Here is a 914032-nt window from a genome sequence, read left to right as displayed (position 1 = left end):
CATGAGGTCGAGCATTCGACGCACAGCTTCCGCCTGATGCCGGTAGAAGACGCCGTGCAGGAAGTGGTCAACTGCACGCTCAGCATTTCGGCCGAGGGCGAGGACATGCGCTTTGAGGATGTGTTCGGCAATCAGAGCATCCATTACAGCATCATCAAGCCCTACAAGAAGCTGACCATTTCCTGCCGCTCGCTGGTCAAGATCTTCGGCCGTGCCACCGATGACTTCTCGCCGGAAAAGCGCCAGCATTTCATTCCGCTGGCCCTGATGCCCTGGCAGCAGGTGATGATGGAGCCCTATCTGCGCTCCCCTGAACTGCCCGAAACCCAGATTCAGGAACTGCTGATCTACGCCATGAGCTTCGCCGAGCGTAACGGCCGTCACCTGATGGATACGCTGAACGACATCAATCAGAGCATCTACCGCGATTATCGCTATGTGCCAGGCTCGACCTCGCTGAAGACGACGCCGTTCGACGTCTATGCCTCGCGCGAAGGCGTCTGTCAGGATTTCGCCAACCTGTTCATCTGTCTGGCGCGCCTGCTCGGCATCCCGGCGCGCTACCGCGTCGGCTACGTCTTCACCGGCGCCAACTATGAAAACAAGATGCAGTCCGACGCCAGCCACGCCTGGGTGGAGATCTATATCCCCTATCTCGGCTGGCGCGGCTTTGACCCCACCAACGGCATTCTGGTGGCGCAGGATCATATCCGCGTCGCCTGCGGCCGCAACTATCTCGATGCGACCCCCACCGCCGGCACCATCTATCGCGGCGGCGGCAAGGAAGCCCTGCGGGTTCAGGTCACCATGAACGAGGTTTTTAACTGATGTAGACTAGCGGAGCCCCTGTGCGCGCGTATCTGGCACGGGGCGATAACAGACATACTGGATGACGCTCTTGACGCTTGAGACTTATAAGACCGACGGCTTCTACGACGAGCTTTTTGCCGAGAACGGCGTGGCGCATCCAAGCGCCCGGCCGCTGATCGAGCAGATCGACACCCTGACACGCGCCGGCCTCGGCCGGCGGCAAAAGCAGGCGGAAGATATCCTTTATCAGTCGGGTAACACCTTCAATGTCTATGGCGACAAGAAGGGCACCGAGAAGATCCTGCCGTTCGACATCATTCCGCGCATCGTCTCCGGCGCCGACTGGGCCAAGCTGGAGCGCGGCATCGCCCAGCGCATCACGGCGCTCAACCTGTTCATTCAGGACATCTACAACGACCAGAAGATCATCAAGGACAAGGTGGTGCCGGCAGAGTTGATTTTCTCGTCGGCCTGCTACCTCAAGCCCTGCGAAGGCCTGAAGCCGCCCAAGGGCGTATGGACGCATATTTCCGGCACCGATTTCGTCCGTGACGGTGACGGCGAGTTCTACGTGCTGGAGGATAACCTGCGCTGCCCGTCGGGCATTTCCTACGTGCTGGAAAACCGCGCCGTGCTCAAGCGCATTCTGCCGGCCCTCTTCCACACTATGAAGATCCGTCCGGTCTCCGATTATGGCGACCACCTGTACAAAACGCTGAAGCACATCGCGCCCGAAGGCCGGGACGATCCCAACATCATCGTGCTGACCCCCGGCATCTACAATTCGGCCTATTTCGAGCACGCCTATCTGGCGCAGCAAATGGGCGTGCCGCTGGCACAGGGCTCCGACCTCGTGGTCGATGATGATGTCGTATACATGCGCACCACCGCCGGTCTGCAGCGCGTCGATGTCATCTACCGCCGCATCGATGACGAGTTCATCGACCCGACCGTCTTCCGCAAGGAATCGCTGCTCGGCGTCCCCGGCATCATGAACGCCTACCGCAAGGGCAATGTGGCCCTGGCCAATGCGCCTGGCACCGGCATCGCCGACGACAAGGCGATCTATGCCTATGTGCCGAAGATCATCAAATACTATCTCGGCGAAGAGGCGATCTCGCACAATGTGCCGACCTATATCTGCGAGGACGACAAGGAGCGCGAGTACGTTCTGGCCAATCTCGACAAGCTGGTGGTCAAGGCGGTCAATCTCTCCGGCGGCTATGGTATGCTGATCGGGCCGAAATCGACCAAAGCCGAGCAGAAGGAATTCGCCGCCCTGATCAAGGCCAAGCCGCGCGACTATATCGCCCAGCCGACGCTCTCGCTGTCACGCGCCCCGACCCTCATCGGCAACGGCATCGAAGGCCGCCATGTCGATTTCCGCCCCTATTCGCTCTACGGCGAGGATATCTTCACCCTGCCCGGTGGCCTGACTCGCGTCGCCATCAAGAAGGGCTCGCTCGTGGTGAACTCTTCGCAAGGCGGCGGCTCGAAAGATACATGGGTGCTTGAAGATGAAGCGGAGGCAAACTGATGCTGAGCCGTGTCGCCAACTCGATCTACTGGATGGCCCGCTATCTCGAACGCGCCGATTGCGTGGCGCGCTTCATCGACGTCAACACGCATCTGATGCTCGATCTGGCGCTCGATCAGAATTCGGCCCAGTGGTATCCTCTGATCGCCACCTCCGGTGATGACGAGGACTTCACCCGCCGCTACAAGCAGGCGGATGAAAGCACCGTGGTCAAGTTCATGACCTTCGATCGCAATAATCCCAATTCGATCCTGCAATGTATCTTCCGTGCCCGCGAAAACGCCCGCACGGTGCGCGAGGTCATTCCGGTCGAGATGTGGGAGAAGATCAACGAGCTTTACCACCTGACGCAAAGCCAGAGCCGCAAGCGCTCAGTGGCCGATCTGCAGGACTATTACCGCGAGGTGCGCCAGTCTGGCCACCTGTTCACCGGCCTGATGCACAACACCATGAGCCGCGACATGGGCTGGCAGTTCGCCCACCTTGGCCAGATGCTGGAGCGCGCTGATAAGACCGCCCGCCTGCTCGATGTGAAATACTTCCTGCTGCTGCCGCACAACGACGTCTGGAAAGACAGCGCCTATGACGCCGTGCAGTGGGGCGCCGTGCTCAAATCGGTCAACGCGCTGGAAATGTACCGCCAGCAGTTCCACACCATCAACTACAAGGACGTGACGCAGTTCCTGCTGTTCTCCAAGGCCTTCCCGCGCTCGGTCCTCTTCTGTCTGGAAGATGCCTCCGCCGCCCTCGACACCCTGACGCACGACAAAGCCGAGGCCAACAAGGCGACACGCGAAATGGCGATCCTGTGCAAGACCATCCATAGCTCCGACGCCAGCCATATCATCTCGGCCGGCCTGCACGAGTTCATCGATATCTTCCAGTACAACCTCAACCTGGTCGACGAAGCGATCTACGAAAGCTATTTCAAGGATTAGAGCGTCTTCCGATCTGATTGGATCAGATCGGCCTCTAAATTTTAGTTTTGACGCACTTTTTAATCCGAAAAGTGCGCCAAACTTTTCGCACAGCGCTCTGAGCTTCGTCTTTCAAAGCTTTCGATTCCCGCGGTCATATGATACGGTATATCCTTATCATATGGGGGAATCATGCGGTATCAGGCCTGTTTAATCGTCCTTGCCACCTGCCTTGCCTTTCCGGCACTCGCTCAGGATAATGCCGATGTCGAAGCCCTCAAGGCGGCGGTATTGCAAAACGCCGATCCCGATTACCACAACCTGCCGCTGGCGCTCGACAAGAGCGGCAAGATGCTCCAGCATTTTACCCAAACCAAGACAACCACGCGCGGCGGCATCACCCAGAGTGGTACCGGCACCAGCGATTACAGCCTTGCCTATAGCGAAACCGATGACGGTTATCGCGTCACCAAGACCCTGCTCAAGTTCTCGATCTCCGATGTCACCGATCCGGCCATCAAAGAGGGTATGAACGACCCGGCCGCGGCAAAGATGATGGAAAACCTGACCTCGGCACTCTCCCCGCTCAGCTATAGCGCCGATGAAAGCCTGTCGCCGGTCCTGATCGAGGACTGGGAAGGCACCAAAGCCCGCGTGCTGAAAGCCATGGACGAATTGATGACCAGCGGTGGCGCGTCACCTCAGGAAGCCGCGCAACTGAAACAGGCCATGGCCGTCGTCTATGACCAACTCACGCCGGAGACCGCCACCGGCATGTTCCTCGAAGCCGACCGTATGATGGGCCTGCCACACAATATCGGCCTAAGCCTGAAAAAGCCGATCACGGCCTCCGGCCAGATCCAGATGCCGCTGGGTGGTCAGCCAGTCGACGCTCAGGAAAGCATCGCCCTCATAAGCTGGAATGATGCCGGCAATACGGCGCATGTCAGCTATGACTACGCCCCAACACCGGAGTCATTGAAGGCCTACCTAACCACCTTCCTGCCCACATTCATGAAACAGGCAGGCGCGCCCGCCGCCGCCATTACCGAGCTGAAAACCGCGATGTCGTCCGCGTCACCAGATGACTTTATGAAGGTCACCACGCACTGCGATTACGACATGGCCATTGATACTGGTGTCGTGACCAAGGGCGTCTGTGAGAAGGTCGTGGCGATGAATTTTATGGGTGAAAAAGGGGGCTCCACGGAACGCCTGGAATTTAGCGAATCCTTCGTCCACTGACAAAAACCTACGCTCACAGCCTTAAGATTAGTCTTACAATTTAAAGCGAGACGTCCTATAGATGAAAGCGGGGCAAAGCTTCGCCGGTTAAGGGAATGACCGGAAATTCTTACCACACAAGCGCCACCAGGGCGTGCATAGAAACGGCCTGTAACGGAAATATCCGCACGGGGAAATGCTAATACTTACCCCGGAGGGGTTGCAAATGGGTGCGGATAACAGAGGTGCGGATCTTAGAGATGCAGATGGGCGCACGGTTGCGGACAGCGAGTCACCCAGGGTGCATACCCTTGGTGACTCGCTGTCCGGCACCAATCTGGAGCGCGCCGGCGACCATAATCAGCGCGTCACCCTGCAGGCCGTGCGCGCCGCAGGCGCTCCCATCACCCGTGCAGATATCGCCGACCTGACCGGTCTGACCGCCCCGGCCATCGCCAACATCACCAAGCGCTTGCTCAATGACGGCATGATCCTCAAGGCCGGCCGGCAGTTCGGCGGTCGCGGCCAGCCGGCCACCAAGCTGGTGGTCAATCCCGACGGCGCCTTCTCCATCGGCCTCAATATCGACCGCGACCACATCGCCATCGTGGCGCTCGATTTCCTCGGCAATGTGCGCGCCCGCGCCTGCCGCGAAGTCCATTTCGCCATGCCCGATGAGGTCGTGGCCTTTTTCAAGGCCGAAGTCGACAAGATCGTCGCCGACAAGATCATCGATCTGGAGCGCCTCGTCGGTATCGGCATCGGCCTGCCCGATGATCTCGGCCGCGTGCCGGTGGCCAATCGCCCGGACGCCTATCAGGTCTGGTCGGAGATTGACGTCGCCGCGCTGTTTAATGAAGTGCTGCCGGTGCCGGTCTACATCGAAAACGACGCCGCCGCCGCCTCGATCGGCGAGATGCAGTTCGGCCATGGCCTGCGCAACCGCAGTTTCATCTACACCATCATCAGTGCGGGTCTGGGCGGCGGTCTGGTCATCGACGGCCACTATTATCGTGGCGCCGATGGCCGTTCGGGCGAGATCGGTTTCCTGCCGGTGAAGGACGAAAACGGTCAGTCGCAATCGCTGGAAGACATGGTGTCGCTCTACGCGCTCTATGATTATCTGCGCAAGGCCGGCTTCGAGGTCTCGACGCCTGAGGATCTGGAGAACCTGCCCGCGGAAGCGCAAAGTCGTGTCGATGCCTGGCTTGACCGCGCCGCCAACCATCTGTTCGAGCCGTTTCTGGTCATGAGCTGCGCCATCAATCCGGAAGCGCACTTTATCGGCGGCCGCCTGCCCGCCACCTATATCGAGGCTCTGTGCACGCGTCTGAACAGGAAGTTTGAAGCCTATCACGGCCGGATCAAGACTCTTGCGCCGGTCAAGCGCGCCGAACTGGCGGTCGATGCCGCCGCACGCGGCGCCGGTATCCTGCCGTTCAATGACCGCTATCTGCCGATCCGCGAAGCCCTCATGAAGACGAACTGATGCCACGCCTGGCCAGACTGGCCCTCGCCTTGCTCTATATGCTGGCCGGTATCGCCTTCATAGTGGTCGCCATACGCGCGTGGCTGGCGGCTCACTAACTACCACCTTAGCAGTTTAGAGCCCAAGAGTGCCGCTATGGCGCTGGAAACCGTCACGGCCGTGCCGTAAAACAGCAGAAGATAGATCGCTGCATCCATATTGCAGTGGATCGCATAGGCCGCCGCCATCAGGGACGCCGCCGCCAGGCCGCTCATGGCGCCCAGCAGCACCGGATGCGAAGTCGCCGTCCGGCGCAACCACAGCCGCCACATCGCGACCAGCCCCGCCATGCCACCACAAAGAATGGTTATGAAACAGACATGGCCGCCGCCGTTAAGCTGGCGGGCGAAATTGTCGGTGCCGAAGATCGCCATCTCCGACAGCAGGTTGCCCAGAACCAACCCAAAAACGGCCAATACCGGCAGCAGGTGCAGCAGTTTCAACCGCCCTTCCGGACGGGCCAGATCCGCAACCGCCCATAGCGCGCTGAGCCCCATCACCAGAAAGATCATGGGCTTGCCGATCACCATCAGATTGACCACCGCGCCACCGCGCATCAGGGCAACGATTTCGCCACGCGGACCGTAGAACACAAAAATGTAGATAAGCGCCACCACGAGACCGACCGCCGCGCCGATCCACAGCGGGGCGCTGCGCAACCGCTTCACCGGTGTCAGGTCAGAGGTCAGGCTGTCTAGCAAGGCGTCGTCAGGACTACTCATCCGCCGCCTCCCGCTTTGACACGCCGACCAGGGCCTGCAATTTCTTGAGCCCGCGATGCACGATCACCTTGACCGCCGAGGGGCTCTTGCCGGTGGCGCGCGACACCTCATCGACGCTCATATCCTGCAGTTTATGCAGGCTGATCACCCGTGCCTGATCCTTCGGCAACTGCGCCAGCAGCACCGCCACATCGCGCGCCGCCAGATCGGGCTGCATGCCATCGGCGAGGCCCATTTCCTCGTTCAGCTCGACATGGACATGACGGCCGGTCTTACGCACATAATCGATCAGCTTGTGACGCGCCACCGCGGCGATCCACGGCATGAAGGGCGCATCGGGATTATAGGTGTGGCGTTTCTCGTGTAAGCTCAACAGGGTCATTTGTACCAGATCTTCACCCTCGCTGCCGTGCAGGCGGCGTCGGAAATAGGAAAGCAGCCAGGGCCGCAAGGCGCTGAGCAGCGATCTGTACGCCTGCGCATCACCGCCCTGCGCGGCGCGCATCAGATCCTGCCATTCCTGAGAGTTATACGTCGGCATGGGGCCTATGGTTACAATCGCGCGGCATCAGTTGAACAACTGCAGCAAAACACGCGGCGCCGAATTGGCAATGGCGAGGCTTTGCTGGATCAGGCTCTGCTGTGTCTGATCTGCCTGCCACAGCGCGGACTGCTTTGCAAGGTCGGCATCGACCAGGTCACCGTGGGCGGTCTCCAGAACATCGGCGCGCTTCACGCTCGCCGTTGTCATCCGCTCAAGCCTGTTTTGCAGGGTGCCGAAATAGGCCGCGCTGTCGAGGGTGGTCGACAACGCCGCCTCGACCGTACTGAGAACCGTGGCGGCATCGAGGCTATTCAGATCATTCAGGCCCAGATCGCCTGAGCCCATGGGCTTGTGGGTCATGGACACCGTTTCGCCCGAAGCATAGGCGGTAATCTCGGTCGTGTCCGCCGGGATAAAATTGACCCCCGGAATGTGAAAGCCGCTCGTGCCCCCGGCCCCGCCTGGCCCCGAGGCGGAAATAGAATAGGTCATGGTATGGTTATCCCAGCCGGCTTCATAATCATGCTGGATGACCTTGTTGTCGCTGAACGCCGGTCCCGAACTGTAGTTGAACGTGTACTGACTGCCGTCCCCCCAGTCTATATTGACGTTGGCATTGTTGACGTTATGGAGATTAAGGTAAAAGTCCATGCGACCGGCGCCATTACCCGCATCATAATTGACGTAGGATGACCCGCCGCCGACAATGCCCCCATAAGGTCGGCCCCAGTTCTGCGTAGCCTTGCCGCTGGTTTGCAGCAGATTGATGCCGTTGAAATCACTGGTTTTGGCCGTGCTGTCGAGCTGGCTGTTGAGGGCGTTCAGATCATCCCTGACCGATTGCAGGGCCTCAGGCGACAGCGATGTGTCATTGAGCATGAGCGCGCGCTCGTGCATCTGGCCCAGCAGGTCCGTGATCGCCTCGGCCGAACCTCTGGCGACATCCACAATGGACTGCGCGCGGGAAAGATTGTTCTGCACCACACCTTGCGACATCTGATCGCTTTTGATGCGGGTGGCGATGGCGTAGGCGGCACCATCATCTCGGGCTGTTTGCACCTTGAGGCCAGAAGAGATCTGGGCGCGGGTTGTATCCATCCTACGGTTCAGGCTGGCCAGTCCCTGACGGGCTAACATCGAACCTTCATTGCTCAGGAGGGATAACATAAAATGCGCGTTCCTAACATCATCTCCAGAAACGCGGAGTCAGAAAAATAACTACCTTGAATATGCCTAACAAATTTTTAAATGGGGGTTAAGATTTATCCATAAAACGCAAACAAAGCACACGGTGCTGATGGACCAAATCTTATGAGTTAAAGAGGTCCGGCGTCGGCGCGGCCTGCGCCGGCGGCGTCAGGCCGAGATGCAGATAGGCGCGCGCGCAGGCCGTGCGACCACGCTGGGTGCGCTGGATAAAACCCTGCTGCAGCAGGTAGGGCTCGATCATGTCCTCGACCGCATCCTTGGCCTCAGCAATCGCCGCCGCCAGGGTTTCCAGCCCCACCGGCCCGCCGCCATAGTTCTCGATCAGGGCGCGCAGATAGCGCCGGTCTGAGTGATCAAGCCCGACCGCATCGACTTCGAGACGCGCCAAAGCCTTGGCCGCCGCCTTTTTATCGATCACCGCCGTGCCATCGGCTGCCGCGAAATCGCGCACGCGGCGCAGTAAACGCCCGGCCACGCGCGGCGTACCACGCGAGCGCGAGGCGATCTCGAGCGCACCATCTTCCGAGACCTGGGCGCCCATCTTGCGGCCCGTGCCCATGACTACGCGCACCAGTTCTTCAGGCGTATAGAATTCGAGCCGCAGCGGAATGCCGAAGCGATCACGCAAGGGAGTCGACAGCAAGCCAGCCCGCGTCGTGGCGCCCACCAGCGTGAACGGCGCCAGGTCGATGCGTACCGTGCGCGCCGCCGGCCCGTCACCGATGATCAGGTCGAGCACGTAGTCTTCCATGGCCGGATAGAGGATTTCCTCGACCACCGGATGCAGGCGGTGGATTTCATCGATAAACAGCACATCGTTGGGTTCGAGATTGGACAGGATCGCCGCCAGATCGCCCGCCTTGGCCAGCACCGGCCCGGACGTGGCGCGAAAACCAACACCCAGTTCACGCGCCACGATCTGCGCCAGCGTCGTCTTGCCCAGCCCCGGCGGACCATAAAACAGCACGTGATCGAGCGCCTCGGCGCGCTGCGCCGCCGCCGCCACAAAGACCTTCAGATTGGCCTTGAGCGGCGCCTGCCCGACGAAATCATCGAAATTCTGCGGCCGCAGCGCACGATCCTGTGCGCGCTCCTCGAAATCGTTATCGGATTCGCCTGAAATAAGCCTCGCCATTTACTTGCCCAACGCCTTCAGCGAGGCACGGATAACCGCCGCCAGCTCCGCCTCAGGCCCCAGAGTCTTCAGGGCGCTGTCGACCGCGATACGTGATTGCTGCTCGGAAACGCCCAGCCCCATCAGGGCAGCGACGCTCTCGCCATTGACCGTCGGCGTCACGGCCGCCGGCGCATAGCCGGCAGAGGCGATCGGCGCGAATTCGGCGCTCATCAGCACCTTGCCCTTAAGTTCGATAACGATGCGCTGCGCGAGCTTGGGCCCGACGCCATTGGCGCGCCCCACCGCCGTCTTGTCCTCGTGCGCCACCGCCTGCGCCAGTTGCTGCGGCGTCAGGATATCGAGCACGCTCAGCGCCGCCTTCGGCCCCACGCCCTGCACGCCCTGCAAAACCACATAGGCCTTGCGCTCATCCTTGTTGAGGAAGCCGTAAAGCCGGGTACCGTCCTCGCGCGTCTGGCTTTCGATATGCAGGATCACCTCGGCGCCCAGTTCGGGCATGTTGGCGATGGTGCGGATGCCGCAGCGCACGATGTAACCGACGCCGCCGCATTCGACCAGCACCTCCTCGTCGGTGGTTTCCAGCAAAAGCCCGCGCAAACGCCCGATCATGCGACACTCCGTTTCAAACTCGCCATCTTGCGCTTATGGGCGTGCGTGATGGCGCACGCAAGCGCATCGGCCGCATCGGCCTTCATCTTCGGATCGGCCTTGGGCAGCAGGCGCTTGACCATGAACAACACCTGATCCTTGTCGGCACGGCCGGCGCCCACCACCGATTTCTTGATATCGAGCGCAGCATATTCCGCCACCAGCATACCGGCCTTCGCGGGCGCCAGCATGGCGGCGGCGCGGGCGTGACCGAGCTTGAGCGTCGAGGCCGGGTTCACATTGACGAACACCTCCTCGATGGCCGCCTCATCGGGCGTCCATTCGGCAATGACATCGCTCAAACGGTCGAACAGTTCCAGCAGGCGCACCGAAAGGTCGGCATCGGTCGCCGGCTCGATGACACCATGCGCCACCCAGCTCAGGCGCGCGCCCTCGACGTCGATCAGCCCCCAGCCGAGCCGTCTCAAACCGGGATCGAGCCCTAATATACGCACCACGTTCTTCATATGTTCGCTTTTATCCGCAAGTTCTGACTCGCGCAATGGCCAAGCCGGCAGTTTGGCCGCAAAGTTGCACAACAGCCTCTTATCAGGCCAGAAATCGTCTTTCTGGCACAGGTTTTAGAGATAAGCCCCACGAGAGCATTGCCATAAGGCCAAAGCTGGGGTTAATGTTTTATGAAGATTAGCGTTGCGGGGGCCGCATGAGCAGTTCGAACTTGACCTTGAATGCCGATGACCGTGGGACGAGCACGACACGCAAGCCCGGCGCTGCGGGATTTCTGATTCTCGCCGTGCTGGCCGCCGCCCTGAGCGCCTTCGCGCTCTATAAGGGGCAGGCCCCGGTTCGCACCCCCTTCCCCGAAGACTGGATCATCTGGGCGCGCGGCACCGCCGCCTGGGCCGGCATCCTGGCGCTTGGCGCCTTTCTGCTGCTGATCGGCGTGATCGGCACGCTCCGCAACCTGCTGCCTGCGCCCAAACCTGCGGTGTCTGCGCCGCGCCGTAAGTCCAGGCCGGAAGCGGTCGAGGCCGCGCCCGCGCCGGTCATGGCCGTGGCTGAGGACATGCAGTTGGCCACCCGCGCCGCCGAGAGCCGCGGCACTCTGCATTTCAACGCCCGTACGCTGGAAAGGGCTCCGGCTTTTGAAAGCCAGCAGGCCGTTGAGGCGATGCCTGACAATGTTCATATCGAAGCAGCCCCCGTCGCTGTCGAGCCCCCGCACATCGAGGTTCAGTCGCTGGAGCGTGCCATCTTCACCGATCACGCCGCCTTCTCCGATAACGCGTCGGATAGCTTCATGACGCGCCATCCCGAAGTCGTGGTCGAGACCGTCGCCGAGGTGCCTGCTTTTGATTCCAGCGCCGCTCTGGCTGATACCCATGGCCTGACCATCACCACGCCCACGGCGCAGATCATTCCGCTGCATCCGCCTGTTGAAACCGTGGCCGCGCAGGATGAGGATCACGATCCGCTGGCCGCCGCCCTGCTGCGCGAAACACCCGATGTCGTGACGCACGCGCCGCAAGGCGATATCAACGCCGTTATCAGCTCGGCCATGCGTTTCGCCCCGCAAAGCGAACCGCACGTCGCTGTCGAGCCGACAGCCGCGCCAGAGGCTGTGCCAGAGGCCATACCGGCCGCGCTGACAGAGCTCGTGACACAGGAAATCGTCGCTGATGTCCTGCCCGCACCGGTCGTGCCCGCGCCGGTCGTCATCGACGATGAAGCCGAAATCCGTCAGGCCGTACAAACCGCCCTGTCGGTCTGGCCCGATGCCACCCGCGCCATCGCCGCCGACGAGCTGAGCACGCGCATTTCGCGCCTCTATTATGATAAGTCGGCCGCCAGCCAGAAGGCCTTCCAGCTTGTCGCTTCCGGTGACCTGTCCGCCGCTTCCGCCGCCCTGGCCAATCACGCCGATGCTCTGGCGCTGGCGGGCAACCATGCCGAAGCCGCCGAGTTGTGGCGCGTGTCCGGCGCGCTCCATATGGGCCGCGATGACAGCAAGGCCATGGCCGCCTATGAGCATGTGTCCGAACTCGACCCGAACGACGCCAACATCCACCTCTACCTGACGCGCCGGTATCAGATGTCGGGCGACACTGCCAAACTGCCTGCCGTCATCGGCCGTGCGCTCGGCGCCATCAGCGATCCGGCCACGCGCGCCGAACTGCTGGCGCCCTATGCCGATCTCAAGCTCAAGGCGGGCGATGCCAGGGCCGCAGGCGATGCCTTTGAGGAACTGAGCCGCCTGCACGAAACCACCGCCTATCTCAAACCCGATGATGTCGGGGCGCGTTCGACCCACGCCATCACCCTGGCGCGCTATGCCCAGGCGCGCGAAATGCAGGGCGCTTTCGATCAGGCCGGTCCGCTCTACAAAAAGGCCTACGGGGTTTTCGCGGATCTCTCGGCGCTGAAACCGGAGCATCCCGGCCTGCGCGCCATGGCGGAAAACGCCCTGAAAGATGCCCAGCGCTTCAATATGGCATAAGGCCTGCTTGGATTTTTATTTACGCCGCGCTAACAGCGTGAAAATTGTGCGTGAATCCCTGGAGCCTCCCCCGTGCTGAAACTATCCCCCGCCGTATCGACCATCGCATTGCTGGTCTGCTCCAACCTGTTCATGACCATGGCGTGGTATGGCCACCTCAAGTTCAAGATGGAAAAGTTGTGGGTGGTCGTGCTGGTCAGTTGGGGCATCGCCTTCTTCGAATACTGCTTTCAGGTGCCGGCCAACCGCATCGGTTACGGCACGTTTTCAGCCGCTCAGCTCAAAACCATTCAGGAAGTCATTACCCTTGTGGTTTTTGTCATCTTTTCCGCGCTTTATCTTGGCGAACCGCTGAAATGGCAGACCGCCATCGGCTTTACCCTGATCGCCTGTGGCGCCGGATTTGTGTTTTACAAGCCGTAAAAACAGCCCAAATAACAGCGTCATCAATTTGCCTGTTTTCGCGCCGATCCTCGCGTAATGGCAAGGGAGGCGCGGTTATGGGCTCAGGACTTACACGTTTCAGCTTTCTCTCCGGAGGTCTGGCCTTTGCGGCCTTGCCCGCCCTGGCGGCAACAGCAAGCCGGACGGAGGCGCGCACTATTGCCTCGAAACAATTTACCCAGAACAAGATCGGCCTGAGTCCGGATCGCGCGATCAGCGTCTACCTGCCAGCCGGTTATGATACCGGCAAGCAACGCTATCCGGTCATCTATGTCCTGCCCAATCTCTTCGATACCGATACGACGCTCTTCGCCAGCTATGGCGCGCAGGCGATCTTCGATGCCGCCATCACCAAAGGCCTGATCGGCGAGGTCATCATCGTGTCGGCCGATTTCAGCACGCCGCTCGGTTCCTCGCTCTATGTCAATTCCCCAGTCACCGGCAACTGGGAAGACTATATGATCAGCGAACTGGTGCCCTATATCGACAGAACCTACCGCACCCTGCCCGCCGCCGCCTCACGCGGTGTTGCCGGCGATCGCATGGGCGGTCACGGTGCCCTCCGTTTCGGCATGAAGCATCCCGATATGTTCGGCTCGGTCTATGCGCTCCATCCGGTCGGTACAGGCAACGGCGTCCAGATCATGCAGGGGCGGCCGAACTGGGATCTCCTCAGCCAGGCGACAGCGCTCGAAGACGTCAAGGCCGATATTTTCTCGCAGATCTTCACCGCCATCTATCAGGCCCATCTGCCCAATCCGGGCAAGGCGCCGCTGTTCGTTGACCTGCCCGCCAAAAAGGTCAATGGCGAACTGGTGATCGATACCGCTCTCACCGCCAAACTCCAGGACGGTTTTTTCCTCGAACGCATGATCCCGGCCTATGCCGGCAATCTGAAACACCTGCGCGGTTTCAAGTTCGACTGGGGCCGTAATGATGGCAATTTCGACCATGTCTATTCCAATCAGGCCTTCGCCCATAAGCTCGACGAATTCGGCATCGCTTACGAGGCCGAGGAGTATCGCGGATCATGGGGTGAGCGCCATTGGGGACCGAACGGCCGCGTTATGAGCGACGTGCTGCCCTTCTTCGCGCAGCATCTGGCCTTCGCATAAACCGTCTAAAAGCTGAAACCCTTACAGGAACGGCGTTAGCCGAACCTTACTACTATTTAATGATATATACCTTGCATCAACAGGTAGCTTGTCATATTCAATGACCAAGCGGCCTCCTCCCCGGCCGCGACACTTTCAGCGCGTCGAGGACTTCGAATGCCGGAAACCATTGATATACAACTGAAAAAAGGCGTACTTGGCCTTTGCGTCCTGGCCGTGCTGGCGCGCAATGAGAGCTATGCCTACGAGATCGCCAGCCACCTCTCCGATGCCATTGGCATGGGAGAGGGCACGATCTACCCGCTGATGCGCCGCATGCAGACCGACGGCCTGGTCACCACCTATCTGGTGGAATCCTCGTCCGGCCCTTCGCGCAAATATTACAAACTGACCGATGCTGGTCGCGCCGCCCTGGACGCCCAGGCCGCCGAATGGCGCGGTTTCGCCGCGGCGGTCGACGCCCTGCTAGAGCCCGTTCCCGTCGCCAACGCTCCCTTAGAAGAGGCCTGAATCATGACCCGTATCGAATTTCTGGACCGGCTGTGCAAGGGCCTGACCGGGCTGCCGCCCGCCACGCTCAAGGAAATCATGGCCGACTATGAGGCCCACTTCAAGGATGCCGCCGCCGAAGGGCGCTCCGAATCCGAAGTGGCCGCCGCCCTCGGTGATCCCGAACGACTCGCCCGCGAACTGAAGGCAGAAGCCGGCGTCAAAAGCTGGGATGAGGCCAAGACGCCCTCCAACGCCACCGCCGCCATCGTCGGTATCCTAGGCCTCGGCGCGCTCGATATCCTGATCCTGCTGCCACTGCTCGGCGGTGTGGTCGGCACGCTGATCGGCATTTTCGCCGCAGCGATCGGCGGCTTTATCGCCGGTGGTGTCGTCTTCGCGGCAGGTCCCTTCATGGGCCTGCCCGGCGGGATCTTCGCCGCCCTGCTCGGTGGTTTCGGCGCCATGCTGCTGTCCGCCGCCGTCGGCGCCATCACCCTGGCCCTGACCATCTGGCTAGTCAACGGTGTGGTCTGGTTCGCCCGCCTGCATTACCGCGTGCTCAAGCCCGCGCTTGAATCTTAAGGAGACGACCATGATCCGCAAACTTTTCCTCTTCTCCGCCGGTGCCTTTGTCCTGTCGCTGGTCTGCCTGGCCGGTGCCGCCGCCCTCGTCTCCAACGAAGTCGGGACCAAGGGCTGGAATATCGGCCTGATCACCGAAGGTGATCGCGTTCGCATCGGCAAGGGTGAGGCCGGCAAGCCTGAGCCCAGCACCAGCAAGACCCTGGCCTGGACCGGCGGTGACCTGCTAGCCGTCGATCTGCCCGCCGATGTCGTCTATACACAGGGGCCAACCGCCTCGGTGACCATCACCGGCCCGAAGTCGCTCGTCGATCGCATCAAGCTGGAAAACGGGCGCCTGTCGATCGCCGATGGCCCTGACCACAAGGAAAGCATCAACTTCACCTGGGGCAAGGACGGCTTCGACGCCCAAACCAGCCATGAAGGCGCCCGCATCACCGTCACCGCACCGGCGATCAAGCGCTTCGAGATGACCGGCAGCGGCGATCTCGACCTGCGCGGCTATGACCAGCCGTCGATCGATATCAATATCGCCGGCTCCGGTTCGGTCCATGCTGTCGGCCGCACCCAGACGCTCAAGCTCAATGTATCGGGCAGCGGCGACGCCGATCTGGCCGCCCTTCAGGCCAAGGATGCCGACGTCTCGGTCAGCGGTTCGGGCGGCGCCGATGTCTACGCCACCGACAAGGCCAAGATCGATATTTCCGGCTCCGGCAATGTCGATCTGGCCACCAAGCCGGCCAAGGTCGACACCACGATCTCCGGCTCCGGCATGGTCGATCAGGATGACGACAACTAGGGCGTAACGTCCAAGCTAAAGAAGCGTCGGTTCTTAAAGGACCGGCGCTTCTTGGTCCGTCACATCAGCCTGATCCCATCAGGGCGAGCGCTAAAACCCTGAACTTGTTGCCTATGCCTTTTCATGTATTCTCCACCTCATTATGAAGTGGGGGAAAATGCGCATCATTAAAATCATGGGCCTGCTACTGGCCTGCGCCTGCCCTATCAGCTTGAGCGGTTGTCAGTCGCAGGGGCGTGACCTGACCTATGATGACGCGCAGGTGTATTTCGCCAATTACAAAGTTCAGCTTGAAGCCATCGTAGCGGCTGAAGAAAAATGCCGCCCCGTCTATCAAAATGGTGACCTCGTCATAAGGATTGACGACATTTCAGCCATTTCCTGCGCGAATGGCGACCTTAAAACCGTGCCACATATTCGGGATATGCTGAAAAAAGCCCGTGTCCAAATGCTGTTTACAAGGCGCGAAAACGATGATGATCGCGTATCCAAATTCCTGATGCATTCCGAAGGTCTGGGCGTTTCAGGCGGGGGAACATTTATTTTTAACACGGCGCAGCCTTCCATACCGGCCAATGTTTACCTTGATACGGATCAGGAGGTGCGCTCAATGAAAGCGTTGCCGGATCATTGGTTCTGGGGCCGTGGTTGGTCGTAAAAAAAAGCGCCGGCCTTGTGACCGACGCTCTTAAACTTTCGGGTGCAGTTGCGTGCCCCTGCTTAGCGCGAGAACTTCTGGAACTTGATCCGATGCGGGATCAACGAATCCACGCCCAGGCGGCGCTTCTTGTCTTCCTCGTACATTTCGAAGTTACCTTCAAACCATTCGACATGGCTATCGCCTTCGAAGGCCAGAATGTGCGTGGCCAGACGATCGAGGAACCAGCGATCGTGGGAGATGACCACGGCGCAGCCCGCGAATTCTTCCAGCGCCTCTTCGAGGGCCTGCAAGGTTTCGATATCGAGATCGTTGGTCGGTTCGTCGAGCAGGATGACGTTGCCGCCGGCCGCCAGGGTCTTGGCCAAGTGGACGCGGTTGCGCTCACCGCCAGAGAGCAGGCCCACCTTCTTCTGCTGGTCGCCGCCCTTGAAGTTGAACCCGCCGACATAGGCGCGGCTGTTGATTTCGCGCTTGCCGACCAGCATGATGTCGGTGCCGCCCGAGATCGCCTGCCACACCGTGTCGTTCGGCTGCAGGTCATCGCGCGACTGATCGACATAGGCCAGCTTGACCGTTTCGCCGAGGCGCACCGTGCCGGCATCGGGCTTTTCCTGACCGGTGATCAGCTTGAACAGGGTCGATTTACCGGCGCCGTTGGGGCCGATGACGCCGACGATACCGTTGGGCGGCAGCTTGAAGGTCAGGCCCTTGAAGAGCACCTTGTCGCCGAACTCCTTTTCAAGATCGGTGACTTCGAGCACCAGATTGCCGAGGCGCGGCCCGGGCGGTATCTGGATGGTGGCGAAGCTTTGGGCGCCACGCGAATTTTCCTGTTCGCGCACCATGTCCTCATAGGCGGCGAGACGGGCCTTGGACTTGGACTGACGAGCCTTGGCGCCTGAACGCACCCATTCCAGTTCCTTGGTGAGCGCGCGCTGGCGGGCTTCAGATTCCGATTGCTCCTGCACGACGCGCTTCTGCTTCTGCTCCAGCCAGCCGGAGTAGTTGCCTTCATAGGGCACGCCCTTGCCGCGGTCGAGTTCGAGCGTCCACTTGGTCACCTGATCGAGGAAGTAACGATCGTGGGTGACGAGGATAACGCAGCCGGGGAAGCTCTCCAGGTGGTGCTGCAGCCAGGCCACGGACTCAGCGTCCAGGTGGTTGGTCGGCTCATCGAGCAGCAGCATGTCGGGCTTGGAAAGCAGCAGGCGGGCCAGCGCGACACGGCGCTTTTCACCACCGGACAGCTTGGTCACGGGCGAATTGTTGGGCGGACAGCGCAGGGCGTCCATGGCCATTTCGATGCGCGAGTCGACATCCCACAGGTCACCGGCGTCGATCTTTTCCTGGAGCTTGTTCATCTCCTCCATCAGCTCATCGGTGTATTCCTCCCCCATAAGCTCGGCCACCTTGTTGAAGCGGTCGAAGATCTTCTTTTCCTCGCACCACGAGATGACGTTTTCCCAGACATTGAGGCTGTCATCGAGGTGAGGCTCCTGTTCCAGATAGCCCATCTTGGTGCCTTCGGCGGCCTTCGCCTCGCCGGAAAATTCCTTGTCGATGCCGGCCATGATCTTCAGCAGGGTTGATTTACCCGAACCGTTGACACCGACCACGCCGATCTTGGCGTCGGAATAGAAGCTGAGCCAGATGTTTTCAAAGACCTTCTTACCGCCGGGGTAATGCTTGGTCAGGCCTTGCATCTGATAGATATATTGTTGCGCCATGGAGTTGCAGAGCCTTTATTTGTTATATATAAAAGGGATGGGCGCGGTTTAGCCGAGCAGGCCTAAAATCGCAAGGTGAAATACGGGAGGGACCTGTGAGCGACTATATCCTGCTGATGCACAAAACGCCGGACGGGGAGCCAGCCGAGGCCTGGGATCTTTATATTGCCACGCTGGAACAGGCCGGTCATTTGCGCGGCGGCAGTGCGATCGGCGACGGGATCGCCTGCCGCAAGGACAGGACTGATGCCGCAATCACCGCCCATCTGACAGGATTTATCCGTATCGAGGCCGAGAGCCTTGAAGCCGCGCGCGGCTTGCTGGCCGGCAATCCGGTGTATGAGGCCGGCGGGATTGTAGAGATCCGCGAACTGCCCAAGACGAGCTGACAGGCATTGATATTGCGCGCCCTGTGACAAGACGCTTTTAAAGATAAGTGCATAGTCAGAACCCCTACAACCACATCTCGCTTAGCGCGTTGGTGGGGTTTCTTACTTAAACCGCAAACACCGCCTTCATCAGCTTTTCGAGATTGACGGCGTCTTCCTCATCATAGGTGCCGAAGCTCTCGGAATCGGAATCAAACACCGCGATCAGCTCACCCGCGGCGTCGAACACCGGCACCACGATCTCCGAATTGGAGCGGGAATCACAGGCGATATGATCGGCGAAGGCGTGCACATCGGGCACCACCTGCGTAACGCCGGTCGCTGCCGCGGCCCCGCAAACCCCGCGCCCGAAAGCGATGCGCAGACACCCCAGAGTGCCATTATAGGGCCCAACCACCAGTTCATTGACGCCGGCGGCTTTCTTAACCTTATCCACGACATAAAAGCCGGTCCAGAACCAGGCGTCGAACGCCTGATTGAGCAGGGAGACGGTCGTGGCCATGCGCGCCACCCTATCGGGCTCGCCCTCAAGCACCGCCAGAACGTCCCTTATAACTTCTTGATATTTTTCGGCTTTACTCATCATTGCAACAACCGGTTTAACCACGTAACTCAACTTCAACTCCTGATTTTTCCCCTGAGGCGGGCATTTAGGGGCATTCTTGGCGGGCTTTAGCACGCAGGGCGCGAAACCCGTCTCTTGTTGACATGATTAACACTTTTTTCTGGCCAAGGCATGGCTTTTGAAGCATGATGATAAATGTATGCTTCGGCACGCAGGGGTTCGGATTACGAGGGGGTTTCGTGCGCGTATCGGCGCGACAATCCGGCAACGCTCACCGAAATTGGGGTGAGCTTTTGAGAGCATGGGGGGCCAAAGCTTGACAGTCTTCGTAATCCTTCACAATAACTACGTTAACCATATTTATACCGACGTCGTCGGAGCGTTTACTGATGTCAGAATGTGATCAGACGAGATCATCCTGGCGCGCCTTGAAACAGGCTGCGGCGGGGATCTTCGCAGGCCATAGAGTGCCCGCCCGCTTGGGTGTCGCGCTGATGGCCGGTCTGTGCCTGAGCACCTCCCTGTCGGGTTGCGACAATATGGACTGGCGCTGGTTGCAGGGCCGCAAGGCCGGCGTCGATGGTCAATACGCCTGCCCGCGTCCACCCGAACCCTTCCAGACGCAAGGTTTCAACGGCCAGGAACGCGAAATCCGCTATTATCGCCACCTCGCCTTCTCCAATGACTTCTTCGCCCAGCTTGAGCTGGCCAATCGCTATTCGGCGGCCGATGCCTCCGACAAGAACCTTGAGGATCACATAGAATCCTCGGTCTGGCTGGTGATGGCCCTCGCCAACCAGCAGGGTTACGCGCCGATGAGCCGTGCCATGGACCCGCGCGGCGGCGTTCTGGCGTCGCGCTACGATAAATGCCGCGCTTTCGAGCGTGAACGCGCCTACCGCATCCTCAACAACGAACTGTCAATGATGGATTCCGGTGAGCGCGACAAGGTGCGCGATCGCGTCATCTATATCCAGTCAACGCTCGGCGCCGATGGCTTCCGCACGCTTGGCCGCCTCTATGACGATCAATACGGCCCGATGGGTGAGCCGGCCGATAACCAGCAGGCCATCCGCGCCATGATGCGCGGCCACAATTACGGCACCTCCAATGTCCGCACCCTGTTCGAGCGCTCGGACGTCGATGCCTATCTCTATAACTATAAAGCCTCGGAAACCGGCGATGTCGGCGCCTATGTGCTGCTGAAAGATTTCGAGAAGTCGGCGCCCTCGCGCACGCGCTACGCCTCGTTCGTTGAATCCAAGGCGCGCCGCTGGACCTCGCCTTACGAATTCTATCCGCCCGACGCGCCTCCGGGCGGCGTACCCCATTCCGACGAAAGCCGTCCGGACGATGGCGCCTCCTACGCCCTGTCGCGCATGGAGGAACTGCCGTTCATCCACGTGGTTCGCGCGCTCGACTATCTCAATCTGCTCAATGTCGCCTGTTTCGAGCCGAAGGATGTGCCCAAGCAAACGATCGACGCCCTGCGCTCGATGATCGGTATGCCGGGTGGCGAACGCCTGACCTATCTCGATCGCGTCCGCGCCATCCAGCTTGCCGCCGTCAATGGCGACTCGCGCTCGCAACTGGTGCTGGCGGTCATGTATTCCGAAGGCGTCGGCGTCGAGGTCGATTACGCCCGCGCCTTCTACTGGTATCAACAGGCCGAAAAGCAGGGCTCGCCCGAGGCGCGCTACGCCATGTCGACCTATTTCGATCTCGGTGTGAAGGGCGTGGCCGATCAGGACAAGGCCGAATTGGTCGTGATGCAGCTCGATGCCGCCCTCGCCGGCTTCAAGCCGTCGGCCGGCCGTTTGCAGGCTGTGCTGGCGCAAGTATCGCGTACACCGGAAAACTAGAGTTTTTACCGCTCAGTCGCCATCAGAGGGGGCATGAGGTTTAAGGAAAACGAGCATGTGGATGCGTAAAGATCGTCAGATAGGTGCAAAAGGCCAGGGCCTCGTCCTTGGCATGGCCGCGCTTTTGCTGAGCGCCGTCACGCCCCACGCCGCCCAGGCCGATGACGCCTATCGCGGCAACAACGCCGCCCGCGTGAATTCGACCATCCGTCCGTGTTTTGGCATGTTGCTGGATGCCCAGCTCCGCACCTGCGGCCCGCAACGCCACTATCGCCAGAACGGTCACTATTACGGCTATCGCGGCGGCAACCGTTATGACGCCACGATCGACTGCGACCGCGCCCCTCCCGGCTATGTCGAGCGCGTGGCCGAAAGCATCCGTTACGGCGGCGTGCTCTATCTCAAGGCGCGCAACCGTTCCTGCGTCGCCAGCCTCGACATCAAGCGCTCGATCACCATCGTTGGCCAGGGCTATGGCCCGCAACAAATTCCGGTCCTGATCGCGCCCACCGGCCAGAACTGCCTGCGCATCGCGCCGCAGGCCGACAAGGTCATCCTTAAGGACGTCTATTTCTCCAGCCCGCGCGGCGAGGAAGCGGCCTGTATCGAAGGCTCCGGCGGCGAACTGACGCTGCAAAATTCGCAGATCCGCTATCAGGGCAATAATGCCGCCGTTCATCAGTCCGGCGGCCGCCTCAACCTGATTGAAAACACCCATATCATCGCCAAGACGCGCTCGGTCGCGGTGGCGGTCAACAATTCGGCGCTCTACGCTGAAAACTCCGAAATTGCCACCACCGCCGGCGGTCTTTACGCCGTGCTCGATGGCGATTCATCGATCCTCGGCGTCAGCGTTCAGCAACTGGCCGACTGGCACGGTTTCGAGCGCGGAGATGGCGCCATCGGCCTCGACATCAAGCTCGATAGCGCCGGTTCGATCCTGACCATGAATGACATGAAGGTGCTGTACTTTGCCGATGCCATCGCGCTTGACGGCGCCGGTGAGGCGCTGCTGTCGCACACCCTGATCTCGCGCAGCGACCATGGTGTGGTGTCCTCGCTCAACCGCACGCGCATCATCGAAAACACCATCATCGCCAGCGAAATCGGCATCAATGTCGAACGTGGCGAGGCCTTTATCGGCCGCAACCAGATCGCCAATATGCGCACCGCCGGTATCCTGGCCGGAAGCCGCGGCGAGATCCGCGCCGTCGATAACCGGATTGATCCCAATGGCGCCGGCTGCCCGACGCTGAAATGGGGCAATCTCGATCCGGCGCAGCGCACCTGCACGCCGTGGTACAAGGGCTCGGAATTCGATGTGCCGGGCGATGCTGACAATCAGTATCTCTTCGATCAGTATTGGCCGCGCCTCAACAGCGTGGCAATGAATACCGCCACCGAAGTACCTTACAAGGTGCTTGGCCCGAATACCGGCAACGCCGCCAAGCCGTAAGCCGCCTGCGCCCGCCATTAAAAAAGCCCCGGATGTCGCCATCCGGGGCTTTTTCAATTTTCCCCTCTCCCTGCGTAGCGGGGAGAGGGCGAGAGCCGAACGTAGTGAAGGCGATCGGTGAGGGGCTATCACATACAAGCCCCTCACCCGACAATCTGCGGCTTCGCCTTGTTTGTCGTCCTCTCCCCATTTTCATGGGGGGAGGCGAAGGAATCCCGCTAAAATCCCCGCCTTATTTCTGCGAATTCCACTGTGTCTTGTAACGGCGGTCCTTCGGCAGGGCCGAGCCCGGGATCGGATCGGCGTCGGTGCAGGCTTCCGGAATACGGCCGCCCACCTTGCCGCCCATACCCATCGCGGTGTTGTCCTCCGCGTTCTGGGCGGTCACGTCGACGCGCTTACCGTCAGTGTTCATATGGACTTCGGTCTTGGTGTCGCTGTCATAGGTCATGATCTGCGGGGCCTGACCATTGGCCTCAAAGGCGGCCACGCAAGCTGCGGCTTTTTCCTTATCGGTGCGCACATCGATGGCCTTGGTTCTATAACCGGTCAAACCGACTGGCACCAATAGGCCGAGATCAGGCACAGGGACAGGGACTGTCGTACATCCTGTCAGGCCTAAGCAAAGCCCAGTGCCAGCCAAAATCAGGATTGAAGCTCTCATTTTAATCCCCCACCCAACGGTGCTAAAACATGGTTAACGCCGATAATCGCATAGATCACGGCATAAACAAAGTCTTGAATTCATGACGAAGCCCACTTGTGGCGGGCTTCGTCACTTAATGATCACGCTTTTACAAAAGGGGCGATAAGCCGGCCTAGGAGCCCGTCCGAGTAACCAGTTTTGGGGTTAGGTATTTTTTGATTTGGTTCGGCAATATCGGGCCCGGCCATTTTTTCGTTGCTGCCAGTCTGTTCAGAAGGTGTTTTGTCTTTAGGTTGCCTTGGCGAGCTTCAGGATGTTGTGAACGGTACAGATCATTGCCCATTCGGCGGATACGTTTTCTATGCCTCGCATTAGAAACTGACGGAAGCCTCTGGCGTGTTTGATCTGGCCAAACACAGGTTCTACCGTCTGCTTTCGTAAACGGTATGGACTTTCATAGCCGCCTTCGCGCAATCGTTTGCGCATCTCTTCCGTTTTGGGCGTTTTGGCCCGGCCGCCATCCGCAGCCGGGCTGTTATGCTTTTGACGTCCGGTTGCAATAAAGGCGTCTATTTTCCGATTTTCCATGGCCGCTATATTGGCTTCGGAGCAATAGCCTGCATCAGCCGATAATTCGTCTGGAGCCTTGCCAGTATTGGCAATAACGGCGTCAACCATAGGCACCAACTGGGTGCAGTCGGCGGCGCAGTTGTTTAAGTCATGCGCCAATATGATCTGAGCCCTGGCGTCCACGGCCACCTGGGCATTATAGCCTTGGATAAATCCATCACGTCCCAGCATGATTTTGCTATCAGGGTCAGTGAAGTTCCGTTGTGTCTTATCGGATGGCATACCTTCGGGCGTTTTCGGCTTAGGTCCACGCTTCTTCCCGGATGATGCTGGTGGGTCATCTGGATCTTCCGGGTCTTTTCCGGACTTTGCCGCTTCAGCCTTTTTGTTCTCAGACTTTGCTTTGGCCTCGGCCTCAAAGGCGGCTCGTGCCTCCTTGATTTTCGCCAGCCTCTTTTCCTTCGAAGTCATCCAGTCTGGCGTTTCATCGCCACGCTTGTCACCAAACTCTGCATCTTCAGCGGCATCTGCAGCTTCTGCGGACTTAAGCCAACGCGCAACCTCAGCTTCCAGGTCAACCTCGGCGGTCTTCATCCGACCGTAGCTCATAGCCTTATTTTTTGACGCATTGGCCTTCATCTTCGTACCGTCCACAGACACATGGTTTAAGGCAACAAGACCAGCCTTACGGCATAGCGTCAACACCTGCAGAAATAGGCCGGACAACGCGCTCAAGTGACGTTTGCGAAAATCGGAGATCGTCCGATGGTCAGGACGGTTCATCGCAGTAACCGCCATAAAATCTAACCGCTCATCACACGACCTTGCCAGGCGACGAGACGAATAAATACCCCGGCTATAACCATAAAGTAGCAGGGCCGTCATCATGCGAGGATCATAAGGCGGATAACCACGATCCTCGCTGTAAACATCCAAAATAGAAGACAAATCAAGATCTTACCTGACCATGTCTCGGATAAAGTGAGACAGGTGACCTGCGGGAACGAATTCGTCCACAGAAGGTGGAAGAAGCTGAAGTTGGTCAACTAGCCAGGGCCGGAATGTCTTGGTGCTCATAGGAAATGAGTGAATCACCAAGACACACAACTGTCGACCAAAAACCTCAAAAAGGCTGATTACTCGGACGTGCTCCTAGCCCAGGGCTTCCAGCTCTTCGTCCGAGATATCGAAATTGGCGTAGACGTTCTGCACGTCATCGTCGTCGTTCAGCGCATCGATCAGCTTCATCAGCGTCTTGACCGGATCGCCGGTCAGCGGAGTCAGGGTCTGCGGCTTCCAGACGAACTTGGTCGCCTTCGGATCGCCCAGCGCCTTGCCGAGGCTTTCGGCCACGACGTTCAGGTCTTCATAGGCGGTGTAGATGATGTGGCCGCCCTCTTCCGGATCTTCATCGGTCTCGACATCGGCGGCGCCGGCCTCGATGGCCGCTTCCATGATGGCGTCGGCGCTGCCGGCCTTGAGCGGATATTCGATCTGGCCGAGACGATCCCACATGAAGCTGACGGAGTTCGATTCGCCCATATTGCCGTTGTACTTCGAGAAGTAGCTGCGCACGTTCGAGGCGGAACGGTTGCGGTTGTCAGTCAGGACTTCGACGATGATGCCAACGCCGCCGGGGCCAAAGCCTTCGTAGCGGATGTCTTCGTAGGTATCGGCTTCGCCCATGGCGCCCTTCTTGATGGCGCGTTCGATATTGTCCTTGGGCATGGATTCGGCGCGGGCGTTATTGACCGCCAGACGCAGGCGCGGGTTCATGTTCGGGTCGGGCATGCCCGACTTGGCCGCCACGGTGATATCGCGCGACAGCTTGGAGAACAGCTTGGAGCGCACCTTATCGGCGCGGCCCTTGCGGTGCATGATGTTCTTGAATTTGGAATGGCCGGCCATGGTAGTCCTGGATAGAAACATTTGATGCCTCCGGACTTCATACGCGAAATCCGGCAAGCACGACTGTACGCCCAAGCTGTTGCGAGGTAAGCCCGCGCGGCGTTTGAGCGCAAAAAGGGGTTTTAGCCTGAAAGCAGAAGCGGTGGCAAGTCCTGGCTTTCTGTGCCACCCTGCGTCGATCATGCTGACACACTCAATACTTCCGGCAATTCTGGCGGTCCTCAGCCTGTGGCTGCTGGTCCATTTCGACCGCCTGAATCGTGGCAATATCAACCATATCCGCCGCTTGCATAACTCGCACAGCCCGCTCTATCCGTGGTATGAAAAGACCTGCGGATCGGCCAGGTTCGCCCTGACCGCTATCGGCTGTATCGCCTTCAACCGGCCTGGAATTCAGCGACCTTAAGCGACGGGATGCTCTGGCTTAAGCGCCCCCCGATCCGGATGGGCTCGATCCGCGTGGCAAGGCCCGTGCGGTCATCGCTCTCGACATAGACACCGCAGATCGTGGCTGGCCCCGAGGCCGGCCGGTAGCGCTCCTTGCCGATCCGCGTGGTGAAACGGCGCAAGGGCTCTTCCTTGTCCATGCCGATCACGCTGTCATAGTCGGCGCAGGCGCCGGCGTCGGTCTGGTAGGCTGTGCCACCCGGCAGGATCTGGTGGTCACCGGTCGGGACGTGAGTGTGCGTGCCGACCACCAGCGTGGCGCGGCCATCGCAGAAATGGCCCATGGCCATCTTTTCCGACGTCGCTTCGGCGTGCATATCAACCACGATGGCGTCGCAGGCCATACCGATCGGGCAGGATTCCAGTTGTTTATCCACCGCGCCAAACGGATCGTCCATTGAGGCCATGTGCACAAGGCCCAGCACATTCATCACCAGAATGCGCTTGCCCGACGCCGTTTCAAACAGGTTGGCGCCACGCCCCGGCGCATCGGCCAGCGGCGGATAGTTGATCGGGCGGATCAGGCGCGGTTCGCGCACGATATAGGTCAGCGCCTCTTTCTGATCCCACGAATGGTTGCCGAGCGTCAGGCAATCGGCGCCGGCGTCAAACAACTGACGCGCCGAATTTTCCGACACACCGAAGCCGGCCGAGGCGTTTTCCGCGTTGATAATGACGAATTCGAGGTCGAGCTTGCGCTTCAGACCGGGCAGGTGTTCAGCGAGGGCATCGCGTCCGGCGCGACCCACCACATCACCAAAAAAAGCAAAACGCATAATAATCCAGTTTCTAAGCCCCGCTAAGGTGGGGGCTAGACCGTCGGGCGCGCTTCAATCACGCCCTTATCGGTAAAAATACCGTCCAAAGTCTGATCATGCACCTCAAACGGGATTTCGGCAAGTTGCTGACCGGAAAAAGCGACTCCGTAGGTGCGGATCGCCTTGTGGGTGTTAAGGCGGGCCAGCGTGCGGTCGTAATAGCCGCCGCCATAGCCCAGCCGCCAGCCTTGCGCATCAAAGGCCAAAAGTGGCACCAGCACGACATCGGGCAGGATTTCATCGGCGGTTTCATCGGGCTGCTGGATGCCATAAGGCCCGTCTACCAGTTCATCACCGAGGCTGAAACGGCGGAAGATCATGGTGAAACCATCGCCCTCCCCCACCAGACACGGCAGGGCCACGGCATAGCCGCGCTCCTCGAAAATCTGCAAGAGTGGAAAGGGATTGATCTCGCTCTGGATCGGCCAGTAACCGGCGATGATCGCGTCCTTGTCAGGCCAGGTCTGGTTGCTATCGAGCATATCGGCGGCGATTTCGGCCAGCATATCCCCCGCCAGAGGCGAGGCCTGCGCCATAGCGACACGCCGCGTTTTCATCTCGGCCCGCAACAGGGACTTATGCACGACAAGACCGTTGAGATAATCCATTTTGGACACGCCTGTGAAGCCTCTAAGAGGTTATAGGGCCATAAAAATTGTCAGGAGTTCGATATACACCGTTGTCACGGTGAAAAATGGGTTGGCGGCGCCATGAAGAGTCGTGTCGATGCGGTTAAATCCTCTCAGACCTGACTAGTCAGGTGGGAACCAGGTAACTAGGACCACGGTCCAGATCAGAGCCAGTCCCCGTTCTAAGTGATTAAGGTCAGAAGGAATAGTGATCGCCACGGAAGCCACAGCAAGACCCGCCGTCAACAGATATAGGCCTCTATGGCGCGAAACTCAAGGGAAGCGTCAGGTAATTCACGTCTTCGCCCCAACTTATCCCCGCCCCGCAAAACCGCGCCATCATGGCGGGATGGATATGGCGCACGACATGGCTGACACACCCTCGCCGCTCGAACAGCGGCGTGAGCGTCTGCGCGCCTTTGCCGACCGTGTGCTGGAAGCCGTCGAAGCCCTGCCCATGCCCAAAACCGCTGTTGAGGGCGAGCGCACCCTGCGCACCATCACGGCGGCTGACCGGATGCTGATCCAGATTTACAGCAAGGCCAGCGCGTCAAAGCAAAGCCAGCCTCTTGTGAGCAGCACGCCCGCCTGTCGGCCTTATGACAGGTCTGCACGCGTCTCGATTGATGGTTCCGCAACGTGCACACCGGCTGCGCCCGACAGGATAGCCAAAGAACCGGCGCCAGCCGCATCTGATGCGCCCTATGACTACGCTTACGATGACGACGACATCGACACGCGCCGGCCAGACACCCCACGCCCCGCGCCTGAAACCACATCGGCGCTCGATCTGGAACAAAGAGCCAAAGCCCTCTACAAGGCCTATTATGACAGTCTGACCGCTCCTTGGCACCAAGCGCACCACCGGCCCGCCCTGAAACGCCTCCGCACTTGCCGCGCTACCCCACAGACTGTGAGATACTACGGCTGAACCCGCAAATATGTGTCCCCCTCACAAACATCCTATGTCGCCCGCTTTGCAAGTCGAGGCGCGCAGAAGCTTGCCTGAAAACCACAGTTTACCGATAAGTTTGAATGGCATCTTTCAGCCTCTTGAAAGGGGCAGATTTTCCGACAAAATAAATAAATCAAATAAAAGAAACCCGCCCAATGGGTTTCTAACGGGAGAGAGCCATGTCCATTCAAAAATTCCTTACCGCTATTCTTGCGTCCTGCGCCACACTTACCACCGCGCCCGTGCTCGCCAAAGACACCAAGCCCGCGCCGCTGGTCGTCTATGACGATGGGTTACGGTCCGACTGGCAAAGCTGGAGTTGGGCAAAAATCGAGCAGCAGGTGCCGGCCGGCACAGTCAAGCCGATCAAGGTCGAGGGCGATCCGTGGTCAGCGCTGGCTTTCCATCACGAGCCCTTCTCCACCACGGGCTACACCAAGGTCACCTTCTTCATCAATGGCGGCGTCGATGGCGGCCAGACCATCGCCATCAAGGTTCTGGTCGATGGCAAGGCGGTGGAATCGAACTACGCTATTACGCCCAAGGCAAAGCAATGGCTGCCGGTCGAGGTGCCGCTGAAAGACATTGGCGGCGATAACAAGATGGTCGATGGTCTGTGGTTCCAGGGCCAAGCGGAAGCCTACAAGCCCTATTACATCACCAAGATTCAGTTCGAATAGAACCGGAAGATTCATTTGAAACCACGCAGCGGCAGTCTATATAGAAGCCATCAGATTATGAGGTTCTTATGACCGCCGACAGCGCACATTTCCAGCATTTCGATGTCACCACCCAGCCGGCGCAAGGCGTGACCAACGTCCGCGCCTTACGCCACGAAATGCGGAAGCTGGGTCTCGACGGTTTTATCGTGCCGCATGAGGACGAGCACCAGAACGAATACCTGCCCGACGCCAATGAGCGTCTGGCCTGGGTATCAGGCTTCACCGGTTCGGCCGGCGCGGCGATCATCTTCATGGACCGCGCCATCCTCTTCGCCGATGGCCGCTACACACTGCAATCGCGCGAACAGACCGATCCGTCGGTCTTCGAACTCGAGGATTTCCACGCCACGGCTTTGGCCGATACGGTCGCCATCGCACCCAGGGGCTCGGTCATCGGATATGATCCCGGCCTTGTCAGCCCGTTCGGCCTGAACGCCCTGCAAGCCGCCGCCGATGGCGCCGGCGTCACGCTGAAAGCCGTTTCGCCCAATCCGCTTGACCTCGCATGGGAGTCTTCTAGGGGCACAGCACGCCCGGCTCAGCCCATGGCCCTGATCGTGCCGCAACCGCTCGACTATGCCGGCGTGGCCTCTGGCGACAAGCGCGCCCATCTCGCCAACGTGCTGAAAAGCAACCACATCGCCGCGGCCCTGATCACCGCGCCATCATCGCTGGCCTGGCTGTTCAATATCCGCGGCGGCGACGTCATCCGCTCGCCCCTGCCCCTCGGACAGGCGATCCTGAAAGCCGATGGCTCGGCCGAACTCTTCATCGAACCCGCCAAGATCAGCGAGGGCCTGCTCGAATGGCTGGGCAATGAGGTCAGCGTCGGCGGACCAAACGATGTGCAGGCCAGCCTGAAAGCCTTCGCCGGCCAAAACGTGCTGATCGACGCCAATCTCTCCTCGGCCTACTGGCTTGAGGCGATCAAAACCGCCGGCGCGACGCCCCTGCTCGCCGATGATCCGTGCCTGCTGCCGCGCGCCTGCAAGAACGATGTCGAGATCGCCGGCACCACCGCCGCCCATATCCGCGACGGCGCTTTGCTGACCACCTTCCTGCACTGGGTGGCGACGGAAGCGCAGGACACCCTGCCGACAGAGATCGAGGTGGCGCGGAAGCTGGAGAGCATCCGTAAAGCCGGAGGCGATCTCCGTGACCTCAGCTTCGATACTATTTCCGGCTTCGGCCCGCATGGCGCCCTGCCGCATTACAAGGTCAATGTGGCAAGCGACCTCAAGACCGCCAAGGGTAATTTATTGCTGGTCGATTCCGGCGGCCAGTTTCTCGATGGCACCACCGACGTGACGCGCACCGTGGCCATGGGCGAACCCAGCAACGAACACAGGCGCATGTTCACCCTGGTGCTTAAGGGCCATATCGCCCTGGCCATGGTGAAGTTCCCCGCCGGCACCACCGGCACCCATCTCGATGCCCTGGCGCGCCAGTTCCTGTGGGCCGAGGGCTTTGACTACGACCACGGCACCGGCCATGGCGTCGGGGTCTATCTCGGTGTCCACGAAGGCCCACAACGCATCGCCAAGGCGCTCAACCGCTACGCCCTGCAAACCGGCATGATCGTCTCCAACGAGCCCGGTTTCTATAAAGCCGGCGAATTCGGCATCCGGATCGAAAACCTGCAATATGTCACCGAGGCGGAAATCCCCGAAGGCGGCGAACGCCCGATGCACCGCTTTGAAAACCTGACGTGGGCGCCTATCGACCGCAAGCTGATCGACGTCGCCCTGCTTACCCCCGCTGAGCGCGCCTATATGGACCGCTACCATGCGCTCTGCGTCGAGTTGCTTAGCCCTCTGATTACGCCTGAGGTGCGCAACTGGCTGATCGAGGTGTGCGCGCCGCTGTAAGCGACTTGTATCGTATAATTTATATGCTACGCTCCATCTTCTGACGATGTGGGGAGATGATCGTAATGAAACGCACGCTGCTTAGCCTTTGCAGCCTTCTGGCTCTGACGACCGCACAGGTGCAGGCCGCAGAGAAAACCGTCATGGTCGATGGCAAGGCGCGGCCATGGGATATCGGCGTTAATCCCAAACTGTATTATGGAATCTCAGGCCCGAACGGCAAGGCGCCTTCCTATGTCATGGGAATCAAACTGCGCGCGGGCGCCAAACTGAAATTCACCGCTACCGGCACGACCACCACCTTCCCAGGCAACCCGTCGATAGGTCCCGGCGGTGAAAAGACCTTTGTAACCGACGGCCGCTACGGTAATCCCGGCGCCTTCTTCCCCAGCCGCCATTTCGACAAGGCGACCTACCCGACCTATCTCAACCAGCTTGTCGGCGCCTTTGTGGATGCCGATGGCGCCGTGGTGGGCCAGCCCTTCCCGATCGGTGAACAGGCAGAAGTGATTATTCCCCCAGGCGCGCTGTCGATCTCGCTCGGCATCAATGACGACAACCTCAACGACAATACCGGAAAGCTTCAGGTGACGATCGACTATACCACTGCCACCGTCACCGGCGAGGAAGTCCAGTAGGGCTGAGCGAGCACGCCTTATAGCCAGCGGCATGGAGGCGGCCCGCCCTCATACCGATGGCGCCGGGGATATGCCCGATGTGCGCGACCTCCAGATCCCCGGCGATGGCCAGCGCCACACGGCCGCACATCTCCGCATCCTCGGCCGCGTTGTGGTGTTTGAAGCGAAGCCCGATATGCGCCGATAAATCCGAGAGCCGGTGCGAGGCCAGCCTGTGCCAGACCTTACGTGACATCTGCAGCGTGCACAGATAGTCGAATTCGGGATAGCCAAGGCCATACTGATCGCAGGCCTTGCGTATCACGCTCATATCGAAGGCAGCGTTATGCGCGATCATGATCGCCGAAGCGAAATCCTGCCGGAACTCCTCCATCACGGCCGGAAACTGCGGCGCATCCTCCACATGTTCGGGGCGGATGCCATGGATGGCGATGTTCATGCCGGAAAAGCGCATATCCTTCGGACGGATCAGGCGCTCCTCGACGCGCGTCACCTGATTGTTCTCGATCCAGGCCAGCCCGACCGAGCAGGCGCTGCCTCTCTGCTCATTGGCCGTCTCGAAGTCGATCGCGATAAATTTCATTTAGGGGCGCTTTTCAGATCAGGAAAGCACCCGTCTATGATGATTCCACCATGGCAAGCCACTCATCCTCGGTAAGCGTGGTGACGCCCAGTTCGACGGCCTTTTTGAGCTTGGAACCCGCACCTGGCCCGGCCACGAGGTAGTCGGTCTTGGCCGAGACCGAACCGGCCACCTTGGCGCCTAAACGTTCGGCCTGCGCCTTGGCCTCATCGCGCGTGAAGCGTTCCAGCGCACCAGTGAAGACCACCGTCTTGCCGCTGACCGCATGATCGCCAGCCACGACTTCGGCGTCCTGCACATCGATGATCTGCGCTTTCAGGCGGTCATAGAGGGCGCGCTGATAGGGATGGGCGAAATAGCTGATGACGGCGCCGGCGACCACAGGCCCGATCTGATCGTGATGCTCAAGCCCTTCGCGCGCGGCTTCGTCACCTTCGGCGGCGGCCACCATGAACTCATAGAAATGGCGCTCGCTGCCATAGGCGCGCGCCAGCAAACGCGCCGTGGTCTCGCCGACATGCTTGATGCCGAGCGCGGCGATAAAGCGATCGAGCGCCAGATGGCGACGGCTCTCGATGGCGGCGAACAGGTTCTTCACCGACAGATCGCCGAAGCCATCGCGGTTCTTGAGCTTGGTCAGCGAAGCGGTGTCGCGCGCCTCCAGCGTGAAGATATCCGCCGGCTCATTGATGAGACCTTCCTCATAGAAACGCGCCAACTGCTTTTCACCAAGGCCTTCGATATCAAGAACGCGGCGGCTGACGACGTATTTCAGGTATTCGACGCGCTGGTGCGGACAGGCCTGATCGCCGGAGCACTTGCGCGCCACGCCGTCCTCGCCCTTGGCATTGGTCTCGCGCACCACCTCGGTTTTGAGCGGGCACGGGCAAACGACGGGGAACTGATAGGGCACGGCATCGGCAGGCCGTTCGGACAGTTCGACGCCGACGATCTGCGGGATAACATCGCCGGCGCGCTGCACGCGCACCATGTCGCCGATATGGATGTCCTTGCGCTCGATTTCGTCGGCATTGTGCAGGGTCACATTGGTGACGACCACGCCGCCGACATTGATCGGCTCCAGACGCGCCACTGGCGTAAGCGTCCCCATGCGACCAACCTGGATATCAACGGCGGTCAGGCGCGTCAGGGCTTGCTGTGCCGGGAACTTGTGCGCGATGGCCCAGCGCGGGCTGCGCGACACGAAGCCGAGACGGCGCTGCCAGTCGAGGCGATCGACCTTATAGACCACGCCGTCGATATCGTAACCCAGGCCGGAGCGTGCCTTGCCGATATGGTCATAAACACCGAGCAGGCCTTGCGCGCCTTCGACGCGTACCGAATTCGGATTGACGGCGAAGCCCCATTGGCGGAATTTTTCCAGCGCTTCGGACTGGGTGGTGACGAAATCCGCATCGCTGACTTCCCCCCAGGCATAGGCGAAGAAGCGCAGAGGCCTCGAGGCCGTGATGGCGGCATCGATCTGGCGCAACGCGCCCGAGGCCGCATTGCGCGGATTGGCGAAGACCTTGGTGCCATCCGCCTCGGCCCTAGCGTTCATCTCGGCGAATTCTTTCAGCGGCATATAGACCTCGCCGCGCACATCAATGCGGTCTGGGTGTTGAGTGCCTTTGAGGTGATGCGGGATATCTTTTATGGTCTTCGCGTTCTCGGTGATATCCTCGCCGGTACGACCATCACCGCGCGTGGCGGCGCGCACCAGTTCACCCTTCACATAGAGCAGGCTGCACGACACGCCGTCGATCTTGGGCTCGGCGGCAAAGGCCACGGGTTCATCGGCCGGCAGCTTGAGGAAACGCCGGATGCGGTCCTCGAAATCCGTGACATCTTCGGCAGCGAAGGCGTTATCGAGCGACAGCATGGGAATGCCGTGCGTCACCGGCGAGAACTTGGCCGAGGCCGATCCGCCGACCGTCTGGGTCGGGCTGTCCGGTGTTTTCAGTTCGGGAAACTCGGCTTCCAGCGCGCGCAGTTGCGCCTCCAGCGCGTCATACTCCGCGTCGGTCAGTTCCGGCGTTTCCTGAGTGTAGTAGAGGTCGCGGTGATGCTGGATCTGCGCGGCTAGGTCGGCATGGGCAGAGCGGGCGTCGTCGATAGTCATGGGAATCCCTGTATGCGATACCCCACCCTACTGCCACACTGTTCAAATGTTGTCAGGATTATTCCAGGGCGTATCACCAGGTTCCTGAAGGGTTTTACGCGTCAGGTGGTAACACAGCAGGATCAGGCAAAAGAGCGCCCCCGCCGCCACCCCTGCCTTGATATAGATCAGCAAGGTGGCGTGAAATTCCGGCGTCTGGCTGTAGGGCATGCCGCGGTGATAGAGCGTCACCGCCACACAGCCGCTCACCACAACGAGCGCGGCGCCCACGAACTGTAGCATGAAAAAGAAGGTATGCCGGATGAGGTTCATCATGGCGAGGTATCCTTAAGCCCCCGCCCGACTATATCACACAGCCTCGGCGCTTTTAAGCCTGATTGCAGCGGCACGCGCTTCGGGCGTAATTTCCGCGCCGGAGAGCATCCGCGCCAGTTCTTCCAGCGCTTCTTCCGGTTCCAGTATGGTGACCGTCGAGCGCACGCTGTCCTGATGTTCGGCCTTGGAGACCCTGAGGTGCTGATCGCCGCGCGCCGCCACTTGGGGGGAGTGCGTCACCACGATAACCTGCTGGTTCTGCGCCAGACGCTTGAGGCGCAGGCCCACCGCATCGGCCACGGCGCCGCCGACGCCCTGATCGACTTCATCGAAAATCATGACCGGACCAACAGTATCTTCGCCGCCGCGTGACGCCAGCGCGGCTTTCAAAGCCAAAGCAAAGCGCGCCAGTTCGCCGCCGGAGGCGATGGCGCCAAGGCCACCCCATCCTTCTTCAGGAAGATTGGCGGCGCCGGGATTGGTCTTGACCTCGAATTCGACGACATCGCCGCCGTTCAGGCCATAGCGTTCCGGCTCCAGCGCCTTCACACTGACGCGGAAGCGCGCCTTGTCAAGCTTAAGCGGCACCAGTTCGTCCATCACCGCCGCCGCCAGCGTCACGCCGGCCTGCTCGCGCTTGACATGCAGGGCTTCAACAGCGGCGTGGAAGGTCTTTTGCGCCTCATGCATAGCGATGGTCAGACGCGCCAGATGGGCATCGAGATCCTCGATCTGGTTCAGGCTGGCGGCGATACGCACGCGCTCCTTCGGCAGGTCCTCGACCAGCACACTCAACTTGCGCGCCATGGCCCGTAGAGCGAACAAGCGCTCCTCGCAGCGATCAAGCTGGCCGGGTTCGACATCCAGGCTATCTGCCGCCTGATCCATCAGCGCCAGGGCTTCATCGGCCGCGATCAGGGTACGATCGAGCGCATCGGCGGCCAGGGTCAGGCGCTTTAAGACCTCATCCTCGGACGTGGCACCGGCCTGCATGGCGCGCGTGCGGGCGTGATCGAGCGCACGGAACGCCTTGACCAGACGCTGCGACAACTGATCGCCGCCCACCGCATTGCGCGCCTCGGAAATATCCTCCAGCGCCCGCTCACCAGCGCCCAGAAGCGCGCGTTCGGACGCCAGCGTCGCCTCCTCGTCGGCTTGCGGATTGAGCCGGTCCAGCTCCTGTAAACGTAAGGTAAGGGTTTCCAGTTCGGCCTTGTCGGCATGTGCGCGCTTCATCAGATCGCGGTGTTCGTCGCGGATGGCTTTCAACGCCTTCCAGCTTTCCGATACCCTGGCCAGTTCGCGGCTATTGGCGCCGTAAGTATCAAGCATCCCCAGATGCGAACGGGCATCGAGCAACCCCACGGTTTCGTGCTGGCCATGCACTTCAAGCAGGCTGCCACCCAGCGCCTTGAGCACGGCGACGCTGACCGCCTGATCGTTGACAAAGGCCTTGGAGCGGCCATCGCGTGACACCACGCGGCGCAGCAGCAAGGGCTCACCGGCTTCCAGCGCCAGCCCCTTGTCTTCGAGGAAATCATAAAGCGGATGCGCCGAGGCGATCTCGAATTCGGCAGTGACCGAGGCCTGCGCCGCGCCCGCACGGATCAGGCCGGCATCGGCGCGCGCACCGGTGGCCAGGCCCAGAGAATTGAGCAGGATCGATTTGCCCGCGCCGGTTTCGCCGGTCAGCACACTTAAGCCAGAACGGATATCCAGTTCCAGGCGATCGACCAGGACCACATCGGCAATCGTCAGACGAGTTAACATGCGTGACCAACCAAAAAGGCGACCACCGATTCATCGGCAGCCGCCCCATTAAACCCTATTTCTCACACTTCGCCAAGAACATTTAGCGAACATACTTCAAAAAACAGCCTAGGCCTGAGGCTTTTTCAGGCTGAACCAGCTCTTTTTCTTCTTGGTATCGGGCGCTTCCGGGCCCTTCTTGCCGTTCGGATCAGGCTTGATGGCCGGCTTTTCACCCTTTTCGGTCATCAGCTTGTAAGCCGCCGAATACCAGCGGTCGCCCGGATAGTTATAGCCCAGCACGGCGGCGTCGCGTGTCGCCTCTTCGTGCAGGCCCATCATTTCGTTGGCTTCGACCAGACGATAGAGCGCCTCAGGCGTATGGCTGGTGGTCTGGTAATCGCTGGCGACGGTCTTGAAGCGACCGATGGCGGCCAGCGGCTGGTTGTCGTTCAGATACCAACGGCCGACGTCCATTTCCTTGCCGGCGAGCTGATCCTGCACCATGTCGAGCTTGACGCGCGCATCCTTGGCGTACTCGGTGGTCGGGTAGCGGCGCACAACGTCGTTCAGCAGGGCCTTGGCACTGTCGGTATAGGCCTGATCGCGGCCGACATCGACGATCTGTTCAAAGGAGCAGATGGCCTTCATGTAATAGGCGTAAGGCGTCAGCTCACTGCCCGGATAGAGCTTGATGAACTGATCGGAGGCGGCGGTGGCCTCGACATACTTATCCGACTGATAGTTGGCGTAGATGATCATGACGATGGCGCGGCGTGACCATTCCGAATAGGGGTGCTGGCGCTGCACTTCTTCGAAGTAGCTGATCGCATCGCTCCAGGACTTCTGGTCGAGCTTCTGCATGCCGGTTTCGTACAGCAGTTCCACCGGACGCTCTTCATAGACCAGATGCTCGGTTTTCGGCTTGCCGGCGCAGGCGGTCAGGCCCGCAACAGAGACGCTGGCCAGCAGCACGACAATGGCCGATTTCTTGAGAAGCCCCACAACGCTCACGTAATAACCCTCTTCTAGGCGACCGCTTTCCGGCGCTGACTCATTATCTGGAGGATACATCTACACGAGCGCAACGCGCACGCCAACCGTAATTAACCAGTCAGCCGACATCCGCCAGAGCCGCGCCGCGGGTGACGATGCGGTAGGCATCCGGACGCGACAGTAGTGCGCGGACCAAGGCATTATTAAGGCCGTGCCCTGCCCGTATTCCTTCAAACCTGCCAAGAATGGGCATGCCCAGGACGTACAGGTCGCCAATGGCGTCGAGCGCCTTGTGACGGACGAACTCATCGACGAAACGCAGGCCGCCTTCGTTGAGGATGACGTCACCATCGATGACGATGGCATTATCGAGCGAGCCGCCACGGGCCAGACCGGCCTTGCGTAAGGCTTCGACGCCATCGAGGAAGCCGAAGGTGCGGGCGGCGGCCAGTTCTTCGCGGAAGGACTGTTCGGTGATGGCGAGGTCGACGACCTGATGGCCGATCGGGGTGCCCGGAAAATCGATCTCGAAACGGACTTCAAACTGATCCGCCGGGATCAGCGAGGCGCGCTTGTCGTCTTCGACCACTTCGACCGGCGACAGGATTTCGATATAGCTTTGCGGCATCACTTGACGGCGGAAACCGGCCTGATCGAGCAGTTGCACGAACGGCAGGGCCGAACCATCCATGATCGGCACTTCCGGACCGTCGAGTTCGACATAGACGTTGTCGATGCTCAGGGCAGCGAAGGCGGCCATGGCGTGCTCGATGGTCGAGACGGAAACGCCGGCGGCGTTGGTGATGACGGTGCCAAGGCGCGTTTGCGTGACGAGGTGGGCCAGCGCCGGCACCTTGTTGTCGCGGTCGGTGATATCGGAGCGCACAAAGACGACGCCGGTGCCCGAAGGCGCGGGGCGCACGACCATGCGTACGGGCACGCCCGTATGCAGGCCCATGCCGGCAATGATGGCCGCGTGGGCCAAGGTCTGTTCGTTCTGATCAGGTAACATTAGACGCAACCCATACAAACTTGCACCGCCCCCACAGGCGTAAAAAAAATGCAGGCACATTTCTGGCCCGCATCCTGTATCTCATTTTCGGCGTCCGCGAACAAACGAACTTGTATTTCCGTTTGTAACGCTTTGCTTAACAGGGCTTTAAGCATGTCAAACACAGCGCTTCCGCCCCCGCAGGCGCATCTTTTTCGCCGCCCCTTACACGAAAAAATCCAGACCCATGGCCTGGATTTTCTTCTGTTTAGAACTTGTTAGCTGCGCCCTAAAGACAACCGGCCAACAGAAAAGGCTCCGGACATGTCCGAAGCCCTCCTGATATCAGTTAGCGAGGCGCCGTAAGAAAGACGGGATTTCCAGATCGTCTTCGCTGTCCATCGAAGGCTGGACCTCGGCGCGCGTGGCCGGGTTCAGGTTGGACTTGGCCGACGAACCGGCGACATAACGATCGGCTTCATCCTCAACCGGACGGCTCGGCGCGACAGGCGCCGAAGCCACGGGCGCGCTCTGACGCTGCGGGAACAGGCCGCGCCAGAAGGATTCGCGTCCCTCTTCCTCGGTGTTCAGACGCGGCGCAGGTGCCGGCGAATTCGGACGCGGCGCGGCGGTGCCGGCATAGGGGTTAGGACGCGAGATCTGCGGCGACGCCGGGCGCGAGGCAGGCGCGGCGGCAGCCGTAGCCGGCATGACGAAGTTTTCGTCCTCGACCGAAGGATCGACGATCTTCGGCACGACACGCTCTTCAACCGGGGCGGCCGCCGCAGGGGCAGCGGCGCTGCGGTCTTCAAACAGGCTGGAACGCGGAGCAACCGGGGTGAGGGGGGTGCTGGCAGGTGCAGCAGCAGGAGCGCTATAGGGCGCGGACGCCGCAACCGTCGGGGTTACCGGGGCGGTTGCGGCCGGACGCGCTTCAACGACGGGCGCAGGCGCCGGTGCGGCAGCCGCAGGCGTTTCGGTGCGACCATAGCCGAGGCCGAAGGTCGGGTTCTGCGGCGTGGCCTTGGCGGGCACGTTCAGCGGGGTTTGCAGCGCCACGCCGTCCATGCCAGTGGCGACGACGGAGACGCGCAGCTTGCCTTCGAGGTTCGGATCGAACGCGGCGCCGAAGATGATATTGGCTTCCGGATCGACTTCCGACGAGATGGCGTTGGCCGCTTCATCGACTTCATGCAGGGTCATGTCGAGACCGCCGGTGACGTTCACCAGCACAGCCTTGGCGCCCTTGAGTGAGGTTTCGTCGAGCAGCGGGTTCTGGATGGCGTTTTGCGCCGCGAGCAGCGCACGGTCTTCACCCGAGGCCTCGCCTGTGCCCATCATGGCCTTGCCCATATCGGACATGACCGAACGGACGTCGGCGAAATCGAGATTGATCAGGCCCGGCAGGACCATCAGGTCAGTGATCGAGCGAACGCCGGCGTGCAGCACCTGGTCGGCCATGCCAAAGGCTTCGGCGAAGGTGGTGCGCTCGTTGGCGATGCGGAAGAGGTTCTGGTTCGGAATGACGATCAGGGTATCGACGTAGCGTTGCAGCTCGGAGATACCGGCATCGGCCAGACGCATACGGTGGCGGCCTTCAAAGGTGAAGGGCTTGGTCACCACGCCGACCGTCAGGATGCCGCGTTCGCGCGCACACTTGGCGATGATCGGGGCCGCACCGGTGCCGGTGCCGCCGCCCATACCGGCGGTGATGAAGACCATGTGAGCGCCTTCGAGGTGCTCGGCGATGATGTCGCCCGAACTCTTCAGCGGCCGTCATGCCCACTTCGGGATGCGCGCCGGCGCCAAGGCCCTGCGTGATGCCGACACCCAACTGGATGCGGGCGTCTGTGCGCGAGAACTGAAGCTGCTGCGCGTCGGTGTTCGCAACCACGAACTCCACGCCTTCGAGCCCGGCTTCGATCATGTTGTTAACGGCGTTGCCTCCGGCACCACCGACACCAAACACGACAATGCGCGGTTTCAATTCCGTTGCGCGTGGCGCAGAAAGATGAATAGCCATGGTTTCGGACCAACCTTTCACAATCTCTCCCTTCGGGGATGCGTTGAACGCTTCGGACCCCAGTGTCAGGATCCATGAGACTACAATTATGCTTAACGATTGGTTACCCGATAACTTGAGTCGGATAAAAATGAAGTAGTTTTGGTAATATTTTTTAACAGAGATTACCGGAGTGTGACTTTTTGCCGAAACCCCGGCCCTCAAAGGAGTCACGCAAGTTGTCTTTTTCGCGCCAGACGTGAATGCGGCCACTTTGCGGCACGGAAAGTCTTAATGAAAGACTAACGCGCCGCGGTACGCGATTAGTGATTTGCAGGGGCATTTTAGCTCAGGGGCCGCATGGGCCGCCGCATCAGCGGCGACGGCCCTTGCCCTTGCCAAGGCGCGATAAGTAAGAATATCGCGTCTTGTATTCAGAGATTGCTCTTCAGCCAGTCGATGACACGCGCCAGGATATTGCCCTGGCCGGCGCTCGGCGCATCGCGCGGACCGATCTTGGCCGCCATGATCTTCTTCACCGGCACCACATCGCGCGGGCCGTAGAGCGTGCGCAGGATAACGCCGGCGGTGGCGGCAAACGACGGACCCGCCGCCGCATCGCCGAGGTGCGGGGTGCGCATCGGCTTGCCGAGACGGCACGGACGGTCGAAAACACGGATCGCCAGCTCGCGCACGCCCGCCAGTTGCGAGGCGCCGCCGGTCAGCACGATACCCGCGCCGGGCTCAATCTGGACACCGGAGGCCTTGATCTTCTCGCGCAGCAACTCGAACGTTTCTTCGACGCGCGGCGCGATAATACCCTTGAGGATGGAGCGCGGCACTATGATTGGCGCGCCGCCCTTGTCATCGCCACGCGGCGGGGCCTCGACGGTTTCGCGGTCTTCATGGGCGCTTGCAATGGCTGAGCCATGCAGGGTCTTGATGCGTTCGGCGCCGGCAAGCGTGGTGGAAAGACCGCGCGCGATATCAGCCGTAACATGGGCACCGCCGACATTCAGGCAATCGACATGGACCAGGGTGCCGTTGGCGAAAATGGCCGCGGTCGTGCTCGACGCGCCCATATCGATGCAGATGCAGCCCAACTCCTTCTCGTCCTCTTCCAGCGCCGCCACGGCAGCCGCCAGCGGGGCGCAGACGATGGCCTGCACTTCGAGGTGAGCCTGCGAAACGCAGGTGTTGATGTTGTTGAAGACGCTCTCGTCGATGGTCACGACCAGCAGTTCGAGACCAAGCGCCCGGCCGTTCAAACCACGCGGATCGCGCACGCCATGCTGATCATCGACGCTCCACGCTACCGGCAGCAGGTGGATGGCGCGGCGGTTGGGGAAACGGACCTGCGCAAGAGCCGAGGCGATGGCGCGGTTGAGATCGAAATCGGAGATCGGCTTGAGGCCAAGCGACACCTGCGCCGACACCTTGTGCGAGGCAGTCTGGGCGCCGGGAATAGTGACGCGCACGCCGTGGATCGCCACATTGGCCATGGCCTCGGCACGTTCCACCGCCTGCGCGATCGCCTGAGACGCCGCTTCCATATCGATGATCGAACCGGCGCGGATGCCCTTGGACTGCACATAGCCGACGCCGGCGATACGGATGGTCTGGTCGGCGTGGCGCGCGCCTTCGGGGCGCATGATGAAGCAGCCGATCTTGGAGGCGCCGAGATCGAGCGATGCGATTAACCCTTGCGAGGCCTGCGGGCGGTTGGCCGCCTCGCCGCTCGTCGCCGGCTGCGCACGCGCTGGCTTCGCCGGCGGCGCCGAATTCTGGGCGTTATTCTGGGCGTTATTTTGGGCCTGATGCTTGGCGTTCTGGCGGTCTTCAAATCGTGACATGAGTTTCTACTTTTGTCAAACTCAGTGAGCGGTACTGGTGGCAGGGTGAGCGGCAGGGGCGGGATGGGCCTCGAGCGGAACCACGACAAGCGCATCGGGATCGAGCAGGTCGATGGAGGCGAAGCCCTGATCCAGCACGCGTTGTTGGGCCATCAGGGCGTCGAGCTTGGCCAGCGCCTGTTCCTGATTGAGCGCCGGCAGCTTGATGACCGCCGTGTTCTTGAGCAGGATATTCCAGCGGCGGGTATCGACGCGCTGTAGGGCATAGGTGCGCTGCAAAAGCTCAGGGCGCTGACGCATCAGTTCGATGATTTCCGGCGCGGCTTCATTGGCGCCCTCGCCCACCACATAGGGCAGGCCGGTGAACTTGGTCGAGATCGCCTCAGGGATGATATTGCCCTGATCGTCAATGACCGTGTTCTTGCCATTGTACTGCCAGACGGCGAGGCGCGGACGCTCGACCACCTCGATGATCAGGACGCCGGGAAACTGACGGCGCACGGTGGCCGACTTGACCCAGCCGACATTCTCAACGCTCTTCTGCACGGCGGCGAGATCCATCAGGGCGAACGGCTGATTCATTTCGAAATCGAGTGCCTTGCGCACGTCCGGCGAGGCATCGGGGCTGACGCCTACGAGGGAGATTTTTTTGAGCTTCAATCCCATGGCGGCCACGCGGCCATCGGCGAAGCTGATCATGGCACCGCCAAGCGCCTGGGCGCGATGGCCGGTCAGGAGAACGACACTGAGCAAGCCGGCAATGACGAGGACGGCCAGCCACGCCGTCAGTTCACCCGGCATATGGACCGAGCCGATGATGCGATGCCTGCCCGTGGGCGCAGCCGCCTTGCGTCCCGCCGCACGCGGCTTCGCCCCGCCCTGAGACCGCGGCGCTTTCGACGCACCACGGGCTTCCGGCTTTGCAGCGGTCGGGCTGGCTTGTCGTCTGCCACCACGAACGACAGCGGGCATGGGCACTCTCCAATTGCATCATGACCGGAAAAAAGAGCGTTCCGCCGCGCACTTGCCCTGCAAGTCCACTCCGTTAAACACTCCCGCCCGGCTGGTTAAGCGCCCATAAAGCCTCAAACGTCCTTAATAGAGTGATAACGTCCGGCGTTTTCGTAAGGAATTTGTAACGATATCCACCCGATTCTTTGCGTAGGGATTAACCGGCTTCGCCTTGCAAATGGCACCTGACCACAGCCGCCGTCTTTCGCACCTCGGCGATCTGGTTGATGTAATTGTTGCAGGTCAGCATGTCATTTTCGAAATTGCCGCGGTTGACCGCATAGACCGTGATCAGCACGTAAGGCTGCTCGTCTTCAATCTGCCCGAACAGGCGGCTGTCGATGCCCTCCCCCGTCATCGCCATAGCGCGGGTGTCCGCGGGAAAGGGGTTCAACTCATAGCCAAGCTGTATGCGGTTCAGTTCATCCGCATTGGCTGCCTTGGGCACAACCGCGCGCCCATAATAAAAGGCGTGCACATTGAGATGATAGTCCTTCTCCTTCATGCGCGCCGCCGCCGCTGGCGTCATGTCGAGACGGAGGGTGTAGGCAAAGGGGCCCGGCGGCGCCTTTGCCGGCTTCAAGGCGGACATGACCTTGTCGCACTGACACAGGCTCAGAAGCAGGCAGGCTGACACAACGGCTTTTGCATAGGTCAAGATCAGCCTCCCCCTTGGCTTCTAATACAAGGGTGAGCGTATCAGCTTACCTGAAACCTGACAATCTAGAGCCCATTCCAATCTGATTGGATCAGATCGGAATGGGCTCTAGATTTTTTTTGCTTTTACGCGCTTTTTGATCCGAAAAGTGCGTCACACTTTTCGAAAAAGCGCTCACATCTAGCTCAGGTCTTCGCTCTCGGCCGACACCTCAAAACAGCCCCAGCCGTCATTGCGGCCGCCAAACGGCATGGCGATGCCGCTCAGCTCTTTTTCGAACTGGGTAATGGCGGCGTGGTCAGGCACCATATGTCGCGTTACGGTCACGTCCCACTTGCCGGTATTGGCATCGTCATCCGACTGCGCTTCCCAGGGGCCAAGCTCGACCTCATAGCCTTCGGCGTCCATCATGGCCGAAAAGGTTTCCGCCGTGCCTTCATCGGGGAACAGCAGCGAGAAATCGATATCACGCGGCTGGCTCAGGTCATCCCCCGCCGCCTGCATCCGCCGCAGCACATCACCGTTTTCGTCATTGGGAAAGTAGATCATCATAGCAGGCTCCAAAAAGAAAGGCGGATGAGAGAGGCCCTCACCCGCCGCTTTTAACATAATGTTTAGGGCCGTATAGCTTTAAGCCACAACCGGCACAAGGGTAGGCGCGCTTTCGTTGGCGGCTTCAGCTTCGGTTTCAGGCACCGCCGAATTAGACGACAGCTCGATCGCTACGCCGGTTTCCTCGTCACGGATGATCTCTTCACCGTTGAGAATCTTGGCGATTTCGTCACCGGTCAGGGTTTCGAGATCGAGCAGGGTGCGGGCCAGGCTGTGCAAGGCGTCAAGATTTTCGGTCAGGATGCGCTTGGCGTCATCGTAACCACCCTTGACCAGACGCTTCACTTCGCGGTCGATCAGTTCGGCCGTGGCTTGCGAGGTATCGCGGCCGAGCGCGCCGTATTCGTCTTCGCCCTGCTTGTAATCGACGAAGCCCAGTTCATCCGAATAGCCCCAGCGCGTCACCATCGCTTTTGCAAGACGGGTGGCCTGCTGGATATCCGACGACGCGCCCGAGGTGACCTGATCCTTGCCGAAGATGATTTCTTCAGCGACGCGACCAGCCATCAGGATGGCGAGACGCGAGGTCATCTGGACGTAGTTCTGCGAATAGCGGTCGCCTTCAGGCAACTGCATCACCATGCCGAGCGCACGGCCACGCGGGATGATGGTGGCCTTGTGGACCGGATCCGCTTCGGGCGCCTTGAGCGCAACGATGGCGTGGCCGCCTTCGTGATAGGCGGTGTTCTTCTTTTCCTGCTCGCTCATGGCCATGGACTTGCGTTCGGCGCCCATCAGCACCTTGTCCTTGGCGTCTTCGAAATCGCGCATGGTGACCAGCTTGCGATCCTTGCGGGCGGCCATCAGGGCGGCTTCGTTGACCAGGTTGGCGAGGTCGGCGCCGGAGAAGCCCGGCGTACCGCGCGCGATCACCTTGACATCGACATCGACACCCAGCGGCACCGGCTTCATGTGGACGCGCAGGATGGCTTCGCGGCCGGTCAGATCGGGATTCGGCACCGTGACCTGGCGGTCGAAACGGCCGGGACGCAGCAACGCCGAATTGAGGACGTCTGGACGGTTGGTGGCGGCGATCATGATGATGCCTTCATTGGCCTCGAAGCCGTCCATCTCGACCAGCAACTGGTTGAGGGTCTGTTCGCGTTCGTCGTTACCGCCGCCATGACCGGCGCCGCGATGGCGGCCGACGGCGTCGATTTCGTCGATGAAGATGATGCACGGCGCATTCTTCTTGGCCTGTTCGAACATGTCACGGACGCGCGAGGCGCCGACACCGACGAACATTTCAACGAAGTCCGAACCGGAGATCGAGAAGAAGGGCACGCCGGCTTCACCGGCCACGGCGCGGGCCAGCAGGGTCTTACCCGTGCCCGGAGGGCCAACGAGCAGTGCGCCCTTTGGAATCTTGCCGCCCAGTTTCTGGAAACGCGACGGGTCTTTGAGGAAATCGACGACTTCCTGCAGATCTTCCTTGGCTTCCTCGACACCGGCCACTTCCGCGAAGGTGACGCGGTTCTTGTGCTCGGTCAGCAGGCGCGCTTTCGACTTGCCAAAGCCCATGGCGCCGCCGCGTCCGCCGCCCTGCATCTGGCGCATGAAGAAGATCCAGATGCCGATGATGAGGATAATCGGCAGCAAGGTGGTCAATACGCTGATCAGGAGCGACTGCTTGCTCGACTGGATGGTGACCTTAACTTCAGGCTGAGCGGCCAAGCGTTCATCAAGAATAGTATGGTCAAAGGCAGGGATGACCGCATGAAACTTGTTACCATTGGCGAGCGTGCCTGTGGCGTCATCATTATGGATGGTGATTTCCTTGATCTGGCGGTTTTGCACCTGTGTCAGCAACTCGGAATACGCCATTTCAGACGGCTTCTTGCCTTCGGGCATCAGCGTTGTGTGATTGGTGCTCACGAAAAAGTAGATGCCCATCAGGAAGGCCAGAACAACCCCGATAATCGCCATGGAACGCATGTTCATGCCAATGTCTATCCTCAATATGGCCCGAATCCGGGGCCACCCCTCCACGGGGTCTTCACTACGTCATTCACCCATATAGGATGTGAAACCGGGTTTCGCTACACGCCATTGCAAACCACAGGCCATGAATCGCTGTCAATATGGCTTTCCCGCGTGATCTGCCCCATGGCGGCGTAAAACCGCGGCGTCACCAGACAGGTAACACGGGTTTTGTTATAGGTAGCGGGTGTTAAAGAGGTGTTGGCCGGGGCGCCATGCATCAACAGTTTCTTTTGATGGTCTTTTTCGCTGACCGGCAGACTGCCGCGCAGGGCCGCCGGCAGGGCGTTCAGCGCCTTGCGGTCCGCCGCGTCAAGATCGACGCGAACGCCTTGCGATGGCAGGATGCGCATAGCCTGCGCGGCCACAAGCGCAAAGCGGCCATCCCAGACGGCTTCGACGCCGGGCTCCAGATCCAGAAAGGGCGAGGTTTGCCGCCCGATATCGCCCGTTTCACGGCTGATAGTGATACAATTTTCCTGTTGCTGCAGACGCGCGCCGCACAGGGTCAGGACCTTGCCGTCGGGCAGGCACGCGTAGAGATGTTCCAGGCGTGCGCGCTTCGGCAACTTGTCGCCGCCACCGGCGCAGACCGCCGCCGCCGACAGGCGTTTCAGCGCTAACTCTGGCGGCAAGGCATAAAACACATCGGCCCTGAAGGCGATCATACCGAGCGCGGCGAGGTTGTCCGCATGCAGAAGACCGGTCATATCCGGCGGCGTGATGTTTTCCCGCGCCTCGATCGGCACCTCCTGCTCGCGCAACAGGCTCCGCGTCCGGGCCCGCAGCGATGCCGGATTGTCGTTCGACGGATCGTCGATCCAACTCGCACCGATCTCACGCAGATAGTCGCGCAGGGTTTCGCGGCGAATATCGAGCAATGGCCGGTACAGAAACACGCCGCGCCCTTCCGGCCAGACCGGCGATGGCGACCACACCTGCGGCGCGCCAACATTGGAGCCCTGCCTGCGCATAACCGCAGCCTCGGCAATATCATCGGCGGTATGGGCCAGGCACAGCACGGATGTGCTTTTTTGCCTCGCCGCCTGCGCCAACAACGCATGACGCGCCAGACGCGCCGCTGCCGATAAGCCCGAGGCCGGCTTATCGCCCTGCCAATGCAGCGCGGTAAAGCCGGCGCCGACCCGCGCCGCATGATCCGCCACCGATTGCGTCCACTGGGGGCTTAAAGGATTGAGTCCATGATCGACGCAGAAAACCTCAAGCGGTCGGCGCTTAACATTTTTTTGGTTCCATTCGGCCAGGGCATAGAGCAGGGCCACGGAATCGCCGCCGCCGGAGACAGCCACCCCCAGCGGGCCGTCGCCATCAAGGCGTTCGGCAAAATGCGTGAAGTCTGAGCGCAGACGGGCGCGCTCTAAACCGCCCCGCACCTGTTCTTGTCCTTGAGCGTCTTGGCCTGGCTGCGCGTCTCGCTGGTGGCGGACTTGGCGTAGACCTTGTCAAACTGCGTCAGGGCCGAACAGGCATCGGTCGGGCGATTGCTGTCGCTTAAGGATTGCGCCAGTTTCACGGTCGCTTCCGGCGCCCATGACGTCTTTGGCCAGCCCTTGAGCGAGGTGGCGTAGGCCGCCACGGCGCCCGACGGATCGGACTTCATGGCGCGGATCTGGCCCAGACGGAACCAGGCTTCCGGCAGTTGCGTGGCTTGCGGCCAGGCCGTGGTGAAGGCTTCAAAGGCGCGGCCGGCGTCATCGGTCTGGCCGGAACTCATCAGGTTAAACGCCTGCTCGAAATCGCCCTCGGCATTGCCGGTCGAGGCCGGCGGCGGCGGGGGCGGTGCGAGTTGCGCGTCGATGTCCTTGATGTGGGCGTCGGCCAGATCGGCACGCTTGACCAGGGTGTCCATGCGGGCGTTCTGGTTGGTAAGCTGCTGGATCAGTTGCTGGTTCTGGTGTTGCAGTTCCTCGATCTGCCCGATCAGGGTGGTGATCGTGCCAGTCTGCTCATCCTGCTTGCGCGACATGTTGTCGACCGTGGCCTGCAATGCCACCACTTCGGGATCGGGCTCGATCAGGATCGGCGGTGCGCCCTTCTTGTTCTCGACACGCGACACGGCGCGTTCGAGCTTGCGCACATTGCGGTCGAGCTTCTGCAGCTTCTTGGCGTCCCACACCGTATTGTCGGTGGGCTGCTGGCCGGGGATTTCCTTGTCGTCTTCGTCGTCGAAAATCTGGGCATGGGCCCCTGCGGGCGTAAAGGCGGTCAGGCTTACGACACTGAGGGGCAGCGACAGGGCCATAAGGGACAGACCGGCCACAGCCTTGCCGCGAGCAACGAAACCCAGCCGTGTGTTTTTGAAAGACTTACCCATGATCAAATCCTGCCCGCCACAATACTCTGAAGAATGTGCCGTATCGAAGCACACTTGCAGTATAGTTAGCAATATAGTCTGGCTGAAATAAGACACAAACCGTGATCGGCGTCCGAACGAGTGCCTCGCATGGCGAAACTCCCGTTTTGACAGAAAGGCTTTATTGCGAGGCCGAGAGGTTATCGTTCTTCACCCAGCCGACATTGTCGTTATCATCGGCCACTTCCCAATACATGCCGTCCTTGGTGCCGGTGGGGTAGACCACGAGGCCGACCGGCAGCGCGCGCAGCACCTTGCCGGTCGGCGAAGGCGCCGAGCGCAGGGTGGTCGCGGTCCGGACCGTGTAGCTGCGGCTCGGCGCCGCAGCCTTGCCGCCGACTTCGATACCGCCGAGATTATTGACCATCTCGCTGTAGGCCACCATGAAGGCCTGGCTCACGATCTTGCCAATATCGGTGTCTTCGTAACCGCCGCCGACCGCGCCACCGAAGCCGACAAAGCCACCGGCACCCCAGCTCAGATCGTTTTTAGCGGCATGGCCTTCAAACGCATTGGACTCAGAGGTGCGCACATCGGTCAGGGACAGAACGACGTCGGATTCGAGTTTCTTGGTACGCAGGCCGCCGATCAGCGCGCCGGCGCGACCTCCGACCAGACCGCCGACCAGACCGGCCGCCCCCGCACCGCCGGTATTGGAATCGGCGCTGCCGACCTCGGCCACCAGCACGAAATCAGCCGCCTTGATCTGGCCCTTGCCGACATTGGAGCCCTTTTGCAGACCAAGCGAACCGCCGATCTCACGTTCACGCGCCGCCGCATCCATGCCGGCCCCGCGATCGACCAGCGAGAAGCAGCCCGACTTCTGCACGATGACCTTGAGCAGCTTTTGCGGCGCGGCCAGGCTGTAATTGGTCCAGCCCGAAGGATCGTCGCCATTGACGATGGAGATGGTGCCGAGCTTGGTGGTGCAGTGCGGGATCTGCCCCATCATCTGGTCTTGCGTCTGTTGTGCTTTGCTGGCCTTGGCCTGCGCCAGCGCCTGCGAGGCCGGCGCGAAGGTCAGGCCAAGGACGGCCGCTACAGCCACAGCGCTGTTAAATCGATTGAAAGACATTTAAAGGCTCCCCTCATGTGTTGATAAAACCGTGGCGCAGCCGCGCACGCGCGGAAGACAGGCTTCCGGCGGCCTGCGACGGCACCCCAAAATCTCAGGCGTACGCCACGACACGAAAACCCGCGACCTCCAGAAGAAGACCACGGAAAAACCGATATTTATGATGGATGAGAAGCAAGGACAGCCCGCCCCTGGAAACACCACCCCAAAACGCATCATGCCACCTGACCCTACGATCAGGAGGCATGATTTTCAAATCAAAAAACAGGACCGTGAGGTCTTATTGCGCGCCAGAGGTGAGGCTGGTGTGGGCGTTACGGTTCTTTTCCCAAGATGCTTCACCCGAACCATCGTCGATCGGGCTTTCCTTGCCATAGGAGATGGTAGAGATACGGCCGGGAACAACGCCCTTGCCGGTCAGGAAGTCAGACACGGCCTGCGCGCGACGGGCGCCCAGGGCGAAGTTGTATTCGCGAGTGCCGCGTTCGTCGGCATTGCCTTCGATGCGGATATTGACGGCGGGATAGCGCACAAGCCAGGCGGCCTGGGCTGCCAGGATGCCTTGCGCATCAGCGCGGATGCTGGAGGAATTGGTGTCGAAATAGACGCGATCGCCCACATTAACGACGAAATCCTGTTGCGAACCCGGAACGATGCCCGGCAGCGGCACAGTGGCGACCGGCGGTTGGGCGGGCGGTGGGGTTGGGGTGCTGGTCACCGGCGGAGGGGTTGGCGCCGGCGTGTCGACCACGGGCTCCTTCTTGGTACAGGCCGCGACGGAGGCCAGAATAAGGGCTGCCAAAGCGATCTTGGCGGCGGATTTGGTCGTTACCGTCATAAGAAGTCCTCTCATTTTTCAATAATATTCGCGGAAGTATCCCACTGTTTTGTGACCGGATTATGCACAAAACTCACATAAGATACGATGATATGCCTATTAACTTTTGTCAAACCCTCGTCTGGAATTTTCCATATAAATGGACCGTTTTGATCCAACCAGGGGTTTGAGTTCAATAACAGACCGGATTTACCTCAAATTTCATGAATTTTCAGTTCGTCCTTATGGTTAGCTTTTCCTGACCTACTTGAGGCGGGGCGACCAGGCGGGGTCGGAGGCGCCGCCGGCATAGGTTACCGCACGTTCGACGCGGCCCGACACCTCGACCGTCCACAAGGACGGTACGCCGCTCTGGGTTTCGCGGAAGAACATGATGTAGCGACCGTTGGGCGCCCAGGTCGGGCCCTCTTCCAGATAGGACGAGGTCAGAAGCTTGGCGTTACCGCCACCGGCATCCATGACGCCGATCGAGAAACGACCGCCCGATTGCTTGGTGAAGGCGATCATGTCGCCCTTGGGCGAAAACACCGGCGTCGAGTAGGAGCCGCCGCCAAAGGTGATGCGGCGCACATTGCCGCCTGAGGCGTTCATCAGGTAGATCTGCGGCGAGCCGCCACGATCCGACGTAAAGGCGATAGTGCCGCCATCAGCCGAGAACGACGGCGAGGTGTTGATGGCCGCACCGCTGGTCAGCTTGGTCATGGCGCGGGTGCGCAGGTCCATGACGTAGATGTGGGTGGCGCCGCCCTGGCTGACCGAGAAGGCCAGCTTAGAGCCATCGGGGGAGAAGCGCGGCGCAAACGCCATGCCCTTGATCTGGCCCACGGCTTCCTGACGGCCGGTTTCCAGATTGTAGATATAGATGCGGGCGCTGTCAGCGGTCAGGGCCATATAGGCGATTTCCTGACTGTCGGCCGAGAAGCGCGGCGTCATCACCTTGGTGTTGTTGCCGGCAACCGGCAGATAGGACGGATTGGCACCATCCTGATCCATGATGGCGAGGTGCTTGACGCGTGCCGTCTTGTAACCGCTCTCGGCCACGAAGACGATGCGGGTGTCGAAATAGCCTTCCTGACCCGTCAGTTTTTCATAGATGGCGTCGGCGATCTTGTGGGCGATGCGGCGCCAGTTTTCCGGCGTGGCGGTCATCGACTGGCCCAGCATCTGCTTCTGCGAGAACACGTCCCAAAGGCGGAAATCGACCTGCAAGCGGCCATCGGCATCGACAAAGGCGCGGCCGTTGGCGAGGTATTGCGCGTTGATCGTCTTCCAAGAGGCGAATTCGGGCTGAACCGCGACATCCATATTGGTCTGGATAAAGGCGGCCGGATTGATCGGCGCGAAATAGCCGGAGCCTTCGAGATCGCTGTTGATCACCTTGGAAATCTTGTTACCGAGATCCCCGCCGGAAGCATCGTTGCCGCCGATGGCGACGGCGATCGGCAGGGGCTGGATATTGCCCTGATCGACGGTGCCGGTCAGTTCATCCTGCGCGCTGGCGAAAGCGGGCACGCACAACAGCAGAAGCGCGCCGGACACCGCCGCCAAAATCTTGTTCATCAGTCGCATCATGTAGCTCCTTTGGTCGGTCGGTCGCTGAACTAGCGGCCCTGGCAGGCCTTTTGGGCATCGAAAATAATCTTGAGCGGACGGTTATACAAACCGGACGGCAGGTCGAGATAGGCGTTGGGTTGGCCCTTGCTGACGGCCGCCAGCGCCAGATTGGCCCCGGCCTGCCAGATCGGATCATTACGCTTGTTCACCCAGATAGGGCCCTCAATAACACGGCCATTGGGCGAAAGTGTGAAGCGAATCTCCGGCGCCACGGCCTGGCTGCCCGGCACGTCGCAATTGAGCAGCCACAGCTTGTTGAGGCGCTGGGTCAGGGCGTTCATCTCGGTTTTCAGACCGGCATCGGCCGGACCGGAACCGACCGCCGACTGACCCGTCGTCTTTTGCGTCGAGGCCGAGGCCTGACGCTTGGTCGGCGCCTGGGACGGCGTGGCGGCCAGACGGCTGAGGAAATCGTCCTGCGGCTTCGCCTTAGCCGGCGCAGGCTTGGCGGCCTGCGCGGGGGCCGGTTTCTTCACAGGCGTCGGATCGACCTTTTTCAGGCCGTTCTTGTCCGGCGGCGCGGGCGTCGGTTTGGCGACAGGTTTGGGTGGCGCCGGCACAGGCTTCGGCGGTGCGGGTACGGGCTTTGGCTGAACCGGGGTCGGCACCGGCTGCGGCGTCGGGGACGGCTGCGGCGGCACAGGTTCCGGCTGTGGTATCGGTTCGGGCGTCTTGACCGCCAGTTCATCGACCGGGGCTTCAGCCATCTGGCGGCTCGGCATGTCGGATATGACCGTGACCGGCACCGACGACACCTTGAGCGGCGGCGGGGTCATTTGCCAGGTGATAAAGGCAAGCAGAACCAGGCCGACGTGCAGCAGGATCGAGAGCAGAAAGGACGGTCCGAACTTCTTCATGCGCTTATTGCGTCACCGCGACGGGTTCGCTGGCCGTAGTCTGGCCGCTTTTTGACATGGTGTCCGTGACAAGGCTGATCTTCGAGAAACCCGATGACGACAGTTTACCCATCACCTTGGCGACCGAATCCCAGGTCGCCTCCCCGGCACCGCGGACATAGATCTGGGTTTCGGTATCGCCACGGGTAATGGCCAGCAGACGCGGGGCCACCTGTTCGTAGGTCGCCGCATCGTCATTGACGTAGAACTGGCCGGCCTTGTCGATCGACACGGTAATGGGCTCGCCCTCATCCTTGAGCGCGGCGGCTTCGGTCTTGGGCAGATTGATCTTGATGCCCGAATTGAGCAGCGGCGCTGAGATCATGAAGATGATCAGGAGCACGAGCATGACGTCGACCATCGGCGTGACGTTGATCTCCGACAGCGCGGCGCGACGTCGGGTGCGTCGGTTGGAACGGCGTCCGCCGCCCGCCGATCCGGAACCTCCCATGGCCATGGTCTAGCCCCCCAGCTTGTCGCCGAGACGGCGGGTCAGCGAGACCATAAGCTCATCGGCGAAACCTTCCATGCGCGACGAGAAGCGCGCCACCTTGGCATTGAACAGGTTGAAGGCGATATAGGCCGGAATGGCGGCGAAAAGCCCCATGGCGGTGGCGAACAGGGCTTCCGAAATGGCCGGGGCCACCGTGGTCAGGTTGGTGTCGCCCTGCGAAGCGATGGCCGAGAAGGCGTTCATGATGCCCCAGACCGTGCCAAAGAGGCCGACGAACGGCGACGCTGTGGCGATAACCGCAAGGATGCTCAGGCCGTCTTCGAGAGTATCGGCTTCAGTGGCGATGACATGGTTCAGTTCACGATCAACCTGGCCGACAAGCAGTTCGCCCTGCGCGGGGCTGATCGACTTGCCCTTGTAATCCTTCCAGCCGGCAGTCACCGTCACCAGCAGCTTCTGGAAGGCTTCCTTCGGTTGGGTGCCCAGCGTGGCGGCGATATCATCGAGGGCGCGGCCGGCATTCAGCGCGCCTTCAAAGCCATCGGCCTCCTTGTTGACGCGGCCCAGCGCCGTCGTTTTCTGGATGATGATGGCCCATGACCACAAAGACGCCAGCGCCAGGCCCACCATGATGGCTTGCACCACCAGATCGGCATGCAGGAAAAGATTGACGAAATTCAAGGCGCTTGGAGCAGTACCAGAGGCTGAGCTGGCGGCGGAACTGACGCTCATATCGCATCCCCCATAAGAGTTAATCGGAATAGTGAATCTGTAATGGCGCCACATTGCACGACAATTGGCGACATTTCTATGGCAGATGAGGTGTAAAAGTGCCTTTTAGGCCGTCTTTAGGCTGGGCGTGGCACGGCCTGGGCGGCCTTGATGACCCTGTGAACGTGCGGGGGCATACGTTTCGGATGGCCGTTCATGTCGATACAGACCACCTGAACCTGACCTTCGACCAGGATGACGCCATTGCGTTCGATCCACTGATCCAGCAGAAAACTGGCGCCGCGCACCTCGATAAGGCGGGTCTTGACGCTGATCAGATCATCGATGCGCGCCGGCGTGCGGTATTTGACATTGACCGAGATGACGGCGAAGGCGATGGGGTCCTCAAGCGCCGCCAGTTCATGATGGTGAACCCCGGCCAGACGCATATAGTCAGACCGGCCGCGTTCAAAAAACTTGAGATAGTTGGCGTAATAGACGATGCCGGAAAAATCGGTGTCTTCATAATAGATGCGCACGAGCAGGCGGTGTTCACCGTCGATGATTTGGCCGGAAATATGCGTGTCGGGGGCGTTCATACCCCGTATTAAACCGGAAAAAGTTTATATTCACCTTCAAAGACGTGAAAAAAACTCACCTGATGGCAGAAAGTTGATTTTAGAACACCGATCTAAACCCATTAGATTGGCGCTCTAAAATTTTTGGTTTAAGCGCTTTTTAATCCGAAAAGCGGGCCGCCGGTGCGGTGCGTCACACCTTTCAGAAAGCGCTCTAAGGACGGTCGAGCACCATGCAGATATCCTCGCGCATAGCGCTTTCGACCTTGCTGCCCTTGCGGGTAAACTCGATATAGCGCCCCTTGCGGCCATAGACCGGCCAGTCATCCAGCCCCTTGCGGTTCGGATCGCCGGTCGTGGCGAACTGCACCCAATAGTCCATCAGACGCGGCCAGCGATCCGCCTTGACGCCTTTGGGGCGGTCGTTGAAGACAAAACTCAGTTCGGAGCCATGGTGCACACGGGCTTTCGGATCCGCATCGATATCGAGCTGATAAAGGTAGGCCGTGCCGCTGGAAGCTGTGATCTGGCGCGCCATCCAGTCGGCCGGACAGCGCAGCATGATATCGGTCGAGAGCTGGAGCGGTACGTCGCCCAGCAGGTCATCGGGCTTGGGGGTCTTCTTCACATCGAGCTTGTAGTAACGCAGCACCTTGCCGCGCTGTTCGCCAAAACGCGTGGCGATGGCGCCGTAGAGCGATGCCCTGACATCCGCCAGTTCAAGCTCGCGCGCCGACACGCCGATGATAAGCGGCACCTTGGCCCCCTCGCCGGCCTTGAAAATCTCCGCCGGTGATTTCGGCAGCACGCGGCCATCAACCGTCGCCTGATCCCATATGAAACCGGCATCCTCCATGGGCGGCGTAAGCGTGTCACCCGCCTGTTGCAGCACCATGGCCGGGGCGCGGCGCAGATCGGCCAAGGCTTTCGCGCCATAGGCAGGTGCGTTGCTGAACCGTTCGGCCAGTTGGATGCCCAGCGTTTCGTTCTGCGCCAGCGTGCGCGGGGCGAAGCCGAACTGCGGCGTGCCGCTTTGCGCGATCGCCTTGTGGAACAGGCCACGCGCCAACGGCGAGGCCATCAGCAGCCCGACATCCTGCCCGCCGGCACTATGGCCGAAGATCGTCACATTGTCCGGATCGCCGCCAAAGCGCCCGATGTTGTCACGCAGCCATTGCAGCGCCTTGATCTGGTCCATCAGGGCGTAATTGCCGGATGATCCATTTTGCTCGGCCGTCAGCGCCGGATGCGACAGGAAGCCGAAGACGCCCAGCCGGTATTGCAGGGTGACGACCACCACATCACGCCGGCCAAGGCTTGAAGAGATCGTGCCCGCCCCCGCACCGGCGCGGTTAGCGCCGCCGTGGATAAACACCATGACCGGCTTTTGCGCGCCATTGTTCAGCGAAGGCGTGCGGATTTCGAGATAGAGGCAATCTTCCGAGCTTCGCTTAGAGATATCGTCCTGCCAGCCATAGGCCGCCTGCAGACACCCCGGCGCGCTTTCCTTGCTGAAGCGCACGCCCGACCAGGCCGGGGCGTCCTGCGGCGCGGTCCAGCGAAGGTCACCGACCGGCGGACGGGCGAACGGCACCGCCTTGAAGGCGAAGGTGCCATCGGAGAGGGCTTCGCCGCCCAACTGGCCGCCGCTCACATTGACGATGACGTCGGCCGGCGGGCCCGGTGGTGGTGCGGGTGGATCGTAGGGTTTGAGCGCCGATGCCGCCGGAGCCGCAGCCGGTGCGGATTCGGGCGTGGCGGGCGTGGTCGTCTTCGCCCTGCCTGTGCCCGGTAAGACAAGATGATAACGTCCGTCAGGTCCGCGCACGGTTTGCTGCGCCATAACGGGCATCGCTGAACACAGTAAAACGGCCATCAGACAGGAGGTTTGTGCCAGCCGTTTCATCATCTTCGTTCCCGTAAGCTTCTGTATTTAGTGCCCTTGCGCCCACAGATAGGCGGCGCCGCGCACACCCGACGAATCGCCCCACTTGGCCGGAACCAACTTGGCCTGCCAGCCATCGCTGAACACATAGGGCAGGATCTTGCCGGGCAGACGGTCATAGATTTCCGGCACATTGCTGAGCCCGCCACCGAAGACGAACACGTCCGGATCGAGCGAATTGACGATCAGCGCCATGCCGCGGCCAAGGCGATCCATCAGGCGGTCAAAGGCCGCTTCGGCCTGCGCATCACCGGCGCGCATGGCATTGATGATCTCTTCGCCCTTATGCGGACGCCCCGTGACGGCGTTGAAATCGCGCGCGAAACCGGTGCCCGACACCCACATTTCCAGACAGCCCTTGTGGCCGCACCAGCATTCCGGCCCGGGAAACTCCCCTTCTTTCATCCATGGCAGGGGAATGTGTCCCCATTCGCCGGCCAGGCCATTGGCGCCTTCGACGAGGTGTCCATTGACGACCACACCGCCGCCGCACCCTGTGCCGACGATGATGGCGAACACGTTTGGCGCGCCCTTGGCGGCGCCGTCGATGGCTTCGGAGAGGGCCAGGCAGTTGGCGTCATTGGCCAGACGCACCGGACGCTGGAGCGCGGATTCGAGGTCTTCGCGGAAGGTCTTGCCATTCAGCCAGGTCGAGTTGGCATTGCGCATCACACCGGTGCGCGGGCTGACGGAACCGGGGGCGCCGACGCCGATGGTGGCGATGCGATTGGCCAGCGAGGGGTCTTTTTCTTTGGCCTCGGCTTCAACGCGGGCGATCAGGTCGCAGACCACTTTCAGCGCATCGGCATAGTTGCCAGGATTGGGATCGCGCTGGCGGGCCAGAAATTCACCCGAGCCCGAAAGGGCTGCCGCCTCGATCTTCGTTCCGCCAAAATCAACACCGACGTAAAGCATGCTGTATCCGAATTCTATTTCGTTTTTATTTAATCGTATAAAAACAGAAAACCCCCGAAAACGCCAGATTATGACGCTTCCAGGGGTTATCCGTTCAGGGTTTAGTGGCCGGAACTAACGCCTTCTTCGATGGCATGGATCGGCGCCTTACGACAGGCGAACGAGAACCACAGCACGTAGACGTAGCAGATCAGCGGGGCGATGAAGCCCATCGACATCGAGCCGGTCAGTTCCTGGATCTTGGCAAAGGCCAGCGGCAGAACCGCGCCACCGGCGATAGCCATGCAGAGCAGGCCGGACGTTGCCGAGGTTGGCGCGGTCGAACGCTCAAGCGTCAGGGTAAAGATGGTCGGGAACATGATCGAGTTGAACAGGCCGATCAGCAGGGCCGCGAAGGCCGGGATGAGGCCGGAGGTGACGGGCACCGAGGTCAGGATGACGTTAATCATTCCGGTAGGCTCGGTCGGCACCATATCCTTGGTGAAGATAACGATGAGCGACAGGGCGATGGCGCCCACAGCCACCAGAGTCAGCATGACGTAGTCACGGACGAACTTCAGCAGGGCCGAACCGGCGAAACGACCGATCATGGCGAACAGCATGTAGAAGGTGGTCAGGTGACCGGCCGATTGCGCTTCGAGGTTCAGGATCTTGGATTGTTCGAGGAACAACAGAAGGTTCAGCGAAATGGCGACTTCGGCGCCGACGTAGAGGAAGATGCCGATCGAACCAAGGTTCGCCCACTTGGAGGTCAGGGCGGTGAACGGCGACACCAGATGGCCGGTCTTGGGAGCGGCGTCGGTGATCTTCTGACGGACGAGGAAGATCAGGAAGATAAAGAGGACGAGGGCAACACCGATGGCGAGATAGACATTGGTCACGAAGCCAAGAGCCTGTTGCTTCATCTCTTCGGTGATGACGACGTCCTTCTTGAAGATGTCACCGTTCAGCAGGAAGGAAGCGCCGAAGAACAGGCCACAGGCAGCACCCAGCGAGTTAAACGACTGCGACAGGTTGAGGCGGAAGGCCGAGCCTTCGGGCTTGCCCATCGAGGCGATCAAAGGATTGGCCGCGACCTGCAGCAGGGTCACGCCCGATGCCATGGTGAACAGGGCGATCAGGAACACCGTATAGATGTGGAGGTTGGCCGCCGCGATGGCGATGAAACAACCCGCGGCGATGCCGCCCAGGCCGACCATGACCGACTTGGCGTAACCGACGCGCGACAGGAAGGCCGCCGACGGCAGGGACATGATGAAATAGGCGATGAAGAAGGCGAAGCCGGTCAGCATCGACTGAACGGGCGTCAGGGTGAACACCGTCTTCATGGTCTTGACGAGCGGATCGAGAAGATTGGTGACCACGGCCCAGATAAAGAAGAGCACGGTCACGTAGACCACGGCAAGGCCTAGGCCTCCGCCGCCGGATTTGGAAGAAGCTGAAGAGTCGGACATGTTACCTGCCTGTTAAGCGTTTATGGGTGAAGGTGGCCGCAAGCTGCCTCCCCGGATTAAATAAATCAAATTGCAAAAAACGTGTTTTTGCTGACTTGGCAAATGAAAAACATTGCGCAGTGCAGCAATTCTGCATTTGCCTGACGGTGAATGGGTAACGCGAAATTAATTGTCTGACAAGACTTTGCGCGCGCTCACCCTGATGCAAAAGTCGCAAACACTGACACCGTCTCGGTTAGCGCCCTGCATCTTTTTGTATAACACGCCCTAAAAGGCCTTCCGAAGAATAAGTATGACAATAATTTAACGCAGAAACGCCAATAAGACCAATCAAGACAGCGCTGTCACACCTTGCAGCGCAGCATAAATTTAGACTTGACCCCACGGGAGAATAGAGGCTTTGTCGCACGCGAAAAATACCCCCGTAAGACAGTGCGTGTCACGCAGCCGCCATGCTTCCGGCCCATGCTGTTGATCGCTTTCAATCCGTGAGATTCCCCTTGAAAATTCTTCGTCGCCGCAAAACCAAGATCGTAGCCACCTTAGGGCCCGCAAGCTCGAACGCTGAGATGCTGGCGCAGCTTTTCCAGGCTGGCGCCGACGTCTTCCGGCTGAACTTCTCGCACGGCAGCCACGAAGATCACGGTCGCAACATCGACCTGATCCGCGAACTGGAAGCTAAGTCGAAGCATCCGATCGGCATTCTGGCCGACGTTCAGGGCCCCAAGCTGCGCGTTGGCCGTTTCATGGGCGGCGCCGTGGTGCTAAACAATGGACAGAGCTTCCGCCTCGATCTCAACCCGACGCCGGGCGATTCGACCCGCGCCAACCTGCCCCACCCCGAAATCATCGCCGCCGCGCAGATCGGCTCGCACCTCCTGCTCGATGACGGCAAGCTGAAACTGCGCGTCGTCCACGTCCGCGAAGACCATCTGGAAACCATCGTCGTCAATGGCGGTCGCCTGTCCGATCGTAAGGGCGTCAATGTTCCCGACGTCGTGCTGCCGATCCCGGCCCTGACGAAAAAGGACCGCGAAGACATGGCGTTTGCCCTGGAACGCGGCGTTGAATATATCGGCCTGTCGTTCGTGCAGCGTCCGGAAGACGTGCTGGAAGCCAAGGAAATCATCAAGGGCCGCGCCTGGGTGCTGTCCAAGCTGGAAAAGCCGCAAGCCCTCGATAATCTCGAAGAAATCATCCGCCTGTCCGATGCCGTCATGGTCGCCCGCGGCGATCTCGGTGTCGAACTGCCGCCGGAAGAAGTGCCGCTGGCGCAAAAGCGTATCGTGCAGGCGTCACGCGCCGCCGGCAAGCCGGTGATCGTGGCCACGCAGATGCTGGAATCGATGATCTCGGCCCCGACGCCGACCCGCGCCGAAGCCTCCGACGTCGCCACCGCCGTCTTCGATGGCGCCGATGCCGTCATGCTGTCAGCCGAAACCGCCGCCGGTCAGTTCCCCATCGAAGCCGTCACAATCATGGACCGGATCGTCGCCCGCGTTGAACAAGACGACGGCTGGCGCACCATGACCGACCGCCGCCGTCCGGAGCCGGAAAAGACGACCTCGGGCGCCATCGCCGCCGCCGCCCGTTCGGTGGCCCAGACGATCGACGCCGTGGCCATCGCCGCCATGACCAACTCGGCCAACACCGTGTTGCGCGTCGCCCGCGAACGCCCGACCGCGCCGATCATGGGCCTGACGCCCAATATGGAAACCGCCCGCCGCCTCGCCCTGACCTGGGGCGTGCATCCGGTGCTGACCCCGATCACCCACTCGATGACCGAGACCGTCGCCGTCGCCACCAAGCTGGCGCGCTCCGAAGGCATCGCCGAACCCGGTCAGGATATCGTCATCGTTGCCGGCATGCCGTTCGGCAAATCTGGCTCGACCAACGCCCTGCGCGTGGCGCGCGTTTCGCGCACCAATGCCGAAGAAGCCGAGTTCGAGGACTAGGTTTTCAACACAACATGTAAAAAAAGCGCCGTCATCACTGATGGCGCTGTTTTTTATGCCTTAGACAGGGCAGGCTACTCAATATATTCCGGCGCCGCGATGCGCTTACCGAGCAGCATCGCGTCGGCGACGATGCGCAGCGGTGAGAAGTCGGCATCCGACTTGCCGGCGCGGATCAGATCGTGGAAGTGCGCGTAAAGGCCGGCATATTCCGCTTCTTTCTGCTTGATCAGGGTGCGTCCGTCGATCTCTAGTTCGGTGCCGCCCATCGAAAGCGTCAGTTTCTCGTAGGATGTCGAACTCAATGAAGATGCTCCAGGTCTGGACGCCGGTCTGCAGGAAGTCATATTCGGCGCGGATCGGGAAACCGACCTCGGTCATCATATCCATTTCGACCTGGATCGGCGCGTCACAATTGACCGGGATATGCAGGTCGGCCTTCTTCACCATGACGGCGTCGGCGAGAATGCGCGTCAGGATCGACAGGGAGTTGATGCCCGGATCGAACACGCCCATGCCGCCGGCTTCAAAAATCCATGCCTGGCCGGGGTGCCACTGGCGAACATTTTCCTTCCAGTGGATGGTAATGCTCTTGATCTCACGTTCGGAAATCCACTTGCGCGTGGCCTCCACGGCGGGGGCGAAACGCGAGTGCCACGAGGCCAGCAATGACACGCCCTTGGCCGCAGCCAGCGCCTTGATGGCCTCGGCCTCGCCCAGCGTGGCGGCAGGCGGCTTTTCAAGGAAGACGTGGCGGCCAATAGCGATGACCTCCTTGGCGATCTTGTGACGAATCTGCGGCGGTGTGCAGATGGCGATCGCCTCGATCTCCGGGTGCGCCGTCATCATGGCGTCCATATCGGGATAGGCCTTGACGCCTTCCGGACGGGTATGCGGCGAACAGCCTGCCACCAGTTCGAGATGCTTGTTGCCGCGAATCGACGGGATATGCTGATCAACGGCGATCTTGCCGAGGCCGATCAGGCCGATTTTCAAAGGCTTCTTACCAAATAGTCCCATCGTCGCGTTTCCTTAAGCACTCTTTGCGGTGTCTTACCGTGACCGCATCATCTTGTAAATTGTAGTATAATTAGTTCTGCTCAGCCAGCGAATAAATCCGCTCCATCGGCAGCCATTTCTGGCCGGGGGCAGCAAACGGCAGGGCCTGCTGGAAATCCCACATCAGTTTTTCCCATGCCTGCACATCGGGGCTTTCGGCATCGGAGGCGGCCTTGGCAGCGGCGTCATAGTTCGGGCCGGGAGTCAGAATTATCATCATGCGGTTGCCGACCAGATAGATTTCCAGCGCCTCGATACCGGCGGCGTGCATGGAGGCATTGATCGAGCCGGGCACCTGTCCGGGTGCGTGCCATTGCTTGTAGCGTTCGATCAGGGCCGGATCATCTTTCAGATCAAGGGCAAAGACCTGCTTTTCAGGTTGGGTCGACATCAGCGTTTCCAGTTGTTCCAAATCGCCCTGACGGGCGGCAAGTGCTTGCCGTAGTCGTAAAATCCGGCAAAGGCAATCGGCCTCTTGAGGACCATATGTCTGAGTATATAGCGGCGAATGTTTCGGGATGCAAACCCCCGGAACAATTTCATATTTGACGTCGCCATTCATATGTGATGCAAGTAGCGGCAACAAAGCGGCCGGTCAGGCCACACACAGGGAAATACGATAATGCCACACCCCGAACCCGACGCCAAGCCAGCCGCACCCGCCCGCGGATTCGCCGCCCTCTGGCCGATCGCGCTGATCACCGCCCTCTTTTTCTTCTGGGGCATGGCCAACAATCTCAACGACATTCTGATTCCGCAATTCAAGAAGGCCTTCACGCTCACCGATTTACAATCGGGTCTGGTGCAGTCGGCCTTCTATATGGGTTATTTCCTGCTGGCCCTGCCGGCCGGTTTTTTCATGCGCAAATACGGTTACAAGGCCGTGGTGATCACCGGCCTGTGCTTGTTTGCGCTCGGCGCCTTCTTGTTTTATCCGGCAGCCGAAATACGCCAGTATTATTGGTTCCTTGCCGCCCTGTTCGTGATCGCGTCCGGCCTTGCCTTTCTGGAAACCTCGGCCAACCCATTGATGACCATTTTGGGTGATGAAAAAACTGCCGCCTTCCGCCTCAACCTGGCGCAGGCCTTCAATCCGCTCGGCTCGCTGGTAGGACTTTGGGTCGGCCAGACGTTCATTTTGTCTGGTATCGAAAAACTCGATGCGGCCGATTTAGTCCGCGAAGCCAAGGCGGTTCAGGGCCCTTACCTGATCATCGGCGTAGTTATCCTGCTGTGGGCCGTCCTTGTTACCTTTACAAAGTTCCCCAAGGCCGCCACCGGCAATACGCATGATGCAGATGAAGCGAACATGACGATCGGCCAGACGATCGGCGGTCTGCTCAAGCACAAGCATTTCCTCATGGGCGTCATGGCGCAATTCTTCTATGTCGGCGCTCAGGTCGGCGTGTGGAGTTACACCATCCGCTACGCCCAGTCTGAAATCGGAATCACAGACAAGGCGGCGGCGAGCTATGTCATCGCCTCGCTCGTCCTGTTCGCCATCGGCCGCTTCATAGGCACCGCCCTGTTGCGTTTCGTCTCGGCCACCAAACTGCTCGGTGCCTTCGCCGTCATCAACGTGGCCCTGATGGCCTATGCCGCCAGCGTCGGCGGTCTTTACGGTCTCTATGCCATGGTCGGCAGTTCGCTGTTCATGTCGATCATGTTCCCGACCATCTTCGCCACCTCGGTGCGAGGCTTAGGCCCGCTCACCAAGACGGGCGCGTCCTTCCTGGTCATGAGCATCATCGGCGGCGCTGTCCTGACCGCCGCCATGGGTCATATCTCCGATATCAGCCACATCAAGACGGCGATCTTCGTACCGCTGGTCTGCTTTGTGGTCATCGCGCTCTATGGCCTTGGCTCGAAATCGGCCACGGTCGATATGTCGAAGGGGCATTAATGATCATCGATGCCCATCAGCATCTGTGGCAGATTGGCCAGAACGGTCATGAATGGCCCACGCCCGATCTCAGCGTTATTCATCAGGACTTCCTCCCCGAAGACCTGATGACGGCAACGCAAGGCCTGGGCATTACGGGAACGGTGCTTGTCCAGTCCCAGCCCTCGGCGCAGGATACGGCCTGGATGCTGGAAGTCGCCGCCGCCACGCCGCTGATCAAGGCCGTGGTCGGCTGGACCGACGTGACAGCGCCGGGTGCCGGCTATAAGATCGCCGCCCTGGCCCGCAAGCCGAAGCTGAAGGGCCTGCGCCCGATGCTGCAAGGCCTTGAGGACGACTGGATCCTGCGCGATGCGGCGCAGGCCGGTGTCCAGGCCATGGTGACACACGGCCTGACCTTCGATGCGCTGGTGTTCACGCGCCATCTGCCGGCCATTGACTCTTTGGCGAAACGCTATCCGGATCTGAGTATCATCATCGATCACGGCGCCAAGCCGGCGATCGCCAGCGGCGACACCGCGCTGTGGTTCGAGCGCATGGCAGCCGTGGCGCAGAATGGTAACGTCGCCTGCAAGCTGTCCGGTCTCCTGACCGAGGCCGCGCCCGGTCAGGCGCCTGAGGATCTTATACCTTATGCCGATCATCTGCTGAACGTCTTTGGCCCTGATCGCCTGATGTGGGGTTCGGACTGGCCGGTGCTTCGGCTCAACGGCGATTACCGCCTGTGGTTCGACTGGACGCAGGCCTGGCTTGCCGACAAACCCAATTCCACACATAACGCTATTATGGGTAAAGCCGCCTGCAACCTGTACAACCTGAACTAAGGTCGACCTGATGTCCGATAAAGCCGCCAGCAAATATCGCGCGCCCGCTCTGGAAAAGGGGCTCGATGTGCTGGAACTGCTCGCCTCCGCGAAGTCGCCGATGACCCTGTCGCAGATTTCAACCCGGCTGGAACGTTCGGTCAGCGAACTGTTTCGCATGGTGCAGGTGCTTGAGTCGCGTGGCTATGTCGGTCTGTCAGCCAACGGTGATGGCTTCGATCTGACCAACAAGCTGTTTTCGCTCGGCATTTCACGTGGACCAAGCCAGAACCTGCTGGCCACCGCCCTGCCGATGATGCAGGCCCTGAGTGAAGATACGCGGCAGGCCTGTCATATCGCCATCGCTTCAGACGACCGCATGGTTGTTATCGCTCGTATCGAAGCGCCGGGGGATCTTGGCTTCTCGGTGCGGGTCGGCTATCAGCGCCCGCTGGCGCAAACCACATCCGGGCTTGTACTTTATGCCTTCCAGAAGGCCAAGATTCGCGATCAGTGGCGCAAGTTCTTACGTCCCGGCCTTCCCCCGGAAGCATGGGAAACCTTTGAGGCCCATGCCGAACAGGCGGTGGCTCAAGGCCATTACACCGCCGCTTCCGGCTATATCGACGGCATCACCGATATTTCCTGCCCGGTCATCAACGATGTCGGTGTCATCGCCGCCCTGACCATGCCGTGGATACATGTCGAGGACGGGATCAGCCTTGAGGGGGCTCTCGCCAGCTTGAAAGCCACCGCACGGGCCATCAGCAAAACGCTCGGCGGATAGCGCGATTGCGCTTGATTCCCGCGTGACCGAACGCTATCTATTTTATCTATAAGAATAGTTTCAAACTTGAACAACAGAGCAGAAGACGCCCCTTACGTGACATCAGCGCATCCTTTTCCCCACCGTCTTCTTGGTTCGACCTCCGTCGAGGTGAGTCGCCTAGGTTTCGGCGCCGCGGCGCTTGGTAATCTCTACCGCGTCATTTCGGATGAGTCGGCGCAATCCGCCCTCAGTGCGGCCCTTGCCGCCGGCATAGCCTATGTCGATACTGCGCCCCATTACGGACAAGGCCTTTCCGAGCGCCGTGTCGGGGCCGGGCTGTCGGAGGACATCACTGTCTCTACTAAAGTCGGCCGCGTCCTGACACCGGTAACACCGCCACCGCCGTCCGGGACCGAGCGTCATGGTTTCATCGACGGCGATCCTTTCGAGCCGAACTTTGATTACACCTATGACGGCGTCATGCGATCCTTCGAGGCCAGTCAGGCGCGCCTGAAACGCGAGCGCATCGACATACTGCTCGCCCATGATCTTGGCGAAGTCACGCACGGCGACGACGCCAAGGGACACATGAAGGCCTTTCTTGACGGCGGCTACCGGGCGATGCGCGCCCTGAAGGATCAGGCTCTGGTCGGCGCCATCGGTCTTGGCGTCAATGAATCCCAGGTCTGCGAAGAGGTGATGGCGCAGGTCGAGATCGACGCCATCCTGCTGGCCGGTCGCTACACCCTGCTGGAGCAGACGACGCTGGATCGCTTCCTGCCGGCCTGTCAGGCCAAAAACATCAGCATCATACTGGGCGGCCCGTTCAATTCGGGTATCCTCGTCGAAGGCATAAAGGGGGACACTGTGCCGCACTACAATTACGAAGCGGCGCCGCCCGATATCATCAATCGCGTCAGGGCGCTACAGACCGTCTGCGCTGCTCACGGCGTCCCTTTGGCGGCGGCAGCCCTGCAATTCCCACTCGCGCATCCGGCCGTGGCCTGCGTCATCCCGGGCATGGCCGACGCCGCCCAGGTCAAGGCCAATGTCGCCCTGTTCGAGACCGAGATTCCCGCCGCTCTCTGGGACGATCTGAAATCCGAAGGCCTGCTGCATGACGCGGCCCCCATCCCCAAGACAAGGGTTTTGTCATGAGCGATAACGCCACCTTCGTGAGCCCCTTCATCCTCCTGCATCCGGACGACAATGTGCTGGTCTGCCGGCAACACGCCTTCCGCGGACAGACCATCACGCTCGACGGCGAGACCGTGACCCTGACCGATGAGATCACTGTAGGCCACAAGATAGCCCGCCGTGCTTTGAGCGCCGGCGACAAGATCATCAAGTATGGCGCCCCGATCGGCTCCATGAAGCAGGACGTGCCGCGCGGCGCGCACGTTCACATGCACAATATGCAAAGCGACTATATCAAAAGCCATACACGTGAGGTCACCGGCCATGGTCACTAAAACTGGGGACACCACGACCTTCCCGTCCTTCCAGGCCTGGTTGCGTCCCGACGGCCGCAAGGGCATCCGCAACGTCATCTGCGTCGTCTATCTGGTCGAGTGTGCCCACCACGTGGCGCGCAAGATCGTCAACACCTGCAATGACGACGAAGTTCACCTGATCGGTTTCCCAGGCTGTTATCCGAACGATTATGCCTACAAGATGATGGAGGCCCTGTGCACCCATCCGAACGTCGGCGGCGCTGTTCTGGTATCGCTCGGTTGCGAGAGCTTCAACCGCGAAGCCCTCAAGCGTCATATCGAAGCCTCCGGCCGTCCGGTCGAGACCTATGTCATCCAGAACGAAGGCGGCACCCTGGCCACCATCGAAAAGGGCGTCGCGGCGGTCCGTCGCATCCAGACCATCGCCAACCAGACGCCGCGCGGTGATATGGACGTCTCCCAACTGATCGTCGGCACCATCTGCGGCGGCTCGGACGGCACCTCCGGCATCACCGCCAATCCGGCGGTCGGTCGCGCCTTCGATACGCTGGGCGCCGCCGGCGCCACCTGTATCTTCGAGGAAACCGGCGAACTGGTCGGCTGCGAAAAGATCATGGCCTCGCGCGCCGTCACGCCCGAACTGGGCGCCGAACTGGAAGCCTCTGTCGTCAAGGCCGAGCACTATTACACCATCATGGGCTTCGGCTCCTTCGCGCCCGGCAATGCCGAGGGCGGCCTGACGACACAGGAAGAAAAGTCGATGGGCGCCTATTCGAAATCCGGCTCGGCGCCGATCTGCGGCATCATCAAGCCCGGCGATGTACCACCGACCGGCGGCCTTTATCTGCTTGATGTCGTGCCCGATGGAGAACCGCGCTTTGGCTTCCCGAACATTTCCGACAATGCCGAAATCGTCGAAATGATCGCCTGTGGTGCTCACGTGACGCTTTTCACCACCGGACGCGGCAGCGTGGTCGGCTCGGCCATCTCGCCGGTCATCAAGGTGTGCGCCAATCCGGAAACTTATCGCAAGCTTTCCGGCGACATGGATATCGACGCCGGCCGCATCATGGAAGGCCGCGCCACGCTCGATCAGGTCGGTGAGGAGATCACCGATCTGGTGCTGCGCGTCGCCGCCGGTGAGCGTTCCCTGAGCGAGGCCATGGGGCACCAGGAGTTTATCCTGACCTACAAGGCGTTCGATCCCATAGGCCCGGCTTGTTTACCCCTGCGCCGCGCGTAAGCCATGCGCATGCATCATTTTGAAGACCCTAGGAGTAACTCATGGGACGTTTAACCGGCAAGACCGCCCTCATCACCGCCGCCGGTCAGGGCATCGGCCGCGCCACGGCGGAGCTGTTCGTCAAGGAAGGCGCGACGGTTATTGCCACCGACATCAACGCCGACACCCTGGCGGATTTCGCCGGCGCCACCACCCGCGTGCTTGACGTCACCAACGTGGAGGCGGTCAAGGCCATCGCTGCCGAATTTCCACAAGTCAACGTACTCTATAATTGCGCGGGCTACGTCCACGCCGGCACCATTCTCGAATGTGATGAGGACTCCTGGCAGTTCGCGCTGAACCTCAACGTCACCGCCATGTACCGCATGATCCGCGCCTTCCTGCCCTCGATGCTGGAGGCCGGCGGCGCTTCGATCATCAACATGTCGTCCATCGCCTCATCGGTGAAGGGCATTCCCAACCGCTTTTCCTACTGCGCCACCAAGGCCGGCGTGATCGGCCTCACCAAGTCGGTGGCCGCCGATTTCGTCACCAGGGGCATCCGCTGCAACGCCATCTGCCCCGGCACGGTCGAGACCCCCTCCCTGCTCCAGCGCCTGCGTGACACCGGCGATTTCGACAAGGCCTACGGCGAATTCACTGCCCGTCAGGCCATGGGCCGCTTCGGCCGCGCCGAGGAACTGGCCAATCTGGCGCTTTATCTCGCTTCCGACGAATCCAGCTTTACGACCGGCCAGGCGCATATCATTGATGGTGGCTGGATCAACTAGCAAGGGGCACAGCCCCTTGACCCGTAACTTGACAGCGCTTGCTGCTTCCTTATCCTCCCCTGCGAAGCGGCAACGTCGTTGTGAGGGAGGTGTCACGGCGAAGTCCGTGACGGAGGGGGCGATTACACAGGAACCACACATGAAACTTCTCCGCTTCGGCCCTTCGGGCTCTGAAAAACCCGGCCTGCTCGACTCTGACGGCCAGATCCGCGACCTTTCCGGCATTGTCGATGATATCGCCGGCGATGTGCTCTCCGAAGCCTCGCTGGCTAAGCTCGCCGCCATCGACCCAACGACGCTCCCCCTCGCCCCCGCAGGTTCGCGTTACGGCCCGTGCGTCGGCCGCGTCGGCAAGTTCATCTGTATCGGCCTCAACTATGCCGACCATGCCGCCGAGAGCAACCTGCCGGTGCCGTCCGAACCGGTGGTCTTCATGAAGGCGACCTCGGCCATCATCGGGCCGAACGATGACGTGCTGAAGCCGCGCGATTCCACCAAGCTCGACTGGGAAGTCGAACTCGGCGTCGTCATCGGCAAGCACGCGTCCTATGTCTCCGAAGAGGATGCACTGGATTACGTCGCTGGCTTCTGCACCATCAACGATGTCTCCGAGCGTGCCTTCCAGCTTGAGCGCGGCGGCACCTGGGACAAGGGCAAGGGCTGCGATACCTTCGGTCCGATCGGCCCCTGGCTGGTGACCAAGGACGAGGCCGGCGACTTCAACAATCTGCATATGTGGCTTGAGGTCAATGGCAAGCGCTATCAGAACGGCTCGTCCTCGACCATGGTCTTCAAGGTGCCGCAGATCGTGGCCTACCTGTCGCGTTTCATGTCGCTGCAGCCGGGCGACGTCATCTCGACCGGCACCCCGCCGGGTGTCGGCATGGGCGTGAAGCCGGAGCCGGTGTGGCTCAATCCCGGCGATGTCATGGAACTGGGCATCGAGGGTCTCGGCACGCAAAAGCAGACGGTTGGTGCGGCTTAAATCAAAGGCCTCTGAGGAAACTCAGAGGCTTTTTTTGCTTGGGCTCAGACTAAACGCGAGGAATTTTTTCATGCGAGCAGAAGGTTAGCCGCAGGTACACTACGTACCTGAAAGCGACGCCGACGCACGCACAGGGAAAAAGAACCGCGTTTAGAAAGCGATATCCATCCAGACGATGGACGTCTCGCCCGCCTTCAGGCACTTGAGACCGGAATTGGGCTGGTTGAACGGATCTGGCATGTGGTTAACCGGCTCGATGCAGAAATAGTCCTCGCCCAGCGGCACAAACACGTGCAGCCAGTGACAATCCGGTGAGGCCCGCAGGGTATGGGTCAGGTGATCGCCGTCATAGATCTCGGCGCGACCGTTGAAGCCGGTATAGGCGTTATCGATGGTGATATCGTGCGCCACCGTATCGGTGTGGGTCCAGTCCTTTTTCAACGGCCCGCCATGCCAGTTGCGCGGCAGGATTTCGTCATCGGAAATCCACACGCCATCGACGGCTGCCTTGAAGCGTGAGTTTGTCGTGCGGTTGAAATAGGGGTGAAACCCAAGCCCCGCCGGCATGGTGCTGCGTGACAGGTTCTTAACGCTGAGAAAGGCGCGCAAGCCCGCCGGGCGCAGTTCGTAGATCAGCGTCGCTTCGTATTCCCACGGCCAGCTATCCGGCGCATGGTGGTAGCTCAGCACGGCGCGGCTCGCAGTGGCCTCGACCACCTTCCAGCGGTTTTGCCAGCCATGACCATGCAGGGTGTGCGGGCTGCCTTCGTGGTTCGACGGCAGCTTGACCTTGTGGCCCTCCACCATGAACTCGCCGTTGCGGATGCGATTGCAGAACGGCACGAGCGGGAAACAGGCGGTGAGAAGCACGCGCTGCTCGCCGTCCAAGGTCGGGCGGAGGACATCGGTGCCCTTGTGGATCAGGCGCGAAATACTGCCGCCCACATCGGGGTTGATATCGAGGCTTGTGTCTGAGGAGCTTAAGCGCAGCATTTTATTTTCTCTTTTTTTGCGCTATCGCTATCGCTGCTTGAGCGCGTTATCGCTTAAAGGCAGAAAGGCGGAACCCCTGTAAGATTCCGCCCCTTAGTATACCGTAAAGATTACGACTTCTTCCAGAAGCTTTCGATGGCTTCCAAAGTCTTACCCTTGGTTTCCGGGACGAACTTCCAGACGAACAGGGCCGACAGGATCGAGAAGGCGCCATAGAGGTAATAGGCGAAGCCGTGGTTGAACATGGCGTTCAGGTGGCTGTCACCATCGATGACCAGGAAGGACCAGGTCACGACGAAGTTGGAAATCCATTGCGCCGCGACGGCGATGGCCATGGCCTTGCCCTTGATCGAGTTCGGGAACAGTTCGGACAGCATAACCCAGACAACCGGTCCCCACGACAGGGCGAAGCCGGCGACATACAACATGGCCGCACCAAGCAGGCCAATGCCCTGGAAATGGGTCTGGAACATGAAGCCCATGGCGAACATGGCGACCGCCATGATAAAGCCGCCGAGGATCAGCAGAGGCTTGCGGCCCCAGCTATCGACCGTGAACGTCGCCACAAGGGTGAACAGCACGTTGGTGGCCATGACGATGACGGTTTGCAGGAAGGCATCATCCGTGTCGAGACCGATATTCTTGAACATGATGTTGGAGTAGTACAGCACGGCGTTGATACCGACGAATTGCTGGAAGACCGACAGCAGGATGCCGACGACAATCACGCCGATCCCGAACGACAGCAGTTTGCCCGAATGCTGGTTCATGCTGCCCTTGATTTCCGCAATCGTGGCCTCGGCTTCTTTGGCGCCGTCAAGCTGCGTCAGCAGGGTACGCGCCTTGTCTTCCTTGCCATTCATGACATACCAGCGCGGCGTGTCTGGCATCAGGAAGGCTGCCACGAAGAACAGAGCCGCGGGGATGGCGCATGACGCCAGCATGTAGCGCCAGCCCGTGGCGTGCAGCCAGGCTTCGTCACCGCCACCGGCGCGCTGGATGTACAGGTTGACCACAGCGACCAGAAGGATGCCACCCACGATGGCAAGCTGCTGGAAGGTAACGAGCATACCGCGATGCTTCGGCGGCGCGATTTCACCGATATACATGGGCGAGATCAGGGACGCCATGCCGATGGCCACACCACCAGCAAAGCGATAGATCATGAAGGGCGTGAGCGCATCAACGCCCATGCCGCCAAGCGGTGCCAGGAAGGCTTCGGGATAGCCCGACAGGATCGATGAAGCGAAAAACAGGATGGCGGCGATCATCATGCCGCCGCGACGGCCGATCTTGGTGGCCAGAGGACCGGCGATGGCCGAACCGACGACGCAGCCGAGCAAGGCCATACCTGTGGCCCAGCCGAACAGGTTATTGCGCTCCAGCTCATCCAGCGCCGTGCGCGGATCGATAAAATTGTGTTTGATGGATTCGACCGCGCCGTTGATGACGGCGGTGTCGTAGCCGAACAAAAGACCGCCCAGAGCCGCGCCAATGGCGAGCCCCATGACCAGTCCCAGGTTCACGGACTTCGTTGTTGAGGACATCCCTCTAACTCCCTTGTAAACGGACACGTGGTCCGTATTCCCTTGACCTTTAAGCGCGCTTTTCATGCGGATCTTATAAGGCGTCCGTCTTCCCCACGCTTGGCGAAGAGCATTAGGCAAAGGATGGCCCATGCGCAAGCATATCCCGCCAAAACAGCGAGATATTTTAATTAGTTACATGAAAATTCGCGTGATTTTATCGCAAGTTTGTTATCGCTAACAAGCGCACACGGATGATGCGTTGCACCATCTTTTCACCGGTTAGGACGGGGTGCGGCCAGATCCAAAAAAGAACACCGCGGAAAGATCAGACGGAGACTTGCGTCATCCGTCTGATTTGTCTCGGGTCTTAGTGATTGTGGCGCGGCATCTTCTCGGCGAGGCGGGTATATTTCAAGGCCGGTTCCATCACCGCGCCGGTGTGCAGTTGCGATACCGTGGCGCGGTATATCTCCTGCCACGGCGTCATGCTTTCCGGCACCGGTGGTAAACCGTCTTTTTTGCGTGTTTCGATAACATCAGGCTCCACCAGCATGTCGCAGGTGCCCTTATTGAGATCGATGCGGATCATATCGCCGGTGCGCAACCAGGCCAGACCACCGCCGACTGCCGATTCCGGCGAAGCGTTGAGAATGGACGGGCTGTCAGACGTGCCCGACTGGCGGCCATCGCCCAGCGTCGGCAGCGAGGTGATGCCACGCTTCAGCAGCGCGTCGGGCGGCTGCATATTGACCACTTCGGCAGAACCCGGCCAACCCACCGGGCCGGAGCCGCGGATGACCAGAATGGTGCGCTCATCGATACCCAGCGCCGGATCATTGAGGCGGTTGTGATAATCGGTCGAGCCGTCGAAGACGACCGCCTTGCACTCGAAGACGTTCTCATTGCTGGGCTCGCTGAGATAGCGATCGCGGAATTCCTTGGAAATTACCGAGGTCTTCATGATGGCGTAATCGAACAGATTTCCCTTGAGCACCATAAAGCCGGCGCGTTCTATCATCGGCTCGGCGATGGTGCGGATCATCTCGCGGTCTTTACTGTTCTTGCCGGTGTTGTTCTCAGCAATCGTCTTGCCGGTGATGGTGGCGGCTGAGCCATCGATCAGGTCGGCGTCAAGCAGTTCGGCCAGGATGGCGGGTACGCCGCCGGCGCGGTGGAAGCGCTCGCCGAGATACTTGCCCGAAGGCTGCATGTTGAGGATCAGCGGGATATCGTGGGCGTGCATCCAGTCAGCGTCGCTGATATCGACACCGGCGTGGCGCGCCATGGCGACGATGTGCGGCTGGGCGTTGGTAGATCCACCGATGGCCGCCACCGCCGCGATGGCGTTGGTGAAGGAGGCCTTGGTCAGGATCTTCGAGGGCTTGAGGTCTTCATAGGCCATCTCGACAATGCGCACGCCGGTCTCATAGGCCATCTGGCCGCGCTCACGGTAAGGCGCCGGAATGGCCGAACAGCCGGGCAGCGAAAGCCCCATGACTTCGGCAACCGCGTTCATGGTCGAGGCCGTGCCCATGGTGTTGCAGTGACCGGCCGAAGGCGCCGAGGCGCAGGCCATGTCGATGAACTCTTCCTCGGTAATCTCACCGGCGCCGAGCTTGCGGCGGGCGCGCCAGATGACCGTGCCGGAACCGACCAGATCGCCTTCGTGGTAACCGTCGAGCATAGGGCCACCCGACAAGACGATTGCGGGAATATCGACCATGGTCGCGGCCATGATGCCGGCCGGCGTGGTCTTGTCGCAGCCGGTGGTCAGGACCACGGCGTCGATAGGGTAGCCGTGCAGGATCTCGACCAGAGTCATCATCGACAGGTTGCGGTCGATCGCGGCGGTCGGGCGGCGGCAGTTCTCGAAGATCGGATGAACCGGGAACTCGATGCAGATGCCGCCGGCGTCACGGATGCCGTCGCGCGTGCGCTTGGCCAGTTCCATATGGATGCGGTTGCAGGGGCTTAGGTCCGAGCCAGATTGCGCGATGCCGATGATCGGACGGCCCGAGCGCAGTTCCTGCGGCGTGATGCCGTAGTTCATGAAGCGCTCCAGATAGAGCGCCGCCATGTCGATATGGCCGGGGGCCTCGAACCATTCCTGCGAGCGGAAACGGCCGTTGGATGTGGCGGGAATTCTTTTAGACATGAGTGATCTCATTCTGGGCTTGGCCGGGTATATCGACCTCGAAGCGGAACAGACCGCCGGCGAGCGGCTGCTGTTTTATGTCGTTGGCGCTCAGGCCCTTGGCGGCCGTGGTGGCGTAGACGGTTTTCAGATCATGACCGCCAAAGGCGATCTTGGTGACGTTGGAGACGGGCAGCTTAACCGTGCGGATCAGCCTGCCATCCGGGGCATAACAGTTGACGCCCCAGCCGAAGAACAACGCATTCCATACATTGCCGGCGCTATCGACGACCGGACCGTCCATATAGCCTTCGCCATGCGGCGGCGTGTGGCCTTGCGCATCGAGCTGCGCGAACAGGCGCTTGTTGGACAGGTGGCCATCACCATCGAAATCGAAGGCGTAGATGTGCTTTTTCAGCGTGTCGTTGTGATAGAGGGTCTTGCCGTCCGGGCTGACGGCCGGGCCGTTGGTGATGACGTAATCGTCGTCCATCACCTTCAGGCCGCGTGCATCGTAGCGATAGAGCTTGCCGGTCGGGTTGTTCTCGTCATCGTCCATCGAGCCGAACCACAGGCGGCCCTGATGATCAACATAGCCGTCGTTGAGGCGGTTATTCGGCAAGCCGGGCTCGACATGGGTGAGAAAGGTGAAATCGCCTGTTTTGGGGTCGAAATCATACAGGCCGGTCTTGCAGCCGACGATGAAACCGCCACGCTTTTTCGGCGCGATAAAACCGCAGGGGCTGGGCGCGTGCCAGGTCTGTTTCGAGCCGATACTCACATCGTAGCGATGGATATGCTGCTTCTTGATATCGACGAACCACAGGGCGTGGTCCTTCGCCGACCAGATCGGCCCTTCGCCCAAGGTGGCCTTGAGGTCCCAGACGCAGGTGGGTTGGAAAAGAGTAGTCATGCGCGCCTCTGTGAAAGCAAGAAACCCCACCACCACATCTCACCGCTTCGCGGCTCGTGCGGTCCCCTCCCCATCACAGATGGGGAGGTATAAGAAACTACCGCCAGCCGGCGTCGATCCAGTAGCCGTGGCCGGTGCAGAGTTCGGCATCGTCCGAGGCCAGGAACATGGCCAGCGACGCAACGTGATCCGGCACGATACGACCCGGCAGGCACTGTGACCGCACGATCTCGGCCTCGCCTTCCGGCGTATACCACTTCTCCTGGCGCTTGGTTTTCACATTGCCGGGAATGATGGTGGTGACGCGGATGTTATCGGGGCCCAGTTCGCGGGCCAGGGCGCGCGTGAAGCCTTCGATGGCGGCCTTGGCGGTTTCGTACAGCACCAGATCAGGCAGGCCGAGGTGCCACGAGATCGAACCGAAATTGATGATGGCGCCGCCGCCGGCCGCCTTCATGCCCGGCGCGATGGCGCGGGTGCACATGGCCATGTGCTTGAGGTTGACGGCGATGTTCTTGTCGAAAAACTCCGACGTCACTTCCGCCAGCGAATGACGATCATCACGCGCGGCGTTGTTGAGCAGGATTTGCACCGGACCGTCGGCCAGGATGGTGGCGAGGGTCTTTTCCAGCAGGGGCGTATCCGTCAGATCGCACTTGTGGAAGACGGGCGGCACGCCAAGCACGCCGGTATCGAGCGTGGCCGACACGTCATCGACCAGATCGATGAAATGCACCTTCGCGCCCTGGCGGACGAAGCCGGTGACGAGGCCAGCGCCTATGCCGGAGCCGCCGCCGGTGATCAACACCTTGCGGCCCTTAAGACTGGGATAGATGGCAGACGACATAGACGTTAACTCACTCTCTGTAGAAGTACGGGGCTCTTTACGAAGCCAGTTTTTTGCCCTGAGCCGTATTGCGCGGCTTCAGGAGGCCGCGATCGGCCAGGTTTTGCATCAGGTCGGCAATGCCGAAATTCCAGTGACGGGCGTCTTTGGAATAGGTGACGCGATTTTCCAGGCAGCCGAGCTTGGGCGAGGACACCTTCACGACGTCACCGACCTTGTGGGTGAAGCCGCGGCCCGGCGTGTCGCGGTCCTGCGTCGGAGCGAACAGGGTGCCGAGCATCAGCACGAAACCATCCGGATAATGATGCTCGCTCATCGCCTGCTCGATCAGGTCGAGCGGATCGCGGCTGATATCGGCCATGGTCGAACGGCCAACCAGTTCATAGCCTTCGGGGCCATCGATCTTGAGATCGAGCACGGCGGAGCGCACGTCATCAAGGGTGAAGCTTTCGCCGTCGAACATGCGGATGAATGGACCGAGCGCGCAGGAAGCGTTGTTGTCCTTCGCCTTGCCGAGCAGCAGGGCCGAACGGCCTTCGAAGCAGCGCAGGTTGACGTCGTTGCCGAGCGTGGCGCCGACCGCACGGCCTTCCGGCGTGACGACCATGACGACTTCGGGTTCGGGGTTATTCCAGGTCGAATCCGAACGGACGCCGACCTCATCGCCCCAGCCGACCGACGACAGGACCGGTGACTTGGTGAAGACCTCGGCGTCGGGGCCGATGGCGACTTCGAGATATTGCGACCACAGGCCATCGGCGATCAGGGCGGCTTTCAGCTTGGCGGAGGCTTCCGAACCCGGCTTCACCGAGCGGATATCACCACCGACGCGCTCGGCCAGATCATTGCGGATAGACTGCGCCTTGTCGGCATCGCCGCGCGCGCGTTCTTCGATAACACGCTCAACGGCCGAAACAGCGAAGGTGACGCCGGCGGCCTTGACGCATTGCAGATCGATCGGCGACAGAAGCTGGTTGCCGGTGCGGTGCGCGGCCGAGCCATCCTTCGCCCACAGCTTGGAGAACTCGAAATCCTCAAAACCACCGAACGGCAGGCCGCCTTCGGGCACGCCCTGCTCAGGCCAGACCTTCAGCAATTGCGACACGGTGGGGGCGATCGGGCTCATATCGAACACTTCGCCGTTTTTGATCATGATGGGCGTGGGGCCCTCGGCGGTTTCGATACGGCCGATCAGGGTGGCGCTGCGCCAGTCGCCCGGCAGCATGGCCGTAGGCAGGGAATCAGACATTTTCAATCTCGTCCTTAAGTGCATTGGGCAGGTGACCTCACCCGCATCTTCTCTACCCGTTTATAGTCCTGTTTCGCCAGAAGGGCTGCCCCTTGCAGGCTACGGACACCTTATAGCTTGTTAGCGCTACCAATCTTGCAGACGCCAACCTATGTCAAGGAAAATAAATTGTCGCGTGTATGGAAAGCGCTCCCAATTTCAGGAATCGCTGGCGCGCTTTACTGGCGCATAGTCAGGACCTGCCACATTGGCCGATGACTGGCGTTCGATCAGCGAGAAATCACGCACCTCACGCACCGCCTCAAACGGCCGCCCGGAACGATGGGCCTTTATCTGATCGAGCAACAAGCGCACCGACAGGCCGGCCATATCCGAGATTGGCTGGCGCACGGTTGTCAGTTCCGGCCAGACGCTCGACGCCATGGCCGTATCGTCGAACCCCACCACCGTCACCTGATCGGGCACTTCCAGACCCAGGCGATGCGCGGCCGCCACGGCGCCGGCGGCCATATCGTCGTTGGAGGCGAAAATGGCGGTCGGGCGCGTCTTGTGGCTAAACAGACGCTCGGCGGCGTCGAAACCGGAACGGTAGGTGAAATAGCCCTGACCGACAAAGCTCTGATCGATCTCCAGTCCGGCCTTTTTCATTGCCGCCTCGAAGCCGTCATAGCGGATCTGACTGGCATAGGCGTTGGGGTGGCCCTTGATGAAACCGATACGGGTGTGACCCAGTTCGATCAGGCGGCGGGTCATGGCCGAGGCGGCCTTAAGGTCATCTATGGTGACGCACGAGACGGTCGGATCGGGGCGCGCCATGGCGACGCCGACGAACGGCAGGTTCATGTCCTTCAGAATCTTGGCGACACGCGACGAATCGGACAACGGCGGCGACAGGATGACGCCATCGCAGCCGGCGGCCTTCATCTTTTCCAACGCCACGGTGGCGCCTTCGGGGCCTTCGCAGCTTTCGATCAGCAGTTGGGCGCCGCTTTGCGAACTTTCCGACAGAATCCCAAGCAGGAACTCGCTCAGGAAAGCGACGGAGGGGTTGGAATAGAGCAGGCCGATCCGCGCCAAATCCTGCGTGGCAAGAGACCTGGCCGCCAGGTTGGGCGAATAGTTCAACGCCTCCACCGAGGCCATGACCTTGGCCCGCGTTTCCTCGCGGACGTTCTTTTCGCCATTGATAACGCGAGACACAGTCATCGGGGATACGCCGACATGACGCGCCACATCATGGATGGTGACGATATTTCCCCCGCGTCGGCCGATCTTGCGCGCCATCAAATTCCCTGTAACTCAGTCCCGTTTGGGCCATTCTATAGGGTGCAATCGCTTACTTGGCAAATTGATCAGGATGCAAACGCCTTTCAGGAATGAAAAGACTTTGGCAAACGAAAAATTTCGCCAAAAAAAAGCTTGAACACGCAAGGCTTTTTTGACGCTATGCAACGGCGTGACGGCTATTTCCGGCCTCCCGCCCATAAGAAAACATAGCAAGGGAGACCGCCATGAGGTCGTATATCCGCCGAATCAGCCTGCTGGCGAGCGTCAGCCTTATGTGCGCTTTCCCCATGGCGGCCAGCGCCGAAACGGCGCCCCATTTCGCCCGTATCTTCGGCGATCACGCCGTGCTCCAGCGCGAACAGCCCGTCCGTATCTGGGGCGAAGCGCAAGCCAACAGCGCCCTGACGATCAGCGTGGCAGGCCAGTCGGTGACGGCCACCGCCGGGGCCGATGGAAGGTGGCAGGCCAGCCTGCCCGCCCTGCCCGCTGGCGGCCCTTACGCGCTCACGGTCTCTGATGGGCAGGCGACGACCACGCTCAACGACATCCTGGTCGGCGATGTCTATCTCTGCTCGGGCCAGTCCAATATGGAGTTCCCGGCCCGTCTGGCGACGGGTGCCTGGGGTGATATCGCCGCCTCCGCCAATCCGGACCTGCGTTTCGTGACGATCGAAAAGGACAGCGCCGCAGCGCCGCAGGCCGATCTGAAAACCACGCCTGCCTGGAAGGTAGCAGGCCCCGACACGACCGGCGAGGCCTCGGCCGTCTGTTACGCGATGGGCAAGGCCCTGCAAAAGGAACACAAGGTCCCGGTCGGCTTCATCGCCTCCGACTGGGGCGGCACGACGATCGAAAGCTGGATCAGCCCAGCAAGTTTACGCACCCTTCCTGCCTTTAGCGCCGGGGTGGATGATGTGGCGCACTATGCCGACGATCCTGCCCGGGCGCAGGCCGACCATGCCAAACGGCAGGAAGCGTGGTGGGATGCCCACGACGCATCCGCCAAGGCCCAGCGCGCCTGGATTTCGCCGAGCTTCAACGATTCCAAGTGGCCGCGCCTCAAAGCGACCAGCGGCTGGAAGGACAGCGGCGTGACCGAGCTGAAGGCTTTCGACGGCGTGGTCTGGCTGCGCACCCGCGTGACACTCACCCCCGAACAGGCCGCCAAGGCCAACGAACTGACGCTGGGGCCGGTCGCCACCTACGATACCACCTGGATCAACGGCCAGTGGGTCGGCAGCGGCAGCATCGAATGGGTGTGGCGCGATTACAAGGTGCCGGCGGGCGTCTTCAAGGCAGGAGAAAATGTCATTGTTCTGCGCGTACTAGGCAGCGGTGGCCTGACCGGCAAGCCCGACATGCGATTTATCAAGACCAGCGACGGACAGGCCATCCCGCTCACCGCCGACTGGAGCTACAAGACCGGCATGAAGGCCACAGGTCTGAGTATTCCCAGCGCACCTTGGGAAGTGCCGACCAGCCTTAACACGCTTTACAACGGCATGATCGCCCCGATCGCGCCCTATACGGTCAGGGCCGCCGCCTGGTATCAGGGCGAATCCAACACCGGACGCGCCACGGAATATCGCACCCTGCTGCCCATGCTGATGGCCGACTGGCGCAAGAGCTTCAGTGCCCCCGACCTGCCCATGCTGATCGTGCAACTCTCCAGCTACGGCGCGGTCTCGACCCAGCCCGGGGCCTCGAACTGGGCGGACCTGCGCGAAGCCCAGCGCCTGAGCGTGGCCGCGGATGCGCACGCCGCCCTGATCGTCAGCACCGACGTCGGCGACCGCAGCGACATCCACCCGACGCAGAAAACGATCATCGGCAACCGGCTGGCGCGCGGCGTCGACAAGCTGGTCTTTGGCCAAAACATCGCCCCGACCGGGCCGGAAGCAACCTCGGTGACGCGCGCCGGCGCTGATCTGGTGATCGGTTTCCGCTACGCCGAAAGCGGCCTGAAAACCTACAGCTCCGATACCGCCATAGGCTTCGAGGCCTGTGACGCCAAGGACGCCTGCCGCTATGTCAGCGCCGTGGCGGAGGGGCAGCGTATCGTCCTGAAAGGCGCCAACACGCCGGAAAACGTCCGGGTGCGCTACGCCTGGTCCGATGCCCCCTACACCAACCTCTACAGCGGTGATGACCTGCCCGCCGTACCGTTCCAGATGGATATCGCGCAATGACCTTTTCACGCCGGTTTTGAAGATGACGGGTTCGGGTCTGGTTTAGGCCAGTTTCCCCGCCACCGCCTCCCACTAAATTCGGGAGGTATAGGCATAGAGTTTTTTCTTATACCTCCCCACCTCTGGTGGGGAGGGGGACCGCGAGCGAAGCGAAGGGGTGGTGGGGTTTCTTACTTGTTTAAGGTGCGATAGACTTCGCAAAACAGGAAACACACCATGCTTTACCGCGCTACCGTCTTACTGGCCCTGATGACCCTCAGCCAATGCTCTCCCAAACCGGCGGAAAAACCTGCGTCTGCGACCGCCGCAGATTTCAGCTACGATCTGGCGCTTTCCTTCACGCCCGAAGCCGCCGAACACCTCAAAAAGCGTGGCGAAAAGCTGACCATCTCCGCCCGTTATTACGGCCTGCCGACACCGGAGGCCGCGCATCTCGTCACACCCGACGGCGTTATCGGCTTTAACACCGACACGGTCATCGTTGAGCCGCTAAACCAGAACGTCCATATGACCGGCGCCGGTATCCAGAAAGAGCGGCTGGTCGCCATTGTCGGGCCCAAGCCGCTGGTTCAGATCACCGCCTTCGCCCTGCATGACGGCGTGAAGGACGAACGCCTGAGCTGCCGCGTTTTCCAGGACTATGTGGCGACAGCGCAGGAAAAGCCCTTGCCCTTCGCGTGTAGTCTAGTGCCTTAAAGCGATTAATGTGACGCTTTTACGACTGGCGCCAACCCGACGGATCGATTAGAACCGCCGCTCTCTAAGGGGGCCACATGACCATTCGCAACGCTCAGATCGCCGTCGCCATCGCCGCTATCGTGGTCATCATCGCCATGCTCAGCATGTGCGCTCGTATGCCCGCAAAAGACAAACGCGCGATACTGGGCAACACCGGCTATGAAGTCGCCGTCACCTTCACACCCGCCGCCACCGCCGCGATGAAAAAGCTGGGTCAGGGCGCGACGGTCGAGGGCTTTTTCTATGGCGCACCGGTCGAAGCCGCCAAGGACAAGGTCGATGAGGACGGTCATATACCGGCCGGTATGGATCAGGTCGATATCGCGGCCAACACCCAGACGGTGAAGATGCCCGGCAGCGGCATCGATCCGGACGTCATGACACATATCGCCAGCGGCAAGCCTTCGCTCATGGTTCGCGTCTATTCTTCCACCACCGCCGGCACGCCGAACCAGCTTGATTGCACCACCTTTAACGGCACCTTGGCAGCCGCCCAGACGGCACCCGTGGCCATCGCCTGCGATATCCGCTAGTTCATCCGCACCGTCCACTTACGGACGATGATGTTGTTGGCTTTCGCCGCCGCCTGAACATCGGCGCGGCCTTTCAGCGCTTCGAGCGCCGTTACGAAAACCTCGTCACGATCGCCGAGTACGATCGGCGGCAGGTCGTTTTGCAGATCGAAGATGACATCGTCACGCATCGACGGATTGCTGATGGCGCTGATCAAAGCCTTGGCCGCCGCGTCGCTGTTACCAGCGCATAGGTAAGGCTTGACCTGCAAGAGATCACGGCCATTGAGCAGGCCGATAAAGCGCGCAAACGTCGCCGTATCGCCGGCATAGCCCATGGCGCACGCTTCGGTGGCCAGCACCGTCGCCGCCTGACCGCCATCAAGCGCGGCGATATCGATGCGGCCCTCCAGCGCCAGGGCTTCCTTTTCGCGGCCGTTATCGACAAGGAACTTCATATAGGCCACGAGCACGTCATTGGCCTTACCGGCGCCGAGCCTGGTGGCGCCATCCTCAAACGCCTTTCCTGCATCGTTAAAACGCCCGACATTGGCATAGAGCGCGCCGCGTTCGGCCAGCAGGTCGGGATAGACGTGCTGGCCTCCGAACTTGTCGATCCCATACTGATCGACCAGGGCCAGGATACCGTTGAGCTGCGTCAGGGCCAGGGCGTCCTGACCGTTCATCTTCTCCAGCCCCATCAGGTAGCTCAGCGCCATCAGATCGGCCGGGTCGGCGGTGATGACCGCCTTGACGTCCTCGATCTCACGCAGGAGCACCGGCCCGATCGGATCGGAGGCCAGCGCCGCGTCGCTGATCGTGCCATCGCCCTGACTGACGATGTAGAACAGGCTGTCGGTCTTGAGATCGGCGCGATAAAGCTCCGCATGGACCGTATCACCGGCCTTCACGGCGGCGCGTAAGGCCTGGAGGCGCAGATACCCCATCAGCGGGCGCCCGGTGACAGTATGGATTTGCCAGCGTGTCTCTTCGAGATGGTTGAGTAGGCTTTGGGTCGTCGCTGGCTGGCTGTCGTGAATTTGCAGCAGTACGCCGACGACGGTGGTGTCGGTCAGCTTTGGGACCTGATCCGGAAAGCGCGTCAGGGCCGCCTCCAGCGTCGCCGCCGCGGCCAGCGGCTGTTGCGAGGCCAGTTGCAGGAAGACGTGGAGGTCGTACGCGCTGATATCTTTGGCACGCGCCATGTTCTCGACCGAGAGCGCCAGCGCCGCCGGCAGGCCTTGCGTATCTGCGGTGCAGGCGACCAACTGAAAGCGAAATTGCGCCGCCAGTTCGGGATCGTTCTGCTCAAGGTAAGGGTCGTGCCAGAGCAGGTTGAGCGGCTTGAGCGCGCTGGCGCAATCGCCGGATTGCAACGCGGATGTGGCCTGCATGATGGCGATGGCGGTGCCGGCGCTGCTGGCGGGCGCTTCGGCAAAGGCCGGCGCAGACAGGCCCAGGGCCAAGGCAAAACCCAGCGCAGTCAGGGTTTTGAGACGTGGTTTTCGTGTGTGATGCAAGCCCATAATATCCCCCCAACAGCCCGCGACAGGGCCGTTAACCCTAATCTAGCGGCAATTTGACACCTCACAAGCAAAATCGGGCATCACGGGAAAACAGGCTGAAAGCGTGTCGGCCAGCGCACATCTTGTGCGCCTTAAGCCGTCACCAGCTTGAAGCCGACCAGGGTCAGGACGGTGGCCAGCAGGCCGCGCAGCACCTTTTCCGGTACTTTCGAGGCGAACAGCGACCCGATAATAATGCCGGGGATGGAGCCGATCAGCAGGGACGCCAGCATGTTAAGATCGACATTGCCGATGAAAAAATAGCCCATGCCGGCCAGGAAGGTCAGCGGCACGGCGTGGGCGATGTCAGAGCCAACGATCTTGACGATGGGCAGTTGCGGATAGAGCATGATCAGGGCCGTGACGCCGAGCGCGCCCGCCCCGACCGATGACAGTGAAACGAGAAAGCCCAGCACCAGGCCGGTCAGGATGGTCAGGATGGCGCGGCGGCCGGTATGGAGCGGACGATGCTCGACCTCGGCCTTTTCAAAACGCTTTTCCGCCAGCTTCTGGATGACGCCGCGCAGCAACAGCATGGCGGCCGTTACGAACAGGGCATAGCCGAGCACGTGGGTGATCAGCGACGACATGGCATCCGACTTGCCGAAATGGTGAATGGCGTAGAGCGTGGCGATCGTGGCCGGAATCGAGCCCAGCGCCAAAAGGCCGACGATCATCCAGTTGATCGTGCTCTTGAAACCGTGGATAACGGTGCCGGCGCCCTTGGTGATGGCGGCGTAAAGCAGATCGGTGCCGACGGCGGTGGCCGGATGGACATGGAACAGCAAGACGAGCAGCGGCGTCATCAGTGAGCCGCCGCCAACGCCGGTCAGCCCGACCAGAATGCCGACGGCCAGTCCGGATACGGAATAGAGCGGATTGATATGCAGGCTAGCGGCAAGGCCAGCCACATATTGGGGCAGATCGAACTGAAGTCATATTAAGGCTGGCTGTCCCGTGTAGGCTGAGCTTGAAGGCGCACCATAAAGCCCCGCCCTGTCATCACAAGCGAATTAAATTAGCCGCTCGTGTTAGCGAGACTTATGGTTTACCTCGCGGTTATAGTGTAGGCACGCCGGGTTTGCACCTGTCCACAAACAGTTCCAGCCTTGATCTTGCCCGGCGCTTCACGAGAGTTTCTTCATGACGATCCATCGCCTGACCGCGCCCTTAGCGCCTGCCCTGATCGACCGCCTGCATGCGCTCAACGAAGCCCACGCCACGGAACTGTCCTCTATGACACGCCCCGACTTCGAGGCCCTGATCGCCAGCGCCTTCTTCGCAGCGGCGGTGGATGATGGCGACGGCCTGCTGATTGTCTGCGACCAGACCACGGCCTATGACAGCCCTAACTTCCTGTGGTTCAAAGCCCGCTATCCGGCCTTCGCCTATGTCGACCGCGTGGCCGTAAGACCCTTGCGACGCGGGGAAGGTCTGGCGCGCCGGCTCTATGAGGCGGTGTTCGCGGTAGCGCGCGAGGCCGGCCATAGCCAGGTGGTGTGCGAGGTCAATTTCGATCCGCCCAATCCGGCGTCCGATGCCTTTCACGCCAGTCTGGGCTTTGAAGAGGTCGGCCGCGCGCATCTGGCCGATCGCGGCAAGGGCGTGCGCTATTTGAGGCTAAGCCTCTAGATTGCCGGCGGCGTTTTCGATCTTGCGCCGCAGTTCTTCGGGCCGGAACGGCTTGGCGACATAGTCATCCATGCCCACCGACAGGCAGCGTTCGCGGTCGCCGGCCAGAGCGTGCGCTGTCATACCGATGATGCGGACGCGCGGCGTGTCTTCCGCCGCTTCCCATTCACGGATCAGCTTCGTGGCATCCAGACCGTTCATGCCGTGCATCTGCACATCCATCAGCACCGCCACGTAGCGCGTGCGCTGGACCGCGTCGAAAGCCTCAAGCCCGTTGTTCGCAATATCGACATTGTAGCCGAAATCCTCAAGGAAGGTGGTGGCGACGAGGATATTGGGTTCATAGTCCTCGACCAGCAGAACCGGCGGACGCAGGTGCTTTTCGACGCGACCTTCCTGAACCGCGGCCAGAGAATATTCGCTGCGCGCCACCTGATCACTGGTGGCGACCTGCAAGGGCAGCAGCACCTCGAAGATCGAGCCCTCACCCGGCGCACTGCTGACCTTGATGCTGCCCCCCATGATCTCGACGAGGGTGCGGGTAATGGCGAGGCCTAAGCCCGTGCCGCCATATTTGCGGTTGATGCTGGTGTCGGCCTGGACAAACTTGTGGAAGATACTGTCGATCTTGTCGGGCGCGATACCGATGCCGCTGTCGCTAACCGTCAGGCAGATGATCTCATGATCGGGCGCCTCGGCGGGCAGGCAGGTGATCGCCACCCTGACCTCGCCCAGTTCGGTGAACTTGATGGCGTTGCTGCACAGATTGACGATGATCTGGCGCATCCGCGTCGGATCACCGACAAACACCCGCTCTTCAACACATTCGCCATCACTGATAAAGGTCAGGCCCTTCTCACGTACCGACACCGCCATCATGCTGGTGACCTCCTGCATCAGGCGCGTCAGGCTGAACGGAATATTTTCCAGCTCGACCGTACGCGCTTCGATCTTGGCGATATCGAGCAGGTCGTTGATCAGGGCCAGCAGACTGTCGGCGCTGTTGGAGAGGGTGCGGATATAGTCCGTCTGGCGCGATGTCAGCGGCTGGCTTTTCGACAGGATGGTGCTGAGGCCGATGATGGCGTTCATCGGCGTGCGGATTTCATGGCTCATATTGGCCAGGAATTCGGTCTTGGCGATATTGGCGGCCTCGGCGGCATTGCGCGCTTCAAGCAGGGCTTCCTGCGCCTGCTGCTGGGCCGTCATGTCACGGCATATCTTGATGAAGCCCTTGACGCGCCCCTCGTCGTCATACATCGCCGCCATGGTGCCGCTGGCGTAAAAGCGCTCCCCATTTTGGCGCATGTGCCAGCGCTCATCCGAAGCGCGGGTATTGGTCGCCGCCAGGGCCAGTTCGGTGCGCGGCGCGCCATGCGCACAGTCTTCGGGCGTGAAGATGACCTCGATATGCTGTTCGAGCACGTCTTTGGGCTTGTAGCCGAAAATTTTCTGGGCGCCCGCATTCCACAGCACGATGCGACCGGCCTCATCGAGCGAAATGATGGCGTAATCCTGCACGCTTTCCAGCATCAGGTTGAGATAGGCCTGGCTCTCGCGCAGACGCAGGGCCGCGGTTTTGCGCTCGGTGATATCCTGCACCATGCCGACCATGTGCAGCGGCTTGCCGTCATCGTCACGAATAAATTCAGCGCGGCGGTAGATCCAGCGCACCTCACCGGTGTCCGGCCGCTGGATGCGATATTCGGTTTCGGACGGTGTGGTGCCGGCGGCGCGGTCTTCGTCGGTCGACCGTGCCTGACGATCCTCAGCCACAACCAGTTTCGCGACCTGCTCCACTGAGAGCTTAGGTGCAACAGCCAGGCCAAAAATGGTGCAAAACTCTTCCGAAACGGTCAGTTCGCCGGCATCCGCCGGCATGGCGAAAACCCCGATGCCGCCGACCTTCTGCGCCATGCGCAATTGATCGTGGGTTTGCTGAAAGGCGTCTTCAAAGCGTTTGCGCTCATCGATATCGATCAGAACACCGGGAAAGCGCACAGGCGCGCCAGCGGCGTTGCGCGTAACCGTGCCGCTGGCCTCGACCCAGCGCCAGACGTCGCCATCACGCAGACGGTATTCGGCGCGAAAGGACGGCGCGCCTTCAAGCGCCTCAGTCACGGCTTTGCGCAAACCGTCTATGTCTTCCGGATGAATCGCCCGCACCGTGGTTTCAAACGGCAAACCCTTCAGGGCCAGGGCTTCAGGGACCGAAAAGCTGCGCGCGAAACGCTCATCGCCATAGACAAGATCGTGGGGAATATCCCACACCCAGGTGCCGAGCACCACGCCGGAATCGAGCGCCAGATTGATGCGCTCGGAGGCGGAATTGGCCATCTTCTGAACGATGCTTAGCTTCTCATCGGCGGCGACGCGATCAGAAATGTCAACGAAGGTGCAGATGGCGCCCATGAGCACGCCGTCCTTGCGGATCGGCTGGGCGCGGTATTCGACCGGAAAGGCGCTGCCATCACGACGGTGGAAAATACCATGCGGGATATGGCGACCAACACCTGTACGCGCCGTCTCGACAATGGGGCAGTCTTCGGCCGCATAGGGCGTGCCGTCAGGGCCGGTGACAAGGATGACCTCATGCAGCTTAAGACCCAGGACGTCGTCGGTGGCATCAAATCCGAGCAGGGTGAGACAGGCGGCGTTGCACGAGGTCGTGCGGCCTTCACAGTCAACCGTATACACGCCCTCGACGGTCGAATCGAGAACGAGACGGAAGAAATCCGCCTGTTCACTGGGCGAAAGTTTACTTAATGGCATAGAGGCCCGACCCCTAAAATACACGCACCCTCAGTCGCCAAGCGCTGGTCACGTCTGATTGACGACAGTTCGACATAAAGGATCAATAAGAAACTGCTTCCGGTTGGCAAAAGGATAGGCTTTGCGGCATCGTTGCGACCGGAGTAGGGTTGAAGCTTATCAAGGAAACCGCCATGCCCAGCACCCGAAGCTATCCCCCCGCCTATGTCACGGAAGCGCGTGCGAAGATCGACCTGCAACTCTCGACCTATCATGATTTTCGCATCGCGGCGGAGATGGGCGAGGACAAGGCCGCGCTGGGCGCGGCGACCGATGCCTTTGAGCCGCCCTTTTTCCGCAACCTGATCCTGGCCATGGACCGCTATTTCGCCGACCGCGATCCGGCGCTGGAGGGCGATGCGCTGAAGGAAGTACGGACGCTCGTCTCTTCGATCCTGCACAATCACCATAAGGTGTCGGAGGAAGTGGTGAGTCCCATTCTCAGCCTCAAGGCCGGCGACGATATCCGCCTCAACCCTCAGCAGTTCGCCAAACTGTCAGAGGCCTTTTTCAAAGAGCTTGAGCTGAACTACGGCAAGGCCTGACGTCAGGTCACGGAGGCAATAGCCAATCGCCCTGGCGCCTAAACGCCGGTCAGGCGCGCCTCCACCAGATCGGCCTCGCGCACCAGCTTGCGCATGGTCTCATCGGAGAGCGCGCGTGACCGGCTGAGATGGTAGAAGGTGTCGCGCTCCGCCCGGATGCCGGTCAGGCGCAGCTTGCGTTCGATCTCCTCGATCTTGCGCAGGTGGGCCGTGTTCTCGCCGTGCAGGGCCTGGTTTTCGACGCGCCGGCGATAGAAATCCAGCACCCGTGCACCGGCATCGGCATAGAGATCGGTTTCGCGCGGCCCCAAGCCCAGGGCCTTGTGAAACTGTTCGATGGCTATGATCGCCGCCTTGGCCGCCTCCAGCCGCGCCTCGTCCTCCTCGGCCTGCGCCTTGGGTTCGGGCGGCAGCTTCAGGTCTTTGAGCAGGAAGGGCAGCCCCACGCTGGCGAGCAAAAGCGACACGACAATAACGGCCGCCGCCAAAAAGATGACAAGAGTGCGCGCCGGAAAGGCGGTGCCATCCGACAGCACGAACGGAATGGTCAGAACACCCGCCAGCGTAATGGCGCCGCGCACACCGGCCAGCGACGTGGCCGCGATCAGCCGCAGGCTCGGCTTCTGCACCGGCTCCCCCTTGCGGGCGGCGCGGAACAAGGTGAAGCGCAGGGCGACCCACACCCAGGCAAAGCGCAAGACGATCAGCGCCACATTGATGGTCACCACATAGGCTATCAGCCACAGGGGATCGTCATGGCCGGTGAGATGCACCACCTGGGCTGCGCGCGCGGCGATGCTGGGCAATTGTTCGCCCAGCAGCACGAAGATAACACCGTTGGCGGTGAACTGGATCGTATCCCACACGGCGTTGCGGCGCACGCGCGTTTCAGGCAGGGCCTGGCCGCTCTGCTCGGCATAGCTCATGGTCAGACCGGCGGCCACGGCGGCCAGAATGCCGGAACAGTGAAAATGTTCGGCCAGAAGATAGGCGCCAAAAGGAATGAGCAAGCTGATCAGCACCTGAGAGCCGGTATCTTCGCCGATGCGACGGGCGATGAAGTTTTTCGCACGCGTGATCACCCAGGTCACGCCGATACCGATGGCGATGCCGCCCACGGCCAGCCAGGCGAAGGTGCCCACGGCATCGACCAGCGAAAAGCTGCCGGTCAACACGGCGGCGACGGCAAAACGCATGCACACCAGACCGGACGCATCGTTGAGCAGGGCCTCGCCTTCGAGAATGTGCATCAGGCGCTTAGGGATCGGCACGCGGGTGGCGATGGCCGAAACGGCGATCGGGTCGGTGGGGGAAATAATGGCGGCCAGCGCGAAGGCCACGCCCAAAGGCATCTCCGGAATAAGCCAGTGGATCAGCAGACCGACGCCCAGCACGGTGAAGACGACGAGCCCCAGCGCCAGTTGCAGGATGGTGCCCTTGTCGCGGAACAGGCCTTCCTTGGGAATTTTCCAGCCGTCATAAAAAAGCAGCGGCGGTAAAAAGAGCAGGAAGAAGACATCGGGCTTGAGATCGACCGCCGCGCCTGTGGTCAGCGCGATGACGGCGCCCAGCGCGATCTGGACCAGCGGCACCGGCACCGAAACGGGTGACAGGCGCGACAGCCATCCGCTGACCACGACGGCCAGCAAAAGAAACAGCGATAGGGTGATGCTTTCCAAGCGCTCAGGCTCCTGCGACATAATAGATGATCGTGGATGCGCCAATTAGACCCTATCCGGCAAGGCGGGGTCAACCATCACAGGCAGGTTATACACGCTGCGAACCGCACATCTGATAACATCTGCTAACAAACCTGCCGCATTCGTGATGCGTTAAGGTCAATTAACACTTGATCCTGCGCGCCTGTGCCCCTATGTGTCCCGCCGTTTGCGTGCAAGGTCGCCGCAGTAGGACTCAAAGGAGATGATACACCATGACAACTGAGCTTTTGGAAGGTTGCACGGGTGTATTGGTGCTGGCGGACGGCACGGTCTATCAGGGCCTCGGTTGCGGCGCCACGGGCGAAGCGCTCGGCGAAGTCTGCTTCAACACCGCCATGACCGGCTATCAGGAAATTCTCACCGATCCCTCCTATATGGAACAGATCGTCGCTTTCACCTTCCCCCACATCGGCAATGTCGGCGTCAATTCAGAAGATGTCGAGCAACTCGGTAATGACCCCAAGCGCGCCGCCAAGGGCGCCATCTTCCGCGATGCCCCCACCCCGCCGGCCAACTGGCGCTCGGATATGAGCTTCAATGACTGGCTGACATCGCGCGGCGTCGTCGGCATTTCCGGCATCGATACCCGCTCGCTGACCAAGAAGATCCGCGAACATGGCATGCCGCACGGCATCATCGCCCACAGCCCGTCCGGCGTTTTCGATCTTGAAGCCCTGAAGGCTCAGGCGCGCGAATGGGCCGGCCTCGGTGGTCTCGATCTCGCCCCCGCCGCCACCTCGGCACAATCCTCGACCTACACCACCGACCTGTGGCAATGGCCGGAAGGCTACAAGGATGGCACCAGGCACGAATTCAAGGTCGTGGTCATCGACTACGGCGTCAAGCAGAACATCCTGCGCGCCCTGATCGATACCGGCGCCGATGTCACCATCGTGCCGGCCACTACCTCGGCGGAAGACATCCTGGCCCGCAAGCCCGATGGCGTCCTGCTGTCGAACGGCCCCGGCGATCCTGCCGCGACCGGAGAGTACGCCGTGCCGGTGATCCAGAAACTGGTCGCTTCAGGCGCGCCGGTGTTCGGCATCTGCCTCGGCCACCAGATGCTGGCGCTCGCTCTTGGCGCGAAGACCATCAAGATGAGCCAGGGCCACCACGGCGCCAACCATCCGGTCAAGGACGACACCACCGGCAAGGTCGAGATCGTGTCGATGAACCATGGCTTCGCGGTTGACCCCGCCTCGCTGCCGGAAGGCGTGGTCGAGACCCACGTATCGCTGTTTGACGGTTCCAACTGCGGCATCGCCATGACCGGAAAGCCGGTATTCTCGGTTCAACACCACCCGGAAGCCTCGCCCGGCCCGGTCGATTCGCTCTATTTGTTCGAGCGCTTCGCCCAGTATATGCGCGACGCCAAGGTCACGGCGTAAACGTAATCCTGGCCGTGTGATCCGGTTGAGGATCGCGCGGCCCCTGTTTTTCCAACAGCCCGCGACGCCCAGCGTCTTGATCCGTAAGGATAGGACATGTGCGCCTCCGTGTGGTCTTGGGGCGATTGTGTTTCCCGTTATTTCAGGACTTCACACCTAGCGGATCGATCCGAGATTCTTAACATCAAGACTTGCAACGACCGCCCTTAGCCTCTAAAGCACCCGCTTAGCCATAAAACATACAGCGCCTGTCAGGCGCGTTTTCATCGGACTGTGAGATTCACAGCCCGCTCTAATTTTGCGCAACCGTCATGACGGCTTGCGCCTTGTGTACGAAAGACAACGATGCCCAAACGCACAGACATTAAATCCATTCTCATTATCGGCGCAGGCCCTATTGTGATCGGTCAGGCCTGTGAGTTCGATTATTCCGGCGTTCAGGCCTGTAAGGCGCTGCGCGAGGAAGGCTACCGCATCGTGCTGGTCAATTCCAATCCGGCGACGATCATGACCGATCCCGATATCGCCGACGCCACCTATATCGAGCCGATCACCCCCGAATTCGTTGAGAAGATCATCGCCCGGGAGCGCCCGGATGCGCTGCTCCCGACCATGGGCGGCCAGACTGCGCTCAACACCGCCCTGGCGCTCGATGGCTCCGGCGTGCTCAAGAAATACAATGTCGAGATGATCGGCGCCAAGGCCGAGGTCATCGACAAGGCCGAAGACCGCCAGAAATTCCGTAACGCAATGGATAAGCTGGGGCTCGAATTGGCCAAGTCGGCCGTAGCTCACACCTGGGAAGAAGCCGTCGCGGGTCTGGAAGCCATCGGCGGTCTGCCGGCGGTCATCCGCCCCTCCTTCACCCTGGCCGGCACCGGCGGGGGCATTGCTTACAATCAGGAAGAGTTCAAGGAGATCGTCACCAACGGTCTCGACCTCAGCCCCACCACCGAAGTTCTGATCGAAGAATTGATCGTCGGCTGGAAGGAATACGAGATGGAGGTGGTGCGTGACACCGCCGATAACTGCATCATCGTCTGCTCGATCGAAAACGTCGATCCGATGGGCGTCCATACCGGCAACTCGATCACTGTGGCGCCGGCCCTGACCCTGACCGACAAGGAATATCAGGTCATGCGCTCGGCCAGCCTGGCCGTGCTGCGCGAGATCGGCGTCGAAACGGGCGGCTCGAACGTACAGTTCGCGCTCAACCCGAAAGACGGTCGCATGATCGTCATTGAAATGAACCCGCGCGTGTCGCGCTCTTCGGCGCTGGCCTCGAAAGCCACCGGCTTCCCGATCGCCAAGATCGCCGCCAAGCTGGCCGTCGGCTACACGCTCGACGAACTGCAAAACGACATCACCAAGACGACGCCGGCCTCCTTTGAACCGTCGATCGATTACGTCGTCACCAAGATCCCGCGCTTCGCCTTTGAAAAGTACCCCGGCTCTGAGCCGCTGCTCGGCACCTCGATGAAGTCGGTCGGTGAGGTCATGGCCATCGGCCGCACCTTCGCCGAATCGATGCAGAAGGCCCTGCGCGGTCTGGAAACCGGCCTGTCCGGCTTCGATGAGGTCGAGATCAAGGGCGTGAAGACCGCCGAGAACCCCGACGCCATCCGCGAAGCCGTGATCCGCGAACTGGGCCGCCCGACGCCAGACCGCATCCGCGTCATCGCCCAGGCCTTCCGCCATGGCCTGTCGGTCGAGGACATCAACGCCGCCTGCGAATACGAGCCGTGGTTCCTGCGCCAGATCGAAACCATTATCTCCGAAGAAGCCAAGATCGGCGCGCTTGGCCTGCCGACCTCTGCCAAGGCCTTCCGCACCCTGAAAGCCATGGGCTTCTCCGATGTGCGCCTCGCCAAACTGACCGGCAAGACCGAAAAAGAAGTCCGCGCCGCCCGTCAGGAACTGAACGTGCGTCCGGTGTTCAAGCGCATCGATACCTGCGCCGCCGAATTCGCCTCCTCGACCGCCTATATGTATTCGACCTATGAGTTGGGCGCGCTCGGTCAGGTGCCGGAATGTGAGGCCGAGCCGACCGATCGCCCCAAGGCCATCATCCTCGGCGGAGGCCCTAACAGAATTGGTCAAGGCATCGAGTTCGACTATTGCTGCTGTCACGCCGCCTTTGCCTTCAAGGACATGGGCCTTGAGGCCATCATGGTCAACTGTAACCCCGAAACCGTCTCGACCGACTACGACACCTCCGACCGCCTCTATTTCGAGCCGCTGACGGCCGAAGACGTGCTCGAACTGATCCACGTCGAGATGTCGAAGGGCGATCTGCGCGGCGTCGTCGTGCAGTTTGGCGGCCAGACCCCACTTAAGCTGGCGCAGGCACTCGAAGACGAGGGCATCCCCATCCTCGGCACTTCGCCGGACGCCATCGACCTGGCCGAAGACCGCGAGCGCTTCCAGCACCTGCTGCGCGATATCGACCTGAAACAGCCGGTCAACGCCATCGCCCGCACCCCGGAAGAGGCCTTCAAGGGCGCTCATGAGGTCGGCTACCCGATCGTTATCCGCCCCTCCTATGTGCTGGGTGGCCGCGCCATGGAAATCGTCCGCGACGACGAGCAACTGACGCGCTATGTGCGTGAAGCCGTGCAGGTGTCGGGCGACTCGCCGGTGCTGATCGATCAGTATCTGTCGGCCGCCATCGAGGTCGATGCCGACGCCCTGGCCGATGGTTCGGGCAATGTCTTCGTGGCCGGCATCATGGAACATATCGAAGAGGCCGGCGTCCACTCCGGCGACTCCGCCTGTTCGCTGCCGCCCTTCTCGCTGAAACCGGAAACCGTGGTCGAACTGGAGCGCCAGACGGTCGAGCTGGCCCGCGCGCTCAAGGTCCGCGGCCTGATGAACGTCCAGTTCGCCATCCTGCACCCCTATTCCGACGCGCCGGAAATCTTCGTGCTCGAAGTCAACCCGCGCGCCTCACGCACCGTGCCGTTCGTCGCCAAGACTCTGGGCAAGCCACTGGCCGGCATCGCCGCCAAGATTATGGCCGGCGAAACCCTGGCCTCGTTCAACCTGAAACCGCGCGACTATCGCCACGTCGCCGTGAAAGAGGCCGTCTTCCCGTTCGCCCGCTTCCCGAACGTCGATACGGTGCTTGGGCCTGAGATGCGCTCGACCGGCGAGGTCATGGGCCTCGACTGGATTCGTGACGGCGAAGAGATGATCGACGCCTTCTCGCGCGCCTTCGCCAAGAGCCAGCTTGGCTCCGGCGTGCGCCTGCCCGCTTCGGGCAAGGTCTTCGTCTCGGTGAAGGACATGGATAAGCCGGTGGTGCTGGACTCGATCCGCACCCTGCTCGATCTCGGCTTCAAGGTCGTCGCCACCGGCGGCACCGCCGATTACCTCAAGGCCAAGGGGCTCGACGTCGAGCCGATCAAGAAGGTGCTGGAAGGTCGTCCGAACATCCTCGACGCCATCAAGAACGGCGAAATCGATCTGGTGTTCAACACCACCGAGGGCAAACAGTCGCTGGCGGATTCGTTCTCGCTGCGCCGCGCCACCCTGATGATGAAGATCCCGTACTACACAACCGCTTCGGGCGCGGTGGCCGCCACGCGCGCCATCAAGTCCGGCGCCACCGAACTGCTCGATGTGCGTCCTATTCAAGAATATGCGTAGGTTTCACAACCTGAGCCAAGCATGATAGACTGCCCTCCAATTACAAAATTGGGGGGCAGTTTTGCGTTATTTGGGACTCATAGGTCTGTTGTTGTGCTTGGGCGTTGTTCCGGCAAATGCACAGGACATTTCAACAATTGCCGACACTACGGCACCATCGCCCGTTAAGAATGACGTACCACCAGCAAAGAATGTTGAGCGGCCAAACGGCGATTTGTCATTCGTGCAAATCCAATTGGAGAGCCATGGAAGACGATCGGGAGACGGTCCTTTTACTATGACGATTACGGGCGAAGGGACCGTCATCTACATTCCTTCACGCTTTGATGGTGGCTGGATATTAGGGCCACAGACCTACCATATCCCGCCTCAGCAAGTCGCTGCCATGCTAAATCTGGCTGAAAAAGCAGACTTCTGGTCCTTGTCTGACGTTTATCGTCCGGCCCCAATGCCAGAGGATGCACGATTTCCGGGGATGAATGAGGCGCTTGACGATGTTTATCGTGACGTTGAAATTAGTACCGAAAATAGAGTTAAGAACCTGCGTATTTATGACTCAGGCAGCCTGAACGGTGTACCTGCTGCGGCTGACGAACTCATCTATAAGCTTGCAGAATTGGCAAGGCGCGATTTGTGGCGAACCTTCTCCCGCGAAACGACCGCGCAATTGGTACAGAATGGTTTCGATTTTCGATCAAAAAGAGGTGGTGAACTGCTGATCCGCATGACGGCATCATCAGCTAATTCAGACGCAGACATCGAAGCTCTGCTCGCTTTGGGAGCGCCGGCGGATTATGTTGTTACCAACCACTTCCTTCTGGACACAGCCCTGCTGGATGCCGCCATAAAAAGCGATCGAATGGTTTTTGTAGACAAACTGATTGCTGGTGGCGCACTGCTTACGGACGGCCAAACCGATCCTGTCAAAAGCGCGCGTGCTCTGGCTCATGCCGCGGCCAATATCTCCCCGATGATGGTAGCCAAGCTACTGTCGGATCATCCGCCCCTCGTCTTCCATGCTAAAAAAGGGTCGGACGGACTAACTAAAATGAATGATATACCCGTCATTACTGTGGTCGGACAGGAGAATTCTCTGTCCTTTTGGGATACCGACAATTCGGCAAATATTGATGATTTGATCAAGGTAACGGAGCAACTTCTGGACGCAGGCGCTGGCATTAACGACCGCGGCGGTGCGGGCTGGAGTTTGCTGGACAATATCGTGCATCAGGGAAATATCCCTTTTGCCACCTGGCTGATCGCGCATCATGCCGAGGTTACCAAAACGACATTTATACCAGCCCTCGCTGATGCTGACTCTCTTGTGACTTCCCAAGTCGATTGAATTCCGAATCAATGCGTCGATAACGAATCGCATGATGGAGACATCTGATGGGCGTGGCATTGAAGATTACTCGGACGGACTACACGAGCGCGGCGCTTCGGGGCGTTAGCGCACGGTGCTCGGATGGCGCTCAGATTCGGCGGCTTCTGGCGGTGGCGCTGGTTCTGGACGGCTATTCGCGTCGCGAGGCGGCTGCTCTGAACGGGATGGACCGGCAAACCCTTGCCGACTGGGTGCATCGCTACAACGCCTTTGGCGTCGACGGGCTGAAATCACTGCCTGCCCCCGGCCGGCGGCCGGCCCTGACCGAGGCGCAGCAAGCCGAGTTGCGCGAGGTGGTGATCCAAGGCCCCGATCCGGCGATCCACCAGGTGGTGCGCTGGCGGTGCGTCGACCTGCGGGCCGAGGTGGCCCGCAGGTTTTCCGTGGAAGTGCACGAAAACACGATCGGCCGATGGCTGCACGAACTGGGTCTGACGCGCCTGCAACCGCGGCCGGTTCATCCGCAAAAGGACCCTGAGGTTGAGGCAATTTTTAAAAAAACTTCGCCAGCCTCGTCAAAGCCGCGCTCAAGGACGCCTCACCCGCCGGTCCCATAGAAATCTGGTTCCAGGACGAAGCCAGGGTCGGCCAGAAGGGCGGACACGCCTATATCTGGGCGCCAGTCGGCTCGCGCCCGCGCATGATGCGCGATAACCGACACACCTCGACTTATCTGTTCGGCGCCATATGTCCGCGCCGCGCCGTCGGGGCGGCCATGATCATTCCCGGCTGCGACACCTGGGGCATGAACCTGCACCTGAAGGAAATCAGCACCCAAGTCGCCCCCGGCGCCCATGCTCTGCTGGTCTGCGACGGCGCCGGCTGGCATCAACGCGGCAAGAAACTGATCGTCCCGGACAACATCACCCTCTTGTCCCTGCCGGCCTACTCACCGGAACTGAACCCAATGGAGAACGTATGGGACTATCTCAGGCAGAACAAACTTTGCGCTCTGGTCTGGAATACCTACGACGAAATCGCAGAGGCCTGCACAAACGCTTGGCACTTCCTTGTCAACGATCCCGACCGCATCCGCTCAATCGGCGACAGAGATTGGGCGTGCGTCAATATTTAAGTTGGCTGGTATTACACCGATGTTAAGTGATGAAATGACCATATTTCTCCTGAACACTCAGCCGAAACTCGAAAAGGTAGTTTGGGAGCAAATCAAAGCCAATGCCGGACCGAATACACAGGCATGGCTAAAGGCGCATGGTAAATCTTGAAATTAGTTCGTGAAGCCTCTTTGAACGCCTTAACAAGACCTTAAGCGTGATTGCCTAAGCTAAGGGCGTGGAGTGAAAATTCCGCGCCCTTTCATTGTGAGGTCGGCTATGAAGATAACCGCCATCCCGTCCGTCAATGCCTTGCTGCCAGCCCAGCCGATTGAGCCCGTGGCCAATGCCCCAGACAAGATCGTGCCCGAAGCCTGGGAATCGATGCACGCGCGCAACCGCGCGCGCTTTCGCCGCCTGACCAACGTGCTTAGCGACGATCAGGGCACCTACACCTTCGAAGAACGTCTGGCCGCCATGCAGGCGCTGAACGGCATGGCCGCCAGTGGTGAGTTGCGCGGCATAGATGCGCGCAGCGCCCGTCTTTACCGCGAGCTAACCGCCAACAGTGAGCTGGCGCAGCGCGAAGCCGCCATTTCACAGGATGAGGTCAAGGCCGTGGTGCGCGCCATCGAAGACCACAGCTCGCCACACGACGCACAGGCCGCCTTTTTCGACACCCTGTCGGAAGAGGACAAGGCCGTGCATTTCAGCCTCAATGCCAACGCCATCGATCCCCATGGTCATCAGCCCTATGTGACCCTGGAACAGTATCGTCAGAAGCTGAAAACGCCTGACGCGGCAGAGGACACACTGGCGCCGGGCTCGCTGATTTCCTCAACCATTTGAGCGTAACAAAAAGTAACCGGCTCACGTTGTTGTGAACCGCAATCGCTTCAGCTATGATTGCGCTGCAAAAAACTGCCACCTGAAGCCAGTTCCCTGCCGCAAAAAAGTCATGTGGAGGGGGCATTGGGCACGACGATTGCACGCATAAGACCTCCTTACCTCGAGTTAAGACACCATGACCCTGCCGAACTGGCTTCGTCCCGGCCAGCTATTTGCGAACCTGAACGCCCGCTTTCATGCCCTGCCGCCCGCCGTCCGCAAAGGACTGGTGACCGGCACGCACTGGGGGCTCTGCATCATCGCGCCGCTGCTGCTGTTCGCCGCCTTCTTCGACATCAATGTGGTCAACCCGACGCGGATCGGCTGGTTGCTGGACGAGGACTGGGGGCAGCACGTCCTCGGCTGGAATGCCTGGCGCCATATGCCGTGGTCGACCTTCAACCACGAAACCCTGCTGGGCGCTCCGGTGGGCAACACCCTGTTCTCGACCAACTCGAACCCCCTGTTCGCCTTCCTGTTCAAGCCGTTCCGCGACTTCCTGCCGGCCAATTTCCAGTATAACGGCCTGTGGTTCCTGTTCTGCGTGGTGATGCATTTCACCTTCGCCTACAAGCTGATCCGCCCGCACGCGCCGGGCAAGTGGAGCGCCATAGGCGGCGCCATCGCGCTGTCCGCCCTGCCGATGCTCTATTACCGCATGCGTCACGATACCTTGGTGGCGCAATGGCTGATCCTTTGGGGCCTGCACCTCTTTATCAACGTCCGGGACGACACCTTGCCCGAAGGTAGCGGTCTGCGCTTCGTGCTGAGCTGGTTCGGCAATGGCCGGAAGATGCTCGGCTGGTGCGCGCTTTTGTTCGTCACCGGCATGATCCACCCCTATCTGCTGTTCATGATCGCCGCCATCTGGGGCGGTGACTGCATCAAGCGCTTCTTCGGCGCCATGCATATCGACATGAGTGAACGCCGGCTGGTGGCCAACTGGAAGGTGATGGTCGATGCCGTCATCCGCGCCATGCCGCCACTCGCCCTGGCCATTGTGGCCCTCTATATCGGCGGCAGCTTTACCAAAGGCATGAGCCCCGGCGCCGGCGGTTACGGCTATTATTCCTTCCCGATGGACGGCTGGTTCAATCCGGTCAAGCCGGAGTTTTCCGCCATCCTCAAAGCGTGGCCGCTCGATGGCGGGCAGTCCTTCGAGGGCTACCAGTATCTCGGTTTCGGTCTCATCCTGCTGGTGGTCTCGGCCGTCGTGCTCTATATCACCACGCCGGAAGCCAGGACCGCCCGCAGCTTTATCGCCGCCTTGCGCCCCCTGACCATCCCCTTCTTCATCCTGTTCCTGATCGCGGTGTCGAACCACGCCCAGTTCTATGGTTATGATGTGTGGAGGTTCCAGCTTCCGGAAGCCCTGCGCCAGCCGGCCGCCGTGCTGCGCGCCTCTGGCCGCCTGACCTGGCCGATTACCTACCTTTTGATCGTCACCGCGCTGGTGGTCCTGTTCCGAAGCCGCCCGAAGACGATAGCCGTCCTGCTGCCGCTGGTGCTGGTGGCGCAGGCCTATGACATCGCCGGCTTGTCACGCGCCATGCGCAAGGCCACATCGCTCGCCTCCAGCGACCAGATGTATTACCAGACGCCAAGCCCGGAATGGGACCAACTCGTCACCCTGTCCAAGGGTGTCGATTTCTACCCGGCCAACGTCCATATGAACGACAAGCTGTTCTATGAGCTGACCTGGCGCGCCACCTCGCAGGCCAAGCCGGTCAACACCATGTACGCGGCGCGCGAAAACCTCATCCAGGTCGCCAATCAGGAAGCCGGAATGGACGCCTTCAAGCGGGGCGAGATCAAGTCGGATCACCTGTTCGTCTTCCTCAAGCAGTGCGATGCGCCGTCCGAGCTATGGCCGCGCCTGCGGATGCTCGATGGCGTCTGGATCATTCCGCCGAAGGGCAGCACGATCGAGCTGCAAAAGCCGGAATGGTCACCGCTGCGCTCCGAAGTGCGCTTCGGCTGGCTCGATCAAGGCACGTGCCTGCTCGATGAAAACTGGTCGCGCCCGGAATATGACGGCGTGTGGAGCGAAGGCCCGAAGGCCAATCTCCGCATCCCGATCCGCCACGTCGAGTTCGAGACGCCAAGCCCGAAGAAGCTGGAAATGACCCTGAAAGCCAAGAGCCGCCAGCCGGTTCTGGTCGTCGTGATGGTCAATGGTGTCAAGGTCGGTGAAATGAACCTGACCCCGCGCGCCACGCTCAACACCCTGCCCCTGCCGGCTTCGGCGCTGCGCGGCGAAACCCTCAAGATCCGCTTCCTGGTCGAGGAACAGACCTATGAGGACGCCGCCGACATACCAGTTACGCCTGTCACGCCCGTCAAGTTCAGTGGCCGTGGCGCGGCGGAGCGTGAAGCCGCAGCGAAGGTGGTTGTGCCGGTCGATGCGCGCGCGCTTGGCATCAAGCTGATCAATATCAAACTGGCGCCGCCTGAAGCGCCGTCTCCGAAAACCGTGCTTAAGGGCTAAAAGGCTTTATTTGCACAGCTTAAATGTAGGGTGTAACGACCTCCGGGCGAGGTTAACTCAAAATCGCTTTTAAAAATCGCGAAATCAAACTATAAGGTCGGTCCGGCTCGTCTTGTGCACTGCACTTTACGCAGGGACCGACAAGTCCATCACCGTCTTTTTTATCCTGACCGGTTGTAGCCCCCCTCAACCGACGTCAGGCTTTTTGTCATTCCTCAGGGTGGAAAGATATCAATCGCACATGGAAAAAGTGCCGATGACCGCCGCGGGCTACCAAGTCCTCGACGATGAACTCAAGCGTTTGAAGTCGATCGAGCGTCCCAGCGTAATCGCCGCCATCAGTGAGGCGCGCGAACACGGAGACCTGTCTGAAAACGCAGAATATCACGCCGCCAAGGAGCGTCAGGGCTGGGTCGAGGGGCAGATTGCCGACATCGAGGACAAGATCAGCCGCGCCCAGGTGATCGACGTCTCCAAACTCTCTGGCCAGCAGGTCAAGTTTGGCGCCACCGTCACCGTGGTCGATGAAGATACGGAAGAGGAAGGCCGCTACCAAGTTGTGGGCGACCATGAGGCCGACGTGAAATCGGGCAAGATTTCGCTGTCGTCGCCGCTGTCGCGCGCCATGATCGGCAAGGAAGTCGGTGATGTCGTCGAAGTGCCGACACCCGGTGGTGTCAAGGCCTACGAAATCCTCAAGGTCGAGTGGATCTGATAAGCACAACTGGCATTGCTGCTATGCAGCATAGCTTTTTTGTGCTTCGATGACATACGGAGACTCGTCCGGCACGGGCCGCGGCGTGTCTCCGTATGTCATCTATGCCTTTGGCGTAGCTCTGGGTCTTGGGAGTAGTCGATGCCTCAACCTCTTACCATCTGGGCCGTTTCCGACGGGCGCGCTGGTATTGAGAATCAGGTTCTCGGGCTGGCCGAAGCCGTACAGGAACTGACGCCTTCGACCATTGTCGTCAAACGCATCCGCTATTCCAGCCTTTATGATCGCTTGCCGACGGCACTGAAGCTATGGCCTGACGCTATGCTCAGCGAAAGAAGCGACTCGCTCGATGCGCCCTACCCGGATATCTGGATCGCCGCTGGCCGCTCCACGATTCCTTTCAGCAGCCGGATGCGCAAGCGCTCCGGCCAGCGAACCATGGTGGTTCAGCTCCAGAACCCGCGCCACAATCTCAAGGCCTTCGATCTGGTGATTGCGCCGGAGCACGACCATGTGCGCGGCAAGAACGTGCTGTCGCTGATCGGCTCGACCAACCGTGTTGCCCCTCACCGCCTTGAAATCGCCTATGAAAATTGGCGAGACCACATCGACAACCTGCCGCATCCGCGCGTCTGCGTCATGGTCGGCGGCCGCTCCAAGGCCTACGATATCGATGAAAAGCGCGCCTATGCCCTGGCGATCGAAATTCGCAGCGCCATCCAGCAGAGCGGCGGTTCGCTGCTGCTGACCGTTTCACGCCGCACACCCGATAATGCCCGCCGCATTTTCGAAGATGTGCTGCACGATCTGCCGGGCATCATCTATGACGGCAAGGGCGAGAACCCTTATTTCGCCTTCCTCTATGCCGCCGATCATTTCCTGGTGACCGAGGATTCGGTCAATATGGCCACCGAAGTGGCCGGCACCGGCAAGCCGTTGCAAATCCTGCCGCTGGAGCGCCGCACGCTCGGTTCGGGTGAGAAATTCGAGGATTTCCACGAAACCCTGCGCGCCAAGGGCATAGCCCACCCCTTCAATGGCATCTTGGCCGACGGGCACTACAACAGCGCTCATAAGGCCTATCCGCCGCTCAACGAGACCAAACGCGCCTCTGAGCATCTCTTGACGATGTATTTCGCCAGACGGCCTTAACACATAAAAAAGCGGCGAAGACAGGTGCCTTCGCCGCTTTGTGCTATTTAAGCGTTAAGCCTTAAACGCGACGGCCCTTGATCATACGGCCGAGCGCGATCAGGATACAGGCGCCGACGATACCGGCGATCAGATAACCGATCACACCACCAAACCCGATACCGATGATGGAGAAAAGGGCATTGGCGACGATCGAGCCAACGATACCCAGAATAATGTTCATCAGAAGGCCCTGATTGGACTTCATGATTTGCTCGGCAGCCCAACCGGCCACGGCGCCAACGATAATAGCGAGCAGCCAACCGACTTGTTGTTCTGGCATGGTAATCTCCTGAAATATACAGCCCGCCCGATGCGGCCCAATGTGGATAGAGGTCCAGAGTAATGCGCGCCGAAAATTTTGGAGATGTGGTTCGCAAGGAGAGGAAATAAGATTTCAGAAAAGGCCGCTTTGCGCAGAAACCCTGGGAAAACCGCCCACGCCCCGCAATTCCTGATGACAATTGCGACGCCGATACCTATCTAAGGACCGTTAACTTTTCCGATTCCAGATAGATTGTCACGCCATGCCTGAATCCACACCGCGTCCTCTTCGCTGCGCCATCATCGGCACCGGTCCGGCCGGCTGGACCGCCGCCATCTACGCGGCGCGCGGCCTGCTGTCACCTGTGATCTTCACCGGGCCGCAGGATGGTGGACAACTAACCATCACCACCGACGTCGAGAACTATCCCGGCTTCGCCGAGGTGGTGCAGGGCCCGTGGCTAATGGACCAGATGCGCGATCAGGCCGTCCATATGGGCACCGAGATCATCGGCGAAATCGTGACCAAGGCTGATCTGTCGCGCCGTCCGTTCCTGCTGGAAACTGAATCCGGCGCGCAGTTCCTGGCCGAAACCGTCATTATCGCCACCGGCGCACAGGCCAAGTGGCTGGGCATCGAGTCCGAGAAAACCTATCAGGGCTTCGGCGTTTCGGCCTGCGCCACCTGTGATGGATTCTTCTATCGCAACAAGGAAGTGGCTGTGGTTGGCGGCGGCAATACCGCGGTCGAGGAAGCGCTGTTCCTGACCAAGTTCGCCTCCAGGGTTTACCTGATCCACCGCCGCGAAAACCTGCGTGCCGAAAAGATTCTCGTCGAACGCCTGCTCAATGATCCCAAGATCGAACCGATCTGGAACGTCGCCATCGATGAAATCCTGGGGGAGACCAATGAATTCGGCGGCATGGGCGTCACCGGCGTGCGCCTCAAACACGTCGATACCGGCGATATGCGCGTAGTCGATCTCGATGGCGTGTTCATCGCCATCGGCCATGCCCCGGCCTCGCAGCTCTTTGAAGGCCAGTTGGAAACCAAACAGGGTGGCTATCTCGTGGTCGAGCCCGGCACACCCAAGACCTCGATCAAGGGCGTTTTCGCCGCCGGCGATGTGACCGACGACGTCTACCGTCAGGCCGTAACCGCCGCCGGCATGGGCTGCCAGGCAGCGCTCGAAGCCATTCGCCTGCTGGCGGAAGAGGACCATCACCATAGCCTGCTGACGGCGAAAGAGATCGAGGAAGATTTTTCGCATCTGACCCTTGAACAGAAAAAAGTCGCTACCAAATCATAAAGCGAAGGCGCCAACACCTGGGCCTTCTTGAATGACACATCGCCCATAAGGGGATGCAGATGTCGTTCAATATCAAACCTTTACGGGTTAAGCTCCACTGTGTCTGGACACCCCGTAAGGTCTCGCTTTTTGAAGGAGATCCCTATGCGTACTGCCATCGATTTTTCCCCCCTGTACCGTTCCGCCGTGGGTTTTGACCGTCTGGTCAACCTGCTCGACAGCGCCGCCCGCACCGAAGCCGCACCGGGCTGGCCGCCTTACAACATCGAGCGTATCGCCGCCGGCGAAGGCGAAGATCAGGGCGATTCCTACCGCATCGAAGTGGCGGTTGCCGGCTTCAAGCCTGATCAACTCAACATCGAAGTGAAAGAAAACGTCCTGACCGTTACCGGTAAGAAGGATGACGACGCCGCCACCCGCACCTTCCTGCATCGCGGCCTGGCCGAACGCTCGTTCGAGCGCCGCTTCCAGCTCGCCGATCATGTCAAGGTGACCGAGGCCGACCTCGCCAACGGTCTGCTGTCGATTACCCTCCAGCTTGAAGTGCCGGAAGCCAAGAAGGCGAAGACCATCGCCATCAAGACGGCTTCCAATGACTCGGCCGCAGTTCTTACGGCCGCTGAGTAAGCTCTAAGCTCCGCCGGTCAGGTATACGGCGGAGCCCCTGTTTTCTGTTTCTCCAATTCCCCTGGACTCCCGGCCCCTCTGATCCCACCCTGTGTCCCCTTCGGGTGTGGTGGATCAGACGACAAGCCGGAAGTCTTTCTTTATTTGAACTGTACAGTACGGTATGGATCTTGTATGGGTAGCCCTGTTATCAAGGGACCTATCCATGCGCAAACTCTGCCTCACCCTCACCGTTCTTCTGCCGCTTATAGCTGGCGCGGCTCATGCCCAGACCCAGCCTTTCAAGGCGGTGGGTGAGCAGAACGACTGGACGATCGATATCGGCGGCGGCGCGGTCTATGGCTTCAGCGCCAATGGCGGCGATCCGGACAAGGTCAACGCCATTCCGTGGGGTGGGTTCAACTACAAGAACCGCTTCTATGGTGATGCCCTAAGCGGCGTGGGTTACAATGCCATCGGCCGCGACCGGTTCCGCGCCGGCGTTCAGGTGCGCCCGCATTTCGGCGGCAATGCCGACGGTGAGGAGGGTCTTAAGGTGCCAGGCCTCGGCGCCGATCTGGCAACCTACGCTTTTTATCGGGTCGGGGACAATTTCAGCCTTGGCGGCTACGCCATGCACGATATCAGCCATGTATCGGGCGGTTCATCCCTGTTCCTGTCGGCTGCCCATCAGGACATAACCAAGGTCGGCCTGCTGCAAACCATGGTCTACACGCGCCTTGGCGATCGCAAGACCAATCAGGCCTATTTTGGCGTCGATGCCGATGAAGCGACCGCCTCCGGGCTTGACGCCTATTCCGTCGGCGCCGGCGTACAAAATGTCGGCCTGGCCTTCCTCATGATGACACCGATCAAAAAACACTACGCCATCGCCACCTTCCTCAACGCCGAACGCGCGCTTGGCGATGTGGCCGACAGTCCTCTGATCCAGCTCAAGAAAAATCAGGAGATGAGTTACCGCTTCGGTCTTCTGGTGGTGCGCCGCTTAAGCCGCTGACCGTCATCGCTTCGCCGATCGTGGCGAAATCGCCAGCGCTCAGTTCGAGCACGCCAAAGCGCAGACTATAGCCCCAGTTTTTGTCGGCAGTCAGGTCGAGTTGCGTCAGCAAAGGCCGGATGGAGCTTTCATGCGCCGGCACCCATTCGACATCACGCCGGAAGGGCTGGAAACCCTCGGACATAAAGCCCTGATAGGGTTCACCTTCCCTGATCCTGCCGATCGCTGTGAAACTCTGAAAACCGTCTTTCGCGCCCATCTTCTCAGAAGGCGAATAATAGACGATGCCATCACCCGGCTTCATACGCTTGAGCGGGCCCAGCTTGCCGTGATTGACCTGCATGAAACCCTCGCTCCGTCCGCACCGCACATGCTCGGCACAGGCCACCGCCAGCCAGAACCGGCTCACCACAGGTTCTTGCCGTCGAGCACCTGCACAGGCAATCCGGAGATATCATAGTCATCAAACAGACGCGCATTGACTGACAGTTGCGGATTGGTGAAATCCGGTTTCATGTCCACCCACGATGGCGAACGGTTATAGGTGATACAGCCGCAGGTCGGGCAGAAGTTATGCTCCACCATCATGCTTTGCCAACGATAGGTGGCGTTGGATGTTTGCGGTTCGATACGAACATCTTCGGGTTTGTAATAGGCCCATAACGCGCCGCCCTTTGAACAGATTGAACAAGTGCATTGCGTCAGGCTGGCCGGTTCGACGTCGATCGAAAACCGGGTGGCGCCGCAGTGGCAGCTTCCCTTGATGGTCATGATGCTTCTCCCTTGAACTGGGGAAGACTAATACCGCCTGCTGCCAGATTTCGTCAGCATGTAATGAAGTTGCTCGAAGCGACAATACAGTTCAGTTTAGAGGACTGCACGCTCGGGAGACATGGGGATTGTGTGATGTGGAATGAAGCCAGATTCAGCGGAACCAAAATCGCTTTGATGTGTGAGACCGCCCTCGTTGCTTATCTGCGCGATGAAAAGGAAGGGATTCCCTTTCCCGGCCTTTGGGATCTGCCGGGCGGCGGACGCGAGGCAGATGAAAATCCGGTAGACTGTGTCATACGCGAGGTCGAAGAGGAATTTGGTCTGCGACTATCCGCGGAAAGAATAAGTGGCCTGACACGATACGTCAGCCAGACACCGGGCGGATTGGACACCTACTTTTGCCGTGCTGATGTGAGTGTTGAAGAGATTCAACAGATTCGCTTCGGTAGTGAAGGACAGCGCTGGTCGCTTATGCCCATCGAGATGTTTATTTCGCACAAACGCGCAATTCCACATCTCCAACACCTTCTCAAAGCGGTATTGGCGGCCTATTAGCTGGCTATCCGTCCGCGCAGGGCCACGCAGGTGACATTCTCCAGCGCTTCAAGATTGAGCGCCGCGCCTTCCATGTTGGAACGCGAGATATCGGCGCCATCGAGACGCACCAGGTTCATGTCGGCAGCGCTGAAATTGACATTGCGCATCCGGGTTTCGCGCAGATCGGCCGGCAGGAAACGCGTCGCGTCGATCTTAAGAGCACCGAGATTGGCGCCTTCCAAATTGGCGCCGTCGAGCTTCGCCTTGAGCATACGCACGCCGCGCAGATCAGCACCTTTCAGATTACAATTACGCAGATCGGCGTCTTCCAGATGCGCGCCCTGAAGCTGAACGCCGCGCATATCGAGGCCATAAAACACCGCGCCCTTGGCGGAAAGTGCGGCCAGATTAAGCCCCCGGATCGAGCCCATGCCGCGCAGATCCGCATGATCGAACTTCGATGGCGAGCCTTCCTTGCCGAGGGTATCGACCCACAAGGCATGGTCCTTGAGCATCTGGCCATAGGGCAGCGCCTTGATATCGGTGCCCATGGCCTTATCGGTCAGTACGCCGGTCATATCGGTCTGCGAGGTGCGCCACATGTCGGTCTTGGCGCCGATCAGCACGGCATCGCGCAAGGACGCCCCGGAGAGGTCAGCGCCAGACAGATCCGCGCCGGCGAGGTCGACATTGTCCATGATGCACTGTTTGAGATTGGCACGGATCAGCTTGCACGACTTCATGGTGGCGTCGGTGAAATCCGCCTTCATCGCCTGAATACCGGAGAGCTTGGAACGCTCCAGATTGGCCCCGCGCAGATTGGCGTAGGCGGCTTCCGATGACCGCATCGAGATTTCGACATATGACAGGCCCGCCTGTTTGTCGGGCAGGGCCAGCGCGCCTTCGCGGAGATCGGCCTCGTAAAGATCGCTATCAGACAGGTTGGCGCCACGTAAGGACGCCCCGCGCAGATCGGCGCGGCGCATCGAAGCCCCTTGCAGATTGGCCAGTTGCAGATCGGCGCAATAGAGATTGCAGGTATCGAGCACGGCGCCGCTCAGATCGCAGTCCATCAGTATGGCGGCGGTGAAATCGGCATCATTGAGAACACGGCCCTTGAGGCTCAGTCCCGACAGATCGCACCAGGCAAACATCGCCCGCGCCCCGCCCGGCTTCATGGCGCGCAGACGTTCGTGCTTGACACAGATGGCGTCGACCTGGGCCTGCGTCATCTTGGTGTAGCGTGTGTCGCCGGCAGTGGCGGTCATCGGGGTAGGCTTTCAGTCAAAATCATTGACCAAAGTCTGTCATGAAAACCTTAAAAATTAGGTTACCCGGTTATTAACCCTAATGCACTTAAGGCGTGCGCCAACTCGCTCTTTTCGGGAACAGACAGATGACGATAGCCACGTAACGCCCATGACTTGAGTTCGGCGGCAAGGTCGTCGCTTTCGGGCACAAAGACGGCGTCAAAACCTTGACCGTCATCATCCGTCTCGATGAGCGGCAGCCCGGTACGATGATAGTGGGCGGTGGGTGCGATCAGTCTGGCCGCTTCTTGCGCCATCAGGCCTTTTTCGACCTTAAGGCCGGCCGCGGTCATGCGCTCGACACCGATATGCGAGGCGTAGGGCGACGGGTCATCGCAGGCATAGACCACGCGGTTCACACCGGCCTCAACGAGCCTCTGCGAGCACGAACAACCGCCATTGGAGCGCTGCCCGCAGGGTTCCAGCGTGACATAGGCGGTGGCGCCCCTGGCCGCCTCGCCAGCTATATCGAGCGCGACCTCCTCGGCATGAGGACGCCCGCCGTCGCCGGTGGCGCCCTCGGCAATGACCACGCCGTCCTTGACGATGACGCAACCCACCGCCGGATTGGGCCAGGTCCGTCCCATCTGGGAGAGACCCAGCCTCAAGGCGTGCTGCATGAAGGCATCTTCCTGCCCCCTCTCCCCGTTTACGGGGAGAGGGCTGGGGTGAGGGGCTTTAGTGTTTGATGAAGTCACAAGCTTCGCCGGATAAAACTGAAAGTCATGATCGACAATATGGTCCGTAATTCGCGCTTCGCAAATAGCCACAATGGTTTCGAGTATGGCATCACGGTTCAGCAAAACATGCGCACTGGGAAAGCGGGCTACCGACCAGCCTTCTGCATTCATAAAATCGTTGCGGATCTGGTCCTTCGGATCATCGATGTGCTGACATCCATCAAGCTCAATCACCAGCTTTAAATCCCGGCAGGCAAAGTCCGCGATATATGAACCGATTGGTACCTGACGACTGAATTTGATGCCATTCAGGTTACGGTTTCTGATGGCGTGCCAGAGCTTGTCTTCCGCCAGATTACGGGCTTTGCGGAGAGACTGCGCCAAGGATATCAGACGTGATTTGATCTTACGCATGCGCAAAGCCCCTCATCCGGCCTTCGGCCACCTTCTCCCCGCAGGCAGGGAGAAGGGAAGGTAACACATCGACTTAAAGCTTAAAGCCCCCTCTCCCTGCTTGCGGGGAGAGGGCTGGGGTGAGGGGCTATACTCTCTGTTACCCGATCGCTGGCAGCGGGTTGGCGCGGGCCGTATCGAGATACTTTGCCGAGACCGGTTTCAGGTTGTCGTCCAGCTTGACAACCAGAGGATTTCCAGTCGGCACCTCGACCTCAAGGATCGCCTCTTCCGACAGGTCGAACAGCGATTTCAGGATGGCGCGGATGGAATTACCGTGCGCTGCCACCAGCACCGTATCGCCCGCCTTGAGTGCCGGCACGATGTCGCCGGTCCAGAACGGCATAACGCGATCGAGCGTCGTCTTCAGGCTTTCGGTGTCGGGCAGGTCGGCGCCGGCATAGCGACGGTCGCCCTTGAAATCGTAAGCGCTGCCGGATTCCAGCGGCGGCGGCGGCACGTCATACGAACGGCGCCAGATCTTGACCTGATCCTCACCGTGCTTGGCGGCGGTTTCGGCCTTGTCGAGGCCCGTCAGGCCGCCGTAATGACGCTCATTGAGGCGCCAGTCCTTGACCACCGGCACAAAGCTCTGCCCTGCGGCTTCAAGCGCCAGATTGCAGGTGCGGATGGCGCGGGTGAGCACCGATGTGAAGGCCTTGTCGATCTCGATGCCTTCGGCCTTGATCAACTCGCCGCCGCGCGTCGCCTGGGCTTCACCTTCGCTGGTCAGGTTGACATCAACCCAGCCGGTGAAGCGGTTTTCCAGGTTCCACTGGCTTTGGCCATGGCGCAGAAGGACAAGTGTAGGCATGAAGGCATCTCCGGACTGTGAAATATGCGATGGCTATAGGTGGCTTGGGATCAGATATCAATACACATGCAGCGTGTCGCCGGGACGGAGCGTGCCACCCTTAAGGATGCGCGCGTAGATACCGCAATCGCGGTGACCGTAATGCTCCCACAGCGCGGCGCAGAGATCGACATCGCGTTCGGCGGTGTCGGGGTTCACGTGGGTGGCAACGCAGCGCACGATCGGCTTGAGCACCTCGAAGTGCGGCCCCTCCTCGCCGATGCGGATATGCCGGCCCACCCAATCATGATCTTCGAAAGCGACCAGATCCTCGACCCATATATTGGCGCGCAGACGCAACGGATCAAGTTCGCGGCCGATGCGTTGCCCCAGATCACGCAAGCTGTTGAGGTTGAGAAACGACACGAAGCCCTTGCCGGAATCAGTAAAGCGGAAGTGACTATGCACCTCGTCCCAGTTCGGCGCGCGCAAAAGGTTTAAGGGAAAGGCGACCGGATCATAGTCTTCGTGACGCGCCAGGATCGTCTCGACATGCCGCGCCAGAGCATGACAGCCGGCCTCCGACGCCATATCGAAGCGCCACGACGTGCCGTCCTCGTCGGTGACCTCGAAGACATCTTCGATCTCATCATAACGGGTGCGCAGTCGCGCCACGGCGGGAAAACGCGCCAGCACAGCGAACTTCATCTTGGAAATGGTTTTGGGCGCCAGAGCGTCAAATCCGGAATGGCCGACTTCCAGCGCATAGAGCCGGTCGAACGGAAAGAAATCGTCCGGGCACAGCAGGGCTTCACTCACAGGTTCCGGCGTAAAGCCCTTGATCGGGTGCCGCCAGAGTTGGGTGATCGCGCCCATCGTCAACATGTCAGCGTTTGCTCCGGTATTGCAGCCAGCTCACCAAAAACAGCGCCAGACTGAAAACAAATAGCGATGGCGGCAGCGTCATAGCGGTTTCGACAAAACCGAATCCGGCCTTCATATTCTGATACATGACCGCGGCAGCCAGCAGAAACTGACCGATCAGCAATATGCCCCACACGATCAGGGCTTTGTGCATGAGGGGTTTTGGTATCATGGCCTACTCTTCAGCTTTCAGTTCACGCCGCTTTTCGAACGCAAACCAGACCAGCAGCATGACAGGCATGCACAGCACCAAGACTGTAACGTACCAATCCGTGACGAAGACCTGCTGCCAGCTAATGCCTGGCTTTAACTCACCGAGCAAATGTCCGCCCCAATAGATAACCAGGACGGCTACAGAGATAAAGCGGATCGCATGGCTGATTTTCATTTTGTGTCCCAATGTTAACAGCCCTGACGGTAACATTAGCCCAGTTCCTCGGCAAGCATGGCCAGACGTTCGGCCTGATCCTCGTTGATCAGGGCATTGATCATCTGGTCCATATCACCTTCCATGAATTGCGGCAGGTTATAGAGGGTCAGGTTAATGCGGTGATCGGAAACGCGCCCCTGCGGATAGTTGTAGGTGCGGATGCGCTCGGAGCGGTCACCCGAGCCAACCTGGCTTTTACGGGCATCAGAGCGCGCCGTATCGAGCGCGGTGCGCTGCTGATCATACAGGCGGGCCTTCAGATTGCGCATGGCGATAGCGCGGTTCATATGCTGCGATTTTTCCGAACTGGTCACCACGATGCCCGATGGCATGTGCGTAATGCGCACGGCGGAATCGGTCTTGTTGACGTGCTGGCCGCCCGAACCCGAGGCGCGATAGGTGTCAATACGGATATCCTTGTCGAGAATCTCGATCTCGACATCCTCGGCTTCCGGCAGCACCGCCACGGTGGCCGCCGAGGTGTGGATACGCCCCCCCGCTTCGGTGGCGGGAACGCGCTGCACGCGGTGCACACCTGATTCAAACTTGAGCTTGCCAAAAACGCCATCGCCGGTCACCGAGGCGATAATTTCCTTGTAGCCGCCCATTTCGCCTTCGCTGACCGAGTTGATCTCGACCTTCCAGCCCTGCGATGACGCGAAGCGCGAATACATGCGGAACAGATCACCGGCGAAGATGGCGGCTTCGTCACCGCCGGTGCCAGCGCGCACTTCCAGAATGGCGGAGGCATTGACGTCCTTGTCCTGCGGCGCCAGCAACAACGCCACGCCGTGCTCAAGTTCCGGCAGGGTGGTTTTCAGCGCGTCCAGTTCTTCGGCGGCCAGCGGCGACAGATCCGGATCGTTGAGCGCCGCCATCTCTTCCAGTTCGGGCACCGACTGGCGCGCCTTCTGCAGACGGCTGACCGCGTCGAAAACCGGCTTCAGTTCCGAGTGCTCCTTGGACAGTTTGACGATCTCAGCGCCATCGGTCACCAACTCCATGCGCGCTTCGATCATGTGGAAGCGGTCCATAACCTGGGCAAGCTTGGCATCGGGAAGGTGTATCAAGGCGTTATACTCATGAAAGGCCAGATGATGGCGGCCAGAAGGTTACGGAATGTGCGGCCTGACTAGACCTATTTAGGGAAGGTTTCAATAAAGCTCTGCCTACGCTCCAAAACTTCCTGCAAGGCGGCGATGCGCGGCGCAAGCGATCGCCAGTCGAGATCACCGAGGCGGAAGTCGCAAAAGGTTGCGGCCACGCCGAGACTTAAACTGCCCATATCGAAAACATCCGCCTCCGGACATAGCGTATCGGCCACTCCAAAGGCGCGCCTGAGATTGCCTTGCCAGCGTTCCAGCCAATAGGGCGAGCGCTCGCTTTCCGGGCGACGGTTTTCATAGACGATCTTCGCCATCATTTCGTTCAGGGCCGAGGCGGCGGTTTCCGCCCGCCGCACCTGCCAGTAGGCATCAGTCCCCGCCGCCGGCAACAGGCAGGGACCGCTGCCCTGCGTATCCAGCCAGGCGCTGATCAGCCCGCTGTCGGTCCAGGCCACACCGTTGTCATCGATCAGGGCCGGTATCTGCGACAGCGGGTTGGCCGCGACCAGATCGGGCGCCGCCTCGACCGGAATGCGCGCGATTTCCTCGACAAGATCCGCCAATCCCTTTTCGCGCACCACAATGCGTACCTTGCGGGCAAAGACAGAGGTCGAACTTATAAACAGTTTCATCTGAGCCATGTCCGTTAAGATTTACCTTTGTTTTACCTGACGCGCAAAGCCTTATACGTCAAGGACAAAGCGCCACATTTATCCACAATGCGCGGCACAGAAATCTTAACAACCGTTTAAATAAAAAAGGCATTTGTTTGCCTTAATTTAAGATGTCTCCGGTATCATACGAAACATAAAGTAACTTTATCTCAGAACGAGAACCTGGTGAAACGTACTTCGAGTGAACTAAAACTGCTCGCGCCCATGGCCTTGATTGTCGTGGTGGCCGTCTGTGCTTTGGTGGGCAGTCTGTGGATCTGGGCCGAACAGGCCGACAAGATGTCGCGGACCCGCGAAGAGAAACTCGTCATGCTGGGTCTTGACCAGATGGCAGATGATCATGCCCAGCTCATGACCCCCATCACCATATGGGGTGAAGCGGTCAAGAGAACCTCTGTCGAATACGATGAAAAATGGGTCTCCAACAATATTGGCAAGTATTTCGAAAACTTTCTCAATTTCGAATCCAATCTTTTGCTCAATGGCGATGATCAGCCGGTCTTCGCCTACCGGAAAGGCCACAAGGCCGATCCCGCCGAATTCGCGGCCATGGCCGCTCAGACCCGCAGCCTGGTCAAAAACCTGCGCGCCGATTTCAATGAGCGACGCCTGAGTAACAAGCCTTACAACACAAACAGCAATCACATTGGCAAGCTGATGGCGATCAACGGGCGCATCTATATTGTGGGCGCCAGCCTGCTGCTGCCCGACGACCAGACCTCGCCACTGTTGAAATATACCCCCTTTGCCGCGATCGGCACGCATGAGCTTTCCAGTGAAGAACTGATTGTTCTGTCGCAGCGCTATATGGTGTCGAACATCACCTTGCTGCGCCCCGGCCAGATCAAGGCACCCGGCTCGGCATCCGTCGCTTTCCGTGATGATCGTGGCAAGGTGCTGGCCGAACTGACGTGGATGCCCGATACCCCCGGCCACACCCTCTTTATCCGGACCCTCGGCCCCGTGCTGATGATTTCGCTCGGCCTCGGCCTCATCGCTATTGTGCTGCTGCACCAGAGCCAGCGCGCCGCGCAAGGCCTGATTGCCTCGGAAGCCAAGGCCAAGCACATGGCCCTGCACGATAACCTGACGGGTCTGCCCAACCGCACCCTGTTCGCTGATCGCCTCAAGCAGGCCAATGAACGCCTCAAACGGCAGGGCGGCAATGTCGCCGTCATGTGCATCGGGCTCGATCGCTTCAAAGACGTCAACGATACGCTCGGCCATCTGGCTGGCGACGAACTGATCCGCAAAAATGCGCAAAAGATCAGCAGCATGATCCGTTCCGGCGACACCCTGGCGCGTCTGGGCGGCGATGAGTTCGTGATCATCCAGACGGATACCGATGGCGGCAGCGCGGCGTCGCTGGCCAAGCGCGTGCTCGAAGGCCTCACCGGCACGGTCAGCCTCGAATCCGGCCAGGTGTTCTCGTCCTGCTCGATCGGCGTCACCCTGCTGCACGATGGCGACATCGAACCCGCCGAAGCCCTGCGTCAGGCCGACCTCGCCCTCTATCGCGCGAAGGATTCCGGCCGCGGCCAGTATGCCTTCTTTGAAGTCGAGATGGACGCTACCATCAAGCTGCGCAAGACGCTGGAAACCGGCCTGCGCGAAGCCGTGCACGTCGAAGACATCGAGGTCGTCTACCAGCCGCAGGTCGATCATTTCGGCCATATCGTCGGCGTCGAGGCTCTGTGCCGCTGGACGCACCCCACGCGTGGCCCCGTCTCGCCGGCCTATTTCATTCCTCTGGCCGAAGAGTGCGGTCTGATGAACGAACTGGGCACGTTGGTGATGCGCCGCGCCATGCAGGACAGCCATCGCTGGCCGGGCCTCAAGGTGGCGGTCAATGTGTCGGCCACCCAAATGCGCTGCAATACCTTCGTCAATCATATCAAAGATTTGCTGCAGGAGACCGGCACCTCGGCGCAGCAGATCGAGATCGAAATCACCGAAGGCGTGTTGCTCAACGACGACAACTCGACCCAGATGATCCTGCGTGACCTGCGCCATATGGGCTTCACCATCGCGCTCGACGATTTCGGCACCGGTTATTCGTCGCTCGGTTACCTGAGCCGTTACCCGGTCGACAAGATCAAGATCGACCGTTCATTCGTGTCAAACCTGGGCGTCGATCCGGAAGCCGAGGCGGTCATCCGCGCCATCGTCAAGCTGTCGAAGGCGCTGAACCTGAACATCATCGCCGAAGGCGTCGAAACCCGCGCTCAAAAGAACATCCTGCGCCAGACGGGCTGCAACATCATCCAGGGCTATCTGTTCTCGAAGCCGGTGGCCCCCGCCGCCATCGATGAGATGATGAAAAAAGAGCGCAAGCTGGCTATCGATGACGATGAGGTCTACGTGCCACCGAAAATCGCCAAGATGACGCCGAGAATGTAGTTACAACTTCTCGGCGTGGTCCTCAACCATGCCGACAATATGCTCGATCATGTCGGCATTGCTCAGCTTGTGATCCGGCTTGCCGCCAACATAGACCATGCCGGCCCCTGCCCCGCCGCCGGTAAAGCCGACATCGGTATAGAGCGCCTCGCCCGGACCATTGACGACACAGCCGATAATCGACAGCGACATCGGCTTGGCGATATGGGCAAGCCGCTCTTCCAGCTTGGCCACCGTCTCGATGACGTTAAAACCCTGACGCGCGCAGGACGGACAGGCGATGATATTGACGCCGCGATGGCGCAGACCGAGCGATTTCAGCAGATCGAACCCGACCTTGATTTCCTCGACCGGATCGGCGGCCAGCGACACCCGCAGCGTATCGCCGATACCGGCCCACAGCAGATTGCCAAGGCCGATAGCCGAGCGGATGGTGCCGCTGCGCAGCGGCCCCGCCTCGGTGACGCCGATGTGCAAAGGGCAATCGATGGCATCGGCAAGCTGGTTATAGGCCGCCACGGTCAGGAAGACGTCTGACGCCTTAACCGAAATCTTGAATTCGTGGAAATCGTGGTCGCGCAGGATATTGGCGTGGTAAAGGGCGCTCTCGACCATGGCTTCGGGGCACGGCTCGCCGTACTTTTCCATCAGGTCTTTTTCAAGCGAGCCGGCATTGACGCCGATGCGCATCGAGCAGCCGTAATCCTTGGCGGCCTGAATGACCTCTTTGACGCGATCGGCCGAACCGATATTGCCCGGATTGATGCGCAGGCAGGCGGCGCCGGCCTTGGCGGCCTCAATGGCGCGCTTGTAGTGGAAGTGGATATCCGCCACGATCGGCACATTGGCATTTTCGACGATCGTCTTGAGCGCGTGGGTCGAATTCGACGTCCGGGCACGACACGCGCACGATATCGGCGCCGGCCTCTTCCATGGCCGCGATCTGGCGCAAGGTCGCCTGCGGATCGGACGTCAGGGTGTTGGTCATGGATTGCACCGTGATCGGCGCATTACCGCCGACGGCCACCTTGCCCACCATGATCTGACGGCTCTTTCGGCGCTCAATGGCGCGCCACGGCCTCACATGGGTGTGGTTACGGTCGTCAGGATGATGGGAATCCATAGGTAAGCTCTTTTATATCGCGATGTTCATCGCGCGCTCAAGCGCCGCGAGGCTCCTCGCAACGGCTCGGGCGCACATATACCAGTTACTGGGCGTGCTTGCCGGCTTGCAGCCGGAAATTCTTATATCAGCACGCGGGCCTCACGTCACAACCGTATTTTCAAATAATATTACGGTTGGCTGACGGATGCCGATGCCGCAGCAGAGGACGGTTCCGCAGGCGCAGGCACAGCCGCCGGTCGCTGACTCGGCAGGTAGGGAATAGGCCCGCTCGGCTTGTTAGCCGTGAGGGGGGCGATCCTTGTTTGAGTAGTGGCCACGGGCGCACCCACCACCTGTCCGGCCTGGGCCTGACGCTGATCGAGCACGCTCGAAAGCTGGGCGGCACGGGCATTGAGCTTGCCGACCGGCGTCACCACCGCCTCCATGGCGCCGGCATATTCGCCGTTATAATAGATCTCAAAGGCGTTGATATCGGAGACATCGATGAGCAGGTTCTGCTGATCGGCGGCCGGCAGGCGATAGGCCTCACCGGCGCCGATCGAATGCGCGAAATAGACCGTACCCTCCGGGCTGCGCACCACCAGATTGACCGTCTTGGTGGCCTGCAGGGTGACCGACGAATTTTCCGGCGGCGCCCCATAGATCGCCCCGCGCGGATTAAACGCCTTGCGCATCTGCAGCACATCCGACACCGGCACCGGCGCGGCCGAACTGGAATTTCTCGCCGCTTCGATCGAGGCAAAACCTTCCTCTAAACCCGGGGTCACGTAGGGGGCCGGTACATCCTGATCTCGCGGTGCCGGCAGGGGCTGCGACACGAAGATCGTCCCGTTGAGCATGTTGGGCACACCCTGCGCCCACGACGCATTGCCGAACGCCGCCTCATGCTCACGATGGCCAAAGCTCAGATTCGGCTGGCGCTGCACCACATTCCAGATCACCACCGCCGCCACCAGGCTAAGCGCCGCCCCGATATAGAGCCGGTAGTTGGGTTTCACGTCTTCGAGCGAGGCACCAGACGGCGCATGGAGACGCACGCTGGCGTCGGTGACCTCGCGCTTGTACATATCGGCCAGGGTCTCTTCATCGAGCCCCAGCGCCTTGGCATAGGCCTTGACGTAGCCGATGGCGAAGGCGCGCGGCGGCAGCACATCATAGGCCGCCTGCTCGAAGGCTTCGAGATAGGCACGGCGCACGCGGGTGATATCCGACACCTTGTCGAGCGACAACCCCATGGATTCGCGCGTCGTCCTGAGAATTTCCGCCAGGTCGAAACGGTCGGGCAAGCGACCGTCGACCGAGGTCAGGGCCGGTGACGCACCGCGATAGAGCCCCTGATAGGGCTCATCCTCAATGATGTTCAGCGGATCGGGCGTACTCATGGTTTTCCTGCACGGGAGCGTCACGAACCAAACCATAGGCCCGGTGATTAATCAACAGTGACATGGCGTTAAGCGCCACACATATAACGCAATTTTTGGTGTTTGATATCACGCCCAAGTCGGTTTATGACAAGGCCTCCTTAGATTGAATCTGGAATATCCCGTCATGCCCGCAGCCTTCGACGATTTGTATATCGGCCAGAGCGTTTCCATCGGCGCAGGTGTCATATCCGAAGAGGAACTGGCGGCCTTCTGCAAATCCTACGCGCCAAGCTGGGACCCGGCCGATGGCGTGCCCGACGCGCTTTTGTTCGCCCTGTGGTCGAAGCTGGAAACCGAAGCCGCGTCGAACTGGCCGCAAACCAAGCGCCTGGCGGTCGATGCCTTGCGCTGGTCGCGCAATCCGCCGCCAGGCGAACTCTTGCGCGGTCGCCTGACCGTCATGGGCAAGGATGCCGTGGGCGATACCAAGGGCGTGGTCATTGCGCAGAACGACGTGCTCGATGAAGCCGGTCGTCTGGTGTTTTCCTGCCTGACGCGGTCGGTGTTTCAAAGGCTGCCGAAGGCGCCTGTGGAATAGTCCTTACGACTTAGCCATCCGCTCGAAACCATAAAAAAAGCTCCGGACTTTCATCCGGAGCTTTTTCATTTCACGAAGCCATAAAGCTTAGTTGGCGACCGGCGCCGCGGCGTTGCGCTCAATCGTCATGGCGATCAGCTTGTCCCAGGCCAGAAGGGAGTTCAGGTGGGCGTAGATGTGGGTCAGGGCGCCGTTGTCGCGAAGTTCGACCAGTTTGTCGCCGGACAGTTCGCCCAGCTTCTTCTCGTCGACTGCGAAGTATTCGGCGATCTTTTGCGGCTCACCCGGCGTACCGTCCGGATTTTGCGGGCGATAAAGGGTTTCGCGTGCAGCCAGCAGGTCCAGTTCGCGCAGGAGACCCACGAAGGACTCCGTGCGACGGCGCTCGTTTTCGAAATCCGAACAGAACTGCATGGCGTTCTCGACGTAAGGCGTGGCCTTGCCGTTTTCAAAGAAGGGCACGTCTGGGTTGGAGGCAGCCACCATGGCAGCGCCGGTATCGACGCACAGGATCATGCGCTCCTGGCCTTCGTCATTGGCGAAGACGAACGGATAGCGGCGGGCGAAGGCCGGCAGGTAGGCGTCGGGCTTGAAGCTGCCTTCAGCCGACACGAACACGTTCTGGCCGGCGGAAAGGCCCATGGCTGCGACCGGCATGTAGTTTTCACCGATGAAGACGATCGGGAAGCTTAAGGAAGCCGCCGGGAATTCGGCCACGGTCAGCGGCACAACATTGGTTTCAGCCACGAAGCCATGCGGCGACGAGATCGCTTTGATACCCATGGCGGCGTGAGCTTCAGGGCTCAGCGGTTCAGGGGATTTGTAGAAAAGGACGTTTCCGGTGAGCGTCGCATCGTTGGTTTGTTCTTGTGCCATGGTCGCTTTACTAGAGGGCTGGAGTAAAAAGGAACTTCGCTTCTAGCCCAACGGATTGTTTCCGGCAAGCGCCGTGACTGTATAGGCGAGCGGGCCGGTATTTTTTCTGTTTTCGGCGTGTGTCTGTACCGTTTTGGGGCGGAGGAAGGCGTGTGCTTCCCCTCGCCTCTCTACGATCAGAAGTTATAGACCAGACCGACGCGCAGGTTGCGACCCGGCTCGACCACCGCATCCTTGGTCGACGAAGTGGCTTCTCGCATCTCGACGTCGCCCAGATTACGCACCTCAGCGAACAGCGACACGTTCGGGGTTTCCGGCAGCTTGTAGGAGGTGAAGACATTGACCGTGGTATAGCCCTCAGTCGCCGTCTCGAAGGTGCCCAGGCGCGATTTACGCGCATCGACCGTGCGAACCTCGGCGTAGGAAGCCCACGCGCCGCCCTTGCTTTCCAGCTTGAGTGTCAGGGCCTGCGGCGGGATACGCACCACAGGTCCAATGTCGGTGTCGCCATGGGTATAGTCATAGGCGAGGTTCAGGTTGAAGGCCTGTCCCCAGCGCTGGCCCAGACGCGCATTGCCCTCCAGTTCGAGACCGTAGATATCGGCATTGGTCTGGACGTACTGGAAGACCGGCATGTCGTCCTCGGTCGTGCCTGTGTCGCGCAGGTCGATGAAATTGTCGAAGTGGCTGGTGTAGACATGGGCATCCAGGCTGAAGCGCTGGTTTTCCGACGACATCAGGTGACCCGTCAGTTCCAGGCTGTAGCCGACCTCGGTTTTGAAATCGGGATTGCCGATGATGAACTGTCCGGTGGCGGCATGCGGGCCATTGGCCAGCAGTTCGACATCAGCCGGTGCGCGTTCGGACCGCGTCAGGCTCAGCCCAACAAAGGTGTGCGCCGACGGGCGATAGAAGCTGCCGAGCGAGGCCGACACGGTATCAAAATCGCGATCAAAGCCGGTTTCGTTCGAGGTGATCGAGGTCTGATCGACCCGCGCGCCGCCTTCGACGCCCCACTGACCGGAATCGTAGCGATACTGGCTGAACAGACCGTTCTGCTTGGTGGTGGTCGAGGGCACGAAGGCCTCTTCGCCGATGGCCTCGAAATCGCGCTTCAGGGCGCTGATGCCGACCGTGCCGCTGACCTTACCCTGGCCGTCACGCACCAGGGCGGCGCGGAACTCCTCGCCTTTCGACAGGAACTGCGTACCGATATCAGCGCCTTCATATTCGGCATGGTTATAGTCGGAATAGCCGGCCGACGCATCCAGGCGGTTGAATCCGAGCCAGTTGAGATTGATACCGGCGCGGGCGTCCCAGCGCTCCTGGTGCAGCTTGATATTGACGTCCTGCTCGATGGCCGTGCCGTAGGTGTAGTCGGTATCCTTGTAGCTGACGCCGGCAAAGCCAAAATCACCGACATAGGAGACGCCAGCCCCGATATTGCGCATGTCCTGCGCCGAATTGGTCTGCTTGCTGCGCGTGTCAGGCGCCTCACCGGCGGCCTCGCTGTAGCTCAGAAGCTGCGGCGGCACCGGGGTGTTGTAGTCCTTGGTCTTGTGATCGAAGGCATCGAAGGTGAAGATCCACGGCCCCTTGCCGGCCTTGATATTGAAAGCGCCCTGCAGTCCCTCGTCAACTGTCGAGCCCTGCAGCGCGACGGTGCCCTCATAGCCCTTGGCCGGCGCTTGCGTCGGAATACGATCATCGATGACGTTGACCACGCCACCGATAGCGTTACCGCCATATGCGAGCGCCGACGGTCCGCGGAGCACTTCGATACGGCGGGCTTCGGTCGGGTCGCTCGGCACGGCGTGATCCTGCGACAGGGCCGACACATCGACCATGCCCATGCCGTTGTTCAGCACCAGGACGCGGAAGCCTTCGAGGCCGCGGATAATCGGACGGCTGGCGCCAGGCGAAAAGCTCGATGAACGGATGCCCGGCAGGTAGGCCAGCATGTCGCCCAGCCCTTGCGCCGGCTTCTGGTCGATCTGGTCGCGCGTCAGGATATCGACGTGCGACATCAGCGCGTCCTTGTTGATCTTGTAGCCCGAGCCGGTGATGACCACCTCTGTCGGCTTATCGTTAGCGGGGGCGGCATCCTGAGCGTGAGCAGTGCTGCTGAGCGCCAGAAGGGAAAAGCTGCCTAGAAGAAGGGTTTTGTAAGCGGACATGCGGAGACCTCAGATCATGACCAGAATGGTGCGATGCGGCATTTGTTATGTAATAATATAACTTAGGTCAAGCCGAATGTTATACCATTACGCACCATTATGTCGTTTTTCTGCGATGACTTGCGAAATGGCACGAGTCCTCTTACCTTAATCAGCATGAGCCACGCTTGCGAACACACACACGATCACGACCATCACCTTAAGTCCGACGCCCGTGCGGTCAGGCTTGAGGAAGCTCAGGCCCTGTGTGTAGAGGCCGGTGAGCGCATGACGTCGTCGCGCCTGCGCACCTATGAATTGATCCTTGAGGCCAATGCGCCGATCAAGGCCTATGATGTCATCGATCGCTTCCATCCCGATGGCGCGGCCAAGCCCCCTACCGTCTATCGCGCGCTCAGCTTTCTGGAGCAGATGGGCCTGATCCACCGCATCGAAAGCCTCAACGCCTTCGTGGCCTGTGATACCCATGATCGGCACTCTCGTTTTGGGCACACAGCCGGCTTCCTGTTGTGCGAATGTTGCGGCCAGAGCGAGGAAATCGCCATTCCTAATGTGCTGGAAATCAAGGCCAGCGCCGCCAAGACCGGCTTCAAGGTCAATCACATCACGCTGGAAGCGCGCGGCCTGTGCAACGCCTGCCAGGCCAACCGTTAGGCTGAGGGCAGCCCGCCACCAGACCGCCCACCTCGACACGCCCTAAATCCAGCGCTTATTCTTGAAAAGACCAAGTAGCGCGACCGTGATCAGCACCATGATGACGCACACCGTCTCAAAGGCGTATTTCTGGTGCAGGAACGGCATGACATCGAAATTCATGCCGTAGATGCTGGCGATCAGGGTCAGCGGCATGAAGATGACCGACACGATCGAAATCACCTTGACGATCAGGTTCTGCTCGACATTGATCAGGCCCAGCGCCGCATCAAGCAGGAAGGCGATATTGCCCGACACATAGGTGGCGTGATCGCTCAGCGAGGCGACATCCTGACTCATCGTAAGCAGGCGGTCGTGATAATCACGCAGGCCGGCGCTGTTTTTCACCCCCACCACCGGACGTTCAAGCCCCGCCGCGAAAACCGTCAGCCGGGTTAGCGAGACCAGCGAATCGCAAATCTTGACGATATCGTTCTGCGCGCCGCCAAGACGGATCAGCACGTCTTCGAGCTTGGTCTTGCGCTTTGTGGTGAAGATCGATTTCGACAGTTCATCGATGCCGTGGCTCGTCTTCTCGATCAGGTCGGCGGTGCGGTCGATGATGATATCAAGCAGGTTGAGAAAGGTGGTCGGTCCGTCGACGCACATCGCAGGCTGCTTCTCGATGTGATCGCTGAAGATCTTGAAAGACGCCGGCTGGATATAGCGGATGGTGACCAGACGCCCCCCCACCAGCACAAAGGTGACAGGCCCGGACTGAAGCTGTGCCTCGCCGCCGAAAAAGGCGACCTGCGCGGTCATGAAGGCCGCGCCATCTTCCAGATAGAGCCGGCTCGACGCCTCGATTTCGGCCATGTCCTCGCGCGTCGGTAAAAAGACGCCGAGGTGACCTTCGAGGCGCAGTTCTTCATCGCGGGTTGGATTGTAAAGATCGAGCCATGTGACCGCAGGACTGAAACTTTCAGGTCCGGCGGTGACGTGATGTCCTTGTGTGTGCAGTGTCAGCACGGGTGCCCCTCGAACGACGTATGATCCGTTCTTTAGCCGGAAAGCCCGACGGGCGTAAAGTGGAGTTTAAGGCGAAGCTTACGAACGCAGCTTGGTGCGGACGTGCGACTTTTCCGAGCCCTTGGCCTTGGTCTTGCCCTTGGCGGAGGCCTTTTTTGCGACGGCTTTCTTGCCAGTGGCCTTCTCCGTCACCTTTTTCACCGGCTTGACGGCTTCGGGCTTGTCGGCATTGTCGGAATCAATCTGAGCCACCAGATCGGCGGCGGGCTTGCCCGAAACGTGCGCGGCGACAGTGACCGGCTTGACGCCTTGGAAGCCCTTGCTGTTGCCCGGCGAGAGCGCGGCCTTGAGATCGGCCGGCAGTTCGGCGGGCGTATTCGAATTCATGGCGATTTGCTGCGCCAGATGGGCAGCGGCGGGCGCCACGGTTTCAGGCTGCGCGATGGTAGTGACCTTGTCACCCATGCGAACCTGTGTGGGGTCCTGATAGATGAAGCCATAGGTCGGATAGACGGTGGTGCCGAGATCATTCGACGGACCGTACCATACCTTGACCTTGGACCAGTCACCCGAATTCCGACACATCCATCACGTTGACATTATCTTCAACCTGACCACGGCGGCCATTGATCGGCGACCAGTTGGCGTGGGTGACCTGGATATAGCGATCGGTGATGATCTGCGAAACGACGGCGACATGGCCGCGGCTCATCTTGCCCTGGGCCTTGAACACGAGCACGGCACCGGGCTTAGGGCGAGAGCCTTCTTCATAACGGTTGGTCGCCTTGCCCCACCACGTCCAGGCGTCGCCGAAAATCTGCATGCCGGTGAACTGGCGGGCAAAGGTGACGCATTGAAGATAGGCGGAGTCGGCGGCGGACTTGTGTGCGACCTTGACAGCAGGGGCCTTGCCGGTTTTATGTGCTTTTTCCTTGGCTTCAACCGAGCCGACGGTGCACAGGGTAAGTAGGGCAAAAGCGAAAGCCGACACGGTTTTTTTCACGCAACACACTCATTGACTGTTAGTCCCGTGTCTTTTCTACAACAGAAAAATTAATTTTCAAATACCTTTTCGCCCCCTCGGGGCAAAAAATTAACCTTGTTTAACCCACGAATACGTGATCATTCCGTGAAGTCGTTCGCCATAGTGCCGCACAGTCTTGCGGAACGGACGCTCCACCAGATGGTGCGCCAGCATAGAAAGCGGCACCAGGGCCAGCAATCCGGCGAACCACCAGACAAACGGCAGAGCCCCGTGATCGGTGCCGAGGAGCGCGTTGGCACCCTTGAGATACACCCATTTCCACGGCACGTAGATCATATAGGTGGCGAAGGAGATCTCCCCGAGATAGACGAGAACTTTTCCTGACATCAGGCCCTTGCCATTTTGCCCCAAGCCGGAAATCGACAACACCAAGAGACCCAGAGCGATCACAATCAGGATATCCGACTGCGCGAAGCTCGCAGCCAGGATCACGGTCAGAAGCGCCATCGCCGTGCCGGCCTGAGCCACCCATGGTTTCGATACCGCGCCGGAACGCCAGGCCAGATAGAGCGCACTGCCATAGAGGAAGCTCGGCACGATTCGCAGCGCGCCCCACTGGAAGGTGGCGCGGGTCAGGCTGAAGCCAGCCAGGGCCGAAAAAGTGAGATTGAGCGCGATGAGAAACGCGATGGCCAGCGAAACCGCCAGAACCGGACGTTCGCGCAGGCGCCACGCCACAAAGGCCACGGCCGGAAAGACGAGATAGGCGAACCATTCGGCCGAAATCGACCACGAAGGATGGTTGAACGAAGCGGTCGGCGCCAGTCCCCAGGCCTGGGTCAGGGTCAGGTGCGCCGGCAGGGCGGCCCAGTTGGCGGCATTCTCATCGAGCGTCACGCCCTTGATCGCGGCAGCTGTGATCAGCAGGAGGGTAAACAGCAGGGTGGCAATATGCAGGGGATAAACCCGCGCCAGACGATGGATCGTGAACTGGCCGTATTTGAAACGTCCCTCGCCGTAGCTATCGAGATAGACATAAGAGAGGATGAAACCGGACAACACGAAGAACAGATCGACGCCGAGATACCCTTTATCGATCACGCCCAGACTGACATTACCGCTCAGTTCGTGAATATAGGTATAGAGCACCACCCAGAGGGCTGCGAAAAAGCGCAGCGATGTCAGAGGCTTCAGGTGATCGTTCATAACTCCGGCCTTCCCGCCGCCTCTTGCCCGAAAGAAGCGGAATTGTCTTGAAATTGGCGCCTCACAGGCGAACGGTAGGGTCCATGCAGGAAGTGTGCCGGAATTTGTTACATAAACGGTAAACGGACACAGAAAAGCCCTCCGGACACAGCGACCAGAGGGCTTTGCATGTCAAAACCGATGTAACGCCTACTTCTTCACCCAGGCGCCGTTGGCATCCTGATAATATTCACCGGCCTTCAGCTTCGGCACGATGACATTGGCATAGGCCGAAATGCCGGCGGCTTCGGACGAGACGCCGTTCTTGGCGGCGGCCTGACCATAGACGCTGCGGCGACCGGCATTGATTTCATCAACCGCGGCCTTGGTGGTGGCATCGCCACCGCCTGATACGAAGGCGAGGTAACCAGTATTGCCTTCCCCGACAACGCCCTTGCTCTTGGCGGCATCGACCAGCGCCTTGGACGCGGCGACATCGGCATAGGCGGGCGCGATCACGACGGCGCTGACCGCGACGACCGAGCCAGCCAGGGCGGCTGCGGTCAGGACGGCTTTCAGCAGAGAGGTCTTTTTCATAGCGTTTCTCACTTTCCCAGCATTTAGAACAGGTTCGGATTCTCTTGGATGAGCGCTTTCACGTCCTGATCCAGTTGAACCTTCACATTGACGTCGAGCTTGGCGTAGATTGGCGCCAGGTTGACGTTGACATTGACCGAGGGCGTGCAGGCCATCAGCGCGGACGCGCTAAAAACCAGAGCTGCCGCCGCAATCGCTTTTCTCATAAATGGCTCCCTCATAATCGAGCTGTAACTTTCCACGCTACGATAATGCCAGATATAGGCTGAACCGTGGCTGAACGGAAATGAGAATTTTCGCCGCGTGACTTTTCCGGTAAGTCTTGGGATGATGGCGCCATGCTACCCTCAGATACCCTGCCCGACACGCCGGTCACTGGTTCGATCGCGACGGCCTGAGAGATAATGTTGATGGCGACGTCTCCTTCTCCGATGTGGTCTATTTTACCGCCACCACCGTCACCACGGTCGGTTATGGCGATATCACGCCGGTTACCGACCGGGCGCGCATGTTCGATACCTTCGTCGTCACGCCGGTACGGCTTTTTATCTGGATAATCTTCTTCGGCACGGCCTATACTCTGGCCCTTAAGAGTACGTGGGAACAGATCAGGACACGCATGATCCGCAGGGGCCTCAAGGACCACATTATCATTTATGGTTATGGCGCCACCGGCGAGGCGGCCGTGGGCGAACTGCTGCGTCAGGGCGTCAAGCCCACCGGCATCGTCGTGGTCGATCAGAGTGCGGCGCGCATCACTGCCGCCGTGGAGCGCGGCGTCACCGGCATCGAGGGTGACGCCACCTACAACGCCACGCAGGAAGCGGCGCGCGTGAAAAGCGCGCGCGCCGTGATGGTTTGCACCCACCGCGACGATTCCACCGTGCTGATCGTGCTAAGCGCCCGCCAGATGAACGCGCAGGTGCCGATCAGCGCCACGGTCCGCGCCACGGAAAACGAGGACCTGATCCGTCAGGCCGGCGCGACCAACATCATCAATCCGGTCAGCATGGCCGGCCATCTGCTGGCGCGCACCTCCGAAGGCCCGCATGTGGTCGATTGCATCGCCGACCTGGCCTCGGCCGATGGCAATGTGGTCCTGCGCGAACGCGAGGTCACCAGCGCCGAAGTCGGCCATCCGCTGAGCGGGCTGACCACCGGCAAGGGCCTGCGCATTTCACGCCACGGCAAGATCTACGGCTATTGGGAAAAGCCAGCGCAAACGCTTGAGGCCGGCGATGTTATTGTCGAGATCGCCCGCACGGATGCCACCGCTAAATCGGCATCAACGCAATAGGCTTGCCGAGTAGCGAAGATGTCGACTTGAAGCGGAGCGGCTGCCCATCCAGCACGGATAGGCTGCATCTTAAGATTTGGCGCTTTGAACGCTTAGCACCCGTTGCGAACTTGTAGAGGGTTTCATTGGTTCCAACCGAATGCTACTGTAGCCCTATGACAAAGGACGGCCGCCCTTCACGCTTGAATGACATTCGTCTCTTCGCGGGGAGCTATCACACCGACCTCAAAGGCTTTGAGGAGCAGGTCGCATTTGGACGCCGGCTCGCGTGGGCGGTCAATGCAGAGGGCGTAAGTGTCGGGGCCCACACTGCGTTATATGTGTACTTTGCACCCTCAATTGGTGACGGCGAAGTCATGGTTACCAGTCGCGGTGGGGAGTGGTGGCAGCGTTACGTAGACGTCGGGGTACCCGCTGAATTCCCTGGCGTCGATGCAACCGATCGAATTGAAAAGGGAATTGTTGATGCTGTATGCGCCTCGGCACCTCAAAAAACTGATTTGATCAGGCAAACGGCAGCAATCGTCTCCCGTGAAGGCGATCGACTTCGCTTCTTGCAAAAAAGGCGCAACACGCGGAAATACATTGTCGAGGTCACGTCCACGATCGTGGCATGGCCAGCGGCATCACTGCTTTTTGTATCACTGACGGAAAAGGCGACTGGCAAATACTTTGAAGCGCCTCCTGCCACAGTTTCTTTCTACGATGATGCTCGTCGTCTTTCGGGCGCAATAAAGATCACAAACATTGGCGCGACAGTCGAGCCTAAGACATCTGTAGCCGCGCAAGTTGCATCGCTACATCAAGGCGGAGATTTGTGTTGGGCAATTGATGACTTTCAACCAGCGACGCGCCCCGTAGTCATCGATGGCTTGTCTTTACGATAGGTCTCATACGGCAAAATCGGCAGCGTGGAGGCCCATTATGAGCAAGTTTGTCCTGGAAATGAACGTCTCGCTTGATGGCTATGTCGACGATCTCGGCAGCAACCTGGTTATGGGGCCGCCAAGTCAGAAGCACTTCCAGTACTGGATCGAGACCATACAGGGCTATACCGGCAGTCTCTACGGCCGGCGCATGTACGAGGTCATGCGCTACTGGGACGAGGATCGCCCGGAGTGGGATGAGCCGCTACGTACATTCGCCATCGCCTGGCGCAAACTGCCGAAATGGGTTGTCTCCCGCACGCTCGCTGATCTCGGCCCGAACACCACGCTCATTTCCGGCGATATCGAGGCGAAAGTTCGTGAGCTAAAGGCGCGCAACGACGGGACGATGAGCGTCTCCGGTCCGGAACTCGCCGGCCTGATGACCCAGCTTGGCCTGATCGATGAATACCGCCTCCACCTGCGTCCCTTTGTGCTCGGCCAGGGCAAGCCGTTTTTCCACGAGAGCCGCCCGCCCCTTCACCTGGCATCCAACACGCTGATTGATGACGAAACCCTTCACCTGGTCTATGTGCCGGCCTAACCGAATCTGACCTTAGATATGAGCACCGTGTCACGGTGCACCGTCATCAGAGTTATTGCGGCTTTTGTGCCGTTCTTAAATTAATATTCGTCAGATCATTGAGCATCTCATCAAGATTAATAGGCATTTCCAGATAAAGCTCGACCGGTGTCCTGGAGGGCAATGTGATCGGCTTCTGCAACCACTTGCCACTGATATAGTCGAACAGGCTGATATTCGCCTTTTGTTGATGCGGCGGGTCGAAATAGCCTTTGATGTGAAAATTGATATTCAGAATGAGGTCGTCCCGGGAATTGAGACGTGCGTCGAGCTGATCGTATGTGACATATTCCATCGCCTGATAGGCCAGATCCTGGAAGGGGTTGAAGGCCGGATCGGCGGCGGCGGCGGCTTGTGCATTCTTCGCAGCTAAGGCGGCGGTAGCGCTCGGTGCATCGCTCGTGACCGTACCTGTGGCCGTGTTTACACCCGTCACTGCCGTGCGATAAATTGATATTTGTCCCGGCGCATCCGATTGCATCGTGCCGTCAACGAATTTGAGGTGGCCCTGATCATAGACAAAAGGCAGATGGCCCGTCATATGCCCCTTGAAGCTCATGCTCTTGTTCAGACTTGTCGACGCGACAACCGCGCCGAAATCAAGACCATCAAAAGCCAGCACGCCCTTAATGGGGGCCTTGGCGTCAAAATAGATATCCGTCGGCTCCAGCCTGACCTGACCGCCAGGGCTTTCCACCGTGGCCCTTTCAAGCGTGAGATGGTCGCCAAGTATTTGCAGGCTCAAATCAAGATCGGTGAGCGGGATGCCTAATTCTGTTCGCGCCAAATGTATCTTCTGGCCAGGCAGAGAATGTAAAGGCGCCAGCGAATCGAACCTTATCTGACCGGTCAGGCCTTGCGAGGCCCCGGTGGAGCCGAAGAAACTCATGCCCACGCCGTAGGGAGCATGTTCGGTAGCCGCGACAAAATCATTCACGCCGATGGTCAGCACCCCATCGCTGGAACTGCTTGTCTTTGTCCAGTTGAAAGCCCCCTCAAAACTCATCGGCCCCGTGACATTACGGCTGAAAATCGCAGCCATCGGCGGTGACAGGTAGATCGGTTGCAGGCCATCAGGTACAAAATTCAGGTCGAGCGTCTTGAACGACAGGGCGCCCGCACCACTGGCAACATCATTGTCGAGATGGATTGCCACGATCCGCAATGGCTTGCCATCCGCGCCCTTGGTGCTTGGCGTGGCAGCGAAGAAACGACCGGTCAGGGCTTTCCGGTCCTGGCCGATGGTGCCGGATAGCAGCAGCGGATTGAAGCGCGTTGCGTCTTCGGGGACGCCGTCGCTCACCGTCGAGGTGGCCAGATCGGCCTTGAAACCAACACCATCCGCCAGAGCATAGGCCTCAAACGTCCCCTGCCCGCCTTTTAAGCCTACCACTTCGTTCGGCGCGGTCAGGGCGAGATCGCTAAACGCACCGCTGGCCCGCCAGGCATTGGGCGTAAAGACGAGGAAGGTCTTGCCGTTCTGACGCAGGGTGGCGGAAAGGTTCTCGACATGATCACCCAGTTCGGCCGATTGGGCACTGAAATGCGCCTCCTTATCGAGCGTGGCACTTATGCCGCCGCCGTTCAGCAAGGTGAAGCGCCCGTGGCCATCGAACTTGATACCGCTCACCGGATCGAAATTGAACTGCGCCGCCAGACTATACTTACCGGCCGCCACATTCCCCGACGCCGGTCCGAGATTATCGACCGCCAGCGCGATCTGCGGCAGGTCAGGGCCGCTTAGCGCCAGTCCGAAAGCGCCGCTATTGGTATTGGAATAGACCGGCTTTGTGGCATGCGGTGCCAGCGTCACCTTGCCGCCGCCCTTCAGGCCCGCTTCAGCGCCCTGCATCCGCACCGCCACCAGCGGGGTTACATCCGGGCTATCGCCGCTGACGGCCACGTTCAGGGCTTTAACGCGCAAGGAGAAACGATCCAGCGCGCGATCGAGCGCGATGATGGCGTCAGGCCCCGGATCAAGCGGCACACCCGGCTTTGGCGGGACTTTTGCGGCTTCAATGCGCGCCTGCGCCCGATCACGCGCCATGGCATTCAGACCACGGTAACGGGCATTATTACTGGCGATATTGCTCTTAAGCGTGACATTCCACGGGCCAGCGTCGCCGCCCGCCTTTGCGCCGCCTTCCAGCGAGGCCATGGTCTGATCCAGCGACACATCGCCGGTTGCCAGATGCCCAAGCGCCATGTCGCCGCTAAAGGTCGCCCTGGCGCCATCAGCATCGGACGCCACGGCCAGTTCGCCAAGGTCGATATGCGCCGCTTTCAGCAGAAGGTCGCCCTGTTGCAGCCGACCGACATCGCCCCTGACCGGGCCGGTCAGATTGAAGGCCAGGCCGGTTTCGCTGGAAAAGCCGGTATTGAGCTGGAGATCGCGGCCTTCGATACTGGCCGTATCGATCTGCATATCGCCGGCATGGAAGCTATCAGCGCTGGAGGTGACATTCGCGGCGCCGGAATAGGCGCTGCCCTTTTCGTTGGTTTTGAGCTGGCCATCGAGTTGCAGGTGGGCCTTGAAAGAGCTGGCGTGCAGGCCAGGATTTCGTACCTCGTCGGCGCGCAGATCGAAAACCGCCGCCGTCGGGCCGCTAAAAGCCTCGTACATCGATTTGGCATGGCGATAGGGCAGATAGGCGTCGAGTTCCAGGACGATGTTCTGGCCGTAGAAACGTTCTTCCTCCGCGCCGATCGTCTCGACCAGATTGCCGGCAGCCTTCACCGTCCAGTTGTCACCGGTCATGTGGGCCTGAACGTGGAGTTGATCGCCGTTCTTGCCGGTGTTGACCGAACGGGCGGTGATGCGGCCTTCGTGCAGATCACCGACACCGAGCTTGCCCGTCAGGTGCGTCTTTGGCAGGCGCAGATCGAGCATGGCGAGCTGGCCATTATGCAAACTGATACCACCGCGTCCGGTCAGTTTGCCGTAATCGCTGTCCACCGTCACGGTGGCATCCTCAATGAGAATATCGCGTGGCAGCGGGGCATTGGAGGGGGGCGCCGACAGGGCGTCCTGCACGATCTTGTCGAGCGTGCCGAAATTCAGCTTGCCGTCCTTGATCGAAAACGCCAGCACCGGCTTGACGAGGTGAATACGCTCGACGCGCGCCAGCGGCAGCCCGCCACCGGCAAAGAGATTGAGGCCATAATCGACGTCGAAACGGCCGATGCTCATGTTCGGATTTTTGCCGTCACGGATCAGCACCGCGCCGGACACATGGTTCAGCGAAAAAGCGTCAAGCTTGATATCGGCCGACACGCCCTGCCCCTTGAGCCAGGATTCGGCGACGGACTCGGCGATCTCCTTGCGCGCCACCACGACAGCGATACCGAGCGCTGCGGCACCGCACAGGGTGAACCACACCCAGCCCGGCAGCCCCGCGCCAGACTTTTTGGCCGGCGGCTTGCCACCCGGCCCGGCAGGGCGACGCCCCGGCAGGCCGATAGCATCGTGATCTTCTGGCCCATCATCACCGGCGCCATCGATCCCCGTCGGACGCGAAAAGCTGTCACCGCCGCTCATATGCACCGGGAACCACAGAGCTTCTTCGTCTGCCGCAGAAAGAGAAGGATGGGAAAAGGCAGTCATTCAGGAAATCTTGGACGCTTCTGCAAAGGCTTGGGCCGGGCATTTTCCCCGTTCGCGTACAGTATCATGCAAATCTCTTAAAAAATGTGGAGCCGATGACATTTTGTTTTATCCCTTTTGACACAGTCTAGGGCAGGTTTTAGCCCAAAATCCGGCGAACGCGTGATGCGCGCTCCCTTTTTGCCCCTTGGATGGATTTATGACGGTTTTCCACAGTTTATGAAGACCTTATGAACACAACACCCGAGACGCGAATTTGTCCATTCGCGACATTAATTTTTCATTAACCTGTTTGTAAGCAGGATTTTAAGGATAATAGACTAAATCCACGGGTCACAAGGATCCGTGACGGGGCAAAAACGTGCCTCATTTTCGCCTTATTTAGGCGTAAGCAGAGCCTTCCACATTGTTAAGACTCAGCCCATGGTGCCATTCATCACGAGTCTTGCCTGAAACCGTAGCCTTAGGCTTGCGAAAAACTGAGTATCCGGCCGCTCATAGCTTCGAGGGCCATATCGACAGGGGGCGAACCTTTACGCCCTTCGCTTAACAGGACGAATACGCGTACATGGCTCAACTTGACCCCCGCCGGCAGCCCGTCAGACTTACGCCCATGGTTTTTGCCCTGGCGACGGCGCTGACGGTCGGCACGCTTCTGTGGAAGATGGTGCAGCCGATGCAGGGTATGGGCGCGCCCATGGACCCCGCCGCCGCCATGGCGCTGGAAACGCAAGCCTATGCCGAAGCCGCCGCGCGTCCCGGTTACAGCCAGCCCATCGACATGCCGATCTCGCTGCGCGCCGGTGAAACACTCGATCAGGCCGTCACCCGTATGGGCGTGAAGCCCGATGAAGCCAAGGCAGCCATCAAGCTTCTGTCCCACTCCTTCAATATCACCAATATCAAGGCCGGCCTCAGCTTGGAGGCCGCCATAGCCAAGCCGATCAGCGGCGAGGGTGACGCCCAGCTTCTGGGCCTGACCGTCCGCACCGGCCCCGCCAAGCAACTGACCCTGACCAAGGACCGCGACGGCGTCATGCGCCTGCGCGCGCTGGAAGAGTCGGTACGCGATGAGCGCCGCGTCGCGATCGGTACCATTGATGGCTCCCTGTTCACCTCGGCCGCGGCGCTCGGCGCCACCCCGACGCTGACCGCGCAGGTCGTCAAGCTGTTCGCCCACAAGCTCGATTTCGAGCGCGATATCCAGTCGGGCGACACTTTCAAGATGGTGTTCGACCGCAAGGTCACCGAAAGCGGCCGTACGGTCGAGGCAGGCAATCTGCTGTATGCCGAGATCGAGGCTAAGGGCGGCGTCGACCGCTTCTATTCCTTTACGCCCAACGGCGGCCGCTCCATCGAATATTATGATGAAACCGGCAAGAATATCAAAGGCTTCCTGCTAGCAACGCCGATCTACGGCGCCCGCACATCGTCCGGCTTCGGCATGCGCTTCCACCCGATCGTCGGCTTCATGAAGATGCACACCGGCATCGATTTCGCTGCCCCCACCGGCACCCCGATTCAAGCCGCCGGCGATGGTGTGGTGATGGACGCCAAGTGGTGGGGCGGTTATGGCCGCTGGGTCCGTATCGCTCACAATAAAGAGTGGGAAACCGGCTACGGTCACATGTCGTCGATCGCGGTCCGTCCCGGTCAGCGCGTGACGCAAGGCCAGATTATCGGTTATGTCGGGACCACCGGCCGCTCAACCGGTCCGCATCTGCATTTCGAGGTCTGGAAAGACCACCACCCGATCGATCCCAAGGGCGCCAAGGTGCCGCAATCCAGCATGCTGGCCGGCAACGACCTGAACGCCTTCCGCGCCCGCAAGCGTGAAATCAACTCGATGATCGCCCTGGCTGAGGTCAGCCCGAATGGCACGATCCAGAAAAACGACGCCCTGGCTTATCGCGTCGACAACGAGAACCAGACCGCGCGTCCACAGGCCCTGGCCCAGACCGAGGTCAGCCCTGTGCGCAGCAACAGCGCCCGCCCCTTGCGCTCCGCCCTTACCACCACACGCGGCACCCGCTAAACTTCTTAGTCTTACAAACACCTGACGCGGGGAAGCGGTCAGCCTTGTGTCCGAATAATAGCCGGCAAGCGACGCGGGCACTTAAGTACCCGCTAGCGCAGACTGCGTATTAGTCGGCCAAGGATGACCGCTTCCCTATTCCAGGCGGTCGGCTTTGTATAAACTCGGAAACAGCTTCATCCAGGCGCCGGTGACGACCAGCGAACCGATGCCGCCAAAGAGCGCCGCATTGACCGGCCCCATCAGGCGCGCGATGACGCCGGTTTCGAACTCACCCAGTTCATTGGACGCACCGATGAACAGGTAGGACACAGATGCGACGCGGCCGCGCATATGGTTGGGCGTGACGATCTGGACGAGGGTGCCGCGGACATAGACACTGATCATATCGGCTGCACCGAGCACGATCATCGAGATAATTGACACCCAGATCATTTCCGAGACACCAAAAGCGATGGTCGATAACCCGAAGACCGCCACGCCACCGAACATCCAGCGTCCGGCATTGCGCCGGATCGGCCGGTAGGACAGGATAAACGAGGTGACGATAGCGCCGATGGCCGGCGACGCGCGCAGAATGCCGAACATCTCCGGTCCGGCATGCAGGATATCCTTGACGTAGATCGGCATGAGCGCGATGGCGCCGCCCAGAAGCACAGCGAACAGATCGAGCGAAATCGCGCCCAGAATGACCTTGTTGGACCAGATATAGGCCATGCCTTCCTTCAGCATGGCGGTCTTGGAGCCTGAGGGCGCATCCGGCAAGGTGGGAGCGCGGATGGTCATGATCAGAACCGCCGCCAGAAGGCAAAGTCCGGCGCAGAAGCCATAGGCGAAACGTGGCGATATGCCGACCAGCACGCCACCAATCGCCGGCCCGACGATCAGACCTGCCTGAAAGGCCATGGAATTGACGGCGATCGCCTGCGGCAGGATATGCTTGGGCACCAGCATCGGACCAATCGCCGAACTGGCGGGCGCGCTGAAAGCCCGTAAGGCGCCCAGCACGGCGCTGAGGGCGAACAGGCCCCAGAACGGCGGATTGGGTATAAAGGAATAGGCGAAGAAGCCGAGCGACAGCAGCAACTGCAGCAGCAGAACGACGCTGACGATCTTCTTGCGGTCATAGCGATCAGCGACAATACCTGCCGGCAGGGTGAAGGCGAACAGGGTGATAAACTGTGCCAGCCCGATCAGACCGACATAGAGCGCCGATTCCGCCACGCCCTGCGTGCGGCGGGCAATTTCGTAAACCTGCCAGGCAATGGCCGCGCTCTGCGCCGAGGTACCCAGCACACCGGCGAGGCGCGAAATCCAGAAGGCGCGGAAATCAGGGATTTGCAGGGGGTGGCGGTTATCCTCCTGCTGCGGCGGCAGGTTGGGAGCCATCGGATCGGCGGGCGTGGTCACGGCAAGGCCTTATCGGAAAATACAGGACAGACAGAATTTTTTAGTCTTCCCCCGGAGTCTAATCGGACTTAGAGGAAAGCTATGGCAAATGCACCCAAAAACCTTGATGTCGTTCACTTAACACAGGCGCTTATTACCCGCCCCTCGGTCACGCCGGTCGATGCCGGTGCCATGGATACGGTGCAGCAGGTGCTGGAAAGCCTGGGCTTTACCTGCACGCGGCTGAAATTCGGCGAGATCGAAAATCTCTATGCCCGCCGCGGCACGTCCGCGCCCAATCTGTGCTTCGCCGGCCATACCGATGTGGTGCCAAGCGGCGTGCGCAATCTGTGGCGCTACGATCCGTTTGGCGCCGAAATCCATGATGGCGCAGTGATTGGGCGCGGCGCGGTCGACATGAAGGGCGGAGTCGCCGCCTGGATCGCCGCCGTATCGCGCCATGATGATCTGAGTGGCTCCCAGAAAGGCTCATTGTCCTTTCTGATCACCGGCGATGAGGAAGGCGTGGCCACCGACGGCACCATCCGCGTGGTCGAGTGGCTGAAGGATCAGGGCGAGATCATCGACCACTGCATCGTCGGCGAGCCGTCATCTTCGGCGCAACTCGGCGACATGATCAAGGTCGGCCGGCGCGGCTCGGTCAACGCCACCTTCACCGTCACCGGCAAGCAGGGCCATGTCGCCTATCCGCAGCGCGCGCTTAATCCACTGCCCGTGCTGGTCGATCTGCTGGGTGCGTTGAAAGCCCGCATGCTCGATGACGGTTACGATCAGTTCCCGCCATCAAATCTGGAAATCACCACGATCGACACCGGCAACACCGCCACCAACATCATCCCTCAAGATGCCCGCGCCCGCATCAATATTCGCTTTAATCCGGCCCACACCGGCGCGCAACTATGCGCCTGGTTCGATGAGGTCGCGGCTCAGTTTGCGGCTAAGACCGGCGCGCAGATCGAGGTCAAATCAACCATTTCAGGCGAGGCTTTCCTGACCGAAGCCAGCACCTTTGTCGATCTGATAGCGAACGTGATCAAGGACACACTCGGACTGGACACCGACCGCTCGACCACCGGCGGCACGTCCGATGCCCGCTTTATCCGCGCGCTATGTCCGGTCGTTGAGTTCGGCCTTGTCGGCCAGACCATGCACCAGATCAACGAATGCGTAGCGGTGGCCGATCTCGAAGCCCTGACCGATACCTATTCGGCCCTGATCGAAGCGTATTTTTCGAAGTTCGGCTCTTCATCATAGGTCACTTGCGTCAGGTAAAGGCCTTGCGGCGGCGCCACCTGACCGCAGGTGGCGCGATCGGCCGCGGCCAGGGCTTCCGCCACATAGCCGACCGGCCGCCGTCCTGTGCCGACATCGACCAGGGTGCCGGTCATGGAGCGCACCTGGCGATGCAGGAACGAACGCGCCGCAAAGACCAGATGCACCTCTTCGCCAAAGCGCTTCACCCGCGCGATATCCAGTGTCTTGACCGGTGACTTGGCCTGGCAGCCGATAAAGCGGAAGGTGGTGAAATCATGCTTGCCGAGCAGGCTTTGCGCCGCTTCGGCCATCGCCTCGACATCAAGTGGCTTCTTGACGTGCCAAACGCGCCCCTGATCGAGCGCCGGCGGCCCCTCGCGGTTGATAATGCGATAAAGATACATGCGGCCGGTAGCGGAAAAGCGCGCCGAGAAGTCGTCATCCACAATCTCCGACGCCAGCACCGAAATCGGCTGCGGCATCAGGTAGGCGTTCATGGCGTCGCGCACCACCTTGGGGCGGTACTCTTTTTCGAGGTCGAAGGTCACCACCTGTCCGGTGGCGTGGACGCCGGTATCGGTGCGGCCGGCCGTGGTGATGCGCAAGCGCTGGCCGCTGAATTTAAAGATCGCGTCTTCCAACGAGCTTTGCACGCTCGGCTGGTTTTCCTGCGCCTGAAAGCCATTATAAGGCCGGCCATCATATTCGACGAGGAGTTTGTAACGCGGCATCAGAGCAGTCGATCGCCGGGATTGAGCAGGCCCCCATTGAGAAAATCGGCGGCATCCTGCGCCGCCTTACCCTCGCGCTGAACGCGCACCAGTTCGATGACGCCCTCCCCCGTGGCGATCTTCAAACCGCCCAGGAGACGGGTGCCGGGCGTCTCGCCGCTGACCTCATCTGTGACACGCGACATCAAGATCTTGAGGCGCTGCTCGCCCTTTGGCGTTGGTAACATGCACCAGGCGCCGGGAAAGGGCGACAGGCCGCGGATGTGAAAATCGAGATCGCGCGCCGGACGGTTCCAGTCGATGCGCGCTTCCTCGGGCGTGATCTTTTTGGCGTAGGTCGGCTCGCCTACCTGCGCCTGTCCCGCCGCACCGCCGCGCTCGATGGCGGCCAGCGCCACCGGCAGCAGCGAAGCACCCAGCAGGGCCAGTTTGTCGTGCAGGGTCTGGGCGGTGTCCTCAAGCGCGATTTCCTCACGGCCGGTCAGGATGATCGCGCCCTCGTCCAGCCCTTCGCTCATACGCATGACCTCGACGCCGGTGTGGCTGTCACCGGCCATGATAGCCCGCTGGATAGGGGCTGCACCGCGCCAGCGCGGTAGCAGGGAGGCATGTAGATTGAAGCAGCCGAGCGACGGGTGATCGAGCACTTCCTTTTTGAGGATTTGACCGTAGGCGACCACGATACAGGCGTCGATATCGAGCGACTGGAATTCGGCAATGGCTTCCGGCGCCTTCATCGATTTCGGTGTGCGCACCTCAAGACCGAGGCTCTGCGCGAAGGTATGGACGGGCGACGGACTCAGTACCTGCCCGCGCCCTTTTGGCGCCGGCGGCTGGCTGTAAACGCAGACGATATCATGCCCGCTCGCCACCAGTTCGGCGAGAGCTTTAACCGCAAATTCGGGCGTGCCCATGAAAGCTAAGCGCATGACAGATTCCTTTGTAATGGGTTTAGCACGGGGCAACCCGCTGTGAGCCATCGAAAAGTATTAGCTCACGAGAAACGTAGCGGAACGTACTTAAGTACGTGAGCAACGTATCGCAGGGAGATGATGCTTTGCAGATGCTCGCAGTAGGGTTGACTAAGCGGCGCGGGTGAGCTTCTTGACTTTGGTCACCGCCCGATCGCGCTTCAGCTTCGACAAATGATCGATAAACAGCACGCCTTCGAGGTGGTCCATTTCGTGCTGGATGCAGACGGCGTAAAGGCCGTGCGCGTCTTCTTCGACCTGCTCGCCATGATAGTTGAGATAGCGGATCTTGACGTGAGCCGGGCGCTGAACCTCGTCATAGATTTCCGGCACCGACAGGCAGCCTTCTTCATAAGGCAGGGTGTCGTCCGATTTCCAGATGATCTCAGGATTGACGAAATAGCGCGGGTTTTTGATCCCTTCGGCATCTTCATCAGCGCCTTCAGGCTTTTCCTGCAAGTCCATGACGATGACACGGACCGGTTCGCCGATCTGTATCGCCGCCAGGCCGATGCCCGGCGCATCGTACATGGTTTCCAGCATATCGTCCATCAGGGCACGCAAAGCGTCATCGACCTTGTCGACGGGCTTGGAGACTTGCTTCAGGAGCGGGTTCGGAACGGTGATGATATCGCGTATGGCCATAGGCGTGATGTAATATTGACGAGATAAAAAATCAAGCTAGAGCAGGTCTTCGTCAGCCGATTGTAATGATTTCAACTTGTTAGCCACCTTCGGCTGGGCTTCGATCGCTGTCAGATCCGGCATGGGCTTGCCTTGATGCTCGACCTGTAGCTCTTCGAAGCGCCGCGCCTGAGTCAGCACCTTGCTTTCCAGCGAGCCGACAAACGCGTTATACTTCTCAACCGCGCGTCCAAGCGCCCCGCCAAGACCATGAACATGATCGCCCATCACCGACAGGCGGGCATAGAGTTCGCGGCCAAGATCGGCGATGTGCGAAGCATTCTTCATTTGGTCTTCGACGCGCCAGCCGTAGGCCACGGCTTTACACAGCGCGAACAGGGTGGTGGGCGTGACGATAATGACCTTCTTGTCCATCGCCTCGTTCATCAGTTGCGGCATCCGGTCGAGCGCCGCCGCCAGGAAACCATCGCCCGGAATGAACAGGGCGACGAAATCGGGCGACTGATCCTTGAACTGATCCCAGTAGGCCTTGCCGGACAGATCACGGACATGAGCGCGCAAGCCCTGCGTATGGCGCTGCAAGGCGGCTTCGCGCGCCTCATCATCGAGCGCATCCATCGAATCGAGAAAGGCCGTCAGGTTGACCTTGGAATCGATAACGAAGACACCATTCGATTTATCACCCGGCATCCGCACCACCACGTCCGGACGGCGTCGGCCTTCGTCGGTATCGAGGTTGTGCTGCTCGATAAAATCGAAGCGTGTCAGACCGGCCGCCTGCAAGACATTGCGCAAGGTTTCCTCACCCCAGCGACCTTGCACGCCGGCACCACGACGCAGCGAATTGGCCAGTTTCTGCGTCACTTCGCGGGTCTGATCGGAGGCGCTCAGAAGCTGCTTGATCTGCTGTTCCAGTTCGCCGCTGTTCTTTGAGCGCGCCTCTTCCATCGCCTTCACCTGCGCCTCAAAACGCGTCAGGGTTTCCGAGACAGGCTGGAGGCTCGAATTCATCCGTTCCAGCGCCAGCTTTTCGCGCGCCACAAACGATTCCTCAGCGCGTTTCAACAGCGAATCCGACGAGGCCTGCATGGCCTGATGCGACACAAGCTGGAACTGCTCGCTCATGGCGGCCTTGGCGTCTTCCAGATTGCGCGCGCGTTCCTTTGCTGCCGACAGTTCGGCGGTCACATCGGTCAGGCGATCCGACAGATCTTCATTGCGGCCGCGCAGGCGTTTCGCCTCGGCCAGCGACAAAAACCAGGCGCCGGCGAAAACGGCGGCGACCACCAAAACGACCAGCAAACTCACGGTTGACATGTTCATGCTATGTTCCTAACTTCCGGAAACGAACTTGGCAAGTGCTATTTCGCTGCTACAGTTCGCGTATACAATGGTAAGAGGCCAGAATGATCGACGCAAAAGCCGCCGCGCGAAAAGCCTTCACCGGTCGCGCCCCCTGGACCTATCTCTATCTGTTTCTGATCCCTTTTATCAACTGGGCCTATGCCGCCGTGCCGACCATTCCCCTGCCAGATCACGGCGAATGGACACCGCTGGCTATCGTCACCGGGCTGGTTTTGGTGGTGCGTGATTTTGCTCAGCGCGAGATCGGCCACTGGATCTTTATCCCGCTGATGATTGGACTAGGCATTTCGTTCAAAATGGCGCCAGCCGAGATTGCGATGGCCAGCGCGGTCGCCTTCGGCATCAGCGAGACCATCGACTGGGGACTGTTTACCTTCCTCAAACTGCCCTTATCGAAGCGCGTCTTTATCTCCGCGGCGGTTGGCTCGCCGATAGATACAACCGTGTTTTATCTGATGGCGGCCACGGTTATTCCGGGCATTTTCAATATCTGGGCCATTGGCGCTTCGATCCTCAGCAAGCTGCTTGGCTGCGTGATCGTCTATCTTCTGATGAAAAACCGGGAGCGAAAAGCTGCCATCGCAGCTCCTATCCCCTGAGGCTTGTCAAATCGGGTATGGACAACACCATCGATTTCCAAACGCCCCCTCTCAGCCTGCCATAGATTGCGTAACCCGCTCAGGAGAACTTCCAGTTCACTCGGTTCAAGCTGAATATTCTTCAGTTTTAGAAGGGCATTATTTCCAAGCCCTATGCGCTTTTCGACATAGCAGCCCACATCGAATGATGTCTCAGCCGGCTGCTCTAGGTTTCCGTTCCACAAACCGACACGCCAGCCAAGTTCCGGAATAGGTTCACGCGGCATATCCTTATAGTTCACGCCTTTTTTAATAGATTTTGAAGCACGTCGTCAGATTTGAATTCAATTACATCTGACTTGCGGACGTGCTTACGTCCTCTTGCATACCATTGGGCATAATCCCCCAAGGTCTCATGTATTAAGGAAAAATGGTCTTTTGCCCGGGTTATACAATCCGAAAGCGCCTCTCGCCGAGAGGGCCAGTATACTCCCAGGAAAACATCCATGAATTACCTGCGCGACTTGAAGGCATGGGCGATGGTATTATCATCCAGCCAATCCAGATCGCCGCCTACGGGCACGCCGCGCGCCAGGAAGGTGATGTCGACCTGATTGTCAAAGCCCTTGAGGCGGTCGGCGATATAGTGCGCGGTGGTCTGGCCCTCGACCGTCGCCGGTAGGGCCATGATGATTTCGCGCACCCGCCCCGACCGCACGCGCGAGATCAGACTATCGAGCCGCAGGTCTTCCGGCCGGATGCCATCGAGCGCCGACAGAAGCCCCCCCAGCACATGATACTTGCCGGTGAAAGCGCCAACACGCTCCATGGCCCACAGGGCGCTGTCCTCTTCGACGACGCAGATCATGGTTTCATCGCGCATCGGATCGACGCAGGTGGTGCAGGGATTTTGCGTCGAGAGACGTCCGCAGATACGGCACGAATTCGATCTTGTCGGCGGCGTCCTGCATGGCGTGTGTCAGCGGAATCAACAATTGATCACGGCGTTTCAACAGGGCCAGCGCCGCGCGTCTGGCCGAACGCGGGCCGAGCCCCGGCAGCTTGGACAGCAGGGCCATCAGGCGTTCGATTTCAGGCCCGGCGCCGGACATCAGAACGGCTCAAAAAAAAGAGAAAAGAAAGGAAGTGTCCCCACCACCAAAGCGCAAGAGCGCTTCGGTCCCCCTCCCCGACGAGTTGGGGAGGCATAAGCAGAGAGGAGCACCTTATACATAGATTAGAAGAATTTCGGCAGGTTGGGCAGACCGCCACCAGGGCCGAGATCCTTGCCGGCTTCCTGCATGACCTGGGTGTTCAGCTCATCGAGCTTGCGGCGCGCATCGCCATAGGCGGCACGGATCAGATCGGCCAAAACCTCGCCCTCGCCACTGACCAGCAGGCTGTCGTCGATCGTCAGGCCGCTCATGTCGCCGGAGCCCTTCAGCTCCATCTTGACCAGACCGGCACCAGCCTGACCGTGCACGGTGCTGGCGTTCATCTTGGCCTGCGCCTCATGCAGCTTTTGCTGCACCAGTTGCGCCTGCTTCATCATGGCCTGAAAATCCATCAGTCATTTTCCTTATCAATATCAGGGCGTTCGTCTTCGGGCACAATCGGCTCGATCTCGACGACCACGGGCTTTGGCTTGGCGCGAACGGCGGTGATTTCCGCGCCGGGGAAGGTTTGCAGCACTTGCGCCACGAAAGGATTGGCCTGCAGGCGCGCCTTGGCAGCGTCCCGTTCGCGGCTATCACGCTCCATGATGGTTTCGGCACCGCCGCCGCCCTCGGTGGCGATCAGCCAGCGCTGGCCGGTCCATTCGCGCAGCTTCATCGACAGCTTGCGCACCAGATCGCCGGGGGCATTGGGCGCGGGTTCAAAGGTGATCGCGCCCGGCCGGAACGCAACCAGCCGCACAAAGCGCTCGACATCGACACGCAGGCCGATATCGCGCTTGTCAGATATCAGTTGCAGCACCTCCTCGAAGGTCTGCGGATTGGGAATGGCCTGTTGCACGGGCCGCATCTGCACCGCCGTGGCGCCACGCGCCGAAACGCCGCCGCCCGGCCCGGAAGGCGCACTGCCGGGCGCATTGGGCACCAGTGGTTCGCCGCTTTGCAGGCGCTTCATCAGCACTTCCGGCCCCGGCAGGTCGGCGGCATAGCACAGCCGCACCAGCGCCATTTCAAAGGCCGCGCAGGCATCGGGCGCACGGCGCAATTCCTCAAACGCCTTGAGCATAAGGGTCCACAAGCGGCTGAGCGTACCGGCGGAAAGCTGAGAACCTAGCGCCGTGACGCGCATGGCCTGCGCCTTGGGCAGGCGCGTGGCGTCTGCACCCAGGATCTTGGCCACGCTCGTGGCGTGGGCGTATTCCAGCATATCGCCCATGATCTGCGACGGATCGGCGCCGAAGCCATAAAGCGTGCGGAAGGCCAGCAGGGCCTCGCTCATCTGGCCGGAAATGATGTTTTCGAACAGAGACAGCGTGGCGCCACGATCGGCCAGACCCAACATATCGCGCACCACTTCGGCGCTGGTGATCTCGCCGGCGCTGCCCTGCACAAGCGCCTGATCGAGCAGGGAAAGGCCATCGCGCACAGAGCCTTCGGCGGCGCGGGCGATGAGCGCTACGGCATCGGGATCGATCTTCACGCCTTCGAGACTGCAGATCTTTTCGAGATGCGGATTGAGGGTTTCCGGCTCGACGCGGCGCAGATCGAAACGCTGGCAGCGCGACAGGATGGTGACGGGCACCTTGCGGATTTCGGTCGTGGCGAAGATGAACTTGGCGTGGGGCGGCGGCTCTTCCAGCGTTTTCAACAGCGCGTTGAAGGCGCCGGTGGAGAGCATGTGCACTTCGTCGATGACGTAGACCTTGTAGCGCGCCTCTACGGGTGCATAGCGCACGGATTCGAGCAGATCGCGCATGGCGTCAACACCCGTGCGCGAGGCGGCGTCGAGTTCGAGCACGTCGATATGGCGACCTTCGATGATGGCCTGGCAATGGATGCCCATGACCGACAGATCGACGCTGGGGCCATGCACCGTGTCGCTCTCATAGTTGAGGGCGCGGGCCAGCAGGCGGGCGGTCGTGGTCTTGCCGACGCCGCGAACGCCGGTCAGCATGAAGGCGTGGGCGATACGGCCGGCGGTGAAGGCGTTGGTCAGGGTGCGGACCATCGCTTCCTGACCGATCAGATCCTCGAAGGTGCGCGGGCGATATTTGCGCGCCAAGACCGTATAGGCCTCCGATTTCTCGATCGGCTTGGCCACGGCGATGGGTGCGGGCACAGGGCCGCCGCCGAACATGTCATCGGTGGCGTCATCGCGCTCCGGAATGTCTATTTCCGCGGCGGCAAAGGGATCATCGAGGTCAGGATGTTCGGACATGCGGGATTTATAACGTCTTTCTTCACAGGCGTCTTCGATAAAACGCGATTCGCCCACAGGGAGGAAGATGGTGATGTTTGCTTAAATTCCAAGCCATCCGGCGATTGAGGCAAGGGCGACGGCCCGTCCGAGCCGATGCGAGGAGCCTCGCGGCGCTTGAGCGCACCAGAATGGTGAGACGACTGACCCGAAGGTGAATTCGTTGTGGCTGCTGCCTTCCGGCCCTGACCAGGTTGGCGAGGCCTCCGCCCAGCCGTCTCGCGGCCTATATGCGTATTTTTCGTGACCATTGCAAGAGGGGATTTTTGCGGTCAGATTGAGCCCTTAAGACGTAAGAAACCTCACCACCATTGCGCTTCGCTTATGGTCCCCCTCCCCGGCAAGCAGGCGGGAACTATTTTTCTTATACCTCCCCAATTTTATTGGGGAGGGGGACGCGCCTCACTTGAGGCGTGGTGGTGGGGTATCTTACTGATTCTGACTGGAAACATGCCCATGCCGCTGCCCACCGAAACCACACCGAACGGCTATGTAAAACGCTGGTGGAAGGAGGCCGTGGTCTATCAGGTCTATCCACGCTCATTTTATGACAGCAATGGCGATGGCATCGGCGACCTGCTCGGCATCATCGAAAAGCTCGACCATATCAAGGGGCTCGGCATCGATGTCATCTGGCTGTCGCCGCATTTCGACAGCCCCAATGCCGACAATGGCTACGATATCCGTGATTATCGAAAAGTAGGGGCCGAGTTCGGCACCATGCAGGATTTCGATGACCTGCTGACGGCGATCAAGGCCGCTGGCATGAGGCTGATCATCGACCTAGTGGTCAACCATACCTCCGATGAGCATGAATGGTTTGTCGAAAGCCGGTCGTCACCTAACAATCCCAAGCGCGACTATTACATCTGGTCGGATCGCAAACCGAATGACTGGACGTCGATCTTCGGAGGCCCGGCTTGGACGCAAAGTCCCGGCGGCGACTGGTATCTCCATCTGTTCGACCCGAAACAGCCCGATCTCAACTGGGATAACCGCAAGGTGCGTGAAGAGGCTTACGACATCATGCGCTTCTGGCTCGACAAGGGCGTCGATGGTTTTCGCATGGATGTTATACCTTTTATTTCCAAAGATAAAACCTTCCCGAACCTGCCGGAAGACTTACGCGCCAAGCCGCAATATCTCTATACCACCGGCCCGCACGTGCATGATTATCTGCATGAGATGAACACCGAGGTACTGCAAGACTATGATGTCATGACAGTCGGCGAAGCTTTCGGCGTGACGCTGCAGGATACGCCGAAATTCGTCGACGAGCGACGGCAGGAACTCGACATGGTGTTCCAGTTCGCGGCGGTTGAGGTCGATCGCGGCGCCGACGGCCGCTGGAAGCCCTGGACCCTGCCGCAGCTCAAGGCGGTCTTCACAAGGCAGGACAAGGCGCTCGATCACCACGGCTGGCCGACCATGTTCCTCAGCAATCACGACAATCCGCGCATCGTGTCGCGCTATGGCGATGACAGACCTGAGTGGCGCGAAAAATCGGCCATGCTGCTGGCGATGCTGATCCTGACCATGAAGGGCACGCCCTTTATCTATCAGGGCGATGAGCTGGGCCTGACCAACCGCACCTTCACCCATATCGACCAGTTCAACGATCTGTGGACGAAGAACGCGTGGCAGGATGAGGTGGAAAACGGCCCATGGTCGGAAGCGGATTTCTTAGCCAACCAGAACAAGGTCAGCCGCGATCACGCACGGATGCCGATGCCCTGGACGGCGCAGGGCGGCTTTACGAACAGGCAAGCGTGGTTCGCGCTCAATCCGAACTTTACCGAGATCAATGCCGAAACCTGCCAGACGATCTATCGCTTCTACACCGATCTGATCACCCTGCGTCACGCCGAACCCGCCTTGATCTATGGCGATTACAGCGATCCGGCGCCGGCGCATCCGCATCTTTTCACCTACACGCGCACCTTGGGCGACACGACGTTTTTAATCTACCTCAACTTTTCCGCTGAGGTTACGGCCTTCGAGAGCGACGCTGAATCGGAACCTGTGCTGAGTAACTACGCCTCGCCTTTCGGCCCTATGCGCGGCTGGGAAGCCCGGATCTATAAGGTTTGACAGCCATACTTGGCTTTGCGGCGCATCTGTGCGATAGCGTGCGCCATGAAAGATCCCGTTTCCGATACCCTGTTTCTGCCGCTCATTGAAGAGTTGATCGACCTGCCCGAGCAAGGCCAGATTCTCTTCCTGCGCGCCCGCCTGAGCGACGCGCTCATGGACATGCCGCGTGAAAAATTCGTCTGTGACCAGAGCTTCAAGCCGGCGCATGATATCCTGGAGCGCGCCGGTTTCGCGCTCAATGACGGCGATGGCGAAACCTATCCCCTGACCCTGGTGCTGCCGCCGCGTCAGCGCGAAGAATACCGCGCCCTGCTGGCGCGCGCCCTACTGTCGACGCACGACGGCGGCATTGTCATGGCCGCCGTCTCGAACAACGAAGGCGCCAAGACGGTCGAGAACGATCTCAAGGCGCTGGCCGGCCATGTCAGCAGCCTGTCGAAGAACAAGTGCCGCGTTTTCTGGGCGCGCCTCGATGATCGCCGCGACGCTGAGCTGATCGCCGACTGGGCGCAGTTCGATGCGCCGCGCGCTATCGAGAATGGCCGCTTCACCAGCCGCCCCGGCCTTTTCGCCTGGGATCATCTCGACGCCGGCTCGAAGCTGCTGGTCGATAATATGCCGACCAACCTCAAGGGTAAGGTGGCCGATCTCGGCGCCGGTTTCGGTTATCTCAGTGATGAAGTCCTGACGAAAAACCTGGCCATCACGCATGTGGATGTTATCGAGGCGGAAAAACGCGCGCTCGACATGGCACGGCAAAATCTGGCCGCGCACGGCGACCGCGTCAGCTTCCATTGGGCCGACGCCACCAAGCCCCTACCCGATCTTTACGACGCCATCATCACCAACCCGCCCTTCCATATCACCGATCGCTCGGACCGCCACGATGTCGGCAAGGCCTTCATCACCTCGGCCGCCAAGGCGCTCAATTCCGGCGGTCAGTTGTGGCTGGTGGCCAATCGTCACCTGCCCTACGAGGAAACCCTGAAGGTCGCCTTCAAGAGCGTCAACGCGATCGCCGAGAACGGCTATTTCAAGGTGTTCCGCGCCGTCGGCCCCAAGGGCAAGACCAAGACCTACGCAGGATCGGACGACCAGTGAAACTGATCAAGCGGCTCGCCAATCTGGGCTATGGCTCGCGTAAAGAGATGCAAAAGCTCATCGGTATGCGCGCCATCACCGATGCGGCCGGTTCGCCGCTCGATGACGATTCCGATACGGCCCACGCCGACATCCGCTACAAGGGCCGCCCGCTTGATCCCGATTTCGGCATGGTGCTATTGATGCACAAGCCGACCGGCTATGTCTGCTCGCTCAAGGATCGCGGTCAACTGGTCTATGAACTCCTGCCAGCGCGCTTCGCTGAGCGCAAGCCGGTGCTATCCAGCATCGGCAGGCTTGATTCCGACACGTCCGGCCTGCTGCTGTTCACCGATGACGGCGATTATCTGCACAAGATCATCTCACCGAAAAACCACGTCGCCAAGATCTACGAAGTGACCTGCGCCCGTCCGCTGGAACCGCATTATGGCGAGGTTTTCGCGGCGGGTACGCTCGTTCTGGAAAACGAAAAGGATGCGCTGAAGCCGGCTTTTCTGGACGTGACCGGCGAAAAAACCGCGCGCCTGACGCTCTATGAAGGCCGCTATCATCAGGTGCGGCGCATGTTCGCCGCTGTCGGCAACCACGTCGAAACCCTGCACCGCGCCCAGATGGGCCCTTTGACGCTTGGCGATCTCAAGCCCGGCAAATGGCGGCTTCTGAGCGCGGAAGAAGCGCAAGGGCTGCTGATACAGCCGTGACGCCTACGCCGGGCGCGGGCTGGCCAGCGCGGTATAAAGTTCCGGGCGGCGATCGCGGAAGAAGCCCCACGCGGCGCGGTGGGTGTTCAGGTAATCGAGATCGAATTCGGCCACCAGAACGCCCTCTTCTTTCGCACCGAATTCGGCCACCTTGTCACCGCGGTTGTTGGCGATGAAGCTGTGACCATAGAAGGTTTGACCGGCGCCGTTTTGCGGTGAGATCAGGCTTTCGGTGCCGATACGATTCGAGGCGATCACCGGCATGACATTGGCGACGGCATGGCCCTGCATGATACGCTGCCACGGCGCGGCGGTATCCAGTTCGGAATCGTGCGGTTCGGAACCGATGGCGGTCGGGTACATCAGGATTTCGGCCCCCTGCAAGGCCATCGCGCGCGCCGCTTCGGGATACCACTGATCCCAGCAGATGCCGACGCCGACCTTGGCGAATTTCGTATCCCAGACCTTGAAACCGGTATCACCGGGGCGGAAATAGTACTTTTCCTGATAACCGGGACCATCGGGGATATGGCTTTTACGATAGACGCCCATCAAGGTGCCATCGGCATCGATCATGACCAGCGAATTGAAATAGTGCGGGCCTTCCTTCTCGTAGATCGAGGTGGGGATAACGACGCCTAGTTCCTGCGCCAGCTTTTGCATGGCAAGAACCGCCGGATGTTCGCGCCACGGGAAGGCGGTTGAAAACCACTTTTCTTCCTGACTGACGCAGAAATATTCACCCTGGAACAGTTCGGACGGCAGAATGATCTGCGCGCCCTTGCCGGCGGCTTCGCGCACGAAGGCTTCGGTCTTGGCGATATTGGCGGCCATGTCCGAACCGTAGGAGGTCTGGATGGCGGCGACAGAAACAGTACGGGTCATGAGTTTACTCCAAAGAGGAAGCAAAGAGGCCCCTCACCCCAACCCTCTCCCCATACATGGGGCGAAGGGGAAGTATTACGCCTTGATCAACGGCACTTGCTGACTGATGCAATGGAACGAACCGCCACCGGTCAGGATGGCGCGTGATGACAGACCGAGCACCTGGCGTTCGGGGAAGAGGCTTTGCAGGGCCTCCACCGCCAGTTCGCCGGGACGGTCCTCATAGATCGGCACCACCACACAATCATTGGCGATCAGGAAGTTCATATGGGAGGCCGGAACGATTTCGCCATCCTCATCAAGAATTTCGCCGGGCGACGGGATGCGGACCACCTGCAAGGCCTGACCGCGCGCGTCATGCTGGGTGGAGAGCAGGCGCGCCGTGGCGTCATAAACCTCGGCATTGGGGTCTTCGCGGCCAAAGGACACCGGACAGGCGACAACGCCTGGCGCCACGAAACGCGCCAGATTATCAACATGGCCATCGGTGTGATCGTTAAGCAGGCCATCATCGAGCCAGATGACCTTGCGGATGCCGAGCGACTGGAACAGCGCCTCTTCGGCAAGGGATTGCGTCCAGCCGGGATTTCGGTTCGGATTGAGCAGGCACTGGCGCGTGGTGATCGCGGTGCCGTGACCATCATGATCAAGCGCGCCACCTTCGAGGATAAAATCCTGCAAGGTTTGCGGATAGCCATCGGCCTGACTGATTTGCAGCGCAACCTCATCGTCGTGTTTCAGGTGATATTTTCCGCCCCAGCCATTGTTGAGAAAGCTGATCGGCAGGGCCTGATGAATGTCGTCGTCATCGGCATCATCGCTGACATAGATAGGACCGGTATCACGAAACCAGATATCGCCGAACCGGCCATCGATAATTTCAAGCCGCTTGATATCGCCCAGCAATTCTTCGGCAGCGGCACGCGCCGCCTCGCCCATCACCATCAGCTTGACGTTTTCATCGCCGAGTTCGCACAGGGTGCGCGCCAGGGCGGCCACCTCGGCCTGAGCCGGAATCAGGTCTTCCTGCCAGAGGTTTTCGTGACTGGGAAAGCCAAGCCAAAGAGCCTTGTGCGCTTCCCATTCCGCTGGAACACTTCGTGTCATTCTGAATATTCCCTACCGATTGGCCTCTACGATAACCATTCCGCTACGGCGCCGGCTGTGTGATTGGGCTATTAGCACAAGCCCTGCCGATTTGACCACCATTCCCACAAAAAAACGGCCCCCGAAAAACGAGGGCCGTTCTCTGTTTTCTTATGCGTATCGCTTTAGAAGGCTGTGTGGAGCGACATCATGACGGTGCGAGGGGCGCCGACGTTGAATGAGGGCGCGCTGGCCTTGAGCGTCGCCGTGGCTACGGCGTTGGTGGTCGAGCTGATCGAACCGAAGTAGTACTCGTCGGTGATGTTGATCACGTTGAGCTGTGCATAGGTGCCAGCCTTGAGGAACGACACGCCGGGCAAATCCCAACGCACGGAGCCGTTCCACACTGTGTAGGCCTTTACTTCAAGATCGTTCAAATCGGTGGCGTAACGCTTGCCGACATACTTACCGTTAAGATTGAACGTGAAGTCCTCAAACGCCTTGTAGGTCAAGCCGGCCGTGGCCATCCAATCCGGCACTTCCGGCAAGGCCTTGCCCTTGGTGTCGATGGTGGTGGTTGCGCCCGACGCATAGTTGTCGAGAATCTCAGTGTCGGTATAGGTCAGGCCACCGAAGAGTGACAGCTTGGACGACGGTGCGTAAGCGGCCGAGGCCTCGAAGCCCTTGAGGTCAACCGCGCCGACATTGCGATCGAAATAGCTGTCCGAGTCGGCATCATAGGAGGAAACGATACGATCTTCGTACTTTTGCGCCCAAACGTCAGCCGTAGCGGTGAAGGTCGGCGATGTGAAGCGGTAGCCGAGTTCGATGGTCTTGTTGCTTTCCGGCAGCGGATTGGCGGCCTTGACCTCGCCATCCTTGAAGATGACGCCGTAATAGTTGTCCGTACGCGGCGCCGACAGGGCCTCGGAGTAGTTCACATAGACCTGGTTATGGTCGGTGAGCTTGTAGGTCGCGCCGAGGCTCGGCAGGGTCTTCGAGAAGCTGACAGTGGTGTGGAATGGTTTGATAAAGTTGGTGTGGTTCGTCTTGGTGACGCCATCGGCATTCGTCGTGATCAGGTAGGTGTAGCCAAAGCTGACAGTGCCATCGCCATTATCAACCGTTGGCGCGGTCGTGGTGCAGAACGGAGCGTAAGAGCCCGAACCATCATCCGGCGAATAGCAGTACTGGTTGAGGTCACGTTCCATCTTCTGTTGCTTGACGCCAAGCGAAACGAAGAGCTTGTCCTCGAGGAAGTGGCCGCGATATTCGAGGAAGAAGGTGTCGACATTGGCCAGAGAGAAGCGCTGACGGCGCTCATGGGTCGAACCGTCCTTGCCGATGATGCGCAGGCTTTCGATATCACGACCGCCGAAGGGGTCAAACGCTGTACCGCCGGTATTCAGCAAGGTGCTTTCGCCGGTCTGACGCGTACGGCCACGATCGAACGAGGCGCCGAAGCGAACCACGTCACCACGGTTAAAGGTGTAAACGCCGGTCGAGGTCACCGAATAACGGTTGGTCGAGGTGGTGTTGGGGTTGTAGACGCTGACGCTGTCGGTGGCGTCGCCGTCCTTGTTGATGTCAACGCCCGCCAGTTCCTTGTAGAAGTAGGTACGGCTGCTGACCGTCATCTTGCCGTCTTTTTCGGCAATCGTACCTGTGCCGCCGCCATTGGCGAGAACCGACTGGAAGGTCGGGTCAACAGTGAAGAAGAAATTGTCGTTGATGATCCACTTCGAGTAACCGCGCAGGTTGCCGGTGTTGGAAGGGTTGATATTGGCAGCGCCGGCACTGTTGTAATACTTACCGTTGGCGGCGAAGCTGGCCAGGTTCTGGCTGAAGATAAGACGGTTGCGATTTTCGTTATAATCGCCGCGCAGACCGAAGTAGCTGCCGTTGGATAGCGGCTGATAGATGTTGAAGTTGAACTGTTGCTTCTTCAGCTTGGCGTTGTTAGGCTTTTCAACGGTGAAGGTGTCATAGTTCTGGTTCGATACAGCGAACCAGGCCTGCGTGCCGAAAGGACCGAAAGAGCCCGTGTTGACCATAACGAACTGGCGGGTATAGTTGAAGCTGCCCACCGAGAGGGTGGCTTCGGCACCAAAGGTATCAGAGGTTTTACGGGTGGTATAGCTGATCGTACCGCCCGAAGCCGAGGCCGTCATCGAGTTGACGTCGGTGGCACCTGTGGTGATGGTCGCCGACTGAATCAGTTCCGGATCAAGTTGCTGGTTGGTGTAGACAGCGTAATTGCCAGCGTCGTTGAGCTGTACGCCATCCATAGTCAGCGAGACACGTGAACCATCAAGGCCGCGCAAACGGACGTTGCCGCCGGACGAGCCGTAAGGGTCGTTGTTGGTGAAGTTGTAGCCCGGCGCCAGATTCAGCGTTTCGGCGATCGTCTGACCAGCCGTTTGCGTGCTGATATAGGCTTGATCGATGGCGGTCTTAGTTTTTGTGCCGGTTTCCTTGTTGATAGGTCCCAGCCCCTTTTTGCCGCCTTTGACGATGACTTCGACTTCTTCAGTCGCGGTCGACTGAGCCAGGGCAACCGTGCCGGCGAACAGGCCGCTGAGCGCCGTCAAGGCCGTACCGGCCAAAATGATAGTTTTCGTGAGCTTCATGGGAGTATCCCTCTCCAGATTAAAATACAAAGCATAGCCACCCCACAGAGACGCAGAGCCCCATCGCGCAAACCGATAGTTTCACGCGTTGTCGACGTCAGATGATTTTGCTGTCGTTTTTTTAACGGCTTATGTGTCGATTTTTTTACAAAACTTGCGAAGTTTTTGTGACAGCCGTCACATACGCAACAAGTGCGACTTGATTGTCACATTGGCCGGACACACCCCATGAAAGAGTTTTGGGCATAGAAAAAAACCCGGCCTGACGATGTCAGACCGGGTTTCTTGTGTCTTAGATCGACGCGTTCTTATTAGAACGTGATGTCGATGGTCGAACGGCGGTTCAGCGGTTCCTTCACGCCGTCGCCGGTGGCGACTGCGGGGGCCGATTCACCCTTCCAATCAACAGCCAGCTTGGAGCCGTCGACGCCGAGGCCAGCGAGGGCATCAGCAACGGTCTTGGCGCGGCGTTCGGAAAGCTTGATGTTATAAGCGGCCGAACCGGAGGTATCCGTGTGGCCAACGACAACGATACGAGCGGCATTGCCGGTCTTGGCGTAGTCAGCGGCAGCGGCGACAACCGATTGCGCGTCCGCAGTCAGGGCCGACTTGTCGAATTCGAAGTACACGATGAATTCGCGAGCTTCGTACTTGACCGGCTCAGGGGCGGGCGGCGGCGGGGGAGGAGGCGCTTCCACGACCGGAGCCGGCTCAGGCGCGGGCGGCGGGGGGGAGGAGGCGCAGCTTCCTGACCGAAGGCCCAACGCAGGCCGACCGTCAGAGTTCTGGTCGCTAAACTTGCCGGAGAAGGTCTCAGGCTGCGACCAGGTGCCAGCAGGCTGGATACCTGCATTGAACGTGGCCTTGCCAGCGTCCAGGTAACGGTAGGTCACGTCAAGGCTGAGGCGCTCGGAAAGCTCCCAAGCCACACCGGCGAGCAGTTGATAAGCACCAACCGTGTCCTTGCCTTGCAGGCTAAGATCGGAGACCGCACCGGCTGGGCTCGTGGAGAGCTGACCGAGCATCTTTGCTTTGATGCTGTCGAGGCCGACACCGGCACCGACAAACGGATGGAACTGCGACTCTGGCAGGATGTCATAGTACAGATTGACCATGACGGTGGTTTGCTCGAACGAGCCCTTCGGCGAACCGCAAGGATCACCCGCGCCGCGGATCACACCGGTGGTGCAGATCGCGGTGTCGACCAGAGCGGTCGAGCCAGGATAGGTACGGGCGAAGCCGCGGGCAGACGAGATATCGCCAGGGCGGTAGCCACCTTCGAATTCGACGCGCCAGTTCGGGCTGTAACGGTAACCGAGACGAGCGAAGCCAGCCCAGTCATCATCCGTAGCCACGTCATAAACGTAAGGCCCGCCGTCAGGCATCAAGCCTTGCGAACGACCCTTGTAATCCGACTTCCAGTTGTAACCGAGGTCAACGGCCCCGTACCAACCGTTTGCCTGTTCGGCAGCAGCGGAACCCGCTACCGCCATCGCAGCGAGAGCAGCGCTCGCCAGCAAGATGTGTTTCATGTTATTGCCCTCTCATGGCCATCCAACGAACAGTCGATCAACTCGACTGAAACCTTAGTACAAAGCTTCTTAACTTTCCGAACCCGTTTTGCATAGCACCCAAATACGATTTCGGCGTGAAATATGCACTTTTTTATCCGCTTTGGCGAGAACTGACACCAGAAAGACACGCTTATCGGATTGAAGCCGTACACAGCGGCATATAGGTCAAACTTCACCATTAAAAAGCTATAGCACCCCCACCCCGCAATATAAAATTCTCATAAAGAGCGGAAAAGGGCTTGCGGTTTGTCCGAGCTTTCAGTAGAGACACGCCCTCTGATCGACCCTGGCAGCGCAAGCCGCCCAGAATCAGGCGCTAATATCCTTTGAAATAGAAGGATTTACGTGGTTCCCCCCTTGTACGGAGAGGTGGCAGAGTGGTCGAATGTACCGCACTCGAAATGCGGCGTAGGTGGAAGCCTACCGTGGGTTCGAATCCCACCCTCTCCGCCATAAGCTTAAAAAGGCTCCTTGTTTTCAAGGAGCCTCTTTGCTGTTTCATTTCAGTACATTGACCGCTGAAATATCTGAATACAGGCTTTTTATTGGCAAATCATCTTTAGATGCCCTTTATACTGGCCTGAGTGTGTTCAAAATAACCCACCTTTTGCACTGCAAATTCGTGAAGCAACAAGTTTGGACACGCCCTCACCGCAGCCCGTGAGTTGAATTAACCCACCCGTCAACCGAGATATGCGAATCATTCGCGCGAGTTTATGCTTATTTAATGTGCACAATTTATACGCAAAAACCGAATCTTCATAACATTTAGGGCAGACACCTTATGCCCCGCACTACTTAGAGATGCATCTTGAGCGCCAATTGTAGCTGCGTCTGAGCCTGTTGAACGGCCAGCATGTGCGTTGCGCGTGCCGGTCGATCACTGACCACGTGCAAGGCTTCGACGGCGACATCGAGGTGATCATTCATGGGCTTCAGCCAGGCCAGAGTGGCGGCATAGCCTGTTTCGCTATTGTCATCAGTCTGCCGTCGCGAATGATCCTTGGCGGCGAAATAATCAAAACGCCCGGTCAGGCGGCTGCCATTATCGCACCTGTGCGACCACAGCACGTAAGCCGAACTCGAAACCGACATCCACCACATAACGCCCCTGCCCGACCTGCCAGCCGGTGACTGTATGACCGACCATATATTGACTGAGCAGTTCATCTGTCGCCGTCAGTCGATAAGCGGCGCCCAGATTATAAAAGCGGGTGCCCCAGGCCCACTGGCCGTTACGAGCCGCGCTCGGATCACCCTGATTGTCATAGAATTCGGCATTGACGGCCAGCGCTGCCGGCGCCTTCCAATCGAGACGGACATAATAGCCAAGGCGGCCGTCGACTTCGACCTCAGGCCGGCTGAGATCCGCCTGATGATCATGAAAAATGCGATACCAGCCCTGATTTTTACCCTCGGGCAACATCAGTTCGCTGTTATCGGCCGACGATATATCGTGCAACGCCCAGCCACGCCAGCTCAGTATCGTGCCCGCCGTATCATCGCGCGTGAAGCCGCACAGGGTCAGGCCCAGCCTGTGTCCGCCAAAGGTTTGCTGCGCATTGACCTCGAGCCCGCGCACCAGCACCTCTTCGCCAATCCATGAGTTGATGGCTGAGGGCGTGATCGTGCGTGAGGGCGTCCAGCCCGTACCGTCATGCTCCATAGAAACGGGCGGGAACATCTGGCCAGCGCGCACACCATAGCGGAAACCGGAGGTCGGCACGGGTTTCCACTGAATATAGGCTTCTTCGACGCCGAGCGGCACTTCGGCATCCGACACGCCCTGCAGCAGCATATAACCCGAAAGGGTATCGGTGAACTGCGGCTTCCACAGCACCGCTGCCTGAGCGATGATGGCGGTTGTTTCATTGCCATATCTGAGCTTGCCAAAGCCGCCGCCCAGCCAGTCGAATTCGCCATCGGCGGTAGCCACACGCAGATCAATCCAGGCCGTATAGGTGCCCGGATCGAAGATTTGCGTCTCAGCCTGTGCGATGCCGCTGCAAAGCCAAAGTGAAGCCCAAAATGCGGGAACAAGCCACCCGATCTTTTTCATCGGAAAGGCTTTCATGGTCAGCTTGCCTTGCGTTTGCGATAAACAGGCATTTTCGACTTGGTATCGCCGACGCCGGCAAAGTCATTGAGGAACAACACCAGATCACCAAACGGCATGGGTTTGGCGATGCCGTAGCCTTGGGCGATATCGCAGCCCATGGCCTGAAGCAGCGTAAACGAAGCGGCCGTTTCGACCCCCTCCGCCGTCACCTTCATACCCAGGCCGTGGGCCAGATCTATCGTTGAGCGCACCAGAAGCGCATCACGCTGGCCGCTCTCGATCTCCATGATAAAGGAGCGATCGATCTTCAGTTCATGCGCCGGAATCTGCTTGAGATAAGCCAGTGACGACAGGCCGGTGCCGAAATCATCGATCGAGATTTCCAGCCCGCGGCTGACAAAGGTGTTGATCGCCGCCAACCCGATCTTGGGGTCTTCGATAACCGCCGTTTCGGTGATTTCGAGGCAAATCTGTCCTACCGCCGCATCACACAGAGCCAGAGTTTTGGCGTTGAAGCCCTCATCCGACAGCAGCCGTCCGGAATAGTTGATGCTGACATCGAGATTAAAGCCGGCCGATTTCAGCCGTCCCTGATCGGCCAGGCAGGTTTGCAATACCTGGAGGGTCAGGTCGCGGATGGCGCCGGTTTCCTCGGCGATGCCGACAAAGCGCTGCGGCGACACGAAGCCACGCTCAGGATGATTCCAGCGCACCAGAGCCTCGACCGAAGTGATTTTGCCTTCACGATAGCTGAACTTAGGCTGATACCAGACCTCCAGCACCTTGCTTTGCAGGGCGGCGTAAAGCTGGTCGGTCAGCAGCAGGGTGTCGGCCAGTTCGGAATAGATGCGCGGATCGAACAGCGCGATCTTGGCCTTGCTGGCGCGCGCCTGATCAAGGGCAATCAGGGCGCGTTCGATCATTTCATCGGCACTCGGACGCGCATTGGCCATATGATAGACGCCAAGCGACACCAGCACGTCGAGGCTCTGATCATCCGTCACCTTGATGCGCTTATCGAGGCGCGCGACGATGGCACGAGCCAATGGCAGGGCCTGCTCGGCTTGGCATGGATTCAGGCACAGCCCCAGAGTATCGGCCGAAAGGCGGGCGATATAGGCGTTGGCGAAGATGCGGATGAGGATAGCCTGAAGACGCGACACAAGCGTGTGCGCATAGGAAACACCCCAGACGGCGCGGATATGGGCGTAGCGGTCTATGCCTATACAGACGACCACGACGCCATTTTCCACGCCTTGCTCGCGCAGTCGGGCGATATGGTCCTCGAAGGCCGAACGGTTGGGCAGGTCGGTTGGCAGGTCGGTCTTGGCCAGACGCGTGATATCGCGTTCACGGTCCTCGATCGACACGGCCATGTCATTGAAGGCCGAGGCCAGGTCGGCCATTTCATCATGGGTGGTGATCTTGACCTGTCCAGGCTTACCGTCGCGCAAGGCGAAGGCGGCATCTTTCAACGCCAGAATAGGACGGGTCAGGTTGCTGGCGAGATAAAGGCTGGCGATAATGACGCAGGTCAGGCCGAGAAGACCGATGCCAAGCAGGACAGTCAGGAGCGGCTGATAGGACTTGAGCGCCTCGCTGAGCGGATAGCTGAGCAGCAGGACGCTTTTTTGCTTGTTATCCAGATTGGGCAGCGAGGTGGCGACCGCGATCATGGTGCCGTGGCTGCTGCCGATCATGCTGGCGGCCTTGGTATGCAGGCTCTGATCGATAAAGAAGCTCAAGGAACTTGGCTTGTAGTCGCTGGTCTGCTCCGTAGGTCCGAGCCACAGGCCGCCACGCGTCTGGGTCAGGATCGACGACTTGATCGGGATGGACGACAGGCCTTGCAGGTTCTGCATTTCAGGGCCTTCGAGACGCTGGGCGAAGACGACCCAACCGAGGCGATCCGGCGCCATGACCGGCGCGGCCATCACCTGATAGGGGTGGCTGTCGATAGCGACGATGCCAGTCAATGCGGCCGTATCGGAATTGAACTCATCTTTGCTGCGCAGTGCGGCAGCCAGGCTTTGCCCTAAGGCGCCGGCTTCCCCGACTACCGGATTGCCGTCAGGCCCGATGATCAGGCCAATCTCAACGTTCAGACGTGATTGCAGATTATCGAAGGCCGATTCGACCGTGATATTATCGCGTGTCGCCAGGGCGGATTTGAAGCCGAAATCGCGCGACAACAAAACCGCATTGGATTGGAGCGCCTCGGATTTCAGCGTCCAGATACGCTGGAACACGCTGGCCGAGGCCTGAAGTTCCTTCTGAACCGAAGTGCGGGCGTAGGAGACCACCGCCATATAGCAGGCAAACGCGATAACCAGCAGGGCCAAAGAGAAAAGGCCGCCGAACATCACGGATAGCTTGGTGCTAAGGCGTTTGAACATGATCATGGGTTACACGTCACGCATGCTAATACTGACCCGCCGTGGGCGCAGACTGACGCACTTTGACGCTGAAGGTCTGGGCCGACGGGCCGGCCAGCTTGAGTGCGCGCGCCATCTGATGCTCCGGCGCATCAAGGCCCGGATGCCAGATTGCCAGACTGCCGGCGCCATCGGGCACCTTCAGCATGACACGGCCGGCACCATCGGTCGTGGCGTAAAAGGGGGTATCGACGACGCGGATATAGGCGGCCATCGAATCATGAATGTTGCAGCCAAGCGCGACCGTGCCCGGACGATCGAACTTCATGATATGGCTTTTGCCCTTGCCATACAGGGGAAACTGAAAGGGCTGGACCGGCGAGAACGAGTAAACGTGATGGTTGACACGGTCCTTATTGGGGAAGTTGACCGTGGCGCCGGCCGGCACCGCAAGCACGTATGGGAGGAACTGGACGTTCTGCTGCGCCATCACGAAGGCCTTGCCTTTTTCCGCCGCCGGTATGGCCGCACCAGCCGCCGGTATCCACGTCACCACCGTGTTCGGAACCGGCTTGCCACCGGTATCGCTGACCGCAACGGTGAGATCAGCGGCGGCGGCCTGGGAGCCTGCCAAAAGCAGCGCCGGAAGGAGGAAAAGGTATTTCATACACTTCGGATATCACAACAGTTATAAAAGACGGTTAAGACTCGCGGTCATGTCAAACAGTTGCCAGTCTTAAATCGCACTATGTAGAGTAATCTAAAAACAGTGTAATCTGAGCCTATGCTGCTATGCAGCAAGTATAGCGTTTTTGACTTTAGGAACCCGCTGATGAGCATTACAATATTAAATGAATTCAAGGCTTTACCGGGAAATTTCGAGGCATTGACCGAGATTTTTCGCCGCATCGTGACCCAGATTCGTACAGTAGAAGGCAATGAGCGCTGCGAGATGTTGCTTAGGGTTGCGGACGGCGATAGCGATGACGAACGGTTGATTATTCTCGAAACCTGGACCAGCATCGAGGCCCATCAACGCGCCGCCACGGCCGTTGATCCGAAAGATTTTTCCGCCATCATGGCCCTGCTCAGCGAGAAACCCACGGGGCGGTATTATCAGCCCATCGACAGCTAGGCCAGCAAACCCTATAGACGTCTCTCCCCCTCCGTTGAGAGTGCCCATGGCCAATTTCGCCAGCGACAACACCGCGCCCGTCCACCCCAAGGTCATGCAGGCGCTGATCGACGCCAACAGCGGTAATATGCCCGCCTACGGCCATGATCCTATCACCGAAAAGCTACAGGAAACCGTGCGCATGACGTTCGGCGCGCCGCAGGCCCGCGCCTTTCCGGTTTTCAACGGCTCGGCGTGCAACGGGCTGGCCCTGGCGCGGATGATCCGGCCTTACGAGTTGATCCTGGCCCACCGTCAAAGCCATATCAATAACGACGAATGCGGCCTGCCGGAGTTCTTCACCGGTGGCAAGATCATTGGACTCGAAGGCGATCATGCCAAACTGACCATCGCCAGCATCGGTGACCTGATCGAGACGACGCTGGGTCATGCGCCGCATACCTCGCGCCCGAAGGTAATCAGCCTGACGCAATCGACCGAACTCGGCGCGGTCTACTCGCTCGATGAATTGAACGACCTCACCGCCTTCGCCAAGACACATGGCCTCTGTGTCCATATGGATGGTGCGCGCCTTGCCAACGCCGTGGCATCGCTCGGTTGCGCACCGGCCGACGTGGTGGCCGGGGTTGATATTCTGTCGTTCGGCGGCACAAAAAATGGCGCCATGCTGGCCGAGGCCGCCGTCATTCTCAACCCCGATCTGATCGAGGATTTCGCCTATATCCACAAGCGCGCCGGGCAACTGCCTTCAAAGGCGCGCTATGTTTCGGCGCAACTTAAGGCCCTGCTAGACAACGACCTGTGGCTCGATCTCGGCCGTCACGCCAACGCCATGGCCAGCGCTTTGCGTGAAGGCCTGATTGACCGCGCCGGCGTTGGCCTGCTCCATCCGGTCGAGGCCAACGAACTGTTCGTCACCCTGCCGAAAGCCACCGCCGATCGCCTGTTCGCCAGGGGCCACCGCTTCTACAACTGGCCCGCCGAAGGTCCTGACGCCTACCGCTTGGTCACCAGCTTCGCCACCAGCGAAGATGACGTAAAGATTTTTCTGGACGACTGCTGATGTCTAAAACCACTCCCGGCACACTAATGCTGAGCAAGCTCGGCATCGCCTTCGATCTGCACCCTTATGACTACGATCCCGATGCGCCCCGCGTTGGGCTGCAGGCGGCGGAGGCGCTCGGCATCGACGCCGCGCAAACCTTCAAGACCCTGATGGCCGAGGTGGATGGCAAGCCGGTCTGCGTTGTCGTGCCGTCCGATTGCGAGGTCAGCATGAAAAAGATGGCGGCCGCCTTTCATGGCAAATCCGGCCACATGATGAAGGTACCTGATGCCGAACGCCTGACCGGCTATAAGGTCGGCGGCATATCGCCCTTTGGTCAGCGCAAAAAGACGCCGACAGCGATCGATGAAACCGCGCAACTGTTCGACACGATCTATATCAACGCCGGCCAGCGCGGGCTGTTGCTCAGCATCACGCCGGATGACGCCGCGCGCGCGCTGGAGGCGCCGTTCGTGGATGTGACGGCGTAACACCTCTCCTCCCCATCATCGATGGGGAGGTGGCATTGAGCAAAGCGAAATGACGGAGGGGCGCCCCTCCGTCGCGGACAAGCCGCGCACCGCACGGGCGGCCCCGCTCCCCATTTAAGAAATGGGGAGGAGGTTTTTTAACTCCCCCCAAACCAGTTATAGCCCATGTCTTCCCAGTAACCGCCGGGATAGACATTGGTGACGAAGATCTCGACGATGTGTTTGGGGTTCTTGTAGCCGAGCTTGGTCGGCATCCGCAGCTTCATCGGGAAGCCATATTTTGCCGGCAAGAGCTGACCATCGAAGGTGAAGGCCAAAAGCGTCTGGCTGTGCAGGGCGGTCGGCATGTCGATCGAGGTGAAGTAGCCATCGGCGCATTTGAAACCGACATAACTGCACGTCGTATCGGCCCCTACCCGCTTGAGAAATTCCGAAAATACCACACCGCCCCAGCGGCCGATGGCGCTCCAGCCCTCGACACAGATATGACGGGTAATCTGTTCGGTGTGCGGCAAGGCATATAGCGCCGGCAGATCCCAAGGCCTGCGATCGGCGATCTTACCCGCAAGCGCCAGCCGGAAACTGCCCGGATCGACCACCGGCGCCTTGTCGACACTGTAGAAGGCGTTGAACGGGAACGGTTCCTTGATATCGGCCTCGCTATAGGTCGGGGCCAGCGCGTCCGGATTAAAGATCAGCCCTTGCGCGCCATCGTTAAAACGCGACACCGCTTTGAGGATTTCCTTCACCGAGCCGTAATGATTGAGCGCGATGCCGGTGGCCAGAGACAAGCCCCCAAGCGTCAGCACATTGCCGAGCAGGCGGCGCTTGGCCGGGTCTTTCAGCAGGCCAATGGCTTCTTTCAGGATCGCCTCTTCGTCGTTCTTGATCTCCGGCGTCATATCAGCGTCCCCACAGCATGGCTTTGATGGTTTTCGGCACCAGCAGCGCCATGACAACATGCACAATGATAAACGCGCATAAGCCGGTCATGGCGAAGAAATGGATATAACGCGCGGTCTCGTAACCGCCGAGCAGGACACGTAACCAGCCGAACTGCACCGATTTCCACAACACCAGCCCCGAGGCGATCAGCACGATCATATCGGCCAGGGCGAAGAGATAGGCCAGTTTCTGGATGGCGTTGTACTGGCGCAGATCGGCGTGACTGAGCCGGCCTTTAACGAACGCCCGGATATCATCCCACAGGCCTTGCGGTGTCACCGGCAGGAACTGCTTGCCGCGCTTTGTTATGAGAAAAAGGACAAGATAGAGCACCGCATTGGCCATCAGAATCCACATGGCGGCGAAGTGCCACTGGATCGCGCCGCCCAGCCAGCCGCCCAGCGTCCACTCATTGGGGAAAAGCCGCGTATTGGTGCCGGGGATATAGAGATGCAGGAAGCGCGTGGCGTTATAAATACGCCAGCCGCTCATGATCAGGATCACCACGGCCACGGCGTTCGACCAGTGGATGATACGCAACCACAACGGATGAATACTGGTTTTGTCCACGCGCGCGCTCCCGAATTACCGCAGCTTAGCACGTATACGACAGGCATCGAAATCCGGTTACGGTGAATATGAAATATTGACACCACCCCGCCTTCATGTTGACGTAAACGGAAACAATACGAAGGTAATCCCATGGCCAAGGCCGACCGCTTCAAACTGATCAACTGGTATCCGCCGCTGATCGGCGCCGGTATCAGGGTGATTGAAACCTCGGCCGATTTCACCGCCATCACGGTCGAGATGAAGCTGCGCTGGTGGAACAAAAACGTTGTCGGCACACAGTTCGGCGGCTCGCTCTACATGATGTGCGATCCGTTCTTCATGGCTATATTGATGACCAAACTCGGCAAGGATTATATCGTCTGGGACAAGGCGGCCTCGATCCGCTTTCTCAAGCCAGGCCGGCGGCATGTGCGGGCGCACTTCCAAATTCCGCCGGAAGAGATCACCCGCGTCAAGCTGGAAGCCGACACAAAAGGCAAGTACGATGCCGAATTTGAGGTCGATATTGTCGATACCGAGGGCGCGGTGATCGCCAAGGTCCACAAGACCCTTTACGTCCGCCGCAAAGACGCCAAACGCACGGAGGCCTAAGCCTTCGCGGCGGCCTCGTCAGCGCGCTTCTTTTGTGCCGCTACCATCTTGTCGAGTTGCGACTGGGCCAGAGCCTTGCGCTGCTCGGCCAATTCGTTCGGGGTCAGCAGGCGGTGTTTGGCTTTGTTCATCGGGGTATCTTTCAAAAAAGGAACCTATGACAGCTACGCCTGCCAAAGTACAGCCTAGGGCAGCTTCATGCCGCGCTCGACACCGGGACGGCGCCCCACCTCCGCCAGCCAGTTGCTGATAAAGGGCCGCGCCTGAATCAGCGGCTCGATATGATCGGGCACGCGGGTGCGATATTGCGTGATCCACGGATAGATGGCCATGTCAGCGATCGAATATTCGTCACCCCCGACATGCGCCGATTCGCTCAATCGCTTTTCCAGCACGTTGAACAGGCGCTCGACCTCGGCCGCGTAACGGCTGACGCCGACAGGCGTCTGGTTTTTGTCCGAAACCACGAACCAGCCAAGCTGCCCCATCATGGGCCCTAAGCCGCCCATTTGCCACATCAGCCACTGAATGACCGTATGACGCTGGTGCGGGATAGTGGGCAGAAAGCGGCCATACTTTTCCGCCAGATAGATCAGGATGGCGCCGCTCTCGAACAGGTTAAGCGGCCCGCCGTCAGCGTCCTCGTCCACAATGGCGGGTATCTTATTATTGGGCGAAATGGCGAGAAATTCGGGTTTGAACTGTTCGTCCTGGCCGATATTGACCGGATGCAGGCTGTACGGCACACCCAGTTCTTCGAGCATGATGGAGACCTTGCGGCCATTGGGGGTGCCCCAGGTGTGCAGTTGGATCATGGCGACCGTCCTTGATAAATGACTGTTGAATAGATAGGTCACCCAAGATCACTTGCAACACCTCTTCGAGTTTAACTGCACATTAACGCGCCTCGATGGCTGCCTTGATCGCGCGCGACTGGTTTCGTCCCCATTATGGAAGCATATATCTGGCGACAGCGTCCTGACCGGCTACGACCTCGATGAGAAAATTAGCGCCCGGGCAAGGGTCTATATCTGTCAACCTCAGCCATAGGTCATGAAAACGGCTTGAAGACCATCAGCCAAAAAACCGCCACCACCGCGGGAAAGGCCAAGGCGCCGAGCACCAGCCACCACAGGTTACAGCGCCAATAGGCCGCCGGCAGGGGGGCGTCTGTCGCCAGCGCTTCGGCGGCCAGGCGCTTCATGCGGATCTGCAGCCCCACCACCGGCAACCAGCACAGGCCGGCAAAGACGTAGAGCGCCATGGCCATCATCAGCCAGCTATCCGTGACATGATAGCCGGCGATATGGATCAGCGCGAAGCCGGTCAGGGGCTGGATGATGATGGCCGGCGTTGTGAAGCACCAGTCGGCGATGACCACTGTCCGCGTGGCGAAGGCGATGGCCCGAATATCCTTCGAAAGATTGGCCATCAACATGAAGAAGGCTGTGCCGATACCGGTGCCGAACAGCACGGTCGAGGACAGGATATGCAGCCATTTGACGCAGAAATAGAGCATGGCTGACAAGGCTATCCCATGTTAGGTGTTCGACAGGATCGGACCTTATAGCCCCCATGCCCCTGCCGCAATCACAAGCTGCCCAGATATGGCTCGTCTATGACGGCGACTGTCCTTTTTGTTCGGCTTCTGCGCAGATGATACGCCTACGTCAATCGGTCGGCCATCTGAATATCCTTAATGCTCGTGAGGCTGCCGACCACCCGGTGATGGCTGAGATCGCGGCACAGAATCTTGACCTTAATCAGGGTATCGTCGTCAAGTTCGAAGGCCGGCTTTATTATGGCAAGGTCGCCCTGTACCTGCTGGCGCTGATCGGTTCGGAATCCGACTGGCTCAATCGGCTGAATGTCGCTTTGTTTCGTAACAAGGGAATGGTCGATATGGCCTATCCGATGCTGAAAGGTATGCGAAACTTGGCGTTAAAGGTTCTCGGGAGACCTGCTCTGTGAAAACCCCCATCTTCGCAAACGTCTTCGCCGAGCAATGGGACGGATTGCCGCCGGCGCTGAAAGCCCATTACGCAAACCGTGGTTTTACGCGCGATCGCGTCACCGTCACCGGTACCCTGACCATCCGCATGGGCCCTTTGCTGCGTTTCCTTTCACCGCTGCTCAGGCTCAGCCGCATGCTGACGCCGTGGCCGGGCGATGACGTCCCGTGCACCGTGGCGTTTCACAGCGAACCCGGTTCCAACGCCTTTATCTTCGAGCGTCGCTTCAGCTTTCCTGGCCGTGCGCCCCATGTTTTTCGCTCGAAGCTGGTGCCGCAAGGACCGCATCATGTCATCGAGTATATGGCCAGCGGATTGGGCTGGCGCTGCGGCTACAGCTTCGAGGATGGCAGGGTGCGCCTGTTTCATAAAGGCTATGTCTGGCGACTGTTCGGCGTCGACCTGCCGGTGACCTTTCTGGGAGAGCTGTTGGCCGGAAAGGGCTTTGCCTTTGAAGAGGCCAGCGGCGACATGAGCTTCCGGATGGCCATGGGACTGAAGGGCGGGCTGTTCGGCCGCCTGACCGCCTACAGCTATACCGGCGACTTTACCGTGACGGAGATGGCCCTTGGCGCGTGATATCCTGATCCTCGGCGGCTACGGCAATTTTGGCAAACGCATCGCGCACGCCCTATCGCGCCATGGCCTGCCGCTGATCATTGCCGGGCGCGATCTGGCCAAGGCGGAGGCGCTTTGCCGTGACCTGCCAAACACCCGACCTCTGGCGCTTGATATTCACGGCCCGCTGGCGGAAACCTTAAAGGCCGAAAAGCTGTCGGTCGTCGTCCATACCTGCGGACCGTTTCAGGGCGCCGATTACGCTGTGGCGCGCGCCTGCATCGCGGCCGGAGTCCATTACATTGATCTTGCCGATGGCCGCGATTTCGTGCGTGATTTCAGTCAGCTCGATGCCGAAGCCAGGGCCGCCGGCGTTTGCCTTATCAGTGGCGCCAGCACGGTGCCCGGCCTGTCCTCGGCGGTGCTTGATCATCTTAAGACCCACTTCGCCCGTCTGGAGACACTCGATTTCGGCATCACCCCCGGCCAGAAGGCAGAACGTGGCCTGGCGACCACCCGCGCCATCCTGACCTATGTCGGCAAACGCCTGCGGCCCTTCGCGGGACACCCCCGTCCCTATGGCTGGCAGGATACCCATGCCCAGACCTATCCGATCATGGGCCGGCGTTACTTGAGCACCTGCGACATTCCCGATCTCGATCTGTTGCCCCAGGGCTATGGCCTGACCTCGATCCGCTTCGGCGCCGGTCTCGAACTCGGCTTCATGCACTTAGGCTTATGGGCACTGTCCGGACTGGTGCGCGCCGGAATGACGCTCAACCTGCCGGCCCTGGCCAGACCGCTGCTGGCGATCAGCAATATCTTTGATGCCTTTGGCAGCGATGTCGGCGGCATGCACGTCACTGTGAGCGGGCAAGGCCACGACGGCGCACCGTTAAAACTTTCGTGGTTCATCGTCGCCAGGTCAGGTGATGGCCCGCAAATCCCGTGCGTACCGGCGATCCTTCTGGCCAAAAGGCTGCATGAAAAAGACCCCGGACTTTCATCCGGGGCCTTTCCCTGCGTAGGTTTGATCAGACTCGAAGATTATCTCAGCGAACTCAGGCGCTTCGATATCGAGACGTTCGAGGCCTAACCGCCCAAAAAGTCGTTCTTGCCAAGCGGCACGCCGGAATGACGCAGGATGGCATAGGCCGTGGTGACGTGGAAAAACAGGTTGGGGATGGCGAAGCCCGTCAGGTAGCTTAAGCCGGTGAATTCCATGGTGCGGCTCGGAAATTTCAAAACAACCTCGCGGGTTTCCGAACCTTCGAAGCCCTTGGCATCGACCGACCTGACGAAATCGATCGTCTTTTGCAGGCGCGTGTGCAGTTCGGCGAAGGTCGCTTCGTCATCGGCATAGGCGGGATTCTCGACCCCGCCCAGGCGCGCGGCAATGCCCTTGGCTGTATCGCTGACCAGTTGGATCTGCTTGGAAAACGGCAGCATGTCGAGCGCCAGGCGGGCGTTCAGCACGGTCGCTTCCTTGACGTTCTTCTCCGCCGCCCAGGCTTCCGCCTTGCCGAGAATGGCCTTCAGATTGGTAAGCGCATTAAGCACCACCGGCACGGACGCCTTGTACATATCGATGTGAACAGCCTCAGACATTTAGTCCCTCTTTGTGTTAGGTAGGAAGCCCTGCATATGGGATACTGACGGCGCCTTGTAAGCCCGCCACGCAATAATTTCATGGTGAAATCCATCGCCGTATTTGCGCCGTATAGTGGGCTGATACATTTCGCGTGTGATTTTGGCGTACCCCCTTGAAACCCGCAACAGTAACTACTATTGTTACGTTTCCATTTCGCGACTCACTGAAAAGAGCCCCCCATGACCAAGTTCGCCCTTAAATCCGTTTTCTCGGCTTCGGCTTTCGCCTTTGCCCTGCTGTCCGTCTCGGCGCCAGCCTTCGCGGCCGACACCTACAAGCTCGACGACACCCACACCTCCGTCACCTTCCAGTGGACCCACTTCGGCTTCTCGCATCCGTCCGGCAAGTTCATGAATGCGGTCGGTTCGGTGACGCTTGACGAAGCGAACCCCGCCAAGAGCTCGGTCGAGGTCTCCTTCGCCATCGACGGCATCAATACGGGCGTCGCCAAGCTTGACGAACACCTGAAGGGCGAGCAGTTCTTCGACGCCGCCAAGTTCCCGACGGCCACGTTCAAGAGCACCAAGGTCGTCCCGACCAGCGCCACAACGGCCGACGTGACCGGCGACCTGACCATCCACGGCGTCACCAAGCCGGTGACCCTGAAGGTCAAGCTCAACAAGAAGGACGTCCACCCGATGATGAAGAAGGTCGACGCCGGCTTCACCGCCACCGGCACGATCAACCGTTCGGATTTCGGCATCGGCGCCTACGTCCCGGCCGTCAGCGATCAGATCGATCTTTCCATCGAAGCTGAAGCTATCGCTCAGTAGTATTTGCGTTCAGTAACAACTGTATAGGGGTTCGAATGTTCAGATTGGCCGCATTCTGTGTGGCGCTGGGACTGGCGGCAACGCCAGCCCTGGCCGACAGCCTGACGTTCGAACCCACCCACACATCGGTCGTTTTTCAGTACGCGCATTTCGGCCTGTCGCATCCCTCTGGCAAGATCATGGGTGCGACAGGTACGTTGATCCTCGACGACAAGGATCTCAGCCGGTCCACGGTCGATATCACGCTCGACATGCGCACCCTGACAACCGCCCTGCCCGATTTCGACGCCCTGCTGAAAGGCGCCGACTATTTCGACATTGCCCGCTTCCCCACCGCGACCTTCAAAAGCACGAAGGTCGAATTAACCGGTGAAACGACGGCCAATGTCAGCGGCGACCTGACGATCCACGGCGTTTCCCGCAGCGAAGTTCTGGCGGTCACCTTCAACAAGAAGGCCTTCAATCCGGCGCTGTTCAAGACGGGCTATGGCTTTTCCGCCACCGCGCATCTCAGCCGCAAGGCCTTTGGCCTGGGCCATTTTGAGCCCATCGTCGGCGACGAGATCGATCTCATCATCGACGCCGAAGCTTATTAGTTTAGCTCAGACGCCGCATGGCTCGCGCAAACATGCGCGGCGGGCGGTCGCCCTTGCCGAGCCTAAAGGCTTGGAGATTGAAGTATTCCATGACCTTAACCCGCTCCCCAACGAGAACCCCGACCGTCTATATACCTCATGGCGGCGGACCGTGCTTTTTCATGGACTGGAACCCCGCCGACATGTGGGACAAGATGGGCGCCTATCTCAAGCACCTGCCCTCCGATGTCGCCGAAAAACCCAAGGCGCTGCTGATCATTTCCGCCCACTGGGAAGAGGCCGATTTCACGGTCATGACCAAGCCGGCGCCTGGCATGTTGTTCGACTATTACGGCTTTCCGCCGCACACCTACGAACTGAGCTATCCGGCGCGCGGCTCCGAAGCCCTGGCAGCAAGGGTGCAGGCTCTGGCGGCGCAGGCCGGCATCACGGTCGCGGCCGATGCCGCGCGCGACTTCGACCACGGCGTCTTTATACCCATGCTGATGGCCTGGCCTGACGCTGATATCCCGACGATCCAACTTTCCTTGAAAGCGGGCCTGAACCCGCAAGAGCATATGGCGCTCGGTAAAGCACTGGCGCCCCTGCGTGATGAAGGCGTGCTGATCATCGGCAGCGGCATGAGTTTTCACTCGATTCCGCGCCTGATGGGGCGCGGTTCCGGCAGCGGCCCGGCGTCCCACGCCTTCGATAACTGGCTGAGTGCGACCGTCAGCAGCGATATCGACGGCCTGAACAACTGGGCCAGCGCCCCGGGCGCCCACGATTGTCACCCGCGCGAAGAACACCTGCTGCCACTGATGGTGGTTGCCGGCGCCGGCGATGGCGATCCGTCGCGACGCACCTATCACGAGGATAGCCTCGGGCCTACGGGCATCGCCATCAGCGCATTTCAGTTCGGGTAAGTTTATAGGGAAGAAACCCCACCACCGCTTCCCTCTTGAGGCGCGGTGGTGGGGTTTCTGACTTCCTGCCTTTTGGCCAGAACTCACCGATCATTGGCAGGAATCCCTCTGGCGATTTTACCCATTCCGGCGCACGTTCCGCGCACCTCAAACGGAAAGGCCCCCCATGTACGCGCTCCATATCGGTAACAAGAACTACTCCTCGTGGTCGCTGCGCCCGTGGGTGCTCCTGAAAGCCCTCGACATCCCTTTCACCGAGCACCAGCACTATTTCGCGCTCGATAACAGCGCTTTCAAGAGTTTCTCCCCCTCGGCTCTGGTGCCGGCGCTGGTCGATGGCCAGACCACCGTCTGGGACTCGCTGGCCATCGCTGAATATGTCGCCGAAGACCACCCGCAGGTCTGGCCGCAAAAGCGCGAAGCCCGCGCCTACGCCCGCTCGGCCGCCGCGGAGATGCATTCCGGCTTCAGCGCCCTGCGTAACCTGTGTTCGATGAGTATTGGCGTCCGCATCAAGCTGCACGACACCCCGCCAGCCCTGCTCCGCGATCTGGCCCGCATCGACGATATCTGGCGTCTGGGCCTCAGCCGTTTCGGCGGTCCCTTCCTCGCCGGCAGCACCTTCACGGCGGTCGATGCCTTCTATGCCCCCGTCGTTTTCCGTATCCAGACCTATGGCCTCGGCTTCGATCTGAGCCACGAGACCCGCGCCTATGTCGATCATATGCTGGCGCAACCGGCCATGCAGGCCTGGTACGAAGGCGGCCTTGCCGAAACTGTCCGTGACACGCCGCATGAGGTCGAGATCGCGCAATCGGGTGAGGTCATCACCGATTACCGCGCCACCGCTTAAGCGCACCTAGATTCCGGCGCGAGGGGGCGCGTGTTACCACAAGGACAGCCATCGGCACGTAAAGACGCATAGGGTTCTGACTTTTGGAGCGACACTTTCCTCTCGCGCTTGCGAAATAATCGGCCTATATCCGCCGCATGTCCGCACCTCCAGAAACGCCCGCCGCCCCCGGAAAGCCGCACTTCGCCGAATTCGTCACCCTGATCGCCTCCCTGATGGCGCTGGGCGCGCTCGGTATCGACGCCATGCTGCCAGCTCTGCCGGTCATCGGTGTTGATCTCCACGTTCAGGTCGAGAACCACCTGCAATGGATCGTCTCGATCTATTTCCTCGGCATGGGTATCGGCCAGCTCTTTTTCGGAGTGATGTCCGACTGGCTCGGCCGCAAGCGTGTGCTGATCGGCGGCGTGCTGTTGTTCGTTATCTTCGGCCTGATCGCCGCGGCGACCAAGAACTTCGCCTTTCTGCTGGTTATCCGTCTGCTTCAGGGCCTCGCCGTCGCCACCACCGGCGTGGTGACTCGCTCGCTGATCCGCGATCTCTACAGCGGCCCGCAAATGGCCAAGGTCATGTCGATCAGCTTCGTCGTCTTCCTGCTGGTACCGATCCTGGCGCCGAGCCTTGGCCAGTTGGTGCTGACCTTTTTGCCATGGCGCGCCATCTTCCTGATCATGGCCGGCCTCGGCATGGCCACCGTAATCTGGGCGTGGCTGCGCCTGCCGGAAACCCTGCAACCGGCCGATCGCCGCCGGCCCGACCTGGCGCACCTCAAGCGTGTCGCCTACTTCGTCGTTACCGAACCGGGCTCAATCTTCTATGCCTTCGCCATCACCTTCCTGATCGGATCGCTACTCGCCTACGTCGCGCTGATGCCGCAGATTTTTGAAGACGTCTTCCACAAACCGCACCTGATGGCCGGCGTGTTCGCCGCCTGTGCCGCGTCCATGGGCGTCGCCTCGGCGCTCAATGCCTTTCTGGTCGAGCGCATCGGCGTCAAGCGTATTTCGCACACCGCCCTCACCGCCTTTATCGTTGTGACCGCCATCCATCTGGCCTGGGCCCTTGCCGGACTTGAGACCATTGTGAGCTTTATGATCCTGCAATCGCTAACCATGGGCCTGATGTCGCTCTCGACCTCCAACTTCTCCGCCGTGGCCATGGAGAAGGTCGGGCATGTTGCCGGCACCGCCGCCTCACTGCAAGGCGTGATCACCACAGTCGGGGCCGCTATTGTTTCCGGCCTGATCGGTAACGGCTGGACCGGCCACATCTACTGGCTGCCGATGGCCGCGCTTGGCTGCGGCATCATCGCGCTCAGCCTGGTGGCCATCAGTGAAAAAGGTAAACTCTACCGCAACACCTGACAAGGGCGCAAAATGGCCTTGCCAGAACAAAGCTTTGCGCATATACCTTGCATAACAAAGTAGTTGGCAATGAAAGGCCCGCCTTGGCTCCTTCCACGGAAAAGACACCCGAAAGCCGCCGCACCCAGATGTACAAGGGCGTGCTGGAACTGGCGCTGATGAGCCTGCTTCAGGATGGCGCGCAATACGGCCTGAAGATTCTCGACGTGCTGCACGAAGAGGCCGGGCTCGATCTGTCCGAAGGCACGCTCTACCCGCTGCTGCACCGCCTGGAAAAGGCCGGGATGATCAAGGCCGACTGGCGCCACGAAGAAGGCGCCAGCCATCCGCGCAAATATTATGCCCTGACCGCCGCAGGTGCCACCGAACTGAAGGCGCAGGGCGATATCTGGCTCGACATGACCGACAGGCTGAACGCTTTTCTGAAAAGGGGGAAATGATATGGGCGCACAAGATAAAAGCGATATCGAAACCTGGCTGGGCTATCTCGAAGATGTGCTAACGCCCCTGCCCGCCAGTGAGCGCGAGGACATTGTCGTTGAGGCCCGCGCCCATCTGGAGGAACGCATCGAGGCCGGTTTGAGCGCCAGTTCGGCTCTGGCCGGTTTCGGCAAGGCCGAGCACTACGCCCGCGCCTTTCTGGATGATCACAAGCTGAATACCGCGCTCGACAGCAAGCGTAGCATGACCATGCTCAAGACCCTGATTTCGGTCGCCGGTCAAAGTCTGATCGCCACGCTGGGCCTGATCGGCTTTCTCGTCTTTGGCGTCACCACCCTGGCAGCCATCGCCTGCATCCTGCTCAAGATCGCCCGGCCGGAGATGGTGGGCCTGTGGATCGCCCCCGACGTTTTCGTTCTGGGCGCCGCGGCCACACGACCAGCCGCGCCCGAAATGCTGGGTAACTGGGTTTATGTGGTGCTGGCGGGGTTGGTCTTTTTCGACGCCCTGCTGGCGCGTTTCAGCCTGGTGCTGGCCCTCAAGGGCCTGAAAGGCCAAGCCGACCGGGAATAATTTATTCAACAGAGGGAGGGGCATATGCGTAATTTTTTTCTGATGTTAACCGCCTTGATGGGGTTGGCCGCACCTGTTTGCGCCGAGGAAGCTGCAGGCGACTGGTCCGGGACGCTCGGCAATATCCGCGTTGGGCTTCATCTTACCAAAGACTCCGATGGTCACTACGCCGGCTTCATGCAGAGCCTGGATCAGGGCGGCGTCAAAATCCCGCTTGATTCCATCGCCGCCACACCGGATACGCTCGCCTATCATGGCGTTAATGCCAAGCTCGGGGTGGATGGCCGCTACGAAGGACACTGGGACGATGCCCAAAAGGCCTGGGTCGGCAATTGGCGCCAAGGGGGTCTAGTTCCCCTCACCTTCAAGCGCACCGCGACCGCCGACATGCCCGTTGCCAGGCGTCCGCAGGAAGAAGCGATTGCGGCGAACCCGCACCCCTTTCCCTCAGAAGACGTCGGTTTCGACAATGCGAGCGCCGGCGTGAATCTGATGGGCACCTTCAGCAGGCCGGTCGGCGCCGGCCCCTTTCCCGCCGTCGTCTTGATCGGCGGCACAGGACAAAACACGCGCGATGAGGAGGGCTACGGACAAAAGGCATTTGTCGTGCTGGCCGATGCGCTCAATCGCGCCGGCATCGCTGTCCTGCGCTACGATAAGCGCGGCGCCGGCCAATCAACCGGCGATTATGACGCGGCCACCACGGCTGATTTCGCGGCTGATGCCGAAGCCGCCGTTACCTATCTCGCCAGCCGTAGCGATGTCGATCCGAAACACGTCGGCCTTGTCGGCCATAGCGAAGGTGGCATCATCGCCCCGATCGTGGCGGGTCATCTGCCTTCCGTGTCCTTCGCTGTGCTGATCGCCGGCGTTACCGTGCCGGGAGATCAGGCGGCTCTTCTCCAGCTTGAAGCGCTTGATCGCGCCAATGGTAAAAGCGAGACCGAAATCTGGAAAGAACTAGCGCTACTCCAGCAGGCTTATGCCGTAATTCGTGCTTCAAAAAATCCGGAAGACGCCCGGACACAACTGACAGCCGCCGCTCGCCCCCTTATCGAAAGCGGCGCCTACAGCCAGTCGCAGGCGGACGACACCATTGCTCTGTTCACCAGCCCGTCGCGGTACTGGTTGCTGCGCTACGATCCTGCGGCAGACCTGCAAAATGTCCACATCCCTGTTCTGGCCATTTATGGCACGCTCGATCTTCAAGTGCCGCCTGCCGGCCACGTCCCCGCCCTGCGTGCGGGCCTGAAAGACAATCCGGACGTAACCATCGTCGAACTGCCAGGCCTCAACCACCTGCTCCAGCACGCGACGACCGGCGCACCTGCCGAATATGCCCTGATTGAGGAAACGATTGCGCCGGAGGCCCTCAAGGCCATCACAGAATGGGTGACGCGGCATACGACCCCCTAAACGACCCGTGGACTCCCGCCGAAGCGTTGGCGGGAGTCGCTAAACTGGCCGCCTGACCAGGCATATAGGTCAGGCGGTCTTTTTCCATTTGGCAAATGGACAACCCAGATGTGTTAGCCATATATAATAGACTACCGCTATGGGGGAAAATCACATGAAGACGTTATGGGTTCTGCTGGGTGTCGCCGCGCTCCTCCTGATGTCCATGCCGACATTTGCCGAAGAGGCTGCCGGTGACTGGGGCGGTCTGTTGATGGGGCAGCTTCATGTCATCGTCCACATCAGGAAAGATGGTGGCCAGTACAGCGCCACCCTTGAAAGCCCGGATCAGGGCAAGTTCGTCCTCCCGGCGGATACCGTGACGACCACGCCCGATCACCTCGCTTTCGCGATCGTCAAGATCAACGGCAGCTACGATGGCAAGTGGGACGAAGCGAAACAGGCCTGGATCGGCACCTGGACTCAAGGGCAGGCCATGCCGCTCGTGCTCAAACGGCTGGTCGACGGCAAGGTCGTCGCCGAGGCTCCCAAACGCCCGCAGGAAGAGGCGATCATGGCGGCCCCGCGCCCCTACACCTCTACCGAGGTCATTTTTGACAGCGTGGCCGGCGTCAGGCTAACCGGCGCCTTCAGCGCGCCGGATGGCAAGGGCCCCTTCCCTGCCGTCGTGCTGATCGCTGGCTCAGGTCCGCACACGCGTGACGAGGATGTTGCTGGCCACAAGGTTTTTATGGTGCTGGCGGATGCGCTTAATCGTGCCGGCATCGCCGTGTTACGCTATGACAAGCGCGGCATGGGCCAGTCCACCGGCGACTATGCCCGTGCGACCACGACGGACTTCGCCGCCGATGCCGACGCCGCCGTTACCTGGCTGACACAGCGGCCGAAGGTCGATCCAGCCCATATCGGCCTCATAGGTCATTCCGAAGGCGGATTGATCGCCCCCGCCGTCGCCGTTCATAATCCCTCAGTCAGTTTTGTTGTCCTGATGGCCGGCCCAGGACTGCCCGGTGACCAGATCCTGCTGATGCAACAAGCCGCCATCGCCCGCGCCTCCGGAGAGTCAGAAACAAACATTTCCGCCAGCCAAAAGACGAATAAAGCGGTCTATGACATGATCAAATCGGCGCAAAGCCTCGAAGACGCCAAGACAAAGGCAGCTGCTATGGCCGTCGAAATCGCCACTGATCGCAAGATACCCCTGGCAGAGATTCAAACCGGCCTCGCCCCGATCACAACCCCCTGGTTTTACGAATTTATCCGCTCCGACCCGCGGCCAAGTCTTGAAAAGGTCAAGCCGCCGGTGCTGGCGATAAACGGTGCGCTGGATATGCAGGTGCCGCCAAAAGAGGATCTGGCGGCCATCAAAGAGGCTTTAAAAAACAACACGGATGCGACGACTATCGAACTGCCGGGGCTTAACCACCTGTTCCAGACGGCAAAAACCGGTTCACCTTCTGAGTATATTGAGATCGAGGAAACCCTGTCGCCGGTGGCCCTTAAAACCATCACTGACTGGGTGAAAGCACACAGCCGTTAGGGCTTTTTCAGTTCGGCCTCCAGCCATTCCATATCCTCGTCGCTGAGGCCGAAATGATGGCCCGCTTCGTGGATCAGGATATGGCAGACCAGATCAGTCAGAGTGACCCCGCCATCGGCCCATTCATCGAGTATAGCCCGGCGGAACAGGTGGATCATCGGCGGCAGGTCGCCTGTCACCGATTCAAGTCCAGCCGGATTACCGGTATAAAGCCCGGTCAGTTCGTAGGCATCTTCAATACCAAGAACATCGAGCATCTCTTCGGACGGGAAGTCCTCGACAATCAGCACCACGCCTTGCAGATGGCCCGCAAACGGTTCGGGCAGACGTGTGAGGGCTGCGCGCGCGAGTGCTTCTATGTCGTCAAGTGAGGGCGAAAAACCGAACTGGCTCATTCGGCAGCAGTTTTTGTGCTGTCTTCCGGATGGATTTCGACGGCCTTCTCGCCATCCCACTCAACCCAGTATTGGCCTAGCTTGCGCTTGCGGTCCGTGGCCTTGTCAACAGCACGCTGCAAGGCATTCAGCCCTTCATCAGCCCATTGGGTCAACTCTACAGTCTTCATGTCTTAAGTCCTGCATGACGGCTGATATGCTCGTAAAGAGCTTGATTGACGATAATAAAATCATCGCCCGCCTGCTCAAAATCTTATTGACCCGCTCGTCGCCATTCATAAGGCAGACGCATCTATCCACTCTCATTCTATAATCATTGAGCAGATTGTGCAAACTACGCGGAAAGCGCCGCTCAATATCAACGGCGGGAATGTCGTGGCCGCCATGCGCCACACGCTCAGCCACACGCTTTTTCGATAGGCTTACATCTGGAAGAGCGAGGTAATACAGGTCGACAGACCAGCCGTAAGCCTTCAACCGATCTATAAGCTTGAGATAACCCCGACCGGACAAAGTGGTTTCAACAGCGAAATCCTCTTGAGACCGGATTTGCGCTTCAACTTCAGTCAAAAATAATCTGCCCGCCTTCACAGCCTGCGTTTCAGGCGCAAAGGGTGATAAGCCAGACGCGATCATGTCGGCATTAATGAAGCGCATGACGCGCGCTTCATTCGGTAGATATTCCAAAGCGAATGTGGTTTTTCCCGCACCATTAGGGCCTGCAATGATCAGGCACCTGGGCATAGCTGTCTCCTTCTGGCCGAAAATCGTGAGATTTGAGACCAGTGGCAGGAGGCTAGCGCCGCCCGTATACCAATACGGGCCAGCGACGCCGACGCACCAATGGGCCAAAGACCGCGATTTTTAAGCTTCGATGTCTTCGGGCAGGCCGACCACATGGAAACCGGCATCGACGTGAACGACTTCGCCAGTGGTCGAGAAGCCGAGATCAGACGCCAGCCAGAGGGCTGCGCCCGCCACGCCTTCCATCGAGGTTTCCTGCTTCATCAGCGAGAACTGACCCGACTTGGCGTGCAAGCCGCGGCCGCCGGAGATACCGGCCAGCGACAGGGTGCGCATGGCGCCGGCCGAAATGGCGTTGACACGGATGCCCTTGGGGCCCAGATCGCGGGCGATATAGCGTGTGGAAGCTTCAAGTGCGGCCTTGGCCACGCCCATGGTGTTGTAGTTCGGGATAACGCGCTCGGCGCCAAGATAGGTCAGCGTGATCAGCGAACCGCCGTTCGGCATCAGTTCGGCGGCACGACGCGATACGTCGACGAACGAGAAGGCCGAGACGTTGAGCGCCAGCAGGAAGCCCTCGCGCGTGGTGTTTTCGACGAACGAGCCTTGCAGTTCGTTCTTGTTGGCGAAGGCGACCGAATGGATGACGAAATCGATCTCGCCAAAGATGTCCTTCAACTTGGCGAAGGCAGCGTCCATCGACTCATCCGAGGTCACGTCGCACTCGATCAGGTGCTTGACGCCGATCGATTCGGCCAGCGGGCCGACTCGGCGCAGCAGGCTTTCCCCCATATAGGAGAACGCCATGTCAGCGCCTTGCGCGGCAAGTTGCGAGGCGATGCCCCAGGCGATGGACTTGTCGTTGGCAACGCCCATGACAAGGCCCTTCTTGCCCTTCATGAGGTCGCCCTTGGGGAAGTTCCATTCGTCAGCCATGGGGTAGTCCTTATAAATCAGTCTGGGCCAAAGGATTTGCAGAGCAAATCCGTCTATAAATCTTCTTGAGAAAGTATGATCGAGCCGTTGGTGCCGCCAAAGCCGAACGAGTTCGACATGATGGTGCCGATTGGACCGTCATGACGCTTGCGCAGGATCGGCATACCGTCGAACGCCGGATCGAGATTATCGATATTGGCGCTTTCGGCAGCGAAACCGTTCTGCATCATCAAAAGGCAGTAGATGGCTTCCTGCGCACCGGCAGCGCCCAAGCTGTGACCGGTCAGGGACTTGGTCGAGGAAATCATCGGCATGTTGGCGCCAAAGACATCGCGCACCGCGCCCATTTCCTTCTCGTCACCCACCGGTGTCGAGGTGCCGTGCGGATTGAGATAGTCGATCTTGCGGCCCTTCGCTTCGGCCATAGCGATCTTCATGCAGCGCGCCGCGCCTTCGCCAGAAGGGGCCACCATATCATAACCGTCAGAATTGGCGGCGTAACCGACGACTTCGGCGATGATGTTGGCGCCGCGTGCCTTGGCGCGCTCATATTCTTCCAGCACCACCATGCCAGCGCCGCCGGCGATGACAAAGCCGTCACGATCACGGTCATAGGCGCGTGAAGCGACCGCCGGACGATCGTTGAAGTTCGACGACATGGCGCCCATGGCGTCGAACATGTCGGACAGCGTCCAGTCGAGCTCTTCGGTGCCGCCGGCGAACATCACATCCTGCTTGCCGAGCATGATCTGCTCTGCTGCCGCGCCGATACAGTGCACCGAGGTAGCGCAGGCCGAGGAGATCGAATAGTTGATGCCGCGGATTTCAAACCAAGTCGCCAGAACAGCCGACGGGCCGGACGACATGGCCTTGGGCACGGCGAATGGCCCGATGCGCTTGGGCGAGGTCTTCTCGCGGGTGATATCCGCCGCCGCTACGATGGCGCTGGTGGAAGGGCCGCCGGCGCCGAAAATGATGCCGGTGCGCTCATTGGAAATATCGGACTTATCCAGACCGGAAGACGCGATCGCCTGATCCATGGCGATGTGACCATAGGCCAGACCCGGCGACAGGAAGCGCGCAGCACGACGGTCGATCAGCGCTTGCCAGTCATCGATTTTTGGAGCGGCGTGCACCTGGCACTTGAAGCCAAGACGTGCATAATCTTCGGCGGCGACGACTCCGGAGCGTGCTTCCTTGAGGGATTGCGTGACCTCATCGGCACCAAGGCCGATGGAAGAGACAATCCCCAGTCCTGTAATCACGACTCTACGCATGTAATATCCTACTCTTAGCCCTGTGGCGAATAACCAATGCGGTCCCTTATGCGTGGAACCTGCTGTGCCTAACCCAGTTCCTTGGCGTCAAACAAACCGACGCGCAGACCGGACGCCTGATAGATAAGCTTGCCATCAGCCTCGACAACCCCGTCAGCGATGCCCATGATCAATTTGCCCGACATGACACGCTTCATGTCGATCTTGTAGGTAACCTTTTTCACCGCGTTCGTGACCTGGCCGGTGAACTTCACCTCGCCGACGCCAAGGGCGCGGCCACGGCCGGGATTGCCCTTCCAGCCCAGGAAGAAGCCGACGAGCTGCCACATGGCGTCAAGGCCGAGACAGCCCGGCATGACCGGATCACCGATGAAGTGGCAGGCGAAGAACCAGAGTTCGGGGGTGATGTCGAGTTCGGCCTCTATATAGCCCTTGCCGAAAGCGCCGCCGGTGTCGGCGATCTGGACGATGCGATCGAACATCAGCATCGGCGGGGCGGGAAGCTGGGCATTGCCCGGACCGAACATATCGCCGCGTCCGCAGGACAGCAGGTCTTCATACGAAAAGGATGAGGGGCGTTCGGTCATCAGCAAAAAAGCTCCGCAGCATAGGTTCGCCTCACTGTAGGCGCGTTCCCCATGCGTGTAACATTAAAAAATGATGCGTTACACGAGCCCGCGCTTTGGCTCAACCCTTTTGAGGCTTTTTATGGCCGCCCCACGCGTCTTTCTCATGCCGTTTCAGGCTTTATTTGTTGGTGAAGGGATCGGGGCGCTTGCAGACGGCCACGTCCTGCGTGCCCCAGAGCCCCTGCTCCGGCACCCAGCCGGTCTTGCCGGCGGCCGAGATCCGGCACCAGTTCTTCTTGCACTTGTCGAGCGAGGCCAGCGACTTCGGTCGCAGGATGGCCTGCGCATCGGACGCCTCATCGGGACTCTTGCGTAAGGTCAGCTTCTGCCCCGCTGGGCTCATCACGTTCTTGGCCGTGCGCAGCATGGTGCGGCTGACCCAGGCGACATTGCCATCCGGATCGCAGATCAGGCGCCATTCGCGCGTCTCAGAAATGATCTGAACCGGCAGACCCGACACGCGATAGGTCCAGACGACGCGGTTCTCCTTGCTCGGCCCGTTGCGCGCATAAACCTCATTGCTTTTCAGCATGGCCCAGCGTGGCAGCGGCAGGTTGGACGGCGTGTTGTAGACCTCATCCTCGGCCAGGGCCGCCGCCGGCATGACGACCAGCATAACAGCGCACATGGCAAGCCACAGCCCGGCCTTGCCGCCGCGTAATCTGCGAAAAGGCCAAAACACTTGAAAAGCGGCGCGCAAAGCGTTTATGTCGGGGAAACGAAGCGCGGCTTGGCCTTTGGCTTGGGGATGACGCATATCGGATATAACTGTTACGGAGGAGGACGGCTGTAAGTGCGGCCAGGCCAAAGGCCGGTCGCGGCAAGCCGCCATGATGTCCCGCAAGGGTTCAGATTTGGTTAATGGAATGCTAACCGCGTTCCAAAGAAAAACGGGCGAACACGCCCGGCGGCAGCCAAGGCCTGAGGGAAAGGGTCCGAATCTGCCGACGATAACGCTTCAAAACGAATAAAGGCATAGATGAGCACTGCAAAACTCAAGGTCATCCTCACCATCAAGCTGCCCGACGCGGTCGAGACGCGGATGCGCGAGTTGTTCAACACCACCCTGTGGCTGTTCATGTCGCCGATGCCACGCGACCGCATGATCGAAGCCGCACGCGATTGCGACGTGCTGGTGACCTCGATCAACGATCCGATCGATGCCGAATTTTTCGCCAACTGTGGCGACCGCCTCAAGATGATCGCCAATTTCGGCGTCGGCTACGATCATATCGATATCAACGCCGCCACGGAAAAAGGCATCATGGTCACCAACACGCCGGGCGTGCTGACCGAGGATACCGCCGAAATGACCATGGGCCTGATCATGGCCGTGTCGCGCCGCTTCGTCGAAGGCGCTGAACTGGTGCAGAAGGGTGAGTTCTCCGCCTGGTCGCCCACCTTTATGCTGGGCCGCCGCATCTTCGGCAAACGCCTGGGCATCATCGGCATGGGCCGCATCGGTCAGGCCCTGGCCCGACGCGCCCGCGCCTTCGGCATGAGCGTGCACTATCATAACCGCAAGCCGGTGTCAGCGCGGGTGTCCGATGAACTGGGCGCCACCTACTGGGACGATCTCGACCAGATGCTGTCACGCATGGACGTCGTGTCGATCAATGCGCCGGGCGGCGCCGGCACCCACCATCTGCTGAATACCGAACGGCTGTCGAAGCTGCAGCCGCACGCCATTCTGGTCAATACGGCGCGCGGCCAGATTGTTGATGAACGGGCCCTGGCCGCCATGCTGCGCAACAAGCAGATCGCCGGCGTGGGGCTCGATGTCTATGAACGCGAGCCGGCGATCAATCCGGAACTGATCGGCCTGCCCAACGCCATCCTGCTGCCGCATATGGCCTCCTCCACCATCGAGGCGCGTCAGGATATGGGCGACCGGGTGATCCTCAACATCAAGACGCATCAGGACGGCCACCGTCCGCCCGACCGCGTTATTCCGGCGATGCTGTAATACTTGTACCTCCCCACCTATGGTGGGGAGGGGGACCGCGCCGCCCTTGCGGCGTGGTGGTGGGGTTTCTTGTTTTCTTTCTTATTAAAAAAGTTTTTCACAGGTTTCCGCAAATAGGCACTTGCATTGAAAACGACCTTCCGTCTATAAGGCCGACCTCGCGGTGAGGCAAACACCTCACCAACGGATGCAAGCGGGCGTAGCTCAGCGGTAGAGCGCGACCTTGCCAAGGTCGATGTCGAGAGTTCGATCCTCTTCGCCCGCTCCAATCCTCTTCTTGAGGATATGGAACACAAATAAAAAGCAGCCCTCGTGGCTGCTTTTTGCGTTTGGGCCTAAAGCTTCATAAAGCTCAGCACTTCAAACAAAGCCGACTTGCCCGACGGAGCGACCATGGCGGCGCCCTCGAAACAATCCAGCGCATCGCCCAGGAAGACAATAAGCTCCTCCTCGGTTAAGCCCCGTTTAACCTGGCAACCTCATCGCAATTTTACACCCCGCCCCCTAGCTATGTCGGCTTGCATAAAAGGAGCGATAGATGGACCTCGATCAGGAGATAGACGGCGTATTCAAGAAGCTCGACCAGCGCTTGACCGATCCGGATGTGGCCTGCGCCGCCCTCAAGCAATTGATCCGCACAGACCTGCTCAGCTTCACCACAGGTCCGCAGATCGGCGACATGTACGATTTTATCGAGACCCTGTTTCAGCACGGGGCGGGCCTTTCCAGCCACCGTATGAAGGCCGCGCTCAAGGCCGAGGTGCATAAGATCCGCAGCCAATATGCGCGTAAACCCGCTGCCACCATCTGGCTGTAGACGCTCCCCTTGACATTTTATGGCGGGCCAGCGTTTAAGAGCCGCCATGCTTAGCCTTATAAGACAAGAAAAGAACCTGCTGATCGGCGCCATCATGGCCGCGATCGCCTTTTCGCTCGAACACACCATCCTCGAACTCGGACAGGTCGCGTCGCTCATCGCCGGCCTGACCCTGATCGGCGTCATCATCATGGTGTCGCTGCGCGTGGCCCACCATGCCGAGGTGCTAGCGGAAAAGGTCGGCGAACCCTACGGGACCATGATCCTGACCCTGTCGGCCGTACTGGTCGAGGTCATCATCCTGATCATGATGCTGAGCCATACCTCTTCGCCAACGCTGGCGCGTGACACCATCTATTCGGCGGTCATGCTGGATATGAACGGCATCCTTGGCCTCGCCGCTATCCTGGGCGGCCTGCGCTACGGTGAGCAGCCCTACAATGTCGATTCCGGCAACACCTATGTGGTCATGATCATGACCGGCATGGGCGTGTCCATGATCGTGCCGGAGTTCATTCCACAGGATCACTGGCGCATCTATTCGGTCTTCACCATCGGAATCATGCTGCTGCTTTACAGCGTTTTCCTGCGCCTCCAGACCACGCGCCACAGCTATTTCTTCAGCTACAGCTATGCCGGCACGGGTGATGCCGACCACAAGCACACCGGCAGCGCGCGCGTTTCCGGCACCTTTTTGATCGTCGGCGTCGTGCTGATCGGCGCCCTGGCCGAGGTCATGGCCAAGACCATGGATACGGGCCTGAGCGGCACCGGCGTGCCGCCGATCGTGGCCGCCCTTCTGGTCGCCACCATCTCGGCCAGCCCGGAAATTCTCACCGCCCTGCGCGCCGCCCTGGCCAATCGGATGCAGCCCGTGGTCAATATCGCGCTCGGCGCCTCGCTCTCGACCGTCATCCTGACCGTGCCGGCCATCGAGATCATGGCCCTGATGAACAACCAGCCGATCCATATGGCACTCACGCCGGTGCAGACGGTAATGACGGCGCTGACGCTTCTGGTGGCGAGCATTAATCTCAACGATGGCGAAACCAATGCCATCGAAGGCGCCACGCACTTCGTGCTGTTCGCCACCTTCCTGATGCTGTCCTTACTCGGCGTGTAGTGGCCCGCCGCTGCTCGTGCGGCGTTCCCTTGAGCGTAATGTAATTCGCCTCTTTGTCTTAAGCGGTTGCCATGCCACTGTGTTCCGGCAAGATTATGCCGGTTGGCCCGAAGACGCAGGCACGGAACTTGCTGTCATACGGCTGACGGGCCGCGCCTGTAGCAGAATGGCGCGCCGGCGGTAGGGGTTTTGAGGTAGGGTTGTTGTATGTTGTTGCAGAATGAGCATGATCTGATCGCGCTGCTTGGGGTCGCGGCTTTCATCCTGCTCGCCCTGTCGATCATCGGTGGCGTGATTGCCTCACTGAAGTCATTTCAGGTCCGTCAGTTTCAGGATCTTTTGTTCAAGGCCGAACGCAAGATCGACACCCTGGAACGCCGCATGTTCAACGTGCTCAATGCCGTGCCGGTGGCCCTGGTTGAAACCGATGTCAGCGGCAAGTTCACCTTCGCCAACAAGACCGCGCACCAGCTTCTCGGCCGCAAGGATTCCGAGCTGATCGGCCTGCGTTTCCATTCCGCCACCTGGGGCATCGCCTACCCCGATGGCCGCGTCATTCCCGCCGACCTCATGCCGATCGCCCGCACCTTGCGCGGCCAGACGGTCAAGGGCTTCCAGCACCTGCTGACCAATCACGGCAGCCACGAAAAAGTGCTGGTCAGCGTCACCTCCATGCCGATCATGAACGGCGCCGGCGAGGTCATCGGCTCGACCTCGGCCATGGTCGAACTCGAAACCTCTTCCGGCGAGGGCGTGGACGATCTGAACGGCCTGTGGCGCGGCCACTGGTTCGCCGCTTCTACCCTTCCCTTCTGGGGCCTCGATACCAAGGCGCAGATCGTCGATATCAACAACGCCGCGCTCGATGCCTTCGATCTCAAGCGCGAGCAGGCGCTGGGCCAAAACTGGACGCAGTTCTTCGTCGATGACGCTGATTTCCAGAAGGCGGTCGATTATCTTGGCGAGTTGCAGGACGAAGCCTCGCCGCATACCCAGATTTCGCTCACCCTGACCCTGAAAACGCCGGGCGGTGAGCCTCAGCCGGCCACGGTTACCGCCTGGCTGGTCCGCACCCACGAAGGCGGCGAGCGCGGCCTGACCGTTATGGCCATGCCCGGCATTTCCGCGCCGCGCATCGCCCCTGTGTCCACGCTCAATGACGATGACGCGCAGGAACTGACCGACCACCGCCTTGCTGAAGACGCCCGCGCCGCGCTCGGCGTCGGCACCTGGCAGTATGATGCCGAGGCCGATACCATTGTCGAGGACGCCGGCATGATGGCGCTGATTGGCCGTGACTATGTCGGTGGCCCCACCCTGATTTCCGAGGCCGATCAGGCCTTGGCCAATGTCGCCTTCACCCAGCTTATGTCGGGCGAAAGCGATCATCTGGCGCTCGATATCCAGGTGACACGCAAGGACGGCTCAGTGCGCTGGATCGCGATCGAAGGCCAGTCGAAGATCGTGGACGGCAAGAAGCAAATCTACGGCGTCGCCTTCGATTGCACAGCATGGAAACAGACAGAAGCCCCTGCGGCCGCGGTCGAGCCCGTTATTCAGACGACCGGCATTACCGAAGCCGAGCTTGAAGCCGCCGTGCTCAAGGCGCGCGAAGAAGCGCATGAAGCCGCCCTCGCTGAGGCCCGCAACCAGCACGCGGCCGAACTGGAAGCCGCGCGTCTCGCAGCCGTCCGTGAACATGATCTGGCGCTTGCCCAAGCTGTGGCCGAGGCTGTAGCCGCCGCCCGTGCCAAGGCCCTTGAAGAGGCCCCGACGCCCTATGAGTGGCAGGCGCCTGTGTCCCTGCCCGATCCCGTCATCGTCCATGAACCCGATCCGCTGGTGGTGGCCGAGAACGCCGCGCTCAAGGCGCAACTTGATGCCGCGAAAAGCGATCTCGAACAAGCTGAGAGCCGCCACAGCGCGCTTCAACTACAACTAGATGAGATCATCTTCGCCAAGCCGGTGGCCGTGCCCGAGCCTGAACCTGTCGATACACAGCGCCTTGCCGAGATGAGCGCCGAACTGGACATGGCCCGCGCGGCCCAAGCCGCCCTTGAAAGCGAACTCGACGCTCTGCGCAATACACCCGCGCCACAACCCGATTACAGCGAGCACGAAGCGCGCAATGCCCGCCTGCAGGCCGAGCTGGAAACCCTGCAAAAGCAGCAGGTCGAGTTGGCCCGCCGCTATCAGGCCCTGGCGGAAACGCCGGCGCCGGCGCCGGATTACAGCCAGCACGAGGACCGCATCCAGGCTTTGCAATCGGCGCTCGAACAGGTGGCCGTGCGTCATACCGATCTGCAGGCCAAACACGAGGCCCTGCTCAATACGCCGGCGCCGGAGCCCGATGTCAGCGCCTGGGAGGCCAAGCTGGCCGCGGCGCAGCACGATATCGTCAAGTGGCAGGCGGCCTATGACGACGCGCAAGGCAAGCTGGCGGCGATGCCGGTGGTCGATCACGCTGCGCTGGAAACGCGCCTGAGCGATCTGGAGACCCTGCTTACCAAGTCGCAGGCCAAACAGGCCGAAATGACCGCCCGCGTCGATCAGCTTAACGAGGCTTTGGGCCATGCCCAGCGCTTTGAGACTGTGGGACGTCTGACCGGCGATGTGGCGCAGGATTTCGCCCAGATGCTCGGCGTCATCAACGGTGCGCTGGAAATCATGGCGCGACAGGGCGATAGTCCGGAAAGCATCCGCCGCCTGTCCGAAGCCGCTTTAGTTGCCGGCAAGCGCGGCGAACGCCTGACCCGCCAATTGCAAGCCTTCCAGTCGGAAGAGTTCTAATAAATCGGTAGCCTTTGGCCGGGATCATCAAGTAAGATATAATCTCTTTGCACCTCACCGCCTTTTCGGGGTTTGGCGTCAGCGAAAGTATAGCTTTCGCAAGCCATGGGACCGCACGAGCCGCGTAGCGGTGAGATGTGGCGGTGGTAGGTTTTCTTGCTTTTACGCGCGCAGGTTCATGGCACGGTTCGGTTTCAAGGCAGAGGATTTGCGGCTGTGGGCGCTGGTGACAGCGACCGTGCGGCCGCACAAACCGACGCGCACGCCGGAGCTTAAAGAGGACGCCAAAACCGAAACAGTGCGCATCGCCGATATGCCGGGTGAAATGACCGCGGCCAAACCTGCGCCAGCGCCGTTGACACCCTTCAAACTCGGCCAATCGCTGAAACCCACCGGCGGCTTCACCATCACCCGCGCCGCCGACTATGCCCCCGATCCGATCGAGCCGAAACGCAAGCGCCGCATCAGCCGCGAACGCGATCCGATCGAGGCCCGCCTTGATCTTCATGGTCTCAATGCCTTCGCCGCCGAAGCGCGTCTCAAGGCCTTTGTGCAGCAGGCCTATGCCAATGATTATCGCGCCATCCTGGTCATCACCGGCAAGGGTATATCGGAAACCGGCATCCTAAAACGCTTTGCGCCCGAATGGCTGGCCGACCCGGCGCTCGGCCATATCGTCGCCGGCATCAGCCAGGCCCACGCCCGCCATGGCGGCACCGGCGCGCTTTATGTGGCGCTTAAGCGGAGAAGCTAGTTGTTAAAAGCTGTATTTCTCGCGTGCATAAGCTTCGGTCACGGTTTGATACCGAACTGGTCCGCCCCCATGCATTTCACCATTCGGATAAGACTTTTCAACAAACTCACCCGTTTGCTCACGCAAAAACAGTTGTTCCCAATCAGAACTGTCTGACTCCAGCAGCTTTAAATCTACTGGCGCCGACATCAGATCAGTCCCTTTTCAGTCGCCAGCGCCTTCAGCGACACCTGCGAACGCGGGCCATAGTGGCCGATCACTTCCGCCGCCGCCAGTGAGCCCAACTGACCGCAGACCGTGACGTGCAGGCCTTGCGTCAGACCAAACAGCACGCCTGCGGCATATTGGTCACCGGCGCCGGTGGTATCGACCACCTTATCGACCGGCGAGGCGGCGATGGTGTGGATATCATCGAGCTTGGCCACCACCGAACCTTCGGCGCCGCGCGTCACGAAGGCGAGTTCGGTCTTGCCGCGCAGATAACGCAGCGCCTTGAAGAAGTCGTCGGTCTGAAAAAGGGCCAGCAGTTCGGTTTCGTTGGCGAAGACCAGATCGATATGGCGGTCGATAAAGGCCAGCAGGTCATCACGCCAGCGATTGACGACAAAGCCATCCGACAAGGTGATGGCGGTCTTGCGTCCTGAAGAGCGCGCGACCTGCGCCGCCTTGGCGAAGGTTTCCCGGCCCGACGGCGTATCGAAGAGGTAGCCTTCCAGATAGGTGATCTGCGACGCCTTGATGATCTCCTCGTCGAGGTCTTTCGGGCTGATCAGCGCGGCGGCGCCCAGGAAGGTCGCCATGGTGCGCTGGCCATCGGGCGTGACATTGATCAGGCAGCGGCCGGTCGGGGTCGGGTCATCGTGCAGGACCGGGGTGCGGAACTCCACGCCCATCTTTTTCAGATCCTTGCTGAAAAATTCACCCAGGCCGTCATGCGCCACCTTGCCGACATAGGCGCACTTGGCGCCGAAGGAGGCCGCGCCAGAAATAGTATTGCCGGCCGAACCGCCCGAGGCCATCTCGCTGTCGGCCATGGCTTCCGACAGGCTGAGCGCGCGATGCGTGTCGATCAGGGTCATCGAGCCCTTGTGCAGATCATGCTTGCTCAGGAAGCCGTCATCGGAAGGGGCGAGCACATCGACAATGGCATGTCCAACGGCGGTGATGTCATATTCGATGGTCATGGCAGGGGGCCTCAGAAATCAGTTGATATGGCGTAACCTAATGATCAATAAAGAGTCCATGAGCAAGCGTATTCTGATCCTGACACCGAATCCTGACCATCCGTCGCACCATGGCCGCTGGCCCTATGTGCTCGATGCCTATCGCGAGGCCTTGGCCGGCATCGACGCCGAGATCTTCGATCAGCCATGGTCCGAACCGATCGCGGAGGATTTTGACCTCATCCTGCCGCTGGTGGCCTGGGGTTACCATAACGCGCCCAACAGCTTTATCGGCGCCATGACGGCCATGGGCGCCGCCGAGCGCCGCGTCTTCAATCCGCCGGAAATCGTGAGCTGGAACGTCGACAAGCGCTATCTGCGCGATCTCGCCGAGGCCGGCGTGCGCATCATCCCTACCCTCTTCACCGAGGGCGTCACAGATGAGGATGTGGCGCGCGCCCGTGCCGATTTCGGCCAGAAGGCGCTTGTGCTCAAGCCGGCGATCTCGGCCGGCGCCAAGAACACCCTGATCTGGGAAGGCGAGGCGCTTTCTGAATTGAAGAGCGACGTGCGCGACGTCGAGGACAAGAAACTGGCGGTTCCGGTCGGGCCAGCCATGATCCAGCCCTTCATGCCGGCGATCCGTTCCGAAGGCGAATGGTCGCTGATCTTTTTCGTCGGCGAGTTCTCCCACGCCGTACTGAAAACGCCGAAGTCCGGTGACTTCCGCTCCCAGCCCGATTACGACGCCCATCTGCGCGCCCTGACGCCGCCGCCGGAAGCCCTGGCCCTGGCGCAATCGGCCATCGACTTCATCGGCCGCGACCGCCTGCTCTATGCCCGCGTCGATATGGTGCGCGCCGAGGACGGCGGCTTTTGCCTGATGGAACTGGAACTGATCGAGCCCGATCTCTACCTGACCTATGATCTTGAGGCCTCCATGCGTTTCAAGGACGCGGTCGAGAGCGCGATGCTGGTGTGCGGCTGTTCGAGCGACCACCATGTTCATTGAGACCGAACGCCTGGTGCTGAAACCGCTGGCTGCGACCGATTACGAGGCGCAGTGCGCCCTGTGGCGCCAGCCCGATGTCTATCGCTATATCACCGGCAAGCCTATGGACCGCGAAACGGTCTGGCTGCGGCTACTGCGCGATATCGGTCACTGGCAGGTCTTCGGCTTCGGCAACTGGTCGGTGCGCCTGAAAGACACGGATCAGCATATCGGAGTGGTCGGTGTGTTCGACTACAAACGCGCCATCGCCCCCCCCCTGGAGGCGCCTGAATCTGGCTGGGTATTCGATGCCGGATTTCACGGCAAGGGCTATGCTTCGGAGGCACTCAGCGCTGCGCTTAACCATGCCGATACAGCGCTGAACATGCCGCGACTCCAGTGCATGATCAGCTATGAAAACGACGCCTCGCTGAAACTGGCGCTCAAATGCGGTTTCAGGCCCTTGCGTGAAAGCGTGTTCCACGGCGAAACAATCGGCGTGTTGGAGCGGCACCGACCTTAAAAAATCTTCACGCTCTGCAGCTTGACAAGTTTCACGTTTAGTTATTTAGATAATTAGCTAATTGAAATTACGCAGAGAGTTACGATGCCAAACTTTGAAAATATCGACCGCATCGATCTTACCAAAGAGGCCGGCGCCTTGGATGGCAAGGTGGTCTATGTGCCGGTCAAGTCGCTGTTTCTGCTGAGCATGTATGCCGCCACGACCTGCGGCCTGATCTATTACCTGCGCTGGGATACAGTTCTGCTGTTCGCCATCAAAACCGTCGCGGTCCTGCTGTTGGGGCATAGCGTCGGGATGCACAGGCGCCTGATACACAAGAGTTTCGCGTGTCCGCTCTGGCTGGAACGCCTGCTCGTTTATTTCGGCACTCTGACCGGGCTAGGCGGGCCTTTCGCCATGATCCATACCCACGATTTCCGCGACTGGGCACAGCGACAGACACGGTGTCACGATTATTTCGCGCACCGCCAACCCATGCTGATCGATGCGCTCTGGCAGATGCACGGCGACATTCGTCTGGCAAAACCGCCACACCTGACCATCGAACCCGAAGTCGCCAACGATCCGTTTTATCGCTTCATCGATCGCCACTGGATCGCCGTCCACCTGCCCTGGGTTATCGCTTTTTACCTGATCGGTGGCTGGGCCTGGGTCATCTGGGGTGTCTGCGCACAGATCGCCACCACGGTTACCGGCCACTGGCTGATCGGCTATTTCGCGCATCAGGCACATGAAGATGACTGGCAGATCAAAGGCGCCGGTGTGCAAGGCCGCAATGTCCATCTTACCGGCCTGATCACCATGGGCGAAGGCTGGCACAACAACCATCACGCCTTTCCCGGATCTGCGCGCATCGGAATCTATAAGGGCCAGAGCGATCCCGGCTATCGCTTTATCAAGATTTTGGAAGCGCTGGGTCTGGCATGGAATATCCGGGTGGCCAAGGATTTGCCGCATCGTCCACAACTCCAGTGGGCTGAAGGGGCTCAGCCTCACTTCAAGCCGGATGTGAAACTATGCCCATCGCTTCAGTGGATTGGCAGACAGACGCATCTGCGATCTTAGACCAGAGGCGTAAACTCGACGCCGATCTTGGGACACAAATCCCGCACGATGCAGATCTCACACTTAGGCTTACGCGCCACGCACACATAGCGGCCGTGCAGGATCAGCCAGTGGTGCGCGCGGGTCAGCCAGGGCTTCGGGATGACCTTCACCAGGACGGCCTCCACCTTGTCCGGTGTATTGGCGCTGGCATCGACCAAACCCAGTCGGTGCGAAACGCGATAGACATGGGTGTCGACCGCGATGGCCGGCTCGATATCCAGTTCATTGAGCACCACAGACGCCGTCTTGTTACCCACGCCCGGCAGGCTGAGCAAGGCCGCGCGATTGAGTGGGATATCACCATCATACTGCGCCAGCAGAATGCGGCACATCTCCATGACGTTCTTCGCCTTGTTGCGATAGAGCCCGATGGAGCTGATCATCCGCATCAGTTTGTCTTCACCAAGCGCCAGCATATCCGCCGGATTGTCGGCGATGGCGAACAGCGGCGCCGTCGCCTTGTTGACCGCCACGTCCGTGGTCTGGGCCGATAGCGCCACGGCCACGGTGAGCGTGAACGGGTTGACGAAGTTCAGCTCCGTCTTCGGGTCCGGCTTGTCCTGCTCGAAACGTTCGAACAACTGACGGATCAGTTCAGGATCAACCTTGCGGCGTTTGGCGGCCTTGGGCGCGCGCTTCGTGGTTTTCATCGGGCAACTTCAACATTACATAGGATCGGCACTATGCCCGATTCCGTGAAAGCTTGTCATGACCTCTGTTCTTTTCGTCTGCCTTGGCAATATCTGCCGTTCACCGCTGGCCGAGGGCATTTTTCGCGCCCATGTGGCGGCGGCGCGGCTTGAGAACCGCTTTACCATCGATTCCGCCGGCTGCGGCGGCTGGCACAGCGGCGAATTGCCCGACAAGCGCTCTATTGCTACGGCGGCGCATCACAGCATCGATATTTCCGACCAGCGCGCCCGGCAAATCCAGGTCGGTGATTTCGATCGTTTCGACCCGATCCTTGGGCTCGACCGAGACAATGTCCGCCATCTGGAAACCATGCGGCCGGAAGGCGCGCAGGCTCGCGTCGGGCTCTATCTCGAAGAAGCCCTGGGCGTCAAAAAGGATGTGCCCGATCCCTATTACGGCGGCAATTCGCACTTTGAAGAGGTCTATCAACTGTGCGACAAGGCCAGTGCCGGCTTACTAAAATCCCTGACGAGCAACTGAGGTTCCCATGTCTACCCCCGAAGAACTGGCGTTTACCGCCCGAGCCAAAGCGCATATCGATATCTGCAACGCACAGAGCGAACACGCCCATGCCGAGGATGTCGCGCTTTCGGCGCTTTATGCCGCCGCCCGTTACGGCGCTTATCTCTGCCTCAACGGCAATGGCTTCGGCGAACAGATGGCGGCCCGGCGCGCCGAGGCCACCCTCATGTTTGAGGAACAGTTCCGCCAGATGTTTCACGATTGCTACGATGAGTTCGCCAGCAATTTCGAAACGGTGAAGTAGCTACAGAATATAGCGGCTCAGATCAGCGTCTGTGGCGATATCGCCCAGGCGCTTTTTGACGTACTCGGCATCGATCGCCACTTTCTGGCCGGACATATCGGACGCCGTATAGGACAGGTCCTCCATCACCTTTTCGATGACTGTATGAAGCCGGCGCGCGCCGATATTCTCGACCTTGGCATTGACCGTAGCAGCCGCCTCGGCCATGGCCGCGATGGCGCCGTCATCAAAGGTCAGGGTCACGCCTTCGGTCAGCATCAGCGCCTGGTTCTGCTTGATCAGATTGGCTTCCGGTTCGCTTAATATGCGGCGGAAATCATCCTGCGTCAGAGCTTTGAGTTCGACGCGGATCGGCAGGCGGCCCTGCAATTCCGGCAGCAAATCCGAAGGCTTCGACACGTGGAACGCGCCCGAGGCGATGAAGAGGATGTGGTCGGTCTTGACCGGGCCATACTTGGTCGAGACCGTGGTGCCTTCGATAAGCGGCAGCAGATCGCGCTGCACACCTTCGCGCGACACATCGCCGCCGCCGCGATCAGAGCGCGAGGCCACCTTGTCGATCTCATCAAGGAAGACGATGCCTTCGTTCTCGGCCAGCTTCAGCGCTTCGTTGGCGACTGAAATCCTGATCGAGCAGCTTGTCGGATTCCTCGGTGATCAGGTTGGGGATGGCCGATTTAACCGTCGTCTTGATCGTCTTCTTGCGGCCGCCCATGGCTTTCGACAGCATGTCGGAGAGGTTGAAAGCGCCGTTTTGTTGGCCGGGTATCTCCATCATGCCGACGGCAGGGCCCGTGTCGGTTAGGGAGATTTCGATTTCCTTGTCGTCCAGTTCGTTGTTGCGCAGCTTCTTGCGGAAGCTTTCGCGCGTGGCCGGCGCGGCGGTTTCGCCCACCAACGCGTCGATCAGGCGTTCCTCTGCGGCAGCCTCGGCCTTGGCGCGCACGCTCAGGCGGTTCTTGTCCTTGATCATCAGCATGGCGGCTTCCACCAGGTCACGCACGATCTGGTCGACGTCGCGGCCGACATAGCCGACCTCGGTGAACTTGGTCGCTTCGACCTTGATAAAAGGCGCCTGCGCCAGCTTGGCCAACCGGCGGGCGATCTCGGTCTTGCCGACGCCCGTGGGTCCGATCATCAGGATATTTTTCGGCGTGATCTCGTCGCGGATGCTTTCATCGGTCGCCTTGCGGCGCCAGCGATTACGCAGGGCGACGGCGACAGCCTTCTTAGCGTCGTGGTGGCCGATGATGAAACGGTCGAGTTCGGAAACGATCTCGCGGGGAGAGAAGGTGGTCATGTTAGGCACTCAGTTTCGGGTTACGGGACATCAGCGTGACGTCGCCGCGTGTTTCAACAATATCAAAGCCGGCCTTGCGCCAGGCCGATATGGCGCGGTCATTGGCGCTGTGAGGATCCATCAGCAAACGGGTTGCGCCCCTGGCCAGCAGGTCATCGCCGAACTGACGCAGGATCTGCGGGCCAAGCCCCTCGCCGGTCAGCGATACATCACCAATGAACATATCGAGACCCAACGCACCCTCCGGCTGATCGGGTCCGCAAGGAGAAGACTGGATATAGCCGATCGGTCTCTTGCTGAGTTCAATGATAAAGGCTGCGCCGTCATCACTGCCGATCAGGTTCAGCGCGTCATCGACCTCATCCTCCGGGGTCGAGTTGCCTTCCGTCCACCAGGGTTGGATATGCGGTGACGCCATCCAGATCAGGAGCAGACCGGCGTCGCTGTCCTTGAGGGGCCGGAACGTAATCACCCCTCCAGCTTCTCAAGGGTCAGGTGGTCATTGGTATAGACGCAAATGCTGGATGCGATCTTCATGGCCTTGCGGGCGATAAGCTCGGCATCCGGTTCATACTCCAGCAGCGCGCGGGCGGCCGACAAGGCATAGACGCCGCCGGAGCCAATGGCGGCCACGCCGTCTTCGGGTTCCAGCACATCGCCGACGCCGGTGATGGTCAGGATATGGTCCTTGTCGGCCACCAGCAGCATGGCTTCCAGACGGCGCAGATAACGGTCGGTGCGCCAGTCCTTGGCGAGATCGACACAGGCGCGCGCCAGTTGGTCAGGGAAGAGTTCGAGCTTGGCTTCGAGCCGTTCCAAAAGGGTGAAGGCGTCGGCCGTGGCGCCGGCGAAACCGGCGATCACCTTGCCGCCGGCCAGCGTCCGCACCTTGCGCGCGCCGCCCTTGACGATGGTCGCCCCCATCGAGACCTGACCGTCACCGGCGATGACCGTCTTGTTATTTTTACGCACGGCCACGATGGTGGTGCCATGCCAGTTTGGGAAAGGGGAATTGTGTTCGCTCATGCCGCCTTAATTGGCGCTTTTGCACTTGCAGTTCAAGGCCCGTGAGCGCATTTGACGCATTATGCTCCCCAACGAATTTACAGACGATGAAATCGACCGCTATGCCCGCCATCTGGTCCTCAAAGAGATCGGTGGTCAGGGACAGATGAAGCTGAAAGCCGCGAAGGTGGCCCTGATAGGCATGGGGGGCATCGGATCGCCAGCCGCGCTTTATCTGGCGGCGGCGGGAATCGGTACGCTGGGCCTGATCGATGATGACGATGTGAGTTTGAGCAATCTGCAACGGCAGGTGCTGTTCGGTGCGCGCGATATCGGCGCCCCAAAGGTCGAGGCGGCGGCGACCCATCTCAGCGGTCTCAATCCGCATTGCGACTGCCACGTCCATCGTCTGCGCCTGACGGAAGAAAATGCCGCGGACGTCCTGGGCGGCTACGATATCGTGCTCGATGGCTGCGACAATTTCGAGACCCGCCTGCTGGTCAATCGCGTTTGTCATGGTCTGAAAAAGCCACTGGTGTCAGCAGCGCTTGGCCGCTTCAGCGGTCAGTTGGCCACCTTCGACGGTTCGCCCTGCTATCAGTGCCTGGTGCCGGAGATACCGCCCGATGCCGAAACCTGCGAACGCGTTGGCGTGGTCGGCGCTTTGGCGGGTGTCATGGGCTCGCTGGCGGCGCTGGAAACCATCAAGATCATCACCGGTGCGGGCGAAACCTTGCGCGGCAAGCTGATGATCTTCGATGGCCTCGACATGACCTCGCGCATTGTGAAACTGCCGTCCGATCTGGCCTGTCCGGTGTGCGGAAACCATTAAAAACCCCACCGCCACGCCGCACTTGAGGCATGGCGGTGGGGTTTCTGGCCTCACTATTCCCGCCTTGCAAAAATTGTGTCATAAGAAACCAACTAGACACTTGGGAACGAAACGCGCAGGCCAACCGCTTTAGTGGATGCCGCCTGATGACGACGACAACCGGCCAGCTTATCGACAAGGATGGCAAGGACGCTCTTTACCCCACCGTGAAACACACGGTGCTGGAGGATATCTACGCCTTCGCCATCGGCTGCTCGTTCATCGCGCTGGGCATCGTCATGCTCAAGACGGCAGGGCTGACCACCGGCGGCGTGGCCGGCATCGCGCTTCTGGTCTCCTATGTAGCGCCCCTGCCCGTCGGTGTGCTGTTTATCCTGATCAATATTCCGTTTTTTCTGTTTGCCTGGCCCGCCATGGGCAAGCGCTTCATGATCAAGACGGTGATCGTCAATCTCGCCATCATGGGCATGGCCAGTTACGCGCCCTACGCCTTCAAGCTGGAAAGCCTGAACCCCTTGTTCGCAGCCCTTTTCGGCGGCACCATCATCGGCATGGGCATTCTGGCGCTGGCCCGCCATGGCGCCGGCGCCGGCGGCACAGGCGTGCTGGCGCTCTATCTGCAAAAGACGAAAAATATCAACGCCGGCAAGACGCAACTGGCCTGCGACGCCCTGATCATGGCGACGTCGATCCTGATCCTCAATCCGCACCAATTGTTATTTTCGGTGATTTCGGCCGCCGCCATGAGTGGTGTCATGGTCGGATTCCACAAGCCGGAACGCTATTTAGGGCGCTGAAATGCTCAATAACCGGCCAGAGCGCGCAACAAGGCGCCCTGATCGACATAGTTCAGCAGTTCGCCGAACGATGACTGCACGCTGCGATCACCCATCAGATCCTTCAAAGCCTCCTGACCAAGCGCATTGAAAGCGCCGGTGAGGCCCTCCTGTCCGCCGGTCGCGATGGCCGATCTAGCCTCGGCGGAGCAATCACTGCTGATCAGGCGCGTCAGCAGCTTGCCGGTGGCCTTGTAGACCGTCTGGCGCTGAACATCGGTGATCAACGACAGATCGGCCACCTTCGGATGGCGCGCCACGACCGTGAAGGCCCAGCGGATCAGGGTGGTGCGATCCTTCGGCGTGGCCGAGCGCACCAGACAGGCCGACAAGGCCTCGCTGGCCGGATCGGGCGCGGCCTGCACAGCCGGTGCAGCAGTCACAAGCGCCAACGTAACAGCCAGGATTTTCACGGCGTATGTCATCTTCACCTCATGTCAGGATACCAAGATCTTCACTCCGACCGCGCAATGTGGCGGCGATTAGACATTTGCGGCATTATCCGCTATAGACCCGCTCACATCCCGACATTGCCTCCTTTGAAAGCCGCATATCTTGGCCAATACGCTCGACCTGTCCGTCAAATCCGCCGCCGCACCTTCGCTGGTGAACATCACCGGCCTGACGCGCGCCGGACTGGCCAAGGCCCTGTTCGAATCCGGCGTGGTCGAAGAGCGCAAGGCCAAGATGCGCGCCACGCAGGTCTGGCGCTGGATGCACCATTACGGCTTCACCGATTTCGACCTGATGACGGACATCGCCAAAGAGCAGCGCGCGCTTTTCAAGGAAAAGTTCACTCTGGCGCGTCCCGAAATCTCTGAAAAGCAGGTAAGCCAGGACGGCACCCGTAAATACCTGATCCGCATGGCGCCGGGCATCGAGGTCGAGGCCGTCTATATCCCTGACGTCGGCCGTTCGGGCGCGCTCTGTGTGTCGTCGCAGGTCGGCTGTACGCTCAACTGCACCTTCTGCCACACCGGCACGCAAAAGCTGGTGCGCAACCTGACCGCGGCGGAAATCGTCGCGCAGGTGCAGGTGGTACGCGATGATCTCGGCGAATGGCCGTCGCCCAAGGAAGACCGCAAGCTCTCCAACATCGTCTTCATGGGCATGGGCGAGCCGCTCTATAATCTCGACAACGTGGCCGACGCCATCGACATCATTTCCGACGGCGAGGGCATCGCCATTTCGCGCCGCCGCATCACGGTTTCGACCTCGGGCGTGGTGCCGGAACTGGAAGCACTCGGCACCCGCACCCAGGCCATGCTGGCCATCTCGCTGCACGCCACCAACGATCCATTGCGCGATGTGCTCGTGCCGCTCAACAAGAAGTACAATATCGAGCAACTGATCGAAGGCATCCGCAACTATCCGGGCCTGTCCAATGCCCGTCGCGTCACCTTCGAATACGTCATGCTGAAGGACGTCAACGACAGCCCCAACGAGGCGCGCGCCCTGATCAGGCTGCTGAAGGGGATTCCGGCCAAGATCAACCTGATCCCGTTCAATCCCTGGCCCGGCACCGATTATCAGTGCTCGGACTGGCGCGCCATCGAGTTGTTTGCCTCTATCCTCAATAAGGCCGGCTACGCCTCACCGATCCGCACCCCGCGCGGCCGTGATATTCTGGCCGCCTGCGGTCAGCTCAAGTCCGAGAGCGAAAAGAAGCGCGCCTCAACCGTGCGCCGCGAACAGCGTGAAGAAACTGCTTCAAATCAGGACAACGCGCCGGCCGAAGTGTCCCTGCCCTTCGCCCATCTTGCCGGTGGCATGTTCGACTAAGCGCTTGCCATATCTGGATAATTGCGCCGTCATATAAATTTTATCCACAGCCGCGCCGTTGGACTTGATCTTGCAGGAAACTTACCCCTAAAGTGCGCTGGGCCGTTGCGATTGCAACGGGGCGCTGGATGAGCGTTTAGGGGACCAAGCATGACGCCGGATAGTTTTAACTTCAATTTTCTGTCGCCCGATGTGCTGCGACCGGAGATCCAGGCCTTCGCCACCGGCTTCCCGATCACGCTCGTTCATGCCGGCGTTACCCTGCTGCTGCTGCTGATCGGCGCCACGGTCTATTCGCTGCTGACCCCCTACAAGGAAATCAACCAGATCCGCGAGGGCAATTCGGCCGCCGCCGTCGCCTTTGGCGGCGTTATCATCGGCCTCGCCATTCCGCTGGCGGCTTCGATGGCGGCCTCCACCTCCTTGCGCGAAATCGTGTTGTGGGGCGGCGCCACCATCGTGCTGCAACTGTTCGTCTTCCGCTTCGTCGATTTTCTGCTGACCGGCCTGCCGGCGCGCATCAATGAAGGCGAGGTCTCGGCCGCCGTACTTCTGGTCTCCGCCAAGCTCGCCGCCGCCCTCGTCCTTGCCGCCGCCGTCGCCGCGTAAATTCCCATGAAACTGGACTGGCTCCTTTATGCAGCGACCATCACGGCCCTCGTGGTCGTGACCGGCAGGTGGCACGAGGAATTGAACGCGCCGCCCGCGCCGCCGCCGCCTGGCATCGGCGAAATGTCGCTGTTCGCCAGTTTCACGCCGTTTGCCGTCTCGTCGATCATCAACCTGCCGGTCGATGACCAGAAGATCATGACAGGGACGGCCTTCGCCATCTCGAAAAACGGCGAATGGATCGTGGCGAAGGAAAGCGTCGGCGCCTGCACGCACCCCTTTCTCAACATTGGCGGCAACCTCGCCGTACCGTTCAAAACGCGCGAAGTGCCGAGTTATGGCGGATACCTCATCGCCATCACCGAAGGCGCCGGACGACCGCTGTCCTTGATCGATCCGGCCAATGTCAAGCCAGGGATGCGCGCCTTCATGCCGGGCTATCCCGGTGGTCAGGTCGGCGAAGCCACCGGTCGCCTCATCGGCCGCACGGTCATCGAGCGCTCCAAGCGCGGCCGCCCCAATGAGCCGGTGCTGGCCTGGGCCAAGGCCGGCCAGACCGAAGAACTGAAAAGCGACCTCAACCAACTGGTCGGTGGACCGGCCATCGACGACGCCTCGCATGTCGTCGGCATCACCATCAAGGAAAAGCCGCGCCGCGGACGCATCTATACGGCCGTGCCCGAAACCGTGGCAGCACTTGCCGCCACCACCGCGCGCGCGCCGGATTTCGACGCCGAGGCCACGATCACCAAGCGCAATTACGGTATTGTTTCCGATACCCTGCGACGCGAATACCGCGTAGCGCAGGTCGGCTGCATCATATCGTAATGCTGTCGGATTTGGGCTGATCGCATGCTACGCCTTACAGATGAACGACAATCCTCTTGATCCCGAACACCTCGCGCATCTGGCCGAATGCGATCCGCGTCTGAAACCGCTGACCGAGTTTTTCGCGCACCTGCAACACCGCAAGCGCCCCGGCGGTTTTCCGGCTTTGCTGGGTCTGATCGTCGAGCAACAGTTGTCAGTCAAGGCGGCGGACACCATTTTTGGGCGCGTCAAAGACGGCCTTGTCGAGATCACACCACGGTCTTTTCTCGCGCATGACGAGGACGCCTTACGCGGTTACGGTCTTTCGCGGCCCAAGATTACCTACGCCCGCGCCCTGGCCGAAGCCTTTCACACCGGCGGCTTTGATACGGATACCCTGCAAGACCTGAGCATCGAGGACGCCGCGCAGCGACTGGTAGCGCTCAAGGGCATCGGCCGCTGGACCGCCGAAGTCTATCTTATGTTTTCGGAAGGCCGCCTCGATCTGTTCCCAGTTGGTGACGTGGCCCTGCGTGAAGCCGTGGGCTGGCTAGACGGTCTGCCGGAGCGCCCGAACGAAGCCTATTGCGCCGAACGCGCTGTCGTCTGGTCGCCCTACCGCACCATCGCCGCCCACCTGCTCTGGGGCTGGTATGGCGCGGTCAAGCGTGGTGAGATATCGCGTGAGCTATAGATTCGAAGGAAAACTGTGGCGCTGGACTGGCGAAGCGCCCGCCTCGTGGATTTTCATCACCCTGCCCGCCGAGGTCGCTTTTGCCATCAAGTGCGCCAGCGAGAACCGCCGCGCCTGGGGGTCGGTGGCCGTTCAGGCACGCATCGGCGTCACCGCATGGCGCACATCACTGTTCCCCGATAAAGCGTCAGGCGGTTATCTTCTGCCGGTCAAGGCGGCGGTACGCAAGGCGGAAACCCTCGGTGAAGGCGATGTCACCGAGGTCGAGTTGTCCCTCTAACCGATAGGCTTGATCTTGTTGTCCGGTGTGACTTCCACATCCGGCGTCAAGGCATGGCTATTGGCATCTTTCGGAGCGTCGAACCTGTGGTCCTTTTCCGGATGGAAATATTCCTTGTCCTCACCCGCCTGGTTCAATTCATTGGGCGAAAAGACCAGCTTGCCTTCCCGATGCTGTGGCTTGTCGCGGTCGGGAACATCGCTGCCGACATGGGGCTTATCCGCCGGCAGGTTGTTTTCCGTCGAGGTCGTGGCCTTCGGATCATGTTCCGCCGGAGGTGTCTTGAAGGTATCGGGCATCATGGCGCGTCTCCTTATTTTGGAGACCACCCTAGACCGAACCCTGTAAGAACGGCGTTCCGAAAGCTATGAGCGCCTGTAAGGGCCGCGTAAGGCTATCCGTTCAGACCCTTGGCACCTTCGATCAGATCGGCCACCACCGACGGATCGGCCAGGGTCGAGATATCACCCAGTTGATCCGGCTGGCCTTCGGCAATCTTGCGCAGGATTCGGCGCATGATCTTGCCGGAGCGCGTTTTCGGCAGGCCGGGCGCCCACTGGATGACATCCGGCGAGGCCAGTGGTCCGATTTCCGAACGCACATGATCACGCAGCTCTTTTTTCAGGTCGTCGCTTGGCGCCAGTCCCTGCTTCAGCGTGACATAGCACCAGATGCCCTGCCCCTTGATGTCGTGCGGATAGCCGACCACGGCGGCTTCGGTTACGCCGGAGTGGCCGACCAGCGCGCTTTCGATCTCGGCCGTGCCTAAGCGGTGACCAGAGACATTGAGCACGTCATCGACGCGGCCGGTGATCCAGTAATAGCCGTCTTCGTCGCGGCGACAACCGTCGCCGGTGAAATACTTGCCGGGATAGGTGGAGAAGTAGGTATCGAGGAAGCGCTGATGATCGCCATAGACGCTGCGCATCTGGCCGGGCCAGCTATCGGCGATGCAAAGATTGCCTTCAATGGCGCCTTCCAGCACCCGGCCTTCGGCATCGACCAGGACCGGCACAACGCCGGGCAAGGCCTTGGTGGCTGAACCGGGCTTGAGCGGCGTGGCGCCCGGCACCGGCGTGATCAGGTGGCCGCCGGTTTCGGTCTGCCACCAGGTATCGACGATCGGGCAATTGCCATTGCCGACAACGCGGTGATACCACAGCCAGGCTTCCGGATTGATCGGCTCGCCGACCGTGCCCAATACACGCAAGGATGCGCGCGAAGTCGCCTTTACGGGCTCATCGCCATGACGCATCAGGGCGCGGATGGCGGTCGGCGCCGTGTAGAAGATATTGACCTGGTGTTTGTCGACCACCTGCCAGAAGCGCGAATTGTCCGGATAATTCGGCACGCCCTCGAACATCAAAGAGGTGCCGCCATTGGCCAGAGGGCCGTACACGACATAGGAGTGGCCGGTCACCCAGCCGATATCGGCGGTGCACCAGTAGATATCGCCGTCCTGATAATCGAAGGCCGTCTTGTGGGTATAGGCCGCCCAGGCAAGGTAACCGCCGGTGGTATGGAGCACGCCCTTGGGCTTGCCGGTCGAACCAGAGGTATAGAGGATGAATAAAGGGTCTTCGGCGTTCATGGGTTCGGGCGCGCATTCGTCGGAAAGGCCTTCCAGCGCCTCGGCCACGCTGACATCGCGGCCGCCATGCGTGAGGTAATGGGCGTTGGTGTGCTCGACCACCAAAACGGTCTGGACATTGGGGCATTGCAGCAAGGCCAGATCGACATTGGCCTTGAGCGGGATGACCTTGCCGCCGCGCAGGCCTTCATTGGCGGTGACGACGACGTCGGACTGGCAGTCCTGGATGCGGCTGGCGATGCTGTCCGGGGAGAAGCCGCCAAAAACGATATTGTGCACGGCGCCGATGCGCGTGCAGGCCAGCATGAAATAGGCCGCTTCCGGCACCATCGGCAGGTAAAGTGTGACGCGATCACCCTTTTTCACGCCGTACTTTTTCAGCAGGTTGGCGCGTTTGTTGACCTCTTTGGCGAGTTGGTTGTACGTCACCGAATACGAAACCGAGGGATCATCGCCTTCGAAGATCAGCGCTACCTGCTCACCGCGTGTGGCCAGGTGACGATCGATGCAGTTGACCGAGACGTTGAGCACGCCATCGTAAAACCAGCGGATACGAAAATCTTCGCGGTTGAACGAAACGTCTTTTACCTGACTATAGGGCTGGATCCACGCCAGGGCGTCACCGAGCGTTCGCCAGTGTGCGTCCGGATCCCTGGCGAAAAGCGCGTGCTGCGCCGCCAGGCCATCAGCGGTCAGGGTTTTCGGGCGGATAAAATCGGCGGGGACGCGAAAAAACGTGTCGCTCATCTGGCAGTTCCTCAAGGTCTTTTTTACTTGTGGCGGACCTTAAGGAAGGGGAACCGGCAAGTCTATAAGACCAATCATAAATTTCTGATTCGAACGGGCGTTTAGCGCTAATCCACGGACTATTGGCGCGTATTGCGACACGCCGCCTTGCTCTTTCCACGCCGAGGCGCCTATGCTTGTTGCATCTGATATTTGCGGAGTTTCCCCATGCTTCTGGCCAAGTCTACCTGGTGCGAGATCGATGAGCGCCTGAAAAGCTCGCGCACCGTCATCATTCCCATCGGCTCCAACGAGCAGCATGGGCCCATGGGCCTGCTCGGCACCGACTGGATGTGTCCGGAAATCATCTCTCATGCGGCCGAAAAGCAGGGCAATATTCTGATCGCTCCCACCTTCAATATCGGCATGGCGCAACACCATCTGGGTTTTGCCGGCACCATATCCCTGCGCCCCACCACCTTCATGTCGGCCATCGAAGACTGGGTGGATTTGCTGGCCCGCCACGGTTTCGACCGGATCTATTTCCTCAATGGCCATGGCGGCAATGTCGCCACCATCGAGGCGACCTTTTCCCAAATCTATTCCCACTATTCCTATTCCGGCAATCCGTGCCCGTTCATTCTGAAACTGCGCAACTGGTGGGATTTGCCAGGGGTCTTACGCCTGTGCGCCAAGCTCTATCCCAAGGGGCACGGCAGCCACGCCACCCCTTCGGAAATCGCCGTGACCTTTGCCGCCTATCCGGATTTCGTCAGGTCAGCCCCCATGGAACCACAGATTGCCCCCGATGGCCCGATCCGTGATGCGCTCGATTACCGCGCCCGCTTTGCGGATGGCCGGATCGGTTCGGATTCGGCCCTGGCCACCATCGAGCAGGGCCAGCAGATCATCGCCGCCGCCGTCACCGCCCTTATCGACGATGTGGCAAAGTTCGACGCCGAGTAAAAAAGCCGTCCGGTCTGAAAGACACCGGACGGCTTTAAACTACAAAGAAAAGACGCCTATTCTATTCGGTGTAGTTGCTTTCAATCGACGCCATGATGGCAGCCGGGCGCACCAGCTTCGAAATTTCGACCTTGCCATCAACGACGCGGGCCGCGCCATCCACAGCATAGGCGCCCTTGTCGTTGATATAGTTGTAGGTGAAGTTGGCGGTCAGTACGCCCTTGGTGACTTCGCAATCCTGCACCTTGATCAGACGCTTGTGTTGCGCGGGGACCTTGTCACGGATTTGCGAGGCGACGGCATCGGCGATGCTCTGGCCAGCAGCGGCTTCGGTCTTTTGTTCACAGCCAGCAAAAGCCTGCGCGGCGGTCAGGGAAAGCGCCAGGGTCAGGCCGGTGATGAGAAGGGGAGTCTTGAAGGACATAGGACACACTCACAGTTTGAGACAAAGCTCCATCTGGAACGATGGTAGCGCTCACATAGTGACTCACAATGACAGCGCTGTCAGCATGAAATATTGCATTGCAACATTTTGTGATTGTATACGATTTCTGGTGTCTTTTACGCCCGTTCGGACTTCAACGGGCGCGACAACAGAGCGTCGATAGCGGTGGCGACGCACATATCGCCGCTCAGCACCGCGTTGACCGCTTCGCAGATCGGCAGTTCCGTTGCGAACTTGCGGCCAAGATCGACCACAGCCGGCGCGGACTGTACGCCTTCAGCAACCGATACTTTGCCGGCAAGGGCCTCTTCGAGCGTCTGCCCCTGCCCCAGCGCCAGCCCTACGCTCATATTGCGCGATTGCGGCGACGAGCAGGTCAGGACTAGATCGCCCAATCCGCACAGGCCCGACATGGTTTCGAAACGCGCCCCCAGCGCCATGGCCATGCGCGACATCTCGGCGAAACCGCGTGTGATCAGGGCGGCGTGGGCGTTACGGCCCAGCCCCTTGCCTTCGGCGATGCCGCAGGCGATGGCGATGACGTTCTTGATGGCACCACCGGCTTCGGCGCCGATCAGGTCGGTCGATTGATAGGGACGGAAGGTCGGACCGGCGAGCGTTGCGGCTATGCGCGCGCCCAGGGCTGCGTCAGCGCAGGCGATGGTAACCGCCGACGGCAGGCCTTGCGCCACTTCGCGGGCGAAGTTCGGACCGGCCAGCACACCGGCGACGGCTTCGGGCAGGACGGCTTCCAGAACCTCGGTCATCAGGCAGTCGGTGCCGCGTTCGACCCCCTTGGCGCACAGGACGATCGGCAGTCCGGCGCGGACAAAGGGTTTGAAGGTGGTGAGCGTGGCGCGCATATGCTGCGCCGGTGGCACGGCCAGGATCAGGTCGCACTCGGCCAGATCGGCCAGATCGGTGGTGGCGGTGATATCGGCGGAGAGCGTCACACCGCCGAGATAGAGGCTGTTTTCGCGGCTCGTATTGACCGAGGCGACCACCTCGGCTTCGCGGGCGTGCAGCAGAACCTGATTGCCGCCGAGCGTCGAGACCTGCGCCAGAGCCGTGCCCCAGGCACCGGCGCCGATCACGCCGACCTTTTTAAATGTCTGAAACGTCACGCTTTCGCTCCCTTGCGGCCGGAATATTTATGGATCGGCGCGTTGGCGGCGCTGACCTCATCGAGTGGCCAGCGTGGCCGCGCGATCGTGCTCATGCCCGAGGCTGTATCGGGGAGCGCACCTTTGCCCAGCTTTTGATAATGTTCAAGACCCGCCAGGGCGATCATGGCTGCATTATCGGTGCAGTATTTCAGCGGCGGCGCTTTCAGTGTGAAACCGTGCTTTTGCGCGGTGACCGTCAGGGCCGTGCGCAGCGCCTGATTGGCCGCCACGCCGCCGGCCACCACGAAGGCGGGATCGGCAACGTCGTTCTGTTCGCGGAAAAGCTTCATGGCGCGCTCGGAACGCTCGACCAGTTGGCGGGCGATGGCCGCCTGCACACCCGCGCACAGATCGGCGCGGTCCTGCTCGGTCTTGACGTGCTCGTAGGCGATCATGGCCGCGGCGGTCTTGAGCCCCGAAAAGGAAAAATCACAGTCCTTGCGACCCAGCAGGGCGCGCGGCAGGGTGAAGCGCGTGGCGTCGCCGGTTTTCGCGCAGGCCTCAAGCGCCGGCCCGCCGGGATAGCCGAGCCCCAGCACCTTGGCGATCTTGTCAAAGGCCTCGCCGGCGGCGTCATCGATCGTGGTGCCGAGGCGTTCATAGTCGCCGACGCCCTTGACGCTCAGAAGCTGGCAATGGCCGCCGGAGATCAGCAGCAGCAGGAAGGGAAACGCGACATCTTCGGTCAGGCGGGCGGAGAGCGCATGACCTTCGAGGTGGTTGATGCCGATGAGCGGCAAACCGCGAGCCAGGGCGAACCCCTTAGCGAACGACAGCCCGACGATAACGCCGCCGATCAGACCGGGGCCGGAAGTGGCGGCCACCAGATCAAGCGGCGGATGGCCGGCGTCTTCCAGCGCCTGACGGGCGAGATCATCGATGGTTTCGACATGGCTGCGCGCGGCGATTTCGGGCACCACACCGCCATAGGCCTTGTGCTGCATCACCTGCGAGTGGATCACTGACGACAGAACATGCGTACCCGCGTCATCACGGCGCACCACCGCCACGGCGGTTTCGTCGCAACTCGATTCGATACCCAATACGGTTATGTCTGGTGTCATGGTGGCTCTTAACACCCCGTCATATAGTCGCACGTCAAGTGTTTTGCATTGAATGGCGGCGATAAAGTGGTAGGAACCGCTTATGAGCAAACTGAAAATAGGTACACGCGGATCAAAACTGGCCCTGACCCAGTGCGGTTGGGTGCAAAGACAGATCGTCGCCGCGATGGGCGATGACCCGGCAAGAGCCGATGAGGTCGCCCCGCTGGTCATCATTTCCACCGCCGGAGACCGCATCCAGGATCGCCGCCTGATAGAAGCCGGCGGCAAGCAACTCTTCACCAAGGAGATCGAGGACGCCCTTTTGCGCGGCGACATCGATCTGGCCGTGCACTCGCTGAAGGATATGCCGGCGGCCGAGATTCCCGGCCTGTCGCTGGGCGCCATCCCCGTGCGCGAAGACCCGCGCGACGCCTTCCTGAGCCCCAAATATGCCAGTCTCGCCGACCTGCCGCACGGCGCGAAGCTCGGCACGGCCAGTCTGCGCCGACAGGCGCAAGCGCTGAACCAGCGCCCCGATCTTGACATCGTCATGGTGCGCGGCAATGTCGATACGCGCCTGAAAAAGCTCGAAGACGGCCTGTGCGACGCCCTGTTGCTGGCGTCTGCCGGTCTGAACCGGCTCGGTTTGTCGCACCACATCAAGTCCTATATCGACGCCGATCTTTACGCCTCAGCCCCCGGCCAGGGCGCGCTGGCCATCCAGTGCCGCACCGAAGATCTGGACAAGCCGTGGCTGCTGGCCCTGCACCACGAAGAGACCTACCTGCGTATTCACGCCGAGCGCGGCGCACTGGAAGCGCTCGAAGCCTCGTGCCGCACGGCGGTCGGGGCCTATGCCACGATCAGCGGCGACGAGATGCACCTGTTCGTCGAGGCCCTCAGTGCCGATGGCAAGACACGCTGGCAAAGGCGCGACACCCTGAAACACCCGACCAGCCAGACCGCACGTGACCTGGGCCTGCGCCTCGGCGAAGAGATCAAGGCCGAAGCTGGCCCCGACCTCATTCAGATTGGCGGCTGAAGTGACAAAATCAGCCACGCCACTCGTTTGGGTTACCCGCACGCCAGAGGGGGCCCGACGAACGGCCCGCGCCATCGAGGCCAAAGGCTTTGCCACCTTTGTGGCGCCTGTGCTCAAGATCCAGCCGCTCAGGCCGATCATCGATCCGCACAGTTTCGATGCTCTGATCATCACCAGCCGCAATGGCCTCAATGCCTTTAGCGCGCTATGCAGCCGCCGCGCGCTTACCGTCTGGTGCGTCGGCGAATCCACCGCCGATGCCGCCCGCGAAAAGAAGTTCCAGCGCGTAATCTCGGCCGGCGGCAATGTCCATACCCTGACCGACCGTATCCGTGGCGAGGCCGACAAGCGGACACGCCTGCTCTATGCCGCGCCACGCGAACCGGCATCGGCCATGAGCGAAACCCTGCAAGCCGAAGGCTTCCGGATCAGCGAAGTCGCGGTCTATGAGACGCAATACGTCTTGCCGCGGTTTACGCCCGCCGATCTGGAGCGCATGCGCTATATTCTGGTCCAATCACCCAAGGCCGGCCGCGCCATCGCCGAGGCGCTAATTGCCTATCACGATAAACTTTGCTTCCCCAAGATCACCTTTATCTGTATTTCTGAAGCGGCATGGCAGGGTGTGGAGCGCGGCTTGCGCGACAGTGCTGCACCGGAGATCAGGGAGGCGCTTGAAGCGGGCCTGAACCGGCGCATCGCCGCCACACCGACCGAAGCTGCCATGCTGGATGTGATGACAGACGTAACGTAGGGCAGATCATGAGCGAACCACTTGATTCCACACTCTCAGGTGAAACTCTCGACCAGGAGTTTGCAGCGCAAGAGGCGCATCGCAAGGACGCCGCGAAAATGACGCGCGTGTTCCTGCTGTTCGCGGCACCGCTGGTGATCATGATCGCCATCGTCATAGCGGCGGTTGCGTTCAAGATGTCTCAAGATTCCAGAGCGATCGTGGCAACAGCGGAGCCCGCCGCCAGCGCCCCGGCTGTGGCGGCCTCCGATCCGCAGAAAGACGCCCAGATCGCGGCCCTGCAAGGCCAGCTTCATCCCGCTGAGGCCACGGCGCCAGCTCAACCGCTCTATACCGCCGATCCGACCGCCCTCTCCCAGCTTTCAGCGCGTCTCGATCGCGTCGAGGCCAACCAGCAGGCGCTGGCCAAGGCGGCGGCCTCGGCCTTTGCCGCCCGCACCCTGCAACAGGCCGCCCGCACCGAACAGCCCTTCCTGTCGGAACTGGCCGTGGTCGAAGCCGGCATCGATGATCCAAGCCTGGTGACGGCCTTGCGTCCCTATGCCGAAAAGGGCGTGCCAAGCGAAGTCACCTTGGCGGTCAAATTTCCCGCCGTGGCGGCCCGCGCCAACAGCGCCGTTCAGGCCGATGACGGCAAGGACGACCTCTTCAGCCAACTGAGACATGCGCTAGGCGGCTTTATCTCCATCCGCCGCACGGATGACATCAACGGACAAGGGGCTGACGCCATTCTGCAACGCGCCGAAATCCGGCTGAACAACGGCGACCTCAAGGGCGCCGTCGCCTATCTCAACACCCTGTCGCCAGCCGCTCAAAAAGCGCTTTCGCCGTGGATCGATCAGGCCCGCGCCCGTGTGCTGGTCGATGACACCACGCGCCATATCTCGGAAAGCGCGCTCAATCGCCTGAGCCAGACGACGGCGACCGATACCCCCTTGCGCAACGGAGGCGTGCTTTGATCCGTTCGTTTCTGATCCTGCTCGGCATCACCACGCTGGTGGCCCTGACGATCGCCGGCATTTCCGATGCCGGCACGGCCAGCCTGAACTGGCTCAGCTACCGCGTCGACACCTCGGCAGCGGCGGCCATCATCATCATCAGCGTGCTGGCCTTCTGCGCCGTCACCTTCTGGAATATCGCCCTATGGCTGTCGCGTTCGCCGCAACGCGCCGAGCGCGCCCGTGCCGCCACCCGCCGCAAACAGGGTGACGAAACCCTGACCCGCGGTTTCCTGAGCGTGGCCAGCGGTGATGGCAATGAAGCCCGCCGTCACGCCGCCAAGGCGCTCGATCTGTGTGACAATATCGTGCTGGTGCGAATTTTAAGCGCCATGGCCGCCGAGGAAGCCGGTGATGACGTAGCCACAAAAACCGCCTACAGCGCCATGCTCAATGTGCCCGAACTCAAACTGGCCGGTCTCAAAGGCCTTATGCAACTGGCAAAAAGTCAGGGCGAAAAAGCCGAGGCCGTCAAGCTCGCCACCGAGGCCTATAACCAGCCCCGCCCGACCATGTGGGCCTTCGAGACCCTGTTCGAGGCCCGTCTTGAGGCCGGTGAATGGGCGGAGGCGCTCGACCTGATAGAAAGCGCGCTGAACCGCAAGCTGATCTCGCCGATCTTCTCCGAACGCGCCAAGGCCTCGCTGATGGCCGCGTCCGCTGCCCGCCTCGAAGCCTCAGAAGACGCCACCGTGCGCGATCAGGCGCTCGATTACGCCCAACGCGCCGCCAAGTTGCAGCCCGGCTTTACCCCCGCCGCGCTGATCGCCGCCCGCCTTTTGACCCGCGCCAAGAAGCTTGGCCGCGCCGAGGATGTACTGGAAGCCGCCTGGGGTGCCCATCCGCACCCGGCCATCTGGCTGACCTACCGCGATCTGGTGTCGAGCGAGACGCCGAAGGAGCGCGCCCGCCGCCTGATCGGGCTGGTCGACCGCAATCCGAAACACCGCGAAAGCCGTATCCTCCAACTCGAACGCGCCTTGCTTAATGCCGCCCGCCCCGAGATCACCGCTGCCATAACGGCCCTGGCCGAAGACGCGACCGAGGATAAGCTGACCAAGCGTATCGCCGGCCTTATGGCGCGTGGTGCGCAGGCCCTGGGCGACATGGACTCAGCCCGCACCTGGGTGGCGCAGGCCGCCATGGCCAAGGGTGAACCCGAATGGTCGGATATTGATGCCGAAGGCAAGGCTTTCGCCTACAGCGCTTCTGACTGGAGCGACCTCATCCTGACCTATGCCCGTAACGCCACCCTCGCCCATCCGCGTTATGAACGCGGTGAAAAGGGCCTGGCGGAAGTGCCGGATATGGCGTCGCGCTATGTGCCGTCGATGCCGTTTATACGCGCTGCGCAAAAGCCGGCTGCCGGCAAGGTCAATCCTGTACCGCAGCCCGATGATCCCGGCGGTTTCGATGCCGCTATCAGCGGGCAGGATCTGGATGTAATTGAAGCTGCGCCCGCCAAGCCCGTCCGCACCCGCCGAACCGCGCCCAAGGCAAGGAAATAGCCGGCTCCCCCGAGCGAGCCGGCACCAGACAAGCTTACCCGGAAGCTTACATAGATGAGGCGCGGCGCAAGAAGCCCTCAACGACGTCCTTCATTTGATCGGCCTGGGTAGACAGGCTCCTGGAAGCTTCGTTGACGGCGCTGGAGACATGACCTGTCTCTTCGGCTGCGGTGTTGAGCCCCTCGATCGTCGAAGACGCTTCACCTGCGCCATGCAGGGCGGAGGCCAGGCTTACGGTAATCTCCTGGGTCGCCAGCACCTGCTGGCGCACGGATTCCGAAGTATTCTCGGCGATACCCTGCATTTGAAGAATGACGTCGGCGATAGCGCTGATTTCATGGGTCGTATGATCGGCCGCCTGACGTACTTCATTGATGCGTGCGCGAATTTCGCCTGTCGCCTTTGAGGTCTGATCCGCCAGTCCCTTTACCTCGTGGGCAACAACCGCGAACCCCTTGCCAGCATCGCCGGCGCGCGCCGCTTCAATGGTTGCGTTAAGGGCCAGAAGATTGGTCTGGCTGGCCACAGATGAGATCAGGTCCACAATCTCATTAATACGGCTGACGGCCGAGGTCAGTTGGGCCACAGAATTCTGGGTAATCTCAGCCCGTTCCGTCGCGTCGCGGGCCACATTGGCCGAGGCCGTCGCCTGACGATCGACCTCAGCGATGGTTGCGCCTAATTCTTCCGATGCCGCGGCCACCGTGCTCATGGAATCCCGCACACCAAAGATGGAGTTGACGGCCGAATGCGCACGGGTCGTATTATCAGCGGAGGTGGTGGTCAGAATAGAGGCGCTTTGCTCAAGATGGCTGGAAGCTTTCTCAACGCTTCGGATAAGACCAGAAAAATCGGTGTTGAACTGCGAAATAAGCGCTTCCATCTGGCTAGCGCGCTCCAGGCGTGTCTTGGCCCCCTCTTCCTGTTCTGCACTCAGGGCCCGGCTTTTTTGCGTTACGTCCTTGAAGACGCTGAGGGCTTCTACGACCTGGCCTAGCTCGTCATGACGGACCAGACTTTCCGTCTCAACCGTCATATCACCTTCGGCCAGCCGATGCGTGGCCACAGCGATCGTCTGAATGGATTTCGCGGTGGAGCGGCCAATCAGCAGGCTGAATGCGGCCGCACAGAGAGCGGCAATAACAGAAATGGCGATCACAACCATGGTCTGGCTGCGTGCCGAACTGACACTCAAGGCCGCCAAAGCCTTGGCTTTTTGATTGGTGGCCTGAATTATGTTTTCGACGATGGCATCGGTCTTTGCTTCCGACATCTTATAAGGTTCAATGAAAGACTTCGCGGCCTCCATATCTATCCCAAGCATGGAGGAAATCAAATCTACCGAATCTCTTTGCGTCCCGATTTCCGTCACTAGGGCCTGCAGATTTTTTTTATCCTCGGCATCCACCGTCGATGCGGCCCGCTGTTTGACCTCATCCTGAAGATGCTTCAGATTGTTGCTGACCTTGGCGGCGGCTTCTATGCTGGACATGGGGTCACTCGTCGCCAGGATGCTGTAGAGATCACGAGCGTCACCACGCAGTTCGGAACGGACGTGTCCTAGAAAGACTGCGTTTTGCAGGGCCCCCTTGACAACCGTTTCCATCCGCTTGGTCTGCGTGGTCAACGCAACACTGGCGCTTATAGCCAGCGCGACAATCAACACGACCGAAACCGCGCCCGGCGCCAGAAATTTCAGTATAAACGGCCAGCCTGACGGCTTCAAAATATCAAACGAAGCTATGGCTTTTCCTGGCTTGAACATTTTGTATTTCCCTAACACTGAACGAGAGCCTCCCCGGCGCAGCGATATAATTTGATTGTGATGTGTTAACTGGATCATCGATTCAAGATGGCTCTAAAAGCCGTATGAAGTGCGGTATCCTCCGACATGAACCAGATTTTAAGCCTCACCTGTGATCGGGTTTGAAAACAGATGAGGCTCAGGATAAGTGCATATGTTCAGATCTTCAGTAACGCGCTTTAAGAGTCAGATAGGTGCGCGATTCAATGCGATAGAGGCTGAACTGCTTGGTCTTATTGTTGGTCAGGTCCTGACCGGCCAGTTCCATGGTCAGTTTCGGATTGATCTTGTAAGCTACACGTGCGCCCGTGGAGACATACGAAGGCACATGATCGAGCAGGTAACCTGTGCCGACATAGTAGAGTTGGTCACTTTCGCTGACGCTGTGCGCGAACAGGCCGAAATCCCATGCGCCGGTCGCATATCTCACCTGACCGACAACTATGCCTTTTGACGTGCCTGGTTCGTAAGCGCCCGGCTGCGTATAAACAATTCCGTTTGTCGTGTTATCGAGCTTATCGTCGACGCTTTGGTAGATATAGCCAAGTTTCCAGTCGAGGTGATCGCCTGTCTTTCCCGTAATTTCAGCTTCAAAACCCGACGAGGAACTATCGCCAAAATTCGTCGTCAGGCCGGGGTTAAAGCCCTTTACGTCGGTGAACTTTTCCGTAAAGGCACTTAGGCGTACATTGCCCCTGACAGCATCAATATGATGGCTGTAGCTTACCTCGGCATTGCTGACGAACATGGGTTTTTCCGTCACATTTGCACTTAGATCGATCAGAGAAGGCGCCGATACACCTCGGGCTGCCGAAAAACGCCATGTATCCTTGTCGGTTGCCTTATAGACCACAGTGCTATTGAAACCCGTCGCGTCATAACGCTTACCGATATACTGATAGGACTGATGAACCGTGTCGTAACGAATGGCATTCGTCCAGTTCAGGGCATCTGAAACCTGCCACGACCACATGGCGCTGCCGCTCGTGATCTGGATCTTCGCCGTCTCAAAAGCACCAGTTGCATGGTTGTCACGATGCTCAACGGCCAGGCGCACCGTATGATTTGCGCCGATCTTTAAAAGATCTTCCGCCTGAGCAACAACCACCTCGTTACCAAATATGAAACGGTTTGGCGCGTGGAGGGTATTCCAGAAGTGATTACTGTAGACGTTGGCCTTAACGAGACCGAACTTGGTCTCGGAGATCACACTTCCGCGCAGGCTCTTGGTATTGCCGTTAGAGACTTCCGAAGCAAAGAATGGTGTTTCGCTCATGCGGGACATGTCTGAATAGGTCGCTTCCAGTTCCAACTGCGTCTTCGGAGTTAGTTGAATAATACCGTCCGCTGAAAAACTGTTGCGGCGCGGGCTGGAAGGAATACCTGGCACCGCAGCGTTGGCGTCCGAAAACTCATCCGCCGTATAGGTTCCGCCCGATAAGCGTATGCCGACCTTGCTGCCGAGCTTGAACGTCGTCACCAGCGACACCTCCCCCAGTGACTGCGAGCCGCCACGGACGGCAACAGCATTGGTCTTATCGTTGAGAGGCGAATAGGTAATGATATTGACGACGCCAGAAACGGCGTTGAAGCCGAACAGAGCCGTATTCGGTCCCTTGACGACTTCGATTTGCCGAATTTCCGCCAGTTCCACCGGCAGGGCGTCCCAGTAAGTGAAGCCATAGTGATCCAGATAGACCTGACGGCCATTGATGAGGACCAGCAATTTGCCGCTCATGGGCTGGTTGTAACCGCGCACATTGACGTCGACGCCGCCCATGGATGAGCGACGTACGTCCATGCCCGTCACCTGAGCCAATATATCGGGGATCGTGCGGGCGCCTGACCGGTCAATATCCTCGGCCGTAATGATTTCTATATTGGCGGAAGCCTGGGCGGCACGCTGAGGTGAGCCGGTCGCCGATGTCGTGACGGGCTCGTTGAATAGGGACTCCAATGAGCCGTAATCAATGGATTGCGCTGAGGCGTGTACCGCCGCCAGCATTAAGGGCAGGGCCGCTGTGGCCGCGCAAAGGGATTGGGTGAACTTACGCATGGTACGCTTCTCCTGAAGGCCTCTTCAGCCTAGATTTCCTTGATCATCATTTTGAAGGCGGGCTTGAACGAAGCCCCGATGGCGGCGGCTGAAGCCGAGTTGACGACAATTTCAACCTTCGGCGTGGCGGCTACGCCCATGACGCAGGCGCCAGACTTAACGCAGGCCATGTCAGAACTGATGCTCAAGGTCTTCTTGCTTTTGGCGGCGGCGCCGACAGCCGCGTAATTGACGCCGTGGGTGAGATAAAAGGCGCCCACACCACTCGTGCCGGCCACTGATCCGACATCAACAGCCTTGCCGACCACAGTGACCGCACCGACAGCCATACCTGCCCCTAAGGCTGCCATGACCTCATCTTTTTCGGCCACCGACGCCGGTTTTGAAGGATCAAAGACGACAGCGAATGTCACCCGACCCGTAGGACCATTATCCAGAAATGTCAGGGTGCGCCCGGCCACCTGAACTTCGCGCGCCCCGTCGGCATTAGCCGTCAGCGGCATCACCAGAATGGCGCATGCCAAAGCGATCCGCCCGGCATATCGTAATAAACTCATACTCATGTAAGCCTCACAAATCAGTAACTGCACCAGTGATCAATAAACTTGGCTGGTCACGGTTATGTCGCAAGACTTACCGGCAAGTTAATGAAAATCACGTATGAGTAGAACTGCATGGAGAGATTGGCGCATCAAAAGTATGCAAAAAGGACTAACCCGGACATTGCAGATCTATTTCAAGCCCTGCCGCGTCAACCAACTCATTTATAAAAGAATTTTATAGGTAATAGATTTGAAAAACGGCGGTAATATTTGGTTTGACACCGTTATAACTTTGTTAAGTTTTTTTCGAGCTTTTTTGAAAAATACTTTTAATTCAGATCTTTAAAAAAGCGACTTCGTAAAACGGACAATAAATACGTATGGGTTGCAAAATATTGCAAAATTTCCACGCAGGCAGTCACATACCGTGAGTTGTAGCGGTGGCATTAAGATTGCGTCAGACGGTCGCGCGTGAAGCGTCTGACATGTGCAGGGTAATATGAGAAGCAGCGTTTGAGCTGTTTGGTGGCAACAGGTCACCATCAAAAAAATATATTGAAATCGAGCCTGTCAACGCGTTTGAATGCATTCTGCGGCAAAAAAGATACACAGAATGCTGAAGTATGGGCGGCAAGGCTCCCCCTCACCTTACCTCGACAACTATAAAAACGTGCTTTAAACCTTGCCGGCAGCCTTATCAGCATGCGAACCGACGCGATCGGTGCGACGACGCGACGGACGCTGGCCCTGCATCGAGCGGCGCAGCGACAGCATGACCAACGGCGCCATAACAAGCGCCACGCCCAGCGCGTCCGCCAGCCAGTCGGCGATATTGCCATCACGGCCCACCATGGCCTGAACCACCTCGACCAGACCACCAAGCGCCAAACAGGCAAGGGCCACATCCCACTTGCGGATCTTCGGCAGCGCCAGCAGAGCCACTACTGTCAGGGCATAAAAGGCCAGCGCATGGGCTTCCTTGTCGGTGAAGCCGACCTTTTGTTCCAGGCCGCTGAAAGGTCCAAAGACCAGAACGCCTATGGTTACGGTCAGAACCACAAGGCAGGTGCGGACCATGAAGGTCATGTTACGGGCGCGGGACAAGGCGAAACTCCATCTGTTCAGGGTGTCATCTTACAGACGGGATGCGAAAACACGGTGAAGAGACGTGGTTAAAAAAGAATTTTACTTGCGCGCCTGTTTGGGGCGCGTAGTCTCTTTCGAAACACGTTCGGAGCCTTTCATGATCAAGCGCTTTCTCGTGAGCGGCACCGCCGCTCTGTTCCTGATGGGGGCCGCCCCCATCACCCAACAGGGCAGCTCCACGCAAGCCTCGCCGCAGGAGGTGCTCGACGCAGCCCCCGCCAGTGCCTGGACCGATGTGCAGCCCGACGATCTGGTGATCATGACCCTGGCCGACGGATCCAGGGTCAGCTATCAGCTTGCCAGCGCATTCGCGCCCGAGCACGTCGCCAATATCCGCCAGCTAGTGCGTTCGAGGTATTTTGACGGCGCCTCGATCATCCGCGTGCAGGACGCCTATGTCGTGCAATGGGGCCGTGCCGATGACGACAAGACCGAGGCCAAGGGCATCAACGCTACCCCGCCGGCCGAATATGAATTCGCAGCGCCCGGCGCCTTCAAGACCCTACCCAACCGCGACGCCTATGCCGAGAAGGTCGGGCACATCAAGTCATGGCCGGTGGCCAGTGACGGCAAGACGAACTGGCTGATCCATTGTTACGGCATGATCGGCGTGGCACGTGACGTAGCGCCCGATACAGGTTCCGGTACACAGCTCTATACAGTGATCGGCCATGCACCGCGTCATCTCGATCGCAACCTCGCCGTGGTCGGGCGGGTGGTCGGGGGCATGGAATTCCTCACCAACCGCGCGCGCGGTACAGAAGAGCTTGGCTTCTACAAGGACGACAGCCAGCGTATAAAGATCGTCTCAACGAAAATGGCCTCTGACCTGCCCACTGCGGAGCGGCCAGCTTATCAGGTTCTGGATAGCGATAGCCAGAGCTTCTCGGCGTGGGTCAGGGCGCGCGCCAACCGTTCGGGTGCGTTTTTTGTCCATTCGGCGGGCGCGGTCGATATCTGCAACGCTCAGGCGCCAATCCGCCTGAAACCCATGTGACCGTATACTAACTGATTATACACATAACGATGCTACCTTGAGCTGTCATAAGCCGCATCAGGCGGTGCAGGGACTTCGGAGTTTCCGAAGCACGGTAGAGCGTTGTTGTTGAAAATATCGTCTTTAAAGATTGGCCATTTTAAATCTGCGGCCACGGCGCTGTTCGCATTGTTTCGCGTGCCGACCGACAATATGGAACTGGCGCGCGCGCAATATAGCGCCTTCACCAAACAAATCCCGCTGCTTTATGTCCTCCTCTCTATCAATACAATCGCCGTGGCCTTTACCTATGCCCGTCTGGCGCCGCCATGGCTCGGCATCTACATGCCCGCCCTGCTCTTCGCGCTTTGCGTGGCGCGGTTGGTGCATTGGGCACGACAAGCCAGGACCGAACTGGACGATGACAATGTGCTGCATCAATTGCGCCGCACCAACAAGCTGGCCATCATCATCGCCGCGGGCTTCACGGCCTGGGCCCTTAGTCTATATGGCTATGGCGATACCTATGCACACGCACACGTTTCCTTCTACATGGCGGTTACCGTCATCGGCTGCATCTTCTGCCTGATGCACCTGCGCTCCGCCGCGATTTCGGTAACGCTGGTCGTTAACATACCCTATATCGCCTTTTTCCTCATGCAGCCGCAAATCAGCCTGAAGGCCATGGCGCTTAATCTCACCTTTGTCTGTGCCGCCATGATCACCGTACTAATGATCTATTCGCGTGACTTTGCCCGGCTGGTGGCGTCTCGCAACGAAACGCACCGCCTCAGCGATGAAAACTTCCGTATTGCCAATCTCGACAGCCTGACCCAACTGGCCAACCGCCGCCTGTTCTTCGCGGAGCTTGAGCGGCAATACGCCGGCGCTTTGATCGATGGTCGCGGCTTTGCGGTCGGCATCATCGACCTCGATGGCTTCAAACCCATTAACGACACCTACGGCCACACCACCGGCGACCGCGTACTGGTGGAAGCAGCGCAGCGCATTCAACAGGCCTGCGCTGACGACCTCATCCTGGCCCGGCTTGGCGGCGATGAGTTCGGCTTTATCGCCAGCCGCAATCCCGCACCGGAGGACCTGAAGGCGCTTTCTGACAGCATCAGCAACCAGCTCCGCCTGCCCTTCAGCATCGGCAGTTCGAGCGTGCAGCTCGGTTGCTCAATCGGCGTCGCCTTTTATCCGCAATCGGCCGATACGCCTGACGTGCTTTTTGAACGCGCCGACTATGCCCTTTACCATGCCAAGCGTCATCATCGCGGCGATATGGTCGTGTTTTCGGAGGAACATGAAGAAGAGATACGCAGTCACGGCATCATCGAACGCACCCTGCAAAACGCTGATCTCGACGCCGAACTGTCCATGATTTACCAGCCGATAATCGATACGACGACGGGCGAGACGATTGCGTTTGAGGCCCTGGCACGCTGGCATAGCCCAACGCTTGGCTTTGTCGGCCCGGATCAGTTTATCCCCTTGGCTGAACGCGCCGGCCTGATCCGTCGCGTGACCCGCACCCTGCTGAAAAAGGCGCTGGCGGCGCTGAAGACATGGCCGGCTGATATGCGCATGTCGTTCAATCTGTCGGCGCACGATCTGTCCGACTCCGAGAGCGTCGTTCAGATCATCGCCCTGATCAATCGTTCCGGTATCAACCCCAAACGCCTCGATTTCGAAATCACCGAGACCTCGGTGTCGCATGATTTCGCCCAGGCGCGCGCCGCCGTTACCACCTTCAAGGCACTGGGCGTCGGGATTTCGCTCGATGACTTCGGCACCGGCTATTCGTCGCTGAGCCACGTCCACAGCCTGCCGCTCGACAAGATCAAGGTCGATCGCAGCTTCGTCACCGACATCAACACCAATCCGGTCAGCCTCAAGATCGTCAAATCTCTGACAGCCCTGTGTGCTGACATGGGCCTGGAGTGCATCATCGAAGGCGTCGAGACCGAGGCGCAACTGGCCACCTTGATGGAACTCGGCTGCCGCAAGGTGCAGGGCTATTACTTCGCCCGTCCGATGCCGGAATGCGATGTCCTGCCCTATCTCGATCTGGCGACGGCGAAGCGCGCCTGAAATCTGCATCTTCACGCGCCTTGACTTGATCGCCAAAGCGCAAGATCGGTCGAGCGTGTTATAGGCTTGTACGGCTAGATGGTTCCGCCACGGAGACAAGACGATGACGGCGGTGCTTCAAAACTACCATGCCCGGATGCAACGGGTGCTGGACTACATAGACCAGCATCTTGACGGTGATCTGGACCTGGAAAGCTTGAGCGGAGTCGCAGCCTTCTCAAAGTTCCATTTTCACCGGCAGTTCACCTCAACCTTCGGGTTGTCCGTGCATCGCTATGTCCAGCTTGCCCGCATGAAACGCGCTTCGCATCAGTTGGCTAACATAGACGGCCAAAGCATCACGGATATAGCGATGGATGCCGGTTACGATGCCCCGGACGCCTTCGCCCGCGCCTTTCGGCAAAGGTTCAGGCAATCGCCATCGTCCTTCCGGAAATCGCCCGACTGGGCGCCGTGGCTTTCGGCCTTCGGGCCTCTCGACAACGCCAGGAGCAAGCTTATGCCGATCACCTATGACCACAACGACGTCCTGATCCGGGATGTTGCCCCCACGCCGGTAGCGATTATGGAGCATCGCGGTGACCGGGCCACACTCGAAGAGACCATCCAGCGGTTCATTGCCTGGCGCAAGGCCTCCGGCTTGTCACCCGAAACGAGCCCGACCTTCAACGTTTTCCGTTCGGAGAGAACCCCCGCGAACCCGGCCGATTACAGCATGGATCTGTGTGTCGGGACGAATTTGCCGATCGACCCTGACGACGATATCATGCAAGCGGGCGTGATACCCGGTGGACGCTGCGCAGTATTGCGCGTCGTGCAAAATACCCACAACCTGGAGCCAGCCGCGCTTTATCTTTATCGCGACTGGCTGCCCGCCAGCGGCGAAGAGGCGCGTGACTTTCCGATCTATTGTCAGCGGCACTTCTCATTCGCTCCGGACAGATCGACGCATGATGTGGTCGTTGAACTGTTTCTGCCGCTGAAATAGCGCGCTACATCTTTAGCGCGGCAGGGTGCTGCTCAGCGCCGAATTTTTCCCGCAGTTCTGTCTTCAGGATCTTGCCCGTCGCGCTGTGGGGAATCTCATCCACCACGATGAAATCCTCCGGAATCCACCATCGCGCCACGAACGGCTCGATGGTGGCGCGCAACTCAGGCCCGGTGATCGTCTTGCCGGGATGCAGGGCCAGAATATAGCGCGGGCGTTCGCTCCACTTGGCATCCGCGCGGGCAATGACGGCGGCCTCACGCACGCTCGGATGCTGCAGCGCCAGGTTTTCCAGTTCGATAGAGCTGATCCACTCGCCGCCGGTCTTGATGACGTCCTTAACGCGATCGACAATGCTCATGAATCCATCCGGATCAATGGTCGAAATATCGCCGGTGCGGAACCAGCCGTCCTTAGTGAACTGGCTGTCGTCATCGAGATTGTAATAGGCCGAGATCACCCATGGTCCGCGCACCTCAAGCTCGCCGCGCGCCTTGCCATCCCATGGCAGCGCCCTGCCCTCGGCATCGGTGATGCGCATTTCGATGCCGTAGGGGCTGCGGCCCTGCTTGAGCATCAGCCCCATACGCGCCTCTTCACTCAAAGTTTCGTGGCGCGCGTCGAGCACGCTCACCGAACCGAGCGGCGAGGTTTCGGTCATGCCCCAGCCCTGAATGGCCAGCGCCTTGTGGGCGGCGAAGCGCTCAATCAGGGTCTGCGGACAGGCGGCCCCGCCGACCACAACTCGGCGCATCGGCGCCACCGACTGCTGGTGTTCATCGCAAAAATTGAGCAGGTTCATCCAGATGGTCGGCACCCCGGCCGAAACGGTGACACCCTCACCGCGGATGACCTCCAGCAGGCCGGCACCATCGAGACGTGGCCCCGGCAAGACCAGCCGCGCGCCCACGAGCGGCGCCGCATAGGGCACGCACCAGGCGTTGACGTGGAACATCGGCACCACCGGCAGGACGGTCTCGTTCTGCCCAAAGCCAAACATGCCGGGCTGATTGATCGCCAGAGCGTGCAGCACGGTCGAGCGGTGGGTATAGAGCACACCTTTCGGATGGCCGGTCGTGCCCGAGGTGTAGCAAAGCCCCGAAGCCGTCTTCTCGTCAAACGGCTCCCATTCATGCAACGGTGATTCCGGCGCGATCAGGTCTTCGTAGCACAGGGCGCGATGCAGGATATTGCCCGGCATCTGCTCGCGGCTGCCCATCACCACCACGCCCTTGACCGAAGGCAGGTTGATGATCATGGCCTCGACCAGCGACGCAAAACAGGGATCGGTGAAGATGTACTGATCCTGCGCATCGTTGATGATGAACTCGATCTGTTCCCTGAACAGGCGCGGATTGACCGTGTGGCACACCATGCCGGCGCCGGGCACACCGTAATAGAGTTCGAAATGGCGGTAGTTGTTCCACGCCAGGGTGGCTACGCGATCACCGGGCTTAAGCCCCAGCGTCTTCAGCGCATTGGCCAGCTTGCGCGTGCGCACCGCCGCCTCGGCATAGGTGTAACGATGCAGGCTGTGGTCTTCGTTGCGCGACACGATCTCCGTGTTCGGATGATATCTCGACGCATAATCAAGGATGGAGGGGATGAGCAAAGGCGCATCCATCATCAGACCCAGCATGGCACGTTTCCCTTAATCTGTAATTTGCGCGGGTTGGCCCCACTTTACGTGAAGGTTAACCTGAAGAGGTCGCCTTGGGAAACAAAATCTTGCGCCTCACCTTGCGGAAACTATTCGACCGACTTTGAAGAACGAAGTTATACTTTTCCCGCATGAAGACATGCCCGCCAAGAAACAACCGTTCAAGTTGTTGAAATTTCAATGATTATTTCCCCTGAAAGGGGCATCCGCTAAGAGCTTGTTAACCGCAATGCATATACAAAAAAGCGTCTCACAAGGCTTATGTCTTCGCAAATACAGGGGCAAATGTCCCAAGGAACCAGGGATCATGTTTTTCTCCAAACAGGCCGCTAGCGAAACTAAAGGTATTGTCGCTGCGCTCAGCGCTTCACAGGCTGTCATCGAGTTTACGCCCAAGGGCGAAATTCTGACCGCCAATGCGAACTTCCTGGAGACTATGGGTTATCGGCTCGATGAGATCGTGGGCAAGTCACACAGTCTGTTCTGCGACAAATCCTACGCCGCCAGCGACGACTATCGTCGCTTCTGGAGCGATCTCAGCGAAGGCCGCTTCCAGTCCAATGTGTTCAAGCGCTTCGGTAATGCCGGCAAGGTTGTCTGGTTGCAGGCCACCTATAATCCGGTCCGCGATATGACCGGCCGTGTCATCAAGGTGGTCAAGTTTGCCTCGGATATCACCGCGGCGAAGATGAACGAGATCGACCAGCGCGGTAAGATCGACGCCCTGCAACGCTCGCAGGCGGTCATCGAATTCACGCCGCAGGGTGAGGTCATCACCGCCAATGACAATTTCCTCAGTGTGCTGGGCTACCGTATCGACGAGATCAGGGGCCGTCCCCACAGCCAGTTCTGCGAACCGGCCTATGTCGCCTCCGCCGACTATCGCCGTTTCTGGGACGACCTGCGCGCAGGCAAGTTCCAGGCGGCGGAGTATAAGCGCCTCGGCAAGGGTGGCCGCGAAGTTTATATCCAGGCCACCTACAACCCGATCCTCGATGATACCGGCACCGTTGTGAAGGTGGTCAAGTTCGCCATCGACACCACCGAGGCGGTGCGCAAGCGCATGCGCAACGAGACTCTCGGCAACACCATCAACAGCGACCTCGGCGACGTGATGACGCAGATGACCGAGGCGACGCAGATGACGTCATCGGCCACCACCGCCTCATCGGAAACCGGCGCGATCATCAATTCGGTGGCTGCCGCCTCGGAAGAGTTGAGCCAGAGTGTGCGCGAAATTTCCAACAGCATGGGCAATGCGCGCAACAGTGTACAGGGCGTGTTCCGCCATGCTGAAAATGCAAATCACTCGGCCGCTTCGCTCGACAAATCGGCGGCGGCGATGAACAACATCGTCACCCTGATCCAGAATATCGCCGGCCAGATAAACCTGCTGGCGCTCAACGCTACCATCGAATCCGCCCGCGCTGGTGAGGCCGGCAAGGGCTTCGCGGTCGTCGCTTCGGAAGTGAAAAATCTAGCCAATCAGGCCGCGGCCTCGACCAAGACCATTGCCGCCGAGATCGCCACCATGCAGTCGGTTACCGGCGAAGTGGTCGATGCGCTCACCCTGATCTCGACCTCGATGAACGATGTGCTCGATAACGTCACCTCGGTGGCCGGCGCCATCGAGCAACAGGACATGGTAACGAGTGAAATTACCGCAAACATGCAGTCGGCGGTTTCAGCGATCAGCCAGATCAATGACAGCCTTGGCCATATCAATCACACCTTCCAAAATGTCGCCGAAGCGTCCGAAAAGGTGAAGGCGGACGTCGAGGTTCTCGTCGCCTAAAATTCTTAGTAAGAGATGCCTCGCAACAGCTCGGGCGCGTGGTCACGCTTGCCAAAATTCATAGAATTTTGGAGTTAGCCAAACAGCGTCTTCAGAATATCCGTTGTGCGCTTGGCCGGATCGCGGCGAATGGCAACCTCTTCCGTGCCGACATAATGAAACAGCCCCTGCAGGGCGAGGCCAACAGCATAATCCCCCAGATAGGTCTTGGCGTCGGTCTTAAAATAGCTCTGCAGATTATTGCGGCGGATGGCACGATCAAAATAATCGACGGCGCCGGTCGCCTGCATGGCGCTCTGCATCGGCGGCTTAAAGGCTGTGGTCAGGCGCGGCGTGGTCGTCTTTTTGAGATAGTCGGTGCCGGAGGTGTTGCCACCTTTGACGATGCCGACCGCGTCCTTGATCGTCATCGACTGGATGGCATCGACGAACAACCCCTTGGCCACCGGCGCCGCGGTTTCAGCGGCGCGGTTCATGCGCAGGTGCAGATCATCGAGCACACCGGACTGACCGATCGGCTTGAGCAGCTTTTGCGTCTGCGCCAGGGTCTTCGGCAAGGGTATACGCACCGTCGGGTCGTTCCAGTAGCCGTTGGTTTGCGACAACCGCGTCACGGCGGCTTCGGTGCCCTGTTTCAGAATCTGGCGCAGGCCGCTTTGCGCATCCTTGTCGGACAAACCCAGCTTGGCCAAAGCCTCTTCGGAAAGTCCCAGCGCGAAGAGGCTTAAAGCCCCCGCCATCACATATCGTCTGTCCATGCCCCGGCTCCCCTGTCTTAAGGGCGCCAAGGTGCGGCAGATTTCCGCCGTTCGCAAGCGTTAAGATCAGCGCTTCAACAGGCTGAGATCGCGCACGGCGCCGGTATCGGCCGAGGTGACCATGGCGGCATAGGCCTTGAGCGCCGTCGAGACATAACGTTCGCGGTTCTTCGGCGTATAGGCATCCTCACCACGATGTTCCTCGGCAGCGCGGCGCTCGGCGATCTCACGATCCGACAGCACCAGATGGATGGTGCGGTTAGGGATGTCGATCTCGATAGAATCGCCATCTTCCACCAGCGCGATCAGACCGCCGGCGGCCGCTTCCGGCGAAGCGTGACCGATGGAAAGGCCTGACGTGCCGCCAGAGAAACGGCCATCGGTCAGAAGCGCGCAGGCCTTGCCCAGGCCCTTGGATTTCAGATAGGTGGTCGGATAGAGCATTTCCTGCATGCCCGGTCCGCCCTTGGGGCCTTCGTAGCGGATCACCACCACATCGCCAGCCTCGATCTGGTTGTTGAGGATCGCCGTCGTCGCCGTGTCCTGGGATTCAAACACACGCGCCTTGCCGGTAAACTTCCAGATCGATTCATCAACTCCGGCCGTCTTCACGATACAGCCTTTTTCGGCGATATTGCCGTAAAGTACCGCCAGCCCGCCATCCTTGGTGAAGGCGTTTTCGACCGAGCGGATCACGCCCGACTGGCGGTTGGTATCGAGATCATCCCAGCGCTTAGATTGCGAGAAGGCCTGGGTGGTGCGCACGCCGCCCGGCGCCGCCTTGAAGAACTCAGCCACCGAAGAATCGTTGGAAGACTTGATGTCCCAGTGCGCCAGCGCCGCCGCCATCGAGGGGCTGTGAATGGTCGGCAGTTCGCCATGGATCAGGCCGCCGCGGTGCAGTTCGCCCAGGATCCCGACAATGCCACCGGCGCGGTGAACGTCCTCAATATGCACATCGGCCGAGGCCGGCGCCACCTTGCAGATGCAGGGCGTCTTGCGTGAAATCCGGTCGATATCGGCCATGGTGAAATCGACGCCGGCTTCCTGAGCAGCGGCGAGGATGTGCAGCACGGTGTTGGTCGAACCGCCCATGGCGACGTCGAGCGTCATGGCATTTTCAAAGGCTTCGCGCGTGGCGATAGAACGCGGCAACACGCTGGCGTCATCCTGATCGTACCAGCGCTCGCACAGATCGACGATGGTGCGGCCGGCTTCGCAGAACAGGCGCTCGCGGTCGGAGTGGGTGGCAAGCGTGGTGCCGTTACCCGGCAGCGAAAGGCCCAGCGCTTCGGTCAGGCAGTTCATCGAGTTGGCGGTAAACATGCCGGAGCACGACCCGCAGGTCGGACAGGCGGCCTCTTCAACGGCTTGCACCTGCGCGTCGGAAATGCGTTCATCACCGGCCTGCATCATGGCGTCGACCAGATCGAGCGCGTGCATTTTGGCCACGCCGTTCTCGTCGGGCCAGACCACCTTGCCGGCTTCCATCGGGCCGCCGGAGACGAAGATGACGGGGATATTGATGCGCAGGGCGGCATTGAGCATGCCCGGCGTGATCTTGTCGCAATTGGAGATACAGACCATGGCGTCGGCACAGTGGGCGTTGACCATGTATTCCACCGAGTTGGCGATCAGATCGCGCGACGGCAGGCTGTACAACATGCCGCCGTGGCCCATGGCGATGCCGTCATCAACCGCGATGGTGTTGAATTCCTTGGCGACGCCGCCGGCCTTTTCAATCTCACGCGCCACAAGCTGGCCCAGGTCCTTCAGGTGGACGTGGCCGGGTACGAATTGGGTGAAGGAATTGACCACCGCGATGATCGGCTTAGAGAAGTCTTCGTTCTTCATGCCGGTCGCGCGCCAGAGCGCCCGTGCGCCCGCCATGTTGCGGCCAAAGGTGGTGGTGCGGGAGCGTAAAGCGGGCATGGTCGTTACCTGTGTAAGCAAATATAAGAGAAACAAGGCTTTGCGGGATGAGGCTCTATATAGGCCTCATGCGGTTTTAGGCAATGATTTTTGCGATGGCTTTGAGGTGGAGTGAAGAAAAGCGGTCCACAGATTGCACAGATTTAGAGGAAGGATCAGGAAGGGAAGGAATCCACAGATAAGCCAGATAAGCAGATGGTCAGAGCGTGTGCTAGGGGATGGTGACTCTTTGTTCGTGCCGTCCGAGCGCCAAAGGCGCTCAATAAGCTTTAGCAGTCTGCTGAAAAACCTCTGGTCATTTTGATTTTGCCGTGATTCCCTTCTTGAGCGAGAAGGAGGAACCAATGCGTGGCGAGTTTCGGGATCAGGGCGGATTATTTTCGTACATATCGTTGGAAGAACGCGTTCCGGATACGCATCCTCTTCGCAAGGTTCGTGAGTTGGTTCGCGCGGTTCTGGTCGACCTGAACGCGGACTTTTCGGCGATGTATTCTGAGGAAGGGCGCCCTTCCATTCCACCGGAACAGTTACTGAGCGCCTTGCTTCTGCAGGTGTTCTACGGCGTCCGCTCGGAACGCCAGTTGATGGAGCAGTTGGATTACAACCTTCTGTTTCGATGGTTCGTGGGCTTGTCACCCGACGCGGCTGTGTGGGTGGCGACGACATTCACCAAGAACCGTGAGCGCCTGCAGAAGGGTGATGTTTTTACGAAGTTCATGACGGCCTTGCTGTGCCACCCAAAGGTTACGCCCTTACTCTCGGACGAGCATTTCTCAGTGGATGGCACGCTGATTGAAGCCTGGGCTTCGTTCAAGAGCTTCAAGCCGAAGGACGGGCCGGACGATACGGACGGGTCTGACTTCCATAATCAGAAACGCGGCAATGACACCCACGTCTCGACGACCGATGGCGACAGCCGCTTGTACCGCAAGGCTCAGGGCCGTGAAGCGAAGCTGTGCTACATGGGCCACGCGCTGATGGAGAACCGCAACGGACTGGCGGTTGGTAGCGTTGTCACCCAAGCCACCGGCACGGCCGAGCGCGAGGCATCCGAAGCCATGCTGGCGGTTAGGGTCAAGCACACCGGCAAGCCGGCGACCGTAGGCGAAGACAAGGCTTATGATGTCGCTGCACATGGCGAAGCCTTACGCAATCTTGGCGTGGAGCCGCATGTCGCCCGTAATAACGCCACGACTAAAACCGGCAAGACCAGAACGACCATCATCGACGATGAAACGGCCGCCAGCGATGGCTACGCAATGTCACAGACCCGGCGAAAGATGATCGAGTGCATCTTCGGTTGGGGCAAGCAGCACGGCACGATGCGTAAGACAAAGCATCGCGGCCTTGAAGCTGTAGCTGGAGATTTTCTGCTCAATCTCATAGCCTACAACCTCATCCGGATACCCAAGTTGCTAACCGCATAGGAGGGGTCCGTCTAAATTTAGGAAAGCAACAAAAACAACAACGAATGAAGACACATAAAAGACCAAGAGACTTACGCAAAAATGCGGAAAGGCCAAAGGCAAAGCCTTTTTCAGCAGACTGTTAGTCCCAGCCACCTCCTAACGGGCTATCTGTGCTTATCTGTGGATTCTTTCTCTTTCTAAAAATCTGTGTCATCTGTGGGTGGCCTTACTTCACATCATCGCGCCAGATCCACCGCAGAATATCCGGCAGCATCGCGCCTCCGTGCTGGTCGGAATGGCTGCCATCGCCCCAGACATATTTCAGGTCATAGCGCGCTGGTCCCAGCTTCCATGGGTCAGCATTGGCATTGGCCCATTCCAGTGACTTCACCATCTGCTGATTGGACAGGAACCAGTTGCCGTGTTCGTTGTCGAGATCGTTCGAACCATCCTGGATGAAGAGGCGCAAGGGCCGGATCTTCGATTTGCGGATCAGGCCGGGATAGATGTCACCGCCGGGAACAAAGGGCGCGGTCGCCGTCGCCGGATGCATACCGATCGACGTATAGGAGCCGATCAGGCTGATGACATTGCCAAACGCTTCCGGGTGATTCCACGCCACGGTAAAGGCGGCGATAGCTCCAGAGGAGGTGCCGCCGATGACGCGTTTCTTCGGATCGCTCGAAAAGGCATAGGTCTTCGCCACCTCGGGCAAAAGCTCCTCGATCAGCATCCGGCCATAGTCATCGCCCACCGCGTCATATTCCCTGGCACGATGATCGGGATTGCTCATGCCGAGATTATCCGGATAGCGTTCGCTGAGATTGCCGGGCGTGACGAAGACGCCGATCGTGGGCGGGATAGCACCTTCGGCGATCAGATTGTCCAGCACGGTATTGACGCGCAGCGGACCGCCGGGATTGAGCGCGCGCTGGCCGTCTTGAAACACCAAGAGATTGGCCGGACGTTTGACGTCATAGCCGGCCGGCACATAGACCCAGTAGCGGCGCACCGTGCCAGGAAAGGCTTTGGCGTGAAACTCGACCGGCCCGATGACCTGGCCATGCGGCACCGCCTTGACCTCAGAGTCAGGGCCGAGCGGATAATCACCCGGCTTTCGCGGCGTTTCGGCCGTGGCCTGAGACGAGATAAACAGGCTCAGAATCGCAGCGACGATCAGTTTCATGGAGCTCCCTTTTATTTTTATAAGGCATAGGCATGATAGACCTCGCGCCCCGCTTGGCAAGGGAGGGCGCTTTCCGCAGCGTTATGGTTATTTCTGCGTGGGGACAGATTGTTGCGATTTTTCCGCCGGACTGCCGCGCTTTTTCGTGATTCAGCGCCTTAAATAGAAATAATTCGCCCGCAAATGCCCGATTGAAGGCAAATTGTTTTGCTGCAATGCCGTAATAGCTTGAAATGCAGGAAAATTTTTCCAATTTTTCCTTTGCAATTTTCAAAAACATCTGACTATATGGCTTCAACGCACCCACACCGGGCAGCGCGGAGCGGTTCCATGACCATGGCCAAGGCCATCACCCTGAAGCAAGACAAGACGCAAGAGCTTATCGCTCTGGCTGTTTCTTTTGCCATGGCTGTCATCGTACTCGACCTCGTATCGCTGCTTATTGGGGGCGTAATTGTACGCCCCATGCTTCCGGAGTGGTAGCGCAGGTTTAAACACCCGCACTTTGAGGATCAACATCCTCCCGCTCCTGATCCGAGCGGGATTTTTTCGCACATCTAAACCCAGACGCACCTGAAAAGAGAGTTTATCGTGACCATCCAGCCCCTGAGAAAGCAAGAGACCTCCGCTCCGTTTTACGGCGCCGGCGCACTTGTAGGCGCGCAAACGGGTGGTTTCGCGATTATGCACGGCACTCTGGCGCCCGAAGGCTGCGTCATCCGCACCGATATGTTCGAGGCTGCGTTCGATTGCACGGCCCGTGTTTTCGGTCATGCCGAAGCGGCACAGGACGCGATCATGGCCGGTGACATCACCGACGGCGACATCATCATCATGCGCGGCGCCTCCACCGAGGCCCTGACGGCCATCAGCCGGTCGCTGGATATCATGGGGCTGGCCGAGGTCAGCATCATCACCGACAGCCGCGTTGGCCACGCCACCAACGGCTACATGGCCCGCGTCATCGCCAATGTCGCGCCTTCGGCCGCCGCCGGTGGCCCCATCGCGCTGGTGCGTAACGGCGACACCATCCACATCGACCTTGCCGCCCGCCGCATCGACCTGATGAGCGACGACGCGGCCAAGGGCGCTCAAACCTTCAACGCCCATGCGCCGAAATCCTTCGCCCCCGGCGAACGTTACGCCCGCATGTTCGGCGCCTGATCCCATCCCAATCCTTCTACTTAAAAAGACTACGGAGCCTACTGTGAAGATCTATACGAATGACGACGTTTCCCCCGACAGCCTGAAGGGTGAGCGCATCGCCATCATCGGCTATGGCAGCCAGGGCCGCGCCCATGCCCAGAACCTGCGCGATTCCGGCGCCGACGTGATCGTCGGTGTCCGCGCCGGTGGTTCGGGTGAGGAAAAGGCCAAGCACGACGGTCTGCAAACTGCCGAGATCGCCGACGCCGTCAAGGACGCGACCATCATCGCCATCCTGACCCCGGACATGAGCCACGCCGAAATCTACTCGAACATCATCGAAAAGCACGCCCCGAAGGGCGCCGCCCTGCTGTTCGCCCACGGCTTCTCGGTGCTTTACGGCCGCGTCATCGCCCGCGCCGACCTCGACGTCATCCTGGTTGCGCCCAAGGGCCCCGGCGATCTGGTCCGTCGCGAATATCAACGCGGCCGCGGCGTGCCGTCGCTGTTCGCCGTTGACCGTGACGTCACCGGCCAGGCTTCGCGCAAGGCGCTGGGTTATGCCCGTGGCATCGGCGGCACCATCGGTGGCGTGATCGAGACCACCTTCAAGGAAGAAACCGAAACCGATCTGTTCGGCGAACAGGCCGTCCTGTGCGGTGGCACCACCGAGCTGGTTCTGATGGGCTTCGAGACCCTGGTGAACGCCGGCTACCGTCCGGAAATCGCCTACTTCGAAGTTCTGCATGAACTGAAGCTGATCGTTGACCTGCTGTATGAAGGCGGCTTCGCCAAGATGCACTCCTTCGTTTCGGAAACCTGCAAGTACGGCGACCTGGTCTCCGGCCCGCGCATCATCAACGAAGAAACCCGCGAACGCATGGAAGAAGTGCTGGCCGACATCCAGTCGGGCGACTTCGCCCGCGACTGGATTCTGGAAAACATGGCCGGCCGTCCGCGCTACAACGCCCTGATGCGTCAGGATCTGGAGCACCCGATCGAAGTGGTCGGCAAGGATCTGCGTTCGCGCATGAGCTGGCTGCAGAACAAGGCCAATGTCGAGGCGTAAGCATCGATAAAAGAACGTCAGGATTGATCGGGTTTCAATCCGACAGCGGCGGCGGACCTAGGCGGGTCCGTCGCCACCCTTCTTCTCTTCATGGGGAGAAGATCTACCAAGTCACACACACCGAGTAAGATAAGATGAGCAACCAACCCACAGGCGCCCAACTGGTCATCTCCACGCTGAAAGCGTTGGGGGTCGAGACCGTGTTCGGCTATCCGGGCGGCGCCATCATGCCCATCTACGACGCCTTGGCTGGTTCCGGCCTGAAGCACATTCTGGTCCGCCATGAGCAGGGTGCGGCATTTGCCGCTGACGCCTATGCGCGTTCGACCGGCGGCGTCGGCGTCTGCATGGCCACCTCCGGCCCCGGCGCCACCAACCTGATCACCGGCATTGCCAACGCCTATATGGACTCAGTCCCGCTCGTCTGCATCACGGGCCAGGTCGCCACGCACCTGATGGGCACGGACGGCTTCCAGGAAGTAGATATCCTCGGCATCTGCCTGCCGATCGTCAAGCACTCGTGGCTGGTCCGCGATGCCGCCGACATTCCCGCCATCATCGCCGAGGCCTTCGCCATCGCCGTCGAGGGTCGCCCCGGTCCGGTCCTGATCGATATTCCGAAGGACGTCGCCGCCTCGAAGGTCGAGGTCTCATCGGTCGCCACCTTCCCGACCTGGACACCGCCGGCCGCCGATCCGAAGTCGATCGAAGCCGCCGCGAAAATGATTGAAGCCGCCAAACAGCCCCTGCTCTATATCGGCGGCGGCGTTGAAATGGCCAATGCCACCCAGGAACTGCGCGATTTTGTCGCCCGCACCGGCATCCCCGTCGTCTCGACCCTCAAGGGCCTCGGCACGCTGCCGACCACGCACGATCTGGCGCTCGGTATGCTGGGTATGCACGGCACACGCGCCGCCAATACCGCTGTTCAGGAAACGGATCTTTTGATCGCCTTGGGCGCGCGTTTCGACGACCGCGCCACCGGCAAGCTCAACGCCTTCGCGCCCAACGCCAAGGTCATCCATTTTGATATCGATCCGGCGGAGATCAGCAAGCTGCGCCATGCCGATGTCGCCGTGGTCGGCGATCTGAAAGCCGCGTTGAAAGCCCTGAACCCCAAGGTTTCAGGTATCCAGAAGTGGGTTGAGAAGTGCAAGGCCGACAAGTGGGAGCACCGCTTCAAGTACAATGCTCCCGGCAAGGGCGTCTATGCGCCCGGCCTGCTGAAATCGCTGTCGGAAAAGGCCGGCGACAAGTTCGTCGCCGCCTGTGACGTTGGCCAGCACCAGATGTGGGTGGCGCAGCACTGCGAGTTCGCCCACAATCGCGGCCACCTGACCTCGGGCGGTTCCGGCGCCATGGGCTATGGCCTGCCGGCCGGTGTCGGCGCCAAGCTGGCGCGCCCGGATCACCACGTCGTCACCATTTCCGGCGACGGCAGCTTTATGATGAACATTCAGGAGATGGCGACGCTTAACCGCTATAACATCCCTCTGAAGATCGTTCTTTTGGACAACTCCTCACTCGGCCTGGTGCGCCAGTGGCAGGAACTGTTCTACCAGGAAAATTACAGTGAAATCGACCTGTCGGATAATCCCGATTTCGTCGAGGTCGCCAAGGCGTTTGGTCTCTCAGCCTTCCGCATCACCCATCGCCATGAGGTCGAGGGTGCGCTGGACAAGCTGCTGGCCGCCGAGGGTCCGACCCTGTTGCATGTTTTGATTGATCCCCGCGAAAACGTCTGGCCGCTTGTGCCGCCGGGCGCGTCGAATGCGGAAATGATGGAGGAGCGTTGGGATGAACCACTTGATTCATATTGAGCTGGATCGCCTGGAAGGCTCCCTGCTGCGTATCTTAGGGCTCGTGGAGCGCCGGGGTTTCAACATCGATGGCGCTGAGCTTTATGATCTCGGTGAGGACAAGCGCGGCCTGTCGCTGACGCTGCGTCCGCGTGAAGCCTCGCGCAATCTCGAAACACTTGGGCTTCAGATCGACCGCCTCTACGGCATCAGGCGCCTGAGCGCCGATCCGCGCGGCGTCACGACATCGGCCATAAAGAATAAGGTCAGCGCATGAACCCTCACGCGATGACATCAAGCATTGGGGATTTGGGGTATCGGGGCCGTGGTCGCGGCCCCGGGCAAGTATGCGGTTTTGCCACGCCTTAGCAAAACCCCTCTTTTTGGCGCCTGTGAAAAGGCGTACAGAGTTCCCAATTCGAACCTATTCAAGATTGCTGAAACACATGACCAAACTCGCTGATAAAATCTGGATGAACGGCCAACTTCTCAACTGGGAAGACGCCAAGGTCCACGTCCTCACTCATGCCCTGCACTACGGCACCTCGGTCTTCGAAGGCATCCGCGCCTACGAAACCCCGCATGGCTCCGTCGGTTTCCGCCTGCGCGACCACTTGCAGCGCCTGGAAGATTCCGCCCGCATCTACGGTATCAACATCCCCTACACTTTGGATCAAATGATTCAGGCCTGTAAGGACACCCTGACCGCCAACGGCTTAAAGAGCGCCTACTGGCGTCCGGTCGCTTTCCTCGGTGAAAATGGCTTGGGCGTCACGCCGAAGGGCGACAACATCAAGGTCGACTTCGCTGTCGCCGCCTTCCCATGGGGCGCTTATCTCGGCGAAGAAGGCCTGACCAAGGGCGTCGACGTCTGCGTGTCTTCGTGGCAGCGCGCCGCACCGAACACCATCCCCAACGCGGCCAAGATGGGCGGCAACTACCTGTCGTCCTACCTGATCGGCAAGGAAGCACGCGGCCGTGGCTATGCCGAGGGTCTGGGCCTCGGCACCGATGGCCGCCTGTCGGAAGGCGCTGGCGAAAACCTGTTCCTGATCATGAACGGCAAGATCCACACCCCGCCGGTCGCCGCCTCCATCCTGGGTGGCATTACGCGCGACTCGATCATCAAGCTGGCCAAGGCCGATGGCATCGAAGTCATCGAACAGGCCCTGCCGCGCGAAATGCTGTACCTCGCCGACGAGGTCTTCATGTGCGGCACAGCCGCCGAGATCACCCCGATCCGCTCGGTGGACGACATCCCGACCCGCGCCGCCGGTCCGGGCAAGGTCACCAAGCGCCTGATGACCCTGTTCCACGGCCTGTTCAACGGCACGACGGAAGACCGCTTCGGCTGGCTCGACCCGATCGAGGCCACTGTTCCGGCTGAGTAAACTTTTAAAGTAAGAAACCCCACCACCGCATCTAGCCGAGCACGCTCGGCGTCGTGCGGTCCCCCTCCCCAGCTAGCTGGGGAGATATAGGAAAAGCTAATCTTATACCTCCCCGACTTGTCGGGGAGGGGGACCGCGCCGCCCTTGCGGCGTAGTGGTGGGGCGTCTTGCTTCCTTTAAATAACGAGACGAAACCATGACCGCCCAATCTAGCCCTCCAAAGTCGCTGTTTGAAAAAGTATGGGACGCGCACGTCGTCGAGCCGGAGGGCGCCACCAGCCCCGCCGTGCTCTATATCGACCTGCACCTGGTCCACGAAGTCACGAGCCCGCAGGCCTTTTCCGAACTGGAAGCCCGCGGCCTCAAGGTCCGCCGCCCGGATCGCACCTTCGCCACGCTGGATCACTCCATTCCCACCCTGCGCCCCGACGCCGATGGCAACCGCCCCTACATCACGGCGCAAGCGGAGATTCAGGTCCATACGCTGGAAGACAACGCAGCGAAGAACGGCGTGCGCCTGTTCGGCTATGACGCCGAAAACCGCGGCGTTGTCCACGTCATCGGGCCGGAAATGGGTCTGACACGTCCGGGTTACACGGTCGTCTGCGGCGACTCGCACACCTCGACCCACGGCGCCTTCGGCTGTATCGCATTTGGAATCGGCACCTCGGAAGTCGGCCACGTTCTGGCCACCCAGTGCCTGGCCCAGCGCAAGCCCAAGACCATGCGCATCACTGTTGACGGCAAGCTCCAGCCCGGCGTGACCGGCAAGGACGTTGCCCTGACCATTATCGCCACGCTCGGCTTCTCCGGCGGCACCGGCTACGCGCTGGAATATGCCGGCCCGGTCATCGAAGCGCTCGACATGGAAGGCCGCATGACGGTCTGTAACCTCTCGATCGAAGCCGGCGCCCGCTGCGGCATGATCGCCCCTGACGCCAAGACGGTCGAATGGTTGCGTGGTCGCGAATATGTACCGCAAGGCGCCGACTACGATGCCGCCGCTGCTGAATGGCTCAAGCTGGCCTCCGACGAAGGCGCCACCTTCGACAAGGAAATCCGTATCGACGGCTCAAGCATCGAGCCGATGGCGACCTGGGGCACCTCGCCTGACCAGGGCGCCCCCATCGTCAAGGGCGTGCCGCTGGCACACACCGAAGACGAAGAACGCGCCCTGAAATATATGGGCCTGAAAGGTGGAGACTCGCGAAGCGCCGCCAAGGTTGACGTCGTCTTCATCGGTTCCTGCACCAATGGCCGTATGTCCGACCTGCGCGCCGCCGCCGATATCTTCAAGGGCCGCAAGGTCGCCGCGGGCGTTCGCGCCCTCGTCGTGCCGGGGTCTGAGTGGGTTCGTCTTGAGGCCGAAAAGGAAGGTCTCGACAAGATCTTCACCGATGCCGGCGCCGAATGGCGTCTGCCGGGCTGCTCGATGTGCATCGCCATGAACGGCGATTTCGTCCTGCCGGGCCAACTGGCCGTCTCGACTTCGAACCGTAATTTCGAAGGCCGTCAGGGCCCCGGTTCGCGCACCGTACTGGCGTCGCCGGCCACCGCTGCCGCCTCGGCCATCGCCGGCCATGTCGCCGATCCCCGTCAATTCATGGCTCTGGAAAGCGCATAAAGATGAGCAATCAAGAATCCAACAACAGCTTTTCGTCGCGCATCGTCGTTCTGCCGGAAGCCAATATCGACACCGATCAGATCATCCCTGCCCGCTTCCTGACCACGACCACCAAGGCCGGTCTGGGCAAGGTGGCCTTCAATGACTGGCGCTACAACGCCGATGGTTCGAACAAGGATTTCATCCTCAACACCATCGATGCCAGCGAGCACCAGGTGCTGGTGGCCGGCAACAATCTCGGCTGCGGCTCCTCGCGCGAACACGCCCCGTGGGCGCTGATGGATTACGGCTTCAGGGCCGTCATCTCGACCGAGATCGCCGACATCTTCAAGTCGAACAGCCTGAAGAACGGCCTGCTGCCGGTCGTCGTCGACAAGGTGACCTATGACAAGCTGCTCGCCAACCCGCAGCAGCGCGTCACCATCGATCTGGAAACCTGCGCCCTGACCCTGGAAGACGGCACCGTCTTCACCTTCCAGGTCGAGGAATTCGCCCGCCAGTGTCTGCTGGAAGGCGTTGACGCCATGGGCTGGGTGCTGAAGCGCCTGCCTGCCATCGAAGCCTACGAGAAAGCCAACAACAAGGAAGCCGCATAATGGGCAGTTTTAATATCGTCGTCCTGCCGGGTGACGGCATCGGTCCCGAAGTCGCCGCTGCCGGCGTATCGGCCATGAAGGTCATCGGCGAGGTCTACGGCCACACCTTCAATTTCGACGAAAAGCGCATCGGCGGCATCGCCATCGATACCGACAACAACCCCTACCCCGAAGACACCGACAAGGCCTGCCGCGCGGCTGACGCTGTGATCCTCGGCGCCGTTGGCGGCCCGAAGTGGGACTTAGGCAAGCAACGCCCCGAACAGGGCCTGCTGGCCGTGCGCAAGGCCATGGGCCTGTTCGCCAACCTCCGCCCGATGGACGTCAAGGCCTCACAGGTGCACCGTTCGCCGCTCAAGCGTGAGGTCGTCGAAGGCGCTGACATGCTGATCGTGCGCGAACTGACCGGCGGCCTCTATTTCGGCAAGCAGACGCGCACCGAGACCACCGCCACCGACGAGTGCGTCTATACGGTCGCTGAAGTAGAGCGCGTCGCCCGCGTCGCTTTTGAAGCCGCCCGCAAGCGCCGCAACAAGGTGACCAGCGTCGATAAGGCCAATGTCATCGAGACCAGCCGCCTGTGGCGCGAAACCGTCATCCGCCTGCATAAGGAAGAGTATTCGGACGTCGATCTGGAGCACGCCCTGGTCGATTCCATGGCCATGCACCTCGTCACCCGCCCGACCTCGTTCGACGTGGTGGTAACCGAGAACATGTTCGGCGACATTCTCTCCGACCTCGCCTCGGTTCTGCCGGGATCGATCGGCCTGCTGGGCTCCGCTTCGCTGGGCGCTACCGGTCAGGGTCTTTATGAGCCGATCCACGGTTCCGCCCCGGATATCGCCGGCAAGGATCTCGCCAACCCGATCGGCACCCTCAAGTCCGTCGCCATGCTGCTGCGCTTCTCGCTCAATCTGCTGACAGAAGCTGACGCACTCGACGCGGCTATTGATGCCGTGGTCGAAAAGGGCGTGCTGACGCGCGATCTCGGCGGCACCGCCTCCGGTTCGCAGGTTTCTGCGGCGATCAACGCTCAAATTCGTGAAAGCGCCACAGTCGCCGCGTAAAGTCTTCGCATACCTCGCAAAGGTAGACTTGGGTTTCAGGGCTTCGGCTCTGGAACCCTTATTTTTGTCTGGCGAGCGGCAAGGACGCACGCTAACCTTGGTGCATTGCGCAATCGTGGAAGGGAGGCGAATGAGAGGTTTAGTTCTATCAGCCATCGCTCTCTTAGGGCTGACTGCCCTGCCGTGCCAGGCGGCGCCGGTATGGCGCATGGTCGGCGATGAGACGACGTGCAGCGTCAGTCTGGAGCCTCAACTCGACACACTGATCGTGCTCGACAAGACGACACAAGGCGATCTTCGACTGGCGATCACGGTGGATACCCTGAACCTGCCGCGTGACTGGTATACGCCCTTCGTCATCATGACCGAGGGCAGTAGTTTTAAAGGCTACGGCGTGACCGATGCAACCCAAGTGGCCCTGCCGGCTTCGCAGGACCTGGTCGATGCGCTCAGCCACGACAACACGCTGTTTATTCAGCTCGGAGGGGCTACCCTTGGCCCGTTCGATATACCCGCCTTAAGCGCCGACAATCGCATATGTATTCTGGGCATGCCTAATCTGGAAAACTAATCGCTAAAGCCGCTTCATCAAGGCCATCAATATCAATCTGCTTGAGGCGCGCCGTGTCGCCCGTCACCAGGGTAAGCCGTGATTTCGGCACCTTCAGGCTCTTGGCGAGAAAGGCGATCAGCGCTTCATTGGCCTTGCCTTCGATCGGCGCGGCGCGCACCCGAACTTTCAGAAAACGCCGCCCCTTGTCGTCCATATCCCAGCCATCGAATTCGTTCGACCGACGACTTCGGTGTCAGGCGCACATAAAGCCGCATAAGGGCTTAGCCGATCAGTTGCTGCAGGGTCATGTAGGCCGGCGGCAGCAGATAGATCTGCATACCCTTGATCACCAGGAAGGCGACGATAAAGCTGATATCGAGGCCGCCCATCGGCGGGATCAGCATACGGAAGGGCGCCAGAATTGGCGTCGTGATCCGGTCAAGGATGTCCATGACCATGTACATGGCGCGGTTACGGGTATTGATAATGTTGAAGGCCACCAGCCAGCTCAGGATCGCGCTCAGGATCAACGACCAGATAACAAACGAAAAAAGTCCATTGATGATAAAGAAAATAAATCCGGCCATGCGTGCGGTTGCCCCTGCGCGTTAAACTCATGTCAATATAGGGTATTTCCTAGCGACTACAAGTTAAGGAGCGCTTGACAGCGGTCAAACTTGCCTTAATAACACGGGATCGAAACGGCACGGGGCTATAGCTCAGTTGGTAGAGCGCCTCGTTCGCAATGAGGAGGTCTGCGGTTCGAATCCGCATAGCTCCACCACCGTGCCTTCGGTCCCACCAATCCCTATATCTGGCCCGGCCAATCGTCTTCGGCCTCACGTAAAATTGCGCCATATCACCACGTACAGACGCGCGTGTCGAATTACGTTAACGTCAAGATTGATGACTTATTTTAAAATCGGCGTATGATGGCCGTTCGGTTCCACATCCATCTGGAGCACCCCATGCCAAAGTTGTCCCTGCCCGTTAGCCCGTCCTCCGCCTGCGTCCCGTCGGTCAATATCAACATGCCGGAGTCAGAGAGCCGATATCCCGGCATCTGGGAGTGGATGCCCGCTGAAGCACCACTTCAGGCCAAACGTCCGCTTGGCGGCTCCGAAGGCGTTCCGGAAACGCAGCCAGATTCTGACGACCTGCTCAATATCGCCATGACGGTCATCGCAGGTATCGGCCTGACCGTGGCGGTGACCACGGCCCTGCGGATCATCTTCAGGCGTTAAGCCGGATTTTGCGACAGGGTGATGGCGACCTTGTAGAGAAAGTCGGAATTTTCATGCATGCGTTTATCGGCCAGACGCAGGGCCTCGGCGATGCGTTCGGGCGGCGCCGGGTGGCGTTCATCTTTCAGCCAGCGCTCGATCGAGCTTTCCGAAACGCCGATGGCTTCGGAGATCTGACGGGCCAGCGAACCGCGCGGATCGGTGCGCCAGGCCAGATCGGCGATTTTGGCGAATTCGAGCGGGGTCAGCAGCGACAGGCGTGTGGTGCGAGCGGGTTCTTGCGGGGTATCGTTCATAACTGGAATCTCATAAGTTGCGGTCACCCATAAAGGGTAAGGCCGCGCTTAGGAAGCCCTCATTGTATCAGAAATAGTTGCCGACGGTTTCACAATGGACAACTTTCGGCGGTTCGATGAAAAAAGGACCGGCCAGGGCGCGCCATTGCTGGAAATTATCGCTGTCGCGGAAGCCGACCGTATGGGCCTCGACCGTTTCCCAAAGGACACGCAGATTATAGACGCCCGGCTCTTCGATCACCTTTTCAAGCGACATGCCATGACAGCCGGCATCAGCCTTGAAATAGGTCGCGGCGGCGGCAACCGCGGCTTCAAAGTCTGCCGACTTGGCGGAATCAATACGCAGGGTGGCGATTTCAGTGATCATGAGGGCTCCTGTGGCGAGGCGCACCTCTATGTCATGGCGCGGCTATTTTCTCAAGCCGCTTACCAACACCTTACGCAAGGCGCGCCTGATCGCCAGCGTGTCCTTATCCGCCAGAGTCTATACTGAGCGTCAAACAGGAGGACATTTATGCCCGATCTTAAAGATATCAGCGATACCCATCAGGCTGGTGCGCAAGCCCCTGATGCCGGTGATGGCACATCCTTGGCTGAGGTGGCGCAAGGCCATGGGGCCAGCGATCCCTTCGCGCCTGAGGGCACGGATGAGACGCTTATCAAGCCCGATCATGTGGCGGATGAGCCCATCAGCGACGCCGAGTCCGTCAACGCCACACAGGCTGCACTGGGCTACAAGGCACCAGGGACTGGCAATGCGACCACACTTGCCATTGTCAGCAACTTTATCGAAGGTTTCCTCAAGGGTTTTTTCCGCACCACGCCGCATAGCACCCATCTGCGGCGCGACAAGGACATGCGAGACCGTCTTGATGAAGACCAGATCGAACTCGATGATCGATGACAGCTTCCCTGCCAGCGATCCCCCCAGCAGCTATTAGAGTTCGGCTTTTCGCACAGGTGAATCATGGATTATATCGACGCCCCGACCACGGCCGCCCCCTATGCGCCTCTGGTGAAAGACACATTGAGCATGAAGGCAGAACGTCTTCTCATCAATTATCGTAATATGCCCAAAACCAGCCTGACCCTGGCAGGGTTGGCCGGTATCGGCGTTCTGGCCATTTTAGGCGGCATCTGGGCTGGAAAAAACCGTCTGTTTCCGCACCCTAAAGAGTCGGAAGGCGCTTAACTCCGCGCCATATTTGCCTCGGTGCCATTGCAGGTGATGATGTGCTGCGGACCGATGAGTTGACTCATGATCGCGATGGCCGGATCATGAAATTCGGCGCCCTTCTCGCTGGCGCACAAATCCTTCAAAACCCATGCGCGGATATTCAGCTCAAACAAATCCGTCACCGACTTGAGCACGGAGGTCTCCGTGCCTATGCCGGCGATAAAGACTTCTTTTAAACCCCAGGTTTTTAACCGCACCAGCAAGGCTTCGGTAACGCAGCTATAGAGCGGCCGGCTGATAATGACGGCATCGTCGCGTGGCGTCAGGGCCAGTTCGGTCTCCGGGCTTTGTGGCGGCATGGACCCAGAGTTCAGCAGCTTGCGAAACGGCGACGGGTCGGGGTTGTAGAACTTGGTGAAGACGACATAATCGAACTCATATTGCAGGTTCTCGAGCGCCGTCACCACATGCTCAGATTGTGGCGTCACAAAGCCTTTTTGCACATCAATAACAATCAAGACCTGCGACGACTCTTCAGACATGAAATCCCCTCTTCAAGGCGCTTAGAACTTAGCTCATATGTCTTATAAGGTTTCTAGGCAGCGTTGGATCAGTTCTTTTAGTCAACTTAAGCGCAGTATGACAAGCCTTCGAGGCGTTTTTCATTAATCAGATGAAGCAGTTCGGCGGCAGCGCGTGCATCCGCCAGGGCGCGATGGTGATTTTTCAGCTCGATATTGAACGCACGGCACAGATTGGCCAGGCCGTAGGAGGCGTGGCCGGGGTAATGTTTGCGCATCGAGGCGCAGGTGCACAATTTGGGGTGGCGAAAACACCGTTCCAACCGACGAAACTCGCTGGCGATAAACCCATGGTCGAATGTCGCATTATGCGCCACAAATATGGCGCCTTCGATAAACATTGCGAAGTCGTCGGCAATATCGGCGAATTTAGGCGCATCACGCACCATATCGTTGCTGATTCCCGTCAGTTGGGTGATGAACTGGGGGATACGTTTTTCCGGATTGATCAGGGACGACCACTCACCGATGACGCGACCGTGCTGCACCTTGACCGCGCCGACCTCGGTGACGCGATCATTAGGCGGGCGGCCACCGGTGGTTTCGACATCGACCACAACATAAACCTGATCAGGATCGGTGCGGTAACTGACCCGGCAGATATCGGCCGCGAACCCCAAACCGCGCAGCAGGTTCAGCCGCGCCAACTGGTGGCGGCGCACGCAATCACCCTCGCCCTTGATCTCGACAAAGCGCACCGCGTCGTCGCGGATCAGCACCAGATCGGGGAAACCATCGCGTAAACCATAAAAATCCTCGGCCATGTTTTGCAGCAAACCCGCCACAGCGTCGCGCGGGGCGGCGTTTAGGAAGGTAGTGATCAGGTCTTCCAGGCCCTTGAACCAGACAAACAGCCCGTTGCTTTCACCATGGTGACGCCGGATCGTATCGCGCACGAAATCCGCCACCTCACCTGCGCGCGCCCAAGCCAGTTTTTGCGCGATCCGATCTGTAAAGCGCGTGTGGAAGGTGCGATCTTTCAGGCTCTGTGGCCGGTAATCGAAATCCGAACCAAAGCTTGCGGCGCTTTCAAACAGTTCTTCCCAGAACAACAGGCCAAAAAGCACCGCCCACAGATCATTTTCGCTGTGCCACGGTGTCCAGCCCTGTTTGGCATAGGCCTGCATGGCGGCGTACTCGGCATCGCCGCGGAACAGTTCATCGACCTCTAGCGTCTCGGCCGAACGCAGCAGATGGGTGAAGATCCCCATGCGTTGCTGGCCGAACTTACGGGCATAGAAATCGCTGGCGAAGATATATTCCTCATCATGCGCCGGGCTTTGCAGCATGGCTTCGAGCCGCGCCTTGACCTCTTCGGTCGCGCCCATAGCATACAGAAGGCGAACACTGCGCTCGTGGCTTTCGAAAGCGCCGGAACGGGCATAGATGTCGAGCGCGCGAGCCGTATCCTTGCCCCTTTCAAACACCAGGCCGATCTGGTGCAGCAAGGTATCACGCAAACCTTGATTGGCTTCGCTCTCCGCCGACGGCCACTGGTCAATGCTATCGGCCAGCGCTCTGGCGTCCGCGCCCTGCTTCAACGCCCGTAACTGCCGCGCATAAAAATAGCCGGCCCGCGCACTTTGCAGATTATCGAAGCGCGCCTGATAGCTGTCGCGCGCCTTCACCGATACCACGCCGAGATCACGCAGGGCGAAGCTGGTCATGTTGTCGCTTAAGCGACCGAAATAGAGATAGAGCAGGAAGCCGAGCGTATCCTTGTGTTCCGGCACAAGATGATCCGAACGCAGGAAGCCGGAGGCGAAGGTGTCATAGGGCAGATGCGCGTGGAGATGGTCGGCGAGCTTTGGTTTTGACCAGCCGGATTTGACCTCAAGCCCATGATCCTTCGCCAGATCGTGCAGATCGGGCTTGGCGCGATCGTCGAGACAGGCGCGATAATCCTGCGCGCAAATCTCACGGATGAAGCCATGTTCGCGTAACTGATCGAGCCCACCCCACAGGTCGCCGATCTCCTGATAGGCCAGGTCACCGGGCGAGAAGACCACCTTTTTGCGGTTGACCATGCGGATATAGAGGCATTGCGCCCATTCATCCAGTTCACCGAAACGGCTGATAAAGGCCTGTTCGTCCTCACCCAGCATGGCGCCATAGACCGACGTCACGAAGCCGATCATCTCCAGAAAATGATCTCGGTAATAGAGCGGCGGCAGGGTTATGAAGTCACGGGCCATAGGACTGTTCTATATATGTTCCGGTCCAACAAAACAAGACGGACATGTCTCGGTTAACGATTGTACACGATTACAATTCGTGCTTTTCTCCTGTCACGCGACGACAGATCGCACCTACAGGCAGGAAGATACCATGACCCCTTTCATCCCTTCACGTCGGCATATGCTGTTCGGCAGTGCGGCGCTTTTGAGCGCAGGCCTGCTGGCCGGGTGCAGCAAGGCCACCGACACCGCCGCGCCCAAAACAAAATCCGTGCTGGATACCTGGCCGGTCGGGATGCAGCTCTGGACGGTCGGTGCCGAACTGGCCAGGGATATTCCAGGCACACTGAAAGCCGTCAAGTCTGCAGGCTATGATGTGGTCGAGACCGCCGGCCTCCAAGGCAAGACGGCGGTGGAGTATAAGGCCTTCATCGAAGCCGCCGGCCTCAAAATTCGTTCGGCCCACACCAACATGCCCAGCCTGATCGATCATATGGAGCGCGATATCGCCGATGCCCTGGCGCTTGGCGCCGAATGGCTGGTGTGCTCGTCACCGAAGACACCGGCGCCCCTGCCCGCCGGTTCCGACTGGATCGTCGGCATGACCAAGGCCATGACCGCCGACGCCTGGAAGATGAACGCCGAGCATATGGCGAAGATCGCACCGATCGTCACCGGCGCCGGGCTGAAATTCGCCTATCACAATCACCCGATGGAATTCAAAGATCTGGGCGGCGGCCAGACCGGCTACGACATCCTGATGTCGGCGGCCCCGGCGGCGCAGTTGCGCGCCGAACTCGACATCGGCTGGGTGGCGGTGGCCGGCCTCGATCCGGTGACCACGATGAAAAAATACGCCGATCGCCTCGACCTGCTGCACATCAAGGACATGATCAGGGACGACAAGCAAGCCGCCGGTTTCCGCTCAACCGAAGTCGGCCATGGCATGATAGACTGGAAGCCCGTCTTCGCCGCCGCGCAGGAGCTGGGCGTGAAGACCTATTTCGTTGAGCAGGAACCGCCCTTCCTCAAGCCGGCCATCGAATCGCTGAAAGACAGTCGCGCCTTTATCGCCTCACTTTAACGATAGCTCAGGCTCAGCCAGACAGCGCGGCCAGTATCGTAGTTGATCGTGCCATCGTTGCTGCGCTGGATTGGCACCGCCGCATCAAGCGCATTATCAACCCGCACCGATATCCCCATATGGGGCGTAAAGGCGTAACCGGCGGACAGGTTTAGCTTGCTGTAAGCCTTTAGCGGCAGGGCATTAAGGTCATCCTCAAAGCTCTGACCTTCAAACACCACATCGGCGCGCAAATCGACCTTGGCCAGCCGTCCCGTCATGCCGACGGACGCGCTGTAATCGGGCGCCTGCGCCGGTTGCTTGCCATTGACCGCGCCTGACGCGCCGGCGACGCGGGCATGGGTCACGGTCAGGGAGGATGTCAGGCTTAACCGTTCGCCAAGCACATAGCGGCCTTGCGCTTCCATACCATAGGCGCGGATCTCCCCGACATTCTGGCGCTGGCGATAGGCGCCACCGGCCGGCACGAAACCCGCCAGCGGGAAGGTGCCAGGACCAATACCGAGCGTCACATTGGTGATCGGATCGGTTACCACATTGTAGAAGAGATCGCTATCCAGCGATAGCCGCGCGCCGGCAAAGCGCCAGCCGATTTCGGCGCCTGTCAGGGCTTCCGGTTTCAGGTCGGCATTGGCTTCGGTGATATCGTTGCCAACGCGGAACGGCCGGTAAAGCTCATTGAGGCTGGGCGGCCGGAAACCGTTATAGGCCGCCACACGCCACGTCGACTGCGGCGTCAACGCATAGGCCAGCCCAAGACGCGCCGAGGCGAGGGTCTGTTCCTTGCCCGGCAGGGCGAGCTCGAGCACCGGCAGATGGGTGGTCAGGTCGGTCTCATAGCGATGCGCGTTGCACGTGCGCCACTGATCGACACGCAGCGCACCGGTCAGGGTCAGGAGGCCGCGAAAACGCGTGCCCTCAGCGTAGACACCGATCAGGGTGTTCTCGCCACCGGCCACCCGATAGCGCGTCGGCGCGCCCGCCATATAGCGGTAATATTCGCGCGACTCTCCATCGCCCGTGCGGGCATCGATGCCGATCTCCCATTCTGATTTCGGCGTTTGGTGACGTATGGCGGCATTGAAGCCATTACCTGTGGCCGGTGTCTTGACCTGATCATTGGCCAGCGTGGTCGCGACGCGGCCCGCCTGCACCGAGACCGAGCGGTTGGCGAGATCGGAATCCTTGTGCCAGATTTGCAGACGATACCCGTTGCGATCCGCTGTCGGAGCGCGTGTATAGGCCAGGCTGACCTGATCGCCTCTGGAGCGCGCCATAGCCCCTTTGAGGCCGGTCTCGCGGACGCTGTCATAGCCGCCGGCCAGCAGCGACAGCTCGCCCTCACCCACCGTCCACTGGCCATTGACCAGCACGCTTTTATCGCGGCCGTAGGTTTCGACATCGGCCGCGCCGCGCTGGCTGCCGTGCACCGGCACATCGCCGTGCAGGGTTTGGTCAAGCAGGTGGATGCCCAGACCGCCGACCGCAAAACCACCGGCAAAAACATGACTGTCGTTATCGCTGAGACTGGCCTCGGCATAGGGCTGCAGGGCCTGCGGCGGCACCAGTGACAGATCGGCCACGCCGGTCAGCGCGCCGGCACCATAGGCGCCGCCACCGGCGCCACGCACGACGTGGGCGCTGCTCAAGGCTTCAGGCGGAAGCGCGGCCCAGATCACCCAGCCGCCGAAGGGGTCGTTCTGCGGAATACCATCCAGCGTCACCAGAGCGCGACCGGCGCCGGAAGGGGCAATGGCGCGCAGGCTCATGCCCTGCACAGTGGGGTTGGCGGTCAGGCTGGAGGAACGGCGGAACAGCGAGGCCTGCGCAGCGTCTTTCAAGGTCTGGTCCGCTGCCGCGCCGCGCTGGAGCGCATCGCGCGTGATATCGACACGGCTGAAAGCGGCATCACCCACATAGGCGCTGAAACGATGGGCGCGGACGATGACCTCGGTCGGCGCTTCGGCCTGCGCCATTCCGGCCAGTGCGATCAGGCCAAGTCCAAGGTATGTCATGCTCGTCTCCGCCGGTTACAGGCGCTCCTCATCGCCGGAATAAAATAAGAAATCCACTCTATTTTCAAAGAAGGCTGGGTCTCAGGGCAGGCTGTAGGCGATGATCTCTCCGCCCGGCTTAACCTTGGCGTTCTTGCCGCCGCCGGCGCTGATGACGACATACTGCTTCTTGCCCACGCTGTAGGTGGCGGGGGTGGCGATACCGGCCGCCGGCAGGATGGTTTGCCACAACAGCTTGCCGGTTCGCTTGTCAAAGGCGCGGAACCTGTTGTCGTAGACCGTGGCGGCGATGAAAACCACGCCACCGGCCGTCACCACCGCGCCACCATAGTTCTCGCTGCCGGTCGTCTGATCGGTCAGTTCGGGATAGCCGCCGAGCGGGATTTTCCAGGCATATTCGCCGGTGTTGACATTGATCGCCGACAGCGTGCCCCACGGCGGCGCGATGGCCGGATAGCCGTCCGGATCGAGGAATTGCGTATAGCCATCGAAGACATAAGGGTCACCGTCAGTCGAAGGATAGGCCGGCGCTTCTTTCTGCGCGGTCTGCCTCGGATCACCCTTGAGATAGCCGATGAGGGCGGCACGGTCGGCCGCATCGAACTGCGCAAAGGCCGGCATCCGTCCACCACCTACCGTGATCTGGCGTTCGATCTGGGCGTCGGTCAGGCGCTGCGCCACCCCGACCAGAGACGGAAATTCCGGTGGAGAGCCCTTGCGCTCGACACCATGACAGGTGGCGCAGGCGTTCTGGTAAAGCGCCTCGCCGCTGCGCCCCGCGATCATCGGCGGCTGTTTCTTGACCTTCAGAATCCACGCCATTTCGTTGGCGTTGACATAGAGCAGGCCGGTCTGCGGATCGTAGGCCGCACCGCCATATTCGGCGCCACCGTCCATGCCGGGCAGCAGGATCGTGCCGCCGATCGAGGGCGGATCAAATGCCCCGCGCGAACGCACAGTGGCGAAGGTCTTGGCCACCGCCGCATGGGCCTCTGGCGTGCGATGGGTCAGCAGATCGGCCGTCAGGGTCTGGCGGGTGAACGGCTCCGGCTTGAGCGGCAAAACCTGCGTCAGGGAAGTGATTTCGCCCGGAATATCGGAGGGCGCCGGATGTAGTTCCTGCAAGGGATAGAGCGATTGGCCGGTCAGGCGATCGAGGATAAAGACCACGCCCGCCTTAGTGACCTGCGCCAACGCCGGCTTGCCGGCCACTGTGATCAGGGTCGGCGGGGTCGGCGGATCACGATCCCAGACGTCGTGTTTCACCAGTTGGAAATGCCAGCGCCGCTTGCCGGTGGCGGCATCCAGCGCCACCAGCGAAGTGCCGAAAAGGTTGTCGCCGGCGCGATCGCCGCCGTAGAAATCCTTGTTGCCCATGCCGGCCGAACCGAGCGGCACATAGACAATGCCGTTCTCCGGATCAAGCGTCAGCCCCGACCAGGCGTTGGCCCCCATGGCGGTCTTCCAGGCGTCCTTCGGCCAGGTCTCGTAACCCGCCTCGCCCGGATGCGGGATGGTGTGGAATATCCACTTTAGAGCGCCGGTACGAACATCATAGGCGCGGATATGACCCGGCGTATTCCCAGTCGAGCCCATGATGATCAGGTCCTTGTAGACCACGCCGGGCGTCACATTGCTGACCGAGATGGTGGACGGATCGCGGCCGAGGCCCGCCTTGAGATCGACCTCGCCATTATGGCCAAAGCCGTCGATCAGCGCGCCGGTGCGGGCATCGACCGCCATTAGTTTCGAGCGGAAGGTGAAGAGGATGCGCTCTTCACCGGCGTTCGACCAGTACGAAACGCCGCGCAGCCGCTGCTTGGTGTTCACCACATCACCAAAGGCCGGATCGAAAACCCATAGCTGTTCGCCCTTGGCAGCATCGAGGCAGAAGATGCGCCCCTTGGGCGACACGGCATAGAGTTGGCCGCGAATGATCAGCGGATTACCCTCCATGTCGGAGCCGCTGCCGCCTTCGCCGAAGCCATCGCCGGTATCGAAGCGCCAGGCCACTTTAAGGTTTTTGACGTTGTCGGTGTTGATCTGGTCGAGCGTCGAATAGTGCGTGCCGTTGGCGTTGCCGTGATAGACAGCCCAGTCGGCGCCGGAGGTCGATGAGGTGCCGTCGATCGGACGCTGGCCGGAACAGGCGGCGAGTGCGAACAACAGGCTCAGGCCAATGGCTTTGGTTACGTGCATGGGCTTTCCTCCGCTGGCTATTTTTGCCCGCTTGAAAGCCAGATAATCATGAGTTGTTATCGATTACAACTTTGCGCTTTTAACCGGCGGCTTGCCGATCAGGTGAGCCAACGATGACGCCGCCATCGGCTTGCCGAACAGATAGCCCTGCATGGCGTGGACACCCGCCGCCTTGAGGTGGCTGTGCTGGCTACCGGTTTCGATGCCTTCGGCCGCCACCTGCATCCCGAAGGCCCGGCCTATGCCGGTGACGGCCTGGATGATCGCCAAAGCTTCCAGAGCAGCGCGCGGCTCGCCATCAAGCGCCATGACGAATTCGCGGTCGATCTTGATCTTGTCGAACGGGAAACGGTGTAAGGCCGTCAGCGAAGAATAGCCGACGCCGAAATCATCGAGCGCCAGCTTAATGCCCAGATTGCGCAATTTACTGAACAGTTGCCGCACGCGGTCAGGCTCGCCAAGAAAGGCCGTTTCGGTCACTTCCAGCACCAGCCGTTTCGGATCAAAGCCGGTCTCATCGAGCAGCGCACGCACGCCAGCCACAAATCCCGGCTTGTCGAGTTCGATCGGCGAGACATTGATAGCGACCGGGATATCCCAGCCCGCGGCGGTTTCCAGGACGCGGCGGCGCGCGAAGGTGCCCAGACGTGTGATCAGGCCGGAACGCTCGGCCACTGGAATAAAGACAGCCGGACCGATGGGGGCGCGGTCACCGCGATGCCAGCGCATTAAAGCCTCGGCGCTGATGACCTCGGTGCCGGTGCGGTCATAGATCGGCTGATATTCCATCTCGAAGGCATTGGCGGCGATATCGGCCTCCATTTCAAGCACCAGCGTCGCTTCGGGATCGTCCTTTGACGCGGCCACGGCGGACGCGGCTTTTTTCTTGGTCTTGCTTTTCGCTGGTTCCAGCTTGGTGGGTTCAGATTGGGCCTCATCCGCGATGATCACGGCCAGACCGGCCAGCGTCCGTTCCACCCATGATGCAGCCAGGGCGATCTCTTCGGCCGAGACGGCACGGTGCTCGACGCGGATGGCGCGCTCAATCGCGCCAGCCACGCTGGAGACCGCCTTGGCACCGATATTCAGACTCATCGCTTTCAGCGCATGGGCCGAACGCGCCAGACGGTCCTCGTCGCCCTCGGCGTGGGCGGCCTGCATGGCGGCGATGGCCTGCGGACCATGGCTGCGATAAAGCCCGACAACACGGCGGACGAAATCACCTCGGCCCTTGTTGATGCCCTCTAGCAGAGAGCCAAGCACGGCGCGATCGAACAGATCGGCGTCGTCCTCCGGCAACACCAGAACCGCTTCCTCGGCCACGATGTCGCGCACCGGCGCTTCACGCAAGGTTTCCGGCAGTAGCGAGCGGAGACACTGCGCCATATCTGGCAGGGTGAAAGGCTTGTGCAGCACATCGTCCATGCCCGCCTCTTTCCACGCATGGGCGGCAGGGCCGATAATGCGGGCAGTAAGAGCCACTATCGGCAGGCACTTATCCGTCTCTCTGGCGCACCATTGCCGCGTCGCCTCAAAGCCATCCATCACCGGCATGGAGCCGTCCATAAGCACCAGATCGAACGGTTCCGCCGCCATCTTCGCCAGGGCATCGGCGCCATGGACTGCGACGCTGGCCTGGATACCGAAACGCGCCAGTGCCTCGATAGCGACTTCGCGGTTCAGTTCGTCGTCATCGACCACCAGGACGCGCGCCGTGGGATAGCTGGCGTCGACGCCTTCGGGATCTGCGTCGGTATCATGAAGTTTGAAATCATCATCATCGCGCAGACGCTCGATCAGGGCGTCTATATCGCGATGACGTAAAGGACGCGGCAGGACGCAAGCCGCACGGCCTTCGCTGACCCATTGCCCCGCCTCGTGGTCTTCCGGATGGGCCAGCAGCACCAGACGCTCCGGCGCCACGCCGGCATCGAGAGTCATGCGGCCGGTTGCATCGGCCAGCACAAGCCGCGGCTTATCGGGACCGAAGCGGACATTGGCCTGCTGGAAGCGCTGCATCACCGCATCATGTTCCATATCCCCGCGCACGAAGACATGGACGACCGGCCGCACCAGATCATGAATGACAGGCGGCGCGCAGGTTTTCATGCTGTCGTCGAGTGCCGGCATCCGCACATGGACCTGCGTACCTTGATTAGGTTTTGGACCCTGCTCGCTGGTCACGGCGATGGCGCCGCCCATGGCCTCGATCAGGCGTTTGGACATCGACAGACCTAGGCCGGTACTGCCAAAACGGCGCGTCGTCGTCTGGTCTTCCTGACTGAAGGCGGCGAAAATCGTACCCAGCTTGTCACGCGTGATACCGATGCCGGTATCCTTGACGACCAGACGCCAGAACCCGGATTTTTTGTCGGGCTCAATGGCGATGATTACATGGCCTTTTTCGGTGAATTTCAGCGCGTTGGACACGAGATTGGAGACGACCTGTCCTAACCGCACCGGATCCGCCGGCACCAGACGCGGTGCGTCCGGATGGGCATGGACCACCAGTTCCAGCCCTTTTTCACGAGCACGGTCCTGAAACAGCATGACCGTGTCATCGACCAGATCGAGGATATCGACCTCGCAGGTTTCGACCTCCAGCTTGCCGGCCTCGATCTTGGAAAAATCGAGAATATCGTTGATGACCGCCAGCAAGGTGCGGCCCGACTTGGCGATGGTGCGGGCGTGGCGTTTGGCGCGCGCCGGCAGGCTTTCGGCGGCCAGCAGTTCGGCCATGACCATCACGCTGCTCATCGGCGTGCGGATTTCGCGGCTTAGGGTGGCGAGGAAATCCGACTTGGCGGTGTTGGCGGCCATCGCCTCGTCGCGTGCATCCTGATAATCGCGGGTGCGTTCGGCCACCTGGTTTTCCAGACAAATCAGATGCGCTTCCAGCTTGCCGTCGCGGACGCGGATGGCATCGATCATGGCGTTGAAACCGGTCACCAGCGTGCCGATCTCATCCCTGGCATCGACCTTTGTCTCGACCCGGCGCGAATAGTCGCCATGGTACGAGATGGCCTCCACCGAGGCGGTCAGTTCTGTCAGGGGCCGGATCATGGCGCCGTGCAAACGACGCACAATGTAAAGGGCGATGCCAAGCGCCAGGATCACCAGTCCGAACACACCCGCCAGGGCCTGCAACAGGGTTCGGGTAAAATCCTCCGAGCGGTGGATGATGACCACCTGCCCGATCTGGTGGCCGCCATTCATGACCGGTGCGTGGACCTGAATCGTGCGGGTCGTCACCAGCGCCATGACGCTGGGGTGACGGCTTTCAGCATCGAGCGACACAGCGCCTTTCAGGCCCACGGCAGCGCCCATTTCTGCGATGACCGAGCCGTCATGCGCCTCGACGCGCGCATAGGTGATACCGGGGGTGCGGGTGACGGAGCGCAAGGTATTGAAGGCGCGGCCGCGGTCGTTCATCGCCACGGCATCTTCGCTGCCCGAGGCCAGAATATCGGCCGCGGTCTTCATCACCGACCAGCGCGACTTGGCTTCGCGCGTGGTTTCGCGCACGATGAACAGGCCGGCGACCGGCAGGGTTGACAACATTACCAAGCCCATAACGAGCCAGGTCAAACGTCTGAAAAGGGAGCGCCCACCGCCGCTGGCCGTCCGTACTTTTGTCATATGGCCCACAACTCGATACCGCACCCACCTGTACTGGCGGCCCTACGTCACGGCGCAGGCGAAACCTGTCGCGAAAGCCGTACGACCAACCTAACCCGCAAGTCTTAAAATCTGGCTGACAGGATTTCCCCGGAGCTTCGGCGACACAAAGGACAGCTTGCGGTCTGGCCTCTGCGGCGTTAGCCTTGGGTTCGCCATTCGGAAAGCCGCATGCTCAATCCCAAATCCCCTCTCTCCGCCCTGCTCCATGCCGACATGCGCCCGGGCACGATCGAATGGATCGGCCTGCGCTCACAACGGCGCGGCCCGCTGACGGTGGTCGAGACGGTGGAACTGGATACAAACGCCGGCGTGATCGGCGATCACTACAACAACCCCAGACGCGGCACGCGCCACGTCACGCTGATCCAGCGCGAAGACTTAAGCGCCATCGCCAGTTACCTCGGCCAGGACGTCACGCCCGAACAGCTCCGCCGCAACATTGTGGTCAGCGGCATCAACCTGCTGGCACTCAAGGACAAGTTGTTTCGGCTGGGCACGGCCTTGCTGGAAATGACCGGTGAATGTCACCCCTGTTCGCGCATGGAGGAGACCTTCGGCGTCGGCGGTTACAACGCCGTGCGCAGCCACGGCGGCATCACAGCGCGGGTACTGGAAAGCGGCACGGTCAGGCTGGGCGATGCGCTGACGGCTTTGCCCTTGACGTAAGACCGTTACGGCCGCAATCATCCGTCTTCGGAGCAGGGGGCTGTCATGAGTGTTAACCGAAAAACCGGCCTGTGGGGCATCGCTCTTTACGGTGCCGCGATGAACTTCAGCATCCGCTGGCTGGCCACCGGTGCTGCCACCGGTCTTGTGGCCCTGCCGATCTGGATCGCCGCTGCCGTTTTGTTTCTCATCCCGCTCGTCTGCGCCACGCTGGAGCTTTCCGCCCGCTATCCCGAAGAAGGCGCCGTCTATGCCTGGGTGCGCGAGACCCAGGGCCCTTTCGCCGGCTTCATGACCGGCTGGCTCTACTGGGCCTGCAATATCCCCTATTTCGCCAGCCTGCTTTTCTTCATCGTCAACCTGCTCGGTCAAGCGCTGCGCGGTATCCCGGGGTGCGAACCCGTTGGCGTCGTGATAGGCCAGCCGCTTGGTGCCTTCACCGCCGCCACGGTGATCCTGACCGGGGTGGCGGCGATGCACGCACGGGGCTTCGGTGTCGGCAAATGGCTGCCGATCGCCTCGGCCGCCGTCTCGGTCACGCTGCTGTTCTTCATCCTGTGGGCCGCCTTTTATCTCACCGATATCTACGGCCCCGCCACAAATTTCGCCGCCGCCGACTACACGCCCCCGTTCGATGCCAATGGCGCGATACTGTGGGCCACCATCGTCTTTGCCTTTGGCGGCATCGAAGGCGTGGCGCTGATGCGCAATGATCTGAAGGGCGGGGTCAAGACCATCGTTTCGGCCCTGATCCTGATTGGCCTGCTGCAGACCCTCGGCTATGCCGGCGGCACCGCCGCCATGCTGGCCATCGTGCCGCAGGACGTGGCGTCGCGGCTCGGCGGTCTGCCCGATGCGCTCGGCGTGGCGCTGAACCGGCTGCACGTCCATGCCTGGCAACCCTATGTGCTGGCGGCCACCGCCCTGACCTTCCTTGGCGGCATGAGCGCCTGGTTCGGCGCGGCGGCACGCCTGCCCTTCGCCATCGGGGTTGACCGCATGTTGCCGAAGGCCATCGGCCATACCGACCCGAAGACCGGCGCACCGACCGTGGCCATCCTCATTCAGGCCGTGCTCGTCGTCATCGTCATGGGTCTGAGCACCTTCGGCTCCACCCTGGCCGGCGCCTATGATTTCGTCGTTAGCATGGGCGTGCTAACCTTCATCATCCCCTATCTATGGATGTTCATCGCCTATTGGAAAGCGCAAGGCCAATCGGATCGCAAACTCGACTGGCGCACGCCCGGCGGTAAAACGGGCGCCAAGGCCCTGGCGGTTCTGGGCTTTGTCGTGGCCTTCAGCGCTATCATGGGCAGCATGGCGCCCAGCCCCGCTGAGGCCGATCCGCTCGGCGTCTTTCTCAAGCTTCTGATCGCCTCTGCCGTTCTCATCGCCATCGGCGCGGCCATCTATGCCGTCAACGCCTTCCGCAACAAGGGTCAAGCCTGAATGGACACCACTGACACCCCGCCCAAGCAAAAGGCGCCGGTCACCGCGCCGGCGATCTGGTATGCCGATCCCGCCTGCTGGCCGATCGAGCGCAAACACATCTTCGCCAACAACTGGCAGTTCCTGACGCATGAGAGCGCCCTGCCGAATGCGCGCGACTGGCGCGCCGATACACTGGCCGGCTATCCGGTGATCATCGTACGCGGGGATGATGGTGCCCTGCGCGCCTTTCACAATGTCTGCCGTCACCGCGCCGGACCGCTGGTGCGCGAAGACGCCGGCACCTGCGACGGAGCGATGACCTGCCAGTATCACGGCTGGCGCTATACGCTGGATGGCCGCCTGCGCGCTGCGCGTGATTTCGGCGCAGCGTCCGATTTCGATCCGCGCGATTTCGGTCTGTTCCCGGTGCGCCTGCAGATCTGGCGCGGGCTCATCTTTGCCGGCATTGGCGACGACCTGCCCGATCTGCTGAGCCAGATGGCGCCACTCGATGCGCGGCTGGGCGATGCCGACTGGTCAGGGCTCAGGGGCGGTTTACGGCGCACACATTTGCTGGAGTGCAACTGGAAAACCTATGTCGAGAACTATCTCGAAGGCTATCATGTGCCGGCCATGCACCCGACGCTCGATGCCGAGATCATCTCCGAGCAGTATAAGGTGACGGTCGATGGCAAGGTCGTGCTGCACGATGCGCCGCCGAAATCACCCGAGGCTGTTTATGATGGCCTGTGGGGCTGGGTGTGGCCCAATATCGGCATCAATGTCTATAACCGCGGCCTGATGATCGAGCGCATGTCACCGGTCGGACACAAGCAGACCCAGCTCGATTACCTCTACCTGACGCCGGGTGGCGAACCTGTGCCGGACGCCACCCTCGCCATGTCAGATCAGGTGACGGCCGAGGACAAGTGGATCGCCGAAAAGGTGCAGGAGAACCTCAATGCCGGGGTTTACGAGACCGGCCGGTTATCGCCCAGGCACGAAATGGCCGTGGCGGCTTTCCAGCAATGGGTTGGTGAATTTCTCACGCGTTGACCCATTGCCGTCAGTATCCCCTGTCAGGTTAGATCACCCCTAGTCGTGCCGCAAAGCCTTGCCGGGTTCCGTGCTGGCCGCACCGAAGGCGACGCCCGCCACGGTCATCAGGGCGATGATCAGGGCCGCCGCCGAAGCTGCCGGGAAAATCCATAACGGCATGGAGATGGCGTCATCAAACTGTGCCAGCCAGTGCTGCAAGGCCAGGGCGCCGAGGGGCCACGCCAGCAGACTGGCGATGGCGACAGGGCGCAGGAATTGCAGGAGCAACAACCTGACAACCTGTCCCCGCGAGGCGCCGAGCACCTTGCGCACGCCGATTTCACGGATACGGCGCGAGGTATTGAAGGCGGCCAGACCGTAAAGACCGAAACAGCCGATCAGGGCGGCGATGCCCGTGCCGATGCTGAAGAGATGGCTGCGATCGCGTTCGGGCTTGTAATACTTGTCGAGGTTCGCAGCCACCGACGCCACTTCAAACGGCACGCCAGGTGCGATTTGGCGCCACAGGCCGCGCAGGCGTTCGCGCATCTGCGGCTCGGATACGCCCTGATAACGTACCATGCCGACCACAGCATAGGCGGCATGGGCATCGAACAGATAGAGCTTGGGCGGGATCGCCTCATTGGGATTGTAAAAGCGCATATCTTCGACGACGCCGATAATACGGACATGATAGTCATTACTGAAGGTAGCCGGCTGACCGATCGCGGCCAGTGGCGTGGCGAATCCCATGTACTTCGCGGCCTTACGACTGATGATGACGTTGTACACACGTTCCTTGTCAATCTTCGCCCAGTCCCACATCTGGTCTTCGCCGCGCTGGGTGTCGAAGAAGCGGCCGGCGATGAGTTTCGCACCCATCAGCTCGAAATAATCCGTACCCACGGTCGAAAAATTCACTGTGGGCGATAGGCTGATGTTATCCGACTGCCCCGGCCTGACAATGTTAGAACTGTTGACTGTGTTTTGGTCACCAGGAATCGCGTTGCCGACACTCGCGGCGATGACACCCGGCACGCCCCTGACCGAGGTCATGAAGGCGTCGCGCTGGGCCTGACTCACCCCGACATTGCGAAAGGCATTGATCAGCATGACATTATCGCGCTTGAAACCGATATCCGCCTTCTGAATATGGTCGATTTGCTGGATAAAGCCCATGATCAGAACAAAGGCCGTGACGACGGCCGTGAATTGCACCATGGCCAGCGCCGCACGCACCAGACCGCCCATGCGGCCGCCGCCCGGCGCACGGCTGGACGCCAGAACCTGCGCCGGTTTGAAAGCCGCCAGCACAAAGGCCGGGTAAAGCGCCGCCAGAAGCCCTGCGCCCACCACAGCGCCCAGCAACGAGAGAATCCACACACCATCATTCTGATAATCGAGCGACAAAGACAGCCCCCCCGTACTGTTGATCAGGGGCAGGCTCAATTCAACGCCTGACAAGGCCACCAGAAAGGCCAGAAGCATGGTCAGGACGGCCTCGCCGAGAAACTGGAGCCGCAGGACCGCAGGCGCAGCGCCGAGGGTCTTGCGTACCGCCACCTCGCGCGCCCGCATACCGGCACGCGCCGTTGCCAGATTGATGTAATTGATAAGCGCCAGTGCCAGCGCCACGATGCCGACCAGACCCAGCGAAACGATCGCCGACTTGAGCTTCGGATCCAGCAAATGGATTTCCGAAAGCGGGACCACCTTCAGTTCGAGCAGGGTATGCGGCTTCACATCGGCTCCGAAGGCGTTGCCCACCTGACGATCCGTGAAGGCCGGCATCTGCGTCTCGAAGGCCTTCGCTTCGGTGGCCGTCTTGAACTTCAGAAACGTGAAGAGCTGGCTTGATCCCCAATGATGCCAGGTCTGCGGCTCAAGGGCCGCGCGTTGCGGGGTCAGCAGCCGAAGAATACCGAATTTCATATCGGTATTCTTCGGCAGATCGCGAATCACCGCGCTGACCGTATAGGTCTTGTAGCCTTCCACATCGCTCAAGGTCAGCGGTCGGCCTATCGCATCCGTGGTGCCGTAATACTTGCGCGCCATCGCTTCACTGACCACGACCCGGGACGGCTCGGCAAGAGCGGTGGCCGCATCACCCCGCAGCATCGGCACTTTCAGGAAGGTCAGGAAATTGGCGTCCACCAGTTCGATCTGTTCGCCGAAAACCTCCGCGCCCTTATGGACGATCACATCACCGCTCCAGTCGCGCGTGCCTTCGATCTGCGGATAGGCGGTTTTCAGCTCCTCCAGCAGGCCGCCCATAGACCCCATCTGGATATCATCGTTCATGCCGGGAAAATGGTAGCGCGTGCCCATCATGTAAATCTGCGGCCGCTCCGGGCTCCAGCTTTCGTAAGAGGTCTCGAAGCGGTAAAGCAGGCTCAGAGCGATGAAGACGGCGATGCCGAAGCTCAGGCCCAGCAGGTTGAGCAGTGCATAGAGCGGGTGACGAACAAACGAGCGATAAAAGGCGGTAAAGGCGCTCTTGAGCATCACAGCACCTGCGCGACAGAAGCGACCAGTTGGCCGTCGAGGATATCGACCTGACGCGTGGCCTGATCGGCGTGGCTCTGCGAGTGCGTGACCATGATGATAGTGGCGCCGGCGGCATTCAGGCCTTGCAGAATCTGCATCACCTGCGCGCCGTTTTCGGTGTCGAGATTGCCGGTCGGTTCGTCCGCCAGGATCAGGTCGGGCGAGCCGACTATAGCGCGGGCGATGGCGGCGCGCTGCTGCTGACCACCGGAAAGCTGGTGCGGGAAATGGCGGGCGCGGTGAGCGATTCCGACCTTGTCCATGGCGCTTTCGATCGCCTTGCGGCGCGAGCCTTTCAGGCCGCCGCGATAGAGCAGGCCCAGTTCGATATTCTCATAAATGGTCAGGTCATCGACCAGATTGAAGCTCTGGAAGATGAAGCCAAGATGACGGGCGCGGTGTTTGGCCAGGCCGGTTTCACTCATCTTCGCGAGATCCGTTCCATCAAACAGATAGGCGCCGGATGTCGGGCGATCGATGGTGCCCAGGATATTGAGCAGGGTCGATTTACCGCAACCCGAAGGCCCCATGATGGCGACGAATTCCCCGCGCTTGATATGCAGCGAGATATTATGCAGCGCCGTGGTCTCAACCTCGTCCGAACGATAGAGACGGGTGATGTTCTGGAGTTCGATCAGGTTGGTCATTTTGCGCTCTGAGTTAAACGAAGATGTTGGGCTTTGAGGAAATTGGAGGTGCCGCCGGTGATGACGTGTTCGCCGGGCTTGAGGCCACTAAGGATTTCGACATATTCCGGATTGCGACGGCCGACAGTGACAACACGGCGGCTGGCCTTATTGCCGCTGCCATCCAGCACGAAGATCGAGGCGCCGCCGGTGTCATTGAGCCAGGCGCCGGACGGCACCAGCAGGGCCTGTTGGGTGGCGCCGAGCGACAGGCGGACATCGATGGTTTCACCGCGCTTGAGATCGCTCGGCATGGCGTTATCGAATTCCAGCTCAACGGTGATGCGGCCATTATTGACCTGCGGGAAAATCTTGCTGATATGGACCGTCACCGGCTTGCCGTGCACATTGGCATTGGCTTTCAGGCCTGTGCTCAGGCGCGACAGATAGAACTCATCAACCTCGGCCTTCAGCTTGTAGGTGCCCTCAGAGTCGACCTCACCAAGCGGATCGCCCATCTTAACGGCCTGGCCAGGCTTGAGGTTGAAATCCGTCAGGCGGCCCTCGACCGGCGCCGTCAGGTTGAGGGCGTTCAGGCCATTGCGCACCTCGTCACGGCTGCGGCGCAGATCATCGGCCGAAGCGCGAATCTGCGCCGCCTGCGTTGTGTAGAACTGTGCCTGTTGCGCCTGCGTCGCCTTGAGGGCAGCCAGGCGCTGCTTCTGATAGGCAACCTCGTCGATATAGGTCTGGACGGCGGCGTCATTGAGCACACCATGGTCGCGCAGCATCTTATACTTCACCATTTGTTCCTCGGCCCTGTGCAGGGCGTAGGCGACATCGGCGATGGCCTGTTCGCTGGCCTGCTGCGAGGTTTGCAGATTCATGAGCTGGTTGTTGGTGTCGCTCAGGCGAGCGGAGATATCGGCCTCGCGCGACGATACCTGAAGCGTCAGATCGGGATTGCCGAGCATGGCCAGCGGCTGGCCGGGCGTGACCATCGCGCCATCCGACGCCACCACGCTGATGACACGGCCATTGGTTTCGGCGGTGATATAGGTGATCTCCAGCGGCAGGACGCCGGCGCGCAGGGCGACATAGTCCTGAAACGCGCCCATGGTCACCTCGCCGGTGTCGAGCGTATCAGCGGCGACCGTCGCGGTGTTGGCGGCCGGCATGAAGACGAAGGCGGTCAGCGTCAGGGCAAGGGCGATGGCGGCGGCCGCGCCGATCTGCACAGGGCGGCGACGCCACCAGGGCTTGGTGAGCAGACGATCGGTGCGGGCTGTTTTTTGAAGACTATCGGGCATGATAAGAGGCTAACACAGGTTTCGCCATAGACATAAACCACTCTTTTTATTTGACTTTCAGGCTTTTTGACCGCTTAATGCGGCATCATAACCACTCAAAAGTGTCCGTTTTCGAACATGTCCAAGCCGCCGCGCACCGCTCTGTTTCTTGATGACGACGCCGATATTCTCGACGCCGCCGGGCTGGTTTTAACGCGCCACGGCATGACCCTGATCAAGGCGCAATCGCCCGAAGAGGCCCGCGAAAAGCTGGCCGCCACGCCGGTTGATATCCTGTTGCTCGATCTCAATTACCGGCGCGGCGATACCTCGGGCGAGGCCGGCCTCAATTTTCTGGCCGAGCAGATGCGGCTGACCCCGGCCCTGCCCGTGGTGGTGGTCACCGGCCATTCCGGCATGAGCATCGCGATTTAGGCCATGCGGATGGGGGCACAGGATTTCGTCGTCAAGCCGTGGAACAATGAGCGCTTCATGGCCAGCATCCATGCAGCCCTGGCCGCACCGCGCGCGGTCAGTTCGCCCGTGCCGCCGGCCGATCTCAATCTGGAACGCTCGGAAAAAGAACTGATCAAGGAGGCGCTGAACCGCCACCAGTTCAATATCTCCCAGGCCGCCAAGGATCTCGGCGTCACGCGCGCGGCGCTTTACCGGCGAATGGAAAAGCATGGACTATAGGCGCGTCCTTCTTCCACTGGTCGGTCAGGGCGGCGTCTTCGTGCTCGGTGCCTTCGCCTGGCTGGCCTTCACCAAGGGACTCTATGCCAGCGCCCTGGTCTGCGCCCTGGGGGCTATTACCCTGGCCACCATGGGACTGACCCATAACGCGTTCTCTTTCGGACGCGATCTGCTGAAACGCAGCCAGACAGGAGCCACCTTCACCTCCGAACTGAGCCGCCGGCGCCTGCAGGTGCTGCTTGACCAGACCCCCTCGCCCTTGTTGCTGCAACCCAATAGCGGGCAGTTGATCGCGGTCAACCGCGCCGCCCGGCAGTTGTTCGATGTCTCCTACGCCCTGCCGGTGGCGGCGCGCAAGGCGCTGCTGGGCGAGGCGACGACTCTCGGATTGGCCCATATGAGTGGCCAGATCAAATGGAAGGGCCAGACCTTCGCCGTCCATCTGGCCGAGATGGAAGAAGAGGACGCCCTGTCCCATCTGGCCGTGCTGACCGATATCTCCGCCGATGTGCGCGCAGCCGAGGCCAGCGCTCTGCGCGATCTGCTGAAAGTGCTGAATCACGAACTGATGAACGCCCTGACGCCGGTGGCTTCGATGAGCAAGAGCGCACTCGACTTGCTGGGCGACGACACGCCGGAATCTCGCGCTCAGGCGGCAAAAGCGCTGGAGCGCGTGGTGGCCCGCACCGAAGGGCTGACCGACTTTATCAACGCCTATCGCGCGCTCACCCGGTTGCCGTCACCGGTGATCCGGCCGTGCGGGCTTGGTCTGTGGCTGGACGTGCTGACCGAGAGTTTTGAAGCGCAGTGGGCCGACAAGGGGGTGCGTTTTGAGCTGGAGACAGATGGCGCCGACCTGTCGCTGCTGATGGACGAGGACCAGATGTGGCTGGGGGTGTCGAACCTGCTCAATAATGGCGCGCAGGCGGCGCTGGAAAAGCCGGATGCGCGCGTGCGTCTGCGCCTGAAACGCGAGGGCGATGTGATGGTTTTCGAGGTCGAGGATTCCGGCAAGGGTATCCCGACCGAGAGCGCCGATCAGGTCTTTATGCCATTCTATTCGACCAAGGTGACCGGCACCGGCGTGGGCTTGAGTTTGGCCCGCCAGATCGTTCAGGGTCATGGCAGCGCATTGTTGCTTGTGCCAGTTCAGGCATTGCGGCCCGATCCGCTTGGCGGTGCGTGCTTCCGATTTCAGGTCAGGGTGGCATAGAGGCTACGGTGTCGCCCCGCTCCCCCGCTACAGGGGAGGGTGAGTTCTTTTCTTTATCAAACGCCCATGCGGTAGAGGTTCAGCCTTGAGTTGCGTGCTAGTGTTGTGACTTTAACGCCTGTCGCCCCCTGGCGACCTTTTCAAGAATGTCTGTAGCGGATTTGGTCCAAACGAAGGGCTTTGGATCGGCGTTGTGATGATCGAGATAGTCTTGAATTGCGCCTTCGAGTTCGGCGACACTCTTGAACACGCCGCAGCGGATGCGATCGCCTGTTATCAAGCCGAAAAAGCGTTCGACCTGATTGAGCCAGGACGCCGAAGTGGGGGTGAAATGCATGTGGAAGCGAGGATGTTTGGCCAGCCATGCTTTGACCGCCGGATGCTTATGGGTGGCATAGTTGTCGGCGATCAGGTGCAGGTCGAAGCCCTTGGGCGTGCTGCGGTCGATGAGTCGAAGGAATTTGAGCCATTCCTGGTGCCGATGACGTTTCATGCATTCGCCGATCACCCTGCCGGTGGCGACATCGAGGGCGGCGAACAGTGTCGTCGTGCCATGCCGCTTATAGTCGTGGGTCATCGTTCCCGCCCGCCCCTTCTTCATTGGCAGGCCCGGTTGGGTGCGGTCCAGCGCCTGGATCTGTGACTTCTCATCGACCGAGAACACCAGTGCCCGGTCCGGCGGATCAAGATAGAGACCGACGACGTCCGTCACCTTCTCGACGAACTGCTTGTCGTTCGACAGTTTGAACGTCTTGGTCAAATGGGGCTTGAGCCCATGCGCGCTCCAAATGCGCTGTACGCTGGTGTGGCTCAGACCCACCGCCTTGGCAAGCGTGCGCGCGCTCCATTGCGTGGCAGCCGGTGGCTTCTGTCGCAGCGTCATCTCGACCACACGCGCAATGACTTCGGCGCTCAACGGCGTCTTACGGCCAGGCCGGGTCGCGTCGCGCCCAAGCCCATCGACACCCTGCTCAAGATAACGATCGCGCCAGCGGTAGGCCGTCTTCTTGGTCTTGCCCAGCGTCCGCACAATCGACGCCAAACTCGCCGCGTCCGCCCACATCAGCACGATCCGCGCACGCCAAACAAGCTTCTGCGGCGTGTTCCGGTCCGCCACCCAACCTTCCAACCGCACCCGAGCCTCAGGCGACAGCAACAGCCTTTTGTCCATGTCCATCGACACAGAACTCGCATATTTGCAAGATCAAGGGAATCCATCCGTTGATTCCGCAACACTAGCCGGCTAGCGACGCGGGTACTAAAGTACCCACTAGCGACGACTGCGACGCAATCGACCAAGGATGGACCTTTACCTAGCGGCAGCGATTTCGGCGAGCACTGTCTCTAAGGTTTCGAGATAAAGCGGCTTGACGAGATGGTGGTCAAAGCCGGCTTCCTGCGTCAAACGGCGGTGTTCGCTTTCGCCCCAGCCGGTCTGAGCGATAAAAATGGCATTGGCCAGATCCGGACGTGATTTCAGTTCGCGGCACAGGTCGTAACCGTTCATGCCGGGCAGGCCGATATCGATCATGAAAACATGCGGCCTATAGTCCGCATAGGTGGCGATGGCTTGCTTGGCATCTGCGGCCAGCTTGTATTCATAGCCGATCATCTCGACCAGCCAGCCGGTCGTCTGCGCCAGGGCTTCATTGTCCTCGACAATCATGATGCGCATGGTGTCAGCCGTGCCTGTTCCGTCAGCCATGGGTTGGTTCTCCCGCTTGGGCAGTGTGGGTAGGGGACGCTTTTGGCTCGGCTATATCTGCCAGCAGTTGCGTCAGCAGGTCAAGACTGACCGGCTTGGTGATGTGGTGGTCAAATCCGGCCGCAAACGCCTTCTGGCGATCGCTTTCCTGGCCCCAGCCGGTCTGGGCGATCAACACCTTGTGTTGGGTTTCCGGCATCTGGCGCAAGGCGCGGCAGACCTCATAGCCGTCCATGCCGGGCATACCGATATCGAGCAGGATGACGTCGGGCAGCAGATCACGGGCGATTTCCAGCGCTTTAGCGCCTTCGTGCGCCACGGTCGCCTTGTGGCCGATCAGGTCGAGCATCCACAGGCTTGTCTGGGCGGAATCGACATTGTCATCGACGATCAGCACGTTCAGCGGGTGGGCAGTTTTGCTGGCTTTTTGCAGCGGCTTGCCGATGGCGCCGCCGGCTTCATCGACCAGCGGCAGGCTGACGGTAAAGGTGCTGCCCGTGCCCGACCCGTCGCTGAAGGCGCGACTGGTGCCGCCGTGCATCTCCACCAGCTTGCTGACAAGCGCCAGACCAATCCCCAGACCGCCCTGCGAGCGATCGAGATGGCGATCGGCCTGAGCGAACAAATCAAAGACGCGCGGCAACATATCGGCCTCGATGCCAAGGCCGTTGTCGATGACCTCGATATCAACCTGGCCGTCATGCGCCTTGACGTTCAGGTGTATATCGCCGCCTTCGGACGTATATTTGGCGGCGTTGTTGAGCAGGTTGCTGATCACCTGCGCCAGGCGCGTCAGGTCGCCTTCGACCCACAGAGCCGTGTCCGGCATATCCAGGGTGAAGCTGTGCGTATTGGCGTCTATCAGGGGTTTGCTGGTCTCGATGGCGGCCTGCACAGCATCCTGCAGGCGCATGCGCTCCTTGCGCAGATCAATGCGCCCCCGCGACACGCGCGACACATCGAGCAGGTCGTCGATCAGCCGCACCAGATGGGTCAGTTGCCGGTCCATCATGCCGCGCACGGCCTCGGCACGCGGCCCTTCCGGCGACATACGCAGGATCTGCAGACCGTTACGAATCGGCGCCAGCGGATTGCGCAGTTCGTGGGCAAGTGTGGCAAGGAACTCATCCTTGCGCACATCGGCCTCTTTGAGCGCCTGGGCGTTATCGCGGCTATCCTTGAGCAGACGCAGATTTTCTTCTGCGAAGGTTTTCAGATTGTCGCGCTGGACGGCGATCTGCCGGCGCTGCACGTATAGTTCGGAGAACACCGCCACCTTCGAGCGCAGGATATCGGCTTCAAGCGGCTTTTCGAGAAAATCGACGGCGCCCGCCTCGTAGCCGCGGAAACGGCGCGAGCGGTCTGTGACACCAGCGGTCAGGAAGATGATCGGAATACGGCGCGTGCGTTCGGAGCCGCGCATCGTTTCAGCCAGTTCGAAGCCGTCCATTTCCGGCATCTGGACATCGAGCAGGGCCAGAGCGACCTCGGTCTTCAGCAGGATTTCCAGCGCCTCGGTGCCGGAGCTTGCCTTGATAAACTCCAATCCGTCACGGCGCAGCACGGCTTCGAGCGCGATCAGGTTTTCCGGCAGATCATCGACGATCAGGATGGGAACGGGTATGGTGAAGGCCGGTTTCATACCTGCACCGCCTTGATCAGCTCATCGGCGATCTGTTCCAGTGTCAGGGATTCGGCCTGCGGAGACATGGCCAGCGCGGCTTCGGGCATGGCGCTGGCATAGGCCAGATCGGGACGCTGCACCAGAGCGCGGCCACCGGCCTTGATGACCTGTTTGAGGCCGGCGGCGCCATCGGGATTGGCGCCCGTCAGGATAATGCCGATCAGCCCTTCACCGTAAACATCCGCGGCGGTCTCGAACAAAACATCAACCGAGGGGCGCGAGAACAGCACAGGCTCTTCGGACGACAAAGACAGACGGCGATCCGACTCGATCAGCAAATGATAGTCGGGTGGCGCGAAATAGACATGACCGGGCAGGATGTCCTCCTTGTCGTCAGCCTCGCGCACGGTCAGCGCGCACTTGTCATCGAACAACTTGGCCACCATGCTGTTGCGATCGGGCGGCAGATGGATAACGATCATGATCGGCAGGGGATAGTCAGCCGGCAGGGTGGGCAGTATCGCCGACAAAGCCTTCAGACCACCCGCCGACACGCCGATCACCACCGCTTCGGGCTCAGTATGGCGCACGATAATATCCGAGGCTTTACGGCTTTTCATTACGGTACTCATGTCACATCCCTTTTCTGGTAGATGCGCTCATCATGAGCAAAATCGGTGAAGGCGTCCGCGCTGGAGGAAAAGCGCAGTGTCTCCTTGGAGCCCAACCCCAGAAAGCCCTTGCGCGCCAGCGAGCCCTTGAACAGGGTAATGGCGCGGTCCTGAAGCTCGCGATCGAAATAGATCAATACGTTGCGGCACGACACCATGTGGGTTTCGGCGAAGACGGCATCGGTGGCCAGACTGTGATCGGAAAAGACGACATTCTTGCGCAGGGTCTTGTCGAACGAAGCGGCGCCATAGGCGGCGGTGTAATAGTCGGACAACGAACCCTTGCCGCCCGAAAGCCGGTGGTTTTCGGTGAACAGCTTGATGCGCTCAAGGCTGTAGACCCCGGCCTCGGCCTTTTTCAGTGCGTCGTGATTGATGTCGGTGGCGTAGAACATCGTGCGCTCGAACAGCCCCTCTTCGCGGAAGAGGATGGCGAAGGAATAGACCTCCTCGCCGGTCGATGAACCGGCGATCCACACCTTGAGCGAGGGATAGGTCTTGAGGTGCGGCACCACTTTTTCGCGGATGGCCTTGAAATAGAGCGGGTCGCGAAACAGCTCCGACACCTGCACGGTCAGATAGGGCAGCATGGCGGTCATCATGCCGGGATCATGCAGCACCATGTCTTGCAAGGCCGATACAGTCTGGCAGTTGAAATGGTCACGCGCCTGCAACAGACGGCGTTTGATCGACGCCATGGCGTAGCCGCGAAAGTCATAGTGGTACTTACGGAAGATGGCCTCAAGCAGAAGCCGTATCTCGATGTCCTCCGTCTTTGGGGGCATTATCTCGGCATCCATACGCGCACCAGGGAAATGAGTTTTTCGACGTCGAGCGGCTTGGCCATATAGTCATTCGCGCCGGCGTCAATGCAGCGCTCCTGATCGTCCTTCATCGCCTTGGCCGTCAGCATGATCACCGGCAGCTTGGCCCAGTCACGGCGCTTGCGGATTTCGCGCGTGGCGGTCAAGCCGTCCATTTCAGGCATCATGACGTCCATCAGCACCAGATCGACGGCGTCGGGATTGTCCTTGTGGTCATTGGTCTTTTCCAGCGCATCGAGCGCCTCGCGACCATTGCGCGCGATGGTGACGATGGCGCCCAGTGGCTCGAAGATGTTGGTGACGGCATAGACGTTGCGCACATCATCCTCGACTACCAGGATACGACGGCCTTCCAGCATGGCGTCCCGGCTCTTGGCCTTCTTGAGCAGGGTCTGTTGCTCGGGCGACAGTTCCGACACCACCTGGTGCAGGAACAGCGTCACTTCATCGAGCAGGCGCTCCGGCGACTTGGCGCCCTTGATGATGATCGACGAAGAGTAACGCCGCAGCTTCTGCTCGTCGTCGTAGGAGAGATCGCGGCCGGTATAGACGATAACCGGCGGGAAGGCGTAGGCATCCTCGTGGCTGAGGGTTTCCAGCAGCGAATAGCCGGTGGCGTCGGGCAGAGTGAGATCGAGCACCATGCAGTCGAAAGTCTGCGTCTTGAGTAGTTCGAGACATTCCGCCGCCGTGCCGACCGCGATGGTCTGGGTGTCGTTGCTTTTCAGCAGGCGCGCCACACTGTCGCGCTGGACCTCGTCATCCTCGACGATCAGGACACGGCGCATCTGCTGGCTCAGGCGCTCTTCCAGCGATTTGAAGGCGTCCACCAGTTCGTCGCGCTTGACGGGCTTCAGCATGTAGCCGACCGCGCCAAGCGACAGGGCCGTGTGCTGGTAGTCGCTGCCCGAGACGACGTGAACCGGAATATGGCGGGTGCGGTTGTCACGCTTCAGACGATCGAGCACCGACAGGCCGGAATGATCGGGCAGGCCGATATCGAGCACCACGGCCGACGGCGTATATTGCTGCACCATGTCGAGCGCTTCTTCCGCGGTGGTCGCCACCAGGCAAAGGAAGTCCTGATCATGGGCCAGGTCGTAGAGGATAGCAGCGAAGGAGACATCGTCCTCGACCACCAGGATGGTACGGCGCGACGGATCGAGTTTGTCGCGATCATCCTGCACCCGGCCCGGCTTGAGCACCGGTTTGGCCGTTCTGGTCTTGCTCTCAGCCATCACAGGTGAGTTGACGTGAGGCGCTGCGGCAATCTCCAGCGTATCGTCGCGCTCGATCCCCGGCATGATGGCGCGCGGCACGACGGCCCCCGGATCATAGGCCATCGGCAGGGTGAGCGAGAAGGCGCTGCCCTTGCCCATGGCGCTCTTGAGACTAATGCGGCCGCCGAGCAGGCGCGTCAGTTCCCGAGAAATCGACAGGCCAAGGCCGGTGCCGCCATACTTGCGGCTGATCGTGCCATCGGCCTGTCGGAAAGCGTCGAAAATGGCATCCTGATGATCGGGCGAAATGCCGATGCCGGTATCGGTCACGGTCATCACGATCTGATCGTCAGCACCCTTTGACAGGGCCAGTTCGACCGAACCGCTTTCGGTAAACTTGAAGGCATTGGACAGCAGGTTTTTCAGCACCTGTTCTAAGCGCTGGCGATCAGCTTCGATGGCGTCGGGCAGATTCTTGGCCACCTTCACCTTGAAATCGAGCTTCTTCTGGCCGGCGATAGGATCGAAGACGCGCTGCATATCCTTGATCAGACGGCTGAGCGATAGCGTTTCAGCGCGAATCTCCATCTGGCCGGCTTCGATCTTGCTGAGATCGAGAATATCGTTGATCAGGGCCAGCAGGTCATTGCCCGACGACTGGATGGTCTGGGCGAACTTGACCTGTTCCTCGGTCAGGTTGCCGTCCGGATTATCACCCAGAAGCTTGGCCAGGATCAGCGACGAATTGAGCGGTGTGCGCAGTTCGTGCGACATGTTGGCGAGGAAGTCGGACTTGTAGCGGCTGGCCTGTTCCAGTTCCTGCGCCTTCAACTCGACCGACTGTTTGGTGCGGCCGAGATCGTCCTTCTGCTGCTCCAGAATCGCCGCCTGCTCCTCAAGCTGGGCATTGGTCTGCTCAAGTTCAGCCTGTTGCTGCTCAAGGCGGAAGTGCGTCTCTTTAAGTGCGCGGCTCTGCTCTTCCAGTTCCTCGTTATTGACGCGCAACTCCTCGCCCTGGCTTTGCAGTTCTTCGGACTGACGCTGCGTTTCTTCGAGCAGGTTTTGCAGATTGGCGCGATAGTTGGCCGACTGGATGGCGATGCTGATCGATTCCGATACGCGCGCCAGCAGTTCCTGCGTGCTGTCCGGCATGGTGTGAAGAAAGCCCAGCTCGACAACGGCATCGACTACCTTTTCCGACCGGGCCGGTGCGATCATCACATGGCGCGGCCGCCATTTGCCGAGTGCCGCGCCCACCGCCAGGTGGCTTTCGGGCAGATCACGCAGCACCAGAGTCTGAGCTTCGGTTATTACCTGCCCCAGCAGACCGTCATGCGCCCCGAATACGCTTGGGATATCATTTTGCTCGGGCACACCGAATGTGGCGACGCGGCGATAAACACCATCCAACCGCGCGAAGAAGGCGCCGGCATGGGCATGGGTGTAGTTGGAGAGATAAGTCAGGATACTGTTGCCGAGTTGGTCCAGACGCTGCTCGCCCATCATGGCGGCGCTGACCCCGACCTGGCCGGCCTGCAACCACTCTTCCTGGCGGCGTAGCGTAGAAGCGCGTGTGATCATCCAGGTGATCAGGCCTGATAACAGAACACCAATCAGAGCCGCCACGCTGACACTGATCAGCGCCGTCTTGTAGGCGTCGTTCATTTCGGCGATTCGCTGTTCGCGGCGTTGCGTCTCCACCGCCTGCATGCCAAAGACCTGCGAACGAATCTGATCCATATAGGTCTTGCCGCTATTCCCCCTGACGATGACCAGGGCAGGCTCGAAGCCTTGATTACGGCGTATTTCGACCGTGCGGGCCAGTTCACCCAGCTTGCCATAGGTGAGTTCGCGCAGACGCGATAACCTCACCTGCTGTTCGGGCTCGTCCCCCAGCAACAGGTTGAGTTTGGTCAACTGATCGTCAACCTGCGCGACCGAGAGATTGTAAGGATCGAGATAACTGTCTTCGCCGGTCAGGACATAACCACGCTGGCCGGTTTCGGCATCCTTGACGGTCGATAACAGCTCGCTCAGCCCGAACAGAATTTTATGCGTCTGCTGAACCAGCAGGGCGTCCTTCTGGACGGTCTGGATATTCGCGTAGGAAACGATGCCGCTGATGATGAAGAAAATACCCACCAGCGCCAGGCCAAGTGATACTGTCAAATCGGCGCGTATCTGGCGCCCTGGCCGCGTCGCAAAGTTTCGTAACATCAGCTTTCCAGTCCCCCGTATTTTTCATCGCAGCAAGCGGCACAGAAATAAATTTCTGGCCGTCGTATATAAAAACCCTATGGAGCACGCCGTAAGCATCCAATAAGGAGCCCGTGGCTGCTTATAAAAATTCCATAAAGACAGTTGTATTTTAAAGGTTTTGAACGCCACTCAGCCTTTGCCAAACGGCAGGGCGCACGGTACATTCTGACCATGGTACCAAAAGTCGTAATCCTCGCCGGCGGAGAAGGCAAGCGTATGGGCGGGCACAAGCCCTTTGCGCCTTATGGATATTCCACCCTGATTGAAGCCACAATGGCCCGCCTGAAACCGCAAACCCGCGAGATCGTCATCAATGCCGGTGCGCCGGGGACGCCACTTGCTCTATCCTTATCCTGCCTGAATGCGCGTCTGATCTTCGATGAGCTCACAGGCCTTGGCCCCTTGAGCGGTGTTTTGAGCGCGCTCGACATGGCAAAGACCGATGGAGATACCTCGGTCATCACCTCGCCGTGCGACATGCCGCACCTGCCGGTTGACATGGTAACGCAACTTTTGGCAGCTGCTCCCGCCGATGTGGTCTATTTCAAGGGCGCGCGTGACTATCCGCTATGCGCTCTGTGGCAGATTTCTTTGGCGGCGGCCTTGCGCGATGCTCTGAAAAAAGCTGAAGGCGGCCTGGCAGTCATGCGCTTTCTGGCGACACTGAAAACCGAATGCATCGATGTGAGCGATGACGCGGCCTTCACCAATATCAACCACCCGCCTTTAGCCCCCGGTTAGGGACATAGGCCTTGCCGGCGCATGGCTGCGCGCGGGCTGGACGAGACCGGCGCCGGAAATATAGAAATCGTGTGCTTTTGGCTTGTGCAATAAGGCGTCCGCCAAGGCTGCCCTTAGTCCGGCATCGCTTGCGTTTTCGCGCAAAGCCGCACGGAGATCGACGTGATCGTCCTGCCCCAGGCACATATAGAGCTGTCCGGTGCAGGTGATGCGCACGCGATTGCAGGTGTCGCAGAAATTATGGCTGAGCGGGGTGATCAGACCAAGCTTGCCGCCAGTCTCCTTGACACGATAATAGCGCGCCGGACCGCCGGTGGCATCGCTGATGCCTTCGACCTGCCAGAAACTGCGCAAGTTCGCCAGCACGTCTTTCAGCGAAAGGAACTGTGCCTCACGTCCGGCGACGTCATCGCCCAGCGGCATGGTCTCGATCAGCGACACATCGATACCACGCCCATGCGCGAAGCTGAGAATATCCGGAATATCCGCCTGATTATCCTGCGCCAGGGCCACGACATTGAGCTTGATATAGAGGCCGGCCGCCTGCGCCGCCGCTATGCCGTTCAACACCCTGGCCAGATCGCCGCCGCGGGTCACCCTGCGGTAAACATCGGGTTTGAGGCTATCACACGACACATTGATGCGCCTGATCCCGGCCTCAACCAGGGCCGGCACAGCGCCTTCGAGCAGGGTGCCGTTGGTTGTCAGGGTGAGTTCCTTCAAGCGTCCGTTATGCACCTGCTCGCCGAGCCGGCGCAGGAAATCAAGCACGCCTTTGCGCACCAGAGGCTCACCACCGGTGACCCGCAAGCGCTCGACGCCACTGTCGATCAGGAACAGGCTTAAGCGTTCCATTTCCTCGAAACTGAGCAGGTCCTTGCGCGGCAGGAAGGTCTGCTGCTCACTCATGCAATAGGTGCAGCGCAGATCGCAACGATCGGTCACCGAAAGCCTCACATAGCTGAGGCGCCGGCCGAACGCATCAATAAGGGGAGCAACCATGGACATAAAGCCAATCTAGGCCCCACGCGGTGTGTCCACAAGTCTTGCGCATCATTTTAGCTCAGATAGCGCCAGCCACCAGGTTACAGCGACAGGCTCAACTGCGCCTGCGTCTCTTCGGCTTTCTCTCCCAGGGATGACATCGACACACCCAGCAACCGTATGCCCTTGCCGACCGGGAACACACCTTCCAGCAGGACGCGCGTGAACTGCGCCAGTTGCTCACGGCTCGCTACCGGCACAAGGCCTGAACGACTGCGGGTAATGATGCGGAAATCCGAAAACTTGACCTTCAGCGTCACAGTCCGCCCTTTGATCTGCTTCGCCTCGACATAGGCCCACACCTTGTCGATCAAGGGTTCCAGAAAACCCCAGGCGGTATCGAAATCCGTGGTGTCGATGAAAAAGGTATTCTCGGCACCGATCGACTTTCGCTCACGGTCGGGTCGCACCTGGCGATGGTCGATACCGCGTGAAATGCCATAATAGTATCGCCCCGACACGCCGAAATGCTGTTCGAGAAAATCGAGCGACTGGGCGCGGATATCGGCGCCGGTATAGAGACCGAGCCGGTTCATCTTCGCCGCCGTCGCCGGGCCAATGCCGTGGAATTTCTTGACTGGCAGCGAAGCGGCGAAGGATGGCCCCATGGCTGGCTTGATGACGAAAAGACCATCAGGCTTGTTCTGATCCGAAGCCAGCTTGGCAAGAAACTTGTTGTAGGACACACCGGCCGAGGCGGTGAGATGCGTTGCGGCGTGGATTTTCTCGCGGATCTCTTCGGCGATCTGAGTGGCAGAGGCGATGCCTTTCAGGTTTTCGGTCACATCGAGATACGCCTCATCGAGCGATAGCGGCTCAATCAATGGCGTATATTCGGCAAAGACCTCATGAATTTGCTTTGATACCGCGCGGTAGGTCTCGAAATTACCGCGCACAAAAATCAGCTCCGGACATTTGCGCTTGGCCGTCACGGAGGCCATGGCCGAATGAACGCCAAACTTGCGCGCTTCATAAGAGGCCGCCGCCACCACTCCGCGCTCCGAACCGCCGCCGACCGCCACCGGCTTGCCACGCAGTTCCGGATGATCGCGCTGTTCGACCGACGCGAAAAAGGCGTCCATATCGACGTGGATGATCTTTCTCTGCAGGGCTGTCTTGTTGTCGTCCATGGTCATTGACTTATGCCACGATCAGAACATAAAGTGAACATGTAAAATACTGCCAAAAACAGGTTGCGCCCTTATGGCATAGTTTGGCACCACATCGGGCAAGAGTTGCCAGGGAAACTTGAAAGCAAGGGAGATAACCATGACCATCTATGTCGGCATCGGGGGCTGGACCTACGAAGCGTGGCGCGGCCCCTTCTATCCGGATGGTCTGACGCAGAAACGCGAACTGGAATATGCGTCCTCCAAAGTGACCTCCATCGAGATCAACGGCACCTATTATGGCGCACAAAAACCATCCTCTTTCCAGAAATGGCACGCTGAAACGCCGGACGATTTCATCTTCGCCATCAAGGGCACGCGCTACGCCACCAACCGCAAGAACCTGGCGGAATCAAAAGAGTTGGTTGAGCGCTTCCTGAACAGCGGCATCAGCGAACTGAAGGACAAGCTCGGACCGATCAACTGGCAGTTCATGGCGACCAAGAAATTCGATCCGGAGGATTTCGAAAACTTCTTCAAGCTGCTGCCGCCAGAAGTCGATGGCGTCAAGCTCCGCCACGCGGTCGAGGTGCGGCACCCCACCTTCCAGTGCGAAGAATTCGTCGAGCTCGCGCGTCGATACGGTGTGGCCGTCATCACCGGCGCCGATTCGGACTTTCCGGTCATCGCTGACCTGACCGCCGATTTCGCCTATGTCCGCATCATGGGCACCCGCGAAGATGAGCCGCGCGGTTATAGCGAGCAGGCGCTGGATGAATGGGCCTATCGCGCCCGCACCCTGGCCGAAGGGCAGATCCCCAATGATCTTGCCCATTACGGCAAGGTGCAGAAGCCGACACCGCGCGACGTCTACCTCTATGTGATCAGCGGCTACAAGACGCTCAACCCCGCCGCGGCCATGGGCCTGATTGAAAGACTATAAGCATGAAAAAGGTTGTATGGGGCATTCTGTCGACCGCCAATATCGGCGTCAAAAAGGTCATACCGGCTCTGATGCAGAGCGATCTGATCCGCGTCAAAGGACTGGCCTCGCGCAATCTGGAATCGGCACAAGCCGCAGTCGATAAGCTTGGTCTTGAGATGGCTTACGGCTCATACGAAGACCTGCTGGCCGATCCGGAGATCGAGGTCATCTATAACCCGCTGCCCAATCATCTGCATGTGCCGATGACCCTGGCGACGGCGCGCGCCGGCAAGCATGTGTTGTGCGAAAAGCCGATGGCGCTCAAGGCCTCCGAGATCGATGAACTGGCGGAGGTGAGTCATCCGCCCTCAAGCAGCGGATTGGACCGTCAGACGGCGGTAGGGCAAACTAAAAGAATCCACATCATGGAAGCCTTTATGGTGCGCCATTCCCTGCAATGGCTGGAAGCGCGCCGGCTGATCCGCGAAGGCGCCATAGGCCAGGCCCAGGTCATCCAGTCTCAGTTCAGCTACAACAACACCGACCCGCACAATATCCGCAACAAGGTCGAGTGGGGCGGCGGCGGGCTCATGGATATCGGCTGTTACCCCATTGTGGCAGGGCGCTTCTTTTTCGAAGCCGACCCCTTGCGCGTCATGGCGCTGATCAGCCGTGACAAGACGTTCGGCACCGACACGATCACCTCCGGCCTGCTCGATTTCGGCGCCGGTCGCCACCTGACTTTCGCGGTCTCCACCTGTCTGGCGCCGGCGCAATCCGTGACCGTGTTCGGTGACAAGGGCCGGCTTTCCCTGTCGATTCCGTTCAACCAGCCCACCGAGACGCCACAGATCGTCACGGTCGATGACGGTCAGACCCTGACAGGCGCCACGGCGGTGACCCACACCCTGCAAGCTTCCAACCAGTACACCCTGATGGGTGAGGCCTTATGCCGCGCCGTGCGTGGTGAGACGGCCCTGCCCTATGGCATGGACGATGCGCGTACCAATATGAAGATCATCGATGCCCTGTTCCGCTCGGAAAGCTCAGGGGCATGGGAAACCCTAGACTAACACCGCCGCCTTCTTACATGCGAACCTCATCGTTTCCTTACGACAGATATTTCACAGTCTTCCGTAGAAATATGTGTAGGTGATGACTTGTGGATCAAGGCCATACACCCAGTACGTGTGAAATATTACAAGCCCTGACATCACCCTGCCCCATAGGGCATGTTAATGGCCTGTTTCTTCTGCAGCCGCCTGTTGTGCGGCGATCCGAAACCTTTAACGGCGGCTTCGATATATGTGGTATAAAAACAAAAGTTTCCTTCGTCTTGCAGCGATCATCACTGCCGCGCTTGTGGCGATCCTCGCCATCTGGCTGATCTTCTTCAATCGTCCGAAACCGCCGGAACTGGTCACCCAGGCCGCCACCATGGGTAATGTCGAGAGAACCGTCCTCGCCTCCGGCACCCTTGAGCCGTTCAAGCAGGTCAGCGTCGGCGCGCAGGTCTCCGGTCAGGTGACAAAGCTCGCCGTGGCGCTGGGCGATAACGTTCATACCGGCGACCTGATCGCCGAGATCGATTCCCAGACCCAGAAGAACAGCCTGCAAACCGCGCAGGCCCAGCTCAACAATATCGCCGCCCAGCGCGCCTCAGCGCAAGCCACCCTGGCGCAGGCGCAAAGCAATTTCACCCGCCAGCAGACGCTTTATCAGGCCGATGCTGGCTCGAAGGCTGACTATGAAGCCGCCCTTGCCACGCTGAAAAGCGCGCAGGCCAGCGTCGATGCCGCCAACGCACAGATCCAGTCGGCCAATGTCTCGGTCAATACGGCCAACGTCAATCTCGGCTATACCCGCATTCTGGCGCCGATGGACGGCACGGTCATCGCTATTGTCACCAAGGAAGGTCAGACGGTCAACGCCAACCAATCGGCCCCGACCATTGTGGGCCTTGGCCAGCTCGACAAGATGACGGTGAAGGCGGAGGTCTCCGAAGCCGACGTTGCGCGCGTCAAGGCCGGCATGGATGTCTATTTCACCACGCTTGGCGATCCCGACAAGAAGTATTACGCCAAGCTGCGCAGCATCGAGCCGGCGCCGACCACCTTCGATCCGGATACGACCACCGCCGCCTCGTCGTCGGCCGTTTATTACTATGCCATCTTTGATATTGATAATCCCGATGGCACCCTGCGCACCACCATGACCGCGCAGGTCTATATCGTGCTCGAAGGCGCGAAAAATGTCCTGACCATCCCGGCCACGGCGCTCGGTCGTAAAAACAAGGACGGTAGCTATATGGTCATGGTCGCCGGCGGCAAGGGCAAGGACAAGCGCCCCGAACCTCGCAAGGTTACCGTGGGCATCAATGACGGCACCAATGTGCAGGTCTTAAGCGGTCTCAAGACTGGCGAACAGGTCGTAATCGCCCAGGCAGCACCGGCCGGCGCTTCCAGTTCATCCTCTTCGTCCAAGAGCGACGGCAATCGCCGTAACACCGGCATGGGCGGCCCTGGCGGCCCACCTCCGGGCGGGCTGTAAGGGGCATGCAGACATGAGTACCCCGCCCCTGTTGGAAGTGAAAAAGCTGCGCCGGGAATTTCCCGCCGGCGAAGGCACCATCACCGTGCTGCAAGATATCGACCTGACGATCGCGCCTGGCGAAATGCTGGCCATTGTCGGTCAGTCCGGCTCCGGCAAGTCGACCCTGATGAACATCCTGGGTTGCCTCGACCGCCCGACTTCCGGCGTCTATGCAGTCGGCGGGCGCGCCACGGCAGATCTCGGCCCGAACGATCTGGCTGAACTGCGCCGTGAGCACTTCGGCTTCATCTTCCAGCGCTATCACCTGCTCAATGACCTGACGGCCCTGGGCAATGTCGAGGTGCCCGCCATCTATTCCGGCACGCCGCCCGAAGCGCGCAAGGTTCGTGCGGGCGAACTGCTGGCACGGCTGGGCCTGAAAGACCGCACCGGTCACCGTCCCGGCCAGCTTTCCGGAGGTCAGCAACAGCGCGTCTCGATCGCACGCGCGCTGATGAACGGCGGCGAGATCGTGCTGGCCGATGAGCCAACCGGCGCGCTCGATACCGCCTCGGGCGAAGAGGTCATGCGTATCCTGAAGGGCCTGCACAAGCAGGGCCACACCGTCATCATCGTGACGCACGATATGGAGGTGGCCGAGCACTGCGAGCGCGTCATCGAAATCCGCGACGGTCGCATCATCAACGACCGCAAGGGCGCCGGTCATGGCGAGATCGAGAACCAGGGCCTGCCGCCGATCACCGCCACATCGCAAGGCGGTTTTCAGGCCGTCATCGACAGCTTCAACGAAGCCTTCCGCATGGCCGTGCTGGCCATGAACGCCCACCGCATGCGTACATTTCTGACTATGCTGGGCATCATCATCGGCATCGCTTCAGTAGTCTGCGTCGTGGCGCTCGGCGAAGGTTCGCGACAAAAGGTGCTGGCGCAGATCGCCTCCATCGGCACCAATACACTGCAGATCAATCCTGGACGCGGCTTCGGCGATACCCGGTCAGGTCGGGTGCGAACGCTTGTGGTGTCCGATGCCGATATCCTGGCCAAACAACCCTACGCCGACAGCGTGACGCCGCTTGTCCAGACCAGCGTCGTTCTGCGTTCCGGCTCGATCGCCGCCAACGCCACCATCATGGGGGTGGGCGATCAGTATGACCGCGTGCGCGGCCTGACCATGGCGCAAGGCCGCTGGCTGACCACCGAAGACGTCAGCCGCCTGACGCAGGATGTGGTGATCGACGACAACACCTACAGCACGCTTTTCCCGACCAGGCAGGGCTCACCTATCGGCCAGGTCATTCTGCTCGGTTCAGTGCCGGCGCGCATCGTCGGCGTCACCAACAAAAGCTCCGGCTTCGGCGGGGGCAGCAGCGACGCGCTCAACATCTACATGGCCTATACCTCGGTCAACGCACGGATGCTCGGCACCAGTGTTTTGCGCAGCATCACGGTGCGGGTCAAGGACGACACCAATTCGGAAGTGGCGCAGGAAGGCGTGACCCAACTCCTGACCCGGCGCCACGGTACGCAGGATTTCACCATCCTCAACACCGATGAAATCCGCCAGACTATCACGGCCACCACCAACACCCTGACCATCCTGATCTCGGTCATCGCCGTCATCTCGTTGGTCGTCGGCGGCATCGGCGTCATGAATATCATGCTCGTCTCGGTTACCGAACGCACCGGCGAGATCGGCGTGCGTATGGCCGTGGGGGCACGCACCCGCGATATCATGCAGCAATTCCTGATCGAAGCCGTGCTCGTCTGCCTGCTCGGCGGTATCCTCGGCATCCTGGCGGCGCTCGGTTTCGGTGTGCTGTTTAAGATGTTCAGCACCGATTTCACGCTGATCTATTCGGTCGCCTCGATTGTCGCCGCCTTCTTCTGCTCCACCCTGATCGGCGTCGTCTTCGGCTTCCTGCCGGCGCGCAACGCCGCCCGCCTCGACCCCGTCACCGCGCTTATGAGGGACTGATGACCTACTTTCTGAAGAACAGAAGCGTTTTGGTGCTGATCATGGCGGCCGGTTTGAGCGCCTGCGCCTCGACGCCCTATGAAACACCGCAGGTGCCGACGCCGTCGCAGTTCGCCCATGCTAGTGAAGGTATGGCCGGCGAAGACAGCGCCGCCACCGCCATTTCCGGCGACTGGTGGACGGCCTTCAACGATCCTGCGCTCAATACGCTGGTGTCGCGCGTGCTGGCGAAGAACGATAACCTTGCCGCGGCAGCCCTAGAAGTCCAGCAGGCGCAACTCCAGGCCGGGCTGACGCAACTCGATCAGGTGCCCGAAGCGTCGGGCAGCCTCGGCGCCTCAACCTCCGACAGCACCAACTATTCCGCTAGTGCCAGTGTCTCGTATGAGGTCGATCTGTGGGGCCGCCTCAGCGCCAACACGCGCGCCGCCAACTGGGAAGCGCAGGCCACCGAGGAAGACCGTCAGGCGGCGCAACTGGCGCTGATCGGCACCACCGCCGAGCTCTACTGGCGCATCGCCTACACCCATCAGCAGATCGCGGTGGGGGAGCAGAACCTTGCCTATGTCCGCAAGGTGCGAGATCTTGTCACCATCCAGCACGATGCCGGTTCGGTGTCGGGCGTAGAGGTGGCCGAGGCCGATCAGAGCGTCAATTCGCAACTCGCCAGTCTGGCCGCGCTTGAGCAGCAACTGGTCGAGTACCGTTCGTCCGTAACCGTCCTGCTGGGCGGCGACACCTGGGATGCCAGTGCCGAACCGCAAAGCCTGCCAAATGTCCCGCTGCCGGAGGTACGCGCCGGTCTGCCGGCCGAGCTCTTAAGCCGTCGCCCCGATCTGCGCGCGGCGGAGTTGCGACTGCGCGAATCCCTGGCCGATGTCGATATCACCAAGGCCTCGCTCTATCCGGCCCTCACCTTGAGTGCCTCCGGCGGCGCCTCCAGCGCCGAACTCGGCAGCCTGTTCAGCAATCCGTCCGGTTCGCTGGGCTTAGGGCTCACCCTGCCCTTCCTCAACTACCCACGGGTGAAGCAGAACATCCGCGTGTCGGAAAAGACCTATGAGATCGCGGTCGCCAATTTCCGCACCACCTTGTTGCAGGCCCTGGCTGATACAGACAATGCGCTTTCCAACCGCACCCGTCTGGCCCAGCAGGGCGAGGCGCAGGCGGCCAGTCTGGCAGCGGCGCGCAAGGCCGAAGCGCTCTATGCCGTGCGCTATCGCACCGGTTCTGTGGCGTTGCGCGTCTGGCTCGATTCCCAGCAATCGGCCCGTGCGGCGCAACTGAGCTATGACAACAATCGCCTGTCGCAACTGATCAATCAGTCAACACTCTATCAGGCACTCGGCGGCGGTACAAACGGGGGGATGTGATTGTTTTCATCCTCCCCTGTTTACGGGGGAGGATGAAAGTTTAGACTAAGCCTTGATAAAGGCCAGCAGGTCAGGATTGATGACATCGGCATGGGTCGTCAACATACCATGCGGATAACCTTCATAGATCTTCAGCGTGCCATGCTTGACCAGCTTGATGGCCTCCAGAGCAGACGCCTTGTACGGCACAATCTGGTCGTCATCGCCATGCAGGATCAGCACCGGCACATCAATAGCCTTGAGGTCGCCGCTCAGATCGGTTTCCGAGAAGGCCTTGATGCCTTCGTAATGGGCCTTGGCTGAGCCCGTCATGCCCTGACGCCACCAGTTGTCGATCACGCCGTCGATCGGTTTCACGCCATCGCGGTTGAAACCATAGAAGGGGATCGGCAGGTCTTTGTAGAATTGCGCGCGGTTGCTGGCGGTCTGTTCGCGCAGGCCATCGAACACGCTGATCGGCAGGCCCAACGGAAAGGCATCGGTCTTGAGCATGATCGGCGTGACGGCGCTGACAAGAACGGCCTTCGACACGCGTCCATTGCCACCGAACTTCGCCACATAGCGCGCCACTTCGCCGCCGCCGGTCGAGTGACCGATGTGGACGGCGTTTTTCAGGTCGAGATGTTCGACGACGGCATTGGCGTCGGCGGCGTAGGCGTCCATGTCGTGACCTTCGCTGACCTGCGTCGAGCGGCCATGGCCGCGGCGATCGTGCGCCACGACGCGGAAGCCCTTGCTCAGGAAATAGATCATCTGGGTGTCCCAGTCATCGGACGAAAGCGGCCAGCCGTGGTGGAAAACGATGGCTTGCGCGGTCTTCGGACCCCAGTCCTTGAAATAGATCTGGGTGCCGTCCTTAGTGGTGACATAGCTTGGGTTGGTCATGGTCGTAGCTCCTTTGGCGGGGGTATGCGGGGCGGGTTTCTTGCGGGCCTTGGCATCGGCGGCCATCGGCAAGCCAGCGGCGGCAGCGAGAGAGGCCGTGCCAATCAGCATGTCGCGTCGCCCTAAACCGGCCGGTTCATCGGACATAGATGTCTCCATGAATAAAATTGAGACGATAAATACTGGCGCAACTAAACAACAAGCTTATGCAAACACATAGCATGTATTAAATATACCCTTATGACGCGCATCAGGCCTAAATCCTGCATGCGCGCCATATCGTTATTAGATTTTTATTGTTGATGCGGTCTTGTACAATAATGACCGGCTTTACGCTATTGCATACTAACCACTGAGCGCGCGCTTTACGTCTGACAATCGCGGCGAAAACTGTCCTGGCGTGATACCAAATCTCTGCTTGAACTGGCGATTGAAGTGGCTCTGGTCAGCATAGCCGCACAGGATCGCCACCTCCGCCAATCTTACACCGTCCTGCATATATTGTCGCGCACGATACAACCGATAGGCCTGCAAATAATCGTGAGGTGTCACGCCGATTTCGGCGCGGAACTGGCGCAAGAGTACGTAGGGGTTGATCTGGACCAGTTCGGCCAGTTCCGGCAGGGCGATCTTCTGGTCGAAATGGTTGCGGATATAGTCGATGACCATGCGGCTGCGCCGGCTGCACGACTTGGCGGATAGTCGCAAGGTCTGGCCGCTGGTTGCGCGGGCGATGGCGCCCACCAGCCACAACAGGTGGCTGCTACGCTCCAGTTCGCAGCCGTCCGCCTCGTAAAGAGCATGTGTCCTGAACAAGAGCTCGGTGAGAGGCCGGTTTTCGATCACCGGGCGCTTGAAATCGAACGCCGGCAACACATCATCCGCCAGGTCATAGATTTCGCGCAGGCGCTCCGGTCGGATATGTATCTCGCGGCATACGGCACCTTGTGGATCGATATGCTCCATGCGGGCCGAATAGACCTGACCGGCATCGCGCAGGATCAGGCAATCGGCCCGTTCCTCATAGGTCTGGTTGTTCTGGCCGGCCGACCACGCCGTCCCCCTGAAGGCCAGGATGACGATCTCATCGTGGAAAACCTTGCTGAGTTCCACGCCCTTGTCAGGCACAAGATCGAAACGCAGGAAGTTGCATCCCGCCGCCTGCCAGGCCGATAATTTATGGTCTTTGGGATGAACCTTAGCCGCCGCTGTCATGACGATGACTAAAATCCTCCTCATCGTAATCGTCAAGCTTCATGATTCTGCTTTACACGCTTATTTTTCGCAAGTGCAGCATGGAAACTGCCACCCTTACGGGCCTTGCCGTCAAACGCCTTGTGCACATGCGAGGGAACATGCTATGGTTATACAGGTTCAGGGCGCGCATCCGCAGGCCCGATGAACCAAAGCCAATAGCGTCTGCCGCCATGGCAGATCTGGCCACGCTGAACCCCTGCAGCCTCCCTGCGGATTCACGCAACTGTGACAGCGCACTTATTGCAGTGCACCTCTAACCATACTGATTCTTTACAGGCGAACCGTCACTGTCGGTTCACAGCGCAAGGACGTGCTTACCTTGCCGCTCTCCTTACAATTGCCGTCCCATTCTCGTTCTGCCCCGCATAAGCTGGCTTCAGAGGCTTCTTCTGTACACTTGCTGCTGGGCGCCTTTTAACCCCCGGAGCGCCTCATGTTACAAGCCAACAGTTTTGAAATTGCCGGCCATCTTGAGGCCGAAACCGAAGGCTTGCCCCACAGCGTTCAGAGCGGTCTCAAGGTAATAGCCCCGCCGCGTTTAATGACTGCGGAAGATGTCGACCTGACCCACGCCGCCATCATTGGCAACTTTCCGCCGCGTCAGTGCGGTCTGGCCACCTTCACCCGCGATATGTACACCTGCCTGTCGAAGGCCCTGCCCGACGCCGACTGGAACGTCGTCGCCATGAACGATCCGGGCGCGACCTATGACTATCCGCTCGAAGTCACCCATCAGGTGCCGCAAAACGACATCACGGCCTACCGCGATCTTGCCGACGAACTGAACAGCAACGGCACGCAGGTTTTGTTCGTGCAGCATGAGTTCGGCATCTATGGCGGCCCGTCCGGCGCCTATCTGATCGCCTGCCTGGAACGCCTCAATATGCCGATCGTCACCACCTTGCACACGGTTCTGGAAAATCCGAACGATGAGCAGCGCCGCGTGATAAACGACCTGATCCGCCTGTCCTCCACCCTCGTCACCATGGCGCACAAGGGGGCAGCCATTCTCAAGCGCGTCTATGGCGTTGCGGACGCACACATCAGCGTGGTGCCGCATGGCGCCCCGTCCCGCCCTTTGCGCAACACGAATGAATTCAAATCGCTGCTGCATCTCTCCGGCAAGAAGACCCTCACCACCTTTGGCCTTCTGTCGCCGAACAAGGGCATCGAAACCGTCATCGCCGCGCTGCCGGAAATCCGCAAGACCTCGCCAGATGTCGTCTATCTCGTCATCGGCGCCACCCATCCGCACTTGGTTCGCGACGAGGGCGAGACATACCGCGACAGCCTGAAACAGATGGCGAAGGATCTAGGCGTTGAAGACAATATCCGCTTCATCAACCGCTTCATCAATGACAACGACCTGATCGATATTCTGCAGGCTACCGATGTCTACGTTACGCCCTACCTGACCGAAACCCAGATCACGTCGGGCACGCTGTCCTATGCTCTGGCGCTCGGCCGCCCGACGGTTTCCACCCCCTACTGGCATGCCGTCGAAGCACTGGCCAACGGTGTCGGCACCCTCTGCCCCTTCCATGACTCCGGCGCTTTCGCCACCGCTATCTCCGCACTGCTGGGCGATGACAAGATGCGTTCCGATATGTCGATGCGCGCCTACATGGCGGCTCAACCCTCGCGCTGGTCGGCGGTGGCGCAGGCCTATGTTAACCGGGCCCGTCACGACGTTATGGCGTACGAAGCACCCGCTGAGCGTGACGCGCAGGCCCTGCCGGCAGCGCCGTCCTGGGCCGCGATCCAGCGCATGACCGACGATTGCGGCATCTTCCAGCATGGCAGGTATCGCCTGCCGGATCGCCAGCATGGCTATTGCGCCGATGACAATGCCCGAGCCCTGTCTATGGTGGCGCGTCAGTCGAACCTCGGCCCTCTGACGGCTGAACAAACGCAACTGGCCTATCGCTACGCCGCCTTTATGAACCACGCATGGAACGGCGAAGGGTTCCGCAACTTCATGTCCTACGGCCGTCAGTGGCTCGATGACGGTGGGTTCGACGACTGCAACGCCCGATCCTATGAATCACTGGTCGATGTAGCGCGCTCAAATCTTCCGGCCGACCTGCGTCAGTGGGCCTGTGATCTCGGCTATCAGGTCATGCAAAAGGCCGGCGCCTGGGCTTCCCTGCGCTCGCGCGCTGTCATGATCAAGGCCCTAGTCCGCACCTTCGGCGTCTTCGGCGATGCTCAGGACATTCAGGTCATGGTCCGCTATCTCACCCGCGATGTGCATGAGCGTTACAAGAGCCACAGCAAGCACGGCCGTAGCTGGTTCGAGCCGGAGCTTTCCTACGATAATGCGCGGGTGTGCGAAGGCCTGATTGTCGGCGGCGCCTTCCTGTCAGAGCCAGACATGATCGCCGATGGCCTGACCGCGATGCGCTGGCTCATCCAAAAGCAAACGCGCGGTGGCGTGTTCGTGCCGATCCCCAATTCGCGCTTCTCCGCCGATGGTCCCGATCACCCGCTTTACGACCAGCAGCCGCTGGAAGTCCTGGCCACAATCGACGCCTGCCTGAGCACCTTGCGCATCACCGGTGACGAGCACTGGAAGGCAGAGGCCTTGCGCGCCTTTGCCTGGTTCCATGGTGAGAACACTTCCGGTCTTTCCCTGCTTGATGGCGACGGCGGTTGCTATGACGGGCTCAATCCGAATGGCCTGAACCTGAACCAGGGCGCGGAGTCGATCCTCTCCTATCCGATGAGCTGGGCCGCACTCAAGGCCGAGCTGTAAACTGCCGGCTTGGCCGACTAACCGTTTCAGGCGGGCCTTATAAAAGGGCCCGCCGCAAGCGTTATACCTATCTGAGGACACCCTATGACCGATATGCTGATCAGCCCCACGATGCTGCGTTCGAACCCGGACCGCGTCGTTATCCTGCCATTTTCGATTTCCAACAGTCCGCGCGACAGTGCCATGGGTACGATGTCGCGCGTCGGTCGCATCTGCGACGCCATCATCCATATGTCGGCCGAAACGGTGCGGCAGGAGTTGGAAATCGTCAACCGCGACTTTACCGGCCGCCATTGGCAGACACGCGCCATCTTCCTGGAACGCTTCAATGCCATACAGGCCATACAGGGCGGTATGGATAATCTCGATGAGGATCATATGGCGCTGATCGGCGCCTATTTTTGTCACGAATACAGCTATCAGGCGGCGGCGGTCATGAACCCCTCGGTCGTGCCCCATCCTGATCAGAGCAATAACAATGGCGGCACCAATTTCGTCATGTCGACCCGCACGGTCGGCGAAGGCCATATCTCGACCGTGTCCTTCCGCGAAGGCACGTTTTATCCGGATGGCTCGATGGAATTACGGCCCGAAGCCGATTTCGCCGTTGCCGCCAAACCGCTGGGCACTGCGCCGGTTGATGGCGCCGTCACAGTACACGGTCATCAGGCCTGCCCGATTTCCGAGACGGTGCTGTTTCCGGTCACACGCTCGCAAAGCAACGGCCTGGAAGACCTGCGCATGGTCAGGTTCCATGATGAAGGCGGCGGCACCACCTATATGGGCACCTACACGGCCTATAACGGCAAGGAAACCGCCTGCGAATGTCTGGAGACCTCCGACTTCCGCTCGTTCAGGCTGACGCCTTTCCGCGGCGCCGCAGCAGGACACAAGGGTCTGGGCTTTTTCCCGCGCAAAATCAACGGACGCTGGGCAGCCGTTGGCCGGCTGGACCACGAGAGCGTCTTCTATCTGGAGAGCGACGACAAATACACCTGGAACAATGGCGACAAGATTTTGGGGCCCGAGGCGCCGTGGGAACTGATCCAGATGGGCAATTGCGGCTCACCGATCGAGCTTGACGAGGGCTGGCTGGTGCTGACACACGGCGTTGGCGCGGTACGACGGTATTCGCTCGGCGCGGCCCTGCTCGAAAAGAATGATCCGCGCATCGTTCTGGCGCGTTCGAAGGAAGCCCTGTTGTCCCCTTCGGAAGACAACCGCGAAGGTTATGTGCCCAACGTCATCTATACCTGCGGCGCCCTGCGCTGCGGCGAATGGATCTTCATGCCCTACGGCGTAGCCGATTCCTCGATTCACTTCGCCTCGATCAAGATCAAGGACCTGCTGAATCATCTCGGCTATGAGCCTGCCGACAACCAAAAAAGCGCGGCGGAGTAAGGACCGTTATCAAAAAAGCCTCCCGACGAAATGTGGGAGGCTTTTTAGTCATGTTAACACTGAATGAGTATCAGTGATCTTTTTCGGTGCCCGGCGTATGGGTCTTGGGCATCTTGCCGTTTTCAATACGGCCTTCGTTGCGCAACTGACGCCCCTTGTCGGCCATCTTGTCATTGCCGAGAGCTTCGCCGAGTTCTTCTTCCGCAGCGCCGGTGGTTTCCTTGATACTGGCTTTAACCGTCATGGTGAATCTCCTGGATAAAGATGCGTCGCCGAACTTGGCGATCACCAAAGCCTAGCCTTTTGAGCATAAAATTAACGCACCGGATGCGGCGTTGCACGTAAGGATGAGGTAAGTGTTTAATAAAATATCCGGCGTTTATGCGTTCTTTATTTTCAGCCCATGGTGAGCGCATCGCTTCCTTAAAGATGGCCCGATAGTCTGGACACATCACGTCCACAGCCACTTACCTTAAGCCCGTCTCCGCCCCCCAGCCCCTGGGCTTAAGACAAGCCCGCCGTGGACGTGACCCCCATTTTTCCTCCCCCCATTCATAATATGTTTTTCTCGTAAGGAGAAATCCCATGCTGTCTTCCGCCACCAAAGTCGCCGCCAACGTCACCAAGAGCCTGGCCGAAAACGACATCCGCAACACCGCCCGTGACACGCTGCGTGATGTTGAGGGTCGCGGCCATGACGTACTCAATGACGTCAGTGGTTACGCCAACGAGGCCGGCCAGAAGGTGCGCAGCCTGTTCGATCGCACGATCGATAACAGCAAGAACGCGACCAGCAAGATTGAAAACGAAATCAAGAGCAACCCGATCCGCTCATCGGCTATCGCGCTCGGCGCCGGCTTTATTATCGGCGCGCTCATGACCCGCCGCTAAGCCTATAGAATAAAGTCATATCGGCGCTTCCCCTGGCGCCGGTATGACTTTTGAGCCGAATACATCCTGGAGCATAACGCATCACCGGAGACCGCACTTCATGTTTTGGATTTCACGAGTTTTCGAGCTTTTATCGGCAACGAAAAAGCTCAATGCGTCGAAAGCCTACCTCATGAACGTGGTGTCCGGATTGGTGGTTGTTATGCTTCTGGGCGTATTTGGCACCTTTCTTTTTGCACTGATGACCGGCCTGCTTCTCTGGCTGACCTATACGCAGATGCTGATAGCGGGCGCGGGCGTGCTTTGGGCCTGCCTTGGCACGGCCGCCCTCACCTTTATCATTCTGAGCATCGCAGCCACGATCGCCACCCGCATTTTCGGGCAGGTTCGGGAGGGCGTAGAGCTTATTTTCCGCAGCCAGTCGCCCATTGTGGCCCCCGTGGTGGACCGCGTGACGAATGTGGCCAGTTCCTTCCTGAATGGCCTGCGCACCTCGCATGGCGTCCAACCCGGGCACAAAAAACGTTAAACGGCTACAGATTGCGCTTTTCGGCCTTATGCTATCTTTATATTTTTACGATTGACACTTATTGCCCTATTACAGCCTGTAGGTTAGCCTGGCCCTTAAATGTTTTAGCCTTGGGTGCGGCGGCAAACGTTTTTACAAGACTAATCAGTAATAATGGGGCGAGTTAAGATATAAATATCTTATAGCGCCATGAAAGTTGGCAATTTGCTATGAGAGTGCCGTGGGGAATAAATGTAAAACATTTGTACCTGGCCTTTTTCAGCCTGATTTCCATAGCGCTCTGCGCTTTCAGCATGGTTATTTATAACCAGTACCAAAAATCACAAAACCTCAACGACTACATGCGCTACGAATACGAAAATATTCGCCAGACAAAAAATATCCTTATGGATGTGGTCGATATGGAAACCGGCGTGCGCGGCTATGTCCTGTCCGGTGACGGGCGCTATCTGGCGCCTTTCCAGAGTGCCGCCGACCGCCTGCCAGATGAGATTCGTGCCCTGCGCCAGGCCACCTATTACGAATCCAACGCTTTTGCCGAAACCAACAACCTGCTCGACCGCATCGACAGCCTGCAAAAACTGTTGGAATCGCAGATGAATTACATGCGCGCCCACGGTCGCGGCCAGATCAGCATGAACGCGCTCGATATCCAGAAAACCCAGATGAACGAATTGCGCAGCCTGATCGAAGCCAATATTGAGCACCGCCTGTACCGTCTGGAAGAGCGCCGCACGCTGGTGGCGCCGCAAAAGAGCAACTTCTTCTATATCGTCATTATCGGCACTATTCTTGGCATCGGCATTTTTCTCGCCGGCACCATCATCATCATCAAACTGGAAGCCGAAAACGAAGCGATCGAGGCGCGCAACGCTCGCTCCGAAATGCGCTTCCGGGCGGTGATGAACGGCATCAATGACGGGGTTTACGAGGTCAATTTCGTCAACGAAACCATGTACATGTCGCGCGAATTCAAGGCGATGATCGGCTTTGGTGAGGGGGAACTGGGCGACAGCGTGCGCGACCTCATCGAGCGCATCCATCCTGATGACGTCGAGACCTACATGCAGGTCCGCCACGACTACATCATTAAGAAAACACCGATCTACAACAACGTCTTCCGCCTCAAGCACAAGGATGGCACCTGGCGCTGGGTCATGTCGCGCGGCATCGGCACCTGGGACAAGTTCGGCCAGATCCGCACCATGATCGGCACCCATACCGACATCACAGAGCAGAAGAAACGCGAAGAAGAACTGCGCCAGCTCAATGCCGATATGGAGGCCTTTACCTACATCACCTCGCACGATATGCGCTCACCACTGGTCAATCTGAAAGGCTTTTCGCACGAGTTGGGCCTGGCGGTGAAAGACGTCAACAGCCTGCTGGAACCGCAAAGCAAAAAGCTCGGCACCGAGACCTGGACGCGGCTGGAAACTATTTTGAAACAGGATATCCCCGAGGCGCTTGGCTTTATCGGCAATGCGGTCGATCGCATGGATACCCTCACCACCGCCATTCTCGATCTATCGCGCATCGGCAAGTTCACCTACCGTGATGAGCTTGTGGATGCCCAGGCCGTCTTCGACAAATGTATGGGCGCGCAGAGTTACGAGATTTCCACCAAGGGCGTCGAGGTCAAGGCCTCCGGCCTGCCGCGCCTGATCACCGATCCGGTGGCGCTGGAGCAGATCTTCTCCAATCTGCTCGACAATGCCGTGAAGTATTTACGACCCGATGAGCCCGGCCATATCGAGATTACCTGTCTGGAAACCTCACGCGATTACATCTTCTCGATCCGCGACAACGGCCGCGGCATCGATGCCGAGGACTTTGAGCGTGTGTTCAATATTTTCCGCCGTGCCCGTAATACCGGCGATGTGCGCGGCCTCGGCCTCGGCATGGCCTTCGTCAAGGCGACGTTACGCAAACTCAACGGCGCGATCTGGTTTGAATCCAAGCTCGATGTCGGCACCATCTTCCATTTCAGCCTGCCCAAACGCCACCCTCTGGCCGCTTCCAATGACCAGACCGGTAAGGAGCGCGCGGCATGATAAGCACCTATACCGAGCCCTTTTCAGTGGTCCTGATCGAGGATGATGAAGGCCATGCCAGCCTGATCAACCGTAACCTCCAGCGCGTCGGCGTGCTCAATCCGATCAAACGCCTGAAGGATGGCACAGAGGCTATCGCCTATTTCTTTGGCGCCGGCGCCACCCCCGAACACCTCGACCGTAGTGTGGTGGTGCTCGATCTCAACCTGCCGGATATTGATGGTTTCGAGATCCTGCGCCGCCTCAAAACCGATGACAGCACGAAGCGCATTCCGGTCATTGTGCTGACCACGACCGACCATCCGAAGGATATCGACCGTTGTTACGCGCTCGGCTGCAACGCCTTCATGACCAAGCCCGTAGGGTACGAGGATTTTTCCGAAGCCATACGTAAGCTTGGCCTTATGTTGACCATAGTTCGCGTGCCACACATTAAATAGTTCGCTTAAGCTTGCCCTTGCCGAAGGCCTTTGGCCGTCGGAAATGAAAGATAAACAGGCCTGTAAGATACCATGCCCCATCCCGGTTACAACGATGCCAAGGCTAACCCGCCCTCCATACAGAACATCTTGTATGTCGAGGATGATGATGCTCTGGCGCGCCTGCTGCAAAAGCGCATGGAACGGCTTGGCCTCAAGGTCGAGACCGCCGCAACGGCCGAGGAAGCGCTTAAGCTATTAAATCAGCGTGATTTCGATCTTTTGCTGGTCGATTACAACCTGCCGGGCATGAGCGGGCTGGAACTGCTCGACCATCTGGCCGAGATGCCGATCGCGCCGCCCGCCGTCATCCTGACCGCCGGAGGTGATGAGCGCATTGCGCTGGAAGCGCTTGAAAAGGGGGCCGCCGACTATGCGGTCAAGGATGTCAACCAGACCTATCTCGACCTGCTGCCCGCCATTATGGTGGCCGCCTTCACCAAGGAACGCCTGCTGCGCGAAAACGCCCAGCAAAGCGTCGAACTGACCGCCGCCAAGGAAAAAGCCGAAGCCGCCAATCAGGCCAAGAGCCGCTTCCTGGCCACCATGAGCCACGAAATCCGCACGCCGATGAACGTGGTCACCGGCCTCGCCACCGTCCTGTCGCGCACCCGCCTTGACGATGACCAGCGCAAGATGGTCGACACCCTGCGCAGCAATGCCGATCTACTGCTCAAGCTGATCAATGATCTGCTCGATATCAGCCGCATCGAAGACGACCATATCGAACTGGAGGCCATTCCTTTCGAGGTCTCGGCTGTGCTGGAAGATATCCGCACCATGTTCTGGCAGGACATCGAGCGTAAGGGCCTGACCCTGCGGATCGATGACACAACGAAGGGGGTCTGGCTGGTCGGCGATCGTTCCCGCCTCCAGCAGGTGCTCATGAACCTCGTCAGCAATGCGCTGAAATTCACCGATCGCGGTGAGATCGCCATTATCGCCACGACCGCGCCGGCTGAAAACGGCCACTATGCCCTGTCGATCAATGTCCACGATTCCGGCATTGGCATCCCCGCCGACAAGCTGCCAATCATCTTCGAGAAATTCACTCAGGCCGATGAAACCATCACGCGCCGCTTCGGCGGTTCGGGCCTCGGTCTTTCCATCGCGCGCTCGCTGGTCCAACTCATGGGCGGCGATATCGAGGTGAAAAGCGATTCCGACGGCTCGACCTTCATGGTGTCCCTGACACTGCCGGAAGGCAAGCGCAGCGAAAAGCCGGTGGCCGTCACGCCGGATTACCATCCAAGCCCCGCGCCCGATGGCCACAAACCCCGTGTGCTGATCGTGGAGGACTACGAACCCAACATCATGGTGCTGTCGCTGATGCTGGAAGAATTGGGTTACGACACCCAGGCCGCCACGTCCGGCGCCGAAGCCCTGGCACTGATCCGGCATGCGCTCGACGAGGGCCAGGGCCCCTTCCACGCTATCCTGATGGACGTGCAGATGCATGGCATGGACGGGCTGGAAACGACTAGCTGTATACGGGAAAGCGAAGCCGAAAATTCCAGCCGGGTGCCGCGCCACACCATTATCGGCGTCACGGCCCACGCTCTGGCCGGCGACCGCGAACGCTGCCTGGCGGCCGGCATGGATGACTATATCTCCAAGCCCGTCCTGCCGGATATTCTGGCGCAAAAACTGGGCGCTCCGCGTAAAATTGCGGCGGCATAAGTCTGGCCCCTTATGCTGGCCTTACAGGCCATCTCCGGCTTAAGCACTGAGCCTTTGCAGGCTTTTCCCTAAGGTGAAATCAAGTCCGCCATTTGCGGATAAAATTTTACCATCAGGAGAGAAGCCATGCTCGATACAAGTGTCAGAACAAGCCCGACAAGCCAGGGTGTGACTGCCGGTGCCGATACCGCCTCAACGCCTGATTTCGGCGCGCTGTCCGCGCTTTATGACAAAGATCACATCGCCTCCGTGCAAAAGGTTTCGCATGATCTGAAGCGACTGCTGACCGGCTGCGACGCCGCCCGCCTCAAAACCGATGTCAAACTGCAGGTTGCCCGTCTTAATGACTGGACCAACACCTATCTCAAAGGCCTTGAAGCGGCGCAAAAGATCAGTGAGGCCGGTTACGACACCCTGATCGAGGCACAAAAAGAGCTCGGCCTGTCGCTCGATGATTATCTGCGCTTTGAAGGCGAAGGCGGCAATGCGGCCACTGCCGACCAGGAGCGCCGTATCGAGGATATCTCCAAGGCCCTGCGACGTATCCACAGCCTGATACCTGCCGTTGAAGAAGCCTTCGCCACCAGCGGGCCAAACGATCCGGAAGAGCCTGAGGTTCCGCCTTATGAGCCGGAAGTCAATCCGGAGCCCCTGCCCGACAGTAATCCCGAATTGCCGGCCGAAATTCCGCCTGTCAGCAATCCCCAATCCCGTTTGGCCTAAGTTTCCACTGCCATCAAGGAGCCCACCATGAACGCTCAGATCATTCCTTTTCCCGCCCCCAAGCCCGCGCCTGTACGTCAGGTTAGCCTTGACGGCGAGTATTTCGAAGACGATGTGCCGCCGGTACTCTTTGATGCCGACGAAGACGATGCCGAACTGGCCATGTATGTCAGCATTGCCGATAGCTGGAACGATTAAACCATGAATGACGCGCCGCGCAGTTCCTTTGGAACAACTCTGCTGCTTATTATCATGCTGATCATTGTCGTGATCAGTGGTGTGTGGATTTACAACAAGAACCACGTCGTTACCGTTGGTGAGCATGTCGGCGAAGCGATCGACGCCGTGCCCGCCAAGGTGAGCAAGGCGGCGGACGAGATCACCGACAAGGAGGCGCTTGACAAAACCGGTGAAGCCCTCAAGGACGCCGGCAAATCCGCCTCAAGCGCTGTTTCCAAAACCGGCGCCGCCGCTTCCAGAGTGGTTTCGGACACATCGGATGATATCAAGGCCGCATCCGACAATCAGAAGGAACGCAATGCCGAGGCGTCGCGCAGCCGGGCGGCAGAATAGTACCCCTCAGTGAGGTGCCACCGACTGAACCGCAGCTTCCCCCGACTGACGTGTTTGGTAACAAAAGGGAGTAAGGTCCTGAAAACCTTGCTCCCTTTTCCTTCGTATACATCTATAGATTTGCTGTCGTAAGCTATTGTTGGTAAGACATAACCATGACCCCTGCTGAGATCACTTCCCCTACGCACGACGAGATACGCGAATACCTGCATCGTCAGATGCTGTCGTCCGTCTCCCACGATCTCAAGACTCCTCTGGCCACCATCATAGGCTCGCTTGAAGTCATGACCATGCTCTATGACAAGCTGAGCGAAGAAAAGCGAAAGTCGCTGATCGGCTCGGCCCTCACCGAAGCTTTTCGTCTAGATCATTTCATCACCAATATTCTCGACATGGCCAAGTTCGAAGCCGATGCGGTCAAGCCGCGCTTTGAATTGACCAAGCTCGGCAATATGATCCGTGACAGCCTGGCGCGTCTGGGCCCCCTGAAGACAAAGGGTGAAATCCAGATCAAGGCGCCGGATGACGGCAATGATGAGCTGACAACCGACCCCATGCTGGGTGCCCGGGCGATCGGGCTGGTGCTGCATAACGCCTTCAAATACGGCGCGCGTAAGGGCTCCAAGACAAATGAAGCCGTGCCGGTGATCGAGGTCGCCTACGGCCTCAAGGGCAATGAGGGGTTTGTCAGCATCCGCGATCATGGCGAGGGCATCCCCTTGAGCCAGCAGGCGGCGGTTTTTGACAAGTATACGCGTCTGCAAAAGACCGACCAGCAAAACGCCAGCACCGGCCTTGGTCTGACCATCTGCCAGTACATCATGCGCCTCCTCGACGGCCGCATCGAACTGCATAACCACCCCGAAGGTGGCGCGGTCTTCACGCTCTACTATTCCAATAAAAAGACCGCCTGATTATCGGGCGTTGCCAAACAAAAAGAGCCGGTTCCTTTCAGAACCGGCTCTTTTTGTTTGTGACCTTAAGCGCTTATAGCGGGGGATTGGCGCTGCGGCCGGTGATCATGCGGTAGACCAGGCTGGCCACGAACAGAACCACGAAGATCACCGCGATAAACTTGGCAATTTCAGCAAAGGTGCCGGCAAGGCCCGTAAAACCGAAGAAGGCCGCCACAACGGCCAGGATAAAGAATGTAACGATCCAGTTGAGCATAGCGTTCTCCTATTTTAGCCCCGCCGAATTGGCGTGAAACCTTAAGATAATGCTATCGCTACCCGCATAAATATACAAAGGCGAGCGCACCTTCAAGAATAAGGAACGGGTAAGTAAGAAACCGCTGAATACAACGAAGCCCGTCATGATCACTCATAACGGGCTTCGGGGCGTTCCTCAGTTTTTAGTTATCTCTTTAATTCACCAAGTCCATCCGGTAGCCGATGCCGGATTCCGACACGATCGACTTACCCAGACCCGGACGGGTTTCCAGCTTGTCGCGCACCTGGCCGATATAGACGCGCAGATACTGCGTATCTTCAAGGTGGGCAGGACCCCAGACTTCTTTCAGGATCTGCTTGTGCGTCAGCATACGGCCACGGTTGACCAGGAAGAAGCGCAGCAGATCGTATTCCTTGGGCGTGAAGCCGACCCGTTCGTCATCGATATAGACTTCGTGACGCACCAGATCCATACGGATCGGGCCGTGGACGATTTCCGGATCGCCGACTTCCTTGACCGCCGATTTGCGCAGGTTGGCGTTGATACGCGCGAGAAGCACTTCGGCCGAGAACGGCTTGGTGACATAGTCGTCGGCGCCAATATTCAGGGCGGGGGCCGCCTCCATATCTTCGGCACGGGCGGTCAGAACCACGATCGGCACATTCGACCATTCGCGGATCTTTGTGATGACTTCCTTGCCATCGATATCGGGCAGGCCGAGATCAAGCAGGATAAGATCGGGACGAACCGAAGCGCTCATACGCAGGGCCTGTTTGCCGCTATCACATTCGCACACCTTGAAGTCCGCCGCATCTAGGAAGATACTGAGCATCTTGCGGATTTCTTCTTCATCATCAACGATCAGAATGGTGTTTTTCTTTTCGAGCATGGGTATTCCGTGATCCTCTAATAGACGCCGCCGGACCCCTGAACTTCAGGGGATCACTAACTTTTGGTGTTCAAGCACTACTGTCAGAAAAATAAAAATTAAATGCTTGAGTGGGACTTATACGCCGCTTGCAGCGCTATCGATCCGTCTCGCCAGCTCGATATCGCTTTGGGTCAGGCCATGGGAATCGTGGGTCGTCAAGCGAATGGATACGGTATTATAGACATTGGACCATTCGGGATGATGATCCATCCTGTCGGCCACTTCCGCCACTTCGGTCATGAAAGCGAAGGCCTGGCGGAAATCCTTGAATTTAAGATCACGCGAGATGGTCTTGGCCTCGTCATCCAGAGTCCATTGCGGCAGATCGGCTGGCAGAGCGGACAGTTCGGCAGGTGTCAGGACAGGTCTCATCTGGGCATCTTGCGCCCCTTAAGACCATTTAGCAAGCCGCGGGAAAAGCCGGTTATGCGGCATCTTGCCACCGGTATCTTTAAGGGTTAGCGTCCTGCCAAATATAAAAGACGAGGGAGATGACCATGCGCCGCCACAAGCCCCTGCTCGTTGCTGTTTTCACGATTTTGATAACCACCGCCCCCGTCATGGCGGCACCGGCCAAGCCTGCCGATAACGCGACCTATGCCGCTCTGGTGCCGCAGTTCGTACTGGTCAATGCTGACCGGCGCGACGTCCTGTCGCTCTCTGGCCCATGGCATTACAGCGTCGATCCCTACAAGGACGGCATGGCCGATTTTCACGGCAAGCCCTATGACGTGACCAAGGGCCGCGGCTCGGACGTCAATGTCGAACAGACGATGAAGAACGATCCCGATGTCTTTTACGAATACGATCTGGCGCGCGCCCCCGTAGGCACCGTGCCCTCGGCCTGGATCGGCTACAGCCCGGAACTGCGCTATTACAACGGTCTGATGTGGTATCAGAAAAGCTTCGATGCGCCTGCGAAAGCGGGAGAGCGCCAGTTTATTCGCTTCGCCGCCGCCGACTACAAGACCATGGTCTATCTCAACGGACACAGACTGGGCGAACACGAAGGCGGCTTCACTCCCTTCTCCTTTGAAGTCACCGGCCTGTTGCGCCCCACAGGCAACAATCTGGTCGTCGCGGTCGATTCCGAGCGCACGCCGGATTCGGTGCCAACGCAGGTCACCGACTGGGAAGCCTATGGCGGCCTCATCCGCGATGTGACGCTGGTGTCGACACCGCAGACCTTTATCGATGACAATTTTATCCGCCTGACCACCGATGGCCAGATCAAGGCCGATGTGGCCCTCGAAGGCACCACAAAAGCCGGACAGGCGGTCGAGGTCAGCGTGCCGGCGCTAAAGCTGACGCTGAAAGGCACCACCGGCGCCGATGGCCGCACCTCTTTAAGCGCAGCCGCACCGAAAGGCCTCAAGCGCTGGTCACCCGACACGCCAACGCTTTATGATGTTACGGTCAAGGCCGGCGCGGACGTGCTGACAGATCGGATCGGCTTCCGCACCATCGAGGTCAAGGGCACGCAGATCATTCTCAACGGCCAGCCGATCTTCCTGCGCGGCATCTGCCTGCATGAGGAAGAGTTCGGTCCCAATCCGTCGCGCCGCATCACGCCGGAGGCTTCGCGCGCCCTTTTGAGCGAGATCAAGCATGGCCTGAACGGCAACTATGTGCGCCTGTCGCACTACCCGCATTCGGAAGTCACGACGCGCATGGCGGATGAGATGGGGCTTCTGGTGTGGAGCGAAATCCCGGTTTATTGGGCGGTGAAGTTCGACAATCCCGACACGCTCAAAACCGCCCAAACCATGCTGGCCGAGAACATTCTGCGCGATCGCAACCGCGCCTCGGTGGTCATCTGGAGCGTGGCCAATGAAACGCCGATCTCCGATGCGCGCAACAGCTTCCTGACCGCGCTGGCGCGTGAGGCCAAGGCGCTGGATGGCTCACGGCTGGTGTCGGCGGCGCTTTTGACCGGCACCAAGACGGTGGATGGCCATATCGACATCACCATCGACGATCCGCTGATCCCCGAACTCGATGTCATGGCGGTCAACACCTATAATGGCTGGTATGGCAACGCCAAAATCGCCGATGTGCCGGCCACCGTGTGGCATTCCAGCTTCAACAAGCCGCTGATCCTGTCGGAATTTGGCGCGGAGACCTTGGCGGGGGTGCATGAACCGGAGCGGCAGGGGCGTTTCACCGAGGAATATCAGGCGAAATACTACGTCAACACCCTGGCCATGGCCGACAAGATCCCTTTCCTGGCCGGGCTATCGCCTTGGATTTTGAAGGATTTCCGCTCGCCCCGCCGTCAGAACACCTGGCAGCAAGGCTGGAACCGTAAAGGCGTGGAGTCGGAGAACGGCGAACGCAAGCAGGCATTCTTTGTGCTGAGCGATTATTACAGGAAGAAGACGGGGGAATAGGAAAAAATTTATCCTCCCCCGCTTCACAGGGGAGGATTAGTCGTCTCTACCCCTTCAAATTCTTGATACTGGTCGTGATGCTGGCCCACGGGTCGGTGGGGTTATCGTGCTCGACATAACCGTATTTGACCCCAATTTTGTGCGCCAGCGCCAGCACGGCGGCGTAATCGATCGTGCCCTCACCAACCGGCGCCATACCGCCATCAGCCAGTTTATCCTTGAGGTGCAGCAGGCGCACGCGGTCGCCGTGCTCATGCAGCACATGGACCGGATCGTGGCCGGCGAAGCTCGCCCAATAACAATCCAACTCGAACGTCACCAGCGCCGGATCGGTGTTTTCCAGCAGGATATGGAAGGGCATCTCGCCTTCCGGCGTCTTCTTAAATTCAAAATCGTGGTTGTGATAGGCAAAGCCCAGACCGCGCGCCTTGGCGAGTGCACCCCAGGCATTCATTTTGTCGGCCCAGGCCTTCCAGCCGCTGCGATCTTCATCCGGCAGCCAGGCCAGCACGGCATAATCGGCGCCGAGCGCGGCCATATCATCGAGCGCGGCTTCCGGACGGCTTTGCCAGTCCGCCAGACCGATATGCGACGACGGCGCGGTCAGGCCGATATCGCCCAGCTTTGTTTTTAAGTCCTTGGCTGTCATGCCGCCGAAACTGATGGTCTCGACCTGATCGAAACCGAGCGCCTTGACGCGCTTCAGCGTGCCGAGCGGGTCGGCGGCGAAGGCATCGCGTACCGTATAGAGCTGGACACCGATCTTCTGATAGGGCTGTTTGATAGCGGCCGCGTGCGCCGAGGCGCCTACCAGACCCAAGGCCGAAAAACCGGCCAGCAAATGACGACGATTGAGTTCCATGATGTTTCTCCCGTTTTGCTGGTTAGAGACCACGGTACGGCAGCGCTGTCAAATGCTCAGAAGCGCCTTGTGATAGGCGCCGGTGCCGCGATGGAACACACGGTCTTGCGGCAAAACCTCTGACAGCCCGTAATCCGGTTCGGCCTTAAGCCGTTCATAGATCGGCGCGAAATCGGTGTTGGCCATGTCGAACAGGGTGTCGATCGACGGCATGACGAAATAGGTCTCCTGGAACTCGTCGATGCGGTAGTTGGTGCGCATCACGCGCTCCAGATCGAAGCCGATGCGGTTGGGCGAGGCATCTTCCAGCGCAAACCGCGTCTCGGTAAAGGAGGACAGGATGCCGCCTCCGAAGACGCGCACGTCGTTTTTCTCCTCAATCAGCCCGAACTCGACCGTATACCAATACAGCCGCGCGATCCGGTCCAGTTCACCGAGGCGCATCGCCTTCAATCCGCCTTCGCCATAGGCCTGCATGAAATCGGCCATGACCGGATTGACCATCATCGGCACGTGGCCGAAAATATCGTGGAAGACATCCGGCTCCTGCAGATAGTCGAGCTGGTGCGCCTTGCGGATAAACTGCCCGGCCGGAAAGCGACGATTGGCCATATGGGTGAAGAAGACGTCGTTTGGCACCATGCCCGGCACCGCCACCACCCGCCAACCGGTGCGCTTTTCCAGGGCGTCGGACAGGCGCTCGAAATCGGGAATGGTGTCGGCGGCGATCGGCAGGTCGGCGAGTCCGTCGAGATAGTATTGCGAAGCGCGGCCGGGGCCCAGCTTCATCTGGCGATCATATAGCATCTTCCAGGTGGCGTGCTGTTCGGGGGTATAGGCCGCCCAGTTCTGGTCGATCGTCCAGTCGGCGCGCTCAGGCACATAGCCGCCGACGATACCGTGTCTCTCTTTTTGCAAGTTCAGCATGGGCGCTTCCTCTTTTCTCGGAGTGTAGCGCCCGTGTGGTTGCAATTGAAATGATTATTTCGTGAAGCTGTCAGCCACCACTGTCCGCGATAAGTTTGCGCATGGCGTCGAGATATCCGATATAGGCTGTGCGGCCAGCATCACTCAGGGTCACCGTCGTCAGGGGCTTCTTCCCGACAAAGGCCTTGTCTATGGCCACATATCCCGCCTCTTCCAGCTTGCGCAACTGTACCGAAAGATTGCCGTCCGTCGCCTGGAGCCGGTTCTTCAGCAGGGTGAAATCCGCCGATTCGGCCGTCGACAAAAAAGCCATGATGCCCAATCGCAGGCGCCCGTGGATAACGTCATCCAAAGCCTCGATATTGAAGTCAGAATCTGGTTCTTTTCCCATGAGCTTACGCCTTTTCAGCGCGCATCAACACTATGCCCGGCACCATGGCGAAAAGGAACAGGCAACCGGAATAGGCCAACATCTGTATAGGTTGCCCCGCCAGCAGCGAGATCGCCGGTGCGGCAAGGAAACAGCCCAGACTGACCATTTTCAGCCAGCCCTGCCCTGACATCAGGGCGCTGACCCACCAGCCCATGCCGTACATCAGCAGGATAACCGGCGCTATCAGATAGGACATGGGCTCAACGGTCTTGTAGATATTGGCAATCACCGCGATGCAGACGATAAAGGCCACAATGCCCAACCCGACCGCCGACCAGGCCGAAGCGGTGGCGCGGTTTCCAACCGATCCCCTGACACGCAGCCGGTTAAGACCGAAAACCGTTGCCAATATGCCAAAAAGCACACTAGCGCCCAGCCAGATAAAGGCCGACATCCCCGAGGATTTGGGCAGCCAGCCCATGATCATGGCATATTGAGCGATCGCTGCCGCACCGTAGAGCAAACCGGCCCAAAACAGAGTGGCGCCGTTTTTCAGCGGTCCGCGGCCACCGGCCTCCGCCAGGGATTTCATGTAGTCAATATCGGATTGCAGATTGGACATGGCGTGTGTTCCTAAAGAATTTAGTTGGCGTTCTGACGCAGCATGAGCGCAAGACCAGGCAGGACAGCGAAGAAGGTCAGGCAGACGGCATAGGCAAGCGATTGCTCCGGCTGGCCGGCAAGCAAGGCAAGCCCGATAGCGCCGGCGAAGCAGCCAAGCGACAGGAGGTTGGGCCAACGCTTGCCGGTCATCAGCGCCGCCACGCGCCAGCCGATGCCATAGATGGAAATGGCGACCGGCGAAATCACAAAGGCGGCTTCCGCACCGGCGCCGAACCGGATCATCATGATCATCAAGGCGGCGATAACGACGGCGGCGCCGATGATAAGAGTGCCCCAGACAGCGCGAAAACGTTTGACCGACGGCCGGGTCAGCAGCAGCGGATCACTGCCGACCTTGAAGACAAAACCGAACATGACAAAAATGCCGCTCGCCCCCATCCAGATCAGGCCCATCATGGCGGGATGCAGCAATTGGACATGTCCGGTGAGGACAAGATACTGAGCAAGACTGGCCAGTCCGTAGCTCAGACCGGCCCAGAACAGCATACCCCCATCCATTACCAACATGTCTGAGGACGGGCTGGGAGTTGTATCGGCCGTAAGGGAAAGAGATGACATCGAGGGGCTCCGGAAAGAAGATTTTGATTTTGCCGTTGCGACCAGAATATATAAAGCACTTTAATTTGTAAAGTTCTTTCTTGAAGCCGCTTCATGACTCTTTTGTAATCTTGCCAAGCGCCACAAAGCGGCTAGTTTCACCTGCAATCTTCAGCATCCGAAAAAAGGTGAGGCTCCCCGATGCAAACTTCCCTCAAAACCTTATGTGTAACCGCGGCGATCCTCTCCGGGCTCGCCCTTGCGCAACCCTCCGCTTCCTGGGCCCAAATGACCACAGTTGCTAAATCCGTCGCCGACAATCCAAATACTGCTGCTAAGAATGCGCCCGATCCGCGCGCCTTCCTCGATGAGATCGACGGGCCTGAGGCGATGAAGTGGGTGCTGGCGCGCAACCAGACGACGCTCGACCGCCTGTCAAAAGATCCACGTTTCGCTCAAAATCAGACCGAGGCGCTGGCTATCCTGCAAGCCACCGACCGCATCGCCGTACCCAACTTCGCCCATGGCGGCATGGTGCAGAACTTCTGGCAGGACGGCGAGCACACCCACGGCATCTGGCGTCAGACGACCTGGGACAGCTACAAGACCGCCACGCCCAAATGGGACAACATTCTCGATATCGACGCGCTCTCGAAAGCCGAGGGCAAGAACTGGGTCTGGGAAGGCGCCAACTGTCTGGCACCCGACTATACGCGCTGCCTGATCGAACTGTCCGACGGCGGCAAGGACGCCACCACCGTGCGCGAGTTCGACATCACCACCAAGAGCTTTATCAAGGACGGTTTTGAGCTGCCCGAAGGCAAGCAGAGCATCACCTGGCGTGACGCCGATACGGTCTACATCACCCGCGAATGGCAACCGGGCGATGTCACCGAGTTCAGCTACGCCTATATCACCAAGTCACTCAAGCGCGGTCAGTCGCTTGATCAGGCCGTCGAAATCTATCGCGGCGAAAAGACCGACGTCAGCGCCGGTCGCACCGTACTGCGCGATGTCAGCGGCGCCTATGTGATGGACTATGCCTATCGCGGGCTCGACTTCTTCCACAGCCAGCAACTTTTCTATGTCGGCGACACGCCGGTCGAACTGCCCCTGCCACAAAGCTCGAACTTCGCCGGCTTCATGGACGGCCAGGCCATCTACACGCTGAAGGAAGACTGGACCTCGGCCGGCGGCAAGGCTTTCAAGAGCGGCGCCGTGCTGGTGTTCGATCTGAAACAGGCCCTGGCCGCCCCGGCTAAGCTGGAGCCAACCCTGCTGTTCCAGCCGGATGCGCACCAGTCGGTCGAAGGCATCAGCCAGACAAAGAACCGCCTGATCCTGTCGCTGCTGTCCAACGTCACCGGCGAGGTGTGGAGCTATGAGCACAAGGGCGGCAAGTGGTCGGCGAAGAAGCTCGACCTGCCCGCTAATGCGGCGCTCGACCTGGCCTCGACGGACGATCAGTCCGACCGCGTTCTGATCAATGTGTCGAGCTTCCTCATCCCTTCGACCCTGATCAATGTCGATGCCGCTACGGGTGTGGTCGAAAAGATCAAGTCATCGCCAGAGCGCTTCAACGCCGCCGGCTTGCAGGTGCAGCAATACTGGGCCACCTCGAAGGACGGCACCAAAGTGCCTTACTTCCTGATAGCCAAAAAAGACATCGCGCTCGATGGCACCACCCCGACCATCCTGAACGCTTACGGCGGCTTCGAGGTCTCTTCGACCCCCTACTATTCAGGCACGATCGGCAAGCTGTGGCTGGAGAAGGGCGGCGCCTTCGTGCTGGCCAATATCCGCGGCGGCGGCGAATTCGGACCTGGCTGGCATGAGGCCGGTCTCAAGACCAAGCGCCAGAACATCTATAACGACTTCCAGGCTGTGGCCGAAGACCTGATCGCCAGGAAGATCACCTCACCACGCCACCTCGGTATCATGGGCGGCTCCAATGGCGGCCTGCTGATGGGCGTGCAACTCACCCAGCGTCCGGACCTGTGGAACGCCGTCGATGTGCAGGTGCCGCTGCTCGACATGGTCAACTACACCAAGATGTCGGCCGGCGCCTCGTGGCAGGGCGAATACGGCGATCCGAACGATCCGGTCGAAGGCGCTTTCCTGCGCTCGATCTCGCCCTATCACAACGTCAAGGCCGGCGTCGCCTATCCGGAGCCTTTGTTCGAGACCTCGACCAAAGACGATCGCGTGGGACCGGTGCACGCCCGCAAGATGGCCGCGCTATTTGAAGAGATGGGGCTGCCGTTCTACTATTATGAGAATACCGAAGGCGGCCACGCGGCGGCCTCCAACCTGCCGGAACGTGCCCGCAGATACGCCATCGACTATACGTACTTCATGCAAAAGCTGATGGATAAGTAGGTTCTGGAAAAGCAAAAACGACGCAAAGGCTCGCCGGTGATGGCGAGCCTTTTTGCGAGCGGACTAAGCCCGTTGGCGCATCTCGTCTTTTTTCATCGCGTTGAACAGGCCGCTCTCGAAATCGACCAGGATGTCGGCGAACTCGATATCCTGCAACGGCTTGGCGCCCTTGCGATTAACACGCGCCATGCGGTAGCGCCAAAACGAAGTGATGTGATTGAGCGTGCCGATCTTCTGGCCCAGTTCGAGAAACAACTCCGAACCGAACAACAGGAACTGTCGAAACGGCTCCGGATCACGCCGCACCGACAGGGCATGATAGACCTTGTCGTAGTGGTCGAGGGAATCACGCGCCGCCTTTATCTCCGCCACGATAGCCTTTGCGATACGCGGACGCGCCTTCTTCAGATAGGTACGCAACGAATCGTCATGACCGCCACTGGGGCGATAACCGCCGATGCCGGCCAACACATCGCGCAGGCCATCCTGCAGTTCGGCGTGGCACCATTTGTAATAGAGAAAGCCACGCCAGCACATGATGCCTTCCTGAAACTCCTCGTCGGTCATGCGCAGGGTCCGCTGCAGCGGCGCCAGGGTTTGGGTCAGCTTGTCGGACAGGATCTTGTTGCCCAGCTTGGTGGCGCCCTTGCCATCCTTGCCGCCACCAAAAGCGACATTGACCAGCTTCTCGATCTCGCGCGCCGTAAAGGCGGTCATGGCTTTCAGGTCATGCGGTGAAATCTGGAAGTAGACGCCGGAAGGATTGAAACCCGCCTTGTCGAGATGTTCACGCAACAGGAAGGGATCGAGCGACGGCAGGTCGTCGAGGCACCGCAGCACACGGGCATCGCGGTTCTTGCCGATATCTTCGATACCGAGATAGCTGCGCATCAGGGTTTCATAGCCGGTCTGGCGCACGAATAAGGAGCGTCCACCCAGACGCAGATCGTAAGAATTGTAGGGCAGGATGATCTTGGTCACCGTGCGGCGGCCGTTGGGAAAGAGGTCGCGCTCGTCCAGCCGCAGGGTGTGCTTCATGATAAGGGCGCGATTCAGCGCCGAGTGCTCGAACAGGGGCTTGGCGTTATAGTCATCGCTGTCCTTGTAGACCGTGTAGAGCTTGGCCAGGTTGAGGATACGGCACGATGACCAAGTACGGTTCAGATTGGCGAGATTGCGGATTTCCCGTGTCGTTGAGAAATCGCTTTCGCTGGCGGCCACAGAGATGCCAGCGCTGAAATCGGTGCTGGACTTGATCATCGGGTACGCACCTTCATCTGCCGCGACGACGCAGCACTACGGGATGGAAAAGGTGGTACGCGACGACACACATCCGGCTCATGTCCGGGTGTCGTATTGCGCGACCGCCATCAGCGAGTCTTCAAAATCCATCAGGATATCGCCATATTCGGCTGGTGTCAGACGTTGGGTCAGCATTTGCTGCCCCATGCGATACGACCAGAATGAACCGATATGGCTGAGAATGCCGATGCTTTCGCCCAGTTCGTAAAACAGGCTCGGGCCATCAAGCAGAAAACGACGGAACGGGCCGGGGTTTGAGGCATCGACCAGTGCATGGTAGGCGGTATCGTAAACACCAAGCGTGCGGCCGACGGCAGCGACGGCGTTGACAATGCTTCGCGCCAGACGCGGACGCGTCTCCTTCAGGTATTCACGCATGCCTTCATCGCAGGCGCCGATCGGCTGATAGGTGGCCAGGCCTTCCAGTACACGGCGCATCTCTTCCTGCAATTCGATGTGACGCCACTTGAAATAGAGAAAACCGCGCCATGAAAAAATGCCATCAGAGAATTCGTCGTCCGACATGCGCAGGGTTGTCTTCAGGGGCCACAGTTCCTTGTCGAGTTCGTTGGCGAGGATCTTGCCGGCCAGTTTGATGGCCGCACCGCCGCTCATCGAACTTGAGAAGGCGGTACGGACCAGGCGTTCGATTTCCTCGTTGGCAAAACCGATCATGCGCTGGATATCGTAGGGCGAAATTTTCAGATAGCAGGCGCCGGGGCGATTGCCGTGGCGTGCCAGATGTTCGCGCACCAGGAACGGATCGAGCGACGGCAACTGATCCACCAGTTTCAGCACCTGCACATCGTTGCTGGAGGCAGCATCGTCGGTATTGAGATAGGTGCGGCAGAAGTGCTCAAAACCGATCTGGTTGACCATGATCGAACGACCGCCAAGCTTCAGATCACTGACATCGAACGGCAGGATGATCTTCGTGGCGGTGCGCCGAATGCGCGTAAACAACTCGCGCTCATTGCTGCGCAGAGTGTGTTTGACGAGGATGCACTTGTTGAGCTGGGAATCGCGAAAAAACGGCTTGAGCAGATAATCTTTTTCGCGCGCCGAGGTGGCATAAACCTGCGCCAGGTTCAGGACGCGGCTGGTCGAAGCCGTATCGCCGAGATTGGCCAGGCTGCGGACATCGCGGTTGAAATTGGTAGTGGCGGGACCGGCAGTCTTATCCATGACAGCAAACGCGTTCATTGTGACACCTTACGATTGGCTTTACGCTTGTTGACGAGAGTATTGAGATGTTTGACGATATTGACCGCTTCGTCCGGGTCGGCCTGCGGCGTTTCGTTAAGACGGATCAGGGCGTCGAGGTGAACATCAAGCACCTCCTCTTCGGCCTGCTCACCGAACAGGTGGACATAGGCATTCAGGGACTTGGTGGCCTGCTCGATCAGACGCATGCGCAAGTCATGCGCCATGGTCTGGGTATGCATCAGCCGCACGACCACCTGATTGATCTGGTCGCGGTTGAGCTTTTGCCCAGGTGTTCTGCGCATGGCACCGCGTAGAGCTTCGATCTCAGCGACCATTGGATTCTGGATGGCTTTAGCGGCCTCATCGGCATCGCCTTCACGACGCAGCAGGCCGGGATGCAGGGCCGACTTGCGACGGCGGCGATCGGGTCCGACAAAATCCGGCGCGGTAACGAACTGGCGTTTCTTGACCAGGGCCGAAGATATCGCCTTCAACAGGGTTGAGGTCGAGAACGGCTTGACGACAAATTCGTTGATGCCGGCATGACTGGCTACGGTCACGTCAAACACACGCTGGCGCGCCGTCAGCATAACAATAGGCAATTGCGGGTTGGGAAAGCGCGGATCTGGCTTGAGCGCCGCCTGGCGAATATGGTTGACCAGCTCGATGCCGGACATGCCGGGCAATCCCCAGTCGAGCAGCAACAGGTCGGGGCCTTGGGTCTGGATATGCTCGATCGCCTCTTCGGCGTCCCGGGCGAAGCTGAGATTGGTGAAACCGGCGGCGCGCAGAAGCTCCATCACCAGACGGCGTGAGGCATCATTGTCCTCAACGATCAGCAGGCTTTTCGAGGCGCAATCGATCTTGCGCAGCAGCCTTGAGGTCTGTGAATGCACTGTGCTCATACGTTGAATTTTTTGTCCCTTAACCCGTCACCGCAGCCACCCTAGCGCAAAGGCCTTAACTTGAAGTTGATTTAACGCATTGTTTTTATGGTTACTTTTTAGTTTACACTTAAAGTCATGTGCTCAGACCGATTAAACCGCCCCTTAACCTAAGCGTGATACCGTTATGCATCATGAGACGCAGACACCTCCTTTTCATGCTGGGCGCCTTTATCAGCGCACCGGCTTTCGCTAATGAGCCCAAGAAAAAGGGCGGCGGCGCCGGCTATACGCAGTTTCCGACCATGACCGTCTTTACAGAGGCCAGTAGGCGTAAGCACGGTACCCTGAGCGTCGACATGGGGCTTTACAGCGAAGATGAAAAGCTGGTGGAGTTGATCAAACTGAACCAGCCGCGCCTGCAGGACGCCTATCTGTCCCGATTGCAAGCCTATGCCGGAACGCTGAATGCGCGCTCTCTGGCCGATATCGGCTTCATTACCACACAGCTCCAAAGCGCCACCGACGCCATTCTGGCGCGCAAGGACGCAAAGGTTTTGCTGGGCTCGGTCATGCTTAACTAGGCCAGCAATTACAATTTGCACGCAGGTGCGAAAGCGGCCATAGTTTTGCGGTATTCGACTGTCAGGGTCGAACTGTCTTCTAAGGAGACCCGCAAAATGACCACCCCCTCCCCCTTTGAAAACGGCCTGAGGCTGATGGCCGATCAGCAGCAGCGCGCCGCTCGCAGCCTGATCAACCTGATCGAAATGATCAGCACCACCTCGCACCGCTACGCGCAGGATACCACCGCCTTCACCCAGGAAGCCCTGGCCCTGATGAACGAGGCGGCGAAGAAGCAAGACCCGTCGGCGATCGCTGAACTCCAGAAACAATGGGCCGCCACCTGCCTAAAATATGGTCAGGACCAGACAAAGGCAACCATGCAGTTCGTCGAACAATGCGGCAAGCAGGCACTCACCGTCGCGGCGCATATGCCACCGGAAACGCCCGCAGCACCATCACCGGAAGCGCCACCCGTCAAGGCGCCCAGACCCGCCCCGAAATCTAAAAAGACACAGGACTAAATATCATGACCGATCTCCACGGTAAAACAGCGCTCGTCACCGGTTCCACCAGCGGTATCGGCCTGGCGATCGCCAAGGGCCTGGCCGCGGCCGGTGCCAACATCATGCTGAACGGCATGGGTGATGCGGCCGCCATAGAGGCCGAACGCGCCGGACTGGAAAAGGACTTCGGCATCAAGGCGCTGTTCAATGGTGCCGACCTGACCAAGGCCGATCAGATCGCCGGCCTGATCAAGGAGATCGACGACAAACTCGGCGGGGTGGATATCCTGGTCAACAATGCCGGCATCCAGCATGTCTCGCCAATCGAGGACTTCCCGCCCGAGAAATGGGACGCCATCATCGGCCTCAACCTGACCGCCAGCTTCCACACCACGCGCCTGACCTTCGCTGCCATGAAAGCCAAAAAATGGGGCCGTATCGTCAACATCGCCTCGGCGCACGCGCTCGTCGCCTCGGAGTTCAAGTCGGCCTATGTGGCCGCCAAGCACGGCTTGCTCGGCTTCACCAAGACCATCGCGCTCGAAGGCGCGCAGTTCGGCATTACCGCCAATGCCATTTGCCCCGGCTACGTCAAAACCCCGCTGGTGGAAAAGCAAATCCCGGACACCGCCAAGGCGCGCGGTATCACCGAGGAACAGGTCATCAAGGACGTGATCCTGGCGGCGCAGCCAACCAAGCAGTTCGTTACGGTTGAGGACATCACCGCGCTGGCGGTCTTCCTGTGCTCCGACGCCGGAAAATCGATCAACGGCGCCCCCTTGAGCATCGATGGCGGTTGGGTGGCGCAGTAAATCCAGCCGTTTATTTCGCACTTACTAAATTTTTATGGAATCGCACCCCCACCCACAGCGCTTCCATACACCCCCTCCGCCATAGTCCATCACGTCTTGGTGAGAAGGAATCACAACTATGCGCAATACTGTAAAAATCATGACCGTCGCTGCCGCGGCTCTCTGTCTGTCCGTCGCTGCCTGCTCGAAGCCGGCGGAAACCACCACGGAAACCTCGACTTCGACCGAAGTCATGGCTCCCGCAACCGACGCCATGGCGCCGGCTTCGGACGCCGCTATGTCGGAAGACGCTTCCGCTTCGACGACGACCACAACGACGACCACGTCCTCGCACTAATAAAAGCTTCGCGGCTTTACGGGTTGCGCAAGCGACCCGTTTAACGACACAGGTATCCGTGACTGTGGTCGCGTTTCTTACAAAAAAACCCTCTCGCTTCTGGCGGGAGGGTTTTTTGTTTGGCAGATACTGAGATGTCTATTCGACTTCTGCGGCCACTTTAGCCAGCGTTTCGCGGGCGGCATCGGCGGCGCGCTGACGTTCCCACATCGCATGGTAGAGACCCTTGAGCGCCATCAGATCGGCATGCTTGCCACGTTCGGCGACGACGCCATCCTTCAGCACCAGAATCTCATCGGCGCCAACCACGGTGGACAGGCGGTGGGCGATGACCAGGGTCGTGCGGTTCTTCGAGACGTCATCGAGCGAGGCCTGGATTTCACGCTCGGTATGGGTATCGAGCGCTGAGGTCGCCTCATCGAGGATCAGGATCGGCGGCGCTTTCAGAAGCGTGCGGGCAATAGCCACGCGCTGCTTTTCTCCGCCGGAGAGCTTCAGACCGCGCTCCCCCACCTCGGTCTCGTAACCCTTCGGCAGCGTAGCAATAAAGCCGGCAATCTGCGCCAATTCCGCAGCTTCTTCCACCTGTTCGCGTGACGCGCCGAACTGGCCGTAGCCGATATTGTAGGCGATGGTGTCGTTGAACAGCACGGTATCCTGCGGCACCATGCCGATGACCTTACGCAGCGAGGCCTGCGTCACCGAACGCACGTCCTGACCGTCGATCTCGATAGAGCCGCTGGTGACATCGTAGAAGCGGTACAGCAGGCGTGACAGGGTCGATTTGCCGGCGCCCGAGGGCCCAACCACGGCCACCGTCTTGCCGGCCGGCACCTCGAAGGTGACCCCTTTCAGGATCTGGCGATCGGGGTCGTAGGAGAAGTGCACGTCCTTGAAGGCAATGGCGCCGTCGCTGACCAGCAACTGGGCAGCGTCAGGCGCGTCAATGACTTCGGCCGGTTCATCGAGCAGCTTGAACATGGCTTCCATGTCGATCAGGCCGGTCGAGATTTCGCGGTAGAGCGTGCCGATGAAGTTGAGCGGGATCGAAAGCTGGATCATGAAGGCGTTGATCATAACGAAGTGGCCGACCGTCTGCCGGCCCGTAGTCACTTCCCACGCCGACATCAGCATCACGATGGCCATGCCGATGGTGAAGATCACCGCCTGACCGAGGTTGAGCCAGGCCAGCGAGGTATAGGTCTTGATCGCGGCCTTTTCGTATTGCGCCGTCGCCTTGTTGTAGCGGTCGGCTTCCTGCTGTTCGTTATTGAAGTATTTGACGGTTTCAAAATTGAGCAGCGAATTGATCGCCTTCGACATCGAATCCGTGTCGGCGTCGTTCATGTCGCGGCGGATGGCGATGCGCCAGTTCGAGGCCACGATCGAGAACCAGACATAGATGACGACGGTGACAGCGACGACGACGACGTACCAGATGTTGAACTGATAGACGAGGATGATCGAGGTCAGGATGAACTCGATCAGGGTCGGGATGCCGACCATCATGGTCAGGCGGATAATGGTTTCGATACCGGACTTGCCCCGTTCCATAACCCGCGACAGGCCACCGGTGCGGCGTTGCAGATGGAAGCGCAATGACAACTGGTGCAGGTGTCCGAAGGTGCGGTTGGCCAGGCCGCGCACGGCGTGCTGCCCGACCGCGGCGAACAGGGCGTCACGCACCTGATTGAAAACGTTCGATAACAGACGCGCCACATTATAGGCGACCACCATGATGATCGGTGCGGCGATCATCAGCGTCCAGAAGCTTGGCGGAGCCGTAGTGACCGGCGCAACCCCTGGTGTCAGCGCATTGACCGCCCACTTGTAGGTGAACGGAATGATGACCGTCACCACCTTGCCGATGAGCATGCACAAAAGCGCAAAAATGACCTGAAGCTTCAGGTCGGCGCGGTCCGAGGGCCAGAGATAGGGCTTGAGAAACGCGAGGGTTTCGGAAAACTTGCCCTTGGATTTCGGCAGGGGCGCCTGAGCGGGAGGAGGACTCATAAAAAACGGTCTTTCGGCAGCATGTACAGCAAGCGCCCTATATAGGCCGCACCCTGACATTCGCCAACCGAATTGCCGACTATATTTCATGCAGGCTCGCAGCTTATCATTTCATTTGTATATGATATACGTATTGCGATATGTGAGGCCTGATATATTGCGGAGATCACCATGTCTGACACCCATACCCTGTCCCTCGACGACGCCTGGTCTTTGAGCGTCCGGATATTGGAGACCAACGGTTTCTCGCTGGATCATGCCCGCGCCATCGCCCGCACCATCTGGCAGGGCCAGCGCGACGAATGCCATTCGCACGGCCTCTATCGCCTGCTGGTCTGCACCCATACTTTGAAAACCGGCAAGGTATCTGCCAATGCCGCGCCCGAACTGACCGACGCGGCTCCCGGTCTGGTGCGCGTCGATGCCAGGGGCGCCTATTCGCTGCTCGCCTACGATACCGGACGTCCGGTTCTGATCGAAAAGGCGCGCAAGCAGGGCATTGCCGCGCTCGCCATTAATCACTGCTACCACTTCTCCGCCTTGTGGCCCGAGGTCGAGGCCATCGCCGCCGAAGGTCTGGTGGCGCTGGCCATGACGCCCAGCCACTCATGGGTGGCTCCGCATGGCGGCACCAAAGGCGTTTTCGGCACCAATCCGCTGGCCTTTGCCTGGCCGCGTCCTGAAGGCAATCCGTTTGTGTTCGACTTCGCCACCAGTGCGGCGGCGCGCGGCGAGATCGAACTGCACCGCCGTGCCGGCAAGGCCATTCCCGAAGGCTGGGCGGTCGACAGCGACGGCCATTCGACCACCGATGCCGAAGCGGCCATGAAGGGCGCCATGCTGACCTTCGGCGGCCACAAGGGTTCGGCGCTTTCCGCCATGATCGAACTGATGGCCGGTCCGCTGATCGGAGATTTCCTCAGTCTGGAATCGCAGGCCTATGACGCCGGTGCCGGCGCCACGCCCTATCATGGCGAACTGATCCTGGCCATCGATCCGAAAATCTTCATGGGCACCGATTATATGATGCACAGCCAGCGCGCCGAGGCTTTGTTTGATGCCATTCTGGGTCAGGGCGCGCGGCTGCCGTCGCAGCGTCGCTATGAGGCCCGCGCCCGCAGCGAAGCCAGCGGCACGGTCACCATTCCGAAAGCGTTGTACGACGACCTGCTGGCACTGCTCTCCGAAGATAAATAATCTTCGGCTAGGGTGACCACCCGTCGCCGCTCATGCGGCGCTTGAGCTGAAAAAAAGAATACGGGTTGCGGAGCAGTCAGTATTAACAACCGTCAATGCCACAGGCATCGCCTTCGATAATCGGATTCTTGGCAGCTTCGGCGGCAGCGGCTTCAAGCGTTTGCAGGAAGGCCTGAACCGGTTGCGCACCGGAGACGGCGTACTTGCCATCGACCACCACAAACGGGACGCCGCGCACGCCGATGGCCTGCGCCTGACGTTGATCGAGCGCGATCTGCTTGTCGATCTCGGATGAGGTGAAGGCGGCGTCGACATCGGTTGCCGTCAGTCCAAGATCAGCACCGATCTCATGCAGTACGATGCGGTCAAAAATGTTGCGGCCATCGGTGAAATAGGCACGATAGAGCTGCGCCACGGCCTCAGCCTGCTTACCGCGCCCTTGCGCCAAGGCGATCAGGCGGTGGGCGTCGGTCGTATCGCCGGCCAGTGTGCCCGCGAGATGAAATTCCAGTCCGGCATCGGCGGCGCGCGCCTCGACCTGCGCCAGATTGGCACTCACCTGCTGGGGCGTCATACCATACTTATGCTGCAGCATCTGGTCGGTCGGGATGACGGATTGTCCCGGTGACAGGCGGAAGGCGCGGTGGGTGATCTCGGCCTCACCGCCCCACTGGGCCAGAGCGGTTTCCAGCTCCGCCTTGCCGATATAGCAGAACGGACAGATGACATCGGACCAGATTTCGATTTTCACAGCGGGCTCCATAATGACGTCTACTGTATGTAGTTGAGTTACATTTCGACGCAAGGGGATCTAAGCAAGAAACCCCACCACCAACGCGTTGATGCGCGTCGGTCCCCCTCCCCAAATTTGAAGACAAATTCAGGGAGGTATAACCTTTCTTTTACCTCCCCGCCCGTCTTCGGGCGTGGTGGTTGGGTATCTTACTTTCTAATCTACTCTTAAGCCGGCTCGTCGCGCATCCGGTCCCACCAGGTGAACTTCATCACCACCGAACACAGCGCCACCAGACCGAGCGTCCACCAGAACTTGTCCATTTCGCGGATGATCAGGAAGATGGCCGAGGCCGTGATCGCCGTCTGCCAGATCACGCCGACAATCGAATTGAACATATCGCGTGCAAAATCGCGGTTGGGCTGGGCATCGGGCTGATCGTGACGAAGTGCTGTCAGCACCGGTCCCCAGAAACCCCATGGACGGGTCTTGAGGTAGAACTCCTTGAGCACCGTCATGTCAGTCGGTTTGGTGAGGTATGACCCCACAACCGCCACCAATGCGCATGCCATGAACAACCACGGAAAGGCCTGCAAAGGATCTATCACCATGCCGGTCATTTCCTTCGGCAGAGCCATCCACATGGCGACTGCCACACCCAGCGCCATGCTTGCGGCATAACCTGTGCCGTTCAACCGCCACCAGTACCATTTGATGACATTGGCGACCGTATAGCCACCGTAGAGCCCCGTGGTGATCCAGCCCACCACCTGATCGATAGATTTCAATTGCCAGCCGATAAAGGCGCCCAGCACCGCAAAGGTCAACGACGTGGCGTAGGACAGATGCACCAGCTTTTTATCAGAGGCATCGGGGCGGATGTATTTCTTGTAAATGTCATTGACCACATAGGCCGGGGCTGCGTTGAGCGAGGCCGAATAGGTGGCCATGAAGGCTGACAGCATACCTGCCAAGGCCAGCCCCATCAGGCCCGCCGGCATATAGTTGCGGATCACCCACGGCAGGATGCTGTCGATATCGCCGGCATAGGCCAGCCCGGAAGCGACGGCTGCAGCCTGCATCTGCGTCCATTGCGGCCCGATGAAACATAGCGCCAGAACCGCCATGCCGGCGATCATCAGATAGCGCGGGAACAGCAGCACCACATTGACGAAACCGGAAATCTTAGCGGCCTCGGTGGGAGACTTGGCCGAGAGAAGACGCTGCATGTCGTAGTTGGGTGCCGGGCCGGCCATGGCCTTGAAGAAGCCCTGAAACGTCATCAGCAAGAAGAAAATGCCAAAGGCCGAGTAACCCTCCTGCGAAATCACCTTCACCGCGGTTTCGCCCACCACCTTTTGCGAGGGGGCGGCATCACGCGCCACACCGGCCCAGTCGAGATTGAGATATTGCCCGAAGGTGACGTCATGCCAGCCCGCCGGCACCACGGCGCGGATCATCTCCGGCGTCACAAGTGTCATGGCGATCCAGGCAATGGCGATACAGACGATCAGCTTGATAAAGAATTGCAGAATTTCGGTCATCACCACCGAATACATGCCGCCCTTGACCGAATAGACCGTGGTCAGGGCCACGACGATCAGGCCGTAGATCTTGTCATTGATCATCGGCTCGGCGCTAAACCGGTAGGGGATAAACTCCGCCGCCAGCTTGCCAATCCCTAAGAAACCGAAGGCCAGCATCCCCACCACCATGATCAGGGCGAAGACGACATTGATCAGGTGTGAGGCGCGCGCGCCGGTATCCTCGCCAAAGCGAAAACTAATCCATTCGGCGCCGGTCAGCTTGCCCGAACGGCGTAACCAGATGGCCAGGAACGCCATCAGGAATATCTGGTTGAAGACCGGCCACAGCCAGGGAATAAACACCGATTTCAGGCCATAGACCACCAGCAGCCCCACCATCCACATGGTGCCCGCGACATCGAACATGCCTGACGCATTGGAAAGCCCCAGCACCCACCACGGCAGCTTGTTGCCGGCGAGGAAATAGCTTTGCAAATTACCAGAAGACAGCTTGGCGACCCAGAAACCAAGCCCGATGGTCAGGAGGATATAGCCCCCGACTATGGCCAGATCGATCGGTTGTAAATTCATGTTCCCTACCCCCTTGTTCTGTTTATGTCGCGGGCCGTCTCAGTCTTCAGTCTCGCAGGCTCATCTGGCGACCAGGAAAGCGGCATTGCGCTTTATCAGCTCCATACGCTGGTGCACGCAGGCCGCCGAAGTCAACGGATCGGCGGGGGTATTTTTACAATAATCGACCAGTTGCGCCACCGACGATGTCGCCGCATGCAGGCGCGTATCCGACGAGGCGTAATAGATGAAGACCTTGCCATCCGCGTCAGCGATCCAGCCGTTTGAGAAGGTGACGTTCGACACGTCGCCCACGCGTTCCTCGCCCTGCGGCGCGATAAAATGACCGCCCGGCGCATGAATGATCTTCCACGGCGCATCAAGCGCGGTCATGAACATGTAGAGCACGTAACGCAGGCCGGCAGCGGTGTTGCGCACACCATGCGCCAGATGCAGCCAGCCATCCGGCGTTTTGATCGGCGCCGGTCCCTGCCCGTTCTTGATTTCCTTGATCGTGTGGTAGGCCTTGTTATCGACGATGACTTCCTCGTCGATCACCGCCTGCGTCATGTCGTCGGTCAGCCCCCAGCCGATGCCGCCGCCCGAACCGACCGAGATAAAGCCATCCTGCGGACGGGTATAGAGCGCGTACCTGGTTTTTCCAGATTTATCGGCGACAAACTCCGGATGCAGTACGACATTGCGCTGCTGGCCTGAGTGGGTAATCAGATCAGGTAGCCGCTCCCAGGTGACAAGATCTTTCGTGCGGGCGATGCCGCATTGCGCCGTCGCCGCGGAAAGGTCGTTGGGCAGGGCATGGTCTTTGCGCTCGGTGCAGAAGAGACCATAGATCCAGCCGTCTTCATGCTGCGTCAGGCGCATATCATAGACATTGGTGTCCGGCTCATCGGTCTGCGGCAACACAACCGGTTTCGGCCAGAAGCGGAAATTATCGACGCCGTTGGCGCTCTCGGCGATGGCAAAGAACGACTTACGGTCATCCCCCTCGACACGGACCACAACGATATACTTATTCTGCCACGTCATCGCGCCGGCATTGAAGGTGGCGTTGATGCCCATCCGCTCCATCATGAAGGGATTGGTTTGTGGATTGATATCATAGCGCCATTCCAGCGGCACGTGGGCGGCAGTGATGACCGGATGCTGCCAGCGCTGATAGATGCCATTACCAGGCGCCAACAGACTGTGATGCGGCGCATTGGGCGCTGAAACAAGAGCCTCAAATTCAGCCCGCAAATCTGCAAGTCGCTGTTGCGCGTATGCCGTCATTTGTCGTCTCCCGCTATCCGTCCGATTGTGCTATGGTTCGGATTGGTATTGGGATAAGTAAATTTGATTTATTAAATGCGCAAGGTTTAATCGGCTTAACCCCACTCGGTCGCGGCAAGTCCGTATTGGGATATTTATTTGCGTGATCGGGCCACCGCGACCTTGCAAAAAGTTATGATATAACATATTTGCTCATAACGGCCTTCCGCCGCCTACGGTATCACTGCTCATGCTGCATCTGAAGAAAAAATGGCTCGATATCGCCTCGCTGGCGCTGTCCGCCCTGTGCGTAGCGCATTGCCTTGCCCTGCCCTTCCTCGTCATCGCCCTGCCCATGCTGACGCCCTTTACCGGAAGCTGGGTCCACGCTGCTCTGGTGCTGACCGCCGCCCCCGTTAGCATCTGGGCGATCCGCGCCTCACATGTCTGGCGCAAGTGGCAGATTTCAGGTCCGATCATCGGTGGTCTCGTCCTGCTAGCGGCTGCGGCCTTCATACCCTCGCTTGAGGATATCGAGGTGGCCATGAGCGTGACAGGCGCCCTGTTGATCGCCTTCGGCCATGGTTATAACTATGTTTATCACCGCCCGATGCACATCCATAACCGGGCCTGCGGTCACGCCGAAGGTCTGGCGGGTGAATAATTTGCCTCGTAGCGACAAAATCCCATCTTGACGGAAAGGCCTGAGCCTTTAAGGAACCCGGTAGTTTCATCCGTTGCGAAAAGACCTGCCATGATCCGTCACATCGTTATGTTTTCCTGCAAGCAAGAAGCCGATCGTGACACCATCTATCGCGGGCTTTCGGTCCTGACCCAGATCAAACACGCCGCCTTGCTGGAAATTTCCTACAACGAAAAGATTGACCAGATCGCCAACGACATCGACATCATTGTCTATGGCGAATTCGCTACGATCGAAGACTTCCGCGCCTACAAGGCCGATCCGATCTATCAGCAATCTATCGACCTGGTACGTCATTTGCGCGATGTCCGCGTGGCAGCTGATTACGCGGTCTCCAATGCCACGCGCGACGTTGTCACTGCTTAAGGCGGCCGGCGAAGGCGTAATCCCCCTTTACCTGACTTTGCTGGCGCGTCTATAAGTTCGGCAACTTGGGGAGATACTATGGCCGAACTCTACGATCTCAACGAACGCCCGGCCCTGGCGCCGCAGAAGCCTTTTCTCGGCAGCGATGACAATGTGATCCGCGCCCTGATCATCGTCAGCACCGTGCTCGTCATCTGGAAATTCTATGTCGGCCTGATCAGCCACGTCATCTGGGAAGAGGGCCACTTCGTCCTGTCAGGCGAATATTTCGCGCTTGGCTATCCCGATATTCCGGCCGGCTTCCCCTGGCTGGCACGACTGGTCACCTCAGTCTTCGGCTGGCACGTCCTGCCCTTGCGTCTCGTGGCCCTGCTGATCGCCACCGCCATGCCGCTGGCTGTTTATTTCATGGCCACGCCGATCGTCAGCCGACGCAATGCCTTATGGGCGGCGATGATCGCCCTGCTGATGCCACCGATCTCGCTCAACGGCACGGTTTTTTATCCCGAAGGCGCCCTGCAATTGCTGTTGGCCCTGATGCTGGGCTCCTTGATCCGGGCCATTCAGCAAGATAGGCTTAAATGGTGGGCGCTGACCGGCCTCTGTGCTGCGCTCGGCTTGTTGGTCCACTTCCGCTTCATGGGCCCCGGCCTCGCCGTCGTCGTCTTCATGCTGGCCAATGCGCAAGGACGCACCCTTTGGCGCAAGCCCGGCGTCTGGCTGACCGCCGGCATCGCCCTGGTCGGCCTCGTGCCATCGCTGATCTATAACGCCGTCAACGCATGGCCGGCCGTCCAGTTCCATGTGCTCAACCGGCCGAAATTCCAACCTGATTTCGGTCGAATCCTTGGCTATGTAGAAACCCAATTCGCGCTATGCACACCGGTGTTCTTTGTCGCCATGGTGGTAGCGGCCAAGAACGCGCTGATCCGTGACCGCAATAAGCCGGAAAGCCTGCTCGGCTATCAGGCCGTGGTCATCTTCCTGTTCTATGGCCTGCAAACCATCGTCAACAAGAAGATCATGCCGCACTGGCCCTTCATGGCTTTCGTGCCGCTTCTGCCGTTTATCCCTGACCTGTTGGAAAACTTCATCGCCCGGGCCAGCACGCTCGGTAACCGCCGCCTGCGCATGGGATTGATCGCAACGGCACCGGTTCTGGCGCTGGCAATCGGCATTGCCGGTACGGCCTATCAGGTGGCCTGGAATCATTCAGCCGAATTACCCTACGCCCTGCGTGAGCGTAATTCGCTCAAGAATGAGAACTGGTCACTGCTGGAACCAGCTCTCGCCACCGCCGACAAGAGCGCCAAGGAACGCTTCGGACCTGATATCGTCTGGGCCTCCAATAGTCATATGAGCGCCGTGCATCTCGAATTTCCGGCCATCGAAGGCGTAAAAGGCCGCCGCCTCTATACGCTCGATGATCCAAACGATGAACTAACCCGCTTTGTCGTAGCCCGCCAGCAATGGGGCCTTGATCTAAACGCGCTCACCGCCAAACAAGGTGGCAAGGGCGTGATGATGGCGGTTCTCGAGCCGTCCTATCTTTATCATGAACCAGAGCAGATGAAGATGTACAGCGAGCTTTGCCGGCGCTTTGAGGATATAGAACCCTTCCGCATCGTCAGTCTGCCGCCTTACAAGATGGCGGTCGATTTTTACACGGCAAGGGTCCGCGCCACCCCGCTGACCGGTGATGCCTCCCCGTGCGCCTTTTTCCCGCAAGCCTATATCGCGCATCCGGAACGCGGAGAGTTCATCAATGCGGATGACGCCGGCAATTACTTTGGTATCGCCGCCGACCCGAAAGGCGTCACAGCGGTCGATGTGCTGCTGGATGGTAAGGTGGTGACGCGCGCGCGTTACGGACTTGATCCGATGGAGTTCCGCGTGCCGGATCTGCTGAAATACGATCCGAACTGGCCAAAGCTGCAGTATGATTTTCAGTTCCCGGCAGGATCGCTGACATCCGGTGAACACAGGTTCAATATCCGCGCTACACGCGCGGACGGCACGACGTTCGATAGCGCGCCCAGGACCTTGTACGTTCGCTAAACTTATGAGGTTTGGGGTTCGCGCCCCATATCTTCTGGCCAATGAAAAAGCCCCGCCCTGAAAAGGCGAGGCTTTTTATTTGGAAGGGAAGGACTTGGGGCAGCCGGCCCCAAACCCCATAAGCTTATCCGAAACGGCCACCGATATACTCGCCGGTCTTGTCGACCTTCGGCTTGACGAACAGTTCTTCGGTCGGGCCGAATTCGATCATCTTGCCGAGGAACATGAAGCCGGTATAGTCCGACAGACGCGCTGCTTGCTGCAGGTTGTGCGTCACGATAACGATGGTGTAGTCGCTCTTCAGCTCTTCCAACGTATCTTCCAGCTTGGCGGTCGAGATAGGATCAAGCGCCGACGCCGGCTCATCGAGCAGCAGGATTTCCGGATTGACGGCGATACCGCGCGCCACGCACAGGCGCTGCTGCTGACCACCAGACAGACCGAGGCCCGACTTGTGCAGTTTGTCCTTCACTTCGTCCCAAAGCGCAGCGCGACGGATCGAACGTTCAACGATCTCATCCAGTTCGGCTTTCGACTTGTTGGAATGCAGGCGCACGCCGAAGGCCACGTTGTCATAGATCGACATCGGGAAGGGTGTCGGCTTCTGGAACACCATGCCTATGCGGGCGCGCAGGGCCGCGACATCCACCTTGGGGCCGATGATGTTTTCGCCCTCGAAATCGATCACGCCCTCGGCGCGCTGGCCGGGATAGAGATCATAGATGCGGTTGATCGTGCGCAAAAGGGTCGACTTGCCGCAGCCGGACGGACCAATCAGCGCCGTGATGGCGTGCTTCTTGACCGGCAGGTCGACATTGAACAGCGCCTGATTCTGGCCATAGAAGAAACTCAGCTTTTTGCATTCGAGCACAAGGCTGCCTTCGGGCGGCGGAACGATAACGCTTTGAAAATCAGCGGAGGTCGTGTCGGTCATGAACTTATTCTCAAGTCAAAATGAAAAGGATTAGTGGCCGGCATTCTTGTCGCGGGCGAGCCAGCGGCCGAGGATATTGACACCCAGCACGGCAATGGCGACCAGAAGCGCACCGGCCCAGGCCAGCTTGTTGAGGTCTTCATACGGTGTGAGCGCGAAGTTATACATGGCGTGCGGAAGGCTTTCCATGGCTTCACCCAGATTGGCGGTGAAGAACTGGTTACCCAGCGCGGTAAAGAGCAGCGGTGCCGTTTCGCCGGAGATACGGGCAAAGCCGAGCAGACCGCCGGTCAGGAGACCAGCGCCAGCCGCCTTCCAGATGATCTGGCGGATGGTGGTGAACTGCGAGGCGCCGAGGGCCATACCAGCTTCACGCAGGGCGTTAGGCTGGAGGTTCAGGATATCTTCGGTGGTACGTGTCACGATCGGCGTGGCGAGAATGGCCAGGGCCACGGCGCCGGCCCAGCCGGAGAAGTGACCAAGAGCAATTGGCGAACCCGACACCAGCACCTGATAGACAAACAGGCCGATCAGGATGGAGGGGGCCGACAGAAGCACGTCATTGAGGAAGCGGACGACGTGACCATAGGGCGTGTCGCCGCCGATTTCCGCCAGCCAGGTGCCGGCCAGAATGCCGATGAAAAGGGCGATAATCATGGCAACACCACACATCAGGATGGAGCCGACGATAGCGTTGCGCAGGCCACCCGGCGAACCGGCGGCCGGCGTATCCATGGTGAAGACCAGCGGGTTCATGCCGCCGATACCCTGTGAGAACAGCGACCACAGGATGAGGGCGAGTGCGCCGAGCGCGATGACCGTGCCGAAGATGCACAGGCCGATGAAGACGTAGTTGGCGATTTTACGGCGAAGAGCGCGATCCATAAGTGTCTCTCCTAGTAGCGTTGCGAAGACAGCAGCCAGCGCGCAATGGCCAGTACCGTGAAGGTGATAAGGAAGAGGACGAGGCCGAGCGCGATCAGGGCAGAGCGGTGCAGATCAGCAGCTTCAGCGAACTCGTTGGCGATGGTCGAAGCCAGGGTCGAGCTGGAGTCGAACAGCGACTTGGGGAACTTGTGGGAGTTACCGATGATGAAGGTGACAGCCATGGTTTCGCCGAGCGCGCGGCCGAGACCCAGCATGACGACACCGATCATGCCCTTTTGCACGTAGGGGATGATCACCGAGGTGGTGACTTCAAACGGGGTGGCGCCGACACCGAAGGCGGCTTCGCGCACCTGCGGCGGAATGGAGCGGAACAATTCACGGAATACGGCAGCCATGTAGGGCAGGATCATGATGGCCAGAACCAGCGAGGCGGTAAACAGATTGGCGCCGTTAGGGATGCCGGCCACCATCTTGGCAAACCACGAGGTCGGGTCTTGCGAGGCGGCGATAATCAGCGGCGTCTGAATGGTCTTGGCGAACCAGGGGGCGAAAACGAACAGGCCCCACATGCCGTAGACGATGGAAGGGATGCCGGCCAGCAGCTCCACGGCGGTGGAGAGCGGCTGCGCGATCTGGCGCGGGCAAAACTGGGTCAGGAAAACCGCGATGCCGATGGCGATGGGCAGGGCGAACAGCAGGGCGAGCGCGGAGGTGATGATGGTGCCGAGGATCGGCGCGGTGGCGCTGTAGACGTCGGTGACCGGGTTCCACGGCGTATCGATGCAGAACCAGCTATTGTTGCCGACGGGGCATTCCTTAAACTTCAGGAAGAAACCGAAACCATATTCGGAGAGCGCGGGCCAGCCACCGACGATCAGCGTGCCGATTAGCGAGGCCAGAACCACCAACAGGGTGGTGGCGGCGCCGAACGAGACCCAGCGAAAGATCGGGTCGGTCGGATCGAAGCGCGGTTTAAACTTGGTTTCAACAGACATAGTTCTCTTTGTCCCGGATGTGTTCGGTCAGGAGGCAGGCAAGTGTCGGGCTATAACGTAAGGCTGGCAGCTTTACTGCCATTGATGGCCAGACACAAGTCAGGCGAGGCACAACCTACAGGTCAGTCCTCGCCCATTTCTTGTGCTCTCATCAGATGCCCGAAGCCAAGCTCCGGGCATCTGGAGGAGCGTCAGGCTTAGGGGTTCGGCGAGGTGTAGACGGCCTTGCCACCCGACTTGATTTGTTGCGCCCATTGCTTGCGCATCATCGTCTTCACGTTGGCCGGCAGCGGCACATAGAAGAGGTCGTTGGCGTTGAAGTCACCAGACTTGTAGCCGTAGTCGAAGAACTTCAGAACTTCGGCAGCCTTCGTCGGGTTGGCCTGCTCCTTGTACATCAGGATGAAGGTCGCGCCGGTGATCGGCCAGGCATTGGCGCCCGGTTGATTGAGGACGAGCAGATAGTTGCCCGGAGCGTTGGCCCAGTCGGCGCCAGCAGTCGCAGCCTTGAAGGCAGCGGCAGTCGGTTGCGGCCAGGTGGCGTCCTTCGAGGCGACCAGAGCGTAACCGATACCGGTCTTCTGCACGTAGGCGTATTCGACGTAACCGATCGAACCTGCGGTTTGGCGAACCAGGGCGGCAACGCCGTCGTTCTTCGCACCACCAACACCGGTCGGCCACTCAACAGCGTCAGACGCGCCAACATTGCTCTTCCACTCGTTGGAAGCGATCGAGAGGTAGGAGGTGAAGAGGAAGGTGGTGCCGGAACCGTCCGAACGGTGAACGACGGTGATCGGCATAGCCGGCAGGGTCAGGCCAGCGTTCCACTTGGTGATGGCCGGATCGTTCCACAGGGTGATCTTGCCGAGGAAGATGTCGGCCAGAACGGCGCCCGGCAGCTTCAGCTTGCCGGAAGGCACGCCCGGAATGTTGATGGCCGGCACAACGCCGCCAACAACGGTGGGGAACTGATAGAGGCCCGACTTGTCGAGTTCAGCCTGCGTCAGCGGCTTGTCGGAGGCGCCGAAATCGACGGTCTTGGCCTGGATTTGCTTGATACCGCCGCCGGAGCCGATGGCCTGATAGTTGAGTTGCACACCTGTGGTACGCTTGTAACCTTCAGCCCACTTGGCGTACAGCGGAGCCGGGAAGGTAGCGCCAGCGCCGGAAATCGTGTCAGCAGCGGTCGCGGCCGAGGTCAGGGTAGCGGTCAGCAGCACAGCTGCGACGGCACCTTTAAAAAACTTGAACATCCATATCTCCTTGAAGGAAGTGTTGGCAGACTGTCTTGCATGATGCTCTAACTGCTTTTTACGACAGTTTTGTAACAGCCTGGGTAATTTAAAAAGACACTGTGTCACAAAGACAGGCTGTCGAAAGCCAACAGCCTGCCCTGCAACGGTTTTCTTAGTAACGCAGCTCGGTGAAGATGCCGATTTCGTTGAACTCGGTCGTGGTCTTCGCACCCTTGACAGTCGCGCTGCCGGCATAGGCGTCGAACGAGTTATGCTTGGCGATCAGGGCCAGCGAGATACCCTTCATCGGCGACATCTGGATGCCGAAGTTGTAGTACTCACCTTCATTCCAGGGAGCCAGCTTCTTGGATGGCTTCACGTTGTCATAGCGACCGAAGACGGTATACTTCGGGGTAAGGCGATACGAACCAAAGGCCGAGTAACCATCCGCATCGTCAGCCTTAGTGTGGCCGGCCGTCGTGTCGATGATGCTGGCAGTCTGCCAATCGGTGGCGGTGAAATATTCAACACCAGCCTTGATGCGGTCGCCGGTGTAGGCGGCCAGGGCGTTGAAGCGCTGGGCGTTGTGTGTGTCGACCTTGTTCTCTTTGTAGACAGCCGGCGTCGTGCCGGAAGCGGGCGTAACGATCGTGGCGGTGCCGTAAGCTTCATTGCCGCGCGAACCGGTGTAGCTGCCGACAGCGAAGTTCCATTGATCGAACTTGGCGCTCAGGCGGCTTTCAACATCCATACCACTTGAACGCGAGGAGTCGCGGTAACCCTTACCGTTGACGACCGACACCTGATAGGCATAATATGTGCCAAACTTACCGCCCGTGTGAACGCCCCAGTCAGCCGAGGTGCCGAAGGTGGTGCGGACGCCAGTATTATTTTGCTCGAGCAGGGTGTTTTCCAACCAGCGGTAACCGTAGATGCTTTCCGCGTATGGAACCCACGGCATTTCGTTCGAACCGACCGAAACTTCAAAAGCAGGGTTGAAGGCAGCTTTGAAATAGGCCTTCTTCAGATACAGGGATTGACCCACGCCACTGACCGTTGAAACGTCGGTCTGCATTTGCAGCGAGTAGATGTCGTTGAACTTCTTGTCGACCTGGAAATAGACGCGCTTCACGTCAAAGCCGTAACCGTTCTTCGAACCCGACTTAGCGCCGTTGACTTCCAGCGAGCTCGACGAGACGTCGAGGTACATGCGGCCACCGACGGTGATGTTGTCGGTCCAGCTCTGAGCGGAGGCGCCGGAAACTGCGGCGATCATCGCGAGCGCGGCGCTGGCCACGCCAATGACGAGAGACGATTTTTTCATGTGAATGAACCTTGTGCGTTTTTTAAATGTGTAATTTCTGGGGCCGCTTTGTGGCCACGCTCGCCGCAATAGGCTCCGTGTGTGACGGTCGCATGTAGGTTGCTTGACGCTTATGTGACACAGGCCTTTACGGCCCGTTTACAATCGTGATGGATTGAGAGTGCGTGAAAAAAGCCACATCTTCGCGCTATGGGCGTGTCTTTAGACGCGCCACGTGGTTCTTTTACAGCGTGGTGTAACCCGATCCCGCTTCCGGGCGTATAACTAGCAACAGACACAACGGAGTTGCCCCCATGTTACGCCGTCATTTCCTCACCCTCGCAGGCGCTGGTGCGCTGACTACCGCCTGCTCGCAAAGCAAGGCCGAGACCATCGCGCCGCTGAAACTCAGCGACGCCGAATGGAAGAAGCGCTTGCCACCCGCGGCTTATAACGTGCTGCGTCATGCCGCCACCGAGCGCCCCGGCACCAGCCCTCTGCTTAATGAGCACCGCAAGGGGGTTTTCGCCTGCCTCGGCTGCGACCTGACGCTGTTCACTTCGGACACCAAGTACGATTCCGGCACCGGCTGGCCCAGTTTCTTCCGCGCCATTCCCGGCCATCTGCAGACCAAGACTGACTTCGCCATCGGCATTCCGCGTACCGAATATCACTGCGCGCGGTGCAGCGGCCACCACGGCCACCTGTTCGACGACGGCCCCCGCCCCACCGGTAAACGCTATTGCAGTAATGGCGTAGCGCTCAAGTTCATTCCCGCCTGATAAGGAGCCGATCATGTTACGACGCTTATTCCTGACGACCCTGCTGGCGCTCAGCTTCACCGGCAACGCCATGGCGGCCGATAAGCAGGTGGCGGTTTTTGCCGGCGGCTGTTTCTGGAGCACACAGAAGGCCTTTGACCATGTGGCGGGCGTGACCAATACCCGCGCCGGCTTCATGGGCGGTTCGGTGAAAAACCCGAGCTACGAGGAGGTGGTTCGCGGCGGCACCGGCCACGTCGAGGCCGTCGAGGTCACCTATGATCCCGAAAAGGTGAGCTATGATCAGTTGCTCGATACCTTCTGGCATTCGACCGACCCGACGACGCAAAGCCGCGTGATCTGTGATGGCGGCGAGCAATACCGCACCGCGATTTTCACCTTCTCACCGGCACAGCAAGCGGCGGCTGTGGCTTCCAAACAGGCCGTCACGCAACAGCTTAGCAAACCGATCCGCACCCTGATCGTCAGGTCCGTCGATACCGGCCTGCCTTTTTATCCGGCGGAGGACTATCACCAGCATTACTGGCAAACTCACAGCGTGCAGTATGAGGCCTATTATCGCGGCTGCGGCCGGGGGCCGGCGCTCAAGAAGCTGTGGGGCAACAAGGCGTCACACTAATCAGAAAAAGCTCCCCGGCGAAGACCGGGGAGCTTTTTATTAGGCTGACTTCAATATCACCTTGCCGGAGGTCAACCCATCAGCGCTGGCCGTGACGGTAATGCCGCCGACGCCGGTCACCTGCACGATGGCGCTACACAGGCCGTTGAAAGCCTTGCGCTGTGATGCCTTGTCAGCCTCGTGGCTGTTCGGATTGCCATTGCCGACGCCGATCACCGCAGCCGGTCCCGATACCGCAAAGGTGATCAGATTATCCGCCCTCGGCACCGGACGCCCCTTGGCGTCAAACACCTCGGCCTTAAGCACCGCGCAGTCCATGCCATCATTTATCAGCGATGTGCGATCGGTCGTCAGCACGATCTTCGCCGGCGCGCCGGCGGTTTCGCGCTTGTCCTTCAGAATGACCTTGCCGGCCTTATAGGCGAAGGCCTCGATCTTGCCCGGCTGATAGGGCACGGTCCATTCGACGTGAAAACCCTTCACGACAGTTTTGCGACCCGCCGATTTGCCGTTGACGAACAGCTCGATCTCGTCGGCATTCGAATGCGCCCACACGGAGATGTCCTGCCCCTCCTTGCCTTCCCAGTTCCAGTGCGGGAAAAGGTGCAGCAAAGGTTCAGGACGCCACCAGGCGCGATAATACCAGTAATTATCCTTTGGGAATCCGCAGGTGTCGAGGGCGCCGAATTGCGACGAGACGCTCGGCCATGAGCTATAGGGCGTTGGCTCGCCGCGATAATCGAAGCCGGTCCAGATAAAACCACCGGCGATAAAGGGCTGACGCTCGAAATGCGGCCACCAGCCTTCGGCGGTCGTGGCCCACCACGGTGCGGTCGTATCATAGGCCGGCACGATATGGGCGGCGTCATCCTTGATATATTCGCCACGTGTCGAAACGGTCGAAGCGGTCTCACTGCCGATGATCGGCATGTTGGGAAACTTCCTGTGGAAGTCATCGATCAGATGATCGCGGTAATTGAAGCCCATGACGTCGATCACCTCGGTGATGCCCTCGCCATAGCCATTATCCATAGCGGCGGTGATGAGACGCGTCGGGTCAAGATCGTTGCACAGGCGCTTCATGGTGCGGGCGATATGCGCACCACGTTCGGTGCCCTGCTGAGGCTCCTCATTGCCGATCGACCACAGGATGACCGAGGGGTGATTACGGTCACGCCTGATCAGGGTTTCCAGTTGCGCCAGACCTTCCGGCGATGAGGTCATCAGGCGCGTTTCATCGATGACAAGAATGCCCATTTCATCGCACAGGTCGAGCAGTTCCGGCGTCGGTGGATTATGCGAAGCGCGATAGGCGTTACAGCCCATGTTCTTCAGTTGTTGCAGCCGCCAGCGTTGCAGGGCGTCGGGAATGGCGGCGCCGACACCGGCATGGTCCTGGTGATTGCAGGTGCCCTTCAGCTTGACCGATTTGCCATTGAGGAAGAAGCCGTTTTGGGCGTCGAACTTGATATCGCGGAAACCGAAGGGGGTGGCGATATAGTCAATCCCGACATTGGTTTCATTAAAAACAATCGTCTCAAGTACATTTAAAAATGGGTCCGTCAAAGACCATAAACGTGGCTTGTCGACGCTAAAGGTCTGGACAATGTCTTGCATTTCCCATGCCTTTAAATTGACTGATGTGAGAGCGATGCCTTCAAACGGACCATTCGTCGTTTGTTTTAACTTGTTTAAAATCGAAACAGTTTTTTTTACATCACTGTCGTTCCTGACCGTTGTCGTCACCTCGACAGTGCCATCCGTCTTTGCCCGCACACAGACACCATATTGCGGAATATGCACCGGATTGGTCTTGACCAGCCAGACATGGCGGTAGATGCCAGCGCCTTCATAGAACCAACCTTCGCCGAGCGACGCATCGACACGCACCAGCACGGTGTTGGGCTTGTCGTCGGTGTTGAGGAAGTCGTTCAGTTCGACACGGAAGGGCGTATAGCCGCTCTCATTGGTGCGAACGATATAGCCATTGATGATCACCATGGCGTCACGGAAAACGCCGTCGAATTCCAGTGATATCCGCTTGCCCTTATCGGCAGCATCAAGCGTAAATGTCTTCCGATACCAACCGACACTGGTTTCCGGATAATCGCGGCCCAGTGGCTTGTAACCGTGATTGGCGGCCGGATCCCACACCGAACCGTGATCGTCCGGCTTGAGCGGTGTTTTCGGTTCCCTATGCACGAACGGCAGTTCCACCGCCCAGTCGTGAGGCAGGGTGACGGGCCGCCATTGTGAGTCGTCGTAGTCCGGCTTGGCAACAGGTGTGGCGTCGGGCCCCTGCTTGGCGTAGGTGCGCTGATCGCTGCCAAAACCGAAGTCCTTCTCGACATCGTTGAGGTGGCCAAAGGCAAAGCGCCAGCCGGTGTCGAAACGTAGGCGCTGACGTGGAGACTTGACCTCCCCCATTACAACCGTTTGCGCCTGTCCTGCCCCAGCCTGTACGGCAGCGAAAGTGGCGGCGGCGCTGGCCAGAAGATGGCGGCGGTTCAGTTCCAGCATGTCGGCGTTTCCTTTTTTGAGCTTTAACAACAATGATGACCGGATCTCGATAAGGTCAAGACCCGGCCATTGGATAGGTTAGGAAGTAAGAATACCCCACCACCATCTTCGCTACGCTCGATGGTCCCCCTCCCCGGCAAGCGGGGAGGTACAAGGGGCCTCTCCTTAGTACTTGAACGTCAGGTCGAGCAGGTAGCGCTTGCCGTAGAGGTCATAGCGGCCCAGACGGTCCTCGACATTGTCGTTATAGGTGCGCAACGGCGTATCGAGCAGGTTGTTGGCCTGGAAACGCACCTGGATCACCGGATTGATCTGGTAGCTGACGCTGAAATCCATGGTGGTTTCGGGGCGTACGCGGATCAGTTGCGCATCATTCCAGCCATAGATGGCGGTGTAGGTCGAGTGATACTTGGTGCCGAGGCGGGCATCGATGCCATGATCGGAATACCAGAAATCCACCGCCGCCGTATCGCGCGCCAAGCCGTTCATCGGCAGGTCGTTCGACATTTCCTTCAAATCAGAATCGACATAGGCGTAGTTGGAGTAGATGCCGAAGTGATCGAGACCGATAAAGCCGAACGAGCTCTGGAAGGTCAGTTCCACGCCATCTATGCTACCGCCCTTATCGGCATTCACCGGCGAGACCAGGGTGTACGGATTGCCGTTGATCGTTTCCTGACGCGTGGCGTAGCCGATGAAGTTACTGACCTCCTTGTGGTAGGCGCTGATGGCGAACAGGGCGTCCTTATTGAAGTAGTTCTCGTAAGAGATATCGATCTGATTGGCTTCAAATGGCTTCAGATACGGATTGCCCGCCGAACCGGTATAGGGCGCGGTCGAGGACAGGCTGCGCGTGATGATCATGTCATTCAGCGGCGGACGCGAGATCACCTTGGCGGCCGAGAATTTCAGGAACTGCCCATTGCCGAAATCGAAGCGCACGGTGGCCGAAGGCAGCACCTTGGAATAGCTCGTGCCACCGGTAACCGGCGTAGTCACCATGGCCTGCACCCAGTTGCCCGGCGTAGCCTCATACCAATCGCCAGCGATGGTGGAAGAGCCGGCGGAATCGGTTTCGACGTCGATGACGCGAACGCCAACATTGCCGTCGACCGCGATGCCGGCGATGGTGGTGGCGTAGGTGCCCTCGATATAGGCTTCCTTGACCTTTTCCTCGACCGTATCGGTGATCGGGGTCGTCTTCGGATCGATATCGAACGTCGTGCCGTAGAGGTGCGTGGCCAGGGCGCCGAAATCACCGGTCAGGATGGTCGGGATATTGAAGTTCTTGAACTGATAGGACGTCAGCAGATAATCCGGTAGGGCGCCGATGATCGGCGTCACCGTGCCATCAAGCTGGCCCAGCGCCTTGGTGCGCTCCGAAACGCGCGCACCAAACAGCAGGCCGGTGAAGAGGCCGCTTTCGAAATGACGTTCGGCGTCCAAATGCAGGCTCTTCAGTTCGTCGGTGACGGCGCCGAGCGAGGTCTGGCCGGTTTGCGCCGTCTGTGTGTTGCTTTCCGGCGACGAGGATACGGTGATGGCCGGCTTGCCGCGGAAATCATAGGTCATCAGGCTGGGCCAATAGGCGAACTCATTGGCCGCCCATAGGTTATAGCGCTGCGCCTTGGAATAGGAAGCGTCGGCCGACAGGGTCCAGTGCTCCAGCGACCACTTGGCGTTCAGGCCCTGCACGATGAGGCTCTTGTCCTCGGTGTAGCGCGCCACGACGGATTTATCACCGGCCCAGGCGACCGAGGCCGATACCACATCGCCGTTGTCGTCGATGACCGGCGCATGGCCGGAAGCGGCCGCGCCATCGACGTAGTTTGACAGGTTACCGCCGTCCCAGTTGCCCCAGGCGCCATCGCCATACCAGGCCTGATCCTGCAATTCGTTGATCTTGATGTCGGAATAGAGCAGGTCATAGCTGAGCAGGAAATTATCGGCCGGCTTGAACTGCAGACCAAGAGATGCGCCGATGCGCAATTCCTTCAGGCGCTTGGCCTCGGCCTGCGCGCCCCACGGCGTGTTATACTTGGTGGCGTCACCGGCAATGACCGCGCCAGTGTTGGCGCCGGCATTATAGCCCCAGCCCTGCACCAACTCGTAGCCGTTTTTCTGAACCTGCGAGGTCAGGCCGAGCACGGCGGCGAAACGGTCAGAAAAGCGGTGCACGAACGAAGCCGAGGCGCGATAGCCCTGACCATCATAGTTGGGAAATTTCGAACCGCCGTCATAATAGACCGGGCCGGCGCGCAACACGACGCCGGGCCCCTTGTAATCGAGCGGGCGGATGGTTTGCAGATCAACCGTGCCAGAAATGCCGCCTGAGATCAGTTTGGCTTCCGACGACTTGTAGACCGAAGCGCCGGAGACGACTTCGGAGGGATAGACTTCCCAGCGCACATTGCGGTCAGGTTCGGACGACGCCACTTCACGGCCATTGACCGTGCCCAGAACCATGCGCGCGCCAAGGCCACGGATCGAGGCCTGACTGTCATTGCCGCGATCGCGCGCAGCCATGACGCCCGGCAGGCGGTTGAGCGTTTCGGCGATGGTGACATCCGGCAAAGCGCCGATGTCCTTCGAGGACACAGCTTCGACGATGCCGGTGTTGCGGCGCTTGACGTCGAGGGCATCGCGCATCGACTTGCGCATCCCAACAACGACAACTTCCTGCGGATCGGCTTCGGGCGCCGCAGCCATGGCGTCGGACGCGCTCGCATTTGTTGCACTGGCGCGCACGATCACGGCGGATGTGCCGTCATTGGTCTTGATGGTGAGGCCGGTATTGGCCACCAGTTGCTTGAGGGCTGCATCGCTTGTCAGACTGCCGGAAACGGCATTGGTACGCACACCCTGCAGATCCTGCGCTGTGGCCAGCACCTGCAAACCCGATTGCTTGACAAAGGCTGGGATAGCGGTCGCGGCATCCTGTGCCGGAATGTTATAGGCTTGTGTTTGGGCCGCAGCGGGCTGGGCGATCATGACGACCGCCGCGACCGAGCCCATAAGGGCGGCACGAAGTCCGTTATTCCAATGTGACATGTGATGTTCCCTGAATCTTATGTGTATGGCATCTTGGTGGTGAGGCGCTTTAAGCGCCTTCTGATAACAAGATGTGCGGCCCGTATTTTTCCGCCGCAATTATAGTATAAATTTTACAGCGCTGTCGCATTTGTACCAATTATGATACGGTCGTCCTGGATGGAGACCGGCACATTGAGCGCCGCATGGACGGCGCGGGCAAAGGTTTCCGGCTGATCGACCTGGAAACCACCCACCAGTTGCGAGGCGCCGAGCGCCGGATCTGCCAGCACGATCTGGCGGGCATTATAGCGGTTGAATTCCGCCACCGCATCGCTCAGGGATTCAGAATTGAGAATGATTTCGCGCTCACGCCAGGCCAGCCGGCGCTCGACCTCATCGGGACGAAAATTGATGGCGACGACCTCCGGCTTTTCGGCCACAAAGGCCTCGTGGCCAGCCGTCAGGCTGACGCGGCCATCCTTGTCGTTGACGTTCCAAGCCTCAACCGTGCCTTCGGTCACGAGGACTTCAACCCCGCCCTTGCGGCGGCGAACGCTGAACGCCGTGCCGACGGCGCGCACGCGGATATTACCAGCCGACACCACAAAAGGCACGTCCGGATTCTTCGCCACCTGAAACCACGCCTCGCCCTTGACCAGTGCGACATGGCGCAGACGCTCGCTCATATCGACGTCGATCTGGCTGTCGGTATTGACGGCGGCGATCGAGCGGTCCTTCAACGGCACATTGCGCAATTCGCCAAGCCCCGTGGCGAAGCTCAGACGATGGCTCAGCACATAACCGACACCGACCGCGCCGGCCGCCGAGGCCGCCATGGCGCCGCCCAGCACATAACGCCGATTGACCGCCGCACGATGCGCCTTCAACTTCTCTTCGAGCGCCCGCCGCGACAGCAGCGTATCACCGTGCGTCATCACCTGCGCGCGGTCAAGCATCATCCAGGCTGCCTCAGCGCGCAGGTAAGCGCCCTGATGGCGCGGATCGGCGTCATGCCAAGCCTCGAACTCGGCCCGCACCCTGTCGTTACAGTCACCCTTCAGACGCGCCACCCACCGCGCCGCCTCTTCGCTAATCGGCAGCATATAGCACTCCGAACTCGGGCGACCTGGGCCGGCGAACCGGCACATCGGGCACCACGGCCTCAGCCATGTGGCGCAGGATCAGCACAAGCCCCTTGGCGGTTTCCTTCTCGACGATGTTCTCGCTGATGCGCAGCGCTTTCGCCGTTTCGGCCTGCGACAGGCCATGCACCTTGCGCAGTTCGAACACCTGCCGGCAGCGCTCCGGCAAGTCACCGATCAGGGCCAGCACGCGCATCAGCTCGGCGCGCGACGAGGCAGCGCTTTCGGGGCTTGGCCCCAGATCGGCCACCCCCAGTTCATCAAGATTTTGAACGGTCATGATCGACACGATCTTGCTCTTGCGCACCTGCTCCAGCAGGACATTGCGCGCCGAACGGAAGAGATAGGCGCGCGGGTCTTCGATATGATCAACGCGCTCCAGTCGCAGCAAACGGCAATAGACATCCTGAACAATATCATCGAGCTCATGCGCTTTCACACCCAGCCTTAGCAGCCAATGGCGCAGATCGGCCTCATGCGGCAGGATCTGCGTGCCGACAAAAGCCAGAAGGGCCTTGCGGACGTCACCGGTTTTAACGGTCATAGTCTGACCGCCTTATTTATGATGTTTGGCATCCTGCTGCTCTCCCCGTGTTCGTTTTTATTCCGAGCACGCGCATTACGCACACACCGGCTTTTGACGATTTATAACACAGACGAAACCATCCGCCAGACAATTGTACTATAATATATATTTCAAACTAGCTATGTGGCGCCCCTAACACAACCGGCCCGCCGGCTTTCGGCACCGTCACGTCAAAGGCTTCCGCAGCATCAAGCGCCTCTTTCGTGATCGCTGTCCCGACAACGACATGACTTTCCGGCCGAAGCCAGGCTTTGTAAACGAAGCGATCGGTGTCCTTGCGCATGGTCACCGCCACGCCGCCGGTGAAATCAGCGGTGAGATATTGCGCGGCCTGGCCGTGATCGGCCACGCTGAAGGTCATCTCGACCGGCCAGACATAACTGGCTTTCGGCCATTCGAGCGCCGGCAGCGCCTGGCGCTTGAAATCGAAGAAGGCGGCGTTTTCCCAGTTCGAGCCCTGAGACCAGCGCGTGCTGCACTTGGTCGAGACCCACGCCGGCTCCCAATAGACGACACCGATGCCGCCATTATCGAGCGTCAGTTGCATCAGGTCGTGCATGTAGCTGAGTTGGCCCTGTGGCGTCACCGGATAACCCGGCAGGGCCGAGTCCGAACCGAGCAGATTACCGGCCTGATCGGCAAAATCGTCGGTGAAGGGATAAGCGGTTTCGACCACCACCACGTCCTTGCCGAAGGCGGCGCGGCTACGACGGATGGTGTCGGCCAGCCCTTCGACACCCAGCTTCGACCACTTGCGATAATAGCTGATGCCGATGATGTCGTAATCGGTGACGCCGGCCGCGGTCGCCGCCGCAAACCACGCCTCGACGTTTTCCGGCTGGGCGATATGAAGCATGATGTCTGGTTTTATAGAACTGTCAGCGGAAGCATCGCGCACGGCCTTGATACCGGCGTTGAACAGGCGGGCATTGCGTGCCCAGTTGATCGGCAGCTTGGCGCCTTCGAGCGAGCTAACGATCTCGTGGTTGGTCTCATTCCCCACCTGCACCATATCGGGCATCAGGCCCCTGGCTTTCAGCGCGTTCAGGGTATCGAGCGTATAACGATACAGCGCCGTTACCTGCTGATCCTCGGTCATGCCGGCCCAGGCGGCCGGCGCAAGCTGCTTGTCGCCGTCCGCCCAATCGTCGGAATAGTGAAAATCGAGCAAGGTTTTCTGGCCATTGGCTTTCGCGGCCTTAAGCGTGATCTCGACATCTTTCAGGTCGGAATAGGGCGTCCACTTGGCGTCGTTCCACAGCCGGACGCGGACGAGATTATGCCCTGACTGCGCGAAGATGGCGTAGGCGTCCTGCTGTTTGCCCTGATAGCTGTAGGTCGCACCACAGGCTTTCATTTCATTGACATAGGACAGGTCGGCGCCGAACCAGTAGTCGCGCGCCGAAACGGACGTCCCGGCGATGAGCATGACCAGCGCGGGGATAAGAAGAAGGAGATGTGGTTTCATATCAGCTAAGATGCATGGGCGGGCTTTTTCCGCCAAACAGTTTAAAGCTAAAACCTACGCCCAGCTTTCGGTGAAGCCCTTGCGGCGGGCCGCCACCAACGGTTCGCGCGGCACTTCGATATGCGCCTTGGGCCGTCCCAGATGGAAACCCTGGCCGTAGCCGATGCCCATATCGCTGCACAGCCTGGCCATATCCTCATCCTCGATCATCTCGGCAATGACATCGGACTTGAGTTCTCGGCACAGGTGACTTACCGAGCGGATCAGGGCACGCTGGCGCGGCTTGTCGCGCGCGTCCTTGAGGAAAGGTCCATCGATCTTGACAAAATCGACGTCGAAATTGCGCAGATAATTATAGGTGGCGGCGCCGGCGCCGAAGTCATCGAGGCAGACCTTGAAACCGCCGCGCCGCAGCCAGCGCAGGAAGGTGCCGGCCGCCTGCAGATCGTCAATGCTGTTGGACTCGGTCAGCTCAAACATCAGACGACGGCTGATATCCTTATGCGGCGCCACAAGCTGACGCAGGTTTTCACGGAAGGCCTCGTTCTGTATCGACAGACCGGAAAGGTTGACGGCAATGGTGATATCCTGTCGCTCGTCCAGCTTGTCGATCGCCTTGCGCACAACGGCCAGGTCGAAATCCTGCACAAGACCCAATTGCTCACTCAGGCGAATGGTATCGAACGGCGCGCGGCCGTCGGTGAAGCGCAGCAAGGCTTCGTAATGATGCGTGGTGCGATCGGCCAGATTGACCACCGGCTGATAAAACAGGGCATAGGTGTTGCTGTCGATCAGGTTGCGGATCGAGTCGAAGTGCTTGACCGTCTCGGCCATGGCTGTTTTCAGACCCTGCGCCAGCGAACTGATCGGGCTGCGTTCCGGTTTGCAGAAGTCGGTCAACACATATTGCAGCGCCTTGGCGATGCTCTCCTGATCGAGATTACCGGTGGAAAGCTCCAGATTCATCACGGTCGACGCCAGACTGTTTTCGGCCAGACCGACGGCTACGGCCGCGGCCTGAATTTCCTTCGACAGGGCCTCAGGACTTGCCGCCTCACCCTTGCCGGATGGTATATAACTGAAGGCCTCGTCCGACAACTGCGCCGCGGCCGTGCCGTTCATCGACTGCGACCGCAGAACCGAACTGATCTCGCCCAGCAGCATGTCGGCCTGGTCGGCGGGCAACTGACGCATGGCGTGCGACAGGCCGGTGACGCGCACCAGCTTCAGCTCGCGCGGTGCGGTTTCGCCCTTGATGCCGATTTTCTTCTTGGCGAAAGCGGAATAGCCCTCGAGATTGAGAAGACCGCTGATCGCGCTGCGGTCCGTGGCATTGACCATGACGCCGTCAGACAGCACGGTCAGGCTGATAAAGGTATGGCCCTTGCCGCTGCCGAGATAGCAGGCGCCCATATTGACCAGCAGCGCCGGTCCCTGATCCTGGTTCAGGCTGAGGCTGCACGGTTCGATGCGCCCCACCATCCGCGCCTTGGTCAGCAGACGTCGGGCAAAGGCGCGATCGGCCAGGGTAAAAATTTCGCAGACGTCACGCGCCACAACATCCTGCGCCAGACCGCTCAACAAGGCCTGCGTGGCGCCAATGGTCTTGACGATACAGAAATCGGAATCAACTTCGATCAGGAGATCGGCCGCGGCCAGTGAAAAAGCAATATAGCGATCACGTTGCGTTTTGAGATCTTCACTCATACCTGGCTCTAAATCCTCGACCGTCCTTCTGACAGGTCTGTTTTGGCAACCTAGCGCCAAAGTCTTAAAATTGGCCTTATCAACAGGTTATCTCTTTAGCTCGCACAGCCATGCCGCCCTTGCCGGGATCGAACGCATCCTGGAATGACTTAAATTTCCAGCTTCATGTCGGCCAGCAGGGCGCGGAGATATTCGCGGTTGATATAGTGCTCATCGACCGGCGGATGTTTGGGTGCCACGGTCGGCGCATAGGCCGGCGGTCGCGCCGCCGGCGCTATATCCTCGACGCGCTGACGGGTCAGAGTTCTCATGCGCGGCGCGGCCTTAACATCAGGAGCCGTAACCGGCGCTTCCACCCAGTCCATCGGTATCTCGAACCAGACATTCGTGCCTTCGCCCAGGTGCGACACCACGCCGATATAACCGCCCAGCATGTCGATAATAGCCTGGGCGATCGACAGCCCCATGCCCTTGTGTCCGGCCTTAAAAAGCCCTTTCACGTGGGCTTCGTCCATGCCCGTACCGGTATCGCGCACACTGACATGCAGGTGGGTATCGACCATGAGGGTGACCGGGTTTTCCGCCTGCACCTGACTGGCGGTGACGCTGATCACCCCGCCTTCGGTATGACGACAGGCATTGTCGAGCAGATGATGCAATACCTGCTGGACGCGCATGACATCGAAGCGCGCCCGGGTGCGGGCAAAATCGACGAAATGCGCGCTGAGGCGCGTGTGCAGGGCTTGCGCCGTCGACGCGAAATCATCGACCAATTCCTTGATGATCTCGGCGACATCGACAGCCTCATCATCCACGGACTGCGCATCCAACAAACCTTCGAGCGCATGCGCCGAAACGAGCAGATCGTGCGCATAGGTGGCAATATCGGGATGAGTGCCGCCCTGGCTATCGAGCTTGCGCGCAAAGCTCACAATGTCTTTTAGCGGCGCCCGAAGATCCTCGGTCACCTCGTTCAGAAAAGCTTCCTGGGCCGGCAGCTCTGGTGTAATGTCGCGTACCACAGCGCACAGTCGGGCCGCTTGGCCATCGGAATTATAATCGACGCCGCCCTTGACGCGCATCAGCCGCAGCGCTTTGTCGGTGGCGCGCACAATCCGCACCTCGACATCGAAATCTTCACCGCTGTTGACGGCGCGCTGGAAGCTGTCGATCAGCAGGCCGCTGTCTTCCGGACGATAGATATCAAGCTGGCTGGCGACATCAGGCGTATAGGTTTCCGGAGAAAGACCGAACAGGGTATAGAGCCCCTTCGACCAGGTAACCGCGCGGCTTTCCAGATCAATCTTCCAGTAGCCCAGGCCCGTCATGTCGGCCGCCGAGTCCATGCGGGACTGCTGAGACTGCAACTCGTCCAGCATGCCATCGCGCGCCTCTGCCCCCTTGGCCAGCGCGATCAGGGTGGCGACAACGTGGGCGAACTGTTCCAGCAGCACCAGTTTGCGGTCGTCGAAATCGAGACCGGCCTGCGGATCACACAGGCCAAGCACACCCATGACCCGGCCCTCATAGACCAGTGGCATATCGACATAGAAGCGCAGGTTCGGCGAGCGCAGAACGGCGCTTTCAAGAAAGAAGCGCGAGTCGTGCGTAGCGTCCTCCACCAGCAGACTGACGCCGGGGATAAGCTTGCGTTCGATAAAGGCGAAGTGATCGAGTGCATCGATATCGGGAAAGCCGTGCACCGCCAGGGTGACCAGCGCATCGCCATCAAAGACTTTCAAAAAGGCCAGCGGCAGACCGAACAGAGCCGAGGCCAAGGCACAAACCGCTGCCCCGATGTCAGTATAGGCGGCATCACTCCGCGCATTCGCATGGGGCATGTACGCAGAGTTTGCAGATGATCGGGACATGGCTAACCTCAGGTGTGAACCGGACGTTAACTACAAAAGTTTACACATTGGTAAACAAGGTTAAGACTAGGGGGAAACAAGGTTAAGACTGGGGTATACAGTCTTAAGATAAGCCTCAAGCGCCTTTGTCAGCCTCCCGGCCGTAATAGGTCATGAAGACATCAATGGCGAGGTCGATCTGGCGGTGCAATTCCGCCTCGGTCGGCTGAACGGTCATGTTCATCAGGCGCTTGAAGTGACAATCCCCAAAGATCAGCGTCTTCAGCACCATAGTCGCTTCGAGAATATTGGGCGCTTCGATTTGCCCCTTGTCGTGCGCCGTCTGCAAAAGGCCCATCAGATTAGTGCGACCCTGGCTCTGGATGACATTATGAAACATCTCGGCCAGTTGAGGATTACGGTAGCTTTCCTCGATAACGAGTTGGAAGGTGCGGATCGCTTCATCGGACATGATGGTGGTCAGCAGTTCACGGCCCATAAGACTTAAGGACGCGCGCAGATCATCCGATCCAGTGTGCGCCAGAAAAAGATCAGCCATCTGGCCGCACTGTTCGCGGATAATCGCCTCGAACAGGTCTTCCTTGCTGTTAAAATAGGCATAGAGCGTGGCTTTAGAGCCGCCGAGGCGGGTTGAAATCATCGACATGCTGGCGCCAGCATAGCCGACCTCGTAAAAAACACTGCGTGCGACCGAAATAATGCGCTCACGGCGCTCATCACGGAAGTTCTTGATTGGCATTTCCATAAAAATTTGTACCATACTGTACAGTTCGTACTTGACTTGAGTCGGACTATAGCGCAGAGGAAACAAACTGTACAGTACGGTTCACCTTTTTGTGTTTCAGGACCTCCCCCTATGCACGCCCTTGCCTATAGAATATCGCCGCTTTCCATAAGAAAAGCCGCCAGCCTTAGTGCACTCGCGGCCTCGGCGTTTTTTCTCGCCAACTGTGCCTCCGTGCCTGAGCCCCGCACCATACAGCCACTGGAGGGCGCCCAAGTCGCCGCGCCGCAAAGTCTGGCCTCACAAGCTGGCGAATGGCCGGTGCTCGCCTGGTGGCAGGGCTTCAACGACCCGCAGCTCAATGCTCTGATTGAAGAAGCCTTCACCAATTCGCCTGACATCCAGACCGCCGATGCGCGCCTGATGAAGGCAGTAGCCTCCAGCGAACAGATAAGCGAGGCGCTCAAGCCAAGCCTCTCCTTCAGTGGCTCGATCACCGAAACGCAGCAGAGCCTGAACATGGGCTATCCGCCGGCTTTCCGTGATTTTCTGCCCAAGGGCTATCACCCGCTGACCCGCGCCACCATAGGCGCAAACTATGACCTTGGCCTTTGGGGCAAGGCGAAAGCGGCCCGCAAGGGCGCCTTCGCGCAAGGCAAGGCCGCCGAGGTGGAAAGCATCGCCGCGCGGCAGGATATTGCCGTGGCCGTGGCCCGCGCTTATGTCGAACTTGACCGTTTGTATCAACAGCGCGATGATCTCGCCAGCGTCAAAGCGAACCGCGATTCCCGCCTGCAACTGATGCAGGCTCGTGCCGCGAACAATCTGGAACCAAAGGATTCAGTGCTGAATAATGCCGACGAGCAGGCCCGTCTTGCCGCCCGCCTCTCCGGCGCCGAAGCCGCCATCAAGCTGCAAAACAACCTGATCGCCGCCCTTGTGGGCAATGGTCCGGATCGCGGCCTGACAATCCAGCGACCGCACCTTGCACCCGTTACGTTCGCCACCCTGCCCGCCGACGCCAGCCTTAGTCTGCTCGGTCGCCGTCCGGATGTCGAAGCCGCCCGCCTGCTGGTCGAGGCTCAAAGTCAAAACATCAAATACACCAGAGCCGATTTCTACCCCGATGTCACCTTTAGTGCGAGTTGGGGCATCCAGGCACTCGACTGGAATGGCCTGACACGCCATGATTCGGTGATTGGCGATATCGGCCCGGCCATCAGCCTGCCGCTGTTCGCTCAGGGCCGCCTGCGTGCCCAGTACCGCGGCGCCGAAGCCGATTACAATTCGGCGGTGGCCAACTATAACAGCACCTTGGTCACAGCCCTACGTCAGGTCTCAGACGCAGCGATCAACACCCAGTCCACCGCCGAGCAGATTACCGAGGCGCAAGCCCGTGTCGACAGCGCCAAGGAGGCCTACAATCTGGTCAATCTGCGCGTCCAGCGCAATCTGTCCAGCAAGCTCGATCTTATCGACGCCCAGGTCAAGCTGACCTCGGCCGAGCTCGACCTCTCGGACCTGATCGCCCAGGCCTATAACAACCGCATCAGCCTCATCGCCGCTCTCGGCGGCGGCTTCCAATCGCACTAAGCCACGAAGTTAGCATCATGTCCGATCAAAACAATTCCGATACGGCTCCTGTTCCCGGCGCCAGTGCCGCGCCCGCCCAGGTTACCTCACGCAAACGCGGTCCGCTGTTCGCCATCTTCGGCGGCGTCATCGTTGTGGCCGGTCTTGGCTACGGCGCCTATAGCCTGATCGAAGGCGGCAAGACGGTCGAAACCGACAACGCCTATGTCGAGGCCACCTCGGCAGCCGTCACCGCCCAAACAGCCGCCACGGTCAAGACCTCTAACGTCCACGAAACCCAGGTCGTCAAGGCCGGTGATATCCTCGTCGTGCTCGATGATACCGATGCCAAGCTAGCGCTGGCCGCAGCTCAGGCACAGCTTGATCAGGCCATGCGCCAGGTCGGCACCTATTATGAAAATGATGCCACCCTGAAGGCGCAGGCCGATGCCAGCGCCTCGCAGGTCAACAGCGCCCAGGCCGCTTACGACAATGCGCTCAAATCCTACAATGACCGCAAGACCCTGGTCGGCATTGGCGCCGTATCCGGTGAAGACCTGCAAAACGCCAAGACCACCCTGGATCAGGCTCAGGCCGCGCTCGCCACGGCGCGCGCTCAGGCCGCCGCCGCTGTTGGTCAACGCGCTTCCAACACCGCCCTGATCTCCGGCGTAGGTGTGAGTGAAAACCCGCAGGTCGTAGCGGCCCGCGTCAGGGTTGATCAGGCCCAACTTGATCTCGACCGCACCGTCATCCGCGCCCCGATCTCCGGCGTCATTTCGCGCAACACGGTCGAGGTCGGTCAGCGCGTTCAGGTCAGCCAGACGCTTATGAGCATCGTGCCGATCACCGAGGCCTATGTGAACGCCAACTTCAAGGAAGTTCAGCTTGAGAAGGTCCGTATCGGTCAGCCGGTTCTGCTGACGGCCGACACCTACGGCGGCAGCGTCAAGTTCCACGGTAAGGTGGCCGGCCTTTCAGGTGGCACCGGTTCGTCCATGGCCATCATTCCGGCCCAGAACGCCACCGGCAACTGGATCAAGGTGGTTCAGCGCCTGCCCGTCCGCATTTCCCTCGACCCGACTGAGCTGAAGCAACATCCGCTTCGCGTCGGCATGAGCATGAAGGCCACGATCAGCGTTAAAGACTAAACGACTATAGCTACAACCACCGTCCTCCACGGACGGCCCAATAAGAATTTTTCTTACACCTCAGCGCTTAAGAGGTTTGGCGTCAGCGAAAGCCTGGCTTTTGCAAGCCTGGGGACCGCGCCCGCAAGGGTGGGGGGTGGTTGTAGCCTTGTACCCATTATTATGTAGAAGGATTGGACCGATGTCCGCTTCCACTACCGCCGAGACAAGCTACAAAGAACCGGTGCCGCTGACAGGCATCACGCTGTGGCTGTGCGGCATCCTGCTGGCCATGGCCAATTTCGTCGCCATTCTCGACGTCTCCATCGCCAACGTTTCAGTGCCCAACATCGCCGGCGCGCTCGGCGTCTCAACCTCGCAGGGTACATGGGTTATCACCTCCTACGCCGTGGCTGAGGCCATCGCCGTGCCGCTGACCGGCTGGCTGGCCATGCGCTTCGGCACCGTCCGCGTCTTTTCGGTCGCCCTGATCGGCTTCGGCATCGCCTCTTTGGCCTGCGGCATTTCGCCAAGTCTTGAAACGCTCGTCGCCGCCCGCATCGTGCAGGGCTTCTGCGGGGGGCCGCTCATGCCGCTGTCTCAAACCCTTCTGCTGACTATCTTCCCGAAGAAGCTACAACCGGCCGCCATGGGTATCTGGGCCATCACCACCCTCGTCGCCCCTGTTGCCGGCCCGATGCTCGGCGGCACCCTGTGCGATAATTTCGGCTGGGGCTCGATCTTCCTTGTCAACGTGCCCGTCGCCATTGGTGCCGGCTTCCTGGTCTGGCGTGTGCTGTTCAGCCAGGAAACCAAGACGGTCAAGGCGCGCGTCGATACAGTGGGCCTCGGCCTTCTGGTCCTCTGGGTCGGCGCCCTGCAATTGATGCTCGACCTTGGCAAGGAAAGAGACTGGTTTGAGTCACCCTTCATCATCGGCCTGGCCCTGACAGCCCTGCTTGGCTTCATCGCCTTCCTGATCTGGGAACTGACAGATGCAAACCCGATCGTTGACCTGCGCGTTTTCCGGCACAGGGGGTTCTCCATCGCCATGGTCTGCATGGCGTTGATGATTGGTTCCTTCTTCGCCATTAATGTCATCGGACCGCTATGGCTGCAGAATAATCTCGGCTGGACCGCGACCTGGGCCGGTAACGCCACTGGCATGATCGGCATACTCGCCATCTTCGCAGCGCCCATTGCCGCTCAGCTTGCCGTCAAGGTAGATCCGCGCGGTCTTATCTTCTTAGGTGTCGGCTGGCTAGCCATCATCACCGTTATGCGCGGCATGGCCACGATGGATATGAGCTTTGGTCAAATCGCCTTCCTGATCTTCCTCAGCGGCGTCGGCATGCCCTTCTTCTTTATGCCGCTGATCCAGATTTCTATGGGATCCGTAAACCCGGAAGAGACCGCCAACGCAGCCGGCCTCCAGAATTTCATCCGCACCATGGCCGGCGCCGTCGCCACATCGTTCGTCGCCACCATCTGGGAAAACAACGCCACCAAGAACCATGAGGGTATTGTCGACAGCATGAAGGGTGTTCAGCATAGCCTCGACACGCTTATGCAGGGCGGTATGTCGCACACAGCGGCGGTATCGACACTCGACAGGATGATCAGTGGTCAGGCCCTGATGATTTCGACAAACGGGGTTTTCATGGGCGCCGCCTGCCTGTTTGCCGCGTGTGCCCTGATCGTCTGGATCATTCCGCGCCCTAAAGGCCCGGTCGATACATCAAACGTGCACTGATTGGTGCACGACAAGCTTTCGAGGCTCGCTTCCCCCGGTGGAGCCTCGAAATAGCGGAGAGGCCAGTGACCCCTCGCGGCCTCTCCGCGCCTTTTCCTCTATACAATCGTCATCTGTCGAATGACCCGGTTTCGATAAAGTGCTGCACCTGACGTAGAACGACGGGAGCGCCTGGCATGTAGCTATGGATGACCGGCAGCACAAGGTGGTCTGTCATGCCCTGCCATTGGGTACGCCCGACAGCCACCCGGCCATCGTGTGCGCCCCGGATAAACACCATGCCGGACAGATAGGGCCAGCCAATGGTGCCGGCGATAACGCCCAGCGCATAATCGGGCCAGAGCCCCTCAAGAAGGTCGGAACTCGTGGTCAGTTCCAGACCCGCAGGTCCATAAAACCAACGATAGGGTGAAAAACCTGACAGAGCATCAGCCACTTCGCTCCCGCGTAAAGGTGGCCCGAGCATAACGACGCGGCCCACTTCAACAGGGATGCGCTTGCGCAGTCTGCCGAGCAGGCAGGCAGCCACGAGTCCGCCCATCGAGTGCGTGACGAAATGAAGCCGGTGACACCCGCTGAAAATACCTTCCGCATCGAGCGCATCGGCAACGTAATTTGCGAGACCGGCGATATCGAGACGACGCCACGGATAGGCCAGGTTGAGCGTCTGAAAGCCTGCCTTTTGAAGCCGTTTTTCAAGGCCGCGGAGGCTACGCGGCGTCCGGCCCGTGCCATGCAGCAGGACGACACTATCCCCAACCCGCTTCATGCTGCGCCCCATTCTCACCTGTCAGAGATAGTCGATATATTGCGCTCAAATTCAACTGGCAAATTGTGATCACAATATGTACTCTCCCTGCAGTTCAGCCGGAGATGTCTCATGACCCACAATGCCGATCTCACCGCCCGCCGTTCTGCCGCTGTTGCACGCGGCATCGGTCATGCCACCACCCTCTTCGCCAGCCGCGCTGAAAACGCCGAACTGTGGGACGCCGACGGTAACCGCTTCATCGATTTCGCCGGCGGCATCGCCGTGCTCAATACCGGCCACCGTCACCCCAAAGTGCAGGCCGCCGCCCTGAAGCAGATGGACGCCTTCACCCACACCGCCTTCCAGGTCGTGCCCTATGAGGTCTACATCGCCCTGGCCGAAAAGATCAACGCCCTGGCGCCGATAGAAGGTCCGGCCAAGTGCGCCTTCTTCACGACCGGCGGCGAGGCGGTCGAAAACGCCGTCAAGATCGCCCGCTGCTACACGAAGCGCGATGGCGTCATCGCCTTCACCGGCGGCTTCCACGGCCGCACCGCCCTGACTTCGGCCTTGACCGGCAAGGTGGTACCTTACAAGAAAGACCTCGGTCCGCAGCAACCTGGCGTCTACCACCTCCCCTTCCCGGTCGAAGCCAGCGGCATCGACACCGAAGACACGCTGAAAATGCTCGACTATCTCTTCAAGGCCGATATCGCGCCGGACGCGGTGGCCGCCATCATCATCGAGCCCGTGCAGGGCGAAGGCGGCTTCCTGATCACGCCGCCGGAACTGATGCGTGCTTTACGCAAAAAGTGCGACGAGCACGGCATCCTGCTGATCGCCGACGAGGTCCAGACCGGCTTCGGTCGCACCGGCAAGCTGTTCGCCATGGAAAATTACGACGTGAAGCCCGACCTGATGACCATGGCGAAGTCACTGGCCGGTGGTTATCCGCTTTCCGGCGTGGTCGGCCGCGCCGAGGTGATGGATGCGCCGCAGGTTGGCGGCCTTGGCGGCACCTATGGCGGTAATCCGGTAGCCTGCGCCGCGGCTTTGGCCGTGCTGGAGGTGATCGAAGAAGAAAAGCTGCTCGACGCCGCTAACCGCCAGGGCGCCAGGCTGAAAGCCCGGCTCGAAGCCCTGGCCGGGCGTAACGACATCGTGCCAATCACCGCCATTCGCGGTTTAGGCGCCATGATCGCCTTCGATATCGTGACCGAGCGCGGCAGTCATACGCCGGACGCTGTGGCCACCAAGGCGGTGACGACGAAAGCCCAGGCGCATGGCCTGATCCTTCTGTCGTGCGGCGTCTATGGCAATACCATCCGCATACTGGCGCCACTCACGGCTTCGGAGGCGATCATGGACGAGGGCATCGCCATGCTGGAAAAAGCTCTGACCCTGTGAGCTTGCATTTCGCACCGGCGGCTCTAAAAATGGATTCATGACCCAGCGCCTGCCCCCTCTTTCCCTTAACCGCAACGCCCGTATCGAGGTAAGGCGGATCGGCGAGGAACAACAGCCGGTCTTTGTGGTCGATGAGGCGTTCAATGGCTGCGAGGACCTGGTCGAGTTCGCGGCACGATCCGCTTTCGTGCCGCCCACCACCGGATCTTACTATCCCGGCCTCAATGCCCACCTCCCGGCCAATTATCTGCCGACCCTGCTCCCGGCGCTGGAACGCCCGCTGACCGAAATTTTCGACGCCCTCCCGGGACGGCTGGGGCGGTCCTACGGCTTCTTCGGCCTTACCAACCTGTCGCCTGGGCAGATGGTAGTGCGCCAGAGCCTGCCGCATACCGATTCCGCCAATGCCAGAAGCTTCGCAAGCGTGCATTTTCTCAGCGCAAGCTTCGGCGGAACAGCCTTTTATCGCCATAAGGCGACCGGTTTTGAAGTGGTCTCAAATGTCCGCGCCAACGCATTCAAGACTGTGCGCACACGTGAAATCGAAAGTCTCGACGGGCAGCCGCGCGAAACCCTGAGCCATCTTTACGAAGAGATCGCCCACATCGAACCTGTGTTTAACCGGCTGATCCTGTATCGCGCCACCCAGCTCCACGCTATGCGTCTCGAAAATGCCGATGCCCTCAGCATAGACCCGAAATACGGGCGCTTGACGGCCAATACCTTCCTGAACACGTAAGGCCGCTTTAGCCTCCGACGCGCGCCTCATCACGCTGCTTCAGGGCAGCCGAAGCACAGGTCTTGCGAATAAAATCCTCGTGCATCGGCAAGGTCTTGACGCGATCAACCACTGCCGTGCGCCAGCGCCCCAGCCGCAGCCTGATATCGTCATCATCCAGCGTATCGGCGGCGGGATGATAGTCTGCCGGTACCAGGCCCTGACCTGTCAGGACGGCGTACCAGCTCACTTCGCGGAACAGTTCGCGCTCATTGCTCAGAGTCTGGCCGGTGGAACGGAACACATCGAGCCGCTCACGTAAGGAATCGGGCACCTCCATGTTACGCACATAGTTCCAGAACGGCGTATCATCGCGTTCGGTCACCTTGTAGTGAGCAATAATGAAATCCTTGACGTTGTCATAATCGAACAACATCTGGCGATTATATTCTTCGACAATGCGCGGGTTGAATCCCTGACGCGGGAACAGGGCCAGAAACTTGAAGAGGCCGGCCTGCACAAGGTGAAACTCGTCGATTCGAGCGGCTCCAGAAAGCCACTGGCCAGCCCCAGAGCCACGACATTCCTGTCCCAGAAGCGCTTGCGATGGCCCGTGACGAAGCGCAGAATTTTCGGGTCGGCCATAGGCTTGCCATCCAGCCGCGACAACAGCTTTTCCGAGGCCTCATCTTCGCTGATAAAGCTGTTGCAGAAGACATAGCCATTACCTGTGCGGTGTTGCAGGGGGATACGCCACTGCCAGCCCGCCTCACGCGCGGTCGCGCGCGTGTAGGGAATCAGATCGTCACCGCGTTCGCAGGGCACGGCGGCCGCGCGATTGACGGGCAGCCATTGGCTCCAGTCGGTATAGCCGCACTTGAGCGTTTCCTCGATCAACAGGCCGCGGAACCCCGAGCAGTCGATGAACAGGTCGCCGGCAATCTGACTGCCATTCTCCAGTTCGACAGCCGTAACATAGCCCGTCTCCGAATGCTGGTGCACCTTGACAATCTTGCCTTCGCGCCGTGTTACGCCGCGCGCTTCGGAATATTTGCGCAGGAAACGCGCGTAAAGCGCCGCGTCGAACTGAAACGCATAATTGAGGTCCGGCTTGCCGTTCTCTGGCTTGACGCGTCCGAACCGTCCCTGAAGCGCGGCTTCGGTCTCGGCATTATAGCGGCTGAGATCGATGACGCCGCCGCCACGCCGGTAATAGTCGCGCAGGTAATAGTTGGGGAACGTAAAGCCATCGATATCGACGCCAAAATAGCCGAAAGGGTGGAAATAGCTGACGCCTTCCTTCTGCCAGGCAACGAATTGGATGCCGAGCTTGAAGGTGGCGTTGGTCTCGCGGATGAATTCATCCTCGTCGATATTGAGAAAGCGATTATAGCGGATAATAGCCGGAATGGTCGCCTCGCCGACACCGACGGTTCCAATTTCCTCGGATTCCACCAGGGTAATGTCATAGCCCTGCGTACCCAGCGCCTTGGCGAAACACGCCGCCGACATCCAGCCGGCTGTGCCGCCGCCAACAATGACAATTTTCCTGACCTTGGACTCCACGCACATCTCCCGATGATACACTTTTATTATATCGCTTTTCAGCCTTGCGCCGACATGGCCGCGATGGGTGACAGACCCAGATGCTGCTCCATAGGCCCCATCTTTTCGACACTGTGGCGGATAAAGCCAAGCATCTGCTGGAAGCGTCGGATCACCTCACCTTCGTTCACCTGGTCCACCAGGGGATCGTAGGTTTTGGGTATCAGACCATGGCCGATCAGCATGGCGATCCACTCAGGATCTTCAAAGGTTTCGTCATCATAGGCGATGAGCATACCGCGCGCCTCGAACACATCCAGCTTATACTGTAGCTTGTCCGGCAGGATCATGGCGCGGCTATGATCCCACATCGGCTGGTCGAACCTCTGGTTCAGCTTGTAGCGGCAGATCTGGAAATCGCGAATACGTTCAAAGGCCGCGGTGACATTGCGATTATATTCATCGCGTTCCAGCGTCATGTCACTGTCAATCGGGAACAGAGAGATAAGGTGCGACATCCCCACCAGATTGGCATGCAAGCGAACATTGTCGATAGGATCGAAAACGACAGCCGCCTCCCCGACGGCCAGACAGTTGCCTGCCCAAAACTGCGTGCGACAGCCCGCGCTATAAGGGGTCACCACCGCATCGCCATGCAGTTTCAAGGCTGATACAATTCCTGCCGTGTCAAAAGCTTCCTGTTCGCCCATATCGACGCTGGCATAAACCTGCTGTACCGCCGTGCGATCGCGTAGCGGATAGAGCCCCAGCCAGCCGGAACGGAAGGCCGATGCCTGACTGAAAGAGGGTAATGGCGCAAGCGGCGGCGCATAGGTCGTCAGGATGCGGTCACACGCGAACCACTGGCTCCAGGACTCGAGCCCAACCCCCATGGCCTGGCCGAGCAAAAGACTTTCTGCGCCGGAGGCATCAATAAAGAAATCGCCTTCCACCACTTGACCATCATTAAGCAACAAGCCGGTGATATCGCCATTCTCCGCGCGCAAGGCTTCTGCCAGCCGGCCCGTGCGATGAATGACACCCCGTTGCAAGGCGACCTGTTTCAGAATCTGGCAATAACCAACGGCGCCAAGATGGTAGGCATAATCGTTGTTGGAAAAGCTGTCCGTCTCTTCATTGGGCACGAAAAAGCGTCCGTGTTTCGCCGCCGCGACCGACAAGGAGAAATCGTCAAATTCAGCCTTAAGTCCGTTCGCCCGCGCCTTTAGCCAATAGTGATGGAACTGCACGCGCTCGAACTTGGCGCCATAGGTGCTGTAGGCGTGGAAGAAAGGCGGACGTGTCTTGGCCCAGTTGGAAAAACGCTGACCCAGGCTGAACGTGGCCTGTGACGCGCGCATGAGAGCGTCTTCCTTCAGCCCCATGAGGCTGTGAAAAGCTTCCTGAGCGCGCAGGGTGGGATAGACATCGCCGGCGCGCAGAAGCGACGGCAGCTCAATAGCCGTGATCTCGATATCCGCTTTGGAAAAGGCCCGTTCCAGCGTGTTGACCGCAAGCCATAGCGACTCATCGCGGCCGAGCACCACAACCTTACGCACTCGCTTTGGCTCAGCCATGCGCCGTCTCCCCCATCATCGCAGCTTTGGAAGCGGCTTTTGCATCAAAGCAAAAATCGCGGACGAAATCGGCGTGCGATGGCATGGCCGCGACATTTACGTCAATGCGCCCTTTCATCTCGCTCAATCTGGCCAAAAGCTCATCCGCACTCAAATTATCCGCCTGACGATCATACCCCGCCGGGGTTATGCCCTGTCCGGTATAGACGGCGATCCAGCTTGCCGGCGAGAACAGCCCGTCCTTGTAGCGATGCACATGGCCACGCCGCTTGAAAATGGCCATCTTCTCGACCAGAGACTCCGGCACCTGCATAGACTGGGTGTGCCGCCATAAGGGCTCGACGCGGCCCGCCGTGGCATGATAGTGCAGGATCAGGAAATCCCTCACCCTTTCATATTCGATATCGACCAGGCGGTTGAATTCACCGGATATTTTGGGATCAATCTGCTTGCCGGGAAATAGCTCGATCAGATAGGAAGCGGCGATCTGAGCCAGATAGATGCTGGTCGATTCCAGGGGTTCAAGGAAACCACTGGCCAGGCCAATAGCGATACAGTTCTTGTACCAGGACTGCTGGCGCCGTCCGGATTGAAACGTGATGAGACGTGGGTCGGCCAACGGTTTGCCATCGAGATTGGCCAGAAGAACCTCAGCCGCCCGTTCTTCGGTGGTGAACTGGCTGGAAAAGACGTAGCCGTTACCCGTGCGGTGCTGCAAGGGTATGCGCCACTGCCAGCCGGCTTCACGCGCTGTCGCGCGTGTGAAGGGCGTCAGGTCGCCGACGCGTTCGCACGGCACGGCCAGAGCGCGATCACATGGCAACCATTGCGTCCAGTCTTCCCAGCCCATTTTCAGTGTCTGGCTGATCAAAAGGCCGCGGAAACCGGAGCAGTCGATAAACAGATCTCCCTCGACCACTTCGCCGGACTTCAGTGTAAGCGCCCTGACATATCCGCTCTCCGCATCGAGCGTCACATCAACAACCTGACCTTCAGTACGCTTGAGACCTTGGCCTTCGGACCACTTGCGCAGAAATTTGGCATAGAGCGTGGCATCGAAATGGTAGGCGTAAGAATAGGTCGAACGGATCGACTTTTCATCGTCGGACGGCATGTCGAACTTCATGTTGCGACAGGCCGCGATCGGATAAGAATAGTCCTCGATATTCAGATCATGGCCATTTTGGCGCGCGCGCAGCCAGTACTGGAAGAAGGGCACGCCCCCCATCGCCTGACCATGTACGCCGAACGGGTGGATATAGCTGTCGCCGCGTTGCGCCCAGTCGCGGAACTCAATGCCGAGCTTAAAGGTCGCTTTGGTTTCACGCATAAATTCAGCCTCGTCTATACCGAGGAACTGATTGAAATCATGTACTTGTGGAAGAGTGGCTTCACCGACCCCGACAATCCCGATGTCATCGGATTCGATCAGCCGGACAGAACAGAACTCAGGCTTGAAGGCACGGGTCAGGGCCGCAGCGCTCATCCAGCCGGCGGTGCCGCCGCCCAGAATGACGATTTTCATCGCAGGACTGCTCATAGGGAATCTTTCGGATTTGGGTCACAATAGCCTGACGGAGATGATCACACAGATGACCTTCATTCAAGCCAGACATTTTGCCTCACATACGCGCCTCAGGCATTGACTACGAGACGAGAAGTGCAAGCGAGATAAAAAAGGCGCGCCGTCCTGTCGGGCAGCGCGCCTTTCCTATGTCGTAAGAGAACGCTCTTAGTACTTCAAGCGGATAGACGCTTGCAGACGGCGATCGTTCTTGAACCAGGACGAATTGAGGAAGCGGGCTTCACGATCCGGGAAGGCGAGAGTCGGGCCATCGATCTGCTGTTGCAGACGGGTTTCAGTATTGAGCAGATTGCTGCCTTCAACCGAAAGCTCGATGTGTTCATTGATCCGATAAGCAACGCGGGCATCAAGATAACCTGCGTCCTTCTGCCAGACCGGGAAGGTCGTACAACAGTCCTGAGCCGTAACCATGAAGCGCGAACGCCAGTTATAAGCAAAGCGTGCCGACCAGGCACCCTTTTCGTACATGCCGACGATGTTATACGAGTTGTCCGACAGACCTTCCAGAGGCATACCCTGGAAAGCGTTCGCTGAGCGATTGATACCGCCGGTGTTGGGATCAGACCCACCGGACGGGTCAGCCGTTTCACGAGCCACGCCGGCGCTTGCGATGCCGGAATTGACCAGATGGGTATAGTTGGCCTGAACACCGAAACCATCCCAAGGCGAGGGCAGGAAGTCAAAGAAGCCTTGGTAAGCGACTTCAAAGCCCTTGATAGAAGCGCCATCACCATTCATCGGCCCACTCATGAGCACTTCACGGGTCACGCCACCGTTGGTGTAGTTACGATAGTAGGAGCCCTGCTGGATATAGTCATGGAACTTCTTATAGAAGCCGTTGAACGTCAGCGAGCCGGTGCTGGAGAAGTAGTTCTCGATCGTGAAGTCAAACTGATCGGCCGTGACCGGCTTGAGGTACGGATTTTGCGCCGAACCGGTATAGGTCATAACCGCCTTGGTTGGCACGCCACCGGTGCATTCCAGCGCCTTACCACACACAACTTCAATCTGCTGCGGAGATACAAAATTGACCGAAGAATAGGCTTTCAGATTGCCGATATCCGGACGCGACATGGCACGCGACGCTGCAAAGCGCAGGAACCACTTATCCGTCAGACCCAAGCGCACGTTGAAGCTGGGAAGCCAGTTTTTGTGCGTAATATCCGATGTTACCTTGGCTGCAGAAGATGTCAGGAAAGCGCGATCTTCAGCCGAGATAAAGTACTTATAGTTATACGCGATCGCGGGTTGGCCCGTTACTGGATCAATAATCGGCTGATTTGTTAAAGGATCCAATACAGGCGATGTTGGCGTAGTTTCATAGTTAACCGAGGTCGGGTAGTTAACACCACCGGTGCTGATGTTCTGTGTCTGAACATAGCGAACACCGATATTACCCGTAACCGTAATACCGTTGAAGATGGTTGCATCAGGACCACCGAACTTCAACTGAACATAAGCGGCGCTGGTCTTTTCCTGAACTTCGGAAAGCTCGGCCGGCATAAAGCAGCCATCCTCGCCGGGCCGATAACAGACCGGCACCCACTCATTCGTAACCTCACCGTTGTCCCTTATCGGCTTATAGCTTTGATTACCGAACTTGGCAGCGAAGCCTTCACGGTCCTTGATCAGATCCAAGCGGTAGAAAATAGCCGTCGGCGCATTAGTGACGCCGCCGCCGTAGAAATTATCCGGCAGGGTGACCGATTCATACGAATCAGCCGGGAAAGCGGAGCCCGTAATGTAGAAGTTATCCCGATCGTAGGTTTGCCAATCGCGGATGCTGACTTTCCAGTTATAGGTCGACCAACGGACGGTTTGCTGACGGTCAGCAAAACGCACGCCGGCTTTAAGGGTATTCAGCCAAGGCGAATCGAAGCTGTAAGCCGCGTCAATACGAGCAGCATCCATTTTACCTTCGGAATCGGTAACGTGGTCCATGATATAGGCCGCCTGATAATTGGCGGGGTTGCTGATGTTGCCTGGCAGATCATTGAAGCTGCTGGGGTCAGAAACCGTAAAGACCGGATGATCGCCCGTCAGGTCATAATTGACATTGGCAAAGGTCTTCATGGAACCATCAATGTCATAGTTCGTTTGGATGGCTTCGACATGCTGGATGTCGAAGTTAAGCTTCAAGCGATCGGTTGGGTCCCACTTGAAATTAAGGGCCAGATCCTTGGTATCGTTGACGCTATCACTGTAACGCGCCGTGGTGCTATAGCGCGTCCCGCGTGTGCCGCCCGGAGCACCATTAGCTGAATTAACAGGATTTTCGCCACAGGTCCAGGAATAGCAAGTAAGCGGATTGCCTGCGCTAGGCGCGCCCGTATTGGCAGGATAGGTCGACATCCATGTATCGATGTTCGTGACCAATGTGCCGGTTTGCAAGCCACCATCAGCATTGAAGGTACATGTTGAACCCGGTGCGCATACGTTCACGACGCGATCAAGTATACCATCGCTGTTGGAGTTTTCCATACCCGTGCTGGCCCAGGTAAGCTCTTTAGCATAAGAGTCCACGCCGGAAGATGCCGACAGCACGTGCTCTACCATCTGCTCGCGCTTCTTCGATTGCTGATATTGCAGCGTAAGCAACATGGTATGTCCGTTATTCTGCCATTGACCGGCGATAGCAACGCCATCACGGACGCGATCGTATTCGTTGTTACGAATAGCCGCACTGCCCGGCACATACTTCTTATCCGGGTTCGTCCACAATTCAGCAGGCTTAGCGTTGATCACTTCATCTCGATCGGCGCCGAAGGCTGGACTAACAATGGCGGCATAACGACCGAACTGAATACCTTGCGACGCGGTGATAACTTGCGAATGGGCACCGTTGACCATCAGGCCAAATTCGCCCAGGTCCGTTTCCCAACGATCAGCGTAGATGCCGGAGAACGCGCCGGAACCCTTTTCGGTGATATCACCCCAGGTGTATTCAGCGGTGCCGGCCAGGACACGACCCTTTTGGTCGAACGGCAGACGTGTACGCAGATTGATCGTGCCGGCGATGCCGCCTTCGATCAGTTCGGCGGTCTGGTTCTTGTAAACATCGACACCGCCCATCAGTTCCGGCGAAACGTCGGACCAGCTCAGACCACGCGACGAGTTGGCGGTGAAGATGTCACGACCGTTGAATTCCGAACGCACCTGCTGCAGACCCCGGACGACAACGCCCGAAGGTTCGGCCGAAAAGTGAGCGGTATCACCCGTAGCCGCAAAGCGATTGACGGTGATACCCGCAACGCGCTGAAGCGCCTCAGCCACCGACTTGTCGGGGAAAGAACCAATGTCATTGGCCGTAATCGAATCGACGACCGTGTCGGCATCCTTCTTGATTTGCTGAGCGTTTTTTAGCGAACGGCGAACACCGACAACGACAACTTCCTGAGCGCCAGCCGCCGCGTCATCCGATGGGGCAGCCTCCTGCGCAGAGGCTGGCGTCAATAAGGTGGCTGCGAGCGCGGTAAGCGCAACAACAGACACGCCAGCCTTCAGCAAAGCAAGCCCCGAGCGGGCTTTGCCATTTGTAGATTTCATAATGTCTTCTCCCTGATCGTCCCCTGCCGCAGACCCGAGATTCTGCCGCAAGAAACCGTTTTTTACTAAAAACACTAATCAGGATTATTAAGCGCCCCTGGCAATAACAGGCATTTCCGAGTGGCATTCCGCACGCTTGATTTATGCCAGATCGACATTTTGACTCATGAGTCAAATACGGTCAAATCTGTGGCGTGTCTTGAATTTTCGGAGATAACCTAGTGACGCTTCTCAACCCGATTAATTATTTCGTTTTTCATTGTTATACAAAGTTGACATCTATTTCTACGCAAATATGACGTTTCCGCCACAATCACCACCAATAATGGCACGAATGCCACACCCACGACACAGTTTATCGAATGTGACATCAGTTTGCTTCCAACCATTTTTTTAGAATGCAACTTTATGGTTGTGATTGATATTTTTACGCGCCCGCGCCAAACCGCCTAGCCAAACGAGGCCGCATTAAAAGGCACGCTTGCCTTCAACTCTTGCCTATTACCTTGTCAAGGCTACAGCCATGACGTACCTCAAGAACAATGTGTTGCCCTCAATACAAGGGTTGCGCCACCTCTTGAGATCACTGCCATGTCACACGCGCCTACAGATCTGTCACTTCCGGCTGTCGACACAATCGCAGGAATAACTCCTGAAGCCTTTGCGCGCGATATCCTGCCTTCCGCCCGCCCCGTCCTCATCAAAGGCTTAGTAACGGCATGGCCGGCTGTAGCTGTGGGTTACGAAGGCCCAGCCGCCATGGCCGACTATCTGAAAGCCATGGACACTGGCCGGCCCACTACCGTTTTGGAGTCGTACAACACCAGTCAGGGCCGCTTCACCTACGGTCCGGATATGAGCGATTTCAATTTCAATAAGCGCCTGAAGTCTATTTCCGCTGGGCTGGATCAGTTGCTCAATGTGCTGGAACACCCCAACCCACCCTATATCTATATCCAGTCCACGGTTATTCAGGACTATCTGCCCGCCTTTCTGAAAGAGAATATCAGCCCGCTGTTGCCGCCGGCCATCCAGCCGCGCATCTGGATTAGCAACGGCACAGCGGCCCAGACGCATAATGACAATGACCACAATATTGCCTGCGTGGTCGCCGGGCGACGCCGCTTCACGCTCTTTCCGCCAGAGCAATTGCCCAATCTCTATATCGGGCCGATGGATCACACGCCTTCGGGCCGCGCCATATCGCTTGTGGATCTGGCGAATCCGGATTTCGACAGATTTCCGAAATTTCGCGAAGCCCTGGCCACCGCTCAGGTTGCGGATATGGAACCGGGCGACGCTCTTTATATTCCGAAATACTGGTGGCACCAGGTAAAATCGCTGACACCCTTCAATGTGCTGGTGAATTACTGGTGGGGCAACAGCGCCAACACGGTGGAAAACCCCATGTCGGCTTTTCTCAATGGTCTGCTGTCGCTCAAAAATCTGCCCTCCAGCGACAAGGCCTACTGGAAGGCGATGTTCGATCATTACATCTTCCAGACCGATGGCGATCCGATGGCGCATATCCCATCCGCCTATCAGGGCGGGCTCGGCCGCCAGACCCCAAGACACCGCGCTGAAATCTTCGCCGCGCTGAAAACCCTGATAGAGGGTCGCGGCTAAACAGGGTTAAGATTCAACCGTTGTTTCCGCTAACCCTTTTATATAATTTAACAATTGATTTTGCTTAAGGCCGCCGCACCCTTGCTCAAGCTGTCAAGTGATTTGGCGAAGCACAGACGCAAGACCGCCAGGTCACGGCCCGTCTCGCAAAAGGCCTGCAAAGGTATGGTGGCCAGGCCATGATGCCTGACCAGATCATAGGCGACATAAAGGCCCGAACCGGTAACGCCAGAGGCGCGCAGGTCGACATTGAGGAAATAGGTGCCCTCAGCCGGCAGCAGATGAAAGCCCGCCTCGGTCAGCAGACGGCTGAGATAGTCACGCTGTCTTTTCAGTTCATCCAGCGCCGTATCGAAACGCGTCTGCGGCAGGCCAAGCCCGAAGGCGACAGCGTGTTGCAAGGCTGGCGGCGTGGCGAAGGTGATGAACTGGTGCGCCCGCGCCACCTGATCGATTAGCGCCTTGTCGGCGACCACGAACCCGACCTTCCAGCCGGTGAGCGAGAAGATCTTGCCGGCCGAACCGATCTTGATCGAGCGCCGCGCCAGGCTCGGGATATGCAGCACGCTGACATGATGACGATCGAACACCACCTGCTCCCACACCTCGTCGCTCAAGACATAAGCGTCAAAACGCTCACAATAGTCAGCCAGTAAAGAGAGTTGTTCAGGCGTAAAACAATGGGTCGTCGGGTTGTTCGGCGTGGTGATCAGCACCAGTTTCGTCCGGCTGGTAAAGACCGCTTTCAGGTCGTCATCGCTGAATTGCCAGTATGGCGGTGAAAGCTGGACGATGCGCGGGATGCCGCCGGCGCGCCGGATCAGTGGCACATAGGCATCGTACATCGGCTCGAACACCACCACCTCATCGCCCGGCGTGATCATGGACAAGATCGTCGCGCAGATGGCCTCGGTAGCGCCGGAGGTAATCAGCACCTGCGTATCGGGATCGAGCTTAAGCCCCTGCTGGCGCTCGTAAAAATCCGCCACAGCCTGTCGCAAAACCGGCAGTCCGCGCATCGGTGCATACTGGTTGGATTGCTCCATAAGTGCGTGCGCGGCAGCTTCACGCACCTCCGGGAAACCGTCGGTTTCGGGAAAACCCTGACCGAGATTGATCGCACCAAGCGTCTTCGCTTCCAGCGACATGATCTCGAAAATACTGACGGGTAAGTCGGCGAAGACAGGGTTCATATCGGGCCTCGGAGGAAGAGAATCGCCTCATCCATAGCATAAGAGGCCCGAAGCCTGGGGAGAAGCTTCGGGCCCTGATTTGAGCGGATAACCTGCGGGAGGGATAAGGACCTCAGGCCTCGACGTTCAAATTCTGTTTTGCGGCCTGCAAGACGGACGGATCGGTCCACGCGGCAATCTGGTGGTGCTCCGGCAGCAAGTGACGGTGTTTCAGCCAGTTCTGCAAATCTTCCATAGCCGCCAGCCGTTCCGGCTCCAGCCCCAGTTTCGCGCTGGCGCCGAGCAGGTCACCATAGGCTGTCGCCGCGTCATCGCTTTCGACCTTGCCCTCGATAGCGGCCTGTTTGATGGCCTCTTTCGGGAAAGCCTCCGCCCAGTGCGCGGCCTCGATCAGGTTGCCAAGCAATCGCGTAACGATATCGGCACGCCCTTCGAGCAGCACGTGATCCACCGTGACGGCGCGCAGTTCGACCAGACCCGCCAGGCGCGGATGGCTGCGGATCTCCTCGGCCGTAAAGCGATGCACCTCTTTCAGATGCGCCGAACGCGCCAGTTCCAGGCCCTTAGCGCCGAACAGGATGGCGACATCGCTCTGGCCGCCGAGCAAGGCCTCAACCTCGCGTCGCGCCACATCGCCAAAGGGCACGCTCGGATGATCGGCCACCACCGGCGCGAACTCGATGTCGGATTTGGTAATACCGGCAACATCGAGCACGGTTTCCCAGGCGCGCAAGGATCGCACCTGCGCCGGCGAAAAATTACCCGCTTCCTTGATCAGGCTAAGGCGACGCCCAACCAGATCGCGCAGACCGTTGATCGCCTGGCCCGGACGCGTCACCACGCTGACCGAGTGATAGGTCTGGCCGATCGCCAGCAGGCGAGAACGTTCGTTCTGACCATGCGCCCATAAGGCGGTGGCGGCGTCGGCTTCGCGGATCAGGTTCGGCAGGCTGTGATCGAGGTGACCCTGCCGCACGCTCGGCGTCGAATTTTCACGCACCGACACCAGGTGAACATTTTCACGCAGGAATTCACGTTGGAAAACGCCGCGGTTAGCCACCAGCCCCATGGCGGTCAGGGTCGGGCAGCGGGCGTACCAGATGAGGGGAGCAGGCCCCGGCTGTTCAGAGGTGTGAAATTTCGACATAGGCAATTACCTTCACTACACGCAATACCATATCAAATCAGTGTTGTTTTGTCGGGCGATGAAATATCGCCCGACAGTTGAGCTAAATTAAACCCTGTCAAAAAAATTTACAGGGTTGACGACACCTTCCACAGGTCGATGCCTCCTTCGGTAGCGAAGGTGTCGATATTGGCCAGTTCGGCCTCAGAGAAGGCGAGATTATCGAGCGATTTCAGCGTGTCGGCCAGTTGCTCGACCGTGCGTGCGCCCACCAGCGCCGAGGTGACGCGCGGATCGCGCAGAACCCAGGCAATCGCCATCTGTGCCAAGGTCTGGCCACGGCTTTCGGCGATCTTGTTAAGCTCGCCAATACGGCGGATATTGTCGTCGGTGATCAGTTTTTGATTGAACGAACCGGCCTTGGCGGCGCGGGCATCGGCCGGCACGCCATGAATGTACTTGTTCGACAACATGCCTTGCGCCAGGGGCGAGAAAGCGATGCAGCCCGTGCCCAGCTCGCCCAACGTATCGAGCAGGCCTTCCTCGATCCAGCGGTTGAGCATCGAATAGGAGGGCTGATGAATGAGCAGCGGCACGCCCTCGCTTTTCAGGATAGCGGCGGCCTGCCGGGTCAGCTCGGGCGAATAGGACGAGATACCGAGATAGAGCGCCTTGCCCTGGCGGTGCAGATGGGCCAGCGCGCCCATGGTTTCTTCCAGAGGCGTTTCCGGATCAACACGGTGCGAATAGAAGATATCGACATAATCGACGCCCATGCGCTTGAGGCTCTGGTCGCAACTGGCGATCAGATATTTGCGCGAACCGCCGACATCGCCATAGGGGCCAGGCCACATATCCCAGCCGGCCTTGGTCGAGATCACCAGTTCATCGCGGTGCGCCTTGAAATCGGTGGCCATCACGCGGCCGAAATTCTCTTCCGCCGAGCCGTAGGGCGGGCCGTAGTTATTGGCGAGATCGAAGTGCGTGATGCCATGGTCAAGGGCGTAGTGCAGAATAGCGCGGCCGGTCTCAAAGACATCGACGCCGCCGAAATTCTGCCACAGGCCCAGCGAAATGGCGGGCAATTTCAGACCCGAACGGCCACAGCGGCGATAGGGCATGGAGGTGTAGCGGTCACTTGCGGCGACATAGGGAACGGGAAAAGCCATGAATTTCAGTCCAGTGCGTTAAGGATTGCGGTGATGCCGATAGTGGCGATGTCCAGATCTTCGACGCCCGACAGGCCGCTGACCGCGACGGCGCCAAGGCATTGCCCCTTGTACATGACCGGCGCGCCGCCGTCCCAACCGACATAGCGCGAATCGCCGTGATAATGAACGTCGGAACCATCCGCCTGAGCGTTACGGCCGAGATCGCCGGAAGGACCACGCACGCGGGCAGCGGTATAGACCTTGTTTTGCGCGATGACGATGGGCGGCAGGGCGCAGCCATCGGTGCGCCACAGGGCCAGCAATTCGCCGTGGCTGTCACCGACCGCCACCACGCCGGCCTTGCCGCGCTTTTTCAGTTCGGCCACGCAGGCATCGATAGCCAGCCGGGCCTCGGCCTCGCCCAGAGTCAGTGTGGTTTGCATGTTCGCTCCCGGTTTTTATATCAACCTGAATAGGGAGCCGCCGGCAGGACTGTCAAGCCAGCCCGTCGACAATCAGTCCTTGATCTCAAAGCCAGTCGAGCAGCCCTTGCAGCTTCCGCAGCCCGAACCGCAGCCGCTATCCGGCGCTTCGACCGGCTGCAGTTTCTGGCCGATGGACTGCACGACCGCCGGCAGATCGGCGCGATTGAGCGCTTTTGAGCCCCTGACCTGGAGATCATGGCTCAGCTTCGGCATCAGCCGACGCAACATCTGCAGGGCGCAGAAGGCGACGATCGCCGTGATGATCACAGCCTGAACGACGGAATAGATCATGTCAGTGCCCCACAAAAAAATGAGTGATCTGATAGGTGATGAAGGCCGCCATATAGGCAAGCACGAAGAGATAACCGGCCGTGACGCCGACCATCTTCCAGGAATTGGTTTCGCGCCTGATGACGGCCAGCGTCGACAGACATTGCGGCGCGAAGACATACCACGCCATCAGCGACAGAGCCGTCGCCAGCGTCCATTGCGACGAGATCAGCGAGCCCAGTTGCGTCGCCACGGTGTCATCGCTACCGGAAATGGCATAGACCGTGCCCAGCGCAGAGACAGCGACTTCGCGTGCCGCTAGGCCCGGTATCAGCGCCACGCAGATCTGCCAGTTGAAACCGATGGGCGCAAAGATCGGCTCGATCCAGTGCCCCACCATGCCGGCAAAGGAATAGTCGATATCCGGCAGGGTGCCGCCTTCGGGCTTACCGGGGAAGGTGCTGGCGACCCACAGGAGGGTATTGACGGTGAAAATGATGCCGGTGATGCGGCGCATGAAGATCATGGCGCGCTCGCCAAGCCCGATAGCCAGGTTCTTGACGTGCGGCAGGCGGTAGGACGGCAGTTCCATAATCAGCGGATGCTCGCTCTTGTCCTTGCGGAACAGGGCGATGACCAGCGACACCATCAGCCCGCTGAAGATGCCGGTGATATACATGGCGAAGAGCACCAGCCCCTGGAAGCTCAGGAAGCCGAACACCTTAGTATTGGGCAGGAAGGCGCCGATCAGCAGGGCATAGACCGGCAGGCGCGCCGAACAGGTCATCAGCGGCGCGATCATGATCGTGGTGATGCGGTCACGGATATCGTGGATCGACCGCGTGGCCATGACGCCCGGAATGGCGCAGGCATGGCTGGATAGCAGAGGGATGAACGAGCGCCCGGTCAGGCCGGCCTTCGACATCAGGTTATCGAGCAGGAAGGCAGCGCGCGGCAGATAGCCCAACTCTTCAAGGATCAGGATGAAGAAGAACAGGATGATGATCTGCGGCAGGAAGACAATGACAGAGCCCAGGCCGCCGATCAGGGCGTCGGCGATGAAGCTTTTCAGCAGACCGTCGGGCAGGGTTTGCGTCACCACGCCGCCGAGCCACGCCATGCTGGCTTCGATGGCGTCCATCGCCGGCGTCGCCCAGGTGAACACCGCCTGGAAAACGACGAACATGATGACCATCAGGATCGGAATGCCGAGTAAGGGGTTGAGCAGGATGCCGTCGAGCCGGTCATCGATCAGCGATGTCCGTTGCGGCATGACGACGGCGGCATTCAGGATACGACGGACATCACCGTGGAGATCGCCCGTCTCGCGGATATCCGGCACATGCGGCGCGACGTTAGCATCGAGATGCGCCACCAGATCTGCCGTGCCATTGGCTTTCACAGCTACGGTTTCGATCACCCGGACGCCGAGTTCGGCCTCTAATTTGGCAGTGTCGATGGTGATGCCGCGCTTGCGGGCCGCATCCATCATGTTGAGCGCCAGAATCATCGGCCGGCCAAGGCGCTTGACCTCCATCACAAAGCGCAGGTGCAGACGCAGGTTGGTGGCGTCGGCCACGCACACGATCAGGTCCGGCATGGTCTCGCCTTCGCGGCGGCCAAGGCAGATATCGCGGGTGATGATTTCGTCCGGCCCCATGGCCTCCAGGCTGTAGGTGCCCGGCAGATCGAGCACCTGCACCTTGCGGCCAGACGGCGCAATGAAATGGCCCTCCTTGCGCTCGACGGTGACGCCCGCATAGTTGGCCACCTTCTGACGGGCGCCGGTAAGCTGATTGAAAAGAGCCGTCTTCCCGCAGTTCGGGTTGCCGACAAGAGCGATCGTGAGCGTATCCATTCTAGGCGGCCTGCTCAACCATGACGCGGGCGGCTTCCGAACGGCGCAGGGCGAAGCGCGTAAAGCCGATCTGGATCAGCAGCGGATCGGCGCCGATGGGTCCGCGGCCCACCACACGCACCGGCTCGCCATCGACGAAACCCAATTCACGCAAGCGGTTGCTAATCAGATCCCCATCATGGGTATCGATCACGCCGGTCACCAGGCCGGGGGCAAAAGCGGGCAGTTCAGTCAATTTCATAAGCGTCACTCACACGGTTGCGAATGACTATCATTTATGGGCATGGCAGGTCAAGCGACTGCGTTCTATTCTCAGGGCTTGCGGCCATTTGCCACGCGAAAAATCTTAGGGAAAGAGGAAGCTCGTCGTGGCATCGACGATCTTTTGCAGATCCGCACGGCTGGCGCCGGCGCGGGCGCGTACGGCCAGGCTGGATGTCAGCGAGGTAATCATCTGCGACATCACCTTAGGGTCCTGATTGGAGCCGATATGGCCCAGTTCCTGCGCCTTAGTGAAGAAGCGCTCGAAGCGCAAATCGAATTCCTCGATCGTGCCCTGCAACACGCTCATGATCGATTCATGGCGTGGCGCTTCATTGAGCGCCGTACACATGAAGGCGCACCCCAGGCATTCCTCGGTTTCCCCCGTGTAGGAGCCGATCATGATATCGAAATAGCGGTTGATGATATCCCGCAGCGCACCATCGTTACCCGTACATTGCAGCACGACATCAAGCTGGCGGCTGATGTTGTTGCGATAGCGCTCCATGGCCTTGAGATAGAGCGCTTCCTTGTCACCAAACGTGGCGGCGAGGCTGGGCCGGCTGACCCCGGTGGCGGCGGAAATGTCATCGAGCGAGGTGTTGGCGAAGCCGCGCATCCAGAACATTTCCAGCACGGTTTCCAGCACCACATCGGGATCGAAGGCGCGCGGTCGGCCACGCTTGCGCACACCGGCGCAGGCTTCCGCATCCACGGCCTGTCCGCCGCACACCGCATCAGGCAGCTCGAACGTTTTCAGATCATCCATCACGGCACGCTACTCCCAAACCAAAACTGTTCTGACCTAAATGTGCCAAACCTAAAAGTGTCAGTTGCCAGTTTTTGGCACAAGTCCAGACTAATCCTCTTTAGGCGCACGGGCCACCCTAAAAAATCTATACGGATATAAGGTTTTCCGCTCTCGTTTGAGGGGTATAACATATTTATTTGCGATGTCGCATAAAAATATGTTTACAAAATGACATCGCCGGACTATTTAAATGCGACGCCGCATTAAATTAGGTTTTTGTGCCGAGATCACAAGCCCTCATTCGCCACCCATGCAGCCAAGTTAAGTGTACCTCCCCCTCTCCTTCCTTTCTCCCCAAAGGATCTTTGTTATGTTCGACCCCATCGTCTCTTCCATCAAGCTTGAACGCTACCGTAAGGCGCTCGTCGTGGCCGCCGTCTCTTTGAGCGTTCTCGCCGTCGCCGGTATCGGCACCGCCCTCACCACCCAGGCCGCGTCACAAGCCGCCGCCCCCGCCGCCACACCCGTTACGGTTGCGGTGGTCGCCACGCAAAACGTCAGCGTCTGGGATGATTTCTCCGGCCACCTCGAAGCCGTTGACCGCGTGGAAATCCGCCCGCGCGTCGCCGGCGCCGTCAAGGCCATCCACTTCCGCGAAGGCGCGCTGGTCAAGGCGGGCGAACTGCTCGTCACCATCGACCCGGCCACCTATCAGGCCGAAGCCGCCCGCGCCCAGGCCGATGTCTCCGCCGCCACCGCCCGCCTGACCCTGGCCACCTCCGAACAGGCTCGTGCTCAGCGTCTGTGGAACGACCATGCCATCGCGCAGTCGGAGCTGGAAAGCCGCACCAACGATCTGAAAGCCGCCGAGGCCAATCTGGCTGCGGCCCGCGCCTCGTTGCAATCGGCCAATCTGAACCTGAGCTATACGCAGGTGCGTGCCCCGGTTTCGGGTCGTGTCGGTCGCATCGAAGTCACGGTCGGCAACCTCGTCGCCGCCGGCCCGCAAGCCCAAATGCTGACCACGCTCGTTTCGGTCAGCCCTATCTATGCCAGCTTCGACGCCGATGAAACGGTCATCAACCGCACCATCGCTGACCTCGGCACCGCCTCGCTCGAAACCATCCCGGTAACCGTCGAGACGGATAATGGTGCGCCGATCGACGGCCATCTGCAACTGATCGACAACCAGTTCGATGGCACCAGCGGCACTCTCCGCGCCCGCGCCGTATTCCAGAATACCGAAGGCAAGCTCATCCCCGGCCAGTTCGTCCGTGTCCGCATGGGCGCGGCGCAAACCAAGCCGGCCGTGCTGGTCTCTGAACTCGCCCTTGGCACCGATCAGAGCAAGCGCTTCGTCTATGTGGTGGGCGCCGATCACAAGGTCGCCTATCGTGAAGTGACGCTCGGCGGTACGGCCAACGGCCTGCGCATCGTCACCACCGGTTTGAAGGATGGTGATCGCGTCGTGGTCAGCGGCATCCAGCACGTTGGTCCAGGCTCGGTCGTAACCGAGACCGTCGCCGCCATGGACGCAAAAGCCAAGCCTGAAGCTTAAACCTGCTTAAGTAAGATACCTACCACCACGCCCTTTGGGCGCGGTCCCCCTCCCCAAAACCAAGAGGTTTCAGGGAGGTATGAACTCCCTGCCATTCCAAATACCTCCCTGAATTTCGCAGAAATTTGGGGAGGGGGACCGCGCGAGCTTGCTCGCGGGGTGGTGGGGCGTCTTGCTTTAAATTCCTCCGCCAGTTCCATTTTCGCCCGCACAAAGGGGCCACCCAAATGAACCTCTCCAAATTCTTTATCGACAGGCCGATCTTCGCCGGCGTCCTGTCCCTGCTGATCCTCGTGGCAGGCCTGCTTAGCTTGCGCGTTCTGCCCGTTTCCGAATATCCGGAAGTCGTGCCGCCGCAGGTCGTGGTCCACGCCGCCTATCCCGGCGCCTCGCCCGCCGTCATCGCCGAAACCGTCGCCGCCCCTATCGAAGAAGCGGTCAACGGCGTCGAAAACATGCTCTACATGTCGTCTCAGGCGACAGCCGACGGCCAGATGACCCTCACCGTCACCTTCAAGCTCGGCACCAATGCCGACCTGGCGCAACAGATGGTGCAGAACCGTGTGTCTCAGGCCGAGGCCCGCTTGCCGGCCGACGTCCGCGCGCTCGGCATCACCACGCAGAAATCGCAATCGTCGCTGCCGCTGGTCGTCCACATCACCTCGCCCAACGGCCGCTATGACGTCACCTACCTGCGCAACTATGCCCTGCTGCACATCAAGGACCGCCTGCAAGCCATCAAGGGCGTGGGCCCGATCCAGATGTTTGGTGGTGGTGATTACGCCATGCGTGTCTGGCTCGATCCGCAAAAGGTCGCCGAGCGCGGCATGTCGCCCTCAGATGTCGCCGACGCCATCCGTTCGGAAAACGTCCAGGCCGCCGCCGGCACCATCGGCGGTTCGCCCGGCCTGCCCGGCGTCGCCCTGACCCTCTCGGTCAATGCGCAAGGCCGCCTATCCTCCGAGGAAGACTTCCGCAACATCATCGTCAAGACCGGCGCTGACGGCGCGGTGACCCGTTTGGGTGATATCGCCCGCGTCGAAATGGGCGCTTCGGATTACGCCCTGCGTTCGCTGCTCGATAACCAGAACGCCGTAGGTATCCCGATCTTTGAGACCGCCGGTGCCAACTCGCTCCAGCTCTCCAAGGAGGTCCACGAGACCATGGAGACGCTGAAGAAGGCCATGCCCGAAGGCGTCAGCTACACCATCGCCTACGACACCTCCGAATACGTCCACGAATTGATCGAACTCGGTCATCCATACCCTGCTGGAAGCCATCATCCTCGTCGTGATCGTGGTCATTTTGTTCCTCCAGACCTGGCGCGCCTCGATCATTCCGCTGCTCGCCGTGCCCGTCTCGGTCATCGGTACCTTCGCGGTGATGCACCTTTTCGGCTTCACCATCAACGCCCTCACCCTGTTCGGTCTCGTTCTGGCCATCGGGATCGTGGTCGATGACGCCATCGTCGTCGTCGAAAACGTCGAGCGCAATATCGAAGCCGGCAAGAGCCCGCGCCAGGCCACCTATCAGGCCATGCGCGAAGTCTCCGGCCCGATCATCGCCATCGCGCTCGTCCTCGTCGCGGTCTTCGTGCCGCTGGCCTTCATCACCGGCCTTTCCGGCCAGTTCTATCGCCAGTTTTCGCTGACCATCGCCATTTCGACCGTCATCTCGGCCGTCAACTCCCTGACGCTTTCTCCAGCTCTGGCAGCCCTGCTCCTCAAGGGCCACGATTCCCCCAAGGATGGACTGACCCGCTTTATGGACAAGTGGCTGGGCGGCTTCTTTGGCGCCTTCAACCGCACCTTCAAAAAGTCGTCGGAATCCTATGGTAAAAGCGTCGGCAAGATCGCCAGCCGCAAGGGTCTCATGCTCGGCCTCTATGCCGGTCTCGCCGGCCTGGCCTTCCTGATGTTCCAGGTCGTACCCGGCGGCTTTATCCCGCAGCAGGACAAGGCCTACCTCGTCGGCATGGTCAAACTGCCCGATGGCGCCACGCTTGACCGCACCGAAGCCGTTGCCCGCAAGGTGTCGGAAATTGCCGGCAAGGAACCGGGCGTCGCCCATGCCCTCGCCTTCCCCGGCATGTCGATCAATGGCTTCACCATCGCCTCCAACGAAGCGGTCGTCTTCATGCCGCTGAAACCCTTCGCTGAACGCAAAGGGGCTGCTCTGAGTGCCGGCGCCATCGCCGGTTCACTGAACGCCAAACTCGGCGGCATTCAGGAAGGCTATTCGGTCATGTTCCCGCCACCGCCACTGCTTGGCCTCGGCACCACCGGCGGCTTCAAGCTCCAGCTCGAAGACCGCGCTGGTCTCGGCTACCAGAAGCTTGACGAAGCCACCAAGGCCTTCGTCGCCAAGGCGGCGCAAACCGAGGAACTGGCCGGCGTCTTCTCGGGCTATAACGTCAACACGCCGCAGCTTTACGCCGATATCGACCGCACCCGCGCCCGCCAGTTGGGCGTCTCGGTCAGCGATATCTTCTCGACCATGCAGATCTATCTCGGTTCGCAATATGTCAACGACTTCAACCGCTTCGGCCGCACCTACAGCGTCCGTGTGCAGGCTGACGCACCCTATCGCGCCCAGTCCGAAGATATCGGCAAGCTGAAGGTCCGCTCGAACACCGGCGAAATGGTGCCCCTGGCCGCCGTGCTGAAGGTCGACCCGACCTCCGGACCGGTCACCGCCAGCCGCTACAACGGCTACCTGTCCGCCGACATCTCCGGCGGTCCGGCACCCGGCTTCTCGTCCGGACAGGCCCAGGACGCCGTCAAGCGCATCGCCGCCGAGACCCTGCCCGCCGGCATCGAGTATGAATGGACCGAACTGACCTATCAGCAGATCCTGGCCGGCAACTCGTCGTCGCTCGTCTTCCCGCTGGTTATCCTGCTCGTCTTCCTCGTGCTCGCCGCCCAGTATGAAAGCGTCGTCCTGCCGATCTCGATCATCATGATCGTGCCAATGGGTCTGCTCTCCGCCATGGTCGGTGTGTGGATTTCCCATGGCGACAACAACATCTTCACCCAGATCGGTCTGTTCGTTCTGGTGGGGCTGTCAGCGAAAAACGCCATCCTGATCGTCGAATTCGCCCGCGAACTCGAACTGACAGGGCTCAATCCGCTGGAGGCCGCCATTCGTGCCAGCCGCCTGCGTCTGCGCCCGATCCTGATGACCTCGATCGCCTTCATCATGGGCGTGCTGCCCCTGGTGCTCAGCCACGGCGCCGGTTCGGAAATGCGTCACGCCATGGGGATCGCCGTCTTCTCCGGCATGATCGGGGCCACCATTATCGGCCTCTTCATGACCCCCTTCTTCTACGTGCTGCTGCGCGCCATGTCCGGCAACCGTCCTCTGAAGTCGCACACCTCCACCTTGGCCGGCGAAGACGACCACGACGACCTGCCGCCACCCGTTCAGCCCGCTCCCGCCAAGCTTAAACCGGAGGCTTTCTAATGAGCCGCTTCTTTATCCCCCTCACCTTCGCAGCCGCTCTTTTGAGCGGCTGCGCCACCGCCCCGCTACAACAGGCTTCCTTCGAGACGCCCGCGGCTTTCAAGGGCGCAACCACCACCAGCCTTGCACCCGCGGCTCCGCAAACGGCGCAGACCTGGTGGCTGGTCTTCAACGACGACGTGCTCAACACTCTGATGTCGCGCGCCATGGAGAAGAACAACGACATCAAGGTCGCCTATGGCCGTCTTGATCAGGCGCAAGCCCTGCTCGGCGCCTCGAAAGCCGATCTGTGGCCGCAACTCGGCGCCGGTTATCAGGTCATCCACGGCGCCAACACCAGCGAGATCGGCACCGGCTCGCAAAAGCCGGCCACCGGTCACGCCATCGGCGCCACACTGTCGTATGAGGTCGATCTGTTCGGCCGCATCCGCAACGCCGCCAAGGCCGCCGATTTCGATGCCAAGTCGAGCCAGGCCCTGCTGCTCGATACGCAGTTACTGATCCAGTCGCACGTCGCCCAGAGCTACTTCGCCCTGCGCGCGCTCGATGAGGACCGTGCCATTGTGCGCGACACGCTGGAAGCCTATCGCGGTAGCTTGTCGGTGACGACCCGCCGCTTTGAGGAAGGTGATGTCGCCGAACTCGACGTCGCCCGTTTGGAAACCGAGGTGGCCTCCACCGAAGCCGCGGGCGCTGCGCTCGACCAGCAACGCGCCCAACTGGCCCATGCGCTGGCTGTGCTGCTCGGTGAACCCGCCAGCACCTTCGACCTGACCTCGGCTTCCTGGGCATCGCAACCCTGGGCCAGTTCCGTGCCGGTCATCCCGGCCGGCCTGCCCGCCAAACTGATCGAAGACCGCCCGGACATCATCGCGGCGGAAGCTTCGCTCTATGCGGCACAACGCCGTGTCGGCATCGCCAAGGCAGCGTGGTTCCCCACTCTTAGCCTGACCGCCAATGGCGGCTATGCCGCCGGTGATGCCGACAATCTGTTTGAAGACGTGGCGAGGAACTGGTCGCTGGCCAGTATCCTGAGCCAGGCCATCTTCGATGGCGGCCGTCGCAACGCCAATATCGATTACAGCAAAGCCGGGCTTGATATCGCCTTCGCCGGTTATCAGCAATCTGTGCTGGCGGCCTTTGCCGATGTCGAGGATCAGTTATCGGATATCAACTATCTGAAACAGCAGCAGACTGCGCAGGATCAGGCGGTTGCGGCCGCCACCCGAGCCATGGCCATGTCCCAATCACGCTACACCAATGGCTCATCATCTCAACTTGAGGTTCTGGATGCCCAGCGGCAATTGCTGGCGATCCGCCGGCAGGCCCTGCGCGTTCGGGCTTCACAGTATCAGTCGACGGTCGGTCTGATCCGGGCGCTCGGCGGAGGTTGGACCACCTGACCTGGCGGACAGGCTGGTTCCTCGCAGGCGCGTTACCGAAAGTGTGGCGCGCCTGTTTTTTTAGGCTTGGGAGAGATTAGCTGCGATAGATCGGACGACGGCGGCGCGAATGGCGCGTACTCGGTCGGGGCAGTTGCAGAGCCCATGCCAAAACGTCAAGCAAAGACCAGATCGGGGCCGTGATGGGGAACAGCAGAATTTTTACAATTGAATTGCGTTTCGCCAGAATGGTTCATCCTTATCCAAGTGTTAAAAAACCACATAATTTATTGCACCGTAATATGCAGTCATTGAGGCCGAAAAATGAATTTTGCAATCCTTCTGAGCTCTATTTTATACGAGGCCGGTAAAAAACGACGCAAAAATGCAACGCTTATGACCCTTTTTGCGCTAAAATGGCTGAATTAAACCCCTAAACGGAGCCTGCCATGATTCGCCATATCGTCCCGTTCCGTCTCAAACACGCACCCAACTCTGACGAAGAAGCCGACTTCCTGAGCGCCAACCGCAAACTGGCCGATATTCCTGGCGTGCAGGCGTTTGAGCTGTCTCGCCAGGTCAGTCAGAAAAACGCCTTCACCTTCTGCGTCTCGATGGCCTTCAAGGATCAGGCGGCCTATGACGCCTATAATATCCACCCGGCTCATGTCGATTTCGTCCAGACCCGCTGGATACCTGAAGTCGCCGATTTCATGGAAATCGATTTGATCTAACGTCTGATTTAATCACTCAATTGAAATTATTCAATAAAAAACAAGCCAATAAGTAAAGGATCTAGGGCTTGTGCCCCTGGCGCACCCAAGAGGATTCGAACCTCTGACCTCTGCCTTCGGAGAGGTTAATTCAGGTCAAAACCTATCCGCATTCGTCCGTCACTATCCATACAAATCAATAGGTTACTAATTTCAGTCCATACTTGTATCGCGGCATCCGGGGGCATATATTTGACGAATATTTGACAAGTTTTAGGTACGGATATGCCAAAAACTCTACAAGAGTCACCCGTTACCACCCGTGCATCACGTATGCAGTTGACCGAGGGCCTCCACTGGCGTCAGCTTGATCCGGACACACATCTTGGCTACCGAAAAGGAAAACGCGGGGGGCGCTGGCTATTGCGCTATTACGTCGGTAGTGGCACCTACAGGCAACAAACAATAGGTACGGCCGATGATATCATTTCTGAGGGCACTTTTACCTACGATGAGGCTTGCCGTTTGGCACGGCGAAAGGTCATTGAAGCACGCCAATTAGTTGCCATTCAAGCCGCAGGGCCGGTGCCAACAGTTAAAACCGCTATTGCTTCATACATCGAACGTTGCAATGCTCGCGCGTCGGCCATAGCAGGTCGACCGATTAGGTCGGGCGCGGCCGGCCGTCTGTCTATGTACGTGTTAGCAAATAGTGAATTATCAGACACGCCCCTGCATCAACTAAGCGACGGTTCCTTAAGAAACTGGCTGAAGAGCCTGAACTGTAAAAGCGGGGCCACTCGCAAACGTATTTCGAATGATTTTCGAGCCGCACTCAACTCAGCGGCTGACGAAGGACGAAGAGTACTTCCTGCTGATCTTCCTGTTACAATCAAGCACGGCTTCAGATATTCAGAAGAAGACGCGGTCGCGCTAACCCAGTCAAGCTCTAAGGGAAACCAAATTCTTAGCGATAAGGAAGTGCGGTGGATTATTGAAGCGGCGAAGCAAACTGATTTTGACGGCGGATGGGAAGGCGATCTCTTGCGCATGATCTTATTGCTTGGGGCGACAGGCGCAAGATTTAGCCAAGTCCGACGAATTCGAGTTCAAGACGTTCAAATAATAGCCTCTCGAATAATGATCCCCTCAAGTGCAAAAGGGCGAAAACGCGACGCGCGATATATTCCCGTACCTTTAGGTGCCGATGTACTGGCGGCCCTCCAACCGGTTATGCGAGACCGTGACAAGATGGCGCCTCTACTGGAGAAGTGGCACAACGTCCAAATCGGTCCGGGGAAATGGCGTAAATCGGAGCGCCGGGCTTGGCGGGCATCCTACGAGATTACAAAGCCTTTCAAAGCAATCGCTGAAATTGCAGGTTTATCGGGGCGGACTGCTTATTGCCTGCGTCATTCGTCGATCGTTCGTCACCTTCGCATAGGGACCCCGATACGTCTGGTCGCCGCTTTGCATGATACAAGCGTCGAGATGATCGAAAGACACTACAGTTACTGGATTGCAGACGGTTTGGAGGATATCGCGGCGCGGGCTGTCGTGCCGCTGATATCATTTGGTGCAATTGACACACGGTTTGAGTAAGCGAAGGCCGTCTACAGCTTTCATGTGACCCGCCACACATCTTTTCAGGCCTCACCTCGCGCACGGCGCCGAAGTGACAGGCGCCTAACCGATTACCTTTGCGCAGCGCACAAAATGTGGTAATTTGACACCTCAATGAAAATGGAACGAAAAAGGTACGTAGTGAAGGCAAGATAAAGGCTCAACTCCCGTTTCGCGTAAGTCTTTGTCTGCACATCGCTTTTAAGGATTTACCGAAAAAACCAGGAGTTATTTCGCTGTAATTCGTTGTTTTTATAAATTATTTGACTTTTTGCGCGACGCACAAAAAATGTCTCACGAAAGAGCCTCTTGGCAGGTCCCAGGCCTATGGTTGGCCGGGCCGGCAAGAGCCCACAGAACGCGATGTTTCCGCCCCCCAATCCAATTTCTTAGGGTCTCGCTAGGCGCGCCGCCTGACCTCATTTGGCGTTGCGTGACCCTCCTAGGCCTTTCAGCGAAACCGGCTTGGCATGGTATTTTTTGGTCTGGAGGGCTTCCCCATGCCAGATACCAACGACAAGATTTCATACCGCATAGACGAGGCTGTGAGGGCGTCAGGCCTGGGCCGGTCATTCCTTTACGAACGGATCGCCGAAGGGGCCTTGCGGTCGGTGAAGGTTGGCGGGCGGCGACTGATCATGCGCCGTGACCTGTTGGAGTTTATCGACGGCGGGAATTCAGTGAGACTGCCCGCCCCGCCAGCGCCCGCGATTGTGCCGACGACGAAGCCCGACCCCAACGGGCTTCCACAATGGACGCAGCTCGAATTGCCATTGAAGAAGCGTAGGTAGGCCTCACTTGTAATAGGTCCGCCGCAAAAGCGGTAGCCCACGCCCGGCAGCGGTGCTAAACTCAGATTTCCACCTTACAGGAATCTCGATGCTGGCCGATCAGCTCTCTCACCTACCGGACACGAAACGCCGCGAGCTTGAGCGCGTGGTCAAGGTGCTGTTTGATGAGTTCGAGGACGTCACTAAAACCAAGCTGTCGGACAAGAGGAAACTCGGCCGCATCCTGAAAGTGATCCTGTTCGGCTCCTATGCGCGGGGAGATTGGGTCGAAGATCGGCTCTCCGGCTATCGATCCGACTACGATCTGCTGATCGTGGTCAACAGCCACCAGTTCACCGATCTGCACGAATATTGGGCCAAGGCGGATGAGCATTTCATCCGCGAGGTGACGGTCACCCAGAATATCAAAACGCCGGTCAACTTCATCATTCACGATCTGGCCGATGTAAACGACCAGCTTGCCAAGGGCCGCCCGTTTTTCACTGACATCGCCCGTGACGGCATCATGCTTTACGAAGCGCCTGGGCATCCGCTGATCAAGCCAAAGCCCCTCACCCCGGCAGAGATCAGGACAGAGGCTCAAGCCAACTTCGATCAATGGCTCCCAGGCGCCGAATCCTTCATCGCATCGGCAGGGTTCCTAAACGAACGAGGCGATCTAAAAAAAGCGACGTTCCTCCTGCATCAGGCCACGGAGTCGCTTTATCACTGCCTTTTGCTGGTACTGACGCTGTATTCGCCAAAGAGCCACCGCATCAATATGTTGCGGTCCCAAGCGGAGGCCCTGGACGACCGCCTAAAGGCCATTTGGCCCAGCGACACCAAACTACACCGGCAGGCCTTTGATCGCCTCCGCAGGGCGTATGTAGAGGCCCGCTATTCGGCAGAATATTCAGTCTCAACAGATGAGCTGGAATGGCTTAACGAGCGGATCATCATTCTGCGCGATACAGTGGAAACGGTCTGCCAGGAGCGCCTTGGCTCCTAAACCGGTTTGGCTCCCAAATGGCGCCATGCGGGTGTCGAAGGGAGCCATCCAAACGATGTGCAGACAAGGGTTTGCGGATGGAATGGAGCCATTGCTTTAATCTTGCCTTCCTTTTTTTTCAGACCGATTACGCGTAAATTTCTGTCGGTTTGCGCCCGAAGGAGCGGCAATTGAAGACCGTCGCTAAATACACAAGGCGGACGCTTGCCGTTGGTGCGTAACCAGTCGCTCAAGCTTAACTTGATCTCGACCATGGGAGTGGTATCAATAGGCATGGGGTTATGGGATACTATTTTAGGGAGACGGCGGCACACAGCATCAATAGCAGTGCCCTATACCCCCTATACCCAGATGTTCGATCGGGAGGTCGGCGCTAAAGATCTTGATGGTGCGATCGGTCCCCTATCGCATGCGGCGAAACTCGCACTTGAAGAAGCTTGGGTTCATTTTGAAACTGGCCTTGCTGGATGGAAAACACGCACACAAATCGCCGCTCTAGACCGTACAGCCGTCATACGGTCGCATGTCCCTGTTAATATCCTTGAAGATTGCTGTTTTAGTCTCTTGATTGATCAGTCTGGGTCTATGCGCGGGCAAAACATGTTGCTCGCCGCTGCGGCCGCAGATTGTATTCAGGACTTCGTGCGCAATCTCGGATGCACGGTAGAGGTTCTCGGTTTCACCACTACCACGTGGAAGGGAGGCTTATCACGCCGGAAATGGTTCCGGCATGGTCGTGCCCCAACACCAGGCAGGCTTTGTGATTTGCTCCACATTATCTACATGGATGCTAACAGCCCTGGAAAAGGCACTGGCTCGTGGGCCTTCCGGCCCATGCTGCGCCCTGACCTGCCAAAGGAAAACGTAGATGGTGAAGCCGTTCAATGGGCGACTGACAGACTGAAGCGGCTGAAGCAAAACCGGAAATTTTTAATTATCATTTCAGACGGTGCCCCGGTCGACGACTCCACGCTGATGGAGAATGATCTGGACTATCTATCCCGGCACCTGCGGTCTGTTGTAGGCGAAATCGAGGCCAAAGGTGAAATACGACTATCGGCCATTGGGATCGGTCACGATGTCACCTCTTACTATAGCGATGGTCTGGTCGTTCACAGCCCAGATGAGTTGGGGAGCGCACTCATTGGAAAAGTGGCAGATCTGGTGATTTCGGCAGCAGACCCAGGTTGAGGGAGGCAACAATGCAGCGGGATTGGCAAAACAACGCACCTAGAAGGAAGCACTTTTTCATTTACGAACTCAGGGGCACCGCTTGCCCAGTTCAACCCAGCGGCCACCCCACCGTACAATTTTAGAAGTGACTGCCATGCCGATTGCGAAGAGCTCACAGCTCGGCTCAGCGCCCTTTACGGTCATTCAGCCGATACCGAAAAATTCCAGATGCGGAAGCTTCTCCCGGTTCATTCGACCGGTTTCGAAGCAAATTGGAGCTCGATGCCAGGTCGTCTACAACACCCTTGGGGCCCTAGCCAATACTAACTTCACAGTTGCCGAAGGAAGCGTTACGCCGAGGTCGAGCCAGTGAATGACATTGTAGTACCTGTACTCATTGGCCTCTGAGTAAGAGCGATGAATTTCCTTAACTCGCCTGCGCGGCAACGCCTCCTCTCTCCAGCGCACCGAGCGCTAGATATCTTATCTCGACGTCCGAATCTTCGATCAATAACTTTGCTAAGTCGATAGTTTGGGCCACAACCGGCCGACTTCACCATCCGCTGTTGTTCACAATTTTCCGCCTGTGTCTTTTTGATTCAAGTGGTAGCTATGCGGTAGCTGGAGGTGGGTTTCGGACGCAGAAAAGCCGCCTTGTGAGGCGGCTATCTATTTGATATTGTTGTTATAAAGACTGGTTGCGGGGGCCAGATTTGAACTGACGACCTTCAGGTTATGAGCCTAAGCGGCCTCAAAGAGTGATGCGTAAGATATTTGAACGAACTGGTCTTAACCCATTACGAAACAAATTCTTGAGATGGGATCACTTTAAATTGAACGGTAGCTCCATCCGCATTTGGCCACTATTGGCCACCTAAGTCCGCCACTTGATATTTGACGTATATTAGACGGGTTGCCACATAAGTGAGCTAAGTCATTGAAATATGGCGCACCCAAGAGGATTCGAACCTCTGACCTCTGCCTTCGGAGGGCAGCGCTCTATCCAGCTGAGCTATGGGTGCCTGTGGCCAGATCAAGCTACCTAAGCTAAAGCGCAGCCGCACTCAACCGCAAAAATCGCCTTATCCTGTTTTGTGCCGCGAACTGTCGCGCAACACCAGTTCCGGCGTAACGACCAGCCCCTCGTGCTCCTGCATACCGCCCTCATCGAGCGCGGCAACCAGCAGTTCCAGTCCGCGCCGACCCAGATCGAAGATACCCACCCGCAGCGTGGTCAGGGGCGGCGAGGTGAAACGCGCGATCGGGATATCATCAAAACCGACCAGCGCCACGTCCTGCGGCACCTTCACGCCGGCTTCGCTGAGGGCCAGCAGGCAGCCGACCGCCATCATGTCGTTGGCCACGAAGATACCGTCGGGCAATGGCCCCGATGCCAGGAAGGCCTTGGCGCCGCGATAGCCGGACTCTTCGGTGAAATCCCCCTCGAACACCGCCGGCGAGGGCTGGCTAACCGCCGACAAAAAGCCGCGCTTACGCTCCTCGGCTTCGAAATTTTGAGACGGACCGGAGATATGCGCCAGGCGCTTGCAGCCTTGCTCCAACAGGTGCTTGACCGCCGTGACGCCACCACCGAAATTATCGACGCTGATCGAGCCCTGCCCGCTGCCGATGCGGCTGGCGATGGTCACTACCGGCAGGCTGAGCGGCAAGATAGCCACCAGATCATGCGATTCCACGAAGGGTGACATGACCAGCAGGCCATCGACACGACCGCCCATGGCACGCATTATCAGCACGGCCTCATCGGGATTGCCGTGCGATCCGGAGACCAACAGGTGCAGACCGCGCGCCCGCGCCGCCACATCGACGCCGCGGATAATCTCGGCAAAAAACTCGCCATAGATATCGGGGAGCAGCACACCGATCGTATTGGTGCGCGAAGTGACCAAAGACCGGGCACCGCCATGCGGCACATAGCGCAGGCGACCGGCGGCTTCAAGCACGCGCAGCTTTACCGCTTCGGCGACATTATCGAGGCCATTGATGGCGCGCGACGCCGAGGCGATCGACACATTGGCTTCACGCGCAACATCTTTAAGAGTGGCCCCTGCCATATGCTCTCCTTTGTTGAATCAGGTGTAGGGCGTTGAAGACGAAGTGTAAAGTTACTCTCCGGGTTTCAGCATGAAACCCGGCAAGACCAAACCGCCCGAGCTTTTGCGAGGAGCTAAGCGGAAAATGTTAAAACGGAAAAGCTGTCACGCCCTTGATCCATTCGTCGATCTGCAGCGCCTTGACCGCCGGCGGGGCGGCGCGTTCGCGGCAATTGGGCCGTTCGCACAGGCGGCACATCGGTCCGGTCTCGACCGCATTGGGCTGAGCCAGGTTCAGGCCGCGCGCATAGATCAGCTTTTCGGCATATTTCAACTCGCAGCCCAGACCGATCGCCTGTTGCGAAAAGGCGCCGTCGGCATAGGCGCTCATATTCCGATCCAGCGTGCGCGCCAGGGTGAAATAACGCAGCTTGTCGGGCGTTTCGATGACCTGGGTGATGATGCGGCCCGGCGTCTGGAAGGCCTGATGGATATTCCACCGCGGACAGGCGCCGCCATATCTGGAAAACGGGAAGTGTCCTGCGGCGAAGCGCTTGGACACATTGCCGGCGGAATCGATCCGCATCAGGAAGAAGGGCACGCCGCGACTGCCGGGTCGTGACAAGGTGGTCAGGCGCTGGGCCGCCTGCTCGTAAGACACCTGATAGGGCGCGCGCAACAACTCGATATCATAGGCATTGCTTTCCGCCTCATGCAGAAAGCGGCCGTAGGGCATCAGGGTGGCGGCGGCCAGGTAGTTCAGCAGGGCGATCTTGTAGAGCCGTGAGGTGGCGAGATCGGGCGCTTTCGCTTTCTCGGTCAGGGCATTGATCTCGGCTGCGTATTCGCTAAGCGCCAGTTGGTAGAGCAGCGCGAAACGCCGTGATGATGGCCCCAGCGTTTCGGAGATCATCAGCCGGCGGCGATGCGGATCGTAACGGCGCTGATACATCATCATGACCTGCGCCGGCATGAAGCGGATTTCGATGCCGTACTGGTCCTTGAGCCACCTTTGCGCCGCCTCTTCCAGGGAGTGCGGATCGCCGCCGAGGGTGGCGAAAAGCTGCTCACCCAGTTCGTCGAGTTCGGGGAAGAAGTTGTGATGGCTCTGGATCTGGTCACGCACCCAGTCGGTCGGCGATTGTTCGGTCTCTTCCGGAGTTGCCACCAGAGCGTCGCGTTTCCGGCGTTCGGTATAGGCACGATAGAGCCGCGTTACCGCTTCAGCGGCCATCGGCGAAGAGGCCACCAGTTCGGAGATTTCACGGCGCGGCAGGTGCAGATCCTTGAAAAGCGGATCGGCGAAGATTTCGACCAGATCGGCCTCCCCTGCCGGCTCTGAATCATCCGTAAAGGTGCGCAGATCAAGATCATAGGTAGCGGCCAGCTTGAGCAGCACCTGCGCCGTCACCGGGCGCTGGTTGCGCTCAAGGTGATTGAGATAGGAGGCCGAAACGCCGAGATCGGTCGCCATCTGCGTCTGGGTCAGGCTGAGATCATAGCGCAGCCGCTTGAGACGTCCGCCAAGGAAGAGTTTGCGATCGAGTTCGGCCATGACGCCCTCCAGACGCAAGTATTGTCATAAATTTACAAGATTTACAATGTCACAATTTTCCAAATGACTCCATTTTGGCTGCAGAAACCCTATATTTCCTTAACTTTTAAGCGCTTCATGTCTTCACACACAACAGCGGCACGCCGCAGATGATGAGACACATTATGACAGAAGCGCCCATACCCGCACCTTTTGCCAGCCCGTTCGATATGGCCACGCTCTATGCCGCAGCCTTCGGACTGTTCGCGCCGGGCCTGCTCATGGCCGCCCGCCGCCAAACGACCGCATCCACACAGCAACCCTCACAAGGACAATCGACATGACTATGTCTAAGACAACCTTCCATGATTTGGTTCCCTCCGCTCCACAAGGCCGCTTTGACGGCATCACCCGCCCCTATTCTGCCGAAGACGTCCTGCGTCTGCGCGGCTCCTTCCCCATCCAGCACACACTCGCCGAACGCGGCGCCAACAAGCTGTGGGATCTGCTGCACAGCGAACCCTTCATCAACAGCTTAGGCGCCATGACAGGCAATCAAGCCATGCAGATGGTTCGCGCCGGCCTGAAGGCCATCTACCTCTCCGGCTGGCAGGTCGCGGCGGATAGCAACACCGCCTCGTCCATGTATCCCGACCAATCGCTCTATCCGGCCAATGCCGCGCCCGAACTGTGCAAGCGCATCAACAAGACCCTGCAACGCGCCGACCAGATCGAGCATTCCGAAGGCGGCGCCAAGCGAGACTGGTTTGCGCCGATTGTCGCCGATGCCGAGGCCGGTTTCGGCGGGCCGCTCAACTGCTTCGAGATCATGAAGGCCTTTATCGAAGCGGGCGCTGCCGGCGTCCATTTCGAGGATCAACTGGCCTCGGAGAAAAAGTGCGGCCATCTGGGCGGCAAGGTCCTGATCCCGACCCAGGCCCACGAACGCGCCCTGACCTCAGCCCGCCTCGCCGCCGACGTCATGGGCGTGCCGACCCTCGTCGTTGCCCGCACCGATGCAGAAAGCGCGCAACTGATCACCTCGGATATCGATGAGCGCGACCATCCCTTCATCGAGCGTGAAAACCGCACGCCCGAGGGGTTTTATCGCCTGAAGCCCTGCACCGGCCTTGACCACTGCATTGCCCGCGGCCTGGCCTATGCCAGCGTGGCCGACCTGCTGTGGTGGGAAACCTCGCACCCCGATCTGGAGGATGCCCGCAAGTTTGCGGAAGCCGTCCACAAGGTCCACCCCGGCAAGCTGCTGGCCTATAACTGCTCGCCGTCCTTCAACTGGAAGGCCAAGCTCGATGACGCCACCATCGCCCGATATCAGCGCGAACTCGGCGCCATGGGCTACAAGTTCCAGTTCGTCACCCTGGCCGGTTTCCACTCGCTGAACAACTCCATGTTCGAACTGGCCGATGGTTACCGCGATCGCGGCATGGCGGCCTATTCGGAACTGCAACAGCGCGAATTCGCCAATGAAGCGGCCGGCTACACCGCCACCCGTCACCAGCGCGAGGTCGGCACCGGTTACTTCGACAAGGTGGCCATGACCATCAGCAACGGTCAGTCCTCCACCACGGCCATGAACTCATCCACCGAGACGGCGCAGTTTACCTCAGTCGCCGCTGAATAGGAGACATGAAATTGGAAACCCTCAATCGCCCGCAAGCCATCATCGAGTTCTGCCTGGCGCCCCTGCACCTCAACCCGCAAACCGAGGCCGCGCAGGAGGTCTATCGCCGGCTCGAACACGTCATCAAAACCTACCAGTCGAAAATTCCGCAACCGGTGTCGGTCGATTTCTCGAACATGCCGCCGATCGTGATCAATGAAGCGGCCCACGGCTACGAATAAATCCTGTCACCATCCTGATCTCCGGCCATGCGCCCTCTTCAAACCTGCGAAGAGGGCGTCCCTATGTTTTTACCGCTCTGCTATGCCCTTGCTGCAAGGTTTTATGTTTTGAGCAAAAGTGCAAATTGCGCACCGCCGCAATTTGCTTTAAGGCGCTCACAGGCCGCGCAGGCTCGCCGCAACAGCAGCGGCGCACGCTTGTGCTTGCCAAATTCAATCGAATAAGTTCAATTGAATTTGGAACGTTTGTAATTTGTCCCCAAAGGCTTTGCGCATCATGAGCGACATCATCCCTCCCCCCGAAGTCATCTATGTCGACGCCCACAAGGTCGCCTGTAACGGCGGTGGCGGCGCGCTCGGTCATCCGCTGACCTATTACGATCTCGGCGAAGATGGTACGGCTGAATGCGGCTATTGCGACCGCAAGTTTGTCCATAAGGACCACGCGCATGACTATGTTGATCCGGCGCCGCGTCCGGAAGGCGACCACTAAATATGCGTTTTCTGCACACCATGGTGCGGGTGCATGACCTCGACGCCGCGCTGACCTTCTGGTGTCAGGGCTTAGGCCTGATCGAGACCCGTCGGATGGAGTTCAGGCGGGCAGGTTTACGCTGGTCTATCTGGCCGCAAAGCTCGACGAAGACCATGCCAATGCTTTCAAGGCGCCCGAACTGGAACTGACCTGGAATTGGCCGGATGCCGACAGCAAGGCTGAGGTCTATACCAGCGGCCGCAATTTCGGCCACGTCGCCTATGAGGTCGACGACATCTATGCCGCCTGTCAGCACCTCGCCGACATGGGCGTGGTGATCAACCGTCCGCCGCGCGACGGCCACATGGCCTTTGTGCGCTCGCCGGACGGCATTTCGGTTGAACTGCTGCAAAAGAATGGATCGCTGGCGCCGGCGGAACCGTGGGTTTCGATGGCCAATACCGGAAGCTGGTAATCAGCCGAAGACGTTGGACCTCTCAACGCACAGCACATGCGTAGTCGCCAGGCGCACCAGATGCGTCAGGGCGAAATCCGGATCGATCTCGCCCGTCGCGGCCAGAGCCAGGGTATCAGCCAAGCGGTTCTCCATACCTGGGCCATTCAGGTGGCACAGGTCAGGGCGACAAAAGTGCACAAGATCAGCGACCGCCTTGGGGCCATCAACACGCTGGTCGAGAAACGCCTCCAGCACGTGGCTGACAGCGATGCGCAGGCGGGTTGGATCGGTTTCTTTCATCATGGACATGGGGGAACTCCGGTTTTTATACTGCCATGTTCATAGCCGAAAAAGCGCTTTGCTGCGCTGCGGCATAACGTCATCCAACCCGAACGGGATCAGCCCAAAACCGACAGGTGATCCGCATCCACGGTCTTCGCCGTCGCCAGCCGGATCAGATGTGTCAGGGCGCTATCGGTGCTGACCTCTCCGACCGTGACCATGGCCAGGGTCTTAGCCAGATAGCTATCCAGGCCTTCACCGTCATGACCGACAAAGTCAGGATGGCACAGCTTTAAGAGGTCAGCGACCGCGTCAGGCGGTTCGATATCCCCGCGTTGGAAGAGTTCGAGAATGCGGCTGATATTAATCCGCAAGGCTGTGTGATCGGCATCCTTAAGCATAGACATGAGGCAACTCCATTTCCTTATTAAGATTATGGGTATTATGCACGAAACCGCCAACGCTGCACTGCGGCATATTGCCCAAAAGCAACACCCGTCCGATAAGCTTAACGCTGCGTTACCTATCACGGACTTGTTGATTGCCTTTACCGCCATAACGGCGTTTCGTAAGGTGTAAGGCCGCCGCAAAAGACGGCCCAGACAGCCGCAGGGTTGCGACGTCCGCACATAGTCCATTTGAGGTGCTGACATGACCAAGGCCGCTATCGCCGCCGATCACCGCTCATCCTTTTTAGACGCCGCCAAAGCCTTTGCGCTCCTGCCGGTGGGGCTGGCGCTCGTCATCTATCTCGCCTGCCGTGAACGATGGTGACTTAATTTGGCCCGCAGCTTTGATTTGGTATAGGGATCATATGGCCTTATGAAAGGCCAACGTCGATTCCCAGCCGAACAGAGCCTTGAATGTCCGAAGCCACACCCGAAAAGCAAAAACGCCTCGTCCTGATCGATGGCTCCGGCTATATTTTCCGTGCCTATCATGGCCTGCCGCCCCTGACGCGCAAGTCGGACGGCCTGCCGATCGGCGCCGTCAGCGGCTTCTGCAACATGCTGTTCAAGCTGATCAAGGAAAACCGCGGCGACGACGCGCCGTCGCATTTGGCGGTCATTTTTGACGCCGGCTCGAAGACCTTCCGCAACGAACTTTATGATCAGTACAAGGCCCACCGTCCGCCGGCGCCGGAAGACCTGATCCCGCAATTCCCGCTGATCCGTGAGGCCACGCGCGCCTTCGGCCTGCCCGCCGTCGAGATGGAGAATTTCGAGGCCGACGACCTGATCTGCACCTACACTCACCTGGCCAAGAAGGACGGCTTCAAGGTCACTATCATCTCGTCCGACAAGGACCTGATGCAACTGGTCAATGATGATGTCAGCCTGATGGACCCTGTCAAGGGAACGCTGGTCGGCCGCGAAGGCGTGATCGAGAAGTTCGGTGTGCCCCCCGAACTGGTGGTCGATGCGCAGGCCCTGATCGGGGATTCCGCCGATAATGTGCCGGGCGCCCCCGGCATCGGGGTCAAGACCGCCGCGCAACTGCTGCTCGAATACGGCAATCTCGATAATGTGCTGGCGCGTGCCTCCGAGATCAAGCAGGAGAAGCGCCGCCAGACCCTGATCGACTTCAGGGAGCAGATTCTTCTGTCGCGCCAACTGGTGACCCTGCGTTGCGAACTCGCCTACGCCGGTCGATATCGATACCTTTATCCTCAAAGAACCCGAGCAGGATGTGCTGGCGGCTTTTCTGGCGCTGATGGAGTTCAATACGCTGGCCAAGCGCGTCGGTGGCAATAGCTTAAGCCTGCTGCAGGCTTCGTCAGCGCTCGACAAGCTCCCCACCGCGCCCATCCTGCGTCCGCTCTACGGCGCCCCGAAAAAGGGCCCTGCCGAGGCTGCCATCCAGCCGGTGCACCGCGAAACCTACGAATGCGTCCAGACGATGGAAGCGTTAGAGACGTGGATCGCCTGCGCCTATGAAGCCCGCGTCATCGCCATCGACACTGAGACCGATGATCTCTCGGCCTCCCATTCCGGACTAGTCGGCATTTCGCTGGCGGTCGGTGTCAATCAGGCATGCTATATTCCGCTGGCGCATACCTCCAGTGAGGGTTTTGATTTTGGTGATGGGGGCGGTCTCCAGCAGATCGACTTCCAGACAGCTATCGCCGCACTCAAGCTCCTGTTTGAAGATCCGAACATCCTGAAGGTCGGGCAAAACATCAAATACGATCTGTCGGTCCTGCACCGCCACGGCATTGATGTCACGCCTTACGACGACACCATGCTGATCTCCTATGTGCTCGAAGGCGGCGTGCACGGTCACGGCATGGACGAACTTTCCGAACTGCACCTTGGCCATACGCCGATCACCTTCAAGCAGGTGGCGGGCTCTGGTAAGCAGGCGAAGTCGTTCAAATATGTCGGCTTGAAAGAGGCGACCGAATACGCCGCCGAGGACGCCGACGTCACCTTGCGCCTATGGCACATTCTCAAACCGCGCCTCGCCCAGCAAGGCCTGCTGACCGTCTATGAGACTCTGGAACGCCAGATGCCTGCCACACTCTCCGAAATGGAGCTGGCCGGCATCCGTATCGATCCGGCCATTCTGCAAAGCCTGTCTCACGATTTCGGCACCCGCATGAACGCCATCGAGCAGGAGGCACAGGCGCTGGTGGGGCGGCCGTTCAACATGAACAGCCCCCAGCAACTCGGTGCGATTTTCTATGACGAAATGCAGCTTCCCGGCGGCAAGCGCACGGCGTCCGGCCAATGGGCCACGGACGTCAAGGTGCTGGAAGAACTGGCGGAAAGCGGTCAACCGCTCGCCAGGATGCTGCTCGATTACCGCCAGATGGCCAAGCTGAAAGGCACCTATACCGACGCGCTCGTGGGGTATGCCGACAAGACGACTCAGCGCATCCATACCAGCTTCCACCTGGCGGCTACGCCGACAGGACGCCTGTCGTCTAATGAGCCGAACCTGCAAAACATCCCGATCCGTAACGCCGAAGGCCGCAAGATTTGCCAGGCCTTTATCGCCAAACCGGGCCACAAGCTGATCAGCGCGGACTACAGCCAGATCGAACTGCGCATCCTGGCCCATATTGGTGACATTCCGCAGCTAAAACAGGCCTTTGCGCGCGGCGATGATATCCACGCCATGACCGCCTCGGAAATGTTCGGCGTGCCGATGGAGGAGATGACCTCGGAAATCCGCCGTCGCGCCAAGGCGATCAATTTCGGCATTATCTATGGCATTTCCGGTTTCGGACTGGCCAACCAGCTCGGTATCGAACGCGGCGAGGCTGGCCGTTATATAGAGACCTATTTCGACCGTTTCCCCGGCATCAAGGCCTATATGGACGTGACCAAAGCCTTCGTGAACGCCAACGGGTTCGTCACCACCCTGATGGGCCGCAAGATCCATATCCCCGAAATCAACGGCAAGGGCGCCATCAAGGCCTTCGCCGAGCGCGCCGCCATCAATGCGCCGATTCAGGGCACCGCCGCCGATGTTATTCGCCGCGCCATGATGCGGATGCCGAAGACGCTGCTGGATGCCGGATTCGCCACCAAAATGCTGCTACAGGTCCATGACGAACTGATCTTCGAAGCGCCGGACGCCGAGGTCGAGGCCGTGATGCCGCTGATTAAGGACATCATGTCGAACGCCTGCCGGCCGGCCTATGAGATCAGCGTGCCTCTGGTTGTCGAAGCCCACGCAGCGCTCAACTGGGACGAGGCCCATTAAGGTTTTTGTCATAAAAGTGTAACAAAACAATTGGATGCAGAGCGTCTACAATTAAGACCCCATTTACCGTATCAATGTTATCCGATCAGGGTCGAAACGGAATGCGTACAGACCGAGCCGTTCCACCGCAGTCACGCAGACTGCCGGAAGCGACATGATCCGTTTAAAAGGTCCGGGAAAATTGCCGATGTTCAGTCATATGACGATCCGCCTGCGCGTGGTTGCCGCCTTCGCCCTGGTGCTTTGTGCCACGATAGCGCTTGGCCTCTTTGCCATTCAGCGCCTGAGCGCGGTCAATGCCGCCGCCAAGGATGTCGCCACCAACTGGCTGCCCTCCGCCAATGTGCTGGGTGACATATCACAGGATTTCGAGCAACTCCGCGCCCGCCAAGGCCAATACATGCTCGCCCCCGTAGAAAAAAAGGTCGCACTGGCAGGTAAAATCGCCGATTCGGAAAAGCAATTAAACGCCGGCATCACCCTCTATAAGCCACTTGTCGCCCCTGGCAAAGAAGAGGAGATGGCTGCCGCGCTGGATAAGCATGTCAGCGACTATATCGGCAGTAGCAAAGCCCTTTTGGAGAAAACCGATGCCGGCGATATGGCCGGCGCCGTCGATCTCTATTTCGGCGACATGCAGAATAGCGCCGATCAGGCACGCAAGGCCATCCGCGCCGACCGCAAATTCCAGCTTGAACAGGGCGATGTTGCCGCTGACAAAGGCACGAAGCTGGGTGAATCGGCCATCACCCTCATCATGATCGCCCTGGGCGCGACCGCTGCCGCCTGCTTCGTCATTGGCTTCGCCATGATCCGCGGCATCTCCCTGCCGATCAGCCGTATGTCAGGCGTTATGCAGAAACTTGCCGATGGCGACACAGCCGTCGTCATACCCAATGTCGGCGAACGCAGCGAAATCGGCGATATGGCCAAGACGGTCGAGGTCTTCAAGGATAACCTGATCCGCACGCGTGCCCTCGAAGAAGAAACCCGTCAGGCCCGCGCCGATGCCGAGGTTCAGCGCAAGAAGACCATGTACGATCTCGCCGACCAGTTTGAGAACGCCGTCGGCGGCATTGTCGAGATGGTGTCCTCAGCCGCTACAGAAATGCAGGCCACGGCGCAGCAACTGACCTCGTCGGCGCATGAATCGGCCGCCCAGGCCACCTCGGTTTCCGCCGCCGCCGAAGAAGCCGGCACCAATGTCACCTCAGTCGCCGGTTCGGCCGAAGAACTGGGCGCCTCGGTGCAGGAAATCGGCCGTCAGGTCGAGCACTCGTCGATCAAGGCACGTGAAGCCGTCCGTGAGGCCGACGCCACCGCCGCCATCGTGCAGGAACTGTCCGAAGCCGCCGACCGCATCAACGGCATTGTCGATATGATCACCGGCATCGCCTCGCAGACCAACCTTTTGGCGCTCAACGCCACTATCGAATCGGCCCGCGCCGGGGAAGCCGGCAAGGGCTTCGCCGTCGTCGCCTCGGAGGTGAAGGCCCTGGCTGGCCAGACCAGCCGCGCCACAGCCGAGATCAGCCAGCACATCGGCAGTATTCAATCGACCACCCGCCGCGCCGTCGAGGCCATCAGCAACATCACCGGCACGATCCGCGACATCAACGAACTCGTCATCGACCATCGCTGCCGCCGTCGAGCAGCAGGGCTCGGCCACCAATGAGATCGTCCAGGCCGTCAACCAGGCGTCGATGGGCACACAGGAGGTGACGTCAAACATCACCGGCGTGGCCCGCATGGCCGAGGAAACCGGCGCCGGCGCCGCCCAGGTGCTGTCGGCCTCCGGCGAACTGGCCCATCAGGCCGCCAATCTGCGCAACCAGATCAACGCCTTCCTCGCGCACGTGAGAGCAGCGTAAAAGTAATCTGCCGACATATCTAAAGGGCGCGGCGATTGATCATCGTTGCGCCTACTCTGTCCTTTGACGCAAAATTTCAACCCATAGTCTATAATTAATACGTTCTTCACCATAACACGCCATTTTGTGAACTTAGTGTCAAAGTGGTCTGCGTATCAAGAACCGAACCGATCCGTCGCAGCAACGCAGGCTGCCGGGTATGACCCGTTTTTTTGTGTCGGCTCAGGGATATGCCTATGTTCAAGAATATGACGATCCGCGCGCGCGTTATCGCCGCCTTCGCGCTGGTGCTTTGCGCCACCATCGGTCTCGGTCTGTTTTCCATCATCCGCCTAAGCGCGGTTAATGCCGCCGCTGGCGATGTCGCAGCCAACTGGCTGCCCTCCGCGAATGTGGTTGGCGATATTTCGCAGGATTTTGAACAGATGCGGCTGCGCCAGATGCAGGTCGCCACCATGACCGGTGCGGAAAAAGAAGAGGCTCTTGGTAAAGCGGCGCAGTCTAAAAAAATCATGGCGAAAAATGTCGCGGCCTACACTCCACTAATCAGCGGCCCTGACGAACGCGTCCTGGCTGATGACATGTTAAAAGCAATCAGCACATATGACAGCATGACCGATACGTTCATGTCGATGGTCAGCTCAGGCGATACAGTGGGCGCAACAGCCTATTTCATGGGGCCGTTTCAGGATTATGCGCAAGTTGTTCGTAAGAGCATTCGCGCCAACCGAAAATTCCAGCTTGAAAAGGGCACAATGGCGGCTGAAGCCGGCGTTGCCCTCGGCAAGACCGCCATCACCCTCATCATGATCGCCCTGGGCGCGACCGCTGCCGCCTGCTTCGTCATTGGCTTCGCCATGATCCGCGGCATCTCCCTGCCGATCAGCCGTATGTCAGGCGTTATGCAGAAACTTGCCGATGGCGACACAGCCGTCGTCATACCCAATGTCGGCGAACGCAGCGAAATCGGCGATATGGCCAAGACGGTCGAGGTCTTCAAGGATAACCTGATCCGCACGCGTGCCCTCGAAGAAGAAACCCGTCAGGCCCGCGCCGATGCCGAGGTTCAGCGCAAGAAGACCATGTACGATCTCGCCGACCAGTTTGAGAACGCCGTCGGCGGCATTGTCGAGATGGTGTCCTCAGCCGCTACAGAAATGCAGGCCACGGCGCAGCAACTGACCTCGTCGGCGCATGAATTGGCCGCCCAGGCCACCTCGGTTTCCGCCGCCGCCGAAGAAGCCGGCACCAATGTCACCTCAGTCGCCGGTTCGGCCGAAGAACTGGGCGCCTCGGTGCAGGAAATCGGCCGTCAGGTCGAGCACTCGTCGATCAAGGCACGTGAAGCCGTCCGTGAGGCCGACGCCACCGCCGCCATCGTGCAGGAACTGTCCGAAGCCGCCGACCGCATCAACGGCATTGTCGATATGATCACCGGCATCGCCTCGCAGACCAACCTTTTGGCGCTCAACGCCACTATCGAATTGGCCCGCGCCGGGGAAGCCGGCAAGGGCTTCGCCGTCGTCGCCTCGGAGGTGAAGGCCCTGGCTGGCCAGACCAGCCGCGCCACAGCCGAGATCAGCCAGCACATCGGCAGTATTCAATCGACCACCCGCCGCGCCGTCGAGGCCATCAGCAACATCACCGGCACGATCCGCGACATCAACAACTCGTCATCGACCATCGCTGCCGCCGTCGAGCAGCAGGGCTCGGCCACCAATGAGATCGTCCAGGCCGTCAACCAGGCGTCGATGGGCACACAGGAGGTGACGTCAAACATCACCGGCGTGGCCCGCATGGCCGAGGAAACCGGCGCCGGCGCCGCCCAGGTGCTGTCGGCCTCCGGCGAACTGGCCCATCAGGCCGCCAATCTGCGCAACCAGATCAACGCCTTCCTCGCGCATGTGAGAGCAGCCTGACGGCTGCCCTCACGCATTTTCATTGCCCTAACGCTTCGCTGCTTGAGGGCTAGGCGAGCAGCCTAAAACCTCACTTGCAAAACCTAAAGAGGGCGCGGCGATTGATCCTCGTCGCGCCCTCTTCTATGCTGGCGGCATGACCGTCAAAACCCTCGATCACATCAATATCCAGACCCGCGACATGGCGACCACCATCGCCTTTTATGGCGATCTGCTCGGGCTGGTGGCCAAGACCGCCCCGCGTCGCAAGCCGGAAGAGCGCCAGTGGCTCTATGCGGGAGATCGCGCCGTCATCCACCTCAATCTCTTAGGCACCGACAACACCTACCCACGCGAGGTCATCCTCGGCGGCCCAACCGGCGCCATCCATCATGTCGCGTTTGAATGTGAGGACGTGGAGGCCATGGTGGCCCGCCTGAACGCTCGCTGCCTGCGTTATGAACGCGCCGAGTTGCCGGAGATAAGCCTGACGCAACTGTTCGTCGTTGATCCCAACAATGTGCTGCTGGAGCTTAACTTTCGCGACATTATTTGACGCGCAATTCTTCCCGAAAAGTGCGTCACATTTTATCGGATTGCGCTTAAGCCGCCAGAACGCCCGCCGCCTGCATCATCGGCTTGAGCGAGGCCAGAATCTGTGGCTGCGTTGACAGACCGGCGCGGATATCCGGATCGCGCATCATCCGCATGACTTCGCCCTTAGCCTGTTCGCTGAGCGGGCCCATCGGCGCTGACTGCCCCGAAGCGAAACTCAGCAGCATGGAAAACTTTTGCATCGGCGACGCATCACCGCGCAGAATATGCGCCAGCAGCTTGACGTCGGCAGCGATCAGCGCACCGATCTGGCCGAGTTTCTGACTGATATCGTGCCCATCCTGATCAATTAGTGATGACGCCACAATGCGTCCTTGCATTTGCGCCAGGGTCAGCAAACGCTGCGCGGCCGACTGGTTGCTTTCGCGCATATGGCGCTCGAATTTAGCCGCGCTGATCGTCTGTTGCAGCCAGCGCGCGGCCTGACGCTTGTTGGACACACCGACCATGTTTTCACACAACCAGATCAGGCGTTCAACCTCAAGAGCCGCATCACCAGCGCCTTCCAGCAGGCTGGTGACGAAATCGGCCGAGACCAGCTTTTTCGAACGTTCGGCAAAGGCGTTCGTGATGTCCTCGCGCTGGGTTTCGTCACGGCCGGCGGCGGTCATGCACAGGGCCAGCACACGAAGCGTTTCGATTTCGGCTTCGGCATCGTTCGGCTTGAGGCGGCGCGGGCTTTTCAGATCGTGCATCAAGCGCTTGGACAGGCTGTAGCGCAGAGTCTGGAAATGACCGGCGCGGATCAGATCGTGATAACCACCGAGCAGGCCTTCAAGTGGCGGCACCAGACGCGCCACGCGGGGGTCGGCTTTTGAAATCAGCTCGACCTCGCGGCCAGCCGCGACGTGGATCAGCACGATCATCGCGCCACCTGGATCGGGCTCACGACCCAGCACATCGTTGAGGGTATTGCGTGCCGCAAAGATTTCCACCACCGGCATTTCGACCAGTTGCAGCGCCCATTCACGGCCCGGCAGATTGGCCACCAAAATACCAGCGTGGGCCAGCAGCAATTCCAGTTTGGCCGCCGGCTTGCGATGTTCGGCCAGGGCTGCCGACAGCGCACCGCCGAAGAGATAAGCACGATCGGCATGGTCTTTCAGGCTATCGACAGTCGCCAGACAGGTTGTCGGGGTAATTGCCGGAAAGATCTTCTTGCGGCCATCCTGGATCAGGCGGGTGCAGGCGCGATCAAACAAGGCGCTCCAGCGCCGCATCAGCTCATGCAGATTGTGGCCAGATTCCTGTGCTTCCGGCACCGCCAGTTTTTGGACGACATGCAGCAGTTCGCTGCCGGAGGCTTCCAGACGCTCGGCCAGATCGGGGCGGTGCAACAGTTCGAAAGGGGTTACGCCCTGCTTGTGCAGCCAGTCTTCGAGCAGGCGGGCGATCTTTTCACGGGCGATGGCGGTGTAGAGATCGTGCGGGCTCGTGCAGACCGAATCCGTGGTGGGCGCCATTTTCAGGGCCTTGACCGGCGCCGCTATACCTTTTTCAAAAACCGTGACGCTGCTGAATTCGCCACTGTCCTGATCGAAAACTTCTTTGGTGACGCGGACTGCGGCACGGCCGCTTTTCAGCATCTCCTCAGCGTTCTGCATGATCGTTGCGCGTGTCTCGGACGCCATTTCCAGAGCCCACGCGGCTTGTGGCGTGCGACGGGAAAACAATTCGAAATGCACCTTATGGTGGCTCATCTTGTCCCTGCAGACTGGTATACGGGCTTGATAATCTTACAAATCTTACACATATCGTGTTAAATTATGATTGAGAGCCGCGAATTCGCCGCGTTGACGCCTTTAAAAGAACTAGCTTAGGATGTTTTAGGGTAGGCAACGCATATTACAGGGTTATTAGCCCACTATTGGAGACCTTATGGCCAGAATTACTTTGGTGGATGACGACGAAAACATCGTCACCAGCGTGTCGTTAGCTCTGGAAAGCGGCGGCCACACCGTCAATGCTTTCTACGATGGCGCTTCGGGTCTGGCTGCGCTTGAAAAAGACCCGCCCGATCTTGCCATTCTCGACGTCAAGATGCCGCGCATGGATGGCATGGAAGTGCTGCGCCGCCTGCGCAACACCTCGAACCTGCCGGTTATTATCCTGACCTCGAAGGACGATGAGATCGACGAGGTGCTCGGCTTCAATCTCGGCGCCGACGACTACATGCACAAGCCGTTCTCGCAGCGCCTGCTGCTCGAACGCGTCAAGGCCGTGCTGCGCCGCGCCGGCATCGTCGAACAGGGCGAGGCCCCGGAAGTGACCGAGGCGCTCAACGCCAAGTCGCTGAAACGCGGCAAGCTGGTGATGGACGCCGCCCGCCACGAATGCACCTGGGAAGGCAAGCCGGTCCGCCTTACCGTCACCGAGTTCCTGCTACTGCACGCCCTGGCCCAGCGCCCTGGCTTCGTCAAGAGCCGCGACAACCTGATGGACGCCGCCTATGACGACCAGGTGTATGTCGATGACCGCACCATCGATAGCCACGTCAAGCGCATGCGCAAGAAGTTCCGTGTTGTCGATCCGACCTTCGATTCCATCGAAACCCTTTACGGCGTCGGCTATCGCTACCGCGAAATCTAAAAAGTACCAAGCCGGGAGGTGAACACCGCTTCCCGGCATTTTTCTGGAATCCCCCCTTTATGCTCAGGCCCTTGCTCAGGAAGCTCCCCTTCGGTCAGTCACGTCTCGGGCGGCTGATCTTCGGGCTCAATCTGCTCGGCTTGGTCATTCTGGTGATCGGGGCGCTGGTGCTCAGTGATCTGCGCCGCGGCCTGATCAAGACACAGATGGATTCCCTGACCTCGCAGGCCCAATTGATGGGCGAGGTAATTGCTGATTTCGCCACCGGCGAAGGCGATACCGGACCGCATCTGGAACCCGATAACGCCGCCTTCGTGCTCGGGCGTTTCATTCCGGCCGGCCAGCGCGCACGCCTGTTTGATGCGCAAGGCCACCTGATCTCCAATTCCTACAAGGTGTCGGACACCATAGACGTCTACAAGCTGCCCGAAGCGCGCAAGCCTAGCGATCCGCAGCCCAAGGACAAGACTGCCAAGCGCGAGGCCCGCCGTCTTGCAGCCGAAAACCAGCTCCATACCGAGGTGATGATGGCGCTCTCCGGCTCCCCGCCGGTGGCCAGCGTCCGCACCAATGAGCGCGGCATCAAGGTGGTGTCGGTCTCCATTCCCCTGCGCCGCGTCAAGGAGGTGCTAGGCGTTCTCACCATCGAGCGCGGCGACGTTGACAAGATCGTGGCCGACCAGCGCTGGGCCATGCTGCCCTTTATCCTGATTGCTTTCGGCGTCAACATGTTGTCGTCTCTGTTGCTGGCCTGGCTGGTCAGTCGGCCGATCCATCGCCTCTCCGCCGCCGCCGATAATGTTCGCATGGCCCGCACCCGCGCCATCTCCCTGCCCGATCTGGAAAGCCGCAACGATGAGATTGGCGTGCTGGCGCGTTCGCTGGAAAGCATGACCGATACCCTGTGGCGGCGCATGGAGGAAATAGACCGGTTCGCCGCCGATGTGTCGCACGAGATCAAGAACCCGCTGACCTCCATCCGTTCGGCGCTGGAAACCCTGCCGCTGGTCAAGACTGACGAAGCGCGCGAACGCCTGATGGCGGTTATCAATCAGGACGTCCGCCGCGCCGACCGCCTGATCACCGATATCTCCAACGCTTCGCGCCTTGACGCCGAACTGTCACGCGACGCGCCGAAAAAGGTCGAGATCGGCACCCTGCTCGAAGACATCATCTCGCTCTATCAGCAGAGCCACGTGATGGGCGAGACCGCCGTGATACTGACACGCACCCTGCCGCCGGCCGCCTCGACCGTAAATGGCCGCGAAGGCCCGCTTGGGCAGGTGTTCCGCAATCTGATTGACAATGCGCGTTCCTTCTCACCGGAAAGTGGCCAGGTCCGCGTCACCATCGCGCCCGGCGCTGATCCGGCCCTGCCCATCAGCATCGTGTTTGAGGACGATGGTCCCGGTATCCCGGAGGACAATCTGGAGACCGTCTTCCAGCGTTTCTACACCTCGCGTCCCAAGGGCACGTCGTTCGGCAAGAATTCAGGTCTCGGCCTGTCGATCTCGCGCCAGATCATCGAGGCCCACCACGGCCGCATCTGGGCCGAAAACCGCAAGGACGATAAGGGCCAGATCGTCGGCGCCCGCTTCACCATCCTGCTGCCGAACGTGCCCTAAGGCGTGCCTCGCCAGCTTGCAAGAGAAGTTGGAGATACGCATCCCCTTTTGCATTCCGTGCGGGTCTGTGCCTAAATATGGCCATGAGTAAGCTCGTCATCCACGCCACCTCCTTAAGCCTGCTGGTCGGGCACGTATGGCGCGGCGTGCTGATCATGGGCCCCTCCGGCAGCGGCAAGAGCGATCTCGCCCTGCGGGCGCTGGAAAAGGGGTGCGCGCTCGTCAGCGATGATTACAGCCTGTTGTGGATCTCCGGTGGACGTCTCTATGCCTCGGCGCCCGAATCCATCGCCGGACGTATGGAAGTGCGCGGATTAGGGATAGTGGCCGAAAATGCACGCCGCCTGACTCGCATCGACCTGGCCGTCCTGGCACAATCCGATCCGATCGAGCGCATGCCGGAGCATGAGACCACGACCGTTCTGGGACAGACCATCCCCACCATACGTCTCAACCCGCGCGAGGCCTCTTCCTTAAGCAAACTCCTGACCCGCTTGAAAGTCCCTTAAAAATACCCACTTAGAGATCAGGCGCCCGCCGCGGATGTTCTATAAATGTGCCCTCTGTCATATTTGACACACCTACCATGACGCGGCGCGAAATTTGCAGGTCAGTCGCAAATCTCGTTTTGCAGTGCGATGAAATCGGGACTAGTATCATGGGCTACCCCTGCCTGCCGGCCTCATGACCGGCGCGGAGTAGCACAAAATGTGTAAGGATTAGGGCTTTATGATCGGACTGGTCATCGTTACTCACGGCAAGCTGGCTGACGAGTTCGTATCGGCGATGGAACACGTGGTCGGCCCCCAAAGTCAGGTCTCGGCCATCTGTATCGGTCCCGACGACGACGTGGCTCAGCGCCGCAAGGATATTCTGGACGCCACGTTTGCCAGCGATACCGGCGACGGCGTCATCCTGCTGACCGACATGTTCGGCGGCACCCCTTCCAATCTCGCCATCTCGGTGATGGAACAGACCAAGGCGGAAGTGATCGCCGGCCTCAACCTGCCCATGCTCATCAAGCTGGCATCGTTGCGCAAAAACGAAGATCTCGGCGCCTGCGTTTGTCACGCTCAGGAAGCCGGCCGTAAATATGTCACCGTCGCCTCCTACGTTTTGTCGGGCGACAACTAAGCCTTTTCCCTCTGGACTAAAATCCCGAACGAACGCATTCTCGGCGCGTATAAGCCTTGCCAAGAGGGAGGCATGAGTGAGCGAGACTGAACAGACCGTGCGCGCGGACGTCGAAATTTGCAACAACAAGGGTCTGCACGCGCGGGCGTCGGCCAAGTTCGTCAAGCTGGCCTCGTCGTTCGATGCGCAGATCTACGTCATCAAGGACGACAACAAGGTCGATGCCCAGTCTATCATGGGACTTTTGATGCTCGGCGCCGGCAAGGGCACCTCGATCGCTATAGAAGCCGAGGGCGCGCAGGCCGATGAAGCCGTCAGCGCCTTGGTTGACCTGGTCAACAACCGCTTTGACGAGGACGCATGAAGCGCCTCATCCCCTTAAGCCTTTCATTATTGGCCTTAACGATGAGCGGCATCGTCCACGCCGAAGGTACGCCACACGGTGACCCGACCGCAGAAGACGCCCCAAAGCCGGTGGTCAAAAAGCGCCCAAAGCCTAAGCCAAAGCCCAAACCTGCGCCGGTCACCAGCACGCCAGCCGCGCCGATTGCCTACAGTGCCTATGCCGCCAGCCCGGATATCGCCAAGGCTCTTACGCCTAGCAAGGCACCAAGCATGGCACCGGCAGCGGCGCATGAGCCCGCGCCTCTGCCCGCCCTGCCACCGCCCGTGGCCATCATACCTGCGCCCATCGCAGTGCAACCGATCACCGCTCCGCCGCCAGGAGCGCCTGCTTCAACGCCTCACCCCTCGCAAAACAGCAGTTGGCAAAGCGCTCAGATCAGCCTGAAATGCGAAACCCAACTGACCGAAGGCAAGCGCTTCCTCTCGCAGGGCACCTTCTTTATCGACCTCTTTCCCTCGGCCGTCTTCCCAGATGAACAGGCCGATTTCAAGTTCCTGTTCGTCGACCCGGCGCACCCGTCGCTGATCCGCGAGTTCGATCTGCCTCGACACGATGTGCTCCGCCAATGTGACCGGCACGGCCTATTATCTGGTCAATCGCGTCACCAAACGCGGCAGCGCCCTGCGCATCACGCTCGATCGCTCCAACGGCGCCTTCTATGCCGAAGAGATCGACAGCAAGCGCATCGGCAAGGACGCCCATCGCGGCGAAAAAGGCTATTGCAAGCCGCAAAAGCTGCCCAACGCCCTCTTCTAAACCCTAACGTTCAGCGCCCTTGCACTCTGTCGCTTGGCTCCTGCTTTTCAAGCAGGCGCTAAGCTTGCCGCCCTGCGCCTTATGCCTTTCTTATGAAGCAGCCCCCCTCAAGCGTCGAAAATTTAGGTGGGCTCCGGCTAAGATGAAGGCCAACCTAACATATTGAATATAGGAGCGAATTATGAACAACGACCGCATTCAAGGCAGCTGGGAACAGGTCAAGGGCAATGTCCAAAAGGCATGGGGCAAGCTCACTAACGATGATCTCGATGTGATCGAAGGCGACCGCAAACTCCTGGCCGGCAAGCTGCAGGAGCGCTACGGCATCGCCCAGGATGAGGCTGAAAAGCAGATCAAGGACTGGAACAGCCGGGATTAATTCATTCTTTTAGAGATTGTCGCTTCTTTCCCGCCGGATGGTTGCGACGATAAGGGCGGGAAGGCGTTTCCTCAGATGCGCTTTCCCGTCCTGTTTTTTTGGCCAGTCCTGTTTTTTGCCCCCTGTACCCTTTCTCAGCGGTTTGGATTATTCTAGCCGTCACGGGTCGGCTGGTCGAGAGTAGCCTTTTGCCCCCTGCGTCCTTGAACGCCTGGGGGGGACATGCACCTCGATCGGTTGACTGCGGAGCACGCCCAGTGGGGAGTTGCGCCAAGGCTATATAGCCTGGAGCGCCAGTACAGGGAACGGCGAAGCGACGCAGCAACTCGACATGACAGGAGGCGCAAATGTTAGACGAGCCGACTTTATTTGTCGGTGTAGATTGGGCAAGCACAGAACATCAAGTTTGTATTTTGGGACCTTCAGGTCCGATACAAAAATCCTTCGCTCATGACGGATTGGGTCTTGGGGCTATGGTTGACTGGTTGCTTGAGCATGCCCCAAACCCAACCGATATTGCGGTAGCCATAGAGATGCCGCATGGCCCAGTGGTGGAAGCCCTAATGGACCGTGGGATACTCGCTTTTTCGGTCAATCCAAAGCAGCTCGACCGTTTTAGGGATCGCTTTTCTCCGGCTGGTGCTAAGGATGATCGAAGAGACGCCCTGGTTCTGGCATCATCTTTAAAGACCGATCGCCATTGCTTTCGTCATCTGGAGAGCATGGACCCAACCATCGTTGAGCTTCGTGAATGGTCCCGGATAAATGATGAGTTGAAGGAAGAACGCGTCAAACTTACGAACCGTATCCGTCAACAGCTCTGGCGTTATTACCCTCAAGCACTTGATCTGACTGAAGATGTAGGGATGGAATGGTTCCTGGATCTGTTTCTTCTGGCGCCAACGCCGATACATGCGCAAGCCCTTAAACAGAAGAAGATTGCCAGGATCTTGAGCGCACATCGCATTCGAAGGATCTCCGCGTTCGAGGTTCTGGAAATCCTAAAACGGCCAGCCTTGACTGTCGCACCGGGTACGACAGAAGCAGCCAGCGCTCACATCACCGCGATCTCTGAGCGCGTTAAGCTGGTCAATCATCAGCTCAAGGAAGCCACCCGTCGGCTAGATATCCTGGTCGCAAAGCTCGCCGAACAGGAAGCCGAGCCGGGGCAGCTAAACGAGCAGCCTGACGCGGCGATCCTACGCTCTTTGCCGGGAGTGGGAAGGATCGTCGTCGCCACGCTGCTCGCGGAGGCCCACTACGCCATCCGAGCGAGAGATTATCACGCTTTGCGTACCTTAACCGGCATAGCCCCGGTTACCAAGAGGAGCGGAAAATCCTGTCGTGTAGAAATGCGGAAAGCTTGCTCCCGCCGATTGAGAACCGCGATCTATCACTGGGCGAGAGTGGCAACACAACATGACCTGCCAAGCAGAGCAAAATATAGCGCCTTGCGAAGTCGCGGCCACAGTCACGGAAGGGCGTTAAGAGGTGTCGCCGACCGACTACTGGCGGTCGCTTGCGCAATGCTGGAGACAAAAACTACCTACGATCCAGCTAAGCGAAATTCTATCGGAAGCCCTCAACTTGCAGCTTGCTAAATGGTGGGGAGTCCCCCCCTGCTTACTTTGAGTGCAGCGTTTCCGGATCGAAGATCTGAATTTCGCTGCCCATGTCATAATAGATGACCTTGGCCGGATCATCGGCCATGACCCTGAAAAACCGGTCGCCCGCCGGACCAATGCCTAGCTCACCACACGGGTTAGGCTGAGGCTCAATCGCATTAAGGCGATCATAGTCCGCTTTTTGAGCGCCAGTGGGCTCAAGCAGATACACTTTCCCCCAATCGCCATAATCGGTCTCGACCAGTTGACAGGAAGCGCCATGCGCGCCGGTAGCCTTGAGCACCGCCGGCAGGACTGACGTCACGGCTGCGGCCTTATCCTTGGTAAAGGTGCGAATGACCACGCGCGGCGTCAGGGAATCGGGCGGCATGGCGGCCAGTGAAAATCCACCGACCTTATCATCCACGACCAGCCGGACATTACCCATGTCCGGGCCGCAGGCATAGCTCCAGATCGACAGAGACTTCCCCTCGACCTTTTCCCATGTACAGCTTGCGAAGGTATCTTTCATGACCTGCGATGGCTCGGCGGCCTTTTCAGCCGGCCTGTTACAGCCCGCCACGGTCACCGCGATCAGGGCGCCAGATAAGACAAGTTTCAGACTGGTGCGCATGATGTTTCCCCGTGTTTGCCTGTATGAAACGCCGGATTTGACCGCTTGTCCAGCCGTCATGAAACCGATTGCTTTGCAAAGAAGGAAGAGGGACCAGAAGCGCTTTTCGCATTGGACGCACGCGGCGCCTAAACCCGCTGCAGAGATTCTGGCCCTGGATCTGCCAGGTGTTTCACCTTGAAACTTTGGCAGCGGCTAAGATTTAAACGTTTACAGGTAAGGATGCACCGGGTGTTGCGGCCCCGTCCCGTAAGGGATCCGTAAACGCCCCGATTCCAAAAGATTCACACATCGCCAACGTAAAACCCCGCCGATCTGCATCGACGGGGCTTTAATCTTTCCGCTTATGGCTGCAGGGACATGTCCCTGCCTAGCTGTCGAGGAAGCTCCGCAACTTGCGGCTCCGCGACGGATGCTTCAGCTTGCGCAGCGCCTTCGCCTCGATCTGACGGATACGTTCGCGGGTAACCGAGAACTGCTGGCCGACTTCTTCCAGCGTGTGGTCGGTGTTCATGCCGATGCCGAAACGCATCCGCAGCACACGTTCTTCACGCGGGGTCAGCGAGGCCAGAACCCGAGTCGTGGTTTCACGCAGGTTGGACTGGATGGCCGCATCGATCGGCAGGATGGCGTTCTTGTCCTCGATGAAGTCACCGAGGTGTGAATCCTCTTCGTCACCGATCGGCGTTTCCAGCGAGATCGGCTCCTTGGCGATTTTCAGCACCTTGCGGACCTTTTCCAGCGGCATGGCCAGCTTTTCGGCCAGTTCTTCCGGGGTCGGTTCGCGGCCGATTTCATGCAGCATCTGGCGCGAGGTACGGACGATCTTGTTGATCGTCTCGATCATGTGCACAGGAATACGGATGGTGCGGGCCTGGTCGGCGATCGAACGGGTGATCGCCTGCCGGATCCACCAGGTCGCGTAGGTCGAGAACTTGTAGCCGCGACGGTATTCGAACTTATCGACCGCCTTCATCAGGCCGATATTGCCTTCCTGAATGAGATCGAGGAATTGCAGGCCGCGATTGGTGTACTTCTTGGCGATTGAGATCACGAGGCGCAGATTGGCCTCGACCATCTCGGTCTTGGCCTGACGGGCTTCGCGCTCGCCCTTCTGCACGGTCTGGACGATGCGGCGGAAATCATCGACTGCCACGCCCATATCGGTGGCAAGCGTCGTCACTTCGGCGCGGATGCGGTTGATCGCGGCGCCGTCATTATCAATGAACTTCTGCCAGCGGATACCCATTTCACGAACCTTCTCGCTCCACGACGGATCGAGTTCGCGCGTGTAGTAGGCGGTGAGGAATTCTGTACGCGAAATGCCGTAGCTGTCGGCCAGACGCAGCAGGCGGCCTTCGAGACCGATCAGCTTCTTGTTGATGCCGTAAAGCTGCTCGACCAGCGCTTCGATACGCTGATTGTTGAGTTTCAGCGTCTTGAGGTGGCGGGTAATGGTGGCCGTCACTTCATCGTAAGCCGCGCGGTCCGCAGGATCGAGGGGCAGGCCCTCAAGCTTGGCGGTCAGCATCTTTTCCTGCGTATGGCGATAGGTCTCGAATTCGCCGGCGATGGCGTCGAGGGTCTCCATCACGCCTTCGCGCAGTTCGGATTCCATGGCCGAAACCGTGGGACCGGCGCCGTCATCGAAATCGTCTTCGTCTTCTTCTTCGACGACTTCCGGCTTCTTCTCTTCTTCGTCCATGGGGACGTAATCGTCATCGTCGTCATCGTCGCCCTTGGCCTTTTTGGGCTCTACAGGCTTGGCTTCGACGACCGCCTTGGTTTCGACCACAGGCTCAGGCGCCCTCACCACCGGTGCTGGGGCAACGGCGGGCATGGGCCGCACAGGTGCACCGACCGGTACTTCGCCTTCTTCGACCTCTTCGCCAAGCGCGCCCGGAGGCGGGCCTTCCTGCGGGCCACCGCCGTAGGTGCCTTCCAGGTCGATGATTTCGCGCAGCAGGATGCGACCGGAACCCAGTTCCTCGCGCCAGATCATGATGGCTTCAAAGGTCAGGGCGGATTCGCACAATCCCCGGATCATGGTGTCGCGACCGGCTTCGATCCGCTTGGCGATGGCGATTTCGCCTTCGCGTGACAGCAATTCGACCGAACCCATTTCGCGCAGATACATGCGCACGGGATCGTCAGTGCGATCATAGTTGGACGTCTTGGTGGTTTCGACCACCGCGCCGGCTTCTTCGCGCACGACGACTTCGCCGCCTTCCTGCGCATCTTCTTCCGAACTCGATAACGTTCACGCCCATCTCGGTGAGCATGGCAAGGGTGTCTTCGATCTGTTCGGAGGTAAACTCCTCAGACGGCAGAACCTTGTTGAGTTCGTCCATGGTCACGTAGCCGCGCAACTTGGCGGCCTTGATGAACTTCTTGACCGCGGAATTGGTCAGGTCGAGCAAGGGGCCGTCGGATGAGGACTTATTTTCCGGTTTATCCGCAGGTGTGCTCATTTTGTCACGCTCATATGGGTCTCCGCAACGAACCTGAAAAGTTCAGGGCTGCTGTTATGTCTTATTAAGGAGTAGTCTAAACGAAACCTTAACCCCATGAAATGCCATAGCATTTAGGTTAGGCGTTGTTAGCCTCATCCTGCCAGATTTGTCCGCTTCGCAAGGACCGCCGCAGGGCATCGCGTTCGAGCTTGAGCCGTGAAAAAAATTCTGTCCCCACCTGTTCGCGGGCCGAATTCAAGGCACGATCCAAGGCCGTCAAACGCGAGACCGCGTTAAACGCCTGTAACCAGCGGGCATGGGCATCAGCTAAAGATATGTCCGGTGAGAGGAATGGCGCGCCGCTCTTGAGGGCCGCCTTCTGAATCTCGCTTAACAATGCTCCAAGTCCTTGTTTGTGCAGATGGCGACTCAAAGCTTCCCTGTCAAGCCCCTCGTGCTGAAAACTGATCGCTATGAGAGCATTCGACAGGGGGCTGAGCACTTCATCGCCAAAACCGTAGGCTTCCAGCCCCTCGACCTGATCCATCATCCAGTCGGGATTGTCGATCAGCCCCTGCGCCAGTCCCGCACAGGTCGGGTCGATCCCCACCTTCAGATTGTGCGCGGCGCGGCGGGTTTCTTCCATGGCCGGGGGGATGTAGATCTCGCGCTTTTGACCCGGCTTCCACGGCTGGCGCTGGCCATTGAAATTATTCCCGCCCTGATTGGGCACAAATGGCGCCTTGGTCGGACGCTGGGGCGTCACCAGAACATCGTAGCGCTCCAGCATGTCATTGCGATAGGCCTCGGCGAGATCCTTATCCTCGATCAGCGCTGCCAGAGCACGCAGGCGCTTTTTGAAGCCCGCCTTGCGCTCCGGCGTATCGAGCGGCTCCAGGTCGGCCTCACGGTTAAACAGCACCTCGACGAACGGCTTGGTTTCCTTGAGCGCCTCGCGCAGGGCAAGCGCCCCCTTTTCGCGCAGCATGTCGTCGGGGTCCTGACCGCCGGGCAGCAGACAGACCTTGAACGAGCGGCCAGGCTTAAGCTTCGGCAGGGCGCGATCCAGCGCGCGGAAGGCGGCGCGCTGGCCGGCCTTGTCACCATCGAAACACAGGGTCGGCTCAGGGTGGCGACGCCACAGAATATCGATCTGTTCCTCGGTCAGGGCGGTGCCCATCGGCGCCACGGCCGCCACATGGGCGCGCTGGCAGGCGATCACATCCATATAGCCTTCGACCACCACCAGCTCGGACTTGGCCTCCTCAGCGCCGAGCAGTTTCAAGGCCTTGGGCAGGCCAAACAGCATATTGCCCTTATGGAACAGCGTCGTTTCCGGCCCGTTGAGATATTTCGCCTTGTCATCCGGATTGAGCGCGCGTCCGCCAAACGAGACGACGTGGTTGCGCTGATCCTCGATCGGGAACATCAGGCGATCGCGGAAACGGTCATAGGGCGCGCTGCCGTTCTCGACCTCGATCAGCAGGCCGCATTCGACCAGTTCGGACACCTTGGCGCCACGCTGCACCAGCGCGTCCTTCAACGCCGTGCGATCACGCGGCGCATAGCCAAGGCCAAAGGTGGCGATGTCTTCGACGGAAAGGCCGCGCCGCTCCAGATACTCGCGGGCGTTCTGCGCAGCCGGCGTCTTGTCCTGCAAACGCGCCACGAACCACTTGTGCGCCAGTTCCATCCAGTCATTTAGCGACTGGCGTTTCATGTCGGCGGCAATGGCCTGCGGCGTCACCGCCGGCAGCGACATGCCGGCCATGCCGGCCAGTTTCTCGACCGCCTCGCTGAAACTTAAGCGCTCGGTTTCCTGCAAAAAGGAGATGATGTCGCCGTGCTTGCCCGACGAGAAGTCGTGGTAAAAGCCCTTGACGTCATTGACGTAGAAAGACGGCGTCTTTTCCTTGGTGAAAGGCGACAGGCCAGCCCATTCGTTGCCCTGCTTACGCAGCTTGACGCTCTTGCCTATGACCTCGGAGGGTCGCAGACGCTGTTTCAGCTCTTCGAGGAAATGATCGTCAAAACGCACAGTATCTCTATAGGCCTTAGGCTGGCGGCTGGGTAACGGAATTAACACATATTAACAGAAGATTCGACCTTGCGCAGGCCATCCAGTTTAGCGGCTTCGTTTTTCCTGTTGGCGGCTTGCGAACCTCTACCACGCGCACAGGCGCAAGAATGCTGCCCGCGCTAACGATCGCCTTTACATCACTTTGGAAATGCGGTCTGGTTCACTCACAACAAAATACCGTTTCAACAAGGTTCTGGCGTTCATGTGTTTTTCTGCCCCGGTAAGTTTCGCCGCCAGCGCCTTTGTCGCCTCCGCCGGCATCCTGGCGATCCGCGCCACGCAAAAACCGGCCGAGCGGCCCTTCGCCAGCGTGCCGATCCTGTTTGCCATCCAGCAATTCATCGAAGGCGTTTTGTGGCTGTTGCTGCCCCATGTCGGGACCACCCCCGCGACGCACGGGCTGGTGCAGATCTATGCCTTTTTCATCGGGGTCATCTGGCCGATCATGATACCGCTCGGCATCCTCATGATCGAGCCCGGCCTGATCCGCCGTCGGCTGATGATGGGCGTTCTGGCCATCGGCGTCATCGTGGCGCTCGGCACCTTCGGGATCATCGTGCGCTATGGTGTCGGCGTGCAGGTGGTCAATCAATGCCTGGTCTACAGCAATCCGGTCGGCGGCGGCTTCGTGATCCGCTCGGCCTATGTTATCGCCACCTGCGCCGCTTACTTTGTGTCGTCGCATAAATCGGTGCGCTGGATCGGCGTCGCCATGGTGGCAGGCTTTGGCGTCGCCTTCAGCTTCTACCGCCTCAACTGGCCTTCGGTATGGTGCTTCTTTGCCGCCATCGTCAGCGCGCTAATCTACCTTTATTTCCGCCGTTCGCGCATAGCCGCTGCCCCCGCCGACACAGCCACCACCGAAGCGAGCTGAGCATTTTCTTATTGATCCCTTATATGGCTTGCCCATAATTCTCGATATTTCAGAAGAGACTACGGGGCTTCATCTATGGTCATGACGACAATGCTTTCGTGCGTAAAGAGCCGTCATGACTGACACGCCGGCCGCCCATTTTATCGAAAGTCTGCGTAATGACAGCGGCGAAACCGGCCGGCTGATCGCCGACTATGACTGGGCCAGCACCGCCATGGGGTCTATCGAGACGTGGTCGCCGTCCCTGCGCACCGCCACCGGTATGGTGCTGCGCTCCCCCCTGCCGATCGTTATGCTGTGGGGAGAAGACGGCTTCATGCTGTATAACGACGCCTATTCGGTCTTCGCCGGCGGCCGCCACCCGTGGCTTCTGGGCTCACCGGTGCGGTTGGGCTGGCCTGAGGTCGCCGATTTCAACGACAACGTCATGAAAGTCTGCCTGGCGGGCGGCACCCTGGCCTATACCGATCAGGAACTGACCCTGCTGCGCAACGGCAAGCCCGAACAGGTGTGGATGAATCTCGACTATTCGCCGGTGCCGGACGAAACCGGCAAGCCGGCGGGGGTCATCGCTATCGTCAACGAGACCACACAGCGCATCCAGGCCGAACGACAGGCAAGGGCCGAGCGTGAACGCCAGCAGGCCATGTTGCAGCAGATGCCGGGTTTCGTCGCAGTCGTCTCCGGACCCGACAACGTGTACGAGTATGTCAACGATGCCTATGTCCGGATAGCGGAGCGTCATGGCGAGTTTATCGGGCAGCGCTTCCGCGATGTCTTCCCTGAACTGGCTGACCAGGGCTATTTTGAACTGCTCGATCAAGTCTATACGACCGGCGAGAGACGGATAGCCAGCGGCATGGAATTGCGCCTGCATGGCGGCGATGTCATCCAGTATATCGACTTCGTCTTCGAGCCTATCCGCAACGCGCACCATGACGTCACCGGCATCTTCATGGGCGGTTACGAAGTCACCGATGGCAAGCGTGCCGACATGCGGCGCGAGGCCCTGCTGCGCCTGACCGACGAGATCCGCGATCTGGAAGACCCGGCCGAGATTGCCTTTGTCGCGTCGCGTGTGTTGGGCGAAGCGCTGGTCGTCAGCCGGGCGGGCTACGGGGTCATCGACCGTGAAGACGAGACCATAACGATTGAGCGCGACTGGAACGCGCCGGGGATTAAGTCCTTGGCCGGCGTCCTGAAGTTCCGCGACTATGGCAGCTATATCGAGGATCTGAAACGTGGCGATACGGTCGTCTTCGCCGACGCCGAAAAAGACCCGCGCACCCAGGCTAACGCGGCCGCTCTGAAAGCGATCAGCGCACAGTCGGTCGTCAATATGCCGGTGACCGAACACGGGCGATTTGTCGCCCTGCTCTATCTCAACCACGAAACGGCGCGCAAGTGGACAGAGAATGATCTGGCGCTCATCAAGGAGGTTGCTGAACGGACGCGTACCGCCACAGAACGCGCGCGCGTGGCGGTCGAACTCCGCCGCAGCGAGGCCGCCTTGCGCGAACTGAACGCCAATCTCGAACGTGAAGTGATTGAACGCACGCGCGAACGCGGCAGGACGTGGGCCGTCAGTCCCGACCTCTTGTCGGTATTAAGGACGGACGGGCGGTTTGAAAGCGCGAACCCCGCATGGAGCAAGGTTCTTGGCTGGTCAGAGGCGCAGATCATCCTGACACCCTTTGTCGATTTTCTCCACCCGGACGATGTAGAGGCCAGCCACGACGCCTTTGAAATTGCCAAAAGCGGATCCCCTGTCCTGCGCTTTGAGAACCGCTATCGTCATGCCGATGGCGGCTGGCGCTGGTTGTCATGGGTAGCTGTTCCGATAGACGGCAAGGTCTATTGCAGCGCCCGCGATATCACGGAGGAAAAAGCCGCCGAAGCCGAGCGTGAGCGACTTTGGACCCTCTCGACCGACATGCTGGCGCGCGCCGATTATTCCGGTGACATGAACGCGGTCAATCCGGCATGGACCGAAATCCTCGGCTGGAGTGAGCAAGAACTGCTGACCAACCCCTATGTCGATATTATCCACCCCGACGACGTACCTGTAACGGTGGCCGCGCTGGCGGAAATGGGCGCGACCGGTCAGCCGACGCGCTTCCAGAACCTGATCCTGTCGAAAAGTGGCGAATGGAAGCCGATCGACTGGACCGTGGCGCCCGAACCGGACGGCCTGCACTTTATCGCCGTCGGCCGCGACCTGACCGAGGACAAGGCGCGCGAACGCCAGTTGCAGCAGGCACAGGATGCTCTGCGGCAAGCCCAGAAGATGGAAGCCGTGGGTCAACTCACCGGCGGCATCGCCCACGATTTCAATAATATGCTGGCGGTCGTCATGGGCTCGCTCGACCTGCTCAACCGGCGACTGGGCCCCGAAGACCCGCGCGCCAAGCGCTATGTCGAAGCGGCCATGGAAGGCGCCAAGCGCGCCGCCAGCCTGACCCAGCGCCTGCTCGCCTTCTCGCGTCAGCAACCCCTACGGCCGGAATTGATCGATGCCAACAAGCTCGTCTCCGGCATGTCGGACCTGCTGCGCCATTCGATCGGCGCCGATATCCGGCTGGAAACCGTGCTCTCCGGCGGGCTGTGGCGGGTCAGCGCCGATCCGAACCAGCTTGAAAGCGTCATCCTCAATCTCGGGGTCAATGCCCGCGACGCTATGCCCGGCGGAGGCAAACTGACCATCGAGACCCAGAACGCCCATCTCGACACCCGCTATGTCGCGTCGGAAATGGGCGTGCCGGCGGGGCAATATGTGCTGATCGCCATCACCGACACCGGCGAAGGCATGCCGCCCGAGATCATCGCCAAGGCGTTCGACCCCTTCTTCACCACCAAGGCGGTTGGCAAGGGCACGGGCTTGGGCCTTAGCCAGGTCTATGGTTTCGTCAAGCAATCAGGCGGCCATGTGAAGATCTATTCCGAGGTCGGCCAGGGCACCTCGGTCAAGATCTACCTGCCGCGCTCCCATGAACGCGATGAGACCGAAGTCGCCGAGGCCGACACCGTGCTGCTGATGGGCGAGGAGCGCGAAGTCATTCTGGTGGTCGATGACGAGCCGGCGGTGCGCCAGTTCAGTTGCGACGCCTTGAGCGAACTGGGCTACCGTGTGCTGGAGGCCGATAGTGCCGCCACCGCCCTGGTGCTGCTGCAGGCCAACCCCGATATCTCTCTGCTCTTCACCGACATCGTCATGCCCGATACCAATGGCCGCAAACTGGCCGACGCCGCGCAAGCGATCCGGCCCGATCTCAAGGTGCTCTACACCACCGGTTATACGCGCAACGCCGTGGTGCATAACGGCATCGTCGACAAGGGCGTACAACTGATCGGCAAGCCTTTCACCATTGATGAACTGGCCGCCCGCGTCAGGGACTTGCTCGATTGCTAACGCGGTCGAGGGTGTGACAGACGGCTGAGGATAGCATCGCGGTAGGTGCGGCTGACCACCACGTCGGCGCCGCTTTCCATCGTCAGCACCCAGCCGCCATCCGGCAAGGTCTGGGTGGCGCGGACGCGGGCGAGATTGACCACGGTCGAGCGGTGCGCGCGGGCGAAAACCGCCGGATCGAGGCGCTCACTCAGCGCGGTCAGCGTCTCTCGGATCAACCCCTCACGTATCTGGCCCTCACGTATCTGGCCATCCGCGCCTGTGAAATTGATGACGACATAGTTGCCGGCGGCGGCGCACCATTCGACCTCAGCCGGATCGACCTGAAGCGTGCGGTTGCCGACCGATACCGGCAGGCGCTGCGGCAAGGCCTCGGTTTTACGCGCCTGATCGAGCGCCTCCTGCAACAGATCGGCCACAGCCCTGGCCTCAGCCGAGAGGCGCGCACCGCGCACCGCCGCCACCAGGGCCGCGATGGCCGTGGCGATCAAAAGATCGACCGGCAGAAGATTGAGCCCGTTGGCGAGGTGCGGCGCGTTATGACTGAAACTGGCATCAACCTGCACGGCGAAAAAGGCATGGATCAGGGTATAGGCGAGGATAAGCGGATAGAACCACAGGATCAGCCGCGCGGTCAGGCCGATGCGCCGCACCAGCGTCCAGGCCGCCCAGACAAACGGCCACCATGCCGTATAGATCAACCCCTGCCAGCTAAGCGCGGTCAGTACGTCTATGTCACGACCGGCGTCATGGCGCAGCGCCACCATAGCCAGAGCGGCGCAGACCACCGTGCTGACATAGATGACCAGCGACAACGCCCATGGCCAATGATCTTTCCAGCGCAAACCTTAATCCTCCGTACCCCTTCGCCTGTTGTCGCGGATATAGCGGCTTAAAAGCAAGAGCATAACGATCAGCCCAAGCAGGGACGGCCCGATCTGGCTCCACGGCTGCCAGTCCCGCGCCAGATTGCCGAGCCCGGCTGAGGCAAAGGCGAAGTAGGTGGCGGTTATTTTCAAGCCGTGATCGATGGCGCGAATCCGCCGCCATGCGGTTACCCACAAGGTACGACTGAAATCGTAAAGCGCCACGACGGCCAGAAAGCCGAGCGTGCTGTAGCCGATAGCCGGCGACCATGATGCCTCACCGCTCGCCATGCGACTGAGCAGCAGGCCACAGCCGGTCAGGGCCGCCAATGCCAGCAAGGTATCCAGTAGAGATGGCGCGGTGTGGAAACGCGGCAGGGCGCGCAGCCCGCTGAGATATTGATAGCTGGCCGACAGGGTGACCATGACCAGCGGCCCCGGCCGCGGATAGACAACGACGCCGATAATGGCGCAGATCAGCACCACAAGGCCGGCCGCGACGAACATCCAGCCGGACAGGCGATGCAGCCGGCGGCCTTTGTGGGAAAGCAGCGGCAGCAGACCGAGCAGCAGGGCAAGACCACCGGCGCCGATATGGCTGAGGGTATTAAGGTGATGGAGAGTTTGCATGGCCAGCACGATTGACGGATACCGCCATCCACGCCAGCCGCTTGGGATAAAGCGCGGCTGAGAGGGATGAAACACATCATCACATATCCTCTCAGACGAATTTTTCGGGTTGACCGACCCCCAACCAGTGTTAAGAGCTTATAAAACCGGCGGGACTAAAAGTAAGAATCTCATAAGTAGGAGAGACGCGCTTATGTCTTTGGTAGATAAGCTGTTGATGCCCCGCAAGCTCGAAATCGCCGGTTCGGTGATGATTACCACGCTGTGGTTCTGCATCGGTTTCCAATATTATACCGGCATCGAAACCATCAAGATGGTCAAGACCGTCTTCATCTATCTGGTTCTCGACTATATCTGGACATCGGTGAAGCGCGAATTTTTCCCTAACCTGCGCTAAGGTCTTCCCTCTTCAGTAGGGTTTGGGCCGGCGCGAAACCGGCCCTCACGTCTTTATGCCGCAATCGACAGCGATAAAGAACTGGCGGACGCCATGGCTTTCAGGCTGTTGGCGCTGTAGGCCTGAACCGCACTTTGCAATTCCTTCAGCAGGCTGGCGATATCCGTTGCGGAATTGGTGCTGCTGAGGGTGCTGGAAGCGGTCGTTGACGATGACGTGCCGCTATCCGATGGCGGCAGTCCCGGCGGCGGGCCACCTTGAGGTCCATTGGCACCTTGCGGGGGACCATTGGCGGCCATCTGGGCATCGAAGCTCGACAACTCTTCTGTGGTGACCGAACCGTTGCCGTCAGCATCCATCTTACTGAACAGTTCGTCGGTCTTGCTAGTGTCGCTGTTACCGCTGACCGATGAACTGAAGCTTTCCATCTCGGTCTTGGTGAGGCTGCCGTCACCGTCGCTGTCCATATCCTCCATGGACGGCGGCTTATGATCACCACCTGGACCGCCAGACTGGCCGGATTGACCCGACTGGGCGGACAGCAGCCCTTCCATGATCTGTGATGACAGGGCGCTGATGAAGAAGTCAGCGTTTTCGCTGACACTTGTGGTCGATGAAGCCGAACTGCTGCTGGTGGTTGCGGACGTCGATGAGGACGCACTCGAGGTCGTTTCCGTAGCCAGCTTCGCCTTCATCTGAGACAATAGCTGGGTGAGCGATGCGCTCGCCGAATTGCCTATTTGCATGAGGGACTCTCCTGAAAAAGCTGACACACGAAGGGCCAGCAAGATGAAGGAGAAAATATTCCAATTAACAATATATTATTTTAATACATATTTCAATTTTGAAACACGTTTGACTTATTTTTAACTCGAAATGACAAATAATTTAACCTAAATATATCAGCATCAACACAAAAACAAGATAAATTTACTGTAGGAAAAAACATATCGGCAAGGTTTGCCGACCTTCGATGTCCGCTTGCCTAACCTAAGCACCGCCGCTAATCTGAAAATGGCCGCAAATTGGTCACAAAACGACTCTACCGATTCAGACGTCTCTTCTCCAGCCGAATGATGTGCCCCATGCGCCCGATCCGCCCCCTTCTCACGGTTCTTATTGCCGGCCTCACAGTTGCGAGCGCGGCCAATGCGCAGACGGGCGGTTATGTCGGCATCGGACTGACGCAGAACGTCTTCTTCTCGCCCTCCGGCCAGCCCTTCCGTTCGGCGGCCAACCAGCCCTATCCGGTGAGCGCCTGGGTGGTGCAAGCGGATACCGACAAGGACGGCAAGATCAGCCACGACGAGTTCATAGCCGACGCTCTGGCCTTCTACGACAAGCTCGACCTCAATCACGACAAATACATCAACAGCCCGGAAAACACGCGTTACGAGAACCAGGTGGCGCCGGAAATTCAGCGCATCGATCCGCGTATAAAGCAGCCGGCCAACCGGACCCAGGCGCCCGATCCGGACATGGGGGCCGATCAGGACCCAACCGGCGGCAAGTATCGCAAGCAGATCATCGGCGCCACGCAATACGGCCTGATTGATGAGCCTCAACCGGTGCGTGCCGCCGACGCCAATTTCGACTTCCGCGTCTCAAGGGAAGAATGGATCAACGCCACCAATCAGCGCTTCACCATCCTTGATCGCAACGAGGACGGATTCATCACAGCCGATGAAATGCCCAAGACGCCAGCCCAGATCGCTGGTGAAGTAACGCCCGACGACAAGGCCGGCAAGGGCAAGAAAAAACGTTCCGGCTTATGGTAAGATGCCGGTGAAATTATCTGCGTAATCTCGCGTTGACGATGAAATGCGCCCGCAATGGCGCAAGCCTTGGAATTTTCACCTCGCCTTGACTGCCCATCTATGTTACCGGCGCTGTTTGAATTTCAGTGCACAGGCCTGCCCTGGTGCGCTCACGGAAGAGTTCGCAGCGTGGTCAAGACAGTTCGCACCTTGGGTTTGTTTGGCTTGGGCGCCTTTGGCCGCCTGATCGTAAAGCATCTGTCGCCCTATTTCGACATCTACGCCCACGATCCAAGCCCTGAGGCCAGACGCTATGCCCGCCGCCACAATGTAACGCGCGTCGATCTTCCGACGGCGGCCGCCTGCGATATCGTGGTCCTAGCCACGCCGATCCGCAGCCTGAAGGCGCTCGCTGAAGCGATCGCACCTCACGTCAAGCCTTACGGCCTCGTCGCCGATGTCGGTTCGGTGAAAATGAAGCCGGCCAAATGGCTGGTCGATGCCCTGCCCCCGACCGTATCCATTCTGTGCACCCACCCCTTGTTTGGCCCGCAATCGGCGCGCAAGGGCATTCACGATCTGGAGATCGTCGTCTGTCCGGTGCGTGTCCGTCATGTCGATACCATAGTTAAATTCTTTGCCAATACGCTGGACCTTAAGGTGTCACTGGCAACGCCGGAGCAGCACGACAAGGCGCTGGCGGCCGTACAAGGCCTGACCCACCTTATCGCCAAGGTCTTAAGCGGGCTTGAGCCCCTGCCGACCGTCCACACCACCCGCTCCTACGACCTGATGATGCAGGGCGTGGGGCTGGTGTCGGGCGATTCCGATGAATTATTTCTGTCGATTGAGCGCGACAACCCCTTCGCCGCCGAAGTGCGCAAGCGCTTCTTCAGCCAGATCGACGCGCTGCGCAACCGACTCGAATCGCACGATTCCGGCAAGTAACAGGGCTACACCCCCCGCTTCTCCGCGGCATGGTTCTCCGCCATCGCCAGGGCAACCGCCGCCAGTGGCATGTCCGGCTTGATGGCTTCCGGCTTGCGGATACCAAACATCTTGCGGAAGACATCACGGCGTTCATGGACACTGGCCAGCACCAGCCCCATCGGCACGCCAAGATCGATCAGCGTGTTTTCCGCCAGTTGCAAAGACGCCTCGATAGTTTCAGGCACAGCGTCGGTGGCGCCCATCTGATACAGGCGCTGGGCGTGCGAGGCGTCACGCGCACGGGCGATGATATGGACATCCTCACGCATGGCGCGCACCGCCTGCACCACCTTGTCGGTAAAGGCCGGATTTGACACCGTCACCACCACGGCGCGGGCGCGGGCGATACCGATGGAATGGAGAAAATCCGGCATGGAGGCGTCACCATACCAGGCTTCAATACCGGCGGCACGGGCTCGCTGGGTGACCTGCGGGTTGATATCAATGACCAGGAACTCGATCTGGTGCATCCTCAACATGTCGATGACCAGTTCGCCGACGCGTCCGAAACCGACGACGATGACCTTATCGGCCTCGCTGACGGTCTCCGGCGCCACGGTAGTCGCGGCCTCACCGCTCTTGGCAATTGATTTCGACAGGCGGCCAGCGGCGGCGGCCAGGAAGGGAATGGCGAACAGTGACAGGATCGACGCCACGATGACGGTCTGCCCCAGATCCGCAGACAGCACCTTGTGGCCGATGGCCTGGTCGATGATAACAAAGGCGAATTCCCCCGCCGGCCCAAGCACCGCTGCGGTTTCGATGGCACTGCGGTTGTTCATGCCGAAAAGACGCGCCACCGGATAGATGATCGCGGCCTTGATCAGGATCAAACCTGCCGCCAGCCCCAGCACCAGTGCCGGCTGATCGAGCACGGCGGTGATTTCGAGGCGCGCCCCGACCGTGACGAAGAACAGGCCGAGCAGCAGGCCTTTGAAGGGCTCGACCATGTTTTCGATTTCGCGGCGATATTCGGTTTCGGCCAGCAGCACACCGGCGACGAAGGCGCCAAGCCCCATGCTCAGCCCCGCCATGACCGAGATCTGCCCAGCCACGAGCACGCACAGCAGACAGGCCGCCATGAAAAGCTCACGCGAATTGGAGAAGGCCACGGTATTGAACAGTGGACGCAGCAGCCAGCGACCTCCGACCACCAGCACGCCCATGCCAACCAGGGCCGGGATCAGGGCCAGCAATCCGCCCAGACTGCCACCAGCCGCGCCAGCCGCGCCACCGGCCAGCATAACCACGGTGATCATGATCGGCGCCACGGCGATATCCTGCGCCAGCAGAACGGCGAAGACACTGCGGCCCGAAGCGCTTTTCAGTGCCTTGCGATCGGCCAGTACCGGGATGACCACAGCGGTCGAGGACAGGGCGATGGCCATGCCGAGCGCGATTGAGGCCACGATGCTCTGGCCCATGATCAGGAACAGGCCGGTCAGGGCCAGCGAACACAGCGCAACCTGAAGGGCGCCCAGGCCGAACACAAGGCGTCGCATGGATTTCAGACGCTCGAACGTCAGTTCGAGCCCAATGGTGAAGAGAAGAAAAACAACGCCAAGTTCGGCGAGTTGGTGAACGGTGTGCGACCGCATGACATCGAACGCATCAAGCACCGGCCAGATTTTCTCAAGTCGTCCCATGACATCGGGCCCAAGCAGGACGCCAATGAGAAGAAAACCCAGAACACTTGAAACCTTAAAGCGCTGAAAGATCGGAACAACAACCGCGGAAGCCAGGAGAAAGACGATAATGAAGATGTAATAGCCTTGCGCGTCCGTATTGAGGACAGGGGCAAAGGCTTCTTTTGCTATCGTGGTCACTGGATGGCCAACGGATGCGTTCATCTTCGATTACTTATCCTTTTAGGGGGAGCATTACCTATAAGGCGAACCAGACATCCTATGTAACCCCTCAAATACATTTTTTCGTGAAACATTACGGAAAATTCATGAGCCACTTTCCGAAAAGTGGATAAGTTGCGAAATAGTATCTTTTTTATCAATCGCGACATGGCGCCTACACCTGCCGCGTGGAAAGTGACCTATGACATTCCTGAAAATTCTCGCCTCCACCTCAGCTATTGCCGGGCTGGCCCTAACGTTTGCTCCCGCCCACGCCGGTAACTGCATCGACGCCTATTGCCGCATGGAAACGCTTGAAAGCTTCGATGCCCTGCTCGCCGCAGACGCCTCAAGCGGCAGCAACGATGCCGCCCCCAACACGGTCGCCAAGAAGTTCGGCACCTGGGGCATCGACACCGCCGGCATGGACACCAGCGTCAAACCGGGCGACAGCTTCTTCGATTACGTCAACGGCACCGCCGTCAACACCATGGTCATCCCCGCCGACCGCACGTCTTATGGCTCCTTCCTGCAACTGCGCGAACTGTCGGAAAACCGCATGAAGGTGCTGATCACCGGTCTGGCCGCGCAAAAGGGCCTGACCGGCGATGACGCCAAGATCGCCGCGCTTTACAATGCCATGATGGACGAAGCGACCATCGAGACGCTCGACATCAAGCCGCTCACCCCGACGCTTTCGGCCATCAAGGCCATCAAGAGCAAATCTGAGATGGCCGCCTGGATGGGCAAGACTTCCGGTACGATCGGTTCGGCCTTCTTCGGCGCCTATGTCGATGGCGATGCCAAGAACCCGCAGGTTAACGTGCTCTACGTGGCGCAGTCCGGCCTCGGCCTCCCCGACCGCGACTACTACCTGAAGGACAGCTTCGCAGAGAAGAAGACCAAGTACGAGGCCTATATCGTCAACATGCTGACCATGGCCGGCTACCCCAACCCCGCCCAGACCGCCAAGGATATCCTGGCGCTGGAAACCAAGATCGCCGAGGTGAGCTGGACCAAGATCGAGCGCCGCGACGACAACAAGACCTACAATCCGATGACACGCGCTGAACTGGCGACCTTCGCCCCGGCTTTTGAATGGGACAGCTACTTCAAGGCCGCCGGCGTCGATAAGGCCAGCAAGCTGATCGTGTCTGAAAACACCGCCTTCCCCAAAATCGCCCAGATCTATGCCGACACCCCGCTGGAAACCCTGAAAGCCTGGGAGGCCTTCCGCACCATCGATCAGGCCGCGCCCTACCTCTCCAAGCGCTTCGCCACCGCCCAGTGGGAATTCCGCTCGCGTGACCTTTCCGGCGCCCTTGAGCAGCGTCCGCGCTGGAAGCGTGCCATCAGCGTTACCGACAGTGCTCTCGGTGAAGCCATCGGCCGCACCTATGTGGCGCAATATTTCCCTGCCGACTCCAAGGCCAAGATGGAAGGCCTCGTCGCCGACCTACGCGCCGCTCTCAAGATCCGCATTGAAAACCTGACCTGGATGAGCGCCCCCACCAAGGAAAAGGCGCTGGAAAAACTCTCCAAGTTCGGCGTCAAGATCGCCTACCCCGACAAGTGGCGCGACTATTCCGCCCTGACGATCAAGGAAGGCGACCTGTTCGGCAATATCGAACGCGCGAACGCCTTCGAATGGGACTTCAACGTCGCCAAGATCGACAAGCCGGTCGATCCACTCGAATGGGGCATGACACCGCAGACCGTCAACGCCTACTATTCCCCGACCCGTAACGAGATCGTCTTCCCCGCCGCCATCCTGCAACCGCCCTTCTTCGATCCGGACGCTGATCCGGCCGTCAACTATGGCGGCATCGGCGGGGTTATCGGCCACGAAATCACCCACGGCTTCGACGATCAGGGCCGCAACTATGACGGCGACGGCTTCCTCAAAAGCTGGTGGACCGCCGAGGATTCGGCCAAATTCGACGCCCAGACGAAGAAGTACGGCGAACAGTATGACGCCTTCGAGCCCCTGCCCGGCGTCCATATCCAGGGCGGCCTGACCATGGGCGAGAACATCGCCGATCTCGGTGGCAACCTGCTGGGCCTCGACGCCTACCGCCTGTCGCTCAAGGGCAAGCCTTCGCCCGTCCTCGACGGCTTCACCGGCGATCAGCGCGTCTTCATGGGCTTTGCTCAAGTCTGGCGCTCGAAGTACCGCGATGACGCCATCAAGCAGCAGGTCGCTACCGATCCGCACTCGCCGGCTGTCTTCCGTGTCATTGGGCCGGTGCGCAATATCGATGATTGGTACAAGGCCTTCAATGTCCAGCCGGGTGAGAAATATTACCTGAAGCCGGAAGACCGCGTCCGCATCTGGTAAGGGCCGCAGGTCCTTACGCCGGAATCTTGACACCGCATGTCGAGATTTTCGCAGCCTGATACTGAAAGCCCGTCTGGAAACAGGCGGGTTTTTTGTTGAATGGAAATTGACTCACGACCATATTTTTAAGGAATTTTCGTCATATTTAATATAAAAATGCCATTATAAACAAAACTCTAAATAACAACTACACCTTACAAAACCTACACATCTGACAGCAACTCTCGCTCACAACTGCTTAACCCCCTTGCGATAACATTGTTTCGATTAATCAGAGTTGCGTGAGCATAAGGGGTTACATAATGGCAAACGGGTTGGCGCTGATCATTGAGGACAGCCAGACACAGGCACAGATCATCGGGCGCATGCTCGCAGATGAAGACTGGACCTACGTCCTGGCCAAGACCCTGGAGGACGCCGAACGCGTTATCCTGCAGCAGCATCCCACCTTGCTGTTTGTCGATGTCTTTCTGGGAGAGGAAAACACCCTTCCGCACCTTGGCCGCCTGCGCGATCTGGCGCTTGAGGCCACCGTTGCCGTGATGACCGCCGGAGACCGCAGCGAAGCTATCGAAGAAACGCTCAACATGGCCCGCAAGGCCAAGGTCGATTACATTCTGCGCAAGCCCTTTTCGCGCAATCAGTTGCGCGCCATCGTCCAGTCGGCCGAGCAGGATCAGGCCGAAGGCAAGCATCGCTACCATGCGCTGGTGATTGATGACAGCGCGACCGCCGGCAAGGTGACCGGCCAGATGCTGACTGACAACGGTTATCGCGTCAGCATTGTCAAGTCGATGGAAGAAGCCCTTGAAGACGTCGATATCGCTCACGTCGACCTGGTATTATCAGACATTTTCATGCCCGGCATGGGCGGGCTGGCCGGCATCAAGATCATCAAATCGACCTGGCCCAAGGTCAAGATACTGGCCATGTCCGGCGGACTCAACACCCGCATCACACCCGAACGCGCCACCTCGGCCGCGGTCAAGGCCGGCGCCGATGCTGAAATCAGCAAGCCTTTCAAACCCGCAGAACTCGTGCACCTGACTTTGGAAATGATGGCGCGGCCAACCACGGCCTATCAAGAAAGACAAGCTTAAGCCGCGGTTCGGTCTCGCGTCATGTACTCTTGATCGCGGACAACCGGACACCGAACGGACCGTTATAATAGATACATTCCGAGTCGTTGTTGCTGTGCTGGAACTGACCTGAAAAGGTCACGGACTGCTCAAGCCGCAGAGCCATGACGGCGGCATAGGCCGGGTCGGTTTTCCTGACGAGCGCTTCAAGCCGGATGCCCTGGCCAAGAGTGATCTCCAGATCGGCCGTGCCATCGAGCGTGGAGACGCGCAGGTCGCGCACCTTGCCCTGCCAGTTATCAAAGCGATCATAGGCCTTGAACTGCTCACAAAAGCGATCGGACTCTGCGCCGGTGCGCGGCAGGGCGAGAAAAGCCGTCTGCGTGGCGGGCAGGGTGATAGCCGGCGCAGGCGCCGCTTTCTGTGGCGCAGGCTTGTAGCAACCGGCCAGCAGGAGAACGGCACAGAGAAAAGGAGCAAATCGTATCATGGGCAACCTCGCGGGGCGGGTTGCCCGGTTCTCAAGTGTTGCCGAACTCGATGACGCAATCAAGGCCGGAATTGGCGGTAGCCGGCGTGACGATGACATCGATATGATCGCTCAGCAGGGCAGCCATGTTATCAAGCGCCGTCCCGACCTCGGCATTGCTCTTCGCAGTCAAGATGGCGTCCATCTTGATGTTCAGATCGAGCGACAGCCCCTTCATGATACATTTCAGGTCGTTATCGGTGCCGCGCGCTTTCAGGGTCATGTGGCCCTTCTGATCATCAGCCGACAGATTGCGGATGGCCTTCGTATAGGTCTTGAACTTCGGCTGCCGCAACAGGTCAAGCGCCGGCGTGAAGGCCCTGGTCTCGATTTCCAGGCGCCGCGCGCGGGTTACCAGGCCGGCGAAAAAGGGATCGCGCGAAATTTTGCTGGTGGGCGCAGCCGACGATGCCACCGGCGCGGTAGCGCAGGCGGTTTGCGCCATCAGAGCGGCGCACAGGGCCAGTACAAGCGGAGCGGCTTTGCGGAAACAGGTCATGACGTCTCTTATGCCAGAGCCAGTCCAACAAAGCGTTAATACAGGCCTCTCCGGCGCACAGACATGACCTCCGTCGTTCCAGCCCGAACGGACGTCATCCCGTGTCTGTGCGCCAGAGGTCGCGCTGATACTGTCAGATAAGAGCGCGGGAATTTTGCGTCAGTAATGTACGACTTCAGCCTGGCCATTGGGATGGCACGGCACACCCACCGCACATTCCGGTCCGACGGACGAAAACGCCCAGACCAAGGCGGCGATAACGACCGTCACCACAATCATGGCGACGACAAAACGCGAAAAGTTTTCTGCTGTAGGCGACTTCCTCATGGCTTTGCCCTCCTTAAGGGAGTCTTATTTATAACACCGTTCCACTACATTTAGAAGGGGTTTACTATATTTTTTGACTCAGGTGTCAAAATACCGCTGACTTTTTATTTTCCCCTTATAGGCGAGTAACTTGCGCTTTCGGATGTTGTCCGTTTGCGGCCTTTCTGGCCAGCACTCTTGTCTCAAAGCCGCCAATGCTTTAATCGGCGCGCATGAGCGAAAATCCAGAAAACCCCGTCCCGTTCTTTCGTCCTGAGGCACGCAGTCCACGCGGCTTTATCGACAAGCGCAGCCATCAGATCGCCATCGAGCGCCATCTGATCACCACCGTGTCGAAGGTCTATGAGGACTTCGGTTTTGAAGCCCTGCAAACGCCGGCGTTTGAATATGCCGATGCGCTCGGCAAGTTCCTGCCGGATTCAGACCGCCCCAATGTCGGCGTTTTCGCCCAGCAGGACGACGATGAGCAATGGATGGCGCTGCGCTATGACCTGACCGCGCCGCTGGCGCGCTTCGCGGCGCAGAACTGGGAAACCCTGCCCAAGCCCTTCCGCCGCTACGCCTTCGGGCCGGTGTGGCGCAACGAAAAACCGGGCCCCGGCCGCCTGCGCGAATTCATGCAGTGCGACGCCGATATCGTCGGCTCCGATCGACCCGAGGCCGATGCCGAAATGATCGCCCTGGCCGTGGCCGGATACAAGGCGCTCGATGTGCCGGCCCGCCTGCGCGTCAACAACCGCAAACTGCTGAATGGCCTGCTGACCAGCCTCGGCGTCAGCGAGCCCGGCCAGCAACTCGGCGTCCTGCGCGCCATTGATAAACTCGACCGCTTCGGCCTTGAAGGCGTGGCCCTGTTGCTCGGCGCCGGCCGCAAGGATGACAGCGGCGACTACACAAAGGGCGCCCAGCTCCCCGAGTTCGCCATTCAGCCCGTCCTCGATTTCGTATCGGCGGGCGGGGCCGCCACCCGCGCGGCGGTACTGGAAAAACTGGCTGCCGTGCTGGCCAATTCGGCCGAAGGACAGGCGGGTCTCGAAGACCTGACGCGCATCGATACTGCCCTCACGGCTATGGGCGTTGGCGAAGAAGCCGCCATCTTCGATCCGGGCATTGTGCGCGGCCTCGAATACTATACCGGCCCGGTTTTTGAGGGTGAACTGCTACTCGAAACCCGCGACGACAAGGGCAATCTGGTCCAGATGGGCAGCGTCGGCGGCGGCGGCCGTTATGATGATCTTGTCGCGCGCTTCACTGGCCAGCAGGTGCCGTCCACCGGCTTCTCGTTCGGCGTATCACGTCTGGCGGCGGCGCTGGCCCTGACAGATCTCGGCAAGAAGAACGTGGCGCGCGGCCCGATCGTCATTATCGCCTTCTCCGAATCCGATATGGGCGAGTATTTCAAATTCGCCGCTGACGTGCGCGCCGCCGGCATGGCCGCCGAGGTCTATCTCGGCCGTTCAGGCATGAAAGCGCAAATGAAGTACGCCGATCGCCGACTCAGCCCCGCTGTGGTCATGATGGGCGAAGACGAGCTGAAAGCCGGTCAAGTCACGATCAAGGACCTCGATCTCGGCCGCGACTTGGCGATGCAAATAAGTGACAATAAGGCATGGAAGGAAGGGCGCCCCGGCCAGGTCACCCTGTCACATGCAGAAGCCATCAACCATTTGAAATCTATAACGGAAAATCGTTGATGGCGGCGTCAATATAACCTTGATTTTCACGCCGTTTTGACCACGACGTTATAAAGGTTAAGAGCGCTTGAAATAATTTTGACGCAACGTCACAAAACCAGTTGACAGTGCGGCCCTAAAAATGTTTTCTCCAACTCAAGAGAACGGAACTTCCCCAGTAGAGCGAAGTCAGTTCCCAGCGTTTCGGGGAGGAAACGCTCGCTTATAACAAATAAAAAAGCTCGCCGGGTCTTATCCCCCCTGTGCGAGCTTTTTTTTTGGTTTAAATCCTGAAAATATGACACTGTCGTCAAAAACTGTTAACCGGTTGTTAAGGCGGTGATGTCGTATCGTTCGGAACAAGATTACCAAATGTTCATGAGACGAGAGCGTTAAACTGTATCAAGGTGTGCGCTTGTTTCGGGAGCGCACGACGTCTCCCTTACCGGAGAGACCTCATGCGCGCCAAAATCCTCACATCTGCTTTAGCCATCAACATCGCCCTGCTGGCCTTGCCTGTCATCGCCGCTGTGCCGGCAGTCAATGACAAGGCCGCCGCCAGCCACCTGTTCGGCGAGACCGATGCCGCCGCTTCCGATACTGTGGCGAAAAGCTACGGCACCTGGGGCTTTGCCCTCGATGGCATGGACAAGACGATCCAGCCCGGTGATGACTTCTTCAACTACGCCAATGGCGCCGCGCTGAAGGCCATGACCATCCCCGGCGATCAGCCTGGCTATGGCGCCTTCAATCAACTGGCAGATCTCTCCGAATTCCGGCTGAAGGCTCTGGTGACCGGTCTGGCCGCACGCACCGACCTGACCGGCGAAGATCTGAAGATCGCCGACCTCTACCGCAGCGCCATGAACGCCGACCTGAAGAACAAACTCGACGTCAAGCCGCTGCAACCCGAACTGGAGAAGATCGCCGCCATCAAGACAAAGGCGGACATGGCCAGCTTCATGGGCTGGACGTTGCAGGGCTTCGGCGCGGCCTTCTTCAATATCTTCGTCTATGACGACGCCAAGAAGCCCGGCTACCGCGCGCTGCAATTGACGCAGGGCGGCCTCGGCCTGCCCGACCGCGACTATTACCTGTCGGAGACCTACGCCGATAAGAAGGCGGCCTACGAACTTTACATCAAGGACATGCTGACCCTGACCGGCTACGCCCATCCTGAAGTCGCCGCGAAAAACATCGTCGCCATGGAAACGGAAATCGCCAAGGTAAGCTGGACCAAGATCGAGAGCCGCGACGACACCAAGACCTACAACCCGATGGCGCTGAAGGATCTGAACACCTACGCCCCCGGCTTCAACTGGGACGGTTTCTTTGCCGCCGCCACAGTGAGTCAGGCGCAGAAGGTCATCGTCGGGCAAAATACCGCCATCCCTAAGATCGCCAAGATCTTCGCCGACACGCCGCTCGAAACCCTGAAAGCCTGGGAAACTTTCCAGGCCACCGATCAGGCCTCGGCCTATCTCGGTGATCGCTTCTATAACCGCCGCTTCGAGTTCCGTTCCAAAACCATGTACGGCATCGCCGAGCAGCGTCCCCTGTGGAAGCGCGCCATCGGCACCACCGACGACAAGATCGGCGAAGCCCTTGGCCGCGCCTATGTCCGCGATTACTTCCCGCCTGAATCCAAGGCCAAGATGGAAGCGCTGGTCCATGACCTGCTGGCGGCCATGAAGCTCCGCATCGACAACCTGACCTGGATGAGCGCGCCCACCAAGGCCAAGGCGCTGGAAAAGCTCTCTACCTTCGGCGTCAAGATCGGCTACCCCAACAAGTGGCGCGATTATAACGGCCTGATCATCAAGGCTGACGATCTCTACGGCAATATCGAGCGCTCATCGGCCTTTGAATGGGCCTACAACGTCTCGCATATCGACAAGCCGATCGATCCGGAAGACTGGGAAATGACGCCGCAAACGGTCAACGCCTACTATTCTCCGACCAAGAACGAGATCGTCTTCCCCGCCGCCATCCTGCAAGCCCCCTTCTTTGATCCGAAGGCTGATCCGGCCGTCAATTACGGCGCCATCGGCGGCGTTATAGGTCACGAAATCACCCATGGTTTCGACGATCAGGGCCGTCACTACGAATTCGACCGGCGCGCTTATCGACTGGTGGACGCCGGAAGACGCCACGAAGTTCGAGGCCCAGACCGTGGCGCTCGGCAAGCAGTATGATGCTTACGAGCCCGTCCCCGGTTTCCACGTTCAGGGCGGCCTGACCATGGGCGAGAACATTGCTGACCTCGGCGGCATCCTGCTCGGTCTCGACGCCTATCACCTGTCGCTCGGCGGTAAGCCGGCGCCGGTGATCGACGGCCTAACGGGCGATCAGCGCGTCTTCCTCGGCTTCGCGCAGGTGTGGCAGAGCAAGTATCAGGACGACTTCATGAAGTATCTTGTGTCGTCAGATCCGCACTCGCCCGACAAATTCCGCGCCATCGGTTCGGTGCGCAATGTCGATGCCTGGTATAAGGCGTTCGATGTGACCAGCGGTAAGTACTATCTGAAGCCCGCCGACCGCGTCCGCATCTGGTAAGCCAGGGTCGCGGACCCTGGACCCGGAATTTTGACAGCGCGCGTTGAGCTTTCCGCCGCTGAGTTTCTCCTCCCTTGCAAAACAGTGGAGGAGAAATAGGGGCAAACTTAACTGCCGCTGGCCTTGACCGAATCCCAGGACCGGACCGGCGCAGGATTGGCGACCGGCGCGGTATGAACCGTGATCGCCTGTTGCAGCCACGCCAGAGCCGCATCGGCCTGCGCCGGCGGCATGTCACGGCGCAGCAACTGCTCGGCTTCCGGCAACTTGCCCTGCAGGCCCAGCACCAGCGCCAGATTCTGCCGTACCTGCAGCGTGGCGCCGGGTTGCGTCGAAGCTGTGCGCAGCAAGGGTTCAGCGCCAGCAAAATCGCCGCGCGTCACTTTCGACATTGCCATATTGGTCAGTACCATCGGATTGTTGGGCGCCAGAGCCAGCGCCTTGGCCCAGGTGGTCTGGGCCTCTTCGGGGCGCTTGGTCTGATCATAGGCCACACCGAGCAGCGAATAGGCCTGCCAGTCCTTCGGCTTCAATTCGATGGCGTGTTCAAGCGGATCGATCGCAAAGAAGGCGTTGTTGTCGGCGATATGGGCACGGCCGGCGGCGATCAGCAGGTCATGATTATCGGGCGCGAACAGCAGCACACGATGGGCCGTATCGGCGGCCTCGGCATAACGGCCAAGCGCGCGCAGGGCGTTCGACAGGTAGAGGCCGATCTGAACATTCGTCGGATCATGCTCGAACTGGGTGGTGAAGAAGGTGGACTGGGTCAGGGCATCCGCGCGCAGCACGCTCTCGATATCAGCCTTGCTCGCAGGCTTCCAGGTGCCCGTCTGTGATGCCGCCTTGAGATTTGTGGTCGGCCCCGTCGACGTGGCCTCTTTTGATTTATCCTTACCGAACAGGCCGGCAGAGGCCGGTGCCGCGCTCAAAAGCAAGGTAGCGGCCAGGCTTAAGGTGGCATAGCGAATAAGCGACATAATCGAACTCATGAATTTGAACGGATTAAGACTTCAGTGACCGCTGTGAAGATAGAGTTAAAGCTCTTAACAATGGTTAACGAGACCCAACGATGCCCAAGCCGATCAAAGCCGCCCATCCTGCCGCCGACAACACCCTGATCGCGCTGTTCGAGGAGGACGCGGCAGTCGCACTGGCGGCGCTCAAACCGGCTCAGGCGAAGTATCTCAGTTTGCGGGGGTTCACCGGCAAGGCGTGCAGCCTGATCGTTGTGCCGGAGGACGGCGGAGTCAAGGCATGGTTCGGACTAGGCGCGCGCAAGACCTATACGCCGATGACCTTCCGTGCCCTGCCGGCGCAACTGCCCAAGGGCCTGTGGGCACTGGACTATGACAAGGGGCTCGATGCCCACGCCATCCACGTCGCCTGGGGGCTGGGGGCCTATAGCTTCACCCGCTATAAGGCCAGCCATGCGCCAAGCGAGGTGCGGCTTGATGACTCCCATCTCGACGAGCCGCAAAAAATAGAGATCGCCCGCGAGGTGAAGGCGCACAGCCTGGCGCGTGATCTGGTCAACACCCCGACCAACGATATGGGGCCCGGCGATATTGAGGCCGAGGCCCGCCAGATCGCGGAGATGCACGGCGCCGAGATCTCGGTCATCATCGGTGACGACCTGCTCAAAGAGAATTATCCGGCGATCCATGCCGTCGGCCGCGCCGCCGGGGCAGACAACCAGCCGCGCTTTATCGAGGTCACCTGGCAGCCGGCAGGCGTACCCGGCCCATTGCCCGTGGTGGCGCTGGTCGGCAAGGGCGTGGCCTTTGATACCGGCGGACTCAACATCAAGGGCGGCGCCGGCATGGGGCTGATGAAGAAGGATATGGGCGGCGCGGCCCACGCCCTGGCCCTGGCCGACTGGGTGATGGCCAGCCAGTTGCCGCTAAAGCTGCATGTGCTGATCCCAGCCGTCGAGAACGCGATTTCCGGCAATGCCTTCCGGCCCGGCGACATCCTGGCTTCACGCGCCGGCCTTTCCATCGAGATCGGCAATACCGACGCCGAAGGCCGGCTGATCCTGGCCGACGCCCTGACCCGTGCCGGTGAACTTGAACCCGCCCTGACGATCGACTTCGCGACGCTCACTGGGGCTGCGCGCGTGGCGCTGGGGCCGGAGGTTATCCCATTCTACACGGATGACGAAGATGTGGCGCGTCAGCTTGAGGTCTGCGCCATCGCCCAGAATGATCCGGTATGGCGGATGCCGCTTTGGGCCGGCTACAAGGATGCGCTCGATTCCGACATCGCCGATATCCGCAACGATCCGGCCGGATGGGCGCAAGGCGGCTCGGTGACAGCGGCGCTTTTCCTGCAACGCTTTGCGCCCAAATCGGGCGCCTGGGTGCATTTCGACATCTATGCCTGGAACCCGCGCGGCCGCGCAGGATCACCCGTGGGTGCCGAGGCCCAGACCCTGCGCGCCGTCTACCATCTGCTCAAGGCGTTCTGAGCTACAGGCGTTAAGACCCGCTTCAGGAACTCATAAACTTCCTATTGACCTTGGCTGTTAAGGCGATCTTTGCATCCCTGCTGTAGGGTGCTCATACAGTAACAGACCTGTAGAAGGCAGACGGCTTTATGACGCATATGAGCGACGACCCTTTCGATAAGCGCACCACCCCTCTCAAGGACGGTGTCACTGATCACGCCCACGAAGGCCTGATCCGCGCGAAGTCCTATGTCGCCGGTGAAGTCCTGAGCTGTTACAACGCGACCGCCCCCATCCTGTCGCAGCCGGAAGCCGGTGCCGAGCAGTGGGACCAGCTCCTGCTTGGCGAGCGCTTCAAGGTGATCGAGCGCAAGCATGACTTTTTCTGGGGCCAGGCCCTGCGCGATGGCTATGTCGGCTATGTGCCGGTGTCCGCCTTCAAGCGCGACTGGTATCTGCCGACGCATTATGTTTCGACCCTGCGCACCTATGTCTTTGCCGGGCCGAACCTGAAATCCTCAACGCTTGCCGCTGTCAGCATGAACGCGCTGGTCTCGGTGACGCGCTACGAAAACGGCTTCGCCTATATCAACGAGATGGGCTGGGTCTTCACCAACCACTTGTCGACTTTTGAAACCTTCGCCAACGATTTTGTCAGCGTGGCCGAAAGCTATATCAACGCACCTTATCAATGGGGCGGTCGCGAAAGCATTGGTCTCGATTGTTCGGGCCTGCTGCAACAGGCGCTTTACGCTGCCGGCTACGGCTGCCCACGCGATTCCGACATGCAGGCCAAGCTCGGTTTGCCGCTGGACATCGGCGCTGATCTGCGCGGTCTGGTGCGCGGCGATCTGGTCTTCTGGAAGGGCCATGTCGCCATCATGATCGATGATGTCCACATCATCCACGCCAACGCCCATCACATGAAGGTGGCCATCGAGCCGCTGGCCGACGCGGTCGCCCGCATCGACGGTTGCGGCACGGGCATGCCGACAGCCTTCCGCAGACTGTAATAGATACCACTGCCTCTGGACGCGCCGCATCGTCGTGTGGTCCCCCCTGCCCTGAAAGCCGGGTTGGTGCAAAAATGAAAAACCCCGCCGGAGCTATCCGACGGGGTTTTTGTTTGCGTCTCTGACTGCCTTAGTGCGCAGGAGCGGCCTCTGCCGGTGCCACGGTCGGCTTTGCGGCAGCTTCGGCCTTCGGCGGCGTTGTACCCGTGGCGGCTGGTGCTGCCGTGGCAAGGACTGCAACCGCGCCGGCAGCAGGCGCAGGGGTAGCGCCCGCAGCCGCAGGGGCAGCGCCCGGCGCACGCGTCGGATCGGGCGCGGGCACGGCATAGCCGGTCGAGCCTTGCGTGTGCAGATAGGCGATCAGGTTGATGCGTTCTTCAGGTTTTTTAACACCGGCGAAGGTCATCTTGGTGCCCTTGACCACCTTGCCCGGCGCGCCGAGGAAGTGGAACAAGGCGTCATAGCTCCAAGCTGGCGCGTCGGCGACGTGCGCCTTCATGGCGTCGGAATAGGAGAAACCAGCGTGGGAAGCGACCGGACGACCGACTGCGCCCCAGAGATTGGGACCGATGGCGTTGGGGCCGCCTTCCTTGTCGTTGTGGCAGGAGGTGCACTTGGTGGTGAAGGTTTTCTCGCCCGCCGCCACATCGGCCGTAGCGAGGACCGTACCCCAGTCAGGCAGGGTTTCGACGGCAGCCGCAGCCCCCGCTTCGCCGCCGGTATCGGCGACTTCGATGGCATAGCCCGGCTTTTCAGGTGCTTCACGATGGAAAAGCATTTCCGAGCCAACACGCACGCCCATGATGACCAGACCGGTCGCCAATACTGCGCCAAGAATCTTATTAACCTGAAGGTCGCCGCTCATCTTGCCAAGATACCCTGTGAATCATTGTTATTAAGCTTAGGCCACAGAACGCGTCTGTCAATATCCGGCCGAACAAGCCTCTTATTCATCTACTTGCGTTTGGCTCTCTGACACGCTACCGCCAAATGCGCAAGCTCACTTTTAAACCCTACGGGCTAAAAGTGAGCTTGCTTAATACTAGGTGCGCTCAAATGCCGCGGGGCTTACCTCGCAAAGGCTCGGGCGCGCGGTCGCGCTTGCCAAATATCAAGATATTTGGAGGGCTTATACAAAATTGAAGGTTAAATCATGACTACGCAAATCATTCGCAAAATCGCCTTCCAGGGCGAGCCGGGGGCTTTCAGCCATCAGGCCATCAAGCGGTGGTTTAGCGACTTTACCCCGACCCCCTACCCGACCTTTGAAGCCGCTTTCGCGGCCGTGCGCGACGGAGAGTGTGAACTGGGCATGATTCCCGTCGAAAACTCGGTGGCTGGCCGCGTCACCGATGTCCACCACCTGCTGCCCAATTCGGGCCTGAAGATCATCGGCGAGCGCTTCCTGCCGATCGAGATGATCCTGATGGGCGTGCCGGAAACCGAGCTGGCCAATATCCGGGTGGCCGCCTCGCACACCATGGCGCTGCTGCAATGCCGCAAGGCGCTGAAAGAACTGAATATCACCGCTGAGGTTTTCCATGATACCGCCGGTGCGGCCCGCGCTCTTTCGGAAACCCGCGAACTCGACCGCGGCGTCATCGCGCCCGAACCGGCGGCTGAACTTTACGGCCTGAAAATCCTGCGCCGCCACATGGAGGACGCCCGCAACAACACGACGCGCTTCCTTATCCTGACGACGGAGGATCGCGTGGTCGAGCCTGAGCCCGGCATCGATTGCATGACCAGCTTTATCTTCCGTGTGAAAAACATTCCGGCCTCGCTTTACAAGGCGCTGGGCGGTTTCGCCACCAACGGCGTCAACATGACCAAGCTGGAAAGCTATATCGAAAACGGCGTCTTCGCCTCGACCGTCTTCTATTGCGATGTCGAGGGGCGCCCCACCGAAGGCGGTCTGAAACAGGCACTGGAGGAGATCAATTTCTTCGCCGTCGATGTCGAGATTTTGGGCACCTACCCGCTTGATCCGTTCCGCAACTCCGAAGGTCAAAGATAATGTCCATCGACCGGATAACCGCGCTGGAAGAAACCGTGGCGCATCAGGGCAAGACCATTGATGAACTGTCCGACCAGTTGACCGAACAATGGAAGATCATCGACCGGATGAAGCGTGCGCTGGAAAGCCTGGGCGAGCGACTGGAGAGCATGGCCTTAGTCGATGCACCGGCGGTCACCAAGCCACCGCATTATTGAGTTGCCTCCTCACCTATAGTGCCACGTTAAGGGAGGGCGAGATTTACGTTGGGTGAACTTTGTTAAAGTGCCCCGTTTACGCGCGAAGCTTTGCCATTCAAAGTGAGGCGCGGTAGTCCCGTTATTGGCCTGCTGGCGGAGAGTTTACGCAGCGGAGTGCAACCCCGCTCAGCCCCGTTCAATTCGGGGGCAGGCCTCCACACCCTTATCTTTTCGCGCTGACCTCGGCGTAGACCGCATCGAAGGTATCGGGCACGATCGGGCCGCTGATCTTGTCGGTGATGGTGCCGTCAGGCATGACGATATAGGTTTCCGGCACACCCGTATTGCCAAAGGCCAGCGCCATCTTGCCTTCCGGATCGCTCAGCGTCTTCACAAACGGATTGTCATGCTGCGCCAGGAATTTCAGCGTGTTCTGCGGTTCGTCCTTCCAGGCGATGCCGATAATCGTCACGCCCTTCGCCTTCAGACCCATTAGTTGCGGATTTTCACTGATACAGGGCGCGCACCACGAGGCAAAAAAATTGACCATGACCGGCTTATCCGAGGCCGCAACCAGCGCTTTCAGCGACGCTGGCGTCCCGTCCTGCACATCGTTCAGCACCACCTCCGGCACCGATTTCCCGACCATTTCGCGTGGTTCGTACTGGGTTTTTTTGTGGAAATTGTAATAGGCCAGAACCGCCAGCAAGCCGACGAACAGCACCAGCGGCGCAAAGTAGATCAGGCGCTTCATTGGCTATCCGCCGCAGCCTGCAAGGCCTCCAGCACCTTACGCCGGCGCGCCTGCACCAGCAGCGACACCACGACGAGAGCACCCAGCGCCAGAAAGCTGAAACCGTAGGAACCCCAAACAAACAGCGCGTACTTGCCCATATCGAAATCCATGCACGGTCTCCTAGTTAAAGCTCAAACGGGCGCGCAGGGCGCGGTACTTGCGGGCGAGGATCTCGGAATCGAGCCGGGTAAGGAACAGCCACAGGGTCAGGGCGTGATAGGCGCCGACCATGACAAACAAAGGCCACAGCATCTCGGCCCCAACGGTCGGGCCGCCCTTGACGAAGATCGAGCCACCCTGATGCAGGCTGTTCCACCACTGCACCGAAAAATGCACGATCGGCAGATTGACCAGACCGACCATGGCCAGGATGGCGGTCGATTTCGCGGCGCGCACCTCGTCCTCGATCGAGGCATGGAGCGCGATATAGCCGATATAGAACAGCAGCAGCACCAGTTCGGAGGTCATGCGTCCGTCCCATTGCCACGGCGTGCCCCACATCGGCATCCCCCACAGCGAACCAGTGGCCAGAGCCAGCGCGGTGAAAACCGCACCGATCGGCGCCAGCGCCTTGGCGGCGGCATCGGCCAGGGCATGGCGGAAGATCAGGCCGAAGAAGCTCGACAACCCCATGGCGCCGTAGATGGCAAGCCCGAGCCAGGCGGCCGGCACATGGACATACATGATGCGAACCGTATCGCCCTGCTGGTAATCCTCCGGCGAGGCGAAGCAGAGGTAAAGCCCCCAGGCGAGCAACAGCGCGGCCAGCCCCGCCAGCCACGGCCGCAAGGGGCGCGTCACGCGGGTGAACCGTTCCGGATTGGCGAGGAAATTGATCATGCTTTCGGACATAGGGGGTTTGGCGATTTTGGGCAAGAGCCACACCCGCCACGCGTTAACGGAATACTTGCGGTTTTACCGTATGATGGATGTGTAGCTGGGAGAGGCTTTATGGCTTTTGGGTTGTTCGATGCCCTGATGGTGGGCGGTGTTTTTGGCGTCACCTTCGCTGTCTATTATTTCGATGTCCGCAAGGATTGCCGCTGGATGGCCTGGCTCGCCGCCTTCACGATGGCGGGTCTGGTTTACGCCATCGAACGCTATCTGCCGAACGCGCCCGAGGCGCGCCTCTATATCCAGTACGCCGTGCTGGGCATGATCGCGCTCAGCATGCCGGCGCGGGCCTGGTTCGGCAACAAGAACTGCCGCCGCATCGCTTACCGAGAGCACCGCATCAAGGCCACGCGCTTCTTACCGTGGTAAGCCTTTAGCTCAACGCACTTCTGAGGGCTGCGCCCATGGCGACGGGGCCCAAGGCCAGGGCGAATAGCGCATAGGCACTTAAAAACGCCAGAGCCTGCAGCGGTGACGCGCCCGTCTGGACCGCCTGCATCAGGCCGGCGCCAAAGATCACCGGCGGCACGTAAAATGGTAACACCAACAACGCCATCAGCACCCCGCCCTTGCGCGATCCGAGCGCCAGTGAGGCACCGATCCCGCCGATCAGGGCGAAGCTCAAAGAGCCGAGAAAAGCCGAGACCAGCCCCATCAGGGCCAGCGACATCGGAGCGCCCAGAATGATCATCACCACGGGGGTCATCAGCGACAATATGACGCCGGTGCCAAGCCACTGACTGATGCATTTCAGCAGCGCGATCAGTTCGAGCGGCAACGGGCCGAGCCGCAGGGTATCGAACACCGCGTCCTCGTAGTCGCGCTCGAACAAGCGCTCCAATGAAAGCAGGCTGGAGAGCGCCAGGCACAACCAGGTCAGACCCGCGGCGATGCGCGACAGCACCGCCTGATCGGGGCCGAGGCTCAAAGGGATCATCGCCATCAGGGTCAGGTAAAAACCGACGCTGAGCAGAGGTCCGCCGCCACGGGTCAGCGACAGGCCAAGGTCACGGCGGATAAGGGCGAGAGAAGCGCGGATCATTCTTCTCCTCCCCTGCGAAGCGGGGGAGGTGTCGAGCAAGCGAAGACCTTTAGGTCGTAGCGCGTCGAGACGGAGGGGGCTATTTCCGCGACAGAGCCAAGCCCCCTCCGTCGCGGACTACGCCGCGCCACCTCCCCCGAACGCTTCGCTACAGGGGAGGAAAAGATGTGAATTGACTCAAACACTGGCGGCCTCGCGTTCTTTCGCCGTCGGGCGCTCCAGTTTCAGTATCCGAGTAGCGAACGGCAGCGGATCATGCACCGCCGCGATGATCATGCCACCCGCCGCCAGATGCGCCTGCATCAGGCCGCTAAGCAGCGCGCGATGATCCACATCGAGCGGCGCCATGGGCTCATCGAGCAGCCACAGCGAACGCTTCGCCATCAGCAACTTGGCGCAGGACAAACGGCGTTTCTGGCCCGCCGACAGATAGCGCGTCTCCAGATCAAGCAGCGGCGTTAAATTCAGCATCTCGATACCGGCCACAGCGCCACCCAGATAATCGGCCTGGAATTTCAACTCCTGCACCACCGTCCGCGAAGGGCTGAGCGCATCGTGATGACCGAGAAAATGGATCATGCGGCCTTGCCAGATTTCCGGCTCAATCTGCATATCATTCTCAGACGCAGAAATGGCGCCGGCAAAGGGCGTCAAAAAGCCTGCCAGGGTGCGTAAAAGCGTTGTTTTTCCGACGCCGTTTTCGCCATACAGGCTTATCGTCTCGCCAGATTTCAGGGTAAAATTCAGATTATGAATCAGTAGGTTATAGCCTTTTTTCAGACTTAACCCCTCAACCCTCAAACTCACACCCATAAAAATAACCCTTTTCGCGTTACGGCTTACATAGACGAAAACAAATAAGAAGTTTAGAAGGCAAATTGCCCGCCTTTACGGCATTGCAGCGCGACCGGGAAACCCTGTGCGTCCCCGGTCTTCCGCGCAGGCTGAAATTACGGTCGCCATCGGGGCGTCCGGGCGGTTCTGAAGAAGGATACTGCGTACAATGTCTTCCGTTGACAGCTTCAAGTCCAAGTCCGAATTAAAGGTCGGCGATAAAACCTACACCTACTACGATCTCAAAGTCGCCGAAGCCAACGGGCTGGAAGGCGTCTCGCAACTTCCGGCCTCGCTGAAGGTGCTCCTCGAAAACCTCCTGCGCAATGAAGACGGCGACACCGTCAAGGCCGATGACATCCGCGCCATGGCCGCCTGGGTGAAAAACAAGGGCGCCGTCGAACACGAAATCTCCTTCCGTCCGGCCCGCGTGCTGATGCAGGATTTCACCGGCGTTCCGGCCGTCGTCGATCTGGCCGCCATGCGCGACGCCATGGTCAAGCTCGGTGCCGATCCGGCGAAGATCAATCCACTCAACCCCGTCGACCTCGTGATCGACCACTCGGTCATGGTCGATTATTTCGGGCAAACCACTTCGTTTACGCAGAACGTTGACCGTGAATATGAGCGCAACATCGAGCGCTACAACTTCCTGCGCTGGGGCTCCTCGGCCTTCAACAACTTCCGCGTCGTGCCTCCCGGCACCGGCATCTGCCACCAGGTCAACCTGGAATACCTAGCCCAGACCGTCTGGACGGCCATCGCCGATGGTGGCGAAGTCGCCTACCCGGATACCGTGGTCGGCACCGACTCGCACACCACCATGATCAACGGTCTGTCGGTCCTCGGCTGGGGCGTCGGCGGTATCGAAGCCGAAGCCGCTATGCTCGGCCAGCCGATCCCCATGCTGATCCCGGAAGTCATCGGCTTCAAGCTGACCGGCAAGCTGCCCGAAGGCGCCACCGCCACCGACCTAGTGCTGACCGTCACGCAGATGCTGCGTAAAAAGGGCGTCGTCGGCAAGTTCGTCGAATATTACGGCGACGGCCTCGTCAACCTGACCCTCGAAGATCAGGCCACCATTGCCAACATGGCCCCGGAATACGGCGCCACCTGCGGCTTCTTCCCGGTGTCGCAGCCGACCATCAACTATCTGGCCGAAACCGGCCGCACGCCTGACCGCGTCGCCCTCGTCGAAGCCTACGCCAAGGCCCAAGGCCTGTGGCTCGATCCGTCGGTTGAACCCGTCTTCACCGACAGCCTCGAACTGGCTCTCGATTCCGTCCTGCCGTCGCTGGCCGGTCCGAAGCGCCCGCAAGACCGCGTCCTGCTCTCCGACGCCGCCACTGCCTTCACCTCGGCCTTGCAGGGCGAGTTTGGCAAGGCCGGTGATGAATTGAAGCGCGTCCAGGTCGAAGGTTCCGACTTCACCGTCGGCCACGGCGATGTCGTTATCGCCGCCATCACCTCCTGCACCAACACCTCGAACCCCTCGGTCCTGATCGCCGCCGGCCTCGTGGCCCGCAAGGCGCGCGCCCTGGGCCTCAAGGTCAAGCCGTGGGTAAAAACCTCTCTGGCGCCCGGATCACAAGTCGTCACCGACTATCTGAACTCGGCCGGCCTCTCCGAAGACCTCGACACCATGGGCTTCAACCTCGTCGGTTACGGCTGCACCACCTGTATCGGTAACTCCGGTCCGCTGCCGGAAGCCATCTCGGCCGCCGTCAATGCCGGCGATCTGGTCGCCGCCTCCGTGCTTTCGGGTAACCGCAACTTCGAAGGCCGCGTCAACCCCGACGTCCGCGCCAACTACCTGGCCTCGCCGCCGCTGGTCGTGGCCTACGCCATCGCCGGTTCGCTGAACATCAACCTGACGGAAGACGCCATCGGCACCGGCTCGAACGGTGAGCCGGTCTACCTGAAGGACATCTGGCCGACGACGCAGGAAGTCACCGAGCTTCAGCGTAAGCACGTCACCAACGCCATGTTCTCCAACCGTTACTCCGACGTCTTCAAGGGCGACGCGCACTGGCAGGCCATCCCGGTCGCCGGCGGCCAGACCTATGGCTGGGATGCAGAATTGACCTATGTCGCCAACCCGCCTTACTTCGACGGCATGACCATGACGCCGGACAAGGTGACCGACATCGTGGAAGCCCGCGTGCTCGGCGTCTTCGGCGACTCGATCACCACCGACCACATTTCGCCCGCCGGTTCCTTCAAGGCGGCCTCACCCGCCGGCAAGTATCTGATTGATCGCGGCGTGCCTGTGTCGGAATTCAACGGTTACGGCGCCCGTCGCGGCAACCACGAAGTCATGATGCGCGGCACCTTTGCCAACATCCGCATCCGTAACAAGATGACTCCGGAAATCGAAGGCGGCGTCACCAAGCACTTCCCGTCCGGCGATGTCATGGCCATCTATGATGCCGCCATGCGCTATCAGTCGGAAGGCCGCAACCTGGTCGTCTTCGCCGGCAAGGAATACGGCACCGGCTCGTCGCGCGACTGGGCCGCCAAGGGCACCAAGCTGCTCGGCGTCCGCGCTGTCATCGCTGAATTGTTCGAGCGCATCCACCGCTCCAACCTGGTCGGCATGGGCGTTCTGCCGCTACAGTTCAAGGTCGACGGCTGGGCCAAGCTCGGCCTCACCGGCGAGGAAATCGTCACCATCCGTGGTCTCGAAAACGTGCAGCCGCGTCAGGAACTGATCGTCGAGCTGTTCCGCGCTTCCGATGGCAAGGTGGCCCGCTTCCCGGTCCGTTGCCGCATCGATACTCCGACCGAGCTGGAATACTACAAGAACGGCGGCGTCATGCCGTATGTTCTGCGTAACCTGGCCCGCAGCGCTCAGGCGACTGAATAGGTTCTGCGACATTGATAAAAGAAAAGCCCTTCGGCCCTCAGGTCGGAGGGCTTTTTCTTTGCAGGGTCGTAACGACCCTGCACCCGTAACTCGACAGCGCTACGACGCGCTAAGCGCTAGATGCGTTGGTGGGGTTTCTTGCTTTCTTCCTTGGCCAGCCCTAAACTCAGCTATGAAAAACCGTCTCCCCCTAGTCATCACCATCGCCGGACTGGCCGCAGCGCTCTATGCCGTGATCCTGAACCTCGTCACAGCCGCGACTGAAGCCGCGCAAGGCTTCATCGTTCAAAGCCTGATCTTCGCCGTTATCGCGGTCGTCTGCGGCGTCTATACCCTGCGCAGAGGCGGCGGCTGGCGCTTTATCGCCGTCGCCATGATCGGCCCGGCGGTCTTCGTATTGACGGATGCCGGGATGCGGCTTTTGTTCTTCGCGCAGCACGGCACATAACTGCCGGATTTTGGTCAATGGAGACCTAAAAAGACACAGGAGACACCATGACCCAGCGCATCAAGTTCTACACCTTTCCGCTTTCTGGCAACGCGCACCGCGTCGAGCTGCTCCTGCGTGCGCTTGACGTGCCGTTCAATCGCATCGACGTCAATCTGCGCGACAAGGAACAGAAGACGGCGGATTTCCTCGCCATGAACCCGTTCGGGCAGGTGCCGGTGATCAATGACAACGGCACGATCATCTGGGACTTCGTCGCCATCATGACCTATCTCGCCCTGACCTACGACACCACACACACCTACCTGCCGCAGGCGCCCGCACAGCACGCCGAGGTCATTACCTGGCTGGCCAAGACCTCCGGCCCCATAGCCTACGGTCCGGCCGCCGCGCGGCGCATCAATATCTTCAAGACGCCGCAGGACATTTCGGTCGCTCAGCAGGTAGCGCATGATTTCCTGAATGTGGTGGAAAGCCATCTGGCGCGCCGTGACTGGCTTGTGGGGGACAGCCTGACCCTGGCGGATCTGGCCTGTTACACCTATATCGCTCACGCCCCGGAAGGGGGTATCGACCTTGCGGGCTATCCCAATATCCTGGTATGGCTGGAGCGCATGGAAGCTCTCCCCTTCTTCGTCGCCATGCCAAAATCGAAGGCCGGTCTCTGGGCCTAAGCCCGCGCGACGCATGCGAGCAAAAAAGATCACAAAAAAACGCCGCTACGGGGAGGGGAAGTCCGTAGCGGCGCAGAACATGTATCTCGGGGAAGAAGAAATGTATCTGTCAGCCAAGAGACCCGATTAGATTCCCGGGGGCTGGGGGGGCTGTTCAGGGGGAACCCGAACCAGATCGCCTTGGCTGACAAGGACATATTGGCGTCCGAAGCGGGCGCAGGAAGGGCCAAATTGAGGTCATTCCGGGGCGATTTCATAACCGGAGCATAAAGACCGGTTATATTTCCCTAGCGAATGACTTGCGCGATTCATTGAGGTGGCGTGTACTGGATCTGCAATTGACACAGGTTGGCCTATGAGTGTTCAGGATTTTAGCGGCGCATTCGGCGCTTCCAAAGGCCCGGAGGTCGTCTTCTTCGAGCGCAAGGAACTGGAAATGATCCTGCGGCTCTATGGCCAGCAGGTCGCCGCCGGCGAATGGCGCGATTACGGCATAGATCAACTCACCGACGCCGTGGCCTTCAACATCTTCCGCCGTGCCGGAGAAGCCCCCTTCTATCGCATCGAGAAGCGCCCGTCCCTGGCCCGCAAGCAGGGCGCCTTTGCGGTGTTTAATCAGGCGGGTATGGTGCTTAAGCGCGGCCGAGAACTGGGGCCTGTGCTGGCTGTGCTGGATAAGCGCAAGTTCGACCTCTTGTCATAAAAAGACCCTCCGGATCGCTCCGGAGGGCTTTCATTTTAACGCTTGTCGCCGGATTTAGCGGCGGCCGCCGAACAGGTTCAACAGGCTGAGGAACAGGTTGATAAAGCTGACATAGAGGCCAATGGCGCCGATATAGGTCAGGGCCGCGCGGTGGTTAGCCGACAGCGAACCGGTCGAGTAATACAGTTGCTTGAGCGACTGTGTCTGATAGGCGATCAGGGCCGAGAACAGCAGAACGCCGATACCCGACATCACCATGCTCATCAGGCCGCTCTTGAAGAGGAAGGCGTTGGCGATGCCGGCAATGATCAGGCCCAGAACGGCAACCGAGAAGAAGCCGCCCCAGCCGGTCATGTTGACCTTGGTAGTGTAGCCGACAAGGCTGACGACGCCGAAGGTGGCGGCGGTGATGAAGAAGATGTTGGCGATCGAGATGCCAGTGTACATCAGGAAGATCGACGACAGCGACACGCCCATGACGGCGACGAACACCCAGTAGAAGGCGCCCGAAACGCCGGCATTCAGGCCATTCATGAAGCGGCCGGAGATGAAGCTCAAGCCGAGCGGCGCGAAGGCGAAGATCCAGCCCAGAATGGTATAGCCAGCAACCCGGCCATCCGGCGTGAACTGGTAAAGAAGCTGTGCGAAGGCCGGCGTGTTCGCCACGGCCCAAGCCATGGCGCCCGTCAGCACAAGGCCAAGCGCCATCTTCTGATAGATGCCCATAAGGAAGTTCTTCAGGCCCATATCGCGGGCCTGTTCCTCAGCCGAAGGTAAGGCAATATAATCGGTGTCGTTCATAGGTTTAAAACCCCTGTTAATTTCGTGACCACTCTATACGACCAAAACATATGGGCTTAATAGAGACGTTCTATCAAATAATATGGCCCTCGTTACCCCGACTGACAAGGGGGGATCATTCACAGGGTCAGACTTTGATTCTCTAAGCGAGAATTTGGGATTTTCTAAGCGGATTCAGCATGAAATACTCTCCCCTTGGCCGCACCGACCTGTCGGTTTCGCGCGTATGTCTCGGCACCATGATGTATGGCAGCCAGGTGTCTCAGGGCGATGCCTGGGACCAGATGGACTATGCCCTGACGCGCGGCATTAATTTCTTCGATACCGCCGAGGCCTACGCCATCCCGCCGCGTCCGGAAACCCAAGGCGCCACAGAGCGCATCATCGGCGAATGGTTCCGGGCGCGCGGTAATCGCCAGGACATCATCCTGGCGACGAAGGCCGCCGGTCGCGCTGACTTTATGGGCTGGATTCGTGGCGGGCCGCGTCATACCCGCGACCATCTCAATGCCGCCGTCGAAGGCTCGCTCAAGCGTCTGCAAACCGACTATATCGACCTCTATCAGCTCCATTGGCCCGACCGCCGCTACAACGGTTTTGGCTTCCATCACTATAGCGATTACGATGCCGATTATGAGAGCTTTCTCAGCATTCTGGAAAGCCTCGACCGTCACGTGAAGGCTGGGCGGATTCGCCATGTCGGCGTCTCGAACGAGAGCCCCTACGGCGTGATGAAGTTCCTGAGCGAAGCCGAAAAGCATGGCCTGCCGCGCATCGCCTCGATTCAGAACGCCTATTCTCTGGTGTCGCGCGCCTTCGATTACGGACTGGCCGAGGTGGCCCTGCGCGAGGATGTCGGTCTGCTGGCCTATTCGTCGCTGGCGCAAGGCTATCTTATCGGCAAATACCGCGACGGCGCCCTGCCCGAAGGCGCTCGCAAGACGCTCTACCAGCGCCTCAACCGCTATGAAGGCCCCGGCGGTGAGGAAACAATCAACCGCTATGTCGATCTGGCCGCCGAATTGGGGCTGAAGCCTGAACAACTGGCGCTGAAATTTGTCGATCAGCGGCCGTTCGTTACCTCAACCATCATCGGTGCCAGCAGCATGACGCAGTTGATCGATGATATCGACGCCTTCGATACGGTGTGGACCGATGAGATCGACAAGGCGGTGTTTAAACTGCACCTCAGCCACCCCAACCCTTGCCCGTAAAGGAGTTAGCCATGTTCCGTTCGGTTCTCTTTATCCCGTGCGCCAATGCGAAGGCCATGGCGAAGGCGGCGACGCTGCCATGTGACGCGCTGATCTTTGACCTCGAAGACGCCGTGGGCAACGATGAGCGCGATGGCGCACTAACGCGGCTGGCCGAAACCCTGACCCGTGATTTCACCGCAAAGACCGTGCTGGTGCGCATCCATCCGCAATATCTGGGCGCGATCCGCAAAACCCTGGCAGGTTTGCGCATTGATGGGCTGGTCATCCCCAAGGTCAATGGACCTGAGGAGATCCGCGGCGTGGCGCATGTCTGGCCCAATATACCGCTATGGGCGATGATCGAAACAGCGCGGGGCGTGGTCCATGTACACGAGATCTCGGATACCGGCGTCAAGGGACTTATTGCCGGCCCAAACGACCTGCGCAAGGACCTGCGCACCCGTCCGATGGCCGACCGCAGCGATATCCTCCACGCCTTGTCGCAGATCGTGCTGCACGCGCGGGCGCAAGACCTGATCGCGCTGGATGGCGTCTATAACGCCTTCAGGGATGAGGCCGGGTTTAAAGCCGAGTGCGAACAGGGACGCAGCCTGGGCTTTGACGGCAAGACCTTGATCCACCCGGCGCAGATCGCGCCTTGCGAGGCCGCATTCAGCCCTTCGCCAGAAGACATCTCTTGGGCCAAGGCCGTGGTCAGCGCCTTTGACGGCAGTGCCGCGGGCGTAGTGTCGGTGAACGGTGAGATGGTTGAGCGCCTGCATCTGGAACAGGCGAAAAGTCTTTTGCAACAAACCTAAAACGCGAACTACGTTGCCTTCATATATTTGCGAAATTTGCGACGCCTGAGCCACTGGCGCCACGGCATCATCAACTGGCTCTTGAACTGCACTTTCTTATCCAGAGTGAGCATCGCGTCGATCTCTTGCTGTGTCTTCATTTTCAGATAAGGCGCCAGGAAAGGATAGTCTGCCAGGAATTTCGCGTAGACCCCTATAAAGCGGCCATGCCACGGCATACCGGGATAGTACCAAGGCTTCGAACCACCGGTGAAGTGCACGATCTTCGGATCGACCTCCTTGTTCAGACCCAGGCCGGCATAGAAGGAGATGAAATTATAGGCCGGTGATAAAACTTCGCGCTTGCCAAGGAAGACTGCGTTGAGCGCGCTCTGATCATGATAGACGCGTTTCAGCGAATTCTCGTTGAAATAGGTCATGGCCTCGCGCGCCATGGTTTGCCAAGTGTCCCAACGGAATAGCAGGATACCGGCGTTAAAATAATCCTGATAATGCGGAATGCCAAGATCGTTGAGATAGGCCTTGTGCTTGGGTCAAAAATTGCCCTGATCGTTTTAACACATCCAAATCGCTTCGGAGACCGTGGCGATATGGCCAGGCTTTACCTTGTGGCTGATCAGCGGGAAAATGTCGCCCAATATCTGCACGTCGCCATCGATATAGGCGATGTTCTCATAGGTGCTGGGCAGGATGTCGCAGATGGCGAAGCGTCCAAGCGTCGTATGCGGTATGTGCGTCTGGTTGAAATGGGTGCCTTCCTTGGGCAGAAACAGGCTGGCCTCCAGCGGCAGAAACTGGATGCCGGGCGCTGTGAAGGTATCGCGCAATTGCTGTAACAACGCTTCTTCGACATCGACCAGAGGTATAAAGAGATCGCTGATAGCCATGACCTTTGGCTGATCGATAATCTGGAGCGCCGCCACGAGCGACGGCACCAGATAACCCTTGTCAGTCACGAAGACAATGGCCTTATCTTTCGTCGTCATATCTAGCCCCCGGTGAATCAAACTCCGAACCTGAAAATTCCGTGCGATTGAGATAATCCTCAGACCGCATTTCTTCGAGACGCGATACCGTGCGCTCGAACTCGAACGCGCCATCACCCGCCGGATAAAGCTTAGACGGCTCGGCATCCGCCAGGATCACCGTCTTGGTGCCGGCCTCATAGAGCGCGTCAATCAGCGTTACGAAACGCTTCGCCTCATTGCGGTTGGACGGCGACAGCACCGGCACGCCCTCGATGAACACCGTTGTGAAGCGCTCGGCGATGGCGAGATAATCGGCCGGACCGTTGAAGGTGCCGCACAGTTCGCCAAACGTGGCGCACAAGCTCGGACCGGCGGCGCGGGCGAAGCGCAGCTTGCGTTCATTGACCGTCAGCACGCATTCCATCTCGGTCATCAGGTGCTTCATGTCGACCCACAAAACATTGAAGGCAGCGATAGCGTCCGGATCGGTTGAAGGCGAAAACCAGGTGCGGGCGCCGCGCAGGCGATCCATACGGAAATCCTTCGGCCCCGCCACCTCGACCAGGGTGGTGCGCTGCTTGATCATGGCGATAAAGGGCAGGATATGCTCGCGGTTGAGGCCATCCTTGTAAAGATCATCGGGTGCACGGTTGGACGTCGCCACAAGAATGACTTTACGGGCGAAAAGTGCCTCGAACAGTCGCCCCAGGATCATGGCATCGGCGATATCGGTCACCTGCAATTCATCGAAACACAGAAGCTGCGACTGGCTGGCGATCAGGCGGGCCACCGGTGCGATAGGATCGTCACCCTTGTGGGTGCCAAAATTGATCTTGCGTGTCTTGGCGTCGCTCTCGCGCCAGAGGCGGATGTGGTGGTGCACTTCAGCCATGAAGGCATGGAAGTGGACGCGGCGCTTCGGTATCTTGTGAATGTTGTTATAAAACAGGTCCATCATCATGGACTTGCCGCGGCCGGGCGGTCCCCACAGATAGAGTCCGCAGACGCGCGGCTGTATGCCGAGAATACGACGCCACAGGGCGCGGCTCTGCCGGATGCGACGCTCCAGCACGACCAGGCTCTCGATAGCCGCCTTCTGGGCGTTATCGGGAACAATCTCGCCTGATTTCAGCAGGCGTTTGTATTCACTTCGGATATTGGCCATTCGACTTGTTCACGCGACGGCCTTTACGGCTGCCCACCAGCTTATGGTTAAGGTTTATAGACGATCCGGCTCAATATGGCGTTAAAAAAATGCTGCACATGCGTGAGAGTTTAAGGCTTAAGTCCGCATCGCTGCAAACTTCGCCAAAGCCTCAAGCACGGCCTGGTTTTCCTCATCCTTGCCGATGGTGATGCGCAGACACTGTGGCAGGCCGTAATTCGCGACATGACGGATAATAATGCCCTGCGTCATCAGGAATTCATTGGCACGCGCCGCTTCTTCGCCATCCTTGAAATAGATCAGCACGAAATTGCCGATGCTCTTGCGCACCTCGAAGCCAAGACCGGCGATGGCCTGGCGCAGACGCGGTTGCCAGTTCAAAATCTGCTGGCGTGAGGCCTCGATGTGCACACTGTCCTGCAAGGCGGCCACGGCGGCGAACTGCGCCGGCAGGTTAGCGTTGAACGGCAAGCGGATGCGATCGATGGCTTCGATCACCGGCAGCGGGCAATAGCCGAAACCGATGCGCAAACCCGCCAGACCGTGAATTTTCGAGAAGGTGCGCGTGACGATCATATTGTCCGAACCGCGCGCCATACCGAAGGCCGTTTCCCACGTCGGCTCGTCGACAAACTCGGCATAGGCCTCGTCAATCACCAGCAAAATTGACGGATCGAGACGCGCGCGCAGATCGGCAATCTCTTCCGGCGTATTCCAGGTGCCGGTCGGGTTGGCCGGATTGGAGATATAGACGATCTTGGTTTTCGCATCGACCAGTTCGAGCAGTTTCTCGATGCTGACGCGCTGATCCGGCTCCTCAGCCAGCTTAACCTCGGCCTGACAGGCGAGGGCTGAAATGCGATAGGCCAGGAAACCATGCTCGCCGGTGACAATATTGTCGCCGGCTTCGAGATAGACCTGATTGAGCATGGCGAAGACCTCGTCCGAGCCATTGCCGAAGACGAGACGTTCAGGCTCCAGATCGTGATAGGCGCTCACCGCCGCGCGCAACGGCGCGGCATGACCATCCGGATAACGGAACAGTTTGACCCTGGCGGCTTCATAGGCCTCGATCGCCTTGGCCGAACAGCCGAGCGCATTTTCATTGGACGACAGCTTGATCGGCTCGGCCACGCCCTCAATCTTCGACTTGCCGCCGATATAGGGGGCGATATCCAGTATGCCCGCCTTAGGAGCGGGAACGGTCTTGGTCATGAGACGTCTCTTAAGTTTAAATCCGGGGCGCCGCGCCGATAATGCCCGACAGGCTGCCCAAAGTCTTGGTGGCCAGCCGCTCGTCATGCTCCTGCACGAAGCCGATGATGCCAAATAGCTTAAGCCCCTGCGCGGTGCAAAGCCATTCTGCGGCGAAACCACGCTGACCAAGCGCTTCGACGATCTTGTTTTCGTGTTCGGCGGAATCGCTGACCCAGAAAGTCATGTCGTCGCCGGTGGGCTCAGGCTGAATAGAAGCGAGCGCCACGGCGTATGGCCGTGCGCTCGAAAGTTCGGGTAATGCGGCGATAACACGCACCTTCGGTTCGGCCAGCAGACGTGCCCACCAGGCGCCGCCGCGAGGATCGAGCGACAGGACAGAGATGTGACGGACATCGCGGGCGGCCTGGACCGCCGCCGTCGCATCATTGACGTAGCCAAAGCTTGGCGCGAAACCGAAGCGTTCGCGCGCCCATACCAGAACCTCTTTCGAGTGTTCGGCGGTACTTAAGTTGAGATGCAGGCCGCCGTGCGCCGCCCCCTGAATACGCAGGTTTTCCGAGATCAGTTCGCGCCAGATTCGCAGCACCACGTTTTCGCTGGCGGCTTCGCGCGGCATGGCGATAAGCTTGCGGATCAACATAGCCTCGCGGTCCGGGCGCAACAGCGACACCTGGGTGTTGGCCGGTTCTTCCTGCGCCTTGGCCTCACCGATCGCCTTCCCCAGCGCCGCGCGGGCATCAATCAGGCGCAGCAGTTCGGCATCGAGGGCATCGATCCGGGTGCGAAGGTCAGCGAGAGTCGTCAAGGCAAGGCTTCCGTTTAGGCGAGAGATCGCAAAACTTTAGGCCTGTAAAATGACCATCACAAGTCTTGTTTGAGCTAAAATGCGCAGTCCGTCAGTATTACGGCAGTATAGGTGCATCTGAAACTTTCAGAGGCCCGACATAGGCGCCGCCCTCATGGAAATCAATGGCGAATTTCTGCGTACCTTGTGTCGCCAGCGTCAGGTTAAGCAGAGGCTTGGCCAGGGTCACGTTCTCTTCTGAAATGATATGAAGGGCGCCCAGCACATCGAGCGGATTGAAGGTGCCCGACATCTCGATTTTCATCTTGCCCCTGAGGTGTGAGGCCTCATCAAGCGTCAGGGCGTCGCTGGTGGTGAAGAGGTTGAGATCGCCGGCGATCAGCTTGGCCTTGTAGCCGGTGACCGTGCCGCCGCCAGCACTCCAGGCCTTCAGACTGCCCGCGAAATCGTCGCCCTTGAAGCGGCTCATCTGATTGATCGTGCTTTCGACATGCAGGGACAGCGGCTTGTCGCGCGACAGATCTCCGACGATGCCACCTGGCTGGCCGCGCGCGCCGGTCAGGCGCAGCAGCATGTCGGCGCTGTCGGGCGCGGTGGCGTTGGGCCGCAGATAAGCCTCGAAATTATCGGCCGACGAGAAGGTGAAGGGGTGCGTCGGGTCCGAGGGCGTCAGCGTCAGGTCGACGCCGGACAGCGCCACATTATAGATCGGATGATTGACGCCGGAAATGCTGGCGCGCAGGCTGCGACCAGTCACGAGCAGCTTGCCGAGATCGATACCGCCCGGCCGTCCTCGATAAAGGGTCAGGCCTTCGGGCGCCACCACCACCCACTTTTCGAGGGCGTAGGCATTGGCCTCGGCCTGAACCGACGGCGCTGAGAACCCGCGTCCGGCCGGAGAGACCACCACCACGTTCTTGAAATCAACGTACATGCGGTAGGGATAGCCCTCAACCGCGACAGGATCGAAGCTGGCCTGATAGCCGGCATCGATCAGCCCCTTCTGGTTTTGCAGGATCTGCCCCTGGATTTTGTGCGCGGTGTAAAACCAGTAGCCGCTCCAGGCGGCAAAGAGGAGGCCCAGCACCAGCACCGGACCGAACAGACCCCAGCGATTGGCCCTCTTTTGCGGTTTGACGGGGAGAGTCAGGTCGTTGGTGTCAGACACAGGCGGCTTCCTCAGATGTATTCTGTGGCGTTAACCAAACGCACAGACGTTACAAAAGTCAATTCGGATAAAGAAAAGCCTCGATCGATTGCAGCGCTTCCGCCAGCGTGCAGCGCTGCACCAGCACGCCTTCGGGCAGGCCGGAGAACAGCCGCGTCGGGGCGGCGGAATCGAGCATGACAAAGACCCCCTTATCGTCTTTGCGGCGGATCAGACGCCCAAACGCCTGAGCCAGCTTGGCGCGGGTCAGGGCATCGTCATAGAGCTTGGCGCCGAAATGCAGGCGGCGGGCGCGATGCAGGGTATCCGGACGCGGCCACGGAATGCGGTCAAAAGCGATCAGGCGCAGGGCCTGCCCCGGCACATCGACGCCGTCGCGGATCGCATCGGTGCCCAGCAAGCACGAATGATGCTCGGCGCGGAACACACTAATCAGGTCCGAGACATCGAGCGGATCGACGTGCTGGGCATAGAGCGACAGCCCCTGCTCGGCCAACGGTTTGCTGATCTGGTCGTAGACGGCGCGCAGACGGCGGATGGCGGTGAAAAGACCAAGCGCACCACCTTTCGCTGCCACAAACAGCGCCTGCATGGCGGCGGCGATCGAGCGCGCATCATCGCGGCTGACATCGGTGATCACGAACAGGCGGGCCTGCGAGGCGTAATCGAACGGCGAGGCGATCCGCGCCGCCTTGGCGCCCATCACCAGATGGTTGGCGCCGGTGCGCTGACGCGCCAGAGCGAACACATCGGCATCCGAACTTTCCTTCGGGCCATCGCTTAAGGTCGCCGACGCCACCAGAACGCCGTGCGCCGGCTTCAGCACATATTCGGCTAGCGGCAGGGACGGATCGACATAGTGGCGGTTGAGGCAGATATCGACCACGCGGCCGCGTATCACCTCGGTCGAGAACCAGTCCACAGTCTGCTCCGCTTCTGCCACCGGCTCGTCCTCTATGTTCAGTTGCTGCAGCAGGGAGCGCCACGCTGGCAGCAGCATCCGCGCCCGTCGCTCCAGCCCGCGCAAGGCGCCTTCGATGCGGATGCGATCGGACGGCTCAATCTCTTCCTTGCCGCTGCCTAAATTATTACTACCAAGCCGATCTTCCAGCGCACGCACCAACGCCAGCAGGGGCGCTTCGATGGCGGCCAAGGCACGCGCGGCCGTCTTCGCCGCTTCAGCCACAGTGTCCAGACACGGATACGCCTCGCATTCGCCGCCCTGTTCATTATCCGGCGAGAAACGTGATCGCAGCCGTGCCTCGCCCTGGCGGATATCGATCTGGCCATAGACCGCCACCAGCAGGGCTTCGATCGGGCCTGCCGGATCGATACCGCCGCCATCCTGCGTCCGCACCGTGATGCGTTGCGAGAATCCTTCCGACGGCAGCACAGCGGCGGCGCGGATCAGATCCTGCATCGCCGCCTTGGCCGTATCATCGCCGCTCAGCAGATCACCGAGGCGCGCCTCAAGCCCCCTGCCCCGCCGTGACCGACCCTCATTGCCACGAATCCAGCGGCGCAGCTCGAACGCCTCCAGTCCGGAAAGCCGCGTGGCGAAGGCGGAATCCGCCGCCTCGAAAACGTGGTGGCCTTCGTCAAAGATCAGCCGCGACAGCGCCGGCATGGCGTGTTCCTCGGCCATATCCTGACCGTTTAGCTCAGCTTCCCTTTCGGCGCGCGCCACATCACGCAGGTCATAGGCCGCTTGCGCCATAACGAGCGCGTGGTTGGCGATGACCAGCGTGGCCGACTTGGCCTTGCGCACCGACTTTTCAATGAAGCAAACACGGTAATGCGGACAGGCGGCATAGGTGCATTCGCCGCGACGATCGACCAGGGCCGACGTCGTCAGGGTCTGGAAGACATGCGCCGGCGAACCGGGTGGCAACAATGACGGCAGCCAGGTCGGGAAATCCCCGCTCATGATATCGCCGTCACGGCTGTAAACCACCCAGCGTGCCATCAGCACCGCCATGATGATTTCCGGCTGGCTGTGGGCGTTATTCAGCCGTTCCTGAAAATTGAGCAGGCAGAGATAGTTTTCGCGGCCTTTACGCACCACCACCTGCTCAGCACGCATTTCAGGCGTATCGAACAGGGCGCGGGTGTCATTGTAAATCTGCTTTTGCAGCGCCTTGGTGTAGGTCGAAACCCAGACCTGACCTTGCGCCTTCTGGGCCCAGGCTATCGCCGGCGCCAGATAGCCGAGCGTCTTGCCAACGCCCGTGCCGGCCTCGGCCAGCAGCATGTTGGGCTGATCCTTAACGAATTTCGGCGCGAAGATATCGCGCGCCTTCATGGCGAATTCGCGCTGCTCAGGCCGGCGTTCGTCGAGCCCCGCCCGCGCCAGACCGGCATCGAGCGCGGCGCTGACCTCCTCATCACTGAGCGCGACCGACCGCGCCTGACCTTCGGGCGGCTGATCCTCCCATTCTTCCAGAAGTGACCAGACATCCAGCGCTGGTGGCGGAATATAGTCAGCCGGAATTTGCGTCTGGTCGAGTACGGCCTGAAGCAGGCGCGCCCACGGCCATCCCTGCTTTTCCATCAGCCTTATGCCCGATTGCGCCACCAGCCGGAAACCAAGCGGCGCCGCTTTCAGGCTGTCGCAAAGGCTGGACACGACATCGAACAGGACGCGCGCCTGCGCTTCCGGTGTTTGCGGCTCGGCATAGCCGCAGGCCAGCGCCACCCCGGCCACGGACGGGGCGCAGAATTGCGCCGGACGAACGAAGGCGAAGAGTTCGAGCACATCGAAATGGCGCGTCTCGCGGTGGCTGCGATTGCCGAACAGGCGTGTGCGCATAAGAGCGGCATTGGCGACGATCAGCGGTTCGCGGCCCCACAGCTCACGCAGTTCGTTAGGAGAAATATCGCGCGCATCGGTGCCGGCGATACAGGCGCGCACCGGAGAATAGCCCAGGGCTTGCGCCGGGGCGAATTCATGCCACCACACCGGCGCATCGGTCGTCTTCAGGGTTACGTCGTCACTCACCGGCAAAGTTTAGCGTGCTGCGATCAGCGGGCCAAGTCTAATCAGAACAAAATGTGAAAAGAGCGTAACGACGATGGTCATTACGCTCTTCAAACCTTAACTGTTCGCTTCCGAACCCGGAGCTGCGATGGGCGGCGCTTCGTCGCTGATCGGTGTGAAACGGGCCACCGCGTCATCGGCCTTGGCGCGCTGGGCTTCGCTCAGTTGCTGCGCCAGCCCTTCGACCGCTTCCTTGGCACCGGCATCGCCATTATCGGCGGCGATACGCATCCACTTGTAGGCCTCGGTCGGGTTGAGCGGCACGCCCTCACCGCTTTGATAGAGGCTGCCAAGATTGAACTGGCCATCGACCACGCCGCGCTCAGCCGACTTACGGAACCACATGGCCGCCGTCGAACGATCCTGCTCGCCACCTTCACCGTTGTAGTACATCGAGCCCAGCATGAACATGGCGTTGGGTACGCCACCTTCGGCCGCGCGCTTGATCCAGGTACGGGCCTGCGCCTTATCGACCGGAGCCAGCTTACCTTCATCACCCTTATAGATAAGGCCGAGCTTGTATTGTGCCGGGGCATAGCCCTGATTGGCGACCATTTTGAGGGTATCCACCGCCTTGGGGTCCTGGGCGGTCAGGGATTGCAGGGCCAGATCATAGCGCGTCTTGAGGTTCTGCTGATTCTGCGTGTCGGACGGCTCCACATTCAGCGCCGAAGCGATGATCGGCGTTTCGGCCTTTTCTTTTTGAAGGAGATTCGTGCCCAAGAATCCGACAGTGCCAACCGCGACGACGCCCATGGCAATCGAGGACGCCTTAACGGCGTTCATGAAAGTGCCATCCTTGCCTTTCGGCTTGGCTTCCGGCTTGACACCGCGGGCGCGCGACGGGCCCGATTTCAGCAGACCGAGGCCGCGTTCTTCTGTGCCTTCTATACTGGCGCGGACGGCGGCGCGGGCGGCAGCCAGGGCGTCACGCGTCGAGAGCGACACGGCGGCGGCGTCCGGCGCGATATCGTCTTCATCATCAAACAGGTTATGCACGCGCGGCATGTCTTCGCTGATGGACGCCTGAAGGCGCGTTTCGGCGAAGGCAGCGGCCGCACCGGCCGAACCTTCGGTCACCGTCGATACGCGCGGCGCGGTCTTGCGTGACACCTCAATATCGGCGAACGGATCGCTGTCATCGTCGTCATCGTGTGCAAACGCCGGCGGCGCCGCCTTCACAGGCGCGGCGGTCTTCGGCGCGGTGACGAAATCGGCTTCGATATCGTCCTCTTCGAACGGATCGAAATCCGGCTTGAAATGACTGTTGCCGAAATCAGCGATGCCGCCGAGAAGTTCGCCGGTCAGATCGAGCGGCTCGTCATGTGCCGCAACGGCCCCCACGGGCTCAGGATCAAAGGCGTCGACATCGGGCTCAGCTTGCGGGGCTGAGGCGAAGGGGTTCGGCAAGGAGGCCTCCGGCGCGCGCTCGGCACGTTCCGGTGCGGTGCGGGCCGCAGGCTTGAGCACCGATTCCTGCAACAGAACTCTGGGTCTGGACATGGGCCAGGCGCGAATCGATGCGGGCGCGGGTCTCTTCCAGAAGCTTGGCGGTGCGCTCCTCGCTTTGGCGAATACGATCGGCCAGTTCGCCGCGCGCCTGTTCGCGCTGCTGCTCGAACTGCTCGCTGACGGCACCCAGCACCTGGGCGGTACGGCGCTCGGATTCTGTCACCTTGGTGCCTAGGCGCTCGGAAATGCGTGCGATTTCGCCGCCGAGACGTTCCAGCGCCTGAGCGTGGGTATTCTCAGTACGACTGAGGCGGCCGTCGATCGAATCGGCGACACGCTGAACATCGCGGCTGACGCGGGTCAGTTGTTCGTGGCTGCTGGCCTCGACGCCGGCGACGCGACGGTTAAGATTATCGGCCACGCGCAGGACGTCCTGTCCGAGCTTTTCGATAGCGCCGGCGGAGCGCTGCTCCGACTGCTCGATGCGCTCACCGACGACCTTGACCGCCAGTTCTATGGTTTCCTGCTTGCCGGTCTGAAGGGCGCTGAACAGGTCCTGACGCAATTCCTCGACACGGCGCGACAGATCGGCAGCCAGGCCGGTCAGCGACTTGATCGATTCCGAATCGGTGACATCGCCACCTTCCTCGACGCGATTGACGCGGCTGTCGAGCGACTTGAAGGCCTGCTCCAGCGTCTTGATGGCGCCGTTGGTCTGGGCTTCGGCGGCTTCCAGACGGTGCGCCAGTTGCGCCACCACCTTGTCGATCAGGGCCTGCGCCGCACGATCGGGATCGCGCAGCTCGACTTGAGCCATGCGGTGCGACAGGCCGACCATATCCTGACGAACGTCCTGCAGGGTGTCGCGCGTGCGGGCCTCACCCTCATAAAGCTGGTTGGCCAGCTTGCCGAGCGCGCCCTCAACAGCGCGGACCGCTTCCTGCGCCTGCGGCGATTTCAGTTGCTCCTCAACCTTGGCCGCGCGCTCACGGGCTTCGCGGACGTGGCCCGACAAGCCTTCGAGACGCTCGGCCTGTGCGTCGATCAGTCGTTCGGCCTGCTCAAGGCGTTCGGCGAACAGACCATGATCTTCTTCGGTCCGCGCCAAACGTTCAAACGACGACTGGACTTCTTGTGACTGCTCCTCGATGCGGCCTTGCGTTTCGGCATGAGCGGCTTCGGAGCGCTCAAGGCGGCTGAGCACGGTTTCGACGGCCGACGACACACCGCGCACGGCAGTGGCCGAACGGGCTTCCGACGTTTCCATACGCGCACCGAGCGACTCCAGCGCACGCGCCACGCGGCTCAGGTCGCTGGACGCCGCCTGATACTGCGCTTCCTCAGCAGTATAACCATCATCATAACGCGGACGACCCTCGAAGATCGACTTGCGGCGCAGATCGCCCGGCATAGCGCCCTGACGGGCGCCGGTCGAATAGGGCGCAGCCGAGCGACTTTTAGGGACGTCATTACGGGCCATGCGACCTACCGTATCGGACAGTTCGTTATAGCCAACTTCACGATAGGCGGGCGCGCGGCGAACGCGCGGACGCTCTTCGTAGACCGCCTCATCCTCTTCGTAAATTTCGGGCTCAGGCGCACGGCGAGCGGCACGCACAGGCGCAGCAACTCGCTCGGATTGCGCGCGCTCACGCGAAATCAGCGCCGCAACGTCCTCGCCTTCGAGAATCATCTGGTTCAGCCATTCACCGAGGGTCATGCCGGAACGGCGCGCCAGATCCTTGGCGACTTCTCTCGCCTTGGCATCAATACCCTTCACACTCCAAGGTGCGTTCGCGCTCATGCGATTCCCCTAACTTCGTCAGAAAACGAGCGTAGACCGCATTATGTTGGGTGTAAACACTTTGTTAACCACTATATGTAGGAGCGCACTAATCTTCTGTGGAAACTTGAAAAGGCGTTTTTCGCCAGATGCAGGAAAAGACACAGTGGGGCAGGAAAAGGCTGATTTTCAGCGCGCGACCTTGCCTCGACGCCCGATCCCCTACATATGCGCGGGATGGAACTTAGCCTTACCCTTACCGTGATTCTCGCCTCTGTCTCAGCCATTCTGACGGCTTTTTTCGGCTATATGGGTGCGCGTCCCCTGGATATCCGCAAGGGGCCGCGTATGGTGCCGTGGCGCTTCCTGATGATACTGGCCTTCACCGTTAGTCTGTTTATGGTCGTGCATCTGCTCAACCTGCTCGGCATACAGACCAAACCACCAGAACGCTATTAATTATCGCCCAGGACCACCTGACAAGGACGCCGCCTATGCCTACGCAAACCTTCAGCCTCTCGAAGCGTCAATGGCTTGCCGGCGCAGGCGCCTGCGCCATTTGGAGTTCTGTCGGGCAGATAGCGCACGCAGAGACGAAACTGACCGGCCCCGGCGAACCTATCGAGATCGGCAAGGGCTACGATATTCAGTCCCTTGCCCTGGGTCATACCCGACGCGTCAACATTTCGCTGCCGACCGGCTACGATGATCCTGAAAACGCGGCCACACGCTATCCCGTGCTCTATCTGCTCGATGGCGGGGCCGACTGGCAGGATTTCGCCCACATCGCCAGCCTTGTGCAGCAAGGCGGCACATGGGGCGCCAGCGCTGCCATGATTGTGGTCGGCATCGAAAGCCAGGACCGCAAGGCGGAATTCACCGCCCCGACCCGTGACCCGCAGGAACAGAAGGACTTCCCCACGAGCGGAAAAGCCGCCCTGTTCCGACGCTTTCTCATTGACGAACTGCGCCCCTTGATCAATGCCACCTATCGCGCCAATGGCACGAACGCCCTTATGGGCGAATCCCTGGCCGGCCTGTTTGTCGTCGAAACCGCTCTGCGCAGCGGCTCCCTGTTCAAGGACTATATCGCTATCAGCCCCAGCCTATGGTGGGATGGCGAACGCCTGTCGAAAGACGCAGAAAAGCTCCTCAAGGGGTCACGTCCGGCGCACTATGCGCTGTGGCTTGCCATTGCCGATGAAGGCGGGACAATGCAAACCGGCATGGACCGGCTTGTCGCCGCCTTGCGTTCCGACGCAGGGTCATCGGTTACGTGGACCTACAGGCCCTACCCGACCGAAAAACACAGCACGATCTATCATCCGGCGGCGACTGAAGCCATCCGCGCCCTGTTTCCGGCAAAATAATAGCGTCACGCTTTTTGCCGTCAGCCTTGTGACGATAATAGCCGGCAAGCGACGCGGGTACATCTCGTACCCGCTAGCACTACTTTGGCATATTATTCTTGGCGGGCTCGGCGAGGCGTTTGTCACAGTGGGGACAGCGCCTTGGTGGCGGTCGCATGAAGAGGTCGAGAATGGCCTGGCGGATGGCGGGCATTGTCGGCTGAGGCGGTGGCCCCCCGACTCTTTTTTTTTCGTCCCGCTGCTTTGAGGCGGCGGGATTGGAGAAATGCAAAAGCGATCATCGCCATTAGACAATGTCGGTGCAAACCGGTCCATGACCTGCCTTCGAAGTGATCAAGCCCAAGCTCTTCCTTGAGTTGCTGATGTGCCTGTTCGCAGATCCACCTTGCCTTGATAGCCGCGGCTAGCATCTTGAGGGGGGCGTCGGCAGGCAGGTTTGACAGGTAGTATTTCTGTTCTCCGGTTGAACGCCTTTCCCCGACCAGCCAGACCTCCTCCTCGCCAGGCATGGCTTGGACACGACCGTCGCTCATACGATGCCTGTGGCCATCTGCGACCCGAACGCGGCAAGCGGCAAACTGGCAGTTCAGCTTGCCTTTGGTTCCGCGCCGCCAACTTACTTTCTTCCATTTCCCATCAGCCAACATCTTTTCGGCAGAGACAGCAACATCGTCAGGGACATGGTATTTGCGCCGCCTTCCGGTTGCCGCTTCCGGGAAGATTAGGCCGACGTCTGCCTGATACACATTCTGACGCCGTGATATGCCGACGGCCCACAACAGGTCGCGCTTGCTCAGGGCCTCGCGGAACGGCCCGCTTGACCCATAGCCAGCATCGGCCAGCACGCACCCGAACCGGGCCCCAGAGGCTATAACACGATCAATTTCCTCAATGGCGATCTCCGGCTTTGTCAGGGCAACCTGGCATTCTTGCGGGACCCGAGCCCGGTTCATCCGCGCGACATCATTCGTCCAACTCTCGGGCAAGAACAGGCGCAGGCCCACCATCACAGGCACTTCGCGCGATGCCAGCGTCACCGAAACAAGCGACTGGCAGTTGGACGTCTTGCCAAGCGAGGAAGCATATTGCGCCGCCACGCCAACCGAATGGCTGCCCTTTTTCGGCAGCGCCGTGTCATCGATGACAAGATAACCGGCATCATCCCCCACCAGACGGTCGGCCTCCTTCAGGAGAACGGCTTCAAGCGGTCCACTTTCCCAAACGCCGTCAGAGACAAAATGATGGAGTTGGTCATAGCCAAACTCGCCATCGCGGGCGGCCATCGGCTGGACACTCTTGCGGTCACCCGGGCCAATCAGGCCTGCAATATAGGCAGGGCACAGCCGCATCCGGGTCTTATGCCGCAAGGCCACCAGGAAGGGCGTCAACCAATCTTCCAAATCTACGCGCCAATGTTCCGACATCGCCAGTCTCCTTAAAGCTGGCTCTCTATGAATCACGCAATGTCAGCCGGGGGAATCCTCAAAATTCATTTTCTGCCAAAGTAGTGCTAGTGTTGTGACTTTAACGCCTGTCGCCCCCTGGCGACCTTTTCAAGAATGTCTGTAGCGGATTTGGTCCAAACGAAGGGCTTTGGATCGGCGTTGTGATGATCGAGATAGTCTTGAATTGCGCCTTCGAGTTCGGCGACACTCTTGAACACGCCGCAGCGGATGCGATCGCCTGTTATCAAGCCGAAAAAGCGTTCGACCTGATTGAGCCAGGACGCCGAAGTGGGGGTGAAATGCATGTGGAAGCGAGGATGTTTGGCCAGCCATGCTTTGACCGCCGGATGCTTATGGGTGGCATAGTTGTCGGCGATCAGGTGCAGGTCGAAGCCCTTGGGCGTGCTGCGGTCGATGAGTCGAAGGAATTTGAGCCATTCCTGGTGCCGATGACGTTTCATGCATTCGCCGATCACCCTGCCGGTGGCGACATCGAGGGCGGCGAACAGTGTCGTCGTGCCATGCCGCTTATAGTCGTGGGTCATCGTTCCCGCCCGCCCCTTCTTCATTGGCAGGCCCGGTTGGGTGCGGTCCAGCGCCTGGATCTGTGACTTCTCATCGACCGAGAACACCAGTGCCCGGTCCGGCGGATCAAGATAGAGACCGACGACGTCCGTCACCTTCTCGACGAACTGCTTGTCGTTCGACAGTTTGAACGTCTTGGTCAAATGGGGCTTGAGCCCATGCGCGCTCCAAATGCGCTGTACGCTGGTGTGGCTCAGACCCACCGCCTTGGCAAGCGTGCGCGCGCTCCATTGCGTGGCAGCCGGTGGCTTCTGTCGCAGCGTCATCTCGACCACACGCGCAATGACTTCGGCGCTCAACGGCGTCTTACGGCCAGGCCGGGTCGCGTCGCGCCCAAGCCCATCGACACCCTGCTCAAGATAACGATCGCGCCAGCGGTAGGCCGTCTTCTTGGTCTTGCCCAGCGTCCGCACAATCGACGCCAAACTCGCCGCGTCCGCCCACATCAGCACGATCCGCGCACGCCAAACAAGCTTCTGCGGCGTGTTCCGGTCCGCCACCCAACCTTCCAACCGCACCCGAGCCTCAGGCGACAGCAACAGCCTTTTGTCCATGTCCATCGACACAGACTCGCATATTTGCAAGATCAAGGGAATCCATCCGTTGATTCCGCAACACTAGCGCATACTGCGTATTAGTCGGCCAGAGATGGCGCGCTAAAACACCAGGCCAGTATGGCTTTTTGCGCATGTATGCGGTTTTCGGCCTCGTCCCAGATCACCGATTGCGGCCCGTCGATCACATCCTCGGTCACTTCCTCGCCCCGGTGAGCGGGCAAGCAATGGAGGAACAGGGCGTCAGGCTTGGCCAGCTTCATCAAGTCGGCATTGACCTGATAGGACTGGAAGGCTTCCAGGCGTTCATCGTGATCGAGATCACCCATACTGACCCAGGTATCGGCCAGCACGACATCGGCGCCGCGCACGGCCTCTTCGGGGTCTTGCGTCACCGTGACGTGGGCGCGCGATTCTGACGCAAAGACCATGGCTTCGGTCGAGGGCTTATAGCCGGCCGGGCAGGCGATACGCAGGGTGAAACCGAAGCGCGCCGCCGCGTGGATCAGGCTGTTGCAGACATTGTTGCCATCGCTGACCCAGGCCAGAACCTTGCCTTCAATGGCACCGCGATGCTCCTCGATCGTCATGATATCGGCGATGATCTGGCACGGATGCGACTGGTTGGTCAGGCCGTTGACCACCGGCACTTCGGAGGTCTTGGCAAGGCGCAGCACGTCGTCGTGTTCGTTGGCGCGGATCATGATGGCGTCGACCATGCGCGACAGCACGCGGGCGGTATCTTCCACGGGCTCGCCGCGACCGAGTTGCATGTCATTCGCGGTCGAGATGATCGCCTGACCGCCAAGCTGGCGGATGGCGGCATCGAACGAGAAGCGCGTGCGCGTCGAATTCTTCTGGAAGATCATGGCCAGCACGCGGTCCTTGCCCGGCGCATCCGCATCCGGCTTGCCCTTGGGCCAGCCGAGGCGCAGACGCTTGCGGGCGTGGGCGTCATCAACGATGGCACGCAGCTCTTCGCCGGTCAGGTCGGAAATATCGAGAAAATGGCGGGTCATTGGTGACTCCAAGTGATGAAAGGCCCCTTAACCAACCCTCGTCCCATAAACGGGGCGAGGGGGCATTGAGCCTTATCGATCCGGTTTCCCTTCTCCCCGTTTACGGGGAGAAGGTGGCCCAAAGGGCCGGATGAGGGGGCTCTGATTTAAGCGGTTTCTTTAGCTTTTTCGCGGGCAGCAGCGAAGGTCGTTTCCAGACGTTCCAGCGCCTCGCGGGCGTCGGCCTCGGTCATGTTCAGCGCCGGCAACAGGCGGATGCAGTTGTCGCCACCGCCGGCCACCAGCAGGCCATGGTCACGTGCCAGAGCCATGATCTCGCGGTTGTTCGGCTTGAGCTTGACCCCGATGAGCAGCCCCTTGCCGCGCACATCGACGATCATGTCGGGCCAGGTCTGCTTAAGACCCTCAAGCTGCTGCTTGAGATAACCCGACACCTTGACGACATTGTCGAGCAGTTCCGGCTTCGAGATTTCATCGAAGGCTGCGATGCCGACGGCCATCGCCAGCGGATTACCGCCGAAGGTGGAGCCGTGCGAACCGACCACCATGCCGGAAGCCGCCTCGCGCGTGGCAAGGCAGGCGCCGATCGGGAAACCGCCGCCGAGCGCCTTGGCGATGCACATGACATCGGGTGCGACGCCGGAATGCTCATAGGCCCACAGCTTGCCGCTCCGCCCCATGCCGCACTGGATTTCATCGAAGATCAGCAGCAGGCCGTTGGCATCGCAGAGATCGCGCAACATGTGCAGCTCAGCGTCGGTCAGGGCGCGTGCGCCGCCCTCACCCTGCACCGGCTCGACCAGAATGGCCGCCGATGTCGGGGCTTCAGCCGCCGCACGGATGGCTTCGTGGTCATCGAGCGACACATTGACGAAGCCCGGCAGGCGCGGGCCAAAACCATCGAGATAGGTCTGGTTGCCGGCAGCGGTCACGGCAGCATAGGTGCGGCCGTGGAAGGCGCCCTGGAAACCGATGACATCGATGCGCTCTTCGTGCCCTTTGGAAGCATGATACTTGCGCGCCAGCTTGAGGGCGCACTCGACCGCCTCGGTGCCCGAATTGGTGAAAAACACCTGATCGGCGAAGGACGTGGCGCACAGCTTGCCCGCCAGTTCGTCCTGACCGGGGATGCGGAAGATGTTGGAGACGTGCCACAGCTTCTTCGCCTGTTCGGTCATCGCCGCGATCAGAATCGGGTTGGCATGGCCGAGGCCATTGACGGCGATGCCCTGCACAAAATCGAGATATTCACGGCCCGATCGGTCATACAGTCGGCTGCCTTCACCGCGTTCCACCTCGATAGGCGCCCGCGCATACACACCAAACAAATGATCTTCCGACTGAGCCATGGTATTACCCCAAAAAACGGCGAAAAACCCTGCGCACCTCGCGCAAGGGAAAAAGGCGTCTAAGCTGTGGGGGGCCTAGGCGCGCGTTTTGTAGACATCCGGGGGAAATGTCAATATATTTGGGCGCGTATCGAGTGACGGTATGGTGAAGATTTATGCAAGGAAGGCGGGCACTCATGAGCAGCGAGGCAGCACATCCGGTGATATCCTTGCTGGCGGGCGGCGGTTATCGTGTCCGGCAGGGCGAGCTTAGCGCCACCGGCCCAACGCTTCCCGAGGCCCTGACCGCGTTGAGCGCCGTCATAAGCGGGCAGTACGATCAGGAAAAAGGTGACGAGACCGCGGCCGCACAGGATGCCGCCCGTCAGAACGACATCCTCGCCAATGACCGCTTTATCCGCGGCAATCAGTTACAGCACAGCGTGCTGACCGCCGTGGCCATCGGCCTGATTTAATAGGCCACACGCTCAACCGTGACACCCCGCTTTTGCAGCATGGCGATGACGCTGTCCGGACCCGCCAGATGGCCGGCGCCGACCGCGACAAATACCGTGCCCTTGCCGGCCAATATGGTTTCGATCTGCGGCGTCCAATCAGCATTGCGCGCCACGATCATGCGCTGATAGCCGCTCGGATCTTCTGCCTTCATCTTGTTGATCATCAGCTTCGTCAGGTTCTCGGTATCGCCGGTCCGCCAGGCTTCGAACAGGTTATGCACATCCTGCGCCATGGTATCGACATCGCTCAGAGTCGTGCGCAGGCTTTTCAGTTCCTCGTCTTCGCTGAGCGGCACCAGGGCTTTCAGTTGCGCTTCCATGGTCTCGAAGCCGTGGACCGTCTGTCCGGACTCACGCGCGCGCGTCACCAGGGTGAGATCGACGCCGGTCTGGGTGGCGTAACCCGAAGCTGTAATCTGCTGCAGGGTGATGATCAGGCCCACCGCCCACTTGCGCATCGGTTTCAGCATCTGCGAATTCAGGCCTGAGGGCTTGAGCAGTTCATCAACGCGGGCGATTTCCGCGGGCGTCAGGCCATCGGTCATGGTCTGGCTGGCATCGAACATATATTTTTGCGCCAGCGGTGTAGCGGCCGCCTTGTCGTCGAGATCAGGAATCTCAAACCAAACGTCGTCGGCCTTTTCGAAACGGCTTTGCAGATCCGGTGTCAGCCAGGCGGTGCCCTCTTTCATGACGTGGATGCTGCCGAACAGGTAGATGGTCGAGTTGGCATCACGGATCACCCACAAAGCCGGTTTGGTTGGCGCGGCAACGACAGCTGGCGCGGTTTGTGCCTGCACCGAGGGTGCGAAAGCGCAAGCCAGCAGGGCGGCGGCCAGCAGACCGGATTTGAAAGCTTTGAACATGAAGTTCCCCCTAAGGCGCCGCTTAAGCGGGCGTGAAAATATCTTCTATCCGCAAAGCGAACAGGTCTGCAATTTTAAATGCCAGCGGCAGGGACGGATCGTACTTTTCCGTCTCGATGGCGTTGATGGTCTGACGCGACACGCTGAGACGATCAGCCAGATCTGCCTGCGACCAGTTGCGCTCGGCACGCAGAACCTTGATGCGATTTTTCATCGACGGCGCCACCACCAGATGACCCAGGCGATCGCGTAGCCGATCACCGGCAGCACCACCCCTGTCGCCATGCCGAGTTCCAGTTCACGCCCAGCGAAACCGGCCGAGGCGATGGAATCGCGGCCAAAACTGCCGCCGGTCATATAAACCAGAAGGAACAGCACCATGACACCGCTGAGGCCGGCGCTACCACCCCAGTACCACGACCATTTGTGGGCCTCGCGCGCCGCCTCATCGATATTCCGCCACCAGATCACACTGACCACAGCGACCAGTAACAGCGACGACGCGATCAAGGTCCACAGGCTCAACGGATGCTGTTGCAGCATATCGCCACCGCTTGCGCGCACGACGCTAGCCCAGCCTATGGCTGCGAAGAACAGGACGACGACGGCGCAGATAACGGCGATGTCCCTTATCGACCACCGGGAAAGTTTGGAAGCTTTTTCAAGCATGAAGACGTCCTTCTTATTGACAAGCAAGCCCTACATAACCCTCAAAGGTTGTGTCAAGTTTATTTGTCAAAATGACGCGTCCGTTTGTCATTTGAGCGAAAATTCTGTCGAAAATCAACACCTCTCCTTACCTCATATTTACCCTCCTCCCTTATAGTTACAGTCTGGCCCGCTCCTTGCACTGCATGGGTTTCTTATTGTTTATGTGCCAAAGGCGTGCCTGTGCTGACCTGTGACCTGATCCGTGTAGAAAATCTTACCCCCCGCGACCAGACGATCTGGCAGGATATGATCTACGCCACCGAAGCCTTTCAGTCACCCGTCCTGTCGCCGGCCTTCATCCACGCCGTAGCGTCGGTACGCGATGATATCGTCGTCGCCGTCTATCGCCGCGATGGCGAGACCCTAGGCTTCCTGCCGCACCATCGCCGCCCCAACCGCTTCGCCCGTCCGGTCGGCGCGCCCTTTGCCGATTACAGCGCCCTGATCACCTTCCCTGACACAGACCTCAAGGCGCGTGACGCCCTGGCCGCCGCCCGTATCGACCGCTATCAGGCCATCGGTCTGATTGATCCTTATGGCGTTTTTGGTGAGGTCGACGGCACGGACGATGTGGGCTACGGCATCGACCTCGGCAGCAACGAACCCATCAATACGGTCACCAAAAAGCACAGCAAGAACATCAACCGCCACCGCCGCAACCTGATCGCGGCGCACGGCGAGATCACCTTCCGCCTGAGCGAATTCGACCGCGAACACTACGAGATGATGCTGCGCTTCAAGCGTGAGCAACTTGCCCAGAACGGCCTGCATAATTTCCTCGATGCGCCGTGGGCCTCAAGCCTCCTCGAACAGGTGTTCGACGCCCCGCGCGACGGCCTGCACGGATCGCTGCTGGTCATGATGGTCGGCGATGCCCCGGTCATGTTCCACTATGGCCTGCGCTACGGTGATCGTATGCACCCGTGGGTGTCCAGCTTCGATCCGGCCTTTGGCGCGTTTTCTCCCGGCCAGATCTTCCTGTGCGACGCCCCCGCTGCGCTCAAGGCCGCCGGCGTGCGCTATTACGACCTTTCCACTGGCCAGACCCACTACAAATCCTCATTCTGCAACACGCAGTTTCCAGTCCGCCATGCCCGCATCTATGGTGGCTCGGCCAGCGCACATTTGAGCGAACGTCTGGCGCACCTGACCAGTCATATGCAAAGGTCGATGGATCGTTACAGGATTGGTCGCGGCGTGGCCAATGCCCTGACCCGCCTGAACCGTCGCGTCGATCAGATCGCTTGTCTTGAACTCGATTTCGCCGGCCGCGCCAAAGGGGTCGCCCATGCCTTCGCCAACGCCCGACGCCGCATCGGAGGCGCCCATGCCGGATAGTGCCGCCCGCTTTGAGGCACAGGTGACGACGGCCCATGCGCTGAGCACCGTTTGCGTCATCATCCCGACCTTCCGCCGGCCGCAGGGCCTGGCCACAGCGCTGGCCTCGGTGGCGGGCCAGACAGACATAGCACACCTATCTTTAAGCGTTATCGTCTGCGACAACAGCCCAGAAGCCTCGGCGCGGGCGCAGGTCGAGGCCTTCGCCGCCACCGCCCCATTTCCGGTCTCTTACGTCCACGAACCCGCCACAGGCGTGGCCAACGCGCGCAACAGCGCCGTCGCGGCGTGCGACAGCGCCTTCATCGCCTTTCTCGATGACGACGAAGAAGCCCCCGCTGGCTGGCTTGGCAAGCTGATGGCCACGCAAGCGCGCTTTGCCGCCGATGTCGTCTTCGGCCCGGTCGAGGCCCGCCTGACCACGCCCGATATCGCTTACAATGGTTATTTTACGCGCTTTTTTTCGCGCTTCGGACCGGCGCAATCGGAACGCCTGACCAGCTATTACGGCTGCGGCAACAGCCTGATCCGCCGCGCCTGCCTGCCGCAGGACCACGCGCCTTTCAGCATCGAGCAAAACGACATGGGCGGCGAGGACGACCAGTTATTTCACAGCCTGATGCTAAACGGCGCCGTCATCGCCTGGGCCGCCGATGCGCCGGTCTTCGAGGACGTGCCGCCGGCCCGCGCCCGCCTGAGCTATACCCTGCTGCGCGCCTTCGCCTACGGGCAGGGCCCGAGCTACACCGCCGCCCTCACCGGCAAGCCCTTCACTACCGCCGCCTGGATGCTGCAAGGCACGGCGCAGGCGGTGATCTTCGGCCTGCTTGGCCTCATCCTCATGGCCACCGGCCGCAAGACCAGCGCAGCCCGTCTCGACAGGGCGGCACGCGGTCTGGGCAAGCTGGTCTGGATGCCCCCCTTCAAAGTCGGTTTCTACGGCGCGGCCCTGTTGAAACCCAAGCCGCGCGGACGCTGATATGACCCTGCTCACCTGGACACCCGAACACAAGGCCGATTTCGCGGCGAAGAACCTGTTGTTCAATCATGATCTTGACCACAGCCCCCTCTTCACCGACGAAGCCCTGATCGCGCTGATCGACCGCTACCCGCGTGACAAGCTCGAAGTTTTCACCATGGGCTACGATCCGGCCAACTGGGGTCAGTGGTACCTCGGTCGTCGCGGTGATCTGGACGGTCGCGCCCTGATGGAAGGCGTCAAGGCCGGCCGCCTGTGGCTCAACCTGCGCAAGGTCAATCATGCCGACGCCGATATCGCCGAGCTGTGCGACCAAATGTTCGACGAGATCAAGGCGCAGAACGGCATCACCACGCTCAAGCAGGACCTGGGCCTGCTGATTTCTTCGCCCAATGCCCACGTCTTCTATCATCTCGATATGCCTCTGGTCATGCTGTGGCAGATCCGCGGCGTGAAGAAGCTCTACCTCTATCCGCCGGCGGCACCCTGCGTCGATGACGCCCACCTCGAAGGCGTGGCTTTGCGCGAATCCGACGAGCAACTGCCTTACGACGCTGGCTTCGATTCCCTGGCGCTGGTTCATGACCTCCAGCCGGGCGAGATGATGACCTGGGCGCAAAACGCGCCGCACCGCATCGTCAATCACGGCATGGTCAATGTGTCGCTGTCGATCGAATTCATGACGCCGCGCGCCCTTTGGCGGGCCAATGTCATCTATGCCAATGGCTGTCTGCGCCGCTATTTCGGCCTGAAGCCAAGCCTCGCCCGTTCGCCGAAATGGCTTGAACCGCTCAAGATCGCCTATGCCCGCATAATCAAGGCGCTGGGCGGCTTCAAGGGCCTGAAAAGCCCGCTCAAACCCCGCTTCTCGATTGACCCCGTCATCCCTGGCAAGATCATCTTCGACGACGGCATTGTGGCGCCCGAAATGCCCGGCCAAAAACCTGTTAAGCCGAAAGCCAGCGAGGCCGCTTGAAGCGCCGATTTGACGGCGGACAGCAGCTTGCGCTAGGCTGCCCCTGGGAGAGCCCCGCGCATCATGCCACGTATCATTGCCACCTTATTCGCCTTCGTGGCGCTGCTGACGTCCGTGCCCGTCATGGCGGCTGAGCCGTGCCGCGTCACCGGCTTTGAGCCCAGCGAAACGGTGCGCACCAGCGATATCGAGATGCGCGCCAAGGTGCATCTGGGCATGACCCGGCTGGAGGTCGATTCCATCCTGCGCGATGATATCGACGCCAATCACGTCGCGTCGCGTGACAGGCGCGATTTCGATTCCGAGATCTATGTCATCAGCGATCGCGGCAGGGGCGGCCTGTTCGCTCTCTCCAACTCCACGGCGATCTTCCACTTTACCTATGGCGAGCGCGACCGCCTCACCGCCATGTGCACTCTGTTTTTCAACACGGGGCCTTAGGGCGCTTTCCGAAAAGTGCTCTAACAGTCTGCTGAAAAACCTCTGGTCATTTTGATTTTGCCGTGATTCCCTTCTTGAGCGAGAAGGAGCAACCAATGCGTGGCGAGTTTCGGGATCAGGGCGGATTATTTTCGTACATATCGTTGGAAGAACGCGTTCCGGATACGCATCCTCTTCGCAAGGTTCGTGAGTTGGTTCGCTCGGTTCTGGTCGACCTGAACGCGGACTTTTCGGCGATGTATTCGGAGGAAGGGCGCCCTTCCATTCCACCGGAACAGTTACTGAGCGCCTTGCTTCTGCAGGTGTTCTACGGCGTCCGCTCGGAACGCCAGTTGATGGAGCAGTTGGATTACAACCTTCTGTTTCGATGGTTCGTGGGCTTGTCACCCGACGCGGCTGTGTGGGTGGCGACGACATTCACCAAGAACCGTGAGCGCCTGCAGAAGGGTGATGTTTTTACGAAGTTCATGACGGCCTTGCTGTGCCACCCAAAGGTTACGCCCTTACTCTCGGACGAGCATTTCTCAGTCGATGGCACGCTGATTGAAGCCTGGGCTTCGTTCAAGAGCTTCAAGCCGAAGGACGGGCCGGACGATACGGACGGGTCTGACTTCCATAATCAGAAACGCGGCAATGACACCCACGTCTCGACGACCGATGGCGACAGCCGCTTGTACCGCAAGGCTCAGGGCCGTGAAGCGAAGCTGTGCTACATGGGCCACGCGCTGATGGAGAACCGCAACGGACTGGCGGTTGGTAGCGTTGTCACCCAAGCCACCGGCACGGCCGAGCGCGAGGCATCCGAAGCCATGCTGGCGGTTAGGGTCAAGCACACCGGCAAGCCGGCGACCGTAGGCGAAGACAAGGCTTATGATGTCGCTGCACATGGCGAAGCCTTACGCAATCTTGGCGTGGAGCCGCATGTCGCCCGTAATAACGCCACGACTAAAACCGGCAAGACCAGAACGACCATCATCGACGATGAAACGGCCGCCAGCGATGGCTACGCAATGTCACAGACCCGGCGAAAGATGATCGAGTGCATCTTCGGTTGGGGCAAGCAGCACGGCACGATGCGTAAGACAAAGCATCGCGGCCTTGAAGCTGTAGCTGGAGATTTTCTGCTCAATCTCATAGCCTACAACCTCATCCGGATACCCAAGTTGCTAACCGCATAGGAGAGGTCCGTCTAAATTTAGGAAAGCAACAAAAACAACAACGAATGAAGACCCATAAAAGACCAAGAGACTTACGCAAAAATGCGGAAAGGCCAAAGGCAAAGCCTTTTTCAGCAGACTGCTAAGGCTTAAGGCCGCACCGTCGCCGGGTCCATGATCTTTCGCACCCTACCGGCGTAGCTGGCGCCATCGACCGGCTGATATTTAAGCAGTTTAGGCAGGTCATTGCTCATCAGCGCCATATCACGATCCCAGTCGCGGTCCGGCATACTGAATGCGCGCAGATTGGCGCTGGCGGCCTGAAAAGCGACCACAACAGCCACCGCAGTAACGGCGATAAAGATCAGGCGTTTCATCTCAAAAATCCTCAGAGGAGGCGGGCGACGGCCCAATGCCGCCGCCCGTTACGCTTCACAGTGCAATACCCCCCGTTTATCCGGACCGATATTCTGGCCCCCCAAACTCCGGAAGTACGTGTGAACTAAGCCCTTTCTCATGGGGGCGAACCATGATATGAACGCCGTTCACAAAATCTGTATAGCTCCGCTTTGAACGTCGTTCAAGTCATTTTATGAACTTTGTTCAAAATTATTGAGAATTGTTGCCATGCCCACCAAAACCCCTGTTAAAGCTTCGGCAAAACCTGCCAGCGCGACCACCGCCGATCGCCGTCAGGCGCAATTGGGGGCGTTGATCGCTGCGGCGGAAAAGCGCATCTGCGAATCGGGCACGCATGGCCTCAAGGCGCGTGATCTGGCGGCCGATATCGGCGTGGCGCTCGGCGGGCTCTATAATATCGTGCAGGACATGGACGCTTTGTTGCTGCTGGTGACGGCGCGCACGCAAAGCCGTCTGGATGCCGCCTTCGCGCAGCAAACGGGGCATTTGCCGATGACCAGCCGCACCGAGGCCGTGGAGCGCCTGGTGGCGGTGGCAGAGACCTATCTCAGGTTCGCGAGAGAGAACCTGCCCCTGTGGCGGATGATGTTCGAGGTGCGGATATCCGCGCCCTTGCCGGAATGGGCGGCGCAGGATCAGCTTCGTCTGTTCCGGTATGTCGGCGAACCGCTATCGGTCGTCATGCCGCATCTGTCCGCCGAGGCCCTGACCGTCCGCGCGCGCACCCTGTTCTCGGCCGTGCACGGCGTCATCTATATCGGGCTGGAGGAACGCCTGATCGCGGTGCCGGCGCAACAACAGGCCGAGGAGATTAGCTGGCTTGTCCGCTCGGCGTGCGGGGTATCCTAAGGCGCATGGACGAAGCCCTTATGTTCCGGCGCGCACCAGCTTGACCACGTCCGCCGTCTTGAGGATCTGCGGCAGAACCACAGGCTCGGCGTTATTTGGCCCGTAATAGACATAGAGCGGCACGCCCGAACGTCCAAACAGCGTCAGGTAATGAGCGATCTCGGCGTCCTGATTGGTCCAGTCGCCGACCATATAGACCGTGCCGGTGGCATTGACGGCTTTTTCAAATTCCGGCGTGGTCAGGACAAGGCGTTCATTGACCTTGCAGGTGACGCACCAGGCGGCCGTGAGATCGACAAACACCGGTTTGCCCTCGGCGCGCAAAGCGGCCAGGCCCTCGGTGCTGAACACCTTATGCGCCATCAGTCCGGATGAGGCCGGCGGCGCCTTTTCAGCACGCGGCAGCGAGGCCGCCAGCCCGCACAGCACAAGACCGCCGACCAGCACCACCGGCTTGATGAATTTCGGCAGCGGACTTTTGAGCACGGCGATAACGACCAGCACCAGCGCAAACGCCAGCAGGATCACGCCGTAAACCTGCACCTGCTGGGCGAACACCCAGATCAGCCACAGGCAGGCGGCGTACATCAACAAAGACAGGGCGTGTTTGAGAATATCCATCCACTTGCCGGGCTTCGGCAGGGCCTTGGCTACGGCCGGCACCAGGGTGATCAGGTAGGTCAGGACCACGAATGGCAGGGCGAAACCGACGCCAAGCGCCACGAAGATGGCAAAAGACACAAGGCCACCTTGCGCCAGCGCCACGCCGATGGCGGTGGCCATGAAGGGCGCGGTGCAGGGTGCGGCGACGACCACGGCCAGCACGCCGGTCAGGAAGGCACCAAGACGTGGGCGGTTGGCAGACACCTGAAGACCACCAACGGCTTGCAGCGATGCGCCGACCTCGAACAGGCCGGACATATTGAGCGCTACCAGAAGCATGATCAGGCTTAAGCCTGCAGTAACGTAGGAGCTCTGGAGCTGAAAACCCCACCCAATCGACTGTCCGAACAGACGCGCCGCGGTCAGGATCAGGGCCAGACTGACGAAAGTAATGATTGTGCCCGCGCCATAAAACAAGGCTTCCTGTTGCGCCAGTCCCTTATCGTGGCCGGAACGCGCCAGGCTGAGCAACTTCATGGAGAGCACCGGGAACACACATGGCATCAGGTTGAGGATCAGTCCGCCGACAAAGGCGAAAGCCATGGCAATCAGCACACCGGCCAATGTGGTGTCGGTCTGGCTTGCCGGTGCCGCGCCAAGGCCATGCACCGAGGGTGACAGGGGTGCACGCGTCAGCACAATATCATATGCCATACCATCTGCCAGTTTCAATACACCGGACAAGTCACCCTCTGGCAAGGCTGCACCTGCCGCCTTAACGTGCAGACTGAATCCTTTTGCACCGATATCCAACGCTTGCGGCGCGGACGGAAGTAGCACATTGGCCTGCTTTGGGAAGAAATACGCGCCTTGCGCATTTATGGGGGCAAGAGGAATACCAATCTCGACCATACCGTCTTTGATATTGATTGTACCTTTCCTATCTTCTGTACCCCACGGTAACTCTTTGACCGCCTTTTTAATCACCCCGGCATCTGGTCCCGGTTTCGGCGCACCGACCTTGAGATTGAGGCTGACATCGAGGCTTTCGGGAATACAGACATCGGCGCAGACGAGGAAATCGATATGCGCCTTGATCGGCAGGATATCGCCCGCCGTCAGTTTCGAGCCGTTATGAGCGGGGATCAGCAGGACGGTCTGGCCGTTGAAGCCGTAACTCACCAACCCAAAGGTCGGCAGCAGTTCCGGCGCGGGGAACTGCGCATCCGCCACGCTCAGGCCATCGGGCAGGTTCCATTTGAAACGCGGCGGCAGTCCGGTATCGCCGGGATTGATCCAGTAGGTGTGCCAGCCCGGCGCGGGCGTATAGTCAAGCGCCAGAGTAATGTCGCCATTGGGGGCCACGGTCGCTGATTCCGCGATCAGACGGGCGGTGATATGAGCGGATTTGCCCTCTTCCGCCTGTGTGGGCAGGGCAAAGCACAGCAGGAAAAGACAGACGACAAAGCGAAGAACTGAAGACACACGCCACCCGTTTAGAATTGGTTTCGTCTCTCTATACGTCGGAAGCGGCCGTTTGGTGACACAAATTTTCAGCTACAAAGCGCGAAAACCCCACTTCCTGTAGCGACAAGACATCGGCGCGTAAAAATGTGAGGTTTGAGACGAGGTCTTGGCCAAAAATCGCATTTTTACATATCCAGGTCCAGCTTGCGGGCGAGCGACAAGACCTCGTTGCGCAAACTGCCGTTGGAGCTCGACATCAGCTTGTTGATCGCCTTGTTGGCGGCCTCACGATCGCACGACAGGATCATGCGCTTCACCTGCCCCAGACCGGCGGGCGGCATGGACAGGCGGTCAAAACCGAGCGCGATCAGCACAAAGGCCTCAAGCGGACGGCCGGCAATTTCACCGCACACCGAGACCGGCGTGCCTGAGTCCCTGGCGGCCTTCTGGATCATCGACAGCGCCGTCAGGAAAGGCGGCGACAGCGGATCGTAGCGATCCGACATCTTCGGATTGGTGCGGTCGGCGGCGAAGAGATACTGCATCAGGTCGTTGGTGCCGACCGAGGCGAAATCGACCAGCGGTAACAGCGCATCAAGATGGAACAGCAGCGACGGGCATTCGATCATGGCCCCTACACGCAGAAGCGCCGGCAGCGGACGTCCACGTCGTTTGGCCCAGGCGCATTCCACATCGACCATCTCGCGCGCCTGACGGAACTCATCGATCGAGGCGACCATGGGGAACATGATGCGCAGCTCGCGCCCCCTCGCCGCCGTGATCAGGGCGCGAAGTTGCATCCGCAGCAAGGCCGGGCGATCGAGCCCCATGCGGATGGCGCGCCAGCCAAGCGCCGGGTTTTCCTCGCGCTCCATCTCCATATAGGGCAGGATTTTGTCCCCGCCGAGATCGAGCGTGCGGAAGGTGACAGGACGGTCGCCGGCGCCATCCATGATGCGCTCGTAAAGCTCGGTCTGGCGCTTGAGGCGCGGCAGATCGTCCGACACCATGAACTGAAATTCGGTGCGGAACAGGCCGATGCCCTCAGCGCCGGTCTCGTTCATGATTTCGATATCGAATTCGAGGCCCGCGTTCATCAGCATGGTGATGCGGTGGCCATCGCGCGTGACAGCCTCGACATCCTTGATCTTGCTGAATTCGGCGCGCTGCTGGGTACGGACATCGATACGCGCCAGGGCGGCGTCGATAATATCCGGCCGTGGCCGCAGATAAGCCTCGCCGGTTTCTCCGTCGACGATGACCTGATCGCCCTGTGACACGCGGTCACGCAAGGCTTGCAGGCGGCCGACACACGGGATTTGCAGGGCGCGTGCCACGATGGCGGCATGGTTCGAGGCCGAGCCCTCTTCGAGCAAAATGCCCTTGAGGCGGGTGCGATCGTATTCGAGCAGATCGGCCGGACCGAGATCACGGGCGACCAGGATCGAGTTTTCGGGGATCTCCCGCGCCGTCGTGATGACGCCGGCCAGCACGCGCAAGAGGCGATTGGCCAGGTCTTCGAGATCGTGCAGGCGCTCGCGCATATAGGCGTCACGGGCGTTGTTGAGCTTGGCGCGCTGTTCGTTACGCACGCGATCGACCGCCGCCTCCGCCGTCAGGCCGTTGCGCACGGCCTCGGTCAGGTTGCGCACCCAGCTCGTCGAGTGCGCGAACATGCGGTAGGTTTCGAGCACGTCAAACGTAGGCCCGGCAAGGCCATGGGTGCCCTCGAACATGGCGTCGATCTGCTCACGCAGGGACACGATGGCATCGTTGAGGCGCACCTCCTCGACCACCGAATTGTCGCTCAGCAAATGATCGGAGGTGACCGGCACTTCGTGCAGGATGACCGTGCCGATGCTAATACCGTCGGCGAAAATCGAACCCTTCAGACGCTCCGGCTTCTGGGGCGCAAGTTCGATGTCCTTCAGTTCTTCGAGCCCGACCAGCTCGCCCGCCGTCACGATCTCGGACAGCACCATGGCGATGATCTGCAGGTCTTCGACCTCATCTTCCTCGTAGCGGCGCGCAGCCATGTTCTGCACGACCAGCACACCGATGGTGCGGCCACCGCGCAGCAGGGGCACGCCCAGGAAGGATCGATAAGGATCTTCGCCGGTTTCCGGACGGTAGGAGAAGCTCGGATGCGCCGGGGCATCCATGAGGTTGAGCGGTGCACCGGCGCGCGCCACTTCACCGACCAGACCTTCTGAGAGACGCATCCGCGTCTTGTGGACGGCCTCGATGTTCAGGCCCTCGGTGGCGAAGAGTTCGAGCTCCTCAGAGGTGCGCCGCAGATAGATCGAGCACACCTCGGCCACCATTGAGGAGGCGATGATGCGCACCACCGTATCGAGACGCGACTGGGCCGACTGGCCCTCTTCCATCGTTTCACGGATCTGGCGCAGCAGGCCGCGCTGGCCGCGCACGGCGCCCGGCATCTTCGGAATTTCCTCTAGCGGCCCCAGCTTACCCACATCACGTCCCTTTTGGCGCGCCTCATGCGGCACCGCAATCCATATCCCTAGTTTGGAACTTCTTGTGCGCGCTGTCTAGCGGCTGGCGTTACACCAAGGCAAGTCACGAACCGGTTACAATCACATTGGTTTAACAGTTTGATACAAATAGAGGAAAGTCACGCCGCACGCAGGCTTTTGACAAAATTCTGCACTTCTTTTTGCAGATCGCCGGCCTGCTCGCTCAGGTCTCCGGACAGCCCCATCAGTTGCGTCGAGGCGGCTCCGGTCATTTCGGCCGCGCGACCAACGCCAAAGATGTTTTCGGTCACCTGATGCGTCCCGTCTGACGCCTTCGCCGTATTGCCGGCAATCTCATGCGTCGCCGCCCCCTGCTGCTCGACCGCGGAGGCGATATTGGCGGAGATATTGCGCATGTCATTGATCGTGGCAACGATCTTACCAATCGAACTGACCGTGCGCTCGGTGGCCTCCTGTATCTGATCGACCCTGTCACCGATATCCTTGGTGGCGCTTGCCGTCTGCGTGGCCAGGGTCTTGACCTCGGAGGCGACAACGGCGAAACCCTTTCCGGCCTCACCGGCGCGGGCGGCCTCGATTGTGGCGTTGAGCGCCAGAAGATTGGTCTGGGAGGCGATATCGTGGATGAGCTTGACCACGGCTCCGATGCCCGCCGCCGCTTCGGAAAGGGCGCGGATTTCAACCTCGGTATTGCCAATCTCATCGGCGGCCTCAGTGGCGACCTGCGCCGCACGCACCACCTGAGCGTTGATCTCATGCACCGAAGCGGCCATTTCCTCTGTGGCGGCGGCGACGGTCTGGACATTGCTGGCGGCTTCCTCGGCCGCGCCGGTGACGACCTGCGCCTGACGCGAGGTCTCCTCGGCGGTCGCGGAAAGGCTCTGCGCCGCATCGGACACTTCGGAGGAGGAGCGGACGAAAGAATCGGCAAGATTAACCATCTTGCCCTGGAACGAACTCGACCACCTGGCGTTCGCGTTGCAGGCGCTGCAGCTCGGCCGCCTTGGCGGTTTCTGCCGCCTCACGCAAGCTGACAGCCTCTTCCAGTCCCTTGCGGAAGGCTTCGAGGGTGCGTGCCATGCCACCCAGTTCATCCTTACGCTCCTGACCGGGCACGCTCACGTCGAGCGTACCCTTGTCCATCGAGGTCATGGTGGCGTTGAGGTTCGACAGGGGCCGGACGATGCTCAGGCGCGTCACCATCACGGCGACCAGCATCACAAGAACCAGACCGATGCCGACACCGGCCCAGGTCGTGCCGATGGTCTGGCGCGTATCTTCGCCGGCGGCGGCGGAAGCGGCGGCATTGGCCGCAATGGTTTCATCGACCACCACCGCCATGGTCTTTTCCAGTTGGGCGATGGCGGGATCGCATTTAGATTGCATCAGGCGCAGGGCGTCGACATCATCGCCCTTCTCGGCAAGGGCCTTCGTTTCGGCGCAGGTTTCGTCAATCGCAGTGTTATAACTGGCCTGAATGCCTGCGATGCGTTTCGCTTCAGACGGCAGAGCCTTCATGGCCTCGCTTGTTTCCTTGGAAAAGGAGCTTTGCGCCTGTTTCATCTCAGTGTTGGCGCTGGCGATATCGTTGGGATCACTCGACGACACCAGCTTATAAAAGGCTGTCTCAACACGCAGGATGTTCTTGCTGGCGCGCTCCATATCAACCGAAGCGACACCCGGTCCGGAGATCACGGCGCTGTAGTCGGCGCTGATGGCGTGCATACGGGACGTGGCGAACGCGACCGCCAAAATGGCGACAAGCCCAAGACAACCCAGCAAACTCAATATCTTGCCAAGCATGGGTATATTTTTCAAAGACATTCGAAACCCCTTACAACTCGTACTGTACGCCCGGCGATCTCAAACAACGCCTCATCCCGTCACCCGGAATAGCTTCTCTGAACGTTATAGACTTAAAGTTGTAACAAACTGTTGTTAACGCTGACTTAACCCGAGAGGAAATGGTTTTATATTACCTCAGATTAAACGCAGTTCCTTTTAAGGACGGGCTTTAAGGAGCAAGGGCGCTTTCAAGACGCGCGGAGTTGCGCCACGAAAGCCTGCACCTCTTGCTGCAGATCCGCTGCCTGATCGGTCAGATGGCCGGACAGCCCCATAAGCTGGGTACTCGCCGCGCCGGTCATTTCGGCCGCGCGCCCAACGCCGAAGATATTCTCGGTCACGGCCTGCGCGCCATCAGCGGCCTGCGCCGTATTGCCGGCGATCTCCTGCGTGGCGGTGCCCTGCTGTTCCACCGCCGAGGCCAGGATGGTCGAGATGCTGCGAATATCGCTGATGGTTGTGACAATCTTTTCGATAGAGACGACGGTGCGTTCTGTAGCGCTTTGAATCTGCTGCACCTTGTTACCGATATCCTTGGTAGCCCGGGCAGTCTGTGTGGCTAGCGCCTTGACCTCGGAAGCGACGACCGCAAAACCCTTGCCGGCATCACCGGCGCGCGCCGCCTCAATGGTCGCATTGAGGGCCAGCAGATTGGTTTGGGCGGCAATGTCATTGATCAGGTTCACCACTTCACCAATGCCCTCAGCGGCTTCGGCAAGAATGCGGATATCCGCCTCGGTGCGGCCTGCCTCGCTGGCCGCTTCATGCGCCACCTCGGCAGTGCGCCCCACCTGTCCGTTGATTTCACGCACCGACATGGCCATTTCTTCGGTGGCGGCAGCGACGGTCTGGACATTGATAGCGGCCTCTTCGGCAGCGCCCGAAACGACGCCCGCCTGACGCGAGGTTTCCTCGGCCGTGGTGGCCAGGCTCTGCGCAGCATCGGAAACCTCAGCCGACGAACGGACGAAGGCATCGGCCAAGGCGCCCATGCGCTCCTGGAAGCGGTTGAAGACCTCAAGTTCGCGCTTCATACGCGCGGCCGCCGCCTGTTCGCCGCTGCGAGTTGCTTCGCGCATCTCTTCAGCTTCGATCAGCCCCTTGCGGAAGACCTCGACCGCGACGGCCATTGCCCCTAGTTCATCACGGCGGTTCTGTCCCGCAACCTGCGTATCGAACTGTCCATGAGTTAGACTCTGCATGGTGTCCGTAAGGGCGCGGATCGGGGCGACAATCCCGGAGCGGGTCAGCCAGATTGCAAGGCCGAGCACAAGTGCCAGGCCTGTCAACACGGCAGCATAGGTCACGATGATGATTTCGGTAGTGTCCTTCGATGTCTTGTCGCTGACAGCGTCAAGATGAAGGACAGTATCGTCGACCATCTTGGTAATACGGGCAGAGACGGCCTTCAATTCGGGATGACAGCTTGCATTCATGGACGCGGCGGCTTGCGCGTTGGCGGCTGGATCAAGCGAGGAGGCGTGCTGGATCGTCACGGCGCAAGCGCCCTCCAGCGCGGCGTGCAGCGCGGCTTTTATGCCTGTCAGTTCCGCCGCCTTCTCCGGCAGGGTCGCCACGGCAGCATCGAGATAGGTATCGTATTTGGCTATGGCGGCCGTGCGATCGAATTCCGCAGTAGCATTATCGGCTTCGGTCACCGCCGTGGCCTTCATATAGATGGAACTGATGATCGAAACGACTTGACGGTTGGCCCGCGCCATGGCGACCACGCCTTTTTCCGGCTTGGCGATAATCTCACTGTAACTATCGTTGATAACGCGCATCCTGGAAGTGGCGAAAACAGTGGCCCCGAGACTAACCAAACCCAGCAACATCAAGAGTACGACAACCTTACCGATCATGCGAAGATTATTGTACATATGAACCATCCCCAAAACGCATTATGCGAAAATACCGGGGCACAAATAAGCGGTATCGGGTTAATTGTAACTTAATTCATCACACATTGTTTTAGCTCATGGAAAACCCCGCGGCTCACGCAGCGGGGCTTTGTTTACGCACATACATATTCGCCTAAGCAACGCTCAGATCAGGCGCCAATTTTGTCGAGGCCATATGCCGCGTGCAAGGCCCGCACGGCCAGTTCAGTGTAGGCTTCGTCGATCAGGACCGAGATCTTGATTTCCGAGGTCGATATGACCTGGATATTGATGCCCTTTTCCGAAAGGGCGCGGAACATGGTCTCCGCCACGCCGGTGTGCGAACGCATGCCGACGCCGACGATCGAAATCTTCGACACGCCCTCGTCCACCTTGAGGTCGTCAAAACCGATATCGACCTTGGCCTCGTTCATGATCTCGGCGGCACGCAGAGCATCACGACGACCAACGGTGAAAAGCTGGTTGGCGTAATCACCGGAGCGCTTTTCCGACTGGACGATCATGTCGACATTGATATTGGCGGCGGCCAGACGACCGAAGATGGCGGCCGAAACGCCGATCTTGTTGGGCAGGCCCAGAAGGGTGATCTTGGCCTCATCACGGCTGTAGGCCACGCCGGAAACGATATGTTTTTCCACGATTTCTTCCTCGTCGCACACCAGGGTGCCTTGATTAAGGTTTTCGCCGGGTTCGACGAAGGATGAGAGCACGCGCACCGGCATGCGGTAGGCCATGGCCAGTTCGACCGAACGCGTCTGCAGCACCTTGGCGCCGAGCGAGGCCATTTCAAGCATTTCCTCGAAGGATATCTTATCGAGGCGCTTGGCCTTGGCTTCGATGCGCGGGTCGGTCGTGTAGACCCCATCGACATCGGTATAGATGTCGCAGCGGATGGCCTGGGCGGCGATCGCTACGGCGACGGCAGAGGTATCCGAACCGCCACGGCCAAGCGTGGTGATGCGGCCATCATCGCTGATACCCTGAAAGCCGGGGACGACGACGATCTGACCCGAATCCATGGCGTTGATCAGGTTATCGGCCGGGAAATCGGCGATACGCGCCTTGGCGTGCAGCATCGAGGTCTTGATCGGCACCTGCCAACCCATCATCGAGCGCGCCGGATAACCGAGATTGCGCAGGGTGATGGCCAGCAGGCCTGCGGTCACCTGTTCACCCGAAGCCACGACCACATCGTATTCGTCGTCGCTGTCAGCATGCACTTCGGCGGCCTTGCCCGTGGGCTGGCCCGCGCCATCCGTCCAGGCGACCAGCTCGTTGGTCTTGCCGGCCATGGCCGACACGACCACCGCCACCTTGTGACCGGCATCGACCTCTGCCGCCACCAGTCTTGCCGCCCTGCGGATGCGTTCGAGGTCGGCCATGGAGGTGCCGCCGAACTTCATCACTAACCGCGTCATTTCGCCACTTTCTTTCTGACGGACAGGGTTCTATCCTTGTCCTGACTTATTGCGCGGCCTAATTAGCGGTTAAGCCCCTGTGCCGCAAGGCCGATTCCGGCGACAAAAGATGAGAAATAGGCAGTCAAAATGACCGAAACGCTAAACATTTTGCGCTCAGGTGCCGCGCGGGCTCGCAGCACTGTGCTCAAACAGCGAAGCGCTAGCACGTTTACATGTGACGGCGGGCACTTGCCCTTGCCAAATTCAAGGGGATTTGGAGGACTTCGGATATGATAACGGATTCTGGGAACGCGGCCGGCTTTTCTATCGACGAAGACGAAGTGTCGCGCTTTTCGGCGCTGGCCGCCAAATGGTGGGACGTCAAAGGGGAATTCGCGCCCTTGCACCGCTTCAACCCGACCCGCGTGAAGTTCGTCCGCGAGACCTGCCTTGAGCACTTCGAACGCAGTTTCCGCGAGCGCGCACCGTTTGGGGGCTTGCGCCTGCTCGATGTTGGCTGCGGCGGCGGACTGCTGAGCGAACCGATGCGCCGCATGGGCTTTACTGTTACCGGCCTCGATGCCTCGGAAAAGAACATCGGCACGGCGGCGGCCCACGCCACTCAGGGCGGGCTCGATATTCGTTACCTCAACCAGACGGTCGAGCAACTGGCCGCTTCGGGTGAGCCGCTTTACGATGTGGTGCTGACCATGGAGGTGATCGAGCACGTCAGCGATCCGGAGGCCTTCCTCAAGACCTGCGCTTCGCTGGTGAAACCAGGCGGTCTGCTCTTCGTGGCGACGCTCAACCGCACCATCAAGGCGCACGCCCTGGCCATAGTCGGCGCCGAATATGTGCTGCAATGGGTACCCAAGGGCACACACGACTGGAACAAGTTCCTGATGCCTGGCGAGATCGCATCCTTCCTCGACGGTACCGATCTGGTGCCTGAGCCCCCCGTCGGCGTCACTTATAACCCGCTGACGCAGGAATGGGCCTTGTCGGAGGATACCGATGTGAACTACATGGTGGTCGCGAAATATCCGGTTACGGCCGCGTTTTAAATCCGTAAACAAGACACCCCACCACCACGCCTTTCAGGCGCGGTCGCCCTCCCCAGAAGCGGGGAGGTATAAGAGATTTTCATGACCACACTCGTCAAAGCCTGGACCGGCGCGCAGCAGCGCCTCAAAGCCGCCTCGATCGAATCCCCCGCCATCGATGCCCGCCTGCTGCTGGAGGCCGCCACCGGCGCCACCCGCGCCGATATCCTCACCGATCCGTATCGTGAGTTGACGCAGGAGCAGGAAGCGACACTTGACGGCTATCTTGACAAGCGCATCAAGCGCATGCCGGTGGCGCGCATCCTCGGCCGCAAGGGCTTCTGGAAACTGCTGTTGAATCTGTCCGAACATGTACTGATCCCGCGGCCGGAAACCGAGGTCATCGTCGATATGATCCTCAAGCGCAGCCTGCCCGGCGACAGCTTCCAGCTCGCCGACCTCGGCACCGGCTCGGGCGCCATCCTGCTATCGGTGTTAAGTGAGCGCCCGGCGGCAAAAGGGCTCGGCACCGACATCAGCGAGGATGCACTGGCCGTGGCGCGCGACAATGCCGCCAATCTCGGCCTAACAGGCCAGACCGCCTTTCTGCGCACCTCATGGGGTTCAGGCCTGCAGGATGAAACCTTCGATGTCGTGGCCTCCAATCCGCCCTATATCCGTTCCGATGTCATCCCCACGCTCGATCCTGAGGTCAAGAATCACGACCCGATTCTGGCGCTTGATGGTGGTCAAACCGGCCTTGAGGCCTACGAAGTGCTGGCGCCGGAGATTTTCCGCCTGCTCAAACCGGGCGGCATGGCCTATCTCGAAATCGGTTTCGACCAGGCGACCGACGTTGAAAACCTTATGAAAAATGCGGGTTTTGATGACGTGACGACCTATCTTGACCTGTCCAACCTGCCGCGTGTCGTTACCGGACAAAAACCGGCACAAAAATTCCGCTTGGCATGACGCTTCAGAGAGGTTAGACATATTCCTGTCTTCCTCCCTTCGTGAACACGCCCGACTTAATCTTTAAGCGGCATTATCGCGCCAGGGGACTGTGAGAGCGTGAGGTTTCGGGTCAAAAAAAGCATGACCCCCGCGCATCCTTTAAAGCCAAGACAATTGCAAGGTTCCTTATCGTCCGGTCCGCTTTGACGATGTCCCTTGAAATTCTAAGCACATATCGCCGCCTGCATCACATCGACAGGCGGAGCGTAAGAGAGACGATAAGACCACATGAAAGATTTCAGGGGCATGAAACGGCAACGCAGCCGTAGCAACCGCAAACCCGCTGGCAATTCGAACAATCCCAACCGAGCCTACGAATTGAATGGCCCGGAAGGTACGAAGGTCCGCGGCAATGCCCAGACCATTTACGAAAAGTACCAGCAACTGGCGCGTGATGCGAACTCGTCCGGCGACCGCGTACTGGCCGAAAACCATCTGCAACATGCCGAACACTATTTCCGCATGATCCGCCAGATGCAACCGACCCGTCCGGTGTCGGAATTCGTGCAGCGCGATCCGTTCTCCAACGGCTTCGACGATTACGATGACGAGATGGACAACGACGGCAACGACGATGAAAATACCGTCGTCGGCCCCGAAGATCCCCAGCCGAGCTTCGACGAGCCGCGCTATGAGAACCGCGACAACGGTAACAACCGTGATCGCAACAACAACCGTGACCGCGATAACCGCAACAATCGTGATCGCGACAACAACCGCAATTTCAAGGATCGTGACAACCGCGAGCCGCGAAATAACGAGCCAAGAAACGAGCCAAGAAACGAACAGCGCTCGTTCGAGCCACGCAGCAACAATCAACCGCGTGACAATGCGCCCAGAGATAATGCGCCGCGCGATAACGATCCTCAGTTCGATGAGAACGGCAATCGCCGCGAAACCCGCCGCGAACGCTATGAGCGACGCCGCCAGCAGCGCTTCGCCGAGCAGGAGCAGATTGTTAGCGCACCCGCCAGCCTGGCGCCTTCGGAAGACGCCTATATCGCACCGGCCTTTATCGCCTCGACCCAGCCGCTCGGCGCCGCCCCGCGTCCTGCGCAGGTTGAGTTGGCCCCTGAACTTACCGCTGAAGCGACGCCGGTAAGAGAGAAGCGCGAACGCAAGGAACGCAGCAACGCCTCGGCGGATGCCGCGCAACTGCCGGCCTTCCTGCACCGTCCCACACCGGTCAGCGCTGAACCTGCGGCCCCTGTTGCCGAAGAAGCGCCCGCCAAGCCCAAACGCGCGCCGCGCAAGCGCAAGGAAGACGCCAGCGCTTCGGAAGAGGCCTAAGATTAAAAAAGCCTCCGGTTTCGCACCGGAGGCTTTTTTTTAATTCAATTTCTTGTCGATCGCCGGCGGAATGACCGGCACAACCGGCTGCACCTTCGCCTCTTCGGCCTCCGGCTTGAAAACCGGCAGGGCCGCGACCGGCACACCGTCCTCGACCAGCCCCCTCACCTCGTCCGGCGTCGCTTCGCCATAGATCGGCCGGTCGGGCGCCATGCCCTGATGGATGTCACGCGCCTCATCGGCGAAACAGTCACCGACATAATCATGCGTGGTCTCGACATGACGGCGCAGACGATGCAGGGCCTCGGCCACCGCCTGTTGCGCTTCGGCCAGAGAGCCCGGCGCGTCCTTGTCCTTGGTGGTGCGCACCATCGGCGCCATGATCGCCTTGGTCACGGCCTTCGAGCCGCACATCGGACATTCGACAAGGCCTTGCGCCACCTGTTCGTCAAAACCATTCGACGAGGAAAACCAGGCCTCGAACTCGTGCTCAATGATGCATTTCAACGCATAACGGATCATACGGAAAAATCCCGGTCATGGCGCAACGACGGCAAGGCCTGACGTGCGGCGGCGACCTCGCCGAAATCGAGTTGCGCTTCCAGCACCGCCGGACGATCATGGTCAAGCCGGGCGATAATCTCGCCCCACGGATTGACCACCAGCGAATGACCATAGGTGACGCGGCCATCGGCGTGTGATCCGCCCTGCGCCGGCGCCAGCACGAAGCAGCCGGTTTCGATGGCGCGGGTGCGCAGCAGCACTTCCCAATGGGCGCGGCCGGTTGGCACGGTGAAGGCGGCGGGGACGGCGATCATATTGGCGCCGGCCTTCGCCAGCGTGCGGTAAAGATGGGCGAAACGAACATCGTAGCAGATGCTGAGACCCAGACCGCCCCACGGCGTCGTGGCCATCACCGCCTGCTCGCCCGGTTTGACCGAGGCACTCTCGCGGTAGACCTTGCCGTCGGGCGTATCCGCATCGAACAGGTGGATCTTGTCGTAGCGCGCCACGATATCACCATGGGTATTGATCAGCAGCGTGCGGTTCACATTTCGCATTGGACTACCGCTATCGCTGCTGGAGTGCTCCCTCTCATCCACACCGGATGTCACGATGGCCGAACCGATCAGGATCTCAACGCGCATCTGTTTGGCCAGATCGCGCACGCCTCGGATAAAAACATCCTCATCCTCGCCGGTGACCACCAGCGCCTTCTGTTCCTTGCGCGCCTCCATCAGGTTGGCGCATTCAGGCAGCAGGATGAACTGCGCACCATTGCTGGCGGCCTGCATCAGCAGCGGACGCGCGTGCTCCAGCGCCTCGGCCGGATGGGCCGGGGTACGCGTCTGGATCAGCGCCACATTGAGGATATCAGCCGACATCAGGCCGCCAGTAAAGGATCGAGGCCGCCGCGCAACTCGAGCGCCATCAGGTCATCACAGCCGCCGACATGGGTATCGCCGATAAATATCTGCGGATAGGTCAGGCGCCCCGAACGTTCGTTCATTTCAGCCCGTAAAGCGGGATCGTGCGAGGCGACGATTTCATTGAACTCGACCCCCTTCTTTTCCAGCAACGCCTTGGCGCGCTCGCAATAGGGACAATAGGGTTTGGTATAGACATCGATCTGGGGCATGGACTTTACTCTGAAAGAAAATTACTTTTTTAATATAGGGCAAACAGCGCAAAATTAAAGAGTTGAAGACAGAACCGCCCGCGCCAATACACAGACATCGACACGCGCCGCGCCGCCTTTCAGCAGGGTTGCGGTGCAGGCCCTGAGCGTGGCGCCGGTGGCGAAGACATCATCGACCAGAACGATGCGTTTGTCCCTGATCTGAGCCGCGCCACGCGGGCTGAGCGCAATGGCGCCACGGACGTTTTCCCAGCGCGCTTCCGCCCCCTTGCCACGCTGATTGGTCATGCGGGTGCGTTTCAGCGCATCGCCGAGATAGGTACGTTGCAGACGCCGCGCTACCGACCGCGCCAGTTCCGCCGCCTGATTATAGCGGCGATGCAGCAGGCGACGCGGATGCAGCGGCACCGGCATGACGATATCGGCCGCCAGAATGACATCGGCGCCGGCGCGTTCCAGCCAGCGCGTCAGCATGGGGGCCAGGTCGAGCCGGTCGCCGTTCTTGACGCCTAGGATCAAGCCGCTGACCGCCTCATCATAGATACAGGCGGCACGCGCCTGGGAAAACGGGAAGGGCTTGTCGAAACAGGAACTGCACAACGTATCGGCGCCAAGAAACGGACCGCCTTCAAACGGACGTGCGCACATGGCGCAGCCGTCGTGATCGAGAAAGCACACGCGCGACCAGCCTTCCGTCGCCAGTCCGGCCCCCGTCAGCGGCAGAGGCCCGGCCTCCTCATGGTTATCGAAGCTGTGCGGGGGAAAGACGGTATCGAGCATATGGCCCAGCAAGGCGCGCAGATGCGACAGGCTCATCCGTTCATCGACAAAGGCCTTAACCTCAGAACGAATTTGGCCTAAACGGGAGGTCAGTCGCATTCCGAGTGCCCCATATGTCCGTTCCCCCCCGTTTATTTGACCGCAACCTTCTGGCCTCCCGTCTTGATCGCGCGGCGGCCGGTTTCACGCAAGCGCAATTTTTACGCGACCGTGCGGTTGAAGATACTATCGAGACGCTGTCGGCCATCAACCGCCAGTTCGATGTGGCGCTCGATATGGGCGCACGCGACGGCAGCTTCGGGCGCGCCATCGTCGGCACGCCAGTAGCCGATAAGATAGGCTTCCTGATCGAGGGCGAACTGTCGCCGCGCCTGAGCGCACAACAGAGCGGCACCGCCCGCCTGATCATGGACGAGGAAGCCCTGCCCTTCGGCGACGACAGCCTGAACCTGATCGTCAGCAGCCTGGGCCTGCACACTGTCAACGATCTGCCGGGCGTGCTGGTGCAGGTGCGGCGCGCCCTGCGACCGGACGGTTTGTTCATCGGCACGCTGTTTGGTGGCGAAACCCTGAAGGAACTGCGCGGCTGCCTGATGGAGGCCGAGCTTGAGGTGCGTGGCGGCTATGGCCCGCGCATCGCCCCCTATGCCGAAAGCCCCGACCTGATCGATCTTCTGAAACGCACCGGCTTCAACATGCCGGTGGTCGATTTGGACCGCGTAACGGTCTCCTACGCGCATCCTCTGCGTCTGATGGCCGACCTGCGCGCCATGGGCGAGAGCAATGTGCTGCACCAGCGCCCGCGCAAGGGGCTCAACCGCGCTATTATTGAGAAGACCTGCGCCCTCTATTTAGAGCGCTTCGCCGACGATGAGGCCCGCGTGCCGGCCACCTTCGAGATCATCACCCTCTCCGGCTGGAAGGCGCACGACAGCCAGCAGAAGCCGTTGCGACCGGGCTCGGCCAAGATGCGGCTGGCCGATGCTTTTGGCGTTAAAGAGGGGAAACTTTAGTCGCAGGCGATACCGTTGCGGTCGGGGTCATTGCCCTGCCAGTAACCCGGCTGTCCGCGATGCGCCGGCGCCAAATGCACCATGCCCGTCGCGTCGCAACCAGTGAAGGCTGCCATATGACGCAAGGTATAGCCGACCGGCCACGGGCTTAAGGTCGCCAGCGCCATGTAAAAGGCCAGCGCGATCAGGCTCATCGTTGCGAGCACCTTCAGAGTATGGGAAATCTCGCTCTGACCGCGCGCACGCTCGGATGCCAGCCCGATGCGCTGCCGCAGGAATTCGGCTTCGCGTTCCGCTTCACGTCGTCCATATGTCGGCCCGTGCGTCATGGCCAGCCCTCCGTATAACGACGGTACACCAGAGACGCTAACAGTGCGTTTTTAAAAACTCTTAATGATCAAAAACCATAACTTTTACTGCGTTCGCTCTCTGACAAAAGCCCCCAGTAAGAAAGCAAATCCATACGGAAATCCCATTGTCCTTCAAGCACATAGCCAAGTCCTTCGGCTAGGCTGTCATAGCCGTTGATATACACATCAACAGAACTGCCATCCTCTTCCGAGCGCATCGTCTCAGCCGCTTCGGCATCCTTAAAGAGACGCAAACGATCAAAACCGACATATTTGACTTCGGCAGGCGCCAGAATAAGCGGCATTGTCGGATGCACCCTGCCAAGCGCGAGGCTCAGCTTCCGGAAATTTGGATCGGCAAGATGTGTAAGTAATAGCTGGCAAGCCGCTGCGTCAGCGAAAAAATGGTAGCCACTATATACTCTGCGCGAACTCTTATAGCGCCATAGCCAGAGATTAACGGGCGTTTGCATCAGATAAAATCGCGCAGCCAGGCGACCAGAGGATCATCGGCCGGCGGCATGGGGTAGTTGCCCATATCGTTGGGGCGCACCCACTTGATCGCCTTGTGCTCCTTGGCTTCCGGCTCGCCTTCCCAGCGGCGTATCAGATACAGTGGCATCAGCAAATGGAAGGTCTCGTAGGTATGCGAGGCGAAGACAAACGGCGCCAGACAGGCCTGTTTGACCGCAATGCCCAGTTCTTCTTCGAGTTCGCGGATCAGGGCGATTTCCGGCGTCTCTCCCGGCTCGACCTTGCCGCCGGGGAACTCCCACAGACCGGCCAGTTGCTTGCCTTCGGGGCGCTGAGCGATCAGCACGCGACCATCGGAATCAACAAGCGCGGCGGCAACGACGAAAACGGTTTTCATGAAAGGCTTTCCTGACGGTTTCAGCCCTTTTGAAACAAAAAACACATCAAGGCAAACGGTCTCAGTCGAGATAGGTCACGAACTGATCGGTGATATAAAGGCGCGCATCGCGGATAGCGTGCCGCCGCTGTTCCATTTTCGACAGCGAATCCGGATCGTTTCTGAAGTCGTCAAATGCCTGCATGTCTGGAAACTGGAGAATATGGATTTCGTCCGGATCGCCGGGGCGCGGCGCAGAAGGGTGCGAGGCTGAGACAATCTGCCCGCCATGGCGGTAGATAAGCGGCACCATTTCTGCCTCGTGCGTCCTGAGCGCCTCAATGCCACCATCGCCAACATAAAGAAGCACCACAATCTGGATCATACACGCACCCTTTACGCAACTCTTTGATAATCATTGTCTTTATATGACACATCACTTTCGAAATCATAAACACGCTTGCCTTGCAGCCGTCACGGGTTCATGATCATAACCATATCAGGGGGATTTATTATGCTGCGCGCGTTTATTCTGTCACTGGCTATGCTGTTCGACATGCCTGTTCTGGCCCATGCCGAGATTTCAGCGGCAGATAAAAAGGACATAGACGCCAAGGTCGACGCCTTTATGACGGGTGTCAGCGCCGGCAAAACACTGGAAGCCGCCAACGCCATTTTCCTGCCGCGCTTGACAGAAAAGAAGGTGGAACTGCAAAACCTGGCCTCCCAGATGTCACTTGCTGTTAGCTATGCCGGCGGCCCTCTTAAGTGGGCCGTTATGCAGGAAACCCAGTCCGCAGACGTTTTAGTGTTCCGTCAATATGTGGCCTACGGTACCGAATTGCCCTTGAAGTTCAACTTTGTCTTCTTCAAGACCCCCAAGGGGTGGTTCGCCTATAATGTGTTTTTCTCTGATATCGCCGCATCGGATATTGGTGGGTAAGCCCGACTTCTCGACAAGGTGCTGGAAGTGCGCTATCGCGGAAATCGTGAGATTTGTGTCGAGTAATAACCGGCACGCGCCGCAGGTATAGATTTATACCTGCAAGCGCAGACTGCGTATTAATCGGCCAAAGACCGCGATTTACTAAGACCGGTAGTCGCCATTGATGCTGATATACCCGTGGGTCAGGTCGCACGTATACACATGCGCCATGGCGCGACCGACACCGATATCGACGCTGATTTCCAGCTCGGCGTTCTTCATGTAAGCGCTCATGGCAGCCTCGTTATAGCTCAGCGACACGGCGCCATGCTCGGCAGCCACCAAATCGCCGAAGCGGATGGCGATGCGGTCACGATCAACCGGCTCTTCGGTCTTGCCGACGGCCATGACGATCCGGCCCCAGTTGGCATCTTCGCCGGCCAGCGCAGTCTTCACCAGCGGGCTTTCGGCGATCGACTTGGCGATCTTACGCGCCGAGGCCGGGGAGGACGCGCCGGTCACATTGACCTTGACGAACTTAGTAGCGCCCTCGCCGTCACGGATCAGTTGCGTGGCCAGCGAGTGCATAACCTTTTCCAGCTTGGCCTTGAAATCGGCCAGGCGTTTGTCGCCCGCACGGGAGATTTTCGGTGCGCCGGCAGCGCCGGTGGCGAACAGCAGGCAGGTGTCGTTGGTCGAGGTATCACCATCCACCGTCACCGAATTGAAGGTGGTGCGGGTGTAGAGCGCCAGCAGGCTTTGCAGCACGCCGGGAGACAAAGTGGCGTCCGTAGCAATGAAAGCCAGCATGGTGGCCATGTCGGGCGCGATCATGCCCGAGCCCTTGGCGATGCCATTGATACGCACGGTGACGCCGTCGATGACGGCCGTTTCCGACGCGCCCTTGGGGAAAGTGTCGGTGGTCATGATGGTGGCGGCGGCCTCGGCCCAGGCGTCGGCGCGCAGGTCTTTTTCAAGATCGAACAGGCGCGCCGCGATCTTGGAATCATCAAGCACCTGCCCGATTACGCCTGTGCTGGCCAGCATGATGTCGCGCTGGCGGCAATCGATGCGGCGGGAAAGCGCCGAGGCGGTGCGGCGGGCGGCGTCGGCGCCCGGCTTGCCGGTGAAGGCGTTGGCGCAACCGGCATTGCAGATCAGGGCGCGGACATCGCAGCCGTCATTAGCTTCTAGCTGTTTCTTGCACCAGTCGACCGGCGCGGAGCCGATGGTGTGGCGTGTGAAGACGCCGGCGCAGGTCGTGCCCTCGACGAACTTCATCAGCAGCGTATCCTTGCGGTCGTGTTTATAGAAACCGGATTGCGCGGTCGAAAGCTGGACGCCGCCGACCGGCGGCATGGGCGGAAAGGGCACGGCCAGGGGCGAGACGGCGAGACCGGGCTTGCCGGGTGCGGCGGCCCTGGGAGCCTCTTCGGTGGCCGTATGCGTCAGGTTGGCCACCGCGTCCGCGCCGGTCTGGACCGCGCGTTTGACCGCGTTGGTGAAAGGATCAAGCGCACGCTCAAGCCCCTGCGCCGCCAGAGTGGTGATCTTGGGGGAGGAAGGGGTTTTGGACACGGGCGGCTTGGTCACAGGCGCGGCTCCTGAAGTAAGGAAAAACAGTCCTGCCCCTTACCAGACCCCCACCGCTTCGCCAAACACTTTAGGCACTTTATCAGGCTCAAAACGCCGTGTCAGTGGCGGACGGCCCTAACCCTTATGTCCAGCGCTGGCAGGCGGGAAGAATTTCTTTCCCGCCGGCAGGGGCGGATCGGCGGCGATCAGGCGGGTGGACGCATCGGTCGCCTTGCCGAGCGGCTGCGAAAGTGCCACGACCTTTTTCTTCGCCGGCACTGCCGACGCGCTTGAACTCTCGGCTGAAGCCGACGCGCCTTCGTCCGACATGGCTTCGGCAGACGCCGGCGCCGAGTCCGGCTCCTGCTGACCGCCACCAGTCGGTTTAGCAATCAGGAACTCAACCTTGGCCTTCTTGCGCAGCGAATTGAGCATGCCGGCAACCTGATTATAGATCAGGTAACGCATGATGATCGGACGTTCTTCCTCGAGCGTCGGCACCTGTTCGGGACGGCGGTCCTCAACGCGCAAGAGCGCCCAGCCGCCATCGGTCTGCACCGGCCCGACCGTATCGCCGGCCTTGGCTGTGGCCAGCACGCCCTTATAGGCCTTGGGCATGATATCGGTGGTAAAATACCCCATGTCACCGCCATTGAAGCGCGTGGTCTGGTCGATGGATTTCTCCATGGCCATGGCCTCGAACAGAGCGCCGGCCTGAATAGCCTTGAGCGCGGCATCGGCTTCTGCCTTGCTCTTCAGCAGGATCAGGCGCGTGCGGATTTCCTCGGACTGCTTGGAAAGCTGCACCTGCTCGTCGTAATGTTCCTTGACCGTCTTTTCGTCGATATCGCGGTCGATGCTGTTTTCCACCAGCATATCACCCAGAATGCGATCGTGGGCGGCGCGCAAACGACGCTGCGCGGTGGTCGATTTTTCCAGCCCCTTGGCCATGGCGGCCTTGGCCAGCAGGCGCTGGTCGATCACTTCTTCCATGGTGCGGGCGAAAAGGTCGGAGGTAATATCGAGCGGTTCGCCCGGCCCGATCTGGCCCTGCGCGATCGCTTCGGCGCGCACATCCGAGGTCCAGATGGTTTCGCCGTCGATGCGCGCCACGGCGACATCGCCCGGTTCCGGCGGCCGTTCGTTGCTGACTGTGGTCTTGTTACAGGCGGCAAGGGTAAGAGAGAGCGCCGCGATCATCGGAATAACCGCCAAAAGCGAAAGGCCGGACCGTTTCTTCATAAATCTTTCCCCAACTTAGGCCCTCCGCCGGGCTCCAGATTGACATACACTAACGGGCCGCTTAAGTCAGTGCCCGTGCTTGAAAAGCGCAGATCGAGGCCTATTTGACGTAACAGTCGTTTCTTTCAGGTTACGAACCCGTCAATTAAGTAGATTTCGCGCGGATCACACAACTCTCTACATCCAGCAGGCTAATCCGGCGCATATATGTCCGGGCCTGTGAAGGTTTTATATTTAAGGTTTCTCATGCTGGCCATCGCCAAAATGCTCTTCGGCTCCTCCAATGACCGCAAGGTCAAGTCCATGATGACGCGGGCCGCCCGCATCACCACGCTGGAGCCCAAATACAAGGCGATGAGCGATGAGGAACTGCGCGGCCAGACGCAGATTTTCCGCGATCGCCTGGCCAAGGGCGCCAAGCTTGATTCGCTGCTCGATGAAGCCTTTGCCGTCACCCGCGAAGCCGCCTGGCGCGCAATCGGTCAGCGCCACTATGATGTGCAACTCGTCGGCGGCATGATCCTGCATGACGGCGGCATCGCTGAAATGCGCACCGGTGAAGGCAAGACCCTCGTCGCCACCGCGCCGGTCTATCTCAATGCGCTGGCCGGAAAGGGCGTCCACCTGATCACGGTCAACGACTACCTCGCCAAGCGCGACGCCGACTGGATGGGCCGCGTCTACCGTTTCTTGGGACTCTCGACCGGCGTCATCGTCAATGGTCTGAGCCAGGGCCAGCGCAAGCAGGCCTATAATGCCGATGTCACCTACGGCACCAACAACGAATTCGGCTTTGATTATCTGCGTGACAACCTGGCCTACCAAACGCAGGAAATGGTCCAGCGCGGCCACAATTTTGCGATCGTCGACGAAGTCGATTCGATCCTGATCGATGAAGCCCGTACCCCACTGATCATCTCCGGCCCGACCGAAGACCGTTCGGAACTGTACAAGATCCTCAACGCCATCACCCTGGAGCTGATCAAGGATCCGGATACGTTCGAACTCGACGAAAAGCAGCGTCAGGTGCTGTTGTCCGAAGCGGGCTCCGAGCGTCTCGAAGAAATGCTGGAGGCTGGCGGCCATCTGGCGGAAGATTTGGCAGGTCTCTACGATCCGGTCAATATCTCGCTAGTTCACCACTCCAACCAGGCCCTGCGCGCCAATACGTTGTACCAGCTCAACAAGGATTATATCGTCAAAGACGGCGAGATCATCCTGATCGACGAATTTACCGGCCGCATGATGACGGGCCGCCGCCTGTCGGAAGGCCTGCACCAGGCCATCGAAGCCAAGGAAGGCGTCGATATCCAGCCGGAAAACCAGACCCTCGCCTCGGTCACCATCCAGAACTATTTCCGCATGTACGGCAAGCTGTCGGGCATGACCGGCACGGCCGCCACCGAAGCACAGGAATTCGGCGACATCTACAAGATGGATGTGTTAGAGATCCCGACCAACCGTCCGATCAAGCGGATCGATGACGACGATGAAGTCTATCGCACCGAGGCCGAGAAATTCAACGCCATCGCCGCCCAGGTTGCCTACTGCTACGTCAAGGGCCAGCCCATCCTCGTCGGCACCGCCTCGATCGAGAAATCGGACGACCTGTCAAAGTTCCTAAACAATTACAGCTACAAGGTCGAGCAGTCGCGCGAATTGCGCGCGTCGTTCGCCAATGCTGACAAGAAGGACATCGCCAAGGCCGGCGACGACGCCTACGATATCGTCTACAAGTCCGGCAAGGGCATCCCGCACAGCGTGCTGAACGCACGCTTCCACGAGCAGGAATCCGAGATCGTCGCCGATGCCGGGGTGCCGGGCGCCGTCACCATCGCCACCAACATGGCTGGTCGCGGTACCGACATTCAGCTCGGCGGTAACGTCGACATGCGCGTGCAGAAATGGATTGCCGCACAGGACGCCGCCGGCATCGAGGTGTCGCAGGACGCCCTTCTGGCCAAGCGCGCCGAGATCGAAGCCAATATCAAGGACCTGAAGCAGCAATCCCTCGCCGCCGGCGGCCTGTTCGTGCTCGGCACCGAGCGCCACGAAAGCCGCCGTATCGACAACCAGCTCCGCGGTCGTACCGGCCGTCAGGGCGACCCCGGTCAGTCGAAGTTCTTCCTGTCGTGCGAAGACGACCTGATGCGTATCTTCGCCGGTGACCGTCTCAACGCCATGATGAAGAGCCTGGGCGTCGAAGAAGGCGAAGCGATTACCCACAAGCTGCTTAACGGCGCCATCGCCACCGCGCAAAAGCGCGTCGAGCAACGCAACTACGAAATCCGCAAGAACCTGCTCAAATACGACGACGTGGTCAACGACCAGCGCAAGGCCGTCTTCGAGCAGCGTCAGGAATTCATGGATTCGACCGATCTGTCCGAACTGATCAACGAATTCCGCACCGACACGATCCACGATCTGGTCGAACGCCACATGCCGCCCAAAGCATATGCCGAGAAGTGGGAAATTCCCGAACTGAAGGAAGCGATCCTGTCGCTGACCGGGCTCGACCTCCCGCTCGAAGACTGGGCCGCCGAAGAAGGCATCGCCAACGAGGAATTTGAAGAGCGCATCCAGAAGCTCGCCGACGAGAAGATGGCCGAGCGTCTGCGCCTGCTGGGCGACGACCAGATGAAGGCGCTGGAAAAGCAGTTCCTGCTCCAGATGATCGACATGCACTGGCGCGAACACCTGATGCACCTCGATCACCTGCGCGCCGTCATCGGCCTGCGCGGCTACGGCCAGCGCGATCCGCTCAACGAGTACAAGACCGAGGCCTTCACCCTGTTCGAGACCCTGCTGACCAATCTGCGTCACTCGGTCACGCGCTGGCTGATGACCATGGAAATCCGCTTCGAGCAGCCGGCTGAAGAGATCGAGCCTGTGCCGGTGGCGCCGGCCCTGCCGCAACAAACCGATTCTTCTTTAAGAATGAGGCAGTTTCAGGAAGTCCACCTCGATCCGAATACCGGCCTCAACGAGCGTGCCGCCAAGCTGACCGACGATCTGACGTCGGAACAGCGCGCCGCCCTGCCGCCGCAGGCCCTGCCGGCCGGCTGGGAACAGACCTCACGCAATGGTCTGTGTCCTTGTGGCTCGGGCAACAAGTTCAAACACTGCCACGGCACACTGGTTTAAAAAACAAAAAAAGGGGCGGCGGTGAAGACACACTGCCGCCCCTTTTGCCTTTCAGCGTATCCCATTTGGATTCCGCCATTGCCATGACCTGTGGATAGCGTTAACCTTAAGATGTGATCAGTGATGTAGCGGAGGTGGGCCGTGATCAGCCAGATTTTCAAGGCAATGATGTTGACGGGTGGCATAGCCGCTATGGCCGCGCCGTGTATGGCGCAGGATATAGCTGACGCTCATCCGTCCAGCCAGTATGCCCTCGCCGCCGGCGATGTGGCGACCTCTGCTGTCGCCCAGCTCAATGATGCCGCCGAAAACGCCAGACTTCGTGAAAAGGTCGAGCTTTACAAGCAGTTGATGGAGCTAAACGGTGTATCGCGCAATGTCCGCCAGGTCATCAGCAACACCAAGATCGCCACGCGCCTGATCGTGATTGATCGCGCCGGTCTGACCACCCTGACGCCGGAACAGGACGCGCGTTACAACAAGATCGCCGACGGTATTCTGCTCGATACGCAGAACACCCTGATCGACAATATCGCCATGGCTCAGGCGCCCGCCTTCAGCGCGGAAGAACTTCAGCAGCTCATCACCGCCAATGCGTCAATCGCCGCTGCCAAATACAATGCCGGCAAGTTCATGGGGCAGGACGAAGTCGCCACGCAGGTGCAGAACTATATGATCGAGGCGGTGATCAAGATCATAAAGACCTTTACTGAATCACAGGCCAGCTAAGGCAGCAACGAAGTAACAAGCTTTTGGGGGATATGGGTGTTGCTGACTTTTCGAACTTACCTGCTGGCGGGTGCGCTGGCTCTGTGCGCCGCTTCCGCCTCGGCGCAAAGCCCTCTGACGTCAGAACAGGCCTCGCAACTCAAGGCCTATCTCAAGGATAGCGCCGCCCTGCATAACCGGGTGGCTGCGCCCCTGCCCTCCGCGACATCCGTAGCCCTGAATGACGCCGTTCTGGCGGTTGTTGGTCAGGCCCAAGCCGCCGCGCCGGTTCTGGCGGCCGCCGCCACGCCCGCCACTGGCGATACGGGCGCCGCCCTTGTCACGAAGCTACCGAAAAGCAAAGGCATGCTAGCGATCCTCAATCTTGGCGCGCCGGCCTCTTCGATCTCCGGCATCACCTATGGTCTGTCTGCCGGTCAGGGCGTGGCGCCCGCCGTGCCGGTCAGCGAAACCTTCAACCATGATACGGCACTGGCTGTCGTGGCGGCCATGAAAAATCCTGGCAACACCACCGCCGAGGCCGCTGCCGCCTATGCTGCTACGCCCGCCATCAATGCCGAACCCCTGCTGGAAGAGCGCATCGCCCTTGTCCGCGCCGTCTACCGCATCGACGGCACCGAAGAGCTTATCCGCCACTTCGTCGGCACCCAACATATGCAACTGATCATCGGCGAGGTGGCGCGGCATATCGATTTCTCCAAACTGTCTGAGACCGACAAGTATCGGCTGGCCGCCATTGCCGCCGTGGCCCAGACCGATCTGGAAGACAAGATCATCCGCATGAACGCACTCGTGCAGGCCCAAAACATGTCCAAGGCCGATCTGCTGCAACTGCTGGCGGCCTATGATAACGATGCTCAGCGCAAGCTGACCGACCTGCGCCTGCATGATGACGGCAAGGTCGATCGCGCCGCCGAACTCGATATCCGCCTGGCACAATATCAAATCATCAAGGCCTTCGAGAGCGGGCAATAAGCGACTTGCCGCGGCGGGGAAACCGGTTAAGACTGACAGCTATACTATCCGCTTGTCGAGTTCAGCATGTCCCCAGCCGCCCAAGATGTCGCCAAGAGCGCCTTTGCCCTGCAAGACGCCCGTTTCGGCCTAAGAGACGGCAATCTGCCCCTTGCCATGACCGCAGCACAGACCGTCGTCGCCCTCAACCCTGATGAAATTGAGGCGTGGTACATTCTGGGCACAGCCGCAACCAGCCTTGGTGATTTTGTCGCCGCCGAACAGGCTTTCGGTGAAGGCGCCCGTCGAGCCATGCCGAACACCGCGACCAAGGCTCAGATGCTGGTTTTGCAGGCCACACCGCTTATGGCGCTGGGATGTCCGGCACAAGCCGTGGAAGCTGTGCGCGCGGCTGTTAAGATCGGCATTACGGATGCCACAGGTCAGGTCATGGCGGCTGTCGCCCTCACCCATGCCGGCCTACCGCAGGAAGCCCTGCCGCTCCTGCAAACAGCGACGCAAATCAGTCCGCGTCATGTCGACGCCTGGTCCAACCTCGGCGGTGTGCGGCAATTCGCAGGCGATATCGAAGGTGCCGAAGCCGCCTATGAAAGCGCCATCAAGCTTTTCGGCAAATCGTTTCATACGGCTCATCATGCGCTGGCCCGTCTGCGCCGCTGGACGCCAGAAAACAACCATATTGCCCGTCTCGAAGCCCTTCAATGCAGTAACGAACAGGAGGCATGCGGCGTCGGATTCGCATTGTTCAAAGAATATGATGATATCGGTGACACGGTTGCCGCCTGGGACGCCCTACAACATGGCGCCATGCTGGCCCGCTCAATGACACCATGGTCATCAGACGATGAAACCGCATTAGTCGCTGCATGGAAAGCCCATCTGCCCCCTGAACGTTTTACAGTGACCGATACGCGCCCTCGTAGTGGCCCAAAGCGTATCTTCGTCATCGGCCTGCCACGTTCCGGCACCACGCTGGTGGAGCGCGTCCTGGCGGCGCACAGTCAGGTACAGGCGATCGGCGAAGTGAAAACTTTCGGTCTCGTCATCCGACGTTTGCTTGAGCTTCCCACCCACGCTTCGCTCGACGCCGAGACCATAGCTGCAGCCATGACGCTCGATCCACTGGCTATTGCCGAGGCCTACACCTCTGAGAACGCCTACCTGAGCGATGGCAGCGCCTATACGATCGACAAGCTGCCCAACAATCACGAATATGCCGGCCTTATACGGCTGGCCTTTCCGGATGCCATTATTATCGGCCTCGACCGCAACCCGATGGATTCCCTGTTCGGTGCTTACAAGCTCCTGTTCACCGGCGCACACGGCTGGTCCTATACGCAGGATGATCTCGCCGATCATTACGCACATTTCCGCGACCTGATGGGCTATTGGAAACAGGTCATGGGTGAGGGGCTGATCGAGGTATCCCTGGAAGACCTGATCGCCGTTCCCGACACCCAAATCCGTAAGTTGATGGCGGCTACTGGCCTCCCCTTTGAAGAGGCCTGCCTCCGCCCCCACGAAGCCATGGGCGCGGTCACCACCGCCAGCGCTGGTCAGGTCCGCAAACCGATCAACGCCGAAGGGATCGGCGCTTGGAAACGCTATGCCACTCAGCTTGAACCGCTACGCCAACGCCTGTCAGACATGGGTTACCTCACATGAAACTTGCTCACCTGCTTACCGCAACCGCCCTGGTCGCTGCCTTTAGCCTGCATCCGGCCACGGCCCAGACTGTCTATACCGGCGACCGCATGGATGGCGCGGCGGTGATCGACCGGTTGGACGTCAGCGATCTGCCGGCGGGCCTGACCCGGCTCTATTTCCGCGTCACCGACACCTCGATCGGCCAGGGCTGGTATGTGCCGGTCATCGTCGTCAGGGGGGCGAAGCCGGGGCCGAAACTGCTGATCACGGCGGGTATCCACGGCGACGAGCTGAACGGTATCGCCGTGCTGCAAAAGCTGGCGCACGATCTCGACCCGCAGACACTTTCCGGCACCCTGGTCGCCATTCCCGGCCTCAATACCCCCGGCCTGCTGCATTCAACGCGCGGCTTCACGGCGGACGAGATCGGCACCAATGGCGATAATCTCAACCGCACCATGCCTGGCGACACTGAGAACGGTGGGGCGTCATCACGCTATGCCGGCCGCCTGTGGAAGCAGCTTTTCATCGGCAATGCCGATTTCGCCGTGGATCTGCACACCCAGTCGCGCGGCGGCGCCTATCCGGGCTATGTCTTCGCCCAGACCAGCGCGGCGCGCAAAATGGCCGACGCCCTGCGTCCCGACGTTATCGGCATGGATGCCGGCATCGAAGGCACGGTCGAGAACATGCTCAATCCGGCCGGTATTCCGGCGGTGACCTATGAACTGGGCGCACCCGAGACATTCGACGCGGCCATGGTGGCGCGCGCCTTGCGGGGCGTCCGCAACCTGATGATCGACAACAAGATGCTGACCGGCCAGATGGATCTTAGCGATCCGACGCCCTTCGTCGGCAATGTGGTGACCGATATCCACAGTCCGCGCGGCGGCTGGGCGCATGTCGCGGTCAAGCTGGGCGACAAGGTGAAAAAAGGCCAGACCGTCGCGGTGGTCACCAATCCGTTCGGCGACGCCATCGCCACCATCACCGCACCGATCGACGGTCAGGTTCTGTCGCTCAACACCGATCCGCGCACCGAACCTGGCGATATGGTGGTGCGGCTGATGAGCTGGTCCGACTCAGGCGTCTGCACCCGGGACGGCTGCCCGGATACCGCGCAGATGGTCAAGGCGCATTAGCGCGCTTTCCGAAAAGTGTGACGCACTTTTTGGATAAAAAAGCGCGTCAAAACAAAAAATTAGAGCGCCGATCTGATCCAATCAGATCGGAACACGCTCTAGCAGTCTGCTGAAAAAGGCTTTGCCTTTGGCCTTTCCGCATTTTTGCGTAAGTCTCTTGGTCTTTTATGTGTCTTCATTCGTTGTTGTTTTTGTTGCTTTCCTAAATTTAGACGGACCCCTCCTATGCGGTTAGCAACTTGGGTATCCGGATGAGGTTGTAGGCTATGAGATTGAGCAGAAAATCTCCAGCTACAGCTTCAAGGCCGCGATGCTTTGTCTTACGCATCGTGCCGTGCTGCTTGCCCCAACCGAAGATGCACTCGATCATCTTTCGCCGGGTCTGTGACATTGCGTAGCCATCGCTGGCGGCCGTTTCATCGTCGATGATGGTCGTTCTGGTCTTGCCGGTTTTAGTCGTGGCGTTATTACGGGCGACATGCGGCTCCACGCCAAGATTGCGTAAGGCTTCGCCATGTGCAGCGACATCATAAGCCTTGTCTTCGCCTACGGTCGCCGGCTTGCCGGTGTGCTTGACCCTAACCGCCAGCATGGCTTCGGATGCCTCGCGCTCGGCCGTGCCGGTGGCTTGGGTGACAACGCTACCAACCGCCAGTCCGTTGCGGTTCTCCATCAGCGCGTGGCCCATGTAGCACAGCTTCGCTTCACGGCCCTGAGCCTTGCGGTACAAGCGGCTGTCGCCATCGGTCGTCGAGACGTGGGTGTCATTGCCGCGTTTCTGATTATGGAAGTCAGACCCGTCCGTATCGTCCGGCCCGTCCTTCGGCTTGAAGCTCTTGAACGAAGCCCAGGCTTCAATCAGCGTGCCATCCACTGAGAAATGCTCGTCCGAGAGTAAGGGCGTAACCTTTGGGTGGCACAGCAAGGCCGTCATGAACTTCGTAAAAACATCACCCTTCTGCAGGCGCTCACGGTTCTTGGTGAATGTCGTCGCCACCCACACAGCCGCGTCGGGTGACAAGCCCACGAACCATCGAAACAGAAGGTTGTAATCCAACTGCTCCATCAACTGGCGTTCCGAGCGGACGCCGTAGAACACCTGCAGAAGCAAGGCGCTCAGTAACTGTTCCGGTGGAATGGAAGGGCGCCCTTCCTCAGAATACATCGCCGAAAAGTCCGCGTTCAGGTCGACCAGAACCGCGCGAACCAACTCACGAACCTTGCGAAGAGGATGCGTATCCGGAACGCGTTCTTCCAACGATATGTACGAAAATAATCCGCCCTGATCCCGAAACTCGCCACGCATTGGTTCCTCCTTCTCGCTCAAGAAGGGAATCACGGCAAAATCAAAATGACCAGAGGTTTTTCAGCAGACTGCTAGAGCGGGATGACGTAAAATTGAATTGATTAGAGATTCCCCGTGAATCCAAATCATGATTCATTGGTTGGACATGATGGAGAGATGTCCATGCCCCGAGCCTATTCAATGGATTTGCGTGAGCGTGTTGTTGCGGCGGTAAATGATGAAGGTATGTCTCGGCATGAGGCTGCCCATCGGTTCGGCGTCGCGGTGAGCACCGCAATCAAGTGGGTGACGCGAACCAAGGAGACCGGCAGTCCTGCCCCCAAGCGAATGGGCGGTTATAAACCCAGAGTCCTCTCAGGATCTAATCGAGATTGGCTCTTGGAACGTACCCAAACTCCGTTCACGTTACGCGGTTTGGTCCGCGAATTGGGTGAGCGCAATGTTCGTGTGGACTATCGATCAGTTTGGCGGTTCGTTCACTCAGAAGGGCTGAGCTTCAAAAAAAACGATAATGGCGAGCGAACAGGACCGGCCCGATGTTGCGCGTCGTCGAGAGCAGTGGCGCAAATATCAAGGCAGGCTCGACCTGGGACACCTCGTTTTCATCGATGAAACCTGGGCTAAAACCAATATGGCGGCTTTGCGCGGATGGTGCCCTCGCGGACAGAGACTGTGTGGGAAGGCACCCTTTGGACACTGGAAAACGATGACGTTTCTGGCAGCCCTTCGGAGCGATAGAATCGACGCGCCGTGTGTTTTGGACGGACCAATCAACGGAGCGACGTTCAACCTTTATGTCGAGGAATTCCTGGTACCGACACTTAACCACGGTGACATTGTAATCATGGACAACCTCGGTAGCCATAAAACCAGCTATCCGAAAAGCTATCCGACGTGCTGGAGCAAAGCTCTTCTTCCTGCCACCGTACAGTCCAGACCTCAACCCTATTGAGCAGGTGTTCTCGAAACTCAAACACCTGCTCAGGAAAGCCGCGGAGAGATCGGTAGAGACAACATGGCGCAGAATAGGATCTCTACTCGACGCTTTTGAGCCCGAAGAATGCCGCAGATATCTCCAAAACTCGGGCTATGGAGTCAAGTAATGTCATCCCGCTCTAGACTTTAGCGTTTTGCTCGATCAGAAGGTTTGAGGCGGCGTCGAGTTGCGCCTTCATCTCCTTCATCAATTCACCGCGTTTCAGTCCGGCTGGCAAAGGTGGCAGGAACTCGAACACCACTGTGCCCGGTTTACGATCGATGCCATGCGCCGGCCAGAACTGGCCACTGTTCGTCGCGAGCAGATGACACGGCACGTCGAGATCGCGATAAAGCGCCGCCACACCCGGCTTATAGTCCGAATCCTGGCCCACCTTGGCGCGCGTGCCCTCGGGGAAGATCACGATCTGACGACCGGCTTTCAGGCGATCGCGGCAACGCGTCACCATGCCCTTTAGCGCCTTGGCGGCGTCTTCGCGGCGGATCGGCACCATGCGAGTGCGCGCGGCGTACCAGCCGAGAAACGGCATATATATCAGGGATTGCTTCAGCACGTAGCAGGTATGCGGCAGGATAGTGAAAGGCGCGATGGTATCGAGCATACTGAGATGCTTGCCAGCCACCAGAGCCGCACCGGCCGGGCGATGCTCAAGCCCACGAAACTCGACCTTGATGCCGACGATCCAGCGCGCCCCAAACAGAACCGTATGCGCCCACAGGCGGATCACCCACATGCACGCCGCCTGCGACAGTAGCAAAAGGGGCGAAAAGCCCAGACCGATCAGAGCCATGGAGCCATACAGCCACAGGATAAAGAGCAGCGAGCGCACCCGCGTTACAAGCGATGTCATCAGGATGTTTTACCTGCGGCGGCCGGGGCATCAGGCGCCGCTTCTGTTTCAGAACCCGCCTTCGGCGCGGGCGTGCTGCCCTTGTCACCGAATTTGCGCGACACGCTGAGAATAGCATCGCGGCCCAGGATGGCGAGATATTTGCAATATTCCAGCACGATGATGCGCTGGCCTTTGCGTGATTTCCACCAGCCACGCGCTACCAGATCGGGCGTCGTCACCGGATAGGCGATCAGCTTGGTGCCCGGCATGTCGGCCTTAAGCTCCAGCAGCGAGCGTGGCATGTGATAGTCGGAGGTCACCACGATCAGGGTGTAGAAGTCGTGTCCGCGCGCCCAGTCGGCGATCTCCTTGGCATTGCCCACGGTGTTCTCGGCCTCATAGCCAAGATCGACGCAGCACTCGTAGAGTCGCTTCGAGCCTTCGGTGACATTGCGCAGTTCGCTGCGCTTGACCTCGGGGTTGACGCCGGAAATGAACATGCGCGCACCCTTGCGGCGCTCCAAAAGGCTCATGCCTTGCTTGAGGCGCTCATCGGAGGCGCCGGTCAGCACGACGATGGCGTCCGCCGGTTCGGCGGGTTCGAGCGCGGGTGTGGAATCAATGACGCGGTCGGCGAAGACGAACAGGCCCGCCGTCCATAACAGCAGTACCACGAACAGGGCGATCAGGGTGCGCATGTGCTTAAGAATGATCCACCCTCCCTATCGACAAAATCTCGGCCTTCTAAACGTTATTCGCCAGAAGCCGCAACGTGACCATCCGCGCCGTGATCGCACCAATTAGTGCCACCAGAAACGGACATGGAATTAATATTAACAGGTCAAGCCATGAAAAGGGAAGAGCTATGGCTAAGCTTTGTGCAGGAGCTGTGGCTTTTATGATAGCGATGGCGCCGGCCGCGATGGTGGCGCCGAGCAATCCAGACTCGAATGTCATGCGTGCAAAGCGCCACTGGAAGCGTTCGGCGATGAAAATATCGCTGGCGCCGCATAGCGACAGCACCTCGACGATATTGGCGCGTGCCGTCAGCCCCGCCCGCGTGGCGAAGCCGACCACCGCCGCCGTGGCAGAAAAGATGATGAGGAAAATACTGAGCGCAATCAGTCGCCAGATCATGACACTCTGTTCGATACCCTTTAGCCAGGTCGAGTGATCATCGATGCTGGCGTCGATTTCTGCGTTCTCCAACGCCTCCATCATGGCCTTCGGCGTGGCCGGACGGCGCGGATCGAGCGTCACCTCGACCAGGTTGGGGATCGGCAAGTCATCGATGATGGCGTCACCGAGCCACGGCTTGATCAGTTCCTTGGCTTTTTCCGGTTCCAGCGCCGTCACCTGCCCCACGCCCTTGACGCCGGCCAGAACCTCTGCCGCCTTGGCTGCCGCCACTGAGCCGCTTTCCAGGCCTGTGGGGCGCACCTGAACGGTGACCTCGGCGCGGATATCGCGTGACCAGCCATGCGCCGCGCGGTCCAGTGCCATAACGCCCAGCGCGGCCATGCAGGCGAGAAAACACAACACGCCGATGACGTAATGCAGGGCAATCTCGCGCTGATCCTGCTGCGGCAGCAAGCGATTGGCCCGCATGGCGTGCAAGTGTGTGACAAGCGGCCCGATCATTTCGTATTCCGTGTTAAGTCGGGCCTCGTCAGGTCGCGCCGGTGCAGTTCGCCATTGGCCAGCTCCAGCACTGGCATCCCCGAAGCGCGCACCAGACCTTCATCGTGCGTGGCGACCAGAACTGTGGCACCCAGACGGTTCAGTTCGATGAACAGACGCATGATGCGCAGGCCCATGGCATAGTCGATATTGCCGGTTGGTTCATCAGCCAGAATAAGCGTCGGGCGCGTCACCACGGCGCGGGCAATGGCGAGACGCTGCTTTTCTCCGCCGGAAAGCACGTGCGGCATGGCGTCGAGACGGTTTTTCAACCCCACCCAGTTAAGCAGTTCGGTAACGTCGTCGCGATAGTGCTTGAAGCTTTCGCCATGCACGAACAAAGGCAGGGCGGCGTTATCGAAAACGTTAAGGTGTTCGAGGAGGCGGAATTCCTGAAACACGATGCCGAAGCGCCGGCGCAATTCGGCCGTCTGGGTACGGTCGCCAGTCCGCACGGTCTCGCCGAACAACTCGATCGTCCCGGTGGTCGGCTTCTGCGCCAGATAGATCATTTTCAGCAGCGAGGTCTTGCCGGCACCCGATGGCCCGGTGAGGAAATGGAATGATCCGGCAGGCAGTTGAAAATTCAGGTTTTTCAGGATTAGGTCATCGTCATTGACGCCAAGCGACAAGGCCTTGGGCATGCCGAGGTCATAGCCGAGCGACACGTCGTGAAAGCTCACGACGATCTCTTCATCGGCGGTGGGCCTGGTCTGGCCGGATGTCCGTGAGGTCTGGGGACTCATACGCGGGGCGAAGCTGTTCTCTCGTGGTGAGGCTTGATCAGTTGTTAAGACTTTTGCGGCTAAAAGGTTAAAAAACCCCAAGATGGTTAACACGGGTTTTATGTACTGATTCGCCTTGTTCCCACGGTTTTTGGGTCTGATTAAAGCTGCTCATGATCCTTAGTTGTCCTAATTGCGCGACGAAATACACCCTGTCTGAGGCTCAATTGGGGCCCAGGGGGCGCACCGTGCGCTGCGCGGCCTGTAAAACGACGTGGCATGCCGAGGTTCCCGAAAAGCCGATCGATCTTTCCTTCAACGATGTGAAGAAAAAAGAAAGCGTTGAAGACCTGCAAAAGGTCAAGGCCAAGAAGCTGCCGCTGAAATATCGCGCCATCCTCGAAGATAAGAAGCGCCTCAAGGCCCTGACCGCTCAGGCAATGATCTGGGGTGGCATGGGCGCGGCCTTCGTGGTCGTCCTGGCGCTCGGCTTTTTCCTGCGTGTGAATATCGTCCAGGCCTTCCCAAGTGTTGCCGGCGCCTACGCCATGGTCGGCATGAAGACCAACGGCACCTATCTCGATTTCGGCGCGGCCGAGTTCGACCGCGGCGTCAAGGCCGGCCGCTTCATCATTACGGTCAAGGCCCAGATCAAGAACACCAGCAACAAGCCGGTGCCGGTGCCGCCGGTGCGCGTCAAGCTCTATGACGACACCACCCAGCAGTTTGATTCCGTGCTGATGCCGTCAGGCGGACTGGTGGTCGAACCGCACGCCACGCGAACGCTGGTCTTCGATGTCAGCGATCCGACGAACAAGACGGCATCACTGGCCATGGATTTCGATCTCGTCGCCATGAAAAAGATGAAGAAGGCCGGACCAAACCTGCGCGTTAAGCCGACGGATCATGGTGAAGGCGGCCACGGTGAAGACGCCACACATGAAGAGGCAGGCCACGGTGAGGCGGCTGCGGCTGCGGAGGCCGGTCATGGAGCCGCCACCACCGCACCTGAGACCACCCACGAACCCGCACCCGCCGCCGATGCGCATGGCGCGCCGGCCGAGAACCACGCGGAACCTGTGTCGAACCATGCCGCCCCGCCCCTGCGCAATACAGCTCCCGCTGAACCGGCTTCCCATCATTAAGTTTCAGTTTTCAGTAGAGAGTAAGCGATGACGCTCCCCGCCGTTCTGCTCAGCGAAGAGGAAGTTCAGGGCCGTGTCACCGCCCTGGCCGAGCTGATGAGCGATTACATCAAGCCCGATTGCGTTGGCATCTGCCTGCTTACCGGCGGCATCTGGTTCGCCGCTGATCTCAGCCGCGCGCTCAATCGCGCCGGCCGCGACATCGCCTTTGATGCCCTATGGCTCTCCTCCTACACCGACAACCACGAAAGCGGCGCCATGCTAATACGCGCGCCTTTGCAGCGCTCGGTCGAGGGCCGGCAGGTGCTGATTATGGACGATGTGCTCGATACCGGCGCCTCGTTGAAAATCGCCTGCGAAATCGCCCGCGAGGCCGGCGCCTCTCAGGTGCTGACGGCGGTTTTCGCCTGCAAGCCGGATCCTATGAAGGATGGCAAGGCGCGTGACATGGAAGCGGACTTCTCGGCCTGGGAAGCCCCGGCGCGCTATCTCGTCGGTTATGGTCTGGATGACGGCGGTCGGTTCCGCGCCCTGCCCTATGTCGGGGTTATGGACTAGGTTTTAAAAGTAAGAAACCCCAGCACCATCTTCGCTTCGCTCGAAGTATATAGGCCCCTTTTCTTATACCTCCCCAGTTTACTGGGAAGGGGGACCGTGCCTCACTTAAGGCGTGGGTGTGGGGTTTCTTGCTTACTTCTCCCCCACACTCAAGCTGGCGAAAGTCTGCGGCAGGTTGCCAAACAGGGTGAAGCCGCTGGTCAGGCGCTCGACCGGCACCGGCCCTAGGATCAGAAACCCAAGCAGGGCCGCCGCCAGCGCCACATAGCGCAAGGCGAACGGATCGGACTCAGCGATGCCCGCCTTGGCCTTGCCGATTTTCAAAGGCGGCTGCCTCTTTTCATGGCGCATGGCCAGCAGGCGTTCCGGGCGCAGGGCGTTATCGACTGCCAGCCGCGTGTTGATCTCCGTAAAACTCGGCACACGGAAGCGCAAGGCAGCGCGCACCGACGCCACCACCGCAAGGACGAGGCCGGCGCCCAGAAGCGCCAGATGCGCAAATCTCGGCAAAGGCGCGAACAGCCCCCATTGGCCGGCGACCACGATCAGCAGGACCAGCAGCACATAGGGGAACAAAAACGGCAGAACCAGACGCTCCCAGATCATCGTCATCTTCGTAAAGAAGAGCCCGCGATTGAGTGGCGCCAACGGTGATTTATTGCTCGACATAAGTTCCCCCAAAATCTTTCGCTTTAAGCCGTCTTTACCTTCGGCGCCGGCGTAAACCAGGCCGGTATCGGCTCACGCGCCATCATCTCATCATAACTCGGCCTAGGGCGCACGATCGACCAGTCGGCGTCACGCACCAACACCTCAGGGGCGAGCGGACGCGAATTATATTCGCTTCCCATCACCGCGCCATAGGCCCCTGCGCTCATGAAGGCAACCAGATCGCCGGCCTTCATCACCGGCATATCGCGGCCACGCGTGAAGGTGTCGCCGGTTTCGCAGATCGGGCCTACGACATCATATTTGGCCGTCTCGTTACCGGGACGGGCGACGGGGCGGATATCGTGGAAGGCGTCGTAAAGCGCCGGACGGAGCAGGTCGTTCATCGCCGCATCGAGCACCAGAAACTGTTGGCCTGAATCCTCGCGTTCATGGACATGGATGACACGCGAGATCAGCACGCCGGCATTGGCGGCGATCAGGCGGCCCGGCTCGAAGGTATAGCGCACACCCAGATTGCCCACGGCCAACGCCGTCATGTCGGCGTAATCGGCGATGGTGGCCGGTTCTTTCTGGTTGAAATAGGGTACACCAAGGCCGCCGCCGAGATCGAGGCGTTCGACGCTCAGGCCGTTGGCGCGCAATTGCTCGACCCAGCCGCGCATCCTCGTGAAAGCTTCCTGTAACGGCTTCAGATCAAGGATCTGGCTGCCGATATGACAGGCGATACCCACGGGGGCGAGATTGGGATGACCGGCCGCGCCGGCATAGAGCGAAAGCGCTTCCTCGGCCGAAATACCGAACTTATCCTTGGCGCCGCCCGTGGTGATCTTTTCGTGACCGCCAGCGCCCACGCCCGGATTGATGCGGATAACAAACGGCGCGACCATATTCAGTTCGGCCGCCACGCGCGCCAGACGTTCAAGCTCAGGACGCGAACTCGACATTGAGCTGATAGATGCCGGCTTTCAGCGCGAAGGCCATTTCCGCATCGGTCTTGCCGACACCGGAAAAAACGATGCGATCGGCCGGCACGCCGGCTTTCAGCGCCTTGCGGATTTCGCCCTCGCTGACCGTATCAGCGCCGCAGCCCTGCGCCGCCAAAGTGGCCAGCACGCCCATATTGGAATTGGCCTTCATGGCGTAGGCCACGAGCGGCGCTTCATCACGCGGACTGCGCAAACCCGGCTTCGATGACAGCGCGTCGGCGAAGACGTTATAATGGCGTTCCAGCGTGGCAGACGAATAGACATAGAGCGGCGTGCCGACCGTATCGGCCAGTTCGGTCAGGGAGACCTGCTCGCAGTTCAAAGCACCGTCGTGGTAGTCGAAATGGTTCATCTAAGGCTTTTACTTAACGGGCGGATTGTTGAAGCCGGTATTGTTGCCCATGCCTTCAAGCGGGGCGTCCTGAATCTTCTTGTTGCCGGTGTAGGGATTGGCCATGCTGTTCTTGGCGTCGGCATCCGGCAGGGCGCGTTCGGTTTCGCGCGAGGCTGAGCTATCGGTGGTCAGGGTGATACCGCCATCTGGGTTTTTCGAGGCCGACCATGAGGCCTCGGCCTTGCTGTTCAGCACCGGCGGCGCGGTTTCCAGCTCACCCAGCTTGCCGCAGGCGCCAAGAAGCGACGCGCCGATCAGGGTGGCGCCAAGCGCTGTGATCATCACGAGGCGGGTTTTTGTGGGGTGGCTCATAAACGGAGATCCTTCCAGCGCTGGATTTGCAGTCGAACCTGATCCGGCGCAGTGCCGCCGTAACTTTGACGGCTGGCGCAACTGGCCTCAGGGGTTAAGACCTTATACACATCATCTGTGATCCTGGCTTCCAGATTTTGCAGATCGGACAGGCTTAGTTGCGCCAAATCCACACCCTGCGTTTCGGCCAGCTTTACCGCGGCGCCGGTAATATGGTGAGCGTCGCGGAAGGGGATGCCAAGGTTGCGCACCAGCCAGTCGGCAAGGTCCGTGGCGGTTGAGAAACCGGCGCCGGCGGCGGCGGCCATTCTCTCGCGATTGGCCTGAAGATCGAGCACCATACCGGTCATGGCGCGGATGGCGAGATCAAGCGCATCGAAGGCCTCGAACACCGGCGGCTTGTCTTCCTGCATGTCCTTGGAATAGGCCAAGGGCAGGCCTTTCATGACCGTGGAGAGCGCGATCAGCGAGCCGGTGATGCGGCCGGTCTTGGCGCGCACCAGTTCGGCGGCGTCCGGGTTGCGCTTTTGCGGCATGATGGAGGAGCCGGTCGAGAAGGCGTCCGACAGGCGGATAAAGTTGAAATAGGGCGTCGTCCAGATGACGATTTCCTCGGCCAGGCGCGACAGGTGACCTGCGCAGATGGCGGCGTGGCTTAAGGATTCAAGCGCGAAATCGCGGTCGGACACGCCATCGAGGCTGTTGCCTGTGGGGCGATCAAAGGCGAGGGCCTTGGCGGTGTCATGGCGGTCGATAGGGAAGGGCGAACCGGCCAGGGCCGCCGAGCCGAGCGGATTTTCGTTCATGCGGGCGCGGGCATCGACGAAGCGCGAGCGGTCACGGCCGAACATTTCGACATAGGCCATCAGGTGATGACCGAAGGTAACCGGCTGGGCGGGCTGGAGGTGCGTGAAACCCGGCATAAGGGCGTCGGCATACTCTTCCGCGCGCTTCAGCAGCGCACCTTGCAGATCATAAAGCTGCTGGATGGTGATATCGACCTGATCGCGCACCCACAGGCGGAAATCGGTCGCCACCTGATCGTTGCGCGAACGGGCGGTATGCAAGCGGCCCGACACAGGCCCGACCAACTCACGCAGGCGCGCCTCGACATTCATATGGATGTCTTCAAATTCGGCGCGGAACGGGAAAGTGCCGTCTTCGATCTCGGCCGTGATGGTTTCCAGCCCGTTCAGGATGATTTGGGAGTCGTCAGAACTTATGATACCTTGCTTGGCGAGCATGGCGCAGTGCGCCTTCGATCCGGCAAGGTCTTGTTGCCAAAGGCGTTTGTCGACATCGATGGAGACATTGATGGCTTGCATAATCTCATCGGGTCGGGCAGTAAAACGACCGCCCCACATTTTTTGCCCCTGTTGCGGGGTCCCTGTGGTTGGGCTTTTTTCGGCGGATTGATCGGTCATGACAGAACCTAAACTGAATGAGAACGGCCAGCCGCAGCCGCAGTCCCCGGCGCAAGCTGATATTCAAGGGCAACCGGCCACAGCGCCAGTCGTGAAGCCTATAGACGAGCCGGTCGCAGAACCCAAGACGGGGGACACAGAAAAATGGCACGATACGGCGATCGTACGCAAAAGACGCCGGCCGCCTCTGGCGGTGGTGATCGTGGTGTCGGTCGTGCTGCTGGCCCTGATTGGCCTGATCGGCTGGCGTTTCCTGGCGCCCAAGGCCGCACCTCTGGCCGCCCTGCCCGCCGCGCAAAGTCTCGCCCCCGTTGAGACCGCCAAGGGGCCGCTGGCCGTCTACGCCAAGGGCGCCATGGCCAAGCTGGTGACTTATGAGACGCCGCAGACCATCGAAAACATTTCCTTCCTCGACCGCAAGCAGAAGCCGGTGCAACTGACCGATTTCAAGGGGCAGGTCGTGGTGCTGAACGTCTGGGCTACCTGGTGCGCGCCGTGCCGCTTCGAGATGCCGACCCTGGCGCATCTGCAGACCCTCTATGCCGGCAAGGCGGTCAAGGTGCTGCCTTTGAGCGTCGATCGCGCCGAGGATTTCGCCGCCGTGAAGTCGTTCATGGACGTCCAGCAACCGCTGGAGGTCTATGCCGACCAGAATTTCCAGGCGCCGTCGAAATACAAGATTTCCGGTATGCCCGGCACCCTGATCCTCGACAAGCAGGGCCGCATGGTGGCGCGCCTCGATGGTGAGACGAAATGGGACACGCCGGAGGTGCAGGCCCTGCTGGATAAGCTCCTGGCTGAGTAAGGAAAGCAAGACCCACCGTACCCACGGGCAAGGGCCTGTCGCCCCCCCCCCTGACAAGCGGGGAGATTTGGTGGTGGGGTGTCTTACTTCGCAAGCCTCATCCAGCGCCCATAGGTCAAACACCGCCAGCCCCACTCAAACGGACCATAGCGGAATACCGACATCCAGACCGTGCTCAGCACAAGCTGGCCGATCCAGATACTAGCCACGATTGGCACTAGCGCCGCGTGGTTCATCTCACCGAACCAGCCCCCGAATCCCAAAATGCCGCGCCCGCCGTAGAAAAGCCCCGTCATGATCAGCGACTGCATCAGATAGTTGGTGAAGGCCATGCGCCCGGCGCAGGCCAGCGGATATAGCAGCCATGCACCCAGCCGCATCCGTCCCAACAGGATCAGCGCGCTTGCGTAGCCCAGCGCCACCGGCACGCACAGGAGGTTGTTGGCCACGGCATAAAGACCGAAAATCTGCGGAAACGGAAAATCCTGCTTCATGATCACATAAGACTGCCAGCCGATCAGGCCCAGACAGATGGCCGCAACCGTCATCAGGATCATATAGGTCCGCGTGCTGGCCTCACCGCTCAGAATGCCCGCCTTGAACAGGCCAAGGCCCACCATCATCAGGCCCAGAGTTGTCGGCATATAGCCCAGGATCTCGGCGAATTCGCCCTGCGCCCACACCTCGGCATTCTGCTCCAGCGAGTCGAAGAAGCCGCCGCGCATCCGGGCTATCAGCGGGCCAAAATCAGCCGCCGTTTCCGTCGCCACATCGCCGGCCAGTTGATGCCAGATATTCGGTCCGAGCAGCAGCGCCTCGCCTGCCAGAAACAGCAGACCGCCCCAGATCAGTAGCTTGCGCGCCGAAGCGTCCTGCCAGCGCCAGAAAACAAAGCCGGTCAGGGCATAGGAGAGCAGGATATCGCCGTGCCAGATCAGCGCACCATGGATCAGACCAAACACCAACAGCCATGACAGCCGGCGAAACAGCGGTCTGCGGTAGGCAGGCTGGGCAGGATCACGATCGCGCCCGACCAGATAGAGACTGATCCCGAACAGCAGGGTGAAGCCGGTGATGAACTTCTCTTTGAAGAAGGTCTCGGTCAGCCACCAGACGATCAGATCGTCATGGCTGAGCGGCACCGGCGACAGGCGCGGCAGCACATAGATATCGAACGGCTGGGCGAAGGTAATGGCGTTGACCAGCAGAATGCCGAGGATGCTCAGGCCGCGCAGGTAATCGAGCGACCTGATGCGCGCGTTCATTGCGCTTGTGGCATGCGCTTAAGCGCCAGGCTTTGCAGCAGGATCGCCGAGGGCACGGCCAGCGACATCTGGGTCAGGAACAGCATGATGCCTACCATGGAGAAGGTTTTGAGCAGTTCGGCGCCCCAGCCATAGCCATCGACGAAGACCAGCTTGATCAAGGCCGCAGCCGTGCCGAGCGTGACAACGAACAGGGCATACATCAGCACGCCGAGTGTGGCATGCAGGCGCGACGGCGGCAGCGAAATTTTCCACATCACCAGCACGCAGACCATCCAGGTCAGTGCCAAGGTCATCTGGCGCTGGGTTTCCTCGACCGCGTTGGGATCCCCCCACAAAACGCGGGTGACAAACCAGCAGAAGCCATGCAGGCACAGGGCCGCGATGGCGGATATGATCATCCAGCGCATTTCAGGCTGGCGATAGCTGAGCCCCGAACTGTTCATGTCTAGCGCGTCGGCACCGGCTTTTCGCCACGATAATCATAGAAGCCGCGCCCGGTCTTGCGACCGAGCCAGCCGGCCTCGACATATTTGGTCAGCAGCGGGCATGGGCGGTATTTCGAGTCGGCCAGACCGTCATAAAGCACGTTCATGACGGCGAGAACGGTATCGAGACCGATAAAATCAGCCAGTTCGAGCGGACCCATCGGGTGATTGGCGCCGAGTTTGAGCGCCGTATCGATGGCCTCGACCGTGCCCACGCCTTCATAGAGCGTGTAGATCGACTCGTTGATCATCGGAATCAGGACGCGATTGACGATAAAGGCCGGGAAGTCTTCAGAATTGGCAGTGATCTTGCCAAGGCTCTTAGCGAACTCGACGGCGATTTCGTAGGTGTCAGCATCGGTAGCGATACCGCGGATGATCTCAACCAGTTTCATGATCGGCACCGGATTCATGAAGTGCAGGCCGATGAATTTGCCGGGACGGTCGGTGGCAGCGGCCAGACGGGTGATCGAGATCGACGAGGTGTTCGATGCCAGCAGGGCTTCCGGCTTCAGGTGTTCGCACACCGCTTTAAAGATGGCATTCTTGACCTCTTCGCGCTCGGTGGCGGCCTCGATGACGAGATCGCAGTCTTTCAATTCCGAGATGGCACCGGCGGGCATCAGCTTCGAGAGCGCGTCGGTCGCCTGGGCGCTCGTGATGGCTTCCTTCTCGACCAAGCGGTTAAGACCCTTTTCGGTGCGGGCAAGCGCGGCCTTCACGGCGTCGGCGGAGGCATCATAGAGCAGGACATCGTAGCCGCCCTGCGCACAAACCTGGGCGATCCCCGCCCCCATCTGGCCGGCACCTATAATGCCTACGGTTTTTATGGTCATGCTGTCCGCCTTACCTGAATCTGTCGTTCATATGGAGATAGTGCGCAGCCCGGCGCAAGGCAATACGGAAAAGGGGTGCGCCATAAACTTGTCCCTCCCCGAATACGTCGGGGAGGGACAAAGAGAGTTAACCCAGCGCCTTCATCAGATCGGGCACGGCGGTCTTGTAATCGGCCACCAGACCATAGTCAGCAACCGAAAAGATCGGCGCTTCCGGGTCCTTGTTGATGGCCACAATGACCTTGGAGTCCTTCATGCCGGCCAGATGCTGGATCGCGCCGGAAATGCCGACGGCGATATAGAGCGCCGGTGCCACAACCTTGCCGGTCTGGCCAACCTGATAGTCGTTCGGGGCATAACCGGCATCAACGGCGGCGCGTGAGGCACCTACAGCCGCGCCGAGCTTATCAGCCAGCGGGTCGATCACGGCGTCGAATTCTTCTTTCGAGCCGAGCGCACGACCACCGGAGACGACGATCTTCGCTGCGCCCAGTTCCGGGCGATCAGAGACGACCTTCTCTTCCGAGATAAAGCGCGTACCGGCCTTGGAAGCTGGCGCGGCAACGGTTTCGACCGTCGCTGAACCGCCTTCCGCTTCCGCCGCCGCCTTGAAAGCGGTGGTGCGGACGGTCATGACCTTCTTGGCTTCCGAAGTCTGGACGGTTTCCAGCGCGTTGCCGGCATAGATCGGGCGCACGAAGGTGTTGGCGTCGACCACTTCCATCACATCGCTGAGTAGAGACACATCGAGCAGCGCGGCGACACGCGGGGCGAAGTTCTTGCCTGCCGACGAGGCCGGAATGGCGACGACGTCATAGTTCGCAGCGAGGCCGGTCACCAGGGCGGCAACATCTTCGGCGATATCCTGCTTGAGGTCGGCCGACTGGCTGATCAGCACCTTGCGGACGCCGGTCAGTTTGGCAGCGGCATCGGCGATCGATTGCACGCCGTCGCCATAGACCAGCACATCGACGTCAGCGCTCAGTTGCAGAGCGGCGGTCAGGGTCTTGTTAGTGGTGTCGCGGAGGTGGGCGCCGTCGTGATCGGCGATAACAAGAACGGCCATATTACAGAACTCCTGCGGACTTGAGATTGGCGACCAGTTCGGCGGCGTCGGCCACCTTGATGCCGGCGGTACGCTTGGGCGGCTCGGTCACTTTCAAAACTTTCAGACGCGGCGCCACATCGACGGCGTAGTCGGTGATCGCCTTGATCTCCAGCGGCTTCTTCTTGGCCTTCATGATGTTGGGCAGCGAAGCATAGCGCGGCTCATTGAGGCGCAGATCGGTAGTGATAACCGCCGGCAGCTTGACGCCGAGGGTTTGCAGACCGCCGTCGACTTCGCGGGTGACGTGCGCTTCGCCGTTTTCGACCACAATCTTCGAGGCGAAGGTGGCTTGCGGCCAATCGAGCAGGGTGGAGAGCATCTGGCCGGTGGCGTTGTTATCGCCGTCGATGGCCTGCTTGCCCATGATGATCAGGTCGGGTTGCTCAGCCTCGGCCACGGCTTTCAGCAGCTTGGCGACGGCCAGCGGCTCGATATCCTGATCGGTCTGGATCAGGATGCCGCGATCGGCACCGATCGTCAGCGCGGTAATGATGGTGTCCTTGGCCTGCGCAGGCCCGATGGACACCGCCACGATCTCGGTGGCGACACCCTTTTCCTTCAGGCGGACGGCTTCCTCGACCGCGATCTCATCGAACGGGTTCATCGACATCTTGACATTGGCCAGATCGACACCCGACTGATCCGCTTTCACGCGAACCTTGACGTTGTAATCCAGCACCCGCTTCACCGGGACCAAAATCTTCATGGCATTTAACCTCTGCAATAATTTTTCCGCCTGCCTGAATAACGTCAGGAACGGCGTGATCGGTTGGCGACTAAGTGACGATCCGCGTTCGCAAAGTCAATCTCCCAAAGCCGTTTTCGGGGACTTTTTGCCGGTGGTTTCGCCATAGAAAGTGGTGATTTTCAATTGCCCTCATGTCGCGTTTGGCGCATAAAGGAGTACACCCACCTTTACGTTCGCGTCAAGTTACACTTATCAAAACGCTCCGGATCGCCCATGCCCAGCCAGATCGGCAAACTCAAATATGTGTTCGTGCTTCTGCTCGGCCTGATCAGCGCCAGCATCCTGGCCTATAGCTGGCTTTACAGCATCCCGAACAAGAAGTGTGAGGCGGCCGAAGGCTGGTTCTCATGGAAGTATCGCAAATGCTATGCGCCGATCGCCATCTCGACCATCACCGGCCGCAAGCCGGGCGAACCGGTCAAGGTCGATTTCCACGACGACGCGCGTAAGGCCAGCAATGCCCGCGCCGTCAGGCAAGCTGATGCGCCTGCCGAAGCCGCGACCGCTTCTCAATAATCAGGGCCTTGCAATGTCGCATTGCAGGACAGGCACCTTGGCCCGCACCTGATCGATGCGGGCACGATAATAGCCGCACGAAACCTGATCATCCTTGGCGCCGACCTTGGTAACGCTATAACCATTGAGCAGTACCATGGCCTCTGCATTGGTAACGTCGCTGAGTCCCGCCTTATCAAGCTTGCCGAGGAAATGCACCTTCGGCGTGGCAAGATTGGCAACGACCTTTTCCTGACCCAGGTCGATCTGGCGAAGCTGGTTGGCCTTGGGCCGCGCGGCCTCGGTCGGGTAGCCATAATAGGAAACGTCGAGCACCAGGTTCGCACCCTGTGCTTTCATGCGCGCCAGGGCGGCAGGGGTGATCTCGAACGATGCGTCGAAAGCGCTGGCCGGGTCCGGCGCGAAATCACGTCCGGCCTTGCCGCCATCGGCCTTGTGACCGTCACAACCGATAAGCGTCAAACACGAAAAGGCGAAAAGCGTGGCAGTGAAGGTTTTCGACATCGTTTCCTCAAAAGCTATTTAGATGGCACCCATAGCACATCGGCGCGGCCCTGATCGTTAGCATGGCGCGCCAACACGAACAACAGGTCGGACAGACGGTTAAGGTATTTGACGACCTCCGGCCCGACAGTTTCGCCCTCGACTTTTAAAAGCGTGACACAATCCTGCTCTGCCCGGCGGGCGATGGTGCGCGCCATGTGGAGATGCGCGCTCAGAGGCGATCCGGCAGGCAGGATGAACGACGTCAGAGGCGCGATCGGCTCATTATAAGCATCCAGCGCCTCTTCCAGCGCGGTTACCTGATGCGCTTTGATGCGGATCGGCGTCCACGAGATATCGTCCGAAGGCGTGGCGAGATCGGCGCCGAGATCGAACAGGTCGTTTTGCACCCGCGCCAGCAGAGCATCGAGGTGAGGCTGGGCGGCGCTATAAAGCCGTACCAGTCCGATAGCAGCATTGGTTTCATCCACGCTGCCGATCACGATGAGGCGCGGATCATTTTTCAGGCGGCGCGAACCGTCGGCCAGACCTGTGGTGCCGTCGTCGCCGGTGCGGGTATAGATTTTGTTGAGCTTGACCATGAGGCCTCAGTAACAGGCAGCGCTGAATTCGCCAAATCTCATTTGGACTGCGGTGTTAAGAAGAATGCTGTGTCGCCCAGATGGTCAGGAGCAGCAGGACAATAGCGACAGCCTGCAACAGCACCCGCAAACGCATGATCTTGTTCGACCAGTTTTCACGAAACGTGCCACCGCGCACGAGGCTGAATAGGCCGATCCCCAGAACGACCAGCACAGAAAACATCGCCACGAGGGCCAAGGGAAGCAGAATGTCGCGCATGATGCTCTATCGCCTTTTTATAGCCAAAAGTCGAGATTTTTATAAAAAGCTACGACGGAACCTGTCTTGCCGATCGTTAAAAGCCTGGCTTTGTGCGTACTTCATGACAACGTATAAAATAACACTAGTGTCCATTGTAATAGGCCAAACCGTATACTAAGTAGGAAGCAAGGCCGAATAGACCTGCCCCAAGGTAAACTTATTTTTTGTGTTTCGAGTAGAAGCGTATGTATGAACTCCCCAAGACTGTAACCACCCCCATAAACCGTCAGGACATGCCCGTGCCACTCGGCAGCCGCGCCAAATCCAAGGAACGCAATCGCCTCAAGATTCTTAACTCGGCGACCCAGCTTTTCCGCGAACGCGGCTTTGAGGCCGCGACCTTACGTGACATCGCGCGCGGCGCCGGGCTTTCCACAGGCGCCCTGTTCGCTAATTTCGCCGACAAGAATGAGATTTTCCTAACGGTGATCGAGAGTGAGAACGTACGCGTGGTCAGCGCGATGCGCGAAGCCCACGATGATAAGCTCGATCTGGTTGGCCGCCTGCACAAACAACTCCTGCGCGGCTACGAAGTGACGCAGCACAATGCCCGCCTGATCCTATCAGCCTTTGTCATGAAATGGAGCCAGGGCGCTTCGCAGGTCAATGACGTGGCTCGCATGAGCGACATGATCCGCTTCGTTTTGCTCGACACGCTGAAAGCGGCTCAGGCTCGCAAGGAACTGCCGCAAAAAGCCGAACTCGACTGCGCCTCACTGATCCTCGAAGACCTGTGTTTCGCCAATCTGCGCCGCGCCTTTCAGGCCAGCGATGAAACCGGCACTTTCGATCTCGACGCCATGAGCAAGAGCCTGACGGTCCAGGTCAATATGATTGTGTTGGCGCTGAAAGGCGCATGATCCTAAGTTAAGCAACAGGCTTCAAAACGGCGGGCATCGTTATGTCCGCCGTTTTTGTTATCCGGCTCTGAACGAGCATAAACATCACGCCCACCATCAGAGCGCCGACAGGTATATGCGTCATGTCGGTCAGGCCGCGCGCCAACGCCGGCAGTAAATACAGCCCTACGCACACCATCTTTTCCCATGGCCGAAACCCCTGTTGCACGCCTTGCACAATCAGCCAGGCCAGCGGCAGGGACAGCAACATCAGATCGTAATTCACCAGGAACGGGCTGAGAAGCAGGGTGACGGACACCAGCAAGGCGCCCAAAGATAGCGCATCGGGCCGGTAACGGCGGATGATAAAGACCGACCACAGAAGGGCGGTCAGGGCAATAAGGACGTGGCCGGCATAGGCTAGCCCGTTCGGAAGGCCGATGAGCTTCAGGCCTGCAAAAGCGCTTTGCATGGCCGAGGGCTCAACCAGCCCCCTGTCCAGGGTTTCACGCGCCAAGTGGCTGTTGGCGAAAAAGGCCATATAGCCTTCCTGACCCACCACGAAGAAGGCCGCCAGAGACAGAGCAGCGGTGCTGAAACCTGTGGCGAAAAAGGTTTTCCAGCGCCCGTCGGCCGCCAGAACAAACGGAATGGCGATGGCCAGTTGCGGCTTGATCACCAGCAGGCCGAACACCAGCCCGGAAAGCACCGGCGCGCGTTGCAGCAACAGGCATCCGCCGGCCCCGATGGCCGTGGTCAGGGCGGCGTTCTGGCCGCAGGCGATGTTCACCCACAGGCCAGGAAAGGCGATCAAAGGCAACCAGACGCCCGTGATATCCGGCATCATGCGCTTCACCCACAGGTGCAGCAGCCTGACAGCGGCCAGGGTCGTAGTCGCCATCGCCACCACGACTGACCAGCCATAGGTCAGAAGGGCCAGAGGCATACAGACCAGCAAATAGGCCGGCGGATAGAAAAAAGCCCAATAGCCATTCAGTTGACGATCGAAGACCGTGTCTTGCGCGGCCTCGTGCAGCTCCGGCCGCCACGCATCGGCGGCATGCCCCGCGAGCGCCAGTTTGGAGGCGGTATAGAAGCTGATATAATCGCCGCCGAACGGCACCCCGAACCTGTCAATCAAGCCGTGCCCCGTCACCAGACGCGTGACAATCGGCAGAATGCCAATCAGCAGGAAGGTGATCACGGCGTAGAGGCGCACGCTTCTGGCGTTCAGCCAGTCGGCGTCACGAATCTGGGATAAGGCGTTTGAGAGGGCCAAAAGCGGGTCTCCGGCAGCAGGAACCCGCACCCTGACAGCAAAAGCTCAAATGGCGGTTAAGACGTCCACTTTAAGGTGGTGGCCTTCACCGGATTGACGAACGGGCGCTTTTCAGCGCGCGACTGCATCCATTCACGCTTGATCTGTTGATACCACTTGGCCTGGGTATCGGCGTCATCAATCCAAATCAGTGACCTGTCGTATTTCAGGCCCTCATTCTGCAGATTAACCATGTCGCCGTCCTGCTTAAGGAAAGCCTTGGCGCCGTAGCGGAACAAAGGTGCTATGAAGCGGAAGAGGCCGTGATCCGACCAGAAGATCTGCGTGATGCGCGTTCTGTTGTCGTCAATCGGCGTCAGGCAGGTCAGGCCCAGAACCTGCTGAGTGCCGATCTCGATATGCTCATAGCGGATGCCCGGCAGACGGAAGGTGATCTCGGTGGCCGGCGCGCCCCCAAGGATCTTGTAGGCCCGGCTGTTCGAGGATGGCGCGTGGCGCACCATCGAGAAACCGAACTCGCGCGGCTCGAACTGCTTGATCTTGGAAAGCTGCTTCTTGGCCGAGCGCCACCACCACTGCTGATGCACATAGGGACCGTGCGCCGGGTCCATCAGGCCCACGACAGCGTGGTCGATATGGCTGTCGAAATCCATAGTCTCGACGATAATAGGTTTGCCACCGACCACACCGGGAAGAATAGGCGGCTCATGATCAGGCTCGGTGGGGCGGCGCGGATCGGCGGTGATATAGATCCAGACAATGCCCTGCTGCTCGCGGATGGCATAGTTGCGCACACGGATCTTCTCGATATCCATCGGCTGATCGGCGGTCAGTGAGGGGATGCTCTTGCAGGTGCCCTGCGTATCGAAGGTCCAGCCATGATAGCAGCATTGTACGACGCATCCCCCGCCCTTGCCATCGCGGACCATCTCGCCGGCGGATAAGGGGGCGGCGCGGTGCGGACAGATATCGCGCACGGCATAGACCTTGCCATCAAGATCGCGCGCCAGCAGGACGGGTTCGCCAAGGATGACATAACGTTGCAGCTTACCGGCCACCAGATCACCGGAAAGCGCGGCAAACCACCAGCAATCCTTCAGGAAGCCCTGTCCGAAGGCGATTTTTGCAGAGGTGGCAGGGGCGGCTTGATCAGGCATGGGGCATCTTCGGCTGTGACAGTATCGGCAGTATAGATAGCATAGCCCGAAACCGCAAACAGCGCGACATTTTCGCACTGCGGCAAGAAAGTTCTGCGCCTTACCTCGCCAATGCCAGGGAAATCTGTTTTGCCACCTGCACCCCATGCGCCGCCGCGGTGGTGACGCATGGATGCCAGTAGTTCGTGACCTCGCCACACGCATAGACGCCGGGGACGCTGGTTGCGCCGAAGCGATCGACATCGATATAGCCGTCCAGCCGTCGCAGCTCCAGGCCCTCTGGCACCACCGCCTCGAAGCCATACATGACGCCAAACGCATCGAACAATTCGCCATTGACCGTCATGCCGACCTGATCCGCCGTGTAATCGCCGATGACCACCCGCACATCGGTGATCATGTTCTGCAACAGCTTCTGCGCGCGCGGAGCCTTGCGAGAGAAAATCGTCACCTGGCCGCCACGATCGCGCACAAAGCGCGCCTGATCAAAGGCGTTATCGCCGCCGCCAAGGATGGCGACCTTGCAGCCCCTCACCTCCAGCGCCTCCATCGCCACGCCGGGCCCAATAGCGACATTAGGGGCCGGTCGAAATCCGCCGGCGCGCGGCGTAGAGCCCGTCGCCAGGACGAGATAGGGCGCGAACAGAAAGCCCGCATCCGTCTGCACCGCCAGACCATCTTCGGACACCCAAAGTGCCGGTGTACTGACGCGCAGTTCAACGCTTAAAGCTTCGGCATGGGCGGCAAGGCTGGCGGCGACCTCCTGGCCGGTGCGGCCCTGCACCCCTGGTATCCATAAATTCTCATAGGGGCTGCGCATTTGCAGTCCGCCCAACCGATCGGAGGCTTCGAGGACCGCAGGCGCCAAACCTAACTTTTTCAGCCAGATGGCGCACGACAGACCCGCCGGTCCGCCACCGATAATGATCACGTCTCTGTTTTTGCTGCCGCTCATGCATAGGTCCAGAATCACGGGCATAGTTTATGCAGGAAAGTCCTTCGCGGCCCGTCTTTTTCTCAAAATGAGCCGTATAAAAAAGCAATGTCCTTGTTCAGGTTTGGATAAGACACATATTGTATAAGAATGTTACAGGTCGCGATTCATCATCCATGAGCCGGCCCAAGTGGAGGATAAGGTTGTGAGACTGTTGTGCGTTGAAGACAATTCGACCCTGCGCAAGATGATCGATCTCATGTTGGCGCCGACCGGTATCGACGTCGATTTCGCCGCCGATGGCGTTGAAGCCGTCGAAGCGTACCAAATCAACGAATATGACGCCGTCCTCATGGATATGGAAATGCCGGTGATGTCGGGCATCAAGGCGGTAAAGGCCATTCGTCAGATGGAAGACGGCCATAACCTCGGCTACACGCCCATTCTTTTTCTGAGTGGCAATGAAAGCGCCGAACATGTCGATCAGGGCTTTGAAGCCGGCGGCGACGGTCATCTCAGCAAGCCTTTCACCACCGAAGCGCTGATTGGCGCGCTCGATGGCGTGTTGCGCTCCGCCAACCGCCATGGCCTCCAGGCTTGGCGCTAAAGGGCGTTAAAGATTGGGCGCTAAAAATACCGCCAAATCCGACACATTAGCCGCCAATAACCCACCGGTTAGCAATTCGTTCTTGTAAAACGCCTGAAAAGGGCTCATTTGCGCCCTGCGCAGACTGTCTGCGTGAAAGACATTACAGGAGTGGTAGTATGGGTTATCGGGTCGCCGTAGTCGGCGCCACCGGCGCTGTGGGTCGTGAAATGATGACGATCCTTGAAGAAGTGAACTTCCCCGTTACAGATATTTACGCGGTCGCTTCGCGTAAATCGGTGGGTATTGAGATTTCCTTCGGCACAAAAACCCTGAAATGCCTCGACCTCGAAACATTCGACTTCACAAAAGTCGATATCGTGCTGATGAGCGCCGGTGGCGACGTCTCCAAGGCCTGGTCGGAAAAGATCGGCAAGCTCGGCCCCATCGTTATCGACAATTCGTCGGCCTGGCGCATGGATCCGGACGTGCCTCTGATCATTCCGGAAGTGAATCCGGATGCGGTCTGGCACGCCAAGAAGAAGAACATCATCGCCAATCCGAACTGCTCGACCATCCAGATGCTGACGGTTCTGAAGCCGCTGCACGATGCCGCGCAGATCAAGCGCATCGTCGTCTCGACCTACCAGTCGGTGGCCGGCGCCGGCAAGGCGGGCATGGACGAACTGTGGGATCAGACCAAGGCCATCTATGGCATGGGCGACAAGACCCCGAAGAAGTTCACCAAACAGATAGCCTTCAACGTCATTCCGCACATCGACGTCTTCATGGAAGACGGCTCGACCAAGGAAGAGTGGAAGATGGTCGTGGAAACCCACAAGATCATGGACCCGACCATAGAGGTCACCGCCACCTGCGTGCGCGTGCCAGTGTTCGTCGGCCACTCGGAATCGATCAATGTCGAGTTCGAGAGCCCGCTCGATGAGCGCGAAGCCCGCGAAATCCTGCGTGAAGCCCCCGGCGTCGCCGTGGTCGACAAGCGCGAGCCCGGCGGCTACATCACGCCGATCGAAGTGGTCGGCGAGTTCGACACCTACGTATCGCGCATCCGCAACGACCCGACCGTACCCTATGGCCTGAACCTTTGGTGCGCTTCGGACAACCTGCGTAAAGGCGCGGCGCTCAACGCCGTGCAGATCGCACAACTGCTCGACGAACGCGGTGTCATCGTTTCCGTAGACGCTTAAATTTCACAAATTGTGATGTTTGAAGCCGGCGGAACCATCAGGTTCCGCCGGCTTTTTCGTTTTGCTCTGAGGAACTTAAAGGTGCCTCAGGCACTTTCTTTTCCGGATATACGTCCATGCCTACGCGTACCTCACGGCTCAGTTCCCCGATCAGCCTGGCCATCTTCTGTTACCTGATCTGGGGCTTCGTGCCGCTGTTCTACATGCCGATTCATGCCTTTGGCGGTGGCGCGCTTGAGATCATTGCCCACCGTTCGGTATGGGCGCTGGTGTGGGCAGGCGGCCTCGTCTTCCTGACGAAGCAATGGCCCGATGTCTTCGCGGCCTTTGCCTCAGCGCATCTGCGCACCATGTTGCTGATCACCTCAATTCTGGTGGCCACCAACTGGGGCGTCTATGTCTGGGCGGTGACCAACGGCCACACCATCGAGTCCTCGCTGGGCTATTATCTCAACCCGCTTTTGAACATGGCGGCGGGCGCGGTGCTCTTCAAAGAGCGCCTCGATAACTGGGGCAAAAGCGCCATCGCACTGGCAGCCGCAGGCGTTGTTATCCAGGCGTTCGCCATCGGGCATGTGCCGTGGATTGCCCTGACCCTGGCGGTGACCTTTGGCTCCTACGGCATCCTGCGCAAACAACTGGTCGTGCCGGCGCTGGCGGGACTGTTCGTCGAATGCGCCTATCTCTTTCTGCCGGCGCTGATCTATCTGGTATGGTTTGAGTCCCACGGACAAGGGCACTTCTTTGTGCCGTCGCAAGCCTTCTGGTTTATCCTGACCGGCCCCATAACCGTGCTGCCGCTGGCGCTCTTTTCCTATGTGGCGCGCAGGCTGCCGCTTTCGACCATGGGCTTTATCCAGTTTATTGGCCCGACCAGCACACTGGTCATCGGCCTGTTCCAGGGCGAGCCGTTCACCCTGCTGCGCGGCGTGTCTTTCGCCTTTATCTGGGCCGGCGCGATGGTATTTGCGTTTGGGGCGTGGAGACGGTTGAAGGCGATCAAGGTGGCTACAATTTAGCCTTTAATTACGATGGAGTTCGTAATGGTCACGATTGGCTATGTGCCATTCGTTCTGCTCATCCGTGTAACCGAGCAAGGTGCCTTCCATGCGCTCCAGCGTATCATTCCAATCACATTGTTCAGACAGTCGCCACATCAACTCGTAAGCCTTGAACCGCCACTCCTCTCCTGGCAGGGCGAACAAGACAAAGTGTAGTTCCACGCCTTGCTGGGTACAAACCCAATCATAGCGCATTAACTGGCCATTTTTTACATGCCTTTTAAAAGGCTGGTCGCCCAAATAAAAGGCTTCATCCTCGCCTTCACGGTACGAAAAGGCCGCGAAAGGCTTGGTTCCCGCCAGCATAAGCTTCAACTCATGATTGGTATGAGGCTTATACGGACGTTTTGCCTTCATCACAAACAACCATACAACTTGTCGATCAGCCCGACCGGACGCGGATCGCCGATCAGATAGGCCGACTGCTTGTTCATCACATAACCGACGCTCAGGCGCTTTTCCGGGTCGGCCATGGCGCACGAACCGCCCCAGCCGCTATGACCCAGCGCGCGGTCGTTCGGCCCATAGATCTTGAGGCCGGTGTTGCGCAGGAAGCCTGCCGCCCACGACAGCTTGAACGGCAGAACGCGATCCTGGCCATAGACGCGTTCGCGCGTCGCCTGCCCCAGCGTGCTGACCGACAGGATGCGCTGCCCCTGCAGCGAGCCACCGCTGGCGACGATAGCCATAAACTGCGCCAGAGAGAGCGCCGTGGCGTGCGTATTGGCCGATGGTATCTCCATACGGCGCCAATCCGCGGAGCCCTTGCCGGCAGGGGCCGAGCCCTTGTCGAGAAAGGCCGCCTGTTTGATGGCGTCGAGCGTGCCGAGATCAGGCGCGGTGGTCGGTTTCTGCATGACCGCGATGCGCGGGGCATACGCATCGGGCGTACCGATCATCAGATCGAGACCGAACTTGCCGGCGATATCTTCGCGCAGAGCGGTGCCCATGCTGCGGCCATCGACGCGACGGAAAACCTCGCCCAGCAGATAACCGCCGGCTATGGGGTGGTAGCCCGATCCCTCACCCGGCGTCCACAAGGGCGCCTGCTCACACAGGGCTTTCAGGGTGGCCTCAACATCGAACCAGATCATCGGGCCCTGCGGCGGCGAGAATCCCGGCAAACCGCCCTGATGCGAGATCAGTTGCCCGACCGTAATGCCGGCCTTGCCGTTCTGGCCAAACTCCGGCCAATAGTGCGATACCGGCGTCTCGTAATCGAGCTTGCCGGCCTCAACCAGCCGCGCGATCAGCACCGCCATCACCGCCTTACCGGTCGAAAACACCGGCGTCAGCGTCGTATCGCTGAACGGCACGGCGCCTTCGCGGTCGGCCTGACCGGCCCAGATATCGAGCACCGCCTCACCCTCGATCACCGCCGAAAATCGCGCGCCGCGTTCTTTGCCCTCTTTGAAATTGGTCGCGAAGGCGTCCTTTACGGCAGCGAATTTCGGCGGACAGACGCCACCAATCTCAAGCGGGCTTTCGGCCATGAACGATCTCCGGACGGATACTGAAACGACTGTGTCTATGTAGTGGTATATTTAGCCTCAGGGCAAACCGCAACAGGGATTAGTTAACCCTTAAACCCCTATACCCTTATAAAATTTGTGATTATCGCGTACCAGTAAGGAGTACAAACCCATGAGCCATCTCACCGCCACCGACATGGACCGCGCCACCAAGCTGTCCTTGTACCAGATCGATGACAGATGTCGCGCTCATGCCGCCGGCCATCAGGCCTTCATCATGGCCCTGCTGCCAGAGGCCATGGATCAGTTTTATACTCACATCACCAGCTATGACGCGATCAGGGCCTTTTTCACCGATGCCGACCACATCGTCAGGGCCAAGCACCTTCAGTCGCAGCATTGGGCCCTGATCACCGCCGCGAATTTCGACGACGTCTATCACGACTCCGTTTTACGCGTTGGCATGGCGCACTATCGCCTGGGCCTGCCACCCAAGCTCTATATTGCCTCCTACAGCGTGCTGATGACCACGCTTGGCACACTCATCCATGACCGCTACGCCGAACACTTTCCCGACGCGCCGGCTTCGGCCGCCTTTCAACTGGTGCAGGATATGTCGCGGCTGCTGATCTACGACATGGAATGCGCCATCACGGCCTATGTCGATAATACCAATAGCATCTATCTCTGACCAATTGTGAGGCGACAAGCCTGGATGAATTTGATATCCATTCACAAAACAGGAGGATATCATGCCCACGCCCTATATCGGCCGCCGTACCCTTGTCGCCGCATTCGCCGCCCTCAGCCTCACCTCCGCCCTGCCCGCGTTCGCCGCCGATCCGGCGCTTGCCGCTGCGGTAGATGGCGCCTGGCGCAGCGATGCCAATAAGGCCCGCGACGCCTATCGCCATCCGGTTGATGCCCTCACCTTCTGGGGCCTCAAGCCCGGCATGACAATCGTCGAAGTCGATCCCGGCGCCAAGGGCTGGTGGACCGAAATCCTCGCACCTTACGCCAAGGCGACCGGCGGCCATTACATCGCCGCCCTGCGTAATCCCAAGGATGAGAACTTCTGGAAAGAGGTCGCCGATTCATCCGTTTACGGCGCCGTCTCGGCCAAAACCCTGACGCCGGACGGCAGCGACCTGCCGACAAATTCCGCCGACTTCCTGCTGGTGGCGCGCGCCTTCCACAACTGGTCGAGGCAGGGTGCAACCACCGACACCTATATGAAGATCTTCTTCGACACCTTGAAGCCCGGCGGCATCCTGGCGGTGGAGCAACACCGCGCGCCTGAAGGCTCTGCCCCCAAGGCCGGCACCGGCTACGTGCCGGAATCCTACGTGATCGCCGCCGCTGAGAAGGCTGGCTTCGTGCTTGATGGCAAGTCCGAGATCAACGCCAATCCGAAGGATACCCGCGACCATCCCTTCGGTGTCTGGACCCTTCCACCTGTGCGCCAGAGCAAGAACGACACCCGCAACCTGACCGAGGCCGAGCGCGCGCACTATGACGCCATCGGGGAATCGGATCGCATGACGTTGAAATTCAAAAAACCATAAGGTCGGCGGCTCAGGCTTTGCGAGACTGGAGCCGGGCATGAAAAACGGGCGCGCTGTCGCTGGCGGCGTGTTCGGCCATCTCGCGCACGCGCTGTTCGGCGCCAGCGATCAGTTCTGGAATCAGCACGGTTTCCGGCAGATTTTTCCAGTATTTCTTCGGCATCTCGGTCTGCATCATTTTCACCTTGAGCCGCGCCGGATTGAAGATATTGGCGTAATAGGTGCGCCATAAATCGTCGGCGTCGTCCATGATATCGGGCTGCTCGGCCGGTTCATCGCAGAAACGCACGCTTTCACCATCCCAGGCGACCGAGCCTTTAGGCGTGGCGATCATCCAGTCCATATCGGTGAAACGGCGCTGAAAGAAGCCGGCATTGCGCGCCACGATCCAGTGATCCGGCTCGAACCAGGCCACAAAGGCGCGACGCGGCCCTTGCGCCGGCACTTCCTTAAAGCGCACGAAAGCGTGCATCTTGTGACCGTCGCGATGGACCGAGCGATTGAGCGCGTGAGCGCGCGCCACGTCCGGATCGGACTTGATCAGGAGCAGGTTTTTATCACTTTGCAGCCGCCACAGCAGGCAATAGGCAAGAGCAAAACGCGACGGATCGCTGTGGCAGATCAGGCTCTCGGCCAGCGGCAGGAAGTCCTTCGGCACGGAGACGCGATGGGCTGCGGATCCGGGCGCCGGCACTAGCGGAAACAACTCCTGGCCAACAGCCTCTTCGCTGAGCCAGTCGATATCACGCGGATCTACACCCTGCGCCAGCAGACCGCGCGCGGCGTCACGCCATTCGCCAAAGTCACCACGGGCACGTAGAACGACTCTCATAAAAGGCTCAGTTGCACAGGTTCGGGCAGGAACATGGTGCGCAAATCAGCGCGATCGATCAGCTTGGCGGGCGTCCAGCCGGCGGCCTCGATAAAGGCCTGCACCTTCTTGATCGACACCTTCAATCGCGCCAGATCGTCAAGCGCCAGACGCTTGAAACGGCGGGTATTGAGAATGGCGGTCACCGTCTTGACGCCAAAGCCAGGCACGCGCAGCAGCATCTCCTTGTCGGCCATATTGATATCGACCGGAAAGCGTGCGCGGTTTTCCAGCGCCCAGGCCAGTTTCGGATCGACGGCCAGGTCAAGCATCCCGTCCGGGCGCGCGGCGGTAATTTCATCAATTCCAAAACTATAGAATCGATAAAGCCAGTCGGCCTGGTAGAGGCGGTGTTCGCGCATCAGGGGCGGTTTGATCAGCGGCAGGGCCTTGGAGGCATCGGGAATGGGCGAGAAGGCCGAATAATAGACACGCCGCATCCGGTGACGGTCATAAAGACCGGCGCTGGCGCCCAGGATAGTGGCGTCACTGGCCTGATCGGCGCCGATGATCATCTGCGTGCTTTGGCCCGCCGGCACAAAGCGCTTGCGGCGCTTGGTCTGCAAGGTTGGCTCGCTCGCCTCGTCGATCTTCGCTTTCAGTTCACCCATGGAGCGACGGATATTGGCCGGATGCTTTTGCGGTGCGAAGGCCTCGACCCCGGCATCGGTCGGCAGTTCGATATTGATCGACAAACGATCGGCGAAAAGACCCGCCTCCTCGATCAGTCTGGCCGAGGCTTCGGGGATGGTCTTGAGGTGGATATAGCCACGAAAATTGTGCTTGAGCCGCAGGTCACGGGCGATCCGCACCATCTGCTCCATAGTGTAGTCGGAACTCTGGATAATGCCCGACGACAGGAACAGCCCCTCGATATAGTTGCGACGGTAAAATTCGAGCGTCAGCCACACCACCTCTTCCGGCGAAAAGCGCGCGCGTTCGACATTCGACGACGACCGGTTGATGCAATAGGCGCAGTCATAGATGCAGAAATTGGTCATCAGAATCTTGAGCAGCGAGATGCAGCGGCCATCGGGCGCATAGGCGTGGCAGATGCCAGAGCCTTCGGTCGATCCCAGGCCGCCGGAAGCCGAGGAGTCGCGCTTGCTGGTGCCTGATGAGGCGCAGGACGCATCATATTTCGCCGCGTCGGAAAGAATAGCCAGCCGAACCTTAAGCGTCTTTTTCATTTGTTCATGCTATGTTCTTTTGGCAAATGGGTCAATAGATGTATGCTGACGATATGAGCGATATTGTTACCGTTTCGATTGCCTGCGCCAATGAAGCCGAAGCCCAGAGCCTGACCGGTCTGCTGGTGACGGCGCGACTGGCCGCCTGCGTGCAGAGCCATGAAATCCGTTCGACCTACCGCTGGAAGGGCGGGATAGATACGGCCAACGAGATCATGCTGACCGCCAAGACCCTCTTGGAAAAGCTGCCGATGCTGGAAAAGCTGGTCAAGCAGCATCACAGCTATGATGTACCGGAAATTCTCGCCGTGCCGGTGGCCTGGGCCAGCGCGGATTATGCGGCGTGGTTGCGCGAAGCTCTTGAGGTTTGACGCAAAGCCCTTATCGCATTTTTACAATCGACTGGCCTACAGAGACAGGCAGGGGGTTTGGCACGACGGAGTAAAGCTTATGAGCATTTTTAGCCAAATCAAGGATTTCATCTTTCACAAACACGGCGACCAGATTGTTCCGGCGCCACGGCAACCGATACCGGCCGAAGAGTCTCTCCATACGTCCGAAGCCATTGCACCGGCCACCACCGTGGCGGACCCGATGCCGGCGCCGGTCATGGAGCAGGTCGATGTCGCGGCCATTCTCGATCAGGAAAACGCCAAGCATGATCCGAAGTTCAACTGGCGCATGTCGATCGTCGATCTGTTGAAGCTGATCGGACTGGAGTCGGATCTTGGCGTTCGTCAGGCCCTGGCCGAAGAACTGGGCTTTACCGGCGATATCCGCCATTCGGGCGCTATGAATGTCTGGCTGCACAAGCAGGTCATGCAGAAGCTAGCCGAAAATGGCGGCAAGGTGCCGTCCGAACTTAAGAACTAATTGGGTTTGGGGTCGTGACCCCATAAACCTTGCCTTCAAAAGAAAACCCCGGTCGTAAGAGACCGGGGCTTTCTTTTGAAAAGGCAAAGACTTGGGGCCACAAGATACGTGCTTTGGCCCCAAACCCCTTAGTAGCGATAGTGATCCGGCTTGTAAGGACCGTCGACCGGCACGCCGATGTAGTCGGCCTGTTCCTGATTGAGCACAGTCAGCTTAGCGCCAAGCTTGGCCAGGTGCAGCAGCGCGACCTTTTCATCGAGGTGCTTCGGCAAGGTATAGACCGACTTCTCGTACTTCGAAGCGTTGGTCCACAGTTCGATCTGCGCCAGGGTCTGGTTGGTGAACGAGGCCGACATCACGAAGGACGGGTGGCCCGTGGCGTTACCAAGATTGACCAGACGGCCTTCGGACAGGAGGATGATCTTCTTGCCATCCGGGAATTCGACGTGGTGGACCTGAGGCTTGATTTCGTCCCACTTGTAATTCTTCAGGGCAGCGACCTGAATTTCCGAGTCGAAGTGACCGATATTGCAGACAATGGCGTTGTGCTTCATCTCGCGCATATGCTCAAGGCGCAGCACGTCCTTGTTGCCGGTGCAGGTGACGAAGATGTCGGCGTTTGCGGCCACCTCTTCCATGGTGCGGACTTCATAGCCTTCCATGGCGGCTTGCAGGGCGCAGATCGGATCGACTTCGGTGACGATGACGCGGGCGCCACCGTTACGCAAGCTTGCAGCCGAACCCTTGCCGACATCGCCATAACCGAGGACAACAGCGACCTTGCCGGCCAGCATGACGTCGGTGGCGCGGCGGATGGCGTCGACCAGCGACTCACGGCAGCCGTAGAGGTTGTCGAACTTCGACTTGGTGACCGAGTTGTTGACGTTGATGGCCGGGAAAGGCAGTTCGCCCTTTTGCGCCATGGCATAGAGACGGTGAACGCCCGTGGTGGTTTCTTCCGAAACGCCGGTGATCGCCTTGGCGATGGCCGAATAGAAGCCGGGCTTCTCGGCGATATAGCGCTTCATGACCTTGTAGAGCGCTTCTTCTTCTTCGTTCTGCGGATTGCTGAGCAGCGACAGGTCTTTTTCAGCCTTCGGGCCAAGCACACAAAGAAGCGTGGCGTCGCCGCCGTCATCGAGGATCAGATTCGGATAACCGCCATCGTGCCATTCGAAGATCTTGTGGGCATAATCCCAGTATTCTTCCAGGGTTTCGCCCTTGGTGGCGAAGACGGGCGTGCCGGTGGCGGCGATAGCGGCGGCAGCGTGATCCTGCGTCGAGAAAATGTTGCAAGAGGCCCAGCGCACTTCGGCGCCCAGGGCTTGCAGGGTTTCGATCAGCACGGCGGTCTGGATCGTCATGTGCAGCGAACCGGCGATGCGTGCGCCTTTCAGCGTTTGCGTCGGGCCGAATTCGGCGCGCGTGGCCATCAGGCCCGGCATTTCGCCTTCGGCGATGTCGATTTCCTTGCGGCCAAAGGCGGCAAGCGAGATGTCTTTGACAATGTAGTCAGCCATGATGGGGTGTCCCGTTTTGTAAGATATGTAACCGCTTATAGCGTCAGACAGCCATTATGGCAATAAAGATATAAAGATATCTTTATATGGTCAATAATAATCAGCCAGATCCAGAGTACGGGTTTCGCCGCTGGCGGTGCTCAGGCGCACCGAGCGACGCGCCGGATCGCGTTTCCAGTCACCCGCGGCATCCGCACGCCCGTCGTCAACCGCGGTGATGATGTCGTTGGCTTTCCAGCCGGCGCGATCTGCCGGGCTGCCGGGCGCCACAAAGACCACCCTAAGCCCTTGCGCATCGGGCAGGTAGGCAAGGCCTGCACGTTCCCGGGCAAAGGGCCGGGCAAGCGCTTCATCAGTTGCCGACAGCCATAGTTTCGAGGCCGCCAGGCTCCACACCGAATGACAGCGCATCAACAGTTCGACCCCAATGGCCGCATCGCTGTCCTGCTGGAATTGGGCGATTCCGGTGGGAACATGGGCGAATGCATAGTCACCGATCGAGACCGTGCGCATGCTGGTCATCTCGATCTTGTAGATGCCGGAAAGATCGGCACTGATCCATTGCGACACCGGTCGGTCACGCAGAAGGCCATGCTTTTCGGCCCACGAGCGCCGTACCGTCAGAGCGTCATTGCTGCCGGTATCGACATGGGCGCGCAGACGCTTACCTTCGATGGTGATATCAACGCTGAGGCCATGCGATGAGGCAGTCAGCGGAATGGCCGACATACCGCCGGGAACATCACCGGCATAATCCGTCGAGAGCCGCGCATAGCCGGTGGCGATATCGAGATCGAGCCGAAAGGCTTCCAGTAGATCGCAGCCGAGCAGGACATCGAACGGCCGGCCATTGGCACGCAATTGGCCCAGCGCCAGGGTAGGGGTGAAGACCGCCTCGCCCAGCGTGACGCGAACCGGCGCGGTCACCGCCATGCGGCCGGCGGCATAGACCAGATTGACGTCGATGCGGCTGCGTGGATGCAAACCGAGCTCCGCCGCCACGCCGGAATCGATGACGCTTTGCGTGGCGCCGCAATCAAACAGGGCGATCAGGGTGCGTCCCTTGATGCGCACGGGCAGGGTGAAACCATCACCCGACATCGTCATGACGATACGTCCGGCCTCGGCAGCACGAACGGTCGTGGCCAGGGTCATGGCGCTCAGACTAGCCAGAAACAAACGTCGATTGAGGTGCATGAAAAGCTCCGGTTGGCCGGCGACGCTATATCACGAAGAAAGCGGAAATATGGTTTTGCTTTGACCGGAGCAAGGTTTGGACTAAACCTCCCTCATATATCTAAGGAGCCTGCCCCATGAACGCACCCGCCTTTACCCTGCGCCACGACTGGACGACCGCAGAGATCGCTGCCTTATTCGACCTACCCTTCATGGAGCTGGTGTTTCAGGCGGCCAGCGTGCATCGCCAGCATTTCGATCCGTCGGAAGTGCAGTTGTCGCAATTGCTCTCTGTGAAAACGGGTGGCTGCGCGGAAAATTGCGGCTACTGTTCGCAATCGGCGCATTTCGACACCGGCCTGAAAGCCGGCAAGCTGATGGCGGTCGAAAAGGTTCTGTCTGAGGCCAGGGCCGCGAAGGAGGGCGGCGCGCAGCGTTTCTGCATGGGCGCGGCGTGGCGCGACCTGAAAGACCGCGACGTGCCGGCGCTGGCCGCCATGATCGGCGGCGTGAAAGCCATGGGGCTGGAGACCTGTGCAACGCTGGGCATGATCACACCGGATCAGGCACAGGCGCTGAAAGACGCCGGCCTCGATTACTACAACCACAATCTCGATGCGTCGCCGGAATATTATGAGTTCGTGGTGACGACCCGCACCTACCAGGAACGCCTCGATACGCTGCAGGCCGTGGCTGATGTCGGCATGAAGACCTGCTGCGGCGGCATTATGGGCATGGGCGAGGCGCGTTCTGACCGGGTATCGTTCCTGCACCAACTGGCCACCCTGCCCCATCATCCGGATTCGATCCCTATCAACAATCTGGTCGCCATTTCCGGTACGCCTTTGGGTGACAAGGTGGGGACTGAGGGCGGCATTTCGGGCATCGAATTTGTCCGCACCATAGCGGTGGCGCGGATCATCTGCCCGAAGTCGATGGTGCGCCTGTCGGCCGGTCGCAACGAGATGAGTGAGGAACTGCAAGCGCTGTGTTTCATGGCCGGCGCCAACTCGATCTTTATCGGTGACACCCTCTTGACCACGCCCAATCCGCAGCGCGGCACCGACGCCCATCTGCTGCGCGAACTGGGTTTGCGACCGATGGCGGGGCAATAGCCAAACATGGGGGGGGAAACATGAAAACCTATTTTTCCTTGTCCACGACATGGGCTGCAAGCCTGATTGTTGTCTGGCTGCTGGTAGCGCATGCGCTAGGACAATCGTTCTGGATGCAGCAATCATCGCGTGACCTGGTGGCTTTCGGTGCCATCAAGGGCGCGAACTTCAGGCCGGATGACATTTGGCGGCTGCTCGTTTCGCAATGGCTGCACGTGAAATTCCCGCATATGCTGCTTAACGCCCTCATCATCGCATGCGTCGGCAGTGCGGCAGAAAAGCAAACAGGTACAATCTTTGCGCCTCTGATTGGGCTGACGGGCGGTGTACTAGGGCAATATTGTGCCGTCCTACTCGAACCGCAGGGCTTTATTTCCGGAGCCTCACAAGCCTATATGAGCCTTTGCGGTCTTGCATTGGTCACCATACGCTGGCGGTCTATCGGCGGAATCATTGGTTGCCTGGGTGTGATGATTGGCGTCGGCCTCGATGTATTTGTCAGCGACACTGGCCTGATCAAGATCGGCCATCTAGCCGGACTGATTTTCGGCCTTCTCTCCGGCCTTACCATAAGACTTTTGAAGATATGGAATCGCAAAGACATCACTCGGCACACATAGGGTCAGTTCTCTTGAGGAGATGTAATCGCGTCTTGACCGTCATAGAAAATTGACGGTCGGCGTGTTATTGTAACGGCATGAAAAAAGATAAGAAAAAGGCCGCGCAAAAGGACAAGGCGTCCCCTTCCGCGGCAACTATCGTCGCTCAGCTCCACACGATCTATGCCGATGCCGTCAGCGCCCTGCAAGCCGATCTGCACGCCTATCTGGAGCAGAAGGAAAAACCGTCGCGTTCGCTTCGTAAGGCTGGGCGCTACTGTTATCCCAAGCTGACCGTGGTGTGGAAAGGCGTGCTCGATGAAGACGACGAAGCGCTGATCCTCAACAACCGCCATCCGGAGGTCAATCGCGCCTATGCCCGTTTCTCACGGCCCGGCACCTATTCCTCTTCGATCACGCGACCGGATGTTTTCGGCAGCTATATCGAAGAACAGCTCGAACTGCTGATTCGCGATTACGGCGCCGAATGTTCGGTGTCGCTGTCCGATCAGGAAATCCCCTACCCTTACGTGCTGGATGGCGCCGGACTCGATCTCAACAGCGTCTCCGCCATTGATTTATCCAGGCATTTCCCGGCTACCGAACTGGCCCTGATCGGCAACGAAGTAGCTGACGGCATCGACTTCATCGACGCGTTGGGCCACCGCCCATTGGCGCTGTTCGATGGCCTGCGTACCGATTTTTCGCTGGCACGCCTGCGCCACTATACCGGCACACCCGCCGAGCATACGCAAAGCTATATCCTGCTGACCAACTATAACCGCTATGTCGATGTCTTCGTCGCCTACGCGCTGGAGCAACTGAAATTGCCCGACAGCCCCTATACGGCGCTGTCCTGTTGCGGCAATTTCACGATCACCAAGGAAACGGTCAATCCGGAGGATATCATCGCCGCATCGCCGTGGCGGAAGCACCAGATGCCGGCCTATCACCTGATGGCGGAAGGTCACAAAGGCATATCCCTGGTCAATATCGGCGTCGGCCCCTCCAACGCCAAGAACATCACCGACCATCTGGCGGTCATGCGACCGCACGCCTGGCTGATGATCGGTCACTGCGGCGGATTGCGCGCGTCGCAAAGCATCGGCGATTACGTGCTGGCCCACGCCTATCTGCGCGACGATCATGTGATGGACGATGTGCTGCCGATCGAGATTCCCATTCCGCCGATTGCCGAAGTGCAACAGGCCTTTCACGAGGCGGCGGTACGCATTACCCGTCAGGATGGCGAGGATCTCAAGAAACGCCTGCGCACCGGTACGCTGGTCACCACCGACGACCGTAACTGGGAACTGAAATATTCGCTATCGGCCAAGCGCTTTTCGCAATCGCGCGCCATCGCCATCGATATGGAATCCGCCACCCTAGCGGCGCAGGGCTATCGCTTCCGTGTACCCTACGGGACGCTGTTATGCGTTTCCGACAAACCGCTGCATGGTGAACTGAAACTGCCGGGCCAGGCCAATCTGTTTTATGAGCGCGCCATTGCTGAGCATATCCAGATCGGCATCGAGACGGTCAGCATCCTGCGTGATTTCGGCTCTAAACTGCACAGCCGCAAGCTCAGAGCCTTCGACGAGCCGCCGTTCAGGTGATTGGGCGACCACCCGCCTGAGCCAATGCGAGGCGCCATGGAGGACACCTAGTCCGGCGCTTGAGCTATAATATGAAAGAAAAGGAGCGGATTGCAGTCAGGCAAACCGCTCCAGTCAGATCAATGGACCTCCATCCATAGGATTGGTCGATGCGGGCGGGCGTTGCTCAACGCGGGCTTGTCGCCACCGGCTATATCCTGATATCATTCTGAGCCTTTTAGCTTTCACTATCGAATCAAGTTGCTGTGAATGTTGCCGTTTTCGGCTATCTCCCTAAGTTATGTCACCCGTAAGTCCCTGCCCTATGAGGCGGTGGGCGCACGCCTGCAAGGCTGGCTGGAGCACGCTTTTGCGGCGGGATTCCTGTCCGATGGCGGGGCTTTGGGGCGTTACAGTTACCTGCTGGCGCAACCGATAGCGCAGGGTCAGATCACCTATGACGATCCGCGCGAAACGGCGGATTTCCTGCGTGAGGTGACCGCTTTCCTGCCGGATCGTGACGCGTCGATCACGCCAGATCACGAGAACTGGCCGCCTTTTACCGGCGGACTGATCGGCATGGCATCTTTTGAGCTAGGCCTGCGTCTCGAAGGCATGAAGCGCCGGCCCTTCCGCATCGAAGGCCGCAAGCCGTGGCCCGAACTCGTGACTTTGTGCTATCCGGCGGTGCTGGTCTTCGATCATCACGCGCACACCCTGACCGCTATGGGTCGAGGTTCTACGCCTGCCGAGGCCGAAGCTGCGCGCGACAGCCTGGCCGCTCTCTATGCCGTGACGCCGATAGCCGAGGGGCTCAACGGCCCGTTCAGCGATGGTCCGCTGCATTTGGAAACACCCGACGAGGTGCACGAGGACAAGGTGGCGGCGTTGATTTAGCAGATTCACGCCGGCGATCTGTTCCAGGCCAACCTGGCACGCGGCTGGAGCGGAAAGCTCAAAACCGGCGTCACGCCCGGACAGGTGATGTCAGCCCTGCAGACCTCCGGCGCGGCTCCCTTCGGCGGTTTTCTGAACCTGGGCGAACGCTGCATTCTGTCGAACAGCCCGGAGCGCTTTATCCGGCTCGATAGCGCGGGCGATCTGGAGACCCGGCCGATCAAGGGCACCCGTCCACGCGGCAAGACACCGGATGAAGACACAGGGTTCGCCTCCGAACTGACTTTGAGCGAAAAAGACCGCGCTGAAAACCTGATGATCGTTGATCTGATGCGCCATGATCTCTCGCGTGTCGCCGAGGTCGGCAGCGTCAGGGTCACCGCCCTGCATGCGCTCGAAACCTATCCCAATGTCCATCACCTTGTCTCTACGGTGACGGCGCGCTTAAGCCCCGGTAAGACGGCAGCCGATGTGTTGTGCGCCACCTTCCCGCCGGGGTCTATTTCCGGCGCGCCCAAGGTGCAGGCCATGAAGGTTATTTACGAGATGGAGGCGGCGCGCGGCCCCTATTGCGGCTCGCTCTTCTTTATCGATGCCAACGGCGCCATGGACTCCAACGTGCTGATCCGCACACTGGCGCTCGAACGCGACGATGACCAGCGCTGGCATGTCAGGGCCTGCGCAGGGGGAGGTATCGTTGCTGACAGCGAACCTGTGTCCGAACGTATAGAGACACAAACAAAGCTATCGCTGATCAGGTCCGTAATGGAGGGTTAGCACCCTGAACACACCACCGCCGCACCGTTGCGCGGATGGTGATAGAAGGTATTGTTAAAAATCGTGCCGTCTTTCACGAAGACAGCCTTGATAGGCGAATTGTAGGTGTACTCCACATCCGTAACGATCAGGCTTTCACCTGCGGCGATTTGGGTATTCTTGATCGCCCTGATTTCAGCAGCATCGTCGGTCAATCTCGTCCAGTTAGACGCCCTGCTCCACTGAACCTCGGCAGAAGTTCCCGCAGCATTCATCTTGACCGAGGTGATGCGCATCTTGAGCAGGACCGATGGCTGCCCTGCCGTAGGTGTTGTGGGGAAAGGCTGCATCATGCTGTTGGCAATCGCCCACAGGTCTGTAATATTGGCGCTCGTCAGGGTCTCGGATTGCGCCGCTAGATCGCCGATCGTCGCGGCCAGGTGGGAGGTGCGGCGTGACGCCATCATGCCCATAGTCACATCAGCCATGCCGAGATAGGCCAGGATGAGGATGGGCGCCACAAACGCAAACTCGATCGTCGACACTCCGCCCGCGTCGCGGATAAATGTCCGGACCTTAAGCGTCATCACTTGTCTAAGTCTGGAAAGCGATATCATCAGAAGGGCTCATTTCTGAAAATAACGGTCGATGTGATGACGATGTCCTTGTTGCTGAGGCTGTTAAAACCCCCTTGCAGCAAGGGTGTGAACATCGGCCATTCGTAATAGACGCGCGCCATCTGAATCTCAGAACCTTTGCCGATGTCGCACCTTTCGCCAAAGGTCCATTCGCCATCAACGACGGGCGGCGGCGCCGCGGCCACCAGGGCAAAACTGTCAAATTTCCGCACATCTATGCGGAGGCTCGCCTTACACCTGCCACTCATCAACGACATATTGGCGCAGACAAGATCCTTGAAGCCGTCGACCGTGGTACTTGACGAAATCGTACCTGTGCGAATTTGGCGCGAAGCCATATTAGTCGCATTATCAAGCGTGACAGATAACAGGATGACCATGGCCAGTTCGATACAGGCACATATCATAAAGATCAGCGGACCGGCCACAAGCGCGAACTCCAGGGCGGCGGCACCACGTGAATCGTTTGCCCATTTTCTGAAAGTAGCCAGCCTTGCCAGCATGTGATGTCGCGCCCTTATTCCAAAGCTGGCGATCACTCTATACAACTGAGGTCAATAGTCCGTTAAGGCGCAGTCATTCAGATTAAGAACTCAGTCTCTACAATAAAGAACTTACTGAACCTGCATGATCGTAGGCGCGCCAGAGGTGACCGGCGCCGGGCTGAGAACGGCTGGAGACGCACCGCTGCCGGAATTGGTGGCTGTCGCTTCTTCAGAAATGCAAACATTTGAGCACACCATCAGAGACGGTGTCAGGCCCTTATAGACCGTAATGGCCCCCTTCTGGACGGCGGTCACGACAATCTCGCCATCAAACAGGACGCGCCCGCCGCGATCGGTGATGGTAACCTGACTATTACCATAGCCCTTGCCCATAACATAGACGGTACGCGAGTTGATGATGGTGACATCGGCGATCTCAGGGTTGGCAACAATGACAGCACCCGCTGATCCGGATAGCGCCAGTCGCTGCGAGTGGTTCTTTTCCACCATCAGGCGTTGGGCAGCCGTTGCCGAGGTGGTGGCCAGGGACGCAAGCGCGAAGGCCAGAACGCCGATCAGTTTCATAGTCATGTGTTTGGTCATCCTAAGACTTATATCCAAGCTTCCCTCAACGCCGGCAGCAGGCCTTATAGACTATATAGAGCGCCCAAAAAGACCGCATCACACCGTGCCTGCGCCAGACCCTGCATACTTTATATATAGAAGTACTGAGGGGTTGGTTAGGAAAGACTGTAAATAACAAATGTTTAAATTTGCTAAACGCAATATTAACTACAAAAAATACGCATTAATACAATCAGAAACATTGTTAATTTAAGTTAAGGTTAATTCAAATTAATGGTTATTATAGATTAACTATAGATTATTTTGATTTTTATTTTATTGTTTACTTGGTTTTAATCATGGGATCGTAAATTGATCTCGTGTTCGGGAGCAAATGAGCCGTTTACTCGGTAACCCGATACGAAAATGGTTCACTTGCTTACTATTAATTCATCCAGGAGAAAATCACATGACCAAGTTCTTCAAACAATTCGCTTCCGACGAATCCGGCGCCACGGCTATTGAATACGGCCTGATCGCCGCCCTGATCGCCGTCGCCCTGATCTCGATCCTCGGCACCGTCGGCACCAGCCTCCAGGGCACCTTCACGAAGGTCAATGAGGAGCTGACAACAGCCAACGGCGCGGGCGGCGGCGAATAATCATCTGATCCAGATATAGATGACGGTCCTTAGCGACCGAAACTGACACAGGCCGCAGACCTGCCCACTAAACTTCTGGGCACCCTGCGGCCTGTTCTTCTTTCAAATTCCACCTTCGCGGAAATCAATATGTTCAGGCGATCAGGATTAAGCCTCGCGAGACTTGACCGCTTTTGGAAAGACCAAGGTGGCGCGACCGCCATTGAGTACGGCTTGATCGCCGCGCTCATGTTTCTGGCCATCGTGACAGCCTGTTCCGCCTTTGGTGATAGCACCATCACCATGTTCCAGCGCATTTCAGACGAAATTGATAAAGTGATGTAATCCATGCGAACACTCGCAAAGATAAGCACATCCTTAACTTCCGGTCTGCTACGAACGGCTCCACCTTAATTATGATCGAGGCTTGTCGTCCGTGTCCATCACCGTGCTGTTCGCGTTCATCTATCCGCTTTGCCTGTTCTGGGCGGCCATTTCCGATCTGACCACCATGACCATTCCGAACCGCCTGACCCTGGGTCTGGCGGTTGCGTTCGTACCTGTTGCCTTGCTGACGCATCTCAGCCTCGCTGGCTGGGGCGTCCACATTGGTCTGGGCCTGGCCGGCCTCGTGCTCGGCATGATCTTTTTCGCCCTGCGCTTTATGGGCGGCGGCGACGCCAAACTGCTGGCCGCGGCAGCCCTGTGGCTGGGCTGGGATGGCTTTGTCGCACTCTTCCTCTACACCGCGCTCTTTGGCGGCGCGCTGACCTTGGGCATCATGACCCTGCGTCGATTTTTCTCCATTCATGGGCCGAAAATGCCGCCGTGGCTCGGCCGTCACTTTGAAGCCAAGGGTGACATTCCCTACGGAATTGCCATCTGCGCCGGCGGCATCACCGCCATCTGGCAGAGCGATTTTCTGGCGATCTTAAGACCCTGATCATTATACGCCCGGCACAAAAATCCGCTTTTAGGGCAGCTATTGCCCCAATCGCGGTGAAAGTGACGAATTTAACCCGGGTAAACGTTTCTTTAGCGCGACGTTAACTAACCTTAAGCGAAGATTCCCTAATCAAGAGGATCAAACTGATTTGGTTTGTCAGTGGTCATGTGCGCCACGAACCAGGTTATTCAGGGGAATTTGGGTAGATGAAGACGTCACGATATGCCGTTTTCGGCCTTGCGGCTGTCGCAGCGCTGATTCTGGCTTTTCTGGTGCGGGGCATGATCGCCGGCAAGGGCTCACATGAAGCCACCGCATCGGTTCAGGCGCCGCCGCCTCAGCCGACCACCCGTGTTCTGGTCGCCGCGCACGATCTGCCCGCTGGCACCCGCATCGCTGATGCCGACCTGACGTGGCAGGACTGGCCGGTCAGCACGCTCAACCCTTCCTATATCGTCGAAGGCGGCGCAGCCCCTGCCGCGACCACGTCGGCCGGTACACCCGCCGCAGGCACTGAAGATGCCGCGGCCAAAGGTGAGGCGCCCAAGGGCAAGGTCGTCGCCAAGAAGACAAACGACATCGTACAGGCCGTGACCGACAAGGTCGCCCCTTCGCCCACCAAGGAAGCCTATGTCGGCGGTGTGGTGCGTGAAAACATTCTCGCCAACGAGCCGATCGTCGACGCCAAGATCGTGCGCGCCGATGAGGGGGGCTTCATGGCCGTCATGCTCAGCCCCGGTATGCGCGCCCTCGCTGTGCCGGTGAGTGTCGATAACACGGCCGGCGGCTTTATCCTGCCGGGTGATCGCGTCGACATCCTCGTCACCCACCAGCGCCCCTCAGCCAACGGTGGGCCGGCGGTCGACTCAGTTCAGCCGGTACTTCGCAATATTCGCGTGCTGGCCATCGACCAGCAGGTCGCCGCCGAAGAAGGCAAGCAGAGCGTCATAGGCGCCACCGCCACACTGGAAGTCGCACCGTCCGATGGCCAGATCGTCACGCTCGCCAAGGCCTCTGGCACCCTGTCCCTGATGCTGCGTTCCTATGCCGATGCCGGTGGCCCCTCCGGCGCGGTGGCGGTTGCCCCCACCGGCAGCGACCAGTCGGTCCGTGTTTTCCGCCCCGGCCAGACGACAGAAGTGATGGTGTCACGATGAGATCACAGCCTCCCTCCCTTTGCGCGCTTTTCGCGGGCGCATCCGGCGCCGCACTCCTGACCGTTGCGGCCCTTGGCGCAGGCGTGACATCTGCTGAACCCGTGCCTTACAGCGGCGCTGGTCTGACCGTTCATACGCAAAGCGCACCGGTCAAGACGCAGGTCATGAACCTGCCCAAGGGGCGTTCGGCCGTGATCGACCTGCCGGTAGACGCCGCCGACGTCTTCGTCTCCAATCCGGTCGTGGCCGATGCGGTTCTGCGCACGCCGCGCCGCATCTTCGTGCTCGGCGTCGCCCCCGGCCAATCCGACGCCATCTTTTTCGACGGTATGGGCCGCCAGATCCTCAATCTGTCAATCCGTGTCGATGCGGCGACGGACGAACTGAGCGACACCATTCACCGCCTCTTCCCTGACAGCCGTATCGATGTGCAGAGCGCGAATGGCCATATTATTCTGTCGGGCATGACGCGCAACGACGGCGAAGCCGCCCAGATCGGCCGCCTGGCCGCCAGCTTCGTTGAGAAGCCTGAAAATGTGCTCAACCTTATCAGCATCGCTGGCAAGGATCAGGTGATGCTCAAGGTGCGTATCGTCGAAGTCAACCGCTCGATGATCAAGCAACTGGGGCTTTCGACCGACATCACCTATAGCTACGGTACGCAATCCTACAGCTACGCCAGCGGTGGCCAGTTCAGCACCAATGGCGCGTTCCAGGGCAGCAAGGGTGCGTGTTATACTCAAGGCGGCATCGCCAAATTTGACGGCACAAACACCACGACCACCGGCACCGCTACCGATCCCGGAGGCACCACGACCACGACCAACTCTGGCAGCGCCTCCTATGGCACATCGAACAAGACCTGCCTCCAGGCGTTTGAACGCGTCGGTCTGGCGCGCACCCTGGCTGAGCCCAACCTGACGGCCGTGTCGGGTGAATCGGCAAAGTTTTTGGCCGGTGGCGAATTCCCTGTGCCGTCCGGACAGGACGATCAGGGCCGGGTTTCGGTTGAATTCAAGCCCTTCGGCGTAGGCCTCGGCTTCACGCCGGTGGTGCTTTCGAGTGGCCGCATCAACCTCAAGATCTCCACCGAAGTATCAGAGCTGACCAATGTCGGCGCACTGCAGATGACCAGCACGCTGACCATTCCCGGCCTGACCGTGCGTCGCGCCGAAACCAGCGTGGAAATGCAGTCCGGATCATCGCTGATGATCGCCGGTTTGCTCCAATCGAAATACAAGCAGTCGATCGACAGCCTGCCGGGCCTCACCACCCTGCCCGTTCTGGGCGCCTTATTCCGTTCACGTGACTTCCTGCAGGATGAGACCGAGATGGTGGTGATGGTCACGCCCTATATCGTTGATCCGGCACACCCCGACGCCTTCCAGACACCCGCCGATAATCTGCAGATCGCGTCCGACATGAACACGGTTTTCATGGGCAATCTTAACCGCGTGGTCAAGGAAAAGACCGGTGATACGGCGTCTACCCCCTCATCCCCGCCCGCACCTTACGCCGCGCCCATCGGCTATGTGATTGAATAGGACGAGTCATGACCGCACATCCATCACACACCTTGGTTTCACATTTGGCGCTGGTACTGATCGCTGCGCTCACCTTAAGCGCCTGCGCCACGACGGGCAGCGGGAAGGTCGCCAAACTTGAACAGCCTGTTTTGCCGACCGAGCAATTCCCACTGCAGGCCCAGTCGATGACCAAGTCGATCAGCCTGCGTATCAATCCCAACGGACTGTCCGCCAACCAGCGTACGGCGCTTGATCAGTTGGCCGCCAAGGCCAGCTGGATCAACGGCGACCCGGTCAATGTCGAGATTGTCACCAGCAGCGATCCACGCGCTGTCTCGGCCGGACGCATGATCAGCGGCTATCTCTCTGAGCGCGCCGTCAGTGATGACAATTTGAGTCAGGTCAGTCTTCAGGAACAGCCGGCTGATATCGTCACCATCAACACAGTCTATTATCGGGCGCGTACCTATGCCTGTAATGAGACGTGGGAAAATGTCTCTGCAACGCGCGACAACCAGCCCTATAAAAACTTTGGCTGCGCGGTCAATTCCAACATAGCTGCCATGATCGCCGATCCGCGCGATCTCGATGCCCCGGCGGCCGCCACCCCAACCGACACAACACGCAAGGAGAACATTATCGCCAAATACCAAAAGGGTGAAAAGACATCTTCGGCCACCGATGATGGCGCCAAGGGATCTATCTCCAACGCCATCAAATAGGCCGTTATTCGCTTATCTGCCGTAAAACCGGCTCTGTTAAAATATTACTGGCAAACAAGGCAAACCATGGCAAACCCCGCCAAACATAGCGATCCATTCGACAGCCTCGATGATCTTGATGATGAGTTCATCGATTACAAGGCCAAGATGGCCGTCGAAAGCGACCGCGCCAGCCTGGATAATCCATATGCGGCTGAAGCACCAGCGCGTGATCCCTTTGCCGATGATTTTGATGAACCCGACCCGTTTGACGCGTCGGCGCAACGCCAGGCCTTCACGCCACCGCCGCAACGCGAAACCACGGCGCGTGATCTTGCTCAAAGGGATCTGGGTCTTCACGCCGCCATGGCCGGCCACGAGGATATCGGTGCCATTTCGATTCCGCGTATCGCCATCCATTTCTTCCCGGATAATGAAACCTCTCTGGCCGCCTGCGATACGGCGGCACTGGACCGCCGCATGTCGCGTGCCCAGTGCCTCGTCAAGCGCGGCGGCATCATGGAAGCCATCGAAACCTATCGTCACGAGCCGACACCGTCGCTAATCTTTGTCGAAAGCAAAGCGCATGGCCGTGACCTGCTCGACCAGCTTGGACAACTTGCCGAAGTCTGCGACGCCAATACCAAGGTGGTCGTGGTTGGGGCGCATAATGACATTTCTCTTTATCGGGAACTGATGCGCCAGGGCGTCAGCGAATACATGGTCAGCCCGGTTCAGCCGATGCAACTGATCAAGACGATCGCTGGCCTGTTCAACGATCCGGAAACGCCGTTTGTTGGTCGCACCATCGCCTTTGTCGGCGCGCGCGGCGGCGCGGGCTCATCGTCGATAGCACACAATTTCGCCTATAACCTGTCCGAACAGATGCAGTCGAACACGGTCATCGTTGACTACGACCTGCCGTTCGGCACCGCCGGCCTCGATTTCAACCAGGACCCGCTGCAAGGTATGGCCGACGCGCTCAACGAGCCCGACCGCCTCGACAGCGTGCTGCTCGACCGCATGCTGACGAAGTGCACCGAGCGCCTGTCGCTGTTCTCCTCGCCGGCCGCGCTTGATCAGGACTATACCGCCGATCAGGAAACCTATGACGAGGTGACGCGCAAAATTCGTTCTGCTGCCCCCTTCATCGTGATGGACTTGCCACACGTCTGGACGCCGTGGCTGAAGTCAAACCTGATCGCTGCAGACGTCGTGGTGATCGTGGCGACACCTGACCTTGCGTCCTTGCGCAACGCCAAGAACATCATAGACCTGCTTAAGCCGTACCGTCCGAATGACTCGGCGCCCAAACTGGTGCTGAACCAGATGGACATGCCAGGCCGCCCGGAAATTCCAGTCAAGGATTTCACCGCCGCGCTTGGCGTTGAGCCCGCCGCCCTTATCCCCTTTGACGCCAAGCTGTTCGGTCAGGCCTCCAATAACGGGCAGATGATCGCGGAATGCGGTCCCACCAGCAAGGTGGCCGAGAGCCTGGTGCAACTGACCTCGCATATCTCTGGCCGTAACCCGGAACCGAAGACCAAGAAGTCCTCATCGTTCCTGGCCAACCTGTTCAAGAAGTAAGGCACACCCAACGTGTTTGGCAAACGTCCGACGGCACAAGAGAATCGGGGCTTAGGCTCCAAACCCGCCCCCCCCGCGGCCGCCCCCACATCCGGCGGTTCGCAGACGGCGGGTATGAGTGCGCCCGGATTTCAGGACGCTGCCCGTGGCGCCGAAGAGCGCGCACAGGCTCTGAGCAAGAAAAACGGCAGTGCGCCACCGCCTGCTTCTGCCAATTCTGATATCGTCACCCGTCCGCAGACCTTGGACGGTAAAGCCTCAGCCCAGAACACCGGCACCGTCCGCACCGCCCTGCCCGAACTCAGCCAGGAAAAACGCGTCGGTGGCAGCGACAAAGCTGCGGCAGCCCCGGCTGCCGCCAAGGCGAAGCTGGCACAGGGCCTTGAGCAAATGAACCAGGCGCAGGCGGTCACCGAGATCGTTCGCGAACAGTCGGACTATTATCACGCCACCAAGACAGCGATCTTCAACGCTCTTTTGAACACCATTGACCTGAGCCAGTTGGCCTCGCTCGACCATAAGGCGGCTTCCGAAGAAATCCGCGATATCGTAGCCGAACTCGTGGCGATCAAGAACGTCTCGATGTCGGTGTCCGAACAGGACAACCTCGTTCAGGACATCATCAACGACGTGCTTGGCTATGGCCCGCTGGAGCCTCTGCTGGCGCGCGACGACATCGCCGACATCATGGTCAATGGTGCGTCGCGGGTCTTCATCGAAGTCGGCGGCAAGGTGCAACTCACCAATGTCCGCTTCCGCGACAACCAGCAGCTTATGAACATCTGCCAGCGAATTGTCAGCCAGGTCGGCCGCCGCGTCGACGAAAGCTCACCGGTCTGCGACGCCCGCTTACCCGATGGTTCGCGCGTCAACGTTATCGCGCCCCCGCTGGCGCTCGATGGCCCCACGCTCACCATTCGTAAATTCAAAAAAGACAAGCTGACCATGCGCAATCTGGTGGAGTTCGGCTCCATCAGCCCCGAAGGTGCGCGTGTGCTCGGCGTTATCGGCGCCTCGCGCTGTAACATTCTGATTTCGGGGGGTACGGGCTCCGGAAAGACCACCCTTCTCAATACATTGACGGCCTTTATCGATCCGACCGAGCGCGTCATCACCTGTGAGGACGCCGCCGAACTGCAACTCCAGCAACCGCACGTCGTCCGCCTGGAAACACGCCCGCCCAACCTCGAAGGTCAGGGCACGATCACCATGCGCGATCTGGTCAAGAACTGTCTGCGTATGCGCCCCGAACGTATCATCGTCGGCGAAGTCCGCGGACCTGAAGCCTTCGACCTGCTGCAGGCCATGAACACGGGCCACGATGGCTCTATGGGCACGCTCCACGCCAACTCGCCGCGCGAAGCCGTGTCACGTCTAGAATTGATGATCACTATGGGCGGCTACGGCTTGCCCTCGCGCACCATCCGCGAAATGATCGTCGGCTCGATCGACATCATCGTTCAGGCCGCCCGCCTGCGCGATGGTTCGCGCCGCATCACCCACGTCACCGAAGTGCTGGGCCTCGAAGGCGATGTCATCGTGACCCAGGATCTCTTCATCTACGAGATGGAAGGCGAAGACAAGCAAGGCAAGATCATCGGTCGTCACCGCTCCACCGGCATCGGTCGCCCGCGCTTTTGGGACCGCGCCAAGTATTATGGCCTTGAGCGCGAACTGGCGGAGGCCCTCGATGCCAGCGAATAGCCATGAACGTTCTGGCTCCCAACTGCGCTCAAGCAGGGCCAGCGGCAGCGTGCTTACATGTTAACGACCCTCCTGATCGCCTTTCTGGGCTTTGTCATCATCGCCAGCCTCGGCTTCGCCTTCACCAGTGGCGGCGGCGGCTCGGCCGCGCTGACCAAGCGCACACAAACCATTGGCCTTGGTACCAATACGCGCACCAAACGCCAGAAGAATGCCGCAAAGACACCTGAAGAACGCCGCAAGCAGATCACAGAGCAGCTTAAAGAGGCTGAAAAGCGTGAGCGCAAGGCACGTCTGACCTTGCGTGCCCGCATGTTGCACGCCGGTCTGACGCCCAACACCACACAGTTCTGGATCTACAGCGGTATTATCGGCGCCGTAGCCTTTATCGTTCCCCTCCTGTTGCTGAACCAGATGCCGTTCCTTGGCCGTCTGGGTGTTGCTGCGGGCGCGGCCGCCGTCGGCTGCTATGGCTTGCCGCGCTGGGTGCTTGGCTTTATGGCGGCGGGCCGCATCAAGAAATTCACCGAAGAATTCCCCAATGCCATGGACATTATCGTGCGCGGCATCAAGTCCGGCCTGCCGGTCAATGACGGCCTGAAACTGGTCGCCAAGGAATGCGCGGCGCCGCTCGGTCCTGAGTTCCAGCGGCTGGTTGAAAACGTCGCCGTGGGTATGTCGCTGGATGGCGCGCTGGAAAAGATGAGCGAGCACATGCCCGCACCGGAACTGCGCTTTTTCACCATCGTCATCGCCATCCAGGCCAAGACGGGTGGAAACCTGTCCGAAGCCCTGGGCAATCTGTCGACTGTGCTGCGCGCACGCAAGATGATGCGTGAAAAGATCAAGGCGCTGTCGTCAGAAGCCATTGCCTCGGCCTCGATCATCGGCGTTTTGCCTCCGGGCGTGGGCGTCATGATCTCTGTAACACGTCCGGATTACCTCGCCATCATGTTCACAGATGTGCGCGGTCAGATGATGTTGCTGGGCGGTGTTTTCTGGATGTTCTGCGGCATCATGATGATGCGCAAAATGATCAACTTCAAGTTCTAGAGAAGGCCGCACATGCAGGATTTCGCCGCCTTTGTTATGAACCCAAGCAACCTGATCGCCGGAGGCGTGGCGCTGCTCGTTTTCTTTACAGTCATCACGCTTGGTCAGAGCCTGATGTCGGGCGAGCAACTCGACAAGCGCATGAAGGCTGTGGCCACACGCCGTGATGAACTGCGGCGCCTGTCACGACAAGGTGTGGCGGCCGGCAGTCAAGGGCTGCGCCATACCGATACCAGCCCTTACCGCGCTCTCGTCGAAAAGCTGAACCTGAAAAAGCTTCTGGAAGACCCGAAGGTGGTCGATAATCTGGCCATGGCAGGCTATCGCGGCCCTAAGCCCGTCTCTACCTTTTATTTCTTCCGCCTTGCCATGCCCTTCGTTCTGGGCGCCCTTGCCGCGTTTGAAATGTTCATTGTCGATGTTGGGCATTACTCTTTTCAAATCAAGATGCTGATTACCGTCGGCGCCTTCGTGGCCGGCTATTACGCGCCCAATATCTACATCAAAAACAAGGCCAGCAAGCGACGCCTTTCCATCATGTCTGCTTTCCCGGATTCGCTTGACCTGCTGCTGATCTCGGTTGAGGCCGGCATGTCGATCGAAACGGCCCTGCAAAAGGTGGCCGCAGAAATGGGCCCGTCGTCCATTGAGCTGGCGGAGGAACTTTCGCTTCTGGTCGCCGAACTGTCCTATTTGCCCGAACGCCGCCAGGCCTATGACGGCCTTGCCAAGCGCACCAATCACCCCGGCATCAAGGCGGTCTGCACCGCCATGATCCAGGCGGAAAAGTACGGCACGCCACTTGGCACCGCCCTGCGCGTCATGGCCAAGGAAAACCGCGAGATGCGCCTGTCCGCCGCCGAAAAGAAGGCCGCTGCCTTGCCGGCGCAGCTTACTGTCCCCATGATCGTCTTCTTCCTGCCCGTTCTGTTCCTGGTTATCCTGGGGCCGGTTGTCCTGCGCATCGGTGACATGCAGAAAAAAATTCATCGGCACCCATCGTCAATGAAAAGCCGACTGAAAAGTAGCCGAGGCGGATTACGTTCTGCTATTTGCCGACGTTTCAGCGATGATATTTTCCTAATAGCTCTCGGCGCCAAATTCACAAGAGTTGCGCCATTGGCATGACGCCAGAAAAAAGGTGGAGAGCCTGAGCTCACCACCTTAATGTCTTGAAATATCGGGAAATCAGCCTGCTACTGACAGGCCAAGCACTCTTCGTAATCCGTCTTCGGCGTGCTCATGATGTCCGCAGCGATCACATTTTGATCGACCGCTTCTGAACCGGCGAAGGCCGCGCGCTGCACCGACTTGGAGCGCAGGTAATAGAGCGATTTCACGCCTTGCTCCCAGGCGGTCCAGTGCAGCATGTGGAGATCCCACTTGTCGACATCGCCGGGCAGGAAGACGTTCAGCGACTGAGACTGGCAAATTTCCGGCGTACGATCGGCAGCCAGTTCGATAACCCAGCGCTGGTCGAGTTCAAACGCGGTCTTGAACACGCCCTTTTCGCCTTCGTCGAGAAAATCAAGGTGCTGGACCGAACCTTCATGCTCGACGATCGAGTTCCAGATGTCCGTGGTGTTCTGGCCCTTGTCTTCGAGCAGCTTCACCAGATAAGGGTTCTTGACGGCGAAGGAGCCTGACAGGGTCTTGTGGGTATAGATATTGGCCGGGATAGGCTCGATGCCGGCCGAGGTACCACCGCAGATGATCGAGATCGAAGCGGTGGGGGCGATGGCCAGCTTGTGCGAGAAGCGTTCCATGACGCCTCGCTCGGCGGCATCCTCGCAAGGGCCACGCTCTTCGGCCAGCTTGACCGAGGCCTTGTCGGCTTCGCGGCGCAGGTGCTTGAACAGGCGCATGTTCCACGACTTGGCCATGGCCAATTCAAACGCCACATTCTGCGATTGCAGGAAGGAATGGAAGCCCATCAGGCCGAGGCCGACCGAACGCTCACGGATGGCGGAATAGACGGCGTTGTCCATCGAACCCGGCGCGCACTGGATGAAATCTTCCAGCACGTTATCGAGGAAGCGCATGATGTCTTCGATGAAGCCCGGCTGATCGCGCCATTCCAGGAAGGTCTCAGCATTGACCGACGACAGGCAGCACACGGCGGTGCGGTCCTTGCCGAGGTGATCGACGCCGGTGTGCAGCATGATTTCCGAGCACAGGTTCGATTGACGGACCTTCAGGCCCAGTTCGCGCTGGTGCGCGGGCATGGCACGGTTAACCGTATCGGAGAAGATCAGATAGGGCTCGCCGGTTTGCAGGCGGATCTCTAAGATCTTCTGCCACAACGAGCGGGCATCGATGAAGCGCACGATTTCGTCGTTCTTGGGCGAACGCAGGCCGAACGGCGTACCGTCGCGCACGGCTTCCATAAACTCGTCGGTGATGCCAATGCCGTGGTGGAGGTTTAGCGATTTGCGGTTGAAGTCGCCCGAAGCCTTGCGGATTTCGAGGAACTCTTCGATTTCAGGGTGGAAGACGTCGATGTAGACGGCGGCCGAACCGCGGCGAAGCGAACCTTGCGAAATGGCGAGGGTCAGCGAATCCATGACGCGGATGAAGGGGATGATGCCGGAGGTCTGACCGGCGCCCTTGACCTTTTCACCGATCGAGCGGACGCCGCCCCAATAGGTGCCGATGCCACCGCCATTAGAGGCAAGAGCAACGTTTTCGTTCCAGATCGACACGATGCCTTCGAGATTATCGGGCACAGCGTTGAGGAAGCAGGAGATGGGCAAGCCGCGCTTGGCGCCGCCATTCGAGAGAACGGGCGTGGCGGGCATGAACCACAGGCGCGAGATGTAATCGTAGATGCGCTGGGCATGGTCGGCATCGTCAGCATAGGTGGTGGCGACGCGGGCAAACATGTCCTGATAGGTTTCGCCCGGCATCAGATAACGGTCGTCGAGCGTGGTCTTGCCGAAATCGGTCAGCAGCGAATCGCGCGAAGGGTCGGTTACGACCTTGGTGACCAGCTTGAACTCCGTGCGCTCCTTCGGGCGGACCGCCATGCGGTGGGAGTTGGAGGCACCTGTTTCACGCTTGACTGCTTCGTTCGCTGACATCGTCTACTAAACCCTTAAATCTCAAAATCGCTCCGTACCCGGAGACTACCCATATGGGAGACGCGAACAACTATATCTAGTGTGTGCGCCACCCCGCCCGTCTATATAAGGGGCCATAGGCCAGAGTTTTCGTCAAGGATCAAGTCGATGTTTTGGCGAACTTTTTCGTTAATGAGGGGTTAAATTTCCGCTTTCCCTATACCGCTCAAGGGCTTGTAACCACGAGACACTTTTTCGCCTCATTCACAATTCCTGTGCAAGAATCATCACACGGTTTGGGAGGGTGTTTCGGACAGATAGCGGTCAAGTTTATTGTGGCGGTCAACAAGCACAACACTGGGGATAATCGGTGCATCCGTCAGCTCAAAACCCATGATGATGATCTGTTCCAACTCATTGATCAGGTGCGCCGCCGCCCCGTTCATGGCGATGGTGCCCGAACCGCGTTCGCCGGTGATGACATAGGTCTCCAGACGGTGGCCCGATGTATTGGAGACCACCAGGACGCGCTCGCCTTCCCATAGCCCCACGGCCTCCATCAGATCTTCGTCGATGGTGATCGAGCCGATATAGGCCAGATTGGCCTCGGTGACATAGGCGTTATGGATCTTGGAGCGGAGAACGTGACGCATGCGGAATACTCACAAAAGGAAGGGGGCCGCCTCTTTACGTTTGTTAGCCGGCGCCGTCCACCTAGAAGACAAACGTAGCGATCAGTCGCCCCACAAATCCGTGACGTCGCCCTTGCGGTTGAGCATATGGACAGCACGTTTGATCACGGTCAGGACGTTCTCGATACGGGCGTCATTCTCATAGGTCAGAGCGGCGCGGTGCATGCCGTCAAGCGCGAAACGCGCCAGATCGCGGCTGGCCTGAAAACGCGCATCATTGCCCGCCATGATGAAGCCCGGCGTGGCGCGGCCCATGGCGGCGTTATCGAAGGCTTCCTGAGCGGGACGGATGGCCTTGGCGACATCGACATCCTGACGCGCGGCGCGCTCTAACGCCAGGAAGGCTGCAAACGGCACCGAACTGAGCAGGCGCCAATAGGCCTCGATCGCACCATCGAGCGCATCCTGATCGGGCTTCAGTTTCTTGGCCTCGGCCTCAAAAGCGACTTCACGCGCCGCATGGATATGCCAGGCGGCGGCTTCGACCAGATCTTCACGGGTAGGGAAGTGGTACAGCATGGCGCCGCGGGTCAGACCGCAGGCCTCGGCGATGGCGGCATTGCCAGCACGATCATACCCCAGCTCGGCAAACAGGCGCATGGCCGTTTCCAGAATCTGCACGCGGGTGCGCCGCGATTTGGGCGTATCCTTGGCGCCGCCATCTTTGACAGGGGCGGCTTTATCCCGCAGTTGCGTAGGCTTGGGTCGGTCGGTCATCGTGCTTTCATTACGCCCTGTCTCACGCCGTTTGTTATGATAGACGTAAAGGTCGGCATTCCTGACTTAAAAATAAAGGATTTTCATCCTTTCAGCAAGGCGCAACCGAAAAATGACTTCGCAATTCGTACACCCTGAACGTTTTGTGCATCGCAATAAGCGAGTGCCGCAAAACAACTTTCGCAAAGGCTGTGTCTCTATATGTGGCGCTTGCCAAGCCTTAAGGAAATAGGGCATGGAGATTTAAAGCTATCATCACGCTTAAGGGACTATGAATTTGCGTATCTTGCTGGCAACCGACGCATGGGAACCTCAGGTCAATGGCGTGGTGACGACGCTGCGCCGCACCATCGAGGAATGTGAAAAGCTCGGTCATGAGTTCCACATCATCGATTATAACCAATTCAAGACCGTGTCATGGCCTGATTATCCCGAGGTCAAGCTGGCGCTTGGCTGCTACGAGGAAGTGCGCGGCATCATGCTCGATTATGAGCCCGACGCCATCCATATCGCCACCGAAGGCTTCGTCGGCTTGGCGGCGCGGCGCGTCTGTCAGGAATTCAAACTGCCCTTCACCACCAGCTATCATACCAAATTTCCCGAATATGTCAGTGCCCGCCTGCCGGTGCCCCTGAGCGTCGGCTACGCTTTCATGCGCTGGTTCCACAAGCCGTCAGGCCGCGTTATGGTGGCGACCCCGACCCTGCAAAAGGATCTGGAAGCGCGCGGCTTCATCAATATCTCGCCGTGGACGCGTGGCGTCGATACCGAGATGTTCCGCCCTGGCCTTGAGCCGATCAATGGCGACCTGCCACGCCCGATCATGACCTATGTCGGCCGCATCGCCATCGAAAAGAACCTGGAAGCCTTCCTCAAGCTCGACCTGCCCGGCACCAAGGTGCTGGTCGGCAAGGGACCGCAACTGGAAGAACTGAAGGAAAAGTACCCTGATGCCGTTTTCGCCGGTCCGCAGTTCGGCGATGATCTGGCGCGCTACTATTGCGATTCCGACGTCTTCGTCTTCCCGTCGCTGACCGACACCTTCGGCCTGGTAATCACAGAGGCCATGGCTACCGGCACACCGGTCGCTGCCTTCCCGGCGCACGGCCCCATCGATATCATTCCCGGCTCCGGCGCCGGCGCGATCAATGAAGACCTGAAAGTCGCCATCGAGGAAGCGCTCAAGATCGATCGCAAAGACGTGCGGGCCTATGCCGAAAAGTTCTCGTGGCGGGCCTGCGCGGAAGAGTTCCTGCGCAATCTCGAACCCTATCCCGAACCAGCCAAAACGAAACTTTGGACCAAGCTGCGTCAGCTTCCGCGCAAGATGCGCCGCAAGAAAAAAGAAACGACTTGATTTAATGGCTTGCCTCGAAGGGACTCGGGCGGGCCTTGGCGGTTATTTTGCCGAACTGGTCGGCGTTTCCGGATCGGCCAGCAGTTGCGGCGCCGTTTTGGCGTCGAGCGCTCGCTGTTCGGCCTGAATATCGCTGAGGTTTTGGCGCGCCGTCTCGATGTCATGCGCCTTGCCGCCACGTTCAGCCTGCATAAGCTCAACGGACGCCCGCATAAGCCGGATGGGTACGAAATGGCCATCGTCTTCCGGCGAGAAGCCCGCAAAACCCAGCCGGCTCAGCACGGCGCGCTGACGATCACCTTCGACACCCGGCGCACGACCGTAGCTCAGGAAAAACGAGCGCAGCTTTTCCTTGGTGACCGGATCGAGATCCTCACGATAGATCAGCACGTCTTCCGCCAAAGGTTCGGAGGCCCATATCACCTTGAGCTTTTTAAAAGTTTCCGCGTCGCCTTGCTGCACCTTGAGCAGGTGGGCGGAATCGATGGCAGCGGCGCTGAAGGTCCCCTTGAGCACCCCGGCGATCGCCTTGTCCGGCCCCGTCTCACGGGTCGTTTTGAAGCAGGCTTCAGGATCGACCTTGGCGGGTTGAAACAGAGTATACAGCGGCGTATCGAAGGTCGAGGGCGTATCGCCCAGGGCCAGGCTCAGGCGCTTGTCGCACTTCAAAAGGTCGCCAGGGGTGAGTTTCGATTCCGCCGGCACGATGATCAGGCTTTGCAGCGCATCGACGCCTTCGACTTCGGCGAACACCTCGCCATGATCCTGCGTCACCGCCTCGGCGCCCGACAGGTTTTCGAACCAGCCGGCCTGCACCTTGCGGCCCTGAAAGGCGCTGCGTTGCGCCTCATAATCATCGGCATAGACGGCCTTGATGGTCAGACCGGTCTGTTTGGCCAGATCGGCCAGCAGCGGCGCCCAGCGCGCCTCGGTCTCTGCCTTGGTCTCCGCCTTGCTCTGTGGCGTTTTTTCAGCGATCGGGATGGAAAAGCCAATTTCGGAACGCGCCGTAATGCCATTGCCAAAGCGCTCACAGGCCGGCAAGGCCAGCAGCGCGGCCATGCCGCACAGCCCGGCCACGCACGCCTTGCGTGATAAAGCTTTCACACTCGTTGCCCGATTTGGCATTGCCAGATTTGGTTCCCAAATACCACCCATCGAAATCATATGGGGGATTTCAGGGGCTTGGCAACCGCTTTGGTGTCGCAGGCGGCATTTATCAGGGTTCGACAGCGTCCAGTATGACGTCACTGATCAGCTTATCGCTGATGACGTGCGGATTCCGGACGCCATAATTGGTGGTCGTGATTGTGATGACCATATCCAGATCCGGAATAGCGACCACCTTGTTGCCTCCGGTGCCGGCCATCTGCCATGCCGGATGTGACACGCCCTTATGGGCATAGGGATAAAGCCACAAAAGGTAACCATAGTTGCGCGTATCATCGACCTGGGCCTGCGGCGAAACCGATGCCTTAACCCAGGCGGCGGGAATAATCTGCTGCCCGCCCCATGTGCCGCCATTAGCATAAAGCTGACCGAGCTTGAGCAGGTCACGGCTTTTCAAACCCAGCCCGCCGCCGCCCTGCGCCTGCCCCAGCGGTGAAAACTGCCATTCCGCAGTCTCGATATCCAAGGGCGCGAACAAAACCTTGCGGGCATAATCGGGCAAGGGGATTTTGGTGGCGCGCTGGATAACGGCACCAAGCGTCGTAACGCCCGCCGTGCAATAGGCAAAGGACCTGCCGTGTGGCGACTCCGCCGGCTTTGATACCCAGGCGGGAAAACCCTTGACCGGCAAATCGAGATAAAACTTCACCCAATCCTCGATCAGGTACATGCGCTCCTCATTGCCGCGTGAAAACTGGTTTTCATCGTCGCATTCCAGCAGGGAACTCATGGTCAGCAGATCCTCAACCGTGATCTTACCTTTTCGCGGATCGGCATTTTCCAGGGGTTGCTTATCGGCCAGATAGGGCAGGATCGGCGTGGTGATGGCGGGAATGTCGCCGTGCGCTATGGCCGCGCCGGCAAGCATCCCGGTCACTGTCTTGGTGGCGGAGCGGGTGTTGCGCACACCATCCGTCCCCTGATCATCGTAGTAGTCCTCAAAAACTAGCTGGCCATGGCGGGCAATCAGCACGCTTGTAATCTGCTGATAGTCACCCTTGCGGATGGCGGCTGACATGGCCGCCAGCTTATCGGGCGACAAACCCTGCGAGGCGGGTGTGGCGATCGGCCAGTCATTTTTGGGACTCTTGTTTTGGGCGACGACCGGAGAGGACAATACAAACGACAAAGACAGCACAGCGGCAAACATACGGGACATAGATAACTCCGATGACAAGCCACCCTTGTATACGGATGCCACCATATAATCTTGGACGTTTGCAACCGATTAGCGCGCCAGACGCTGGAATTGTGCCGGCGACATGCCCCAATGAGCGGCAAAGACGCGGTTAAGGTGGCTCTGATCGCAGAAACCGGCAGCAAGTGCGATGTCGCTTAAGGGCGCCTTTCCGGCCATCATCAGGTGCGTAGCGCGATCAACCCTGCGTCGGCGCAAATCATCGCCCGGCGAGCAACCCAGCCAGCGACGATACTGCCGCGCCAGATAGACGCGATGGACGCCCGCCGCTTCGGCGACATCCGCCACGCCTATATCGTCGAAAGCGTGGTCGGCAATGAAGCTGCGTGCACCGTCAAGCCACGAGGGATAAAGGTTGGACAGCCTGTGAGGCTGTGCGGCACCTGCGACCAGTTCCAGCGCCAAGGTTTCGAGATCGAGCCTTGTCGCGTCACCGCCGGCGGCGCGCAGAAGCCTTATCGTGGCGCGTAAAATCCTCATGTCGGAAAGGCCACGCGCATAGGTCGGAAGTGTAACGTCGCTCGTCACCTCGGCCCAGAGATCGCTATCGAAACTGAGGGCGAAAAACCAGTCCCGGCCCTCGTTGCCGGCGGAGAAACGATCACGATGAACGATATCCGGCGGATTATAGATCAGCACAGGCCCTTCATGATCGTCGCAATCGGCTGCGGTCGAGATGTAGCGGCCGCGCGTCGCCAGCACGAAGTGCGCGCCTTCGTGGCTGTGCTCCTTCACCTCATGCTCCGGAATGGTGGCGTTGATATGCGCCAGCCCAAGACCGGGCAACCTGCGCCCGAATGCGCTGGCGCCGTAAAAGTCTCCAGACTGAAAACCTGCCATACCATCCCCCTCCTAACTTTACGCAGTCGTGTACGCAGTTAGCCGTCAAAACCGGCTGCCACGCAACGCTCAATTTAGAGCGTTAAAGAGGATTTACCACGACAAGACACAAAGTTAACATGCTGATTTAAATCAATATTAAATTATAACCATGCTACATATGACCCTGTGGAAAACCGTGCTGAAATTACCCCTTTACATCGGAAACTAAATCACTATTTTACGCCTCACTTCCGGCGGACCCCGAGTTCAAATGGTCCTGCCTCATTTCTTTCGCAAAGATGTTGTATCTTTAGAGAGATTGAGGCTCAGGCATCGCTGCTAACGCCGGTCTGGGTTTAACGTATCTAAGGGTGTGTCTGGTGGAAAACTACCAATCAGCCCTGGACCTGGTCCGCAAGCAGCCTCCGGAACGTCCCGTCGCCCTCGTGCGTCGCGCGCCCGTAACAGTTGCCGCGCAATGGTTCAGAGCCAATTTTAAAGGCGATGTCTTCTATGCCGTGAAGGCCAATCCGTCCGTGTGGGTGCTTGAAACCCTGTGGGCCGCTGGCATTCGCTCGTTCGATGTCGCGTCGATTCAGGAAGTCGAGCTGGTTCGCTCGACGCTTCCCGCCGCGCGTCTGGCCTTCATGCACCCGGTCAAGAGCCGGGTCTCGATCGCCCGCGCCTATTTCGATTTCGGCGTTCGCACCTTCTCGCTCGATACGCATGAGGAACTGGCCAAGATCCTGGCCGCGACCAACAATGCCCGCGACCTCAACCTGATCGTCCGCCTCGCCACCTCCGGCGAAGGCTCGAACCTGCCCCTGACCAACAAGTTCGGCGCCCAGACGCATGAAGCGCCGTCGCTGCTTCTGGCCGCGCGTCAGGCCACGCAGGACCTGATGGGAATTTCGTTCCACGTCGGGTCTCAGTGCATGCGCCCGACCGCCTATGCCGCCGCCATGTCCGCCGCTTCGCGGTCGCTGGTGCGCGCTGGTGTCTTTGCCGATATCGTTGATGTCGGTGGCGGCTTCCCGTCGGTCTATCCCGGCATGGTGCCGCCGGCGCTGTCCGAATATATGGATGTTATCGACCGCGCCTTCAACGAGATGAAGGTGCACGAAACCACCGAGCTGTGGGCCGAACCCGGCCGCGCTCTGGTGGCGGAATCGACCTCAGTCCTGACCAAGGTCGAGCTGCGCAAAGGCGACGCCCTCTATCTCAACGATGGCTCCTACGGCAATCTGTTCGACGCCACCCACGCCAAGTGGCCTTTCCCGGTGCGCCTGCATCGCCCTGACGAAACGCACGATGACGAGCAACTGAAGCCCTTCCGCTTCTATGGCCCGACCTGCAATTCCATTGACTCCATGCCCGGCCCGTTCTGGCTGCCAGCAGATGTCAATGAAGGCGATTATGTCGAAATCGGCATGCTCGGCGCCTATGGCGTTACCATGGGCACGCGCTTCAATGGCTATGGCGAAACCGAGACCGTCTTCCTGGATGACGCGCCTATGGCGTCGCTGTTCGGCCTCGGCCCACGCAGCGTCAACAATCCGCGCTCGGTCTTCGATACCGAAGACAACAAGGTCGTCCGCCTGAACCGTCCGAAGGGCGGCAAGCGCGGCAAGAAGCGCGTCAAGGCCAAGGCTTGATTCATTCCTACGAACCGTCGAAGGGTCATGGTTTGCGCCATGACCCTTTTAACGCGATTGTCGGGCCGCGCCCGATCGGATGGATAGCGACGGTCAATGCCGAGGGGCAGCGCAATCTGGCGCCCTACAGCTTCTTCAACGCCTTCAACTACACGCCACCGATCATCGGCTTTTCTTCGACCAGCCTGAAGGATACCGCGCGCAATATACGCGATACCGGTGAGTTTGTCTGGAACCTGGCCACGAAAGACCTGGCCGAGGCGATGAATGCCTCATGCGCCATGCTGCCGCCGGAGGTGGATGAGTTCGATCTGGCTGGCCTGGAAGCCATACCATCACATCTCGTCAAACCACCGCGTGTGCGCTCAAGTCCTGTGAGTTTTGAATGCCGCCTGACCCAACAATTTCCACTGCTGGCGGCGGATGGCACCGAGACACCCGCCGTCATGACCTTCGGCGAAGTGGTCTGCATCCATATCGATGATCGCCTGCTTGACGATGGCGTCTATCAGACCATCGTCGCCGATCCGATCCTGCGCGGCGGCGGTCCAGGTGACTATTTCACCCTCTCCGAAGCCGCTAAATTCGTCATGCTGCGCCCCCGCTAAATTTTTTCTGTCCGGCAGGACTTGAAAAGCGTTAAATCATGTAACATATAAAGTTACATGAAAAGGGACAGCAAACTTTCAGGCATTCTCCACGTGCTTCTACACATGTCGAGCCTCGACACTCCAGTCACTTCTGAAAAGCTTGCGGCAATGATGAGCACCAACCCGGTGGTCGTCCGCCGCATCATGGCAGGCCTGCGCGAACGCGGCCTAGTCCACTCGGAAAAAGGCCATGGCGGTGGCTGGACTATCACTCGCGATCTCGAAACCGTCACCATGGCCGATGTATATGCCGCCGTCGGGGCGCCCGAGGTCTTCGCGCTCGGTAACCGCAGCGAACAGCCGTCATGCCTGGTCGAACAGGCGGTCAATGCCGCCCTCGACGATGCCTTCGCCGAGGCCGAAGCGTTGCTGATGTCGCGCTTCGCCGGCGTCACACTCGGCGCTCTGGCCGCTGATTTCAGGCAGCGTCTAAAGGCGCGGCACCAATCCCTTGAGGAGCAACATCATGATCTATGACGTCATCATCATCGGCGGCAGTTTCGCCGGTCTTTCCGCCGCCATGCAACTGGGGCGTGGCCGTCGCTCGGTCTGTGTGATCGATACCGGCCAGCCGCGCAACCGTTTCGCCAAGCACTCACACGGCTTTTTTGCCCATGATGGTGACGCCCCCCTGGCCCTGATCGGCGCCGGACGCGACAAGGTGGTTGCCTATCCCAATATCACCTTTATCGATGCGGAAGCGACAGATGTCCGTGGTCAGAACGAAGGCTTTATTGTCAGCGCCGGAGACCAGGACATCCACAGTCGCAAACTGATCCTCGCCTTTGGCATCCGCGACAACCTGCCCGACATGCCGGGTCTGACGGAGCGCTGGGGCACTTCTGTGCTTCATTGCCCCTATTGCCATGGTTATGAGTTCAAGGGGCGTCCGCTGGGCGTGCTTAGTACCACGGCCATGTCGGCCCATCAGGCCTTGATGATTCCCGAATGGGGACCAACCACTTTCTTCCTCAATGGCGGCGAGATGCCCGACAGCCAAACGCGGGCGCGACTGCAACAGCGGCAAGTGGTTATCGAACCGGGCCGCATCAACGGATTTACCGGCGGGGCGCCCAGCCTGACAGGCGTTACTCTGGAAGACGGCCGGACGGTGCCGGTGGTCGCGCTCTATCTCGGCTCTCGCACCGAACTGAATAGCCCGATCGCTGAGAAACTGGGCTGCGGTTTGCAGGATGGCCTGTTCGGCCCCGTCGTCCAAATCGACACTATGGGCCAAACCAGCGTGGCCGGCGTGTATGCGGCGGGTGATATCGCCCACTCCACCCATAACGCGACCTGGGCCACCTCATCTGGCGTGATGGCAGGCTCGGCGGCACACCGCTCCCTGATCTTTGATCCGCTCGGCATGACGTTTTAAACGGTCTATCCTTAAGCAGAAGGCCCCTTGCGACGCGTTTGCGAAGGCGCTTCACCAAACAGATCGGCATAGTATTGCGCGAACCGTCCTGCGTGGGGAAAACCATGTGCCGCGGCCACATCGGCAATGGAGCGCTGATCACGTCCGTCACTCAGGGCCTCGCGCGTCATCTTGAGCCGGACGGTGCGCAGATAAGTGTGAGGCGTTACGTCCATATGGGTGCGGAAGCTGGTTTCCAGCGTGCGGACGCTGATATTGGCGGCTCTGGCAACTACATTCATACTTGGATTGCTACGCGCCTCGCGGTGCATATAATCGCGCGCCACACGCAGATAGTTCGGCATCGGATCGGCCTTGCCGGTCTTCATGCGTTCCGAATAACGATGCGGAATACTCTCCAGCAGCAGATGGCCGAACGTCTCGGCCAGACGGTGCTGAAGCGTGCGCGACAGATCGCGGCTCTGGAAGGTGAAGGCATCCGAACACAGGGTGGCGATCAGGCGTGACAACACTTTTGCCTGGGGCGAAGACAAATCGATCACAGGCCCCAGATGCAGGTCGCGCTCAACCGGCAACTGAACGATATCGAAAAGGAAACGCTGCACCCAAGTGAAGCCGAGCTTTATAATATAGGCTTCACCGGTCTGGCCATCGGCGACGTGGCTGATATGGGTCTCGCCCAGAGGCTGGTAAATCATTGCCTTGCCAGGCATGACTTTCTGACTGTCGCCACCGCGCTTGAGCATCAGGTAGCCCTTGACCGGCATGATGATGACAAGATCCGAGGTGGAATTGGCCTGAATCTGCACAAAACCCGAGGTCGAGATTAGGCGCGCCATCAGGATATGCGGCTGGTGGTTATCGTCTTGTGACTTCAACACACCCAGATTCATCTGCCACTGAAAATCAGGGGCGGCGCCGTCACGGGCGCAGTTCCATTTGAAGAAATTGCAGATGACATCCTGAAATTTATCGAAAATATCGCCGACACACTGCCATGTCTCGAGAGAATCCAATGGGTTGCTTTCCATGGCATCATCCCTCGTCACGCGCAATCCGGCAGGGTCCGGATGAGTTGGGTTCGGGAGTAAATCAAAAACTGTCATGTTAAAAGATGACCACTGTCCAATAATAAACGCGGAAATCCGCATTACGAAAAAATCGTTCTGAACAGTAAAATAATCCACAAAGTCAAAAATCTCAAAACTTATAGTGATTTAGAATTACCCGTACTTTTCAAAGTTATCCATAAACAGCACGGCTATATCCGGAATGCGCGCAGAGTTGTTTGAGCGTTGCTGCTAAGCTTAAATCATCCTCATCGCCTTGTTATCACAAATGTTTCACGCGCCAGGGCTATTGTGGGCCACCCCGGCAAACGCCCCATCAAATCCTTACAAAAGCAGAATTGCCAAAGGGTTCGCTTTGGTCTATAGCCCGCCCCTTACTCATACCCTCCCCATCGCACCGTCTGGGGGATCAAGGGCGAATGACGGGCGTCCACCTTTATCCACCCCGATCCCGGGGCGCTTCTCAAAGGAACGCACAATGAGCGCTGACACCACACCCCAATCCAATATGAAGGCATCGCTGCTGGCCGAAACGGTCGAGCACGTCGACATCACCTCGTATGACGCCCGTCCGATCATCGATTCGATGCGCAAGATGAGCTTCTCAAGCCGCGATACCGCCCGCGCTGCCGACATCTTCAACATGGCGCTCGAAGACAAGAGCTGCTCGCCCTGGCTGATCCTGGCCGGCTCCACCTCGGCCGGCGGCTGCATGCACGTCTACCGCGACATGGTGAAATTCGGCATGATCGACGCCGTGGTCGCCACCGGCGCCTCGATCGTTGACATGGACTTCTTTGAAGCCCTCGGTTTCAAGCACTATCAGGCCGCTGGTCCGGTGGACGACAACGTGCTGCGCGACAACTACATCGACCGCATCTACGACACCTATATCGATGAAGAAGAACTGCAGAACTGCGATCACACGATCCTGGAAATCTGCAACCGCCTTGAGCCACGTGCCTATTCGTCGCGCGAATTCATCTGGGAAATGGGCAAGTGGCTCTCCGAAGGCAATGCCAAGAAGCCTGGCTCGCTGATCCAGACCGCCTATGAAGAAGGCGTGCCGATCTTCTGCCCGGCCTTCGTCGATTCGTCCGCCGGTTTCGGCCTGGTCAAGCACCAGAAGGAACGCATCAAGGCCGGCAAGCCTTACCTGATGATCGACGCCGTGGCCGATTTCCGCGAACTGACCGACATCAAGATCGCTGCCGGCACCACCGGCCTGTTCATGGTCGGCGGCGGCGTGCCGAAGAACTTCGCGCAGGATACAGTTGTCTGCGCCGAGATCCTTGGCGTCGAAGCCGACATGCATAAATATGCCGTCCAGATCACCGTCGCCGATGTGCGTGACGGCGCCTGTTCGTCCTCCACCCTCAAGGAAGCCGCCTCATGGGGTAAGGTCAACACCACCTATGAGCAGATGGTCTTCGCCGAAGCCACCACCGTCGTGCCGTTGATCGGTTCAGACGCTTATCACCGCGGCGCCTGGCAAGGCCGCAACAAGCCGCGCTGGGCCAAGCTTTTCGCTTGATCTTCGGCAAGTTAAGCGGCATTCAAGTAAATGTGAGCCGCTTTACGGCAAAAAACCGCGGATATGTTGTGCGCTGCACTAGCATTTTCCGCATGACGTATTAAGTAAGGGTTCAAGGTAACAAGACGTCAAGGATTTGACGAAGTTTTCGTTAATCTTTTTGATGGATACTTGGACCTGTAAGTTCGCCGCCGGGATCATCCCCCCCCTCGAAACCGGCGGTATGCGACGGAGACCATTGCCCCCCAATGGTCTCCGTTTTGCATTTTTTCACCCACCAACGCCTCCCTGAAATTTTGCGTTTTGGTTTATGTGGCCATGGTCGTGGACCATTGGAATTTATCAGGGTCTCATTCAGATTTCACGCTTGCAGACACGTGATCAATTTTACGACGGTAGATAGAGAAGTGGTCCCAGCGGCCGCTGACCTCGGCGACGCGATCGTAATCCGCGGCCAGAACAGGTTCGACCATCTTCAGACGGTCCAGTTGCGCGCAGCCGATCATATAGTCGCTGCCGGAAAAGACGATAAAGCGGGGACGAGCCGACAGGGCTTCCCCCAGCGGGTCTTTGTCGGGTGTCGGAAAGACGCACCAGAGGTGCATGGCGTTGAAATAGCGGACATTGGGCATGGCATGAGTAAGCACATGCGCATAATGGCCGCGGCTTAGAACCAGCAGGGAGTCATTACGGCTCAGGCCTGCGGCTTTCAGACTCTGTGCTGCCCGCACGTTGCCGATATAGTCCGGGCGACCGTCCGGTCCATCCGAAAACAACATCTTATGATCCATGAGAAGCGGCTGAAGGCAGGCGATAACGCTATAGGCCACGATCCATTGCCGGCGCTGGTGCGGCGAAAAAGCCATGCCATGACACAGGACGCCACAAAACAGGATCAGGGCGGGCGGTATCAGGTCGTAGCCGTACCAGATCTCAGGGGATCTCAGGACCAGCAGGCCAACCACGACGGCCGCATACCAGATAAGCGTCAGCGCGATCAAAGGGCTTGCGAAGACAAGCTGTAACCGCCTCAAACGCAAAAGCGCCAACGCACTGCCGGCGATCAGCACAATAACCGGCTTGATGATCGCCATGACATGCCATAATCGCAGAACCAATTCAGGACAGGCATCGGCGTCCGCAGACATGTTCAATTGCGATCGCTGCACCGCTGTCATGGCGATGGCCTCGATAACCTCACCCAGATGGCCCGCAACAGCGAAGTATAGGCCGAACGCCATGACCGGCACGGCAGCAGCCACACAAAAGATCAAGGACGGCCTGATGTCTTTTTTTAGCCATGCCTGCCAAACGAGCCAGCCCAGCATGCCCAGAGCTTCAAAGGCCGCCGTTTGCTTGACCAGGCAAGCGTAGCCGATCATCAGGCCCGCCAAAGCGATGCTGGCAAAGGTTTGCCGGCGCGTTGCCGCCGCACCGCTGTCAAGAAGCCACAGGAAGGCGGCGATCGTAAAGGCGGCCAGAATAAGCTGACAGGGCGATGACACCCCGACAAAGAACAAGGAAAAGACCGGATACAAGACACCGATCAGGACGGAAGCTTCAGGCGAGCCATGCCGCCTCATCAGTCTGTGCAGACTGTAGGCGCCCCACGCCGTGAAGACAATTTCCACACCTTTGATGGTCACCAGACTGCTGCCGAACAACATCTGGGCCACGGCAAAAATGGCGAATAGACCGGGAGGCTTGATGTCAAAACTGGCGCTATAGGGCAACTCACCTTCTAGCCAGCGCGAAGCCACCACACTGTAGAAGGCTTCATCATCATGAATGACGTGCGCAAATGGCAAACGCACAAGGCAGGTCCATACCAGGCACAGGACGCCAGCCGTAAAGGCCGGTCTTGAGGTGCAGAACGGCCGGATCGACGCGAAGGATTTTAAGATGACCAAAGGGGATCCGGACAAAGACGTTTGTTATCTCATGTTACCGCAACACTCTTAAGGTTCTGTGGATGCGCAAGGCGCATCATAAGGAGCGCCAATTCTCCGACACCTTAAGATGCGTTAACCATTTAAATACCTGATTATGTGTAGGGTTCGGACATGACAACGCCAATTCGCCCCTCCCTCGCCCAGATGCTCAACCCGCAGTCGACGCCGGCCGCCAAGCCGACTGCGGACGGCAGTTTTGTCAGCGCGCTTTCGGCACAGAAGGCCTTCTTTCAGCAGGTCACGGCCCCCAAGATCACGCCGGCCACCTATACCGCAGCCGACATCACCCGCGCCACAACACCAGCGTCCGCCTCACAGGTCAGCACCGGCGCCCAGGACGCGACCCAGCCGCTGCGGCGGCCGGGCTCTTACCTCAATATCGTGATCTAGCCCTTGATCTCTTTGACGACCGGCGCATGGACCAGGTCTTCGGTCTCCGCCGCTGCATTGATACCTTCAGACAAGGGCGGAAACGGCAGCTTCTTCATCTTCTTGGCGCTGAACTTGTCTTTTTTCTTGCCAGGCTTCTTCTCGGCCTTCTCAGCCACCTTTTCGGTTTTGGGCGTCTTGGGAGATTTCGGCGCCTTTTCCTTGCGCGGCTTGCCATCGGCTTCGCTCAGTTCGTCCTCACGCGCGTGGGTCAGCTTACGCAGCAGCTTGACGAAGCTGTCGCGCTTGGGCGGCGACAACAGGCTGAGAATCTTGTCATCAGCGGCCAAAACGCGCGGCTCCATGTCGGAGAGCGCCGTCTTGCCAGCTTCGGCGATCTGAACCAGATTGGCGCGGGCGTCGGTAGCTGAGCGCTCGCGCGCCACCAGCCCCTTGGCCAGCATGCGTGACACCAGGTCCGCCAGGGTCGAGCGATCAATGCCGGTCACCTTGACCAGATCGGTTTGGGACAGGCCTTGCGTGCCTTCCAGCGCCTTCAGGACGGCATATTGACGCTGGGAAAGCGCGCCTTCGCCAGCTTCAGCATTATAGATATCGAGCGCTATCTGCAAAACACGGTGGAGCAGATGCGAGGGCGAATCATCGAGGCCGTTTTTCGACATGGCTTTTTCACTGTTCTTGCTGGTTTGGGTCTTATTGGTGCGGGATTTGGATTTCTTCATGACGCCCTCCCAGGGTCCGGCCGAAACACGCTGAACCTTGTCATGATTATATGTCGCTTTCACGACAATTCAATCCGTATGCGGAATATAACCTTCAGCCATGCTCAAGCGTCTTTATCTGTAACCTGTTCATCACTCATGCGATCAGTAATCATGTTTTTCATCAGGAAGGGCAACAGGCAGATCGACAGCAGGACGGGGCCACCGATCATCGAGCCCATCTTCCACACCATCCAGACGCTGTCGCTCTGCGTGCGCCAGACCACCTCATTGACCGCGGCCATGGCGAGGTAGAAAAGGGCGTAATAGAGGGTGAGGCGTGGCCAGGCCGCATCCTTGAGCTTGAGCGCATCGCCAAGCAGGACTTTAAGCGGTTGCTTTTTGAGCAGGAGCGCACCCAGCAAAATACCGCCGATCAGCACGTCGACAATCGTCATCTTGATCTTCACGAACATCGGATCATGGGTGAGCACGGTCAGGATGGTCATAGGAATGGTGATGACGCAGGACACGAGCGGAATCCACGCAATGCGCTTTTCCATGATCAGGCCGGCGATGAGAGCGATCAGCGAGGCCGCCCCTAGTGCGCCGGACGCCCAGATCAGGGCGTCCTTTTCCGGCGCGATCTTGAGCAGTTTGTAAACGAGGAAGGTGAGACCAAAGGCGATCAGCGGGCCATAATCGACCGCCATCTTGACGTGGTTCTGCTTCGGCGCATCCGGCTTCAAGGCCAGTTCGGGATTGATTTCGCCGAATTTTTCCGCCGCACCGGCCAGGGCCTTATCGACTATCCTGTCACCTTCCCGGATCTCCTTGGCAAGATCGACAGGGGCGGCATCCGATTCAGACTTTGGCGGCAGGCTCATCGCTATTCCTTATCCGAAAGGGGCTCTAACCCAACCATGGAGCGGGCAAAATCGCGCGCCTTGAAGGCGTGCAGGTCTTCGATATCTTCACCGACGCCTATCAGCTTGATCGGGGCATCGGAGGCCTTGGCGATCGGAATGAGAATGCCGCCGCGGGCCGTACCATCCAACTTGGTCATGACGAGGCCGGAAACAAAGGCCTGACGGCCAAAAATCTGTTCCTGACTGAGCGCATTGCGGCCCACCGTGGCGTCTAACACCAGCAGGGTTTCGTGCGGGGCATCGGGATCGACCTTCTTGATGACCCGCACGACCTTCAGGAGCTCGTCCATCAGGGCCTGCTTGTTTTGCAGGCGGCCGGCCGTATCGATCAGGACGACGTCGTAGCCTTCTTCCTTCGCCTTGATGAAGCTGTCGTAGGCAAGGCCCGCCGCATCGGCGCCGGTCTTGCGGCCCATGAAATCAGCGCCGGCGCGTTCCGACCACACCTTAAGTTGCTCGACGGCGGCGGCGCGGAAGGTATCACCCGCCACAATCAGCACCTTGGCGCCGCTCTTGGTCAGCTTGGCGGCGATCTTACCGAGCGTCGTCGTCTTGCCGGAGCCATTGACGCCGACGAACAGCACGACATAGGGCTTGGGGCCGGAGAGCGGATCGAAGGTGCCTTCGTGACCGACCAGTTCATCCGCCAGCGCTTCGGCCAGAGCCGAGCGCACGGCATTGGCATCCTTGGCCGAACTGAACTTTTGCTGCGCCATCTTGGCCGCGATGGTGGCGGATATCTGCGGGCCTAAGTCGCTTTCGACCAGCAGGTCTTCCAGCTCTTCAAGGGCGGCATCATCCAGCGCTTCCTTTTGCTGGAACACTTGCGTCACTGACTCGGTCAGGGTTTGCGAGGTGCGCGAAAGGCCCTGCGTCAGACGCTGTAGCCAGCCTGTTTTCTTCTGTTCAGTCATACCGCTTGCTGTAGCTCAGTTTGCACGAGGCTGCCAATGACATGTTTGCCATCGTGGCCGTGGATAAGAATATCGCTGATACCGCCGACGACCGCGTCTCCGCTGAAAACCACCTCGGTAAAATCAGCGGCGCGGGCGAAGCCGGGCTTCTCGACTACGCAGGAGAGCGTGCGGTTATGTTGGCGGCTAAGGTGGCGGGTAAGCGCTTCCTCGGCCTTGGCGCGCAGCCGGGCGGCGCGCTCCTTGATAGTGGTGCGCGCCAGTTGCGGCATCTTAGCGGCGGGTGTCTGCGGGCGCGGCGAATAGGGAAAGACGTGGACGAACGACAGATCGCAGGCATCGACCAGCGATACGGCGTTGGCGAACATCTCTTCTGTTTCGGTCGGAAAACCAGCGATCATATCGGCGCCGAACGAGATATCCGGACGGACGGCGCGCACCTTTTCGACCAGGGCGATACTGTCAGCGCGCAGGTGCCGCCGCTTCATGCGCTTGAGGATCATGTCGTCGCCATGTTGCAGCGACAAGTGCAGATAGGGGGCGAGGCGTTCTTCTTCAGCAAAGGCGCGCAGAAGCGTATCGTCGATCTCGGCCGCATCGATGGAGGAGAGACGCAGGCGCTTGAGATCGGGCACCAATTTTAAGATACGCGTCACCAGATTGCCGAGTTGCGGCGTGCCGGGCAGGTCCGTGCCCCACGAGGTCAGGTCGACGCCGGTCAGCACCACCTCATTATAGCCCTGCGCCACCAGCTTCTGCGTCTGGCTGATGACATCGCCCGCCGCAGCCGAGCGCGAATTGCCGCGGCCATAAGGGATGATGCAGAAGGTGCAGCGATGATCGCAGCCGTTCTGCACCTCGACAAAAGCGCGGGCGCGATCCTTCAGACCATCAATCAGATGGCCAGCGGTTTCCTGAACCGAGAAGATATCGTTGACTGTGATGCGTGCGCTATCGGGCGTCAGCTTGTAACTGCCAGCCTTTTGCTTGTCGCCATTGCCGATGATGAAATCGACCTCAGCCATATTGGCAAAGGTGTCCGGATCGGTTTGCGCCGCGCAGCCGGTGACGATCAGCTTGGCGTCGGGGTTTTCCTTGCGGGCGCGACGGATCGCCTGACGCGCCTGGCGCACGGCTTCGCCGGTGACGGCGCAGGTGTTGAAGATGATGGCGTTGTCGAGCCCATCCTCAGCGGCGGTCTTGCGAATGACCTCGCTCTCATAGGAGTTCAGACGGCAGCCGAAGGTGACGACATCGACCTTTTTTTCATTTTCCGGGCTCACAGCGTGCCCTCAAACTCGACCTCAATCGGGCCGGTCATGATGACGTGATCATTTTCCGCCCAGGCGATATGCAGCGGCCCACCATCCATGATGACGGTGGCGGATCGGTCGGTCAGGCCGCGACGGGCGGCGGCCACAAGCGTGGCGCAGGCGCCGGTGCCGCAGGCCATCGTGATGCCGGCGCCGCGTTCCCAGACCCGCATCCGGATGGTCTGACGATCAATGATCTGCGCGAACTCGACATTGACGCCTTCGGGGAAAAGCGGATGGTTTTCGATCAGCGAACCGTTGGCGGTGACATCGACGCGGTTGACATCGGCGACAAAGAAAACGACGTGCGGATTGCCCATGCTGACGGCGACCGGCGTATGATAGAGCGGCGCGTCGATCGGCCCGACCTGCAATTCAAGGCGCTCGGTATTCATCTCTTCCGAGAGCGGAATTTGCTGCCAGTCAAGGCCCGGCTTGCCCATATCGACGCTGGCCGTGCCGGTTTTGGCGTCGGCGCGCAGCACACGCGCCTTGGCCAGGCCGCCCAAGGTGTCGATCTTCAGCGTTTTATCGGAAGCATCCCGGTTCAAGTACCAGGCGACGCAGCGCAGAGCATTTCCGCAGGTCTCGACCGTGCCGCCGTCATTGTTCCACACGCGCATAAAGGCGTCGCCCTGCGGCGACCCTTCGATGCTGATAAGCTGATCAAAGCCGATACCGGACGCGCGGTCACCCCAGGCGCGGATCTGCTCCGGCGCCGGTGTAAAGGCGGTATCGCGGGCGTCTACGACAATGAAATCATTGCCGAGGCCGTTCATCTTTAAAAAAGGTCTGGGCATCTTGAGAAAAGGACGGGTCATTTCCGGCTTATATAGTCGTAATGGGGCTGAAAATGTAGTGCTTTCTTTAAGTTATGGGGTTTGGCTTGGCGCCCCCGGGGCCTGTGGCCCCAAGACTTGACCTTAATCCAATAAAAAATCCCCGCCCCCATAGGGGCGAGGCTTTCCTATTGGATAGAAGAAGATGTGGGGTCGCGGACCCCACGCCCCATAAGCTTAAGCGAAGCCACGCAGCCGCATCAGCGCATCACGCTGCACATCGCGGCCGAGGAAATTGCGATAGGCCACGTCCTGCGGAAGGGTGTCACCCACGCTGAGAATAGTCTCGAAATAATGCTTGGCGGTAGGACCTTCAAATGGCCCGCCCTCCTTCATGAACTTCTCATAGGCATCGGCCACCAGAGCGTCCGACCACAGATAGCTGTAATAACCCGCTGAATAACCGTCATCGGCGAAGATGTGCGCAAACTGCGTCGGGCGGTGACGCATGACGATTTCCTTCGGCATGTTCAGCTTGGCCAGTTCGGTCTTTTCAAACCCAACGATGTCGATATCGGTATCGCCGGCCAGGTGATACATCATGTCGATCAGGGCACACGCCAGGTATTCGACCGTGGCGAAGCCCTGATTGAACTTCGACGACTTGACCAGCTTGGCCTGCAATTCGGCCGGCATCGGCTTGCCGGTTTCATAATGGATGGCGAACTGGTTCAGCACCACCGGCAGGGGTAGCCAGTGTTCGTTGAGCTGCGACGGGAACTCGACGAAATCGGTCGCCGTGTTGGTGCCGCCCTGCGATGGGTAATAGGCATTGGATGACAGGGCGTGGAGCGCGTGACCAAACTCATGGAACATGGTTTCGGCGTCATCCCATGAGATCAGGATCGGCTTGCCGGGCTCAGCCTTGATGAAATTGCAGTTGTTCGAGCAGATGCAGATGTGGCCCAGCATATGGGACTGGCCCTGATACTCGGTTTCCCACGCGCCGGAAGACTTACCTTCGCGCGCATAGGGATCATAATACCAGACACCGACCTGCTTGCCGGCGCGCAGCACCTTGTAGGTCGTCACATCCGGGTGGAAGACCGGCACGTCGTTCACCTTGACGAACTCGAAGCCGTACATCTTGTTGGCGGTCCAGAACATGGCGTCCTGCATCTTGTCGAGCTGGAGATAGGGCTTCACTTCCGACTCGTCGAGATCGTACTTCGCCTTCTTCACCTTCTCGGAATAGAAGCGGTAATCCCACGGTGCGATGGTAATGTTGGCACCTTCCGAATCCGCGATCTTTTGCATGTCGGCCACTTCCTCGTTGACGCGATTGACCGCCGGTCCCCACACCGCCTCCATCAGGTTCATGGCGTTTTCCGGCGTCTTGGCCATGGCGACTTCGAGGCGCCAGTGGGCGTGCGTCGGGTAACCGTAGAGCTTGGCGCGCTTTGCCCGCAGCTTGAGGATCTGGGCGCCAATCTTCTTGTTGTCCCACTGATCGTTGTTGTCGCCGCGCATGATGTAGGCGGTCCACACCTTTTCACGCAGATCGCGGCGGGTGGAATAGGTGGTGAAGGGCTCCATGGCCGAGCGCGTGTTCTGCACGGCATAGAGGCCGTCCTTGCCGAGATCCTTGGCCTTCGAGGCCAGGGCAGCGACGAAGTTTTCCGGCAGGCCGGCCAGATCGTCCTTGGTGATGAAGGTCGCCTGCGCCTCGTCGTGCTTCAGATTGTTGGCGAAGGTGTTGAACAGGGTGGCCAGTTGCTGATTGATGTCAGCCACTTCTTTCTTCTGTTCGGGCGAAAGCTTGGCGCCGGCGCGGACAAAGCCGTTGTACTTCTTCCACAACAGGCGATCCTGCTGCGGATTGAGCTTGAACTGAGCACGGTTGTTATAGACCGTCTCGATGCGCTGGAAGAGGTCGGCATTCTGCGTGATCTCATCACCAAAAGCCGCCTTGATCGGCGACAGTTTGGCGGAAACGTCCGGGAAGCCGCCGGTCGAGAGGTTTGAGTCCCACACACTGTAAACAGAACCGACGCGATCATAGGCCGCACCGGACACTTCAAACGGCTCGATAATGCTCTCGAAGGTCGGGGCTGAACGCTTCATGGTGATCGCCTTGATCTCCGCGCGCGTGGCGTCCATGGCGGCCAGGGTGGCGGGCTCGAAATCGGCGATCTTCACCTTGTCGAAGGGCGGAACACCACCATAGGGACCGGTCCAGGGCTGGGTCAGATAAGCTGTGGCGATGGCTGCGCCTCCCATAGTTTCAGAGTGTGCAAATGCAGGGGTAACGAAGGCAGCGGCGCTGGTGCCGGCCATCAGGCTAAGAGCAGCGCGACGGTTCATATTCGACATGGTGAAGTTCTCTTAGGGGGTGACACTTTTGACTCTTTTGTGACCCATACGCCTGTTTACGACGGCTGGCAAAAATCGTAGGAATCAGACCACTAGGCTGCATACGATATGCGGCCAAATTAAGTTTTAGTAATATAGGATACTATGTATGGCGATCGGCGTTTTTGATTCCGGCATCGGCGGTTTGAGCATCCATCGCGCGCTGGTCGACCGGATGCCCCAGGCCGATTTCATCTATCTCGCCGACCAGAAGAACACACCCTATGGCGATAAGAGCGGCGAAGAGATCGTCGAGCTGACGCGTCAGGGCTGCGAAACGCTGTTCGAGGCCGGCGCCTCGCTGGTCGTGCTGGCCTGCAACACCGCCTCTGCCGTCGCCCTGCGCCGCCTGCAATCGACATGGCTGGCGCAATTTCGCAAAACCTACAAGCGTCCTGTCAATGTGCTGGGCATCATAGTGCCGACCATCGAGGCCGCCACCGGTCTGCCGTGGGAACACGAGGCCGAGCGCCGTGGTGAAAAGATCCAGAAACTGGATGTTGTCGGTGTTTTCTCGACCGTCGCCACCGCCCGTTCGCGCGTCTATGAAATCGAGATCGACAAGCGCCGTCAGGACCTGGCTGTTTTCACCGAGGCCTGTTCGGGTCTGGCCGATCTGATTGAACGCGATGCACCGCGCGAAGATCTTTCGGCCAAGATCAAGGGCCATGTCGAGAGTTCTGAAAATCCGCATCGGCCGCTACCCGGATCGCGCCATTCTCGGCTGCACCCATTATGAAATCGTCGCCGATCTGTTCCGCGAACACCTGCCCGCCGGCACCCCGCTGATCCATCAGCCTGCGCCAGTGTCTAAGGCACTGGCCGAGTATATCGAGCGCCATCCGGAATATACCATTGGGGATACCGGCCGCCGCACCTTCCTCACCACCGGCGTACCGCGTACGCAGTCCCGCCTGATCGAAGCCTTCTGGGGAGCGCCCCTGACCTTCGAATCCACCGCCGCCGTGGTGGGCTGATATGATCGGACGGCTTGCGGCACTGGTGTTTCTGGGGATGCTGCTGGCCGCTGGCGCGCATGCCCAAGATTTCGGCCCAAACACCAGAACCGCAAGCCTGGTCCGACGTCACCGAGGTGGTCGTGCGCGCCAAGGTCGCCGGCCCGGCCATGTGGAAGCTGACGCGCGGCCAATCCAGCGTATGGGTGTTGGGTACGCTCGCCGAAACCCCGGAAAGCCTGACCTGGGACACCACCCGCGTGAAGCGCCTGCTCAAGGGCGCGCGCTACGTCATCGTGCCGGGCGCCTCGCGCGGTGGCGACATCGCCGGCAAGCGCTGGCTCAAAGGCTCCGAACTGCCAAGCGGCACCTATCTTTACGATCTTGTGCCGCCCGCGGCCTATGCCCGCTTTGAAAAGGTCGTGGCACACACGTCAGGCCTCAGGGCCAGCGATTACGCCTACAAGATTCCAATGCGCGCCGGCATGGAGCTTTTTTCCGATGTGCTGGCAGAAAACCATATCCGTCGCTACGACATCGTGCGTCAGGTCACCGCTTTGGCCGCCAATGCCGGTGTGGCGTCGCGCATCGCCTATACGGTCAATGCCGACACCCTCTCCGATCAGTGGCTCAAGCTCGATGCCGAGGCCAATAGGGCCTGCTTCAACACCTTTCTCGATGGTATCGACTATAACCTCACCGTCCTGCCGGGTATGGCGCAGGCGTGGGCGCAAGGCGACGTCAAGACCGCCCTGTCGCAATATCGCGAGTCCGCCCTCCTGACCTGCAATCTGTCGACACCGGAATGGGGCCAGCAATACGATGCTCTCTTCATCGGCGGCATGACCACAGCCATTGAAGAGGCGTTGAAAACCCCTGGCAAGAGCCTGGCGGTCGTGCCTTTCAGCGATCTGCTGCGCAAGGATGGCGTGCTCGATCGTCTGCGCGCCGCCGGTGTCGTGGTGACCTCGCCCGCCCAATAAAAGAGTCACAGAAGTCACGTAAACTGACGTTTTCATTCCCTGGAAAATGCCATGTCCCTGAAAGCTCTTTTCCTCGCCCTGACGGTCATGCTCGCCCTGCCGCCTATGGCCGTGGCGCAGGAAGCCTGGCCGGAAACCGAGGTGGTGGTGCGCGGCAAGGCAGCGGTTGGCCCCGCCCTGTGGCGCGTTACCAAAGGCGACTCGCAGGTTATCATTCTCGGCATACTTCCGGTTTTTCCGAAGAAACAAGTGTGGAGCACGAAGCGCGTCGAAGGCGCCTTGCGCGGCGCCAACTGGCTGATCACACCGGCGGACAGCAGCACCGGCATCGGCGATATGTGGATGATGATGTCGAAGAAGGGTCTGCCCAATCGTCAGAACCTGAAAGACGCTTTGCCGCCGGAACTTTACGCCCGCTATGAGACCACAGCCAGGCGTGCCGGCGTTCCGATCAAGGATTTCGCCCGCGACAAGCCAGTCTGGGCCGGCGCCCGTCTGCGCCGCGAGGTGCTGCAAAAGCTGGCCTTAAGCGATGACGCCACGCTGTCGACCGTGCGCCGTCTGGCCGGACAGGCGGGCGTACCGGTTAAGTCGGCCGGACGGTATGATATAGGGCCGATCTTCAAGGCCGTGAACGCCATGGATAACAGGGCTGGTCAGGATTGCCTGCGCTACACGCTCGATGATATCGACTTCAATCTGGATCGCGCGCCTCTGGCCGCGAAAGCCTGGGCGGTTGGTGATATCGCCACGGTGCGCCGCCACTATCAGGGATCGACCTTGCTGAAATGCCTGTCCGGTTCGCCGCAGGCCGCCGCCATGATGGATCGCAGCGTCACCAATTCCGCCCGCGCCGTCACCACCGCGCTCAACAAACCCGGCAAAACCGTCGCCGTCTTTCCTCTGGCGCTTTTACTACGCAAGGGCGGGGTACTCGATCAGTTGCGCGCGCAAGGGTACGACGTGTCGAATCCGAGGGATTAGACAAAGGCAAGGGGTCGCAGACCCCTTGACCCCGAAACTGAACCGTATCTATTTGTATAATGCAAAAAAAGCCGGACCTCTAAAGGGCCCGGCTTTTTTAGTATTAAGCGATTAAACACTGTCGAGTTCCGAGGTCCAGGAGGCCGCGCCTCCTGCCCTTAACCTACTCCGCCGCGATATCAATCGGCAGGCTCGTGCGGATCAGGTGATCGAAAGCCGACAGCCCCGCTTTGGAGCCTTCGCCCATGGCGATGATGATCTGCTTATACGGCACAGTCGTGGCGTCACCGGCGGCGAAGATGCCGTGCGCCGAGGTCTCACCGCGATCATCGATCTCGATTTCACCACGCGGCGACAGGTTGATGGTGCCTTTGAGCCATTCGGTATTGGGCAGCAGGCCGATCTGGACGAAGATCCCTTCCAGCTCAATCGTGTGGGCCGTTTCGTGGATACGATCCTTGTACGACAGGGCCGTCACCTTGGCCCCGTCACCGTGCACTTCGGTGGTCTGGGCGTTGGTGATCACCGTCACGTTCGGCAGGCTGTAGAGCTTGCGTTGCAGCACGGCGTCGGCGCGCAGTTCCGGGGCGAATTCGAGCAGGGTGACATGGGCCACAATGCCGGCCAGATCGATGGCTGCTTCAACGCCGGAATTGCCGCCGCCGATCACCGCCGTGCGCTTGCCCTTGAAGAGCGGACCGTCACAGTGCGGGCAGTAAGCCACGCCCTTGTTGCGGTACTGGTCTTCGCCCGGCACGCCCATCTGGCGCCAGCGTGCGCCGGTCGAGATGATGACGGTACGGGCGCGCACTGAAGCGCCGCTTTCCAGACGCACCTCAGCCAGACCGCCGGGCTCGGTGGCCGGGATCAGCGACGTCGCCTTTTGCAGGTTCATAATATCGACGTCATATTCCCTGACGTGCTGCTCCAGCGCCGTGGCCAGTTTCGGACCTTCGGTATGCGAGACCGAGATGAAGTTCTCGATCGCCATGGTATCGAGCACCTGACCACCGAAGCGCTCAGCCACCACGCCGGTGCGGATACCCTTGCGGGCGGCATAGACGGCAGCGGCAGCACCGGCGGGACCACCACCGACGATGAGCACGTCGAATTCCGACTTGGCATCGATCCTGGCGGCTTCGCGAGATTGAGCCCCCGTATCGATCTTGGCGAGGATCTGCTCCAGCCCCATGCGGCCCTGACCGAAAGGCTGGCCATTGATGAGAATGGTGGGGACGGCCATCACCTGACGCGCCTCGACCTCGCCCTGGAACAGGGCGCCGTCGATGGCGACGTGCTTGATCTTGGGATTGAGCACGCTCATCAGGTTCAGCGCCTGCACCACGTCCGGGCAGTTCTGGCAGGTCAGCGAGAAGTAGGTCTCGAAGCGCAGTTCGCCGTCGATCTCCAGCGCCTTGACCTGCTCGATCACATCGGCTTCGACGCGTGGCGGGTGGCCGCCGACCTGCAGCAGCGCCAGCACCAGAGAGGTGAATTCGTGGCCCATCGGCAAACCGGCAAAGGTAACGCTGATCTCGGTGCCCGGGCGATTGATGGCGAAGGACGGCACGCGGGCGTCGCTGCCATCGGTCTTCAGCGAAACCTTGCCGGACGCCTCGACGATATCGTTCAGCAGGTCCAGCATGTCGCGCGATTTCGCGCTGTCATCGACCGTAGCGACCAGTTCAATCGGCATCCGGAGATTTTCCAGATACGCTTTTAGTTGCGTCTTCATCCCTGCGTCAAGCATGGTGGTACTCCGTTAGAAAATAGGGGGAAATCATTGTCCATATTTAAGCTCTTTTTTGACGCGCAATTTAACCAAAAACCGGTAGCCACTTTTTGGATTGCGCTCGGAGAGCCCAGATAAGGATAATGATGAGGGGAGCGAACTCCCCTCAAAGGAGGCACATGGGGGAAAGCTTATTTCCCCCATGACTACCTTAGATCTTGCCGACGAGGTCGAGCGAAGGCGCAAGCGTCTTTTCACCTTCTTCCCACTTGGCCGGGCAGACTTCGCCAGGGTGCGAGGCGACGTATTGCGCAGCCTTGACCTTGCGGAGCAGTTCGGTGGCGTTACGGCCGACGCCTTCCGAGGTGATTTCCATGAACTGGATGATACCGTCCGGATCAACCAGGAAGGTGCCGCGGTCAGCCAGACCAACGCCCGGACGCATCACGTCGAAGTTGTTGGTGATGGTGCCGGATTGATCGCCAACCATGTAGTAGTTGATCTTCCCGATGGCGGGCGAGGTGTCATGCCAGGCCTTGTGCGAGAAGTGCGTGTCGGTCGAAACCGAGAACACTTCAACGTTCAGCTTTTGCAGCTCCGGATAATTGTCGGCCAGGTCTTCCAGCTCGGTCGGGCAGACGAAGGTAAAGTCGGCCGGGTAGAAGAAGAAGATGGACCACTTGCCCTTGGTATCGGCGTCGGAGATGTCGACGAACTTGCCTGCCTTGTAAGCGGTGGCCTTGAAAGGCTTGATGGCGGTGTTGATGAGAGCCATGGGATATTTCCTTGATAAGAGTGGAACCGGGTTAAGCGGTACGAGGGGGACAATCGCTCAAAACAATCAATAGAGCAAATTTGTTTTATTTTATTTTTGCATAAATTTATCTTATAGAGACGTGTGCGGATGGTTTTACGCCCGCAAGGCACTTTCGGCGCGCAACACCGCCGAGATAGCGTTGACCGTGGCGGCGATACGCAAAGCGGCCTGCACCTGCACGGCGCTGACGCCATGGCCACGCAACACCTTTTCATGGCTATCCATGCACAGGCCGCAGGCATTAACCGCCGAGACCGCCAGTGCCCATAGCTCAAAATCGACCTTATCGACGCCGGGATTGGTCAGGGCGTTCATGCGCAGGCCCGAACGCAGGGTCTCGTATTCTTTGTTGTGCATCAGATGCAGGGCGCGGAAATAGACATTGTTCATGCCCATGATCGCCGCGGCAGCCTTGGCTGCGGTGACGGCTTCCGACGTCAGCGCTTGCGCGGCGGCGGCCTCGATGTTCTGCACCACCGCCGGCACACCGATGGCATGGGCGCACGCCAGGAAGGTGCCCCACTTCTGCTGATCACTTAGCAGCGTTTCCGCCAGCAGATTGCTCAGATTGAGCGACAGGTCGCGGCCATAGGCGGGAATCAGGCTTTGCAGGGCTTCAATAGACATGGGGTCACTCGACTTTGAATTAAACGTGGTTATGAATTTTGACAATTCAATAAATTGATCTTATATTGCCTTCATGCTCCCCACCCTCAGACAATTGCAATATCTTAAACTGCTGGCCGAACATAAGAGTTTCGGCGGCGCAGCGGAAGCGGCCTTCGTATCGCAGCCAGCCCTCTCTTCCGGCATCGCCGAACTGGAGAAAATCCTGGGTGTACGCGTGGTCGATCGCTCGCGCGGCCAGGTGATCCTGACGGCAGTCGGCGAAGAAATGCTCAAGCGCTCGGAAGATATTCTGGCACGTACGGAAGATCTGGTCGAGGCGGCGCACGGCGCCAACCGGCCCCTCACCGGCCGTTTCCGGCTGGGGGTCATCCCGACCGTGGCGCCCTTCCTGCTGCCCAAGGCCCTGCTCAAACTGCGCCACGAATTTCCCGACCTGCGGCTGTTCCTGCGCGAAGACCAGACCGCGCGCCTGATTGCCTCGCTCAAATCCGGTGCGCTCGATGCTGCTGTCATCGCCCTGCCCTACGATCTGTCGGGGCTGGACAGCGCCTTTATATGCAAGGACGAGATCGTGGCGGCCACGCCCTTTGGCCACCATCTGTCGATGGGATCGCACATCTCACCGGAAGATCTGAAACACGAAGAACTGATCCTGCTGGAGGATGGTCACTGCCTGCGCGATCATGCCCTGGCTGCCTGTTCGTGGACCTCGCCCACCGGCACCTCGGAATCGCTGTCGACCTATACGGCTTCGCACGGCGGAGGCTTCGCGGCGACGTCGCTCAATACCCTGGTGCAGATGGTCGGCTCCGGTCTTGGTGTGTCGCTGCTGCCGGCCATGGCGGTCGAGTCCGGCCTGATCAAGTCATCCGAGGTCAGCGTACGCCCTCTTGCGTCCGATCACGCCTTCCGCGATATTGTCGTCATCTGGCGCGCCGGTTCGAGCCGTGCTGCTGAGGCCCGGTTGCTGGCCGAAAAGCTCAAGGAATAGACCATGCGGATCGCTGCCGTTCTGTTCGCCATGCTGGCCTTAAGCGCCTGTTCGGAACCCGCCGAGCCGGAACCTCAACCGGTATCGGTCGCCGCTCCACCGCCGGTGATCGACCTGTGGCCCGGTAAGTACGAAGGCGACCTGATGGTGCGCATCAACGGCACACTGGGCGCGCATAAGGTGACTTTGGTCGCGGCCCAGGCCGATGGCTGCACCGGCGATATCGGCCTGGCCGGTGGCGAACCGGCAAAGGACGTCTCACCCACCGAACTCAGCCTGACGCTCAAGCCGGCCGACACGACCACCTGCACGATCCGCATCGTCAAGACCGGCGACAAACTGACCGTGAGCGAACAGGGCGTCTGCACCACCTATCACGGCCTGTCATGCACGTTTGACGGAACCGCTGTGAGGATGAAGTGATCAGAGCGCGAACGGGACAGCATGCGTCCGTAGCCAGGGTTCAACCGCTTCAAAACGGAAGGTTTGCGTTTCGTAAAGACCGGTAACAAACGGGATTGAGACTTGAGCTGTTACGTTAAGGCCTATCCCATTGATAAGCAGAAAAACGTGCATGGACGCAAAAGCCGTCCTCTTATTGCCGTCAATGAAAGGATGATTTTGCGAAAGACTTTCCCAAAGGGCAGCCGCCTGTTGAATCACATCTGCATAATATCCCGTCTGCGGCCTAAACAAAGCAGCTTCCAACTGACCAAGATCGCGCACGCCTGACGCGCCGCCGAACTGCACCAACTGGATATCATGAATACCTAAGACATCTTGAAGAGTCAGATATCGCGTCACTATTCCGCAAGCTTCTTATAAAGAGACGCAAACTGTTCCATACTCATTGCCAACGCATCGGCAACTGACAGGGTGGGCGCTTGCCGCGCTTCAATTAGCTTGCCAACAGCTTCCTCCACCAGTGACTGCAATTGACGGCCTTCCGCCTTGGCCAAAGCGCGCAAATCAGCCAGCAGGGCGCTATCCATCTGGGTGGCGAATTTTTCACGAGACTGATGTTCGGTCATGTTTGGTCTCCCGGGATTGCCATATCATGAAATTTCATGACAGACTAGGTCTCCGGCACATTCGCCTTCAACTCATCCAACCAGATTTTCGCATTGCCATCGCTGGGTGCGCGCCAGTCGCCACGCGGGCTGAGCGCGCCGCCGGAGATCAGTTTCGGACCATTGGGCACCGCTGAGCGCTTGAACTGCGAAAGGGTGAAGAAGCGGAACAGGAACAACTCCAGCCATTTCCGGATTTCCGGAAGCGTGTATTTATCCTTCCACGCCTGGTAACTGAGAAAAGCAACCTTGGACGGTTTCAGACCATAGCGCGTGATGTAATAGAGGTTGAAATCCTGAAGTTCATAGGGCCCCACCTTGTCCTCGGTACGCTGGATCACGCCGGCTTCGATCGGCACAAGTTCCGGCGAGATTTCACGCTCGAGTACCGATTGCAGGATGCGGCCAGTCCTGGCGTCAAACTCCTTGGCCGCCGCCCAGCGGATCAGGTGCTGGATCAGGGTTTTCGGTGCGCCACAATTGACATTGTAGTGGCTCATATGATCGCCGACGCCATAGGTGCACCAGCCGAGCGCCAGTTCCGACAGATCGCCGGTGCCGACGACGAAGCCCTTCTTTTCGCCCGCCAGTCGGAAAAGGAAGTCGGTGCGCAAACCCGCCTGCACGTTCTCAAAATTGACATCGTAGACACGCTCGCCGCGTGAGAACGGGTGGCCGATATCGAGCAGCATGCGCTTGGCTGCCGGTCGGATATCAAGCACTCCGGAAGAGATACCGAGCGCCTTCATCAGTTTTAGCGCATCATTGCGTGAGCCGGTCGAGGTGCCGAAACCGGGCATGGTATAGCCGTGAATATTGGTGCGCGGAATACCCAGACGATCGAACGCCTTGCACGCCACGATCACCGCATGGGTCGAATTGAGCCCGCCGGAAATACCGATGACGACATTCTGCGTATGGCTGGTGGAGAGCCGCTGCATCAGGCCATGAACCTGAATGTTGAAGGCCTCGTAACAGTCTTCGTCGAGCCGCTCCTTATCGGCGGGCACATAGGGAAAACGCGGCACAGAGCGATGGAAATCGGTTAAGTTGTGAGGCGTGTAGGAGAATGTGCGAAACATATCCTGGTTCGCGGCAGAAAATACTCGCGCATCATTAAACGTGCCGTTTCGTAGCCTGTCCTGTACTATGCGGCTCACATCAATATCAGCCAAGGTCATTGTGTCCGATGTAAAGCGTTCGCCTTCAGCCAACAAATCGCCCATTTCGTAGATCAATGACTGCCCATCCCACGCGAGATCCGTCGTCGATTCCCCTGGCCCTGCTGCACTATAGGCGTAGCAACATATCAAGCGTTCGGACGTGGCCGCGCACAATCTCTTGCGGGCCCGAGATTTGCCAACCACAACCGGCGAAGCCGACAGGTTCACAATTATCGTCGCTCCATTCAATGCCAGCCGTGTGGAAGGCGTTACGGGTGACCAGACGTCTTCGCAAATTTCCACACCAAAGCTAAAAGCTTCGAAACCGTACGCTCTGAAAACAGGCACCTTGGAATCAACGAAAAGAGCATATCCGCGTCCTTTAGCGTCTTTCAGCATTGGCGCTTCGCCCATCAACTGAGAACCGGAAGCGAAATATCGCTTTTCATAATATTCTCGGTAATTGGGCAGATAAGTTTTAGGAACGATCCCTATGCAGTTTCCGCGATGCAAAATTGCTGCACAGTTATATATCGCTCCGGTAATGATTAGCGGAACTCCAACGATCAGTATGGATCTTATGTTCTCACTTTCGCGGATCAGCGCTTCTAGCGCTTCTTTGCAAGATTTAAGTAGAACTTCCTGCGTGAACAAATCGTCGATGGCATAGGCGCTCAAACTCAGTTCAGGAAAGACGACCAGATCAGCGCCGGCCTCATCTGCGCGTTTGGCCAACGAGATATGCTCCGCCAGATTGGCCTGCGGGTCAGCGATATGCACTTTCGGCGTCACGCAGGCGATGCGGACGAAGCCATGCGTGGCCGGCGAGAGGAATGTTTGCATTTCGTCGGTCATTTTTGGATATCTCTGCTGAATATTACCCAAAGATAGGCCTTATAGTTTGAGAAATCAAAAAATCCTGCTGATAAAAGTAGAAAATAACCTATAAATACGCAAAATAGACAGTCAGGACACGACAAGTTCGATTTATGGTTTCTGATGATACCACTCCGCGCCCGGCTTTTTTATCTCCACCACCATTTTTTGAAAGCGCACGGTCTAAGCCTCTGTTATGGGAGGCCATCATGACCGTTACGTTTCAAGACATCGAAGCCGCCGCAGAACGCATCAAGGGCCACGTCGTCCGCACACCCTGCACCTTTTCACAGCGCCTCAGCGCCTCGACGCGCACCAAGGTCTGGATCAAGTCGGAAAACCAGCAATACACCTCGGCCTTCAAGGAACGCGGCGCGCTCAACAAGCTGCTGCAACTGAGCGATGACGAGCGCAGCCGCGGCGTCTTCGCGGCCTCCGCCGGCAACCATGCGCAGGGCCTGGCCTACCACGCCCAGCGCCTGGGCATCCCGGCCACCATCGTCATGCCGGTCGGCACCCCCTTCGTGAAGGTGCAGAAGACGCAGAGCTTCGGCGCTAATATCGTTATCGAAGGCGCCACCTACGATGAATCCTCCGCCATCGCCCAGAAGCTGTGCGCGGAAAAAGGCGGCGTTTACGTCCATCCGTTCAACGACCGCGACGTCCTGATCGGTCAGGGCACGCTGGTCATCGAAATGCTGGAAGACGCGCCGGAACTCGACGTCATTCTGGTGCCGATCGGCGGCGGCGGACTGATCGCTGGCGCGGCCATCGCCGCCAAGGCCATCAAGCCTTGGATCAAGGTGATCGGCGTCGAAGCGGCCATGTTCCCCTCCTTCACCGCCCGTCGCCGCAATATGCCGATCCCCATGGGCGGCGCCACCATCGCCGAAGGCATCGCCGTGCGTGAGGTCGGTGACATCAGTTTCAACCTCGCCAATCCGCTGGTCGATGACGTGCTGATCATCGATGAGGCCGATTTCGAGCGCGGCATCGCCGCCTACGCCAATATCGAGAAAACCATAGCCGAAGGCGCCGGTGCCGCCGGTCTGGCCGCCGTCATGCGCTTTCCGGAAAAGTTCGAGGGGCTGAATGTCGGCCTGATCCTGTGCGGCGGTAATATCGACCTGCGCCTGCTGGCCTCGGTGCTGCAACGCGAACTGGTGCGCGAAAAACGGCTTGTCACTTACCGAATCCTGGGCGACGATCGCCCCGGCATGTTATCGCTGATGGCCGATGTGATCTCGTCCAAGGGTGGCAACATCGTCGATGTGGCGCACAACCGGCTGGTGCTCGATGTGCCCGCCAAGGGTGCCGAGTTCGACATCATGGTGGAAACCCAGGACGCCCGCCACGCCTTTGAAATTTCAGAAGCCCTCAGGAGCACCGGTTATGCCTTACGTATGGACTAAAAAGTCTGGCGCATGGATTAAAAAGACCTCCATTTTCGCTATCGCTTTCATTCTTACCGCATGTGGACAAGCCATGGACAAGACCCAAGCCCAAACTCCAGATCAGATTTCTGTCGCCGAACAGAACCTCAAAACCGGTCAGGACTTCCTGGCGAAGACCGCTGCCGTGCCCGGCGTCGTCACCCTGCCGTCGGGCGTGCTGTACAAGACCGTATCGCGCTCACAAAATCCCGGCGCGCAACCGACCGTGGCCGACAACGTGACCATACACTATGAGGGCACGCTGCTCGATGGTTCGGTGTTCGATTCGTCCTACAAGCGTAATGAACCGGCCACGTTCCCGCTCGGCCGCCTGATCTCCGCCTGGCAGCAGGTCATCCCGCTGATGCATGTAGGTGACGAAATCGTCCTCTACACGCCGCCGACCGCCGCCTATGGCGAGCGCGACCTTGGTGAGATCCCGCCCAATTCGACACTGATCTTCCGCGTGCAGCTTCTCGGCATCGGCGGTCAGTAATGCGCTCAGTTATGCACTTTGGCCTGATCGCCGGCCTCGCCCTGCTCACCCTGACGGCTTGCGGCCGCTCCGCCAGCACCAGCGAACAACTGGAGGCCATGCAGGCCTCGGCCGATGCCATGGCCGCGCAAAACCTGAAAGACGGCGAAGCTTTCCTCGTCGAAACAGCCAAGCAGCCGGGCATCGTCAAGTTGCCGTCGGGCGTGATGTACAAGATCGTGTCGCGCGCCCCCACACCGGGCGCGCAGCCGACGATCAACGACACCGTCAAGATCAATTACGAAGGCAAGTTGCTGAACGGCAAGGTGTTCGATTCGTCATATGCCCGTAACGAGCCGGCGGAATTCCCGCTTGGCCGTCTGGTGCCGGCCTGGCAGGAGGTTATCCCCCTGCTGCACGTTGGCGACGAGGTGACCCTCTATACGCCACCGTCCTCCGGCTATGGCGAGCGCGATATGGGCGATATCCCGCCCAACAGCACGCTTATCTTCCGGATACAGCTTCTCGGCGTTCAGGGAAAATAGGCTGTTCAGTTAGACAGCGCCGCAGCACGCGCGTCGAGCAAGGCCGTGCCGACCGCTTGTTGCGTAGCGGGACCGGCATCATTGGCGACGACGGCGCAAACCACACCGGCCTTTTTATCGACCAGTATTTCGCCATACCAAACCGTGTTGGAGCCATTGTGCCACAAGGCGCCACCAGGCCGCACGATCCAGCCCAGCGCGTAATTACCACCGAAGGGCGGCGTATGCAGGGTCCGCCATGACGCAGGCTTGAGGAAGGCGCCTGGCTGGTCACGATGGGCGCAGAGATAGGCGACCATATCGCGCAGGCTCATATGGACGCGCCCCGCCGGTCCGAGCGCCACCGGATTGTCGTTGACCAAACCTGGGCCAACCAGCGCCGGCTTACGCTTTTCACCCGCAGCGATATGGCCCAGCGGCTGGTCGATCAGACCGGGATGACCCGGCGCGCCGAAACCCGCTGAGGACAATTGCAAAGGCTCAAACACATAGTTTTTAATCAGGTCTTCCCACGCCTGCCCGGTGACCGTTTCGAGCATGACCCCGACGACGATATAGCCATTGTTGCTATAGACCATTTGCGCGGCCAGCGGCCCGACCGGTGCCTGCGCCAGGGCTTCCGTCGCATAATTCAGACGCTCTGGCTTAACGTCCGGCAGCGGATCGCGCACATAGCCGGCGAGATGCAGGACGTCGATATTGGGCTGCAAACCGGCACGAAGGCTCAGCAGGTGCAGAAAGGTGGCGTCTTTGTAAGCGGCGTGCATATCGGGCACCTTGGCGCCCAACACCGAGCCGACGCTGGTTTGCCAGGTCACCACGCCAGCCTCGACCAGCCGCGCCACCAGGGTCGCCGTCATAGACTTGGTGATCGATCCCCAGTGCCACTGATCCTCCGCCGTAACCGCTTGTGTGCTTTCCGATGAGCGTAGCCCATCGACGAGAATAAGCGGACCGTCTGTGCGTTTCCATGCCGCGCCCATGGCCGGCGTCTGGGCCTTGGCGCGCAGACCTTGTAGCAGCGCAAGCGTCAGGGGCTCAGCGGCGCCACTCTCTTCGATGACCTCACCACGGTGCAGGGATAACAGCCGGGGCTGGTTCATCTGGGTAAAGGTGCCCTCGATGTGGTCGGCATCCTTGAGCCGCCCCTCAAAGCGCGCCTTAATGGCGGTGAAGGTCAGGGTGAGTGTGTCGCCTTCGAGCATAATGCCATCGGCGGGGATCTCGGCATTGCCCTGATCAAGACTGATCACCTTGGCGGTCTTGTCGTCGGTCACGATAAAGCGCAGGCGCAAGGACGCAGAACCGATCGACAGCTTGCCGGACCACGTGCCGATGAGCGAACTTCCGGCGGCATGGACGCTACCGCCAATACCGGCCGCTACGGCTATTGCCAGCCAGCTTTTCAGATGTCCGCGACGCGATATAGCCATGATGTCCCCCTGCTTGCTGCTCGTTTATGCAGCATACAGTGGGCAAAGGCCAAGTGAATTTGCTGTTACCACTTACCCCTTGATGCGCTTGATCAGCGCGGTCGTCGAGGGGTCGTGCGCAGCGATGACGTCGCCGGTGATATCCTTTAGCACATTGACGCCGAGGGTCTTGCCGAGTTCGACGCCCCATTGGTCGAAGCTGTTCAGACCCAGCACGATGCCTTCGGCAAAGGTCTTGTGCTCATAAAGCGCGAGCAGCGCACCCAGGGTTTCGGGGGTCAGTTCGTTGAGCAGCACCGTGGTCGACGGCTTGTTGCCGGGGCAGACCTTTTGCGGCGCGATCTGCGCGGTGCGGGCCGCGTCGAAGCCCAGCTTTTCACATTCGGCCACTGAGGTTTCCAGCGACTTGCCGACCATGAAGGCCTCGCCCTGCGCGATGATGTTGGACAACAGCTTTTGCTGCATGTCCGGCGTGGCCTCAGGATTGTGCTGCACGGCGATCAGTTCGAGCGGCACCACGTCTTCCGACTGGTGCAACATCTGGAAGAAGGCGTGCTGGGCATTGGTGCCTTCGTCGCCGAAGACAACCGGGCAAGTCTTTGTTTCGAGAACTTCGCCGGTCGGCGAGGTGCGCTTGCCGTTCGATTCCATTTCCAACTGTTGCAGGAAGGCGGCGAGGCGGCGCAGGCGATGGACGTAGGGGATGACAGCGCGGCTCGGACGATCAAGGCCGATGCGGTTATAAAGTTGCGCAGCCGCCAGCAGGATCGGGGCGTTTTGCGCAAACGGCGCGCTCAGGAAGTGCTGGTCCATCTCGTGCGCGCCGGCAAGCAGACGCTCATAGATATCGTAACCGAGCGCAATGATCAGCGACAGCGAGACGGCCGACCACAGCGAATAGCGGCCGCCGACCCAATCCTTGAAACCAAAAACGCGATCGGCCGGAATGCCGAAGGCGCCGGTCTTGTCCGGTGCGGCCGAAACAGCTGCAAGGTGCTTCGATGCCGCCTCTTCGCCCAGCGCCTTGATCAGCCAGTCGCGCGCGGCCAGGAAGTTAGCGAGCGTCTCCTGCGTGGTGAAGGTCTTGGAAACGGCGATGACAAGGGTCTCGGACGGGTCAAGACCTGCCAGAGCGAGCGCCAGTTCGGAGCCGTCGACATTGGCGACGAAGCGCACGTCGATTTCGGGCTGCAACGGCGCCAGACCCTGGAAGACAAGTCGCGGGCCGAGATCGGAGCCGCCGATGCCGATATGGACGATGGTCCTGAACTTTTTGCCGGACGCGCCGGTAATGGTGCCGGCGCGGATACCATCAGCGTAGGCTTTCATGGCGTCGCGGGCGGTCTTGACGTCGGAAGTGATCTCCGCGCCGCGAAGACGCTGGTTTTCCGCGTCGGAATCGCGCAGGGCAACGTGCAGCACGGCACGGCCTTCGGAGACATTGATCTCCTTGCCGGTCCACATCCGGTCGCGCGCTTCCACGAGGCCCGCCTGCTCGAACAGGGCGACGGCGCTGTCGAAACCGGCCTTCGACCAGCTCTGCTTCGACACATCGACAAAGATGCCCGCGACATCGAGGCTCATGCGCGACAGGCGGTCAGGATCGGCCTTGAACTGGTCAACGATTTTGCTGTCGGCATCGGCGGCAGCCTGGGTTTTCAAAGCGTCGAGAGCGGTCATGTTATCTTCCTGTGGTCGATGGCGCGCGTGGCAATTTTCACGAGACTCCATGTCAAGCTTTTGGCCAGCCGTAAAGGGCCTATCTGTCGGGTTTTCTGAATAAGTTTTCGATCCACAAGGATTGGTCTTAGGCCCAGAACGCTATCGCGAAGCGCGCGGAAAACAAGGCGCCCCTTGCCTTTGAGCACGTCTTTCAACGCCACGATCAGGGTCATACCAATATGGATCGGCAAGGTGGCGATGAGCAGGCAAAACGGCATGTTCCGGGCGTAGAGCCACAGGCGGTTGCGATAGCCGTGGTAGAGGGCGAAATCGGAACGTACACCGAGACTGGCAGAACCGATATGCCGCACGATGGCTTGCGGCACAAACAGGCATCGCTCCCCGAGCAGACGGGCGCGGAAGCCAAGATCGGCGTCCTCGCAATAGCAGAAGAAGGATTCATAAAAGCCGCCAAGCTGCTGCCACAGGTCGCGGCGGATCAGCATGGCGGCGCCGCACGGTGCGAACACCTCGGCGATATCCATATGCGGCGGCACGGCGTGTCCGATACCGGCGCGATAGGGAAAGCCGAAGAAACTCATGGCGTCACCGGCGCCATCGAGCCGGTCGGGATGCTCCGCGTCCAATTGCAGCGAGGTGAAGATACGGACATCGGGATGACCTGCAATGGCGGCCTTCATGGACTTTAACCAGTCGGCATCCAGAAAGGCATCCGGGTTGATCAGCCCGATCCAGTCCGCTTGGCTTTGGGCGGCAGCACGATTCATGCCGACGGCAAAACCGAGATTTATCGGATTGGCGATCTGGCGCACGGCCGGGAACTTAAGGGCCAGGGCGGCCATGTCGAGATCGCCGCCATTATCGGCATGGATGATATCAGCATCCTGCGCCGTCATGGCGGCCAGGCAGGGCGCGATATTATCCCCTGACCTGTAGCTCAGGGTGATGAGGGTGAAAGTCGCTGGTAGAGCCTCAGTCATACCGCCCCTCCCATTCCGCCAAAACACTATTATCGCACTCGCAAACGCTTGCCTCAGAACGGATCGCTACAAAAGACGCCATGCTTAGTCCTTGCTTCAGCGCCCAGATCGCTGCGCCACGCACCACCGGATTTTCATCGGTCATACCCTTGCGCAGAGCCGTTTCCACCTCAGCACTACCCGTTTTTCGGAAATGATTTCCCATCGCATAATTAACGTTCCTTAGAAACAACTCGCGCCCGATACGCTTGATCGGCGACTTGGAAAACAGCGTCCGGAAAGACGCATCATCGAGCCCGGCCAGATGGGTCAGCTTGAGATTATCAAAACCCTGACGCGCCTGCAGCTTGGTCTCGTGCGTGGCCTGCGCGAACTTGTTCCAGGGACAGGCAGCAAGGCAATCATCACAGCCATAGATGCGATTGCCCATGGCGCGGCGATAGGTTTCCGGCCAGGGCCCGCGATATTCGATGGTCAGATACGACAGACACTTGCGCGCATCGAGGCGATAAGGCCCGACGAAGGCCTGCGTCGGGCATATATCGAGACAGGCCTGACAGGAACCGCAATGATCGCGTTCCGGCGCATCATCGGCGATCACGCGATCGAGCAGGATGACGCCTAAGAACAGCCACGAGCCAAACTCCCGCGACACCACATTGGTATGCTTGCCCTGCCAACCGATACCAGCCAGCGCCGCCAGCGGCTTTTCCATCAGAGGGGCGGTATCGACAAAGACCTTAAGCTCGCAGCCCGTTTCATTGACGATCCAGCCGGCCAGGTGTTTGAGCTTTTTCTTGATGAGGTCGTGATAATCGTCGCCGCGGGCATAGACGCTGATATTGGCAATCTCCGTCTCGTCCAGCAGTTCGAGCGGATCGCTGTCAGGACCATAATTATAGCCGAGCACCAGCGCCGATTTCGCACCATGCCACATATTTTGCGGATGCTGGCGACGCTCCAGCGTCTCTTCCATCCAGCGCATATCACCGTGAAAACCGGCCTCTACGAACACTTTGAGCCGTTCGGATGCCGCCCATACCTCCGGTAGGGCCGCGAAGCGCACGGCGCTGAACCCCAAGCTATGCGCCTCTGTGCGAATGGCGTCAGCGAGGGTCATGCCCTTAGAAATCGAGTTCTTTGTAGTGCGCCGAGGGCGCCATGCCGGGCAGCTTGTCATTGAGCAGCGGCCGGAAACACGGACGCGACTTCATGACCATGTACCAGGTCTTGAGGTGCGGATAACGCGTCCAGTTCACCTCGTCGAAATAGTCTAGGATGCTCAGCTGTCCGGCGCAGGCGAAATCGGCATAGGAGATCGTGCCGCCGGCCAGCCAGTTGCGCACCGCCAACAGGCTCTCGAAATAGCGCAGGTGATCTTTCAGCGCTTCGCGGCCAGCGCGCATGGCGGGAATATCCGGCACGCCGCCGCCCATCAGGCGCTTTTCCATCTTTTCGTGCAGCAGCAGCGCATTGACCTCATAGTCGAACTTGCGCTCGAACCAGCCGACGAGACGGCGCGCCTCGGCGCGTTCGTTGGTGTTGGCGGGCCACAGCCGGATTTCAGGATAGGCTTCTTCGAGGTGCTCCATAATGGCGCGATCCTCGCAGATGCGGTGCGTCTGGCCACCGGACTCCTGCTCAGGCATCTCGACCAGGATCGGCAAAAGCCCTGACGGATTGAGCCGGATGATGGTGTCGTCCGGCTCCCAGTAACGCACCAGGGTCTCTTCAAAGCTCAGCTTTTTCTCACCCAAGGCAAGGCGGATCAACCGCGAATGGGGGTCGAAGGCGAAATGGTAGAGCTGGCGCGAATAGGAAGTCATTAGATCGCTTATGCCTTATTCGGAGCGTTCAAGTCAAAGCCCGCGTGCCGCCGGAGCCTAGATTACCGGGTGTTCTTCACTGAAAATACCACCGTGCGCCTCGGCCAGCCCCTGGGGATCGGGATGGATCAGGATATCGGCATTGGGAAAGGCATCCAGCAGGCGCTTCTCAGCGGCGATAATGATCTGGTGGGCCGCATCTAATGTCAGGTCCGGCGCCATTTCGACATGGGCCTGAATAAGGATGTAGGGGCCGGTCAGGCGGGTGCGCAACTGGTGGACGCCCAGTACCTGCGGATCGGCCAAAATCAACACGCGTACACGCTCAAGGTCGCCGTCATCGAGGGCACGGTCCATCAGGTGATCGGCGGCTTCGCGCAACACCTGCACGGCGCCCCAGATGAACCAGGCGGCCATCAGGAAACCGGCGATGGCGTCCATATAACCCATACCGAGTACGGCCAGCACGACACCGATCAGCGCCACGCCATTGCTGACCAGATCGGTGACATAGTGCATGCGGTCGGCCGAAATGGCGACCGACTGACTGTCCTTCAGCACGCGGTTTTGCAAGGCGACCAGGCCGAGCGTCAGGGCGATAGAGAGGACCAGCACGCCGATCGCCAGACCTGATTGCTGGATAGGTTCGGGATGCTGCAGATGGTGCAGGCACGACTGCATGATGATGGCCGCCGAGGCGAAGACCAGCGCTGCCTGAAACAGCGCGCTGAAAGCTTCCGCCTTGCCATGACCGAACGGATGCTCCTTGTCAGGCGGCGACTTGGCATAGCGCACAGCGGCGAAGGTGATGACCGAGGCGAGCAGATCAAGGCCGGAATTGGCCAGCGAGGCCAGAATCGACTGCGAGCCGGAGACATAGAGTGTGACGCCCTTCATGGCGACCATAACGCAGGCCACGAGCACCGACGCGGAGGACGCCAGCAGCACAAGGCTTTCCGGTGCCAAGTTTTGCAGCAGAAGGCGATGAAAGGCCGGCCCCTTGGGCACGAGATGAGGATGATCGGATTTGACAGGGCTCGACATGCGCCAAGCCTTATCACTTAGACGCCTGAGTGCAAAGTCCGCACGTCAAAGGCGAAGGAGTCACGAAACCGTGCGCGAAAAACGTGTTAACAATTGGTAAATGCGCCTTGGTGTTTGCGGTATATAGATGTAAACCGGATTCAATAATCAATCTTGATAAATGGTAGCTGTCTTTTCGTTCTAAATTACAGGGTCTTACTATGTCGCGCGTATGGATCAGCCGAACCGAGGCGCTCAAGCGTCTCGATGTCAAGCCGCAAACCCTCTATGCCTATGTCAGCCGACAGCGCATAGCCGCCAAGAGCGACCCCTCGCATCCGCGCATGAGCCTCTACGCCCTCGATGATGTCGAGCGCCTGTCGCGCCGCGCACCCGGCCGCCTCGCCCGCACCGCACACGGCAGCGCCACGCCTGCAGACCGTCCTCTGCAAAGCCTTTCCGGCGGAACCATCACACGCGGCGAAGCAGCCATCGATACCGAAATCGCCATAACCATTGATGGCCACCACTACATCCGCGGCCGCGATATCGTCAGCCTTGCCGCCAGCGAGAATTTCGAGGCCGTGGCGGCGCTGTTGTGGCGCGCCGAGACCAGCAATCCGTTCGGCCCGCTCAAGCCCCGCCCCGATGTCAACTTCCCCGGCGGGCCGCGCACCCGCGTGCTCTCCATGCTAAGCCGCCGCCTGGAAGAAGACGCCCTGTCCGACATCAATTCGTCACGTGATCTGGGCACGGAAGCCGCCAGCCTCCTCAACGAGATGTTCGATTCGGTTACCAATGGCGGACCGCGCCTGTTCTTTCACCAGCGCCTGGCGCGTGCATGGAAGGTCTATGACGCCAAGGATGTCGATCTGCTGCGACGCGCCCTTGTCCTGTGCGCCGACACCAACCTCGATGAAGCAACCCTGGCGGTGCGCGTCTCAGCCGCCACCATGGGCCCACTCGCCATCCCGCTGATGTCGGGCTTCGCCACCCTGACAGGCCCCAAACTAGGCGGCCGTATCTCGCGGGCGGAGTCCTACGTCACAGCCGTCCGCCGCAGCGGCAATCCGCTGTCGCTGGCCAAGTCGCTGCTGGAAAAGGGCCTTGAGCTGCCGGGCTTTGAGAAAGACCCGTCGCCTTCGGAAACCTTGCGGGCTTACGACCTGATCAACGCCGCACCGCATATGGGCGAAGACCTGAAAGCCATCCTGCGCGTCGGGGAAGACCTGACCGGCCAGAGCGTCGGCATGTCGCTGGCCCTGGCCCTGATCGGCCGCCACCTCGACCTGCCGCGTGAAGCACCTGTAACGCTCTATGGGCTCAGCCGCAGCGCGGGCTGGCTGGCCCACGCCATCGAGCAGATGCAGACCGGCGCTTCGCCCAAAGCCCGCCTACGCTACATCGGCGTACACCCGCAAGCCTAGGATGTTGCGGCGCAAAATTTTGGTTCACATCCTGCAGGAAGTGCACTAGGTATCAATTGTTTTCAGCTCAGACGCCACATGGCTCCTCGCATAAGCTCGGGCGGGCCTTGCCCTTGCCAGGTGCGCTGAGTCAAGGTAAGCGCACCTTGGAATTAAAGGGATTTTCCTATGCATTATCTGTTGGCAGCGCTTCTGGGTCTGATCGAAGGACTCACGGAGTTCCTTCCCGTGTCCTCCACCGCGCACCTGCTCATTTCTGAAAAATTGCTGGGGTTCAGCGATCCCGGCGGCAACTTCACCGTCATGATCCAGTTGGGCGCAATCCTGGCCGTCGTCGTGCTGTATTTTGCCCGGCTATGGAAGGCGGTCATTACCCTTCCGACCTCTGAGGAATCGCGCCGTTTCGCTCTCAGCGTCATCATCGCTTTCATTCCCGCCGTCGTCTTCGGCGTGATTATCAAGAAATCCGGGCTTCTGGCGGCCTTGTTCGATAATATACCCATTATTTGCATCGCGCTGATCGTGGGCGGTATCGCGCTGTGGGCCGTCGATAAGTACGGCCCGGCGCCAACCAGCGACAACTCGATGAAGCTTGACCTCAAAACCTCGCTGATCATCGGTTTGTTTCAGTGTCTGGCCATCATCCCCGGCATGTCGCGCTCGGGGTCGACCCTGATCGGCGCCATGGTCTGCAAGGTGGATAAGCGGGCCGGGGCTGAATTTTCCTTCTTCCTCGCCATCCCGACCATGCTGGGTGCCTTCGTGATGGAGTTCGCCGACAGCCACAAGCTGCTCACCAGCGATCAGTACAGCTTCATCGCCATTGGCTTCGCGGTGGCGTTTATCTCGGCCCTACTGGTCATCAAGCCCTTCATCACCTTCGTGCAGAAGCGTGGTTACGGCTTCTTCGCCTTGTGGCGTATCGTGGTGGGTGTCGGCGGCCTGGTGTGGTGGTTCGGTATGGCGCACTAAGGATTTGGGGCGTGGGGTCCGCGACCCCACAAACCTTACCTTTTTCAAAAGAAAACCCCGGCCCAAAAGGCCGGGTTTTTCTTTTGAAAAGAGAAAAAGACTTGGGGCCACAGACCCCAAACCCCATAGGTTTACGCCGCCACGCGGATCAGCCCCAGGAAGGTATCAACCTCCTCTGACATCGCCTTAACCTGCTCACCCAGGCTGCCGGCACCTTCAAGCACCTGCGCCGAGGTTTCCGTCGTGATTTGAGAAGCCCGCGACACCTGCACCAGGTCGGCATTGATCGTATCGGCGCCACTGGCCACCTGCGCCACATTATTGGCAATATCTGCCGTGGCTACGCTCTGCTGCGTCACACGCGCCGCGATCGACGTGGTGACGCCATTGATACGCTCGATGGTGTGGCTGATCGAACGGATGGCCTCAACCGTCTCCTCGGTCACCACCTGCATCGACGAAATATGGTCGCGGATCTCATTGGTGGCGCGCGAGGTCTGCGCCGACAGGTTCTTGACCTCCCCGGCCACCACCGCGAAACCCGCTCCCGCCACACCGGCCCGAGCCGCTTCGATGGTGGCATTAAGCGCCAGCAGGTTCGTCTGGGCGGCGATGTCCTGAATGAGCGCCACCACCTCGCCGATCCTGGCCGCGGCATGCGACAGGTTATCGACCGTCTGCGTCGTCCTGCGCGCCTGTTCAGTAGCGGCCAGCGTCATGACCGTCGTTTCCTCGACCTGGCGGCTGATCTCGTTGATCGACGTGGCCAACTCCTCCGTCGCCGAGGCAACGGCCTGCATGTTGCTGGAGGATTGCGACGTGGAACTGGCCATGGACGCCGAACGCTGGTCAGCTTCGCGCGCCGCATGATCGAGGCTGCCAGCCGCCGTATTGAGGGCTTGCGATGTCTGCCCGACGCGCGACGCCACCGCCTTGATCTGGCGCTCGAACGTCTCGGCGCTTGTCAGCACCTGAAGGGCGTTTTCGTTATCGCGCTCCAGCTTGGCGCGGACGGCGACCTGCTCGCTTTCCAGACGCTTGACCACCTCGATATTGTAGCGGAAGGCAGAAACAGCATGGGCGATCTCGCCCACCTCATCGCGACGCTGCTCATAGGGCACGCTGGCGACCGTATCGCCGCTCACCAGCTTATGCAGCATGTGCGAGAGGGTTTTCAGCGGCTGTGAAATATGTCGGACGACCAGGAAATTAATGACACTGCCCGCCAGAAGGGCCAGCACTCCGATCATCGTGCCGATTATGAGGATCTGCTTGGACAGGCTGTCGAACTGAGCATCAGAAGCCGCCGCTTTATCACTGGCCAGCTTGGCAAGAGCCGCCAGGGGCTCGACCATTTTGACGCACGCCTCATCCACCACGCCATCGAGATGGCGGATATCCTGCGTCATCTCTGTATTGGCCTTCAGGGCCGGCAGCATGCGCAGCTCAAAATCATCGACATAGATTTTATAGGCGCTGTAGGCTTTATCGAGCAGCGCCTTTTCATCAGCATGGGTCAGTTCCTTACGCATATAAGTGAAAAGCGCCTCTGTATGCGTCTTCTCAGCGGTCCAGTCGGTGCGCGTCTGGTCAAGATGGTGATTGATTTCACCGTCCGCGATAATCTGGTAAAGTACCGCGCCCTGACCGGCCAATTGCTGCGCTGAGGCAGATGTCCGCGCCAGCGTCATGCCGCCATCCTGCAATTTGCGCAGATGTTCGAGAGAGTACCAGGCGCCAAGGACGAAACTGCCCATAGCGACGACAAACACAAGCGATGCAGCGAACAACTTGTGCCCGATGGATAGTTTCATAAGAAAACCCTCGAATCAATAACGCTATTATTCGAAGAGTCACATCCTATGGTTAAGGAAGTTCTATCCTATAAGGCGAATGTCATCAGGCCTGAACAGGCACGGCGAACTGACCATTCTTGCGGAAGCGCCACAGGTAGGTCGGCACGATCGATTCCACCGCCGTGGCAGAAATGCCTAAATCCTTGAGGCCCTTGGCGTCCGACGCCACAACATTATCGTTCGCCAGCAGAAGTACCTGATCGGTGGTCAGGATAGGCGCGGCTATGACCGGCACTATAGCCTTGGCCCAGGCCTGGATATCGCCGATGACACCGATCGCGCGCGCGGCAATGAAAGGCATCCACACCAGCGGGCGCGGCGTCATGATCTCATGGCCGACATACTTGATGAGGTCCTTGAAAGCGAAAACTTCCGGTCCGCCCAGTTCAAAGGTCTGGCCATAATATTCCGTCTTGCCGAGCGTGCGCGCCACGGCGCTGGCCACGTCATTGACATAGACCGGCTGGAATTTCGTGTTGGCGCCACCGATCGCCGGCATAACGGGGAACATCTTGATCTGGCCGGCCAGTGAGGTGAAGAAACCATCCTGGGCGCCGAACATGATACTGGGGCGCAGAATAACCGCTGAAGGAATAGCGGCCTTTACTGCGGCTTCAGCCTTACCCTTGGTCGAGGCGTATTTCGAAGCTGCGTCCGGGTTCGCGCCGATCGCCGACACCTGCACAAAATTGCGGATGCCCTTGGCTTTACATATATCCGCCATCAAGGCGCTGGCCTGGCGGTGCACGGCGTCAAAGCTGACACCTGCGGTCTGGTACAGGATGCCAACAAGATTGACGCAGGCGGAGGCGCCTTCGAGGGCGCGGGCGATATCGGCTTCCTTGCGCACATCGCAACGGATGACCTGAATCTGGCCAACGTCACCGAGTGGCTTCAGGTCGTAGGCGAAGGTCGGTTTGCGTACCGCGACACGCACGCGCCAGCCTTGCTTTGCCAGAGCCCGCACCACCTGCTTGCCGAGAAAACCCGAACCACCGAAAACCGTGACCATATTCGCCATGATCTTATCCTTCATACTCTGCTGACCACCATCGCGCCTGAGCGGGAGACTCAATCACTAAGGCTGCTTGCGTGAACCTCTCGATAACGCAAGGTTTTTGTTGAGGCAATGCCTTTAGAGAGCGGCTTGAAAAACTTTTGTGAAAAGTCGCATCAAAAGCGTTGACCGAGCAAAACTTTCCCCCTATAGGTCGCCGCCTTCGCTGAGAGATCGGCGGGGACTACCACCTAAGTAAGTGCCCAGGTGGCGGAATTGGTAGACGCGCTGGCTTCAGGTGCCAGTGGCTTAACGGCCGTGAAGGTTCGAGTCCTTTCCTGGGCACCATTAGGTTGTTCGCTGAAGTTCAGCGAAGTTTGAAAAACCCTTTAAAATGTACTACTTATAAGGCGTTGAGTTCATCTCCGTCCGCCGTTGTGCGCCCGCATTCGCGACCCTTGGGGGTCACTTTGGGGGTCACTTCTGACGGTTCGGTCCTAGTTTTTGGACAAACACCATGGCACTTTCCGACACCGCTCTGCGCAATGCAAAGCCGCTCTCAACCCAATTCAAGCTGCATGACGAGGGTGGACTCTTTGTCATCGTCAAACCTTCAGGGGGCCTACTCTGGCGCTTCAAGTATCGTTTTAATGGGAAGGAGCAACAGCTATCACTCGGCACATACCCTGATATCAGTTTGAAAATGGCGCGGCAGCGCCGTGACGAGGCGCGCTCGCTTCTCGCCCAAGGTACAGACCCTGCGGCTGACAAGAAGCGTAAGATCGAAACTGCCGCCCTTGTGGCGGCGACTACCTTCAAAGCCATCGCCGACGAATTCGTTGTGAAGCGTGAACAGGATGGTATGGCCGAAGCTACTATGATCAAGCTGCGTTGGTTTAATTCTTTGCTCGAAAAGGACATCGGGCCTCGACCTGTGGCAGAAATCGAGCCGGTCGAACTTCTTGTCGCCATTAAAAAAATTGAGAAGCTTGGCAATCATGAGACGGCCAAGCGGGTAAGAGCATTCGCTGCCAGAGTTTTCAGATATGCCGTGATAACTGGGCGCTGCCGTTTCAATCCCGCCGCCGATCTGGGGGAAGCGCTTATCGCTCCCAAGGTCAAGCACCACGCAGCGCTCATTGACCCTAAGGATGTTGGCCGACTTCTGCGAGCGATTGACGGCTATCGTGGCCACGGCCTGAGTCCGCTGGCTCTTAGGATGCTCCCTCATGTTTTTGTAAGACCTGGAGAGCTACGACACGCGGAATGGGATGAATTCGATCTGAAGAAGGCCGTTTGGCGAATTCCTGGGCCAAAGATGAAAATGAGGAACGACCACGCCGTCCCACTGTCTACCCAAGTGTTGGGCATCTTGGCCGAGGCAGAGAAATATCGAAGCAGAAGCAAGTTCGTATTTCCAGCGGTGAGCGATTGGCAAAAGCCAATGGCCGAAAACACGTTGAATGCCGCTTTACGCCGAATGGGGTTTGGTTCCGGCGAAATGACCTCCCATGGCTTCCGAAGCACGGCCAGCACGTTGTTGAACGAGTTTGGCCTTTGGTCTGCCGATGCAATCGAACGCGGGCTTGCACACCAAGGCAGTGACACCGTCAGGGCAATTTACCACAGGGGGCGGCATTGGGATGAACGAGTACGCATGGCACAATGGTGGTCTGATTACCTGGATGAGCTGAAGAGCGGGCGCCCGAAAAGTTGATCCGTCAAATATTCCCAGTTCTGGGAATGTGCCCTTACATTTTATTACTAAATCTGGCATATGACTATGAACGATAATCCTGCGCCGCCACAATGACCGACGACTCTGACATGACAAAGACTTCCAGCAGCGGAAATGTGTTCGCAGACTTGGGCTTGGCAGATGCCGACGACCTCCTAGTGTTGCGGAATCAACGGATGGATTCCCTTGATCTTGCAAATATGCGAGTTTGTGTCGATGGACATGGACAAAAGGCTGTTGCTGTCGCCTGAGGCTCGGGTGCGGTTGGAAGGTTGGGTGGCGGACCGGAACACGCCGCAGAAGCTTGTTTGGCGTGCGCGGATCGTGCTGATGTGGGCGGACGCGGCGAGTTTGGCGTCGATTGTGCGGACGCTGGGCAAGACCAAGAAGACGGCCTACCGCTGGCGCGATCGTTATCTTGAGCAGGGTGTCGATGGGCTTGGGCGCGACGCGACCCGGCCTGGCCGTAAGACGCCGTTGAGCGCCGAAGTCATTGCGCGTGTGGTCGAGATGACGCTGCGACAGAAGCCACCGGCTGCCACGCAATGGAGCGCGCGCACGCTTGCCAAGGCGGTGGGTCTGAGCCACACCAGCGTACAGCGCATTTGGAGCGCGCATGGGCTCAAGCCCCATTTGACCAAGACGTTCAAACTGTCGAACGACAAGCAGTTCGTCGAGAAGGTGACGGACGTCGTCGGTCTCTATCTTGATCCGCCGGACCGGGCACTGGTGTTCTCGGTCGATGAGAAGTCACAGATCCAGGCGCTGGACCGCACCCAACCGGGCCTGCCAATGAAGAAGGGGCGGGCGGGAACGATGACCCACGACTATAAGCGGCATGGCACGACGACACTGTTCGCCGCCCTCGATGTCGCCACCGGCAGGGTGATCGGCGAATGCATGAAACGTCATCGGCACCAGGAATGGCTCAAATTCCTTCGACTCATCGACCGCAGCACGCCCAAGGGCTTCGACCTGCACCTGATCGCCGACAACTATGCCACCCATAAGCATCCGGCGGTCAAAGCATGGCTGGCCAAACATCCTCGCTTCCACATGCATTTCACCCCCACTTCGGCGTCCTGGCTCAATCAGGTCGAACGCTTTTTCGGCTTGATAACAGGCGATCGCATCCGCTGCGGCGTGTTCAAGAGTGTCGCCGAACTCGAAGGCGCAATTCAAGACTATCTCGATCATCACAACGCCGATCCAAAGCCCTTCGTTTGGACCAAATCCGCTACAGACATTCTTGAAAAGGTCGCCAGGGGGCGACAGGCGTTAGAAGTCACAACACTAGCACTACTTTGGCATATTATTCTTGGCGGGCTCGGCGAGGCGTTTGTCACAGTGGGGACAGCGCCTTGGTGGCGGTCGCATGAAGAGGTCGAGAATGGCCTGGCGGATGGCGGGCATTGTCGGCTGAGGCGGTGGCCCCCCAACTCTTTTTTTTCGTCCCGCTGCTTTGAGGCGGCGGGATTGGAGAAATGCAAAAGCGATCATCGCCATTAGACAATGTCGGTGCAAACCGGTCCATGACCTGCCTTCGAAGTGATCAAGCCCAAGCTCTTCCTTGAGTTGCTGATGTGCCTGTTCGCAGATCCACCTTGCCTTGATAGCCGCGGCTAGCATCTTGAGGGGGGCGTCGGCAGGCAGGTTTGACAGGTAGTATTTCTGTTCTCCGGTTGAACGCCTTTCCCCGACCAGCCAGACCTCCTCCTCGCCAGGCATGGCTTGGACACGACCGTCGCTCATACGATGCCTGTGGCCATCTGCGACCCGAACGCGGCAAGCGGCAAACTGGCAGTTCAGCTTGCCTTTGGTTCCGCGCCGCCAACTTACTTTCTTCCATTTCCCATCAGCCAACATCTTTTCGGCAGAGACAGCAACATCGTCAGGGACATGGTATTTGCGCCGCCTTCCGGTTGCCGCTTCCGGGAAGATTAGGCCGACGTCTGCCTGATACACATTCTGACGCCGTGATATGCCGACGGCCCACAACAGGTCGCGCTTGCTCAGGGCCTCGCGGAACGGCCCGCTTGACCCATAGCCAGCATCGGCCAGCACGCACCCGAACCGGGCCCCAGAGGCTATAACACGATCAATTTCCTCAATGGCGATCTCCGGCTTTGTCAGGGCAACCTGGCATTCTTGCGGGACCCGAGCCCGGTTCATCCGCGCGACATCATTCGTCCAACTCTCGGGCAAGAACAGGCGCAGGCCCACCATCACAGGCACTTCGCGCGATGCCAGCGTCACCGAAACAAGCGACTGGCAGTTGGACGTCTTGCCAAGCGAGGAAGCATATTGCGCCGCCACGCCAACCGAATGGCTGCCCTTTTTCGGCAGCGCCGTGTCATCGATGACAAGATAACCGGCATCATCCCCCACCAGACGGTCGGCCTCCTTCAGGAGAACGGCTTCAAGCGGTCCACTTTCCCAAACGCCGTCAGAGACAAAATGATGGAGTTGGTCATAGCCAAACTCGCCATCGCGGGCGGCCATCGGCTGGACACTCTTGCGGTCACCCGGGCCAATCAGGCCTGCAATATAGGCAGGGCACAGCCGCATCCGGGTCTTATGCCGCAAGGCCACCAGGAAGGGCGTCAACCAATCTTCCAAATCTACGCGCCAATGTTCCGACATCGCCAGTCTCCTTAAAGCTGGCTCTCTATGAATCACGCAATGTCAGCCGGGGGAATCCTCAAAATTCATTTTCTGCCAAAGTAGTGCTAGCGAAAGCTAATCTGGCGCTTCATATCAGAAGTGCGATCAAGGCGCGGAAGCTCACCCAAGCCCAAGCTGCCAAAATTTTGCGTATTGATCAGCCTAAAGTGTCATCCATTATCAACGGCCGTCTCGAAGGATATTCGACCGACAGGCTGATGCGATTTCTGAATGACCTTGGCTGCGATGTCCAAATCTCGGTCTCGCCGCCGAGGTCGGACGCCCGCGGACATTTGGTGATGGCGTAGCGGCTTCGCGGGGCAACCCAATGAAAAAGACTACGCGCACATTTGATTCTGTTGCTTACCTAGATGGACAGGAAGCAATCGCCGCCTACTTACAGGCTGCGTTTGAATAGGGCGATATGAACCTCATCAGCGCAGCTTTGAATGATGTTGTAAGGGCCAAAGGCGTTCAGGAGATCGCACAAGGTGCGGGCCCTCACTCGTGCCGCGCTCTATAAGGCTATTGGCGAACACGGCAATCCAACGCTTTCGACCCTTTTGGCAGTTACGAAGGCTTTAGGCGTTAAGCTTTCGATTGCTGCCTGATTGTCGGCGGAGCTAAATTCGGACCGCAATACCAAACTTAATCAGTGTACGGATTAACAGTGTGGAATATACCTCGGCCCGTAGTGATTTATCACCGGCGATAAAAATTCATCTCAAATAGGCTTACCCCACACCATTTATCGCCAACGATAAATATACCGTCGCACCGCTCAATTTCTCAATCATTTATCGCTGACGATAAATGGCCTTGATTTCCTGATGTAAATAGGCTTATTTATCGCTAACGATAAAGGAGCGACATCATGGCCTCATCGACGGACGTCCATCCATTGCCGGTGCAACTGGGCCACGCCTTACGGGCCCTGCGCCTGTCCAAGAACCTCAAGCTGGAAGAGTTGTCTCGCTTGTCTGGTGTAGGCATTGCCACCTTGTCGCATCTCGAAAACGGCAATCGTGACCCCAAGCTGTCTACCATCACACGCATCCTGCAAGCCCTGCGCAGCGATCTTTATGATCTGCTAGCGTCGGTCTCTGCCCATAGCGAACGGCCGGCGCAACCCGACACTTCGCCATACGATTTGGATATGTAAGATGTCCGAGGAGATCACTGTCTTTTATGAAGCGTTTCCCGTCGGCAAGCTGTTGATCGACAACGACGGAGCAATCAGCTTTGCCTACGATCTGCGCTGGACGGAGTCACGCGGCGCCTTTCCTATCTCCCTCACGATGCCACTTGCCGCCGACACTTATTCGCCGGACACCGTCCATCCCTGGCTTGCCAACCTGCTACCGGAAGAACGCCAACTGGCAACATTGGCGCGTGCTATTGGCGTCGATCGCAAGGACACGATCGCCATCTTGCGGGAAATCGGTGGCGACACGGCCGGCGCCTTATCTTTCGGTGCACCGTCTCTGCGCGAAGACTGGCGCTTTGAGCCTCTGGAGACTTTTTATCAACTGGAAGATCCGGAGGCAGCGCTTTTGCGTCACTTCGCAGATCTGAAGGAGCGGCCCTTTCTGGCTGGGGAAGATGGGGTAAGATTGTCCTTGGCCGGTGGTCAAGAGAAGGCCACATTGACTGTTCTGGATGCGGGGGGGCGGCCCCGCCTTGGGTTGCCGAAGCCTGGCGACATACTGGCCATTCCCAAGACCGGGGCGCCGTCTACCTTGATCGTGAAGCCGGACAATGATCGCATTCCAGGTATCGTCGAAAACGAGGCTTATTGCCTGACACTGGCGGCAGCCATTGGCATTGAGACAGTAGAGGTCAGCATCCTGAAAGCGGGCCCGCGAAATGCCCTGGCCGTGGCGCGATATGATCGTGCCTATCGCAAGGACGGTCAGATCAGACGCCTACATCAGGAGGATTTTGCTCAGGCGAATCGAGTCTTTCCGGTCAACAAATACGAGGCGGGCACTGTTCCTGGTCCGACGATAGCGACCTTGCTGGCGACGGGGCGGAATTTGCCATCACGCGACGGTTTGAAGCTTCTTGATCAGTTGATCTTCAACATCCTCGTCGCCAACACAGATGCCCATGCCAAGAACTATTCGCTTCTGTTGGCCAGCGAACGGGCATTGGCCCCCTTGTACGACGTCTCAACCGTCCTGCCTTGGCCACATGTCAACCAGAATTTCGCGCAGAAGATTGACGGTAAAAAAAGAAAGCCGGAAGACGTCGCGGCCCGACATTGGGATGCCATAGCAGCGACCGGAGGCTATAATCCTCGCCAGACACGTCTGCGGGTCAAGGAATTGGTTGACGCGATAGTGGGCGCCGGCGTTAGAACCTATGAGCATGTCGCCAGCCATCCCGGCGCTATCGCGCCCCTTGTGGAGCAAGCACGTACATGTGTCGAGGGCAACGCGTTGCGGATACTAGGGCGTCTCAAAGAATATCCATGACGAAAGCCTTAGGGGTAAAGCTTTCGGTCTCTGCCTATCCCTGATTACCGACACACCATACGCTGTAGCGTATATGAGGAGTTTATACGCTACAGCGTATGGTGTGTCGGCAGCGTCTTTATATTAGACAAAATCGCCAGCGCCGCGTTTGCGGCAGAATATCTATCCTCTTCTTGGCCACGGGAATTCCATCTGTCCCGGTAGCGGCGCCTGAGAACGAGCCGCAGACCTTTTCCGGCCTTCCAATGCTTTGCCATTCGTAGATGCGGGGCTTGGCGACGAGGTGCCTTTCAAGAATGCCAACAGATCGTCATGCAGAATTAAGCGCCGGCCGCCAACCTTTATCGATGGAAGCTTGCCGCTGCCGATGTATTCGTAAAGGAAGGTTCTCCCCAAGCCGGAAACTTGAACGGCTTCATCGATACGATAGGCAAGTTTTCCGGGCGTGGAATTGAGTTCAGGCATTTCTGCACCTCTACTGACAACCCTTGAAGCATGCGCTTGATGTCGAAAATGGCAACACGCCAATTCTACGATGTTCTTTCTATTTCTTTGATTTACAGGCTCACTGCTCAACTCGTTGCCTCTATGCCTCGGAATAACGCGGCAAAGGCCAGGGTTGCCTCGCAAGCCCTTTACGCGCCCTTCCAGGCACCTCTTGCACCTCTTGTCCGAGGCTGCTGGTAGAGGCCTGCCAGGCCCTCCAAAGGCCTATGGCAGGCCTGTAAACCAAGCAGAATAGGGCGCCTACCTTGCGATGGACAAATTTGCCCCTGAAGTGTAGCCGCACCTCTCAAAATACATATTAGAAACAAGAGCTTAGCATCCGGAAACCTCTCGATAGGCCCCGCGCACCTCTCGCTTTACGCACTTAACTAATTGAAACATATGAATAAATTTCGCTGAAAAGCCCCAAGCACCTCTCTCCCTTTTATCCTGCCTCTCACAAATTGCCGAAAACGACGCCTCTCCCATAAACCAGGCCATCCAAAGCCGAACTCCAGTGCGACGCGAATTTTCGCTGAGTCACCCGTTCGGGTGATGGTAGTCGGTTATGTTTTAGGATACCCAGCCGATGAAACAAAGGAGTTGATTACTGTTTTTAACACAGATTGCGTATTCCGATGATGTCGGCCACTAATTCCGACTTGAAGCCGGCCACCCATTCCAACTTGAAGCCGGCCATGGTTCCGATTTGAAGTCGGCCGCCCCTGGCTTATTTCGTTGGGTCGTAATTCATGATTGTTTGGTTCGTGGTTTGGGTCAAGCCCTGGCTGTATCGGGCTGTGCTGGTTTCCTCTTTCTAAGGCTGTCGCCTGTGAGTTCTATTCGGTAGGCGTTGTGGACGAGACGATCGAGTATGGCGTCTGCCAGGGTCGGATTTCCGATAATTTTATACCATTGGTCCACCGGCACCTGGCTGGTGACGATGATGGATTTTGCCTCGTGGCGATCTTCGACGATTTCCATCAGATCGCGCCTTTGATCTGAGGTCAGGGTCTCCGGGCCCCAGTCGTCGAGGATAAGCAGGTCAACGCGGGCGATTTGCTTCAGAAGCTTCGCGTAGCGTCCATCTGCCCTTGCCAGGGCGAGCGCCGTAAACAGTCGAGATGCCCGGTGATAGGCAACAGACATGTCTTCCCGACAGGCCTTCTGACCGAGAGCACAGGCAAGCCAGCTTTTACCGACCCCGCATGGCCCTGTTATCAGCAGGTTGTGCTTTCGTCGGATCCAGTCTGCGCTGGTGAGCTTCAGGAACATGGACTTGTCCAGCCCCCTGGCAGCCCGGTAGTCGACATCTTCGATGGTGGCCGACTGGCGTAACCTGGCGGTTTTGGCTCGGCTTTCATAGCGCTTCTGCTGGCGCAATGTGGTCTCTTGCTCGAGCAATATTGCCAGCCATTCGGCATGGTCGAGGCCGTTAGCTTCCGGCTGATTGGCAAGCTCCTTGAAGCCTTTTGCCATGCCGGTCAGGCCAAGCGCCTGGAGTGTGTCGTGGATTGGATGTGTCAGCATAATCTATGTCCTTTGTTTTTACTGAAGGAAGTACTGCGGCCCCCGCAGATTGGGATGGGTCAGGATGAATTCTGGTCCGTCATCCGTGCCGGTGGCATCCAGCCTGTGTTCGATGATCGAGGCGATGCTTTTGTAATTGAAGGCCCCTATGGCAACGGCCTTGGAAGCCACCCGTTCTGCCCGCGCCGGTTCAAGTTTTTTGAACATGTTCATGACCCCAAGGCAGGTTCGGTAGCCGTGCTCGGGATGACGGTGGCGGGCCAGAATGGCGACGATGAGCCCTTCGGTCTCGCGACCGATGGACAAAGCCCAGTGGCTGAACCGTTCGGGTGACCATTCCGCATAACTGCGATGGGAGCTGGGCATATGGTCCGGATTTGTACCATGTGACCGGCCATTGTACCGCCGCTCATGGACAGCAACCTGTTTGCCCCGGTGGAAGATCTCAACCATCCGAGCTGTTAGGCGGGTATCGACCTGTTCCCGGATCAGTTTATGGGGAACTGAGTAAAAGAAGCCCGCCAGCTCGATGTGATAATCCAGAGAAACCCGCGCCAGCTTCCACTCAGCAAACTCGTAGTCCGTCGCGGGCAGCTGGGCCAAAGCGGGCCTTTCTACGGCCTCGAACAGCTCCAGGCGGCTTTGCCCGATCTTGCGCATGATGCGCCCATTCATTCGCGCCATTATCTCCGCAATGGCTTCATTGGCCTCGGCCAGAGAGAAGAAGGTTTGATTGCGCAGGCGCCCTAAAATGTAAGACTGGGCAAAGCGAACCCCAGCCTCGACCTTCGACTTATCCTTTGGTTTATAGGGCCTGGCTGGAAGGACACCCATATTATAGTGGGCCGCCATCATCCCGTAGGTTCGGTTGATCTCGGGGTCGTAGAACGAGGCCTTGTTGACGCCTGACTTGAGATTGTCCGGCACAACTAGTCTCGGCGAGCCCTGGAACACGTTGAGCATCCGCACGTGTGCGCCGATCCAGTCTGGCAGGGTTTGTGTCCAGGTGGCCTCGGCATAGGTGTAGTTTGACGCCCCAAGAACGCCGACAAAGATCTCGGCTAAACGGATCTCTCCGGTCAGGCGGTCAACAATGCCGAGCTTCTTACCTGAATAGTCGACGAAGACTTTATCGCCCGCCACATGATCCTGCCGCATGACCGGCGACAGACGCATCTCGAAGGCACGGTACAGATCGCAAAAACGGCTATAACTGTATCCATCCTGATGGATCTCACGGTATTCTTCCCAAAGCATCATCAGATGGACACCCGGACGCTTCATCTCCTTGACCAGCGCCTGCCAGTCGGCTTCGGGCCGTCGCCGGGCGCCTTGGAATCCACTGCTGCAGGCGTAAAGTTGCTTCTCAAGCAGGCTGTCCGTCAACTCAGCGGGCAGAGGCCATGATAGCCCCGCCGCCCTTGCACGCTTCAGACTGTCCTGGATCGTACTTCGCGCGCTGCCCAGTCGTCGTGCGATCTCGCGCGCACTCGTTCCGTCATGCGTCAGCCGCAAAATCTGCCGTAATTGCTTCATCGTCAGCTCTCTCTTCGCAGGCATTCCGGTATCCCCATGATTGATCATGGAGACAGTTATGCCTCGGTGGCTGACCCAACAAAACGCGCCTGAGAGTTAGGGATATTACGGTGCAATATTACTTCACACCCGGCCGGCTTCAAATCGGTACGGTGGCCGACTTCAAATCGGAATGCCGGCCGACATCAAATCGGAACAGTGGCCGGGATCAAATCGGATTTCGCACACAGATGGGATCGACTACCTGATCGAGGCTCTGAAAGACAATCGGGAGCATTACGTCGAGCAACGTAAGAAAACTGAACTGTTCTACAAAAAGAAATAATCATACCCCCTGTGGCCTTGGGCGAATGGGTACCTAGATGCGCGCGGACATTTGTTGATGGTGTAGCGGTTTGGCGTGTCGAACACCCTTGACCATATTGCGCCCGACTGCGGCGATATAGGCCCCAGCCGAGGCGTTAATTACGGAGAGAAGTCGGCGGCTCTTATTGCAGTTTAATCCGTTACCTTTTCGGGCAAACGCACTCCACATACGCGACACCGTATGAATTTTATTTATGCGTCGTGGCGTATATTGTCGGTTTATACGCAAGAGCGTATATACCAAAACTATACGCCGCACCGCATATTGACGCTTTATACGCGGAGGCGTATAAAGCGTTCATGGAGACCGTTATGAAACAACTCGCTAGATCCCCGAAACAAATCGGCTCGGTCCTACGGCGCCATCGCGAATCAAAGAACATGACGCAATGCGAGCTCGCAGGCCTAGCGGGCGTCCGACAAGCTACAGTTTCGGAGGTCGAAACTGGACAGGAAGGCACAAAACTAGCAACGCTGTTAGATATCCTTGCCGCCCTAGACCTGGAAATTATGATTACAGCTAGAACGCGCGACAACCAGGATATCGAGGACATATTCTAATGGCTCGTCGCCCGTCACACGTTCCTCTCAACGTATTTCTGAACAACCAATCTATCGGCCAACTCGAAAAGGAGCCGAGTGGTGCGACGACGTTTCGTTATGACCCTACATGGCTTGCCAAGGACTATGCGCTACCCGTATCTTTATCCCTTCCACTGGACGAGCGCGCCTATAGAGGTAGTAGCGTTCAGGCAGTTTTTGAAAACTTACTTCCAGATCGAGACAATATCCGTAGACGTGTTGCGGAACGTGTAGGCGCAGAAGGCATCAACTCTTACAGCCTTCTGTCCAAAATTGGACGTGACTGTGTTGGTGCCCTGCAATTCTTGCCCGAGGACCAAACGACCGATCAAGTACAGGTCATAGAAGGCGAAAACGTTTCAGAAAGCGATATCGAAGGAATCTTAGCCAATCTTGCGCGCGCCCCTCTTGGACTCGATGCAGAAGAAGGATTTCGAATCTCGGTTGCAGGTGCCCAAGAAAAAACAGCCCTGCTATGGCACGAAAATCGTTGGAAGAAACCGCTGGGAACAACACCTACAACACATATTCTCAAACCGCAGATCGGTACGATTGAAAATAGTACTGGCACGATCGACCTGTCTAACAGTGTTGAAAACGAGTACTACTGCCTAAAGCTCATGGAAGCCTTCGGTTTGACCGTAAACAAAGCGAGCATCACAAACTTTGGAAACAGAAAAGTTCTTGTAGTAGAAAGATTCGACCGGCGCTGGACCAAAGATGGTCGACTGCTCAGGCTACCACAAGAAGACTTCTGCCAAGCGCTATCCGTAGCTCCGAGCCAGAAATATCAAAGTCACGGCGGTCCAAAGATAACTGATATCGTCCGAATTCTACGCGACGGCGATAATCCACAGAAAGACCAGCAAGCGTTTTTCAAATCTCAGATACTTTTTTGGCTGATTGGCGCTACCGATGGACACGCTAAAAATTTTAGCATTTTCCTGAAGCCGGGTGCCAGATATTCGCTGACGCCATTTTACGATGTGCTGACGGCACAGCCCAGTTTCGATTACAAACAGATACCACACAAACACTACAAGCTGGCAATGTCAGTCGGCAACAGCCGTCACTACGACATACTTGGAATACGGGGCTACCATTTTCAGGAAACAGCCAAGGAGGCAGGCCTTGGTCCCACACTAACCAATATTGTTTTTCAGGAAATCGAAAGTCAATTTGGGCAGGCGTTCGATAGAGTCGAGCGTGAACTATTTGACGGCTTTCCGATGCAAATCCATACCAGCGTAAAAGTAGCGGCTACAGTCAGGCTAAGATATTTGATGAACTCCGGTAACTTGAAGGGGTAGGCGTCATGGCGATTATGACGCGCACCCGTATCATCCACACTGATCCATGACGCCGTCTCAAGGCCCGTCTTAAAGACCTCCTGGTCTTCCATGATCAGATCATCGAGACCCTCGTTCAGAAAGCGGACCACCTGGCGCTTCGAGATATCAAGCCCCATGCCGTTCAACAGCGACACCAGGCGCTCGCTCGTCACCTGGCCCTGATAATGGGCGGCCAAAATGAACTGGCGCACCTGCGGCCCAAAGCCTCCCATCACACCCGCCGGAATGTCGGCGACAATCCGCTTGCCATCAGGTGTTTCCCAACGCTCGCGACGATAGCGGATCACCGCTGTCTCAATGTGCAGGTCCTGGACCGTCACGTCTTCATAACCCCTGAAACGCGACCCCGTCGGCACGTCTGAAGCCTTCAGCTTGACCGCTGCCGTTACCGTCAGCTTGTCACGTTTCGATCCGCGACCAGGCTTGCCCCCCTTACCCTTGCCCCCAAAAAGCTTCGAAGACGCCTTTTCCATCCCTGACGGTTTGCCTGGAAACTTCGGACGCGGCGGCAGACCCTTCAGGCGGGCGATCTCGTCGGCTTGTTCAGAGATCTTCACATCGCGAACCGAAACCGCAAGCTTCAGGTCTTCAATCGTCCGAGACTGATCTTCGATGATCTGCGACTGCGCCGAAACCTCTGCATGAAGCCGCTCAACTTGCGCCACGAGCGTCGAAACAACCTGCCGTAACCCGGCAAGCGATAAACCATCATCCGATTCAGGAGTGCGAGACATCCAAAGCTTAAATCACAAACCCAAGTCCCTGCCAACCCCAACTGCACGGGAATTTGCTCCGGTTACATCTGAAGTGTCCGCAACTGTACCTCCGCGTCCACGGCCCTGATGGCAAATTGGGGGTATAAATGGGGTTACACCAGCAAATAAGGCGCTGAGCGCCTCCTCATGACCACCAGCGGCATGAAAAAAACCATGCCTGCGCCGCCCAAAAGAATTGCGGTTAAGTTTGCCTTTACCGCTTTTTACAGGCGAATCAACTTACTCTATAGTAGCAACTTAAGTGATTCGTTCGGATAAACCATGGCCATAGCCTCCATTGCCTATACCGCCGCAGCGGGCGGATTGGCCTTGGCCCTGTCCACCACGTGGCTGGCCTTGCGCAACCGTATGCGCTTCTCCAAGGCCCGCGATACGCTGAAAGCCGACCTCACCGTCAAAGAAAGCATGTTGCGCGAGCTCGACGCCGCAACCACGGCCTTTGACGAGGCCTTTCTGGCGGTTGAAGGCGATACGGTGCGGTTGGTCTGGGGCGAAGACACCCTGCGCCTCTGCGCCGAAGCGCTCGGCCTCAAACTCAACAGCAGTGCCGATATAGCACCGCAGGTGGTCCAGGCGCTGGGCGAAACCTCCGCAGAAGCCGGACTGGGCCTCAAGGAACTGATTTCCGAAGGCAAGTGGTGCCGTTTCGAGGTTTTCGCCGAAACCCCGCCTAACAAGATCGCCGGTATCAGCGCCGCCACGCTCGCCGGCATGACCTTGATCATTGAGGGCAAATCGTCGGGCGCCACCGCCTGGATCCGGCTGGCGATTGCCGGCGCCAAGGCCTCGCTGTCGTCCGGTCCGTTCGCGCAGATGGCCGAGCATTTGCCTGCACCTTGCTGGATCTGCGCGCGTGATGGCCGCATCGTCTGGGTCAATGCCGCCTGGCTGAAGGCCGCCGAGGCCTCAAGCCTTGACGAGGCCATCAAGAATAACCTGTCGCTTGACCGCAATGCCGATGCCCTGGTCATGGAAGCGATGGAGCAGAAGACGCGCCGCGAAGGCTTCCGCTGGCTGACAGTCGGCGGTCAGCGCCGCGCCTTTCAGGTCATCGCCGAGCCGCTCAACGATGCCTATGCCTGCGCCTACGCGGTCGATGTCACCGAGGCCGAGGAAAGCCGTGAAGCGCTCAAGCGCCACGCCAAGGCACACGACGAAACGCTCGATACGCTGGAAGACGCCGTGGCAATCTTCGGGCCGGAAAAGCAGTTGATGTTCCGCAACCGGGCGTTCGAGAAGCTGTGGGATCTGGAAGCCGCCTGGCTCGATGAGCGTCCGACGCACGGCGAATGGCTCGATCGCCTGCGCCAGAAGCGCCGCTCGCCGGAAACCGGTGATTACAGCGCCTTCAAGACGCGCGAACTGGAATTTTACGGGCTGACCCATACGGCCGACGATGAAATGTGGAGCCTGCCCGATGGCCGCTCCTTGCGTGTTGTGCGCCAGCCGCATCCGCTGGGCGGCCTGCTGATCCTGTTCTCCGACAAGACCGGCGAACTGAAGCTCAAGGCGCAGTTCAATGCGCTTATTCAGGTACAGAAATCGACGCTCGACCAGCTTAACGACGCCGTGTCGGTCTATGGCAGCGATGGTCGCCTCCGCCTGCGTAATCTGGCGTTTGACAAGTTCTGGGCCTTGCAGCCTGAAGATATCACTACGGTGATGGACTTCGCCGATCTGGCCGAACTGTGCCTGCCGTTGGTTCATGATCGCGGCTTCTGGGCCGAGCTTAAGGCCCGCGTCACCGATACCGATCCGCTGGCGCGTGCGCCGCAAATCGGCGAGATCAAGATCTCCGATGGCCGCCTGGCGCAATGGCGCACCCAGCCCCTGCCGGATGGCGCGACGCTGGTGGCCTTCTCCGATATCACCGCCACGCGCCAGCTTGAAAAGGCCATCGAGGCGCGCGATGAGGCCCTGAACGAGTTGGTTCGGTTGAAGCGTGATTTCGTTGCCAATGTCTCCTACGAACTGCGCACGCCGCTGACCACCATCGTCGGCTATGCCGAACTGTTGCAGGCGCAGGTGACTTCGGCCGATACCAATCCGAAGCAGAAGGCCTTCCTCGAATTCGATCCAGAGCGCGGCGCAGGAACTGGCGCGTTCGATCGATGACGTGCTTGATATGGCTCAGATCGATGCCGGCGAGATGTCGATCTCGCGCGCCGATGTCCGCCTGCTCGATATCGTGGCCGAGGTTGGTCTGCGGCTCACCGATGTGTTCAAGGCCCGCGGCGTCAAGTTCGATTACACCGGCGTGGTCGAGACCGGCATGGTGCGCGTCGATGCCAAGCGCCTCGGCCAATGCCTCGAACATCTGCTGGGCAACGCGATTCGTAACGCCACCAGCGGCGGCGCGGTTATGCTGAACGCGAAAAAGGACGGCGACAATCTGGTGCTGGAAGTGGCCTATACCGGTCGCGGCATCCCCTATCATGTGCAGGCGCATATTTTTGACCGTTATATCGGCCGTGAACGCGGAGGTCCGGGCCTAGGCCTGGCGCTGGTCAAGGCGCTGGTCGAACTGCATGAGGGCTGGATCACGCTGGAATCCGAACCCAACGAGGGCGCCAGCTTCAAAATTCACCTGCCGGGTCAGGCCGATGCGGGGAAATCCGAACCTGTCGCGGCTGAGCCTCAAGCAGACACGAAAACACTGAACGTGATCGATCGCAGCGACGATACGGTCTCCAGCGTCGCTTAACCGGTCTATCCGGCATGGAACAGGGCGCGCATCAGGTCAGACTTGCTGACCATGCCTTCGAGCCGGCCCTCGTCATCAACCACCATAACGTGGCGACGATCACCTTTGGCCAGTATCGGCAGCAATTCGGTGGCAGAATCCCCGGGCTTTACGCGCGCATAGGTCTGGCGCATAACCTGACCCGCCGGCAATGAGGGTTCGGACTTGAGCGTATCGTCCAGTCGCAGCAATCCCATCAGTTTACGGCGGCTGTCAACCACCGGCAGGGCCTTGATATCGTGGCGCACCATGGTGGCCTCGGCGAAACTGAGCGGTGTATTCGGCGCGATCGTGCGCAGCTTAGCCACCATGATCTGGCCGCAGGTCATCTTGCGGGCAAGGCGCATATAGGCCTGCATCTCGGTTTGTTCGATCAGCTTTTCAACGTCTTCGCGGCTGATATCGAGCGCCTGATTATAGCCCAGCAGGGCGGCCTCAAGATCGGACGGATCGAAGCGATGCAGGGCCAGCAGGTGTGGTGTGGCGCTGACAATCTGACGCTGCGGATATTTGACGCCGGTCAGATGATGGTAGGCGATGGCGACGATAACCAGAACAGCGGCGTTGACCGTCACCGGGAACAGAATGAACGACCAGTCGGTTGTCTGGGCGATGACCACGAACAGGGCGGTGCCGCCACCGGAGGGATGCAGGGCACGCAAGCTGACCATCAGCAGGACCGCCAGGGCGACAGCCGTACCGGCGCCAAGCGCCGTATGGCCAAACTCATGAAAAGCGATCAGACCGGCCAGGGCCGACAGGGCATGCCCGCCGATAATCGGCCAGGGCTGCGACATCGGCGAACCCGGCACAGCGAAGACCTGCGCGGCCGAGGCGCCGAGCGGAGCCATCAGCCACCATTTGAGATGCAGATCGCGCTCGAACAGGCCGCAAATCAGGGCGGTAAGAGCTATGCCAAGGAAAACACCGCCCACGATAAGGATGCGCTGACGGGCATCTATTCGCGTGGACGGTGGAATAAAGTCTTCAAAAAAGGCTTTTAGTTCCTTACGCAGTCTCGGTTTCCTTGCCGTACCAGTTTATATTTCGCGTCAAGATCATCACGGTGGCGATGACCACGAAGGCCGCCACGGCGCCGATCAGCAGCGCGTAATCTTCCATCCGCATCAGCGTATAGATCATTCCGTACAACAAGGAAAAGATAATCAGGGCGGCAAAACCACGTAACCGGCTTTTGAACACCATGCCGGCATAGCTCGATATCAGCCCCACCGTGGCGATGGCCGCGGCAAGAAAGGCGAGATCGAAGCCGATGCGCTCGGCCAGCGACAGCAGCAACAAATAGAAGGTGATCTGCGTCAGGCCAATCAGGATATATTGCGCCGGGTGCAGTTCGCGCTTCGAGGTGCTCTCAAAAACGAAATAGGTCAGGAAGACGAGACCAACGAACAGCAGGGCGTATTTCAGCGAACGGCCGACATTCTTATAGGGATTGGTGTTCTCGACAAAGGCGACCGACAGTTCCGACTTGCCGAGTGACGACAGGCTATCGAGATTGATGACCGCCGGCAGGCCGCGCGCCACAAAAGGCACAGACCAGGTGGCCCGGAAGCCCGATTTCAGGTCTTCCTCGCCCTTGACCAGCGGCGTCTGCCGATCGTGGCGAAAGGCGCGCGTGGCCGGCAGGAAACCGCCGCCGAACGACGGCGTGTTCCAGTCACCGGAAAGCGTAACCTCGGACGACTTGGCATAGGCCAGCACGCCGATCTTTTGCGCGCCGGTAAAGCTCATATCGAGGGTGACGTCATAGGGCTTGGCGGTATCGAGCGATGCCAGGGGCGTCGAGAACAGGTCGAGCTTGCCGCTGCCGCTATCGGTGCTGAGGCTTTGCGCGCCTTCGACCGCCGGCGCCAGAGTCATGGCCTGACCGTCGACCGTGGCGGTGATGTCCTTGCGCGCGCCGCGTGAATCGGACGCACCGGAAAGCAACTGGGCACGGCTCCAGTCGAGCATGGCGCCGGGGGGCGCCTTGACCTGGGTCAGATCGAAATGGGCGGTGAAATGCAGGTCGGTGGTATAGACCGGCACGCGAAATAGCGAGCGCGAGCGCACCTCGCTCTTGCTGGTGGCCACAGCCTTGCCGGTGACTGGAAAGACGACCAGATTGCCGGTCTGGGCGGGCACCACCGACTTGACGCCGTTGGCGTCGGTCTCGACCTTGGGCGGGGCAACATAGGGCACGGTGATGACCGGGCCCAGGAAGGTTTGCGGGCCGCCCATCAGGCCGCCGATTTCGCGGGTGACCTCGTCAGCGCGGTGGGTGCGGTCAAGCAACAACAGGAAGACAAAGCCCGCCGGCACCGACATGAGCACGGCGAGGATACAGACGATCAGAAGCTTGGTACCCTTGCTGCGGCTGATGATCTGACGCGGGGCTGGGTTTTGCGGGGGATAGCCGGGGGTGGATGTAGTGGACATCGTGGTTTCCTTGAAAGGCGTCCAGGGCGACAGCGGAGGCACTGCCGGACGTCACGATATCAGATTGTGAACATTGTTCAATAAAGAACTTGAACGGCGTTCATATTCTTAGTGCTGATTTTCCGGCATACGGACGATCAGGCCGTCCAAGGCGTCCGAAACGATGATCTGGCACGACAGCCGCGATGTCGGCTGGAGGTCGTTGGCGAAATCGAGCATCGACTCTTCCATTACCGAAGCCTTGCCGGTCTTGTCGGCCCAGGCATCATCGACATACACATGGCAGGTGGCGCAGGCGCAGGCGCCGCCGCAATCAGCATCGATGCCGGGGATGTTGTTCTTGACCGCGCCTTCCATGACGCTCTGGCCCGGCTTGACCTCGATAACGTGTTCTTTGCCGTCGTGTTCGATATAGGTGATCTTGGCCATGGGCGTCACTTTAAAAGGCGGAGAGCCGAAGCTAGGCTTCGGCTCGCAAAATAAAAAGCAAAAATTTGCGACGAGCCGTCTCTAGCAAATTTTTTCCTGATGGGAAGGGGCACACGGGGGAAACAAGGTTTCCCCCACGATTACTTCGCGGGCATCATCTTCTTGATCTCGGCGATCGCCTTGGCGGGGTTAAGACCCTTCGGGCAGACCTGAGCGCAGTTCATGATGGTGTGGCAGCGATAGAGCTTGAAGGGATCCTCCAGCGCTTCGAGACGCGCCGTGGTGTTCTCGTCGCGTGAATCCGCCAGCCAACGATAGGCTTGCAGCAGGGCTGCGGGCCCAAGGTACTTGTCCTGGTTCCACCAGTAGCTGGGGCACGAGGTCGAGCAGCAGGCGCACAGAATGCACTCATAAAGGCCGTCGAGCTTGTCACGGTTCGCCGGCGTTTGCAGGCGTTCCTGTTCCGGATCGGGGGTCTTCGATTCCAGCCACGGCTCGATCGAGGCGTACTGGTTGTAGAAGCCCGACAGATCGGGGATCAGGTCTTTCACCACCGGCATGTGCGGCAGGGGCGCGATGGTGATGTCGCCCTTGAACTCGTCGTGGCCCTTGGTGCAGGCCAGGGTGTTGCGACCGCCGATATTCATGGCGCAGGAGCCGCAGATGCCTTCGCGGCATGAGCGGCGGAACGCCAGGGTCGAATCGACGTTGTTCTTGATGTGGATCAGCGAGTTGAGCAGCATCGGGCCGTGATCGGCCGAGTCGACCTCGTAGGTGTCCCAGCGTGGATTTTCACCCGAATCCGGATCGAAGCGATAGATCTTGTAGGTGCGCGTCGTCTTGGTCTTCTTGGCGGCCTTGTAGCGTTTGCCGGCCTTGACTTTCGAGTTGCGGGGAAGGGTCAGTTCAACCATCTGTCATACGCTCCTAGTACACACGCGCTTTAGGCTGGATATAGGCGATATCGTTCGTCATGGTGTAGGTGTGGACCGGGCGGAAATCGGCCTTCACCTGGCCGGACTGGGTGTCGATCCACATCAGGCTGTGCTTCATCCAGACCTCGTCATTACGGTTCGGGAAGTCCTCACGAGCGTGAGCGCCACGGCTTTCCTCTCGGTTAGCGGCCGAATTGACCGTCACCACCGCCTGATTGATCAGGTTGTCATATTCCAGCGCTTCGATCAGGTCAGTGTTCCAGATGATGCCACGATCCTTGATACCGAGATCGTTGGACGCCGTATGGATGGCGTCGAGGCGCGACACGCCCTGCTGCAAGGTCTCGCCGGTGCGGAAGACGGCGGCGTCCTGCTGCATGGCGATCTGCATGTCGAGACGCAGCTTGGCAACCGGCGTCTTGCCGTCAGCGTAGCGGAACGTATCAAGGCGATCGAGGTGCTTCTGGACGACGCTCGGCGCCAATTCCTTGTGCGGCGTGTTCGGCTTGACCAGCTCTTTCGAGCGCAGGCCAGCGGCGCGGCCGAAGACGACGAGGTCGATCAGCGAGTTGGAGCCGAGGCGGTTGGCGCCATGCACCGAGACGCAGGCCGCTTCGCCGACGGCCATCAGGCCGGGCACGACCGTATCGGCATTGTCGCCGACCTTGGTCAGGACTTCGCCGTGATAATTGGTCGGGATACCGCCCATATTGTAGTGGACGGTCGGGATAACCGGGATCGGCTCCTTGGTCACATCAACGCCGGCGAAAATCTTGGCGCTTTCCGAGATGCCCGGCAGACGCTTGTGCAGGATTTCCGGCGGCAGGTGATCAAGGTGGAGGAAGATGTGGTCCTTCTTCGGACCGACGCCACGACCTTCGCGGATTTCCATGGTCATCGAGCGCGACACGACGTCACGCGAAGCCAGGTCTTTCGCCGAGGGAGCGTAGCGCTCCATGAAGCGTTCACCGGCCGAGTTGGTCAGGTAACCGCCCTCGCCGCGCGCGCCTTCGGTAATCAGGCACCCCGAACCATAGATGCCGGTCGGGTGGAACTGCACGAACTCCATGTCCTGCAAAGGCAGGCCGGCGCGCAGCACCATAGCGTTGCCGTCACCGGTGCAGGTGTGGGCCGAGGTGGCCGAGAAATAGGCGCGGCCATAACCGCCGGTCGCCAGAATGACGAGATGGGCGCGGAACACGTGGATGTCGCCGTTGTCGAGCTGCCAGGTGGTAACGCCGCGGCAAACGCCGTCGTCCATGATCAGGTCGAGGGCAAAGTGCTCGATAAAGAACTCGACGTCATTGCGCAGGGACTGGCCATAGAGGGTGTGCAGCATGGCGTGACCGGTGCGGTCGGCAGCGGCGCAGGTGCGCTGCACCGGGCCTTCGCCGAAGTTCTTGGTCATGCCGCCGAAGGGGCGTTGGTAGATCTTGCCATCCTCGGTGCGCGAGAAGGGCACGCCCCAGTGTTCCAGCTCGTAAACGGCCTTGGGGGCGTTACGCACGAGATATTCGATGGCGTCCTGATCGCCAAGCCAGTCCGACCCCTTGACGGTGTCGTACATGTGCCATTCCCACTTGTCTTCGCCCATATTGCCGAGCGACGCGGCGACGCCACCCTGGGCGGCCACGGTGTGCGAGCGGGTCGGGAAGACCTTGGTTATGCAGGCGGTTTTCAGACCGGCCTGACCGGCGCCGAGCGCGGCACGCAGACCGGAACCACCGGCGCCGACCACGACCACGTCATAGTCGTGATAGATGATGTTGTAAGGCTTCTTGGCAGACATGAGCTTACGCCCCCTGATGCAGAACAAAGAGCGCGTAGCCGGTGGCAAGAACGAGAGCCGCACTCAGGAGAAAGGTAAGGAAGATGGAAAAGCCGCGCAGGCCGCCCTGCAGATAGTCATCGATGATGACCTTGACGCCCATATACATGTGCCAGACCGAGATCAGCATGGTAAGCGCGATCAGGCCGGCATTCAGCGGCGCGCGGGCGAAGGCGATAGCGGCATCGAAACCGCCGCCGGCAATCGAATAGGCCGCATAGGCCGCCCAAAGGGTCAGCGGGATCAGGACCAGCGAGGTGCCACGTTCGGCCAGCCATTCGCCGGCGCCGTGGTGGTCGGATTTTTTCCAGGATTTGACGCTCTTGGCGCCGACGTCACGATTGTCGCTCATCAGAGGATCACCTTACCGGTAGCGAAAAGAACCGCCCAGAAGGCGAGGGTGAGAACGACGCCGAGGATCATGGTCCACAAGGCGATCTGGTCGGCCTTCTTCGGCTCGAAGCCGGTGCCGGTGTCCCAGATCAGGTGGCGCAGACCGCCGGTCAAGTGGACGAAGCCGGCCAGTGACAGGCCGAACCAGACCAGAAGACCCAGAGGCGATGAGGCCAGCGTCATGAAGCAGGTATAGGCTTCGCGTCCCATGGCGAGCGCCACCAGCCAGGCGGCGATCAGGATGGCCCCGGCCACCGAGGCAGAGCCGGTGACGCGGTGCATGATCGAGCTGAACATGGTGATGTGCCAGCGCCAGATCTGCAAATGCGGCGAAAGCGGACGGCGGGGAAGCTGTGAGGGCGTCTGAGACATATGATGCGGCCTTAAACCCATGTCTTGTACGGCGCGCGGAAACGCAGCCGGGTACGGTTACACTTGCGGGTCTTTTAGACCCTGAAACGGTGCTGTCAATCAAGCTTTCTATAGAGAAACCGCTTTTTTGCCACAGGGTTGCGCGAACGCTTCGCATCCGCACATCTGGTAGCACTTTCAGGGTTTCACAGAGATGTGACTTAATCTTTAAGGCATGACGTCGCAGCTTCGACAAAATCCTGTGTTTCCCTGATGAGGTGAATGAATTCTTAAGATGCAGGCGCATAGCCTTAAGCTGATGCATCCCCCTCTCCACAGTAGCGAGTGTACCCCTGGTGATTACCTCCCTGATCCTTTCCGCCGCCTTGCTGGCGCAAGACCTGCCCGATAGCCCGCAACCCTATCGGCCAACAACCACGGCTAAAGGCAACGGCCCTGTTGCGCCGGCGACTGGCGGCGGTGTGGGCGTCGACGCCTATCGCCGCGACTACGAAGGCCCGAAAAATTCGCAGGAACTGACCTACGATTCCGGCATCTTCCAGGCCTATGCCTCTAAGGAAAATCAGATCGGCAACATGGAGGGCTCGTGGGTCGTCACCGCCGCCGATGGCCGCAAGCTGGTCGGGCTGGAACTGCGCAGCGAGAACATGGTCAGCGGCCGTCTCGAAGGCGCGTGGCGCTCCATGCTGGCCGGCTTCGGCATGAACAACTCGGGCTTTGTGTCAGACATCACCCTGACCGGCCGCGATCTCGAAGTGAACTATTTCGTCGGCGGTGCGCGTTCCCCCACCATTCTGAACCTGCACAAGGACGTCGATCAGGTGTGGCGCGGCTATATGCTCGATACTAAGGGCGAAAAGACGCCCGTGGTCCTGACGCAGGTGCGTCCCGGCGCGTAAATCTCAAAAAGCGACGAGGCCCTAACGAAAAATTTGCCACAAAGGGATATTACGGTCTAATCTGCCGCTCGGATCAAAACGTGAACAACCTATGTCGCTTATCGCCTACCCCATAGCTTCGGATGCCTATGATATGCTCGCCTTCCTCAAGGCGGGTCATAAAGAGTCGTGGCCGCAGCGCGCTGTGCGCGAGAAAGAAGCCGAAGCGCGGGCCGAAGCACGCGTCACCTTTGTGACCCAGGCTGTGGGCCCGCTGTATGAGAGTCGCGATGAAGCGCTGAACGCTTACAAGGGCCTTGTTGAGGACGACCGAAAGGATCACGCCTTTACACCTGCGGCTGAGGACCGTTTCTGCACCCTGGTCTGCCGACCGCGCGATGCGCTGCGGGGCAAGCCCAAGGCGATAAAACCCGTGTTCAGCGAAGGCGAGCGCTGGCCGAAAGCCAAAGCCCCGATAGCCACCGTGTGGCAATTGTCGCTCAGCTACTGGAAGATCATGACCGTGGCGCAGGTTAAGGCGGCGGGCCTCGCGCCGGTCGGCCAGGCGCGGCATTTGCGCAAGAAAGCCAATGGCAAAGACCTGACGCCGGAAGAGATTGCGGCCCTGTCGCAGAGCCCGCTGCTGGCGGCGCGTCCGCAAAAAGCGCTCGACTTCGGACTGTTCGATTTTCCGCTACCGGAGAACCCGGCCATCATCATCGCGGATGAATAGCCCTAGCCTCGCCGGTAAAACGGCCTTGTAAACCCTGTAAAGGCCTCCGCTGTGTCCTTCAGGCGCTGCGGTAAACTGAAGCGTGGCAGGAAAAGCGCCACAGTGCGGCGGGGATTGAAGCCCTTCATCGGGATGCGCACCACATCGGGTGCCGTGTAGCTCTCCGGCATAACGGTGATGCCGACGCCCGCCCCCACCATGCTGAGCGCGCGTTCATCCTGCGCCGTGCGATAAACCAGCGGCGGCCGGACATTGCGATCGGTGAAATGGCGGCTGGTCTCCGACAGCACCTCGCAGCGCGAGCGCACGATCATCGACTCATTGGCCAGATCCTCACCGCGAATGATGCGCTCTGCGGCCAGACGATGCTGGCGCGACAGGGCCAGTTGATAGCCTTCCTCGAACAAGGCAAGGCTGGTGTCATCCTCAACACGGCGCAGGGATAGCGCGAAGTCGATGCCTCGCTCATCAAGACGATTGAGCAGTTCCTGTTCGGTGCCGTCGAACAGGTCGAAACGGATACCGGGGTGAGCGGCGGCAAAGCCGACCAGCAGGCGGGCCACCAAGGCCGATGGCAAGGTTTGCAACACACCCAGACGCAGCACATCGGCCTGATCTGTCTGGGCAATCTCGGCCGACGCCATATTGACCTCGTGCAGGATCGCCTTGGCGCGGGGCAGGAAACGCGCACCGGCCGTGGTCAGCGATACCCGCTTGTTGTTGCGGATAAAAAGCGCGACGCCGATCTGGTCTTCCAGCCGCTTGATACCCGCCGACAGCGTTGGCTGGGTGATCAGGCAGGCGCCCGCCGCCTTGGTGAAACTGCCGGTCTCGACCACGGCCAGAAAATAGCGCAGCAAGTACAGTTCCATTGATAAATACTTTCTATGATTAGAATAGTTATTATCAATTTTTCCAATTCATGAAAAGGGCGTATTTTCGCATGGAGTTTACACAAGCAGGGCTTATGAGTGTTTTCAAAAGCGAGATCGATACGGCGTCAGACGCCTTCATCGCCAACGCCGCCGCCATGATGGCTATGGTCGATGATCTGCGCCAAATATCCGCACAGATCGCGCTTGGCGGTTCGCCGGCAGCGCGTGACAAGCACACGCAGCGCGGCAAGCTGCTGCCACGCGACCGGATTAATGGCCTGCTCGATCCCGGTTCGCCCTTCCTTGAACTGTCAGCGATGGCGGCCCACAAGGTTTATGACGACGTGGTGCCAGCGGCCGGCCTGATCACCGGCATCGGCCGCATCAACGGCCAGGAATGCGTCATTGTCTGCAACGACGCCACTGTAAAAGGCGGCACCTACTACCCCCTCACCGTCAAGAAGCACCTGCGCGCGCAGGAAATCGCCCAGACCAACAACCTGCCGTGCGTCTACATGGTCGATTCCGGCGGCGCCAACCTGCCCAATCAGGACGAGGTGTTTCCGGACAAGGACGATTTCGGCCGCATCTTCTTCAATCAGGCGCAGATGTCCGCCAGGGGCATCCCCCAGATCGCCGTGGTCATGGGCTCCTGCACCGCCGGCGGCGCCTATGTGCCGGCCATGTCGGATGAGTTGGTCATCGTGCAAAAGCAGGGCACGATCTTTCTGGCCGGCCCGCCGCTGGTGAAAGCCGCCACAGGTGAGATCGTGACTTCGGAAGACCTAGGCGGCGGCGACGTCCATGCGCGGATTTCCGGTGTGGTCGATCACCTGGCCGCCAATGATGCCGATGCGCTCGCCATTACCCGCCGTATCGTCAGCCACCTCAACCGGACAAAAAAGGTCGATCTGGCGACAAGGCCTGTGGTCGAACCTGTGTATGACGCTGAGACGCTTTATGGCATCATTCCCGCCGATAGCCGCCAGCCCTATGATGTGCGTGAGGTGATCGCGCGGCTGGTCGATGGCTCCGAATTCGACGAATTCAAAAAGCTTTACGGCGAAACCCTGGTCTGCGGTTTTGCGCATCTTTACGGTTATCCTGTCGGGATTGTCGCCAACAATGGCGTGCTGTTTTCCGAGAGCGCGCTGAAAGGTTCTCATTTTATAGAACTGTGTTGTCAGCGCGGCATTCCGTTGATTTTTCTGCAAAATATCAACGGCTTCATGGTGGGCCGGCACTATGAGAACGAAGGCATCGCCCGCCATGGCGCCAAGATGGTGACCGCCGTCGCCTGCGCCAATGTGCCGAAATTCACCGTCATTATCGGCGGGAGCTACGGCGCCGGTAATTACGGCATGTGCGGGCGCGCCTACGATCCGCGCTTTCTGTGGATGTGGCCCAATGCGCGTATCTCGGTCATGGGTGGCGAACAGGCGGCCAATGTGCTGGCCACCGTCAAACGCGACGGTATCGAAGCTAAAGGCGGTCAGTGGAGCGCCGAGGATGAAGCCGCCTTCAAGACCCCGATCCGCGACACCTACGAAGCGCAGGGTCACCCCTATTACGCCTCCGCGCGCCTGTGGGACGATGGCGTCATCGATCCAGCCGATACCCGTCGCATTTTGGGCCTGGGACTATCCGCCGCATTGAATGCGCCCATCGCACCCACCACCTTTGGTGTCTTCAGGATGTAACCAACAAGGAAACCACCATGCAGGATATCACCGTAGACGCCGACGAACGTGGCGTGGTCCGCGTCACCCTCAACCGCCCCGCCGTTCATAACGCTTTCAATGAAGGCATGATCGGCGAACTGACCGACGCCTTCACCGATCTGGGCAAGCAAGACGGCGTGCGCGTTATCGTGCTGGCCGGCAATGGCGCCAGTTTCTCCGCCGGCGCCGACCTTAACTGGATGCAGCGCGGCGCTGAGCAGGACGAATACGCCAACCGCGAGGATGCCCAGGGGATGGCGAAGATGTTCGATACGCTCAATACCTGCCCCAAGCCGGTGATCGGTCTGGTGCAGAGCGCGGCCTTTGGCGGCGGCATCGGGCTGATTGCCTGCTGCGATATCGTCATCGCCCAGCCGGAAACGATGTTCGGCCTGACGGAAGTGCGGCTGGGGCTGATTCCTGCGGTGATTTCCCCCTTTGTCATCGCCAAGATCGGTCAATCGGCGGCGCGACGCTATATGCTAACCGGTGAGCGCTTTTCCGCCGCAGAAGCCCTGCGCATCGGTCTGATCCACGAAGTGTCCAGCGCCCTGGAAGCGGAGGGTGCCAAGGTGGTGGAGGCCTTGCTCGCAGGTGGTCCGGAAGCCATCCCCGACGCCAAGGACCTGATCAGCGACATCACCAGAATGGATGACAAGGCAGATATGACCTCCCACCGCATCGCCACGCGGCGCGCCTCCGACGAAGGCCGCGAAGGCATCAGCGCGTTTTTAGCTAAGCGCAAACCCAACTGGACCTCTTGATGTTCAAAAAGATCCTGATCGCCAATCGCGGAGAAATCGCCCGCCGCATCATCCGCACCTGTAAGCGGATGAATGTGCAGACGGTCGCGGTCTATTCCGAGGCTGACGCCCGCGCCGCCTTCGTGCGCGAGGCCGACCACGCCGTGCTGATTGGCCCGGCGGCGGCTAGCGACAGCTATCTGCGCGGCGATCGGATCATGGCGGTGGCGCTGGAAACCGGCGCCGAAGCTATCCATCCCGGCTATGGTTTCCTGTCGGAAAACGCTGATTTCGCCGAAGCATGCGAGGCGGCGGGGCTGACCTTTATCGGCCCGCGTCCCGACGCCATCCGCGCCATGGCGCTGAAAGGCGCGGCCAAGGCCCTGATGACGGCAGCGGGCGTACCCGTGACGCCCGGCTATCATGACAATGATCAGGACACGGATCATCTTGCCAAAGAGGCTGCGCGGATCGACTATCCCGTGTTGATCAAGGCGGTAGCTGGCGGCGGCGGCAAGGGGATGCGGCGCGTCGATGCGGCAGTGGATTTTGTCGATGCGCTGCTTTCGGCACAACGCGAAGGTCAGGCGGCGTTTGGTGATCCCATGGTGCTGATCGAGAAATATCTGGAGGTGCCGCGCCATATCGAGATCCAGTTGTTCGCCGACGAACACGGCAACGTGGTGCACCTGTTCGAGCGCGATTGCTCGCTACAACGCCGCCACCAGAAGGTGATCGAGGAAGCCCCGGCGCCCAACCTGCCGGACGCCATGCGGCAGGCCATGGGACAGGCGGCGGTCAAAGCGGCACAGGCCATTCAGTATCGCGGCGCCGGCACGGTCGAATTCATTGTTGATGTGTCAAAGGGCATCGAAGGCGCGCCGTTCTATTTCATGGAAATGAATACTCGCCTTCAGGTCGAGCATTCGGTGACCGAGGCGATCACGGGGCTTGATCTGGTCGAATGGCAGTTGCGCGTGGCGGCGGGCGAACCCCTGCCCAAGACGCAAGAAGACCTGACGATCACCGGCCATGCCATCGAGGCGCGGCTCTATGCTGAAGATCCGCAGAACGACTTTTTACCGGCGACCGGCACGCTGGAACGACTGGAGTTTCCGCCATCGGCCCGCATCGAATCCGCGGTTGAACAGGGCGATGAGGTCAGCGTGTTTTATGACCCGATGATTGCCAAGATCATCGTCCATGGCAAGGACCGCAAGCAGGCCCTGAGCCGTATGCGTGAGGCGCTGATCGAGACAAAATTGCGTGGACTGGCGACCAATCTCGGCTTTCTGCGCCGTGTGGTATCCGATGAAGCCTTCGCGGCGGCCGAGATCGACACCGGCTTTATCGCCCGTCATCAGGAACGCCTGCTAGCGCCCTGGGCCGACAGCGAGATGGCGCCATCACCGGCCGATCCGACCTCGCCATGGAACGATATCACCGGCTGGATACTCAATCTGCCATCGCGCGCGCCATTGAATTTGAAAGCCGAGGCCGGCGAAGAAATGATCGCTTCCGGCGACATCAAGGCACCGATGCCCGGCAAGCTGCTCGATGTGTTCGTAACAGCTGGAGAGACGGTCGAGAAGGGCCAAAAGCTTCTGATCCTCGGCGCCATGAAGATCGAACACACTATGAAGGCGCCTAAGGCGGGCTTGGTGCGGGCTGTTCATGCAGCGACCGGTGATCAAGTGGCCGATAAGGCCGTTCTGGTCGAGATTGAGTGAAGGAAAGGGAATCCACAGATTGCACAGATTGACACAGATTAAGAGAGCGCTCTCGCGCTCAATCAAGCGGCCATTCGGCACGCCGCATGAAATTAAAGAACTGAAAAATATGTGTTAATCTGTGAAATCTGTGGATTCCTCTCTTAAAACAAAGGCCCGGCAAGCGGGCAGAAGGAAAACAGGCGATGATCGATTTCCCTCATCTGCAATTCGGCCATGGCGAGGACATCGAGTCCTTGCGCGAAGGGGTGCGCAGGTTCGCCGAGATCGAGATTGCGCCGCTGGCCGCAGAGGCCGACAGCGATGATCAATTCCCCATGCACCTGTGGCGCAAGATGGGGGATATGGGCGTGCTTGGCCTGACCGCGCCGGAAGCGTTCGGCGGTGCCAATATGGGTTATCTGGCGCACACAATCGCCATGGAAGAAATCTCCCGCGCTTCGGCCTCGATAGGCTTGTCTTACGGCGCGCATTCCAACCTCTGCGTCAACCAGATCGTCCGTAACGGTAATGACGCCCAGAAAGCGAGATATCTGCCCAAGCTGATTTCCGGCGAGCACATCGGCGCCCTGGCCATGTCGGAAACCGGCGCCGGTTCGGACGTCGTGTCCATGAAACTGCGCGCCGACAAAAAGGGCGACCGCTACATTCTCAACGGCTCGAAAATGTGGATCACCAATGGCCCCGACGCCGACACGCTGGTCGTCTACGCCAAGACCGATCCCGCCGCCGGTTCGAAAGGCATGACGGCCTTCCTGATCGAAAAGGGCTTTGCCGGCTTCGCGGTGGCGCAGAAGCTCGACAAGCTGGGCATGCGCGGATCGCATACCGGCGAGCTTGTTTTCACCGATTGCGAGGTGCCAGAGGAGAATGTTCTGGGCACCGTCGGTCGCGGCGCAAGCGTGCTGATGTCGGGGCTCGATTATGAGCGTGTCGTGTTGTCCGGCGGACCACTCGGCATCATGCGCGCCTGCCTCGATGTGGTGATCCCCTATATCCACGAGCGCGAACAGTTCGGTAGCCCCATCGGCACCTTCCAACTCATGCAGGGCAAGATCGCCGACATGTATTCGACCTGGGCTGCCTGCCGCGCCTATGTCTATGCCGTGGCGCAGGCCTGCGATCGCGGTGAAACCACGCGCAAGGACGCCGCCGGCTGCATTCTTTACGCCGCCGAAAAAGCGACCTGGATGGCGGGAGAGGCCATTCAATGTCTTGGCGGCAACGGCTATACCCATGATTATCCTGCCGGCCGGCTATGGCGCGACGCCAAGCTCTATGAGATCGGCGCCGGTACATCGGAAATCCGCCGGATGCTAATCGGTCGGGAGCTGTTTGAGGAAACAAGATGAGGCCGTCAAAAATCAAGCTCTATGAAGTCGGGCCGCGCGACGGACTGCAAGCCGAGGCGCATATGGTCACGGTCGAGGACAAGATCACGCTGATCGATCTCCTGACCCATAGCGGCCTGAGCTCTATCGAGGCGGCCAGTTTTGTATCCGCGAAACGGGTGCCGCAAATGGCCGATGCGGCGGCGGTCATGGCCGGCATAGGGCGCGCTCCCCGCACCACCTACCCCGTCCTGACGCCCAATCTGCAGGGCTATGAAGCGGCGCGCGACGCCAGGGCCGATGTGGTGGCCATTTTCGGCGCGGCTTCGGAGACCTTCAGCCAGCGCAATATCAACTGCTCCATTGATGAGAGCCTGGAGCGCTTCGGCATGGTGACACAATCGGCGCGGGCGCAGGGCATCCGCGTGCGCGGCTATGTTTCGACCGTCATCGCCTGTCCTTATGAAGGCCCCATTGATCCGGAAAAGGTCGCCGAGGTGGCGGTGAAAATGCTCGATCTTGGCTGCTATGAAATCAGTCTGGGCGACACCATCGGCGTCGGCACGCCGTCTGATGTTGAGCGACTGCTCGATGTCGTTACCGCGCGTGTGCCGCGCGAGAAACTGGCCGTCCATTTCCATGACACCTACGGTCAGGCCCTGGCCAACATCCTGACCTCGCTCGATTACGGAATTACTACCATAAACTCCTCAGTGGGTGGGCTCGGCGGCTGTCCCTATGCGCCCGGCGCCAGTGGTAATGTGGCGACCGAAGACGTGCTCTATATGCTGAACGGGCTGGGCATAGATACCTGTGTCGATATCGACGAGGTGGTGCGCGCGGCATGGTTCATTTCGGATGTGCTTGGCCGGCCGCCGCGTTCCAAGGTGGCTAACGCTATGGGCCGACCTAGCGGACCCAACCCATAACCTTGAGCAGGAAGGCCGAACCGCAAGCGGTGACCAGCGTGACCAGCGTGCCCCATGACATATCGATGAGGCTGAGGCGCAGAGGCCAGCCATTGATGGCGGCAAGCCCGGTCAGATTATAGGTGCCATAGGCCACCAGCCCGAACAGGCCAGCCTTGATCGCCAGATTGACCAGAGAGACGTGACCGGAACCGCCGAAAAGTGCTGGCCCAAAAAGCGCTGGCCATGTCACCAGGTAAGTCAGGCCAAAAACATAAAGCACATAGAAGATGGCGGCTGGAGTGAGGTCCGGTTTGGCGCGCATCATGCCGCCCATGGCAGGGCGGTAAAGGCTGTCCCCCATGGTTGTCAGCCAGATAAAATCGAGCACGCCGAGGATAACGAAACTGATGCCGTAAAGGGCCGCGAAGTTTTTCATGCCTGGCGCTTTCCAAAAAGTGTGACGCATTTTTCAGATGAAAAAGCACGTAAAAGCAAAAGCTTAGATCCGCGCAACGGGTTTGAGAAGCCAGCCCAGCCAGGTTTGCGGGATGATGGCAGCTTCCTGCGCCACCAGACACAGGCAATCGACATCGCCTTCCATAATCGGATTGTGCCGGTCGTCGCTGTCGTCGCACATGGCGAAATCACCACGCTCGTAGCGGCCTTTATGGTCGACATAGGTGCCTTGCAGCATGACGGTGATTTCACGGCCGCGATGGGTATGGTTCGGCATAGCCATGCCCGCCTTGACGTACATCAGATAGGTCTTGGCGCCCTTGGCGGCTTCCGGCAGATCGACCGGCGCCAGCCAGACACCGGGCGCGACCCAGTAACGGTTTTTCACGCGCACCTGTTTCAGCGAGTCCGGCAACTCGAAACCGTCCAGGAAGGCGGGCTGCTTCACCAGCTTTGCCACCGGCGCCGGTCGCGCATTCTCCGGACGCTCGATACGGGCGAGCGCCAGATCCAGCGCACTCTCGGACAGGGCAACGCCGTCTATCTCGTTGAGCATGGCGCTACCGACGGCGCTGAAAAGCTGCAGATCGGCGCGGCAATGCGGGCATAGCTCAAGATGGGTCGCCACGCTCAGGCGCAGGCCGGGCGCCAGCGCGCCACGAAAATAATCCCACAAAAGGTCTTCACCGGGATGGTGAACGGTACTCATACTGTATCTCCGGAACGGGACGTATCGCCAAAAGCCGTGCGCAGGCGGGTCATCGCCAGGCGCAGGCGGGATTTGACGGTTCCCAGGGGTATGGACAAGGCCTTGGCGATATCGCCATGTGACAGGTCCTCGTAAAAAGACAGACGCAGAATGGTTTTCTGCTCGGGCGGCAAGGTTTCCAGCAGATGCGTGATATTGCTGGCCGCCTGAGCATCGACCAGCAGGTCATCGGCGCCCTTTTCCTTTTCGGATTGCCACAGATCTTCCGGCAATTCCTTGACGCGCTTGGCCTTGCGCGCCGCATCGATGCGCAGATTACGGGCGATGGAATATATCCAGGTCACCGCCGTCGCCTTGGAGGCATCGAACAGGTGCGCCTTGCGCCACACATTGAGCAGGGCCTCCTGCGCCAGATCTTCGGCTTCCTGCGCCGTCATGCCCTGCCCCATCACGAATGCCTTGAGCTTGGGGGCAAAGCGCGTAAAGAGGGCGGCATAGGCGGCGCGATCCTTTTCCGAGGCAATGCGCGCGATGAGCATTTCCGCAGATTGGGTGTCTTCCGAAGGCATGACTGTCATGCGAGCAGAAGACCCGATTGTGAGGGCGCGGTCAAAGAGCATTTTATCCCGTATCAGAAATTCGCATCAGATTTTTGCTGTTTCAGGGAGTTTACGCCGCCACCAGCGGAATGGATCATGACGCATACGGAATAGTTTCCTAAAGATAGGACATAAGGCGGTGATCCGTGTCAGGGTGTGGCGCGTAGACCTTTCATGACAAGCCAAGACAGCAACGCCACCATGTTCGATTCCATCCCGCAAAAAAAGCAAAGTGTCGCCATCATTGGCACCGGCATTGCCGGCCTGTCGGCGGCCTGGATGCTGAACGACACCTGCGATATCACGGTCTTCGAGAGCGAAGCCGAGGTCGGCGGTCATAGTCACACCATCAATATCGGCAGTGAGCAAAAGCCGCTGTGGCTCGATATGGGCTTCATCGTTTTCAATGAGCCGTGCTACCCGAACCTTGTCCAGCTTTTCAAGCACCTCGGTGTCGAGCATCAGCTTTCCGACATGTCGTTCGGCGTGTCGATCGACAAGGGTAAGCTGGAATATTCCAGCCTCGGTTTGAAGGGCCTGTTCGCCCAGACGCGAAACCTGTTCCGCCCGCGCTTCATCAGCCTGCTCCTCGACATCATGCGCTTTTATCGTGAGGCGCCGAAGGATCTGGCCGCCCGCGCCCGCGAGGATTACCGCTTGGGCGACTATCTCAAGGACCGCAATTACGGCCGCGCCTTTATCGACGATCACCTGTTGCCGCAGGCCGCCGCCATCTGGTCAACGTCGGCCAATCAGATCATGGACTATCCGTTCCGCGCTTTCATCGCCTTCTTCGAAAACCACGGCCTGTTGCAGATCATGGACCGCATCCTGTGGCGCAGCGTCATAGGCGGGGCGCAGGCCTACCTGAAAAAACTGACCCCCAGTTTTGCCGATCGCATCGTCACCAGAACCGCCATCCGCACCGTGCAGCGCGACCGTAACGGCGTGGTGCTAGTCGATCAGCATGGTCAGCAACACGCCTTCGATCAGGTGGTTTTCGCCACCCATGCCAACACGACCCTGAGCCTGCTGGCCAACGCTTCCGAAGCCGAGGTCGAGACGCTGAAAGCCTTCACCTATACGCCGAACGAGGTGGTGCTGCACACCGACACCGCCTTCATGCCGAAGCGACGCGCCGCCTGGTCGAGCTGGAACTATATGGGCGAGCGCTCGGCCTCCAACGAGCAACAGCTTTGCGTCACCTACTGGATGAACCTGTTGCAGGTGCTGAAAACCGACAAGAACTACTTTGTCACGCTCAACCCGACGCACGCCGTCGATCCGGCCAAGGTCATCAAGCGCATCGTGTTCGAGCATCCGCTTTTCAACAGCGAGGCCATAGCGGCGCAAGAGCGGCTTGGCGATTTGCAGGGCCAGAACCGAAGCTGGTTCTGCGGCGCCTATTTTGGTTCTGGCTTCCATGAGGATGGCCTGCAATCAGGGCTGGCGGTCGCCGAAGCGATCACCGGAAAACGCCGGCCTTGGGATTTCGACTGGAGCCAGAGCCGCATCCGCTACAATCCATGGGCGCCTGACTCGGTTCTGGCGGCCGCCGAATAATGGCGGCGCCCCATATCGAAGCGGGCCTTTATGTCGGCGACGTGATGCACCAGCGTTTCGCCCCGAAACAGCATCGCCTGAACTATCGCATCTTTCAGGTGCTTTTGGATCTTGACCGTCTGGACGATGACCTGAAACAGACCAAATGCCTGTCGCGCAATCGCTTCAACCTGTTCGGCTTCTATGACCGCGATCATGGCCCCGACAAGGCCGCCGCGCATACCGGCACGCTCAAGGACCGAATGATCCGCCTGCTGGCCGGGCATGGACTTCTACGTCAATAGCGATCGCCTGTTCCTGCTGGCCATGCCGCGCATTCTCGGCTTCGTGTTCAATCCGATCAGCCTCTATTTCGTGCAAGCATCGGATGGCGCGATGAAGGCCGTGGTCTATGAGGTCAACAATACCTTCGGCGACCGTCATTCCTATGTCCTGCCGGTGCGCCAAAACGTCTCAAATCAGACCCATCGCCCTATCCATCAGGCCGCTGACAAGCGCCTGCATGTCTCGCCCTTCATGGATATGGACATGGCCTATGACTTCGAGCTGATCCCGCCGGAAGATACCTTCGTGCTCAATATCCGCCTCAAACAGCAGACGGATGGCGGCATTTTCCGCGACATGCTGTTCGCCGGCTTCACCGCCAAACGCGAAGCCTTGCGCGACAGCGCTTTGTTACGACTTTTTTCGCCATGCCGCTGATGACGCTGAAGGTGGTGTGGGGTATCCATTGGGAGGCCGCGATCCTGTTTTTCAAGGGCATGCGCCTGTGCCCTAAGCCGCCGACCGAAAAATCGAGCGCCAGCTTTAAGTCGATAACGAGATGATCTTGACGAAACGCACCCTTCTGTCCGCTCTCGGTCTTGGCGGTATCGGCACCCTGCTGGCGGGCTGCAATACGCTCAGCCTGTTCAACACCCTGACACCAAAGGACGAGGCGGTGCGCGTGGCGCGCGATGTCCCTTATGGCAACCTGCCGCGTCAGACCTATGATCTCTATGCACCGAAGGGTGTGGCCAGGAACCTGCCGGTGCTGGTGTTTTTCTATGGTGGCGGCTGGAATACCGGCGCAAAATCCGACTACGCCTGGATGGGTCATGCCCTGGCGGCGCTCGGTTATCTCGTCGCCATTCCAGATTACCGGCTGGTGCCGGATGTCGTCTATCCGGCTTTTCTCGAAGACAATGCGCGGGCTGTGAAGCACGTCATGGCCCATGCGGCCGAACACGGCGGCGATCTCTCGCGACTCGGCGTCATCGGTCATTCGGCCGGCGGCTATGCCGCGGCGATGATGGCGCTTGATCCACGCTATCTTGGTGAGCCATCGCCGCTCAAGGTTTGCGTCGGCATTGCCGGACCCTACGACTTCTACCCCTTCGATGTTCAGGCCTCGAAAGACGCCTTTGGTCAATGGCCAAAGCCGGAAGAGACGCAACCCATCCACTATGCGCGCAAAGTCGATACCAAATTCCTGCTCCAGCAAAGCCGCTCAGATACGGTGGTTGGCGTGCACAATGCCGTTAATCTCGACACGCGCCTGAAGGCCGCTGGCACCGACGTGACCTTGCAGCTTTATGACGGCCTGACCCATCAGGATACGGCGGCGGTCTATTCCGTGCCCTTCCGCAAAAAGGCGCCGTTGCGCGCCGATGCGGCGGCGTGGCTGAAGGCTAATCTTTAAACGCCTGACAATACTGGGCGATGTAATCGACATGGCTTGGAATCTTCGGCAAAAGCGTATCGTAGATCTGCCGGACATGGGCCATGTAGTCCGCAAGGCTGTCATCCGGCACGGTCAGGGCCAGGGGTGAAAAGCTTTCCGGCATGACGCCCTGACCGATCAGCACCTGCACCCAGTTCGCCTCCTTGAATAGGTCATCCTCCTCGACCATGACACGGCCATGCTGGCGGAAATAGTCTATCTTGGTCGCCAGACTATCGGGCATCGCCATGGTGCGACAATGGTTCCAGAAGGGGCTGTCATCGCGCTTCGTCGCCTTGTAATGCAGGACGAGGAAGTCGCGGATCAGTTCGTATTCGCGTTTGGTCTTGCGGTTATATTCATCAATTTCCGGCTGGTTGAATCCGGTATCGGGGAACATATGGGCCAGCCGCTGCAGCGCCGATTGCACCAGATGGATGCTGGTCGATTCCAAAGGTTCCATAAAACCGGAAGCAAGCCCCAGGCTGACACAGTTCTTGACCCATGAGGATTTGCGGCGGCCGGTGACAAAGCTGATCAGGCGCGGTTCGGCCAGCGCTTCGCCATCGAGATTATTCATCAGGATATCGCGCGCCGCGTCGGCCTCCATGAAGGCGCTGGAAAAAACGTGACCGTTGCCGGTGCGGTGCTGCAAGGGGATGCGCCACTGCCAGCCGGCCGTATGGGCGCGCGTCCGGGTGATGGGCCGCAGCGGTCCGGCTGCTTGGCACGGCACCGCCCAAGCGCGATCGCAGGGCAGAAATTCCGTCCACGCTTCATAGCCGGATTTCAAGGCACCTTCGATCAATAACCCCTGAAAGCCGGAGCAATCGAGGAAGAAATCACCGCTGATGACCTCGCCTGATTGCAGGGTCAGGCTTTCGATAAAGCCATCCGTGCCGCGCAGATTGACGCCGCTGACCATGCCTTCGCGCCGGATGACACCCTGCTTTTCGCAATGGCCGCGCACATATCGGGCCAGCAGGCTGGCATCGAAATGCAGGGCGTAGTTCATGCCCTCCATATTGGGCGTATTGGGGATGGTGCGCAGACGACCGAAGCGATTTTGCTGCGCCGCCAGCGCGTTCAGGCTGTAGTCCCACAGACTGCCGGCCTTCCCGGCCTGATATTGCCGTAGCCAGTATTGATGGAAGGGCAGGACTCCGAGCGGGTTACCGGGTGCGCCAAACATATGGCCGTAGCTATGGCCTTTTTCATACCAGTCGTGAAATTCGATACCGAGCTTGAAGGTGCCCTGCACGTGCTTCAGCAGGTCGTCTTCATTGATGCCGAGAAACACCAACAGATTGACCAGCGGCGGAATCGTCGCCTCACCCACCCCGACAATCCCGATCTCATCGGATTCGACCAGGGTGATATCAACCGTGCGGCCCAGCACGCGCGCCATCATAGCTGCGCTCAGCCAGCCGGCGGTGCCACCACCGAGAATGACGATCTTTTTGATAGGGGCAGCGGGCATGATGTCCTCGGTTTTCTTAAGCTTACACTTTTCACAACAAAAACACCCGCCGATCGTTAGACCGGCGGGTGCAACTGTCTATGTTCAACGTCTTAGAAGAACTTGTAGTTCACGCCGAACAGATAGGTCGAGCCGTAGACTTCGTGACGCATCACGTTGTTCTTATTGCCCTTGGTGTAGAGCTTGAACGGCTCGTTGGTGATGTTGGTCGCCGAGAAGGACAGCGACAGACCCTTCAACGGGCTGCTCTGGAACTCGTAACCTAGTTGGGCGTCGAGCAGGGATTCCGCCGCGACATAACGGCTTTGCAGGCTGTTGGTGTAGTCCGGCACTTCGCCGAGGAAGTCGCCGCGATAGCGGTTGGACAGCCGGGCGGAGAAGCCGTACTTTTCATAGTAGATGGTCGTATTGATGACCTTCTTCGACAGGCCCGGCAGATCGATCGGGTTGGTGCCCGACGGATTGATTTCCGAGTTGTTGAAAGCAGCCGACAGGATCAGACCGAAACCGTCGAGGTAAGACGTGACCATATCGCCCGGCACGGAGATTGTGGCTTCGAGCCCCTTGATCCAGCCGCCGCTGCCGTTCTGCATGACCGAAACCGTACCGATGCGGTTGGCGTTGGCCAGGCTGTAAAGCGCCGGATTGGCATTCGCCGGCAGGGCAGCGCCGGTATAGTCACGCAGCAGGGTCTGGTTGAAGATGTAGGAGTTCAGAGTCTTGTGGAAGCCCGCGATCGAGACATAGCCCTTGCGGCCGAAATACTTTTCCCACGAGATATCGACGGCGGTTGCCTTCCAGGGTTTCAGGGTCGGATTACCGCCGGAACCGGACCAGTAGTAGGAATTGCCGCCGAACTGAACCGGCTGGTTGCCGTCAGCGATGGCCCCGTAACCGACACCGGCCGCCATATCGTCCATGCGCGGGCGGGCGATGGTGACGCCGGCACCGACGCGCAGGGTCATGTCGTCCGCAATGGCGAAGTTGAAGTTGGCGCTCGGCAGGATGTCCGTATAGTCGGCGCTTTCCGATTTCAGCTTGGTGCCGGTGGCGGTGCCATCGGTGAAGTACGACTTGGCCGTCTGCTTGGCGTGCTGCGACTGGACGCCGATATTGCCGGTCAGCGGATAGCCGAACAGTTGGGTATCGAGGTCGGCCTTGACGAACAGTACATCGATATGTTCATCGACGTTCCAGGTGCGCTTGACCGAATCCTGGCTGACATCCTGCACGAAGCCGAAATAACCATCATTCCACATCGCCAGGCTGTCATAGGAGATCATGCCCGATGAACCGCCAAGGAAGGTGGCATCGGTCACGCCCATGCGATACTTTTCAGGCACGACAGCCTGAATACCGGACGGCAGGGTGATGAAGCCCTCGACGCCCTTCTTGTCCTTTTCGCGGTGCGTGCCGGTATAACCGAAGCTGACGCTCGAGAAGACGTTATCAAGATGACGTGTGGCGGCGAGCTTGATCGTCGTCAGTTCGTCCTCGATGTGCGGCGCCTTGACATAGCCGGCACGGCCGACCGGGCCACCCCAGCCGCCCGGATCGGTCAGGAAGGTGGTGTCGAAGTTGGAATAATCGACCACGCCGGACAGCGTTGAGAGGCCGTATCCATCGGGCGTATCAAAGGTGATCGTGTCCTTCGGGCCGCTCTTGTTAAAACCGGTGCCGGCGGTCGATTCCAAGATGATGTCGTCGCGCTCGACCTTGGAATAGGCCAGATCGGCCATCAGGTCCCAGTTATCGTTGAGCTTGTACTGCGTGTTCAGGCCAACGGCATCGAGCGACGCCTTGCGGTCATTGGTGTAGTTTTCGACCACAGCCGTGACGTTATTGAAAACACCGTGCGTGACGAAGGTGTTGCCGGCAGTATAGCCAGCCGCCAGTTGGTTATCACCCAGGCCAGCGGATACTCGATGCGGGCGATCTTTTGCAGTTCGCGGAAATCCGAGTGGTAGGCGTCGAGCGTCATGTGAAGCTGGTCGTTCGGCTTCCATTCCAGAACACCCATATAGCCATCGCGCGTCAGGTTGGACGAGATGATGCCATCCTTGGCGCCACCGAGGATCAGCAGATCCTGATCGGCGGGCAGACAAGCGCCGCAGGTCGGATAACCGCCGTCACCCCAGGGCTCCTTCTTTTGCACCTGATAGGGCGAATCGGTATGGGCGTAACCGAGCGCCAGACCGATGGTCTTGTTGGCGAACTGGTCGATATACATGAGCGAATACCGATTGCCGGTATTCTTCATGCCGCCGATGGCCGCGTCTTCGCTGTTCTGCTCCCCACGGACATTGATCGCCGCCGCGCGCTTGCCATAGGCCAGCGGACGGACGGTCTGCAGATCGGCCGTACCGGCGATGCCCTGCGTGGTCATGCCAGCGTTCGGCGTCTTGTAAACCAGAACCTGCGAGATCAGTTCCGACGGATACTGGTCAAACTCAACCGAACGGTTGTCGCCGGTGGAGACCTGTTCGCGGCCATTCAGCGTGGTGACGGTATAGTCAGGGCCAAGGCCGCGAATGGAAAGCGACTGGGCGCGGCCATTTGTGCGCTGGGCGGCGATGCCCGGCAGGCGGGCGATCAATTCGGCGATCGAGGCATCGGGCAGCTTGCCGATATCTTCGGCCGACACGGCTTCAACGATCTGCGCGGATTTCTTCTTGGCGGAAATGGCGTCCTGAATACCACGGCGGATGCCGGTCACGACGATGGTCGTCGTATCTTCTGCGGGGGCAGCAGCGGCATCCTGGGCCATAACGGGCGCTGCGAAAGCGCAGGCCGTCAGAATGGCCGCGGTGGCGCCGCAGGTCAGCAGGCGTGCTCTGAACGCTGCTGTGTGGCCCTTGGAATTAAGCATAGTGAGTTTCCTCCTGGTGTTGCGTTTTGATATGACAACGCTTGTCCCGTTCTTTGCGGGACATTCGCCTTTTGACATCTCAACCCTCAATGACACTCTGACGGCGTCTGTTGTGGCGACTATCTATCGCACACCATATTTTTTGCAAGGCTTTGCAAAATTTTGCATTCTAAGACCTGTACTATTTGTAATAATGTGGCTTTGAGGATACGAAAAACGCATTTTTCACGACAACTTGCGCGTATATATAATACAATCTGTCAAATAATGCTTCGCAATAACGCATTGCGGGCGCTTTTCATTTTTGACAAAAAGTTTAAAAAATTGCAAATTTATGCAAATGTAGCGCTAACATAGGTAAAACTCCTGCTGCGCCCAAGCTCAGCCGCCGCAAGATTCGCGCACCACCAACTCTGTAGACAAGATTTCAGTGTGAATGTCGTCGTTGGAAATCGAGCCGATCAGCTTGGACACCATCAACTTGCCGGCGCGCGCCAGCTCCTGTGAAATTGTCGTCAGGGCCGGACGGGTGAGGCTCGCGAGCTGGATATTATCATAGCCTACCACCGACACATCATGGGGCACGCTGCGGCCGGCGCGCATCAGGCCTCGAATAGCGCCAAAGGCGATGATATCGGAACAGGCAAACAGACCGTCAAAGGCCAACCCCTTGTTGATCAGCGTAAGCACGGCGGCTTCGGCCGAGGCCAGTTCGAAATGCGTGGGTACGACAAGCTTCGGATCGTAGGTGAGACCCGCTTCGGCCAGAGCGCTGAGGTAGCCCTGAAAGCGCTGCTTCATCTCGGTGCCTTCGGTTTCACCGAAATAGGCGATGCGCTTGCGTCCCAGGCGGGCGAGGTGCGACGTGGCGCGCGTGCCGCCTTGCAAATTGTTCGAACCGACCGTGCAATATTTCTGACCGGGCAGTTCCTGGCCCCAGACGATGAACTTGTTGGTCGAATTGGCGAGGTGGTTGAAGCGATCGTGCAGATAGCTCTGACCAAGGAAGATGACACCATCGGCCTTGATATTGGCCATCAGGGTAGCGAGGTCGTTCTGGCTTTTGGGCGTCAGGTGCGACAACAGGAGATCGCAGCCCATATCGCGCGCCGCCTCCCCCACAGCCGAAATCATTTCCTGATAAAAGGGGTCGGAAAAGCGACCTTCGCGGCCATGCGGCGGCGGGATAACGATGGCAATGGTGGCCTGAGAGCCGCTCATCGACATCGGCATGTCCTGATTGAGCACGTAATTGTGGTCGCGGGCGATCTTCCAGACACGCCGCTTGGTGACACGATTGACGGCGGGCGAATCATTGAGCGCCCGCGAAACCGTCGCCACCGAAACGCCCGCAATCTTGGCCAGATCCTCCAGCCTTATCTTGCCCGAAATGTTGTCCATCATCCCTCAACCTCGTCCGTTTTGCACGGACCAGGACTGAGACAACACAAATTTATGAGTGAAAGCAAGTGCTTTCGGAGTTATGAAAAAAGCTTAATCGACAAGCCAGGGCTACTTTCTGGCTTTTGATTTACCGAGCGCCTTGAAACGGATCGCCTCGCCACCACCCGGCGCCATGCGCACCTTCAGCGTATCCGCCGCCGTCACCGTCTTGTCTTCGATGACGATATCAAAGCGCGCATCCCCGGTCAGTCCTGCGTTCGGACCGTCACGGTAGATCTGGGCCGTATAGCTGCGACCGGGCTCCAGGAAGGTCAGAGGCACATCGACGCTGCGTTCGTTTTCATCGGTCACGGCACCAAGATACCAGTCGTCCGACGCCTTGTCCTTGCGCACGATGGTGGCGAAATCGCCCGGTTCGCCATTCAGCGCGATCGATTGCTCCCAGTCGGTCGGCACGTCCTTGATGAACTGGAAGGGCTTCGGGTACTTGGCGTAGTTTTCCGGCAAATCAGCCGCCATCTGGATCGGCGAATAGAGCACGACATAGAGCGCCAGTTGCTTGGCCTGCGTCGAGGCGATCGGCTTGCCTTGACCTTGCAGGCTAAGGATTCCCGGCGTGAAATCCATCGGCCCTGACAACATGCGGGTGAAGACGAGATTGGCCTCGTGCTCCGGCGGATTCTGCGGTTCACCCCAGGCGTTATATTCCATGCCGCGCTGGCCTTCACGCGACACCCAGTTCGGATAGGTGCGGCGCAGGCCGGTGTCCTTGATCGGCTCGTGTGTATCGATGGCGATGTGATATTTGGCGGCTGTGGTCACATTCAACAGGTAGTGGCGCACCATTTCCTGACTATCGTTCCAGGCGTAGCGGATGCTGCCGTCCGGCGCCTTGACGCGGGCGCCGCCAGCATCGGCGACATAGCCGGTCTTCACCGAATCGACGCCGTATTTCTCGTACAGTTTGAAGCCGGCTTCCATCTGCGGCTCATAGACCGAGACATTGCCCGAGGTCTCGTTATGTCCAACCAGATGGACACCCTTCTTCAGGCCGTAGGCGGAGATGGCGGGCAAATCGAAATCCGGATAGCTTTCGGTGAAGGAGAAATTATAGCCCTTGCCAAACCAGTCTTCCCAGCCCTTGTTCCAGCCCTCGACCAGCACGCCGCGGAAGCCATTTTTGGCCGCGAAATCGATATAGGCCTTGGTGTTGGTGGTGGTGGCGCCGTGGCGTGGACCGGCTTCCCAGGTCCAAGTGTTGAGGTGCATGCCCCACCAGATGCCGACATATTTATACGGCTTGACCCATGACACATCACCCAGCTTGTTGGGCTCGTTGAGGTTCAGGATCAGGTCCGAACCATTATAGAGCGCTGCGGCGGAATTGGTGATTTGCAACGTGCGCCACGGCGTTGGGAACGGCGCATCGCGCACCACCGGCGCACCCATGGCCGAAGGGGCAAGGCGCGCTTTCAGACGCTGGCCATCGACGCGGCGCAGCCACATGGCGGCATAGTCCACCAGAGCCGCTTCGTGGAACGAAATATAGAGCCCCTTGTCGGTCTTGAGGGTCATCGGCGTCTGGGCTTCGCTGACCTCATCGAGCGGTGTCTTTTGATAAAGATATTCCTCGCGGTTCCATTCGCCGGCGACATCCCACCAGGCGGTCGCCTTGTCGGCCACAGCGAACTCGGTCAGTTCGTCCATGATCTCCAGCTTGTGGAGTTGCGGTTGATCAGGGAATTCGTAACGGAAGCCCAAGCCGTCGTCATACATGCGGAAAACCACGGTCATCTTGCGGTCGTCCCACGTCTTCTGGACGACATTGACGCGCAGTTCGTTATAGTGATTGCGCGTGAAACGGCGCTCGCCCCACGGCTGTTCCCAGGTGTCATCATGCGCGCTGACATTTGCGGTTTCCAGTGCGAAATAACGGTCGAACTTCGGCGCATTGGCAAGGATGAGGCCCAGCCGCGACGGCGCGATCACCGTCTGGCCGTTGCGCGTGATCTGATAGGACAGGTTGCCATCACCGCTCAACATCACATCGACATGCAAAACCTTGCCGGGTGAATCGGCGCTGGCGATGGTCTGGAATTTCGGCGCCGCCTGCGACGCCTGTGAAACATCGGCGGCCGGTGCTGCCTCCTGCGCCAGGGCCGGTGCCACGTTCAAAGCGGCACCTGCGAGCAGGGGGAAAACGAAGGTCATAAGGCGCGGCCTGAAAAGCATAGCGATGTTCCTGTCCTGTAATTTTTATACTGTGGGCTTAAGCCAATTGTCCCCCCGGCAAAAGCCCTCCGGGGCCCATGAAGCGCCTGCATACGTATTCAAAGGCGCAAACGGGGGCTGAATACGTATTCAAATTGTCTGTCTCCCAGGCAAACGATAGGTTGAGGCAACTGCGTAAACTTAAGCGTCTCTTTCCCGTGCACAGTGTGTATTGGATAGCAGATGTAAGCGCTTACACATTCTTTTCAGGCCGTCAATCGAGTTGTCTCCGGACGTCTTTGCATTGCCCGCCATCCTGCCATTTCGATCGTTGTGACGCGATCGGGATACACCAATTACAGGCGTCTGTTTGTAAGCGGTATCTTCTCAACATAAACTCCCCCTTGATCCTAACGGTTCAAGGGGTTTTTTGTGCCCACGCCGTCCCGTAAGTTCGCTGGATTCGTATTCATAACGAAATTCAAGCCGTGAATACGTATGCAGCGCGACGACACCCCCGCTCTTTGACATAATCACCGCAAGCACCGCACCGAAGCGGTTATAATCAATAAGATCCGAGCCGCACCGGCGCTTCGGATGCAGGAGAAGCGTATGGAATACCGCGTTCGTAGACATGTTCTGGCCGCCTGTGTCAGCCTGCTGGCCGTGGGCGCCGGTCTGCCCACCCTGGCGCAGGAGGCTATGCCCGATCATAACCCGACCGTGATCGCCGATCCAAAGGCAACGGATGGTCCCGGCAAGCCCTCCCCCTGGGCCTATTCGGGCAAGCAGGGCATCGGCAGCGCTTACGAGGCCTATAAGGATTTCCAGTTCTCCGACAAGTCCACTACCGGCACCGTGTCAAAGGTATGGTTCTCGCTGGCCGAGGGCGTGGTGACCGAGACCATGTACGGCCTGATCCATCAGGCGCAGATCCGCGAATTGCAGATCGCCGTCACCGGCAAGGGCTGGACCGCTTTCGAGCGCACCGACACCATCAGCCATGTCAGCTATATCCACACCGACAAGGCCGGCCGGCCGCTTTCGCCCGCCTACCGCCTGACCAATACCGATAAGCAGGGCCGCTTCGTCATCATCAAGGACGTCTTCACCGACCCCGATCGCCAGACCCTGATGGTGCGCGTCACGGTCAAGGCGCTGAAAGGCCCAGTCACGCCCTATGTCATCCTTGATCCGTCGATGGCCAATACATCCGGCGATGATCTGGGCCACGCCAACGTCACCAACCTGCAAGCCTGGCAGGGAAATGTGGCGCTCAATCTTTCGGCCAGCGTGCCTTTCAAAAAAGCGACTGTCGGCTATACCGGCGTCAGCGATGGCATCGCCAGCCTGACCGCTTCGCAGACCCTGGGTGAACTGCACAGTGCGGCTAACGACAAGGGCAATATCGTGCTGGTGGGTCAATTGCCGGTCGTGACGAAGCAGACCACAGTCGATCTGGCCGTAGGTTTCGGCGCCACACCGAAAGCCGCCGCCGCCGAATCCGCCGCCAGTCTGAAGACCGGCTACGCCAAGGTGCTGGCCAACTTCAACGGCGAGGGCAAGGCAGTCGGCTGGGAGGACTACCTCGCCTCGCTCTCCGAACTGAAAAGCCTCATTCCCATCTCGGAAGACAACGGCAAGCTGCTCTATGCTTCGGCCCTGATGCTGAAGGTGCAGGAAGACCACACCGCCGCCGGCGCTATGATCGCCTCGCTCAGCAATCCGTGGGGTGATACGGTCACCGCTGATGTCTCCGCCACGGGCTACAAGGCCGTGTGGCCACGTGACTTCTACCAGGTCTCGATGGCGCTGGCCGCCCTGGGCGACAAGGCAACGCCGGTCGCCGCCTTCCGTTACCTGCCGACCGTTCAGGTCAAGGCCAGCACACCCGGTAATACCGGCGCCACCGGCTGGTTCCTGCAAAAGGCCCATGTCGACGGCACGCCGGAATGGGTCGGCGTCCAGCTTGACCAGACCGCCATGCCGATCCTGCTCGGCGCCCGTCTGGAGCAACTGGGCCTGATCCCGAAATCCGAACTGATGGCCTCGTGGCAGACCATGCTGAAGCCCGCCGCCGATTTCCTGAGCCACGGCGGCACGGTCGGGCTCGACTGGAACCACGCCACCATCACCCCGCCCTATAGCCAGCAGGAGCGCTGGGAAGAGCAGGAGGGCCACTCGCCCTCCACCACCGCCGCGGTGATCGCCGGCCTGGTGGCTGCCGCTGATATGGCCACACAGGCAGGCGATTCCGAGAGCGCAAAGCTTTACACCGCCAAGGCCGATGATTATTCCGGAAAGCTGGAACAGAGACTTTTCACCGCCACCGGCAAGCTGCGCGGCGACAATAAACCCGCCAGCTATTTCCTGCGCATCTCGCGTTCGGACGACGCCAATAATCCCGGCACACTCGATGATCGCAATGGCCTCAAGGGTCTGCGCGCTGACCTGATGGTCGATGCTGGCTTCCTGGAGCTGGTGCGCTATGGTGTGCGGCCAGCCGATGACAAGGACATCGCCGCTTCGCTGGCCGTGATCGACGACCAGACCCTGCCGGACAGCCTGCGCGTGCGTTACGATTTCCATTTCCCCGGCGCGGGCGTGACTGTGCCCGGGTTCAGACGTTACGGCAATGACGGCTATGGTGAAGGCACGAACGGCGGAAATTACGGCTCGATGTCGCCGGATCAGCGCGGCCGCGTCTGGCCGATCTTCACCGGCGAACGCGGCCATTACGAACTGGCGGCGGACATCCTGAAAGCCGGCGGCGCCAGCGTTGCCGACGTGGCCGTCCTTCGCGGCACCTATATCAGGGGCATGGAGCTGTTTGCCAACGAAGGCCTGATGATCCCCGAACAGGTCTATGATGGCGTCGGCTCGAAGACCGCGCACGACTATGTGGTGGGAGAAGGCACCGACAGCGCCACGCCGCTGGCCTGGTCACATGCCGAATATGTCAAGCTGCTGCGCAGTGTGCGTGACCGTCAGGTCTGGGACCGCAATGCCACGACATACCAGCATTTCAGTAAGGTCAAGGATTAAGTCTCAACCCTCTTTGGCCCAACTCAAGCCCTCGTCATCCAAGGATGGCGGGGGCTTTTTTCTTACCCTGCGGGCCGGCGTCACTGCTCGAACAAGCTCCGTAACGGCTGCGAGATGTGTGCGTTACAAAACCAAGGGAACGCCCGATGATTACTTCGCGCCCGGTTTTCCCCCCGGCTTCCATTCGGGTTTGAAATCGCTGTTGATCAGATATTCCACCGGCACGATCAGCGACTGAATAGCGGCGGTCATGAACGGTAGATCGAGATGAGCGATATCATCCGTCTTGTCATGATAGGTCGGGGTCACGGCCCAGCCGGAAATCGTGTGCGCGACGATGCCCTTGAGCGCCAGCGAGTAGTTGTCCGAGCGCTCGAAGAAGTTTTGTTCCGGATAGGGATCGGACGCGATCAAAGCGCCCCTGGCTTTCAGCGTTTCGCCCAGATTGGAACGCTCGAAGCCGGTCATCATCAGCTCGCCCTTAGCCATCTTCGGATCTTGCGCACCGATCATCTCAAATTCGAGATTGGCGACGATCTGTTCCAGCGGAATCGGCGGATGATCGGCGAAATAATGCGAACCCAGACCGCCGATTTCTTCCGAACCGTAGGCGACGAACAGCACGCCGCGTTTCGGCTGAGGCGCTGCCGCCAGAGCATGCGCCACCTCCATAACCGCCACCGTGCCCGAAGCATCGTCATTGGCGCCGTGCATGATGGTGCCATCGGCCTGCACGCCGAGGTGATCGAGATGCGCGGTGACCAAAATCACGCCGGCCGAAGAATCGCTGCCCGGCAGATAGGCGATGGCGTTGCTCGTCAGTGCCTTTTCCAGCGTCACCTCACCCAGATCGAGCGCGCCGGTCGCGGCCTTGTTAGCGACGAAGCGATCAAACGCCTTCGCCGGCAGGATGGCAATATCGGCCAGACCGGATTTCGGCGGCGACTCTTCGAGATAACTGGCGACAGACGGCGCGCGGGCTCCGGTGCCATAACGCGCCTGCAAGGCGGCATTATCGCGGAACACGACCAGCTTGGCGCCCTTGGCCAGAGCCGCCCGGCTCCAGCCACCGGCGGTCGCCTTGCCCATATTGGCGATGAGCACGATATCGGCGACCGGCAGCTTGGCCGGATCATCGCTGGTGGCCACCGCCACCGTGCCGCTGACGGGTTTGGCCGAAGTATAGATCAGGCGAAAGCCGTCGCTCGCCGTGGCGTCACCGATTTTCAGGCTGACCGGACCGCTGATCTTCGGCTTGATGACGCCGGCGGTCTGGATATAGCCGTCCATGCCAGGTGCGGGTTTCAGCCCATAGCTCTGGAACTGCGCGGCCACGTAAGCGGCGGCTACGGCCTCGTCATGCGTGGCGCTGCCGCGACCGCGCAAGGCGTCCGAGGCCAGAAAGGCTTCGTGGGCGCTGACCCAGTCCTGTTTCACCGTCCATGGCGTTTCGGCCGATGCGCCAGTGGCAACAAACGCCAACAGGCTGGCGACGAGGACAAGACGGTGTTTCAGCATGGATAGACCTTTGAATGACGTCAACAGTGTTAAGTTTGGTTATAGCGGACGTCAAGGTGATAGCCGGTCATGACTATCTGCGTGCGATAAGAGATTTTATGGTGTCAATAACCGCTTCGGCTTCTGATTGAGTTTCGATCCATGGCAAGCGAAGCCATTTGCCACTCTTTAGTTGCAATTTGGCGGCCCACAAGTACTGTACCTTGCAGTATAGTTGGGTTGCCACCACGCTGGACATAAGCCAGACATCGCGCCTGGCACCTATTCGACGTTCGATTTGCTCTTCAGTAATCGTCCAGCGGATATCGGAACGAAAAACAAGGGTGAAATTCCAAACTGCAAAACCGATAAACATGAAGGCAAGACCGACGTACTCAACTCTTCGATACATCAGACCAGGCTTGGACAAGTCCAATCGATGGCCGAAAATTATAGATGGAAGCTGAGGAAAGGAGAGCGACCACCCTTCAATTCGCACGCCGGACATTTGCCATAATATCCAGGCGAAGAAGAATAAAAAAAGCGCCGACGCAAATCCAAAGGCGCGGAGAAACAAACCAAATTTAAACTTTAGATAGATTGGCAACATTTCTCCCCCTAAACTCAGGGAAGTCTATGGTTAAGTCATTGTCAAGCCACAACATATAGCCGTGAACAAAATGGAAACCGGGCGATGTCAGTGATTCGTCGCTGATTCGTTTCCGTGTCGTTCGTGGATTCGGAACAAAGCCGTTTACCTTTGAGTCGCGCAGAAAAAAAGCCCCCGCAGCAGAACTGCGGAGGCTTCATCTGAAAGGAAAGAATCCTACTCGGCTTGCGTGTCGACGCGGTCACCGGCGTCGGCACCATCACTGTCATAGCCGTTCTTGACCGGCGCGGGTTGCGCAGCCGACTTGGCGGCCACCGCCACCATGGCCGGACGGATCACGCGGCCGAACAACTCGTAGCCGGCCTGCATGACCATGATGACGCAACCGCCTTCGACGTCGGTCGAGGGCTGTTCCATCACCGCCTGATGCATATGGGGGTCGAACTTGTCGCCCTTCATCGGCGCGATCTTCTTGACACCGTTCTTCTCGAACGCACCGGCCAGTTCCTTCTCGGTCATGTCGATGCCGGCGATGAAGTTCTTGAAGGCCGGATCGCTGACATCGGCAGGCACCGACGACAAGGCGCGTTGCAGCACGTCGGCCACGCCGAGCAGGCCCTGGGCGAATTTCTGGATGGCGAAGGCGCGGGCGTCATTGCCTTCGCGTTCGGCGCGGCGCTTGGTGTTTTCGGCGTCCGCAGCGTAGCGCAGCGCCTGTTCCTTGAGCGCGGCGTTTTCGGCCGTCAGCTTTTCCAGCTCGGCATTGAGCAGTTCGGTCGCGTCCTGCTCAAGTTCGTTACCGTCGTTTTCGATCTCGTCACTCATCTCGTCGTCCTCTTAAACATATCGGGCCACCCCTACTCAAGCAGGCGACCCAGAATTCGGGCGGTGTAGTCCACAAGTGGGATGATGCGGGCGTAATTCAACCGGGCGGGCCCGATCACACCGATCGCACCCATGACTTTCGCCGCGCCCTTTTGCGGGGACACCATATAGGGGGCTGCAATAACAGCCGAGCCCGACAAAGAAAACAGTTTCGACTCCGATCCGATGAAAATTCGCACCCCTTGGGCATCCTTCACATCATCGAGCAGGTCGATCAGCTCTTCCTTCTGCTCCAGATCCTCGAACAGCGAACGCACACGCTCCAGATCTTCAAGGCTCTGGGTCTGCTCCACCAGATTGGCGCGGCCCCTTACGATCAGGGCGCGCTTCTCCTTGTCGCCGCCGGACCACATGGCCAGGCCGTTCTCGATCAGGGTGGCCGCCGCCTCATCGAGCTTGCGCCGTTCGCTGTCCAGTTCGGATTTCAGCTCCAGGCGCGCCTCGGAAAGCGTACGACCCTTGAGGTGGGTGTTGAGATAGTTCGACGCCTCACTCAGTACCGACGGCGTCATGCCCGGCGCCAACGGCATCAGGCGGTTTTCCACCCGGCCGTCGTCGAACACCAGCACGGTCAGGGCCTGTTCGGCGCTCAAGGATATAAACTCGACGTGCTTGACCCCCGCCTCAAACGACGGCGTCATCACCACGCCGGCGCCACCGGCCAGACCGGAGAGCAGGTTCGAGGCAGCGTGCAGCGCCTGATCGAAGGTTTGCCCCTTGCCGGTCAGGCGGGCCTCGATATCGCGTTTGGCATCTTCGCCGATATCGCCGATCTCCAGCAGTCCATCGACAAACAGGCGCAGCCCCTGATGGGTCGGCATCCGGCCGGACGAGGTATGCGGCGCCGACAGCAGGCCCAGGTGCGCCAGATCCTGCATGGTGTTGCGGATCGAGGCCGGCGACAGATGCACGCCATTGCGCGACACCGTGCGCGAACCGACCGGCTCACCGGTCTCCAGATAGGTCTCGACCACATGGCGGAAAATGTCGCGCGCGCGCTGATCCATTTCGCTCAAGGAAGCGCCGGAATTGAGCAGGCCAGTCATGTGGGGAGGCAGTTTCATCATCCGTCAGTGTAGCAAAGCTTTAGCCTGAGCGCCAAGGGGTAAAAGCCGGGCCACAATTGCGCCACAAAGTCAGCGAAATCTGTCAGACATCGCTTATCGGGAGGCTGTCATGCGTGCTCTATCCATTGCGTCCGTTCTGATTCTGGCCGGAATGGCTACCGCCGCCGGCGCCAAGGACTACACCTATAGGGCGCCCGCCGCACCGGCTGTCGCCGAAGCGCTGCAAACCCCGGACAAACCGCGCGATCCTGAGACTTACGCCCCGCTTCAGGATGTCAGTCAAACGACCGCCATCGATCCGACGCCCGGCCTGATCCGTCCCGCCACGCGCATCGCCGATACGAAGCAGCATGACGATGAGCATCGCGGCTTTGTCTGCGCAGATAAAAAATGCAAGACACAGGCGCCGGTTTACAACACCCGCACGCCGCTGGAGCAGGAACAGGGCCGCCTTCCCGGTTAGGTCAGTTTTTTTGGTTTCACTCGCGGGCGCGACCTGTTAGGGCAGGGGCACATTTTCAAGAGGCCCCACCATGTCCCACTTCGATGCCTTGTCGGCACTGAAAACCATCCGTCCGTCCAACCGCCAGCCCGACCAGATGCGTGTCGTGACGCTGGAAACCGGCGTAACGCGCTATGCCGAGGGCTCGTGCCTCGTCACCTTCGGTCACACCAAGGTGCTGGTCACCGCTTCGCTCGAACAGGGCGTGCCGGGCTTCCTCAAGGGCAAGGGCCAGGGCTGGGTGACGGCCGAATACGGCATGTTGCCGCGCTCCACCCACACCCGTTCGCGCCGTGAAGCCGCTAGCGGCAAGCAATCCGGCCGCACGCAGGAAATCCAGCGCCTGATCGGCCGCTCGATGCGCGCCATTATCGACCTCAAGGCGCTGGGCGAACGCCAGATCACCCTTGATTGCGACGTGCTGCAGGCTGATGGCGGCACCCGCACCGCCTCGATCACCGGCGCCTGGGTAGCGCTTTCCATGGCCTGCAATAAGCTGGTGGCCGACAAGATCATTGAAAAGTCGCCGATCATCGATCAGGTCGCTGCCATTTCCTGCGGCATTTTCGAGGGCACACCGGTGCTCGATCTCGATTATGACGAAGACTCAAACGCCGAGACCGACGCCAACTTCGTCATCACCGGCAATCTGGACGCGGTCGAGATCCAGGCCACCGGCGAAAAGCGCGGCTTCTCGCGGACTGAATTCAACAGCCTCTACGATCTCGGCATCAAGGGTGCGAAAGAACTGTTCGACCTTCAGAATGCGGCTTTGGCGGCAGAGTAACCTTGGCCATGTAGGGCAGACTATTCTTAAGGGCTATCCACAGATTGCACAGATTAACACAGATGATGAGTGTCAGCGGCCTGTCTTAAAACCGGTGCGTCTTGCCTGTATCAAGGCGTAAATGGAGCCATAAAGCCCTTTACTTAATCTGTGATAATCTGTGCAATCTGTGGATAAACCTTCTGACTGTCTAACTCTCGTCCATCATATATTCGATCAGTTCACCCGGCTGGCAGCCAAGCGAACGGCACAGGCAATCAATCGTCTTCAAGCGCAAGGCCAGCGCCTTTTGATCGCGCAGCACTTCAAGATCGCGCACGGTAATCCCCGTCCGATCCGACAGTTCTACAATCGACAAACGTTTGCGCGCCAGCACTTCAGCCAGCTTCAACTTAATCATATCGTGTGGTCCACTTCCTGCCGCAGACGTGCGCCTTCCTTGAAGACCTCGGCCAGCACGAACACCACCAGCACGGCGAACCAGGTTGTCACGGCGCGCAAGCCATAGATCGGCTCGAAATGGACATGCAGGATGCCCGAAGCGCCGGCCCGCACCGCATAGCTGAAAATCTCCATCGCCCCCAGCCCGAAGCCAATCCAGCGCAGGCGAATGGTGTTGTCGGGATGGAAAACATCGCCTTCCGCCAGGGTCTGGAAGATCTTGCGCGTCCAGTGCATGATGACGAGGTAGCCCGCCAGCGACAAACCAAACGCCACGAACATGACGGTCAGAGACCCGGCCGACAGATCGCCGGCGATATGGAAGCGCCGCACCGATTCCGATGCCAGGTTTGGGACCGACAACAGACACACCGCCGCCACGACCACCACGAAGATCAGGCTATAGAGGCCATAATAGACGACATCGATCGCCGTTTTGAGCAGGCTGGATATGGAGCGCGGACCAAGCAGGCGCATAGAGATCTTCCTAAACTTACCCAAATATCCTGTCACAACAATCACCTGAAACACAAGTGACCTATTTGTAAGGTGATCAGGATCGGCTACAAGGCGCTCACAACGAGAGAGATATCCATGAGCCTGCAACTGATCCCCGGCGCCCGACTGATCGCCGCCACGCACAATCCCGGCAAGGCGGTCGAGATTTCCGCCATGCTGGAGGGCCGCTACGAAGTGATCACCGCCGGCTCGCTTGGTCTGGCCGAGCCGCCCGAAACCGAGGTCAGCTTTATCGGCAACGCCATCCTGAAAGCGCGTCATGCCGCCATGAGCGCCGGCATCGTGGCGCTGGCCGATGATTCCGGCCTGAGCATTGAGGCGCTCGATGGCGATCCCGGCATCTACAGCGCGCGCTGGGCTGGTCCGAACAAGGATTTCGACCGCGCCATGGAGGTGATCGAGCACAAGATGCGCATTGCCCGCGAAACAGAGGGTAAAACGAGCCTCAACGCCTGGTTCACCTGCGCCCTATCGGTGGCCTGGCCGGAAGGTCATGCGGTGGTGTTCGAGGGCCGCGTCGATGGCCGCATCGTTTTCCCTAGGCGCGGTGACAAGGGCTTCGGCTACGATCCGATCTTCCAGCCCAACGGCTATGACATCACCTTCGCCGAAATGGATCCGGACGCGAAAGACCGCATCAGCCACCGCCATCTCGCCTTCGAACAACTGCGGGCGGCGCTGTTTTGACCAGCGGAGAAAAGCCTTTCCCCTCGCCCCGTTTACGGGGAGAGGGTGCTGCGAAGCGGCGGGTGAGGGGCTATCTATCCGGCGCCCAAGGCGCCCCTCATCCGGCCCTGCGGGCCACCTTCTCCTCGCAAGCAGGGAGAAGGGTATGACCCCGCTTGCCCTCTATATCCACTGGCCCTATTGTTCGCGCATCTGCCCCTATTGCGATTTCAACGTCACGCGCGACCGTGGACAGGCCTCGCAACGTGCCCTGTTCGAGGCCATCCTGCGTGACATGCAGATACAGGCCGAAGGCCTTGGCCCGCGCCAACTGGCCAGCGTCTTTTTCGGCGGCGGCACCCCTTCGCTTCTGCCGCCGGCATGGGTATCCGAACTCATTGTACAGGCGAAACATCTTTTTCCGTACACGGACGATATTGAAATCACACTCGAAGCCAACCCGACCGACGCCGAGATTTCGCGCTATGAAGGCTTCCGCGCCGCCGGTATCAACCGCCTGTCGCTGGGAGTGCAATCGCTCGATGACGCGGCCCTGAAATTCTTAGGCCGCAACCATTCCGCCGCTGAGGCCATTCGCGGCATCGAAACGGCGCAGAAGGTCTTCGGCCGCGTCTCGCTCGACCTTATCTACGCCCTGCCCGATCAGACGTTAGACGCCTGGGAAAGCGAACTGCTCGCCGCCGCGGCCCTCGGCATCGAGCATATCTCGCCCTATCAGCTCACCATCGAGCAGACCACGCCGTTTGGCCGCGCCGTCAAACGCAAACTATGGTCGCCGCCGGAAGAAGAGCTGGCCGAGAGCTTCTATTTCCGAACACTCGACACGCTGGAATCGCTCGGCTTTGAAGCCTACGAGGTCTCCAATCACGCGCGCGGACTCGCCGCCCGCTCGGCGCACAATGTCCTGATCTGGGAAGGCATCGACTATATGGGCATCGGCCCCGGAGCGCATGGACGCTTGACACGTTTTAACGTGGCAAGCGGACAGACGCGACAAAACGAGAATGCCGCGCATGGGCGCTTGACGCGCGACGGCGTGCGCCACGCCACCATCGCCAACCGCGACCTGAAAGACTACACCGCCGCCAAAAACCCGATCGAATCCGAAGTCTTAAGCCCTCTGGAAGCCGAAGAAGAAGCCCTGATGCTGGGCCTGCGTCTGGCAGAAGGTGTGGCGCTCAACCGCCTGCCGACCCTGCCTATCATTGATAAAGCCGCCCCCCTGATCGCGCAGGGCTTTATGGACCTGACACCGGATCGCCTGCGCGCTACGCCCAAGGGCCGGGTTGTGCTGGACCGGCTGTTGTTTGAACTGCTAAGCTGAACCATGGAATCTTTCACCGCTCCCCCGCCGCGTCCTGTCAGCCCCGGCCTCTATATCGTCGCGACGCCGATCGGCAATCTACGCGATATCACCCTGCGTGCGCTCGATGTGCTGCGCGCCGCCGATGTGGTGCTGGCCGAGGATACGCGTGTCGCCGGCAAGCTGCTGGCCGCCTACGACCTCAAGAAAAAGCTGCTGCGCTATGACGATCATGCCGGCGACAAGATCCTGCCCGAAATCCTGCAACGCCTCGCCGATGGCCAGATCATCGCCCAGGTCTCCGACGCCGGCACCCCCCTGATCAATGATCCCGGCTTCCAGCTGGTTAGCGAAGCGCAGAAGGCCGGCGCCAAGGTCCACCCGATCCCAGGCGCTTCGGCGGTGCTGGCGGCACTTTGTCTGTCCGGCCTGCCGACCGACCGTTTTCTCTTCGCGGGTTTCCTGCCCAACAAGTCGGCGGCGCGAAAAACCTTCTTAAGCGCCTTCACCACCAATCCGGCAACGCTCGTCATGTTCGAGACCGGTCCGCGCCTGCATGAGTCCCTGAGCGATATCCTGAGCGTGCTCGGCGACCGCGAGGCCTGCGTCTGCCGCGAACTGACCAAGCTTTACGAGACCGCCCACCGCGGCACGCTTTCCGAACTGGTCGCCGATCCGGCGCTGGCCGAGCCCAAAGGCGAGATCGTGCTGGTCATCGCCCCGCCGACGGAGGCTGTCCCTTCCGCCGACAATCTCGAAGAAGCGTTGAAACTGGCTTTGGAGCAATATGCGCCGGCCGATGCCGCCCGCCAGCTTTCGGCCATGTTCGGCCTGCCGCGCAAAATGATCTACCAGATGGCGCTGGAGATGAAGAGCAAAGATCGTGGATAGGGCGCTTCGGGGGGCGCAGGCGCATAAACGCGGTCACCTGGCCGAATATATCGCGCTCGTGCACCTGATGCTGAAAGGCTACCGTATCCTCGGTTTTCGCTTGAAAATGCCGCAGGGCGAGATCGATATTCTGGCGCAGAAGGGCACGCGACTGGCCATGGTCGAGGTCAAGCAGCGCCGCAGTCACGAAGAGGCGATCGAGACCGTGTCCGCCATCCAGCAGGAACGCCTGTGGCAGGCCGGACTGGCGCTGCAGGAAAAGAAGCCGCGCCTGCGCAAGCTCGATCTCGTCATCGATCTCTACACACTCGCGCCCGGACAATGGCCGCGCCACCAGATCAATGCTTTTGAGAAAATCGAACGCTTCTGAACTTGCCATCCGCGCGTTCGCGTCTCATATGACGGACAGCATAAAGGAACACCCCATGAGCCTGCGCGTCGCCGTCCAGATGGACCCCATCGAGAATATCAATATCGGTGGCGACACCACCTTCCTGCTGATGATGGCCGCCCAGCGTCGCGGTCACACGCTCTGGGTCTATCAACCCGAACATTTGAGCTACGAGGACGGCAAACCCTTCGCCCGCGCCCGCAAGGTCACTTTGCGCGAGGTCAAGGGCGATCACGTTACCTTGGGCGACTTTGAAAAGCTTGACTTAGGCAACGATCTCGACGTCATCCTGATGCGCCAGGACCCGCCTTTCGATATCGCCTACATCACCGCTACCTATTTGCTGGAGACCGTCCACCCGAAAACGCTGGTGGTCAATAACCCGACCAGCGTGCGCGATGCGCCGGAGAAGCTGCTGGCGACGCGTTTTCCCGGCCTGCAACCACCAACCCTCATCTCCTCCGATCCAGTGGCGCTAAATGATTTCTTCGCCCGTCATGGCGACTGCATCCTCAAGCCCCTGCATGGCGCCGCCGGCAACGGCATCATCAAGCTCAAGGCCGGTGACCGCAATCTTGACGCCCTGATCGAGATTTTCGGCGGCATAAGCCGCGAGCCGCTCGTCCTGCAAAAGTTCATCCCCGCGGTCAGCGCCGGCGACAAGCGCATCATCCTGATCGATGGCGAGATCATAGGCGGCATCAACCGCGTGCCGGAAGATGGCGCCGTACGTTCCAACCTGCGCGTCGGCGGCACTGCCGAACCGCTGGTGCTCACAAAACGTGATCGCGAGATCTGCGAGATCCTCAAGCCGGTGCTCAAGGAAAAAGGTCTTATGTTTGTGGGTATTGACGTGATCGGTGATTATCTGACCGAAATCAACGTCACCTCGCCCACCGGCGCCGTGCAGTTAAAGGCCTTCGAGGGGGTTGATGCCGGTGAGATTTTGTGGGATCGGATAGCCGAGACGCTGCAAAGCCGCGCCTGATAACGAGGCCGGTTTTCGTCCAAAAACAGTGAACATACCGCGACTTGATCCGGCTTCTTACATAGAAGCGGGAGATATTTCCTCTTTGTTCTATTTTTGTTCTTGATTTGTATTTATTAACGCCGTAAGCTGTGGATAGATTCAGTATTCCAGTACCAGCTTGCGCGTGACACAATATTTACGAATGAGGGCGGGGCATATGCCGGCACGGATCACCACCATTGCCTTTGAAGGGGCCGAAGCGCGGCGCGTCGAGGCCGAGGTTGTTTTCACCAATGGCCAAGTAGGCTTCCAACTCGTCGGTCTGGGGGACAAGGCCGTGGCGGAAAGCCGCGAACGGGTGCGTGGCGCCTTCGCTGGCATGGGCCTGAGCCTGCCCGGCAAACGCATCGTGGCCGCGCTTTCCCCCGCCGACCTGCCCAAGGAAGGCCGCATTTCGACCTGCCGATCGCATTGGCGGTCATGACCGCCATGGGTGTTATCCCCGAAGACGCCTTGTCAGGCTATGTCTGTGTCGGTGAATTGCGGCTCGATGGCCGCATCGCCCCGATCAGTGGCGCCCTGCCCGCCGCCATCGCAGCTTCGAGCTACGGCATGGGGCTGATCTGCCCCGCAGATAACGGTGCCGAAGCGGCCTGGGCCGGCGATGTCAATATTCTGGCGCCGGCCTCGCTGATCGCTTTGATCAACCATTTCAAGGGCCACAGCGTGCTGTCACCGCCCGTCGCCGGCGAGATGAAGGCCTCAACCAAACCGCTCGATCTCAATGAGGTCAAGGGACAGGAAGTGCCAAAACGCGCCCTGGAAATTCCGCCGGCCGCCATAACCTGCTGTTCGTTGGCCCGCCGGGTTCGGGCAAGTCGATGCTGGCGCAGCGCCTGCCGGGCATATTGCCGCCGCTGACTTCGCGCGAACTGTTGGAAACCTCGCAGGTATGGTCGATGGCCGGTCTGATCGCCAAGGGTGAACTGACGCGCGAACGGCCTTTCAGAGCACCACACCACTCGGCCTCGATGGCGGCCCTGACCGGCGGCGGTATGCGCGCCAAGCCGGGTGAGGTGTCACTGGCGCATAATGGCGTGCTGTTTTTAGATGAACTGCCGGAATTTTCACCGCAGGCGCTGGATTCGCTGCGTCAGCCACTCGAAACCAATGACATCATCGTGGCCCGTGCCAATCACCACGTCAAATATCCGGCACGCGTGCAACTGGTCGCCGCCATGAATCCCTGCCGCTGTGGCTATGGCGGCGTTGGCAAGGGCGCATGTGGCAAGGCGCCGTGCTGCCTGAAGGACTACCAGGGACGGGTTTCGGGCCCGCTGATGGATCGGATCGACCTGCAAATCGACGTGCCGCCGGTGACGGCCATGGACATGTCCCTGCCGGCGCCCGCCGAAGGCTCAAAAGAGGTGGCAGCGCGGGTGCTGGCTGCGCGTGATCTCCAGATCGAACGCGCCAAGCGGCTGGAACTGGCGCACGACAATGGCCTCAACGCGACCGCCTATGGTTCCGGTCTGGAACAGATCTGCGCGCTGGATGACAAGGCCAAGGCCCTGCTGACCCAGGCAGCGCAACAGACAGGCTTGAGCGCGCGCGGCTGGACGCGCACCCTGCGCCTGGCGCGCACCATCGCCGATCTGGAGCAGTCCGGACCCACCTTACGCCGTCATGTCGCCGAGGCGCTGATCTATCGCCGCACCGTCTCCGCCGATGAACAGGTGGAGAAGCGCATGCAAGCACATACCGCATCTTTCGCTCCGTCATCGGCTGATTAAACGCTATCTCTGCGTGATCTTTGAGTGAATTTAACCTTTTCACCTTAAGCTCACCGCATCAGAAGATAACTGCGGAAAAATCCGAATGCATATTTCCTTGACCGGCCATGAGTCAGACGATCGGCTAACACCCGAGGAGCGCCTGAAGGCGCGCGAAGATTTTTTCCGCCTGATGAGCCATGAAATCCGCACGCCGCTCAATGGCGTGATGGGCATGTTGTCGCTGCTGACCCGCACACCTTTGAGCCCTGATCAGGCCTCCTACATCCAGACGGCCCGCGAATCCGGCGACCATCTGTTGACCCTCGTCAATGATCTGCTTGATTATGCCCGCATCGATGCCGGCCGCATTGAACTGGAAACCAGCGAGGTCCATCTTGAACCCCTGTTGCAAGGCGTCGCCGAGCTTTTATCGCCGCGCGCCCACGGCAATGGCATCGAGGTGGTGTGGTCGCTCGATCCCCGCCTTGATTACATCCATGCCGACGAAGGCCGCCTGCGCCAGATCCTGTTCAATCTCGCTGGCAACGCTATCAAATTCACTACAAAAGGCGGCGTTCTTATCCATGTCGGCTTGAGCGACTCTGGCCTGATCCGTTTCAGCGTCCGCGATACTGGCCCCGGCATCCCCGAAGAAGCGCGGGTGCGCATTTTCGAGGAATATGGTCAGGTCGAAGCCAGCCATGCCACCCGCTATGGCGGCGCCGGCCTTGGCCTCGTCGTCGTCAAGAAGCTCGTTGAGGTTATGCAAGGCACGCTGACGCTCGATAGCGAGGTCGGCAAGGGCTCACTGTTCACCGTCGAATTTCGTGCCCCTTATGGCCTGCGTCATCAGCCCGTTCATGAGCTTTATCCCCATGCCGTCAATTTCGTCAGCGACAATAGCGTCCTGATCGAAGGCGCCACCTGCCATCTGGCGGCCGGGGATTGCCGACTGCGCCCCGCCGCCCGTCTTGATGAGTGCCTTGATGCGCAAGGCATTATCCTGGCTGATCGCGCCATGTTCATTGAGGGCCCGGTCGCGGCACCTTCACCCAAGAGCCTGATCCTGCTCGCGCCGGAACAGCGCGATGAAATCGCCGCCTGGCGCGAAAAAGGCTGGGCCGGCTATCTGATCAAGCCCTTGCGCCGCTCATCTGTACTGGAACGTGTCGAAGCCCTGCACGATCAGGCCGACACCAAGCCGGCCAGCCCCCATAGTGACGATGAGCGCATCGCCTCGGAATGCGCGCCCGATAAGGCGGTTCTGCTGGTCGAGGATAATCCGGTCAATGCCCTGCTGGCGCAGATTCTGCTCCAGCGCGAAGGCTGCCGCGTCGAGCGCGCCGCATCAGGCGAGGAAGCGCTGGATATCCTGAAAGTCCGCCAGTTCGATATCATCTTCATGGACCTGGGCTTGCCCGGTATTGATGGCCTCGGCGCCGTGCGTGAAATCCGCAGCATGGGCATCCGCACACCGGTCATCGCCCTGACCGCCAACGCATACGAAGAAGACCGCCGCGCCAGTTTGAACGCAGGTATGAACGACTTCCTGACCAAACCGATCGAGCTAGTGGCGCTGAAAAACCGCCTGCAAACCTGGACCGGTGAACAGCGGCAAGCCAAAAGCGCTTAGAGCTTATTCCGATCGGATCACACGGATCGGGATAAGCTCTAATGTTTTGCTTTTACGCACTTTTTGATCCGAAAAGAGCGTCACACTTTTCGGAAAGCGCTTAAACCCCCTTCACAGTTCGGCAAACTGCTTTAGGCTGTCCCGATTGTCCGGAGGCCGCCTATGACCACATCACCCGCGCCCGCTGCGCCTGAAAAGAAATCGCTTAAGCAGAGCCTCAAGCCTTTTCTGTCACGGCCCGCCCTGGTGATGATCCTCCTCGGATTCTCCTCCGGCCTGCCGCTGTCGCTGATCTTCGATACGCTTCAGGTCTGGCTGCGTGACGTCAATCTGTCGCTCACCACCATCGGCTATTTCTCACTGGTCACCTTCGTCTACAGCTTGAAATTCGTCTGGGCGCCGGTGCTTGATCGTGTCGGCCTGCCAGCGCTCACCAAAATGCTTGGGCACCGCCGAAGCTGGATTCTGCTGAGCCAGATCGTCATTATGGCGGGGCTATTCACGATCTCCGGCCTCAATCCGCAGGCTCATCTCGGCTGGATGGCGCTCGTGGCGGTGATCATCGGGTTTGCCGGTGCGACGCAGGATATCGTCATTGACGCCTGGCGGATCGAAACGGCCGGTGACTCCACCCAGCATCAGGCCGTCATGGCCACCGCCGCGGCCTGGGGCGCCCGCATTGCGCCTTTCGTTTCCGGCATCGTGCCGCTGGCCCTGGCTGATACGCTGGGCTGGGGATTTGCCTACGCCTTGATGGCGGCCCTTATGGGCCTCGGCATAATCGGTGTGTTGCTGGTGCCGAAAGAGGCTGTGCACAATGTGCGCCCCATAGATTATGGTGATGCGCCGGCCAAGCCCGCGCTGGAACTGGTGGAGTGGCTGGGCCGGCTTGTTCTGATGTTCTTCGCCATCTGCCTGATGGGCGCGGGCCTGACCGCCAATATCGATCTGTTCAAATTCCTGTTCCCGACCGATGCAGCCTTTGAGGCGGTGAAGGCGCTATGGACCAGCAAGAGCTACGGCATTCTGCTGCAATTCCTGTCGGTCCTTCCGGTCGGGCTGGGCCTGCTGATCCTGAGCTGCCTGCCGATCCGCAATCTGGTAACGCGTCCCGGCGCCTATCTGCGCCAGACCTTTGTGGTGCCGATCGTCGCCTTTTTCCAGCGTTACGATAATCTCGCCTGGTTGATTTTGGCCACGATATGCCTCTACCGGATTTCGGACTTCGTGCTGAACGTTAACGGCGCCTTTTATCTTGATCTCGGTTTTGACAAGCTGGCCATCGCCGAGGTGCGCAAGATCTTCGGCGTGGTCATGACCATGCTGGGCGTGGGGATGGGCGGCTTTGTCATGACCCGGTTCGGCATGAAGAAGAGCCTGGTTTTCGGCGCGATCGTCTGCGGCTTTTCCAACCTCGCCTATGCCTGGCTGGCGACGCAGGGCAACAGCCTGACTGCATTTTCAATAGCACTTGCCGCGGATAACATATCCGCGGGCGTGGCCGGCACCGTCCTGATCGCCTATATGTCATCGCTGATTTCAAAGGGCTATGCGGCGCAGCAGTACGCGCTGTTCACCTCGCTTTACGCCCTGCCCGGCAAGCTTCTGGCGTCACAATCCGGCCGTTTGATCGAGACAACTGCGAAAAGCGCCGATAGCGGCGGCTGGTCCTCTATTTTCAAGGGATGGTTCGGTAATTTACCGGCCATATCCTATGAAAAACCAGCGGCTATTCTCAAGGTCAGCCGCGAGGCGCTCGGCACGGGCTATGTCGTCTTCTTCAGTTACACGGCCGCCATCGGTCTGGTCGCCATAGTGCTTTGCCTGTGGCTGGTCCGTGTGCAGAAATTCAAGGACGACGCTGTCGAGTAATGGGGTGAAGGGGCCTGTGGCCCCTTCTGCTTGATCTCATAAAGAAAAAGGGCTGCCCCATTTCAGGGGCGGCCCTTTTTTTTCAAGGTAAGGCGAGGGGTCGCGGACCCCTTCACCCCAAAACGCAACAGCGTCAGATCTTCGCCGATGCCCGGATATCATAGGCCGCGAAGGTCGCCATGGTCAGGATCTTCGACACCGAATCCGACAACTGGCAAATCTGCACCGGCTTGGAGAGCCCCAACAGCAACGGACCGACCACCGTGGCACCGCCCAGCGCTTCGATCATCTTGGTCGAGATCGAGGCCGAGTGAATGGCCGGCATGATCAGCACATTGGCCGGTGCGGTGAGGCGCTGGAAGGGATAGTTGGCCCAGGTGGCAGAATCGAGCGCCACGTCAGGCGCCATTTCGCCTTCAAATTCAAAGTCGACACCGCGCTCTTCGAGCAGACGCACCGCTTCCTTGACGCGGTCCGAACGTTCGCCCGACGGATTGCCGAAGGTCGAATAGCTCATGAAGGCGACGCGCGGAGTGTGGCCCATGCTGCGCACCGCCATGGCGGCTTCGATGGCGATATCGCCCAGTTCTTCCGGCGTGGGCAACTCGGCAACGGTGGTATCGGCCACGAAAATTGTCCGGCCCTTGGCCAGCACGATCGACAGGCCCATGATGCGGCCGCCCGGCGCCGGATCGACCACACGCAGCACATCATCAAGCGACTTGTCGAACGAACGCGTCACGCCGGTGACCATGCCATCGGCGTGACCGGAAATTACCATGGCGGCGGCAAAGGAGTTGCGGTCGAGATTGATCAGGCGATCGACGTCGCGCTTCAGGAAGCCCTGACGCTGCAGACGCGAATAGAGAAGCTGCGAATAGGCGGCATTGCGATGGCTCAGGCGGGCATTGACGATCTCGATGCCTTCCTCGGCCGGATCGATACCGGCGGCGCGCATATTGGCCTCGACCAGGTTTTCGCGGCCACACAGGATCGGTGTGCCAAGGCCCTGCAGCTTGAAGGCGTGGGCGGCGCGAATGACCGAAATATCCTCGCCCTCGGCGAAGACAATACGGCGGCTGGGACGCGAACGCACCGACGAGGTGATGGTTTGTAGGAAGCCGGCCGAGGGATCGAGACGTTGTTCGAGCGACTTGCGATAGGCGTCCATGTCGGTGATCGGCTTGCGCGCCACACCGGTTTCCATAGCGGCCTGCGCCACGAAGGGCGGCACATACCAGATCAGGCGCGGATCGAATGGCGACGGGATGATGTAGTCGCGGCCGAATTTCAGGTGACGGCCCTGGTAGGCGGCGGCCACCTCATCGGGCACGTCCTCGCGCGCCAGCATGGCCAGCGCCTTGGCGGCGGCCAGCTTCATTTCGTGGTTGACGCGGCGGGCGCGGACATCGAGCGCGCCGCGGAAAATGTAGGGGAACCCCAGCACGTTGTTGACCTGGTTCGGATAGTCCGAACGGCCGGTGGCGACAATAGCGTCAGCGCGCACCTTGGCGACGTCTTCCGGTGTGATTTCCGGATCGGGGTTGGCCATAGCGAAGATGATCGGGTTGGCGGCCATGGTGGCCACCATATCCGACGTCAGCACGCCTTTGGCGGAGAGACCCAGGAAGATATCAGCGCCGACCATGGCTTCCGCCAGGGTGCGCTTCTTGGTTTCGGTGGCGTGGACCGATTTCCACTGGTCCATATCGACCGTGCGGCCCTTATAGACGACGCCGTGGATGTCGACGACCGTGGTGTTCTCATGCTTGACGCCCAGGGCCTTGATCAGCGACAGCGACGACAGGCCTGCAGCGCCCGCGCCGCAAAGCACGACCTTGACGTCTTCCATCTTCTTGCCGGTGATTTCCAGCGCGTTGATCAGGCCGGCGGCGGCGATGATGGCCGTGCCATGCTGGTCATCGTGGAAGACGGGGATATCGGCTAGATCCTGCAGAGCGCTTTCGATGATGAAGCACTCAGGGCTCTTAATGTCTTCGAGATTGATACCGCCGAAGCTCGCCGTGATGTTCTTCACCACCGTGATGAATTCGTCGGGGTCTTGCGTATTCACCTCGATGTCGAACGAATCGATGTCGCCAAAGCGCTTGAAGAGAACTGCCTTGCCTTCCATGACCGGCTTCGAGGCCAGGGCGCCGAGATTGCCAAGCCCCAAAACCGCCGTGCCGTTCGAGATCACCGCCACCATATTGCCCTTGGCCGTATAGTCGTAGGCCGCATCGGGGTTTTCAGCGATGCGCAGACACGGCACCGCCACGCCCGGCGAATAGGCCAGCGCCAGATCGCGCTGCGTTGCCATCGGCTTGGTGGGCAGAAGCGCGATCTTGCCCGGCTGCGGATACTGGTGCAGGTGGAGGGCTTCGTCGTCGCTGAAGGTCTGTTTTTCGGTGGGCATATGAAACTCTAAACGTTTGGCAATTGTATTATTATTATTTTCGTTGTGAGCCCAACTCATATAACAAGATCAATGGGTTATAAAGGTCGAACTCGGACGTAAGGTCACTTTTCTTTATTGTCTGACAAATAAATCGGCAAGCTGTTGTTTTTATGGGACTGTTTTCACCGCCCACACGAACCGCCGGCGCAGATTGTGCACACTTTCCGTGACCTTCCCCCTTCTCATGACTGTTAACAATGGTTAACTTCCCCTCCATGAACGCTACCCCAGCCCTTACCCCGCAAGACGCAAGCCCCAATGTCGAGGGCGCTACGCCCGTCATGGCGCAATATATCCAGATCAAGGCGCAGTATCCTGACGCCATCCTCTTGATGCGCATGGGGGATTTCTACGAGATCTTCTTCGAGGACGCCGTCATCGCCTCGCAGGCCCTGTCGCTGGCCTTGACCAAGCGCGGTCAGTTCCAGGGCAAGGATATCCCGCTGGCCGGCGTGCCCGCCCATGCCGCCGACGCCTATATCGCCAAGCTGATCCGGCTGGGCCATCGCGTCGCGGTGTGCGATCAGCTCGAAGACCCGGCCGAGGCCAAGAAACGCGGCTCGAAAGCCATCGTCAAACGCGGCATCACCCGCGTCGTCACCCCCGGCACCCTGACCGAGGATACCCTGCTGGAGGAGCGTGGCGCCAACCGGCTGGTGGCGCTGTCGTCGCGCGGCGGCGTGCTGGCCCTGGCGGCGGTCGAACTTTCGACCGGTGATGTCGAGGTGCTGGAGGTTGAGCCGGCGCAACTGGGCGCGCAGCTCTCGGCGCTTCGCCCTTCGGAAAGTCTCGTGGCCGATCGTCTGGTGCAGGACGAGGCGATCTATCCGCTGCTGAAAATGTATGGCGGTGTGATTCAGCCTCAGCCCTCATCCCTGACCGATCCGGCCAGCGGCGAAGCACGCCTGCTCAAGCTTTACGGCGTCTCGACCCTCGATGGTTTCGGCACGTTTAGCCCCGCCGAGATTTCGGCGCTCGGCCTGCTGGCGGCCTATATCGACCTGACCCAGGCCGGCAAGATTCCGGTGCTAAAACCCCCGTCGCGCGTCATTTCGCAAAACTATCTCAGCATCGATGCCGCCACCCGCAATTCGCTCGAAATCGACCGCACGCAACAGGGCAAGCGCGAGGGCAGCCTGATCGCCGCCATCGACCAGACCGTAACCTCCGGCGGTTCGCGCCTGCTGCTCAGCCGTCTGTCACGCCCGCTCTATCAACCGGCTGCTATCAAGGCCCGCCTCGATACGGTCGAATGGCTGTTGCCGCGCCGCGATCTGCGTGATGCCCTGCGCCATGCCATGCGGTCTTTAAGCGATCAGGCACGCGCCTTGTCGCGGTTGTCGCTCAATCGTGGCGGCGCCCGTGACCTGTGCATCATCGCGCAAGCCCTGCACATCGGTGAAAGCCTCGCCAACGCTCTGAACGATGCGCGTTACGAGACCCCCGTCGATCTGGCCGGCAACCTCGTCACCGCGCCGCAAGAGATTGACGACATCATCGCGGCGCTCGTGCCCTCCCTGCCCCTGCGCCAGTTGCGCGGCAAGCTGGAACAAGCGCTGGTCGAGGAACCGCCGCTGAAACTGAGCGATGGTGGCTTTATCCGTCCCGGCTTCAACACCGATCTTGACGAAGCGCGCTCGCTGCGTGACGACAGCCGTCAGGTTATTCTGGCGCTGGAGCAACGCCTCGCCGCCGAAACCGGCATCGCCATCCGCATCAAGTTCAACAATGTGCTGGGCTATTTCATCGAGCTTAGTCAGAAACTGGCCGAACAGCTCCAGGCGCAGGACAGCCAAAAGCAGTTCATCCACCGCCAGAGCCTGGCCAATCAGGTCCGCTTCGTCACCACCGAACTGATCGAACTCGACGGCCGCATCCAGCGTGCTGCCCAGCAGGGTCTGGCGCTGGAAATGGAGCTGTTCGAGCAACTTCGGGACGAGGTGCGCCTCGCCGCCGCCGAAATTCAGGCCGGTCACGACGCCATCTGCGCGCTTGATGTCTCGGTCGCCAATGCGGTGCTGGCCGAAGACTGGGGCGCCGCGCGTCCCGTCATCGATGATTCAACCCGGCTGGAAATCTGCCGCGGCCGCCACCCGGTCGTGGCCGCGGCCCTGAAAGCACAAGGCAAGCCGTTTACGCCCAATGACGTTGATCTCGATGCTTCCGGCGCGGAATCGGCCCGGCTGTCGCTGGTCACCGGCCCCAACATGGCCGGTAAATCGACCTACCTGCGCCAAAACGCCCTGCTGATCATCATGGCGCAGGCCGGCATGTTCGTACCGGCAAAATCCATGCACCTGGGCGTGGTTGACCGCCTGTTCTCGCGCGTCGGCGCCGGTGATGATCTGGCGCAAGGCCGCTCGACCTTCATGATGGAAATGGTTGAAACCGCCGCCATCCTGACGCAGGCTTCCGAGCGCTCCTTCATCATTCTGGATGAAATCGGCCGCGGCACCGCCACCTATGATGGCCTCGCCATCGCCTGGGCCTGCGCTGAAAACCTGCACGATGTCATCCACGCACGCACGCTGTTCGCCACCCACTATCACGAACTGTCGAAGCTGGAAGGCCGGTTGAAATTCGTCAACAATCTCAGCCTGACCGCGCGTGAGCACAATGGTGAACTGATCTTCCTGCACGAGGCCAAGAAGGGCTCAGCGGATCGTTCCTATGGCGTGCAGGTGGCCCGTCTGGCCGGTATGCCGACCGCCGTGGTGGGCCGCGCCCGCGATATCCTGACCCGCCTCGAAGAAGACAACCAGACGCAAGTCCGGCTCGATGACCTGCCACTGTTTTCCGCCACGCGGCCGCCGGAACCGGCAACAAAAACGCTCTCAAAGCTGGAAACCACGCTCAAGGTTATAAATCCAGACGATTTAAGCCCTAAAGAAGCCTTGGAAGTTATCTATAATTTACACAAATTGCTTAAAGAGTAAGGCCTTCCGCCTTTATGAGTGAATCGCCTCCCATGCTAACCGTCACGCATCCCCTGGCTCCTGCCTATCGCATCGACGGCGCGCAATTGCGGGCGGCGCTGACGGAGGCCTATGAGAACTCAAGCGGCGATACGCTCGACCTGCGCCGCCGCGCCGTGACCATCCTCAAGGAAGCCCTCGACCTTAGCCGCGCCACCGTGCTCGACCGCATGAGCGAGAACAAGGGCGGCTACGCCACCGCCAAGGCGCTGGCGAAATGTACCGACGAGGTTATCTCGGCCCTGTGGGACTTTACGCTTACCCACGTCTATCGCGCCCGCAACCCCACCGAAGGCGAACGCCTCAGCCTGCTGGCCGTCGGCGGCTACGGCCGTGGCGAACTGGCGCCCTATTCCGATCTCGACCTTCTCTTTCTGCGCGCCTGGAAAGAGACCTCGCACTCGGAATCGGTCATCGAATTCATCCTCTACACGCTTTGGGATCTCGGCCTGAAGGTTGGCCACTCATCGCGCACGGTCGAGGAAACCATCAAATACGCCAAGGGCGACCATACCATCATGACGGCGGTGCTGGAGCATCGCCTGATCGCCGGCGACAGGGACCTGGCGAAGGATCTCGACGAGCGACTGACCCATGACGGCCTGAAATCGCATGCCTTCGACTTCGTCGCCGCCAAGCTGGAAGAACGCGACGCCCGCCACATCAAGGCCGGCACCACGCGCTTCGTGGTCGAACCCAATATCAAGGAAGGCAAGGGGGGCTTGCGCGACCTGCACACCCTCTACTGGATCGCCCAATATCTCGCCGGTGGCGCCGGCAAGGATTCGACCGTCCTCAACGCCATCCTGACCGACAAGGAACGCGGCATCTTCATGCGCGCCTTTGATTTCCTGTGGAAGGTACGCATCCTGATGCACACCGCCGCCGGTCGTGGCGAAGAGCGCCTGTCGTTTGATCTCCAGCCCGAAATCGCCCGCCGGATGGGCTTTATCGACCGCGAGGGCGAGCCCAATGTCGAGCGCTTCATGCGCCGCTATTTCGTGACGGCCAAGGAGGTGGGCGCGCTCACCCGCACCTTCTGCACCAAGCTGGAAACCCAGCAGGCCAAGCCCCTGACCCGCCTGTCAAACCTGATCCAGTCCGGCATCATGAACCTGACCAAGGGCGATCATCCGGGCTTCGTGGTCACCAATGGCCGCCTCAGCGTCAACAGCGCCGACATCTTCCAGAAGTCGCCGGTGGCGATGTTCATGCTGTTCAAGATGGCCGATCGTCTTGATCTCGACCTGCACCCCGACGCCTTCACCGCCGTGGCGCGCAATCTCGATCTGGTGACGCCGACCCTGCGCCGTAACCCGGAAGCCGCCAAGCTGTTCCTCGATCTTCTGGTGCGCGGCAAGAACCCCTACCGCACCCTGTCGCTGATGTCGGAAACCGGTCTACTCGGGCGCTATATCCCCGAATTTGGCCGCATCGTCGCGCAAACCCAGTTCAACATGTATCACGCCTATACGGTGGATGAGCACACCCTGCGCGCGGTCGATATCATCCACGGCATCGATACCGGCCGCTTCAAGGACGAGCATCCGCTATCCAGCGTGATCATGCCGCAGATCACCGACAAGGAAAGCCTCTACCTCGCCATGCTGCTGCACGACACCGGCAAGGGCAATGAACTGGGGCAGGAAATCGGCGGCGAGATCGCGGCGCGCAAGGCCTGCGAACGGCTGGGGCTCGAACAGTGGAAGACCGATCAGGTCGCCTGGCTCGTGCGTCACCACCTTGTGCTATCGGACTATGCGCAAAAGCGCGATGTCTCCGATCCGCAAACCGTGGCCTCATTCGCCCATATCGTCGAGACACCGGAACGCCTGCGCCTGCTGCTGGTGCTGACCGTGGCTGATATCCGCGCGGTCGGGCCGGGCGTGTGGAACGCCTGGAAGGGCCAGCTGATGCGCGATCTCGTCTCGGCCACCGAGTTGGCCTTCCGGGGCGGACGCGGCGGCGACACCGTGGCGTGCGTCCGTCAGGATCTGGCCGAGCGCGCCGATGAACGCCGTATCGCCCTCAGCGAAAACAATGCCGACATGGCCGCCTGGCTGAAAACCATGGACGAGTCCTATCTGTTTTCCTTCTCACCGGAAGAGATCAACGATCACGCCGCCCTTGTCCGGAGCGCCACCGATGCGGCGCCGGCGGTGCGGGCGCGTATCGACACCGTGCGCCACGCCACGGCCTTCTCAGTCTCGGCCGAAGACCGCACAGGCCTGTTCGCCGATCTGTCGCGCGCCTTCGCCAATCTCGGCGGCAACGTCGTCGGCGCGCAGGTCTTCACCTCATCGGACGGCAAGGCGCTCGACGTCTTCTATGTGCAGGATTCGACCGGCATGCCGTTCGCCCACGATGACGCACCACGCCAGAAACACGCCGAAACCGCCTTGCAGGCTGCCGCGCGCGGTCAGTTGCCCGAGGCCCTGACGTGGAAATCGGCCATGCCATCGCGCACCGCCGCCTTCGCCATCGCGCCCACCGTGTCCTTTGATGAGGACAGCAACGCCAATGTCACCATCGTCGAGGTGTCGGGGCGTGACCGTCCCGGTTTGCTGGCCGATCTCGTCGAGGTCATGGCCAGGGCGCATATCGATATCGCCTCCGCCCACATTGATTGTTACGGCGAGCGCGCGGTCGATGCCTTCTATGTCGCTGACCACTACCGCAAGTCCCAGCTTAGCGGCGGTCTGAAACAGACGCTGAAAAAGCAGTTGCTGACCGTGCTCGACAAACCGTCGCAAGCGCCCAACAAGCGCAATCTGGCGCGGGCCAAGGCGTCTCTGGCGCGCTGACCACAAGCCTCCGTGATCAGAAATCGACGGCGATGCCCTTGCGTTCCCAATCGCCATAGCGCGTGGGCTCAGGGCCATTAGGGCCGCCCTCCTCGATGGCGCGGGCGATCTCGGCCTCTTCCTGCGCGCGACGCTCGGCGGCCTCGGCCAGGGCGCGCTTGGCAGCGGGGGTCAGCACCTTCTTCGTTTCGAGCGCGCTGAGATCGTTCAGTTTCTCGACCGGTGGCGTTGGAATTTCAGATGACATTTTCGTAACCGTCTTGCGGGTAAGGGCGCTGATTTCCATATCTAGGCCTCAATTCGCTTATTCTCAAGGAGCCACACGTAAAATGAACCCGTTCAAGACCTATCTTCTGCTGGCCGCGCTGACCGCGCTGTTTGGCGTGATCGGCCTGATGCTCGGCGGCCCCACCGGCATGCTGATCGCGCTTGCGCTCGCCGTGGCGATGAACCTGTTCGCCTACTGGAATTCCGATAAGGCCGTGCTGCGCATGTATGGCGCGCAAGCCGTCGATCCCCACACCACCAATGGCCTGCTGCGCGCCTATTACGATGACGTGGCGGACCTGAGCCGTCGCGCTGGCCTGCCCATGCCGGCCGTCTATATCATGCAGAGCGACCAGCCGAACGCCTTTGCCACCGGCCGTGATCCGGAGCACGCCGCCGTCGCCGCCACCACCGGCCTGTTGCAGATGCTGGAGCGCGACGAGATCCGCGGCGTCATGGCGCACGAACTGGCGCACGTCAAAAACCGCGACACCCTGACCATGACGATCACGGCTACGCTCGCCGGCGCCATCTCGTCACTGGCCAATTTCGCCATGTTCTTCGGTAGTTCGCGCGATGACGAGGATGGCCATAACAACATCATCGTCGTGATCCTGATGGCGGTGCTGGCGCCCTTCGCCGCCATGGTGGTGCAGATGGCGATCTCGCGCACCCGTGAATATGCCGCCGATCGCATGGGTGGCGAAATTTCCGGAGACCCGGAAGCTTTGGCGCGGGCGTTGAAGAAAATCGAATCCCATGCGCGCGGCACGGTCAATCACGGCGCCGAACGCAACCCGGCCTCGGCCCATATGTTCATCATCAACCCCTTGAGCGGTCGCGGCATGGACAATCTGTTCTCGACCCACCCGGCGACGGACAACCGCGTCAACGCGCTGATTGCCCTGGGCATGGATATGAAGCGCCGGAGTACGTCTTACGGCCAGACGAGCGTGCCGACGGTTCGATAAGTCAGTAAGGTAAGGTGATCCACAGATTACACAGATTACACAGATTAGATTGTTGATAACGGGTGAAAGTCTGAGTGGCCTTAGATAAGAACTCTTTTCTATGAGTTAGTTACTCCTTAATAAGCCAGCAGAAAGATCTGCCTCCCACGTCTCAAAGTTGAGAAATTAAGATGTCACTGGCCAATCTGGGCGTTTTAGTTCAGCGCCTGTCAACATCGCATGGATGAGATTTAATCGTTCGCCTACGAAATTACGGATCAAATCCTGATCTTCTACAGTTGCCTGTCGCTCTTCCAGTTCTGAAGCCATTTGATCTAGCCTGGCTTATTCACGGTCTCGGCAAAATGTTGCAGCAGGTGTAGCTTAAGGCGTTGTTTTGGAATAGATTCTGGTTACCACACCTGACCTAAATCCCTAACAGCCAAGGCCACACCTGCCATGGACCAGAATACCGATCTTCCGTTTGATTTGCCAAGCGTTTCGCGCAAGAAAATCACCGCCGCGTTCGATGGCGGGCGTATCAGTTCTGATGGTGGCGTCATGCTGCTGTCGGCCGCAGAACGCCACATCGGGATCATCGACCGGCTCTGGCGGCTGATACCGGACCGTCGCAATCCATTTTCGGTCACCCATTCCCTTGCCTCCATCCTGAAGGCCCGCATCTTCGCCATCGCCTGTGGCTATGAGGACGGCAACGATCTGGCCTCTTTGCGCACGGATCCCGCGTTCAAACTGGCGTGCGGTCGACTGCCCGAGGCAGGCAAGGACCTGTGCTCGCAACCGACGCTGTCGCGCCTTGAGAATGCTCCGGATCTTCGCAGCCTCGTCAGACTGACCTATGCCCTAATCGATCAGTATTGCCATAGCTTTGGATCTGCGATCCCGGCTGCGATCACCCTCGATATCGATGACACGGTCGACGTCGTCCATGGTCGGCAGCAGCTGTCGTTCTTCAATGCCCATGAAGGGGAGTACTGTTTTAAACCCATCCACGTCTACGACGTCGCCACGGGGCGGCCAGTCGTAGTCATCCTACGACCGGGTAAAACCCCTTCAGGCAAGGAGGTGCGAGGTTGGGTTCGCAAGATCGTGCGTCGTATCCACAAGCACTGGCCCAACACCCACATCACCCTGCGCGGTGACAGCCACTACGCCAGACCCGAGGTCATGGCCTGGGCCGAACGAAAGGGCGTCGACTATATCTTCGGGCTGGCCGGCTCCAGGCCCTTGCATGCCAAGGTCGAGGCGTTTGCCGACCACATCCGTGTTGTGCGCGCCGAAGAGGACGCGGCGGCTGTACGCGGCTATACCGAAGTCAGCCATGGCGCTGCCTCATGGGGATGCGAGCGACGCGTCATCGCCCGGATAGAGGCGACCCCACTCGGTCTCGATAATCGCTTCGTCGTGACATCCCTGACTGATCCCGACCCGGAAACCTTGTACGCAAAGCTTTACTGCGCCAGAGCCAACGCGGAAAACCTCATCAAACTGCACAAAGCACAGCTCAAAAGTGACCGCACCTCCTGTCGCTGTCCTCTGGCCAATCAGATGCGGCTGATACTGCACACGGCGGCCTATTGGTTGATGCTGGCCGTCAGAGATCAGATACCCAAGACCCACGCGCTGGCAAAAGCCGAGTTCAGGACCCTCCGGCTGCGCTTACTGAAGATCGGCGCCCGGATTAAAGAGACCGCCCACCGCGTCAAGATCGCCTTCGCCGCCGCTTGCCCTGAGGCCGCACTCTTCCGCCAAATCATGGCGGGCCTCAAACCGGCGCCTTCATAAAGGATGGGGCTATGCCCCCAAAGCCACCGACATCCTCATTAACCCCATCGGAGAAAAACAAACCCCTCAGCGCGTGGCGAAAAACACGAAGCCCACAATTGCGGCCGTGAAAAACTCATCTCAAAGGAAAGGGAGAACGAAGCTACCGTGAATAGGATGGGCTAGAAAAAGCTTTAGAAGTCTTGAGAGTAGTGCTCGTTGAAACGAGATAACGTGCCACGGAACGTGAGCCTTGATCCTCTAGGAGCCCGTCCGAGTAACCAGTTTTGGGGTTAGGTATTTTTTGATTTGGTTCGGCAATATCGGGCCCGGCCATTTTTTCGTTGCTGCCAGTCTGTTCAGAAGGTGTTTTGTCTTTAGGTTGCCTTGGCGAGCTTCAGGATGTTGTGAACGGTACAGATCATTGCCCATTCGGCGGATACGTTTTCTATGCCTCGCATTAGAAACTGACGGAAGCCTCTGGCGTGTTTGATCTGGCCAAACACAGGTTCTACCGTCTGCTTTCGTAAACGGTATGGACTTTCATAGCCGCCTTCGCGCAATCGTTTGCGCATCTCTTCCGTTTTGGGCGTTTTGGCCCGGCCGCCATCCGCAGCCGGGCTGTTATGCTTTTGACGTCCGGTTGCAATAAAGGCGTCTATTTTCCGATTTTCCATGGCCGCTATATTGGCTTCGGAGCAATAGCCTGCATCAGCCGATAATTCGTCTGGAGCCTTGCCAGTATTGGCAATAATGGCGTCAACCATAGGCACCAACTGGGTGCAGTCGGCGGCGCAGTTGTTTAAGTCATGCGCCAATATGATCTGAGCCCTGGCGTCCACGGCCACCTGGGCATTATAGCCTTGGATAAATCCATCACGTCCCAGCATGATTTTGCTATCAGGGTCAGTGAAGTTCCGTTGTGTCTTATCGGATGGCATACCTTCGGGCGTTTTCGGCTTAGGTCCACGCTTCTTCCCGGATGATGCTGGTGGGCCGTCTGGATCTTCCGGGTCTTTTCCGGACTTTGCCGCTTCAGCCTTTTTGTTCTCAGACTTTGCTTTGGCCTCGGCCTCAAGGGCGGCTCGTGCCTCCTTGATTTTCGCCAGCCTCTTTTCCTTCGAAGTCATCCAGTCTGGCGTTTCATCGCCACGCTTGTCACCAAACTCTGCATCTTCAGCGGCATCTGCAGCTTCTGCGGACTTAAGCCAACGCGCAACCTCAGCTTCCAGGTCAACCTCGGCGGTCTTCATCCGACCGTAGCTCATAGCCTTATTTTTTGACGCATTGGCCTTCATCTTCGTACCGTCCACAGACACATGGTTTAAGGCAACAAGACCAGCCTTACGGCACAGCGTCAACACCTGCAGGAATAGGCCGGACAACGCGCTCAAGTGACGTTTGCGAAAATCGGAGATCGTCCGATGGTCAGGACGGTTCGGCGTCGCGGTGAGCACCGCAATCAAGTGGGTGACGCGAACCAAGGAGACCGGCAGTCCTGCCCCCAAGCGAATGGGCGGTTATAAACCCAGAAGTCCTCTCAGGATCTAATCGAGATTGGCTCTTGGAACGTACCCAAACTCCGTTCACGTTACGCGGTTTGGTCCGCGAATTGGGTGAGCGCAATGTTCGTGTGGACTATCGATCAGTTTGGCGGTTCGTTCACTCAGAAGGGCTGAGCTTCAAAAAAAAACGATAATGGCGAGCGAACAGGACCGGCCCGATGTTGCGCGTCGTCGAGAGCAGTGGCGCAAATATCAAGGCAGGCTCGACCTGGGACACCTCGTTTTCATCGATGAAACCTGGGCTAAAACCAATATGGCGGCTTTGCGCGGATGGTGCCCTCGCGGACAGAGACTGTGTGGGAAGGCACCCTTTGGACACTGGAAAACGATGACGTTTCTGGCAGCCCTTCGGAGCGATAGAATCGACGCGCCGTGTGTTTTGGACGGACCAATCAACGGAGCGACGTTCAACCTTTATGTCGAGGAATTCCTGGTACCGACACTTAACCAGGGTGACATTGTAATCATGGACAACCTCGGTAGCCATAAAAGTCCAGCTATCCGAAAAGCTATCCGACGTGCTGGAGCAAAGCTCTTCTTCCTGCCACCGTACAGTCCAGACCTCAACCCTATTGAGCAGGTATTCTCGAAACTCAAACACCTGCTCAGGAAAGCCGCGGAGAGATCGGTAGAGACAACATGGCGCAGAATAGGATCGCTACTCGACGCTTTTGAGCCCGAAGAATGCCGCAGATATCTCCAAAACTCGGGCTATGGAGTCAAGTAATGTCATCCCGCTCTAGCTCGAAAATTGGAAACCTGTCGATTTCATCAGCCACACTTGTCATTGTTAATGACGCCCCGCGAATTGAAAGGGGAAAGGGTAGAAAATGCGCCGAGGTCCGATGATAGCTTTCAACCACCTCGTATCCATTCGCCAAGAGGCGCGTCGCAGCGCCTTTTAACTGCCTTTTTCGATGCCATAGGGGAACGAACGCTGTCAGATAGGTGACAATCAAGGCCAACATCGCCCCGAAAAACTGAGCCCAACCTGAAAGCGCTTGACGCGATTCCGTACAACCAATCATTGCTTTCCCTTATAAGGCTCAACGTTTCCGTGCGCCTTTTAACATGCTGTCTCATTTAACCTCAAGCACGGCTTAGGCTATATGTCTGAAGACTTCTCTGAATTTGTAATCCCTGTCTTTGAAACATCTGGCCCTTAATCTGTGCAATCTGTGTAATCTGTGGATACCCCTTAACCTTTCAAAGGTTGACGCACACCCCTCCGGAGCCATATAGGACGCAACCTTCCCAAGCATCTTAGAAAGCGCGCCCCTTATGGCCCCGAACAGACCTCCCGCTGGCAAACCCACCTTCCAGCGCAAGCTCGTCAAGCGTCCGCCGTCGAAAGGCATGGCCGCCAAGATCGCCGCCAAGCAAGCGCCGATCCAGCATCCCGAACCGACCGTGAATACCGACGACGACGGCGATATCGGCATGAACGCCCGCATTGCCGCCATGAGCCTGATCGATGCCGCCTTGACCAAGCGCTCCGGTTTCGACGAAGCCGTGACGCGCGCCGAATTCCTCTCTTTGAGCGAAGGCGAACGCGCCTTTGCTCGCGCCATGGCCCTGCTGGTGCTGCGCCGCTTAGGCCAGCTCGATCACATCATCGAGAAGAAGACCAAGAAGCTGCCGTCCGCCGCCGTCTGCGATCTCCTGCGCGTCGGTCTGGTGCAGATCGGCTTTATGAACGTGCCCGATTTTGCCGCCGTCTCAACCACGGTCAAGCTGGCCGAACGCGCCTCCAACACCCGCCCGTTCAAGGGCCTGATCAACGCCATCCTGCGCGGCGTTATCCGCGAAGGCGGCCTGCCGCCGGTGATCGCCTCACGCCTCGCACCCGACTGGCTCTATGCCCGCTGGAAGGCGGCTTACGGCGAGGACAACGCCAACGGCATCGCCTACATGCTGACCGAGGAACCCGCCACCGATCTGAGCTTCAAGACCTCAGAGGATATGACCGCCCACAAGGACGCGCTGGAAGGCACCGATCTCGGCGGCCTCACCCTGCGCAGCGCCCTGCGTGGCGATGTCCGCGAATGGTCCGGCTATGACGATGGAGTCTGGTGGGTGCAGGATGCCGCCGCCGTGGCCGCCGTCAATATTCTCGGTGAGATCAAGGGCAAGACGGCCATCGACCTGTGCGCCGCACCCGGTGGCAAGACCATGCAGATGCTGAGCCGCGGCGCGTCCGTGGTGGCGCTCGATCGCTCGAAGAACCGCCTCAAGCGCGTCGAGGAAAATCTGGAACGCACGAAGCTTTCCGCCGAAATCCAGATGGCCGACGCCGAAAGCTTTGAGGACAATCGCAAGTTTGACATCGTGCTGCTCGATGCGCCGTGTTCGGCCACCGGCACCCTGCGCCGCCAGCCCGATGTGCTGTGGGGCACCAAGCCGGCCGATATCGCCAAGCTGGCCGATGTGCAGCATCGCCTGCTCGATTCGGCGGCGAAGCGCGTCAAGACCGGCGGCGATCTGGTCTATTGCACCTGTTCGCTGGAGCGCGAAGAGGGCGAGACCCAGGTCCTGGCCTTCCTGCGCCGCAATAAAGATTTCGTGCTGAACACGGTTTCGCCGGAAAGTGCTGCTGAACTCGGTATTCCGGCGGACTCGGTACGTGAAGAAGGCTGGCTGCGCCTGTTACCGCACCAGCGCCCCGGTGGTCAGGACGGTTTCTTTATCGCCCGCCTCAGCCGCCAACCCGGCCAATAAGAGTTGACCACCTCCACACAAGCGCTTTAAGCACTGAAGAGCGCTTTTTGGCTCAAAATCCGCGAGTACCCCGATCATGACCACGCCCCTGATTTGCCCGTCCATCCTGGCCTCCGACTTTTCCAAGCTTGGCGAAGAGGTCCGCGCCATCACCGAAGCGGGCGCCGACTGGGTCCATATCGATGTCATGGACGGCCATTTCGTGCCCAATATCACCATCGGGCCGGACGTGGTGAAGGCCCTGCGGCCGCACTCGAACCTGCCGTTCGATTGCCATCTGATGATCTCGCCGGTCGACAGTTTCCTTGAGGCCTTCCGCAATGCCGGTGCTGACTATATCAGCCTGCATCCGGAAGCCGGCCCTCACCTGCACCGCTCGTTGAAATATATCCGCCAGTTGGGCGCCAAGGCCGGCGTCGTGCTCAATCCGGCCACGCCTGTCGAGATCCTTGACTGGATCATGGACGATATCGATCTGGTGCTGGTGATGAGCGTCAATCCGGGCTTCGGTGGCCAGAGCTTTATCGATGGCCAGTTGAAGAAGATCGAGGTCATCCGCAAGAAGCTCGATGCCGTCGGGCACCACGCTATTCTGCAGGTCGATGGCGGCGTCAATGCGGCCAATGCGCACCTCTGCGTCGAGGCCGGCGCCACGGCCATGGTCGCCGGAACCGCGGTCTTCAAGGGCGGGCCTTCGGCTTACGCGGCTAACATCAAGCAACTCAAGGGGCTTTAATTCCCCATGCAGGCCTATGAGTTGACCCCGCTTGCCGATGTGATCAAAGCCGCGACGCCCTGGCAAAAGGTCGTTGGGGCGTGGTTGCGCAAGCAGGCCGGGGCCGAACTTTTCGGTATGCCGGGCTATCGCCTGACGCTGAAAGGCCGCGTGCCGGATGGCTTTCTGGCCGCGCCGCACGATGGCCGTCCCGCCAACGCGCTTGCCGGCAAGGCCATTCTCTCCGGCCGTTTTGCGCTGGCCAATGCGCGCATGAGCGTTCAGGGCTCCGGCGATCCATGGAACCGTCCGTCGCCGACCCGCGCCTTCGCCATCGAACTGCACCGTTTCTCGTGGCTCTCCGACCTGATGACGCAGGGCGATGACGGCGCACGCGAGGCCATGCGCCTGTTCCTGCTGTGGCAGCGCACTTTCAGAAGCTGGACCCCCTTCACCTGGGGCGAGGAAGTCCTGCCGCGCCGCCTGATCAACCTGGCCATCCATACCCGCCGCATGGCCGCCGTATCGCGCCCGGAAGAGGTGCATCTCCTGTCGCAATCTCTGGCCGAACAGGGCCGCCACCTGCTGCGCCTGCACCAGAACGCCGCGCATCAGGCCAGTCGCGCTGTAGCGCTGGTGGCGGTTGGCTGTGTGCTGTCGGGCGGTGTCGGCGATGCCTTCCGCAAGAAGGGCCTGAAACGCTTGCCGCGCTCTTTGCGCAAAGCCATGCTGAGCGATGGCAGCCATGCCTCGCGCAGTCCGCAGCAGGGTCTGGAACTGCTCTACGACCTGCTGCTGCTGATCGATGGCCTGAGCCAGCGCAGCCAGGCGGTGCCCGATTACATTGAGCAGCATATCGATCGCCTGTCGCGCTTTGTCCGCACGCTTAGCCACCCCGATGGCAGTCTGGTCGCTTTTCAGGGTTCGGAATCGCTGCTGGAAGACCAGATCGCGCCAGCCATGATCCAGACCGAAGCCAGCGCCTCCAATTTGCCGACTGTGCTCGAACAGGGCCGCTATCACTGTATGCTCGGCCGGTCTTTAAGCGTCTATGTCGATACCGGCGAGGCCAAGGCTGGCGATTTCGGCTTTGCCGCCTGTGACTATCCGATGAGCTTCGAGGTTTCGGGCGGGCGTGACAAGCTGATCGTGTCGCCCGGCTGGTCACCGGCGCAGTCTGATCGTGAGGCCTTTCGTGTGATTGGCGGGGCCAATACGTTGAGTATCGGCGATGAAGTCATCCTCAAGCCGCTGTCGGGTAAGTTCGGCGAACTGCTGCACTTCACGCTGGAGGGTCTGCGTTACAAGGTGCGCAGCCGCCGCGTCGAGGCTGAGGAATCCGGCACCCTGCTGGAGATGGAGCACGAGGGCTGGCGGCCGAAGTTTGGCGTCAAGCACGAGCGCCGCCTCTATGTCGATGCCCTGCGTGACGAACTGCGCGGCGAAGAACGCCTGACGCCGATCGCCAGCAAGAACAAAAACCTGCCGCTCAACGCCAACTACACGGTGCGCTTCCTGCTCCATCCGGAGGTTCAGGCCTCAATGGCGCGCGACAAGAAAAGCATCCTGTTGCGCGGCCCCGGTGGCCGTGGCTGGTGGCTGCGCCATGACGCCCGTGATGTGACGCTCGATGAGGGCATGGTGTTTGAAAAGGGTGTGGCGCGCAAAACCACCCTGATCACCCTGCATGGCACCGCTCGCTTAGATACAGTGACGCGCCTGCGCTGGAAGCTGTCTCCGGCCGAGGCGTGACGCCAGGTCTTTACAGGATCAGCCTATTCTCCTGACTGCATCTTTACATCGTAAAACGGATACTCCCGGCTAAATCCGCGCTCCGAAATGCGCACAAGGAGTATTGTCATGTCACGTTTTCTGAAAACTACCGCCGCCGCCCTGGTTACTCTGGGTCTTGTCGCCGGCACCGCCGCGATCCCTTCGGTCTCGCAGGCCTATCCGCAATATCGCTGCAAGTATGAGCAAAAGCAGTCCGGCCAGAAGGGCGCGGTCGTAGGCGCCATCGCAGGCGGGCTGATCGGCAGCCAGATATCCAAGAATGAGCGCGGTCTCGGCACGGTCGGCGGCGCGGTGGCCGGGGGTCTGATCGGCAACAAGGTCGGCAAGAACAATGCCAAAAAGCGTTGCGTCGATGAAGAGGCCTATCGCACGCGCACAGTCTATGAAACCGACAAGCACGGTCGCCGCCACAAGGTCGTTTATCGCTACGTTCGCTAAAATAATTTTAGACCGACCTGATAGAAAAGGGCCCCGCTGATCTTAGCGGGGCCCTTTTCTATCAGGATGACAGCCCTGTCTAAGCGCTTCAAAAATAAATGCTTTCCTGAACAGGCATGAACGAAGCCGTCAAATCCCGTTCAGGTTCAGGGGGCTATAACTGTCCTCATGAACGGCACATCGGATCAACCGGTCGCCACAGACACGAAGGACTAAAGTTATGAGCAAGATCTTTAAAAACACTATGGCCGCTGTTGTCACTTCCGGCCTGATCATCGGTTCCACCACGGCTGTCATGGCCCCGACCTCGGCTTCGGCCCGCACCACCTATCAGTGCGAGGTCACCAAGTCGAACAGCGCCAAGACCGGCGCCATCCTCGGCGCTCTGGCCGGCGGTTTGCTGGGCAGCCAGGTCGCCAAGAATGAAAAGGGTCTGGGCGCCGTTGGCGGCGCCGTCGTCGGCGGCCTGCTGGGCAACAAACTCGGCAAGGATCAGGGCAAGGACACCTGTAACAAGGCCGAAGCCGCCATGGAACGCCAGCGTTATGAGGACCGCAACTATGGCTACCGCAGCCAGCCGGTTCGCTACAACAGCTACAAGCACTACAGCAATGGTGATCGCTACGGGTCTCGCTACTAAGTACCCCTGGTAGTTTGAGATCGCGATGACCAGCGAAGCCTCCGCCGTGCTCACCCACGGCGGAGGTTTTGTTATAAATCTTTGGGCCATGCTCACCCACGGCGGAGGTTTCGTTGTGAGTTTTTGGGCCGTGCTCACCCGCGGCGGGGGTTTTGTCATATGTGGTCGCAGCTTGTTATCCCGCTGGCCTAGGCAAATGTGACGGGTTCGTGTACATGCGGGGCAAATTTCCTCCCCCCACATACGGATAGCCCATGCCCGCCGCTCCTGATTTTCCACCCGCCGCCGATCTCGTCACCCCGAAACGCGCCCTGATCTCGCTCTCCGACAAGACCGGCCTGATCGAAGCCGGCCAAGCGCTCGTCGCGGCCGGCGTTGAACTGCTCTCGACCGGCGGCACCAAGGCGGCCCTGCAAAAGGCCAATATCGCCGTCAGGGACGTGGCCGACATTACCGGTTTTCCGGAAATGATGGATGGTCGCGTCAAGACGCTTCATCCTAAGGTGCACGGCGCGCTGCTCGCCTATCGTGATGCCCCCGAACACGCGCAGGCGCTGAAAGACCACGACATCCAGCCGATCGATATCGTCTGGATCGACCTCTATCCGTTCGAGGCCACTATTCAAAGCGGCGGGGCCTTTGAAGCCGCCATCGAAAACGTCGACATCGGCGGACCGGCCATGATCCGCTCATCGGCCAAGAACCACCCCTATGTCAGCGTGTGCGTCGACAAGGCCGGCATGGATGAAGTGCTAGCCGCCCTTAAGCACACCGGCACGACATCGCTGGCCCTTCGTAAATCCCTGGCTGCCCGCGCTTTCGCCCGCACAGCCTCTTACGATGCCGCCGTCTCGACCTGGTTCGCCGGTCAGTTGGGCGATGCCTACCCCGAACGCAAGACCATCGGCGCCACCCGCCTGCAAACCATGCGCTACGGTGAAAACCCACACCAGTCCGCCGCCTTCTACAAGACCGGCGAAGATCGCCCCGGCGTCGCTACCGCCAAGCAATTGCAGGGCAAGGAACTGAGCTACAACAACGTCGCCGATACCGACGCCGCCATCGAACTGGCGTCGGAATTCGACCCCGCCGCTTCGGCCGCCTGCGTCATCGTCAAGCACGCCAATCCGTGCGGCGTCGCCACCGGCCCGGACCTTTTGACCGCCTATAAGCGCGCGCTCGAATGCGATCCGGTGTCGGCCTTCGGTGGCATCGTGGCGCTCAACCGCAAGCTCGACAAGGCCACCGCCGAAAAGATCGTCGAGGTCTTCACCGAGGTGGTGGTGGCGCCGGATGTCGATGAAGACGCCATCGCCGTGTTCGCCGCCAAGAAGAACCTGCGCCTCTTGATCACCGGCTCCCTGCCCGATCCGCTGGCCGGCGGTCAGGTGTTCCGTTCGGTGGCCGGCGGCATGCTGGTCCAGTCGCGCGACACCGCCCGCATCACCGCGGCGGATCTGAAAGTGGTCACCAAGCGCCAGCCGACCCCAGCCGAGATTGAGGACATGCTGTTCGCCTTCACCATCGCCAAGCACGTCAAGTCGAACGCCATCGTCTACGCCAAGGATGGCCGCACGGCGGGTATCGGCGCCGGTCAGATGAACCGCCGCGATTCCGCCCGCATCGCCCGCCTGCGCGCTCAGGAGGCCGCGGAAGGTCTGGGCCTGACCGAGTCTCTGGCCAAGGGGTCGGCCTGCGCCTCGGAAGCCTTCTTCCCGTTCCCCGATGGCCTGCTGGAAGCCGCTGCTGCCGGCGCCACCGCCATCATCCAGCCGGGCGGTTCGATGGGCGATCAAGCGGTGATCGACGCCGCCGACGCCGCCGGACTGGCGATGGTCTTCACCGGCGTTAGAGTTTTCAGACACTAATTCAAGTAAGAAACCCCACCACCACCACGCCTCAAGTGAGGACTAGCGAAATGGTGGTGGGGTTTCTTACTTCCAAGCTCAGCAAAAAGCCCCCTGAAGTTAAACTTCAGGGGGCTTTCTTATGGGGCCTACCTTAAAGCTTAAACCGGCGCTTTGATGTCACCGGTGAACTTGCCCTTGAAGGCCATATCCGACAGGGCCTGACGCTGCGAAGGCGCCTCACGCGGCTGAAGGAAATCAGCCAGGGTGCTGACATCGCCCTGATAACCAATGGCGACGGCGGCCTCGACCTTGAGGTTTTCCGGCAGTTCGAGCACAATCGGCGCCTTGTCATACTCTATGCCCGCCATGCAGTGGGCCACGAGGCCGAGCGCATGGGCTTGCAGGCTCAGCGACATAAAGGCCGAACCGGCGTCAAAGCTGTTGGTGATGTTTTGGCGCTCGCCATCAAACGTCTTGACCGAGGTGACGAAGATCAGGGCGCCGGCATTCTTCGCCCAGCCTTCGTTGAAGGGGATCAGCAGCGACAACAGGGTGTCGAATTCCGGCTGCCCCTTCACGCCATAAAAGAAACGCCACGGCTGTAGGTTGGAGGCCGACGGCGCCCAGCGCGCGGCTTCGAGAACAGTCAAAACCTGCTCCTCGGTCACAGGCTTGTCGGCAAAGGCGCGGGGCGACCAACGCTCGGTAAACTGTGGCAGGATAGGGTAATTCGGGGTGCGCGAAGGGGTCGTCATAAGGAAAGAACTCGCTGGCTAAATATATTAAACACTGGCTTTTAGGGCCGATTTCTGATTCACCAGAGGATGATCCTGCGGTGCACCATCAATACGTAACCATATGTGTGACAGTTCAGGCGTTTTGCAAGGGATAAAGTGATTGCTCGATACAATTCAGCACCGATTTTCCATCCTTGAACCCTACATCACCGCCTACGGCCCCAGCGACAAGACGCCGCGCCCGGCCGTGCTGCTTTTTCACGCCTGTAATGGCGTGCGCGATCATATCCATGCCTATGCCCGTCAGGCCGAGGCGCTCGGCTATCGCGCCTATGTCATCGATTCCTTCCTGCCGCGCGGCTGGGATCACAATGCCGCGATGAGTTTGGTCTGCACCGGCCTGGCCCTGCATGGCTATGAACGTTCGGGCGATGTGCTGGCGGCGATCTGGGGCCTCGGCCAGCGTCCGGAGGTCGATGCCGACCAGATCATGCTGGCTGGCTGGAGCCACGGCGGCTGGGCCATTATGGACCTGATGACCGAAAAGCTGACCCGCGACGGCGAAGCCCGCCTGAAAAACCCGACTCCAGAGCCGATGGCGGGCGTCAAGGGTGTGTTCCTCGTCTATCCGTATGTCAATTTCCCAGCGCGTTCCAATACGCATGGCTGGGAATATAATCCCAAGACACTGGCCGTGCTGGCCAAACAGGATTTCCTGACCGCACACAGCCACGCCGACCATATCTTCAATCATTTGAAAAGCGAGGGCGTGCCGATCGAACGGCTCGATCTCGATTGCACCCATTGCTTCGATGAAGACAGCAGTCTTCATTTTGGTCCGCTAATGGCCTATGATCAGCGTAGCCATGAAAAAACCGTGGCGGCGTTCGAAGGTTTCCTCAAGGATACCTTTATCTAGGATTTCAGAGCTCAAGGGGGCGCTTGAGCTACAAGAATGGGGGAATGACATGGATACGATGGCGCAGCGCTATGCTCTGCTGGAACCGCACATCACGGTGTACGGGCCGCAGGATGAGCTGGTCCGACCGGCGGTCGTTATGTTCCATGGCTGCGGCGGCATGCGGCCCCACGTTCACCTTTATGCGCAAGCCGTGGCCCTGACCGGTGCGCGCGCCTATGTCGTCGATAGTTTCACACCGCGTGGCTGGGATCGTAACTTTGCCGTCTCATTAATCTGCACTGGCGCGGTGTTGCAGGGCTATGAGCGCGCCGGTGATGTGCTGTCGGTGCTGTGGGGGCTTAAGCAAAGCGGCCGCGTCGATATGGACAAGGTGATCCTCACCGGTTTCAGCCATGGCGGCTGGTCGATCATGGACCTGATGACCTCACCGCTGAGCACGTCTGGCAACGTCAAGATCGCCGATCCCGATCCGGCTCTGGTCGCGCGCGTGAAGGGCCTTTTCCTCATCTATGCCTATCTCAATTTTCCCGCCCGCACCAATTCGGTGCCCTGGCAGTTCAAACCCAGAACCTTTGCCGTGCTGGCGAAGAAAGATCATCTAACACCGATCAAGCATGCCGAAAAAACCTTTCTAAAATTGCAGGCGCAAGGCGTCGATGTCACCACGCTACAACTCGACGCCACACACGCCTTCGATGAGGAAGACAATAAGGGCATGGTGATGAGGTATGACGCCGATATCATGCAGACCTCGCTCGAAACCCTTCTGAGTTTCACCACCGGGCTTTTCGACCTGCCGCAAGCTTCCGAACGCGCAGCCGGTTAAACGCCATGGCGCTCGATACGCTGCACCAGCGCTTTGAGAGACTGGCGCCCCATATTCTGACCTACGGCCCGCCGGATGATCTGCCGCGCCCGGCGATTCTGCTGTTTCATGGCTGCGGCGGCATTGCCGAAAACCTGCTGATCTATTGCCAGATGGCGGCGCGGGCCGGCATCCGCGCCTATATCATCGATAGTTTCGCACCCCGCGGGTGGTCGCGCAAACACGCCTCGAACTGGGTGTGCAAGGGGCTGAAACTGCGCGGCTATGAACGTTCCGGCGATGTGCTGGCGGCGCTTTATGGTGTGTCGCAACGGCCAGAGATCGATAGGTCGCGCCTTATGCTGGCCGGCTGGAGCCACGGCGCCTGGGCCATTATGGATCTGATGACGCAAAAGCTCGACAAGCCCGGTGATGCCCGCCTCAGCGATCCGGCGGCGTCATGGCTGGATGGCGTGACGGGGCTGTTCCTCGTCTACCCCTATATCAATATCATGGCGCGCTCGGTAACTCGGCCGTGGGCGCACAAGCCGAAGACGATGGCGGTGCTGACGCTGAAAGATCACCTCGCCAGCTATCGTCATTCGCTGAAACTGGTGCGGAGTTTGCGCAAACAGGGCGTAGCGGTCGAGACCCTGACCTTCAACGCCACCCATGCCTTTGACGAAGAGGGCATCGATAAGACACGGATCATGGCCTATGACCAGGCGGCGCTGGCCTCAACCCTGGAAGCGTTTCAGGACTTCATGGCGGAAACCCTGAAAAGCTGACTTACATCTTCATGTCGCCGTGATCCATGTTACCGGACGTGCCGGTCTTGGCCAAGGGCGTGTTGGAGACGGGCATGGACAGGGTAATCGGGCCGGCCTTTTCAAACACCAGCGTGACATCGACCTTATCGCCCGCCTTGGGGCGTTCGGTCAGGCCTTCCAACATGATGTGATTACCGCCGGGGGCGAAGGTCAGGGTGTCGCCGGAGAGGATCTCGAAGCCATCGTTGGCCTCGGCCATTTCCATCACCGTGCCATTCATCTTCATGGTATGCAGGGTTGTGGTGGTGGCGCAGGTGCAGGAGGCGGAGAGCAGGCGATCGGCGGTGCTGCCCTTGTTGGCGATGGTGACGTAGGCGGCGGTGTTCGGATTGTTGCCGAGCGCCGCCCGCATAGCATAGTCCGTCATGTTGAGGCTGGCCTTGACCACCTCGCCGCTGGCGTCGCTGGTAGACGAGACCGTGGTGGTCTCCTTAGCCTTGTCGCAAGCGGTGAGTGCGAGGGCGGCGCCCACGAAAACCAGTGCCAGTTTCTTCATGTCCGTTCCCTTTATGTAACGGGGTGCAGGGGTCTTGACCCCGCAACTACCCCCATAATCCGATAATCTTCTTCACGTCCTTCACAACCGGATCGGCCACGGCACTGGCGCGCTCGGCGCCCTTGGCCAGAACCCGGTCGATTTCCGCCGGATCGTTAATGAGCTGCCGCAGCTTCGTCGAAATCGGTGACATTTTTTCGACCACGACCTCAGCCAGGGCCGGTTTGAAGGTGCCGAAGCCCTTGCCGCCGAAATCCCTGAGCACGTCGGCAACCGTTACGCCGGCCAGCGCCGCATAGATGCCGACCAGGTTCTTGGCTTCGGGGCGGCTTTCCAGACCTTCGGCGTCTTCCGGCAGCACGTCGGCGTCGGACTTGGCCTTCTTGATCTTGGAAGCGATGGTGTCGGCGTCGTCGGTCAGGTTGATGCGCGAATTATCCGATGGATCGGATTTCGACATCTTGGCCGTGCCGTCACGCAAGGACATGATGCGCGCGCCGGGCCCCTGATAGAGGGTTTCGGGGATCGGGAAATAATCGGTGTCGAAGTCGTGGTTGAACTTCTTGGCGACGTCGCGGGTCAGTTCCAGGTGCTGGCGCTGGTCCTCGCCGACCGGCACATGGGTCGCCTTGTAAACGAGAATGTCAGCGGCCTGCAGCACCGGATAGGTATAGAGGCCCACCGAAGCACGCTCCTTGTCCTTGCCAGCCTTGTCCTTGAACTGGGTCATGCGGTCGAGCCAGCCGAGGCGGGCGACGCAGTTGAGCAGCCAGGCCATTTCGCTGTGGGCGCGCACGGCCGACTGCGGGAAGATGGTCGACTTGTCGATATCAACGCCGGCGGCCAGATAGCAGGCGGCGATTTCGCGCGTTTGCTGAAGCAGCTTGGCCGGTTCCTGCCAGACGGTGATCGCGTGCAGATCGGCGATCATGTAAAAACGCTCGGCGTCATCACCTTGCATATCGGCGAACTTCTTCAGCGCGCCGAGATAGTTGCCGAGGTGCAGCGAGCCAGAGGCCTGGATGCCGGAGAGGATGCGTTTCCCGAAGGTCGTCGTGGTCATGTCAGTTCCTAGCGACGCTTAAGCATCGCCTTCAGTTCGCGCGGCTTGATCGCGCCCGTTACAAAGAGCAGTCCGATATAAAGGAAGAGGCCGGCGAAACAAACCCCCAGAATGGCGATTTCCTTGACGCCATGCGGGAAGACGGCGGTAATCTGGCCCTCGATCAGGCTGCGGAACTGATCGCATACCAAAAGAAACGCCGCCATGCCGACGCCGGCGATCAGCACCTTGGTCAGGCCCGAAGCGCTGCGGGTAGAGAGGTGCCACATCTTGCGACGGATCAGGCTGATCAGCATCAGGATGACATTGGCCCAGGCGCCGGCAGAGGTGCCGATGGCAAGACCGGCCACGCCGATATAATGGAACAGGGTCAGGCCTACGACCAGATTGACCGCCACATTGACCATGGCGAACTTCATCGGGCCAAAGGTGTTCTTGCGGGCATAGAAGGCGGGGCTGAGGATGCGTGTCAGCACGAAGGCCGGCACGCCCCAGCCATAATGCAGCAGGGCGCTGGCGGTCTGATGGGCGTCATAGACGTGGAATTCGCCGCGCGTGAACAGGCCGTCGATCAGGAAGAACGGAATGGCGATCAGCGCGGCGGCAGCCGGCAGGGTCAGGGCCATAGAGAAGATGAGGGCGTCGTCCATGGTGTTCTGCGCGCCGTCATGATCCTGCGCCTGCACCGCACGCGACAGCGCCGGCAGAAGGGCCACGCCAATGGCGACACCCACAAGCCCGAGCGGCAGTTGATAAAGGCGGTCGGCGTAGTTCAGCCACGAACGCGCGCCGGGCACAGCCGAGGAAAAGGCCTGCGAGATAAAGACGTTGATCTGAGTGGCGGCGGCGGCCAGAGCGCCGGGAATGGCCAGCCACATCAGCTTTTTAATATCGGGTGTCAGGCGCGGCAGGACGAGTACGCCGATCTTCGCCCCGACACGGCGGATACCCCAGAACAGCAGGCCCGCTTGCAGGATACCGGCGGCCAGCACGCCCCATGAGGCCGCATAGGCCGCCTGAATCGGATCGTGCTGCGGAATGACGGCGATCAGCATGACGGCATTGAGCACAGTCGGCACGGCAGCCGAGATGATAAAGCGACCGCGCGCATTGAGCACACCTGACATCAGCGCCACGATGGCCATGCACGGCAGATAGGGCATGGTTATCTGGGTCAGGATGATGGCCAGCTTGAACTTGGCCGGGTCGCTGAAATAGCCGGGATTGATGACGTGCATCAGCCACGGCATGGTCAGTTGCGAGGCCAAGGTCAGAACGAGTGTGGCGAAGGTCAGGGTGGCCATGGCGTCGCGCGCCAGCTTGTCGGCGGCTTCCGGGCCTTCCTGCACCAGAACCGCCGAATAGGACGGCACAAAGGCGGCGGTGAAGGCGCCCTCGGCAAAGATGCGGCGGAACAGGTTGGGGAAGCTGAGCGCGGTGTAATAGGCGTCGGCGGCGATATTGCCCGACGCGCCGAGCACGGCCGAGATAACCAGATCGCGCGCCAGCCCCATGAAGCGGCTGATCAGGGTGAAGAAGCTGTTGATCAGAGAGTTCTTGACCAGCCCGGAGGACTTGCGCCCAGGCTGGTTTTCAGGCGCTTCGGGAGTTTCGATTTCAGCCACGGACATACTCAATTGGGGTGCGCTTCCGCTTTAGGCCCGCCGCGAATTTCATACAAGCGGTTTTGCGTTAACGGCAAGGGGCCACAGGTTCTCACCAGCGGCTTTTTATACCGTCACCTGCGTCCCCAGTTCGACCACACGTCCCGGCGGGATATGGAAGAACTCGGTCGGGTTAGCGGCGTTTTTCATCAGGAAGATGAACAGCTTGTCCTGCCACAGCGGCATGCCCGAATTGGCCGACGGCACCACAGAGCGTTTGCCGACAAAGAAGCTGGTGGAGAGGATGTCGAACTTCAGGCCGCGCTTGCGGCAAATGCCCAGGGCCTGCGGAATGTTGGGCGTTTCCATAAAGCCGAAGGTCAGGGTGACGACGGTGAAATCGTCGTTGAGCGGCGTGATGGTGACCCGCTGATCAAGATCGACGCGCGGGGTATTGGCGGTTTTGACCGTCAGCACGACGTTCTTTTCATGCAGCATCTTGTTGTGCTTGAGGTTGTGCATCAGGGCCACCGGCGCAACGTCAGCGTCCGAGGTCAGAAAGATGGCGGTGCCGGCCACGCGGTGCGGCGGGCGCTTCTTCATCATCTCCACCAGATCGCTCAGGGGCAGGCTGTCACGCGTCGCCTTGGCCGCCAGAATGTGCGAGCCCTTGATCCAGGTGGCCATGACGAAGATCAGGATACCGCCAAACGCCAGAGGCATCCAAGCGCCCGACAAAAGCTTGGTCAGGTTGGAGGCCATGAAAATCGCCTCGATGATGCCAAGCGGCACCAGCAGGGCCAGGGTGCGCAAGCGCGACCACAGCCAGATCTTGCGAATGACGATATAGGCCATGATGGTGCTGATGAACATGGTGCCGGTGACAGCGATACCATAGGCCGAGGTCAGGGCTTCGGAGCTTTTGAAAATGGCCACCAGGAAGACGACACCGATCATTAGCATCGTGTTCATCTGCGGCACGAAGATCTGCCCGGCCTGGGTCTCGGAAGTACGGCGGATATCCATGCGCGGCAGAAGCCCAAGCTGCACTGCCTGCTGTGTCATGGAAAAAGCACCGGTGATGACGGCCTGCGAGGCGATGACCGTGGCCAGTCCGGCCAGGATAAGAACCGGCCAGTAGAAGGCTTCCGGCACCATGCGCCAGAACGGGTTGCTTTGCGCGGTCGGGTCAACCAGGGTCAGGGCGCCCTGGCCCAGATAGTTGAGCATCAGCGCCGGGAAAACGATCCAGATCCAGCCCCGGTTGATCGGCTTTTTACCGAAATGGCCCATATCGGCATAGAGGGCCTCGGCGCCGGTCACGACCAGAAATACGCTGCCCAGAATGATAAAGCCGGTGACACCGTTGGCCAACAGAAAGCTCAGGCCGTAGTGCGGGCTGAGCGCCGCCAGGATCGCCGGCTTTTGAATGATGTAATAGACGCCCATCCCGGCGATGACGACAAACCACAGCAGCATGATCGGGCCAAACAGCCGCGCCACCTTCTCCGTACCGCGCGACTGGGCCAGAAACAGGGCGATCAGAATAACGAAGGCGATGGGCAGGATATACTGATCGAGACTGTGGCCGATGCCCGGCGCATCCTTAACGCCTTCGACCGCGCTCAAAACCGACAGGGCGGGGGTGATGATACTGTCGCCATAAAAAAGCGCCGCACCGCAGACGCCGAGAAAGAACACGGTCGGGGAATAGCGGCCGAGCGCCTTTTGTGCCAGCGCCATCAGGGCCAGGGTGCCGCCCTCGCCGGCATTATCCGCCCGCATCAGGAAGATGACGTATTTGATCGTCACCAGCAGAACCATCGCCCAGAAAACGAGAGAGATGACGCCGTAGGTCGCCAGATGCGGATCCGTGCCGGCGCGCGCATGATGCAGCGCTTCCTTCATGGCGTAGAGCGGGCTGGTGCCGATATCGCCAAACACCACGCCGACCGCGCCGATCATCAGCGCCGTTTGACCCGACTTGCCGTGACCCGGCTCGGTCTGGCCGGTAATGTCGTTCGCCATATAGTCTTTCCGGCCCTTATACGAGTTATCAAAGCGCGCACATATAGCGTATCGAAGACAGGGCGGGGTGTATAGATTTTGTATAGATTTAAGCTGTGGCGTTACACCGTCACCTGCGTCCCCAGTTCGACCACACGTCCCGGCGGGATATGGAAGAACTCGGTCGGGTTAGCGGCGTTTTTCATCAGGAAGATGAACAGCTTGTCCTGCCACAGCGGCATACCCGAATTGGCCGACGGGACGACATTGCGCTTACCAAGGAAGAAGCTGGTGGCCATGATATCGAACTTGAGGCCGAGCTTGCGGCACAGGCCCAGCGCGCGCGGCAGGTTCGGGCTTTCCATGAAGCCATAGTGCAGCGTCACCTTCTTGAAGTCCTCGTTGATCAGCTCGATGGTGACACGCTTGTCTTCCGCCACACGCGGCACGCCGATCGTCTTCACAGTCAGAATGATGTTCTTCTCGTGCAAAACCTTGTTGTGCTTGAGATTGTGCATCAGGGCGACGGGCGCCGAACTCAGCATCTGAGGTCAGAAAGATCGCGGTGCCGGCCACGCGGTGCGGCGGACGCTTTTTCAGCATATCAACCAGATCGAGCAGGGCGACGCTGTCACGGCGCGACTTTTCGGTCAGGGTGCGGGTGCCGGTGGCCCAGGTCAGCATGATCAGCACGAGCATGGCACCGAGTAGCAGCGGCAGCCAGGCGCCTTGCGGAATCTTGAGCAGATTGGAGCCGAAGAAGATCAGATCGAGCGCGCCGAGTGGCACCAGCAGAGCCCAGGCCTGCCAGCGCTTCCACTTCCAGACATGGCGCAGGAAGACATAGGCCAGCAGCGTATCGACCAGCATGGCGCCGGTGACGGCGATGCCATACATCGAGGTCAGGCGGTCGGTTGAGCGGAAGACGAACAGCAGAACCAGCACGCCGACCATCAGCATGGTGTTGATCTGCGGCACGAAAATCTGGCCGGCCTGGGTTTCCGAGGTGCGCTTGATATCAATGCGCGGCAGAAGACCAAGCTGAACCGCCTGTTGCGTCATCGAAAACGCGCCGGTGATGACGGCCTGGCTAGCGATGACCGTGGCGCAGGTGGCCAGCAGGAAAATCGGCCAGTAGGCGATATCGGGCACCATGCGCCAGAACGGATTCTCACGCGCCGACGGATCGGCCAGGGTGAGCGCGCCCTGACCGAGATAGTTGAGCGTCAGGCAGGGCAGGACGAAGAACAGCCACGCATACTGGATCGGCTTCTTGCCGAAATGGCCCATATCGGCATAGAGCGCCTCGGCGCCCGTGACGGCGAGGAAGACCGAGCCCAGGATGACAAAGCCGGTAAAGCCGTTGGCGATCAGGAACTCGATGCCATATTGCGGCATCAGGGCCACCATAATGCCGGGCTGATCGAAGATATGATAAAGTCCAAGACCGCCCAGGGTCAGGAACCATAGCACCGTGATAGGGCCGAAGAATTTCGCCACCTTGGCCGTGCCCTTCGATTGCACCATGAACAGGGCGATCAGGATGATGGCGGAAATCGGCACAATCAGGTGATGGACATTGCCGCCGATTCCGGGCGCGTCCTTCAGACCTTCGACGGCGCCCAGCACCGAAACGGCCGGGGTGATGATGCCGTCGCCGTAGAAAAGCGCCGCGCCGCAGATACCGAGAAAGAAGACGGTCGGGGAATATTTACCGAGTGCTTTTTGCGCCAACGCCATCAGGGCCAGGGTGCCGCCTTCGCCCTTGTTGTCAGCGCGCATCAGGAACAGCACGTATTTGACGGTCACGATCATGACCAGGGCCCAGAAGACCAGCGAAATCACGCCCTTGATCGCCAGTTCGGCATTGGTGCCTTCGCGGGTGTGGAACAGGGCTTCGCGCATGGCGTAGAGCGGGCTTGTGCCGATATCGCCGAACACCACACCGACAGAGCCTACGGCCAGCGCCAGAAAGCCTTCCTTGCCATGACCATGACTCGACACCGCCTCAGCTTCGGAAGCATGCGGGTCCGCGGGGTTGACGTTAGGTGAGGATGTAGATGTGTCTTGAGCCGTGCCACTCTGGGGCGCGCTGGTCGTGTCCGAGCCCGGCGGGGAGGCCGGCGTCTCAGAAGGGGTATCCCCGGTCATGTATACTCTCCTGAAGGCGCCAATGGCAGATGACACAAAGTCACTTTGGGAGGCCCTCGCTTGAACTCGGCGCTCTTACGCCCATTTATAGCCATATTCAATCAGGATTCTTGCGGCCTCAGCAGGGGATGGGCGAAACCCCCTATGAAGATGGCCGGAATTGTCGTATCAAAGTAGCGCAAATGTCAGATAGTCAAAGATTTCCCGTGGCCGCCCACACGCTGGCCTACCTCGCCCACCGTAACGCCTATTCTCGTGAACAGGCGGTATCTTCGTCTGTGCTCGCCGCCTCCATCCCGACCAATCCGGTCGTTATCCGCCGCATGACCACGCAACTGGCCAAGGCCGGTCTGCTGGCCACCTGCTCAGGCGTTTCCGGCGGGGCATGGCTGCTGAAAAAACCGGAACACATCAAGCTCGATGAAATCCTAAAGGCCGTCAATGGCTGCGCCCACCTCGGCTCCGCGCCGCTGGGCGCCGAAGGCTGCCCGATCAGCCAGGCCATTCCCAAGGCGGTCAATGAGGCGATGATGGCGGCTAATATCGCTGCGGCCAAAAGCCTTTCCACCTTTACCGTGGCCGATCTGCTCAAACATACGGCTGATCTGCCGGTTGAATACGCGGTTTAAAGGCTCATTTGCCGGTTAAGGCTCTGCCAAAGGCGGGGTGCTTTCCAAGTCTGAAGGCTTGGAATTTACTTGCATTTTCAGCGGCGCTCGTGTTCGCTTCCTGCCTGCGTTTCTGGCCTGAATCTAACTGAGGTAACGACTTGTCCCGCCGTCTTGTCCTGATCACCGGAGCTTCCTCGGGCATTGGCCTGGCCTTCGCCCGCGCCTATGCCTCACACGGCTGGGACGTGGCCCTGACCGCCCGCCGTGCCGATCGTCTGGAAAAACTGGCCGAGGAAATCCGCCTGCGTTTCGGCGTCGAAGCCCACGCCCTGCCGGCCGATCTGGCCGAAGTCCATGCGCCGGAAGACTTGCAAAAGAGCCTTCTGGCGCTTGGCCGCAATGTCGACGGACTGGTCAACAATGCCGGCTATGGCCAGCCCGGCGGCTTCGTCGCTAACAACCTGGAACAGCACAAGGCCTTCATGCAGGTCATGATGATGGCACCGATGGAGCTGACGCACCGCTTCCTGCCCGGCATGATCGAGCAGAAATTTGGCCGCATCATCAATGTCGCCTCGCTCGCAGGCTTCCTGCCGGCCTCGCCGGGCGACACGCTTTATGGCCCGATCAAAACCTTCCTGACGCGCTTCTCGCAAAGCCTGCATCTGGAGGTGCGCGATCACGGCGTCCACGTCAGCGCACTCTGTCCCGGTTGGACCTATTCGGAATTTCACGACGTGGTCGGCACGCGCTCCAAGCTCTCCAAGGCCGTCCCCGAATGGTGGTGGATGGGCGCGGATGAGGTGGCGCGTGAGGGTTATGTCGCCGCCGAAGCCAACCGCCCGTGCTGCGTGCCCGGCGCACCAAATAAAGCCGTGGCGGCCTTGCTAAATATTGTGCCCGGTGACTGGACGATGGAACTGGCGTCAGGTCAGTTGCGCAAAATTCATCGGTAAACTAATTTAACGATGATGCGTGGTGCTCTCATACGGATGGGCGGCGCTCGGCAGGATCAGATTGTGCGTTATCTCGCTCACCGACGAAATGATGATCTGCACCGACAGGGCGCACAGGATCAGACCCAGCACCCGCACCACCACAACCATGCCGACACGCCCGAAAACCCGTGAAATCGTGTTGGAAAACAACAGGGTGACCAGAACCGCGGCGCTTGTGGTGAAGATCGCCGCTACGCCGGCGACGGTGCCCCAGATGCCCATCTTGGCCGCCACATCGGCCTGAATGACAGCGGTCGAGATCGTGCCGGGACCGACCATCAGCGGAAAGGCGAACGGCACCACCAGCTTTTCAAACGATTTCTTGGCGCTCTCGCGGTGACCGAGCGGCTGGACGCCAGTAGCCGGATCACCCCCGCTCTTGACCTCCTCGGCATGGCTGAAGGTCTCCAGAAAATCGCCGCGCGCCATATCCAGCCCCATCAGGAACAGGATCAGCCCGCCGGCGATACGGAAGGAATCCATCGAAATGCCGAAAAACTTCAGGATGCTGAGTCCGGCGAAGAAGAACAGGGTCAGGATGATCGCCGTGAAAATGGCGATATAGAGACTGAGCAACCGGCGCGAACGCACGCTCTGGCTCTGGGTGGCGGCCGCGAAAATGGGCACATTGCCGATCGGATCGATCAGGGCAAAAAGCGTAATGAAAAAGTTGACGTAGAACTCAATGAGAAGTCATTGGCTGGCCCAGACCGTATCAAGCGAATGAAAGCCACCACACAGCAATTCGCCCTTAATCGCAACCCCTTGCAGAGATGTGTAGCATGCTGAAAGCCGATCCCCGCCTGATCGTCGCCCTTGATGAACCCGACCTCGCCTCAGCGCGCGCCCTGGTGACAATCCTTGGCGGCAGCGTCAGCTACTACAAGATCGGCCTGACGCTTTTGGCTCAGGGCGGTTTGCGTCTGTGCGAAGAGCTGGCGGCGCAAGGCAAGCAGGTCTTTCAGGACTGGAAACTGCACGATATCGGCGCCCAGGTCGAAGGTGCGGCCAAGGCGGCGTCTTCCGGCGCCTGTGATCTGCTAACGGTACATGCCGAACCGCAGGTCATGAAGGCCGCGATTAAGGGCCGCTCCAATCCCAACACGAAAATCATCGGCGTCACCGTCATGACCAGCCTGACGCAGGACGATCTCGACGAGATGGGCTATGGCGTGCCCTTGGCCGATCTGGTGCTGCGTCGCGTCGATCAGGCCGTGGCTTGCGGCATGGATGGCGTGGTCGCCTCGCCGCACGAAGCGGCCATGATCCGCGCCCGTGTGCCCGCTGATTTCCTGATCGTGACGCCGGGCGTACGTCCGGTCGGGGCTTCGGTCGATGACCAGCAGCGCATCGCCACGCCGGAAGACGCTTTCCGCAACGGCGCCTCGCATGTGGTGGTGGGCCGTCCGATCACCCGCGTCGCCGATCCGGTCGCCGCCACGCAGGCTATTCTGGCCGCCATTCAGAATATTTAGTCCCAAAATGGCAGGTCATTTTGGCAAGGGCGACCGCCCGCCGCCGCTTTTGCGGCGAGCCATGCGGCAACTGAGCTAAAAAATGACTTACATAAGACTTGCATAGTTCTGGCGTAAACCCTAAAGCGCCCGTAAATTCTAACTTAAGGTCAGCTCACCATGTCCGCTTCGTCTGAAAAGCCCGTCAAGAAAGTCGTCCTCGCTTATTCCGGCGGTCTCGACACCTCGATTATCCTCAAGTGGCTCCAGACCGAGTACAATGCGGAAGTGGTCACCTTCACCGCCGACTTGGGCCAAGGTGGCGAGATCGAACCGGCGCGCGCCAAGGCGCTGGCCGCTGGCGTCAAGCCCGAGAACATCTTCATCGAAGACGTGCGCGAAGAGTTCGTGAAGGACTACGTCTTCCCGATGTTCCGCGCCAACACGGTCTATGAAGGCCAGTACCTGCTCGGCACCTCGATCGCCCGTCCGCTGATCGCCAAGCGCCAGATCGAAATCGCCCGTCAGGTCGGCGCAGATGCCGTATCACACGGCGCCACCGGCAAGGGCAATGATCAGGTCCGTTTCGAGCTTGGCTATTATGGCCTTGAGCCCGACATCAATGTCATCGCGCCGTGGCGCGAATGGGATTTCAAGAGCCGCGAAGCCCTGCTCGATTTCGCTGAAAAGCACCAGATCCAGATCGCCAAGGACAAGCGCGGCGATGCGCCCTTCTCGGTCGACGCCAACCTGCTGCACTCGTCCTCCGAGGGCAAGGTGCTGGAAGATCCGGCCGTCGAAGCGCCGGAATTCGTCTATCAGCGCACCATTTCGCCGGAAGCCGCCCCCGACACCCCGACCGTCTTCACCATGGATTTCGAGCGCGGCGATCCGGTGGCGATCAATGGCGTGGCCATGTCGCCGGCCACCATCCTGACCAAGCTGAACGAACTGGGCCATGACAATGGTGTCGGTCGTCTCGATCTGGTCGAGAACCGCTTCGTCGGCATGAAGTCGCGTGGCGTTTATGAGACCCCCGGCGGCACCATACTTCTGGCGGCGCACCGCGGCATCGAGTTCGATCACGCTCGATCGCGGCGCCATGCACCTGAAGGACGAGCTGATGCCGAAATATGCCTCGCTGGTCTATAACGGCTTCTGGTTCTCGCCGGAGCGCAACATGCTGCAGGCCGCCATCGACTACAGCCAGGACAAGGTCACCGGCCGCGTCACTATCAAGCTCTACAAGGGCAATGTCACGATCACCGGCCGCGAAAGCCCCTATTCGCTGTACGATCAGGATCTGGTCACGTTCGAAGAGGGCAAGGTGGCTTACGATCACCGCGATGCGGCGGGCTTTATCAAGCTCAATGCCCTGCGCCTGCGCGTGGCGGCGAAGCGCGATCAACGTAGTAAGTAAGAGTTATGAAGCAAGCAGGAAAAGGGGCTATCATAGTTGGAACCCTTATCCTGCAAGCGCTTTTGCAGGGGTATATCGCCATTGGCTACTCTCTGGCGATGTGGGATGATAGCGGCGATCTTGTGTCTGAACTTGTGTTCAAGCACATTTTCTTTTCCGTTATCCTGCTTGTCGTGAGCGCGGTTTCTTTCTTCTTTGCCAAGCGACTGTCGCTCATCTTTACGCTGGTTTTTGAAGCGGCGATGTGCGGCACAACGGCTACATTGGCTAGGTCGGATTACCGCTGGATCAATCCGGAACGTCCCGCCTTTGCATGGGACAATACACCACTGGTTGTGGTTCAGGTTTTCGAAGTCCTGCGTTATGCCTGTTTTGCCCTTATCGCTGTCATACTTGTGCTCTGGCTGTTTGGAAAAATTACCAAATCGAACGTGGGGTCACGAACCCCACGCCCCACAAGCTAGTCATATTGAATCTTTGCACCGCGCTTTGCTCTATAAAGGCTCAGATACAAGGAATGCGGCGGCATGACAGATCAAGTGTTCAATATTCTTATCAACGGCAAGTCCGGCACCGTGCTCAATATGGGGCAGCCAGCCATTGAAAGCGCCATCACCCACAGCGGTATCGGTGTCGCGGAACTGTTCTTCTCCGCGCCCGAGGACATGCGGGACAATCTGGCGCGCCTGTCGAAACAGAACACCCCCCTGTTGATCGGCGGCGGCGATGGCACCATTCGGGAAACCGCGAAATATATGTCCAGCCACGGCAAGCCGTTCGGCATCCTGCCGTTTGGCACCATGAACCTGCTGGCCCACGATCTCGGCCTCACTACCCTGCAACAGGCGCTTTCGGCCTATACCGCGGGTGCGCAGCCCAGTGTGATGGATGCCGGCTTCGTCAATGGCGAAATCTTCCTGTGCTGCGCCAGCATCGGAACCATGCCCGAAGCCTCGGTCTATCGTGAGGAAAACCGCCAGCAAAACGATCTCCTGCTCATTCCACGCATGTTCCTGTTCGTAGTGCAGAACCTTGAAAAGAACCAGAACAAGCGCCTGTCGCTGAAAATCGACGGCCAGAAGATGCACCTGCGCTCACCGGCCCTGGTCGTTTCGATCAACCGTTTCGCCGAAAGCTCGATCTGGACCCAAAGCAATTTCAAGCGCGCCAACCTGACCGGCGGCGAGTTGGCGGTCTATGCACCGGAAACCCTGACCCACATGTCGCGCCTACGCTTCCTCACCCGCCTTCTGGTCGGCAACTGGCTGAAAGACCCCGACCTCAACGAGATGACCGGAAAGCGCGTCACGGTAAAAACCAAACAGCGCCACGACGTCGTATCGATCGATGGTGAGGTAATGGAACTGACCGAACCGCTGCGCTTCAGCCTGAAACAGAAGTTCGTCAAGCTGCTGCTTCCGGCAACCCCGGCGCAGAGCTGATCATGCCGACACGCAGGCTACACCCATGGATCGACGCCCGCCTGCGCCGTTTACCGGAACCCTTCCGGCAGGAATGGCGCGCCCTGCTGGTCTTCGGCTTCATTCTGATTTTTGCCGCCTGGCTGTTTTTCGAGGTGATCGAGGACATGGTGTGGGGCGATCCTCTGGTATGGGCCGATACTGCTACCTACGCCACCCTGCAAGCCCTGCGCACACCCTGGCTCGATCACTTCATGATCGGGATTACCGAACTTGGTGATACGCCGGTGGTGATCGGCGTGGCCTTGGCGGTTGGGCTTTGGCTGGTGCGTGAAAGCGCCTGGCATACTCTGCTCTACTGGATAATGGCGATAGGCGGCGGCTCGGCGATCAATTCGGCGATCAAGCTGGCGATGAAGCGCGCCCGCCCCGGCGATCTGCACTATGATGGCGTCAGCGTTTTCTCCTTCCCCAGCGGTCATTCGACCACCAATGCCGTGCTCTATGGCTTTCTCATCATGATCATCGCCCGCAGCCTGCCGCTCAAGACCCGCCTGCCGATCTTCACCGGCGCCATTCTCTTCGTCGGGCTGATCGCCTTTTCGCGCCTCTATGTCGGCGCCCACTGGCTGTCCGATGTCACCGGTGGACTGGCCTTCGGCTCGGCGTGGCTGGCCCTGCTAGGCCTTTTCTACATGTGGCGGCCGGCCGAACCGATCGAGCCCTATAAGCTTCTCGCCGTCGCTGGCATAACCCTGCTCGTGGTCGGCGGGCTGAATATCCTCCTTCACCATGGCGCCGATGTCCTGCGCTATGCCCCGGGAGACGCCTCATGAAAATCGCCCATATTTCCGACCTGCACTTTGGCGCACACGATCCGGAGGTCTGCGACCTGCTGCTGGCCAACATTCTGGATGCCGAGGCCGATCTGGTCATCGCCAGCGGTGATATCACCCAGTCCTCCACCGATGCCGAATTCGCCCAGGCGCAGGCCTTCTTCGCGCGCTTTCCCATGCCGATCTTTATGGTGCCAGGTAATCATGACCTGCCCGGCATGGACCTGGCGCGCTTCATCAATCCGTTCGGCCGTTACAAACGTTTCCTGACTGATGACCTTAATCCGGAACTGGCCACCCCACTGGTCCATATAAAGGGCATCAATACGGCGCGCCGCATCCTGCCACACTGGAACTGGGCCAATGGCTCGGTCAGCGCCCGTCAGTGCCGCCAGGTCGAGGAAAGCTTCGCGGCTTCGTCGGCGCCCTGGCGTCTGTTCGTGCTGCACCACCCGCTGATGAGTCCGAAAGAATTCCCGCTCGATATCACCGTCTTTAACTCGGCCGAACTGCTGAAAACGATCGCCAATACGCAGATCGATATCGTGCTGGCCGGCCATCAACATCACGCCTATATCGAGACCCGGCAGGATTGTGTCATGGAGGAGGACCACATGACCCTGTTCGTCAGCGCCTCCACCGCCATGTCGACGCGCATCCGCCGCCAGCCGCAGGGTTTCAACATGCTGCATTTCACCGAAACCAGCGTGCGGATCGACATGCTGCGTTACGACAACGGCGCCTTCACGATTTTTGAAGCCGTGACGCACACCAAGGCTGTTGATACGGCATAATTATGATATGGGCGGCGCATGTCAGCCCTTGTCGACCTCAACAAATACTATGCCTTTCTGGTGGCCATGTTTCTGATGGCGCTGTCGCCGGGGCCAGCCATCATGTTCTGTGTGCGCGTCGGGCTCACGAAATCACATCGCCGCGTTCTGCTCGGCGTCCTCGGTCTCAACCTGGCCACACTGATCTGGTTTATCGCTGCCGCCTTCGGATTGCAGGTGGTTATGCTGGCCGCCCCCCTACTCTTCCGCCTCATCGCCATCGCCGGCGGGCTGTACCTTGGCTGGATCAGCGTGAAATCGCTGATCTCGGCCCTCGATATCCGCAACGAGACGGTCAACTTTTCCCTCAGCAAGCCAGCCGATACGAACAGCCCCATATGGCATGCGTTTCGCGACGGCTTCATGGTGCAACTGCTCAACCCGAAGGTCACCCTGTTTTTCAGCGCCGTGCTGCCGCCGTTCATCGATATGAACCGGCCGATGCCGCCGCAGATGATGGTCCTCGCAGCCACGGCGATCAGCATGGATGTCATCGCCATGATCAGCTACGGCTTGGGCGCCGTTACCCTGTCGCACCTTTTGAGCGAGCCGAAAAACAAGCAGCGTTTCGATATCGCTGTAAGCCTTGTCCTGCTGGGGATCGCCACGGTCATCGTCTGGCATTCGGTAAGCGATCTGCTGCATATGTAATGCCCTTGATATGCCACATTGACGGCTCACTCTTGCGGGTTAATAGTGTTTGCAAAGTCTGACATATGTGGGGAGTCCCGATCATGAACCTGAAACTAGCCCTGATGGCCGCGATCGCGCTGACGGCGCTGTCGGCCTGCTCGACGCCAACCCCCTATCAACCGGCGCTCTCCACGGCCGCGCCCAGCGCCCAGCGCGGCTATTCCGAAACCCGCCTGGAGCAGGATCGTTACCGCCTGAGCTTCGCCGGCAATGATATGACCCGCCGCGAGACGGTAGAGGATTATCTGCTGTTCCGTGCCTCCGAACTGACGCTTGACGCCGGCTACGACTGGTTTGAGATTGTTAACCGCAACACCGATGAAAAGCGTCGCATCGCCACCTATGGCGACCCTTTCATGGACAGCTTCTCGTGGCGTTACTACAGCCGTAACCGCTGGAGCCGTTGGGGCGCCTGGGGTGCTGACTGGAGCACCGATACGGTTGAATATAACCGTTACGAGGCCTCCGCCGAAATCCTGCTGCACAAGGGACCGAAGCCCGAAGGCAATCCAAAGGCCTATGACGCGCGTTCCATCCAGTCCAGCCTGGGCCCGCGCATCGTCCGCCCGACAGCGCGCCAATAACCGGCACGCTTTGACTATAAAAAAGCCCTCCCTGATTGTCGGGGAGGGCTTTTTGTTACCTGCTGGTCTTTTTTGATTTCATAAGCTTCGGCGCTTTCAGGCGGCGGCGATTGATATGGTCCTCGACCTTCTCGACCACCTGGCCGGTCGGGTCCGGCTTTTCGCCCTTGAAGTAAAACTTCTGCCACGCTTCTTTCACCGCATCCGGATCACGGCGTACGAGGCTTTCGTTGAACTCGTTGCGCTGCTTGGCCCAGGCATCGAACTGGTTCTTGAAGTCCGGATCGCTTTCCAGCGCCTTGATCACCGGCTGGATGTTGTCCTGCTTCTTGTGCTCGACCACCTGAATGAAACAGAAGGGCTCCCCCTTTTTAAAGCTGATCATGCCGGGGCGGGTCATAAGCCAGTTCATCGTGAACGGGAAAGGAAGCCAGTCGGTCTCGACCAGACCTGTCAGGGGCGCGATGCCGTCCTTGACGTGATTAGGCGCACCCGACGCCAGCACCGCAAAGCCCGGCGGTGTGCGGAACATATAGCCGGTGTGGAAGGTCAGCACGCCGTGGGTAAAGTGCGATGAAACCAGATGTTCGAGATTATAATCTGGATCGGCATCGCAACTGATGACCAGATCGTTCTTACCGACGCCGCCGTTCCAGATAACCGTAAAATCGGTCGGGCACAGGATTTCCCAGCCGGTGGTATTGGCCATGGTCAGCGGCAGGCAGCGATAGGGGAAGCGCGCCTGAAACGCATCCATCCAGTCGCGGTCGGGCCTGCCTGGCACGATTTCCGGCGGATAGGTGGTCATGACAAAGCACTCAAGTTCCATCTGGCAGTTCCATCGTAAAAAAGTTTGCGCTAAAGCCTTTCCTATGACCGAAAGCCTCTGCACACCTGAAAAACTGCTCGAAGCCTTAAATGATTTGGGCCTGAAAACAAGCACCCTGCATCATGAGGCCGTCTTTCGCGTCGGCGAGGGCGATGACATCAAGGCAGGCTTACCCGGCGCTCACACCAAAAATCTATTCCTCAAGGACGACAAGGGCCAGCTCTGGCTGATCTCGGCTGAACAATCAACGACGATCAACCTGAAAACCCTGCCAAAGGTGATCGGTTCAGGCCGCCTGAGTTTCGGATCGGAAGAGCGGCTTTATAACGCGCTGGGCGTCCGGCCGGGCTCGGTGACGGCGCTTGGCCTGATCAACGATCCCGAGAAAAACGTGCGCTTTATTCTCGATAAGGCCCTGGCCGATGCCGATATCGTCAACTTCCACCCCCTGACCAATACGGCGACGACTTCGCTCACCCAGGCGGATTTCCGCAGGTTTATCGCCTCGCTGGACCGTGACTTGGTGATTATTGATTTTGCAGCATTGACGTAAGAAGGTTCACACACGAATTGCCGTTATCTCTGCACCAGGTAACCCACATATCCCGGAACCTCGCGGGCGATAGAGTAGAAATCGCGGGCTTCGAAATAGTCGGGATGGGCAGAGCCAACGCCTGTCATACCTTCCTGCGCGAAGGCCAGTTTCGTCCGCGAGATATGAAAATACTGACTGACCACGATGGCGCTGTGCAGATTATGAGCGCGCAGCAAGACGGCTGTATTGCGGGCCGTGGCCCGGGTATCGACGCCCTGGTCATCCACAATGATTGCGGTTTCCGGGACGCCCTGCGAAACCAGCCAGCGCTTCATCGCCGTGCCCTCAGGCACGCCTTCCACGCCCGTGCCGCCGCTGACCAGGATACGGGGCGTCCAGCCGTTTTTATAGAGTTCCAACGCCCGGCCAAGCCGAGCCTGGAGGCGAGGCGAAGGCGTTCCGTTCGGGTTGACCTTCGATCCCAGTACCACCGCAACGTCGCTACGGTGAATATCATCGGTCAGACCATCTGCGACGATCAAGCTCGCGCACAGCACAATTACACCGACCACTATGCTAACAATCCATCGCATCCATTGCTTCATGACGGCGCCCAACGACGTATTCGCCTCAGGTAAGCACGAAAAACACAAAAAGACACGAAATCTATGGGTCAACCTTTCCTTGATTCGATTGAACCGGCGCACCATCTGGGTTAAGCCAGACGCACTAAAAAGACAGGTACACCCATGCCCAGCACCGACCCCAATATCTCCGACGGTTCCGAAGCGACCTTCATGGCCGACGTTATCGAAGCCTCGATGACCCATCCGGTCATTGTCGATTTCTGGGCGCCGTGGTGCGGCCCCTGCCGTCAGCTTACGCCGGCTCTCGAAAAGGTCATCGGCGAGAAAAAGGGCGCGGTGAAACTGGTCAAGATCGATGTCGACCAGAACCAGGCCATCGCCGCGCAACTGCGCATCCAATCCATCCCCACCGTCTATGCCTTTGTCGGCGGCCGTCCAGTCGATGCCTTCATGGGCGCCAAGTCGGAAACCGACCTGCGCGCCTTTATCGACAAGCTGGGCGGCGGTGAGGCCGGCGTGCCGACCATCGACGAAACTCTGGCGCTGGCCGCACAATCCGTGGCTGATGGCGATATGCCAAGCGCCATGGAGGCCTACGCCTTCATCCTTGAGCAAGACCCGGAAAACGTAAAAGCCATCGCCGGTATGGCGCGGATCTATCTGAAACTGCAACAGCCCGATCACGCCAAGGCCATCCTCGATCAGGCCTATGCTGATACCAAAGACGCCGATATCCTGTCCTTACGCGCCGCCCTCGAACTGACCGAAGGCGCCCCCACCGACGTTGCCGGACTGCGCGCCAGGGTCGCCGCCAATGGCCGTGATTTCGACGCGCTCTATGATCTCGGCCGTGCGCTGGCCGCGCAGGGCGAAACCGCCGAAGCCATCAACACCCTGCTCGAAATCGTCAAGTACGAGCCGGAGTGGAACGAACAGGGCGCCCGCACCTATCTTTTCAAGATCTTCACGGCGCTGGGCTTGGCCTCCGAACTGACCAAGGCTGGCCGCCGCCGCCTGTCCTCTTTGCTTTTTTCTTGAGCTCAAACGCCGCATGGCTTACGCGCAAAAGTGCGCGGCGGGCAGTCGCCCTTGCCAAGTCTCATGAAAATCATGAGACTTTGGAATAGGAGTTAAAAATGACCGATATCGAAACCTACGCGAAAAATGAGCTTGAGGTTGATCCGCGCCTGCTGGAAGCGCTGGTCTGTCCGGTGACACGCCGCCCCCTGACCTATGACAAGGCCGCACAGGAGCTGATCAGCCCCACCGCCGGTCTCGCTTATCCGGTTCGCTCCGGCGTGCCCATCATGCTGGTCGATCAGGCGCGCAAATTCGAGCCGACCAAGAGCTAATGACCGACCGGATCACCGCCAACCTGCCAGCCATTGATTTCGGAGCCACCTCGGAATTTTATCAGGCGCTGGGCTTCAAGGAAGACTTCCACGATTCCGGCTGGATGATCCTGTCGCGCGGACCGCTGGTGATCGAGTTCTTCCCCTACCCCAACCTCAACCCTTACCAATCCTCGTTCAGCGCTTGCGTGCGCGTAGACGATGTCGATGGTCTTTATACCGCGTGGGCAGTCGCAAACTTGCCGAAGACCGGGGTTCCGCGCCTGACCGCGCCGGTCAGTGAAGTTTGGGGTTTTCGCGCCAGCTATCTGGTCGATCCCAACGGCAGTCTGCTACGCTGCCTGACAAAGTTAGACTAACTCGCCTCGCAGCAGTTTCGGCAGATCGCCCGTGGCGGCGCCGGCGTCTTCCATCACGAACTTACGCAGAGCCGGCACGCGATTGAACAGGCCGATGCCGACGCCACGCACCGCGCGCAACAACGGATTGCCGTTGGAAAACAGCCGCACGAAACCATCCATCACCACCGATGTGCTGACATTATCGAAGCGTCGCCACTTGGCGTAACGCTCCAGCACCAGATCGGTGCCGATATCCTCACCCAGACGCGCCGCCTCAATCAAGACTTCGGCAAGCGCCGCCACATCCTTGAGGCCGAGATTAAGCCCCTGTCCGGCGATCGGGTGGATGCCATGAGCGGAATCGCCCAGCAGGGCCAGCCGCCCCTTGTGCATCTCTTCGGCCAGGCCAAGGCCCAGGGGATAGATGAATTTACCGCCGACCAGACTGATTTCACCGAGGAATTCGCCAAAACGCCCCAGCAGATGATCGAAGAACAGGGCGTCATCGACCTGCATCAGCGCCTTGGCTTTGGCATGGGTTTCCGACCACACGATGCAGGCCCTGTTATCATTCAGCGGCAGGATGGCGAATGGCCCGGTCGGCAGGAAATGCTCGTAGGCGACGTGGTTGTGCGGGCGATCCATCTGCACCGTGCAGACGACGGCGCTCTGCTCGTAATCCCAGTTGATGTATTTGATGCCGGCCTTTTCGCGCAAAGACGATTTCCGACCCTCGGCGGAAACGATCAGAGAAGCTCTCAGAGTTTCGCCCGTGCTCAGATCGATCTCGGCGAAGACACCATCTTCCCGATGATCCACCAGGGAGACGGGCGAGATCAGACGGATACCACGGGCCTGAATCGCCTCGTAGAGCGCCTTGCGCATCTGACGGTTCTCAACCATGTAGCCCAGCGGTTCATCGTCCGAACGGTCAGAGATTTCACCGGCGGCGAAATGCAGAAAAAACGGCAGGGGCGTTGGTGCGGATGCACCCGGCAGATGGCCGTCGGTGACGAAAATCTCGTCCATGCGGCAGGATAACGGCTCCAGCACATCGCCGACGCCAAGCGCTTTCCACTGGCGGAAACAGGCATAGGCAATCGCCGAGGCGCGGCCATCGAACGACACATCGAGCATATCGTCGAACGGCTGTTTCTCCACCAGCGCGACCTCAAGCCCGCCCGACGTCAGGGCCAGGGCCAGGGTCATGCCGGCCATGCCAGCGCCAACGATTATCACATCATAGGTTTTCATGCCGCCATCATAGCGGGACGCGCTTAAAGCGCAATGCGGTCAGGTGACGCGGGCGCACGAAAGTAAGTCAGAAACCCCACCACCCTTCGCCTTCGGCTCATGGAATCAAAGGGAGAAGAGCATCTAATGTCTTCTACCTCCCTGCTCGTCGGGGAGGGGGACCGCACGACACACAAAGTGTTAGATGCGGTGGTGGGGCTTCTTGCTTTTTTCGTGTCCCGCCAAAACATCGTAAACAGCTCTTAACCCTTTTCATGGCATTTAGCAGGGCTACGCGAAACCTTACGAGACCTGATCTAAGTACCCATGTCCAGCCTGACCATGACCCTTTGGACCGCCTTTGACAGCCACATGCGCGCTATCTGGCAGTCGCCACTGATGGCCCGGCTGCGCGGCGCATTTGTGACGCTGACCGGCTTTGCCGGCTTCATAGCGCTGGCGACCTATCATCCAGAAGACCCTAGCTTCAATACGGTCAGCCATGGCGAAATCCATAATGCGCTGGGCTCCTTCGGTGCGGTCATGGCCGATATCGGCAGTCAGTCGCTGGGCCTCGCCGCCTGGCCCGCCGCAGCCTTGATGATCTATTTCGGCCTGTTGCGCACCTTCCATCCCGATCCCGACCAGACGCGCGTCAAGTTGCGCCTCCATGCCCTGTGGGCCGTACTGTTCGTGCTGGCCCTGAGCGCCGCCATCGCGCCGATCATGACCTCGGAAGACAAGGTTCTGGCGCAGAGCTTTGGCGGTTTCTGGGGTTCCGGCGTCCATAACATGCTGAAATCCGTGTTTGATTTCATGCGTCTGCCCGGCTCTGACATCATTTCCAGCCTGATCTTTGCCGGCCTCGCCCTGCTCAGCTTCAACAAGGCGCTAAGCCTCAATATGGGGCACTATCTGCACCTCTCCAGCCTACTCGGTCACCTCACCCATAAGGCCGTGGCCTCCGTCGGCGCTAGCCGCGTCGCCGCCGGCGTCAGCGAAGTCGTGGCCAGCAAGGTCAAGGAAAAGCGTGCCCCGAAGCTGAAAACCTTTGTCGATGAAGATAGATTTCGACGAGCAGCCGGAACCGATTACGCCGGCCATCGGGTCGGGTCCGCGCATTTCGCCCAATACCGCCCGCACCGGCGCCCTGCCCCCGCTCGAAGACGAGATGGGCCCCTACGAAGACCCCGATTTCGCCGATATGATCGAAACCCCGGTTTCCGATATAAAACCGATCAAGCCTTCCGCCCGCGCCGAAGCCGAAAAACAGCCGGTGTTCGAATTCCTGCGTCCGAGCAATTTCCGCCTGCCCGAACTGTCGATCCTGGCCAAGCCCAAACCGCGCAACCACAGCTTCGACGAAGATAGCTTGCGCCAGAACGCCCGGATGCTGGAAAGCGTGCTGGCCGAATTCGGCGTGCGCGGCGTGATCGACCAGATCCGCCCCGGCCCCGTCGTCACCCTCTACGAACTGGCCCCGGCCGCCGGCGTCAAGGGCGCGCGCGTCGTCGCCTTGGCCGACGACATCGCCCGTAACATGTCCGCCCGCTCCTGCCGCGTCTCGATCGTGCAGGGCCGTAACGCCATCGGCATCGAACTGCCCAACCAGGTGCGCGAAACCGTTTATCTGCGCGACATGCTGGCCTCGGCCGAATTTGAAAAGGCTGGCCACTCCCTCCCCATGGTGCTGGGCGAAACCATCGGCGGCGACCCTTACGTTACCGATCTTGCCAAGATGCCCCACCTGCTTATCGCCGGCACCACCGGTTCGGGTAAGTCGGTCGGCGTCAACGCCATGATCCTGTCGATCCTCTATCGCCTCGATCCGGAACAGTGCAAGTTCATCATGATCGACCCGAAGATGCTGGAACTTTCCGTCTATGACGGCATTCCGCACCTGCTGGCGCCGGTCGTCACCGATCCGAAAAAGGCCGTGGTGGCGCTCAAGTGGACCGTAAAGGAGATGGAAGACCGCTATCGCCGGATGTCCAAGGTTGGCGTGCGTAATATCAGCAATTTCAACGAACGCGCCCGCGCCACCGCCGCCGAGGGCAAGAATTTTGTCCGCAAGGTCCAGACCGGCTTCGATGAAACCGGCCAGCCGATCTACGAATTCGACGAAATGGTGCCCGAGCCCATGCCCTATATCGTCGTGATCATCGACGAAGTGGCCGACCTGATGATGGTGGCCGGCAAGGATATCGAAGGCGCCGTGCAACGTCTGGCCCAGATGGCGCGTGCCGCGGGCATCCACCTGATCATGGCCACCCAGCGTCCCTCGGTGGACGTCATCACCGGCACGATCAAGGCCAACTTCCCGACCCGTATTTCCTTCCAGGTCACCTCAAAGATCGACTCGCGCACCATTCTGGGTGAGCAGGGTGCCGAACAACTCCTCGGTCAGGGCGATATGCTCTATATGGCCGGCGGTGGCCGCATCACCCGCCTGCACGGCCCGTTCGTCTCGGACGAAGAGGTCGAAGCCGTGGCACAATACCTGCGCGATCAGGGCAGTCCGCAATATCTCGAAGACGTCACCTATGGTGGCGATGAAGAGAGTGGCTCCGAAGGCGGCGCAGGCGAAGGCGGCGGCTCCGGCGACGACCTCTACGACAAGGCCGTCTATTTCGTTACCTTCGATCGCAAGGCCTCCACCTCCTACATTCAGCGCAAGCTGCAGATCGGCTATAACCGCGCCGCCTCGCTGATGGAAAAGATGGAAATGGAAGGCGTGGTCGGCCCCGCCAACCACGTCGGCAAGCGCGATATCCTGGTCGGCCCGCCCCCCGGCCACTAGCAGTGGTCGCGGACCCTGCACCCGTGAGCTGGAGTTCTCCGAAATTAGTCAAACATTGATGCTGACGACACAATGATATAGTAGACGTCTATCGATCTTTGGGGGGATGAAATGTTCAAACAACTTGCAATCACTGTATCAATCCTAGCTGGCCTGACCGCCTTTTCTCCTGCCCAGGCTGGCCCATATACTGACGATCTAAGCAAGTGCTTGGTAAATTCGGCAAGCTCGTCCGATCAAAAAGACCTAATACGCTGGATTTTTGCAGCCATAGCTCTGCATCCCGACATTCGCTCGATGTCCATTATCAACTCGGACGAACGGGCAGCCATCGACAAAACTGCTGCCTCGCTTATGGTGCGTTTGCTGACAGTGGATTGTAGAACAGAGAGCGTTGCCGCCCTCAAATATGAAGGGGAGGTATCCCTGCAGACAAGCTTCAGCCTGCTGGGCCAGATCGCGGCCAAGGGCATATTTTCCTCACCGGAAGTAAATGCAGGGATGGCCGGCCTGACAGCCAATGTTGATGCGGATAAATTGAATGCGCTTTATAAAGAAGCGGGCATTGTTCAAAAATAAGACGATTACGCTGCCTCTTTTAGAATTATGATCCCACCGACCTACCATGCCTATCCCTTCGATGCCGCCTTTTCCGAGGCGGTCATTCTGGATGGCCTGATCTATCTGTCCGGTCATATCGGCGACGACGACGATGGCCATCTGGCGCAAGGATTCGATGCCGAGGTCCATCAGATGATGGCCAACGTCGCGGCATCACTGGCGCGTTTCGACCGTCCGCTAACGGCGCTCGTTTCGGTCAAGATCATCCTGACCAACATGAATATGCGTGAGCGTTTCGAGACCCTGTTCGCCACCTATTTCGACGGTAGCCCCCTGCCAGCCTGCACCATTTTTGGCGCGGCGGCGCTGGCGCTGGAGGCCGCCGTCGAAATCGAGTGCATCGCTAAACTTTAAGCGTCACCTTGCTAGAGACCAAGCCTTCCGAACGCGCGGTGATGGTCACCGTGCCCGAGCCGCCGCGCTTCATCTGCATGATCGCCTGCGCTAAGCCATTGAAGGTCTTGCGGTAAAGTGCCTTGTCCGGTTCGTGACTGGTCGGGTTACCGTTGCCAACCCCAATGACCTCGGCCGGGCCTTCAACATCGAAGAAGATCAAATTATCGGCCTTCGGAACGGCTACGCCGTCCTTGTCGAACACGTCCGCCTTCAGCACGACGATATCCTGCACACGCTCAGAGGTCAGGACCACGCGCGCCGGCGCGCCAGCCGTCTTGCGTTCGGCCTTCATGACCACCTTACCGCCCCTATAGCCATAGGCCGTGATCTTGCCGGGCTGATACGGCACCGTCCATTCCAGGTGCAGATCCTTCACCACATCCTTGCGGCCAACCGACTTGCCATTAACGAACAGCTCGACCGCCTCGCAATTCGAGTGGACCCAGACCGCGACATCCTTACCCGACTCCCAGTTCCAGTGTGGGAAGAGGTGCAGCACCGGCTTATCCGACCACCAGGCCTGATAATACCAGAAATTGTCTTTCGGGAAGCCGCACAGATCCATGATGCCGAAATGCGAGGTGACCGACGGCCACCAGTTGAACGGTGTCGGTTCCCCGCGATAATCAAATCCGGTCCAGACAAAGCCACCCAGCAGGTTGGGCGTGGCATTATAGAGCGGCCACCAGTTTTCGGCGGTATGGCCCCATTTCGGCGCGGTCACATCATAGGCCGGCACATAGAGCTTGCTTTCCGAGCGTTCATATTCGCCGCGCGTCGTCAGCGTAGAGGCGGTTTCCGTCCCCACCACCGGTAGATTTGGGTATTTTTCGCGCACCGGCCCCAGACGTGTCACGTAATAATTGACGCCCAGCACATCGAGCGAGGCGGTGATGCCGTAGCCCTGACCATTGTTCATGGCGGCCGTCACCTTACGCGTCGGGTCGAGGCGCTTGACCAGCCGCACCATGTCGCGCGCGATCTTGGCGCCGCGCGGCGTGCCCTGCTGCGGTTCTTCATTGCCGATCGACCACAGGATGATGGAGGGGTGATTGCGGCCGCGGCGGATCAGGGTCTCCAGTTGCCCCAGCCCTTCCGGGGTCGAGGTCATCAGGCGCGTCTCGTCCAGCACCAGTATGCCCAACCGATCGCAGGCATCGAGCAGTTCGCTGGTCGCCGGATTGTGCGAGGCGCGATAGGCGTTCGAGCCCATTTCTTTCAGTTGCTGCAGGCGCCAGACCTGCAAACCATCGGGTATGGCCGAGCCGACGCCGGCATGATCCTGGTGATTGTTGGTGCCCTTGATCTTCATGGCCTCGCCATTGAGGAAGAAGCCATCGACCTTGAACACCACCTCGCGCACGCCAAAGGTGCTGGCGAAGACATCCACCACCGCCCCGGCCTCGATAATCTCGCTGCGGACGCTGTAAAGGTGCGGGTCTTTCAGCCCCCACAAACGCGGTGCGGCGAGTTTGGTCGTCTGGTTGACCGTGGCCTCAGCTTGCGCCGCCAGCACTACCGGCATTTCCAGCCGTCCTACAGCCTTGCCTTCGCCATCGCTGATCGTGGAAACCAGGGTGACCGTCTTGTCAGCGTCGGTCGCGTTGACGATGCGCGTTTCTATATCGACCGCGCCGGATATATCCGATTTGATATAGGTGCCCCACTGCGGCACGTAGGTGCGGGCGGTCTTGACCAGCCAGACATGGCGATAGATGCCGGCGCCTTCATAGAACCAGCCCTCGCCCAGTGAGGCATCAACCCGCACCAGCAGGATATTCGGCTTGTCGTCGGTATTGATGAAGTTGCTGATATCGACCTCGAAGGGCGTATAGCCGCTCTCATGCTGGTTCAGGATATAACCGTTGAGGAAGACGGTCGAATTGCGGAACACGCCGCCGAATTCCAGGGTCAGGCGTTTCAGCTCATCGCCTTTTTCCAGCTTGAGCACCTTCCGATACCAGCCGACACTGGTTTCGGGAAACTTACGACCAACCGGCTTGTAGCCATGGGCAGCCGCCTCGTCCTCTTCATACTCACGGCGCTTGTCCGGCGCCGGCAGGCTATAGGTGTCGTTATTGACGAAGGGCAGTTCCACCGCCCAGTCATGCGGCAGATCGACCGCGCGCCAGGTGCTGTCGTCGTAAGCGGCTTCCGCGGCGGTGACGCCCGACAGGCCCTGCTTGGCGAAGGTCGATTGAAAGCCACCAAAACCGAAATCACGCGCGATATCAAAGGCATGGCCAAAGGCGAATTTCCAGTCATGATCGAACAGGATGCGCTGGCGCGGCGCCAGATCGTCAGCGACGCGCATGGCTGCCGAGATATCGGGACGAAGCGCCAACCCTGCCCCCAGAACCGCAGTGCCCTGCAACAGATGACGACGATTTAACTGGGCCAAGATGCTCTCCTTAAATGTGATGTCGATAGTAAAAGCCGGTTTTACCCGCCGCACAAGCATAAAGTATACGATTTAGGCCTAACAGCCGCATTCACATCGGGTTCAGTCGCAAGGTCGTAATACAGCTTGCAGGGTTTTTGCTGATGCGAGGAAGCCTATCCGGCGCATGAGCATTCAGGCCGTAAAAATGACGTCAGCCTGTGATGTTTCAAGACATTGGCTTTTTATGATTATTGGATTTATGGGTAAGGCTATGAACGATCTTAACAAACGCACCTTCCTGCTGGGTCTGGCCACGACCGGCCTTGCCCTGTCCGCCACCTCCGGCTTCGCCGAAAGCGGCAAAAACCAGTTCAGCGGCCTGATCACGCCGCCCAGCTTTAATCCGGCCGATAAGGCGCGCATTAAGAAAGCCACCGATTTTCTCGAAGGCCTGCGCACCGGCAAGGGCCGTTTCGAGCAGACCGATTTTAAGGGCCGCAAGACGCAGGGCAACTGGTATATCGCCCGCCCCGGCAAGATGCGCTTTGAATATGACGCCCCGTCATCGCTGCTGCTCGTCTCGGACGGCAAGAATGTGAATATGTGGGACCCGCGCCTGCAAAGCTTTGATCGCTATCCTTTGAGCGAAACCCCGCTGTCGCTCTTCCTGGCGCAGCACATCCGCTTCGATCAGGGCGTGGTGGTCACCGCCGTCAGTTCCAACGCCACGGGCTTCACGCTGAAAGCACGCGATCGCCGTAAATCTGCCGAAGGTTCCGTCACGCTCGGCTTCGATCAGGCACCGAATAGCGACGTCATCCTGCGCGAATGGACGATTACCGACATGCAAAATCGTGCCACCACCGTCAGGTTGGCCACATTTGCTCGTGATTCGGCGCTAAAACCTGATTTATTTGTGCTGAATAAGCCTCAGGTAAAAAAATAACGCGGGTTTAACTTTTTCTCTTGTCGTTTTTTTGTGATCGTGTTATTTTTCACACATGGAGATGAGACGGCGGAATAATCTCTGTACACAGGGTTTACACCTTGGGCCCGATCCTTTTCGGGCGTGCGTTTTCCCTTTTTTCTCTTCGTGTTATGTGCCAAATCTTTAAACCGGTCCGTCAGCGCGGATCGGTTTTTTTTGATTTTGTTTCGCTCAAGCGGCGCGAGCCTCCTCGCATCAGCTCGGGCGTGCAGTCGCACTTGCCAATGCCTTACAGCATTGGAGTCACTTGAGAGTATACCCCTATATGCGCCTTAGTCTTGTCTCGTGGAACGTCAATTCCGTTCGCCTGCGTCTGCCCCAGATCGAACAGTTCCTGAAAGACAATGACGTCGACATTCTGTGCATGCAGGAAATCAAATGCCAGGAGCATGAGTTTCCGCGCGAAGCCTTTGAGGCGCTTGGCTATACCCATATCCAGATCGCCGGCCAAAAAGGCTGGCATGGCGTCGCTCTGGTCTCCCGAATCCCGTTTGAAGCGCTCGGCACCCCGTCATTCTGCCGTCGCGGCGAAGCCCGCGCTCAGGCCATCAAGATAGCCACAGAAAACGGAGATAGTGCGGAAATCTGGAATTTCTATATCCCGGCCGGCGGCGATTTCCCCGACCGCGAAGGCAATGACAAGTTCGATCACAAGCTGACCTTCTATGAGCGCCTGACCGAAACCCTGACCCAGCGTGGCAAGGACAAGCCGCTGCTGATCTGTGGCGATCTCAACATCGCGCCCGGTGAATTCGACGTCTGGAGCCATCGCCAGATGCTGAAAGTGGTCAGCCATACCCCGATCGAGATCGAAACCTTCGGCAATTTCATCGCCGCCGGCGAACTGCACGATCCGTTCCGCGTCAGCTATCCCAATCCCGAGAAGGTATTCACCTGGTGGAGTTATCGCGCGGCCGATTTCCGCAAGAGCAACCGCGGCCTGCGCCTCGATCATATCCTGCTCAATCCCGGCCTGATGGAAATGGTGCAAGGAGATATTGTCGCCGAAATCCATGACAGGGTGCGCGAGTGGGAACGCCCTTCCGATCACGCGCCGATACAGGTAAGGTTTGAGATATAAGACGCAGGAACTAGTCCCTGCACCCATAAGTCATCTGAGAAAAACTATGTCTGAAGCGCTTTTACCCCCCGAAATATTGGCCAAGGCTGATGTCCGTCATGACGAATATGCCTGGCGCATCGGCGATCTGCCCGAAGTGATCGAAGCGGCGCGCGCGCGAGGCCTGCGCAATATCGGCGGTCAGCTTCAGATCCGCACGGAAGACGCCATCGGCGAATGCGACTGGGTGCAGATCGATGCCTGCCAGTTGATCCCGCCCATGCTGCCGTGGGAGGCACAGGTGGAAATGGCCGCCAATGTGGCCTTACAGGATCTGCAACTGCTCAAGGCGGAGTTCGATTTCGCCCGCGAGATCAAGGAAGCTTTTCCGGAGCCGGTCGAGCGCCTGATAGCTGCTGGCGGCAAGATCGAGGACGCCATCTGGTTCGTCTGGTACGCCGACACGCAAGCCGACGCCTAAAAAGCCGGGAATTCCAGCTTGCTGGTGTCGTAACCCAGCTCTTTCGCCTTGGCGACCATGACGGCGCGCGCATCTGCGGAAGGCACCGAGCGGCTATAGATCCACAGGTTCTTCATGGCCGGATCAGCGCTGATAAACCAGCTATGGTCCGGCGCCTCATACAGCACCCAGTAGTTCCAGGTAATAAAGAAGGGGTAGTGTACTTCGAGCTTCGCATTAGCTTCACCGGCATCGGTCAGCACGCCGCGTCCCTTGATCGTCTTCCGTTTGCCCGTGGGCGTATCCTTGTGGCAGCCGTCTTCGACCGCAATTTCACCCGGCTTTTGACCCGGCGCATAGGTGGTGTAGCCGGCAACGCAGCCATCGGTCAGCCACATTGGCCGGCGGGCAATCTCCAGCCAGGTGCCGGAATAGTGTTCCATCGAAACCTGAGCCGTCTTGGGCACGGCCTCGCCCGTCGGCAGGGTGGTACAGGCGGAAAGCGCGATAACCGCAACGGCGCAGGCGGCAAGAGATTTTCTGAGCGGCATAATGACCCTCCTTTGTTGCCCCGTATAACCATACGAACAAAAGACAAGGCGAGATCAGTAACGCGCAAAGAAAAACCAGCGTTTCGCAACGCCGGTTCAACTGATTAACTTATGGGTGCAGGGCCTGTGCCCCTGCTAAAATTGTAAACGGTAGCCACCGGCATCCGTCATCAGCAGACGGGCATTAGCGGGATCGGGTTCGATCTTCTGGCGCAGGCGATAGACATGGGTTTCCAGCGTGTGCGTGGTGACGCCGGCATTATAACCCCAGACCTCGGTCAGAAGTTCTTCGCGGGTGATCGGCTTGCCGCCGGCGCGATAGAGGTATTTGAGGATATTGGTTTCTTTTTCCGTCAGGCGCGTTTTCTTCTGCGCCTGATCGACCAGCACCTTCAGCGCCGGTTTGAATTCATAGGGCCCGATGCGGAAGGTGGCGTCTTCGCTGGTCTCATGTGAACGCACCTGAGCGCGGATGCGCGCCAGCAGAACGGCGAAACGAAACGGCTTGGTGACATAATCATTGGCGCCGGCATCGAGACCGAGGATGGTATCGGAATCCGAGGTCTGGCCGGTGAGCATGATGACCGGTGTGGTCAGCCCCCCTTTGCGCAGCAGGCGGCAGGCTTCGCGGCCGTCCATATCCGGCAGATCGACATCGAGCAGGATCAGGTCGGCATTGACGCTCTTGCCCAGTTTCAGGCCTTCGGCGCCGTTGGGGGCCTGAATGACCTTGAATTCTTCATGAAGTTCGAGCTGCTCCGCCAGGGCTTCGCGCAGTTCATCATCATCATCGACTATGAGCAGGGTTTTTTGTTGCACCATGATCCTGTATCTTTAAGTCTTATCGTTATGAGATTAAGCAGCGGTAGCAAATAAATGATCAATAAGTTTAAGGCCACCGCCGATGGCATGTTCAATATCTATGAACATAGTGTGCGTTGCTCGCTTGGGAAAGGGGGCGTGCGTCCAGCAGGTGAGAAAAGAGAGGGTGACGGCGCATCTCCACTGGGAATCTGGCCGATTCGCTATGTTTTCTACCGTCCAGACCGCCTTTCACCACCGCAAACGGCGCTGAACGTCGTCACTTTGTCGCCCGATGACGGCTGGTGCGACGATCCGTCATCCCCGTTTTACAATCAGCATGTGAAGCTCCCTTTTGCGCCGAGCCACGAAAAGCTGTGGCGGGATGACCATGTCTATGATCTGATCGTGGTATTGGGTCATAATGATGACCCGCCTGTGTCTGGCATGGGATCGGCCATTTTCGCCCATCTGGCGCGGCCGGATTACAGCGGTACAGAGGGCTGCGTAGCGCTGAAGCTGGAGGATATGCAGGCCTTCCTGCGTGTCGCTCAGCCTGGTGACGCCATCGAAATTCACATTTGACAGTTATGGGGCGTGGGGTCCGCGACCCCACATCTGTTCTTCGTTCTTCTTTTCCCTTCGCCCGGACGGCGAGAGGAAAAGAAGAAAGGGGAAGGCATGGGTCCACAGGCCCCAAACCCCATACCTATCAGCGCGAACCGAAAATCGCCGACCCGACTCGTATTTCCGTCGAACCAAACGCCAGCGCCGTCTCGAAATCGTCGCTCATCCCCATACTAAGGTGCGCAATGCCGTTACGATCCGCGATCTTTTTCAGCAATGCGAAATAAGGCCCGCGCGGCCCCTCAACCGGCGGAATACACATCAGGCCGTCGATTTTCAGGCCGTAATCCGCGCAGGCCCTTAAAAACCCGTCGGCTTCCAGCGGTAAAACCCCCGCTTTTTGTTCTTCCTCACCGATATTGACCTGCACATAAAGCGTCGGGTGCCGACCCTGCTTCTGGATCTCTTCGGCGATCACCCGCGCAATCTTGTCGCGGTCAATACTCTCGATCACATCGAAGAATGCCACCGCTTCCGCCGCCTTGTTGCTTTGTAAAGGTCCGATCAGCCGCAGTTCGAGATCGCTATAGTTTTCGCGCACCCCATCCCAACGCGTCATCGCTTCCTGAACGCGGTTTTCGCCAAACCGCCGCTGACCGGCAGCCAGAACCGGCGCGATGACCTCCCATGGCTGATTTTTGGAAACCGCCGTCAAATACGCCGCATCCGGCGCGCGACCGGCGGCTTTTAAAGCCTTGTGCATCTTCGCTATGAGCTTAGAATAGGCGGTATTCGGCTGAGTATCTGGCAATGACATACAAGACCCGCTTTCAGTATCTGCTCGATAAGGCACGGGATATAGCGCAAGCGCCGTCACCGTTGAAGCGCCAATTGCCGGCGCTGTTTTTCTTTACCGATCCGAAACGTACCCCCCACCCTGAAGATATCGCCATCCATATGCCGGAAGGCTGCGGCATCATCTATCGTCATTTCGGTGAAAGCCACGCCGCGAAACGGGCCCGCCTATTGCGCAAGATAACCAGCGACAACGGCCTGACCCTGCTGATTGGGGAGGACGATGCCCTGGCGCTTGAAGTCGGCGCCGATGGCGTGCACCTGCGCCAGAAAAGCCTGATCAGGGCCGGCGATCTGCACGCGCGATATACGCACCTGACGCTGACCGCCGCCTGTCATGACACTGAGACCCTGCGTACACTGACAGGCGATGAAGGCCTGTCCGCGGTTTTCATCTCGCCGGTTTTCGCCAGCCGCAGCCCGTCGGCGCAAGGCATCGAAGCGCTTGGCGCAAAAGGCGTGCGCGATCTGACCGATGTGGCCAATGTGCCGGTCTATGGATTGGGGGGAATCAGTTGCGACAACATTCTGTCGCTGCGAGACACTGGCCTGTCCGGCATAGGCGCCGTCGAGGCGTTTTCGCTTAGAACTTGAAGGTGGTTTCCAGACGGACGCGCGGCTGCTTCTTGTCCTGGGACAGGCGGCGCGATTCCGGCTTCAGCGGATCGGATTTTTCACCGAAACCGACCGTGCCGCCCACGCGAACCGACGGGGTCAGCTTATAGAAAGCGCCGGCATCTATATCGTTGAGGCCCGATTGGGCGGTTTCAGGCTGGTTGACATCGAACTTGACGCCCCACTTGCCATCGAGATTGAACTGATAGACCTTCGATTGCGGCTTGGTGAAGCCGGTATTCTCTTCGCTGATGTAGCTGTCGCCGACCGGTGTGATCAGCGGGGTCAGGCTGGTGATCTCACTTGCCGCTTGCGGCTTGACCAGCTTGGTTTGCGCCATGGCATAGGTGCTGCTTCCGGCGATTGCCAGAACCAACATAGAGACAGCCATAGACACGACAGGTTTCATCTTCTCGATCTTTGTAATCCGAACCCCGATTTCCCCTGAAATTTCACCACACTAGGCAAATTCAGATCTATCGGACCACGGACGCGTTCTACACATCTATTTAGACACAGATATGTCAATTCTGAATTAAGGCCTGTCGATAAGTCCGTCAATTCAGCAAGTGGTAAAAACACCCCTTCTGTAACATTCCCTTCCCTGTTGTGTTGAATCCGCCACGGATAGTTAACGGCCCATAAGAGAGATACCGGCCATGTGTCAGCCCTGATGCAAAGGGCAGATAAGGTTTTGCGCTCCGCCCCACATCCGCCCTTATTTGCTGGTGTGTTAACAAACTTGTGAAGGGCCTCTTGTCATACCCCACGGCGTCCATGCTATAGAGGGCATGGTCGACAAGGCCGGGGTGCCGACACGGGCAAAATAATTTAAGCAATTCCGGGATTTTGCCGAGGGCAATCACCGAACTTGAAAAATGCGGAGTGATCATTCTATGACGACCATGCGGAAATCGGCCCTGGTGCTGGCGGCTCTCGGTGTATGCCTGTCCTTTAGCGCCTGCGCCAGCCTTGGCAGCAAGGGCAAGGACGGCGCCACGACTTCCGCCAATGCAACCGTGCCCGAGGAAGAATCCAAAATCGACTTCGGCAATCTCTTCGGTGGCAAAAAGGCCTCCAAGAGCAGCAATGCCGAGCAAGCCGGCATAGGCGTCAATGCCTATCTGTGGCGCGCCTCGCTCGACACAATTTCCTTTATGCCCCTGACCTCGGCCGATCCCTGGGGCGGCGTGATCATCACCGACTGGTATGCCAATCCGCAAACCCCGGACGAGCACTTCAAGGTCACCATCTTCATCCTCGATTCGCGCCTGCGCGCCGATGCGCTCAACGTCGCGGTCCAGAAGGAAGTCCGTTCGGGCGATCGCTGGGTCACGGCCGATGTGTCGCAGCAAACCCAGCTCGACATCGAAAACGCCATCCTGTCGCGCGCCCGCGAATTGCGTCTTTCCGACGTCAAGAACTAGTGTTGTGACTCTAACGCCTGTCGCCCCCTGGCGACCTTTTCAAGAATGTCTGTAGCGGATTTGGTCCAAACGAAGGGCTTTGGATCGGCGTTGTGATGATCGAGATAGTCTTGAATTGCGCCTTCGAGTTCGGCGACACTCTTGAACACGCCGCAGCGGATGCGATCGCCTGTTATCAAGCCGAAAAAGCGTTCGACCTGATTGAGCCAGGACGCCGAAGTGGGGGTGAAATGCATGTGGAAGCGAGGATGTTTGGCCAGCCATGCTTTGACCGCCGGATGCTTATGGGTGGCATAGTTGTCGGCGATCAGGTGCAGGTCGAAGCCCTTGGGCGTGCTGCGGTCGATGAGTCGAAGGAATTTGAGCCATTCCTGGTGCCGATGACGTTTCATGCATTCGCCGATCACCCTGCCGGTGGCGACATCGAGGGCGGCGAACAGTGTCGTCGTGCCATGCCGCTTATAGTCGTGGGTCATCGTTCCCGCCCGCCCCTTCTTCATTGGCAGGCCCGGTTGGGTGCGGTCCAGCGCCTGGATCTGTGACTTCTCATCGACCGAGAACACCAGTGCCCGGTCCGGCGGATCAAGATAGAGACCGACGACGTCCGTCACCTTCTCGACGAACTGCTTGTCGTTCGACAGTTTGAACGTCTTGGTCAAATGGGGCTTGAGCCCATGCGCGCTCCAAATGCGCTGTACGCTGGTGTGGCTCAGACCCACCGCCTTGGCAAGCGTGCGCGCGCTCCATTGCGTGGCAGCCGGTGGCTTCTGTCGCAGCGTCATCTCGACCACACGCGCAATGACTTCGGCGCTCAACGGCGTCTTACGGCCAGGCCGGGTCGCGTCGCGCCCAAGCCCATCGACACCCTGCTCAAGATAACGATCGCGCCAGCGGTAGGCCGTCTTCTTGGTCTTGCCCAGCGTCCGCACAATCGACGCCAAACTCGCCGCGTCCGCCCACATCAGCACGATCCGCGCACGCCAAACAAGCTTCTGCGGCGTGTTCCGGTCCGCCACCCAACCTTCCAACCGCACCCGAGCCTCAGGCGACAGCAACAGCCTTTTGTCCATGTCCATCGACACAGAACTCGCATATTTGCAAGATCAAGGGAATCCATCCGTTGATTCCGCAACACTAGGCTTTCGACACCTGAGACATCATAAAGCCGCCGGGTATCGCTTCGGCGGCTTTATCTATGGTGCGAACACCCGAGAAACAACTGGAATCCCTGCGTAAGCCGCCTTATAAGCGGGCATCATTTCCCTTTATACGCACAAAGACTTATGGCCCGTTACAATCCCAAAGAGACCGAACCCCGTCAGCTCAAACGATGGGATGACAGCGCCGTGTTCCTCACCTCCCAAGACACCAATAAGCCAAAATATTATGTGCTCGAGATGTTCCCCTATCCGTCTGGCCGCATCCACATGGGGCATGTGCGTAACTACGCCATGGGCGATCTAGTGGCGCGCTTCAAACGCGCCCGTGGCTTCAATGTGTTGCATCCCATGGGTTGGGACGCCTTCGGTATGCCGGCCGAAAACGCCGCCATGGAGCGCAAGATCCATCCGAAAGGCTGGACCTACGACAATATAGCCTCAATGCGCGCCGAGCTGAAGCGCCTGGGCCTCTCGATCGACTGGACGCGTGAATTCGCCACCTGTGATCCGGAGTATTACGGCCAGCAGCAAAAATGGTTCAACGCCCTGCTGAAGAACGATCTCGTTTACCGCCGCGAAAGCCTGGTCAACTGGGACCCAGTCGACAACACCGTACTGGCCAATGAGCAGGTCATCGAAGGTCGCGGCTGGCGCTCCGGCGCCGTAGTCGAAAAGAAAAAGCTGACCCAGTGGTTCATGCGCATCACGCGCTTCGCCGACGACCTGATCTCCGGCCTCGATACACTTGATCGCTGGCCGGACAAGGTCCGCACCATGCAGGCCAACTGGATCGGCAAGTCGCGCGGTCTGAAAATGACTTTCCCGTTCGCTGAGCGTGACGGTGGCGTTGAGGTCTACACGACCCGCCCCGACACTCTGTTCGGCGCGTCGTTCGTCGCCATCGCTGCCGATCACCCGCTGGCGGTGGAAGCCGCTGCCAACAATCCTGAACTGACCGCCTTCACCAAGAGCTTAAGCAAGGGCGGGACAACCCAGGCCGAGATCGACACTGGTGAAAAGCTTGGTTTCAACACCGGCATCAAGGTGCAGCACCCCTTCAAAGCGGGCGCCACGCTCGATGTCTGGGTGGCCAATTTCGTGCTGATGGATTACGGCACCGGCGCCATTTTCGGCTGCCCGGCGCACGATCAGCGCGACCTCGACTTCGCCCGCAAATACGACCTGTCCGTCACCGAAGTGGTGCTGCCGAACGGCGCCAACCCCGATGAGTTCAAGGTGGCTAACGAGGCCTATACCGGTCCCGGCACGATCTTCCATTCCGAATTCCTTGACGGTCTGGAGATTGAAGCGGCGAAAAACATCGCCATCGAAAAGATCGAGGCCATGGGCCTAGGCGAAGGCGCCACCGTCTTCCGCCTGCGCGACTGGGGCGTGTCACGCCAGCGCTATTGGGGGTGCCCGATCCCGGTCATCCACTGCGATGATTGCGGCGTCGTGCCCGTGCCCGATGATCAATTACCCGTGGTCCTGCCCGAGGACGTCACCTTTGACGTGCCCGGCAATCCATTGGCGCGCCACCCGACCTGGAAGCACGTCAAGTGCCCCACCTGCGGCAAGGACGCCACCCGCGAGACCGATACCCTCGATACCTTTGTCGATTCGTCATGGTATTTCGCCCGCTTCACCGATCCGAAGGCCCCGAACCCGATCAACAAGCAGGCCGCCGATTACTGGCTGCCGGTCGATCAGTATATCGGCGGTATCGAGCACGCCGTGCTCCACCTGCTCTACGCCCGTTTCATCACGCGCGCGCTCAATCACTGCGGCTATCTGGAGGTCAAGGAACCGTTCGCCGGTTTGTTCACGCAAGGTATGCTGACGCACGAGACCTACAAGGACGCCAGCGGCCATTGGGTCGAGCCCGCTGATGTCGAGATCACCAACGAAGGTGGTGCACGCAAGGCTGTGCAGCTCTCGACCGGTGAAAGCCTCGCGATTGGCGATATCGAAAAGATGTCGAAGTCGAAGAAGAACACCGTGGCGCCGGAAGATATTTTCGACACCTATGGCGTTGATTCAGCACGTCTTTTCGTACTGTCCGACTCACCGCCCGAACGCGATGTCCAGTGGTCAACCTCCGGCGTCGAAGGCTCCTGGCGATTCACCCACCGAGTTTGGGATCAGTTCGACACCCTGCCCGATGAAAACATTCCGTGTACGGACGAAAATGCTGCCGCTGAGCTGCTCAAGGCAGCGCACAAGGCCGTCAAGTTCGTCACCGAAGGCTTTGAAGGCTTCCGCTTCAACGCCGCCATCGCCAAGCTGTACGAATTCGTAACGGTGATCCGCACCTCGGATATCAGCAAAACCGGCTCACAAGCACGCCGAGAGGCCCTGACCCTGCTGGCCGGCCTGATCGCGCCCGTCACCCCGCACCTGGCTGAAGAATGCTGGACGCGTCTGGGCCATGACGGCCTGATCGCGCAAGCCGCCTGGCCGAAATTCGACGCCGCACTGGCGCAGGATGATGTTTACGTCATGCCGGTTCAGGTCAATGGCAAGAAGCGCGGTGAGATTTCCCTGCCGGTCGGCGCCACAGAGGACCAGATCCGCGAGATGGCGCTTGCGGATGAAGGGGTTAAGCGGCATCTTGAGGGCGTCTCCATTCGCAAGATCATCATCGTGCCGAACCGGATTCTCAATTTCGTGGTAGGTTAATATGGCTAAAGTCTTCAGAACGCTGGCCCTTTGCGCCGCTGTCGCCCTGCCCGCCTTCAGCCTAAGCGGCTGCGGTTTCGTGCCGCTCTATGCCCAGCAAGGCCTGACGGTCAATCTGGCGCAGATCGATATCGATGCACCCCAGACCCGCACCGGCTATTTTGTTGAGCAGGATCTTCGCAATCGCTTGGCCAGCGATAACTCGACACCTAAGCTGTACAAGCTGGTGATCACCATGAAAGAACAGCATTATTCTATTGGTTACAAGGTTGACGACACCTCGACACGTTCTGAAATCACCAGCTCGGTGACGTACAAGTTGGTAAATATCAGTACCAATGCCGTTATCTTGAAAAGCGCTTTCTCGGAAACCGTGACCTACGACACGTCTGTATCGCCCTTTACCGGGGTGATTTCGCAACAGGATGCACAGGAACGTATCGCCACCAGCATCTCGCAGAAGATCCAGACCGATCTGGCGCTGTATTTCCACGAGAAGCCGAAGCCCTAAATATGAAGCTGGCCAAACGCGCCGAGATTGATGCCTTTTTCGCCAAGCCGCCCGCCAACATGGTGGGCGTACTGGTTTATGGCAAAGATCGTAGTCAGGTCATCGAGCGCTGCACGGCGCTGGCCAAGCGGATCGTGCCCGACATTACCGATCCCTTCAATGTATCCCTGATCACCGATACCGATATCGAAGGCGATGCCGGCCGACTGGAAGGCGAGTTGCAATCCTTGTCGTTGATGGGTGGCAAGCGTCTGGTGCGGCTGAAGTTTTTCTCAGAAAAAGCGGCACTCGATAAAGCCGTGGCGGCCAGCCTGAAAGCCCATGCCGCCGGTGATTTCAACAAGGACGCCTTCATTATCATCGAGGCCGGCGGCCTCGGTTCCGATTCCGCTTTGCGCCGTCTGGCCGACGCTGACAAAAACCTCGCCAGCATCGCTTGCTACGAAGATGAAACGGGCGATGTGGTGCGAATGGCCCGTGAGGCCCTGGCGGCCGACGGAGTCTCTTTAAGCAGCGCCGCCATGGATATCTTCGCTCAGCGCCTACCCAAGGAACGCGGTATCGCCCGGCAAGAGATCGAACGCCTGATCCTGTTTATCGGGCCCGGTTCGCACAAGACGCTGAACGAGGTCGAGCTGCAGGAGTTTCTCGGCGTCGAACCGGAAGCCTCCCTGTTCAAGGCAGCCTCCGATGCCTTCGGCGGCCGAATGAAGGCGGCGCAGGCCGGTTTGCGCCGCGCCTTTGCCGAGGGTGAAAGTGGCCCGGACGCCATGCGCGCCATCAGCCTGCAATACAACAAGCTCAAGCTGCTCAAGAGTATGCTGGAAAAAGGACTGGGCACCAAGGAGGCGGCGCGCAATGCCGGCGTCTTCTGGAAGGACGAGGACGATATGCTACGTCAGGCGCGGGCGTGGAATTTCAGCACGCTCGATGCTCTGGCCCGCGATCTGATCGATGCCGATAAGCAATGCAAGTCGACCGGCATGCCGGACCTGCTGATCGCCGAGCGACTCTATCTGCAAATCGCAGGACGCGCCAATCGGGCGGGTTTATAACGCTTTATGTGGCGAATCTGGCGGGCTCGGATACGACCATCAAAGCCAAATTCGCCACAGAGCCCATTTGTAAAAATAGTGAATTATTTCATTAACTTACGGCACAGTTCGTCGAGCTGTTCGAGGCTCGCGTAGCCCAAACGCAGTTCACCTCTGCCCCCCTTGTCGTCCAGCTTAACCGTCAGGCCCAGAGCCTCCTGCAAATCCTGTTCGAGAGACAGAGTATCGGCATTTGGCTGAGCCTTGGCCCTCGGCGTCGGCTCGGCTTTCGGACCGGCCAATTCCTCACGTACCAGCGCTTCGGTCTGACGAACGGACAGACCTTTAGCGATGACTTCCTCCGCCAGAGCCACCGCATTTTCGGAGGTGATCAGCGCACGCGCGTGGCCCGCCGACAGGCGACCATGCAATACGTGATCCTGCACGGCTTCCGGCAAGGCCAGCAGGCGCAGCATATTGGCGATGTGCGGACGGCTCTTGCCGACCACCTGCGCCAGGGCGTCCTGCGTGCGGCCGAAGCGATCCTGCAACACCTTGTAGGCACGCGCTTCTTCCATCGGGTTAAGGTCGGCACGTTGCACGTTTTCGATGATGCCGATTTCGAGCACATCGAGATCGTCCATCTCACGGATGATGACCGGCACGGTATGCAGGCCGGCTTTTTGCGCCGCACGCCAGCGACGTTCACCGGCGACAATCTGGTAGTGCCCAGTCTGACCGGGGGCAGGCCTGACAAGAATAGGCTGCAAAACACCCTTTTCCTTGATCGAGGCCGACAGCTCATCGATGTCGGATTCGACGAACAAACGACGCGGCTGATCGGGATTGCGGACCAACAATTCGATGGGTTGCTCAAGACCGCGCGCCTGATCGGCACTGCGTTCGGCCGCACGCTCGGCCACGGCGGCAGCATCCGTCATCGGGCTGTTCGTACCCTGATCGCCGAGAAGCGCGGAGAGCCCGCGGCCCAAACCTCTATTTTTTTCAGACATGTATCGGCTTTCGTATCTTGGGCGTTTTTAAGCGGCAACCTGAGCTTTGCGCGCGCGTTCACGCGCCACAAGCTCCTTGGCCAGCTTAATATAGGCCTGGCTGCCGGAACATTTCATATCATAGATCAGGGCCGGCTTGCCGAAGGACGGCGCTTCGGACACCCGCACATTGCGCGGTATGACCGTGTCATACACCAGATGACCAAAGTGCGAACGAACGTCACGCTCAACATGGCCGGAGAGCGCATTGCGCTTGTCGAACATGGTGAGCACGATGCCCTGAAGGCTCAGTTTCGGATTCAGGCTGCCACGCACCAGATCAATCGTGCGCATCAACTGGCTGAGCCCTTCGAGCGCGAAGAACTCACATTGCAGCGGCACCAGCACGGCATCGGCCGCACTCATCGAATTGACCGTCAGCAGGTTCAGCGACGGCGGACAATCGATCAGAATGTAGTCATAAGGCGGGTTATCCTGGTCAAGCCCGTCAAGCGCATCGCGTAAACGATAGGAACGGCGCTCGGCCTGACCCAGCTCAATCTCGACACCCGACAGATCCGGATCGGACGGCAGCAGCCAGAGGCCCGGCACCGCTGTACTAACAGCCGTATCACCAATCGGACGCTGATCGACAATCACATCATAAAGCGAGCTGGCGCGCTGCTTCTTGGGTACACCCAAACCGGTAGAGGCATTACCCTGCGGGTCGAGATCGATCAGCAAGACGCGCTCACCGATAGCGGCCAGGGCCGTGCCGAGGTTAATCGCCGTCGTCGTCTTGCCAACCCCGCCTTTTTGGTTTGCGATCGCCAGAACTCGGGTGCGTTTTTCGGTATTAACGGGCACGTCGCAGCCTCCGGATATGGATCACGCGACCGCGCGGATCGCTCATGGACTCTGACTGTTCTACGTCAAATTTCCACACTTTTCCAGCGTCCACCAGTTCACTTTCAACGTTTTCCCCCTTTAAAAACCAAGCGTCGGCGCCTTTACGTATAAAGCCCTCGGCAAAACCCAAAAGCTTGCTCATCGGCGCTACGGCGCGCGCGGTCACCACATCGACCTTGACCGAGACGTTCTCGGCGCGGTCATTGATCACCGTGGCGGGAAGGTTCAGATCGTCGACAACAGTCTGGAGAAAACGGCAACGCTTGGTCAGGGATTCGACCAGATAGACGTGCGGTGCAGGGCCGTCGGCCAAGGTTGTAGAATGTTTTAGAAGTATGCTCAGCACGATGCCGGGAAAACCGGCGCCTGCCCCCAGATCAGCCCATGTCCGGGCATCCGGCCGACAGTCGAGCAGTTGCGCGCTATCGAGCACATGGCGTGACCAGTAGTCCGGCAAGGTGGCCGGCCCGACAAGGTTCATCACCTCATTACCATCCGCCAGCACCTGATAAAACTTTTGCAGGTCCGCGATCGCCTCGTGTTTCACGTGAAACATCAGCCGCGCTGACATCTCTTCAGGGGTCATGTGGCTCATTAGGCGCTGCGCTTGTTGTGGTTACGCACATAGAACAACAAGGTGGTCAGCGCGCCTTGTGTCATGCCCTCGATGCGCCCCGCCTGCCCCAGGGTCTGCGGACGGATGCGGTTGAGCTTCTCACGCGATTCATTGGAAAGACCGGCGATGCCGAGATAGTCGATGTCATCCGGTAAACCCAGAATTCTCATCCTTGCGGAAGTTCTCGATTTCGGCCTTTTGCCGCGGCATATAGCCGGCATAAAGCGCATCGATCTCGACCTGCTCATAGAGCACGTCCGGCCAGGCTTTGATTTCAGGCCACAGGGTTTCGAGGCGTTCCCGCGAGCAACTGTCATAGGCCATGAGTTGCGTGACGTTGCGCTTCTGGCCATCGCCATTGATCTGAATGCCGTGCGACAGCGCCTCTTTCGATGTCGCCACAAGCTCGGCCGAGCGCTGGCGAATAGCATCGAGCGCCGTCCTCTTTTCCAGCCATACGGCCTTGCGTTTTTCTCCAACAACGCCGATGGCCAGCCCCCTGTCGGTTAGGCGCTGATCGGCATTATCGGCGCGCAGAGAGAGGCGGAACTCAGCGCGGCTGGTGAACATCCGGTAGGGTTCGGTCACGCCGCGCGTCACCAGATCATCAATCATCACACCGATATAGGCTTCATCACGGCCAAGAATGGTCGGGGCATAACCCCCTGCCCGCGCCGCCGCATTGATGCCGGCCAGCAGGCCTTGCGCGCCGGCTTCTTCGTAGCCGGTCGTGCCATTGATCTGACCGGCCAGAAAAAGACCCGGCAAGGGCTTTAATTCAAGTGTGGGGTGCAGTTCGCGCGGATCGACATAATCGTATTCGATGGCATAGCCGAAACGCTTGACCACCACATCTTCCAGACCAACGATGGTGCGCAGAAAGGCTTCCTGCGTCGCTTCGGAAACACTGGTCGAGATGCCGTTCGGATAGACTGTGTCGTCATCGTAGCCTTCCGGTTCCAGGAAGATCTGGTGCGAGGTCTTGTCGGCGAACTTGACCACCTTATCCTCGATCGACGGGCAATAGCGCGGTCCGCGACCGGCGAGAAAACCGCCATAGACCGCTGAACTCATTGAGGCGATCGGCGATGATGGCGTGGGTCTTTTCGTTGGTATAGGTGATGCCGCAGGCGATCTGCTCGCGCTCGATGGCGGGCGTCAGCATGGAAAAGGGCTGGATGGGATCATCACCCAACTGTTGCTCCAGACGATCCCAATGAATGGTCTTGCCATCGAGTTGCGCCGGTGTGCCTGTCTTAAGGCGACCCATATTCAGTTTGAGATCATAGAGTTCTGGCCCAGGCCATTGGCCGGCGCATCACCCCAGCGGCCGGCCGCGATACGGGTTTCACCGATATGGATGACGCCGCGCAGAAAAGTGCCCGTGGTCAGAACAACCGCTTTGGCGAGATAGGTTGTACCCTCAGCATCGATTACGCCGGTGACCTGGCCATGATCGACGACCAGATCTTCGGCCGCGCCGGCTATAATGATCAAGTTCGGAGTTTGAAACAGCTCGGCCTGCACCGCTTCACGATAAAGCTTGCGGTCGATCTGGGCCCGCGGGCCACGCACGGCAGGGCCCTTGGACTTGTTGAGCACCTTGAACTGCATGCCGCCGATGTCGGCCATGCGCCCCATAATGCCATCCAGCGCATCAATTTCACGCACCAGATGGCCTTTGCCTAGGCCACCGATCGCCGGATTGCATGACATCTCGCCCAGCGTCTCGCGCTTATGCGTCAGCAAAAGCGTTCTGGCGCCCATGCGCGCAGAGGCGGTTGCGGCTTCACAGCCGGCATGACCACCGCCAACGACAATGACATCCCACAAGGATTTGGGTTCGGACATATTCAACTCTCTAAAGGAAGGCGCTGGCTATAACAGATAAGGACGCGAAGGTCGAATCGCCAATGGTTTTGAGCCCGCTTATTTGCCGATGCAAAAGCTCGAAAAGATGACATCGAGTACACCTTCGACATCATAACGGCCAAAAAGCTGATCAAAACTGTTAACCGCCGAGCGGACGTTTTCAGCCGTCAGTTCGGGCACACCGAGATCGGATCGGCGGGCAATGGCGAGTTGATCGCGCGCTTCGGTCAGGCGCTCGATGTGACGCTGGCGCGTCGCGGCCGGGAAGGTCTGGGCGGAAAGCTGTTCGCTGATGATATGTTCGATGGTTGCGACCAGGTCGGTCATACCCGTACCCATCGACACGCTGACAGCGAAGACCGATGTTTCACGTGAAACACGCAAGGCCGCCACGGCCTGACGCTCGGAATCCTGGGCTTCATCGATCTTGTTGAAGACCATCAGATCGCCGTCACGGAAATCTTCTGGCAGAGCAGGCCCAGTGGAATCGATCACCCAGATGCGCAGGTCGGCCTCTTCGGCCTTGGCGCGCGCACGGCGAATACCCTCTGCCTCGATCGCTTCGTCTGTTTCGCGCAGACCCGCTGTGTCGTAGAGCAGAACCGAATAGGGCCCAATGCGCAACTGCGCCTCGATGATATCGCGCGTGGTTCCGGCGATGGGGGTAACAATCGCCGCCTCAGCTTTTAGCAGCGCATTAAACAAACTCGACTTGCCCGCATTCGGTTCACCCAGAATAACGATCCGGTAGCCTTCGCGGATCTGGCGCCCCCGGTGGGAATCGGCAATGGCAACCTCCAGCGCGTGCTCGAGAGAGCGGATGCGATCAAGGATGCCATCGGCCAGTTCGGTCGGCAGGTCTTCGTCAGGGAAATCGATATAGACTTCGAGGCGTGCCAAGAGGTCGATGAGGTCCGATCGCCACGACGTATATTGTGCCTTGAGCCCCCCGCCCAATTGGGTCAGGGCCTGACGTCTTTGCGCTTCGGATTCGGCATCGACGAGATCGGCGATGGCTTCAGCCTGGGTGAGATCGAGTTTGCCGTGCTCCAGCGCCCGGCGTGAGAACTCACCGGGCATGGCCAGTTTCAGGCCAAGTTCGAGAAGGATGATATAGAGGCGATCGAGAATGGCCTTTGACCCGTGGACGTGCAGCTCGATACAATCTTCACCGGTGAAGCTGTGCGGCGCCTTGAACCAGATAATCACCGCTTCGTCGATCAGTTCATTCTGATAGGTCAGCGGTGCATAGGTCGCCAGGCGCGGCGTCAGATTTTTAGGGGTAAGTTGTTGCGCGGCCCAAAGGGCTTGCGGGCCTGAGAGGCGAATGATGGACACCCCTGCCCGGCCCTGTGCGCTGGCAAGAGCGAAAATCGTATGTTTCACGTGAAACACGCCTTACTTTTTATCTGTTTTACCAAAGGAGCTCATGCTGGCTTGCGCCGCCGATTGCATCAATTTGAAGAACTGATCCTGCGCGGTGACGCCCAGGCTCGACCAGTTCTTCATCATTTCTTCGGGCTGCATGGAGTGAACATTCTGCGCCATCCGGTCCTTCATGGCGCTCATCATGTAGTCATTCAGCGGTTGAACATCGGGCAGACCGAGAAAGGTGCGAGCCTCTTCCGGCGTGCATTCGACATTGACCGTGACCTTCATGATGTTCTCCAAAAACCCGAATATGAAAACGAACCAACCCGATAGGATCCTGTCACATCGGGTTGGCAAGTATCATGTCTTAATTGAGCCCCAAACGCAAAGCGTTTGGTAATGCCTGTTATGTGTTCATCGACTGGAAGAACTCGGCATTGTTCTTGGTCTGACGTAGCTTGTCCGACAGGAACTCGATGGCATCCTGGGCGCCCATCGGGTTGAGGATACGGCGCAGGACATAGGTCTTTTGCAGGTTCGACTTGTCGGTGAGCAGTTCTTCCTTGCGGGTGCCGGACTTGAGCACATCCATGGCCGGGAAGACGCGCTTGTCGGCGACCTTACGATCGAGCACGATTTCCGAGTTGCCCGTGCCCTTGAACTCTTCGAAAATGACTTCGTCCATGCGCGAGCCGGTATCGATCAGGGCGGTGGCGATGATGGTCAGCGAGCCGCCTTCTTCGATGTTACGGGCTGCACCGAAGAAGCGCTTCGGACGTTGCAGCGCGTTGGCGTCGACACCGCCGGTCAGCACCTTGCCGGATGATGGCACGACGGTGTTGTAGGCGCGGCCAAGACGGGTGATCGAGTCAAGCAGGATCACGACATCGCGCTTGTGTTCGACGAGGCGCTTGGCTTTTTCGATGACCATTTCTGCGACCTGGACGTGGCGCGTAGCCGGCTCGTCAAACGTCGAGGAGATGACTTCACCGCGCACGGTGCGCTGCATATCGGTCACTTCTTCCGGACGTTCGTCGATCAGCAGAACGATCAGGTAGCAATCCGGGTGGTTAGCCGCCACCGACTTGGCGATGTTCTGCAACATGACCGTCTTACCGACGCGCGGCGGGGCGACGATCAGGCAGCGCTGGCCCTTGCCAAGCGGTGCCACGATGTCGATGATGCGGCCGGAGCGGTCCTTGAGCGTCGGGTCTTCAATCTCCATCCACAGGCGCTCATCGGGATAGAGCGGCGTCAGGTTGTCGAAGTGAACCTTGTGGCGGATGTTTTCCGGGTCTTCGAAATTGATGGCCTGGGTCTTCAACAGGGCGAAATAGCGCTCACCTTCGCGCGGCGAACGGATCGGCCCTTCGACCGTGTCACCGGTGCGCAGACCATAGCGGCGGATCTGTTGCGGGCTGACATAGATGTCGTCCGGGCCCGGCAAATAGTTAGCTTCGGGCGAACGCAGGAAGCCGAAACCGTCCTGCAGAACTTCCATAACGCCGGAACCGCTGATCTCGACGCCTTCTTCGGCCAGCGCTTTCAGGATGGCAAACATCATATCCTGCTTGCGCATATTGCTGGCGTTTTCGACGCCGAGCGATTCCGCAAAGGTCAGCAGATCGGTAGGGGTTTTGTCTTTAAGGGTTTGCAGCGACATCTTCTGGCCGGTCATCGAACCCTCGACAACCTCCTCATCGCCCTCTTCGCCTTCCATATCCTCGTCAGTCTGATTGTTATTTTCGGACTGGGTTTCCAGTTCGGTCTCAGCGGCTTCGACGGGTGTGGATTCGGTTTCGTCAGTCATGGTGATCTCTCGTATGGTGAGATGCGCACGCGACATTGCCTGGGGTTTGAGCCCCTGAGCAATTTGCGATCGCATCCCCTGCCCCTATAGCTTAAACGCTTGAAAAGGCTGATAAATTTCATTTGAAGTGGCGTATTCCACAGAACGTGGGGCCATCGGATATCTGCCGCACCGGCAGAATTCAGGTTGGGAACCTACAGGAATGCCCGTTTTGGTCAAGATATTTATGGGGTTTGGGGCCTGTGGCACCAAGTCCTTCCCTATTCTTTCTTTTCCTCCGCCCAAAAGACGAAGGAAAAGAAAGAAAAAGACAGATGTGGGGTCACCGACCCCACGCCCCATTAGTTCTGCCCAAACTGCAGCGTCACGGCCAGCACCATGATAATCGCCAGCACAAACGGAATTTCATTGATCTTGCGCCAGAAGCTTTCCGTGCCGATCGGCTCTCCGCGTTGCAATTTCTTGAAACGCACCGCCAGAAAATGGTGATAGCCGGTGATCCCGACGATCCCCAGTTCCTTCACGATAAACCATGGCTCCTGAAAAAACTTCCAGCCTTCGAGATCGCGCACATGAATGACGATCAGGGCTATGCCGAAGATCCACACCGCGATCATGGCCGGGTTCATGATCAGGCGCAGCAGGTTGCGCTCCATCACCTTGAACACGTCGGTCACAGCGGTCACGTCAGAGTGCTTGATATGATAGATGAACAAGCGCGGCAGATAGAGCAACCCCGCCATCCAGGCGATGACCGCGACAATATGCAGCCCTCTAAACAGGTCATACCAGTTTATTGGCCAATTCACGCCATCTTCCTTTTGGGACAGAATTTATGACATTTGGCACAGTCATGATCACCAATCACCGTGTCCGTTGAGCCCAGCGCTTTCAGCACCTCGTCGTTCAGCGCCTTGATAAAGGTCGGGTTCACACCCAACGCTGGCAGGCGAACATAGTCCTTCACCCCTGCCCCCGCCGCCAGGTGCGCATATTCGATATCGAGTTCAACGAGCGTTTCGATGTGCTCTGAGACAAAGGCGATCGGCACGAGAAGGATCGACTTGCCCTCCTTACCAGCCTTTTCAATAGTCGCGTCCGTCGAAGGCCCGATCCATTTCATCGGCCCGACACGGCTTTGATAACAGATGGTGTGCTCGACAGGCGTCGGCAGCGACGCCATGATACGGGCCACGCCGCTCTCGACCTGTTCCTTGTAAGGATCGCCGCGCGCGATGATGCTCTCCGGCAGACCATGTGCCGAAAACAGCAAACGATAGTCTTGCGGGTTTTTCAGCGTCTTGATCTTCGCAGCAATGGCGTCGGCATGGGCCTTGATGAAATGGTCGTTGTCCGAGTAGCAACAGATCTGCTTGATCGGCGCCCTGCCCTTATAGGCTTTCTGAAACGCCTGAAACGACGACAGGGTGGTGGTCGAGGAAAACTGCGGATAGAGCGGCAGCAAGACGATCTCATCGGGCGCGTAAGATTCGATCTCCTTCACCGTAGCCTCGACGAACGGATGCCAATAGCGCATACCGATAAACACTTTCGCCTCGATGCCCTTGGTATTGGCGGCTATATAGGCTTCCAGCGCATCAGCCTGCGCCTGTGTCTCCTTCAGGATCGGCGAACCGCCGCCCATATAGGCGTAGTTCTTTTTCGCCAACTCCGCGCGACGGCTGGAAATCAGGCTGGCAACGCCCTGACGCAGACCAAACGGCAGGTTGATGATGTTCTTGTCGGCGAACAGATTGTAGAGGAAACCCTGAACATCTTCCGGATTCTTGGGCCCGCCAAGATTGAATAAAAGTACCGCTACTCTTTTTATGTGCGCTACCGCTTCGCTGTTTGAGCGCTTCATTTATGTTCTGATCCGTTTCAAGGCCTGCTCCACATGGGCAATCGGCGTATCGGGGAAGATGCCGTGACCGAGATTGAAGATCAAGGGGCCCTGCCCCCAGTTTTCCAATATCAGATCAATGGCCTGGTCAAGCGCCTTGCCGCCGGAGCGTAAAACCACCGGGTCAAGCGCGCCCTGAAATCGATGCCTTCTTTTGCAGTTCGATTCCCAGTTTCATCGGCGTGGCCGTACCTAGCCCTAAGCCCTGAACCGCAACCTGATCGATGTAATCATGGCAACGCGCTTCGGCGCCACGCGGAAAACCGATGATCGGCAGGGTTACGCCGAGCGCCCTCACCCGTGCGATCAGACGGATGTGCGGCTGAATGATCAGGCTGTCGAAATAAGGATCAGGGAAACCTTCCGCCCAACTCTCAAAGATTTTCAGGACTTGCGCCCCATTATCGGCCTGCATTTTCAGATAATGCGCCGAGGCCTCGATCACGATATCGATGAGATCCAGCACCTGCTGATAATTATCATAGACGAAAGCACGGATCAGGCTGCGGTCATGCGCCTTCTTCCCATTGAGCATATAGGTCATCACCGTCCAGGGGCCAGCGCAAAAACCGATCAGGGTTGTCTCCGGTCCAAGCTCAGCTTTCACACGCGCTACGGTTTCCCCGACATTCTTCAAAGCCTCTCCTGCCGAGACCGCTTTTTCCCGCATGACCTGAAGATCGGGCAGTTCACCGAGGATAGGCCCCTCACCGGCTGCAAACGTCAGGTCTTGCCCCAGCGCCAGCGGGATCATCAGAATATCGGAGAAAAGAATAGCGGCGTCGAAGCCAAAGCGTCTGATCGGCTGCAAGGTGGCTTCGGCCGCCTTCTCTGGTGTCAGGCAAAAATCAACGAACCCCTTGGTCGATGCCCGCAATTCCCGGTATTCCGGTAGGTAGCGCCCGGCCTGACGCATGAACCAGACCGGAGGAACCGTAAGCGTTTGACCGCTGAGAACCGATAATACCGATGAGCCTTGTTTTGTCATGAGTCAATCCTGGGGTTTGGCCTGGGGTTTGGCCTGGGGTTTGGCCACTGGCCTGTCCGCACTCTCATGACCCAAACCTATCTAAAAAGAAAGGTATGTAGAGGTTTATAGAGGGCGGGATAATGCGGAAAAGTGTCGCAGATTTGCCCGGATTCACCGGTTTTTCACAAGCACGCCCGAAAGGTTAAAGAACTCTTAACAGCCCTGTGAATGACTTGGATAATTAACCAAATATTAGGATTGCTTAAGAATTTCTTAATGTCCGCACGCGCTGGCATGTGCATGGTTAATGAAGTCTTAACATACCCACAGCAAGCCATAAGGATTTCATACAGATTTGTGACGGCCGAATAATTGACGCATAAAACACCGCCTTTATCAGCCTTATCCCCGGCCTTGCGGCGTTTGACGAATTGGCCGATGATCATCCCCACACCGTCCCGACTTATACAGGGTTATCATCCACCGTTTCCTGCACAGATTTATTTGGTCCCTCATGTCCTCGCCTACCCAAATCGGCTCTTCGAGCAAGATCGGCAGCTATTTTCACGTTCACCTCTTGTCGGATTCCACCGGTGAAACCCTTAACGCCCTGGCGAAGGCGGCAGCGGCGCGTTTCGAAGGGATTTTGCCGATTGAGCATATCTACGTGCTGATCCGCTCGGAAAAGCAGCTTGAGCGCGCGCTTGTGGAAATCGAGAGTTTCCCGGGCATCGTGCTGCACACCATGGTCGATACTGAACTGCGTGACGCGCTGGAAGCGCGGTGTCGCGAACTCGATATTCCGGCGATCGGTGTGCTCGATCCTCTGGTGGTGGCATTTTCCCGTCATCTTGGCGCCGCGGTCTCGAAGCGGGTAGGGGCGCAGCACCAGCTCGATAATGAGTATTTCGAGCGGATAGAGGCGCTGAACTACGCCATTGCTCATGATGATGGTGCCGCGGCCGATCGCGTAAAGAATGCGGATGTGGTTTTGGTTGGGGTCAGCCGGACATCGAAAACGCCGACCTGCATCTATCTGGCGCACCGCGGCATCAAGGCGGCTAATATTCCGCTGGTGCCGGGGCGCGATCCGCCGGATGAACTGGACGATATGAACATTCCGCTGGTGGTGGGTCTGATCGCATCGCCGGAGCGGTTGATCTCAATTCGTAAGAACCGCTTGCTGACGCTGAATGACGACCGGCCATCGAGCTATACCGATCAGGAAGCGGTGCGGCAGGAGATTATCCGCGCGCGCCGGCTGTTCGAGAAAAAGGGCTGGCCGGTGATCGATGTCACGCGGAGATCGATTGAGGAGACGTCGGCGACGATCATCAGTCTGTTGAATGAAAAGCGGACAGGGAGGCTGGGGGGGATTTAAGGGTAGGGGGTCGTGGACCCCAGCACCCCGATACGCGACTGTGGATAATGACAAATAGTAAAAAAGTCGTGACCAAAGCGTCCCGGCTTTTTTAGTATTAGCGACTAAACACCGTCGTGTTATGGGGTGCAGGGGCTCCCGCCCCTGCAACTTCAAAGACCCTCATGACACAGATTATCCTCGCTTCCGCCTCAGCCTCCCGTTCCGCGCTCCTGACCGGTGCCGCCATCACCCACAGCAAGATTCCCGCGCATCTCGATGAGGACGCGCTCAAGGACGAATATCTGCTGCGCGGTCACAGTCCGAAGTCCGTCGCCGTACGGCTGGCCGAGGCCAAGGCCCTGCATGTATCCGCCACAAACCCCGGCCTGGTGCTCGGCGGCGATCAGGTGCTGCAACTGGAAAAAGACCTGATCAGCAAGTCGCACGATATGGACGAGGCAAGGGTATTGCTCAAACGCATGAGCGGTCAGACCCACTATCTCCACGCGGGTATGGCGCTGGCGGAAAACGGCCACCTGGTATGGTCACATGTCGAAACCGCTGAAATGACCGTCCGCCACCTGAGCGACGAGTTTATCGATACCTATCTGGCCGAATCCGGCGACAAGATTCTCTCCAGCGTCGGCTGCTATCAGCTTGAAAATACCGGCGTGCACCTGTTCGACGCCATTCGCGGTGATTATTTTACCGTCCTGGGCCTGCCTTTGCTGCCGCTTTTGGCTCAGTTGCGCAATATGAAGGTGATCACAGCATGAAGAACCTCCCCACAGGCGCGGCCATGGTCGCCGGCATTGTCGGCCAGCCGGTCTATCACTCCTTAAGTCCATTCCTGCATACAGCATGGCTGCGCGATCTTCGCCTCAATGGCGTCTATGCGCCGTTTTCGCCCAAGGATGAGCACGGCTTTGAGCGGTTGATCATGTCCTGCCGCTCCAATGGTATCAAGGGTTTGAACATCACCGCGCCTTTCAAGGCCGATGCGCTGCGTCTGGCAGACACCGCCTCAGATATTGCGCGCGATTGCGGTTCGGCCAATCTGCTGACCTTCGATGAGGACGGCTATGTCCATGCCGATTCGACTGATGGTCATGGCCTGATCAGTGCTTTCAAACATCAGGCGCCAACATGCGATCTCTCGGCCGGGCCGGTGGTGATCATGGGGGCAGGGGGCGCCACCCGCGCCGCCGTCGCCGCCCTGCGTGATGCCGGCTGCCCGGAAGTGCGCATTGTCAACCGCACCCTGGCGCGCGCTGAAGAACTGGTGTTCGCGTTCAAGACCGGCGTCACCGCGTTCGAACTGTCAAATGTCGATGTTGCCTTCAAAGGCGCTGTTGCCGTGATCAATGCCGCATCGGGCGGGCCTCTGCCATTGTTTGACGCCATGGATAAATGCGCTGCCGCCATGGACATGACCTATCGTCCGCTCAAAACCAACTGGCTCAAGGCCGCCGAAGCGCACGGCATGACCACGGTCGACGGGTTGGAAATGCTGATCGAACAGGCGCGGCCCAGCTTTCAGGCGTTTTATGGCGTCTTGCCGCACGCCGCCTTCGATATCCGTGATCTGGCGCTGAAATTCCTGGGAGAGACAGCGTGATCAAGCTTGGCCTGACCGGCTCGATCGGCATGGGAAAATCGACCATCGCGGCGATGTTTGCCGATGAGGGCGTGCCGGTATGGGATGCCGACCTGGCCGTGCACAGGCTGTATGCCGAATCCGACGTGCTGAAATCGCAACTGTTAGATGCCTTTGGCGATGTGCTGAGCGATGGCGTGGTTGATCGGGTCAAGCTGTCGGCGGCATTGAATGGTGAGGCGGCGCAGTTCGAGCGCTTAAACGCGATCGTCCATCCGGTCACGGTTGATGATCGCAACCAATTCCTCAAGGCCCACGCAGACGCGCCGCTGATCGTGGCCGATATTCCTCTGCTATATGAAACGGGCGCGGAAGCTTATCTCGACAAGGTTCTGGTGGTGAGCGCGCCGGCCGATATTCAGGCGGCGCGTGTGCTGGCACGCGCCGGCATGACCGAGGCGAAGTTCGAGGCCATACTGGCGCGCCAGATGCCCGATGCGGAAAAACGTGCGCGGGCAGATTTCGTGATCGACACGTCGAAAAGTCTGGATGACTGCCGCGACGCTGTCCGGACGCTCATCGCCTCTTTACAAAATACCCCGGCTTAAGCCAAACAGAGACATGGCTTTAGAAATCGTACTCGACACCGAAACCACCGGCATTGACCACAGAAAAGGTCATCGTCTGATCGAAATCGGCTGCATCGAGATCGAGGATCTGCTGCCGACCGGCCGAACCTTTCACCGCTTTATCGATCCTGAACGCGAGATCGAGCCGGACGCCATCCGTATCCACGGTATCACCAACGAAATGGTGCGCGGTAAGCCTAAGTTCGCCGCCATTATTGACGAAATGCTGGAGTTTATTGGCGATCGCAAGATCATCGCGCACAATGCGTCCTTCGACCGCGGCTTTATCAATATGGAGCTGGAGCGCCAAAGTCGGATGCCGCCGCCGACAGAACAGTGGATCGATACGCTGGAAATGGCGCGTCTGAAATTCCCCGGCGCCGCCAATTCGCTAGATGCCCTGTGCCGGCGCTTTAATATTTCGCTGGCCGAACGCGATCTCCACGGCGCTCTGATCGATGCGCGTCTGCTGGCCAGTGTCTATCTCGAATTACTCGGCGGAAAAGAACGCGGGCTTGATCTCGAAATGGTCGGCGCGCGCGCTGCGGCCGCCCAAAGCGCCAATCACGTCAGTTATGGCGCGCGTCCGCGTCCGCTGGCCTCGCACATAACGTCAGCAGAAGCCGAGGCGCACGAGGCTTTCGTGAAGAAATATTTGAAAGACAAGGCTTTATGGGCTTAAGAATCAAGCCGCCCGTTCTGGGCGCTTGCTGGCGCCCAGGCGCAATAGCCACAACATATCTTCCATGACGTGCATATTGACGGGTTTGACCAGATGCAGGTCGAAGCCGGCTTCCTTGGTGCGCTGGCGCATCTCGTCATCGCCCCAGCCAGTCTGGGCAATAATCTTGATGTGTGCGAGATCAGGCATGGCGCGCAGGCGGGCACAAACCTCGATGCCGTCCATATGGGGCATCCCGATATCGAGCAGGACGACATCGGGTTTGAAGTCTGCGGCGAGTTTCAGGGCACTTTTACCGTCATAGCAACTGCGCACGTCATCGCCTAGCACTACTTTGGCATATTATTCTTGGCGGGCTCGGCGAGGCGTTTGTCACAGTGGGGACAGCGCCTTGGTGGCGGTCGCATGAAGAGGTCGAGAATGGCCTGGCGGATGGCGGGCATTGTCGGCTGAGGCGGTGGCCCCCCGACTTTTTTTTTTCGTCCCGCTGCTTTGAGGCGGCGGGATTGGAGAAATGCAAAAGCGATCATCGCCATTAGACAATGTCGGTGCAAACCGGTCCATGACCTGCCTTCGAAGTGATCAAGCCCAAGCTCTTCCTTGAGTTGCTGATGTGCCTGTTCGCAGATCCACCTTGCCTTGATAGCCGCGGCTAGCATCTTGAGGGGGGCGTCGGCAGGCAGGTTTGACAGGTAGTATTTCTGTTCTCCGGTTGAACGCCTTTCCCCGACCAGCCAGACCTCCTCCTCGCCAGGCATGGCTTGGACACGACCGTCGCTCATACGATGCCTGTGGCCATCTGCGACCCGAACGCGGCAAGCGGCAAACTGGCAGTTCAGCTTGCCTTTGGTTCCGCGCCGCCAACTTACTTTCTTCCATTTCCCATCAGCCAACATCTTTTCGGCAGAGACAGCAACATCGTCAGGGACATGGTATTTGCGCCGCCTTCCGGTTGCCGCTTCCGGGAAGATTAGGCCGACGTCTGCCTGATACACATTCTGACGCCGTGATATGCCGACGGCCCACAACAGGTCGCGCTTGCTCAGGGCCTCGCGGAACGGCCCGCTTGACCCATAGCCAGCATCGGCCAGCACGCACCCGAACCGGGCCCCAGAGGCTATAACACGATCAATTTCCTCAATGGCGATCTCCGGCTTTGTCAGGGCAACCTGGCATTCTTGCGGGACCCGAGCCCGGTTCATCCGCGCGACATCATTCGTCCAACTCTCGGGCAAGAACAGGCGCAGGCCCACCATCACAGGCACTTCGCGCGATGCCAGCGTCACCGAAACAAGCGACTGGCAGTTGGACGTCTTGCCAAGCGAGGAAGCATATTGCGCCGCCACGCCAACCGAATGGCTGCCCTTTTTCGGCAGCGCCGTGTCATCGATGACAAGATAACCGGCATCATCCCCCACCAGACGGTCGGCCTCCTTCAGGAGAACGGCTTCAAGCGGTCCACTTTCCCAAACGCCGTCAGAGACAAAATGATGGAGTTGGTCATAGCCAAACTCGCCATCGCGGGCGGCCATCGGCTGGACACTCTTGCGGTCACCCGGGCCAATCAGGCCTGCAATATAGGCAGGGCACAGCCGCATCCGGGTCTTATGCCGCAAGGCCACCAGGAAGGGCGTCAACCAATCTTCCAAATCTACGCGCCAATGTTCCGACATCGCCAGTCTCCTTAAAGCTGGCTCTCTATGAATCACGCAATGTCAGCCGGGGGAATCCTCAAAATTCATTTTCTGCCAAAGTAGTGCTAGTGTTGTGACTCTAACGCCTGTCGCCCCCTGGCGACCTTTTCAAGAATGTCTGTAGCGGATTTGGTCCAAACGAAGGGCTTTGGATCGGCGTTGTGATGATCGAGATAGTCTTGAATTGCGCCTTCGAGTTCGGCGACACTCTTGAACACGCCGCAGCGGATGCGATCGCCTGTTATCAAGCCGAAAAAGCGTTCGACCTGATTGAGCCAGGACGCCGAAGTGGGGGTGAAATGCATGTGGAAGCGAGGATGTTTGGCCAGCCATGCTTTGACCGCCGGATGCTTATGGGTGGCATAGTTGTCGGCGATCAGGTGCAGGTCGAAGCCCTTGGGCGTGCTGCGGTCGATGAGTCGAAGGAATTTGAGCCATTCCTGGTGCCGATGACGTTTCATGCATTCGCCGATCACCCTGCCGGTGGCGACATCGAGGGCGGCGAACAGTGTCGTCGTGCCATGCCGCTTATAGTCGTGGGTCATCGTTCCCGCCCGCCCCTTCTTCATTGGCAGGCCCGGTTGGGTGCGGTCCAGCGCCTGGATCTGTGACTTCTCATCGACCGAGAACACCAGTGCCCGGTCCGGCGGATCAAGATAGAGACCGACGACGTCCGTCACCTTCTCGACGAACTGCTTGTCGTTCGACAGTTTGAACGTCTTGGTCAAATGGGGCTTGAGCCCATGCGCGCTCCAAATGCGCTGTACGCTGGTGTGGCTCAGACCCACCGCCTTGGCAAGCGTGCGCGCGCTCCATTGCGTGGCAGCCGGTGGCTTCTGTCGCAGCGTCATCTCGACCACACGCGCAATGACTTCGGCGCTCAACGGCGTCTTACGGCCAGGCCGGGTCGCGTCGCGCCCAAGCCCATCGACACCCTGCTCAAGATAACGATCGCGCCAGCGGTAGGCCGTCTTCTTGGTCTTGCCCAGCGTCCGCACAATCGACGCCAAACTCGCCGCGTCCGCCCACATCAGCACGATCCGCGCACGCCAAACAAGCTTCTGCGGCGTGTTCCGGTCCGCCACCCAACCTTCCAACCGCACCCGAGCCTCAGGCGACAGCAACAGCCTTTTGTCCATGTCCATCGACACAGAACTCGCATATTTGCAAGATCAAGGGAATCCATCCGTTGATTCCGCAACACTAGAAGCTCGATGGCCCAGTGCAGGGTCATGGCCGAGGCTTCATTGTCGTCAACCACGAGGACGCGCAAGGGCAGGGCGGCTGGCTTGGAATCGGAGACAGGCAACATAAGGCTACGGTAATATCAGGCTTGGTGAACGCGGGGGTATTGGCGCGGCGCTTCTCTAGCCGGAACGAAATAAAAAATCGCTGTGGCTTTAACAGAAAAGCCCGGTGTTTCCACCGGGCTCTCTTGAATCGTAAGAGTGCAGGGTCCGCGACTCTGCGACTTTCTTAAGCTTGCCCAATCGTTTGCTGCGACTGGATATTGCCCTTTTGCGCGACGTAGAGTGCGCCGAAATCGATCGGTTCGAGATAGAAGGGCGGGGTGAAGCCACCGTCGGCTGTCGCATCGGCGACAATGCGGCGAGCGAACGGGAAGAGATAGCGCGGGCATTCGACCAAGAGGGTCGGTTCGATCATCTGCTCGGGGATGTTGCCAAGCTGGAACAGGCCGCCATACACCAGTTCGATGGCGAACATCGGGCCGTCGGGCGTCGAAGCCTTGACCGTGAGCTTGATGTCGACTTCAAACAGGCCATCGGGACGGCCTTTGGCGCTCATTTCGACGCCGAGATCGACTTCGGGGCGCGAATCCATGCGCAGCGAGTTCGGCGCGCGCGGGTTTTCGAACGAGAAATCGCGGGTAAATTGGGCCAGAACCTGCATTTGCGGAACGGGCGGCTGCTCTGGCGCAGCATTGATATCGGTCATAAACTAAAGCTCCGGTCATTTGTCGGAGGCGAAACGGCCGCCTTCCGGACATGTGTAAAAACGCTGCTAACAGATAAGAAAATTTTAAGCAATCAAACGAAGAGTTCCACTTCGCGAAACTTATCCTATATAGTTGAGGGTACGCATATTTTAAGCGACCTGAACGTCAAAAAGACCTACGGAATTTATCCGGGGTCTGGAAATCAAAGAGACTAGCCGTGAACGATGTCATTCCCCTTGTTATTTTTGCCGTTGTCGCGGTGGTGATCCTGGTCAACCTGTACAATGTGCTTGGTCGCAAGGTGGGTTTTCGTGCCGATGAAAAGGCTGCTACGCCCAAGACCGAAGAGAGTATGGAACTGGGTGCCCGGGCTGAGCGCGCTGTCGAAGGTCCGCGCCTGCCCAATCTGGAAAACCTCAAAATACGCGACGCCAATTTCAACGAGATCAATTTCCTTGAAAAGGCGCGTGAAACCTATGAGCAGGTCGTGGTTGCTTACCACAAGGGCGAACTGGATGGGGTGAAGGACAAGTTGTCCGAGCGCGTTATGACAAGCTTCAGCCAGGCGGTTCAGGCGCGTACAACACCCCCGGCCAATACGCTCAGCTTTGTCGATACCCCGAAGACCGATATCGATACCATAGAGTTCAAGGAAGATGTGGCGCAGATCCGTGTGCGTTTCCTGTCCGAACTGGTTTATGAAGACCCGATGCCGGCCGCAACGCCTGAGCCGGTAGAGACTGCGGTCGTCGAAACGCCGGCCCCAACGGTCGAGCCGGTCAAGAAGACCCGTGCGAAAAAGGTCGAGCCGAAAGGGGAAAGGCCCGCCAAGGTCGAACCCTTCGTGCCGCACAAGACCTATAAGCGCACCGCAGAATACTGGACTTTCCAGAAGGGCCTGAAATCCCCCAACACCCCGTGGCTCCTGATCAAGGTAGAGGCGGCCAAGGCGTGAGGCTAGGATTTACGGCTGCTCTATCTTTGGCGCTTCTGCTTTCCGCCTGCGCCGAAAGCCCAGTGACGTCACCGGTGGTGACCATTCCGAAACCGCCGGTGACACCTGCCGGTCCGCAAACCCCGCCGGTCTATTACCCGACGCCGGTGCCGGAACATTTGCGGCTGTCCACCCTGCCGGGCTGGAACAAGACCGATCCGTTTATTGCGCTGGAAGCCCTGCGTGCGACCTGCCTGTATAAAAAAGGTCGTCAGTACGCGCCGGTCTGTGACGCCATGAAGGCGCAGGAGTTTCATACCCCGGATCAGGTGCTGGCGTTTCTCAACGCCCACCTGCAGATCGAAGTCGATTACGACAACGAAAAGGGCCTGATGACGGGCTATTTCGTGCCGGATTATGACGCGCGTCATGCGCAGGACGCTGAATTCTCGCAGCGGGTGCGTCCAAAGCCGGCCGACCTGGTCGTGGTGCCGGGTTCGCAGCTCACGCCGCCATCTAAGGCGGCAAAGGTGGCGGCGCGCAAGGTGGGTGAACTTTACGTGCCCTACTATACGCGGGCGGAGATCGAAGCCCTGCCGGCCGACATCACCTATAATGGCGGCACCTACTATATGCGGCCGGAAGACTATTTCTTTATGCAGTTGCAGGGGTCGGGCTTTCTCGATTTGCCCGACGGCAGCCGCGTCTATGCCGCCTATGCCGCTGATAACGGCTGGCCGTTTGTCGGCATCGCCAAGGTGCTGAGCGAACGCGGCATGATGGAAAAGAACCAGACCTCGGGTGACGCCATCCACACCTGGCTGGCCGATCATCGCGGGCCGCAAGCCACCGAGATCATGAATGCCAATCCGCGTTATGGTTTCTTCGCTATCCAGCCCGATGTGACCGAGCCGGTCGGGGCGTCTGGGCTTTCGCTGCCGCCGGGTTCGGCTATCGCGGTTGATCCGGCGCATAATGATCTCGGTGATCTGTTCTGGCTCGATGCCAATGCGGGTACGCTAAGGGAAGCTTTTCCTGAATATCAGCGCATGGTGGCGGCGCTCGATACCGGTGGTGCCATCAAGGGCAAGGTCCGTGCCGATCTCTATGTGGGTCACGGCAAGCGCGCCGGCACCGAAGCTGGTCGTATCAAGCATGAGCTGAGGATGTGGCGGATCGTGCCCTATACCGGCAAGGATAGTTTCGGGAACTAACCCTAAAGCCCGAAACCGATCCAGACGGCCTGGATGCACAACAGACCCAAAACCGCGGAGCTGGCCAGGAACAGGCAGAAGCGAATGATGGTGATGTTGGCGATCACCTGCACCAGCGAATGGATGACGCGCAGGGCGACATAAAGCCAGGCCAGGTATTCGAGATTAGGATTGGACAGGCCACTTAGGTAGATGCCGAGGCAAAGGGCATAGAAGAGCGTCGGCTGCTCCATCAGATTGTTATAATTGTCGGCGGGCCATTGCACTTGCGGCGGCAGGCGGCGCTCTACATTGGTGCTTTGCGGGCGCGCTTCCGAGATCGCATAACGCACAAGGGCGGGCAGCCTGCGGACATAGAGCCAGACAAGCATGATCATCGACCAGGCGATAAGGGCGAGTACGGGTTGTATCATAACGCCGCCATACTGCGCCTGAAATGCTAAGATAATATTGAATGACGGCGCGTTAGGGTCAAATTTTAACGATGATTTTTAGGATGCCTGAACACAGATTGACACATGTTGCGCACACAACTGTGATGCGAGTAGCACTGGCCACGACTCACGCAAGGTGTTAGAAATTTAGGCATTGGCTCGCGTCTCTCTCACGGGTCAATCCGCTGGATTCGAGCTATGCCCCGCTCGGCTTCATGCGGCAAAAGGTCAAAGACGATTGGCGCGGTTCTTACCGGCCATGGCGCGTACATCAGGCTTATCGCCCGGGCGCGCTGCAAAAAACGGAAGTCGTAAAAGCCCCTTCCCCCCATAAAGAGGCTTTTACGTCCGAGCCGCCAGTTCCCCGCCGGACTGGCGGCTTTTTGCTGATTCAATTCATGAGAATTCTAACCTCTTCAGGAGGTTTGGCGAGCACGGCCACGACCACGACTGGGCCTGCCGCCTAAGCGGCGCAAGCCTGACATCGGGGGTGCCTGCAGGGAGTGCGAAAAAAGTGATCACAAAGTCGGTTTCATTTGTAAGTTTGTAGTGAATCCGTAATGGCCATTTGTTAAACATTGCGCCGCATAGTCTTAACCCGGAAGTCGGGTAAACATAACGAACTGTGGTTCGGTGCCGCCCGATACCGCGGTCAGGATCAAGTGGAAACACGCACATGGACGATTTCAAGCCCGGCGAAAGCCAATCCCCCTCCAAGGACGCGCTGACCAAAGCGTTTCTGCTCGATCGGGGGGCTAGGGATTTTCTCAGGCTAGACGATAGCGAAAAAGCCTTCCTGACCCAGATCCTGGAAGATTTCGACGTTGATGAACTGGCCGATATCGCCGACGCCGACCTTGACCGGGTGATCGCTGGCTTTTGGGCCTATGCCGAAAAACGCGACGGTGCGCAGACCCTGCGACGCGTGACGCCTGTGCTTGACAGCAAGGGCCAGCCGACCGCCTATGATATTATTGAGGTCGTTCAGCCCGACTCGCCGTTCATCGTCGAAACCGTGATGGGCGAACTGATCGATCAGGGCCTGTCCATCCGCTCGATGTTCCATCCGGTCATTACGCTGCATCGTGATTTCGACGGCAAGCGCGTCAAAACCGGAGATGATGTCAAAGAATTGATGATGCTCGTCTTTATCGAGCGTCAAAGTGCCGAGCGTCACAAGCAGATCATCGAAGGCATCGATCAGAGCCTGAACGACCTGAAACTGGCCGTGCGCGATTTCCCGCGTATGCAGAAGTTGATGGCTGAGGAGATCGTGGCGCTTGAAAAACAGCGCGGCAATGGCGCCATCGAGGCAGCGACTCTGGACGAAAACCTCGCTTTCCTGCGCTGGATCGATCAGAACCATTTCGTCTTCCTGGGCGCACGTGGCTACGCCTATCCGCGCGAAAGCGGCGGCGACTATGCCCGCGAAGAACCACTGAACCAGATGCAGGAAGGTTTCGGCGTGCTGCGCGATTCCGGCCGTGCCGTGCTGCGTCGTTCGAGTGAACCGGCGGTGCTCAGCGAGCAACTGATGAGCCAGTTGCGCACCTCCGAGCCGGTGACCGTGGCCAAGGCCAATCTCAAATCACGCGTCCACCGTCGCATCTATATGGACTATATCGGCATCAAGCGTTACGGTGCCGATGGCAAGCCTTCAGGTGAGGTCCGCTTCGTCGGCCTGTTCACCAGCGAGGCCTATGATCGCCCGGCGTTTGAAGTGCCGTTGATCCGTAAAAAGGCCGAGCACGTGCTGCACGAAGCGGCGGCGCTTGGCCTTCAGGGCGGCTACAATGAAAAGCGCCTGAAGAATATCGTCGAGACCTATCCGCGCGACGAACTGTTCCAGATGACGGAGCACGACCTGTTGCGCATCGCCCGCGGTATCCTGCATCTGTCTGACCGCCCGCGCGTCAAGCTGTTCACGCGCGTCGATCCGTTCGATCGTTTCGTTTCGGTCATGCTCTATATGCCGCGTGAAATCTATCAGTCGCAGATGCAAAAACAGGCCGGTGAAATCCTGGCCGCCGCCTGGTGCGGACGGGTCTCGGCCTCCTATGCCTATATCAGCGACTCGTTGCTGAGCTGTATCCACTATATCATTGGCGTCACCCCCGGCGATCACTTCGATCCGAATGTCACGGATGTTGAAGCCGATATCGAGAACATCACGCGCTCATGGCCGCAAAAGGTTGAGGCTCTTGTTGAAAACACCGGCATTCTGGAAACGCTCGATCAGCCGCACACCGGCATCGACTGGATGCTTTGGGCCGAGGCTTTCCCCGCCGGTTATCAGGAGCGTTACACCACCGGCGAGGCGGTTACCGATACAGCCTATCTCAACGGTCTTTCGATCGAAGCGCCAGTCAATGTACGCGCCTATCAGCGGATGGAAGACGAAGAGAACCATTTCTGCTTCAAGCTTTACACCCATGCCGAAAAGGCCATTCCGCTGTCGGATATCCTGCCGGTGCTCGGCAATATGGGCATCAAGACGCTGGAAGAATACGGCTATCACGTTCGCTCGAAGGACATTGGCACCTATTGGGTGCATGAGTTTATCCTGAAATTGCCACGTGGCCACGCCAGTGAATTCAAGACCTTCAAGACCGAATTCGAGCAGACCCTGCTGGCCCTGTGGCATGGCAAGACCGAGGATGACGGCTTCAATGCTTTGGCCCTGACCGGCCAGTCGTGGCGCGAAGTGGCGCTGCTGCGCGCCTTCTGCCGTTACCGCGTCCAGTCCGGCCTTGATCCGAGCCCTGAAATCCAGCAGGCCGCCCTGCGCGATAACCCTCAGGTGGTCGAAGCGCTTCTGACGCTTTTCAATGCCAAATTTGCTCTCGATGGCGGCGACGCCAAGCTACGGCTGACCGCTGTCGAAGCGGCGAAGGCCGAAATCGAAACCCTGCTGCAAAAGGTCGCCAGTCTCGATCATGACCGCGTCCTGCGCCGTCTTGCGGCGCTGATCGGTGCCATCCGTCGCACCAATTATTTCCAGAAAAACGAGAATAATCAGGATAAGGCCTATATTTCCTTAAAGATCGCCAGCCGTGAACTGGCGGATTTGCCGGAGCCCAAGCCTTACCGCGAAATCTTTATCTGGTCGCCGGGCGTCGAAGGCGTCCACCTGCGCTTCGGGCCGGTGGCGCGCGGGGGCTTACGCTGGTCTGACCGCAAGGACGATTTCCGCACCGAGGTGCTGGGCCTGGTCAAGGCGCAGCAGGTCAAGAACGCGGTCATTGTGCCGGTCGGCTCGAAAGGCGGCTTCTTCCCGAAGAAACTGCCGAAGAACGGCACCCCCGACGAGGTGAAGAGCGCCGCCATCGTCGCTTACAAAACCTTCCTTTCCGGTCTGCTCGACCTGACGGATAATCTCGACGCCAAGGGCACTATTGTGCCGCCGGTTGATGTCATCCGCTGGGATGATCCCGATCCGTATCTGGTCGTCGCTGCCGACAAGGGCACGGCCACTTTTTCCGATATCGCCAACGGCGTCTCGGCCGATTACAATTTCTGGCTGGGCGACGCCTTCGCCTCCGGCGGCTCGGTGGGCTATGACCACAAGGCGATGGGCATCACCGCCAAGGGCGCGTGGGAAGCCGTCAAGCGTCACTTCCGGGAAATCGGAAAGGATATCCAGACCGAATCCTTCACCGTGGCCGGCGTCGGCGATATGTCGGGCGATGTCTTCGGCAACGGCATGTTGCTGTCGAAGGAAACCCTGCTGGTGGCCGCCTTCGATCACCGCGATATCTTCATCGACCCCAACCCCGATGCAGCGAAAGCCTTTGCCGAGCGCGAGCGCATGTTCGCCCTGCCGCGCTCAAGCTGGCAGGATTATAATAAAGAGCTGATCTCGAAGGGCGGCGGTGTCTTCCCGCGCAGCCAGAAATCGATCCCGCTGTCGCCGGAAATCAAGGCCCTGCTCGATCTCGACGCTAACGAAGTGTCGCCGTTCGAGCTGATGCAGGCCATCCTGAAAGCGCGCGTCGAACTTCTCTATTTCGGCGGCATCGGCACCTATATCAAGGCACCGGCGCAAGCCCATCTCGATGTCGGCGATAAGGCCAATGACGCTATCCGGATCGACGGCCCTGAGGTCCGCGCCAAGGTGATCGGTGAGGGTGCCAATCTCGGCATCACCCAGGCCGGACGCATTTCCTGTGCTGAATCCGGCGCGCGCCTCAATACCGACGCCATCGATAATTCGGCCGGCGTCGATTGCTCCGACCATGAGGTCAATATCAAGATCCTGCTCAGCCAGGTGATCGCCTCAAACAGGCTCAAGGCCGAAGACCGTGATGCGCTTCTGGCCAGCATGACCGGCGATGTGGCGCGCCATGTGTTGAAGCACAATTATGATCAGACCCTGGCGCTTTCGTTGCAGGAAGCGACCTCGGCGGCGGACAATGCCGCGCAACAGGCCTTTATGTCGGGTCTGGAAAAGCGCGACCGTCTTGATCGCAAGGTCGAAGGCTTGCCGTCCAATTCGGCGCTCGAAGCCCGCAAGACTGGTCATCACGGGCTTTATCGTCCGGAACTGGCCGTCATCACCGCCTATGCCAAGCTGGTGCTGTTCGATGACATCGTGGCGGGCACGGCGCCGGATGATGCCGGATTCGAGCCGGTGCTGGTCGGCTATTTCCCGCCGGCCTTACATGGATATGTCGATGCCATCCGCAAACACCGTCTGCAGCGCGAAATCATCGCCACGGTGCTGAGCAATACGATCGTCAATATCGCCGGGCCGAGCTTCGCCATGCGCCTGACCCGAAGCGCCGGCGTTGATACCACCGCCATGGTGCTGGCTTTCGAGGCCACGCGTCAGCTTTTCGATATCCATAGCCTGTGGGGCGAGGTGAGCGCACTCGACAACCGTATTCCGGCCGCCGCGCAAACGGCGCTCTATAACGACCTGTCGACCTTTGTCCGTCACCAGACCTACTGGATGGCGCGCCGCTTCGCTGGCCAGCCGCATGATCTGGCGGCCATGCTCAAACCCTATGCCGAAGGTATCAAGGGCGTGATCGCGCAAGGATCGGCGCTCTTGAGCGGCCCGACGAAAGCGCGGCTGGCCGCGCGAGTCGCCGAACTGGAAGCCCTGGGTTGCCCGGCTGATCTGGCCACGCGCATCACGGCCTTGAGCGCCTGTCATCATGTCGCTGATGTTATCGATCTGGCGGCGGAGAAGAAGAAGCCGCTCGACCGGACACTGGAGCTTTACGCCCTGACGGGGGAACGCTTCGGCTTTGACAGTCTGCAGGTCGGTGCCGGTAATCTGGCGTCGAGTGATCCATGGGACCGTATCGCTACCCGTCGCCTGATCGAGGATGTTCTGGCTGAGCAGAAGGCGGTGGTGAAGGCCATGATGACGCGCATGTCACCGTCGGAAAGCCCATTGCAGATCATCGAGAACTGGGAAGTCGAGAACAAGGCGCTGATCGAGCCATTGCAGTCGATGATGACCGATATGGAATCTGGCGGCTGGAGCTTCGCCAAGCTGACCATCGTCAATGCCTTGATCCGTGAATGGGCCGCGAAGTTGTAGAAGGCGAGGGGTCGCAAGGCCCCTCGACCCCGCAACATAAGATGCCTCTTGTTTTGACGTCGCTTTAGGCCCATTTACAGCGCAGTTACAGTTCAGAGCGGATGTATCCGCTCTGCATTCTATGTTTTTCCGCATCCTGCCTGAAATTTGCAAAACAAATTTTAGGCTTGCTGCTCTAGGGCGCTGCCATGTTTATCCAGACCGAAGCCACCCCAAACCCGGACGTCATCAAGTTCCTGCCCGGCCAGACCGTTCTGGAAACCGGCACGAAAGAATTCCGCACGGCAGACGATGCCAGCGCATCACCGCTCGCTGAAAACCTGTTTGCCATTGATGGCGTGGCCGGCCTGTTCTTCGGCAGTGACTTCCTGACCGTGCGGCGTTCGCCGGATTCCGATTTGATCTGGGCACAACTCAAGGCGCCGATCCTGGCCGCCATCATGGACTTCTACGCCTCCGGCCAACCGATCCTGCGTGAAGCCGCTGTGAAAAACGACATCGTTTATGAAGGCGAGCTCGGTCAGATCGTCGCCGAAATCAAGGACTTGCTCGATACCCGCGTGCGGCCCGCCGTGGCGCAGGATGGCGGCGATATCGAGTTTGACAGTTTCGACATGGATAGCGGCACGCTTTACCTGCATATGCGCGGCGCCTGTTCGGGCTGTCCGTCGTCATCGGCCACCCTGCGCCAGGGTGTTGAAAGCCTGATGAAACACTATGTTCCGGAAGTGAAGTCGATCGAGCAGGTCCTGTAGTTTGGGCCTGCGTCTCGTCATTGACACGTCGCTGAACGCCTGTGGTCTCGGGTTGTTCGATGACAGCGGTTGTCTGTTTCATATCACCGAGGGCATGGCGCGCGGCCAGCAGGAACGCCTGCCGGTCATGGCGATGGAAGCTTTTGCGGCCACCAGCATTAAGCCCACAGACCTGACCGTGATCGGTGTGACGCTCGGACCGGGTTCGTTTACCGGCGTGCGCGTCGGCCTGTCGTTCGCCAAGGGATTGGCGGCGGGGGCAGGGGTGCCGCTGAAAGGCATCGGCACGCTCGAGGCGCTGGGTTCTCATCCGGAGCTTTTGGGCAAGAACCGCATGGCGGTGGTGAATGGCGGTCGCGGACAGGTCTATGTGCAAAGATTTGAAGGCGGATCTGCGGTAACGCTCGATCTCAACACACCCGACGCCATAACCGCTTATGCCGCCGATAATCCCACAGACATCCTGACCGGGCCGGCGGCGGGTCTGCTGGCGGAGTTCTGGCCTGTGGCGGTGGAATTCCCCCAAACGTGGCCATCGCTTGACGCCCTTTCCGCGCTCACCCTAGATGCGGGTTCTGACGATCTGACCCCCCTCTATATGCGTGAAGCCGATGCCATTGCCTCGACCCGCGGTATTATAAGTCTGAATGAACCCACCGTATGACAACCATCCGCCAGCTCGACGCCCCATCGAAACAGCTTGAGGATATCCATACCCGCTGTTTCGACTATGGCTGGAGCGAGGGGGTTTTCGCCGACCTGCTGATCAAACCGCACCACCGCACCTATGTGTTCGAGACCGATGGTGAGATTGTCAGTTTCGTGGTGATGACCGTGGTGGCCGGCGAGGGCGAGATTCTGACCATTGCCACCGATCCGGATTTTCAGAAGCAGGGCCTGGCGCGCATGTTGCTCGATCAGGTGATCAAAACCCTGAAAGCCGAGGGCGCCGAGTTGCTTTTCCTCGAGGTGGCCATTGATAATCCGGCGGCGCTGCGGCTTTACGAGGCGTGCGGTTTCAAGAAGACCGGCCGGCGCAAGGCCTATTACAGCCGCAAGGACAAACCCCCGGTGGACGCGCATATTCTTAGGCTTGCGCTCTGAGACGCAACACCTTACATTCGACGCTTCTAAACTAATAATAGCTCGCAAAATCAGCCCTATAGGGTGATTGGACGCTCAGGAGTCACGGCATGGACCGCATCGAAAGGCAATGTATCGAAAAGGGTATGCGCATGACCGACCAGCGTCGGGTTGTGGCGCGTGTCCTGTCGGCGGCCGAGGATCATCCGGATGTTGAGGAACTGTATCATCGTGCGGCGGCGGTTGACCCCAATATCTCGCTGGCCACGGTCTATCGCACCGTGCGCCTGTTTGAAGAGGCCGGTGTGGTCGAGCGTCATGACTTTGGCGATGGCCGTTCACGCTACGAAGAAGCCGGCAACGAGCACCATGACCACCTGATCAACATCAAGACCGGCGCCGTGATCGAGTTCTTTGATGAGGAAATCGAGAAGATGAAGGAAGCCCTGGCAGAAAAGCTGGGCTACAAACTGGTCGGTCACAAGCTCGAGCTTTATGGTGTGCCGATTGGCGAAGAGAAGTAAGGTTTGCAGGGTCGCGGACACTGCACCCATATGTTTTCATGAATACTAAAAAAGTCGGACCTCTAGGGGCCCGGCTTTTTTAGTATTTTCTCGAATATATTATGGGGTGCAGGGGTCTGTGACCCCTGCATACCTTGAATTTCTATCCACAAACGACCATAACCCCCTGATGAACGATCACGTCCCCCTCAAAAAGCTCCACATCAAAACCTACGGCTGTCAGATGAACGTCTATGACAGCGAGCGCATGGTCGATATCCTGCGCCCGCTCGGCTATGAGGTTTCCGACAAGCCCGAGGGGGCCGATCTTGTCCTGCTCAACACCTGCCACATCCGCGAGAAGGCCGCCGAGAAGGTCTATTCGGAAATTGGCCGGCTGCGTGAAATGCGCGAGGAAAAAGAAGCGCGCAATGAGGGCCGCATGACCATCGTCGTGGCCGGCTGCGTAGCCCAGGCCGAGGGTCAGGAGATCATGCACCGCGCCCCGGCCGTCGATCTGGTCGTCGGTCCGCAGGCCTATCACCAGCTTCCCGAACTGATCGCCCGCACACACCGCACCAAGGGCGAACGCCTTTCCGCCGATTTCGCGCCGGAAGCCAAGTTCGACGCGCTGGCTTCAGGTTCTTTGGCCGCCGATCGCGCCGTCTCCGGCCCCACCGCCTTCCTCACCGTGCAGGAAGGTTGCGACAAGTTCTGCACCTTCTGCGTTGTGCCCTATACGCGCGGCGCCGAATGGTCACGCCCGGTCAAGTCCATCCTCGATGAAGCGAAAGCCCTGGCCGCCAAGGGCGTTCGTGAGCTGACCCTGCTCGGTCAGAACGTCAACGCCTATAATGGTCTGGGTGCCGATGGTCAGGAATTGACCCTGGCGAAACTGATGTACGCCCTGGCCGATATCGAAGGCATTGATCGCCTGCGTTACACCACCTCGCACCCCAACGACATGGGGCAGGATCTGATCGACGCGCACCGCGACCTGCCGGCCGTCATGCCTTATCTGCACCTGCCGGTGCAGTCCGGCTCGGACAAGATCCTGCGCGCCATGAACCGCAAGCATGGACGTCAGGCCTATTTCGACTTGATCGACCGCATCAAGGCCGCGCGTCCCGATCTGGCGCTTTCGGGGGATTTTATCGTTGGCTTTCCCGGCGAGACCGACAAGGATTTCGAGGATACGCTCGATCTGATCCGCCGCGTCGGTTATGCCTCGGCCTTCTCGTTCAAATATTCGCCGCGTCCGGGTACGCCCGCCTCCGGTATGCCGGGTCAGGTGTCGGACGAGGTCGCCGATGCGCGCCTGCAAACCCTGCAGGCCCTGATCATCGAGCAACAGCAGGCCTTCAAGGCCAACTTGATCGGCCAGACGCTCGATATCCTGTTTGAAAAACCGGGTCGTCTGGCGGGTCAGGCCATCGGCCGCTCGCCCTATCTGCAATCGGTATTCGTGGAAGACGCGGCCGATCTGATCGGGCAGATTCATAAGGTCAAAATCGTCGCCAACAGCAACAATTCGCTGCGCGGCGAATTGCTCAAGGTGGTTGCCTGATGGCCGCCGTCAAGGACGATTTCATCAATCTGAGCGATCCATGCGTGCTCGCCGTAGTCGGACCGAGCGAGCGCTATCTTGCCATGATCGAAGGCGCTTTCAAGGTGCTGGTCGAAATGCCGGGCGGTGGTCTGGTCATTTCGGGCGATGCCCGTGCGCGCCAGAAGGCGAAAGCCGTGATCACCACCATGGCGGACATGTACGATCAGGGTGTCGATATCGCTGAGGCTGATGTGCGCCGGCTGATTAATGAGCCGCAACTGACCGGACAATCGGGCCATTCGTCATCCGCACCCTCCGTGCCGCTGGATCAGCGCAACACCATTGTCATGGGCCGCCGCGGCGCCATTGCCGCCAAGACCGCCGGTCAGGCCGCCTATATCCACGAACTGGCGCGCAATGATCTGGTGTTCGCACTGGGGCCCGCTGGTTCCGGCAAGACCTTTCTGGCCGTGGCGCATGGCGTATCGCTGTTGCTTAAAGGCGCGGTCGACAAACTGATCATCACCCGTCCGGCTGTCGAGGCCGGCGAACGGCTGGGCTTCCTGCCGGGCGATCTCAATGAGAAGATCGATCCGTACCTGACGCCGATCTGGGGCGCGCTTGATGATATTCTGGGCGCTCAGGTCCTGGCCAAGAAGCGCGAGACCAAGGAAATCGAGGTCGCACCTCTGGCCTATATGCGTGGTCGCACGCTTTCCTATGCCTATGTCATTATCGATGAAGCGCAGAACACCACGCGGATGCAGATGAAGATGATCCTGACCCGCCTGGGGGAAGGCTCGAAAATGGTCGTCACCGGCGATCCGTCGCAAATCGATTTGCCGAACCGTGGCGACAGCGGTTTGGTTCATGCTGTGCATCTGCTCGATAACGTCGAGGGTGTCGGCAAGGCCGAACTGAAGGCTGAGGATATCGTGCGTCACGAACTGGTGGCGCGTATCGTTCGCGCCTATGACAATGAATTTAAGAGCTGATATGGCAAAAGTTGAAAACTTTGGTCGTCGACCAGCGCCCAACCGGACGCCGGGCACGTTTGCCCGCCCTCGAGGAGCATCGAACGCAGTGAGATTGGCGTGAGCGAAAAAATGGAACCTTTGATAGACATTGAGATCGAGGAAGACGGCTGGCTGGACGTCTTGCCGGATGCCCAGATCGTCGTCGAAACCGGTATTCAGGCCGTCTTCAAGGCGATCGAATTCAATGATCAGGTCGATATCGTTGTGCTGTTGTGCGACGACAAGGAGATGAAGGCGCTCAACAAGGAATACCGCCAGAAGGACGCGCCAACCAATGTGCTGAGCTTCCCGGCGCCGAAGATGCCGGGCATTGCCCACCTCGGTGACATGGCGCTAGGCCTTGAAACCTGCGTCCGGGAGGCCAAAGAACAACAAAAGACGCTGAAAAATCACGTTTTGCACCTCTCCATCCATGGCGCTTTGCATTTATTGGGCTATGATCATATGAACGATGAAGACGCGAACGAGATGGAAAACCTCGAACGTGATATACTAAAGACCCTTAACGTCGCCGATCCCTACGGACCCGATCACGCCAATGGCTGACCCAGACGAACTCGTCTAAGAAATCTCTGTTTTCACTGTTCGGCTTCAAATCGAAAGCCCAGGAAAAGGCCGAAAGCGACGCCGCCGAGCTGGACGAAAGTCCGGCCGCCACCAATCTGATCGATCATGCGCGGGCGTTTCAGTCCTTAAGCGTCGCCGACGTCATGACGCCGCGGGTCGATATCGTGGCCATCGAGCTGTCCAGCACCCTGGCTGATGTCGTGCGTATTTGCGTCGAGAGCGAACATTCGCGCCTGCCGATCTACCGCGACGGTCTCGATGATCCGGTCGGCGTGGTCCATATCAAGGATATCCTCAAGCTTTTGTCGCCGGAAACCGGCCGCGCCGCGCCGAACTGGGCCGAGCCGGTGCTGCATCGCCTGCGCCGCGAACTGCTCTATGTGCCATCGTCCATGACCACCTCGGATCTGTTGCTGCGGATGCAGGCCCAGCGTATCCACATGGCGCTGGTGATCGATGAATTCGGCGGCACCGATGGCCTGGTGACACTGGAAGACCTGATCGAGGCTGTGGTCGGCAATATCGACGACGAGTATGATGAGGCCGGCGATGAGGAAATGCGCGAACTCAACAATGGCCAGTATGAGATCGATGGCCGCGTCGAACTGGTGACGCTGGAAGAAAAGCTCGGCCTGTCGCTCTACCCGGAAGATACCGAGGAAGAAATCGACACGCTCGCCGGTCTGGTGACCGTGCTGGCCGGCCGCGTGCCGCAGCGTGGCGAGGTGGTGCCCTATCCGGCCGCCGGTTTCGATATCGAGGTCCTCGATGCCGATGCCCGCCGAATCAAGCGCTTGCGTCTGCACCGCCGTTCGCCCGATCAGGCGGATCGCGAGACAACGGATGTCCGGCCTGCCGCTAAAACGACCCATGCCTAAGATATCGGCGGTCCTGCAACATCCCCATATCGTCCGCCTGATGCGCCTGATCCAGGGTCTGAGTCACCGTCCGCGTGCGATGGCAGCCTTGTCCGGGCTGTTCGCCGCGCTGGCGCAACCGCCTTTCGGCTTGTTGCCCGGCCTGCTTGGCTACGGTCTTTTGCTCTATGCGCTGGAGCGTGATCTGGGCCTCAAGCCAAAGCGCACCGCCTTTTTCATGGGTTGGCTGGCCGGCTTTTGTTATTTCCTCGTCTCGTGTTTCTGGGTGGCGGAGGCCTTTCTGGTCGATGCCAAGACCTATGGCTGGATGGCGCCCTTCGCGGCCACCTTGCTGCCTTCGGGCATTGCCCTGTTCTGGGGCGCTTTCGCTGTGCTCTATACTTGGCTGAGGCCGAAGAACTGGACGCGCTTTCTGTTCTTCGCGTCGCTGTTTTCGCTGTTCGAGATCACGCGCGGCACGGTACTTTCGGGCTTTCCGTGGAATCCGGCGGGATCAAGCTGGAAAGCCGGCAGCGCCATGTCGCAGATGGCGGCCTATATCGGAGTTTATGGTCTTGGCTTCGTCACGGTGCTTGCCTTTTCCGCCGTCGGTATTGTGCGGCGCGGACGCGGTGTGGCCGGGTATGCCCCAGCTATTTTCGGCGGGCTCGTCCTGATCGGCTGCTTTGCGGTGGGCGAGACGCGTCTGCTGACGACGAAGATCAGCGATACCGGCTATGCCATCCGCTTTGTGCAGCCGGCCTTCAGCCAGGAAGCCAAGTGGACGCGCTCAAACTTTGCAGATCTGTTCGAGACCTATGTCCGCATGAGCAAGGCGAAGCCGTTGCCCGGTCATCGCGTGCCGGACCTGATCATCTGGCCTGAAGGTGCGCTGCCGGTGATGTGGGAAACCTTGACTGACCCGGACAACTGGATGCTGCCCTATATGACCAGCCTTCTGGCCGACAAGCAGTCACTCATGATCGGCACCAGCCGGCAGGAGCTGGATACCACCGGCCATCTCGTTTATCGTAATTCTATGCTGGTCCTGCGCAGTGAAAATGACCAAACGCGCGTGACCGGCGCTTATAACAAGTTCAAGCTGGTGCCGTTTGGTGAGTTCACACCCTATCAGGATATCGCCAACAAGATCGGCATATCGGCCCTGACACATTTTGACGAAAGCTTTACGCCGGGCGAGCGCACGAAGCCTCAGAGCTTTCCATATATTCCGCGTGTTTTGCCGCTGATTTGCTATGAGGGCATTTTCCCCAGCCTCGACCTGACCCGCTACAAAACTCAGGACACAATGCGGCCCAAATGGATCGTTAACATTTCCAACGATGCCTGGTTCGGACCCACAACAGGACCCGTTCAACATCTCAATCTCGCCAGTTTTCGCGCCCTTGAAGAGGGTTTACCCATGGTAAGATCAACGCCTACGGGTATTTCCGTTGTTATTGATCCGCTTGGACGCCCTGTTTCAGGTACTGACTTGGGTCTGGGCAAGGCTGGATACATGGATGTAACTTTACCGGGTGTGGTAACCACTACCCACTTCGCTCAGGAGCGTAACCTGATTGTTATATTCATATCGCTTTTTTGCTTGATTGTTTTGTTAGTGGACAAGGCTGTTCTGCGAAAAAAGGGACGATTTCAGCCCAATGGTCACAGAAAAGTGTAGCGGGCGATGAACAGTTTCGCTATGCGAGATCGTATAATATTAAGTTGGCCCTTAACGGCCGCTCGTTGAAAAAAGTAAGAGGCGAAGTTGGACGATATTATTAAGGCGGAGCGCGGCCCCAATCCGGTCGATTTGCATGTGGGTGCCCGTGTCAGAATGCGCCGCAAGTTCCTGGGCATGTCCCAGGAAGGTTTGGCTGAAACGATCGAACTGACGTTCCAGCAGGTTCAGAAGTATGAGCGGGGTTCCAACCGTATCAGCGCCTCCAAGCTTTATGAAATCTCCCGCGCCCTCAAGGCGCCGGTGGCCTATTTCTTTGAAGGTTATGGTGAAAACGAAGCTGTTGAGGGTTTTTCGGAATCCGAGTCCGAGCAGTTCGTCCACGGTTTCCTGATGACCACTGAGGGCATCGAACTGGCAGAAGCCTTCCCGCGCATCAAGAACGCCAAGCATCGCCGCCGCATTCTTGAACTGGTGCGCGCGCTCGCCGAAGACGACGACGCTTAAAACGGATCTGACCTGTTGGTTTTATACCAAAGCCCCGCTTTTTCGAAGGTGGGGCTTTTTGCTGCTCTGCATTCCCCCTTTAAGAGAATTTTGGCAGGGTGCGTGGGTCTTAATAAGATATGGGGAACTTTAAGGTTATAATTTTCTTGATCATATAAACATATCTTTATATGCTTATGCTAAATTGTTTAGGAAGTTCACGCCCCATGCGCTCAAACTACATCTTCACCAGCGAAAGCGTCTCCGAAGGCCATCCTGATAAGGTGGCTGATCGTATTTCTGACGTCGTGGTCGATGCCTTTCTCGCCCGTGACCCTGAAGCGCGCGTGGCCTGTGAAACCCTGGTGACGACCAATCGCATCGTTCTGGCCGGCGAAGTCCGCGCTGGTGATGACCAGATCCAGGAAATCATCGCGGGTCTGGAAGACAAGGTGCGTCATGCCGTCAAGGATATCGGCTACGCCCAAAAGGGTTTCCACTGGGCCATGGCCGATTACGCCTGCCACCTGCACGCCCAGTCGGCTGATATCGCGCAGGGCGTCGATTCCAGCGCTAACAAGGACGAAGGTGCCGGCGATCAGGGCATCATGTTCGGTTACGCCACCGATGAAACGGCGGAACTGACCTCGGCGCCGCTGCAATGGTCGCACAACATCCTCAAGCGCCTGGCCACCGCCCGTCACGCCGGCGAAACCGCGCTGGAGCCGGATGCCAAGAGCCAGGTCACCGTCCAGTATGAAAATGGCAAGCCGTCGCGCATTCTCAAGATCCTGGTATCGCACCAGCATAAGGATGGCCTGACGCCCTCGGACATCGAAGCCATTATCAAACCCTACGCCCTCGAAGTCCTGCCCGCCGGCATGGTGACCGACGAGACCGAGTGGCTGGTCAACCCGACCGGCAATTTCGTCATCGGCGGCCCGGACGGCGATGCCGGCCTGACCGGCCGTAAGATCATCGTCGACACCTACGGTGGTGCGGCCCCGCATGGCGGCGGCGCTTTCTCCGGCAAGGACCCGACCAAGGTCGATCGTTCGGCCGCCTATGCCCTGCGCTATCTGGCGAAGAATGTCGTGGCCGCCGGTCTGGCGAAGAAGTGCACGCTTCAGGTCTCCTACGCCATCGGCGTGTCGCATCCCCTGTCCTTCTATGTCGACACCCACGGCACCGGCCAGGTCGATGAAGAAAAGCTCGAACTCATCCTGCCGCAACTGATTGGCGGCCTGACGCCGAAGTCGATCCGCACGCATCTGGGTCTCAACAAGCCGATCTATGAACGCACTGCGGCCTATGGTCACTTTGGCCGCACGCCCGATGCCGAGGGTGGTTTCTCCTGGGAGAACACCGATCTGATCGAGGCCCTGAAGGCTGAATTCTAGGCAAACACCTAATTCGCTTTGGCAAATAGAACCGAGGGGGTTATACGGCGCGTATAATCCCCTCTTTTACGTTTTGAGTTTCATGTCCGAAGACACCACCACGCCGCTGACCGAATGGGGCCCTATGCGCTCGTTCGGCCGGATCAAGTCGCGCAAGCTCAAGCCCTTGCAGGCCACTTTGTTTGATACCCTGCTTCCGGAGATTGAGGCCACGGATGAGCGTGTGGCCGCGGCCTTGGCATCTGGCCGTGACATCTGGCTGGAAATCGGCTTCGGCGGCGGCGAACATCTGGCGGCGCAGGCTTTGAAGCACCCTGACGTGACCTTCATCGGCTGTGAGCCCTTTCTGAATGGCGTCGGTTCGGTTCTGCGCCATATCGAGGACGATGGTCTGAAAAACGTGCTCATTCTGGCCGGCGATGCACGGCCCTTGCTCGACAAGTTGCCGGATTCTGCCCTGAGCCGTATCTTTATCTTGTTCGCCGACCCGTGGCCGAAGGCGCGCCATAACAAACGCCGCTTTATCCAGCCGGAGACCATTGCCGCCTTTGCGCGCGCCCTGAAACCCGGTGGTTCGGTACGGTTCGCCACCGATTGGGCCGATTACGCGGACTGGGCGCTGGAACGCTTTCTGGCAAATCCCGATCTCGACTGGCGTGCCGGTTCGCCGGCTGATTGGAACAATCCGCCCGCCGACCACGTCACCACGCGCTATGAGGTCAAGAAACTGGGCGATTGCGCGCCGGTCTTCCTCGACTTCTACCGCTGTTAAGATAAACTGACATCGCCTTTTCACAACTCCATGATGTAGGCCCTAGCCAAGCCGCAAAAAGTAAGACATCGTTAACCCTGTTCATGTGGGGGATGACGTATGGAGCGGTTGCACAAGGTTTCGGCGGGTTTTGTCTTCGCCTTTCTATGCCTGCACTTCGCCAATCATTTTGTGGGTTTGCTGGGTATCGACGCGCACCAACAATTTATCGAGGCGGCGCGTCTGGTTTACCGTCACCCGGTGGTGGAAATGGCGGTGCTGCTGGCCTTCTTCGTGCAGATCCTGACCGGCATCCCGCTGATCATTGAAATCTGGACCAAAAAGAAGGATTTTATCCATCAGCTTCAGGCGGCGTCAGGCCTGATCATGGTTGTCTTTCTTTTGGGCCACGTCGGCTGGATCGCGGCGGCGCGTCTCATTTTCAATCTCGACACCAATTTCATTTTAGCTGCCGCCGGTTTCAGCCCGCCCTATACCTATGCCGCCTATGGTTTCTATGGCGCCGGCGTATTCTCGCTGTTCGTCCATATGGGCTGCATTCTCTATGATATCTTCAAGAAGACCAACAAGCCCATTGGCTGGGCCTTCCTGATCGTCACTGTCGGTATCGGCGGCTACGTGACCTACCTGCTTTTGATGATGTATTCCGGTCATCTCTATCCGGTGGTCATACCCGAAGATTACCAGCACCTGCGGCCGCTTTGAGGGCGCTCATGAAATTCCGCTTGGCAAACGGGAATGGCGGGCCTATATAGCCTACCAACATGTCCGATTGCCGAAAGGCGACGGCGGCGGCCATCAGAGCCTGCCGCCTTTTTTATTGCTTAAAGAAGTCAAACGAGTGCGCGCCAAAACCACTGAAGAACGCAAATTGCTTGAGGTATTCGATCCGCTCGCTGAAGAGATGGAACTCGATATCGTCCGCGTGCGCCTGCAAGGCTCACGTGATCCCGGCGGTTCGCGCTTCCTGCAGATCATGGCCGAGCGCAAGAGCGACGGCGATATCAATGTGACGCAGTGCGCCCGCCTGTCGCGCGCCATCTCCGCCTATATTGATGAAGCCGATCCCATTCCCGGTGAGTTCACGCTTGAGGTGTCGTCGCCCGGTATCGACCGTCCGCTGACCCGCCTGAAGGATTTCGAGACCTATGAAGGTCTTGAGGCCCGCATTGAACTCGACCGTCTCGCCGAGGGTCGTAAGCGTTTCCGTGGCATTCTGGCCGGCATCGAGGATGATCATATCGCCATCGACCTGGAAGGTGAGGCCGAAACCGCCCTCATGCCGTTCGACTGGGTGGTTGAGGCCAAGCTGATCCTCAATGACGAACTTCTGAAACGCGGCGCCGAGGCTAAAGCGGCGCGCGGTGAAGAAGATGATCTGGAAGACGAAGACTTTGATGACGACGACTTCGAGGATGAAGACGACCTCGAAGACGACGCTGCGAATGAAAATGACTAAGCTCATTTTCTTCGCAATTTAAACTGTATTGCCGATTTGATCTTCGACCAAATCGGTGGGCCAACGACGATAAATAAGGAACTCACATGAGCTTCACCGGTATCAGCGCCAACCGTCAGGAACTGCTGCAAATTGCAGAGGCTGTCGCGCGCGAAAAATCGATCGACAAGTCCGTGGTCATCGCCTCCATTGAGGAAGCGATCCAGAAGGCCGCCCGTTCGCGTTACGGCGCCGACCATGACATCCGCGTTTTCATCGATCCGAAGTCCGGTGAAATGACCATCACCCGCCACGTCACCGTGGTGCCGGATGAGGAACTGGAAAACGAATACGCCCAGAAGTCGCTGACCGAAGCGCTCAAGGACGACAAGGAAGCCTTCGCCGGCAAGGAGTATTCCGAAATCCTGCCGCCGTTCGAGCTGGGCCGCGTCCAGACCCAGATGGCCCGCCAGGTCGTCACTCATAAGGTGCGTGAAGCTGAGCGTGAGCATCAGTACGAAGAATTCAAGGACCGCGTCGGCGATATCGTCAACGGCACCGTCCGTCGCGTCGAATACGGCAACGTCATTGTCGATCTCGGCAAGGGCGAAGGCATTATGCGCCGCGATCAGTCGATCCCGCGCGAAGCCTTCCAGGTCAATGACCGCATCCGCGCCTATATCTATGACGTGCGCCGCGAAACCAAGGGCCCGCAGATCATGCTCTCCAGAGCGCACGGCGGCTTCATGGCCAAGCTGTTCGCGCAGGAAGTGCCGGAAATCTATGACGGCGTGATCGAAATCAAGTCGGTGTCCCGCGATCCGGGTTCGCGCGCCAAGATGGCCGTGCTGTCGAATGACAACTCAATCGATCCGGTCGGCGCCTGCGTCGGTATGCGTGGTTCGCGCGTTCAGGCCGTCGTCGCTGAACTGCAGAACGAAAAGATCGACATCATCCAGTGGTCGCCCGATGAAGCCACCTTCATCGTCAACGCCCTGGCCCCGGCCGAAGTGTCGAAGGTCGTGCTCGACGAAGAAGAAGACCGCGTTGAAGTGGTTGTGCCTGACGAACAACTGTCGCTGGCCATTGGCCGTCGCGGTCAGAACGTTCGCCTTGCCTCGCAACTGACCGGCTGGCAGGTCGATATCATCACCGAGTTCGCAAGACTCCGAGCGCCGCCAGAAGGAATTCGCCGAACGCACCGCCCTGTTCCAGGAAGCGCTTGATGTCGACGAAGTCATCGCGCAACTGCTGGTCACCGAAGGCTTCACCTCGATCGAGGACCTGGCCTTTGTCGATGAAAACGAAATCGCCGTCATCGAAGGCTTCGATGAAGACACTGCGTCCGAACTGCAGGCCCGCGCCCGTGACTTCCTGGAGCGCGAAACCGCTGAACAGGACGCCAAGCGCAAGGAACTGGGCGTCGAGGACGGCGTGCTCGATATCCAGGGCGTGACCATGCCGATCGCCGTGGCGCTCGGCGTCGCCGGCGTCAAGACGATCGAAGACCTCGCCGATCTGGCGACCGACGAAATTCGTGGCGGCTTCGAGCAAAAGGGCGGCGAGCGCGTGCGCGTCCCCGGCGCGCTGGAATCCTTCAACCTGTCGGTGCCGGACGCTGAAAACCTGATCCTCAACGCCCGTATCGCGGCCGGCTGGATCGAAGCTCCGGTCGTGGAAGAGGTTGAAGAAGCCTACGAAGAGGGCGATCTCGCAGCCGACGCCGATGCTGAACTAGCCGATCTTGAAGTGGCCAATGAAGTGGAAGGGGGCGAAGCTGATGCAGACGCCACCACCGAACAATGAGTTCGCGCCACTAACCCACATCGACCCCGATACCGGCTCCGCCTCTGATCAAGAGGCGGAGGACGCGGTCCTGTGCGAAGACGCCAAGGGCCGCATCCTGCAACGCCGCGATATCGCCACCGGCAAGACTGTCACCACCGATGGCCTGTTGCGCTTTGTCGTGTCACCGGAAGGCCTGCTCACGCCGGATGTCGCCCACAAGCTGCCAGGACGCGGCATGTGGATCGAATCGAGCCGCGCCGCCCTTGAAATCGCGTTGAAAAAGAACATATTCAGCCGTGCGGCCAAGCGTCAGGTGAAGGCCGACCCCAAAACCATACCTTTGGTCCACGATCTGTTACGCCGCCGCTGCCTTGATCTTCTCGGTCTGGCGCGCCGTGAAGGCGGGATCGTCAATGGCTTTGAAAAGGCCCTCGCCACCGTCAAGTCGGGCAAGGCGGGCTGGATCATCGAAGCTTCGGACGGTTCGGAAGATGGCCGTAAGCGTATTTTATACGCCGGCAGCCAGCAAACCCCCTCGCCAAACGTTTGCGGAAGCTTTAGTAACGCCGAATTAAGTTTGGCTTTAGGCACAGAAAATGCCATACACGTCGCACTCCTGTCGGGGCGGCGCGTGCAGCGTTGGTCTTTAGAGATGAAAAGACTGTCGGGATTTGAGCCCCTGGTGCCGCAAGGCTGGGGCCGGAGACCGGAGCCATAGGCGCTTTTTTAGCGCACGACGACGAGTGTTAGTTCCTCTGCCTTGACTGTTACGGCCACGGTGACGATCTCCGCTCGATAGGGTTGCGACGGCTGACGCCTTTGTCAGACGTTACAACCCTGATATATTTTTGAAACAGAAGTCCGGTACTTTGGCCGGATTTCATAAGGGTTAGTAAGCAGCCGGATGAGCGACGACGATAAGAATAACGACCAGCCACGCGAGCGCGCACCGCTCACGCTGAAGCCGCGCGTAGGCGGCAATGTTTCGACGGGCACCGTCAAGCAAAGCTTCAGCCATGGCCGCTCCAAGACGGTGGTGGTGGAAACCAAGCGCCGCATCAGCGCGCCTGCTCCCGGCAGTCAGCCCCAGCACGTCCGTCCGTCCGCGCCGGAGGTAAACCGTCCGCAACAGACCCAGGCGCCGCGCCCGGCCCAGTCGTCGCAACGTCCGCAAGGCGGCAATGCCGGCGGTCTGCGTCAGGAAGAACAGGACGCCCGTCAGCGCGCCCTGCAGGCCGCGCTAGCCGAACAGGAACGCAAGGCCGCCGAGGCCCGCGCTGCTGCTGCACGTGCCGCTGCGGCCGCCGCCGCTGCCGCGCAAGCCGCACCGGCCCCGACGCCAACGCCTGCCTCAACCATTGTGCCGCAAGCGCCGCAACCCACGACGGCTGCTCCCGCTGAGGCACGTGTCGAAGCCGCGCCTGCACCGGCTGTGACGCCTTCGGCGCCGCAACCCGCCGCGCCTGCGCCCAAGCCGGCCGCACCGGCACAACCCGCCTTCCGCAACGAGCGCGCCCCGCGCTTCGAAGCACGCCCGGGCGGTGATCGTCCGCAAGGCGATCGCCCTCAGGGTGACCGTCCGCAGGGTGGTTATCAGGGCCAGCGCAGCGATGCGCGCCCAAGTGGCGAACGCACGCCTTATCCGTCGCGTGATCCGAACACCTCGCGTCCGCCTTACCCACCCCGTGATGGCCAGCGCAGCGATGCGCCCCGCGGTGATCGTCCGCAAGGCGATCGTCCGTTCACCCCGCGCGACCCGAACGCCCCGCGTCCGCCGCGCGATCCGAACCGTCCGTTCACCCCGCGTGATCCGAACGCCCCGCGCCCGCCGCGCGATCCGAATGCGCCCCCGCGCGCCGATCGTGGCGAAACCGTGCGTTACAACGTCAACTCGCCGCGTCCGCCGCGTCCGGGCCAGGGCGTTTCCGCCAATGCGCCTTCGGCGCCCGAAGTCGACCGTATCCGCTCGACCCGCGGCGCCACCGGTGCTGTCAATAAGACGCCCGAGCAACGCAAGGCCATCGATGACGAGGAAATCGCACGCGGCAAGCGTGGCGGCAAGGGTGGCGCAGCCGCCAAGGCCGTGTCGCAGACCCGTGGCGAACCCAAGCGCCGCGAAGGCCGCCTGACCCTGCAAGCCGTTGTCGGTGACGACGAGGGTAGCGCCGACCGCATGCGCTCGCTGGCTTCGGTCCGCCGCGCCCGTGAACGTGAGCGTGAAAAGCGCAAGGGCAACACGACCGAGCAGGCCCGCACGGCCCGTGAAGTCATTATCCCTGACATAATCACCGTGCAGGAACTGTCCAACCGGATGGCTGTGCGCGCTGTCGATATCATCAAGTTCCTGATGCGTCAGGGCATGATGCTGAAGATCAACGACGTGATCGACACCGATACCGCCGAACTGGTGGCATCGGAATTCGGTCACACCGTCAAGCGCGTGTCGGAATCCGACGTTCTGGAAGGCTTCATCGACGCCGAAGACCACTCGGACGACACAGTGTCGCGTCCGCCGGTCGTGGCCGTCATGGGTCACGTCGACCACGGCAAGACGTCCTTGCTTGACGCCCTGCGTTCGGCGGATGTGGCGTCCGGCGAAGCCGGCGGCATCACCCAGCACATCGGCGCCTATCAGGTTCGCCTGCCGGCCGGTGAGAAGGTGACCTTCCTCGATACGCCGGGTCACGCCGCCTTCTCGGCCATGCGTGCCCGTGGCGCCAACGTGACGGACATCGTCGTGCTGGTGGTGGCGGCGGATGACGGCGTCATGCCGCAGACGATCGAAGCCATCAACCACGCCCGTTCGGCTCATACGCCGATCATCGTGGCCATCAACAAGATGGACAAGCCGGGCGCCAAGCCTGAGCGCATCATCAACGAGCTGCTGCAACACGAAATCGTCGTGGAATCGCTCGGCGGCGACACGCAGGTGGTTGAGGTTTCGGCCAAGACCCGCGTCGGTCTCGACAACCTGATCGAAGCCATCCTGCTGCAATCCGAAGTGCTCGATCTGCGCGCCAATCCGGACCGCACAGCCGAAGGTATCGTCATCGAAGCCAAGCTCGACAAGGGTCGTGGTCCTGTGGCCACCGTTTTGGTCAAGCGCGGCACGCTCAAGCGTGGCGACATCGTCGTCGCCGGTTCGTCGTTCGGTCGCGTCCGCGCCCTGATCAACGAGCGCAACGAGCAACTGAGCGAAGCTGGTCCTTCTGAGCCGGTGGAAATCCTCGGTCTCGACGGCGCGCCCGATCCGGGTGAAGCTTTCGCTGTGGTCGAAAACGACGCCCGCGCCCGTGAAATCACCGAGTACCGCGAACGTGTCCGCCGTGAAAAGACGCTGGCTCCGGTCGGCGCCGTTTCGCTCACCGACATGATGAGCAAGCTGGCCGACAAGAAGGTCAAGGAACTGCCGCTCATCATCAAGTCGGACGTTCAGGGTTCGGGCGAAGCCATTGTCGGCTCGCTGGATAAGCTGGGCACCGATGAAGTGCGTGCGCGCATCATTCACTCGGCCGCTGGCGCCATCACCGAATCCGACGTGCAACTGGCCAAGGGTTCCGGTTCGCCGATCATCGGCTTCAACGTCCGTGCTTCCAAGCAGGCGCGTGACCTGGCTGAGCGCGAAGGCGTCGAGATCCGCTACTACGCCATCATTTATGATCTGATCGACGACATCAAGGGCGTGCTCTCGGGCATGCTGGCGCCGATCCAGCGCGAAACCTTCCTCGGTAACGCCGAAATCCTCGAAGTCTTCGATATCTCGAAGATCGGCAAGGTGGCCGGTTGTATCGTCAAAGAAGGCAAGATGCAGAAGGGTGCGCGCATCCGGATCATCCGCGATGATGTGGTCATTCAGGAAATGGGTCTTCTGTCGACGCTCAAGCGCTTCAAGGACGAAGTCAACGAGGTGCAGGTATCGCAGGAATGCGGTATGGCCTTCAACGGCTTCCACGACCTCAAGAAGGGCGATTTCATCGAGTGCTTCACGGTCGAGGAAATCAAACGCACACTTTAATCTTCAAAAAGTCTTTGGCCCGCCTCGTGCGGGTCAAATGCTTTTGGGGCTTGAGTTCTGAAGGTTATGAGGTGTGGGGTCGGCGACCCCATGTCTTTTCTTCTGAAACCTTTGACTTTTCGCAAGCTTTATCGCCTATAACCTGCTCATGCTTGACACCACAGACTTTGACCCCGCCCATTACGTCCTGATCATCAAGTGCCCGGATACCCGCGGCATTGTGGCCGCCGTTTCCGGCTATCTGAATGACAACGAAATTTCGATTGTCGAGTTGGCGCAGTTCAACGATGCTTTAGGCGACATGTTCTATGTCCGTGTCGTCTTCAAACAGGCCGGGCCGAAGATGCCGCCGATGGCCACTCTGCACGATGGTTTCAAACCGATCGCCCACCGTTTCTCGATGGCCTGGGATATCTATAACCTGTCGAACAAGCCCCGGGTGCTGATCGCGGTATCGAAATTTGGCCACTGCCTGAATGAGCTGCTGTATCGCTGGCGCTCAGGCCTGCTGCCGGTCGATATCGTCTGTGTCATGTCCAATCATGATGACATGCGTTCTCTGGTCGAATGGAGCGGCATTCCTTATGTCTGCCTGCCGACCAAAGGCATCGATAAGGCGGCGCAGGAAGCCGAGTTCCTTAAATTAATCGAGGACTATCAGGCTGATCTGGTCGTGCTGGCGCGCTACATGCAAATTCTCTCGGACGATCTGGCGCGCAGGCTGGAAGGCCGCTGCATCAATATCCACCACTCGTTCCTGCCCAGCTTCAAGGGCGCCAAGCCGTACCATCAGGCCCATGCGCGTGGTGTGAAGATCATCGGCGCCACGGCGCACTATGTCACGTCGGATCTCGACGAAGGCCCGATTATCGAGCAGGACGTTCAGCGCGTCCACCATGGCCTGACACCCGAACAACTGGTGGCCATCGGTCAGGATATCGAAGCGCGCGTTCTGGCCCGCGCCGTCACCTGGCACGCCGAGCGCCGCGTGATTATCAACGGCTCGAAAACGGTCGTTTTTTCCTGAAGCGCCAGATTATCCACAGACGTTGTTATTCGAAACCATCTCTACCCAAGGTTAAGACTTGATTAAGGCTATTGCGCATTGCAATATTAGCTACGAATTGTTGTTGCGTAAGCCTTTCCCTTCATATCTTCAGCTTTGAAAGGCCGGACCCATGTTCGAGCTAGCGCCTGCCGTCGCGCCTCATACGCGCATAATTCCTGCCAGACGCCCTTCTAAAAAGGGGGGTGTCCCCGCCCTCGCTATCACAGCCTACGCGGAGCATAATGGCATAGGTATGGGCACGTTGAGTGATGGCTCGGGCTATCTCACGCAACGCGGATTGGCGCATTTATGTGGTGTGCAAAATGCTCATATCGGCTCGATCAGCCGCGACTGGCAGACCGACAAACCGCGCATCGTCGCCATCAGGACGCGTCTGGAACGTCTCGGACATGAACGCGAAGCCGCGCATCAGGTGCTGGTCTGGGACGGTCGGCGGCAATATAGCTACGATCCGGTGGTCTGTGAGGCCATTCTCGACTATTACGCGCTGGAGGCCGGCGATCATATCCAGGCCGAGGCGCAGACCAACCGCCTGCGTTTCAAGCGTGTCGATCTCGGGGGCTGGATCGTTGACCAGTTCAAACCGAAGCCTGAACCCGAAGCGTCGACGCCCTTGAGATTCGTGCCTCTGGCGACAAACGCGCCTGAAACCTTCGAGGCGGTTGACGCGGTTATCCTTTATATATGCGGATTATACGCCCTGTCGGTGTGGATGGCGGCAACCTACTTTGAGGGGCTCAAGCAACGGGCGATGAACGCTTCATGGAACCGTCTGGGGCTTTATCTGCCGCTCAAGGCTATGCTGGAAATTCAGGCGGAGGCCATACTCCGCGCGCAAAAAAGTCTGTCTTTTTAAGACGACCATCGGCTTTTGCGCAGGCCGATTCATCTTGCTTGCGCCGGAATAGCCAGCGCCGCAGGTGCCTGGTGACACCGGCGGCGCGGCGCTTGTCAATTATCAGGCGATCTGGTTTTCACCCAGCCATTCAAGCAACTTCGCCTTCGGCATGGCGCCGACCTTCATCGAGGTCATCTGGCCATTCTTGAACAGCATCATGGTTGGGATGCCGCGCACGCCGAAGCGCGACGGTGTCATCGGGCTATCCTCGATATTGATCTTGGCGATCTTGATCTTGTCGCCCAGGCCATCGGCCAGTTCTTCGAGGATCGGCGCGATCTGCTTACACGGGCCGCACCATTCGGCCCAGAAATCGACCAGAACAGGCGTGTCGGACTTCAGGACATCGGCTTCAAAGCTTTCGTCGGTGATCTTGTGCGTAGCCATGGATTTTAATCCTTAGGTCGCTTTTGGGAAAAACGCGCGACGGGACGTTGTTACAGTTTCGACTTCATAGGTAGTGAATAGGCGACCATAAATCAACGACTCAAAATTTCGCCAAGCCTGAGATTTACTAAAGCCTCGCTTAAGGGCGTCAATCTTGGTCCATCCGTCCACAAAAGCGCCGCCTCGACCTGGTGGTTCGGATAGATCTGCCGCAGCAAGGCGACATAGCCGGCCATCTGGCGCTGGTAGGCGATGGCGGCGCCTTCCGCCGTCTCCGGCGCCGGGCGGTTCGATTTGTAATCGATAATGACCACGCGGCTATCGGTCACCACAAGCCGGTCGATCCGGCCCGACAGCATGATCTCGTCGCCGCGCCCGGTTCTGCCAATGCCACCGGCCAGCGCTATTTCCGGGCGCGATTGCGGACCAAAAGCCTCGGCAAAACGCGCATCGTTGAGGACCGTCATCACCGCCTGTGCCATTTCGCCGCGCTGATCGTCGGTGAGATCGGCCTGGCGCTCCAGATAGCGCGCCGCCACCTCAGGGCGCTTGTCCGTCGCGATATCGGGCAGAATTTCAAACAGCTTGTGGATCAGGATGCCGCGGCGATAACGGCCAAGGCCATTATGCGATTCGAGCGGCGACGGCGCGCGTTCGTCCTCTTCGCGGTCTTCGTCGCCCATCTGCGAAATCGCTGCCCAGCGCTCCTTGCCGCGTTCGCTATCGACATCGGCCTGCGCCACAAGCGCGGTCACGAAGTCCGGCAGGATGACCTGGGGCGCCAGCACCGCCGCCTCGGCGCTCAGCAGAGGCGAACGGGCACCGTACAGCGTCACCACCGCCTCTTTGATTTGTTCCTCATCATCGAACGGCGCTTTCAGGGCCATCGGTTCCAGCGTGGTCTCCGGCAGACGCGCAAAGGCATCGCTCAGCAGGTCGTACCATGGGGCGAAGGCGTTGTTCTTGCCGGTCGCTTTCTTGCCGGCATAGCCGCACAGCGTCAGGCGGTCGCGGGCGCGGGTCAGGGCCACGTAGAGCAGGCGCAGGCCTTCCTGCTCGTCCTTCAGCGCCTTGGCCGCCCGGATGGCGCTGATATTGGCTGTATCCCACTTTCGTCCGCCTACGCATAGATAAAGGTCACCACTCTCACCCCGCAGCAGAAGATCGTCCTTGTTGGCGCTGGTGTGCTGCGGCCCGATCGGCAGGATGACCCAAGGCGCTTCCAGCCCCTTCGAGCCGTGAACGGTCATGACGCGCACCGAACGGCCGCCCTCTTCCTGCTCACGCTTGATCTGCGCCGCCTTGAACTCGAACAGATCAAGACAGGCGGAGAGGCCGCTATCGCCCACGCCTTCGCCTTTCAGCGCCAGGGCCAGGGTTTCTTCCAGCACATCCTCGCATTCATCACCAAGGCGGGTCAGGAAACGCTGCTTGATCGAGCGTCCGGCGTCATCGCGGCGATTGAGCACCCGCGCCAGAAAATCAAAGGCGGTCAACTGGTGCGCCGCGCGATGTGCCCATAGCAGAAGCACGCGCGCTTCGGCGAAACGGTCGTCCGTATCGGGATGATCGAGCAGCGCGCCCCACAGAGGGCCTTCGCGGCCCTGCGCCAGACTGTAAAGGTCGTCCTCACTGAGATCGCATAGCGGACTGCGCAAAACGCAGGCCAGTGACAAGCTGTCATTGGGCTGCAGACAGAAGCGCATCAGGGCGCGCAGGTCCTGAAAGGCGATGTGGTCGCCCAGTTTCAGCCGGTCAGCGCCGGAAACCGGCACACCGGCTATCTTCAGTTCACGGATGATATGTTCAAACAGATGGTCGCGCTTGCGCACCAGAATGAGGATATCGCCCGCATGGAGCGGACGCGGCGACTCGGTTTTCTTGGTATAGACGCTGCGGCCAGCCTCGATTTCGGCCTTGATGGTGGCCGCCAGTTGCCGCGCCAACCGTTTCGACGGCGGTTCGTGCGACGGGGCATCGACCGGCGCGATATCGGCGTCATCCGCCATTACCTCCGGTGCCTCGATCGGGCGCACCAGCGGCCATAGCTCGACCAGACCCTTGTGAGCGTTTCGCTGCGCCTTGTGCACAATCGTATTGCCGGTGAAATTGAGCGCATGAGACAGATCCGGCGCCGGGAAGACGGCGTCGACGAAGCCGAGAATCTCCGGCAGGGTGCGCCAACTTTCGACCAGATCGGGGGCGACGAATTTTTGCTCAGCGGCGCGCACCTGAGCGTCGAAATACTGGCCGGCATCAAGGAACTTATCCGGCTGCGCGCCCTGAAAACCATAGATGGATTGTTTCTCATCACCTACGGCGAAGACGGTGCGCGCCAGATCCGACTGGCCGCGCCCGGAGAAAAATTCCGCCGACAAAGCCTTTACGATAGCCCACTGATCCTGCGAGGTATCCTGCGCCTCATCGACCAGAATATGCTCCAGCCCGCCATCGAGTTTGAACAACACCCAGACCGACATCAGGTGATCAGACAGCAGGGCCTTGGTCTTATTGATCAGGTCCTGGAAATCGAGGGCGCCTTCCTGACGTTTCTGCGTCTGGTAGATGGCGCTGAAAATGGCGAAGAGGCGCAGGCCATCCAGCGTGTTTTCGGCGATTTCCGCCGCCTTCAGGCGTTGCATCAGATCAGCGACATCGACCGCCAGCCGGTCCATCAGCAGGGCGTCGGCGGCGCTGGTCTCCTTGGTGTAGGGGCTTTTGCGCGGCTCGTCCTTTTGCGTGAAGAACACCGTCTTGAGCACGTCGAAATCGAGCGGCTTACCGGCCATCTGCGCCTCGATCAGCGTCAGGAAGGCCGCCCCCGCCTTCTGATTGGTGCTGGTGCTGCCCGCCATCAGTCCGGCGGCGAGATCACGGATCAGTTGCCACTCCAGACGGTTTTCATAGGCCTCAAGGCAAGCATGTGTCGTGCAGACACCCTCCAGCCCCAGACTGACAAACAGGTCATGCGCCCAGTCGCCTTTGGCCTGAAGCGCGTCAAAATGTGCTTTGATGTCATCGTGTTGATGTATGAACTGCTGTAATAACCGCTCGAAGCCCATAACCTTGAGCTTGCGGATCAGTCGGTCGCGCGCCGCCATCACCTCAGCCAGTTCCGGCGTATCGAGCGTTAGCAGACCGGCGCTGGCCTTTTCCGACAACTGCCCGCCGATCAGATCGTCCAGCATCTGAAAGGCGGGTGATAGCCCGGCTTCGAGCGGGAAACGGCGCAGCAGCTTTTCGCAGAAACCATGCAGGGTCTGGATTTTCAGCCCGCCCGGCGTTTCCAACGCCTTGGCGAACAGGGCGCGGGCGCGCGGCAGATCGTGTACCGCCTCATCGATGCTGGCCAGGTCACGCGCCAGCTCGTCATCGGCCGCCACGGCCCAGCCGCCTAGGCGCTCGAACAGACGGCCTTGCATTTCGGCCGCCGCCGCCTTGGTATAAGTGACGCACAGAATGCGCTCCGGCTTGGCGCCGCCCAGCAACAGGCGCGCCACGCGGTTGACGAGGGTCGAGGTCTTACCCGAACCGGCATTGGCGGTCAGGAAAGACGAGGCTTTCGGATCGGCCGCTATATTTTGAGCGTTCATGCCTCTTCCTCCGCTTCGGAAGACTCGTCATCACCCAGGACACTCCACTCGTAGAGCCGCGCCAACTGGTCGTAATCGCCGCCGCGCACCTTCAGGAATTGCGGCGCGGTCCATGACAGGTAGGGTTTGGAGGGCTCGGCATAATCATCGAGCCGGCGTTTTAGGCTGGCCAGCGCCGCTTCGGCCAGATCATTGGCGTTTTCGCCCTTCTGCACGGCGGACTTTTCGGTCGTGCTGTCGGGCGACACCCGCACATAGATCAGGTCGCCGATCGGCTTGTCGCCATCGATGCCGGCAAAGCCGCCATGGCGCAGGATCGCCGCCGTCAGGGTCAGTTGCGGATAGAAGCCGGCCGTCACCTGTTTGGCGGAAGGCGGCTGGCCGGTCTTGAAATCGAGAATATCGACGCCGTCCTCGCGCACCTCGATGCGGTCGGACTTGGCGATCAGGGTGAAGTCGCCACCCGCCGTAGCCATCACCAGTTCGCCGCGTTCCTCGATGCGCAGTCTTGGTCTTGCCGCGCGGCGCTCCGCCTCGAAGGCGACGAATTCGCGCGCCAGATCGGGCAGGAGGGGCCGTTGCAGCGCCATTTGCGACGGTGACAGGTGCGTGGCGGCGAGCTCTTCCTCCAGCATGGCGGTCAGGCGGCGCACGCCTTCCGGGCCCAGCACGTCTTCCGCCGCAAAGCGCTCAAGGCTCTTGTGGATGGCGGTGCCGCGCTGGCGTGCCTCGACCGGCTCATTGGGGCGGTCCATCGGTCGCAAACCCAGGATACGCTTGGCATAGATGGCGTAAGGATCACGCACAAACACCTCGACCTCGGTGACCGACATCCGATCCGGGCGCACGGCCACCGGCGGCTTCGGTGCCGGGCGAACCGCCGGACGCAACAGGGCGGGCTTGGTTTTCAGGCCGCAATCCAGCGCGCGTGACCAGGCCAGCACGTCCGGCCGCGTTTCGATCTTGATGCCTGCGCCATCGCACAGGGTTTGCAAGCGCCACAGCCAGCGCGAGGCCACCTGTGGCTCACCTTCACGGCGATGGCGGGTGACAAGATAGACCTCTGGCGCCGTGGCCGCCTGGACAAAATCGTGCGCTGACAGGCCGGTGCGGCGCTCCGGTGTCGGCAAGCCCAGCTTCTGGCGCATCGGGCGGGAGAGAAACGGGTCCATGTCCGGCGCCTGCGGCCACACGCCTTCTTCGAGACCCGCCAGAATCAGCCGGTCGGCCTTGACGAGGCGCGCTTCGATGGCGCCGAGAATGAGCAGGCGCGGGTGGGTGTTGCCGCCGGTGCGCACCTTGCCCTTGCCGATCAGATGGCTGAGGATATCGTTGACCTCGCGCTGACTGCTGACCGTAAAGCCGGCGCTTTCGCGGATCAGTTCGGCCAGCATTTCCGAGGCCTGCGCGCCGGGTGCTCCGGCCCACAAAACCTGCCCTTCATCGGCCGCCAGACGTTCGGCCAGTGCCACAACGCGAACAACGGCTTCACTGAGTTCGCTCGGTGCAGCCGCGATGGCCGGCTGCATCAGGCCTAGATAGTCCGTCCACAGATCAAGTGCTTTTTCATCCGCAGCCAGGGCAGCCGTAATCGCGTCCGTATCGTTGGGCGTAGCGCCGCGCAGAGCCCGCGTTTCCAGTCCATACAGGCCCTTGTGGCCCGACAGACGGCAATAGGGGTTTTGCAACAGGCTCAACAGCCGCACCGGATCGTGTGGCGTCTCCATCAGGCTCATCAGATCGAGCAGGAAACGCCCGGTCAGGCTATTCGAGAGCGGCTCACCGGCCGAGGAATTGGGCTGCAAACCCCAGCGCGACAAACGCGCGGCCACGCGGCGCGACAGGGTAATATCGGGCGTGATCAGCGCCACCACCTTGTTCGGTTCTTCCAGACATTCGCGCATCAGAAGCGCGATAGCCGAGGCCGCCTCTTCATCACGCGCCGTGTGGATCTCTACCAGCCCCTTCAGGCCTTCCGTCAGGGTGTCGCCCTCTTCGGCCCTGAGCACGGCGATCTGCGCCAGCCAGTCCTTGGTGGCCTCGGCGGGACGCAGGGCTTCATTGATCAGGCGGCGGCGGGCATCGCCCTTGCGGTCGGCCTCCATCGAGGCGGGCCATGTATGGATCTGGTCGCGCGTCACCTTGTGGCGGTCGAGCGTGCGCTTCATCGTGCCTTGCGGATGCGATTCCTCGATCTGCGCCCAGACATCTTCGGCCAAATGGAGATCAAGCCCCGGCAGGACCACGGCCCCCAGCGGCCCTTGCGCCACCACATTCATCAGGTCGGCCATCGAGGGTGCAGAGCCGGTCGAACCCGCCAGAATGAGCGGCGTATGCGGCGGATGCTCCGTCCACTGATTAACCAGACGACGGATCAGTGTCACCTGCCGTTTTGATGGGTCCATCAGGCCCAGGTCATGCAGGCGTTTCGGCCATTGGCGCACGGCCACATTGAGGAATTTCGCCGAAATCTGCCAATGGCTGGCCCAGCCTTCGAGCGCATACTGGTCTTCGCCAATACCCGAGACGAGATTTTCCAGTTTGCCGACCGCATCAACCTCTTCCAGCGCCAGCGAATCGAAGAAACCCGCCAGGCTGTCGGCCAGTTCGAGCGCCAGTCGGGCGGACACCTCGCGGCCTTCGAGCCCGTCATATTCAGCCGTGATCAGGCGCGCCAGCTCGAAGCGACGGCGCAGGGGGGAAAGCGCCGGCGGCAGATCAAGCCCCAGCGATTCGAGATCAAACGGCGGCTCGCCCTCATCGAGGTCGCCGATGGCGCGGATCTGCGGCAGCAGCAAGGCCCCACCGCGCGCCTGTTGCGAAAACGATCGCGCCATCGAACGCGCGCCGCGCCGTGTCGGCGTCAGGATTTGCGCCGTTGAGAGCCGGTCACCGAGCGATTGACAGATACCCTTGGCCAGATCGTTGAGGAAGCACCGCCCCGACGGGATGGTGAACCAGCGCGGTCCTTGTCTGGCGAAAATGTCGTTCATGACCTAAGGCACGCCTCGGCGGCATCGCGCGCCGCCGGATCACCGACGTGCATCCAGTCGCCGGTCATGACGCTGCCGTGCAGACGACCTTCAGGCGCGAGTTTGCGCCAGATTTTCGACAGCGAAAAGGCCGCTTCATCGACGCCATCGACAATCTGTGGCTTGGTGATCTGCACGCCCATATAGGCATAGGGCGACTGCGCTGCCTCAACGCGAAAGCGCAAGGCGGTGCCGTCCAGAAAGAAATCGCCCGCGCCATCAAAGCCCATGGAACGCTCAAGCGGAGCGAGCATCAAGGCGGCGTCCATGGTGTTTGGGTTCCACAATCGCGCCAGATCGTTCATGGCGTCATGCCCAGCCTCTTCCAGCCAGACGCTGTCGGTATTGACGATCCAGACCGGATCGTCACCCAGCAGGGGGCGGGCTTTTTTCAGGCCGCCGCCGGTTTCCAGCAGGGCCGCGCGCTCGTCTGAAATGATGATATCGAGATCGCTGCGTGTTTTCAGATGCGCTTCCAGCTTATCGGCGAAGTAGTGGACATTGACGACGAAACGCTTCGCGCCCGCCGCCTTGAGGCGATCGAGCATGTGGTCGATCAGGGTCCGCCCGCCGACCTCGACCAAGGCTTTCGGCCTGTCATCGGTCAGCGGACGCATCCGCGTACCCAGGCCGGCGGCCAGAATAAAGGCGGTTTCAGGGGCGCGTGTCATGATATCAGCCTGTCGTTGAACCCATAGCGGCCGAACCAGTCGCGCAAGCCCTCCATGCCGTCGGCACGAAGATTGCGGCTTAGGTGCCCCCACATGCGCGGCATGAAGGCCGCATATTTCGGTTTGTGATCCCGCGTCACCAGACGGGCGAATACGCCGAGGATACGCGCGGCGTTAAGCGTGGCCAGCGCCGTATAGTCGCGCATGAAGGCGACGCGATCGACCTGCGGACGCAATTTGAAATAATGATCCAGACACAGGGCTTCCAGCTCGGGCGACACATCACGGCGGGCGTCCTGCAACAGCGACAGCAGATCCCAGGACGGGTGCGCGCGCAGGGCATCCTGAAAATCGATCAGCCCGACGCGCTGAACGCCCTCGCGTTCTGGCAACCACAGCAGGTTTTCGGCGTGGAAATCGCGATGGATAAAGACGGTTGCGCCGGCTTCAGCGCGCTGGCGCAAGGGCGCCCACAGCGCTTCCCATTCAGCCAGGGCCATCGTATCCAGCGTGCAGGCGGGATCATAGCGCGGATACCACTCGGTGAAGACCTCGGCGCCTGTTTTCAGCGCCAGAGTGTCATAGTCGAGCAGGGGCCAGCCACCCGGCAGCACGTCCGGCGGCGTCACCGCGTGCAGCTTGGCCTGAACCTCGATGGCTGCCAGATAAAGCGGCGTTGCGTCCTGCCCCTGGTCGATCAGGGTCACAAAGACATCGGAGCCCAGGTCTTCGCTGATCAGCAGGCCATTGCCTGAAGTCCACCGCGATGATGTCCGGCGCCGATAGCCCTTGCGCCCGCAAATAGTCGGCCACCGCCACAAAGGCCTCAATGCGGCCGCCAGAAAGGCGCGCCAGGGCGAAATAGCCCGATGCCCGCCGCTCGGTTTCGCTTTCTCCCGGCAGGCAGAGCTCTGCCCCCGGTACGGGCGGCTGATCCATCAGCATAAAGCTTTGACCATCGGCGCGTATCAGACGCTCATAGTGGCGCGTTGAGGCGTCACCGGGCAGGGGCTGGCGCGTGGCATCGGCAAAACCGGCATCGCTCAGGAAGCGCTGTTTTAGACTTTCACGATCTGAAAAGTTGAAATCCGGCATTATGTTCTGAAGCGCCCATGCGGTGTTATCGTGACCTTTCGGCCCTGGTCTCTATCGGCTTCTTCTAGGATGATATCGAGGCGATCGTCAAAGCCCAAATGACCCAGCCGCTCCGGCCATTCGATCAACAAAACGCTATAGGCCAAGGCGTCTTCGAGGCCCAGTTCGTAAGATTCTTCCGGCGCTTTCAGACGATAGAGGTCGAGATGGGCGATCTGAAAATCCGCTGCGTCATAGGTCTGCATCAGGGTAAAGGTCGGCGACGGCACGTCCTGATCGGGATTCGTCAGTGTGCGGATGATGGCACGTGCCAGCGACGACTTGCCCATGCCGAGACCGCCATGCAGATAGACGATATCGCCGCTTTTAAGCTGGGGCGCGAGGCGTGCGCCCAGATCGATTGTGGCGGCTTCATCGGGCAAATGCAGGGTTTGGGCTTTGGTGAGATCAGGCATGAAACGGCTCGTCGGGATGGGCTTGCAGCGTCTGTTCGACATAGGCCTTAAGGCTGTCCGTGTCCAACCCTTCGGTCTGCGGCGCGATCACCGGCCCCACGGTCAGGTCGAAACGCTTGCCGGCCTTGTTGAGGAACTCATGGAACAGGGTGATATCTCGCAGTTCCTGCGAAAAACGGTTGAACAGGTGAAACCAGACGCTGTCCGGCCCGGCAAGGTGCATCGGCACGATGTCCGCGTTATATTTCTGCGCCAGCGATACAGCGGTCGGCGCCCACGCCGGATCGACCAGCCGGCCCTGAGCATCGCGCCTGGCCAGCCGTCCGGCCGGAAACATGACGACGCAGCGTTCGGCCTCGAAAGCGGCCTTCGCCCCTTGCAGGGTGGCACGGGTCTTGTCGCGCGTGCGCTTGGCCTCGACCCATTCCACCGGAATAAGCGCCTCGGCGAAGCGCGGATTGACGCGCAGGGCGTCGGCATTGGCGAAAAAGATGGCGTCAGGCCGGCGCTTCAGGAGGGCGTCATAGACGGCGATGCCATCAGCGATGCCGGTCGGGTGATTGCAGACGACGACGCAGCGGCCGGACTGTGGCACGCGCTCAAGACCGCGGGTGACCACCTCAAGCGACAGCAGTTTCGAGACGTAATCGAGGCTTTCCGCACCGCCCTTGTGCGCCACCGCATCAGCCATGCGCACGGCCTTATGGCGCCCCAGGAGGGCATAGAGTACAGGCTGCGCGACAGGCCAGACGGGCGAGGCCACCAGCCCTGGCGCTCGCTCATGGATCAGTTCGTCGATAATATGCCGTGTCGCCATGGCCCTTGGTAGACCTGTTTGCCCGATCTGAGCAAGCACTCGGCAAGCCCTTGGCAATCACGCCGCATCCCTATATGACGGGTTCATGCCCGATAGCCTTGCCAAACCGCTAAGCGTCAAACCTGTCAGCGAAGATCGTCGCCGCCCCAAGGCGCTGCTGCCCTATGTCGCTCTGTGGGTCATGGCCATAGGGTGTGTGGTTTTTGCCCTGTGCACGATGTTTCTGCAGCGTTAGGGCGCTTATCCGTTCATTTGAATGGATTTCTTATATTAACCATGATGCCTTTCGCGTTAGCACGTTAACGATTATAGTCGGCCGCAGATGAGCGGTGCCGCAAGGCGCGTGGGGGTACATATGAACCGTAAATTCCTGCTATGGGCCATGGCCTTTGTAGTGATCTGCCCGACCCTGTTTGGCGTCGGTTACTGGGTGTGGTGGGATCAGGTCCAGCGTTATGCTCCGGTCACCATCGCCAGCCCGACCGATGCCGCCGCCATTACCAGCCTGTTGACGCGCGCCGATTACGTTTCGCCCGATTTCCAGAAGGACGTCCTTACCACAGGCCCCGCATCCGGTATTACCACAGCCGTGACCAAGCCGGTGGACAAGCGCTGGGTCTATCTCGTCACCTACCGCGATTGCGCCCCGTGCCGCGCCTATGAGGATGTCGAGTTTCCGCGCCTGCAGGCTGGTGGCGTCGAGACCCGCATCGTCGCTTTTGCCCGCGAGGACAATGGCAATGTCAAGCAATCGACACCGGAGGAACGCTCGACAATCGCCGAGCTGTGGCTGAACCGGAGCTGGCTGCTCTATCAGCAATGGCGCAATGCCGCTCCGGAAGCCTGGAAGGCCGAGAATATCGCCGTGGCCGATAACGATCTGGCGCGCTCGGGCGTGGTCTGGGCGTCGCGCGACTTCATCAACCAGCTTGCGCCGCTGTTGCGCAACAGCAAGGTCAATGTCGCCTATCCCATCGTCATCTGGCGCAACAAGAATAACGAACTGCGCGTCTGTAGCTGCGCCAGCAACAAGGCCTATCACTTCATCCGCGAGGATCTGGGCTTGCCCGGCGATCTCGAAACCGATGTCAAGGATCTGCTGCATCTCCCTAAAAACCTGATGCCGTTTGGTAGTGAAACCTCGGCGTCGTCCTCATCCTCCAGTCTGGCGCCGGCGCCTGTATTGAGCGCCGACAAGGATTATGGTCCGGGTGCGGCGCCATCGAGCTTTTAGAGCGCTTTCCGAAAAGTGTGACGCACTTTTCGGATAAAAAAGCGCGTCAAAACAAAAAATCAGATCGGAACACGCTCTAAGGCCGGCGATCAAACAACAAAAACCCCGCCCTGTTGCCAGAGCGGGGTTTTTTATTGGGTCGGTTTAAAAGCTTACGCTTCGGCGTCCGGGTTGCCCGAGGACTTAGCGGCGGTCAGTTGCGCGCGAAGTTCGGCGCCCTTGGAGCCGCGCGTCGAGTTCATCGAACGCTCGACGATACGGGCAGCCTTACCGCGGCGATCGCGCAGATAGTAGAGCTTGGCGCGACGGACAACACCGCGACGCTTCACTTCGATGCCTTCGATCAGCGGCGACAGCAGCGGGAATACGCGCTCAACGCCTTCGCCGAAGGAGATCTTGCGGACGGTGAAGTTTTCATTGATGCCGGCGCCGGCACGGGCGATGCATACGCCTTCGAAAGCCTGAACGCGTTCGCGCTCGCCTTCCTTGATCTTGACGCTGACGCGCAGGGTGTCGCCAGGCTGGAATTGGGGGAATACCTTGGTGCCGCGCATCTTGGCGACTTCTTCGGCTTCAATCTTTTGCAGCAGGTTCATAGGAACGCTCCTAATAATTATGCGTCTTTCGACACGTTGAGGCTTATTTGCCTTTTAGCTGTGATTTGGAAAGATACGCCGCCCATAGATCAGGCCGTCGTTCCTTCGTGGTCGCCTCTCTTTGCTCCTGTCGCCACTTGGCAGCCTTTTTATGGTCGCCGTTCAGCAGCACTTCGGGGATGTCGAGGCCCTCGAACGTCCGCGGTCTTGTGAACTGCGGCTGCTCCAGGAGTCCATCCTCAAAGCTCTCATTATCGAGACTGGCCTGTGCGCCGAGAACCCCCGGTATAAGTCGCACCACTGCCTCGATGGTCACCATCGCCGCCGCTTCTCCGCCCGCAAGGACGGCGTCGCCGACGCTGATTTCTTCGAACCCGCGGCTGTCGAGCACCCGCTGATCCACCCCTTCAAACCGCCCGCACAGGACAATCAGCCCTGGGCGTGTGGCCCATTCCTTGACCTTCGCTTGCGTCAGGGGCCTGCCGCGTGCGCTCATATAGACAAGAGAGCGATCATTAAACTCTATCGAATCAAGAGCTTGCGCGATCACATCCGCCTTTAAGACCTGACCGGGGCCACCGCCCGCGGGGGTATCGTCAAGAAAGCCGCGCTTATCGCTCGAAAAGTTGCGAATGTCCAGTGTTTCCAAGGCCCAGCGCGCAGATTCTTTCCAGGCCGTGCCGATCAGCGAAACGCCGAGCGGCCCCGGAAAGGCTTCCGGAAACATGGTCAGGACGGTGACTTGGTAAGGTGTAGGGTCGGACATGCCGGCTCTATAACCGCAAGCGGCGCAAGAGTCACCCATCACAGCCAAGAAACCCCGATCATCACGGCACAGGCGCTGTGTCCCCCCTCCCGAAGCGTGGGAAGGGGGATCGAGGCTTAGCGCTTCAACCGCAGGGTCAGGCCCACGGCGCGGGGCTGGCCAAGGAACGCTTTGTAGCTGCCAGACTGGAACGGTGCGGAAAACGCGACCTGGTAATAGGTCTCGTCCGTTAGGTTCTGGCCCCACAGTTCCAGCGCCCAGCTTTCATCTGGCGCACCAATGCTGAGGCGACCATTATAGAGGGTATAGGCGCGTTGCAGCTTGATCGGCGCAAGATCGGAGCCGGTGTTGTAACTGCTGTTATACTTGGCCGAGAGGGTGGCAACGAAGCGGTAACGACCGACGGCGCGAGCATAATCGACGCCATAAACGCCCGACCAGCGCGGCGCGAACGACGCTGTGCCATTGGCCACCAGCGGCACGCCCGGCACGGCTTCCGGCCCGAACGTCGCTTCGTTATAGGTCACGCCGCCATTGAGGGTGAAATCACCGACCAGATAGCGGCTTTCGACCTCGATACCCTGGCTTTTCAGGCGCGGCACCGAATTGACGACAAAGTTGGTGCCGAGGAAGGTGTTGAGCTGGAAGTTGCGGAAGCTTTCATCGAAGGCCGCGACATCGAGCGCCAGACGGCGGGAGAGGAAGCGGCCCTTGAAGCCGATCTCGACGGATTGCGAGGTTTCACGCTTGAAGGATGTATCGGTATCGGCCGTCAGGTTGCTGTTCTGCTCGCGATCGAGATTGAAGCCCGCGCCCTTCCAGCCTGTGGCGTAGGAGGCATAGGTCATCAGGTTTGGTCGCGCCTGCCATTTCAGCTTGAGCGAGCCGGTGGTGGCGTTATCGGTGTTCTTCTGTGTCAGGGTCAGGTCGTTGAACGCCGGATTGGACCACGGCTGGCAGATGGTCGTCTTCACCGAGGCGCTGGCACAGGCAATCCCGTCATCGCTGTTGGTATAGGCAGAGGTCAGGCGCTTGGTTTGGCTGTTGTAGCGCAGGCCGCCGAGCAGAGAGACGGTTTCGCTGATGTGCCACTCGGCATGACCAAAGATGGCGGTGTTGCGCTCGTGCTGACGATAGGTGTCGTGATTGCCTTCGCCTTCGACAAAGGATTGTCCGACAGGGAGGCCAGTCAGTTCCGATACGCGGTTGATATTCGTGCCGCCACTCAACAGCAGGCCGAGATAGGATTCATAGTCGGCGCCATAAAGGGTTTCGTCGTGGCGCGTCAGGTCTTCCGAATTGGCGTAGAGACCGGCCATCCATTCCAACGCGCCGTTTTGGCCATTGAGGCGGATTTCCTGCGACCAGGTATCGATCCGGTTGCCGAAGCCGCCATTGGGATCGCGGTAATAGATATCGGCGCTGGAGAAATCGGCGTCATAGCCGTTGGTGTGATCCCAGTGGCGATAGGCGGTGATCGAGGTGAGCTGCATATTATTGGCTAGGCGCAGATCCCATTGCGCCGAAAGGCCAGTATCAACGATCTGCTGCTCGGTCGAGCGATTGGCCCACGCTTCGCGGGCCTTCGGATCGACCACCGAGGCTGTGCCGTCATCGGACGCCAGTTGATCGACATAGGCGCGGGTGCTGCCGATGGCGATGGCGGTGCCGACGCAGCACGATTCATCGCGCTTGGTGTAGTCGCCGATGAGGCGCAGGCGCGACCAGCCGTCGCCGTCATAGAGCAACTGACCGCGCGCCGACCAGTAGTTCTGATCGCCGTCGTCGGTTTGGGTGCGCGGCCCGTCGCCGGTATGGACCTTATATTGCCCGTCGCGCTGGCGCTTCACCAGCGACAGCGAACCAGCCCACTTATCGGCCAGCTTGCCGGTGGTGTAACCGGCGACGCCGAGCGTGCCCTGCTCGCCGGCCGTCAATTCGAGCGATGCGTGCGGCGTGAACGACGGCAGCCTGCTGACCACCTGAATGATGCCGGCCGATGCGCCCTTGCCGTAGATATCCGACTGCGGCCCTTTGAGGATTTCGATGCGGTCCAGCTCGCCCAGATCGCTCATGGCGGTTGCGGTGCGGGCGCGCGACACGCCATCAATCACCACGCCGACCGAGGAATTGAGGCCGGGATTGTCACCCACCGTGCCGACGCCGCGCAGGCGCGCCGTGGTCTGGGCTTCGTTGGCGGTGGAGGTGATCAGCAGCGACGGGGTGAGGGTCTGCAGGTCCTTCAGATCGTGCGCGCCGGCTTTTTCAAGCTGGGTGCCGGAGACAACCGAAACCGTCAGCGGCGCGCGATTGAGCGGCTCAGCCTTCTTTTGCGCGGTGACGATCACCTCGGTTGGGGCGGTATCTTGGGAAAACGCAGGAAAGCTCAGCCCCGCCAGCATCACGCCGGCGAGCGCCGTGCCTGTCAGGAGACGGCACGAAAGGGGTAACATCATATTTGGCCTCTTTTTGTAGCCCCATTTTCGGGGTCTATACGGAATCCGCCTAAGCGTTTTGTTATAGCCTCGCAAGCGTCAAAAGCGTGTAAACAGGCGCTCTTTACGCAACGTAAGCCTGAAAGCCTTATCTATCAACGAATCGCGTTACGCGCGTACAGAATGGTTTTCCGACACCTGTTGTCAGGAAAGGACAGTCTTGTTACGGAACCCTGCCAGGTTCTGACAGCCAAGGAAAGTGCGCCGCCATGACACCCTATGTTTTGATCCTTCACGAGGTCGCCGACTATCCGGCGTGGAAAGTGATCTTTGATAACGCCGCTGGTATCCGTAAGGCGGCCGGTGAGATCAGCTATCAGGTGTTGAAATACGATACCGACGCCAACCGCATCGTCCATTTCTCGGCCTGGTCATCGCTGGACAAGGCGCGAAGGTTCTTTGAATCGCCAGAACTGGTCGAGATCCGGAAAGTGGCAGGGGTGAAGGCGCCGGATTTCATCTATCTGGAAGAAATCGAGCGCGGACTGCTGACATAGGCGGGTTTCTGGTTTGCTGTTATGATGCCTTAAAAAGGGAGCAAACCATGCGAACACTCAGCGTCTTCAACAACATCAGCCTTGATGGCTATTTCACCGACGCCCGCAACGATATGAGCTGGGCCCACGGCACCGATGATGCCGATTTCAACGCCTTCGTCGCCGGCAATGCGTCGGGCGATGGTGTGCTGGTGTTCGGCCGCATCACCTACGACATGATGGCCGGCTGGTGGCCCAGCGACATGGCGGCGCAGGCCATGCCCGAGGTTGCGGCAGGCATGAACCGCATGACGAAGTACGTTTTTTCCCGCTCGATAACGTCAGCGGACTGGCAGAACACGCAGGTTTTCAACGAGGATGCGGTCGAGGCCATGCGCCGCCTGAAAGCGGAAGCCGGCGGCGCCATGGTGGTGCTTGGCAGCGGCAGTCTGGTGGCCCAACTGGCCATGGCCGGTCTCGTCGATGACTATCAGGTGGTGGTGTGCCCGGTCGTGCTTGGCGCTGGCCGTTCGATGTTTGAGGGTAATGACCGGCGCGACCTGACCCTGACGCAGAGCCGCGCTTTCAGCAACGGCAAGGTGTTTCTGCGCTACCGTTAGCGAACATGCAGGCCGAGTTCGGAGAGCAGTTCGGCGGCCTGAGCGCGCGAGATGGTGGCGCCCTTGAACCGGCGGGCATCTTCCAGCCGGACGCCGCCGATATCGGTGCCGCGCAGGTCAGCCCCTTCAAAGCGCGCATCGGTGAGGATGGCGTCGCGTAAAGAACAATCTTCAAAGACGGTCTGGCGGAAATCGCAGCGATGCAGTTCGGCATTGTGCATGTCGAGCGATTTCAGCGTCTGCTTGCTGAAGGAAAAGCCGCGCAGGCGGGCGTCGTTCAGGCGGCATTCCTCAAAGGTGACATCGAGCGCGCGGGTATCGAGCAGATTGGCGCCGGTCAGTTTGCAGCGCTGAAAACGCGATTGCGACAGGGTGGCGCCACGAAACAGGCTGTTGTTGAAATCACAGCCGGTGAACCGCGACTCGATCAGGATGGCGCTGGTGAAATCGGCGTGCGCACCCTTGCATTTGATGAACTGCGCGCGTTCCAACTTGGCGCTGACGAACTTCGTCTTGCGGAACAGGCAGTCCTCGAACACCCAGCCATTGAGGATGAAATCGGACAGATCGACCTCTTCGACCTCGCAGCCGACCAGCTTGACGGGCTCGCCCTTATTGGCCAGCAACAGGACCGCGCCACGGTCGAGGATTTGATCAGTGATGGTGGTGGCCGGTTCTGGGGTCATGGGTCAGTCAATCAGAATCACAAAATGGAATAGGGTCAGAAGGGTTGAGAGTATCATACCTGTCCAGCCGAATGCCGTTAATTTTCCCCGACATGCCGATACTATTACGACCAAAAGCAGCGCCAGAAGAAACCATTTCGAGTAGTAGAAGAAATTTTGGCCGGCTTGCGATCCAAGTTTACCGACAGCAACATACTGCATTATGGCTACCATAATTCCCCACGTCAGGGTGGGCAGCCATGCGATGACCGTATGCCTGTTCTGTTGTAAAATGGCCTTCATCTCCGGTCCTCTTACTGAAACACATAGCTCTTATCACACGCGCAGTCGAGTTACGGGGCTGAGGGGTCATTGACCCCTCACCTTACCAGATACAGAAAAAGCCGGTCCCTGAAATGGGACTGGCTTTTTCTTTATTCAGAGAAGACGAAGGGGCGCTGGAGCCCTCCGCGTGGCTTCGGGCGTTCGTTGCGCCTCACCCTTCACCCCACTACTTGCCAGTTGGGAAGTTCTTACGCTGGATGGTCCATTCCTTATCCGTGCAAAGGCCGCAGGCCTCACCGACGAAATAGGCTTCAGCCGTCTTGTCACCGCGCAACTGCCATTCCAGCCACTGCACAGCCACCTTGGCGGACGGTCCACCATTGGGGCGCAGGAAATCGCCGCCATGCGAGGCGCTGTTATTCGCCACGATGACCGGCACATGATTGATGTGCTCAAAGTCATCCATGCCGTTCTTGTAAGCAATATCTTTCGGCCCGCCCAGAATATAGAGGATAGGGGTATGCAGGGTTTTAAGCGTTGCCTTAGTAACGTTTAATGCGGAGAGGAAATTGTTGCCGTCCGGAAAGGTGCCGCTGTTGTCGATGATGACCGCTTTCACGCGCGGATCGCCAGCCAGACCTAAGGCCTGAATGCCCCCGCAGCTAAAGCCGGACACCGCAATCTTGGCGGGATCAATCTTGCCGAAATAGGGGCTGCCAGAGCGGGCGTTTTCCGCCAATGCCCATTCGAGGCCTGCCTTCACATCTGCACCGGTCGTTGCCGTGCCGGGAGCGGCACCTTCCGGACGCTTAGGTTCCGGGGTCGAGCCGGGGCCGGAATAGATGCCGCCGGGCGCGATGACCACATAACCGTAGGAGGCCAGCTCCGCCAAATGCAAACGCGAACCCGCGCCATCGGCCGAACAGGCGCCATTGCCCCAGGCCACAATGCCAAGCGCGCCCTGAGCCACCTTCGACAAATCCTTTGGCCGATAGACAACGTGATTGGGAAGGCCGGGGTCCTGTTCCTTCATCGCCGGATAGGCACCTGAGCCTTCGGTATCCGGCGCCTTGGCGTAGGCCGCCTGATCAGCATCGGATTTGGCCTTTTCCTCGGCGGTTTGCGGCGGAAAGACCGGCATGTTCGGCGGCGGAGCATTTTGGGCCACGACCGAACCGGCCAGGGCCAGGGTCATGAGGGCGATAAGGCTTAGTCCGGTTGTGTATTTCATGGCGTCCCTGCTTTTTTATTGTCGTTATCGACTAATTGTCAGACAAGAAATAATCCAAATGCCTGAGATTGTCACGTGTTAACAGAGCCCTGCCATACTCTGTCGCGTTAAGGGGTTGAGGGATCCAAGACCCCTCACCTTACCAGAGAAAGAAAAAGGCGACCCCATAAATGGGATCGCCTTTTTCTTTATTCAGAGAAGACGAAGGGGCCACAGGCCCCTTCACCCCATAAGTCTCCGGCCCCTAGTCGCGACGCGGACGGCGCGGACGGCTCGAACGCTCGCCACGATCCGAACGCTCACCACCTTCAGCCGTTTCCAGTTCAGGCTCTTCGCCGGACGCGATGCGGGCCGCTTTTTCAGCCGCCAGCTTTTCTGTCAGGTCTTCGCCAGTTTCCTGATCGACCACCTTCATGGAGAGCTTCGTCTTGCCACGATCATCGAAGCCTAAGAACTTCACCTTCACTTCGTCGCCTTCGTTCAGGACGTCCGAGGTCTTGCCGACCTTTTCGTTCTTGATCTGCGAGATGTGGACGAGGCCGTCCTTGGCGCCGAAGAAGTTCACGAACGCGCCGAAATCGACGACCTTCACGACCTTGCCCTTGTAGATGGCGCCAACTTCCGGCTCCGAGGCGATCGACTTCACCCAATCGCGGGCAGCGTCGATCTTCGATTGTTCCGAAGCCGAGATCTTGATGGTGCCATCGTCGGCGATGTCGATCTTGGCGCCCGTCTTTTCGACGATTTCGCGGATGACCTTGCCGCCGGTGCCGATCACTTCACGGATCTTGTCGGTCGGGATCTTGATGGTTTCGATCTTGGGCGCGAATTCGCCCAGTTCTTCACGCGCACCAGAGATCGCCTTGTTCATTTCTTCCAGGATGTGCAGACGACCTGCGCTGGCCTGGCGAAGTGCCTTGGTCATGATCTCTTCGGTGATGCCGGCCACCTTGATGTCCATTTGCAGGGACGTGATGCCGTTGATCGAACCGGCCACTTTGAAGTCCATGTCGCCGAGGTGATCTTCGTCACCCAGGATGTCGGACAGGATGGCGTATTCGCCGGAGGGCTCAAGGATGAGGCCCATGGCGATACCCGAAACCGGCGACTTCAGCGGCACGCCGGCGTCCATCAGGGCCAGCGACGAACCACAGACGGTCGCCATCGAGGAGGAGCCGTTCGAACTCGGTGATTTCCGAGACCAGACGGATCGTGTAGGGGAAATCTTCCGGGGCGGGGAGCATCGGACGCACTGCGCGCCAGGCCAGCTTGCCGTGGCCGATTTCGCGGCGGCCGGGCGAACCCATGCGGCCGGTTTCACCGACGGAGTACGGAGGGAAGTTATAGTGGAGAAGGAACTTCTCCTTGTAGGTGCCTTCCAGGCTGTCGATGAACTGCTCATCATCGCCGGTGCCGAGCGTGGCTACGACCAGCGCCTGGGTTTCACCGCGGGTGAACAGGGCCGAACCATGGGTGCGCGGCAGGATGCCGACTTCGGACACGATCGCGCGGACCTTGTCGACGGCGCGGCCGTCAACACGCTTGCCGTGCTCGATGATGTCGCGGCGCAGGACGTCGGCTTCACATTCCTTGAAGGCGGCGCCGAAGATGGCAGCGTCTACGCCGTCAGGATTTTCTTCGGTCTTGACCAGCGAAACGGCGGCCTTGGACTTGGCAGCGCCAACGGCTTCGTGGCGCGGGTGCTTTTCCTGAATGGTGTAGGCGTCGCGGATATCCTGACCAACCAGGCCCTTGATCTTGGTGACGACGTCGGAGAAATCTTCGGCTTCAAACGCGAAGGGTTCCTTGGCGACGTGTTCGGCCATCTCGATGATGGCGTCGATCACCGGCTGCATGCCGCGATGGGCGAACATCAGGGCGCCGAGCATGGTGTCTTCCGACAGTTCCTTGGCTTCCGATTCCACCATCATGATGGCGTCCTGCGTACCGGCGACAACGAGGTCGAGGTGCGATTCCTTGATCTGGTCAACGGTCGGGTTCAGCACGTATTCGCCGTCGATCAGGCCAACGCGAGCGCCGCCGATCGGGCCCATGAAAGGCACGCCGGAGAAGGTCAGGGCAGCGGAGGCAGCGACCATGGCGACGATATCGGGATCATTTTCCATGTCGTGCGACAGGACGGTGCAGACAACCTGCACTTCGTTCTTGAAGCCCTTGACGAACAGCGGGCGGATCGGACGGTCGATCAGGCGCGAAACCAGGGTTTCTTTTTCCGAAGGGCGGCCTTCGCGCTTGAAGTAACCACCGGGGATCTTGCCGGCGGCGAAGGTCTTTTCCTGATAGTTGACGGTCAGCGGGAAGAAGTCCTGACCGGGCTTCGGCTTGCGGGCGTAAACGACGGTGGCCAGGACGGTGGTCTCACCGTAGGTGGCCAGCACGGCCGAGTTGGCCTGACGGGCAACGCGGCCCGTTTCCAGCGTGAACTTGCGACCAGCCCAATCGATGGATTTTCTTTTGATATCAAACATATGTTGTCTTTCATTCGGCTCCGGAACAGCCCCATGCCGTTCGGGAGGTGGCCGCATAACGTTTAAGCAGCGCGTGTAAGGGGCTCTTCAGTTAAGCCCAGCGTATAAGCGAGATGCAGTCATCTCGCGGGGTGTATAAGCAGGCCGAAAGTATCGGCCGGGGTGTGTAAAACCGCCGGAAAGGCGGGTCGTTTTCAGGTGCCCTGTCACGTCTTTGCCTGAGGGCCAACAAGCAGAAGGGCTCGGAGTTGCCCCCAAGCCCTTGGTCGTTCCGATATTTAGCGACGCAGGTTGAGCGTGGCGAGGATAGCGGTGTAGCGGTCGGTGTGACGGTTCTTAAGGTAGTCAAGAAGACGACGACGTTGCGACACCATTTTCAGGAGGCCGCGACGGCTGTGGTTGTCCTTCTTGTGTTCCTTGAAGTGTTCGGTCAGGTTGGCAATGCGTTCCGTGAGGATTGCGATTTGCACTTCTGCACCACCGGTATCACCTTCGGTACGGGCGTGGGTTTTGATGACTTCTGTCTTGCGATCAGCGGTAATCGACATCGGGTTTCTCCTTAGTGAGAATTAAAGATTTAAAAGACGCGACGGATGAAGTGTTCCGCCGCGCAGTTCGCACAAGGCCAATACCTGCCCGTTAAACACCGCCTGAACCGTATCGGGAAACTCCGCATAGCCGTCATCGAGACGGGCTTTGAGAGCCGCATTTAACAGTTCAATCTGACGGGGCAGAAGGGCAAGGTCGCGTCCCTGCTTCAATCTTGCGGCCTCATCTTGCGTCACAGGCAGGCCCGGGATGTCGTCCAGTGCCGTCTCTACGCCAAGTAAAGCCTCAAGATGGGCGTTCCTATGCACTAATTCCTCAAGCTTTTCCAGTGTTATTGAGTCTTTTGTTTCAAACGCACCCACCGCCTCGCGGCGAAGCGTGGTGACGTGACCGCAAACACCCAGTTCCAGGCAGATGTCGCGCGCGATCGAGCGGACATAGGTGCCCTTGCCGCAATGGAGCGTAAAGCTGGCGGTTTCGGTGTCGAAAGCATCGAGCGTCAGGTCGAATACCTCGATCTCGCGGCCTTTCAGTTCGACCTCGACGCCCTGACGCGCCAGATCATAGGCGCGCTTGCCATCGACCTTGATGGCCGAAAACGCCGGCGGCACCTGCTCGATCACGCCGATAAACTGGGGGAGGGTGGCTTCGATGGCGTCCCTCGTCGGGCGGGCATCGGATTCAGCCGTCACGCGGCCTTCGGCGTCGTAACTGTCGGTGGTTTTGCCGAAGGTGACGGTGAAACTGTAGGTCTTGTCGGCTTCCATCAGGTAAGGCACGGTCTTGGTGGCTTCGCCGAGCGCGATCGGCAGGATGCCGGTGGCCAGCGGATCAAGCGTGCCGGCGTGACCGGCCTTCTGCGCCTGGAACAGCCAGCGGATTTTCCCGACCGCCGAGGTCGAGGTCATTTCAAGGGGTTTGTCGAAACAGATCCAGCCGTGGATCGCTTCGCCTTTTTTCTTTCGGGCCATGGGAGTCCGTTTGTGTTGAAAGGAAGCAAGAAACCCCACCACCATATCGCTTCGCTCATGGTCCCCCTCCCCGAACAAGTCGGGGAGGTAGAAGAAAACGAAAGCTTTATACCTCCCCAGTTTGACTGGGGAGGGGGACCGCGCCGCTCTTGCGGCGTGGTGGTGGGGTTTCTTACCTTAACTAAGCCCATCCTCATCATCATGATGCAGATCGCGGGCGATATCCGGACGCATGAACAGAGCGTCGATCCGTGCGGCTTCATTGAAGCTTTCATCATGCAGGAAGCGTAGTTCTGGCGTGAATTTCATCTCGATATGACGGCCCAGGACCCCGCGCAGGAATTTCGCGTGCTTGTTCAGCGCCGCCACTGCCGGACCGATCTGGTCCTTGGTGATGGTCACGGCCGCCTGATCGCTGGCCAGACCGGCGCCGAGCGGTTCGACGAACACGGTGGCGTGGCGCAGATCGTTGGAGCAGCGCACTTCGGTGATGGTGATCGAGACGCCCGCCAGGGCCTCATCGTGGATATCCTCATCGCGCAGGATTTCGACCAGGGCGTGGCGCACCAGTTCGCCGGCGCGCAACTGGCGCTGGGTGGGGCCGAGGTCCGTGGGCGTGCGGCCGTGGGCCTTGTTGCCCTGCGCCCGCTGGGACTTGTCTTTGGAAGAGCTGTATTTCATCAGGCTCATATAGGCGTTTTTGCTGATTTTTCTATTCAAAAATGCGGCGGGTGCGCTATGCAGAGTAAAACCATAAGTTTTACAGGGCTTCCATGACCACCACCAAACCCAGTTTCGTGCCCCGTATGGAGGGGCTTGACGCCTTGCGCGGCTTCGCCCTGATGGGGCTGTTCTTCGTCCATATGCCCGAACTCTACGAACTGTACTGGGCGCATCCAGTCGCCGATCCGGTCCAGCTTATGTGGCACGATACCATCTTCACGATCTTCGCCGGCAAGTCGTTCGCGCTGCTCGCCCTGTGCTTTGGCGTCAGTTTCTTCATCATCATGGATCGCACCGGTAAACGCGGCGTCGATTTCACCGGCCGCTTTGTCTGGCGGCTTGTGCTGCTCGGTGTGATCGGCGTCCTGCACGGCCTGTGGTATCGCGGCGATGTGCTGGAAGTGCTGGCCCTGATGGGGCTGTTCCTTATTCCTTTCTATCGCCTGAGATCGAACGCCATCATTTTGATTTTGGCGACCTTCTTCCTGCTCCAGCCCCTGATGATCGTGCAGATGATCAGCGCCTATAACGGCGCCACATGGGCCAATACCCCGCCCGATTACTGGACCGCCCCCACGCCCGACGCCTATCTCACCGGCAAGAGTCTCATCGAGACCATCCGCATAAACTGGGTTGATGGCCATCCGTTCAAATGGGACTTCATGCTGAAAGCCGGACGCCTGAGCCAGATTCTTGGCCTGTCGCTGATCGGCATGGTGCTGGGCCGTATCGACTTTTTCGGCCAGCCGGAAAAGTTCCGCACTCTTCGCCTCACCGCCCTAACCATTGCGGCGGCGGTCACCGTTGGTCTGTGGCTGGGCAAGCCGTCGCTGGTGACTTTGGTGCCGAGGTCGGATGCCGTCTTCATGCCGCGTTCCTTGTGGGATTCGATGCTGTCGGGCTGGTTCGACCTCAGCCTGATGACGGTGCTGATGATGGGCTTCCTGTCGCTCTATTACAGCTTCGGCCACAAGGTGCTGAACCTGCTGGCGCCGGTCGGCCGCATGACCCTGACGCTTTATGTCGGCCAGTCGCTGATCTTCGTGCCGGTGTTTTACAGTTTCGGACTGGGGATGCACGCCACCATGGTGCAATCAACCGCTGTGCTGATCGCCATTGTCGTCTTCGCGCTCCAGGTCGTCTTCGCGCACCTGTGGTTCAAGGCATTCCTCTACGGACCGCTCGAATGGCTGTGGCGCGCCGGAACCTATCTGACGCTCAAGGTGCCGTTTATTCGCAGCGCGCAGACCTCACTTTAGAGACCCCGCCTCAGACAGGATAGGTTTCAGGACTCAAGGCCAGACAATCGCCGACGAGATAGAGCGAGCCGCAGATCAGCACCCGCAAGGGCGTATGCGGCAGGGCTTGGATAGCCTCCAGAGGGCTTGCGGCGATCACCGCCGTGAGCCCTTTGCTTTGCGCGGCCTGCGCCAGTTCGGCAGGTGCAATGGCGGCATCGCTGCTGAACGGGACGCAGGTAATCTGTGCCGCGAGACCCGCGAAATGGCCGAAGAACTCTGTGGCGTCCTTGGTGTTGATCAGGCCACAGATCAGGTGCAGAGGCTTCGGGTCGCGCGCCTGCCGCCAGTCGATAAAGTCACGCAAGGCCCGTGCGGCGTGGGGATTATGCCCGCCATCCAGCCAGAGTTCGGACGCCCGGTTCTTCAGCCCTTCAAACAGCGGCCCCGCTTTAAGCGCTTGCAGGCGGCCGGGCCATTGGGCCGTCGTCAGGCCGGTCTCGATGGCGTCTAGGGTGAGGCCGAGCATGAGCGCGGTCTTGATGGCGAGTGCGGCATTCTCGATCTGGTGTTCCCCCGCCAGAACGGGTAGCGGCAGGTCATAGAGCGCGTCTTCATCCTGAAAGATCAGCCGGTCGCCTTCGCGCCAGGCATCTATGCCCTGCCCTATGCTGGTGAGGGACACGCCCAGTTTCAGCGCCTGCCGCTCCAGAGCCTGCGAGGCCTCTTCCGGCTGACGGGCGCTCAAGGCGGGTGCGCCGCGTTTGAAGATACCGGCCTTCTGACTGGCGATGGTCTTGAGATCGTTGCCGAGGAAGGCCTGATGATCGTAATCGATCGGCGTGATGATCGTCAGCTTTGGCTGGGCGATGATGTTGGTGGCATCTAACAGGCCGCCAAGACCGGTCTCCAGCAGCAGCAGGTCGGCGGGCGTTTCGGAAAAGGCCAGGAAGGCGGCGGCGGTGGTCGATTTAAAGAAGGTCAGGGCTTGACCGTCATTGGCGATCTCGACGCGGTTGAGGCAATCGGCCAGATAGTCCTCACCAATCAATGTACAGGCGAGGCGAATGCGTTCGGCGAAACGGACGAGGTGCGGCGAGGTATAGACATGAACCCGCAGGCCTTGCGCTTCAGCCATGGCGCGCAGCAGGGCGATGGTCGAGCCCTTACCGTTGGTGCCGGCCACATGCACGACCGGCGGAAGCTTATCTTGCGGACGCCCCAGGACTTCACAGACGCGCAGCATCCGGTCGAGATTGAGGTCGATCAGCTTGGGATGCAGGGCTTTCAGGCGTTCAAGCGGTGCGTCAAAGGGCAGAAGGCGGTCGGTCATGTCATACTTCCCCCTCGCCCCGTTTACGGGGAGAGGGTCGGGGTGAGGGGCCAATCGATGAGGTGGCCCCTCACCCGGCCCTTTGGGCCACCCTCTCCCCGTAAACGGGGCGAGGGGATATATGCGCCCATTAGCACCTCAATCAGATTTAGGGGAGAGGTTTTGCATCCTTGTCCGGACGGCGGATCACCCAAGCAATGAGCGCAATGGCTGCCGCCCACAAACCATAAGCACCAAGATCGTAGATATTGTCGGCTATGCTGGTCTTATAACTGTTAATGGCTCCTTAACTAACACCAGAAAGCATACCGCATAGGGCGTAAGGCGCTGCCTCTCGCCATTTATTAGCATATAATATGGAATGAATGAGCAGCCCGATCGGCAGAGCAAAGAGCGAGATTAAAACCGAGCCTAACATAACAGCATCCAAGTAATAACTTTTGAACTCGGGCTCGGAACGGGTGATAAAATAAGCCCCGAAAAGCGTTGTAATGAAAACACCCACTATTAGGCCGATGATCGTTTTCACCAGTCGATGTTGCTTGATATTTTCCATAGCTTCCCCCCATCACCACGCTAAGGCCAAACTTATGTCATGGGAAGTGGGTTTTGCGCCAGCGAAACGCATGCGTTTTGCCAGCCATGGTGACCCCACAACTTACATTTCCAATAAAAAATCCGGCCATTAGGTCGGATTTTTTATTGGACTAGAAAGGCATGGGGCCCCAAGAGTTCTTTGGCCCCAAACCCCGATAACTTAGGCGGCGCGGCGCTTGCCGCTCATTAGCATCGACATCAAAGCACCCAGCACTTCAGGCAGTTCAGAGCGCGGCACGACGCGATCGACCATGCCCTTTTCAACCAGGAATTCCGAGCGCTGGAAACCTTCCGGCAGCTTTTCGCGGATGGTCGTCTCGATCACGCGCGGGCCGGCAAAGCAGATCAGCGCACCGGGTTCGGCCAGATGGATATCACCCAGCATGGCGTAAGAGGCGGTGACGCCGCCGGTGGTCGGGTCGGTCAGCACGACGATATAGGGCAGTTGCGCTTTTTTGAGTTCCTGAATGGCGAGCGTCGTGCGGGCCATCTGCATCAGCGACAGCGCGCCTTCCTGCATACGGGCGCCACCGGCGGCCGTGAAGATCACCATCGGCACCTTGCGTGCCACGGCAGCCTTGGCGGCGGCGATGAAGCCCTCACCGGCGGCCATACCTAAGCTCCCGCCCATAAAGGCGAAATCCTGCACCAGCACGATGCAATTGACGCCCTGCACCTTGCCATAGCCGATGGCCATGACATCGCGTTCGCCGGTGGCGGCGCGGGCAGCCTTCAGGCGGTCCTTGTAGGGCTTGCCGTCGGAGAAGTGCAGCGGGTCTTCGACCACTTCCGGCGTCGGCAGGGATTCCCACTGGCCGTCATCGAAGGTGAATGTCATGCGTGCCTTGGGGCCAATGCGCATATGGCGGCCATTGGGCGTCACCCACAGGGCGGCTTCCAGATCCGAACGATAGATCATATCGCCGGTATCGGGGTCTTTCACCCACAGGTTTTCTGGCGTTTCGCGCTTGTTATTGACGAAATTGGATATGCCGGGCGCGATCTTGCTCAGCCAGCCACCGCGCTCGCGGCGCTCGGCAGATTTCGCAGAGGCCGGTAATTTCGGGCCCTTGTTAGACGTATCAGCCATAGCCATACTCTAAATTACTCCAGTTAGTCCCGAGCCTGATGCACAGCCTGTGCCAAAATCGCGGCCTTTTCCAGCACTTTCACGCTGGATGGGGTATTTTCCAGTAAAGAAGTCTTGATCTCATCGACCAGAGCCGAGCCCACGACCGCCGCATCGGCGATGCGGGCGACGGACGCGGCACTTTCTGGTGTGCGGATGCCGAAACCCACCGCGACGGGCAGGTTGGCGGCGTCGCGCACCTTCGAGACCGCCTCGGCAATGGCATCGGCATCGACCGATTTGACGCCGGTGACGCCCGCTACCGAGACATAGTAGATAAAGCCGCGAGTCCGTTTCACAAGCGTTAACAAACGTGAATCGTCGGTGGTGGGGGTGGCCAGGCGGATCAGAGCGATGTCGTTGGCGTCGAGCGCGTCGCTTAAGGCATCGGCCTCTTCCGGCGGGCAATCGACCACGATCAGGCCGTCGGCGCCAGCGTCTGCGGCGCTCTGGGCAAAGCGCTCGTAGCCCAGGAAATCGACCGGGTTCATATAGCCCATCAGGATGATCGGCGTGTCCTGATCGATCTCGCGGAAGCGCTTCACCAGCATGAAGACATCGCGCAGCTTGGTGCCGGCGGCCAGAGAGCGCTCGGCGGCGTGCTGGATGGTCGGGCCCTCGGCCATCGGATCGGAGAAGGGAAAACCCAGTTCAATCAGATCGGCGCCGGCGGCCGGCAGGCCTTTAAGAATCTCGAAGGTGGTTTCCAGATCGGGGTCACCGGCCATAATGTAGGCGATAAAGGCCGATTTGTTGTGCGCTTTCAGATCGGCAAAACGCTTGTCGATACGGGCAATACTCATGACAAAGCACTCCCGTTCTTCTCGCCCATGTGCTTGGCCACCGTTGCGATATCCTTATCACCTCGTCCGGACAGATTGAGCACGACAATGCCGCCCTTGCCGACCTGGCGCGCCAGATCGCCGACCTTGGCGATGGCGTGCGAGGATTCCAGCGCCGGGATAATGCCTTCGAGCCGTGAGGTGAGGGCAAAGGCTTCCAGCGCCTCTTCATCGGTGCAGGTGACGTATTGCGCACGCTTGATCTCATGCAGATAGGCGTGCTCAGGCCCGATGCCGGGATAGTCGAGACCGGCCGAGATTGAATGGCCTTCCAGAATCTGGCCGTCTTCGTCCTGCAACAGATAGGTGCGGTTGCCGTGCAGCACGCCTGGACGGCCGCCATTGAGCGAGGCGGCGTGGCCATTATAGACATCGAGACCGTGACCGGAGGCTTCAACGCCGACCAGCTTTACGGTGTCATAGTCGATAAAGGGGTGGAACATGCCGATGGCGTTCGAGCCACCGCCGACGCAGGCGATGACGGCGTCCGGCAGGCGGCCTTCCATCTCCAGGATCTGCTCGCGGGTTTCCTTGCCGATCACCGACTGAAAATCGCGGACCATTTCCGGATAGGGGTGCATGCCGGCGGCGGTGCCGATCATGTAATAGGTGTTGTGGACGTTCGTCACCCAGTCGCGCAGGGCTTCGTTGAGCGCGTCTTTAAGCGTACCGGCGCCACTGGTGACCGGCGTCACCTCCGCGCCCATAAGCTTCATGCGGAAGACGTTCGGCGCCTGACGCTCGACATCCTTGGCGCCCATATAAACGACCAGCGGCAGGTCGAACTTGGCGCACACGGTGGCCGAGGCGACACCGTGCTGGCCAGCGCCGGTTTCGGCGATGATGCGGGTGCGGCCCATGCGCTTGGCCAGCAGGATCTGGCCGATGCAGTTGTTGATCTTGTGGGCGCCGGTGTGGTTCAGCTCTTCGCGTTTGAAATAGATTTTCGCACCGCCGTGGTGCTCGGTCAGGCGTTCGGCGAAATAGAGCGGCGACGGGCGGCCGACGAAATGCTTGAGCAGGCTGTGGAATTCGGTCCAGAAGGCGGGATCGTTCTTGGCGTCTTGCCACGCCTGCGTCAGCTCCAAAACCAGCGGCATCAGGGTCTCTGGCACATAGAGACCGCCGAAATCACCAAACCGGCCACGGGCATCGGGTTGGGCGTAGGTGTTGGGTCGCAAGACGGGATCGCTCACCGTGAAATTCCTTCAAGGCTAAATGATAATGTCTCCAAACTCGGCTGAGTTTGGCAAGGGCGACTGCCCGCCCGAGCTGTTGCGAGGCAAGCCCGCGCGGCGTTAGCGCACAAGAAATGTGCCTTATAGCGACTTTGCCGCTTTTAGGAAGTCTGAAATGAGACCGGCGTCCTTGATGCCCGGCGCGGATTCGACACCGGAGGAGACATCGAGCATTGATGCATCACTCTCTTGTACGGCGGCGGACAGGTTGGTGGATGACAGGCCGCCGGCCAAAAACCACGGTTTTGCTGCGACGTGGTGACGCATCAGGCTCCAGTCGAAGCTTAAGCCCAGTCCACCGGGCAGGGCGGCGTCCTTCGGCGCCTTGGCGTCGAACATCATATAGGCGACGTGCGGTTCATAGGCATGGGCGCCGGCCAGATCGGCTTTTTCGCTGACGCTGATCGCCTTGATCAGGGGGAGGCCCGTTAACCTCTGGATTTCGGCGACGCGCTCCGGGCTCTCCTTGCCGTGGAGCTGGATCAGGTCGGGCCGCACGTCGTTCTTCAGAGCTGTCAGCAGATCGTCATCTGGATCGACGACAACGCTGACAAGAGGTGTGGAAACGTTTACCCGGCGAATCACTTGCATGAGGCCGGACATGGCTTCCAGGGGCAAATGGCGCGGGCTTTTCGCAAAGTGGACAAAACCCAAAAAGTCAGCGCTGTCATTTAGCGCCGTTTTGGCCGACTCAAGCGTCGAAATCCCGCAGATTTTCACTTTTGGAGGCATAAAACACCTTGAATTTGTCGCTCATAACGCAGACGCTTCAACATAAATCAAGGTTTGGGACTTAGATTTCAAATTAAATCAAGCCGGCTCACAAGAAGCGGCGAAAAAATTTAGGGCAAGGAACATCATGGCCGACCACGTGCTATTGAGTGACATCAGTAACGGCACCTACCTCAAGCTGGCCATAGCCAGGCGCGGGGAGCGTCCGAAAGAAACGGCGCACTACGCCTGCAACACCCTGGAAGGCTTCAAGACCTCAATCCGTGACTTTCTCGATGCGCAGGGCAATCCGCGCTTGACCGGCGCGGCGATTTCGGCGGCCGGCTGGGAGCGCGGCGGCATTATCCAGCTTCCCAACCATGGCTTTTCGATCGATCGCGCTGACAAGCGCGGCTTCCTCAACACCCAACGAATCAATCTGGTCAATGATTTCGTCGCCAAGGCGCTGGCCATTCCGCGAACTCGAAGGGGGTGAGCGCGAGAAGATCTGCGGGGGCGAGCCCCTCGAAGAACAGGTGATCGCGGTCATCGGTCCGCACAATGGTCTTGGCATGTCGGCGCTGGCGCCTGACGGCATGGGCAACTGGACGGCAATGCCGACCGAAGGTGGCCACTCCGATCTGGCCCCGACCACAGACCTGGAAGAGGCCGTGCTGCGCGTGCTGATCGACAAATACGGTCACGTGTCGCGTGAGCGCGTTATCTCCATCCCCGGCGTTGTCGATGTCTGGAAGGCGCTGGCGAAGATCGACGGTGACGATGAGGCGCGCACGCCGATGATCGAGGAGATCATCGCCATGGCCAGCACCGGTGATGAACGCTCGAAACAGGCGATTGATCTCAGCATGGGCTGGTTCGCCGCCATGGCCTCCGATGTGGCGCTGATCCTGGGCGCGCGCGGGGGCGTCTATCTGGCGGGCGATCTGCTCGATCAGATCGGTGATCTCTTCGATGTCGAAGCCTTTGTGAAGCGCTATAGCGACAAGGGGCGTCTCAGCCGTTATGTCAGTGAGGTGCCGGTGTTCAAGGCGACCGCCCGCGATATGGAAATCATCGGTCTGGCGACCCTTTTTGACTAAAAGCGCTTTCCGAAACGTGTGACGCACTTTTCGGATCAAAAGGCGTGCAAAAGCAAAGTTCAATCCGGAGCGGACAATGTCCCATGTTTTGTTGTGTGATTTTACCTTCGGCTCCTACATCAAGCTGGCGCTCGGTCAGCCTGGCCGTCGGCCTGGGCCGGCCACCCTGCACGCCTGCGCCGATCGTGACGCCTTCGACCGCGAGGTGCTGGGCTTCCTGAAAGAGCGCGGCGATCCGAAGCTGCTTGGTGTCGCTATCTCCTCGCGCGGTTGGGAACGCCGGGGCGTGCTGCAGTTGCCCGGCGAAGGCATAACGCTTATTCGAGACGAGGTGCGTGACCTTCTGGGCGTCAAGCGTTTGAATCTCGTCAATAATTTCGTGGCGCGCGCCATGGCGATTCCCCATCTCAAACCTTCTGAACGCGAACAGATCTGTGGTGAGCAGGCCATGGAGGAGCAGGTTATCGCCGTGCTGGGTCCGCACCATGGGCTGGGTCTGGCCGCCTTGGCGCCTGACGGTGCCGGGCACTGGACCGCCATGCCATGCGAAGGCGGCCATTCCGACCTGCCGATCAATACCGAGCGCGAATGGCAGGTTTGGCGCGTGCTGCATAACAGGTTTGGCCATGTCGCGCGTGAATGCGCCGTCTCGCTCTCAGGTCTGGTCGAGGTGTGGCAGGCCCTGCATGTCATCGATCAGGTCAGTGTGGCCAAGGCAACGCCGGAAGTAATCGTGGCGCTGGCTCGTGGGGGTGATCCGCGCGCGCTTGAGGCCATCAGCCTCAGCATGGGTTGGCTGGCCGGCATGGCGTCGGATGTTGGGCTGATTTTGGGCGCGCGCGGCGGCATTTACCTGACCGGCGACCTGATGGACATGCTGGCCGACCTGTTCGACCGCAAGGCCTTCTGTGCCCGCTATCTGCACAAGGGTCGCCTCACGGGCTATGTGGCGGAAATCCCCGTCTATCGCACGCTTGCAGCGGACCTGGAGATTATGGGTCTGGCAACGCTTTTTGATTAGTAAAAAAGCCGGAGCATCGCCCCGGCTTTTTATTATGTCTTTTTCAGTTCGGCCAGAATGGCGGCCAGCAGCTCTTCCTGCGATGGCCCCGCCGGCGCCGGATCGGCGGCGGGCGGGGGCGGCATCAGACGGTTGATGGCCTTGACCACCAGGAAGATGGCGGTGCCGATGATCAGGAACTGGATGATGGTATTGATGAAGGCGCCATAGGAGATAGCGACTTCCGCCGTCTTGGTCGCCACGTCGGCAGGCTTCAGGATCAGCTTGAGATTGGAAAAATCGACGCCGCCGGTGATGAAGCCTATCGGCGGCATGATGATGTTATCGACCAGCGAGGTAACGATCTTGCCGAACGCGCCGCCGATGACCACACCGACTGCCAGGTCGATAACATTGCCGCGCATGAGGAAAGTTTTGAATTCAGAGGCGATGCTCATGGTCAGGCCTTTCGCTTAGCCGTTGTCGTCGCCGGAGAGGTTCAGGCGTTCGCGCAGTTCCTTGCCGCTCTTGAAGAAGGGCACATGCTTTGCCGGCACCTTGACGGATTCACCAGTGCGCGGATTGCGTCCGGCGCGGGCAGGGCGGGAGCGGACAGACAGGGCGCCAAAACCGCGCAACTCGACGCGACCACCTTTTTCAAGCGTGGTGATCATGGATTCCAGAATGAGATTGACCGCGCGCTCGACGTCTTTTTGCGTCAGGTGCGGATATTCGGAAGCCAAGCGCTCAATGAGTTCTGATTTCAGCATTGCTCTCCCCCATCAGGTTTGACCGGAGAAACGAGCATGTCTGAAAATGAAAATGAGTTCAAGGGGTTGGATATAAATTAACGTGTTGGTAGCGCTACCATTGACACATTTTTTTCAACCAGCAGGGAATTTCCTTACTCACGCACCGGGCTTTGAGGGAACCGGTATCATAAAAAACCCCGTGGTTCGTCGGTTTTTAAAAAAACCTTACGCCACGGGGGGTTAGGCGAAATCCGGTCACTTTACCGTGTTGCAGCATATGATAGAGGCGCGGTACGCACTTTACGCTTTGGCGGCGGGTTGGTTGATGGCCCAGCCGACGCCGAACGGATCGGTGAGTTGTCCGTAGGTGTCGCCCCAGAACTGGACATCGAGCGGCATCCTGATCTCGCAGCCGGCGGCGACGGCGCGGTCCCACCACGCTTGAGCGTCTTCGACCATCAGGGTCATGGTGAAGCTGGTGGAGGGCTGGTGCGGATAGCCGTGTTCGGGAAAGGCGTCGGACAGCATCAGCGAGCCGTTATTGATTTCAAGATGTCCGTGCATCAGGCGGCCGTCTTCGGTCGGGCGGCGATCATGCTCTACAGCGCCGAAGGCCGTTTTGTAGAAATCGATCGCCTTGGCGGCGCCTATGACGGTCAGGTACGGAATGACACCGTGAACCAAATTGGGCAGGGACATGTTTAACCTCCTTGTGGATGCCGACACTGTGCCAGTGCGCTGACAAAAACATGGCAGCGGCAACAGGCCAAAACGGATGCTGCCGGTATGTAGCGGGCACAAAAAAGCCGGAGCCCCTTGCGAGACTCCGGCTTAATTTTGGATTCTGACCCTTGCCGTTCAAGCGACTAAAACGCTGTCACGATTCCGGGTCCAGGGTCGTTACGACCCTGGTTAGGACTTTTGCTTACCGCGCAGAGCGGCGCCGAGGATATCACCGAGCGAAGCGCCCGAATCCTGCGAACCGTACTGTTCGATAGCTTCCTTTTCGGAGGCCATTTCCAGAGCCTTGATCGAAACGGAGACCTTGCGGGCCGCCTTGTCGATGTTGGTCACCTGGGCGTCGATGCGATCGCCGACGGCATAACGCTCAACGCGCTGCTCGTTGCGGTCACGCGACAGGTCGGACTTGCGGATGAAGGCCGACATAGGCGCGTCATCTTCACCGAACTTCACTTCGATGCCACCGGTGGTGACTTCCGTGACGGTCACAGTGATGTTCTGACCCTTCTTGTAGGTGTCGCCGGTCATCGGATCGCTGCCGAGCTGCTTGATGCCCAGCGAGATGCGTTCCTTTTCCACGTCGACGTCCAGAACCTTGGACTTGACGACATCGCCCTTCTTGTACTTGGCGATGGCTTCTTCGCCCGGAACGTTCCAGTCGAGGTCCGACAGGTGGACCATGCCGTCGATTTCGTTTTCGAAGCCGATGAACAGGCCGAATTCGGTGGCGTTCTTGACTTCGCCTTCGATGGTGGAACCGACCGGATGGGCGCTGAGGAAGTCGTCCCAGGGGTTGTTCTGGGCTTGCTTCAGGCCGAGCGACACGCGGCGCTTGGAGGCGTCGACTTCGAGCACGACGACTTCAACTTCTTGCGAAGTGGAGACGATTTTGCCCGGATGGACGTTCTTCTTGGTCCACGACATTTCCGAAACGTGCACCAGACCTTCAACGCCCGACTCGAGTTCGACGAATGCGCCGTAGTCAGTGATGTTGGTGATGCGACCGGAGAACTTGCCGCCGACCGGATACTTCAGGTCAACACCATCCCACGGATCGGACTGCAGTTGCTTCATGCCGAGGCTGATGCGTTGCGTATCGGGGTTGATCTTGATGATCTGAACCTTGACAGCGTCGCCGACGTTGAGGACTTGCGACGGATGCGACACGCGCTTCCACGACATGTCGGTCACGTGCAGCAGGCCATCGATGCCGCCGAGGTCAACGAACGCACCGTAATCGGTGATGTTCTTGACGACGCCGTCACGGATTTCGCCTTCGGCCAGTTGGCCGACCAGCTCGGTGCGTTGTTCGGCACGGGCTTCTTCAAGGATGGCGCGACGCGACACGACGATATTGCCGCGCGGACGGTCCATCTTCAGGATGGCGAACGGCTGTTCCTTGTTCATCAGCGGAGCGACGTCGCGCACGGGGCGGATGTCGACTTGGCTGCCGGGCAGGAAGCCCGAAGCGCCGTCCATATCAACCGTGAAGCCGCCCTTAACGCGACCAACGATCGTACCCATGACAGGCTCGCCCTTGTTGAAGATAACTTCAAGACGGGTCCAGGCTTCTTCACGGCGGGCCTTCTCGCGGCTGATGACCGCTTCGCCCATGGCGTTTTCGACGCGCTCAAGGTAAACCTCGACGGTGTCGCCGACCTTCAGGGTCTGGCCGTCAGCGAGGCCGAATTCCTTCAGGGAGATACGGCCTTCGGTCTTCAGACCGACATCGACCATAACGTATTCTTTTTCGACGGCGACGACGAGGCCGTGAATGACCTGGCCTTCAAGCATGTCGCGGCCGTGCATGGATTCGTCAAGCAGGGCGGCAAAATCGTCGCGCGACGGATTGTATTCGCTCATAAAGTCTCTTTGTTGGTTAGCGCGTGTCCCGTCTTTCATATCCCGAAAACGACGTTGAGGCCGTGGCGTTCGACGGGGAAAGGGCGCGGGGGTGCGGCTTTGGATTTTGTGAAGTTTGGGTTTGGGAGGCAGCCATAAGGCGGGCCCCAAGATGTGAACCACAAGCTCGAAAGCTCCGAAGACGTCCCGTGTGTTGCCTCTAATAAAACCGCTGTTGGATTTAACGCTCTGTCGAGCGTCACAGACGGCTTTTCACAAGGGATCGCGCAGTTGCGATGGCGGCTTCTATACCCAAGTCGGAGGTATCTAGCAAGAGCGCATCTGTGGCTTTTTCCAAAGGGGCGCTTGACCGCGACGAATCACGCTCATCACGGATGCGGATATCGCTCAAAACCTCGGCCTCGCTAAGGTCCGGATTGAGTTTGACCAGTTGCAGCCAGCGCCTGTGGGCGCGCACTTCAGGTGCGGCGGTCACGAAGAGCTTGACCGTGGCGTGGGGCGCGATGACGGTGCCGATATCGCGGCCATCGAGCACGGCGCCCGCGGGCTGGTTGGCGAAGTTCTGCTGGTATGTGAAGAGGGCGGCGCGGACTTCCGGAATGGCGGCCACTTGTGAAGCGCGCTCGCCGGCGTCTCGGCCGCGCAGGGCCTCATCGGCCAGGGTTTCGGCGTCGATCAGGGTGGCGGCAAGGACGGGATCGATATGACGGACATGCGCCAGATGACCGGCGGCGCGATATAAAAGCCCCGTATCGAGAAATGGCAGGCCGTAATCAGCGGCGATCACCGAGGCGAGCGTGCCCTTGCCGGAAGCGGCCGGGCCATCGAAGGCGATGAGGAGGGGCTTGGTCATTCGAACGTCATCTCAACGCCGATGCTTTGCAGGTCACGCCAGTAGCCGGGATAGGTCTTGGCGGTGCAGCCCGGATCGAGGATGCGGATGCCGTCGATCACCAAGGCGGCTTGCGCGAAAGCCATGGCGATGCGGTGATCGTGATAGGTATGGATATCGGCCTTGACCGTGCGGCCGATCAGGCTGCGATCGGGCGTGACCAGCAGATCGTCGCCGATTTCCTCCGCCAGACCGGGCTGGATGCGGTTCAGTTCGGTGGCCACGGCGTTGATGCGGTCGCATTCCTTGACGCGCAGATTGGCGATGCCGACAAAACGGACCGGATGGTTGTTAAAGGCGGCCAGGACGGCGATGGTCGGGATGGCGTCCTGCATCTGACTGCCGTCGATAACCGCCGGCAAATTAGGGAACTGCTTTATAAAGTCATAGGCCTTGGCGTCTGGTTGCATCATGACTTCCGGCGCAATGCCGATGTCGATAGCTGTGTCCAGCAGCGCATTGATGCCCCAGATGTAGGTGGCGGCACTGGCGTCGGGCTCCACCCAATAGTCGCGCGCCGCATAGGGCGTGTTGGCGATGTCCCAGCTCAAGGGGGCCTTTTGCGTGATGTTGGCGCCGAACGCCTTCATGCACGCCAGCGTGATATCGATATAGCCGCGTGCACCGATGTCGCCATCTTTTACGCGCAAGGAGAAAGGCGCGTCGCCCTTGGTCCCGGCCATCATCAGCGCCGAGACATACTGGCTCGACAGGCTGGCATCGACATCGATGGCACGCTTGCCGAAGCCGCCTTCGCTCGACACCGTCACCGGCGGGCAGCCGGTCGGGGCCGTGGCGGTAACTCCGGCCGCGTTGAGGGCTTCCACCAAGGGTGCGATCGGCCGTTTCTGCATATGCGCATCGCCGGTGAGGACGGTCGTGCCCTTGATATTGGCCGCCGCTGCCGTCAGGAAGCGCACGGCTGTGCCGGCATTGCCGAGAAAAAGCGGCGCTTGTGAAGGCGTCAGCGTGCCGGTGCTTGTTACCACGAAATCGGTGTCGCCGGCATCCTCGACCGTTACGCCAAGCTGACGTAAGGCCTGCGCCATATAGGTGGTGTCGTCGCTTTTGAGTGCGCCGCTGATGTGGCTTTTGCCTTGAGCTAGGGCGGCGATCAGCAACACCCGGTTGGTGATCGACTTCGATCCGGGCAGGGCGATTTGACCAGCAAGCCCTGCGGGTGCGCCGGTTTTTTGCGGCACAAGCCTTACGGCGCTGGCCTGAGCGGGTGTCTGATGAGCTGTCATGACGCGCTTACTAGCAAATAACCGGCGATGCACAATCACCATTTTACGATCAGAGACCCGCTATGCGGCGCAATGACCTGTGCATAAGCTCTGTTTCGGGAAGCGAAAAAGAGCCATAAAAATTAGCCAGGGTGGGATTTAAGGTTTTGACAGGAAGCCTATCTAGTGGCAAGGGAGCCCATCAAAAGCTTTTTTCAAAGCCTGACTAAACCCAAGCCCAAACCTCACTTAAAGGAATTCTCGTGGCTGATCCTGCCTTAGGCACCAAACAAGTTTGCCCGAACTGCACGGCAAAATTCTACGACCTGAACAAGCACCCGGCGCACTGCCCGCGTTGCGAGTTCGAGTTCGACCAGGAAGAAGTCGTCCGCACGCGCCGCTCGCGTGTCCGCACCGCCCCGACCGATTATGAAGATACGGACGAGGAAACCGAAGATCTGGCCAAGGCAAAGGCGGCGGCTGAAGAGGAAGATGAGGACGAAGAGCCCGAAATCATCACGCCGGAAATCGATCAGGTGGTTGCCGACGATCCGCTGCTGGTGGACGAAGACGAAGACCTCGATCCGGCCGATCCGGCCCGTGTCGGTACGCCCGATAGCGTCGATATGGATATCGAAGACGCCGAACTGGTCGACGATGACGCCGACGACGTGCCGTTCCTCGAAGACGAGGATGACGCCGATTTCGACGAAGAAATCGACGGCCTGCCCGGCGAAGAAGACGACGACCGCTAAATATCAAACCCGCCGGCGCGATCCGGCGGGTTTTTTTTAGGCCTGTGTCGGGTCTGTGCGTCATGCCTGTGAAAAAGTTCAAAAAAGTTCGCAAAAGGGCTTGCGTCCCCGCGAACCCTGAACTAGAAGTCGCCGCCTCGGACGGGGCAACCCATTCGATGCCATCCTAAAGATGGGGCTTTAGCTCAGCTGGTAGAGCGCTTGCATGGCATGCAAGAGGTCAGCGGTTCGACTCCGCTAAGCTCCACCAATAAAGCCGGTTCCCTAAAGGACGCGGGCTTTTCCAATTCAAAATCAAGCATATAGCCTGCGCCGTCTAAGCGCTGACGGTGTGGCCCAGACAAAAGATCCCGCTTTGATTCAGGGCATCTTGTCGGTACGCGTAAGGCCGGGCGGTAGCTTTTGGCCGGACGTTGCGGCAGGGTGAAATCGGGTGCCTGCGTTCCTGCATATCTTGCCAAGCGCATGTGCGGCCCATAAGCTGAGCCATGATCACCACCCTGGCCATCTCTGGTTACCGTTCGCTGCGCGATGTGCGGCTGGAACTGGATATGCTCAATGTGGTGACCGGCGCCAATGGCTCCGGCAAGTCGAGCCTTTATCGTGCCTTGCGCCTGCTGGCGGAGATCGCCCATGGCGGGATTGTTCGCTCGATTGCCTCCGAAGGCGGACTGGATTCGACGCTTTGGGCAGGTCCCGAACAGTTCTCTCGCAGCATGAAAAGCGGTGAACACGCCATTCAGGGCACGGTGCGCAAGCACCCGGTCAGTCTTAAGCTGGGTTTTACGTCGGAAGACTACGGCTATGCGATCGATTTGGGCCTGCCGCCACCGCTGACCTCGGTTTTCCCGCACGATCCGCATATAAAGTCCGAAAGCCTGTGGCTGGGGCAAATCTTAAGCCCGCGCAATGAAATCGCCAAACGCAAGGGCCCACTCATTCAGGTGCGTGACAAGGCCAATATCTGGCAGGAGGCCCTGACCAATCTGTCGCCCTTCGATAGTCTGATGACGCATGGCAGCGATCCCCGCGAAGGCGCGGAACTTTTGCTGGTGCGGGAAAGCATGCGCAACTGGCGATTTTACGATCACTTCCGTACCGACCGCGAGGCGCCGTTGCGTCAGCCGCAGATCGGCACCCATTCGCCCGTGCTCGCCAGCGATGGCCACGACCTGGCGGCCGCTATTGAAACCATCCGGTCCGTCGGGGCCGTCGAAGATATGACTGAGGCTGTTGACGATGCCTTCCCGGGATCGCGGATTGAGGTCGAATTCGCCGGCGCTTATGTCGAGATCGTCATGCGCCAGACGGGTCTCTTGCGCCCGTTGAAAACGGCTGAGTTATCCGACGGTACTTTGCGCTATCTGCTGCTGATCGCCGCCCTGCTGTCGCCACGCCCACCGTCCCTGATGGTGTTGAACGAACCGGAGATGAGCCTGCATCCGAATTTGCTGGCGCCGCTCGGTCGCCTGATTGCTAATGCTTCCAGACGGTCGCAGGTGATTGTTGTTTCGCACGCGCCGGAACTCGTGGCGGCTCTGGAAGCGGCCGCGCCCACTCGGCGCATTCTGCTGGAAAAGGAGTTGGGCGAAACCGTTATCCGCGATCACGACATGCAGACATTGGAACGACCCACCTGGGAATGGCCGGCGCGGTGATCACTTGTGATCAGGGTTAACGCCTGATTCAGGTCTTCATCATCGAATCTTGATAATTATCGGCTATAACCAGATGACAGGTTCATAATAAGGGCAGGCACAGACCCGTCCGATTGCGTGAGTAGAGGATAGCCTATGCAAAAGATCGACGCCGTAAACTGGATTTCCGCCGCCCGCAGTTGTGCGCCGGCGCAATGTGCCGCCGCCTTCGTCTCGGCCATGGCGACGCCACGTAACCGCGCTTACGCGGATACACAGCGCCAGCCATCGGCCCGCTAAAACTCTGACATCTTACCCCTTCAAGCGACCGATGGTATCGCGATATGCCGCAATCGGCCTGCTCGATACGGTGATGGCTCTGACTCCGGCATGATGACTCTGGAAACCACCTGGCTGGATCTGTGTGAACGGCTGGGCGTAGAAAGCGCACGCCGTCATCCGGTCTGGCAGGTTCTGGTGTCTGCCTATGGCGAACCGCATCGCCACTATCATACACTTGCTCACATCAGCGCTGTGGTGGCCCATGCCGAACGCCTGCGCGAACATCTCCAGATGCCCGATACCGTGCTGCTGGCCCTGTTTTTTCACGATATCATTTATGATGCGTCACGGCAGGATAACGAGGCGCGCAGCGCTGACCTGATGCGCGAGCTTCTGCCCGATATCGATACCGAACGCGCCGGCGCCATGATCGTGGCGACGCAACATCACACCGCCACATCTGATCCGGATACCAACCTGCTGCTCGATATCGACATGTCGATCCTGAGCGCGGACTGGCCGGCTTATCGCGCCTATGCCGAGGGCGTCTATCGCGAATATCTGCCGGTCTATGGTCATGACGCCTATGCGGCGGGCCGCGTGGCGCTGTTCCTCCAGCCGACGCTTACGCGCAACTCTCTTTTCCTCACGCCGGAATTTGCCGGACGTGAAACCGTGGCGCGTGACAATCTGCACAGGGAAATCGCTTTGTGGCAGGCCGGCGGGTTTGCGCACGCTTAGATCCGGCCTATATATACCCCACCACAAGCTTCTAGGAGACCCTGCATGGGCCGCATGATCACCCTCAATCGCGCCGATGGCGGCCATCTCGACGCTTACCTCTCCGATATCGACAAGAGCAAGCCGAGCGTCATCGTCATTCAGGAATGGTGGGGTCTGAACGACCACATCAAGTCGATCGTCGATCGCTTCGAGTTCGAAGGCTTCAATGCTTTGGCGCCTGATCTTTATCATGGCCGCATCACCAAGGATGCCGACGAGGCCAGCCACCTGATGAACGGCCTCGATTTTCCGGGCGCGGTCCATCAGGATATCGCGGCGGCGCTCGACTATCTGAAAGCGATTAATCCGTCCGTCGCCGTCATGGGCTTCTGCATGGGCGGCGCCCTGACCATCGCTGCCACCGCACGCCTCGAAGGCTTCAAGGCGGGGGTGTGCTACTACGGCGTGCCGCCGAAAGCGTTCGCCGATCCAGCCGATATCAAGGTGCCGTTCCAGGGCCATTTCGGCACGAAGGACGATTGGGTGACGCCGGCCGTGGTGGCCGATATCGAGGCCTCGATGACGAAGGCCGGCCATGCGCCGGAAATCTACGGCTATGAGGCGGATCACGCGTTCTTCAACAAGACGCGGCCTGAGGTCTATGATCCGGAAGCGGCTGAGCTGTCATGGACACGCATGATGGCTTTCCTGCGCGCTAAACTGTAGGAGCAATTGACCTTTTCGGCGTTTGGGATTAGGCCAAATCCCAAAGGGGCATTGTGAACAGCTCCAGCGAAAAGGCATGTATTTTGACCGTATTTTATCACGAAGGCGATCTGCCCGATGGTCTTGATCTCGGCGCGTCCGTCGCCATCGATTCCGAGACCATGGGCCTGCGTTTCCACCGCGACCAGCTCTGTGTTGTCCAGCTTTCCGCCGGTGACGGCCACGCCCACGTCGTGCGCATGGCGCGCCCCGGCTATGATTGTCCGAACCTCAAGAAGCTGCTGGCCGATCCGAACGTGCTCAAGCTCTTCCATTACGGCCGCTTCGATATCGGCATGTTCGAGCTGCACCTGGGTGTCACCACCTCGCCGGTCTACTGCACCAAGATCGCTTCGAAACTGGCGCGCACTTACACCGATCGCCATGGCCTGAAGGATCTGACCCGCGAACTGCTGGCTGTCGATCTCTCCAAGGCGCAGCAAAGCTCGGACTGGGGCGCCGGCACCTTGTCGCCCGAACAACTGGCCTATGCGGCTTCGGATGTGCTGCACCTGCACGCCCTGAAAGAGAAGCTCGATATCATGCTGGCGCGCGAAGGCCGCGACCATCTGGCCAGGGCGGCGATGGCCTTTTTACCGCACCGCGTCAAACTGGATTTGGCAGGATGGGAAGATTGCGATATCTTCGCGCATAGCTGGGCATAATCCGCTCCAATTGACAGGCCAATTATGACCCTGACGGACCTCCACGAACCGCTGCAGCCTTTGGGTAATGCGGCGCCGATCGACTTACAGGTCGAAAAGGCCGAGCGTCAGGTGCGTCTGGCGCAACAGGTTGCGGCCGTGCGCCGCCGCTCGCGCATGATCGCCTTCCTGCGCAAAGCCTTGCCGGGTTCGATTATCCTGCTGGGCCTGCTCAATGTCGGCTGGATCGCGGCCCAGACCATTATCAATTCGATGAACGTCTATAGCGCCGCCACCAGCGAAGTGCGCATGACCAATCCGCGCTATTATGGTCAGGGCTCCAGCGGCGACCACTTTACCATCAGTGGCCTGGAGGCAATCCGCAAGTCGCAAAACGCGACCACGATCCAGCTTAAAGCGCCGTATATGGAATTCAAGAACGGCGATAACGAACGCCCGACGCGCATTTCGGCGGCCAATGGCGTTTATGACCAGACCAACAACACCTTCACCCTGAATGGTCATGTGGTCATGGAGGCCGGTGGATCGGATTTCGTGGTCAAGACCGAGCAGGCCATTGTCAATCTGGAGAATTCGACCGTCTATGGCGACAAACACGTTGAAGGAACGGGTTCGGTGGGTCATATAGAGGGAGAATCCTTTATCATTTCCAATGACGGACGTGTCGTTGATTTCAAGGGTAAGGGCGAGACCAAGGTCTGGGCGCAGATACAGTAATCAAAGGTTTTTCGCCGCAATCCGGCGCGAAGGGCTCTCTAAGGGATGACGACGTGATGAAGACGCATAAGGTTGTGGCGGTGCTGGCGGCGGTCGGGCTGGGTTTTGGCCTGTCGGGTGCCGTCCAGGCGCAGGTGTCCGGTCAGGGTGGTCCTGTCATGGTTGGCGGCGACGCCATGCACCTTGAAGAAAACACCCATACGCAGGTGTGGAATGGCCGCGTCGAGGTCAAGCAGGACGACGCCCGCCTGCGCGCTGATAATATTCGCATCACCTTCGCACCCGGCGAAGGCGGCAGCGGTTTCGGCCCCGTTCAGGTCATCGAAGCCACCGGCAACGTCTATTACGTGACGATCGAAAACACCATCAAAAGCGATCAGGCGGTCTACACCAAGACCTCCGATAATCTGATCTTCACTGGCCAGGTTATCCTGACGCAAAAGCAGAATGTCATGACCGGCAGCCGTCTGGTCTATCAGGTCACCAACAAGGTGACCAATTTCGACAACGGCAATGGCCGCGTCAAGGCGATCATCTATCCCGATAAAAAACCGGCACAGTAGACCATTCAATGAACCGTATTGAAGAGCTTCATCCGTCTCCGGTCAAGGCTGACCTTACCGAAGGTATCGTCGTGGACGGCATCGGCAAGACCTACAAGGAACGCGCCGTCGTCAAGAGTGTGAGCCTGAAGCTCGGCCGTGGCGAGGTTGTCGGGCTTCTGGGGCCCAACGGCGCCGGCAAGACCACCTGCTTCTATATGATCACTGGCCTGATCGAAGCCGATTATGGCACGATCAAGCTCGATGGTCAGGATATCACCCACCAGCCGATGTATCAGCGCGCCCGCATGGGGCTGGGCTATCTGCCGCAGGAAGCCTCGATCTTCCGCGGCATGTCGGTGGAGCAGAACATCCTGGCCGTGCTCGAACTAAATGAAAAGAACCCGGCGCTGGTGCGCGAAGAAACGACGCGCCTGCTCGAAGAACTGCGCATCACCCATATCCGCCATTCGCCGGCAACCGCCCTGTCAGGGGGTGAGCGTCGCCGCGTCGAAATCGCCCGTGCGCTGGCCGGCAAGCCCTCCTTCATGCTGCTCGATGAACCTTTCGCCGGTATTGATCCGCTGGCGATCTCTGATATCCGCGAAGTGGTCATGTACCTCAAGAGCCGCGGCATCGGCATTCTGATCACCGATCACAATGTCCGCGAAACGCTCGATCTTGTCGATCGCGCCTCGATCATCCACTCCGGCGAGGTGCTTTTCGAAGGCACGGCCGACCAGATCACCCACGATCCGGAAGTGAAGCGCGTCTATCTCGGCGAGTTTTTTAATACTTAACGGCCTTGACCCGTTAATGTTAACGTTTCGACAGGAATTGTTAACGCAATAATGCCAGACATTATTTTCGTACGGTTTCCGCAAAAAATGACGGGAGCTAAAGAAATATAGACGTTTTTCGCTCAGTATGACGCGAACATGTTTTTCGTTTGGCGCGCAATACACCTGAAAAGTGGCAACCACTTTATCGGATTGCGCTTGAAGGTCTGAAATGGCGCTCGGTCAAAGATTAGAACTCAAGCAGGGACAGGGGTTAGTGATCACCCCTCAGTTGCAGCAGGCTATCAAGCTGCTGCAACTGTCGAATCTTGAGCTTGAGGCGGTGATCGAGACCGAACTGGAACGCAATCCGCTCCTGCAGCGCGATGACGCCGATCCGGTCGGTGACGCCAACGACTTAGATGCGCCGGCAGAGACCAGCGACAGCGGCGAATCACGCGAACTGGAACTGAGTGACCGCGATACCATCGCCGCCAATTCCGATCTCGATGCCTCGTCTTCCGATGTTTATGGCGATGATGAGCCGGTGGTGCGCGAGCGCGAATTGGTTGTCTCCGACTCCAACGAAGGCCCGGTGGTCGACTGGTCCAAGGCGGGCACGGGCGGCACGGGCTTCGATGGCGACGAAGATATGGAACGCGCCCTGACGCGCGAAAAAACCCTGACCGAACACCTGACCGACCAGGCCCTGATCGCGCATTTCAGCGCGTCGGAAATGGCGATCGCCCAGATCCTGATCGATGCCGTCGATGAGGCCGGCTATATGCGCGTGCCCCTGACCGAGATCGCTGATCGCCTGGGCTGCGAGCTGGCCCTGGTCGAGAAGGTGCTTGGCACCTGCCAGGGGTTTGAGCCGACCGGCATCATGGCCACCAGCGTGCCGGAATGCCTGAAACTGCAACTGGTCGAGCGCAACCGCTTCGATCCGGCCATGCAGGCCCTGATCGATAATCTTGAGCTTCTCGCCCGCCGCGATCTCAGCGCCCTGCGCAAGGTGTGCGGTGTCGATGAAGAAGACCTGAGCGAGATGATTGCCGAGCTGAAATCGCTCAATCCGCGCCCCGGCTCCGCCTATGGCGCCGAGCCGTCGCAGACCGTGGTGCCCGATGTTTTCGTGCGCGCTGATGCCAATGGCGGCTGGCGCATCGATCTCAATTCCGACACCCTGCCGCGCGTTCTGGTCGATCAGAAATACCACACCAAGGTGGCGACGGCGGCGCGCTCCGAATCCGAGAAATCCTATCTCAACGAGTGTTTGAGCCAGGCCAACTGGCTGATCAAGAGCCTGGATCAGCGCGCCCGCACCATCCTCAAGGTATCGGCCGAGATCGTCCGCCAGCAGGACGCCTTCTTCGTCTATGGCGTCGAATATCTGCGCCCGCTCAATTTGAAAACCGTGGCCGACGCCGTGGGGATGCACGAATTGACCGTATCGCGCGTCACCTCCAACAAGTATGTCGCCACGCCGCGCGGCGTCTTCGAACTGAAGTTCTTCTTCACCTCATCCATCGCCTCGAATGACGGCACCTCGGCCCATTCGGCGGAATTGGTGCGTCACAAGATCAAGACCCTTATCGACGGCGAGAAAAACTCCGGCGAGATCCTGTCGGACGACCGCATTGTCGAAATTCTGAAAGAAGCGGGTGTCGATATCGCCCGCCGCACCGTGGCGAAATATCGCGAAGCCTTGCGCATCCCGTCTTCGGTCGAGCGCAAGCGTCAAAGCCGCTAACGCACTTTCCGGTGTGCGGCAGTCTGCGCCTGCCCCGTGATTAAACTGATAAAAAACAAGGTGAATGGGGTGCTTTTCTGTCGCACCTCCTACACGATTTCTTGACTTCCCATCAGGCGCAAGAGGCGTACAGTACGAGCCGTACCCGCAGGGATACGCCCTGGGTGCCCATTGCCGCCGGCCGCTCAACATTCGTCTTTGGCCGGCGACGAAGTTCTTGTTGTTTTAAGAACGGAGCGACATATCGCTATGCAAATTCAAGTCAGTGGAAAACAGGTCGAGGTCGGTGACGCCTTGCGCGAGCGCATTGAAACCGAACTTACGTCAGGCATCGCCAAATATTTTGAACGCGGCGGCGACGCCGAAGTGACCATCTCCAAGCAGGGTCACTTGTTCAAGGCGGATTGCTGGGTCAGGCTGGCCTCGGGTCAGACCCTGATCTCGCACGGTTTTGGCGGCGACGCCCATTCGGCCTTCGACGGTACGCTCGACACCATGGAAAAGCGCGTGCGACGCTACAAGCAGCGCCTGAAACAGCATCATAACGGTACGCCGGCCAAGGAAGAAACGGCCAATGTCACGGTCCTGCGCGCCTTCGATATCGAGGATGACGCCGACGAAATCGATGACGGCATGGATCACACCTCGCCACCGCACTCGATGATCATTGCCGAAACCGAGCAATCGCTCCGCACCATGACGGTTTCGATCGCCGTGGCCGAGATGGAGTTGTCCAACTATCCGGCGATCATGTTCCGTAACGCCGCCCATGGTGGCCTGTCGGTCATCTATCGCCGCCCTGATGGCAATATTGGCTGGATTGATCCGCAACGTACTGCCCCGAAGACCATGACTCAGTAGACGGCTCAACCCTTGGTGCGTGAGGGGTGGCTTGACCTTGTCGATCCATCCCTCTATGGCAGGGCTGCGACTGCGATCTGGTCGTTGTTGCAGCCCTTCCGCACGTTGGCACCTGTCTGATCTGACCATGGATATACAATGTTTCTAACGAGCCTGCTGGACAGACACGCCATCCTCGGCAATGTCAGCGTCAATTCCAAGCGTCAGGGTCTGCAAATGGTGGCCGATATTGCGGCGCGCCAGTTGGGTCTCGATTCGGCTGAGGTGCATCAGGCTTTGCTGGAACGTGAAAAGCTGGGCTCGACCGGTGTGGGCCTCGGCGTAGCCGTGCCGCATGCCGCGCTCAAGGGGCTTGACCGTATGCACGGCATCTTCGTGCGTCTGGAAACCCCGGTCGATTACGATTCGATAGACGACATGCCGGTTGACCTGATCTTCGCCCTGCTGGCGCCGGAAAACGCCGGTACCGAGCATTTGCGCGCCCTGGCCAAGGTCTCGCGCGTGCTGCGTCAGAAGGATCTGCGCGAACAACTGCGCAAGACCGACAAGCCGGACGCCCTCTATGCCCTGCTTACCGGCATCGCGGATTCAAACGCGGCTTAATCCTATTTGCTGCGCAAATAGGATCAAGCCTCTTTCGTAAGGGATACGCCGCAACGGCGGCGGCGGGCGTTGCCAAAATTCAAAGGTATGAATTTTGGAATTAACCCACAACCTCAATCGGTATAAGCTTGATCTCTTCGCTGGCCTTGGGGCGGTGAAGATCGATATGCAGAAGCCCGTAGGCCAGGCTGGCCTTGCTGACCTCCAGCCCATCACTCAGCACAAACGCGCGGTTAAAGCTCCTGAGCGCGATGCCGCGATGCAGATAATCGCGCGTATCGGTCTCGCCGGTGCGATCGCGGGTCGCCGAAACCGTCAGGTGCGCACCCTTCACCTCGATGCGTAAGTGTTCGGCTGTAAAACCCGCGACGGCGATGCTGATGCGGAAATGATCTGCGCTCAAGGATTCGACATTGTAGGGAGGATAGTTGTCATGGCTGCGGCCGATGCGCTCGATCAGCAGGCGCATATCATCGAAGCCCAACAGGTAGGGGCTGTCAAAAACCATAGTCCGCGTCATATCAGCCCTTTCCAGTCATGCGCAGGATATAGGGCGTCAGACCTGAGTTTCAAGAAAGCGCGTGAGGGCGGCGCGCGCCTGCGGTTCGCTAAGCGTCGGGGTATGGCCGGTATGGTCGATATCGACGCGGGTGAAATCACGCGCCATGCCGGCCATCTTGCGTGCCTCACCGGCATCAAGCACATCCGACAGCGCACCGCGCACCAGAAGCAGTTTGCGGGCGGTGGCCAGACTGGCATAGCAGGGCGCCAGATCATAGGCGCTGAGCGCCACTGTCATGCCCTTGAAGGCATCGGTGATGCTCGGGTCGTAGGCGAGGTGCAGATAGCCGTCGCGGCCCTTTTTGAAGACGCGGCGGGCCATTTTCAGCCAGTCATCCTGGGTATGACCGGGGAAGGCCAGCTTGTTTTGTTCAGCGACAAAAAGGGCGGCCTCCTGCCAGTTGCGCATGGCCTTGCGCGGCAGGGCGGCGAAGGCGGAAATGCGCGCCAGGCCCTTCGGAGCCACGGTAGGTCCGATATCGTTGAGCACGGCTGATTTGACCAGGTTGGGACGCAGGGTCGACAGCACCATGGTGATCATGCCGCCCATCGAATTGCCGATAAAGATGGCCTGGCCGATCCCCATGGCGTCGCACAGGCCCAGCACGTCCTTGGCGTAGGTCCACAGGTGGTAGTTCATGGCGTCGGGATCGTTTTCCGACAGGCCGCGGCCGCGCATATCGGGCACGATGACGCGACGATCGAGCGCGGCGATAGAGGGGGCCACCTCCTCGAAATCGGCGCTGTTGCGCGTCAGGCCATGCAGGCAGATGACCGGCAGGCGCACGCGGCCGGGGGCGGCCGGATAATCGCGGGCATAGAGACGCAGGCCGTCATCGCTCGACCACCAGCGATCGTGAAAGGCGGGCGCCTTGCGAACCACGCCCTCGGCCGGTATGCGGGCCTCGTGCGTATAGTTCAGTTCCGGCAGCGTGTCCTTGAGATTGATCAAAGGTCTGGACCCTGTGTGGCTTGGGGCGGTTACGTAAAATCCCTAGGCTAACTTCACGCCACATAGATGAAAAAAATGCAAACGCAGGAGGTTAAGCCGGGGTTCACCGCGTCCATCTTGCCTTTTCTGTGCGGAATGGCTAAAGAGAGGCAGAGCCTTGAGGTGAGGCTCAGCCCTGCGAAAGACCTCCGGTCACCCTCACGCACACGGTTGCCGTTATAAAATCTGCTCTTTTGTGGCTTTTCTGGATGGGGAAAAGGCCTTGTACAAAGGAGATATCCCATGCCTGATACGCATGACCTCAAGCCCCTCGATGCCTATAAACGCGACGCCGCGAAACTGCTGAAAGCGGTGCGCGCCGACGATGTGAGCGCGCGTGATCGCTTCCGCCGGCTGGAAAACGCGCCTCAGGGTGTGCAGCTCAAGCACGCCCTGACCGTGATCGCGCAGGAAGCCGGCTTCCCCAACTGGACGGCCTTGAAAAGCGCTGCGGAAGAGGTCGATTTTTCCGAAATCTTCACCGCCCCCAGCCTCAAGGATTCGATCAATCACTGGTTCCGCGATTACGATGCGGCCAAAGCGCACCAGCAGGCGCATGGCGGCGTCCTGTTGCCTTACCGTCACCAGGCCTTCGTGACTTCGCTCGAAATCCTGCCGCGCCTGGGCTACGAAAAGGACGATCCCGACTGGAAGGACATCGGCTACGATTTCATCCGGCCGGCTTCGACCGAGGCTTTGGCGCGCATCAAGGCCCGCCTGTCACGTCGCCTGACGGCGAAGTTCTGATCTCAAAAAAGGTTATCCCATGTCTCTTCTCAAGGCGGATTCCGTCCACCCGATCACCGCGCCAAATGGCACGGTGATCACCAGCACGGTTTATCTGCAAAACGTCATCGACCATCCGCGCATCTCGGTCGGGGCCTATTCCTATGCGTCGAATGCCTTGCCACAGGCCAACTGGGCGCAGACCCTGGCACCCTATCTCTTCCCGATCAGCAAGGAGAAACTCACGATTGGCAAGTTCTGCCAGTTTGCCCATGGCACGACCTTCATCACCTCATCGGCCAATCATCCGATGGGCGGGTTTTCGACCTATCCGTTCAAGGTGTTCAGGCCCGAAACCATGATGGGCTATATCGACCTTCCGTTCCGCGATACGGAGGTCGGGCATGATGTCTGGATCGGTCATGGCGCCACGATCATGCCGGGCGTCACCATTGGTTCTGGCGCCATCATTGCCTCCGGCGCGGTGGTGACAAAGGACGTCGCGCCCTACACTATTGTGGGCGGCAATCCGGCGCAGGTCATCCGTCAGCGCTTTTCAGATGAGATTATTTCTGATTTATTGGAAATAAAATGGTGGGACTGGCCGATCGAGAAAATCGAAGCCAGTCTTACCGCCATAGAAGGTGCAGATATCGACGCGCTGAAAGCGGCTGTTTAGCGGCGCGTGATCAGATTGTGCATCCGGCGTGGGGTGGCACCCGGCACGCGATTGAGCTTGATCAGGCCTTCGGGCTCGCCCCACAGGTCATAGGCGTCGGCCTTGGTCACCCTGGCCCTGACCAGGTCGCCGGCCTTCAGGCCGCTGAAGCCTTTAAGGAAGATGTGCCCGTCGATTTCGGGCGCATCGCCTTTGGTGCGGGCGATGGCGGTGCCGTCATTGCGGATGTCATCGACCAGACAGTCCTCGATGCGGCCCACCTTGGCCTGCAGCTTGTGCGCCGAAATGCGCGAGGCCACGGCCATGAAGCGCGCTAAGCGATCCTGCTTGACCTCTTCGGGTACATGATCGGGTAGCAGCTTGGCAGCGGCCCCCTCGACGTTTTCATAGGCGAAGGCGCCGACGCGATCGATCTGCGCGGCTTCGAGCCAATCGAGCAGGAAGTTGAAATCGGCCTCGGTCTCGCCGGGGAAGCCGACGACGAAGGTCGAGCGCAGGGTCAGGTCAGGGCAGATTTCGCGCCATGACAGGATGCGGTCGAGCGTCTTTTCCTGATTGCCGGGGCGCTTCATCGCCTTGAGGATCTTCGGCGACGCGTGCTGGAAGGGGATATCAAGATAGGGCAGGATCTTGCCCTCGGCCATCAGCGGGATGACCGAATTGACGTGCGGATAGGGGTAGACATAGTGCATCCGCACCCAGATGCCGAGTTCGCCAAGCCCGCGCGAGAGGTCCTCGAACGAAGCGTTCCAGTTCTGGCCGCGCCATTCGCTCTGGGCGTAGCGGATATCGAGCCCGTAGGCGGAGGTGTCCTGCGACACGACGAGCAGTTCCTTGACGCCGGATTTGGCCAGGATCTCGGCCTCGTGCAACACGTCGGCCACGGGGCGAGAGGCGAGATCACCGCGCAAAGACGGGATGATGCAGAAGGAGCAGCGGTGATCGCAGCCTTCGGAAATCTTGAGATACGCATAGTGCTTCGGCGTCAGGCGCACACCGGCTGAGTTTTCCGGCACCAGCGGGCGGAACGGATCGGGCCTTGGCGGCACCACGTTGTGTACGGCGTCCATGACGGCGTCATACTGGTGCGCGCCGGTGACGGCGGCGACATTGGGGAAGCGCGCACGGATCATCGCCTCTTCGCCGCCCATGCAGCCGGTGACGATGACCTTGCCGTTTTCGGCCAGGGCCTCACCGATGGCGTTTAGGCTTTCTTCCTTGGCGGAATTGAGGAAGCCGCAGGTATTGACCACAATGACATCGGCGCCGGCATAGGAGGCCGAGGTGTCGTAACCCTCGCCCTTCAGGCGCGTCAGGATGCGCTCGGAATCGACCAGCGCCTTGGGGCAGCCGAGCGAGACAAAGCCGACCTTAGGTTGGGCATCAGAAATTTTGGACACGACGGAACTGGTCATAGGAAAAAGCTTGAACTTGTGGGGGGATGATGGCTTAAGCCTCCATAACCACAAATTCGCGCCGGTTGGAAGCTATTCCTCGTAGCTGGCCCTCCGTGCAACCTTACAGGAACCCCACAATGCTGCTTTTTGCTGATACCGCCGACACCAAGATCCTTGCCGAACTGCTTGAAACCGGCCTGATCGACGGCGTCACCACCAACCCGACCATCATCGCCAAGTCCGGCCGCAACATGTTCGACGTGATCAAGGAAATCTGCGACATGTGCGAAGGCCCGATCTCAGCCGAAGTGGCCGCGACCGACGCCAAGACGATGATCCTGGAAGGCGAGAAGCTCGCCAAGATCGCCACCAACGTGGTCGTCAAGGTGCCGCTGACGCTCGAAGGCCTCAAGGCGACCAAGGAATTTTCGTCGCAAGGCCTGATGACCAACGTCACGCTGTGCTTCTCGGTATCGCAGGCCCTGCTGGCCGCCAAGGCCGGCGCCACCTTCGTGTCGCCCTTCGTCGGTCGTCTCGATGATATCGGCGCCGATGGCATGGAGCTGATCCACAATATCCGCACCCTCTACGACAATTACGATTTCGACACCGAAATCCTGGCGGCCAGCCTGCGTCATCCGGGCCACGTCGCCGAAGCCGCCCTGGCCGGCGCCGATTGCGCCACCCTGCCGCCGCAGACCTTTAAGGACATGTTCAAGCACCAACTGACCGACAAGGGCTTAGAGACCTTCCTGGTCGACTGGGCCAAGACCGGCCAGTCGATCCTGTAAGATCGAACGGGACTGACCTGAAAAAAGCCCTCTCCCACCGCGGAGAGGGCTTTTTTTGTGCCGGCTTGCCAAGATTAACCTTTGCGATAAAGTGACCGCGTTATCCGATGGGGGATGCCGTGATGAGCGAAGACCAGCAAACCGACACCGCTACAGGGCCGATCCGGACCGAGGTGGCGCGAAGGCTCGATATGATCGACCTTTTGCGCGGATTGGTGATCGTGCTGATGGTGCTCGATCACACTCGCGATTACATGCATCAGGGCGCGCTGGCCTTCGATCCGCTCGATCTCGACAAGACGACACCGCTCCTCTTTTTCACGCGCTGGATCACCCATCTGTGCGCCCCGACCTTCACCTTTCTGGCGGGCGTTTCAATCTTTCTGCAGGCGGCGCGCGGCAAGACCGGCTGGCAACTGTCGCGCTTTCTGCTGACGCGCGGGCTGTGGCTGGTGGTGCTCGAAGTCAGTCTGATCAGCTTCGGTTTCAATTTCGCCGTGCCGTTCTTTTTCCTGCAGATCATTTTCTCCATGGGGGTGAGCATGATAGCGCTGGCCGCACTGGTGTGGCTGCCATCGCGCCTTATCCTGCTGCTGGGCATCGTGATCGTGGCCGGACATGGCCTGCTGGCCGGCGTCAGCATGGACAGCCTGACCGCGACCGGCCAGATTCTGTGGCGGTTGGGGATGCAGCCGGGCGGGCTCGGCGCCGTGCCGGGCATGAGCGTCTATCCGGTCATTCCGTGGTTTGGAATCATGTGCCTGGGCTACGGATTGGGGCCGATCTTCGCCATGGAAGACCTGGCGCGTCGTCGTGCCATCACCCTGCTGGCTGCCGGTCTGATCCTGCTGTTCCTGATCCTGCGCCTGCCCAATCTCTATGGCGATCCGCAACCCTGGGCATGGCAGGCCAATCCCGGCCTGATGCTGATGGATATTCTGAAGGTCTCGAAATATCCGCCGTCGCTCGATTACACCCTGATCATGCTAGCCTTGGCCATGTGTCTTCTGCTGGCCCTGACGCATCTCCCGAAGCTGTTTCAGGCACCGCTGCTGGCCTTCGGGCGCACGCCCTTCCTGACCTATCTGGTGCACATCTATATGGTGCATGTGGCAGCCATTCTGGTCGGGCTGGCGCAAGGCATACCGCCGGCGCATTTCACCAATTTCCTCGGTGATCCGTCGCGCCTGGCCGCTGATGCCTATGGCCTGACCCTGCCGGCGGTCTATGGCGTCTGGCTGGCCATTCTGGTGCTGCTCTATCCGATATCGAACGCCTATGCTCGTTACCGGATGCGTCACCGGAAGTGGTGGCTGAGCTACCTTTAGAAGGCAGACTTAATTTGTGCCTTCTTCATAAAGGTAGAGCGTAATGGGGCAATCTTGCTGATGGGCCCAATTAATGGCTTCGGAAATGGATATGCCATCACGCTTATCAAATAGGACATAAGAGGCTGCTTCTTCGTTGCCTATTTCTGCCTGATCAGAATCCTTAAAAGCATTGTCATGCCATATGGCTTCTATAATTGCTTGTACGCGTTTCTAGCGATATTTCCGCACACGATGATCTATAGTATTGGCAATCATTCAGCACCGTCGAGTTATGGGTGCAGGGACTTGTCCCTGCGACTTATCCTTTGATAGCGTCGATGATCGAATTGACCACCGACTTGACCTGATCCGCGTCATCGCCTTCCGCCATGACGCGGATAAGCGGTTCGGTGCCGGAGGGGCGCACCAGCACGCGGCCGGTGCCTTTCAGGGCCTCTTCGCCGGCCTTGATCGCCTGTTTGACGCTGTCCAGTTCCATCGGGTTGGCGCCGGTATATTTCACATTTTTCAGAAGTTGCGGCACGGTGTCGAACTGCTTGCCGAGTTCGCTCATCGGCTTTTGCTGCTCGACCAGCACGGCCAGCACCTGCAGGGCCGCCATCAGGCCGTCGCCGGTGGTGGCGTGATCGTGGAGGATGACGTGACCGGATTGTTCGCCGCCGAGATTGAAGCCGCCTTCGCGCATCTTTTCCATGACATAGCGATCGCCCACCTTGGCGCGTTCCAGCTTGAGGCCCTGCTTGTCCATGAAGCGCTCGAGGCCGAGGTTCGACATGACGGTGGCGACGAGGCCGCCGCCCTTGAGCAGGCCCTTCTTTGCCCAGTTACCGGCGATGATGGCCATGATCTGGTCGCCGTCGACAATGGTGCCGTTTTCGTCGCAGATCACCAGGCGGTCAGCGTCGCCATCGAGCGCGATGCCGATGTCTGCGCGCAGTTCCTTCACCTTCTGCGCCATGGCGGCGGGCTGGGTGGAGCCGCACTTTTCATTGATATTGATGCCATCGGGCGTGACGCCGATCGGGAAGACCTCGGCGCCCAGTTCGTATAGGGCCAGCGGAGCCACCTTGTAGGCGGCGCCATTGGCGCAATCGAGCACGATGCGCAGGCCGTTCAGGGTCAGGTGACGGGGGAAGGTGGCCTTGGTGATTTCGACATAGCGCCACTGGGCGTCATCGACACGCTGAACGCGGCCGAGCTTGGCCGGATCGGCGACACCGGACAGGATATTGCCGTCCATGCGGGCTTCGATGGCCAGTTCGACGTCATCGGAGAGCTTGTAGCCATCGGGGCCGAAGAGTTTAATGCCATTGTCGGCGAAGGCGTTATGCGAGGCCGAGATCATCACGCCGAGGTCGGCGCGCATCGAGCGGGTCATCATCGCGACGCCGGGTGTTGGCAGCGGGCCAAACAGGCGCACATCCATGCCCACGCTCGTGAAGCCGGCCACCAGAGCCGGTTCGATCATATAGCCCGACAGGCGGGTGTCCTTGCCGATGACGACCAGATGGCGGCGGTCACTGTCCGACATGAACATCTTGCCGGCGGCCATGCCGACGCGATAGGCGACCTCGGCGGTCATCGGGAAGGTGTTGGCCTGACCGCGGATGCCGTCGGTGCCGAAATATTTGCGGGTCTGGGTCATGGCGGACATGTGGGTGGCCATCTCTTCGTTGCGGTTGCGGATAGGGTTGTAGCCGTAAAGCGACATGGCCTGACGGTAGTCGGCGATCTTTTGCGTGACGAGGGCGATAAAGGCGGCTTCCAGCTTATCGACGGTTTCCGGGCGCGGCGCCTTGGTGGAGCCGTTCATGGCGCGGAAAATGCTGCTCTGGGCGATGGAGGCGGCCTCCGCCACGTCCTTGATCGAAATGCCTGAGGCGTTGACCGCGCTCTGCAGTTTCTCCCATTTGCTCTCGCTCATATCCGCTCCTTTTTAGCTCTGTCACGTTTTCCATAGGCCGGTGAAGTATATTTTGCAATTAATTTATTGCACAATACGCTTGGCAATCATCTATCACCGTTAGAATTTTGCATCATTTGGTGCGCAAAGTGTAAATATGATGGGTTAATGACCGCTTTATGGCGAATTTGGTGCGTCTGACGGCAATGTTTAGTAATGCCATTTTATAGCAATTCATTTTCAAATGTGCTATTTCAAGATCGCAAATTGCCGAAGCTGGCGAAAAGGAACCTGTCTCATGTGCGGAATCATCGGTATTATCGGCCGCAAACCTGTCGCCCCGCGTCTGTTGGAATCCTTGCGGCGCCTTGAGTATCGCGGTTACGACTCCGCCGGCATCGCCGTACAGACCGAGGCAGGGCCTGAGCGCCGCCGCGCCGCCGGCAAGATCCGCAATCTCGAAGCGGTCATCGCCGAGCAGCCGATTACGGGCACGACCGGCATCGGCCACACGCGCTGGGCCACCCATGGGGCGCCGACCGTCGCCAACGCCCATCCGCACAGCTACGGCATGGTGACGCTCGTCCATAACGGCATCATCGAGAACTATGCCGAACTGAAGGCCGCCCTGAAAGCGCAGGGGCAGGTGTTTGCATCCGATACCGATACTGAAGTCATCGCCCATCTGCTTGATGGGGCCCTGCAATCCGGCCTTAAGGTCAAGGACGCCTTCAAGTCGGTGCTCGATCAGCTTCACGGCGCCTATGCCCTGGCGGTGCTGGTCAGCGGCGAATCTGACACCCTGCTCGGCGCCCGTCGTGGATCGCCGCTCGTCATCGGCTGGGGTGACGATGAAATGTATCTCGGTTCCGATGCCTTGGCGGTCGGGCCGTTCACCCAGCGCGTCACCTATCTTGAAGAAGGCGACTGGGTGATCCTGCACAAGGAGTTGGCCGAGGTGCGCGATGCCGGCGGTTTTCTGGTCAATCGCCCCATCGTTACGGTCTCGGCTTCCGCCGCACTCGTCGAAAAGGGGTCTTTCCGTCACTTCATGGAAAAGGAAGTGCACGAGCAGCCGGAAAGCTGCCAGCGCACGTTTTCTGCCTATCTCGATCCGGTAGCGCAATCGGTGCGCGCCGATATTAAGGCCAGCATCGATTTTTCCAAAATCACCCGTCTCCAGATCATCGCCTGCGGCACCGCCTACTATGCCGGCTCGATCGCCCGCTATGTCTTTGAGAAGATCGCCGGCCTGCCGGTCGATGTCGAGGTCGCGTCAGAATTCCGCTATCGCACCCCGGCCATGACGCCAGGCACGCTGGCCATCGCCGTGTCGCAATCGGGCGAAACCGCCGATACCCTGGCGGCCCTGCGCTGGTGCAAGGATCAGGGCCTGATGACCGCCGCCGTGGTCAATGTTCACAGCTCGACCATGGCGCGCGATGCCGATCTTCTGTGGCCCACCCATGCCGGTCCGGAAATCGGCGTCGCCTCGACCAAGGCCTTCACCGCCCAGCTTTCGGCTTTGCTGTCACTGGTTGTTTGCGCGGCCGCCCAGCGCGGTCGAATTACGCAGGCGCAGGAAGCCCATTACGTCCAGACACTGCTTGAATCGCCGGGCCTGATCGCCGAGGCCCTGGGCATGAACGCCGACATCGTGCGTATGACCTATGAGCTGTCGAAGGCGCGCGATGTCATCTATCTCGGCCGCGGCGATATGTACCCGCTGGCGCTCGAAGGCGCGCTTAAGCTCAAGGAGATCAGCTATATTCACGCCGAGGGCTATGCCGCCGGTGAACTGAAGCATGGCCCCATCGCCCTGATCGACGAAAAGACGCCGGTGGTGGTCATCGCCCCCGATGACGACCTGTTCGAAAAGACGGCCTCCAATGTGCAGGAGGTGGCGGCGCGCGGTGGCCGTGTCATCATCATCACCAATGTCCCGAACAAGGTGCCGGCCCTGTCCGGCGATGCGGCCAAGTCGCTGAAAGTGATCAAGGCGCCCGACTGTGATCCGTTTATTGCCGCTCTGGTTTATTCCGTGCCGATCCAGCTACTGGCCTATCATACCGCCGTCCATAAGGGAACTGATGTCGACCAGCCGCGCAATCTCGCCAAGTCGGTGACGGTAGAATAGGAAAGCCTTGCAGCCTATAGGCTACGATGCCTTGAATTATGCCTGAAGTCGATGTACTCAGCCCCACGAAGTGGAGTTAACGGTTCATGGCCAGAGGGCGTGCCGAATGGAAGCAGGCTTTGGATATCAAGCCTGGCCTCGGAAAGATTTTCGGCGGGCTTGAAGCCAGAGCGCCGGCTTTGACGCGCGCTATCCGCTATTACTCCCTGACCGAAACCCTGCCGCCCGGGCAAAGCTTTGAGCATACAGGCCGGCCGATGCGACTCGATCAGCCCGCCTATGCGCCGGCCTTCAAGGCCTTGATGGTCAACAATGTCGAGAGCTACAATCCAGGCATGGCGGCAGATGCTATCATGCTCGACACGGCGATCCTTGAAAACGTCCGCCTGGTGGGTCATACCCTGTTTCCGATCCGCAGCGAGACCGGGCGAATTGTCAGTGACAATGACGACAGTATTCCCTGGGGCATCACCTATCCGTCGCTGTCTTTCAAGCCGCCGGTGCCCGTGGCGGGGCTGGTGACTGCGATTCCACGAATCAAGAACTATTACCACCTGATGGTCGATTATGTGATGCCGGTCATGGCGGCCTTGCTGCGTCACCCTGATCGTCTTTCTGGCCCGGTTACCTTCGTGGTCAACCATGACTATCCGATGCTCGATGTCCTGATCGGAACCCTGCGCGAGCAAGGTATCGATGCGCGGCTGATGAAGGTCGGCGATGGTGATACGGTGATGGCCGCGCGCTATCTGTGGGCCAAGTCGAAAGCCCGTCACACCGAACACGCCTATGCCTTCCGCGACGAACTGCGGCTGTTATCCGAGGCTATCGCGCGTAAGACCGCCCATATCAAGGTGCCGGACAAGGTGTTTATTCCCCGTTCCAAAACCCGTCTGCGCAATTTGCTCAATCAGTCGGAACTTCAGGCGGCGCTTGCGGCCAGAGGCTTCGCAGCCTGGGAGCTGGAATGGTCACTCCCCCTGGAGCAGATCGCGCTTTTCCAGCGCGCCGGCCAGATCGTTTCGGTGCATGGCGCCGGCCTGACCAATCTGATGTGGGGCGAGGGCGGCGCCATCGTTGAGATCTTCCCGAATGACGCGCGCAAGACAACCTATCTCCACATGGCATCGCAAAACGGCTGGGCCTATGACTATGTTCTGGGGTCGGATGAGGCCGAGCGGCAGAATTTCAGCGTAACCGTCGATGAGGTCCTGGCGAAGATCGGTTAAGACGGTAGAGCGCGGACGCGGTCGCTGCTAATCGGCATCGCGCGCGCCACGATATCGGTCTCCCTTATGACGGTTCGGAATTCCAGACCGCGTTCGCGCAGGATACTGCCGAGGGCGCTGGCATGGTCGTAAAGCCCTTTAACGCGACCATGGCCCATGAGCCAGCAGGCGTGCGCGCGGAAGCGGACCTCATCCTGTGCCTGTGCCGCAGCGAAAAGCGCCAGCAGACTTTGCTCATCATGGGTCAGCTCAATATGACCGGGACGCCCCATGGTGATCGCTCTCCCGCCTTTTGACAGGCTCAGCAGCACCTGCTCGAATATAATCGCTGCTTCCTCCACGCGCGTGCCGAAAGCGTGTTTGAATTCGCGGTGAATCATGCGGCAGCCGGGAGAGCATGACACAGAGGTGCGAAACAGCCAGACGATGAAATGCTCGACATAGCGAAGCTGGCGCAGATCGGTATGGCGTGTGTCGGCTGTCATGAGAAAGTCCGCTATGGGAGACGAAATGTATTGCGAATAATTCGCATTAACACTATTGTCAGTCGCAGGCAAATACATTTACGTCTTTAAAGGAGGGACATGATGAAGCCTCTGACCTGGACTGAACTGAGGTTGGATGATCTGCTTAGCGACCCTTTGGTGGCGTTGGTGATGCGCAGCGATTACGTGCTGCCGGAGGTTTTGCGTACGCAGATGTACGCCATGCGGCGCTATCTCACGCAAGAGCGTTCGGCATAGGGGGGCATAAAAAGCGGCGTGACAGTTTGCGAAGGCGATTAGCGTCGCTTGGCGGTCTCTTTATCTGGCGGGCAAGGCTTCACTTCGCCCGGCGGGAGTGGTAATGACGTGCTCCTCTGATGATCTGGCGAGCGCGCGTAATGTCGCGCTTCTTGAGGATCGAGAAGGCGATCTCGCGCACGATGCGTATCGCGCAATGCAGACCGTGTGTTGTCATGTCTATATTCTTCATCAGGATCGCGCCCATGCCGTAATCATAGAAATTGACCAGCTTTTGCGTTGTGCCCGGCTTGCGGCCATGGGGGTGGCGGATAAATCCGCCCTTGAATCCGCCCTTGCTGAACCGGTTGGCCAGTTCGCTATCCGCGCCCGAGAAGGTGCCGCCTGCGCCGAAGAGAGGGTCAAAGCCGCCCAGTTCCATGAAGGGCTTTTTGCGGAACATAAGATTGGCACCCTGGACATAGCCAGCTTCGATGAATTTGCGTGGTGCGAAGGGAACGGCATTGGTCTCGTAGTTAGTGGTCAGGCGGTCATCGGTCTCATCGTGCAGGATGATGCCGCCACCCGCGAACTGAATCTCAGGATCGGAGAAAATGGCGGCTACGTCATCAATATGAGAGGGGCTGACATAGCAATCATCGTCCACAAACGAGAAGATATCGCTCTGCGCTTCGCGAACAGCCATATTATGGCCGTTGGCCCCGCCTACCTGCGTACATACCAGAGAGCGTATGGTAAGTGCTGGCTGCGCTTGGATAAAATCAGCGATGATATCCTGGGTATTATCGTTTGAATTGTTGTCTACGAGGATCACTTCCCAGGAAAGACTTGTCTGGATTGCAGCCACATAGGTGAGGCAAGCCTTAAGCTGCTCTGCTCTGTTACGTGTGCTGACAATCAAGCTCACCTGTGTCAAAACGATACTCTCTATGCTGACTAAATTTAGTCTGATCAAGACAAGGTGCACTTTGTTTTAAGCGGTAGCGCGACGCTAAAAATCCATTTAAAAACAGTAAGATGTCAGTATTTTAGAGTTTGTGTTAAGCTTTGCGTACCCCCTTTTGAAGCCCATATTGCGCCGCAACGCAAGTCTATTTGCTCTAATATTATGTGTCGAAGCCCTTAAGCTAGTACTAGGAAACCATAGGCTAGGCTTATGGCTTAAGTTGGGAAATTTTCCGACATTTGTGCAAAATATTCCGAAAAAAATGGCTCTGATGGGATGACAAACGAAACGTGATGCGCCATATGACGCTTCCCATCCCTCCTGTCATAAGGCCCCTTGTCCGTCATGCGTGACTTTTACCGTATCCGCCGCCTGCCTCCCTATGTCTTCGAAGAAGTCAACAAGGTGAAGGCGCGTCTGCGAGCGGCGGGCACGGATGTCATCGATTTCGGTATGGGCAATCCCGATATGCCCACCGCGCAGCATATCGTCGACAAGCTGGTCGAGACGGTGCAGAAGCCGAAAACGCATGGTTACAGCGTGTCGAAAGGCGTGCAGGGCCTGCGCAAGGCGATGGCGGGCTATTATGATCGCCGCTATGGCGTCAAGCTCAATCCGGATACCGAGGTGGTCGCCACCCTGGGCTCCAAAGAAGGCTTCGCCAACCTCGCCATGGCCATCACGGCGCCGGGCGATACGGTGATCTGCCCCAATCCGGCCTATCCGATCCACGCCTTCGGCTTCCTGATGGCCGGTGGTGTTATTCGTCATGTGCCGGCGCTGTCCCCCGAACAATATCTTTCGGGTATCGAAAAGGCCGTCAAGCATTCGGTGCCGACGCCCTCGGTGATGATCGTCTCCTACCCGTCGAACCCGACGGCGCAATGGGTGGATCTCGATTTCTACAAGGAGGTCATCCGTATCGCCAAAAAGCACGACCTGATCGTGCTCAGCGATATCGCCTATTCGGAAATCTATTTTGAGGACAACCCGCCGCCGTCGATCCTTCAGGTCGAGGGCGCCATCGAACGCTCTGTCGAGATCAATTCTCTGTCAAAGACCTATGCCATGGCCGGTTGGCGCGTCGGCATGGTGGTCGGCAATGCCCAGATCTGCGCGGCTCTGGCCCGCGTCAAATCCTATCTCGATTACGGTGGGTTCGCCCCGATCCAGGTGGCGGCCGCCGCCGCGCTCAATGGTCCTCAGGACAATGTCGCCGAGATCCGCGCCACCTATAAGTCGCGTCGTGACGTGCTGATCAATTCCATGAAGCGCGCCGGCTGGGATATCCCCGCGCCGCCGGCTTCGATGTTCGCCTGGGCCAAGATCCCGCCGAAGTTCGAGCACATGGGCTCGATGGAATTCGCCAAGATGCTGATCGAGGAAGCCCACGTCGCCGTGGCGCCCGGTTTGGGATTCGGTGAATACGGCGAAGGCTATGTCCGTCTCGGATTGGTCGAAAATGAGAACCGTATCCGTCAGGCGGCGCGCAATGTGAAGAAGTTGCTTCTGCCGAACGCCAAACTCGTCAGCGCGGCGGAATAGATTTCGGTTGCCGCGCGAACCGTCTTTATAAAATTGTGATCGCAACCCGGGACAAGGCTGTCATCCTTGTTTTTAGCGGCTTTGCGGTCACAAGACGGTCATTACAGGTTAAAAATGTGTTTATAGGTTTTGACTCTGGCGGCGTAATGGGGTTCATTATACCCATTGTGCAGTGCACAGTTTTTGCAGAAACCTGACATTGTGGCCGGGTTCTTGCATCGATTTCCGAAGACGGAATGCCTAGCTTAAGTGACAGGCGTAACTTATGAGGTGCCGGCGTGGTCAGTTTAGAGTTTGATTTAAATACCGATTCCGAGCAGGACGCCTTCTTCGGTGCCTTTTTCAAATTTGTCGAAGCTGCCTCCATCGCCGATACCGATTCCATCTCCGTGCGTTCTGATCCCACGGGCGATCACCAGATCAAGGTGGTCACCTTCGAGGACGCTTCCCAGGCTGATCAGTTCCAATCCTACTGGTCGCAACGCCGCAAGTGGCTTGGGCTGTAGCTTTTTACCCTAAAAGCCGTTAGGCTTTTAGCCTCTTCTCCATAGCGAAGCGTTTGTCATGCTGGGCCTGAGGCACATCCCTTTAAAATATCGCCTGCCCCTTATCCATGGTGGGCTCAATGCGCTCGCCCGCCTGAAATCCTCGGGCTGGACCAGGGCTGCGGACAGCGCGCCCAAGGCGGGTGATTTCGTCGTCTCCGCTTTTTTCAATGAAACCACCGGAATCGCCCAGGGCGGCCGTTTGTCGGCGCAAGGTTTCAAGGCCGGCGGTTTCGATATCATCGAAGATGATCTGCGCGACTGTTTCGATCAGTTTGTCTTCGGCGGCGCCCCTTTGCCGGGCAAGGGCGGGGTATGGTATATCCACGCCAATGCCCCCGAGGTTCTGGTCGCGCTGATGGCGCATGATTACGTCACCTGGGCCGATCGTTACCGCATCGCCTATTGGGCATGGGAAACGCCCAAGGCGCCGGCAAGCTGGATCTTCGCCGCCGAGTATCTGCATGAAATCTGGGTGCCGAGCCGTTTTGTGCAAGAGGCCATGATCGCCACCTTCACCGAAGCAAACCTTGCCGATCTCATCCCGCGCCTGCGCATTATGCCGCATCCTGTGCCCATGCCGCCGCCGATGCGTCATGAGATGGCCCGGCAGAGGTTTGGTTTGCAGGACGGGGTCTGCGAAGTGCTGAGCCTGTTCGACGCCAAGTCGTCGGCCGTGCGCAAAAATCCGTGGGGTGTGCTCGAAGCGTGGCAGCAGGCCTTTCCCGAACCATCAGCCACGGCGCGCCTGACCCTGAAGGTCAGCGATCCCGGTCGTGACCGCAGCTCGGCCGACAAACTGCTGGCCCTGGTCTCGACGCGCAACGACATCCGCCTGACCAATGAGCGCCTCAATGAACGCGACATGGAGGCCTTTATCGGTGCCTTCGATGTGCTGATATCGCTGCATCGCGCTGAGGGCTTCGGTCTGACGCTGGCGGAGGCTATGGCGGCGGGCGTGGCGGTCATCGCCACCGGCTGGTCGGGCAACAGCGATTTCATGACGGCGGAAAATTCAAGAACTCGTGGCCTCAACCCTGGTGCCGGTGTATGATCCGGAAGGGGCCTACAGCCTCGTTAAGGGCGATCCGGCGCAGGTGTGGGCCGAACCCGACGCGCCTGCAGCGGCATCCGTTCTGCGTGATCTGGCGACCAATCCGGATCTGCGCCGGAAACTCAGTGCGGCGGCGGTGCAGTCTGTCCGGGCCCTGCATATCCCCTGGCGCCGCGAAGCGCTGGTTACGTTGCCTTTCAACGGATATTTATAAGCGCGCGGAAAATCAAAGGTTTAAGGGGATCTACAGATAAGCGCAGATGATCAGCGCGGGTGGTAAGTCATACTTGATCAAAGGCAAACGCCCGCCGGTGGCGCTCAGTCAAGCTGCTAATTTTTGCGTCTGGTTTCCATCTGCGTCAGACTATCTGTCTTATTTGTGGACTCCCTTTTCCTTACTTCGGCAACCCAATCGCCCACAGGCTTGACTCTCACGGGCTTTTCCGTCAAAGAACCGCTCACATCCGCGCACCTCTTCGCGCCCTATCATGAAACCCTTCACCATCACGACCTTTCCTGACCAGGAATAACGAGGATGAGAAGGCTCCCCGACAGCGCGTGGCGCCCTCGGGGGTTTTTTGTTTTTGTGGTTTGGTCCGAAAATGCGCAGACTTAATGAAGGTTCTGGTTCATGTTCGACAGCTTAAACGACCGTCTTTCCGGTTTGTTTGACCGCCTCAGCGGCCGCGGCGTCCTTTCGGAAAAGGATGTCGACGAGGCCCTGCGCGAAGTGCGCGTCGCCCTGCTGGAAGCCGACGTGGCGCTGCCGGTCGTCCGCCAGTTCATGACGCGCGCCAAGGAAATGGCCACCGGCGAAGCGGTCATCAAGGCCGTTCGTCCCGCCGACCAGGTGGTCAAGATCGTCTATGACGGCCTGATCGAGATGCTGGGCGGCGAAGAGCCGGAGCCGATCAATCTGGCCGCCGTGCCGCCCGTCGTCATCCTGATGGCCGGTCTGCAAGGCTCGGGCAAGACCACCACCTCGGCCAAGTTGGCCCTGCGCCTGACCAAGTTCGATCGCAAGAAGGTCATGATGGCTTCGCTCGATACGCGCCGTCCGGCCGCCATGGAGCAGCTCAAGCTGCTCGGCGAACAGGTCGATGTCGCCGTCCTGCCGATTGTTGCCGGCCAGAGCGCAGTCGAGATCGCACGCCGCGCGCTGCAATCGGCCAAGCTGCAGGGCTTCGACGTCCTGATCCTCGATACCGCCGGCCGCACCACGCTCGATGAAGCGATGATGGACGAAGCGGCCGAGATCGCCAGGCTCGCCAAGCCGACCGAAACCTTCCTCGTCGCCGACAGCCTCACCGGACAGGACGCCGTGCGCACCGCCAGCGCCTTCCATGAGCGCCTGCCGCTCACCGGCCTGATCCTGACCCGCGCCGATGGCGATGGTCGCGGCGGTGCCATGCTGTCGATGCGCGCCGTCACCGGCCTGCCAATCAAGTATCTCGGCGCCGGCGAAAAGGTTGATGCGCTCGATGTCTTCGACGCGCGCCGTATCGCCGGCCGTATCCTCGGTCAGGGCGATGTCGTCGCGCTGGTCGAAAAGGCGTCGCAGGAACTGGACGTCGCCAAGGCCGAGGCCATGGCGAAGAAGATGGCCAAGGGCCAGTTCGATCTCGATGATCTGGCCGATCAGTTGCGCCAGATGAAGAAGATGGGTGGCATGTCGGGCATTATGGGCCTGCTGCCGGGCGTCCAGAAGGTCAAGAAACAGATCGAGGAATCGAACCTGAACGACAAGGTGTTCGATCGCCAGGTGGCCATCATCACCTCGATGACCAAGCTGGAGCGCAAGAAGCCGGACCTGCTCAACGCTTCGCGCAAGCGCCGTATCGCCGCAGGTTCGGGCGTCGAGGTCCAGGAAATCAACCGCCTCCTGAAGCAGCATCGCCAGATGGCCGATACCTTCAAGATGATGTCGCGTTCCAATGGCCGTGGCCAGATGGGCGCGATGGCGAAAATGTTTGGCATGGGGGCGGGTGGCGCGCAGCCCAACATGGCCGAACTGGCTAAGAAGATGGGTGCCAATCCGCAGGCCGGCCCCGGTGGTAATCCGCTGGCAGGCCTCAACCCGGCGCTCGATCTCGAAAAACTGAAATCTCTCGGCGGCGGGAAACTTCCCGGCGCCACTCCTCCATCGGGCCTGTTCGGCGGCCTTCCCGGTTTACCGGGCGCAAAGCCGTTCGACCCCACAAAGAAATAACTCTTTTAACTCTAGGATACTGAAATGCTTAAGATTCGTCTGTCCCGCGGTGGCTCCAAGAAGCGCCCTTACTACACCATCGTCATCGCTGATGCGACCGCCGCCCGCGACGGCAAGTTCATCGAAAAGGTCGGCACCTACAACCCGATGCTGCCGAAGGACGCTCAACGCGTTACGCTCAAGGTTGAGCGCATCGCCGAGTGGCTCAAGAAGGGCGCCCAGCCTACCGACCGCGTTGCGCGCTTCCTTAGCCAAGAAGGCCTCGTGAAGTGGGAACACGGCAACAACCCGCAAAAGGCTGTTCCGGGCAAGAAGGCGCAAGAGCGCGCCGCTGAACGCGCCCAGCGCGAACAGGACCGTATCGACGCCGAAGCCGCTGCCAAGGCTGAAGCTGAAGAAGCCAAGGCTGCCGCCAAGGCCGAAGCCGAAGCCGCCAAGAACGCACCTGTGGCTGAAGAAGCCCCGGCTGAAGAGGCTCCGGCCGCTGAAGCCGCTGCCGAAGAGCAACCCGCTTCGGAATAAGGCGCGCGTTTTCGCACACATGTTGAAGGGTCAGGATTTGCGTCCTGACCCTTTTTCTATATAGGAACGGATATGACCAAACCTGACCTGATCTTCGTTGCGCAAGTAAGCGCCGCCAACGGCCTTAACGGTGAATTCAAGCTGCTGAGCTTTATGGACGATCCGTTCAGCGTGCTGGAATATAGTCCCCTGCTCAATGACAAGGGGGAACCGGCCCTGGTCATCACCAAGGCGCGCGAACAGAAGGGCGCGCTGATCGTCAAGGCCGAAGGCGTGCCCGATCGCACCGCCGCCGATAAGATCAAGGGGCTCAAGCTCTATATCGATCGCGCTGAACTGCCCGCGCCGGACGAGGACGAATATTACATCACCGACCTGATCGGCATGAAGGTCTTCGATCAGGCCGGTGCGGAAATCGGCCGGGTGATGAATGTCGACAATTTCGGCGCCGGCGACCTGCTCGATATCCACCCGCTCGAAGGACCGAACTTCTACCTCTTGTTCACCATGGAAAACGTGCCGGAAGTCCACCTGGCCGAACGCCGGATCGTGGTGGACCTCACCGGCGTTTAGTTACGCATTCCAAATCAGGCATGAATCCCGCCTGAGAGTTCGATGCGCTGGCCATTGATCCAGCCAGCCTCATCCGATACCAGCATGGCCACCGCGCCACCGATATCGTCCGGCAGACCCACGCGACCCAGCGGCGTTTGGCTGGCGATGGCGGCGCTGAGATGGGCATCGTCACGCACGCGACCGCCGCCAAAATCGGTGGCGATGGCGCCCGGCGCGATCGAATTGACACGAATACGGCGTGCGCCCAGTTCCACCGCCTGATAGCGCGTCAGCACATCGATGGCGCCTTTCATGGCGGCATAGGCCGAAGAGCCGGGATAGCTGAAGCGCGCCAGACCAGACGATACATTCAGGATCACGCCGCCGTCATGGATCAGCGGCAGCAGTTTCTGCGTGAGGAAGAAGACGCCCTTGAAGTGCAGGTTCATCACCTCATCGAACTGCGCCTCCGTCGTCTCAGCAAAGGGCGCATAGAGGCCCGTGCCGGCGTTGTTGATCAGGACGTCGAAGCGGTCGCGGCCCCAGGTGGTTTGCAGCGCCTCGCGCACCTGCGCGGTAAAGGCGTCGAAGCCGCCCGTAACGCCGGCATCGAGTTGCAGGGCCACGGCCTTGCGGCCCATAGGCTTCAGTTCATCGATCAGGCTGTCGGCCTCGTCCTTGCGCGTGCGGTAGGTGAAGATAATGTCTGTGCCCCTGGCGGCGAGATGTTGGGCCATGTTGCGGCCGAGGCCGCGGCTGCCGCCGGTGATGAGTGCGATTTTCATAGGTATCTCCTTGTTTGATGGACACGGTTTACTGTTTTCCAGAAAGGCGATAAACATCGCAAATGTGACCTGACTGTTCGAATAATGTGAACAATGAATTGCCTCGAAGCCATGACCGCCTTTGTCCGCGTCGCCGAACTGAGCAGCTTCACGGCGGCGGCGCAGTCGCTTGGCCTGCCGAAATCGAGCGCCTCGGCGGCCGTCAGCCAGCTTGAGGCGCATCTTAAAATCCAGCTTTTCCACCGCACCACGCGACGGGTTCAGCTTACCCACGATGGTCAGGCCTATTATGAGCGCTGCCGCGATGTGCTGGCCGAACTTGACGAACTGGACGCCATGTTCGAGCGCACGCAAGGGGCGCTGACGGGCGCCTTGCGCGTCGATATGCCGGTCAGCATGGCGCGTAATTTTCTGATGCCGCGCCTGCCGGAATTTCTCAGCCAGCATCCGGGGATCGCTATCGAACTGTCCTGTACCGACCGGCGGGTCGATGTGGTGGCGGAAGGCTTCGACTGCGTGATCCGTGTCGGTAGTTTGAGCGACTCGGCCCTGATGTCGCGTCCGCTCGGCCTGATGCACACGGGCAATTATGCCAGCCCGGCCTATCTGGCGCGCCATGGCGAACCGCAGACCCTCGATGATCTGGCTGGCCATCACCTGATCCACTATGCCCTGACACTCGGTGCGCGGCCATTTGGTTTCGAGTACCGCGACGGCGATGAGTACAAGGTGATCGATATGCCGGGGCGGATCACGGTCAACAACACCGAAGCCTTCAGCAGTGCCGCCCTGGCGGGCCTCGGCATCTTCCAGTCACCACGCACCGGCAATCGCCATCATGTCGCTGAGGGCAGGCTGGTGGAAATTTTGCCAGCCTATGAAGCCGAGCCCCTGCCGGTGTCGATGATTTATCCGCGTCGCCGCCATCAGGCCAGCCGCGTCCGCGCCTTTATGGACTGGGTGGTCGAGATCATGCGCGACTATCTGGACTGACTCCAGAGGACCCCAGATTGCTTATGGCAATCTGGCAAGGGCAAAGCCCGCCCGAGCCGATACGAGGTAGCCATGCGGCGCTTGAGCGTTCATCCGGATCATGTAATGATCCGGTGAAACTACAAAAAGCCACATGATGAAACGCCCCACCTCCTTCGATATCGCAGCGCTTGCAGGCGTCTCCCAGGCCACCGTGTCGCGGGCGCTTTCGGGCGCCGCCTCGGTCAGCGAAGCGGTGCGCCAGCGCGTTTTCGATGCCGCCACCCAGCTCAACTACACCGTCGATATCAATGCGCGGAAGCTGCGCTCCAAGAAGATCAACACCATCGCCGTGCTGGTCTCCGAAGACCTCGACCAGTCCGACAACCGCATCAATCCCTTCTTCCTGCCACTGATCGGCTCCATCCTCGACTACGCCAATTCCAAGGGCGTTGATGTGCTGATGTCGCTGCAAAAGGCCGATGCCGACTGGGGCGCCGACTATGGTTTTTCGCGCCGCGCCGATGGCATCATCTTCCTCGGCTACCGCGATTTTGAATCCTATTTGCGCCGGGTCGCCGTGCTGCAACAGGTCGGTGAGCCGTGGGTGGTGTTCGGACCGGTCATGCCTGAAACGCCCAACCTCTTCATCGGCTCACAAAACCAGGAGGGCGCGCATTCGGCGGTCGAGCACCTGATCAAACTCGGCCGCAAGCGTATCGTGTTTTTGGGCGAGGCCTCGGAGCATCATTCGGAGTTTTTCGAAAGGTTCAGGGGTTACCAGCGCGCCCATGTCGAGGCCGGCCTGACCCCCGATCCGGCCCTGGCGATCGATTGCTTTATCTCGCGCGAAGAAGGCGCGGCGGCGATTGATCGTCTGCTCGATGAAGGCGTTCAGTTTGACGCCGTTTTCGCGGTCACCGACCTGCTGGCCATCGGTGCGATCCAGAGCCTGCAAAAGCGCGGCCTGCATGTGCCGAAGGACGTGTCGGTGATGGGTTTTGACGACCTGTGGGCCTGCACCTGCATCAACCCCACGCTCTCGACCGTGCGTCAGGACACCACAACAGCGGCCCGGGTTCTGGTCGATACGCTAGCGGCCCTGATCGACAATGAGCCGGTGGAGATGACGCGCATACCGACGCAACTCGTCATCCGCGAATCCTGCGGGGGATAAGGCGCAGAAAGGGGAGCCCCTTGTGAGGCTCCCCTTAAAGTACGGCTGCCTAGAAGGTGTAGTGGCCACCGACCGCCAGCACCATGGCGCTGGCGTCGTTAAGCTCACCCTTGATGACGACCGCGGTCTGGACGGCGGTGCCGGCATAGGCCGCGGTGGTGGTGCTGAGCGTGCTCTTGTCGAAGGCGACATAGGTGAAGGCGGCATCGATGGCGAAATTGGGCGTCATCTGATAGCTGGTGCCGACGGCGTAATCCATGCGGTCGGCGTCGGGCACGCGGGCGTCGCGGTGACCATCGCGCGTCGGGGTCGGGTCGGACTGGATACCGGCGCGGACCGTCCACTTCGGATTGATCACGTAATCGCCGCCAATCGCCAAACTGACCGTGTCGCGGTAATCTTCCGGGATGGACTGGGAGACCGACCCGCTGATGGTGATGGCGTCAAATTCGCTCCAGCCGAAGCTGATGGCCTGGGCGTGCAGGGCCAGCTTGTCGGTGGCTTGAAAGGTGACGCCCAGCATGGCTTGCGACGGGGTGCTGAAGGTGGCCGACAGGCCGTCCGTGGTGCCGTTGGAGGTGGCGAGGGGTCTGAGTAGGCCGGAAACCGTCAGGTCGCCGCTCAGTTCGTGCTTGATGGCCGACTTGTAGCTTAGGCCGACCGTAATCCTGTCATGATGCGCCTGGGCGCCGACCGAATAGCCATAGTCCCAGCCATCGCCTTCCAGCGTTTGAGCGCCATCGGCCAGCAGGGGCGACAGGTTGGGCAGGGCGTTGTTGAGCGTCGCCTTGGTGTATTCTGCATTGAGGCCGACGCCGAGGCTCAGCCAGTCATTGACCTTGAAAGCGATGGTCGGCTGGATGTCGATCGTGGTCAGGCGGGTCTTGTCGGCTTCGTAACGCGCCCAGCTACCGGTTTCGTAATTGGTCTCGAAAGAGTAAGGGGCGGTAACGGTGACGCCAATGGCGACGCGGTCATTGAGCGGCATCGAAAACGAGCCATTGGGCAGGACGCCGTTGGCGATCGGGTCTTTCGATGAGGCATTGCCACCCACCGAGGCGGCGGCCTGGCCGGGGCGCACGATGACCGAGCCGGTGTCATCGACGCTGCCCTTGGGCGCGATATAGGCGGCGCCGAAGCTCAGGTCCTTGGTGGTTGAGCCGGCGATGGCAGCCGGGTTCCACCACAGGGCGTCGGCGCCCCCGGCGGTGACGGCGCCGGAATAGGCGTTGCCGGCCTGCTTGGCCGAAAGATCCTGGAGGTAGAAGCCACCCGCCTGAGCGGAGGGGGTGAGGCCAGCCATAAGGGCGAGCGCCGACGCAGCCGCAAGGGCTGTGATTTTGAGGGATTGCATATGCGTTACTCCTGTAGCGAATTCCACTGCGTAAGATCTGGACGTGTCGCGGTGGGAATTCGGGGGGAGGAATTCCACGGCGCGTCCGGCGTTTCTGTGACGCGGATTGAACGGTATTTTCTCACTTGCCTTACGTGGACGTCAAGCCAATTGTTGACGCGAGTGTCAACTTTTCGTGTAGAAGCGTAAAATTGACATTCTTGTCAGGGCAAGGTTACGTAGACGTCAAATCCGGGCCGCGGGGCCTTTGTGCGCAAAAGCCAACAGACCCGCCGCCCGCAAGGCAACAAAGTGGAGGACGGCCATGATGCGTAAGATTTTACTGGTGAGCGCTGTGGCGCTGTGGGCCGGTTCGGCGATCGCCGCCGAGCCGATCGAGGGCAACTGGAAGACCGAGGCCGGCGATACCGCCCGCATCGCGCCTTGCCCGGAAGGGTTTTGCATCACCCTGGTCAACGGCAAGTACGCCAACAAGCAGATCGGCCATATGAAGGGCAATGGCGGGCTTTATAACGGCCAGATCACCGATCCGAAGGACGACAAGACCTATGAGGGCTCGGCGGCGGTGAGCGCTGGCCAGCTCAAATTGCAGGGCTGCGTGCTGAAGGTGTTCTGCAAGTCGCAGGTCTGGACGCGCCTGTAAGGGTTGGCCCCTGTGTTTGACGTGCTTTTGGCCCCTGCCGCGATCTGCGGTAGGGGCTTTTTGGTTTGGGGTTTGGGACGTCTTATCCTCCCCTGCAAAGCGGGGGAGGTGGCGGGCGTAGTCCCGCCGGAGGGGGCTCTTTCTAACTACGGGGGCGCCCCTCCGTCATCTCGCCAAGAGGCTCGATGCCACCTCCCCATCTGCGATAGGGAGGAGCAGGTTAAGGCGGCTCTGTATCGGTCTCAGTCGCGCGGGCTTCGAGATAGGCCTGAAAAATGTCATTGGTGCGCTTTTCGAGATCGAGCGCGGCGAGGGCTTCGGGTGACAGCGGTTCGGCCTCTGCCTCCGCCACGTCGTCGATCTCTTCCTCGTGATAGCTATAGACGAAAGGCGCTTCTTCCATGGCGAGTTGCGCGGGTTGCGGCGTCACTTGGGGCGTCATTTGGGGCGGCCTGGCCATGCGCGCCTCAAAAGCGCTGATGGCGTCACGCACAGGCTTGCTGGGCGTATAAACGACCGGACTGGTCACCTGTGGCAGGACTGTAGCTGCGGCGCTGACCTTGCTGTAAATCTGGACCAGCATCCGGTCGGCGGCCGTGATGGTTCGCAGGGTGCGCTCGCTGTCGACGGCATTTTTCGGCATGGGCAGGGCTTCGACGGCTTCCAGCACGCGCTCAGCAAAAGCGCGCAGACGCTCCCGGCGCTGTTCGAGCGGTGTCAGGTCGGCGGCGATGTCGTGTGACGTGTCCATCCCATCTGTGTTAAAAACAGTAATCAACTCCTTTGTTTCATCGGCTGGGTAATCGTCGTAAACGGTAAAGCAACCGTCCTCAGAGAACATTTCTATGGTTATTTCGCGTAGGAGATCTTCGTCTTCCTCAAGCTGCTGGGCGACATATTTTAAAGTGAAGAATGTGCTGTCTCGGTAAGCCATCAGGCCGCCTCTGTCTTGCTTTGGGTTAAGGGATGCCAGTTCCAGGGCAGGAGTTCATCAAGACGTCGAGCGGGATGCTCTGCAATACGCGCGAGGATACGCCCCCGGAAGACATAGACATCGCCGGCGAAGGGCTGTCGGTGAAGATGTTCCTGGACCAACAAGGACAGTCCAGTCATGCCTTTCCTCATATCGAAGTGACCTGTGGCAATCCAGATTTTAGCGCCCGAACCGATGGGGATCATCGCAAGCTCTTCATGATCGCCGAGACCAGTTCAAGAGAAGCCCCAGCGCCAATGCTCACACGAGCGCCGATTTTGAAGTCGACTGTTATCAAACCCGCGCCTGACTCTGACCCAGCGCCCGCCGGCCCATCCGCAAGTATAGCGGGACTGAAAGAAACGCCGCTGCTGGCCGCCAGAAACTGATCCCGCCATCTGTAAATCAGGCTTGTCGCCACATCGAACTGCCGGGCAACCTCTGTCACGCTCGAACCAGGCGAAAACGCCAGAGAGACAATCTCGCGACGCTGACTATCATGCCATTTCCGCCGACGTTCCGGGCCATTTAATAGAATTCCACGCGTCATAATTTGCAGCCTGCACTCGTAAGGACGTCCCTAACAGCGCAGCATCACAGATTAAATGCGCAATTGGAATGTGGCCCCTTACGGAGGAATACGGAGCATTACGTCGAGCAACGTAAGAAAACTGAACTGTTCTACAAAAAGAAATAATCATACCCCCTGTGGCCTTGGGCGAATGGGTACCACAGAAGTTCAGGGCAATCGCACGCTACCGCTATCGTTAGTGGCCGGACTGAAAGGGCGTAACTATCGCCTAGCTTGTGGAGGGCTTGTTGCATTCGCGGTTGACGAGAATCAGGTCAACATGCGTAGTAAGCGTATCAGGGAAAGTTCACGGCGGGTTATTTCATACAATGCTTAGAAGCTATTGGCACGTCGGACTTGCGATTGGGATAACGTTGCTGCTTGCCGGAATGGGTCTAAGCGTACAAAGCCAACCACAGCACAAATCCCCAAGCAACCAATGCCAAGCTTATCGCAGCGAGTGCCCTCACCCAACGATAATAAGCCAGCATATAACCGCAGGTGATGCTGCAGCATCCAATGAGCAGCCCAATACAGGAAAAGATAGCCGATTTGATTTGGATAGGCGCAACGTAGAAGCTGCGGAGAAATCTGCCGGATGGACAATGTGGACTGGAATTGTCGGCACTGTAGGAACAGGTTTTGTCGCATTCTCTCTCATATTCAGTGCGATTTGCGACCAAAGCTGCCTTAGATGCCGCTGTAGCGACTAGAGAGGCCAATGCCCAGACGAGGGAGCTTTTCGAGGCTGAAAACCCCGGCAAGCGGGGAGGTATAGAGGGGAGGTACAAGGTGAGGCGGTGCAGCGCGCGCTGTCGCGTATCCGGGTCAAGGGTGCCTCGCACCCTTGCGACCCTGGTGACCTTAAAAATTTTGGGGCCATTCCTCTTGCGACTTCGTTCGCATAACCCATATCGGCTACAGCTTTCAGGCATCCTTCTTACCAAGGGGGCTTGAAAAAGCATCCACTTTCATCTTAACGGGGATGGACATTCGCGGCGCTTGCCTCACATAAGGCCGCACCAGACCATTCGCCTTAACGGAGCAGACTTAAACCCATGGCTAAAATTATCGGTATCGACTTAGGCACGACCAACTCCTGCGTGGCCATCATGGACGGCAAGGCCCCCAAGGTCATCGAAAACGCCGAGGGCGTGCGCACCACGCCGTCCGTCGTCGCCATCGTTGACGACAGCGAGCGCCTGATCGGCCAGCCCGCCAAGCGTCAGGCCGTCACCAACCCCGCCAACACCCTTTTCGCCATCAAGCGTCTGATCGGCCGCAACTATACCGACCCGATGGTGCAGAAGGATAAGGGCATGGTCCCTTACGAAATCAGCAAGGGTCCTTCGGGCGACGCCTGGGTCAAGGCCCACGGCAAGGATTACTCGCCGCAGCAGATCTCGGCCTTCATTCTGATGAAGATGAAGGAAGACGCCGAAGCCTATCTCGGTGAAACCGTTACCCAAGCCGTCATCACGGTTCCGGCCTACTTCAACGACGCCCAGCGTCAGGCCACCAAGGACGCCGGCAAGATCGCCGGTCTGGAAGTGCTGCGCATCATTAACGAGCCGACCGCGGCCGCTCTGGCCTACGGCCTCGACAAGAACGACGGCAAGAAGATCGCGGTTTACGATCTCGGCGGCGGCACGTTCGACGTCTCGGTTCTGGAAATCGGCGACGGCGTGTTTGAAGTGAAGTCGACCAACGGCGACACCTTCCTCGGCGGTGAAGACTTCGACATGCGCGTCGTGGATTACCTCGCCGACGAGTTCAAGAAGGAAAACGGCGTCGATCTGCGTTCCGACAAGCTGGCCCTGCAACGCCTTAAGGAAGAGGCTGAAAAGGCCAAGAAGGAACTGTCGACCGTCGCGCAATACGACCTGAACCTGCCGTTTATCTCGATGAACGCTTCGGGCCCGCTGCACCTGAACCTCAAGCTGACCCGCGCCAAGCTGGAAAGCCTCGTGGAAGACCTGATCGCCAAGACCATCGGGCCTTGCCAGCAGGCGCTGAAAGACGCCGGCCTCAAGGCCTCGGATATCGATGAAGTCATCCTGGTCGGCGGCATGACCCGCATGCCCAAGGTGGTCGACGCTGTGAAGACCTTCTTCGGCCGCGAACCCCACAAGGGCGTCAACCCGGACGAAGTCGTGGCACTCGGCGCCGCCATTCAGGCCGGCGTGCTGCAAGGCGACGTCAAGGACGTGCTGCTGCTCGACGTAACCCCGCTGACGCTGGGCATCGAAACGCTGGGTGGCGTGTTCACCCCGCTGATCGAGCGCAACACCACGATCCCGACCAAGAAGTCGCAGACCTTCTCGACCGCCGACGACAACCAGTCGGCCGTGACGATCCGCGTCTTCCAGGGCGAGCGCCCGATGGCCGCCGATAACAAGACCCTGGGCCAGTTCGACCTGGTTGGCATCCCGCCCGCACCGCGCGGCGTGCCGCAGATCGAAGTGACCTTCGACATCGACGCCAACGGTATCGTCAACGTCCACGCCAAGGACAAGGCGACCAACAAAGAGCACTCGATCCGCATTCAGGCCAATGGCGGCCTGTCGGATGCCGATATCGAGGAAATGATCAAGACCGCCGAAGCCAACAAGGGCGAAGACGAGAAGCGTAAGCAGCTCATCGAAGCCCGTAATCAGGCCGACGCCCTGATCCACTCGACCGAAAAGGCGCTGAAAGACTTTGGCGCCAAGGTGGGTGCGGAAGACAAGACGGCGATCGAGACGGCGCTGGCCGATCTCAAGACCGCCAAGGACGGCGAAGACGCTGACGACATCAAGGCGAAGCACCAGACCCTGCTGACCGCCTCGATGAAGCTCGGTGAAGCCATGTACGCCCAGCAGGGCGAAGAGGGCGGCGAAGAGTCGACTGGCACGGCTGAAGACGACGGGGTGGTCGATGCCGACTTCGAAGAAGTCGACGGCGACGACCACAAGCGGGGCTAAGACCCTGTATGCGCGCGCCATGGCCATCTGGTGATCACATGGCGCCGCGCCTCACGGACGAAGAGGCGGCAAGGTTTGACTCCTTGCCGCCTTTCGGCCACAAAACCTTCCTGACATTGACAGATGAGGCCGCCACGCCGCGAGAGCGATGCGTTATGGGCCTGCCATCGGGGCGAGTTGTATGAGCAAGCGTGACTATTACGAAGTGCTGGGCGTTGAGCGCACGGTCGATGAGGTGATCCTCAAATCGGCTTTCCGCAAGAAGGCCATGGAGCACCATCCCGATCGCAATCAGGGCGACAGCGGGGCCGAAGCGCGTTTCAAGGAAGTCAATGAAGCCTACAGCGTGCTGTCGGACGCCCAGAAGCGCGCCGCTTATGATCGCTTTGGCCACGAGGGCGTAAACGGCCAGCAAGGCGGCTTTGGCGGTGGATTCGGCGGCGGGGCGCAAGGCTTCTCGAACGTCGAGGACATCTTCTCTGAAATGTTCGGCGATATCTTCGGCCAGCAGCAGCGCCGTGGGCCGCAAGGCGCGCAGCGCGGGCCCGATGTCCGTGCCGATTACGAAATCACGCTGGAGCAGGCCTATAAGGGCGCAGATGTCGAGCTCGATATCCCCACCACCATGACCTGCGAAGTCTGCCATGGCTCGGGCGCCAAGCCCGGCACAAAGCCCGTCACCTGCTCGACCTGCGGCGGTCAGGGCCGTGTGCGCGCCTCGAACGGCTTCTTCGCCGTGGAGCGCACCTGCCCGACCTGTAACGGCCAGGGCCAGATGATCAAGGACCCCTGCACCAACTGTAATGGTCATGGTCAGGTGCGTCAGAACAAGACCCTCAAGGTCCGCATCCCGGCCGGCGTCGATGACGGCGCGCGCATCCTGCTCAAGGGTGAGGGTCAGGCCGGCCATAAGGGCGGCCCCAAGGGCGACCTCTATATCTTCCTCACCGTGGCCGATCACGAGATCTTCGAGCGCGATGGCGCCGATCTGCATTGCTCGATCCCGGTGCCGATGACCAAGGCCATTCTAGGTGGTGAGCTCGAAGTGCCCTGCCTGATGGGCGGCGAAAACTGCGATGGCCAGTGCAAGCTGCAGATCGCGGTGCCTGAAGGCGCCCAGACCGGCCATAAAGTCAAGCTCAAGGGCCGCGGCATGCCGGTGCTCAATTCCAAGCACAAGGGCGACCTGATCGTTGAGCTGTTCATCGAGACGCCAAAGCACCTGACGGCCCGCCAGAAGGAGCTGATGAAGGAATTCGCCACCCTGGCCGAGGAGCAGTCCTATGCCCAGTCGCAAGGCTTTATGCATAAGGCCAAGCGTTTCTGGGAAGATATCACCGGCGCCAACGCCTAGGGGCAAGCCCCTAGGACCGGAATCGCGGTAAGGTTTGGAAGTCCCGTCGGTGTTCAACTGGCGGGATTTTCTATTTTATACCTCCCTGGCGACGCCGCTGTCTTTTCTCGATGGCGTGAACTGTCTTTACTTCCCCTCTCCCCTCTCCCCTCTCCCCTCACACGAGGAGAGAGGACGACAGGCAAGGCGAGGCCGCAGAATGTCGGGTGAGGGGCTTATGTCAACTTGCGAAAGCGCCCCTCACCCGGTCGCCTTCGTTTCACTCGGCTCCCGTCCTCTCCCATAGTCATGGGGAGAGGGGAAGATTAAGAGCATTTCGCTAGGGCCTTGGTTAGCAACTCGGCGGTTGACCTCACGCAGCCTTATGCCTATTCGGGAAAGACCTCCTTCACGCACAAGGCCTGCTCATGTCCGCGACTACACGTTTTGCCATCAATGGCGCCAAAGGCCGTATGGGTCAGGCCGTCGGGCGTGTGCTGGAAGAAACCGGACAGACCATATCGGCGCGTTTCGAGCAGGGCGACATGTTCGATCTCACCCGCTCGGACGTGGTGATCGATTTCTCGACGCCGGAAGCGTCACTGGCGCTGTGCGAGGCCTGCGCCAGCGAGGGCCTCAGCCGTCCGCGCCCCATCGTGCAGGTCATCGGTTCGACCGGGTTCACGCCGGAGCAGCAGGATCGGCTGGCGCTCTATGCCGACGAGGTGGTGATTATCCAGTCGGGTAATTTCTCGCTCGGCGTCAATCTGATGATCGGCCTGCTCAAACAGGCCAGCGCCCGCCTGAACGCCAAAGACTGGGACATCGAAATCCTCGAAGGCCACCACAAGCGCAAGGTCGATGCACCTTCGGGCACGGCCCTGATGCTCGGCGAGGCCACGGCCTACGGGCGCGGCGTCAATCTGAAGGACGTCAAGGTGGCGGCGCGCGATGGCATCACCGGTGCGCGCAAGGACGGCGATATCGGTTTCTCGGTCATTCGTGGCGGCGGCATTGTCGGGGAGCACTCCGTGCTGTTCGCCTCGGAAGACGAGATCATCACCTTCTCGCACAGCGCCCGCGACCGCACGCTGTTCGCGCGCGGCGCGGTGCAGGCCGCCCAGTGGGGCCGCAAGCAAAAGCCCGGCATTTACGATATGCAGGATGTGCTTGGGTTTTAAGCCTGAAGCCGCAGAATGTCAGGTGAGGGAAACTATTTAAGAGCCACCACTGATATGGCCGGTCACACCGGTTTATGGCCATTTGGCCTGGGCAGGGCCAGCGAAAGGGTCAGCTTGATCAGGCCCATAGCGCGGATCACCACATAGCTGAGTGCGAACAGCATCACCAACTGCATTTCGACCTCAAGCTGGCTAAGATCGGGCCAGATCGCCTGATAACCCAGCGCCATCGGCAAAAGCGCGGTCACGATGACGGCCGGTATCAGTGCCAAGAACGCCAGAAGAAACGCGGAGCTTCGCCGGGGCTGGATCATGCCAAGAACCAGGCTGATGAGGAGCACAGGAACCGGATTGAGGCCAATCATCGCCGCTTGGCCCGCATCCCACATCGCCCAGAGAAACTGTGTAAAATCACCCATCGGTGTCACCTTTGCAAAAGGATCGTTCAGCTCGGTTCCATTAAAGGCTTGAAGTCTGAACCTCTTTTGAGGTTTCGGTTCACGTCCGGTTCAGGCGTGGTCATTCCGTGTACGTATGATGATACGGTGCAGCGCTTCGCGTTTCTTGCAAAGTGGAAATGTGTCTCTACGGGATCACAGATGTGTGTTTTCAGGCGAGTTGCGCTCGCCTGATGCGGGAATTACCTCCCGGTAGAGCCGAAGCCGCCTTCGCCGCGCGCCGTGGTTTCCAAGGCGTCCGGTGTTTCCCACACGATGCGGGCGTGTTGCGCCACGATCATCTGGGCGATGCGGTCGCCGCGACGGATGACGAAATCTTCCGTACTGAGATTGACCAGAATGACGCCGACCTCGCCGCGATAATCGCTGTCGATGGTGCCGGGTGAATTGAGGCAGGTGATGCCGAACTTCAGCGCCAGACCCGAACGCGGCCGGACCTGCACCTCATAGCCCTGCGGCACCGACATCTTCAGCCCGGTCGGCACAAGCGCGCGGCCCATCGGCTTCAGCGTGATTTCGTCGCCTTCGGGGATAGCGGCGCGCAGGTCTAGACCGGCCGAGCCTTCGGTTTCATAGGCGGGCAGGGCGAGGCCGACGGCGTGCGGGAGTTGGAGAACGTGGGCGGTAACGGTCATGAGATGCGCTTTTGAATATAGGAGCTGAGGAAATCGGCGATATCGGCCTTGGTCTGGCCGGCGATCGGGGTGAATCCGTCGAGATCGACGAGGGTGGCGGCGTTGCTGTTGCTGCCAAACACGCCGGTGGAGACGTCATTGGCCACGATGGCGTCGCAGCCCTTGGAAGCCAGCTTGGCCTTGGCATAGTCTTCCAGCTTCTGCGTTTCGGCGGCGAAACCGATGACAAGACGCGGGCGCAGATCGAGATGCTTCGACACGGCTTCGAGGATGTCGGGGTTCTTGACGAAGGTGATCGATAGTTCGTTGTCGGTGGTCTTCTTCTGCTTTTCCGCGGCTATATCCTTGGCGCGCCAGTCGGCCACCGCCGCCACCCCTACGAACACATCACACGGAAGCTGGGCGTGGACGACGTCGAACATGTCCTGCGCCGTCTCGACATCTAGGCGCGTCACACCGACCGGCGTCGGCAGCGCCACAGGCCCGGAGATCAGGGTGACGTCGGCGCCATCGCGCGCCAGTTTTTCGGCGATGGCATAGCCCTGCTTGCCGGAGGAACGATTGGTCAGGCCGCGAACCGGATCGAGCGGCTCAAAGGTTGGGCCGGCGGTGATGACCACCTTCTTGCCGGCCAAAGGCCCATCAACCCCGCCGGTGATATGGAACTCGATGGCGGCCAGGATCGCTTCCGGTTCGCTCATGCGGCCAAGGCCAAATTCGCCGCACGCCATGTCGCCTTCGTCGGGGCCTGTGAAGAGGACGCCGTCACCTTTGAGGGTGGTCACATTACGCTGGGTGGCGGCGTGGTGCCACATGCGCACATTCATGGCCGGGGCCAGCAGGACGCGCTTGTCGGTGGCGAGCAGAAGCGTCGAGGCCAGATCGCTGGCGAGGCCTTGCGCCTGCTTGGCCATCATGTCGGCGGTGGCGGGCGCCACAACGACGAGATCGGCCTGACGCGACAGCATGATATGGCCCATCTCCGTCTCGTCGGTGAGATCGAACAGGTCGGTATAAACCTTGTCACCGGAAAGGGCGGCGGCGGTCAGGGGCGTGATAAATTCGTGCGCCGCCTTGGTCAGGACGACGCGCACATTGAGACCGGCCTTCTTGATCAGGCGGATCAGTTCGAGCGATTTATAGGCCGCGATGCCCCCGCCGATGATCAAGAGTATCCGTTTGGTGTCGGCCATGCCGTTCCCTTTCGCAATTGCGCCGCTTGTGCCATAGGTAAGCCGCGCGAAGCAAGGGGACAAGGTGTGCGGGGGATAAGACTTTTACTCGGTTTGCTGGGATTTATCGGGCTGGTGGCCTGCGATGCCGGGCCGTCGGCGGTTTTGCCGGATCGCGCCGGCAAGGCGCCGGCCGAGCAGGTGCAGCCGGGTAAAAAGCCGGTCTGGGCGGGCGCCGATAAGCCGGTTGAGCAGGCTTCGATGCCGATGGTCGATGATCCGGCGCCGGTGGCGGGCGCGGCCCTGCCGATCGCCGCGGATCGCGCCCGGATCACGGACAGCCACTATGGCGACTGGCCATTATGGTCGAAGAACCGCAAATATTCGGCCGATGAAAACGCTCACTATCATTTCGAGAAGCATGATCCGGAATTTAGCGCCAAGTCCTATCCGGACTATATGGCTATGGTGCACGGCTTCATCCATAGCCCGCCGTTGGGCACCCAGACGCTTAGGCGCAGCAATGGCGATACACTGTTTTACGATCCGAAGGGCAATGTCTTTGCGATGATGACGAAGCAGGGTGCGCCGCGCACTATGTTCAGGCCGGATAACGGCGCGGCCTATTGGCAGAAGCAGAAACAGATCGAAAGCGAACGCCGGACGCCAAGGCGTGACGGGTATAGCGAGTGATCACCGCACGGCCAGCCAGATGAGTACCGCCAGCGAGATCACCGAGACGACCAAGGCGATCAGGCCGAAGGTGCGTCCCTGCGCGGCCACCACTTTCAGCGCCGCCAGTTCCACGGCCTGGCGGTTGGCGGGGGCATTATACTCATCATCATCGGTTCGCAGGCGGCTGATCAGCTTTTCAACGATACGGCGGGTCTGGACCACCGGCGACAGTTCGCGCGAAATCCAGTCCTTGACCACCGGACGGGCGGCTTCCCACAGATCGTGTTCGGGATAGATGCGGCGCGCCACGCCCTCGACCGACACCATGGTCTTTTGCAGCAGCACCAGTTCGGGGCGCAGGTGCATATCAAACTGCGCCGTGATCTCGAATAACTGGGTCAGCAGGCGGCCCATGGAAACTTCGGTGGCCTTCTGGCCCAGCACCGGCTCACCGACGGCGCGCAGGGCCTGGGCGAAACTATCGACATTATGGTGGCGCGGCACATAACCGGCCTCGAAATGGACCTCGGCGACGCGCTTGTAGTCGCGGCGCAGGAATCCCCACAGCATTTCCGCCAGATAGCGACGCTCCTTGGGGCGCAGACGGCCAATGATGCCGAAATCGATGGCGGTGATCTGCGCCGGCGCGCTGACGAACAGATTGCCTTCGTGCAGATCGGCGTGGAAGGCGCCGTGATCGAGCGCCTGGCTGAGAAAGGCACGGATCAGATTGTCGGCCAGTTCCTTGTGGGCGAGGCCGGGCAGGGTCAGGGCTTCGGGGCGGCTGAGCGGCGTGCCCTGCGCCCACTCGGTGACCAGAACGCGGCGCGACACCTGATGCCACACCACCTTCGGCGCACGCATCCAGGGCTCGGTATTGATGATCTTGCCGATCTCGTCGCAGGCCGAAGCTTCGAGGCGCAGGTCGAGTTCGAGCAGCAGCGACTGCGCCACGGTATCGACGAAAGCGACCGGCTCCAGCCGGCGCGTCGAGGGGAAGAAGAAGACGACCATGCTGGCGGCCAGCACCATCATGTCGATGTCGGAGGCGATGACCGTCTCGATATCGGGGCGCAGGATTTTGACCGCGACCTTGCGGCCATCGAGCAGGATCGCTTCGTGCGCCTGGGCGATAGAGGCCGAGCCCAGCACATCGCCGAAATGGCTGAAAATGGCGTCGACCGGCTTGCCGAGCGATTCGACCACGCTGGCCTCGGCCACCGATTGCGGGAAGGCGGGCAGGTTGTCCTTCAGGTGGGCCAGGTCGATGATGAACTGCTGGCCGAAGATGTCGCCGCGCGTCGAAAGCACCTGGCCGAGCTTGATAAAGGCGGGCCCCAACTGCTGCAGGGCGATGGCGTAGCGCTCACCGGGGCGAAGGTTGGTTTTCCTGGCGAACATGCCGCGCAAAAGACCGGCGAAGGCGCGCGGTACCGGCGGCAGCAGGTGCGCCGTTTCTTTCGGCAACAGGGCGTCGTAACGCAACAGGACAAGACCCGTGCGGAACATACGCAGCCATGAGTTCAGACCCGACAAGCTGTTATGCCCAGCCTTCATGCAGGGCGCAGACCCCGCCGGAGAAGTTGGTATAGCGGGTGGCGCGGAAACCGGCCTTGTCCATCATGCCCTTGAAGGTGTCCTGATCGGGGAAGCGCTGGATCGACTCGACGAGGTACTGGTAGCTGTCGCGGTCCTTCGCCACCAGTTCGCCCATAAAGGGGATGACCTTGAACGAATAGGTTTCGTAGATTTTCGAGATCACCGACGAGGTCGGGTGCGAGAATTCGAGGCAGAAGAAGCGGCCGCCCGGCTTGAGCACGCGTTTGGCTTCGTTGAGCGCGACCTGCACATCGGCGACGTTACGGATGCCGAACGAGATGATGTAGGCGTCGATCGTGTTGTCATCGATGGCCAGGTTCATGGCGTCACCGACCGACCACGAGATTTCCGGCTCATCGAGATGTTGCTTCGCCGACTTTTCACGGCCGGCCATGATCATGGCCTCGTTATAGTCGATGATGCGGATCTCGGAGTCCTTCGCCGCATAGCCGCGTGACTGACGGCGGGCCTTGGCGGCGCGCGCCAGCTTGGCGAGGCGGCGGGCGATATCGCCGGTCCCGCCGGCGCAATCGATGATGACTTCACCCGGCTGCGGATTGAGGCGGGCGCAGGCCGCGTCCTTCCACAGGTGATGAACCCCGCCCGACATGACGTCGTTCATCAGGTCGTAGTTCGAGGCGACATTTTTGAAAACATCATGGACCATCTCCACCTTTTCGCGGGCGTCGACATCCTTGAAACCAAAGGGGGAGGTGGCGTGTTGGGTCATGACGGGCTTTGTAGCCCGAAAAGGATAAATTTGCGAAGGGGAAAAGTGGTTAAATGTACGGTACGAAAGCGGCAAATCGTCGCTTTCAGGCCGGAACCGCATAGAGTCGCGAAAGAAACGCTTTCAGGCCATCGCGCAGGCGCTGCCAGTCAGCCTCTGATTGCAGGGGCAGGCCGGAAAAGCCGCCCGAAACGCTTGAGGACAGGACCATCTGATGAATGATGGCAACGACCGAGGCATTGATCAGGGCGTAGTCGGCGCCCGGGGGCGGAATGGCGTCGCCACGTGCCCGCTTCATCCACAGGAACATCGCCTTGCCGCGCGCCTCGGCCAGCGGCTTGACCTGTTCGGCGGGGGCGGAGAGTTCCCACAGCAGAATTTTCTGCATCAACGGGCTGGCGCGAAGGGCCAGCAAATAGACATCGGCGAAGCGGATCATCTTTTCGGTGTAGGTTTCGTCCTGTGAAGAGGTCCCGTTGTCAGTCGCCGCCCCGATCCACTGCGCCACATCCTGACCTATGGCCTCCAGCAACCCTTCAAGCCCATCGAAATAGCGATAGATAAGCTGTTTGTCGCAACCTGCCTGACGGGCTACCGCATTGATACCGAATACCTGAAAGCCTTGCTCGGCAAGAGTTGTCTTGGCGGCTTTCAACAGCGCTGCGCGCGTCGCTTCACGGTTTCTGGGGCGGGTCATGGAGCCATTTAAGCAGATTTTCACGCAGAGAAAAAGCGCTTAAGTCACCGGCTGGTGATTTAATGCTTGAGGCCTGTGGATTGTTTTGCTATTTGCATGTCACCAATCAGTGACAATGGAAAAAATCATGTCGATATCGAGCAAATTAACGGGTGTTGCGGCCATCAGTCTCGCCGTTGTGTTCAATCTGCCGTATGGTTATCTGGCGCAAAATTTCGGCTATCCGGATATCCTGCGTCAACCCTCCGGCGAGGTGCTGGCGGCCTTCGCGGCCGGTGGCCAGGGCCTGATCTGGGCGTGGTATGTGTTCGGCCTGTCGGTGCTGGCTTTCGTGCCCCTGGCGATCGCGCTCTCCCTGACTCCTGATCGCCTCAGGCGGTCTGCGGCGGTCGCGGTCGGCGCGGCGCTGGCCGGAGCGCTGGCGGGGCTGGTGCAGGGCATGGGGCTGTTGCGCTGGGTGTTTGTGGTGCCGATTCTGGCGCAGGATCCGCAGAGCGTCATTGCGCAGCACCAGTTCGACCTGATGAACGCCTATGCCGGTGTCACCGTTGGTGAGCATATGGGACAGATTTTCACCGGCCTGTTCGTCGGTTTGGTCGCCGTTCTGCAATGGCAGGAGCGCAAGCATTGGGTGGCCACTATCGGTGGCCTGACGACGGCGCTGATGCTCGCCGGATCAGGCGGCGGACTGGTTCTGGCCCTCGGTCGTTCGGATGAATTGTTCTCACTGTTTTCGATCACCGCCTATCTGGCGCTGACGCTCTGGCTGATCGTGACGGGTCTGGGTCTGGTTGTGGCTAAGCGTTCCCCCAACCGGAACCGGTCATCTACGCCCGGCGCCGTTACGTACGGATGAAGGGGCCTCGCCTTTCACATCTTGCCGTCGGCCTTGTCGGCGACGCGGCGGAACGGCCCCTTGTAGTTCGGATTGTTCCGGCGGCGGCGGTCGGGGCCGACATAGTTGGCCGATTTCACCCAGCCGCGCTCGTTTTTGATCACGCTGCGCATCCGGTCGATCAGAGCGCGCGCGGTCAGGGGTTTGGCCACGAACTCGTTGACGCCGGCGTCGCGCGCCTCTATCACGCGGCGGCGGTCGGTGTGGCCGGTCATCATGATGATGGGGACGTAGGGGTTGGGGCTGTCGGTGCCGCGGCGCACCAGCTTGGTGAATTCAATGCCGTCGAGCTGTTCCATCATCAGGTCTAGGATGATGACGTCGGGACGCCAGTCGCGCACGATTTCCAGCGCATCAATACCATCGGAGGCTTCACGAATCTGGGTGATGCCTATCGACCGCAGCATGGTGCCGACAATCACCCGCATGTAGTGGTTGTCGTCAACCACGAGCACCATTACGCGTGCAAATTGGCTCAAGGCTCATACTCTCCAGCGGGCATGGCTTACCAGTATGCGGAATTGAATATGGATATCGCCCCCGCCGGTAAACATCTCTGATGCAGAATCACTATCCTTATTTGTGCAATTCACAAAACTAAAGATTGATCTTTGCCGCAATCTGCTCTTGATTCGCCTGCGACAAATACGAGCAGGGTAGAGATACCCAAGAGCAGGCGGGGAATAATTTCCATGATCGACTGGCACAACCGGACCCTTATCGCGGGCGCCGCGGCGGTATTGATTGCCGGTTTCGGCATCGGCTTCCTCACCGATCATGCACTCAGCAGCAATGCCAAACACAAGGCCGAGGCGGCGGCCTCCGGCGAGGTCGGCAAGCCGGCCACCGGCCTGTTTGGCAAGCTGCGCGATAAAAACGCCCCGCGCGCCGGCGATGCGCGCCCGGCCGGGTTTGCCGTCTGGCACCAGAACCTCGACACCAGCGGCCCGTCGCCCAAGGCCTGCGTCGAATTCTCCAAGCCGCTCGATCCGGCCAAGCCCTATGGCGACTATGTCGTTGTCTCGCCCGCCCTGCCCAATGCGCCGGCCGTTTCGGTGAAGGACGCCACCCTGTGCGTTTCCGGTCTCGATTTCGTCGATCGCCGCATCACCCTGCTCAAAGGCCTGCCCGGCAAGGGCAATGACGAACTGAAAGCCAATGCCGATCTCGATTTCAGCTTCGGTGAGAAGCCGCCCTATGTCGGCTTCGCCGGCAATGGTGTCATCCTGCCGCGTGAGGAAGCCGATGGCGTGGCGGTCGAAACCGTCAATGTGTCGGCCCTGGCGTTCGAGGTCTGGCATGTATCTGACCGCAACCTGGTGAGAAAGTCGGTCTCCGCGCCCGATCCGGTGGCCGAGGGCGAATATGATTATGCCTATGGTGACGATGCCGCCGACGATATCGGCGTCAAGATCTGGACCGGCAAGGTGGCGGTGAAGACCGGCAATGGCGAACGCGTCACGACCGTGTTTCCGCTCGGTGCGGTGTTGAAAACACTGAAGGCCGGCGCCTATGTCATCAAGGTGCGCGACGCTTCGGGTGGCCGCGACAAGAAGAGCGATGATGAGCCGGCGCAGGCCCGTCGCTGGGTGCTCTATACCGACATGGCCCTGACCACCTACAAGGGGCAAAATGGGCTTGATGTCGTGGTACGCTCGCTGAAAACGGCCAAGCCGCTGTCGGGCGTCAAGGTCGATCTCGTGGCTACCAATGGCGATACTTTGGGCGAAGTGCGCTCCGGCGCCGATGGCCGCGCCAGCTTCAACGGCGCGTTGCTCAAGGGCAAGGACGCCCTGACGCCCAAGATGATCATGGCCTATGGCGGCGCCGATGATTTCACCGCCGTCGATCTCGACCGTTCGCCGATGGACCTGACCTCGCATGGCGTCGGCGGCCGCAGCGAAGCGGGCGAAACCGGCACCGGCCGCGCTAACGCCACCGGCGTCGATTCCTACATGTATAGCGACCGCGGCATCTATCGCCCCGGCGAAACCGTCCGCCTCGTCGCCATGGTGCGCGATCCGGAAGGCAAGGCGATCAAGGACCGCAAGGGCTTCATCGTCGTCACCCGGCCTTCGGGCGTGGAAGCTTTCCGTTTCAGCTTCGAGAAGACGCCGCTCGGCTTTGCCAGCGTCAATGTCAACCTGCCGAAATCGGCGCCGCGCGGCCAGTGGGCAGCGCGTGTCGAACTGGTCGGTATGGACGAAGCGGCGGGCTCGACCAGCTTCGCGGTCGAGGATTTCGCGCCGCAGCGTCTGGGCGTTGATATCAAGGCCGACGCCACCAAGCCTTTGCTCTCAGCCGGCGAAACCCGTCCAGTGACCGTGGCGGCGCGCTATCTCTATGGCGCCATCGGTTCCGGCCTGCAGGTGACCGGCGAGGCGCGCATCCGCGCTGACGGCAACCCGTTCCCGAAATTCACCGATTACAGCTTCGGTGACGAAACCAAGCCCTACGAAGAGAAATATGTCGATCTGCCGGCCACCACGACCGATGGCCAGGGCAATGCCCTCTTCCCGTTCGATGCGGCGCTGGCGGGCGATACGACTGAACCTTTGACCGTGCTCCTGACCGCGTCGGTCTTTGAGCCCGGCGGCCGGCCGGTGCGCGAAAGCCAGACCCTGCGTATCAAGACCGCGCCGCTCTATCTCGGCGTCAAGGTCGATCAGAAGGACGGTTCGTGGAAGGATGCCCCGCGCATGGCCTTCAACATCATCGGCCTGACACCGCAGGGCGACAAGCGCGCCGTCAAGGGCGCCACCGTCAAGCTGATCTCGGAAATCTGGGATTACGACTGGTATATTTCCGACGGCAAATGGAACTGGCGCTCGACCCACCGCGACGTGGTGGTCTCGACCAAGGCCTATGATCTCAACGCCAATACCGGCGCGTCGTTTGAGCGCAATCTCGACTGGGGCGATTACCGCCTTGAGGTCGAGGTGCCGGGACAGGCCAAGACGGTCACGCGCTTCTCGTCGGGCTGGGGCTCGACGCAGAAGGGCACGGATGCGCCCGATTTCGTCCGCATCACCACGGGCAACAAGAGCTATAATCAGGGCGATACGGTCGAGGTGACGCTGAAGGGCCCCTATAAGGGCGAGGCGCAGATCGCCGTCGCCACCGATCACCTGATCGATCTCAAGACGGTCTCGATCGGCGAAAACGGCACCACAGTGCGGCTGAAAACCTCAGCCGCCTGGGGTGGCGGAGCCTATGTCATGGTCAGCGTCATGCAGCCGCGTGATCCGGTGACGGCCTCCAAGCCGCGCCGCGCCATCGGGCTCGTCTATGTGCCGCTCGATCCGAAATCGCGCAAGCTCGGCCTCAAGGTGCTGGCCAGCGATCAGCCGCAACGCCCGCAAACCGACAAAAACGGCCGCAACTTCATTGACGTGCCGGTTCAGGTCTCCGGTGTGAAGCTGGGCGATCGCGCCCGCGTCAGCATCGCCGTGGTCGATCAGGGCATCCTCAACCTGACCAAGTTCAAGTCGCCCGATCCGGTCGGCTGGTATTTCGGCAAGCGCGCGCTCGGCGTCGATTATAACGACGATTACGGCCGCCTGCTCGATCCGAACCTGGGCGCCGCCGCCCCCACCTATGGCGGTGATCAGTTGGGTGGCGAAGGCTTGACCACGACGCCGATCCGCACCATCGCCCTGTGGTCGGGCGTGGTCCAGACTGGCCTTGACGGCAAGGCCTATGTCCGCCTGCCGATCGAGAAGTTCAACGGCGAACTGCGCGTCATGGCCGTGGCCTGGACCGACGATGCCGTCGGCTCGGTCGACAGCCGCATGATCATCCGCGAGCCGGTGGTGGTCGATCTCGCCCTGCCGCGCTTCCTGGCGCCGGGCGACAAGGCCTTCGCCACGCTGGAACTCGACAATACCGACGGCAAGCCGGGCCTCTACACGGCCATCGTCAAGGGCCTGCAAGGTCTGGTCGTGGCGTTCGAGAAGGCGTTCAACCTCGACAAGGGCCAGCGCGTCATCGAATCCATCGCCATCAATGCGCCGAACCGCACCGGTGTCTCGTCTGTGCAGATCGGGCTGAACGGGCAGGGCTACGCCTTCAACGACAGCTTCAATCTCCAGACCCGCAACGGCTGGGGACCGCAGACCCGTGTCGCCACGGCATCGCAGGCGGTCAATACGGTGTGGACGCCGCCGGCCGATCTGCTGGCCGGTCTGCAACCCGGATCGGCCACGGTCGAGGTGTCGTATTCGCCCTTCCGCAATATCGATCCCGCGCCTCTGGCGGCCAACCTCGCCAAGTATCCTTACGGCTGCACCGAGCAGGTGACCTCGGCGGCGATGCCGTGGCTGTTCGTCTCGGAATTGCTGGTCGGCAAGACGGCGGCGAAACCTGGCAATGCGGCGCTGAAAGTGGCGGTCGACAAGATCCTCGATCGTCAGTCGGAAGACGGCGCCTTTGGTCTGTGGCGTCCGGGTGATGGCAATGCCGATGGCTTTATCGGCGCCTATGCCACCGACTTCCTGCTCGAAGCCAAGGCGCGCGGCGTCTATGTGCCGCAGGAGGCCATCGACAAGTCGCTGAACGCCATGCGTCAGATGGCGCGTCCCGATGGCTATGCCAATGTCAATTATCGCCTGAGCGTGCCGTCGAGCTGGAACTGGTTCGGCGTCTCCGGCGAGAAGCTGACCAAGCAGATGCGGTCACGCGCCTCGGCCTATTCGCTCTATGTGCTGGCCAAGGCGCATAGCGGTGATTTGGCCCGCCTGCGCTGGTATCACGATGTCCAGTTCAAGGAAGAACAGTCGCCGCTGGCCCGGGCTCAGGTGGCCGCCGGTCTGGCCATGATGGGTGATCGCGCCCGCGCACGCCAGAGCTTCCGCGAAGCTATCAAGTCGCTGGGTTATACCGATCCGAACGACTGGTATCAGACGCCCTTGCGCGATCTGGCCGGTGTCATTGCGCTGGCCTATGAGGCCGGTGAGGACGACATCGCCCGTTCGCTGACCGCGCGTCTGGAAAACGCCATGAAGAGCCCGTCGCAGATGAACACCATCGAGAGCGCCTATGTGCTCAAGGCGGCGTCCTACATGCTGAAAGCGACCGGTCCGGTGAAGATCCAGCCGCAGGGCGTCAAGGCCCTGCCGGGTGGTCTCAATGTCCAGCGCTTTGGTATCGGCGCGCTGGCCTCGGCTCAGCTGAAAAACACCGGCGCCGGCGCGATCTGGCGCACGGTCACGGTGATCGGCACGCCGCTGTCCGCACCGGGTGCGGAGAGCCATGGCATCAGTCTGGTCAAGACCTATTACGCGCTTGACGGGTCGCGCCTTGATCCCTCGAACATCACTCAGGGTCAGAAGATTCTGGTGGTGATCGCCGGCCGTTCGGACCGCGCCGAGTTGCGGCCCATCGTGGTCGATGACGCCTTGCCGGCGGGCTTCGAGATCGAATCGACGCTCACCAACGAGGACGCGCAAAACGGACCCTTCCGCTTTGTCGGGGAACTGACGGCGCTGAAGGTCTCGGAGGCGCGCGATGATCGCTTTATCGCCGCGCTCGACGTGTCGTCGTCGAACAGCTTCACCCTGGCCTATATCGCGCGGGCGGTGACGCAAGGCGACTTCTACCTGCCGGGTGCTGAGGCCAAGGACTTCTACCGTCCGGAAACCTTTGGCCGCACAGCCGGCGGCCGCACGGTGATTTCAGCACGTTAAGCAGGGGCTCAGCCCCTGCACCCATAACTCGACAGTGCGTGTCGTAGCCTTAATAAACCCTCTCCCCGTAAGCGGGGCGAGGGGGAAGATTGTTGCTTTGTTCAGGCTTAAACTTTTCAATCCCGAAACCCTGATCCCGCCGCTGGTCAAAACCCTGATCGGCGTGCTGGGGTTTCAGTGCGTCATCGCCGCCGTCAACCTGATCTTTCCGCCGGATATGTCACGCGCTCAAACCGCCTCCGCCGTGGCGCTGGACCGCAACGGCGCCTGGCTGCGCGCCCTGCCGGTCGATAACGGCCGCTGGCGTATCCGCGCCGATCTCAAGCGCACCGACCCGACCTTTGTGCGCAACCTGCTCAAGGTCGAGGACGAGCGTTTCTATCTCCACCCCGGCGTCGATGCGACCTCGATCCTGCGGGCGCTTCTGTCCAATCTGCACGCCGGCAATATCGTTTCCGGCGGCTCGACCATCACCATGCAGACGGCGCGCCTGCTCAATCCGCACCCGCGCAACTATGGCAACAAGCTGATCGAAGCCTTGCGCGCCGTGCAGCTTGAAATGCGCTATTCCAAGCGCGAAATCCTGGCGCTCTATCTGACGCTCGCCCCCTATGGCGGCAATCTCGAAGGAGTGCGCGCCGCCTCGCTCTCCTATTTCGGCCACGAACCGGAAAGCCTGACACTTGGCGAACAGGCCCTGCTCATCTCGCTGCCGCAGGCACCCGAAGCGCGCCGACCGGATCGCCGTCCGGAGAACGCGCTGAAGGCGCGCAACCTGATCCTGACGCGCATGGCGGCGCAGAACATCATCGGTTCCTCGCAGGCCCATGAGGCGATGAACGAGCCGATGGTGACGTCTCGCTTCGTCTTTCCGGCGCTGGCCTGGCATACGGCGGGGCGTCTGGCGCGCAACGTCAAAGGCTTGCAGGCGACGGTGGTAACGACGATCGACGCCAATCTGCAAACGCGGCTGGAGGCCATGGCAGCGGCCACGGCGAAAGAGCAGGGCCCCAATTCCTCGGTCGCCATTCTGGTGATCGACATCAAGACGCGTGGCGTGCGCGCCAGTGTCGGTGGCGGCGGACTGGATCGGCCGGGTGGCTGGATGGACATGACGCGCGCCATCCGGTCGCCGGGATCGGCGCTCAAGCCCTTCATCTACGGTTTCGCCTTTGAGGATGGCGTGGTGGCGCCCGATACCCGCCTGATGGATTCGCCGACGCGCTTTGGCGATTATCAGCCGGAGGATTTCGACCGCGTGTTCCATGGCGAGGTGTCGGTCAAGGAAGCCCTGATCAACTCGCTCAATGTTCCGGCGGTGGCGGTGCTCAATCGCATCGGGCCTGAGGCTTTTCAGGGCCGCATCGAATTGGTCGGGGTGCCGCTGGTGGTGCCGAAATCGGGGCTCAAACAATCCGGTCTGGCGCTGGCGCTCGGTGGCGAAGGCATCCGCATCAGCGATCTGGCCCTCCTCTATGCAGCCCTTGGCGATCACGGTCTGGCGCGGCCTCTGACCTATACCCTGACCGATGAAAAGGCCTCCGGTGGGCACCGCCTGATGCGCGCCGAGGCCGCCGATCGCGTCATTTCTATATTACGGGAAACGCCGCCGCCTGAGGGCCGCCTGCCCGGGCCGCTGATGAAGAACGCGAACCGTCCCGCCTTCAAGACCGGCACCTCCTACGGCTACCGCGATGCCCTGGCGGTGGGGGTGGCCGGCGGCTATGCCGTGCTGGTGTGGACCGGCCGCCCCGATGGTGGTGCGCGGGCCGATCAGACCGGACGCGAGGCCTCGGCGCCCCTGCTGTTTGACGTCTTTGACCAGCTCCAGGCGCCCAGCCAGTTGCCGCAGGCGATTGATCCTAATAATGCGCCGCAGGGGCTCAAGATGATGACCGGTGCGGGCGGGGCGCGGGCGTCGATCCTGTTCCCGCCGAACAATGCCACGGTCTATGTGGAAGTGAAGGGTGCGGGCGAAAAGCTCGATGCCGTGCGACCGCTGAAACTGTCGGCGCGGGGCGTCCGGCCGGTCGAATGGTTTATTGACGGCCAGCCGCTGAAGCTGGATGCTAACGGCGAATGGAGCTGGACGCCGCCGGCCGAAGGTTTTTACGATCTGAAAGTGATCGATGCGCAGGGCCACGAAGACCGCAGCCATGTCCGCGTCAGGTCCATCCGTGCAGATACGCGTTAGAGGCCGGAAAACAGAGCGGTAAGGGCTCAAAATTGGTCTTATATTGGCATCTTAAAAGTACCAAATCGGTCTTGTTCGGCGATTGACAAGCGGGTGGTCCTGCGCCACCTTGGCTCTCTACGCAGGCTTTAAAGCCTGCCGCCCCGCATCCCGAAGCCACGGACGGGATAAGAAAGACGAGGAAGCCATGTCTCACCTGTTTCGTAACGGTCTTCTGGGTGCTGCCGCCTTGCTGGCGACCACCGCACTGGTGCCGGCGTTTCCCGCTTACGCGACGACGCAAGGACAGCTCGACAGCTTCGCCAACGCCTTTGGTTTCAAGCTGACGGTCGTGCCCGATGCGGCGGGCACAAGCTTCGACACCCGCCTTGACCTGACCCTGCCGAAGACCTTGCCCGATAGCGGCTGGGCGCTCTATTTCGGCTCGGTTGCCGCCATCGATGTCAGAAAGGTGGTCAGCGGCCCGTTCGATCTCACCCACGTCAACGGCGACAATTACCGCCTGACGCCCAAGGCCGGTGCGGCACTGAAAGGCGGGGCCACCTACGCAGTGGTGATGGCGGGGGCTTCGCGTTCCGAATATCTGGCCATGCCCAATGCCTATATCGCCGTCGAGGGGCTGAAGCCGCGCATCATCGCCGCCACGCGCCCCGTTTTTGATCCGGCGAGCAAGCTGGAAGCCCTGCCCTTCGTCACGCCCTTCACCGATGAGAAAACGGCCAAGTCCGGACCGGCCGACGCCACCGAATGGCTGACGCCGGAACGCGCCTTCGTGCTCAATGCCTCGCGCACGGTGACGCAAGCCAGGCCCGATATTATCATCCTGCCGACGCCGGTTTCGGCGAAGCATCTGGAAGGTAAGGCGCTCAATCTGGCGGCCGGCATAAGGCTCAGCCTGACCGGCCTGACGCCAGCCGATATCACAGCGGCGCTTGCGGCCTCGCACCTGCGTCAGGCGGCCGGTGGTGTGCCGGTCAGGATCACGGTCGATGGCAAAGGCGTTGCCGAATCCTATCATCTGCTCGCGCAGGACGGCAAGATCGTCATCACCGCCGCCGATGCCGCCGGTGCGGCCTATGCGCTGGAAAGCCTGTCGCAACAGGCGGCTTTTGAGCATAATCGCCTCAAGCCGATCGAGATCACCGATGCGCCGCGCTTTGGTTTCCGCGGCCTGCATATCGATGTGGCGCGTAATTTCCACTCCAAGGCCTTCATTCTCAGCACCCTCGACCGCATGGCCGAGTACAAGCTCAACCGTCTGCACCTGCATCTGGGTGATGACGAGGGCTGGCGTCTGGCCATCAAGGGTCTGCCGGAACTGACCGATATCGGCGGTCATCGCTGTCACGATCTGAAAGAAGACACCTGTCTTATGCCGCAACTGGGCGCGGGGCCGCAGGGCAATCCGACAGTCGATGGCTATCTGACGCGCGCCGACTATATCGAGATCGTCAGGGCGGCGACGGCGCGCCATATCGAGGTCATCCCGTCGTTCGACATGCCGGGTCATTCCCGCGCCGCCGTGCGTTCGATGGAGGCGCGCTATCGCCGCCTGATGGCCGAAGGCAAGCCTGAGGCCGCCAATGAATTCCGCCTGCAGGACCCGGACGACACCACGGTCTACGATTCTATCCAGCACTATAACGACAACACGCTGAACGTCTGCATCCCCTCGACCTACCACTTCATCGAGACGGTGATCGACGATATCCGCGCCATGCACGACGAGGCCGGCACGCCGCTGAAAATCTACCATATCGGCGCCGATGAAACCGCGGGCGCCTGGACCAACTCACCCGCCTGTCAGGCGCTGGTGAAGGCCAAGGGGCTCGATCCGGCGCACATGACGCCCTATTTCATCACCGAGGTGTCGCAGATCCTCGGCAGGAAGGGCCTTGAACCGGCCGGCTGGAGCGATGGCATGGGCCACGTCAAGCCGGAAGAGATGCCCAAAGTGGTGCAATCCAATAGCTGGGGCGGTCTGTTCGCCGGCGGTGTGGCCGAGGCCTATCGCCACGCCAATCGCGGCTGGGATGTGGTGATGTCAACGCCGGAAGTGCTCTATCTCGACATGCCCTATGCGCCAGACCCGAAGGAACGCGGTATGGACTGGGCGTCACGCGGCACCGATGTCTTCAAGGTCTTCGCCTTCATGCCGGAAAACCTGCCGGCCAACGCCACCGTGATGACCGATATTCAGAACCATGGCCGCACCATTGCCGACAGCGAACCCCTGGCCGCCGGCCGCCGCATCACCGGTATGCAGGCGCAACTGTGGAGCGAAGGCGTCCGCACCGACGGCATTGCCGAATATCTGTTCTATCCGCGCGTGCTGGCCCTGGCCGAACGTGCCTGGCACACCGGCGCCTGGGAGCCGGCCTATGTCTCCGGCAAGAGCTATACCTATGGCGACGGCCAGGTGAACGCTGCGCAACTGCGGGCCGACTGGCAGGGCTTTAATGATCGCCTGACGCCGCGTCTGGCCGAGCTCGATCGCGATGGCGTGCAGTATCGCCTGCCGGCACCGGGCGCGCGTATCACCGGCGGCATCTTCGAGGCCAATCTGGCCTATGCCGACCTGGCCATCCAGTATCGCCCCAAGGGCGGCAAGTGGACGACCTATACGGGCGCGGTCGAGGTCAGGGGGCCGGTCGACACCCGTTCGGTGGCGCCGGATGGCTGGCGCTACAGCCGTATCGTGACCGTCAGGTAAAACGTCTTCACCAAAGCGTTACGGCTAAAGCGCCGCCTGAGCTTTATCAATAGTCGTAGCTCCGCAGCGGCCGCAAGCCATCGCATCCTTACACTGCACGGTTCATGCTTGCCCCTCAATTAGAGGAGAGACTCATGGACACGTTGTATGGCGCGCAGGCGCGCGACAAGATCTGGTCATTGATCAAGGATATCAAGGTGGCGCTGATGGCGACCTTTGATGAAGAAGGGCGCATCTTCCATGCCCGCCCGATGATGGCGCAGAACATGAAGGCGGATTTTGACGGCACGCTGTGGTTTTTCACCGGCGCTGATACGCGCAAGGCCCGTGAGATCGCTCATACGTCACGCGCGCTTCTGACCTATGCCGAGCCGGGCCACCAGGCCTATGTGTCGATTTCCGGCCATGCCCGGATCGTGCGCGATCAGGCGAAGATTGATGAATACTGGAATGATTTTAACAAGGCGTGGTTTCCCGAAGGCAAGGACGATCCCAACCTGGTGCTGATCCGCTTTGACGCCGAGGATGCCGAATTCTGGGATGCGCCCGGGCCGGTGGTGACGGGGCTGGCCTATATCAAGGCCTTTGTCGCCGGCGAAAGGCCGCACGTCGGTCAGGTCGGTAAGGTCAATCTCTCACACTGATTGACTTTAGCGGGCGAGGTTGCTGATTAGCTTAGTGGGCGCGTCTATCTGGTCCGAGTTATAGTCAGATTAATTTTCGGACTTTGGCATCAACGCCTGAAGACGATGATACTCGGATTCGCCGCCGCATGCGTCTATATTGGCGCGAGGATCGGGCGATATCATAAGCGCGTCTACGCAGGCTACAGCGACCAGGATCAAATCGGTGTTCATAGCTGAAGGATAACTCGGCGCAATGTAACTTTGTGTTGTCCTTCCACCCGTGCTCTGAGTTGGGATAGCTATTCCGTTAGAATAGCTTTTTTTCTCTAAGTTGAGTGCGGGCTGCTCAGCTCCCCCGGCTGTCGTCGAATTGGATGACGACCCGGGACGTTCAAAAGAATTACTGGCCTTTTTGATTTCATTTTTCGGCGTTTTTACTCTCGGTCGGGCCCATCCGACCGACCTTTAGCGCCAGTCCATAAACGAGCCTGTCACGCCCATTGCCTTTACGCGCCTGCGTTTGTAAATCTGCGACAGGATCGACAAGCGCCCTTTCAACCAATTCCACGACCTCAGACATACCAGTCGGTAGGCCCGCAACCGGATCCGCCTCATCGGCAGACTGCGCCATCGCTGGGCCGGAATACAAACACAGAAAAAGACTGCAAAACAAAAAAAACTTTGATCATAATCCGCAGATAAGCACATTCAGGGCCATGGTATGGCCCTGAATTTTAGCCAAACTTACATTTGCATCGTCCAGTTTTCGACACCCATGGCCGCCTGCCTGACCGCTTCCGAACGGGTCGGGTGCGGGTGGCAGGTGCGGGCCAGATCTTCGGATGCGCCGCCAAAGGCCATCAGCACGCAGACCTCGCCGACCATTTCACCGACCTGCGGGCCGATCATATGGACGCCCAGAACCTTGTCGGTCTTGGCGTCGGCGATGAACTTCACAAAGCCATCGGTCTCGTGGTTGATCTTGGCGCGGCTGTTGGCCATGAAGGGGAACTTGCCGGTCTTGTAAGCGACGCCCGAGGCCTTGACCTGCTCTTCGGTCTGTCCGACCCACGCCACTTCGGGGAAGGTGTAGACGACCGACGGCACCAGATTGTAATCGACGTGACCGGCCTTGCCGGCGATCAGTTCGATACAGGCGACGGCGTCTTCTTCGGCCTTGTGCGCCAGCATGGGCCCAAGGATCACGTCGCCGATCGCCCAGACGCCAGGCGCCTGGGTCTTGAAATGGCTGGTCGGGATGAAGCCGCGCGGATCGGTGGCGATGCCGACCGAACTCCAGGCCGAGGCCCTTGGTGTAGGGGCGGCGACCGATGGCGACCAGCACCACATCGGCGGTCAGTTTTTCCTGCGCACCGCCGGCGGCGGGTTCCAGCGTCAGTTCAACGCCTTTCGCGCCGGTCTTGGCGGCCGTCACCTTGGTGCCGAGCTTGAAGGCGAAGCCTTGCTTGGTCAGGACCTTCTGGAAGGCGGTGGCGGTTTCGGTGTCCATGCCCGGCGTGATGCGGTCAAGGAATTCGACCACGGTCACCTGCGCACCCAGACGACGCCAGACGGAGCCGAGTTCGAGGCCGATGATGCCGGCGCCGACGACGACCATCGACTTCGGCACGGCGGACAGCGACAGGGCGCCGGTGGAATCGACGATCTGCTTCTGGTCGACATCAACGCCTGGCAGCGGGGTCGGTTCGGAGCCGGTGGCAATGACAATGTTCTTGGCGGAGAGCGTCTGCACGGCGCCGTCATTGCCGGTCACGGTGACTTTTCCGGCGCTGGCGATAGTGCCGCGGCCGACGAAATAGGTCACTTTGTTCTTCTTCATCAGGAACTCGACCCCCTTGGTCAGGGCGGTGACGCTGTCCTGCTTGGCCTTCATCATCTGTACGAGGTTGAGCTTGGGCGCGGGAACTTCAATGCCGATATTGGCGAACTCATGACCAGCGGTCTCGAACAGTTCCGAAGCGTGGAGTAGCGCCTTCGACGGCATACAGCCGACATTGAGGCAGGTGCCGCCGAGCACGCCGCGCAATTCGACGATAGCGGTTTTCAGGCCAAGCTGGCCGGCGCGCACGGCGGCATTATAGCCACCGGGTCCGCCACCGATGATGACCACGTCGAAAATGCTGTCCTCAGCCATGCGAAAGCCCTCTCCAATAAGGTAAATCTGCTGCCTGTTAGCTAGGAGCCCAGCCCCCTCGGGTCAAGTCAATTACGCAGACTTTTCGGACTTTTTTGCCAGACGGCTTTCACGCCTCAGGCGGAAAGCGCGCCGGACAGTTTCTTGACCGGCCGGAAGCGCGACATATAGACGAAGAAGCCAAGGACCATGGCGACGAGGGTCAGCACATAGCGCGGGTCCCAGCCCGAAAGGACCGTATAGAGCTTATCGACCAGCCCCAGGCTCTTGTCGCCATTGGTCAGGTAGGTCAGGATCAGGTCGGCGATGAAGCCCAGGCCGTAGATGAGGGCGGCGCGGATATTGCCGTTCGCGTGCAGGAAGGCGGCCAGCAGATAGAGGGTGATCACCGCGCCCCACAGCCACACCACGGGCTTGTTGTCGGTGACGATGGCCTCGACCGCCGTATCGCCCTGGATCGAGGTGGTCACGGGTTCGGCGACATCGGGATTCATCGGGGTGTTGAAGCCGCCGGAATAATCGCTCTGGTCCATGGCGCGCGAACTGATGGCGGGGCCGTAATCCGGCGCCGGCACCAGGAAGGCTTTGACGACGGGAAAGGCGATCCAGCCGACATAGGCAAGAACCACCGCCACGATGAGCCAACGCAGAAACTTCATGCCGATACCCCCTCCATCCAATTATGGTTAACCGGAGCTTAACGCAAAGTTTTGCGGTTGGCTACCGGCTGTGACCGCGTACTTCGCTGGGGGCGAAACCGAAACGCTTGCGAAAGCGCACGGCGAAGCGCGAGGCCAATTCGTAGCCGACATCGAGCGCGATGCGGTTGATCGGCTGATCGCTGCATTGCAACAGGGTCAGGGCCAGCGACATACGCGTATCGATCAGGATATCAGAGAAGGTCTTGCCGTCCGCCGCCAGCCGTCGTCTTAGAGTGGCCTGCCCCACCGCCAGCCGGTCGGCGACCTCTGCCAGGGTCCAGCCATGGTCAGGCTGACCGGAGAGCAGGTGACCGAGGCGGGTTATCAGCGACGGCGTGGTGCGGGCTTCGAAGGCGATGCCTTGTTCATACAGCCACCACAGCACCTCTTCCATGCGGTGCAGGGCGATGGCGGCCGGAATATCTGCGCACATCAGGGCCTGTCGGGCGCGGAGCAGGGCGGCATAAAAGTCAGGCTCGATATGCCGGAGGTGCTGCGGGCAGGTTGGTTTTATAGGCGGCGTTCGCGTGGCGAAAGCGGTGATGTGGCCATGGTCCCAGGCCAGCCAGAAGGCTTCGTACAGGCCGTCCGCGGCTGGCCGGTTGATGATGTCATAGGTGCCGTGATCGAGCAGGATGGCCTGACCTGCCGCCACGGTGGTTGTTATCGCCTGATGTTGGCCATGATACTGAAGCGTTTTTTCGCCATTGATCACCACAATGAGGGAGGGTTGTGACACGGACAGGTGGGCGAAGCGTAGACGCGAGCGCTGGTGCACCGAGGCGGTAGCGCCGATGTCCGGCCGCATGTCGATGCACCGTTCATAGTCCGCCGAGCGGATACTGGTCAGCAGGCTTGTGTCCATCAGGTCGCCGTTTGCGCAAATCAGCACGAAATATGCGCTCATAAGCGTCACAAAGCGCTGAGATATGTGCCAAAATCATCACCTTACCACAAGGAGATTGATAATGCGCTCATTCCTATTCGCATTCATGGCCGGCATGGCCCTGGCCGCAGGTGCTCAGGCGGAGGATTTTAGCCTGTCGAGCCCCGATATTCAGGGCGGCAAGGCGCCGGAAAGCATGGTGTTGGCGAGGGCCTATGGCTTTGGCTGCGACGGTGCCAATATCGCCCCCGCCCTGATCTGGAGTCATGCACCGGTGGGCACCAAAAGCTTCGTGCTGACGCTCTATGACAAGGACGCGCCGACGGGCATAGGCTTCATGCACTGGGTGGTAGTCAATATCCCGGTCGATCAGACGGCGATCGCAGCTTCCGGCGTCTTGCCGACGAAGGCTTTGCAGACGCGCAGCGATATCGGTGTGCCCGGGTTCCTCGGTGTCTGTCCGCCGGCGGGGGAGACGCATACCTACGTCTTCACCCTGTCGGCCTTGAAGATCGACGCCCTGCCGGTCGATGCCAATGCCACGCCGGCCCTGGTCGGTTTCATGACGCATGCCAACCTGCTCGGTCAAGCGACCCTGACCTTCACCTATGGGCGCTAGTTCTCTATTTTGATCTCGCCCAGCGCCGCCACCGCGGCGTTGGGGTTGTCCTTCATCGTGCCGAGAAGGCCGAGATTGTGGCTGGAAAAATCGACCACGGTGTTGAAATAATCACGATCGCCGCACGCCATCTGGCCCTCGGCATAGGCAAAGCGGTAAGCCTTGACGGCAGCGGTCTGGACGGTAGCGAATTGCTCCGGCGTCAGCTTTGTCTCGGCGATATCGACGGTCTGGGCCTTGCGCATACGGGCGAAGGCGAAAGCGGACTGTGCGCAGGTGGCGGCGGCATTGACGACATTGGGCTTGAGGATCAGGTCGGTGTTCAGGTTGAACTCCTTGTCCTGATCAGAATTGTCAGGCACGAAGGCCAGGCCGCCCACGCCATTTGGGGACATCGGGTCCACCTGCTGGCTAAGCTGAGCCTGACGCGGCTTGGGGCGGCCGACATGCTTGGCGAGATAGATCCAGAATTCGGACTGATCGAGCATGGCGTCTTCATCGAAGGTGATATCGAACTTGTCGCTCTTGTTGAGATAGAGATCGAGCATGGTGCGGAAACCGCGCTTCAGCTTTTCGCGGTCGTCCTTGCTCATGTTTTTCGACACCGATGGACGGCCCAGATCGAGCGCCAGGCCATATTCTAGCATGATATCAGGATGCTGGACATCGGCCTTGCTCAACAGGTCCATCATCGGGGTGGTCATGGCGGCGCTGACATAGGCCTGACCTTTCAACGCGTCGGCGGCGGTGAAGGTTTCCTTATTGCTGAGTTCGCGTTTTTTGCCGGCGGCTTGCGCGGTCGTGCCGATAACAAGCGGCAGGCACAAGGCGGCCAAACCCAATAGCTGAAACGTCTTCATCCCTGGTCCCTTTTTAATTATTTCAAAGAGACTAATTCACGCACCGCTATTACACCAGCGCTTTAGGTGCTGGGTCTGTGCGAGAGCAACGGAGTGTGGCTTATTTATCCGTCCAGTTTTGCGCAGACAGGCCGACGGCGTAGCCCTTGTCGAAGACCTTGTTCATGCTCTGCGTATCAAAGGCCAGCATCCCGCCCTCGACGAAATCATCGGGTATGGCGGTGACAGACATGCTGAGATCGTTGCGTTCGGCAAAGCCGCGCAAGGCCACTAGGGTGACGCGCGCCTGCGCCTTGGTGATGGTTTCCAGACTGCGCGCGGCGATGGTGACGGCGTTGTTTTTCGTCACGGCATAGGCCGGATTGATCTTGCCGTTGACCAGAACATAGACGTGGCCACCACGCCGCAGGTCGGTGGGCACGGTCCAGTCGAGCATCGATTCCGGCAGGATAAAGAACGGCAGGGTCACGCTGCCATCGACATGCATTTCCTGCAGGGGATGGCCTTTGGGGCCTTGCGCTTCAGGGTTTTGGTCACCCACCGTGTCGGTCTCGATCATCACTGGCGCGAAGGCACCCGGCACGCTGGCCGAGGCGACCAGCACCTTGCAGATCAGATCACGCGCCGCCGCCCGCTTGTACGGGTGCGTCTTTGCCTCCAGAGCGATGGCGCCGATATCCCAGACCACGCCTTCCTGGCTATCGAGATTGGTGGTGGCGACGAACAGGCGGCGCCCTTTGAGTTGTTCACGCGCGATGGCCTCGATCAGGTCGTCATCGATATAGCGCGCCACCAGATTGCGCAGTTCGCCCGCCTGAAAAATGCCCGGCGTGAAGGCGGCATAGAGCCCGCGCTTGCGTGTCAGACTTGCCGCGACACCGCTGGTATAGGCTTCGCGCAGCTTGTCGTCATAGTCCGTGCCCAAGAAGGCGAAGGGGGCGATCAGGGCGCCGGTTGAGACGCCGGTGACCATGTCGAACTGCGGGCGGTCGCCACGCTTGGTCCAGCCGATCAGCACGCCGGCGCCATAGGCTCCGTCGGCCCCGCCGCCGGAGAGCGCCAAAATCTGGTAAGGGCCGGTGGTGGTGGCCTTCGCGGCGGTGGCGCGCAGGTCTGTCTCCAGCCGCGCCGACAGGGTGGGATCGTCGGCATTGAAGCGGGCATTGAGGAACTGGGGCACGATCGCCGCCGCCGCTTCATTGGGCACGCTGGCATCACGCGGCACCGTCAGGCAGCCGCCGAGCGACAGCAGGGCGCAAGCTGCGAGCATAAGGCGGAAAGTACGGAGCGACGGCATGAAGACCTCTTTCAATGACCTTAGCACAGGCTTGGTAAATGAAAAGCCGCCCCGTGAGGAGCGGCTTTTTTAGTGTGCGGGCTTAGTCCTAGACGTCGAGTATAAAGCGTTGCGGATCTTCGAGGCCTTCCTTGATGCGAACCAGGAAGGTCACGGCTTCCTTGCCATCGACGATACGGTGATCGTAAGAGAGGGCGAGGTACATCATCGGGCGGGCGACGATCTGGCCATTGACCACCATCGGGCGCTGCACGATGTTGTGCATGCCGAGGATGCCGACCTGCGGCATGTTGAGGATCGGCGTCGACATCAGCGAGCCGTAGATGCCGCCGTTGGTGATGGTGAAGGTGCCGCCTTGCAACTGGTCGATGCTGAGCGTGCCGTCACGGGCCTGTTTGCCCAGCGCGGCGATGCCCTTTTCGATGCCGGCGAGCGACAGGGTGTCGACATCTCGCAGAACCGGAACGACCAGACCCTTTTCGGTGCCAACAGCGACGCCGAGGTCATAGTGGTTCTTGTAGATGATGTCGGTGCCGTCGATCTCGGCGTTGACGGCCGGGATGTCCTTCAGCGCGGCGACAACGGCCTTGGCGAAGAACGACATGAAGCCCAGCTTTACGCCGTGGCGCTTTTCAAAGGCGTCCTTGTAGGTGGCGCGCAGGGCCATGACCGTGGTCATGTCGACTTCGTTGAAGGTCGTGAGCTGGGCGGCGGTGGATTGCGATTCCTTGAGGCGGCGGGCGATGGTCTGGCGCAGGCGCGTCATCTTCACGCGCTCTTCACGAGGACCGATGGCGCGCGGGGCGGCAGGTGCGGCGGCAACCGGCACGGTGGCGACCGGAGCCGGCGCGGACAGGGCGGCGAGGGCGTCGCCCTTGGTGATGCGGCCGTCCTTGCCGGTGCCATCGACCTTGTTCGGGTCAAGGCCGGTTTCGGTGACGATGCGCTGAACTGAAGGCGACAGCGGTTTGTCGGTGGCCGGAGCGGTAGCGACGGGCGCGGCAGCGACGGGCCCAGCCGCTGTGGCGGGTGCTGGCGCCGAGGCGGCAACCGAGCCATCGGTCGAGATGCGGGCGATGACCTGGCCCGGTGTTACCGTGGCGCCATCGGCGGCCAGGATATCGGCCAGTGTGCCATCGGCTGGCGAAGCGACCTCAACGGCGACCTTGTCGGTTTCGATTTCGACGAGGATCTCGTCCTTCTTGACCGCGTCGCCCTTCTTCTTGCGCCAGGTCGAAATTGTGCCTTCAGCGACCGATTCACCCATGACCGGGGTCTTGACGTCGAGCAGGCTGCCAGAAGCGGAAGGAGCGGCCGCCGGAGCCGCAGCAGGTGCCGCCGCAGCAGGGCTTGCGGCCGGTGCGGCCACAGAAGAACCGGCGCCACCGACGGTGCCGAGCACGACGCCCGGCGTTACGGTTTCGCCTTCAACGACGAGGATGGTGAGAACGCCATCGGACGGCGAGGCCACTTCGAGCGAAACCTTGTCGGTTTCCAGCTCGACGAGCACTTCGTCCTTCTTGACGGTTTCGCCGGACTTTTTTGTCCACTTGGCGATCGAGGCTTCGGTTACGGATTCTCCCAGAACGGGAACGAGGATGTCAGCCATGGGTAAGGCTCCAATTTTGATTTTTGTGTGCTGTTCAGCGAAGGATTTGAGAAAGACGTTCCGAAGAAGCTTCGCCGCTAGGCGAAGGCTTCATTCAAAAACGTTTCGAGTTCTTTGAGGTGGCGGCTCATCGTGCCGGCGGCGGTCGAGGCCGAGGCCGGACGGCCGACATAACGGGCGCGCTTGGCCTTGATGGAGAGGCGGGCGAGCGTCAGTTCAAGCCACGGCTCGACAAACGTCCAGCCGCCCATGTTCTTCGGTTCTTCCTGGCACCATACCAGCTCGGCGTTCTTGAAGCGGCCCAGTTCGGTCATCAGTGACTTCATCGGCCACGGATAGAACTGCTCAAGGCGCATCAGGTAGACGTCCTTGATCTGCTTCTTTTCGCGGTCTTCGAGCAGGTCGTAATAGACCTTGCCGGAGCACAGCACGACGCGGCGGATCTTGTCGTCCGAAGCGATCTTGATGCCGGAAACCTCGGGACGGCGCTCGGCGTCATCATGCAGCACGCGGTGGAACGACGAACCTTCGGAAATTTCCGACAGCGACGACACGGCCTTCTTGTGACGCAGCAGCGACTTCGGCGTCATCAGGATCAGCGGCTTGCGGAACGGACGGTGGATCTGACGGCGCAGGATGTGGAAGTAGTTCGACGGCGTCGTGCAGTTGGCGACCTGCATATTGTCTTCGGCGCACTGTTGCAGGAAGCGCTCAAGACGTGCCGAGGAGTGCTCGGGGCCCTGACCTTCGTAACCGTGCGGCAGCAGCATGACGAGACCCGACATACGCAGCCACTTGCGCTCACCGCTACTGATGAACTGGTCGATGATGACCTGGGCGCCGTTGACGAAGTCGCCGAACTGGCCTTCCCACAGGGTCAGCGTGTTCGGATCGGCCAGCGAGTAGCCGTATTCGTAACCCAGAACCGCTTCTTCCGACAGGGCCGAGTCGATGCCTTCATAGAGGGCCTGACCGTCGCGGATGTGGTTGAACGGGAAGTAGCGGTTTTCCGTGCGCTGATCGACGAAGGCCGAGTGGCGCTGCGAGAAGGTGCCGCGGATCGAATCCTGACCCGACAGGCGGACCGGAAAGCCCTCATCGAGCAGCGAGGTGAAGGCCAGCGATTCGGCGGTGGCCCAATCGAGGTTCTCACCGGTTTCGATCATCTGGCGGCGGGCGTCGATAACGCGGCGCAGGGTCTTGTGGGCGTCGACCTCGTTCGGGATCACGGTGATCTTGGAGCCGAGTTCGACGAGTTTGGCGCGCGGCACCGAGGTCGAGCCACGGCGTTCGTCTTCTTCCGGCAGGCCGAGGCCTTGCCACTTGCCGTCCAGCCAATCGGCCTTGGTAGCCTTGTAGACCTTGCCGGCTTCGAATTCTGCATCGAGGAAAGCATCGAACTCAGCAATGAAGCCATCGGCTTCGGCTTGCGTCAGCACGCCTTCCTTGATCAGGCGCGCCGAGTACAGTTCGCGCGTCGAAGGATGGTCCTTGATCTTGGCATACATGATCGGTTGCGTGAACGTGGGATCGTCGCCTTCGTTGTGACCGAAGCGGCGATAGCAGAACATATCGACGACCACGTCCTTGGCGAACTTCTGGCGGAATTCGGTCGCCATCTTGGCGGCGAAGACCACGGCTTCCGGATCATCACCGTTGCAGTGCAGGATCGGCGCCTGCGCCATCAGCGCCACGTCCGACGGATAGGGCGACGAGCGCGAGAAGCGCGGCGCGGTGGTGAAACCGATTTGGTTGTTGATCACGAAGTGCATCGTGCCGCCGGTCTTGTAACCCTTGAGGCCCATCAGCGCGAGACATTCCATGCCGACGCCCTGACCCGCGAAGGCGGCGTCACCGTGGATCAGCAGGCCCATGGCCATGCCGCGATCCGGACCGTTTTCGGTGTTCGGTTCCGGGTTGTTTTTCAGATGGAAGGCCTGCTTGGCGCGCGTCTTGCCGAGCACGACCGGATTGACGATCTCAAGGTGCGACGGGTTGGCGGTCAGCGACAGGTGGACCTTATTGCCGTCGAACTCACGGTCCGACGAGGCGCCCATGTGATACTTGACGTCCGACGAGCCTTCGATATCCGAAGGCAGCGAGGTACCGCCCTGGAATTCGTGGAAGATGGCGCGATAGGGCTTGCCCATGACGCCGGCCAGCGTATTCAGGCGGCCACGGTGGGCCATGCCGAAGATGATGTCCTTCACGCCGAGCGCGCCACCGCGCTTGATGATCTGCTCCAGCGCCGGGATCATGGCTTCGCCGCCATCAAGCCCGAAGCGCTTGGTGCCGGGGAAGCGGCGGTGACAGAAGCGCTCGAAGCCTTCGGTTTCGATCAGCTTCTTGAGGATGGCGATCTTGCCTTCCTTGGTGAAGCTGATTTCCTTGTCGCGGCCTTCGATGCGTTCCTGCACCCAGGCCTTTTCGACCGGGTCGGCGATGTGCATGTATTGCACGCCGATATTGCCGCAATAGGTGCGGCGCACGATGGCGATAATTTCCTTGAGGGTGGCCGATTCCAGACCCAGCACGCCATCGATGAAGATCGAACGATCCTGGTCGGCGGCGGTGAAGCCCCAGTATTCCGGCGTCAGTTCAGGGTTCTGGTGAACCGGCTCAAGACCCAGCGGGTCGAGGTTCGATTGCAGGTGACCGCGGATACGGAAGGCGCGGATCAGCATCAGGGCGCGGATCGAGTTACGCGAGGCGGCCTGGAGATCGGCGGGGGAGGCGCCGGGGTTCTTGGTGGCGATGGTTTTTTCGACCTTGGCCTGCACGGCTGGCCACACGCCATCCATGGCGGAGATCAGGTCATCGCGCGGGACATTGACCGGTTGTGCCCAGCCGCCGACATTGGCGTTGGCGCTGACCGTTTCGGGTCTGTCCATGAGGGAATCGAAGAAGGCGCGCCATTCGGGGGAAACCGAAGTGGGATCCTGCGCCCAGCGTTCCTGCATCTGCTCGATGAAGATCGCGTTGGTGCCGTACAGAAACGAAGTTTCCGCGAACACCTGATTAAGCCGACCGCTGTCGTCTGCCATGTGCTTCCTGTTCAGACGGCCAACTACGACACCGCCTGCCTTTCGAAATATGCTTGTTGTCCAACCACCCTTAGGGTTTGAGGACGGATTTGGACCATGGCCAATAACGACACCACACGTCCGGTTCTTTAGTTTTGCCCGGCAAGCCGTGCAGTTTTCACTCTTTACACGAAATTATGCCCCAGGGCCATAAGGCTCTGGGGCATAAATCAGACTATTTAAAGACCCTTTAAGACGCTCAGGAGCGTTTCGCCAAGAGCGGCGGGGGAAGGGGCGACTTTGATGCCCGCTGCCTCCATGGCCGCGATCTTGTCTTCCGCGCCGCCCTTGCCACCGGAGATGATGGCGCCGGCATGGCCCATGCGACGGCCCGGAGGCGCCGTGCGGCCAGCGATGAAGCCGGCCATGGGCTTCTTGCGGCCGCGCTTGGCTTCATCACGGATGAACTGCGCGGCGTCTTCTTCGGCCGAACCGCCGATTTCGCCGATCATGATGATCGACTTCGTTTCTTCATCGGCGAGGAACATTTCCAGGATGTCGATGAACTCGGTGCCCTTGACCGGATCGCCGCCGATACCGACAGCGGTGGTCTGGCCGAGGCCGGCGTTAGTGGTCTGGAACACGGCTTCATAGGTGAGCGTGCCGGAGCGCGACACAACGCCGACCGAACCGGCCGAGAAGATGTTGCCCGGCATGATGCCGATCTTGCACTGGTTGGGGGTCAGGACGCCGGGGCAGTTCGGGCCGATGAGGCGCGACTTCGAACCCGACAGGGCGCGCTTGATCTTGACCATGTCCAGCACCGGAATGCCTTCGGTGATGCAGACGATCAGTTCCATTTCGGCCTCAATGGCCTCCAGGATCGAGTCGGCGGCGAAGGGGGGCGGCACGTAGATAGCGGTGGCGGTGGCGCCGGTGCGCTCACGCGCTTCGGCCACGGTGTCATAGACCGGCAGGTTAAGGTGCGTCTGACCGCCCTTGCCGGGGGTGACGCCGCCAACGACCTGCGTACCGTAGGCGATGGCTTGTTCGGAGTGGAAGGTGCCTTGCGCGCCGGTGAAACCCTGCGTGATAACCTTGGTGTTGCGATCGATTAGAACAGACATTGATACTTAACCCTTCACGGCCTTGACGATCTTGGCGGCCGCATCGGCCAGATCGTTGGCGGCGATTACGTTCAGGCCGCTCTCATTGATGATTTTCTTGCCGAGTTCGACATTGGTGCCCTCTAAGCGCACCACGAGCGGCACCTTCAGGCCGACTTCCTTCACGGCGGCGATGACGCCTTCCGCGATGATGTCGCACTTCATGATGCCACCGAAGATGTTGACCAGGATGCCCTTGACCTTCGGATCGGAGGTGATGATCTTGAACGCCGCCGTCACCTTTTCCGTGGTGGCGCCGCCACCGACGTCGAGGAAGTTGGCGGGCTCGGAACCGTAGAGCTTGATGATGTCGAGCGTGGCCATGGCCAGGCCTGCGCCATTGACCATGCAGCCGATTTCACCGTCGAGGGCGATGTAGCTGAGGTCGTACTTTGAGGCTTCGATTTCCTTCTGGTCTTCTTCCGTTTCGTCGCGCAGGGCGAAGATGTCCGGATGGCGGAACAGCGAGTTCGAATCGAACGACACCTTGGCGTCGAGCACGATCAGCTTGTCGTCACCCGTGATGATCAGCGGGTTGATTTCCAGCATGTCCATGTCCTTGGCGTTGAACGCCGCGTACAGTTGGCCGAGCAGCTTGGCGCCTTGCTTGGCGAGGTCGCCCTTCAGGCCCAGCGCCTTGGCCAGGGTGCGGCCGTGGGTCGGGAAAACGCCGGTGGCCGGATCGATGGTGAAGGTGTGGATCTTTTCAGGCGTGTTGTGCGCCACGTCTTCGATGTCCATGCCGCCTTCGGTCGACGCGACGACCGAGACGCGCGACGAGACGCGATCGACCAGCAGGGACAGGTAGAGTTCCTTGGCTATATCGGCGCCTTCTTCGATATAGAGGCGGTTGACTTGCTTGCCGGCAGGGCCGGTCTGGTGCGTGACGAGCACGCGGCCGAGCATTTCGTCGGCGTTGGACTTGACGTCCTCAGGCGAAAAGACGACGCGGACGCCGCCCTTGGCGTCGGCGCCGAGGCCTTCGAACTTGCCCTTGCCGCGACCGCCAGCGTGGATCTGCGACTTGACGACGAAGACTTTCGTGCCCGTGTCCTTGGCCAGATCCTTGGCGGCCTTCAGGGCCTCATCGGGGGAATATACAGCGAATCCGCGCGGAACGGCGACGCCGAACTCTTTGAGGACGGCCTTAGCTTGATGCTCGTGAATGTTCATGAAACCGGTCTTGTGATGCTTGCCAGAGGCAAAGAGGTGCTAGGTACGGATCATCGCGCCCGTCCTTCGAACGGACGCTTTATAGAGAGGCGCGTGCCTGTGTGCAACCGCTCACAGATATAAATTTCCTGAAATCCGGCTATTTCGCGCTTAACGGTTTTGCTTGCTGCGACAAGAATGTTAGCGCTAACGTCGACCCTATAAAGGCGACAGCGTTGTCAAGGCTGATTGTTGCGTGTGCACAATAACAAGCCTGGGCAAAGGGTTATACACTTTATCCCCTCTCCCCATGACTATGGGGAGAGGACGACAGGCCAGGCGAAGGCGTAAGCCTTGGCCGCAGAATGTCGGGTGAGGGGCTTGTGTCGGCTTATGGATCGCCCCTCACCCGGTCGCTATCGCTTTGCTCAGCTCCCGTCCTCTCCCCTCACGAGGGGAGAGGGGAAGATTGAAGCTAGCCAGAACACTATGTTCAGCCAAACAGCATCTGCCACATCAGGCGGCCCGGCAGGAAGGTAAACAGGCCGGCGATCAGCAAGGCGCCGGTATAGAGGCGGGTGGCGTATTTCCGGTGCGCCTTGATGTCCTTCTTGCGTGCGGCATAGACGATCATCGGCGCGGCGATCAGGGTGGCGCCCGACAGGATATGGATAAAGCTGAAACTGCCGTGATTGATGGTCTTAATGAAGAAGGACGATCCCGCCACCACCATCATGAAGATGATCCAGGTCCAGCCGAGGATGCGGTGCATGCCTGTGCCCTTGGGGCCAAAAATCTGTACCGCGCCGATCACAAATGCAGCTACGGCAGCCAGCAGGTGAATCTGGATCACCGGCGACACTTCGCCGATCAGGGCCAGGTTCGGCAGGTGCGGATGGGCGTAGGCGGAGAGAAATGAGGCTTGGGTCGACATGCTGGGCTTCCTTTGAAGGCGTGATTGCCCCATAAAGGCGCAAACCCTTTTGGATGCCCGGACGCATGCGTGAAACGCCCGACCTTCTTCGTGAAAAGACAGCCCCTGCCACTGGCGCTTCGCGGATGACAGACCTGATCGCCACCCTCGTGGGGCCGCACTGGCTGCGCACCTACGGCATCGCGCTCGGCATGGCCCTGCTGCTGACCTTTACCGCCGCCAACGGCACGGACGGCATCCCGCTTCTTATACGCTTTGCTTACTGGGTGGTGGTGTTGGTGCTGGGGACGCTGGCGGCGCAGGTCACCGGCCGCGCGCTCGATCGCTTCGCCAATTTCAATCTGTGGCAGACCCTCGTGGCGATGATCGCCATCACCACGCCGCTGATCTGCGTCATGGTGTGGCTGGTGACCGCGGGTTTCAGCACAGACCACAGCCTGCATCCGGCGCGCCTGATTTATCTCTTCGGGCCGGTGCTGGTGATCACCCTGGCCATGGCGGCGCTGCACGTCCTGATCAGCGGCACGCCGGCGCAAAGCCACGCCTTCAAGGCCGAAGACAAGACCGAACCGGGGGCCATTTTCCGCGAACGCCTGCCGTTCAAATACCGCCACGCCGAGATCTATGCACTGGAAGCCGAGGACCATTACCTGCGCGTCCATACCTCGGCCGGCGACACCCTGATCCTGATGCGGCTCTATGATGCCATCCGCGAACTTGACGGTATCGAGGGCTCTCAGACCCATCGCTCGTGGTGGGTGGCGCGCGACGCGGTGACCGACACGAACCGTTCGAACGGCCGTGTCGGCTTTACACTCAAGGGCGATGTGACCGCACCGGTCAGCCGCAGCTTTCATAAGGCGCTGCGCCACGACGGCTGGTTTTAGCGCGTATTTTTTGTCTCTGGCGTGTCGTATATGAAAGGCCCGGGTAACTCGACCTGTGGCGGGGTCGGCATCCTTACAAGACCAGGCTCAATCGCCTTCCGTTTCGCATCAATCGCCGTGACGAATTGATCGCGTATATTGAACAAGGCCGCCGTATTCACTTGTGACAAACGTGTGCGTCTCCTGCCCAATTCGATATATTCGCCATCATAGTTAGCGATTTGCCCCTGCGGAGTGGTGAGCATGTTTGCGAGTTCTGAGTTGTTTTCGGCTTTCGCTGCTTCAAGAAACCCTTGAGGATTTGCCTTCGCCAGCACAGCGTCGAGCTTGTTGAAGCTGCCGCTCCAGCCAACCGCGCTGCCAAGCCTGACGTGGGCGTCGCGCATCGTGGCCATGGTGAAGGTCTGGCGCACGGTGACCTTCGTGCCCTCGCCGTCGTCGTCGAACGTGATGCGGGTCTCGATCGGATCGGCATTATAGTCTTCGGCCTTGCCGCCAGCCTCGATAAAGCCGGCCTTGACCGCCTCATGCCAGCCTTCCGAATGGCGGCTGGCATCCATGATCATGACCAGCACCTCATTGGGCACGATCTCGCCGAAATGGCCGCCGATCGGATAGGCCTCGCCTTCCGCGCTGTACATGGTCAGCGACATCTCGCCACCTTCGCGTACATCTGCCTCGACCTTGGCGGTGAAGCCTTCCGGCCCCCACCATTCGGCCAGCATGACCGGATCGGTCCAGGCCATAAAGACCAGCGAGCGCGGCGCATCAAAATGGCGGACAAGGACGATATCGTTCGCCTCGGTGGTCAGGTCGGTTAGGTGGCTCATGCCGGCGCTCCTGCTTCGAGACTGATCATCCACGGTGTGCCGAAACGATCGGTGACCATGCCGAACAGCGGCGTCCAGAAGGTTTCCTGAAGCTCCATCTTGACCTCGCCGCCCTCTTTGAAAGCGGCGAAGATGCGTTTCGCGTGTTCGGGATCGGCGGGGTTGATCGTCACCATGAAGCCGGCGGGCTTGGCGAACATATGCAGGGGCGCATCCGAGCCGGAGATTTCATGATCACCGACCTTAAGCGTGGCGTGCATAACCTTGTCCTGCCATTCCGGCCCGACCATGTCCTTCATGGGGCTGTCGCCGTGGGTTTGCAGGAAGATGATCTCGCCTTGAAGCGTTTCGGCGTAAAATCTGAAAGCCTCGGCGCAGGTGCCGGGGAAGTTGAGATAGGGTGTGATGTTCATGGTCAGAACTCCTAGCTGGCTTTGAGCGCCGGACCGGTCATTTCAGTCTCGATGCGAAAATCGACGGCATCGCTGACGCCCATGGTGGTGCCGGGGGCGGGGATGCCATAGGCGATGCCGAAATCGGCGCGCTTGAGCGAGCCCGTGGCCGAGAAGCCGATGCGGGCGTTCGGATCGTAACCCGCCATGCCGGCGTAACCGCCGTTGAAGGTGACATCGAGCGTGACCGGTTTGGTGACGCCGTGAAGGGTCAGATTACCGGTGACCTTCGCTGTGTGGGCGCCGGTCGTTTCTATTTTATTGGAAATGAAGGTGATCTTCGGGAAGGCCTTGGCGTCAAACCACGCCTTGCCCATCAACTCGTCATGGAAGCCCTTGGGCGGTGCCGGCAGATCGAGCGACAGCGGGTCGATCTCGACCGTCAGGGACGCCTGTTCGGGATGCGCCGGATCCAGTTTCAGGCGCGCGTCGATCGTGTTGAACTGCGCCGTGTAGTGCGAATAGCCGAGGTGATTGACCGTGAAGGTCAGGGCGGTGTGAGTCGGGTCGGTCTTGTAATCGCCCGCCGGTATACCTTCGATGGACGGGACGGCGCTGGCCGAAGCAGAGACCGATTCCGCGGCGGTCGGCGTGGCCTTGGGGGCGGGCGAGCAGGCGCAAAGTGTCAGGGCTGCGCAGGTCATGAGCAGGCGTTTCATCCGGGGTCTCCTTGTTGTTATCGCCGCTTAAGCGGCTTTTTCGCTGAGGGTCTTGAGATTGGCCAGGCCGCGCTCAAAGTCCTTGCCGATCAGGTCGTCCATTTTCATCAGGCTGCCCATGAGTTTCGACATGAAGGGCGACGGTCCGAACATGGCCCAGGTCACCACGGTGCTGTTACCGTCCGAACCCGAAGCCGGCTGGAGCAGAAATTCGGCGCTGTTGGTGGCCGGAAAAGGCTTGATGAAGTCGAGATGGATCAGCAGCCGATGGCCGGGCGTCGCTTCGCGGATCGACATGCGGCCCTGACCGGCTTTGCCGTTCCCTGTCCAGTCATAGACCGCGCCGATGCCGGAAGGCGCGCCGCTATAGGTGCGTGTGAGGTCCGGATCGAGCTGTTCCCATGGCGACCAGGCCTGCCACTTATGAAAATCGTTTATCTGGGCGTAGATGACCTCGGCCGGGGCGTTGATGGTCAGCGAACGCTGCATGCGGAAATTGTTCGGCTTGCTGACGACCACGAGCAGGAAGGTGACGAGCGCCGCCACAATCAGGATGATAATGAGTGCCATCATTTCTTTTTTTCCGGAAGTGTGTAGAGGTGGGCGTTTAGCGAGTTGAGCATGCCTTGCGTGCCGTCGATACGGTCTTCGAGATGATCGACGCCATCGATAAACAGGATCTGCTCGGTTAGCCTGATGTTAGAGCCGGAACCTTTGGATGCAAATTCCAGCACCTGCTGCGACACAGTGAACAGCTTGCCGTCCATGGTCATGGTGTACTGATGAATGATGCGCTCATCCGGCAGGATATCGAGATAGAGGCCGTCATTGGTCATCCACGGTGCATCGCCATGGGGGCGGCCGCGCCATTTTTCCCAGCCGCCGACCGTGAAGTCGAGCGTGTGGTGCGTGACCTCCCATTTTGGCTTGCCACCATACCACATCTGCTTGGCTTCCAGATCGGTGAAGGCCCAGAAGACAAGCGAGACGGGATGGGCGTAATCGCGTTCGACCGTAAAGGTTTCGGGCTTGGCGGCCCGGATCAGAACGGGCTGGGTCATTTGAGTTTGGCCAGGTACAGTTCGAGCTGCGTGAAGGTGCCGCCGAAGCCCATCTGCATACTGGCATGGCCCGCCTTGAAGATGGCGCGTTCTTCCGGTGTGGCATTGATCGGGAAGGAACGGCTCTCGTAAATCGTCTTTCCGTCTTTTTCGGTGAGCGTCTGGATCGCCAGCACTTCCAGCGGCCACAGCGGCGCCATCGGGTGACGCACCGGCTGGCCGGCTTCGTTACAGAAGGAGACGACATAAGCTATCTTGTCCGGCGCGCTGATCTCGCGGAACACCCACTTGCCCCACATGGTCACACCCGTGGGCATTTGCATGCCATAGAGGAAGGTGCCGCCGACCTTGAGGTCCAGTGATTTGACGATCAGTTTCATGCCGGCGGGGCCGAACCAGTTGGCAAGATGCTCGGCCTTGGTCACCACGTCCCACAACAGGGCTTTCGAGGCATCGAAGGTGCGGGCAAGCTTGAAGGCCTCGTCTTCGGCGGCGGGTGTTTCCAGAGTCATGATGTAAGTCCTCAGAGGCTGTTTAAATGGGCTTCAAGCCGGTCAAAATTCTGTTCGTTGGCGGCGTGGAGAAAGGTGGCGAGACCGTCATCCTGGCCGGGCGCGAAGTCCATGATCCAGGTCAGGTCGGTTGTTTCGTCAGGGCCGGGCTGGAAGGTGATGGTCATGACGAAGTCGTGCATCGGCTGGATGTGCTTCATGATGATTCGCTGCGGCGTCACCTCGATGAATTCCTTCACGATTGGGAATTCGCGGTCGTTTTCATTGATCATGGTGAACAGCCAGCTTCCGCCAACGCGCAGATCGAAGGTCTCGAAGCGGTTGGTGAAGCCTTCCGGGCCCCACCAGATCTGCAACTGCTCCGGATCGGTGAAGGCCTGAAACACCTGCGCCGGCGAAAAGGATAAGCGGCGCGTATTGATCACCTCGAAGGCGGGGGTGTCGGTTATCTCGGTCACGTGTCTCGTCCCTTTTCCTGTAGGGTTTTCAGATAGATCGCCAGGCGATCGAAGCGGGCTTGCCAGAGTGCCTTGTAGTCTTGCCACCACATGGCGGTCGCCTCAATTCACTTTGCGGTTAGCTGGGCATCAGTTGGTGGGGCCATCGGGTTTGAGTGTCTTGAGATAGGCGTCGAGGCGGTCGAAACGGGCTTCCCACATCTTGCGGTACTCGCCGATCCAGGCATCCACCTCTTTCAGCGGTTCCGGTTCCAGCTTGCACGGTCGCCACTGAGCCTCACGACCGCGCGAGATCAGCCCGGCTTTTTCCAGCACCTTGAGATGCTTGGAAACCGCCGGCAGGCTCATGGCGAAGGGTTCGGCCAGTTCGGTGACCGTGGTTTCGCCAAGCGACAAACGGGCCAGTATGGCGCGTCGCGTCGGATCGGCAAGCGCGGTCAGGGTCTGGGACAGGCGATCTGAAGACATACGCAAACTCAATTTAACCGAATTGTTAAATAACTTATCGGTTAAATAGGGCATGGAGTCAAGCGTGAGCCCTTAGGAAAATTTTAAGCCTTGTTATTCAGCAGCTTCTCACGATTGATCCGCCATTCGGCGCGGGTCTGGCCCCAAATATCGACGATCATATTAGCATAGGGATCGGGCAGGCGGGCCTGACGCATGACAGAGGAGCCGAGCGCTTTCGCCAGCGCCGCCGAGGGCAGATTGCCGGGGTCGATGCTATGGATGATCACGTCCCAGTCCAGCCTGTCCGCTGCGAAATCCATGCAGGCGATGGCGGCTTCCTTCGCATAGTCCTTGCCTTGCGCTGTGCTGAGTAAACCCCAGCCGACCTCGCGTTCCGGCCAGCCATGCGGATGCAGCGGGCCAATGCGGCCGATCCAGTCGCCGGAGCTTTTCTCGATGACGCTGAACATGCCGAAGCCATCGAGCGCCCACGAACCGGCGATGGTGCGCATGATGCGCCAGACCACGGGGGGCGAGGACAGGCCGCCGAGAAAGGTCATGGCCTTGTCATCGGCATGGAAGGCGCAGAAACCAGCGAAATCGGCATCGACCGGCGGACGCAGGATCAGGCGTTCGGTTTCAAGTGTCGGGCCCAGAGGAGAGGTGTGCGGAAGGTTTGTCATGCTTCCGGTTTACCTTTTGGCGCGCCGCCGTCAAGTCAGCGTTCCTCGACATCGAGCGTGCGACCGCTGCGGCGATCGATATAGACATAGCGCGTCACGGTCGAGGCGCCGCCGCCCCAGGCACTCAAGCCGATCAGGAAGCCGAAATCGTACCAGCGGCCGATATTGGGGAAGGCGTACATGCGGACGGTATCGGAAAACAGGCTGAGCACGAAGGAGATCGGCGCAAAAAGGCCGTCGATGATGCCGCGCACCAGCGCCGGATCGTTCGGGCCGCCCATCGGCCGCTTGGCGCAGGCGGTGAGCAGCAACAGCCCGGCCAATACGCAGAAGGTGGTCATCTTTTTCATTGTTTTTGCTCCGTACAGGTCATCATGACCGAACCGGGCGCGGTCCACATCGTCTCGTCGCCCTTGGTCCAGAATTCGTAATCGCCTTCCGGCAGGGTGATGGCGTAGCGCGCGCCCGAAGCGCTCAGGCCTTGCGTCAGAACCGCGCTCTTCTCCGCCCATTTGACATAGGCCATGGAGGTTTCGCCATTGATGAAGGTGGTCGAAAGATCGCTGGCGCCGGGGCAGCGCCAGGCTACGGGGCCGATGCTGACCGCGGTATCGCTGCGCGCCACCGGATAGCCGGCGCGCAGGTCGCTGATGCGACCGGCATAGACATTGAGCAGGCAGGTTTCGATGTTGTCGGTGGTGGCGCAGGTGTTGCGTTTGTTGAGCCAGATCCCCTTCTGACGCTGGAGCGCGGCGCGATCGACACCGGGTGCCTTGCCGATCAGGTCGTAGAGGCGCGTGACCTCGACATCGAGCTGCGCCAGACGCAGGTCGGCGCAGATGGCGGTTTCGGCCTTGAGCGTCGCCTTCGCGCAATCGAAGCTGGGCGTGGCCGCAGCGGCCTGTGCCAGGGGTGCGATGGCAGCGCTGGCCTGATCGGAAGCGGCGGCGCTGGCGGAATTTTGCGCCTCGGCCTTCTGGCTGGGCGCGCAGGCGGTCATCAGGGTGGCGATGGTGAGTGCGAAATAAAGCTTCATGATCAATCACTCCTTGACGGCACAGATTGGCGTATACCGAATGAAAAGTCGATGCGTTTCCAACATTGACAAATTAGGACGATTGACCTAGTTATTGGGTCGATCGTCCTAATTGGAAGTCCACATGGCAACGAACGATACGCGTCAGCACATTATCGAAGCGGCGGACCGGCTGTTTTACGAGCAGGGTTTTGAGAGCGCTTCCTTTGCTGATATCGCCGCGGAGGTGGGGCTGTCGCGTGGCAATTTCTATTATCACTTCAAAACCAAGGACGAGATTCTCACAGCGGTCATTGCCCTGCGCCTTGATCGGACGCGCGCTATGCTCGGCCAGTGGGAAGCGGAAGGAGCGACACCCGGCGAAACGATCCGCAGCTTCATCCATATGCTGATACGTAACCAAACAAAAATCATGGCCTATGGCTGCCCCGTTGGCACCCTGTGCAATGAACTGGCCAAGCTGGATCACTGCGCCAAGAGCGATGCCGCCCAGCTTTTCGCGCTTTTTCGCGACTGGCTGGCACGGCAGTTTACGGCACTGGGCCGCGCTGTCGACGCTGAGGCTCTGGCCCTCCACCTGCTGATGCGCAGCCAGGGCGTGGCTGCGCTGGCAACAGCTTTCCGTGACGAAGACTTTATACGCCGCGAGGTCGCCGAAATGGAGGCCTGGCTCGATGCCCAATCCCCCATACATATCTGACAGAGGTTTGCATGTTTATCGTCACACTCAGGTTCGCCGACAAGGCCAAGGCACCCGCCCACATGGAGGGCCACAATGCCTGGCTCAGGCGCCGTTTCGATGACGGCATTTTCCTGCTGTCCGGCAGCCTGCAGCCATCCGCCGGCGGCGTTGTTCTGGCCCACGGCTTGTCGCGTACCGAACTCGAACACCACGTTGCCGACGATCCCTTCGTTGTGGAAGGCGTGGTGACAGCCGAAATAACCGAAGTCACACCCGGCCGCACCGATACGCGACTGGCCTTTTTGACCAAGGCCTGACGCCGCTGGCCACAACAAAAAAGGACGCCAGCAGGCGTCCTTTTACGTATTCCGCTAAACGCGCTCTTACGCCAGCGACGGATCGATCGTCTTACAGGCGGCGATCAGCCCCTGCACGCTCTCGACCGACTTGGCGAACATCGCCTTTTCTTCGTCATTGGTCGAGAACTCGATGATGCGTTCGGCGCCGTCCTTGCCGATGACGGCCGGAACGCCGACGTAGAGACCGCGCAGGCCGTATTCACCGTTCAGATACACGGCGCACGGCAGGACGCGCTTCTTGTCGAGCAGGTAGGACTTGGCCATGGCGATGGCCAATTCCGCCGGGGCGTAGAAGGCCGAACCGGTCTTCAGCAGGGCGACGATTTCGCCGCCACCGCCACGGGTACGCTTCACGATGGCGTCGAGTTCTTCCTGGGTGAAGAAGCCCTGTGTCACGCATTCCGGCAGCGGCAGGCCACCGATCGTGGAGTGGCGCACCATCGGCACCATGTCGTCGCCGTGACCGCCCAGGGTCCAGGCGTGGATGTCTTCGACCGACACGCCGGTCTTTTCAGCCAGGAAGTAGGCGAAGCGGCCCGAATCGAGCACGCCCGCCATCCCGATGACCTTCTTGTGCGGCAGGCCCGAAAATTCGCGCAGCGCCCAGACCATGGCGTCCAGTGGGTTGGTGATGCAGATGACGAAGGCGTTCGGGGCATATTGCTTGATGCCTTCGCCGACGGCCTTCATGACCTTCAGGTTGATGCCCAGCAGGTCATCGCGGCTCATGCCCGGCTTGCGCGGCACGCCGGCGGTGACGATGCAGACGTCGGCATCGGCGATGCCGGAATAGTCGTTGGCGCCCTTCAGGGTGACGTCCTTGCCGAAAACGGCGGTGGCTTCGGCGATATCGAGCGCCTTGCCTTGCGGCGTACCTTCCATGATATCGAAGAGGACGATGTCGCCCAGTTCTTCACGGGCGGCGATGTGGGCCAGCGTGCCCCCGATCATACCCGAACCAATCAGAGCAATCTTTGCGCGTGCCATGGGAACTCCCTATAAAAATGCCGCAGTGATGATCTGGCACAGGGCTTTTGTTCCCCTGCGCGGAAATCTGCCCGCGTCCTAATCCTGTTAACGCCTGTGCGCAAGTGTTTGCTGCACAGCACCTAAAAAAGTGAGACGTGTATAACCTGCGCGCCTTTAAATGGGATTAATTTGAAGCGTATAACTATGATTATCACTGAAGCTCTATGTTGGAGGCACCTGCCAAGGTCTTAAGAACTAAAGGATGAAACGCAGCAAGACTCGTCAGTTAGTAACCGGTTTAAAATTCAGTGGCCACTGGAGGGATAAGGTCGGAGCATACTCTCCGTCTCCGGCCTTATTATAATCTTGTGCTCTTGGGTTAAGCCAGCGAGACGTTCTCATACGCCAGCGTTGTTTTTGGTCACGTGTGACGGAGGCATCGAAGGCCACGTAGTAATCGAGGTCTGCGCCTAAAGGCTTTAGCTCATGTAAGCACGTTACGGTTAAATTTGCATCGTCTTGCCAGCTTACAACACGGCATCTTGGCTTAAAGCGCGCAACTATTTTTCGTGATGGCCATTCTTGTATAGTAAAGCCGCCAAAGCCGTCGTTCGCAACGTTGTTTTGACCGACGCCTATGAGGTGACCGCTTGGCGACGCCATAACTCCATTCACGTTCCATCGCTCCCCGCTGGGCATGACTATGAAACGTTCTTCGAACTCACCCGTGTGGCATGAAATTTCAGCAAGATAGTCCATCTGTTGTTTAAGCGGGTCATAAGTCGGTACTATGCTACGTAAGTTATAGCTGTCACATCCTTCTCGGGCGCCTAAATCAGGAATAAGGCTGACCGAAGGCGCGCCTTGATAAAAAATCGTTAGCTTATCGCCCTCACGAACCATAAGGGTGGGGTGCTTCACATGCAATTTTTCCTCCCGCAGGCGAGCCTCACATTCAAGGGGTGAGCCTTGAAAGCGATTGGAATTGAACGGGATGTGTGAGCATTCGGCTACGATATGATAATCACTTACTGAGCGCCTTGGTGCTTTATAAGATACATAGCCAGTATAGGTAGCATAAGCGATAAAAGCAGTCACTAAACTGAGGGCGCCGATAGAGACTAGTCTGAACATATATCCCTCAGTGGTTTTAGTGAAGATCAATCCGCTTTCTAGATGGTGTAACGGTCCGGTCGCTGCAGGCCCTTTGAAGGGTGGTGGCCTCCCGGTATGATGGTTTTACGGCGTCAGTGTTTGGACTGCGCCAAGCATCATAGGAGACCACCATGTTGTACTATACGGGTATCGACGTTTCTTTGGAAGCCTCGCATCTATGCGTGGTTGACGAAGCCGGGGTTGTCGTGAAGGAGGCCAAGGTCGCTAGCGAGCCGGAAGCGCTCTTGGCATGGTTTTCGGCTCTGGGCTTTGCGGTGAAGCGGATTGGGCTTGAAGCCGGTCCTTTATCTCAATGGCTTTACGCGGGATTGAGAGCCGCCGGACTGGATGTTGCCCTTCTTGAGACCCGGCATGTCCGTGATGCGTTTCGCTCAATGCCGGTGAAGACGGATCGCAAGGATGCCCGGGGAATCGCGCAATTGATGCGCCTGGGCTGGTACCGGCAGGTTCACTGCAAATCGGTGGATGCTCAAGATAACCGCACGCTTCTGGCTGCCCGCAAAGTCCTTCAGTGCAAGTGGCATGATCTTGAGATGAGCCTGCGTGGCCTTTTGCGTGGCTACGGCTTGAAGGTGGGAGAGACGACCCGCAAAACCTTCGAGCCGAGGGTGCGCGAACTTGCGGCAGATGTCCCGGGCCTGGCAGAAGTCACCGAGGCCCTTCTCAAAGCGCGGGCGGTTCTGTTCGAACAGTTCCGCGTCCTTGACGCGCGCATGATTGTGCGCGCACGCAAGGACGAACGTGCGGGCTTGTTGATGACGGTTCCTGGCGTAGGGGGCCCGATATCGCTTACCTTTGTGCCCGCGATCGATGATCCGGGGCGCTTCCGATCGTCGCGAACCGTCGGCGCGCACTTCGGCCTGACGCAGCGCAAGTATCAGTCGGGAGAGACAGACATTACCGGCCGGATCTCTAAATGCGGGGATCAGGAGGTTCGTACCGCCCTATACGAAGCGGCGAACATTATCCTGACGAGGCCAGTGAAGGGCTCCCAGCTCAAAAGCTGGGCGGCAAGGGTTGCACAACGATCGGGCATGAAGAAGGCCAAAGTTGCGTTAGCGCGCAAGCTGGCGGTCGTAATGCACCGGATGCTGGTTGACGGCACATGTTTTGATCCCGCCCTTGCGGCTGCATAGGGGGCGTTAAAGATAAAAGATTCAGGCGGATAGACCACCACGCCTGATGGCAAGGTCCCGTCGCCGGGACGCACGGATCAGGTCAGGCCGGTGAAACGGGAGCAGCTCTTTGGGTGACTGCGCGTTCCTAGATTGGTCGGCCTGGTTCGTTAGGACAACCATCTTGTAGCGCCTTGGCGGTGACTACGTACAGAAGCATGAAGCCGGCGACGAGGACTGAGCCTTATCGGGAGTTGACATATGGACCGTTACAGAAGCCATTATAGTTTGTACCCTATTACAAAAACCATAATCGCTAATTCTGGTAAAGCGTCATAAATAGAATTTACAGTAAAGGCTGAAGTCACCTTGGCCTTTAAAAAAGAAAAAGCCCCGCTGATCCAGCGGGGCTTTTTCTTTGGAGTTTCGTCAGACCTTAGGGCTGCACGTCGATCGTGGTGCGGAGGTTCAGCGGCTCTTCGACGCCATCGGCGGTCGGGACGGTTGCGGCTGGGCTGCGACTGGCGCCGGCATTGGGGCTTTAACCGTGTTCTTAAACGTATCGCTTAAAGCTTGACCTCGAACCGGAGGTCACCCTTGAAAAGGGCTTTCAGCAGGTCGGAGTTTTTCAGCCCGACGATCGGCATCTTGTTGTCGTACAGCTCTTCCTCGATGATACCCGCCGCCTCGCACTGATCGAGCACATGGGTGAGCAGGTCAGCGTCATAATCGCGGGCGATGCCGAAGGTCTTGATGCGCGTGGTGTAATCGGCGCCGGTCGATTTGCCCAGGACGTGCTCGATCAGCTTCTTGCGGCCGCGCGGGCCGTTCAGGCGATAGAGCGCCGACATCAGCATCTGCGCGGGCTCGGTGACATCGCGTAGTTTGCCGCGGCTCAGGCAGTTGTCGCAGGTGCGGCAGGGCTCGGTCGCCGCGTCGCCGAAATACTGGCGGATCGCGTTTTTGCGGCAATCGGTGCCGAGCACCATCTGGAAGAAATCGCGCGCCTTTTGCTTTTGCACCGATTGATCGGCCGCGCCCTCATTCTCACGCAATCCCAACCGTCGGATCGCCCAGCCGAGATCGCCGGGATTATGGAAACAGATACCGGCGGCGGGCTGGCCGTCACGACCGGCGCGGCCGACCTCCTGCCAGTAGGCCTCGGTCGAGGACGGCGGGTCGGCGTGGATGACGAAGCGGACATCAGTCTTGTTGATGCCCATGCCAAAGGCGATGGTGGCGACCATGATTTTCGACTTGCCGGCCATGAAGGCTTTGAGCCGGTCTTCGCGCACCTGGGCGGACAGGCCCGCATGGTAGGCCGAGGCCGAAAAGCCTTCCTTGGTCAGGTTTTGCGCCAGTTTTTCCGTGCCATCGCGTGAGCCGCAATAGATGATGCCGGCGGCGCCTTTTTGACGCTTCAGAATATCGACGATCGATTTCAGTACCGCGCCCTTGCGGCGGACAAAGCGCAGCGAAAGATTGGGGCGATCGAAACCGGCGACGATTTCGGTGGCGTCATCGATATGCAGGGCGGCCTTGATATCGGCGCGGGTATGGGCATCGGCGGTGGCGGTGAGCGCCAGGGTCGGCACATCGGGCAACAGTGATTTAAGCTGACCGAGCGCGCGATATTCCGGCCGGAAATCGTGACCCCACTGGCTGATACAGTGGGCCTCGTCGATGGCCATGATCGAGGGTTTGAGCTTGACCAGACGATCAAGCACGAACGGCGCGAGCGCTTCCGGCGACAGGTAGAGCAGGTCGAGCTTGCCGGAAAAGGCGTCGTCCCAGAGCTGGTTGCGCGCCTCCATCGATTGCGACGAATCGAGCCGTTCGGCGCGGACACCACGCGCCTTCAGCGCCATCACCTGATCACTCATCAGGGCGATGAGCGGCGAGATGACGATGCCGATACGACCGCTCAGGATGGCGGGGATCTGGTAACACAGGCTCTTGCCGCCGCCGGTCGGCAGCACGGCCAGTGTGTCGCGGCCCGACAGGATCGAGTTCGATGACCTCGGCCTGCTTGCCGCGAAACAACTCGTAGCCGAAGGTTGTACGCAGGATATCTTCAGCGCGCGCCATCTGGTCGGCGTGGGGGCGGTCAAGGGTCGCGGATAAGGGCATGGCGGCAGAATTACGGTGCTTTGGCGCAATGGCCAAGACAAATCACGGCTGTATGAACGGAAACCTTCGCTCTGATACTCTTCACCTAGACTTAAGGGGCCAGGGCCGCGACCCTGGCCTTGCTTTTGCCCAAATACGGCGCTTTACTCTGAGCTGATGGCAACGGGGGGCGAATCCGAAGCAATCTGGTGGCGCTGAAAGCGCGGTTTGACGGCATGGATTTCATGCCGGCGCTGTGCTGCGTGGTGACCGCTTGGCTAAAGTATGTTTAACGCGACATCCTGATCAGAGTTGGCTATACAGACGCCGGGCAGCCCCGCGCGGGCCCCGCTGCAGGATCTATGAGTGAGGAAGTTTGATGGCGAACGGTCATGGCCCCGATAACGGTTCTGGCGGCAGCTCAGGTGGCGGCAGGCGCGCTAGCCGGCATTCTGGTCAGCGCTCGCCCTTGCAGGCCATCTTCTATTGGCTGACCATCGCCTGTATCTGGATCGCTTTCTTCGGCGTGGCCTTTATCGGCTTTATGGCCATCGACCTGCCAGATATTTCATCGCTAGATCAGCCTAATAAGCAGCCGTCGATCACTTATCTCGATCGCTCCGGCGCGCTCGTCGCCGTGCGCGGCGGCAGCCAGGCCTCGGCGCCTGTCAAGATCGAAGACCTGCCCGATTATGTGCCGCTGGCCTTCGTGGCCATCGAAGACCGCCGCTTCTTCACCCACCCCGGTTTCGATCCGGTCGGCATGGGCCGTGCGGTCTTGAGAAACCTGACCAAGCGCAAGGGCGCCAACCTGGCCGGTGGCTCGACCATCACCCAGCAACTGGCGCGTAATCTCTTCCTCAGCGCCAACCAGAACTACAAGCGCAAGGTTCAGGAACTGATGATCGCGGTGTGGCTTGAGCACAAGTACACCAAAAAGGAAATCCTCGAACTCTACCTCAACCGCGTCTATTTCGGCGCCGGCGCCTATGGCATCGAGGCCGCGTCGCAACGCTATTTCAACAAGCCGGCCAAGAATTTGAGCGTCGGCGAAGCCGCCATGCTGGCCGGCCTGATGAAGGCGCCCAACTCTTATTCGCCGCTGTCCGATCAGGAACGCGCCGGCCGCCGCGCGCTCATCGTGCTCAATGAAATGGTCCAGTCCAAGGTCATCACCGCCGAGCAGCGCGACGAGGCCCTGAAGCAGCCGATCAGCGTGTCGAAGACCCTGGCCTCGGCGCATGCGCAATATTTCATCGACTGGCTCGACAAGGATATCCGCTCGCTGGTCGATCCGAAAAATACTGAAGACCTGATCGTTGAGACCACGCTCGACCTGCCGATCCAGACCGACGCCGAACGCGCGGTCAAGGCGATCATGGAACGTGACGTCAAGAAGGGCGTGCAACAGGCCGCGGTCGTCTCGGTCGATGGCGAAGGCCGCATCCGCGCCATGATCGGCGGCGTTTCCTACGGCGAGTCACAGTTCAATCGCGCCACCGAAGCCCACCGTCAGACCGGCTCTTCGTTCAAGCCGTTCGTCTACCTGACCGCCATGGAGGCCGGTTATCAGCCGACCACACCGGTGGTCGATGAGCCCTATTCGATCGGTGACTGGTCGCCGGAAAACTACACCAAGCGTTATATGGGCCTGATCGACCTGCAAACCGCCCTGGCGCAATCGATCAACACCGTTGCGGCGCGCCTCGCCAACGATGTCGGCCGGGATAATGTCGCCAATACCGCCCGCCGCATGGGCCTGACCGCCAAGATCAACACCGATCCGGCCATGGCGCTCGGCACCTCCGAAGCCACGCCGCTTGAAATGGCGCAGGCCTATATCCCCTTCTCCAACGGCGGCTATCGCGCCACGGTGCACGGCGTTATCCGCATCCGCACCGAAACCGGCAAGGTGCTCTATCAGTACCGCGATCCGGGCGAAGACGGCGGCCGCGTGCGCGTGGTCAGCAATCCGGCCCTGTCGAATATGAACCTGATGATGCGCGGCGTCATGGCCCATGGTTCCGGCGCCGGCGCCAATATTGCCGGTTACGACATCGCCGGCAAGACCGGCACCACCAGCGATTACCGTGACGCCTGGTTCGACGGCTTTACCGGCGGTTTCGTCACCATCGTCTGGGTCGGCCGCGACGACAATACGCCCATGAAGGGCAAGGTCACGGGCGCCAGCACGCCGGCGGCCATCTGGAAAACCTATATGACCTCGGCGCTCAAGCGCATCCAGGTCAACGCCATTCCCGAAGGGGCGCCGCCCAGCGGCTCCCTGACCCCCGTCGCCGAAAGCGCCCTGCAGGACCTGCTCGGCACCCAGGCGGGCATGGTGCAGGCATCGCAAGCGGCGAATGATAACGGTCAGAATGGGGGCGAAGCGCCGCCGATCGTCACCATGCAGCCCATCCCTAATCCGGAAGAAAAGCCTAAAAAGGCCGATGCCGTCGATGAGCTGTTCTCGGAAGCGCAGAAAAAAAACCAATAGCAGGGTTCCAAAGACACTTTTGGCCCTGCATCCGAAATCGCTACAGAGTCCCGGTCGCAAGGCCGGGGCTTTTTTTCTGGAAAACGCTGAATATCGCGCCGCGCAGCCAGCGGTGTCCGGCGTCGGCGTCCATGCGCGGATGCCATATCTGCGAGACCGTGATCTGCGGTGTGGGGACAGGCAGCGGGAAGGTCATAACCGCGATAGTGTTGCCGGCCTCGCAAAAGGACCGCGGCACCTGTCCGATCAGGTCTGAAGTCGCCACGATCGCCAGGAGGGCAGGAAAGCTCGGCACGACGACCTGAACGTTACGCGACAGCCCCAGAGTGTTCAGCGCGGCATCGACTGGTCCACGAAACTGGCCACGCCGGGACGTCACAACATGCCCATAGGCGGTAAAGCGTTGGGGGGTGATCTCTTGGGCCAGCAGGGGGTGATCTGTGCGTGTGACGCCGACAAAGGCATCATGATAGAGGGTCTGCGCGCGAAGCTCAGCGCCATCGCCGGAAATAACCCCGATGTCGAGATCTACTGTCCCGTCCCGTAAAGCGCGGATATCTTTGTCGGGCTTGGGGGCGAAGCACAGCTTCACGTCCGGCGCGACCTCGGCCACCGCCGCCGTCAGCCGGGCGCCATGGATAATGACGAAGGCTTCATTGGCCCGAAGGGTAAAAATGCGCTTCAAGGTGCGGATATCCGCCGTGGTGGCGGGTTGCAGGACAGAGCGAATCTCGGCGTTCAGCGCCCGCACCTGGCTGGCGACGGCTTCGGCACGCGGTGTCGGCACCATGGCGCGGCCCGCCGGAACCAATACCGGATCGCCCATTGCCTCGCGCAGACGTGATAATTGCCGGCTCATAGCTGAGGTGCTGAGGTTCAGTTTGCGCGCCGCTGCCGTTACGCTGCGTTCGCTGAGCAGGGCATCAAGGGCGACAAGCAGGTTCAGATCGAGATCGGCCATAAGTCGATATATTCATCTATGGCGTTCTGTGCAATCCTAATTTGAATTGATTGCGTCTGGCGCAACTCGTTGATTACCTTATATCGGACTCATCATACCGAGGTGACCTATGTCTGATATATCTGTTGCCGATGGCCTTCCGGGCCCCCGCCGTTACCTGGCCGTCGCCGTCCTGCTGATGAGCCTGGCGCTGATCGTGCTTGATGGCGCCATCGCCAATATCGCCTTGCCCTCCATGGCCAGGTCGCTGCACGCCAGCGCCGCCGATACGGTGTGGGTTGTTTCCAGTTACCAACTCGCGGTCCTGCTCGCCTTGCTGCCCTGTGGGGCGCTGGGTGAAATATTCGGCCCACGTCGAGTCTTCCTTATCGGCATAGTCGTCTTCGTTATCGCCTCGCTGGCTTGCGCCCTGTCCGTCAGCCTGCCCATGCTGGTGGCGGCGCGCTTCATCCAGGGCCTGGGTGGCGGCGCCATTATGGCGCTCGCCGTCATGAACCTGCGTTTTGCTGTGCCGCAACGTCTGCTCGGAACGATTATCGGCATAAATGCCATGACCATCGCCATCTCATCGGCGGCGGGGCCCGGTATTGCCGGGGCCATCCTGGCCGTGGCGACGTGGCCATGGCTGTTCGCCGTTAACCTTCCCATAGGCGTCCTCATCCTTTTGTGTGGCGGCTTTCTGGCTCATACCCCCGGTGTTGCCCGCCGACTGGACGCCGGCGCATTGGCCCTGAACTCCCTGATGTTTCTTTTGTTTTTCATGGGCGCTGATCGTCTGGGTAAGGCACCCGTTAGCGGCACGGGTCTGATGGTCGCCGCTGGCCTGTGCCTGGTTGGTCTTTTGCGCCTGGAACGCAATAGCCGGACACCGCTGGTGCCGATCGATCTGTTCGCGGATCCGGCCTTCCGCGTGGCGATCGTTGCCTCGGTCTGTTGCTTCACGGGGCAGATGCTGAGTTACGTCGCCTTGCCATTTTACCTGCAAGAGACGGTTCACATGACACCGACGCAGGCCGGACTTTACATGATGCCCTGGCCGGCGGCCGTGGCGGTCGTAGCCCCCATAGCCGGCCGGCTGGCTAATCGCGTGCCCACCGCCTGGTTGTGCGCGGCGGGGGCGGCTCTCATGAGCCTGGGTCTGCTGATCGTTGCCGTAGGGCCGTCTGATTCGCGTCATCTCAGCTTACTGATCGGCACCGTTATTGCGGGCATGGGTTTTGGGCTGTTTCAAACACCTAACAACCGTATCCTGCTCCTGTCGGTGCCAAAGTCACGCAGCGGTGCGGCCGGCGCCATGCAGGGGACGGCGCGTCTGACCGGCCAGACCTTTGGCGCCATCGTCATGTCGATTATCTTCGGGTTTGCGTCGCTGGCGTCTGCTTCAAATATTGCCCTGATTCTGGCGGGTGGCTTTGCCGTCTTGGCCAGCGTGGTCAGTCTGTCCAGGGCCAGCTATGAACGGCTCTAGCTGCTGTACCGAAACAGGGTGTGCCCCTCGGTCTTGAGCCACTTGCGCGCCGGTTTGTAATCGCCGAACATCGCCGTCACCTCGTTCCAGAAGCGCTCCGAATGATCGGGATGGCGCAGGTGGGCGCATTCGTGCGCCACCAGATATTCCAGCACCTTGGGCGGCGCCAGAATGACCCGCCAGCTATAGCGGATGGTCTTGCGCGACGGGGTGCACGATCCCCAGCGCCCCTTGGCGTCGAAGAGCGAAATCTTCACCCCCGAGACGTCGAGCATGGCGGCGTAACGATCGGTCTCGGTCTGGAGGGCTTTCAGCGCCTGCTGACGCAGGTAACGCTCGATGCGGCGGGCAAACAGCGTTGCGTCACCGCTGGTGACCAGTTGCCATGAGCCATCTTCCCCTTGCAGTGGCCGCGCCGTGATGATGCCGGCTTTTTCCGCCAGAACCACGCTGTGACCGCGAATCTGGATCGTCATGCCGGGGGTGAAACGCTCGACCTGCGGCTGGGCGCGGCGATGCTCAATGATCCAGTCATGGCGGCTTTTGGCGAAAGCGACAGCGTCCTTGAGGTGCTTCGGGCGCGGCGCCGTGACTACGGCCTCGCCGGTCCTGGCGTCGAGGCGCAGGCTGATGCGGCGCGCGCGGGCATTGACCTTGAGGCGCAGGATATAGTCACCAAAATCAATGGCCTGCCCCGCCGTATAGGCCGGCTCGGAAGGTCGCAGCAGCGCTTTAAGCGACGCTATCATTTTGGGCGATGAAGTCGCGGATGCGCGGATAGATCTCGTCGCGGAAGCGGCGGCCGTTGAAGACGCCATAGTGGCCGGCGCCCTTCTGGACATAGAGCAGCTTCTTGTCGGCGGGGATATTGGGGCACATGGCGTGGGCGGCCTGGGTCTGGCCGACGCCGGAGATATCGTCCTTTTCGCCCTCGACCGTCATCAAAGCGATGTCGGTGATGGCCTTGGTATCGACCACGCGGCCGTTATGGACCAGTTCACCCTTGGGCAGGGCGAATTTCTGGAACACCAGATCGATAGTCTGGAGGTAGAATTCCTCGGTCAGATCGAGCACCGACAGATATTCGTCATAAAATTCAAGGTGCTTGGTCTCGGCGTCGCCGTCATTATCGACCAGAGAATGGAAGTATTCCCAGTGCGCGTCCTTGTGGCGTTCCTCGTTCATGCTCATGAAGCTGTAGAGCTGGACGAAGCCCGGATAGACGCGGCGACCAAGGCCCGGATAGGGCGGCGGCACGGTGTGGACCATGTTCGACTTGAACCAGGTGAAGGGCTTTTCCTGCGCTAGGTCGTTGGTGACGGTGGGGTTGAAGCGCGCGTCGATCGGCGAGCCCATAAAGGTCATCGAGGCGGGACGACACGGATCGTTGTCTTCGCTCATCAGGCAGGCCGTGGCCAGCACCGGCGGTCCCGGCTGGCAGACGGCCACGACGTGGACGCGGCTGCCGATGGCGGTCAGCATGTCGCGGATGGTGTCCATGTAAGAGTAGAAGTCGAAGCGGCCTTCGAGCACCGGCACCAGACGGGCATTCGTCCAATCGGTGATGTAGACGTCGTGGTCGATCAGGAATTCCTGCACCGTGCCGCGCAGCAGGGTGGCGTAGTGGCCGGAGAGCGGCGCCACGATCAGGACGGCCGGGGCGGGCTTCTTCTGGCCGGCGCGGCGCAGATCGGAGACATCGCGCTGGAATTGCAGCAGCCGGCACCACGGGCTCGACCAGTCTTCGATAATGCTGACGCGAACATCATGGCCATTGATGGCGATGGTGTTGATGCCCCATTCGGGCTTGCCGTAGCGCTTGGTGACATTGCTGAACAATTCGGCGGAGGCGTAAAGCGTGCGACCGACGGCGGTATCTGAGGCCGGATTGAGCTTCGAGCCCCAGAAATCCCGTGTCATCTGCGCCATCGCCCGCATCGGGGCGGCGGTATAATAGGCATATTCGTGCAACGCATAGAGCATGGGATTTTCAACTCGGGTTACCGTTATGGTTAGCTAACACTAACACGGCAACCCTGCCAATTGATTACGAACGCCGGAAAATAAAAAAATTGTGCGGTGCGGCAATTTCGCAAACGCTCCGCACCCCTACCGCCCCTTCATGGCGTCTGTAATCTGCTCGGCGCTTTGCTGTGGCATCAGGTCGCTCATCAGCGGCGAATGGAAATGCCCTTGCGGGTCCATCAGATAGACCAGGGAAGTGTGGTTGTAGGTATAGGTATCGCCTTCACCCACCTTGGCGGCGCTGATGCGATAAGCGCGCTCGACCGCGGTGATCTGCTCCGGCGTGCCGGTCAGGCCGATGACGCCCGACGGAAAGCCGCCGCTGGCCAGATAGGCCTTCATATTGGCCGGGGTGTCACGCGCGGGATCGACCGTTATAAAGACGATCTGGAGCTTGTCAGCCTGTTTTCCCCCAATACTTTTCTCCAGTGCGGCTTTGATGCGCGCCAGCGATTGGAGGGTGAGGGGGCAGACATCGGGGCAATAGGTGTAGCCAAAGAAAACCGCCGTCCACTTGCCGTTCAGGATCGTCTGGTCGACCGTCTTGCCGTCCTGATCGGTCAGGGTGAAATTGCCGCCGATACGCACCGCCGGATCGACCTGTGACGTCGTGACGTTTGATCTGGGATGCAGGCTGCTGTACCAGTTGTAGCCGGCGAGGCCGATCAGCAATGCGAAGGCGGTGGCGATAATGGCCAATCGGAATTTCGTCATAGATAGAGCAGGACTTTCTTGCCAAGATTTCAATGCCAGGATTCACATGTTTGTCAGCAAGACCCTAACCCATATCTCTGCCTTTTTAAACGGTTCGGATGTCGCACCGCTGACAATCGTCTCGGCGGGGGGCGAAAAGGACAATCTGCGCCTGCGCACCCTGATCATGCTGCGCTGGCTGGCCATTCTGGGCCAGACCGCCATGGTGCTGTTGATCGCCTATGGCTTTAATTATGAAATCCGCCTGTGGCTTTGCCTCAGCATCATCATGGGTAGCGCTTGGCTGAACGTCATTCTCAGCCTCGGGCGGCCGTCTACCCAGAGGGCGCGCGGCTGGGAAGCCGCTTTGCAACTGAGCTTCGATGCCATCCAGCTTGCCCTGCTGCTCGGTGTCACGGGCGGGCTCAACAATCCGTTTTGCCTCATGCTGATCGCGCCGCCGACGGTGGCGGCCGCCAACCTACCGACGCGGCATGGTCTCGCGGTCGTGGCCGTTTCCATGGCCGCCAGCGTAGCCCTGGCCTTCTGGTCGCTCAATCTGCCGTGGCATGTGGGCGAGGCTTTTGTTTTGCCGCAGATGTATCGCCTCGGTTTTCTGGGGGCCATTCTGGTCGGGATCATGTTTACTGCGGGCTATACCTGGCAGGCGGCGCTGGAATCGGCGCGCATGGAGCAGGCCCTGGCCGCCACGCAGGCCGTGCTGGAAAAGGAAACCCGCCTGAGCGCGCTGGGCGGTCTGGCGGCGGCGGCGGCGCATGAACTCGGCACGCCGCTTGGCACCATTCAGGTGGTGGCGCGCGAAATGCTGCACAGCCTGAAACCCACTGATCCGCTCTATGAAGATGCCGAACTGCTGGTGTCGCAGAGCCAGCGCTGCCGCGATATCCTGAAGGCGCTCTCCGCCAAGCCGGAAACCCGCGATACGGTGTATGACCAGATACCCTTGCTGGTTTTCCTTGGCAGCGCCGCCGAGCCTTACCAAAGCGCGCGCGTCGCCATCCGCATCGCTGTCGAGGTGCCGGGTTCCGATGATCCCGAAGCCGGCAAGGCGATCCTGATCCGGCGGCGGCCCGAATGGCTCCACGCCTTTTCGGCCTTTATCGAAAACGCCGTCGATTTTGCCCGTTCCGAGGTCAGTGTCGTGGCCGAGGTGACGAAAGGCTTTGTCAGCCTGACCTTTCTGGATGATGGCCCCGGAATCGCGCCGGACATATTGTCGCGTCTGGGCGAACCCTATATTTCCTCGCGTTACGACAACGACGACGTGGCCAAGGTGGGTAAAAACCTAGGCGCGCAAAGCCACTCGGGTATGGGCCTTGGCTTTTTCATCGCCAAGACCCTTCTGGAGCATACCGGCGCCAATGTGACCTTCGGTAACCGCGATGAAGGCGGTGCCTACGTTCGGGCCTTGTGGCAGCGCGATCAAATGGATATCCTGACACCCGACGCATAGAGGTTCCCAATGGATATCGTAACCGACCCACATGAAGCGCTGAAAAGCGCCATCGCCGCCCTGGCGGACAAGACGCTTTTGCTGATGGACGACGACGCGCCGTTCCGCAATCGCCTGGCAAGGGCGCTGGAGACGCGCGGCTTCACCGTGGTGGTAGCCGAGGGCGTGCAGCAGGCGTTGGAGATGATCGAGGCCAACCCGCCGGCCTTCGCGGTGATGGACATGCGCCTGGAAGACGGCAACGGTCTTCAGGCGGTCGAAGCCCTGCACAAGAAACGCGCCGACGCCCGCGCCATCATGCTGACCGGCTATGGCAATATCGCCACGGCGGTGGCGGCGGTGAAATCGGGCGCCATCGATTACCTGTCGAAGCCGGCCGATGCCGATGATGTGGTCAAGGCCCTGCTGGCGGTTGCGGATCATGCCCCGCCGCCACCGGAAAATCCGATGTCGGCTGATCGCGTGCGCTGGGAACATATCCAGCGCATTTATGAGCTGTGCGGTCAGAATGTCTCTGAAACCGCCCGCCGTCTCAATATGCACCGCCGGACCTTGCAGCGCATCCTCGCCAAACGCGCACCGAAATAGGCTCTCCGCCGGTGGCGCACCTTGCCAGCAAAAGGCCCCGCCAATCGCTTGACGGGGCCTTCACTCATATTCGGTGCAGGGACGTGTCCCTGCTTTAGGCGTCAACCTCGGCATTCAGCGCATTGTCCTGAATGAACTCGCGGCGCGGTTCAACCAGATCCCCCATCAGCTTCGAGAACATCTCGTCGGCCTCATCGGCGTGGTTGACCTTGACTTGCAGCAGGGTGCGGACGTCCTTGTCGAGCGTGGTTTCCCACAGTTGCTCAGGGTTCATCTCACCCAGGCCTTTATAGCGCTGGATGGTCATGCCCTTGCGGCCGGCATCGAGAATGGCGTTGACCAGATCGAGCGGGCCGCGGATATCGATCGACTTTTCCTTGCGGGTGAAGATACCGACGGCGTTATAGAGATCACCCAGGGCATCGGCGCGTTCACCGAGACGGCGGGCGTCCTGGCTGTGCATCAGGGCTTCGTCGAGCACGATCTTCTCGCTTACGCCACGACGGACGCGTTCGAAAACATAGCCGCCGAGTTCGCCGACGCGGACGTCCCAAGGACCGTCGCCATCCTGATTGAGACGCGTCAGGGCGGTGGCCACGCGGCCGAGATCGGGGTGGCCGCTGAACAGGCCGCCGAGTGCTGCTTGCTCAAGTGCGAAGGCCGGCGCGCGCATGGAGAGGCGGTCGACTGTGCCCTTGAAGGCCTTGGCGGCGCGCATCTGGGCTTCGAGATCGTTACCGGTGATGCGTTCGCCCGTCGGCAGGCTGAGCACCGCATCGCTGACGCCTTCCTCGATCAGGAAGTTGTCGAGATCGGGATCGTCCTTGATATAGCGCGACGACTTGCCCTTGGCGACCTTGTAGAGCGGCGGCTGGGCGATATAGAGATAGCCCTTCTCAATGATCTCCGGCATCTGGCGATAGAAGAAGGTCAGCAGCAGGGTGCGGATGTGGGCGCCATCGACGTCAGCATCGGTCATGATGATGATCTTGTGGTAGCGCACCTTTTCGATGTTGAAATCGTCACGGCCGATGCCGGCGCCGAGCGCCACGATCAGGGTGCCGATCTGCTCGGAGGAGAGCATCTTGTCGAAACGGGCGCGCTCGACGTTCAGCACCTTGCCGCGCAGGGGCAGGATGGCCTGATTTTCACGGTTACGCGCCTGCTTGGCGGAGCCGCCGGCGGAATCACCCTCGACGATGAAGATTTCGGACTTGGCCGGATCGCGTTCCTGACAATCGGCCAGTTTGCCGGGCAGGCTGGAAATATCGAGCGCGGTCTTGCGGCGGGTCAGGTCGCGCGCCTTGCGGGCGGCTTCACGGGCGGAGGCGGCTTCGATGATCTTGGAAACGATCTGCTTGGCCTCGACCGGGTTTTCTTCGAACCACTGGGTCAGCTTGTCATAGACCAGACCTTCAACGGCCGGACGGACTTCCGACGACACCAGCTTGTCCTTGGTCTGCGACGAGAACTTGGGGTCGGGCACCTTGACCGACAGCACGCAGGTCAGGCCTTCGCGGGCGTCTTCGCCGGTGACGGTGACCTTTTCTTTCTTGGCCGCGCCGGAGCTTTCCATATAGGCGGTCATGACGCGGGTCAGGGCGCCGCGGAAGGCCGCCAGGTGAGTGCCGCCGTCGCGCTGCGGAATGTTGTTGGTGAAGCACAGCATGGTCTCGTGGTAGCTGTCGTTCCACTGCAGGGCCAGATCGACCTCGACCTTGTCGCGTGCGCCGCGCACATCGATCGGCGCCTTCAGGATGGCGGTCTTGGCCTTGTCGAGGTGCTTGACGAATTCGACGATACCGCCGTCGTAGTGCAGGATGGTCTCATAGGGCTCGGCCTCGCGCAGGTCGGCGAAGCGGATATGGACGCCCGAATTGAGGAAGGCCAGTTCGCGCAGGCGGTGTTCCAGCGTCTTGCGGTCGAAATCGATGAAGGCGAAGGTGGTCAGCGACGGGAAGAAGCGCACCTCGGTGCCGGTGTAATCCTTGCCGTTTTCGCGCAGATACGTATCGCCCACCACCTTGAGCGGGCTGACTGTATCGCCGCGCTCGAAGCGGACTTCGTGCTTCTTGCCCTGACGATAGATGGTCAGTTCGAGATAATCGGACAGGGCGTTGACGACCGAGACGCCGACGCCGTGCAAGCCGCCGGAGACCTTGTAGGAGTTCTGGTCGAACTTGCCGCCGGCGTGCAGCTCGGTCATGATGACCTCGGCCGCCGAAACGCCTTCGCCTTCGTGGATATCGACCGGTACGCCGCGACCGTCATCGGTGACCGTGCAGGAGCCGTCGGGATTGAGGATGACCTCGACGCGCGTGGCGTGTCCCGCCAGCACTTCATCGATGGCGTTATCGACCACTTCGTAGACCATGTGGTGCAGACCGGAGCCGTCATCGGTGTCGCCGATATACATGCCGGGGCGTTTGCGGACGGCGTCGAGACCCTTCAGAACCTTGATCGAATCAGCGCCATATTCGGACTGTCCGTTGGCATCGAGGTTGCCTGGGGTGACTTCGGGTGCGTCAGTCATGAATGGCCTTCAGTTTAATCAACAAAATCAATGAATTGACCAGCCTCAACGCGCACGCCGAGCGCGCGATTCTTGAGGCCGTCGAACAGGACCAAATCAGTCCCTGTAAAGAAGGTTTGTAGCCCCAAAGCATGGGTCTCGTCAAACAATGCGTGCCTGCGCAAGGGGTCGAGATGGGCTGCCACCTCGTCGAGCAAAAGTATAGGCTTGGAAAGGGTTTGCGCTTTCGCCAGACGCGCCCCCTGCCCAAGGATGATATTGAGCAAAAGCGCCTTCTGCTCGCCGGTCGAACAGTCGGCGGCAGGGCGGTTTTTCTCGCGGTGGAGCACGGCCAGATCCATGCGATGCGGCCCGAACAGCGAACGTCCGGCGGCGCCATCGCGGCCACGGGCGCGGCGGTAGCCTTCGAGCAGATCATCGGGCGGGATATCGCCGGTAAAGCTGAGATCGGCCTTGGGGAAGGCCCCTTGGTGCGCCTCGATCTCGGCCTGCAGGGCATCGCGCGCCTCATGACGGGCGTCCATCATTTGCGCACCGGTCTCGGCCAGTTTCTGCTCCAGCAAACCGAGCCACGCGTCATCCGGCGTTATGTCGCGCGCGTAGGCGTTGGTCAGCAGCCGCAGGCGTTCCCGCAGGGCCTTTTCGTAGGCGCTGACGACCGAGGCGTGGGCCGGCACGGAGGCATAGACCAGGCGGTCGAAAAAGCGCAGGCGTTCGGCGCGGGCCTCAACGAACAGGCGGTCCTGCGCCGGGGTCAGCCAGATCACCCGGACATGTTCGAGCAGGCGGGCGGCGGTGACGCTTTCGCCATCGAGCCGGACAAGGCGCTTGGTGATATCGCGCGGATCGGAGCCGGTGCCGAGGTGGACCTCAGCCTCGCCGCTGTGAAAACGGGCGGCGACGCCCCAGGCGCGGCCTTTGGCTTCATCTGGCAGGCGACGACCGAGATCGGCAAACGCTGCCCCGCGCAGGCCGCGGCCGGGATTGAGCACGCTGATGGCTTCGAGCAGGTTGGTCTTGCCGGCGCCGTTGGGGCCATAAAGATAGACCGACTGGCCGCCCACAGCGAAATCCAGCCGCTCATAGGACCGGAACTCGGTCAGGGAGAGGTGCTGGAGCGCGTGATTATCGGGCGTCACTAGACCCGCAGCGGCATCAGCACGTACTGCACGCCGTTATCGACCGGATCAAGCACGAGCGTCGGTGACGAGGCGTCCGAGAAGCGCAGTTCCACCGTATCGCCGCCGATCTGGCCCATGACATCCATGATGTAGCGGGCATTGAAGCCGATATCGAGCGTCTCGTTGTCGTAATCGATCTCGGCTTCTTCGACGGCCTGACCGGCTTCGATGTTGCGCACCGACAGGGTCAGGCGGCCGGTCTCGATCGTCATCTTCACCGAGCGCGACTTTTCCGCTGAAATGGTCGAGACGCGATCGACGGCCTTGGACAGGATGCCGGCAGAGACGGTCATCACCTTGTCATTACCCTTGGGAATGACGCGGCCATAGTCGGGGAACGAACCGTCGATGATCTTGGAGGTCAGCGAGGCATTGCCGAACTGGAAGCGGATCTTGGCCGGCGACACGGTCAGGTCGACATAGCCGGTGCCGTCATCGAGCAGGCGGCGGGCCTGGTCGATCGTCTTGCGCGGAATGATGACGCCGGCGCCGCCCATGGCGCCTTCCGGCGCGGGCATTTCGGCGAGCGCCAGACGGTGACCGTCGGTCGCCACGGCGCGCAGATAGTTCGAGCCGTCTTCCGACAGGCAGTGCAGGAACAGGCCGTTGAGATAATAGCGGGTTTCTTCGGTCGAGACGGCGAAGCGCGTCTTGTCGATCAGGCGCTTCAGGTCGTCACGCAGGATCTGGTAGGAGACGCCTTCGTGATCGTTCGACATGATCGGGAAATCACCGGCGGGCAGCACTGGCAGGGCAAAGCGCGAACGACCGGCCGAGACCGACAGGCGGGGATCGTCACCGGCAGCGAATTTCAGCTCAACATCGGCGCCATCGGGCAGCTTGCGCACGATTTCATAAAGGGTATGTGCGGGGGCCGTGATCTGGCCCGGCACCTGTACGCTGGCTTCGGCGGTATCGACAATTTCCATATCGAGATCGGTGGCCGAAAAGGACACCTGACCACGCTCGGCGGACAGCAGCACATTGGACAGGATAGGGATGGTGTTGCGACGTTCGACAACGTTCTGGACGTGGCCCAGGGCCTTGAGCAGCGCGCCACGTTCGATGGTAAATTGCATCTGGTTATCCTACCAACTTCAAATGGGGTTTGGGGCCTCGGCCCCATACCTTTAATTCCTTGTCTTTTCTTCGCCTCAAGGCGAGGAAAAGGCAAGGAAAAAGATGTGGGGTCAAGACCCCACGCCCCTTAAACGTTACGGAGTTTACGGGTGAGCGCCTCGACGTCGCGGGCGATCTGATCGTCGGCCTGCAGCAGTTCCTCAACCTTCTTAACCGCATGCAGAACGGTCGTGTGGTCACGACCGCCGAAACGACGGCCGATATCGGGATAGGAGCGCGTGGTGTGCTGCTTGCACAGCCACATGGCGACCTGGCGCGGACGGGCGATGGCGCGGGTGCGACGCTCCGACAGGAGATCGGCTTGCTTCAGGCCAAAGTGATCGGAGACCAGCTTCTGGATCTCATCCACGGTGACGCGGCGCTCGACGGCCACCTTCAAATTCGGCTGCAACAAAGCCATAGCTTCTTCCAAAGTCAAACTCCCAAGACGCGGCCCAGCGGACGCCACCAGGGTATTGACCGCACCTTCAAGTTCACGGATCGACCCCGGCACACGCTCGGCCAGAAAATGTAAAACGTCGGAACGCGGGTTCTGAGCAGCCCCCAGACGTTGCGACAACTGTTCGAGCTTGCGCTCGATAATGCCCATGCGCAGGCTTTGATCGGCCACATCCAGCGCACACACCAGCCCGGAGGACAGGTGCGAACGCAGGCGCGCTTCGATTTCAGTCAGTTGCGAGGGCGGACGATCGGCCGTGAAAACGACACGACGATTGTTTTCGATCAGCGAGGTGAGCGTGTGGAACAGCTCTTCCTGACTGGAAGTCTTGCCGCCGATGAAATGCACATCATCGACCAGCAGAAGATCCGCACCGCGGATTTCATCCTTGAACGCCGAGGTCGACTTGTCCATCAGCGCCTTGACGAAGGTAGAGGTGAATTTTTCGGCCGTCAGATAGACGATTTTCGCGTCGGGGCGGCGCGTCTGCGCTTCCCAGCCGATGGCGTTCAGAAGGTGGGTCTTGCCGTAGCCATAGGGGCCATGGAAAAATACCGGATTGAAATGCCCGTCGGCCCAGCTCGCCACCTGGCGCGACATCTGGAAGGCGAATTCATTGCCGCGGCCGGCCACGAAACTGTCAAAGGTCAGGCGTTCCTGCAAACCGCCGATGCGGTTTGGAGCGGCCACCTCGATGATCGGCATGACGGCTTCAGGGCGGGCAGGCGCGGTCTCGGCCACCGGCGCCACTGCAGGCGCTGCTACGGCGCCACGGGTTGCGTCTTCATATTCAACACGCGACTTGATATCGAGCACACGCGAATCCGGATCGTGCTGGGTCCACAATTCCTGTGCGCGGCGGGCGGCGTTGCGCGCGATCCAGTCACGCGCATAGGCCGTCGGCGTTACCAGAACCGGATCGCCGTAAGGGCCGGGGCGCACGTTCGATGGCGCCACATAGGAATTATACGGACCTTCGCCCAACTCGCGCCGGAGGACTGTCGCTACTTTTGACCATACCGTTTCAGGTAAAATCGGTGACCAGCTTGTCAT

At 59.6% G+C, this 914032-nt stretch carries 832 protein-coding genes, 6 tRNA genes, 1 other RNA gene and 29 pseudogenes (1 of these 868 cut by a window edge); 427 read left to right on the top strand and 441 right to left on the bottom strand.

What is annotated here, in order from left to right; genetic code table 11:
• The 5 genes from ABQ278_RS04340 to ABQ278_RS04320 form a co-directional block, all read left to right on the top strand.
• Window positions 1-828, top strand: partial view of a class II glutamine amidotransferase gene (locus ABQ278_RS04340; protein WP_349321378.1) — the 3' portion only. It extends 1065 nt beyond the left edge of the window; the window shows 828 of its 1893 coding nt (coding positions 1066-1893); the start codon falls outside the window, past its left edge; the stop codon is at window positions 826-828.
• Between the two features lie 61 nt (window positions 829-889).
• Window positions 890-2347 carry a circularly permuted type 2 ATP-grasp protein gene (locus ABQ278_RS04335; protein ID WP_349321377.1) on the top strand — a complete coding sequence of 486 codons (1458 nt, stop codon included), beginning with the start codon at window positions 890-892 and terminating at the stop codon, window positions 2345-2347.
• Window positions 2347-3285 (top strand): alpha-E domain-containing protein, encoded by a 939-nt coding sequence (locus tag ABQ278_RS04330; RefSeq protein WP_018080975.1) that lies wholly within the window; start codon window positions 2347-2349, stop codon window positions 3283-3285. Before ABQ278_RS04335 ends, ABQ278_RS04330 begins: the two co-directional genes overlap by 1 nt.
• A gap of 171 nt (window positions 3286-3456) precedes the next feature.
• Window positions 3457-4509: a hypothetical protein gene (locus ABQ278_RS04325; protein WP_349321376.1), complete on the top strand. Its 1053-nt coding sequence runs from the start codon at window positions 3457-3459 to the stop codon at window positions 4507-4509.
• A 205-nt stretch (window positions 4510-4714) separates the two neighbouring features.
• The gene (locus ABQ278_RS04320) at window positions 4715-5977 is read left to right on the top strand and encodes an ROK family transcriptional regulator (protein WP_349321375.1); all 1263 of its coding nucleotides are present in this window, start codon (window positions 4715-4717) and stop codon (window positions 5975-5977) included.
• Between the two features lie 98 nt (window positions 5978-6075).
• On the opposite strand, the gene ABQ278_RS04315 is transcribed toward ABQ278_RS04320, so the two are convergent.
• The 6 genes from ABQ278_RS04315 to ruvC all read right to left on the bottom strand — a co-directional run bounded on the left by ABQ278_RS04315 (window position 6076) and on the right by ruvC (window position 10744).
• Entirely contained in the window at window positions 6076-6738 is a 663-nt protein-coding gene (locus ABQ278_RS04315; protein WP_349321374.1) for an NrsF family protein, read from the bottom strand.
• Window positions 6731-7279: a sigma-70 family RNA polymerase sigma factor gene (locus ABQ278_RS04310; protein WP_349321373.1), complete on the bottom strand. Its 549-nt coding sequence runs from the start codon at window positions 7277-7279 to the stop codon at window positions 6731-6733. The genes ABQ278_RS04315 and ABQ278_RS04310 overlap by 8 nt, the downstream gene beginning before the upstream one ends.
• Before the next feature lie 27 nt (window positions 7280-7306).
• Window positions 7307-8419: a flagellin gene (locus ABQ278_RS04305; protein ID WP_349321372.1), complete on the bottom strand. Its 1113-nt coding sequence runs from the start codon at window positions 8417-8419 to the stop codon at window positions 7307-7309.
• Between the two features lie 172 nt (window positions 8420-8591).
• Window positions 8592-9626: a Holliday junction branch migration DNA helicase RuvB gene (ruvB, locus tag ABQ278_RS04300; RefSeq protein WP_349321371.1), complete on the bottom strand. Its 1035-nt coding sequence runs from the start codon at window positions 9624-9626 to the stop codon at window positions 8592-8594.
• A complete protein-coding gene (gene ruvA / locus ABQ278_RS04295; RefSeq protein ID WP_349321370.1) occupies window positions 9627-10238 on the bottom strand; it encodes a Holliday junction branch migration protein RuvA in 612 nt (203 codons plus the stop codon).
• Entirely contained in the window at window positions 10235-10744 is a 510-nt protein-coding gene (gene ruvC / locus ABQ278_RS04290; RefSeq protein WP_026172658.1) for a crossover junction endodeoxyribonuclease RuvC, read from the bottom strand. The genes ruvA and ruvC overlap by 4 nt, the downstream gene beginning before the upstream one ends.
• 197 nt (window positions 10745-10941) lie before the next feature.
• Here ruvC and ABQ278_RS04285 point away from each other — a divergent pair, with 197 nt between their 5' ends.
• The 7 genes from ABQ278_RS04285 (at window position 10942) to ABQ278_RS04255 (ending at window position 16825) form a co-directional block, all read left to right on the top strand.
• Window positions 10942-12735: a hypothetical protein gene (locus tag ABQ278_RS04285; protein WP_349321369.1), complete on the top strand. Its 1794-nt coding sequence runs from the start codon at window positions 10942-10944 to the stop codon at window positions 12733-12735.
• Window positions 12736-12810: 75 nt separating this feature from the next.
• Window positions 12811-13158, top strand: coding sequence for a DMT family protein (locus ABQ278_RS04280; RefSeq protein WP_349322099.1), 348 nt, complete (start codon window positions 12811-12813; stop codon window positions 13156-13158).
• A gap of 77 nt (window positions 13159-13235) precedes the next feature.
• Window positions 13236-14294 carry an alpha/beta hydrolase-fold protein gene (locus ABQ278_RS04275; protein ID WP_349321368.1) on the top strand — a complete coding sequence of 353 codons (1059 nt, stop codon included), beginning with the start codon at window positions 13236-13238 and terminating at the stop codon, window positions 14292-14294.
• A 156-nt stretch (window positions 14295-14450) separates the two neighbouring features.
• On the top strand, window positions 14451-14804 hold the full coding sequence (locus ABQ278_RS04270; RefSeq protein ID WP_018080987.1) for a PadR family transcriptional regulator: 354 nt from the start codon (window positions 14451-14453) through the stop codon (window positions 14802-14804).
• 3 nt (window positions 14805-14807) lie between these two features.
• Window positions 14808-15368: an HAAS signaling domain-containing protein gene (locus tag ABQ278_RS04265; protein ID WP_349321367.1), complete on the top strand. Its 561-nt coding sequence runs from the start codon at window positions 14808-14810 to the stop codon at window positions 15366-15368.
• Between the two features lie 10 nt (window positions 15369-15378).
• Window positions 15379-16167 carry a GIN domain-containing protein gene (locus ABQ278_RS04260; protein ID WP_349321366.1) on the top strand — a complete coding sequence of 263 codons (789 nt, stop codon included), beginning with the start codon at window positions 15379-15381 and terminating at the stop codon, window positions 16165-16167.
• A gap of 157 nt (window positions 16168-16324) precedes the next feature.
• The gene (locus tag ABQ278_RS04255) at window positions 16325-16825 is read left to right on the top strand and encodes a hypothetical protein (RefSeq protein ID WP_349321365.1); all 501 of its coding nucleotides are present in this window, start codon (window positions 16325-16327) and stop codon (window positions 16823-16825) included.
• 62 nt (window positions 16826-16887) lie between these two features.
• Here ABQ278_RS04255 and ettA read toward each other — a convergent pair whose 3' ends face one another.
• The gene (gene ettA, locus ABQ278_RS04250; protein WP_349321364.1) at window positions 16888-18555 is read right to left on the bottom strand and encodes an energy-dependent translational throttle protein EttA; all 1668 of its coding nucleotides are present in this window, start codon (window positions 18553-18555) and stop codon (window positions 16888-16890) included.
• Between the two features lie 95 nt (window positions 18556-18650).
• Here ettA and ABQ278_RS04245 point away from each other — a divergent pair, with 95 nt between their 5' ends.
• A complete protein-coding gene (locus ABQ278_RS04245) occupies window positions 18651-18944 on the top strand; it encodes a hypothetical protein (protein WP_349321363.1) in 294 nt (97 codons plus the stop codon).
• Window positions 18945-19050: 106 nt separating this feature from the next.
• Here ABQ278_RS04245 and ABQ278_RS04240 read toward each other — a convergent pair whose 3' ends face one another.
• Window positions 19051-19530: a GAF domain-containing protein gene (locus tag ABQ278_RS04240; RefSeq protein WP_349321362.1), complete on the bottom strand. Its 480-nt coding sequence runs from the start codon at window positions 19528-19530 to the stop codon at window positions 19051-19053.
• Between the two features lie 446 nt (window positions 19531-19976).
• Between ABQ278_RS04240 and ABQ278_RS04235 the strand changes: the two genes are divergently transcribed.
• Together ABQ278_RS04235 and ABQ278_RS04230 are read left to right on the top strand one after the other, a co-directional pair.
• Window positions 19977-21371 (top strand): tetratricopeptide repeat protein, encoded by a 1395-nt coding sequence (locus ABQ278_RS04235; RefSeq protein ID WP_349321361.1) that lies wholly within the window; start codon window positions 19977-19979, stop codon window positions 21369-21371.
• Window positions 21372-21426: 55 nt separating this feature from the next.
• Complete coding sequence (locus ABQ278_RS04230) at window positions 21427-22827, top strand: hypothetical protein (protein ID WP_349321360.1); 1401 nt, start codon at window positions 21427-21429, stop codon at window positions 22825-22827.
• A gap of 232 nt (window positions 22828-23059) precedes the next feature.
• On the opposite strand, the gene ABQ278_RS04225 is transcribed toward ABQ278_RS04230, so the two are convergent.
• The 3 genes and pseudogenes from ABQ278_RS04225 to ABQ278_RS04215 all read right to left on the bottom strand — a co-directional run bounded on the left by ABQ278_RS04225 (window position 23060) and on the right by ABQ278_RS04215 (window position 25951).
• On the bottom strand, window positions 23060-23380 hold the full coding sequence (locus ABQ278_RS04225; RefSeq protein ID WP_349321359.1) for a hypothetical protein: 321 nt from the start codon (window positions 23378-23380) through the stop codon (window positions 23060-23062).
• 381 nt (window positions 23381-23761) lie between these two features.
• Window positions 23762-25120: pseudogene (locus tag ABQ278_RS04220) on the bottom strand (IS1182 family transposase).
• Window positions 25121-25195: 75 nt separating this feature from the next.
• Window positions 25196-25951 (bottom strand): YebC/PmpR family DNA-binding transcriptional regulator, encoded by a 756-nt coding sequence (locus ABQ278_RS04215; RefSeq protein WP_349321358.1) that lies wholly within the window; start codon window positions 25949-25951, stop codon window positions 25196-25198.
• 181 nt (window positions 25952-26132) lie between these two features.
• Between ABQ278_RS04215 and ABQ278_RS04210 the strand changes: the two genes are divergently transcribed.
• Entirely contained in the window at window positions 26133-26357 is a 225-nt protein-coding gene (locus ABQ278_RS04210) for a hypothetical protein (protein ID WP_349321357.1), read from the top strand.
• On the opposite strand, the gene ABQ278_RS04205 is transcribed toward ABQ278_RS04210, so the two are convergent.
• Window positions 26329-27174 (bottom strand): TIGR00282 family metallophosphoesterase, encoded by an 846-nt coding sequence (locus ABQ278_RS04205; RefSeq protein WP_349321356.1) that lies wholly within the window; start codon window positions 27172-27174, stop codon window positions 26329-26331. The two genes, ABQ278_RS04210 and ABQ278_RS04205, sit on opposite strands and share 29 nt — an antisense overlap.
• Window positions 27175-27209: 35 nt before the next feature.
• Window positions 27210-27824 carry a 5-formyltetrahydrofolate cyclo-ligase gene (locus ABQ278_RS04200; RefSeq protein WP_349321355.1) on the bottom strand — a complete coding sequence of 205 codons (615 nt, stop codon included), beginning with the start codon at window positions 27822-27824 and terminating at the stop codon, window positions 27210-27212.
• Window positions 27825-28212: 388 nt separating this feature from the next.
• Here ABQ278_RS04200 and ABQ278_RS04195 point away from each other — a divergent pair, with 388 nt between their 5' ends.
• From ABQ278_RS04195 to ABQ278_RS04180, 4 genes are all read left to right on the top strand, one after another.
• Window positions 28213-28776, top strand: coding sequence for a hypothetical protein (locus ABQ278_RS04195; RefSeq protein WP_349321354.1), 564 nt, complete (start codon window positions 28213-28215; stop codon window positions 28774-28776).
• A gap of 203 nt (window positions 28777-28979) precedes the next feature.
• The gene (locus ABQ278_RS04190; protein ID WP_349321353.1) at window positions 28980-29480 is read left to right on the top strand and encodes a hypothetical protein; all 501 of its coding nucleotides are present in this window, start codon (window positions 28980-28982) and stop codon (window positions 29478-29480) included.
• Window positions 29481-29548: 68 nt separating this feature from the next.
• The gene (locus ABQ278_RS04185; RefSeq protein ID WP_349321352.1) at window positions 29549-31390 is read left to right on the top strand and encodes an aminopeptidase P family protein; all 1842 of its coding nucleotides are present in this window, start codon (window positions 29549-29551) and stop codon (window positions 31388-31390) included.
• 65 nt (window positions 31391-31455) lie between these two features.
• Complete coding sequence (locus ABQ278_RS04180; protein WP_349321351.1) at window positions 31456-32028, top strand: hypothetical protein; 573 nt, start codon at window positions 31456-31458, stop codon at window positions 32026-32028.
• Here ABQ278_RS04180 and ABQ278_RS04175 read toward each other — a convergent pair.
• The 24 genes and pseudogenes from ABQ278_RS04175 to ABQ278_RS04060 all read right to left on the bottom strand — a co-directional run bounded on the left by ABQ278_RS04175 (window position 32006) and on the right by ABQ278_RS04060 (window position 59754).
• Window positions 32006-32611: a 3'-5' exonuclease gene (locus ABQ278_RS04175; RefSeq protein WP_349321350.1), complete on the bottom strand. Its 606-nt coding sequence runs from the start codon at window positions 32609-32611 to the stop codon at window positions 32006-32008. The genes ABQ278_RS04180 and ABQ278_RS04175 overlap by 23 nt on opposite strands.
• A gap of 34 nt (window positions 32612-32645) precedes the next feature.
• Window positions 32646-34733 (bottom strand): NAD-dependent DNA ligase LigA, encoded by a 2088-nt coding sequence (ligA, locus tag ABQ278_RS04170; RefSeq protein ID WP_349321349.1) that lies wholly within the window; start codon window positions 34731-34733, stop codon window positions 32646-32648.
• 42 nt (window positions 34734-34775) lie between these two features.
• Window positions 34776-35048, bottom strand: coding sequence for a hypothetical protein (locus ABQ278_RS04165; RefSeq protein ID WP_349321348.1), 273 nt, complete (start codon window positions 35046-35048; stop codon window positions 34776-34778).
• Between the two features lie 33 nt (window positions 35049-35081).
• Window positions 35082-36818: a DNA repair protein RecN gene (locus ABQ278_RS04160; RefSeq protein ID WP_349321347.1), complete on the bottom strand. Its 1737-nt coding sequence runs from the start codon at window positions 36816-36818 to the stop codon at window positions 35082-35084.
• A 108-nt stretch (window positions 36819-36926) separates the two neighbouring features.
• On the bottom strand, window positions 36927-37811 hold the full coding sequence (locus tag ABQ278_RS04155) for an outer membrane protein assembly factor BamD (RefSeq protein WP_349321346.1): 885 nt from the start codon (window positions 37809-37811) through the stop codon (window positions 36927-36929).
• Window positions 37812-37911: 100 nt separating this feature from the next.
• Window positions 37912-38805, bottom strand: coding sequence for a UDP-3-O-acyl-N-acetylglucosamine deacetylase (gene lpxC / locus ABQ278_RS04150; RefSeq protein WP_349321345.1), 894 nt, complete (start codon window positions 38803-38805; stop codon window positions 37912-37914).
• Between the two features lie 324 nt (window positions 38806-39129).
• Window positions 39130-40807: pseudogene (gene ftsZ, locus ABQ278_RS04145) on the bottom strand (cell division protein FtsZ).
• A gap of 413 nt (window positions 40808-41220) precedes the next feature.
• Window positions 41221-42639, bottom strand: a complete 1419-nt coding sequence (gene ftsA, locus ABQ278_RS04140) for a cell division protein FtsA (protein ID WP_349321344.1) — start codon at window positions 42637-42639, stop codon at window positions 41221-41223.
• Between the two features lie 21 nt (window positions 42640-42660).
• On the bottom strand, window positions 42661-43611 hold the full coding sequence (locus tag ABQ278_RS04135; RefSeq protein ID WP_349321343.1) for a cell division protein FtsQ/DivIB: 951 nt from the start codon (window positions 43609-43611) through the stop codon (window positions 42661-42663).
• 196 nt (window positions 43612-43807) lie between these two features.
• Window positions 43808-44308 carry a hypothetical protein gene (locus ABQ278_RS04130; RefSeq protein ID WP_349321342.1) on the bottom strand — a complete coding sequence of 167 codons (501 nt, stop codon included), beginning with the start codon at window positions 44306-44308 and terminating at the stop codon, window positions 43808-43810.
• Window positions 44309-44488: 180 nt separating this feature from the next.
• On the bottom strand, window positions 44489-44860 hold the full coding sequence (locus ABQ278_RS04125) for a ribonuclease E inhibitor RraB (protein ID WP_349321341.1): 372 nt from the start codon (window positions 44858-44860) through the stop codon (window positions 44489-44491).
• Between the two features lie 78 nt (window positions 44861-44938).
• Window positions 44939-46861, bottom strand: coding sequence for an ATP-dependent zinc metalloprotease FtsH (gene ftsH / locus ABQ278_RS04120; RefSeq protein ID WP_349321340.1), 1923 nt, complete (start codon window positions 46859-46861; stop codon window positions 44939-44941).
• A 98-nt stretch (window positions 46862-46959) separates the two neighbouring features.
• Window positions 46960-48294 carry a tRNA lysidine(34) synthetase TilS gene (gene tilS / locus ABQ278_RS04115; RefSeq protein ID WP_349321339.1) on the bottom strand — a complete coding sequence of 445 codons (1335 nt, stop codon included), beginning with the start codon at window positions 48292-48294 and terminating at the stop codon, window positions 46960-46962.
• Window positions 48279-49235 (bottom strand): tetratricopeptide repeat protein, encoded by a 957-nt coding sequence (locus ABQ278_RS04110; RefSeq protein WP_349321338.1) that lies wholly within the window; start codon window positions 49233-49235, stop codon window positions 48279-48281. The genes tilS and ABQ278_RS04110 overlap by 16 nt, the downstream gene beginning before the upstream one ends.
• 160 nt (window positions 49236-49395) lie before the next feature.
• Window positions 49396-50349 (bottom strand): CsgG/HfaB family protein, encoded by a 954-nt coding sequence (locus ABQ278_RS04105; protein WP_349321337.1) that lies wholly within the window; start codon window positions 50347-50349, stop codon window positions 49396-49398.
• A gap of 280 nt (window positions 50350-50629) precedes the next feature.
• Window positions 50630-51187: a peptidoglycan-associated lipoprotein Pal gene (gene pal / locus ABQ278_RS04100; protein ID WP_349321336.1), complete on the bottom strand. Its 558-nt coding sequence runs from the start codon at window positions 51185-51187 to the stop codon at window positions 50630-50632.
• Between the two features lie 243 nt (window positions 51188-51430).
• A complete protein-coding gene (gene tolB, locus ABQ278_RS04095) occupies window positions 51431-52756 on the bottom strand; it encodes a Tol-Pal system beta propeller repeat protein TolB (protein WP_026172661.1) in 1326 nt (441 codons plus the stop codon).
• A 32-nt stretch (window positions 52757-52788) separates the two neighbouring features.
• Window positions 52789-53658 (bottom strand): hypothetical protein, encoded by an 870-nt coding sequence (locus ABQ278_RS04090; RefSeq protein ID WP_349321335.1) that lies wholly within the window; start codon window positions 53656-53658, stop codon window positions 52789-52791.
• Window positions 53659-53662: 4 nt separating this feature from the next.
• Window positions 53663-54154 carry a biopolymer transporter ExbD gene (locus tag ABQ278_RS04085; RefSeq protein ID WP_349321334.1) on the bottom strand — a complete coding sequence of 164 codons (492 nt, stop codon included), beginning with the start codon at window positions 54152-54154 and terminating at the stop codon, window positions 53663-53665.
• Between the two features lie 3 nt (window positions 54155-54157).
• A complete protein-coding gene (gene tolQ, locus ABQ278_RS04080) occupies window positions 54158-54883 on the bottom strand; it encodes a protein TolQ (RefSeq protein WP_349321333.1) in 726 nt (241 codons plus the stop codon).
• A 116-nt stretch (window positions 54884-54999) separates the two neighbouring features.
• Window positions 55000-55461 (bottom strand): tol-pal system-associated acyl-CoA thioesterase, encoded by a 462-nt coding sequence (ybgC, locus tag ABQ278_RS04075; RefSeq protein ID WP_349321332.1) that lies wholly within the window; start codon window positions 55459-55461, stop codon window positions 55000-55002.
• A gap of 193 nt (window positions 55462-55654) precedes the next feature.
• Window positions 55655-57283: a carboxylesterase family protein gene (locus ABQ278_RS04070; RefSeq protein WP_349321331.1), complete on the bottom strand. Its 1629-nt coding sequence runs from the start codon at window positions 57281-57283 to the stop codon at window positions 55655-55657.
• A 90-nt stretch (window positions 57284-57373) separates the two neighbouring features.
• Window positions 57374-58300: an ROK family protein gene (locus tag ABQ278_RS04065; RefSeq protein ID WP_018081028.1), complete on the bottom strand. Its 927-nt coding sequence runs from the start codon at window positions 58298-58300 to the stop codon at window positions 57374-57376.
• A gap of 101 nt (window positions 58301-58401) precedes the next feature.
• On the bottom strand, window positions 58402-59754 hold the full coding sequence (locus ABQ278_RS04060; RefSeq protein WP_349321330.1) for a sugar MFS transporter: 1353 nt from the start codon (window positions 59752-59754) through the stop codon (window positions 58402-58404).
• A 452-nt stretch (window positions 59755-60206) separates the two neighbouring features.
• Here ABQ278_RS04060 and pyk point away from each other — a divergent pair, with 452 nt between their 5' ends.
• Window positions 60207-61709: a pyruvate kinase gene (gene pyk, locus ABQ278_RS04055; protein WP_349321329.1), complete on the top strand. Its 1503-nt coding sequence runs from the start codon at window positions 60207-60209 to the stop codon at window positions 61707-61709.
• Between the two features lie 105 nt (window positions 61710-61814).
• On the opposite strand, the gene ABQ278_RS04050 is transcribed toward pyk, so the two are convergent.
• Together ABQ278_RS04050 and ABQ278_RS04045 are read right to left on the bottom strand one after the other, a co-directional pair.
• Entirely contained in the window at window positions 61815-62729 is a 915-nt protein-coding gene (locus ABQ278_RS04050) for a Gfo/Idh/MocA family oxidoreductase (RefSeq protein WP_349321328.1), read from the bottom strand.
• Window positions 62730-62799: 70 nt separating this feature from the next.
• Window positions 62800-63159 carry an L-rhamnose mutarotase gene (locus tag ABQ278_RS04045; protein ID WP_349321327.1) on the bottom strand — a complete coding sequence of 120 codons (360 nt, stop codon included), beginning with the start codon at window positions 63157-63159 and terminating at the stop codon, window positions 62800-62802.
• Between the two features lie 231 nt (window positions 63160-63390).
• Between ABQ278_RS04045 and fucP the strand changes: the two genes are divergently transcribed.
• From fucP to ABQ278_RS04005, 8 genes are all read left to right on the top strand, one after another.
• The gene (gene fucP / locus ABQ278_RS04040) at window positions 63391-64671 is read left to right on the top strand and encodes an L-fucose:H+ symporter permease (RefSeq protein ID WP_349321326.1); all 1281 of its coding nucleotides are present in this window, start codon (window positions 63391-63393) and stop codon (window positions 64669-64671) included.
• A complete protein-coding gene (locus ABQ278_RS04035) occupies window positions 64671-65495 on the top strand; it encodes an amidohydrolase family protein (RefSeq protein ID WP_349321325.1) in 825 nt (274 codons plus the stop codon). The genes fucP and ABQ278_RS04035 overlap by 1 nt, the downstream gene beginning before the upstream one ends.
• Window positions 65496-65505: 10 nt before the next feature.
• Window positions 65506-66261 carry an IclR family transcriptional regulator gene (locus tag ABQ278_RS04030; protein ID WP_349321324.1) on the top strand — a complete coding sequence of 252 codons (756 nt, stop codon included), beginning with the start codon at window positions 65506-65508 and terminating at the stop codon, window positions 66259-66261.
• A gap of 96 nt (window positions 66262-66357) precedes the next feature.
• The gene (locus ABQ278_RS04025) at window positions 66358-67401 is read left to right on the top strand and encodes an aldo/keto reductase (protein ID WP_349321323.1); all 1044 of its coding nucleotides are present in this window, start codon (window positions 66358-66360) and stop codon (window positions 67399-67401) included.
• Window positions 67398-67715: a UxaA family hydrolase gene (locus ABQ278_RS04020; protein WP_349321322.1), complete on the top strand. Its 318-nt coding sequence runs from the start codon at window positions 67398-67400 to the stop codon at window positions 67713-67715. The genes ABQ278_RS04025 and ABQ278_RS04020 overlap by 4 nt, the downstream gene beginning before the upstream one ends.
• Window positions 67705-68940 (top strand): UxaA family hydrolase, encoded by a 1236-nt coding sequence (locus ABQ278_RS04015; RefSeq protein WP_349321321.1) that lies wholly within the window; start codon window positions 67705-67707, stop codon window positions 68938-68940. Before ABQ278_RS04020 ends, ABQ278_RS04015 begins: the two co-directional genes overlap by 11 nt.
• A gap of 41 nt (window positions 68941-68981) precedes the next feature.
• Window positions 68982-69710 carry an SDR family oxidoreductase gene (locus tag ABQ278_RS04010; protein ID WP_349321320.1) on the top strand — a complete coding sequence of 243 codons (729 nt, stop codon included), beginning with the start codon at window positions 68982-68984 and terminating at the stop codon, window positions 69708-69710.
• A 139-nt stretch (window positions 69711-69849) separates the two neighbouring features.
• Window positions 69850-70695: a fumarylacetoacetate hydrolase family protein gene (locus ABQ278_RS04005; protein ID WP_349321319.1), complete on the top strand. Its 846-nt coding sequence runs from the start codon at window positions 69850-69852 to the stop codon at window positions 70693-70695.
• A 150-nt stretch (window positions 70696-70845) separates the two neighbouring features.
• On the opposite strand, the gene ABQ278_RS04000 is transcribed toward ABQ278_RS04005, so the two are convergent.
• The 7 genes from ABQ278_RS04000 to ABQ278_RS03970 all read right to left on the bottom strand — a co-directional run bounded on the left by ABQ278_RS04000 (window position 70846) and on the right by ABQ278_RS03970 (window position 79644).
• Window positions 70846-71688: an aldose 1-epimerase gene (locus ABQ278_RS04000; protein WP_349321318.1), complete on the bottom strand. Its 843-nt coding sequence runs from the start codon at window positions 71686-71688 to the stop codon at window positions 70846-70848.
• A gap of 110 nt (window positions 71689-71798) precedes the next feature.
• Window positions 71799-73235: a sugar porter family MFS transporter gene (locus ABQ278_RS03995; RefSeq protein ID WP_349321317.1), complete on the bottom strand. Its 1437-nt coding sequence runs from the start codon at window positions 73233-73235 to the stop codon at window positions 71799-71801.
• Between the two features lie 349 nt (window positions 73236-73584).
• Complete coding sequence (locus ABQ278_RS03990) at window positions 73585-75384, bottom strand: IlvD/Edd family dehydratase (RefSeq protein ID WP_349321316.1); 1800 nt, start codon at window positions 75382-75384, stop codon at window positions 73585-73587.
• Window positions 75365-76264 (bottom strand): SMP-30/gluconolactonase/LRE family protein, encoded by a 900-nt coding sequence (locus ABQ278_RS03985; RefSeq protein WP_349321315.1) that lies wholly within the window; start codon window positions 76262-76264, stop codon window positions 75365-75367. Before ABQ278_RS03985 ends, ABQ278_RS03990 begins: the two co-directional genes overlap by 20 nt.
• A 97-nt stretch (window positions 76265-76361) precedes the next feature.
• Complete coding sequence (locus ABQ278_RS03980) at window positions 76362-77111, bottom strand: SDR family NAD(P)-dependent oxidoreductase (RefSeq protein WP_018081046.1); 750 nt, start codon at window positions 77109-77111, stop codon at window positions 76362-76364.
• Between the two features lie 37 nt (window positions 77112-77148).
• Complete coding sequence (locus ABQ278_RS03975) at window positions 77149-78360, bottom strand: fumarylacetoacetate hydrolase family protein (protein WP_349321314.1); 1212 nt, start codon at window positions 78358-78360, stop codon at window positions 77149-77151.
• A gap of 198 nt (window positions 78361-78558) precedes the next feature.
• Entirely contained in the window at window positions 78559-79644 is a 1086-nt protein-coding gene (locus ABQ278_RS03970; RefSeq protein ID WP_349321313.1) for a LacI family DNA-binding transcriptional regulator, read from the bottom strand.
• A 227-nt stretch (window positions 79645-79871) separates the two neighbouring features.
• Here ABQ278_RS03970 and ABQ278_RS03965 point away from each other — a divergent pair, with 227 nt between their 5' ends.
• The 3 genes from ABQ278_RS03965 to ABQ278_RS03955 all read left to right on the top strand — a co-directional run bounded on the left by ABQ278_RS03965 (window position 79872) and on the right by ABQ278_RS03955 (window position 83107).
• A complete protein-coding gene (locus ABQ278_RS03965; RefSeq protein ID WP_349321312.1) occupies window positions 79872-81836 on the top strand; it encodes a sialate O-acetylesterase in 1965 nt (654 codons plus the stop codon).
• Between the two features lie 216 nt (window positions 81837-82052).
• Complete coding sequence (locus ABQ278_RS03960; protein ID WP_349321311.1) at window positions 82053-82532, top strand: hypothetical protein; 480 nt, start codon at window positions 82053-82055, stop codon at window positions 82530-82532.
• 77 nt (window positions 82533-82609) lie between these two features.
• A complete protein-coding gene (locus ABQ278_RS03955) occupies window positions 82610-83107 on the top strand; it encodes a hypothetical protein (RefSeq protein WP_349321310.1) in 498 nt (165 codons plus the stop codon).
• Here ABQ278_RS03955 and ABQ278_RS03950 read toward each other — a convergent pair.
• Window positions 83104-84612 carry a hypothetical protein gene (locus tag ABQ278_RS03950; RefSeq protein WP_349321309.1) on the bottom strand — a complete coding sequence of 503 codons (1509 nt, stop codon included), beginning with the start codon at window positions 84610-84612 and terminating at the stop codon, window positions 83104-83106. The genes ABQ278_RS03955 and ABQ278_RS03950 overlap by 4 nt on opposite strands.
• Window positions 84613-84743: 131 nt before the next feature.
• Window positions 84744-85562 (bottom strand): sulfite exporter TauE/SafE family protein, encoded by an 819-nt coding sequence (locus tag ABQ278_RS03945; protein ID WP_349321308.1) that lies wholly within the window; start codon window positions 85560-85562, stop codon window positions 84744-84746.
• Window positions 85563-85794: 232 nt separating this feature from the next.
• Here ABQ278_RS03945 and ABQ278_RS03940 point away from each other — a divergent pair, with 232 nt between their 5' ends.
• On the top strand, window positions 85795-86283 hold the full coding sequence (locus tag ABQ278_RS03940) for a GNAT family N-acetyltransferase (protein WP_349321307.1): 489 nt from the start codon (window positions 85795-85797) through the stop codon (window positions 86281-86283).
• Here ABQ278_RS03940 and ABQ278_RS03935 read toward each other — a convergent pair.
• Window positions 86272-89055: a PAS domain S-box protein gene (locus ABQ278_RS03935; protein ID WP_349321306.1), complete on the bottom strand. Its 2784-nt coding sequence runs from the start codon at window positions 89053-89055 to the stop codon at window positions 86272-86274. The two genes, ABQ278_RS03940 and ABQ278_RS03935, sit on opposite strands and share 12 nt — an antisense overlap.
• A gap of 173 nt (window positions 89056-89228) precedes the next feature.
• Here ABQ278_RS03935 and ABQ278_RS03930 point away from each other — a divergent pair, with 173 nt between their 5' ends.
• On the top strand, window positions 89229-89639 hold the full coding sequence (locus ABQ278_RS03930) for a hypothetical protein (RefSeq protein ID WP_349321305.1): 411 nt from the start codon (window positions 89229-89231) through the stop codon (window positions 89637-89639).
• A gap of 38 nt (window positions 89640-89677) precedes the next feature.
• Here ABQ278_RS03930 and ABQ278_RS03925 read toward each other — a convergent pair whose 3' ends face one another.
• Window positions 89678-91318 carry a Na+/H+ antiporter gene (locus tag ABQ278_RS03925; protein WP_349321304.1) on the bottom strand — a complete coding sequence of 547 codons (1641 nt, stop codon included), beginning with the start codon at window positions 91316-91318 and terminating at the stop codon, window positions 89678-89680.
• Between the two features lie 254 nt (window positions 91319-91572).
• On the opposite strand from ABQ278_RS03925, the gene carA reads away from it, so the two are divergent.
• From carA to ABQ278_RS03885, 8 genes are all read left to right on the top strand, one after another.
• Window positions 91573-92748, top strand: coding sequence for a glutamine-hydrolyzing carbamoyl-phosphate synthase small subunit (gene carA / locus ABQ278_RS03920; RefSeq protein ID WP_349321303.1), 1176 nt, complete (start codon window positions 91573-91575; stop codon window positions 92746-92748).
• A 345-nt stretch (window positions 92749-93093) separates the two neighbouring features.
• A complete protein-coding gene (gene carB / locus ABQ278_RS03915) occupies window positions 93094-96396 on the top strand; it encodes a carbamoyl-phosphate synthase large subunit (RefSeq protein ID WP_349321302.1) in 3303 nt (1100 codons plus the stop codon).
• A 277-nt stretch (window positions 96397-96673) separates the two neighbouring features.
• A complete protein-coding gene (locus ABQ278_RS03910; RefSeq protein WP_349321301.1) occupies window positions 96674-97741 on the top strand; it encodes a hypothetical protein in 1068 nt (355 codons plus the stop codon).
• A 47-nt stretch (window positions 97742-97788) separates the two neighbouring features.
• Window positions 97789-98858, top strand: a protein-coding gene (locus tag ABQ278_RS03905; RefSeq protein ID WP_349321300.1) for an IS630 family transposase whose coding sequence is annotated in 2 segments (ribosomal slippage) — window positions 97789-98278 and window positions 98278-98858 — 1071 coding nt in all. Because the reading frame shifts where the segments join, the coding sequence is not laid out codon by codon here.
• Between the two features lie 259 nt (window positions 98859-99117).
• Entirely contained in the window at window positions 99118-99687 is a 570-nt protein-coding gene (locus ABQ278_RS03900; protein WP_349321299.1) for a hypothetical protein, read from the top strand.
• A 175-nt stretch (window positions 99688-99862) separates the two neighbouring features.
• Window positions 99863-102214 (top strand): DUF6311 domain-containing protein, encoded by a 2352-nt coding sequence (locus ABQ278_RS03895; protein ID WP_349321298.1) that lies wholly within the window; start codon window positions 99863-99865, stop codon window positions 102212-102214.
• Window positions 102215-102455: 241 nt separating this feature from the next.
• Window positions 102456-102929 (top strand): transcription elongation factor GreA, encoded by a 474-nt coding sequence (gene greA, locus ABQ278_RS03890; protein WP_018081064.1) that lies wholly within the window; start codon window positions 102456-102458, stop codon window positions 102927-102929.
• Between the two features lie 141 nt (window positions 102930-103070).
• Entirely contained in the window at window positions 103071-104081 is a 1011-nt protein-coding gene (locus ABQ278_RS03885) for a mitochondrial fission ELM1 family protein (protein WP_349321297.1), read from the top strand.
• Window positions 104082-104142: 61 nt separating this feature from the next.
• Here ABQ278_RS03885 and ABQ278_RS03880 read toward each other — a convergent pair whose 3' ends face one another.
• Window positions 104143-104403: a GlsB/YeaQ/YmgE family stress response membrane protein gene (locus tag ABQ278_RS03880; protein WP_349321296.1), complete on the bottom strand. Its 261-nt coding sequence runs from the start codon at window positions 104401-104403 to the stop codon at window positions 104143-104145.
• Between the two features lie 244 nt (window positions 104404-104647).
• Between ABQ278_RS03880 and trxB the strand changes: the two genes are divergently transcribed.
• The 3 genes from trxB to ABQ278_RS03865 all read left to right on the top strand — a co-directional run bounded on the left by trxB (window position 104648) and on the right by ABQ278_RS03865 (window position 107318).
• Window positions 104648-105694 carry a thioredoxin-disulfide reductase gene (gene trxB, locus ABQ278_RS03875; protein ID WP_349321295.1) on the top strand — a complete coding sequence of 349 codons (1047 nt, stop codon included), beginning with the start codon at window positions 104648-104650 and terminating at the stop codon, window positions 105692-105694.
• Between the two features lie 144 nt (window positions 105695-105838).
• The gene (locus ABQ278_RS03870) at window positions 105839-106321 is read left to right on the top strand and encodes an Hsp20 family protein (RefSeq protein ID WP_349321294.1); all 483 of its coding nucleotides are present in this window, start codon (window positions 105839-105841) and stop codon (window positions 106319-106321) included.
• Window positions 106322-106526: 205 nt separating this feature from the next.
• Window positions 106527-107318 (top strand): MipA/OmpV family protein, encoded by a 792-nt coding sequence (locus ABQ278_RS03865; protein ID WP_349321293.1) that lies wholly within the window; start codon window positions 106527-106529, stop codon window positions 107316-107318.
• On the opposite strand, the gene ABQ278_RS03860 is transcribed toward ABQ278_RS03865, so the two are convergent.
• Together ABQ278_RS03860 and ABQ278_RS03855 are read right to left on the bottom strand one after the other, a co-directional pair.
• Window positions 107254-107727 carry an EVE domain-containing protein gene (locus tag ABQ278_RS03860; protein WP_349321292.1) on the bottom strand — a complete coding sequence of 158 codons (474 nt, stop codon included), beginning with the start codon at window positions 107725-107727 and terminating at the stop codon, window positions 107254-107256. The two genes, ABQ278_RS03865 and ABQ278_RS03860, sit on opposite strands and share 65 nt — an antisense overlap.
• Complete coding sequence (locus ABQ278_RS03855; RefSeq protein WP_349321291.1) at window positions 107724-108089, bottom strand: GFA family protein; 366 nt, start codon at window positions 108087-108089, stop codon at window positions 107724-107726. The genes ABQ278_RS03860 and ABQ278_RS03855 overlap by 4 nt, the downstream gene beginning before the upstream one ends.
• A 135-nt stretch (window positions 108090-108224) precedes the next feature.
• Here ABQ278_RS03855 and ABQ278_RS03850 point away from each other — a divergent pair, with 135 nt between their 5' ends.
• On the top strand, window positions 108225-108647 hold the full coding sequence (locus ABQ278_RS03850; RefSeq protein WP_349321290.1) for an NUDIX hydrolase: 423 nt from the start codon (window positions 108225-108227) through the stop codon (window positions 108645-108647).
• On the opposite strand, the gene ABQ278_RS03845 is transcribed toward ABQ278_RS03850, so the two are convergent.
• The 8 genes from ABQ278_RS03845 to ABQ278_RS03810 form a co-directional block, all read right to left on the bottom strand.
• Window positions 108644-109897 carry a pentapeptide repeat-containing protein gene (locus ABQ278_RS03845; protein WP_349321289.1) on the bottom strand — a complete coding sequence of 418 codons (1254 nt, stop codon included), beginning with the start codon at window positions 109895-109897 and terminating at the stop codon, window positions 108644-108646. The genes ABQ278_RS03850 and ABQ278_RS03845 overlap by 4 nt on opposite strands.
• 62 nt (window positions 109898-109959) lie before the next feature.
• Complete coding sequence (locus ABQ278_RS03840) at window positions 109960-111033, bottom strand: DUF559 domain-containing protein (RefSeq protein WP_349321288.1); 1074 nt, start codon at window positions 111031-111033, stop codon at window positions 109960-109962.
• A gap of 139 nt (window positions 111034-111172) precedes the next feature.
• Window positions 111173-111886 carry a 2,3-diphosphoglycerate-dependent phosphoglycerate mutase gene (gpmA, locus tag ABQ278_RS03835; RefSeq protein ID WP_349321287.1) on the bottom strand — a complete coding sequence of 238 codons (714 nt, stop codon included), beginning with the start codon at window positions 111884-111886 and terminating at the stop codon, window positions 111173-111175.
• A 57-nt stretch (window positions 111887-111943) separates the two neighbouring features.
• Window positions 111944-112750 (bottom strand): MOSC domain-containing protein, encoded by an 807-nt coding sequence (locus ABQ278_RS03830; protein ID WP_349321286.1) that lies wholly within the window; start codon window positions 112748-112750, stop codon window positions 111944-111946.
• A 1-nt stretch (window position 112751) separates the two neighbouring features.
• Complete coding sequence (locus ABQ278_RS03825) at window positions 112752-112961, bottom strand: hypothetical protein (protein ID WP_349321285.1); 210 nt, start codon at window positions 112959-112961, stop codon at window positions 112752-112754.
• Between the two features lie 3 nt (window positions 112962-112964).
• Entirely contained in the window at window positions 112965-113177 is a 213-nt protein-coding gene (locus ABQ278_RS03820; protein WP_349321284.1) for a hypothetical protein, read from the bottom strand.
• 35 nt (window positions 113178-113212) lie between these two features.
• Window positions 113213-114286, bottom strand: a complete 1074-nt coding sequence (prfA, locus tag ABQ278_RS03815; protein ID WP_349322098.1) for a peptide chain release factor 1 — start codon at window positions 114284-114286, stop codon at window positions 113213-113215.
• Window positions 114287-114357: 71 nt separating this feature from the next.
• On the bottom strand, window positions 114358-114957 hold the full coding sequence (locus ABQ278_RS03810; RefSeq protein WP_349321283.1) for a glutathione S-transferase N-terminal domain-containing protein: 600 nt from the start codon (window positions 114955-114957) through the stop codon (window positions 114358-114360).
• A 207-nt stretch (window positions 114958-115164) separates the two neighbouring features.
• Between ABQ278_RS03810 and ABQ278_RS03805 the strand changes: the two genes are divergently transcribed.
• A complete protein-coding gene (locus ABQ278_RS03805; RefSeq protein WP_349321282.1) occupies window positions 115165-117399 on the top strand; it encodes an EAL domain-containing protein in 2235 nt (744 codons plus the stop codon).
• Here the strand turns inward: ABQ278_RS03805 and ispG are convergent.
• Window positions 117400-118522, bottom strand: a pseudogene (gene ispG, locus ABQ278_RS03800) (flavodoxin-dependent (E)-4-hydroxy-3-methylbut-2-enyl-diphosphate synthase).
• A 170-nt stretch (window positions 118523-118692) separates the two neighbouring features.
• Complete coding sequence (locus ABQ278_RS03795; protein ID WP_349321281.1) at window positions 118693-119907, bottom strand: helix-turn-helix transcriptional regulator; 1215 nt, start codon at window positions 119905-119907, stop codon at window positions 118693-118695.
• A gap of 166 nt (window positions 119908-120073) precedes the next feature.
• On the opposite strand from ABQ278_RS03795, the gene ABQ278_RS03790 reads away from it, so the two are divergent.
• On the top strand, window positions 120074-120487 hold the full coding sequence (locus ABQ278_RS03790; protein ID WP_349321280.1) for an acyl dehydratase: 414 nt from the start codon (window positions 120074-120076) through the stop codon (window positions 120485-120487).
• An 87-nt stretch (window positions 120488-120574) separates the two neighbouring features.
• Here ABQ278_RS03790 and ABQ278_RS03785 read toward each other — a convergent pair whose 3' ends face one another.
• On the bottom strand, window positions 120575-121363 hold the full coding sequence (locus ABQ278_RS03785; protein WP_349321279.1) for a SapC family protein: 789 nt from the start codon (window positions 121361-121363) through the stop codon (window positions 120575-120577).
• Between the two features lie 176 nt (window positions 121364-121539).
• Complete coding sequence (locus tag ABQ278_RS03780; RefSeq protein ID WP_349321278.1) at window positions 121540-123540, bottom strand: TonB-dependent receptor; 2001 nt, start codon at window positions 123538-123540, stop codon at window positions 121540-121542.
• Between the two features lie 156 nt (window positions 123541-123696).
• Here ABQ278_RS03780 and ABQ278_RS03775 point away from each other — a divergent pair, with 156 nt between their 5' ends.
• Window positions 123697-124194, top strand: a complete 498-nt coding sequence (locus ABQ278_RS03775) for a Fur family transcriptional regulator (protein ID WP_349321277.1) — start codon at window positions 123697-123699, stop codon at window positions 124192-124194.
• A 42-nt stretch (window positions 124195-124236) separates the two neighbouring features.
• Here the strand turns inward: ABQ278_RS03775 and ABQ278_RS03770 are convergent, their stop codons facing one another.
• The 6 genes from ABQ278_RS03770 to ABQ278_RS03745 all read right to left on the bottom strand — a co-directional run bounded on the left by ABQ278_RS03770 (window position 124237) and on the right by ABQ278_RS03745 (window position 128175).
• Window positions 124237-125202, bottom strand: a complete 966-nt coding sequence (locus tag ABQ278_RS03770; protein WP_349321276.1) for a magnesium transporter CorA family protein — start codon at window positions 125200-125202, stop codon at window positions 124237-124239.
• Between the two features lie 78 nt (window positions 125203-125280).
• Complete coding sequence (locus ABQ278_RS03765; RefSeq protein WP_349321275.1) at window positions 125281-125787, bottom strand: hypothetical protein; 507 nt, start codon at window positions 125785-125787, stop codon at window positions 125281-125283.
• Window positions 125768-126205, bottom strand: a complete 438-nt coding sequence (locus ABQ278_RS03760; RefSeq protein WP_349321274.1) for a CHAP domain-containing protein — start codon at window positions 126203-126205, stop codon at window positions 125768-125770. The genes ABQ278_RS03765 and ABQ278_RS03760 overlap by 20 nt, the downstream gene beginning before the upstream one ends.
• A 90-nt stretch (window positions 126206-126295) precedes the next feature.
• Window positions 126296-127393: an acyltransferase gene (locus ABQ278_RS03755; RefSeq protein WP_349321273.1), complete on the bottom strand. Its 1098-nt coding sequence runs from the start codon at window positions 127391-127393 to the stop codon at window positions 126296-126298.
• Window positions 127394-127582: 189 nt separating this feature from the next.
• Window positions 127583-127969 (bottom strand): YdbL family protein, encoded by a 387-nt coding sequence (locus ABQ278_RS03750; RefSeq protein ID WP_349321272.1) that lies wholly within the window; start codon window positions 127967-127969, stop codon window positions 127583-127585.
• A 23-nt stretch (window positions 127970-127992) separates the two neighbouring features.
• The gene (locus ABQ278_RS03745; RefSeq protein WP_349321271.1) at window positions 127993-128175 is read right to left on the bottom strand and encodes a YnbE family lipoprotein; all 183 of its coding nucleotides are present in this window, start codon (window positions 128173-128175) and stop codon (window positions 127993-127995) included.
• A 227-nt stretch (window positions 128176-128402) separates the two neighbouring features.
• Here ABQ278_RS03745 and ABQ278_RS03740 point away from each other — a divergent pair, with 227 nt between their 5' ends.
• From ABQ278_RS03740 to ABQ278_RS03730, 3 genes are all read left to right on the top strand, one after another.
• The gene (locus ABQ278_RS03740; protein WP_349321270.1) at window positions 128403-129266 is read left to right on the top strand and encodes a potassium channel family protein; all 864 of its coding nucleotides are present in this window, start codon (window positions 128403-128405) and stop codon (window positions 129264-129266) included.
• A 155-nt stretch (window positions 129267-129421) separates the two neighbouring features.
• Window positions 129422-130153, top strand: a complete 732-nt coding sequence (locus ABQ278_RS03735) for a hypothetical protein (RefSeq protein WP_349321269.1) — start codon at window positions 129422-129424, stop codon at window positions 130151-130153.
• A gap of 37 nt (window positions 130154-130190) precedes the next feature.
• A complete protein-coding gene (locus ABQ278_RS03730; protein ID WP_349321268.1) occupies window positions 130191-130736 on the top strand; it encodes a dihydrofolate reductase family protein in 546 nt (181 codons plus the stop codon).
• A 52-nt stretch (window positions 130737-130788) separates the two neighbouring features.
• Here the strand turns inward: ABQ278_RS03730 and ABQ278_RS03725 are convergent, their stop codons facing one another.
• Window positions 130789-134379: a YdbH domain-containing protein gene (locus ABQ278_RS03725; RefSeq protein WP_349321267.1), complete on the bottom strand. Its 3591-nt coding sequence runs from the start codon at window positions 134377-134379 to the stop codon at window positions 130789-130791.
• Window positions 134380-134992: 613 nt separating this feature from the next.
• Between ABQ278_RS03725 and ABQ278_RS03720 the strand changes: the two genes are divergently transcribed.
• Window positions 134993-136414: a peptidoglycan DD-metalloendopeptidase family protein gene (locus tag ABQ278_RS03720; protein WP_349321266.1), complete on the top strand. Its 1422-nt coding sequence runs from the start codon at window positions 134993-134995 to the stop codon at window positions 136412-136414.
• 135 nt (window positions 136415-136549) lie between these two features.
• On the opposite strand, the gene ABQ278_RS03715 is transcribed toward ABQ278_RS03720, so the two are convergent.
• Entirely contained in the window at window positions 136550-137824 is a 1275-nt protein-coding gene (locus tag ABQ278_RS03715) for an MFS transporter (protein ID WP_349321265.1), read from the bottom strand.
• A gap of 81 nt (window positions 137825-137905) precedes the next feature.
• Between ABQ278_RS03715 and dapE the strand changes: the two genes are divergently transcribed.
• On the top strand, window positions 137906-139078 hold the full coding sequence (gene dapE / locus ABQ278_RS03710; protein ID WP_349321264.1) for a succinyl-diaminopimelate desuccinylase: 1173 nt from the start codon (window positions 137906-137908) through the stop codon (window positions 139076-139078).
• Here dapE and truA read toward each other — a convergent pair.
• The 4 genes from truA to rmuC form a co-directional block, all read right to left on the bottom strand.
• Complete coding sequence (gene truA, locus ABQ278_RS03705) at window positions 139027-139809, bottom strand: tRNA pseudouridine(38-40) synthase TruA (protein ID WP_349321263.1); 783 nt, start codon at window positions 139807-139809, stop codon at window positions 139027-139029. The genes dapE and truA overlap by 52 nt on opposite strands.
• Window positions 139809-140738, bottom strand: coding sequence for a methionyl-tRNA formyltransferase (gene fmt / locus ABQ278_RS03700; RefSeq protein WP_349321262.1), 930 nt, complete (start codon window positions 140736-140738; stop codon window positions 139809-139811). The genes truA and fmt overlap by 1 nt, the downstream gene beginning before the upstream one ends.
• A 153-nt stretch (window positions 140739-140891) precedes the next feature.
• Entirely contained in the window at window positions 140892-141425 is a 534-nt protein-coding gene (def, locus tag ABQ278_RS03695; protein ID WP_349321261.1) for a peptide deformylase, read from the bottom strand.
• Window positions 141426-141461: 36 nt separating this feature from the next.
• The gene (gene rmuC / locus ABQ278_RS03690) at window positions 141462-142748 is read right to left on the bottom strand and encodes a DNA recombination protein RmuC (RefSeq protein ID WP_349321260.1); all 1287 of its coding nucleotides are present in this window, start codon (window positions 142746-142748) and stop codon (window positions 141462-141464) included.
• Between the two features lie 83 nt (window positions 142749-142831).
• Here rmuC and ABQ278_RS03685 point away from each other — a divergent pair, with 83 nt between their 5' ends.
• Complete coding sequence (locus ABQ278_RS03685) at window positions 142832-143389, top strand: VUT family protein (protein WP_349321259.1); 558 nt, start codon at window positions 142832-142834, stop codon at window positions 143387-143389.
• Window positions 143390-143879: 490 nt separating this feature from the next.
• Here ABQ278_RS03685 and recR read toward each other — a convergent pair.
• The 4 genes and pseudogenes from recR to ffs all read right to left on the bottom strand — a co-directional run bounded on the left by recR (window position 143880) and on the right by ffs (window position 147024).
• Window positions 143880-144483 (bottom strand): annotated as a pseudogene (recR, locus tag ABQ278_RS03680) (recombination mediator RecR).
• Between the two features lie 122 nt (window positions 144484-144605).
• On the bottom strand, window positions 144606-144935 hold the full coding sequence (locus ABQ278_RS03675) for a YbaB/EbfC family nucleoid-associated protein (RefSeq protein WP_018081327.1): 330 nt from the start codon (window positions 144933-144935) through the stop codon (window positions 144606-144608).
• The gene (locus ABQ278_RS03670) at window positions 144935-146761 is read right to left on the bottom strand and encodes a DNA polymerase III subunit gamma/tau (RefSeq protein ID WP_349321258.1); all 1827 of its coding nucleotides are present in this window, start codon (window positions 146759-146761) and stop codon (window positions 144935-144937) included. Before ABQ278_RS03670 ends, ABQ278_RS03675 begins: the two co-directional genes overlap by 1 nt.
• A 169-nt stretch (window positions 146762-146930) precedes the next feature.
• An RNA gene (ffs, locus tag ABQ278_RS03665) (signal recognition particle sRNA small type) lies at window positions 146931-147024 on the bottom strand.
• A 232-nt stretch (window positions 147025-147256) separates the two neighbouring features.
• On the opposite strand from ffs, the gene ABQ278_RS03660 reads away from it, so the two are divergent.
• From ABQ278_RS03660 to ABQ278_RS03650, 3 genes are read left to right on the top strand one after another with little or no spacing between them, the layout of a single operon-like run.
• Window positions 147257-148891 (top strand): alpha-glucosidase, encoded by a 1635-nt coding sequence (locus ABQ278_RS03660; protein WP_349321257.1) that lies wholly within the window; start codon window positions 147257-147259, stop codon window positions 148889-148891.
• Between the two features lie 45 nt (window positions 148892-148936).
• The gene (locus tag ABQ278_RS03655) at window positions 148937-149995 is read left to right on the top strand and encodes a class I SAM-dependent methyltransferase (RefSeq protein WP_349321256.1); all 1059 of its coding nucleotides are present in this window, start codon (window positions 148937-148939) and stop codon (window positions 149993-149995) included.
• Window positions 149992-150696 (top strand): 16S rRNA pseudouridine(516) synthase, encoded by a 705-nt coding sequence (locus ABQ278_RS03650; RefSeq protein ID WP_349321255.1) that lies wholly within the window; start codon window positions 149992-149994, stop codon window positions 150694-150696. The genes ABQ278_RS03655 and ABQ278_RS03650 overlap by 4 nt, the downstream gene beginning before the upstream one ends.
• Before the next feature lie 3 nt (window positions 150697-150699).
• On the opposite strand, the gene aguB is transcribed toward ABQ278_RS03650, so the two are convergent.
• From aguB to ABQ278_RS03630, 4 genes are all read right to left on the bottom strand, one after another.
• Window positions 150700-151581 (bottom strand): N-carbamoylputrescine amidase, encoded by an 882-nt coding sequence (aguB, locus tag ABQ278_RS03645; protein WP_349321254.1) that lies wholly within the window; start codon window positions 151579-151581, stop codon window positions 150700-150702.
• A 75-nt stretch (window positions 151582-151656) separates the two neighbouring features.
• Entirely contained in the window at window positions 151657-152688 is a 1032-nt protein-coding gene (locus ABQ278_RS03640; RefSeq protein WP_018081333.1) for an agmatine deiminase family protein, read from the bottom strand.
• Between the two features lie 164 nt (window positions 152689-152852).
• Window positions 152853-155297, bottom strand: a complete 2445-nt coding sequence (locus tag ABQ278_RS03635; protein WP_349321253.1) for a TonB-dependent receptor domain-containing protein — start codon at window positions 155295-155297, stop codon at window positions 152853-152855.
• A 311-nt stretch (window positions 155298-155608) separates the two neighbouring features.
• On the bottom strand, window positions 155609-156829 hold the full coding sequence (locus tag ABQ278_RS03630; protein ID WP_349321252.1) for an OmpA family protein: 1221 nt from the start codon (window positions 156827-156829) through the stop codon (window positions 155609-155611).
• Between the two features lie 405 nt (window positions 156830-157234).
• Here ABQ278_RS03630 and ABQ278_RS03625 point away from each other — a divergent pair.
• Window positions 157235-157324, top strand: a tRNA-Ser gene (locus ABQ278_RS03625).
• 345 nt (window positions 157325-157669) lie between these two features.
• Here ABQ278_RS03625 and ABQ278_RS03620 read toward each other — a convergent pair.
• The 4 genes from ABQ278_RS03620 to ABQ278_RS03605 are packed head-to-tail and all read right to left on the bottom strand — an operon-like array spanning window position 157670 to window position 161972.
• Window positions 157670-157966, bottom strand: a complete 297-nt coding sequence (locus ABQ278_RS03620; RefSeq protein WP_349321251.1) for a hypothetical protein — start codon at window positions 157964-157966, stop codon at window positions 157670-157672.
• Window positions 157917-158930, bottom strand: coding sequence for a hypothetical protein (locus tag ABQ278_RS03615; protein ID WP_349321250.1), 1014 nt, complete (start codon window positions 158928-158930; stop codon window positions 157917-157919). Before ABQ278_RS03615 ends, ABQ278_RS03620 begins: the two co-directional genes overlap by 50 nt.
• Before the next feature lie 17 nt (window positions 158931-158947).
• Complete coding sequence (locus ABQ278_RS03610; protein ID WP_349321249.1) at window positions 158948-161332, bottom strand: EAL domain-containing protein; 2385 nt, start codon at window positions 161330-161332, stop codon at window positions 158948-158950.
• Window positions 161333-161351: 19 nt separating this feature from the next.
• A complete protein-coding gene (locus tag ABQ278_RS03605; protein ID WP_349321248.1) occupies window positions 161352-161972 on the bottom strand; it encodes a hypothetical protein in 621 nt (206 codons plus the stop codon).
• 165 nt (window positions 161973-162137) lie between these two features.
• Here ABQ278_RS03605 and ABQ278_RS03600 point away from each other — a divergent pair, with 165 nt between their 5' ends.
• Genes ABQ278_RS03600 through ybaK form a run of 3 tightly spaced genes read left to right on the top strand, consistent with a single transcriptional unit; the run spans window position 162138 to window position 163976 of the window.
• Entirely contained in the window at window positions 162138-162440 is a 303-nt protein-coding gene (locus ABQ278_RS03600) for an antibiotic biosynthesis monooxygenase family protein (protein WP_349321247.1), read from the top strand.
• 46 nt (window positions 162441-162486) lie between these two features.
• On the top strand, window positions 162487-163503 hold the full coding sequence (locus ABQ278_RS03595) for a beta-eliminating lyase-related protein (RefSeq protein WP_349321246.1): 1017 nt from the start codon (window positions 162487-162489) through the stop codon (window positions 163501-163503).
• Window positions 163503-163976, top strand: coding sequence for a Cys-tRNA(Pro) deacylase (ybaK, locus tag ABQ278_RS03590; protein WP_349321245.1), 474 nt, complete (start codon window positions 163503-163505; stop codon window positions 163974-163976). Before ABQ278_RS03595 ends, ybaK begins: the two co-directional genes overlap by 1 nt.
• A 137-nt stretch (window positions 163977-164113) precedes the next feature.
• On the opposite strand, the gene ABQ278_RS03585 is transcribed toward ybaK, so the two are convergent.
• Window positions 164114-164878: a molybdopterin-dependent oxidoreductase gene (locus ABQ278_RS03585; protein WP_349321244.1), complete on the bottom strand. Its 765-nt coding sequence runs from the start codon at window positions 164876-164878 to the stop codon at window positions 164114-164116.
• A gap of 1 nt (window position 164879) precedes the next feature.
• Complete coding sequence (locus ABQ278_RS03580) at window positions 164880-165491, bottom strand: cytochrome b/b6 domain-containing protein (protein ID WP_349321243.1); 612 nt, start codon at window positions 165489-165491, stop codon at window positions 164880-164882.
• 132 nt (window positions 165492-165623) lie between these two features.
• Here ABQ278_RS03580 and ABQ278_RS03575 point away from each other — a divergent pair, with 132 nt between their 5' ends.
• Window positions 165624-166085 carry a DUF4442 domain-containing protein gene (locus tag ABQ278_RS03575; protein WP_349321242.1) on the top strand — a complete coding sequence of 154 codons (462 nt, stop codon included), beginning with the start codon at window positions 165624-165626 and terminating at the stop codon, window positions 166083-166085.
• On the opposite strand, the gene ABQ278_RS03570 is transcribed toward ABQ278_RS03575, so the two are convergent.
• From ABQ278_RS03570 to ABQ278_RS03560, 3 genes are all read right to left on the bottom strand, one after another.
• Entirely contained in the window at window positions 166082-166216 is a 135-nt protein-coding gene (locus ABQ278_RS03570) for a hypothetical protein (RefSeq protein WP_349321241.1), read from the bottom strand. The two genes, ABQ278_RS03575 and ABQ278_RS03570, sit on opposite strands and share 4 nt — an antisense overlap.
• A 54-nt stretch (window positions 166217-166270) precedes the next feature.
• Window positions 166271-166900: a glutathione S-transferase N-terminal domain-containing protein gene (locus tag ABQ278_RS03565; RefSeq protein WP_349321240.1), complete on the bottom strand. Its 630-nt coding sequence runs from the start codon at window positions 166898-166900 to the stop codon at window positions 166271-166273.
• A gap of 236 nt (window positions 166901-167136) precedes the next feature.
• Window positions 167137-167604: a DUF2269 domain-containing protein gene (locus ABQ278_RS03560; RefSeq protein ID WP_349322203.1), complete on the bottom strand. Its 468-nt coding sequence runs from the start codon at window positions 167602-167604 to the stop codon at window positions 167137-167139.
• Window positions 167605-167660: 56 nt separating this feature from the next.
• Here ABQ278_RS03560 and ABQ278_RS03555 point away from each other — a divergent pair, with 56 nt between their 5' ends.
• Genes ABQ278_RS03555 through ABQ278_RS03545 form a run of 3 tightly spaced genes read left to right on the top strand, consistent with a single transcriptional unit; the run spans window position 167661 to window position 169751 of the window.
• Window positions 167661-168056, top strand: a complete 396-nt coding sequence (locus ABQ278_RS03555; RefSeq protein ID WP_349321239.1) for a DCC1-like thiol-disulfide oxidoreductase family protein — start codon at window positions 167661-167663, stop codon at window positions 168054-168056.
• Window positions 168053-168676, top strand: coding sequence for a DUF4166 domain-containing protein (locus tag ABQ278_RS03550; protein WP_349321238.1), 624 nt, complete (start codon window positions 168053-168055; stop codon window positions 168674-168676). The genes ABQ278_RS03555 and ABQ278_RS03550 overlap by 4 nt, the downstream gene beginning before the upstream one ends.
• A complete protein-coding gene (locus tag ABQ278_RS03545; RefSeq protein WP_349321237.1) occupies window positions 168666-169751 on the top strand; it encodes a saccharopine dehydrogenase NADP-binding domain-containing protein in 1086 nt (361 codons plus the stop codon). Before ABQ278_RS03550 ends, ABQ278_RS03545 begins: the two co-directional genes overlap by 11 nt.
• Here ABQ278_RS03545 and ABQ278_RS03540 read toward each other — a convergent pair.
• On the bottom strand, window positions 169748-170263 hold the full coding sequence (locus ABQ278_RS03540) for a DUF1993 domain-containing protein (protein WP_349321236.1): 516 nt from the start codon (window positions 170261-170263) through the stop codon (window positions 169748-169750). The genes ABQ278_RS03545 and ABQ278_RS03540 overlap by 4 nt on opposite strands.
• A 222-nt stretch (window positions 170264-170485) precedes the next feature.
• Here ABQ278_RS03540 and ABQ278_RS03535 point away from each other — a divergent pair, with 222 nt between their 5' ends.
• The 9 genes from ABQ278_RS03535 to ABQ278_RS03495 all read left to right on the top strand — a co-directional run bounded on the left by ABQ278_RS03535 (window position 170486) and on the right by ABQ278_RS03495 (window position 178767).
• A complete protein-coding gene (locus tag ABQ278_RS03535; RefSeq protein WP_349321235.1) occupies window positions 170486-171079 on the top strand; it encodes a YceI family protein in 594 nt (197 codons plus the stop codon).
• 35 nt (window positions 171080-171114) lie between these two features.
• Window positions 171115-171675 carry a YceI family protein gene (locus ABQ278_RS03530; protein WP_349321234.1) on the top strand — a complete coding sequence of 187 codons (561 nt, stop codon included), beginning with the start codon at window positions 171115-171117 and terminating at the stop codon, window positions 171673-171675.
• 89 nt (window positions 171676-171764) lie between these two features.
• Complete coding sequence (locus tag ABQ278_RS03525; protein ID WP_349321233.1) at window positions 171765-172580, top strand: class III extradiol ring-cleavage dioxygenase; 816 nt, start codon at window positions 171765-171767, stop codon at window positions 172578-172580.
• Between the two features lie 166 nt (window positions 172581-172746).
• Window positions 172747-173433, top strand: a complete 687-nt coding sequence (locus ABQ278_RS03520; protein ID WP_349321232.1) for a glutathione S-transferase family protein — start codon at window positions 172747-172749, stop codon at window positions 173431-173433.
• A 137-nt stretch (window positions 173434-173570) separates the two neighbouring features.
• Window positions 173571-174797: a multidrug effflux MFS transporter gene (locus ABQ278_RS03515; protein ID WP_349321231.1), complete on the top strand. Its 1227-nt coding sequence runs from the start codon at window positions 173571-173573 to the stop codon at window positions 174795-174797.
• An 83-nt stretch (window positions 174798-174880) separates the two neighbouring features.
• Complete coding sequence (locus ABQ278_RS03510; RefSeq protein WP_018081359.1) at window positions 174881-175237, top strand: PadR family transcriptional regulator; 357 nt, start codon at window positions 174881-174883, stop codon at window positions 175235-175237.
• A gap of 1 nt (window position 175238) precedes the next feature.
• Window positions 175239-175811: an HAAS signaling domain-containing protein gene (locus ABQ278_RS03505; protein ID WP_349321230.1), complete on the top strand. Its 573-nt coding sequence runs from the start codon at window positions 175239-175241 to the stop codon at window positions 175809-175811.
• A gap of 24 nt (window positions 175812-175835) precedes the next feature.
• Window positions 175836-177227 carry an alpha/beta hydrolase gene (locus ABQ278_RS03500; protein WP_349321229.1) on the top strand — a complete coding sequence of 464 codons (1392 nt, stop codon included), beginning with the start codon at window positions 175836-175838 and terminating at the stop codon, window positions 177225-177227.
• Between the two features lie 154 nt (window positions 177228-177381).
• Window positions 177382-178767 (top strand): alpha/beta fold hydrolase, encoded by a 1386-nt coding sequence (locus ABQ278_RS03495; RefSeq protein ID WP_349321228.1) that lies wholly within the window; start codon window positions 177382-177384, stop codon window positions 178765-178767.
• On the opposite strand, the gene ABQ278_RS03490 is transcribed toward ABQ278_RS03495, so the two are convergent.
• The 7 genes from ABQ278_RS03490 to ABQ278_RS03460 form a co-directional block, all read right to left on the bottom strand.
• On the bottom strand, window positions 178764-179162 hold the full coding sequence (locus ABQ278_RS03490) for a metallopeptidase family protein (RefSeq protein ID WP_349321227.1): 399 nt from the start codon (window positions 179160-179162) through the stop codon (window positions 178764-178766). The genes ABQ278_RS03495 and ABQ278_RS03490 overlap by 4 nt on opposite strands.
• Window positions 179159-179332 (bottom strand): hypothetical protein, encoded by a 174-nt coding sequence (locus tag ABQ278_RS03485; RefSeq protein WP_349321226.1) that lies wholly within the window; start codon window positions 179330-179332, stop codon window positions 179159-179161. The genes ABQ278_RS03490 and ABQ278_RS03485 overlap by 4 nt, the downstream gene beginning before the upstream one ends.
• Entirely contained in the window at window positions 179301-179906 is a 606-nt protein-coding gene (locus ABQ278_RS03480) for a hypothetical protein (protein WP_349321225.1), read from the bottom strand. Before ABQ278_RS03480 ends, ABQ278_RS03485 begins: the two co-directional genes overlap by 32 nt.
• 120 nt (window positions 179907-180026) lie before the next feature.
• On the bottom strand, window positions 180027-180842 hold the full coding sequence (locus ABQ278_RS03475) for an enoyl-ACP reductase (RefSeq protein ID WP_349321224.1): 816 nt from the start codon (window positions 180840-180842) through the stop codon (window positions 180027-180029).
• Between the two features lie 53 nt (window positions 180843-180895).
• Entirely contained in the window at window positions 180896-182119 is a 1224-nt protein-coding gene (gene fabB, locus ABQ278_RS03470; RefSeq protein ID WP_349321223.1) for a beta-ketoacyl-ACP synthase I, read from the bottom strand.
• Between the two features lie 68 nt (window positions 182120-182187).
• A complete protein-coding gene (gene fabA / locus ABQ278_RS03465) occupies window positions 182188-182706 on the bottom strand; it encodes a 3-hydroxyacyl-[acyl-carrier-protein] dehydratase FabA (RefSeq protein ID WP_023447260.1) in 519 nt (172 codons plus the stop codon).
• Window positions 182707-182866: 160 nt separating this feature from the next.
• Window positions 182867-183376 (bottom strand): SH3 domain-containing protein, encoded by a 510-nt coding sequence (locus tag ABQ278_RS03460; RefSeq protein WP_349321222.1) that lies wholly within the window; start codon window positions 183374-183376, stop codon window positions 182867-182869.
• A gap of 351 nt (window positions 183377-183727) precedes the next feature.
• Between ABQ278_RS03460 and ABQ278_RS03455 the strand changes: the two genes are divergently transcribed.
• The 6 genes from ABQ278_RS03455 to ABQ278_RS03430 all read left to right on the top strand — a co-directional run bounded on the left by ABQ278_RS03455 (window position 183728) and on the right by ABQ278_RS03430 (window position 190198).
• The gene (locus ABQ278_RS03455) at window positions 183728-184714 is read left to right on the top strand and encodes a D-glycerate dehydrogenase (RefSeq protein WP_349321221.1); all 987 of its coding nucleotides are present in this window, start codon (window positions 183728-183730) and stop codon (window positions 184712-184714) included.
• A 193-nt stretch (window positions 184715-184907) separates the two neighbouring features.
• A tRNA-Gly gene (locus tag ABQ278_RS03450) sits at window positions 184908-184982 on the top strand.
• Window positions 184983-185252: 270 nt separating this feature from the next.
• Entirely contained in the window at window positions 185253-185531 is a 279-nt protein-coding gene (locus ABQ278_RS03445; protein WP_349321220.1) for a hypothetical protein, read from the top strand.
• Window positions 185532-185577: 46 nt separating this feature from the next.
• Window positions 185578-186654: a calcium:proton antiporter gene (locus ABQ278_RS03440; RefSeq protein WP_349321219.1), complete on the top strand. Its 1077-nt coding sequence runs from the start codon at window positions 185578-185580 to the stop codon at window positions 186652-186654.
• Between the two features lie 207 nt (window positions 186655-186861).
• Window positions 186862-189444, top strand: coding sequence for a PAS domain-containing protein (locus tag ABQ278_RS03435; protein ID WP_349321218.1), 2583 nt, complete (start codon window positions 186862-186864; stop codon window positions 189442-189444).
• Between the two features lie 178 nt (window positions 189445-189622).
• Window positions 189623-190198: a Smr/MutS family protein gene (locus tag ABQ278_RS03430; protein ID WP_349321217.1), complete on the top strand. Its 576-nt coding sequence runs from the start codon at window positions 189623-189625 to the stop codon at window positions 190196-190198.
• 3 nt (window positions 190199-190201) lie between these two features.
• On the opposite strand, the gene ABQ278_RS03425 is transcribed toward ABQ278_RS03430, so the two are convergent.
• Window positions 190202-190387: a hypothetical protein gene (locus ABQ278_RS03425; RefSeq protein ID WP_349321216.1), complete on the bottom strand. Its 186-nt coding sequence runs from the start codon at window positions 190385-190387 to the stop codon at window positions 190202-190204.
• Window positions 190387-191382, bottom strand: a complete 996-nt coding sequence (locus ABQ278_RS03420) for an adenosine kinase (RefSeq protein ID WP_349321215.1) — start codon at window positions 191380-191382, stop codon at window positions 190387-190389. The genes ABQ278_RS03425 and ABQ278_RS03420 overlap by 1 nt, the downstream gene beginning before the upstream one ends.
• Window positions 191383-191440: 58 nt before the next feature.
• On the opposite strand from ABQ278_RS03420, the gene ABQ278_RS03415 reads away from it, so the two are divergent.
• The 3 genes from ABQ278_RS03415 to ABQ278_RS03405 all read left to right on the top strand — a co-directional run bounded on the left by ABQ278_RS03415 (window position 191441) and on the right by ABQ278_RS03405 (window position 193943).
• On the top strand, window positions 191441-192373 hold the full coding sequence (locus ABQ278_RS03415) for a hypothetical protein (protein ID WP_349321214.1): 933 nt from the start codon (window positions 191441-191443) through the stop codon (window positions 192371-192373).
• Entirely contained in the window at window positions 192363-192875 is a 513-nt protein-coding gene (locus tag ABQ278_RS03410; protein ID WP_349321213.1) for a GNAT family N-acetyltransferase, read from the top strand. Before ABQ278_RS03415 ends, ABQ278_RS03410 begins: the two co-directional genes overlap by 11 nt.
• An 84-nt stretch (window positions 192876-192959) precedes the next feature.
• Window positions 192960-193943, top strand: coding sequence for an acyl-CoA desaturase (locus tag ABQ278_RS03405; protein ID WP_349321212.1), 984 nt, complete (start codon window positions 192960-192962; stop codon window positions 193941-193943).
• Here ABQ278_RS03405 and nth read toward each other — a convergent pair.
• Window positions 193940-194635: an endonuclease III gene (gene nth, locus ABQ278_RS03400; RefSeq protein ID WP_349321211.1), complete on the bottom strand. Its 696-nt coding sequence runs from the start codon at window positions 194633-194635 to the stop codon at window positions 193940-193942. The genes ABQ278_RS03405 and nth overlap by 4 nt on opposite strands.
• Window positions 194636-194693: 58 nt before the next feature.
• Between nth and ABQ278_RS03395 the strand changes: the two genes are divergently transcribed.
• Both ABQ278_RS03395 and ABQ278_RS03390 read left to right on the top strand, forming a co-directional pair.
• Entirely contained in the window at window positions 194694-195158 is a 465-nt protein-coding gene (locus ABQ278_RS03395; protein WP_349321210.1) for a low molecular weight protein-tyrosine-phosphatase, read from the top strand.
• 7 nt (window positions 195159-195165) lie between these two features.
• Window positions 195166-195444, top strand: coding sequence for a DUF3144 domain-containing protein (locus ABQ278_RS03390; protein WP_349321209.1), 279 nt, complete (start codon window positions 195166-195168; stop codon window positions 195442-195444).
• On the opposite strand, the pseudogene hslU reads toward ABQ278_RS03390, so the two are convergent.
• From hslU to hslV, 3 genes and pseudogenes are all read right to left on the bottom strand, one after another.
• Window positions 195445-196744: pseudogene (gene hslU, locus ABQ278_RS03385) on the bottom strand (ATP-dependent protease ATPase subunit HslU).
• A gap of 1 nt (window position 196745) precedes the next feature.
• Window positions 196746-197216: a GNAT family N-acetyltransferase gene (locus tag ABQ278_RS03380; protein WP_349321208.1), complete on the bottom strand. Its 471-nt coding sequence runs from the start codon at window positions 197214-197216 to the stop codon at window positions 196746-196748.
• The gene (gene hslV, locus ABQ278_RS03375; protein WP_349321207.1) at window positions 197213-197770 is read right to left on the bottom strand and encodes an ATP-dependent protease subunit HslV; all 558 of its coding nucleotides are present in this window, start codon (window positions 197768-197770) and stop codon (window positions 197213-197215) included. The genes ABQ278_RS03380 and hslV overlap by 4 nt, the downstream gene beginning before the upstream one ends.
• A 61-nt stretch (window positions 197771-197831) precedes the next feature.
• Between hslV and ABQ278_RS03370 the strand changes: the two genes are divergently transcribed.
• Complete coding sequence (locus tag ABQ278_RS03370; RefSeq protein ID WP_349321206.1) at window positions 197832-198581, top strand: HesA/MoeB/ThiF family protein; 750 nt, start codon at window positions 197832-197834, stop codon at window positions 198579-198581.
• Window positions 198582-198727: 146 nt separating this feature from the next.
• A complete protein-coding gene (locus ABQ278_RS03365) occupies window positions 198728-199378 on the top strand; it encodes a YitT family protein (RefSeq protein WP_018081387.1) in 651 nt (216 codons plus the stop codon).
• Window positions 199379-199383: 5 nt separating this feature from the next.
• On the opposite strand, the gene ABQ278_RS03360 is transcribed toward ABQ278_RS03365, so the two are convergent.
• Complete coding sequence (locus ABQ278_RS03360; protein ID WP_349321205.1) at window positions 199384-199842, bottom strand: hypothetical protein; 459 nt, start codon at window positions 199840-199842, stop codon at window positions 199384-199386.
• Between the two features lie 130 nt (window positions 199843-199972).
• Between ABQ278_RS03360 and rlmN the strand changes: the two genes are divergently transcribed.
• The 5 genes from rlmN (at window position 199973) to ABQ278_RS03335 (ending at window position 203592) form a co-directional block, all read left to right on the top strand.
• Complete coding sequence (gene rlmN, locus ABQ278_RS03355; protein ID WP_349321204.1) at window positions 199973-201199, top strand: 23S rRNA (adenine(2503)-C(2))-methyltransferase RlmN; 1227 nt, start codon at window positions 199973-199975, stop codon at window positions 201197-201199.
• 150 nt (window positions 201200-201349) lie between these two features.
• Complete coding sequence (locus ABQ278_RS03350) at window positions 201350-201808, top strand: DUF350 domain-containing protein (protein ID WP_018081391.1); 459 nt, start codon at window positions 201350-201352, stop codon at window positions 201806-201808.
• Window positions 201809-201814: 6 nt separating this feature from the next.
• Window positions 201815-202636: a peptidase gene (locus tag ABQ278_RS03345; RefSeq protein ID WP_349321203.1), complete on the top strand. Its 822-nt coding sequence runs from the start codon at window positions 201815-201817 to the stop codon at window positions 202634-202636.
• Between the two features lie 40 nt (window positions 202637-202676).
• The gene (locus ABQ278_RS03340) at window positions 202677-203312 is read left to right on the top strand and encodes a DNA-3-methyladenine glycosylase 2 family protein (protein ID WP_349321202.1); all 636 of its coding nucleotides are present in this window, start codon (window positions 202677-202679) and stop codon (window positions 203310-203312) included.
• Entirely contained in the window at window positions 203302-203592 is a 291-nt protein-coding gene (locus ABQ278_RS03335) for a DUF1905 domain-containing protein (RefSeq protein WP_349321201.1), read from the top strand. The genes ABQ278_RS03340 and ABQ278_RS03335 overlap by 11 nt, the downstream gene beginning before the upstream one ends.
• On the opposite strand, the gene ABQ278_RS03330 is transcribed toward ABQ278_RS03335, so the two are convergent.
• Together ABQ278_RS03330 and acs are read right to left on the bottom strand one after the other, a co-directional pair.
• A complete protein-coding gene (locus ABQ278_RS03330) occupies window positions 203589-203894 on the bottom strand; it encodes a hypothetical protein (protein WP_349321200.1) in 306 nt (101 codons plus the stop codon). The two genes, ABQ278_RS03335 and ABQ278_RS03330, sit on opposite strands and share 4 nt — an antisense overlap.
• A gap of 92 nt (window positions 203895-203986) precedes the next feature.
• On the bottom strand, window positions 203987-205930 hold the full coding sequence (gene acs, locus ABQ278_RS03325; RefSeq protein WP_349321199.1) for an acetate--CoA ligase: 1944 nt from the start codon (window positions 205928-205930) through the stop codon (window positions 203987-203989).
• 207 nt (window positions 205931-206137) lie between these two features.
• Between acs and ABQ278_RS03320 the strand changes: the two genes are divergently transcribed.
• On the top strand, window positions 206138-206875 hold the full coding sequence (locus ABQ278_RS03320) for a creatininase family protein (protein WP_349321198.1): 738 nt from the start codon (window positions 206138-206140) through the stop codon (window positions 206873-206875).
• 61 nt (window positions 206876-206936) lie between these two features.
• Here the strand turns inward: ABQ278_RS03320 and ABQ278_RS03315 are convergent, their stop codons facing one another.
• From ABQ278_RS03315 to tsaD, 3 genes are all read right to left on the bottom strand, one after another.
• A complete protein-coding gene (locus ABQ278_RS03315) occupies window positions 206937-207299 on the bottom strand; it encodes a hypothetical protein (RefSeq protein ID WP_349321197.1) in 363 nt (120 codons plus the stop codon).
• 137 nt (window positions 207300-207436) lie between these two features.
• Window positions 207437-208444 carry an NAD(P)H-dependent glycerol-3-phosphate dehydrogenase gene (locus ABQ278_RS03310; protein WP_349321196.1) on the bottom strand — a complete coding sequence of 336 codons (1008 nt, stop codon included), beginning with the start codon at window positions 208442-208444 and terminating at the stop codon, window positions 207437-207439.
• The gene (gene tsaD / locus ABQ278_RS03305) at window positions 208441-209550 is read right to left on the bottom strand and encodes a tRNA (adenosine(37)-N6)-threonylcarbamoyltransferase complex transferase subunit TsaD (RefSeq protein ID WP_349321195.1); all 1110 of its coding nucleotides are present in this window, start codon (window positions 209548-209550) and stop codon (window positions 208441-208443) included. Before tsaD ends, ABQ278_RS03310 begins: the two co-directional genes overlap by 4 nt.
• 82 nt (window positions 209551-209632) lie before the next feature.
• On the opposite strand from tsaD, the gene hemC reads away from it, so the two are divergent.
• The 4 genes from hemC to ABQ278_RS03285 are packed head-to-tail and all read left to right on the top strand — an operon-like array spanning window position 209633 to window position 213834.
• Window positions 209633-210574, top strand: a complete 942-nt coding sequence (gene hemC, locus ABQ278_RS03300; RefSeq protein ID WP_349321194.1) for a hydroxymethylbilane synthase — start codon at window positions 209633-209635, stop codon at window positions 210572-210574.
• A gap of 1 nt (window position 210575) precedes the next feature.
• Window positions 210576-211328 (top strand): uroporphyrinogen-III synthase, encoded by a 753-nt coding sequence (locus ABQ278_RS03295; protein WP_349321193.1) that lies wholly within the window; start codon window positions 210576-210578, stop codon window positions 211326-211328.
• An 8-nt stretch (window positions 211329-211336) separates the two neighbouring features.
• The gene (locus tag ABQ278_RS03290; protein WP_349321192.1) at window positions 211337-212287 is read left to right on the top strand and encodes a mitofilin family membrane protein; all 951 of its coding nucleotides are present in this window, start codon (window positions 211337-211339) and stop codon (window positions 212285-212287) included.
• On the top strand, window positions 212284-213834 hold the full coding sequence (locus ABQ278_RS03285; protein ID WP_349321191.1) for a heme biosynthesis HemY N-terminal domain-containing protein: 1551 nt from the start codon (window positions 212284-212286) through the stop codon (window positions 213832-213834). The genes ABQ278_RS03290 and ABQ278_RS03285 overlap by 4 nt, the downstream gene beginning before the upstream one ends.
• 46 nt (window positions 213835-213880) lie before the next feature.
• On the opposite strand, the gene ABQ278_RS03280 is transcribed toward ABQ278_RS03285, so the two are convergent.
• From ABQ278_RS03280 to ABQ278_RS03265, 4 genes are all read right to left on the bottom strand, one after another.
• Complete coding sequence (locus ABQ278_RS03280; RefSeq protein ID WP_349321190.1) at window positions 213881-215599, bottom strand: methyl-accepting chemotaxis protein; 1719 nt, start codon at window positions 215597-215599, stop codon at window positions 213881-213883.
• A gap of 205 nt (window positions 215600-215804) precedes the next feature.
• On the bottom strand, window positions 215805-217694 hold the full coding sequence (locus tag ABQ278_RS03275; RefSeq protein WP_349321189.1) for a TonB-dependent receptor domain-containing protein: 1890 nt from the start codon (window positions 217692-217694) through the stop codon (window positions 215805-215807).
• Between the two features lie 29 nt (window positions 217695-217723).
• Window positions 217724-218257: a hypothetical protein gene (locus ABQ278_RS03270; RefSeq protein ID WP_349321188.1), complete on the bottom strand. Its 534-nt coding sequence runs from the start codon at window positions 218255-218257 to the stop codon at window positions 217724-217726.
• 654 nt (window positions 218258-218911) lie between these two features.
• Window positions 218912-219340 carry a VanZ family protein gene (locus ABQ278_RS03265; protein WP_349321187.1) on the bottom strand — a complete coding sequence of 143 codons (429 nt, stop codon included), beginning with the start codon at window positions 219338-219340 and terminating at the stop codon, window positions 218912-218914.
• A gap of 139 nt (window positions 219341-219479) precedes the next feature.
• Between ABQ278_RS03265 and ABQ278_RS03260 the strand changes: the two genes are divergently transcribed.
• From ABQ278_RS03260 to ABQ278_RS03250, 3 genes are all read left to right on the top strand, one after another.
• Window positions 219480-220379 (top strand): peptidylprolyl isomerase, encoded by a 900-nt coding sequence (locus ABQ278_RS03260; RefSeq protein ID WP_349321186.1) that lies wholly within the window; start codon window positions 219480-219482, stop codon window positions 220377-220379.
• Between the two features lie 108 nt (window positions 220380-220487).
• On the top strand, window positions 220488-222455 hold the full coding sequence (locus ABQ278_RS03255) for an EAL domain-containing protein (RefSeq protein ID WP_349321185.1): 1968 nt from the start codon (window positions 220488-220490) through the stop codon (window positions 222453-222455).
• A 103-nt stretch (window positions 222456-222558) separates the two neighbouring features.
• Window positions 222559-223443 carry an AraC family transcriptional regulator gene (locus tag ABQ278_RS03250; RefSeq protein ID WP_349321184.1) on the top strand — a complete coding sequence of 295 codons (885 nt, stop codon included), beginning with the start codon at window positions 222559-222561 and terminating at the stop codon, window positions 223441-223443.
• Window positions 223444-223447: 4 nt separating this feature from the next.
• On the opposite strand, the gene ABQ278_RS03245 is transcribed toward ABQ278_RS03250, so the two are convergent.
• The gene (locus ABQ278_RS03245) at window positions 223448-225082 is read right to left on the bottom strand and encodes a long-chain fatty acid--CoA ligase (protein WP_349321183.1); all 1635 of its coding nucleotides are present in this window, start codon (window positions 225080-225082) and stop codon (window positions 223448-223450) included.
• Between the two features lie 328 nt (window positions 225083-225410).
• On the opposite strand from ABQ278_RS03245, the gene ABQ278_RS03240 reads away from it, so the two are divergent.
• On the top strand, window positions 225411-226898 hold the full coding sequence (locus tag ABQ278_RS03240) for a PAS domain-containing methyl-accepting chemotaxis protein (protein WP_349321182.1): 1488 nt from the start codon (window positions 225411-225413) through the stop codon (window positions 226896-226898).
• Between the two features lie 74 nt (window positions 226899-226972).
• On the opposite strand, the gene ABQ278_RS03235 is transcribed toward ABQ278_RS03240, so the two are convergent.
• Both ABQ278_RS03235 and ilvD read right to left on the bottom strand, forming a co-directional pair.
• A complete protein-coding gene (locus ABQ278_RS03235) occupies window positions 226973-227656 on the bottom strand; it encodes a DUF4197 domain-containing protein (RefSeq protein WP_349321181.1) in 684 nt (227 codons plus the stop codon).
• A gap of 66 nt (window positions 227657-227722) precedes the next feature.
• Window positions 227723-229588: a dihydroxy-acid dehydratase gene (gene ilvD, locus ABQ278_RS03230; protein ID WP_349321180.1), complete on the bottom strand. Its 1866-nt coding sequence runs from the start codon at window positions 229586-229588 to the stop codon at window positions 227723-227725.
• Window positions 229589-229932: 344 nt separating this feature from the next.
• On the opposite strand from ilvD, the gene ABQ278_RS03225 reads away from it, so the two are divergent.
• Complete coding sequence (locus ABQ278_RS03225; protein ID WP_349320966.1) at window positions 229933-231015, top strand: IS5 family transposase; 1083 nt, start codon at window positions 229933-229935, stop codon at window positions 231013-231015.
• A 208-nt stretch (window positions 231016-231223) separates the two neighbouring features.
• Here ABQ278_RS03225 and ABQ278_RS03220 read toward each other — a convergent pair whose 3' ends face one another.
• Together ABQ278_RS03220 and ABQ278_RS03215 are read right to left on the bottom strand one after the other, a co-directional pair.
• The gene (locus ABQ278_RS03220) at window positions 231224-232183 is read right to left on the bottom strand and encodes an alpha/beta hydrolase-fold protein (RefSeq protein WP_349321179.1); all 960 of its coding nucleotides are present in this window, start codon (window positions 232181-232183) and stop codon (window positions 231224-231226) included.
• Complete coding sequence (locus ABQ278_RS03215) at window positions 232104-232463, bottom strand: hypothetical protein (RefSeq protein WP_349321178.1); 360 nt, start codon at window positions 232461-232463, stop codon at window positions 232104-232106. Before ABQ278_RS03215 ends, ABQ278_RS03220 begins: the two co-directional genes overlap by 80 nt.
• A 50-nt stretch (window positions 232464-232513) precedes the next feature.
• On the opposite strand from ABQ278_RS03215, the gene ABQ278_RS03210 reads away from it, so the two are divergent.
• The 10 genes from ABQ278_RS03210 (at window position 232514) to ABQ278_RS03165 (ending at window position 241446) form a co-directional block, all read left to right on the top strand.
• On the top strand, window positions 232514-232666 hold the full coding sequence (locus tag ABQ278_RS03210) for a hypothetical protein (RefSeq protein ID WP_018081414.1): 153 nt from the start codon (window positions 232514-232516) through the stop codon (window positions 232664-232666).
• 108 nt (window positions 232667-232774) lie between these two features.
• The gene (locus ABQ278_RS03205; protein WP_349321177.1) at window positions 232775-233347 is read left to right on the top strand and encodes a dihydroxy-acid dehydratase; all 573 of its coding nucleotides are present in this window, start codon (window positions 232775-232777) and stop codon (window positions 233345-233347) included.
• Between the two features lie 43 nt (window positions 233348-233390).
• Window positions 233391-234398: a ketol-acid reductoisomerase gene (gene ilvC, locus ABQ278_RS03200; RefSeq protein WP_018081416.1), complete on the top strand. Its 1008-nt coding sequence runs from the start codon at window positions 233391-233393 to the stop codon at window positions 234396-234398.
• Window positions 234399-234532: 134 nt separating this feature from the next.
• The gene (ilvG, locus tag ABQ278_RS03195) at window positions 234533-236218 is read left to right on the top strand and encodes an acetolactate synthase 2 catalytic subunit (RefSeq protein ID WP_349321176.1); all 1686 of its coding nucleotides are present in this window, start codon (window positions 234533-234535) and stop codon (window positions 236216-236218) included.
• Window positions 236196-236474, top strand: a complete 279-nt coding sequence (locus ABQ278_RS03190; protein WP_018081418.1) for an ACT domain-containing protein — start codon at window positions 236196-236198, stop codon at window positions 236472-236474. The genes ilvG and ABQ278_RS03190 overlap by 23 nt, the downstream gene beginning before the upstream one ends.
• A 169-nt stretch (window positions 236475-236643) precedes the next feature.
• On the top strand, window positions 236644-237588 hold the full coding sequence (locus ABQ278_RS03185; RefSeq protein ID WP_349321175.1) for a branched-chain amino acid transaminase: 945 nt from the start codon (window positions 236644-236646) through the stop codon (window positions 237586-237588).
• 196 nt (window positions 237589-237784) lie between these two features.
• Window positions 237785-239212: a 3-isopropylmalate dehydratase large subunit gene (gene leuC / locus ABQ278_RS03180; protein ID WP_349321174.1), complete on the top strand. Its 1428-nt coding sequence runs from the start codon at window positions 237785-237787 to the stop codon at window positions 239210-239212.
• A 2-nt stretch (window positions 239213-239214) separates the two neighbouring features.
• Window positions 239215-239808 carry a 3-isopropylmalate dehydratase small subunit gene (gene leuD, locus ABQ278_RS03175; protein ID WP_349321173.1) on the top strand — a complete coding sequence of 198 codons (594 nt, stop codon included), beginning with the start codon at window positions 239215-239217 and terminating at the stop codon, window positions 239806-239808.
• A complete protein-coding gene (gene leuB / locus ABQ278_RS03170; protein WP_349321172.1) occupies window positions 239808-240875 on the top strand; it encodes a 3-isopropylmalate dehydrogenase in 1068 nt (355 codons plus the stop codon). Before leuD ends, leuB begins: the two co-directional genes overlap by 1 nt.
• Before the next feature lie 130 nt (window positions 240876-241005).
• The gene (locus ABQ278_RS03165) at window positions 241006-241446 is read left to right on the top strand and encodes a hypothetical protein (RefSeq protein WP_349321171.1); all 441 of its coding nucleotides are present in this window, start codon (window positions 241006-241008) and stop codon (window positions 241444-241446) included.
• On the opposite strand, the pseudogene ABQ278_RS03160 reads toward ABQ278_RS03165, so the two are convergent.
• Window positions 241430-241703 (bottom strand): annotated as a pseudogene (locus ABQ278_RS03160) (DUF167 family protein). The gene ABQ278_RS03165 and the pseudogene ABQ278_RS03160 sit on opposite strands and share 17 nt — an antisense overlap.
• A gap of 6 nt (window positions 241704-241709) precedes the next feature.
• Complete coding sequence (locus ABQ278_RS03155) at window positions 241710-242015, bottom strand: YggT family protein (RefSeq protein WP_349321170.1); 306 nt, start codon at window positions 242013-242015, stop codon at window positions 241710-241712.
• Window positions 242016-242136: 121 nt separating this feature from the next.
• Between ABQ278_RS03155 and ABQ278_RS03150 the strand changes: the two genes are divergently transcribed.
• A tRNA-Ala gene (locus ABQ278_RS03150) sits at window positions 242137-242212 on the top strand.
• A gap of 184 nt (window positions 242213-242396) precedes the next feature.
• A complete protein-coding gene (locus ABQ278_RS03145; RefSeq protein ID WP_349321169.1) occupies window positions 242397-242672 on the top strand; it encodes a hypothetical protein in 276 nt (91 codons plus the stop codon).
• On the opposite strand, the gene ABQ278_RS03140 is transcribed toward ABQ278_RS03145, so the two are convergent.
• Window positions 242669-242968, bottom strand: a complete 300-nt coding sequence (locus ABQ278_RS03140) for a helix-turn-helix transcriptional regulator (protein WP_018081427.1) — start codon at window positions 242966-242968, stop codon at window positions 242669-242671. The two genes, ABQ278_RS03145 and ABQ278_RS03140, sit on opposite strands and share 4 nt — an antisense overlap.
• 67 nt (window positions 242969-243035) lie before the next feature.
• Entirely contained in the window at window positions 243036-243335 is a 300-nt protein-coding gene (locus ABQ278_RS03135; RefSeq protein ID WP_349321168.1) for an antibiotic biosynthesis monooxygenase, read from the bottom strand.
• A 147-nt stretch (window positions 243336-243482) separates the two neighbouring features.
• On the opposite strand from ABQ278_RS03135, the gene ABQ278_RS03130 reads away from it, so the two are divergent.
• Together ABQ278_RS03130 and ABQ278_RS03125 are read left to right on the top strand one after the other, a co-directional pair.
• A complete protein-coding gene (locus tag ABQ278_RS03130; protein ID WP_349321167.1) occupies window positions 243483-243872 on the top strand; it encodes a hypothetical protein in 390 nt (129 codons plus the stop codon).
• A 63-nt stretch (window positions 243873-243935) separates the two neighbouring features.
• Window positions 243936-244160, top strand: coding sequence for a hypothetical protein (locus tag ABQ278_RS03125; protein WP_349321166.1), 225 nt, complete (start codon window positions 243936-243938; stop codon window positions 244158-244160).
• Here the strand turns inward: ABQ278_RS03125 and ABQ278_RS03120 are convergent.
• Both ABQ278_RS03120 and ABQ278_RS03115 read right to left on the bottom strand, forming a co-directional pair.
• On the bottom strand, window positions 244157-244687 hold the full coding sequence (locus tag ABQ278_RS03120) for an isochorismatase family cysteine hydrolase (protein WP_349321165.1): 531 nt from the start codon (window positions 244685-244687) through the stop codon (window positions 244157-244159). The genes ABQ278_RS03125 and ABQ278_RS03120 overlap by 4 nt on opposite strands.
• Window positions 244688-244773: 86 nt before the next feature.
• Window positions 244774-246921, bottom strand: a complete 2148-nt coding sequence (locus tag ABQ278_RS03115; RefSeq protein WP_349321164.1) for an exonuclease domain-containing protein — start codon at window positions 246919-246921, stop codon at window positions 244774-244776.
• A gap of 133 nt (window positions 246922-247054) precedes the next feature.
• Here ABQ278_RS03115 and ABQ278_RS03110 point away from each other — a divergent pair, with 133 nt between their 5' ends.
• The gene (locus ABQ278_RS03110) at window positions 247055-247987 is read left to right on the top strand and encodes a sugar phosphate isomerase/epimerase (RefSeq protein WP_349321163.1); all 933 of its coding nucleotides are present in this window, start codon (window positions 247055-247057) and stop codon (window positions 247985-247987) included.
• Here the strand turns inward: ABQ278_RS03110 and ABQ278_RS03105 are convergent.
• From ABQ278_RS03105 to ABQ278_RS03095, 3 genes are all read right to left on the bottom strand, one after another.
• A complete protein-coding gene (locus tag ABQ278_RS03105) occupies window positions 247984-250002 on the bottom strand; it encodes a TonB-dependent receptor domain-containing protein (RefSeq protein WP_349321162.1) in 2019 nt (672 codons plus the stop codon). The genes ABQ278_RS03110 and ABQ278_RS03105 overlap by 4 nt on opposite strands.
• 81 nt (window positions 250003-250083) lie before the next feature.
• Window positions 250084-252201 carry a PQQ-binding-like beta-propeller repeat protein gene (locus tag ABQ278_RS03100; RefSeq protein WP_349321161.1) on the bottom strand — a complete coding sequence of 706 codons (2118 nt, stop codon included), beginning with the start codon at window positions 252199-252201 and terminating at the stop codon, window positions 250084-250086.
• Window positions 252202-252264: 63 nt separating this feature from the next.
• Window positions 252265-255762: an EAL domain-containing protein gene (locus tag ABQ278_RS03095; RefSeq protein WP_349321160.1), complete on the bottom strand. Its 3498-nt coding sequence runs from the start codon at window positions 255760-255762 to the stop codon at window positions 252265-252267.
• A 288-nt stretch (window positions 255763-256050) separates the two neighbouring features.
• Between ABQ278_RS03095 and ABQ278_RS03090 the strand changes: the two genes are divergently transcribed.
• Genes ABQ278_RS03090 through ABQ278_RS03080 form a run of 3 tightly spaced genes read left to right on the top strand, consistent with a single transcriptional unit; the run spans window position 256051 to window position 259035 of the window.
• Window positions 256051-256548 carry an MOSC domain-containing protein gene (locus ABQ278_RS03090; RefSeq protein WP_349321159.1) on the top strand — a complete coding sequence of 166 codons (498 nt, stop codon included), beginning with the start codon at window positions 256051-256053 and terminating at the stop codon, window positions 256546-256548.
• A 45-nt stretch (window positions 256549-256593) separates the two neighbouring features.
• On the top strand, window positions 256594-257997 hold the full coding sequence (locus tag ABQ278_RS03085) for an APC family permease (protein WP_349321158.1): 1404 nt from the start codon (window positions 256594-256596) through the stop codon (window positions 257995-257997).
• Window positions 257998-259035: an aromatic ring-hydroxylating dioxygenase subunit alpha gene (locus tag ABQ278_RS03080; protein ID WP_349321157.1), complete on the top strand. Its 1038-nt coding sequence runs from the start codon at window positions 257998-258000 to the stop codon at window positions 259033-259035.
• A 39-nt stretch (window positions 259036-259074) separates the two neighbouring features.
• Here ABQ278_RS03080 and ABQ278_RS03075 read toward each other — a convergent pair whose 3' ends face one another.
• The 3 genes from ABQ278_RS03075 to ABQ278_RS03065 are packed head-to-tail and all read right to left on the bottom strand — an operon-like array spanning window position 259075 to window position 263500.
• Complete coding sequence (locus tag ABQ278_RS03075; protein ID WP_349321156.1) at window positions 259075-261522, bottom strand: ABC transporter permease; 2448 nt, start codon at window positions 261520-261522, stop codon at window positions 259075-259077.
• Entirely contained in the window at window positions 261522-262211 is a 690-nt protein-coding gene (locus tag ABQ278_RS03070) for an ABC transporter ATP-binding protein (RefSeq protein WP_349321155.1), read from the bottom strand. Before ABQ278_RS03070 ends, ABQ278_RS03075 begins: the two co-directional genes overlap by 1 nt.
• Window positions 262208-263500 (bottom strand): efflux RND transporter periplasmic adaptor subunit, encoded by a 1293-nt coding sequence (locus tag ABQ278_RS03065; protein WP_349321154.1) that lies wholly within the window; start codon window positions 263498-263500, stop codon window positions 262208-262210. The genes ABQ278_RS03070 and ABQ278_RS03065 overlap by 4 nt, the downstream gene beginning before the upstream one ends.
• 117 nt (window positions 263501-263617) lie before the next feature.
• Between ABQ278_RS03065 and ABQ278_RS03060 the strand changes: the two genes are divergently transcribed.
• Genes ABQ278_RS03060 through ABQ278_RS03050 form a run of 3 tightly spaced genes read left to right on the top strand, consistent with a single transcriptional unit; the run spans window position 263618 to window position 265388 of the window.
• Window positions 263618-263914 carry a response regulator gene (locus ABQ278_RS03060; protein ID WP_349321153.1) on the top strand — a complete coding sequence of 99 codons (297 nt, stop codon included), beginning with the start codon at window positions 263618-263620 and terminating at the stop codon, window positions 263912-263914.
• Window positions 263915-263923: 9 nt separating this feature from the next.
• Window positions 263924-264175: a helix-turn-helix domain-containing protein gene (locus ABQ278_RS03055; protein ID WP_349321152.1), complete on the top strand. Its 252-nt coding sequence runs from the start codon at window positions 263924-263926 to the stop codon at window positions 264173-264175.
• On the top strand, window positions 264165-265388 hold the full coding sequence (locus ABQ278_RS03050; RefSeq protein WP_349321151.1) for an ATP-binding protein: 1224 nt from the start codon (window positions 264165-264167) through the stop codon (window positions 265386-265388). Before ABQ278_RS03055 ends, ABQ278_RS03050 begins: the two co-directional genes overlap by 11 nt.
• 97 nt (window positions 265389-265485) lie before the next feature.
• Here the strand turns inward: ABQ278_RS03050 and ABQ278_RS03045 are convergent, their stop codons facing one another.
• The 6 genes from ABQ278_RS03045 to ABQ278_RS03020 all read right to left on the bottom strand — a co-directional run bounded on the left by ABQ278_RS03045 (window position 265486) and on the right by ABQ278_RS03020 (window position 273649).
• Window positions 265486-266565 carry an IS630 family transposase gene (locus ABQ278_RS03045; RefSeq protein ID WP_349319295.1) on the bottom strand — a complete coding sequence of 360 codons (1080 nt, stop codon included), beginning with the start codon at window positions 266563-266565 and terminating at the stop codon, window positions 265486-265488.
• Window positions 266566-266697: 132 nt separating this feature from the next.
• Entirely contained in the window at window positions 266698-267093 is a 396-nt protein-coding gene (locus ABQ278_RS03040) for a response regulator (RefSeq protein ID WP_349321150.1), read from the bottom strand.
• Window positions 267086-268735, bottom strand: a complete 1650-nt coding sequence (locus tag ABQ278_RS03035; RefSeq protein ID WP_349321149.1) for a response regulator — start codon at window positions 268733-268735, stop codon at window positions 267086-267088. Before ABQ278_RS03035 ends, ABQ278_RS03040 begins: the two co-directional genes overlap by 8 nt.
• Window positions 268732-269349 (bottom strand): chemotaxis protein CheB, encoded by a 618-nt coding sequence (locus ABQ278_RS03030; protein WP_349321148.1) that lies wholly within the window; start codon window positions 269347-269349, stop codon window positions 268732-268734. The genes ABQ278_RS03035 and ABQ278_RS03030 overlap by 4 nt, the downstream gene beginning before the upstream one ends.
• Window positions 269346-270173: a protein-glutamate O-methyltransferase CheR gene (locus ABQ278_RS03025; RefSeq protein ID WP_026172712.1), complete on the bottom strand. Its 828-nt coding sequence runs from the start codon at window positions 270171-270173 to the stop codon at window positions 269346-269348. The genes ABQ278_RS03030 and ABQ278_RS03025 overlap by 4 nt, the downstream gene beginning before the upstream one ends.
• A complete protein-coding gene (locus tag ABQ278_RS03020) occupies window positions 270173-273649 on the bottom strand; it encodes a response regulator (protein WP_349321147.1) in 3477 nt (1158 codons plus the stop codon). The genes ABQ278_RS03025 and ABQ278_RS03020 overlap by 1 nt, the downstream gene beginning before the upstream one ends.
• Before the next feature lie 213 nt (window positions 273650-273862).
• On the opposite strand from ABQ278_RS03020, the gene ABQ278_RS03015 reads away from it, so the two are divergent.
• A complete protein-coding gene (locus ABQ278_RS03015) occupies window positions 273863-274432 on the top strand; it encodes a molybdenum cofactor guanylyltransferase (protein ID WP_349321146.1) in 570 nt (189 codons plus the stop codon).
• On the opposite strand, the gene moaA is transcribed toward ABQ278_RS03015, so the two are convergent.
• Window positions 274418-275440, bottom strand: coding sequence for a GTP 3',8-cyclase MoaA (moaA, locus tag ABQ278_RS03010; RefSeq protein WP_349321145.1), 1023 nt, complete (start codon window positions 275438-275440; stop codon window positions 274418-274420). The two genes, ABQ278_RS03015 and moaA, sit on opposite strands and share 15 nt — an antisense overlap.
• Window positions 275441-275517: 77 nt before the next feature.
• The gene (gene dinB, locus ABQ278_RS03005; protein ID WP_349321144.1) at window positions 275518-276612 is read right to left on the bottom strand and encodes a DNA polymerase IV; all 1095 of its coding nucleotides are present in this window, start codon (window positions 276610-276612) and stop codon (window positions 275518-275520) included.
• A gap of 133 nt (window positions 276613-276745) precedes the next feature.
• Between dinB and ABQ278_RS03000 the strand changes: the two genes are divergently transcribed.
• From ABQ278_RS03000 to ABQ278_RS02980, 5 genes are all read left to right on the top strand, one after another.
• Window positions 276746-277528, top strand: coding sequence for a DUF72 domain-containing protein (locus tag ABQ278_RS03000; RefSeq protein ID WP_349321143.1), 783 nt, complete (start codon window positions 276746-276748; stop codon window positions 277526-277528).
• A 2-nt stretch (window positions 277529-277530) separates the two neighbouring features.
• The gene (locus tag ABQ278_RS02995; RefSeq protein ID WP_349321142.1) at window positions 277531-278583 is read left to right on the top strand and encodes a Gfo/Idh/MocA family oxidoreductase; all 1053 of its coding nucleotides are present in this window, start codon (window positions 277531-277533) and stop codon (window positions 278581-278583) included.
• A 232-nt stretch (window positions 278584-278815) separates the two neighbouring features.
• Window positions 278816-280060 (top strand): efflux RND transporter periplasmic adaptor subunit, encoded by a 1245-nt coding sequence (locus ABQ278_RS02990; protein ID WP_349321141.1) that lies wholly within the window; start codon window positions 278816-278818, stop codon window positions 280058-280060.
• Window positions 280061-280073: 13 nt separating this feature from the next.
• Window positions 280074-282038: a MacB family efflux pump subunit gene (locus ABQ278_RS02985; protein WP_349321140.1), complete on the top strand. Its 1965-nt coding sequence runs from the start codon at window positions 280074-280076 to the stop codon at window positions 282036-282038.
• Window positions 282038-283411 carry an efflux transporter outer membrane subunit gene (locus ABQ278_RS02980; RefSeq protein ID WP_349321139.1) on the top strand — a complete coding sequence of 458 codons (1374 nt, stop codon included), beginning with the start codon at window positions 282038-282040 and terminating at the stop codon, window positions 283409-283411. The genes ABQ278_RS02985 and ABQ278_RS02980 overlap by 1 nt, the downstream gene beginning before the upstream one ends.
• Before the next feature lie 45 nt (window positions 283412-283456).
• Here the strand turns inward: ABQ278_RS02980 and ABQ278_RS02975 are convergent, their stop codons facing one another.
• Window positions 283457-284443: an alpha/beta hydrolase gene (locus ABQ278_RS02975; protein ID WP_349321138.1), complete on the bottom strand. Its 987-nt coding sequence runs from the start codon at window positions 284441-284443 to the stop codon at window positions 283457-283459.
• 198 nt (window positions 284444-284641) lie between these two features.
• A complete protein-coding gene (locus tag ABQ278_RS02970; RefSeq protein WP_349321137.1) occupies window positions 284642-285535 on the bottom strand; it encodes an AraC family transcriptional regulator in 894 nt (297 codons plus the stop codon).
• Between the two features lie 451 nt (window positions 285536-285986).
• On the opposite strand from ABQ278_RS02970, the gene ABQ278_RS02965 reads away from it, so the two are divergent.
• Entirely contained in the window at window positions 285987-288308 is a 2322-nt protein-coding gene (locus tag ABQ278_RS02965) for a glycosyltransferase family 4 protein (protein ID WP_349321136.1), read from the top strand.
• An 84-nt stretch (window positions 288309-288392) separates the two neighbouring features.
• Window positions 288393-289709 carry a glycoside hydrolase family 130 protein gene (locus ABQ278_RS02960; protein WP_349321135.1) on the top strand — a complete coding sequence of 439 codons (1317 nt, stop codon included), beginning with the start codon at window positions 288393-288395 and terminating at the stop codon, window positions 289707-289709.
• A gap of 70 nt (window positions 289710-289779) precedes the next feature.
• On the opposite strand, the gene ABQ278_RS02955 is transcribed toward ABQ278_RS02960, so the two are convergent.
• Window positions 289780-289953: a hypothetical protein gene (locus ABQ278_RS02955; protein WP_018081462.1), complete on the bottom strand. Its 174-nt coding sequence runs from the start codon at window positions 289951-289953 to the stop codon at window positions 289780-289782.
• Window positions 289954-290294: 341 nt separating this feature from the next.
• Here ABQ278_RS02955 and ABQ278_RS02950 point away from each other — a divergent pair, with 341 nt between their 5' ends.
• The 9 genes from ABQ278_RS02950 (at window position 290295) to ABQ278_RS02910 (ending at window position 297552) form a co-directional block, all read left to right on the top strand.
• Window positions 290295-290600 carry a hypothetical protein gene (locus ABQ278_RS02950; protein WP_349321134.1) on the top strand — a complete coding sequence of 102 codons (306 nt, stop codon included), beginning with the start codon at window positions 290295-290297 and terminating at the stop codon, window positions 290598-290600.
• A gap of 100 nt (window positions 290601-290700) precedes the next feature.
• Complete coding sequence (locus ABQ278_RS02945; protein WP_349321133.1) at window positions 290701-291129, top strand: hypothetical protein; 429 nt, start codon at window positions 290701-290703, stop codon at window positions 291127-291129.
• Between the two features lie 293 nt (window positions 291130-291422).
• Window positions 291423-293183, top strand: coding sequence for an ATP-binding protein (locus ABQ278_RS02940; RefSeq protein ID WP_349321132.1), 1761 nt, complete (start codon window positions 291423-291425; stop codon window positions 293181-293183).
• Complete coding sequence (locus ABQ278_RS02935) at window positions 293180-293623, top strand: response regulator (RefSeq protein WP_349321131.1); 444 nt, start codon at window positions 293180-293182, stop codon at window positions 293621-293623. Before ABQ278_RS02940 ends, ABQ278_RS02935 begins: the two co-directional genes overlap by 4 nt.
• Before the next feature lie 72 nt (window positions 293624-293695).
• Window positions 293696-295342 (top strand): response regulator, encoded by a 1647-nt coding sequence (locus ABQ278_RS02930; protein ID WP_349321130.1) that lies wholly within the window; start codon window positions 293696-293698, stop codon window positions 295340-295342.
• 126 nt (window positions 295343-295468) lie between these two features.
• Complete coding sequence (locus tag ABQ278_RS02925) at window positions 295469-296065, top strand: hypothetical protein (RefSeq protein ID WP_349321129.1); 597 nt, start codon at window positions 295469-295471, stop codon at window positions 296063-296065.
• Window positions 296066-296092: 27 nt separating this feature from the next.
• Window positions 296093-296263, top strand: coding sequence for a hypothetical protein (locus ABQ278_RS02920; RefSeq protein WP_018081469.1), 171 nt, complete (start codon window positions 296093-296095; stop codon window positions 296261-296263).
• Window positions 296264-296266: 3 nt separating this feature from the next.
• The gene (locus tag ABQ278_RS02915) at window positions 296267-296638 is read left to right on the top strand and encodes a hypothetical protein (protein WP_349321128.1); all 372 of its coding nucleotides are present in this window, start codon (window positions 296267-296269) and stop codon (window positions 296636-296638) included.
• A gap of 155 nt (window positions 296639-296793) precedes the next feature.
• On the top strand, window positions 296794-297552 hold the full coding sequence (locus ABQ278_RS02910) for an ATP-binding protein (protein WP_349321127.1): 759 nt from the start codon (window positions 296794-296796) through the stop codon (window positions 297550-297552).
• Between the two features lie 73 nt (window positions 297553-297625).
• On the opposite strand, the gene ABQ278_RS02905 is transcribed toward ABQ278_RS02910, so the two are convergent.
• From ABQ278_RS02905 to ABQ278_RS02895, 3 genes are all read right to left on the bottom strand, one after another.
• Window positions 297626-297808, bottom strand: coding sequence for a DUF1328 domain-containing protein (locus ABQ278_RS02905; protein ID WP_018081472.1), 183 nt, complete (start codon window positions 297806-297808; stop codon window positions 297626-297628).
• A gap of 196 nt (window positions 297809-298004) precedes the next feature.
• Entirely contained in the window at window positions 298005-298700 is a 696-nt protein-coding gene (locus ABQ278_RS02900) for a response regulator transcription factor (RefSeq protein ID WP_349321126.1), read from the bottom strand.
• A gap of 117 nt (window positions 298701-298817) precedes the next feature.
• Window positions 298818-299114, bottom strand: a complete 297-nt coding sequence (locus tag ABQ278_RS02895) for a 4a-hydroxytetrahydrobiopterin dehydratase (RefSeq protein ID WP_349321125.1) — start codon at window positions 299112-299114, stop codon at window positions 298818-298820.
• Window positions 299115-299239: 125 nt separating this feature from the next.
• Between ABQ278_RS02895 and ABQ278_RS02890 the strand changes: the two genes are divergently transcribed.
• Window positions 299240-301132, top strand: coding sequence for a glycoside hydrolase family 2 TIM barrel-domain containing protein (locus ABQ278_RS02890; protein WP_349321124.1), 1893 nt, complete (start codon window positions 299240-299242; stop codon window positions 301130-301132).
• A 46-nt stretch (window positions 301133-301178) separates the two neighbouring features.
• Here the strand turns inward: ABQ278_RS02890 and ABQ278_RS02885 are convergent, their stop codons facing one another.
• The 5 genes from ABQ278_RS02885 to ABQ278_RS02865 form a co-directional block, all read right to left on the bottom strand.
• The gene (locus ABQ278_RS02885; protein WP_349321123.1) at window positions 301179-301994 is read right to left on the bottom strand and encodes a sugar phosphate isomerase/epimerase; all 816 of its coding nucleotides are present in this window, start codon (window positions 301992-301994) and stop codon (window positions 301179-301181) included.
• Window positions 301995-302042: 48 nt separating this feature from the next.
• Complete coding sequence (gene phhA / locus ABQ278_RS02880) at window positions 302043-302921, bottom strand: phenylalanine 4-monooxygenase (protein ID WP_349321122.1); 879 nt, start codon at window positions 302919-302921, stop codon at window positions 302043-302045.
• A 70-nt stretch (window positions 302922-302991) separates the two neighbouring features.
• Window positions 302992-303312: a transcriptional regulator gene (locus ABQ278_RS02875; protein ID WP_349321121.1), complete on the bottom strand. Its 321-nt coding sequence runs from the start codon at window positions 303310-303312 to the stop codon at window positions 302992-302994.
• Window positions 303313-303316: 4 nt separating this feature from the next.
• Complete coding sequence (locus tag ABQ278_RS02870; RefSeq protein ID WP_349321120.1) at window positions 303317-303916, bottom strand: hypothetical protein; 600 nt, start codon at window positions 303914-303916, stop codon at window positions 303317-303319.
• A gap of 20 nt (window positions 303917-303936) precedes the next feature.
• The gene (locus tag ABQ278_RS02865; RefSeq protein ID WP_349321119.1) at window positions 303937-304464 is read right to left on the bottom strand and encodes a hypothetical protein; all 528 of its coding nucleotides are present in this window, start codon (window positions 304462-304464) and stop codon (window positions 303937-303939) included.
• A 339-nt stretch (window positions 304465-304803) separates the two neighbouring features.
• Here ABQ278_RS02865 and ABQ278_RS02860 point away from each other — a divergent pair, with 339 nt between their 5' ends.
• Window positions 304804-306894, top strand: a complete 2091-nt coding sequence (locus ABQ278_RS02860; RefSeq protein ID WP_349321118.1) for a prolyl oligopeptidase family serine peptidase — start codon at window positions 304804-304806, stop codon at window positions 306892-306894.
• Between the two features lie 63 nt (window positions 306895-306957).
• Here ABQ278_RS02860 and ABQ278_RS02855 read toward each other — a convergent pair whose 3' ends face one another.
• The 3 genes from ABQ278_RS02855 to ABQ278_RS02845 form a co-directional block, all read right to left on the bottom strand.
• A complete protein-coding gene (locus tag ABQ278_RS02855) occupies window positions 306958-308154 on the bottom strand; it encodes a hypothetical protein (RefSeq protein ID WP_349321117.1) in 1197 nt (398 codons plus the stop codon).
• A 78-nt stretch (window positions 308155-308232) separates the two neighbouring features.
• On the bottom strand, window positions 308233-309399 hold the full coding sequence (locus tag ABQ278_RS02850; RefSeq protein ID WP_349321116.1) for a hypothetical protein: 1167 nt from the start codon (window positions 309397-309399) through the stop codon (window positions 308233-308235).
• Window positions 309396-310307: a response regulator gene (locus ABQ278_RS02845; protein ID WP_349321115.1), complete on the bottom strand. Its 912-nt coding sequence runs from the start codon at window positions 310305-310307 to the stop codon at window positions 309396-309398. The genes ABQ278_RS02850 and ABQ278_RS02845 overlap by 4 nt, the downstream gene beginning before the upstream one ends.
• Before the next feature lie 173 nt (window positions 310308-310480).
• Between ABQ278_RS02845 and ABQ278_RS02840 the strand changes: the two genes are divergently transcribed.
• The 4 genes from ABQ278_RS02840 (at window position 310481) to ABQ278_RS02825 (ending at window position 312505) form a co-directional block, all read left to right on the top strand.
• Window positions 310481-310870: a Tat pathway signal protein gene (locus tag ABQ278_RS02840; RefSeq protein WP_349321114.1), complete on the top strand. Its 390-nt coding sequence runs from the start codon at window positions 310481-310483 to the stop codon at window positions 310868-310870.
• Between the two features lie 96 nt (window positions 310871-310966).
• A complete protein-coding gene (locus ABQ278_RS02835) occupies window positions 310967-311374 on the top strand; it encodes a phasin (RefSeq protein ID WP_349321113.1) in 408 nt (135 codons plus the stop codon).
• A gap of 5 nt (window positions 311375-311379) precedes the next feature.
• Window positions 311380-312168, top strand: a complete 789-nt coding sequence (locus ABQ278_RS02830) for a 3-hydroxybutyrate dehydrogenase (protein WP_349321112.1) — start codon at window positions 311380-311382, stop codon at window positions 312166-312168.
• Between the two features lie 118 nt (window positions 312169-312286).
• Window positions 312287-312505 carry a hypothetical protein gene (locus tag ABQ278_RS02825; RefSeq protein WP_349321111.1) on the top strand — a complete coding sequence of 73 codons (219 nt, stop codon included), beginning with the start codon at window positions 312287-312289 and terminating at the stop codon, window positions 312503-312505.
• 138 nt (window positions 312506-312643) lie between these two features.
• Here ABQ278_RS02825 and ABQ278_RS02820 read toward each other — a convergent pair whose 3' ends face one another.
• Complete coding sequence (locus tag ABQ278_RS02820) at window positions 312644-314518, bottom strand: ABC transporter ATP-binding protein/permease (RefSeq protein ID WP_349321110.1); 1875 nt, start codon at window positions 314516-314518, stop codon at window positions 312644-312646.
• Window positions 314519-314689: 171 nt separating this feature from the next.
• On the opposite strand from ABQ278_RS02820, the gene ABQ278_RS02815 reads away from it, so the two are divergent.
• Window positions 314690-315715: an Ldh family oxidoreductase gene (locus tag ABQ278_RS02815; protein WP_349321109.1), complete on the top strand. Its 1026-nt coding sequence runs from the start codon at window positions 314690-314692 to the stop codon at window positions 315713-315715.
• 82 nt (window positions 315716-315797) lie between these two features.
• On the opposite strand, the gene ABQ278_RS02810 is transcribed toward ABQ278_RS02815, so the two are convergent.
• From ABQ278_RS02810 to ABQ278_RS02800, 3 genes are all read right to left on the bottom strand, one after another.
• A complete protein-coding gene (locus ABQ278_RS02810) occupies window positions 315798-316466 on the bottom strand; it encodes a DsbA family oxidoreductase (protein WP_349321108.1) in 669 nt (222 codons plus the stop codon).
• 209 nt (window positions 316467-316675) lie between these two features.
• A complete protein-coding gene (locus tag ABQ278_RS02805; RefSeq protein WP_349321107.1) occupies window positions 316676-318565 on the bottom strand; it encodes a sodium:solute symporter family protein in 1890 nt (629 codons plus the stop codon).
• A 60-nt stretch (window positions 318566-318625) separates the two neighbouring features.
• Window positions 318626-319834, bottom strand: coding sequence for a glycosidase (locus tag ABQ278_RS02800; RefSeq protein ID WP_349321106.1), 1209 nt, complete (start codon window positions 319832-319834; stop codon window positions 318626-318628).
• 229 nt (window positions 319835-320063) lie between these two features.
• On the opposite strand from ABQ278_RS02800, the gene ABQ278_RS02795 reads away from it, so the two are divergent.
• The 3 genes from ABQ278_RS02795 (at window position 320064) to ABQ278_RS02785 (ending at window position 322940) form a co-directional block, all read left to right on the top strand.
• Window positions 320064-320477 (top strand): MerC domain-containing protein, encoded by a 414-nt coding sequence (locus ABQ278_RS02795; RefSeq protein WP_349321105.1) that lies wholly within the window; start codon window positions 320064-320066, stop codon window positions 320475-320477.
• A 90-nt stretch (window positions 320478-320567) separates the two neighbouring features.
• Window positions 320568-320882, top strand: a complete 315-nt coding sequence (locus ABQ278_RS02790; protein ID WP_349321104.1) for a Dabb family protein — start codon at window positions 320568-320570, stop codon at window positions 320880-320882.
• A gap of 78 nt (window positions 320883-320960) precedes the next feature.
• Window positions 320961-322940: a glycosyltransferase family 39 protein gene (locus tag ABQ278_RS02785; protein ID WP_349321103.1), complete on the top strand. Its 1980-nt coding sequence runs from the start codon at window positions 320961-320963 to the stop codon at window positions 322938-322940.
• Between the two features lie 124 nt (window positions 322941-323064).
• On the opposite strand, the gene pstB is transcribed toward ABQ278_RS02785, so the two are convergent.
• The 5 genes from pstB to ABQ278_RS02760 all read right to left on the bottom strand — a co-directional run bounded on the left by pstB (window position 323065) and on the right by ABQ278_RS02760 (window position 328316).
• Window positions 323065-323874 (bottom strand): phosphate ABC transporter ATP-binding protein PstB, encoded by an 810-nt coding sequence (pstB, locus tag ABQ278_RS02780; RefSeq protein ID WP_349321102.1) that lies wholly within the window; start codon window positions 323872-323874, stop codon window positions 323065-323067.
• 30 nt (window positions 323875-323904) lie between these two features.
• Entirely contained in the window at window positions 323905-324759 is an 855-nt protein-coding gene (pstA, locus tag ABQ278_RS02775) for a phosphate ABC transporter permease PstA (protein WP_349321101.1), read from the bottom strand.
• An 11-nt stretch (window positions 324760-324770) separates the two neighbouring features.
• Window positions 324771-325757 carry a phosphate ABC transporter permease subunit PstC gene (gene pstC / locus ABQ278_RS02770; RefSeq protein ID WP_018081503.1) on the bottom strand — a complete coding sequence of 329 codons (987 nt, stop codon included), beginning with the start codon at window positions 325755-325757 and terminating at the stop codon, window positions 324771-324773.
• A gap of 197 nt (window positions 325758-325954) precedes the next feature.
• Window positions 325955-327010: a phosphate ABC transporter substrate-binding protein PstS gene (pstS, locus tag ABQ278_RS02765; protein ID WP_349321100.1), complete on the bottom strand. Its 1056-nt coding sequence runs from the start codon at window positions 327008-327010 to the stop codon at window positions 325955-325957.
• A 154-nt stretch (window positions 327011-327164) separates the two neighbouring features.
• Window positions 327165-328316 carry a hypothetical protein gene (locus ABQ278_RS02760; RefSeq protein WP_349321099.1) on the bottom strand — a complete coding sequence of 384 codons (1152 nt, stop codon included), beginning with the start codon at window positions 328314-328316 and terminating at the stop codon, window positions 327165-327167.
• A 293-nt stretch (window positions 328317-328609) separates the two neighbouring features.
• Here ABQ278_RS02760 and msrB point away from each other — a divergent pair, with 293 nt between their 5' ends.
• A complete protein-coding gene (gene msrB, locus ABQ278_RS02755) occupies window positions 328610-329077 on the top strand; it encodes a peptide-methionine (R)-S-oxide reductase MsrB (protein WP_349321098.1) in 468 nt (155 codons plus the stop codon).
• Between the two features lie 13 nt (window positions 329078-329090).
• On the top strand, window positions 329091-329696 hold the full coding sequence (msrA, locus tag ABQ278_RS02750) for a peptide-methionine (S)-S-oxide reductase MsrA (protein WP_349321097.1): 606 nt from the start codon (window positions 329091-329093) through the stop codon (window positions 329694-329696).
• A gap of 39 nt (window positions 329697-329735) precedes the next feature.
• Here the strand turns inward: msrA and galA (ABQ278_RS02745) are convergent, their stop codons facing one another.
• From galA (ABQ278_RS02745) to ABQ278_RS02710, 8 genes are all read right to left on the bottom strand, one after another.
• Entirely contained in the window at window positions 329736-332216 is a 2481-nt protein-coding gene (gene galA, locus ABQ278_RS02745) for a beta-galactosidase GalA (protein ID WP_349321096.1), read from the bottom strand.
• Between the two features lie 165 nt (window positions 332217-332381).
• Window positions 332382-335267, bottom strand: coding sequence for a TonB-dependent receptor (locus ABQ278_RS02740; protein WP_349321095.1), 2886 nt, complete (start codon window positions 335265-335267; stop codon window positions 332382-332384).
• A gap of 113 nt (window positions 335268-335380) precedes the next feature.
• Window positions 335381-336352 carry a FecR domain-containing protein gene (locus ABQ278_RS02735; RefSeq protein WP_349321094.1) on the bottom strand — a complete coding sequence of 324 codons (972 nt, stop codon included), beginning with the start codon at window positions 336350-336352 and terminating at the stop codon, window positions 335381-335383.
• Complete coding sequence (locus tag ABQ278_RS02730) at window positions 336339-336935, bottom strand: RNA polymerase sigma factor (protein WP_349321093.1); 597 nt, start codon at window positions 336933-336935, stop codon at window positions 336339-336341. The genes ABQ278_RS02735 and ABQ278_RS02730 overlap by 14 nt, the downstream gene beginning before the upstream one ends.
• Before the next feature lie 157 nt (window positions 336936-337092).
• Window positions 337093-338445, bottom strand: a complete 1353-nt coding sequence (locus ABQ278_RS02725) for a glycosyl hydrolase 53 family protein (protein ID WP_349321092.1) — start codon at window positions 338443-338445, stop codon at window positions 337093-337095.
• Between the two features lie 54 nt (window positions 338446-338499).
• The gene (locus ABQ278_RS02720) at window positions 338500-340152 is read right to left on the bottom strand and encodes an EAL domain-containing protein (RefSeq protein WP_349321091.1); all 1653 of its coding nucleotides are present in this window, start codon (window positions 340150-340152) and stop codon (window positions 338500-338502) included.
• A 149-nt stretch (window positions 340153-340301) separates the two neighbouring features.
• The gene (locus ABQ278_RS02715) at window positions 340302-341993 is read right to left on the bottom strand and encodes an ATP-binding protein (protein ID WP_349321090.1); all 1692 of its coding nucleotides are present in this window, start codon (window positions 341991-341993) and stop codon (window positions 340302-340304) included.
• Between the two features lie 145 nt (window positions 341994-342138).
• Window positions 342139-342768: a TetR/AcrR family transcriptional regulator gene (locus ABQ278_RS02710; protein WP_349321089.1), complete on the bottom strand. Its 630-nt coding sequence runs from the start codon at window positions 342766-342768 to the stop codon at window positions 342139-342141.
• 213 nt (window positions 342769-342981) lie between these two features.
• On the opposite strand from ABQ278_RS02710, the gene ABQ278_RS02705 reads away from it, so the two are divergent.
• The 3 genes from ABQ278_RS02705 to ABQ278_RS02695 all read left to right on the top strand — a co-directional run bounded on the left by ABQ278_RS02705 (window position 342982) and on the right by ABQ278_RS02695 (window position 347202).
• Window positions 342982-344340 (top strand): efflux transporter outer membrane subunit, encoded by a 1359-nt coding sequence (locus ABQ278_RS02705; RefSeq protein ID WP_349321088.1) that lies wholly within the window; start codon window positions 342982-342984, stop codon window positions 344338-344340.
• A gap of 17 nt (window positions 344341-344357) precedes the next feature.
• Window positions 344358-345470, top strand: coding sequence for an HlyD family efflux transporter periplasmic adaptor subunit (locus tag ABQ278_RS02700; protein ID WP_349321087.1), 1113 nt, complete (start codon window positions 344358-344360; stop codon window positions 345468-345470).
• A 181-nt stretch (window positions 345471-345651) separates the two neighbouring features.
• Entirely contained in the window at window positions 345652-347202 is a 1551-nt protein-coding gene (locus ABQ278_RS02695) for a DHA2 family efflux MFS transporter permease subunit (protein WP_349321086.1), read from the top strand.
• 109 nt (window positions 347203-347311) lie between these two features.
• Here ABQ278_RS02695 and ABQ278_RS02690 read toward each other — a convergent pair whose 3' ends face one another.
• The gene (locus tag ABQ278_RS02690; protein ID WP_349321085.1) at window positions 347312-347971 is read right to left on the bottom strand and encodes an alpha/beta fold hydrolase; all 660 of its coding nucleotides are present in this window, start codon (window positions 347969-347971) and stop codon (window positions 347312-347314) included.
• Between the two features lie 111 nt (window positions 347972-348082).
• Here ABQ278_RS02690 and gabT point away from each other — a divergent pair, with 111 nt between their 5' ends.
• Together gabT and ABQ278_RS02680 are read left to right on the top strand one after the other, a co-directional pair.
• On the top strand, window positions 348083-349360 hold the full coding sequence (gene gabT, locus ABQ278_RS02685) for a 4-aminobutyrate--2-oxoglutarate transaminase (RefSeq protein WP_349321084.1): 1278 nt from the start codon (window positions 348083-348085) through the stop codon (window positions 349358-349360).
• Between the two features lie 37 nt (window positions 349361-349397).
• Complete coding sequence (locus ABQ278_RS02680) at window positions 349398-350099, top strand: DUF6445 family protein (protein WP_349321083.1); 702 nt, start codon at window positions 349398-349400, stop codon at window positions 350097-350099.
• A gap of 7 nt (window positions 350100-350106) precedes the next feature.
• Here the strand turns inward: ABQ278_RS02680 and ABQ278_RS02675 are convergent.
• The 4 genes and pseudogenes from ABQ278_RS02675 to ABQ278_RS02660 all read right to left on the bottom strand — a co-directional run bounded on the left by ABQ278_RS02675 (window position 350107) and on the right by ABQ278_RS02660 (window position 358331).
• Window positions 350107-351650 (bottom strand): annotated as a pseudogene (locus ABQ278_RS02675) (tryptophan halogenase family protein).
• Between the two features lie 32 nt (window positions 351651-351682).
• Window positions 351683-353200: a tryptophan halogenase family protein gene (locus ABQ278_RS02670; protein ID WP_349321082.1), complete on the bottom strand. Its 1518-nt coding sequence runs from the start codon at window positions 353198-353200 to the stop codon at window positions 351683-351685.
• Entirely contained in the window at window positions 353193-354740 is a 1548-nt protein-coding gene (locus tag ABQ278_RS02665) for a tryptophan halogenase family protein (RefSeq protein WP_349321081.1), read from the bottom strand. Before ABQ278_RS02665 ends, ABQ278_RS02670 begins: the two co-directional genes overlap by 8 nt.
• 192 nt (window positions 354741-354932) lie before the next feature.
• Complete coding sequence (locus tag ABQ278_RS02660; RefSeq protein WP_349321080.1) at window positions 354933-358331, bottom strand: TonB-dependent receptor; 3399 nt, start codon at window positions 358329-358331, stop codon at window positions 354933-354935.
• A 591-nt stretch (window positions 358332-358922) separates the two neighbouring features.
• Between ABQ278_RS02660 and ABQ278_RS02655 the strand changes: the two genes are divergently transcribed.
• Window positions 358923-359957, top strand: a complete 1035-nt coding sequence (locus ABQ278_RS02655) for a cupin-like domain-containing protein (protein WP_349321079.1) — start codon at window positions 358923-358925, stop codon at window positions 359955-359957.
• A 47-nt stretch (window positions 359958-360004) separates the two neighbouring features.
• On the opposite strand, the gene ABQ278_RS02650 is transcribed toward ABQ278_RS02655, so the two are convergent.
• The 8 genes from ABQ278_RS02650 to ABQ278_RS02615 all read right to left on the bottom strand — a co-directional run bounded on the left by ABQ278_RS02650 (window position 360005) and on the right by ABQ278_RS02615 (window position 367070).
• Window positions 360005-361150 carry an aminotransferase gene (locus ABQ278_RS02650; RefSeq protein ID WP_349321078.1) on the bottom strand — a complete coding sequence of 382 codons (1146 nt, stop codon included), beginning with the start codon at window positions 361148-361150 and terminating at the stop codon, window positions 360005-360007.
• Window positions 361151-361262: 112 nt separating this feature from the next.
• Window positions 361263-362297, bottom strand: coding sequence for an ABC transporter substrate-binding protein (locus ABQ278_RS02645; RefSeq protein ID WP_349321077.1), 1035 nt, complete (start codon window positions 362295-362297; stop codon window positions 361263-361265).
• Between the two features lie 107 nt (window positions 362298-362404).
• On the bottom strand, window positions 362405-363445 hold the full coding sequence (gene mgrA, locus ABQ278_RS02640) for an L-glyceraldehyde 3-phosphate reductase (RefSeq protein ID WP_349321076.1): 1041 nt from the start codon (window positions 363443-363445) through the stop codon (window positions 362405-362407).
• Between the two features lie 5 nt (window positions 363446-363450).
• On the bottom strand, window positions 363451-363870 hold the full coding sequence (locus ABQ278_RS02635) for a heme-binding protein (protein WP_349321075.1): 420 nt from the start codon (window positions 363868-363870) through the stop codon (window positions 363451-363453).
• A 72-nt stretch (window positions 363871-363942) separates the two neighbouring features.
• Window positions 363943-364203, bottom strand: coding sequence for a DUF6587 family protein (locus ABQ278_RS02630; RefSeq protein WP_349321074.1), 261 nt, complete (start codon window positions 364201-364203; stop codon window positions 363943-363945).
• A 1-nt stretch (window position 364204) separates the two neighbouring features.
• Entirely contained in the window at window positions 364205-366040 is a 1836-nt protein-coding gene (locus tag ABQ278_RS02625; RefSeq protein WP_349321073.1) for a ferrous iron transporter B, read from the bottom strand.
• Window position 366041: 1 nt separating this feature from the next.
• The gene (locus ABQ278_RS02620) at window positions 366042-366281 is read right to left on the bottom strand and encodes a FeoA family protein (RefSeq protein WP_018082506.1); all 240 of its coding nucleotides are present in this window, start codon (window positions 366279-366281) and stop codon (window positions 366042-366044) included.
• Between the two features lie 105 nt (window positions 366282-366386).
• Window positions 366387-367070 carry a TetR/AcrR family transcriptional regulator gene (locus ABQ278_RS02615; RefSeq protein WP_349321072.1) on the bottom strand — a complete coding sequence of 228 codons (684 nt, stop codon included), beginning with the start codon at window positions 367068-367070 and terminating at the stop codon, window positions 366387-366389.
• Window positions 367071-367422: 352 nt separating this feature from the next.
• Here ABQ278_RS02615 and ABQ278_RS02610 point away from each other — a divergent pair, with 352 nt between their 5' ends.
• The 7 genes and pseudogenes from ABQ278_RS02610 (at window position 367423) to ABQ278_RS02580 (ending at window position 377569) form a co-directional block, all read left to right on the top strand.
• Complete coding sequence (locus ABQ278_RS02610; protein ID WP_349321071.1) at window positions 367423-368610, top strand: efflux RND transporter periplasmic adaptor subunit; 1188 nt, start codon at window positions 367423-367425, stop codon at window positions 368608-368610.
• Window positions 368611-368837: 227 nt separating this feature from the next.
• Window positions 368838-372072: pseudogene (locus ABQ278_RS02605) on the top strand (multidrug efflux RND transporter permease subunit).
• Window positions 372072-373475, top strand: coding sequence for an efflux transporter outer membrane subunit (locus ABQ278_RS02600; RefSeq protein ID WP_349321070.1), 1404 nt, complete (start codon window positions 372072-372074; stop codon window positions 373473-373475). The pseudogene ABQ278_RS02605 and the gene ABQ278_RS02600 overlap by 1 nt, the downstream one beginning before the upstream one ends.
• A gap of 428 nt (window positions 373476-373903) precedes the next feature.
• Window positions 373904-374188, top strand: coding sequence for a Dabb family protein (locus ABQ278_RS02595; protein ID WP_349321069.1), 285 nt, complete (start codon window positions 373904-373906; stop codon window positions 374186-374188).
• 312 nt (window positions 374189-374500) lie between these two features.
• Window positions 374501-375769, top strand: coding sequence for a tyrosine-type recombinase/integrase (locus tag ABQ278_RS02590; protein ID WP_349321068.1), 1269 nt, complete (start codon window positions 374501-374503; stop codon window positions 375767-375769).
• A gap of 521 nt (window positions 375770-376290) precedes the next feature.
• Complete coding sequence (locus ABQ278_RS02585; RefSeq protein ID WP_349321067.1) at window positions 376291-376581, top strand: excisionase family DNA-binding protein; 291 nt, start codon at window positions 376291-376293, stop codon at window positions 376579-376581.
• A gap of 88 nt (window positions 376582-376669) precedes the next feature.
• Window positions 376670-377569, top strand: a complete 900-nt coding sequence (locus ABQ278_RS02580; protein WP_349321066.1) for a nucleotidyltransferase and HEPN domain-containing protein — start codon at window positions 376670-376672, stop codon at window positions 377567-377569.
• On the opposite strand, the gene ABQ278_RS02575 is transcribed toward ABQ278_RS02580, so the two are convergent.
• A complete protein-coding gene (locus tag ABQ278_RS02575; protein WP_349321065.1) occupies window positions 377566-377823 on the bottom strand; it encodes a hypothetical protein in 258 nt (85 codons plus the stop codon). The genes ABQ278_RS02580 and ABQ278_RS02575 overlap by 4 nt on opposite strands.
• 73 nt (window positions 377824-377896) lie before the next feature.
• Between ABQ278_RS02575 and ABQ278_RS02570 the strand changes: the two genes are divergently transcribed.
• The gene (locus ABQ278_RS02570; RefSeq protein ID WP_349321064.1) at window positions 377897-378760 is read left to right on the top strand and encodes a cobaltochelatase CobT-related protein; all 864 of its coding nucleotides are present in this window, start codon (window positions 377897-377899) and stop codon (window positions 378758-378760) included.
• Between the two features lie 927 nt (window positions 378761-379687).
• Here ABQ278_RS02570 and ABQ278_RS02565 read toward each other — a convergent pair.
• The 3 genes from ABQ278_RS02565 to ABQ278_RS02555 form a co-directional block, all read right to left on the bottom strand.
• A tRNA-Arg gene (locus tag ABQ278_RS02565) sits at window positions 379688-379764 on the bottom strand.
• Between the two features lie 60 nt (window positions 379765-379824).
• Complete coding sequence (locus tag ABQ278_RS02560; RefSeq protein WP_349321063.1) at window positions 379825-380817, bottom strand: LacI family DNA-binding transcriptional regulator; 993 nt, start codon at window positions 380815-380817, stop codon at window positions 379825-379827.
• 127 nt (window positions 380818-380944) lie between these two features.
• On the bottom strand, window positions 380945-382351 hold the full coding sequence (locus ABQ278_RS02555) for a short-chain fatty acyl-CoA regulator family protein (protein ID WP_349321062.1): 1407 nt from the start codon (window positions 382349-382351) through the stop codon (window positions 380945-380947).
• Between the two features lie 164 nt (window positions 382352-382515).
• On the opposite strand from ABQ278_RS02555, the gene ABQ278_RS02550 reads away from it, so the two are divergent.
• From ABQ278_RS02550 to ABQ278_RS02530, 5 genes and pseudogenes are all read left to right on the top strand, one after another.
• Window positions 382516-382674 carry a hypothetical protein gene (locus ABQ278_RS02550; RefSeq protein ID WP_349321061.1) on the top strand — a complete coding sequence of 53 codons (159 nt, stop codon included), beginning with the start codon at window positions 382516-382518 and terminating at the stop codon, window positions 382672-382674.
• On the top strand, window positions 382671-383972 hold the full coding sequence (aceA, locus tag ABQ278_RS02545; protein WP_349321060.1) for an isocitrate lyase: 1302 nt from the start codon (window positions 382671-382673) through the stop codon (window positions 383970-383972). Before ABQ278_RS02550 ends, aceA begins: the two co-directional genes overlap by 4 nt.
• Window positions 383973-383983: 11 nt before the next feature.
• The gene (locus tag ABQ278_RS02540) at window positions 383984-384193 is read left to right on the top strand and encodes a hypothetical protein (RefSeq protein WP_349322202.1); all 210 of its coding nucleotides are present in this window, start codon (window positions 383984-383986) and stop codon (window positions 384191-384193) included.
• Window positions 384194-384470: 277 nt separating this feature from the next.
• Entirely contained in the window at window positions 384471-384686 is a 216-nt protein-coding gene (locus ABQ278_RS02535) for a zinc-finger domain-containing protein (RefSeq protein WP_018082494.1), read from the top strand.
• Window positions 384687-384688: 2 nt separating this feature from the next.
• Window positions 384689-385143, top strand: a pseudogene (locus ABQ278_RS02530) (VOC family protein).
• Here the strand turns inward: ABQ278_RS02530 and ABQ278_RS02525 are convergent.
• Window positions 385144-385434 (bottom strand): hypothetical protein, encoded by a 291-nt coding sequence (locus tag ABQ278_RS02525; RefSeq protein ID WP_349321059.1) that lies wholly within the window; start codon window positions 385432-385434, stop codon window positions 385144-385146. It lies immediately after the preceding pseudogene.
• Window positions 385435-385523: 89 nt separating this feature from the next.
• Window positions 385524-385814 (bottom strand): hypothetical protein, encoded by a 291-nt coding sequence (locus ABQ278_RS02520; RefSeq protein WP_349321058.1) that lies wholly within the window; start codon window positions 385812-385814, stop codon window positions 385524-385526.
• Window positions 385815-386058: 244 nt separating this feature from the next.
• Here ABQ278_RS02520 and ABQ278_RS02515 point away from each other — a divergent pair, with 244 nt between their 5' ends.
• The 6 genes and pseudogenes from ABQ278_RS02515 to ABQ278_RS02490 all read left to right on the top strand — a co-directional run bounded on the left by ABQ278_RS02515 (window position 386059) and on the right by ABQ278_RS02490 (window position 393443).
• Complete coding sequence (locus tag ABQ278_RS02515; RefSeq protein ID WP_018082490.1) at window positions 386059-386181, top strand: hypothetical protein; 123 nt, start codon at window positions 386059-386061, stop codon at window positions 386179-386181.
• Window positions 386182-386270: 89 nt separating this feature from the next.
• A pseudogene (polA, locus tag ABQ278_RS02510) lies at window positions 386271-389118 on the top strand (DNA polymerase I).
• A 154-nt stretch (window positions 389119-389272) separates the two neighbouring features.
• Complete coding sequence (locus ABQ278_RS02505) at window positions 389273-390793, top strand: methyl-accepting chemotaxis protein (RefSeq protein ID WP_349321057.1); 1521 nt, start codon at window positions 389273-389275, stop codon at window positions 390791-390793.
• 28 nt (window positions 390794-390821) lie between these two features.
• Complete coding sequence (locus ABQ278_RS02500; RefSeq protein ID WP_349321056.1) at window positions 390822-390989, top strand: hypothetical protein; 168 nt, start codon at window positions 390822-390824, stop codon at window positions 390987-390989.
• A 236-nt stretch (window positions 390990-391225) separates the two neighbouring features.
• Window positions 391226-392908 (top strand): methyl-accepting chemotaxis protein, encoded by a 1683-nt coding sequence (locus tag ABQ278_RS02495; protein ID WP_349321055.1) that lies wholly within the window; start codon window positions 391226-391228, stop codon window positions 392906-392908.
• Window positions 392909-393044: 136 nt separating this feature from the next.
• Window positions 393045-393443, top strand: coding sequence for a VOC family protein (locus tag ABQ278_RS02490; protein WP_349321054.1), 399 nt, complete (start codon window positions 393045-393047; stop codon window positions 393441-393443).
• 46 nt (window positions 393444-393489) lie between these two features.
• Here the strand turns inward: ABQ278_RS02490 and ABQ278_RS02485 are convergent, their stop codons facing one another.
• Complete coding sequence (locus ABQ278_RS02485) at window positions 393490-395202, bottom strand: hypothetical protein (protein WP_349321053.1); 1713 nt, start codon at window positions 395200-395202, stop codon at window positions 393490-393492.
• A 178-nt stretch (window positions 395203-395380) separates the two neighbouring features.
• Here ABQ278_RS02485 and ABQ278_RS02480 point away from each other — a divergent pair, with 178 nt between their 5' ends.
• From ABQ278_RS02480 to ABQ278_RS02460, 5 genes are all read left to right on the top strand, one after another.
• Entirely contained in the window at window positions 395381-396091 is a 711-nt protein-coding gene (locus tag ABQ278_RS02480; RefSeq protein WP_349321052.1) for a response regulator transcription factor, read from the top strand.
• A 71-nt stretch (window positions 396092-396162) separates the two neighbouring features.
• Window positions 396163-397716, top strand: coding sequence for an ATP-binding protein (locus ABQ278_RS02475; RefSeq protein ID WP_349321051.1), 1554 nt, complete (start codon window positions 396163-396165; stop codon window positions 397714-397716).
• Window positions 397717-397799: 83 nt separating this feature from the next.
• Entirely contained in the window at window positions 397800-398225 is a 426-nt protein-coding gene (locus tag ABQ278_RS02470; protein WP_349321050.1) for an aldolase, read from the top strand.
• 220 nt (window positions 398226-398445) lie between these two features.
• Window positions 398446-398850 (top strand): PTS sugar transporter subunit IIA, encoded by a 405-nt coding sequence (locus tag ABQ278_RS02465; protein ID WP_018082482.1) that lies wholly within the window; start codon window positions 398446-398448, stop codon window positions 398848-398850.
• Between the two features lie 76 nt (window positions 398851-398926).
• Window positions 398927-399214 carry an HPr family phosphocarrier protein gene (locus tag ABQ278_RS02460; RefSeq protein ID WP_018082481.1) on the top strand — a complete coding sequence of 96 codons (288 nt, stop codon included), beginning with the start codon at window positions 398927-398929 and terminating at the stop codon, window positions 399212-399214.
• A 371-nt stretch (window positions 399215-399585) separates the two neighbouring features.
• On the opposite strand, the gene ABQ278_RS02455 is transcribed toward ABQ278_RS02460, so the two are convergent.
• On the bottom strand, window positions 399586-399807 hold the full coding sequence (locus tag ABQ278_RS02455) for a hypothetical protein (RefSeq protein WP_349321049.1): 222 nt from the start codon (window positions 399805-399807) through the stop codon (window positions 399586-399588).
• A 1-nt stretch (window position 399808) separates the two neighbouring features.
• Here ABQ278_RS02455 and ABQ278_RS02450 point away from each other — a divergent pair, with 1 nt between their 5' ends.
• The 3 genes from ABQ278_RS02450 (at window position 399809) to ABQ278_RS02440 (ending at window position 401992) form a co-directional block, all read left to right on the top strand.
• Window positions 399809-400012 carry a hypothetical protein gene (locus ABQ278_RS02450; protein ID WP_349321048.1) on the top strand — a complete coding sequence of 68 codons (204 nt, stop codon included), beginning with the start codon at window positions 399809-399811 and terminating at the stop codon, window positions 400010-400012.
• A gap of 181 nt (window positions 400013-400193) precedes the next feature.
• Window positions 400194-400391 carry a CsbD family protein gene (locus ABQ278_RS02445; protein ID WP_018082479.1) on the top strand — a complete coding sequence of 66 codons (198 nt, stop codon included), beginning with the start codon at window positions 400194-400196 and terminating at the stop codon, window positions 400389-400391.
• Window positions 400392-400738: 347 nt separating this feature from the next.
• Window positions 400739-401992 (top strand): IS110 family transposase, encoded by a 1254-nt coding sequence (locus ABQ278_RS02440; RefSeq protein ID WP_349321047.1) that lies wholly within the window; start codon window positions 400739-400741, stop codon window positions 401990-401992.
• A 22-nt stretch (window positions 401993-402014) separates the two neighbouring features.
• Here the strand turns inward: ABQ278_RS02440 and ABQ278_RS02435 are convergent, their stop codons facing one another.
• From ABQ278_RS02435 to dnaG, 3 genes and pseudogenes are all read right to left on the bottom strand, one after another.
• Window positions 402015-402629, bottom strand: a complete 615-nt coding sequence (locus ABQ278_RS02435) for a hypothetical protein (RefSeq protein ID WP_349321046.1) — start codon at window positions 402627-402629, stop codon at window positions 402015-402017.
• 370 nt (window positions 402630-402999) lie between these two features.
• Window positions 403000-405100 (bottom strand): annotated as a pseudogene (rpoD, locus tag ABQ278_RS02430) (RNA polymerase sigma factor RpoD).
• 118 nt (window positions 405101-405218) lie between these two features.
• Complete coding sequence (gene dnaG, locus ABQ278_RS02425; protein ID WP_349321045.1) at window positions 405219-407120, bottom strand: DNA primase; 1902 nt, start codon at window positions 407118-407120, stop codon at window positions 405219-405221.
• Window positions 407121-407364: 244 nt separating this feature from the next.
• On the opposite strand from dnaG, the gene ABQ278_RS02420 reads away from it, so the two are divergent.
• Window positions 407365-408036: a DUF6629 family protein gene (locus ABQ278_RS02420; protein WP_349321044.1), complete on the top strand. Its 672-nt coding sequence runs from the start codon at window positions 407365-407367 to the stop codon at window positions 408034-408036.
• Window positions 408037-408151: 115 nt separating this feature from the next.
• Complete coding sequence (locus ABQ278_RS02415; protein ID WP_349321043.1) at window positions 408152-411445, top strand: PAS domain-containing protein; 3294 nt, start codon at window positions 408152-408154, stop codon at window positions 411443-411445.
• On the opposite strand, the gene ABQ278_RS02410 is transcribed toward ABQ278_RS02415, so the two are convergent.
• Together ABQ278_RS02410 and ABQ278_RS02405 are read right to left on the bottom strand one after the other, a co-directional pair.
• The gene (locus ABQ278_RS02410) at window positions 411442-412290 is read right to left on the bottom strand and encodes a LytTR family DNA-binding domain-containing protein (RefSeq protein ID WP_349321042.1); all 849 of its coding nucleotides are present in this window, start codon (window positions 412288-412290) and stop codon (window positions 411442-411444) included. The genes ABQ278_RS02415 and ABQ278_RS02410 overlap by 4 nt on opposite strands.
• Before the next feature lie 3 nt (window positions 412291-412293).
• The gene (locus tag ABQ278_RS02405; protein ID WP_349321041.1) at window positions 412294-412941 is read right to left on the bottom strand and encodes a hypothetical protein; all 648 of its coding nucleotides are present in this window, start codon (window positions 412939-412941) and stop codon (window positions 412294-412296) included.
• A 193-nt stretch (window positions 412942-413134) separates the two neighbouring features.
• Between ABQ278_RS02405 and ABQ278_RS02400 the strand changes: the two genes are divergently transcribed.
• The gene (locus ABQ278_RS02400) at window positions 413135-413338 is read left to right on the top strand and encodes a hypothetical protein (protein WP_349321040.1); all 204 of its coding nucleotides are present in this window, start codon (window positions 413135-413137) and stop codon (window positions 413336-413338) included.
• A gap of 53 nt (window positions 413339-413391) precedes the next feature.
• Here the strand turns inward: ABQ278_RS02400 and ABQ278_RS02395 are convergent, their stop codons facing one another.
• Window positions 413392-414084 carry an EF-hand domain-containing protein gene (locus ABQ278_RS02395; protein ID WP_349321039.1) on the bottom strand — a complete coding sequence of 231 codons (693 nt, stop codon included), beginning with the start codon at window positions 414082-414084 and terminating at the stop codon, window positions 413392-413394.
• A 339-nt stretch (window positions 414085-414423) separates the two neighbouring features.
• Here ABQ278_RS02395 and ABQ278_RS02390 point away from each other — a divergent pair, with 339 nt between their 5' ends.
• A complete protein-coding gene (locus ABQ278_RS02390) occupies window positions 414424-415116 on the top strand; it encodes a hypothetical protein (RefSeq protein ID WP_349321038.1) in 693 nt (230 codons plus the stop codon).
• 168 nt (window positions 415117-415284) lie between these two features.
• Window positions 415285-416043 (top strand): prephenate dehydrogenase/arogenate dehydrogenase family protein, encoded by a 759-nt coding sequence (locus tag ABQ278_RS02385; RefSeq protein WP_349321037.1) that lies wholly within the window; start codon window positions 415285-415287, stop codon window positions 416041-416043.
• 5 nt (window positions 416044-416048) lie between these two features.
• On the opposite strand, the gene ABQ278_RS02380 is transcribed toward ABQ278_RS02385, so the two are convergent.
• The gene (locus ABQ278_RS02380; protein WP_349321036.1) at window positions 416049-417935 is read right to left on the bottom strand and encodes a cation:proton antiporter; all 1887 of its coding nucleotides are present in this window, start codon (window positions 417933-417935) and stop codon (window positions 416049-416051) included.
• Window positions 417936-418134: 199 nt separating this feature from the next.
• On the opposite strand from ABQ278_RS02380, the gene ABQ278_RS02375 reads away from it, so the two are divergent.
• Entirely contained in the window at window positions 418135-420270 is a 2136-nt protein-coding gene (locus ABQ278_RS02375; protein ID WP_349321035.1) for a M13-type metalloendopeptidase, read from the top strand.
• A gap of 302 nt (window positions 420271-420572) precedes the next feature.
• Window positions 420573-421370, top strand: a complete 798-nt coding sequence (locus ABQ278_RS02370; protein WP_349321034.1) for a response regulator — start codon at window positions 420573-420575, stop codon at window positions 421368-421370.
• A gap of 19 nt (window positions 421371-421389) precedes the next feature.
• On the opposite strand, the gene ABQ278_RS02365 is transcribed toward ABQ278_RS02370, so the two are convergent.
• The 3 genes from ABQ278_RS02365 to ABQ278_RS02355 all read right to left on the bottom strand — a co-directional run bounded on the left by ABQ278_RS02365 (window position 421390) and on the right by ABQ278_RS02355 (window position 422704).
• Complete coding sequence (locus tag ABQ278_RS02365; protein ID WP_349321033.1) at window positions 421390-421839, bottom strand: hypothetical protein; 450 nt, start codon at window positions 421837-421839, stop codon at window positions 421390-421392.
• 31 nt (window positions 421840-421870) lie between these two features.
• Window positions 421871-422377 (bottom strand): hypothetical protein, encoded by a 507-nt coding sequence (locus ABQ278_RS02360; RefSeq protein ID WP_349321032.1) that lies wholly within the window; start codon window positions 422375-422377, stop codon window positions 421871-421873.
• Window positions 422378-422536: 159 nt separating this feature from the next.
• Window positions 422537-422704: a hypothetical protein gene (locus tag ABQ278_RS02355; protein WP_349321031.1), complete on the bottom strand. Its 168-nt coding sequence runs from the start codon at window positions 422702-422704 to the stop codon at window positions 422537-422539.
• 212 nt (window positions 422705-422916) lie between these two features.
• Between ABQ278_RS02355 and hisS the strand changes: the two genes are divergently transcribed.
• The 3 genes from hisS (at window position 422917) to ABQ278_RS02340 (ending at window position 426933) form a co-directional block, all read left to right on the top strand.
• Window positions 422917-424398, top strand: coding sequence for a histidine--tRNA ligase (gene hisS, locus ABQ278_RS02350; RefSeq protein ID WP_349321030.1), 1482 nt, complete (start codon window positions 422917-422919; stop codon window positions 424396-424398).
• Window positions 424399-424835: 437 nt separating this feature from the next.
• On the top strand, window positions 424836-426572 hold the full coding sequence (locus ABQ278_RS02345) for a M13 family metallopeptidase (protein ID WP_349321029.1): 1737 nt from the start codon (window positions 424836-424838) through the stop codon (window positions 426570-426572).
• Window positions 426454-426933, top strand: a complete 480-nt coding sequence (locus tag ABQ278_RS02340; RefSeq protein ID WP_349321028.1) for a M13-type metalloendopeptidase — start codon at window positions 426454-426456, stop codon at window positions 426931-426933. Before ABQ278_RS02345 ends, ABQ278_RS02340 begins: the two co-directional genes overlap by 119 nt.
• A 107-nt stretch (window positions 426934-427040) precedes the next feature.
• Here ABQ278_RS02340 and ABQ278_RS02335 read toward each other — a convergent pair whose 3' ends face one another.
• On the bottom strand, window positions 427041-427913 hold the full coding sequence (locus ABQ278_RS02335; RefSeq protein ID WP_349321027.1) for a tetratricopeptide repeat protein: 873 nt from the start codon (window positions 427911-427913) through the stop codon (window positions 427041-427043).
• Between the two features lie 92 nt (window positions 427914-428005).
• Here ABQ278_RS02335 and ABQ278_RS02330 point away from each other — a divergent pair, with 92 nt between their 5' ends.
• Complete coding sequence (locus ABQ278_RS02330; RefSeq protein ID WP_349321026.1) at window positions 428006-429403, top strand: leucyl aminopeptidase family protein; 1398 nt, start codon at window positions 428006-428008, stop codon at window positions 429401-429403.
• Window positions 429404-429540: 137 nt separating this feature from the next.
• The gene (locus ABQ278_RS02325) at window positions 429541-430395 is read left to right on the top strand and encodes an NlpC/P60 family protein (protein ID WP_349321025.1); all 855 of its coding nucleotides are present in this window, start codon (window positions 429541-429543) and stop codon (window positions 430393-430395) included.
• Window positions 430396-430525: 130 nt separating this feature from the next.
• Here the strand turns inward: ABQ278_RS02325 and ABQ278_RS02320 are convergent, their stop codons facing one another.
• Complete coding sequence (locus tag ABQ278_RS02320; RefSeq protein ID WP_349321024.1) at window positions 430526-431260, bottom strand: cytochrome c family protein; 735 nt, start codon at window positions 431258-431260, stop codon at window positions 430526-430528.
• Between the two features lie 288 nt (window positions 431261-431548).
• On the opposite strand from ABQ278_RS02320, the gene ABQ278_RS02315 reads away from it, so the two are divergent.
• Complete coding sequence (locus ABQ278_RS02315; RefSeq protein ID WP_349321023.1) at window positions 431549-432412, top strand: prephenate dehydratase; 864 nt, start codon at window positions 431549-431551, stop codon at window positions 432410-432412.
• A complete protein-coding gene (locus ABQ278_RS02310) occupies window positions 432412-432609 on the top strand; it encodes a SlyX family protein (protein ID WP_349321022.1) in 198 nt (65 codons plus the stop codon). Before ABQ278_RS02315 ends, ABQ278_RS02310 begins: the two co-directional genes overlap by 1 nt.
• A gap of 205 nt (window positions 432610-432814) precedes the next feature.
• On the opposite strand, the gene ABQ278_RS02305 is transcribed toward ABQ278_RS02310, so the two are convergent.
• From ABQ278_RS02305 to ABQ278_RS02295, 3 genes are read right to left on the bottom strand one after another with little or no spacing between them, the layout of a single operon-like run.
• Window positions 432815-433345, bottom strand: a complete 531-nt coding sequence (locus tag ABQ278_RS02305) for a redoxin family protein (RefSeq protein WP_349321021.1) — start codon at window positions 433343-433345, stop codon at window positions 432815-432817.
• Window positions 433342-433497 (bottom strand): heme exporter protein CcmD, encoded by a 156-nt coding sequence (gene ccmD, locus ABQ278_RS02300; RefSeq protein WP_349321020.1) that lies wholly within the window; start codon window positions 433495-433497, stop codon window positions 433342-433344. Before ccmD ends, ABQ278_RS02305 begins: the two co-directional genes overlap by 4 nt.
• Before the next feature lie 10 nt (window positions 433498-433507).
• On the bottom strand, window positions 433508-434239 hold the full coding sequence (locus tag ABQ278_RS02295) for a heme ABC transporter permease (RefSeq protein ID WP_349322201.1): 732 nt from the start codon (window positions 434237-434239) through the stop codon (window positions 433508-433510).
• Between the two features lie 99 nt (window positions 434240-434338).
• Here ABQ278_RS02295 and ABQ278_RS02290 point away from each other — a divergent pair, with 99 nt between their 5' ends.
• A complete protein-coding gene (locus ABQ278_RS02290) occupies window positions 434339-434650 on the top strand; it encodes a hypothetical protein (protein WP_349321019.1) in 312 nt (103 codons plus the stop codon).
• A 4-nt stretch (window positions 434651-434654) separates the two neighbouring features.
• Here ABQ278_RS02290 and ccmB read toward each other — a convergent pair whose 3' ends face one another.
• Window positions 434655-435323, bottom strand: coding sequence for a heme exporter protein CcmB (gene ccmB / locus ABQ278_RS02285; protein ID WP_349321018.1), 669 nt, complete (start codon window positions 435321-435323; stop codon window positions 434655-434657).
• A gap of 177 nt (window positions 435324-435500) precedes the next feature.
• Window positions 435501-436136 carry a heme ABC exporter ATP-binding protein CcmA gene (gene ccmA, locus ABQ278_RS02280; protein ID WP_349321017.1) on the bottom strand — a complete coding sequence of 212 codons (636 nt, stop codon included), beginning with the start codon at window positions 436134-436136 and terminating at the stop codon, window positions 435501-435503.
• Between the two features lie 190 nt (window positions 436137-436326).
• On the opposite strand from ccmA, the gene acnA reads away from it, so the two are divergent.
• From acnA to ABQ278_RS02260, 4 genes are all read left to right on the top strand, one after another.
• Window positions 436327-439023 carry an aconitate hydratase AcnA gene (gene acnA / locus ABQ278_RS02275; protein ID WP_349321016.1) on the top strand — a complete coding sequence of 899 codons (2697 nt, stop codon included), beginning with the start codon at window positions 436327-436329 and terminating at the stop codon, window positions 439021-439023.
• Window positions 439024-439195: 172 nt separating this feature from the next.
• Window positions 439196-439471, top strand: a complete 276-nt coding sequence (locus tag ABQ278_RS02270) for a hypothetical protein (RefSeq protein ID WP_349321015.1) — start codon at window positions 439196-439198, stop codon at window positions 439469-439471.
• 47 nt (window positions 439472-439518) lie between these two features.
• Window positions 439519-440145 carry a glutathione S-transferase gene (locus ABQ278_RS02265; protein WP_349321014.1) on the top strand — a complete coding sequence of 209 codons (627 nt, stop codon included), beginning with the start codon at window positions 439519-439521 and terminating at the stop codon, window positions 440143-440145.
• 355 nt (window positions 440146-440500) lie between these two features.
• On the top strand, window positions 440501-440848 hold the full coding sequence (locus ABQ278_RS02260; protein ID WP_349321013.1) for a DUF2794 domain-containing protein: 348 nt from the start codon (window positions 440501-440503) through the stop codon (window positions 440846-440848).
• A 54-nt stretch (window positions 440849-440902) separates the two neighbouring features.
• On the opposite strand, the gene ABQ278_RS02255 is transcribed toward ABQ278_RS02260, so the two are convergent.
• The gene (locus ABQ278_RS02255; RefSeq protein WP_018082442.1) at window positions 440903-441649 is read right to left on the bottom strand and encodes a Bax inhibitor-1/YccA family protein; all 747 of its coding nucleotides are present in this window, start codon (window positions 441647-441649) and stop codon (window positions 440903-440905) included.
• Window positions 441650-441828: 179 nt separating this feature from the next.
• Here ABQ278_RS02255 and ABQ278_RS02250 point away from each other — a divergent pair, with 179 nt between their 5' ends.
• On the top strand, window positions 441829-442863 hold the full coding sequence (locus ABQ278_RS02250) for an aldo/keto reductase (protein WP_349321012.1): 1035 nt from the start codon (window positions 441829-441831) through the stop codon (window positions 442861-442863).
• Between the two features lie 11 nt (window positions 442864-442874).
• Window positions 442875-443663: a CoA ester lyase gene (locus tag ABQ278_RS02245; RefSeq protein WP_349321011.1), complete on the top strand. Its 789-nt coding sequence runs from the start codon at window positions 442875-442877 to the stop codon at window positions 443661-443663.
• Between the two features lie 8 nt (window positions 443664-443671).
• On the opposite strand, the pseudogene ABQ278_RS02240 reads toward ABQ278_RS02245, so the two are convergent.
• From ABQ278_RS02240 to ABQ278_RS02205, 8 genes and pseudogenes are all read right to left on the bottom strand, one after another.
• A pseudogene (locus ABQ278_RS02240) lies at window positions 443672-444649 on the bottom strand (glycosyltransferase).
• Complete coding sequence (zapE, locus tag ABQ278_RS02235; protein ID WP_349321010.1) at window positions 444633-445796, bottom strand: cell division protein ZapE; 1164 nt, start codon at window positions 445794-445796, stop codon at window positions 444633-444635. Before zapE ends, ABQ278_RS02240 begins: the two are co-directional and overlap by 17 nt.
• A 117-nt stretch (window positions 445797-445913) precedes the next feature.
• The gene (gene hisC, locus ABQ278_RS02230; RefSeq protein WP_349321009.1) at window positions 445914-447011 is read right to left on the bottom strand and encodes a histidinol-phosphate transaminase; all 1098 of its coding nucleotides are present in this window, start codon (window positions 447009-447011) and stop codon (window positions 445914-445916) included.
• Between the two features lie 16 nt (window positions 447012-447027).
• Window positions 447028-447819, bottom strand: coding sequence for a chorismate mutase (locus tag ABQ278_RS02225; protein ID WP_349321008.1), 792 nt, complete (start codon window positions 447817-447819; stop codon window positions 447028-447030).
• Between the two features lie 97 nt (window positions 447820-447916).
• Window positions 447917-448987, bottom strand: coding sequence for a DUF2125 domain-containing protein (locus ABQ278_RS02220; RefSeq protein WP_349321007.1), 1071 nt, complete (start codon window positions 448985-448987; stop codon window positions 447917-447919).
• 58 nt (window positions 448988-449045) lie between these two features.
• Window positions 449046-451985, bottom strand: coding sequence for an ATP-dependent DNA helicase (locus ABQ278_RS02215; RefSeq protein ID WP_349321006.1), 2940 nt, complete (start codon window positions 451983-451985; stop codon window positions 449046-449048).
• Between the two features lie 96 nt (window positions 451986-452081).
• Window positions 452082-452579 carry a tetratricopeptide repeat protein gene (locus tag ABQ278_RS02210; RefSeq protein WP_349322200.1) on the bottom strand — a complete coding sequence of 166 codons (498 nt, stop codon included), beginning with the start codon at window positions 452577-452579 and terminating at the stop codon, window positions 452082-452084.
• An 820-nt stretch (window positions 452580-453399) separates the two neighbouring features.
• Window positions 453400-455280 carry a hypothetical protein gene (locus ABQ278_RS02205; RefSeq protein ID WP_349321005.1) on the bottom strand — a complete coding sequence of 627 codons (1881 nt, stop codon included), beginning with the start codon at window positions 455278-455280 and terminating at the stop codon, window positions 453400-453402.
• A gap of 216 nt (window positions 455281-455496) precedes the next feature.
• Between ABQ278_RS02205 and ABQ278_RS02200 the strand changes: the two genes are divergently transcribed.
• Both ABQ278_RS02200 and ABQ278_RS02195 read left to right on the top strand, forming a co-directional pair.
• Complete coding sequence (locus tag ABQ278_RS02200; RefSeq protein WP_349321004.1) at window positions 455497-455718, top strand: hypothetical protein; 222 nt, start codon at window positions 455497-455499, stop codon at window positions 455716-455718.
• A gap of 35 nt (window positions 455719-455753) precedes the next feature.
• Window positions 455754-456629: an alpha/beta hydrolase-fold protein gene (locus ABQ278_RS02195; protein ID WP_349321003.1), complete on the top strand. Its 876-nt coding sequence runs from the start codon at window positions 455754-455756 to the stop codon at window positions 456627-456629.
• A 122-nt stretch (window positions 456630-456751) separates the two neighbouring features.
• Here ABQ278_RS02195 and ABQ278_RS02190 read toward each other — a convergent pair whose 3' ends face one another.
• The 4 genes from ABQ278_RS02190 to ABQ278_RS02175 form a co-directional block, all read right to left on the bottom strand.
• Window positions 456752-458053, bottom strand: coding sequence for an IS701 family transposase (locus ABQ278_RS02190; RefSeq protein ID WP_349319961.1), 1302 nt, complete (start codon window positions 458051-458053; stop codon window positions 456752-456754).
• Window positions 458054-458139: 86 nt separating this feature from the next.
• Window positions 458140-459219, bottom strand: coding sequence for an IS630 family transposase (locus ABQ278_RS02185; RefSeq protein ID WP_349319295.1), 1080 nt, complete (start codon window positions 459217-459219; stop codon window positions 458140-458142).
• 74 nt (window positions 459220-459293) lie between these two features.
• Window positions 459294-460232 (bottom strand): ornithine carbamoyltransferase, encoded by a 939-nt coding sequence (argF, locus tag ABQ278_RS02180; RefSeq protein WP_349321002.1) that lies wholly within the window; start codon window positions 460230-460232, stop codon window positions 459294-459296.
• Window positions 460233-460378: 146 nt separating this feature from the next.
• Window positions 460379-461581 carry an aspartate aminotransferase family protein gene (locus ABQ278_RS02175; RefSeq protein ID WP_349321001.1) on the bottom strand — a complete coding sequence of 401 codons (1203 nt, stop codon included), beginning with the start codon at window positions 461579-461581 and terminating at the stop codon, window positions 460379-460381.
• A 176-nt stretch (window positions 461582-461757) separates the two neighbouring features.
• Between ABQ278_RS02175 and ABQ278_RS02170 the strand changes: the two genes are divergently transcribed.
• Complete coding sequence (locus ABQ278_RS02170; protein ID WP_018082429.1) at window positions 461758-462036, top strand: hypothetical protein; 279 nt, start codon at window positions 461758-461760, stop codon at window positions 462034-462036.
• Here ABQ278_RS02170 and ABQ278_RS02165 read toward each other — a convergent pair.
• The 3 genes from ABQ278_RS02165 to ABQ278_RS02155 are packed head-to-tail and all read right to left on the bottom strand — an operon-like array spanning window position 462033 to window position 463613.
• Window positions 462033-462944 carry a TraB/GumN family protein gene (locus tag ABQ278_RS02165; protein WP_349321000.1) on the bottom strand — a complete coding sequence of 304 codons (912 nt, stop codon included), beginning with the start codon at window positions 462942-462944 and terminating at the stop codon, window positions 462033-462035. The two genes, ABQ278_RS02170 and ABQ278_RS02165, sit on opposite strands and share 4 nt — an antisense overlap.
• A gap of 22 nt (window positions 462945-462966) precedes the next feature.
• Window positions 462967-463158, bottom strand: coding sequence for a helix-turn-helix transcriptional regulator (locus ABQ278_RS02160; protein WP_349320999.1), 192 nt, complete (start codon window positions 463156-463158; stop codon window positions 462967-462969).
• Window positions 463155-463613: a hypothetical protein gene (locus tag ABQ278_RS02155; RefSeq protein WP_349320998.1), complete on the bottom strand. Its 459-nt coding sequence runs from the start codon at window positions 463611-463613 to the stop codon at window positions 463155-463157. Before ABQ278_RS02155 ends, ABQ278_RS02160 begins: the two co-directional genes overlap by 4 nt.
• A 222-nt stretch (window positions 463614-463835) precedes the next feature.
• Here ABQ278_RS02155 and ABQ278_RS02150 point away from each other — a divergent pair, with 222 nt between their 5' ends.
• From ABQ278_RS02150 to ABQ278_RS02130, 5 genes are all read left to right on the top strand, one after another.
• Window positions 463836-464993 carry a GNAT family N-acetyltransferase gene (locus ABQ278_RS02150; RefSeq protein WP_349320997.1) on the top strand — a complete coding sequence of 386 codons (1158 nt, stop codon included), beginning with the start codon at window positions 463836-463838 and terminating at the stop codon, window positions 464991-464993.
• Window positions 464983-465972 carry a glycosyltransferase family 2 protein gene (locus ABQ278_RS02145; RefSeq protein ID WP_349320996.1) on the top strand — a complete coding sequence of 330 codons (990 nt, stop codon included), beginning with the start codon at window positions 464983-464985 and terminating at the stop codon, window positions 465970-465972. The genes ABQ278_RS02150 and ABQ278_RS02145 overlap by 11 nt, the downstream gene beginning before the upstream one ends.
• Window position 465973: 1 nt before the next feature.
• Window positions 465974-466948 carry a hypothetical protein gene (locus ABQ278_RS02140; RefSeq protein ID WP_349320995.1) on the top strand — a complete coding sequence of 325 codons (975 nt, stop codon included), beginning with the start codon at window positions 465974-465976 and terminating at the stop codon, window positions 466946-466948.
• Between the two features lie 63 nt (window positions 466949-467011).
• Window positions 467012-467389: a hypothetical protein gene (locus ABQ278_RS02135; protein WP_349320994.1), complete on the top strand. Its 378-nt coding sequence runs from the start codon at window positions 467012-467014 to the stop codon at window positions 467387-467389.
• Window positions 467390-467484: 95 nt separating this feature from the next.
• Window positions 467485-468567, top strand: a complete 1083-nt coding sequence (locus ABQ278_RS02130) for an IS5 family transposase (RefSeq protein WP_349320246.1) — start codon at window positions 467485-467487, stop codon at window positions 468565-468567.
• A gap of 128 nt (window positions 468568-468695) precedes the next feature.
• On the opposite strand, the gene ABQ278_RS02125 is transcribed toward ABQ278_RS02130, so the two are convergent.
• The gene (locus ABQ278_RS02125) at window positions 468696-468923 is read right to left on the bottom strand and encodes a hypothetical protein (protein ID WP_349320993.1); all 228 of its coding nucleotides are present in this window, start codon (window positions 468921-468923) and stop codon (window positions 468696-468698) included.
• A gap of 250 nt (window positions 468924-469173) precedes the next feature.
• On the opposite strand from ABQ278_RS02125, the gene ABQ278_RS02120 reads away from it, so the two are divergent.
• Window positions 469174-469815: a TetR-like C-terminal domain-containing protein gene (locus ABQ278_RS02120; protein ID WP_349320992.1), complete on the top strand. Its 642-nt coding sequence runs from the start codon at window positions 469174-469176 to the stop codon at window positions 469813-469815.
• Between the two features lie 18 nt (window positions 469816-469833).
• Here ABQ278_RS02120 and ABQ278_RS02115 read toward each other — a convergent pair whose 3' ends face one another.
• The 6 genes from ABQ278_RS02115 to ABQ278_RS02090 form a co-directional block, all read right to left on the bottom strand.
• Window positions 469834-471903 carry a thioredoxin family protein gene (locus ABQ278_RS02115; RefSeq protein WP_349320991.1) on the bottom strand — a complete coding sequence of 690 codons (2070 nt, stop codon included), beginning with the start codon at window positions 471901-471903 and terminating at the stop codon, window positions 469834-469836.
• A gap of 167 nt (window positions 471904-472070) precedes the next feature.
• On the bottom strand, window positions 472071-474326 hold the full coding sequence (ptsP, locus tag ABQ278_RS02110; protein ID WP_349322199.1) for a phosphoenolpyruvate--protein phosphotransferase: 2256 nt from the start codon (window positions 474324-474326) through the stop codon (window positions 472071-472073).
• 194 nt (window positions 474327-474520) lie between these two features.
• On the bottom strand, window positions 474521-475324 hold the full coding sequence (locus ABQ278_RS02105) for a methyl-accepting chemotaxis protein (protein WP_349320990.1): 804 nt from the start codon (window positions 475322-475324) through the stop codon (window positions 474521-474523).
• A complete protein-coding gene (locus ABQ278_RS02100; RefSeq protein ID WP_349320989.1) occupies window positions 475317-476207 on the bottom strand; it encodes a HAMP domain-containing protein in 891 nt (296 codons plus the stop codon). Before ABQ278_RS02100 ends, ABQ278_RS02105 begins: the two co-directional genes overlap by 8 nt.
• Before the next feature lie 209 nt (window positions 476208-476416).
• The gene (locus ABQ278_RS02095; RefSeq protein ID WP_349320988.1) at window positions 476417-478108 is read right to left on the bottom strand and encodes a methyl-accepting chemotaxis protein; all 1692 of its coding nucleotides are present in this window, start codon (window positions 478106-478108) and stop codon (window positions 476417-476419) included.
• 170 nt (window positions 478109-478278) lie between these two features.
• Entirely contained in the window at window positions 478279-479547 is a 1269-nt protein-coding gene (locus ABQ278_RS02090; RefSeq protein ID WP_349320987.1) for an aspartate kinase, read from the bottom strand.
• 272 nt (window positions 479548-479819) lie between these two features.
• On the opposite strand from ABQ278_RS02090, the gene ubiG reads away from it, so the two are divergent.
• The 3 genes from ubiG (at window position 479820) to ABQ278_RS02075 (ending at window position 482876) form a co-directional block, all read left to right on the top strand.
• Complete coding sequence (ubiG, locus tag ABQ278_RS02085; RefSeq protein ID WP_349320986.1) at window positions 479820-480593, top strand: bifunctional 2-polyprenyl-6-hydroxyphenol methylase/3-demethylubiquinol 3-O-methyltransferase UbiG; 774 nt, start codon at window positions 479820-479822, stop codon at window positions 480591-480593.
• Between the two features lie 81 nt (window positions 480594-480674).
• On the top strand, window positions 480675-481544 hold the full coding sequence (prmC, locus tag ABQ278_RS02080; protein ID WP_349320985.1) for a peptide chain release factor N(5)-glutamine methyltransferase: 870 nt from the start codon (window positions 480675-480677) through the stop codon (window positions 481542-481544).
• 288 nt (window positions 481545-481832) lie between these two features.
• Window positions 481833-482876, top strand: a complete 1044-nt coding sequence (locus ABQ278_RS02075) for a DUF4167 domain-containing protein (RefSeq protein WP_349320984.1) — start codon at window positions 481833-481835, stop codon at window positions 482874-482876.
• Window positions 482877-482915: 39 nt separating this feature from the next.
• On the opposite strand, the gene ABQ278_RS02070 is transcribed toward ABQ278_RS02075, so the two are convergent.
• Genes ABQ278_RS02070 through ABQ278_RS02055 form a run of 4 tightly spaced genes read right to left on the bottom strand, consistent with a single transcriptional unit; the run spans window position 482916 to window position 485394 of the window.
• Complete coding sequence (locus ABQ278_RS02070; RefSeq protein ID WP_349320983.1) at window positions 482916-483398, bottom strand: DUF1178 family protein; 483 nt, start codon at window positions 483396-483398, stop codon at window positions 482916-482918.
• Window positions 483395-484261 carry a carbon-nitrogen hydrolase family protein gene (locus ABQ278_RS02065; RefSeq protein ID WP_349320982.1) on the bottom strand — a complete coding sequence of 289 codons (867 nt, stop codon included), beginning with the start codon at window positions 484259-484261 and terminating at the stop codon, window positions 483395-483397. The genes ABQ278_RS02070 and ABQ278_RS02065 overlap by 4 nt, the downstream gene beginning before the upstream one ends.
• Window positions 484261-484515, bottom strand: a complete 255-nt coding sequence (grxC, locus tag ABQ278_RS02060) for a glutaredoxin 3 (RefSeq protein ID WP_349320981.1) — start codon at window positions 484513-484515, stop codon at window positions 484261-484263. The genes ABQ278_RS02065 and grxC overlap by 1 nt, the downstream gene beginning before the upstream one ends.
• A 54-nt stretch (window positions 484516-484569) precedes the next feature.
• Window positions 484570-485394, bottom strand: coding sequence for a ComF family protein (locus tag ABQ278_RS02055; RefSeq protein ID WP_349320980.1), 825 nt, complete (start codon window positions 485392-485394; stop codon window positions 484570-484572).
• Window positions 485395-485408: 14 nt separating this feature from the next.
• Between ABQ278_RS02055 and ABQ278_RS02050 the strand changes: the two genes are divergently transcribed.
• Entirely contained in the window at window positions 485409-486308 is a 900-nt protein-coding gene (locus ABQ278_RS02050) for a methyltransferase domain-containing protein (protein ID WP_349320979.1), read from the top strand.
• On the opposite strand, the gene ABQ278_RS02045 is transcribed toward ABQ278_RS02050, so the two are convergent.
• From ABQ278_RS02045 to ABQ278_RS02030, 4 genes are all read right to left on the bottom strand, one after another.
• Entirely contained in the window at window positions 486305-486637 is a 333-nt protein-coding gene (locus tag ABQ278_RS02045; RefSeq protein WP_349320978.1) for an excalibur calcium-binding domain-containing protein, read from the bottom strand. The genes ABQ278_RS02050 and ABQ278_RS02045 overlap by 4 nt on opposite strands.
• A gap of 68 nt (window positions 486638-486705) precedes the next feature.
• Window positions 486706-486963, bottom strand: coding sequence for a hypothetical protein (locus ABQ278_RS02040; RefSeq protein ID WP_349320977.1), 258 nt, complete (start codon window positions 486961-486963; stop codon window positions 486706-486708).
• 167 nt (window positions 486964-487130) lie between these two features.
• Entirely contained in the window at window positions 487131-487529 is a 399-nt protein-coding gene (mutT, locus tag ABQ278_RS02035) for an 8-oxo-dGTP diphosphatase MutT (RefSeq protein ID WP_349320976.1), read from the bottom strand.
• A 61-nt stretch (window positions 487530-487590) separates the two neighbouring features.
• A complete protein-coding gene (locus ABQ278_RS02030; RefSeq protein ID WP_349320975.1) occupies window positions 487591-487893 on the bottom strand; it encodes a DUF1330 domain-containing protein in 303 nt (100 codons plus the stop codon).
• A 129-nt stretch (window positions 487894-488022) separates the two neighbouring features.
• Between ABQ278_RS02030 and ABQ278_RS02025 the strand changes: the two genes are divergently transcribed.
• The gene (locus ABQ278_RS02025; protein WP_349320974.1) at window positions 488023-488451 is read left to right on the top strand and encodes a hypothetical protein; all 429 of its coding nucleotides are present in this window, start codon (window positions 488023-488025) and stop codon (window positions 488449-488451) included.
• A 144-nt stretch (window positions 488452-488595) separates the two neighbouring features.
• Here ABQ278_RS02025 and argJ read toward each other — a convergent pair whose 3' ends face one another.
• Both argJ and ABQ278_RS02015 read right to left on the bottom strand, forming a co-directional pair.
• Window positions 488596-490026 (bottom strand): bifunctional glutamate N-acetyltransferase/amino-acid acetyltransferase ArgJ, encoded by a 1431-nt coding sequence (argJ, locus tag ABQ278_RS02020; protein WP_349320973.1) that lies wholly within the window; start codon window positions 490024-490026, stop codon window positions 488596-488598.
• Between the two features lie 117 nt (window positions 490027-490143).
• The gene (locus ABQ278_RS02015; RefSeq protein WP_349320972.1) at window positions 490144-491250 is read right to left on the bottom strand and encodes a peptidylprolyl isomerase; all 1107 of its coding nucleotides are present in this window, start codon (window positions 491248-491250) and stop codon (window positions 490144-490146) included.
• A gap of 246 nt (window positions 491251-491496) precedes the next feature.
• Between ABQ278_RS02015 and secA the strand changes: the two genes are divergently transcribed.
• The 5 genes from secA to ABQ278_RS01990 all read left to right on the top strand — a co-directional run bounded on the left by secA (window position 491497) and on the right by ABQ278_RS01990 (window position 498887).
• A complete protein-coding gene (gene secA / locus ABQ278_RS02010) occupies window positions 491497-494394 on the top strand; it encodes a preprotein translocase subunit SecA (protein WP_349320971.1) in 2898 nt (965 codons plus the stop codon).
• A 141-nt stretch (window positions 494395-494535) separates the two neighbouring features.
• On the top strand, window positions 494536-495123 hold the full coding sequence (locus ABQ278_RS02005; RefSeq protein ID WP_349320970.1) for a hypothetical protein: 588 nt from the start codon (window positions 494536-494538) through the stop codon (window positions 495121-495123).
• Window positions 495124-495159: 36 nt separating this feature from the next.
• Window positions 495160-496098, top strand: coding sequence for a hypothetical protein (locus tag ABQ278_RS02000; protein WP_349320969.1), 939 nt, complete (start codon window positions 495160-495162; stop codon window positions 496096-496098).
• Window positions 496099-496164: 66 nt separating this feature from the next.
• A complete protein-coding gene (locus ABQ278_RS01995; RefSeq protein WP_349320968.1) occupies window positions 496165-497763 on the top strand; it encodes a sulfotransferase in 1599 nt (532 codons plus the stop codon).
• Window positions 497760-498887, top strand: a complete 1128-nt coding sequence (locus ABQ278_RS01990) for a succinylglutamate desuccinylase/aspartoacylase family protein (protein WP_349320967.1) — start codon at window positions 497760-497762, stop codon at window positions 498885-498887. Before ABQ278_RS01995 ends, ABQ278_RS01990 begins: the two co-directional genes overlap by 4 nt.
• 223 nt (window positions 498888-499110) lie before the next feature.
• Here the strand turns inward: ABQ278_RS01990 and ABQ278_RS01985 are convergent, their stop codons facing one another.
• The gene (locus ABQ278_RS01985) at window positions 499111-500193 is read right to left on the bottom strand and encodes an IS5 family transposase (RefSeq protein WP_349320966.1); all 1083 of its coding nucleotides are present in this window, start codon (window positions 500191-500193) and stop codon (window positions 499111-499113) included.
• A 162-nt stretch (window positions 500194-500355) separates the two neighbouring features.
• On the opposite strand from ABQ278_RS01985, the pseudogene ABQ278_RS01980 reads away from it, so the two are divergent.
• Window positions 500356-501296: pseudogene (locus ABQ278_RS01980) on the top strand (IS630 family transposase).
• A 12-nt stretch (window positions 501297-501308) separates the two neighbouring features.
• Here ABQ278_RS01980 and ABQ278_RS01975 read toward each other — a convergent pair.
• From ABQ278_RS01975 to ABQ278_RS01960, 4 genes are read right to left on the bottom strand one after another with little or no spacing between them, the layout of a single operon-like run.
• The gene (locus tag ABQ278_RS01975) at window positions 501309-502040 is read right to left on the bottom strand and encodes a lysophospholipid acyltransferase family protein (protein ID WP_349320965.1); all 732 of its coding nucleotides are present in this window, start codon (window positions 502038-502040) and stop codon (window positions 501309-501311) included.
• On the bottom strand, window positions 502040-502720 hold the full coding sequence (locus ABQ278_RS01970; protein WP_349320964.1) for a YdcF family protein: 681 nt from the start codon (window positions 502718-502720) through the stop codon (window positions 502040-502042). The genes ABQ278_RS01975 and ABQ278_RS01970 overlap by 1 nt, the downstream gene beginning before the upstream one ends.
• 46 nt (window positions 502721-502766) lie before the next feature.
• Complete coding sequence (locus ABQ278_RS01965; protein WP_349320963.1) at window positions 502767-503663, bottom strand: ABC transporter permease; 897 nt, start codon at window positions 503661-503663, stop codon at window positions 502767-502769.
• Window positions 503660-504448 (bottom strand): ATP-binding cassette domain-containing protein, encoded by a 789-nt coding sequence (locus tag ABQ278_RS01960; RefSeq protein ID WP_349320962.1) that lies wholly within the window; start codon window positions 504446-504448, stop codon window positions 503660-503662. Before ABQ278_RS01960 ends, ABQ278_RS01965 begins: the two co-directional genes overlap by 4 nt.
• Before the next feature lie 227 nt (window positions 504449-504675).
• On the opposite strand from ABQ278_RS01960, the gene ABQ278_RS01955 reads away from it, so the two are divergent.
• Window positions 504676-505572, top strand: a complete 897-nt coding sequence (locus tag ABQ278_RS01955) for a hypothetical protein (protein WP_349320961.1) — start codon at window positions 504676-504678, stop codon at window positions 505570-505572.
• A 27-nt stretch (window positions 505573-505599) separates the two neighbouring features.
• Window positions 505600-506130: a phosphoribosyltransferase family protein gene (locus ABQ278_RS01950; protein ID WP_349320960.1), complete on the top strand. Its 531-nt coding sequence runs from the start codon at window positions 505600-505602 to the stop codon at window positions 506128-506130.
• A gap of 132 nt (window positions 506131-506262) precedes the next feature.
• Here ABQ278_RS01950 and ABQ278_RS01945 read toward each other — a convergent pair whose 3' ends face one another.
• The 4 genes and pseudogenes from ABQ278_RS01945 to argH form a co-directional block, all read right to left on the bottom strand.
• Entirely contained in the window at window positions 506263-506799 is a 537-nt protein-coding gene (locus ABQ278_RS01945) for a DUF4175 family protein (RefSeq protein WP_349320959.1), read from the bottom strand.
• Window positions 506800-506822: 23 nt separating this feature from the next.
• Window positions 506823-508140, bottom strand: a pseudogene (lysA, locus tag ABQ278_RS01940) (diaminopimelate decarboxylase).
• Between the two features lie 9 nt (window positions 508141-508149).
• Window positions 508150-508494 carry a hypothetical protein gene (locus ABQ278_RS01935; RefSeq protein ID WP_349320958.1) on the bottom strand — a complete coding sequence of 115 codons (345 nt, stop codon included), beginning with the start codon at window positions 508492-508494 and terminating at the stop codon, window positions 508150-508152.
• Entirely contained in the window at window positions 508491-509858 is a 1368-nt protein-coding gene (argH, locus tag ABQ278_RS01930; RefSeq protein ID WP_349322198.1) for an argininosuccinate lyase, read from the bottom strand. The genes ABQ278_RS01935 and argH overlap by 4 nt, the downstream gene beginning before the upstream one ends.
• A 58-nt stretch (window positions 509859-509916) precedes the next feature.
• On the opposite strand from argH, the gene ABQ278_RS01925 reads away from it, so the two are divergent.
• Window positions 509917-510723: a TlpA disulfide reductase family protein gene (locus ABQ278_RS01925; RefSeq protein WP_349320957.1), complete on the top strand. Its 807-nt coding sequence runs from the start codon at window positions 509917-509919 to the stop codon at window positions 510721-510723.
• Window positions 510724-510806: 83 nt separating this feature from the next.
• Here the strand turns inward: ABQ278_RS01925 and ABQ278_RS01920 are convergent, their stop codons facing one another.
• The 5 genes from ABQ278_RS01920 to ABQ278_RS01900 all read right to left on the bottom strand — a co-directional run bounded on the left by ABQ278_RS01920 (window position 510807) and on the right by ABQ278_RS01900 (window position 515126).
• Window positions 510807-511988, bottom strand: a complete 1182-nt coding sequence (locus tag ABQ278_RS01920) for a DUF418 domain-containing protein (RefSeq protein WP_349320956.1) — start codon at window positions 511986-511988, stop codon at window positions 510807-510809.
• Window positions 511985-512434: a hypothetical protein gene (locus ABQ278_RS01915; RefSeq protein ID WP_349320955.1), complete on the bottom strand. Its 450-nt coding sequence runs from the start codon at window positions 512432-512434 to the stop codon at window positions 511985-511987. Before ABQ278_RS01915 ends, ABQ278_RS01920 begins: the two co-directional genes overlap by 4 nt.
• A gap of 2 nt (window positions 512435-512436) precedes the next feature.
• Complete coding sequence (locus ABQ278_RS01910) at window positions 512437-513312, bottom strand: 3-hydroxybutyryl-CoA dehydrogenase (RefSeq protein ID WP_349320954.1); 876 nt, start codon at window positions 513310-513312, stop codon at window positions 512437-512439.
• A gap of 127 nt (window positions 513313-513439) precedes the next feature.
• Window positions 513440-514378, bottom strand: coding sequence for an electron transfer flavoprotein subunit alpha/FixB family protein (locus tag ABQ278_RS01905; protein ID WP_349320953.1), 939 nt, complete (start codon window positions 514376-514378; stop codon window positions 513440-513442).
• 1 nt (window position 514379) lies between these two features.
• Window positions 514380-515126: an electron transfer flavoprotein subunit beta/FixA family protein gene (locus tag ABQ278_RS01900; RefSeq protein WP_349320952.1), complete on the bottom strand. Its 747-nt coding sequence runs from the start codon at window positions 515124-515126 to the stop codon at window positions 514380-514382.
• 255 nt (window positions 515127-515381) lie between these two features.
• Here ABQ278_RS01900 and ABQ278_RS01895 point away from each other — a divergent pair, with 255 nt between their 5' ends.
• Window positions 515382-515684, top strand: coding sequence for a hypothetical protein (locus ABQ278_RS01895; RefSeq protein ID WP_349320951.1), 303 nt, complete (start codon window positions 515382-515384; stop codon window positions 515682-515684).
• Here ABQ278_RS01895 and ABQ278_RS01890 read toward each other — a convergent pair whose 3' ends face one another.
• Genes ABQ278_RS01890 through ABQ278_RS01880 form a run of 3 tightly spaced genes read right to left on the bottom strand, consistent with a single transcriptional unit; the run spans window position 515685 to window position 517028 of the window.
• Window positions 515685-516188 carry a hypothetical protein gene (locus ABQ278_RS01890; protein WP_349320950.1) on the bottom strand — a complete coding sequence of 168 codons (504 nt, stop codon included), beginning with the start codon at window positions 516186-516188 and terminating at the stop codon, window positions 515685-515687.
• Between the two features lie 14 nt (window positions 516189-516202).
• Window positions 516203-516769 (bottom strand): cob(I)yrinic acid a,c-diamide adenosyltransferase, encoded by a 567-nt coding sequence (locus tag ABQ278_RS01885; RefSeq protein ID WP_349320949.1) that lies wholly within the window; start codon window positions 516767-516769, stop codon window positions 516203-516205.
• 55 nt (window positions 516770-516824) lie between these two features.
• Window positions 516825-517028, bottom strand: coding sequence for a twin transmembrane helix small protein (locus ABQ278_RS01880; protein WP_349320948.1), 204 nt, complete (start codon window positions 517026-517028; stop codon window positions 516825-516827).
• 227 nt (window positions 517029-517255) lie between these two features.
• On the opposite strand from ABQ278_RS01880, the gene ABQ278_RS01875 reads away from it, so the two are divergent.
• Window positions 517256-517930, top strand: a complete 675-nt coding sequence (locus ABQ278_RS01875) for a TetR/AcrR family transcriptional regulator (protein ID WP_349320947.1) — start codon at window positions 517256-517258, stop codon at window positions 517928-517930.
• 7 nt (window positions 517931-517937) lie between these two features.
• On the opposite strand, the gene ABQ278_RS01870 is transcribed toward ABQ278_RS01875, so the two are convergent.
• The 3 genes from ABQ278_RS01870 to ABQ278_RS01860 form a co-directional block, all read right to left on the bottom strand.
• Window positions 517938-519188 (bottom strand): glycosyltransferase family 87 protein, encoded by a 1251-nt coding sequence (locus tag ABQ278_RS01870; protein ID WP_349320946.1) that lies wholly within the window; start codon window positions 519186-519188, stop codon window positions 517938-517940.
• 56 nt (window positions 519189-519244) lie between these two features.
• Window positions 519245-520345, bottom strand: coding sequence for an aromatic ring-hydroxylating dioxygenase subunit alpha (locus tag ABQ278_RS01865; protein ID WP_349320945.1), 1101 nt, complete (start codon window positions 520343-520345; stop codon window positions 519245-519247).
• A 100-nt stretch (window positions 520346-520445) separates the two neighbouring features.
• Window positions 520446-521300, bottom strand: coding sequence for an NAD(P)/FAD-dependent oxidoreductase (locus ABQ278_RS01860; RefSeq protein WP_349320944.1), 855 nt, complete (start codon window positions 521298-521300; stop codon window positions 520446-520448).
• Window positions 521301-521484: 184 nt separating this feature from the next.
• On the opposite strand from ABQ278_RS01860, the gene ABQ278_RS01855 reads away from it, so the two are divergent.
• The 3 genes from ABQ278_RS01855 (at window position 521485) to rarD (ending at window position 524092) form a co-directional block, all read left to right on the top strand.
• Window positions 521485-521886, top strand: a complete 402-nt coding sequence (locus ABQ278_RS01855) for a response regulator (protein WP_155847607.1) — start codon at window positions 521485-521487, stop codon at window positions 521884-521886.
• A gap of 158 nt (window positions 521887-522044) precedes the next feature.
• Window positions 522045-523073, top strand: a complete 1029-nt coding sequence (locus ABQ278_RS01850; protein ID WP_018081722.1) for an aspartate-semialdehyde dehydrogenase — start codon at window positions 522045-522047, stop codon at window positions 523071-523073.
• A gap of 116 nt (window positions 523074-523189) precedes the next feature.
• Complete coding sequence (gene rarD / locus ABQ278_RS01845) at window positions 523190-524092, top strand: EamA family transporter RarD (RefSeq protein WP_349320943.1); 903 nt, start codon at window positions 523190-523192, stop codon at window positions 524090-524092.
• Window positions 524093-524095: 3 nt separating this feature from the next.
• Here the strand turns inward: rarD and ABQ278_RS01840 are convergent, their stop codons facing one another.
• Together ABQ278_RS01840 and ABQ278_RS01835 are read right to left on the bottom strand one after the other, a co-directional pair.
• Window positions 524096-524491 carry a hypothetical protein gene (locus tag ABQ278_RS01840; RefSeq protein ID WP_349320942.1) on the bottom strand — a complete coding sequence of 132 codons (396 nt, stop codon included), beginning with the start codon at window positions 524489-524491 and terminating at the stop codon, window positions 524096-524098.
• A complete protein-coding gene (locus ABQ278_RS01835; RefSeq protein WP_349320941.1) occupies window positions 524491-525627 on the bottom strand; it encodes a serine hydrolase domain-containing protein in 1137 nt (378 codons plus the stop codon). The genes ABQ278_RS01840 and ABQ278_RS01835 overlap by 1 nt, the downstream gene beginning before the upstream one ends.
• A 151-nt stretch (window positions 525628-525778) precedes the next feature.
• On the opposite strand from ABQ278_RS01835, the gene ABQ278_RS01830 reads away from it, so the two are divergent.
• Together ABQ278_RS01830 and ABQ278_RS01825 are read left to right on the top strand one after the other, a co-directional pair.
• Window positions 525779-526297: a protoglobin domain-containing protein gene (locus ABQ278_RS01830; protein ID WP_349320940.1), complete on the top strand. Its 519-nt coding sequence runs from the start codon at window positions 525779-525781 to the stop codon at window positions 526295-526297.
• Window positions 526298-526358: 61 nt separating this feature from the next.
• Window positions 526359-527171: a methyltransferase gene (locus ABQ278_RS01825; RefSeq protein WP_349320939.1), complete on the top strand. Its 813-nt coding sequence runs from the start codon at window positions 526359-526361 to the stop codon at window positions 527169-527171.
• Window positions 527172-527181: 10 nt separating this feature from the next.
• On the opposite strand, the gene ABQ278_RS01820 is transcribed toward ABQ278_RS01825, so the two are convergent.
• A complete protein-coding gene (locus ABQ278_RS01820; protein WP_349320938.1) occupies window positions 527182-528003 on the bottom strand; it encodes a TIGR03915 family putative DNA repair protein in 822 nt (273 codons plus the stop codon).
• Window positions 528000-529232: a putative DNA modification/repair radical SAM protein gene (locus ABQ278_RS01815; RefSeq protein ID WP_349320937.1), complete on the bottom strand. Its 1233-nt coding sequence runs from the start codon at window positions 529230-529232 to the stop codon at window positions 528000-528002. Before ABQ278_RS01815 ends, ABQ278_RS01820 begins: the two co-directional genes overlap by 4 nt.
• Before the next feature lie 53 nt (window positions 529233-529285).
• Between ABQ278_RS01815 and cutA the strand changes: the two genes are divergently transcribed.
• Window positions 529286-529603, top strand: a complete 318-nt coding sequence (gene cutA, locus ABQ278_RS01810; protein WP_349320936.1) for a divalent-cation tolerance protein CutA — start codon at window positions 529286-529288, stop codon at window positions 529601-529603.
• 79 nt (window positions 529604-529682) lie between these two features.
• Window positions 529683-530105 carry a DUF3597 domain-containing protein gene (locus ABQ278_RS01805; protein ID WP_349320935.1) on the top strand — a complete coding sequence of 141 codons (423 nt, stop codon included), beginning with the start codon at window positions 529683-529685 and terminating at the stop codon, window positions 530103-530105.
• 128 nt (window positions 530106-530233) lie between these two features.
• Here ABQ278_RS01805 and ahcY read toward each other — a convergent pair whose 3' ends face one another.
• Window positions 530234-531625: an adenosylhomocysteinase gene (gene ahcY, locus ABQ278_RS01800; RefSeq protein ID WP_349320934.1), complete on the bottom strand. Its 1392-nt coding sequence runs from the start codon at window positions 531623-531625 to the stop codon at window positions 530234-530236.
• A gap of 90 nt (window positions 531626-531715) precedes the next feature.
• Window positions 531716-532822 (bottom strand): aspartyl protease family protein, encoded by a 1107-nt coding sequence (locus ABQ278_RS01795; protein ID WP_349320933.1) that lies wholly within the window; start codon window positions 532820-532822, stop codon window positions 531716-531718.
• Between the two features lie 116 nt (window positions 532823-532938).
• Between ABQ278_RS01795 and bioB the strand changes: the two genes are divergently transcribed.
• The 5 genes from bioB to ABQ278_RS01770 all read left to right on the top strand — a co-directional run bounded on the left by bioB (window position 532939) and on the right by ABQ278_RS01770 (window position 537784).
• Window positions 532939-533916 (top strand): biotin synthase BioB, encoded by a 978-nt coding sequence (gene bioB / locus ABQ278_RS01790; protein ID WP_349320932.1) that lies wholly within the window; start codon window positions 532939-532941, stop codon window positions 533914-533916.
• A gap of 20 nt (window positions 533917-533936) precedes the next feature.
• Window positions 533937-534536, top strand: coding sequence for a rhomboid family intramembrane serine protease (locus tag ABQ278_RS01785; RefSeq protein WP_349320931.1), 600 nt, complete (start codon window positions 533937-533939; stop codon window positions 534534-534536).
• Window positions 534537-534613: 77 nt separating this feature from the next.
• A complete protein-coding gene (locus tag ABQ278_RS01780; RefSeq protein WP_349320930.1) occupies window positions 534614-536131 on the top strand; it encodes an AMP nucleosidase in 1518 nt (505 codons plus the stop codon).
• 249 nt (window positions 536132-536380) lie between these two features.
• Window positions 536381-537007: a hypothetical protein gene (locus ABQ278_RS01775; protein ID WP_349320929.1), complete on the top strand. Its 627-nt coding sequence runs from the start codon at window positions 536381-536383 to the stop codon at window positions 537005-537007.
• Between the two features lie 3 nt (window positions 537008-537010).
• The gene (locus ABQ278_RS01770) at window positions 537011-537784 is read left to right on the top strand and encodes an anthranilate synthase component I family protein (RefSeq protein WP_349322197.1); all 774 of its coding nucleotides are present in this window, start codon (window positions 537011-537013) and stop codon (window positions 537782-537784) included.
• Here ABQ278_RS01770 and ABQ278_RS01765 read toward each other — a convergent pair.
• From ABQ278_RS01765 to ABQ278_RS01755, 3 genes are all read right to left on the bottom strand, one after another.
• Entirely contained in the window at window positions 537781-538350 is a 570-nt protein-coding gene (locus tag ABQ278_RS01765) for a TadE/TadG family type IV pilus assembly protein (RefSeq protein ID WP_349320928.1), read from the bottom strand. The genes ABQ278_RS01770 and ABQ278_RS01765 overlap by 4 nt on opposite strands.
• Window positions 538351-538379: 29 nt before the next feature.
• Window positions 538380-538904: a TadE/TadG family type IV pilus assembly protein gene (locus tag ABQ278_RS01760; protein ID WP_349320927.1), complete on the bottom strand. Its 525-nt coding sequence runs from the start codon at window positions 538902-538904 to the stop codon at window positions 538380-538382.
• Window positions 538905-539015: 111 nt separating this feature from the next.
• Window positions 539016-539477 (bottom strand): pilus assembly protein N-terminal domain-containing protein, encoded by a 462-nt coding sequence (locus ABQ278_RS01755; protein ID WP_349320926.1) that lies wholly within the window; start codon window positions 539475-539477, stop codon window positions 539016-539018.
• A 442-nt stretch (window positions 539478-539919) separates the two neighbouring features.
• Here ABQ278_RS01755 and ABQ278_RS01750 point away from each other — a divergent pair, with 442 nt between their 5' ends.
• From ABQ278_RS01750 to ABQ278_RS01705, 10 genes are all read left to right on the top strand, one after another.
• Complete coding sequence (locus ABQ278_RS01750) at window positions 539920-540111, top strand: Flp family type IVb pilin (protein WP_349320925.1); 192 nt, start codon at window positions 539920-539922, stop codon at window positions 540109-540111.
• A gap of 129 nt (window positions 540112-540240) precedes the next feature.
• Entirely contained in the window at window positions 540241-540435 is a 195-nt protein-coding gene (locus tag ABQ278_RS01745; RefSeq protein ID WP_349320924.1) for a Flp family type IVb pilin, read from the top strand.
• Window positions 540436-540526: 91 nt separating this feature from the next.
• On the top strand, window positions 540527-541033 hold the full coding sequence (locus ABQ278_RS01740) for a prepilin peptidase (RefSeq protein ID WP_349322196.1): 507 nt from the start codon (window positions 540527-540529) through the stop codon (window positions 541031-541033).
• Between the two features lie 209 nt (window positions 541034-541242).
• Window positions 541243-542193 (top strand): Flp pilus assembly protein CpaB, encoded by a 951-nt coding sequence (gene cpaB / locus ABQ278_RS01735; RefSeq protein ID WP_349320923.1) that lies wholly within the window; start codon window positions 541243-541245, stop codon window positions 542191-542193.
• A gap of 83 nt (window positions 542194-542276) precedes the next feature.
• A complete protein-coding gene (locus ABQ278_RS01730; protein ID WP_349320922.1) occupies window positions 542277-543737 on the top strand; it encodes a type II and III secretion system protein family protein in 1461 nt (486 codons plus the stop codon).
• 8 nt (window positions 543738-543745) lie between these two features.
• Window positions 543746-544441 (top strand): CpaD family pilus assembly lipoprotein, encoded by a 696-nt coding sequence (locus ABQ278_RS01725; protein WP_349320921.1) that lies wholly within the window; start codon window positions 543746-543748, stop codon window positions 544439-544441.
• Between the two features lie 66 nt (window positions 544442-544507).
• Entirely contained in the window at window positions 544508-546007 is a 1500-nt protein-coding gene (locus ABQ278_RS01720) for a cellulose synthase operon protein YhjQ/BcsQ (RefSeq protein WP_349320920.1), read from the top strand.
• 114 nt (window positions 546008-546121) lie between these two features.
• Entirely contained in the window at window positions 546122-547711 is a 1590-nt protein-coding gene (locus tag ABQ278_RS01715) for a CpaF family protein (RefSeq protein WP_349320919.1), read from the top strand.
• Window positions 547712-547768: 57 nt separating this feature from the next.
• A complete protein-coding gene (locus ABQ278_RS01710) occupies window positions 547769-548764 on the top strand; it encodes a type II secretion system F family protein (protein WP_349320918.1) in 996 nt (331 codons plus the stop codon).
• A gap of 12 nt (window positions 548765-548776) precedes the next feature.
• Complete coding sequence (locus tag ABQ278_RS01705; RefSeq protein WP_349320917.1) at window positions 548777-549892, top strand: type II secretion system F family protein; 1116 nt, start codon at window positions 548777-548779, stop codon at window positions 549890-549892.
• Between the two features lie 68 nt (window positions 549893-549960).
• On the opposite strand, the gene ABQ278_RS01700 is transcribed toward ABQ278_RS01705, so the two are convergent.
• The 3 genes from ABQ278_RS01700 to ABQ278_RS01690 all read right to left on the bottom strand — a co-directional run bounded on the left by ABQ278_RS01700 (window position 549961) and on the right by ABQ278_RS01690 (window position 553115).
• Complete coding sequence (locus ABQ278_RS01700; RefSeq protein ID WP_349320916.1) at window positions 549961-551844, bottom strand: ribonucleoside-diphosphate reductase subunit alpha; 1884 nt, start codon at window positions 551842-551844, stop codon at window positions 549961-549963.
• Window positions 551845-552110: 266 nt separating this feature from the next.
• Window positions 552111-552476, bottom strand: coding sequence for an aspartate 1-decarboxylase (gene panD / locus ABQ278_RS01695; protein ID WP_349320915.1), 366 nt, complete (start codon window positions 552474-552476; stop codon window positions 552111-552113).
• 81 nt (window positions 552477-552557) lie between these two features.
• The gene (locus tag ABQ278_RS01690) at window positions 552558-553115 is read right to left on the bottom strand and encodes a TetR/AcrR family transcriptional regulator (protein ID WP_026172742.1); all 558 of its coding nucleotides are present in this window, start codon (window positions 553113-553115) and stop codon (window positions 552558-552560) included.
• 394 nt (window positions 553116-553509) lie between these two features.
• Between ABQ278_RS01690 and ABQ278_RS01685 the strand changes: the two genes are divergently transcribed.
• Window positions 553510-554589, top strand: a complete 1080-nt coding sequence (locus ABQ278_RS01685; RefSeq protein ID WP_349322195.1) for a glycosyltransferase family 1 protein — start codon at window positions 553510-553512, stop codon at window positions 554587-554589.
• A 42-nt stretch (window positions 554590-554631) separates the two neighbouring features.
• Here the strand turns inward: ABQ278_RS01685 and phnD are convergent, their stop codons facing one another.
• From phnD to ABQ278_RS01670, 3 genes are all read right to left on the bottom strand, one after another.
• The gene (gene phnD, locus ABQ278_RS01680) at window positions 554632-555696 is read right to left on the bottom strand and encodes a phosphate/phosphite/phosphonate ABC transporter substrate-binding protein (RefSeq protein ID WP_349320914.1); all 1065 of its coding nucleotides are present in this window, start codon (window positions 555694-555696) and stop codon (window positions 554632-554634) included.
• 112 nt (window positions 555697-555808) lie between these two features.
• On the bottom strand, window positions 555809-556918 hold the full coding sequence (locus tag ABQ278_RS01675) for a serine hydrolase (RefSeq protein WP_349320913.1): 1110 nt from the start codon (window positions 556916-556918) through the stop codon (window positions 555809-555811).
• Window positions 556919-556987: 69 nt separating this feature from the next.
• Window positions 556988-557797, bottom strand: coding sequence for an AraC family transcriptional regulator (locus ABQ278_RS01670; RefSeq protein WP_349320912.1), 810 nt, complete (start codon window positions 557795-557797; stop codon window positions 556988-556990).
• Window positions 557798-558159: 362 nt separating this feature from the next.
• Here ABQ278_RS01670 and ABQ278_RS01665 point away from each other — a divergent pair, with 362 nt between their 5' ends.
• The 4 genes from ABQ278_RS01665 to ABQ278_RS01650 are packed head-to-tail and all read left to right on the top strand — an operon-like array spanning window position 558160 to window position 561462.
• Entirely contained in the window at window positions 558160-559434 is a 1275-nt protein-coding gene (locus ABQ278_RS01665) for a type III PLP-dependent enzyme (protein ID WP_349320911.1), read from the top strand.
• Between the two features lie 32 nt (window positions 559435-559466).
• Window positions 559467-560042 carry a flavin reductase family protein gene (locus tag ABQ278_RS01660; protein ID WP_349320910.1) on the top strand — a complete coding sequence of 192 codons (576 nt, stop codon included), beginning with the start codon at window positions 559467-559469 and terminating at the stop codon, window positions 560040-560042.
• A gap of 57 nt (window positions 560043-560099) precedes the next feature.
• A complete protein-coding gene (locus tag ABQ278_RS01655) occupies window positions 560100-560561 on the top strand; it encodes an Rrf2 family transcriptional regulator (RefSeq protein ID WP_349320909.1) in 462 nt (153 codons plus the stop codon).
• On the top strand, window positions 560551-561462 hold the full coding sequence (locus tag ABQ278_RS01650) for an NAD(P)/FAD-dependent oxidoreductase (RefSeq protein ID WP_349320908.1): 912 nt from the start codon (window positions 560551-560553) through the stop codon (window positions 561460-561462). Before ABQ278_RS01655 ends, ABQ278_RS01650 begins: the two co-directional genes overlap by 11 nt.
• Before the next feature lie 11 nt (window positions 561463-561473).
• Here ABQ278_RS01650 and ABQ278_RS01645 read toward each other — a convergent pair whose 3' ends face one another.
• The gene (locus ABQ278_RS01645; RefSeq protein ID WP_349320907.1) at window positions 561474-562478 is read right to left on the bottom strand and encodes a helix-turn-helix transcriptional regulator; all 1005 of its coding nucleotides are present in this window, start codon (window positions 562476-562478) and stop codon (window positions 561474-561476) included.
• A gap of 532 nt (window positions 562479-563010) precedes the next feature.
• Between ABQ278_RS01645 and ABQ278_RS01640 the strand changes: the two genes are divergently transcribed.
• On the top strand, window positions 563011-564066 hold the full coding sequence (locus ABQ278_RS01640; RefSeq protein WP_349320906.1) for a 1,9-bis(guanidino)-5-aza-nonane synthase: 1056 nt from the start codon (window positions 563011-563013) through the stop codon (window positions 564064-564066).
• Window positions 564067-564416: 350 nt separating this feature from the next.
• On the opposite strand, the gene ABQ278_RS01635 is transcribed toward ABQ278_RS01640, so the two are convergent.
• Entirely contained in the window at window positions 564417-565976 is a 1560-nt protein-coding gene (locus ABQ278_RS01635) for a glycosyltransferase family 39 protein (protein WP_349320905.1), read from the bottom strand.
• A 153-nt stretch (window positions 565977-566129) separates the two neighbouring features.
• Between ABQ278_RS01635 and ABQ278_RS01630 the strand changes: the two genes are divergently transcribed.
• Entirely contained in the window at window positions 566130-566408 is a 279-nt protein-coding gene (locus tag ABQ278_RS01630; protein ID WP_349320904.1) for a hypothetical protein, read from the top strand.
• Here ABQ278_RS01630 and ABQ278_RS01625 read toward each other — a convergent pair.
• From ABQ278_RS01625 to ABQ278_RS01600, 6 genes are all read right to left on the bottom strand, one after another.
• On the bottom strand, window positions 566405-567130 hold the full coding sequence (locus ABQ278_RS01625) for a MarR family winged helix-turn-helix transcriptional regulator (protein WP_349320903.1): 726 nt from the start codon (window positions 567128-567130) through the stop codon (window positions 566405-566407). The two genes, ABQ278_RS01630 and ABQ278_RS01625, sit on opposite strands and share 4 nt — an antisense overlap.
• Window positions 567131-567234: 104 nt before the next feature.
• Window positions 567235-567996 carry a septation protein IspZ gene (locus ABQ278_RS01620; protein WP_349320902.1) on the bottom strand — a complete coding sequence of 254 codons (762 nt, stop codon included), beginning with the start codon at window positions 567994-567996 and terminating at the stop codon, window positions 567235-567237.
• 2 nt (window positions 567997-567998) lie between these two features.
• The gene (gene ftsY / locus ABQ278_RS01615; protein ID WP_349320901.1) at window positions 567999-568952 is read right to left on the bottom strand and encodes a signal recognition particle-docking protein FtsY; all 954 of its coding nucleotides are present in this window, start codon (window positions 568950-568952) and stop codon (window positions 567999-568001) included.
• Window positions 568949-570235 (bottom strand): tRNA (N(6)-L-threonylcarbamoyladenosine(37)-C(2))-methylthiotransferase MtaB, encoded by a 1287-nt coding sequence (gene mtaB / locus ABQ278_RS01610; RefSeq protein ID WP_349320900.1) that lies wholly within the window; start codon window positions 570233-570235, stop codon window positions 568949-568951. The genes ftsY and mtaB overlap by 4 nt, the downstream gene beginning before the upstream one ends.
• On the bottom strand, window positions 570232-571065 hold the full coding sequence (gene dapF / locus ABQ278_RS01605; RefSeq protein WP_349322194.1) for a diaminopimelate epimerase: 834 nt from the start codon (window positions 571063-571065) through the stop codon (window positions 570232-570234). The genes mtaB and dapF overlap by 4 nt, the downstream gene beginning before the upstream one ends.
• Window positions 571066-571281: 216 nt before the next feature.
• Window positions 571282-573417, bottom strand: coding sequence for a M3 family metallopeptidase (locus tag ABQ278_RS01600; protein ID WP_349320899.1), 2136 nt, complete (start codon window positions 573415-573417; stop codon window positions 571282-571284).
• A 148-nt stretch (window positions 573418-573565) separates the two neighbouring features.
• Here ABQ278_RS01600 and ABQ278_RS01595 point away from each other — a divergent pair.
• From ABQ278_RS01595 to ABQ278_RS01585, 3 genes and pseudogenes are all read left to right on the top strand, one after another.
• Window positions 573566-574433 (top strand): annotated as a pseudogene (locus ABQ278_RS01595) (aspartate/glutamate racemase family protein).
• A 59-nt stretch (window positions 574434-574492) separates the two neighbouring features.
• Window positions 574493-575395 carry a TraB/GumN family protein gene (locus ABQ278_RS01590; RefSeq protein ID WP_349320898.1) on the top strand — a complete coding sequence of 301 codons (903 nt, stop codon included), beginning with the start codon at window positions 574493-574495 and terminating at the stop codon, window positions 575393-575395.
• 51 nt (window positions 575396-575446) lie between these two features.
• Window positions 575447-576379, top strand: coding sequence for a TraB/GumN family protein (locus ABQ278_RS01585; RefSeq protein ID WP_349320897.1), 933 nt, complete (start codon window positions 575447-575449; stop codon window positions 576377-576379).
• A gap of 163 nt (window positions 576380-576542) precedes the next feature.
• On the opposite strand, the gene ahpF is transcribed toward ABQ278_RS01585, so the two are convergent.
• From ahpF to ABQ278_RS01570, 3 genes are all read right to left on the bottom strand, one after another.
• Window positions 576543-578129 (bottom strand): alkyl hydroperoxide reductase subunit F, encoded by a 1587-nt coding sequence (gene ahpF / locus ABQ278_RS01580; RefSeq protein ID WP_349320896.1) that lies wholly within the window; start codon window positions 578127-578129, stop codon window positions 576543-576545.
• A 193-nt stretch (window positions 578130-578322) separates the two neighbouring features.
• Window positions 578323-578886 (bottom strand): alkyl hydroperoxide reductase subunit C, encoded by a 564-nt coding sequence (gene ahpC / locus ABQ278_RS01575; RefSeq protein ID WP_018081775.1) that lies wholly within the window; start codon window positions 578884-578886, stop codon window positions 578323-578325.
• Between the two features lie 135 nt (window positions 578887-579021).
• Window positions 579022-579555 carry a carboxymuconolactone decarboxylase family protein gene (locus ABQ278_RS01570; RefSeq protein WP_349320895.1) on the bottom strand — a complete coding sequence of 178 codons (534 nt, stop codon included), beginning with the start codon at window positions 579553-579555 and terminating at the stop codon, window positions 579022-579024.
• A 73-nt stretch (window positions 579556-579628) separates the two neighbouring features.
• Between ABQ278_RS01570 and ABQ278_RS01565 the strand changes: the two genes are divergently transcribed.
• Entirely contained in the window at window positions 579629-580549 is a 921-nt protein-coding gene (locus ABQ278_RS01565) for a hydrogen peroxide-inducible genes activator (protein WP_349320894.1), read from the top strand.
• Between the two features lie 3 nt (window positions 580550-580552).
• Window positions 580553-580972 carry a hypothetical protein gene (locus ABQ278_RS01560; protein ID WP_349320893.1) on the top strand — a complete coding sequence of 140 codons (420 nt, stop codon included), beginning with the start codon at window positions 580553-580555 and terminating at the stop codon, window positions 580970-580972.
• On the opposite strand, the gene ABQ278_RS01555 is transcribed toward ABQ278_RS01560, so the two are convergent.
• The 3 genes from ABQ278_RS01555 to ABQ278_RS01545 are packed head-to-tail and all read right to left on the bottom strand — an operon-like array spanning window position 580973 to window position 583637.
• On the bottom strand, window positions 580973-581353 hold the full coding sequence (locus tag ABQ278_RS01555) for a type II toxin-antitoxin system death-on-curing family toxin (RefSeq protein WP_349320892.1): 381 nt from the start codon (window positions 581351-581353) through the stop codon (window positions 580973-580975). It lies immediately after the preceding gene.
• On the bottom strand, window positions 581353-581580 hold the full coding sequence (locus tag ABQ278_RS01550; protein WP_349320891.1) for a hypothetical protein: 228 nt from the start codon (window positions 581578-581580) through the stop codon (window positions 581353-581355). Before ABQ278_RS01550 ends, ABQ278_RS01555 begins: the two co-directional genes overlap by 1 nt.
• A gap of 44 nt (window positions 581581-581624) precedes the next feature.
• A complete protein-coding gene (locus tag ABQ278_RS01545; RefSeq protein ID WP_349320890.1) occupies window positions 581625-583637 on the bottom strand; it encodes an NAD(+) synthase in 2013 nt (670 codons plus the stop codon).
• A gap of 230 nt (window positions 583638-583867) precedes the next feature.
• On the opposite strand from ABQ278_RS01545, the gene ABQ278_RS01540 reads away from it, so the two are divergent.
• From ABQ278_RS01540 to ABQ278_RS01530, 3 genes are all read left to right on the top strand, one after another.
• Entirely contained in the window at window positions 583868-585070 is a 1203-nt protein-coding gene (locus ABQ278_RS01540) for a threonine ammonia-lyase (RefSeq protein WP_349320889.1), read from the top strand.
• A gap of 73 nt (window positions 585071-585143) precedes the next feature.
• Window positions 585144-585587: an FKBP-type peptidyl-prolyl cis-trans isomerase gene (locus ABQ278_RS01535; RefSeq protein ID WP_018081781.1), complete on the top strand. Its 444-nt coding sequence runs from the start codon at window positions 585144-585146 to the stop codon at window positions 585585-585587.
• Window positions 585587-586111: an FKBP-type peptidyl-prolyl cis-trans isomerase gene (locus ABQ278_RS01530; RefSeq protein ID WP_349320888.1), complete on the top strand. Its 525-nt coding sequence runs from the start codon at window positions 585587-585589 to the stop codon at window positions 586109-586111. Before ABQ278_RS01535 ends, ABQ278_RS01530 begins: the two co-directional genes overlap by 1 nt.
• Window positions 586112-586116: 5 nt before the next feature.
• On the opposite strand, the gene ABQ278_RS01525 is transcribed toward ABQ278_RS01530, so the two are convergent.
• The 6 genes from ABQ278_RS01525 to ABQ278_RS01500 all read right to left on the bottom strand — a co-directional run bounded on the left by ABQ278_RS01525 (window position 586117) and on the right by ABQ278_RS01500 (window position 593077).
• Window positions 586117-587544, bottom strand: coding sequence for a serine hydrolase domain-containing protein (locus ABQ278_RS01525; protein WP_349320887.1), 1428 nt, complete (start codon window positions 587542-587544; stop codon window positions 586117-586119).
• 72 nt (window positions 587545-587616) lie between these two features.
• A complete protein-coding gene (pgi, locus tag ABQ278_RS01520; RefSeq protein WP_349320886.1) occupies window positions 587617-589224 on the bottom strand; it encodes a glucose-6-phosphate isomerase in 1608 nt (535 codons plus the stop codon).
• A complete protein-coding gene (locus ABQ278_RS01515) occupies window positions 589221-590207 on the bottom strand; it encodes a glycosyltransferase family 2 protein (protein ID WP_349320885.1) in 987 nt (328 codons plus the stop codon). The genes pgi and ABQ278_RS01515 overlap by 4 nt, the downstream gene beginning before the upstream one ends.
• Window positions 590200-591327, bottom strand: a complete 1128-nt coding sequence (queG, locus tag ABQ278_RS01510; protein ID WP_349320884.1) for a tRNA epoxyqueuosine(34) reductase QueG — start codon at window positions 591325-591327, stop codon at window positions 590200-590202. Before queG ends, ABQ278_RS01515 begins: the two co-directional genes overlap by 8 nt.
• Before the next feature lie 4 nt (window positions 591328-591331).
• Window positions 591332-592033 (bottom strand): glutathione S-transferase family protein, encoded by a 702-nt coding sequence (locus ABQ278_RS01505; protein WP_018081787.1) that lies wholly within the window; start codon window positions 592031-592033, stop codon window positions 591332-591334.
• A 57-nt stretch (window positions 592034-592090) separates the two neighbouring features.
• Window positions 592091-593077, bottom strand: coding sequence for a cation diffusion facilitator family transporter (locus ABQ278_RS01500; RefSeq protein WP_349320883.1), 987 nt, complete (start codon window positions 593075-593077; stop codon window positions 592091-592093).
• 200 nt (window positions 593078-593277) lie between these two features.
• Between ABQ278_RS01500 and ABQ278_RS01495 the strand changes: the two genes are divergently transcribed.
• Window positions 593278-594483 (top strand): citrate/2-methylcitrate synthase, encoded by a 1206-nt coding sequence (locus ABQ278_RS01495; protein ID WP_349320882.1) that lies wholly within the window; start codon window positions 593278-593280, stop codon window positions 594481-594483.
• A 168-nt stretch (window positions 594484-594651) separates the two neighbouring features.
• Entirely contained in the window at window positions 594652-595455 is an 804-nt protein-coding gene (locus ABQ278_RS01490; protein ID WP_349320881.1) for an undecaprenyl-diphosphate phosphatase, read from the top strand.
• Between the two features lie 131 nt (window positions 595456-595586).
• Here ABQ278_RS01490 and ABQ278_RS01485 read toward each other — a convergent pair whose 3' ends face one another.
• Both ABQ278_RS01485 and ABQ278_RS01480 read right to left on the bottom strand, forming a co-directional pair.
• Window positions 595587-597269, bottom strand: a complete 1683-nt coding sequence (locus ABQ278_RS01485) for a methyl-accepting chemotaxis protein (RefSeq protein ID WP_349320880.1) — start codon at window positions 597267-597269, stop codon at window positions 595587-595589.
• Window positions 597270-597354: 85 nt separating this feature from the next.
• Complete coding sequence (locus tag ABQ278_RS01480; protein ID WP_349320879.1) at window positions 597355-598332, bottom strand: complex I NDUFA9 subunit family protein; 978 nt, start codon at window positions 598330-598332, stop codon at window positions 597355-597357.
• 237 nt (window positions 598333-598569) lie between these two features.
• Between ABQ278_RS01480 and ABQ278_RS01475 the strand changes: the two genes are divergently transcribed.
• The 3 genes and pseudogenes from ABQ278_RS01475 to ABQ278_RS01465 form a co-directional block, all read left to right on the top strand.
• Window positions 598570-598656 (top strand) — tRNA-Leu (locus tag ABQ278_RS01475).
• A 169-nt stretch (window positions 598657-598825) separates the two neighbouring features.
• Complete coding sequence (locus tag ABQ278_RS01470; RefSeq protein ID WP_349320878.1) at window positions 598826-600025, top strand: integrase arm-type DNA-binding domain-containing protein; 1200 nt, start codon at window positions 598826-598828, stop codon at window positions 600023-600025.
• 237 nt (window positions 600026-600262) lie between these two features.
• Window positions 600263-601327, top strand: a pseudogene (locus ABQ278_RS01465) (IS630 family transposase); the annotation flags it as partial.
• A gap of 159 nt (window positions 601328-601486) precedes the next feature.
• Here the strand turns inward: ABQ278_RS01465 and ABQ278_RS01460 are convergent.
• Window positions 601487-602689, bottom strand: a pseudogene (locus ABQ278_RS01460) (IS701 family transposase); the annotation flags it as partial.
• Between the two features lie 895 nt (window positions 602690-603584).
• On the opposite strand from ABQ278_RS01460, the gene ABQ278_RS01455 reads away from it, so the two are divergent.
• Window positions 603585-603872: a helix-turn-helix transcriptional regulator gene (locus tag ABQ278_RS01455; RefSeq protein WP_349320877.1), complete on the top strand. Its 288-nt coding sequence runs from the start codon at window positions 603585-603587 to the stop codon at window positions 603870-603872.
• A 1-nt stretch (window position 603873) separates the two neighbouring features.
• Window positions 603874-605187 (top strand): type II toxin-antitoxin system HipA family toxin, encoded by a 1314-nt coding sequence (locus ABQ278_RS01450; protein WP_349320876.1) that lies wholly within the window; start codon window positions 603874-603876, stop codon window positions 605185-605187.
• Window positions 605188-605349: 162 nt separating this feature from the next.
• On the opposite strand, the gene ABQ278_RS01445 is transcribed toward ABQ278_RS01450, so the two are convergent.
• The 3 genes from ABQ278_RS01445 to istA all read right to left on the bottom strand — a co-directional run bounded on the left by ABQ278_RS01445 (window position 605350) and on the right by istA (window position 608787).
• Window positions 605350-605652: a helix-turn-helix domain-containing protein gene (locus tag ABQ278_RS01445; RefSeq protein ID WP_349320875.1), complete on the bottom strand. Its 303-nt coding sequence runs from the start codon at window positions 605650-605652 to the stop codon at window positions 605350-605352.
• Between the two features lie 798 nt (window positions 605653-606450).
• Complete coding sequence (istB, locus tag ABQ278_RS01440) at window positions 606451-607203, bottom strand: IS21-like element helper ATPase IstB (RefSeq protein ID WP_349320874.1); 753 nt, start codon at window positions 607201-607203, stop codon at window positions 606451-606453.
• Window positions 607204-607221: 18 nt separating this feature from the next.
• A complete protein-coding gene (istA, locus tag ABQ278_RS01435; protein ID WP_349320873.1) occupies window positions 607222-608787 on the bottom strand; it encodes an IS21 family transposase in 1566 nt (521 codons plus the stop codon).
• Window positions 608788-609417: 630 nt separating this feature from the next.
• Here istA and ABQ278_RS01430 point away from each other — a divergent pair.
• From ABQ278_RS01430 to ABQ278_RS01415, 4 genes are all read left to right on the top strand, one after another.
• Entirely contained in the window at window positions 609418-609666 is a 249-nt protein-coding gene (locus tag ABQ278_RS01430) for a helix-turn-helix domain-containing protein (RefSeq protein WP_349320872.1), read from the top strand.
• Complete coding sequence (locus tag ABQ278_RS01425; protein WP_349320871.1) at window positions 609666-610997, top strand: type II toxin-antitoxin system HipA family toxin; 1332 nt, start codon at window positions 609666-609668, stop codon at window positions 610995-610997. Before ABQ278_RS01430 ends, ABQ278_RS01425 begins: the two co-directional genes overlap by 1 nt.
• A gap of 1079 nt (window positions 610998-612076) precedes the next feature.
• Entirely contained in the window at window positions 612077-613930 is a 1854-nt protein-coding gene (locus ABQ278_RS01420; protein ID WP_349320870.1) for a PAS-domain containing protein, read from the top strand.
• Window positions 613931-613940: 10 nt separating this feature from the next.
• Complete coding sequence (locus tag ABQ278_RS01415) at window positions 613941-614519, top strand: HAMP domain-containing sensor histidine kinase (protein WP_349320869.1); 579 nt, start codon at window positions 613941-613943, stop codon at window positions 614517-614519.
• Between the two features lie 5 nt (window positions 614520-614524).
• Here the strand turns inward: ABQ278_RS01415 and ABQ278_RS01410 are convergent, their stop codons facing one another.
• The 7 genes from ABQ278_RS01410 to sdhC all read right to left on the bottom strand — a co-directional run bounded on the left by ABQ278_RS01410 (window position 614525) and on the right by sdhC (window position 620954).
• Entirely contained in the window at window positions 614525-615493 is a 969-nt protein-coding gene (locus ABQ278_RS01410; RefSeq protein WP_349320868.1) for an HPP family protein, read from the bottom strand.
• 73 nt (window positions 615494-615566) lie between these two features.
• Complete coding sequence (creD, locus tag ABQ278_RS01405; protein WP_349320867.1) at window positions 615567-616997, bottom strand: cell envelope integrity protein CreD; 1431 nt, start codon at window positions 616995-616997, stop codon at window positions 615567-615569.
• A gap of 108 nt (window positions 616998-617105) precedes the next feature.
• On the bottom strand, window positions 617106-617426 hold the full coding sequence (locus tag ABQ278_RS01400) for a 2Fe-2S iron-sulfur cluster-binding protein (protein ID WP_349320866.1): 321 nt from the start codon (window positions 617424-617426) through the stop codon (window positions 617106-617108).
• Between the two features lie 140 nt (window positions 617427-617566).
• Entirely contained in the window at window positions 617567-618340 is a 774-nt protein-coding gene (locus ABQ278_RS01395; protein ID WP_349320865.1) for a succinate dehydrogenase iron-sulfur subunit, read from the bottom strand.
• 13 nt (window positions 618341-618353) lie between these two features.
• The gene (sdhA, locus tag ABQ278_RS01390; RefSeq protein ID WP_349320864.1) at window positions 618354-620150 is read right to left on the bottom strand and encodes a succinate dehydrogenase flavoprotein subunit; all 1797 of its coding nucleotides are present in this window, start codon (window positions 620148-620150) and stop codon (window positions 618354-618356) included.
• A 4-nt stretch (window positions 620151-620154) separates the two neighbouring features.
• Window positions 620155-620541 carry a succinate dehydrogenase, hydrophobic membrane anchor protein gene (gene sdhD / locus ABQ278_RS01385; RefSeq protein WP_349320863.1) on the bottom strand — a complete coding sequence of 129 codons (387 nt, stop codon included), beginning with the start codon at window positions 620539-620541 and terminating at the stop codon, window positions 620155-620157.
• A complete protein-coding gene (sdhC, locus tag ABQ278_RS01380; RefSeq protein ID WP_349320862.1) occupies window positions 620541-620954 on the bottom strand; it encodes a succinate dehydrogenase, cytochrome b556 subunit in 414 nt (137 codons plus the stop codon). Before sdhC ends, sdhD begins: the two co-directional genes overlap by 1 nt.
• A 335-nt stretch (window positions 620955-621289) precedes the next feature.
• On the opposite strand from sdhC, the gene ABQ278_RS01375 reads away from it, so the two are divergent.
• Window positions 621290-621853, top strand: coding sequence for a hypothetical protein (locus tag ABQ278_RS01375; protein ID WP_349320861.1), 564 nt, complete (start codon window positions 621290-621292; stop codon window positions 621851-621853).
• 91 nt (window positions 621854-621944) lie between these two features.
• Window positions 621945-622565 carry a hypothetical protein gene (locus ABQ278_RS01370; RefSeq protein ID WP_349320860.1) on the top strand — a complete coding sequence of 207 codons (621 nt, stop codon included), beginning with the start codon at window positions 621945-621947 and terminating at the stop codon, window positions 622563-622565.
• A 2-nt stretch (window positions 622566-622567) separates the two neighbouring features.
• On the opposite strand, the gene ABQ278_RS01365 is transcribed toward ABQ278_RS01370, so the two are convergent.
• Window positions 622568-623425, bottom strand: coding sequence for a LysR family transcriptional regulator (locus ABQ278_RS01365; protein ID WP_349320859.1), 858 nt, complete (start codon window positions 623423-623425; stop codon window positions 622568-622570).
• A 170-nt stretch (window positions 623426-623595) separates the two neighbouring features.
• Here ABQ278_RS01365 and ABQ278_RS01360 point away from each other — a divergent pair, with 170 nt between their 5' ends.
• The 5 genes from ABQ278_RS01360 to ABQ278_RS01340 all read left to right on the top strand — a co-directional run bounded on the left by ABQ278_RS01360 (window position 623596) and on the right by ABQ278_RS01340 (window position 629894).
• Window positions 623596-625140 (top strand): carboxyl transferase domain-containing protein, encoded by a 1545-nt coding sequence (locus ABQ278_RS01360; protein ID WP_349322193.1) that lies wholly within the window; start codon window positions 623596-623598, stop codon window positions 625138-625140.
• A gap of 17 nt (window positions 625141-625157) precedes the next feature.
• Window positions 625158-625925, top strand: a complete 768-nt coding sequence (locus ABQ278_RS01355; RefSeq protein WP_349320858.1) for an enoyl-CoA hydratase-related protein — start codon at window positions 625158-625160, stop codon at window positions 625923-625925.
• Window positions 625925-627634 (top strand): acetyl/propionyl/methylcrotonyl-CoA carboxylase subunit alpha, encoded by a 1710-nt coding sequence (locus tag ABQ278_RS01350; RefSeq protein WP_349320857.1) that lies wholly within the window; start codon window positions 625925-625927, stop codon window positions 627632-627634. Before ABQ278_RS01355 ends, ABQ278_RS01350 begins: the two co-directional genes overlap by 1 nt.
• A gap of 188 nt (window positions 627635-627822) precedes the next feature.
• On the top strand, window positions 627823-628986 hold the full coding sequence (locus ABQ278_RS01345; protein ID WP_349322192.1) for an isovaleryl-CoA dehydrogenase: 1164 nt from the start codon (window positions 627823-627825) through the stop codon (window positions 628984-628986).
• Window positions 628983-629894, top strand: a complete 912-nt coding sequence (locus tag ABQ278_RS01340; protein ID WP_349320856.1) for a hydroxymethylglutaryl-CoA lyase — start codon at window positions 628983-628985, stop codon at window positions 629892-629894. The genes ABQ278_RS01345 and ABQ278_RS01340 overlap by 4 nt, the downstream gene beginning before the upstream one ends.
• Here the strand turns inward: ABQ278_RS01340 and ABQ278_RS01335 are convergent.
• From ABQ278_RS01335 to ABQ278_RS01325, 3 genes are all read right to left on the bottom strand, one after another.
• The gene (locus ABQ278_RS01335; RefSeq protein WP_349320855.1) at window positions 629875-630312 is read right to left on the bottom strand and encodes a DUF2177 family protein; all 438 of its coding nucleotides are present in this window, start codon (window positions 630310-630312) and stop codon (window positions 629875-629877) included. The two genes, ABQ278_RS01340 and ABQ278_RS01335, sit on opposite strands and share 20 nt — an antisense overlap.
• A gap of 63 nt (window positions 630313-630375) precedes the next feature.
• Entirely contained in the window at window positions 630376-631041 is a 666-nt protein-coding gene (locus tag ABQ278_RS01330) for a ChrR family anti-sigma-E factor (protein ID WP_349320854.1), read from the bottom strand.
• The gene (locus ABQ278_RS01325; protein ID WP_349320853.1) at window positions 631038-631619 is read right to left on the bottom strand and encodes a sigma-70 family RNA polymerase sigma factor; all 582 of its coding nucleotides are present in this window, start codon (window positions 631617-631619) and stop codon (window positions 631038-631040) included. Before ABQ278_RS01325 ends, ABQ278_RS01330 begins: the two co-directional genes overlap by 4 nt.
• Before the next feature lie 195 nt (window positions 631620-631814).
• On the opposite strand from ABQ278_RS01325, the gene ABQ278_RS01320 reads away from it, so the two are divergent.
• Genes ABQ278_RS01320 through ABQ278_RS01300 form a run of 5 tightly spaced genes read left to right on the top strand, consistent with a single transcriptional unit; the run spans window position 631815 to window position 634884 of the window.
• Window positions 631815-633203, top strand: coding sequence for an FAD-dependent oxidoreductase (locus ABQ278_RS01320; protein WP_349320852.1), 1389 nt, complete (start codon window positions 631815-631817; stop codon window positions 633201-633203).
• Window positions 633203-633487 carry a DUF1365 family protein gene (locus tag ABQ278_RS01315; RefSeq protein WP_349320851.1) on the top strand — a complete coding sequence of 95 codons (285 nt, stop codon included), beginning with the start codon at window positions 633203-633205 and terminating at the stop codon, window positions 633485-633487. The genes ABQ278_RS01320 and ABQ278_RS01315 overlap by 1 nt, the downstream gene beginning before the upstream one ends.
• The gene (locus ABQ278_RS01310) at window positions 633468-633905 is read left to right on the top strand and encodes a DUF1365 family protein (RefSeq protein ID WP_349320850.1); all 438 of its coding nucleotides are present in this window, start codon (window positions 633468-633470) and stop codon (window positions 633903-633905) included. Before ABQ278_RS01315 ends, ABQ278_RS01310 begins: the two co-directional genes overlap by 20 nt.
• Window positions 633896-634030, top strand: a complete 135-nt coding sequence (locus ABQ278_RS01305; RefSeq protein WP_349320849.1) for a DUF1365 family protein — start codon at window positions 633896-633898, stop codon at window positions 634028-634030. The genes ABQ278_RS01310 and ABQ278_RS01305 overlap by 10 nt, the downstream gene beginning before the upstream one ends.
• Entirely contained in the window at window positions 634027-634884 is an 858-nt protein-coding gene (locus ABQ278_RS01300; RefSeq protein ID WP_349320848.1) for an alpha/beta hydrolase, read from the top strand. The genes ABQ278_RS01305 and ABQ278_RS01300 overlap by 4 nt, the downstream gene beginning before the upstream one ends.
• Here the strand turns inward: ABQ278_RS01300 and ABQ278_RS01295 are convergent.
• The 5 genes from ABQ278_RS01295 to ABQ278_RS01275 all read right to left on the bottom strand — a co-directional run bounded on the left by ABQ278_RS01295 (window position 634874) and on the right by ABQ278_RS01275 (window position 642869).
• Window positions 634874-636385, bottom strand: coding sequence for a tryptophan halogenase family protein (locus tag ABQ278_RS01295; protein WP_349320847.1), 1512 nt, complete (start codon window positions 636383-636385; stop codon window positions 634874-634876). The genes ABQ278_RS01300 and ABQ278_RS01295 overlap by 11 nt on opposite strands.
• Before the next feature lie 92 nt (window positions 636386-636477).
• Complete coding sequence (locus tag ABQ278_RS01290) at window positions 636478-638214, bottom strand: TonB-dependent receptor (RefSeq protein WP_349320846.1); 1737 nt, start codon at window positions 638212-638214, stop codon at window positions 636478-636480.
• On the bottom strand, window positions 638160-639254 hold the full coding sequence (locus ABQ278_RS01285) for a TonB-dependent receptor plug domain-containing protein (RefSeq protein ID WP_349320845.1): 1095 nt from the start codon (window positions 639252-639254) through the stop codon (window positions 638160-638162). The genes ABQ278_RS01290 and ABQ278_RS01285 overlap by 55 nt, the downstream gene beginning before the upstream one ends.
• Before the next feature lie 381 nt (window positions 639255-639635).
• Window positions 639636-640658, bottom strand: coding sequence for a LacI family DNA-binding transcriptional regulator (locus ABQ278_RS01280; RefSeq protein WP_349320844.1), 1023 nt, complete (start codon window positions 640656-640658; stop codon window positions 639636-639638).
• Window positions 640659-640766: 108 nt separating this feature from the next.
• Window positions 640767-642869, bottom strand: coding sequence for a glycoside hydrolase family 97 protein (locus ABQ278_RS01275; RefSeq protein ID WP_349320843.1), 2103 nt, complete (start codon window positions 642867-642869; stop codon window positions 640767-640769).
• 612 nt (window positions 642870-643481) lie between these two features.
• Between ABQ278_RS01275 and ABQ278_RS01270 the strand changes: the two genes are divergently transcribed.
• Complete coding sequence (locus tag ABQ278_RS01270; protein WP_349320842.1) at window positions 643482-645914, top strand: glucan 1,4-alpha-glucosidase; 2433 nt, start codon at window positions 643482-643484, stop codon at window positions 645912-645914.
• 150 nt (window positions 645915-646064) lie between these two features.
• On the opposite strand, the gene ABQ278_RS01265 is transcribed toward ABQ278_RS01270, so the two are convergent.
• The 4 genes from ABQ278_RS01265 to hrcA form a co-directional block, all read right to left on the bottom strand.
• The gene (locus ABQ278_RS01265; protein ID WP_349320841.1) at window positions 646065-647432 is read right to left on the bottom strand and encodes a M28 family peptidase; all 1368 of its coding nucleotides are present in this window, start codon (window positions 647430-647432) and stop codon (window positions 646065-646067) included.
• Window positions 647433-647505: 73 nt separating this feature from the next.
• Complete coding sequence (locus ABQ278_RS01260; protein WP_349320840.1) at window positions 647506-648021, bottom strand: hypothetical protein; 516 nt, start codon at window positions 648019-648021, stop codon at window positions 647506-647508.
• Window positions 648022-648237: 216 nt separating this feature from the next.
• Complete coding sequence (grpE, locus tag ABQ278_RS01255; RefSeq protein WP_018082917.1) at window positions 648238-648846, bottom strand: nucleotide exchange factor GrpE; 609 nt, start codon at window positions 648844-648846, stop codon at window positions 648238-648240.
• Between the two features lie 32 nt (window positions 648847-648878).
• Window positions 648879-649952, bottom strand: a complete 1074-nt coding sequence (gene hrcA, locus ABQ278_RS01250) for a heat-inducible transcriptional repressor HrcA (RefSeq protein WP_236621614.1) — start codon at window positions 649950-649952, stop codon at window positions 648879-648881.
• A gap of 130 nt (window positions 649953-650082) precedes the next feature.
• Here hrcA and ABQ278_RS01245 point away from each other — a divergent pair, with 130 nt between their 5' ends.
• On the top strand, window positions 650083-650436 hold the full coding sequence (locus ABQ278_RS01245; RefSeq protein WP_349320839.1) for a hypothetical protein: 354 nt from the start codon (window positions 650083-650085) through the stop codon (window positions 650434-650436).
• A 70-nt stretch (window positions 650437-650506) separates the two neighbouring features.
• Window positions 650507-651262, top strand: coding sequence for a ribonuclease PH (gene rph / locus ABQ278_RS01240; protein WP_349320838.1), 756 nt, complete (start codon window positions 650507-650509; stop codon window positions 651260-651262).
• A 190-nt stretch (window positions 651263-651452) separates the two neighbouring features.
• On the opposite strand, the gene ABQ278_RS01235 is transcribed toward rph, so the two are convergent.
• Complete coding sequence (locus ABQ278_RS01235) at window positions 651453-651662, bottom strand: helix-turn-helix domain-containing protein (RefSeq protein WP_349320837.1); 210 nt, start codon at window positions 651660-651662, stop codon at window positions 651453-651455.
• A complete protein-coding gene (locus tag ABQ278_RS01230; RefSeq protein WP_018082923.1) occupies window positions 651659-652180 on the bottom strand; it encodes a DUF2975 domain-containing protein in 522 nt (173 codons plus the stop codon). Before ABQ278_RS01230 ends, ABQ278_RS01235 begins: the two co-directional genes overlap by 4 nt.
• Before the next feature lie 117 nt (window positions 652181-652297).
• On the opposite strand from ABQ278_RS01230, the gene rdgB reads away from it, so the two are divergent.
• The 8 genes and pseudogenes from rdgB to ABQ278_RS01190 all read left to right on the top strand — a co-directional run bounded on the left by rdgB (window position 652298) and on the right by ABQ278_RS01190 (window position 661744).
• The gene (rdgB, locus tag ABQ278_RS01225) at window positions 652298-652909 is read left to right on the top strand and encodes an RdgB/HAM1 family non-canonical purine NTP pyrophosphatase (RefSeq protein ID WP_349320836.1); all 612 of its coding nucleotides are present in this window, start codon (window positions 652298-652300) and stop codon (window positions 652907-652909) included.
• 145 nt (window positions 652910-653054) lie between these two features.
• Window positions 653055-654233 carry a radical SAM family heme chaperone HemW gene (hemW, locus tag ABQ278_RS01220; RefSeq protein ID WP_349320835.1) on the top strand — a complete coding sequence of 393 codons (1179 nt, stop codon included), beginning with the start codon at window positions 653055-653057 and terminating at the stop codon, window positions 654231-654233.
• Between the two features lie 3 nt (window positions 654234-654236).
• On the top strand, window positions 654237-655103 hold the full coding sequence (gene rsmI, locus ABQ278_RS01215) for a 16S rRNA (cytidine(1402)-2'-O)-methyltransferase (RefSeq protein WP_349320834.1): 867 nt from the start codon (window positions 654237-654239) through the stop codon (window positions 655101-655103).
• Window positions 655096-655473, top strand: coding sequence for a YraN family protein (locus tag ABQ278_RS01210; RefSeq protein ID WP_349320833.1), 378 nt, complete (start codon window positions 655096-655098; stop codon window positions 655471-655473). The genes rsmI and ABQ278_RS01210 overlap by 8 nt, the downstream gene beginning before the upstream one ends.
• Before the next feature lie 55 nt (window positions 655474-655528).
• Complete coding sequence (gene gshB, locus ABQ278_RS01205; RefSeq protein ID WP_349320832.1) at window positions 655529-656482, top strand: glutathione synthase; 954 nt, start codon at window positions 655529-655531, stop codon at window positions 656480-656482.
• A 199-nt stretch (window positions 656483-656681) separates the two neighbouring features.
• Window positions 656682-658257 (top strand): annotated as a pseudogene (locus ABQ278_RS01200) (YifB family Mg chelatase-like AAA ATPase).
• A gap of 85 nt (window positions 658258-658342) precedes the next feature.
• The gene (locus tag ABQ278_RS01195) at window positions 658343-659872 is read left to right on the top strand and encodes a response regulator (RefSeq protein ID WP_349320831.1); all 1530 of its coding nucleotides are present in this window, start codon (window positions 658343-658345) and stop codon (window positions 659870-659872) included.
• 162 nt (window positions 659873-660034) lie between these two features.
• The gene (locus ABQ278_RS01190) at window positions 660035-661744 is read left to right on the top strand and encodes an AmpG family muropeptide MFS transporter (protein ID WP_349320830.1); all 1710 of its coding nucleotides are present in this window, start codon (window positions 660035-660037) and stop codon (window positions 661742-661744) included.
• Between the two features lie 133 nt (window positions 661745-661877).
• Here the strand turns inward: ABQ278_RS01190 and ABQ278_RS01185 are convergent, their stop codons facing one another.
• Window positions 661878-664160, bottom strand: coding sequence for an NADP-dependent malic enzyme (locus ABQ278_RS01185; RefSeq protein WP_349320829.1), 2283 nt, complete (start codon window positions 664158-664160; stop codon window positions 661878-661880).
• Window positions 664161-664417: 257 nt separating this feature from the next.
• Between ABQ278_RS01185 and mutS the strand changes: the two genes are divergently transcribed.
• Window positions 664418-667138 (top strand): DNA mismatch repair protein MutS, encoded by a 2721-nt coding sequence (gene mutS, locus ABQ278_RS01180; protein WP_349320828.1) that lies wholly within the window; start codon window positions 664418-664420, stop codon window positions 667136-667138.
• Window positions 667139-667152: 14 nt separating this feature from the next.
• On the top strand, window positions 667153-669981 hold the full coding sequence (locus ABQ278_RS01175; protein ID WP_349320827.1) for a [protein-PII] uridylyltransferase: 2829 nt from the start codon (window positions 667153-667155) through the stop codon (window positions 669979-669981).
• A gap of 16 nt (window positions 669982-669997) precedes the next feature.
• Here ABQ278_RS01175 and ABQ278_RS01170 read toward each other — a convergent pair whose 3' ends face one another.
• Window positions 669998-670228, bottom strand: coding sequence for a succinate dehydrogenase assembly factor 4 (locus tag ABQ278_RS01170; protein ID WP_349322191.1), 231 nt, complete (start codon window positions 670226-670228; stop codon window positions 669998-670000).
• Between the two features lie 82 nt (window positions 670229-670310).
• On the opposite strand from ABQ278_RS01170, the gene htpX reads away from it, so the two are divergent.
• The gene (gene htpX / locus ABQ278_RS01165) at window positions 670311-671219 is read left to right on the top strand and encodes a zinc metalloprotease HtpX (RefSeq protein ID WP_349320826.1); all 909 of its coding nucleotides are present in this window, start codon (window positions 670311-670313) and stop codon (window positions 671217-671219) included.
• Window positions 671220-671384: 165 nt separating this feature from the next.
• On the opposite strand, the gene ABQ278_RS01160 is transcribed toward htpX, so the two are convergent.
• Window positions 671385-671528: a hypothetical protein gene (locus ABQ278_RS01160; protein WP_349320825.1), complete on the bottom strand. Its 144-nt coding sequence runs from the start codon at window positions 671526-671528 to the stop codon at window positions 671385-671387.
• A gap of 129 nt (window positions 671529-671657) precedes the next feature.
• Here ABQ278_RS01160 and ABQ278_RS01155 point away from each other — a divergent pair, with 129 nt between their 5' ends.
• Entirely contained in the window at window positions 671658-673004 is a 1347-nt protein-coding gene (locus tag ABQ278_RS01155; protein WP_349320122.1) for an IS1380 family transposase, read from the top strand.
• A 356-nt stretch (window positions 673005-673360) separates the two neighbouring features.
• Here the strand turns inward: ABQ278_RS01155 and ABQ278_RS01150 are convergent.
• Window positions 673361-674422 (bottom strand): annotated as a pseudogene (locus ABQ278_RS01150) (transposase); the annotation flags it as partial.
• Here ABQ278_RS01150 and ABQ278_RS01145 point away from each other — a divergent pair.
• The 7 genes and pseudogenes from ABQ278_RS01145 to purH all read left to right on the top strand — a co-directional run.
• Window positions 674418-675275, top strand: a pseudogene (locus ABQ278_RS01145) (IS630 family transposase); the annotation flags it as partial. The pseudogenes ABQ278_RS01150 and ABQ278_RS01145 overlap by 5 nt on opposite strands.
• A 554-nt stretch (window positions 675276-675829) precedes the next feature.
• On the top strand, window positions 675830-677266 hold the full coding sequence (locus tag ABQ278_RS01140) for a transcription antitermination factor NusB (RefSeq protein ID WP_349320824.1): 1437 nt from the start codon (window positions 675830-675832) through the stop codon (window positions 677264-677266).
• 76 nt (window positions 677267-677342) lie between these two features.
• The gene (gene rpe, locus ABQ278_RS01135) at window positions 677343-678002 is read left to right on the top strand and encodes a ribulose-phosphate 3-epimerase (protein WP_349320823.1); all 660 of its coding nucleotides are present in this window, start codon (window positions 677343-677345) and stop codon (window positions 678000-678002) included.
• 6 nt (window positions 678003-678008) lie between these two features.
• On the top strand, window positions 678009-679733 hold the full coding sequence (locus ABQ278_RS01130; RefSeq protein ID WP_349320822.1) for a heparinase II/III family protein: 1725 nt from the start codon (window positions 678009-678011) through the stop codon (window positions 679731-679733).
• A 108-nt stretch (window positions 679734-679841) separates the two neighbouring features.
• Window positions 679842-680213, top strand: coding sequence for a glycine zipper 2TM domain-containing protein (locus ABQ278_RS01125; protein ID WP_349320821.1), 372 nt, complete (start codon window positions 679842-679844; stop codon window positions 680211-680213).
• 220 nt (window positions 680214-680433) lie between these two features.
• Window positions 680434-680853 (top strand): glycine zipper 2TM domain-containing protein, encoded by a 420-nt coding sequence (locus tag ABQ278_RS01120; RefSeq protein WP_349320820.1) that lies wholly within the window; start codon window positions 680434-680436, stop codon window positions 680851-680853.
• Between the two features lie 254 nt (window positions 680854-681107).
• Window positions 681108-682721, top strand: a complete 1614-nt coding sequence (gene purH, locus ABQ278_RS01115) for a bifunctional phosphoribosylaminoimidazolecarboxamide formyltransferase/IMP cyclohydrolase (RefSeq protein WP_349320819.1) — start codon at window positions 681108-681110, stop codon at window positions 682719-682721.
• 140 nt (window positions 682722-682861) lie between these two features.
• Here the strand turns inward: purH and ABQ278_RS01110 are convergent, their stop codons facing one another.
• Window positions 682862-683458, bottom strand: coding sequence for a nitroreductase family protein (locus tag ABQ278_RS01110; protein WP_349320818.1), 597 nt, complete (start codon window positions 683456-683458; stop codon window positions 682862-682864).
• 142 nt (window positions 683459-683600) lie between these two features.
• On the opposite strand from ABQ278_RS01110, the gene ABQ278_RS01105 reads away from it, so the two are divergent.
• Genes ABQ278_RS01105 through ABQ278_RS01095 form a run of 3 tightly spaced genes read left to right on the top strand, consistent with a single transcriptional unit; the run spans window position 683601 to window position 685955 of the window.
• The gene (locus ABQ278_RS01105) at window positions 683601-684359 is read left to right on the top strand and encodes a dienelactone hydrolase family protein (RefSeq protein ID WP_349320817.1); all 759 of its coding nucleotides are present in this window, start codon (window positions 683601-683603) and stop codon (window positions 684357-684359) included.
• A 49-nt stretch (window positions 684360-684408) separates the two neighbouring features.
• Entirely contained in the window at window positions 684409-685188 is a 780-nt protein-coding gene (locus ABQ278_RS01100; protein ID WP_349320816.1) for a dienelactone hydrolase family protein, read from the top strand.
• Between the two features lie 5 nt (window positions 685189-685193).
• Window positions 685194-685955 carry a dienelactone hydrolase family protein gene (locus tag ABQ278_RS01095; protein WP_349320815.1) on the top strand — a complete coding sequence of 254 codons (762 nt, stop codon included), beginning with the start codon at window positions 685194-685196 and terminating at the stop codon, window positions 685953-685955.
• A 1-nt stretch (window position 685956) separates the two neighbouring features.
• Here the strand turns inward: ABQ278_RS01095 and ABQ278_RS01090 are convergent, their stop codons facing one another.
• From ABQ278_RS01090 to ABQ278_RS01070, 5 genes and pseudogenes are all read right to left on the bottom strand, one after another.
• Window positions 685957-686493: a copper chaperone PCu(A)C gene (locus ABQ278_RS01090; RefSeq protein ID WP_349320814.1), complete on the bottom strand. Its 537-nt coding sequence runs from the start codon at window positions 686491-686493 to the stop codon at window positions 685957-685959.
• 46 nt (window positions 686494-686539) lie between these two features.
• Window positions 686540-687556: a tryptophan--tRNA ligase gene (gene trpS, locus ABQ278_RS01085; protein WP_349320813.1), complete on the bottom strand. Its 1017-nt coding sequence runs from the start codon at window positions 687554-687556 to the stop codon at window positions 686540-686542.
• 8 nt (window positions 687557-687564) lie between these two features.
• Window positions 687565-689187: a murein biosynthesis integral membrane protein MurJ gene (gene murJ / locus ABQ278_RS01080; protein WP_349320812.1), complete on the bottom strand. Its 1623-nt coding sequence runs from the start codon at window positions 689185-689187 to the stop codon at window positions 687565-687567.
• Between the two features lie 99 nt (window positions 689188-689286).
• Entirely contained in the window at window positions 689287-691188 is a 1902-nt protein-coding gene (locus tag ABQ278_RS01075; protein ID WP_349320811.1) for a potassium transporter Kup, read from the bottom strand.
• Window positions 691189-691289: 101 nt separating this feature from the next.
• A pseudogene (locus ABQ278_RS01070) lies at window positions 691290-693318 on the bottom strand (potassium transporter Kup).
• 182 nt (window positions 693319-693500) lie between these two features.
• Here ABQ278_RS01070 and ABQ278_RS01065 point away from each other — a divergent pair.
• Window positions 693501-693947, top strand: coding sequence for an Rrf2 family transcriptional regulator (locus tag ABQ278_RS01065; protein ID WP_349320810.1), 447 nt, complete (start codon window positions 693501-693503; stop codon window positions 693945-693947).
• A gap of 140 nt (window positions 693948-694087) precedes the next feature.
• Window positions 694088-694885, top strand: coding sequence for an SDR family oxidoreductase (locus tag ABQ278_RS01060; protein WP_349320809.1), 798 nt, complete (start codon window positions 694088-694090; stop codon window positions 694883-694885).
• 6 nt (window positions 694886-694891) lie between these two features.
• Here ABQ278_RS01060 and ABQ278_RS01055 read toward each other — a convergent pair whose 3' ends face one another.
• Window positions 694892-695614 carry a MarC family protein gene (locus ABQ278_RS01055; protein ID WP_349322190.1) on the bottom strand — a complete coding sequence of 241 codons (723 nt, stop codon included), beginning with the start codon at window positions 695612-695614 and terminating at the stop codon, window positions 694892-694894.
• Between the two features lie 98 nt (window positions 695615-695712).
• Here ABQ278_RS01055 and pyrF point away from each other — a divergent pair, with 98 nt between their 5' ends.
• The 8 genes and pseudogenes from pyrF to ABQ278_RS01015 all read left to right on the top strand — a co-directional run bounded on the left by pyrF (window position 695713) and on the right by ABQ278_RS01015 (window position 702168).
• On the top strand, window positions 695713-696402 hold the full coding sequence (gene pyrF / locus ABQ278_RS01050; protein ID WP_349322189.1) for an orotidine-5'-phosphate decarboxylase: 690 nt from the start codon (window positions 695713-695715) through the stop codon (window positions 696400-696402).
• 159 nt (window positions 696403-696561) lie between these two features.
• Window positions 696562-697801: pseudogene (locus tag ABQ278_RS01045) on the top strand (argininosuccinate synthase).
• A gap of 5 nt (window positions 697802-697806) precedes the next feature.
• Window positions 697807-698265 (top strand): hypothetical protein, encoded by a 459-nt coding sequence (locus ABQ278_RS01040; protein WP_349320808.1) that lies wholly within the window; start codon window positions 697807-697809, stop codon window positions 698263-698265.
• Window positions 698266-698328: 63 nt separating this feature from the next.
• Window positions 698329-699243, top strand: a complete 915-nt coding sequence (locus tag ABQ278_RS01035; RefSeq protein WP_349320807.1) for a diacylglycerol kinase family protein — start codon at window positions 698329-698331, stop codon at window positions 699241-699243.
• A 2-nt stretch (window positions 699244-699245) separates the two neighbouring features.
• Complete coding sequence (locus ABQ278_RS01030) at window positions 699246-700058, top strand: phosphatase PAP2 family protein (RefSeq protein WP_349320806.1); 813 nt, start codon at window positions 699246-699248, stop codon at window positions 700056-700058.
• Window positions 700055-700852, top strand: a complete 798-nt coding sequence (locus tag ABQ278_RS01025) for a metallophosphoesterase (RefSeq protein ID WP_349320805.1) — start codon at window positions 700055-700057, stop codon at window positions 700850-700852. Before ABQ278_RS01030 ends, ABQ278_RS01025 begins: the two co-directional genes overlap by 4 nt.
• 18 nt (window positions 700853-700870) lie before the next feature.
• Window positions 700871-701542, top strand: a complete 672-nt coding sequence (locus ABQ278_RS01020) for a LysE family translocator (protein ID WP_349320804.1) — start codon at window positions 700871-700873, stop codon at window positions 701540-701542.
• A gap of 83 nt (window positions 701543-701625) precedes the next feature.
• Window positions 701626-702168, top strand: a complete 543-nt coding sequence (locus tag ABQ278_RS01015; protein WP_349320803.1) for a CC0125/CC1285 family lipoprotein — start codon at window positions 701626-701628, stop codon at window positions 702166-702168.
• A 55-nt stretch (window positions 702169-702223) separates the two neighbouring features.
• Here ABQ278_RS01015 and ABQ278_RS01010 read toward each other — a convergent pair whose 3' ends face one another.
• Window positions 702224-702997: a DUF6065 family protein gene (locus ABQ278_RS01010; RefSeq protein ID WP_349320802.1), complete on the bottom strand. Its 774-nt coding sequence runs from the start codon at window positions 702995-702997 to the stop codon at window positions 702224-702226.
• Window positions 702998-703040: 43 nt separating this feature from the next.
• On the opposite strand from ABQ278_RS01010, the gene ABQ278_RS01005 reads away from it, so the two are divergent.
• Complete coding sequence (locus ABQ278_RS01005) at window positions 703041-703550, top strand: prolyl-tRNA synthetase associated domain-containing protein (protein ID WP_349320801.1); 510 nt, start codon at window positions 703041-703043, stop codon at window positions 703548-703550.
• A gap of 23 nt (window positions 703551-703573) precedes the next feature.
• Here ABQ278_RS01005 and ABQ278_RS01000 read toward each other — a convergent pair whose 3' ends face one another.
• On the bottom strand, window positions 703574-704137 hold the full coding sequence (locus ABQ278_RS01000; RefSeq protein ID WP_349320800.1) for a YdcF family protein: 564 nt from the start codon (window positions 704135-704137) through the stop codon (window positions 703574-703576).
• 144 nt (window positions 704138-704281) lie between these two features.
• Here ABQ278_RS01000 and trxA (ABQ278_RS00995) point away from each other — a divergent pair, with 144 nt between their 5' ends.
• From trxA (ABQ278_RS00995) to ABQ278_RS00985, 3 genes are all read left to right on the top strand, one after another.
• The gene (trxA, locus tag ABQ278_RS00995; protein ID WP_349320799.1) at window positions 704282-705157 is read left to right on the top strand and encodes a thioredoxin; all 876 of its coding nucleotides are present in this window, start codon (window positions 704282-704284) and stop codon (window positions 705155-705157) included.
• Window positions 705158-705255: 98 nt separating this feature from the next.
• A complete protein-coding gene (locus ABQ278_RS00990) occupies window positions 705256-705471 on the top strand; it encodes a Trm112 family protein (RefSeq protein ID WP_349320798.1) in 216 nt (71 codons plus the stop codon).
• On the top strand, window positions 705471-705830 hold the full coding sequence (locus tag ABQ278_RS00985) for a bleomycin resistance protein (protein WP_349320797.1): 360 nt from the start codon (window positions 705471-705473) through the stop codon (window positions 705828-705830). The genes ABQ278_RS00990 and ABQ278_RS00985 overlap by 1 nt, the downstream gene beginning before the upstream one ends.
• Here ABQ278_RS00985 and ABQ278_RS00980 read toward each other — a convergent pair.
• A complete protein-coding gene (locus ABQ278_RS00980) occupies window positions 705822-707066 on the bottom strand; it encodes a UbiH/UbiF/VisC/COQ6 family ubiquinone biosynthesis hydroxylase (protein WP_349320796.1) in 1245 nt (414 codons plus the stop codon). The genes ABQ278_RS00985 and ABQ278_RS00980 overlap by 9 nt on opposite strands.
• A gap of 321 nt (window positions 707067-707387) precedes the next feature.
• On the opposite strand from ABQ278_RS00980, the pseudogene ABQ278_RS00975 reads away from it, so the two are divergent.
• The 3 genes and pseudogenes from ABQ278_RS00975 to ABQ278_RS00965 all read left to right on the top strand — a co-directional run bounded on the left by ABQ278_RS00975 (window position 707388) and on the right by ABQ278_RS00965 (window position 710820).
• A pseudogene (locus tag ABQ278_RS00975) lies at window positions 707388-709845 on the top strand (DNA translocase FtsK).
• Between the two features lie 111 nt (window positions 709846-709956).
• Window positions 709957-710424: a hypothetical protein gene (locus tag ABQ278_RS00970; RefSeq protein WP_349320795.1), complete on the top strand. Its 468-nt coding sequence runs from the start codon at window positions 709957-709959 to the stop codon at window positions 710422-710424.
• A 27-nt stretch (window positions 710425-710451) separates the two neighbouring features.
• Complete coding sequence (locus ABQ278_RS00965; RefSeq protein ID WP_349320794.1) at window positions 710452-710820, top strand: RidA family protein; 369 nt, start codon at window positions 710452-710454, stop codon at window positions 710818-710820.
• Here ABQ278_RS00965 and galA (ABQ278_RS00960) read toward each other — a convergent pair.
• Window positions 710810-713263, bottom strand: coding sequence for a beta-galactosidase GalA (gene galA / locus ABQ278_RS00960; protein WP_349320793.1), 2454 nt, complete (start codon window positions 713261-713263; stop codon window positions 710810-710812). The two genes, ABQ278_RS00965 and galA (ABQ278_RS00960), sit on opposite strands and share 11 nt — an antisense overlap.
• 253 nt (window positions 713264-713516) lie before the next feature.
• On the opposite strand from galA (ABQ278_RS00960), the gene ABQ278_RS00955 reads away from it, so the two are divergent.
• From ABQ278_RS00955 to ABQ278_RS00945, 3 genes are all read left to right on the top strand, one after another.
• On the top strand, window positions 713517-714191 hold the full coding sequence (locus ABQ278_RS00955) for an outer-membrane lipoprotein carrier protein LolA (protein ID WP_349320792.1): 675 nt from the start codon (window positions 713517-713519) through the stop codon (window positions 714189-714191).
• Between the two features lie 307 nt (window positions 714192-714498).
• Complete coding sequence (gene xth, locus ABQ278_RS00950) at window positions 714499-715314, top strand: exodeoxyribonuclease III (protein WP_349320791.1); 816 nt, start codon at window positions 714499-714501, stop codon at window positions 715312-715314.
• A 46-nt stretch (window positions 715315-715360) separates the two neighbouring features.
• The gene (locus ABQ278_RS00945; RefSeq protein WP_349320790.1) at window positions 715361-715774 is read left to right on the top strand and encodes a hypothetical protein; all 414 of its coding nucleotides are present in this window, start codon (window positions 715361-715363) and stop codon (window positions 715772-715774) included.
• On the opposite strand, the gene ABQ278_RS00940 is transcribed toward ABQ278_RS00945, so the two are convergent.
• Window positions 715771-716304 (bottom strand): lipocalin family protein, encoded by a 534-nt coding sequence (locus ABQ278_RS00940; RefSeq protein WP_349320789.1) that lies wholly within the window; start codon window positions 716302-716304, stop codon window positions 715771-715773. The genes ABQ278_RS00945 and ABQ278_RS00940 overlap by 4 nt on opposite strands.
• Before the next feature lie 135 nt (window positions 716305-716439).
• On the bottom strand, window positions 716440-717126 hold the full coding sequence (locus ABQ278_RS00935) for a response regulator transcription factor (RefSeq protein ID WP_018080718.1): 687 nt from the start codon (window positions 717124-717126) through the stop codon (window positions 716440-716442).
• Window positions 717127-717180: 54 nt separating this feature from the next.
• Between ABQ278_RS00935 and ABQ278_RS00930 the strand changes: the two genes are divergently transcribed.
• Window positions 717181-717690 carry a L,D-transpeptidase family protein gene (locus tag ABQ278_RS00930; RefSeq protein WP_349320788.1) on the top strand — a complete coding sequence of 170 codons (510 nt, stop codon included), beginning with the start codon at window positions 717181-717183 and terminating at the stop codon, window positions 717688-717690.
• A 127-nt stretch (window positions 717691-717817) separates the two neighbouring features.
• Here ABQ278_RS00930 and ABQ278_RS00925 read toward each other — a convergent pair whose 3' ends face one another.
• Window positions 717818-718489: a YggS family pyridoxal phosphate-dependent enzyme gene (locus ABQ278_RS00925; protein ID WP_349322188.1), complete on the bottom strand. Its 672-nt coding sequence runs from the start codon at window positions 718487-718489 to the stop codon at window positions 717818-717820.
• Window positions 718490-718563: 74 nt separating this feature from the next.
• Here ABQ278_RS00925 and ABQ278_RS00920 point away from each other — a divergent pair, with 74 nt between their 5' ends.
• Entirely contained in the window at window positions 718564-719121 is a 558-nt protein-coding gene (locus ABQ278_RS00920; protein WP_349320787.1) for a thiamine phosphate synthase, read from the top strand.
• Here the strand turns inward: ABQ278_RS00920 and ABQ278_RS00915 are convergent.
• Window positions 719111-719551 carry an NtrZ family periplasmic regulatory protein gene (locus tag ABQ278_RS00915; RefSeq protein ID WP_349320786.1) on the bottom strand — a complete coding sequence of 147 codons (441 nt, stop codon included), beginning with the start codon at window positions 719549-719551 and terminating at the stop codon, window positions 719111-719113. The genes ABQ278_RS00920 and ABQ278_RS00915 overlap by 11 nt on opposite strands.
• Window positions 719552-720038: 487 nt before the next feature.
• Between ABQ278_RS00915 and ABQ278_RS00910 the strand changes: the two genes are divergently transcribed.
• Window positions 720039-720569, top strand: a complete 531-nt coding sequence (locus ABQ278_RS00910) for a DUF3576 domain-containing protein (protein WP_018080713.1) — start codon at window positions 720039-720041, stop codon at window positions 720567-720569.
• On the opposite strand, the gene ABQ278_RS00905 is transcribed toward ABQ278_RS00910, so the two are convergent.
• Window positions 720566-721645 carry an IS630 family transposase gene (locus ABQ278_RS00905; protein ID WP_023447558.1) on the bottom strand — a complete coding sequence of 360 codons (1080 nt, stop codon included), beginning with the start codon at window positions 721643-721645 and terminating at the stop codon, window positions 720566-720568. The two genes, ABQ278_RS00910 and ABQ278_RS00905, sit on opposite strands and share 4 nt — an antisense overlap.
• Before the next feature lie 207 nt (window positions 721646-721852).
• Here ABQ278_RS00905 and leuS point away from each other — a divergent pair, with 207 nt between their 5' ends.
• From leuS to holA, 3 genes are read left to right on the top strand one after another with little or no spacing between them, the layout of a single operon-like run.
• On the top strand, window positions 721853-724408 hold the full coding sequence (leuS, locus tag ABQ278_RS00900) for a leucine--tRNA ligase (RefSeq protein ID WP_349320785.1): 2556 nt from the start codon (window positions 721853-721855) through the stop codon (window positions 724406-724408).
• A 1-nt stretch (window position 724409) separates the two neighbouring features.
• Entirely contained in the window at window positions 724410-724919 is a 510-nt protein-coding gene (lptE, locus tag ABQ278_RS00895; protein WP_349320784.1) for an LPS assembly lipoprotein LptE, read from the top strand.
• 2 nt (window positions 724920-724921) lie between these two features.
• Window positions 724922-725974, top strand: coding sequence for a DNA polymerase III subunit delta (gene holA, locus ABQ278_RS00890; protein ID WP_349320783.1), 1053 nt, complete (start codon window positions 724922-724924; stop codon window positions 725972-725974).
• 83 nt (window positions 725975-726057) lie between these two features.
• Here holA and ABQ278_RS00885 read toward each other — a convergent pair whose 3' ends face one another.
• The 10 genes and pseudogenes from ABQ278_RS00885 to hemE form a co-directional block, all read right to left on the bottom strand.
• Window positions 726058-726966, bottom strand: a complete 909-nt coding sequence (locus ABQ278_RS00885; RefSeq protein WP_349320782.1) for a ParB/RepB/Spo0J family partition protein — start codon at window positions 726964-726966, stop codon at window positions 726058-726060.
• 27 nt (window positions 726967-726993) lie between these two features.
• Window positions 726994-727812 (bottom strand): AAA family ATPase, encoded by an 819-nt coding sequence (locus ABQ278_RS00880; protein WP_349320781.1) that lies wholly within the window; start codon window positions 727810-727812, stop codon window positions 726994-726996.
• Window positions 727802-728440 (bottom strand): 16S rRNA (guanine(527)-N(7))-methyltransferase RsmG, encoded by a 639-nt coding sequence (gene rsmG / locus ABQ278_RS00875; protein WP_349320780.1) that lies wholly within the window; start codon window positions 728438-728440, stop codon window positions 727802-727804. The genes ABQ278_RS00880 and rsmG overlap by 11 nt, the downstream gene beginning before the upstream one ends.
• A gap of 8 nt (window positions 728441-728448) precedes the next feature.
• Window positions 728449-730321 (bottom strand): annotated as a pseudogene (mnmG, locus tag ABQ278_RS00870) (tRNA uridine-5-carboxymethylaminomethyl(34) synthesis enzyme MnmG).
• Window positions 730322-730399: 78 nt separating this feature from the next.
• Window positions 730400-731728 (bottom strand): tRNA uridine-5-carboxymethylaminomethyl(34) synthesis GTPase MnmE, encoded by a 1329-nt coding sequence (gene mnmE / locus ABQ278_RS00865; RefSeq protein WP_349320779.1) that lies wholly within the window; start codon window positions 731726-731728, stop codon window positions 730400-730402.
• A 12-nt stretch (window positions 731729-731740) separates the two neighbouring features.
• Complete coding sequence (locus ABQ278_RS00860; RefSeq protein WP_349320778.1) at window positions 731741-732001, bottom strand: DUF6489 family protein; 261 nt, start codon at window positions 731999-732001, stop codon at window positions 731741-731743.
• 118 nt (window positions 732002-732119) lie between these two features.
• Window positions 732120-733523, bottom strand: coding sequence for a transcription termination factor Rho (gene rho, locus ABQ278_RS00855; protein WP_349320777.1), 1404 nt, complete (start codon window positions 733521-733523; stop codon window positions 732120-732122).
• A 341-nt stretch (window positions 733524-733864) separates the two neighbouring features.
• Window positions 733865-734332: a CopD family protein gene (locus tag ABQ278_RS00850; RefSeq protein ID WP_349320776.1), complete on the bottom strand. Its 468-nt coding sequence runs from the start codon at window positions 734330-734332 to the stop codon at window positions 733865-733867.
• On the bottom strand, window positions 734329-735387 hold the full coding sequence (hemH, locus tag ABQ278_RS00845; RefSeq protein WP_349320775.1) for a ferrochelatase: 1059 nt from the start codon (window positions 735385-735387) through the stop codon (window positions 734329-734331). The genes ABQ278_RS00850 and hemH overlap by 4 nt, the downstream gene beginning before the upstream one ends.
• Window positions 735388-736414, bottom strand: a pseudogene (gene hemE, locus ABQ278_RS00840) (uroporphyrinogen decarboxylase).
• 496 nt (window positions 736415-736910) lie between these two features.
• Between hemE and ABQ278_RS00835 the strand changes: the two are divergent.
• From ABQ278_RS00835 to dnaQ, 5 genes are all read left to right on the top strand, one after another.
• The gene (locus ABQ278_RS00835; protein WP_018080699.1) at window positions 736911-737777 is read left to right on the top strand and encodes a pyruvate, water dikinase regulatory protein; all 867 of its coding nucleotides are present in this window, start codon (window positions 736911-736913) and stop codon (window positions 737775-737777) included.
• Window positions 737778-737941: 164 nt separating this feature from the next.
• The gene (locus ABQ278_RS00830; protein WP_349320774.1) at window positions 737942-738535 is read left to right on the top strand and encodes a Maf family protein; all 594 of its coding nucleotides are present in this window, start codon (window positions 737942-737944) and stop codon (window positions 738533-738535) included.
• Entirely contained in the window at window positions 738532-739377 is an 846-nt protein-coding gene (locus tag ABQ278_RS00825) for a shikimate dehydrogenase (protein WP_349320773.1), read from the top strand. Before ABQ278_RS00830 ends, ABQ278_RS00825 begins: the two co-directional genes overlap by 4 nt.
• Window positions 739374-739964 carry a dephospho-CoA kinase gene (gene coaE / locus ABQ278_RS00820; RefSeq protein WP_349320772.1) on the top strand — a complete coding sequence of 197 codons (591 nt, stop codon included), beginning with the start codon at window positions 739374-739376 and terminating at the stop codon, window positions 739962-739964. Before ABQ278_RS00825 ends, coaE begins: the two co-directional genes overlap by 4 nt.
• A 13-nt stretch (window positions 739965-739977) precedes the next feature.
• Window positions 739978-740667, top strand: coding sequence for a DNA polymerase III subunit epsilon (gene dnaQ, locus ABQ278_RS00815; RefSeq protein ID WP_349320771.1), 690 nt, complete (start codon window positions 739978-739980; stop codon window positions 740665-740667).
• Between the two features lie 3 nt (window positions 740668-740670).
• On the opposite strand, the gene ABQ278_RS00810 is transcribed toward dnaQ, so the two are convergent.
• The 4 genes and pseudogenes from ABQ278_RS00810 to secB form a co-directional block, all read right to left on the bottom strand.
• Window positions 740671-740982: a response regulator gene (locus ABQ278_RS00810; RefSeq protein ID WP_349320770.1), complete on the bottom strand. Its 312-nt coding sequence runs from the start codon at window positions 740980-740982 to the stop codon at window positions 740671-740673.
• A 132-nt stretch (window positions 740983-741114) separates the two neighbouring features.
• Window positions 741115-742340 (bottom strand): annotated as a pseudogene (locus tag ABQ278_RS00805) (IS701 family transposase); the annotation flags it as partial.
• 86 nt (window positions 742341-742426) lie between these two features.
• Entirely contained in the window at window positions 742427-743506 is a 1080-nt protein-coding gene (locus tag ABQ278_RS00800; RefSeq protein ID WP_023447558.1) for an IS630 family transposase, read from the bottom strand.
• A 331-nt stretch (window positions 743507-743837) separates the two neighbouring features.
• Complete coding sequence (gene secB, locus ABQ278_RS00795; protein ID WP_349320769.1) at window positions 743838-744317, bottom strand: protein-export chaperone SecB; 480 nt, start codon at window positions 744315-744317, stop codon at window positions 743838-743840.
• Window positions 744318-744535: 218 nt separating this feature from the next.
• Here secB and ABQ278_RS00790 point away from each other — a divergent pair, with 218 nt between their 5' ends.
• Together ABQ278_RS00790 and ABQ278_RS00785 are read left to right on the top strand one after the other, a co-directional pair.
• Entirely contained in the window at window positions 744536-745273 is a 738-nt protein-coding gene (locus ABQ278_RS00790; protein ID WP_349320768.1) for a Tim44/TimA family putative adaptor protein, read from the top strand.
• A 26-nt stretch (window positions 745274-745299) separates the two neighbouring features.
• Complete coding sequence (locus tag ABQ278_RS00785) at window positions 745300-746466, top strand: MltA domain-containing protein (RefSeq protein ID WP_349320767.1); 1167 nt, start codon at window positions 745300-745302, stop codon at window positions 746464-746466.
• 2 nt (window positions 746467-746468) lie between these two features.
• Here the strand turns inward: ABQ278_RS00785 and ABQ278_RS00780 are convergent, their stop codons facing one another.
• Window positions 746469-746879, bottom strand: coding sequence for an MAPEG family protein (locus ABQ278_RS00780; protein ID WP_349320766.1), 411 nt, complete (start codon window positions 746877-746879; stop codon window positions 746469-746471).
• Window positions 746880-747576: 697 nt separating this feature from the next.
• Here ABQ278_RS00780 and ABQ278_RS00775 point away from each other — a divergent pair.
• The 20 genes and pseudogenes from ABQ278_RS00775 to ABQ278_RS00680 all read left to right on the top strand — a co-directional run bounded on the left by ABQ278_RS00775 (window position 747577) and on the right by ABQ278_RS00680 (window position 772310).
• Window positions 747577-752451, top strand: coding sequence for an NAD-glutamate dehydrogenase (locus ABQ278_RS00775; RefSeq protein WP_349320765.1), 4875 nt, complete (start codon window positions 747577-747579; stop codon window positions 752449-752451).
• A gap of 188 nt (window positions 752452-752639) precedes the next feature.
• Window positions 752640-753206, top strand: coding sequence for a NifU family protein (locus ABQ278_RS00770; protein WP_349320764.1), 567 nt, complete (start codon window positions 752640-752642; stop codon window positions 753204-753206).
• Window position 753207: 1 nt separating this feature from the next.
• Window positions 753208-753870 carry a tRNA (adenosine(37)-N6)-threonylcarbamoyltransferase complex dimerization subunit type 1 TsaB gene (gene tsaB, locus ABQ278_RS00765; protein WP_349320763.1) on the top strand — a complete coding sequence of 221 codons (663 nt, stop codon included), beginning with the start codon at window positions 753208-753210 and terminating at the stop codon, window positions 753868-753870.
• A complete protein-coding gene (rimI, locus tag ABQ278_RS00760) occupies window positions 753867-754310 on the top strand; it encodes a ribosomal protein S18-alanine N-acetyltransferase (protein ID WP_349320762.1) in 444 nt (147 codons plus the stop codon). Before tsaB ends, rimI begins: the two co-directional genes overlap by 4 nt.
• An 89-nt stretch (window positions 754311-754399) precedes the next feature.
• On the top strand, window positions 754400-754813 hold the full coding sequence (locus tag ABQ278_RS00755) for a Fur family transcriptional regulator (RefSeq protein ID WP_018080685.1): 414 nt from the start codon (window positions 754400-754402) through the stop codon (window positions 754811-754813).
• Window positions 754814-754982: 169 nt separating this feature from the next.
• The gene (gene miaB / locus ABQ278_RS00750) at window positions 754983-756359 is read left to right on the top strand and encodes a tRNA (N6-isopentenyl adenosine(37)-C2)-methylthiotransferase MiaB (protein ID WP_349320761.1); all 1377 of its coding nucleotides are present in this window, start codon (window positions 754983-754985) and stop codon (window positions 756357-756359) included.
• On the top strand, window positions 756359-757336 hold the full coding sequence (locus ABQ278_RS00745; protein WP_349320760.1) for a PhoH family protein: 978 nt from the start codon (window positions 756359-756361) through the stop codon (window positions 757334-757336). Before miaB ends, ABQ278_RS00745 begins: the two co-directional genes overlap by 1 nt.
• 111 nt (window positions 757337-757447) lie before the next feature.
• Window positions 757448-757924 (top strand): rRNA maturation RNase YbeY, encoded by a 477-nt coding sequence (gene ybeY, locus ABQ278_RS00740; protein WP_018080682.1) that lies wholly within the window; start codon window positions 757448-757450, stop codon window positions 757922-757924.
• 164 nt (window positions 757925-758088) lie between these two features.
• A complete protein-coding gene (locus ABQ278_RS00735; protein ID WP_349320759.1) occupies window positions 758089-758823 on the top strand; it encodes a hemolysin family protein in 735 nt (244 codons plus the stop codon).
• On the top strand, window positions 758816-760486 hold the full coding sequence (gene lnt, locus ABQ278_RS00730; RefSeq protein ID WP_349320758.1) for an apolipoprotein N-acyltransferase: 1671 nt from the start codon (window positions 758816-758818) through the stop codon (window positions 760484-760486). The genes ABQ278_RS00735 and lnt overlap by 8 nt, the downstream gene beginning before the upstream one ends.
• Before the next feature lie 87 nt (window positions 760487-760573).
• Complete coding sequence (locus ABQ278_RS00725; protein ID WP_018080679.1) at window positions 760574-760993, top strand: helix-turn-helix domain-containing protein; 420 nt, start codon at window positions 760574-760576, stop codon at window positions 760991-760993.
• A gap of 206 nt (window positions 760994-761199) precedes the next feature.
• Window positions 761200-762372, top strand: a complete 1173-nt coding sequence (gene metK, locus ABQ278_RS00720; protein ID WP_349320757.1) for a methionine adenosyltransferase — start codon at window positions 761200-761202, stop codon at window positions 762370-762372.
• An 82-nt stretch (window positions 762373-762454) separates the two neighbouring features.
• Window positions 762455-763144, top strand: coding sequence for a tRNA (guanosine(46)-N7)-methyltransferase TrmB (gene trmB / locus ABQ278_RS00715; protein WP_349320756.1), 690 nt, complete (start codon window positions 762455-762457; stop codon window positions 763142-763144).
• A gap of 99 nt (window positions 763145-763243) precedes the next feature.
• The gene (locus tag ABQ278_RS00710) at window positions 763244-763849 is read left to right on the top strand and encodes a hypothetical protein (protein ID WP_349320755.1); all 606 of its coding nucleotides are present in this window, start codon (window positions 763244-763246) and stop codon (window positions 763847-763849) included.
• A gap of 136 nt (window positions 763850-763985) precedes the next feature.
• Window positions 763986-764603: a ribosome maturation factor RimP gene (gene rimP, locus ABQ278_RS00705; RefSeq protein ID WP_349320754.1), complete on the top strand. Its 618-nt coding sequence runs from the start codon at window positions 763986-763988 to the stop codon at window positions 764601-764603.
• Between the two features lie 86 nt (window positions 764604-764689).
• A pseudogene (nusA, locus tag ABQ278_RS00700) lies at window positions 764690-766388 on the top strand (transcription termination factor NusA).
• Complete coding sequence (locus ABQ278_RS00695; RefSeq protein WP_349320753.1) at window positions 766363-767088, top strand: RNA-binding protein; 726 nt, start codon at window positions 766363-766365, stop codon at window positions 767086-767088. Before nusA ends, ABQ278_RS00695 begins: the two are co-directional and overlap by 26 nt.
• Window positions 767089-767274: 186 nt before the next feature.
• Window positions 767275-770385: a translation initiation factor IF-2 gene (gene infB, locus ABQ278_RS00690; RefSeq protein ID WP_349320752.1), complete on the top strand. Its 3111-nt coding sequence runs from the start codon at window positions 767275-767277 to the stop codon at window positions 770383-770385.
• 148 nt (window positions 770386-770533) lie between these two features.
• Complete coding sequence (gene purU / locus ABQ278_RS00685; protein WP_349320751.1) at window positions 770534-771412, top strand: formyltetrahydrofolate deformylase; 879 nt, start codon at window positions 770534-770536, stop codon at window positions 771410-771412.
• A 274-nt stretch (window positions 771413-771686) separates the two neighbouring features.
• Window positions 771687-772310, top strand: a complete 624-nt coding sequence (locus ABQ278_RS00680; RefSeq protein ID WP_349320750.1) for a hypothetical protein — start codon at window positions 771687-771689, stop codon at window positions 772308-772310.
• A gap of 102 nt (window positions 772311-772412) precedes the next feature.
• Here the strand turns inward: ABQ278_RS00680 and trxA (ABQ278_RS00675) are convergent, their stop codons facing one another.
• The 8 genes from trxA (ABQ278_RS00675) to ABQ278_RS00640 form a co-directional block, all read right to left on the bottom strand.
• Window positions 772413-772739 (bottom strand): thioredoxin, encoded by a 327-nt coding sequence (gene trxA, locus ABQ278_RS00675; RefSeq protein ID WP_349320749.1) that lies wholly within the window; start codon window positions 772737-772739, stop codon window positions 772413-772415.
• Between the two features lie 92 nt (window positions 772740-772831).
• The gene (addA, locus tag ABQ278_RS00670) at window positions 772832-776332 is read right to left on the bottom strand and encodes a double-strand break repair helicase AddA (RefSeq protein ID WP_349320748.1); all 3501 of its coding nucleotides are present in this window, start codon (window positions 776330-776332) and stop codon (window positions 772832-772834) included.
• On the bottom strand, window positions 776329-779325 hold the full coding sequence (gene addB, locus ABQ278_RS00665; protein ID WP_349320747.1) for a double-strand break repair protein AddB: 2997 nt from the start codon (window positions 779323-779325) through the stop codon (window positions 776329-776331). The genes addA and addB overlap by 4 nt, the downstream gene beginning before the upstream one ends.
• Window positions 779322-780035: a nucleotidyltransferase family protein gene (locus tag ABQ278_RS00660; RefSeq protein ID WP_349320746.1), complete on the bottom strand. Its 714-nt coding sequence runs from the start codon at window positions 780033-780035 to the stop codon at window positions 779322-779324. The genes addB and ABQ278_RS00660 overlap by 4 nt, the downstream gene beginning before the upstream one ends.
• Complete coding sequence (locus tag ABQ278_RS00655) at window positions 780032-780733, bottom strand: phosphotransferase (RefSeq protein ID WP_349322187.1); 702 nt, start codon at window positions 780731-780733, stop codon at window positions 780032-780034. The genes ABQ278_RS00660 and ABQ278_RS00655 overlap by 4 nt, the downstream gene beginning before the upstream one ends.
• Window positions 780615-781130, bottom strand: a complete 516-nt coding sequence (locus tag ABQ278_RS00650) for a hypothetical protein (RefSeq protein ID WP_349320745.1) — start codon at window positions 781128-781130, stop codon at window positions 780615-780617. Before ABQ278_RS00650 ends, ABQ278_RS00655 begins: the two co-directional genes overlap by 119 nt.
• The gene (gene tsaE / locus ABQ278_RS00645; RefSeq protein WP_349320744.1) at window positions 781130-781585 is read right to left on the bottom strand and encodes a tRNA (adenosine(37)-N6)-threonylcarbamoyltransferase complex ATPase subunit type 1 TsaE; all 456 of its coding nucleotides are present in this window, start codon (window positions 781583-781585) and stop codon (window positions 781130-781132) included. Before tsaE ends, ABQ278_RS00650 begins: the two co-directional genes overlap by 1 nt.
• Entirely contained in the window at window positions 781578-782402 is an 825-nt protein-coding gene (locus ABQ278_RS00640; RefSeq protein WP_018080663.1) for a GNAT family N-acetyltransferase, read from the bottom strand. The genes tsaE and ABQ278_RS00640 overlap by 8 nt, the downstream gene beginning before the upstream one ends.
• An 85-nt stretch (window positions 782403-782487) precedes the next feature.
• Between ABQ278_RS00640 and ABQ278_RS00635 the strand changes: the two genes are divergently transcribed.
• The gene (locus ABQ278_RS00635) at window positions 782488-782637 is read left to right on the top strand and encodes a hypothetical protein (protein WP_018080662.1); all 150 of its coding nucleotides are present in this window, start codon (window positions 782488-782490) and stop codon (window positions 782635-782637) included.
• 120 nt (window positions 782638-782757) lie between these two features.
• Window positions 782758-783636 (top strand): hypothetical protein, encoded by an 879-nt coding sequence (locus ABQ278_RS00630; protein WP_349320743.1) that lies wholly within the window; start codon window positions 782758-782760, stop codon window positions 783634-783636.
• A 152-nt stretch (window positions 783637-783788) separates the two neighbouring features.
• Here the strand turns inward: ABQ278_RS00630 and rplS are convergent, their stop codons facing one another.
• From rplS to ABQ278_RS00615, 3 genes are all read right to left on the bottom strand, one after another.
• Entirely contained in the window at window positions 783789-784232 is a 444-nt protein-coding gene (rplS, locus tag ABQ278_RS00625) for a 50S ribosomal protein L19 (RefSeq protein WP_349320742.1), read from the bottom strand.
• Between the two features lie 43 nt (window positions 784233-784275).
• Window positions 784276-784998 carry a tRNA (guanosine(37)-N1)-methyltransferase TrmD gene (gene trmD, locus ABQ278_RS00620; protein ID WP_349320741.1) on the bottom strand — a complete coding sequence of 241 codons (723 nt, stop codon included), beginning with the start codon at window positions 784996-784998 and terminating at the stop codon, window positions 784276-784278.
• 116 nt (window positions 784999-785114) lie between these two features.
• The gene (locus tag ABQ278_RS00615; protein ID WP_349320740.1) at window positions 785115-787454 is read right to left on the bottom strand and encodes a TonB-dependent receptor domain-containing protein; all 2340 of its coding nucleotides are present in this window, start codon (window positions 787452-787454) and stop codon (window positions 785115-785117) included.
• A gap of 248 nt (window positions 787455-787702) precedes the next feature.
• Between ABQ278_RS00615 and ABQ278_RS00610 the strand changes: the two genes are divergently transcribed.
• Both ABQ278_RS00610 and ABQ278_RS00605 read left to right on the top strand, forming a co-directional pair.
• Window positions 787703-787990, top strand: coding sequence for an antibiotic biosynthesis monooxygenase (locus tag ABQ278_RS00610; RefSeq protein WP_349320739.1), 288 nt, complete (start codon window positions 787703-787705; stop codon window positions 787988-787990).
• Between the two features lie 47 nt (window positions 787991-788037).
• A complete protein-coding gene (locus tag ABQ278_RS00605; protein ID WP_349320738.1) occupies window positions 788038-788589 on the top strand; it encodes a dihydrofolate reductase family protein in 552 nt (183 codons plus the stop codon).
• Here ABQ278_RS00605 and ABQ278_RS00600 read toward each other — a convergent pair.
• The 7 genes and pseudogenes from ABQ278_RS00600 to rbfA all read right to left on the bottom strand — a co-directional run bounded on the left by ABQ278_RS00600 (window position 788586) and on the right by rbfA (window position 795469).
• Window positions 788586-789275 (bottom strand): pentapeptide repeat-containing protein, encoded by a 690-nt coding sequence (locus ABQ278_RS00600; protein ID WP_349320737.1) that lies wholly within the window; start codon window positions 789273-789275, stop codon window positions 788586-788588. The genes ABQ278_RS00605 and ABQ278_RS00600 overlap by 4 nt on opposite strands.
• Before the next feature lie 3 nt (window positions 789276-789278).
• Window positions 789279-789557, bottom strand: a complete 279-nt coding sequence (locus ABQ278_RS00595) for a hypothetical protein (RefSeq protein ID WP_349320736.1) — start codon at window positions 789555-789557, stop codon at window positions 789279-789281.
• A gap of 208 nt (window positions 789558-789765) precedes the next feature.
• On the bottom strand, window positions 789766-790770 hold the full coding sequence (locus tag ABQ278_RS00590) for a dienelactone hydrolase family protein (protein WP_349320735.1): 1005 nt from the start codon (window positions 790768-790770) through the stop codon (window positions 789766-789768).
• A 244-nt stretch (window positions 790771-791014) separates the two neighbouring features.
• Window positions 791015-793259 (bottom strand): annotated as a pseudogene (gene pnp / locus ABQ278_RS00585) (polyribonucleotide nucleotidyltransferase).
• A gap of 278 nt (window positions 793260-793537) precedes the next feature.
• On the bottom strand, window positions 793538-793807 hold the full coding sequence (rpsO, locus tag ABQ278_RS00580; RefSeq protein WP_018080652.1) for a 30S ribosomal protein S15: 270 nt from the start codon (window positions 793805-793807) through the stop codon (window positions 793538-793540).
• A 21-nt stretch (window positions 793808-793828) separates the two neighbouring features.
• Window positions 793829-794779, bottom strand: a complete 951-nt coding sequence (gene truB / locus ABQ278_RS00575; RefSeq protein WP_349320734.1) for a tRNA pseudouridine(55) synthase TruB — start codon at window positions 794777-794779, stop codon at window positions 793829-793831.
• A 177-nt stretch (window positions 794780-794956) separates the two neighbouring features.
• Window positions 794957-795469, bottom strand: coding sequence for a 30S ribosome-binding factor RbfA (gene rbfA, locus ABQ278_RS00570; RefSeq protein ID WP_349320733.1), 513 nt, complete (start codon window positions 795467-795469; stop codon window positions 794957-794959).
• An 83-nt stretch (window positions 795470-795552) separates the two neighbouring features.
• Between rbfA and ABQ278_RS00565 the strand changes: the two genes are divergently transcribed.
• Entirely contained in the window at window positions 795553-796761 is a 1209-nt protein-coding gene (locus ABQ278_RS00565; RefSeq protein WP_349320732.1) for a DUF418 domain-containing protein, read from the top strand.
• 10 nt (window positions 796762-796771) lie between these two features.
• Here the strand turns inward: ABQ278_RS00565 and ABQ278_RS00560 are convergent, their stop codons facing one another.
• The 6 genes from ABQ278_RS00560 to ABQ278_RS00535 all read right to left on the bottom strand — a co-directional run bounded on the left by ABQ278_RS00560 (window position 796772) and on the right by ABQ278_RS00535 (window position 802611).
• On the bottom strand, window positions 796772-798073 hold the full coding sequence (locus ABQ278_RS00560) for a folylpolyglutamate synthase/dihydrofolate synthase family protein (RefSeq protein WP_349320731.1): 1302 nt from the start codon (window positions 798071-798073) through the stop codon (window positions 796772-796774).
• Window positions 798074-798359: 286 nt separating this feature from the next.
• Window positions 798360-798629: a hypothetical protein gene (locus ABQ278_RS00555; RefSeq protein ID WP_349320730.1), complete on the bottom strand. Its 270-nt coding sequence runs from the start codon at window positions 798627-798629 to the stop codon at window positions 798360-798362.
• Between the two features lie 201 nt (window positions 798630-798830).
• The gene (locus ABQ278_RS00550) at window positions 798831-799766 is read right to left on the bottom strand and encodes an acetyl-CoA carboxylase carboxyltransferase subunit beta (protein ID WP_349320729.1); all 936 of its coding nucleotides are present in this window, start codon (window positions 799764-799766) and stop codon (window positions 798831-798833) included.
• 17 nt (window positions 799767-799783) lie between these two features.
• The gene (gene trpA, locus ABQ278_RS00545) at window positions 799784-800602 is read right to left on the bottom strand and encodes a tryptophan synthase subunit alpha (RefSeq protein WP_349320728.1); all 819 of its coding nucleotides are present in this window, start codon (window positions 800600-800602) and stop codon (window positions 799784-799786) included.
• Window positions 800599-801837: a tryptophan synthase subunit beta gene (trpB, locus tag ABQ278_RS00540; protein ID WP_349320727.1), complete on the bottom strand. Its 1239-nt coding sequence runs from the start codon at window positions 801835-801837 to the stop codon at window positions 800599-800601. The genes trpA and trpB overlap by 4 nt, the downstream gene beginning before the upstream one ends.
• Window positions 801838-801960: 123 nt before the next feature.
• Window positions 801961-802611 (bottom strand): phosphoribosylanthranilate isomerase, encoded by a 651-nt coding sequence (locus tag ABQ278_RS00535; RefSeq protein ID WP_349320726.1) that lies wholly within the window; start codon window positions 802609-802611, stop codon window positions 801961-801963.
• Window positions 802612-802738: 127 nt separating this feature from the next.
• Between ABQ278_RS00535 and ABQ278_RS00530 the strand changes: the two genes are divergently transcribed.
• The 3 genes from ABQ278_RS00530 (at window position 802739) to ABQ278_RS00520 (ending at window position 804711) form a co-directional block, all read left to right on the top strand.
• Window positions 802739-803086 carry a glucokinase gene (locus ABQ278_RS00530; RefSeq protein WP_349320725.1) on the top strand — a complete coding sequence of 116 codons (348 nt, stop codon included), beginning with the start codon at window positions 802739-802741 and terminating at the stop codon, window positions 803084-803086.
• Window positions 803037-803690, top strand: coding sequence for a glucokinase (locus ABQ278_RS00525; RefSeq protein ID WP_349320724.1), 654 nt, complete (start codon window positions 803037-803039; stop codon window positions 803688-803690). Before ABQ278_RS00530 ends, ABQ278_RS00525 begins: the two co-directional genes overlap by 50 nt.
• A gap of 76 nt (window positions 803691-803766) precedes the next feature.
• Window positions 803767-804711 (top strand): glucokinase, encoded by a 945-nt coding sequence (locus ABQ278_RS00520; RefSeq protein WP_349320723.1) that lies wholly within the window; start codon window positions 803767-803769, stop codon window positions 804709-804711.
• Window positions 804712-804743: 32 nt separating this feature from the next.
• Here the strand turns inward: ABQ278_RS00520 and mscL are convergent, their stop codons facing one another.
• The 6 genes from mscL to ABQ278_RS00490 all read right to left on the bottom strand — a co-directional run bounded on the left by mscL (window position 804744) and on the right by ABQ278_RS00490 (window position 810185).
• Complete coding sequence (gene mscL / locus ABQ278_RS00515) at window positions 804744-805148, bottom strand: large-conductance mechanosensitive channel protein MscL (RefSeq protein WP_349320722.1); 405 nt, start codon at window positions 805146-805148, stop codon at window positions 804744-804746.
• 15 nt (window positions 805149-805163) lie between these two features.
• Entirely contained in the window at window positions 805164-805460 is a 297-nt protein-coding gene (locus ABQ278_RS00510; protein ID WP_018080639.1) for an integration host factor subunit beta, read from the bottom strand.
• A gap of 282 nt (window positions 805461-805742) precedes the next feature.
• Window positions 805743-806141, bottom strand: coding sequence for a VOC family protein (locus ABQ278_RS00505; protein WP_349320721.1), 399 nt, complete (start codon window positions 806139-806141; stop codon window positions 805743-805745).
• 213 nt (window positions 806142-806354) lie between these two features.
• Window positions 806355-808085 carry a 30S ribosomal protein S1 gene (gene rpsA, locus ABQ278_RS00500; RefSeq protein ID WP_349320720.1) on the bottom strand — a complete coding sequence of 577 codons (1731 nt, stop codon included), beginning with the start codon at window positions 808083-808085 and terminating at the stop codon, window positions 806355-806357.
• Window positions 808086-808284: 199 nt separating this feature from the next.
• A complete protein-coding gene (locus tag ABQ278_RS00495) occupies window positions 808285-808899 on the bottom strand; it encodes a d(CMP) kinase (protein ID WP_349320719.1) in 615 nt (204 codons plus the stop codon).
• The gene (locus tag ABQ278_RS00490) at window positions 808896-810185 is read right to left on the bottom strand and encodes a 3-phosphoshikimate 1-carboxyvinyltransferase (RefSeq protein ID WP_349320718.1); all 1290 of its coding nucleotides are present in this window, start codon (window positions 810183-810185) and stop codon (window positions 808896-808898) included. Before ABQ278_RS00490 ends, ABQ278_RS00495 begins: the two co-directional genes overlap by 4 nt.
• Before the next feature lie 242 nt (window positions 810186-810427).
• On the opposite strand from ABQ278_RS00490, the gene ABQ278_RS00485 reads away from it, so the two are divergent.
• From ABQ278_RS00485 to ptsN, 13 genes are all read left to right on the top strand, one after another.
• The gene (locus ABQ278_RS00485; protein WP_018080634.1) at window positions 810428-810919 is read left to right on the top strand and encodes a TIGR02300 family protein; all 492 of its coding nucleotides are present in this window, start codon (window positions 810428-810430) and stop codon (window positions 810917-810919) included.
• A 174-nt stretch (window positions 810920-811093) separates the two neighbouring features.
• Window positions 811094-811169, top strand: a tRNA-Ala gene (locus tag ABQ278_RS00480).
• A gap of 238 nt (window positions 811170-811407) precedes the next feature.
• Window positions 811408-812577 (top strand): AAA family ATPase, encoded by a 1170-nt coding sequence (locus tag ABQ278_RS00475; protein WP_349320717.1) that lies wholly within the window; start codon window positions 811408-811410, stop codon window positions 812575-812577.
• 135 nt (window positions 812578-812712) lie between these two features.
• On the top strand, window positions 812713-812856 hold the full coding sequence (locus ABQ278_RS00470; RefSeq protein ID WP_349320716.1) for a hypothetical protein: 144 nt from the start codon (window positions 812713-812715) through the stop codon (window positions 812854-812856).
• 90 nt (window positions 812857-812946) lie between these two features.
• On the top strand, window positions 812947-813579 hold the full coding sequence (locus ABQ278_RS00465) for a hypothetical protein (RefSeq protein ID WP_349320715.1): 633 nt from the start codon (window positions 812947-812949) through the stop codon (window positions 813577-813579).
• A 45-nt stretch (window positions 813580-813624) separates the two neighbouring features.
• Entirely contained in the window at window positions 813625-814287 is a 663-nt protein-coding gene (locus ABQ278_RS00460; protein WP_349320714.1) for a dienelactone hydrolase family protein, read from the top strand.
• A gap of 83 nt (window positions 814288-814370) precedes the next feature.
• Window positions 814371-814991, top strand: coding sequence for a ribonuclease D (locus tag ABQ278_RS00455; protein WP_349320713.1), 621 nt, complete (start codon window positions 814371-814373; stop codon window positions 814989-814991).
• A gap of 24 nt (window positions 814992-815015) precedes the next feature.
• Window positions 815016-815708: an LPS export ABC transporter periplasmic protein LptC gene (lptC, locus tag ABQ278_RS00450; protein WP_349320712.1), complete on the top strand. Its 693-nt coding sequence runs from the start codon at window positions 815016-815018 to the stop codon at window positions 815706-815708.
• Between the two features lie 56 nt (window positions 815709-815764).
• The gene (locus tag ABQ278_RS00445; protein ID WP_349322186.1) at window positions 815765-816271 is read left to right on the top strand and encodes an LptA/OstA family protein; all 507 of its coding nucleotides are present in this window, start codon (window positions 815765-815767) and stop codon (window positions 816269-816271) included.
• Between the two features lie 8 nt (window positions 816272-816279).
• A complete protein-coding gene (lptB, locus tag ABQ278_RS00440) occupies window positions 816280-817050 on the top strand; it encodes an LPS export ABC transporter ATP-binding protein (protein ID WP_349320711.1) in 771 nt (256 codons plus the stop codon).
• Window positions 817051-817261: 211 nt separating this feature from the next.
• The gene (gene rpoN / locus ABQ278_RS00435; protein WP_349320710.1) at window positions 817262-818782 is read left to right on the top strand and encodes an RNA polymerase factor sigma-54; all 1521 of its coding nucleotides are present in this window, start codon (window positions 817262-817264) and stop codon (window positions 818780-818782) included.
• 249 nt (window positions 818783-819031) lie between these two features.
• Window positions 819032-819643: a ribosome hibernation-promoting factor, HPF/YfiA family gene (raiA, locus tag ABQ278_RS00430; protein ID WP_018080624.1), complete on the top strand. Its 612-nt coding sequence runs from the start codon at window positions 819032-819034 to the stop codon at window positions 819641-819643.
• A gap of 138 nt (window positions 819644-819781) precedes the next feature.
• Window positions 819782-820246: a PTS IIA-like nitrogen regulatory protein PtsN gene (gene ptsN, locus ABQ278_RS00425; protein WP_349320709.1), complete on the top strand. Its 465-nt coding sequence runs from the start codon at window positions 819782-819784 to the stop codon at window positions 820244-820246.
• A gap of 100 nt (window positions 820247-820346) precedes the next feature.
• On the opposite strand, the gene ABQ278_RS00420 is transcribed toward ptsN, so the two are convergent.
• Together ABQ278_RS00420 and ABQ278_RS00415 are read right to left on the bottom strand one after the other, a co-directional pair.
• Entirely contained in the window at window positions 820347-820766 is a 420-nt protein-coding gene (locus tag ABQ278_RS00420; RefSeq protein ID WP_349320708.1) for an Hsp20 family protein, read from the bottom strand.
• 36 nt (window positions 820767-820802) lie between these two features.
• On the bottom strand, window positions 820803-821759 hold the full coding sequence (locus ABQ278_RS00415; protein ID WP_349320707.1) for an alpha/beta hydrolase: 957 nt from the start codon (window positions 821757-821759) through the stop codon (window positions 820803-820805).
• Window positions 821760-822041: 282 nt separating this feature from the next.
• Between ABQ278_RS00415 and ABQ278_RS00410 the strand changes: the two genes are divergently transcribed.
• Window positions 822042-822545 carry a hypothetical protein gene (locus ABQ278_RS00410; RefSeq protein ID WP_349320706.1) on the top strand — a complete coding sequence of 168 codons (504 nt, stop codon included), beginning with the start codon at window positions 822042-822044 and terminating at the stop codon, window positions 822543-822545.
• Window positions 822546-822564: 19 nt separating this feature from the next.
• The gene (locus ABQ278_RS00405) at window positions 822565-823203 is read left to right on the top strand and encodes a CatB-related O-acetyltransferase (RefSeq protein WP_349320705.1); all 639 of its coding nucleotides are present in this window, start codon (window positions 822565-822567) and stop codon (window positions 823201-823203) included.
• On the opposite strand, the gene rimO is transcribed toward ABQ278_RS00405, so the two are convergent.
• Window positions 823200-824618, bottom strand: coding sequence for a 30S ribosomal protein S12 methylthiotransferase RimO (rimO, locus tag ABQ278_RS00400; RefSeq protein ID WP_349320704.1), 1419 nt, complete (start codon window positions 824616-824618; stop codon window positions 823200-823202). The genes ABQ278_RS00405 and rimO overlap by 4 nt on opposite strands.
• A 119-nt stretch (window positions 824619-824737) precedes the next feature.
• Here rimO and fsa point away from each other — a divergent pair, with 119 nt between their 5' ends.
• Window positions 824738-825391 carry a fructose-6-phosphate aldolase gene (fsa, locus tag ABQ278_RS00395; RefSeq protein ID WP_349320703.1) on the top strand — a complete coding sequence of 218 codons (654 nt, stop codon included), beginning with the start codon at window positions 824738-824740 and terminating at the stop codon, window positions 825389-825391.
• 122 nt (window positions 825392-825513) lie between these two features.
• On the top strand, window positions 825514-826719 hold the full coding sequence (locus ABQ278_RS00390) for a heparan-alpha-glucosaminide N-acetyltransferase domain-containing protein (RefSeq protein ID WP_349320702.1): 1206 nt from the start codon (window positions 825514-825516) through the stop codon (window positions 826717-826719).
• A gap of 301 nt (window positions 826720-827020) precedes the next feature.
• Here the strand turns inward: ABQ278_RS00390 and glmM are convergent, their stop codons facing one another.
• Window positions 827021-828646: a phosphoglucosamine mutase gene (gene glmM / locus ABQ278_RS00385; protein ID WP_349320701.1), complete on the bottom strand. Its 1626-nt coding sequence runs from the start codon at window positions 828644-828646 to the stop codon at window positions 827021-827023.
• A gap of 277 nt (window positions 828647-828923) precedes the next feature.
• Between glmM and glmS the strand changes: the two genes are divergently transcribed.
• The gene (gene glmS, locus ABQ278_RS00380) at window positions 828924-830762 is read left to right on the top strand and encodes a glutamine--fructose-6-phosphate transaminase (isomerizing) (RefSeq protein WP_349320700.1); all 1839 of its coding nucleotides are present in this window, start codon (window positions 828924-828926) and stop codon (window positions 830760-830762) included.
• An 86-nt stretch (window positions 830763-830848) separates the two neighbouring features.
• A complete protein-coding gene (locus tag ABQ278_RS00375; RefSeq protein WP_349320699.1) occupies window positions 830849-831991 on the top strand; it encodes a glycosyltransferase family 61 protein in 1143 nt (380 codons plus the stop codon).
• Here the strand turns inward: ABQ278_RS00375 and ABQ278_RS00370 are convergent.
• Entirely contained in the window at window positions 831988-832476 is a 489-nt protein-coding gene (locus tag ABQ278_RS00370) for a hypothetical protein (protein WP_349320698.1), read from the bottom strand. The two genes, ABQ278_RS00375 and ABQ278_RS00370, sit on opposite strands and share 4 nt — an antisense overlap.
• 99 nt (window positions 832477-832575) lie before the next feature.
• Between ABQ278_RS00370 and ABQ278_RS00365 the strand changes: the two genes are divergently transcribed.
• Complete coding sequence (locus ABQ278_RS00365) at window positions 832576-832734, top strand: hypothetical protein (RefSeq protein WP_349320697.1); 159 nt, start codon at window positions 832576-832578, stop codon at window positions 832732-832734.
• A gap of 79 nt (window positions 832735-832813) precedes the next feature.
• On the opposite strand, the gene ABQ278_RS00360 is transcribed toward ABQ278_RS00365, so the two are convergent.
• Window positions 832814-833641, bottom strand: coding sequence for a glycosyltransferase family 2 protein (locus ABQ278_RS00360; protein ID WP_349322185.1), 828 nt, complete (start codon window positions 833639-833641; stop codon window positions 832814-832816).
• 384 nt (window positions 833642-834025) lie between these two features.
• On the opposite strand from ABQ278_RS00360, the gene ABQ278_RS00355 reads away from it, so the two are divergent.
• The 7 genes from ABQ278_RS00355 to rimM all read left to right on the top strand — a co-directional run bounded on the left by ABQ278_RS00355 (window position 834026) and on the right by rimM (window position 840128).
• The gene (locus ABQ278_RS00355) at window positions 834026-835225 is read left to right on the top strand and encodes an LL-diaminopimelate aminotransferase (protein ID WP_349322184.1); all 1200 of its coding nucleotides are present in this window, start codon (window positions 834026-834028) and stop codon (window positions 835223-835225) included.
• A 278-nt stretch (window positions 835226-835503) separates the two neighbouring features.
• On the top strand, window positions 835504-835731 hold the full coding sequence (locus ABQ278_RS00350) for a hypothetical protein (protein WP_349320696.1): 228 nt from the start codon (window positions 835504-835506) through the stop codon (window positions 835729-835731).
• A 58-nt stretch (window positions 835732-835789) separates the two neighbouring features.
• Complete coding sequence (locus ABQ278_RS00345; RefSeq protein ID WP_349320695.1) at window positions 835790-836824, top strand: glycosyltransferase; 1035 nt, start codon at window positions 835790-835792, stop codon at window positions 836822-836824.
• Window positions 836796-837038: a hypothetical protein gene (locus ABQ278_RS00340; RefSeq protein ID WP_349320694.1), complete on the top strand. Its 243-nt coding sequence runs from the start codon at window positions 836796-836798 to the stop codon at window positions 837036-837038. The genes ABQ278_RS00345 and ABQ278_RS00340 overlap by 29 nt, the downstream gene beginning before the upstream one ends.
• 417 nt (window positions 837039-837455) lie before the next feature.
• A complete protein-coding gene (gene ffh, locus ABQ278_RS00335; RefSeq protein WP_349320693.1) occupies window positions 837456-839033 on the top strand; it encodes a signal recognition particle protein in 1578 nt (525 codons plus the stop codon).
• Window positions 839034-839057: 24 nt separating this feature from the next.
• Entirely contained in the window at window positions 839058-839555 is a 498-nt protein-coding gene (gene rpsP / locus ABQ278_RS00330; RefSeq protein WP_018080604.1) for a 30S ribosomal protein S16, read from the top strand.
• A 72-nt stretch (window positions 839556-839627) separates the two neighbouring features.
• Window positions 839628-840128 (top strand): ribosome maturation factor RimM, encoded by a 501-nt coding sequence (gene rimM / locus ABQ278_RS00325; RefSeq protein WP_349320692.1) that lies wholly within the window; start codon window positions 839628-839630, stop codon window positions 840126-840128.
• Window positions 840129-840142: 14 nt separating this feature from the next.
• Here the strand turns inward: rimM and ABQ278_RS00320 are convergent, their stop codons facing one another.
• Window positions 840143-840895: an SDR family oxidoreductase gene (locus ABQ278_RS00320; protein ID WP_349320691.1), complete on the bottom strand. Its 753-nt coding sequence runs from the start codon at window positions 840893-840895 to the stop codon at window positions 840143-840145.
• Between the two features lie 93 nt (window positions 840896-840988).
• Between ABQ278_RS00320 and ABQ278_RS00315 the strand changes: the two genes are divergently transcribed.
• Together ABQ278_RS00315 and ABQ278_RS00310 are read left to right on the top strand one after the other, a co-directional pair.
• A complete protein-coding gene (locus ABQ278_RS00315) occupies window positions 840989-841888 on the top strand; it encodes a LysR family transcriptional regulator (RefSeq protein ID WP_349320690.1) in 900 nt (299 codons plus the stop codon).
• A 133-nt stretch (window positions 841889-842021) separates the two neighbouring features.
• Window positions 842022-843044 (top strand): LacI family DNA-binding transcriptional regulator, encoded by a 1023-nt coding sequence (locus tag ABQ278_RS00310; RefSeq protein WP_349320689.1) that lies wholly within the window; start codon window positions 842022-842024, stop codon window positions 843042-843044.
• Window positions 843045-843093: 49 nt separating this feature from the next.
• Here the strand turns inward: ABQ278_RS00310 and ABQ278_RS00305 are convergent, their stop codons facing one another.
• Window positions 843094-844398 (bottom strand): outer membrane protein transport protein, encoded by a 1305-nt coding sequence (locus ABQ278_RS00305; protein WP_349320688.1) that lies wholly within the window; start codon window positions 844396-844398, stop codon window positions 843094-843096.
• A 304-nt stretch (window positions 844399-844702) separates the two neighbouring features.
• Here ABQ278_RS00305 and ABQ278_RS00300 point away from each other — a divergent pair, with 304 nt between their 5' ends.
• Complete coding sequence (locus tag ABQ278_RS00300; RefSeq protein ID WP_349320687.1) at window positions 844703-845041, top strand: DUF2147 domain-containing protein; 339 nt, start codon at window positions 844703-844705, stop codon at window positions 845039-845041.
• Between the two features lie 220 nt (window positions 845042-845261).
• Here the strand turns inward: ABQ278_RS00300 and ABQ278_RS00295 are convergent, their stop codons facing one another.
• On the bottom strand, window positions 845262-845792 hold the full coding sequence (locus tag ABQ278_RS00295; RefSeq protein ID WP_349320686.1) for a hypothetical protein: 531 nt from the start codon (window positions 845790-845792) through the stop codon (window positions 845262-845264).
• A gap of 215 nt (window positions 845793-846007) precedes the next feature.
• Between ABQ278_RS00295 and ABQ278_RS00290 the strand changes: the two genes are divergently transcribed.
• From ABQ278_RS00290 to dapB, 4 genes are all read left to right on the top strand, one after another.
• Window positions 846008-846403 (top strand): hypothetical protein, encoded by a 396-nt coding sequence (locus ABQ278_RS00290; protein WP_349320685.1) that lies wholly within the window; start codon window positions 846008-846010, stop codon window positions 846401-846403.
• A gap of 1240 nt (window positions 846404-847643) precedes the next feature.
• The gene (dnaK, locus tag ABQ278_RS00285) at window positions 847644-849548 is read left to right on the top strand and encodes a molecular chaperone DnaK (RefSeq protein ID WP_349320684.1); all 1905 of its coding nucleotides are present in this window, start codon (window positions 847644-847646) and stop codon (window positions 849546-849548) included.
• A 181-nt stretch (window positions 849549-849729) separates the two neighbouring features.
• The gene (gene dnaJ / locus ABQ278_RS00280; RefSeq protein WP_349320683.1) at window positions 849730-850902 is read left to right on the top strand and encodes a molecular chaperone DnaJ; all 1173 of its coding nucleotides are present in this window, start codon (window positions 849730-849732) and stop codon (window positions 850900-850902) included.
• 407 nt (window positions 850903-851309) lie between these two features.
• Window positions 851310-852062 (top strand): 4-hydroxy-tetrahydrodipicolinate reductase, encoded by a 753-nt coding sequence (gene dapB, locus ABQ278_RS00275; RefSeq protein WP_349320682.1) that lies wholly within the window; start codon window positions 851310-851312, stop codon window positions 852060-852062.
• A gap of 62 nt (window positions 852063-852124) precedes the next feature.
• Here dapB and ABQ278_RS00270 read toward each other — a convergent pair whose 3' ends face one another.
• The 3 genes from ABQ278_RS00270 to coaBC all read right to left on the bottom strand — a co-directional run bounded on the left by ABQ278_RS00270 (window position 852125) and on the right by coaBC (window position 854348).
• Complete coding sequence (locus ABQ278_RS00270) at window positions 852125-852481, bottom strand: hypothetical protein (RefSeq protein WP_349320681.1); 357 nt, start codon at window positions 852479-852481, stop codon at window positions 852125-852127.
• 221 nt (window positions 852482-852702) lie between these two features.
• A complete protein-coding gene (dut, locus tag ABQ278_RS00265) occupies window positions 852703-853155 on the bottom strand; it encodes a dUTP diphosphatase (RefSeq protein WP_349320680.1) in 453 nt (150 codons plus the stop codon).
• On the bottom strand, window positions 853152-854348 hold the full coding sequence (gene coaBC, locus ABQ278_RS00260; RefSeq protein ID WP_349320679.1) for a bifunctional phosphopantothenoylcysteine decarboxylase/phosphopantothenate--cysteine ligase CoaBC: 1197 nt from the start codon (window positions 854346-854348) through the stop codon (window positions 853152-853154). Before coaBC ends, dut begins: the two co-directional genes overlap by 4 nt.
• A gap of 66 nt (window positions 854349-854414) precedes the next feature.
• Between coaBC and ABQ278_RS00255 the strand changes: the two genes are divergently transcribed.
• The gene (locus tag ABQ278_RS00255) at window positions 854415-855020 is read left to right on the top strand and encodes a hypothetical protein (protein ID WP_349320678.1); all 606 of its coding nucleotides are present in this window, start codon (window positions 854415-854417) and stop codon (window positions 855018-855020) included.
• Here the strand turns inward: ABQ278_RS00255 and ubiB are convergent, their stop codons facing one another.
• From ubiB to ABQ278_RS00240, 3 genes are all read right to left on the bottom strand, one after another.
• Window positions 855021-856559, bottom strand: a complete 1539-nt coding sequence (gene ubiB, locus ABQ278_RS00250) for a 2-polyprenylphenol 6-hydroxylase (protein ID WP_349320677.1) — start codon at window positions 856557-856559, stop codon at window positions 855021-855023. It lies immediately after the preceding gene.
• Window positions 856543-857331 (bottom strand): class I SAM-dependent methyltransferase, encoded by a 789-nt coding sequence (locus tag ABQ278_RS00245; protein ID WP_349320676.1) that lies wholly within the window; start codon window positions 857329-857331, stop codon window positions 856543-856545. Before ABQ278_RS00245 ends, ubiB begins: the two co-directional genes overlap by 17 nt.
• 85 nt (window positions 857332-857416) lie before the next feature.
• On the bottom strand, window positions 857417-858028 hold the full coding sequence (locus ABQ278_RS00240; RefSeq protein ID WP_349320675.1) for a TetR/AcrR family transcriptional regulator: 612 nt from the start codon (window positions 858026-858028) through the stop codon (window positions 857417-857419).
• A gap of 127 nt (window positions 858029-858155) precedes the next feature.
• Between ABQ278_RS00240 and ABQ278_RS00235 the strand changes: the two genes are divergently transcribed.
• A complete protein-coding gene (locus ABQ278_RS00235; RefSeq protein WP_349320674.1) occupies window positions 858156-858884 on the top strand; it encodes a DUF4386 family protein in 729 nt (242 codons plus the stop codon).
• Between the two features lie 14 nt (window positions 858885-858898).
• Here the strand turns inward: ABQ278_RS00235 and ABQ278_RS00230 are convergent, their stop codons facing one another.
• The gene (locus ABQ278_RS00230) at window positions 858899-859402 is read right to left on the bottom strand and encodes a response regulator (protein WP_349320673.1); all 504 of its coding nucleotides are present in this window, start codon (window positions 859400-859402) and stop codon (window positions 858899-858901) included.
• A 213-nt stretch (window positions 859403-859615) separates the two neighbouring features.
• Here ABQ278_RS00230 and ABQ278_RS00225 point away from each other — a divergent pair, with 213 nt between their 5' ends.
• From ABQ278_RS00225 to ABQ278_RS00210, 4 genes are all read left to right on the top strand, one after another.
• Window positions 859616-864607, top strand: a complete 4992-nt coding sequence (locus tag ABQ278_RS00225) for an alpha-2-macroglobulin (RefSeq protein ID WP_349320672.1) — start codon at window positions 859616-859618, stop codon at window positions 864605-864607.
• 97 nt (window positions 864608-864704) lie between these two features.
• Complete coding sequence (gene pbpC / locus ABQ278_RS00220; protein ID WP_349320671.1) at window positions 864705-866801, top strand: penicillin-binding protein 1C; 2097 nt, start codon at window positions 864705-864707, stop codon at window positions 866799-866801.
• 187 nt (window positions 866802-866988) lie between these two features.
• Window positions 866989-869514: a family 20 glycosylhydrolase gene (locus ABQ278_RS00215; RefSeq protein WP_349320670.1), complete on the top strand. Its 2526-nt coding sequence runs from the start codon at window positions 866989-866991 to the stop codon at window positions 869512-869514.
• A 134-nt stretch (window positions 869515-869648) separates the two neighbouring features.
• On the top strand, window positions 869649-870158 hold the full coding sequence (locus ABQ278_RS00210; protein ID WP_349320669.1) for a pyridoxamine 5'-phosphate oxidase family protein: 510 nt from the start codon (window positions 869649-869651) through the stop codon (window positions 870156-870158).
• 726 nt (window positions 870159-870884) lie between these two features.
• On the opposite strand, the pseudogene lpdA reads toward ABQ278_RS00210, so the two are convergent.
• The 3 genes and pseudogenes from lpdA to ABQ278_RS00195 all read right to left on the bottom strand — a co-directional run bounded on the left by lpdA (window position 870885) and on the right by ABQ278_RS00195 (window position 873903).
• A pseudogene (gene lpdA / locus ABQ278_RS00205) lies at window positions 870885-872295 on the bottom strand (dihydrolipoyl dehydrogenase).
• Between the two features lie 116 nt (window positions 872296-872411).
• Window positions 872412-872954, bottom strand: coding sequence for a hypothetical protein (locus tag ABQ278_RS00200; RefSeq protein ID WP_349320668.1), 543 nt, complete (start codon window positions 872952-872954; stop codon window positions 872412-872414).
• Window positions 872955-873015: 61 nt separating this feature from the next.
• A complete protein-coding gene (locus ABQ278_RS00195; protein ID WP_349320667.1) occupies window positions 873016-873903 on the bottom strand; it encodes a helix-turn-helix transcriptional regulator in 888 nt (295 codons plus the stop codon).
• Between the two features lie 61 nt (window positions 873904-873964).
• On the opposite strand from ABQ278_RS00195, the gene ABQ278_RS00190 reads away from it, so the two are divergent.
• Entirely contained in the window at window positions 873965-874501 is a 537-nt protein-coding gene (locus ABQ278_RS00190) for a YbhB/YbcL family Raf kinase inhibitor-like protein (RefSeq protein WP_349320666.1), read from the top strand.
• Here the strand turns inward: ABQ278_RS00190 and ABQ278_RS00185 are convergent.
• The 7 genes from ABQ278_RS00185 to ABQ278_RS00155 form a co-directional block, all read right to left on the bottom strand.
• Window positions 874498-875361: a hypothetical protein gene (locus ABQ278_RS00185; RefSeq protein ID WP_349320665.1), complete on the bottom strand. Its 864-nt coding sequence runs from the start codon at window positions 875359-875361 to the stop codon at window positions 874498-874500. The genes ABQ278_RS00190 and ABQ278_RS00185 overlap by 4 nt on opposite strands.
• A gap of 100 nt (window positions 875362-875461) precedes the next feature.
• Window positions 875462-876658, bottom strand: coding sequence for a patatin-like phospholipase family protein (locus tag ABQ278_RS00180; protein WP_349320664.1), 1197 nt, complete (start codon window positions 876656-876658; stop codon window positions 875462-875464).
• Between the two features lie 88 nt (window positions 876659-876746).
• Window positions 876747-878267, bottom strand: a complete 1521-nt coding sequence (gene odhB / locus ABQ278_RS00175; protein WP_349320663.1) for a 2-oxoglutarate dehydrogenase complex dihydrolipoyllysine-residue succinyltransferase — start codon at window positions 878265-878267, stop codon at window positions 876747-876749.
• Between the two features lie 77 nt (window positions 878268-878344).
• Entirely contained in the window at window positions 878345-881311 is a 2967-nt protein-coding gene (locus tag ABQ278_RS00170; RefSeq protein WP_349320662.1) for a 2-oxoglutarate dehydrogenase E1 component, read from the bottom strand.
• A 218-nt stretch (window positions 881312-881529) separates the two neighbouring features.
• Complete coding sequence (sucD, locus tag ABQ278_RS00165; RefSeq protein WP_018080573.1) at window positions 881530-882417, bottom strand: succinate--CoA ligase subunit alpha; 888 nt, start codon at window positions 882415-882417, stop codon at window positions 881530-881532.
• A gap of 6 nt (window positions 882418-882423) precedes the next feature.
• A complete protein-coding gene (gene sucC, locus ABQ278_RS00160) occupies window positions 882424-883629 on the bottom strand; it encodes an ADP-forming succinate--CoA ligase subunit beta (protein WP_349320661.1) in 1206 nt (401 codons plus the stop codon).
• Window positions 883630-884101: 472 nt separating this feature from the next.
• Window positions 884102-884542, bottom strand: coding sequence for a DUF2306 domain-containing protein (locus tag ABQ278_RS00155; protein WP_349320660.1), 441 nt, complete (start codon window positions 884540-884542; stop codon window positions 884102-884104).
• Window positions 884543-884607: 65 nt separating this feature from the next.
• On the opposite strand from ABQ278_RS00155, the gene ABQ278_RS00150 reads away from it, so the two are divergent.
• Window positions 884608-885429 (top strand): LytTR family DNA-binding domain-containing protein, encoded by an 822-nt coding sequence (locus tag ABQ278_RS00150; protein WP_349320659.1) that lies wholly within the window; start codon window positions 884608-884610, stop codon window positions 885427-885429.
• Here ABQ278_RS00150 and ABQ278_RS00145 read toward each other — a convergent pair.
• From ABQ278_RS00145 to ABQ278_RS00095, 11 genes are all read right to left on the bottom strand, one after another.
• Entirely contained in the window at window positions 885426-886259 is an 834-nt protein-coding gene (locus ABQ278_RS00145) for an SRPBCC domain-containing protein (protein WP_349320658.1), read from the bottom strand. The two genes, ABQ278_RS00150 and ABQ278_RS00145, sit on opposite strands and share 4 nt — an antisense overlap.
• Window positions 886256-886672 (bottom strand): VOC family protein, encoded by a 417-nt coding sequence (locus ABQ278_RS00140; RefSeq protein WP_349320657.1) that lies wholly within the window; start codon window positions 886670-886672, stop codon window positions 886256-886258. The genes ABQ278_RS00145 and ABQ278_RS00140 overlap by 4 nt, the downstream gene beginning before the upstream one ends.
• A gap of 11 nt (window positions 886673-886683) precedes the next feature.
• Entirely contained in the window at window positions 886684-887370 is a 687-nt protein-coding gene (locus ABQ278_RS00135; RefSeq protein WP_349320656.1) for a YceI family protein, read from the bottom strand.
• Window positions 887371-887397: 27 nt separating this feature from the next.
• On the bottom strand, window positions 887398-887943 hold the full coding sequence (locus ABQ278_RS00130; protein ID WP_349320655.1) for an SRPBCC family protein: 546 nt from the start codon (window positions 887941-887943) through the stop codon (window positions 887398-887400).
• On the bottom strand, window positions 887940-888431 hold the full coding sequence (locus tag ABQ278_RS00125) for an SRPBCC domain-containing protein (protein WP_349320654.1): 492 nt from the start codon (window positions 888429-888431) through the stop codon (window positions 887940-887942). Before ABQ278_RS00125 ends, ABQ278_RS00130 begins: the two co-directional genes overlap by 4 nt.
• Entirely contained in the window at window positions 888428-888943 is a 516-nt protein-coding gene (locus tag ABQ278_RS00120; protein ID WP_349320653.1) for an SRPBCC domain-containing protein, read from the bottom strand. Before ABQ278_RS00120 ends, ABQ278_RS00125 begins: the two co-directional genes overlap by 4 nt.
• 11 nt (window positions 888944-888954) lie before the next feature.
• Window positions 888955-889401, bottom strand: coding sequence for an SRPBCC domain-containing protein (locus ABQ278_RS00115; RefSeq protein WP_349320652.1), 447 nt, complete (start codon window positions 889399-889401; stop codon window positions 888955-888957).
• Window positions 889402-889530: 129 nt separating this feature from the next.
• A complete protein-coding gene (locus ABQ278_RS00110; protein ID WP_349320651.1) occupies window positions 889531-889869 on the bottom strand; it encodes a metalloregulator ArsR/SmtB family transcription factor in 339 nt (112 codons plus the stop codon).
• An 83-nt stretch (window positions 889870-889952) separates the two neighbouring features.
• Window positions 889953-890534 (bottom strand): GNAT family N-acetyltransferase, encoded by a 582-nt coding sequence (locus ABQ278_RS00105; protein ID WP_349320650.1) that lies wholly within the window; start codon window positions 890532-890534, stop codon window positions 889953-889955.
• A gap of 35 nt (window positions 890535-890569) precedes the next feature.
• A complete protein-coding gene (locus ABQ278_RS00100; protein ID WP_349320649.1) occupies window positions 890570-890884 on the bottom strand; it encodes a hypothetical protein in 315 nt (104 codons plus the stop codon).
• Window positions 890881-891570 carry an MliC family protein gene (locus tag ABQ278_RS00095; protein ID WP_349320648.1) on the bottom strand — a complete coding sequence of 230 codons (690 nt, stop codon included), beginning with the start codon at window positions 891568-891570 and terminating at the stop codon, window positions 890881-890883. Before ABQ278_RS00095 ends, ABQ278_RS00100 begins: the two co-directional genes overlap by 4 nt.
• 124 nt (window positions 891571-891694) lie before the next feature.
• Between ABQ278_RS00095 and ABQ278_RS00090 the strand changes: the two genes are divergently transcribed.
• Window positions 891695-892270, top strand: coding sequence for a TetR/AcrR family transcriptional regulator (locus ABQ278_RS00090; RefSeq protein ID WP_349320647.1), 576 nt, complete (start codon window positions 891695-891697; stop codon window positions 892268-892270).
• 11 nt (window positions 892271-892281) lie between these two features.
• Window positions 892282-892569: a YciI family protein gene (locus ABQ278_RS00085; RefSeq protein ID WP_349320646.1), complete on the top strand. Its 288-nt coding sequence runs from the start codon at window positions 892282-892284 to the stop codon at window positions 892567-892569.
• A 66-nt stretch (window positions 892570-892635) separates the two neighbouring features.
• Here the strand turns inward: ABQ278_RS00085 and mdh are convergent, their stop codons facing one another.
• Together mdh and ABQ278_RS00075 are read right to left on the bottom strand one after the other, a co-directional pair.
• Window positions 892636-893598: a malate dehydrogenase gene (gene mdh / locus ABQ278_RS00080; RefSeq protein WP_349320645.1), complete on the bottom strand. Its 963-nt coding sequence runs from the start codon at window positions 893596-893598 to the stop codon at window positions 892636-892638.
• A gap of 264 nt (window positions 893599-893862) precedes the next feature.
• Window positions 893863-894714, bottom strand: coding sequence for a hypothetical protein (locus tag ABQ278_RS00075; RefSeq protein WP_349320644.1), 852 nt, complete (start codon window positions 894712-894714; stop codon window positions 893863-893865).
• Window positions 894715-894866: 152 nt separating this feature from the next.
• Here ABQ278_RS00075 and ABQ278_RS00070 point away from each other — a divergent pair, with 152 nt between their 5' ends.
• Window positions 894867-895892: an IS110 family transposase gene (locus ABQ278_RS00070; RefSeq protein ID WP_349320643.1), complete on the top strand. Its 1026-nt coding sequence runs from the start codon at window positions 894867-894869 to the stop codon at window positions 895890-895892.
• Between the two features lie 545 nt (window positions 895893-896437).
• On the opposite strand, the gene ABQ278_RS00065 is transcribed toward ABQ278_RS00070, so the two are convergent.
• A complete protein-coding gene (locus ABQ278_RS00065; RefSeq protein ID WP_349320642.1) occupies window positions 896438-897982 on the bottom strand; it encodes a RecQ family ATP-dependent DNA helicase in 1545 nt (514 codons plus the stop codon).
• Window positions 897983-898359: 377 nt separating this feature from the next.
• On the opposite strand from ABQ278_RS00065, the gene ABQ278_RS00060 reads away from it, so the two are divergent.
• Window positions 898360-900477, top strand: coding sequence for a PBP1A family penicillin-binding protein (locus tag ABQ278_RS00060; protein WP_349320641.1), 2118 nt, complete (start codon window positions 898360-898362; stop codon window positions 900475-900477).
• Between the two features lie 40 nt (window positions 900478-900517).
• Here the strand turns inward: ABQ278_RS00060 and ABQ278_RS00055 are convergent, their stop codons facing one another.
• A complete protein-coding gene (locus ABQ278_RS00055; RefSeq protein ID WP_349320640.1) occupies window positions 900518-901438 on the bottom strand; it encodes a LysR family transcriptional regulator in 921 nt (306 codons plus the stop codon).
• 109 nt (window positions 901439-901547) lie between these two features.
• On the opposite strand from ABQ278_RS00055, the gene ABQ278_RS00050 reads away from it, so the two are divergent.
• The gene (locus tag ABQ278_RS00050; protein ID WP_349320639.1) at window positions 901548-902906 is read left to right on the top strand and encodes an MFS transporter; all 1359 of its coding nucleotides are present in this window, start codon (window positions 901548-901550) and stop codon (window positions 902904-902906) included.
• On the opposite strand, the gene ABQ278_RS00045 is transcribed toward ABQ278_RS00050, so the two are convergent.
• From ABQ278_RS00045 to ABQ278_RS00035, 3 genes are all read right to left on the bottom strand, one after another.
• Window positions 902903-903655 carry a SprT family zinc-dependent metalloprotease gene (locus ABQ278_RS00045; RefSeq protein ID WP_349320638.1) on the bottom strand — a complete coding sequence of 251 codons (753 nt, stop codon included), beginning with the start codon at window positions 903653-903655 and terminating at the stop codon, window positions 902903-902905. The two genes, ABQ278_RS00050 and ABQ278_RS00045, sit on opposite strands and share 4 nt — an antisense overlap.
• Window positions 903639-904889, bottom strand: a complete 1251-nt coding sequence (gene phaZ, locus ABQ278_RS00040; RefSeq protein ID WP_349320637.1) for a polyhydroxyalkanoate depolymerase — start codon at window positions 904887-904889, stop codon at window positions 903639-903641. Before phaZ ends, ABQ278_RS00045 begins: the two co-directional genes overlap by 17 nt.
• A gap of 126 nt (window positions 904890-905015) precedes the next feature.
• Window positions 905016-905645: an SCO family protein gene (locus ABQ278_RS00035; protein ID WP_349320636.1), complete on the bottom strand. Its 630-nt coding sequence runs from the start codon at window positions 905643-905645 to the stop codon at window positions 905016-905018.
• A 46-nt stretch (window positions 905646-905691) separates the two neighbouring features.
• Here ABQ278_RS00035 and ABQ278_RS00030 point away from each other — a divergent pair, with 46 nt between their 5' ends.
• Window positions 905692-907098 (top strand): ActS/PrrB/RegB family redox-sensitive histidine kinase, encoded by a 1407-nt coding sequence (locus ABQ278_RS00030; RefSeq protein ID WP_349320635.1) that lies wholly within the window; start codon window positions 905692-905694, stop codon window positions 907096-907098.
• A 9-nt stretch (window positions 907099-907107) separates the two neighbouring features.
• Window positions 907108-907686, top strand: a complete 579-nt coding sequence (locus ABQ278_RS00025) for an ActR/PrrA/RegA family redox response regulator transcription factor (protein WP_018080546.1) — start codon at window positions 907108-907110, stop codon at window positions 907684-907686.
• A gap of 94 nt (window positions 907687-907780) precedes the next feature.
• Here the strand turns inward: ABQ278_RS00025 and gyrB are convergent, their stop codons facing one another.
• The 4 genes from gyrB to dnaA form a co-directional block, all read right to left on the bottom strand.
• Window positions 907781-910219, bottom strand: coding sequence for a DNA topoisomerase (ATP-hydrolyzing) subunit B (gyrB, locus tag ABQ278_RS00020; RefSeq protein ID WP_349320634.1), 2439 nt, complete (start codon window positions 910217-910219; stop codon window positions 907781-907783).
• A 14-nt stretch (window positions 910220-910233) separates the two neighbouring features.
• Window positions 910234-911358 (bottom strand): DNA replication/repair protein RecF, encoded by a 1125-nt coding sequence (recF, locus tag ABQ278_RS00015; RefSeq protein WP_349320633.1) that lies wholly within the window; start codon window positions 911356-911358, stop codon window positions 910234-910236.
• On the bottom strand, window positions 911358-912479 hold the full coding sequence (gene dnaN / locus ABQ278_RS00010; protein ID WP_349320632.1) for a DNA polymerase III subunit beta: 1122 nt from the start codon (window positions 912477-912479) through the stop codon (window positions 911358-911360). The genes recF and dnaN overlap by 1 nt, the downstream gene beginning before the upstream one ends.
• Window positions 912480-912607: 128 nt before the next feature.
• Window positions 912608-914032, bottom strand: coding sequence for a chromosomal replication initiator protein DnaA (dnaA, locus tag ABQ278_RS00005; RefSeq protein WP_349320631.1), 1425 nt, complete (start codon window positions 914030-914032; stop codon window positions 912608-912610).

Source organism: Asticcacaulis sp. MM231, from assembly GCF_964186625.1.
Lineage (GTDB): Bacteria > Pseudomonadota > Alphaproteobacteria > Caulobacterales > Caulobacteraceae > Asticcacaulis.
Note: the sequence above shows the minus strand (reverse complement) of the source record. Positions and strands in the feature narration are given on the sequence as shown.

What these genes read in the sequence shown, in the direction of transcription:
- ABQ278_RS04335 (WP_349321377.1), top strand. Translation starts at nt 890, where the DNA reads ATGACGCTCTTGACGCTTGAGACTTATAAGACCGACGGCTTCTACGAC.
- ABQ278_RS04330 (WP_018080975.1), top strand. Translation starts at nt 2,347, where the DNA reads ATGCTGAGCCGTGTCGCCAACTCGATCTACTGGATGGCCCGCTATCTC.
- ABQ278_RS04325 (WP_349321376.1), top strand. Translation starts at nt 3,457, where the DNA reads ATGCGGTATCAGGCCTGTTTAATCGTCCTTGCCACCTGCCTTGCCTTT.
- ABQ278_RS04320 (WP_349321375.1), top strand. Translation starts at nt 4,715, where the DNA reads ATGGGTGCGGATAACAGAGGTGCGGATCTTAGAGATGCAGATGGGCGC.
- ABQ278_RS04315 (WP_349321374.1), bottom strand. Translation starts at nt 6,738, where the DNA reads ATGAGTAGTCCTGACGACGCCTTGCTAGACAGCCTGACCTCTGACCTG.
- ABQ278_RS04310 (WP_349321373.1), bottom strand. Translation starts at nt 7,279, where the DNA reads ATGCCGACGTATAACTCTCAGGAATGGCAGGATCTGATGCGCGCCGCG.
- ABQ278_RS04305 (WP_349321372.1), bottom strand. Translation starts at nt 8,419, where the DNA reads ATGTTAGCCCGTCAGGGACTGGCCAGCCTGAACCGTAGGATGGATACA.
- ruvB (WP_349321371.1), bottom strand. Translation starts at nt 9,626, where the DNA reads ATGGCGAGGCTTATTTCAGGCGAATCCGATAACGATTTCGAGGAGCGC.
- ruvA (WP_349321370.1), bottom strand. Translation starts at nt 10,238, where the DNA reads ATGATCGGGCGTTTGCGCGGGCTTTTGCTGGAAACCACCGACGAGGAG.
- ruvC (WP_026172658.1), bottom strand. Translation starts at nt 10,744, where the DNA reads ATGAAGAACGTGGTGCGTATATTAGGGCTCGATCCCGGTTTGAGACGG.
- ABQ278_RS04285 (WP_349321369.1), top strand. Translation starts at nt 10,942, where the DNA reads ATGAGCAGTTCGAACTTGACCTTGAATGCCGATGACCGTGGGACGAGC.
- ABQ278_RS04275 (WP_349321368.1), top strand. Translation starts at nt 13,236, where the DNA reads ATGGGCTCAGGACTTACACGTTTCAGCTTTCTCTCCGGAGGTCTGGCC.
- ABQ278_RS04270 (WP_018080987.1), top strand. Translation starts at nt 14,451, where the DNA reads ATGCCGGAAACCATTGATATACAACTGAAAAAAGGCGTACTTGGCCTT.
- ABQ278_RS04265 (WP_349321367.1), top strand. Translation starts at nt 14,808, where the DNA reads ATGACCCGTATCGAATTTCTGGACCGGCTGTGCAAGGGCCTGACCGGG.
- ABQ278_RS04260 (WP_349321366.1), top strand. Translation starts at nt 15,379, where the DNA reads ATGATCCGCAAACTTTTCCTCTTCTCCGCCGGTGCCTTTGTCCTGTCG.
- ABQ278_RS04255 (WP_349321365.1), top strand. Translation starts at nt 16,325, where the DNA reads ATGCGCATCATTAAAATCATGGGCCTGCTACTGGCCTGCGCCTGCCCT.
- ettA (WP_349321364.1), bottom strand. Translation starts at nt 18,555, where the DNA reads ATGGCGCAACAATATATCTATCAGATGCAAGGCCTGACCAAGCATTAC.
- ABQ278_RS04240 (WP_349321362.1), bottom strand. Translation starts at nt 19,530, where the DNA reads ATGATGAGTAAAGCCGAAAAATATCAAGAAGTTATAAGGGACGTTCTG.
- ABQ278_RS04230 (WP_349321360.1), top strand. Translation starts at nt 21,427, where the DNA reads ATGTGGATGCGTAAAGATCGTCAGATAGGTGCAAAAGGCCAGGGCCTC.
- ABQ278_RS04215 (WP_349321358.1), bottom strand. Translation starts at nt 25,951, where the DNA reads ATGGCCGGCCATTCCAAATTCAAGAACATCATGCACCGCAAGGGCCGC.
- ABQ278_RS04210 (WP_349321357.1), top strand. Translation starts at nt 26,133, where the DNA reads ATGCTGACACACTCAATACTTCCGGCAATTCTGGCGGTCCTCAGCCTG.
- ABQ278_RS04205 (WP_349321356.1), bottom strand. Translation starts at nt 27,174, where the DNA reads ATGCGTTTTGCTTTTTTTGGTGATGTGGTGGGTCGCGCCGGACGCGAT.
- ABQ278_RS04200 (WP_349321355.1), bottom strand. Translation starts at nt 27,824, where the DNA reads ATGGATTATCTCAACGGTCTTGTCGTGCATAAGTCCCTGTTGCGGGCC.
- ABQ278_RS04195 (WP_349321354.1), top strand. Translation starts at nt 28,213, where the DNA reads ATGGCTGACACACCCTCGCCGCTCGAACAGCGGCGTGAGCGTCTGCGC.
- ABQ278_RS04190 (WP_349321353.1), top strand. Translation starts at nt 28,980, where the DNA reads ATGTCCATTCAAAAATTCCTTACCGCTATTCTTGCGTCCTGCGCCACA.
- ABQ278_RS04185 (WP_349321352.1), top strand. Translation starts at nt 29,549, where the DNA reads ATGACCGCCGACAGCGCACATTTCCAGCATTTCGATGTCACCACCCAG.
- ABQ278_RS04180 (WP_349321351.1), top strand. Translation starts at nt 31,456, where the DNA reads ATGAAACGCACGCTGCTTAGCCTTTGCAGCCTTCTGGCTCTGACGACC.
- ABQ278_RS04175 (WP_349321350.1), bottom strand. Translation starts at nt 32,611, where the DNA reads ATGAAATTTATCGCGATCGACTTCGAGACGGCCAATGAGCAGAGAGGC.
- ligA (WP_349321349.1), bottom strand. Translation starts at nt 34,733, where the DNA reads ATGACTATCGACGACGCCCGCTCTGCCCATGCCGACCTAGCCGCGCAG.
- ABQ278_RS04165 (WP_349321348.1), bottom strand. Translation starts at nt 35,048, where the DNA reads ATGATGAACCTCATCCGGCATACCTTCTTTTTCATGCTACAGTTCGTG.
- ABQ278_RS04160 (WP_349321347.1), bottom strand. Translation starts at nt 36,818, where the DNA reads ATGTTAACTCGTCTGACGATTGCCGATGTGGTCCTGGTCGATCGCCTG.
- lpxC (WP_349321345.1), bottom strand. Translation starts at nt 38,805, where the DNA reads ATGTTACCTGATCAGAACGAACAGACCTTGGCCCACGCGGCCATCATT.
- ftsA (WP_349321344.1), bottom strand. Translation starts at nt 42,639, where the DNA reads ATGTCACGATTTGAAGACCGCCAGAACGCCAAGCATCAGGCCCAAAAT.
- ABQ278_RS04135 (WP_349321343.1), bottom strand. Translation starts at nt 43,611, where the DNA reads ATGCCCGCTGTCGTTCGTGGTGGCAGACGACAAGCCAGCCCGACCGCT.
- ABQ278_RS04125 (WP_349321341.1), bottom strand. Translation starts at nt 44,860, where the DNA reads ATGATGATCTACTTTCCCAATGACGAAAACGGTGATGTGCTGCGGCGG.
- ftsH (WP_349321340.1), bottom strand. Translation starts at nt 46,861, where the DNA reads ATGAACATGCGTTCCATGGCGATTATCGGGGTTGTTCTGGCCTTCCTG.
- ABQ278_RS04110 (WP_349321338.1), bottom strand. Translation starts at nt 49,235, where the DNA reads ATGGGTAAGTCTTTCAAAAACACACGGCTGGGTTTCGTTGCTCGCGGC.
- ABQ278_RS04105 (WP_349321337.1), bottom strand. Translation starts at nt 50,349, where the DNA reads ATGTCTTTCAATCGATTTAACAGCGCTGTGGCTGTAGCGGCCGTCCTT.
- pal (WP_349321336.1), bottom strand. Translation starts at nt 51,187, where the DNA reads ATGACGGTAACGACCAAATCCGCCGCCAAGATCGCTTTGGCAGCCCTT.
- tolB (WP_026172661.1), bottom strand. Translation starts at nt 52,756, where the DNA reads ATGCGACTGATGAACAAGATTTTGGCGGCGGTGTCCGGCGCGCTTCTG.
- ABQ278_RS04090 (WP_349321335.1), bottom strand. Translation starts at nt 53,658, where the DNA reads ATGAAGAAGTTCGGACCGTCCTTTCTGCTCTCGATCCTGCTGCACGTC.
- ABQ278_RS04085 (WP_349321334.1), bottom strand. Translation starts at nt 54,154, where the DNA reads ATGGCCATGGGAGGTTCCGGATCGGCGGGCGGCGGACGCCGTTCCAAC.
- tolQ (WP_349321333.1), bottom strand. Translation starts at nt 54,883, where the DNA reads ATGAGCGTCAGTTCCGCCGCCAGCTCAGCCTCTGGTACTGCTCCAAGC.
- ybgC (WP_349321332.1), bottom strand. Translation starts at nt 55,461, where the DNA reads ATGAACGCCCCCGACACGCATATTTCCGGCCAAATCATCGACGGTGAA.
- ABQ278_RS04070 (WP_349321331.1), bottom strand. Translation starts at nt 57,283, where the DNA reads ATGGCGCAGCAAACCGTGCGCGGACCTGACGGACGTTATCATCTTGTC.
- ABQ278_RS04065 (WP_018081028.1), bottom strand. Translation starts at nt 58,300, where the DNA reads ATGCTTTACGTCGGTGTTGATTTTGGCGGAACGAAGATCGAGGCGGCA.
- ABQ278_RS04060 (WP_349321330.1), bottom strand. Translation starts at nt 59,754, where the DNA reads ATGTCCGACTCTTCAGCTTCTTCCAAATCCGGCGGCGGAGGCCTAGGC.
- pyk (WP_349321329.1), top strand. Translation starts at nt 60,207, where the DNA reads ATGCTTCCGGCCCATGCTGTTGATCGCTTTCAATCCGTGAGATTCCCC.
- ABQ278_RS04050 (WP_349321328.1), bottom strand. Translation starts at nt 62,729, where the DNA reads ATGGGACTATTTGGTAAGAAGCCTTTGAAAATCGGCCTGATCGGCCTC.
- ABQ278_RS04045 (WP_349321327.1), bottom strand. Translation starts at nt 63,159, where the DNA reads ATGTCGACCCAACCTGAAAAGCAGGTCTTTGCCCTTGATCTGAAAGAT.
- fucP (WP_349321326.1), top strand. Translation starts at nt 63,391, where the DNA reads ATGCCACACCCCGAACCCGACGCCAAGCCAGCCGCACCCGCCCGCGGA.
- ABQ278_RS04035 (WP_349321325.1), top strand. Translation starts at nt 64,671, where the DNA reads ATGATCATCGATGCCCATCAGCATCTGTGGCAGATTGGCCAGAACGGT.
- ABQ278_RS04030 (WP_349321324.1), top strand. Translation starts at nt 65,506, where the DNA reads ATGTCCGATAAAGCCGCCAGCAAATATCGCGCGCCCGCTCTGGAAAAG.
- ABQ278_RS04020 (WP_349321322.1), top strand. Translation starts at nt 67,398, where the DNA reads ATGAGCGATAACGCCACCTTCGTGAGCCCCTTCATCCTCCTGCATCCG.
- ABQ278_RS04015 (WP_349321321.1), top strand. Translation starts at nt 67,705, where the DNA reads ATGGTCACTAAAACTGGGGACACCACGACCTTCCCGTCCTTCCAGGCC.
- ABQ278_RS04010 (WP_349321320.1), top strand. Translation starts at nt 68,982, where the DNA reads ATGGGACGTTTAACCGGCAAGACCGCCCTCATCACCGCCGCCGGTCAG.
- ABQ278_RS04005 (WP_349321319.1), top strand. Translation starts at nt 69,850, where the DNA reads ATGAAACTTCTCCGCTTCGGCCCTTCGGGCTCTGAAAAACCCGGCCTG.
- ABQ278_RS04000 (WP_349321318.1), bottom strand. Translation starts at nt 71,688, where the DNA reads ATGCTGCGCTTAAGCTCCTCAGACACAAGCCTCGATATCAACCCCGAT.
- ABQ278_RS03995 (WP_349321317.1), bottom strand. Translation starts at nt 73,235, where the DNA reads ATGTCCTCAACAACGAAGTCCGTGAACCTGGGACTGGTCATGGGGCTC.
- ABQ278_RS03990 (WP_349321316.1), bottom strand. Translation starts at nt 75,384, where the DNA reads ATGAGATCACTCATGTCTAAAAGAATTCCCGCCACATCCAACGGCCGT.
- ABQ278_RS03985 (WP_349321315.1), bottom strand. Translation starts at nt 76,264, where the DNA reads ATGACTACTCTTTTCCAACCCACCTGCGTCTGGGACCTCAAGGCCACC.
- ABQ278_RS03980 (WP_018081046.1), bottom strand. Translation starts at nt 77,111, where the DNA reads ATGTCGTCTGCCATCTATCCCAGTCTTAAGGGCCGCAAGGTGTTGATC.
- ABQ278_RS03975 (WP_349321314.1), bottom strand. Translation starts at nt 78,360, where the DNA reads ATGTCTGATTCCCTGCCTACGGCCATGCTGCCGGGCGACTGGCGCAGC.
- ABQ278_RS03970 (WP_349321313.1), bottom strand. Translation starts at nt 79,644, where the DNA reads ATGGCGCGCAAGATCGGCCGACGCGGGGGAAATATCGTCACCATCCAT.
- ABQ278_RS03965 (WP_349321312.1), top strand. Translation starts at nt 79,872, where the DNA reads ATGAGGTCGTATATCCGCCGAATCAGCCTGCTGGCGAGCGTCAGCCTT.
- ABQ278_RS03960 (WP_349321311.1), top strand. Translation starts at nt 82,053, where the DNA reads ATGCTTTACCGCGCTACCGTCTTACTGGCCCTGATGACCCTCAGCCAA.
- ABQ278_RS03955 (WP_349321310.1), top strand. Translation starts at nt 82,610, where the DNA reads ATGACCATTCGCAACGCTCAGATCGCCGTCGCCATCGCCGCTATCGTG.
- ABQ278_RS03950 (WP_349321309.1), bottom strand. Translation starts at nt 84,612, where the DNA reads ATGGGCTTGCATCACACACGAAAACCACGTCTCAAAACCCTGACTGCG.
- ABQ278_RS03940 (WP_349321307.1), top strand. Translation starts at nt 85,795, where the DNA reads ATGACGATCCATCGCCTGACCGCGCCCTTAGCGCCTGCCCTGATCGAC.
- ABQ278_RS03935 (WP_349321306.1), bottom strand. Translation starts at nt 89,055, where the DNA reads ATGCCATTAAGTAAACTTTCGCCCAGTGAACAGGCGGATTTCTTCCGT.
- ABQ278_RS03930 (WP_349321305.1), top strand. Translation starts at nt 89,229, where the DNA reads ATGCCCAGCACCCGAAGCTATCCCCCCGCCTATGTCACGGAAGCGCGT.
- carA (WP_349321303.1), top strand. Translation starts at nt 91,573, where the DNA reads ATGACAACTGAGCTTTTGGAAGGTTGCACGGGTGTATTGGTGCTGGCG.
- carB (WP_349321302.1), top strand. Translation starts at nt 93,094, where the DNA reads ATGCCCAAACGCACAGACATTAAATCCATTCTCATTATCGGCGCAGGC.
- ABQ278_RS03910 (WP_349321301.1), top strand. Translation starts at nt 96,674, where the DNA reads ATGACGATTACGGGCGAAGGGACCGTCATCTACATTCCTTCACGCTTT.
- ABQ278_RS03900 (WP_349321299.1), top strand. Translation starts at nt 99,118, where the DNA reads ATGAAGATAACCGCCATCCCGTCCGTCAATGCCTTGCTGCCAGCCCAG.
- ABQ278_RS03895 (WP_349321298.1), top strand. Translation starts at nt 99,863, where the DNA reads ATGACCCTGCCGAACTGGCTTCGTCCCGGCCAGCTATTTGCGAACCTG.
- greA (WP_018081064.1), top strand. Translation starts at nt 102,456, where the DNA reads ATGGAAAAAGTGCCGATGACCGCCGCGGGCTACCAAGTCCTCGACGAT.
- ABQ278_RS03885 (WP_349321297.1), top strand. Translation starts at nt 103,071, where the DNA reads ATGCCTCAACCTCTTACCATCTGGGCCGTTTCCGACGGGCGCGCTGGT.
- ABQ278_RS03880 (WP_349321296.1), bottom strand. Translation starts at nt 104,403, where the DNA reads ATGCCAGAACAACAAGTCGGTTGGCTGCTCGCTATTATCGTTGGCGCC.
- trxB (WP_349321295.1), top strand. Translation starts at nt 104,648, where the DNA reads ATGCCTGAATCCACACCGCGTCCTCTTCGCTGCGCCATCATCGGCACC.
- ABQ278_RS03870 (WP_349321294.1), top strand. Translation starts at nt 105,839, where the DNA reads ATGCGTACTGCCATCGATTTTTCCCCCCTGTACCGTTCCGCCGTGGGT.
- ABQ278_RS03865 (WP_349321293.1), top strand. Translation starts at nt 106,527, where the DNA reads ATGCGCAAACTCTGCCTCACCCTCACCGTTCTTCTGCCGCTTATAGCT.
- ABQ278_RS03855 (WP_349321291.1), bottom strand. Translation starts at nt 108,089, where the DNA reads ATGACCATCAAGGGAAGCTGCCACTGCGGCGCCACCCGGTTTTCGATC.
- ABQ278_RS03850 (WP_349321290.1), top strand. Translation starts at nt 108,225, where the DNA reads ATGTGGAATGAAGCCAGATTCAGCGGAACCAAAATCGCTTTGATGTGT.
- ABQ278_RS03845 (WP_349321289.1), bottom strand. Translation starts at nt 109,897, where the DNA reads ATGACCGCCACTGCCGGCGACACACGCTACACCAAGATGACGCAGGCC.
- ABQ278_RS03840 (WP_349321288.1), bottom strand. Translation starts at nt 111,033, where the DNA reads ATGCGTAAGATCAAATCACGTCTGATATCCTTGGCGCAGTCTCTCCGC.
- gpmA (WP_349321287.1), bottom strand. Translation starts at nt 111,886, where the DNA reads ATGCCTACACTTGTCCTTCTGCGCCATGGCCAAAGCCAGTGGAACCTG.
- ABQ278_RS03830 (WP_349321286.1), bottom strand. Translation starts at nt 112,750, where the DNA reads ATGTTGACGATGGGCGCGATCACCCAACTCTGGCGGCACCCGATCAAG.
- ABQ278_RS03825 (WP_349321285.1), bottom strand. Translation starts at nt 112,961, where the DNA reads ATGATACCAAAACCCCTCATGCACAAAGCCCTGATCGTGTGGGGCATA.
- ABQ278_RS03820 (WP_349321284.1), bottom strand. Translation starts at nt 113,177, where the DNA reads ATGAAAATCAGCCATGCGATCCGCTTTATCTCTGTAGCCGTCCTGGTT.
- ABQ278_RS03810 (WP_349321283.1), bottom strand. Translation starts at nt 114,957, where the DNA reads ATGAAACTGTTTATAAGTTCGACCTCTGTCTTTGCCCGCAAGGTACGC.
- ABQ278_RS03795 (WP_349321281.1), bottom strand. Translation starts at nt 119,907, where the DNA reads ATGAGTACGCCCGATCCGCTGAACATCATTGAGGATGAGCCCTATCAG.
- ABQ278_RS03790 (WP_349321280.1), top strand. Translation starts at nt 120,074, where the DNA reads ATGCCCGCAGCCTTCGACGATTTGTATATCGGCCAGAGCGTTTCCATC.
- ABQ278_RS03785 (WP_349321279.1), bottom strand. Translation starts at nt 121,363, where the DNA reads ATGGCACAAGAACAAACCAACGATGCGACGCTCACCGGAAACGTCCTT.
- ABQ278_RS03780 (WP_349321278.1), bottom strand. Translation starts at nt 123,540, where the DNA reads ATGTCCGCTTACAAAACCCTTCTTCTAGGCAGCTTTTCCCTTCTGGCG.
- ABQ278_RS03775 (WP_349321277.1), top strand. Translation starts at nt 123,697, where the DNA reads ATGAGCCACGCTTGCGAACACACACACGATCACGACCATCACCTTAAG.
- ABQ278_RS03765 (WP_349321275.1), bottom strand. Translation starts at nt 125,787, where the DNA reads ATGTGTCGGAATTCGGGTGACTGGTCCAAGGTCAAGGTATGGTACGGT.
- ABQ278_RS03755 (WP_349321273.1), bottom strand. Translation starts at nt 127,393, where the DNA reads ATGAACGATCACCTGAAGCCTCTGACATCGCTGCGCTTTTTCGCAGCC.
- ABQ278_RS03750 (WP_349321272.1), bottom strand. Translation starts at nt 127,969, where the DNA reads ATGAAAAAGACCTCTCTGCTGAAAGCCGTCCTGACCGCAGCCGCCCTG.
- ABQ278_RS03745 (WP_349321271.1), bottom strand. Translation starts at nt 128,175, where the DNA reads ATGAGAAAAGCGATTGCGGCGGCAGCTCTGGTTTTTAGCGCGTCCGCG.
- ABQ278_RS03735 (WP_349321269.1), top strand. Translation starts at nt 129,422, where the DNA reads ATGACAAAGGACGGCCGCCCTTCACGCTTGAATGACATTCGTCTCTTC.
- ABQ278_RS03730 (WP_349321268.1), top strand. Translation starts at nt 130,191, where the DNA reads ATGAGCAAGTTTGTCCTGGAAATGAACGTCTCGCTTGATGGCTATGTC.
- ABQ278_RS03725 (WP_349321267.1), bottom strand. Translation starts at nt 134,379, where the DNA reads ATGACTGCCTTTTCCCATCCTTCTCTTTCTGCGGCAGACGAAGAAGCT.
- ABQ278_RS03720 (WP_349321266.1), top strand. Translation starts at nt 134,993, where the DNA reads ATGGTTTTTGCCCTGGCGACGGCGCTGACGGTCGGCACGCTTCTGTGG.
- dapE (WP_349321264.1), top strand. Translation starts at nt 137,906, where the DNA reads ATGGCAAATGCACCCAAAAACCTTGATGTCGTTCACTTAACACAGGCG.
- truA (WP_349321263.1), bottom strand. Translation starts at nt 139,809, where the DNA reads ATGCCGCGTTACAAACTCCTCGTCGAATATGATGGCCGGCCTTATAAT.
- fmt (WP_349321262.1), bottom strand. Translation starts at nt 140,738, where the DNA reads ATGCGCTTAGCTTTCATGGGCACGCCCGAATTTGCGGTTAAAGCTCTC.
- def (WP_349321261.1), bottom strand. Translation starts at nt 141,425, where the DNA reads ATGGCCATACGCGATATCATCACCGTTCCGAACCCGCTCCTGAAGCAA.
- rmuC (WP_349321260.1), bottom strand. Translation starts at nt 142,748, where the DNA reads ATGAACATGTCAACCGTGAGTTTGCTGGTCGTTTTGGTGGTCGCCGCC.
- ABQ278_RS03685 (WP_349321259.1), top strand. Translation starts at nt 142,832, where the DNA reads ATGATCGACGCAAAAGCCGCCGCGCGAAAAGCCTTCACCGGTCGCGCC.
- ABQ278_RS03675 (WP_018081327.1), bottom strand. Translation starts at nt 144,935, where the DNA reads ATGGATTTTCAGGCCATGATGAAGCAGGCGCAACTGGTGCAGCAAAAG.
- ABQ278_RS03670 (WP_349321258.1), bottom strand. Translation starts at nt 146,761, where the DNA reads ATGTCCGAACATCCTGACCTCGATGATCCCTTTGCCGCCGCGGAAATA.
- ABQ278_RS03660 (WP_349321257.1), top strand. Translation starts at nt 147,257, where the DNA reads ATGCCGCTGCCCACCGAAACCACACCGAACGGCTATGTAAAACGCTGG.
- ABQ278_RS03655 (WP_349321256.1), top strand. Translation starts at nt 148,937, where the DNA reads ATGAAAGATCCCGTTTCCGATACCCTGTTTCTGCCGCTCATTGAAGAG.
- aguB (WP_349321254.1), bottom strand. Translation starts at nt 151,581, where the DNA reads ATGACCCGTACTGTTTCTGTCGCCGCCATCCAGACCTCCTACGGTTCG.
- ABQ278_RS03640 (WP_018081333.1), bottom strand. Translation starts at nt 152,688, where the DNA reads ATGACACGAAGTGTTCCAGCGGAATGGGAAGCGCACAAGGCTCTTTGG.
- ABQ278_RS03635 (WP_349321253.1), bottom strand. Translation starts at nt 155,297, where the DNA reads ATGAAGCTCACGAAAACTATCATTTTGGCCGGTACGGCCTTGACGGCG.
- ABQ278_RS03630 (WP_349321252.1), bottom strand. Translation starts at nt 156,829, where the DNA reads ATGAAACACATCTTGCTGGCGAGCGCTGCTCTCGCTGCGATGGCGGTA.
- ABQ278_RS03620 (WP_349321251.1), bottom strand. Translation starts at nt 157,966, where the DNA reads ATGTCGGTTTCGAGTTCGGCTTACGTGCTGTGGTCGCACAGGTGCGAT.
- ABQ278_RS03615 (WP_349321250.1), bottom strand. Translation starts at nt 158,930, where the DNA reads ATGAAAAAGATCGGGTGGCTTGTTCCCGCATTTTGGGCTTCACTTTGG.
- ABQ278_RS03610 (WP_349321249.1), bottom strand. Translation starts at nt 161,332, where the DNA reads ATGATCATGTTCAAACGCCTTAGCACCAAGCTATCCGTGATGTTCGGC.
- ABQ278_RS03605 (WP_349321248.1), bottom strand. Translation starts at nt 161,972, where the DNA reads ATGAAATACCTTTTCCTCCTTCCGGCGCTGCTTTTGGCAGGCTCCCAG.
- ABQ278_RS03600 (WP_349321247.1), top strand. Translation starts at nt 162,138, where the DNA reads ATGAGCATTACAATATTAAATGAATTCAAGGCTTTACCGGGAAATTTC.
- ABQ278_RS03595 (WP_349321246.1), top strand. Translation starts at nt 162,487, where the DNA reads ATGGCCAATTTCGCCAGCGACAACACCGCGCCCGTCCACCCCAAGGTC.
- ybaK (WP_349321245.1), top strand. Translation starts at nt 163,503, where the DNA reads ATGTCTAAAACCACTCCCGGCACACTAATGCTGAGCAAGCTCGGCATC.
- ABQ278_RS03585 (WP_349321244.1), bottom strand. Translation starts at nt 164,878, where the DNA reads ATGACGCCGGAGATCAAGAACGACGAAGAGGCGATCCTGAAAGAAGCC.
- ABQ278_RS03575 (WP_349321242.1), top strand. Translation starts at nt 165,624, where the DNA reads ATGGCCAAGGCCGACCGCTTCAAACTGATCAACTGGTATCCGCCGCTG.
- ABQ278_RS03570 (WP_349321241.1), bottom strand. Translation starts at nt 166,216, where the DNA reads ATGAACAAAGCCAAACACCGCCTGCTGACCCCGAACGAATTGGCCGAG.
- ABQ278_RS03565 (WP_349321240.1), bottom strand. Translation starts at nt 166,900, where the DNA reads ATGATCCAACTGCACACCTGGGGCACCCCCAATGGCCGCAAGGTCTCC.
- ABQ278_RS03560 (WP_349322203.1), bottom strand. Translation starts at nt 167,604, where the DNA reads ATGCTCTATTTCTGCGTCAAATGGCTGCATATCCTGTCCTCGACCGTG.
- ABQ278_RS03555 (WP_349321239.1), top strand. Translation starts at nt 167,661, where the DNA reads ATGCCCCTGCCGCAATCACAAGCTGCCCAGATATGGCTCGTCTATGAC.
- ABQ278_RS03540 (WP_349321236.1), bottom strand. Translation starts at nt 170,263, where the DNA reads ATGTCTGAGGCTGTTCACATCGATATGTACAAGGCGTCCGTGCCGGTG.
- ABQ278_RS03535 (WP_349321235.1), top strand. Translation starts at nt 170,486, where the DNA reads ATGACCAAGTTCGCCCTTAAATCCGTTTTCTCGGCTTCGGCTTTCGCC.
- ABQ278_RS03530 (WP_349321234.1), top strand. Translation starts at nt 171,115, where the DNA reads ATGTTCAGATTGGCCGCATTCTGTGTGGCGCTGGGACTGGCGGCAACG.
- ABQ278_RS03525 (WP_349321233.1), top strand. Translation starts at nt 171,765, where the DNA reads ATGACCTTAACCCGCTCCCCAACGAGAACCCCGACCGTCTATATACCT.
- ABQ278_RS03520 (WP_349321232.1), top strand. Translation starts at nt 172,747, where the DNA reads ATGTACGCGCTCCATATCGGTAACAAGAACTACTCCTCGTGGTCGCTG.
- ABQ278_RS03515 (WP_349321231.1), top strand. Translation starts at nt 173,571, where the DNA reads ATGTCCGCACCTCCAGAAACGCCCGCCGCCCCCGGAAAGCCGCACTTC.
- ABQ278_RS03505 (WP_349321230.1), top strand. Translation starts at nt 175,239, where the DNA reads ATGGGCGCACAAGATAAAAGCGATATCGAAACCTGGCTGGGCTATCTC.
- ABQ278_RS03500 (WP_349321229.1), top strand. Translation starts at nt 175,836, where the DNA reads ATGCGTAATTTTTTTCTGATGTTAACCGCCTTGATGGGGTTGGCCGCA.
- ABQ278_RS03495 (WP_349321228.1), top strand. Translation starts at nt 177,382, where the DNA reads ATGAAGACGTTATGGGTTCTGCTGGGTGTCGCCGCGCTCCTCCTGATG.
- ABQ278_RS03490 (WP_349321227.1), bottom strand. Translation starts at nt 179,162, where the DNA reads ATGAGCCAGTTCGGTTTTTCGCCCTCACTTGACGACATAGAAGCACTC.
- ABQ278_RS03485 (WP_349321226.1), bottom strand. Translation starts at nt 179,332, where the DNA reads ATGAAGACTGTAGAGTTGACCCAATGGGCTGATGAAGGGCTGAATGCC.
- ABQ278_RS03480 (WP_349321225.1), bottom strand. Translation starts at nt 179,906, where the DNA reads ATGCCCAGGTGCCTGATCATTGCAGGCCCTAATGGTGCGGGAAAAACC.
- ABQ278_RS03475 (WP_349321224.1), bottom strand. Translation starts at nt 180,842, where the DNA reads ATGGCTGACGAATGGAACTTCCCCAAGGGCGACCTCATGAAGGGCAAG.
- fabB (WP_349321223.1), bottom strand. Translation starts at nt 182,119, where the DNA reads ATGCGTAGAGTCGTGATTACAGGACTGGGGATTGTCTCTTCCATCGGC.
- fabA (WP_023447260.1), bottom strand. Translation starts at nt 182,706, where the DNA reads ATGACCGAACGCCCCTCATCCTTTTCGTATGAAGACCTGCTGTCCTGC.
- ABQ278_RS03460 (WP_349321222.1), bottom strand. Translation starts at nt 183,376, where the DNA reads ATGTGCGCTGTTATGCTGGTCGTCATGCCGGCGGCGGCCCTGGCCGAG.
- ABQ278_RS03455 (WP_349321221.1), top strand. Translation starts at nt 183,728, where the DNA reads ATGAGCACTGCAAAACTCAAGGTCATCCTCACCATCAAGCTGCCCGAC.
- ABQ278_RS03445 (WP_349321220.1), top strand. Translation starts at nt 185,253, where the DNA reads ATGGACCTCGATCAGGAGATAGACGGCGTATTCAAGAAGCTCGACCAG.
- ABQ278_RS03440 (WP_349321219.1), top strand. Translation starts at nt 185,578, where the DNA reads ATGCTTAGCCTTATAAGACAAGAAAAGAACCTGCTGATCGGCGCCATC.
- ABQ278_RS03435 (WP_349321218.1), top strand. Translation starts at nt 186,862, where the DNA reads ATGTTGTTGCAGAATGAGCATGATCTGATCGCGCTGCTTGGGGTCGCG.
- ABQ278_RS03430 (WP_349321217.1), top strand. Translation starts at nt 189,623, where the DNA reads ATGGCACGGTTCGGTTTCAAGGCAGAGGATTTGCGGCTGTGGGCGCTG.
- ABQ278_RS03425 (WP_349321216.1), bottom strand. Translation starts at nt 190,387, where the DNA reads ATGTCGGCGCCAGTAGATTTAAAGCTGCTGGAGTCAGACAGTTCTGAT.
- ABQ278_RS03420 (WP_349321215.1), bottom strand. Translation starts at nt 191,382, where the DNA reads ATGACCATCGAATATGACATCACCGCCGTTGGACATGCCATTGTCGAT.
- ABQ278_RS03415 (WP_349321214.1), top strand. Translation starts at nt 191,441, where the DNA reads ATGAGCAAGCGTATTCTGATCCTGACACCGAATCCTGACCATCCGTCG.
- ABQ278_RS03410 (WP_349321213.1), top strand. Translation starts at nt 192,363, where the DNA reads ATGTTCATTGAGACCGAACGCCTGGTGCTGAAACCGCTGGCTGCGACC.
- ABQ278_RS03405 (WP_349321212.1), top strand. Translation starts at nt 192,960, where the DNA reads ATGCCAAACTTTGAAAATATCGACCGCATCGATCTTACCAAAGAGGCC.
- nth (WP_349321211.1), bottom strand. Translation starts at nt 194,635, where the DNA reads ATGAAAACCACGAAGCGCGCGCCCAAGGCCGCCAAACGCCGCAAGGTT.
- ABQ278_RS03395 (WP_349321210.1), top strand. Translation starts at nt 194,694, where the DNA reads ATGACCTCTGTTCTTTTCGTCTGCCTTGGCAATATCTGCCGTTCACCG.
- ABQ278_RS03390 (WP_349321209.1), top strand. Translation starts at nt 195,166, where the DNA reads ATGTCTACCCCCGAAGAACTGGCGTTTACCGCCCGAGCCAAAGCGCAT.
- hslV (WP_349321207.1), bottom strand. Translation starts at nt 197,770, where the DNA reads ATGAGCGAACACAATTCCCCTTTCCCAAACTGGCATGGCACCACCATC.
- ABQ278_RS03370 (WP_349321206.1), top strand. Translation starts at nt 197,832, where the DNA reads ATGCTCCCCAACGAATTTACAGACGATGAAATCGACCGCTATGCCCGC.
- ABQ278_RS03365 (WP_018081387.1), top strand. Translation starts at nt 198,728, where the DNA reads ATGACGACGACAACCGGCCAGCTTATCGACAAGGATGGCAAGGACGCT.
- ABQ278_RS03360 (WP_349321205.1), bottom strand. Translation starts at nt 199,842, where the DNA reads ATGACATACGCCGTGAAAATCCTGGCTGTTACGTTGGCGCTTGTGACT.
- ABQ278_RS03350 (WP_018081391.1), top strand. Translation starts at nt 201,350, where the DNA reads ATGACGCCGGATAGTTTTAACTTCAATTTTCTGTCGCCCGATGTGCTG.
- ABQ278_RS03345 (WP_349321203.1), top strand. Translation starts at nt 201,815, where the DNA reads ATGAAACTGGACTGGCTCCTTTATGCAGCGACCATCACGGCCCTCGTG.
- ABQ278_RS03340 (WP_349321202.1), top strand. Translation starts at nt 202,677, where the DNA reads ATGAACGACAATCCTCTTGATCCCGAACACCTCGCGCATCTGGCCGAA.
- ABQ278_RS03330 (WP_349321200.1), bottom strand. Translation starts at nt 203,894, where the DNA reads ATGATGCCCGATACCTTCAAGACACCTCCGGCGGAACATGATCCGAAG.
- acs (WP_349321199.1), bottom strand. Translation starts at nt 205,930, where the DNA reads ATGAGCGACACGTTTTTTCGCGTCCCCGCCGATTTTATCCGCCCGAAA.
- ABQ278_RS03320 (WP_349321198.1), top strand. Translation starts at nt 206,138, where the DNA reads ATGCTTCTGGCCAAGTCTACCTGGTGCGAGATCGATGAGCGCCTGAAA.
- ABQ278_RS03315 (WP_349321197.1), bottom strand. Translation starts at nt 207,299, where the DNA reads ATGTCCTTCAAGACTCCCCTTCTCATCACCGGCCTGACCCTGGCGCTT.
- tsaD (WP_349321195.1), bottom strand. Translation starts at nt 209,550, where the DNA reads ATGACACCAGACATAACCGTATTGGGTATCGAATCGAGTTGCGACGAA.
- hemC (WP_349321194.1), top strand. Translation starts at nt 209,633, where the DNA reads ATGAGCAAACTGAAAATAGGTACACGCGGATCAAAACTGGCCCTGACC.
- ABQ278_RS03290 (WP_349321192.1), top strand. Translation starts at nt 211,337, where the DNA reads ATGAGCGAACCACTTGATTCCACACTCTCAGGTGAAACTCTCGACCAG.
- ABQ278_RS03280 (WP_349321190.1), bottom strand. Translation starts at nt 215,599, where the DNA reads ATGTTCAAGCCAGGAAAAGCCATAGCTTCGTTTGATATTTTGAAGCCG.
- ABQ278_RS03275 (WP_349321189.1), bottom strand. Translation starts at nt 217,694, where the DNA reads ATGCGTAAGTTCACCCAATCCCTTTGCGCGGCCACAGCGGCCCTGCCC.
- ABQ278_RS03270 (WP_349321188.1), bottom strand. Translation starts at nt 218,257, where the DNA reads ATGAGTATGAGTTTATTACGATATGCCGGGCGGATCGCTTTGGCATGC.
- ABQ278_RS03260 (WP_349321186.1), top strand. Translation starts at nt 219,480, where the DNA reads ATGATCAAGCGCTTTCTCGTGAGCGGCACCGCCGCTCTGTTCCTGATG.
- ABQ278_RS03250 (WP_349321184.1), top strand. Translation starts at nt 222,559, where the DNA reads ATGACGGCGGTGCTTCAAAACTACCATGCCCGGATGCAACGGGTGCTG.
- ABQ278_RS03245 (WP_349321183.1), bottom strand. Translation starts at nt 225,082, where the DNA reads ATGCTGGGTCTGATGATGGATGCGCCTTTGCTCATCCCCTCCATCCTT.
- ABQ278_RS03240 (WP_349321182.1), top strand. Translation starts at nt 225,411, where the DNA reads ATGTTTTTCTCCAAACAGGCCGCTAGCGAAACTAAAGGTATTGTCGCT.
- ABQ278_RS03235 (WP_349321181.1), bottom strand. Translation starts at nt 227,656, where the DNA reads ATGGACAGACGATATGTGATGGCGGGGGCTTTAAGCCTCTTCGCGCTG.
- ilvD (WP_349321180.1), bottom strand. Translation starts at nt 229,588, where the DNA reads ATGCCCGCTTTACGCTCCCGCACCACCACCTTTGGCCGCAACATGGCG.
- ABQ278_RS03225 (WP_349320966.1), top strand. Translation starts at nt 229,933, where the DNA reads ATGCGTGGCGAGTTTCGGGATCAGGGCGGATTATTTTCGTACATATCG.
- ABQ278_RS03220 (WP_349321179.1), bottom strand. Translation starts at nt 232,183, where the DNA reads ATGAAACTGATCGTCGCTGCGATTCTGAGCCTGTTTATCTCGTCTCAG.
- ABQ278_RS03215 (WP_349321178.1), bottom strand. Translation starts at nt 232,463, where the DNA reads ATGTTTTTGAAAATTGCAAAGGAAAAATTGGAAAAATTTTCCTGCATT.
- ABQ278_RS03210 (WP_018081414.1), top strand. Translation starts at nt 232,514, where the DNA reads ATGACCATGGCCAAGGCCATCACCCTGAAGCAAGACAAGACGCAAGAG.
- ilvG (WP_349321176.1), top strand. Translation starts at nt 234,533, where the DNA reads ATGAGCAACCAACCCACAGGCGCCCAACTGGTCATCTCCACGCTGAAA.
- ABQ278_RS03190 (WP_018081418.1), top strand. Translation starts at nt 236,196, where the DNA reads ATGAACCACTTGATTCATATTGAGCTGGATCGCCTGGAAGGCTCCCTG.
- ABQ278_RS03185 (WP_349321175.1), top strand. Translation starts at nt 236,644, where the DNA reads ATGACCAAACTCGCTGATAAAATCTGGATGAACGGCCAACTTCTCAAC.
- leuC (WP_349321174.1), top strand. Translation starts at nt 237,785, where the DNA reads ATGACCGCCCAATCTAGCCCTCCAAAGTCGCTGTTTGAAAAAGTATGG.
- leuD (WP_349321173.1), top strand. Translation starts at nt 239,215, where the DNA reads ATGAGCAATCAAGAATCCAACAACAGCTTTTCGTCGCGCATCGTCGTT.
- leuB (WP_349321172.1), top strand. Translation starts at nt 239,808, where the DNA reads ATGGGCAGTTTTAATATCGTCGTCCTGCCGGGTGACGGCATCGGTCCC.
- ABQ278_RS03165 (WP_349321171.1), top strand. Translation starts at nt 241,006, where the DNA reads ATGAGAGGTTTAGTTCTATCAGCCATCGCTCTCTTAGGGCTGACTGCC.
- ABQ278_RS03155 (WP_349321170.1), bottom strand. Translation starts at nt 242,015, where the DNA reads ATGGCCGGATTTATTTTCTTTATCATCAATGGACTTTTTTCGTTTGTT.
- ABQ278_RS03145 (WP_349321169.1), top strand. Translation starts at nt 242,397, where the DNA reads ATGCCAAAGTTGTCCCTGCCCGTTAGCCCGTCCTCCGCCTGCGTCCCG.
- ABQ278_RS03140 (WP_018081427.1), bottom strand. Translation starts at nt 242,968, where the DNA reads ATGAACGATACCCCGCAAGAACCCGCTCGCACCACACGCCTGTCGCTG.
- ABQ278_RS03135 (WP_349321168.1), bottom strand. Translation starts at nt 243,335, where the DNA reads ATGATCACTGAAATCGCCACCCTGCGTATTGATTCCGCCAAGTCGGCA.
- ABQ278_RS03130 (WP_349321167.1), top strand. Translation starts at nt 243,483, where the DNA reads ATGCCCGATCTTAAAGATATCAGCGATACCCATCAGGCTGGTGCGCAA.
- ABQ278_RS03125 (WP_349321166.1), top strand. Translation starts at nt 243,936, where the DNA reads ATGGATTATATCGACGCCCCGACCACGGCCGCCCCCTATGCGCCTCTG.
- ABQ278_RS03120 (WP_349321165.1), bottom strand. Translation starts at nt 244,687, where the DNA reads ATGTCTGAAGAGTCGTCGCAGGTCTTGATTGTTATTGATGTGCAAAAA.
- ABQ278_RS03115 (WP_349321164.1), bottom strand. Translation starts at nt 246,921, where the DNA reads ATGGCCCGTGACTTCATAACCCTGCCGCCGCTCTATTACCGAGATCAT.
- ABQ278_RS03110 (WP_349321163.1), top strand. Translation starts at nt 247,055, where the DNA reads ATGACCCCTTTCATCCCTTCACGTCGGCATATGCTGTTCGGCAGTGCG.
- ABQ278_RS03105 (WP_349321162.1), bottom strand. Translation starts at nt 250,002, where the DNA reads ATGACATACCTTGGACTTGGCCTGATCGCACTGGCCGGAATGGCGCAG.
- ABQ278_RS03100 (WP_349321161.1), bottom strand. Translation starts at nt 252,201, where the DNA reads ATGCACGTAACCAAAGCCATTGGCCTGAGCCTGTTGTTCGCACTCGCC.
- ABQ278_RS03095 (WP_349321160.1), bottom strand. Translation starts at nt 255,762, where the DNA reads ATGTTGTCAACCCTGCCGGTCGCCGGCCTGTTCATCGTGCGCGAAACC.
- ABQ278_RS03090 (WP_349321159.1), top strand. Translation starts at nt 256,051, where the DNA reads ATGCTCAATCCCAAATCCCCTCTCTCCGCCCTGCTCCATGCCGACATG.
- ABQ278_RS03085 (WP_349321158.1), top strand. Translation starts at nt 256,594, where the DNA reads ATGAGTGTTAACCGAAAAACCGGCCTGTGGGGCATCGCTCTTTACGGT.
- ABQ278_RS03080 (WP_349321157.1), top strand. Translation starts at nt 257,998, where the DNA reads ATGGACACCACTGACACCCCGCCCAAGCAAAAGGCGCCGGTCACCGCG.
- ABQ278_RS03075 (WP_349321156.1), bottom strand. Translation starts at nt 261,522, where the DNA reads ATGCTCAAGAGCGCCTTTACCGCCTTTTATCGCTCGTTTGTTCGTCAC.
- ABQ278_RS03070 (WP_349321155.1), bottom strand. Translation starts at nt 262,211, where the DNA reads ATGACCAACCTGATCGAACTCCAGAACATCACCCGTCTCTATCGTTCG.
- ABQ278_RS03065 (WP_349321154.1), bottom strand. Translation starts at nt 263,500, where the DNA reads ATGCCCGATAGTCTTCAAAAAACAGCCCGCACCGATCGTCTGCTCACC.
- ABQ278_RS03060 (WP_349321153.1), top strand. Translation starts at nt 263,618, where the DNA reads ATGTCCAAGCCGCCGCGCACCGCTCTGTTTCTTGATGACGACGCCGAT.
- ABQ278_RS03055 (WP_349321152.1), top strand. Translation starts at nt 263,924, where the DNA reads ATGGGGGCACAGGATTTCGTCGTCAAGCCGTGGAACAATGAGCGCTTC.
- ABQ278_RS03050 (WP_349321151.1), top strand. Translation starts at nt 264,165, where the DNA reads ATGGACTATAGGCGCGTCCTTCTTCCACTGGTCGGTCAGGGCGGCGTC.
- ABQ278_RS03045 (WP_349319295.1), bottom strand. Translation starts at nt 266,565, where the DNA reads ATGGACATGGACAAAAGGCTGTTGCTGTCGCCTGAGGCTCGGGTGCGG.
- ABQ278_RS03040 (WP_349321150.1), bottom strand. Translation starts at nt 267,093, where the DNA reads ATGGCTGACGGAACAGGCACGGCTGACACCATGCGCATCATGATTGTC.
- ABQ278_RS03035 (WP_349321149.1), bottom strand. Translation starts at nt 268,735, where the DNA reads ATGAAACCGGCCTTCACCATACCCGTTCCCATCCTGATCGTCGATGAT.
- ABQ278_RS03030 (WP_349321148.1), bottom strand. Translation starts at nt 269,349, where the DNA reads ATGAGTACCGTAATGAAAAGCCGTAAAGCCTCGGATATTATCGTGCGC.
- ABQ278_RS03025 (WP_026172712.1), bottom strand. Translation starts at nt 270,173, where the DNA reads ATGCCCCCAAAGACGGAGGACATCGAGATACGGCTTCTGCTTGAGGCC.
- ABQ278_RS03020 (WP_349321147.1), bottom strand. Translation starts at nt 273,649, where the DNA reads ATGTTACGAAACTTTGCGACGCGGCCAGGGCGCCAGATACGCGCCGAT.
- ABQ278_RS03015 (WP_349321146.1), top strand. Translation starts at nt 273,863, where the DNA reads ATGGTACCAAAAGTCGTAATCCTCGCCGGCGGAGAAGGCAAGCGTATG.
- moaA (WP_349321145.1), bottom strand. Translation starts at nt 275,440, where the DNA reads ATGTCCATGGTTGCTCCCCTTATTGATGCGTTCGGCCGGCGCCTCAGC.
- dinB (WP_349321144.1), bottom strand. Translation starts at nt 276,612, where the DNA reads ATGACCATGGACGACAACAAGACAGCCCTGCAGAGAAAGATCATCCAC.
- ABQ278_RS03000 (WP_349321143.1), top strand. Translation starts at nt 276,746, where the DNA reads ATGACCATCTATGTCGGCATCGGGGGCTGGACCTACGAAGCGTGGCGC.
- ABQ278_RS02995 (WP_349321142.1), top strand. Translation starts at nt 277,531, where the DNA reads ATGAAAAAGGTTGTATGGGGCATTCTGTCGACCGCCAATATCGGCGTC.
- ABQ278_RS02990 (WP_349321141.1), top strand. Translation starts at nt 278,816, where the DNA reads ATGTGGTATAAAAACAAAAGTTTCCTTCGTCTTGCAGCGATCATCACT.
- ABQ278_RS02985 (WP_349321140.1), top strand. Translation starts at nt 280,074, where the DNA reads ATGAGTACCCCGCCCCTGTTGGAAGTGAAAAAGCTGCGCCGGGAATTT.
- ABQ278_RS02980 (WP_349321139.1), top strand. Translation starts at nt 282,038, where the DNA reads ATGACCTACTTTCTGAAGAACAGAAGCGTTTTGGTGCTGATCATGGCG.
- ABQ278_RS02975 (WP_349321138.1), bottom strand. Translation starts at nt 284,443, where the DNA reads ATGTCCGATGAACCGGCCGGTTTAGGGCGACGCGACATGCTGATTGGC.
- ABQ278_RS02970 (WP_349321137.1), bottom strand. Translation starts at nt 285,535, where the DNA reads ATGAGGAGGATTTTAGTCATCGTCATGACAGCGGCGGCTAAGGTTCAT.
- ABQ278_RS02965 (WP_349321136.1), top strand. Translation starts at nt 285,987, where the DNA reads ATGTTACAAGCCAACAGTTTTGAAATTGCCGGCCATCTTGAGGCCGAA.
- ABQ278_RS02960 (WP_349321135.1), top strand. Translation starts at nt 288,393, where the DNA reads ATGACCGATATGCTGATCAGCCCCACGATGCTGCGTTCGAACCCGGAC.
- ABQ278_RS02955 (WP_018081462.1), bottom strand. Translation starts at nt 289,953, where the DNA reads ATGACGGTTAAAGCCAGTATCAAGGAAACCACCGGCGCTGCGGAAGAA.
- ABQ278_RS02950 (WP_349321134.1), top strand. Translation starts at nt 290,295, where the DNA reads ATGCTGTCTTCCGCCACCAAAGTCGCCGCCAACGTCACCAAGAGCCTG.
- ABQ278_RS02945 (WP_349321133.1), top strand. Translation starts at nt 290,701, where the DNA reads ATGTTTTGGATTTCACGAGTTTTCGAGCTTTTATCGGCAACGAAAAAG.
- ABQ278_RS02940 (WP_349321132.1), top strand. Translation starts at nt 291,423, where the DNA reads ATGGTTATTTATAACCAGTACCAAAAATCACAAAACCTCAACGACTAC.
- ABQ278_RS02935 (WP_349321131.1), top strand. Translation starts at nt 293,180, where the DNA reads ATGATAAGCACCTATACCGAGCCCTTTTCAGTGGTCCTGATCGAGGAT.
- ABQ278_RS02930 (WP_349321130.1), top strand. Translation starts at nt 293,696, where the DNA reads ATGCCCCATCCCGGTTACAACGATGCCAAGGCTAACCCGCCCTCCATA.
- ABQ278_RS02925 (WP_349321129.1), top strand. Translation starts at nt 295,469, where the DNA reads ATGCTCGATACAAGTGTCAGAACAAGCCCGACAAGCCAGGGTGTGACT.
- ABQ278_RS02920 (WP_018081469.1), top strand. Translation starts at nt 296,093, where the DNA reads ATGAACGCTCAGATCATTCCTTTTCCCGCCCCCAAGCCCGCGCCTGTA.
- ABQ278_RS02915 (WP_349321128.1), top strand. Translation starts at nt 296,267, where the DNA reads ATGAATGACGCGCCGCGCAGTTCCTTTGGAACAACTCTGCTGCTTATT.
- ABQ278_RS02910 (WP_349321127.1), top strand. Translation starts at nt 296,794, where the DNA reads ATGACCCCTGCTGAGATCACTTCCCCTACGCACGACGAGATACGCGAA.
- ABQ278_RS02905 (WP_018081472.1), bottom strand. Translation starts at nt 297,808, where the DNA reads ATGCTCAACTGGATCGTTACATTCTTTATCCTGGCCGTTGTGGCGGCC.
- ABQ278_RS02900 (WP_349321126.1), bottom strand. Translation starts at nt 298,700, where the DNA reads ATGCTCGAAAAGAAAAACACCATTCTGATCGTTGATGATGAAGAAGAA.
- ABQ278_RS02895 (WP_349321125.1), bottom strand. Translation starts at nt 299,114, where the DNA reads ATGAGACCTGTCCTGACACCTGCCGAACTGTCCGCTCTGCCAGCCGAT.
- ABQ278_RS02890 (WP_349321124.1), top strand. Translation starts at nt 299,240, where the DNA reads ATGCGCCGCCACAAGCCCCTGCTCGTTGCTGTTTTCACGATTTTGATA.
- ABQ278_RS02885 (WP_349321123.1), bottom strand. Translation starts at nt 301,994, where the DNA reads ATGGAACTCAATCGTCGTCATTTGCTGGCCGGTTTTTCGGCCTTGGGT.
- phhA (WP_349321122.1), bottom strand. Translation starts at nt 302,921, where the DNA reads ATGCTGAACTTGCAAAAAGAGAGACACGGTATCGTCGGCGGCTATGTG.
- ABQ278_RS02875 (WP_349321121.1), bottom strand. Translation starts at nt 303,312, where the DNA reads ATGGGAAAAGAACCAGATTCTGACTTCAATATCGAGGCTTTGGATGAC.
- ABQ278_RS02870 (WP_349321120.1), bottom strand. Translation starts at nt 303,916, where the DNA reads ATGTCCAATCTGCAATCCGATATTGACTACATGAAATCCCTGGCGGAG.
- ABQ278_RS02865 (WP_349321119.1), bottom strand. Translation starts at nt 304,464, where the DNA reads ATGCTGTTCTGGGCCGGTCTGAGCTACGGACTGGCCAGTCTTGCTCAG.
- ABQ278_RS02860 (WP_349321118.1), top strand. Translation starts at nt 304,804, where the DNA reads ATGACCACAGTTGCTAAATCCGTCGCCGACAATCCAAATACTGCTGCT.
- ABQ278_RS02855 (WP_349321117.1), bottom strand. Translation starts at nt 308,154, where the DNA reads ATGATCAAGTCCAGCACCGATTTCAGCGCTGGCATCTCTGTGGCCGCC.
- ABQ278_RS02850 (WP_349321116.1), bottom strand. Translation starts at nt 309,399, where the DNA reads ATGAACGCGTTTGCTGTCATGGATAAGACTGCCGGTCCCGCCACTACC.
- ABQ278_RS02845 (WP_349321115.1), bottom strand. Translation starts at nt 310,307, where the DNA reads ATGAGCACAGTGCATTCACAGACCTCAAGGCTGCTGCGCAAGATCGAT.
- ABQ278_RS02840 (WP_349321114.1), top strand. Translation starts at nt 310,481, where the DNA reads ATGAGACGCAGACACCTCCTTTTCATGCTGGGCGCCTTTATCAGCGCA.
- ABQ278_RS02835 (WP_349321113.1), top strand. Translation starts at nt 310,967, where the DNA reads ATGACCACCCCCTCCCCCTTTGAAAACGGCCTGAGGCTGATGGCCGAT.
- ABQ278_RS02830 (WP_349321112.1), top strand. Translation starts at nt 311,380, where the DNA reads ATGACCGATCTCCACGGTAAAACAGCGCTCGTCACCGGTTCCACCAGC.
- ABQ278_RS02825 (WP_349321111.1), top strand. Translation starts at nt 312,287, where the DNA reads ATGCGCAATACTGTAAAAATCATGACCGTCGCTGCCGCGGCTCTCTGT.
- ABQ278_RS02820 (WP_349321110.1), bottom strand. Translation starts at nt 314,518, where the DNA reads ATGAGTCCTCCTCCCGCTCAGGCGCCCCTGCCGAAATCCAAGGGCAAG.
- ABQ278_RS02815 (WP_349321109.1), top strand. Translation starts at nt 314,690, where the DNA reads ATGTCTGACACCCATACCCTGTCCCTCGACGACGCCTGGTCTTTGAGC.
- ABQ278_RS02805 (WP_349321107.1), bottom strand. Translation starts at nt 318,565, where the DNA reads ATGAATTTACAACCGATCGATCTGGCCATAGTCGGGGGCTATATCCTC.
- ABQ278_RS02800 (WP_349321106.1), bottom strand. Translation starts at nt 319,834, where the DNA reads ATGACGGCATACGCGCAACAGCGACTTGCAGATTTGCGGGCTGAATTT.
- ABQ278_RS02795 (WP_349321105.1), top strand. Translation starts at nt 320,064, where the DNA reads ATGCTGCATCTGAAGAAAAAATGGCTCGATATCGCCTCGCTGGCGCTG.
- ABQ278_RS02790 (WP_349321104.1), top strand. Translation starts at nt 320,568, where the DNA reads ATGATCCGTCACATCGTTATGTTTTCCTGCAAGCAAGAAGCCGATCGT.
- ABQ278_RS02785 (WP_349321103.1), top strand. Translation starts at nt 320,961, where the DNA reads ATGGCCGAACTCTACGATCTCAACGAACGCCCGGCCCTGGCGCCGCAG.
- pstB (WP_349321102.1), bottom strand. Translation starts at nt 323,874, where the DNA reads ATGACCGACACGACCTCCGCTGATTTTCAAAGCGTTATCGTTCCGCCG.
- pstA (WP_349321101.1), bottom strand. Translation starts at nt 324,759, where the DNA reads ATGGATCGCGCTCTTCGCCGTAAAATCGCCAACTACGTCTTCATCGGC.
- pstC (WP_018081503.1), bottom strand. Translation starts at nt 325,757, where the DNA reads ATGTCTGTTGAAACCAAGTTTAAACCGCGCTTCGATCCGACCGACCCG.
- pstS (WP_349321100.1), bottom strand. Translation starts at nt 327,010, where the DNA reads ATGTTCAAGTTTTTTAAAGGTGCCGTCGCAGCTGTGCTGCTGACCGCT.
- ABQ278_RS02760 (WP_349321099.1), bottom strand. Translation starts at nt 328,316, where the DNA reads ATGAAAAAATCGTCTCTCGTCATTGGCGTGGCCAGCGCCGCGCTCGCG.
- msrB (WP_349321098.1), top strand. Translation starts at nt 328,610, where the DNA reads ATGTTACGCCGTCATTTCCTCACCCTCGCAGGCGCTGGTGCGCTGACT.
- msrA (WP_349321097.1), top strand. Translation starts at nt 329,091, where the DNA reads ATGTTACGACGCTTATTCCTGACGACCCTGCTGGCGCTCAGCTTCACC.
- galA (WP_349321096.1), bottom strand. Translation starts at nt 332,216, where the DNA reads ATGCTGGAACTGAACCGCCGCCATCTTCTGGCCAGCGCCGCCGCCACT.
- ABQ278_RS02740 (WP_349321095.1), bottom strand. Translation starts at nt 335,267, where the DNA reads ATGTCACATTGGAATAACGGACTTCGTGCCGCCCTTATGGGCTCGGTC.
- ABQ278_RS02735 (WP_349321094.1), bottom strand. Translation starts at nt 336,352, where the DNA reads ATGCTGCCGATTAGCGAAGAGGCGGCGCGGTGGGTGGCGCGTCTGAAG.
- ABQ278_RS02730 (WP_349321093.1), bottom strand. Translation starts at nt 336,935, where the DNA reads ATGACCGTTAAAACCGGTGACGTCCGCAAGGCCCTTCTGGCTTTTGTC.
- ABQ278_RS02725 (WP_349321092.1), bottom strand. Translation starts at nt 338,445, where the DNA reads ATGAAACCACATCTCCTTCTTCTTATCCCCGCGCTGGTCATGCTCATC.
- ABQ278_RS02720 (WP_349321091.1), bottom strand. Translation starts at nt 340,152, where the DNA reads ATGAGTGAAGATCTCAAAACGCAACGTGATCGCTATATTGCTTTTTCA.
- ABQ278_RS02715 (WP_349321090.1), bottom strand. Translation starts at nt 341,993, where the DNA reads ATGCCCCATGCGAATGCGCGGAGTGATGCCGCCTATACTGACATCGGG.
- ABQ278_RS02710 (WP_349321089.1), bottom strand. Translation starts at nt 342,768, where the DNA reads ATGGAAATGCCAATCAAGAACTTCCGTGATGAGCGCCGTGAGCGCATT.
- ABQ278_RS02700 (WP_349321087.1), top strand. Translation starts at nt 344,358, where the DNA reads ATGTCCGATCAAAACAATTCCGATACGGCTCCTGTTCCCGGCGCCAGT.
- ABQ278_RS02695 (WP_349321086.1), top strand. Translation starts at nt 345,652, where the DNA reads ATGTCCGCTTCCACTACCGCCGAGACAAGCTACAAAGAACCGGTGCCG.
- ABQ278_RS02690 (WP_349321085.1), bottom strand. Translation starts at nt 347,971, where the DNA reads ATGAAGCGGGTTGGGGATAGTGTCGTCCTGCTGCATGGCACGGGCCGG.
- gabT (WP_349321084.1), top strand. Translation starts at nt 348,083, where the DNA reads ATGACCCACAATGCCGATCTCACCGCCCGCCGTTCTGCCGCTGTTGCA.
- ABQ278_RS02680 (WP_349321083.1), top strand. Translation starts at nt 349,398, where the DNA reads ATGACCCAGCGCCTGCCCCCTCTTTCCCTTAACCGCAACGCCCGTATC.
- ABQ278_RS02670 (WP_349321082.1), bottom strand. Translation starts at nt 353,200, where the DNA reads ATGGCTGAGCCAAAGCGAGTGCGTAAGGTTGTGGTGCTCGGCCGCGAT.
- ABQ278_RS02665 (WP_349321081.1), bottom strand. Translation starts at nt 354,740, where the DNA reads ATGAGCAGTCCTGCGATGAAAATCGTCATTCTGGGCGGCGGCACCGCC.
- ABQ278_RS02660 (WP_349321080.1), bottom strand. Translation starts at nt 358,331, where the DNA reads ATGAAATCTACAAATGGCAAAGCCCGCTCGGGGCTTGCTTTGCTGAAG.
- ABQ278_RS02655 (WP_349321079.1), top strand. Translation starts at nt 358,923, where the DNA reads ATGTCACACGCGCCTACAGATCTGTCACTTCCGGCTGTCGACACAATC.
- ABQ278_RS02650 (WP_349321078.1), bottom strand. Translation starts at nt 361,150, where the DNA reads ATGAACCCTGTCTTCGCCGACTTACCCGTCAGTATTTTCGAGATCATG.
- ABQ278_RS02645 (WP_349321077.1), bottom strand. Translation starts at nt 362,297, where the DNA reads ATGTCGAAATTTCACACCTCTGAACAGCCGGGGCCTGCTCCCCTCATC.
- mgrA (WP_349321076.1), bottom strand. Translation starts at nt 363,445, where the DNA reads ATGGCTTTTCCCGTTCCCTATGTCGCCGCAAGTGACCGCTACACCTCC.
- ABQ278_RS02635 (WP_349321075.1), bottom strand. Translation starts at nt 363,870, where the DNA reads ATGCAAACCACACTGACTCTGGGCGAGGCCGAGGCCCGGCTGGCTATC.
- ABQ278_RS02630 (WP_349321074.1), bottom strand. Translation starts at nt 364,203, where the DNA reads ATGATCTATTCCGTCGTTCAGGCTGTGATCATCACGGCGATCGTCGCC.
- ABQ278_RS02625 (WP_349321073.1), bottom strand. Translation starts at nt 366,040, where the DNA reads ATGGATACGCTCACGATCGCTCTTGTCGGCAACCCGAACTGCGGGAAG.
- ABQ278_RS02620 (WP_018082506.1), bottom strand. Translation starts at nt 366,281, where the DNA reads ATGAAATTGACTGAACTGCCCGCTTTTGCCCCCGGCCTGGTGACCGGC.
- ABQ278_RS02615 (WP_349321072.1), bottom strand. Translation starts at nt 367,070, where the DNA reads ATGGATGATCTGAAAACGTTCGAGCTGCCTGATGCGGTGTGCGGCGGA.
- ABQ278_RS02610 (WP_349321071.1), top strand. Translation starts at nt 367,423, where the DNA reads ATGTTCGACCCCATCGTCTCTTCCATCAAGCTTGAACGCTACCGTAAG.
- ABQ278_RS02600 (WP_349321070.1), top strand. Translation starts at nt 372,072, where the DNA reads ATGAGCCGCTTCTTTATCCCCCTCACCTTCGCAGCCGCTCTTTTGAGC.
- ABQ278_RS02595 (WP_349321069.1), top strand. Translation starts at nt 373,904, where the DNA reads ATGATTCGCCATATCGTCCCGTTCCGTCTCAAACACGCACCCAACTCT.
- ABQ278_RS02590 (WP_349321068.1), top strand. Translation starts at nt 374,501, where the DNA reads ATGCAGTTGACCGAGGGCCTCCACTGGCGTCAGCTTGATCCGGACACA.
- ABQ278_RS02585 (WP_349321067.1), top strand. Translation starts at nt 376,291, where the DNA reads ATGCCAGATACCAACGACAAGATTTCATACCGCATAGACGAGGCTGTG.
- ABQ278_RS02580 (WP_349321066.1), top strand. Translation starts at nt 376,670, where the DNA reads ATGCTGGCCGATCAGCTCTCTCACCTACCGGACACGAAACGCCGCGAG.
- ABQ278_RS02575 (WP_349321065.1), bottom strand. Translation starts at nt 377,823, where the DNA reads ATGGTCGAGATCAAGTTAAGCTTGAGCGACTGGTTACGCACCAACGGC.
- ABQ278_RS02560 (WP_349321063.1), bottom strand. Translation starts at nt 380,817, where the DNA reads ATGGCAGGGGCCACTCTTAAAGATGTTGCGCGTGAAGCCAATGTGTCG.
- ABQ278_RS02555 (WP_349321062.1), bottom strand. Translation starts at nt 382,351, where the DNA reads ATGGCCGAACTCGATCGCAAACTCTTCCTTGGCGGACGTCTCAAGCGG.
- ABQ278_RS02550 (WP_349321061.1), top strand. Translation starts at nt 382,516, where the DNA reads ATGACAGAAGCGCCCATACCCGCACCTTTTGCCAGCCCGTTCGATATG.
- aceA (WP_349321060.1), top strand. Translation starts at nt 382,671, where the DNA reads ATGACTATGTCTAAGACAACCTTCCATGATTTGGTTCCCTCCGCTCCA.
- ABQ278_RS02535 (WP_018082494.1), top strand. Translation starts at nt 384,471, where the DNA reads ATGAGCGACATCATCCCTCCCCCCGAAGTCATCTATGTCGACGCCCAC.
- ABQ278_RS02525 (WP_349321059.1), bottom strand. Translation starts at nt 385,434, where the DNA reads ATGTCCATGATGAAAGAAACCGATCCAACCCGCCTGCGCATCGCTGTC.
- ABQ278_RS02520 (WP_349321058.1), bottom strand. Translation starts at nt 385,814, where the DNA reads ATGTCTATGCTTAAGGATGCCGATCACACAGCCTTGCGGATTAATATC.
- ABQ278_RS02515 (WP_018082490.1), top strand. Translation starts at nt 386,059, where the DNA reads ATGACCAAGGCCGCTATCGCCGCCGATCACCGCTCATCCTTTTTAGAC.
- ABQ278_RS02505 (WP_349321057.1), top strand. Translation starts at nt 389,273, where the DNA reads ATGATCCGTTTAAAAGGTCCGGGAAAATTGCCGATGTTCAGTCATATG.
- ABQ278_RS02500 (WP_349321056.1), top strand. Translation starts at nt 390,822, where the DNA reads ATGGGCACACAGGAGGTGACGTCAAACATCACCGGCGTGGCCCGCATG.
- ABQ278_RS02495 (WP_349321055.1), top strand. Translation starts at nt 391,226, where the DNA reads ATGTTCAAGAATATGACGATCCGCGCGCGCGTTATCGCCGCCTTCGCG.
- ABQ278_RS02490 (WP_349321054.1), top strand. Translation starts at nt 393,045, where the DNA reads ATGACCGTCAAAACCCTCGATCACATCAATATCCAGACCCGCGACATG.
- ABQ278_RS02485 (WP_349321053.1), bottom strand. Translation starts at nt 395,202, where the DNA reads ATGAGCCACCATAAGGTGCATTTCGAATTGTTTTCCCGTCGCACGCCA.
- ABQ278_RS02480 (WP_349321052.1), top strand. Translation starts at nt 395,381, where the DNA reads ATGGCCAGAATTACTTTGGTGGATGACGACGAAAACATCGTCACCAGC.
- ABQ278_RS02470 (WP_349321050.1), top strand. Translation starts at nt 397,800, where the DNA reads ATGAGTAAGCTCGTCATCCACGCCACCTCCTTAAGCCTGCTGGTCGGG.
- ABQ278_RS02465 (WP_018082482.1), top strand. Translation starts at nt 398,446, where the DNA reads ATGATCGGACTGGTCATCGTTACTCACGGCAAGCTGGCTGACGAGTTC.
- ABQ278_RS02450 (WP_349321048.1), top strand. Translation starts at nt 399,809, where the DNA reads ATGTGCTCCGCCAATGTGACCGGCACGGCCTATTATCTGGTCAATCGC.
- ABQ278_RS02445 (WP_018082479.1), top strand. Translation starts at nt 400,194, where the DNA reads ATGAACAACGACCGCATTCAAGGCAGCTGGGAACAGGTCAAGGGCAAT.
- ABQ278_RS02440 (WP_349321047.1), top strand. Translation starts at nt 400,739, where the DNA reads ATGTTAGACGAGCCGACTTTATTTGTCGGTGTAGATTGGGCAAGCACA.
- ABQ278_RS02435 (WP_349321046.1), bottom strand. Translation starts at nt 402,629, where the DNA reads ATGCGCACCAGTCTGAAACTTGTCTTATCTGGCGCCCTGATCGCGGTG.
- ABQ278_RS02420 (WP_349321044.1), top strand. Translation starts at nt 407,365, where the DNA reads ATGTGTTTTTCTGCCCCGGTAAGTTTCGCCGCCAGCGCCTTTGTCGCC.
- ABQ278_RS02415 (WP_349321043.1), top strand. Translation starts at nt 408,152, where the DNA reads ATGACTGACACGCCGGCCGCCCATTTTATCGAAAGTCTGCGTAATGAC.
- ABQ278_RS02405 (WP_349321041.1), bottom strand. Translation starts at nt 412,941, where the DNA reads ATGCAAACTCTCCATCACCTTAATACCCTCAGCCATATCGGCGCCGGT.
- ABQ278_RS02400 (WP_349321040.1), top strand. Translation starts at nt 413,135, where the DNA reads ATGTCTTTGGTAGATAAGCTGTTGATGCCCCGCAAGCTCGAAATCGCC.
- ABQ278_RS02395 (WP_349321039.1), bottom strand. Translation starts at nt 414,084, where the DNA reads ATGCAAATAGGCAATTCGGCGAGCGCATCGCTCACCCAGCTATTGTCT.
- ABQ278_RS02390 (WP_349321038.1), top strand. Translation starts at nt 414,424, where the DNA reads ATGCGCCCGATCCGCCCCCTTCTCACGGTTCTTATTGCCGGCCTCACA.
- ABQ278_RS02380 (WP_349321036.1), bottom strand. Translation starts at nt 417,935, where the DNA reads ATGAACGCATCCGTTGGCCATCCAGTGACCACGATAGCAAAAGAAGCC.
- ABQ278_RS02375 (WP_349321035.1), top strand. Translation starts at nt 418,135, where the DNA reads ATGACATTCCTGAAAATTCTCGCCTCCACCTCAGCTATTGCCGGGCTG.
- ABQ278_RS02370 (WP_349321034.1), top strand. Translation starts at nt 420,573, where the DNA reads ATGGCAAACGGGTTGGCGCTGATCATTGAGGACAGCCAGACACAGGCA.
- ABQ278_RS02365 (WP_349321033.1), bottom strand. Translation starts at nt 421,839, where the DNA reads ATGATACGATTTGCTCCTTTTCTCTGTGCCGTTCTCCTGCTGGCCGGT.
- ABQ278_RS02360 (WP_349321032.1), bottom strand. Translation starts at nt 422,377, where the DNA reads ATGACCTGTTTCCGCAAAGCCGCTCCGCTTGTACTGGCCCTGTGCGCC.
- ABQ278_RS02355 (WP_349321031.1), bottom strand. Translation starts at nt 422,704, where the DNA reads ATGAGGAAGTCGCCTACAGCAGAAAACTTTTCGCGTTTTGTCGTCGCC.
- hisS (WP_349321030.1), top strand. Translation starts at nt 422,917, where the DNA reads ATGAGCGAAAATCCAGAAAACCCCGTCCCGTTCTTTCGTCCTGAGGCA.
- ABQ278_RS02345 (WP_349321029.1), top strand. Translation starts at nt 424,836, where the DNA reads ATGCGCGCCAAAATCCTCACATCTGCTTTAGCCATCAACATCGCCCTG.
- ABQ278_RS02340 (WP_349321028.1), top strand. Translation starts at nt 426,454, where the DNA reads ATGGTTTCGACGATCAGGGCCGTCACTACGAATTCGACCGGCGCGCTT.
- ABQ278_RS02335 (WP_349321027.1), bottom strand. Translation starts at nt 427,913, where the DNA reads ATGTCGCTTATTCGCTATGCCACCTTAAGCCTGGCCGCTACCTTGCTT.
- ABQ278_RS02330 (WP_349321026.1), top strand. Translation starts at nt 428,006, where the DNA reads ATGCCCAAGCCGATCAAAGCCGCCCATCCTGCCGCCGACAACACCCTG.
- ABQ278_RS02325 (WP_349321025.1), top strand. Translation starts at nt 429,541, where the DNA reads ATGAGCGACGACCCTTTCGATAAGCGCACCACCCCTCTCAAGGACGGT.
- ABQ278_RS02320 (WP_349321024.1), bottom strand. Translation starts at nt 431,260, where the DNA reads ATGAGCGGCGACCTTCAGGTTAATAAGATTCTTGGCGCAGTATTGGCG.
- ABQ278_RS02315 (WP_349321023.1), top strand. Translation starts at nt 431,549, where the DNA reads ATGACTACGCAAATCATTCGCAAAATCGCCTTCCAGGGCGAGCCGGGG.
- ABQ278_RS02310 (WP_349321022.1), top strand. Translation starts at nt 432,412, where the DNA reads ATGTCCATCGACCGGATAACCGCGCTGGAAGAAACCGTGGCGCATCAG.
- ABQ278_RS02305 (WP_349321021.1), bottom strand. Translation starts at nt 433,345, where the DNA reads ATGAAGCGCCTGATCTACTTTGCGCCGCTGGTGCTGTTCGTCGGCTTG.
- ccmD (WP_349321020.1), bottom strand. Translation starts at nt 433,497, where the DNA reads ATGGATTTCGATATGGGCAAGTACGCGCTGTTTGTTTGGGGTTCCTAC.
- ABQ278_RS02295 (WP_349322201.1), bottom strand. Translation starts at nt 434,239, where the DNA reads ATGTCCGAAAGCATGATCAATTTCCTCGCCAATCCGGAACGGTTCACC.
- ABQ278_RS02290 (WP_349321019.1), top strand. Translation starts at nt 434,339, where the DNA reads ATGGCTTTTGGGTTGTTCGATGCCCTGATGGTGGGCGGTGTTTTTGGC.
- ccmB (WP_349321018.1), bottom strand. Translation starts at nt 435,323, where the DNA reads ATGATCCGCGCTTCTCTCGCCCTTATCCGCCGTGACCTTGGCCTGTCG.
- ccmA (WP_349321017.1), bottom strand. Translation starts at nt 436,136, where the DNA reads ATGGGTGTGAGTTTGAGGGTTGAGGGGTTAAGTCTGAAAAAAGGCTAT.
- acnA (WP_349321016.1), top strand. Translation starts at nt 436,327, where the DNA reads ATGTCTTCCGTTGACAGCTTCAAGTCCAAGTCCGAATTAAAGGTCGGC.
- ABQ278_RS02270 (WP_349321015.1), top strand. Translation starts at nt 439,196, where the DNA reads ATGAAAAACCGTCTCCCCCTAGTCATCACCATCGCCGGACTGGCCGCA.
- ABQ278_RS02265 (WP_349321014.1), top strand. Translation starts at nt 439,519, where the DNA reads ATGACCCAGCGCATCAAGTTCTACACCTTTCCGCTTTCTGGCAACGCG.
- ABQ278_RS02260 (WP_349321013.1), top strand. Translation starts at nt 440,501, where the DNA reads ATGAGTGTTCAGGATTTTAGCGGCGCATTCGGCGCTTCCAAAGGCCCG.
- ABQ278_RS02255 (WP_018082442.1), bottom strand. Translation starts at nt 441,649, where the DNA reads ATGAACGACACCGATTATATTGCCTTACCTTCGGCTGAGGAACAGGCC.
- ABQ278_RS02250 (WP_349321012.1), top strand. Translation starts at nt 441,829, where the DNA reads ATGAAATACTCTCCCCTTGGCCGCACCGACCTGTCGGTTTCGCGCGTA.
- ABQ278_RS02245 (WP_349321011.1), top strand. Translation starts at nt 442,875, where the DNA reads ATGTTCCGTTCGGTTCTCTTTATCCCGTGCGCCAATGCGAAGGCCATG.
- zapE (WP_349321010.1), bottom strand. Translation starts at nt 445,796, where the DNA reads ATGGCCAATATCCGAAGTGAATACAAACGCCTGCTGAAATCAGGCGAG.
- hisC (WP_349321009.1), bottom strand. Translation starts at nt 447,011, where the DNA reads ATGACCAAGACCGTTCCCGCTCCTAAGGCGGGCATACTGGATATCGCC.
- ABQ278_RS02210 (WP_349322200.1), bottom strand. Translation starts at nt 452,579, where the DNA reads ATGGTCGCCAATCAGGGCTATGCCCCGGCACAATACAAGCTCGGCCTT.
- ABQ278_RS02205 (WP_349321005.1), bottom strand. Translation starts at nt 455,280, where the DNA reads ATGAGCGCGAACGCACCTTGGAGTGTGAAGGGTATTGATGCCAAGGCG.
- ABQ278_RS02200 (WP_349321004.1), top strand. Translation starts at nt 455,497, where the DNA reads ATGGAACTTAGCCTTACCCTTACCGTGATTCTCGCCTCTGTCTCAGCC.
- ABQ278_RS02195 (WP_349321003.1), top strand. Translation starts at nt 455,754, where the DNA reads ATGCCTACGCAAACCTTCAGCCTCTCGAAGCGTCAATGGCTTGCCGGC.
- ABQ278_RS02190 (WP_349319961.1), bottom strand. Translation starts at nt 458,053, where the DNA reads ATGTCGGAACATTGGCGCGTAGATTTGGAAGATTGGTTGACGCCCTTC.
- ABQ278_RS02185 (WP_349319295.1), bottom strand. Translation starts at nt 459,219, where the DNA reads ATGGACATGGACAAAAGGCTGTTGCTGTCGCCTGAGGCTCGGGTGCGG.
- argF (WP_349321002.1), bottom strand. Translation starts at nt 460,232, where the DNA reads ATGACCCGCCATTTTCTCGATATTTCCGACCTGACCGGCGAAGAGCTG.
- ABQ278_RS02175 (WP_349321001.1), bottom strand. Translation starts at nt 461,581, where the DNA reads ATGGCTCAGTCGGAAGATCATTTGTTTGGTGTGTATGCGCGGGCGCCT.
- ABQ278_RS02170 (WP_018082429.1), top strand. Translation starts at nt 461,758, where the DNA reads ATGAGCAGCGAGGCAGCACATCCGGTGATATCCTTGCTGGCGGGCGGC.
- ABQ278_RS02165 (WP_349321000.1), bottom strand. Translation starts at nt 462,944, where the DNA reads ATGTTCAAAGCTTTCAAATCCGGTCTGCTGGCCGCCGCCCTGCTGGCT.
- ABQ278_RS02160 (WP_349320999.1), bottom strand. Translation starts at nt 463,158, where the DNA reads ATGAAAAATCGCATCAAGGTTCTGCGTGCCGAGCGCAACTGGTCGCAG.
- ABQ278_RS02155 (WP_349320998.1), bottom strand. Translation starts at nt 463,613, where the DNA reads ATGCTTGAAAAAGCTTCCAAACTTTCCCGGTGGTCGATAAGGGACATC.
- ABQ278_RS02145 (WP_349320996.1), top strand. Translation starts at nt 464,983, where the DNA reads ATGCCGGATAGTGCCGCCCGCTTTGAGGCACAGGTGACGACGGCCCAT.
- ABQ278_RS02140 (WP_349320995.1), top strand. Translation starts at nt 465,974, where the DNA reads ATGACCCTGCTCACCTGGACACCCGAACACAAGGCCGATTTCGCGGCG.
- ABQ278_RS02135 (WP_349320994.1), top strand. Translation starts at nt 467,012, where the DNA reads ATGCCACGTATCATTGCCACCTTATTCGCCTTCGTGGCGCTGCTGACG.
- ABQ278_RS02130 (WP_349320246.1), top strand. Translation starts at nt 467,485, where the DNA reads ATGCGTGGCGAGTTTCGGGATCAGGGCGGATTATTTTCGTACATATCG.
- ABQ278_RS02125 (WP_349320993.1), bottom strand. Translation starts at nt 468,923, where the DNA reads ATGAAACGCCTGATCTTTATCGCCGTTACTGCGGTGGCTGTTGTGGTC.
- ABQ278_RS02120 (WP_349320992.1), top strand. Translation starts at nt 469,174, where the DNA reads ATGCCCACCAAAACCCCTGTTAAAGCTTCGGCAAAACCTGCCAGCGCG.
- ptsP (WP_349322199.1), bottom strand. Translation starts at nt 474,326, where the DNA reads ATGCCGGGCGCCGTGCGCGGCCAGCGCGGCCTGCTGCGCCAGATCCGT.
- ABQ278_RS02105 (WP_349320990.1), bottom strand. Translation starts at nt 475,324, where the DNA reads ATGGTTAATCTTGCCGATTCTTTCGTCCGCTCCTCCTCCGAAGTGTCC.
- ABQ278_RS02100 (WP_349320989.1), bottom strand. Translation starts at nt 476,207, where the DNA reads ATGTCTTTGAAAAATATACCCATGCTTGGCAAGATATTGAGTTTGCTG.
- ABQ278_RS02095 (WP_349320988.1), bottom strand. Translation starts at nt 478,108, where the DNA reads ATGTACAATAATCTTCGCATGATCGGTAAGGTTGTCGTACTCTTGATG.
- ABQ278_RS02090 (WP_349320987.1), bottom strand. Translation starts at nt 479,547, where the DNA reads ATGACGCGGTTAGTGATGAAGTTCGGCGGCACCTCCATGGCCGACCTC.
- ubiG (WP_349320986.1), top strand. Translation starts at nt 479,820, where the DNA reads ATGATAACGGATTCTGGGAACGCGGCCGGCTTTTCTATCGACGAAGAC.
- prmC (WP_349320985.1), top strand. Translation starts at nt 480,675, where the DNA reads ATGACCACACTCGTCAAAGCCTGGACCGGCGCGCAGCAGCGCCTCAAA.
- ABQ278_RS02075 (WP_349320984.1), top strand. Translation starts at nt 481,833, where the DNA reads ATGAAACGGCAACGCAGCCGTAGCAACCGCAAACCCGCTGGCAATTCG.
- ABQ278_RS02070 (WP_349320983.1), bottom strand. Translation starts at nt 483,398, where the DNA reads ATGATCCGTTATGCGTTGAAATGCATCATTGAGCACGAGTTCGAGGCC.
- ABQ278_RS02065 (WP_349320982.1), bottom strand. Translation starts at nt 484,261, where the DNA reads ATGTCGGCTGATATCCTCAATGTGGCGCTGATCCAGACGCGTACCCCG.
- grxC (WP_349320981.1), bottom strand. Translation starts at nt 484,515, where the DNA reads ATGCCCCAGATCGATGTCTATACCAAACCCTATTGTCCCTATTGCGAG.
- ABQ278_RS02055 (WP_349320980.1), bottom strand. Translation starts at nt 485,394, where the DNA reads ATGCGACTGACCTCCCGTTTAGGCCAAATTCGTTCTGAGGTTAAGGCC.
- ABQ278_RS02050 (WP_349320979.1), top strand. Translation starts at nt 485,409, where the DNA reads ATGTCCGTTCCCCCCCGTTTATTTGACCGCAACCTTCTGGCCTCCCGT.
- ABQ278_RS02045 (WP_349320978.1), bottom strand. Translation starts at nt 486,637, where the DNA reads ATGACGCACGGGCCGACATATGGACGACGTGAAGCGGAACGCGAAGCC.
- ABQ278_RS02040 (WP_349320977.1), bottom strand. Translation starts at nt 486,963, where the DNA reads ATGCCGCTTATTCTGGCGCCTGCCGAAGTCAAATATGTCGGTTTTGAT.
- mutT (WP_349320976.1), bottom strand. Translation starts at nt 487,529, where the DNA reads ATGAAAACCGTTTTCGTCGTTGCCGCCGCGCTTGTTGATTCCGATGGT.
- ABQ278_RS02030 (WP_349320975.1), bottom strand. Translation starts at nt 487,893, where the DNA reads ATGATCCAGATTGTGGTGCTTCTTTATGTTGGCGATGGTGGCATTGAG.
- ABQ278_RS02025 (WP_349320974.1), top strand. Translation starts at nt 488,023, where the DNA reads ATGCTGCGCGCGTTTATTCTGTCACTGGCTATGCTGTTCGACATGCCT.
- ABQ278_RS02015 (WP_349320972.1), bottom strand. Translation starts at nt 491,250, where the DNA reads ATGAAGAAACGGTCCGGCCTTTCGCTTTTGGCGGTTATTCCGATGATC.
- secA (WP_349320971.1), top strand. Translation starts at nt 491,497, where the DNA reads ATGCTGGCCATCGCCAAAATGCTCTTCGGCTCCTCCAATGACCGCAAG.
- ABQ278_RS01995 (WP_349320968.1), top strand. Translation starts at nt 496,165, where the DNA reads ATGTCCCCAGCCGCCCAAGATGTCGCCAAGAGCGCCTTTGCCCTGCAA.
- ABQ278_RS01990 (WP_349320967.1), top strand. Translation starts at nt 497,760, where the DNA reads ATGAAACTTGCTCACCTGCTTACCGCAACCGCCCTGGTCGCTGCCTTT.
- ABQ278_RS01985 (WP_349320966.1), bottom strand. Translation starts at nt 500,193, where the DNA reads ATGCGTGGCGAGTTTCGGGATCAGGGCGGATTATTTTCGTACATATCG.
- ABQ278_RS01975 (WP_349320965.1), bottom strand. Translation starts at nt 502,040, where the DNA reads ATGACATCGCTTGTAACGCGGGTGCGCTCGCTGCTCTTTATCCTGTGG.
- ABQ278_RS01970 (WP_349320964.1), bottom strand. Translation starts at nt 502,720, where the DNA reads ATGCGCACCCTGATCGCCCTGTTCGTGGTACTGCTGTTATGGACGGCG.
- ABQ278_RS01965 (WP_349320963.1), bottom strand. Translation starts at nt 503,663, where the DNA reads ATGATCGGGCCGCTTGTCACACACTTGCACGCCATGCGGGCCAATCGC.
- ABQ278_RS01960 (WP_349320962.1), bottom strand. Translation starts at nt 504,448, where the DNA reads ATGAGTCCCCAGACCTCACGGACATCCGGCCAGACCAGGCCCACCGCC.
- ABQ278_RS01950 (WP_349320960.1), top strand. Translation starts at nt 505,600, where the DNA reads ATGACGCTCCCCGCCGTTCTGCTCAGCGAAGAGGAAGTTCAGGGCCGT.
- ABQ278_RS01945 (WP_349320959.1), bottom strand. Translation starts at nt 506,799, where the DNA reads ATGTCGAGCAATAAATCACCGTTGGCGCCACTCAATCGCGGGCTCTTC.
- ABQ278_RS01935 (WP_349320958.1), bottom strand. Translation starts at nt 508,494, where the DNA reads ATGAGCCACCCCACAAAAACCCGCCTCGTGATGATCACAGCGCTTGGC.
- argH (WP_349322198.1), bottom strand. Translation starts at nt 509,858, where the DNA reads ATGTGGGGCGGTCGTTTTACTGCCCGACCCGATGAGATTATGCAAGCC.
- ABQ278_RS01925 (WP_349320957.1), top strand. Translation starts at nt 509,917, where the DNA reads ATGACAGAACCTAAACTGAATGAGAACGGCCAGCCGCAGCCGCAGTCC.
- ABQ278_RS01920 (WP_349320956.1), bottom strand. Translation starts at nt 511,988, where the DNA reads ATGAACGCGCGCATCAGGTCGCTCGATTACCTGCGCGGCCTGAGCATC.
- ABQ278_RS01915 (WP_349320955.1), bottom strand. Translation starts at nt 512,434, where the DNA reads ATGAACAGTTCGGGGCTCAGCTATCGCCAGCCTGAAATGCGCTGGATG.
- ABQ278_RS01910 (WP_349320954.1), bottom strand. Translation starts at nt 513,312, where the DNA reads ATGACCATAAAAACCGTAGGCATTATAGGTGCCGGCCAGATGGGGGCG.
- ABQ278_RS01905 (WP_349320953.1), bottom strand. Translation starts at nt 514,378, where the DNA reads ATGGCCGTTCTTGTTATCGCCGATCACGACGGCGCCCACCTCCGCGAC.
- ABQ278_RS01900 (WP_349320952.1), bottom strand. Translation starts at nt 515,126, where the DNA reads ATGAAGATTTTGGTCCCGGTGAAGCGGGTGCTGGATTACAACGTCAAG.
- ABQ278_RS01895 (WP_349320951.1), top strand. Translation starts at nt 515,382, where the DNA reads ATGCCCAGCCAGATCGGCAAACTCAAATATGTGTTCGTGCTTCTGCTC.
- ABQ278_RS01890 (WP_349320950.1), bottom strand. Translation starts at nt 516,188, where the DNA reads ATGTCGAAAACCTTCACTGCCACGCTTTTCGCCTTTTCGTGTTTGACG.
- ABQ278_RS01885 (WP_349320949.1), bottom strand. Translation starts at nt 516,769, where the DNA reads ATGGTCAAGCTCAACAAAATCTATACCCGCACCGGCGACGACGGCACC.
- ABQ278_RS01880 (WP_349320948.1), bottom strand. Translation starts at nt 517,028, where the DNA reads ATGCGCGACATTCTGCTTCCCTTGGCCCTCGTGGCGATGTTTTCTGTG.
- ABQ278_RS01875 (WP_349320947.1), top strand. Translation starts at nt 517,256, where the DNA reads ATGTATGAACTCCCCAAGACTGTAACCACCCCCATAAACCGTCAGGAC.
- ABQ278_RS01865 (WP_349320945.1), bottom strand. Translation starts at nt 520,345, where the DNA reads ATGCCTGATCAAGCCGCCCCTGCCACCTCTGCAAAAATCGCCTTCGGA.
- ABQ278_RS01860 (WP_349320944.1), bottom strand. Translation starts at nt 521,300, where the DNA reads ATGAGCGGCAGCAAAAACAGAGACGTGATCATTATCGGTGGCGGACCG.
- ABQ278_RS01850 (WP_018081722.1), top strand. Translation starts at nt 522,045, where the DNA reads ATGGGTTATCGGGTCGCCGTAGTCGGCGCCACCGGCGCTGTGGGTCGT.
- rarD (WP_349320943.1), top strand. Translation starts at nt 523,190, where the DNA reads ATGCCTACGCGTACCTCACGGCTCAGTTCCCCGATCAGCCTGGCCATC.
- ABQ278_RS01840 (WP_349320942.1), bottom strand. Translation starts at nt 524,491, where the DNA reads ATGAAGGCAAAACGTCCGTATAAGCCTCATACCAATCATGAGTTGAAG.
- ABQ278_RS01835 (WP_349320941.1), bottom strand. Translation starts at nt 525,627, where the DNA reads ATGGCCGAAAGCCCGCTTGAGATTGGTGGCGTCTGTCCGCCGAAATTC.
- ABQ278_RS01830 (WP_349320940.1), top strand. Translation starts at nt 525,779, where the DNA reads ATGAGCCATCTCACCGCCACCGACATGGACCGCGCCACCAAGCTGTCC.
- ABQ278_RS01825 (WP_349320939.1), top strand. Translation starts at nt 526,359, where the DNA reads ATGCCCACGCCCTATATCGGCCGCCGTACCCTTGTCGCCGCATTCGCC.
- ABQ278_RS01820 (WP_349320938.1), bottom strand. Translation starts at nt 528,003, where the DNA reads ATGAGAGTCGTTCTACGTGCCCGTGGTGACTTTGGCGAATGGCGTGAC.
- ABQ278_RS01815 (WP_349320937.1), bottom strand. Translation starts at nt 529,232, where the DNA reads ATGAAAAAGACGCTTAAGGTTCGGCTGGCTATTCTTTCCGACGCGGCG.
- cutA (WP_349320936.1), top strand. Translation starts at nt 529,286, where the DNA reads ATGAGCGATATTGTTACCGTTTCGATTGCCTGCGCCAATGAAGCCGAA.
- ABQ278_RS01805 (WP_349320935.1), top strand. Translation starts at nt 529,683, where the DNA reads ATGAGCATTTTTAGCCAAATCAAGGATTTCATCTTTCACAAACACGGC.
- ahcY (WP_349320934.1), bottom strand. Translation starts at nt 531,625, where the DNA reads ATGGCTGACTACATTGTCAAAGACATCTCGCTTGCCGCCTTTGGCCGC.
- ABQ278_RS01795 (WP_349320933.1), bottom strand. Translation starts at nt 532,822, where the DNA reads ATGCACCTCAATCGACGTTTGTTTCTGGCTAGTCTGAGCGCCATGACC.
- bioB (WP_349320932.1), top strand. Translation starts at nt 532,939, where the DNA reads ATGAACGCACCCGCCTTTACCCTGCGCCACGACTGGACGACCGCAGAG.
- ABQ278_RS01785 (WP_349320931.1), top strand. Translation starts at nt 533,937, where the DNA reads ATGAAAACCTATTTTTCCTTGTCCACGACATGGGCTGCAAGCCTGATT.
- ABQ278_RS01780 (WP_349320930.1), top strand. Translation starts at nt 534,614, where the DNA reads ATGAAAAAAGATAAGAAAAAGGCCGCGCAAAAGGACAAGGCGTCCCCT.
- ABQ278_RS01775 (WP_349320929.1), top strand. Translation starts at nt 536,381, where the DNA reads ATGTTGCCGTTTTCGGCTATCTCCCTAAGTTATGTCACCCGTAAGTCC.
- ABQ278_RS01765 (WP_349320928.1), bottom strand. Translation starts at nt 538,350, where the DNA reads ATGACGCTTAAGGTCCGGACATTTATCCGCGACGCGGGCGGAGTGTCG.
- ABQ278_RS01760 (WP_349320927.1), bottom strand. Translation starts at nt 538,904, where the DNA reads ATGCTGGCAAGGCTGGCTACTTTCAGAAAATGGGCAAACGATTCACGT.
- ABQ278_RS01755 (WP_349320926.1), bottom strand. Translation starts at nt 539,477, where the DNA reads ATGACTATGAAACTGATCGGCGTTCTGGCCTTCGCGCTTGCGTCCCTG.
- ABQ278_RS01750 (WP_349320925.1), top strand. Translation starts at nt 539,920, where the DNA reads ATGACCAAGTTCTTCAAACAATTCGCTTCCGACGAATCCGGCGCCACG.
- ABQ278_RS01745 (WP_349320924.1), top strand. Translation starts at nt 540,241, where the DNA reads ATGTTCAGGCGATCAGGATTAAGCCTCGCGAGACTTGACCGCTTTTGG.
- cpaB (WP_349320923.1), top strand. Translation starts at nt 541,243, where the DNA reads ATGAAGACGTCACGATATGCCGTTTTCGGCCTTGCGGCTGTCGCAGCG.
- ABQ278_RS01725 (WP_349320921.1), top strand. Translation starts at nt 543,746, where the DNA reads ATGACCGCACATCCATCACACACCTTGGTTTCACATTTGGCGCTGGTA.
- ABQ278_RS01720 (WP_349320920.1), top strand. Translation starts at nt 544,508, where the DNA reads ATGGCAAACCCCGCCAAACATAGCGATCCATTCGACAGCCTCGATGAT.
- ABQ278_RS01715 (WP_349320919.1), top strand. Translation starts at nt 546,122, where the DNA reads ATGAGTGCGCCCGGATTTCAGGACGCTGCCCGTGGCGCCGAAGAGCGC.
- ABQ278_RS01710 (WP_349320918.1), top strand. Translation starts at nt 547,769, where the DNA reads ATGTTAACGACCCTCCTGATCGCCTTTCTGGGCTTTGTCATCATCGCC.
- ABQ278_RS01705 (WP_349320917.1), top strand. Translation starts at nt 548,777, where the DNA reads ATGCAGGATTTCGCCGCCTTTGTTATGAACCCAAGCAACCTGATCGCC.
- ABQ278_RS01700 (WP_349320916.1), bottom strand. Translation starts at nt 551,844, where the DNA reads ATGTCAGCGAACGAAGCAGTCAAGCGTGAAACAGGTGCCTCCAACTCC.
- panD (WP_349320915.1), bottom strand. Translation starts at nt 552,476, where the DNA reads ATGCGTCACGTTCTCCGCTCCAAGATCCATAACGCCTATGTCACCGAG.
- ABQ278_RS01690 (WP_026172742.1), bottom strand. Translation starts at nt 553,115, where the DNA reads ATGCGCCTGTTTGCCGAGCTGGGGTATGATCGTGCTGGCAATGCCGCC.
- ABQ278_RS01675 (WP_349320913.1), bottom strand. Translation starts at nt 556,918, where the DNA reads ATGTCCCGTATGTTTGCCGCTGTGCTGTCTTTGTCGTTTGTATTGTCC.
- ABQ278_RS01670 (WP_349320912.1), bottom strand. Translation starts at nt 557,797, where the DNA reads ATGGCAGGTTTTCAGTCTGGAGACTTTTACGGCGCCAGCGCATTCGGG.
- ABQ278_RS01655 (WP_349320909.1), top strand. Translation starts at nt 560,100, where the DNA reads ATGAAAAGGGACAGCAAACTTTCAGGCATTCTCCACGTGCTTCTACAC.
- ABQ278_RS01650 (WP_349320908.1), top strand. Translation starts at nt 560,551, where the DNA reads ATGATCTATGACGTCATCATCATCGGCGGCAGTTTCGCCGGTCTTTCC.
- ABQ278_RS01640 (WP_349320906.1), top strand. Translation starts at nt 563,011, where the DNA reads ATGAGCGCTGACACCACACCCCAATCCAATATGAAGGCATCGCTGCTG.
- ABQ278_RS01630 (WP_349320904.1), top strand. Translation starts at nt 566,130, where the DNA reads ATGACAACGCCAATTCGCCCCTCCCTCGCCCAGATGCTCAACCCGCAG.
- ABQ278_RS01625 (WP_349320903.1), bottom strand. Translation starts at nt 567,130, where the DNA reads ATGAAGAAATCCAAATCCCGCACCAATAAGACCCAAACCAGCAAGAAC.
- ABQ278_RS01620 (WP_349320902.1), bottom strand. Translation starts at nt 567,996, where the DNA reads ATGAGCCTGCCGCCAAAGTCTGAATCGGATGCCGCCCCTGTCGATCTT.
- ftsY (WP_349320901.1), bottom strand. Translation starts at nt 568,952, where the DNA reads ATGACTGAACAGAAGAAAACAGGCTGGCTACAGCGTCTGACGCAGGGC.
- dapF (WP_349322194.1), bottom strand. Translation starts at nt 571,065, where the DNA reads ATGCCCAGACCTTTTTTAAAGATGAACGGCCTCGGCAATGATTTCATT.
- ABQ278_RS01600 (WP_349320899.1), bottom strand. Translation starts at nt 573,417, where the DNA reads ATGTCGAATATGAACCGTCGCGCTGCTCTTAGCCTGATGGCCGGCACC.
- ABQ278_RS01590 (WP_349320898.1), top strand. Translation starts at nt 574,493, where the DNA reads ATGCCCAAGATTTCGGCCCAAACACCAGAACCGCAAGCCTGGTCCGAC.
- ABQ278_RS01585 (WP_349320897.1), top strand. Translation starts at nt 575,447, where the DNA reads ATGTCCCTGAAAGCTCTTTTCCTCGCCCTGACGGTCATGCTCGCCCTG.
- ahpF (WP_349320896.1), bottom strand. Translation starts at nt 578,129, where the DNA reads ATGCTTGACGCAGGGATGAAGACGCAACTAAAAGCGTATCTGGAAAAT.
- ahpC (WP_018081775.1), bottom strand. Translation starts at nt 578,886, where the DNA reads ATGGCTCTCATCAACACCGCCATCAAGCCTTTCAAGGCCACCGCTTAC.
- ABQ278_RS01570 (WP_349320895.1), bottom strand. Translation starts at nt 579,555, where the DNA reads ATGTCTATTGAAGCCCTGCAAAGCCTGATTCCCGCCTATGGCCGCGAC.
- ABQ278_RS01565 (WP_349320894.1), top strand. Translation starts at nt 579,629, where the DNA reads ATGCTCCCCACCCTCAGACAATTGCAATATCTTAAACTGCTGGCCGAA.
- ABQ278_RS01560 (WP_349320893.1), top strand. Translation starts at nt 580,553, where the DNA reads ATGCGGATCGCTGCCGTTCTGTTCGCCATGCTGGCCTTAAGCGCCTGT.
- ABQ278_RS01550 (WP_349320891.1), bottom strand. Translation starts at nt 581,580, where the DNA reads ATGACCGAACATCAGTCTCGTGAAAAATTCGCCACCCAGATGGATAGC.
- ABQ278_RS01545 (WP_349320890.1), bottom strand. Translation starts at nt 583,637, where the DNA reads ATGACCGACGAAATGCAAACATTCCTCTCGCCGGCCACGCATGGCTTC.
- ABQ278_RS01540 (WP_349320889.1), top strand. Translation starts at nt 583,868, where the DNA reads ATGACCGTTACGTTTCAAGACATCGAAGCCGCCGCAGAACGCATCAAG.
- ABQ278_RS01535 (WP_018081781.1), top strand. Translation starts at nt 585,144, where the DNA reads ATGGACAAGACCCAAGCCCAAACTCCAGATCAGATTTCTGTCGCCGAA.
- ABQ278_RS01530 (WP_349320888.1), top strand. Translation starts at nt 585,587, where the DNA reads ATGCGCTCAGTTATGCACTTTGGCCTGATCGCCGGCCTCGCCCTGCTC.
- ABQ278_RS01525 (WP_349320887.1), bottom strand. Translation starts at nt 587,544, where the DNA reads ATGGCTATATCGCGTCGCGGACATCTGAAAAGCTGGCTGGCAATAGCC.
- pgi (WP_349320886.1), bottom strand. Translation starts at nt 589,224, where the DNA reads ATGACCGCTCTCGACGCTTTGAAAACCCAGGCTGCCGCCGATGCCGAC.
- ABQ278_RS01515 (WP_349320885.1), bottom strand. Translation starts at nt 590,207, where the DNA reads ATGACTGAGGCTCTACCAGCGACTTTCACCCTCATCACCCTGAGCTAC.
- queG (WP_349320884.1), bottom strand. Translation starts at nt 591,327, where the DNA reads ATGACCCTCGCTGACGCCATTCGCACAGAGGCGCATAGCTTGGGGTTC.
- ABQ278_RS01505 (WP_018081787.1), bottom strand. Translation starts at nt 592,033, where the DNA reads ATGACTTCCTATTCGCGCCAGCTCTACCATTTCGCCTTCGACCCCCAT.
- ABQ278_RS01500 (WP_349320883.1), bottom strand. Translation starts at nt 593,077, where the DNA reads ATGTCGAGCCCTGTCAAATCCGATCATCCTCATCTCGTGCCCAAGGGG.
- ABQ278_RS01495 (WP_349320882.1), top strand. Translation starts at nt 593,278, where the DNA reads ATGTCGCGCGTATGGATCAGCCGAACCGAGGCGCTCAAGCGTCTCGAT.
- ABQ278_RS01490 (WP_349320881.1), top strand. Translation starts at nt 594,652, where the DNA reads ATGCATTATCTGTTGGCAGCGCTTCTGGGTCTGATCGAAGGACTCACG.
- ABQ278_RS01485 (WP_349320880.1), bottom strand. Translation starts at nt 597,269, where the DNA reads ATGAAACTATCCATCGGGCACAAGTTGTTCGCTGCATCGCTTGTGTTT.
- ABQ278_RS01480 (WP_349320879.1), bottom strand. Translation starts at nt 598,332, where the DNA reads ATGGCGAATATGGTCACGGTTTTCGGTGGTTCGGGTTTTCTCGGCAAG.
- ABQ278_RS01470 (WP_349320878.1), top strand. Translation starts at nt 598,826, where the DNA reads ATGGCACTTTCCGACACCGCTCTGCGCAATGCAAAGCCGCTCTCAACC.
- ABQ278_RS01455 (WP_349320877.1), top strand. Translation starts at nt 603,585, where the DNA reads ATGGCCTCATCGACGGACGTCCATCCATTGCCGGTGCAACTGGGCCAC.
- ABQ278_RS01450 (WP_349320876.1), top strand. Translation starts at nt 603,874, where the DNA reads ATGTCCGAGGAGATCACTGTCTTTTATGAAGCGTTTCCCGTCGGCAAG.
- ABQ278_RS01445 (WP_349320875.1), bottom strand. Translation starts at nt 605,652, where the DNA reads ATGCCTGAACTCAATTCCACGCCCGGAAAACTTGCCTATCGTATCGAT.
- istB (WP_349320874.1), bottom strand. Translation starts at nt 607,203, where the DNA reads ATGCTGACACATCCAATCCACGACACACTCCAGGCGCTTGGCCTGACC.
- istA (WP_349320873.1), bottom strand. Translation starts at nt 608,787, where the DNA reads ATGATCAATCATGGGGATACCGGAATGCCTGCGAAGAGAGAGCTGACG.
- ABQ278_RS01430 (WP_349320872.1), top strand. Translation starts at nt 609,418, where the DNA reads ATGAAACAACTCGCTAGATCCCCGAAACAAATCGGCTCGGTCCTACGG.
- ABQ278_RS01425 (WP_349320871.1), top strand. Translation starts at nt 609,666, where the DNA reads ATGGCTCGTCGCCCGTCACACGTTCCTCTCAACGTATTTCTGAACAAC.
- ABQ278_RS01420 (WP_349320870.1), top strand. Translation starts at nt 612,077, where the DNA reads ATGGCCATAGCCTCCATTGCCTATACCGCCGCAGCGGGCGGATTGGCC.
- ABQ278_RS01415 (WP_349320869.1), top strand. Translation starts at nt 613,941, where the DNA reads ATGGCTCAGATCGATGCCGGCGAGATGTCGATCTCGCGCGCCGATGTC.
- creD (WP_349320867.1), bottom strand. Translation starts at nt 616,997, where the DNA reads ATGTCCACTACATCCACCCCCGGCTATCCCCCGCAAAACCCAGCCCCG.
- ABQ278_RS01400 (WP_349320866.1), bottom strand. Translation starts at nt 617,426, where the DNA reads ATGGCCAAGATCACCTATATCGAACACGACGGCAAAGAACACGTTATC.
- ABQ278_RS01395 (WP_349320865.1), bottom strand. Translation starts at nt 618,340, where the DNA reads ATGGTTGAACTGACCCTTCCCCGCAACTCGAAAGTCAAGGCCGGCAAA.
- sdhA (WP_349320864.1), bottom strand. Translation starts at nt 620,150, where the DNA reads ATGTCTGCCAAGAAGCCTTACAACATCATCTATCACGACTATGACGTG.
- sdhD (WP_349320863.1), bottom strand. Translation starts at nt 620,541, where the DNA reads ATGAGCGACAATCGTGACGTCGGCGCCAAGAGCGTCAAATCCTGGAAA.
- sdhC (WP_349320862.1), bottom strand. Translation starts at nt 620,954, where the DNA reads ATGTCTCAGACGCCCTCACAGCTTCCCCGCCGTCCGCTTTCGCCGCAT.
- ABQ278_RS01370 (WP_349320860.1), top strand. Translation starts at nt 621,945, where the DNA reads ATGTCGCTTATCGCCTACCCCATAGCTTCGGATGCCTATGATATGCTC.
- ABQ278_RS01360 (WP_349322193.1), top strand. Translation starts at nt 623,596, where the DNA reads ATGATGGCTATGGTCGATGATCTGCGCCAAATATCCGCACAGATCGCG.
- ABQ278_RS01355 (WP_349320858.1), top strand. Translation starts at nt 625,158, where the DNA reads ATGCAGGATATCACCGTAGACGCCGACGAACGTGGCGTGGTCCGCGTC.
- ABQ278_RS01350 (WP_349320857.1), top strand. Translation starts at nt 625,925, where the DNA reads ATGTTCAAAAAGATCCTGATCGCCAATCGCGGAGAAATCGCCCGCCGC.
- ABQ278_RS01340 (WP_349320856.1), top strand. Translation starts at nt 628,983, where the DNA reads ATGAGGCCGTCAAAAATCAAGCTCTATGAAGTCGGGCCGCGCGACGGA.
- ABQ278_RS01335 (WP_349320855.1), bottom strand. Translation starts at nt 630,312, where the DNA reads ATGAAAAACTTCGCGGCCCTTTACGGCATCAGTTTCGTTATCCTCGGC.
- ABQ278_RS01330 (WP_349320854.1), bottom strand. Translation starts at nt 631,041, where the DNA reads ATGAGTACCGTTCACCATCCCGGTGAAGACCTTTTGTGGGATTATTTT.
- ABQ278_RS01325 (WP_349320853.1), bottom strand. Translation starts at nt 631,619, where the DNA reads ATGACAGTCATGCCTTCGGAAGACACCCAATCTGCGGAAATGCTCATC.
- ABQ278_RS01320 (WP_349320852.1), top strand. Translation starts at nt 631,815, where the DNA reads ATGACAAGCCAAGACAGCAACGCCACCATGTTCGATTCCATCCCGCAA.
- ABQ278_RS01315 (WP_349320851.1), top strand. Translation starts at nt 633,203, where the DNA reads ATGGCGGCGCCCCATATCGAAGCGGGCCTTTATGTCGGCGACGTGATG.
- ABQ278_RS01310 (WP_349320850.1), top strand. Translation starts at nt 633,468, where the DNA reads ATGGACTTCTACGTCAATAGCGATCGCCTGTTCCTGCTGGCCATGCCG.
- ABQ278_RS01305 (WP_349320849.1), top strand. Translation starts at nt 633,896, where the DNA reads ATGCCGCTGATGACGCTGAAGGTGGTGTGGGGTATCCATTGGGAGGCC.
- ABQ278_RS01300 (WP_349320848.1), top strand. Translation starts at nt 634,027, where the DNA reads ATGATCTTGACGAAACGCACCCTTCTGTCCGCTCTCGGTCTTGGCGGT.
- ABQ278_RS01295 (WP_349320847.1), bottom strand. Translation starts at nt 636,385, where the DNA reads ATGCCCGCTGCCCCTATCAAAAAGATCGTCATTCTCGGTGGTGGCACC.
- ABQ278_RS01285 (WP_349320845.1), bottom strand. Translation starts at nt 639,254, where the DNA reads ATGCTTAATTCCAAGGGCCACACAGCAGCGTTCAGAGCACGCCTGCTG.
- ABQ278_RS01280 (WP_349320844.1), bottom strand. Translation starts at nt 640,658, where the DNA reads ATGATGGACAACATTTCGGGCAAGATAAGGCTGGAGGATCTGGCCAAG.
- ABQ278_RS01275 (WP_349320843.1), bottom strand. Translation starts at nt 642,869, where the DNA reads ATGACCTTCGTTTTCCCCCTGCTCGCAGGTGCCGCTTTGAACGTGGCA.
- ABQ278_RS01270 (WP_349320842.1), top strand. Translation starts at nt 643,482, where the DNA reads ATGGAATACCGCGTTCGTAGACATGTTCTGGCCGCCTGTGTCAGCCTG.
- ABQ278_RS01265 (WP_349320841.1), bottom strand. Translation starts at nt 647,432, where the DNA reads ATGCTGAAACACCGTCTTGTCCTCGTCGCCAGCCTGTTGGCGTTTGTT.
- ABQ278_RS01260 (WP_349320840.1), bottom strand. Translation starts at nt 648,021, where the DNA reads ATGTTGCCAATCTATCTAAAGTTTAAATTTGGTTTGTTTCTCCGCGCC.
- grpE (WP_018082917.1), bottom strand. Translation starts at nt 648,846, where the DNA reads ATGAGTGACGAGATCGAAAACGACGGTAACGAACTTGAGCAGGACGCG.
- hrcA (WP_236621614.1), bottom strand. Translation starts at nt 649,952, where the DNA reads ATGACTGGCCTGCTCAATTCCGGCGCTTCCTTGAGCGAAATGGATCAG.
- ABQ278_RS01245 (WP_349320839.1), top strand. Translation starts at nt 650,083, where the DNA reads ATGCGTGCTCTATCCATTGCGTCCGTTCTGATTCTGGCCGGAATGGCT.
- rph (WP_349320838.1), top strand. Translation starts at nt 650,507, where the DNA reads ATGTCCCACTTCGATGCCTTGTCGGCACTGAAAACCATCCGTCCGTCC.
- ABQ278_RS01235 (WP_349320837.1), bottom strand. Translation starts at nt 651,662, where the DNA reads ATGATTAAGTTGAAGCTGGCTGAAGTGCTGGCGCGCAAACGTTTGTCG.
- ABQ278_RS01230 (WP_018082923.1), bottom strand. Translation starts at nt 652,180, where the DNA reads ATGCGCCTGCTTGGTCCGCGCTCCATATCCAGCCTGCTCAAAACGGCG.
- rdgB (WP_349320836.1), top strand. Translation starts at nt 652,298, where the DNA reads ATGAGCCTGCAACTGATCCCCGGCGCCCGACTGATCGCCGCCACGCAC.
- hemW (WP_349320835.1), top strand. Translation starts at nt 653,055, where the DNA reads ATGACCCCGCTTGCCCTCTATATCCACTGGCCCTATTGTTCGCGCATC.
- rsmI (WP_349320834.1), top strand. Translation starts at nt 654,237, where the DNA reads ATGGAATCTTTCACCGCTCCCCCGCCGCGTCCTGTCAGCCCCGGCCTC.
- gshB (WP_349320832.1), top strand. Translation starts at nt 655,529, where the DNA reads ATGAGCCTGCGCGTCGCCGTCCAGATGGACCCCATCGAGAATATCAAT.
- ABQ278_RS01195 (WP_349320831.1), top strand. Translation starts at nt 658,343, where the DNA reads ATGCATATTTCCTTGACCGGCCATGAGTCAGACGATCGGCTAACACCC.
- ABQ278_RS01190 (WP_349320830.1), top strand. Translation starts at nt 660,035, where the DNA reads ATGACCACATCACCCGCGCCCGCTGCGCCTGAAAAGAAATCGCTTAAG.
- ABQ278_RS01185 (WP_349320829.1), bottom strand. Translation starts at nt 664,160, where the DNA reads ATGCCCACCGAAAAACAGACCTTCAGCGACGACGAAGCCCTCCACCTG.
- mutS (WP_349320828.1), top strand. Translation starts at nt 664,418, where the DNA reads ATGAACGCTACCCCAGCCCTTACCCCGCAAGACGCAAGCCCCAATGTC.
- ABQ278_RS01175 (WP_349320827.1), top strand. Translation starts at nt 667,153, where the DNA reads ATGAGTGAATCGCCTCCCATGCTAACCGTCACGCATCCCCTGGCTCCT.
- ABQ278_RS01170 (WP_349322191.1), bottom strand. Translation starts at nt 670,228, where the DNA reads ATGTCATCTGAAATTCCAACGCCACCGGTCGAGAAACTGAACGATCTC.
- htpX (WP_349320826.1), top strand. Translation starts at nt 670,311, where the DNA reads ATGAACCCGTTCAAGACCTATCTTCTGCTGGCCGCGCTGACCGCGCTG.
- ABQ278_RS01160 (WP_349320825.1), bottom strand. Translation starts at nt 671,528, where the DNA reads ATGGCTTCAGAACTGGAAGAGCGACAGGCAACTGTAGAAGATCAGGAT.
- ABQ278_RS01155 (WP_349320122.1), top strand. Translation starts at nt 671,658, where the DNA reads ATGGACCAGAATACCGATCTTCCGTTTGATTTGCCAAGCGTTTCGCGC.
- ABQ278_RS01140 (WP_349320824.1), top strand. Translation starts at nt 675,830, where the DNA reads ATGGCCCCGAACAGACCTCCCGCTGGCAAACCCACCTTCCAGCGCAAG.
- rpe (WP_349320823.1), top strand. Translation starts at nt 677,343, where the DNA reads ATGACCACGCCCCTGATTTGCCCGTCCATCCTGGCCTCCGACTTTTCC.
- ABQ278_RS01130 (WP_349320822.1), top strand. Translation starts at nt 678,009, where the DNA reads ATGCAGGCCTATGAGTTGACCCCGCTTGCCGATGTGATCAAAGCCGCG.
- ABQ278_RS01125 (WP_349320821.1), top strand. Translation starts at nt 679,842, where the DNA reads ATGTCACGTTTTCTGAAAACTACCGCCGCCGCCCTGGTTACTCTGGGT.
- ABQ278_RS01120 (WP_349320820.1), top strand. Translation starts at nt 680,434, where the DNA reads ATGAGCAAGATCTTTAAAAACACTATGGCCGCTGTTGTCACTTCCGGC.
- purH (WP_349320819.1), top strand. Translation starts at nt 681,108, where the DNA reads ATGCCCGCCGCTCCTGATTTTCCACCCGCCGCCGATCTCGTCACCCCG.
- ABQ278_RS01110 (WP_349320818.1), bottom strand. Translation starts at nt 683,458, where the DNA reads ATGACGACCCCTTCGCGCACCCCGAATTACCCTATCCTGCCACAGTTT.
- ABQ278_RS01100 (WP_349320816.1), top strand. Translation starts at nt 684,409, where the DNA reads ATGGATACGATGGCGCAGCGCTATGCTCTGCTGGAACCGCACATCACG.
- ABQ278_RS01095 (WP_349320815.1), top strand. Translation starts at nt 685,194, where the DNA reads ATGGCGCTCGATACGCTGCACCAGCGCTTTGAGAGACTGGCGCCCCAT.
- ABQ278_RS01090 (WP_349320814.1), bottom strand. Translation starts at nt 686,493, where the DNA reads ATGAAGAAACTGGCACTGGTTTTCGTGGGCGCCGCCCTCGCACTCACC.
- trpS (WP_349320813.1), bottom strand. Translation starts at nt 687,556, where the DNA reads ATGACCACGACGACCTTCGGGAAACGCATCCTCTCCGGCATCCAGGCC.
- murJ (WP_349320812.1), bottom strand. Translation starts at nt 689,187, where the DNA reads ATGTCCGTGGCTGAAATCGAAACTCCCGAAGCGCCTGAAAACCAGCCT.
- ABQ278_RS01075 (WP_349320811.1), bottom strand. Translation starts at nt 691,188, where the DNA reads ATGGCGAACGACATTACCGGCCAGACCGAGCCGGGTCACGGCAAGTCG.
- ABQ278_RS01065 (WP_349320810.1), top strand. Translation starts at nt 693,501, where the DNA reads ATGTCAGATAGTCAAAGATTTCCCGTGGCCGCCCACACGCTGGCCTAC.
- ABQ278_RS01040 (WP_349320808.1), top strand. Translation starts at nt 697,807, where the DNA reads ATGAAGCAAGCAGGAAAAGGGGCTATCATAGTTGGAACCCTTATCCTG.
- ABQ278_RS01035 (WP_349320807.1), top strand. Translation starts at nt 698,329, where the DNA reads ATGACAGATCAAGTGTTCAATATTCTTATCAACGGCAAGTCCGGCACC.
- ABQ278_RS01030 (WP_349320806.1), top strand. Translation starts at nt 699,246, where the DNA reads ATGCCGACACGCAGGCTACACCCATGGATCGACGCCCGCCTGCGCCGT.
- ABQ278_RS01025 (WP_349320805.1), top strand. Translation starts at nt 700,055, where the DNA reads ATGAAAATCGCCCATATTTCCGACCTGCACTTTGGCGCACACGATCCG.
- ABQ278_RS01020 (WP_349320804.1), top strand. Translation starts at nt 700,871, where the DNA reads ATGTCAGCCCTTGTCGACCTCAACAAATACTATGCCTTTCTGGTGGCC.
- ABQ278_RS01015 (WP_349320803.1), top strand. Translation starts at nt 701,626, where the DNA reads ATGAACCTGAAACTAGCCCTGATGGCCGCGATCGCGCTGACGGCGCTG.
- ABQ278_RS01010 (WP_349320802.1), bottom strand. Translation starts at nt 702,997, where the DNA reads ATGGAACTTGAGTGCTTTGTCATGACCACCTATCCGCCGGAAATCGTG.
- ABQ278_RS01005 (WP_349320801.1), top strand. Translation starts at nt 703,041, where the DNA reads ATGACCGAAAGCCTCTGCACACCTGAAAAACTGCTCGAAGCCTTAAAT.
- ABQ278_RS01000 (WP_349320800.1), bottom strand. Translation starts at nt 704,137, where the DNA reads ATGAAGCAATGGATGCGATGGATTGTTAGCATAGTGGTCGGTGTAATT.
- trxA (WP_349320799.1), top strand. Translation starts at nt 704,282, where the DNA reads ATGCCCAGCACCGACCCCAATATCTCCGACGGTTCCGAAGCGACCTTC.
- ABQ278_RS00990 (WP_349320798.1), top strand. Translation starts at nt 705,256, where the DNA reads ATGACCGATATCGAAACCTACGCGAAAAATGAGCTTGAGGTTGATCCG.
- ABQ278_RS00985 (WP_349320797.1), top strand. Translation starts at nt 705,471, where the DNA reads ATGACCGACCGGATCACCGCCAACCTGCCAGCCATTGATTTCGGAGCC.
- ABQ278_RS00980 (WP_349320796.1), bottom strand. Translation starts at nt 707,066, where the DNA reads ATGAAAACCTATGATGTGATAATCGTTGGCGCTGGCATGGCCGGCATG.
- ABQ278_RS00970 (WP_349320795.1), top strand. Translation starts at nt 709,957, where the DNA reads ATGTTCAAACAACTTGCAATCACTGTATCAATCCTAGCTGGCCTGACC.
- ABQ278_RS00965 (WP_349320794.1), top strand. Translation starts at nt 710,452, where the DNA reads ATGATCCCACCGACCTACCATGCCTATCCCTTCGATGCCGCCTTTTCC.
- ABQ278_RS00955 (WP_349320792.1), top strand. Translation starts at nt 713,517, where the DNA reads ATGAACGATCTTAACAAACGCACCTTCCTGCTGGGTCTGGCCACGACC.
- xth (WP_349320791.1), top strand. Translation starts at nt 714,499, where the DNA reads ATGCGCCTTAGTCTTGTCTCGTGGAACGTCAATTCCGTTCGCCTGCGT.
- ABQ278_RS00945 (WP_349320790.1), top strand. Translation starts at nt 715,361, where the DNA reads ATGTCTGAAGCGCTTTTACCCCCCGAAATATTGGCCAAGGCTGATGTC.
- ABQ278_RS00940 (WP_349320789.1), bottom strand. Translation starts at nt 716,304, where the DNA reads ATGCCGCTCAGAAAATCTCTTGCCGCCTGCGCCGTTGCGGTTATCGCG.
- ABQ278_RS00935 (WP_018080718.1), bottom strand. Translation starts at nt 717,126, where the DNA reads ATGGTGCAACAAAAAACCCTGCTCATAGTCGATGATGATGATGAACTG.
- ABQ278_RS00930 (WP_349320788.1), top strand. Translation starts at nt 717,181, where the DNA reads ATGATCAATAAGTTTAAGGCCACCGCCGATGGCATGTTCAATATCTAT.
- ABQ278_RS00925 (WP_349322188.1), bottom strand. Translation starts at nt 718,489, where the DNA reads ATGTCATTGCCAGATACTCAGCCGAATACCGCCTATTCTAAGCTCATA.
- ABQ278_RS00915 (WP_349320786.1), bottom strand. Translation starts at nt 719,551, where the DNA reads ATGAAACCTGTCGTGTCTATGGCTGTCTCTATGTTGGTTCTGGCAATC.
- ABQ278_RS00910 (WP_018080713.1), top strand. Translation starts at nt 720,039, where the DNA reads ATGACGACCATGCGGAAATCGGCCCTGGTGCTGGCGGCTCTCGGTGTA.
- ABQ278_RS00905 (WP_023447558.1), bottom strand. Translation starts at nt 721,645, where the DNA reads ATGGACATGGACAAAAGGCTGTTGCTGTCGCCTGAGGCTCGGGTGCGG.
- leuS (WP_349320785.1), top strand. Translation starts at nt 721,853, where the DNA reads ATGGCCCGTTACAATCCCAAAGAGACCGAACCCCGTCAGCTCAAACGA.
- lptE (WP_349320784.1), top strand. Translation starts at nt 724,410, where the DNA reads ATGGCTAAAGTCTTCAGAACGCTGGCCCTTTGCGCCGCTGTCGCCCTG.
- holA (WP_349320783.1), top strand. Translation starts at nt 724,922, where the DNA reads ATGAAGCTGGCCAAACGCGCCGAGATTGATGCCTTTTTCGCCAAGCCG.
- ABQ278_RS00885 (WP_349320782.1), bottom strand. Translation starts at nt 726,966, where the DNA reads ATGTCTGAAAAAAATAGAGGTTTGGGCCGCGGGCTCTCCGCGCTTCTC.
- rsmG (WP_349320780.1), bottom strand. Translation starts at nt 728,440, where the DNA reads ATGACCCCTGAAGAGATGTCAGCGCGGCTGATGTTTCACGTGAAACAC.
- ABQ278_RS00860 (WP_349320778.1), bottom strand. Translation starts at nt 732,001, where the DNA reads ATGAAGGTCACGGTCAATGTCGAATGCACGCCGGAAGAGGCTCGCACC.
- rho (WP_349320777.1), bottom strand. Translation starts at nt 733,523, where the DNA reads ATGACTGACGAAACCGAATCCACACCCGTCGAAGCCGCTGAGACCGAA.
- hemH (WP_349320775.1), bottom strand. Translation starts at nt 735,387, where the DNA reads ATGAAGCGCTCAAACAGCGAAGCGGTAGCGCACATAAAAAGAGTAGCG.
- ABQ278_RS00835 (WP_018080699.1), top strand. Translation starts at nt 736,911, where the DNA reads ATGTCCTCGCCTACCCAAATCGGCTCTTCGAGCAAGATCGGCAGCTAT.
- ABQ278_RS00830 (WP_349320774.1), top strand. Translation starts at nt 737,942, where the DNA reads ATGACACAGATTATCCTCGCTTCCGCCTCAGCCTCCCGTTCCGCGCTC.
- ABQ278_RS00825 (WP_349320773.1), top strand. Translation starts at nt 738,532, where the DNA reads ATGAAGAACCTCCCCACAGGCGCGGCCATGGTCGCCGGCATTGTCGGC.
- dnaQ (WP_349320771.1), top strand. Translation starts at nt 739,978, where the DNA reads ATGGCTTTAGAAATCGTACTCGACACCGAAACCACCGGCATTGACCAC.
- ABQ278_RS00800 (WP_023447558.1), bottom strand. Translation starts at nt 743,506, where the DNA reads ATGGACATGGACAAAAGGCTGTTGCTGTCGCCTGAGGCTCGGGTGCGG.
- secB (WP_349320769.1), bottom strand. Translation starts at nt 744,317, where the DNA reads ATGACCGATATCAATGCTGCGCCAGAGCAGCCGCCCGTTCCGCAAATG.
- ABQ278_RS00780 (WP_349320766.1), bottom strand. Translation starts at nt 746,879, where the DNA reads ATGATACAACCCGTACTCGCCCTTATCGCCTGGTCGATGATCATGCTT.
- ABQ278_RS00775 (WP_349320765.1), top strand. Translation starts at nt 747,577, where the DNA reads ATGGACGATTTCAAGCCCGGCGAAAGCCAATCCCCCTCCAAGGACGCG.
- ABQ278_RS00770 (WP_349320764.1), top strand. Translation starts at nt 752,640, where the DNA reads ATGTTTATCCAGACCGAAGCCACCCCAAACCCGGACGTCATCAAGTTC.
- rimI (WP_349320762.1), top strand. Translation starts at nt 753,867, where the DNA reads ATGACAACCATCCGCCAGCTCGACGCCCCATCGAAACAGCTTGAGGAT.
- ABQ278_RS00755 (WP_018080685.1), top strand. Translation starts at nt 754,400, where the DNA reads ATGGACCGCATCGAAAGGCAATGTATCGAAAAGGGTATGCGCATGACC.
- miaB (WP_349320761.1), top strand. Translation starts at nt 754,983, where the DNA reads ATGAACGATCACGTCCCCCTCAAAAAGCTCCACATCAAAACCTACGGC.
- ABQ278_RS00745 (WP_349320760.1), top strand. Translation starts at nt 756,359, where the DNA reads ATGGCCGCCGTCAAGGACGATTTCATCAATCTGAGCGATCCATGCGTG.
- ybeY (WP_018080682.1), top strand. Translation starts at nt 757,448, where the DNA reads ATGGAACCTTTGATAGACATTGAGATCGAGGAAGACGGCTGGCTGGAC.
- ABQ278_RS00735 (WP_349320759.1), top strand. Translation starts at nt 758,089, where the DNA reads ATGACGCCGCGGGTCGATATCGTGGCCATCGAGCTGTCCAGCACCCTG.
- lnt (WP_349320758.1), top strand. Translation starts at nt 758,816, where the DNA reads ATGCCTAAGATATCGGCGGTCCTGCAACATCCCCATATCGTCCGCCTG.
- metK (WP_349320757.1), top strand. Translation starts at nt 761,200, where the DNA reads ATGCGCTCAAACTACATCTTCACCAGCGAAAGCGTCTCCGAAGGCCAT.
- trmB (WP_349320756.1), top strand. Translation starts at nt 762,455, where the DNA reads ATGTCCGAAGACACCACCACGCCGCTGACCGAATGGGGCCCTATGCGC.
- ABQ278_RS00710 (WP_349320755.1), top strand. Translation starts at nt 763,244, where the DNA reads ATGGAGCGGTTGCACAAGGTTTCGGCGGGTTTTGTCTTCGCCTTTCTA.
- ABQ278_RS00695 (WP_349320753.1), top strand. Translation starts at nt 766,363, where the DNA reads ATGCAGACGCCACCACCGAACAATGAGTTCGCGCCACTAACCCACATC.
- infB (WP_349320752.1), top strand. Translation starts at nt 767,275, where the DNA reads ATGAGCGACGACGATAAGAATAACGACCAGCCACGCGAGCGCGCACCG.
- purU (WP_349320751.1), top strand. Translation starts at nt 770,534, where the DNA reads ATGCTTGACACCACAGACTTTGACCCCGCCCATTACGTCCTGATCATC.
- ABQ278_RS00680 (WP_349320750.1), top strand. Translation starts at nt 771,687, where the DNA reads ATGGGCACGTTGAGTGATGGCTCGGGCTATCTCACGCAACGCGGATTG.
- trxA (WP_349320749.1), bottom strand. Translation starts at nt 772,739, where the DNA reads ATGGCTACGCACAAGATCACCGACGAAAGCTTTGAAGCCGATGTCCTG.
- addA (WP_349320748.1), bottom strand. Translation starts at nt 776,332, where the DNA reads ATGAACGCTCAAAATATAGCGGCCGATCCGAAAGCCTCGTCTTTCCTG.
- addB (WP_349320747.1), bottom strand. Translation starts at nt 779,325, where the DNA reads ATGAACGACATTTTCGCCAGACAAGGACCGCGCTGGTTCACCATCCCG.
- ABQ278_RS00660 (WP_349320746.1), bottom strand. Translation starts at nt 780,035, where the DNA reads ATGACACGCGCCCCTGAAACCGCCTTTATTCTGGCCGCCGGCCTGGGT.
- ABQ278_RS00650 (WP_349320745.1), bottom strand. Translation starts at nt 781,130, where the DNA reads ATGCCGGATTTCAACTTTTCAGATCGTGAAAGTCTAAAACAGCGCTTC.
- tsaE (WP_349320744.1), bottom strand. Translation starts at nt 781,585, where the DNA reads ATGCCTGATCTCACCAAAGCCCAAACCCTGCATTTGCCCGATGAAGCC.
- ABQ278_RS00640 (WP_018080663.1), bottom strand. Translation starts at nt 782,402, where the DNA reads ATGGCGACACGGCATATTATCGACGAACTGATCCATGAGCGAGCGCCA.
- ABQ278_RS00635 (WP_018080662.1), top strand. Translation starts at nt 782,488, where the DNA reads ATGCCCGATAGCCTTGCCAAACCGCTAAGCGTCAAACCTGTCAGCGAA.
- ABQ278_RS00630 (WP_349320743.1), top strand. Translation starts at nt 782,758, where the DNA reads ATGAACCGTAAATTCCTGCTATGGGCCATGGCCTTTGTAGTGATCTGC.
- rplS (WP_349320742.1), bottom strand. Translation starts at nt 784,232, where the DNA reads ATGAACCTGCTGCAAAAGATTGAAGCCGAAGAAGTCGCCAAGATGCGC.
- trmD (WP_349320741.1), bottom strand. Translation starts at nt 784,998, where the DNA reads ATGTCCGACCCTACACCTTACCAAGTCACCGTCCTGACCATGTTTCCG.
- ABQ278_RS00615 (WP_349320740.1), bottom strand. Translation starts at nt 787,454, where the DNA reads ATGATGTTACCCCTTTCGTGCCGTCTCCTGACAGGCACGGCGCTCGCC.
- ABQ278_RS00610 (WP_349320739.1), top strand. Translation starts at nt 787,703, where the DNA reads ATGACACCCTATGTTTTGATCCTTCACGAGGTCGCCGACTATCCGGCG.
- ABQ278_RS00605 (WP_349320738.1), top strand. Translation starts at nt 788,038, where the DNA reads ATGCGAACACTCAGCGTCTTCAACAACATCAGCCTTGATGGCTATTTC.
- ABQ278_RS00600 (WP_349320737.1), bottom strand. Translation starts at nt 789,275, where the DNA reads ATGACCCCAGAACCGGCCACCACCATCACTGATCAAATCCTCGACCGT.
- ABQ278_RS00595 (WP_349320736.1), bottom strand. Translation starts at nt 789,557, where the DNA reads ATGAAGGCCATTTTACAACAGAACAGGCATACGGTCATCGCATGGCTG.
- ABQ278_RS00590 (WP_349320735.1), bottom strand. Translation starts at nt 790,770, where the DNA reads ATGAAATACACAACCGGACTAAGCCTTATCGCCCTCATGACCCTGGCC.
- rpsO (WP_018080652.1), bottom strand. Translation starts at nt 793,807, where the DNA reads ATGTCGATTACCGCTGATCGCAAGACAGAAGTCATCAAAACCCACGCC.
- truB (WP_349320734.1), bottom strand. Translation starts at nt 794,779, where the DNA reads ATGGCCCGAAAGAAAAAAGGCGAAGCGATCCACGGCTGGATCTGTTTC.
- rbfA (WP_349320733.1), bottom strand. Translation starts at nt 795,469, where the DNA reads ATGAGCCTGATGAAATACAGCTCTTCCAAAGACAAGTCCCAGCGGGCG.
- ABQ278_RS00565 (WP_349320732.1), top strand. Translation starts at nt 795,553, where the DNA reads ATGACCACCACCAAACCCAGTTTCGTGCCCCGTATGGAGGGGCTTGAC.
- ABQ278_RS00560 (WP_349320731.1), bottom strand. Translation starts at nt 798,073, where the DNA reads ATGACCGACCGCCTTCTGCCCTTTGACGCACCGCTTGAACGCCTGAAA.
- ABQ278_RS00555 (WP_349320730.1), bottom strand. Translation starts at nt 798,629, where the DNA reads ATGGAAAATATCAAGCAACATCGACTGGTGAAAACGATCATCGGCCTA.
- ABQ278_RS00550 (WP_349320729.1), bottom strand. Translation starts at nt 799,766, where the DNA reads ATGGCTATGGCTGATACGTCTAACAAGGGCCCGAAATTACCGGCCTCT.
- trpA (WP_349320728.1), bottom strand. Translation starts at nt 800,602, where the DNA reads ATGAGTATTGCCCGTATCGACAAGCGTTTTGCCGATCTGAAAGCGCAC.
- ABQ278_RS00535 (WP_349320726.1), bottom strand. Translation starts at nt 802,611, where the DNA reads ATGCCTCCAAAAGTGAAAATCTGCGGGATTTCGACGCTTGAGTCGGCC.
- ABQ278_RS00530 (WP_349320725.1), top strand. Translation starts at nt 802,739, where the DNA reads ATGGCCGACCACGTGCTATTGAGTGACATCAGTAACGGCACCTACCTC.
- ABQ278_RS00525 (WP_349320724.1), top strand. Translation starts at nt 803,037, where the DNA reads ATGATTTCGTCGCCAAGGCGCTGGCCATTCCGCGAACTCGAAGGGGGT.
- ABQ278_RS00520 (WP_349320723.1), top strand. Translation starts at nt 803,767, where the DNA reads ATGTCCCATGTTTTGTTGTGTGATTTTACCTTCGGCTCCTACATCAAG.
- mscL (WP_349320722.1), bottom strand. Translation starts at nt 805,148, where the DNA reads ATGAGCATCGCCTCTGAATTCAAAACTTTCCTCATGCGCGGCAATGTT.
- ABQ278_RS00510 (WP_018080639.1), bottom strand. Translation starts at nt 805,460, where the DNA reads ATGCTGAAATCAGAACTCATTGAGCGCTTGGCTTCCGAATATCCGCAC.
- ABQ278_RS00505 (WP_349320721.1), bottom strand. Translation starts at nt 806,141, where the DNA reads ATGTCCCTGCCCAATTTGGTTCACGGTGTCATTCCGTACCTGACCGTC.
- rpsA (WP_349320720.1), bottom strand. Translation starts at nt 808,085, where the DNA reads ATGAAAGACGGGACACGCGCTAACCAACAAAGAGACTTTATGAGCGAA.
- ABQ278_RS00495 (WP_349320719.1), bottom strand. Translation starts at nt 808,899, where the DNA reads ATGACCAAGCCCCTCCTCATCGCCTTCGATGGCCCGGCCGCTTCCGGC.
- ABQ278_RS00490 (WP_349320718.1), bottom strand. Translation starts at nt 810,185, where the DNA reads ATGACAGCTCATCAGACACCCGCTCAGGCCAGCGCCGTAAGGCTTGTG.
- ABQ278_RS00475 (WP_349320717.1), top strand. Translation starts at nt 811,408, where the DNA reads ATGATCACCACCCTGGCCATCTCTGGTTACCGTTCGCTGCGCGATGTG.
- ABQ278_RS00470 (WP_349320716.1), top strand. Translation starts at nt 812,713, where the DNA reads ATGCAAAAGATCGACGCCGTAAACTGGATTTCCGCCGCCCGCAGTTGT.
- ABQ278_RS00465 (WP_349320715.1), top strand. Translation starts at nt 812,947, where the DNA reads ATGATGACTCTGGAAACCACCTGGCTGGATCTGTGTGAACGGCTGGGC.
- ABQ278_RS00460 (WP_349320714.1), top strand. Translation starts at nt 813,625, where the DNA reads ATGGGCCGCATGATCACCCTCAATCGCGCCGATGGCGGCCATCTCGAC.
- lptC (WP_349320712.1), top strand. Translation starts at nt 815,016, where the DNA reads ATGACCCTGACGGACCTCCACGAACCGCTGCAGCCTTTGGGTAATGCG.
- ABQ278_RS00445 (WP_349322186.1), top strand. Translation starts at nt 815,765, where the DNA reads ATGAAGACGCATAAGGTTGTGGCGGTGCTGGCGGCGGTCGGGCTGGGT.
- lptB (WP_349320711.1), top strand. Translation starts at nt 816,280, where the DNA reads ATGAACCGTATTGAAGAGCTTCATCCGTCTCCGGTCAAGGCTGACCTT.
- rpoN (WP_349320710.1), top strand. Translation starts at nt 817,262, where the DNA reads ATGGCGCTCGGTCAAAGATTAGAACTCAAGCAGGGACAGGGGTTAGTG.
- raiA (WP_018080624.1), top strand. Translation starts at nt 819,032, where the DNA reads ATGCAAATTCAAGTCAGTGGAAAACAGGTCGAGGTCGGTGACGCCTTG.
- ptsN (WP_349320709.1), top strand. Translation starts at nt 819,782, where the DNA reads ATGTTTCTAACGAGCCTGCTGGACAGACACGCCATCCTCGGCAATGTC.
- ABQ278_RS00420 (WP_349320708.1), bottom strand. Translation starts at nt 820,766, where the DNA reads ATGACGCGGACTATGGTTTTTGACAGCCCCTACCTGTTGGGCTTCGAT.
- ABQ278_RS00410 (WP_349320706.1), top strand. Translation starts at nt 822,042, where the DNA reads ATGCCTGATACGCATGACCTCAAGCCCCTCGATGCCTATAAACGCGAC.
- ABQ278_RS00405 (WP_349320705.1), top strand. Translation starts at nt 822,565, where the DNA reads ATGTCTCTTCTCAAGGCGGATTCCGTCCACCCGATCACCGCGCCAAAT.
- rimO (WP_349320704.1), bottom strand. Translation starts at nt 824,618, where the DNA reads ATGACCAGTTCCGTCGTGTCCAAAATTTCTGATGCCCAACCTAAGGTC.
- fsa (WP_349320703.1), top strand. Translation starts at nt 824,738, where the DNA reads ATGCTGCTTTTTGCTGATACCGCCGACACCAAGATCCTTGCCGAACTG.
- ABQ278_RS00390 (WP_349320702.1), top strand. Translation starts at nt 825,514, where the DNA reads ATGAGCGAAGACCAGCAAACCGACACCGCTACAGGGCCGATCCGGACC.
- glmM (WP_349320701.1), bottom strand. Translation starts at nt 828,646, where the DNA reads ATGAGCGAGAGCAAATGGGAGAAACTGCAGAGCGCGGTCAACGCCTCA.
- glmS (WP_349320700.1), top strand. Translation starts at nt 828,924, where the DNA reads ATGTGCGGAATCATCGGTATTATCGGCCGCAAACCTGTCGCCCCGCGT.
- ABQ278_RS00375 (WP_349320699.1), top strand. Translation starts at nt 830,849, where the DNA reads ATGGCCAGAGGGCGTGCCGAATGGAAGCAGGCTTTGGATATCAAGCCT.
- ABQ278_RS00370 (WP_349320698.1), bottom strand. Translation starts at nt 832,476, where the DNA reads ATGACAGCCGACACACGCCATACCGATCTGCGCCAGCTTCGCTATGTC.
- ABQ278_RS00365 (WP_349320697.1), top strand. Translation starts at nt 832,576, where the DNA reads ATGATGAAGCCTCTGACCTGGACTGAACTGAGGTTGGATGATCTGCTT.
- ABQ278_RS00355 (WP_349322184.1), top strand. Translation starts at nt 834,026, where the DNA reads ATGCGTGACTTTTACCGTATCCGCCGCCTGCCTCCCTATGTCTTCGAA.
- ABQ278_RS00345 (WP_349320695.1), top strand. Translation starts at nt 835,790, where the DNA reads ATGCTGGGCCTGAGGCACATCCCTTTAAAATATCGCCTGCCCCTTATC.
- ffh (WP_349320693.1), top strand. Translation starts at nt 837,456, where the DNA reads ATGTTCGACAGCTTAAACGACCGTCTTTCCGGTTTGTTTGACCGCCTC.
- rpsP (WP_018080604.1), top strand. Translation starts at nt 839,058, where the DNA reads ATGCTTAAGATTCGTCTGTCCCGCGGTGGCTCCAAGAAGCGCCCTTAC.
- rimM (WP_349320692.1), top strand. Translation starts at nt 839,628, where the DNA reads ATGACCAAACCTGACCTGATCTTCGTTGCGCAAGTAAGCGCCGCCAAC.
- ABQ278_RS00320 (WP_349320691.1), bottom strand. Translation starts at nt 840,895, where the DNA reads ATGAAAATCGCACTCATCACCGGCGGCAGCCGCGGCCTCGGCCGCAAC.
- ABQ278_RS00315 (WP_349320690.1), top strand. Translation starts at nt 840,989, where the DNA reads ATGAATTGCCTCGAAGCCATGACCGCCTTTGTCCGCGTCGCCGAACTG.
- ABQ278_RS00310 (WP_349320689.1), top strand. Translation starts at nt 842,022, where the DNA reads ATGATGAAACGCCCCACCTCCTTCGATATCGCAGCGCTTGCAGGCGTC.
- ABQ278_RS00305 (WP_349320688.1), bottom strand. Translation starts at nt 844,398, where the DNA reads ATGCAATCCCTCAAAATCACAGCCCTTGCGGCTGCGTCGGCGCTCGCC.
- ABQ278_RS00300 (WP_349320687.1), top strand. Translation starts at nt 844,703, where the DNA reads ATGATGCGTAAGATTTTACTGGTGAGCGCTGTGGCGCTGTGGGCCGGT.
- ABQ278_RS00295 (WP_349320686.1), bottom strand. Translation starts at nt 845,792, where the DNA reads ATGGACACGTCACACGACATCGCCGCCGACCTGACACCGCTCGAACAG.
- ABQ278_RS00290 (WP_349320685.1), top strand. Translation starts at nt 846,008, where the DNA reads ATGCCAGTTCCAGGGCAGGAGTTCATCAAGACGTCGAGCGGGATGCTC.
- dnaK (WP_349320684.1), top strand. Translation starts at nt 847,644, where the DNA reads ATGGCTAAAATTATCGGTATCGACTTAGGCACGACCAACTCCTGCGTG.
- dnaJ (WP_349320683.1), top strand. Translation starts at nt 849,730, where the DNA reads ATGAGCAAGCGTGACTATTACGAAGTGCTGGGCGTTGAGCGCACGGTC.
- dapB (WP_349320682.1), top strand. Translation starts at nt 851,310, where the DNA reads ATGTCCGCGACTACACGTTTTGCCATCAATGGCGCCAAAGGCCGTATG.
- ABQ278_RS00270 (WP_349320681.1), bottom strand. Translation starts at nt 852,481, where the DNA reads ATGGGTGATTTTACACAGTTTCTCTGGGCGATGTGGGATGCGGGCCAA.
- dut (WP_349320680.1), bottom strand. Translation starts at nt 853,155, where the DNA reads ATGACCGTTACCGCCCACGTTCTCCAACTCCCGCACGCCGTCGGCCTC.
- coaBC (WP_349320679.1), bottom strand. Translation starts at nt 854,348, where the DNA reads ATGGCCGACACCAAACGGATACTCTTGATCATCGGCGGGGGCATCGCG.
- ubiB (WP_349320677.1), bottom strand. Translation starts at nt 856,559, where the DNA reads ATGAAGGCTGGGCATAACAGCTTGTCGGGTCTGAACTCATGGCTGCGT.
- ABQ278_RS00245 (WP_349320676.1), bottom strand. Translation starts at nt 857,331, where the DNA reads ATGACCCAACACGCCACCTCCCCCTTTGGTTTCAAGGATGTCGACGCC.
- ABQ278_RS00240 (WP_349320675.1), bottom strand. Translation starts at nt 858,028, where the DNA reads ATGACCCGCCCCAGAAACCGTGAAGCGACGCGCGCAGCGCTGTTGAAA.
- ABQ278_RS00235 (WP_349320674.1), top strand. Translation starts at nt 858,156, where the DNA reads ATGTCGATATCGAGCAAATTAACGGGTGTTGCGGCCATCAGTCTCGCC.
- ABQ278_RS00225 (WP_349320672.1), top strand. Translation starts at nt 859,616, where the DNA reads ATGATCGACTGGCACAACCGGACCCTTATCGCGGGCGCCGCGGCGGTA.
- ABQ278_RS00215 (WP_349320670.1), top strand. Translation starts at nt 866,989, where the DNA reads ATGTCTCACCTGTTTCGTAACGGTCTTCTGGGTGCTGCCGCCTTGCTG.
- ABQ278_RS00210 (WP_349320669.1), top strand. Translation starts at nt 869,649, where the DNA reads ATGGACACGTTGTATGGCGCGCAGGCGCGCGACAAGATCTGGTCATTG.
- ABQ278_RS00200 (WP_349320668.1), bottom strand. Translation starts at nt 872,954, where the DNA reads ATGAAGTTTCTGCGTTGGCTCATCGTGGCGGTGGTTCTTGCCTATGTC.
- ABQ278_RS00195 (WP_349320667.1), bottom strand. Translation starts at nt 873,903, where the DNA reads ATGAGCGCATATTTCGTGCTGATTTGCGCAAACGGCGACCTGATGGAC.
- ABQ278_RS00190 (WP_349320666.1), top strand. Translation starts at nt 873,965, where the DNA reads ATGCGCTCATTCCTATTCGCATTCATGGCCGGCATGGCCCTGGCCGCA.
- ABQ278_RS00185 (WP_349320665.1), bottom strand. Translation starts at nt 875,361, where the DNA reads ATGAAGACGTTTCAGCTATTGGGTTTGGCCGCCTTGTGCCTGCCGCTT.
- ABQ278_RS00180 (WP_349320664.1), bottom strand. Translation starts at nt 876,658, where the DNA reads ATGCCGTCGCTCCGTACTTTCCGCCTTATGCTCGCAGCTTGCGCCCTG.
- odhB (WP_349320663.1), bottom strand. Translation starts at nt 878,267, where the DNA reads ATGGCTGACATCCTCGTTCCCGTTCTGGGAGAATCCGTAACCGAAGCC.
- ABQ278_RS00170 (WP_349320662.1), bottom strand. Translation starts at nt 881,311, where the DNA reads ATGGCAGACGACAGCGGTCGGCTTAATCAGGTGTTCGCGGAAACTTCG.
- sucD (WP_018080573.1), bottom strand. Translation starts at nt 882,417, where the DNA reads ATGTCTGTTCTAATCGATCGCAACACCAAGGTTATCACGCAGGGTTTC.
- sucC (WP_349320661.1), bottom strand. Translation starts at nt 883,629, where the DNA reads ATGAACATTCACGAGCATCAAGCTAAGGCCGTCCTCAAAGAGTTCGGC.
- ABQ278_RS00155 (WP_349320660.1), bottom strand. Translation starts at nt 884,542, where the DNA reads ATGTCGACCCAAGCCTCATTTCTCTCCGCCTACGCCCATCCGCACCTG.
- ABQ278_RS00150 (WP_349320659.1), top strand. Translation starts at nt 884,608, where the DNA reads ATGCGTGAAACGCCCGACCTTCTTCGTGAAAAGACAGCCCCTGCCACT.
- ABQ278_RS00145 (WP_349320658.1), bottom strand. Translation starts at nt 886,259, where the DNA reads ATGAGCCACCTAACCGACCTGACCACCGAGGCGAACGATATCGTCCTT.
- ABQ278_RS00140 (WP_349320657.1), bottom strand. Translation starts at nt 886,672, where the DNA reads ATGAACATCACACCCTATCTCAACTTCCCCGGCACCTGCGCCGAGGCT.
- ABQ278_RS00135 (WP_349320656.1), bottom strand. Translation starts at nt 887,370, where the DNA reads ATGAAACGCCTGCTCATGACCTGCGCAGCCCTGACACTTTGCGCCTGC.
- ABQ278_RS00130 (WP_349320655.1), bottom strand. Translation starts at nt 887,943, where the DNA reads ATGATGGCACTCATTATCATCCTGATTGTGGCGGCGCTCGTCACCTTC.
- ABQ278_RS00125 (WP_349320654.1), bottom strand. Translation starts at nt 888,431, where the DNA reads ATGACCCAGCCCGTTCTGATCCGGGCCGCCAAGCCCGAAACCTTTACG.
- ABQ278_RS00120 (WP_349320653.1), bottom strand. Translation starts at nt 888,943, where the DNA reads ATGACTCTGGAAACACCCGCCGCCGAAGACGAGGCCTTCAAGCTTGCC.
- ABQ278_RS00110 (WP_349320651.1), bottom strand. Translation starts at nt 889,869, where the DNA reads ATGTCTTCAGATCGCCTGTCCCAGACCCTGACCGCGCTTGCCGATCCG.
- ABQ278_RS00105 (WP_349320650.1), bottom strand. Translation starts at nt 890,534, where the DNA reads ATGACAAACCTTCCGCACACCTCTCCTCTGGGCCCGACACTTGAAACC.
- ABQ278_RS00100 (WP_349320649.1), bottom strand. Translation starts at nt 890,884, where the DNA reads ATGAAAAAGATGACCACCTTCTGCGTATTGGCCGGGCTGTTGCTGCTC.
- ABQ278_RS00095 (WP_349320648.1), bottom strand. Translation starts at nt 891,570, where the DNA reads ATGAAGCTTTATTTCGCACTCACCATCGCCACCCTGATGACCGCCTGC.
- ABQ278_RS00090 (WP_349320647.1), top strand. Translation starts at nt 891,695, where the DNA reads ATGGCAACGAACGATACGCGTCAGCACATTATCGAAGCGGCGGACCGG.
- ABQ278_RS00085 (WP_349320646.1), top strand. Translation starts at nt 892,282, where the DNA reads ATGTTTATCGTCACACTCAGGTTCGCCGACAAGGCCAAGGCACCCGCC.
- mdh (WP_349320645.1), bottom strand. Translation starts at nt 893,598, where the DNA reads ATGGCACGCGCAAAGATTGCTCTGATTGGTTCGGGTATGATCGGGGGC.
- ABQ278_RS00075 (WP_349320644.1), bottom strand. Translation starts at nt 894,714, where the DNA reads ATGTTCAGACTAGTCTCTATCGGCGCCCTCAGTTTAGTGACTGCTTTT.
- ABQ278_RS00070 (WP_349320643.1), top strand. Translation starts at nt 894,867, where the DNA reads ATGTTGTACTATACGGGTATCGACGTTTCTTTGGAAGCCTCGCATCTA.
- ABQ278_RS00060 (WP_349320641.1), top strand. Translation starts at nt 898,360, where the DNA reads ATGGCGAACGGTCATGGCCCCGATAACGGTTCTGGCGGCAGCTCAGGT.
- ABQ278_RS00055 (WP_349320640.1), bottom strand. Translation starts at nt 901,438, where the DNA reads ATGGCCGATCTCGATCTGAACCTGCTTGTCGCCCTTGATGCCCTGCTC.
- ABQ278_RS00050 (WP_349320639.1), top strand. Translation starts at nt 901,548, where the DNA reads ATGTCTGATATATCTGTTGCCGATGGCCTTCCGGGCCCCCGCCGTTAC.
- ABQ278_RS00045 (WP_349320638.1), bottom strand. Translation starts at nt 903,655, where the DNA reads ATGATAGCGTCGCTTAAAGCGCTGCTGCGACCTTCCGAGCCGGCCTAT.
- phaZ (WP_349320637.1), bottom strand. Translation starts at nt 904,889, where the DNA reads ATGCTCTATGCGTTGCACGAATATGCCTATTATACCGCCGCCCCGATG.
- ABQ278_RS00035 (WP_349320636.1), bottom strand. Translation starts at nt 905,645, where the DNA reads ATGACGAAATTCCGATTGGCCATTATCGCCACCGCCTTCGCATTGCTG.
- ABQ278_RS00030 (WP_349320635.1), top strand. Translation starts at nt 905,692, where the DNA reads ATGTTTGTCAGCAAGACCCTAACCCATATCTCTGCCTTTTTAAACGGT.
- ABQ278_RS00025 (WP_018080546.1), top strand. Translation starts at nt 907,108, where the DNA reads ATGGATATCGTAACCGACCCACATGAAGCGCTGAAAAGCGCCATCGCC.
- gyrB (WP_349320634.1), bottom strand. Translation starts at nt 910,219, where the DNA reads ATGACTGACGCACCCGAAGTCACCCCAGGCAACCTCGATGCCAACGGA.
- dnaN (WP_349320632.1), bottom strand. Translation starts at nt 912,479, where the DNA reads ATGCAATTTACCATCGAACGTGGCGCGCTGCTCAAGGCCCTGGGCCAC.
- dnaA (WP_349320631.1), bottom strand. Translation starts at nt 914,032, where the DNA reads ATGACAAGCTGGTCACCGATTTTACCTGAAACGGTATGGTCAAAAGTA.